Source organism: Streptomyces sp. CB02261 (assembly GCF_001905665.1).
In the GTDB taxonomy this organism is placed as follows: domain Bacteria; phylum Actinomycetota; class Actinomycetes; order Streptomycetales; family Streptomycetaceae; genus Streptomyces.
The window spans coordinates 246,574-981,384 of record NZ_LIVX01000002.1 but is presented as its reverse complement, the minus strand read 5'-3'; the positions used below and the strand labels follow the sequence as shown (position 1 = coordinate 981,384).

Here is a 734,811-nt window from a genome sequence, read left to right as displayed (position 1 = left end):
GAGAACCTGGAGGAGCTGAACGGCCGGGGCCTCGCCGACCGCTTCCCCGTCATCCTCGGCGGCGCCGCCCTCACCCGGGCGTACGTCGAACAGGACCTCCACGAGATCTACCAGGGCGAGGTCCGCTACGCCCGCGACGCCTTCGAGGGCCTGCGCCTCATGGACGCCCTCATGGGCGTGAAGCGCGGCGTCCCCGGAGCCGTACTCCCGCCGCTCAAACAGCGCCGGGTGCCGAAGCGCCCCGAGTCGCCGGCGGAGGTACGGGAACCCGAACCGGCCGGCCGCTCCGACGTCGCCGCCGACAACCCGGTACCCGAACCCCCCTTCCTCGGGACCCGGGTCGTCACCGGCGTCCCGCTCGCCGAGTACGCCCCCTGGCTCGACGAGAACGCCCTCTTCAAAGGCCAGTGGGGCCTCAAGGACGCCGGGACCGTCGAGACGGAGGGGAGGCCCCGGCTCCGGGCGCTCCTCGACCGGATCGAACGCGAGAACCTGGTCGAGGCGGCCGTCGTGTACGGCTGGTTCCCCTGTGTGTCCAAGGGCGACGACCTGATCGTCCTGGACGAGGACGGAGGCGAGCGGACCCGCTTCTCCTTCCCCCGCCAGCAGCGGGGCCGCCGCCTCTGCCTGGCCGACTTCCACCGCGCCGAGGACTCCGGCGAGATCGACGCCGTCGCCCTCCAGGTCGTCACCGTCGGCTCCCGCATCGGCGAGGAGACGGCCCGGCTCTTCGCCGCCGACGCCTACCGCGACTACCTCGAACTGCACGGCCTGTCGGTCCAGTTGGCCGAGGCGCTCGCCGAGTACTGGCACGCCCGCGTCCGCGCCGACTGGGGCATCTCCCGCAGCGACCCGTCCGGCCTCGAAGGCATGCTCCGCACCGAGTACCAGGGCTGCCGCTACTCGCTCGGCTACCCGGCCTGCCCCGACCTGGAGGACCGGGCGAAGATCGCCGCGCTCCTGCGCCCGGAACGCATCGGCGTCGTGCTGTCGGAGGAGTACCAGCTGCACCCCGAACAGTCGACGGACGCGATCGTCGTCCACCACCCGGAGGCGAACTACTTCAACGCGGGAGGCCGACGCCTGTGAACCCCGACGCACCGACCTTCTCGTTCGAGTTCTTCCCGCCGAAGACCGACCGGGGCGAACGGACCCTGTGGGACGCGATCCGACGGGTGGAGGCGCTCGCGCCGGACTTCGTCTCCGTGACGTACGGAGCGGGCGGCTCGTCCCGCGACCGCACCATCGACGTCACGAAGCGCATCGCGGCCGAGACCACCCTGCGCCCGGTCGCCCACCTCACCGCCGTCGGCCACTCGGTGGGGGAGCTGCGGAGCATCATCGGCGCGTACGCGGACGCCGGGGTGCGGGACGTGCTCGTGCTGCGCGGCGACCCGCCGGGCGATCCGCGCGGCGCGTGGACCCCCCACCCGGACGGTTTCACGTACGCGTACGAACTCGTCGAGCTGGTCCGCTCGCTCGGCGATTTCCGCATCGGGGTGGCCGCGTTCCCTGAGGGCCACCCGAGGTCGGAAGACCCGGCCGACGACCTCGCGCACTTCGTCGCGAAGTGCCGGGCGGGCGCCGACTACGCGATCACGCAGATGTTCTTCGACCCGGAGGACTACCTGCGGCTGCGGGACCGGGTCGTCGCCGCCGGCTGCGACACCCCGATCATCCCGGAGATCATGCCGGCGACGGACGTCCGCCAGATCCGCCGCTTCGCCGAACTGAGCGACGCCGCCTTCCCCGAGGACCTGGCGCACCGCCTGGAGGCGGCGAAGGACGACCCGGCCGGCGCGTACCGCGTCGGCGTCGGGCACGCGACCGCGATGGGCCTGCGGCTGCTCGACGAGGGGGCGCCGGGGCTGCACTACATCACGCTCAACAGGTCGACGGCGGCCCTCGAAATCCACCGAACCATCCTCAGCGCAAGGAGTGTCGTCCATGTCTGACTTCACCGACTTCAAGGTCGCGGACATCTCGCTGGCCGAGTTCGGCCGCAAGGAGATCACCCTCGCCGAGCACGAGATGCCCGGCCTGATGTCGATCCGCCGCGAGTACGCGGCCGCCCGGCCGCTCGCCGGCGCCCGCATCACCGGCTCCCTGCACATGACCGTGCAGACGGCCGTCCTCATCGAGACGCTCGTCGCCCTCGGGGCCCGGGTCCGCTGGGTGTCCTGCAACATCTACTCCACCCAGGACCACGCGGCCGCCGCCATCGCCGCCGCCGGCATCCCGGTCTTCGCCTGGAAGGGCGAGACCCTGGAGGAGTACTGGTGGTGCACGGAACAGGCCCTGACCTGGCCGGACGCCTCCACGGGCGGCCCCAACATGATTCTCGACGACGGCGGTGACGCGACCGTCCTCGTCCACAAGGGTGTGGAGTACCAGAAGTCCGGCGCGCTGCCCGAGGCCGACAACGAGGAGATGGCCGTCGTCCGCGCCCTCCTCGAAAGGTCCACCCTGGACTGGTCGACGATCGCCGCCGGCATCCGTGGCGTCACGGAGGAGACCACGACGGGCGTCCACCGTCTGTACGAGATGCACCGCGAAGGCGCGCTGCTCTTCCCGGCGATCAACGTGAACGACGCCGTGACGAAGTCGAAGTTCGACAACAAGTACGGCTGCCGCCACTCCCTCATCGACGGCATCAACCGCGCCACCGATGTCCTCATCGGTGGCAAGACGGCCGTGGTCTGTGGCTACGGCGATGTGGGCAAGGGCTGTGCGGAGTCCCTCCGCGGCCAGGGTGCCCGCGTCATCGTCACGGAGATCGACCCGATCTGCGCGCTCCAGGCGGCGATGGACGGCTACCAGGTCACGACCCTCGACGAGGTCGTCGAGACGGCCGACATCTTCATCACCACGACCGGCAACAAGGACATCATCATGGCCGGGGACATGGCCAGGATGAAGCACCAGGCGATCGTCGGGAACATCGGCCACTTCGACAACGAGATCGACATGGCCGGCCTCGCCAGGACCCCGGGCATCGTCAAGGACGAGGTCAAGCCGCAGGTCCACACCTGGACCTACCCCGACGGCAAGGTCCTCATCGTCCTGTCCGAGGGCCGCCTCCTGAACCTGGGCAACGCGACGGGCCACCCCTCGTTCGTCATGTCGAACTCCTTCGCGGACCAGACGCTGGCGCAGATCGAGCTCTTCACGAAGCCGGAGGAGTACCCGACCGACGTCTACGTCCTGCCCAAGCACCTGGACGAGAAGGTCGCCCGCCTCCACCTGGACGCCCTCGGCGTCAAGCTGACGACCCTGCGCCCCGAGCAGGCCACGTACATCGGGGTCCCGGTCGAGGGCCCCTTCAAGCCGGACCACTACCGCTACTGAGGACGCATGTGTACCGACTGCCTGCACGAGGAGCGTGACCCCTGGCTCCCGGACCGCCTCCTCCGGACGGAACGGGACGCCCTGATGCCGCTCCTGCGACGCACACCGGAGGAGGCGTACGAGCTGCGCACCGCCTGCCCCGGCTGGACGGTCCGGCAGGTCGTCGCCCACTGCGGGGCGGCGCTCGTACGGATCGTCGAGGGCCGCCTGGAGGAGGGCGTGTTCCTGCCCGAGGCGAACGCCTGCGACGTGGCCGAGCGCGAGGAGTGGCCGCTCGGCCGGATCCTCGACGAACTGGAACGCGGCCTCACCGAGGCCGGTCCGGTCATCGCCGCGCACGAGGACGGCAGGCTCGACGCCGTCGCGCTCGGCGAATGGGTCCACGCCGGAGACGTACGGGAGGCCTTCGGCGAACCGCACGCCTACTGCGGCCCCAGCCTGGACCTGGCCCTCCCGCTCCTCTCGGTGACGAGCCGCAGACGGGAGACCCCCCGTCTGGTGGGCGTCCTGAAGGACCGGGAACGCACCCCGGTGGCCCTGGGCAACCCGGTCGAAGGCCGTCCGCCGGCCACCTACGAGGGCGACGCCTCGACCCTGATCCGCATCTACGCGGGCCGCCCCCTGGTCCGCACCCGCTACGAGCTGCGGGGCGCGACGGAACAGGAGCTGCTCATCTACCGCTGAGGGGGCGAGGTGGTCACTTGGACATGATGAAGTCCAGGGCGAGACCGGACGCGGTCGTCCAGTAGGTGACGAGCTGGCCGTCGTCCGCGTACAGCGGGGTGGCCGGCATGGGGACGTCGACCGGCTTGCCCGCGTGGGTGCCGGGCGTGCGGCCCTGGAGGGTGAGGGTGATGCTCCGCGCCTCGTACTCGTCCCTGGCGCCCCCGCTGACGAGCAGAGCGGCGTACGCCTCCTTGCCCGGCTCGATGACGACGGGCTTGCCGGGGTCCGGGTCGCTGTCCTTGATCACGGGGACGGTGGTGCGGGCGTCGGCACCGAGCCGGACGTGGGGGTAGTGGTAGAGGGCGCACGTGGCGTCGCCGGAGTTCTGGACGGTGAGGAGCAGGTGCCTGTTCTCCTTGGCGTCCGCGGGCTCCTTGACCGCGGACACGGCGAGGTCGTCGACGGTGCAGGCGGCGACGGTGGCCCCGCCGGGCGCGGCGGAGGCGCTGCCGCTGGGCTCGGCGGTCTCCGTGGGCGTCTCCGTCGGCGCCGCTGTCGGCGTGGCCGTCGCCGTCCCGCCGGGCGTCGCCGCACTCGTCGCGCTCGGCGGGGCGGAGGTGCCGCCCTGGCCCGCACCGTCGTCGGCACTGGGCTGGCACGCCGTGGACGCCAGCAGCGCGGCGACGACCGCGGCGCCGACGGCGTAGGGCTTCACGCCCCGGACATGACTGATGCGCTTGTTCATGGTGGTTCTCCCCCGTGGTCGGCCGTACGAGACCGCTCTCGGCCTTCGCTGCCGAGCAGAGTCTGCTCCCGGGGCTTCATCAACAAGCCTTCGTCGGGGCTCTGTTACCCAGCAGGTACAGGGAGGGGCCGATTCCGCGGCGAGGCCGGTAAAACCGGGTGCGGACGGCCGGTGGACTCATGTGGGATCGGACGCATGGCGATCGTGAGCGGTAAGCCGGGAGTCGACGGGCTGAGCGCGGCGGTGGGCGCGCTGCGCGCATGGCAGGACGAGGGGGCGCCGACGCAACTGCACCCGGGGGACCTGGGATGGTTCTGGCGGTGGGGTGCCGAAGCGACCGCCGAGGCGGTCAGGACGTGGAGCCGGGACGGGCGGATACTCGCCGTCGGGCTGCTGGACGGCCCCGACCTGCTGCGGCTGACGACCGCGCCGGACGCGTGGCGGGACGAGGAGCTGGCGCGCCGGATGGCCGATGACGTGACGGACCCGGAGCGCGGGGTGCTGCCCGCGGGGAAGGTCAGTGTGGAGGCGCCGACGGACGTACGGCTCCAGGAGCTGCTGTCCGAGCGGGGCTGGGGCTTCGACGCGCCGTGGACGCCGCTGCACCGCGACCTCACGGAGCCGGTGAACCATCCGGGCGTACGGATCGAGGCGGTCGGACCGGAACGGGCGCAGGTGTGCGCCGCCGTGCACCGGTCGGCGTTCGGCGGGGGGCGGTTCACGGCGGAGCGCTGGCACGCGATGGCGGTCGGGCTGCCGTTCACCGAAGCCCGGTCCCTGGTCGCGTACGACGACCGGGGCAGCGCGGTGGCGACGGTGACGGTGTGGTCGGCGGGACCGGGCAGGCCCGGTCTGCTCGAACCGATGGGCGTCCACGCGGACCACCGCGGTCAGGGCCACGGCCGGGCGATCACCCTCGCCGCGGCGGCCGCCCTGCGCAACCTCGGGGCGTCGAGCGCGCTCGTCTGCACGCCGACCGCGAACGCGGGCGCCGTCGCCACGTACGTCTCGGCCGGCTTCCGCCCCCGCCCCGAGGTCAGGGACCGTATCCGGGACGTCTAGCGAGCAGGACGCCGGTCAGAACCTCCGCTGGTGGTCGAGGAGTTCGCGGAGCCACGGGGTGCGGACGGCGGGGAGGCGGACGAGGGTGGCGTGGAAGATCGCCCCGTCGACCCGGAACGGGGGGTGGTGGCGCGGCGGGGGGAGCGGGTAGTCCTCCTCGGGCCGCACACCGGCCGGCATCCGGCCCGACTCCTGGACGAGGTGCTGCTGGGCCTCCTCGCCGACGAGTGGAAGCGCGAGGCGCGGGCGTAGGCGTGACCCCGACGGCGAAGCTGATCACGGTCGCGCCGGTACGCACTGCCCGCACAGCGTCTCGTCCGCGATCGGGCGGAACAGCATGGGTTGGGTGTGGGTGCCGCTCGCGCATTCGCGGGTGCCTTGCAGGCGGACGGAGAGGCGGTTCGTGGGCGCGGGCGGCGCGGGCGGGGGCTGAGTCGGCGGGGTGAGGGGCGGTACGTCGCGGAGCAGGTAGCGGACGAGGCCGCCGGGCCGGTGGACGGGGGTTCCGGGGCCGGGGAGGCCGCGCAGGATGTGTTCGTGGACGTCGGTGGGGGTGTGTCCGGTGTCGAGCCAGCGGGCGGCGAGGCGGGTGAGTTCGTCGCGCATGGCGGGCGGGATGTGCCGGAGGGCGGGGGAGAGCAGGGGGAGGGCGCCGACGAGGGCGCGGGCGTCTTCGTGGCGGGGGCTGGGGGGCGTGCTGGCGGCGGGGCCGTCCTCTCCGGTCTGCTCGGCCGGAAGGTTGGAGGTGTCTTCCTTTGGGTCTTTCTTTGGATGACGGTCGGCCGGCGGGGTGGTCGGCTGACCGGCGGCCGGTTTCCGGGGACTCGGTGCGACCTGCGGGGATACGCGGTTGGTGCAGGTGGGGGCGGGTGTCCGAGAGAGAAGCTTGATGGCCTCGTCGGAGGTCAACGGGGTGCTGGAGACGAGCTGTTGGGTCATCCAGTGTCCCCCGGCGCCCTGGACCCGGCGCTCGTGCACGAACCCCTCCTCCATGAGCTGTCGTTTGGCGCGGGTGAAGGCGCATGACCCGATCCGGGCACGCTCGGCAGTTCGGGAGAGGGGTTCGCGGGCGCCTCGGGGGAGGGAGAGCTGCCAGGTCAGAAGCCGGACGGCGTTGGCGCTGAGCCGGGGGTGCCGAATGATCTCGTGCGAGAACTGGCTGTAGGCACGGGAGGGCGCGTTAAAGTGCCGGTAGATCACGGTGGAGTCCTGTTTCCACTAGTGGTTCAGGCCCCCGTCGTAGGTTGCGAGCCTCGGCGGGGGCCGTTTTGCGTGAACGTACGTCACTGTGCGCGTCCGGATGGGCGCGTGGGGTGAAGATCGCCCGTGTGGGTGACGAGCAGGCCCAACGGGCTTGGGAGCAGGCGGGTTTCCGAGGGTCGGGGGGTGACCCGGCTTCGCGGGCTTCTGGTGCGGCCGCCCTCTTTCCGAGTGTGTCGGCCTCCACCGCCGCCTCGAGGGCGCTCCTTCGTCGCGTCGGCACGACAACCCCCCGAGCCACACCAGTCACCCCCAGAACCTCACCGCCCCCCGGCCGCCCCGCCCCCCCCGAACGACTCGTTCGGGCTTCGTCGCCGTGCGGTCGCTTGCCGCCGCTGCTCTGCTGGTGGGACCTCGTCCTCCCCGTCCGTACAGGAGCAGCCCCCATGCCCGTCATCGTCACCATCGAGTTTCCCGGCGGTACCCACGAGCAGTACGAGGAGACCACACGGCAGCTCCTGGCCACCGACTGGTTTCCGCCGGCCGGGTTCCTCGCGCACGCCGCCGGGCCCGACGGGAGCGGGGGGTGGCGGGTCGTGGACTTCTGGGAGTCCGAGGACGACTTCCGGGCCTTCATGGAGAAGGGCCGGTCGATCTTCGAGCGCGAGGGTGAGCGAACGATGCTCCTCACCGTGCAGGAGGCCGCGAACGTCATGGTGCGGCCCGAGCCGAAGTGACCGCAGCGGCCGGAGCGCACCCCTTCGGCGAAGCCCGCCGCGTGAAAACCCTTTGCGAGGCGCCGCCCGTCACCCCCAGGCTTCTCCGCCATGACCAGTCATCATTCCGCGGCGCCCTCCCGCCCCGTCGCCGACCTCTTCTCCGCCGACGGGCGCCTCAAGGCCATCCCGCGCAAGCCCGCCCGGCGTGAGGCCCTTCTCGCGCACCTCGCCGCGACGCTCTTCGAGACCGGCCGCGACTACCGCGAGCCCGAGGTCAACCAGGCCCTGCTGACCGTGCACGAGGACCTCCCGGCCCTGCGGCGGTATCTCGTCGTCGGCGGCTTCCTCGCCCGGACGAAGGACGGCGCGGCCTACCGCCGCCGGCAGCAGCCCGGCTCCCCCGGAGGCGCGATCCCCGCCGTCGCGTGACCGGCGCGGTGGTGGCCGGCCTGCTGGCCGGCTACGGCATCGCGATCCCGGTCGGCGCCGTCGGCGCCTACCTCGTGGCCGTCACGGCCCGTACCGGCTGGCGTACGGGCGTCGGCGCGGCCCTCGGTGTCGCCACCGCCGACGGGGTGTACGCGCTCCTGGCCGTCGCGGGCGGCGCCGCGCTCGTCCCGGTGCTCGCTCCCGTGATGGACCCGTTCCGCTGGGCCTCCGCGGCGGTACTCGTGGTGCTCGCCGTCCGGGCCGCGTGGCTGGCGCTCGCCGCGTACCGGACGGACGGGCTCGCCTCCCGCGACGACGGGACCGCCCTGACCCCGGCCCGTGCCTTCCTCACCTTCCTGGGCATCACGATCCTCAACCCCATGACGGTGGTCTACTTCGCCGCCCTGGTCCTGGCCACGGGGCCCTCGGCCCCCGCCGGCCCGGTCGACCGCACCGCCTACGTCCTCGCGGCCCTCGCCGCCTCCGCGAGCTGGCAGCTCCTGCTCGCCCTGGGCGGCACCCTCCTCGGCCGGACCCTCACGGGTGCGCGGGGCAGGCTGGCCACGGCACTCGCGTCGAGCACGCTGATCGTGGTCCTCGCGGTGCGGCTGGTGGGGTGAGCTCTCAGGCCTCGGGCACCAGACGGACCATCTCGATGCCCGGCCGCACCTTGGCGATGGCGGTGAAGTCGTCGTCCACATGCAGCAGCGTCTGACGATGCTGCTCGGCGGTGAGCGCGATCAGGATGTCCATGGGAGAGGGGCCACGGAGGTGCCCGATCCGCAGGAGGTCGCGCTGCACCGCCACGACCTTCGGCCACGGGTCCTCCGGCGCGGGGACCCAGGCGAAGGTCTGGTTCAGCATGGTGGTGAATGGCTCGTGGTCGCGGTCGGCGCGCAGGCCGCGCATCAGCTCCGCTTCGACCGGCGGGCAGAGGGAGACCCGGCCGTGTGCCACATGGCCGGGCCACGGCTCGCCGATCTGCCGGCGCAGGAGCCGCCACACCGCTGACGTGTCGGCGAGGTAGTGCTTCACCGGCCGTGTCGCTCCTGCTCTTCGAGGAAGTCGAAGTCGAGGAAGTCCTCGGCGTTGTCCTGGAGCCAGCGAAGGGCTCGGGCTCGGTCGTCCGCGCTGATCGCCGCCGCTATCGTCAGCGCGCGGTTGATGGTGTCCCGCTTGGTCTTGGTGCCGAGCTGCTGTTGCGCGAAGGCCAGCATGTCGTCGTCGATGTCGACCAGGGTCTTGGACATGAGCGCCTCCGGTGCGTCGTATATCTCGACGTGCCGAGTATATATGTGCCCCCCTCCGCGTCCGTCGAGTCCGGCAGCCCGAGTCCCCCCGGCCCCCTCAGCCCCTGTCGGCTCCCGCCGGGCTGAGGGTGCAGACGCCGTCCTCGCACCGCCGCTCCAGGCGGCCCCGGGAGATCGTCTGCGCCAGGCCGACCATCCAGCAGGTGGGGCAGCCCCGGAACGCGATGAGGGCCAGCGGGGCGGCCAGCAGGGTCGCCGGGCCGGCGACGGGGACGAGGGCGATCGAGCCGACGATCAGCCCGAAGCCGAGGGCGCCGCGCGCCAGGTGGCGGGGGACGGACGCGCTGGCGTAGTCCGGTCCGGGGGTGGAGGGACGGGCGGTGTCGGCGGCTTCTCGACGGGTGCGCGCACGCTTCACGGTGCTCACGGTCGTGACTCTCCTACGGCTGGTCGGTCGGACGCGGTCAGGGAGTGGCGCAGTGCTGTACGCGCCCTGTGGAGCCGCGACTTCATCGCGGCGTCGCTCAGGCCGAGCGCACGGGCGACGGTCCTGCCGGGCAGGCCCTGGACGTCCCGCAGGAGCAGGACCTGCCGCTGGTCGCGGGGCAGGGCGCTGACCGCGGCCGCGATCCGCTGGGCCTCGAGGCCGCGCAGCACCGCGTCCTCGGCGGACGGTTCGGTCGGCGCCCCGGTCTCGGCCCGCGTCTCGTCGCCCCTCGGGACGAGCAGCCGTACGTGACGCAGGCATTCGTTCCGTACGATCCGGAACATCCACGACGCGAGAGCTCCGGCGGCCCGCAGGGTGCCGATCTTCCGGTACAGGATGATCAGCGCCTCCTGCGCCGCGTCCTCCGCGTCCTGCGGCGAGGCGCACAGCGACAGGGCGAACCTGCGGACGTGGGGCTGCGATTGCAGCACGACGGTGGTGAGCGACGGGACGTCGCCGTCCTGGGCCGCTTTGATCAGCCGCTCGTCCGGCCAGCGGAAGCCTCGGTTCATGCGTTCGTCCCACCCGTCACCCGTAGACCGGTCAGCTCTGTCGCCCGTGCGCCGGTCAGTTCCGTCCCTTGTAGCGCCGCGTCAGGTGCCAGCCGCACGCCGCCACGAGCAGCGCGCCGATCACTACGAGGCCGGTGATCATCATGGGTGTTCCCTCCGGGTTCCGCCCGGCCCGTTCGGCCGGTACACGCACAAGAGGGGGGAAGGCACGGAAAGGATTCACCTCCGGCGGAGGTTTTTTCCGTGCGCCGCCCGTCAGTCGATGTGCACGATCTGGAAGGCCTCCGCCATCCGGCCCGGGGGCAGGCCGCCGGCCGTGGCGTGTTCGCCGAGCCAGGTGCGCAGCAGGCCGGCGAGGTCGTCGAAGTGGGCGGTCTGGGAGGTGTGGATGCGCAGGGCCTCGACCTTCCGGTCGAAGACGGTGGTGACGTCGACGTACTGGTTCGGGGTGGGTCCGGTCATCAGCCACAGTTCGTGGACGGTCCAGGGCTCCAGGCCTTCGTTCTTGAGCAGTTCGGCGTGGGCGAAGGGGTTGCGGGCCTCGGGGTAGACCGCGCGCAGGCAGGCGTCGCCGACGGCTCGGTGGTCGGGGTGGAGGTCGGCGACCCGCGCCCAGTTGATCTCGGGGGACGGGATGATCGCGCGCTGCGGCCGTACCTCACGGATCACCCGGCACAGGTCGCGGCGGAGGTCGACGGAGGCCTCCACGAAGCTGTCGGGGTAGCCGAGGAAGCGGACGTCGGCGACGCCGCTGAGCTTGGCGGAGTGGACCTGTTCGGCGCGGCGCAGGTCCGCCATGGCCTGGCGCGGGAGCCGTTCGTCGTACCCGCCCGCGCCGCCGTCCGTGACGATGCAGTACGTGACGCGGGTGCCGCGCTCGACCCATTGCATGACGGTGCCGCTGACGCAGAACTCGATGTCGTCCGGGTGTGCGGCGACGACGAGCAGCGATTCCGGTGCGCCGCGGTCGGGTGCCGGGTCCGGTGCGGGCCCGGCCTTCTCGTGGTCCTCCATGTCCCTCATGGGGCAAGCCTGTTGGGGTGGCGGGGGCGTCGCAAGGCCATGCCGTGGCGTGAACCGGACATGGCACTTACGCGCCATTCAAAAACTTGGTAGATTCAAATCATTGGACGTGACGCGTATGCGATGACAGTGACTTCGAACCGGAGGCGACCGGCATGTGCAGGATTCTCGGCTCCTTCGCCGCCGGGGCCGACCGCCCCGAGCCGGCCCAGCTCGCGGCGGTCTCGGCCCGACAGCGCCACGGCGGACCCGACGAGCACCAGGTGCTCAGCGGACCCGGCTGGTCCCTCGGCTGCGACCGGCTCGCCGTGACCGACCCCTGCGGCGGACGGCAGCCCTACCGGCTGCCACACCTCCCCGGCATCCTCGCCGTCCTCAACGGCGAGATCTACAACCACACCGAGCTGCGCCGGACCCTCGCCGCCCGGGGCCACCGGTTCCCCGACCGCTGCGACGGCACCCTGCTCCCCGCGCTCTACGCCGAGTACGGCCCCGCCTTCGCCGAGCACCTCGACGGCATGTTCGCCGTCGCCGTCCTCGACCTGCGCCCCGGACGCACCCGGCTCGTGCTCGCCGTCGACGACATGGGCATGAAGCCCGTCCACCTGCACCACGACCCGTACGACGGCACCACCCGCTTCGCCTCCGAGATCCCCGCGCTCCTCGCCTTCGAAGGGGTACGGATCTCCCCGCGCGAGGACGCCCTCGACACCGTCCTCGCCACCCGCACGTCCTTCTCCACCCACACCGCGCTCGACGGCGTCGACGTCCTGCCGCCCGGCGCCACCGCCCTCGTACGGCCCGGCGCCGCGCCCGTCGTACGCCGCCGCGGCCCGTACCGGGCAACCCCCCTCGGCGACACCCAGGACGTCCTGCGCCACGAGGTGCGCCGGCTCGCCGAGGCCGAGGTGCCCGTCTGCGCCATCACCAGCGGCGGCCTCGACTCCGGGCTCGTCACGGCGCTCGCCGCCGAACACGCCCGGGAGGCCGACGCGCCGCCGCTCCACACCTTCCACCTCACCTACCGGGGCCGCTGGCCCGACTCCGAGGCCGCGTACGCCCGGTCCGTCGCCCGCCGGGCCAGGACCGTCCACCACGAGGTGGCCGTCGACCCCGACGAGCTGAGCTCCCTCCTCACCCGCACGGTCCGCCACCTCGGCCAGCCCAACGCCGACCCCATCGCCCTCTCCACCTACGCGCTCTTCCGCGCCGTCCGCGAGAGCGGCTTCACCGTGGCGCTCACCGGGGACGGCGCCGACGAACTCTTCGGCGGGTACGACCGGATGCGCGCCGCGCAGGCCGCGCCCGCCGGGGCGGACTGGGCCGGGGCCTACGCCGACGCGCTCGCGGCGGCGCCCCGGCTGCTCCGGGAGCACCTCTACACCGCCGACTACCGCGCCCACATCGCCGACCAGGGCTCCGCCGCCGACCGCATCGAGCAGGAGCTGCGCTCGGCGGAGGCCGTCGGCGCGGACCGGCTCACCGCGATGACCGCCTTCGAGACGCGCTGGCGGCTGCCCGCGTACCACCTGCGGCGGGTCGACCACCTCTCGATGGCGTGGGCGGTCGAGGCGCGGATGCCGTTCTGCCAGCCGTCCGTCGTGACGCACGCGCGTGCGCTGCCGGCCGGGGCGCGGACAGGTAAGCGGGCGCTGTACGAGGCGGGGGCGGAGCTTCTGCCGTCGGGGGTGCTGCGGCGGCCCAAGCAGCCGTTCACGCTGCCCGTCGCGGCGATGCTCGCGCCCGGGGGGCCGCTCCTGGAGACCGTCCGGGAACTGCTGTCCCCGGCGCGGCTGGTCCTCGGCGGCAAGGTCCGCGCGGACCGGGTCCGGAAGCTCCTGGCCCGCCACCTCGAACGCCCCTCCCACCACGACGCCCAGGCCCTCTGGGCCCTCGCCGTCCACGAACTGTGGACGGAGATCGTCCAGGGCCTGCGCATCCCGGCCGACTGTGCCGCCTGACATCCCGGGACCCGGGCGTCCCGGACCCGCACGGGGCGGGGCCCCCCGAGCCCGTCCCGGCGGGCCGGGCGGCACCGCGGGGAGCCGGGTCTCCGTCGTCGTCGTGCGGGTGGCGGACGCTCCCGGGCCCACGCTCGTCGTGCGGAGCGACCGGCTTCCGCCCGAGGCTCTCGGGCTCGGTGGGGAGCTCGCGTGGTTGCGGCACGCGCTCGACGGGACCCCGCACGCCCGCCTCGGCAAGATCGCCCTGTACCGGCCAGGGCCCACCCTGGACTACCGGTTCGTCCAGGGCCTCCCCGGCGGCGGGTTCGACTTCCGGGCCGGGTGCGGGCACTCGCTGCTCGCCTGCGTCGTCGCCGAGGGGCGCCCCGGGCCCGTCACCGTCCGCGCCGTGACCACCGGCGACACCGTCCTCTGCGAACCCGGGGCCGGACCCCGGGAGGACACGTACACGCTCAGCTTCCTCAAGGCCCCCGCCGCCCCGGGTGTCCTCCCCACCGGCCGGCCCGTCGACCTCCTCCGCGGGACCCCCGTCTCGATCGTGCGGTACGGCAACCCGTACGTCTTCGTCGACGCCCGCCACCTCCCCGCACCCGAACCCGCCCTCCACGACCGGCTCCTCGCCCTCCGTGCCGACGCCGCCCGTCTCCTCGGGCACCCGCCCCGCTCCGCCCTCCCCAAGATCGCCGCCGTCACTGCCGACGCCACCGGCGTCTCCGTCCGCGCCCTGACCGTCGGCGGCTGGCACCCCCGCCTCGCCCTCACCGGCGCCGCCGCCCTCGCCGCCGCCGGCGCGCTCGACGGGACCGTCGTCCCCCCGGTGGACGGCGAGGTCCGCACCCCCGGCGGCACCGTCACCGTCTCCACCGCGCCCGACCGCGTCCGCGTCCACCACAAGCGCGCCGAGGTGCTGGAGACGCTCGACGTCCCCTGGCGTATCCACGCAACGGCGTGAACGCGCACCCCGCTCACCAGGCCCGGAGCACCTCTCCTCTGCCACGCTGAACCGGACCGGCCATCGGTATCCGTGGGGAGAGCAGACACACATGAAATTCGAGAATCTGCGTGTCGTCGTGACCGGCGCGTCCCGCTACTTCGGTCGCGCGCTCGCCGTCGGGTTCGCCCATCTCGGCGCCGAGGTCTACGTGTCGGCGCGGACCGTCGAGGCTGCCGAACGCACCCGTACCGACGTCATGGGCTCCGCCCGCGACCGCATCCACGCCTTCGGCTGCGACCTCAGCAGGCCCGCCGACATACGGGAGTTCGCCGCCCGGGTCGGCGAACACACCGACCGTGTCGACCTGTTGGTCAACAACGGCGCCCGCTGGCTCGACGGCATGGACCTGGAGGCCGCGAGCGACGCCGAGATCGTGGAGACGATCGAGTCGACGGCCGGCGGCACCGTCCTCATGGTGAAGCACTTCCTGCCGCTGCTCCGCGGCTCCCTGCGCCCCGACATCGTCAACATGGTCGCCGTCCGCGACGCCGAGGGCGCCTCCGCGGCGGCCGCGGGCGCCGCCCACGAGGCCTTCTGGGCGGCGAAGAGCGCCCAGGCCGGCTTCGCCGACATCCTCTCGCGCCGGCTGCGCCCGTCCGGGGTCCGCGTCTTCTCCCTGTTCCCGCCCGACTTCTCCACCTCCGATCCGCGCTTCGCGGAATGGGACGGAACGAACCCGGACGGGGTGGCACCCGACGAGAAACTGACCACCCAGGCCCTCTTCGAATGCGTCGTCTACGCCGTCGAGCAGCCCCGCGACTGCTTCATCCGGTCCTTCCACTTCGAGCCCCGCTGACCCGCCCGAAGCGCCCCTCACCCGAGAACCGACCCCGCTGACCGCCCTGCGCCGCCGGCGCGCCCACCGCGACCCGCTGCAGCCCACCGCACCACAGCGTCAAGGAGGTCCCATGAGCACCCCTGTCTGGATCACCGCGACCCCTCCCGCCACCCACGGCGAACTCCACATCGGCCACCTCGCCGGGCCGTACGTCGCCGCCGACGTCCTCTCCCGCTACCTGCGCGCCGAGGGCGAGGCCGTCCGGTTCACCACCGGCACCGCCGACCACGCCAGCTCCGTCGAGGTCCGGGCGCTGCGCCACCACCGCAAGCCCGAGGAGGTCGCGGAGGGCTACCGCGCCGCGATCACCGCCGACTGGCTGCGCTCGGGCGTCGAGTTCGACCACATCGTGCGCCCGCGCCGCGACAAGGGGTACGGACGCTGGGTGCAGGACCTCTTCGGCCGTCTCTTCGCCCAGGGTGTGATCGCCCCGCGCACCCGGCTCCTGCCGTACTGCGAGCCCTGCGACCGCTGGCTGTACGGGGCGCACGCCACCGGCACCTGCCCGCACTGCGGAGCCGTCAGCGACGGCGGCATGTGCCACGAGTGCGCCCGCCCCAACGACGGCGGCGACCTGCTCGCCGCCCGCTGCGCCCTCTGCGACACCCCGGCGGTCGCCCGCCGCTGCCGTCGGCTCTACGTGCCCCTGGAGCCGTTCCGGGAGACCCTCGCCGACTACTGGGCGACGGCCGGCCTGCCGCCGCGGCTCGCCGCGCTGTGCGAGTCGCTCGTCGAGGACGGACTGCCGGACATCGCGGTCGGTCACCCCGCCGAGTGGGGTCTGCCGGTGCCCGTGGAGGGTTTCCCCGACCACCGCATCGACGGTTGTTTCGAGGCCGCCGCGATGCACCTCTTCGGCTACGACACGAAGGGCCCGCTGCCCCGCCGCGCCATCCACTTCTGCGGCTTCGGACACGCCTTCTGCCACGCGGTGCTGCTGCCGGTGCTGCTCCTCGCGCAGGACGTCAAGCTGCCGCAGGACTTCAACGTCAACGAGTCGTACGTCATCGAGGAAGGCGTCCAGGAGGGCAACGTCTGGGCGCTCGACCTCCTCACCGAGTACGGCTCCGACACCCTGCGCCGCCATGTCCTCCAGGCCCGCCCGCTCGGTCGCCGCACGGTCTTCCGGCGGGAGCGGCTCGCCGCCGCCCGCCACGAGCTGGACGAGAACTGGAACAGCTGGCTGTCCCGGCTCTTCGCCGCCGTGCGGGAGGAGTGCGCGGGCCTCGCCCCGCAGGCGCTGCCCGGCGGCACCGGCTGGGACATCCTGGAGCGCCGGCTGCACCGGGGCGTGGACGACCTGCGCGAGGCGTACGGCCCCGACGCCTTCGACCCGCGGCGCGCGGTCGCGGTCCTCGACGAGATGGTCCGTTCGGCGGCCGACTTCGGCCATGTGAACGCCCACGAGCGGTGCCGGCCCAGCACCTCCTGCCGTCACCTGCCCGCGCTCGCCGCGCAGTTGGCGGTGGCGTCGGCCCTGTCGGCGTGGTCGCGTCCGGTGATGCCGGAGGGCGCCGACCGGCTCGCGGCGGCGCTCCGGGTGGCCCCGGGCCGTCCGGTCGACTGGCACGCCCTGACGGGCCCGCTCCCGGGGACCCGCCTGGCGCCACCGTCGGGCCCGGTCTACGGGTTCTGACCCTTACTACTAAGCAACTAAGTACCTCAGTACCTCAGTACCTCAGCATTTCAGTACGTCCTCGTCCTGTCCCCCTGCCGCGTGACCGTGCGCGCGAGCGACGCGCAGGGACACGTGGTCCCGCCTCCCCTCACACAGGAGCCCCACGTGTCCCTGCGCGTCGCCATGCTCAGCGTCCACACCTCCCCGCTCCACCAGCCCGGGACGGGGGACGCCGGCGGGATGAACGTCTACATGGTCGAGCTGTCCCGCGCCCTGGCCGAACAGGGCGTCGAGGTCGATCTGTTCACCCGCTGCCGGGGCGAGGGACTGGCCCCGCTCGTCGAACTCGCCCCCGGCGTACGGGTCCGCCATCTGCACGCCGGGCCGCGCGAGGCACTCCCCAAGGAGGCCATGCCGGATCTCGTGGTGCCGTTCTCGCTGGCCCTGCTCAAGGAGGAGCGGCGCTACGACCTGCTCCACTCGCACTACTGGCTGTCCGGGCAGGCGGGCCGGATCGCCTCGGCGGGCTGGCGGATCCCGCTCGTGCACACCGCCCACACCCTGGCCCGGGTGAAGAACGCCTCTCTCGCGGCCGGTGACACCCCCGAGCCGGAGCTCAGGGTGCGGGGCGAGCGCCAGGTGGTGGGCGCCGCCGACCGGCTGATCGCCAACACGGCCGACGAGGCGGAGGCGCTGCGCTCGCTGTACGGGGCGGAGGGGCCGCGCACCGAGGTCGTACGCCCCGGGGTCGACCTGCGGACCTTCCACCCGGGGGACGGCCGCGCGGCCGCGCGTGCCCGGCTCGGCCTTCCGGCGGACGCGTTCGTGCCGCTCTACGCGGGCCGGATACAGCCCCTGAAGGGCCCGGACGTGCTCGTCCGGGCGGTCGCCGAGCTGCTGCGGGAGTCCCCGGACCTGCGCCGCCGGCTGCTCGTGCCGGTGGTCGGCGGGCACTCGGGCGCGACGCGCGAGGGCACGGCCTGGCAGCTCGCCGGGGAGCTGGGGGTGACCGACGTCCTGCGGTCCTGCCCTCCCGTGCCGCAGGAGCGGCTCGCGGACTGGTACCGGGCGGCGGACGTGCTGGTGGTGCCCTCGCGCAGCGAGTCCTTCGGTCTGGTGGCCCTGGAGGCGCAGGCCTGCGGGACGCCGGTGCTCGCGGCGGCGGTGGGCGGTCTGCCGACGGCGGTGTGGGACGGGGTGACGGGGTTGCTGGTGCGCGGTCACGACCCACGGGAGTACGCGGCGAGGCTGCGCGAGCTCGCGGCGCGTCCGGAGAGGGTGGAGGCGATGGGGGAGGCGGCGGCGCGTCACGCGCGCGGGATGAGCTGGCGGGCGTCGGCCGCCCGGACCGTCGAGGTGTACCGGGCGGCGCTCGCGGAGACGCGGGTGGGGCAGGGGCGGCGGCACGCCCCTGCCCCGGTGGCCTCTCTCTCCTGGAGGAACGAGAAGGCCGTGGCTCAAGTCTAGCATCTCTTTTGGTTCAACCAAAGATATGGAGAGCTCCGGATGCTCCAATTCCGTTGCGGGGACGTCTGATTGACGCATCCACGCCATGGCGGGTCCACGCAGAGACGAAGTCTGGATTCGAATCGGAGGCGGCGACAGAATGGAGATGTCTTCAGGGAACGCCCGGCGGCACGGGCACCGGAAGACGGAAATTCACATTCCAAGTCCTGGAGGAATCATGTCCGTTGCGCAGAACACCGGAATCCGCACGACCCTCCGCCGGCTCATGGTGGCCGCCGTGACCTGTACCGCCGTCGCCGGCGGCGCCGCCTTCGCCGTCGGCGACAGCGAGCCGGTCGCCCCGCAGACCGTCGCCGGCGTCGCGGAGGACAACGGATGGCCGGTCGCCCCGCCGTCGCCGACCCCCGCCCCCACCAACTGAGTTCATTCACCGGGAAATCCAGCCGGGAACGCGCATTCCCCGCCGTCAGGCCCCTCCATCGCTGCCACGATCGGGGGGCCTCGGTATTTCCCGCCGCATTCCCGCACCCCCGGAAATCCGGGAGCCGTCGCGGCCCGTCAGTCCAGCCAGCCCAGGCGCACCGCGCGCGCCCCCGCCTCGAACCGGCTCGTCGCGCCCAGCTCCTGCATCAGCTCCGAGATCATCCGGCTCACCGTCCGCAGCGACACCCCGAGCGTCCGCGCGATCCGCTCGTCCTTCATCCCCGAGGCCAGCATGTGCAGCGCCGCACGCTGCTGCTCCGACAGCCCGTCGCCGCCCGCCTCCGCCGCCGCCTCGTTCCCGTACGGGGTCGCCGTGTGCCAGCAGTGCTCGTACAGGCTCAGATACGGCCGCACCAGCGCGCTGCCCCGGGCCAGGATCGCGCCCTCGCCGGGCTCCTCGGGGCGGATCGGAACCAGCGCGAACTGCTGGTCGGCGATGATCATGTTCATCGGGACGACCGGGGCCAGCCGGATCTCCACGCCCAGCTCCGCCCGCTGCCCCAGGAACTTCTCCATCTGCGGGTCCGCGGCCTCCTGCCGGCCGTACACGGCCCGCACCCGCACCCCGTTGGCGATCTGCCGCCGGTCGCGGTCGAGCATCCGGTCCGGGTTCTGCCGCCCCGGCATCCCCGGGTGCAGCGCCGCCGAACTCTCCTGCATCACATCGGTGATGTCCTCGATGGCCTGCTGGATCCTGCGGTAGTCGGTCAGCGCCTCCACGTGCGCCTCCGCCCGCGTCAGCGCCTCGGCCCGCAGATAGGAACCCGCGAGGACCTCCAGCGTGCTGTACGCCTCGTCCGCCTCGGCCAGGTGCTCCCGCAGCCGCTCCCGCTCCCGCTCCAGGAGCCGCAGGAGCGCGATCTCCGGGTCGATCGCCGCCACCGTGTCCGTCTCCGAGCGCCAGCTGCCGTCCTGCACGGCCGTCACGGTGGCGTGGGCCTGCCCCGTCGGCACGATGAGCCCCAGGGAGAGCAGTTCGCCGCGACATCGCTCGTACTCCTCCGCCGCGAGCCCCAGTTCCCTGCGGACCTCCTCGAAATCCGAGACGCCCCGGCGGCGCAGCTCCTGGTACACGGCGAGCAGGACGTCGCCTCCGCCGTCCCCGATGCCGTCGCCCGCAGTGACCATGGCGAAGTGACCCCCCTCATTCTCCGAGCCGCCCCGCCCTCACCCTGTCATACGGCTCGGCGGGAGTCCGTCGTGCAGTGTCCGCACCTACCGTGGCGCACCGGAACTCCTCGTGCTAGGCCGCGTGTTCGGGCCCGTCGCCGTCGAGCAGGCCGAGCCGGGCCGCCTTCACCCCGGCCTCGAAGCGACTGGCCGCCCCCAGCTCCTGCATGACCTCCGACAGGAGCCGGCTGACCGTCCGCAGCGACACCCCGAGACTCCGCGCGATCTGCTCGTCCTTGATCCCGGAGGCCAGCATGCGCAGCGCCGCCCGCTGCTGGTCGGAGAGGCCGTCGCCGCCGTTCTCGCCGGGCTCCTCCCCGTACCGGGAGGCCGCCTGCCAGCAGTACTCGTACAGGGCGAGGTACGAGCGGACCAGGCCGGGGCCGCGGGCCAGGATCGTGGGCGAGTCCGGGTCGTGCGGGTCGGTCGGCAGGAGGGCGAAGTTCTCGTCGGCGAGGACCATGTTCATCGGGACGACGGGGGAGAGGCGCAGCTCCACGCCGAGCGCCGCCCGGTCGGCCAGGTGCTGGGTCATCTCCGGCACGGTCCCGACCCGGCGGCTGTACATGGCGCGTACCCGCACCCCCCGGGCCGCCCGCGAGCGGTCCCGCTCCAGCTCGGCGGTCATGTCCTCGCGCCGGACGGAACCGGTGTGCATGACGTGGACGGCGGTACGGACGGTGTCCGTGAGGTCCGTCAGTTCCCGCGTCACCCGCTGCGGGTCGGTGACGATCTCCACCTCGACCTCGGAGCAGGGGGCGGCTCCGGCCCGCAGGAACGGTCCGGCGAGGGCCTCGATGGCGGTGTGGGCGCGGCTGGTCGCGGCGAGCCGGTCCTGGAGCCGGTCCCGCTCCCGGCGCAGCAGCCGCAGCAGGGCGACATCGGGGTCGACGACGAGGCGGGCGCCGGTCCCGGCGGTGCCGTGGGCGGCGGTCAGCCCCAGGAAGGCGAGCTCCTCGCGGCACCGTTCCCGCTCGTCGGCGGAGAGCTCCAGCCGGTCCGCGACCTCGTCGAATCCGGCGTCGAAGCCGAGGTCGGGGCGGGCGCGGAGTTCCTGGTAGACGGCGAGGGCCTGCTCGCTGCCCACACGGGACACGGCGGCGTTTCTGGACACGGCGCAGCAGACTCCCCTCGGATCCGGTGGATCCTGTTGAATCGCCCCGCTAGACCCTGCCACATATTCGAACGGCACGCACGGAGTTGAGCGGGGCTCAAGCGGTGGCGGTGCTCGTCCGGCAGTCGGGGCACAGACCCTTGAAGACGACCTCCGCGTCGTCCACCCGCCACTCCGGCAGGGCACCCCGGGGCGGGGACGGTGCGGCCGACGCCACGTTCTCCACGCGGCCGCAGACCGTGCACAGGGCGTGCTGGTGCGCGGGGCCCGAGATCTCGAAGACGGCGGGCAGGCCGGGCCGGTCGAACTTGCTGACCAGGCCCGTCTCCTGGAAGTGCCGCAGCATCTCGTAGACGGCCTGGCTGGTCAGCGTGCCGAGGCGCTCGCGGGCGGTCGTGGTGATCGCCTCGACGTCGAGATGGCCGCCGGCGGCGAGCACCGTCAGCACCTCCAGGCGCGGGCCCGTGACCCGCAGCCCGACGTCGCGCAGGCGCTGGATCACCGCCTCGCGGCCCGTCAGCTCTTCCGCGACTGCCATCTTCTCCGCCCGCCACCTGGTCGGCTCAAACTTTTGTGGGCATCGTACCTCTTGCTCGTCAACCTCGTCAGATGCTCTTCAGCCGTTCGCCGTCACTCGTCCGTCCTGCACACGAGCAGCACGGATTCCGTCCGCTCGTCGATGCGGTGCCGCCGCCGGCCCTCGATGTGCAGGCCCGCCGACTGCAGTTCGGCCGCGAGCCGTTCGGGGTCCACGATCCACTTGTCGGTCGTCAGCACGACCCGCTCCGTGGAGAGCTTGCCGGTCCTGGCCGTGTAGTACGTGATCCGCTCGCTCATCGACGGCAGGTCGAAGACCTGCCGGGCCACCACCCACTCGTCGACTCCGTCGAAGCGGGGCACCTGGAAGGCCCAGGTCCGCCGGGGCTCCGCGATCAGCCCCGGCAGCTGGTGCGCGGTGTAGTCGAGGGCCAGCGCCCCGCCCGTCTCCAGGTGGGAGGCGACCTCCCGCAGCAGCGCGGGCCGCCGGACCGGGGGCACGGCGGCGACCATCGCGCCCGCGAGCAGCGCCAGCCGGTAGCTGCCGTCGAGGCGCAGGTCGACGAGGTCCGTCCGGTGGGTGACGACCAGCCCGGCCACCTGTGGACCGATCCGGCGGGCCCAGCTCCCGAGGCGCTCCAGGGCCGAGGCGTCCCGGTCCACGGCCTCCACGGCGAAGCCGTGCCGGGCGAAGGGGACGGCGAGCCGCCCCGCGCCGGAGCCGAGGTCCAGGACGGGTCCGCCGGTGGAGCGGGCGAGGCTGAGGTACCGGACGATGTCCGCGCTGTGCGGGCCGAGCAGGGCGTCGTGCAGCCAGACGGAGCCCTCGTCGGCGGGGGACATGGATTCGAGCCCGGGCAGGGTGTCCGAGGTGACCCGGACGCCGGCCCCGGGGGCGGGCTCCTGCTCCCGGCCGTATCGGGACGGCAGGACCGGCGCGAGCGCTGCGGGCACGACGGGCAGGGAGACGCCGCTCGGTGTGTGCATCGCTCCTCCAGGGGCTCGCTCGGTCCATGCCGTCCGGACGAGGTACCCGTGCCGCCGGGAACCGCGCCGCTGGACCCATCCTGACCTCGGAGGGGAACGCCGATCCACCGGATCGGGCTGCGTGAACACGCGATGGCGTGGATCTGCCACGCCCTGGAGGTGCTTTCTCTGCGGGCCACGGAGGTGCCCCGCGTGCGGGCCCGGAGGTGCACCCCGTACGGGCCCGGAGGTCCTTCGATCGGGCCCCGGAGGTGCCTTACCTAGGGGAGGGTTCTGCTCAGCCGCGTGGGGGAGAGAGCCGTGAACCCCAGGTGCGCGTAGAACGGCAGCGCCGGATCCGTCTCCGCCGGGAGCTCCACGCGCTGCGCCCGCGCCCCGTAGCTCCGCATCCGGTCCGTGGCGGCGGTCAGCAGGGCCGTACCCACACCACGGCGGCGGGAGCCGTCCGTCACGGCCAGGGCGTACACCTCGCCCTCGCCCGGGACCGGGACGCCGCCCGCGGCGACTCCGACCATCGTGCCCTCGGCGTCGGTCGCGACGAGCCAGCCGAGCCATCCGGGCGCTCCCCCCGGAATTTCAATTTCCGCTCGTATGCGGGGGAGTGCGCATTGTGCGGAGATGAGCCGTCGCAACGGGATTTCGTCGAGGATTCCGGCGTAGCTGCTCCGAATGACGTCGGCGAGCAGCCTGGATATCGTCGTCGCATCGCCGGCCGCGGCCGTCCGAACGCCAGCCAGCTGCATTGGTTTTGTACCCTTCGACGTGCCGAGCCAGATCCCCAACATACCCACAATAGCGGTGAATTCAGTTGTCCGTGACCGATGCGAAATCTACGAATTCGCTTAGTAATTCGCGGTGTTCGGTTCGGAAGGCCGCTCGGTGAACCGGATCGATTAGCCGGGGAAGGAACAGCAGGCGACGACCAAGGGCGCCATCGCGAGGCCCGCCGACGCGATGGTCGCCAGGCCCCTGAGTACGGGATGACCCGCGCTGTACGGGGTGAGGATGCGCCGCATCCGCAGCGCCGCCGAGGGCCCGCCCGCCGCGAACGCGGACCGGGGCGCCCGCCCCGACGCCAGCGCGTACAGCGCCGTGGCCAGCGCGTCGCGCGTGCACCGGCGCAGCGCCCGGTCGTCCGCCGCCATCTCGAGGAGCAGGGGTACGGCCGTCCCGCCGTGCCGGGCGAGCGGCAGGCGCGGGAAGACGGCCGCGAAGGCCTCCGCCGCCGCGACCAGGAGATGGTGCCGGCCCGCGATGTGCGCCCGCTCGTGCGCCAGCGCCGCCGCGAGCTGCGCCGGTGTCAGGGTGTGCACCGCGCCGGAGGAGACGACGACCCGGCGCGAGCGGCCGGGCAGGCAGTACACGGCGGGCCGCGCGTCGTCGAGGACGGTGGCCCGGAGGGCGGGGTCGTACCGCCCGACGAGCCGCAGCACCCCCGCGTGCCGCACCCGTACCCGCCGCGCCCTGACGAGCCGGCGCACGAACGCGGAGGCGGGCAGCGAGAGGACGGCGAGGGAGAGCGAGAAGGCGAGCCGTTCGCGCCCGTCGAGGTGGAGGATCTGGTCGACCGTGGGCGGCCGGAGCAGGAACATCATGTCCGCGAGGCGGTGGCTGCTCTCGCCCGACAGGACCATCTGGGCGGGCAGCAGGGCGGTCGCCACCGCGAAGACGGCGCCGCACGCGGCCCAGACGCCGAGCGCGAGCCGGGGCACCTGCTGGGCCCAGCGCGCCCGGGCCACGAGTAACGGCAGGAGGAATCCGGTGAGGGCGACGAGCCCGAGCGGGACGAGGGCGTGGTGGTTCACGCGCGACTCCCGCCACCGGACCGCGGGACGTGACCGCCACCGGACCGCGGGACGTGACCGCCACCGGCTCGCGGGTCGTGGCCCCCGCCGAGGCGCGGATCGTGACCCCCGCCGGGCTGCGGGTCGTGGTCGCCGCGGGCGGCGCGGAGGGCCGCGTCGAGGGCGTCCATGTCCTCGTCCGAGATGACCTCGACGAACCGCAGGAGGGCGGCGGGGCGGTCCTGGCTGTCACCGAGGGCGTCCCGCATCAGTCCGGCGGTGTACTCCTCGCGGCTGCGGACGGGCTCGTACAGCCAGGCCCGGCCGGCCTTCTCGCGGCGGAGCCAGCCCTTGCGGTGCAGGATGTCCGCCACCGTCATCACGGTCGTGTAGGCGACCCGGCGCCCCCGGTTGATGTCGTCGACGATCTCGCGGACCGTGGCGGGCCGCTGCCAGGCCCACAGCCGGTCCATGATCTCGGCCTCCAGCTCTCCCAGCCTGCGCACGTGCATCCCCTCCCCCTACGGGCGGCTCATCGTACGGGCCGGTTCCCCCGCCGAGGTATACCCCCTCGGGGTACGCTGGCGGGATGTCGACCCTCATGAGGAACCGCCCCTGTGCGAAGGTCTGCGACTCCGGTCCGACCGGATCGGTGGAGCTGGTGCTCCTCCGGCAGCTGCTCGGCCTCTGTCTCCGGCTGAGTCTCACACTGTCCGCCGACTGCCCTTCGCACAAGGGCGGTTGATGGCTCCCCTGTCCGGGCGTCTCACGTCCGGATGAGCCGGGCGATCGCCTTGGACGCCTCGTCCACCTTCTCCTTCGCCTGGTCCCCGCCCTGCGCGATGGCCTCCGTGACGCAGCAGCTGAGGTGCTCGTCGAGCAGGGCCACCGCGCAGGACTGGAGGGCCGCGTTGATCGCGGAGACCTGGGTGAGGACGTCGATGCAGTAGACGTCCTCGTCGACCATCCGCTGCACCCCCCTCACCTGGCCCTCGATGCGCCGCAGGCGTCTGATGATGTCTTCCTTGTGCTGTCCGTAACCGGCCACGGAGGGCTCCTCGGAGATTGGCGGGGAAGGGCGGGTCGTCAGCGGTCGGCGGCCTGGAAGCCCCGCAGGCGCAGGCTGTTGCCGACCACGAAGACCGAGGAGAAGGCCATGGCCGCGCCCGCGATCATCGGGTTGAGCAGTCCGGCCGCGGCGAGCGGCAGGGCCGCCACGTTGTAGGCGAAGGCCCAGAACAGGTTCGAGCGGATCGTGCCGAGCGTCCTGCGGGAGAGCCGGATGGCGTCGGCCGCGGCCCGCAGGTCCCCGCGTACCAGGGTCAGGTCACCGGCCTCGATCGCGGCGTCCGTGCCCGTGCCCATCGCGAGCCCCAGGTCGGCCTGGGCGAGCGCGGCGGCGTCGTTGACCCCGTCGCCGACCATCGCGACCGAACGGCCCTGCGCCTGGAGCCGCTTGACGACGTCGACCTTGTCCTGCGGCATGACCTCCGCGATGACCTCGTCGATGCCGACCTCGGCGGCGACGGCCTCCGCGACGGCCTTGTTGTCCCCCGTCAGCAGGATCGGCGTCAGGCCGAGCGCGCGCAGCCGCCTGATCGCCTCGGGGCTGGTCTCCTTGACGGCGTCCGCGACCTCCAGGACCGCGCGGGCCCTCCCGTCCCAGGCGACCGCGATGGCCGTCTTGCCGGCCTTCTCGGCCGTGTCCTTGGCGGACCTGAGACCCGCGGGCAGCGCCATGGCCCACTCGTCGAGGAGCTTCTCCCGGCCGACGAGGACGGCGTGCCCCTCGACGACGCCCTGCACGCCGAGACCGGGGATGTTCGCGAAGTCCTCGGGGGTGGGGAGCGTCCCCACCCGGGCGGCGGCGCCGGTGGCGACGGCCTGGGCGATCGGGTGCTCGGAGGAGTGCTCCAGGGCGCCCGCGAGCCGCAGCACGTCCTTCTCGTCCACGCCCTCGGCCGTGTGCACCGTGATGAGGGTCATCCGGCCGGTGGTGACCGTACCGGTCTTGTCCAGGACGATCGTGTCGACCTTGCGGGTGGTCTCCAGGACCTCGGGGCCCTTGATGAGGATGCCGAGCTGCGCGCCGCGGCCGGTGCCGACCATGAGGGCGGTCGGGGTGGCGAGGCCCAGGGCGCAGGGGCAGGCGATGATCAGGACGGCGACGGCGGCGGTGAACGCGGCGGTGAGCCCCTGCCCGGTGCCGAGCCAGAAGCCGAGGGTGCCGAGGGCCAGCGCGATGACCACGGGGACGAAGACGGCCGAGATCCTGTCGGCGAGGCGCTGGGCCGCGGCCTTGCCGTTCTGCGCGTCCTCCACGAGCTTCGCCATCCGGGCGAGCTGGGTGTCTGCGCCCACACGGGTGGCCTCGACGACGAGGCGGCCGCCGGCGTTCAGGGTGGCACCCGTGACGGAGTCGCCGACGCCGACCTCGACCGGGACGGACTCACCGGTCAGCATGGAGGCGTCCACGGCGGACGAGCCCTCGACGACCGTGCCGTCGGTGGCGATCTTCTCGCCGGGACGGACCAGGAACCGGTCCCCGACCTGGAGTTCGGCGGTCGGTACGGTGACCTCGCGGCCGTTCCTGAGGACGGTCACCTCCTTGGCGCCCAGCTGCATCAGCGCCTTGAGCGCGGCGCCGGCCTTGCGCTTCGAGCGAGCCTCGAAGTACCGGCCGGCCAGGATGAAGGCGGTGACGCCGGCGGCGGCCTCCAGGTAGATGTTCCCCGCGCCGTCGGTACGGGCGATCGTGAACTCGAAGGGGTGGGTCATCCCCGGCGTACCGGCCGTCCCGAAGAACAGCGCCCACAGCGACCAGAGGAACGCGGCGATCGTGCCGACCGAGATCAGGGTGTCCATCGTGGCGGCGCCGTGCTTCGCGTTGGTCCAGGCGGCCTTGTGGAACGGCCAGGCGGCGTACACGACGACCGGCGCGGCGAGCGTGAGGCTCAGCCACTGCCAGTACTCGATCTGCAGCGCCGGGACCATCGCCATCGCGATGACCGGCACGGCGAGCGAGACGGCGGTGACCAGCCGCTGCCTGAGGGGCCGCAGCTCCTCGTCGGCCTTCTCCTCGTCGGAGGGACCGCCGTCGCCGGGGGTCTCGCTCCTCGGCGGCGCGGGCTCGGCGGCGGTGTAGCCGGTGGCCTCGACGGTGGCGATGAGGTCGGCGACGTCGATGTCGGCGCCGAAGGTGACCTTCGCCTTCTCGGTGGCGTAGTTGACGGTGGCCTCGACCCCGTCCATGCGGTTGAGCTTCTTCTCGATACGGGCCGCGCACGAGGCGCAGGTCATGCCGCCGATGGCGAGCTCGACCTGGGCGGTGCCCGGAGTGGTCGTGGTCATTCCTGCTCCTCTTTTCTGGGGCTCACTCGCCGGTGGTGCGGCCGACCGCGAAGGATTCAGGCCCGGGGGCCGGGGCCCGGGCTGTGTGGGCGGGCCCCGGCGGCCGGGGTGGGGCGGATCAGGCGCGGCCGGTGAGCTCGTAGCCCGCGTCGTCGATGGCCGCCGTGATCGCGGCGTCGTCGGGCTCGCCGCCCGTGGTGACGGTCACCAGGCCGCCGGCGACGTCGACGTCCACGGAGATGACGCCGTCGAGCGCGCCGACGGACTTGGTGATCGCGGTCTTGCAGTGGCCGCAGGTCATGCCGGAGACGGCGTAGACCGTGGTGGTGCTGTCGGCGACCGCGACGGCGGTGGTCTCCGTGGTGGTCGAGCAGCTGTTGTCGGGGGTGCAGCAGGAGCCCATGGCTTCCTCCTCGGTCGGTTCCACTTCACCGTATACCCTTGGGGGGTATTCGGTCGTGAGTCCATGTATACCCCCCGGTGGTATCGGGCGCAAGCGGGTCCACGGCTTGACTTGATACCCCCTAGGGGTATGGTGAAGTGCAGAGGACGGTCACCACGCCCACCGCACGTACGGGAGAGCAGTCATGAACACCGCAGTGAGGATCACCGCCTTCGCCGCCGCGCTCGCCGCGACCTTCGGGACGGCGTACGGAGTCGGCAGGGGCGTCGGCCCCGTCGAGGAGCCGGCGAAGGCCGAGCACGGCGACCACGCGACCGCGCCCGCTCCGTCGAAGAGCGCCGCCGCCGACGGGCACGCCGGGCACGACGAGGGCGCGGCCGGCGACGCCCCGGCCGCCGCGAACCTCCCCGGCGGCCTCCAGGTCTCCCAGGACGGCTACACCCTGGCCATGGAGACCCCGACGCCCACCGCCGGCCGGAGCGTCCTGAAGTTCTCCATCAAGGACGCCGCCGGGAAGAAGGTCACCGCCTTCACCACCGAGCACGGCAAGGAGCTGCACTTCATCGTCGCCTCGCGCGACCTCGGCACCTTCCGGCACCTGCACCCCGTGAAGGGCGCGGACGGCACCTGGACCACCCCCGTCGACCTCCCCGCCGCCGGCGGCTACAAGGCCTTCGCGGACTTCAAGCCCGCCGTGCCCGGCGCCAAGGGCATCACGCTCGGCGCCGACCTCGCGGTCCCGGGCGCGTACACGCCGAGGCCGCTGCCCGCCGTGAACCCGACCGCGACCGTCGACGGCTACCAGGTCCGGCTCGGCGGCACCCTGGACCCCGGCAAGGCCGGCGAACTGCGGCTCACCGTCACCAAGGGCGGGAAGCCCGTCACCGACCTGGAGCCGTACCTCGGGGCGTACGGTCATCTCGTCGCCCTGCGCGACGGCGACCTCGCCTACCTCCACGTGCACCCGAACGAGGGCGGCCCCGGCCCGGACGTCTCCTTCACGGCGACGGCGCCCAGCGCCGGCACGTACCGTCTCTTCCTGGATTTCCAGCACGGCGGCACGGTGCGGACAGCGGCGTTCACGGTCACCACGGGAGGCGGGAAGGCTACGGTTCCCGCGGCTGGTGCGGCCACGCACGATGCGGGAGACCACGCGCACGGCTAGGCTGGTCATTGGACTAGACCTGTAGCCGTCACTTGTGGAGAAAAGGGCTTAGATGAGCAACCGTGCAGTCCTAGAGGTGATCGCCCTCGACGAGGAGGACGCGGTCGCCGCCCAGACCGGCGGCGCCGACCGGCTCGAACTCGTCACCGACATGGCGGCGGACGGGCTCACCCCGTCCGCGACCGGCTTCGCCACCATGCGCGCCGCCGTCGACATCCCGCTGCGCGTGATGCTCCGCCTCGACGACGGATTCGCGGCCGGCGACATCGACGCCCTGGTGGGCCGGACCCTGGAGCTGCGCGAGGCCGGCGCCGACGAGTTCGTCCTCGGCTTCCTCACCCCCGACGGCGAACCCGACCTGGTGGCCGTCGAGCGCCTCGTCGCGGCCCTCGACGGCTGCAACTGGACCTTCCACCGGGCGATCGACAGCGCCGCCGACCGCGACGGGCTCCGCAAGCGCCTCGCCGACCTCCCCGGCCTCGACACCTACCTCACGGCGGGCTCCGCCACCGGCGTCGACGACGGCCTGCCCACCCTCAAGGCCGAGGCCGCCCGCACCGGCGAGCCCGGCTACGAGGCACAGATCCTCGTCGGCGGCGGCCTGCGCCTCGACCACCTCCCGGAACTCCGCGCGGCCGGCCTCGACGCCTTCCACATCGGCGGCGCGGCCCGCCCCCAGGGCTGGGCGGCCCCCGTCTCCGCGGACGCGGTCCGGGTCTGGCGAGAGGCCCTCGACGCCTGACGCGCGCATGACCAGGCGGCTCAGGTCGCGTCGCGAGAGGCCCGGGACCGTCACGGTCCCGGGCCTCACGCGCGTCTCGCCCCCGGCGACGCCGCCTCGGAGGTCACGCCTCCTGGAGCTTGGCCACGATCCAGCCGCCGAGTTCCCGCGTCATGACGGTGTGACCCTCGTTGTCGGTGGCGCAGAGGAAGTCGTGGAGTTCGCTGCGCTCCAGGTCGACCTTGCTGTAGAGGGCCTCGTGGTCGTCGATGCCGGCGACCGCGACGGCGCTGACGGTGGGGACGAACGTCGAGGCGTTGTAGGTGAGTTCCGCCTGGTCGGGGCTGTTGATGAGGTTGGCCAGGAGGGCGGCCACGCCGAAGTTGGAGGCGCCGCCGAGGAGTTCGGGGAAGAGACCGCCGGGAGCGCCGTCGATCGCGGGGAAGCCGGTGGTGTCGATCGAGACCTCGTCCCCCTCCCCCTTCTGCAGCCGGGCGACGGTCCGGCTTCCCTCGCCCTGGGTACGCAGCTGCGCGGCCAGCTCGGGACCGGAGGCGCTCATCGCGGGGCTGTCGGCGGGGATGTCGTTCCCGGCGCCGGTGCCCGTTCCGTTGGCGACGCCGAGCAGGCGCGGGATCTGGGGCCAGCTGCCCATCCGCTCCAGCGCCGCCAGGAAGTCGGCCCGCTCCTTGTCCTGACCGGCGGCGACATCGAGGGTGGCGTCGCTTCCCGTGGCGAGGTGCCAGCGCAGCATCTGCCGTGCGGCGGGGCTGTTGATCAGGTCGGAGTAGAGGTTGAAGAGCGGCTTGCCCTCGCCACCCCAGTTGTCCTTCACGAAGTGGGCGAGCGCCTGGACCCCCAGGGGCAGCCACGCGCCGTGGTGCGGGGTGTCGTAGGAGAGGTACGTGGCGGTCTCGTGATTCATCCGCTGGCGCTCCATCTTGGCCAGGGCGTAGCGGGTGACCAGGCCTCCCATGCTGAAGCCGCCCACCGTCAGCGGGGCGTCGCCCTCGCGCTCGGCGATCGTCCGCAGGATGCACTGGATCGCGATCTCGGCATTGTCGGTGACGGACGCGGAGCGGTCGGCGAAGCCCAGCAGAATGACGTCGAAGCCGGCCTGACGCAGCGAGGAGACGAACGGGAACTCCCCGTTCTCCAGGCCGTCGTACAGGAAGTCGACGTCGGTTCCCGCCGGAGCGAAGCCGTCGGAGAGGATCACCGGGCGCCGGAGGACCTCCTCGCCGGGTGTCCTGTAGAAGACCCAGGCGGTTCCGCCGGCGGTCGCGGTGCGCAGATCCCACTTGGTGTCCCAGGGGGCGGACTGCACGGAGGCGCGCTCGGACCCCGGAGGGGTACCCCAGATGTTGACGACGGGCTTGGACATGCTTCGACGACTCCTTGGTTCGCGGCTGGTCATGCCGAACGCGCCCATCGTCCCGACGCGCGCGTCCGCGTCCCGTGCGAATCCCCCAAGATCACTCTTCCGAGGACCGAACGGCTCATTTCACGCCCCGCGCATGCGCCTCGCGTGCGCGTGGCGCGCCGCCGCACGACCCGTGCGCAGGCCCGCGCCGCGCCCACCGGGCGTACGGGCGAGGGCTCTTGAGCCCGGGCCCCGCACGGAAAACACGTGGCCGGGGGCGGAGGGCGGCGGTTAGCGTGCCGGAATGGCAGTGACCCCGATGCAACCCGGCGAACTCGACATCGACACCGCGCTCGTCGAGCGGCTCGTCGCCCGCCGGTTCCCCGCGTGGGCCGGGCTCCCGCTCCGCCCGGTGCCCTCCGCCGGTACGGACAACGCCATGTTCCGGCTCGGCGACGACCTGGTCGTCCGGCTGCCCCGCGTCCCGTACGCGAGGGGCCAGGTCGAGAAGGAACAGCGCTGGCTGCCCCTGCTCGCCCCGCACCTGCCGCTGGACGTCCCGGTCCCGGTGGGGCGGGCCGGGGAGAGCCCGGACTTCCCGATGCCCTGGTCCGTCTACCGCTGGCTCGACGGGGACGACACGTACGCCGTGCCGCTCACCGACCTCGCCCACGCGGCCGTCGAACTGGGCCGCTTCGGCGCCGCCCTGCGGACCGTCGACGCGAGCGACGGTCCGCCGTCCTTCCGGGGCGGCCCGGTCACGTCCTGGGAGAACGGCAACCTGCCGGGCGCCGTCGGGGACCTCGGCGCCGAGGGCCTGATCGACGCGGAACTGGCCACCGCCGCCTGGGAGTCGGTCCTGCGGCTCCCGCAGTGGGACGGGGCGCCCGTCTGGGTCCACGGCGACCTGCTGCCGGGGAACCTCCTCGGCCGCGACGGGCGGCTCAGCGCCGTCATCGACTTCGGCGGCCTCGGCACCGGCGACCCGGCCTGCGACATGATGCCCGCCTGGACCGTGCTCACCGCCGGCACCCGCCCGCTGTTCCGCGAGGCGGCCCGCGCCGACGACGTGACCTGGGCGCGGGGACGGGGCTGGGCCCTGGCCTGGGGCCTGGTGACCGAGCACTACTACCGCGACACGAACCCGGTCCTCGCGGCCGTCGCCCGCCGCACCCGCACGGAGGCGCTGGCGGAGTACGCGACGCTCTGACCCCGCGCCGGGGTCAGCGGACGACGTCGAAGACGTTCAGCTGCAGGCCGTTGACGTACGCCTCGTGCTCGACGAGCTTCAGCTTCTGCGTGTCCTTGTCCGTGTCGCTGAACAGCCGCTTCCCCGCGCCGAGCAGGAGCGGGAAGACGAGCAGGTGGTACCGGTCGATGAGACCGGCGTCCGAGAGGGCCCGGCTCAGGCTCGCGCTGCCGTGCACGATGATCGGCCCGCCCTCGGTCTCCTTCAGCGCGGCGACCTCGTCGAGGGAGCGCAGGATCGTCGTCTCGCCCCAGTTGTCGACAAGGCCGTCCTCGGTGAGCGTGGTCGACACCACGTACTTCGGCATCTCCTTGTACCGGGCGAAGTCCTCCATGTCCGGCCACACCGCGCTGAACGACTCGTAGCTGACCCGGCCGAGCAGCATCGCGGTGGCCTCCTCCTGCTCCCGCCCCTTGATGGCGTACGCCTCCGGGAGGAAGTCCATCTCCTTGAAGGTCCATCCGGAGTTCCGGTAGCCGGGCTCACCGCCGGGTGCCTCCACGACCCCGTCGAGCGAGACGAAGGCGGAACTGATCAGGGTGCGCATGGGGTTCTCCCGTTCGGTCCATGACTGGTACTCGGCAGCAACTATCACGGAAGACCGGGGCCGCCGGGGAAACTCATCGGTCACCGCCGACGTGTTTCCCCGGCGCGCGGGTCACCCCCGCGCCAGTTGCTCCGGGAGGGGTGCGGCGTGGACGACCGTCAGGCCCGACACCGCGCGGGTCAGGGCCACGTACAGGCGGCGCAGGCCCGTGCGTTCGTCGGGTTCGCCGTCGACGACCGCCGCCGGTTCGTCCAGGACCACGTAGTCGTACTCCAGGCCCTTCGCGAGCGAGGCCGGGACCAGCGTCAGCCGGGACTCGGCCGTCGTCTCCTCGCCGGGGGAGAGGTACGGGAGGCCGGCGGCCGTCAGCGCCTCCGCGAGCGGCGCGATCCGCGCGTCGGCGGCGATCAGGCCGACGGAACCCTCGTGGCCCAGGGCCTCGACGCACGCCGCGACCACGTCCGCGTCCAGCGCGTCCGTGCTGCGTACGACGAGCGACCCCGGGTTCTCCCGTACCGACTCGACCGGCGCGAGCCCCGGCGACATGTGCGGAAGGAGCCGCGAGGCGTACGCGATCACCTCACGCGGCACACGGAAACCGGCGGTCAGCTCCTCCACCACGGCCTCCGGCTTCCCCAGGTGCCCGAGCGCCTCGGCCCAGCTCGTCGTCGCCCACGGCGTCGTGCCCTGCGCGAGGTCCCCGAGGATCGTCGCCGAGCCGGTCGTGCAGCGCCGGCCCACCGCCCGGTACTGCATCGGGGACAGGTCCTGCGCCTCGTCGAGGACGACGTGCCCGAGCGAGTGCGTCCGCTCCACCAGGTCCCGCGCCTCGTCGACGAGGACCGCGTCCGCCGCCGACCACTTCACCGTCTTCACGCTCCGCGCCGGCTTCGCCCACAGCAGCAGCTTCTGCTCGTCCTCGGTGAACAGCCCCTCCGCGTGCTCGGCGAGGAACTCCCGGTCGCTCAGCAGCCGGAGCACCAGCTTCGCGGGCTCCACCGGCGGCCAGCACTCCTTCACGACGGCCTTGACCGCCGTGTTCCGCGCGACCGCGTTCTGCACCCGGTCGTCGGGCGCCTCGCCCGCCTGCTCCATCCGGACCAGGACCGCGTGCGCGATCCGCTGCGGCAGCGCGTCCCGGGCCGCCCCGTACCGGATGTCACGGCCCATCAGCTCGCGCACGATCTCCTCCAGTTCGTGCGCGGGTACCCGCCAGCGGCGCGAGCCGCGTACCACCATCAGGGACTCCTTCGGCAGCGACACGTGCGAGCGCACCGCGCGCCGCAGCAGCTCCGCCATCCGGGCGTCGCCCTTCACGACCGCCGTCGCCGCCTCGTCCGTCCCCCGCACCTCGACGTGCCCGACGAGGTCGTCGACGGTCGCCTGGCTGACCTCCAGCTCGCCCAGGGCGGGCAGGACCTGCTCGATGTAGTGGAGGAAGGACCGGTTCGGCCCGATGACCAGGGTGCCGGTGCGGGCGAGCCGCTCCCGGTGCGCGTAGAGGAGGTACGCGACTCGGTGCAGGCCGACGGCGGTCTTACCGGTGCCGGGGCCTCCCTGGACGCACACGGTCCCGGAGAGGTCGGACCGGACGATCCCGTCCTGCTCGGGCTGGATGGTGGCGACGATGTCCCGCATGGGGCCCACACGGGGCCGCTCGATCTCGGCCTGGAGCAGCCGGCTGGTCCGTTCGAGCTCCCCGGGGTCGGACAGGTGCTCGTCCTCGTACGCCGTGAGCTCGCCGCCCGTGTAGCCGAAGCGCCGCCGCAGCCCGACGTCCTGCGGGTCCTTCCTCGACGCCTGGTAGTACGGCTGCGACACCGGCGCACGCCAGTCGATCACCATCGGGTCGCCGCCGGCGTCGTGGACGTGCCGCCTGCCGATGTAGAAGCGCTGCCCCTCCTGCGTGGTGTGCAGGTAGTCGAGCCGCCCGAAGAACAACGGGGTGTGGGACAGGTCCGCGAGCGCCTTGATCCGGTCCTCGATCTGCCGCCCGAGGACGAGGGAGTTGACCCAGTTCGCCGTGACGTCCTTGATGTCGAGCGACTCGACGTCCTCGCGCATCGCCCGCAGGGCGGCACGGGACGAGGCCAGGTGGGCGCGCTCACGCGCCAGCGGATCGGAAACGGACACGGTGAAGCCTCCGGGCAGGTGGATACGCGGACACGACGAGGTGGCCGCCGGTTTCCGGCCGGGCGGCGGCTCTCCACGAAGGGAGGCGGGGAAGCTGGCGAGTGTAACTCCTGGGCGGCACGGCCGCGAACGCGTTACTCCCGTCCACCCCGTAGGGGACGGCGTCCGCCTCACGTCGGAGACGGGCTCGCCGCCGGTTCACCCCCCAGACCGATGTGTTCGGAATGTCCGGATTCCATCATGGAGACATGACCGCGACGACCTTCACCCACGTGACCACGATCCCCCGCCCCCGCGTCCGCCCCCTCGGCACCGCCCTCCGCGCGATACGCGCCTTCGGCGGCGCCGCCGCCGGCGTCGTCCTCCTCGGCGACTACGGCCCGCCCGAGGCCGGCGTCAGGAACCCCCGCCCTGAGTACGCCCCCGGCCCGGACTGAGTACGAGAACGCCTGGTGGACGCCCCTTCGGGACTGATGTGATCAGGACATGGAGACGACGACCACCACCCCGGACACCACCGGCCCGGCCCCCCTCGCCCTCCGCCTCACCGCCGCGGGAGGCCTGCTGCTCCTCCTGGCCTGCCTGGTGCTCACGTTCATGATCGTCCTCAAGGACGCCGTCGAGGGCGACGGCGTCGGCGGCCTCTTCATCACCGCCGGCTTCTGGGCCCTGGCCGCCGGAGCCCTCGCGGGCGTGGTGGCCCTGATCGCGCCCCGCCGCGGAACCGTCATCGCCCAGTACGGCCTGGCGGTCGCGGGCCCGGTCCTCGCGCTGATGGACTGAGCCCGCACACCGCCCGCCGCCCTACGGCGCCAGCAGCTCGTCCGCGTCGACGATCCGGTACGCGTACCCCTGCTCCGCCAGGAACCGCTGCCGGTGCGCCGCGAAGTCCTGGTCGATGGTGTCGCGGGCGACCACCGAGTAGAAGTGCGCCTGGTGCCCGTCGGCCTTCGGACGCAGCACCCGGCCGAGGCGCTGCGCCTCCTCCTGGCGGGAGCCGAACGTGCCCGACACCTGGATCGCGACGGTCGCCTCCGGCAGGTCGATGGAGAAGTTCGCGACCTTCGACACCACGAGCACACTGATCTCACCGGTACGGAACGCGTCGAACAGCTTCTCCCGCTGCGCGTTCGAGGTCTCCCCCTTGATGACCGGCGCGTCCAGGTGCTCACCGAGCTCGTCGAGCTGGTCGATGTACTGCCCGATGACGAGGATCTGCTGCCCCTCGAACCGCTTCACCAGCGCTTCCGTCACCTTCCGCTTCGTGGCCGTCGTCGCGCAGAAGCGGTACTTCTCCTCGGCCTCGGCGGTCGCGTACGCGAGCCGCTCCGAATCGGTCAGGTTCACCCGGACCTCGACGCAGTCGGCGGGCGCGATGTACCCCTGCGCCTCGATCTCCTTCCACGGCGCGTCGAACCGCTTCGGCCCGATCAGCGAGAACACGTCCGACTCCCGCCCGTCCTCCCGCACCAGGGTGGCCGTGAGCCCGAGGCGCCGCCGGGCCTGGAGATCGGCCGTGAACTTGAAGACGGGCGCGGGCAGCAGATGCACCTCGTCGTACACGATGAGCCCCCAGTCCCGTGAGTCGAACAGCTCCAGGTGCGGGTAGACGCCCTTCCGCCTGGTCGTGAGCACCTGGTACGTGGCGATGGTGACCGGCCGGATCTCCTTCTTCGTACCGCTGTACTCGCCGATCTCGTCCTCCGTGAGCGAGGTCCGCTTCACCAGCTCGCTCTTCCACTGACGGGCGGAGACGGTGTTCGTCACGAGAATCAGCGTCGTCGCCTTGGCCTGAGCCATGGCACCGGCCCCGACCAGCGTCTTCCCGGCCCCGCAGGGCAGCACGACCACCCCGGAACCGCCGTGCCAGAAGCCCTCGACGGCCTGCCTCTGGTACGGGCGCAGGGCCCAGCCGTCCTCGGCCAGGTCGATCCGGTGCGCCTCGCCGTCCACGTACCCGGCGAGGTCCTCCGCCGGCCAGCCCAGCTTCAGCAGCGTCTGCTTGATCTGCCCGCGCTCCGAAGGATGCACGGCGACGGTGTCCGCGTCGATCCGCTCCCCGACCAGCGGCTGCACCTTCCGCGACCGCAGGATCTCCTCCAGGACGGGCCGGTCGGTGCTGGTCAGCACGAGCCCGTGCGTCGGATGCTTGGACAGCGTGAGCCGCCCGTAGCGGGCCATGGTCTCCGCGATGTCGACGAGCAGCGCGTGCGGCACGGGATAACGCGAGTACTCGACGAGCGCGTCGACGACCTGCTCGGCGTCGTGCCCGGCGGCCCGCGCGTTCCACAGCCCGAGCGGCGTCAACCGGTACGTGTGGATGTGCTCCGGCGCCCGCTCCAGCTCCGCGAAGGGCGCGATGGCACGCCGGCACGCGTCGGCGAGCTCGTGGTCGACCTCCAGGAGCAGGGTCTTGTCACTCTGGACGATGAGCGGTCCACTCACGTGATCAGGTCCTTCCGGCACCCGGCCGTTCCCGTAACGGCCAATCCTCCAGTGTGCCTGATCCGGCGCCCTCACAGGCCGGAGCGCCCGCCGCAGCCCCCGGGGACCCGGCGTACACCCGAGTACCGGGCCCGCGCCGGATGAGTACGCGCGCGGTGGGCGCCGACCGGCGGCCACGGTGGGATGAGGCCATGACGAACGACGCCCCCGCACCCGCCACCAGCACCGCTCCCGGTGACGAGGCCGACCCGCGCTGGTGGGTGGCCCCACTCGTCGCGACCCTGCTGGCACCCCTGCTGTCGCTCGCGGTGGCGGTGCGGGCGGACCTGTTCACCGCACTGCCCGCCATCCTGATCGGCGGCTTCGTCCTGCCCCTCGCGCTCGTCGCGCCGAGCTGGTTCCTCGCCCGGACCCGACGGCGGCGCCGGACGCGCACCGACCTCGCGGTCGCGGCCTGCGGCCTCGCGGCGGGCTACCCGGGACTGCTCGCCGGCATCGGCTGGACGGTCTTCGTCGTCATGGTGCTCACCGGCCACGGCCCGACCTGAGCCGCCCCGTCACACCTGGTCGTCCGCCAGCTCCGCGACGCCCGTGATGCGGTGCAGCGGATACGTGCGGACCTCGTCCGCCGTGTGGTCGTAGCCCGTCACGAAGCCGCCCTCCACGCGGACCGGGGCGATGACCCGCTGGCTCGCCGCGCCGTCCGCGTTGACGTAGCCGATCCACACCGCGGAGCCCGTCATCGCCGCCGCCTGCACGGTCGCGAGGGTCTCCGCCGCGGACGTGCGCGGGAGCGCCCCCGCCGCCGACGGAACGGCCGCCGGCTCCTTCCGCACCACCGTCGCCGCCCGGTCACCCGCCCGGATCGCCCGGACCGCCGCGCCCAGCAGCGTCCTGTCGGGAGCGGGCGGCCCGTCGGGCACCGGCACCGGAGCCGTACGCGCGGGCGTGCGGTACGCGTCGGCGCGGGTCACCAGGACGTCGCCCTCCGCGGACTCCGCGGCCGGCGCGTACCCCATCGACCGCAGCCCGTCGAGCAGCGACGCCGGATCCGTCTGCGCGGCCAGGACCGTCGGCGCGAGCCTCCGCAGCCCCAGCGACGCCGACCGCCGGTCCGCGAGGATCTCGCCGAGGACCGTGTCGTCGTCGCAGCGCACGTACGCGGACGCCGCCCCCACCCGCAGATGCCCGTGCCGTCTCGCCACGTCGTCGACGAGGTACGCGAGCGGCTGCGGCACCGGCGTACGCGAATGCGCCTTCAGGAACTCGTGCAGGTCCGACGCCGTCAGGCCGGAGTCCAGCGCCCGCCGCACCGAACCGGGCGTGAACCGGTAGACCGTCGCGCCACCCTTCGACTCCACGTCCGCGAGCACCGCGAGCGCGTCCCCCAGCGGGCGCCGCAGCGGCCCCGGCGCCACCGCCGTCAGATCCGCCTGCAACAGGACGTGGTCGACGGCCTCCGGCAGCAGCGGCGCCAGCAGCGTCGCCGCCCGCTCCGCCGCCACCGACAGCTCGACCCCACCGCCCGGCGCGGTGGCCTCCGCCGCCTCGGCCAGCGGCAGGTTCAGCAGCGCCCGCGCGGGACCCGACAGGGCGCCCCGGCCCGTCAGCCCGAGCAGCTCCGCCTCCGCGAGCGTCCACCGCGCCAGCCGCGACCGCAGATCCGGCACCCCCGCGCCGTCGCCCTCGGAGGCGGCCTGCGCCGCACCCCGCAACGGCCGCTCCCAGCGCAGACGGGCGAACAACGTCTCCGGATCGGCCGCCGAGCCCGGCGCGAGCGTCGCCAGGAGCGCCAGCACCCGATGCCGGACCTCCGGCGCGGGAGCCCGGTCCAGATCCGGGCCCAGCGCGGCCAGCGTCCGGCCCTTCGTGTCCTGCCCGCCGACCAGACCCGGCGTACGGGTCGCCGACAGCCACGGCGTGACGAGCAGCGCCCACCGCTCGGCCGGCGGCAGATCCAGCCAGTGGTCGTAGGCGGGCGTCGGCGCGTACCGCTCGTCCGCCTCCCCGTCCGAGGCCAGCAGCCCCGCCCCGTAACAGAGCTCCAGCCAGAACGCGGCCGTCTCCTCCGTCACGTCCAGCGCCGCCGCCGTCCGCTTCAGGTCCCGCACCGCGAGACCCCCCGCCCGCAGCACCTGCGGACCGCCCCGGTCCCACGACTTCAGCAGCTCCTCGACCGTCGCGAGCGCCACGTGCGCCTGCCCGGCGGCCGCGCTGTCCACCACCTGTGGACGGTACTCGCGCGACACCCCCAGCTCCGGCGGCACCGGCTCCGGCGCCCGGTGCGCCCGCCCGCCCCGCAGATGCAGCGCCACCTCACGCGGCAGCACCATCGTCCGGGCCGACACCGGCAGCAGCATGCCCCGGTCACGCAGCCAGCGCACCGGCGGCGCCGGATTCGCCGTCACCTCGCCGTACGGCGGACCCCACACCAGCCGGTCCAGGACCGCCAGCGCCTCCGGGGACGCCGAATCCAGCAACGCCCCCATCCGCGCCCGGTCCGTGAACAGCTCCGTGAGCGCCGCCACCGCCGACACCGGATCGTGCGTCGCCGGCAGCCCCGCCGCCGCGATGATCTCCTGCACCCGCCCCGGCGACATCCCCGACGTCGCCTCCGCGACCGTCGGCCCGAGACCCGTCGGCGACGGATGCTGCGCCGACGGCGCCAGCAGCTCCCGCGCCGTCCGCACCAGCCGCAGGCGGTCGTCCTCGCCCCACACGAGCGCCTGCTCGCGCAGCAGCGCCACCGCACCCGGCAGCGCCGCCTCGATCCCCGGATCCCCCTCGTCGCCGGTCAACAGCGCCAGGAGCACGGGATACGGCGTCGGGTCCGGGCCCACCGCCAGCGCCTCCGCCGTCTGGAGCGCGAACCGGTCGAGCCGCTCCAGCGCCCGCACCACCGAACCCCGCGTACCGGCGCGGGTCGCCAGCTGCGTCAGGTCGTTCGGCACGGGACTCAGCAGGTCCGGCCGGGCCCGCAGCAGCGCGGCGAGCCCCTCGTCACCCCGTGCGCGCAGCGCCTCCGCGAGTGTGCGGGGCGCCGCGGCGGCGCCAGTTACCTCGGGCACATGCGCCTCCCGGTCGAGCTCACCGATCCCCATCCGCACCACGTTAGCCGCTGTCCAGGCGCTAACGTCGGGCCGTACCGGGCGAACCGGCCGTGGAGGGGCACCGTGGGGATCGAGAGCGACCACCTGGTCGACGACTATCTGAGCCGGGTCGGCGAGCTGGCCGAGCAGCGCCGGCTGCCACCGGACGACCGGAGCCGGCTGGTGTCGACGCTCCGGGACGAGATCGAACGGCAGCGCGCCACGTACGACGAGGAGAGCCCGACGGCGGTACGCGGGATCCTCGGCGCGCTCGGCTCACCGGACGAGGTCGTGGAACGGGCGGGCGGCCCGGGCGCGGCGCCACCCGTGCCGAAGCCGCGCGCGGAACCCGAGACGGAGGCCGTCGACTGGTGGCGGTCCGACGCCCTGACCGCCCCCGTCGCTCCTGACCCGACCGAGGGCCTGGGGGGCTTCGTCGGCGGCCTGGAACGCCCGGACCTCTTCGAACCACCGGCCCCTCCCGCCGAGCCGGAGGAGAAGCTGGAGACGGAGCCGACGCCGGGCACGCGCCGCCGCCGGCGGCTCGCGCGTGTCCTCCTCCGCCGCCGCGCCGGGGACGGCGACCAGGCCCCGGCCCCGGTCGCCGAGCCGGAGACCGAGGGGACAGCGGCGTCCCCCCGCTTCCGCCTCGCGAGCCCCTTCGTCCTCCTCGCCGCGCTCCTGCTGCTCGGCGGCGCCGCCTTCAGCTCGTTGCCCGCCCTCGCCGGGGGCTGGCTCATCGCGTACGCCTCCCGCCGGCTGACCCCCGGCGAGGTCAAGACCGCCGTCCTCGTCATCCCGGGCCTCGCGGCCGCGTCGGGCGTGGTCTGGCTCTGGGGCCGCGTCGAGGGCCGCTGGGGGGAGCCGGTCACGGCGGGCGGTGAGGCGATGGGCACGGCGATCTCGGAAACCTGGCCCTGGACGCTCAGAGGCGCGGCCATCGCCTCGGCCCTGTACCTCCTGTGGCGCGCCCGCCGCCACTGAATGGCCTCACCTCATCGCGAGGGGCGCGGGGTCCTGCCGCGACGTCACGGGCGCGCCTCCCACGGGGCACACCCGCCCCCCGCCCCCGCCGTTGTGGGCATTCGTTCCTCCCCCAGACTCCGTCCGGGGGCCCCAGGGCGGAACGGGTGGGCACAACGGAACGGCGCCCCGTGCCGGGCCTAGGCTTCCAGGCCTGTACCCGCACCCGGTGCGCGCCGGACTGTGTGGTGCGGGTCAGGGCACCAGGGGCGGAGGCGCCCGCAAAGAGCGCCGTCCCGTGTGCCCACCCGTCCCGCCCTGCGGGACGATTGCCCACACGGCGGGGGGCGGGCGGCCCGGCCCGCGCGAGGCGGTGGCGGCCCGGCTCACACCGGCCGACCGGGGACCCGGCCCGCACGAGCGGCGGGGGCCCGGGTCACGCGGCGCGACCGGGGCCCGGCTCCGCGCGGGGCGACGACCGGGGGCCGGACCACCACACGGGGCGTCCGGCGGCCCAGGCGCCCCCCTCAGCCCCCCGACGGGCTAGGCGTGTCCGCGTGCCAGGGGGCGCCCGGGACCACCAGGGGGGACCCCGTCACAGGGTCCGGGACCACCATCGAGCGCAGGCCGAAGACGTCGCGTACCAGCGACTCCGTGACGATCTCCCCCGGCGGGCCCTCCGCGACCACCCGCCCCGCCTTCATCGCGATCAGATGGTCGGCGTACCGCGCCGCCTGGTTCAGGTCGTGGAGGACGAGGACGACCGTACGGCCGCGCAGCCGGTTGAGGCGGCGCACCAGGTCGAGCACCTCCACCTGGTGCGCGATGTCGAGATAGGTCGTCGGCTCGTCGAGGAGCAGCAGGTCCGTCTCCTGCGCCAGCGCCATCGCGATCCAGACCCGCTGCCGCTGACCGCCCGAGAGCGCGTCGACGGACCGGTCGGCGAGCGCGGTCACGTCCGTCCGGGCCATCGCGTCGGCGACGGCCCGCTCGTCCTCCTCCGACCACTGCTTCCACCAGGCCTGGTGCGGCTGGCGGCCCCGCGACACGAGGTCGGCGACGGTGATCGCCTCCGGCGCGACGGGCGTCTGCGGCAGCAGCCCGATGGACCGGGCGATCCGCTTCGTCGGCAGCTTCGCCAGTTCCTCGCCGTCGAGGAGGACCGCGCCGCCCGCCGGCCTGAGGAGCCGCCCGAGGGCCCGCAGGGTGGTGGACTTGCCGCAGGCGTTGGGACCGACGATCACGGTCACCTGCCCGTCGGGGACGGCGAGGTCCAGCCCGTGGACGACGGTGCGGTCCTCGTAGGCGAGCGTCAGCTCGCGCGCGGTCAGCCTGCTCGTCATGCCTTGCCTTCCGTACGGCTCCGGACGATGAGCCAGATCAGATACGGGGCGCCGATCGCCGCCGTGAGGACCCCGACCGGCAGTTCGACGGGGGAGAGGAGCCGCCGCCCGAGCAGGTCGGCGAGGACGACGATCGCGGCACCGGTGAGCGCCGAGCAGAACAGCGGGATCTGCGCCGTCCGCGTCATCCGGCGGGCGATCTGCGGGGCGAGGAGCGCCACGAAGTCGACGGGCCCCGCGACGCCCGTCGCCACGGACGCGAGGACGACGCCGACGGCGACGAGCCCGAGCCGGACCCGCCCGAGCCGCACGCCGAGCCCGGTCGCCGTGTCGTCGTCGAGGGAGACGGCCCGCTGCGCGCGGGCGGCCCACAGCACGGCGGGCAGCAGCAGGAGCAGCGTCCAGCGGATGGGCGCGGACTCGTCCCAGCCGCGCCCGTTGAGGGAGCCCGTCATCCAGATCTGGGCCTGCTGGGCGACGAGGTAGTCGCCCTTGGTCATGAAGAGGGTGGTGAGGGACCGCAGGGCGATCGCGAAGCCGATGCCGATGAGGACGAAGCGGGTGGCGTGCAGCCCGCCGCGCCAGGCGAAGGCGTACACGAGCGCGGCGGCCAGCACCCCACCGGCGACGGAGAGGTACGGCAGGACGGTGTACGAGGTGAGGCCGAAGGTCATCGCGGCGACGGTGACGGCCCCGGCGCCCTGGCTGATGCCGATGATGTCGGGGCTGGCGAGCGGGTTGCGGGCGACGGTCTGGATGAGGGCTCCGGCGACACCGAACGCGGCGCCGACGGCGAGGGCGACGACGAGCCGGGGCTCGCGCAGCTCCTCCACGACGAACGCCGACGGCGACGCCTCCCCGAGCAGGATCCGGAGGACCTCGGAGGGTTCGACGAACCGTTCGCCGACGCAGAGGTACGCAACGCAGGACACGGCCAGGAGCAGCAGCAGGCCCACGGCGACGAGGGCGGACCGCCGGTGGACGAGGAAGGACGCTCCGCGGGCCCGGACGAGCCCGTACCCGGCGGGGCGCGTAGCGACGGCGCTCACGCGGGCACCGCCTTCCGCCGTACCAGCGTGACCAGGAACGGAACGCCGATGAGCGCGGTCATCACCCCGGCCGGCACCTCGCCCGGCGGGAACACGATCCGCCCGGCGACATCGGCCACGAGCAGCATCACGGGCCCGATGACGGCGGCCATCGGCAGCACCCAGCGGTGGTCGGAGCCGACGACGGCCCGCGCGATGTGCGGGACGGCGAGACCGACGAAGGCGACAGGCCCGGCGGCGGCCACGGCCGCCCCGGTGAGGACCGTCGCGCCGACCCCGCCGACGATCCGCACGGTCGCGACCCGCTGCCCGAGGCCCTTGGCGACGTCCTCGCCGAGCGCGAGCGCGTCGAGGCCGCGCGCCACGGACACCACGAGGACCGCGCCGAGCAGCAGGAAGGGCCAGATCTGGCCGACGAGCTGGGCGTCCCGCCCGTCGAGCGAGCCGATCTGCCAGAACCGGAACTCGTCGAGGGCCGAGGCCCTCGTGGTGAGGACGCCGGTGGTGACGGACAGCAGCAGCGCGTTGATCGCGGCCCCGCCGAGCGCCAGCTTCACGGGCGTGGCCCCGCCGCGTCCGCTGGAGGCGATGGCGTGGACGGCGACCGCGGCGACCGCGGCGCCCGCGAACGCGAACCACACGTACCCGGTGAGGGTGTGCACCCCGAAGAAGGCGATGGCGAGGACGACGCCGACGGAGGAGCCCTGGCTGATGCCGAGGATGCCGGGGTCGGCGATCGGATTGCGGGTGATGCCCTGGAGCGCGGTGCCGGCGAGGGCGAGCGCGGCGCCGACCATCAGCCCGATCAGGGTCCGGGGGACGCGGAGCTGCCGTACGACCTCGGCGTCGGGACTCGTCCCGCCGTGCAGCAGCGCGTCGAGGACCGTGGACGGGGCGACGGCACGGGCGCCGACGGCGAGACTGAGGAGGACGGCGAGGAGCAGGGCGACGAGAGCCGCCGAGGTCGCGAGGACCCGTCTGGTACGGAAAGCGGCTGGCATCAGGACCCATCGGGTGGTGCGTCGGCGGTGCGGGGTGCGGTCGGGCCGGTTCCGGGGAGGCTCGGCCCGGGGTCGGACCCGGCCGGGTACGGCTGGCTGGGTGAGGCTCGGCTCAGTGTAAGCAGCACCGACATTCGCCCACCCGGGGGCCGGAGGTCCCCCAGAATGGGGCCCATGACGACCACGCCCGCCGCCCCCGCGTCCCCGCTCACCGTCGGCTTCGACCTCGACCTGACGCTGATCGACACCCGCCCCGGCATCAAGGCGGCCTGGGAGGCCTTCGCCGCCGAGACCGGCGCCACGATCGACGCGGACCTCGTCGTGACCCGCCTCGGCCCGCCCCTCGAACACGAGATGGCGTACTGGTTCCCCGAGGAGCACGTCACCGAGATGACGGCCCGCTACCGGGCGCTCTACCCCACGTACGCCATCGAGCCCTCGCACCCGATGCCGGGCGCCCGGGACGCCATCGAGGCCGTCCGCGAGGCGGGCGGCCGGACGATCGTCGTCACCGCGAAGAACGGCCCGCACGCCGAGCTGCACCTCGCGCACCTCGACATCACGCCGGACGCGGTCGCCGGCGGCCTGTGGGCCGAGGGCAAGGCGGAGGCCCTGCGCGCCCACGGCGCCCAGGTGTACGTGGGCGACCACGTCGGCGACGTCCGCGGCGCGGCCAAGGCCGGCGCCCTCTCGGTGGCCGTCGCCACCGGCCCCTGCGCCCCCGAGGAGCTCAAGGAGGCGGGCGCGGACGTGGTCCTGGCGGACCTGACGGACTTCCGCCGCTGGTGGGAGGGCTACCTGGCCTGAACCGGCGTGGCCGGTCCGCCCCGCGCCTGGCGCCGCTGGGCGGCGATCGACCGCAGCACCCCGGCGGCGGCCAGCGCGAAACCGACGCCCATCAGCATCGACACGCAGTACGCGACGGTGGGGAACGGATCGGTGCCGAGGAACAGCGGAGCCACGGTGACCAGCGTCGCCAGGGCGCCGACGGCGAACACGACGACACCGGCCTTGACGAGGCCGTCACCCGGAGCGCTGTCGTTCACCGGTGCGGCGGGGGTTTCACTACGCATCCGGCCAGGGTAGTTCCCAGGCCACAGGAACACATCGGCGACGTCTTGTCACCGGCCTCCGGACCATTAGCCTTGGTGCCGGCGGGTCGGTCGACCCGCTGTTTGCTATCCCCATCGACGAGGACGAGGACGAGGACAGACGTGCCTACCGGCAAGGTCAAATGGTTCAACAGTGAGAAGGGCTTCGGCTTTCTCTCCCGTGACGACGGCGGCGACGTCTTCGTCCACTCGTCGGTGCTCCCTGCCGGAGTCGACGCACTGAAGCCCGGTCAGCGGGTGGAGTTCGGTGTCGTCGCCGGCCAGCGCGGCGACCAGGCGCTGTCCGTCGCCATCCTCGACCCGACGCCGTCCGTCGCCGCGGCGCAGCGCCGTAAGCCCGACGAACTGGCGTCCATCGTGCAGGACCTGACGACGCTCCTGGAGAACATCACGCCCATGCTGGAGCGTGGCCGCTACCCGGAGAAGACCCAGGGCAAGAAGATCGCCGGCCTGCTCCGCGCGGTCGCCGACCAGCTCGACGTGTAGGGACCGTCGGTCCCGGTCACGGGAACGACAGCGCGTCCGGGCCGAGGGGCGGTACGAGTCCCTCGGCCGCGGCGCGGGTGAGCAGCCCCCGGACCGCCGCGTAGCCGTGCTCGCCGAGGTCGGCCGTGAACTCGTTGACGTAGAGACCGATGTGCTGGTCGGCCACCCTCGGGTCCATCTCCTGCGCGTGCTCCAGGACGTACGGCCGTGACACGGACGGGTCGTCCCAGGCCATCCGTACCGAGGCACGGGCGGACGCGGCGAGCCGCTCCAGGGTCTCGGCTCCGAGCGAGCGGCGGGCGACGATCGCGCCGAGCGGGATCGGCAGCCCGGTCGTGGACTCCCAGTGCTCGCCCATGTCGGCGAGGCAGTGCAGACCGTAGTTCTGGTACGTGAACCGGGCCTCGTGGATGACGAGCCCCGCGTCGACCTTCCCGTCGCGCACGGCGGGCATGATCTCGTGGAACGGCATCACGACGACGTCCCCGACCCCGCCGGGCACGGTCTCCGCCGCCCACAGCCGGAACAGCAGGTACGCGGTCGAACGCTCGCTCGGCACCGCGACCGTCTTCCCGGCGAGATCGGCGCCGGTCCCGGCGTCGCGCGTCAGGACGAGCGGCCCGCAGCCCCGCCCCAGGGCGCCGCCGCAGGGCAGCAGCGCGTACTCGTCGAGGATCCACGGCAGCACCGCGTACGACACCTTCAGGACGTCGTGCGTGTCGGTCCCGCTCTCCGCCCAGCCGTTGGTGACGTCGATGTCGGCGAAGGTCACGTCGAGGCGCGGGGCGCCGGGGACGCGGCCGTGGGCCCAGGCGTCGAAGACGAACGTGTCGTTCGGACAGGGCGAGTAGGCGATCTTCAGCTTGGTCACGACGGCTCCAGCTCCACGAAGACGGTCTTGCCGAGCAGCCCGAAGGCCTGCCCCAGCGCTTCCAGGGCCTCGCCGATGCGCCAGGCGGCCCGGTCACGGGGCCCGACGGCGTTCGACACGGCCCGGATCTCGACGACGGGCACCCCGTACGCGGCGGCGGCCTCGGCGACGCCGAACCCCTCCATGGCCTCGGCCGCGGCCCCCGGACGGCGCTCCGCGAGGGCGGCGGCACGGCCGGCGGTCCCGGTGACGGTCGAGACGGTGAGCACGGGCCCGACGGTGTGCGGCAGGCCCCCGGCGCCCAGGACGGCGGCGATACGGGAGGTCAGGGCGTCCGGCACGGGATGCGCGGACCGCCCGAAACCGAGCTCCTCCACGGCGAGGTACCCGTCGGGGGTCTCGGCACCGAGGTCGGCGGCGACGATCGACGCGGAGACGACGACGGAACCGACCGGCGCGCGGGAGGGGAATCCGCCGGCGATCCCGGCGGAGACGATCAGGTCATAGGGACCGCCGGAACGGGGCCCGGCGGCTCCCGGCGCGGCATCGGCTGCGGTCCCTGAGCCGGTCCCGGTGGCGGAGTGACCTCCGGCGCCGGTCCCGGAGTGGCTCCCGGCGCCGGTCAGCGACGCGTACGCCAGAGCGGTCGCGGTCGACGCGGCCACGGCGGCGGGACCCACCCCGCCGACCAGGACGTCGACACACGCCGACGGGCGAGGGCCCGTGTGACGGCGCAGCACGAGGCCCCCCGGCAGCGGCACGGACTCCGGGCCGCCGAGGCCGAGGCCGGCGGTGACGGAGTCCGCCTCCGCCGCCACGGCCGTCACGATCAGGATCCGGTGGGGCACCGGAGGATCAGGAGTCCTTCTTCAGCTGGAAGTGCCAGACACCGGTCAGCTTCTTGCCGGTGTTCTCGACGATGGTCACCTGGGTCTTGTCGGTGGCCTCGCCGGTCTGGCTGGAGAAGAAGGCGCTGGCCGGAATGGTCCGGTACGTCTTCTTGTACGGCTCGGGTTCGGCCTGCTGGCCGCCGAGGAAGATCGTCCAGCCGTTGTCCGCGATCTCGGGGTCGACCCCGAAGCGGATCTTGTCGTCCATCGCCACGGTGATGGACTTCTCGGCCTTCTTGTTGAGGCACTGCTGGATCTGCGACTCCTTGATGGCGTCGCCGTCGTTGTAGCAGGCGGCCTCGGAGTGGACCGAGTCGGTCCCGACCGTCAGGGTCGCGAGCGGAGTCGGCTTGTCGCAGGCGGAGAGAACGAGGAGCCCGGCGGAGACGGCCCCGAGGGCGACGGCGGCCCGGCGGCGCGAGCCGGAGAAGAACGCAACGGTCATGAGCCGAAGGCTATCGGGCCGCCGCGCCCGCGCCACGCGGGGGTACGGCGTGCCGCCCTCCGGTCCGGGACGCGCCTACGCCACCCGGGCCTTCGACCGGTCCTTCGACCCCGGGCGGCGCCGGGCCTCGGCGAGCAGGCCACGGACCGAGAGGAGCGCCCCCAGGGCCAGGAAACCGGCCGCCACGGACATGCCCAGCGTCCCGTTCAGCGGCAGCGCGATGCCGATCCCGCCGCCCACCACCCACGCCATCTGCAGGGCCGTCTCGGAACGCGCGAACGCCGAGGTCCGCACCACCTCCGGCACGTCCCGCTGGATCAGCGCGTCAAGCGACAGCTTCGACAGGGCCTGCGTCAGCCCCGCGACCGCCCCCAGGACCGCCACCATCACCCCGCCGAAGAACACCGCCGCACAGACCGCCGTACCGCAGACCACGGTGACCATCGTGGCGATGATCACTTCCGGGCCGTGGCCGCGCTCCCGGAGCAGCGAGCCGACCGCCGTACCGCACGCGTTGCCCACGCCCGCCGCCACACCCACGATCCCCAGCGAGACGGCGGCGCTCTGCCCCGACAACGGATGCTCCCGCAGCAGGAACGCCAGGAAGAAGATCAGGAAGCCCGACAGCATGCGCTGCGACGCGTTCGCCTCCAGACCGTGGAGGACCGAGGGCCCCACCGTCCGCAGACTCGGCTTCCGCTCGCCGTGCGTCAGCAGGTGCGCCCGCCGCTCGCCCTTCGCCGAGTCCACCTTCGGCGGCATCCGCAGCGCCCAGAACGCCCCGAGCAGGAACAGCGCGCACGCCCCGTACAGGGGCCAGCCGGGCCCCACCATCTGCAGCCCCGCCCCGATCGGCGCGGCGATCCCCGTCGCGAGCAGCCCTGCGAGGGTCACCCGGGAGTTCGCCTTGACCAGCGAGAACGTCGGTGGGAGCAGCCTCGGCACGACCGCGCTGCGCACCACCCCGTACGCCTTCGAGGCCACCAGGACCCCCAGCGCCGCCGGATACAGCTCGATGCCCCCCGTGGCGACCACCGTCGACATCATGATCGCGAGGACCGCGCGGGTCAGCATCGCGCCCGCCATCGCCGCCCGCCGCCCGTGCGGGATGCGGTCCAGGAGCGGACCGATCACCGGGGCGAGAAGCGTGAAGGGAGCCATCGTGATGGCGAGGTAGAGGGCCACGCGCCCCCGCGCCTCGTCCGTCGGCACCGAGAAGAAGACCGTGGACGCCAGGGCGACGGTGATCATGACGTCACCGGCGCCGTTCACCGCGTGCAGCTCGATCAGCTTCCCGAGCCCCGACTCACCCGCGCCGTGCGCGTGCGTGGCCTTCCTGATGCCCCGCGCCGTGCCCGTGAACGGCAGGTGCAGGGCACGACCGACCGACCGGCCCGCTCGGCGGAGCGGTCCGGCATGATCTTCGGATCGTGCGGAAGACCGTGCGGCTGCCACTCCGTCATAGTGCCCCACCGGCAGCCCGGACGAACCGTGGCACGGCGGACGGGCCACCGACGGACCGTCCCACGGACCCCGCCGGACACCCCCGGACACCCCCGGGAACACCCTCCGGCCATCCATGATCCGGGCCACTTGGGGCGGCCATGTGGGCTGAGGCCCGCGAACGGGGTAGCGTGCGTAGCGCGTCACCGGCGGAAGCTCTCGGCCGCGCGCCTCTTCGGCATCCCGCAGAATGGATGACGATAGGTGTGCCCGAGACACGCGAGACACGTCGGGTGCGCGGACGTCGATGCGGCCCACAGGTCCGCTCCGCCCGCCGCCCGTGGCTTCGCTCCCGCCCCTCGGCCGGCGCACCCGTGAGACGGCGTAGGAGAGAAGCGAGACCTGTGAGTGCTGCGACGACGCGAAGCGGTACCCCCCGTACCCCGCGAGCCACGCGTATCCCCGACCGCCTGTGCGCCGAGGCCGTAGACCTCGCGCGGGAGGCCGCCGAGGAGGCGGCCGCCCCCGGCATCGTCGGCGCCCACGTCGAGGTCGTCGCGGAGGGCGACCGCGTCGTCACCCACTACTTCGAGTCCAAGGAACCCGGCTACCGGGGCTGGCGCTGGGCGGTCACCGTCACCCGCGCGTCCCGCGCCAAGAACGTCACCCTTGACGAAACCGTCCTGCTGCCCGGCTCCGACGCCCTCCTCGCCCCCGAGTGGGTGCCCTGGAGCGAGCGGCTCCGCCCCGGCGACATGGGCCCCGGCGACCTCCTCCCCACCGAGCAGGACGACCTGCGCCTGGAGCCCGGCTACACGGGCGAGGACGCGCCGCCGCCGAACTCCATCGTCTCGGAGGAGCTCGAGGAGCACCTCGACACCGAGGACGCCGAGATCGTGACCCGCACCCCCGCGCGGGGCACAGTCGCCGCGGTCGCCGAAGAACTCGGCATGCGCCGGGCCCGCGTCCTCTCCCGGTACGGCCTGCACGTGGCCGCCGACCGCTGGGACGAGGCCTTCGGCGCCCGCACGCCCATGGCCCAGGCCGCGCCGGCCTCCTGCGAGTCCTGCGCCTTCCTGGTGCCGCTCGCCGGGTCCCTCAAGCAGGCGTTCGGTGTCTGCGCCAACGAGTTCGCCCCCGCCGACGGCCGGGTCGTCTCCCTCGCCTACGGCTGCGGAGGCCACTCCGAGGCCGCCGTCATGCCGACACCGCCGCGGCCCGCGCCGCCCGTCTTCGACTCGACGGCCGTGGACGCCTTCCCCCTCCGCCCGGCGAAGGACTCCGGCTCCACCACCGAACCCGACGACACCTCAGAAGACCTGGGCCACTCCTAACCGACCGCCCGCGCGCGGCGCCCTTCGCCACGCCAGAACCCCCACCCCCTCCGTGTGGGCAATCGTCCCGCAGGGCGGGACGGGTGGGCACACGGGACGGCGCCCCTGGCCGGGCCAAGGCTCCCGCGCCTGAACCCGCACCCCGGGTGCGGCGCTGTCGTGGGTGGTGCCCACCCGTTCCGCCCCGCGGAACGCCTGCCCACAACGGTGCCGGGTGGGCGGCGGCCCCTCACCCCCTCCGTGTGGGCAATCGTCCCGCGGGGCGGGACGGGTGGGCACACGGGACGGCGCCCCTTGCCGGGCCGAGGCTCCCGCGCCTGAACCCGCACCCCGGGTGCGGCGCTGTCGTGGGTGGTGCCCACCCGTTCCGCCCCGCGGAACGCCTGCCCACAACGGTGCCGGGTGGGCGGCGGCCCCTCACCCCCTCCGTGCGGGCAATCGTCCCGCGGAACGCCTGCCCACAACGGGCCCACGCGGGAGGCACCCCGCACCCCGCCCCCGCAGGCACGGCGGCCCGCCGCACCGCCCGCGCGCCGAATGCCCCCACGCGCCCCGACCAAGACCGTGCCCCCGCGACCGCCGCCCCCCGGAGCGCGGTACCTTTCGGGCCCCGGATCATCGGGCCCGCAGGACCCCCACCCCCCACCCCCGCCCCAGAGTGGAGTCAGACGTGAGCGTCAGCGTCCGGACGACGACCGACGGAACCGACCCCTTCGGCACCGCACGGCTGCGGCGGGGCGTGCTCGACGCCTGGGGCGCCTCCCCCGCCCGGTTCCGGGAGGACGCCAACGCCGAGGAGGACCTCGCCCTCGGCGGCTACCGCGACCGCCTCGTCGTCGAACTCGCCCAGAACGCCGCCGACGCCGCCCACCGCGCCGCCGTCCCCGGCCGCCTGCGCCTCACCCTCCACCCGGCAGGACCCGACGGCCCCGCCGTCCTCGCCGCCGCCAACACCGGCGCCCCCCTGGACGCCGCCGGCGCCGAGTCGCTCTCCACCCTCCGCGCCTCCGCCAAGCGCGAGCAGACCCACGGCGCCGTCGGCCGCTTCGGCGTCGGCTTCGCCGCCGTCCTCGCCGTCACCGACGAGCCCGCCGTCCTCGGCCGACACGGCGGCGTCCGCTGGTCCCTCGCCGAAGCCCGCGAACTCGCCGCCGAGACCGCCCGGTACAGCCCCGGCCTCGGCGACGAACTCCGCCGCCGCGACGGCCACGTGCCCCTCCTCCGCCTCCCGCTGCCCGCCGAGGGCTCCGCCCCTGACGGCTACGACACGGTCGTCGTCCTCCCCCTCCGCGACACCGCCGCCCGCGACCTCGCCGAACGGCTCCTCGACTCCGTCGACGACGCCCTCCTCCTCACGCTCCCCGGCCTCGCCGAGATCGTCGTGGAGACGGCGGAGGGCGTACGCACCCTCAGCCGCACCGACGACGACGGCTACGTACGGATCGAGGACACCGCCACCGGCACCCACCGCTGGCGGACCGTCACCCACGGCGGCCCCCTCGAAGCGGAACTCCTCAAGGACCGCCCCGTCGAGGAGCGCCTCCGCCCCCACTGGTCCGTCACCTGGGCCGTACCCGTGGACACCGAGGGCGCCCCCCGCCACCCCCGTACGACCCCCGTCGTGCACGCCCCCACCCCCACCGACGAACCGCTCGGCATCCCCGCCCTCCTCATCGCCTCCCTGCCCCTGGACACCGCGCGCCGGCACCCGGCGCCCGGACCGCTCACCGACTTCCTGGTGCAGCGAGCCGCCGACGCGTACGCCGAACTCCTCGCCGACTGGCAGCCGGTGACCACCGCCACGCTCGACCTCGTCCCCGGCCCGCTCGGCAAGGGACCCCTCGACGGGGCGCTGCGCGAGGCGATCCTGGACCGGCTGCCGCGCGTGGCGTTCCTGGCGCCCGCCGCCCCCACCGAGGAACTCCCCGCGCTCCGCCCGATCGAGGCCGAGGTCGCGGAGGGCGCGGGAGCGGACACGGTCGATGTCCTCGCGGAGGTCTTCCCGACGCTCCTCCCGGCGGGCCTGGAGCGGCGGCCCGAGCTCCGTACGCTCGGCGTCGGCCGTGTCCCCCTGACCGAGGCGATCGACCGCCTCGCCGGTGTGGACAGGGCCCCCACCTGGTGGTGGCGCCTGTACGACTCCCTCGCCGGCGTCGACCCGGACCGGCTGTCGGGCCTCCCCGTCCCGCTGGCGGAGCCGGAGGAGGGCGCCGCCCGGATCCGGACGGCGATCGGCCCCCGCCAGGTCCTCCTGCCGCAGGACAGGACCCCCGCCGAACTGACCCGCCTCGGTCTGAAGGTCGCCCACCCCGAGGCCGCCCACCCGCTCCTGGAGAAGCTGGGCGCCCTGCCCGCCACGCCCCGATCGGTCCTGACGACCCCGCAGGTACGGGCGGCGGTCGCGGCCTCCCTCGACGCGGGCGAGATCTGGGACGAGGACGGGGACGCGCTCGACGCGGACGAACTCGCCGAGACCGTCCTCGCCCTCGTACGGGACGCGGAGCTCGACCCCGGCGAGGAGCCCTGGCTCGCCGCGCTCGCCCTCCCCGACGAGGACGGCGAACTCTCCCCGGCGGGCGAACTGGTCCTTCCGGGTTCGGCGTTCGCCGCCGTCATGCGCGAGGACGAACTGGCCTACGTGGACGCCGACCTGGCCGCCCGCTGGGGCGAACAGCCCCTCGCCGCCTGCGGGGTGCTCGCCACGTTCGCCCTGGTCCGCGCCACCGACCTGCTCCTCGACCCGGACGAGGTCGAACCGCGCGAGGGCGACTACCCGGAGCCGGACGACGCCGGGCTCCTCGACGCGGTCGACGTGTGGTGCGAGGACGTCCTCGACCGGCTGCCGGAGTCGCCGGTGCCGCCGGTGGCGACGGAGATCGTGGCGGTACGGGACCTGGACCTGGTGGACGACGACGCCTGGCCGCAGGCGCTGGCGCTCCTCGCGCAGCCGCCTCTCCGGGACGCCCTGACCCAGCCCGTACGGGTCCTCCTGCCGGACGGCACGACGGAGACGGTCCGCTCGTACACGGCGTGGTGGCTGCGGGACCACCCGGTCCTGGACGGCCGGCGCCCGGCGGGACTGCGCGCGGCCGGCACGGACCCGCTCCTGATCGGTCTGTACGACTCCGCCGACGCGACCGGCTTCGAGGACGAGCAGGTCCTGCGGGCCCTGGGCGTACGGACGTCGGTGAGCGCGCTCCTGGACGAACCGGGGGGCGCGGCGGAACTCCTGACGCGGCTGGCGGACCCGTCGCGGGAGGTGTCACCGGTGCAACTCCACGCCCTGTACACGGCCCTGGCCGACCTGGACCCGGAGCAGGTGACGCTCCCGGACGAGCTGCGGGCGGTGGTGGACGGCACGCTGGCGGTGGTGGACGCGTCGGAGGCCGTGGTGGCGGACGCCCCGGACCTGCTGCCCCTGGAGGGGGGCCTGCCGCTGCTGCCGGTGTCGCCGTCGCGGGCGGGGGACCTGGCGGAGCTGTTCCAGGTGCGCCGCCTGAGCGAGACGGTGGAGGCGGAGGTGACGACGGAGGGCGAGGAGCACGAGGTCCCGGACGCGGTCCGCACCCTCCTGGGACCGGCCGCTCCCACGACGTACGTCGAGCACGAGGAACTCCGGGCGGCGGGCACGGAACTCGACTGGCGCCGTACCCCGGACGGCGTGGTCCACGCCTCCACCCTGGAAGGCGTGGCGGCGGGCCTGGCCTGGGCCTCGGGCCAATGGCCCCGCCGCTTCGAGGTGGCAGCCCTCCTGGAGGATCCGTCACGAACCCCGGAACTGGCGAGGGACCGCTGGTTCGACTGAGTCCGGGCACCGGCCGGGCACTAGGCGAACCAGAGCCCACCGCGCCGGTGGCGGGCGGGAGGGATGCCGACGAGGTCGGCGGCGTCGACATCGACGGCGCCGCCGGGAGCGTTCACGAGCCGCAGCACTACCCCCGCCTGTCGGCGGAGCCGCTGCCGGGCACGTCGCTCTTCCACGGCGGCCCACCGCCCGACGGTGGCATCCGACTGGTGCCGGGGAAACGCGTACACCTCGACGGCACGCAGGACCGGACGAGGCCGGGGCCGACGGCCCTCCCGCCGGGCCTGGGAGACGTCCCGGGCGCTGTACCGGAGGTCACGCAGGACCACGGCATACCAGGGCTGGCCCGTGAGCATGGCGTGACGCGTGCGCCTGCGGGTGTGGGAAGGGTGATGGGCGGTGCGTGCCACGGCGACTCCGTAGGTAGCGACCGCCAGGGGTGTCCTGGCGGGCTACCTGAAGCCCCGAGGCCCGTTCGCACGTGCGTTCCGCATGCCGGGCAGAGTAACCGGCCGGCCGTCCCGCCGCACCCGACTTCGTCGGCCCGTACACTCCGCACGAAGCTGATAGATCCGGCCAAGAGGCCGGATTCTTTCCTTGGGGGGAATCTTGCGCCTTCGCGCACTCACTCGTTCCGGCCGGGCGGCAGCCCTCGGCGGTGCGCTCCTGACCGTCGCGGCGCTCGCGACGACGCTCGCACCCACGGCCCAGGCCGTCGTCGGCAACATGCGGATCACCAAGGTCGTCGTCAACGGCGGCAAGGACATCGTCCTGACCACCACCGCGAAGAAGGTGACCGTCACGGCCACCATCGCCGAGGACTCCGCTCTCACGGAGGTCTGGCTGGACCTCGAGAACCGGGTCGGTGACGACATCAACTACGCCGCTTCCCGGCGTGCCACCTGCACAGGCACCGGCGCGGTGAAGACGTGCACCACCACGCACACGCTGGATCCGCGCGATGACCTGATCCACAACGGGCTTGCGGGCCCGGGCAACTGGAAGGTCTACGTCCAGGTGGATGCCCGGGACGGGGACTACCGGAGCGGCTACTACCCGTCGGCGTCGGTGCGCCGGGCCACGGCGCTCATCGGCGACGCGACGCCCGAGCCGGTACGCAGGGGTGCGGCGCTCACCGTCAACGGCCGGCTGACGGTGGCGAACTGGAACTCGAACACCTGGACCGGGCTGTCCCGTCAGGCGGTGCAGCTCCAGTACTGCACGTACCCGTGCACGGCGTACGCCACGGTGAAGACCGTGACCTCGAACGCGACCGGACACCTCCGCACCACGGTCACGGCATCGGCCGACGGCTACTACCGCTGGAAGTACGCGGCCCCGTACTGGGTGGCACCCTCCCTCTCGGTAGCCGACTACGTCGACGTGCGCTGACGGGCGGGGGTTCGGTCCCACCAGAAGCCCACGAACCCGGCCCGCCCAGGGCCGCGCCTCGCGCCACCGGGGCGCGTATCTCCACGTCCCGCCATCCCCGCGCCCTTCCTCCCATCCGAGTCCGCCACGACCCGGACGCCGACCGTGCCGACTGCCGGGCCGCCGCCTGATCGCCGCCCCGGCGGGAACGGTCGATGTCGGAGGCGCATGGGAGGATCCCTCCCATGCCGCTGCCGTACCCCGACGACCTGACCTCGCTCGTCCTTCGCACCGACTTCGATGACGACGCGGCCTGGGACGACCTCCGCGCCGCGCTCGACGCCGTCGACCAGCGCACCCACGCCACATACGTCAGCGATCCCCGTTTCTCGGGGGTGAGCGTCCAGGAGCTGGTGGACGAGGAGGCCGGTGCGGGGGAGGACGAGCAGATCGTCCAGGTGTTCCTGGCCGACGCGCGGGCCATGGGGGACCCGTCGTACGCCCTCCTGGCCGTGGATCTGTCGGACGACGAGCCGGGGCGCACGTTCAGGCTGCCGGCCCGGTGGTTCCCCGACGTGTCGGCCAACCTCACCATCGGCAACATGGGTCTCGCCGACTTCGCGGACGCGACCGACGCATCCGGGACCTTTCTGGGCTTCGACGGGGAGTCGGATTCCTGAGGTCCCCTCAGATCACCTCATGGGCGTCCCGGGGGTGGCCGCAGATGCGGATGATCGCGCCCCCGCCGAGGTCCGGGCCCGTGAAGTCGTGGTACTGGCTGAAGCAGAAGTCGGCGTCGCCCCGGAACCCCGGGCACCCGCAGGCGCGGATCGGTGGGCCGGGCGACTGCATCGCGGTGCAGAAGTGCAAGGACCCGTGGGACACGAGACCCGGGTCGATTCCGGAGCGGGAGAGCACGTCGGCAGCCGTACTCCGTGCCTGACTGACCAGCTGAGCCGCCTCTCTGAGGGCTCGCACCTGCTCGTCATTGAGACGGTCGTGCGGATAGGACATCACGGCTCCTGTCGGTGGTCCGGCCGGTTCCTGCACGGTCACTGCTCGTCGACGCGCTCGCACACGACGAATCCGGGTTCGATCTCGGAGCACTCGAAGACCGGCTGATGGCTTCCCGCCGTCGTCGTCGTGGTGGTCACTTCCCCCTCGCGACCCGCAGGGTGGTACGCCAGCGAGAAGTGCCGGACCGCCTTCGGGTGCTTGTCGAGCAGAGCGCGGAACTCCTCGATCAGTCCGACGAACTCCTCCGGGATGGTGTCGATGCTCCTACCTTGCTCCGTCGTCATGACCGTCTCCTCGAGAAGTCAGATGCGTCCGGGAAGTCAGGGACGGCAGATGCGTTGCGTCGGATGCCTCGGTGACGTCCGATGCGCCCGACGCCTCGGCGGCGTCCGACATTCGCCGACAGCTTCAGTTTCTCGCGGCCGACCCGCACGCGCAGCGCGTGACCTCCTACGCCGGGAACCTGCGGTCCACCCAGTGCCACGCCGTCTCCAGGAGCAGGCCTCCGCCGGCCGCGACGGCCACCGCCGTCCACGGCATCGTCACGCCCACCAGCTTCAGGGCGAAGAAGTCCTGGAGCCAGGGGACGACCAGGACGAGGAGGAAGGCGCCTCCCATGGTCGCGACCAGGGTGAGGCGCCACCAGGTGTACGGGCGGGCGATGATCGCCAGGACCCACATCGAGACGAGGAACAGGGTCAGGGTGGCGGCGCTGGTCTCGGCCTCCAGGGCGCCGGTGCCGCTGTAGTGGTGGCGGGCCAGGAGGTACGTGGTGAAGGTGGCCGCCGCCGCGATGACGCCGCCGGGGATCGCGTACCGCATGACCCTCCGGACGAAGTTCGGCTTCGCGCGCTCCTTGTTGGGGGCGAGCGCGAGGAAGAACGCCGGGACGCCGATCGTCAGCGTGGACAGCAGCGTGAGGTGGCGGGGCAGGAAGGGGTACTCGACCTGTGAGCAGACCACCAGGACCGCCAGGAGCACCGAGTAGACCGTCTTCGTCAGGAACAGGGTCGCCACGCGGGTGATGTTCCCGATGACCCGCCGGCCCTCCGCCACCACGGACGGGAGGGTGGCGAAGCTGTTGTTCAGGAGGACGATCTGCGCGACCGCCCGCGTGGCCTCCGAGCCCGAGCCCATCGAGACGCCGATGTCGGCGTCCTTCAGGGCCAGGACGTCGTTGACGCCGTCGCCCGTCATGGCGACCGTGTGGCCGTGCGACTGGAGCGCCGCCACCATGTCCCGCTTCTGCTGCGGCGTGACCCGGCCGAAGACCGCGTTCTCGTCGAGGACCTTCGCCATCTCCTCCCGGTCGGTGGGGAGGGTGCGGGCGTCGACCGTGTTCTCCGCGCCCGCCATGTCGAGCTTTCCGGCGACCGCGCCGACGGACACCGCGTTGTCACCCGAGATGATCTTGGTGGCGACGTTCTGGTCGGCGAAGTAGGCGAGGGTGTCGGAGGCGTCGGGCCGGAGCCGCTGTTCGAGGACGACGAGGGCGGCCGGGTGGGCGTCGGCGGCGACCTCGGGGTCGTCGAGCTCGTGTGCCGTACGGGCCAGGAGGAGGACCCGGAGGCCCTGTTCGTTGAGGTGGTCGATCTCGGTGAGGGTGGGGTCACCGGCCGGCAGGAGCACGTCGGGCGCGCCGAGGAGCCAGGTCGAGGTCTCGCCGTCGCCCTCGCTGAACGCGGCGCCGCTGTACTTGCGGGCGGAGGAGAACGGCAGCGCCTCCGTGCACCGCCACTCCACGGTGTCCGGGTAGGCGTCGATGATGGCCTGGAGGGAGGCGTTGGGGCGAGGGTCGGACTCGCCCAGGGCGCCGAGGACCTTCCGTACGTACGTCTCGTCCGTGTCGCCCAGCGGGCGGAGTTCCGTGACGTCCATGCCGCCCTCGGTGAGCGTGCCCGTCTTGTCCAGGCACACGACGTCGACGCGGGCGAGGCCCTCGATGGCGGGCAGTTCCTGCACGAGGCACTGCTTGCGGCCCAGGCGTACGACTCCGATGGCGAAGGCGACCGAGGTGAGCAGGACGAGGCCCTCGGGGATCATCGGGACGATGCCGCCGACCGTGCGGGCGATCGAGTTCTTGAGGTCGTTGTCCTTGACGACGAGCTGGCTGATGACCAGGCCGATCGCGGTCGGGATCATCATCCACGTCACGTACTTGAGGATCGTGGAGATGCCGGAGCGCAGTTCGGAGTGGACGAGGGTGAAGCGGGAGGCCTCTTCCGCGAGCTGGGCCGCGTAGGCCTCGCGGCCGACCTTGGTGGCGGTGAACGCGCCGCCGCCGGCGACCACGAAGGAGCCGGACATCATCGGGTCGCCGGCCTTCTTGACGACGGGGTCGGCCTCGCCGGTGAGGAGTGACTCGTCGATCTCCAGGCTGTCGGCCTCGGCGACGACGCCGTCGACGACGACCTTGTCGCCGGGTCCGAGTTCGATCAGGTCGCCGAGGACGATCTCGGAGGTGGAGAGTTCCGCGGTGACGCCGTCGCGGCGAACGGTCGGTTTCGCCTCGCCGATGACGGCGAGGCCGTCGAGGGTCTTCTTGGCGCGGAGTTCCTGGATGATGCCGATGCCGGTGTTGGCGATGATGACGAAGCCGAAGAGGCTGTCCTGGATCGGCGCGACGACGAGCATGATCACCCAGAGGACGCCGATGATCGCGTTGAAGCGGGTGAAGACGTTCCCGCGGACGATGTCGGTGGTCGAGCGGGAGCTCCGTACGGGTACGTCGTTGACCTCGCCGCGTGCGACGCGTTCGGCGACCTCGGCCGAGGTGAGGCCCGCGGCGCGGTGGACGACGGGCGGGGGGCCGGCCGCCTGGGCCTCACTGCCGTCCGTGTCGATCTTCGCCCGCTGCGTCATGTTCTCGACGTTACGACCGGAACGGGGCGTTCACCTGCCGAGGAGGGCGAAGATCAGACCGGGGGAGGAGGGGAATGGTCCCCAGGTGCTACGCGCCGGGCGTCGACTCCGGGGTGGACCCGGACCCCGCCGCCTCGTGCCGCTTGATCGCCGCGTCGCGCTTGCGGACGTACCAGATGCCGATCAGGCCCAGTCCGGCGCCGGCCAGGCAGGTCCACACCCACCAGGTGAGGTCCCGGTCGTCGAACCAGCCGTAGAAGGGGACCTGGACGAGGAAGAGGACGAACCAGAGGATCGTGCCGCCGGTGATGGTGGCGACGACGGGCCCTTCGAGGGGCTCGGGTGCCTCGTGCTTCGGTGTCCACTTCGCCATGGGCTTCAGTCTAGGTGGCCGAGACGCGTATCTACGCGCGGAGATAGACGCCCCCTCGTTCATGTGTTCATACTGAAACGGTTTGCCTCTGGCGCGTTTCCTTCGTATGAACCGCCAAAAGGACTTCTCCGAAGAGGAACCCCACCCCATGAGCACCACGGCCGCCGCCAAGGCCATGCCCCCCGAGGGTCCCGAAGCTCCCGTCTCGGGCCTCGACCGCTACTTCAAGATCTCCGAGCGCGGTTCGACCGTCGCCCGCGAGGTCCGTGGCGGCTTCGCCACGTTCTTCGCGATGGCCTACATCATCGTGCTGAACCCGATCATCCTCGGCAGCGCCAAGGACATGTACGGGCATCAGCTCGACAGCGGCCAGCTCGTCACCGCCACCGTCCTCACGGCGGCGTTCTCGACGCTCCTCATGGGTGTCATCGGCAACGTCCCGATCGCCCTCGCCGCCGGCCTCGGCGTCAACACGGTCGTCGCGCTCCAGCTCGCGCCCAGGATGTCCTGGGCCGACGCCATGGGCATGGTCGTCCTCGCCGGTGTCGTCGTGATGCTGCTCGTCGCGACCGGTCTGCGCGAGCGCGTGATGAACGCCGTCCCGGTCGGCCTGCGCAAGGGCATCGCGATCGGCATCGGCCTCTTCATCATGCTGATCGGCCTCGTCGACTCGGGCTTCGTCTCCCGCATCCCCGACGCCGCGCACACCACCGTCCCGCTCCAGCTCGGTGCCGACGGCCACCTCACCGGCTGGCCCGTCCTGGTCTTCGTCCTGGGCACGCTCCTCACGCTCGCCCTGATCATCCGCAAGGTGCCGGGCGCGATCCTCATCTCGATCGTCGTCATGACGATCGTCGCGATGGTGATCAACGCGGTCGCGACCGTGCCCTCCTGGGGCCTCACCACCCCGGAGTGGCCCGGCAACCCGGTCGCCTCGCCGGACTTCGGCCTGGTCGGCGAGGTCAGCCTCTTCGGCGGCTTCGAGAAGGTCGGCTACCTGACCGGCGTCCTCTTCGTCTTCACCGTGCTGCTGTCCTGCTTCTTCGACGCCATGGGCACGATCCTCGGCGTCGGCGACGAGGCCAAGCTGATCGACCAGGACGGCAACTTCCCCGGCATCAACAAGGTCCTGCTCGTGGACGGCCTGGCCGTCGCCTCCGGCGGTGCGACCTCCTCCTCGGCCACCACCTGCTTCGTGGAGTCCACGGCGGGCGTCGGCGAGGGCGCGCGTACGGGCCTCGCCTCGGTCGTGACCGGCGGCCTGTTCTCGGTGGCGCTGTTCCTCACGCCGCTGGCGACGATGGTCCCGTCCCAGGCGGCGACGCCCGCGCTGCTCGCGGTCGGCTTCCTGATCCTGGCCGGGTCGATCAAGGACATCGACTGGAGCGACTTCACCATCGCGGTGCCGGCGTTCCTGGCCATGGTGATGATGCCGTTCACGTACTCGATCACCAACGGCATCGGCATCGGCTTCATCGCGTTCAGCGTGCTGCGTCTGGCCGCCGGACGGGGCCGGGAGGTCCCGGTCGCCATGTACGTCGTGTCGGCGGTCTTCGTCTTCTACTACGCGATGCCGGCGCTCGGCCTCACGTGAGCGTGGGGCGGGACGGCCGCCGCGCCGTCCGTCCCGCCCGCCGCCCCGTCGGCCTCCCCGTAGAACCTCTCCGTCTCGTCGACGGCGGTCTGGAACCGCTCGTCGAAATCCTCCCGAATGAGCGTCCGGACGACATAGTCCTGGACGCTCATTCCTCTTCTCGCGGCGTGACTCCTGAGCCGGTCGAGCAGCTCACCGTCGATGCGCAGGCTGAGCACTGTCGATCCCATGCCGTTCAGGGTCGGGGCAGCCGGGGCCTCTTTGCGTCACTTTCTGGATCCGACTCACTCGTTTGGGTGATACATGGATGCCGGAGTGTGATCCGCCCGGCGCTGTGCTGCCGCCTGCGCCGCTGTCCGGGGCGCCTGTGCCGCCGCCTGTGCCGCCTGTGCCGCCGTCTGCGGCCCCCTCCGTGCCGCCGGATACGGGTGTGATTCGTGCGACGTCGGGCCCTTCCCGGTGGTATTTAGGCAGAGTAATGAGTTAGGCTAACGAACATGCCTGACCTGTCCCACGGCACCGCGGACGACGACGCGGCCGTGAACGCACTCCGCTCCTCCGTCATGCGACTGGGCCGACGCCTCAAGCACCAGCGCGTCGACGAGTCGCTGAGCCCCACCGAGATGTCGGTGCTCGGCACCCTCGCCCTCTGCGGTTCCGCCACCCCCGGTGAGCTGGCCCGCAAGGAGCACGTCCAGCCGCCGTCGATGACCCGCATCGTCGCGCTGCTCGAAGCCAAGGGACTGGTCCGGCTGGAGCCGCACCCCGACGACCGCCGGCAGAAGGTCGTCAGCCCGACCGAGCGGGCCGAGGCCATGCTCGAAGAGTCCCGCCGCAAGCGGAACGCCTGGCTGGCCGCCCTCGCCGAGGGTCTGGACGAGGACGAGTGGGCCAAGCTGCGCGCGGCCGCCCCCGTCCTGGAGAAGCTCGCCCACCTGGCCCCTTCTTCCCGGGGATGACCCCCGGAGCCCCATCCGCAGACGCGCCGAGGAGGCGAACGCACTTTGAGTACGGGACCCGGAGCAGACTCCGCACCCGTCCATAAACCCACCCTCAAGACCCGCGAGCGGGGGGAAACCTTCTCCTCGCTCCGCATCCGCAACTACCGGCTGTTCTTCACCGGAGCGATCGTCTCCAACACCGGCACGTGGATGGCCCGCATCACCCAGGACTGGCTGGTCCTGAGCCTCACCGGCTCGGCCGCCGCCGTCGGCGTCACCACCGCCCTGCAGTTCCTGCCGATGCTGCTCTTCGGCCTGTACGGCGGCGTCATAGCCGACCGCTACCCGAAGCGGAACCTGCTGCTCTTCAGCCAGGCCGCCCTCGGTCTCTGCGGCCTCGCACTCGCCGCCCTCACCCTCTCCGGGCACATCCAGGTCTGGCACGTCTACCTGATCGCCTTCCTCCTCGGCATGGTGACGGTCGTCGACAACCCGGCCCGCCAGGCGTACGTCGCCGAGATGGTCGGCCCCGGTCAGCTGCGCAACGCCGTCTCCCTGAACTCGGCGAACTTCCAGTCCGCGCGGCTCGTCGGCCCCGCCGTCGCCGGTGTCCTCATCGCCGGAGTCGGCAGCGGCTGGGCCTTCCTCCTCAACGGCCTGTCCTTCCTCGCCCCCCTCGTGAGCCTGCTGCTCATGCGGACGAGCGAACTCCACAAGGTGGAGCGCGCCCCGCGCGGCAAGGGACAGCTGAGAGAAGGACTGCGGTACGTGGCCGGGCGGCCCGACCTGATCTGGCCGATCGTCCTCGTCGGCTTCATCGGCACGTTCGGGTTCAACTTCCCGATCTGGCTCACCGCCTTCTCCGGCGACGTCTTCCACGTCGGCGCCGGTACGTACGGCTTCCTCAACACCCTCATGGCGGCCGGCTCCCTCGTGGGCGCCCTCGCGGCGGCCCGGCGCGGCTCGACCCGGCTGCGGATGCTGGTCCTCGCGGCCGCCGTCTTCGGCGTCCTGGAGATCGCTGCGGCCCTGTCGCCGGCGTTCTGGCTGTTCGCGCTGCTGCTCGTACCGATCGGCATGATCGGCCTCACGGTCAACATCACCGCGAACTCGGCCGTCCAGATGGCGACCGACCCCGCCATGCGGGGCCGGGTGATGAGCCTCTACATGATGGTGTTCGCCGGCGGCACGCCGATCGGAGCGCCGCTCCTCGGCTGGGTCACCGACACGTACGGCGCCCGCGCCGGCTTCGCCACGGGCGGTGTGATCTCGCTCGCGGCGGCGGTCGTCGTGGGTCTCGTCCTCGCCCGGGTCGGCGGCCTCAAGGTCGCCTGGGGCTGGCGCCACGGCCACCCGCAGGTCCGCTTCGTGGCCCGGGAGCGGCTGGCGACGGCCGCGTGACGGGTACGGGAGCGCGGTGCCGCAGGGGCCGTGTCCCGCCGGCACAGCAGATCACGTACAACCCTCGCCGCCCCTCGAAAGTCTGAACGGTTGTCGCGTGCACAAACGTGCGCGCGACGACCGGTCCACCGGGGGGACGGCGCGGTGCACTCCGCGCGCCCCCGCCGACGTCGTCGGCGGGGGCGCCGTCGGTCGCACACGAGGCCTCCGCCGGGCATGCCCGGGGCCCTCGTCTCCCCTTCCGACTGCAGAAACGGACGGCAGTGCACTCTTCCCGCATGACCGGTCGCCGGCTGGCCGCCGCGACCCTCGTCCTCGCCACCGTCACCGGCGCCCTGGCCGCCGCCCCGGCGTTCGCGGCCCCGGCGACGGGCGTCATCACCGCGGGCGCCCTCGCCGCGCAGCAGCAGGACCCCTTCGACCTGCCCGACGACTCCTCCTTCGGCGGCAGCGGCCCGTCGGGGTTCCTCACGTCTCACTGGCCCTCCGGCGCGGAGTACGAGTACCGCTGGACGCGCTACGAGGACGGCTCCGTGACCAAGCTGCCCAGCGGCACCGGCACGACGCGCACGTACTACGAGGCCGGCGCCCGCTCGGACGTGGTCGTCGGGATCAGCCGCACCCCCACGGGGAGCGTCTACACCTTGTACGACATGAGCTCCGGGGGCGGCGACCCCGTCATGATCGACGCGAGCCACCTGGGCTCAAAGAGCGTTTTCCAGCTTCTGGCCGGGTCCACCGTCGTCGTGACCGCCTGGGGGCCCGACGGCAGCACCGCCGTCCACCTCCTCAGCCACAAGGACGGCAAGACCGTCGACAGGACGGTGCAAGGGCTGTCCGGCACGTTCCGCGCCGTCGACATGAGCACGCCCGACACCCTGGTGGTCCAGTACTCGCCGACCGCGGACGAGACCGTCAGACGCGCCGCCCTGGTGGACCTCGCCACGGCCACCGTCGTGGAGGACCGGCCCCTGACCGGTGCGGGCGTCGACACGCGGGACGTCGCCGTGTCCGCCACGCACCTCGCCTGGGCGGAGACCACCGCCACCGGTGACGCGGTCCTGCGGGTGGCAAGGCGCGGGCAGGACGCCTCGGAACCCATCCCGCTCGGGAAGGGCACGCGGCTCGGCGTCGAGTTCCTGGGCGACTGGGTCGCGTACGGCCTCACGGAGGGCCCCATCGCCCCCAACCCGTTGAACGCCCTGACGGCCCGTTCGCTGAAGGACGGCCGGACGGTCAAGCTCCTCGACCTGGTGCGCGGCATCGTCAGCGACGGCGACGACGGGATCCTCGCGCGGGGCGCGACCGTCGAGCACGGCGAGGGCCTCTTCCGTATCACTGCGGGCCCCGAGGGCGACCCGGTCGTCACACCCGTGGCGCTCACCGGTCAGCCGATCGTCCTGCAGTCGACCAGCGTGTCCGTACCCGCCTCCGTCGACTTCAGCAAGGGCACCTTCGATCTGGCCTGGCAGTTCGCCGCGTACGTCAGTACGGCCGAGGTGCGGATCGAGGTGAAGCACCCGGCCTCGGGGAGGCAGTGGACCCAGACCATCCACCAGGGCCTGGACGGGCGCGCCGATGCGACGTGGTACGGCCGTTTCGATGACGGCAGAGCCGTGCCGCACGGCTCCTACACGTGGAGGATGACGGCCCGGACGCGCAATGGGATCGGCCCCAGCTACGAGCGGAGCGGCACCCTCACCGTGGGTGGCAGGCTCGCCCCGCACGGCTTCACCAACAGCAGTTTTCCCGACCTGCTCCTCAAGGAGGGCAACTACCTGATCGCCCATGACCTCGGCGACATCTTCGCCTCCCATATCCCGGAGCCGCCCATGCGGTGGCCGTCCGCGGAGTGGAAAACCGCCGGTTGGGGCGTGTACGACCACCTCGTCACGCCGGGGAACGTCGGTGGCGCGGCGCACGCGGACGTGCTGGGCCGTGACCGGTACGGCGTGCTGTGGCAGCACCTGGGCACCGGCGACGTCAGGAAGCCGTTCGCCCCTCGTACCCGTGTCGGTACCGGCTGGCAGGCGTACCGGCTGCTCACCGGCGGCTCCGACCTGACGGGTGACGGCCGCCCGGATCTGGTGGGCGTCGACAGCGCCGGTGTGCAGTGGCTGCACAAGGGCACCGGCAGCTGGAGCAAGCCCTTCGCCGCCCGCGTGAGGGTGGGCGGGGGCTGGGGCGTCTACAACCTCGTCACCGCCACCGGCAACATCGCCGGCGGCCCCGCCGGTGACCTCGTCGCCCGCGACAAGGACGGCGTCCTCTGGCTCCACCTCGGCAAGGGCGACGGCACGTTCGCGCCCCGCACCCCCATCGGTGCGGGCTGGAACCAGTACGCCACGATCACCGCTGTGGGCGACGTGGGCAGCGACGGTCACATGGACCTCATCGCGAGGGGCGTCAAGGACGACGCGCTTACCGTCCACTGGAGCACGGGCCGATGGACGGCGCCGCTCGGGGATTCCAAGAAGATCTACAACGTGCACTACCTCTGGGGGCCAACGACGGGCTTGTACTGACCTCGGGTTCCGGAGCCCCCCGCGGGCTCGGACCGAGGCTCGGCAAGGCAGGGCGCGGCCGCGGCAGCTCACACCCGCCGCTCCAGCACCTGCCCCTCCCAGTCGCCCACCGTGAACGTCTCGGTGGGCGTGAAGCCCTGGCCCTCGTAGTACGCGACGAGCCGGCCCTCGCTGCCCGCGAAGCAGTCCACCCGCAGCAGCGACACCCCTTGCCGCCGGGTCTCCGCCGTCGCGTGGGCGAGGAGGGCCGCTCCCACCCCGTGCCCGTGGAAGCGGGCGTCGGTGGCGAGCAGCCGCACGTACACCTCGGGTTCGTCCGCCGGCGCGATGTGCTGCCCGGGGAACGGCGTCAGCGTCATCGTCCCCGCGGGTACGCCGTCGATCTCGGCGATCCACGGGTCGCCCGCGGCCATGGTGTCCTCGACCTGCCGCACCGCCTTGGGGCGCGCGGAGAACGGTTCTGTGCCCCACTGGGCCGTGATGCCCTTGCCGTTGAGCCACACCACGGCACTGTCCAGCACGCCGAGTATCGCGGGGAGGTCCTCCGCCCCGCCCTTCCTGAGGGTGATCTCCATCCGTCGAGGTTAGCCACCGCGAAATGCCGTTTTCCCGTCTCGTACAAACCTTCGACGTGATGGTGGGTCACAGGGGGCGGAACCAACCGCTTGAGGGGGAACACACCGTGCGTACCCCTCTGGGCCGAAAGCGCCTGGCGATCGCGGTCGGCGTCGCGCTCACCGCCGTGACGGCCGCTTCGCCCACCGTCCCGGCCGCGTCCGCTGCGCCCGCGGCCGTGTCCCGTACAGCCGCGCCTGCCCCGGTGCCGTTCCTGGCCTCGGGCGGCACGCTGCTCAGCGCCGGGACGACCGGCTTCCTCTCGGAGAGCGCCGACGGCACCACCCGCTGGACCCAGGTCGTCGCGAAGGGCCAGGACGAGACCGTCCACGGCGCCGGCCCCGGCTCGGACCTCGTCGTCGTCGCGCGCACGGTGTCCCACGCCGGAGGCGACGAGATCTACACCTCGACCCGCGACGACAGAGGCCGGAACGGCGCCGTGTGCCGGGACGCCGTACCAGTAGGTGTCCTGACCGGTCGCGCGTGGGACCGGCGGGTGTCCTGGCCGGTCACGGCCCCGGCTCTGTGTGCCGGGGCCGTCGTCCTGCCAGACTCGTCCCATGAGGCTTTTCGCCGCCGTGCTGCCGCCGCCCGCGCAGTTGGCCGAGGTCGGACACGTCGTGGACCGGCTGCGCCGCCTGCCCGGGGCCGACGGGATGCGCTGGACCTCGCGGCCCGGATGGCACCTCACGCTCGCCTTCATGGGAGAGGTCGACGAGGAGCTGCTGCCCGAGCTGCGCGTCCGGCTCGCCAGGGCCGCGCACCGCACCCCGCCGTTCCCGCTGCGGCTGCACGGCGGCGGGCACTTCGGGCGGCGCGCGCTGTGGACCGGGGTCGCCGGGAGCCTGGACGAGCTGCGGCTGCTCGCCGAGCGCGCGGACGCGGCCGCCCGCCGGGCGGGGGTCCCGATGGACGAGCACCGCCGCTACCAGGCACACCTGACGCTGGCCCGCGCCCGGGGGGACGGGGTGGACACGCGCCCGTTCCTCGACGAGCTCGGCGCCTTCGAGGGCGAGCGGTGGCAGGTGGGCGAGCTGGTCCTCGTCCGTTCGAACCTGCCGGTGAGCGGGGTGCCCGGTGAGCAGCCGCGATACGAGCGGGTCGACGGCTGGCCGCTGGAGGGAGCGGGGTGACGGCGGTCGGCCTCCGGCGGGCGGGTAACCTCGAAGGGTGGATCCGAAGACCCGTAACCGAATCATGGCCGGCGTGCTCGTACTGATGTTCGCGATCATCGCGGTGGCCTCCGTGGCCGGCCTCTAGTCCCGGCCCGCCTCGCGCGCGCCCGCCACCCCGCAGGAACCCTCTTGCTTCGAGCGCACTCGAAGCAGTTGGCTTGACGTCCATGGAGTACACGCAGCTCGGACGCACCGGACTCAAGGTCAGCCGACTCGTCCTCGGGACGATGAACTTCGGACCCCAGACGGACGAAGCCACCAGCCACGCCATCATGGACACGGCGCTGGACGTGGGGCTCAACTTCTTCGACACCGCCAACGTGTACGGCTGGGGTGAGAACAAGGGCCGTACCGAGGAGATCATCGGTTCCTGGTTCGCCAAGGGCGACGGCCGCCGCGACAGGACCGTCATCGCCACCAAGGTGTACGGGAACATGGACGCCGACGGCGACGCCTGGCCCAACCACGACAAGCTCTCGGCGCTGAACATCCGCCGCGCGGTGGAAGGCAGCCTCAAGCGCCTCGGCACCGACTACATCGACGTCTACCAGTTCCACCACATCGACCGCTCGACCCCCTTCGAGGAGATCTGGCAGGCGATCGACGTCCTGGTGCAGCAGGGCAAGATCCTCTACGCCGGTTCCTCCAACTTCCCCGGCTACAAGATCGCCCAGGCGAACGAGACCGCCGCCCGGCGCGGCTCCGTCGGCCTCGTCAGCGAACAGTGCCTCTACAACCTGTACGAGCGGCGCGCCGAGATGGAGGTGATCCCGGCAGCCCAGGAGTACGGCCTCGGGGTCATCCCCTGGTCGCCGCTCCACGGCGGCCTGCTCGGCGGTGTCCTGAAGAAGGAGACCGAGGGCAAGCGGCGTACGGAGGGACGGGCGGCGGCCACGCTCGCCGACCCGGCGGCGCGGAAGCAGTTCCAGGCGTACGAGGACCTGCTCGAGAAGCACGGCCTGGAGCCGGGCGAGACGGCCCTCGCGTGGCTCCTCACCCGGCCGGGCGTGACCGGTCCCATCGTCGGTCCCCGCACGCCCGAGCAGCTGACGAGCGCGCTGCGCGCTCTGGAGGTCGAGCTGAGCGAGGAGCTCCTGGCCGCGCTCGACGAGATCTTCCCGGGCCCCGGGCCGTCTCCCGAGGCCTTCGCCTGGTGATCCGCCCGGTGATCCCGTAGGGGTCTCAGGGCCCGCCGAGCCAGCTGGTGGCGTCCAGGCGGAACGCCGTCTCCGCGGGGACGACGTTCCGCAGGGACGTCTCGATGTCCCGGACCCGGTCCGCGCCGAGGGCCGCGACCCACTCCGCCCGCAGCTCGTCGAAGATCGCGGCGGAGCGGGCGAGGGCCTCGCGGCCGCGCGGGGTGAGATGGACGAGTTTGCGGCGGGCGTCGGCGGGATCGTCGGCGCGCTCGGCGTAGCCGAGGGCGAGCAGCCGGTCGACGGTCTTGCCGGCGGCCTGTTTGGAGACGCCGAGGTGCCGCCCGATCTCGCTGGCGGTGGCGCCCCGGCCGCCGACGGCCTGCATGGCGAAGCCGTGGGCGGGCCGCAGGTCGGGGTGGCCCTCGGCGGCGAGGCGGGTGTGCAGCCGGTCGATGAGGGTGCGGAAGCCGCCGAAGAGGAGCAGGGGGAGTTCGTACCCGGGCGCGTTCGGCTGCTTTATCTCCTTGCCCTGATCGACAACCTGGTTTACTTTCTCTCTGTCGGCATGGTCAACCATGTTGTCGATTCTAGACCCTTCCGCTTCCCGTCGCTCGTATCGGAGACGCCTTGTCCGTAGACCTGTCCGCCCGCACCGCCCACGCCGTCGCGCTCCTCAAGGAGTCCCCGGAGACCCTCGACGGCTTCCTGAAGCTCAGCCGGATCTTCGAGTCCACGACCCTCGACGCGCACTCCCGCGAGGCGGTGATCCTGATCGTCGCCGCCCGCAACCAGTGCCACCTCTGCGTCGACATGCACGAGGCCAAGATGGCCGCCCTCGGCCCGGCGCCCGAGCCCGAACGCCTCGACGCCGTACGGGCGTTCACCCTCCAGGTGCTCGCCACCTCCGGCGCGGTCGGGGACGAGGACCTGGCCGCCTTCGAGAAGGCCGGCTACACCCGCCGCAACGCCCTGGAGGTCGTCCTCGGTATCGGCGCCTACACCCTCTCCACCTTCGCGAACCGCCTGACCCGGGCGTCCTGAGCGTCCTGGACGTCCTCGGCGGGCCCGTACGGACCGCCCAGGCCCCAGGCCTGGTGCATCGCGTCCGCGAAGGCGGCGGCCAGTTTGTGTTCGCCGGACGGTCCCGGGTGGGTGCCGTCGTAGGTGTCCGTGCCGAGGTCGTACGAGGCCGGGATCGTCGCGAGCAGGAGCGGTGAGACCGCCGTGTCGAGGTCGGCGACCGCCTTCGCCAGGAGCTCGTTGAAGCGGGCGCACTCGGCGGCGAAGGGGGCGTCGTAACCGGCGCGGACGTTGGGGATGACCGGCAGGAGCACGGCCCGCACGCGCGGGTTCGCGGCCCGGGCCGCCGTGACGAACGCCCGGACGTTGTCGTGGGTCTGCGTGCTGTCGGTGTAGAAGCCCAGGTCGATCAGGCCCAGCGAGATCAGCAGCACGTCCGCCCCGGTCGCCGCGACCGTCTCGCCGATCACGGGCGCCATGTGCAGCCAGCCCTCGCCCCAGCCGGCCAGATGGCGGCGGGCGTGGGCGGGGAAGTCCGGGTCGGCGTAGGAGTCCGAGACGGGGGCGTCGGCGGCGGGCTCGTACAGGCGGGTGCGCGGGCCGACGACCTCGTACCCGCCGGGGAGCGTGGACTCCAGGTGCCGCCACATGCGGTACCGCCAGGTCCAGTCGCCGGCGCGTCCGATGGTCATGCTGTCGCCGACGAACAGAAAACGCATGGTCATATCATCGCGGACGCCGGTCAGGGCCTGCGACGTGATCCGGACCACGGGCGGGGGGCCGAACCGGCCGGGAACCCCCGCCCTTTCCGACGGCCCGGCCGACGTCCCTCCCTCACCGGAGGAAGGACGCCACCCGCTCCACGAACCCCTCGGTGTCGTCGTGCCACGGGAAGTGACCCGCCCCGTCCAGAACCGCGAGCGTCGCCTCCGGGAACAGCCCCGCGTAAGCGGCGGCCGTCGGCACCGGTGTGTTCACGTCCCCCTCCCCGGCCACGACGAGCACCGGCCGCGCGAACTCCGCGAACACCGCACGGGTCGCCGCCGGATCGAAGGCACCCTCCGCCGCGAAGACCCCCGCGCCCGCACGGTTCCGCTGCCGTTCCCCGGCGGCGTGCCGCTCCCGCGCCGCCTCGTCCCAGGTCCCGTGGAAGAACGGGGCCACCGCCCCGAAGGACTCGGCCGTGCCCCGCCCCGCCGTCACGTCCTCCAGGGCCGCGTACGCGGGCCCGAACCACGGCTCGTCCCGGCGCAGCCGCGCCGCCGCGAGCCGCTCCTCCGGTGCCGTGTCGAGGCCGACGGCCGCCGTACCGGGAGTGACGAGCACCAGCCGCCCGACGCGCTCCGGATACCTGGTCACGTACAGCGCGGCCAGGTTCGCGCCCGCCGAATGCCCCAGGACGTCCACGGTGTCGAGGCCGAGGTGCGCGCGCAGCGCCTCCACGTCGTCGACGAGCCGGTCGCAGCGGTACGAGTCCGGGTCGTCCGGCACCTCCGACGCGCCCGTGCCCCGCAGGTCGAGCCGGATCAGCCGCCGGTGCGCGGCCAGACCGCCGAGATCGCCGAGGTACGCGGAGTCCTGCAGCGGGCCGCCCGGCAGACAGAGGAGCGGGGCGCCGGAACCGGACTCGTGGGAGGCGAGCAGGGTGCCGTCGGGAGCGGGGAACGTAGACATGGGCGCGACCCTGACAGCGCGGTCCGGGCCGGTCAAACCGATTTCCCCGGACCCCGACCCCGGCCGGGCGCCCGCCCTGACCCCGGCCGGGCGCCGGCCCTGACCCCGGCCGGGCGCGCCGCCCTGACCCCGGCCCGGCGCCGGCCCCGACCCCGGCCGGGCGCCGACCCCGACCCCGGCCCGGCGCCGACCCCGACACCCGCCCCACCGACCCCGACACCGACCCCGACGCAGGTCACGCAAGGTTTCAGGGGCAGCCGACCGGCCGCCCGCGCCCGCGTCGTGGCAGGCTGGGGGACATGCGATCTGCTCTGTGCGCCCTCGGCGCGGCGGTGGCCCTGGTGCTGCTCCCGGCCGGTCATGCCCGTGCCGAAGGGCCGGAGCCCGACCGGGACTTCACGATCGAGGACTCCCGCGTCACCGAGTCCAGCGGCCTCGCCGCGAGCCGGGCGCACCCCGGCGTCTACTGGACGCACAACGACCAGGACGCGCCCCTGATCTACGGCATCGACTCCCGTACGGGAAAGACGGTCGCGACCCTGACCATGCAGGGCGTCGGCACCCCGCGCGACATGGAGGCCATCGCGGTCGGCCCCGACGGCGACATCTACGTCGGAGACATCGGCGACAACCTCGACGGCTCCTGGGACCACGTCTGGATCTACCGCTTCCCCGAGCCGGAGGTCCTCAAGGACCAGAAGGTGGCGGCGAAGCAGTACGTGGTGAAGTACGCCGACGGCGCGCGCAACGCCGAGGCCCTGATGGTCCACCCGAAGACCGGCCGGGTGTACATCGCCAGCAAGAACGAGGACGGCGGCGGGCTCTACGCCGGCCCCGAGCGGCTCTCCTCGTCCGGGACCAACGTGTTCCGCCGTATCGGAGAGGTCCCCTGGGTGACGGACGGCGCCTTCTCCCCGGACGGCGGCCGGCTCGTGCTGCGCGGCTACTTCAGCGCCCGTGAGTACGAGTGGAGGGACGGCCGCGCGGACGGCGACGGCACCTCCGTCGGCGCCCCCTTCCAGGGGCAGGCGGAATCGGTGACGTACACGACGGACGGATCGGCGTTCATGTTCGGCTCCGAGGGCCAGGGCAGCAAGGTCATCCGGGTGGACCGGCAGGAGGCCGCGCCGCGTCCCTCGGAGAAGCCGGCGGACACCCCGGGCGCCCCGACGTCCCCGCAGTCGCCGGCCGCCGACGGGGAGGGAGGGAGCGCCACGGTGGGCTTCCTGGTCCTCGCGGGTGCCTTCGTCCTCGTCTTCGGGATCAAGCGCCTGCTCCGCCGCGACTGAGGAACCCCGCGCGCCCCCGTCCGCGCCCGGGTTCGGCCCTCCTGTCGACCGGCGGTCGCCCCGGGGCGAGACTGGAAGGAGACGACCGGGCAGGTCCGGGTGACGACCAGACAGGTCCGGGTACGAGCCGTGGAGGAGTCATGACGGCATTCACTCGCGAGGACACCCCCGTCGCCATGGAAGGCGGCGGCGTGGACTTCCGCATGCAGGAGACCGGCGGCGACATGACCGTCGCCTTCATCCACCTCCCCAAGGGCACCGACATGGCCCCGGCGCTCAAGGGCCTGGAGGGCGACCTGTGCCAGTGCCCCCACTGGGGATACCTGCTGAACGGCCGGATCAGGATGCGGACCGCGTCCGGCGAGGAGATCTACGAGGCCGGACAGGCCTACTACTGGGGCCCCGGCCACGCCCCCGAAGCGCTCGAGGACGTCGACGTGGTGGAGTTCTCGCCGACCGCCGAGTTCGCCGCCGTGATCGACCACGTGAAGGCGCAGTCGGGCTGAGGCGCCCCGGACACGGCGGAGGGCCCGGCATCGGTCCTGTCCGACGCCGGGCCCTCCGTACGGCAGCGTGTTACAGCTTCTCGATCACGTAGTCGACGCACGCCGTCAGTGCGCGCACGTCCGCCGGGTCGATCGCCGGGAACATCGCGATCCGCAGCTGGTTGCGGCCCAGCTTGCGGTACGGCTCGGTGTCCACGATCCCGTTCGCGCGCAGCACCTTCGCGACCGCGGCCGCGTCGATGTCGTCCGCGAAGTCGATCGTGCCGATGACCTGGGAACGCTTCGCCGCGTCCGTGACGAACGGCGACGCGTACTTGGACTCCTCGGCCCAGCCGTACAGCGCGTCCGAGGACTCCTTCGTCCGGGCCACGGCCCAATCGAGACCGCCCTGCCCGTTGATCCACTTCAGCTGCTCGTTGAGCAGGAAGAGGGTCGAGAGCGCCGGGGTGTTGTACGTCTGGTTCTTCAGCGAGTTGTCGATCGCCGTCGGCAGCGAGAAGAACTCGGGGACGTGCCGGCCGGACTCGTGGATCTTCTTCGCCCGCTCAAGGGCGGCCGGGGAGAAGGCCGCGAGCCACAGGCCGCCCTCGGCGGCGAAGGACTTCTGCGGGGCGAAGTAGTAGACGTCCGTCTCGGTGATGTCGACCGGGAGGCCGCCCGCGCCGGAGGTCGCGTCGACCAGGACGAGCGCGCCCTCGTCGGCGCCCGCGACCCGCTTGATCGGGGCGGCGACACCGGTGGAGGTCTCGTTGTGGGTGTACGCGTAGACGTCGACGCCCGCCTCGGCCACCGGCTCCGGGTGGGTGCCCGGGTCGGAGGAGATCACGGTCGGCTCCGCCAGCCACGGGGCCAGCTTGGCGGCCTTCGCGAACTTGGAGGAGAACTCGCCGAAGGTGAGGTGCTGCGACTTGTTCTCGATGAGACCGTGGGTCGCGACGTCCCAGAAGGCGGTGGAGCCGCCGTTGCCCAGGATCACCTCGTAGCCCTCGGGGAGCGAGAAGAGGTCACGGATGCCGGTACGTACCTCGCCGACCAGGTTCTTCACGGGAGCCTGGCGGTGGGACGTGCCGAGGAGAGAGGTGCCGGTGGCGGCCAGGGCGTCCAGCGCCTCCGTACGCACCTTGGAGGGGCCCGCGCCGAAACGGCCGTCGGCGGGCTTGATGTCAGCGGGAATCTGGATATCAGCCACGAGGCGGAGAGTATCGGTTCGGGAAGCGGCCGGTCGCCGGATGTCCGCCCGATGAGACGAACACTGAGACATCCTGGGCCTGTGGGAACACACGAGGAACACCCGACCGCCCTCGCCGCCGACCTGCGGGCCGCCATCGCGGGAGACGTCGACTTCTCGGCCACGGCCAGGGCCCTGACCTCGATGGACGCCTCCAACTACCGCCGGGTTCCGGTCGGTACGGTCGCCCCGCGTGACGCCGACGACGTCGCCGCGGTCCTGGAGGTGTGCCGGGCGCACGGGACCCCCGTCGTCGCACGCGGCGGCGGGACGTCCATCGGGGGCCAGGCCACCGGCACCGGCGTCGTGCTCGACCTCACACGTCACATGGCGCGCCTCGTCTCCCTCGACCCGGAGCGTCGGACGGCCGTCGTCCAGCCCGGGCTCGTCCTCGACCGGCTGCGGGAGGCGGCCCGGCCGTACGGCCTGACGTTCGGCCCCGACCCGTCCACGCACAGCCGCTGCACCCTCGGCGGCATGATCGGCAACAACGCCTGCGGGGCGCACTCGGTCGCCTGGGGGACCACCGCCGACAACGTGCGCTCGCTCGAAACGGTGAGCTACCGGGGCGCGCGGTTGACGCTCGGGCAGGACGGGCGGGGTGCGCCGTCCGGACTCCTCGACCTCGTCGGGCGGAACCTCGCGCTGCTGCGGACCGGCTACCCGGCGGGATTGCCGCGCCGGATCTCCGGCTACGCGCTCGACGCGCTGCTCCCGGAGCGGGGCGTGGACGTGGCCCGCTCGTTCTGCGGCAGCGAGGGCACGCTCGGCGTGGTGACGGAGGCGACGGTACGGCTCGTGCCGCTGCCGGAGGAGCCGGTGCTCGTCGTCCTCGGGTACGCCGACGAGAGCGCGGCGGCCGAGGCGGCGGCGGGACTCCTGCCGTACCGGCCGCTGACGGTGGAGGGCATGGCGGCCGATCTCGTACGGGGCGCGGAGGGGCTTCCGAGGGGCGGGGCCTGGCTGTTCTGCGAGGTCGAAGGGGCGGGGGCGGCGCGGACCCTGGTGCGGGCGGCGGACGCGCTGGACGCGGCGGTGGTGGCGGACCCGGCGGGACAGCGGGCGCTGTGGCGGATCCGGGAGGACGCGGCGGGGACGGCGACCCGGCTGCCCGGCGGCGAGGCCTGGCCCGGCTGGGAGGACTGCGCGGTACCGCCGGCCCGGCTCGGCGCGTACCTCCGTGAGTTCCGGGCGCTGCTGGCCGACTTCGGCCTCAGGGGAGTCCCGTACGGGCACTTCGGCGACGGGTGCGTCCACGTCCGGATCGACTTCGACCTGTGGACGGAGCAGGGCGTACGGCACTTCCGCCGGTTCTCGGAGGCGGTGGCGGACCTGGTGGTCGCCCACGGCGGCTCGCTCTCGGGGGAGCACGGCGACGGGCAGGCCCGGGCCGAACTGCTCCCGAAGATGTACGGGGAGGAACTCGTCGGCCTGTTCGGCGCGGTGAAGGACGTGTGGGACCCCGACGGGGGCCTCAACCCGGGGATGCTCGTCCGGCCGCGCCCGCTCGACGAGGGGCTGCGGTTCGCGGGCCTGCCGCTGGTCGGGGTGGGCCGGGAGGCGGCGCGGTGCGTCGGGGTCGCCAAGTGCCGTGTCGACGGGCCCGGTTCCGGGCCGGGGGTGATGTGCCCGTCGTACCGGGTGACCGGGGAGGAGAAGCACTCCACCCGGGGGCGGGCGCGGCTGCTGCACGAGATGGCGCTGGGCGAGGTCATCACGGACGGCTGGCGCTCGGAGGAGGTCCGGGAGGCGCTGGACCTGTGCCTGTCCTGCAAGGGCTGCCGCAGCGACTGCCCGGTGGGCGTCGACATGGCCGCGTACAAGGCGGAGTTCCTGGACCGGCACTACGCGGGGCCGTTCGGCTTCCTGCGCAGGCCGCGCTCCCACTGGACGATGGGGAGGCTGCCGCGCTGGCTGGACCTCTTCGGGCGGGCGCTGAACCCGGTGATGGGGCTGCCGTTCGCGGCGAGGCTGGCGGGGGTGACACCGGAGCGGACGATGCCGCGCGTGGCGGAGCGGACGTTCACGTCGTGGTTCGCGGAGCGGGCCACGACCCGCCCGCCGGATCTGACGCTGTGGCCGGACACGTTCACGGAACACCTGGCGCCCGAGGTGGGCAGGGCGGCGGTCCGGGTCCTGGAGGCGGCGGGACTGGGGGTGACGCTGCCGCAGGGCTGGGTCTGCTGCGGGCTGACGTACGTGTCGACGGGCCAGTTGGGGGCGGCCCGAAGGGTGATGCGGCGGACGCTGGACGTGCTGGAGGGGGTGGAGGGCCCGGCCGGAGGGACGGAGGGGGCGGAAGGGGCTGTCGGGCCTGTGGGGTCGGTGGGGTCTGTGGGAACGGTGGCAGGGGTCTCTGGGACGACCGGGCCGATCGTGGTGCTGGAGCCGTCGTGCGCGGCGACCCTCCGCAGCGACCTGCCGGAACTGCTGCCGGACGACCCGAGGGCGGCGCGGGTGGCCGCGTCGGTGCGGACGTTCGCGGAGGCGCTGGAGACGCTGGCACCGGACTGGGAGCCGCCGCGCCTGGACCGCCCGGTCACCGGCCAGGCGCACTGCCACCAGCACGCGGTCCTGGGCGACGCGGCGGACCGCAGGCTACGGGAGCGGGCGGGGCTGACGGGGGAACTGGCGGGAGGCTGCTGCGGCCTGGCGGGCAACTTCGGCTTCGAACCGGGCCACTACGAGGTGTCGGTGGCGTGCGCGGAGGACCAGCTGCTCCCGGCACTGCGCCGGGCACCGGCGGGGTCGGAGGTCCTGGCGGACGGCTTCTCGTGCAGAACGCAGATCGGGGACCTGACGCCCACGAGGGGCCGGCATGTGGCGGAGGTACTGGCGGAGGGGGTGGATGCGGGGGGTTTGTGAGGGGTGGGGGAGCGGGCGGGGGTCTCTGAGGGTCGGGGGTGGTCCGGCTTCGCGGGCTTCTGGTGCGGCCGCCCTCTTTCCGAGTGTGGCGGCCTCAGTGCCCGCTGACGATCTCGCGGGCCATCGCGACGAGCGCGCCGGTCGACGGGTGGGGGAACGCGTCCCGCCAGGCCAGGACCACCGGCAGCGGGGGCGCGTCGGGCAGTGGGCGGTAGGTGACGCCCGGATGGGGGTGCAGGGCGGCGGTGGAGACGGAGGAGACGCCGACGCCCCGGCCGGCGGCGATGGCGGTGAGCCAGTCGTCGGTGTTGGCGACGGTGACGGTGGCCGCCGGGCGTGCGGCGGGCGGCCAGAGCGTGAGGGCGGTCGTGCCGGAGACGGTGTTGAGGACGACGGTTCCGTCGGCGAGGTCGTGGAGGGTGAGCCGGGGCCGGTCGGCGAGCGGGCTGTCGGCGGGTACGGCCGCGACCCGTGCCTCGGTGGTGAGCTCCTCGGTGACCAGGCCGGGTGCGTCGACGGCGCCCCGGAGCAGGGCCGCGTCGACTTCGCCCCGGGTGAGGCCGGCGGTGCGGTCGTCGATGCGGAGGAGTTCGAGCGGGGTGTCGGGGTGGTCGCGTTGCCAGCGCCGGAGCAGAGGGGTGGTGTACGGGCCGAAGGCCGACCAGGCGTGTCCGAGGCGCAGGGGCCGGTGGCGGAGCCTGGCGGGGTCGACGGCGGCCTCGAAGGCGGCGAGTGCGGCGGCGGCCCGGTCCCGGAAGGCGCGGCCCTCGGCGGTGAGGGCGAGGTGGTGGGTCGAACGGTCGACGAGCCGGGCGCCGAGGTGCTGTTCGAGGGCGGCGAGGGTGCGGGAGACGGCGGGCTGGGTGAGGTGGAGCCGGGCGGCCGCTCTGGTGAGGCTGGATTCCTCGGCGATGGCGAGGAAGCAGCGGAGATGGCGTAGCTCGATGCTCATGCGTCCGGAGCATAACCGCAGCGCAATCGGCATTTCCGGTGCCGCGCGGGGACTCGTAGCGTGGGAGGGGAATGAGGGCTTCCGAAATCCGTTAGTGCATTACTCTGCACTGCGGGTACAGTTTGTTAAACCTCACGAGGTGTCGTGAGGGTGTGTGTCGTGTGGTGTCGAGTGGTGTGTGAGGAGCGTCGGTGGACAGTCCGGTCAGGGATGCGGCCCCGGCGGCGGCCGGCGCCGTCGGCGCGGAACCGCGGGGCGGCGGCGCCCCGGGGTCGACGGGGCACCGGCTCGGGCCGGTGGCGCTCGTCGTCGCGGGCGGCCTCTCCGTACAGTTCGGCTCCGCCGTCGCCGTCCTGCTCATGCCGCGCGCGGGAGCGCTCGGGGTCGTCACCCTGCGGCTCCTGCTCGCCGCCGCCGTCCTGCTGATCGTCTGCCGGCCCAAGGTCCGCGGCTACGGGCGCGCCGACTGGGGGACGATCGTCGCCTTCGGCGCCGCCATGGCGGGCATGAACATCCTCTTCTACCAGTCCGTCGACCGGATCCCGCTGGGCGCCGCGGTGACCCTTGAGGTGCTCGGCCCGCTGATCCTCTCCGTGGTCGCCTCGCGCCGGCTCGTGAACCTGCTCTGGGCCGGCCTCGCGCTCGGCGGCGTCGTCCTCCTCGGCGGCGGCGGTTTCGACCGTCTCGATCCGGTCGGCGCGGGCTTCGCGCTCGCGGCGGGCGCCATGTGGGCCACGTACATCGTCTTCAGCGCGCGTACGGGCCGGCGCTTCCCGCAGGCGGACGGGCTCGCGCTCGCCATGGCGTTCGGCGCCGTCCTCAGCCTGCCGTTCGGCATCGTGGAGGCGGGCGACAAGCTGCTCGTACCGTCGACGATCGGTCTCGGTCTCGTGGTCGCGCTGATGTCCTCGGTCCTGCCGTACACGCTGGAACTCCTCGCCCTGCGCCGTCTGCCCGCCCCGACGTTCGCGATCCTGATGAGCCTGGAACCGGCCATCGCGGCGGCCGCCGGCTTCCTCGTCCTCAGCCAGGCCCTGTCCGCGCTCGACGCCCTCGCCATCGCCCTCGTCATAGCGGCCAGCATGGGAGCGGTCCGCACGCAGGTGCGGGGCGCCGCGTGAGGGTGTGCCGCGTCTAGGATCCGGCGCATGATCGCTGAACTGCAGTGCGTCGTGCTCGACTGCCCCGCGCCCCGCGAACTCGCCGGGTTCTACGCCTCGGTGCTCGGCGGGGAGGTCGACCGGCCGGACCGCCGCTGGTCCCTCGACGAGGCCTGGTCCACCCTGCACACGCCCGGCGGGCTCGTCCTCTGCTTCCAGGGCGTCACCGATCACCGCCCGCCGACCTGGCCGGGCCCGGAGCGCCCCCAGCAGTTCCACCTCGACTTCGGCGTCGCGGACCTGGACGCGGCCCAGGAGCAGGTCCTCGCGCGGGGCGCGACCGTCCTGGACGAGGGGGGCGGCACGAGGGGCTGGCGCGTGTACGCGGACCCGGCGGGCCACCCGTTCTGCCTGGTCAGGCACTGACCCGATTCCGTCGATCCTTGGCCGCCGGGGGCGTGGAGCGCGCTGGGGCGGGTGCGGACGATGGGGGTGTCTGTTCAACCGTCGTGACGAGGGAGAGGAGCCGACCATGGCTCTGGAGATGCGAGACCGCTGCGAGCGCTGCGAGACGGCGGCCCTGGCGGCCGACGGGCCCGCGCGGATCTGTTCGTACGAATGCACCTTCTGCGTCCCCTGCGCCGACGCCATGAGGGACGTGTGCCCCAACTGCGGCGGCGAACTGGTGCCCCGGCCGCGCCGTGTCGTCGCCTAGCACTCCTGGCGCCTCGTGCTCCGGGCGCGTGTCGCGAGCCGGATCGGCCCCCTGACGAAACGAGGCGGGCCGGCGGCCCCAGTCCGTGTGCGGACTCGAAGCCACGCGTGTCGGTGAAACTAAAGCAAGCACGCTTGATTGTTTCTTTCGTCGCTGCCATGCTCCTCGGCGAAGGCCCGTGACCGTGAACGCCCGTCCCCCGAGGGGAGCGCACCGTGTCCGACCCCGTCGTCGTGCTCGACGACCTGCGTGACGAGAGCGACGCGCTCGACGCGCTGGTGCGAGAACTGAGCCCGGAGCAGTGGGACGCGCCCACCCCCGCGCCCGGCTGGACCCTCGCCCATCAGATCGCGCACCTCGCCTGGACCGACCGCGCCGCGCTCCTCGCCGCCACCGACGCCGATGCCTTCGCCGTCGAGACCCGTAAGGCGCTCGCCGCGCCCGACCGTTTCGTCGACGAAGGCGCCGAGGAGGGCGCGAAACTGCCGCCGGCCGAGCTGCTCGCCCGCTGGCGCGAGGGCCGGGAGCGGCTCCAGGAGGCCCTGCGCGCGGTGCCCCCCGGTGTGCGTTTCCCCTGGTACGGGCCGCCGATGAGCCCCTCCGCCATGGCCACCGCCCGGCTGATGGAGACCTGGGCGCACGGCCAGGACGTCGCCGACGCCCTCGGGGTCGTCCGCGCGCCCACCGCCCGCCTCCGGCACGTCGCCTGGATCGGCCACCGCGCCCGCGACTACGCCTTCCTGGTCCGGGGCCTCCCCGCGCCCGCCGAACCCTTCCGGGTCGAACTCCGCGCCCCCGACGGGACGCTGTGGGCGTACGGCCCCGAGGACGCCGCCCAGCGGGTCACGGGACCGGCCCTCGACTTCTGCCTGCTCGTCACCCAGCGCGTCCACCGCGACGACACCGCCCTCGTGGCCGACGGCCCCGACGCCGAGCGGTGGCTCACCCTCGCCCAGGCCTTCGCCGGCCCGGCGGGCCCGGGCCGGGCCCCCACGGGCGCGGGCCCCACCCCGGCCGATCAGGCCCCGACCACCGGGCCCCGCGACTCCGAGGGGGCCTAGTGGTCCTCCGTATCGGCAACGCCTCCGGGTTCTACGGCGACCGGTTCGACGCCGTCCGCGAGATGCTCACCGGCGGCGAGCTCGACGTCCTCACCGGCGACTACCTCGCCGAGCTGACCATGCTCATCCTCGGCCGCGACCAGCTGAAGGACCCCGCCGCCGGGTACGCGAAGACCTTCCTGCGCCAGATGGAGGAGGGCCTCGGCCTCGCCCACGAGCGCGGGGTCCGGGTCGTGGCCAACGCCGGCGGACTCAACCCCGCCGGGCTCGCCGACGCCCTGCGCGGCCTCGCCGCGAAGCTCGGCCTGCCGACCCGGATCGCGCACGTCGAGGGCGACCGGCTGCCCGCCGTGGACGGCGTCCTCGCCGCCAACGCCTACCTCGGCGGCGCCGGTATCGCCGCCTGCCTCGCCGCCGGGGCCGACGTCGTCGTCACCGGCCGGGTCACCGACGCCGCCCTCGTCACCGGGCCCGCACAGTGGCACTTCGGCTGGGGCCCGGAGGAGTACGACAGGCTGGCGGGCGCGGTCGTCGCCGGGCACGTCCTGGAGTGCGGCACCCAGGCCACCGGCGGCAACTACGCCTTCTTCCGCGACCACGACCCGGCGGTCTTCCGCCGCCCCGGCTTCCCGGTCGCCGAGCTCCACGCCGACGGCAGCGCCGTCATCACCAAACACCCCGGCACCGGCGGCCTCGTCGACGTCGGTACGGTCACGGCGCAGCTCCTGTACGAGACGGCCGGCGCCCGCTACCCCGGTCCCGACGTGACCGCCCGGCTCGACACGGCCCGGCTCACCCAGGTGGGCCCCGACCGGGTCCGGATCGACGGCGTACGGGGCGAGGCGCCGCCCCCGACGCTCAAGGTGGGGCTCAGCAGGCTCGGCGGCTTCCGCAACGAGGTGGTGTTCGTCCTCACCGGTCTCGACATCGAGGCCAAGGCCCAGCTGGTCCGCGACCAGATCGAGGACGCGCTGGCCACGGCGCGTCCCCGCGAGGTTCGCTGGGAGCTGGCCCGCACCGACCGGCCCGACGCGTCGACCGAGGAGACCGCGAGCGCGCTGCTCCGGCTCGTCGTCCGGGACCCCGGCCCCGAGGCCGTCGGGCGCGCGCTCACCGGCGCGGCGATCGAACTGGCCCTGGCCAGCTACCCCGGCTTCCACGTCACCGCCCCACCCGGCAGGGGCGCCCCCTACGGCGTCTTCGAGACGGCGTACGTCCCGGCCTCCGAGGTCCCGCACACGGCGGTCCTCCCGGACGGCACCCGCGTCCCCGTCCCCGTACCGGCGCACACGCCGGAGCCCGCGCCCGGACTCCCCGTCCCCGTACCGGGACTCCCCGCGCCGGGACTCCCCGCGCCCGTATCCACGCCGGAACCCCCCACCCCGGAACTCCCCGACCCGCTCCCCGAAGGGCCCGTCCGGCGGGTGCCCCTCGGGCGGCTCGCCGGGGCCCGCAGCGGGGACAAGGGGGGCGACGCCAACATCGGCGTCTGGGTGCGTACGGACGAGGAGTGGCGCTGGCTGGCGCACGCCCTCACCGTCGACAAGGTCCGCGAACTCCTGCCCGAGACGGCCGGCCTGGCCGTCACCCGGCACGTCCTTCCGCGCCTGCGCGCGCTCAACTTCACCGTCGCGGGCATCCTCGGCGAGGGCGTCGCCTCCCAGGCCCGCTTCGATCCCCAGGCCAAGGCCCTGGGCGAGTGGCTCCGCTCCCGCGAACTCGACGTACCGGAGGAACTCCTGTGACCGTCGCCCCGAAAGCCGCCCGGGAGGAACTCCCGTGACCGTCCTCGCCTCCGCCCTCGACACCGGCGGAACCGCGTACCGGAGCAACCGCGAGGCCATGCTCGACAAGCTGGCCGCGCTCGACGCCGAGCACGCCAAGGCCCTCGCGGGCGGCGGCGAGAAGTACACGGAGCGGCACCGGGCGCGCGGCAAGCTGCTCGCCCGGGAGCGGATCGAGCTGCTCCTCGACCCCGACAGCCCGTTCCTGGAGCTGTCGCCGCTCGCCGCCTGGGGCAGCGACTACACGGTGGGCGCCTCCCTGGTGACGGGGATCGGGGTCGTCGAGGGCGTCGAGTGCCTGATCACGGCCAACGACCCGACCGTGCGCGGCGGGGCGTCGAACCCGTGGACGCTGAAGAAGGCCCTGCGGGCCAACGAGATCGCGTTCGCGAACCGGCTGCCGGTCATCTCGCTGGTGGAGTCCGGCGGGGCCGACCTCCCCTCGCAGAAGGAGATCTTCATCCCCGGCGGGGCGCTCTTCCGCGACCTCACGCGTCTCTCCGCCGCCGGTATCCCCACGGTCGCGGTCGTCTTCGGGAACTCCACGGCCGGAGGCGCGTACGTCCCCGGCATGTCCGACCACGCCGTGATGATCAAGGAGCGCTCGAAGGTGTTCCTGGGCGGTCCGCCGCTGGTGAAGATGGCGACGGGGGAGGAGAGCGACGACGAGTCCCTCGGGGGTGCCGAGATGCACGCCCGGACGTCGGGGCTGGCCGACCACTACGCCGTCGACGAGACCGACGCGATCCGGCAGGCCCGCCGGATCGTCGCCCGCCTCAACCACCGCAAGGCGCAACCCGATCCGACGGACCTCGCCCCGCCCCCGGCGTACGACGAGGACGAACTCCTCGGGATCGTCCCGGGCGACCTCAGGACGCCGTTCGACCCGCGCGAGGTGATCGCCCGGATCGTCGACGGCTCCGACTTCGACGAGTTCAAGCCGCTGTACGGGCCGAGTCTGGTGACGGGATGGGCGAGCCTGCACGGCTATCCCGTCGGCGTCCTCGCCAACGCGCAGGGCGTCCTCTTCGGGCCCGAGTCGCAGAAGGCGGCGCAGTTCATCCAGCTGGCCAACCAGCGGGACGTCCCGCTGGTCTTCCTGCACAACACCACCGGCTACATGGTGGGCAGGGAGTACGAGCAGGGCGGCATCATCAAGCACGGCGCCATGATGATCAACGCGGTGTCGAACTCGCGCGTCCCCCACCTGTCCGTCCTCATGGGCGCGAGCTACGGCGCCGGGCACTACGGCATGTGCGGCCGGGCCTACGACCCGCGTTTCCTGTTCGCCTGGCCGAGCGCCAAGTCCGCCGTCATGGGCCCGCAGCAGCTCGCCGGGGTCCTGTCGATCGTGGCGAGGGCGAGCGCCGCCGCCAAGGGGCAGCCGTACGACGACGAGGCCGACGCCGGGCTGCGGGCCCTCGTCGAGGCGCAGATCGAGTCGGAGTCCCTGCCGATGTTCCTCTCCGGACGGCTCTACGACGACGGGGTCATCGACCCCCGCGACACCCGCACGGTTCTCGGGCTGTGCCTTTCCGCGATCCACACGGCACCGGTCGAGGGCGCGCGCGGCGGCTTCGGCGTCTTCCGAATGTGAGGCCCCAGATGACCTCGGTGATGTCCACCGTCCTAGTCGCCAACCGGGGCGAGATCGCCTGCCGGGTCTTCCGCACCTGCCGTGACCTCGGCATCTCCACCGTCGCCGTGTATTCGGACGCGGACGCCGACGCCCTGCACGTCCGGGAGGCCGACGCGGCGGTGCGGCTGCCGGGGGCGGCGCCCTCGGAGACGTACCTCCGGGTGGACCTGGTGGTGCGGGCGGCGCTCGCGGCGGGCGCGGACGCCGTCCATCCCGGCTACGGCTTCCTCTCCGAGAACGCCGGCTTCGCGCGGGCCGTGATCGACGCGGGCCTGGTGTGGATCGGCCCGCCGCCGGAGGCGATCGAGGCGATGGCCTCGAAGACCCGGGCGAAGGAACTCCTGGGGATCGCCCCGCTCGCCGACGTCACCGAGGCGGACCTGCCCGTCCTGGTGAAGGCGGCGGCGGGCGGCGGCGGCCGGGGCATGCGGGTGGTCCGCGAACTCGGCGACCTGGACGGCGCGTTGAAGGCGGCTTCGGCCGAGGCGGAGAGCGCGTTCGGGGACGGCGAGGTGTTCGTCGAGCCGTACGTGGAGAACGGCCGGCACGTCGAGGTGCAGGTCCTCGCGGACACGCACGGCGGCGTCTGGGCGCTCGGCACCCGCGACTGCTCCCTCCAGCGCCGCCACCAGAAGGTGATCGAGGAGTGCCCGGCGCCCGGCCTGCCCGCCGCGCTCGAAGCCTCCGTCCTGGACGCGGCCGTCAGGGCGGCGAAGGCCGTCGGCTACGTCGGCGCGGGCACCGTCGAGTTCCTCGTCGCGGACGGCCGGGCGCACTTCCTGGAGATGAACACCCGCCTCCAGGTCGAGCACCCGGTGACCGAGGAGGTGTACGGGGTCGACCTCGTCGCCCTCCAGATCGCCGTCGCCGAGGGCCGTGCACTGCCCCCCGGACCGCCGGCCCCGCGCGGCCACGCGATCGAGGCCCGGCTCTACGCGGAGGACCCGGCGCGGGACTGGGCCCCGCAGACGGGCGACCTGCACCGCTTCGACGTCCCCCGCGAGGGACGGACACGGGTCGACACCGGGTACGCCTCCGGGGACACGATCGGTGTCCACTACGACCCGATGCTCGCCAAGGTCGTCGTCCACGCCCCGACCCGCGCCGAAGCGGCCCGCAAGCTCGCCCGCGTCCTCGAACGGACGGTCGTCCACGGGCCGGTCACCAACCGGGACCTGCTGGTCGCCTCGCTGCGGCACCCCGAGTTCCTGGACGCGGACCGGCTCGACACCGGTTTCTACGGGCGGAACCTGGACGCCCTGACGGGCCCCGCGGACGGCGAGGCGCACGCCGCCGTCGCCGCCGCGCTCGCGGACGCCGCCGGGAACACCGGCAGGTTCGGCGGCGGCTGGCGCAACCTCCGCTCGCAGGACCAGGTCAGGACGTACGGGGAGCACGAGGTCCGCTACCGGCCGACGCGGGGCGGCGGCTTCGAGGTCACGGCGCCGGCGGGGGTACGGGTGGTGAGCGCCGCGCCCGACCGCGTACGCCTCGACGTCGGCGGAGTCGTCCGGGACGTCGAGGTCGCCCGGTACGGCGACACCGTCCACGCGGGCGCCCACCGCCTCACCGTCCGCCCCCGCTTCCCCGACCCCACCGTCCCCCAGGAACCAGGCTCGCTGCTGGCCCCCATGCCCGGCACCGTCGTCCGGGTCGCGGACGGGCTCGCCGTCGGCGACCAGGTCGCCGCGGGGCAGCCGCTGCTCTGGCTGGAGGCGATGAAGATGGAGCACCGCGTCACCGCTCCCGCCTCCGGCACGCTCACCGCGCTCCACGCCGTCCCCGGCCGCCAGGTCGAGGTCGGTGCGCTGCTCGCCGTCGTCCAGTCATCCGTACGGACCGACGTCCCGACCGAAGCACAGGAGGACCAGACCGTATGAGCTCCATGATCGAAAGCGAAGAACTCACCGCGCTCCGCGCCGCGGTCTCCGCGCTCGGCCGCCGCCACGGTCCCGGCTTCGACCGGGCGGCCCTGTGGGCGGAGGCGGGCAAGCTCGGCTACCTGGGCGTGAACCTGCCCGAGGAGTACGGCGGCGGGGGCGGCGGCATGGCCGAGCTGTCGGTCGTCCTGGAGGAGGCGGGGGCCGCCGGGGCGCCGCTGCTCATGATGGTGGTGTCGCCCGCGATCTGCGGCACCGTCATCGCCCGCTTCGGGACGGAGGAGCAGAAGCGGGCCTGGCTGCCGGGCCTCGCGGACGGGACGCGGACCATGGCGTTCGGCATCACCGAGCCGGACGCGGGCTCCAACTCGCACCGCATCACGACCACGGCGACCCGCACCGAGGAGGGCTGGGTCCTCAACGGCCGGAAGGTGTTCGTGTCGGGCGTGGACATCGCCGACGCGACGCTGATCGTGGGCCGGACGTCGGACGCCCGCACGGGCACGCTCAAGCCGTGCCTGTTCATCGTGCCGCGCGACGCGCCCGGCTTCCGGCGGCGGCACATCGAGATGGAACTCGACGCGCACGAGAAGCAGTTCGAGCTGACCATCGACGACGTGCACCTGCCGGCCGACGCGCTCGTCGGCGACGAGGACGCGGGCCTGCTCCAGCTCTTCGCGGGGCTCAACCCGGAGCGGATCATGACGGCGGCGTTCGCCATCGGCATGGGCCGGTACGCGCTCGCGCGGGCCGTGACGTACGCGAAGGAACGCCAGGTCTGGAAGGCCCCGATCGGCACCCACCAGGCCATCGCGCACCCGCTGGCCCAGGCGCACATCGAGCTGGAACTGGCGCGCCTGATGATGGCGAAGGCGGCGCGGCTGTACGACGCGGGCGACGACGTCGGGGCGGGCGAGGCGGCGAACATGGCGAAGTACGCGGCGGGTGAGGCCTGCGTGAAGGCCGTCGACCAGGCCGTCCACACCCTCGGCGGCAACGGCCTGACCCGCGAGTTCGGCCTGGCCCGCCTGATCACGGCGTCCCGGGTGGCGAGGATCGCCCCGGTCAGCCGGGAGATGATCCTCAACTACGTGTCGACGCACACCCTGGGGCTGCCCAAGTCGTACTGACCCCGCAGTCGTACTGATCCGGCGGTCGTACGGTCCCGCAGTCGTACCGACCCCCGCAGTCGTACTGGCCCAGCCGCTCACCGGTCGCGTCTCGATATCCGCGAAGTCGGGCTTCAGTTGTGAACATCGTGTGTACGATCTCGTCACTTCGCACACGCGCAGTTCACGCTCCCCAGGAGAGACGCCCGTGCATCCGCTGCCGCCGCCACCGCCCCCGTACCCGTACGCCCCCGCGCCCGTCCGGCGCTGGTGGCAGCACCCCGCCCTGATCATCGTCCTGCTGGTGCTCTTCCCTCCGGCAGGCATAGCCCTCGTCTGGACGAGCCTCTGGAAGCAGCCGCAGAAGATCGTGGCGACCGTCCTGTCCGGGCTCTGGTTCCTGCTGTCGTTCCTCGTCCCCTCCTCGGAGGAGACGAAGGACGACGCGAAGCCCGCCCCGAAGCCGGCGGTGACGGCCGCCGCGACGCGGACGCCCACGCCCACCCCGACGCCGACGCCCACGCCGACGCCGTCCGCGACGGTCGCGGCGATGCCTCTGCTCGTCGGGGGGAGTTACGCGGACGCCGAGCCGCTCCTCACGGCCCACCTGGGCCGGGCCTACGGCGCCTACAAGGACGTCGACCTGCCGTCCGACCACGGGACCTGGACGGTCTGCTTCCAGCGGCCGGACGCCGGCGCGCCGATCGCGACCACGGTGCCGGTGGTGTACCTGACGGAGCCGGGCGTCCCCTGCCCGAAGTCGCCGAACGAGGTCCTGCGCAAGCCGACCCCGAAGCCCGAGCCCACCACCCGCACGCCGACCCCGGCCCCCGAGCCGACGCGCACCCGGGCGCCGGAGCCCACCCAGGAGGCCGAGGACGACACCTCCGGCGGCGGCAGTGTCTCCTACGCCAACTGCGCGGCCGTCCGGGCCGCCGGAGCCGCCCCCATCCACGCGGGCGACCCGGGGTACAGCCGCCGGCTCGACCGGGACGGCGACGGCGTCGCCTGCGAGGGCTGACGGTCGGGCGACCTCTTCGGGCCCCGTTCCCCGGTCGGGGGAGCGGGGCCCGGTGTCGTGGGGTCAGTCCTCGTCGTCGACGGCGGGGGTGCTGTCGCGCCCCCCGGGTCGGCGCCCGCCGAGGTGCCTCCCGGCAACGACAAATCATGCAGGCGTGCTTGATTGTTTCGATGGAGTGCTGACAAGGTCTCCCCAAGCCGTACCGGCACACGCGATCCTTGCGACCACCTTCCACCGCTCAGGGGGCAACGCATGGTGTTCCGCAGTGAGTACGAGAACGTGTCCACCGTCTCCCTCCCCATCCACGACGTGGTGCTCGGCCGCGCCGCCGAGCGCGGCGACACACCCGCCCTGATCGACGGCACCGGGGACCTCACCCTCACCTACGGGCAGGTCGACGCCCTCCATCGGCGGGTGGCCGCCGGGCTCGCGGAGGCCGGGGTGCGGAAGGGGGACGTCCTCGCCCTGCACAGCCCCAACACCGTGCTGTTCCCCCTCGCCTTCTACGCCGCCACGCGCGCGGGCGCCGCCGTCACGACCGTGCACCCGCTCGCCACGCCCGAGGAGTTCGCGAAGCAGCTCCGGGACTCCTCCGCGCGCTGGATCGTGACGGTGTCCCCGCTGCTCGCCGCCGCCCGCGCGGCGGCCGCACTGGCCGGCGGCATCGAGGAGATCTTCGTCTGCGACCAGGCCCCGGAGGGACCCGACGGGGAGGGCGTGCGCTCGCTGCAGGCCTTCCTCGGCTCCACCGGACCCGTGCCCGAGATCGACGTCGACCCCGACGAGGACGTCGCCGCGCTCCCGTACTCCTCCGGCACCACCGGCGTCCCCAAGGGCGTGATGCTCACGCACACCTCCATCGCCACCAACCTGGCCCAGCTGGAGCCGGTCATCCCGATGGGACCCGGTGACCGCATTCTTGCGATTCTGCCCTTCTTTCACATCTACGGGCTCACCGCTCTCATGAACGCGCCCCTCCGTCAGGGCGCCACCGTCGTCGTCCTGCCCCGCTTCGAGCTCGACACCTTCCTCGGCGCCATCCAGAAGCACCGCATCAACGGCCTGTACGTCGCCCCGCCGATCGTGCTCGCCCTCGCCAAGCACCCGGCCGTCGCCGAGTACGACCTGTCCTCGCTGCGGTACGTCGTCAGCGCCGCCGCCCCGCTCGACGCGGCCCTCGCCGAAGCCTGTTCGGCGCGGCTCGGACTGCCGCCCGTCCTCCAGGCGTACGGCATGACGGAGCTGTCCCCGGGCACCCACGTCGTCCCGCTCGACGCCGAGAACCCGCCGCCCGGCACCGTCGGCAAACTGCTGCCCTCCACCGAGATGCGCATCCTGTCCCTCGACGACCCGTCGAAGGACGCCGCCCCCGGCGAGGAGGGCGAGGTCGCCATCCGGGGGCCGCAGGTCATGAAGGGGTACCTGGGCCGCCCCGACGCCACCGCCGCCATGATCGACGCCGACGGCTGGGTGCACACCGGCGACATCGGCCGGGTCGACGCCGACGGCTGGCTGTTCGTCGTCGACCGCGTCAAGGAACTCATCAAGTACAAGGGGTTCCAGGTCGCCCCCGCCGAACTCGAAGCGCTGCTCCTCACCCACGAGGGCGTCGCCGACGCCGCCGTCATCGGCGTCACCGACGCGGACGGCACCGAGATACCCAAGGCCTTCGTCGTACGCCAGCCGGCCGCGCCCGGCCTCACCGCCGAGGACGTCATGGCCCACGTCGCCGCCCGGGTCGCCCCGTACAAGAAGATCCGCGCCGTCGAGTTCATCGACGGCGTCCCCCGGGCAGCGTCCGGGAAGATCCTCCGAAGGGAACTGAGGGACCGCACATGACCCTGGTCGCCATCACCGAGGAGCGGGGCGTCACCACGCTCGCCCTGGACTCCCCGGCCACCCGCAACGCGCTCTCCGCGCCGCTCGTCGCCGAACTCGCCGACGCCCTCACCGTCTGCGGCAAGGACCCGACGGTCCGGGCCGTCGTCCTCACCCACACCGGCGGCACCTTCAGCGCGGGCGCCGACCTGAAGGCGCCCCCGAGCCCGTACACCTTCGTCGACCTGCTCCGGCAGGTCGTCGAGCTGCCGAAACCCGTCGTCGGGCACGTCACGGGACACGTACGGGCCGGCGGTCTCGGCCTGCTCGGCGCCTGCGACATCGTGGTGGCGGGGGAGGCGGCGGACTTCGCCCTCACCGAGGTACGGATCGGGGTCGCCCCCGCCGTCATCTCCCTCACCCTCCTCCCGAAGCTCGAACCGCGCGCGGCGGCCCGCCACTACCTGACGGGCGAGCGGTTCGGCGTCCCCGAGGCCGTCGCCATGGGCCTGGTCACGGCCCCCGACGGAGAACTCGACGGCATCCTCGACGCCCTGCGCGCCGCCTCCCCGCAGGGCCTGCGAGAGGCGAAGCGCCTGGTCACCGCTAGAGTCCTGGAGACCTTCGAACGCGACGCGGAGGACCTGGTGCAGAGGTCGGCCACGCTCTTCGCCTCCGCCGAGGCGCGCGAGGGGATGACGGCCTTCCTCGAACGACGGGACCCCGCATGGCGGCTGTGACCGCACCCAAGCAGGACAGGAGCCGCGCCACCCGGCAGCGGCTCCTGGAGGCGGCCGTGGCCTGCCTGGCCGAGCACGGCTGGGCGGGTTCCACGGTCGCCGTCGTCGCGGAACGGGCCGGCGTCTCACGGGGCGCCGCCCAGCACCACTTCCCGACCCGCGAGGACCTGTTCACGGCAGCCGTCGAGTACGTCGCCGAGGAACGCTCCCAGGCGCTGCGGGCCCTCCCCTCCCGCGACCGGCACGAGGCCGTCGCCGCCCTCGTCGACCTGTACACCGGACCCCTCTTCCGGGCCGCGCTCCACCTGTGGGTGGCCGCCGCCAACGAGGACCAGCTCCGCGACCGGGTCGCCGACCTGGAGGCCCGCGTCGGCCGGGAGTCCCACCGCATCGCGGTCGAGGTCCTCGGCGCCGACGAAACCCGCCCCGGCGTCCGCGAGACCGTCCAGGGCCTCCTGGACATGGCCCGCGGCCTGGGCCTCGCCACCCTCCTCTCGGACGACCGGCCCCGCCGGGAACGGGTGGTGGCCCAGTGGGCCCGGCTCCTGGACGAGGCGCTGGCGTAAGAGGCCGTCCGGAGGGTCCCGCGCGGGCGGACGGCGCTCCTTTCCGGTCACGACCCGCACCGCGCCGGCGCGGTGCGCGGGCCGCGGCGCTCCGTCCGGCCAGGCCCGGAGCCCGTGGGACGCGGCGCGCGGGCCCTCCACCGCATGGACCCGGCCAGGGTGTGGCCCGGGTCACAGTCGTCCCGCGTCCGTCGCAGTACCCTGGTCGCATGCCTACGCTCGTACGCCGTCGCCACGTGGACTTCGTCCGCGTCACGAGCATGAGCTGTCGCCGCTCCGCCTGACCCTCCCGGGCCCACCCCGCCCGCCCCAGGGTCCCCCGTCAGAGCCCCAGCCGACCGGCACCCGTGGCCCCCGCCCCACCCCTGGCGGCCGCCCCGGGCACCCGTAGACCCCGCGGACGCATCCATGGCAAGCACCAGCTTCTCCACCCCGAGCCGCACCGGCACGACCACCGCCGGCTCGTACTCCTCCCAGCTGCCCATCGTCGACCTCTCGGCCGCCGACCGGGGCCCCCAGGCCCGCCGGCTGCTGCACGCGCAGCTCCACTCGGCCGCCCACGACGTCGGGTTCTTCCAGCTCGTCGGGCACGGTGTGACCGAGGCCGAGACCCGGGCCCTCACCTCCGCGATGCACGCCTTCTTCGCGCTGCCCGAGGCCGACCGGCTCGCCCTCGACAACATCAACTCGCCGCACTTCCGCGGCTACACCCGCACCGGCGACGAGCGCACGGGCGGTGCCCGCGACTGGCGCGACCAGCTCGACATCGGCGCCGAGCACCCCGCGCGCGTCCCCGCGCCCTGGGAAGCCCCGTACTGGTGGCTCGAAGGCCCCAACCAGTGGCCCGCCGCCCTCCCCGAGCTGCGGACGGCCGCCCTGCACTGGATCGAGCGGCTCAGCGGCGTCGCCGAGCGCCTGCTGCACGAACTGCTCGCCTCGATCGGCGCGCCCGCGGACTTCTACGACGACATCTTCGGCCCGCACGCCCACCCGCAGCTGAAGCTGGTGCGCTACCCGGGCAGCAGCGGCGAGGGCGACGACCAGGGCGTCGGCGCGCACAAGGACTACGGCTTCCTCACCCTGCTGCTCCAGGACCAGGTGGGCGGGCTCCAGGTGCAGCGGGAGGACGGGAGGTTCCACGACGTGCCGCCGCTGCCGGGCGCGTTCGTCGTGAACCTCGGAGAGCTCCTGGAGGTGGCCACGAACGGCTACCTGCTGGCGACGAACCACCGGGTCGTGTCCCCGCCCGGGGCGACGGAACGGTTCTCCGTGCCGTTCTTCTACAACCCGCGGCTGGACGCCAGGATCGCGCCGCTGGAGTTCCCGCACGCGCGGACGGCACCGGGCGTCACGGCCGACCCGGCGAACCCGCTGTTCGCCGAGTACGGGCGCAACGCCCTGAAGGGAAAGCTCCGCGCCCATCCGCTGGTCGCGGCACGCCATCACGCGGAGCTCCTGCTGCACCCCGAACTGCACCCCGAGGCGCACCCGCAGGCACGCCCCGAGGCACGGTCCGACGGTCAGCCGGTGATGTCGGCGTAGCCCTCGATCTCGCGCGGGTCCCGCTGGCCGGGGCCCGTGTAGCGGGCCGACGGGCGGACCAGGCGGCCGGTGCGCTTCTGCTCCAGGATGTGCGCCGACCAGCCGGCCGTACGGGCGCAGGTGAACATCGAGGTGAACATGTGCGCCGGGACCTCCGCGAAGTCCAGGACGATGGCCGCCCAGAACTCGACGTTCGTCGCGAGGACACGGTCGGGGCGCCGGTTGTGCAGCTCTTCGAGGGCGGCCTTCTCCAGGGCCTCCGCCACCTCGAACCGCGGCGCGGCGAGCTCGCGGGCGGTGCGGCGCAGCACGCGCGCGCGGGGGTCCTCGGCGCGGTAGACGCGGTGGCCGAAGCCCATGAGGCGCTCGCCCTTGTCGAGGGCCTGCCTGACGTACGCGGTGGCGTCGCCGGTCCGCTCGATCTCCTCGATCATGCCGAGGACGCGGGAGGGCGCGCCGCCGTGCAGGGGGCCCGACATGGCGCCGACGGCGCCCGAGAGCGCGGCGGCCACGTCGGCGCCGGTGGAGGCGATGACGCGCGCGGTGAACGTGGACGCGTTCATGCCGTGCTCGGCGGCGGACGTCCAGTAGGCGTCGACGGCCTTGACGTGCTTCGGGTCGGGCTCGCCGCGCCAGCGGATCATGAAGCGCTCGACGACGGACTGGGCCTTGTCGATCTCGCTCTGCGGGACCATCGGGAGGCCCTGGCCGCGGGCGGACTGGGCGACGTACGAGAGGGCCATCACGGCCGCGCGGGCGAGGTCCTCGCGGGCCTGCTCGGCGGAGATGTCGAGGAGCGGTTTGAGGCCCCACACGGGCGCGAGCATGGCGAGCGCGGACTGGACGTCGACGCGGATGTCGCCGGAGTGCACCGGGATGGGGAAGGGCTCGGCGGCGGGCAGGCCGGGGTTGAAGGCGCCGTCGACGAGCAGGCCCCAGACGTTGCCGAACGAGACCTGGCCGACGAGGTCCTCGATGTCGACGCCGCGGTAGCGGAGGGCGCCGCCCTCCTTGTCGGGTTCGGCGATCTCCGTCTCGAACGCGACGACTCCCTCGAGCCCGGGTACGAAGTCGGACATCTGGCGGCTCCTCTATCGATGATCGATCAACCGGGTTGCGGTCGACGGTGGGACGTGGTCGGTGGTGGATTCGATGCTGCTGCGCGGGTGGTGATGCGCCGGTGTTGCGGGGGTGTTGCGATGGTGGGACTCAACAGTCGTCCAGCCCAAGAGTCTGTACGGTTCCGATGATGCGGGGAAGCGTGACATCCGGCACACTGCGCCGATCCGGCGAGTAAGGATTGACGGCACGCGGTGCCGGGCAGACTGGGCCGCTGCGGCAGGATGGCCCCGTGACCGATCCTGTGAACGAGGGCCTGGATCCCGCCGACATGCGCGAGCAGTACCGCACCACCGAGCTCTCGGTGGCCGATCTGGCGCCCGAGCCGATCGCGCAGTTCTCCCGCTGGTTCAAGGAGACCGCCACGAGCCCGGCCATCCACGAGCCGAACGCGATGGTCGTCTCCACGGCCACGCCCGACGGCCGGCCGTCCTCCCGGACGGTGCTCCTGAAGCACTACGACCGGGCCGGCTTCGTCTTCTTCACCAACTACGACTCCCGCAAGGGCGCGGAGCTGACGGCCAACCCGTACGCCTCGCTGCTCTTCCCCTGGCACCCGCTGGCCCGCCAGGTCGTCGTCACGGGCCGCGCCGAGCGCGTCGGCCGCGACGAGACGGTCGCCTACTTCCGTACGCGCCCGCACGGCTCGCAGCTCGGCGCCTGGGCGAGCCGCCAGTCCTCGGTGATCGCCTCCCGCGCCGAACTCCTCGCCCGCTACGAGGAACTGGCCGCCCGCTACCCGGAGGGCGCCCAGGTCCCGGTCCCGCCGGAGTGGGGCGGCATCCGGGTCGTGCCGGACGCGGTCGAGTTCTGGCAGGGCCACGAGAACCGCCTCCACGACCGCCTCCGCTACGTCCGCGAGGGCGGAGAGGGCGGCGAGACCTGGCGGGTGGAGCGCCTGGCGCCCTGAGCCGGAGCCGGCTCGTCCTCGTTTCCGCGGTGCAACATTTTCCGTGAAGGTGATGTGCTCTGCGTCACGTTCCAGTTGAATGGCCGCAGCATGGGGGGTGCCGGGATGAGTGCTTTCACGGGGTCCGCGAGCGAGACCGCTTCCGTCTCCGGGGCGGGGGCCGATCTGCTGGCCGCGCTGCTCGACGGGATGGACGCGGCGCTCTGCGCCCTGGACGCCGACGGGACGATCACGCACTGGAACCGCGAGGCCGAACGGATCCTCGGCTGGTCCGCGGAGGAGGCGGTCGGGCGGCGCGGCTTCGAGGGGTGGGCCGCGCGCAGCGCCGACGCGGAGGAGACGCTGCGCCGCGTGATGGGCGCCATGCACGGCCCCGGCCGGCAGGTCCACGAGCTGGCGCTGCTCCGCAAGGACGGCGGCCGGGTGCTCGTACGGAGCCAGTCCGCCGGGGTGCGCGCGGCGGACGGCGGGCCGGCGGGGGTGTACTGCGCGTTCAGCGAGGTCCACGTCCAATTGGACCTGGAGCGGTCGGTCGCCCTCAGCGAGGCCCTCTTCGACGACGCCTCCTGGGGGGTCGTCCTGGTCGACGCCGACCTGCGCCCCGCCATGGTCAACGGCCACGCGGCCCGTGCCTTCGGGACCGCCCGTACGGCCCTGCTCGGGCGCCCGCTCGGTGACGTCGTCGTCCAGGGCGCGGAGGAACTGGAGGCCGCGCTCCAGCACGTGCTCGCGGAGGGCAGCCCGTCCGCGCCCGCGGAGGTGTGGGTGACGCTGAGGACGGCCTCGGGGGAGCGGCGCCGGTGCTGGCGCAGCGGCTTCGTGCGGCTGTCGTCACCGATGGCGGAGGAACCGGTTCCGCTGGGGGTGGCCTGGCTGTTCCAGGACGTGACGGAGGAGCGGCTCGCGGCGCGGGAGGCGGACCGGCTGCGGTTCCGCTGGAGTCAGCTGCACCGGGCGGGCGCGGCGGCGGCCGAGTGCGAGGACCCGGCGGAGGCGGCGGCGATCCTGCTGGACTTCGCCCTGGCGGGTTTCGCCGACCACGCCCTGGTCGACCGCATCGCGGGCGAGCGGCGCCTGACCCGGGCCCTGGCCACTCCGGCGGGCGCTCCCGGCCCCGCCTCGCCGGTCGTGGGCGGCGGCATCCCGCTGCGGTACGGGCCCCGGCACCCGGCGCTCCAGGCCTGGGACCGGGTGGGCACGGTACGGGCGAGCGCGGGCCGTACCGCCGAGGTGTGGGCGGAGGCCCATCAGTGGCCGGGCGACGCGGCGCACGCGGTGTGCGTGGTGCTGCGGTCCCGTGGCCGCACCCTCGGCGTCCTCACCTTCCTGCGGGCCGCGTGCCGGGCGCCCTTCGAGCGGGAGGACGTGGTGTTCGCGGAGGCGGTGGCGACGAGGGTGGCGGCGGCGCTGGACCTGGGGGGCCGGCCGGAGGCCCCGTAGGGCCTGCCGGACGGCTCCCGCCGCGACCGGCCCTGCGGGGCCCGGTCAGTGGCGGTCGGCCCTGCGGGGTGACGGTCTGGGGCGGCCGGCCCTGCGGGGTGACGGTCAGTGCCGGTAGAAGATCCGGTCGCCGTACTCCGTCATCACGCGGCCGTTCCACTCGTGCCCTCCGTCGACGTTCCCGGAGCGCAGCAGCGGCGGCTCGACGCCGCGCCGGACGAGCTCCTCGGCGGCGGCGGCCATCGTGGCCTGCATGAGGGCGCTGGTGACGACGGTCGAGGCGGGCGCGAACGGGGCCTCGATGCCCTCGTGGGTGAGCTCGGCGTCCCCGACGGCGATCCGGGAGTCGAGGACGATGTCGCAGTGGTCCTTGAGATAGGTGCCGGAGACGTGCCGGGACTTCGTCTCGGTCGCGTACGCCACGGACGTGACGCCGATGACGGTGAGGCCGAGGGCGCGGGCGTTCATGGCCATCTCGACGGGCAGCGCGTTGCGTCCGGAGAGGGAGACGATGATCAGGACGTCGCCGGCCTTGGCGGGGGAGGAGTCGAGGACCGCTCCGGCGAGGCCGTCGACGCGTTCGAGGGCGGAACCGAGCGTCGCCGGCATGACGTCGACGCCGACGACGCCGGGGACGGCGAGCAGGTTCATGAGGGCGAAGCCGCCGGCCCGGTAGACGACGTCCTGGGCGGCGAGGGAGGAGTGGCCCGCGCCGAACGCGAAGAGCCGGTTGCCGTTCGCGACGGCCTCGGCGACGGCGGCGCCGGCCGCGGCGATCTCGGCGGAGTCGCCGTCGCGGACCTGCTGGAGCAGGCCGATCGCGGCGTCGAGGAACTGTCCGGCCAGCTTGCTCTCGCCCGCGCTGTCGCCCATCACAGAAGCTCCTTCTGTCGCCGTCGTGTCGTGGTCGTGCACCTGGTCGTGCTCTGGTCGCCGATCACGGTGCGGTCTGGACCATTGCTCTGTCAATACCGCCCTTCGGTCGGTGCGGCCCGGTTGTCCGTCCGATGCGTCAGAATTGGTGGAGGGCCAGCGCACGACTCATCGAGGGGCACGTATGTCCGGACTGATCGACACAACGGAGATGTATCTCCGCACCATCCTCGAGCTTGAGGAGGAAGGTGTGGTCCCCATGCGTGCCCGGATCGCCGAGCGGCTCGACCAGAGCGGTCCGACCGTGAGCCAGACGGTGGCCCGGATGGAGCGCGACGGCCTGGTGGCCGTCGCCAGCGACCGGCACCTGGAGCTCACCGACGAGGGACGCCGGCTCGCCACCCGCGTCATGCGCAAGCACCGCCTGGCGGAGTGCCTGCTCGTCGACGTGATCGGCCTGGAGTGGGAGCAGGTGCACGCGGAGGCCTGCCGCTGGGAGCACGTGATGAGCGAGGCCGTGGAGCGGAGGGTCCTGGAGCTGCTGCGTCACCCGACGGAGTCGCCGTACGGGAACCCGATCCCGGGCCTCGAGGAGCTCGGCGAGAAGGCGGAGGCGGAGGCCTTCCTCGACGACTCGATGGTGTCGCTGGCGGAGCTCGACGCGAGCGGCGGCAAGACGGTGGTCGTGCGCCGGATCGGCGAGCCGATCCAGACGGACGCCCAGCTGATGTACACGCTGCGGCGCGCGGGCGTGCAGCCCGGCTCCGTGGTGTCGGTGACGGAGTCCCCGGGCGGTGTCCTGGTCGGCAGCAGCGGCGAGGCCGCGGAGCTGGACGCGGAGGTCGCGGCGCACGTGTTCGTCGCGAAGCGCTGACCCGCGCGTCGGCGCACCGAGGGCCGCCGTCCCCTTCCCGTCAGCGGAAGGGGGCGGCGACCCCCAGCACGCCGAGCCAGAGGAAGCCGAGGGCTGTCGCCAGGCCGAGGGCGTGCTTGACCGTCATCCAGGTGAACGTCTGCCGGACGCGGCTGGTGGCCGGCCTCTCGGGGTCGTAGACGACGTGGACGGTGGGTGAGGACCCGGTGGTCTGGTTCATGTACTCGTTGCCGCTGGAGTCCGTGTACGTGACGTAGCCGTGCGGCTTGCCGTTCGGGTAGCGGCCCCGGGTGGCGACGACGGTGATGCCGCGCCGGGCGAGCGTCCTTCCGTCGAGGAAGCTGCTCACGGCGCCGAGGGCTCCGAGCAGGCCGCAGACCGCGCCGAACAGCGCCACGGAGGTGAGGACGGCGTGGCCGACGCCGTGGTTGCCGCCCACCCAGGTGACGTAGCCGACGTAGGCGAGCAGGACCGCGATGCCTCCGGTCCACCACGGCCAGGCCGTGAAGGGCGCCTTCTCCACGACGGTGACGAGCGCGCTGCCTGCCGGGTCCCGTTCCTCGGGCAGGGCGGCGGTGAGGGCGTCCAGGAACGCCTCGGTGGCGGTCGCGTTGCCGCCCGCGATCCAGTGGATCTCCCCGTCCGTCAGGTGGACCCTGATGCCGGTCTCGCCGTCCCGGCCCGCCCTGCGGACCGCGACGAGCGGTATCTCCTTGCGTACCCGCCCGGCTTCCTGACTGATGCTCAGGCGGTCGGGGTGGAGGGTCGCGGCGTCGTTGCCCTTGACGAGCACCTGGGATGAGATCACGAACGGTGGACGGGTGAAGGCCCGCTCCGGTTGCGCGAGGCGCGGTCACGAATCCGTATCGCCACCGTCCGGAAGGCCCGAACGGCCCGCCGTGCGCCCCGTTTACGCCGGAATGGCCACGCGCGCGCCCTCGCCGTGCCACGCTGGGAAGAGCGGTGCGATTTCCGGGAGGGGTGGGGCCATGCGACGGACGGGTGCCGTACGCCGGATGCCGCTCGTCCCGGTACGCGCAGGGGGCCGGACGACAGAGGGCCCCGGCGCCCTGAGGCGCCGGGGCCTGTCCTCCCCGGTTCCGACCTGGAGCCCCGAGCTCTCAAGGTCGTCCCCGTCGGACCGATTTCCCCGAGCGGTCCGCCTCCCGTTGAAGATCTCCCCTCGGCTGCGGGTGTCAATCCTTGAGCCCTGTCACTCGAACGAGGGGTGTTACGTGGCAGGAGCGCATTTTCGAATGCGAGTTCGATAGTCTGGCGTGGTTCGACGGGAAGCAAGAGGGGGTGCCAGGGATGGCGCGACGACTCGACGTCACCGGGGCCGACGGAGTACGGCTGGCGGCCTGGGACTTCACGCCCGGAACCGGGCCGACCATCACCCCGAGGATCGCCCGCCAGGCGACCCCGGGCACGCCCCCCGGCCTCGTTCCGCGGCCGCCCGGGCAGATCGCGGGTCCCGGCCCCGCGTCGCGGACGGCCGGACAGGCCGCCGGCCCCGGCGTCTTACTCCTGCACGGCCTGATGGGCCATGCCGGACACTGGGCCCCCGCCGTCCGCCGGCTCACCGGCGGCCATCGCGTCGTCGCCCTCGACCAGCGCGGGCACGGCGCCAGCGACAAGCCCGCCGCGGGTCCCTTCACCCGCGAGGCGTACGTCGCCGACGCCGCGGCCGCCGTCGAGCAGCTGGGCCTCGGCCCCGTCACCCTCGTCGGCCACTCCATGGGCGCCCTCACGGCCTGGCAGCTCGCCGCCGACCGCCCCGACCTGGTCCGGGCCCTCGTCATCTGCGACATGCGGGCCTCCGCCCTCGGCGCCGCCTCCCAGCGCGCCTGGCAGGACTGGTTCCGCAGCTGGCCCGCCCCCTTCCCGTCGCTCGACGCCGTCCGTCGCTGGTTCGGCGAGGAGGACGCCTGGGTGGAGCGCCCCAACCCGGCCAGGGGCGCCTTCTTCGCCGAGGTGATGACCGCTCAGTCCGACGGATGGCGGCCCGTGTTCGACCCGGCGCAGATGCTGACGTCCCGTGCGACCTGGGTGCACGACGCCCACTGGGACTCCCTCGCCCAGGTCCGCTGCCCGACCCTCGTCGTCCGGGGCCTGGACGGCGAACTGGGCCGCGCCGAGGCGCAGGAGATGGTGCGGGTGCTGCCCCACGGCGCGTACGCGGAGATCCCCGACGCGGGCCATCTCCTCCACTACGAGCACCCGGAGGCCTGGGCGGAAGCCGTCGAGCCCTTCCTGAACGGCGTCCTCACGCCGTAGACGTCCACCGTGGAGCGCACCGCCCTCGCGGCTCTTGCCGGCTGCGCCGCGATCGCGGGGGCGTACGCGCTCACCCTCGACTCGGGCACCGACGACATGGCGGGACGCCCCCCCGGCAAACCGACTCGAAAGTGCCCGAACTGCCCGGAGGTGAGGAGGAGCGGGAGCCGAGTGCTTCATCCACGCCAGACCAGGCGCCTCGGCCCCTGCTTCGGGACCGCCGTGGGGCCGGAGCGCGACCGCAGGCGCCCGCATGACGCCTCCCCGACCCGTCAACGCCCTCTGGAAGCAGGGGGTATGGGCGCCCCCTGCGTGCACCGTGGCACGTCCTAGGCTGTGGCCATGGAACGTGTGACCGACGTGACGGAGAGCCCTGCCCAGCCCGCTGATCGCGCGGCCCGAGCGAACGACTACGACAGCTTCGCCGAGGCGTACGCGGCGGACACCGAGAACAACCTCATCAACGCGTACTACGCGCGGCCCGCCATGGTGGCCCTCGCCGGAGACGTGACCGGCCGCCGGATCCTGGACGCCGGCTGCGGCTCGGGCCCGCTGTCCGCCGCACTGCGCGAGCGCGGCGCGGTGGTCACCGGAATCGACGCCAGCGCCGGCATGCTCGCGCTGGCCAGGCGGCGGCTCGGGGACGGCGTCGACCTGCGCGTGGCCGACCTGAACGACCCCATGCCCTTCCCCGACGGCACGTTCGACGACGTGGTCGCGTCCCTCGTGCTGCACTACCTGGAGGACTGGGGCCCGGCCCTGGCCGAGCTGCGGCGCGTGCTCAGGCCCGGCGGGCGGCTGATCGCGTCGGTGGACCACCCCTTCGTGGCCTACGGGATCCAGAACCCCCGGCCCGACTACTTCGCCACCAACAGCTACAGCTTCGACTGGACCTTCGGCGGCCTGTCCGCCCCGATGACGTTCTGGCGCAAGCCGCTCCACGCGATGCTCGACGCCTTCTCCACCGCCGGCTTCCGGCTGTCCACCCTCAGCGAGCCGCAGCCCGACCCGGCCGCCGCGGAGCTGTTCCCCGACGGCTTCCGCGACCTCTCGACCAAGCCCTGCTTCCTGTTCTTCGTCGTCGAGGCGGACCCGGCCCCCCGGTAAATGCCTCGACACCCCACGCGGTGATCGGGGACGCTTCGCGCGATGACCAGAATCGACGACACACCGCCCGCGTGGGACGAGCGCACCCAGCTCACCACGTTCCTCGACTACACACGCGACACCGTCCGCGCCAAGTGCGCCGGGGTCTCCGCGGAGAACGCCCGCAGGGCGCTCCTGCCGGGATCCCCGCTGATGACCATGAGCGGCCTGGTCAACCACCTCCGCTGGGTCGAGTACTACTGGTTCCAGGTGGTCTTCCTCGGCGAGGACGACCAGGGCCCCTGGACCGAGGAGGACCCCGACCGCGAGATGCGTATCGCCGTCGACTTCCCGCTCACCCAGCTGCTCGACGAATACGCCGAACAGAGCGCCCGCTACCGCGAACTGGTCGCCAAGACCGACCTGGACACCACGGCCCAGCGGGCCGTCCGCGGGGGACTCCACGTCGACCTGAGGTGGATCCTCCTCCACCTCACCGAGGAGACCGCCCGGCACAACGGCCACCTGGACATCCTGCGCGAGATGCTCGACGGCACGACCGGCGACTAGGCCCGGCGGACCCTCAGGCCCCGTCCGGCGCCTTGCGCGCGAGCAGGTGGACCTCCTGGAACTGGCGTCGGTCGGTGGGTTCCGGCTCACGGACCAGTCGGGCGACCTCGGCCAGGCCGGACTCGCGCAGCAGGGCGGCCAGATGGTCGGGCGACCAGCGGTAGGCCGTGGCGACACTGTGATCGAAGCTCTGCGTCGGCCGGGACGGACCGTCCGTGGCCGAGAAGGCGATGAGCAGATGCCCGCCCGGCGCGAGGACGCGGTGGAACTCCGCCAGGATCGCCGGGAGTCCGCTCGGCGGGGTGTGGATGACGGACCAGCGGGAGAGGACGCCGTCCAGCTCGCCGTCGGCGAGGTCCGACGCGGCCATCGATCCCACGTCGAACCGCAGCTCCGGATGGGCCTCGCGAGCCAGCGCGATCATCGCGGGAGACGCGTCCACGCCGAACGCGTCGAGGCCCAGCCCGGCCAGATGCGCCGTGACGTGCCCGGGCCCGCACCCCAGGTCCGCGACCCGGCCGCCCCCACCCGCCCGTACGGCCTCGGCGAAGGCGCCCAGGATCGCGCGGTCCAGCGGCCTGTCCCGCAGCGTGTCGCGGAACAGGTCGGCGTACGTGGAGGCAGCGGCGTCGTAGCCCTCGCGGGTGGCGCGGAGGGCGTCGGCATCGTGATCGACCATGCCCGCGACAGTAGTTCGCCGTCCCTCCCCGCGCCTAGCCGTTCTCCGCCGCGGCTACGACCCCGGCGCCAGCAGGTACCAGACCTGCATCTCCCCCGTCTCCGCCGGGGCGACGGCCTCGGAGGGGTGGCGGTTGCCCCGGGTGAAGCCGAGGCGGGCGGGGACGGCGCCGCTGGTGACGTTCGCCGGATCGTGGTGGATCTCGACGCGGTCGACCCCGGGCAGCCGGAAGGCCTGCTCCACCATGGCACGGGCCGCCCGGGTGGCGACGCCACGGCCGGTGGCGGCGGGGTGCAGCCAGTAGCCGACCTCGCGGGTGCCCGCCGGAGCGTCCGCGTACCGGATCACCCCGCACGAGCCCACGAGGGCGCCGTCGAGGACGATCGCGTAGCTGTACTCCTCCCCGCTCGCCCACCGCTCGGCGCGGCCGGCCAGGAAGCGCGTGGTGCTGTCGAGACCGTGCTCGGCGACCCACGGCATCCACGGGCGCAGGTGATCGAGGGACTCCTCGATCACCTGGAAGAACTCCGGCAGGTCCGCCTCGGCGTCGAACGCGCGCAGCGTCAGGCCGTCGTCAAGGGTGAGCACGGGCTGCGGCAGGGCGGGAGGATGCGTCATGCGGCCGAGGATCGTACGCAGCGGCCGGGCGGAGCAAGGGAATTCGGCAGGCGGAGCCGGCCCCACGGACCGCGAGACGCACGTCACATCCGTCCGTGTCACATCGCGCCGACCCCGTTCCGTCCTGTGTGTGTCACCGACCACGACGGAGGAACACGCCATGAGCGCTCGCCTGAACATGTTCGACAGCCGGATCGCCGGCAAGGTCTGGAAGCACATCATCGCGGCCGGCAAGGCCCTCGAGACCTCGTCGCTGCCCGCCGCGACCCAGGAGCTCGTGAAGATCCGCGCGAGCCAGATCAACGGCTGCGGCTTCTGCCTCGACATGCACACCAAGGACGCCGCCGCCGCGGGTGAGAGCCAGCAGCGCCTGCACATGGTCGCGGCCTGGCGCGAGGCCACCGTCTTCACCGACGCCGAGCGGGCGGCCCTCGAACTGACCGAGCAGGGCACCCGCCTCGCCGACGGCGGCCGGGTCACGGACGAGGCCTGGGCGAACGCCGCCAAGCACTACGACGACGAGCAGCTCGCCGCCCTCGTGGCCGCGATCGCCGTCATCAACGCCTTCAACCGGGGCAACACCATGATCCAGATGCCCGGCGGCGACTACCAGCCCGGCCAGTTCGGCTGACGGCGGCCGCCTCCCCACCCCGTGCCACCGCCTCGACCACCCCTCCCCGAAAGGAACGTCCCATGAACGTCGCGCTGTGGATCGTCACCGGACTGCTCGCCCTCGCCTTCCTGGCCGGGGGCGGCTACAAGGTGGTCACGCCGAAGGCGAGGATCGCCGCCGCCGGGCCCAGCGGGCAGTGGGTCGAGGACTTCGGCGCCGGGTCCGTCAAGGCCATCGGCGCCCTGGAGGTCCTCGCCGCCATGGGCCTGGTCCTGCCCGCCGTGCTCGACATCGCACCGGGCCTGGTGCCGGTGGCCGCGCTCGGGCTGCTGCTCATCATGGTGGGGGCGGCGATCACCCGGATCCGGCGGAACGAGCTCAACCTCGTGGGGGTGGACGTCGTCTACATCGTCCTGATCGCCTTCGTGGTGTGGGGCCGCTTCGGCCCCGAGTCCTTCACCGGCTGAGGCGCGGCGGTACGCACGCGCGTGCGCACCGCCGCCCACCCCTACCCCTTGCTCACCGCCGCCAGGATCTCCGGCAGCCGCCGCGCCGTGCGCGGAGCCGCCAGCTTCAGACCGGCCCACACCAGGAACGCGCCGTACAGCGTCCCCGCCGGGAACAGCAGCCAGAGCTGCGCCTGCTGGTCGGAGAGATGCAGGTACACCGTCCCGCCGATGAGCGGGGCGCACAGCAGCGGGGCCGTGAGCATGCCACCGAGGATCGAGATCCAGGCGAGCCCCGCCTGCCCGGGCGCCACGTTCTTGTAGCCGCTGTCCTGCGGGATCGAGTACGGGAAGAGGGCCGAGGCCACGGCGCCCGTCGCCAGCATCGCGCCCAGCAGGGCGAACGCCAGGCCCAAGGCCTCCGGGAGCCGTGACCAGTCACCGAGGACGGCCGTCGTGAGCACCGTCACGAGCGTCGCGTATGGCAGGGTGACGGCGAGCAGCGCCAGGGCACGCGCGCGGAGTTCGGCGTACGCGTCGGCGGTCGTCGAGAGGGTCTGGGCGACCATCCAGAACGCCGAGGTGTCCTGGCCGAACTGGTTGTACATCAGCATGCCGAGCATGCCGGACGCGAAGCAGGCCCAGTAGATCGAGCCCGTGCCCTGGAAGGCGTTGAACAGGGGCACGATCAGACCGAGGGCGAGCGAGGTCACCCACGAGGCCTTCGTCTTGGGGTCGCGCCACATGTACCGCAGGCTGCGTTCCATGACGGCGCCGTCCCGCCCCGCCGGCAGCATGCGGCCGAGCCGCCCCGAACCGGCGGACTTCTCACGGACGCCCGCCTCGGACGCCGCGCCGATCGTCGAACCGTCCGGCTCCGTCATCAGCCGCACCAGGCTCCGCTGCCACCAGTACACGAGCGCCACCAGCGAGGCGGCGGTCAGCAGCAGCCGGGCCGCCGCCGACACGTAGTCGCCCTCGCTCGCCGCGTCGACCGCGCCGATCGCGGCGGCCGGCGGCAGCCAGTCGACGACGGCCGCCGCCGGTTCGAGCGCGGTCAGCCCGCCGGGTCGGGTGAGGCGCTGCGCGCCGAAGTTGACCACCTGCATGCCGACCGCGATGACGAGACCGCTGAGGAGCGCCAGGTCTCGGCCCTTGCGGGAGGTGAGGAGCCGGATGTTGGCGGCGGCGACGGCCCGGGACAGGGCCACGCACACGGCGACCGTCAGCGGGACGGCGAGGACGGCGGCGACCGTGCCGGCGGCGCCGTGCGCGACGGACAGCGCCGCACCGAACGCCAGGAACAGGGTCAGGACGGGCCCGACGCCCACCAGGGAGGCCACGAGCAGGGCCCGGATCAGCGGCCGGGGCCGCAGCGGGAGCATCACGAGCCGCGACGGGTCGAGGGTCTCGTCACCGCCGGGCACGAACAGCGGCATCACCGCCCACGACAGCGCGGTCACGCCCGTCATCAGGACCGCGATGGTGCCGGCGTCGGCGCTGCCCCGCAGCAGGACGAAGGACAGCACCATCCCCGCGGCGAGGAGCACCCCGAAGACGATCGAGACGATGTACGCGGCGGTCCGTCCGCCCGACTGCTTCAGGCCGTTCCTCAGCAGCGACAGCTTGAGCCGTACGAAGACGGACGTGAGCGACGGCACGGGGCCGGCGGTGGAGACAGGGGTCGTCACGGCGCTCATCGCTGTGCCCCGCCGCCCAGCCAGTCCAGCGAGTCCCCGGCGGCCTCGCGCCCGTTCGCCCCGACCAGTTCGAGGAACGCGGCCTGCAGCGAGGGGGCGTCGCCCCGTACCTCGGCGAGCGTCCCCTGGGCCCGGATCTGGCCCGCGGCCATCACGGCGACCCAGTCGCAGAGCGACTCGACGAGCTCCATGACGTGGCTGGAGAAGACGACGGTCGCACCGGAGGCGGTGTACCGCTCCAGGACCCCGCGGATGGTCTGCGCGGAGACGGGGTCGACGCCCTCGAAGGGCTCGTCGAGGAAGAGGACCTCGGGGTTGTGGAGCAGCGCGGCCGCCAGCCCGATCTTCTTCCGCATACCGGTCGAGTAGTCCACGACCAGCTTGTTCTGCGCACCGGTGAGGTCGAGGACGTCGAGGAGCTGGGCGGCCCGCTTGTCGACCTCGGCGCCCGGCAGCCCCCGCAGCCGGCCGCTGTACGCGAGGAGTTCACGGCCAGAGAGACGCTCGAAGAGCCGCAGGCCCTCCGGCAGGATGCCGATCCGTGCCTTGACCTGGGCGACCGACTCCGGTTCGGCCCACACGTCGTGCCCGGCGACCAGGATGCGGCCCTGGTCGGGGCGCAGCAGTCCGGTGATCATCGACAGGGTGGTGGTCTTGCCGGCGCCGTTGGGCCCGACGAGCCCGATGAACCGGCCCGCGGGCAGGACCAGGTCGATCCCGTTCACCGCGATCTGATGGCCGAATCGCTTCCACAGGCCCTCGACGCGCACGGCGGGCGCCGCACCGTCCGCCGGTGCGGCGCCCGCCGCGTCGAACGCTCTGTCAGATGCCTGGTCAGGCATGGTCCGTCAACCCCTAGGTCGTCCCCGTGTGTACGGGCCCCACCCTAAGGGCGGGCCCGCCGGGGTCCCAGGGTCGGAACGGGGCTCCTGGGCCACGGGTTCCGGCCAGGAGCCCGGGTCACTCCTTGCGGCTTCGCGCCTCCGCGGCCTCCCGGCCGCACGCGTACGCGAGGGCGCTGATCAGCTCCTCGGCGTCGGGCAGCCAGCGGTTCGCCGGGGTGGGGCGCCGGGCCCACTGCACCGCGCCGCTGCCGCCGACCCGGGTGGGCGGAGCCGCCACGTAGTGGCCCTCGCCGCGCGTGACGAGGTCGATGGCGGCGGGGACCCAGCCCAGCTTGCGGACGAGGTCCGGCACCTTGGCGGCGGCGCCGGGCAGCACGAAGAAGTACATCCGGCGGTCCGGGGTGCAGGTCACCGGGCCGAGCGTCAGCTCCATGCGCTCCATCCGGGCGAGCGCCAGGAAGCCGGCCGACTCGGGCACCTCGATCGCGTCGAACGTGCGGCCCGTGGGCAGCAGGATCGACGCCTTCGGCTGCTTCGTCCACATGCGGCGGGCGCCGACCCCGCTGCCGGTCGCCTGGGTCGACCAGTCGGGCCTGACCGCGTGGGCGCCGGGAACGGCGCACGCGTCCGCGCCGCAGGAGCAGCGCTCCCTGCCCTCGACGGCTTCCAGCCAGGTCCCGGGAAACACGTCCCAGTGCCGCTCTTCCGCGTACCGCACGGCGCTGTCCAGCAGCTGCTCGCCTCGCTGCTGGGGGATCTGTGCGGCTTCCGTGACTCCGATGGTCTCTTCCACGGTGAACACAACTTCCCCCGCCACCTGGGGTTACGGGCGGGACGCCGAGCGGTGTGAGGCATCGATCCTGCACGCGGGGCGCATCGGAGCACGCGCGGGGGCGCGCGGGGAGCCGGGGAGCGGGGGTGGGTACGCAGAGGTGGGGGCGCCGGTGGCGAGGTCGCGGCCGACGTGTCCGGTTTCGCGTGTTCACATCGGCATTGACCGGATATTCATCGGGCATTGATCACTTCTCTTGTGATCACCGCACGGCCTCAGGGGGTTCTCATGGCAGCCAGACCACTCGTCCCGCGTCAGCTCAACGAACGGCTCCAGGCGCTCATTCAGGAGGCGGCCTGTTCCAACGCCGGCCTCGCCCGCAGGGTCAACATGGTCGGCGCGGAGCGCGGCCTCGACCTGCGGTACGACAAGACGTCGGTGGCGCGCTGGCTGCGCGGGCAGCAGCCGCGCGGGCGCGCCCCGGGGATCATCGCCGAGGCGCTCGGCCGCAAGCTGGGCCGCACGGTCACGATCGACGAGGTCGGCATGGCCAACGGCCGCAACCTCGCCGCCGGTGTGGGGCTCCAGTTCGCGCCGACCGTGCCCGGGGCGATCGAGCAGGTCTGCGAGCTGTGGCGCAGCGACGTCGGCCGCCGTGACTTTCTCTCCGGCTCGACGGTCGCCTCGTCCGCGCTCGTCGAGCCCAGCAGGGACTGGCTGATCACCGGTCCGGACGCGCACGTGGCGCGGATGGCGGGGGCCCGCGTCGGCGTCGCGGACGTGGCGGCCGTACGGGAGATGACGGCCGCGCTGGTCGACCTCGACCGGCGGTTCGGCAGCGGGCACGTGCGCCCGGTGGTCGTCCACTACCTCAACAGCGTCGTCTCGGGCATGCTGTCCGGCTCCTACCGGGAGGCGGTCGGCAGGCAGCTCTTCGCGGCGGTCGCCCGACTCACCGAGCTCGCCGGGTACATGGCGGTGGACACCGGTGAACCGGGGCTCGCCCAGCGGTACTACATCCAGGCACTGAGGCTCGCGCAGGCCGCGGGCGACCGGGGCTACGGCGGGTACGTGCTGGCCGCCTCGATGAGCCATCTCGCGGCGCAGCTCGGAAACCCCCGGGAGATCGCCCAGTTGGCGCGGGCCGCGCAGGAGGGCGCGCGGGGGAAGGTGCCGCCGCGGGCGGAGGCGATGTTCTTCGCGGCGGAGGCACGCGGGCACGCGCTCCTCGGGGACGTCCGCGCCTTCGAGGAGGCGGCCGGGCGCGCGGTGGGGGCCCTGGAGCAGGCCGATCCGGAGGCGGGCGACGACCCGGCCTGGATCGCCCACTTCGACCAGGCCTACCTGGCGGACGAACTGGCGCACTGCCACCGGGACCTGGGGCAGGCGGAGGCGGCGGCACGGGCGGCCGAGGAGTCGATCGCCGGGCACCCGGCGACGCGGGCGAGGCGGCGGGCGATCGGACTGGCCCTGCTGGCCTCCGCGCAGGTCCAGCAGCGGGAGGTCGAGCAGGCCTGTCGCACGGGGACCCGGGCGCTCGAACTCCTCAGCACGCTGCGGTCGTCGCGGGGCTCCGAGTACCTGGAGGATCTGCGGGAGCGCCTGGAGCCGTACGCGGGGGAGCCGGTGGTACGGGAGTTCGGGGCGCGGATGGAGCTGTACGCGGCGTAGTCCCAGGTGGGGGCGGTGCCGTGGGAGAAGGCGGTGTTACCGGGCTCACACGTGTGTGCGGAGCCCCGGGCGTACCCGGTAGCGTGGGCCGACGATTCCGTAGGTCCATCAGTAGGAGTCCCGGTGACGCAGAACGGACAGGGTCCGGAGCCGCAGTACCCGGCGGTGCCCCCCGCGCAGGACGCCCAAGGGGGAGCACAGCCGTGGGGTGGCGCCTGGGGTCCCGCCGGCGCCGCGCCGGGCGGACAGCCGCTGCCGCCCGCGCAGCCGCTGCCTCCTGAGGCGACGCCGGGCGGCGCCGCCGACATGCAGTCCACCCAGTACCTGCCGCCGGTCCCGCCGCAGGGCGCCGGGCCGCAGCCCGGCTACGGCTACCCGGCGCCCGGCGCCGGCGACATGCAGGCGACCCAGCACATCGCCCCGGTCGCGGGCGGCGGGATGCCGGCCGCCGCGGCTCCGCCGCCGGGGTACGGGTACCCGCCGCCGGTGGCGGCGCCGCAGCCCGGGTACGGGTACCCGCCGCCGGCCGCCGGGGACATGCAGGCCACGCAGCACATCGCCCCGGTGCCGCCGCCGCAGCAGCAGCAGGGCGGGGGCGCCCACACCCAGTTCCTGGGCACGGGACCGCTCCAGGCGCAGGGGCAGCACGGGCAGCAGGGCCAGCAGAACCAGCACGGGCAGCAGGGGCCGCACGGTTCCGGCCCGGCGGGGGCCTCGGACGCGACCCAGTACATCGCCCCCGTGCCGGGGCAGGAGCCCGGTGAGCGGCAGCCGCCCGCCGAGTTCGACAACCTCTTCCGTACGGAGGCCCCCCGGGCCCCGCAGCAGCCGCAGCCGCGCACCCAGGCGTACCAGCAGCCCGCCCCGGCCCCGTACCAGCAGCCCCAGCAGCACCACCAGCCGCCGGCGCCCCCGCAGCAGTACGCCTACCAGGACGCCTACTACGACGGCGGCGAGCCCGAGCCCGCGCGCCGCAAGTCGCCCGTCGCGCTGATCGCCGCCGTCGTCGTCGGCTGCGCGGTCGTCGGCCTCGGCGCCGGCGCGCTCCTCAGCGGCGGGGACGAGAAGAAGGACCCCAAGACGGACGGGCAGAACGTGGCGTCGAGCTCCTCCGCGCCGCCCTCCTCCGCGCCGCCCGCCGAGAAGCCCGCCGACCCGGCGGAGCCGCAGGCGCAGGAGCTCAGCAAGCTCCTCGCGACCAGCAGCAGCAGCCGTGACACGGTCATCAGCTCGGTCGAGTCGATCAAGCAGTGCAAGAACCTGGACAAGGCGGCCGCCGACCTCCGCGGCGCCGCCGACCAGCGCCGGGGCCTGGTCACCCAGCTCCGCACGCTGTCGGTCGACAAGCTCCCGGACAACGCGGCCCTGACGGCGGCGCTCACCAAGGCCTGGCAGGCCTCGGCGTCCGCCGACGACCACTACGCGGCCTGGGCCGTCCAGATGAAGGCCAAGAAGGCCTGCAAGGGCGGCAAGGCCACCTCGACCAACCACTTCTCCGCGGCGAACACGAAGAGCAGTGAGGCGACCAAGGCCAAGCGCACGGCGTCCGGGCTGTGGAACCCGATCGCGGAGAAGTACGGCCTGGAGAAGCGGCAGCCCACCCAGCTGTAGCGACGGACGGCTCAGGGGGCGCTGAGGACGGTCTCGCCGACGTCGACGAAGCCGGGCCTCTGCGCCACGAGCTGCCCCTGGCGGACCACCTGGAACGTCACCTCGCGGTTGACGATCCGGGGGAAGCCGGGGGCGCCGAGCAGGTCCTCGTACTTCCAGCGCAGGGCGGGGGTCAGGCCCCCGGTGTCGATCCGCTCGCCCCGGTCGAGCGCGTGGGCGATCTGCGTGGCCGTGACCCGGTCGGCGTCGAGGGCCTCGACGACCTCCTTGAGGACCGTGTACGCGATCCACGTGGTCTGGACGCCCGCGTCGGCCGGGTCGACCCGGTTGTCGGCGAACGCGTGCTCCTGGATGACCTTGCGCATCGGCGCCCAGCTCTTGTCGGCCGCCTCCGGGTACCAGCCGGTGACGAACGCGCCCTCGAAGGGGCTGCGGGCGCCGCCGGTGCGGTCGATCACGGGCTGGCCGACGCTGCCGAGGACGGACGAGATCCGTACGGCGCCCGGCTTCGCGCCCGAGTCGCCCTCGCCGGTGCCGTCGCTGTCGCCCTCGCCCTTGCCGTCCCCGTCGCCGGCCTCGGCCTCGGTCGCGGGGAGGCGGCGGAAGGAGTCGAAGAACGTCTGGGTGCGCTCGCCGAGCACGGCGGTGACGCAGCCGTTCTCCTCACCGGCCTTCTCCCGGGCCCGGCCGGCCTGCGCGGTGTACTCGGCCGCGTCCTCGACGGCCGGGATGTCGACGGCGTTGCGGTGGCTGGCCTTGCGCAGACCGGAGTTGAGCAGCTCGGGAAGCTTGTCGCCGGCGAGCGTGTCCGGCCGGACGAGGGAGACGGTGCGGCAGGACTCGGCGAGCTGCATGCCGTGGCCGGCGATGAGGGAGGCGAGCCCGCCGTTGACGGGATAGGAGAGCGGGCTGGTGAACTCGTCCTCCGATATGCCGTAGCCGCCGATGTACGGGATGCCGGCGGCTTCCAGGGGGGCCATGAAGGCGCGCCCGTTCTGGCTGTACGAACCGACGACGGCGACCGCCTTCTCGCGGACGGCCCGGCGGGCGCAGGCGGCGGCGCCGGTGCTGGTGTTGTGTTCGTTACAGGTGAGGACGCGGAGCTCGTGGCCGTCGATGCCGCCCTGGGAGTTGATCCACCGGGCGTAGGCCTGCGCCATGGCGGGCATTCCGGGCATGTTGGTCGCACGGGTCTGGTCGGGGGCCCAGGTCATCACGGTGACGGGCTCCCTGGAGCCCCCCGTGGCCCCAGGGAGCACGCCACAACCGGTGAGCAACGAGGCTCCGGTCGCCGCGGTCGTGACATACGCGAGGAGTGAGGTCAGTCGCCTACCGGTCATGGGCATGCACATTTCCGCCTCATGGGTAACGCGGGAGTGAGCATGGTTCAACGGTGGGTGACCTGGAGGTGAATTGCGGGGGCCGCGAGGGGCGGGCTCCGGTTACCGGACAAGGGAACGTACGATCGAAACGTGTCCAGTCCAGTCTCCGGTTCGGTGAACTCTTCCCGTCGCGGCCGTCGCTCCTCCACCATGGGCGGCATGCCGCTCAACGACATGCCGTGGTGGCGCTGGCGCAGCAACGTGCGCTCGGCGCTGCACATGCTCTCCGACCCCGGGTTCCACGAGGCCACCTGGCTCGCAGGCGTGGACGGGTACGGCGACGTCACCGACGCCGTCTACCGCCTCGTCGAGGACACCTGGCTCGACAACTGGTCCGCCGAGAAGTACGTCGGCTCGATCTTCCGTGACACCGGCGAGGCCGCCCTCGTCGACGTCGCCGTCCTGCGGGTGCTCCGCATCCTGCACCAGGTCGGTCCCGACGCCGCCGTCACCGCGTACCTGGAGCACCCCGGCTGGCCCGAGGCCGTACGGGCCGCCCGCGAGGCGCACGTACGCCTCGCCCAGGCCGACGGCGAGGACCCGGACACGCCTCCTCGGTCGCTGGACGTGCTCCGGATCATGACCCGTTCCGCCTGACGGACAGTGGGCTTCGGGACCCGCCCGGGTGTGGCAGGCTGACAGGATGACCGACCAGTACGTCCTCACCCTCTCGTGCCCCGACAAGCAGGGCATCGTGCACGCCGTGTCGAGCTACCTCTTCATCACGGGGTGCAACATCGAGGACAGTCAGCAGTTCGGAGACCGTGACACCGGTCTCTTCTTCATGCGGGTCCACTTCTCGGCCGAGGCCCCGGTGAACGTCGAGAAGCTGCGGGCGAGCTTCGCCGCGGTCGGTGACGCCTTCACCATGGAGTGGCAGATCAACCGCGCCGACGAGCGCATGCGGGTCGTCCTCATGGTGTCGAAGTTCGGCCACTGTCTGAACGACCTGCTGTTCCGGTCGCGGATCGGCGCGCTGCCCGTGGAGATCGTCGCCGTCGTCTCCAACCACACCGACTTCGAGGAGCTCGTCGGCTCCTACGGCATCCCGTTCCGGCACATCCCGGTGACGAAGGACACGAAGCCGGCGGCGGAGGCGGAACTCCTGGAGCTGGTCCGGCAGGAGAACGTCGAGCTGGTCGTCCTCGCCCGCTACATGCAGGTCCTCTCCGACGACCTGTGCAAGCAGCTCTCCGGCCGGATCATCAACATCCACCACTCCTTCCTCCCCAGCTTCAAGGGCGCCAAGCCCTACCACCAGGCGCACACGCGCGGCGTGAAGCTGATCGGCGCGACGGCCCACTACGTGACGGCCGACCTCGACGAGGGCCCGATCATCGAGCAGGAGGTCGAACGCGTCGGCCACGAGGTGACCCCCGACCAGCTGGTCGCGATCGGCCGCGACGTGGAGTGCCAGGCCCTCGCCCGCGCGGTCAAGTGGCACGCGGAACGCCGCATCCTCCTGAACGGCCGCCGCACGGTCGTCTTCGCCTAGGACCGGGGACCCGGACACGGCCCGGCGGGGCCACCGCCGCTACAACCGGCTCAGTGACGCCGCCGCCGAGAGGACGTCTCGGATGGCTTCTCGGTCGCCGTCCTGGCCCGCTGCCGCCTCCTGGGGGGAGACGTGGCCCGCCACCAGCTGGCAGAACTCCACGCCGTCCATCGCCACCTGCGCCACCGTGTGGTCCGGGGAGCCCACGGCGGCCGGGGAGTCGAGGGCGATGTACCAGTGACCGCCGCCCGGGCCCTCCACCTCCAGGTGGAGCGTGCGGCCCGGCGTGCCCGCCTCCACCAGGTGCCGGGCCGGGGACGCCAGGCCCGTGCGGCGGCGGTTCGCGAGGGCGCCGGGGAGCAGCCGGGCCGCCAGGTCGATCATGTCGTGCAGATGCGCCCCGCTCGGCGGCGCGTACGGGTACGCCACCGCCTGCGCGATGTCGTCCGCGTGCACCCAGCACTCGAACGCCCGCTCAAGCAGCGAGTCCCGCAGCGGCAGCGCGAAGTCCTTGTAGGTGACCGTCAGGTCCGCCACCCCTCGCCCCGCGAACGAGACCGTCCGGATCAGCGTGTGGCTCTGCTCCCGCCAGGGCCCCCGCAGCGCCCGGCCCGGCGGCCGGTCCAGGCCCGACCAGAACGCCTCCGTCCGCGCGGCCGGCGACAGCTCCGGTGTCCCCTCGCCCAGCGGATCGTCGAGCCCGAGTGCCGCCGACACCATGCCGTCCACCGCGAAGAGGTGCCCGATGACGGCGGCGACCGTCGCCTTCCGCCGGACGACCTGGTCCTCCTCGTACCACTTGAGCCGTACCGGCGCGTGCCACTCCGACTCGCCGATGTCCCGCAGCAGCGCGTCGAGGCGCGCCGTCTCCGCGTCGTACGGCGTGACCCAGCCGGGGACCGGGATACGGGCCGGGCGGCGGCCCAGGCAGCTCTCCAGGACCCGGGACCGCAGCAGCGGGTCGAGGTCCAGGTCGCGGTCCTCGTGCAGCAGCGCCACGGCGTCACGCAGCCGCAGCGCCTCGTCCGCGCACGGCGCGCAGGCCGTGAGGTGGTCCTCGACGGCCTTCGTCTCCCCGGCGGAACACGCCGAGAGCGCCCAGGCCCCGAGCAGGGACTTGAGCACACCGTGGGTGAGGACCGGCACCTCCGGTTCGGGCTCCGCTCCCGGTACCTCCGCCGTCAGGTCCGCGTGGTCGTCCGCCGCCCGGCGCGGCCCGGGCACCCACGGGGCGCGTGCGACGCCGTCCGCGTCGCCGTTCGCCCCGGTCACAGCGCCCGTCCGTAGCCGGGCGGTCCGCCGCCCTCGGGGTGCCGGGTGTTCGCCGAGGACAGCAGCTGGAGCCCGAGGCGGAGGCGTCGCCGCGCCTCGTCCTCGGTGACGCCGAGGTCGGCGGCGGTCTGGCGGTAGTCCCGCCGCTGGAAGTACGCCAGTTCGAGCGCGGCTCTGAGCGGTGTCGGCATCGACGTCACGATGTAGTCGGCGCGCGCCGCGACCGAGGCCCGCCGCACCTTCTGCTCCAGCTCCTCGGCGGAGCCCCGGCCCGTCTCCGCAAACGCCGTCGCCTCGGCCTGCCGCAGCCGGTGCACGGCCTGCGACTGCGTCAGCCGGGCCACCCACGCGCGCATGTTGCCCTGCTTGGGGTCGTACGCGTCGGGGTTCTCCCAGATGTAGCCGAAGACCTCGCGGGTGATCTGGTCGGCCGCGTCGTCGTCGTCGAGGACCCGGTGGGCGAGGCTGTGCACGAGCGAGGCGAACCGGTCGTACAGCTCGCCGAGCGCGGCTGCCTCCCCGCGCGCCAGCCGCTGCTGCATCCTGCGGTCCCAGCGCCGTGGTGTCTCCATGTCCGCCCCTCCGCCCTCTCCCGGCTCCCTCCGGCGCCCCCCGGTCCTCCTCCAAAGTAGTGCGCCGTACCGACAGCGCACCTCCCTTTGCCGCAAGTGCGCCCTTGACGGGGATCCGGGTGGTAAGGAAAGCGTCAACCTTCGGCGGGGTGGTTTCGGCGGTGTGGGGTGGGGCAGGCGGCGTTCCGTGACGACGATCGAGGTCGACGAGGACGAACACGGCTCCTGGACGCTCTTCCGCGTGCGGGGAGAACTGGACCTGGTCACCTCCCCCCGCATACGTCGCCGCGTCCACGACGTGGTCGCGGGGGGCCGTCATGACCTGGTGCTCGACCTGTCCGCCGTCCGGTTCTGCGACTCCAGCGGCGTGGGCATGCTGATCGCGGCCCGCCGTCTGCTGCGCTCCTGCGGCGGCCGGCTCCGCCTCGTCCTGCCCGAGGACAGGGAGGGTCACGTCGGCCGGGTGCTCGCCGCGCTCGGCGTCCGGCGCCTCTTCGAGGTGTACGAGGACGGGTCGGCGGCGCTCACCGGCACGGACCCGCTGCCCGTGGACGCGCCGCTCACCGGGCCGGGCACCGACGAGGCGGACACCGGTGCGGTGAGCGTCACCAGGGCGGATCTCATCGCGACCGACCGAATCGCTCCCTCAGCCGGTACTTGAGCACCTTCCGCAGCGTCTCGTTGCGGGGGAGCGCGTCCACCACCTCCAGCTGTTCCGGCAGCTTGTGGACGGAGAGGCCCGCCTCGCGCAGGAAGGCCGTCACCGCCGGGAGGGTCAGCGGGGAGGCCCCCGGCGGCTGTTCCACGACCGCGCAGACGCGCTCGCCGCGCTCGGCGTCCGGGAGGCCTATGACGGCCGCGTCGCCGACGTCGGGGTGCGCGTGGAGGAGGTCCTCGATCTCCTTGGCCGAGATGTTCTCTCCCTTGCGGATGATGATGTCCTTGACCCGGCCGGTGAGGACGAGGTGCCCGCTCGGGGTCAGGTGTCCGAGGTCCCCGGTGACGAGGAAGCCGTCCTCGTCGAACGCGGCGGCCGTCTGGGCCGGGTCCAGATAGCCCCGGCAGACGGCCTCGCCGCGCAGGCGGACCTCACCGGAGCCGGTGATCCGGATCTCCATCCCGGCGGGCGGGCGCCCCTCGGTGGTCGCCAGGTTCTCGGGGGTGTCGTCGGGGTCGCCCATCGTGATCATGGGGACCTCCGTCATGCCGTACCCGTGGGTGAGCTGGCAGCCCAGCTCCTTCCGTACGGCGTGGTAGATCTCCGGCGGCTTCGGCGCCCCGCCGCCCGCGAGCAGCCGCAGGGTGGGGATGACCGGTTCGCCGGGCCGTTCGCGCTGCGCGGCGAGGAACATCGCGTAGAAGGCGGTGGAGCCGCCGGCGACGGTCACGCCGTGCCGGCGGTACTCGTCCAGGGCGTCCGGCAGCGCGAACTGTTCGAACATCACCGCCGGGAACCCGTAGAGCAGCAGCATCACCGTGTAGTCGGGCCCGGCGATGTGCGCGTACGGGAAGGCCATCGAGCCGACGTCGGCGGGGGTCAGGCGGAGCGCGTGGGCGAGGCAGGAGCCGCCGGCGAGGAGCGAGCGGTCGGTGTGCAGGACGCCCTTGGGGTCGGAGGTCGTGCCGGAGGTCCAGTAGATCCACCGGACGTCGGTGCCCGAGGCGGGCGGCGGGGGCAGCACCGCCGGGTCGCCGTCGGGCAGGGACGCGTACGCCTCGAAGACGCCGCGCGCGCCGAGCCGCCGGGCCATCTCCGTATGGTCGAATCCGCGCCATTCTCCGGGGACGGCGAAGAACTCGGCGCCGGACTCCCGCAGCGCGAAGCCGACTTCCTTGTCCCGGTAGAAGGGGATGAGGGGCGTCTGTACGGCTCCGATGCGGGCGAGCGCGAAGGAGAGCACCGCGGTCTCGATCCGGGTGGGCAGCTGCCAGGCGACGACCGTGCCGGGGCGCACGCCCCGCGCGTACAGGCCGGCGGCGCAGCGCTCGGCGCGGTCGCGGAGGCCGCCGAAGGTGAGGACGCGGTCGCCCTGGAGGAGGACGGGCCGGTCGGGGGTGAGGGCGGCGCGGCGCTCGACGAGCTCCCAGAGCGTGCGGGACCCGCCGAGCGTGTGTGCGGTCTCTTGCATCCCGTCCTCCTCTTGACTGACGTTCCGTCAGATCGTGCCGAGAGCGTAGAGGTGCGCCGCTTGTCGGTCCAGGGGTGCGGGGCTAGCCTGACCTCATCAGATCTGACGGGTCATCAGAAACGGGCGTCGGAGACGACGGCCCGGCGGAACCGGGAGAAGGCCCCATGACGGAACTGCCCCGCATCATCAGCGTCGACGACCACGTGATCGAGCCGGCCCACCTCTTCGAGACCTGGCTCCCGAAGCAGTACCGCGACCGCGGCCCCCGGCCCCTCACGGCCGGCATCGGCGAGCTCGCCTACGTCGCCGGCAAGTACCGGATCACCATGGACCCCGAAGGACCGCCCACCGACTGGTGGATCTACGAGGACCTCATGTTCCCGTACAAACGGAACATCGCCGCCGTCGGCTTCGACCGCGACGACATGACCCTGGAGGGCATCACCAGGGCGGAGATGCGGCGCGGCTGCTGGGACCCGAAGGCACGCCTCGCCGACATGGACCTCAACCACGTCGAGGCCTCCCTCTGCTTCCCCACCTTCCCCCGCTTCTGCGGCCAGACCTTCGCCGAGGCCCACGACAAGGAGGTCGCCCTCGCCTGCGTCCGCGCCTACAACGACTGGATGGTCGAGGAGTGGTGCGGGGACAGCGGCGGACGGCTGATCCCGCTCTGCATCATCCCCCTGTGGGACATCGACCTGGCCGTCGCCGAGATCCGGCGCAACGCCGCCCGCGGCGTCCGGGCCGTCACCTTCTCCGAGATCCCCACCCACCTCGGACTCCCCTCCATCCACTCCGGCCACTGGGACCCCTTCTTCGCCGTCTGCCAGGAGACCGGCACGGTGGTCAACATGCACATCGGGTCGTCCAGCCAGATGCCCGCCGCCTCCCCCGACGCCCCGCCCGCCGTCCAGGCCTCCCTGAGCTTCAACAACGCCATGGCCTCGATGATGGACTTCCTCTTCTCCGGGGTCCTCGTCAAGTTCCCGACGCTCAAGCTCGCCTACAGCGAGGGCCAGATGGGCTGGATCCCGTACGCCCTCGAACGCGCCGACGACGTGTGGGAGGAGCACCGCGCCTGGGGCGGCGTCCGCGACCTGATCCCCGAGCCCCCGTCCACGTACTACTACCGGCAGATCTTCTGCTGCTTCTTCCGCGACAAGCACGGCATCGCCTCCCTCGACGTCGTGGGGAGGGACAACGCCACCTTCGAGACCGACTACCCGCACGTCGACTCGACCTTCCCGCACACCAAGGAGGTCGCCCTCGACCACGTCCAGGGCCTCGACGACGAGACCGTCTACAAGCTCATGCGCGGCAACGCCATCCGCATGCTCGGCCTCGACCTCGACCGCGACCACGGAACCGTCTGATGGACCTCACCTGCACCGACGAGGAGGAGGACTTCCGCGCCCGGCTGCGGGAATGGCTCACCGCGACCCTGCCCGGCCTCCCGCCGAGACCCGACCCGACGGACTGGCCGGCCCGCCGGGCCTACGACTGCGGCTGGCAGCGCCGGCTGTACGACGCCGGATACGCCGACACCCACTGGGACGCCTCCCCGACGCAGCGGCTGATCTTCCTGGAGGAGACCGAACGCGCCGGCGCGCCCTACGTCGGCGCCAACTTCGTCGGACTCCTCCACGCGGGGCCGACGATCGCCGCCGAGGGCACCGCCGCACAGCGCGCACGCTGGCTGCCGCCGATCCTGCGCGGAGACGAGGTCTGGTGCCAGGGCTTCAGCGAACCGGACGCGGGCTCCGACCTCGCGTCCCTGCGGACCAGGGCGGTACGGGACGGGGACACGTACGTCGTCACCGGCTCCAAGATCTGGACCTCGCACGCCGAGGCCGCCGACTGGTGCGAACTGCTCGTACGGACCGACCCCGGAGCGGCGCCCCGGCACCGGGGCATCACCTGGCTCGCGATGCCCATGGACGCACCGGGCGTCACCGTACGGCCGCTGCGCACCCTCGCGGGCTCGACGGAGTTCGCCGAGGTCTTCCTCGACGAGGTACGCGTGCCCGTGGAGAACCGCGTCGGCGCGGAGAACGACGGCTGGCGGATCACCCTGGTGACCCTCTCCTTCGAACGCGGCACCGCCTTCGTCGGCGAGGTCGTCGCCTGCCGCCGCCTCCTCGGCGAACTCGCCCGTACGGCCCGCGAGAACGGCACCTGGGACGACGCCGTCCTGCGGCGGCGGCTCGGCAGGCTCTCCGCCGAGTTCCAGGCGCTGTGGCGCCTCGTCCAGGCCAACGTCAGCGAGGCCCAGGCCACCGGCGGGGTCCCCGGCACCGGCGGCTCCGTCTTCAAACTGCACTACTCCCACGCCCGCCAGGAGCTGTACGAGGCCGCCGCCGCCGTCCTCGGACCCGACGCGCTCGACCTCGACCGCGACTGGACCCTGGACCGGCTCTCCTCGCTCTCGTACACGATCGCGGCCGGCACCTCCCAGATCCAGCGCAACATCGTCGCCGAGCGCATCCTCGGCCTGCCGAAGGGCCGGTGACCGCCGCCGTGGACTTCCGACTCACCGAGGACCAGCGGGCGCTGCGCCGGGGCGTGCGCGACCTGCTCGCGCGCCTCTTCGACCGGGACGCCCTCCGGGCCGCCGTCGACGCGGGCGGCCTCGACCGGGGCCTGTGGCGGGAACTGGGCGCGGCCGGATTCTTCGCGCTGCGGCTGCCGGAGGAGGAGGGCGGGGTGGGGCTCGGGCTGCCGGAGGCGGTGCTCGTCTTCGAGGAGGCGGGCAGGGCGCTGCTGCCGGGACCGCTCGTCGCGACGCACCTGGCGGCGGGGTCCGTGCCGGGCGCCGCCGAGGGGGACGTGGTGGTGACCGAGGCCGCCGAGGGCCTCGTCCCCTGGCTGGACGAGGCGGACGTGGTCCTCGGGGACGCGCGGGGAGCCGCGCCGATGAGGTCGGTGGATCCGCTGACACCGCTGCACCGGGTGCCGGATCCCGGCGGCAGCGCCAACGGGGCCGGGCCCACGGTGCTCCGGCACGCCGCCGCGGTGCTCCTCACCGCCGCCGAGCAGGTCGGGAGTGCCGAGCGGACCACCGAGGCGGCCGTGCGGTACGCGCGGGAGCGGGAGCAGTTCGGGACGGCGATCGGCGGGTTCCAGGCGGTGAAGCACCTCTGCGCCGGGATGCTCGTGCGGACCGAGCTCGCCCGCGCCGCCGTGCGGGCCGCCTCCCTCACCGGCGACCCCGTCGAGGCCGCGGGCGCCAAACTCCTCGCCGACAGGGCCGCGACCGGCAACGCCCGCGACTGCCTCCAGGTCCACGGTGGCATGGGCTTCACCTGGGAGGCGGACGTCCATCTGCACCTCAAACGCGCGTGGGTGCGGGCCGAGCTGCGGCTGCCCGCCGCGCGCGCCGAGGAGGCGATGGCCGCCGCCCTGTAGCGGTCCGCGCCGGGCAGGTCACGGAACGTCGATATCGGGTTGTGTCCTTCGGCGGGGTCGTCACGGCCCGGAGTCGGCCTCCGGCTCCGGTACGCTCCGTGGGATGCGCGTGCATGTTGCCCCGGATCGTCCCGGTGTCGCCCCCGAGGTGACCCCGGCTCCGCGAATGCCCGCCGCTCGCGCCCGGCGTTCGACTCCCCGCAGAGTGCGTCGCACAGTATGGACCATGCGTACTCCTTCGCGCTGGAATATGCCCGAAGCGCTTGTTGCGGTGACTGTACGTCAACCATGCTGTCCCGTAAGGGAATCACGTTCCGTGAAGGTGTGTCCGCCGGTTCGGATGGTGTGAGCGGTGCAGGTGCTTCAGGTGCAGTTGGAGGTCGGGCCCGACCCGGCAGAGGTGGGGCGAGCCCGGAGGTGGGCCCGGTCACGGCTCGCCGGCTCGGGCATAGAGGCGGACGAGCCGCTGGCCGAGACGCTGGTGCTGCTCATCTCCGAACTCGTGACCAACGCCGTGGTGCACACCGGCTGTCCGGCCGTGCTGCGGATGCTGTTCGCGTCGGAGGGCGGGGTGCGGGTCGAGGTCGCCGACACGAGCGACCGCCCGCCGCGGCCCCGGCACGCGGAGGGCGAGGACACCAACGGGCGCGGCCTGGAGCTGGTCGACGGCCTCGCGGACCGGTGGGGCTGGGAGCCCGAGGGCGTCGGCAAGAGCATCTGGTGCGAGGTGGACCGGGCTCCGGCCGCGCCCCTGCCGGTTCCGGTGCCGGTGGGACCGGTGGTTCCGGGGGGCTCCGTGTCACCCGGACGGGTGCGCTGTTGACGTTTCATGGCGTTTTGACCACCCTGGGGTGAGCGATTCGTGGCGAGGGGAGCCGAGGGCCGTGTGCCCTCGGCGTGTGCGGGTCGTGGCCGGGTGGCGGCGGCCGTGCCGTGCTCGGGGCGCGCGCGAGCGCGCCGCCGCCCGCTGATGCCCCTGTGAACGTCCCCGTGAATCCCTGTCAGAGCACGGCGACCGGCGCGACCGGTGTGCCCGTGCCGCCGACGAAGGGCTCGGGCATCGCGGAGAGCAGGAACGCGTAGCGCCGCTCTTGTGCACAGGCTGTGGACAGAGATTCCAGATTCCAGTTCTGCCCCTGGAGCATCCCCATCTCGACGAGGTCGAGGGCGTGGACGGGCAGCCACAGGTCCTCGATCTCCGGCGGGAAGATCTCGAAGGTGAGCGTGTCGTTGGCGACGGCCGCGACGTCGCGGGCGTGGAACCACTCCGGCGTACGGACCGAGAGGCCCGGTGACGGGAACGCGTACCCGTGCCGGTCCCCGGCCAGGTACAGCCGCATCTGACCCGTCCGTACGAGCACGACGTCGCCGGACCGGACCGTGACCCCGCCGAAGTCGGCCGCCTCGTCCAGGTCCTCGGGCGTGACGGCGTGGTCGCCGGGCAGCCGGTCCAGCCCCTTCGCGGCGGCGACGTCGAGCAGGACGCCACGGCTCACGAGGTGCCGGGCGGTGTGGATGCCGCTGAACTCGGAGCGGCCGTGCGGGGTGATGGAGGCGGCGGGGCGGCCGTTGTAGAGGCGGCCCGAGTGCGAGACGTGGGTCAGGGCGTCCCAGTGGGTGCCGGCCTGCAGGCCCAGGGTCACGGCGTCGTCGCTGGTGGCGATCGTGCCGGGGCCGAAGAGCTCCTGGTTGATCTGGACCATGACGTGGAGCGGGTTGACCCGGCCGGGGATCACGCCGGTCTGCACGCCGTCCTGCTTGAGGTCGACGGCGAGCGGGACGCGGAGCCCCGAACGGACGGTGGCGACGGCGTCCCGTACGACCTCGTCCGTGACGAGGTTGAGCGTGCCGATCTCGTCGTCCCGGCCCCAGCGGCCCCAGTTGTTGACGCGCTTGGCGATCTCGTGGAATGCGGCGGGCAGAGACATCGGGGGCCTCCGGGGTCTTGTGGACCGGTATCTGACGGACCGTAGAATCCTGACGACGAACGAATCTAACGGACCGTCAGAAACTGCGGGAAGGGGCCGGGCGTGGGGAACTTCTTGGCTGACAAGGTCGTCGCCGTGACGGGCGCGGGACGGGGCATCGGCCGCGCCGTCGCCCTCGCGTGCGCGGCGGAGGGCGCGAAGGTCGTCGTCAACGACTACGGGGTGTCGATCGACGGCGGGGAACCCAGCTCCGAGATCGCCCTCGCCGTGGTCAAGGAGATCGAGGCGGCGGGCGGCACCGCCGTCGCCGTCGCCGACGACATCTCCACCATGGCGGGCGGGCAGCGGGTCGTCGACGTCGCCCTCGCGGAGTACGGCCGCGTCGACGGCGTCGTGTGCGTCGCCGGCATCCTGCGCGAACGGATGCTCTTCAACATGTCCGAGGAGGAGTGGGACCCGGTCGTCGCCACCCACCTCAAGGGCACCTTCACCGTCTTCCGGGCCGCGTCGGCGGTGATGCGCCGCCAGGGCGCCGGCACCCTCATCGGCTTCACGAGCGGCAACCACCAGGGCTCGGTGGCCCAGGCCAACTACGCGGCGGCGAAGGGCGGGATCATCTCGCTGGTGCGCAGCGCCGCCCTCGGACTCCACAAGTACGGGGTGACGGCCAACGCCGTGGCACCGGTGGCCCGGACCCGCATGTCCGCGAACGTCCCCATGGAACTGGCGGAGATCGGCGAACCGGAGGACGTGGCGGCGCTCGTCGTCTACCTGCTCTCCGAGCGGGCCCGGTCGGAGCGGATCACCGGCCAGGTGTACACGATCGCGGGCCCCAAGATCGCGGTCTGGGCCCAGCCGAGGGAACTGCGCGCGGGATACGCGGAGGGCGGCGCGTGGACCCCGGAACGCATCGCGGACTTCCTGCCGGGGACGGTGGGGGTGGACCCGATGCCGATGCTGGCACGGCTCGACGAGATGGCCCGGGCGGCGGCGGAGGGCTCCCGCCCGAACGCGGCCGAGGAGAACGGCTCATGAGAGGCGTCGTCTTCGACGGGAAGCAGGCCCGGGTCGTCGACGACCTGGAGGTGCGCCCGCCCGGCCCCGGCGAGGTGCTCGTCGCCGTCGCCGCCGCCGGACTCTGCCACAGCGACCTCTCCGTCATCGACGGCACCATCCCGTTCCCCGTGCCCGTCGTCCTCGGCCACGAGGGCGCGGGCGTCGTCGAGGCCGTGGGACCCGGCGTCACCCATGTCGTCCCCGGCGACCACGTCGCCCTCTCCACGCTCGCCAACTGCGGCGCCTGCGCCGACTGCGACCGGGGGCGGCCCACGATGTGCCGGAAGGCCATCGGGAGCCCGGGGCGCCCGTTCTCCCGGGACGGGAACCCGCTGTACCAGTTCGCCTCCAACTCCTCCTTCGCCGAGCGGACCGTCGTCAAGGCCGTCCAGGCCGTGCGGATCCCGAAGGACATCCCGCTCACCTCCGCCGCCCTCATGGGCTGCGGCGTCCTCACCGGCGTCGGCGCCGTACTCAACCGCGCCCGGGTCGGCCGGGGCGAGACCGTCGTCGTCATCGGCACCGGCGGCATCGGCCTCAACGTCCTCCAGGGCGCCCGCATCGCGGGCGCCCTCACGATCGTCGCCGTCGACACCAACCCCGCGAAGGAGGAGGTGGCCCGCCGGTTCGGCGCCACCCACTTCCTCACCTCCGCCGACGGCGTACGGGACGTCCTGCCCACCGGCGCCGACCACGTCTTCGAATGCGTCGGCCACACCGGACTCGTCCGCGCCGCGATCGACCTGCTCGACCGGCACGGCCAGGCGATCCTGCTCGGCATGACCGCCCCCAAGGCGGAGGCGAGCTTCCTCCCGGCCGCGATGTTCCTCGACAAGTCGATCCTCGGCTGCCGCTACGGCTCCTCCCGCCCCCAGCGGGACATCCCCCTCTACGCCGAGCTGTACCGCTCCGGCCGCCTCCTCCTCGACGAACTCGTCACCGCCACCTACCCGGTGGAGGAGTTCGCGCGGGCCGTCGAGGACGCCGAGCGGGGAAAGGTGGCCAGGGGCGTGCTCACCTTCTGAAGCCGTACGGAAAGGGCTGGGCATCAGGAGTCAGGAGCCGTACGGTCCTGGACATGTCCTACCGCGAGCTCGCCATCCGCCCCGTCCTCGTCTGGTCCGTCGTCACCGTCGCCGGGCGGCTGCCGGTCGCGATGGCGCCGCTCGCGCTCGTGTTCCTCGTCCGGGAGCGGCCCGGCGGCTACTCGCTCGGCGCCGCGCTCGCCGCCGCGTACGTGCTCGGGGAGATCGTCGCCGCCCCCGTCCTCGGCATGCGCATGAACGCCGAGCGGGCCCGCCCGCAGCTCGTCGCCGGACTCGCCGCCGGCGCCGCCGGGTTCGCCGGGCTCGGCCTCCTGCCCGGCGCCCACCCGGCCGTCCTCGCCGCCCTCGCGCTGCTCGCCGGCGCGGGACCCGCCGCCGTGCCCGGCGGGCTGCGCGCCCTGCTCACCAGCCTCGTCCCGGAACGCGCCGTCACCCAGGCCATGAGCATGGAATCGGTGCTGACCTTCGGGATCTGGGCGGCCGCCCCCGCGCTCGCCACCGGTCTGGCGCTCGGCGTCGACCCCGCCGTACCGCTGCTCCTCCAGGGAGTCCTGATGGGCCTCTCGGTGGCCGGACTGTGGCTGCTGCCGGCCGGCTGGGCGGCCGAACCGCCGGAGAAGGGGGCCTCGGCGCGACGGGCGCTGCTGCGGGCCTGGCCCGTCTACGTCCTCGGGGCCGGCGCCCTGACGCTGCTCGCGCTCGCCGAGCTGATCCTGCCCGCCCTGCTGGAACAGCGCGGGATCGGCATCGGCTGGGCGGGGCCCCTGCTCGCCGGGTTCTCCATCGGTTCGGCCGTCGGCGCGTTCGTGTACGGCCTGCGGGGCGGCCGCTGGCCGGGAGCGCTGCCGGTCCAGTCCGTCGTCCTCGTCCTCGGCGTGTCCGCCGGGGTCGCCCTCGTCGCCGTCCTGCCCTGGACGGTGGGCATCGCGATCACCCTCGCGCTGTCCGGCCTCCTCATGGCCCCCGCCATGCTCACCCGGAACCTGGCCCTGCGGGAGATCCTCCCGCCGTCCGCGCTCGCCGCCGGGTACTCGGTCATGTACGCGGCGGTCGGCGCGGGTTACGCGGCGAGCGGCACCCTCGCGGGCGGCCTGCTCACGGTGGTCGCCCCGTCGACGGCGATCCTGTGCGGGGTCGGCCTGACCGTGCTGCTCACGGTGGTCGGGGCGGTGGGGGAGCGGCGGACGGCCCGCGTCGCCGCAGTGCCCGCCGGTCAGGACGCCGTCGCGCCGGTGCGGAAGGTGCGCCGGTAGGACGTCGGGGTCACCCCGATCGCGCTCATCAGGTGCGACCGCAGCGACTGGGCCGTGCCGAAGCCCGCGTCCCGCGCGACCCGGTCGACGGGCAGGTCGGTGGACTCCAGCAGGTGCCGGGCGCGCTCCACGCGCTGCTGGGTGAGCCACTGGCCGGGGCTGATGCCGACCTCGTCACGGAAGCGGCGGGTGAACGTCCGTACGCTCATGGCCTCCTTCTCGGCCAGGTCCCGCAGCTGGATCGGCTCGTGGAGGCGGGCGAGCGCCCACGCGCGCGCGGACGTCGTCGTGTGGGTGCCGGCCTCCGGCAGGGGCCGCTCGATGTACTGGGCCTGGCCGCCGTCCCGGTGCGGCGGCACGACGGTCCTGCGGGCGACGTCGTTGGCGACGGCCGTACCGTGGTCGCGGCGCACGATGTGCAGGCACAGGTCGATCCCGGCGGCCACGCCCGCCGAGGTGAGGACGTCGCCGTCGTCGACGAACAGGACGTCCGCGTCGACCCGTACGCGCGGGAAGAGACGCTGGAAGTGCTCGGCGGAGGACCAGTGGGTGGTGGCTGGGCGCCCGTCGAGGAGACCGGCGGCGGCGAGCACGTACCCGCCGGTGCAGATGGAGACGAGCCGGGTCCCGGGCCGTATGTGGGCGAGGGCGGCCGCGAGCTCGTCGGTGAGCCTGCCCTCGTCGTAGACCGGGCCGAGTTCGTACGAGGCGGGGACGACGACGGTGTCGGCGGTGGCGAGCGCCTCCGGGCCGTGCTCGACGTGGACGGCGAAGTCGGCGTCGGTCTGGACGGGCCCGGCGACCGGGGCGCAGGTGACGATCTCGTACAGCAGCCGGCCCTCGGCGTCGCGGGCGCGGCCGAAGATGCGGTGCGGGATGCCCAGCTCGAAGGGGAGGAGACCGGGCAGCGCGAGGACGGCGACGCGGTGCGGCGGCGTCGGGGGCCGGGGTGTCGGCGGCACGGGCGGTGTCCCCTCCGGAAAATCCACTGGTGGTCCAGACCACTCGGGTGATAGGTCAGCTGTCCGTGACGGACAACACGTACAAGTCTGAGGCCGCCGAGCGGATTCCCGCCCCGCCCGCCCCGCCCGCGCTCTGGAACCGTAACTTCCGGCTCTTCTTCGTCGCCCGGGGCGTCGCCGTCTTCGGCGAGGGCATGGTCCCCGTCGCCTTCGCCGCAGGGCTCCTCGGCGCCGGCCACCCCGGCTCCACCGTGGGCTACGCGCTCGGCGGCTGGACGGCCGCCTTCGCGCTCTTCGTCCTCTTCGGCGGGGTCCTCGCGGACCGGTTCACCGCCCGCCGCATGATGATCCTCGCCGATCTGCTGCGCCTGCCCGGAGCCGCCGTCCTCGCCGTCTCCTTCACCCTCGGCAGCCCGCCGCTCTGGGCGGTGTACGTCCTCTCCGTCGCCGCCGGCATGGGCGCCGCCCTCTTCCAGCCCGGCGTCGCCTCCACGATCCCGCGCATCGCCTCCGACGTGCAGCGCGCCAACGCCGTCCTGCGGGTCGTCGAAGCCCTCATGACCATGGCGGGCCCGGCCGCCGCCGGCCTCCTCGTCGCGGTGTGGAGCGCGGGCGCCGCGTTCGCCGTCAACGGCGCCACGTTCGCGGTCAGCGCCCTCTGCCTCGCCCTCATGCGCATCCCGCGCCTCCCGTCCGACTCCCTGCGCCGCGACTCGCTCGGCGCCGAACTCGCCGGAGGCTGGCGCGAGTTCAAGGCCCGGAGCTGGCTCTGGGGGGTCATCTCCATCTGGACGGTGTACGGGCTGACCGTCGCGGGACCCATGGTGCCGCTCACCGCGAGCCTCGTCACCGAGGACCACGGCTCGGCCACCTACGGCGTGCTCATGGCCGTCAACGGCGCCGGAAGCGCCGTCGGCGGCCTGCTCGCCCTCCGGCTGCGCCCCCGCACGCCCCTCGCGGCGGGCGCGGTCGCCCTCCTCGGCCTCCCCGTGAACCTCCTCCTGCTCGGTCTCGGCGCGCCGGTGGCCCTGCTCGGGGCGGGCCAGTTCATCGGCGGGGCGGCCTTCGCGTTCTGGCTGGTGATGTGGTCGACGGCCGTCCAGACGCACGTACCGCAGGAGGCCCTGAACCGGATGCACGCGTACGACGTGGCCGGCTCGCTCCTGATGATGGGCGTCGGCCGCACCCTGTCGGGGCCGGTGGCGGCGGCGGTCGGCACGGAGGAGGTGCTGCTCGCGGGGGCGGGGATCGCGGTGCTCGTGGTGGGCGCGCTGCTGGCGGCCCGACCGATCAGGACGCTGGCGCGGGTGTAGGGGTGGGGGCGGAGGGGCCGGGGTGGGGTTGGCGGGTTCTCCGGGGTGGCCGGCGGGGTCCGGGGCCCGAGGTGGCCGACGGGACCCTGGGTGGGGCCGGCGGGGTCCGGGGTGGCCGGGGGGCCCGGAGTGGCCGGGGAGTGACCCGGCTTGGCCCGGGGTGTGACCCGGCTTGGCCCCGGGTGTGGCCCGATTCTTTGGAAACCTGTCATTCGGGCCAATGGCCGGGACGCGCCCGAGACGGGAGGCTCACTGGCATGGCCCAGACAACCGAGACGCCCGCCCGTACGCCCGACGGACCGGCCGCCGCCCGCAACCCCCGGATCCACCGCGCCTGGTTCGTCGCGGCGGTCACCTTCGTCACGATCATCGGGGCCGCGGCCTTCGCGTCGCTGCCGGGCCTGCTGATCGAGCCGCTGCACGAGGAGTTCGACTGGTCGCGCGGCACCATCGGCTTCGCCGTCTCGGTGAACCTCGCCCTCTACGGCCTGACGGCGCCCTTCGCCGCCGCCCTCATGGACCGCTTCGGCATCCGCCGGGTCGTCGCCGTCGCCCTGACGGTCATCTCCGTGGGCTCGCTCCTCACCGTGTGGATGACGGCCGCCTGGCAGCTCGTCCTCTACTGGGGCGTCCTCGTCGGCCTCGGCAGCGGCTCGATGGCCCTCGCGTTCGCCGCGACCGTCACCAACCGCTGGTTCGTCGGCCGCCGGGGCCTGGTGACCGGCATCCTCACCGCGGCCGGCGCCTCCGGGCAGCTGATCTTCCTGCCCCTGCTCTCCTGGCTGGTCGAGCACCACGGCTGGCGCCCCGCCGCCGTGACCGTGGCGCTCGCCGCCCTCGCGGTCGTCCCCTTCGTCTGGCTGCTGCTCCGCGACCACCCGGCGGACGTCGGACTCGCCCCGTACGGCGGGGAGTACGCCGACAAGCCCGCCCCCGTGACGGGCGCGGCCCGCCGCGCGGTCACCGTCCTCCTCAAGGCGGCCCGCACCGGCCCCTTCTGGCTGCTCGCCGGCTCGTTCGCGATCTGCGGAGCGTCCACGAACGGCCTCGTCAAGACGCACTTCGTGCCCGCCGCCCACGACCACGGGATGCCCGTCACGGCCGCCGCGGGACTCCTCGCGGTGATCGGTGTCTTCGACGTCGTCGGCACGATCGCCTCGGGCTGGTTCACGGACCGCTTCTCCGCCCGCCGGCTGCTCGCCGTGTACTACGCCCTCCGCGGTGTCTCGCTGCTCTTCCTGCCGATGCTGCTGGCGCCCTCCGTGCACCCGCCGATGCTGTTCTTCATCGTCTTCTACGGCCTCGACTGGGTGGCCACCGTCCCGCCCACGATCGCCCTCTGCCGGGAGCACTACGGCGAGGACTCGGCGATCGTCTTCGGCTGGGTCCTCGCCTCCCACCAGGTGGGCGCGGCGGTCGTCGCCTTCGCGGGCGGGCTGGCCCGGGACGTCTTCGGCTCGTACGACGTCGTCTGGTACGCGTCGGGTGCCCTGTGCGCGGCGGCGGCCCTGATGGCCCTGGTGATCCGCCGCCCGTCCCTGACGGGAGCGTGACGCGCCGACCCGCCTACGGCCGCCCGGCACCCATTGCCGCGTCCCCGCCCTGCTCCGTGCCGCGCCGACGGTGCGGGCGTCCCCCGTGCGGGGTGTCTGCGGCCCCTCGCCGCGCCCGCGGCCCCACCCCCGTGCGGGCGATCGCTCGTCCCTTGCGGCGCGCCCGGTGCGGGGGCAGGGCCCGGCGGAGCCGCCCCACCCGCCGTGTGGGCATTCGTCCCGCTGGGCGGGACGGGTGGGCACACGGGACGGCGCCCTTGGCGGGCGCCTCCGCCCCCTGTGCCCTGACCCGCACCCCCTGTGGGCCGTGCACGGGGTGCGGGTTCAGGCGCGGAAGCCCAGGCCCGGCACGGGGCGCCGTCCGTTGTGCCCACCCGTTCCGCCCCAGCAGAACGAATGCCCACAACGGGGGGCGGGTGGGCTCCGCCCCAGCGGGGCGAATGCCCACGACGGGGGTGGGTGCCGCCCGCCGGTGCGGAGGGCCACGACGGCGGGGCCGGTGCTGCCCGGCTGGGCGGAGGTCCGCACCGGGGCCTGTAGGTGGCGTCGCTACGGGGTGAAGTGGCCGAAGTGGCCCCGGTGGAAGAGCAGCGGCGCGTCCTCGTTCGTCGTGTCCAGGGACTCCACCCGGCCGACCACGATCAGGTGGTCGCCGCCCGTGTGGACGGTGGTGATCGTGCAGTCGATCCAGGCCGGGGCGTCCGGCAGCAGCGGGGAGCCGGTGACCGGGGCCGGGGTCCAGGCCACGCCCGCGAACTTGTCGGCGCCGCTCACCGCGAACGCCCGGCACAGTCCGGCCTGGCCGGCGCCGAGGACGTTGACGCAGAAGGTTCCCGCGGCGGCGATCCGGGGCCAGGTCGTCGACGTCCGGGCGACCATGAAGGCGACCAGGGGCGGGTCGAGGGAGAGCGAGGCGAAGGACTGGCAGGCGAAGCCCGCCGGGCCGTCGGCGTCGAGGGCCGTCACGATCGTGACCCCGCTCGCGAAGTGGCCGAGGACCCGGCGGAACTCGGCCGGGTCGACGGGCGGCCGCTCGTCCGCCCGTACCGCGCGCAGTACCGGCCGGGGCAGTGGTTCGACGGCCGTCGGCGACCCGGCCGCTCTCAGGTGTCGGACGGCGGTGGCCGCCATCCCCGCGTGTCCCATCACACCGCCCATTGAAACTGACGGCTCGTCAGATAGGAAGCCCCCGGGTGCGACGGACGACCGTCGCCCCCGGGGGCCGTGGAGCGGGTGGACGGGTCAGCCGGTGACCGCCGCCGTCGACCGGGTCCAGGCGGTGCCGGCGGTGTGGCCGGTCCGGTGGGCCGTCACCTTGACGGTGATCCGGGTCCCGCGCTGCGCCGCGGTGAGGGTGTGCGTGGCCCGCGTCGCGCCGGCGATGGCCCGCCCGTTGGCGTACCACTGGTAGGTGTACGAGGTCGGTGCCGGCGTCCAGGCGCCCCGGTTGAGGGTGAGGACCCGCCCGACCCGGACGGTGCCGGTGACGTAGGGAGCGGTCGTCGCCTTCGGCGCGAGGCCGAGGGCGACGGTGTACCCGGCGGTCGTGTACGCGCCGCTGAGGTGGCCGGTCCGGTGCGCGGCGACGGTCACGGTCAGCTTCTTGCCGAGGGCCGCCGGGGGCAGGACGTAGCTCGCGCCGGTCGCGCCGGGGATGGCGAGGCCGTTGACGCGCCACTGGTAGGTGTACGAGGTCGGCGCGGGCGACCAGGCGCCGACCACGGCCGTGACCTTCCCGCCCACGCGCGCGGAGCCGGTGATGTACGGGTTCCGTGTCGGCTTCGGTGCGAGGGCCTTGACGGTCACGCCGGCGCTGGTGGCGAGCACGGCCGGGTGTCCGGCCTTGCGGGCGCCGACGGCCACGGACAGCTGCTTGCCGAGGAGCGTGGAGGGCACCACGTACGAGGAGGCGGTGGCGCCGGAGATGGAGACGCCGTTGGCCTTCCACTGGTAGACGAACGAGTCGGCCGCCGGCGACCAGGCGCCGTTCCCGGCCGTCACCTTGGCACCGATGACGGGGGTGCCGACGACGGTGGGGGCGGTGGTGTTGCGGAGCGCGGCGACCACCGTGACCGACGGCTTCATGTACTGCGCGCCGAACGCGTGGACGCTCGTGCTCAGCGAACCGAGCGGCGCACCGGTCAGGTCGAGGGCCACCGTCATGCTGCGCCGGTCCGGCGCGACGGAGACGGTGGTGGACTCGGCCCGGTAGGACCCGTTCGTCAGCACGACCTTGGCGGAGGCGGGCAGCGCCGAGCCGGTGACGGTCATGGTGATCTTCCCGCGGCCGAGCGTGGCCGGACCGACGGTGCCGAGGGAGCGCTCGTCGGTCCCGCAGACGGGTCCGTCACAGGAGAACTGCGCGTGGACCGGCGTGGAGGTCTGCGCCGGCTTCTCCGGGAGGCCGATCACGAGCGTGGTCGGCTTGGCCGTCTTCGGGTACGCGTTGGACAGCGAGCACTGGTAGACCTGGCCCTCGCTCGTGTACGCGCCGCCGCAGGCGTTCACACGGCTGCTCCGGTCGTACAGCCGCGGCCGGGGCATCGTCTCGAAGGTGCCGGCCGGGGTGAGGGTCACGTCGAAACGGTCGCCCGAGGCGGTCGGCACCGCCCAGCACAGCGCGCTGTGCTGCTCGCTGAGGGTGCCGGTGAGGGGGCCGAAGCCGTAGCTCACGTTCGCCACCTGGGCGCACTCCGGGGCGGGCCCGGAAGGCGTGCCGATGCGCGCTGCGTCGAGCCGGTAGGCGGCGGGAGAGGTGCCGCCCGCCGGGACCTGGAGCAGCACCTGGTACGCGGCGGAACCGGTGGCGGCACAGCCCCTGGTGAAGTAGTCGCAGACCACGTCACCCTCGGCGTCGAACGCCATGAGCCGGACGGCGTCGCCGGTGTCCCGCACGTCCAGGTGCAGGGTGTCCCCGGCGGCGGACGTCGTGACCCGGCGGCACTGGAACGTGCCGGGCGCGGCCGGGACGCCTCCGGTGGACGGGCCGCCGACGGCGACGGCCGGGGTCGTCACGCAGCCGACCGCGGTCGCGGTGACGTCCTGGCGGGTCAGCGGGGTCTCGCCGGCCGCGTCACGGCCCTGGACGAGGACCATGTGGGCGAGGCCCGGGGTCAGGTCACAGACCGAGAAGGTGCCGTAGTAGTTGCGGATCTCGCAGCTGACCTTGCCCTGGGCGTCCACCACGACGGCCTCGGCGGACAGGCCGCCCGTGCCCTTCGCGATCTGGAACAGCTCGTTGGCGGAGTGGGCGCCGGCGGGGATCGTGAGGCAGTCGGCGAAGACGCCGTCACCGGTCCTGACGACCGAGCGGGCCGGGGCCGCGCTGAAGTCGCCCGCGGTGAAGGTCCGGCAGGCGGCGGGCGCGGGAGCGTCGGTGCGGTGGACGACGAGACCGTAGCCGTCGCCGCCCTCGTTCACGTCCTCGTCGACGACGACCGCCCGGTAGGGGGCGGTTCCGCCGAGCACGCAGGTGGCGTCCCACAGGTTCGTGGCGTTGAGGCACTGCTCGGCGCCGGTCGCGTCGTACACCGTGATGTCGGTGCCGAGGTCCGACAGGACGGCGAGGTGCGCGCCCTGCGGCACCGGCAGGTTCAGGCAGTGGACCTCACCGGGCGCGGAGAACGTGCCCCGGTAGGCGGCGGCGAGCGCGACCCCGTCCACGCAGCCCTCGGTGGAGCCGCGGCCGAAGACCTGGACGGCGTCGTCGGTGAGGACGGTGTACGTGGTGCCCGCGGTGAGCGTGCAGAACGCGTCGTAGCCCCGGCAGGCGTAGGTGCCGTCCTGGGCGTACACGGAGACGTTGCTGCGGTGGCCCTCCTCGCTCACGGCCCGCACGTCGTAGCGGCCGGACGCGGTGGGCGTGAAGGTCTTGCAGCCGGTCGCGGGTCCGGACCGGTCCGGCGCGGTGCCGTAGACGGCCGGGGCGACGGTGGCGCAGCCCTCGGGGTCGGACAGACGCCGGACCTTCAGGGTGTACGGGGAGCGGGTGCCGTCCTCCTGGTCGCCGACGATCGCGTGGACGCGGTAGCCGCCGGTGCCCCCGGGCAGGACGCAGCCCTCGGAGCCGTCCTGGTTGCGCTCCACGCACAGGCGCTTGCCGGTCGCGTCGGAGATCCACGCGAAGGAGTCGCCGTAGCCGGAGCGCCGCAGTTCGGTCGTGACCCGCTCGCCCGGGGCGGCGGTGAAGGTGTGGCAGACGACGCCGAGCGCGCCGGCGCCCGTACCGGTCGCCGGGGCCGTGGTGTACCCGGTGCCGGGGACGGCGGGGCACGCGCCCTGGGCGGTGGCCGCCAGCGGGACGAGGGCGACCCGGTTCCGGGCGGTCTCCCAGGCGTGGTTGGTGAGCTTCAGCGTGTACTGGCCGGCGGCCAGGTCGCACCAGGCGTCCTTGTAGGACCAGTCCTGGCACGTGACCTTGTCCTCACCCGAGTACAGCCCCGGGTAGGTGTCGTAGCCGCCGTCGATGAGGATGCGGTGCGTGCCGGCCTGCTCGACGGTGACCGTGAAGCAGGCGGTGGACTGGGACTCGATGGCGACCTGGCGGATCGCGTCGCCCGGCTCACCCAGCGGCGCGAGCGGGAGCGGTGCGCAGGGCTCCGCCGTCGGTTCCGTCGAAGGGGCCGGGGTGACCGTCTCCGTCGGGTCCGACGGCGTCGGGTCCGGCGTCGGCGTCGGTTCGTCGGCGCCCTGCGGCCGGGCCGCGGGCTCGCCCGGGGCCTGGGCGCCCGGGGCCTGGGCGGCCGGAGCCGAAGCGGAGGCGGCCGACGCGACCGGCTCGGGCGTGGCCGCCAGGGCCGTACCCGCCGGAAGCATGGGGACGAGCAGGGTCGTCAGCAGGGCGGGAACCAGAAGGAGCGACCTTCGGGATCTTCGGGATCGTGTGCGCGAGCGCGCGGAGTCGGACATGCCGTTCCCCCCGGAGCGGTGTTCTGTCATATGCGCGTCACACCATACGGCCCGCCCCGGACGCGCGTCGCGCGACTATCGCCCCTCGTACCGCGCCCCCCTCCGCTCCACGAAGCTCGCCACCCCCTCCCGGGCGTCCCTCGTCGTCATGTTCAGCTCCTGCGCCACCGCCTCCGCCGCGAACGCGGACGCGCGGTCCGTGTCCAGCGACGCGTTGACCAGCTGCTTCGTCAGGGCGAGGGCCCGCGTCGGACCCTGCGCCAGGCGCTCGGCCCACTCCCGGGCCGTCTTCTCCAGGTCCTCCGCCGGGACCACCCGGTTCACCAGGCCCAGCTCCTTCGCCTCCGCCGCCGTCACCGCGTCCCCGAAGAACATCAGCTCCTTCGCCCGCTGCGGCCCGATCAGCCTCGGCAGCAGATACGCCCCGCCCCCGTCCGGGACGAGACCCCGCCGGACGAACACCTCGATGAAACGCGCCGACTCGGAGGCGAGGACCAGGTCGCACGCGAACGCCAGATGCGCCCCGAGCCCCGCAGCCGTGCCGTTCACCGCCGCGATCACCGGCTTCTCGCAGTCCAGTACGGCTCCGACGAACCGCTGGGCCCCGAGCCGGATCATCCGGGCCACGTCCCCGGCGACCTGCTCCCTCGCGGCCGGCGCGCCCCGCAGGTCCGCGCCCGCGCAGAAGCCCCGGCCGGTGGCGGTGACGACCACCGCGCGGATCCCCGGGTCGGCGGAGGCCTCGGCGAGCAGGGCGACGATCCGCTCCCGCTGGTCCCGGGTGACCGCGTTCATCGCCTCGGGGCGGTTGAGCGTGATCCACGAGACGCCGTTCGCGACGCTGTGCAGGACCTCGTCCACAAACGGCTCCTAACGGCAGACCGCGAGCGCGTCCAGGGCCACCGCGCCCTGCCCGCGCGGCAGCACCATCAACGGGTTGATGTCCAGTTCGGCGAGGTCGCCGTCGAGTTCGAGGGCCATCCGCTGCACCCGCAGGACGACTTCGACGAGCGCGTCGACATCGGCGGGCGGCGCGCCCCGCACGCCGTCGAGGAGCGCCCGGCCCCGCAGCTCGGCGAGCATCGAGCGGGCCTCCCGCTCGCCGAACGGCGGCACGCGCACGGCCGTGTCGTTCAGGACCTCCACCAGGACCCCGCCGAGACCGACCGTCACCGTCGGACCGAACAGCTCGTCGTGGGTCACGCCCACCACCATCTCGACCCCGCGCCCCACCATCTGGCAGACCAGGATGCCGTCGAGGTCGACGGACTCGAAGCGGGCGATGTCGGTGAGCTCGCGGTAGGCGTCCCGCACCTGGCTGGCCGAGGTCAGCCCGACCTTCACCAGGCCCAGCTCCGTCTTGTGGGCGAGCTGGGTGCCGGAGGCCTTCATCACCACCGGATAGCCGACGAGCCCGGCGGCCCGCACCGCAGCCGCCGCACTGGTGACGAGCTGCTCGCGGGGGACGCGTATCCCGTACGCCCGCAGCAGCTGCTTCGCCGCGTGTTCGCTGAGCCGGCGGCCGGGCCGCATGAGGGCCTGCGCCTTGCGGAGGGACGGGGAGGGGGTGCGGGGCGCCTCGTCGAAGGGGGAGCGGTAGCCGGTGGTGAAGCGGTGGTGGTCGAGGTAGGCCTTCACGGCCCCGATGCAGTTGGAGAACGTACGGAAGGTGGCGACGCGCGACGAGCCGAGCAGGGTCGTGCGGTACGCGTCCTCCGTGCCGACCGGCGAGCCCCAGACCACGCACACCAGCTTGTCCGTCGCCTCGGCCGCGTCGACCAGGTCCTGCGCGAGCCGGTCGCTCATCGGGGGGAAGGGGCCGGTGATGGGACAGATGAGGACGCCGACGGAGGGGTCCGCGAGGATCGCGTCGATGATCTTCCGGCCGCGCCAGTCGCCCACCGGGTGACCGCCGTTGTCGACGGGGTTGGCGACGTCGAGGTACTCCGGGATCCACTGGTGCAGCTCGTCCTGCTTGGCCTGCGGGAGGGCGGGGAGGTCGAGCCCGGCGGCCGTGGCCAGGTCGGCGAAGTGGGCGCCCGTACCGCCGGAGATCGAGTAGACGACGACGCCCTCCGCGACCGGCCGCCGGGCGCGGGCGAGGAGCGTCGCGGTGTCCTGGAGCTGGTCGAGCCCGTCGACCCGGATCACCCCGAACTGGCGCATGGCCGCGTCGACGACCTGGTCGGCGCCGGTGAGCTTGCCGGTGTGGGAGGCGGCGGTACGGGCCCCGGTCTCGGTGCGCCCGACCTTCACGGCGACGACGGGGACGCCGTGGCGGGCCGCGCGGTCGGCGGCGAGGAGGAACGAGCGGCCGTCCTTGAGCCCCTCGACGTAGCAGGCGATGGCGCCGACCTCGGGCCGTCCGGCGAAGTACGAGAGGAAGTCGGCGGTCTCCAGGTCGGCCTCGTTGCCGGTGGGCGCCCAGTGGGAGAGCCGGACGCCCAGCTCCTGGAGGGTGAAGACGGGCCGCCCCTGGTGACCGGACTGGGTGATGAGCGCGACGGCGGGCCCTTCGAGGTCCTCGCGGAACCGCTCGAAGGCGTTGAGGTTGGTGTTGGGGCCGAGGAGCCGGAGCCCGGAGCGGCGGACGGCGGCGGCGAGACGTTCCTGCGCGGCGGCGCCGGCCGCCCCGGTCTCGGCGAACCCGGACGCGAACGCGACCGCGAACCTGACCTTGGTGGCGGCGAGTTCCTCGACGACGGGCAGCGGATCCGCGACGAGCAGGACGGCGAGGTCGACGGGCTCGGTGAGCGCGCCGACGGAGGGCACGCAGTCGATCCCGAACACGCTGGTACGGGTGGGGTGCACGGGCACGAGCCGGGCGCCGACCCGCTCGGCCCAGGCGAGCAGCTGCCGGGTGATCCCGGTGTTGGGCCGCCCCTCGGTGTCGGAGGCGCCGACGACGGCGACGGACTCGGGCCGGAAGAACCGGTCCAGGTCCGGCACGGGCGCGTACAGCGGCCGCCCGCTGACGTCCCGGTCGCCGGCGACGGCGGTGACACCGTGCACGGCGGTCGTCGGGGGCTCTCCGCAGGCCACCACGCGGGCGCGGAGATCGGTGGTGAAGGTGCCGTGAGTCGATCCGAGCATCGTTCCGCTCCACCCTTCCGCCCATGACAGAGAACCTGACGCTTAGTCAGGTTACAGAACTGACGGCCAGTCAGGAATGGGCGGGAGCGGACCGGCTTCGAAGCGGGGGCAGGTGGGACTTTCCGGACGTGGCCTGGCGCGCGGCCCGGCGCCAGAACCTGCCGGAGCCCCTCTCCTTCGGCGGGCGGACCTCCAGGGTCCAGTTCCCCTTGACGATCTTTGTCACGCCGTCATGCTGGCGGGCGACCGTCCCACCTGCGAGGGCTCACCGCCCCGCCATGGCCGCCGGTCCCGACCCGGCCGCCCTTCCCGGCGCGGGCCCTACCGCCCCGCCTTCGCGATCCGCCGCGCGATCTTCTCCGCGTCGATCGCCAGCTCGCGGAGCATCCCGCTGATCGGGTTCGTGAAGCCCGTGAAGTACAGGCCGGGGGTCTCGCGGGGGCAGCGGGCGCCGTGGGTCACCGGGCGGCCCGAGCCGTCGAGTACGTCCAGGTGTCCGAGGAGCGGTTCCAGGGCGCGGCGGTAGCCGGTCGCCGCGATCACCGCGTCCGGGGCGATCCGGTTCCCGTCCGCGAGGACCACCTCGCCGCCCTCGAAGGCCTCGACGGCCGCGACGATCTCGACCTTCCCGGCCCGTACGGCGTCGATCAGGCCCACGTCCTGCACCGGCACCGCGCCCTCCCGCTGCCGGGTGGCGAGGCCCGTGTCGGGGCGGGGCAGCCCGTACGCCGTGAGGTCGGGCGTCGCGACCCGGGCGATCACGGCGCCGAGGCGGTCGACGAGGGCCACCGGCAGGCGCCGTATCAGGATGCCGGAGCGCTGGGCGGGCCATCCGGCCGTCGTACGGCGCACGATGTGGGGCACGGTCCGGACCGCGAGCCGGACCCGGGCGGCGCCGCCCTCGGCGAGGTCGGCGGCGATCTCGGCACCGGTGTTGCCGATGCCGACGACGAGGACGTCCTTCCCGGCGTACGGCTCCGGGTTGCGGTAGGTACGGGCGTGGCTCAGCTCGCCCTCGTACGCGTCACGGCCGGGCCAGTCGGGGACGTGCGGGGTGTGGTTGTAGCCCGTGGCCACGACCACGGCGCGGCCCGTGAGCCGCCGGCCGCCGGTGGCGTGCAGCACCCACTCCTCGCCCGCCCGCTCGACCTGGAAGACCTCGACGCCCGTCACGATCTCCAGCTCGTGCTTCTCGGCGTACTTCTCCAGGTACCGCACCACGTCCGCGCGGGCGACCCAGCGTCCGAAGGAGCGGGGGATCCGCAGTCCGGGGAGGGCGGAGAGCCGTCGCGTGGTGTGCAGCCGCAGCCGGTCGTAGTGGGCGCGCCAGGAGGCGCCGACGGCGTCGGACTTCTCCAGGACGACGGCCCGGACGCCCCGCGCGCGCAGGGCGGCGGCGACGGCGAGCCCGCCGGGGCCGCCGCCGATCACGTACACGGGGTGGACGGGCGGTTCATGGGGGGTGGTGACCATGAATGCTGAGCGTAATGACGTGTACACGTAGTGGGTCTCGACCGGGACGGGGTTCGGTTGCGAATCGGTCACGCCCGCCCGCCCCTTGCGCTCGGCGCCGGGCCTGCGCTGAACTGACGTACCGTCAGATACGGCTCGACGAGGGGACGCGCATGCAGACCGTCTGGCTCACCGGCGCCGAATGGCTCGCCGTCCTCCGCATAGGCCTCGGCCTGTGGTGGCTGGAGAGCTGGCGCCACAAGGACAGGAAGGGCTGGTTCGAGCGCGGCACCGGCATCGCGTGGGCCGCCGAGATCGCCGGCCGGCACCGATGGCCGGCGGTCAGGAAGGGCTTCGACGCCGTCGTCGCCCCCCGCCCCAGGCTCATGGCGTACGTCGTCGTCTACGCCGAACTCGCTCTCGGCCTCGGCCTGGTCACCGGCTTCCTCACCCCCGTCGCCCTCGTCGGCGGCCTCCTCCTCAACCTCCTCTACCTCGTCCTGATGATCCACGACTGGGCCGAACAGGGGCAGAACGCGATGATGGCGCTCATCTCCCTCGTCGCCCTCTTCGCGATGTCGTGGCAGACCTGGTCCCTCGACTCCGCGATCGGACTCTTCCGATGACGGCCGCCGACCCCGACATCGACGCGTTCACCCGCCCCTACTGGGACGCCGCCGCCGAAGGCCGGCTGCTGCTCCGCCACTGCGCGGCCTGCGACCGGCCGCACCACTACCCGCGCGAGTTCTGCCCGTACTGCTGGAGCGAGGACGTCCGCTGGGAGCGGGCGAGCGGCCGGGCCACCCTCTACACGTGGTCGGTCGTCCACCGGAACGACCTCCCGCCGTTCGGCGAGCGCGTCCCGTACGTCGCCGCCGTCGTCGACCTCGCGGAGGGGCCCCGCATGATGACCGAGGTCGTCGGCGTCCCGGAGGGCGACCTCCGGATCGGGATGGACCTGGAGGTCGCCTTCCGGCGGGAGGGGGACGTCACCGTCCCCGTGTTCGGCCCGCCACGGTCAGAGGGCTGAGATGTTCCGCCAGAGGTAGGCGCGGTCGCCTGCGTTGCAGGTGTACGTCATCACGAACGGCGGTCCGGTCAGCAGGCAGTACCCGTTGCTCATGTTCTTGATGGTCCGCCCGGAGGACGTCGTGGTGCCGATCTTCCAGGACTGGGTGCTGGAACCGTTGCAGGGGGCGACGGTGACGGCGGAGCTCGACGGCTGCAGGCACTTCCCGGAGATCCTGCTGACCAGGCGGAAGGTGCCGTTCGCGCCGGGGGAGTAGGTCCAGGAGTAGGCGAGATGGCCGCCGTTGGTGGGCTTGGAACCGCACTCGTACGTGTTGACGAGGACGGCGTACCCGGCGTCGTTCTCCGCCAGGCACTGCCCGTTGGAGGCGTTCTCCAGGGAGTACGTCCCCGAGGGCGACGACCCGCCGGTGGACGGCGGGGGCGGAGGCGGCGCGGGCGCCTGCGTCGTCGGCCGGGGAGCGGGACGGGTCGTCGTCCCGCCGCCGGAGGGCAAGGTGGTGGTCGAGCCCCCACCGGACCCGGACCCGCCCCCGGGCAGGGCCCCGGTACCCCCCACGTCACCACCACCGCCACCGCCCGCCGCACCGCCACCACCCACCGCACCGCCACCACCGGCGGGCGGGGGCGGGAGCGGCGCTCCGGGGGAGGACCCGGGCGGCGTGGAGGCCGGCGGCTTCACGCCCGGCTTCGTGGCAACGGGGGGCTTCGCGGACGGCGATCCGGGGGTGGACGACGAGGGTATGGACGCGGGCTGCGAGGCCACGGCGGACGGGGTCCCCGACGAACCGGGGGCCGCGCCGAGGCGGCCGATCTCGTACGGGCCGAGGGCGACGGTCAGGGTGGTGCCGGTCGCGACGACCACGGGCACGGCGAGCATGACGAACCGGTTGCGGCGCTTCTGCGGCGGACCGGCCTGCCCGGTGACGGCCAGCGGATCGGGCGAGCCGGTCGCCGGCTCCCGGCCGGCCTGCGGGGTGAGGGAGGCCGTCGCCACGTCCTGGGCGGGCTCGGCGCGCTCCAGCTCCGCGAGCTGCTCGGCCGTGGGCGCCCCGGCGGCGAACGTCGCCCGCTCGTCGATCCGCTCGGCGACGGACGCCGGCCACCCGGCCCCGGTGGCACGCTCCTCGGCGAGGCCCACGAGCTCGTCGGCCGTGGGCCGGTCCGCCGGGTCCTTCGCGAAACACTTCCGTACGAGCTCCGCGAGCTCGGGCTCGGTCTCGGCGAGGCGCCCGAAGTCGGGCTCGCCGTGGACGACGCGGTAGAGCAGCCCGGGCCCGGAGCCGTCGCCGAAGGGAGGGCGGCCGTTGGCGGCGTAGAGGAGGAGGCTGGCGAGGGCGAAGACGTCGGCGGCGCCGGTCAGCCGCGGCTCGGCGATGGCCTGCTCGGGGGCCATGTAGGCGGGCGTGCCGATGACCATGCCGGTCTTGGTCAGGCGGCTCTGGTCGGCGGCGCGGGCGACACCGAAGTCGATGAGGGAGAGACCGGAGGAGGTGAGCATGACGTTGGACGGCTTCAGGTCGCGGTGCACCATGTCGGCGCCGTGCACGACGCGCAGCCCGGCGGCGGCCTCACGCAGGAGGCGCCAGAGGGCCTCGCCGGGAAGCGGGCCGCCGTTCAGCCGGACGGCCTCGTTGAGGGTGATGCCCGGGATGAACTCGGTGGCGAACCACGGCGGCTTCGCCGTGCGGTCGCTGGCGAGCAGCTTGGTGTTGGCGCCGGCGGGCAGCCGGGCGAGGTTGTCGAGCTCGTGCCCGAAGTGACGGAGGAAGTCCGCGTCCTCGGCGAGGACGGGAAGGACCCGCTTCACCGCCGCGAACTTCCCGGGCACGGCGCCGAGATAGACCCGCCCCATACCGCCGGACCCGAGCACGCCGAGCAGCCGGAACGCCCCGATCTGACGAGGATCCCCCACATCGAGCGGCGTGGCCCCGCTGCCGCTCAGACTGTCCGGACTTGAGTTGTTTTCCGGTTCCCCCTGCATGGGCCACACAGTAGCTGAGGGGTCTGATGATCTGAATGCCGATCAAGTGCCGTTTGCAAAGGTGTGGTTGAGGAACCTGGCCATAGGCCGGATACGTTAACCACCCAGCCACATGCGGAGAACGGCACCGAAGAGAGAACCGAAGGCGCGATATGGCGCAGCCGCGGCGCGGGTGCCGGGCCAGGAGGCCCTACCTCACCTCCGCCAGGATCTCCGGCGCCGCCTCCGCCAAGGTCCGGAAGTGGCGATGCGCCTCGGGGTGCGGGGCCTCGGTGTTGACCGTCCACACCGTCATCCCGGCCGCGAGACCGGACCGCACCCCGGACGGCGCGTCCTCGATCACCAGGCATTCCGCCGGGTCCGCGCCCAGCTTCTCGGCGGCAGTGAGGTACGGGACGGGAGACGGTTTCCCCTCCACCACCGAGGCCGCGTCGATGACGAGCCCCGGCAGCGGAAGCCCCGTCCGCTCGAACCTGCCCCGCACCCGGTGCTCGTAGTTCGACGTCACCAGCGCCCACCGGTCCACCGGCAGGGCGTGGAGCAGCGCGGCGGCCCCTTCGAACGCCGCGTACGTCCCCGCACGGACGTCCTCGTCCTCCAGCGCGTGCAGGAGAGCGAGGCACTCGTCCGGGTCGCGGGTCGGTGCGACGGCCGCGAACGTCTCCACGGGGCGCGTCCGCAGCGCGACGGCGTACACCTCGTCCCCATCGAGCCCGTGGTGCGCGGCCCACTCGTGCCAGACGCGCCGCTGGTTGGCGACGGCGTCCATGAGGGTGCCGTCCACATCGAAGAGAACGAATTTCTTGCTGGTCACACGCCCGACGCTACGGCCACGAACGCGGCCCAGGCGGCCGGGGCGACGGCGAGCTGGGGGCCGTGGGGGTCCTTGGAGTCGCGGACGTGCACGGTGGTGGGGTGGGCGGCGACCTCGACGCAGTTGCCGCCTTCCGGACCGCTGTAACTGGACCTGCGCCAGTCGTAGGCCACCTCGATGCAGTTGCCGCCCTCGCCGCTGCTGTAGCTGCTCTTGAACCAGGCCAGATCCCGCCCTTTTGGCGCACCCGTACAGTTACTCAGCGTCGTCGCGTCGCTCCTGGTCAGCGTACGGCCGACGCCCCACTCTCGTGGTCATGAAGTCCGAAACCACCACTCCAACCAGTGAGTTCACGCTCCGGCTCTCCGCGACGCGCCGGGGCGCACGCCTCGCCCGGCTACTCGCCGTGCAGCAGCTCCACGACTGGGGCGTACCGGGTCCCGCGGCCGAGGCCGCCGAACTGGTCGTCGCCGAACTCGCCAGCAACGCCGCCCTCCACGGCCGGGTCACGGGCCGGGACTTCGAGGTGCGGATGGAGCTGGCCGACGACTACGTACGGATCGAACTGTCCGACGCGAGGGGCGAGCGCCGGCCGTTACCGGCCCGGGAGCCGGACGAGGGCGGCTACGGGCTGCTGCTCGTGGCCGCCCTCGCGACGGCGTGGGGCGTGTGGGACCGCTGCGTCGGCAAGACCGTCTGGGCGACGGTGGCGCTGTCCGGCCCCAGGCCCGTCAGAACACGGTCTCGGGGGTAGTGCTGAAGTTATCGATCCACTCGCTGGGCCCGAACGGAGCACGCCAATTGCCGTGCCTTTGTAGACGCGCAGGATGCCGTGGGAGAGTCCCCAGAGGTCCGGTCGGCCGTCGCGGTCGAAGTCCCCGACGCTGACGATGCCTTGGTACTCGTTCCAACCGCCGCTGATCCGCGTACGCGGGGCGAAGGTGCCGTCGCCCTTGCCGAGGTAGAGCCACAGGACGCCGGCGGTGTCGCGGGCGACCAGGTCGCCGGCCGGGCCGCCGCCGATGTTTCCGGTGGCGGTGATCCGGTTGTAGATCCCCCAGCCGTATCCGACCTTCTTGCGCGGGGCGAAGGGCGAGGCGGCTGCGCCGGTGCTCTTGTGCAGCCAGAGATCACCGGCCTTGTCGGTGTCGGGTCGCGACCAACGAGGAACCGGCACTGCGAGCGTGCCCGTAACCCTCGCCGAGGGTGCTGATATCCATCACCACGGGCTCGGCATCCGTAGCCATGTCGTACAGGGTGTAGACCGGGTACTCGAGCTTGGTGACGGTATCCGTCTGCCAGCTCGACGCGTAGCGCCCCGGAGGCAGCTCGGACGTGGTGCCGTCCGCGTATCGGGTCCACCGGTAGGTGCTCGTCGATGTGCTGCTCGGGCTGCTCAGGAAGCCCGTCGGGCCCGCACCGCCGATCTGCGCGTCGACCGGGAACGGCAGGACACCTTGCCGCGTCGACTCTGCCACGGCCGTGGCCGCGAATGCCGGCGCGGCAGCCAGGGAGGACGGCGCGGCCGCGGAAGACGGCGAAGCCGCCGGCGTCCCCACCGTCACGGCGAGCGCGACGGTGACGGCTGACGCGAACCGGTGGCGGGGCAGGGGTGTACGGGCCAAGGCGGGCTACTCCCTCACGTGTACGGGCGTGGCGGAAGCCGCCACGGCCGTACACGACCCCTCCCGGGATCGAAAGGTTGTACGCCTGGTCGGAGAATCCCGTGCGGAGGACTCGTCGCGAAGGCCCGGTCAGGCGACCGGGTCGAACGTCGTCCTATCGCCCGCGTCCAGGGGGTACGGGCGTGAGCCCGTACCCCCTGGGGTGCCGCGGGTCAGGACCGGCCTGGCCGGGTCCGGACCGTCCGCCGATCAGATGAAGAGCTCCCGGAACGGGTTCGGGATGACGTTCAGCGCGAAGGGCTGGGCCGGAGCGAACGGGGCCCTCCACGCGCCGGTGCCCTTGTAGAAGGCGGCACCGGTGGCGCCGACGCCGATCAGGTCGTCGCGGCCGTCGCGGTTGGCGTCGCCCACGCTGACGATGTCGTCGTAGACCTTCCAGCCCGCGCCGACCTTCGTGCGGTTGGCGAAGGTGCCGTCGCCCCTGCCCTGGTGGAGCCAGAGGACCCCGTGGACGTCGAAGGCGACGATGTCGCCGGCCTTGCTTCCGGCGAAGTCGCCGAGAGCCAGGTGGTGGTAGACGCCCCAGCCGGGTCCGACCTTCTTGCGGGCCGGGAGGAACGGAGCGGTGTCCTTGCCGGTGCCGGTGTGGACCCACAGGTCGCCGCCGTGGTTGGAGACGCCGAGCAGGTCGGGCTTCCCGTCGCCGGTGACGTCGGCGCCGCCGACGAGGTGGTTGTACGTGTGCCATCCGGCGCTGACGCTGACGGGGGCGTCGAAGCCGCCGTCGCCGCGGCCCTTGTAGAGCCGCAGGCGGCCGTCGTGACCGACGCTGACGGCGTCGCCGACGGTGGAACCCCCGAGGTTGCCGGTCGCCTCGGCGCGGGAGCTCTGCGACCAGCCGGACGCCGCGGCGACGGGCGCCTTCGCGGAGACCTTGCCGGTCTTCGCGTCGTACGCCGTGTCGTAGCGGTGGACCTTGCCGTCCTGGGCGATCTGGAGCAGGTCCGGGGTGCCGTTCCCGTTGAAGTCGTGCCGGGTGACCGGGGCGGTCGCGGCACCGGCGGCGGGAGCGGCGAGGGCGGTCACGCCGAGGGTGGCGGCGAGAGTGACGGTGACGGCCGCGACGAGGCGCCGGCGGGGCATGACGGTGCTGGACAAGTGAAACGTTCCTCCCCCAAGGAGGGTGCGCGTGCGGTCAGCGACACCCGTGAACCGAGCGGCACGTGGAAGATCGCTACGTGCCACCCGGTCAGACATGCGCAGCGGCCGGACGGTTGCACTGGTGTTCACCGGAAATTCGAATAATCTACGGCAGACGCTCAGACGCTCAGACGCTCAGACGCTCAGACGCTCAGACGCTCAGACGCCGGGACGCTCAACGCTCAGGCGCCCAGACTCCAGGACGCTCCAGGCTCAGGCATGCAGGCACTCGGGTCCTCAGACCCTGAGGCCCTCAGACGCCGGCCGGGAGGCGGCCAGCCCGGCACCCGCCGCTCCTCTCCCCCCCCGGGCGTCACCGCCGCTCCAGCACACCCCGTACGTACGCCGCCTGCCCCGCGTGCTGGAGGTCGTCCGAGATCACCGACACCAGGCGGACGCCGAGAGTGACCGGCGGGTCCCAGGCGGTGTCGACGACCCGGTCCAGGTCCCCGTTCGTGACCGGGCCGATCAGCTCCACCGTCCGCGCGTGCACGGCGTCGTGGTAGCCGAGCAGCAGCTCCGCCGGGGCGCGGACCTTCCCGACCTGGGCGCGCGTCTGCCCGTAGCCGGTCGCCGTCGCCGGGAACGGGAGCCCGAAGCGCTCGTGCCAGCCGTCCGACGTCCACAGCTGCTCCGTGCCGTAGGCGCCCGCGAGGTGGTCGTCCTGGATGCGGGTGAGGTGCCAGACGAGCCAGGCGATCGAGTTGGCGTCGGGATCGACGCGCTCGGCGAGCCGGTCCTCCGTGAGGCCCTCCACGGCCTCGTGGACGACCTCACGGATACGGCCGAACGAGTCGGTCAGCAGGGCGGCGCTGTTCACGGGTGGCTCCTTTCGGCTTTCCACCGTGCCACCGTGGCCTCCACGTCGAAGGGCTTCAGGTTCAGCGGAGGCCCGGCCGGCGGGCGGAGGAGGGCTTCGGCGATCTTGGTGTTGATCTCTCCGAGGATGCGGCGGACCTGGCTCTCCGAGACGGCCGCGGTCACCGCCGCCTCCGCGTCCTCGGCCTCCTTGCGCAGGGCGAGGGAGGGCGGCAGCACGGAAGCGCCCTCGCTGTGCATCTTGCCCCTGATCCACCACAGCTCGTCGTACGGGGCGGAGTCGTCGGGAAGGGGCTTGCCGAAGCCGGGCAGGCTGCGGAACTCACCCCGCTCGGACGCCTCGCGGATCTGCTTGTCCACGAACGACTCGAAGCTGACTCCGGGCGGCTTGCGTTCGGTCATATGTCCAGACTACGTAGGCCGCGCCCTGGGGGTGTGGTGACGGCGGTCTACTCCGACACGCGATCTTCCGGCACGCTGTGGTCCGTTCAACGCGCGTCGACCCCGCCCAGAACCTTGTCCTGCCGCCCCACCGACATCCGCCCACGGACCTGCCCGACCACCGCACCCACCCCCACGTACCGGAGGACGCATGCGTGCTCGGATCACCCCCCTCGGCACCCTGCTCGCGCTCGTCGCGGGCCTGCTCACCGCGCTCGTCACCGCCGGCCCCGCCCAGGCCGCGCCGGTCTTCAAGGCGCCCTTCCCCTGCGGCCAGACCTGGACCTACAGCCACCATTCCGCCGAGGTCCGCCAGGCCCTCGACTTCGTCCGCTCCGACGGCGGTACGACCGCGGGCACCCCGGTCCTCGCCTCGGCGTCCGGCACCGCCTACCGCTACTCCCAGCCGTCCGGCGCGGGCAACTACATCGTGGTCGACCACGGCGGCGGCTGGAAGACGTACTACTTCCACCTCAACGCCTACTCCGTCGCCAACGGCGCCGCCGTCTCCCAGGGCCAGCAGATCGGCACCACCGGCAGCACGGGCAACAGCTCCGGCGCCCACATCCACTACGAGCAGCTCTACAACGGCGTCGGCCAGTCGATCGTGATCAACGGCGCCTCCCTCGCCCCCTATCCGGGCTCCTACGGGTCCAAGTCCCTGACCAGCGACAACGGCTGCTCGGGAGGGGGAGGCGGAAAGTACTGGGTCGACACCTTCGCCAATGCCACCGGTTACGCCCAGGCGAACACCACCGCCCCGCAGGGTGTCCTGAACGCCGGGCTCAACTACGTCTACTGCAAGGTCTGGGGCCAGGAGATCCGTGACGGCTCCGGGAACTACAACCACTGGTGGCTGAAGACCGACCTCGACACCGTCTACGCCGGGAAGAACGGCTACGGCGCGTACGTCTCGGCGTACTACCTGTCCCGCTGGGGCAACGACGAGGCCCGCGACAACAACGGGACCGTCATCCCGAACTGCTGAGCGGCCCGCGAGGCGCGCCCGGAAAGGGCAGGAGCCCCGCTCGTGCCCGAGGGCACGGAGCGGGGCTCCTTGGTACTGCTCTACTAGTCGTGCGTGTCGCCGACCCAGACCCTTAGGCCGGGGAGACGTTCTCCGCCTGCGGGCCCTTCGGGCCCTGCGTGACGTCGAAGGTCACGAGCTGGTTCTCCTCGAGCGAACGGAAGCCGTTCGCGTTGATCGCGGAGTAGTGGACGAAGACATCCGGGCCGCCGCCGTCCTGGGCGATGAAGCCGAAGCCCTTTTCAGCGTTGAACCACTTCACGGTTCCGGTAGCCATGAGCCCTCCTATGGGCCAAAGGGTCGCCCTGCTCCAGAACCTGCAAACAAGTCTGAAAACTACAAAAGCCTGCGGGTCACATGCTCCGCAGGCTCTGTACTGCAAGGGAAACCAAACTGCAACTTGCGTTGAGCGTAGCACGCAGGACGCTCGGGGCGGAAGAGCGAAAGATCACGTCACTCGCGTGTTTGATCTCGCTCCCCGCGCTGACGCGCGTGCCCCGCCGATGCCCACGGTACGAGACGGGTCTAGCCTCACTATGTGGACAATGCAACCGACGAGCAGCAGCGCAGCCGGCCCCGCGTCGGGCACATCCAGTTCCTGAACTGTCTCCCCCTGTACTGGGGCCTGGCCAGAACCGGAACACTCCTCGATCTGGAGCTGACGAAGGACACCCCCGAGAAGCTCAGTGAGCGGCTCGTCCGGGGCGATCTCGACATCGGCCCCATCACCCTCGTCGAGTACCTCCGCAATGCCGAGAACCTCGTGGCCCTGCCGGACATCGCCGTCGGCTGCGACGGGCCCGTCATGTCCTGCGTGATCGTCTCGCAGCGTCCCCTGGAGGACCTGGACGGGGCGCGCGTCGCGCTCGGCTCCACCTCCCGGACGTCCGTGCGCCTCGCCCAGCTGCTGCTCTCGGAGCGGTACGGGGTGGCGCCGGACTACTACACCTGCCCCCCTGACCTCGGCGTGATGATGCAGGAGGCCGACGCGGCCGTCCTCATCGGCGACGCCGCGCTCCGGGCCTCGCTGCACGACGCGCCGCGGCTCGGCCTCCAGGTCCACGACCTCGGGCTGATGTGGAAGGACTGGACGGGCCTCCCGTTCGTCTTCGCCGTGTGGGCGGCGCGCAAGGACTACCTGGCGCGCGAACCGGAGACGGTCCACGAGGTGCACCAGGCGTTCCTGGCCTCGCGCGACCTCTCCCTGGAGGAGGTCGCGAAGGTCGCCGAGCAGGCCGCCCGCTGGGAGACCTTCGACGCGGAACTCCTGGAGCGGTACTTCCGTACGCTCGACTTCCGTTTCGGGCCGGAGCAGCTCGCCGGCGTCCGTGAGTTCGCCCGCCGCACCGGCCCCACGACCGGCTTCCCCGGGGACGTCACGGTCGAACTCCTTCCGCCCGTACGGCGATAGCGCGGCGGCCGGCCCATTCCCCCGGCCGCCTCCGGCCGGGGGAATCCGCGCGGCCCCCCATTCCGTTTCCCCGAATTCGCCGGCGCGTCCCCGTCCGGTAATTCGCCCGTATATCCGTGCCGGGCCGCGCCGCCCGCACGCGGCACCCAGCGGAAGCCGCGAGGAGCCCTGGCGTACGCTGGTTCGGTCTGCAAGAACCCCTCCGAAAGGGACACAACCGGTGACCGAGAAGGCCGAACTCACGTCTTTTGATGTCGCAGCCGTTCTCGACCGCGCTGCCGCGGGTGGCCGGATCACCCCCGAGGAGGCGCTCGTCCTCTACCGCTCGGCGCCCCTGCACGCCCTCGGCGCCGCCGCCGACGCCGTGCGCCGCCGCCGGTACGCGGGGACCGAGCACATCGCGACGTACATCATCGAGCGGAACATCAACTACACGAACGTCTGCGTGACGGCGTGCAAGTTCTGTGCCTTCTACGCGGCCCCGAAGGACACGAAGAAGGGCTGGACCCGCGACCTCGACGACATCCTGCGCCGCTGCGCGGAGACCGTGGAGCTCGGCGGCACCCAGATCATGTTCCAGGGCGGCCACCACCCGGACTACGGCGTCGAGTACTACGAGAAGCACTTCGCCGCGATCAAGCAGGCCTTCCCGCAGCTGGTCATCCACTCCCTCGGCGCGTCCGAGGTCGAGCACATGGCCCGGATCTCCGGGGTCTCCGTCGAGGAGGCGATCACCCGCATCCACGCCGCCGGGCTCGACTCCTTCGCGGGCGCCGGCGCCGAGCTGCTGCCCGCCCGGCCGCGCAAGGCCATCGCCCCGCTCAAGGAGAGCGGCGAGCGCTGGCTGGAGATCATGGAGATCGCCCACAAGCTGGGCGTCGAGTCCACCTCCACCATGCTGATGGGCACCGGCGAGACCAACGCCGAGCGGATCGAGCACCTGCGCATGATCCGTGACGTGCAGGACCGGACGGGCGGCTTCCGGGCCTTCATCCCGTACACGTACCAGCCCGAGAACAACCACCTCAAGGGCCGCACGCACGCCACGCTCTTCGAGTACCTGCGCATGATCGCCGTCGCGCGGCTCTTCATGGACAACATCGCCCACATCCAGGGCTCCTGGCTGACCACCGGCAAGGAGGTCGGCCAGCTCTCCCTGCACTACGGCGCCGACGACCTGGGCTCGATCATGCTGGAGGAGAACGTCGTCTCCTCGGCCGGTGCCAAGCACCGCTCCAACCGCCAGGAGATCATCGACCTGATCCGCAAGGCGGGCCGCGTCCCGGCGCAGCGCGCGACCACGTACGAGCACCTCGTCGTCCACGACGACCCGGCGAACGACCCGGTCGACGAGCGGGTCGCCTCGCACATCTCGTCCATCGCGATCGAGGGGGGCACGGCCCACCCGGAGCTGAAGCTCCTCGACGCCAACTGACGCGCCGGTGCTGACCCTCCACGTCGCCGAGGCGACACCCGAGACCGCCGTCCTGGTCGACGGCGCCCTCATCGCCGCCGTCGGACCGTACGAGGACCTGGCCGCCCTCCGCCCCGAGGCACGGGTGCGGAGGTGGCCGGGCATCCTCACCCCCGGGCTCCTCAACCCGTTCGGGCCCGAACTCCTGGAGGGCATGTACCACCCGGACCCCCGGGAGGCCGCGGGCTTCGGCACCGAACCGATCACCGGGGAGCGGGCGCAGCGGATCTTCCGGGCCGACCCCTCCCGGCGCGGCGCCTCCGCGCGCCGCGCGGTACAGCGGCTGCTCGCGCACGGCACGGTCGCCGTCGCCGGGGAACTGCGCGGGCGGGCGGCCCTGGACGCCGTGCGCCGGGCCGGTCTCGTCGTCGGCCGGCGCCCGGAGACGCTCCCGGGCCCGCCGTCCTTCTCCCCGGTGCCGCTGGTGCTCCTGCCCGGCCTGGTGCCGGGAGGCCCCGCGCGCTTCGCCGTCTTCGACGTGCCCGACCGGGCGGCCCTGGTCCGCCTCGGCGCGTCGACCTGCGTCGCCACGGTCCTCACCGGCCGCCTGGTCCACCGCGCCCGCTGAGCCCGCCCACCGCCCGGTGCGCCCCGTCTTGCACGCCGGATGAGCGCGCCCTGCCGGTCGGGGCGGGAGGGGTGCTGAGACAATGGGCGTGCCCGCCCGTACCCGAGTCTGCGAGGCCGAACGCCAGTGACCCGCGCCACCCTGGACAAGCAGCCGCACGAAGTCGCTTCGATGTTCGACGACGTGGCGGCGAACTACGACCTCACCAATGACGTGCTCTCCCTGGGCCAGGACCGGCGCTGGCGCAAGGAGGTCGCGAAGGCGGTCGACGCCCGCCCCGCGCAGAGGATCCTGGACCTGGCCGCGGGCACGGCGACCTCCTCGCAGCCCTTCGCGCGCGCGGGGGCGTACGTCGTGCCCTGTGACTTCTCGCTGGGGATGCTCCAGGTCGGCAAGAAGCGGCACCCGTGGATGCCGTTCACGGCCGGCGACGGTACGAAGCTGCCCTTCCGCGACGACGTGTTCGACGCCGTCACCATCTCCTTCGGGCTGCGGAACATCCAGGACACCGAGCAGGCGCTGCGCGAGCTGTACCGGGTGACGAAGCCCGGCGGCCGGGTCGTCATCTCCGAGTTCTCGCACCCGACGTGGGCGCCGTTCCGCACGGTGTACGAGGAGTACCTGATGCGCGCGCTGCCGCCGGTGGCCCGTGCCGTGTCGTCCAACCCCGACGCGTACGTGTACCTCGCGGAGTCCATCCAGTCCTGGCCGGACCAGCCGACCCTGGCGGGCCTGCTGCAGAAGGCCGGCTGGTCGCGGGTGGCCTGGCGGAACCTGACCGGTGGGATCGTCGCGCTCCACCGGGGCTTCAAGGCCTGACGGCGACCGGGCCGACGGGTGCGGGCGGTGGGGTGACCCTCCGGTCCCGGCGCCGCCGCCACCCATAGACTGCGATACGTCCTCATCGCCTCACCTTCGGGAGACTCCGCCGTGACCGAGCAGCCCCTCTCCGAGCACACCGCAGATGTGATCGTCGTCGGGGCGGGCCCGGCGGGTTCCACCACGGCGTACTACCTGGCCAAGGCGGGGCTCGACGTCCTGCTCCTGGAGAAGACCGCGTTCCCCCGCGAGAAGGTCTGCGGCGACGGCCTCACGCCCCGTGCCACCAAGCAGCTCGTCTCCATGGGGATCGACATCTCCGAGGAGGCCGGCTGGCTGCGCAACAAGGGCCTGCGGATCATCGGCGGCGGCGTCCGCCTGGAGCTGGACTGGCCGGAGCTCGCCTCGTACCCGGACTACGGACTGGTCCGCAAGCGCGACGACTTCGACGAGCAGCTGGCCCGCCAGGCGCAGAAGGCCGGCGCCCGCCTGTACGAGCGCTGCAACGTCGGCGCCCCCGTCATCGACGACCGTACGGGCCGGATCACCGGCGTCCAGGCCAAGCTCGGCGAGGAGAAGCGCGAGGTCACCTTCCACGCCCCGCTCGTCGTCGCCGCCGACGGCAACTCCACCCGGCTCTCCCTCGCCATGGGCCTGCACCGGCGCGAGGACCGGCCGATGGGCGTGGCCGTCCGGACGTACTTCACCACCCCGCGGCACGAGGACGACTACCTGGAGTCCTGGCTGGAGCTGTGGGACCGGCGCGGCGCGCAGGACCGTCTCCTCCCCGGCTACGGCTGGATCTTCGGCATGGGCGACGGCACCTCCAACGTCGGTCTCGGCATCCTCGACTCGTCGTCGGCGTTCAAGGAGCTGGATTGGCGCGAGGTCCTCAAGGCCTGGTGCGCCTCGATGCCCGAGGACTGGGGCTTCACCCCGGACAACATGACGATGCCGATCCGCGGCGCAGCCCTCCCGATGGCCTTCAACCGCCAGCCGCACTACACCAGGGGCCTGCTGCTCGTCGGTGACGCGGGCGGCCTGGTCAACCCGTTCAACGGCGAGGGCATCGCGTACGCCATGGAGTCCGGCCAGATCGCGGCCGACGTCATCGTCCAGGCCCACGCCCGCGCGACCCCCGCGCAGCGCGAACTGGCCCTGCGGAACTACCCGCAGGTCCTCAAGGACACCTACGGCGGCTACTACACGCTCGGCCGTGCGTTCGTGAAGCTCATCGGCAACCCGAAGATCATGAAGATCGCCACGCAGCGCGGTCTGAGCCACCCGCTCCTGATGAAGTTCACGCTGAAGATGCTGGCGAACCTGACGGACCCGACGGGCGGCGACGCCATGGACCGCATCATCAACGGCCTCTCGAAGGTCGCGCCGAAGGCCTGACGCGCCGGTACCGGCACACGCCGAAGGGCCGTCCCTCCCCCGAGGAGTGACGGCCCTTCGGCGTGGTGGCGGGGTCGATCAGAGGATGCGGACCGCGCCCGACGGGGAGTCCCAGTCGAGGGAGCGCTCGACGACACCGGTCGACGTGTTCTGCGCGCCGACGAAGTTGCCGCCGCCCACGTAGATGGCGACGTGGTACGAGTTGCTGCGGCTGCCCCAGTACAGGATGTCGCCCGGCTGGAGGTCGCTCAGGGAGACGGAGGTGCCCATGCTCGACTGCGAGTACGAGATGCGGGGCAGGTCGATGCCGGCCGCGCGGTAGGCGGCCTGGACGAGACCGGAGCAGTCCCAGGAGTTGGGGCCGGTGCCGCCGGAGACGTAGGCGTCGCCGATCTGGGCGCGGGCGAAGGCCACGATCGCGGCGGCGGAGCCGGAGGGGGCCTGCGTCTCGCTGTCGCCGGACTCGGACGAGGAGCCGCCGTCGGAGGACGACGACGAGTCGTCGTCGGAGGAGGAGCTCGCGGAGGTGGTGGCGAGCTGGGTGCGCGCACGGTCGCGGGAGGCGCGCTCCTCGGCTTCCTGGCGCTCCTGCTCGGCCTTGAGGCGAGCGGCCTCGGCGCGCTCGGCCGCGGCCTTGCGGTCCGCCTCGGCCTTGGCCTTCTTGGCTTCCTTGGCGGCCTTCTGCAGCGCCGCGTTCTCCTGCGTCAGGAGGCTCTGGTCGAGCGCCTCCTGCTGCGAGGCCTCGGCGGACGCGGCCACGGCGCTGGCGAGACCGGCGCCGGTCTCGAGGGAGCCCAGGGTGGGCATTTCGATGGTCTCGGTCACCGGCTCGGCATTCGCCGGCCCGGCAGCACCGGCCACCGCGATGGTGCCGAGGACGCCACCGGCTACTCCGGCGCGCAGCGCGAGCTTCGAGGCGCTGCGGCGGGGCTTCCGGTGGCTGGGTATGTGAGCGGTGTGGGACATGGGACAACCGCTATCAGGGCGACGCGGTTCCCTTCAAGAAACGTGGGTTGCGCCACAGTTACGTTCGGAACCGCCTAATCCGCTTCTCTGACGTCCTTATTGACGCCGTATCGGGCAAAACGGGCATCGCCCATCTGGGCCTTGATCACGGGTTTTCATTGAAACGCCCGAATTGACCGACGCTTACCACCTCTTGACACCCATGGCCAAGCCCCGCTTTTTTCGGGGCCCCGAGGTGTGGTGCAGGTCACATTTCTGTCTCACGAACGCTCGTGAAAGCGCGCACGCGTCCACCGGCGTCCACCGGGCCCCCCGACCGGGCGACGGGCGGTTCCTTTATCACCCGGATGCGTCCACCACCAATTTGCCTGTATGGGCCATCACTTGATAGTGCGACACCCCCTCCGATCAGCGATTTCCGGTCCGGATGTCACATCTGGTGATCACCTGGGCGCTTCGCGCAACAAGATCACCGCTCATCCGACTTCATGATCCTTCGTCAGGTGGTGGAGATCACAAACTCCTTGGCGTACCCCGTGTCGCAGATCACAGAGGGGCAGGCATAAGATGCGGGGCAGCCGGGCTTGTGAACTGCCTCACATGGGGGCGATCTTTCACGGTCCGGCCGTGCGGTCCAACGGTCAAGGACGACTGGAAGGAGCGAGGAGCGTGAATGCGTACGCGCCCGTCCTCGTGCTCGGTGCCCTGGGTGCGGGGTTTGCGATCTTCTCCGTGGTCATGGCCACGCTTATCGGTCCAAAGCGGTACAACAGGGCAAAACTTGAGGCGTACGAGTGCGGCATCGAGCCGACGCCCACTCCCGCCGGCGGCGGCCGCTTCCCGATCAAGTACTACCTGACGGCGATGCTCTTCATCGTCTTCGACATCGAGATCGTCTTCCTCTACCCCTGGGCCGTCACCTTCGACGCCCTGGGGCTTTTCGGGCTCGTGGAGATGCTGCTCTTCGTGCTCACCGTCTTCGTCGCCTACGCCTACGTGTGGCGTCGCGGCGGCCTGGAATGGGACTGAGGGGCTGAGGGGCACCTATGGGACTCGAAGAGAAACTCCCGAGCGGCTTTCTGCTGACGACGGTCGAACAGGCCGCGGGCTGGGTGCGCAAGGCGTCCGTGTTCCCCGCGACCTTCGGCCTCGCCTGCTGCGCCATCGAGATGATGACCACCGGAGCCGGCCGGTACGACCTGGCCCGCTTCGGCATGGAGGTCTTCCGCGGCTCACCGCGCCAGGCCGACCTGATGATCGTCGCCGGCCGGGTCAGCCAGAAGATGGCGCCCGTCCTGAGGCAGGTCTACGACCAGATGCCCAACCCCAAGTGGGTCATCTCCATGGGCGTCTGCGCCTCCTCCGGCGGCATGTTCAACAACTACGCGATCGTCCAGGGCGTCGACCACATCGTGCCCGTCGACATCTACCTGCCCGGCTGCCCGCCGCGTCCGGAGATGCTGCTCGACGCGATCCTCAAACTCCACCAGAAGATCCAGACCTCCAAGCTCGGCGTGAACGCCGAGGAGGCGGCGCGGGAGGCGGAGGAGGCGGCGCTCAAGGCGCTGCCCACGATCGAGTTGAAGGGTCTGCTGCGGTGACCGACCAGACACCGAAGGGTGACGAGACACCCAACCCCGAGAAGGAGCTGAGCGAGCAGAACCTGCCCGGTCAGCGCGGGGACCACGGCGAGGAGGTCCGCGTCCAGCGCGGCATGTTCGGCGCCCAGAGCGGCGCCGACACCTCCGGCTACGGCGGCCTCGTCCGCTCGATCCGGCTCCCCGGCCCGGCCTCCCGCCCCTACGGCGGCTGGTTCGACGAGGTCGCCGACGAACTCGAGGGCGCCCTCGGGGAGCAGGGCCTGCTCCCCGACAACGCCATCGAGAGGACGGTCGTCGACCGCGACGAGCTCACGTTCCACATCGAGCGCGAGCACCTCGTCCGCGTGGCCCGCACCCTGCGCGACGACCCGGCGCTCCGCTTCGAGCTCTGTACCGGCGTCTCCGGGGTCCACTACCCGGGCGACAAGGGTCGCGAGCTGCACGCCGTCTACCACCTGCGGTCGCTCACCCACGGCCGGATGATCCGCCTGGAGGTGTCGGCCCCCGACGCCGACCCGCGGATCCCGTCGCTCGTCGCCGTCTACCCGACGAACGACTGGCACGAGCGCGAGACGTACGACTTCTTCGGCATCGTCTTCGACGGCCACCCCGCCCTCACCCGGATCATGATGCCGGACGACTGGCAGGGCCACCCGCAGCGCAAGGACTACCCCCTCGGCGGCATCGCCGTCGAGTACAAGGGCGCCCAGATCCCGGCTCCGGACCAGCGGAGGTCGTACTCGTGACCACTCCCCACGCGTCTCCCCGCGAGACGACAGAAGGCGCCGTCTACACGGTGACCGGCGGCGACTGGGAAGAGGTCGTCCAGTCCGCGGCCAAGGCCGACGACGAACGCATCATCGTCAACATGGGCCCCCAGCACCCCTCCACCCACGGGGTGCTCCGGCTCATCCTGGAGATCGACGGCGAGACCGTCACCGAGGCCCGCTGCGGCATCGGCTACCTCCACACCGGCATCGAGAAGAACCTCGAGTACCGGACCTGGACGCAGGGCACCACCTTCGTCACGCGCATGGACTACCTCACCTCGTTCTACAACGAGACGGCGTACTGCCTCGGCGTGGAGAAGCTGCTCGGCATCACCGACCAGATCCCGGACCGGGCCAGCGTCATCCGCGTCCTCCTGATGGAGCTCAACCGGCTCTCCTCCCACCTGGTGTGCATCGCCACCGGCGGCATGGAGCTCGGCGCCACCACGATCATGATCTACGGCTTCCGGGACCGCGAGATGATCCTGGACCTGTACGAGCTGATCACGGGCCTGCGCATGAACCACGCGTTCATCCGCCCCGGCGGCCTCGCCCAGGACCTCCCGCCCGGCGCCGTCGACGCCGTGCGCGAGTTCGTGAAGACCATGAAGAAGAACCTGCCGGAGTACGACAAGCTCGCCACCGGCAACCCCATCTTCAAGGCCCGCATGCAGGACGTCGGCTACCTCGACCTCACCGGCTGCATGGCCCTCGGCGCCACCGGCCCGATCCTGCGCTCCGCGGGCCTCCCGCACGACCTGCGCAAGACCGACCCGTACTGCGGCTACGAGAACTACGACTTCGACGTCCCGACCGCCGACACCTGCGACTCCTACGGACGCTTCCTCGTCCGCCTGGAGGAGATGCGGCAGTCCCTCCGGATCGTCGAACAGTGCCTCGACCGCCTGGAGCCGGGTCCGGTCATGGTCGGCGACAAGAAGATCGCCTGGCCCGCGCAGCTCGCGCTCGGCGCCGACGGCCTCGGCAACTCCACCGACCACATCGCGAAGATCATGGGCACCTCCATGGAGGCCCTGATCCACCACTTCAAGCTGGTCACCGAGGGCTTCCGGGTCCCGGCCGGGCAGGCCTACGCGGCCGTCGAGTCACCCAAGGGCGAACTCGGCGTGCACGTCGTCTCCGACGGCGGCACCCGCCCTTACCGGGTCCACTTCCGCGACCCGTCCTTCACCAACCTCCAGGCCATGGCCGCGATGTGCGAGGGCGGCCAGGTCGCCGACGTCATCGTCGCCGTCGCCTCCATCGACCCCGTGATGGGAGGCGTCGACCGATGACCGACCAGATCAGCCTGGGCATGCCCCAGCTCCCCGCCCCCGCGTACCCGGCCGAGGTCCACGCCCGGCTGGCCGCCGACTCGGCGGAGATCATCGCCCGCTACCCGGACTCCCGCTCCGCGCTCCTGCCGATGCTGCACCTCGTGCAGTCGGAGGAGGGCCATGTGACCCGTACCGGCATGCAGTTCTGCGCCGACACGCTCGGACTCACCACCGCCGAGGTCACCGCCGTCGCCACCTTCTACACGATGTACCGGCGCAAGCCCTCCGGCGACTACCAGGTCGGCGTCTGCACCAACACGCTCTGCGCGGTCATGGGCGGCGACGCCATCTTCGAGGAGCTCAAGCAGCACCTCGGCGTCGGCAACGACGAGACGACCGAGGACGGCACCATCACCCTCGAGCACATCGAGTGCAACGCGGCCTGCGACTTCGCGCCCGTGGTGATGGTCAACTGGGAGTTCTTCGACAACCAGACCCCCGAGTCCGCCAAGAAGATGGTGGACGACCTGCGCGCGGGACGGACCGTCGAACCCACCCGCGGCGCCCCCCTCTGCACCTTCAAGGAGACCGCCCGCATCCTCGCCGGCTTCCCCGACGAGCGCCCCGGCGCCGTCGAGGCCACCGGCGGCGCGGGCCCGGCCTCCCTCGTCGGCCTGCGTCTGGCCAAGGGCGAGAGCCCGTCCCACCGAATCGTCCACCCGCGCGGTGAGTCCTCCGGTCAGGAGGGGGAGTGATGACCTTGGCCGCCGAGATCAACAACAGCAGCCCCGAGAAGCTTCTCTCGCCCGTCCTGTCGGCGTTCTGGGACCAGCCCGACTCCTGGACCCTGGACACCTACGAGCGCCACGACGGATACCGGGGTCTCCGGCGGGCCCTCGGGATGAGCCCCGACGACCTCATCGCGTACGTCAAGGAGTCCGGACTCCGCGGCCGCGGCGGCGCGGGCTTCCCCACCGGCATGAAGTGGCAGTTCATCCCGCAGGGCGACGGCAAGCCGCACTACCTCGTCGTCAACGCCGACGAGTCAGAGCCCGGCACCTGCAAGGACATCCCGCTCCTCTTCGCCAACCCGCACTCCCTCATCGAGGGCATCGTGATCGCCTGTTACGCGATCCGGTCGAACCACGCCTTCATCTACCTGCGCGGCGAGGTCGTCCCCGTCCTGCGCCGCCTCCACGAGGCCGTCCGGGAGGCCTACGCGGCCGGCTACCTCGGCACGAACATCCTCGGCAGCGGACTCGACCTCGAACTCACCGTGCACGCCGGCGCCGGCGCGTACATCTGCGGCGAGGAGACCGCGCTGCTCGACTCGCTCGAAGGGCGCCGCGGCCAGCCCCGGCTGCGACCGCCCTTCCCCGCGGTCGCCGGGCTGTACGCCTGCCCCACCGTGGTGAACAACGTCGAGTCCATCGCCTCCGTTCCCGCGATCCTCCAGCGCGGCAAGGAATGGTTCACCTCGATGGGCAGCGAGAAGTCCCCGGGCTTCACGCTCTACTCGCTGAGCGGGCACGTCGCCTCGCCCGGCCAGTACGAGGCGCCCCTCGGGATCACCCTGCGCCAGCTCCTCGACATGAGCGGCGGGATGCGCCCCGGCCACCGCCTCAAGTTCTGGACCCCCGGCGGCTCCTCCACCCCCATGTTCACCGACGAGCACCTCGACGTGCCCCTCGACTACGAGGGCGTCGGCGCCGCCGGATCCATGCTCGGCACCAAGGCACTCCAGTGCTTCGACGAGACCACCTGCGTCGTCCGGGCCGTCACCCGCTGGACCGAGTTCTACGCCCACGAGTCCTGCGGCAAGTGCACCCCCTGCCGCGAGGGCACGTACTGGCTCGTCCAGCTGCTCCGCGACATCGAGGCGGGCCGGGGACAGATGTCCGACCTCGACAAGCTGAACGACATCGCCGACAACATCAACGGCAAGTCGTTCTGCGCCCTCGGCGACGGCGCCGCCTCGCCGATCTTCTCCTCGCTGAAGTACTTCCGCGCGGAGTACGAGCAGCACATCACCGGCCGGGGCTGCCCCTTCGACCCCGCCAAGTCGACCGCCTGGGCGGACAACCACAAGGAGGTGACGGCATGACGGTCACCACGGCCGGCCCCGTCGGCGGCGGTTCCCCGGCGGTACCGCCCGAGGACCTCGTCACGCTGACCATCGACGGCGCCGAGATCACCGTCCCCAAGGGGACCCTGGTCATCCGCGCCGCCGAACAGCTCGGCATCGAGATCCCGCGCTTCTGCGACCACCCGCTCCTCGACCCCGCGGGCGCCTGCCGCCAGTGCATCGTCGAGGTCGAGGGCCAGCGCAAGCCGATGGCCTCCTGCACCATCACCTGCACCGACGGCATGGTGGTGAAGTCGCAGCTCACCTCGCCCGTGGCCGAGAAGGCCCAGCACGGCGTGATGGAGCTGCTCCTCATCAACCACCCGCTGGACTGCCCCGTCTGCGACAAGGGCGGCGAGTGCCCCCTGCAGAACCAGGCCATGTCCCACGGGCAGTCCGAGTCCCGCTTCGAGGGCGTCAAGCGGACCTACGAGAAGCCGATCCCGCTCTCCACCCAGGTCCTGCTCGACCGCGAGCGCTGCGTGCTCTGCGCCCGCTGCACCCGCTTCTCCAACCAGGTCGCAGGCGACCCGATGATCGAACTCGTCGAGCGCGGCGCGCTCCAGCAGGTCGGCACCGGCGAGGGCGACCCCTTCGAGTCGTACTTCTCCGGCAACACCATCCAGATCTGCCCGGTCGGCGCCCTCACCTCGGCCGCCTACCGCTTCCGCTCCCGCCCCTTCGACCTGGTCTCCACCCCGTCGGTGTGCGAGCACTGCGCGGGCGGCTGCGCCACCCGCACCGACCACCGGCGCGGCAAGGTCATGCGGCGGCTCGCCGCCGAGGACCCCGAGGTCAACGAGGAGTGGATCTGCGACAAGGGCCGCTTCGGCTTCCGCTACGCCCAGCAGCGCGACCGGCTCACCACCCCGCTCGTCCGGAACCCCGGCACCGGTGAACTGGAGGCGGCGTCCTGGCCCGAGGCCCTGGCGGCCGCCGCCCTCGGGCTCGTCCGCGGCCGCACCGGTGTCCTCACCGGAGGCAGGCTGACCGTCGAGGACTCCTACGCGTACGCCAAGTTCGCCCGGGTCGCCCTCGACACCAACGACATCGACTTCCGGGCCCGGGTCCACTCCGGCGAGGAGGCCGACTTCCTGGCCTCCGCCGTCGCCGGACGCGGCCGCGACCTGGACGGCACGGGCGTCACGTACACCTCGCTCGAAGCCGCCCCGGCCGTCCTCCTCGTCGGCCTGGAGTCCGAGGAGGAGGCCCCCGGCGTCTTCCTGCGGCTGCGCAAGGCCTGGCGGAAGAAGGGCCAGCGGACGTACGCGGTCGCCGCCTTCGCGACCCGCGGCCTGGAGAAGGCCGGCGGCACCCTGCTGCCCGCCGCCCCCGGCACCGAGACCGAGTGGCTCGACGCGCTCACCTCCCGGGTCGGACTCGAAGGCGACGGCCTCGCCGCCGCCCAGGCCCTCCGCCAGGAAGGCGCCGTCATCGCCGTCGGCGAGCGGCTCGCCGCCGTCCCCGGCGCCTTCACCGCCGCCCTGCGCGCCTCGGCCGCCACCGGCGCCCGGCTCGTGTGGATCCCGCGCCGCGCCGGTGAACGGGGAGCCGTCGAGGCCGGAGCGCTCCCGGCGCTGCTGCCCGGCGGCCGGCCCGCGACCCACCCCCGCGCGCGTGAGGAGGTCGCCGCCGCCTGGGGCGTCCGCGAACTCCCGCACCGCTACGGGCGCGACACCGGTCAGATCGTCGAGGCCGCCGCCACCGGCGAACTCGGCGCCCTGCTCGTCGCCGGCGTCGAGGTCGCCGACCTGCCCGACCCGGCACGCGCGCGCGAGGCCCTCGACGCGGCCTTCGTGGTCTCCCTGGAGCTGCGGCCCAGCGAGGTCACCGCCCGCGCCGACGTCGTCCTCCCGGTCGCCGCCGTCGCCGAGAAGTCCGGCACCTTCCTCAACTGGGAGGGCAGGGCCCGGCTCTTCGAGGCCGCGCTCAAGCCCGAGCAGATGACCCGGCCGGTCGCGCCCGGTGACGCGCGCGTCCTCCACATGCTCGCCGACGCCCTCGACGCCCACCTGGGCCTGCCCGACCTCAGGGCCGTCCGGCGGGAGCTGGACCGGCTCGGCGGCTGGACAGAGGAGCGGGCCTCCGAGCCCGTCGAACCCGGCCAGGCCGCGCCCCGCGCCGGCGACGGCGAGGCCGTCCTCGCCGGACACCGGCTCCTGCTCGACCTGGGCCGGCTCCAGGAGGGCGACACCGCCCTCGCCGGGACCCGGCACGCCGCGGTCGCCCGGCTCTCCGCCGCCACCGCCGCCGACACCGGCGTCAAGGACGGCGACGTCCTGGAGGTCACCGGCCCGGCCGGCTCGGTGGCCTTCCCGCTCCAGGTCACCGAGATGCCCGACCGGGTCGTGTGGGTCCCGCTGAACTCGGCCGGCCGCGGCGTCCTCTCCGACACCGGCGCCCGCCCCGGCGACCTGGTCCGCATCGGCGCGGTCACCACGAAGGAGGTCCAGGCATGAACACCCTCCTCGCCGCCGAAGACCTGTCCATGTTCGGCACGGACCCCTGGTGGCTCGTCCTGATCAAGGCCGTCTTCTGCTTCGCCTTCCTGATGATCACCGTGCTCTTCTCCATCGTGTGGGAGCGCAAGGTCGTCGCCTGGATGCAGCTGCGCGTCGGCCCCAACCGGCACGGCCCCTGGGGTCTCCTCCAGTCCCTCGCGGACGGCATCAAGCTGATGCTCAAGGAGGACGTGATCGTCAAGAAGGCCGACAAGGTCGTCTACGTCCTCGCCCCGATCGTCGCCGCGATCCCCGCGTTCATGGCGATCGCCGTGATCCCCTTCGGACCGGCCGGCAACGAGGTCTCGATCTTCGGCCACCGCACCGCGATGCAGCTCACCGACCTGCCGATCGCGATGCTGTACGTCCTCGCGGTCGCCTCCGTCGGCATCTACGGCATCGTCCTCGCCGGCTGGTCGTCCGGCTCCACGTACCCGCTGCTCGGCGGCCTCCGCTCCTGCGCGCAGATGATCTCGTACGAGATCGCGATGGGCGCGGCCTTCGCGTCGGTCTTCCTCTACTCCGGGTCGATGTCGACCTCGGCCATCGTCGAGGCGCAGGCGGACCGCTGGTTCGTGATCCTGCTGCCGGTGTCGTTCATCATCTACATCGTCACGATGGTCGGCGAGACGAACCGCGCCCCCTTCGACATGCCGGAGTCCGAGGGAGACCTCGTCGGCGGCTTCAACACCGAGTACTCGTCCATCAAGTTCGCGATGTTCATGCTCGCCGAGTACGTGAACATGGTGACGGTCTCGGCCGTGTCGGTGACCCTCTTCCTGGGCGGCTGGCGGGCCCCGTACCCGGTCTCCACCTTCTGGGAGGGCGCCAACCACGGCTGGTGGCCCATGCTCTGGTTCGTCCTCAAGGTGCAGCTGCTGCTGTTCTTCTTCATCTGGCTCCGGGGCACCCTGCCCCGCGTCCGCTACGACCAGCTGATGAAGCTCGGCTGGAAGGTCCTCATCCCGGTCTCCGTGGTCTGGCTGATGCTGGTCGCCACCGTCCGGGCGCTGCGGAACGAGAACATCGCCTTCACCGACATCGTCCTGTACGTCGCGGGGGCCGTCCTCGGGCTGCTGCTGATCTCCTTCGTCGTCGACGTCTTCCGCGACCGGAAGGCGAAGGCCGCGGCCGGGCCCGCCGAGGAGCGCGAGTTCGACCCGATGGCCGGCGGCTTCCCCGTACCGCCCCTGCCCGGACAGTCCCTGCCGCCCGTGCCCCGGCGCAGGCCGCGGCGGGACCGGGACCTCGTTGTCAGTGGCGCCCCCGATACTGCTACTGCGAGTGATGGAAAGGAGACGGACGGTGTCTGACTTCCAGAATCCGGTGGCCGGCTTCGGCGTGACCTTCAAGGCCATGTTCAAGAAGCGGCTGACCGAGCAGTACCCGGAGCAGCAGAAGACGACGGCGCCCCGCTTCCACGGCCGGCACCAGCTCAACCGTCACCCCGACGGTCTGGAGAAGTGCGTCGGCTGCGAGCTGTGCGCCTGGGCCTGTCCCGCCGACGCCATCTACGTGGAGGGCGCGGAGAACACGGAGGAGGAGCGCTACTCGCCCGGTGAGCGCTACGGCCGCGTCTACCAGATCAACTATGCCCGCTGCATCCTGTGCGGGCTGTGCATCGAGGCCTGCCCCACGCGGGCGCTGACGATGACCAACGAGTTCGAGCTGGCCGACTCCTCCCGCGCGAACCTGATCTACACCAAGGAGCAGCTCCTCGCGGGACTAGAGGACACCATGGTCGACACCCCGCACGCGATCTTCCCGGGCATGACCGAGCAGGACTACTACCGGGGGCTGGTCACGGAGGCCGCGCCCGACACGGTCCGGCAGGTCGCGGTGTCCCAGGGGGAGACGGGCGAGTCGGAAGAGGTGGACGCATGAGCGCGCAGCTCGCCGCCTACACGACCTCGTCCGGTGAGGCCTTCCAGTTCTGGGTCCTCGGCACCGTCGCCGTCATCGGCGCGCTGTGCACGATCCTGATGCGGCGGGCCGTCCACTCGGCGCTCTGCCTCGCCGGCACCATGATCATCCTGGCGGTCTTCTACCTGGCCAACGGGGCGTACTTCCTCGGCATCGTCCAGATCGTCGTCTACACCGGCGCGATCATGATGCTCTTCCTCTTCGTCGTCATGCTGGTCGGTGTCACGGCCGCCGACTCGCTGAAGGAGACCCTCAAGGGCCAGCGCTGGTGGGCCGCCGCCTGTGGGCTCGGCTTCGGCATCCTGCTGGCGGCCGGCATCGGGAACGCCTCGCTGACGGAGTTCGCCGGGCTCGGCGCCGCCAACAGCGCCTACGGCGGGAACGTGGAGGGGCTCGCCGCCCTGATCTTCACCAAGTACGTCTTCGCCTTCGAGATCACCGGCGCGCTCCTCATCACCGCCGCCGTCGGCGCGATGGTGCTCACCCACCGCGAGCGCACCGAGCGGGCCCGCACCCAGCGCGAGCTCTCCGAGCAGCGCGTACGGGAAGGCACGCACGTGCCGCCGCTGCCCGCGCCCGGTGTCTACGCCCGGCACAACGCGGTGGACATCGCCGGTCTGCTGCCCGACGGCACCCCGGCGGAGCTCACCGTCATGCAGACCCTGCGCAAGCGGGGCCAGATCCGGGACGTGTCCACCGAGGCCCTCGCCGACCTCAAGGCGCTGGAGCAGCGCTCCGAGGAGCGGCTCGGCCGGGACCGGGACGAAGAGGAGGCCAGCCGGTGAATCCCGTCAACTACCTGTACCTCGCCGCCCTGCTGTTCACCATCGGTGCGGCCGGGGTGCTGATCCGGCGGAACGCGATCGTGGTCTTCATGTGCGTCGAGCTGATGCTCAACGCCTGCAACCTCGCGTTCGTCGCCTTCTCCCGTATGCACGGAAACCTCGACGGCCAGATCATCGCCTTCTTCACGATGGTCGTCGCCGCCGCGGAGGTCGTCGTCGGGCTCGCGATCATCGTGTCCGTCTTCCGTGCCCGCCACTCGGCCTCGGTCGACGACGCCAGCCTGATGAAGCTGTAAGGGGCGGAATTGTGGACAACCTGATTGCGCTGCTCATCGCGGCGCCTCTGCTCGGAGCAGTCGTCCTGCTCTGCGGCGGGCGGCGGCTCGACAAGGTCGGGCACTGGATCGGCACCGTGCTCGCGGCCGCCTCCTTCGCCATCGGCCTGGTGCTCTTCGCCGACATGCTCGGCAAGGGCGCCGAGGACCGCGCCCTGTACCAGCGGCTCTACACCTGGATCCCCGTCGAGGGCTTCCAGGCGGACATCGCCTTCCAGCTCGACCAGCTGTCGATGACGTTCGTCCTGCTGATCAGCGGGGTCGGCACGCTCATCCACGTGTACTCCATCGGGTACATGGAGCACGACGAGCGCCGCCGCCGGTTCTTCGGCTACCTCAACCTGTTCGTCGCGGCGATGCTGCTGCTGGTCCTCGCCGACAACTACCTGCTCCTGTACTTCGGCTGGGAGGGCGTCGGTCTCGCCTCGTACCTCCTGATCGGCTTCTGGCAGCACAAGCCCAGCGCGGCCACCGCCGCGAAGAAGGCCTTCCTGGTCAACCGGGTCGGCGACATGGGCCTCTCGATCGCCATCATGATCATGTTCACCACCTTCGGCACCTTCGCCTTCGGGCCGGTGCTCGGGGCGGCCGGTGAGACGTCCGAGGGGACGCTGACCGCGATCGGTCTGATGCTGCTCCTCGCCGCCTGCGGCAAGTCGGCCCAGGTGCCGCTGCAGTCCTGGCTCGGGGACGCGATGGAGGGCCCGACCCCGGTCTCGGCCCTCATCCACGCGGCCACGATGGTGACCGCCGGTGTCTATCTGATCGTCCGCTCCGCCGACATCTTCAACGCGGCGCCGGACGCCCAGACGGTGGTCGTCGTGGTCGGCGCGGTCACGCTCCTCTTCGGTGCGATCGTCGGTTGCGCCAAGGACGACATCAAGAAGGCCCTGGCCGGTTCGACGATGTCGCAGATCGGCTACATGATCCTGGCGGCCGGCCTCGGACCCATCGGCTACGTCTTCGCGATCATGCACCTGGTGACGCACGGCTTCTTCAAGGCCGGGCTCTTCCTCGGTGCCGGTTCGGTCATGCACGGCATGAACGACGAGGTCGACATGCGGAGGTACGGCGGCCTGCGGAAGTACATGCCGGTCACCTTCGTCACCTTCGGCCTCGGCTACCTCGCGATCATCGGCTTCCCCGGCCTGTCCGGCTTCTTCTCCAAGGACATGATCATCGAGGCGGCCTTCGCGAAGGGCGGCACCCAGGGCTGGATCCTCGGCTCCGTCACCCTGCTCGGCGCGGCCATCACCGCGTACTACATGACCCGCGTGATGATCATGACCTTCTTCGGCGAGAAGCGCTGGCAGGCCGACGAGAAGAACGAGCTGCCGCACCCGCACGAGTCGCCGAAGTCCATGACGGTCCCGATGATCCTGCTGGCCTTCGGATCGGTCTTCGCGGGCGGCTTCTTCAGCATCGGCGACCGGTTCGTGCACTGGCTGGAGCCGGTCACCGGCTACGCCCACGGCCACCCGCCGATCAGCGCCGCCGCCGTCACCACCGCCACCGTCGCCGTCATGGTGATCGGTGTCGGCGTCGCCTACCTCCAGTACGGGCGCAGGCCCGTCCCGGTGGTCGCACCGCGCGGCTCGCTGCTCACCCGGGCCGCCCGCCGCGACCTCCTCCAGGACGACTTCAATCACGCCGTCTTCGTCCGCGGCGGCACCCACCTGACCCGCTCCCTGGTCTACGTCGACCACAGCCTCGTCGACGGCGTGGTCAACGGCACCGCCGCCTCCGTCGGCGGGCTCTCCGGCCGGCTGCGCAAGCTCCAGAACGGCTACGCCCGCTCGTACGCGGTCTCCATGTTCGGAGGTACTGCGGTGCTGATCGCCGCGACCCTGCTGATGAGGGCGGTGTAACTGTCATGTCCGAAATCAACGCAGGCTTCCCGCTCCTTACCGTGACGGCTGCGGTTCCGGCGGTCGGTGCGATCCTCACCGCCGCCGTCCCCGCCGCCCGCCGCACCGCCGCCAAATGGCTGGCGCTGCTGGTCTCCCTCGCCACCCTGGTGCTCGCCGCCGTCGTCTTCGTACGGTTCGAGCCCGGCGGCGAGCGGTACCAGCTGACCGAGTCCCACGCCTGGATCAAGGACTTCGGCGTCCGCTACGAGCTCGGCGTCGACGGCATCGGGGTGGCGCTCATCGCGCTCACCGCCCTGCTGATCCCCTTCGTCATCCTGGCCGGCTGGCACGACGCCGACCCCCTGGAGACCACCTCGAAGCGGTGGCGGCCGACGCAGGGCTTCTTCGCCCTGATCCTCATGGTCGAGGCGATGGTGATCCTCTCCTTCGAGGCCACCGACGTCTTCCTCTTCTACATCCTGTTCGAAGCCATGCTCATCCCGATGTACTTCCTCATCGGCGGCTTCGGCGACCGCGCCCACGCGGGCTCCGACGAGAACGCGGCGGCCCAGCGCTCGTACGCGGCGGTCAAGTTCCTCCTGTACAACCTGGCCGGCGGCCTGATCATGCTGGCCGCCGTCATCGGGCTCTACGTGGTCGCGGGGAACTTCTCGCTCACGGAGATCGCGGCGGCGCGCGCCGACGGCTCGCTGGAGATGGCGACCGACACCGAGCGGCTGCTCTTCCTCGGCTTCTTCTTCGCCTTCGCGGTGAAGGCGCCGCTCTGGCCGCTGCACACCTGGCTGCCGAACGCGATGGGGGAGGCCACCGCCCCGGTCGCCGTCCTCATCACCGCCGTCGTCGACAAGGTCGGCACCTTCGCGATGCTCCGCTTCTGCCTCGGGCTCTTCCCCGAGGCCTCGAAGTGGGCCACCCCCGCGATCATCGTCCTCGCCCTCATCAGCATCGTGTACGGGGCGCTGCTCGCGGTCGGCCAGCGGGACATCAAGCGCCTGGTGGCGTACGCGTCGATCTCGCACTTCGGCTTCATCATCCTGGGCATCTTCGCGATGACCAGCCAGGGCCAGTCCGGTGCGACGCTCTACATGGTGAACCACGGCATCTCGACGGCCGCGCTGATGCTCGTCGCCGGCTTCCTGATCTCCCGGCGCGGCTCGCGGCTCATCGCCGACTACGGCGGGGTGCAGAAGGTGGCCCCGGTGCTCGCCGGCACCTTCCTGATCGGCGGCCTCGCGACCCTGTCGCTGCCCGGACTCGCGCCGTTCGTCAGCGAGTTCCTGGTGCTCGTCGGCACCTACGCCCGCTATCCGGTGGCCGGTGTCATCGCCACCACCGGCATCGTCCTCGCCGCGCTCTACACCCTCGTCCTGTACCAGCGGACGATGACCGGGCCGGTGAAGGAGGAGGTGCGGTCGCTGCCCGACCTGCGGGCGCGTGAACTGGCGGTGGTCGTCCCGCTGATCGCCGTCCTGATCTTCCTCGGGGTCTTCCCGAAGCCGCTCACGGACGTCGTCAACCCGGCGGTGCGGCACACCATGTCCGATGTGCAGCAGAAGGACCCGCAGCCCTCTGTGCCCCAGAACGTGGAGGCGGCCAAGTGAGCACGTCCGTCGTCGCACCCTCCGTCCACAGCCTGTGGACGACGGCCGCCGAGCCGCTGAACAAGATCCCGGCTCCCCACATCGAGTACACCCAGCTCTCACCCGTACTCATCGTGATCGGCGCCGCGATCCTCAGCGTCCTCGTCGAGGCCTTCGTGCCCCGCAAGGTCCGCTACCACAGCCAGTTGTTCCTCAGCGTGGTGGCGCTCGGCGCCGCCTTCGCCGCCATCGTCGGCCTCGCCGCCGGCGGCTACGGCTCCACCAAGGCCCAGATCGCGGCCATGGGCGCCATCGCCGTCGACGGCCCCGCCCTCTTCCTCCAGGGCACCATTCTCCTCGCCTCGATCGTCGCGATCTTCACCTTCGCCGAGCGCAGGCTCGACCCGGCCGACCACGGCCACAAGGTCGACTCCTTCGCCGCCGAGGCCGCCGCCGTCCCCGGCAGCGACCACGAGAAGGCCGCCGTCAAGGCCGGGTTCACCACCACCGAGGTCTTCCCGCTGGCCCTCTTCGCCGTCGCCGGCATGCTGGTCTTCCCGGCCGCCAACGACCTCCTGACGCTCTTCGTCGCCCTGGAGGTCTTCTCCCTCCCGCTGTACCTGCTCTGCGCCGTCGCCCGCCGCAAGCGGCTGATGTCGCAGGAGGCGGCCGTCAAGTACTTCCTGCTCGGCGCCTTCTCCTCGGCCTTCCTGCTCTTCGGGATCGCCCTGCTCTACGGCTACGCGGGCTCCGTCTCGTACGCCACCATCGCCGACGTCGTCGACGGCGCGGTCACCACCGTGAACCCGGCGCTCGCCGACACCATGGGCAACGACGCGCTGCTGCTCATCGGCTTCGCCATGGTCCTGACGGGGCTCCTCTTCAAGGTCGGCGCCGTGCCGTTCCACATGTGGACCCCGGACGTCTACCAGGGCGCCCCGACCCCGGTCACCGGCTTCATGGCAGCCGCGACCAAGGTCGCCGCGTTCGGCGCGCTGCTCCGCCTGCTGTACGTGGTGCTGCCCGGCCTCACCTGGGACTGGCGGCCCGTCATGTGGGGCGTCGCCATCGTCACCATGCTGGGCGGTGCGATCGTCGCCATCACGCAGACCGACATCAAGCGGCTCCTCGCCTACTCGTCGATCGCCCACGCGGGCTTCCTGCTCGCCGGTGTCATCGCGGCCACGCCGAGCGGGATCTCGTCGGTCCTGTTCTACCTCGGCGCGTACTCCTTCGTGACGATCGGTGCCTTCGCCGTCGTCACCCTGGTCAGGGACGCGGGCGGCGAGGCCACCCACCTCTCCAAGTGGGCCGGTCTCGGCCGCCGTTCGCCGCTCGTCGCGGCGGTCTTCGCGGTCTTCCTGCTCGCCTTCGCCGGCATCCCGCTGACGTCGGGCTTCTCCGGCAAGTTCGCGGTGTTCTCGGCGGCGGCGGAGGGCGGCGCGGGCGCGCTGGTCGTCGTCGGTGTCATCTCGTCGGCGATCGCCGCGTTCTTCTACATCCGGGTGATCGTGCTCATGTTCTTCAGCGAGCCGAAGGCGGACGGCCCGACGGTCGCCGTGCCCTCGGCCCTGACGGCCGTCACCATCACGGCGGGCGTCGCGGTCACCCTGGTGCTCGGATTCGCCCCGCAGTACTTCCTGGACCTGGCGAACCAGGCGAGCGTGTTCGTCCGGTAGCGGTCCCGTACGACACCGAGGGCCCGGCCCCGCCACGACGGCGGAGCCGGGCCCTCGGCGTGGGGGTCGACGGGGGTGACCGGACCGCGGGGCCCGTGCCATCGTGGGACCACCCGCATGGTCTGTACCAGCATGAGAGGGAGGCGGCGCGATGCGCGGCACCACCGTCTTACCAGGGACCCCCTGCGCCACCCCGAGACCCGGCGAACCGCCCATGCACCGCCTCGAACTGCGCCTCCCCGACGACGTGCCGTTCGCCGCCGGGAGCTTCGACGCCGTCGGCCCCCTCTCCCGGGCCGCCTTCCCGCACCGGCACACCTTCCACGAGATCGTCCACGTCACCTCGGGCACCGGCACCCACGTCGTCGACCTGGACCGCTGGGAACTGCGCCCGCCCCACCTGGGCGTGATCCTGCCCGGACAGGTGCACCACTGGGAGGACGCCCACGGCCTGGACGGCACGGTCGTCCTGTTCACCGAGGACTTCCTCCTCGACCACGGCGACCGCGATCTGCTCCGCCGCCTCGGCGAACGCCCCTGGCACACCCTCGACGGGCCCACCCACGCGCGGACCGGCCGCCTCATGGCCGAACTCGTCGAGGAGCACCGGCACGGCGCCGACGGCTTCGCGACCGTCCTGCGGTCCCTGCTGCACGTCCTCCTCGTCCGCACGGCACGCCTGCCGGGCCCCGGCGCCTCCGGCCCGCCCCCGCCGGGCCGGCCCGGCGCCGTCGCCGCGGAGTTCGCCCGCCTGCTCACCCGTACCGGAGCGGAGGCCCGGACCGTACGGGAGTGCGCCGGACTGATCGGGGTCACCCCCGGCCACCTCACCGACGCCGTCAGGACCGCCACCGGCCGCACCCCCGCCGCCCTGCTGCGCGAGGCCCGGACCCGCGAGGCCCAACGGCTGCTCATCAGCACGGAGTTGTCCATCCGGCAGGTCGCGCTCCGGGTCGGCTTCGGCGACCCCGCCTACTTCTGCCGCTTCTTCCGCCGCGAGACGGGACGGAGCCCCGGGGACTTCCGAAAACACCACGACCGCCGTGATCCGTCCCTCGAAGCGGAGGCCGTACGCGCCTAGGTTCGGTGCCGATCCCCAGCCCCCGCACGAGGAGCAGGCATGGACAACGAGACCACCACCGGGCACGTCACCCGCAAGGCCGTGCTGCGGGCCGCGCTCGCCGCCGGCATGGCGGCCCCCGCCGTACTCATGGGCGTCCCGGCGCTCGCCCGTACCCTCACCGCCGGCGAGGCGGCCCCCGCGCTCACCCCCGAGTGCGACGACGGCGACGACCCCACCCCGCCGCAGACCGAAGGCCCCTACTTCAAGCCCAACTCACCGCTGCGGACCAGCCTCGTCGACGCCGGTACGGCCGGCATACGGCTGACCGTCAGCGGCTACGTCTTCGGGCTCGCCTGCCGGCCGATCGCCGGCGCCCTGCTCGACTTCTGGCAGGCCGACACCAACGGCGCCTACGACAACACGGGCTTCCGCTTCCGCGGCCACCAGTACACCGACGCGCGGGGCGCCTTCGCGCTCACCACGATCGTGCCGGGTCTCTACCCGGGCCGCACCCGGCACATCCACGTCAAGGTGCAGGCGCCCGGCCGCCCGGTGCTCACCACCCAGCTGTACTTCCCGGGCGAACCCCGCAACAACACCGACAGCATCTTCGACCCGCGGCTCCTCATGACCGTCCGCGACGCGGGCGGCGCCCGGGAGGCGGCCTACGACTTCGTCCTGAACGTGCCGCAGGGCCCCGGCCCGAGCCCGAGCCCGACGCCCACGGGTTCCCCCGGGGGGACCTGGGCCGCCGGGACGGGCTACCGGGCCGGGGACAGGGTCACGTACGGCGGCCCGGCCTATGTGTGCCTCCAGGCACACACGGCCCAGCCCGGCTGGGAGCCGCCGAACGTCCCCGCCCTCTGGCGGCTCCTCTAGACGCTTCCGGGAACCTCAGGCCGAGGGGACGACCCGGCCCCGGACCTCGCCGAGAGCCACGCGCGTGCCGTCCGGGCCCGGGGCCCAGGCGGTGAGCGTGACCTCGTCGCCGTCCTCCAGGAACGTCCGCTTCCCGCCCGCCAGTTCGAGGGCGTCCCGGCCGTTCCAGGTGAGCTCCAGGAGCGAACCGCGCTGGTTCACCTCGGGGCCCGAGACCGTCCCGGAGCCGTACAGGTCGCCCGTGCGGAGCGAGGCGCCGTTCACCGTCATGTGCGCGAGCTGCTGCGCGGCCGTCCAGTACATGGAGGAGAACGGCGGCTCCGACACGACCTCGCCGTTGATCTCCACCGTGATCCGCAGGTCGAAGCCGCCCGGCTCCTCCGCGTCGGCGTCGTCCAGGTACGGCAGGAGGGGGAGGTCCCGGGCCGGCGGCGCGGTCCTGGCCGCGTCCAGGGCCTCCAGGGGCGTCACCCACGCCGACACCGAGGTCTGGAACGACTTGCCGAGGAACGGGCCGAGGGGCACGTACTCCCACGCCTGCACGTCCCGCGCCGACCAGTCGTTGAGCAGCGTCAGACCGAAGACGTGCTCCGAGAAGTCGGAGAGCGCGACCGGCCTGCCCAGCTCCGAGGGCGTGCCGACGAGGAAGCCGACCTCCGCCTCGATGTCCAGCTTGACCGAGGGGCCGAAGACCGGGGCCGCGTCGGAGGGCGCCTTCCGCTGCCCGGAGGGGCGTACGACATCGGTGCCCGAGACCACGACCGTGCCCGCCCGGCCGTGGTAACCGATCGGCAGGTGCTTCCAGTTGGGGGTGAGCGCGTCGCCGTCCGGCCGGAAGATGCGGCCCACGTTCGTCGCGTGGTGCTCGCTCGCGTAGAAGTCGACGTAGTCCGCGACCTCGTACGGCAGGTGCAGCGTCACCTCGTCCAGCGGGTGCAGCAGCGGCTCGACGTCCGCCCGGTGCGCGGGGACCGTGACCCAGGCCGTGAGCGCCCGGCGTACGTCACGCCAGGCGGTCCGCCCGGCCGCGAGCAGCGGGTTCAGGCTCGGCTGTGCGAGCAGCGTCGCGTACGGGGAGCCGAGCGCGTGCGCCGCGGCACCCGCGTCCAGCACGTGCCCGCCGATCCGGACGCCGAGCCGGCGCCGGTCGGGCTCGTCGGCGGTGGAGAAGACGCCGTACGGGAGGTTGTGCGGGCCGAAGGGATCGCCCTCGGCCAGGTCGAGCGGGCTGGGCTCGGACATCGGTGCGTGCCTCGCTTTCCAGGTGTGTGGGGGACACGTTACGGGGCGGGCCGCGGGGCGCTGATGACATGGATCACACAGAAAGTGCGGCCTCCGTGGGCAACTGTCCGGCTTCGCGCGGAATGCGCGGCCGGAGTGCGCCGTACCCCGCTCCGAGCCGCCGGAACGTGGCTGCGGCCGGGGCGTTCACGGCCCTACGATCACGGTGGTATCGCGCCGCGTGAAGTCGCCGCGGGCGCGCGCCCGCACTCTCTCTCACCTTCACCCTGACCAGGAAAAAGGTCCCGCACTGTGAAGATTCGTCGCATTCTCGCGACCGCCGTGGCCGCCGCCGTGACCACCCCGGTCGTGTTCCTGTCGGCCGCGCCCGCGTTCGCCGACACCAAGCCGTCGCCGGCGTCGACGCAGAAGCCCGCGTCGGACGAGGACGACGTCGAGATGCCCTCGCTGGAGGAGCTGAAGGCCGCCGTCGCCCTGGCGCAGAAGGAGTACGACGAGGCCGTCGTCGAGCTCGCCGGCGCCACCGGGGCGCGCGGGGCGCTGGACAAGCCCGACCACGCCCTCCAGAAGGCCGTCACCGAGGCGAAGACCGCCTCCGAGGCCGCCGCCGCCAAGAAGGCCGACGCCGACAAGGCGCTCGCCGAGGCCGTCCAGGCGGAGAAGGACCTGCTGCCCGAGGCCACCGAGGACGAGAAGGCGGCCGCCGCCGCCGCGGTCGTCGAGGCGAAGGCGGCCCTCGGGCTCGCCGAGACCGCCGCGACCGCCGCCGCCACCGTGCTCACCGAGGCCGAGGGTGACCTGCGCGAGGCCGTCGCCGCCGCCGACCGCGTCGTCACCCTCGCTCAGAAGGTGAAGAAGGCCGCCGCCGAGACGCTCGACGAGGCCAAGGAGGAGCTGGCGTTCTTCGAGGAGATCAACGGCGAGTGCGACGAGGACCCCTCCCTCGACATCGCGGTGAGCGGTCCGAAGACGCTCACCGCCGGTCAGCCCGCCGTCTTCTCGCTGCGCGTCACCAACACCTCCGACGGCACCCTGGACGCCGTCAACGCCTTCGCCCACGCCATCCGGGCCCCCGAGCCCGGTGAGGTCATCGACGAGCACACGGACCTCACCGATCGGATCATCCCCGTCGAGTGGTCCTCCGCCGACAACCTCGAATGGACCTCGTTCACCGAGGAGTTCGAATCCATCGAGGTCGGCAAGCTCGCCAAGGGCGCCAGCTACGACGTGAAGCTGCGCCTCACCGTCCCCGCCGACGCTTCCGCCGGCGAGGGCGCGGCCTACGTCTACAGCGAGTACGAGAACAACGACGGCACGTGCGGCATGGGCGACTACGCGGACGTCGACTTCGACATCCTCGCGGCCAAGGGCGACAAGCCGACGCCCACGCCGACCCCGTCGGAGACGACCGCGACGCCCACCCCGGCGCCGACCGTCTCCACCGGCGGCACCAACACCACCACCACCCAGCTGGGCGGCTCGTCCCGCACGGTGAACGGCACCCTCGCCGCCACCGGCGCGAACGAGAACCTCACGCGGCTCGGCCTCGCGGCCGCCACCGCCGTCGCCCTCGGCGCCGGCGCGATGGTCGTCACCCGCCGCCGCAAGGCCGGTTCCGACGCCTGATCCGACGCGAAGGCGCCCGTACCGGTCCCGGTACGGGCGCCTTCCGCGTGCTCACCCCGCCGTGCGCGGGATCCGCTGCTCCCATGTGCGGTGGAAGACGACCTCGCCGCCCTCCTTGCACACCACCTCGTTCGTGGTGAGGAAGGCGTCCGCGTCGCAGGCGATCTCCGAGCGGGTGTCCACCGTGACGTCCCAGGCGTCCTCGGGCCGGTGCAGTCTGATCGCCCACTCCGAGCGGGTACGGGCGGACAGGGGGCCGCTCTCGTCGATCGTGTACGTCTCCACGGCGTCCTCGGTGAACTCCAGCCCGTCCGGGTAGACCCGGGTGCCGCCGTACCTCGGGTCGACCGCCAGGGTCCACTCGCCCTTCGCCACGTCCCGCACCACCAGCCGCTCCGGGCGGGGCTCCTCCAGGGTGGCGGGGGAGACCACGCCCAGCGGCTCGGACTGTTCCGGCTCCTCCCAGGTGACGGCGTCCCGGGTGGGGCGGCGGACCGGCAGGGTGAGGGAGGAGCCGGCCGGGTCGAGGGTGAAGCCCGCCGCGTCCGGCTGGGGCCAGATCCACGGCCAGTAGGTGGAGGAGACGGAGAGGCGGACCCGGTGGCCCGGCGGGAAGCTGTGCCCGATGCCGTTCAGTTCGATGACGAGGCTCTCCGTCTCGCCGATCTGCGCCTCCACGGCCCGGTCGCGGCCGTAGCGGGCGGAGAAGTTCAGCACGCCCCGGGTGACGAGGGTGGAGGAGCCGTCCGGGGCGATGTCGCAGAGCCGGGCGACGACCTGCCCGGTGGGGGCGGCCGCGCGCACGGACAGGGTCACGGACGGCCGGCCGAGGATCTCGATCGCGGCACCGTCCTCGGGGACGGCGAAGTCGAAGCAGGCCGAGTGGGCGTCCTCGTCGCGCTGGTCGGGCGGCAGGTCGGCGTCGTTCCCGAACGGGAAGAAGCGGCCCGCGTCGAGGCCGGTCTGCTGGGGCGAGTCGACGACGACGGGGGCGCCCTGGAAGGCGTACGTGACGGGCGAGACGTGCGGGGAGGGCCAGGCGGGGTCGGCGACCCAGCGGCCCGGCAGCTCCTCGTACACGGTGGCCGGGAGGTGCGACTCGCTGATCCAGGAGCGCAGCAGCGGCTCGGCCATGACGTCGTTCTCGACGCCCTTGAGGTGGTGGTCCCACCAGCGCAGGGTCTCCTGGAGGAAGCCGATGGCGGGGCCGGGCGGCAGGCCGCGGTCCGGGTACTGGTGGGACCAGGGGCCGATGATCCCGCGCACCCGGTCCTGGGGGAGGTGCTCCACGAGCCGCAGGACGGTGTCCCGGTACGGGTCGTGCCAGCCGCCGACGGCGAGGACGGCGGCCCCGATGGCGGAGTAGTCCTCGCAGACGCTGCCGTGCTTCCAGTACGCGTCCCGCGTCTGGTGGGCGAGCCAGGTGTGGACGAGGGGTTCCACGGCCTCCAGGCGCCTCAGCCACATCGCGCGCCACTCCTCGCCCACGTACCGGGGGTCGGGCGGCCGGCAGACGAAGGCGAGCATGGTGGCGGCCCAGGCGTGCATGTCGACGGCGAGGACGGAGCCGCCCATGTAGTGGACGTCGTTGTCGTAGCGGTCGTCGGTGGAGCAGACGGTGACGATCGCCTTGAGCGGCTCCGGGGCGAGGGCGGCGATCTGGAGCGAGTTGAAGCCGCCCCAGGAGATGCCGAACATGCCGACCCTGCCGGTGCACCAGGGCTGCTCGGCGAGCCAGTTCACGACGGCCACGCCGTCCGCGAGCTCGACCGGGTCGTACTCGTCGCCGGGCAGGCCCTCGCTGTTGCCGTGGCCGCGGACGTCGACGCGTACGGAGGCGTAGCCGTGGCCCGCGTACCAGGGGTGGCGCTGCCAGTCGCGGGGCGCGGTCCAGTCGGTGAGGCGGTACGGCAGGTACTCCAGGAGGGCTGGGACGGGCTCGTCGGTCAGCGGGCGCCACACGCGCGCGTACAGCCTGGTCCCGTCCGGCAGCGGGATCCGGACGTCCTCGTGCCGGGTCTCGTACGGGAAGTCGGTACGGATCTTCATCTCGGCTCCCTAGTGGACGGGGTGCATGGTGCGGCGCAGCCAGGGCGCCAGGGCGATCACGGCGAGGCCGGCGGCGACGGCCACGGTGCCGTTGACGCCGAAGTACACGGGCTTGGACACGTCGTCGTAGAACTTCACGGTCTGGGCCTGGATGCCGTTGGCGAGCGCGAGGGAGAGGAACCAGAGCGACATCGTCTGGCTGGCGAACGCCTTCGGGGCGAGCTTGCTGGTGGCGGACATCCCGGAGGTCTCCAGGAGGACGTCGCCGAGGCCGAGTAGCAGGTACGAGCCGACGATCCACCAGGCGGCCATCCGGTAGGTGTCGTCGGCGTGCCCGGAGGTCGGCAGGACCATCAGGAGGAAGGAGAGGCCGCCGAGGATCACCCCGAACGCGATCTTGTTGGACGCGTGCGGCTGGCGGTGGCCCATCCGGGCCCAGACGGCGGCCACGACGGGCGCCAGGGCCACCTCGAAGGCGCCGAGGGCGGAGGCGTACCAGCTGGCCGGGAAGTCGAAGCCGAGGATGGTCGTCCGGGCGTTGCCGGAGGCGAGCAGGATCATCGTCGAGTACGCCTGGAAGAGGATGAAGTTGAAGACGACCGAGGCGAGGAAGAGCACGACGTACGGTTTCAGCCGCCCGCGCTCCTCCGCGGTGACCCGGGGGCTCGTGAACATCACCCAGAAGTAGACGACCGGGGCGATCACCGAGACGATCGTGAGCAGGTCGACGAAGCGGTCCATGGTCAGCCAGCCGACGGCGGCGAGGAGGACGCCCAGGGCCGCCACGACGACCGCGCCGACGATGATCAGCCGGACCGCCCGGCGCATGGCGTCGGGGGCGAGCGCGAACTCGGCGGCGTGCTTGCGCCCGGCCAGGTGACGCCGGCCGGCAACGTACTGGATCAGGCCGAGGGTCATGCCGAGCGCGGCGGCCGAGAAGCCCCAGTGGTAGCCCTGGTGGTCGGCGAGCCAGCCGGTGATGAGGGGGCCGGCGAAGGCGCCGATGTTGATCGCCATGTAGTAGAGCGCGAAACCGGCGTCGCGGCGGTCGTCGTCCGTGCGGTACAGCTTGCCGACCATGGTCGCCACGTTCGGCTTGAGCAGTCCGGTGCCCGCACTGATCAGGCCGAGGCCCGCCCAGGTCATCGCGGCGGTCGGGACCGCCATGGCGTAGTGGCCGCAGGCGATGAGGACGCCGCCCCAGAGGACCGCCCGGTACGAGCCGAGGATGCGGTCGGCGAGCCAGCCGCCGGCCACCGACACCAGGTACACGAGCGTGCCGTAGGCGGCGGAGACCGAGGCCGCGGTGCCCGCCGCCATGCCGAGGCCGCCGTCGGAGACGGAGGCCGCGAAGTAGAGGACGAGGATCGCCTGCATGCCGAGGAACGAGAAGCGCTCCCAGACCTCCAGGCCCGAGAGGGTGAGCAGGCCACGGGGGTGGCCGAGGAACGCGTGGTCGTCCTCCGGCGGTGGCTTCTCGCCGTTCGTGTCGCTGTCGATCACTGTTCGGGACAAAACGCCTACTCCTGGTCGTATGAGCTGATCACGAACATACCGGGGGTGACGGGAAGGCGCCCACGGTGATCGAAAGGTGACCGGATACGCTGGCTTGAGTGAATCCAGCGACACATCGACAATCCGTGTGATCCTCAGCAGTCCATGTGAACAATCCGTGTGATCGTCAGCAGGCGTCAGCAGACAGGAGACCCCCTCGTGACCGTCGTCGGGCCGTTCGGTCTTAGCGTGCGGGACCAGGCTCTTGAGGCCGATGTCCAGACCGGGTTGGCGGCTGTGGAGGCGGGCCTCCTGGACGCCACCAAGAGCGATGTCCCCTTCATCACGGAGGCCGCACAGCACCTCGTCCTGGCAGGTGGCAAGCGCTTCCGCCCCCTGCTCGTGATGCTCGCCGCGCAGTTCGGCGACCCCTACGCGCCGGGCGTCGTGCCCTCCGCCGTCGTCGTCGAGCTCACCCACCTGGCCACGCTGTACCACGACGACGTCATGGACGCGGCCGACGTCCGGCGCGGGGTCCCCAGCGCCAACACCCGCTGGGGCAACTCGATCGCCGTCCTCACGGGTGACTTCCTCTTCGCCCGCGCCTCGCACACGCTCGCGGACCTCGGCCCCGAGGCCGTACGGATCCAGTCGGAGGCGTTCGAACGGCTCGTGACCGGCCAGATCCTGGAGACCGCGGGACCGGGCGAAGGCATCGACCCCGTCGATCACTACCTCGACGTCCTCGGCGGCAAGACCGGCTCGCTCGTCGCCGTCTCCTGTCGCTTCGGCGCCATGATGGCCGGCGCCGACGAGAGCGTCGTCGACACCCTCACCCAGTACGGTGAGCGGCTCGGCGTCGCCTTCCAGCTCGCCGACGACGTCCTCGACATCGCCTCCGACTCCCACGAGTCCGGCAAGACCCCCGGCACCGACCTCCGCGAGGGCGTCCCGACCCTGCCCGTCCTGCGCCTGCGGGCCGCCGCGGCCGCCCACGGGCGCCCGGAGGACCTGGAGCTCGTCGCCCTCGTCGACGGCGACCTGAGCGACGACGAGCGGCACGCCGAGGCCCTGCGCCGGCTGCGCGCCCACCCCGCCCTGGAGCAGGCCCGCCGGGACACCGTGCGGTACGCGGAGGAGGCCCGCGCCCTGCTCGCGCCGCTGCCCGACGGGTACGCGAAGGCGGCCCTGGCGGAGATGTGCGACGCGGTGGTCCACCGCGCGGGCTGAGGCCCCCGTCCCCGCGCGGACGGCCGGTCCGGTCCACCGCGCGGGCGAGCCGCTCTCAGGGTCGGGTCATCCCGAAGCAGTACGTGAGGTTGATCCCGGGGGCTGACGCGTCCGCGCCGCCGCTTTGGTGAGATGGAGTCATCGACCACGGAGGTAGCGGAGACCATGGCAGAGACCCGTAAGGCGAGCCGGTTCATCGTCCCGGTCGCGGTGGCAGGAGTGGCCGCGGCGACCATCGGACTCGTCCCGGCGCTGGCGGCGTCCGGAGACCCCGACCTGCCGGAGATCACGGCCCAGCAGCTCATCGAGAAGATCGCCGCGTCGGACACCCAGACCCTGTCCGGCACGTTCAAGATCTCCACCGACCTGGGGCTGCCGGCCTTCGGCAACCTCATGCCCGGCCTCGGCGGCGGCGAGGGCGGCTCGTCGGCCGACCCGTCGGCGAAGCTCACCGAGCTCGTCTCGGGCACCCACACCCTGCGGGTGGCGGCGGACGGCCCCGAGCGCCAGCGGCTGACCCTGCTCGACGGCTCCGACGAGTACAGCCTGATCCACAACGGCGACGACGTCTGGGCGTACGACAGCAAGTCCGACGAGGTCTTCCACGAGAAGGCCCCCGAGGGCGCCGGAGCCACGGGCAAGGACGTCCCGAAGGAGAAGGACGTCCCGACCACGCCCAAGGAGCTCGCGGACGAGGTCCTGAAGGCGGCCGGCGACACCACCTCGATCACCGTCGACGGTACGGCCAAGGTGGCCGGCCGGGACGCGTACCAGCTGGTGATCAAGCCGAAGCAGGCCGGTTCGACGGTCGCGTCGGTGAAGATCGCGGTGGACGCGGCGAACGGCACCCCGCTGAAGTTCACCCTCGCCTCGGTGGAGGGCGGCAAGCCGGTCGTCGACGCGGGCTTCACGAAGGTCGACTTCGGCAGGCCGGCGGCCTCCGAGTTCACCTTCGAGGTCCCGGCGGGCGCCAAGGTGACGGAGGGCGGCGCGGAGAAGGCCGCGGGCGGGGAGAAGCTCCCCGAGGAGTTCGAGAAGGGCCTCGGCGACCTGGAGAAGGGCTTCGGCGGCCTCGGCGAGGGCATGAACGTCATCGGCGAGGGCTGGACGGCGATCGCGAAGCTCGACACCGGCGCTCCCGCGCCGAAGACCGACGAGGCGCCGAAGGAGTTCCAGGGGCTCCTGGACTCCCTCGGCGACAAGGTCACCGGGAAGTTCGGCTCGGGCACCGTCTTCAAGACGAAGCTGGTGAACGCGCTCCTCACCGACGACGGCAAGGTGTACGTCGGCGCGGTCACGAAGGACGCGCTGGTGGACGCGGCGAACGCCGGCAGGTAGCAGTCGGGTTGGGACCCCGGGCGGGTCGGGGGCGATGGTCACCGACCCACCCGGGAGCTTTGCGCGCGGTTACGGGAACGTCAGCTTGAAGCTGTTGATGTAACCGGTGTCGGCCGAGGCCTTGTCCTGGACGCGGAGCTTCCAGGCGCCGTTGGCGACCTCCGAGGAGGCGTTCACGGTGAAGGTCTGGACGATGTTGTCGGCGCTGCCGCCGGCCCGGTTGCTGAGGCTGTAGACCGAGCCGTCGGGGGCGACGAGGTCGACGACGAGGTCACCGCGGTAGGTGTGGACGATGTTCACGTCCACCTTGAGGGCGGAGGGCGCGTTCCCGGCGATGCCGGAGACGTTGACCGTCGAGGTCACCGCGGCGCCGTTGTCCGGGACGGACACGTCGGCGGTGTTCTCGAAGACCGTGCCGGTGGGCGGCGTGGAGGCACCGGACAGCGTCCAGATCGCGTGCGCGATCGCGTCGCTGTTGCGGTCGAGGGCGGTGTCGTTGATGTTCGACGTCGTGTCGCACGACGAGTGGTAGCAGCGGTCGAAGGCCGTGGCCGTACCGCCCCACTTCGACACCTGGGCGCTGGTCTTGACCCGGCTCGCGCCCGTGAAGAGACCGCCGACGGGTATGCCGACGTTCTTGAACGAGGCGTGGTCCGAGCGCCCGTCGCCCTCGGTCTCGATCTCGGTGGGGACGCCGAGACCCGCGAAGTAGTTCTTGAAGGTCGTCTCGATCGTCGGGTCGTCGTCGTAGACGAAGTAACCCGGGTTCGGCGAGCCGATCATGTCGAAGTTCAGGTAGCCGGAGAGCTTCGCGCGCTCGGTCGTGGGCAGCTGACTCACGTAGTACTTCGAGCCGACGAGACCGAGCTCCTCCGCGCCCCACCAGCCGAAGCGCAGGTGCTTGGACGGCTGGTAGCCGGAGCGGGCCACGGCGAGGGCGGTCTCCAGGACCGCCGCGGAGCCGGAGCCGTTGTCGTTGATGCCGGCGCCGGAGGAGACCGAGTCGAGGTGCGCCCCGGCCATCAGGACCTGGTTGGGGTCACCGCCGGGCCAGTCGGCTATCAGGTTGTAGCCGGTGGCACCGCTGGAGGTGAACGTCTGGAGGGTGGTGGTGTAGCCGGCGGCGTCCAGCTTGGCCTTCACGAAGTCGATGGACGCCTTGTAGCCGGTACGGCCGTGGGCGCGGTTGCCGCCGTTGGCGGTGGCGATCGACTGCAGGTCCGTCAAGTGCTGCTTGACGTTGGCCAGCGGGATGTCGGGGGCGGCGGCGGCAGCGGCCGGGCCGGCCGAGGCGCTGGTGCCGGTGAGTCCGGCGAGGGCGAGCGCCGCGAGGGCGGCGACCGCGGTGACGCGTCTGGGTACGGAGATGTTCATCTGTGGGGGCTCCGGATTCCGAACGGGGATGGGACGGAACGTGCGAGACGCCTCGGGCGTGGGTGCCACGAGGCGCTGGAGCTGTACGAGTGCGTGTGCGGTGTTCAGGTGTGCTGTTGTGCGTGCTGAATGTTCAGTGCAAGTTTGACTTCTCGTCAAGAGCGGAAACCGGTCAGGGGTGTTCGCTCACCGGACGAGGGTGGTCGGCGCCGCTTTCCGGACGCTTCTCCTCCGGATGGTGGGGGGTGGCACCCGCCGGTCGACGAAGATCATCGAGAGTGCAGAATGACCCGTATGCCCACCTCGAACACACCGATAACGGCAACGCTCGACGACGCCCCGATGATCGGCCGCACCCTGGCCCGAGCCTTCGGCGACGACCCGATGATGCGCTGGTTCTTCCCCGACGACACCACGCGCGAGGCCGGTCTCGGCCGCTACTTCACGACCCTCTTCACCCGCCAGTACGGCCCGCACGGCGTCTGCGAGCGCACCGGCGCGGCGGCCTCCTTCTGGGTGGCGCCGGAGGGGCAGGACAAGGCCGTTCCCGACGCCGGGACCGTCCAGGAGCTCGTGGACATCCTCGGCGACCGGGCCGGACTGTTCCGCGAGGCCGTCGAGGCGGCGGCCGCGCACACGCCGCCGGAGCCCCACTGGTACCTGGCGGTCATCGGCGCCGATCCGGACGCCCGCGGCCAGGGCCACGGGTCCGCGCTGCTGCGCTCGGGCCTCGCCCAGGCCGACGCTGCGGGCCTCCCGGTCTACCTGGAGTCCTCCAAGCCGTCGAACATCCCCGTCTACGAGCACTTCGGCTTCGTCGTGCTCGGCGAGGCGTCCCTGCCGGGTGGCGGTCCGACGCTGTGGGCCATGCGGCGCCCGCCTCAGGACCCGGCCGGCGCCGCGTCCTGAACGCGCAGGTGGTCCAGTAGCCCGGCGCTCTCCGGGTACGGCTCCTCGCGGGGCAGCAGCCGACGGGCCGCCTCCGGCCCGTCGGTCCGGACGAGGTCGCGCACGCGGTGCGCGAGCGGGGTCACGTCGGCGACGGACACGGTCCACTCGTCCGCGTACCGCCGGGCCGCCTCGCCCGAGAGCCCGAGCTGGAGCGAGCGGTACGGCAGTGCCCGGAGCCCCGGATCCCGCTCCGGGTCCCACTGCACGCGCGCCGGGGCCTGCCCCAACTGCCGCTTCCACGCCGCCTGGTCGGCGTGGAAGCCGCGGACGTAGTGGGAGAGGCAGGCGTTCCGCAGGGCCCACTCGAAGCCCTCGCGGGTGATCTCCACGGCGAGGACGGTCTCCTGGCCCTCCTTCGTCCCCCAGCCGGAGCGGTACATCATCCACAGGAACGACGGCTTGATCCAGGTCATCCGGTCCCGCTTCCAGGCGGCCGGAAAGCGGCCCTCGCGCGCCGCGGGCAGGCCGATCGCGGGCGGGTACGCCTGGTAGACGGTGACGGTGCGGGCGGTGTGGAGCGCGCGGATCCGGTACTTCGGTTCTTCCATGGCCCTCAGGGTGGCGAAGCGCCCAGGGGGAGGGCCACCGGTTATCGGGCCCGCGCGCGGCTCCGGCTCAGGCGGAGGCCACCGACTCCTTCGCGTCGTACGCCTCCCGTGCCGCCGCGATCTCGTTCTGGTGCTGCTCGGTCCAGGTGACGAGCGAGCGGATCGTGGTGTGCAACGTGCCGCCCAGGGGCGTCAGTTCGTACTCCACGCGCGGGGGGACCGTCGGATGGACCGTGCGCTTCACCAGGCCGTCGCGCTCCAGCTGGCGCAGTGTCACGGTCAGCATGCGCTGGCTGACCCCGTCGATCTCCCGCTTCAGCTCGGTGAAGCGCAGGACCCGGCGGTCGAGCAGGGCGATGACGAGGAGGGACCACTTGTCGGCGACCCGGTCGAGGATCTGGCGTACCTCGCAGTCCTCCCGGGTGTCCCACTGGAAGGGGTCGGGATCCCCGTCGTCCCCATAGGTTCCCGCGCAGTGACTCGGTGACTTCGAAGTGCCTTCTTCCATGGCACCCGATCCTCCCGCAGGATGCAGGTGGTTACAAGAGGGAACCGACCCCCGGATCGGTAACCGGACCGGTGACCCCGCCACCCAACCCACCGTGCCCTGGAGACAGTTGTGTCCTTACGCGCCTGGAGTCTGCTCCTCGTCCTCTCCGGGACGATCTTCCTCGAAGGCATCGACGTCGCCATGCTCGCCGTCGCCGTCCCCACCCTCCGCGCCGACCTCGGCCTCGGCACCGGCACCGCCGCCTGGGTCATGTCCGCCTACGTCCTCGGCTACGCCGGCTTCACCCTCCTCGGCGGCCGCGCCGCCGACCTCCTCGGACGGCGCCGGATGCTCCTCGGCTGGCTCACCGTCTTCCTGCTCTTCTCCGGCCTCGGCGGCCTCGCCGACGAGGGCTGGACCCTCATCCTGGCCCGCTTCGTGACCGGCGTCGCCGCCGCCTTCATGACCCCGGCCGCCCTGTCGATCATCACCACGTCCTACGAGGAGGGCCCCCAGCGCAACAAGGCGCTCCTGGTCTTCGCCGGCACCGCGGCCGGCGGTTTCTCGCTCGGCCTCGTCATCGGCGGACTGCTCACCCAGCTCGGCTGGCGCTGGGTCTTCTTCGCACCGGTCCTGCTCGCCGCCGCGATCCTGGTCGCCGCGATCGTCCTGATCCCGAAGGAGCCGCGCCCGGCCCGCGCCAAGGGCGGCTTCGACCTGGGCGGGTCGCTCACCGCCGCCGGGGCGATGCTGCTCCTGGCGTACGGCATCGTGCGCCTGGAGCACGGCTTCGCCGGCTGGCAGGTCACGGTCGCCGCGCTCGCCGCCGGACTCCTCCTCGCCGGGGCCTTCGTCGCCGTCGAGCGCCGGGCCGCCACCCCGCTCGTCCGCCTCGGCATCCTCCGCAAGGCCTCGCTCGTCCGCGCCGACCTGGGCGCCCTGCTCTTCGTCGGCTCCTTCTTCGGCTTCCAGTTCATGGCCACCCTCTACCTCCAGGAGCTGCGCGGCTGGTCGTCCCTCCAGACGGCGCTCGCCCTGCTGGTCATGGGCGTCGACGCGGTCCTCGCGCCGACCCTCACGCCACGGCTCGTGGCCCGCTTCGGCAACGCCAGAGTGATCCTCGGCGGCTTCGTCCTCGCCGTCGTGTCGTACGCGCTGTTCCTGCCCGTCGGCCCCGACCGGTCGTACGCCGCCATGTTCCCGACGCTGCTCCTGACCGGGCTCGCGTTCGCCCTGGCGTACGGGCCGCTCACCATCGCCGGCACGGACGGGATCGCGGAGGAGGAGCAGGGGCTCGCGAGCGGACTGCTCACCACGGCCACCCAGTTCGGCTCGGCGGTCGGCATCGCGGCGGTGACCGCGGTGTACGGGCTCGCCGGCGGCGGTCTCGACGGCTTCCGGGCGGCGCTCCTCGTCCCGCTGGCCATGGTGGCGCTCGGCGCCCTGATCACGGCCACCGGAGTACGCGAAGGGGCGGCCGGATCCGCGACGGGGCCCGGCCGGAAGGACCTCGCCCAGGACGCCCCGGTGGCCCCGGACGCTGCGACGAAGGTCACGGTCTGAGCGCCCGTACCCGCCCCTCATGTGGAGGGATGGACTTTTCGCCCGGCTGCCCGCTGATCGGCCTGGTCGCCACGTACATGCCCCGGCTCTCGGAGTTCTCCTTCGAGCCGGGGCTCGTGGCCGCCGTCGACCAGCACGCGGCCGCCGTGTGCGACGCGCTGATCCCCGCGCAGCGGGGACCGGAGGGCAGGACCGTCCGGCGGGAGGAACTCGCCGACTGCGTCCTCGGGTTCACCGACCTGCTCACCGAGGTCGACTGGACCGAGCCCGTCGGCCACGACTTCGCCACCCTGCGCCTGACGGCCGTCTGCTGGCTGATCCGGGAGCACGACCTCCTGGGCGTCTGAGCCCCGGACCACATCGGGGGTCCGTCCACGGGACGATGACGGGACCGCCCGCGCCCCCGGTCAGCGTCCCGGCCGCGCCGCGGGGGCGGTGGCCGGTGAGGTCCCGGTCCCGTCGCCGGTGTCTCCGGCCGCGGGCGGCACGGGCGCGCCCGCCTCGGCGGACAAGGGCGGGACGGAGGCACCCGCGCCCGCCTCGGCCGACACCTTCGCCGCCTCGACGGCCGCCCGGCTGCGGCGGGACGTGCGCAGGGCGTCCCAGGTGAGGATCGTCAGGGCCAGCCAGACCAGGGAGAAACCGGCCCAGCGCTCCGGCGGCATCGCCTCGTGGAAGTAGAGGATCCCGAGCAGGAACTGGAAGGTGGGCGCCAGATACTGGAGGAGCCCGAGCGTCGACAGCGGTACGCGGATCGCCGCCGCGCCGAAGCAGACGAGCGGGACCGCGGTGACGATGCCGGTGGCGGCGAGCAGGGCCGTGTGGCCGGCGCCGTGGCCGCCGAAGGCGAGGGTGTCCTGGGAGCCGAGCCAGACGAGGTAGCCGAGGGCGGGCAGGAACTGGACGGCGGTCTCGGCGGCGAGCGATTCGAGGCCGCCGATGTTGACCTTCTTCTTCACGAGGCCGTAGAGGGCGAAGGAGAAGGCGAGGGTGAGGGAGATCCAGGGCGGCTGTCCGTACCCGATCGCGAGGACGAGGACGGCGGCGAAGCCGATGCCGACCGCCGCCCACTGCGCGGGACGCAGCCGTTCCTGGAGGACGAGGACACCGAGGGCGATGGTGACGAGCGGGTTGATGAAGTAACCGAGCGAGGCCTCGACGACATGGCCGGTGTTGACGGACCAGATGTAGAGGCCCCAGTTCACGGTGATCACGCAGGCGGCGAGGGTGATCAGGCCGAGCTTGCGCGGGCTGCGGACGAGCTCGCGGATCCAGCCCCAGCGCCGCACGGCGAGCAGGGCGAGGCCGACGAAGGCCAGGGACCACACCATCCGGTGGGCGAGGATCTCGATCGCCCCGGCCGGCTTGAGCAGCGGCCAGAAGAGCGGAACCAGCCCCCACATGCCGTAGGCGCCGATCCCGTAGAGCAATCCCGCTCGTTCCGTGTTCTCCGTGCTCTCCGTCTTCACCGGACCTCCTGCCCCGCGCCGCGCTGTCCTGTCGAAGGTAGCGCCGCACGGGGCAGGTTGTCATGCCCGTACCGCAATACGGTCATGACGGCTCAGGAGGCGGCCAGGGCTTCCTCGATCGTCACGGCGATCGGGGTGGTCGGGCGGCCGATCAGACGGGTCAGGTCGCCGGTCCGCCGGGCCAGGGCGCCCCGCTCGACCGCCCGGTCTACGTCGACCAGGATGGCGGCGAAGGGCTCCGGGACGCCGGCGCCGGTGAGGATCTCCAGGTGGGTGCCGGCGGACACGCTCCGGTACGTGATCTCCCGGCCGGACCGCGCGGCGACCTCGGCCGCGTACTCGGCGAGCGACCAGGCCGTGTCGCCGCTCAGCTCGTACGCCCTGCCCAGGTGCTCCTCGGCCGGGCCGGTCAGGACTGCGGCCGCGGCGGCGGCGTAGTCGGCGCGTGCGGCGGAGGCGACCCTGCCCTCGCCCGCGTTGGAGACGACGGCGCCGTGGGCCAGGACGGGGGCCAGGTTGGCGGTGTAGTTCTCGGTGTACCAGCCGTTGCGGAGCAGGGTGTACGGCAGGCCGGAGGCGAGGATCAGCCGCTCGGTCTCCTTGTGCTCGGCGGCGAGGTCGAAGTCGGCCTCGTCGCCGCCGAGGACGCCGGTGTACGCGAGCTGCGCCACGCCCGCCGCCCTGGCCGCGTCGATCACGGCGGCGTGCTGGGCGACGCGCTGCCCGACCTCGCTGCCCGAGATCAGCAGCACCCGGTCCCCGGCCTCGAAGGCGCCCGCCAGGGTCTCGGGGCGGCTGTAGTCGGCGATCCGCAGCTCGACACCGCGCTCCGCGAGGTCGGCGGCCTTCGCCTTGTCCCGGACGACGGCGACGACCGACTCGGCGGGGACGGAGGGGCCGGCGGGGGTGCCGGTGAGGAGGGCGTCGATGACGAGACGGCCGAGGGCTCCGGTGGCTCCGGTGACGACGATGCTCATGGTGGTGCGTCCTTTTTCGTGGGTGCGGAGGGCGTGCACTCACCGTACGACGGGCGCTAACCTTTCGAAAGTACCCACTTTGACGTAAGGTACTGGCATGGAGGTAAGTGCCCAGTCCCCGACGCCACCCGACGTGAACGAACCGATGTGCCCCTCGCGGCTCGTCCTGGAGCACGTCACCAGCCGCTGGGGCGTCCTGATCCTCGCGGCGCTCCTGGGGCGCTCGTACCGCTTCAGCGAGCTCCGCCGCCACATCGGCGGCGTCAGCGAGAAGATGCTCGCCCAGACCCTCCAGACCCTGGAGCGCGACGGCTTCGTCCACCGCGACGCCAAGCCCGTCATCCCGCCCCGCGTCGACTACACCCTCACCGACCTGGGCGCGGAGGCCGCCCGCCAGGTCTGGGAGCTGGCCCGATGGACGGAGCGCCAGGTCGGGGCGGTGGAGCAGGCCCGTGCACGGTACGACGGGGAACGTCGCGAGCGTGCCACGGATCGGTCCCAATGATGTTGTAACCAGGGCGAGTTGTCACCGCCGGTCGTACGATCTGCTCACCGTTCGGGGGAAACCGTGAGGGACCGTGGGGGAACTGTGGCATACGGGGACCGAAGACTGCTGCGCGCCTGCTGCGCCGTGCTGGTGGGCGGGCTGGCCGTGACCGGGTGCGCCGGCGGCGACGACGACGGGAAGAGACCCGAGGGCAAGAACGGCAAGGGGAGCACGAGCGCGTCGGCCGCCCCGACCGCGACCACCCCCACCCCGTCCGCCCTGCCGACCGCCCTCGACTTCGTCCCCGACCCGAAGCGCGCGCCCAGAACCGAGGCGGACGCCAGGAGGATCGCGCTCGCCGTCGTCGCGGGACCCGACGCCTGGGGCCCGGACTACGTCGAGCGCACCCCGCACCTCAGCGCCCCGGACTACTGGCCCGTCCTCGGCGCCAACTGCTCCTGGGAGACGGGCACCCGGCCCTCCACCGTCCTCTACAGCGTCACCGCCTACAGCGAGATCCCCGCCGCCGGAGCTCTCGGGAACCTCCGGGTCGCCGCCACCGTCACCGTGCACCGCACCGAGGCCGACGCGGACTGGGAGATGGCCGGGACCCTGGAGGAGGCGCTCCGCTGCCCCGACCAGAGGCTCCGCGACGGCGAGCGCGTCTCCGGGCTCATCTCCCTCGGCAACCCCTTCGGCGTCGGCGGCAACTACACGGCCACGGACTCCCTCGGCGAGCGCGGGACCTACCACAACGACGCCATGAAGGGCGAGCAGTTCTACGGCTGGTACCAGTCGCGGATCGGCCAGGTGACCGTCGCCACCGTCGTCAAGGGCGCCCCCGGCTACACCGAGGAGCAGACCAGCACGACGGTCGGCACCGTCGGCGGCCAGGTGCAGGCCCTCGTCACGATGATCGAACGCGCCAAGGACCAGCTGGAGGCCCAGTCATGAGCGACCCGACGCCGCCCCGGCCCGACCACGAGCCCGGCTCCCAGCCCGACCCCAGGCTTCCGTCCGAGCCCGCGTCGGGGTCCCAGCCCGACCCCAGGCTCCCGTCCGAGCCCCCGCCGGGGTCGCAGCCCGACCCCCGGATCCCCTCCGAGCCCGCCTCCGGGGCGCAGCCCGATCCCCGGCCCCGGCCTCAGCCCGGTGACCTGCAGCCCTTGCTTCCCTCCGACCCGTCCTCCCTCGCCGGTTACCGGCTCCTCGGCCGGCTCGGCGCGGGCGGCATGGGGGTCGTCTACCTGGGCCGTACGGAGAACGGCGAGCTCGCCGCCGTCAAGGTCACCCACGCCGACCAGGCCGACCAGCCCGACTTCCGGGCACGGTTCCGCCGCGAGGTCGAGGCCGCCCGCCGGGTGTCCAGCCCCTGGGCCGTCCCCGTCACCGGCGACGACCCCGACGCCCCCGAACCGTGGATGGCCACCGCCTTCGTCCCCGGACCGTCCCTCGGCGAGGCCGTCACCGCCCACGGCCCGCTGCCCGAGCGGAGCGTCCGCCTCATCGGCTGGGCCGTCGCCCGCGCCCTGGCCGCCGTCCACGCGGCCGGACTCGTGCACCGGGACGTCAAGCCGGGCAACGTCCTCCTGGCCGTCGACGGCCCCCGCCTCATCGACTTCGGCATCGCCCGCGCCACCGGCGAGACCGCCCTCACCGCCACCGACATGGTCGTCGGCACCCCCGGCTTCCTCGCGCCCGAGCAGGCCGAGGCCCGAACCGACGCCATCGGCCCGCCCGCCGACGTCTTCTCGCTCGGCTGCCTCCTCGCGTACGCGGCGACCGGCCGCCCGCCGTTCGGCACCGGCGCCGTGGACGCCCTGATGTACCGGACCGTCCACGACGAACCCGACCTGGCAGGCGTACCGGCGGACCTCCTCGATCTCGTCCGTGCCTGCCTGGCCAAGGACCCGTCCGCCCGGCCCACCGCCGCGGAGATCGGCGTCCGGCTCACCGAGGACACCCCGGCGGGCGCCGCCGACTGGCTGCCGGACCCCGTCGTCCGCACCATCGCCGAGCGCTCCGCCCGGATGCTCGCCCTCCCCGAGATCGACGCCACCCGGACGGGCACGGCCCCGGCCGCGCCGCCGCGGCGGAGCAGACGCGGCTTCCTGCTGCTCGCCTCCGCCGCCGCCCTCGCCGTCGCCGGCGGCGGCGCCGCCTGGTCGGCCCTCGGGGACGACGACGGCGACGACGGCAAAGGGGACGGGAAGAAGACTCCGCCCCGCACCACCTGGAAGATCGGCGTCCTCGCCGACCTCTCCGGACCCGACAAGGAGATCGGCCTCGCCCAGGAGCGCGGCGCGCGCCTCGCCGTCGAGCGGTTCAACGCCCGCAAGGACAAGCCGTACGCGCTGGAGCTCAAGGTCTCCGACGACCGCGGCGACCGCACCTCGGCCCTCGCCGCCGCCCGCAGGCTCACGACCGACCCGGGGGTCCTCGCCGTCCTCGGCCCCACCTCCGACGCCGTCGCGCAGGCCGCCCTCCCCGCCTTCGAGGAGTCCGGCCTCCCGCTGATCACCGTCTCCGCCGGGTACAACCTCCTGACCGTCCGGGACAAGGGCAGCGCGCCGAACAGGACCGTGCTGCGGGCGATCCCGCACCACCCGTTCGCCGGGATGCACCTCGCCTACGCCGTGACGCTCCTGTCGGCCATCCGCAGACCGGGTGTCCTCCAGGACCGCACCGACGACCAGTACGGCTGGCTGCTCGTCCGGGGCGCCCAGTTCGCCTTCGGGCAGGCCGGTCTGACGCCCCACTACCGCGTCGTCCCGGCCTCCGCGCGGGACTACCGCACGGTCCTCGGCGAGATGATCGACGCCGGCATGGACGCCTACGTCCACTGCGGAGTCCGCGAGACCGCCGTGCTCGCCGCCCGCGCCCTCAACGAACTCCGTTTCACCGGGCCCCGGTTCGCCGGCCAGCACGCCTTCGGGTCCGCCTTCCTGAAGGAGGCGGGCCCCGACGCGGAGGGCTGGTTCTTCGGCGCCCCCGTCCTCGACGCCGTCACCCGCAAGGAGGCCGCCGGCTTCGTCGCCGCGTACCGCAAGCGGTTCGGCGCGGCCCCCGCGTACTACACGGGCGAGTCGTACGACGTCGTCACCATGACCCTGGAGCAGCTCGCGCGCAACGCGAAGGCGGGCCGGGCCCCCGCCCGCAAGGGGCTCTGGGCGGAGCTGCGGAAGCAGAAGTACACCGGCGTCATGGGCGGTTACACCTTCGACGAGAGCGGAGACCTCACCAACGGCGGCACCTTCGTGCACGCGGTGCAGAACGGCGCCTACAAGCTGATCGGCCCCGCACCCGTCATGCCCGCGAACAAGGCGAAGCAGAAGGCCTGACCGTGCAGCCACTGCGCAGGGGCGATCCCTCCTCGATCGCGGCCTACCGGCTCATCGGCCGCCTCGGCGCCGGAGGCATGGGCGTGGTCTACCTCGCCCGCTCCGGCGGCGGGTCGCTCGCCGCGCTCAAGCTGATCCGGGCCGAGCACGCGGCCGACCCCGGTTTCCGGGAGCGGTTCCGCCGAGAGGCCCGCGCCGCCGAGCGGATCACCGGCCGCTGGGTGGTCCGGGTCCTCGGCTCCGACCCGGAGGCCAGGGAACCGTGGCTGGCGACCGAGTACGTGCCCGGGCCCTCCCTCGCCGAGGCGGTCACCCTGCACGGCGCGCTGCCCGAGCCGACCGTACGGGCCCTGGGCGCCCGGCTCGCGTCCGCGCTCGCCGGCGTGCACGAGGCCGGGCTCGTCCACCGGGACGTCAAGCCCGGCAACGTCCTCCTCGCCCTCGACGGCCCCCGGCTCATCGACTTCGGCATCGCCCGCTCCGCCGGGGCGACCGCGCTCACCGCCACCGACGCGATGATCGGTACCCCGGGCTTCCTCGCCCCCGAGCAGGCCAGGGCGGCCGGGGCGGGAGAGGTCGGCCCGGCCAGCGACGTCTTCTCGCTCGGCTGCGTCCTCGCGTACGCGCTGACGGGGGAGCGGCCCTTCGGCACGGGCGGCGTGGCCGCCGTCGTCTACCGCACCGTCCACGAGGAGCCCGACCTCGCCGAGGTGCCGGACACGATCCTGCCCCTGGTCAGGGCATGTCTGGCGAAGGATCCGGCGGACCGGCCCACGGCGGCGGAGGTCCGGGCCGCGCTGGGGGAGGCCGACGCGCCGGCGGGCGACTGGCTGCCGCCCGGGCTGCCCGCGCTGATCGCCCAGCGTTCCTCACGGGTCCTGGACCTGCCGGTCCCCGAGCCGACGATGCTCGTGCCCCCCGAGCCGCCGAAGGGGCTCTCGCGGCGCGGGTTCCTGGTGGGTTCCTCGGCGGCGGCCCTGGCCGGTGCGGGCGGCCTGACGTTCTGGCTCACGAGCCGTACGACGGAGGGTACGGGGGTCGGCACGCTCGGGGGAGCGGGAGGCGGCACGGGCGCGCCGCTCCCCGCGTACACCCTCGGGCTGCTCTCCGACCTCAGCGGCCCCGGGAAGGTGTACGGGCGGGGCCAGGAGCGCGGGGCCAGGATGGCCGTGGACGCCCACAACGCCCGCGGTGACCGCTCCTTCGACCTCGTCCTGCGCGTCGCGGACGACCGCGGGGACGCCGCGCGGGCCACGGCAGCCACCCGCACCCTGCTCAAGGACGAGAAGCTGATCGGTGTCCTCGGCCCGACGACGGAGGCGACCGTGCTCGCGGCGGTCGCCGAACTCGTCGACCGCTCGGTGCCGCTGGTGAGCGTCCTCGCCTCCGTGCCGACCGGCATCACGGTGCCGGGGCAGACCATGCGGCGCACCTACTTCGAGCCGCGCGCCGCCCCCGACTCCCTGATCGTGCCTTTCATGCGCTACCTCTCCGAGCGCCGGGCCGTCCGGACCGCCCTCGTGGAGGACCGGGCCGGCGGGCGGTACACCTGGTTCGCGGTCAGGAGTATCAAGGGCACCCCGCCCGCGCAGGACATCGGCGGTGTGGCGACCTCCCATCCCGTCGCGGCCGACAGCGAGGACTTCGCATCCGCCGTCCGGGCCGCCCTCGCCACCGACCCGCAGGGCGTGATGTACGTGGGGACCTCACCGCGCCGGGCCGCGCTCTGCGCCCAGGCCCTGCGCGACCAGGGGTACGAGGGGCCGTGCGGCAGCGTCGAGGCCGTGTTCCGGCCGGAGTTCCTCGGGCTCGCGGGTCCGGCGGCCGAGGGCTGGTACTTCGGCACGGCCTTCGCCGACCCCGACGGCATCCCGGCGGCGAAGGACTTCGCCGCCGCGTACCGGAAGCGCTGGGGGATCGCCCGTACGACGCCGGTGGAGCCGTACGCCACGGAGGCGTACGACGCGGTCCACTGGACGGCCCAGGCGCTCGGCACCGCGGTCGGGAACCTCGCGGAGTCGGAGGCCGCGGGAGTGGCGAACAGCCTGCGCCAGCAGCCGTACCAGGGACTCGTCAGGCAGTACACGGCCGCGAGCCGGGACAGCAGTGTCGCGGCGATCGTCGGTCTCTTCCTCTGGCAGGTGAAGGGCGGAGTGCCCCGGTTCCTGGGGGAGTTCGACAAGGCGGCTGCCGCGGGGACATGACGAGGGGCCCGGTCCGTGCGGACCGGGCCCCTCCGTGCGGCTGTCAGCCGACGACCGTCCAGGTGTCGTTCCCCGCGAGGAGCTGACCGAGGTCGCCCTTGCCGAACCGCTCCACCGCCGTCTCCAGCTGATCCGCCATCAGCGTGTCGTACACCGGCCGTTCCACCGACCGGAACACCCCGATGGGCGTCTGGTGGAGGGTGTCCGGGTCCGCGAGCCGGGAGAGCGCGAAGGCCGTGGTGGGGGTGGCCGCGTGGGCGTCGTGGACGAGGATCCGGGACTCGTTCTCCGGGGTCACCGTGACGACCTGGAGGTCGCCGGTCGCCGGGTCGCGGACGACGCCCTTCTCGTCCTCGGCGCCGAAGCGGATCGGCTGCCCGTGCGTGAGGCGGATGACCGCCTCCTTCGCCTGGTCCTTGTCCTTGAGGACCTCGAAGGCGCCGTCGTTGAAGATGTTGCAGTTCTGGTAGATCTCGACGAGCGCCGTGCCGTCGTGGTCGGCGGCCTGCCGCAGCACCTCGGTGAGGTGCTTGCGGTCGGAGTCGACCGTGCGGGCCACGAACGAGGCCTCGGCGCCGAGCGCCAGCGACACCGGGTTGAAGGGCGCGTCGAGCGAGCCCATCGGCGTCGACTTGGTGATCTTGCCGACCTCGGAGGTGGGCGAGTACTGGCCCTTGGTGAGCCCGTAGATCCGGTTGTTGAAGAGCAGGATCTTCAGGTTCACGTTGCGGCGCAGGGCGTGGATGAGGTGGTTGCCGCCGATGGAGAGCGCGTCGCCGTCGCCGGTCACGACCCAGACGGACAGGTCGCGCCGGGAGGTGGCGAGTCCGGTGGCGATCGCCGGGGCGCGGCCGTGGATGGAGTGCATCCCGTAGGTGTTCATGTAGTACGGGAAGCGGGAGGAGCAGCCGATGCCGGAGACGAAGACGATGTTCTCCTTCGCCAGGCCCAGCTCGGGCATGAAGCCCTGGACGGCGGCGAGGACCGCGTAGTCACCGCAGCCCGGACACCAGCGGACCTCCTGGTCGGACTTGAAGTCCTTCATGGACTGCCTGCCCTCGGCCTTGGGCACCAGGCTCAGCAGCGTCTCCGTGGGCTCAGGCATCGATGGCCTCCTTGAGGGCGGCGGCGAGCTGCTCGGCCTTGAACGGCATGCCGTTGACCTGGGTGTGGCTGCGGGCGTCGACGAGGTACTTCGCCCGGACGAGGGTGGCGAGCTGGCCGAGGTTCATCTCGGGGACGACGACCTTCTCGTACCGCTCCAGGACCTCGCCGAGGTTCTTCGGGAAGGGGTTGAGGTGCCGCAGGTGCGCCTGGGCGATGTGGCCGCCGGCCCTGCGGATGCGGCGGACGGCCGCCGTGATCGGCCCGTAGGTGGAGCCCCAGCCGAGGACCAGGGTGCGCGCGCCGTCCGGGTCGTCGACCTCGACGTCGGGGACGTCGATGCCGTCGATCTTGGCCTGCCGGGTGCGGACCATGAACTCGTGGTTGGCGGGGTCGTACGAGATGTTGCCGGTGCCGTCCTGCTTCTCGATGCCGCCGATGCGGTGCTCCAGGCCGGGCGTGCCGGGTACGGCCCACGGGCGGGCCAGGGTCTCCGGGTCGCGCTTGTACGGCCAGAAGACCTCGGTGCCGTCGTCGAGGGTGTGGTTCGGGCCGGTGGCGAACAGCGTCCGCAGGTCGGGGAGCTCCTCGACGTCCGGGATGCGCCAGGGCTCGGAGCCGTTGGCGAGGTAGCCGTCGGAGAGCAGGAAGACCGGGGTGCGGTACGCCAGCGCGATCCGGGCCGCCTCGATCGCCGCGTCGAAGCAGTCGGCGGGCGTCCTCGGGGCGACGACCGGCACCGGCGCCTCGCCGTTGCGGCCGTACATGGCCTGGAGGAGGTCGGCCTGCTCGGTCTTCGTCGGCAGGCCCGTCGACGGGCCGCCGCGCTGGATGTCGACGATCAGCAGCGGCAGCTCCAGGGAGACCGCGAGACCGATCGTCTCGGACTTGAGCGCCACGCCGGGCCCGGAGGTGGTGGTCACCGCCAGCGAACCGCCGAAGGCGGCGCCGAGCGCGGCACCGATGCCGGCGATCTCGTCCTCGGCCTGGAAGGTGCGCACACCGAAGTTCTTGTGCCGGCTCAGCTCGTGCAGGATGTCCGAGGCGGGGGTGATCGGGTACGAGCCCAGGTAGAGCGGCAGGTCAGCCTGCCGACCCGCCGCGATCAGCCCGTACGACAGGGCCAGGTTCCCCGAGATGTTCCGGTAGGTGCCGGTGGGGAACGCCGTGGTCGCGGGGGCGATCTCGTAGGAGACGGCGAAGTCCTCGGTGGTCTCGCCGAAGTTCCAGCCGGCCCGGAAGGCGGCCACGTTGGCCTCGGCGATCTGCGGCTTCTTCGCGAACTTCTGGCGCAGGAAGGTCTCGGTGCCCTCGGTCGGCCGGTGGTACATCCAGGACAGCAGCCCGAGCGCGAACATGTTCTTGGAGCGCTCGGCCTCCTTCCGGGAGAGACCGAAGTCCTTGAGGGCCTCCACCGTCAGCGTGGTCAGCGGCACCGGATGGACCCGGTAGCCGTCGAGGGTGCCGTCCTCCAGGGGCGAGACGTCCCAGCCGATCTTCTTCATGGCGCGGGGCGCGAACTCGTCGGTGTTGACGATGATCTCGCCACCGCGCGGCACGTCCCCGAGGTTGGCCTTGAGGGCGGCGGGGTTCATCGCGACCAGCACGTTCGGGGCGTCGCCCGGGGTCAGGATGTCGTGGTCGGCGAAGTGGAGCTGGAAGGACGAGACGCCCGGCAGGGTGCCGGCGGGTGCGCGGATCTCGGCCGGGAAGTTCGGCAGCGTGGAGAGGTCGTTCCCGAAGGACGCCGTCTCCGAGGTGAAGCGGTCACCCGTCAGCTGCATACCGTCACCGGAGTCACCCGCGAAGCGGATGATCACACGGTCGAGACGGCGGACTTCCTTCTCGGCGCCGTGGTGCGGCTGTCCCGGGGCGCCTCGCTGCTCCCCGAGCAGGGCCTCACCGGCCTCGCTACTGACCTGACTGGTCACTGAACTGGACCTCCCTCGCGGCAAGGGGACTCTCCGCCGGAGGCGGGAGAAGGGTCGGGTCGCGGTCGGCCGATCACCGTCCGTCCCCGTGGCCCACCCTACGACGGCAGGGAGGGCTCTCCCGGGACTTCTCGCATCCTGGACCTCTTTTTGAGATGCCCTCTTGCCCTGATTCGTCACTTTCTGTCGCCACTCGAAGATTCCGGAATGTCGGATTCCGACTCATCCTCCGGGCCTGGGGCCTCCGAGGGGTGAGCGGACGGCCTTCCGGTCCCCGGGTGGTACGTCAACTGACAGAGTGTCAGACAATCAGGATCGCAGATATGTCAACACTGCGAGTACCCGTCGATGATCGCCGTCACTCGGTGACAGACCCAGCTTCAGGAAAATGTTGCTGATGTGCTTCTCCACCGCGCCGTCGCTCACCACCAGCGCCTTCGCGATCGCCGAGTTCGTCCGGCCCTCCGCCATCAGACCGAGGACCTCCCGCTCGCGCGGCGTCAGGTTCGCCAGCACGTCCTGCTGACGGCTCCGGCCCAGCAGCTGCTGCACGACCTCCGGATCCAGGGCCGTACCGCCCCCGGCGACCCGCACGACCGCGTCCACGAACTCGCGGACCTCCGCGACCCGGTCCTTCAGGAGGTACCCGACGCCCCGGCTGGAACCGGCCAGGAGTTCGGTGGCGTACTGCTCCTCCACGTACTGCGAGAGGACCAGGACGCCGAGCCCCGGGTACTCCTTGCGCAGCCGCACCGCCGCGCGCACGCCCTCGTCCGTGTGCGTCGGCGGCATCCGTACGTCCGCCACGACCACGTCCGGCAGCTCGTCCTTGTCCGCGAGACCGGCGACGGTCTCGACGAGCGCCTCGCCGTCCCCGACCCCGGCGACGACCTCGTGCCCCAGATCGGTGAGGAGCCGGGTCAGGCCCTCCCTGAGCAGCACCGAATCCTCGGCGATGACCACCCGCACCGCTCCATCTCGCCCACCCACGCCGTACGCCCCCATGTCCGCTGTCGCCGAATGCGACCCCCAGCATGGCACTCCCGGGCCGGCGAGGGGGCTCACGAGCGCCAGGGCAGCTCCGCCGTCACCGTCGTCGGTCCGCCCGCGGGCGAGTCCACCGCCAGGACGCCGTCCACGGCCCCCACCCGCTCCGCGAGCCCCGCCAGGCTCCGCCCCGCCACCGACTCCGCCCCGCCCACGCCGTCGTCCCGCACCTGGAGCATCAGCCGGTCGCCCGCCCGCCACACGTCCACCCACGCCCGCCGCGCGCCCGCGTGCGCCGTGACGTTCCGCAGCAGCTCCGACACCGTGAAGTACGCGATGCCCTCGATCGCCGGGACCGGCCGGGCCGGCAGGTCCACGTCCACCGACACCGGGACCGCGCACCGGGACGCGACCGCCGACAGCGCGGCGTCCAGCCCCCGGTCGGTGAGGACCGCCGGGTGGATGCCCCGGGCCAGGTCCCGCAGCTCCTGGAGCGCGAGCTTCACCTCGCCGTGCGCCTCGTCGACGAGCACCGCCGCCGCCCGCGGGTCCTCCGCGAGCTTCTCCTTCGCGAGGCCCAGGTCCATCGCGAGCGCGGCGAGCCGCGCCTGCGCGCCGTCGTGCAGGTCCCGCTCGATGCGCCGCAGGTCGGCGGCGGCGGTGTCCACGACCACGCCCCGGTCCGACTCCAGCTCCGTCACCCGGGTGGCGAGCCGCGAGGGGCCGAGGAGCCCCGACACCAGGAACCGGTCGACGGCGACGAACCCGCGCAGCAGCCACGGCCCCGCCATCACGAACAGCAGCCCGACCAGGCTGGTCACGGCCACCTCGAAGGGCGAGTCGAGGTACAGGTCGTGCGAGCCGTCCCCGTACAGCTGGAGCCCGTCCTGCCCCAGGTACGCCGGGAACACCCACCGCCACAGCGGATACGTCAGGAGGCCCCAGCCCCAGGACCAGAACGCCACCGTCACCGAGAACGAGAACACCGCCCACGGCATGTGCACGACCGCGTACAGCAGGTGCCGCCACGACGCCCCGCTCTTCAGCATGGCCCCCATCCACGAGAACGCCCCGCCGGTCTTGCCCCGCACCGGCTCCGGCGCCCGCACGTCGAGGTCGAGCAGGCCGCGCGCCCTGGCCCGCTCCACCACGCCGAAGCCCCGGCACATCGCGAGCGCCCCGGCCAGGATCGGCACACCGAGGAAGGTGATGAGCAGTCCGGCGCCGGCCGAGACGAAGGCGACGGAGAGCGCGAACCAGCAGACGCTCAGCGGCAGGCCGATCAGCACGTGGAGGAGGGCGCGCCAGGTGCGGGCCTCGAACGGCGCGCGGATCGCGGCGGGAAGTCGGTGGGAGGCCATCGGCGGGGGTCCTTCGCTGGGGAGGGTGTCGTACGTGTTCCAGGGTTCCGCCCCGGGGCCCGCCGGACCATGAGGCGGGTGGGCGTCTCCGGGCGGGGGTTTTCCCTACCTGGGGCCAGGAGGACGGGCGGTGGCGGTCAGGCGGGGTGGGCGGTGGGGGTGACGCGGGGTGGGCGGCGACGGTCACGCGGGGTGGCCGGTGGCGGCACCCCGGGGACGCCCGTCATCGGGGCCGGCCACGAGCCGCGGCCGGCCCGGCCCGGCCCCGGCCGCGAGCCGCGCTCACGACGGCCGCGACCGTCACCGTGCCGGCCGCGAGCCGCGCTCACGACGGCTGGGACCGTCACCGTGCCGGGTGCCGGTCGTGGGCGCCGCGGCAGTCGCGCCGTCACCGTGCCGGTCGTGGGCGCCGCGGCAGTCGCGCCGTCACCGTGCCGGTCGTGAGCGCCGCGGCAGTCGCGCCGTCAGCCTGCCGGTCGCGAGCGCCACGGCAGTTCCGCCGTGACCGTCGTCGGGCCGCCCTCCGGGGAGTCCAGGACGAGGAGCCCGTCCACCGCGCCGAGCCGCTCCGCGAGCCCCGCGAGCCCCGTGCCGCCGTCGAAGCGCGCCCCGCCCGCCCCGTCGTCCCGCACCTGGAGCAGCAGCCTGTCCTTCGACCGCCACACCTCCACGGACGCGGACCGGGCACGCGCGTGCTTGGAGACGTTCTGGAGCAGCTCCGACACCGTGAAGTACGCGATGCCCTCGATGGCCTCGGCCGGCCGCTCCGTCAGATCCACCGTCACCTTCACCGGCACCGTGCAGCGCGCCGAGACGGAGGACAGCGCGGCGCTCAGCCCCCGGTCGGTGAGGACCGCCGGGTGGATGCCCCGGGCCAGGTCCCGCAGCTCCTGCAGCGCGAGCTTCACCTCGCCGTGCGCCTCGTCGACCATGGCCGCGGCCGTCTCCGGGTCGTCGAGGAGCTTCTCCTTCGCCAGGCCCAGCCCCATCGCGAGGGCGACGAGCCGGGCCTGCGCGCCGTCGTGCAGATCGCGCTCGATGCGCCGCAGGTCGGCCGCGGCGGTGTCGACGACCACGCCCCGGTCCGACTCCAGCTCGGCGATCCGCCGCTCCAGCTCGTCGGAGGGCGAGAGGAGACCCCGGACCATGCCCCGGTCGGCGTTGGCCAGGCCCCGGGACAGGAAGGGCAGGACGGGCCAGAGGACGATGAGCGAGACCAGCGTGACCGTGAACGTCACGATCCCCCAGGGCAGCCGGATCAGCCCGTACAGCTGCGTCCGCCACGCTACCGGGTCCTTCAGCGTCGTCCACAGCCAGCCGAAGAAGCCGCCCCGCACCGGCAGCGGCGACGGCTCGGCGACCTCCACCCCTAGCAGCCCGCGCGCCCGCCCCCGCTCCGACCGCCCGATCAGTCGGGCGCCGCCGAGCCCGAGGGCGAGCAGCGGCAGCCCGATCACGGTGACCGAGAGCCCCACGCCGAGGACCACGCTCACCACCGCGTAGACGAAACCGGCCACGGCCGTGAACAGGTTGGAGAGGAGGAAGGCGATCTCCTTCCAGGTCTCCCTGCCGTAGGCGGTACGCCGGGGCGGACGTGGGGCGACGGCGGAGCCGGAGGACCCGGCGGAGTCAAGATCAGCGGTCATGCTCCCCAGACTGCCGGTCGGTGCCCGCGCGACGCCATGGGGGAGGTGGGTGAGCGGCAGGGGGGATATCCCCACCAGCGGCGTGTACGCGACTGCTTACGGTCCCTTTAGCAGGGCCTAGACTCGCGTGCGTACAGAAGTGACTCATGAGACACCGAGACCGAGGGGCGGACGTGCGGGAACCGACCGTTGTCGCGGCCGACGCGGCGGACTACTTCCAGACGTACTCCGTCGTCGGCCTGCTCGCCGTCGTCGGCGTGCTCTTCGTCGCCGTGGCGTTCGGCGCGGGCCGGCTGCTCCGGCCCGTGGTGCCGACGCCCGAGAAGCTCCTCACCTACGAGTGCGGTGTCGACCCCGTGGGGGAGGGCTGGGCCCACACCCAGGTCCGCTACTACGTGTACGCCTTCCTCTACGTCGTCTTCGCCGTCGACTCGATCTTCCTCTTCCCCTGGGCGACGGTCTTCGCGGCGCCCGGCTACGGCGCCACGACCCTGGTCGAGATGTTCGTCTTCCTCGGCTTCCTGGCCGTGGGGCTGCTCTACGCGTACAAGAAGGGCGTCCTGTCATGGACGTAACACCCCTGCCCGCTCCGAAGCTGGGGCCGCTGGCCCGCCTGGCCCCCGAGCCCATGAAGGTCGTCCTGAACTGGGGCCGCCGCTACAGCCTGTGGGTCTTCAACTTCGGGCTCGCCTGCTGCGCGATCGAGTTCATCGCCGCGTCGATGGCCCGGCACGACTTCATCCGCCTCGGCGTCATCCCGTTCGCGCCGGGCCCGCGCCAGGCCGACCTGATGATCGTGTCGGGCACGGTGACCGACAAGATGGCGCCGGCGGTCAAGCGCCTGTACGAGCAGATGCCGGAACCGAAGTACGTCATCTCCTTCGGCGCCTGCTCGAACTGCGGCGGCCCGTACTGGGACTCGTACGCGGTGACCAAGGGCGTGGACCAGATCATCCCCGTCGACGTCTACGTCCCCGGCTGCCCGCCCCGCCCCGAGGCGCTGCTCCAGGGCATCCTCAAGCTCCAGGAGAAGATCGCGCGGGAGAGCCTGGCGGAGCGGTACGCGACGGCCGCCTCGGTCTCCCAGCTGACGAGCCCCCTGGTCACGCGGCCGGAGGACACGGCATGACCGCCTACGACACGCTCCCCGACGCCGTCACGGAGGTCTTCGGCGAGGACGCGACGGCGGAGCGGGCGTACGACCTCCTGACGGTCGACGTCCCGCCGGCGTCCTGGATCGAGGCGCTCACCACGGCCCGTGACGTCCTGGGCTGCACGTACTTCGACTGGCTGAGCGCGGTCGACGAGCCGGGCACGGGTTTCCGCGTCTGCGCCCATGTGGTGGCGCTGGCCAAGGGCGGCCCGCGCCGCCTCCTCGTCCGTACGACCGTGCCGCACTCCGCCCCCGTCCTGCCCACGGCGATCGGGGTGTACGCGGGCGCCGGCTGGCACGAGCGCGAGACCCACGAGATGTTCGGCGTGGACTTCACGGGACACCCGCACCTGGTGCCGCTCCTCCTCCCGGAGAACTTCGAGGGCCACCCGCTGCGCAAGGACTTCGTCCTGGCGGCGCGGGTCGCCAAGGCGTGGCCGGGCGCGAAGGAACCGGGCGAGTCCCACGACGGCGGCCCGAAGCGCCGTCAGATGCTCCCCCCGGGTGTCCCGGACCCCAACGACTGGGGCCCTCTGAAGGGCCAGCTCCCCCCTGCCCCGGCCCGCCCGGCCCGAGCGGCAGCCGGCGACCGCCCGGCCCGCCGCACCCGCTCGGTGGGAGAGGGCTCGACGAGCCAGACCCCGGCGGATCCCGGCACGACGCCCGACACTTCGGCGACCCGCCCGCCGCGCCGCACCCGCACGGCATCGGAGGGCTCGGCGAGCCAGACGTCGGCGGAGCCCGGCACGACGCCCGAGGCCCCGGCGGCCCCGCCGCGCCGCTCGCGCTCGGCGTCGGAGGGCTCGGCGAGCCAGACGCCCGCTGCGGCTCCGGCGCCCGAGCCGGATGCGACGGCTCCGGAGTCTGCGTCCCCCGCGACGGGAGCAGCGGCTCCCGGCACGGGTGCGGTGACCGGCACCCCGCCCGCCGGGGCCCGCGCGCCGCGCCGCTCCCGTTCGGCGTCCGACGGCTCGGCGAGCCAGACGCCCGCTGCGGCTCCGGCGCCCGAGCCGGATGGGACGGCTCCGGCCCCGGAGCCGCCCGCCGCCCCGGCCGCTCCGCGTACCCGCAGCTCGGACGCCCCCTGGCACCACGCCCGCCCGGCCTTCGACGAGGAAGCGCCCCCCGAGCCCAGGCCGCAGGCCAAGGCCCAGGACCAGGACCGGGCCAAGGACCAGGCCCAAGAGCCCGGCCCGCAGCCCGAAGTCCCCGCGACCGACCCCGCCCCGCGCGGCGACGGCACCGACCCCACCACCCCCGCCGGAGGCGATCCCGCGTGAACGACGTACTCGACGTCGCCCTCCGGCTCCTCGTCGTCTTCGGTGTCTTCCTCGTGCTGCCCCTCGTCGTCGGGCAGACCGAGCACAAGGTCATGGCCCATATGCAGGGTCGCCTCGGCCCCATGTACGCCGGTGGTTTCCACGGCTGGGCCCAGCTCGTCGCCGACGGCGTGAAGTTCGCGCAGAAGGAGGACGTGGTCCCGAAGGACGCCGACCGGCGGGTCTTCCAGCTCGCGCCGGCCGTCGCCCTCCTCCCGTACCTGCTCGTTCTCGTCGCGATCCCGATCGGCCCGAGCGAGGGAGCCGTCGGTCAGGTCGTCGACGCGGGCGTCTTCTTCGTGCTGGCCGTGATGGGCGTCGGCGTCCTCGGCAGCCTGATGGCCGGCTGGGCGTCCGCGAACAAGTTCTCGCTGCTCGGCGGCCTCCGTACCGCCGCCCAGCTCCTCGCGTACGAACTCCCGATGCTGCTCGCCGCCGCCTCCGTCGCGATGGCCGCAGGCACCGTCTCCCTCCCCGGCATCCTGAACGCCTTCGAGTGGTGGTGGGTGCCCTGGCAGATCGCCGGGGCGCTCGTCTTCTTCGTGGCCGGCCTCGCGGAGCTCCAGCGGCCTCCGTTCGACATGCCGGTCGCCGACTCGGAGATCATCTTCGGCGCGTACACCGAGTACACCGGCCTCCGCTTCGCCCTGTTCCTGCTCGCCGAGTACGCGGGCATCGTCGTCCTGTGCGGCCTCACCACCGTCCTGTTCCTCGGCGGCTGGCACGGCCCCTTCGGCGCGGACGGTCTCGGCTGGGTCTGGACCCTCCTGAAGACCGCCGTCCTCGCTTTCGTCGTGATCTGGCTGCGGGTGAGCTACCCGCGCCTGCGTGAGGACCAGCTCCAGAAGCTGGCCTGGACGACGCTCGTCCCGCTCGCCCTCGCGCAGATCGCGCTCACCGGCATCGTGAAGGTGGCGATCAACTGATGGCTCCTATCCCCGGCTCAGGCCTCGCCAAGGGCCTCGCCGTCACCCTCCGCACGATGACGAGGAAGACCGTCACCGCGCAGTACCCGGACGTCCAGCCCGAGCTGCCGCCCCGCACCCGCGGGGTCATCGGGCTGTTCGAGGAGAACTGCACGGTCTGCATGCTCTGCGCCCGTGAGTGCCCCGACTGGTGCATCTACATCGACTCCCACAAGGAGACGGTGCCGGCGGCCGCCCCCGGTGGCCGCGAGCGCAGCCGGAACGTCCTCGACCGGTTCGCCATCGACTTCTCGCTCTGCATGTACTGCGGTATCTGCATCGAGGTGTGCCCGTTCGACGCGCTGTTCTGGTCGCCCGAGTTCGAGTACGCGGAGACCGACATCCACGAGCTCACCCACGAGCGCGACAAGCTCCGCGAGTGGATGTGGACGGTTCCGGAACCGCCCGCGCTCGACCCTGGCGCGGAGGAGCCGAAGGAGATCGCGGCGGCCCGCAAGGCCGCCGAGAAGGCCGCGGCGGCCGCCGCGGCCCAGGCCGAGGCCGAAGCCGCCGCCCGGGCCGCCCAGGCCGAGGAGGAGCAGCAGTGATCCTCGCCGCCGCGGCACAGCAGACCCACGGCTTCCTCTCGCCGACCGGCGTCGAGATCGCCTTCGTCCTCGTCGGCCTCGTCACCCTCGGCGCCGCCCTCGTCACCGTCACCACCCGCCAGCTCGTGCACGCCGCGCTCTGGCTGGTCGTGGCGCTCGGCGGCCTCGCGGTGGAGTACCTGCTCCTCACCGCCGAGTTCATCGCCTGGGTCCAGGTCCTGATCTACGTGGGCTCCGTCGTCGTCCTCCTCCTCTTCGGGCTCATGCTCACGAAGGCCCCCATCGGCCACTCCCCGGACGCCGACTCCGGCAACCGGCCGGTCGCCGTCGCGGTCGCCCTGGCAGCCGCTGCCGCGCTCGTCTGGGTGGTCGTCGACGCGTTCCGTACGACCTGGATCGACCTGGACGGAGCCGTCCAGGGCTCCACGAAGGTGACCGGCGAGATCCTCTTCCGGCACTGGGTGCTGCCCTTCGAGGCGCTGTCCGTCCTGCTCCTGGCCGCCCTGGTCGGCGCCATCGTGCTCTCCCGGAAGAAGAAGGAGGGGGAGCGCTGATGCATCTCGTCTACCCGGCCGTCCTCGCCGCCCTCCTCTTCGCCGTCGGCGTGTACGGCGTCCTCGCCCGCCGCAACGCGATCCTGGTCCTGATGTCCGTCGAGCTGATGCTCAACGCCGTCAACCTCAACCTGGTCGCCTTCGACGTCTGGCTCCGCGACACCCTCCACGCGGGCCAGGCCCTCACCCTCTTCACCATCGCCATCGCCGCCGCGGAGATCGGCATCGGTCTCGCGATCGTCCTGATGGTCCACCGCAACAAGGGCACCTCGGACGTCGACCGCCTCCGCGACACGGCGGAGGAGCCGCACGAGAGCGCCGACGACACGCCCACCGGCGAGAAGGCCGAGGCCACCGCGTGACCACCACGACCCTCGCGGTCCTCGTCCCCCTGCTCCCCTTCCTCGGCTCCGTCGCCGGCCTCCTGCTCGGCCGCACCGCGCCCGGCCTCGTCCGCCCGCTCGCCGTGCTGCCGACGCTCGCCGCCGCCGTCCTGGCCGTCCTCGTCGCCGTCCGCCAGGGCGGCGGGAAGACGATCGAGGCCGCCACCCAGCTCACCCCCACCGGCTCGGTCCCCATCGACCTGGCCCTGTACATCGACGGCTTCGCGGCCCTCGTCGCCGTCCTCGTCGGCGTCGTCGCCACCTGTGTGCAGATCTACTCGACCGGCTACCTCCGCGAGGACCCGCGCTACCCCTCGTACGCCGCGCTCGTCTCCCTCTTCACCTCCGCGATGCTGCTCGTCGTCTACTCCGGCGACCTGATGGTGCTCCTGGTCGGCTGGGAGATCATGGGCATCTGCTCGTACTTCCTCGTCGGCCACTACTGGGAGACCCCCGAGGCGCGGTCCGCCTCCCTGAAGGCCTTCCTCGTCACCAAGCTCGGTGACGTCCCGTTCCTCATCGGTCTCTTCGCGCTCGCCGTCGACGCCGGCACCTTCCGGATCACGGGCGTCCTCGGCGCCGTCGCGAGCGGCGGCCTCGACCACCCCACCCTCGTCGCGCTGCTGCTGCTCGCCGGCGTGGCGGGCAAGTCGGCCCAGTTCCCGCTGCACACCTGGCTGCCGGACGCCATGGCCGGCCCCACCCCCGTCTCCGCGCTCATCCACGCGGCGACGATGGTCGCCGCCGGCATCTACTTCACGGCCCGGCTGCTGCCCGTCTTCGCGGCCTCCGCCGCCGCCATGACCGTGCTCGCCGTGATGGCCGCGCTCACCATGGTCGGCTCGGCGCTCGCCGCGCTCGCCCAGGACGACATCAAGCGGGTCCTCGCCTACTCGACGATCGGCCAGCTCGGCTACATGGCCGGCGCCCTCGCCGTCGGCGACCGGGGCGCCGCCGTCTTCCACCTCCTGTCGCACGCCGCGTTCAAGGCGCTCCTCTTCCTCGCCGCCGGCGCCGTCATCCACGCCGCCGGTACGAACTCGCTGACCGCCATGTCCCGCATGAGCGGCCTCGCGAAGCGGGTCCCCGACGCGTACTGGACGATGACCGTCGCCCTCCTCGCGCTCGCCGCGATCCCGCCCTTCGCCGGCTTCTTCTCCAAGGAGGCCGTCCTGGTGGCCGCCGAGCACACCGCGCTCGGGGACCGGACCGTCGCCCCGGCCGGGGCCGGCTGGACCGTCCTCGTCGCGGGCCTGCTCACCGCCCTGCTGACGGCGGCCTACGCGCTCCGCCTCTGGCTGCGGACCTTCCGCGGCCGGGGCGCCGAGGCCCCGGACCACGGGCGCCAGCCGCTCGCGATGACCGGCGTCCTGTGGGTCCTCGCGATCCCCTCCCTCGGCTTCGGTCTGACCGTCACGTACCTCGACGACTGGTTCGACGGGCACGCCCTCACCCCGACCGTCACCACGGCCGTCCTCGGCACGGGCCTCGCCGTCGCCGGAGCGGCCGTCACCTACGCCGTCTGGCGCACCCTCGCCGCCCGGACCCCGGCCGGCGCCCCCGCACCGCATGTCGCGCACCCGGACGCCGAGGCGGGTCAGGTCGAGGCCGAGGCGCTGCGCCTGCCGCACCCCGCCGAGGACCCGGCCGACCCCGGCCGCGTCCTCCTCGGGCCGCTGCACGGCCCCGCCGGTGACGGCTTCCACCTGGACGCCGTCTACCGGGCGGCGTTCGTCCGGCCCGTCCTCGCCGCCGCCTCCCTGGTCCGCTTCCTGGACCGCGAGGTCGTCGACACCTACGTCAGCGGCGCGGGCAGCGCCACCAAGGGGCTCGGATGGCTCGTCCGCCGCGCCCAGACCGGCAACGTGCAGACCTACCTCAGCGCCCTGCTCGCCGGCTCCGTCGTCCTGGCGATCGTCGCCGTCGCCCTCGCCAACGCCGTCGCCGGAGCGTGAGCCGTGATCGATATCAGCGAATCCGTGATGCAGTTCCTTCTGGCGTCGATCGTCGCCGGGCCGCTCATCGGCGCGGCCGCCGCCCTCCTCCCGGCCCCGCCCGGACTGAAGGGGACGTCACCCGACCAGGCCGTGCTCCGCCACGGCGTCACCGTCACCGGCGTGATCCTGCTCGCCACGATCGTCCTCACCCTGGGCTTCGACCACGACCAGCCGTCGAAGATGCAGGCCACCACGGACATCAGCTGGATCAGGGCACTCGACGTGCGCATCCACCTCGGTGTCGACGGCATCTCCCTCCCCCTCCTGGTCCTGACCGCGCTGCTGACCTTCCTCTGCGCGCTGTACAGCTACTTCAAGATGCCGGCCGGCCCTTCCCCCAAGGGCTTCGTCGCGCTCCTGCTCGTCCTGGAGTCCGGCACCCTCGCCACCTTCGCCGTCCTCGACCTCGTCCTGTTCTTCCTGGCCTTCGAGATGGTCCTCATCCCGATGTACTTCCTCATCGCCCGCTGGGGCGGCGAGGGCAGGCAGGCCGCCGCCTGGAAGTTCATCCTCTACACGCTGCTCGGCTCCGTCGTCATGCTGCTCGGCCTGCTCCTCATCGGGGTGAAGGCGGGCACGTTCGACATGGTGGCGCTCGCCGCCGACAACGGCCGGGGACTGACCGCGTCCGTGCAGGTCATCGCCGTCCTCGCGATCGGAATCGGGCTCGCGGTGAAGACCCCGATGTGGCCGCTGCACAGCTGGCTCCCGGACGCCCACACCGCCGCCCCGACCGTCGGCTCGGTCCTCCTCGCCGGTGTCCTGCTCAAGATGGGCACCTACGGCTTCGTCCGGATCCTCCTGCCGATCACGCCCGACGGGATGCGGACCTTCGCCCCGTACCTCGCCGCCTTCGCCGTCGCCGGGATCATCTACGGATCGCTCGCCTGCCTCGCCCTCGTCCGGCCCGGCAACAAGGGCGACCTCAAGCGACTCATCGCGTACTCCTCCGTCGGCCACATGGGCTTCGTCCTCCTCGGCATCGCCACCATGACCCCCACCGGGGTCAACGGCGCCCTCTTCGCCAACGTCGCCCACGGCCTCGTCACCGGCCTCCTCTTCTTCCTGGTCGGCGCGGTCAAGGACCGGTACGGCACCGCCGACCTCGACACCCTCGCGGGCGCCACCGGCGCCGCCCTCTACGGCCGCGCCCCACGCCTCGGCGCCCTCCTCGCCTTCGCCGCCGTCGCCTCCCTCGGACTGCCCGGCCTGGCCGGGTTCTGGGGCGAGATGCTGGCCCTGTTCGGCGCGTTCGAGCCGGCCGAGGGCCTCAGTCGGCCCGCGTTCCTCACCTTCATGGCGATCGGCGCGTTCGGCACCCTCCTCACCGCCGCGTACCTCCTCCTCGTCGTCCGCCGCGTCTGCATGGGCGGCCCCAGGCCCGCCGGAGAGACGCCGATCGCCGACGTCCAGGGGTACGAGTTCGCCGCCTGGACCCCGCTCGTCGCCCTCACCGTCCTCGCCGGACTCTGGCCCGCCGTCCTCCTCGGCCTCACCGACCCGGCCGTCCAGAAGCTCCTCGCCGGAGGCACCCAGTGACGTCGTCGCTCGTCCAGTCCGTCGACTGGCTCACGATCGCGCCCCCCACCCTGACGGCCGTGATCGCCCTCGTCGTCCTCGTCGCCGACCTGTTCGTCCCCGAGGAGCGCAAGCAGCTCCTCGGCTGGACCGCGATCGGCGGCCTCACCGCCGCCCTCGCCCTCCTCGTGCCGCTGCGGGCCGGCGACCGCTCCACCTTCTGCCTCACCGCGGACACCCAGGTCAGGGCCTGCAGCTACACCGCCGACCACTTCACCCTCGTCATCCAGCTGCTCGTCCTCGGCGGCGCGCTCCTGACGGCCCTGCTCTCGCTCACCGAGACCCGGGAGAAGCTCCCGGCCGGCGAATTCTGGTTCCTGCTGCTCTCCTCGGCCGCGGGCGCCGCCCTGCTGCCCGCCTCCCGCGACCTCGCGACCCTCGTCGTCGCCCTGGAGGTGGCCTCGCTGCCCGCCTTCGCGCTCGTCGGCCTCAAGCGCGGCGACCGCAGGTCCGGCGAGGCGGCGCTCAAGTTCTTCCTCTCCTCCGTCACCGCGACCGCCGTCACCCTCCTCGGCGTCAGCTTCGTGTACGCGGCGACCGGCACCCTCCACCTGACGGAGCTCGCCCAGCGCCTCGACGACGTGCCCGGCCAGCTCCAGACGCTCGCCGAGGCGGGCGTGGCCCTCACCCTCGTCGGCTTCGCCTTCAAGACGGCCGCCGTCCCCTTCCACTTCTGGGTGCCCGACACGTACGTCGGCGCCCCGCTGCCCGTCGCCGCCTACCTCTCCGTGGTCGGCAAGGCCGTCGGCTTCACCGGGCTCATCCTGGTGACGGTCGTCGCGTTCCCGTCGTACGCGGACGTCTGGGGCCCGGCGCTCGCCGTCCTCGCCGCGCTCACCATGACCGCGGGCAACGTCGCAGCCCTGCGGCAGGTCTCCACGCGCGCGTGGAGCGCGGTCCGGCTGCTCGCCTGGTCCTCCGTCGCCCAGGCGGGCTACCTCCTGGTGCCGATCGCCGCCGCCGCGTACTCCAGCGACGACCAGATCGGCGCCACCGTCGCCTACGCCCTGATGTACGCCGTGGTGAACCTCGGCGCGTTCGCCGTCGTCGCGCTGGTAGCCCGCAGCCACCCGGGCAACCGGATCGCGGACTACCGGGGCCTGTACGCGAGCAGCCCCGCCGCCGCCCTCGCGCTCGCGTTCTTCCTGCTGAACCTGGCCGGGCTGCCCCCGGGCATCATCGGCCTCTTCGCCAAGGTGACCGTCTTCTCCGCGGCCGTCGACGCGGGCCTCGGCTGGCTGGCCGTGGTCATGGGCATCAACGTCGTGATCGCCCTTTTCTACTACCTCCGCTGGACGGCCCTGCTCTTCCGCACGCCGGAAGGGGCCGCCGTCGAGAAGGCCGCCCCCAGGTCCCCCGCGCCGATCACCCTGGCGATCGCGCTGACCGCCGGCGCCGGCGCCGTGCTGTCGGGTTACCCGCAGTTCGCGCTCCGGTTCGCCGCCAACAGCCTCTTCTGACGGCCCCTACGGCGGCCCTCTGACCCGAACGGCCCACAGCGCCCCCGGTACGGCCGGGGGAACCCGAACCTCCCGCCTGGCGTTGACCAGTACGGAAGGGTCCACTGGACGAGTGGATGAAACGCAAAGGGTTCCCCTGCCGCACCACTTGGAGGGCGTACCGTGCACCGCCGGCACAACGGGCTGAGGACCGCCGTACTTCTCGGAGGGCTCTCGGCCCTCATCATCGTCATCGGCAGCTTCTTCGGGCGTACGGGGCTGATCGTCGCGCTCGTCGTGGCGCTCGGCACCAACGCGTACGCGTACTGGAACAGCGACAAGCTGGCGCTGCGGGCCATGCGCGCCCGCCCGGTCAGCGAGTTCGAGGCGCCCGCGCTCTACCGACTGGTGCGGGAGCTGTCCACACAGGCGCGCCAGCCCATGCCCCGGCTCTACATCTCGCCGACCCAGGCGCCGAACGCCTTCGCGACCGGCCGGAACCCGCGCAACGCCGCCGTCTGCTGCACCGAGGGCATCCTCGCCCTCCTCGACGAGCGCGAGCTGCGCGGGGTCATCGGCCACGAGCTCAGCCACGTCTACAACCGGGACATCCTCATCTCCTCGGTCGCCGGAGCGCTCGCCTCCGTGATCCTGTTCCTGGTCAACTTCGCCTGGCTGATCCCGGTCGGCCGCTCCAGCGACGACGACGGCCCCGGACTGCTCGGGATGCTCCTGATCATGATCCTCGGCCCGGTCGCCGCCTCGGTCATCCAGCTGGCCATCTCCCGCTCCCGCGAATACGAGGCCGACGCCTCCGGCGCCCAGCTCACCGGCGACCCGCTCGCCCTGGCCAGCGCCCTGCGGAAGCTGGACGCCGGCACGAAGCAACTCCCGCTGCCCGCCGAGCCCCGGATCGAGACCGCGAGCCACATGATGATCGCGAACCCGTTCCGGCCCGGTCAGGGCATGTCCAAGATGTTCTCCACCCACCCGCCGATGGCCGAGCGGATCGCCCGGCTCGAACAGATGGCAGGTCACCGCCCGTGAAGACGATCCTCAACGTCATTTGGCTGATCCTGTGCGGCTTCTGGATGTTCCTGGGCTACATGCTCGCGGGCGTCCTGCTCTGCATCACGATCATCGGTATCCCCTTCGGACTCGCCGCCTTCCGCATCGGCGTCTACGCCCTGTGGCCCTTCGGGCAGACGGTCGTCGACCGCGGCGACGCGGGAGCCCCCTCCCTCGTCGGCAACGTCCTGTGGCTGATCCTCGCCGGCTGGTGGCTCGCCCTCGGCCACATCACCACCGGCATCGTCCTCTGCGTCACGATCATCGGCATCCCGCTCGGCATCGCGAACTTCAAGCTGATCCCGGTGTCGCTGCTGCCCCTCGGCAAGGAGATCGTCCCCACGGACCAGGGGCACATGTACGCGGCCCGCTGACGGACCGGGGGACACGTCGTGCGCGGCCCGCGGGCCCGGCCCTCAGGTCCGCGGGGGCACGGGCCGCCCCCGGCTGACGGCCCAGGCCACCACCCCGGCCGCGACGACCCCCGAACCCGCCAGGACCGACCCGAGCGGCAGCGCGAACGCGAGCGCCCCGCACCCGGCCAGACCGAGCGCGGCCAGCGGCCGGCTCCGCCCGCCCAGGGTCCAGGCGGAGGCGTTCGCGATCCCGTAGTAGACGAGCACCCCGAACGACGAGAAGCCGATCGCGGCCCGCACGTCCGCCGTCGCCGCCACCAGGGCCACCACGGCGCCCACCGCCAGCTCCGCCCGGTGCGGCACCTGGAAGCGGGGATGCACGGCGGCCAGCACGGCCGGCAGGTACCCGTCCCGCGCCATCGCGAGCGTCGTGCGGGACACCCCGAGGATCAGCGACAGCAGCGAGCCGAGCGCCGCGACCGCCGCGCCCACGGTCACCACCGGCACCAGCCAGGCGGCGCCCGCCGCGCGGGCCGCGTCCGCGAGCGGGACGGGGGAGTCCGCGAGGGCCGCGGGACCGAGGACGGCGAGCACGCTCACCGCCACGAGCACGTACACGGCGAGGGTGATCCCGAGGGCCGTCGGCACCGCGCGGGGGATCGTCCGCGCCGGGTCGCGGACCTCCTCCCCGAGCGTGGCGATCCGCGCGTACCCCGCGAATGCGAAGAAGAGCAAACCCGCGGCCTGGAGCACCCCACCCGCCGTGAGCTCCTCGCCGACCGTGGCCGGCGCCGTCCCGCCGGCCCCGAGGGACACCGCGCAGACGGCGGCGAGCACGGCGAGGACCAGGGCCACGATCACCCGCGTCAGCAGCGCCGACTTCTGAACTCCCCCGTAGTTGACGGCCGTCAGGGCCACCACGGCGGCCACCGCCACCACGTGCGCGTGCCCCGGCCACACGTACACCCCGACCGTCAGGGCCATCGCCGCGCACGAGGCCGTCTTGCCCACCACGAAGGCCCAGCCGGCCAGATAGCCCCAGAACGATCCGAGGCATTCGCGACCGTACACATAGGTGCCGCCCGAGCGGGGGTGGCGGGCCGCGAGCCGGGCCGAGGCCATGGCGTTGCAGTACGCGACGACGGCGGCGATCCCGAGCGCCCCGAGCAGCCCGCCCCCCGACCCGGCCGCCCCGGCGGCGGGCCCGAGGGCGACGAAGATCCCGGCCCCCACCATGGCGCCGAGCCCGATCACGACCGCGTCGAAGAGGCCGAGGGAGCGGCGCAGTTCCGGTGTCATGCGCCGCAGCCTAAAGCGTGTTCCGCGACACGCCCCCAGGGGGCGTCCCGCCGCCCTGCAGTCCGGTCTCCCGGAGCGTGATGTTGAGCCGGCCGGTGAGGCCGAGCGCCGGCTCGCCCGTCCCCGGGTACACCTTGGGCACCCCGTGATGGACCCACCGCGAGGCCCCACCGAAGACGAAGAGGTCACCGGAGGCCAGCTCGACGTCCTGATACGGCCGGCCCCGGCCCTCCTCGTTCCCGAAGCGGAACACGCACCGGTCGCCGAGGCTCAGCGACACCACCGGCGCGTCCGCGCGCTCCTCCCGGTCCTGGTGCATGCCCATCCGCGCCCCCGGCGCGTAGAAGTTCACCAGCGCGGTGTCGGGGGTGAAACCGCCCGCGTCGCCGTACGCCTCGACGAGCGCCTCCCGGCCCAGGGCGACGAGCCAGTCCGGCAGTTCGACGCCCACCGTGTCGAGATAGCGGTACGGCACCCACTGCCGGCCCAGGCACAGAGACCGCACCGACATGACACCCCCGCCGGGCAGCACGGTGTGCCGGTACGGCACCGCGCGCCCCCACTCCCGGCAGGCGTCCACCAGCTCCCGCTGCCGCGCGAACGGCAGCCACGCGGGCACGTGCACGGCGCCGGGCGCGACGACGGCCCGCTCACGGGGGAAGAGCCCCTCGGTCACACGGAGGCCCCTTCGAGGGCGAGGAGCCGTTCCTTCCGCTCCAGCCCGGCGGCGTAGCCGCGCAGGCTCCCGTCGGCGCCGATCACCCGGTGGCAGGGCCGCACCAGGAGCAGCGGATTGCGCCCGATCGCCGTTCCCACGGCCCTGACCCCGGCGCCGGGGGAGCCGACCCGCCGGGCGATCTCCCCGTACGAGACGGTGGTGCCGTACGGGATCTCGTCCAGGGCCGCCCAGACGCGCCGCTGGAACAGGGTCCCGGCGTCGCCCGCCAGCGGCAGGTCGAACCGGTCCCGGCGCCCGGCGAAGTACTCGCCCAGCTGCTCGGCGGCCGCGCCGAACGCCTCGGGCGCGAGCGTCCAGCCGTCCCGGACCGCGACGGCGCCCTTCTGCCCCGGCAGGGACAGCGAGCGCAGCACGGCACGGCCCCCTCCGGCGAGCTGCCCGACCAGCAGCATCTCGCCCAGGGGGCCGTCGACGTACGCGTACACGGTCATGGCTCGTTCCTCTCCCCGCACGGGTCTTCCACGTCCAGTGTGCGGGGCCCGCCGACCCTCGGGCTGGCGGGATTCGGACACGAGCCTCACCGAGGTCAGCGGTAGTTCACGAACTGGATCGCGAAGTCGAAGTCCTTGCCCTTGAGCAGCGCCTGCACGGCCTGCAGGTCGTCCCGGCTCTTCGAGCTGACGCGCAGCTCGTCGCCCTGCACCTGCGCCTTGACGCCCTTGGGACCCTCGTCCCGGATGGTCTTCGCGACCTTCTTGGCGTTCTCCTGCGAGATGCCCTCGGTGACCGACGCGAAGAGCTTGTACTCCTTGCCGGACAGCTGCGGCTCACCCTCGACGTCCAGCGACTTCAGCGAGATCCCGCGCTTGATCAGCTTCGTCTGGAAGATGTCGAGGATCGCCAGGACGCGCTCCTCGCCGTTCGCCTGCATCAGGATCTTCTCGCCGGACCAGGAGATCGAGGCGTTGGTTCCCTTGAAGTCGTAGCGCTGGGAGATCTCCTTCACGGCCTGGTTGAGGGCGTTGTCGACCTCCTGCCGCTCGACCTTGGAGACGATGTCGAAACTGGAGTCGGCCATGACTCGTGGCTCCTTGCTCGGATGCTGTGGGGTACAGCCCAAAGCCTAGGGGGTGTGCCACGGCCCGAACCGCTGATCAATCCGGTGGCGAACCACCCCCGGGGATCAGGTATTGTTTACGTCGTTGCCACGGAACACCGCCGAAAAGCGGCTCCACGGCAGCGATCTCATGGCGATGTGCCCGAGTGGCCAATGGGAGCGGACTGTAAATCCGTCGGCTTAGCCTACCCAGGTTCGAATCCTGGCGTCGCCACGCGATACGGGAGGTCCCCGGTGCTTGCACCGGGGACCTTCCTTCGTTTCCGGGAGTGGCGCCCGCCCGTCAGTTTCCGGCCACGTCCTTCACGGCGACCGCGAGCGGGGTCGAGCCCGAGACCAGTTCCAGGGTCAGACCGGCCGTCGCCGGGGTGTCCAGGAGTTCGACGATCGTCGCCGCCACGTCGTCGCGGGGGACCGGGCCGCGGCCCGTGCGGGCCTCCAAGCGGACCAGGCCGGTGCCCGCGTCGTCCGTGAGGCTGCCGGGGCGCAGGATCGTCCAGTCCAGGGCCGTACGGGACCGGACCTCGTCGTCGGCCGCGCCCTTGGCGCGCAGGTAGGCGTCGAAGACCCCGTCACCCGCGTGCGTGGCGTCCGCGCCCATCGACGAGACGACGATGTACCGGCGTACGCCCGCCCGTTCCGCCGCGTCCGCGAAGAGCACCGCCGCCGCGCGGTCCACCGTGTCCTTGCGGTCCGCGCCGCTGCCCGGCCCCGCGCCCGCCGCGAAGACGGCCGCGTCGGCGCCCTGCAGGACCGCGGCGACCATCTCCACCGACGCCGACTCCAGGTCCAGGACGACGGGCTCGGCCCCCGCGTCCCTCAGGTCCCCGGCCTGTTCCGGTCTGCGGATGATCCCCGCGACCTCGTGCCCGCCCGCCGAGAGCAGCCTCTCCAGGCGCAGGGCGATCTGTCCGTGTCCTCCAGCGATGACGATGCGCATACTCACGACCGTACGACGGGACCGGCCGGAGGGCTTCCCGGCTCGGGCGGACGCTCCGGACGCGCCTGCCGCGGCAGATCGAGCGCCGCCGCGGAGTCGCAGTACTCCCGCACCGCGCTGGTCCGCGCCACCACCCGCCCGCGGTGCACCACGATCCGGCTGTACGCGAGGGACAGCACGCCCGCCAGGCGCTCGCCCCGCACCGCGAGCAGCTCCGCCGGGAAGCCCGCCTCCACCCGCACCTCCGGCAGGCCCATGACGTCCCGCGCCCCCGCGCTCACCGCCGCGTACGCCTCCTCGGCCGGCAGCCCGCCGAGCGAGGCCAGCAGGTACGCCGCCTCCAGCGGATCCCCCCGCCCCACCGGGTTGGACACGTCCCGCAGCGCTCCGCCGCCCGCCGCGAGCCGCACCCCGGCCGCCCGCAGCAGCCGTACGGGCGCCGCCGCGCGCCGCTCCGTACCGCCGCAGCCGCCCTGCGGCAGGCACACCACCGTCACCCCGGCCGCCGCCAGCTGGTCCGCAGCCCGCCGCGCCGCGTCGGCGGGGAGCCCGTCGAGCCCCGCGCACGGGCCGATCGTCACCCCGGGCCGCAGCCCCCCGGCCATCGCCGCGAGCCGGGCCAGCCGGGCCGGGTCGTCCCCGTCGGTGTGCAGGTCCACCGGGACGCCGTGCTCGGCCGCGACCTCCAGGACCGCCTCCACGTAGCCGGCCGGGTCCGGGTCGAGGTCCGGGCAGCCGCCGACCACCCCGGCGCCCATCTTCACCGCGTCCCGCAGCATCGCCAGGCCGTCCGCGCCCGCCACCCCGGTGAGCAGCCGCGGCACGGCCACGGCGGTGAGGTCGGCGAGGCCGCGCAGCGAGCGCCGGGCCTGGAGGACGGCTTCGAGCGGCCCGAGCCCCTGCACGTCACCGATGCGCACGTGCGCGCGGAGCGCGGTCGCGCCGTGGCCGAGCTGGAGCAGGGCGGCCTCGGTGGCGCGGCGCTGGACGTCCTCGGGCGCGTACGAGACGGGGCCGGGGGAGTCGGCGGAGAGCGCCGTGTCGGCGTGGGCGTGGGGCTCGGCGGCGGCAGGCAGCAGCAGATAGCCGGTCAGGTCCACGCGCGCGCCCACGGCGGTGAGGCTCCCGGCCGTGCCGACGGCCTCGATGCGGCCGCCGACGAGCCGGACGTCCACGGTCCGGCCGTCGGTGAGCCGGGCGTGGGAGAGCAGGAGCGAGGTCGAGTCGGCGGTGGTGGCGGCCCCGTCCTCGGGCGGCTGGGGCTGCTTGCTTTCGGCTGACATCGGGGCTCCTCAAGGCTCCTCAAGATCAAGATCACGAAGCGTGGGGCCGAGCCTAGGGGCGCTCGCGGCGACCTTCGAGGAGGACCGCAATAGTCGTACCGATGAGGCCACGAGTGGCGTACGTGACACCTGGTGGGGGCCGTCGCGCGGGCACCGCGAAACGGATTTGGGTGATGGGCCGGAGACCGTGTAATGTCTTCCTCGCTCGCCCCAATAGCTCAGTCGGTAGAGCGTCTCCATGGTAAGGAGAAGGTCTACGGTTCGATTCCGTATTGGGGCTCTGGTGAGAAGGAACCCGTCTTCGGACGGGATCCGGATCATCAAAGCGGTGTAGCTCAGTCGGTAGAGCAAGCGGCTCATAATCGCTGTGTCACCGGTTCAAGTCCGGTCACCGCTACACACGGTAGCCGATTGTGGGGTCGGTCCTTCGATCGGCTACTCTTTTATGCGTTCATCCGTCCATCGTCCGTCCAAGGAGCACTCACGTGGCTGCCACCGACGTCCGCCCGAAGATCACGCTGGCCTGCGTGGAGTGCAAGGAGCGGAACTACATCACCAAGAAGAACCGGCGTAACAACCCGGACCGTCTTGAGATGAAGAAGCACTGCCCTCGCTGCAACTCGCACACCGCGCACCGCGAGACGCGTTAATCAGGCTCGTACACGAGGCCGTCCCCACTCGGGGGCGGCCTCGTGTCGTTTGTCGGCAACAGATCCAGGAGGTATCGAGTCCATGGCGCTCGACCAGTCCTTCGTGGGCCGGACCTATCCGCCCACCCCGCCCTACGAGGTCGGCCGCGAGAAGATCCGCGAATTCGCCGAGGCCATCGGCGACGCCAATCCCGCGTACACCGACACCGAGGCGGCCAAGGCGCTGGGTCACCCCGATGTGATCGCCCCGCCCACCTTCGTGTTCGCCATCACGTTCAAGGCGGCCGGCGCGGTCATCGAGGACCCCCAGCTGGGCCTCGACTACAGCCGGGTCGTCCACGGCGACCAGAAGTTCGCCTACACCCGGCCCGTACGCGCCGGGGACCGGCTTGCGGTCACCTCCACCATCGAGGCGATCAAGTCCCTCGCCGGCAACGACATCCTGGACATCCGCGGCGAGGTCCACGACGCCTCCGGCGAGCACGTCGTCACCGCCTGGACGAAGCTCGTCTCCCGCGCACCCGAGGGGGCCTGACCATGACCGCGAAGATCAGCTACGACGAGGTCGAGGTCGGCACCGAGCTGCCCGCGCAGAGCTTCCCCGTGACGCGCGCCACGCTCGTCCGGTACGCCGGCGCCTCGGGGGACTTCAACCCCATCCACTGGAACGAGAAGTTCGCGGTGGAGGTCGGCCTCCCCGACGTCATCGCCCACGGCATGTTCACCATGGCCGAGGCGATCCGGGTCGTGACCGACTGGGCCGGCGACCCCGCCGCCGTCGTCGAGTACGGCGTCCGCTTCACCAAGCCGGTCGTCGTCCCCAACGACGACACGGGCGCCCTCGTGGAGGTCAGCGCCAAGGTCGCCGCGAAGCTGGACGACCAGCGGGTGCGGGTGGACCTCACCGCGACCTCCGCCGGCCAGAAGGTGCTGGGCATGAGCCGCGCCGTGGTCCGCCTCGCCTGACTCCGACGTCGGTCCACGCGTGGAACACCCCGCTCCACGCGTGGACCGTACTCTTGAGCCCGTGCAGCTTCTTCACGACGCCCCCCTCGCCCCCCTGACCACCTTCCGGCTCGGCGGCCCCGCCGCCCGGCTCGTCACGGCCACCACCGACGACGAGGTCGTCGCCGCGGTCCGCGAGGCCGACGCCTCCGGGACACCGCTCCTCATCATCGGCGGCGGCTCCAACCTGGTCATCGGGGACAAGGGCTTCGACGGCACCGCGCTGCGCGTCGCCACCACCGGCTTCTCCCTCGACGGGACCCGGCTGGAGCTCGCCGCGGGCGAGGTCTGGACCGACGCCGTGGCCCGCACCGTCGAGGCCGGGCTCGCCGGGATCGAGTGCCTCGCAGGCATCCCCGGCTCCGCCGGCGCGACCCCGATCCAGAACGTCGGCGCCTACGGGCAGGACGTCTCCGCCACCGTCACCGAGGTCGTCGCCTACGACCGGCGCGCCGAGGAGACGGTCACCCTCACCAACGCCGAGTGCGCCTTCTCGTACCGCCACAGCCTCTTCAAGGAACACCCCGAGCGGTACGTGGTGCTGCGGGTCCGCTTCGCTCTCGAGGACGCCGACGGCCTGTCCGCGCCCGTCAAGTACCCGGAGACCGCCCGCGCCCTCGGCGTCGAGGCGGGGGACCGGGTGCCGCTCGTGCAGGCCCGCGAGACTGTCCTGCGGCTGCGCGCCGGCAAGGGCATGGTCCTGGACCCCGAGGACCACGACACCTGGTCCGCCGGGTCGTTCTTCACCAACCCGATCCTCACGGACGAGGAGTACGCCGTCTTCCGCGCACGCGTGGCCGAGCGGCTCGGCGCGGACGTCACCCCGCCGGCCTTCCCCGCGGGCGACGGGCGCACCAAGACCTCCGCCGCCTGGCTGATCGACAGGGCCGGGTTCACCAAGGGGTACGGCTCCGGGCCGGCGCGGATCTCCACCAAGCACACGCTCGCCCTCACCAACCGGGGCGAGGCGACCACCGAGGACCTGCTCGCGCTCGCCCGCGAGGTCGTGGCCGGGGTCCGGGACGCCTTCGGGATCACCCTGGTGAACGAGCCGGTGACCGTGGGCGTCGCGCTCTAGTACGCCCCCCCCGGCCCCCGCCGCCCCGAGGGTCAGTCGGCGATCCAGTCGTCGATCCCCGCGAGCAGCTTCGTCCGCACGCCCTCGGGGGCCGCCGAGCCCCGCACCGACTGCCGTGCCAGCTCCGCCAGCTCCGCGTCCGTGAACCCGTGGTGCCGGCGAGCGATCTCGTACTGCTCCGCCAGCCGCGCGCCGAAGAGCAGCGGGTCGTCCGCGCCCAGCGCCATCGGCACCCCCGCGTCGAAGAGGGTCCGCAGCGGTACGTCCTCGTGCTTCTCGTACACCCCGAGCGCCACGTTGGACGCCGGGCAGACCTCACAGGTCACGCCCCGCTCCGCGAGCTTGCGCAGCAGCCGGGGGTCCTCAGCCGACCGCACCCCGTGCCCGACCCGGGTCGCCCGCAGATCGTCCAGGCAGTCGCGTACGGACGCGGGGCCCGTCAGCTCGCCGCCGTGCGGGGCCGCGAGGAGACCGCCGTCCCGCGCGATGGCGAAGGCCCGGTCGAAGTCCCGGGCCATGCCCCGCCGCTCGTCGTTGGAGAGCCCGAAGCCCACCACGCCCCGGTCCGCGAACCGCACCGCGAGCCGGGCCAGCGTCCGCGCCTCCAGGGGGTGCTTCATCCGGTTCGCCGCGACGAGCACCCGCATCCCGAGCCCGGTCTCCCGCGAGGCCGCGTCGACCGCGTCGAGGATGACCTCCAGGGCCGGGATGAGCCCGCCGAGGTGCGGCGCGTACGAGGTGGGGTCGACCTGGATCTCCAGCCACCCCGAACCGTCCCTGACGTCCTCCTCGGCCGCCTCGCGCACCAGCCGCTGGATGTCCTCGGGCGCCCGCAGACAGGAACGGGCGATGTCGTAGAGCCGCTGGAAGCGGAACCAGCCGCGCTCGTCGGTCGCCCGCAGCTTGGGAGGCGTACCGCTGCTCAGCGCGTCGGGAAGGTGGACGCCGTACTTGTCGGCCAGCTCGATGAGCGTCGTGGGCCGCATCGATCCCGTGAAGTGCAGATGCAGATGGGCCTTGGGAAGCAGGCTGATGTCGCGGTGTTCGTGCTCCATCGATCGATCCTGCCGCACCCGAACGGAGCAGAACACCCCGTTTCCCCGATCGGGACCTTGCTAGAACGCAAAAACGGGCCCCGGTTCCGAAGAACCGGGGCCCGCGGTTACCGAATGCGGCGACTGGCTCAGTCGGTGGCCTCGGCGAGGAGCTTCTGCATGCGCGAGACGCCCTCCACCAGGTCCTCGTCGCCCAGCGCGTACGACAGACGCAGGTAGCCCGGCGTGCCGAAGGCCTCGCCCGGGACGACCGCGACCTCGGCCTCGTCCAGGATCAGGGCCGCGAGCTCGACCGAGGTCTGCGGGCGCTTGCCGCGGATCTCCTTGCCGAGCAGCGCCTTCACCGAGGGGTACACGTAGAACGCGCCCTCCGGAGTCGGGCACAGCACGCCCTCGATCTCGTTGAGCATCCGCACGATCGTCTGACGGCGCCGGTCGAAGGCGCGGCCCATCTCGGCGACCGCGTCCAGGTTGCCCGACACGGCGGCGAGCGCGGCCATCTGCGCCACGTTGCTCACGTTCGAGGTGGCGTGCGACTGCAGGTTGGTCGCGGCCTTCACCACGTCCTTCGGGCCGATGATCCACCCCACGCGCCAGCCGGTCATCGCGTACGTCTTGGCGACGCCGTTGACGACGATGCACTTGTCGCGCAGCTCCGGCATCACCGACGGCAGCGAGACCGCGGACGCGTCGCCGTACACCAGGTGCTCGTAGATCTCGTCCGTCAGCACCCACAGACCGTGCTCGACGGCCCAGCGGCCGATCGCCTCGGTCTCGGCCTCGCTGTAGACGGCGCCGGTCGGGTTCGACGGGGAGACGAAGAGGACGACCTTGGTCCGCTCCGTGCGGGCGGCCTCCAGCTGCTCCACCGAGACCCGGTAGCCGGTGGTCTCGTCGGCCACGACCTCCACCGGGACACCGCCGGCGAGGCGGATCGACTCGGGGTAGGTCGTCCAGTACGGCGCCGGGACGATGACCTCGTCGCCCGGGTCGAGGATCGCGGCGAAGGCCTCGTAGATCGCCTGCTTGCCGCCGTTGGTCACCAGGACCTGGGAGGCGTCGACCTCGTAGCCGGAGTCACGCAGGGTCTTGGCGGCGATGGCGGCCTTCAGCTCGGGCAGTCCGCCGGCGGGGGTGTAGCGGTGGAACTTCGGGTTCTTGCAGGCCTCGACGGCCGCGTCGACGATGTAGTCCGGGGTCGGGAAGTCGGGCTCACCCGCGCCGAAACCGATCACCGGGCGCCCGGCGGCCTTGAGAGCCTTGGCCTTGGCGTCGACGGCGAGGGTGGCGGACTCGGAGATCGCACCGATCCGGGCGGAGACCCGACGCTCGGTGGGAGGGGTAGCAGCGCTCATACGGCCCATCGTCCCAGACCGCTTCAGGGCCCGACACACAGGTTTCACGGACCGGACAGGAACGGTCATTCCCGGTCGTACGCGCGTCCGACGGCAGGTCGCTCGTGGTTTCTGTTCGACGCGGGGGCCTCTGACCACGTATGCTCACTGCTCGTTGGCCCGCACCGACCACATCTCACGATGCGGTAGGTTGGGGACACCAACAAAGGGTCGTAGCTCAATTGGTAGAGCACCGGTCTCCAAAACCGGCGGTTGGGGGTTCAAGTCCCTCCGGCCCTGCTACACACACCGCCAGGTGTTGTGCGCATGTACGTACTTCATTGCACCGCCGTGCGGCTCCACCCGGGCGCGGCACGGCCGACCCGGAATCAGGTGAGAGATCGTGACGGACGCCGTAGGCTCCATCGACATGCCTGATGCCGATGACGAGGCCGAGAAGAAGAAGTCCCGCAAGGGTGGCAAGCGCGGAAAGAAGGGCCCCCTGGGCCGTCTCGCGCTCTTCTACCGCCAGATCGTCGCCGAGCTCCGCAAGGTCGTCTGGCCCACGCGCAGCCAGCTTTCGACGTACACCACTGTGGTGATCATCTTCGTCGTCATCATGATCGGCCTTGTCACCGTGATTGACTATGGCTTCCAGGAAGCAGTCAAGTACGTCTTCGGCTGACTTTTTGTTCCACCCCATCTGTATCGCAGGAAGAAGCAGCCACCGTGTCTGACGCGAACCTGAACGACGCCTTCGAGTCCGAGTCCGTCGAGGACGAGCTGGACATCGTCGAGGCCGCCGACGAGGACCAGGCCGACGCTGCTGACGACGCTGCCGGCGAGGCCGCCGAGGAAGCCGCTCTCCACGTCGAGGACGAGGACGAGCAGGAGACCGACGAGGACGTCGACGCCGCCGAGGGTGACGAGGACGAGACCGTCGAGACCGCCGAGGTCGAGGCCGCCGAGGAAGAGACCGACGAGGAGGCCGAGCCGGCCGCCCCGGTCGACCCGGTCGCCGCGCTCCGCGAGGAGCTGCGCACCCTCCCCGGCGAGTGGTACGTCATCCACACCTACGCGGGCTACGAGAAGCGCGTGAAGGCGAACCTGGAGCAGCGCGCCGTCTCGCTCAACGTCGAGGACTTCATCTACCAGGCCGAGGTCCCCGAGGAAGAGATCGTCCAGATCAAGGGCGGCGAGCGGAAGAACGTCAAGCAGAACAAGCTTCCCGGCTACGTGCTCGTCCGCATGGACCTGACGAACGAGTCCTGGGGCGTCGTCCGCAACACCCCCGGCGTCACCGGCTTCGTGGGCAACGCCTACGACCCGTACCCGCTGACCCTGGACGAGATCGTCAAGATGCTCGCCCCGGAGGCCGAGGAGAAGGCCGCCCGCGAGGCCGCCGAGGCCGAGGGCAAGCCGGCTCCGGCCCGCAAGCTGGAGGTCCAGGTGCTGGACTTCGAGGTCGGCGACTCGGTCACGGTCACGGACGGTCCCTTCGCGACCCTCCAGGCCACGATCAACGAGATCAACCCCGACTCGAAGAAGGTCAAGGGCCTCGTCGAGATCTTCGGTCGCGAGACCCCGGTCGAGCTCAGCTTCGACCAGATCCAGAAGAACTGATCTCATAGGTTTCCGACCAGGTCAGAGTGGCTCTCACAGCCGCTCTGACCTGCTCGGTTTTTAGCCGCGCGTCTATACCCGTTATCGTTGTGCGGTATGCCTCCATCCGGATGACCGGATGGCGGGCTGAACACTCTCACTAGGACCCGGAGAGAGCAATGCCTCCCAAGAAGAAGAAGGTCACGGGGCTTATCAAGCTCCAGATCAACGCCGGTGCGGCGAACCCGGCCCCGCCGGTCGGCCCCGCGCTCGGTCAGCACGGCGTCAACATCATGGAGTTCTGCAAGGCCTACAACGCCGCGACCGAGTCGCAGCGTGGCATGGTCGTGCCGGTGGAGATCACGGTCTACGAGGACCGTTCCTTCACCTTCATCACGAAGACTCCGCCGGCCGCCAAGCTGATCCTCAAGGCCGCGGGTGTGGACAAGGGCTCCGGCGAGCCGCACAAGACCAAGGTCGCCAAGCTCACGGCCGCCCAGGTCCGCGAGATCGCCACGGTCAAGCTCCCCGACCTGAACGCCAACGACCTGGACGCCGCGTCCAAGATCATCGCTGGCACCGCCCGCTCCATGGGCATCACGGTCGAGGGCTGATCAGCCCCCGTCTGACCACAGTGGTAGGGCCGGCGCGGCCCGCACCACGACTCCATACCTGAACCAACAGGAGAAGCAGTGAAGCGCAGCAAGGCTCTCCGCAGCGCGGACGCCAAGATCGACCGCGAGCGGAACTACGCTCCTCTCGAGGCCGTCCGTCTCGCGAAGGACACCGCCACCACGAAGTTCGACGGCACCGTCGAGGTCGCCTTCCGCCTGGGTGTCGACCCGCGCAAGGCCGACCAGATGGTCCGCGGCACCGTGAACCTCCCGCACGGCACCGGTAAGACCGCCCGGGTCCTGGTCTTCGCGACCGGTGACCGTGCCGAGGCCGCGATCGCCGCCGGCGCCGACATCGTCGGCTCCGACGAGCTCATCGACGAGATCTCCAAGGGCAACCGCCTGAACGAGTTCGACGCCGTGGTGGCCACCCCGGACCTCATGGGCAAGGTCGGCCGCCTCGGCCGCGTCCTCGGCCCGCGTGGTCTCATGCCGAACCCCAAGGTCGGCACCGTCACCCCCGATGTCGCGAAGGCTGTCAACGACATCAAGGGCGGCAAGATCGAGTTCCGCGTCGACAAGCACTCGAACCTGCACTTCATCATCGGCAAGGTCTCCTTCGACGAGACGAAGCTGGTCGAGAACTACGCCGCGGCGCTGGAGGAGATCCTCCGTCTGAAGCCGTCCGCCGCCAAGGGCCGCTACATCAAGAAGGCGACCCTCACGACGACGATGGGCCCCGGCATCCCGCTGGACTCCAACCGCACCCGCAACCTCCTCGTCGAGGAGGACCCGGCCGCGGTCTGAGCTCTCTGAGGCTCACTGAGTGGTCAGCCGGCCCCCACACCCTTCCCGGGTGTGGGGGCCGGCTTCTTCGGCTCAGGAGGGCGTCCGAGCCTCATGAGGGGCCGATTTGCCCCTGCCGACCCGGTCGCGTACTCTTTCGGAGAAGCCAAAGACCGCTGGTCGTTACTGCGCCCCCAGGGTGCGGTGGCCGAAGGATTCGCTGAGACGCGAACGACCCGCGCAGGTGATTGTGGATGAGTTCCCGGATCTTCGTGATGCGGTTGAGCTGAGCCCCGAGCGCCTGCGCCGGGGCGTTTTGTTTTGTCAGCCCCTTCTGAGCGGTCCTCATCACCCGGAAGGAGGCCGACGCTCTATGGCAAGGCCCGACAAGGCTGCCGCGGTAGCCGAGCTTGAGGACCAGTTCCGCAGCTCGAACGCCGCTGTGCTGACCGAGTACCGGGGTCTCACCGTCGCGCAGCTCAAGACGCTGCGTCGTTCGCTCGGTGAGAACGCCCAGTACGCCGTGGTGAAGAACACGCTGACCAAGATTGCGGCCAACCAGGCCGGGATCACCGCGCTGGACGAGCACTTCGCTGGTCCGACCGCGGTCGCCTTCATCACCGGTGACCCGGTGGAGTCGGCGAAGAGCCTGCGTGACTTCGCCAAGGAGAACCCGAATCTCATCATCAAGGGCGGTGTCCTTGATGGCAAGGCGCTCTCCGCCGATGAGATCAAGAAGCTCGCGGACCTCGAGTCCCGCGAGGTTCTGCTCAGCAAGCTGGCCGGCGCGTTCAAGGGCAAGCAGTCTCAGGCTGCCTCGCTCTTCCAGGCGCTGCCGTCGAAGTTCGTCCGCACCGCGGAGGCGCTTCGCGTCAAGCTCGCCGAGCAGGGCGGTGCCGAGTAATTCGGCTCGCGCACTGATCCGCGCCGCCTAGTGCGCGGGTCACAGCGGGCCGTTACGCCCGCCTCTACATACATCCGGCACCTGCCGAATTAGTGGAAGGATCGCCCATCATGGCGAAGCTCTCTCAGGACGACCTCCTCGCCCAGTTCGAGGAGATGACCCTCATCGAGCTCTCCGAGTTCGTGAAGGCCTTCGAGGACAAGTTCGACGTCACCGCCGCCGCGGCCGTCGCCGTTGCCGGCCCGGCGCAGGGTGGCGCCCCGGCCGAGGCCGAGGCCGAGCAGGACGAGTTCGACGTCATCCTCGAGGGTGCCGGCGACAAGAAGATCCAGGTCATCAAGGTCGTGCGCGAGCTCACCTCCCTGGGCCTCAAGGAGGCCAAGGACCTCGTCGACGGCACCCCGAAGCCGGTCCTCGAGAAGGTCGCGAAGGAGGCCGCCGAGAAGGCTGCCGAGTCCCTCAAGGCCGCCGGCGCCTCCGTCACGGTCAAGTAAGACCGTTTCGGCTCGCTGAGCTGACTCCTGCCCCCGTGTAACGCGGGAGCACCGAAAGGCGATCACCCTTGTGGGTGGTCGCCTTTCGGCGTTCCCCGGGAAGGGCGTGGCGGGGTCCTTGAGGGCCGCCGGAAGCGGAGTATGGTGATCTTCGCCGTGCGCCCCGCAGACCGGGGGGCCTTGACGAACCGCACGCAGCGCGCAATTCTCAGGACGCGTCGTCACAACGATCCGTATCCGAGGCATGGATCGACGACCGAACGGGCAGTATCGAGGTGCGCCGCACGGCGCGAGGTAGCGCGGAGTTGAGAGCAACGAGGGTCGCGAATTATTCGCCCTGGACATCAGTGAGCCACTTGGCTACACTGACCCTTTGCGCTGCCTGTTAGCTGCCCCCTGCCCGTCACCAGGGGCATACCTTCGCATCCGCTTCGTGGACCGACCCCGTCTGAACTGGCCTTTTGGTCATATCAGGAAAAGTCTGCCGTGAAGCGCTGCAGGGGACCGGTACGCGCGTAGTGAGTCCGAGCCCTCGGAAGGACCCCCTCTTGGCCGCCTCGCGCAACGCCTCGACCAATACGAACAACGGCGCAAGCACCGCCCCGCTGCGCATCTCCTTTGCAAAGATCAAGGAGCCCCTCGAGGTTCCGAACCTCCTCGCGCTGCAGACCGAGAGCTTTGACTGGCTGCTCGGCAATGCCGCCTGGAAGGCTCGCGTCGAGGCTGCCCTTGAGTCGGGACAGGACGTCCCCACGAAGTCCGGCCTGGAAGAGATCTTCGAGGAGATCTCGCCGATCGAGGACTTCTCCGGGTCGATGTCGCTGACCTTCCGCGACCACCGCTTCGAGCCGCCGAAGAACTCGATCGACGAGTGCAAGGACCGTGACTTCACGTACGGCGCCCCGCTCTTCGTCACCGCCGAGTTCACGAACAACGAGACCGGCGAGATCAAGTCCCAGACGGTCTTCATGGGCGACTTCCCGCTCATGACCAACAAGGGCACCTTCGTCATCAACGGCACCGAGCGTGTCGTGGTGTCGCAGCTGGTCCGTTCGCCGGGTGTCTACTTCGACTCCTCGATCGACAAGACCTCCGACAAGGACATCTTCTCCGCCAAGATCATCCCGTCCCGGGGTGCCTGGCTGGAGATGGAGATCGACAAGCGCGACCTGGTCGGTGTCCGCATCGACCGCAAGCGCAAGCAGTCCGTCACCGTCCTCCTCAAGGCTCTCGGCTGGACCACCGAGCAGATCCTCCAGGAGTTCGGCGAGTACGAGTCCATGCGCGCCACCCTGGAGAAGGACCACACCCAGGGCCAGGACGACGCGCTGCTCGACATCTACCGCAAGCTGCGCCCGGGCGAGCCGCCGACCCGCGAGGCCGCTCAGACGCTGCTCGAGAACCTCTACTTCAACCCCAAGCGCTACGACCTCGCCAAGGTCGGCCGCTACAAGGTGAACAAGAAGCTCGGCGCCGACGAGCCGCTGGACGCCGGCGTGCTCACCACCGACGACGTCATCGCCACGATCAAGTACCTGGTCAAGCTCCACGCGGGCGAGACCGAGACGATCGGCGAGAACGGCAACGAGATCGTCGTCGAGACCGACGACATCGACCACTTCGGCAACCGTCGTCTGCGCAACGTCGGCGAGCTCATCCAGAACCAGGTCCGCACGGGTCTGGCTCGTATGGAGCGCGTCGTGCGTGAGCGCATGACCACCCAGGACGTCGAGGCGATCACGCCGCAGACCCTGATCAACATCCGGCCGGTCGTCGCCTCCATCAAGGAGTTCTTCGGCACCAGCCAGCTGTCCCAGTTCATGGACCAGAACAACCCGCTGTCGGGTCTGACGCACAAGCGTCGTCTCTCGGCGCTGGGCCCTGGTGGTCTGTCCCGTGAGCGGGCCGGCTTCGAGGTCCGAGACGTGCACCCGTCCCACTACGGACGCATGTGCCCGATCGAGACCCCCGAAGGCCCGAACATCGGTCTGATCGGTTCGCTCGCCTCGTACGGCCGCGTCAACGCGTTCGGCTTCATCGAGACGCCGTACCGCAAGGTCGTCGACGGCCAGGTCACCGACGAGGTCGACTACGTCACCGCCGACGAGGAGGACCGCTTCGTCATCGCGCAGGCCAACGCCGCGCTCGACGACGACCTCCGGTTCACCGAGAACCGTGTCCTGGTGCGCAAGCGTGGCGGCGAGGTCGACTACGTCGAGCCGTCGGACGTGGACTACATGGACGTCTCGCCGCGCCAGATGGTGTCGGTCGCGACCGCCATGATCCCGTTCCTCGAGCACGACGACGCCAACCGCGCCCTCATGGGCGCGAACATGATGCGTCAGGCGGTGCCGCTGATTAAGTCGGAGGCCCCGCTCGTCGGCACCGGCATGGAGTACCGCTGCGCCACCGACGCCGGCGACGTGCTCAAGGCCGAGAAGGACGGTGTCGTCCAGGAGCTGTCGGCCGACTACATCACGGTCGCCAACGACGACGGCACGTACATCACGTACCGCCTGCACAAGTTCTCGCGCTCGAACCAGGGCACCTCGGTCAACCAGAAGGTCGTCGTCGACGAGGGCGACCGCGTGATCGAGGGCCAGGTCCTCGCCGACGGTCCCGCCACCGAAGACGGCGAGATGGCGCTGGGCAAGAACCTGCTCGTGGCGTTCATGCCGTGGGAGGGTCACAACTACGAGGACGCGATCATCCTGTCGCAGCGCCTCGTGCAGGACGACGTCCTCTCCTCGATCCACATCGAGGAGCACGAGGTCGACGCCCGTGACACCAAGCTCGGCCCGGAGGAGATCACCCGGGACATCCCGAACGTCTCCGAGGAGGTCCTCGCCGACCTCGACGAGCGCGGCATCATCCGTATCGGTGCCGAGGTCGTCGCCGGCGACATCCTCGTCGGCAAGGTCACGCCCAAGGGTGAGACCGAGCTGACCCCGGAGGAGCGTCTGCTCCGTGCGATCTTCGGTGAGAAGGCCCGTGAGGTCCGTGACACCTCGCTGAAGGTGCCGCACGGCGAGATCGGCAAGATCATCGGTGTCCGCGTCTTCGACCGCGAGGAGGGCGACGAGCTTCCCCCGGGCGTGAACCAGCTGGTCCGCGTCTACGTCGCCCAGAAGCGCAAGATCACCGACGGTGACAAGCTCGCCGGCCGTCACGGCAACAAGGGCGTCATCTCGAAGATCCTGCCCATCGAGGACATGCCGTTCCTCGAGGACGGCACCCCGGTCGACATCATCCTCAACCCGCTGGGTGTCCCGTCCCGAATGAACCCGGGACAGGTCCTGGAGATCCACCTCGGCTGGCTCGCCAGCCGCGGCTGGGACGTCTCCGGCCTCGCGGACGAGTGGGCGCAGCGCCTCCAGGCGATCGGTGCCGACCAGGTCGCCCCGGGCACCAACGTCGCCACCCCCGTCTTCGACGGTGCGCGTGAGGACGAGCTCGCGGGTCTGCTGAACCACACCATCCCGAACCGCGACGGCGAGCGCATGGTGCTCCCGACCGGTAAGGCGAGGCTGTTCGACGGCCGCTCCGGCGAGCCGTTCCCGGACCCGATCTCGGTCGGGTACATGTACATCCTCAAGCTCCACCACCTGGTCGACGACAAGCTCCACGCCCGTTCGACCGGTCCGTACTCGATGATCACCCAGCAGCCGCTGGGTGGTAAGGCCCAGTTCGGTGGCCAGCGCTTCGGTGAGATGGAGGTGTGGGCGCTGGAGGCATACGGCGCCGCGTACGCCCTCCAGGAGCTGCTGACGATCAAGTCCGACGACGTGACCGGCCGCGTGAAGGTCTACGAGGCCATCGTCAAGGGCGAGAACATCCCTGAGCCCGGCATCCCCGAGTCCTTCAAGGTGCTCATCAAGGAGATGCAGTCCCTGTGCCTCAACGTGGAGGTGCTGTCCTCGGACGGCATGTCCATCGAGATGCGCGACACCGACGAGGACGTCTTCCGCGCAGCGGAGGAGCTCGGCATCGACCTGTCCCGGCGCGAGCCGAGCAGCGTCGAAGAGGTCTGACGGGAGTCCGGCCGGGGGGACCAGTCACGGTCCCCCCGCCGGCCCCAGGACCCCCGTATCAGACCCCAAGCCTTACAACCCTGAGAGGGATTGACGCATAGTGCTCGACGTCAACTTCTTCGACGAGCTCCGGATCGGTCTGGCCACCGCTGACGACATCCGTCAGTGGAGCCACGGCGAGGTCAAGAAGCCGGAGACCATCAACTACCGCACGCTCAAGCCCGAGAAGGACGGACTCTTCTGCGAGAAGATCTTCGGTCCGACCCGGGACTGGGAGTGCTACTGCGGCAAGTACAAGCGTGTCCGCTTCAAGGGCATCATCTGTGAGCGGTGTGGCGTCGAGGTCACCCGCGCGAAGGTGCGCCGCGAGCGGATGGGCCACATCGAGCTCGCCGCCCCCGTCACCCACATCTGGTACTTCAAGGGCGTTCCGTCGCGTCTTGGCTACCTGCTCGACCTCGCCCCGAAGGACCTCGAGAAGGTCATCTACTTCGCGGCGTACATGATCACGTTCGTCGACGACGAGCGTCGTACGCGTGACCTGCCCTCGCTCGAGGCGCACGTCTCCGTGGAGCGTCAGCAGATCGAGAACCGTCGCGACTCCGACCTGGAGGCCCGCGCCAAGAAGCTCGAGAACGACCTCGGCGAGCTGGAGGCCGAGGGCGCCAAGGCCGACGTGCGCCGCAAGGTGCGCGAGGGCGCCGAGCGTGAGATGAAGCAGCTGCGCGACCGTGCGCAGCGCGAGATCGACCGTCTGGACGAGGTCTGGTCGCGCTTCAAGAACCTCAAGGTCCAGGACCTGGAGGGCGACGAGCTCCTCTACCGCGAGCTGCGTGACCGCTTCGGCACGTACTTCGACGGCTCGATGGGTGCCGCTGCTCTGCAGAAGCGCCTGGAGTCCTTCGACCTCGAGGAGGAGGCCGAGCGCCTCCGCGAGATCATCCGCACCGGCAAGGGCCAGAAGAAGACCCGTGCGCTCAAGCGCCTCAAGGTCGTCTCCGCGTTCCTGCAGACCGCGAACAGCCCCAAGGGCATGGTTCTCGACTGCGTGCCGGTCATCCCGCCGGACCTGCGTCCGATGGTGCAGCTGGACGGTGGCCGCTTCGCGACCTCCGACCTGAACGACCTGTACCGCCGCGTGATCAACCGCAACAACCGTCTGAAGCGGCTTCTCGACCTCGGCGCGCCCGAGATCATCGTGAACAACGAGAAGCGCATGCTCCAGGAGGCCGTCGACGCCCTCTTCGACAACGGTCGTCGTGGTCGTCCGGTGACCGGTCCCGGTAACCGTCCCCTGAAGTCCCTCAGCGACATGCTGAAGGGCAAGCAGGGTCGATTCCGTCAGAACCTGCTCGGTAAGCGTGTGGACTACTCCGCGCGTTCCGTCATCGTCGTCGGTCCGCAGCTGAAGCTGCACCAGTGCGGTCTGCCGAAGGCCATGGCGCTGGAGCTCTTCAAGCCGTTCGTGATGAAGCGCCTGGTCGACCTGAACCACGCGCAGAACATCAAGAGCGCCAAGCGGATGGTCGAGCGCGGCCGCACGGTCGTGTACGACGTCCTCGAAGAGGTCATCGCCGAGCACCCGGTCCTGCTGAACCGTGCGCCCACGCTGCACCGCCTCGGCATCCAGGCCTTCGAGCCGCAGCTGGTCGAGGGCAAGGCCATCCAGATCCACCCGCTCGTCTGCACCGCGTTCAACGCGGACTTCGACGGTGACCAGATGGCCGTGCACCTGCCGCTCTCCGCGGAGGCGCAGGCCGAGGCCCGCATCCTGATGCTGTCCTCGAACAACATCCTGAAGCCCGCCGACGGCCGTCCGGTCACGATGCCGACCCAGGACATGGTCCTCGGTCTGTTCTTCCTGACCACCGACGGTGAGCTCCGTGACACCAAGGGCGAGGGCCGCGCGTTCGGCTCCACGGCCGAGGCGATCATGGCGTTCGACGCCGGCGAGCTCGCGCTGCAGTCGCAGATCGACATCCGCTTCCCCGTCGGCACCGTCGCTCCGCGTGGCTGGGTCCCCCCGGTCACCGAGGAGGGCGAGCCGGAGTGGCAGCAGGGTGACTCGTTCCGCCTCCGCACCTCGCTGGGCCGCGCGCTCTTCAACGAGCTGCTGCCCGAGGACTACCCGTTCGTCGACTACTCCGTCGGCAAGAAGCAGCTCTCCGAGATCGTCAACGACCTCGCCGAGCGCTACCCCAAGGTCATCGTGGCGGCGACGCTCGACAACCTGAAGGCGGCGGGCTTCTACTGGGCGACCCGTTCCGGTGTCACCGTGGCCATCTCCGACGTCGTCGTGCCCGAGGCCAAGAAGGCCATCGTCAAGGGCTACGAGGAGCAGGACGAGAAGGTCCAGAAGCAGTACGAGCGCGGTCTGATCACCAAGGAAGAGCGCACTCAGGAGCTCATCGCGATCTGGACCAAGGCGACCAACGAGGTCGCCGAGGCGATGAACGCGAACTTCCCGAAGACGAACCCCATCTTCATGATGGTCGACTCGGGTGCCCGAGGAAACATGATGCAGATGCGTCAGATCGCGGGTATGCGTGGTCTGGTGTCGAACGCCAAGAACGAGACGATCCCGCGTCCCATCAAGGCGTCCTTCCGTGAGGGCCTCACCGTTCTGGAGTACTTCATCTCCACGCACGGTGCCCGTAAGGGTCTGGCGGACACCGCCCTGCGTACCGCCGACTCGGGTTACCTGACCCGTCGTCTGGTGGACGTCTCGCAGGACGTGATCATCCGCGAGGAGGACTGCGGCACCGAGCGCGGTCTGAAGCTGCGGATCGCCGAGCGCGGCGCCGACAACGTGCTGCGCAAGACGGACGACGTCGAGACCTCCGTGTACGCGCGGATGCTCGCCGAGGACGTCGTCGTCGACGGCAAGGTCATCGCGCCGGCCAATGTCGACCTGGGTGACGTGCTCATCGACGCCCTGGTCAACGCGGGCGTCGAGGAGGTCAAGACCCGTTCGGTCCTGACCTGTGAGTCCGCCGTCGGTACCTGTGCGTTCTGCTACGGCCGTTCGCTCGCCACCGGCAAGCTGGTCGACATCGGTGAGGCGGTCGGCATCATCGCCGCCCAGTCCATCGGTGAGCCCGGTACCCAGCTGACGATGCGTACCTTCCACACCGGTGGTGTGGCCGGTGACGACATCACCCAGGGTCTGCCGCGTGTCGTCGAGCTCTTCGAGGCCCGTCAGCCCAAGGGTGTCGCCCCGATCTCGGAGGCGGCCGGCCGCGTCCGTATCGAGGAGACCGAGAAGACCAAGAAGATCGTCGTCACCCCGGACGACGGCACCGACGAGACGGCGTTCCCGATCTCGAAGCGTGCCCGTCTGCTCGTGGGCGAGGGCGACCACGTCGAGGTGGGCCAGAAGCTCACCGTGGGTGCCACCAACCCGCACGACGTGCTGCGGATCCTCGGTCAGCGCGCGGTCCAGGTCCACCTGGTCGCCGAGGTCCAGAAGGTCTACAACTCGCAGGGCGTGTCGATCCACGACAAGCACATCGAGATCATCATCCGGCAGATGCTGCGCCGTGTGACGATCATCGAGTCCGGCGACGCGGAGCTGCTGCCGGGCGAGCTCGTCGAGCGCTCGAAGTTCGAGACCGAGAACCGTCGTGTGGTCACCGAGGGCGGTCACCCCGCCTCCGGCCGTCCGCAGCTGATGGGTATCACCAAGGCCTCGCTCGCCACCGAGTCGTGGCTGTCGGCGGCGTCCTTCCAGGAGACGACCCGAGTGCTGACGGACGCGGCGATCAACGCCAAGTCCGACAGCCTCATCGGCCTCAAGGAGAACGTCATCATCGGTAAGCTCATCCCGGCCGGTACGGGTCTGTCCCGCTACCGCAACATCCGGGTCGAGCCGACCGAGGAGGCCAAGGCCGCGATGTACTCGGCCGTCGGCTACGACGACATCGACTACTCGCCGTTCGGCTCGGGCTCCGGCCAGGCCGTTCCGCTGGAGGACTACGACTACGGTCCGTACAACCAGTAAGTAGTGCGAAACCGAAGGGCGGTCACCCCCGTGGGGGTGGCCGCCCTTCGGCGTTCGCGGCGGCGGGGCTACCGTGCGGCCAGCTCCCACACCGCGACCAGCGCCCCGGCGCTCGCGGCGAGCGCGAGGATGCTGGTCAGCGGCCAGCGGGCGCGTTCGAGACCGTCGAGGCGGGCCTCGTGGTCGGCGAGCTGCCGGTCGGTCTGGTCGCTGCGCTGGACGAGGAGCGCGAGCGCGCCGTCGACGCGGGCGAAGCCGGCCTCCAGGGTGCCGCGGAGCCGTTCCAGTTCGAGGGCGACGGCCACCGGGTCGTTCGGGTCAGGCTCGGTCATCGGCACCGCCCGGGGCCGGGGTGCTGCGGAGCCAGGACGGCAGCAGGTGCTGCACCGCGTCCAGGGCCATCACCCGGGTGAGACCGCCGGCGACGGCCAGCGCCCCGGCGACCCAGGGGAGGGTCTCGGGGAGGCCGGAGGCGTCGACGAGGGCGGGGAGCACGACGGCGATGCCGACGGCGGACTGGAGGACGGTGCGGGCCGTGCGCTTGGCGGCATCGGACATCGGGGGAACTCCTTGTGGTGCGGGCGGGCGGGTGCCTACTTCGCGTACGGGACCTTCAGCGCGTTCCAGGAGACGGCGCCGGGGACGCCGTCGGCGTCGGAGCCGCGGAAGCCGAGCTTGCGCTGCCACTTCGCGTAGCTGAGCCGGTCGGCCTCGCCCCAGCGGGGGCCCGGGCCCACGGTGTACGCGGAGCAGCCCTCGGCGACGAGGCGGCGGCCCATGGCCGTGATGACCGGGGAGCTCGTCTCCTTGCGGAAGAACGAGGTGCCCGGGAACGGCTGGAGGCGAGGAGCGGTCGGCTTTCCGGCGCCGGGGGCGGGCTTGGCGGGGGTCTTGGCGAGCCGGGTCCGGACGCGGCCGCGGAGGGCTGGCATGCCGAAGCCCTTGGGGTCGCTCTTCCAGTCGGACCACTCCAGGTGGCCGATGACGGACCTGGCGCCCCAGCCGTGGGCCCGGCACAGCGCGGCGGAGACCCGTTCGACCGCGTCGAGCTGGGCGGCCGGCCAGGGGTCGCGGCCGTCGCCGAGGTTGACGCACTCGAAGCCGTAGAAGCGGGAGTTGCCGTCGACGGCTCCGGGGCTGCCCTGGTGGACGCGCGGGGCGGGGGGCCGGTCGCCGTACGTCTCGGTGATCACGGCCTGGAGGACGGACGGGTCTCCGCCGCCGGCGTGGTTGGCGCGGCCGTTGCCGACGAGGTGGACGGTGCCGTCCTTGGCGATGACGCCGTGGCAGAGCGGTCCGGGCAGGCCCTCGTAGCCGTGGAAGCAGAGCTCGACGGAGGAGGCGGTGCCGGTGCTGACGGTGTGGTGGATCATCACGCCGGTGACCGGTCCCCAGGCGCCGGTGTGGTTGCGGTTGCGGGAGCGCCAGCCGGGGTGTTCGACGACGGTGACGCCTTCGGCGCGGAGCGCGGCGACGAGCCGGTCCGCGGGGAGGGGAGTGGCCATCGGTTGTCCTCCAGACATGCGAGAGCCCCGGCCGTGGGGGCGCGGGGCGGGGCGTACGGGCGGGGGCGTGCTGCCCTCGGGTGCGGGTCCTATGGGGCCGGGGTGCGGGCGCCGGCTGCGGTTCTACGGGGTGGGTGTCGGCTCCGGAGTCGGTTCGGGCTCCGGGGTGGGCTCGGGTTCCGGCGGCGGGGCCCAGGTCGCGCACAGTTCGGCGTAGGCGGAGCGGCGGGTCTCGAAGTCGGCGAGCGCGGCGGCGACGGCCCGCTGAACGGCGGTCGGGTCGGGCACGGCGGGGACGCCGTCCTTCGCCTCGACGACGGCGAGACCGTGGCCGCGGAGGGTGGCTTCGCCGTTGCTGCCGGTCTTGGCGAACTCGGCGGTGATCTGCACCGACGGGTACTGGCCGGTGAACGGGTCGCGTTCCAGGGTGTACCCGAGGCTGTTGTCGTAGACGCGTACGGAGAGGGTGTGGCCGTTCTCGACGACGGTGGCCCGGCCGGCGTAGTCGATGGCCAGGCCCCAGGGCTGGGTGGGGTCGATGTTCACGTGGGGTGCTCCTCGCGGGCTCAGGTCTGGGTGCCGAACATGCTGACGGGCTGGGCGTAGACCGTGCCGGTGCCGCTGGCGATCCTGGCGTGGATCTCGACGGTCATGACCTTGCCGAACTTGGTCGCGAAGTCGACGAACGGCAGCGGACCGGTGTGGTCGAAGGTCTGTCCCGCGGCGACGGTCGGGCCGAACTGCACGCCGTCGACCATGACCTGCACCTGGCCGGTCGCGCCGCTGGACACCTTCGTGTACATCGCGAGACGCATCTTGGGCTGCCAGACCGGGTTGAAGGACTGGGCGATGGCGGTGAAGGTCGTGCTCGTGGTGGACGGCCACTTCGCTTCCTTCAGGTGGTCCACCGGCGGCATCAGCTGGAGCCACGGCCGGGCGAGGCCGCCGGTCGCCATGTCGTCGGCGAACAGCTCGTGGTTGTAGGCGTCGAAGATCCGGAGGACCGGTTTGGTGGGCTGCGGCCGGTCGGGGTCGGGGCGGATCTCGTTGATGAGGGGCCGGGTGTTGACCGCTGTGGACAGGGCCTGGATCCGGCGCTCCATCTGGATCAGCCGGTCGATGATGTCCTCGGGCAGCAGTGCCATCAGGTCCTCTCAAGTGCGAGTTCGGCCGTGTCGGGGCGGCCGCGTTCGGCCGGCCTGACCTTGACGCCGACGATGCGGTAGCGGGCGTCGAGGCCCGTCGGGTGCCATTCGTCGGTGATGCGGATGCGGGCGGTGCGGCCGAGGAGCGCCGGGGGGACGATCCCGCCGAGCCGGATGCTGATCTCCGGGATCTGCACATGGCCGGACGCCTCGTTGACGGCGGCCTGGGCGAGCGAGTTCAGGGTGGCCTTGTCGCTGACGTCGTTGTGGTCCGAGGACAGGTCGAGGAGGGGCCAGGTGTCCGGGAGCGGATCCGTCGGCTCGTAGAGGTCGGACAGGGTCGGCCTGGACTCGGCGCCGGCGTTGCTGTTGGTGGAGGCGCCGCGGGCCATGGCCACGGTGCCGCCGCGGGTGGCGTCGTCCGGAAGGGAGTACGACAGGATCGTGCCGGGCCGGTCGAAGATCATGTCGGTGGCGCCGTTGCTGATGGGCGAGCCGAGCCGGAGCTCGCGGATCCGCTTGCCGTCGTCCGGGTCGCGGTAGACGAGGATCTGGTACTCGAAGCCGTCCTTCTGCGAACCGAGCTGGTCGAGGGCCTCCTGGTAGACGGTCTCGTCGCCGTACCGCCAGGAGGCCGTCCGGGACACACCGGACACCACGTTCTCGTCACCCTCGTCGATCCTGCTCTCGCCCAGGCCGTCCGACAGGCTCTTCCAGAGCTCGCGGGCGATGACGTACTGGTCCGTCGGCTGGGTGAACCGCGTCGCGAAGTCGTTCGTGCGGATGCGCCGGCGGGCCGCGTAGGAGTCGAAGGTGGACGCCTGGATGCCCAGGGTCACCACGCCCCGGTCGCTGCTCTGCAGGTTGGTGGTCCAGACGATGCCGCCCCACCACAGGTCTCCGCCGCGCTCCAGGTAGACCGTGGTGCGGCCCGGCTTGATCTGGTGGGCCCGCTCGGCGATCGCGCGGTCGGGGATGGGGACGGTGCCGGACAGGGAGCCTGCCCGGCCGATGTAGTCCTCGAACGAGACGTCCCGCACGGGCAGGATGTCGAGGGCCGTGTCGCTCATGAGGTCGCAGAAGATGGCCCGGTAGGGCGTGTCGAGTGCCATGGGACGGCCCCCTTACAGGACGTAGGTAGCGGCGATGCGGATGTTCCGGCCGCCGACGAGGGCGCCGTTGGACGACCAGGTGCGCAGGTTGACCTGCCCGCTGGGCGAGATGTAGCCGCCGCCGTTGCCGAAGCCGTCGCAGGCGGAGGCCTCGTAGTCCATCGCCGGGCGCCAGCCGGCGGGCAGGGTGCAGAGCGCCTCGTCGTTGAAGTTGCCCGCGCCGTCGACGTTGATGGTGGCGCCGTTGCGGGTGACGGTGACGAGGACGGTCGCGAGGCCCCGGGAGCGCCGGGCGGAGAAGGCCACCACCGTCCAGCCGGGCAGCGCGGTCGCGCCGCTGGTGGTGGTCTCCACCTCGACCGGCGGCTGGTAGTTGGTCCAGGAGGTGCCGTTCCACCGCTGGAGGGTCCCGGCGTTGTCGCGGAACTGGCCGGTGTAGCTGCCGGTGGTGAGCGTGGCGTTGGGGACGACGCCGCCGATCTCCTTCGGGTACGCGACCCAGCCGTTGCCGTCCCAGCGCTGGAGGTAGTGCGCGTTGTCGTTGTCCTGGTACTGGCCGGGGTACGCGCCGGGCACACCGGCGTTGTTGTAGACGGGCAGGATGCCGCCCACGCCGACGAGCGTGGTCCGCAGGTCGGTGACGGCGCCGGCCCAGGCGATGCCGCCGGTGCCGGCCGAGGTCTGCTTCTCCACCCTGACCGAGAAGAGGGGGAGGGAGAGCGCGGGGGCGGCCGGGGCGGTCGGTACCGCCTTCGGTTCGCCCTTGATGACCTCCAGGGCGGCTTCGCTCCTGGTCGAGTTGTCGAACTCGTCGTCGTACACGCGCAGGACGACGAGGTCGACGCGCGGATTGAGCGGGTCGCCGTCGCCGAAGGTGAGGACGGTGTCCGCGTCGAGGGTGACGGGGTAGGCGCCCTGGGCGTTCGGGCCCTGGACGACGGCGCGCCCGGCGTAGACGGTCGCGCTCATGGGTCCGCTGCCGCTCAGCCAGAGGCCGCCGACCCGGTGCTTGCCGTCGACCGTGCCGGGCAGGATGCCGGAGCGTGAGGCGAGCGGGTTGACCGGCGTGGTGGCGCCGTGGGCGGTGAGGCGGGTGGTGACACGGGTCTGCCCGGTCGGCGGGAGCCAGCCGCTGCGCAGTGCCATGGTTCTCTCCTGTCGATTCAGTGGTTCCGGACTACGGCAGCGGGTCGACCTTGATGAAGGTGTTGTCGAAGCCGCCCTTGAGACCGAGGGTGTTGGCGATGATCCGGAAGAAGGCCGTGAGCGTGTACGTCGCGCCCGGGGTCAGATTCGACTGGCGGTACGTGCTGGACACCGAGACCATGTTCTGGCTGGAGGCGATCGTCGCGTAGTCGTCCTCGAGGTCGCTGACGACCGTGGCGCCCTGGGTGAGCTTGAGCGCCATGTACGCGTAGTGGTCCGGGCTGCCCGACCTCAGCTTGCAGCCGAAGCTGATGACGACCGCCTTCGACGGCGGGGCCACGAAGGAGAGCGTGAGCGGGTTGGTGGTGCGGCCCGCGAGCGTCGAGGTGTACGCGGTCGACGTGGTGTCGCCGTAGTCGCGGTTGTCGACGAAGTACGGTCCCGGCACGACCGGCACCCAGGCGGAGCCGTTCCAGCGCTGGAGGCGGCCTTCCGGCGAGTCGCGGTACTGGCCGGTGTAGCTGGCCGGCGTGGTGGAGGCGGACGACGGGATGATGCCGCCGAGCGCCGACGGGTACGACACCCAGGCGCCGCCGTCCCAGCGCTGGATTGCGCCGCCCGCGTCCTGGTACTGGCCGGGGTAGGCGCCCGGCAGGGACGCGCCCTCGACCGGGAGGATGCCGCCGAGGGCCACGACCGGGGTCCGCAGGTCCTTGAGCGAGCTGTTCCACGGGATGCCGCCGTTGCCCGCGCTGGCACCGGCGGGGACGGTCACCTCGTACAGCGGGAGGCAGCGCGGCGGGACGACCGGGACCTTCGGGGCCTGCTCGGCCGCGCCCTGGATGATCTCGAGGACCGCTTCGGTGCGCGTCCCGCCGTCGTAGAGCTTGTCGTAGATCCTCAGGACGAGCAGGTCGATGCGGTTGTACGTGGCGTTGCCCGGCGCGAAGGTCACGACCTGGGAGGCCGGCAGGGTCACCGGGAAGACGCCCTGGGAGATCTCGCCCTGGATGACGGCCCGGCCCTCGGACACGGTCGCCGACATGGCGGCGGAGCCGAAGGTCCAGAAGCCGGAGAGCCGGTACTGGCCGCCGTACGAGCCGGGCAGGACGCCGGAGCGGACCTGGACGGGGTTGGTCATGGTGGTGACACCGGTCTGGGTGAGCCGGGTGTCCTCGCGGGTCTGGCCGGTCTCGGCGACCCAGCTGCTGCGCAGGTTCATGGGATTTCTCCGTTCGAGGGGTCGAGGGGCGGTGCGGCGGGCGGGGGCGTCAGGACTTGACCCACTCGGCGGTGAGGCTGCAGGCGTAGCCCGAGCCGCCGAGGGTCTTGATCGCCGCGGTGTGGTTGTGGAAGCCGGCGAGCTGGAGGGTCTCGCCGGCCACGAGCCGGATCACGCCGCCGCCGCCCACGGAGATGGCGCCGTTGCCGGCGGGGGTGAGCCAGGTCAGCCGGGACTGTCCGACGCCGCCGACCACGACCCGGGCGCCGCGCATGCCGGTCTGGGAGTCGTTGGCCCAGGTGGCGTGAGCGGAGATGCGCCACCAGCCGGTGCGCGGCGCGACGTAGGTGGTGTTCGTGGTCCAGGCGGCGGCGTCGTCGACCTCGACGGTCGGCAGGCTGAGGACGGTCCAGGTGTTGGGGGCGACGCTCTGGGCCTGGGCGGTCAGCCACTGCGTGGCGCTGAACAGCACGGTCGAGGCGCCCTGGACGTACTGCCAGGCGGAACCGTTCCAGCGCTGCAGTCCGCCGCCGTTGTCCCGGTACTGGCCGGTGTAGCTGCCGGCGGACGTGCTGCTCGGGGCGATGCCGCCGACGGCCTTGGGGTACGAGACCCAGTTCGTGCCGTCCCAGCGCTGGAGGAGGCCCGCCGTGTCCCGGTACTGGCCGGCGTAGGCGCCCTTGAAGCCGCTGGCGGGCATGATGCCCCCGAGCGCGACGGCCGGCCAGTGCTGGGTGGTGACGGCGGTGGACCAGAGAACGCCGCCGGTGCCGGCCGAGGTGCCCTTCGGGACCCGGATCGTGTAGAGCGGGATCGTGCTGCCGGGCCCGCTGGGCGGGACGGCGGGCGTGGCCTCGGGGGTGCCCTCGACGAGCCGCACGACCGCCTGCGTGGCGCCCGAACGGTCGTAGGTGTCGTCGAGCACGGCCAGTTCGATCAGGTCGATCCGGTCGTACTGCGGGTTGCCGTCCGTGAGCGTGAAGCTCTCCGGGGCGGTGACGGCGACGAGGTAGGCGCCCTGGGCGGTGTCGTCGCCCTGGACGATCGCGCGGCCGGTGCCGATGGTGGCCTGCATGGGCGCGCTGCCGGTCAGCGCGAAACCGCCCGGGACGATGCCCGCGCGCGAGCGCAGCGGGGTCTCGTCGGGGCTCTGGCCGCTGGGGGTGAGCAGGGCGGCGAGGGTCAGGCGGGTGTCCTCGCGGGTCTGGCCGGTGGACTGGAGCCAAGCGGCGCGTACGGTCATGGGTCACCTCTCCGAAGGGGGTCGGGCCGGGGTGGTCGGCGCGGGCCGGGTGGTTCGTGGGCGGGTGCGGAGGAACCGCCGCCGGCCGCCGGCACCCGGGGGCGTCCGGCGGCCGGCGGGGGACGGCCGGTGGCTCCTCGTCACCACTCGGCGCTGCGCCAGCGCACGGTCATCAGCGCGGCCTCGGTGCCCGATTCCGGCCGGAAGGACAGGTCGGCGCGACCGGGGTCGAGCACGAACAGCTCTTCCGGGGTGGAGTCGGCCATCGCGGTGTGCAGGCGGGAGGCGGAGTTGTTGAGCATGACCGTGCCCGCGCGGGTGTCGACGGTCAGTTCGTCGCCGGCGGTCAGGTCGATCGCGTACCGCAGCCGGCGCCTGCTGACCCGCTCGGTGACGGTCGGCATGGAGCACGGGCCGCGGAAGACGATGACCGGGTGGACCGGGGCGGAACCGGTGTTCTCGACGACGGCGTCGCCGGTGCTCTTGGCCTGGCCCCAGGAGAGCGGCCAGGTCAGCGGCCAGGTGAGCCCCGACTCGGGCTGCGGGGGAGTGGTCGTGGCGGTCTGCTCGTTGACGACGTACCGGCGCGGGTCGGCGGCCAGCCACTGGACCGACATGCGGGAGCTGCCCTGGGTGGCGAAGCCCTGGTCGGCCGGGACCACGCGCTGGGCGATCCGGGCGCGGACGGTGAGCAGTTCGCCGTGCAGCCGGACGGTGAGCCACCGCTCCTCGTCGAGCAGGGCGAGCGACTGGCGCAGGGCGCGGACGGCGCCCGCGGTGCCGCCGTACTCCGGCATCAGCACGATCGTGCCGCCGACCTTGCGCGGCTTGGCGTACCGGGCGCCGGGCCAGGCGCCGTGGGAGGTGGGTCGGTCGGCGTCGGAGGAGTCGTACTCGGGCAGGTCCTCCCAGCCCGAAAGGCCGGACTTGTCGACGGCGAAGGGGGTGCCGGGGCCGATGAGGAGTCCGGCCCACTGCATCTGCCCGTCCTGGGTGATGAGCGAGCCGGGCGCGAGGTCGGCGGTGTAGGAGTTTCCGGCGTACGGGGTCGTGGTCTCGGCCATGGGGCCGTCACCTCACTTGGGATGGGGTCGGCGGTGGGCGGACGGGCGGGCGGGCGCGGCTCGGGGGGCGGGGGCGCGGGGGCGCGCGGGCCGAGGAGCGGGCCGGGGCCCGGGGCGTCAGCGGGCGGCGGTCGCGAGGAAGAGGAGGTCCTCGGCGGTCGACCGGGGGCCGGCGCCGGGCTCCTCGTGGAAGTCCCGGATGCGGTGCGGCTTCGGCAACGGCTCGTCGACGGCCGGGACGCGGCGGGTCTCCAGCTGGGAGAGCGAGTCGATGCGGTAGTCGTCCGCGTTTCCGGGGGAGACGATGCCGCCCTCGGCGAGCATGGGGAGCTTGTCGAGTTCGACGCCGAACTTCTTGCCGGTCAGGGGGATCTCGAAGCTGAGCTTGTTGAGCCCGTCGATGATCCAGTTGACGAAGGCGATGAGACCGTTGACCGGTCCCTTGACCACCCCGAGCACGGTGCTCAGCGCGCCCTTGATCAGGTCGCCGATGCCGCGCAACGACCTGCTCACCGCGTCCTTGGCGGTGCGGAAGAAGCCGGGGATCCTGTCGGTGATCCAGCTGACGACCGGCCGTACGGCGTTCTTGATGCCGCCGAGGGTGCGCGAGGCGATACCGCGCAGCGCGTTCGACGCGGAGCGGACGGCGGAGCCGATCCTGGAGATCCCGCCGATGGCCGATCCGACGATCTTGAGCGCGGTCTTGAAGACGGTCAGGTACGCCTTGGCGTACGTGCCCACGGCCTCGCCGAGGAGCTTCATGAACGGCTGGATGAACTTCCAGACCGCCTGGAAGCCCTTGAGGGCCTGCTGCAGGACCTGCCGGATGATCCGCTGACCGGTCTCGGAGTTGACGGCCAGTTCGATGAGGTACGCGGCGATGGGCACGATCAGGCCGACGAGGAAGCCGAGCGGGTTGGCCCGCATGGCGACGTTGATGCCTGTCATGGCGACCGAGGCGATGGTCATGACGGTGCCGAAGGTGCCCATCAGGGTCGAGATGACGTCCGTGACGGGCAGCAGCGGCAGGAGCAGGCCGAGGACGACCCCGGCGCCGGTGCCGATCCTGCGGGCGGCGGTGCGGGCCTTGCCGGCGGCGGTGCCGATCCGCTTGACCCCGGCGGGGGCGGTGGACCGGCGGATCCCGGTCAGGGCGGTGGCGGCGCCGGAGGCGTTCTGACCGAGGGCGCGCACGGTGGTGCCGGCGGTGCGGGCGGCGGTGGCGAGGGCGCCGACACCGCTCGTCGCCCGCTGGGCCCCGTCCCGCAGGTTCTTCAGCGAGCCGCTCGCGCCGACGAGCCCCTGCCGCAGGTTGCCCATCGGCGCGACGGCCACGCGGAACCTCGGAGCGGCTGCGAGCGCGGCACTCATGCGCGTGCTCCACGCGCCTTCACGAGGTACATGAGCGCCGCGGCTGTCGAGTGCGGGTCACTGTTCCGGGCCGCGTGGTAGTGCTCGATGTGGAGTCCGGCGCCGACGCCGGGCGCCTGCGGGCCCTGCGCCATGCGGGCGCGGCGGGCTGTGGTGGCGAGCAGCCGGTCCAGCTTGGAGAGCGGGAGGACGGCCTCGGCCTCGCCGGCCTCGGCGAGGATCGCCGGGACACCGCCGGAGCGGGGCATGACGACACCGCCGGTGGCGAGCATGGGGATGGTCGGCAGGTTGACGCCGAAGGTCTTGCCGCCGACGACGGGGACCCAGCCGGGGACGCTCACCTTGACGCGGTTGAGGCTGCCGATCATCGAGTTGATGAGGCCGATGACGGCGTTGATCGGGCCCTTCACGCCGCTCTTGATGCCGTCGAACGCCCGGGACGCGATGTCCTTGAGGCCGTTCCAGATGGACGACATCTTGTCCTTGACGGCGCTGAAGGCCTTCGGGATCGCGCTCTTGATCCAGTTGACCACGGGTGTGATGACGGCCTTGATGCCGTTCCAGACCGAGCTGATCACGGTCTTGATCGCCTTCATCACCGTGGTGATGACCGTCTTCCAGATCTTCACGTAGGTCTTGATGACGGTGGCGACGGCCTTGACGACGGTGGAGATGGCCTTCTTGATGCCGTTCCAGACCGTCTTGATCAGGTCGCCGGCCTTCTTCATGATCGGCCCGATGGCCTTCATGACCGAGCTGATCACCGTCTTGATGGCGCTGAACGCCTTCTTCAGGACCGTCTGCATCGTCTTCGAGCGCAGCGCCATGTCGACGATCGCCTCGATGAGCGGCATGAAGAGTTCGAGCAGGCGGACCAGGAAGTTGCCCTTCATGGACTTGTTGAGCTTGTCCTGACCCTTGGCGGCCCTGCCGGCGCCGGACTCGTACTTTCCGAGTCTGGTCCCGGCCGACTGGGCGGTGTCGCCGGCCTTCTTCATGGAGCGCTCGGCCTGGTCCGAGGCGGTCTTCAGGTTCTTGAGCTGGGTGGTGGAGCCCTGGGCGGCGGTCTTGAGGTTCTTCAGCTGGCCGTTGGCCGCGTTGCCGGAGTCGCCGACCTTCTTGACGGATGTCGCCGCGCCGGACGCCTGCGTCTTGAGGTTGCGCAGGGCGTCGGACGCCTTCTTGGTGGAGCTTGAGAGAGCCATGGTTGTCCCTCCTTCCGGGGTGGTTGCGGGGTCAGAGCGCCGAGTCGGCGCGCTGGACGGCGATCCTGAAGGCGTTGAAGGCCTGGGTCACGTTGCCGCCCGCCTTCGCGAGGTCGTTGGCGGCCCGGGCGGCCGACCTCAGGTTGCCGGCGTTGGGGAGCTTGTCCGGCTGGAAGTGCCGCTGGGCGCCGGCGAGTTTGCCGGTCGCCTTGGCGAGATCCGCGACCTTGGTGGGGTCGGACTTGCCGACGGCCTTGTTGGCCTTGTCGAGCGCCTTGGTGTCCAGGCTGTGCTCGTTGTACTTCTCCACGGCCGCGGCGAGCTTCTCGAGCTTCTCCGCGGTGGCGCCGATCCTGGTGGGGACGGCGGCGGTGATGGCCGTGTTGACCTTGCCGACGGCGGTCGCGGTCTTGTCGAGGGAGCGGGCGTTCGGGAGCTTGCGGACCTCGGTGTTGAAGTTCTTGATCTTTGTGGTGACGTTGCCGATGGCCTGCTTCAGGTCCCGCAGCTTCTGCTCGTCCGGGAGGTCGGCCAGGGGGACGCCCGCGGCGGCCGCGTCCTCGCGCCGCTTGACCTGGTTCTTGTTCTGGAACGCGTAGCCGTCGCCGTTGTCGTTCTTGGCCAGGATGAGATCGCGGGCGACGCGACCGCGGCTGAGCTTGGAGATGCCGTTGAGGATGGCGCCCTGGACGACCCGCTGGACGGCGGTGAACCGGGCCAGCAGGACGAGGCCGATCCCCGCGAGGATCGCGGGGATGAGGACGCTGGCGAAGGCCGCCACCCAGTACTTCCCCGCCTCCTCGCTCTTCTCGGCGGACTTCTCCACGGCGGCGCCGATCGTGTCGAAACCGGCGGCCTCCCAGAGCTCGGTCGACAGCTCCTTCTTGAGCTCCTTGTGCATCTCCTCGAAGCGGCTCACGAACTCGTACGGCAGCATGTTGTCCGTGACGAGCTTGGGATTGCCCTCGATCAGGGCCTGCTTGAGCGCGGAGACCGTGGAGTCCACCTGCTTCGGTTTCCGCTCCTCCTCCTTGTCCGACTCGTAGTTCCCCTGGGGCTGCACCTTGATGGGCACCTTGCCGTCGATGAGTGCCGCTCTGAGGTCGCTGATGTCCTTGGCGACGTCGTCGATCGTCTTACCCATGAATTCCTCCGCTTCCGGCCGGTGACGGCCAAGCGCCGAAAAGCCCCCGCCGGTTCCGGCAGGGGCTCGTTCGTCTGGGGCAGCGGGCGGCGGCTAGGCGTCCTCGTCCCGGCGGGGGCCACGGCGCACGGTCGCGAGGGCGTCGTTCCAGCCGGCCGCGTACGCGACGGTCTCGCGGCGGGTGACCTCGGCGTACAGCGTGCCGAGCAACGCTCTCTTGTCGAGGGCGACGGGTCCGTCGAGGAGCTGGCGGAGGCGGTCCTGGAGCGAGATGTGCGGTCGCGATGCCTCGGCCTGCTGAGTCATGGACGCCTGCCTTCCGGTTGCTTGCCCGTGCGTGCGTGGCGGCGCCGCGGAGTGAGGCGGGGGCACCACGTGTTCGAACTACTGTGCGAACAGAGTGTGGAACACCTGTTCGGTGTTTGTCGAGCGGGATCCGTCTGACGGCGTGTCTTCTGGCCTGAATCCCGTACGGGTTGGCGGCTGATAGGGGCTTCTGTTCGACCGGGTAACCTGGAGGACGCGTTCCTCGGGCCCGACCACTCCCGGGGAGCGACGGGGCGCGAGGGGCGCGCGGGGACCCCAGGGGGCTGGAAGGCAGCACTGACGCATGGACACGGAGCCGGGAGACAACCGGCGGGAACGAGTGCTCGACTGGCTCGCCTCCCACCCCGATCTGCCCCATCTGTTCGCCCATCTCTCCGAGCTCGTCCTCGTCCACGGGTACGCCCCCGAAGACCTCGTCGTGATGCCGAGGAGCGAGGTGGACCGACGCGAGACGACCGCCTTCACCTCCGGCTGGGCCGAGGCCATGTCGGACGAACTCCCGCGCATCCGCAGGGAGTACGAGCGGCGCGTGGGCGACGCCTACGCGCAGGGCCAGGGTGACGCGCGTGGAATGCGCCGGCCCCAGCGCCGCGCGGACGGCGGCCAGGACGGCGCCCGGGTCATCGCGCTGCCGTTCGCCCGTCTCCTCGAACCGCCCGCCGCCGTGGTCGAGGCCGAGGAGCGCGTACGCAGGGAACGCGAGCTGTTCGAACAGCGCCACGAACCCGGACCCGAACGGGACCGGGAGGCGGAGCCCGGGCACCAGAGGGAAGCCGCCCCCGGGGACCAGGAGGAACCCGAGCCCGAGCACCAGAAGGAGCCCGCGCCGGACGCGGAGCCGGACGTCCTCGTCACCGCCCAGGAGAGCCGCACCCGCAGGAACGCCCAGCCGGTGCGGAAGGTCGTCCGCGGCAAGGGCGGCCGCCCGATCGTGCCACCCCTGGGGGTGCCCGCCCAGCCCACCTCCGGCGGCGAACGCCGGGGCTCCGAGTCCGGCGACACGGAACCGCGCGCGGGCAAGGGGCGCCGGCTCTCCGAGCGGGCCAGGGCCCTGGAGGAGGAGCTGGTCTCCGAGCGAGCACAGGAAGCGCCCCCGGAGTCCGCACCCTGACGGGGACGGACTCCGGGGGCCGTGGGGGAGATGGCCTCAGCCGAAGAACCGGGCGAGCTGTCCGGGGGAGACCTCGGGGGTCTCCGCCTCGGGGGAGTGCTCGCCCCGCCCCTCGGTCTCCTCGTCCTCGTCCTTGACGCCCGGACGGGGCACGGGCTGCGGCGGATCGGGCTGGTCGCCGTCCTCGGACGCGTTGACGCACTGGAACATCCAGTTCGCGACGGCCAGATGGTCCACCGTCGCCGCGAGGAGGTGATCGGTGATCGACCACTCGGCGGCCTCGCCGTGGAGCTCGCGCTGGAGGGCGCTGTCCCGCGGCAGATGCTTGATCAGCGTCAGGACCCGTCTGCTGGAGAGCTCCTCGCGGTGCCAGTCGAGGATGTCCACCCCGTAGTAGCGGATGAAGTCCGCCTCAAGGGCCTCGGCGTGTTCTTCGACGAACTCGACGAGGCTCAGTCTTCCCCCAGGCCGAGCCCGGTCTCCTTGCCGTAGGCCTCCAGGATGGCGGCGATGTCCTGCATGGTGACGTCGTGCTGTTCGAAGCGGCTGAACTGCTCCTCACCCATCAGGAGCGCGAGCAGACCGTCCACGTCGTTGTCGTCGAGCTTGCGCAGCCCCTTGGCGGTGGCGCGGCTCAGCTCCGTCGGAAGGGTGTAGGACTCGCCGTCCAGCTCGAAGGACCACTGGCGGCCGTGGGCCTCCTGGCGCTGGGCGCGGGCGGCGTTGACGTCGAAACGGGCCATGGTGATGCGTACTCCTTGTTTCGGGTGAGGGGAAGGAAGAAGGAGGGAGGGGTGGGGCGGGACGGCGCTCGGCCGCCCCGCCCCGGGTGGAACGGGATCAGACGGTCGCGCCGTACTGGCTGTCCTTCATGAGGAAGGTCGCCAGCGGCTTGCCGTCGCCCTGCGACATGGCCGTGAAGGTCACGCCCAGCTGGGACGCGGCCTTGCGGGCCAGCTTGATGTCGTCGGACGCGGTGACCTGGCCGCGCGGGATGATGAAGCGGTACGTGACCGCGGTGGTGCCGCCGGCCTTGACGTCGGTGAACTCCAGGCCGAGGGCGCGCACGTCCGCGAACGGACGCTCGGCGATCTCGTACTTGTAGGTCTCCGTGGACGAGGCCGGCTCGGCCTCGACCTTGCCGCCGCCCATGAAGAAGGGCAGCGTCAGCTCGTTGAACTGGAGCATGGAGAACTTCAGCGAGAGGTCACGGCTGGAGTAGATGAAGTGCACCGGGGAGACCGACTGCCACGAGTCGATCGGCTCCAGCTTGTCCTTCTTGGCGAAGGTCACGCCGTCGCCGGTCGTGAAGCCGAGGTCCTTCCAGCCCGCGCCGGTCCAGTCGGCCGCGGTGTCGGCGCCGAAGGTGGTCGGGGCGTCGGCGCCGGCGTTGGCCACGTAGAGCTTGCCGGTGCCGGCGACGCGGATCTCGGCCGAGTTGTTTCCTGCCATGGTGGATGTCTCCTTGTGATGGGTGAGGGCGCCGTCCCGGGCATGGGACCCGGGTACGGCAAAGGCCCCGCCGGACGGCGGGGCCTGGTCTGTGGGCGAGCGGCCGGGAGGGCGCTCGCGAGGGCGTCTAGAAGACGCTCAGGGAGAGGCGGATGACGCACAGGTAGCGGTTGGCGCCCCGGTAGAGGTAGTCGGGCAGCCAGCGCGGGCCGTCCTGCTCCTCCACGTCGTGGACGACGTTGTTCGCGCCGATCTGCTTGCCGATCGTGGCGAGCAGGGCCCGCCGGGCGCCGTTGGCGAGGACGTGGGCGGCGTTCTTGCTCGGCCCGTACACCTCGAACTCGATCAGCGGCATGTCGACGTGCAGGTCGCCGATCCAGGCGCCGCCGCGGCGGTTCACCAGGACGGCGCTCTGGGTGCCGTCGAAGCCGGCCGGCGGGTTGACCGCGATGATCGCGCCGGCCAGGGCCGGGTCGGCCTTGAGGACGTCGACGACCAGCTTCTCGACGTCCGGGAACGCACTCGGGGGAGTGGTCATGACGGTTTCTCCTCGGAGAGGGGTACGGGACGGGGCCGTCCGGGGCGCTCCGGCGGGAGGGGGAGGGGCGCGGCAGCGCGCCCGGACGGCGGACGGCGAAGCCGCGGCCCGTCGTCCGGGCGCAGCTCCGCCGCTGCACCAACTGTGACAGGGAGCGTGCGCGCACGCAACTAATCCGGGAGCGGATCGCGCGAACAGCGCCCGGACCGGCGCCGGGTACGTTGACGGACACCCCTACCCAGGAGCCGCCCCGTGCCCGCCCGCCCCTCCCTCCTGTACGTCACCGACCTCGCCTACCCGGCCCGCGGACGGCGCTACTGCGACGAGGACATCGACCTCACCGCCCGGCTCCGCGAGAGCTTCGACCTGGCGCTCTGCCACCCGCGCGACACCACCGCGCTCATGGACGCCTTCGACGCCGTCGTCGTGCGGAACAGCGGCCCGGTCCTCGGCCACCAGGAGGAGTACGACGCCTTCCGCGCCCAGGCCCTGGCCCGCGGCATCCGCGTCTACAACCCGCTCCACGGCCGCGGCGACATGGCCGGCAAGCGGTACCTCCTCGACCTGACCGCCGCCGGACACCCCGTCATCCCCACCGCCGACCGGCCCGAGGACCTCCACCGCCTGCCCGAGGCCGCCGCCTACGCGGTCAAGCCCAAGGCCGGGGCGGACTCCATAGGACTGCGCTTCGTGCCGTACGAGGAACTCGCCGGCCTCACCTACGGCGAACTCCTCGTCCAGCCCCGCGTCGACTTCCGGTACGAGGTCTCCTTCTACTTCGTCGACGACCTCTTCCAGTACGCCCTGTACGCCCCCGACCCCGAGCGCCGCTGGGTCCTGGAGCCGTACGAGCCGACCGGGGACGACCTCGCCTTCGCCCGCCGCTTCATCGACTGGAACACCCTCGACCACGGCATCCAGCGCGTCGACGCCTGCCGCGCCCCCGGCGGCGAACTGCTCCTCGTCGAGCTGGAGGACCTCAACCCGTACCTCTCCCTCGACCGCGTGCCCGAGAAGACCCGCGACCGCTTCGTCGCCGACCTCACCGACTCGCTCCACCGCTTCCTGGCCGCATGACGAAGCGCCCCGCGTCCGGGAGGGACGCGGGGCGCATCTGGTGGGGAGGGGATCAGGCGGTACGGGGGCGGCGGCGGGCGGTGCGCTCGGCGGCGAACACGTCCTCCAGGCGGAAGAGCTGCGCCCGGCCCGCCCGGCCCGCGGCGGTCAGATGGCCCAGCTGGACCCACTTCCGGATCGTCGCGGGCGCCACCCCCGCCTCCTCGGCGGCCAGCGGCCCCGGGATCAGGGCGGGCAGGGCGATCGAGCTCAGCATGCGGGCTCCTCCTGGTGGTCCATCGCGGTCTCGATCTCCTCGGTCCGGGCCCCGGAGGCGGCCGCGAGCTCCGCCCACTCCCGCTCCGGCCACAGATGCCGGTACGCCGGGTCGTCCTGGCAGCCGCACGCCGCGTCCGTGCACACGCACGCCGGGTTCACGCACAGCACCGCGCGCCGGTCCGGGAAGGCCCGCAGCGACACCGAGTCGCACCACGGGCAGCGCCCCGAGACCCGGACGATCGTCTCCGCGTCGCCCAGCGTCCGGGCGCAGCGGCGGGCCATCCGCCGGATCTCGTCCCGGACGTGCCGGGCGAGGACCGGGTGGGTGGCGACGGCGTCGAGCAGGCCGACGATCCGCCGCAGCCGTTCGATCACCCCGGCGCGGGGCGGCCGGGGCAGGGCGAGCCGGGCGCAGACCGCCTCCTCCAGCTCCACCACGCCGTCGGTGATGTCCCGGATGGCGTCGGAGACGTGGAGCCGGATCGGTGCGGCGCCGTGCCCGGGGACGGAGAGGCCGTGCCGTTGTTCGAGCAGCAGCGCCTCGCGCCGCTCCGCACGGATCAGCTCGTCGCGGCCGGGGTGCGGGGCGGTGGGGCCGGCGCCGCCGGGGGAGCGGCGGCCGGGGGCCAACTCCTCGGAGAGCTCGGGGAACTGCCGTACGAGGGAGGCGGTCCAGAGGGCGATGTCCCGCAGCACGACCGCGACGGCCGGGTCGGCGGGGCCGGTGGGGCCGGTGGGACCGGCGGGGCCGCCAGGGCCCCTGCCGTCGGTGAGGTACGTGTGGTCGGTGAGGTGCGTGCCGTCGGTGAGGTCAGCCACGGTGGCGACTCCCCACCAGGGCGACCGCCTTCGCGACGCGCCGGGCGTCCGCCGGGCGGCCGTTGCGCCACAGGCGGCCCGCGCAGACGCCGTCGAAGTAGCTCTCGGCCGGGGCCACCGCCGCCTCGCACTCGCGACGGACGGGGCAGTCGGCGCAGGCGCGCAGCGCCGGGGCCGCGTCCTTGGGCCGACGGGCGAAGACGACGGACGGGGAGAGGCCGGCGCACGCGGCGGAGGCCTGCCAGGGGGACGGGTCGGACGGGAACAAGAGGTTTCTCCACGGGCCGGGGCCACCGGGGCGTCCATGGGGCCGAGGGGGCTTCTGGGGCTCAGGGGGCCGACGAGTGCGGCGTCGAGCAGCCTGACACGTTGCGTGCGAGCGCGCAACAAGCTTGTGGAGGGGGTCGTCCCCGGGTCTTCATCGATTCGACACGATTGCGTGCCCGAAAGCACGTAATTCCGTGCGCGCAAGCACGCTAAGGTGGGCATCCGGAGGGTGGGGAGTGAGGGAGCGGTACACATGAGCAGTCAAGGGCTCGACGAATTCGCGGGCTGGGTCGAAGGCCTGATGCGGGCACGCGGATACGACATCGACAGTCCCCGCGGCGGTGGCAAGTCCCGGATCGCGGACGAGGCGGGAGTCCACCGCGCCGCCGTGACGCGCCTGCTGCAGCGCCAGAGCATGCCCGACCTGGAGACCATGCGCAGGATCGCCCCGCTGCTCGGCGTCTCCGTCCGCGACATGCTGATCCGGTCCGGGCGCGTGACCCCGGAGGAGCTGCCGATGGCGGCCGATCTGCTGCCGCCGAGCGACTGGCAGCCCTCCATGGAGGACTTCGCCCGCTGGCTCGGCGTGCCCGACGAGCGCATGGGCGTCTTCGTCAAGGTCGTCAACCAGTTCCTGGAGCCCGACGCCGAGGCGGAGCGTCCCGCCGAGCCCGCCGAGCCGCGCCGTACCGCCCGGGACTGACCCGGGACGCCCCGGACCTGCCCCGATGTCCGCCGGTCCCGGCCCACCGCGGCCGGGACCGCGTGCGCGTGGGCATTTGTTTTGACCGGAGTCCATGCGATAGGTACGCTCAAGCCTTGTGCCTGGGGTGTGCCTGGGCTCGCGTGCGTGTCCTCAACCGCAAGGCGAGTCATATACCGGCCACCGTGATCCGCGCCCTTTCCGCCCCGTGCGGCTGGGTGTGCGCGATTCGACACACCCGACCGCGTGGGTCGGTGGATGTTCCAGGTTAGTTTTACGACGGCACACAGAAACCGGAGAAGTAGTGCCTACGATCCAGCAGCTGGTCCGGAAGGGCCGGCAGGACAAGGTCGAGAAGAACAAGACGCCCGCACTCGAGGGTTCCCCTCAGCGCCGCGGCGTCTGCACGCGTGTGTTCACGACCACCCCGAAGAAGCCGAACTCGGCCCTCCGTAAGGTCGCGCGTGTGCGTCTGACCTCGGGCATCGAGGTCACGGCCTACATCCCGGGTGAGGGTCACAACCTGCAGGAGCACTCGATCGTGCTCGTGCGCGGTGGCCGTGTGAAGGACCTGCCGGGTGTTCGTTACAAGATCATCCGCGGTTCCCTCGACACGCAGGGCGTCAAGAACCGTAAGCAGGCTCGCAGCCGCTACGGCGCCAAGAAGGAGAAGTAAGAATGCCTCGTAAGGGCCCCGCCCCGAAGCGCCCGGTCATCATCGACCCGGTCTACAGCTCTCCTCTTGTCACCTCGCTGATCAACAAGATCCTGCTGGACGGCAAGCGTTCCACCGCCGAGCGCATCGTGTACGGCGCCATGGAGGGTCTTCGCGAGAAGACCGGCCAGGACCCGGTCATCACGCTGAAGCGCGCTCTCGAGAACGTGAAGCCGGCCCTCGAGGTCAAGTCCCGCCGTGTCGGTGGCGCCACCTACCAGGTGCCGATCGAGGTCAAGCCGGGCCGCGCGTCCACGCTCGCCCTCCGCTGGCTCGTCGGTTACTCCCGCGCCCGTCGCGAGAAGACCATGACCGAGCGCCTCATGAACGAGCTCCTCGACGCCTCGAACGGCCTCGGTGCGGCCGTCAAGAAGCGTGAGGACACGCACAAGATGGCCGAGTCCAACAAGGCCTTCGCGCACTACCGCTGGTAGTCGCAACCCACATCGAGACCGAGAGAAGACTGAGCCGATATGGCTACCACTTCGCTTGACCTTGCCAAGGTGCGCAACATCGGCATCATGGCGCACATCGACGCGGGCAAGACGACCACCACCGAGCGGATCCTGTTCTACACCGGCGTCTCGTACAAGATCGGTGAAGTCCACGACGGCGCTGCCACGATGGACTGGATGGAGCAGGAGCAGGAGCGCGGCATCACGATCACGTCCGCCGCGACGACCTGTCACTGGCCGCTCGAGAATGTCGATCACACGATCAACATCATCGACACGCCGGGCCACGTCGACTTCACCGTCGAGGTGGAGCGTTCGCTGCGCGTGCTCGACGGTGCTGTCACCGTGTTCGACGGTGTGGCCGGTGTCGAGCCCCAGTCCGAGACTGTCTGGCGACAGGCGGACCGCTACGGCGTCCCGCGCATCTGCTTCGTCAACAAGCTCGACCGTACGGGTGCCGAGTTCCTCCGCTGCGTCGACATGATCGTGGAGCGCCTCGGCGCCGTCCCGATCGTCATGCAGCTCCCGATCGGCGCCGAGATGGACTTCCAGGGCGTCGTCGACCTCGTCCGCATGAAGGCTCTCGTCTGGTCCGCCGAGGCCAGCAAGGGCGAGATGTACGACGTCGTCGACATCCCGGCCTCGCACACCGAGCTCGCCGAAGAGTGGCGCGCGAAGCTGGTCGAGACCGTCGCGGAGAACGACGAGGAGCTCATGGAGCTGTTCCTGGAGGGCGTCGAGCCCACCGAGGAGCAGATCTACGCTGCCGTCCGTCGCATCACCATCGCCTCCGGCAAGGGTGGCGGCGAGAAGACGATCACCCCCGTCTTCTGTGGCACCGCGTTCAAGAACAAGGGCGTTCAGCCCCTGCTCGACGCTGTCGTCCGCTACCTTCCGTCGCCCCTGGACGTCGAGGCCATCGAGGGCCACAGCGTCAAGGACGCGGAGGAGATCGTGCGGCGCAAGCCGTCCGACGACGAGCCGCTGTCGGCCCTCGCGTTCAAGATCGCGAGCGACCCGCACCTCGGCAAGCTCACCTTCGTCCGGATCTACTCCGGTCGCCTGGAGGCCGGCACCGCGGTGCTGAACTCCGTCAAGGGCAAGAAGGAGCGCATCGGCAAGATCTACCGCATGCACGCGAACAAGCGTGAGGAGATCGACTCGGTGGGCGCCGGCGACATCGTCGCCGTCATGGGCCTCAAGCAGACCACCACCGGTGAGACGCTGTGCGACGAGAAGAACCCGGTCATCCTGGAGTCCATGGACTTCCCGGCCCCGGTCATCCAGGTCGCCATCGAGCCCAAGTCCAAGGGTGACCAGGAGAAGCTGGGTGTCGCCATCCAGCGTCTCGCGGAGGAGGACCCCTCCTTCCAGGTCCACTCGGACGAGGAGACCGGCCAGACCATCATCGGTGGTATGGGCGAGCTTCACCTCGACATCCTCGTCGACCGCATGCGTCGCGAGTTCAAGGTCGAGGCGAACGTCGGCAAGCCGCAGGTCGCGTACCGCGAGACGATCCGCAAGGCCGTCGAGCGACTTGACTACACCCACAAGAAGCAGACCGGTGGTACCGGTCAGTTCGCCAAGGTGCAGATCGCGATCGAGCCCATCGAGGGCGGCGACGCCTCGTACGAGTTCGTGAACAAGGTCACCGGTGGCCGCATCCCGAAGGAGTACATCCCTTCGGTCGACGCGGGTGCGCAGGAGGCCATGCAGTTCGGCATCCTGGCCGGCTACGAGATGACCGGCGTTCGCGTCATCCTTCTCGACGGTGGCTACCACGAGGTCGACTCCTCCGAGCTCGCGTTCAAGATCGCCGGTTCGCAGGCCTTCAAGGAGGCCGCGCGGAAGGCTTCGCCGGTCATCCTCGAGCCCATGATGTCCGTCGAGGTCACCACGCCCGAGGACTACATGGGTGAGGTCATCGGCGACATCAACTCCCGCCGTGGTCAGATTCAGGCCATGGAGGAGCGCAGCGGCGCTCGCGTCGTGAAGGGCCTCGTGCCCCTTTCGGAGATGTTCGGCTACGTCGGCGACCTCCGCAGCAAGACCTCGGGTCGCGCAAGCTACTCGATGCAGTTCGACTCCTACGCCGAGGTTCCGCGGAACGTCGCCGAGGAGATCATCGCGAAGGCCAAGGGCGAGTAACTCTCCCGAGTTCACGCTTTAGGCTTGACACCAGTCACCGGGGCTCGACCCCCGAAACCCGAGGAATCGGGCCCCGGTGAATGGCATCCCAGCAAAGATCACCTGGCGCCGATGAAGCAAGGCGTACAGAACCACTCTCCAGGAGGACCCCCGTGGCGAAGGCGAAGTTCGAGCGGACTAAGCCGCACGTCAACATCGGCACCATCGGTCACATCGACCACGGTAAGACGACCCTCACGGCCGCCATTACCAAGGTGCTGCACGACGCGTACCCGGACCTGAACGAGGCCTCGGCCTTCGACCAGATCGACAAGGCTCCCGAGGAGCGCCAGCGCGGTATCACCATCTCGATCGCGCACGTCGAGTACCAGACCGAGTCGCGTCACTACGCCCACGTCGACTGCCCCGGTCACGCGGACTACATCAAGAACATGATCACGGGTGCGGCGCAGATGGACGGCGCCATCCTCGTGGTCGCGGCCACCGACGGCCCGATGCCGCAGACCAAGGAGCACGTGCTCCTGGCCCGCCAGGTCGGCGTTCCGTACATCGTCGTCGCCCTGAACAAGGCCGACATGGTGGACGACGAGGAGATCCTGGAGCTCGTCGAGCTCGAGGTGCGTGAGCTCCTCTCCGAGTACGAGTTCCCGGGCGACGACCTGCCGGTCGTCCGCGTCTCGGCGCTCAAGGCGCTCGAGGGCGACAAGGAGTGGGGCGAGAAGCTCCTCGGCCTCATGCACGCCGTGGACGAGTCCATCCCGCAGCCCGAGCGTGACGTCGACAAGCCGTTCCTGATGCCGATCGAGGACGTCTTCACGATCACCGGTCGTGGCACCGTCGTCACCGGTCGTATCGAGCGCGGTATCCTCAAGGTCAACGAGACCGTCGACATCATCGGTATCAAGACCGAGAAGACCACCACCACGGTCACCGGTATCGAGATGTTCCGCAAGCTGCTCGACGAGGGCCAGGCCGGTGAGAACGTCGGTCTGCTCCTCCGTGGCATCAAGCGTGAGGACGTCGAGCGCGGCCAGGTCATCATCAAGCCGGGTTCGGTCACGCCGCACACCAACTTCGAGGCCCAGGCCTACATCCTGTCGAAGGACGAGGGTGGCCGTCACACCCCGTTCTTCAACAACTACCGCCCGCAGTTCTACTTCCGTACCACGGACGTGACCGGCGTCGTGACCCTCCCCGAGGGCACCGAGATGGTCATGCCGGGCGACAACACCGCCATGAGCGTTGAGCTGATCCAGCCCATCGCCATGGAGGAGGGCCTCAAGTTCGCCATCCGTGAGGGTGGCCGGACCGTCGGCGCCGGCCAGGTCGTCAAGATCACCGCCTGATCTTGAACTGACCCGGTGGCTCGCACGAGTTGCCAGCAGTGAGAGAAGGCCCCGCACCTTTCGGTGCGGGGCCTTCTCGCGTTCCCGGCCCGTTACGGCCGCCAGCTCCACGGGTGTCCGTCCGCGCCGAGGCCGACCACGGTCGTCCCCCGCGCGCCCAGGTGCAGCGCGGCCGAGACCGCCGCCGGGCCCTTCGTACGGGTACGCGACCGGCCGCCGGCCCGTACGGTCACCCGGCCCCGCGCGTCCGTGCCGAGCAGCACGGTCCCGAGCGCCGCCGAGCGCGCGGCGACCACCCCTCCGTATCCGTCGAGACCGGTGTCGCCGCCGGGACCGAGCAACCGCGCCGCCGCCGGGGGGCGGTGGTACAGCGCGCCGCCCGCGCTCGCCACCGTGGATCCGGAGCGCGGCAGCCGGTCCGCCCGCTCCTCCCCGTCCACCCAGTGCCGTACGGACTCCCGGCCCGCCGCGTACAGGTGCACCCGGCCCGCCGCGTCCACCGAGACCGCGAGGCCGTCCTGCACCTCCGCCGTGCCGCGGAGGGTCTGCCACGGGCCCCAGGAGCCGTCCGTCGCCCGTACCCGCGTCGAGACGCCCTTGTCCGCGTTCCGTACGAAGAGCCGCACCCGGCCGTCGCGGGCCGTGACCGCCACCGGGGCGCCGATCCGTCGCCCCCGGTCGTCGAGGCGCTCCGGGCAGCCGAGCCCCCGCCAGGCGAGGAACGGGCCGCCGGGGGAGCGCTGCTCCAGCAGCACCACCTCGCGCCGGTTGGCCCCGCCGTGCCCGTCGAGCGCGGCGAACCGCACCCCGAAGAGCAGCACCCTGCCGTCCGGGAGCACCGCGGAGCCGAGCGCGGGCGCGAGCGGACCGCCGCCGAGGTCCGCCGGCTCGCTCCAGGTCCCCGGTGCCGTCTCGCGCCAGCGGACCGCGCGCAGCCCGAGCACGCCGTACGCCGTGAGCCGCCCGTCCGGCTCCTCCGCGAGCGCGGGGCCCGTGGCCGGCCAGCGGTGGTGGGTGGAGCGGACCCAGCCCTTGCGGTTGGTGAGCGGCCGGTCGCCGCCGACGCCGTAGTCGCCGCAGCCCGAGGGGTTCCCGCACTGCCAGCCCGGGTCGCCGCCGTACGGGACGAGGCGGGCGGCCTTCTCCCTCAGGACCGCCGGCGGAAGGTTCTTCGGCCAGTGCCGGTTGTAGTAGCCACGGAAGGCGGTCGTCGTGAACGCCGGTATCGGCTCGCCGTCGCGGACGGCGTCCGACACCCAGCGGGCCAGCCCCGCCCAGGTGAAACAGGCGACCGCCGTGTGGTCCCCGTGGTCCGAGTACCCGGGCTGCTCGGAGTTCCGCCGCCGGGTGGCGTCGTCACCGTCCTGGAGGTCCGGGTCGGGGTCCAGGGTGTGCACCACCGTGGGCCGGTGGCGGGCGAGCAGCCAGGCGAGGGCGGCGACCAGCTGGTCGTAGTCGTAGGTGGCGGCGCGGGTGACGGGGGAGCCGGCCGGCAGCTGGGTCCGTACCTCCAGGGCGCGGTCGTCCCAGAGCGCGGGCATGGCCATGTACCGGCGGGAGGTGTGCATCGGCAGGTTGAGGAAGACCAGTTCGACCCGGCGCCCGCCGTGCGTGAGCGTGTCGACCTCGGCCGGCCGGCCGCCGGGCAGGGTCAGCGTCTCCCGCCGCCACGGTGTGAACATCGGCAGGCCGAGCGCCACCGCGTACGACTGGCGCAGGCCCTGGTGGCGGGCGGCGGAGTACGCGGCCCGGTCCGGAGGGGCCTCCGGCATCCCCGCGATCCGGTTCCGCCCGGTGTGCTCGCCTGCCGTCACGTACACCGAGACGAGCGGGACCCCCGAGTCGAGCAGCCGCTGCGTGTCCGGGTTCATGAAGTACAGGTCGTCGTCCGGATGCGCCGAGAACTGCATCAGGAGAGCCCGCCTGGCCCGGACCGAGGCGATCGGCTTCCCCGGTGCCGGGTCGGCGGTCGGCGCCGTCCGGCGCGGCTCCGGTACGGAACACCCGGCGGCGGCCGTGGTGGCCGCGAGGGCGGCGGCGAGCACCGCTCGCCGGCGGGGTGGGGTGGGCTGCACGTGCGGGTCCTTCGCTCAGGGGTCGCCTGAAAGACGAATCTGTGTGCGAAGAGGTTGTGCGGGCGGCGGGGCGGGAGAAAAAGTTCCGGGAATCCCGCGGACGGATGTCGAGGCGGCGATCATGGTTCCGACCGAAGGGTGACAGCGCGCCACGAGGGCGCGCGGGACGGGGAGGACACCCGAGATGAAGTACGTCGCGATGATCTACGGCAACCAGGCGAAGTGGGACTCCTTCCCGGCCGACGCCTGGCCCGAGGCGATCGCCCGGCAGGAGGCCTTCAACCGGAGGTACCGCGAGAGCGGCGAACTGCTCGGCGCGTACGGGCTCGCCGACGCGGCCGCGGCCCAGCTCGTCCGGCGCGGGGGCGGCGCCCCCGTCGTCACCGACGGCCCGTACCTGGAGACCAAGGAGTACCTGGCCAGCTTCTACCTGCTGGACTGCGACAGCCTGGAGCGGGCCCAGGAGATCGCCGCGGACATGCCCTTCGCGGACGTCGACCCCGTCGAGCTGTGGCCGGTCCTGCACGAGTCAGCGGCGGACGTGTGACCGGGCCCGACGAGATCGAGGACCTGCTGCGCACCTGCGCGCCGCAGGTCCTCGGCGCGCTCGTCCGGCGGTACGGCGACTTCGACCTCTGCGAGGACGCCGTCCAGGAGGCGCTGATCGCCGCCGCCGAGCAGTGGCCGGAACAGGGCGTCCCCGCGCACCCGCGCGGCTGGCTGGTCACCGTCGCCGGCCGCCGCTACATCGACCTGGTGCGCAGCGAGGCCGCGCGCCGCCGCCGTGAGGACACCGTGGCCCTCGCCACCCCGGACGCCGAACTCCTCGCGCCCGCCGCCGACGACGCGCAGGGCGCCGACCGGGACGACTCGCTCCCGCTGCTCTTCCTCTGCTGCCACCCGGACCTCTCGCCGCCCAGCCGGATCGCGCTCACCCTGCGTGCGGTCGGCGGCCTCACCACCGCGCAGATCGCCGCGGCCTTCCTCGTACCCGAGTCGACCATGGCGCAGCGGATCAGCCGGGCCAAGCAGACGATCAAGGCGGCGGGCGGCTCGCTCGCCCTGCCCGAGGGGGAGGACCGGGCGGCCCGTCTCGCCGAGGTGCGGCACGTGCTCTACCTCGTGTTCAACGAGGGCTACACGGCCAGCGCCGGGGAGGAGCTCACCGCGCCCGAGCTGTCCACGGAGGCGATCAGGCTCGCGCGGCTGCTCCACCGGCTGCTGCCGGAGGACCCCGAGACGGCGGGTCTGCTCGCCCTGATGCTGCTCACCGACGCCCGCAGGCCGGCCCGTACGGGCCCGCACGGAGAACTGGTGCCGCTCGCGGAGCAGGACCGGGGGCTCTGGGACGCCGGGCTGGTCGCGGAGGGCGTCGAGCTGCTCGGCCGCACCCTGCCGCGCGGCAGGGTCGGCCCGTACCAGCTCCAGGCGGCCATCGCGGCGGTCCACGACGAGGCCGCGTCCGCCGAGGCCACCGACTGGCCGCAGATCCTCGCGCTCTACGAACTCCTGGAGCTGACCGGGCCGAACCCGATGGTCACCCTCAACCGCGCGGTGGCCGTCGCCATGGTCCACGGTCCCGCGGCCGGACTCGCCCTCCTGGACGAACTCGCGGGGGACAGGCGCACGGCCCGGCACCACCGGCTGCACGCCGCCCGGGCGCATCTGCTCGAACTCCTCGGCGACAAGGAGGCGGCGTCCGAGGCCTACCGGGAGGCGGCCCGCCGGACGACGAGCGCCCCCGAACGACGCCATCTCACGGAGCGCGCACGGCGCTTGGGGTGAACCCGGAAGGGGGGCCCCGGAGCACGGCGCTCGCGCCCCGGCGCATGGCCGTACGTGACGTGGGGTACAGTCTCCGGTTCCGATTGGCGGCCGGATGCCCCCGTATGGCAGACTGTCGGGGTTGCTCGGTTGAGTGCCGATGCTGCGCGCCTCCCGTCGGGAGGACCGGAAGCGAGTCCCACAGTACTCGTCGCCCCTTCTCAGGGGCGGACGTACGGGAATCTTCTGGGAAGCGTCAGCGGGGTACCGGCCAGGCACCCGGTGGCCCCTCGCAGATATTGCGGCCTGCCCCCGGCCGGCGGTCATGGCGACCGCGCCCCCTTGGTTGGGAAGTCCTCAGGGACTTCTGCGTAGAGGGAGCGCGACACGCCCGACCGCGTGGGTCGGAGGTCGGACATGGGGCAACGGGTTCCAGAGCGTTAAACGAGACAAAGGACTACTAGTAGCCATGGCGGGACAGAAGATCCGCATCCGGCTCAAGGCCTACGACCACGAGGTCATCGACTCCTCGGCGAAGAAGATCGTCGAGACGGTGACGCGCACTGGTGCGTCGGTCGCGGGCCCGGTGCCGCTGCCCACTGAGAAGAACGTGTACTGCGTCATCAAGTCGCCGCACAAGTACAAGGACTCGCGCGAGCACTTCGAGATGCGCACGCACAAGCGCCTCATCGACATCCTCGACCCCACGCCGAAGACGGTTGACTCGCTCATGCGCCTCGACCTGCCGGCGGGCGTCGACATCGAGATCAAGCTCTGAGGTGACGCGCGAGATGGCTAAGAACATCAAGGGCATCCTGGGCGAGAAGCTCGGCATGACGCAGGTCTGGGACGAGAACAACCGGGTCGTCCCGGTGACCGTCGTCAAGGCCGGCCCGAATGTCGTGACCCAGGTCCGTACGAACGACGTCGACGGCTACGAGTCGGTCCAGATCGCCTTCGGCGAGATCGACCCTCGCAAGGTGAACAAGCCCCTCAAGGGTCACTTCGCCAAGGCCGACGTCACCCCGCGCCGCCACCTGGTGGAGCTCCGCACCGCTGACGCCTCCGAGTACACGCTCGGCCAGGAGATCACCGCCGAGCTCTTCGAGGCCGGCGTGAAGGTCGACGTCACCGGTAAGAGCAAGGGCAAGGGCTTCGCCGGTGTCATGAAGCGCCACAACTTCCGTGGTGGCAAGGCGTCGCACGGTGCCCACCGCGTGCACCGCAAGCCCGGTTCCATCGGTGGCTGCGCCACGCCGGGCCGTGTCTTCAAGGGCATGCGCATGGCCGGTCGCATGGGCAACGAGCGTGTGACCACCCAGAACCTGACCGTCCACGCCGTTGACGCCGAGAAGGGTCTGCTGCTCATCAAGGGCGCCGTCCCCGGCCCTAACGGTGGCCTCGTCCTGGTCCGCACCGCGGCCAAGGGGGTTTGAGGAACCGATGAGCACCATTGACATCCTTTCGCCGGCAGGCGACAAGGCCGGGACCGTCGACCTCCCCGCGGAGATCTTCGGCGCCAAGGTCAGCGTTCCGCTGATCCACCAGGTCGTCGTCGCGCAGCTGGCCGCGGCCCGTCAGGGCACGCACAAGACCAAGACCCGTGGCGAAGTCCGCGGTGGTGGCAAGAAGCCTTACCGCCAGAAGGGCACCGGCCGCGCCCGTCAGGGTTCGACCCGCGCCCCGCAGTTCGCCGGTGGTGGCGTCGTCCACGGCCCGCAGCCGCGTGACTACTCGCAGCGGACCCCGAAGAAGATGAAGGTCGCCGCCCTCCGCGGTGCCCTGTCGGACCGGGCGAACCACTCCCGCATCCACGTCGTCACCGGCGTGGTCGAGGGTGAGATCTCCACCAAGGCCGCCAAGACGCTGTTCGGCAAGATCTCGGAGCGCAAGAGCCTGCTCCTGGTCGCCGAGCGCTCCGACGAGGCCGCGTGGCTGTCCGCCCGCAACCTGCCCCAGGTGCACATCCTGGAGCCGGGCCAGCTCAACACGTACGACGTGATCGTCTCCGACGACGTGGTCTTCACCCAGGCCGCCCTCGAGTCCTTCGTGTCTGGCCCCCAGACCGCTGAGACCGAAGGGAGCGACGCCTGATGACTGAGGCCGTCGTCACCAGCAAGACCTTCTCGGACCCGCGTGACATCCTCGTCAAGCCGGTCGTCTCGGAGAAGAGCTACGCCCTGCTGGACGAGAACAAGTACACGTTCATCGTCGCGCCTGGCTCCAACAAGACCCAGATCAAGCAGGCCGTCGAGGCGGTCTTCTCGGTCAAGGTCACCGGGGTCAACACGATCAACCGCCAGGGCAAGCGCAAGCGCACCAAGGCCGGTTTCGGTAAGCGCAAGGACACCAAGCGCGCCATCGTGACCCTTGCCGAGGGCAACCGTATCGACATCTTCGGCGGTCCGACCGCCTAACGGCGGTCTGGATCGTCCGGAATCGGACGAGGACTGAGAAATGGGAATCCGCAAGTACAAGCCGACTACGCCGGGCCGCCGTGGCTCCTCCGTAGCCGACTTCGTCGAGATCACGCGGTCCACGCCGGAGAAGTCGCTGGTCCGCCCCCTGCACAGCAAGGGCGGCCGTAACAACACCGGTCGGATCACGGTTCGACACCAGGGTGGCGGCCACAAGCGCGCCTACCGCGTGATCGACTTCCGTCGTCACGACAAGGACGGCGTGCCGGCCAAGGTCGCTCACATCGAGTACGACCCGAACCGCACCGCGCGCATCGCGCTGCTCCACTACGTGGACGGCGAGAAGCGCTACATCATCGCCCCCAAGGGTCTGACGCAGGGTGACCGCGTCGAGAACGGCCCCGGCGCGGACATCAAGCCCGGCAACAACCTGGCGCTCCGCAACATCCCGGTCGGTACCACGATCCACGCGATCGAGCTCCGTCCCGGTGGCGGCGCCAAGTTCGCGCGCTCCGCTGGTGCCTCCGTGCAGCTGCTCGCGAAGGAGGGCACGATGGCCCACCTTCGTATGCCGTCCGGTGAGATCCGTCTCGTCGACGCCCGCTGCCGCGCCACCATCGGCGAGGTCGGCAACGCCGAGCAGTCGAACATCAACTGGGGCAAGGCCGGCCGTAAGCGCTGGCTGGGCGTTCGCCCGACCGTCCGCGGTGTGGCGATGAACCCGGTGGACCACCCGCACGGTGGTGGTGAGGGCAAGACCTCCGGTGGTCGCCACCCGGTCTCCCCGTGGGGTCAGAAGGAGGGTCGTACTCGCTCGCCGAAGAAGGCTTCGAGCAAGTACATCGTCCGCCGCCGCAAGACGAACAAGAAGCGCTAGGAGCGGGTTTAGATGCCGCGCAGTCTCAAGAAGGGACCCTTCGTTGACGGCCACCTCGTAAAGAAGGTGGACGCTCAGAACGAAGCCGGTACCAAGAACGTCATCAAGACCTGGTCCCGTCGCTCGATGATCATCCCGGCCATGCTCGGCCACACGATCGCGGTGCACAACGGCAAGACCCACATTCCGGTGTTTGTCACCGAGTCGATGGTCGGCCACAAGCTCGGCGAGTTCTCGCCGACGCGCACCTTCCGGGGTCACGTGAAGGACGACCGGAAGTCGAAGCGCCGCTAGTAGCGGGGTGGAATGACCATGACAGACACTGGAAGGACAACCATGGAAGCCAGGGCCCAGGCGCGGTACATCCGCGTCACGCCCATGAAGGCCCGCCGCGTGGTGGACCTTATCCGTGGCATGGACGCCACGGAGGCTCAGGCGGTCCTGCGTTTCGCCCCGCAGGCCGCGAGCGTGCCGGTTGGCAAGGTGCTGGACAGCGCCATCGCCAACGCTGCACACAACTACGACCACACTGACGCCTCTTCGCTGGTCATCAGCGAGGCGTACGTGGATGAGGGCCCGACCCTGAAGCGGTTCCGTCCGCGTGCTCAGGGCCGTGCCTACCGGATCCGTAAGCGGACCAGCCACATCACCGTGGTCGTCAGCAGCAAGGAAGGAACCCGGTAATGGGCCAGAAGGTTAACCCGCATGGGTTCCGGCTCGGCATCACCACGGACTTCAAGTCCCGCTGGTACGCCGACAAGCTGTACAAGGACTACGTCAAGGAAGACGTCGCCATCCGTCGGATGATGACGTCCGGCATGGAGCGCGCCGGCATCTCGAAGGTTGAGATCGAGCGCACCCGTGACCGCGTGCGGGTGGACATCCACACCGCGCGTCCCGGCATCGTCATCGGCCGCCGTGGCGCCGAGGCCGACCGCATCCGCGGCGACCTCGAGAAGCTCACGGGCAAGCAGGTCCAGCTGAACATCCTCGAGGTCAAGAACCCCGAGATGGATGCTCAGCTGGTCGCCCAGGCCGTTGCCGAGCAGCTCTCCTCCCGCGTCTCCTTCCGTCGCGCCATGCGTAAGAGCATGCAGGGCACGATGAAGGCCGGCGCCAAGGGCATCAAGATCCAGTGCGGCGGTCGTCTCGGCGGCGCCGAGATGTCCCGCTCGGAGTTCTACCGCGAGGGCCGTGTGCCCCTGCACACGCTCCGCGCGAACGTCGACTACGGCTTCTTCGAGGCCAAGACCACCTTCGGCCGCATCGGCGTGAAGGTCTGGATCTACAAGGGCGACGTCAAGAACATCGCCGAGGTCCGCGCCGAGAACGCTGCGGCCCGTGCGGGTAACCGCCCGGCCCGTGGTGCAGGCGCTGGCGACCGTCCCGCCGGCCGTGGTGGCCGCGGTGGCGAGCGTGGCGGCCGCGGCCGCAAGCCGCAGCAGCAGTCCGCGCCGGCTGCCGAGGCCCCCAAGGCCGACGCTCCCGCCGCCGCTGCCGCTCCGGCTGAGAGCACCGGAACGGAGGCCTGACCGAAATGCTGATCCCCCGTAGGGTCAAGCACCGCAAGCAGCACCACCCCAAGCGCTCGGGTATGAGCAAGGGTGGTACGCAGGTTGCGTTCGGCGAGTACGGCATTCAGGCCCTCACGCCGGCGTACGTGACGAACCGCCAGATCGAGGCTGCTCGTATCGCGATGACCCGCCACATCAAGCGTGGCGGCAAGGTCTGGATCAACATCTACCCGGACCGCCCCCTGACGAAGAAGCCCGCCGAGACCCGCATGGGTTCCGGTAAGGGTTCTCCGGAGTGGTGGATCGCGAACGTCAAGCCGGGTCGGGTGATGTTCGAACTGTCCTACCCGAACGAGAAGATCGCGCGCGAGGCCCTGACCCGTGCGGCCCACAAGCTGCCGATGAAGTGCAAGATCGTTAAGCGCGAAGCAGGTGAGCTGTGATGTCGGCCGGTACCAAGGCGTCCGAGCTGCGCGAGCTGGGCAACGAGGAGCTTCTCAACAAGCTCCGCGAGGCCAAGGAAGAGCTGTTCAACCTCCGCTTCCAGGCGGCGACCGGCCAGCTCGAGAACCACGGGCGGCTCAAGTCCGTCCGCAAGGACATCGCGCGGATCTACACCCTGATGCGTGAGCGCGAGCTGGGCATCGAGACGGTGGAGAGCGCCTGATGAGCGAGAGCAACGTGACTGAGAAGACCGAGCGCAACGCCCGCAAGGTCCGCGAGGGCCTGGTCGTCAGCGACAAGATGGACAAGACCGTCGTCGTCGCCGTCGAGGACCGCGTCAAGCACGCGCTGTACGGCAAGGTCATCCGCCGTACGAACAAGCTCAAGGCTCACGACGAGCAGAACGCTGCCGGCATCGGCGACCGCGTCCTCCTGATGGAGACCCGGAAGCTGTCGTCGACGAAGCACTGGCGCGTCGTCGAGATCCTCGAGAAGGCCAAGTAAGGAATTTCCCGCAAGGGAAATCCAAAAAGTTCAGCCTAGGGGGTTTCCCTTAGGTCAGTTCCGCCAGGCTCGGTCGGGGCTTCCTCGTGAAGCCCCGACCGGGAACCGGCAGACAATCAGGAGATAGACGTGATCCAGCAGGAGTCGCGACTGCGTGTCGCCGACAACACTGGTGCCAAGGAGATCCTTTGCATCCGTGTTCTCGGTGGCTCGGGCCGCCGCTACGCGGGCATCGGTGACGTCATCGTCGCCACCGTCAAGGACGCGATCCCCGGTGGCAACGTGAAGAAGGGTGACGTCGTCAAGGCGGTCATCGTTCGCACCGTCAAGGAGCGCCGCCGCCAGGACGGCTCGTACATCCGCTTCGACGAGAACGCCGCTGTCATTCTCAAGAACGACGGCGACCCTCGTGGCACCCGTATCTTCGGCCCGGTCGGCCGTGAGCTGCGCGAGAAGAAGTTCATGAAGATCATCTCGCTCGCGCCGGAGGTGCTGTAAGCATGAAGATCAAGAAGGGCGACCTGGTCCAGGTCATCACCGGTAAGGACAAGGGCAAGCAGGGCAAGGTCATCACGGCCTTCCCCCGCGAGAACCGCGTCCTCGTCGAGGGTGTCAACCGGGTCAAGAAGCACACCAAGGCCGGCCCGTCGCAGGCCGGTGGCATCGTCACGACCGAGGCGCCCGTCCACGTCTCCAACGTCCAGCTGGTCGTTGAGAAGGACGGCAAGAAGGTCGTCACGCGTGTCGGTTACCGCTTCGACGACGAGGGCAACAAGATCCGCGTTGCCAAGCGGACGGGTGAGGACATCTGATGGCTACCACCACTCCGCGTCTCAAGACGAAGTACCGCGAGGAGATCGCGGGCAAGCTGCGTGAGGAGTTCTCCTACGAGAACGTCATGCAGGTTCCCGGCCTCGTGAAGATCGTGGTCAACATGGGTGTCGGCGACGCCGCCCGCGACTCGAAGCTGATCGATGGCGCGATCCGCGACCTCACCACGATCACCGGTCAGAAGCCGGCCGTCACCAAGGCCCGCAAGTCCATCGCGCAGTTCAAGCTGCGCGAGGGTCAGCCGATCGGTGCGCACGTCACCCTCCGTGGTGACCGCATGTGGGAGTTCCTGGACCGCACCCTGTCGCTGGCGCTCCCGCGCATCCGCGACTTCCGCGGCCTGTCCCCCAAGCAGTTCGACGGCCGTGGCAACTACACCTTCGGTCTCACGGAGCAGGTCATGTTCCACGAGATCGACCAGGACAAGATCGACCGTGTCCGGGGTATGGACATCACCGTGGTGACCACGGCGACCAACGACGACGAGGGCCGTGCCCTTCTGCGTCACCTCGGCTTCCCGTTCAAGGAGGCGTAAGCGAGATGGCGAAGAAGGCTCTCATCGCGAAGGCTGCCCGCAAGCCCAAGTTCGGCGTGCGTGGCTACACGCGCTGCCAGCGTTGTGGTCGTCCCCACTCCGTGTACCGCAAGTTCGGCCTGTGCCGCGTGTGCCTTCGTGAGATGGCTCACCGTGGCGAGCTGCCGGGCGTGACCAAGAGCTCCTGGTAATCCCTTACTTGGGATGACCGGAGTCTCTCGGTAAGCACTGGGTTGGCGGATGCCCAGGCCTCCATGGCTTAGGCTAGGAGGGTTGGGCGTCCGCCGCCCGTACGACTTACTACGCCGTAGGTCCCCGCGCCGCACCCGTCCCGCCCCTGTGTGGGGAGAGGGATGGCGCATACAGGAAACCCCGGCGAGAGAGGCCGAAGGCCAATTCATGACCATGACTGATCCGATCGCGGACATGCTGACTCGTCTGCGTAACGCGAACTCGGCATACCACGACTCCGTGACGATGCCGCACAGCAAGATCAAGTCTCACATCGCGGAAATCCTCCAGCAGGAGGGCTTCATCACGGGCTGGAAGGTCGAGGACGCCGAGGTCGGCAAGAACCTCGTCCTCGAGCTCAAGTTCGGTCCGAACCGTGAGCGCTCCATCGCGGGCATCAAGCGGATCTCGAAGCCCGGTCTCCGGGTTTACGCGAAGTCCACCAACCTGCCGAAGGTCCTCGGTGGCCTGGGCGTGGCGATCATCTCCACGTCCCACGGTCTCCTGACCGGCCAGCAGGCAGGCAAGAAGGGCGTAGGTGGGGAAGTCCTCGCCTACGTCTGGTAGTCGGGAACGGAGGAATAGCTAATGTCGCGTATTGGCAAGCTGCCTATCCAGGTTCCCGCCGGCGTGGACGTCACCATCGATGGCCGCACGGTCACGGTGAAGGGTTCCAAGGGCACCCTGAGCCACACCGTCGCCGCTCCGATCGAGATCGTTAAGGGCGAGGACGGCGTGCTCAACGTCAACCGCCCGAACGACGAGCGTCAGAACAAGGCCCTTCACGGCCTGTCCCGCACGCTGGTGGCCAACATGATCACCGGTGTGACCCAGGGTTACGTGAAGGCGCTCGAGATCAGCGGTGTCGGTTACCGCGTCGCCGCGAAGGGCTCCGCTCTGGAGTTCCAGCTCGGCTACAGCCACCCGATCCTGATCGAGGCGCCCGAGGGCATCTCGTTCAAGGTCGAGTCGCCGACGAAGTTCTCGGTCGAGGGCATCGACAAGCAGAAGGTCGGCGAGGTCGCGGCGAACATCCGCAAGCTGCGGAAGCCCGACCCGTACAAGGCCAAGGGCGTCAAGTACGCCGGCGAGGTCATCCGCCGCAAGGTCGGAAAGGCTGGTAAGTAAGCCATGGCATACGGTGTGAAGATCGCCAAGGGCGACGCTTACAAGCGTGCGGCCAAGGCTCGCCGCCACATCCGCATCCGCAAGAACGTGTCGGGTACGGCGGAGCGTCCGCGCCTCGTCGTGACGCGTTCGAACCGCGGCATCACCGCTCAGGTCATCGACGACCTCAAGGGTCACACCCTTGCGTCCGCGTCGAACCTGGACGCGTCGATCCGTGGTGGCGAGGGTGACAAGTCCGCGCAGGCCAAGCAGGTCGGTGCTCTCGTCGCTGAGCGCGCCAAGGCCGCTGGTGTCGAGGCTGTCGTGTTCGACCGTGGTGGCAACAGGTACGCCGGGCGCATTGCCGCTCTGGCTGACGCCGCCCGCGAAGCCGGGCTGAAGTTCTAAGCCCCGGTTCCGGGACTAACGGACGTAACAGAGAGAGGTAAATCCAATGGCTGGACCCCAGCGCCGCGGAAGCGGTGCCGGTGGCGGCGAGCGGCGGGACCGGAAGGGCCGCGACGGTGGCGCTGCCGCCGAGAAGACCGCGTACGTTGAGCGCGTTGTCGCGATCAACCGCGTCGCCAAGGTTGTCAAGGGTGGTCGCCGCTTCAGCTTCACCGCGCTGGTCGTGGTGGGCGACGGTGACGGCACCGTAGGTGTCGGTTACGGCAAGGCCAAGGAAGTTCCCGCGGCCATCGCCAAGGGTGTCGAGGAAGCCAAGAAGAACTTCTTCAAGGTTCCGCGCATCCAGGGCACCATCCCTCACCCGATCCAGGGCGAGAAGGCCGCGGGCGTCGTCCTGCTCAAGCCGGCTTCCCCCGGTACCGGTGTTATCGCCGGTGGCCCGGTGCGTGCCGTGCTCGAGTGCGCCGGCGTTCACGACATCCTGTCGAAGTCGCTCGGCTCCGACAACGCGATCAACATCGTGCACGCGACCGTGGAGGCCCTCAAGGGCCTGCAGCGTCCCGAGGAGATCGCGGCTCGCCGTGGTCTGCCCCTCGAGGACGTCGCCCCCGCGGCTCTGCTCCGTGCGCGTGCTGGGGCGGGTGCGTAATGGCTCGCCTCAAGGTCACGCAGACGAAGTCGTACATCGGCAGCAAGCAGAACCACCGCGACACCCTGCGTTCGCTCGGCCTCAAGAAGGTCAACGACGTGGTTGTCAAGGAGGATCGTCCCGAGTTCCGCGGCATGGTGCACACCGTCCGCCACCTCGTGACGGTCGAGGAGGTTGACTGACATGGCGGAGAACAACCCGCTGAAGGCCCACAACCTCCGTCCCGCCCCCGGCGCCAAGACCGCCAAGACCCGTGTGGGTCGTGGTGAGGCGTCGAAGGGTAAGACGGCCGGTCGTGGTACGAAGGGTACGAAGGCCCGCTACCAGGTTCCGCAGCGCTTCGAGGGTGGGCAGATGCCCCTCCACATGCGCCTGCCGAAGCTGAAGGGCTTCAAGAACCCCTTCCGCACCGAGTTCCAGGTCGTGAACCTGGACAAGCTCGGCGCTCTCTACCCCGAGGGTGGAGAGGTCACGGTGGCCGACCTGGTCGCCAAGGGCGCGGTGCGCAAGAACCAGCTCGTCAAGGTGCTCGGCACCGGCGAGATCACCGTGGCGCTGCAGGTTTCGGTTGACGCCGTCTCCGGCTCCGCCAAGGAGAAGATCACCGCCGCTGGCGGCACCGTCACCGAGCTCGTCTGAGACGACTCGATGGCTTGAACATCCGATCGGGGATGCCTCTCAAAAGGGGCATCCCCGATTGGTCGTTCCTAGGCGGGCATGGTCGCCGGTAAGGTGGCGTGCACTGTCTAGGCTCCGTGCGGTATGCCCGCTCGGAATTGATGACCGATACCTAATCGTCGAACCTCAAGACCGTCACCCTTGACGCATAGCGCGGGGGTCGCAGGAGGCACCGTGCTCACCGCGTTCGCCCGGGCGTTCAAGACGCCCGACCTGCGCAAGAAGCTGCTCTTCACGCTCGCCATCATCGTGCTGTACCGCCTCGGGGCCCACATCCCGGTCCCCGGCGTCAGCTACGAGGCCGTCCAGCAGTGTGTCAAGCAGGCCAGCGAGGGCAACAACAGCCTGTTCGGCCTGGTCAACATGTTCAGTGGCGGGGCGCTGCTGCAGATCACCATCTTCGCGCTCGGCATCATGCCGTACATCACGGCGAGCATCATCCTGCAGCTGCTGACCGTCGTGATCCCGCGCCTGGAAGCCCTCAAGAAGGAGGGACAGTCCGGTACCGCCAAGATCACGCAGTACACCCGGTACCTGACCGTCGCCCTCGCCGTGCTGCAGGGCACCGGTCTCGTCGCCACCGCCAAGAGCGGTGCGCTGTTCAGCGGCTGCAGCGTCGCCGATCAGGTCGTGCCCGACCCGTCGATCTTCACCATCGCCACGATGGTCATCACGATGACCGCCGGCACCTGTGTCGTCATGTGGCTCGGTGAGCTCATCACCGACCGCGGCATCGGCAACGGCATGTCGATCCTGATGTTCATCTCGATCGCCGCCGGCTTCCCGGGCGCCCTGTGGGCCATCAAGGAGAGCGGCAAGCTCGCCAAGGGCTGGATCGAGTTCGGCACCGTCATCCTCATCGGCTTCGTGATGGTGGCCCTCGTGGTCTTCGTCGAGCAGGCCCAGCGGCGCATCCCGGTGCAGTACGCGAAGCGCATGATCGGCCGGCGCTCCTACGGCGGTACGTCCACGTACATCCCGCTGAAGGTGAACCAGGCAGGTGTGATTCCTGTCATCTTCGCGTCGTCGCTGCTCTACATCCCGGCCTTGATCGCCCAGTTCTCCAGCTCCACCGCAGGGTGGAAGACCTGGATCGAAGCCCACTTCGTCAAGGGTGACCACCCCTACTACATCGCTACGTACTTCCTTCTGATCGTGTTCTTCGCCTTCTTCTACGTGGCGATCTCGTTCAACCCCGAGGAAGTCGCGGACAACATGAAGAAGTATGGTGGCTTCATCCCGGGTATCCGGGCTGGTCGACCTACTGCCGAGTACCTGAGCTACGTGCTCAACCGGATCACTTGGCCGGGCTCGCTGTACTTGGGTCTGATCGCTCTTGTGCCGACGATGGCGTTGGCAGGCTTCGGTGGCGCCAATGCCAACTTCCCCTTCGGTGGGACGAGCATCCTCATCATCGTGGGTGTGGGGCTGGAGACCGTGAAGCAGATCGAGAGCCAGCTCCAGCAGCGCAATTACGAAGGGTTCCTCCGCTGATGCGAATCGTCCTCGTCGGACCGCCCGGTGCGGGCAAGGGTACGCAGGCCGCGTTCCTTGCCAAGAACCTGGACATCCCTCACATCTCCACGGGTGATCTGTTCCGCGCCAACATCTCTCAGGGCACGGAGCTGGGTCTCAAGGCGAAGGCGTTCATGGACGCCGGCGACCTGGTGCCCGACGAGGTGACCATCGGGATGGCCAAGGACCGGATGGCACAGCCGGACGCCGCCAACGGCTTCCTGCTCGACGGGTTCCCCCGCAACGTGGCGCAGGCCGAGGCCCTGGACGTGGTCCTGAAGGCCGAGGACATGCAGCTCGACGCGGTCCTGGACCTGGAGGTCCCCGAGGACGAGGTCGTGAAGCGGATCGCGGGTCGCCGCACCTGCCGCAACGACAGCGCGCACGTCTTCCACGTGCTCTACAACACCCCGAAGACCGAGGGCGTCTGCGACGTCTGCGGCGGGGAGCTCTACCAGCGTCCGGACGACTCCGAGGAGACCGTCCGCAAGCGGCTGGAGGTCTACCACACGCAGACCGAGCCGATCATCGACTACTACCGGGCGCAGAACCTGGTCGTGACGATCACGGCGCTCGGCAAGGTGGACGAGGTCACCGCGAAGGCGATGGCCGCGCTCAAGAAGTAACCCCGGTTCGACCGATACGGCCGCGGTGCCCCTCAGGGGCGCCGCGGCCGTATCGTTGTTCTGTTCCCCCTCAGTCGATGGAAAGGCCGCGGCCACGATGGTGCAGATCAAGACCCCCGAGCAGATCGCGAAGATGCGCGAGGCGGGGCTGGTCGTCGCGGCCATCCACGCGGCGACCCGCGAGGCCGCGGTGCCGGGCGCGACGACCCGGGACCTGGACGAGGTCGCGCGGAAGGTCATCGCCGACCACGGGGCGAAGTCGAACTTCCTCGGGTACGGCGGGTTCCCCGCGACGATCTGCACCTCGGTCAACGAGGTGGTCGTCCACGGCATCCCCGACGACAAGACCGTCCTCAAGGACGGCGACATCATCTCCATCGACTGCGGCGCGATGGTGGACGGCTGGCACGGGGACGCCGCGTACACGGCCTTCGTGGGCACCGGGCACGCGCCCGAGCTGATCGAGCTCTCCCGGGTGACCGAGGAGTCGATGTGGGCCGGCATCGCCGCCATGAAGCTCGGCAACCGCCTGGTGGACGTGTCGCGGGCGATCGAGACGTACATCAAGCGGCAGCCGCGGCCGGCCGTCGGCGACCACAGCCTCGGCCGGTACGGGATCATCGAGGACTACGGCGGCCACGGCATCGGCACCGAGATGCACATGGACCCGCACCTGCTGAACTACGTCTCCCGCAAGCGCGGCAAGGGCCCGAAGCTGGTCCCCGGCTTCTGCCTGGCGATCGAGCCCATGGTCTCCCTCGGCACCCCGGCCACGGAGGTCCTGAAGGACGACTGGACGGTCATCACCACCGACGGCACCTGGTCCTCCCACTGGGAGCACTCGGTCGCCCTCACCGAGGAGGGCCCCCTGGTCCTCACCGCGGTCGACGGGGGCAAGGCGAAGCTGGCGGAGCTGGGCGTGGTGGCGGCGCCGGATCCGCTGGCGTAGCGGGGAACTTCTGCGGCCCGGTGGCCTGCGTAAGGATCAGTCCGGGTGGGCAGACTTCCCGATTCGTCTTTTCCTGGGGCCTGACGTAGACTGATGCGTCGGCTCTCGTGTACCCGTGTGTCCGCATGCGGCGGCGAGAGTCGATCAAGGTAGCCGATTCGAAAGGCGAAGCGTGGCCAAGAAGCAAGGTGCCATCGAAATCGAGGGCACCGTGATCGAGTCCCTCCCGAACGCCATGTTCAAGGTGGAGCTCCAGAACGGTCACAAGGTCCTCGCGCACATCTCCGGCAAGATGCGGATGCACTACATCCGAATCCTTCCGGACGACCGGGTCGTCGTGGAGCTCTCTCCGTACGACCTGACGCGTGGCCGGATCGTCTACCGCTACAAGTAGATCTTGCCCGCACCCCGCCTCCGTGCGCGGGTGGTGGCACTGACCCGGAGAACCTCACACCCATGAAGGTCAAGCCGAGCGTCAAGAAGATCTGCGACAAGTGCAAGGTGATCCGCCGTCACGGCCGGGTCATGGTCATCTGCGACAACCTGCGCCACAAGCAGCGCCAGGGCTGACGCACGCCGACCGACCTGCAACTTCGCAGTTCTTCGCGCGACGCATAGCAATACGTACATACGCAGAGCCCGTCGGGCCGTGTTCGCACGGTTGACGGCACCTCCGGCGGGGGCCGGGGACCCGACCTGTACCTCATACGGCAGCCGGGAACGGTTCTGCAGCAGACCCCCGAGAACACAGGAGCCATTGAATGGCACGCGTTTCCGGTGTTGACATCCCGCGCGAAAAGCGTGTGGTGGTCGCACTCACCTACGTCTTCGGTATCGGACGTACCCGGTCCGAGGAGATCCTCGCCGCGACCGGCGTGAACCCGTCCACCCGTGTCCGCGACCTTGCCGAGGAAGACCTCGTCAAGATCCGCGAGTACGTGGACGCCAACCTCCAGACCGAGGGTGACCTCCGCCGCGAGATCGCCGCCGACATCCGCCGCAAGGTCGAGATCGGCTGCTACCAGGGCCTGCGCCACCGTCGTGGCCTGCCCGTCCGCGGCCAGCGCACCAGCACGAACGCTCGTACCCGCAAGGGCCCGCGTCGCGCCATCGCCGGCAAGAAGAAGCCGGGCAAGAAGTAGTCCTCAGCGGACGCTTGACCAAGCGGTCTTCGCTGTAGGACCGACCACCTCCCGTAGGAGATATAGATGCCCCCCAAGGGTCGTCAGGGCGCTGCCAAGAAGGTGCGCCGCAAGGAAAAGAAGAACGTCGCTCACGGCCACGCGCACATCAAGAGCACGTTCAACAACACGATCGTCTCGATCACGGACCCCTCGGGCAACGTGATCTCCTGGGCCTCCGCCGGCCACGTCGGCTTCAAGGGCTCGCGCAAGTCGACCCCGTTCGCCGCGCAGATGGCCGCCGAGTCGGCCGCTCGCCGCGCGCAGGAGCACGGCATGCGCAAGGTCGACGTCTTCGTCAAGGGTCCGGGCTCCGGCCGCGAGACCGCGATCCGCTCCCTCCAGGCCACGGGCCTCGAGGTCGGTTCGATCCAGGACGTCACCCCCACGCCGCACAACGGCTGCCGTCCCCCCAAGCGCCGCCGCGTCTGACGCACGGGCCGCTTGACACGGGCTTTCGGGCGGTACGGCTCCTCGGAGGCGTGCCGCCCGTACCCTTGCAGTACGCACCACGCTGTACTCCGTCGGACGTCAAATAGTGGGCGTCCACGAATGAAGGATTGAAGACATGCTTATCGCTCAGCGTCCTTCGCTGACCGAAGAGGTCGTCGACGAGTTCCGCTCCCGGTTCGTGATCGAGCCGCTGGAGCCGGGCTTCGGCTACACCCTCGGCAACTCCCTCCGCCGTACCCTCCTCTCCTCGATCCCGGGTGCCGCTGTCACCAGCATCCGCATCGACGGTGTCCTGCACGAGTTCACCACCGTGCCGGGCGTCAAGGAGGACGTCACCGACCTCATCCTCAACATCAAGCAGCTGGTCGTCTCCTCGGAGCACGACGAGCCGGTCGTGATGTACCTGCGCAAGCAGGGCCCGGGTCTGGTCACCGCCGCCGACATCGCGCCCCCGGCCGGTGTCGAGGTGCACAACCCCGACCTCGTCCTCGCCACGCTCAACGGCAAGGGCAAGCTGGAGATGGAGCTGACCGTCGAGCGCGGTCGCGGCTACGTCTCCGCCGTGCAGAACAAGCAGGTGGGCCAGGAGATCGGCCGTATCCCGGTCGACTCCATCTACTCCCCGGTGCTCAAGGTCACGTACAAGGTCGAGGCGACCCGTGTCGAGCAGCGCACCGACTTCGACAAGCTGATCGTCGACGTCGAGACCAAGCAGGCCATGCGCCCGCGTGACGCCATGGCGTCCGCCGGCAAGACCCTGGTCGAGCTGTTCGGTCTGGCGCGCGAGCTCAACATCGACGCCGAGGGCATCGACATGGGCCCGTCCCCGACGGACGCCGCCCTCGCCGCCGACCTGGCGCTGCCGATCGAGGAGCTCGAGCTCACCGTTCGTTCGTACAACTGCCTCAAGCGCGAGGGCATCCACTCCGTGGGTGAGCTCGTGGCGCGTTCCGAGGCCGACCTGCTCGACATCCGCAACTTCGGTGCGAAGTCGATCGACGAGGTCAAGGCGAAGCTGGCCGGCATGGGCCTGGCCCTGAAGGACAGCCCGCCCGGATTCGACCCGACCGCCGCCGCCGACGCCTTCGGCGCCGACGACGACGCGGACGCGGGCTTCGTCGAGACCGAGCAGTACTAGTAGATCGTCTGCGGGCCGGTTCCGGCTGGTCGCGCAGTTCCCCGCGCCCCTTACGGGGCGCGGGGTCTTCGACGGGCATTCGCCCGCTCGGACACTGACACCGGTACCTCATACGGCCGGTGCAGATCACAAGGAGAAACACCATGCCGCGTCCCGCGAAGGGTGCCCGCCTCGGCGGTTCCGCCGCGCACGAGAAGCTGCTCCTCGCCAACCTGGCGAAGTCGCTCTTCGAGCACGGCCGCATCACCACGACCGAGGCCAAGGCCCGTCGCCTGCGTCCGGTCGCCGAGCGCCTGATCACCAAGGCGAAGAAGGGCGACATCCACAACCGTCGCCTGGTGCTGCAGTCGATCACGGACAAGGGCGTCGTCCACACGCTCTTCACCGAGATCGCCCCGCGCTACTCCGAGCGCCCGGGTGGCTACACCCGCATCACCAAGATCGGCAACCGTCGTGGCGACAACGCCCCGATGGCCGTGATCGAGCTGGTCGAGGGCGAGATCGCCAAGAAGGCGACCGTCGCCGAGGCCGAGGCCGCCACCAAGCGCGCCGTCAAGGAGGCCGACGAGGCCACCACGACCGAGGCCGGCGAGGAGTCGAAGGACGCGTAAGCGTTCTCACCGACTGTTCGTGTGCGGGCCCGTACCCCTTGGGGTGCGGGCCCGCTCCCGTGTGTGTTTGAGAGGATTTCTCGCGTGAGCGACGACGTGCAGGACGGGTTCGTACGGGTACGCCTTGACCTTTCGTACGACGGCAAGGACTTCTCCGGCTGGGCCAAGCAGGCCCAGGGGCGGCGGACCGTGCAGGGCGACATCGAGGACGCCCTGCGGACCGTGACCCGGTCCAAGGAGACGTACGAGCTGACCGTGGCCGGCCGGACCGACTCGGGGGTGCACGCGCGCGGGCAGGTCGCCCACGTCGACCTGCCCCTGGAGCTGTGGGCCGAGCACCGCGACAAGCTGCTCAGGCGGCTCGCGGGGCGTCTCTCGCACGACGTGCGGGTGTGGAGGGTGGAGGAGGCCCCCGCGGGCTTCAACGCGCGCTTCTCCGCCATCTGGCGCCGCTACGCCTACCGCGTCACCGACGACCCCGGCGGGGTCGACCCGCTGCTGCGCGGGCACGTCCTGTGGCACGACTGGAGCCTCGACATGGACGCCATGAACGAGGCGGCCGCCGCGCTCGTCGGCGAGCACGACTTCGCCGCGTACTGCAAGCGGCGCGAGGGCGCGACCACCATCCGCACCCTCCAGGAGCTGCGCTGGGAGCGGCGCCCCGACGGGGTCATGGAAGCCACCGTGAAGGCCGACGCCTTCTGCCACAACATGGTCCGCTCGCTCGTCGGCGCCCTGCTGTTCGTCGGCGACGGCCACCGGCCCGTGGACTGGCCGGGCAAGGTGCTCGCGGCCGGCGTGCGGGACTCGGCCGTACACGTCGTACGGCCGCACGGCCTCACCCTCGAAGAGGTCGGCTACCCGGCCGACGAGCTCCTGGCCGCCCGCAACCTGGAGGCCAGGAACAAGCGGTCACTCCCCGGGAGCGTTGGCTGCTGCTGAGGCCTGGGCCTTGCCGCGGGCGTAGATCTGGTTGAAGGCGAAGGTGCCGAGGTCGTCGCTGGCCTGGAAGACGGGCCGGTGGGCCTTGGTGACCTTCTTGCCGTCGGTGAAGCCGGCCTGGGTGAAGTAGGCGTAGCGGCCGATCGAGTTCGCGCGGCGCAGGCAGACCGTGGCGCGGCAGAACTCCTTGACGCCGGCGCCGGCCAGCGGGGCGATGCCGCCGGTGGCCTGGTTCTTCGCCTTGACGGCGGCGGCCTCGGACGGGAAGACGGCGATGCCGACGGTGATCGCCACACCGTCCTGCACATAGGTGGCGCGGAGCACCCGCTGGCAGCCGTTCCTCTTGAGGACGGCGCCGAGTCCGTTCTGGGTGACGGCCGCGCAGTTCGTCGTCGCGGAGGTCGCGCCCTTCTTGTACGGGCGCTTGTTCATCGTCAGCTTCGTGCCCGGGAAGAGGCCCTCGGCGGTCAGCGGGGCCCGGTCCTTCCTCGGGTCCGTGATGTAGTCCTTCGGATTCGGCGGGGGCGGGGGCGCCACCGAGGAGAAGGTCGGTTCGGGGGTCGGCGAGTCGGTGGGGGAGACCGTGCCGACGGGCACCCCGCCGCCCTTGGCCTCGTCGTTCTTCTTGCCGGTGGCCACCACGGCCGTCGCCACGATCGCGCCGACCACCAGGGCGGCCAGCGCCCCGCCGCCGATCATCAGCCAGCGCTTGCGCCGGTTACGGGAGGCCGAGGCGTCGGCCAGGGCGCTCCAGTCCGGGGTGGCCCCGCCGCCCTGGGCGCCAGGGAAGGGGTCGGGCTGCCCGCCGCCGTACCCCGGCTGCTGTCCGTACCCCTGCTGCGGCTGCTGTCCGTACCCCTGCTGTCCCTGCTGCTGCGGCTCGTGCGGCCACTGCGGTCCCCCAAAGCTCATGCCGCGCATCCTAAACCGGTTGGGCCTGGCCGACGCGGGCGGCGACAATGCACCTCATGGGACATGTCGAGGCCGCGCATCTGGAGTACTACCTTCCCGACGGGAGGGTCCTGCTCGGGGACGCCTCCTTCCGGGTGGGGGAGGGGGCCGTCGTCGCCCTCGTCGGGGCCAACGGCGCCGGCAAGACCACCCTGCTCCGGCTGATCTCAGGAGAGCTCCAGCCGCACGGCGGCAGCGTCACCGTCAGCGGCGGCCTCGGCGTGATGCCGCAGTTCGTCGGCTCCGTGCGGGACGAGTCCACCGTCCGTGACCTGCTGGTCTCGGTGGCCCAGCCCCGGATCAGGGAGGCCGCGAAGGCCGTCGACGAGGCCGAGCACCTGATCATGACGGTCGACGACGAGGCCGCGCAGATGAAGTACGCGCAGGCCCTCAGCGACTGGGCCGAGGTGCAGGGGTACGAGGCCGAGACGGTGTGGGACATCTGCACCATGGCGGCGCTCGGCGTCCCGTACGAGAAGGCGCAGTTCCGGCAGGTCAGGACGCTCTCCGGCGGTGAGCAGAAGCGACTGGTCCTGGAGTCGCTGCTGCGCGGCCCCGACGAGGTGCTGCTGCTCGACGAGCCCGACAACTACCTCGACGTCCCCGGGAAGCGGTGGCTGGAGGAGCGGCTGCGGGAGACCCGTAAGACCGTGCTGTTCATCTCGCACGACCGGGAGCTGCTGTCCCGGGGCGCGCAGAAGATCGTCGCGGTCGAGCCCGGCCCGGCCGGTTCGGACGTGTGGGTGCACGGCGGCGGCTTCGACACCTTCCACGAGGCGCGGCGCGAGCGGTTCGCCCGCTTCGAGGAGCTGAAGCGGCGCTGGGAGGAGAAGCACGCCCAGCTGAAGAAGCTCGTGCTCAACCTGCGGCAGGCGGCCGCGGTCAGCCACGACATGGCCTCGCGGTACGCGGCGGCGCAGACCCGGCTGCGGAAGTTCGAGGAGGCGGGGCCGCCGCCGGAGCCGCCGCGCGAGCAGGACATCCGGATGCGGCTGCGCGGCGGCCGGACCGGTGTGCGGGCCGTGACCTGCGAGAACCTTGAGCTGACCGGTCTGATGAAGCCGTTCTCGCTGGAGATCTTCTACGGGGAGCGGGTCGCCGTCCTCGGTTCGAACGGGTCGGGCAAGTCGCACTTCCTGCGGCTGCTCGCGGGGGACCCCTCGGTCGCCCACACCGGTGACTGGAAGCTGGGCGCCCGGGTGGTGCCGGGGCACTTCGCGCAGACCCACGCCCATCCGGAGCTGGCCGGGCGGCCGCTCGTCGACATCCTGTGGACGGAGCACGCCAAGGACCGGGGCGGGGCGATGTCGGTGCTGCGCCGGTACGAGCTGGAGCGGCAGGGCGACCAGCCCTTCGACAAGCTCTCCGGCGGGCAGCAGGCCCGCTTCCAGATCCTGCTCCTGGAGCTGGCCGGCACGACGGCGCTGCTGCTCGACGAGCCGACGGACAACCTGGACCTGGAGTCGGCGGAGGCCCTGCAGGACGGCCTGGAGGCGTACGACGGGACGGTGCTCGCGGTGACGCACGACCGCTGGTTCGCGAAGAGCTTCGACCGGTACCTGGTCTTCGGGTCGGACGGGGTCGTACGGGAGACGAGCGAGCCCGTGTGGGACGAGCGGCGGGTCGAGCGGGAGCGGTGACCTGGGGGCTCGCGGTCTTTTGACCCGTCGGGGGTGGCGCGGGTACTGTTGCGGTTTGTTATGCGTATCGGCTTCGTCGTTTACACGCGAAGGGCCCATACGCAGGTTCCCTGGAGCAGTTACCAGTGGCTCGCATACGGGCGGTGTTCCCGGCAGTGCAGGCCCCAGCTGCATGATCGCTTCAGGTGTGTCTGGACTCCATCCACTGAAGAAGCGAAGGCTACGAAGTGCGTACGTACAGCCCCAAGCCCGGCGATGTCTCTCGCCAGTGGCACATCATCGACGCGCAGGACGTTGTCCTGGGCCGTCTGGCGACCACGGCTGCGAACCTCCTGCGAGGCAAGCACAAGCCGGTGTACGCCCCCCACATGGACATGGGCGACTTCGTCATCATCATCAATGCTGACAAGGTCCACCTGTCCGGCAACAAGAAGACCCAGAAGCTGGCTTACCGCCACTCCGGCTTCCCGGGTGGTCTGCGCTCCGTCCGTTACGACGAGCTGCTCGCCAAGAACCCCGAGAAGGCCGTCGAGAAGGCCATCAAGGGCATGATCCCCAAGAACACCCTGGGCCGTCAGATGCTCTCGAAGCTGAAGGTCTACGCGGGCGAGAACCACCCGCACGCTGCTCAGCAGCCGGTCCCGTTCGAGATCACCCAGGTCGCGCAGTAGTTCCGGCCACACCCCCTAAGAACGAAAGAAATCTGAGGAGAATCGTGGCCGAGACCACCCCCGAGACCCCCGTCGACGAGTTCGAGGGCGTCGAGGAGTACACCACCGAGACCGAGCTCGTCGAGGGTGAGTACACCTCCGAGTCGCTCGCGTCCCGCTTCGGCGACCCGCAGCCGGCCGCCGGCCTGGGCCGTCGCAAGAACGCCATCGCCCGCGTCCGGATCGTTCCGGGCACCGGCAAGTGGAAGATCAACGGTCGCACCCTTGAGGACTACTTCCCCAACAAGGTGCACCAGCAGGAAGTCAACGAGCCCTTCAAGGTGCTCGAGCTCGACAACCGCTACGACGTCATCGCCCGCATCGCGGGTGGCGGTGTCTCCGGTCAGGCCGGTGCCCTGCGCCTCGGCGTGGCCCGTGCGCTGAACGAGGCGGACGTCGAGAACAACCGCCCGGCGCTGAAGAAGGCCGGCTTCCTCTCCCGCGACGACCGTGCGGTCGAGCGCAAGAAGGCCGGTCTCAAGAAGGCCCGTAAGGCCCCGCAGTACAGCAAGCGTTAATCGCCTGCTCGGTCTGCTTTCGTACGCCCCGGCGGCACTGCCCGTGCCGTCGGGGCGTACGTTTTTTCATAACCTTTTGCACCTTTCATCAGCTTGGGCACGTATTTTCGGAGGACAGCTGTGGGACGACTCTTCGGCACGGACGGCGTACGCGGTGTGGCCAACGCGGACCTGACGGCGGAGCTGGCGCTGGGCCTGTCGGTCGCGGCGGCGCACGTGCTCGCCGAGGCGGGCACCTTCGAGGGGCATCGGCCGGTCGCCGTGGTCGGACGTGACCCGCGCGCCTCCGGAGAGTTCCTCGAGGCCGCCGTCGTGGCGGGGCTCGCCAGCGCCGGTGTCGACGTGCTGCGCGTCGGCGTCCTGCCGACCCCGGCCGTGGCCCACCTCACCGGTGTACTCGGCGCCGACCTCGGCGTGATGCTCTCCGCGAGCCACAACGCCATGCCCGACAACGGCATCAAGTTCTTCGCGCGCGGCGGCCACAAGCTCGCCGACGAGCTCGAGGACAAGATCGAGGCCGTGTACGAGGAGCACCGCACCGGCGCCCCCTGGGAGCGTCCGACCGGTGCCGGCGTCGGCCGGGTCCGTGACTACGAGGAGGGCTTCGACACGTACGTCGCCCACCTCATCGCCGTCCTCCCCAACCGTCTCGACGGTCTGAAGGTCGTCCTCGACGAGGCCCACGGCGCCGCCGCCCGCGTCTCGCCCGAGGCGTTCTCCCGGGCCGGTGCCGAGGTCGTCACCATCGGTGCCGAGCCGGACGGCCTCAACATCAACGACGGCTGCGGCTCCACCCACCTGGAGCTGCTCAAGGCCGCCGTCGTCCAGCACGGCGCCGACCTGGGCATCGCCCACGACGGTGACGCCGACCGCTGCCTCGCCGTGGACGCCGCGGGCAACGAGGTCGACGGCGACCAGATCCTGGCCGTGCTCGCCCTCGCCATGCGCGAGGCCGGGACGCTTCGCGGCGACACCGTCGTCGCCACCGTCATGTCCAACCTGGGCTTCAAGCTCGCCATGGAGCGCGAGGGCCTGAACCTCGTCCAGACCGCGGTCGGCGACCGCTACGTCCTGGAGTCCATGAAGGAGCACGGTTACGCCCTCGGCGGCGAGCAGTCGGGGCACGTCATCGTCCTCGACCACGCCACCACCGGCGACGGCACCCTCACCGGTCTCATGCTGGCCGCCCGGGTCGCCGCCACCGGCAAGTCCCTCGCGGACCTCGCCGGGGTGATGGAGCGGCTGCCGCAGATCCTCATCAACGTGAAGGACGTCGACAAGTCGCGCGTCTCCACCTCCGGTGACCTGGCCGCCGCCGTCGTCGAGGCCGAGCGGGAGCTCGGCTCCACCGGCCGTGTGCTGCTCCGCTCCTCCGGCACCGAGCCGCTGGTCCGCGTCATGGTCGAGGCCGCCGACATCGAGCAGGCCCGTGCGGTCGCGCAGCGGCTCGCGGACGTCGTGAAGTCCTCGCTGGGCTAGTCTTCCTGAGGCATCGTCATGCAAGGAGGCCCCCACCGGTCCGGTGGGGGCCTCCGTCGGTTCCGGTGGGCCTCCCGGGTACGTCTCCGGGCCCTCAGCCCTTCGGCTCCGGGGTACGTGCGGGGGGCCGACGCCAGTGGCCGCGCTGGGTCCGCCACAGCAGCTTCTGCCCGTACAGCGTCAGGATGCCGGCCAGCATGATCCCGGACAGGTTGAGCAGCAGCTGCTCGATCGAGCCCCACGTCTGGCCGAAGTCGCCGTAGCTCAGGGCCACGGCCGCGTTCGCGCCCGCCGGGACCGTCGTCACCGAGATCGCCACGCCCACCAGGGCCCCGGACTTGGCGGAGGTCAGCGAGAGCATGCCGGCCACGCCCGCGAGCAGCGCCACGACGAAGGAGAAGGGGTCCGGCTGCCAGATGAAGCTGGTGTTGGGGCGCTCCCCGTCCAGCCGCTCCCGGCTGAACAGATCGAGCGCGTCCATGCCCAAGCTGAACAGCGTCGTCGCCGCGATCGCCGCCGCGAAGCCGATGAGCAGGGCGGACAGCGACCGCCCCGCCAGTCGGGGAGCGCGCCGCACCACCGCCGTGCACACGCCGGCGAGCGGACCGAACTCCGGACCGACGGCCATGGCGCCCACGATCAGGACCGCGTTGTCCAGGACGACACCACAGGCAGCGATCATCGTCGCCAGGATCATGAACGCGCAGTAGGTGATCGAGAGCGACGACTCCTCGTGGGTCGCCTCCGACAACTGTTCCCAGATCACCGCGTCCGCGGCCTCGCCGGGTGCCTCCTTCTCGGCCGCGTCCGCGCGCGTGGAGAGGGACAGGCCGATGTCTCCCACGGCGATCGAGCCGTCCTGGTCGATCCTCAGCTCGCGCAGCCCGCTGAGCAGTTCGTCCCCCGCCTCGCGGGCCACGTCGCACATCACGACGTCACCCGCGGGGTCCCGGGCCGCGCCCGGGAGCACCACCAGATGCGCGGTGCCCACTGTCGACTCGATGAGCCCGACCGCGGCCGAGGTGCGTTCGGGCGGAACGATCATCCGGAGATGCAGCATCCTCAGAGCTTACGGAGGCTCAGCCGCTTCACCTTGTGGTCGGGTCCCTTGCGGACCACCAGGGTGGCCCGGCCGCGGGTCGGGGCCACGTTCTCCAGCAGGTTCACCTTGTTGATGGTCCGCCACATGGTGCGGGCGTAGTCCAGGGCCTCCTCCTCGGACACCTGGGTGTACCGCTGGAAGTACGAGGAGGGGTTCTGGAACGCGGTGTCGCGCAGCTTGCGGAAGCGGTTGAGGTACCAGCGCTCGATGTCCTCGGGCCGGGCGTCCACGTACACCGAGAAGTCGAAGTAGTCGGCGAGACCGACGCGGGTCCGCCCGTCCAGGCCGGGAAGCGCCGGCTGGAGGACGTTCAGCCCCTCCACGATCAGGATGTCCGGGCGGCGGACGACGAGCCGCTCCCCGGGCACGCGGTCGTAGATCAGGTGGGAGTAGACCGGCGCCGTGACCTCCTCCTTGCCCGCCTTGATGTCCGCGACGAACCGGGTCAGGGCCCGGCGGTCGTACGACTCGGGGAAACCCTTGCGGGACATGAGGCCGCGCGCCTTCAGCTCCTCCATCGGGTAGAGGAAGGCGTCCGTGGTGACCAGCTCCACGCGCGGGTGCTCCGGCCAGCGGGCGAGCAGCGCCTGGAGGAGCCGGGAGACCGTCGACTTGCCGACGGCCACCGAACCGGCGACCCCTATGACGAAGGGCGTGCCCCGCTGCTCCGCGCTCTCGCCGAGGAAGGTGTTGAGGGCGCCGCGCAGACCGCTGGTGGCCTGGACGTACAGGTTGAGCAGCCGGGACAGCGGCAGATAGATGTCCCGTACCTCGTCGAGGTCGATGACGTCCCCGAGCCCGCGGAGCCGCTCGACCTCGTCGGCGGTGAGCGGCAGCGGCGTCTTGTCGCGCAGGTCGCTCCACTCGGCCCGGGTGAGGTCGACGTAGGGGGTCGCCTCGGAGGGCCGGCGGGGAGCGGAGCCGTTGCCGTGGGGGCTTCGTGGCGGCGAAGTGATCACCCCGCCATTGTCAGGGGTCCGGGGCCTCCGTGGGTCTTCGCGGATCGTGGGGTGGGTCACGCGGAAAACCCCGTTGTCGGCCCCCTCCTCTACGGTGATCATGCTGTTGCCGCGTGGGCTCGTGTACTTCACGCGGGGGGAGCCGTCCCCGGACGGCACGAGAGACACGAAGAGAACAGAGAGCCACCACCTGTGCGTACACCCATCCGAACCGCCGCCCTGGCCACCACGGCCGTCTCCCTCGCCCTGCTCGTCACCGCCTGCGGGGGTGGGAAGGAGAGCGGCGACAAGGGCAAGGGCACGGAGAGCGCGCCCGGCGCCTCCGCCTCCTCCACCGCGCCCGCCGCCGAGGCGCTGTCCGCCGCCGAGCTGGACAAGCTGATCGTCGAGACGGCCGACATCAAGGGCCACCAGGTCCAGAAGGCCAAGGCCGACGAGATCGTGTCGGCGGACAAGGTCACCACCGACAAGGCCGCCTGCGCGCCGATCGCCCACGCCATGTCGTTCATCTCGCCCGGCTCGGCCGCCGCCTCCGCGCAGCGCCAGGTGCTCGAAGAGCCGAAGAAGAGCGCGACCGCCTCGCCGGAGGACGCGCTCCTCAACGGGCTCGGCGTCCACATCACGGCGGTCACGCTCGGCTCGTACGACGGGCAGGGCGCCCAGGAGGCCTTCGCCTCGGTGAAGAAGGCCGGCACCGAGTGCGCCGGCGGCTTCACCGTGGTCCACGCCCAGGAGAAGACGAAGGTCAGCAAGGTCGAGCCGGTGAGCGTGACCGCCGGAGACGAGTCGGTGGCGTTCACCGTCACCAGCGACATGGAGGGCAGGCCCTTCGTCAGCAAGCTGGTCGTCCTCCGCAAGGGCAACGCGCTCGCGTCGTTCTCGACCATCACCGTCGCCTCCGGCGGCGTCAAGGTGCTGCCGACGGCCGTCATCGACGCCCAGGTCAAGAAGCTGGGCTGACGCGCGGGCCCGGGACCGGGGGGCCCGGGCCGTCCGGCCCGCCCCCGCCCGAGCCGTGCGACGTGATCCGGCCGCACCGCCGACGCGCACCCGCCGAACTCCGCCGACTCCGGGCCTCCCGGCGCCATCCGTCCTAGGCTTCCGTCATGTGTGGAATCGTGGGATACGTCGGCGGGCAGTCGGCGCTTGATGTGGTGGTCAAGGGCCTCAAGAGGCTCGAATACCGGGGCTACGACTCGGCCGGGGTCGCGGTGCTCTCCGACGGAGGGCTCGCCGCGGCGAAGAAGGCGGGCAAGCTCCTCAACCTGGAGAAGGAGCTCGGCGAGCGGCCGCTGGCCGGCGGGTCCGTGGGCATCGGACACACCCGCTGGGCCACCCACGGCGGGCCGACCGACGCCAACGCGCACCCGCACCTGGACAACGCGGGGCGCGTCGCCGTCGTCCACAACGGCATCATCGAGAACTTCGCCGCCCTGCGCGAGGAGCTCGCGGAACGCGGCCACGACCTGCTCTCCGAGACGGACACCGAGGTCGTCGCCCACCTCCTCGCCGAGGAGTTCTCCTCCGTCGAGGACCTCGCGGAGGCCATGCGGCTCGTGTGCCGGCGGCTCGACGGGGCGTTCACCCTGGTCGCCGTGCACGCGGACCAGCCGGACGTGGTCGTCGGCGCCCGCCGGAACTCGCCGCTCGTCGTCGGCGTCGGCGAAGGAGAGAACTTCCTCGCCTCCGACGTGTCCGCCTTCATCGCCCACACCCGCTCGGCCGTCGAACTCGGGCAGGACCAGGTCGTCGAGCTGACCAGGGACGGCGTCACCGTCACCGACTTCGACGGCGCGCCCGCCGACGTACGGGCCTACCACGTCGACTGGGACGCCTCCGCCGCCGAGAAGGGCGGCTACGACCACTTCATGCTCAAGGAGATCGCCGAGCAGCCCAAGGCCGTCGCCGACACCCTCCTCGGCCGCATCGACGGCGCGGGACGGCTCAGCCTCGACGAGGTGCGCATCCCCGACCGTGTGCTCCGCGAGGCCGACAAGGTCGTCATCATCGCCTGCGGCACCGCCTTCCACGCCGGGCTCATCGCCAAGTACGCCATCGAGCACTGGACCCGGATCCCCTGCGAGGTCGAACTCGCCAGCGAGTTCCGCTACCGGGACCCGATCCTCGACCAGCGCACCCTCGTCGTCGCGATCTCCCAGTCCGGCGAGACCATGGACACCCTGATGGCGCTGCGGCACGCCCGCGAGCAGGGCGCGAAGGTCCTCGCCGTCTGCAACACCAACGGATCGACCATCCCCCGCGAGTCGGACGCCGTGCTGTACACGCACGCCGGGCCCGAGGTCGCCGTCGCGTCCACGAAGGCCTTCCTCACCCAGCTCGTCGCCTGCTACCTCCTCGCGCTGTACCTGGGACAGGTGCGCGGCACCAAGTGGGGCGACGAGATCCACGCCGTCGTCCGGGAGCTCGCCCGGATCGGTGACGAGGTCGAGCGGGTCCTCGCGACGATGGAGCCGGTCCGCGCCCTCGCCCGCTCCCTCGCCCACAAGGACACCGTCCTCTTCCTCGGCCGGCACGTGGGCTACCCCGTCGCCCTCGAAGGCGCCCTGAAGCTCAAGGAACTCGCGTACATGCACGCCGAGGGCTTCGCGGCGGGAGAGCTCAAGCACGGGCCGATCGCCCTCATCGAGGAGGACATGCCGGTGGTCGTCGTGGTGCCCTCGGCCAGGGGCCGTTCGGTCCTCCACGACAAGATCGTCTCCAACATCCAGGAGATCAGGGCCCGCGGGGCGCGGACCATCGTCATCGCGGAGGAGGGCGACGACGCCGTCGTCCCGTACGCCGACCACCTCATCCGGATCCCGGCCACGCCTACGCTGCTCCAGCCGCTGGTCTCCACGGTGCCGCTCCAGGTCTTCGCCTGCGAGCTCGCCACCGCGCGGGGCAACGAGGTGGACCAGCCGCGCAACCTGGCCAAGTCCGTGACCGTGGAGTGAGTGGGAAATGATCATTGGGGTGGGGATCGACGTGGCGGAGATCGACCGTTTCGCCGCGTCGATCGAGAGGACACCGGGGCTGCTCCAGCGCCTCTTCCTCGAAGAGGAGCTGATGCTCCCCAGCGGCGAGCGGCGCGGTCCGGCCTCCCTCGCGGTGCGGTTCGCGGCGAAGGAGGCGCTGGCGAAGGCGCTCGGCGCGCCCGGCGGGCTGCACTGGACGGACGCCGAGGTGTTCGTCGAGGGCACCGGTCAGCCGCGGCTGCGGGTGCGCGGCACGGTGGCGGCGCGGGCGGAGGAACTGGGCGTGCGGAACTGGCACGTCTCGCTCAGCCACGACGCGGGGGTGGCCTCGGCGGTGGTGATCGCGGAGGGGTGACGGGATGCTCGTCGTCATTTCGATCGCCGCGGACCCTCGGTGAGGGAACGTCAACCCGTCCTCCGGGCACGGCCTTGAGGACTGCGGCAGACTGTTGACCATGCGTACCGCACACCGCGTGGAGACCGTCCGGGCCGCCGAGGCCGCCCTCATGGCCGGGCTGCCGGAAGACGCCCTCATGGTGCGGGCGGCCGCCGGGCTCGCCGCCGCCTGCTGTTCGCTCCTGGGCAAGGGGCGGGTGTACGGGGCGAGGGTCGTCCTCCTCGTCGGCGGCGGCGACAACGGCGGCGACGCCCTGTACGCCGGGGCCCGACTCGCCCGGCGCGGCGCCGGGGTGACCGCCGTCCTGCTCGCCGCCCGCGCCCACGAGGGCGGGCTCGCGGCCCTCCGGGCGGCCGGGGGCCGGATCGCCGACGACCCGTTCGAGCCGCTCGCCACCGCCGACCTCGTCATCGACGGCATCACCGGCATCGGCGGCCGGGGTGGGCTCCGGCCCGACGTCGTGCCCGTCACCCGGGCCGCGCGCGGCTCCGACGCCGTCGTCGTCGCCGTCGACCTGCCGAGCGGTGTCGACGCGGACACGGGCGAGGTGGCGGGCGAGGCGCTGCGCGCGGACGTCACCGTCACCTTCGGCACCTACAAGCCGGGGCTGCTCGTCGACCCCGCGCGGGAGTACGCGGGCGCGCTGCGGCTCGTCGACATCGGGCTCGGTGCCGAACTGCCGGGCGTACCCGACCTGGAGGCGCTCCAGCACCAGGACGTGGCGCGGCTGCTGCCCGTGCCCGGCGCCGAGAGCGACAAGTACCGGCGCGGAGTCCTCGGCGTCGTCGCCGGCTCCGCCCGCTACCCGGGAGCGGCCGTCCTCGCCGTCGAGGGGGCGCTGCGGGGCGGGGCGGGGGCCGTGCGGTACGTCGGACCCGCGGCCGACGCGGTGATCGCCCGGCACCCCGAGACCCTCGTCCACGCGGGGCCCCCGGACAAGGCGGGGCGCGTCCAGGCCTGGGTCGTCGGGCCCGGACTCGGCGAAGGGCCCGGCGTCGCGGAGGTCCTCGCCTCCGAGGTGCCGGTCCTCGTCGACGCCGACGGGCTGCGGGGCCTGGACCCCGCCCTGGTCCGGGCCCGCTCCGCGCCGACGCTCCTCACCCCGCACGCGGGAGAGGCGGCGGCGCTGCTCGGCGTGGCCCGCGAGGAGGTGGAGGCGGGCCGGCTCGCCGCGGTGCGGGAACTGGCGGCGCGGTTCGGGGCGACGGTGCTCCTCAAGGGATCGACGACGCTGGTGTACGGCCCGGACGGCGGCCCCGTTCGGGTGAATCCCACCGGGACCGGCTGGCTGGCCACGGCCGGCAGCGGCGACGTCCTCTCGGGCCTCGCGGGCTCCCTCCTGGCGGCGGGCCTCCTCCCGGTGGACGCGGCCTCGTGCGCCGCGTACCTGCACGGTCTGGCGGCCCGTCGGGCGTCGGAGGGACGGGGCCCGGTGACGGCGTCGGAGGTCGCGGGAGCACTGGGCGGGGCGTGGCGGGACGTGCGCGCGGGCGCGTAGGGGACGGGCGTCTGGGCCACCGCCGCACGGGCCTCCCGGCCGCCGCCGCGCGGGCCTCCAGGCCACCGCCGCACCGGCCTCCCGGCCTCCGCCGCTCCCGGGGACTCCGGGACGTCCCGCGCGACCGTGACCGGGTCTACATGTGGGGGAAGCGGCCCGGGAGCTGACACCTGAGAGACTGGGCGCGATGACTGAGACACCGCCGCCCCGCAGAGCCCGCGCCGAGATCGACCTCGGTGCGCTGCGTGCGAACGTCCGCACGCTGCGCGCCCGTGTCGCCCCCCACGTCCGCGTCATGGCCGTGGTCAAGGCCGACGCGTACGGACACGGCGCGGTGCGCTGTGCCCGCGCCGCCCTGGACGCGGGCGCGGACTGGCTCGGTACGGCCACCCCGCACGAGGCGCTCGCCCTGCGCGCCGCCGGGATCACCGACGTTCCGGTCATGTGCTGGCTGTGGACCCCGGGCGATCCCTGGGACCAGGGCATCGAAGCCGGTCTGGACATGTCCGTGAGCGGCATGTGGGCGTTGGCGGAGGTGCGGGAGGCGGCGCGCCGTACCGGCGGCACCGCGCGGGTGCAGCTGAAGGCGGACACCGGGCTCGGCCGCAACGGCTGCCAGCCCGCCGACTGGCCCGAGCTGGTGGAGGCGGCGCTGAAGGCGGAGGCCGACGGCCTGGTCAAGGTCACCGGTCTGTGGTCGCACCTCGCGTGCGCCGACGAGCCCCACCACCCCTCGATCGCCGCCCAGCTCGACGTCTTCCGCTCCATGCTCGACCACGCCGAGCGGGCCGGTGTGAGGCCGGAGGTCCGGCACATCGCCAACTCGCCCGCCACCCTCACCCTGCCCGAGGCCCACTTCGACCTGGTCCGGCCCGGCATCGCGATGTACGGCATCTCGCCCAGCCCCGAACTCGGCACCTCCGCCGAACTCGGACTGAAGCCCGTCATGTCCCTCAAGGGCAGCGTCGCGCTCGTCAAGCGGGTCCCCGCGGGCCACGGCGTCAGCTACGGCCACCACTACGTCACCGAGGCGGAGACGACCCTCGGCCTGGTGCCGCTCGGCTACGCCGACGGCGTCCCCCGGCACGCCTCCGGCCGCGGCCCCGTCCTCGTCGGCGGCACGGTCCGCACGATCGCCGGACGGGTCGCCATGGACCAGTTCGTCGTCGACCTCGGCGGGGACGAGCCCGAGGCGGGCACCGAGGCCGTCCTCTTCGGCTCCGGTGACGGAGGCGAGCCGACCGCCGAGGACTGGGCGGTGGCCGCCGACACCATCGCGTACGAGATCGTCACCCGGATCGGCGCGCGCGTCCCGCGCGTGTACCTGGGCGAGTAGGGGGCCGACGTGGGCGAGGCGACCGGTACCAGCAGCTGGCGGCGGGCGGGGTTCGCCGGTGCCGCGATAGGCGTCCTGGCCGCCGGCGCGGCCGCCGGGGTCGCCGTCGAGCGGCTCACCGTCGGCCGCTCCGTACGCCAGAAGGCGCGCCTCGCCCTGGACGCCGCCGGCCCGTACGGCGGGCTGCGCGGGACCCCGGGCCGGGCCCTCGCCGACGACGCGACCGTCCTGTACTACGAGGTGGACGAGGTCGAGGCGGACACCCCGCCGGCCCGCCGCCGCAGGCTCTTCGGACGCAAGGAGCCCGCTCCCGTCACCGTCGTCTTCAGCCACGGCTACTGCCTCAATCAGGACTCCTGGCACTTCCAGCGGGCGGCGCTGCGCGGCCTCGTCCGTGCCGTCTACTGGGACCAGCGCAGTCACGGCCGCTCCGGCCTCGGCGTCTCCCAGGGCGGCGCGGGCGCGGTGCCCGTCTCCATCGACCAGCTGGGCCGCGACCTCAAGGCCGTCCTCGACGCCGCCGCGCCCGAGGGGCCGCTCGTCCTCGTCGGGCACTCGATGGGCGGCATGACGGTCATGGCGCTCGCCGACCGGTACCCGGAGTTCGTCCGGGACCGGGTCGTCGGCGCCGCCTTCGTCGGCACCTCGGCCGGGAAGCTGGCGGAGGTGTCGTACGGGCTGCCGATCGCCGGCGTCAACGCCGTCCGGCGGGTCCTGCCGGGGGTGCTGCGGGCGCTCGGCGCCCAGGCGGAGCTTGTCGAGCGGGGCCGCAGGGCGACCGCGGACCTGTTCGCCGGGCTGATCAAGAAGTACTCGTTCGCGTCGAGGGACGTGGACCCGGCGGTCGCCCGCTTCGCGGAGCGGATGATCGAGTCGACCCCGATCGACGTGGTCGCCGCCTTCTACCCGGCCTTCGCCGAGCACGACAAGGCCGCCGCCCTGCCCGTGTTCGGCCAGGTGCCGGTGCTCGCGCTCGCCGGGGACAACGACCTGGTGACGCCCAGCTCCCACACCGAGGCCATCGCGGATCTGCTCCCGGACGCGGAACTCGTCATCGTGCCCGACGGCGGCCATCTGGTGATGCTGGAGCACCCGGAGGCGGTCACCGACCGCCTCGCCGACCTCCTCGTACGGGCGGGCGCCGTCCCGGACACCGCGGCGACGACCGGCACGGCGAAGCCGGACCCCGGCAACGGATAAATTGGCGGGCATGGAAGCAGCGCACCCGCCCGTCTCCGGCGCCACCCTGTCCGTCGACTCCCCCCAGCAGATGCAGGAGCTCGGCCGCCGCCTCGCGAAGATCCTCCGCCCCGGCGACCTCGTCATGCTCACCGGCGAACTCGGTGCCGGGAAGACCACCCTGACCCGGGGCCTCGGGGAGGGGCTCGGGGTGCGCGGCGCGGTCACCTCCCCGACGTTCGTCATCGCCCGCGTCCATCCGTCCCTGGTCGGCGGCCCGGCCCTGGTGCACGTGGACGCGTACCGCCTCGGCGGCGGTCTGGACGAGATGGAGGACCTCGATCTGGACGTCTCCCTGCCCGAGTCGGTGATCGTCGTCGAATGGGGTGACGGCAAGGTCGAGGAGCTGACCGACGACCGGCTGCACCTCCTCATCCACCGGGTGACCGGCGACACCGACGACGACCGGCGGACGGTCGTGCTGCGCGGGATCGGCTCGCGCTGGGCCGACGAGGACCTGGGCGTGCTCTGAGCGATCCGTGTGACGGGTACGTAGATTCCGACAACGTGTCGGGAAGGTGTTGCGTCGTTCCCACATGCCGTGGTGACATGGAGGCATGAGCTGGTTAGGTGTACCTAACCTACGGGAGGCATGCATGGCGACGCCCGAGCGCGCGGAACACACCGGGGACCACGTCTCGATGAGTGACCTGCTGGCGTCCTGCGCGGCCGCCCGCACCCTCTCGACACCACCCCGGAACCGGCCGGAGCAGGCCGCGGGGGACGGGCGGGAGACGCCCGCGGAGACACGGGACGTCCGGGACGAGGCCGCGTAGGACACCGGAGCGGCCCGGAAACGCGGCCGCACGGCTCGGCTCAGGCGACGACGACGACCTTCGCGCCGATCACCGCGAACATCCACAGCGCGTCCCCGTCGGCCCGCTTCATGCGGATGCCGCCCGTCTTCCTCGTCGGGTCCGGAGCCGGCGTCGAGCCGTCGACGGCCGCGCTGAAGCCGATCGCCACGTCCTGGGCCGTCGCGAACCGCACCACGTGCTCGATCTGCACCCCGTCGGAGCCGCGGACAGAGCCCGAGCGGGACGTCACCTGGTAGGCCCCGGGCGCCGGATGCACCGTGCTCGGCATCACCGTGAACGTGCGGGTCGCCTTGTTCTTCGCGTCGACCAGCCACACCCGACGGTCGGCGAGCGCGTACACGACCCGCTCACCGCTGCCCGAGTTCGCCGGGACGGCGAGGGGGTCGGCGGCCGGCTGCTTCGGGCCGCCGCTCGGCGAGATCGACGGGACGGAGGTGGTCGGCGTCCGCGGCTTCTGCGCCAGATCGGCGGGCACGTTCGCCGACGCCTGGTACGCGAGGAAGCAGACCGCGGCGACGGCCGCCGCCGTGAGCCCGGCCACGAATCCCGAGCTGCTCCGTGCCACCGTGCCCACCTCTCGTACGAACGTATCGAAGGGTGACGGTAGCAGCCGGGCGAGCGGGGGGCCGGGCACCGGGCCCGGGAGCCGTAGGCTGTTCGCGTGCTGTTGCTCGCCATGGATACCGCCACCCCCGCCGTCACCGTCGCCCTCCACGACGGCGAGGCCGTCGTCGCCTCGTCGAGCCAGGTCGACGCCCGCCGCCACGGGGAGCTGCTGCTGCCCGCCGTCGACCGGGTCCTCAAGGAGGCCGGGCTGACGCTCGACGCGGTCACCGGCCTCGTCGTCGGTGTCGGCCCCGGCCCCTACACGGGCCTGCGCGTCGGACTCGTCACGGCCGCCGCCTTCTCCTCCGCCCTCGCGGTGCCGGTCCACGGACTGTGCACCCTCGACGGCCTCGCGTACGCCTCCGGGATCGACGAGCCCTTCGCCGTCGCCACGGACGCACGCCGCAAGGAGGTCTACTGGGCGCGCTACGACGACTCCCGCACGCGGGTGGGCGACGCGGCCGTCGACCGGCCCGCCGACATCGCCGAGCGCCTCGCCGGCCTCCCCGTCGTCGGCGCCGGAGCCCGCCTCTACCCCGACGCCTTCCCCGACGCCCGCGACCCCGGGCACCAGTCGGCGGCGGCGCTGGCCGGGCTCGCGGCGGAGCGGCTGGCGGCCGGCGGGGAGGGATTCCTCGACCCGCTGCCGATGTACCTGCGCCGCCCCGACGCGCAGGTGCCGAAGAACTACAAGGTGGTCACTCCGAAGTGACCGGCGCCGTGGAACTGCGCGAGATGCGCTGGTGGGACATCCCGCCGGTGCTCGCCCTGGAGGACGAGCTGTTCCCCGAGGACGCCTGGTCGGCCGGGATGTTCTGGTCGGAACTCGCGCACGCGCGCGGACCGCGGGCCACCCGCCACTACGTCGTCGCGGAGGACGGTGAGGGACGGATCGTCGGCTACGCCGGGCTCGCCGCGGCCGGCGGACTCGGTGACGTGCAGACCATCGCCGTCGCCCGCGACCAGTGGGGCACCGGCCTCGGCGCGCGGCTCCTCACCGACCTCCTCAGGGAAGCCACCGCCTTCGAGTGCGACGAGGTCCTCCTCGAAGTGCGCGTGGACAACACCCGGGCCCAGAAGCTCTACGAGCGCTTCGGCTTCGAGCCCATCGGTTTCCGGCGCGGCTACTACCAGCCCGGGAACATCGACGCGCTCGTGATGCGACTGACCGTCCAAGGAACCGAGACCGAGATCTGATGTCCGTACCGACCCATGGCTGGAATGACTGATGGCTGCTGACGAACCCCTCGTACTCGGCATCGAGACCTCCTGTGACGAGACCGGCGTCGGCATCGTCCACGGGACCACGCTCCTCGCCGACGCCGTCGCGTCCAGCGTCGACACCCACGCCCGCTTCGGCGGCGTCGTGCCCGAGATCGCCTCCCGCGCCCATCTGGAGGCCATGGTCCCGACGATCGAGCGCGCCCTGAAGACGGCCGGGATCTCCGCGAAGGACCTCGACGGCATCGCCGTCACCGCGGGCCCCGGCCTCGCGGGCGCGCTGCTCGTCGGCGTCTCGGCCGCCAAGGCCTACGCGTACGCCCTCGGCAAGCCGCTCTACGGCGTCAACCACCTCGCCTCGCACATCTGCGTCGACCAGCTGGAACACGGCAAGCTGCCCGAACCGACGATGGCCCTCCTCGTCTCCGGCGGCCACTCCTCGCTGCTGCTCTCCGCCGACATCACCTCCGACGTGCGCCCCCTGGGCGCCACCATCGACGACGCGGCCGGCGAGGCCTTCGACAAGATCGCCCGCGTCCTCGACCTGGGCTTCCCCGGCGGACCGGTCATCGACCGGCTCGCCAGGGAGGGCGACCCGGCCGCCATCGCGTTCCCGCGCGGCCTGAGCGGCTCGCGGGACCCCGCGTACGACTTCTCCTTCTCCGGCCTCAAGACCGCCGTGGCCCGCTGGATCGAGGCCAAGCGCGCGGCCGGCGAGGACGTGCCGGTACGGGACGTGGCCGCGTCCTTCCAGGAGGCCGTCGTCGACGTGCTCACCCGCAAGGCCGTCCGGGCCTGCAAGGACGAGGGCGTCGACCACCTGATGATCGGTGGCGGCGTCGCCGCCAACTCCCGCCTCCGGGCCCTCGCCGAGGAGCGCTGCGAGCGGGCCGGCATCCGGCTGCGGGTGCCGCGGCCGGGCCTGTGCACGGACAACGGCGCCATGGTCGCCGCCCTCGGCTCGGAGATGGTCGCCCGCAACCGGCCCGCCTCCGACCTGGAGCTCTCCGCGGACTCCTCGCTCCCGGTGACGGACCCGCACGTGCCCGGCGCGTCCCACGGCCACGCCCATGACCACGATCACGTGCACGAGGTCAGCAAGGAGAACCTGTACCCGTGACCACCGTGACGCTCATGTGGGAGGCGCGGGCCGCCCAGGGCCGGGGCGCCGAGCTCCTGGAGTGGGCCAGGGCCCAGGTCCTCGCGTACGAGCCGCGGCGCCGGGAGATCCTCCGCGCCCCCCAGGACCGGGTCCTCGTCCTCACCTGGTGGGAGGCGGCGGCCTTCGACGCCGAGCTGCCCGAGCTGCCGGAGCCGGACGCGGAGCTGATCGCCCGTCCGGTCCACCGCTGGCGTTTCGAATCGGTGGAATAGTCGAACATCGGGCAACCATTCGACCGGGGTGGGCATCCCACAACGCGTGAAGAAGAAGATCGCGCTGTGGGCGGCACTCACCGCCGTCGCCCTGTCGGTGACCGGCTGCGCGGCGGAGGACCCCGCCGCGCACCCCCCGAGGACGCCGACCGCACGCGAGGGCGCTCCCTCCGCGGGGGGTGGCGCCGGGGACAAGGCCCCCGGGGCCCCGGGCCGGGCCGCCGCGTACCGGAAGTGGGGGCTCAAGCCCTTCGCGCCGCCGCCGGCCCCGCCCGCGACCAAGCCGGTCGTCCGGCCGCCCGGCGGTCCGGTCCCGGTCATCAGTGACATTCCCACCACCGAGAAGATCGTCTTCATCACGATCGACGACGGGGCGGAGAAGGACCCCGGGTTCGTCACGATGATGAAGGACCTCAAGGTCCCGGTGACGATGTTCCTCACCGACTCGGCCATCCGCGGCGACTACGCGTACTTCGCGCCGCTCGTCGCCCAGGGCCACGGGCTCGCCAACCACACCCTGACCCACCCGAACCTGCCCACCCTCTCCCAGGACGCCCAGCGCCGCGAGATCTGCGGTCAGCGGACGGCCCTGACGAAACGGTTCGGCACGGCCCCGCGCCTCTTCCGCCCGCCCTACGGCAACTGGAACGAGACCACGCGCGCGGCGGCGGGGGAGTGCGGGGTGGACGCGATCGTGCTGTGGCGGGAGTCCATGCAGATCACGAACCTGCAGTACCAGCGCGGCGACCGGAAGCTCCACCCCGGCGACATCATCCTGGCCCACTTCCGGGGCCCCTCCGAGCTCAAGGGCCGGACGATGACGGAGATGACCGCCACCATGCTGCGCCGCGTCCAGGAGCAGGGCTTCACCGTGGCGCGCCTGGAGGACTACGTCTAGGGGCGACCACGCCCGGGAGGGGCGCTCCGAAGGACGGGAGGGGCGCTCCGAAGATTTTCCGGGCGCGGTGTCGATGCGGGCCCGGCCCGTTCGACGACTGTGTGGAAGGCGGGGAACGACCCCGCCACCGCACCCCGAGGAGTCGTCATGCCCCGCTTCCTGTCCCTCGTCCGCATCGAGGAGAACACCATCGACATGGAGAGCGCCGACCCCGGCTTCGAGGAGCGCATGGGCGCGCTCTTCGAGGAGATCACCAAGGCCGGCGCCATGGTGGACACGGCCGGGCTGAGGCCGACCGCCGAGGCCACCCGGATCACCTGGTCGGACGGGAAGCTGTCGTACACCGACGGCCCGTTCACCGAGACCAAGGAGGTCGTCGGCGGCTACGCGATGCTCCAGTGCAAGGACATGGCCGAGGCCGTCGAGTGGGGGAAGCGCTTCCTCGCCGTCCACCCGCCGCAGTGGAAGGTCGGCCTGGAGGTCCGCGAGGTCGAGGAGATGCCGGAGGGCTGACCGGCCCCCGCTGTCGGTGCCGTGTGCTGTCATGTGAGATGTGACGGCACACGGCCCGGACCCGGTGGAGCGCACCCTCGACACGGTCTTCCGCATGGAGTCGGCGCGGATCGTCGCCACCGCGGCGCGGATCGTCCGCGACGTCGGCATCGCCGAGGAGCTCGCCCAGGACGCGCTCGTCGCCGCCCTGGAGCAGTGGCCCCGGACGGGCGTCCCGGAGCGGCCGGGAGCCTGGCTGACGGCCGCCGCCAAGCACCGCGCGGTCGACCTGGTGCGGCGGCGCGAGACGTACGCGCGGAAGCTCGCGGAGGTGGGCAGGACGCTCACCGAGGAGTCGTACGACCCCGAGCCCTCGGGCCCCGGCGACATCGACGACGACGTGCTGCGGCTGATCTTCACCGCCTGCCATCCCGTGCTCTCCGCCGAGGCGCGCGCCGCGCTGACCCTGCGGCTCGTCGGTGGGCTCCGCACGGACGAGATCGCCCGCGCGTTCCTGGCGCCGGAGGCGACCGTCGCCGCGCGGATCACCCGCGCGAAGCGGACGCTCGCGAAGGCCGGCGTCGACTTCGAGGTGCCGTACGGGGAGGACCGGGCGGCCCGGCTCGGCTCCGTCCTCGAAGTGATCTACCTGATCTTCAACGAGGGGTACGCGGCGACCGCCGGCGACGACCTGCTGCGGCCGGGCCTGTGCGAGGACGCGCTGCGGCTCGCCCGGACCCTCGCCGCCCTCGTGCCGGGGGAGGGCGAGGCGCAGGGACTGGCCGCCCTGCTGGAGCTCCAGGCCTCCCGGACGGCGGCCAGGACCGGGCCCGACGGGCGGCCGGTGCTGCTCGCCGCGCAGGACCGGCGGCGCTGGAACCGGCTGCTCGTCCGGCGCGGGTTCGCCGCCCTGGAGCGGGCCGGCGACGGGCGTTCGTACGGGCCGTACGCCCTCCAGGCCGCCATCGCCGCCTGCCACGCGCGGGCCCGGTCGTACGAGGAGACCGACTGGGCGACCATCGCCGCGCTGTACGGGCGGCTCGGCGTCCTCGCCCCGTCCCCGGTCGTCGAGCTGAACCGCGCGGTCGCCGTGTCGATGGCCGAGGGCCCGGCGGCGGCCCTCCCGCTCGTCGACGCCCTCGCCGCCGAGCCCGCCCTGGCCGGATACCACCTGCTGCCGAGCGTGCGGGGCGACCTGCTCGCACGGCTCGGCCGCGCGGCGGAGGCGCGGGCGGAGTTCGAGCGAGCGGCCGTCCTCACCCGCAACGAGAGCGAGCGGGCACTGCTGCGGGGGAGGGCGCGGGAGCTCGGGGAGCGGTGACGGCGACGACGGCCGCGTCGGGTTGGGGGTGCCAGGCGTCGCGAGCCAGGCGGGACCTTCCGGTCAGGGGCGGGCCGCCGGGTGGCCGATCAACATGGTCGGGGCGCCGGCCACGCGTGTGAGCAGGACCGTCGCCGCGTTCGGGCCCTTCGGCTTCACCTTGCGGCGGATCTCCTCGGGTTCCACGGCCGAGCCGCGCTTCTTCACCGTCAGGGTGCCCACCTCCCGCTCCCGGAGCAGGGCCTTCAGCTTCTTCAGGTTGAACGGGAGTTCGTCGGTGATCTCGTAGGCGGCGGCGTACGGCGTGGGGACGAGCGCGTCCGCCGTCACGTACGCGATCGTGCCGTCGATCAGACCCCCGCCCACCTCCTCCGCCACCTCGGCGACCAGGTGCGCGCGGATGACGGCGCCGTCCGGCTCGTAGAGGTAGCGGCCGACCGGGCGGACCGCCGGGTCGGGCAGGCCCCGGCCGACGAGGGCCGCGCCCGAGGGCAGCAGGGTGGCCCGGCGGGCGCCCGGCTCCGTACCGAACCACAGGACCGCCTCCTTGACGTCCCCGCCGTCCGAGATCCACTCGGCCTCGGCCTCGTCCGGCACCGCCTCGTGCGGGATGCCCGGGGCCACCTTCAGGGCCGCGTGCGGGGCGCTGCGGGCCGCCGCGACCGCCCAGGACAGCGGCGGGGAGTACGCCTCCGGGTCGAAGATCCGGCCCCGGCCGCCCCGCCGCGCCGGATCGACGAAGACCGCGTCGTACGGTGCGGTGTCGATGTCGCTGACGTCCGCGCACCGCACCTCGATCAGCTCCGCGAGGCCGAGCGCCTCGGCGTTGGCGCGGGCCGCATCCGCGGTCAGCGGATCGCGGTCGACGGCGAGGACGGAGATCCCGGCGCGGGCCAGGGCGATGGCGTCGCCGCCGATCCCCGAGCAGAGGTCGGCCACGCTGCGGACGCCGAGCGCCTTCAGACGGGCCGCCCGGTGGGCGCCGACCGAGGCGCGGGTCGACTGCTCGACGCCGTTCGGCGTGAAGTACATCCGGTACGCGTCCTCCGCGCCGAACTTCGCGACCGCCCGCTGCCGCAGCCGCGCCTGGCCGACGGCCGCCGTGACCAGCTCCGCGGGGTGGTCGCGGCGCAGCCGGGAGACGACCGCCAGCTCCTGGGCGGGGTCGTGGTCGCGCAGGGCGGCGAGGAGGGTCTGGCCCTCGGGGCCGAGCAGGGGGGCGAAGGAGGCGAGGTCGGTCACCCGTCCCATTGTGGGCCCTGTGATGCTGTGGGCCGGCCGGGGGACGTGCGTGCGGTACGGCGGTGTCGTGGCCGGGAACGGGCGTCCGCGCTGACAGGATGCGGCGCCATACGACTCGTACGACAAAAGGAAAAAATGATGGCACAAGGTGTGCGCCCTTCGTCCCGGGTGCTCGCAGCCGCCCTCGTCGTCGCCGCCCTCGCCTCCGCCGCCACGGCCTGCGCGGACGGCACCGAGCGGGACGCGGGCCCGCCCGCCCCCGCCGCCGGACAGCAGGCCCCGGTGGGAGCGGCCGGTGCGCTCGACGCCTACGTCAAGAAGGTCCGCGAACAGCGTGCGGCCCGGGTGCTCGCCGCGAAGAAGTGGGGCCTGGCCCAGACGCCGCTGGACGCGCCCGCGCCGCCCGCCGTGAAGCCGAGGATCACCACCCGCAAGGGCTTCGAGACGGACGGGGAAGGGCTGCCGCCCGTCTTCACCACCGTGCCGACCAAGCAGAAGATCGTCTTCCTGACGATCGACGACGGCTCGGAGAAGGACCCCGCCCTGCTGCGGATGATGACCGAACTCCGGATCCCCTACAGCGCCTTCATCAGCGACTACGTCGTCAAGGACGACTACGGCTACTTCGCCCGGATGCAGAAGTCGCAGGAGGGCGGGGTCGCCCTGCACAACCACACCCTCAACCACCGGTACCTGCCGGGGCTCTCGTACAGCCGGCAGAAGCACGAGATCTGCGGCATGCAGGACGTCATCGAGAAACGATTCGGCAAGCGGCCCCCGCTCTTCCGCCCGCCGTACGGCAACTACAACGAGGACACCCTCCGCGCCGCCAAGTCCTGCGGGGTCAAGGCGGTCCCGCTGTGGGCCTCCGAGGCCTTCCCCGACCACATGGAGTGGCGCGAGTGGGACCGGGACCTGCACCCCGGCGACATCGTGCTCACCCACTTCCGGGGCAAGGACGACTGGAAGGGGACCATGCCCGACATGATCCGCCGGGTGATGAACGTGATCACGGCCAAGGGGTACGCGGTCGCCAAGCTGGAGGACTACGTGTAAGCAGGGAGCCCGCTCGGGGGCCGGTCCGGGAACCCGCCAGGGAGCCGGTCCGGGAATCCGCCCGGGAACGCCCGCCAGGGGGTGTTGCGCCGATCGGCCCGGGCATGGCACCGCCTAGCCGCCCGGGCACTCGCAGGGTCCGCCCCCGCTGCGGCAGACGCACCGGGCCTCCGACGGGGTGACCGCGGGGGCCGGGGGCGCGGGACGGGCCCGCGACCACTCCTCGTGCGCGGTGAGCAGCGTCGCGAGGAGGAGCAGCCCCGCCCCGAAGAACTGGCCCCACGCCGACCAGTTCCAGCCCCAGCGCAGCATCAGGCCGCCGAGCACCAGGACGCCCACCGTGATCGCGCCGAAGACGATCACGGGGAGCCAGTCCATCGGCTGCGGCCCGGGGGGCCGGGGGTCGTACCCCTCGGCCCATCTCCGCATGCCCAGGGTGAAGGCGGCGACCAGGACGAGCGCGCCCTCCAGGAACAGGACGACCACGCAGGTCAGGATGTCGGCACCGGTGCGCACCGGCGGGCGATGAGGGGCCATGGATCGAACCCTCGTACGGAACCGGGAGGTCCGGGACGCCGTTCCCCGTACCGAGACCGAATCGCCACACGGCACGGAATTGGCACTCCGCTTGACCGAGTGCTAACCGCGGTCATAGTCTCGGCTCTGGCACTCCCCACCGGAGAGTGCCAACACAGCGACGGGCAGGTCCGGCACCCGCGACGACGGATCCACCTGGTTCGCCACCTCAGACAGTCAACCCCGTGATCTCCGAAGGGGGAGGTCGGATCGTGACGACCACCAGCTCCAAGGTTGCCATCAAGCCGCTCGAGGACCGCATCGTGGTCCAGCCGCTCGACGCCGAGCAGACCACCGCCTCTGGCCTGGTCATCCCGGACACCGCCAAGGAGAAGCCCCAGGAGGGCGTCGTCCTGGCCGTGGGCCCGGGCCGCTTCGAGAACGGCGAGCGCCTGCCGCTCGACGTCCAGACCGGCGACATCGTGCTGTACAGCAAGTACGGCGGCACCGAGGTGAAGTACAACGGCGAGGAGTACCTCGTCCTCTCGGCTCGCGACGTGCTCGCGATCGTCGAGAAGTAATTCACCGAAGTACCGAAGTACCGAAGTACGAGCACTGAACCAGATGCTCAGAGCTGCGCCCCGAGGCCCCTTCCAGGCGCCCCGGGGCGCGGTTCGTTCCACCCTATTCCGAGAGGGCTGAACCGCTCCCATGGCGAAGATCCTGAAGTTCGACGAGGACGCCCGTCGCGCCCTTGAGCGCGGCGTCAACAAGCTTGCCGACACGGTGAAGGTGACGATCGGCCCCAAGGGCCGCAACGTCGTCATCGACAAGAAGTTCGGCGCCCCCACCATCACCAACGACGGTGTCACGATCGCCCGCGAGGTCGAGATCGAGGACCCGTACGAGAACCTCGGCGCCCAGCTGGTGAAGGAGGTGGCGACCAAGACCAACGACATCGCGGGTGACGGCACCACCACCGCCACCGTGCTCGCCCAGGCCCTGGTCCGCGAGGGTCTGCGCAACGTCGCCGCCGGCGCCTCCCCGGCCGCCCTGAAGAAGGGCATCGACGCCGCCGTCAAGGCCGTCTCCGAGGAGCTCCTCGCCACCGCGCGTCCGATCGAGGACAAGTCCGACATCGCCGCCGTCGCCGCGCTCTCCGCGCAGGACCAGCAGGTCGGCGAGCTCATCGCCGAGGCGATGGACAAGGTCGGCAAGGACGGTGTCATCACCGTCGAGGAGTCCAACACCTTCGGCCTGGAGCTCGACTTCACCGAGGGCATGGCCTTCGACAAGGGCTACCTGTCCCCGTACATGGTCACCGACCAGGAGCGTATGGAGGCCGTCCTCGACGACCCGTACATCCTGATCAACCAGGGCAAGATCTCCTCGATCCAGGACCTGCTGCCCATCCTGGAGAAGGTCATCCAGGCCGGCGCCAGCAAGCCGCTCCTGATCATCGCCGAGGACGTCGAGGGCGAGGCCCTGTCGACCCTGGTCGTGAACAAGATCCGTGGCACCTTCAACGCCGTGGCCGTCAAGGCCCCCGGCTTCGGCGACCGCCGCAAGGCGATGCTCGGCGACATGGCCACCCTCACCGGTGCCACCGTCATCGCCGAGGAGGTCGGCCTCAAGCTCGACCAGGCCGGTCTCGACGTGCTCGGCACCGCGCGCCGCGTGACCATCACCAAGGACGCCACCACCATCGTCGACGGTGGCGGCAACGCCGAGGACATCTCCGGTCGCGTCGGCCAGATCAAGGCCGAGATCGAGTCCACGGACTCCGACTGGGACCGCGAGAAGCTCCAGGAGCGCCTCGCGAAGCTGGCCGGCGGCGTGTGCGTGATCAAGGTCGGCGCCGCCACCGAGGTGGAGCTGAAGGAGAAGAAGCACCGTCTGGAGGACGCCATCTCCGCGACCCGCGCCGCGGTCGAGGAGGGCATCGTCTCCGGTGGTGGCTCCGCGCTCGTCCACGCCGTCAAGGTCCTCGAGGGCAACCTCGGCAAGACCGGCGACGAGGCCACCGGTGTCGCGGTCGTCCGCCGCGCCGCCGTCGAGCCGCTGCGCTGGATCGCCGAGAACGCCGGCCTCGAGGGCTACGTCATCACCTCGAAGGTGGCGGAGCTCGACAAGGGCCAGGGCTTCAACGCCGCGACCGGCGAGTACGGCGACCTGGTCAAGGCCGGCGTCATCGACCCGGTGAAGGTGACGCGCTCCGCCCTGGAGAACGCCGCCTCGATCGCCTCCCTCCTCCTCACCACCGAGACCCTCGTGGTGGAGAAGAAGGAAGAGGAGCCGGCGGACCACGGCCACGGCCACGGTCACGGCCACTCGCACTGAGCGTAGTCACGCACCGCTGAGGCCCGGTGCCCCCGTCGCGGGGGCACCGGGCCTCCGGCGTCGCCGGACGTGTCCGGCTCCAGGGGTTCTTCCTAGCCCTCGACCGCGCCGAGCTGGCCCATCAGCCCGAGCAGGTCGTACTGCCACCACCCCTCCGCGATCTTCCCGTCGTCCCGGAAGCGGTGGATGACCGTCCCGGTCATGGTCACCTCCATGCCGGTGGGCTGGAGTCCCATGAAGTCGCCCGTGTGGGAGCCCTTCCAGGTCCAGCGGGTGCAGACCCGGTCGCCGTCGGCGATCTGGTCGTCCACGGTGAAGCCGAAGTCGAAGCCGCCCCGCCACATCTCCACCTCGCGCCGGACGGCGTCCATGCCGATGACGTCCTGCTCGTTGGTCGGATCGTGGTCGTGGTACCCCTCGGCGAGAACCTCGTCGAGCAGCGCCAGCTCCGGCTCCCGGGCCATCATCTCCATGAGCCGCCGCGCCGTGGTCTTGTACAGCGCCTCGTCCCGCACCACGTCCAAGTCGGTGAAGGTCGGCATCTCGTCACAGAGCGCGACCATCTCCCGGAAGATCCGGTCGGTCTCGGGGAGCTGCGAGTTCCGCATCGCCACGTCGTAGGACGGGAACTCGACGATCTCCACGACGTGGGAGGCGTCCGAGCGGTCCTTGCCGACGATGCTGTGGGTCGCGGTCCGTTTGCCCTTGGTCTGTTCGACCCACTGGTCCATCAGGCGGTTCAGGTCGTCCACCCGACTGGTCTTGCAGTCGATGATCTGTACAAAGCTCATGGCGCCTCCCGACCCCGGTAGGACCCTTCCAGTCTAGGTGGGGCGGATGGAGCGGGCAGGGGGAGAGGACGGCGGCACGACGTACGTCGGAGTGACCCCGACACCGCCCTCGTGGTCCTCGCCGAGGCCGATGCCGAGCGTCTGGGCCTGGGTGGCGCTACGCCGAGCGCTGGAGGTCTGACGCCCTGACCTCCTCCGCGAAGGGCTCGCCGCGCGCGTACCGCGCGACCTCCTCGATCGCCTGGTCCGCCATCCGGTGCAGCTCGTTGCCCAGGGAGCCCGCCACGTGCGGGGTGAGCAGGACGTTCGGGAGGGTGTAGAGGGGGGAGTCGGGGGGCGGGAGTTCCGGGTCCGTCACGTCCAGGACGGCGTGGAGGCGGCCGGTCAGGAGGTGGGGGAGGAGGGCCTGTTCGTCGATCAGGGAGCCCCGGGACGTGTTGACGAGCGTCGCTCCGTCCGGCATCGCGGCGAGCTGGGCCGCGCCGATCATGCGGTACGTGGACGGGAGCTGGGGCGCGTGGACGGAGACGACGCTGCTGCGGGCGCACAGTTCGTCGAGGCCGACGAGTTCCACGCCGGGCGGCGGGGCGTCGACGTACGGGTCGTACAGGAGGACGTCGAGGTCGAAGGGGCGCAGGAGCTCGATGACCCTGCGGCCGATGCGGGAGGCGCCGACGACGCCGATCGTGCGGCGGTAGTTGCCCCCGTCGGCGGACTCCGTCAGCCAGGCGTGGTCGGCGCGGAGTTCCGCGTACCGCCGGGCCGAACCGAGGACCCGTTTCCCGGCGAAGAGGATCGCGGCGAGCGTGTACTCGGCGACCGGGAGCGCGTTGGCGGCGGCGGCGGAGGTGACGCGGAGGCCGCGTTCCCAGCAGGCGTCGGTGATGTGGTGCTTGACCGAGCCCGCGGCGTGGACGACGGCCCGCAGGCGCGGCGCGCGGTCGAGGACCTCGGCGCTGAGCGGGGGTGCTCCCCAGCAGGTCAGCAGGATCTCGGCGTCCGCGAGGGCGGCGGTGACGCGGGGATCGGCTGAGGTCAGGTCCTGGGCCACCAGGTGCGGGTCCGTGCGGGCGAGGGACGCGAGGCGGGTGCGGTGGGCGTCCGTCAGGAGGCGTCCGGCGATGCCTTCCCCCATCGCCAGCAGCAGCGCGGGGCGGTTGTCAGTGGTCGGGTGCATCGTTGTACCTGTGCTCCTCACTTGACGCTGCCGGCCGTCAGACCGGCCTTCCAGTGGCGCTGGAGGGAGACGAAGGCGACGACGAGGGGGACGACGGCGAGCAGGGATCCGGTGACGACGAGGGGGTAGAAGTCGGGTTCGGCGTGGGCGTTGCTGTTCCACGCGTACAGGCCGAGGCTCAGCGGGTAGAGCTTCTGGTCCGACAGCATCACCAGGGGGAGGAAGAAGTTGTTCCAGACGGCGGTGAACTGGAAGAGGAAGACGGTCACGAAGCCGGGCATCACCATGCGCAGTCCGATGGACCAGAAGACGCGCAGTTCGCCGGCCCCGTCGATACGGGCGGCCTCCAGGGCCTCGTCGGGGATGTAGCCGGCGCAGAAGACCCGGGAGAGGTAGACGCCGAAGGGGTTGACGAGGACGGGGATCAGGACGGCCCAGTAGGTGTTGACGGCGCCGACCTCGCTGGCCAGGAGGTACATCGGCAGGGCGAGCGCGGTGGTCGGGACGAGCACGCCGACGAGGACGAGGCCGAAGAGCTTCTCCTTGCCCCGGAAGTCGTAGACGTGGAAGGCGTATCCGGCGGCGACGCTGACGAACGAGCAGGCGAGGGCGCCGATTCCGGCGTAGAGCAGGCTGTTCAGGTACCAGTGGAAGTAGATGCCGTCGTTGTACTCGGCGAGCCGGGTGAGGTTGCCGCCGAGGTCGAAGCCCTCGAAGGAGAAGGCGTTTCCGGCGAGGAGTCCGCCCGCGTCCTTGGTGGCGGCGGTGAGCAGCCAGACGAGGGGGAAGAGCATGTAGACGACGGCGAGGACGAGGGCGCCGTTGACGGCGGCCTGGGAGAGCCAGACGGAGGGGGTACGGGGCCTGCTCATGCGCGCTTCCCCTTCCGGCCGGCCAGCCGCGTCACGGCGAAGGAGAGCAGCGCCGCCGTCAGGGCGAGGAGGACGGAGGCGGCCGCGGCGAGCCCGTAGTCGTTGCGGTCGAAGGCCGCGGTGTAGGCGTACATGTTCGGCGTCCAGGTGGAGGTGACGGCGGAGCCCGTGCCCTTGTTGAGGATCAGCGGTTCCGTGAAGAGCTGGAGGGAGCCGATGATCGTGAACAGGCCGACCATCGCCAGCGAGGCCTTGACCAGCGGGATCTTGACGGAGAAGGCGATGCGCCAGGCGCCGGCACCGTCGACGGTGGCCGCTTCGAGGACGGAGCGGTCGATGGCCTGGAGCGCCGCGTAGAAGATGACCATGTTGTAGCCGAGCCATTCCCACAGGGCGATGTTGACGACGGAGGGCAGGGCGCCTCCGGGGGAGAAGAAGTCGAAGCCGATGCCTCCGGCCTCCATGGCCTGGACGACGGGGCTGAGCTGGGGCGTGTAGAGGTAGACCCAGATCAGGGCGGCGATGATGCCGGGGACGGCGTGCGGCAGGAAGAGCGCCAGCTGGAAGAAGCGGCGGGCGCGGGCGAGCGCCGAGTCGAGCAGGAGGGCGAGGCCGAGGGCTCCGGCGAGCAGCAGCGGGATGTAGAGCAGGCAGTATCCGAGCAGGACGCCGAAGCCCTCGCGGAAGGCCCGGTCACCCAGCGCCGCGGTGTAGTTGTCGAGGCCGGAGAAGACGGTCTCGGTGCCGCCGAAGCCCAGTCCGGACTGTTTCTCGGTGAAGAGGCTGAGCCAGACCGCGTATCCGATCGGCACCACCATCACCGCGGTGAACAGCAGGAAGAAGGGGGTCAGCAGGATCGTGGCGGCGCGGGTGCGGGCCTTCATGCGGTCAGCCCTCGACCTTCAGGCCGCGCTTGGTGAGCTCGGCGACGGTGGCGTCGTGACCGGCCTTGACGGCGTCGGCGATGCCGGGGCCGCCCTGGGTGATCTTGCCGAAGTGGTCCTTGATCGTGGTGTTGGTGGTGCCGGTGGTCGGGCCCCAGGCCCAGTCAGGGCTGATGGAGGCGCCCGCGGCCTCGAAGAGGGCGTAGATGTCCTGGCCGCCGTAGTAGCCGGCGTCGAAGGCCTTCTTGGCGACGGGGCGCAGCGCGGTGGCGGCCGGGAAGGCGGAGGAGGTGCCGGAGGCGATCCGGGCCTTGACGCCTTCCTCGGTGGTGGACATCCATTCGGCGAAGGTGACCGCCGCGGCCTTCTTCCCGCTGTCCTTGGTCACGGCGAAGGAGGTGCCGCCGAGCATGCCGCTGGCGGGCTTGCCGTCCCAGCTGGGCATGGGGGCGACGGCCCACTTGCCGTCCTGCTCGGGCAGGGTGCCCTTGAGGACGCCCGCGCCCCAGGAGGCGCCGAGGTAGCCGATGGTGGTGCCGTTCTTGAGGGAGCCGGTCCACTCGGGGCTGAAGGATGCGTTCTTGTGGACGAGTCCGTCGTCGAGCAGCCCCTGCCAGTAGGCGGTGACCTTGGTGGTGGCCGCGTCGGTGGTGTCGATCTTCCAGGTGTCGTTCTCGGCCTTGAACCACTGGGCGCCGGCCTGCCAGGCCATCGCCTCGAAGGTGGTCGGGTCGTCCGGGAAGAAGGTGGCGATCCGGGCCTTGGCGTCGGCCTTCCTGACCTGCTCGGCGGCCTTCCTGAACGCGTCCCAGGTGGCGGGGACGGGGACCTTGTACCTCGCGAAGAGGTCCTTGCGGTAGAAGAAGGCCTGCGGGGCGGCGTCGAAGGGGACGGCCCAGGTCTTGCCGCCGAGGGTGGTGAGTTCGACGGTCTGCGGGAGCAGCTTGGCGCGGTCGGCCTCGGTGAACTCGCCGCCGATGTCCTGGAGGGCGCCGGAGCTCACGAACTCGGGGAGCGAGGAGTACTCGATGGAGACGAGGTCGGGGGCGTTGCCGGCCTTCACGGCGTTGGAGATCTTGGCGTAGCCGCCGGCGGTGCCGGAGGGGATCTCCTCGAACTTCACCTGGATGTCGGTGTGGGAGGCGTTGAAGGCGTCGACGACGTCCTTGGAGCCCTTGGCCCAGCCCCAGAAGGTGATGGTCACGGGTCCGGCGGACTTGTTCGCGGTGTCGTCACCGCCGCCGCCGCACGCCGTGAGTACGGCGAGGGCGGTGGCGGTGCCGGCTATGACGCGGGACGTTCTGCTCCAACTACGGGTCACGGCACGGCTCCTGAGGGCAGGCGGCGGGGAGGTTGTGGCCGTGATCCTGTGACCGTTCATGACCGAAGTCAAGAGCGAAAGATTGATTGATCGAAAAATGATCAGACCGGAAGGTCGGTCGCGCCGCCCGCTCCGCACGACTCCCGCACGCGCAGCCTCGGCAGCAGGCCCAGATGGCGGCGCGCCGCGTCCTCGTCCGGGCCCTCGGTGAGCCGCTCGACGAGCAGCTCCGTGGCATGCCGGCCCACCTGCCGCTTGGGCGGGGCGACCGCCGTCAGCGGGGTGTCCGCGAGCGCGGCGACCTCGTCGTCGTACGCGATCAGGGCCAGGTCGTGGGGCACCCGTACGCCCAGCTCGGAGAGGCGCTGCACGATCTCGATCGCGTCCACGTCGTTGTGGACCAGGGCCGCGCTCGCGAGGCCCGAGCCGACCGCCTCGTGCAGGGCCCGCACCGCCCGCTCGAAGCCCTCCGGGTCCGCCTCGGCCGGGACGCTCTCGATGACGGGCCGCGGTTGCTCCAGGCCCAGCGTCCCCAGCGCCTCGGCGTAACCGGCGCGCACCGCGAGGGCGGTCGGGGAGTCCCCGCGCGCCACGAGCAGCGGCGTCGCGTGTCCCAGGGCCAGCAGGTGGCGCAGGGCGAGCAGGACGCCGTGCCCGTGGTCGGACGCCACCCGGTCCAGACCGTCGAGCGGGCTGCCGGGCACGGCCCGGCGCTCCAGGAGGACAGCCGGTACGGGGAGTTCGGCCAGCCAGTCCCCGTACGCGAGGCGGTCCTCTGGGCCGCGCCAGCCCGGCGCGACGAGCACCCCCTCGGCGCCGGCCGCGAGCAGCCCCTCGGTGCGGGCCCGGTCCTCCTCCGGCCGGTAGTCCGAGACGCGGAGGACGAGCCGGGCGCCGGCGCGGGCGGCCGCTTCGTGCGCCCCGCGGATGATCTCGGCGAAGTAGTACGTGGCGGAGGGGGCCAGCAGGCCGATGACCAGGCCCTCACCGGGGCGCCCGCCGACCGGGCCGCCCTGTCGCCGCGGCCAGGACACCTGGCCGTGCACCCGGTCGAGCAGACCCCGGCCGGCGAGGAGTTCGACGTCACGGCGGGCGGTGACGGGGGAGACCCCGAGCCGTTCGGCCAGGTCGGCGACGCGGGCCGTGCCGCGCTCGCGCACCAGGGCCAGCAGTCGGTCGTGTCGTTCGGCAGCACTCTCGCGCACGGCGCAGTTCCCCCTCGCGGTGGTCGTGGTCCCCCGACCTTAGTTCACGCGCGGCACAGAATGATCGAACGGTGAGAATTTCGATCATTCGATCCCGAACTCTTGACGTTCGATCGGAGCGCTGTCCAGGATGCCGGGCGACGCGGTCGTCGCCGCAGGGAACCCCAGGAGCATCAATGGACACGCCGCCCGAGAACCGGGAACTCAGCCCGTACACCGGGTGGACCCGGGCCCACTGGGAGACCACGGCCGACCGACTCCTCCTGGCCGTACGCCCCTTCGCCTCGCCGCGGTACGGGCTCATCGACCTTCCCGGGCCCCGCCCCAGCTGGTCCGGCGCCCGCTCCGACGGCCTGGAGGGCTGGGCCCGCACCTTCCTCCTCGCCGCACTGCGTGTGGCCGGAGCCGGGGGCGGGGATCCGTACGGCCACCTCGACCGGTACGCCGAAGGGCTCACGGCCGGCACCGAGAAGCCGGGCACCGGCGGCCCGCACACCAGCCGTCCAGGCACCAGCCGCCTCGACACCGGCCGCCCCGGCACCGGCCGCCCCGGCACCGGCCGCCCCGGCACCGGCCGCCCCGACTCCTGGCCCCTCACCACCGACACCCCTCAGGCGATCGTCGAAGCCGCCTCGATCGCCCTCGGCCTCCGCCTCACCCGCCCCTGGCTCTGGGACCGGCTCGACGACCGCACCCGCGAACAGGTCGCCGACTGGCTCCGACCGGCCCTCGCCCCGTCCCCCGTCGACAACAACTGGTGGCTCTTCGGCCTCACCGTCGCCGGCTTCCTCCAGGACGCCGGCATCGACACCGACCGGGCCGCCGCCACGATCGACCGCTCCCTCGCCCGCATCGAGGACTGGTACCTCGGCGACGGCTGGTACAGCGACGGCGACAACCGCGCGTTCGACCACTACAACGCCTGGGCCCTGCACTTCTACCCCGTGCTCCACGCCCACCTCGCCGGCGACCGCGCCCTCCTCGACCGCTACGGGCTCCGCCTCCGCGCCCACCTCGACGACTACGTCCACCTCTTCGACGCGAACGGCGCCCCCGCCCCGTACGGGCGCTCCCTGATCTACCGCTTCGCCGCGGCCGCCGCCCCCTGGCTCGGGACCCTCACCGGGCACACCCCCCTCACCCCCGGCGCCACCCGCCGCCTCGCCTCCGGCTCCCTGCGGTACTTCCTCGACCGCGGCGCCACGAGCCCGGACGGGCTCCTCACCCTCGGCTGGCACGGCCCGTACCCGCCGCTCGTCCAGGAGTACTCCGGTCCCGGCTCCCCCTACTGGGCGTCCAAGGGCTTCCTCGGTCTCCTGCTGCCCGCCGCCCACCCCGCCTGGACCGACCCCGAGGAACCCCTGCCCGCCGAACGCGCGGACACCGTGCGCCCCTTCGCACCCGCCGGGCTGCTCGTCCAGACCACCGCCACCGACGGACTCGTACGCCTCCACAACCACGGCAGCAACCACGTGCACAGCGCCGACGCGGAGGAGGACGACCCGGGGTACGCCCGCCACGCCTACTCCACCCGCACCGGCCCGACCACCGGACCGGCCCCCGCCGACAACCACTTCGCCCTGCTCGCCGAGGGCCGCGCCACCACCCGGGGCCCCGCCGTCCCCGTCGGCACCGGCCCCGGCTGGGCCGCCTCCCGGCACACCCCGCTCCCCGGGGTCCGGGTCCTCTCCGCCACCCTCGCCCACGGTCGTGCCGAGGTCCGCGCGCACCTCGTCCTCGACGCCCCGGAAGGGACCCCCGTACGGCAGACGGGCTGGGCCACGACCCCCGACGGGCCGCGGGCCCAGCTCCACCCGGTCCACGGCTACCCGGAGGGCGTCGACGCCGTCGCGCTCCCCACCGGGGAGACCCTGCAGGGTCCCGGCAGCCACGTCCTCGCCCTGCACGGCACCACGGACGGCCCGACGACCCTCTTCGTCGCGCTCGCCTCACTGACGGCCGAACCCGCCCCGACCCCCGTGGCCGACCTCGCGCAGGTCAGGGTCGAAGGCCGCACCCTCCGGGTGACCTGGCACGACGGCACCACGGCCCGTCTGGACCTCGACGACCCGGGGGCGGCCTAGCCCCGGCCCGACCGGGCGGCCGCCCGGCGCCGAGGGGCCGTCACCTCGGGCGGGGGGACCGCCGCCTCGGGCCGAGGGGCCGTCACTTCGGGCCGTACTTGCGGCCCGCCTTCGAGGAGACACCGCCCAGCAGACCGCGCGGCGCCAGCTTCACCACACCCATCAGGGCCTTGTAACGGGGGTCCGGGATCGACAGTGTCCTGCCCCGCGCCAGGTCCGACAGCGCCGCCGCCACCAGCTTGTCCGCGTCGAGCCACATCCAGCCCGGGATGTTCTCCGTCCCCATCCCGGCCCGCTCGTGGAACTCGGTCCGCACGAACCCGGGGCAGAGCGCCATCAGGCGTACCCCGGTGCCCGCCAGGTCCCGCGCCGCGCCCTGGGTGAACTGCACGACCCACGCCTTCGACGCCCCGTACGTGCCACGGGGCACGAAGGCGGCCACCGAGGCGACGTTCACCACCCCGCCCCGGCCCCGCGCCTTCATCGAGGCGGCGGCGGCCGAGGTCAGCCGCAGCACCGCCTCGCAGTGCACCGTGAGCATCGTCAACTCGTCGGCCATGGAGACCTCGAGGAAGCGGCCCTTGTTGCCGAAACCGGCGTTGTTCACGAGCAGGTCCACCGGCTGCCGCGGGTCCGAGAGCCGGGCCTCGACGGCGGCGATGCCCTTCTCCTCGGAGAGGTCCGCCGCGAGCACCTCCGCCTCGACGCCGTGCCGGTCGTGCAGCTCGGTCGCCTGCTCGCGGAGCCGCTTCACGTCCCGGGCCACGAGCACGACGTTGTGGCCGTCCGCCGCCAGTCTCCGTGCGAAGGCGGCGCCGATGCCCGCGGTGGCGCCCGTAATCAGTGCAGTCGTCATACGGGCACGGTAGTGCCCCCTTACGGCGCCTCCGCCCGGGCGTACTTGTCCGCGTACTGGCGCGCGAGCGCGAGGAGTCCCGACTCCATCCATTCGGCGGCGGCCAACGTGCGGGGCAGCAGCGCGCGTTCGGCGGTCGCGGCGCGGTGGAGCAGCGCGACGGTGATGTCGTGCTCGGGCCGGTGGACGACCGTGACCGGATCGCCCGCGCGGATGTCGCCCGGCACGATCACCCGCAGCAGTGCGCCGGGACCGGCCTCCGACTGCGTGAACCGCTTCACCCAGCCCTTCTCCCGTACGAAGCCCGCGAACGTACGGCAGGGGATACGGCCGCCGGTGACCTCCAGGACGACCTCGTCGCCGATCCGCCACCGCTCACCGATCAGCGCCCCGTTCACGTCGAGGCCCCGGGTGGTGAGGTTCTCGCCGAACGAGCCGTTGGCGAGCTCCCGGCCGAGCTCCCGCTCCCAGAGGTCCAGGTCCTCGCGGGCGAAGGCGTACGCGGCCCGGTCGTCGCCGCCGTGGAAGCGCAGGTCGCAGACCGTGTCACCGGCCAGCCCGCTCCTCCCGACGCCGGGCGCCCCGGGGGCCTCGATCCGCACGGGCCCGTCGACGGGGCGTTTGTCGATGGCGGTCAGGCCGGACGCGGCGTCGGTGTAGTCCACGGCCCTGGCGCGGCCCACATTCACACTCAGCAAGGTCATGCGGGCACTGTAAGGGCACCGATCTCAAAGGCGCGGGCGAATATGCGCGGGTTCACCCAAGACTCGCTTATGCTGGAACGCATGATCGAGGCACGCCATCTCCGCGTCCTGCGCGCCGTCGCCGCCACCGGCTCCTTCTCGGCCGCCGCGCGCGAACTCGGCTGCACCCAGCCGGCCGTCAGCCAGCAGATGAAGGCGCTGGAGTCCTCCGCCGGCACGCCGCTGCTGATCCGCACCGGCCGCGAGATGCGCCTCACCCAGGCGGGCGAGGTCCTCGTCCGCCACGCCTCCGGCATCCTCGCCGGGCTCACCGCCGCCGAGGAGGAGGTCGCCGCCATCGCCGGGCTGCGGGCGGGCCGGGTCCGTCTGGTGTCCTTCCCCAGCGGCAGTTCCACCCTCGTCCCCACCGCGCTCGCCGCCCTGCGGGCCGCGCACCCCGGCACCCGCGTCTCGCTCGTCGAGGCCGAACCGCCGCGCTCGATCGAGATGCTCCGCGAGGGCGACTGCGATGTGGCCCTGGCCTTCCGGTACGGGGCGGGGCGGGCCGAATGGGACGACCTGGTCGTGCGTCCGATCCTCGCCGACCGCCTGGTGGGCCTGGTCCCCGAGGGGCACCGGCTCGCCGACGCGGGGTCGGTGGGCATCGCGGAACTCGCCGACGAGTCCTGGATCGCGGGCTGCCCGCGCTGCCGCCGGCAGCTGGTGGACGTCTGCGAGGAGGCGGGCTTCACCCCCCGTATCGACTTCGCGACCGACGACTACCCGGCCGTGGTGGGCCTGGTCGGCGCGGGCCTGGGCGTGGCCGTCCTGCCGGAGCTGGCCATCGAGTCCGTACGGCCCAAGGGGGCGCGGACCGTGACCGTGGAGCCCGCCGTGGAGCGGGAGATCGTGGCCCTGACGCTGCCCGACCTCGCCATGGTCCCGGCCGTCGCCGCCACGCTCGACGAACTGACCCGCGCCGCCACGCGCGCGTAGGAGACGGACCGACCCGCGCCGCCACGCGCGCGTAGGAGCCGAGCAACGCGCGCGTGAGCGCGGTTCGACAGGGAGTGCTTACTGTCCGAGCGAGTGCTTCCCCGTGTGTTCGCGCGCGTACCGCCCGTGTGCCGGTACGTCGCCGCTTAGCTGAAAAAACGTTCCTTCACATACGCTCCACAATCGGCCGGCCGGGGGCCGACGCCGATGTCGATGTCGTCATGGATGTCACGGAGGACGCGACCGGCGCCGTGGGCGCCGTGCTGATCAGGCGATTGCGCGCGCGTCCCATGAGCTCTTCGCGTTCGTCCTCGGTGAGGCCGCCCCATACGCCGTAGGGCTCCCGTACCGCGAGTGCGTGTGCCGCGCACTCCGCGCGCACCGGGCACCGCATGCAGACCTCTTTCGCCGAGTTCTCACGCGCACTCCGTGCCGCGCCGCGCTCTCCCTCGGGGTGGAAGAACAGGGAGCTGTCGACCCCGCGGCAGGCCGCGAGCAGTTGCCAGTCCCACAGATCGGCGTTGGGTCCGGGAAGGCGGGAGAAATCTGCCATTGCGCTAGTCCCCTTGAAACCGTGTCGAACGGATAGGTGGGCGGGTGGATGGCTGATGCCGGGGGTTCCTCGTGTTCCCGCGGGTCCGGGTCGGTACACCTACTGTCTAAGTAGATGTAAATATGACTCATTGCGAATCTAGCCACAGACACTGCGAAAAGGGAAGAAAAGCCGCTAAATGGGGCAGTACCTCTCGATGAAGGACAGAAGGCTCGCGTCGCTCTCCTCCGTACGCGGCCCCTCACGTAGAGTGCCGAAGGCTGCCGTCCGACCCGTAACTCTTTCGAGTGACCGTCGTTGAGTGTGCGGAGGCGGTTGAAGGAACAAGCGATCGGGCAGGTGTCCGAGAGCGTCAATCGCACAGGTGACGATTACGTACAGCCCTGGAGGCTCAAGGTGACGCGCAACAGCTGCGAGAGCCGCGGAGGTCACGCATGACATCCGTCCTCGTCTGCGACGACTCCCCGCTTGCCCGAGAGGCGCTCCGCCGCGCGGTCGCGACCGTGCCCGGCGTCGAGCGCGTGACCACCGCGGCCAACGGCGAGGAAGTCCTCCGCCGCTGGGGCGCGGACCGCTCGGACCTGATTCTGATGGACGTACGCATGCCCGGTCTCGGCGGCGTGGAGACCGTCCGCCGGCTGCTCTCCGCGGACCCCGGCGCCCGCATCATCATGCTCACGGTCGCCGAGGACCTCGACGGCGTCGCCCTCGCGGTCGCCGCCGGCGCCCGCGGCTATCTGCACAAGGACGCCTCGCGCGCCGAACTGCGGGCCACCGTCACCCAGGCGCTGGCCGACCCGACCTGGCGGCTCGCCCCGCGACGGCTCCGTTCGGCCGAGATGGGCGCTGCGCCCACCCTCACCGCGCGCGAGATCCAGGTCCTCGAAGGCATGAGCCACGGACGGTCCAACGCGGAGATCGGGCGCGAGCTCTTCCTCTCCGAGGACACGGTCAAGACGCACGCCCGCCGCCTCTTCAAGAAGCTGGGCGCCTCGGACCGGGCGCACGCCGTCGCCCTCGGGTTCCGCTGGGGCCTGGTCCGCTGAACCGCAGGTCACCTGCCACACCCCCGTCCTCGTCCGCGTCCGTCGTGGGGTGGACGGGGTGGGCTTGTGTCACTTCCCCGCCGTATGCCGCATCCTTGAGATGTGGAGTTCCTCGGGGACGAGTCGATCGAGCGGGAGGGGAGGGCGCGGGAGATGAGTTCCGGCGCACCTGCTCATAACGCTTCGGTGCACAACTACGGACGCGGTGCCGCGAACGCAGAAGCGTCGGGGCACCATGGAGCGATGCGCGACGACGAGACCGCGGTGTCCCCCATGCCCTCCGGGCACGGGGAGATCGGCGCGCTCGTCCACCGCGCGGTCGACGGCGACGCGCAGGCCACGCACGACCTGCTCGCGCGGGTTCACCCGCTCGCCCTGCGGTACTGCCGCACCCGCCTCAACCGGCTGCCGGGCGACGCCCGGCACTTCGTCGAGGACCTGGCCCAGGAGGTCTGCGTCGCCGTCCTGATGGCGCTGCCGCGCTACAAGGACACGGGCAGGCCCTTCGAGGCCTTCGTCTTCGCCATCGCGGGACACAAGGTCGCCGACCTCCAGCGGGCCGCCATGCGGCACCCCGGGTCCACGGCCGTGCCCTCCGACGAGATGCCCGAGCGGCCCGACGACTCCCTCGGCCCCGAGGAGCGGGCGCTCCTCAGCGACGACGCCGAGTGGGCCAAGAAGCTGCTCGCCAACCTTCCGGAGAACCAGCGCGAACTGCTCGTCCTCCGCGTCGCGGTCGGACTGACCGCCGAGGAGACCGGGCAGATGCTCGGCATGTCCCCGGGGGCCGTCCGGGTCGCGCAGCACCGCGCGCTCAGCCGCCTCAGGGCGCTGGCCGAGCAGTAAGCCTCGGCAGGCCCCGTCGTCCCTTTCGTACACGTGTGAACGTCCAAAGCTTCCCGCTGATCTTGATCGTGGAATGAGACACCGCTTTGGCCCGTTAGCATGGACATCCCGCACCGATCAAGGCCATTTGGGAAGGTGTCATGACTGCCAACGTCGACGGAGTGCCCGAGAAATTCGCGACACTCGGGCTGACCTACGACGACGTGCTGCTGCTGCCGGGCGCGTCCGAGGTCCTCCCGAACGCGGTCGACACCTCGTCCCGCATCTCCCGCAACGTCCGGGTGAACATCCCGCTGCTCTCGGCGGCGATGGACAAGGTCACCGAGTCCCGCATGGCCATCGCCATGGCGCGGCAGGGCGGCGTGGGTGTGCTGCACCGCAACCTGTCGATCGAGGACCAGGTCAACCAGGTCGACCTCGTGAAGCGCTCCGAGTCCGGCATGGTGACCGACCCGATCACCGTGCACCCGGACGCGACGCTGGCGGAGGCCGACGCGCTGTGCGCCAAGTTCCGCATCAGCGGCGTCCCGGTCACCGACCAGGGCGGCAGGCTCCTCGGCATCGTCACCAACCGCGACATGGCCTTCGAGTCGGACCGCAGCCGCCAGGTGCGCGAGGTTATGACCCCGATGCCGCTGGTCACCGGCAAGGTCGGCATCTCCGGCGTGGACGCCATGGAGCTGCTCCGCCGCCACAAGATCGAGAAGCTGCCGCTGGTCGACGACGGCGGCATCCTCAAGGGCCTCATCACGGTCAAGGACTTCGTCAAGGCCGAGAAGTACCCGCACGCCGCCAAGGACAAGGAAGGCCGCCTGCTCGTCGGCGCGGCCGTCGGCGCCAGCCCCGAGGCGCTGGAGCGCGCCCAGGGCCTGGCCGAGGCGGGCGTGGACTTCCTGATCGTCGACACGTCCCACGGTCACAACAGCAACGCCCTGAACTGGATGGCGAAGATCAAGTCCAGCGTCGGCGTCGACGTCATCGGCGGCAACGTCGCGACGCGTGACGGCGCGCAGGCCCTGATCGACGCCGGTGTCGACGGCGTCAAGGTCGGTGTCGGCCCCGGCTCCATCTGCACCACCCGCGTGGTCGCCGGCATCGGCGTCCCGCAGGTCACCGCCATCTACGAGGCGGCGCTCGCCGCCCGCGCCGCCGGCGTCCCGGTCATCGGCGACGGCGGTCTGCAGTACTCCGGCGACATCGGCAAGGCGCTCGCCGCCGGCGCCGACACGGTGATGCTGGGCAGCCTGCTCGCCGGGTGCGAGGAGTCCCCGGGCGAGCTGCAGTTCATCAACGGCAAGCAGTTCAAGTCGTACCGCGGCATGGGCTCGCTCGGCGCGATGCAGTCCCGTGGCCAGGGCCGGTCGTACTCCAAGGACCGCTACTTCCAGGCCGAGGTGGCCTCGGACGACAAGCTCGTGCCCGAGGGCATCGAGGGCCAGGTGCCCTACCGCGGCCCGCTCGCCAACGTCCTGCACCAGCTCGTCGGCGGTCTGCGCCAGACCATGGGGTACGTGGGCGCCGCCACCATCGAGGAGATGGAGTCCAAGGGCCGCTTCGTCCGGATCACGTCCGCGGGGCTCAAGGAGAGCCACCCGCACGACATCCAGATGACGGTCGAGGCACCGAACTACAGCAGGAAGTAACACAGCGCGACGCGTGGGGGCGGTTCCGGCATGTGGCCGGAGCCGCCCCCCGCGCGTGTGTCGGGGATACTGGTAGGCGCAGACGTAGAGGGAAAGGCCACACATCGTGACTGAGATCGAGATCGGGCGCGGCAAGCGCGGCCGCAGGGCGTACGCGTTCGACGACATCGCCGTCGTCCCGAGCCGGCGCACCCGGGACCCGAAGGAGGTCTCGATCGCCTGGCAGATCGACGCCTACCGGTTCGAGCTGCCGTTCCTGGCCGCGCCGATGGACTCGGTCGTATCGCCGCAGACCGCCATCCGCATCGGCGAGCTGGGCGGCCTCGGCGTCCTCAACCTGGAGGGCCTCTGGACCCGGTACGAGGACCCGCAGCCGCTGCTCGACGAGATCGCCGAGATGGACGAGGCGACCGCGACCCGCCGTCTGCAGGAGATCTACGCGGCCCCGATCAAGGAAGAGCTGATCGGGCAGCGCATCAAGGAGGTGCGTGACTCCGGTGTCGTCACCGCCGCCGCGCTCTCGCCGCAGCGCACCGCGCAGTTCTCGAAGGCCGTCGTCGACGCCGGCGTGGACATCTTCGTCATCCGCGGCACGACGGTCTCCGCCGAGCACGTCTCGGGCGCGTCCGAGCCGCTGAACCTGAAGCAGTTCATCTACGAGCTCGACGTCCCGGTCATCGTCGGCGGCTGCGCCACGTACACCGCGGCCCTGCACCTGATGCGCACCGGCGCCGCGGGTGTCCTCGTCGGCTTCGGCGGCGGCGCGGCGCACACCACGCGCAACGTGCTGGGCATCCAGGTCCCGATGGCGACCGCGGTCGCCGACGTGGCTGCGGCCCGCCGCGACTACATGGACGAGTCCGGCGGCCGGTACGTGCACGTCATCGCCGACGGCGGGGTCGGCTGGTCCGGCGACCTGCCGAAGGCGATCGCCTGCGGCGCCGACTCGGTCATGATCGGCTCCCCGCTGGCCCGTGCCACGGACGCGCCCGGCAAGGGCCACCACTGGGGCATGGAGGCCGTCCACGAGGACGTGCCGCGCGGCAAGCTGGTCGACCTGGGCATCGTCGGCACCACCGAGGAGATCCTCGCCGGTCCTTCGCACACCCCGGACGGCTCGATGAACTTCTTCGGCGCCCTGCGCCGCGCGATGGCCACGACGGGCTACAGCGAGCTCAAGGAGTTTCAGCGCGTCGAGGTCACGGTCGCGGACGCCCAGCACAAGCGCTGACACCCGCTCCGTTCGCCGAGGGGCCCCGCACCGATCGTGGTGCGGGGCCCCTTCGCGTGCTCGGCGGGCCTGGTCAGAGGCGATGGGCCGCGCCCGCCGGGGTGGCCCCGCGGGTGTCGAGGAGGAGCTGGGCCTTGACCGAGAGGCCCTGGAGGTCGTAGGTGCGGTGGTGCTGGAGCAGGACCGTCAGGTCGGCGTGGGCGGCGGCCTCGTAGAGGGAGTCGGCGCGGGGGACGGGGAGGTCGCGGACGCGCCAGTCGGGGACGTGCGGGTCGTGGTAGCTGACGGCGGCGCCCAGGTCCATGAGGCGGCGGGCGATCTCGTCGGCGGGTGAGCCCTGGCGGTCGGGCAGGTCCGGCTTGTAGGTGATGCCCAGGAGGAGGATCCGGGCGCCGCGGGCCGACTTGCCGTGCTCGTTGAGGAGCGTCGCGGCGCGCTGGACGACGTACCGCGGCATGCGCTCGTTGACCTGGCCCGCGAGTTCGACGAGGCGGAGCGGCCGGTGGGCGCCGACGGTGTCGACGGGGGCGCCGTGGCCGCCGACGCCCGGGCCGGGGCGGAAGGCCTGGAAGCCGAAGGGCTTGGTCTCGGCGCAGCGGATGACGTCCCACAGGTCGACGCCGAGCTCGTGGCAGAGGACCGCCATCTCGTTGACCAGGGCGATGTTGACGTGCCGGAAGTTGGTCTCCAGGAGCTTGACCGTCTCCGCCTCGCGGGGGCCACGCGCGCGTACCACCTTGTCCGTGAGTCGGCCGTAGAACGCGGCGGCGGATTCCGTGCAGGCCGGGGTGAGGCCGCCGATGACCTTGGGCGTGCCGGCGAAGCCGTGGGTACGGCTGCCGGGGTCGAGGCGGCCGGGGGAGTACGCGAGGTGGAAGTCGCGGCCGGCGCGGAGGCCCGAGCCCGTTTCGAGGAGGTCGCGGAGCAGGCCCTCGGTGGTGCCCGGCGGGACCGGCGATTCGAGGAGGACGGTGGTGTGGGGGCGCAGCCGCGCGGCGAGCACGCGCGCGGAGTCGGTGACGGCGGTGAGGTCGAGCGAGCGGTCGGGGCCGAGGGGGGTAGGCGGGCAGAGGACGGCGGTGCGGACCCGGCCGAGTTCGGCGGGGTCGGCGGTCGGCCGGAAGCCGCCCGAGAGCAGCCGGCGGATCTCGGGGACGGTGAGCGAGCCGTCGACGGGGGAGCGGCCGGCGGCGAGTTCGGCGGCGGAGCGGGGGTCGGTGTCGTAGCCGATGGTGTCGATGCCAGCGACGGCGGCGGCCTGGGCGAGGGGGAGTCCGTGGTGGCCGAGGCCGATGACGGCGAGATCAGCGGGCATGGGGGGTGGGCCGTCCTTCCCAGTAGCCGGAGGGGACGCGAGGCGCAAGCCCGGTGGACAGAACGGGTCGAGCGCAATGTCAGACTAGGCGTAAATATGACCGATATGTGGCATTGCGGGGTCGCAGGTCGCCGAGTGTTATCCACAGGTCGGTGGGGAGGCGGTGGCTGAAGTCGCGGGGGCGGGACAGAATCGAGCTGTGAGCCGGACCACACGGGCCCGGTTCGCGGCACGTGTGCGCACGGCTCTCGTGCGTACGGCGTGTGCGGGACAGACGGGGGACGACGGGAGGCAGCAGCCGTGAGGACAGCGACACTGGGACCCGCCGAGCGCACCGAAGCGCTCGCGGCCATGGCGGAGCGCGAGCTGGACGTGCTGGTCGTCGGCGCCGGAGTGGTCGGCGCCGGGACGGCACTCGACGCCGTCACGAGAGGCCTCTCCACCGGCATCGTGGAGGCGCGCGACTGGGCCTCCGGCACCTCCAGCCGGTCGAGCAAGCTCATCCACGGCGGCCTGCGCTACCTGGAGATGCTGGACTTCGCCCTGGTCAGAGAGGCACTCAAGGAGCGCGGCCTGCTCCTGGAGCGGCTCGCACCCCACCTGGTGAAGCCGGTCCCGTTCCTCTACCCGCTCCAGCACAAGGGCTGGGAGCGGTTCTACGCGGGCTCCGGCGTCGCCCTGTACGACGCCATGTCCTTCTCCTCGGGCCACGGCCGCGGCCTCCCCGTCCACCGGCACCTCTCCCGGCGCCGCGCCCTGCGGGTCGCCCCCTGCCTCAGGAAGGACGCGCTGGTCGGCGCCCTCCAGTACTACGACGCCCAGATGGACGACGCCCGCTTCGTCACCACCCTGGTCCGCACCGCCGCCTCCTACGGCGCCATGGCCGCGAGCAGGGCCCGCGTCGTCGGCTTCCTGCGCGAGGGGGAGCGGGTCGTCGGCGCCCGCGTCCAGGACGTCGAGGCCGGCGTCGCGTACGAGATCCGCGCCCGGCAGATCGTCAACGCCACGGGTGTGTGGACCGACGACACCCAGGCCCTCATCGGGGAGCGCGGCCAGTTCCACGTCCGCGCCTCCAAGGGCATCCACCTCGTCGTCCCCAAGGACCGCATCCACTCCACCACCGGACTGATCCTGCGCACCGAGAAGTCCGTGCTCTTCGTGATCCCGTGGGGGCGGCACTGGATCGTCGGCACCACCGACACCGAGTGGGACCTCGACAAGGCCCACCCGGCCGCGTCCAGCGCCGACATCGACTACCTCCTGGAGCATGTGAACACGGTGCTCGGCACCCCGCTGACCCGCGACGACGTCGAGGGCGTCTACGCCGGCCTGCGGCCCCTGCTCGCCGGCGAGTCGGACGCCACGAGCAAGCTCTCGCGCGAGCACACCGTCGCCCACCCGGTCCCCGGCCTCGTCGTGGTGGCCGGCGGCAAGTACACGACGTACCGCGTCATGGCCAAGGACGCCGTCGACGAGGCGGTGCACGCCCTCGACCAGCGCGTCGCCCCCTGCGTCACCGAGGACACCCCCCTCATCGGCGCCGAGGGGTACCGGGCCCTGTGGAACGCGCGGGCCAGGATCGCCGCGCGGACCGGGCTCCACGTCGTCAGGGTCGAGCATCTCCTCAACCGCTACGGCTCCCTGACGGAGGAGATCCTCGACCTCATCGCCCGGGACCCGGCACTCGGCCGGCCGCTCGCCGCCGCCGACGACTACCTGCGCGCCGAGATCGTCTACGCCGCCTCGCACGAGGGCGCGCGCCACCTCGACGACGTCCTGACCCGGCGGACCAGGATCTCCATCGAGACCTTCGACCGGGGCACGCTCAGCGCGCGCGAGTGCGCGGAGCTCATGGCGCCGGTCCTCGGCTGGGAGGAGCACCAGATCGAGAAGGAGGTCGAGCACTACGAGAAGCGGGTCGAGGCGGAGCGGGAGTCGCAGCGGCAGCCCGACGACCAGACGGCGGACGCCGCCCGGCTCGGCGCGCCGGACATCGTGCCGATCTGACAGGACGTCGAGGCACCCCTGTCCGGTGGGAACCTGGGGGGTGTGCGGGGACGTCGTCATCCCGGAGTACGGACCCGGGGACGCCACCCGTCCCGAGGTGAGGGACAATGGCCTCTCTTCCAGGGCGGGTTACCGCATCGCGCGGGAAGCGGCAGACGCGGCGAAGATCAGGGATCGCAGAGGGGACGCATGTCGGAGGCGGAGCAGTCGCGGGACACGGCGAAGGACCCCGGGCGGGACGCCGCCGCGGGGGCCGCGACCGACGGCGAACGAGGAGCGATCCCGGCCGCGCGTGAACCGGCGCGGGACACGGAGGACGCGCAGGTCAAGGGGGGTGCGGGCACGCCCGTCACCCCGGCGGGCACGGGCGACGCGCAGGACGTGCGGGACCCGGCGGACGCCGCCGAGGCCGCGGGTTCGGGCGTTCGGGATGTGAAGGACGTTCAGGATGCCCCGGCCTCCGGGGATCCCCGGGACGTTCAGGGCGTCAAGGGCTCCGAGGGCGTGCCGTCCGACGGGGCGGCGGGTCCGGGCGGGAGCCGGGGCCAGGAGGCCGGTGCGGCCGGTCGGCTGCGCGGGACCGAGCCGTCGACCGGACGGGCCGGGTTCGGCGCGGGCGACGGTGACGGCGAGAGCGGCCGCCGGCCGGCGGGCACCGCGCGCGGCGCCGGCGGCGACCGGCTGCGCAAGGCCCCGTCCGGAGAGGGCCGCCTGCTCGCGGGCCGTTACCGGCTCGGCGTGGTCCTCGGCCGTGGCGGCATGGGCACCGTGTGGCGCGCGGTCGACGAGACCCTCGGCCGTACCGTCGCCGTCAAGGAGCTCCGCTTCCCCACCAGCATCGACGAGGACGAGAAGCGACGCCTCATCACCCGGACCCTGCGCGAGGCGAAGGCCATCGCCCGGATCCGCAACAACGGCGCCGTGACCGTGTACGACGTCGTCGACGAGGACGACCGCCCGTGGATCGTCATGGAGCTCATCGAGGGCAAGTCCCTCGCCGACGCCGTGCGCGAGGACGGCACGCTCACCCCCCGGCGCGCCGCCGAGGTCGGCCTCGCCATCCTCGACGTCCTGCGGTCGGCACACCGCGAGGGCATCCTGCACCGCGACGTGAAGCCGTCCAACGTGCTGATCGCCGAGGACGGCCGGGTCGTCCTCACCGACTTCGGCATCGCCCAGGTGGAGGGCGACCCCTCGATCACCTCCACCGGCATGCTCGTCGGCGCCCCCTCGTACATCTCGCCGGAGCGCGCCCGCGGCCACAAGCCCGGCCCCGCCGCCGACATGTGGTCGCTCGGCGGGCTGCTGTACGCGGCGGTCGAGGGCAGCCCCCCGTACGACAAGGGCTCCGCCATCGCCACCCTCACGGCGGTGATGACCGAGTCGGTCGACCCGCCGAAGAACGCCGGGCCCGAGCTGGAGAAGGTCATCTACGGCCTCCTCGCCAAGGACCCGGCCCAGCGGCTCGACGACGCCGGCGCGCGCGTCCTGCTGCGGGCCGTGCTCGACGCGCCCGAGACGGCGCCGGCCGTCTCCCCCGAGGCCACCATGGTCGTCCCGCTGCCGCCGCGCCCCGAGCGGACGCCGGCGGTCCCGGCCGCGGCCCAGGGCGACGCGCCCGACGCGGCCGCCGATCGGATGCGGGGCGCCCTGAAGTCGGTGCGCAACGCGGCGGCCACCGTGAAGGCCGATCCGAAGACGGGTGCGCAGTCGCACGCGAGCACCGTCGGCGGGCCCACGAGTACGGGCGCCGCCGCGCGACGGGACGGCGGCCGGCCGGCCACCGCCCGCGCGCCGCTCACCGACGTGGTCCCCCGCCGCACGCTGGTGATCATCGCCGCCGTCGTGGTGCTCGCCCTGCTCGGGACGATCTTCGCGGTCTCCCTCAGCGGTGGCGGGGACGAGAACAACCAGGGCAAGGAGACCGGCGGCACCACGGCCTCGGCCGGTGCCACGGCCGGCGGAGACGGTTCCGGCGGCGCGGACGGTTCCGGCGGTTCCGACGGCGGCAAGGGCCAGACGCCCGGCGGCCCCGGCCAGCAGGGCGGCGCGCAGCCCGGTGACACCGGCACCACGGGATCCACGGGTGCCGACGGCGGTTCCACGTCCACCGGCGGGTCGAACGGCAACGGCGTCACGCCGTCCGGCAAGCCCGGCGGCGACGCGGGTGCGCAGCTGCCCGCGGGCTACAGCCTCGTCACCAACACGCGGTTTCACTTCTCCATGGCGATGCCGTCGACCTTCGAGGTCCGCCCGATACCGGGTTACAGCGGTGGCGGGATCTTCAGCGAGAGCGGAGGCTTCCCGCGGGTCCAGGTCGACTTCAACGCCAGCCCGAAGGACGACGCCGCGACCGCCTGGGAGCTGGCCAAAATAGGAGTCGCCGCCACCAGCAAGGGCTACAAGCACGTCGGCATCAGGACGGTCTCCTACAAGGGCTACCCCACCGTCGCCGACTGGGAGTTCGAGCGCGTCCAGCAGGGCATGCGCGTCCATGTGCTCAACCGCGGCTTCAAGGTGGACGCCAAGCACGGCTACTCCATCATGATCAGCTGCAAGGCGGAGGAGTGGAACGCCGCGGAGTGCCGGACGCTGCGGGAGACGGCGTTCGCGACGTTCAGCCCCAAGGACTGACCGACGCACGTATCGTGAGAGTTCGAGGGCCGTTCGCAGCCGAAAAGAGCCGTTAACTGCACGGTGCCGGACCGGAATTGTCGGACTCGCGTGATCCCGCCCGATTCTGAGGGATCAGCGGGCCCACGGGGGACAGCGTGCGCGCGTGGGGAGGCGTCGTGGACGACTACGCGGGAAGGGTGCTCGCGGACCGCTACCGCCTGCCGCTGCCGCCGGCGGACGCGGACGCGTACGACCCGGCCGAGACGCGCGCCTTCGACACGTACAGCGGGCAGGAGGTCCTGGTCCGCCAGGTGCCGCTGCCGGAGTTCGTCGACGCCGAGGTGGTCGACGAGGACGGCGGCCGGGACGGTTCCTACGGCGGTGCGGGGCGGGCGACGCGCCGCCCGGCCGAGCCCGTCGTCCGCCGGGCGATCGAGGCGGCGCAGGCCGCGGCGCAGATCCCCGACCATCCCCTCCTCGACCAGGTCTTCGACGTCTTCGCGGAAGCCGGGTCGTTGTGGATAGTGAGCGAGCGCGTGGCGGCCAGGCCGCTGTCCGCGTTCCTCGCCGAGCGGCCCCTGAACCCGTACCGGGCGGCCGAGATCGGCGCCGACGTCCTCACCGCCCTGCGCGCGCTCCACGCCCACGGTTGGGTGCACCGGAACATCACCTCCCGGACCGTGCTCGTCTGCGACGACGGCCGCGTCGTCCTCACGGGCCTCGCGGTGGGCGCGGCGGAGGAGGCCCTCTGCGGGTACGCGCCGGTACCGGAACAGGGCACGGAGCCGGAGTCGGAGCGGGGGCCGGAAGACGGGGAGTACGGGCCGGCCGAGTACGACCACGAGACATACGGCTCCGAGACGTACGGCGCCGAGACGTACGCGTCGGACGAGCACGGCCCCGAGACGTACGGCCCCGAGACGTACGGCTCCGAGACGTACGCGTCGGACGAGCACGGCTCCGAGACGTACGGGTCCGGCCCATACGAGGCGGAGGTCTACGAGGAGACGTCCGAGCACGTCCTCTACGGGGCGGACGAGGCCGGGGGGACGGGGGAGGAGCCGGGAGAGCTGCCCGACCACGGCCAGGACGTCGAGCTGTACGGCTCCGAGCCCTACGGCCCCGAGACGTACGCCGTCGAGCCGTACGCCTCCGACCCATACGCCCCCGAGCCCTACGCCTCCGACCCCGACACGTACGCCGTCGAACCCGATGATCCCCACGGCCACGACGGCCACGACGGCCACGACGGCCACGACGGCCACGACGGCCACGAAGACTCCGGCCCGTCCGCGTCCGACCGCCCCGAGCCGGACGGCACCGGCTCTCCCTACGGGGGCGGCCCCGGGGCGTACGGCGCCGACCCCTACGGGCGCTCCGCGCCGCCCGTAGGCGACGACACGCGGCCCGCCGAGACGCGGCCCGTCCCCACGCCGCCCACCGCCGACGTGCGGGCCGCGCGGGCCGGGGCCATCGCCGCCTACCGTGCCGGTGCCCGCGCCGCGGCCCGGCTCGGCGAGACCGGGGCCCTGCCCGCGCAGCGCACCCCGCCGGCCGACCCGCCCGAGCCGCCGCCCACGCCGACGGCGCAGGCGGCGGGAGCGCCCGAGCCGCAGTGGTGGGCCCGGGTGGCGGACGACGAGGACGACGAGGACGACGGCGACGAGCCGTACGGCGGCGGCCCGCCGTCAGGCCCGCCGCCGCGCGTCATGCTGGCCGGCAGCTGGAGCGACGGCCCGCACGCGTCACGGGACAGCTCACGGCCGATCCCCGCCGGTGGTGGTTCGGGTCCGGGCCGTGGCCCCGTGCTGCCGGGTTCCGGCCGTCCGGCCCTGCCCGCCGGGTACACGGCCGCGACCCCGGACCCCGCGCGCCTTCCGGTCCCCGCCGGCGCCCGGGAGGAGACACCGGTCACCGTCCCCGCCCAGGCGGACCGCGGCCCCACCACCCGGCTCGCCGCCGAGCGCGCCCGGCAGACCCGTATCGCGGTCGTCGGCGCCGTCACCGAGCGCTGGGCGCCCGAGCAGGCCGGCCCCGTCCACGAGAACTGGCGGCTGGCCCCGCCCATCGGCCCCGCCACCGACCTGTGGGCGCTCGGTGCGCTCCTCTACCGGGCCGTCCAGGGCCACGCGCCCTACCCGGAGGACAGCGCCGCCGAGCTCGTCCAGCTGGTCTGCGCCGAACCGCCCGCCTTCGCCGAGGAGTGCGGCCCCCTCCGCCCGGTCGTGGAGTCGCTGCTGCGCCAGGACCCCACCGAGCGGCCCGACTTCGAGGAGCTGCGCGGCTGGCTGCGTTCCCTGGTGCGCTCGGCGCCGGAGCCGGACGCGGGTGTCGGAGCCGTACCGCTGCCGTCCTTCGACGAGACGCGGCTCCCGATCGTGCGCAGGCGCGGTGAGCTGGTGCGCCGCCGGCGCGGGGGAGCGGGGGCCGGCCGTCATCGCCACAAGCGCGGCAAGGACCCGCGCCCGTCCCGTCGCGAGCACGGGCCCGACCCCGTAGGGGCCGGCGCCGGTGGCGAGTTCCCCGGACCCACCCGCGAACCGGTCCGCGAACCGGTCCGCAAGTCGTACCAGGAGTCGTACCAGGAGCCGTACCAGGAGTCGTTCCACGAGGAGATCCCGCAGCGCGCCCCCCGCGCGCCCCGCGCCTCGCGCCCGTCGTCCCGGCCGCCGGGCTCCCCGAGTGCCCTCGGCCGCACGCTCCTTCTCCTCGTCCTCCTCCTGCTCGGCGGCGCCGTCGCGTACGCCGTCCTCTTCATGCCGGGCGAGGGGGAGACGCCTGCCGGGCCGGCCACGCCCACCGCCGGCGGGACCCCGGCCACCACGGCGCCGACGCCCACGAGCCGTCCCTCCGCGACCACGGCGTCGCCGTCCGCCGCGCCGCGCACCACCCCGCCTGCCGCGGATCCCTCGGCTCCCGCGCTCGCCGCGGGGTACACGTCGCGCCAGGACCCGGAGGGGTTCCGGATCGGGGTGCCGAACGGGTGGCGGCGCAGCCCCATCAACGACGCCGGGCAAGTGCGGTACGTCGGCGGCGACTTCACGATGATCGTGGTGCCCGGCCGTGACAGCGTCCGTGACAACGGCTCCGATCCGCTGGAGTACCAGAGCACCAGGGAACGCGAGCTGGAGCCGTGGCGGGCGTCGAGCTGGTCGCGGGTGGAGAAGGCCCGCCGGGTGGACATCGGCCGGACGCCGACGGCCGAGGGCCACTACGTCTGGCTGGACGGCACGGGCCGCGAGGTGTTCGTGCGCAATCTCGCCCGGATCGACGGCGGCCGGTACTACGTCGTCCTCGTCATCGGCCCGGAGAGCGAGCGCGACAAGGTCTCGGAGATCTACGGGGAGGCCACCAAGGCGTTCCGGCCGGGGCGCTGAACCGCGTGGAGCGGCCGCGGAGCGCCCGGTCGCGCGCCGGAACGCCACCAGCCCCCGGTCACAGTGCTGTTCCTATGACCGCCCCGAGGTTCCGCAGCCCGTGCCCCCCTCCGTAACCTGGCACCCGAAGGAACGGGCGGGGGCAAGTGGAACATTCTCAGAGCACAGGATCGGGGCTGTTGCTCGCCGGTCGCTACCGGTTGGGCGAGTCCATCGGGCGCGGCGGCATGGGCAAGGTCTGGCGCGCCCACGACGAGGTGCTGCACCGCGTGGTGGCGGTCAAGGAGTTGACGGCGGGCCGCTTCGTGGCGGAGGCCGACCGGCTCGTGCTGCACGCCCGCACGCAGAAGGAGGCGCGGGCCGCCGCGCGGATCACGCACCCGGGTGTGGTGACCGTCCACGACGTCCTGGAGCACGACGACCGGCCCTGGATCGTGATGCAGTACGTCGACGGGCCCTCGCTCGCCGACGCCGCCAAGGAGGCGGGCACGATCGAGCCCCGCGAGGCGGCCAGGATCGGGCTGCACGTCCTCGGCGCGCTGCGCGCCGCGCACGCGGCCGGTGTGCTGCACCGGGACGTCAAGCCGGGCAACGTGCTCCTCGCGCGCGACGGGCGCGTCCTGATCACGGACTTCGGGATCGCCGCGATCGAAGGGGACTCGACGATCACCCGCACCGGTGAACTCGTCGGCTCCATCGACTATCTGGCGCCCGAGCGGGTACGGGGCGGCGACCCCGGTCCCGCCTCCGACCTCTGGTCCCTCGGCGCGACGCTGTACACGGCGGTGGAGGGCACCTCGCCGTTCCGCCGCACCTCCCCGATCAGCACCATGCAGGCCGTGGTGGCCGAGGAGCCGCCGTACCCGGAGAAGGCGGGCCCGCTGGCCGCCGTCATCGTGGCGCTGCTGCGCAAGGACCCCGCGCACCGGCCGCAGGCCGACGAGGCCGGGCGGATGCTGCTCGACGCGATGGAGGGGCGTACGTCGGAGGCGGCGCAGGCGTACGTGCCGACCCAGCGTGTGACCAGGGAGGAGAGGGACCCGGCGGGCGACGGTCGCGGCTTCGGTCACGGCCTGGTGGAGCTGAGCGAGGAGGACGCCCCGGAGGCCGCGCGGGACGCCACGGGGCCGACGGGCGCCTCCCGCGCGTCCGTGCCGGCCCGTACCGCCCAGTGGCCCCACCCGCCGCAGGGGCCCGCGTCCCCCGTGCGTCACCCCGCCTCCCCGCCCACCGTGGTGCCGCCGCCCGGCCCCGCCGCGGCGGGGCCCGGCCGGGGCCGCTGGCGCACCGCCGTCCTCGCGGCCGTGCTCGCCGGGCTCGTCGCGGGCGGCGCGGTCTTCGCCGCCATGAACTACGCGGGTGGCGACCGGAACGGCGTCGGCGACGGCGGCCGGACGGCGACCACCGGCCCCGCCCCCTCCGGCAAGGGCGCCGCGGAGGAGGTGCCGGCGGGCTGGCACCGCGTGGACGACCCGGCCGGCTTCAGCCTCCTCGTACCGGACGGCTGGAAGCGGCAGAAGGAGGGCGACCAGATCGACTACACCCCGGACAACGGCAACCACCGCATCCGGATCAGCATCGACGAGAGCCCCGACTTCGAGAACCCGTACATGCACGCGCTCGACCTGGAACGCGTCCTGGAGCGGCGGATGGACTACGTCCGGATCAAGCTGGGTCAGGTCACCTACCGCGACCAGGTCAAGTCCGCCCAGTGGGAGTTCACCTGGACCGAGAGGAAGGACTTCCCCGGGCCGCGGCACGCGATCGACCTCATGTACTACGAGGACGACGGCACGGAGTACGCCGTGTACATGTCCTCTCCGGAGTCGAGCTGGGAGACCACCCGCGAGCAGTTCGACATCGTCCTCCAGCACTGGAGGGCACCGGGCGACTGAACCCCTTCCGCAGAGGGGGAGGGCGCCGGGTGCCGCGCGGGAGGGGAGCGGGCGACGGAGCGGTCCTGCCGCGCTCGAAAAATCTCCACAAGGAGCCCCCGTCGACCGTAAGCCCCTGATCAGGCCTTATATGCCAGTGATCGCTGGCGCGATGTGCGCACCCGGTGAAAACGCGTTACCGACGGGTACCCAAAGGGCGGCACGCGGCTTACGCTCGCCCTCATGACGGACTCGCAGGCCCCCGCCGCCCTCTCGGTTCCCGACGCCCCCGCAGCGAAGGCCGCCCCGGCCGTGCCCGCCGGTGCCACCAACCCGGTCGCGCTCGCGCCCGCCGGCGTCCGCACCGCCGCCGACGTCGTGACGCCCGAGGTGGTCGCGCGGCTCGTCCGCGGCGTCGTCGGCTCCGGCCGCACCGCCAACCACACCCCGTTCACCGGGGAGAAGCTGACGGACCTGCCCGAGTCCACCCCCGAGGACGTCGCCGAGGCCTTCTCACGCGCCCGCGCCGCCCAGGAGGCCTGGGCCGCCACGCCGGTCAAGGCCCGCGCAGCCGTCCTCCTCCGCTTCCACGACCTCGTCCTCCAGCGCCAGGGCGAGGTCCTCGACCTCATCCAGCTGGAGACGGGCAAGGCGCGCCTGCACGCCCACGAGGAGGTGCAGGCGGTGGCCGTCGCCGCCCGCCACTACGGCCGCAAGGCCTCCTCGTACCTGCGCCCCCGTCACCACACCGGCGTCGTCCCGACCCTCACCAAGGTCACCGAGCTGCGCCAGCCGCGCGGGGTCGTCGGGCAGATCGCCCCCTGGAACTACCCGCTCGAACTGTCCGTCGGCGACGCGCTCCCCGCCTTCGTCTCGGGCAACGCCGTCGTCATGAAGCCCGACACGGAGACCGCGCTCACCGCACTGTGGGCCCGTGACCTGCTGATCGAGGCCGGGCTGCCCGCCGAGGTCTTCCAGGTCGTCCTCGGCGAAGGGCCGGTCGTCGGCCCCGAGGTCGTCAAGCACGCCGACTACGTCTCCTTCACCGGCTCCACGCGCACCGGCCGCGAGGTCGCCCGGGGCGCCGCCGCCCGGCTCGTCGGCGTCTCCCTCGAACTCGGCGGCAAGAACGCGATGCTCGTCCTCGCGGACGCCGACATCGAGAAGGCCGCCGCCGGAGCCGTCCGCGCCTGCTTCTCCTCCGCCGGTCAGCTCTGCATCTCCATCGAGCGCCTGTACGTGCACGAGTCGGTCGCCGACGACTTCCTCGCCCGTTTCGCCGCCCGCACGAAGGCGATGCGGCTCGGCAACTCCCTCGCGTACGGCGCCGACATGGGCTCCCTGGTCGGCGAGCGCCAGCTGGAGACGGTCACGAAGCACGTCGAGGAGGCCGTCGCCAAGGGCGCCACGCTCGTCGCCGGCGGCGTCGCCCGCCCCGACATCGGCCCCCTCTTCTACGAGCCGACCATCCTCGACGGCGTCGAGGCGCCGATGGCGGTCTGCGCCGAGGAGACCTTCGGCCCGGTCGTCTCCATCTACCGCTTCCGCGACGAGGACGAGGTCATCGCCCTCGCCAACGCCACCCCGTACGGCCTGAACTCCTCCGTCTGGACCAGGGACTCCCGCCGCGGCCACGCCGTCGCGGCCCGCCTGCGCACCGGCACCGTCAACATCAACGAGGGGTACGCCCCCGCCTACGGCAGCGTGCAGTCCCCGATGGGCGGCATGAAGGACTCCGGGCTCGGCCGCCGCCACGGCTCCGAGGGCATCCTCAAGTACACCGAGGCCCAGACCGTCGCCCAGCAGCGGCTCATCCCGCTCGCGCCCTCCTTCGGGATGGACGACGAGAAGTACGCCGCGTTCATGAGCGTCTCCCTGAAGGCGATGAAGGCGCTGCGCCTGCGCTGACGCGCGCGCCTTCCCGCGCGCCTTCCCGCACTCCGCCCGTTTCCGCCCTTTCCGTCCGAGGAGAGCCATGACCGCGGTACCCCCTACCCAAAATCAGGAGCAGCCGGCGGACGCCGCGTACGACTACGACGTCCTCGTCGTCGGCTCCGGCTTCGGCGGTTCGGTCACCGCCCTCCGCCTCACCGAGAAGGGCTACCGGGTCGGCGTCCTGGAGGCCGGGCGCCGCTTCACCCCCGCGACCCTCCCGAAGAACTCCTGGGACGTGAAGAACTTCCTGTGGGCCCCCGCGCTCGGGCTCTACGGCATCCAGCGCATCCACCTGCTCGGCAACGTCATGGTGCTCGCGGGCGCCGGCGTCGGCGGCGGCTCCCTCAACTACGCCAACACCCTCTACGAACCGCTGAAGCCCTTCTTCGACGACCCGCAGTGGAAGGACATCACGGACTGGCAGGACGAGCTGCGGCCGTACTACGACCAGGCGAAGCGGATGCTCGGCGTCCGCCTGAATCCGACGATGACCCCCTCGGACGTCCACCTGAAGTCCGCCGCGCAGTCCATGGGCATCGGCGACACCTTCCACATGGCCCCGGTCGGCGTCTTCTTCGGGGACGGCGAGGACGCGGACGGTACGGCGAAGGCGAAGCCCGGCGGGCAGGTCCCCGACCCCTACTTCGGCGGCGCGGGCCCGGCCCGGCGCGCCTGCACCGAGTGCGGCGAGTGCATGACCGGCTGCCGTCACGGCGCCAAGAACACCCTCAACGAGAACTACCTCCACCTCGCCGAGAAGGCGGGCGCCACCGTCCACCCCATGACCACGGTCGTCACCGTCACCGAGGACTCACGGGGCGGCTTCGCCGTGATGACCCAGCCCACCGACCGGCGGCGGAAGGGGAAGGGCCGGACGTTCACCGCCCGCCGGGTGGTGATCGCGGCCGGCACGTACGGCACCCAGACCCTGCTGCACAGGATGAAGGACAGCGGGCTGCTGCCCCGGATCTCGCACCGGCTCGGCGAACTCACCCGCACCAACTCCGAGGGCCTGGTCGGCGCCCAGACCACCGACCGCCGCTACCGCAGGAAGTTCGGCCAGGCGAAGGCCGACTTCACCCGCGGCGTCGCCATCACCTCCTCGATCCACCCCGACGCCCACACCCACATCGAACCGGTGCGGTACGGCAGGGGTTCCAACTCGATGGGCAGCCTCACCGTCCTCCAGGTGCCCTACGGGGCCCACCGGGTACGCAACTGGTTCCTCAACCTGCTCAAGCACCCCGCGCTCGCCGCCCGCTCCCTCTCCAACTGGCACTGGTCGGAGCGGACCATCATCGGCCTCGTCATGCAGTCCCTCGACAACTCCCTGACGACCTACCGCAAGCCCGGCGGCCTCGGAAAGGGCCTGCTCACGGCCCGCCAGGGGCACGGGGCGCCCAACCCGGTCCAGATCCCGGAGGCCACCCGGGCCGCCACCCTCCTCGCCGAGGAGATCAACGGCTTCGCCGGCTCCAACGTCGGCGAACTGATGGGCACGCCCCTCACCGCCCACTTCCTGGGCGGCTGCCCGATCGGCGCCGACGCCGAGACCGGCGTCATCGACCCGTACCACCGGCTCTACGGCCACCCGGGGATCTCCGTCGTCGACGGGGCGGCCGTCTCCGCCAACCTCGGCGTCAACCCGTCCCTGACGATCACCGCGCAGGCCGAGCGGGCCATGTCCTTCTGGCCGAACAAGGGCGAGGAGGACACCCGCCCGCAGCAGGGCGAGGCGTACGTGCGGCTCTCGGCGGTCGAACCGAAGTCGCCCGCGGTCCCGTCCGAGGCGTTCGGCGCCCTGCGCCTGCCGTTCCTCGGCCTGCCGACGGTCCCGCCGAAGAGCGCGTGAGGCGGCGGGGTCGTCGTGGGACCGCTGGGGGACCGGCGTGGGACCGCTGCGGGACCGGAAAGACAGGAAAGGGCGCTGCACCCCCCTCCGAGTGCAGCGCCCCAACCAGCTTTTTGGTGATGCTGCATAGATGACCCGCGACCGAGCGGATTGGTTGTAGCGGTTGCACAGGATCTTTGTGTGACGCGCGTCACGTTCCGCTCGGGGGTGGTTCGCACGGGCAAGGGCCCCGTGCCCGCGATTCCGGTCGCGACGGCACGGGGCCCTTGGGGTCGGCACCGGTGTCAGGGCAGCGGCGGTGCCGAGCGGGGCGGCGCCGGGGGGTCGCGCCGCGTGGGGGAGGGGTACGGGAGGACGGGAGGACGGGTGATCGTGAGTCGGCCGTTGCGGCCGGCCCCGAGCGTCCCCGGGGCCGACCGCCCTTTCTGGGTGACCGGGCTGCTGTCCCCTGCTGTCCGGTCACAAGCGCTGGTGCGAGGTCCCACGACGTACCGGAGTACGCCACACGCCCCAGCGAAGCCACGCGTGGTTTCTTACGGGCCCGCCCCTGGCTGGCACGGACATCCGGACCAACGAAGCCGCGCCGGAGCCGGTCACGCGCCGTACGGGTGAGAGCGGGCCCGAACTCAGATGCGGGCACCCACTCCGCCGCAGCCCGGGTCCCTCAGATGCGGCCGCGGCACAGCTCCAGCATCGTCATCGCCAGCGTCGTGCCCGGCTTGCCCAGCGCGTCCCGGTAGTGGCCGAGCACCTCCATCTCGCGCGCCAGGTTCACCCGGCGGCCGCCGGAGGAGATGCGGGCCTCCTGGATCACGGCCGAGACGGCCATCCGTTCCTGGATCAGTCCGATGATCCGGTCGTCCAGCGTGTCGATGCGCTCACGGGCGTCGCCGATCAGCGCCGCCGCCTCGTCGGTGCGGGCACCGGTCTTCTCGGTCGTGGTCGGGGCGGTGGCGGGGGCGGTGGCCGTGGAGGTCAGGGCGGTCATGGTGGGGCTCCTCGAAGGTGGAGGACGCCTGGACCGGTCCGGCCCGGAAAAAGCAGAACGCCCCGGGCCTTGTCGGCCCGGGGCGCCTGGGAAGTCGCTTGTCAGTTGCTCAAGCAGCACGACCATGGCAGCCGGTGGGCCGGTTGCCATAGGTAAAGACGAAGGTCGTGAGCGTAAGCATGGCGACAGTATGGCCCCTCGCGCCGAGCCGGAGCCAAACCGGGTTCGGATGGTGAGACGAAAAGCGTCACCGGCGCGCCGGTAGAATCGACAAATAACCCCCCTCACGGGGGACCCTCCCTACCGCCGGAAGGCCGCCGTAGTGTCCTCAGCGTCTCCCGCTGCCGCGCCCGACGTCTCCAACCCGGACGTAGTCCTCGTTGTCGACTTCGGCGCCCAGTACGCCCAGCTCATCGCCCGCCGAGTCCGTGAGGCCCGGGTCTACAGCGAGATCGTCCCGTCCACCATGCCGGTGGCCGAGATGCTGGCCAAGAACCCCAAGGCGATCATCCTCTCCGGCGGCCCGTCCTCCGTGTACGCGGAGGGCGCCCCCCGCCTCGACCGCGCGATCTTCGAGGCGGGTGTCCCCGTCTTCGGCATGTGCTACGGCTTCCAGCTGATGGCGACGACCCTCGGCGGCACCGTCGACAACACGGGTGCCCGCGAGTACGGCCGGACCCCGCTGCACGTCTCCAAGGCCGGCTCCACCCTCTTCGAGGGCACCCCGGTCGAGCAGTCCGTGTGGATGTCGCACGGCGACGCCTGCTCCGCCGCCCCCGAGGGCTTCTCCGTCACCGCGTCCACGGACGTCGTGCCGGTCGCCGCCTTCGAGAACGACGAGAAGAAGCTCTACGGCGTCCAGTACCACCCCGAGGTGCTGCACTCCACGCACGGCCAGCAGATCCTGGAGCACTTCCTCTACCGCGGCGCCGGCATCGAGCCCAGCTGGACCACGGGCAACGTGATCGAGGAGCAGGTCGCGGCCATCCGCGCCCAGGTCGGCAACAAGCGCGCCGTGTGCGGCCTGTCCGGCGGCGTCGACTCCGCCGTGGCCGCCGCGCTCGTGCAGAAGGCCATCGGCTCGCAGCTCACCTGCGTGTACGTCGACCACGGCCTCATGCGCAAGGGCGAGACCGAGCAGGTCGAGAAGGACTTCGTCGCCTCCACCGGCGTCAACCTCAAGGTCGTCGACGCGCAGGAGCGGTTCCTCGCCGCCCTCGCCGGCGTCTCCGACCCCGAGACCAAGCGCAAGATCATCGGTCGCGAGTTCATCCGCGTCTTCGAGCAGGCCCAGGCCGAGATCGTCGCCGAGTCGGCGGGCACCGGCGAGGACGTCGCGTTCCTCGTCCAGGGCACCCTCTATCCGGACATCGTCGAGTCCGGCGGCGGCACCGGCACCGCCAACATCAAGTCCCACCACAACGTGGGCGGCCTCCCCGAGGACCTGGAGTTCGAGCTCGTCGAGCCGCTCCGTCAGCTCTTCAAGGACGAGGTCCGCATGGTCGGCCAGGAGCTCGGCCTGCCCGAGGAGATCGTCCAGCGCCAGCCGTTCCCCGGCCCCGGCCTCGGTATCCGCATCGTCGGCGAGGTCACCAAGGAGCGCCTGGACCTGCTGCGCGAGGCCGACGCCATCGCCCGCGAGGAGCTCACCGCGGCCGGCCTCGACCGCGAGATCTGGCAGTGCCCCGTCGTCCTCCTCGCCGACGTCCGCTCCGTCGGCGTCCAGGGCGACGGCCGCACCTACGGCCACCCGATCGTGCTGCGTCCCGTCTCCTCCGAGGACGCCATGACGGCCGACTGGTCGCGCCTGCCGTACGACGTGCTCGCCAAGATCTCCACCCGCATCACCAACGAGGTCGCGGACGTCAACCGGGTCGTCCTCGACGTCACCAGCAAGCCGCCGGGCACCATCGAGTGGGAGTGACCGCTCCCGCAGGCGCATGAGGCCGCCGTCCCGGTGCTCCGGGGCGGCGGCTTCGTCGTGTCCGGGCTCTGGTGACTTGCCCGGCCGGGCGTTACCTTCCGGCGCATGAGCGTGATACCCGACCCCGTCCCCGTCGAACGGCTCCACTTCGCCATGCCGCCCGTCCACGCGACGGCCGAGGAGGAACGCGTCCACCGCCGGCAGCGGCTCGCGGGCGCTCTGCGTCTCTTCGGACGGTTCGGGTACGAGGAGGGCGTCTCGGGCCACATCACCGCCCGTGACCCCGAACACCCCGACTGCTTCTGGGTGAACCCCTTCGGAGCGCCGTTCGAGGAGGTGACCGCGAGCGACCTCATCCTGGTCAACGGCGACGGACAGGTCCTCCACGGCAGCCGGCACGTCAACCAGGCCGCGTTCACCGTCCATGCCCAGGTCCACCGGGCCCGGCCCGACGCCGTCGCCGTGGCCCACACCCACTCCCTCCACGGACGGGCCCTCGCCGCGCTCGGCGAACTCCTCGACCCCATCTCCCAGGAGGCCTGCGCCTTCTACCAGGACCACGCCCTCTACGACGCCTACACGGGTGTCACCGTCGACGCCGAGGAGGCACGCCGGATCGCCGTCGCCCTCGGCGCGTTCAAGGCGATCGTCCTCCGCAACCACGGCGTGCTCACCGTCGGCACCACCGTCGACGCGGCGGCCTGGTGGTTCATCGCCCTCGAACGCTGCGCCCAGATCCAGCTCGCCGCACGGGCCGCCGGCAAACCGGTCCTGATCGACCACCGCGACGCCGTCGCCACCCGCGAACAGCTCGGCGGCGACCTCGTCGCCTGGATCAACTACCAGCCGCTGTGGCGCAGGATCAGCCGCACGGAGCCCGAACTCCTGTCGTAACACCATCGCTTCACCCTTCTGTACGTCAATGAGATGTCGCGGCAATCACTCTCCGGCGGGGCGCACGCGGCAGCGCGGAAGCCGCCGGTGCGACACAATTCCGTTGACTCGACGGCTGGTTGACCCTCCGGGCCGCACCGGTACGTGTCGGGAAGTGAGCTCGGGAAGTGAGCACCGTGGCGGTTCAAGAGGCGAGACAGTACGGCGAGCACGCGACGGCCTGCGCGGGCTGCGCCCACTGCGGACGGGCCGGCCACCGGCGCGCCGTCGCGGCCTTCCTCGCCCGGCGCGACGAACTCGCCGCCGGACACGGCGTCCCCGCGGCCGTCGCCCACTCCCCGGTCGCCGCCCGCCAGTGGGTCTCCGACGAGCTCGCCCAGTCCGCCCGCGCGGTGACCGTACGCGGCCGGGGAGCCGACACCGCCTGGCTCGACCGGGTACGGCGCGGGGCACTCGGCGCCGTCTGGGGCACCGTCCTCGCCCTCCTCCTCGCCCAGGCCCTCACCGCGATCGGGACCGGCTGGACCGCCGCCCGCACGGCCGGCCTCTGCACCGCCCTGCTGCTCGCCCTCCTCCTCAGTGCCGCCGCCCACACCCACCGCTCCCGCGGCGGTCTCCTCGCCCCCCTGATCGGCGAGGACAACCGGCTCTCCACCACCCGTGCCGTCGCCGCCGCCTGGCTCCTGTTCCTCGGCCACACCCTCCTCTTCCTGGCCTGCCTGTCCCTCCTCACGCCCGGCACGGCTTCCTTGGGTCTGGCCCGCGGCGCCGGCCTGCTCACCGTCCTCGCCCTGGCGGCGGCCGTCACCGTCACCGCCCGCCTCGTCGTCTCGGCGGGCATCGCGGCCCGCCGCCTCCAGAAGGTGCGCGCCGACCGCCCGCGCGCCGCCGACCTGCTCTGCGACGACGACGGCCGGGCGAGCCTCGCCGACGTCCAGTACCTCCTCGTCTCCGGTGCCGTCCTGGTCCTGACGGCCGTCGGACTCGGCCGCCACCCCGCAGGGCTCCCCGAGGTGCCCTGGTCCCTCGTCCTCCTCGTCGGCGTCTCGGCCGCCTGGCACCTCGCCGCGAAGTGCACCGAGGGCGTCCGCCCCACGATCCACTCCGTGGTCCGGTCCCGTGAGGCCGGCGACCTCGACGCCCCGATCCGCACGGGCGACGACATCGAGATCCGCGGCCACGGCTTCGTCCCGCCGGGAGCCGGCGCCCCCGACCCGCTGACCCGGCTCGTGGTCCGCATCGGCCCGGTCCACGCCCATGTGCCGCTGGTCCCCGTGCCGGGCGGCTTCGCCAACCCCACCGACACCGCCCTGACCGTCCCCCTCCCGGCGGACGTGGAACCCGGCCTGGTGGAGGTCTCGGTCGTGACCGCGGCGGGCGTCGAGACCAACCGGGTCACGATCGACGTCGTGGACTGAACGTCCGGCCCCCTTCGCGTATCCCTGGAGCCGAGGTGCGAGGAGAATCGTTGCGCTAGCAGTCGTACGGGGCGTGGAGAGGTGACCGGCGATGACGGGACAGGCGGACCGAGCGCACGACACGGGTGACGGTACGGAGGGCACGGGTGCCACCGGCCGCCCCGCCGAGACCCCCCGCGACGGGCGCGCGGCCCCTGGCGACGTGCGCGCGGCCCCCGGCGACGGGCGCGCGGCCCCCCGCGCCCGGTGGACGGCCGCCCTCGACCGGTGGAAGCCGATCGCCTCCCGCTACGCCCTCGTTCCGCTCCGGCTCTTCCTCGGCGTCACCTTCGTCTACGCCGGTCTCGACAAGCTCACCGACTCCGCCTTCCTCGCCGACACCGGCAGCGGCTCCGTCGGAGAGACGATGCGCGGTGTCCGCGACACCTCGGCCATCCCCGCCCTGGTCGACCTCGCCCTCAAGAACCCCACCGGCTTCGGATACGCCATCTCCCTCGGAGAACTCGCCGTCGGGATCGGCACGCTCATCGGCCTCTTCGCGCGCCTGGCGGCGCTCGGGGGCGCGCTGATCTCGCTGAGCCTCTGGCTGACCGTGAGCTGGCAGGTGCAGCCGTACTACCTCGGCAACGACCTCGCCTATCTGATGGCCTGGCTCCCGCTGGTGCTGGCCGGGGCGTCGGTGCTGTCGCTGGACCGGCTCCTCGCCGAGCGGCGCCGTATTCGATAGGCGACCCAGCTCGCGAGGCCGGCCACGCCCAGACCGCCGCACAGCACCGGGATCACCAGGTACCACGGGGTCGTCCAGGCGCCGGTGGCGTCGCCCGCGTACACGGCGGCCAGGGCGAGGGCGGTGAGGCCGACGAGCAGCCTGCCGGGGCGGAACTCATGAACCAGCACGGGTGACCTCCACCTGTCCGATGCCGACCTCGAGCGAGAGGTCCAGGGTGCCCGCCGGGGTGGTCCCGGCCGGCGGGGTGAGCGTGCGGGTCTCGTCGCGGTCGGGCGCGATGTCGATGTCGTTGGCGGGCTGGCCCGGCAGCTGCAGATCACCGAGCCCCACCTCGGCGCGCAGCTTCACGACCGCGTCCTTCGGGACGATCACCTTGAGCTTCCCGGCGCCCACCTCGGCCGCCGTCGCGACGGTCGTGCCCGCGGGGACGGGGAGCCCTGACAGATCGAGCGTGCCGATCCCGGTGCCCACCTCGTAGCGGGGCTGCACGGCGGTGACCGTCGTCGGCTCCCATGTCGCGCGGACCCACTCCGTGGAGATCCGGTCGGGCAGGGCCGTGGCCAGCGCGAGCAGGCCCGCCGTGATCACGGTGAGGAAGATCGTGCCGAACCCGGTCCGGCCGAGGAAGCTGCTGACGACCAGGCCGAGACCGAACACCGCGAGGGCGGCGACGAGCCCGATCTGCAGGCTCGTGCCCAGCGGATGGGTCTCCCAGGACGCCGAGGTGCCCACGACGGCGGCGACCATGGCGAGCAGGTAGACGAGACCGCCGATGGAGAGCGGGCTCGTCCGCACCGAGGGCTTGGGGCGCCCCGCGGCCGAGGGATCGGGACCCCACTGGCTGCCGGGCCTCGGCACCTCGCCGCCCACCCGGCCGTCCTCGTCCAGGATGCCGTGCGGCCCCCACAGGTAGCCGACGGCCACCTTGCCCGTCGAACCGTCCTTGACTATCGGGTCCTTCCACCACGAGGGGAACTCGACCAGCGGCGGCGCCTTGGTCTCGGGCGGGGCCTCGGCGACCGCGAGGGCGGCCGCCGCCGACTCCACCCGGCCCTCGGGCTCCACCGCACCCACCTGCCGGCGCCGCGACCAGACCGCCGCCGCGCACACCGCGAACGACAGCATGAGAGCCGAGCCCAGCATCGACCCGCTGTGCAGCATCGACAGGAAGATCCCGCAGCCCACCAGGGCCATCAGCACCGCGGCGAGGGAAGCGCCGGACACCCGGCCGGTCAGCAGCCTGCGCCCCTCGCTCTCCTCGCCCGCGAGCGGGATCAGCAGCCAGGCGAAGCCGTAGAAGATCAACCCGAGGCCGCCCGGCACCGCCAGCAGGCCGACCGCGACCCGGAAGATCACCGGGTCGAGATCGAAGTGCCGCCCGAGGCCGCCGCAGACACCGCCCACGACCTTGCTGCCGCGCGAGCGCCGCAGTGGCGGGGCGGTGACGGCCTCCGCCGGCGGCGGGGCCTCGTGCTGCGAAGGCATCGAACTCGTCATGCCTCCATGGTGACGGCCCGTGACGTCGAGCGGCACCGGGACCGACCCTGGCCCGACCCTGATATTCGGTGCCCTCTCTTCCCCGAGGCCGTACCAGGGACGATCTCAGGGCAGACCCTGATGTCCCGGGCGGGCCGCACGTGTGACGATCAGTGCATGTCCGCAGCCGCTCGTGTCACCGAGACCGACGAACCGCCCGTGCGCAGGCTCTACCGGAGCGCCGACGGGCGATGGCTCGGCGGTGTCGCCCGTGGCCTCGCCGGTCACCTCGGCCTTCCGGTCGTCTGGGTGCGGGTGATCTTCGTGGTCCTCTTCTTCACGGACGGCCTTGGACTCCTGCTCTACGCGGCCTTCTGGATCGTCGTCCCGCTCGGTGTCGGCGGCCGGACCACCCCGCGTCCCGTCTTCGAGACCACGCCGGACGGGCGCCGAAGACTGCGCAAGCCCGACCGTGGGCAGATCTTCGCGCTGATAGCCCTCGCGATCGGCGGCGCGGTCCTCGTCGGCAACATCAACGTCGACAACGAGACCGGACGGTACGTCTGGCCGGGGATACTCATCTGCGTCGGCGTCGTCCTGGTCTGGCGCCAGGCGGACAACGCCCGCCGGGCCAGCTGGACCGACGCGGGACGACGCGGCCGCGCCTTCCACCTCGCCCGCGGCCTCGTCGGGGTCGCCCTGGTCGGCACGGGCCTCGCCGTCTTCATGGTGGTCCGCGGCTCCGTCGCCCAGCTCGGCACGGCCCTCACCGCGGCCGTCGCGGTGCTCACCGGGATAGCCCTGCTCGCCGGCCCGTGGCTGGTCCGGATGTCGCAGGACCTCACGGAGGAGCGGACCATGCGCATCCGCGCCCAGGAGCGTGCCGAGGTCGCCGCCCATGTCCACGACTCCGTGCTGCACACCCTCACCCTGATCCAGCGCAACGCCGAAGACGCGGGCGAGGTCCGCCGCCTCGCCCGCGCCCAGGAGCGGGAACTGCGGAACTGGCTGTACAAGCCCGAGGGCACCGGCAGGGACGAGGAGCCGGAGACCCTCGCCGAGGCGGTGAAGAAGGCCGCCGCCGAGGTCGAGGACAAGCACGGAGTGCCCCTCGAAGTGGTCGTCGTCGGGGACTGCCCGCTCGACGACGGGCTCGTCGCGCAGATGCAGGCCGCGCGTGAGGCGATGGTCAACGCCGCCAAGTACGGTGGCGAGGGCGGGGCCGTGCAGGTGTACGCGGAGGTGGAGGGCCGTACGGTCTTCGTCTCCGTGCGGGACCGGGGACCGGGCTTCGACCTCGACGCGGTGCCCGAGGACAGGATGGGCGTACGAGAATCGATCATCGGCCGGATGCAGCGCAACGGCGGCACCGCCCGGCTGCGGGCCGTGCCCGGCGGGGGCACCGAAGTGGAGCTTGAGATGGAGAGGGCGGACGGATGAGCGACGAGACCGGGGCAGCGACCGGAACCGATGCGGGGGCGGCGGGGACGGAGCGCCGGGTGCGGGTGGTGCTCGTCGACGACCACCGGATGTTCCGTACGGGGGTGCAGGCCGAGATCGGCCGGACCGAGGTCACCGGCGTCGAGGTGGTCGGCGAGGCGGCCGACGTCGACCAGGCGGTCACCGTCATCACGGCCACCCGCCCCGAGGTCGTCCTCCTCGACGTGCACCTTCCGGGCGGCGGCGGGGTGGAGGTGCTGCGGCGTTGCGCGAGCCTGATGAGCGCGCCGGAGGACCCGGTTCGCTTCCTGGCCCTGTCGGTCTCCGACGCGGCCGAGGACGTGATCGGGGTGATCCGGGGCGGCGCCCGGGGCTACGTCACCAAGACGATCACCGGCACCGATCTGGTGGACTCGATCTTCCGGGTGCAGGAGGGCGACGCCGTCTTCTCGCCCCGGCTGGCCGGGTTCGTCCTGGACGCCTTCGCCTCGACGGACGCGCCCCCGGTGGACGAGGACCTGGACCGGCTGACCCAGCGGGAGCGGGAGGTGCTGCGGCTGATCGCCCGGGGGTACGCGTACAAGGAGATCGCCAAGCAGCTCTACATCTCGGTGAAGACGGTCGAGTCGCACGTCTCCGCGGTGCTGCGCAAGCTCCAGCTCTCCAACCGTCACGAGCTGACCCGCTGGGCGACCGCCCGCCGCCTGGTCTGAGCCCGCCGCGGTCCCTCATCCCACTCGGGTCGCTCCGGCGAAGGGCATCTCGTCGATCGGGGCGACCCGGATCGGGGCGCCCGGCCGGGGGGCGTGGATCATCTGGCCGCCGCCGATGTAGAGCCCGACGTGACTGATCCCGGAGTAGAAGAAGACCAGGTCACCCGGGGCCAGCTGGGAGCGGGAGACGCGCGTGCCCGCGTTGATCTGGGTGTACGTGGTGCGGGGCAGGGAGACACCGGCCGCGCGCCAGGCCGCCTGGGTGAGGCCCGAGCAGTCGTATCCGGAGGGCCCCGTCGCGCCCCACACGTACGGCTTGCCGAGCTGGGCGCGGGCGAAGGAGATGGCCTCGGCGGCCCGCGTGTTCGGGGCGGTCACCGGCCCGCGCCCGCCGCCCGAGGAGCGGTCGGCACGCGCGGTGGCGGAGCCGGTCGAGCCAGCGCTCCCCGTCGAGGTGCCGGAGGCGTCCCGACCGGCCGCGGCGGCCTCGTACCGGGCCCGCTCCTCCGCGGTCAGGCGGGCGAGGAGGGTCCGTGCCGACGCGAGCCTGCCCGTCACGGCAGCCTTCTGCCGCCGCAGCTCCGCCTCGTGCTCCCGGAGCGCGGTCAGGCGCCCCTCCGACTCCGCGCGCAGCTGCCGGATCGCGGCGAGCTCGCGGCGTACCGCCGTGACCGTGGCGGCCTGGCGGTCCCCGGCCTTCTCGGCCAGCGCGGCCCGCTCCAGATATTCGTCGGGGTCGGAGGTGAGGGCGAGCTGCACCGCGGGGTCGAGGCCTCCGGACCGGTACTGGGCGGCGGCCACGGCCCCGAGCCCGGCCCGCGCGGTGTTGAGCCGCTGGGTCCTGCGGGCGGCCTCGTCGCGGAGCCGGTCGAAGGCGGCGCGGGCCTCGTCCGCCCTCTCCGCGGCCCCGTTGTACCGCTCCGTCGCGACCTCGGCCTCCCGGTAGAGCCGGTCGACCTTCGCCGTGACCTGGGCGGTGGTGGGCCGGGGCTCCGCGTGTCCGGATCCCTCGAAGAGCGTCGCCGTCGCGGCGGAGGCGAGTGCGAGGGTGGCGGCGGTGCGGACCGCCTGACCGGCGAGGGGAGGCTGCTTGGGTTTCCGGTGTGCTGCCACGAGGGCGGGTCACATCCTCTGCCTGGGGGACCGGGCCCGCCGGGCCGACGGCGGGCCGCACAGGGGAGACGGACCGCCGCCGGGTTTTCTCGGCGGGGGCGACCGACAACCGCCGGAGCGCCGGCGGTGGTGGGGAGTCGGCCACCTGGTGGAGGACGCTAGGCCTGGGGTCACGCCCGGACGGTGGGTTGACCGTTATTGGCGAGAGTTGTCGGACGGCGACCGGTCTCTTCCGTCCGCGACGAGGGGCCGGAGGCATTCCTGCGGTGGACCGACCGAACCACGGGAGTGGGTGGACCCGCCCCCAGGGCAGTGCTAAGGCCCCGGTTAGGCTCCGCCCCATGGACGTACTCATCAATGTCTTCGTCGCCCTGCACATCATCGGTATCGCCTCCCTGCTGGGCGGTTTCCTCACCCAGATGAAGGCGATGGGAGCCGGTACGGCCCGCTTCACCCCCGCGATGCTGCACGGCGCGCTGGTCATGCTGATCACCGGTGTCGCGCTCGTCGGCCTGAACCAGGCGGACGACCAGACCGTGAACAACATCAAGATCGGCGTCAAGCTGGCGGTGCTCGTCGTCATCCTCGGCCTCGTCTACGTCAAGCGCGACGAGGAGAAGGTCGACAAGGGCCTCTTCGCCGCCGTGGGCGGCCTGACCACGGCGAACATCTTCATCGCGACCCTCTGGACGTGACGAGCGGCACCCCCGGCGGGGCCCTGGCCCCCTCGGGTGTGACCGGTTCCGCAGCCCCGTGAGGAAGGCGGGTCCCGAAGGCGGGCCCGGATGTCGGTGGGGCGTCCTAGACTCGTGAGGCGATGAGCAGCCTCTTTGACGACAGCTTCCTGGCCGGTCTCCAGAACCACTCCTCGGAGGAGCCCCCGCCCCACCCCGAGGACGACGACCACGGCTCCCCGGCCGTGGAGGAGGTCCCGCACGGCCTCTTCGGGGAGCACTTCGACGTGCCCCCGCAGGCCCGGGACGCGTACTACCGCGACGGTGCCCCGCGCCCCGTCGTGGACGCCGCCGCGCTCCTGGAGGGGCTGAACGAGCAGCAGCGTGCCGCCGTCGTCCACACCGACACCCCGCTGCTCATCGTCGCGGGCGCCGGCTCCGGCAAGACCCGGGTCCTCACCCACCGCATCGCCCACCTCCTGGGCACGCGGCACGTGCACCCCGGCCAGATACTGGCGATCACCTTCACGAACAAGGCCGCCGGCGAGATGAAGGAGCGCGTCGAGCAGCTCGTCGGACCGCGGGCGAACGCGATGTGGGTCATGACCTTCCACAGCGCCTGCGTCCGTATCCTGCGCCGCGAGTCGAAGAGGCTCGGTTTCACCTCCTCCTTCTCGATCTACGACGCCGCCGACTCCAAGCGCCTGATGTCCCTGGTCTGCCGTGACCTCGACCTCGACCCGAAGAAGTTCCCGCCGAAGTCGTTCAGCGCCAAGGTCTCGAACCTCAAGAACGAGCTGATCGACGAGGAGACCTTCGCCGACCAGGCCGTCGACGGCTTCGAGAAGACGCTCGCCGAGGCGTACCGGATGTACCAGGGACGGCTGCGCGAGGCCAACGCCCTGGACTTCGACGACATCATCATGACGACGGTCCACCTGCTCCAGGCGTTCCCCGACGTCGCCGAGCACTACCGCCGCCGCTTCCGCCACGTCCTCGTCGACGAGTACCAGGACACCAACCACGCCCAGTACACCCTCGTACGGGAGCTCGTCGGCACCGGCTACGAGGACCTCGGCCCGGCCGAGCTGTGCGTCGTAGGCGACGCCGACCAGTCGATCTACGCCTTCCGCGGCGCGACCATCCGCAACATCCTCCAGTTCGAGGAGGACTACCCGGACGCGACGACGATCCTCCTGGAGCAGAACTACCGCTCCACGCAGACGATCCTCTCCGCCGCCAACGCCGTCATCGAGCGCAACGAGTCCCGCCGCCCCAAGAACCTGTGGACGAACGCGGGCGCGGGCGCGCAGATCACCGGCTACGTCGCGGACACCGAGCACGACGAGGCCCAGTTCGTCGCCGACGAGATCGACCGGCTGACGGACGCCGGCGAGGCGAAGGCCGGGGACGTCGCCGTCTTCTACCGGACCAACGCCCAGTCCCGTGTCTTCGAAGAGATCTTCATCCGCGTCGGACTGCCCTACAAGGTCGTCGGCGGCGTGCGCTTCTACGAGCGCAAGGAGGTCCGGGACGTCCTCGCGTACCTGCGGGTCCTCGCCAACCCCGAGGACAACGTCCCGCTGCGCCGCATCCTCAACGTCCCGAAGCGGGGCATCGGCGAGCGCGCCGAGGCGATGATCGACGCCCTCTCGCTCCGCGAGAAGATCACCTTCCCGCAGGCCCTCAAGCGGGTCGACGAGGCATACGGCATGGCCGCCCGCTCGGCGAACGCCGTCAAGCGTTTCAACGCCCTCATGGACGAGCTGCGGACCGTCGTCGAGTCCGGCGCCGGCCCCGCCGTCGTCCTGGAGGCGGTCCTGGAGCGCACGGGTTACCTGGCCGAGCTTCAGGCCTCGACCGACCCGCAGGACGAGACCCGTATCGAGAACCTCCAGGAACTCGCCGCCGTCGCCCTTGAGTTCGAGCAGGAGCGCGGCGAGGAGCCCGCGACCCTCGCGGAGTTCCTGGAGAAGGTCGCGCTCGTCGCGGACTCCGACCAGATCCCGGACGAGGACGAGGAGGGCAGGGGCGTCATCACCCTGATGACCCTGCACACCGCCAAGGGCCTCGAATTCCCCGTGGTGTTCCTGACCGGCATGGAGGACGGCGTCTTCCCGCACATGCGCGCCCTCGGCCAGGCGAAGGAGCTGGAGGAGGAGCGGCGCCTGGCGTACGTCGGCATCACGCGCGCCCGTGAGCGGCTCTACCTGACGCGTTCGTCGATGCGCAGCGCCTGGGGGCAGCCCTCGTACAACCCGGCCTCGCGTTTCCTGGAGGAGATCCCGCCCACGTATCTGGAGTGGAAGCGGACGGGTCCGATGGCGAAGCCCGCCGGGCCGACGTCGGGGATCACCTCGTCGCTCTCCTCCTCGCGTTCGCGCTCCGGTCCCTCGGGCTTCGCCACCCGGCGCGCCGGGGAGAAGCCGGTGATCTCCCTCCAGGTCGGCGACCGGGTCACGCACGACCAGTTCGGCCTCGGCACGGTCATGACGGTGACGGGCGCGGGCGCCGACGCCCAGGCGACGATCGACTTCGGCGATGAGAAGCCGAAGCGGCTGCTGCTGCGGTACGCGCCGGTCGAGAAGCTGTAGCGCGAAGAGCCCGGCGGGGAGAGCGCTGACACGTACGGGTGAGGGCCCCGGCCGAAGCCGGGGCCCTCACCCGTACGTACGGAGAGACGCGGGTCAGTTGGTCGGGTCGAGGCCGTGGCTGCGCAGCCAGGCCAGCGGGTCGATCGCGTAACCGCCGCCCGGCCGGACCTCGAAGTGGAGGTGCGGGCCGGTGGAGTTGCCGGAGTCGCCGGAGTACGCGATGACGTCGCCGGCCTTGACGGAACCGGAGCGGTACCGGGCGCTGCTGAGGTGGCAGTACCAGGTCTCGGTGCCGTCCGGGGCGGTCACGATGACCATGTTGCCGTAGGCGCTGTTGATCTGGGTGCGGACGGTGCCGTCCGTCGCGGCCCGCACGGGCGTGCCGGTCTGGACGGGGAAGTCGATGCCGGTGTGCACGGACATCCAGTTGACGCCCGACTGGCCGAAGCGCGCGCTGAGCCGGTGGAGCTCCACCGGCAGGCTGAACTTGGGCCGCAGCGCCTCCTTGCGGGCCGCCTCCTCCTCGCGCTTCTTCTTCTCGGCCGCCTGACGGGCCTTGAGGTCGATGCGCTCCTGGGTACGGCTGGCGCGCTCACCGAAGTCGCGGGCGTCGGCGCTGAGCGCGGCGAGCTGGGTGTCGAGCGCGCTGTTCGCGGCGACCTGCTTGACGGAGGCCGGGTCGGCGGCGGCGAGCGACTTCGTGTCGTCCTTCTGGCCGCCGTCGGTGCCGGTTCCGGTGAGGCCGCCGACGGAGGCGGCGGCGATGCCGGCCACGCCCATGACGCAGGCGGAGGGGACGGCGACGGTCAGCAGCGCGGAGCGCTTGGCGGGGGTACGGCGGCGGCCGCGGCCGCCGGCGGAGGAGCGGCGCACGGAGCGGCCGGCGGCGGGGGAGTCCGTGCGGACCTCGACGGCCGGCTGGTCGTCGAGGTCGCTCCGCGGCTCTTCGGCGGGGTCGTACGCGTCCTCGGTGCCGTCCTCGTCCGTGAAGCCGTCGGCGTCGTGGGTCTCCCCGGAGTGCTCGGTGTGCTCGGCGGCGTGTTCGTCGTAGGCGTGCTCCGCCTCGGCGCCGTCCGTCCCGGTGCCGGGGACGTACTCGAACGCGAACTCGGCGGTGTGCTCGGCCCGCGGCACGTACTGGTGCGGGACGACCGGCTCGGCCTCCGGGGCCGTCTGGTTCCACGCGGTCGCGTCGAAGGCTCCGGTGTCGGTCGCGAAGGCGGGGGCGGCCCACTGGCCGGTGGCGTCGTAGGCCTCGTAGCCGTAGGTTCCCTGGGCGGCGTAGGCGCCGGAGTGGACGGTCTCGTACGGGGCGGTGTGCTGGGCCTCGGTCCACGCGGAGGCGTCCCACTGGCCGGTGGTGTCGTACGAGGGGGTGGCGTGGCCGGCGTCGTACTGCCCGGTCGTCGTGGCGTAGGTGCCGGTGGCCGCGTAGGCGCCGGTGGTGTCCCACTGCCCGGTGGCGTCCCACTGGCCGGTCGTGTCGTAGTGCCCGGTCGTGGTGTGCTGCGCGGGGGAGCCGTACTGCGCGCCGGTGTCGTACCCGGCCGTCGTGTCGTACTGCGTGCTGTCGTACTGCCCCGTCGCCCCGTACGCGCCGGAGGCGTCGTACCCGCCGAGGTCCCACTGGCCGCTGGGGTCGGCCGCGTTGTCGGCGTAGGCGCCGAAGAGGGGGTCGGTGGCGAAACTGCCGGTGGGGTGCGCGCCGTCTCCGACGTACCCGGCGTGGGGGTGCTGGTCGTTCACCAACGTCTCTCTCGCCTCGGCAGCAGGACCAGTCCGGGGCGTCCCGACGAGGGGTGTCCCGGGGGTAAGCAGTGGCGCGACTGTACCCGGCGGTATGCGCAGCCGACAATCTTCGGAGGGGTTTGCGGGCGCAGGAAACGGGCAATCGGCCGTGTTTCGCCAGCTCACGGGCAGAGCTTTGGCCTTGTGTTCGAGGAACGTTCGAAGAACGGCGCCGGAGTGTCAGGCGACGGAGCTCGCCCCGGGCTCGTCCGCGCCGATCGCCCGGCCCTCGGGTCCGCATCCGTCGAGGGCTTCGAGGACACCGGTGGCCACCGTCGGGTGGACGGGCAGCGCGAGATGCCCGATCCCACTGACGCGGACGTTGTGCACCAGCAGATCGGCGTGGTCGAGCCGGGCGGTCTCCACCGGCACCATCACCCGGTCGAGGTCGCTCCAGAAACTGACGAACCGGGTCCGGCAGCCGGGCGCGGGCCCGGCGAGCTCCCGCAGCACCTCCGAACCGGGGCGCATCTGCCGCACCAGCGGGTGCGCGTCGGCGAGCGGGGCCACGGTGGTGCCCGCGTGCGGGGTGCCGAGCATGACCAGGGTGCGCACCCGGCTGTGACCGCCGAGACGCTGTACGTAATAACGGGCGATGAGCCCTCCCAGGCTGTGCCCGACGATGTCGACCTCGGCGTGCCCCGTACGGACGCGGATCTCCTCCACCCGGCGGCCGAGCACCTCGGCGGCGGTCCGCAGGTCACAGGTGAGCGGGGAGTAGTTGAGCGACTCGACGCAGTCACGGCCGTGCCGGGCGAGCGCGCGACGCAGCAGGACGAAGACCGAGCGGTTGTCCATGTAGCCGTGCAGGAGGATCACCGGACGCCTGCCCGGGACGAGCGTCTTCTGCGGAGCGGAGGGCGCGAGGCGCTCCGCCACGATCCCGGACGGGTACAGGACGAGATGCCCGGTGAGGATCGCGAGCTCCAGGGCGGTGGCCCTCATCAGGGCGGTGACCTTGGTGAGCTCCATGGCCGGCCTCCCGAACGGTGCGCGGGGCCGGACGGTACGCCCGGTGCGCCGTGCCTCCGCACCGCACGGACGGCGGCACGGAGGCACGGCGGACCTCGTCGCGGCTCCCTGTGCGTCGGGCCCCGCTTGCGGCTGGTGGGCCCGGAAGGTGGGCCCGAAAGCGGGGTACGGCGCAGAGCGAACAATGTCCCACGTGTGATTTCCCCCTCGCTCGCCTCCGCGAAACAGCCGGGTGCGGGATGCTGGAGATAACGTTCGTTCACTTCCCCGGCCATCGGGCGCGGGGGTCCGCATGTGGAGGCAGTGATGGGTGTGAGCGGTCCGATCCGCGTGGTGGTCGCCAAGCCGGGTCTCGACGGTCACGATCGCGGGGCCAAGGTGATCGCGCGGGCACTGCGCGACGCCGGTATGGAGGTCATCTACACCGGGCTCCACCAGACGCCGGAGCAGATCGTCGACACCGCGATCCAGGAGGACGCCGACGCGATCGGTCTGTCGATCCTCTCCGGAGCGCACAACACGCTGTTCGTGAAGGTCCTGGAGCTGCTCAAGGACCGCGACGCGGAGGACATCAAGGTCTTCGGCGGCGGCATCATCCCCGACGGGGACATCGCGCCGCTGAAGGAGAAGGGCGTGGCCGAGATCTTCACGCCGGGCGCGACGACGGCGTCCATCGTCGACTGGGTGAACGCGAACGTCCGGGTGGCCGCGTAACGCCGAGTACGTCACTCATGGCGCCGAGTGTGCCGGTCGGTGGCACTGCGCCACCCGTGGCACCCGGCGTGGCACTCGTGGCCCATGGTGCAGCACTCGTGGCGCATGGTGTGGCACTCGTCCTGCACCGTGCGGCGTCACGCGTGATGCCCCGCGCGCCCGTACGTCACGCCCGTCCTGCCCTTCAGGGTCCTCCCCCGACCGGGGAGGGCCCTTACCCGTGTCAGGGGTGCGCCGGTACGGAGGGCTCGCCCGGTTCCGGAGTCGCCGGCGGTTCCGTGAGCTCGGCTTGCATCGCCGCGCGGAGGCGGAGCGTGGAGACCAGGCGCTGGAAGGCCTCGGACCAGTAGCCGCCCGCGCCCGGCGCGGTGTCCTCCGCCTCGTCGGGCGGGGCCGTCAGGGCCTCCAGCTGCCGCGCCGCCTCCGGGGCGAGACAGCGCTCCGCGAGGCCCATCACCCCGCTGAAGCTCCAGGGATAACTGCCGGCGTCCCGTGCGATGTCGAGGGCGTCGATCACCGCCCCGCCGAGCGGCTCCGCCCAGGGCACGGCGCAGACACCGAGCAGCTGGAACGCCTCCGACAGGCCGTGGGCCGCGATGAACGAGGCCACCCAGAGCGCCCGCTCCTGCGGCGGCAGCGTCGACAGGAGCTGGGCCCGCTCGGCCAGTGACGAGGTACCGGGACCCGTCGCGGGCGGGGTCGCGGGGGAGCCGAGCAGCGCGCGCGACCAGTCCGCGTCCCGCTGCCGGACGGCCGCCCGGCACCAGGCCGCGTGCAGCTCGCCCTGCCAGTCGTCGGCGACCGGCAGCGCCACGATCTCCTCCGGGTCGCGCCCCCCGAACCTGGGCGGCCAGCAGGACAGCGGAGCGGCCTCGACGAGCTGGCCGAGCCACCAGGACCGCTCGCCCCGCCCCGCCGGGGGCGATGCCGTGAGGCCGTCCCGCTGCATGGCCGTGTCGCACTCGTGCGGTGCCTCCACGGTGATCGTCGGGGACTCCGCCGTCCGGTCGAGGCCGACGCAGGAGACCGCCCGGTCCGCCATCCGGCCCGCGAGGGCCGAGGCCGGCAGGGCCGAGAGCAGCTCGGCGGCGGTGGCCCGGACGTTACGGCTGCGGTCGCCGAGGGCCGCCTCCAGGAACGGCTCGTCCGCGTCGGAGAGCCCGGCCCGCAGCGAGTCGAGGAACATCAGCCGGTCCTCCGCCCGCTCGGCGGACCAGGTGGACGCGAGGAGCGCGAGTCCGGCCGCCGGGTCCACGGTCCGTACGGCGGTGAGCAGGGCGACCCGCTCGGCGAACAGTCCCTCGTCCCACAGCGCCCGCACACCCTCCCGGTCGTCGGGGGCCGGAAGGGAACCGCCCGCGCCCGCACCCCGGAGGGCGAACCTCCACTCGGGGTTGAGCCGGGCGAGCCAGAGGCCGCGCGGCCCGGCGAGCCGCAGGGCCTGCGGTCGCAGGTCGGAGCGGGCCCGGGCCGCGTCGAGAAGGGCGGGCAGGGCGGCGGCGGGAGCCCGGTACCCCCGCTCGTCGGCGAGGGCCAGCCACTGCGGCAGCAGCTCGGCGAGGTCGGGGGCGGCCCCGCGCCGCCCGGCGGGCGAGGGCGCGGTCCGGCCGGCGAGCAGCTGGTCGAGCCGCCGCCGGGCAGCCCCGGGCAGCGGGCCGCGCGGGTCCTCGGGGGCGGGCTCCGGTGGCGGGGCGGCGGGACCGGGGCGCAGCCCGGCCCTGCGCCGTACGGTGTGCAGCGCGACGGCGTCCAGCAGGGCGCCCGGCAGGTCCGCGCCCGCCACCCCGGAGAGCGCGGCGGGTGTCCTCCGGTCCGTACCGAGCAGCGCCGAGGTGACGAGCTCCTCCCAGACGTCGGCCTCCCGGGTGCCGTCCATCCGGATATCTATGTCCCGGATGTCTTCGTCCCGGATGTCCACGCCCCGGGTGCCGTCCTCCCGGGTGTTGGCCCCCTGACTGCCGCCTGTAGGGGCGCTTTTCGCACCGCCGTCGCCGTCGCCGTCACCGCCGACGGCGGGAACCGAGGCCGTCGTGTCCTTCTCCACCGGTCCTCCGTGCGGGTTCATATGAGCGGGACCGTCTCCCCCGGGGACTCCGGGGACCAGGCGGCGAGAGGGGTGAACCCCCGGTGCCCGCACTCGCCGAAGACGGTGACCGGACCACCGCCGGACAGGGCGACGAGGCGCCAGAGGCCGGGCCGGGACTGGGCGGTGGGTGTCAGCGGCACGGCCTCGCGGCCGTCCGCGTCGGCGAGCTGCCAGCCGTACTCGGCGCGCGCGGGTACGACCTCGGTCAGCGTCACCGGCCAGGAGTCCAGCCAGGGGTCCTCGGTCAGCGCGCGGCCGTACGCGTCCAGGGCCTCGCCCACCGGCCCGCCCGGCGGCGGGGCCGCGGGGCCCGTGACCGGGACGAACTCCTCGCCCGGCTCCGCCCGCAGCTGACCGGAGCCCGCGTGCGGGGTCACCTCCCCGTCGAGCACCGCACCCACCGGGAGCGCCAGCCGGGGAGGCCGGCCGGCCGCGCCGAAGGAGAGCAGCAGTGCCGTGCGCCCGCTCGTCGTGCCGTGCAGCCAGATGCGCCGGGTCGTCAGCCGGGCGTCCGAGGCGTCGTACTGCGCGAGGACGTGCCAGTGGTCGCGCACCGGGGCGCCGTCGGCGGGGGCGGTGAGACCCACCCGGGTCCGTACGGTCATCGCGAAGGGGGCGGGCAGCCGGTCGGCGGCCAGCCAGGCGCGGTCGAGGAGATGGGTCAGCGCGCACTCCTCCAGGAGCCGCACCGGCCAGCCGGGACCCGAGCCCGGTATCGACGCCAACTCCCTGGCCCGGCCGGCGAGTCCCGGCGCCTGGGCGTCGACCATGCGGGCCGCAGTCTCCTCCCACAGCCCGTGGCCGGACTGCTCGGCCCCGGCGAGCCCGCCGCGCAGCAGGTCGGCGAGCCGCTGCTCCAACTCCTGGGCGCCCGAGGTGATCCGGGCGGCTCGCCGCTCCGCCCTGCGGCGCGCCGCCTCGGGGTCCGCCGGGCCTTCGGTGCCGGACCGAGGGGTGGCGCCCTGGGCGCGGCTCCGGCGCGTGGTGAGCCAGGACCCCGCCCAGTCGGGCACGGCGGAGTCCTCGAACGCCGCACCGTCCGCCGCCTGGAGGAGCAGCAGGCCGAGGGCGTGCTTGCACGGGAACTTGCGACTGGGGCAACTGCACGAGTACGCCGGGCCGGTGGTGTCGACGACCGTCCGGTACGGAGAGCTGCCGCTGCCCTTGCACACGCCCCAGACGGCGCCCCCGTCGCAGCCCGTGCCGGACCACGGTCCGGCCGTGCCGAGCCTGCTTCCCGCTCTGCGCGAGGCGTCGTCAGGAGCCAGTGCCAGCACCTGCTCGACCGTCATGCGCACCCCCATGGCATTCATGTCCCCGACGGTAGAGGTCGCCACTGACAACGCCGCTGGCCTGGGGAGTTGGGCTGCGCGGGCCACCGGGGGCGAATTTGACTTTACCCTCCCTTTACGATTGCCTGCCCGGACCAATCGATCCGCACGCGTCCAGGGGGAACCCCATGAAGCGCACCGTCCGCACCGCCGTCTCGGCTCTCGCCGTCGTCGGCCTCGCACTCGGCCTCGGCGCCTGTTCGGAGGCCGCCGAGAAGGCCGCCGACCAGGTCGACAAGTCCGTCACCGAGTCCTACGAGGTCACCTACGAGGTCACGGGCACGGGCATCGAGTCCATCGACTACCACGCCGGCGACGGCACCGCGATGGCGCCGAAGGTCCAGTCGGAGAAGAAGCCGACCACGCCGTGGAAGAAGACGGTGAAGCTGAAGGGCATCATGCCGCCGGCCGTCATGCCGGTCTCCCTCACCCCCGCCGACCTCACCTGCAAGGTCATCTACCAGGGCAAGGTCCTCAAGGAGGCCAAGGCCGAGCAGGCGATGGCCGGCGGCTGCGTCGCCGTCTCCCCGGTCGTGGGCTGACCCCCGGTCATCTCCGCCCACCTCGCGAGGAGCCGGCCCCCGGGCACCCGCTCCGATCCCGCGACGGGCCGGCCCCCGGGCATACGCGCCGACCCCGCGCCGAGCCGGGCACCGGTCATCTGCGGCGGCACCAGGGCGAGCTGACCGGCCCTCACCTTCGAACCATGCCCTGACCAGCGCGGACACCTGATTGTCAGTGGCATGGTGCACGGTGGATCACACAGCAGGTCGAACGATCTGGAGGGGGATCCATGCCCGTGCCCGAAACCATCGCGCAGCCCGGTTCCGGTGTCGAGACGGACACCGGGCCGGGGCAGCCGCAGGCCGTGACCGAGGTCCTGCGGCCGCACGCGGAGCACGCCTTCGCCGACGAACTCGCCGCGCTCGCAGCCGCCGACGACCGGCCCCGCCCCGCCCGCTGGCGCCTCTCGCCGTGGGCCGTCGCCACCTACCTTCTCGGCGGCACCCTCCCCGACGGCACGGTGATCACACCCAAGTACGTGGGACCGCGCCGCATCGTGGAAGTCGCCGTCACCACCCTCGCCACCGACCGGGCGCTGCTCCTCCTCGGCGTGCCCGGCACCGCCAAGACCTGGGTCTCCGAGCACCTCGCCGCCGCCGTCAGCGGCGACTCCACCCTCCTCGTCCAGGGCACCGCCGGCACCCCCGAGGAGGCCGTCCGCTACGGCTGGAACTACGCCCGGCTCCTCGCCCACGGCCCCAGCCGGGACGCCCTCGTGCCTAGCCCCGTGATGCGGGCGATGTCCCAGGGCATGACCGCCCGCGTCGAAGAGCTCACCCGCATCCCCGCCGACGTCCAGGACACGCTCATCACGATCCTGTCCGAGAAGACCCTCCCCGTGCCCGAGCTGGGCCAGGAGGTGCAGGCCGTCCCCGGCTTCAACCTGATCGCCACGGCCAACGACCGCGACCGCGGCGTCAACGAGCTCTCCAGCGCGCTCCGCCGCCGCTTCAACACGGTGGTCCTGCCCCTGCCCGCGACCCCCGAGGCGGAGGTCGACATCGTCGCCCGCCGCGTCGAGCAGCTCGGCCGCTCCCTGGAACTGCCGGCCGTCCCCGACGGCGTCGACGAGATCCGCCGGGTCGTCACCGTCTTCCGCGAACTGCGCGACGGGGTCACCACCGACGGCCGGACCAGGGTCAAGTCCCCCTCGGGAACGCTCTCCACCGCCGAGGCCATCTCCGTCGTCACCGGCGGCCTCGCCCTCGCCGCCCATTTCGGCGACGGCGTGCTGCGCCCCTCGGACATCGCGGCCGGCGTCCTCGGCGCGGTCGTCCGCGACCCGGCGGCGGACCGGGTCGTCTGGCAGGAGTACCTGGAGACGGTGGTCAGGGAGAGAGACGGCTGGAAGGACTTCTACCGCGCCTGCCGCGAGGTGGGCGTATGACGCCCGCCGCCACGGCCCGGGGCGGCGGGCCGCTCCTGCTCGGGGTCCGGCACCACGGGCCCGGGTCGGCGCGTGGCGTGCGAGCCGCCCTGGAGGCCGGCCGGCCGGACGTGGTCCTCGTCGAGGGCCCCGCCGAGGCCGACGCCCTCGTCGCCCTCGCCGCGGACCCCGACATGCGGCCACCCGTCGCACTGCTCGCGCACGCCGTGGACGACCCCGGCCGGGCCGTGTTCTGGCCGATGGCCGAGTTCTCGCCCGAGTGGGTCGCGATCCGCTGGGCCCTCGACCGGGGCGCCGCCGTCCGCTTCGTCGACCTGCCCGCCGCCCACACCCTCGCCGCCTCCGACCCCACCTGGGACGACAGCGAGGACGAGGTCTCCGAGCCCGACCCGCGGATCGATCCGGTGGCCGAACTCGCCGCCGCGGCCGGGTACGAGGACGCCGAGCGCTGGTGGGAGGACGCCGTCGAACTGCGCGCCGACGGCGACCCCACCGCCCCCTTCGAAGCCCTCGCCGAGGCCATGGGAGCCCTGCGCGAGGCGTACGGACACGGCGGCCACCCCCGCGACCTCGTCCGCGAGGCGTACATGCGGATCCAGCTCCGCGCCGCCCGCAAGGAGTTCGGCGACGCGGTCGCCGTCGTCTGCGGCGCCTGGCACGTCCCCGCCCTCACCCGGAGGACGACCGTCACCGCGGACCGGGCCCTGCTCAAGGGCCTGCCCAAGGTGAAGACCGAGATGACCTGGGTCCCCTGGACCCACCGCAGGCTCGCCCGCCGCTCGGGATACGGAGCCGGGATCGAGTCGCCCGGCTGGTACGGACACCTCTTCACCGCCCCCGACCGGCCCGTCGAGCGCTGGATGACCAAGGTCGCCGGGCTCCTCCGGGCCGAGGACCACCTCGTCTCCCCGGCCCACGTCATCGAGGCCGTCCGCCTCGCCGACACCCTGGCCGCCCTGCGCGGCCGGCCACGGCCCGGCCTCGACGAGACGACCGACGCCGTCCGCGCCGTCCTCTGCGAGGGCTCGGACGTCCCGCTCGACCTGGTCAGGGACCGCCTCGTCGTCGGCGACCTCCTCGGCGAGGTCCCGGCCGCCGCCCCCGCCGTCCCCCTGCAACGCGACCTGACCCGCCGCCAGCGCACCCTGCGCCTCAAGCCCGAGGCCACCGAGCGCGAGCTCGACCTCGACCTCCGCAAGGAGACGGACGGCGACCGCAGCCGGCTGCTGCACCGGCTGCGCCTCCTCCACGTCCACTGGGGCGAACCGGCCGCCGCACGCGCGGGCACCGGCACCTTCCGGGAGACGTGGCGGCTGCGCTGGGAGCCCGAGCTGCACGTCCGGGTCGCCGAAGCAGGCGTCTGGGGCACCACCGTCGAGGCCGCCGCCACCGCCAGAGCCCGCTCCCGGGCCCTCGCGGCGACCGCCCTCTCCGACATCACCGGCCTCGCCGAGCAGTGCCTGCTCGCCGGACTCACCGACGCGCTCCCCGTCGTGATGCGGGCGCTCGCCGACCGGGCCGCGCTCGACACCGACGTCACCCACCTCGCCCAGGCCCTCCCGGCCCTGGCCCGCTCCCTGCGCTACGGCGACGTCCGGGGCACCGACACGGCGGCCCTCGTGGAGGTCGCCGCCGGCCTCGCGGAACGGATCTGCGTCGGCCTCCCGCCCGCCTGCGCCGGCCTCGACACCGACGCGGCCACCGCCATGCGCGAGCGGATCGACGAGATCCACCAGGCCGTCGCCCTGCTGCCGGACGCGGACGGGACGACCGAGCGCTGGGCCGGCGTCCTGCGCCGCCTCGCCGACCGCGACCGGATCCCGGGCATCCTCAGGGGCCGCGCCGCCCGGCTCCTCCTCGACGAGGGAAGGATCCCCGACACCGAGGCCGCCCGGCTCATGAGCCGCGCCCTCTCACCCGGCACCCCGCCGCCCGACGCCGCCGCCTGGATCGACGGCTTCGTCGGCGGAGCCTCCGGCGGCGGACTGCTCCTCGTCCACGACGAGCGGCTCCTCGGCCTGGTCGACACCTGGCTCACCGGCGTACCGGCCGACGCGTTCACCGACGTCCTGCCGCTGCTCCGCCGCACCTTCTCCGACTACGAGCCGGCCGTGCGCCGCACCCTCGGCGAACTGGTCGCCCGGGGCCCCGGCACCGGCGGCCCCGGACACACCGCACCCGGCGTCCCCGGCTTCGCCCCCACCCCCGACCCGGACCGGGCGGACGCCGTCCTCCCCCTCCTCCACCTCGTCCTCGGCACGGAGGTCATGGCATGAGCACCCACGTGAACCGGCCGACCCCGGCGGACGACGAGCGGACCCGCCGCTGGCGGCTCGTCCTGGGCGGCGGGGACGCCGACGGCACCGGCCGCGCGCTCACCGGCACGGACGCCGCCATGGACGGAGCCCTCACCGCGCTCTACGGGCGTACGCGGCAGCCCGACCGCGCCGGACGGGACCGCGCCGGACGGGACCGCTCGGCCGGACTCGGCGCCTCGGCACCCTCCGTCGTCCGCTGGCTCGGCGACATCCGCACGTACTTCCCCAGCTCCGTCGTCCAGGTCATGCAGCGCGACGCGATCGACCGCCTCGGCCTCGCGACCCTCCTCCTGGAGCCGGAGATGCTGGACGCCGTCGAGGCGGACGTGCATCTGGTCGGCACCCTGCTCTCCCTCCACAAGGCCATGCCCGAGACGACCAGGGAGACCGCGCGGGCCGTCGTGCGCAAGGTCGTCGACGACCTGGAGAAGCGCCTCGCCGGCCGCACCCGCGCGACCCTCACCGGCGCGCTCGACCGGTCCGCACGGATCAGCCGGCCCCGGCACCGGGACATCGACTGGGACCGCACGATCCGCGCCAACCTCAAGCACTACCTGCCCGAGCACGGCACGGTCGTCCCCGAGCGGCTCATCGGCCACGGGCGCGCCTCCCGGGGGATACGGAAGGAGGTCGTGCTCTGCGTCGACCAGTCCGGTTCCATGGCCGCCTCCGTCGTCCACGCCTCCGTCTTCGGCGCGGTGCTCGCCTCCATGCGGTCGATCGCCACCCGGCTCGTCGTCTTCGACACCGCCGTCGTGGACCTGACCGACCGGATCGACGACCCCGTCGACGTCCTCTTCGGCACCCGGCTCGGCGGCGGCACCGACATCAACCGAGCCCTCGCCCACTGTCAGTCGAAGATCACCCGCCCTGCCGACACCGTCCTCGTCCTCATCAGCGACCTGTACGAGGGAGGCATCCGCGACGAGATGCTGAAGCGGGTGGCGGCGATGAAGGCCTCGGGCGTCCAGTTCGTCGCGCTGCTCGCCCTCTCCGACGAGGGCGCCCCGGCCTACGACCGCGACCACGCGGCGGCACTCGCCGCCCTCGGCGTCCCGGCCTTCGCCTGCACCCCCGACCTCTTCCCCGAGGTCATGGCGGCGGCCCTGGAGAAGCGCCCCCTGCCGATACCCGCCGACTGACGGCCCCGCCCGGCCCTGCCGGCCCGACCGGCCACAACCGCCCCAACCGGCCACAACCGCGCCCGCCGGCCCGACCGGCCACAACCGCCCCCGCCGGCCCGACCACCCCGACCGGACGCGACGGGTCGTTCCGGTGCGGAATCCGTCGTCGCGGAGCCGTCCGAGCGGGTGCCGCGGGCCGACTGAGGCTCATATCACACCGTCGCCGGACCGCCCCTCACCCGTACTCCCGGCGCGTCGTGAGGTGCCGAAACGCCAAGCCCCGCCTGCCGCGAGCGCCGCACGTCCCCACCGCGCTTCCCCTACGGACGGCCCCTCTGCCCCTACGATCTGTGACCCGTATCACCGCTCAGTAGTGACCTGCGATTTAGGGACCCACGTCCCACGGCGATAACCTGCGAGACGGACATGCCGCGTCCACGGACACCGTGTACGCCTCCCTTGTGACAGATGCAGTCACGTTGCCCTCCGCGGCACGCCCACGCAGACAACGAACCGCGATCATCAGAAAAGGGACGGACGCGCGTGGACCTGTTCGAGTACCAGGCGAGGGACCTCTTCGCCAAGCACGGTGTACCGGTGCTGGCCGGTGAAGTCATCGACACGCCTGAGGCGGCGCGCGAGGCCACCGAGCGTCTTGGCGGCAAGTCGGTCGTCAAGGCGCAGGTGAAGGTCGGTGGCCGCGGCAAGGCCGGCGGCGTGAAGCTGGCCGCGACCCCGGACGAGGCCGTCGCCCGCGCGACGGACATCCTCGGGATGGACATCAAGGGCCACACGGTCCACAAGGTGATGATCGCGGAGACCGCTCCGGAGATCCTCGAGGAGTACTACGTCTCGTACCTCCTCGACCGCACCAACCGCACCTTCCTCGCCATGGCGTCCGTCGCCGGTGGCATGGACATCGAGGAGGTCGCCGCGACGACCCCCGAGAAGCTCGCGAAGGTGCCCGTCGACTCCAACACCGGTGTCGACATCGAGAAGGCCCGCGAGATCGTGGCCCTGGCGCAGTTCCCGGCCGAGGTGGCCGAGAAGGTCGCCGAGGTCCTCGTGACCCTGTGGAAGACCTTCGTCGCCGAGGACGCGCTCCTCGTCGAGGTCAACCCGCTGGCCAAGGTCGCCTCCGGCGACATCCTGGCCCTGGACGGCAAGGTGTCTCTCGACGAGAACGCCGACTTCCGTCAGCCCGAGCACGAGGCGCTCGAGGACAAGGCCGCAGCCAACCCGCTCGAGGCTGCCGCCAAGGCCAAGGGCCTCAACTACGTCAAGCTCGAGGGCGAGGTCGGCATCATCGGTAACGGTGCCGGTCTGGTCATGTCGACCCTGGACGTCGTCGCGTACGCCGGTGAGAACCACGGCGGCGTGAAGCCGGCCAACTTCCTCGACATCGGCGGCGGCGCCTCCGCCGAGGTCATGGCGAACGGCCTGGAGATCATCCTGGGCGACCCGGACGTCAAGTCCGTGTTCGTCAACGTCTTCGGTGGCATCACCGCCTGTGACGAGGTCGCCAACGGCATCGTCCAGGCCCTGGAGCTCCTCGCCTCCAAGGGCGAAGAGGTCACCAAGCCGCTGGTCGTGCGCCTCGACGGCAACAACGCGGAGCTGGGTCGCAAGATCCTGTCGGACGCCAACCACCCGCTGGTGCAGCGCGTGGACACCATGGACGGAGCGGCCGACAAGGCCGCCGAGCTCGCGGCTGCGAAGTAAGGGACGAGGGAACCAGAGCCATGGCTATCTTCCTCAACAAGGACAGCAAGGTCATCGTCCAGGGCATGACCGGTGCCACGGGCATGAAGCACACCAAGCTCATGCTGGGTGACGGCACCAACATCGTCGGCGGCGTGAACCCGCGCAAGGCCGGCACGACCGTCGACTTCGACGGCACCGAGATCCCGGTCTTCGGCTCCGTCGCCGAGGCGATGAAGGAGACCGGCGCCAACGTCTCGGTCCTCTTCGTGCCGCCGGCCTTCGCGAAGGCCGCCGTCGTCGAGGCGATCGACGCCGAGATCCCCCTCGCCGTCGTCATCACCGAGGGCATCGCCGTGCACGACTCCGCCGCGTTCTACGCGTACGCGGTGGAGAAGGGCAACAAGACCCGTCTCATCGGCCCGAACTGCCCCGGTCTCATCACCCCTGGCCAGTCCAACGCCGGCATCATCCCGGGCGACATCACGAAGCCGGGCCGCATCGGCCTGGTCTCGAAGTCCGGCACGCTGACGTACCAGATGATGTACGAGCTCCGTGACATCGGCTTCTCGTCCGCCGTCGGCATCGGTGGCGACCCGGTCATCGGCACCACGCACATCGACGCCCTGGCGGCCTTCGAGGCCGACCCGGACACCGACCTGATCGTCATGATCGGTGAGATCGGCGGCGACGCCGAGGAGCGTGCGGCCGACTTCATCAAGGCCAACGTCACCAAGCCGGTCGTCGGTTACGTCGCGGGCTTCACCGCGCCCGAGGGCAAGACCATGGGCCACGCCGGCGCCATCGTCTCCGGCTCCTCCGGCACCGCCCAGGCGAAGAAGGAGGCCCTGGAGGCCGCGGGCGTCAAGGTCGGCAAGACGCCGACCGAGACGGCCAAGCTGGCGCGCGCCATCCTGGCGGGCTGACTCCAGCGGTAGCCACACGAGAGGGCCCCGCCCCCGACCGGTCACCCGGACGGAGGGCGGGGCCCTCTCGCATGCGTGGACGGCGGCGCCTACTCGGCCGTCGGGACCAGCCGCTCGGGGCCCGGGTTCGGCTCGGCGCGGAGCCGCTCGCGGAGTTCCAGGTCCTCCGGGCGGAGCTGCTGGGGGCCACCGCGCACCGGGACGCCGTTGACGGTCTCGCCGGGGGCGTTCACCGGGATGTACCGGGTCGGGGCCGTGACCGCCGCGAAGCCGGTGACCGCGATGAGGACCGCCGTCGCACCGATCACCGCGCGGGTCCAGGTGCGGCTCCGGCGTTCGCTGCCGGCCCGGACCGATCGGGCCGCCGGGAGGGTGGCCGTCGGCTCCTCCGCGACCAGCGCGCCGAGCTGCCGGTGCAGCGTCTCGGGCTCGGCGAGCTCGGGGATGCGCCGCGCGAGGACGGTACGGGCGTGCAGCAGCCGGTTGGCGGCGGCGGGGGTGCTCGCCTCGGTCTCGGCCGCCGTATCGGGCAGGTCGAGGCCGAGCCCTTCGTAGAGCAGGACGGTACGGCGGTACGACGGCGGCAGTTCGAGGAGCGCGGCCAGCAGCGCCCTGCGGTGCGCCTCAGCCGGCGGGGCGTCCGGGTGTTTGTGCGCGCGGCGCAGCCGGTGCCAGGGGGAGAGGGCGTACTCGTACGACGCCGCCCGCACCCAGCCCACCGGGTCGGCGTCGACGGCGACCTCGGGCCAGCGCTCCCAGGCGCGGTGGAAGGCGTACTCGACGGCCTCGCGGGAGAGCCCCCGGCGGCCGGTCAGCAGGTACGCCTGGTGGACGAGCGCGGGTGCGGCGTGCGCGTAGAGCTCGTCGAACGCCTCCTCCGGGGTGAGACCCGGCACGGCGGGCTCCGGAGCGGCCTCCGGGGCCTCCGCCGCCATCGGTTTCAGCCGCTCCTGCGGCTTCGTCATCCCCTTGCGCGGGCCCTTCGGCGGCTTGGCGGCGCGCCTGGCGGCGGCCTGGGGGCGCATGTCGGCGGGCCTGGAGGGCGACGACCTGCCCGGGGCGGGGGTCGGGGCCGGGGCGGGGGCAGGAGCCCGCGCCTCCGCCCGCGCCTCCGCTTGCTCCTGTGCCTCCGCCTGCTCCTGATCCTGCGACGGAGGCTCGGTCTCGGCCTGGATCTCGGCCTGGTCCCCGGTCCCGGGCCGGGACTGGGCCGTTCGGGTCTGTGGCCGGTGTTCCGGGGAGTCGCTCCCGGCCGGGGACTCCGGCGAGGTGGGCGCGCCGATCGGCTCGCACGAGCCGAGCAGCTTCGCGTACGCCTCGCGCTTGCGGCCCCGTGGCGCCGAGCGCCCGGTCTCCCACGACTTGACCGTGGCCTTCGTGACGCCCATGGCCTCGGCGACCTGCTCCTCGCTCAGGGCGAGGGCCTCACGCAACCTGCGCCGCTCCTTCGGGGTCGGCAGGGTGACGGAGGATGCGGAATGCGCGGTGCTCCGGCTCATCGGCGTCTACCTCCCGCAGAGCTGCTGTGGGCGGAAAAGTACATAAACGTATCTTGAGCGACACAACGGAGGTTTGCCTGTTACGTGGCGAAAGCGCGTGTCGTTGGCAGCATGGCTCCGTGACCCACGTGATCGAGCAGCCCCTGGTCCAGGGCGGGCGTTCCGCCGCGCTCGCCGCCGCCTGTGTCCGGGGCGGGGTCGCCGCCGGGCTCGGCCTCGGCGCCCTCGCGGTCCTGGTGGTCGCCGCGTGGATCAGCTCCCCGTACCCCGACAGCGGTCCCGGCGGCGCCCTCCACCTGGCCGCCGGGCTCTGGCTGCTCGCCCACGGCGTGGACCTGGTCCGTACGGACACCCTGTCCGGCCTGCCCGCACCCCTCGGCATCGTCCCGCTGCTCCTGACCGCCCTGCCCGTCTGGCTCCTCCACCGGGCGGCCCGCGACACCCTCGATCCGGGCGATGACGACGACCGGCCGCGCCCCTCCGCGGGCGCTGCCGTCGCCGCCGTGGCGGGCGGCTATCTGCTGGTCGCGGCCGTGGTCGTGGTCTACAGCGCGAGCGGCCCGCTGCCCGCCGACCTGCTCACCGCCGGGTTCTGGCTGCCCGCCGTCGTCGTCGGCGCGGCCGGGGCGGGCGTATGGACGGCGCTGGGCCGCCCGCTGCCCGGGCAGCGCCAGGCGGCCGCCGCCCTGCGTGCGGCGGGGCTGGGGCTCGTGACGCTGCTCGGCGGCGGCGCGGCGGCCGCGGCGGTGTCGCTCGCCTGGCACGCCGGCGAGGCGCAGGCCGCGTACACGGGCCTCGCGGGGGAGTGGTCGGGGCGGGCGGCGGTCCTGCTGCTCGTCCTGGCGCTGCTGCCGAACATGGCCGTGTGGGGGGCCGCGTACGGCCTCGGGCCGGGCTTCACCCTCGGTACGGGCGCGCTCGCGACCCCGCTGGGCCTCGCCGGGGATCCCGCCGTGCCGCCCTTCCCGCTCCTGGCCGCGCTGCCCGGCGAGGGGCGGGGGACCTGGATCCACTGGGCGGCCGCGGCGGCCCCGCTGGCCGCCGCCCTGGTCCAGGGCCACCGGGTGGGCCGTCCGGCACGGATGTGGGCGGCCCGGGACACGGCGCTGACGGCGCTGGGCGCGGCCTGGGGCTGCGGGGCGGCGGTCGCGGTCCTCACGGCCGCGGCGGGCGGTCCGCTCGGCAGCGGCCGGCTCTCCGCGTTCGGCCCGGTGTGGTGGCAGACGGGCGCGGCGACGGTCCTGTGGGGTGCCTGCCTGGGCGTACCGGTGGCCCTGGGCGTACGGGCGTGGGGCCGCCGCTCCCTCCGCCCGAAGCCGCTTCCGGTGCCGACGCCGCCGACCGGTCCGGAAGCACAGGCCGCGGCGGGCACCCGCTTCACCTCCAGGCTCGGGCGCCTCACCGGCCTGCTCCGCCTGGGCCGCGCCGCGGCGTCACCCTCCGGCCGGGGCCAGACGCCCGACGGAGGCCCCACCCCGGTCGGCGGTCCGCCCCCCGGCCACGGCCTCGGCTCCGTACCGCCGGCCGCTCCCGACCCGTCGACCCCCGCAGGGGCGCAGCCCGGGGCCTTCTGGCCCGCGTCGCCGCCGGCCGCCCGGCCCGCCTCCGCCCCCGACGCCCGGTCCGCCTCCGACCTGGGGCTCGACGACGACCCGTACGGCGACTCCGCCTTCGAGCCGTACGACTACCTCCCGGCCGCCTGGGAGTCCACCCCGCCCCCGGACAGCAGATAGGCCCCCGCCTGGGGCGGGGGCCTGACTCCACCGAACAGGGGCTACTCCCTGACGCCGAACCCCGCGCGGAGCGGCTTCGGGAGGAGGTCGTTGCAGGCCAGTTGGCCCGCGTGGGTGAGGGCGTCGTCGCGGCACTCGTAGAAGTCGCTGTAGACGAGCTGCATGGTGAAGCCGACCGCGACGATCATCAGGGCGACGCTCGCCGCGACCAGGCCGCTGATCGCGGCCGTGCGCATCGAGCGGAGCGGGGCCGCCGTGGCGCCCTGACCCGACGGTCGTCCCGAGGGCTGAGACGCCGGCGCGGGCGTCTGCTGTGATGTCGGCGACAGCTCCGCCGCCGGCTTGGGCTTGGTCAGCAGCGAGCTGATCGCCCAGTAGAGACCCAGGGCGCCGAGGAGCAGCGCCAGTTCCGGGATCTCGAAGATGGCGAAGAAGAAGGCCCACATGCCCGCGAGGATCGCGTACCGCGCGCGCCGCTGCGCCGGGTCCGTCGGGTCCCAGCGGGGCCCCTGGCGGCCGCTCTGACCGGGGCCGCCCTCCGGGCCGCCCTGGCCTCCCTGGCGCTCCGGACCCCGGCCGAAGCCGTCGTCTGAGCGGCCCGGCTGGCGCGGGCTCCAGCGCCCGTCGGACGGCCCCGGCGAGTCCGGGGCCCCGGACGCTTCGTCGTCCGAGCCCTCCGGCCGCCGCGGCTGCCACGGCTGATCCGGCCGGCCCTCGGGCGGCGGTGCGAACGGGTTGTTGTCGTCCGTGGACTGGCGTTCCGGCATCTGCTGAACGTCTTCCCTCTGTCGTCAGGACCACGGCCGCACCCGTGGTCTCCGCTGCTGTCTCGTCTGCCGCTGTCTGCTGGTCGTCGGCTGATCGTCCGGCCGTCGGACCCTGACGCTACCGCCCTGCTCCGCCCCCGTCCCGTGGGGGCCGCCCGGTGTGCCGGTATCGTTGCTGACGGTCGAGCCATTCGTAGGGTTCCCCGTATCGAGCGGCACGATTCGTTCGTACGACCGCACAAACACCACGGAAAGAGTGACCCAGTGGCTGCCGCCCGCCTCGTCGTCCTGGTCTCCGGTTCCGGTACCAATCTGCAGGCCCTCCTCGACGGCATCGCCGCGGACCCCGAGGGGTACGGCGCGGAGATCGTCGCCGTCGGCGCGGACCGCGACGGCATCGCCGGGCTGGAGCGCGCCCAGCGCGCCGGTCTGCCCACCTTCGTCTGCCGCGTCAAGGACCACGCCACCCGCGAGGAATGGGACCGGGCGCTGGCCGAGGCCACCGCCGCGTACGAGCCGGATCTCGTCGTCTCGGCCGGCTTCATGAAGATCGTCGGCAAGGAGTTCCTCGCCCGCTTCGGCGGCCGGGTCGTCAACACCCACCCGGCCCTGCTGCCCAGTTTTCCCGGTGCCCACGGGGTGCGTGACGCCCTCGCCTACGGCGCGAAGGTCACCGGGTGCACCGTCCACTTCGTCGACGACGGTGTCGACACCGGCCCGATCATCGCCCAGGGCGTGGTCGAGGTGCGGGAGACGGACGATGAAGCCGCTCTGCACGAGCGCATCAAGGAAGTCGAGCGCTCGCTGCTCGTCGACGTCGTGGGGCGTCTCGCCCGGCACGGCTACCGCATTGAGGGACGAAAGGTTCATGTCGGTGAACACGGACACCGTTAAGCCCATCCGCCGCGCGCTGGTCAGCGTCTACGACAAGACGGGGCTCGAAGAGCTGGCCCGCGGCCTGCACGAGGCCGGTGTCGAGCTCGTCTCCACCGGCTCCACCGCCGGGAAGATCGCCGCCGCCGGGGTGCCGGTCACCAAGGTCGAGGAGCTGACCGGCTTCCCCGAGTGCCTGGACGGCCGCGTCAAGACGCTGCACCCGCGCGTGCACGCCGGCATCCTCGCCGACCTGCGCCTGGAGTCGCACCGCGAGCAGCTCGCCGAGCTCGGCGTGGAGCCCTTCGACCTGGTCGTCGTGAACCTCTACCCGTTCAAGGAGACCGTCGCCTCCGGCGCCACTCCCGACGAGTGCGTCGAGCAGATCGACATCGGCGGCCCGTCGATGGTCCGCGCCGCGGCCAAGAACCACCCGTCCGTGGCCATCGTGACCAGCCCCGGCCGGTACGCCGACGTGCTCGCCGCCGTCCAGGCGGGCGGCTTCGACCTGACCGCCCGCAAGCGGCTCGCCGCCGAGGCCTTCCAGCACACCGCCGCGTACGACGTGGCCGTCGCCTCCTGGTTCGCCGCCGACTACGCCGCCGCCGACGAGTCGGGCTTCCCCGACTTCCTGGGCGCCACGTACGAGCGGAACAACGTCCTGCGCTACGGGGAGAACCCGCACCAGGGCGCCGCGCTGTACGTCGACGGCACGGGCGGCCTCGCCGAGGCCGAGCAGCTGCACGGCAAGGAGATGTCGTACAACAACTACACGGACACCGACGCCGCGCGCCGGGCCGCGTACGACCACACCGAGCCCTGCGTCGCGATCATCAAGCACGCCAACCCGTGCGGCATCGCGATCGGCGCCGACGTCGCCGAGGCCCACCGCAAGGCGCACGCCTGCGACCCGCTGTCCGCGTTCGGCGGCGTCATCGCCGTCAACCGCCCGGTGTCGGTCGAGCTGGCCGAGCAGGTCGCGGAGATCTTCACCGAGGTCATCGTCGCCCCCGGCTACGAGGACGGCGCGGTCGAGATCCTCGCCAAGAAGAAGAACATCCGCGTCCTGCGCGCCGAGGGCGCCCCGGCCAACCCGGTCGAGGTCAAGCCGATCGACGGCGGCGCGCTCCTCCAGGTCACCGACCGTCTCCAGGCCGAGGGCGACGACCCGGCGAACTGGACCCTGGCGACCGGCGAGGCCCTGTCCGCCGAGGAGCTCGCCGAGCTCGCCTTCGCCTGGAAGGCCTGCCGCGCGGTCAAGTCCAACGCGATCCTCCTCTCCAAGGACGGCGCCTCGGTCGGCGTCGGCATGGGTCAGGTCAACCGCGTCGACTCCGCGAAGCTCGCGGTCGAGCGCGCGGGCGAGGAGCGGGCGGCCGGCGCCTACGCCGCGTCGGACGCCTTCTTCCCCTTCCCCGACGGCCTGGAGATCCTCACCGCGGCCGGCGTGAAGGCGGTCGTGCAGCCCGGTGGCTCGATGCGGGACGAGCTGGTCGTGGAGGCCGCGAAGAAGGCCGGCGTGACGATGTACTTCACGGGGACGCGCCACTTCTTCCACTGAGCCGTACGGACAGCGGGGCGGCCCCGCCGGCACCTTCCGGGTACCGGCGGGGCCGCCCCGTTCCCGCCCGGGATGCTCGCGGCGACAGATCCGCCGTTGGGGTGGACTCTGGTCTAATGGGTTGCTCTTTTGTCGACCACTGGTAGTGGGGGCGTGGTGTTGGACGTACAGAACAGGTCCGCCGAGGAGGCCGTCACCGGCTCTCCGGGCGCCGCCGGCACCGAGGCGCCCGACGGCCTCCCGCCCGCCCCGCTCCGGCCGTACCTGATCCTCGCGGCCGTCCTGTGCGGTCTGTACTTCCTCTACTCCTGGGTCCAGTACACCCACTTCCGCACCCCGTCCTGGGACCTCGGGATCTTCGGGCAGTCCGTCCGGGCGTACGCCGAGCTCCGCGCCCCCGTCGTCGACATCAAGGGCCCCGGCTTCCACATACTCGGGGACCACTTCAGCCCCGTCACCGCGCTGCTCGCGCCGCTCTACTGGATCTGGCCCTCGCCGGTCGCCCTGCTCTTCGCCCAGGCCGCGCTGTTCGCCTCCGGCGCCGTCGTCGTCGGCCGTACCGCCCAGCAGGTCCTCGGCAGCCGGGCCGCCGGCATCGGACTCGCCGTCGCGTACGGGCTCTCCTGGGGAATCCAGGAGGCGGTCAAGTCCGACTTCCACGAGATCGCCTTCGCCGTCCCGCTGCTCGCCCTGACCTGCCGCGCCCTGATCCTCGGGCGCTGGACCGCGGCCGTCGCCTGGTCCGCCCCGCTCGTCCTCGTCAAGGAGGACATGGGGCTGACCGTCTCCATGGTCGGCGCCGTCCTCTTCGTCAAGGGGCAGAAGCGGCTCGGCGTGGCCCTGGCCGGCTTCGGCGCGGCCGCCTTCGCCCTGACGGTCCTGGTCCTGATCCCGGCGGCGAGCCGGGTCGGCCAGTACGACTACTGGTCCAAGATCGAGAAGACCGGTGAGGGCGCCGAGACCTCCTTCGGGCAGGTCGTCGGCGACGCCCTCACCTCCGGCGAGCGCTGGGAGATGGTCGTCTTCCTGCTGGCGATCACCGGCTTCCTCGCCCTGCGCTCCCCGCTGGTCCTGCTCGTCCTGCCCACGCTCGGCTGGCGCTTCCTGTCCCAGGACGCCAACCACTGGGGCATGCACTGGCACTACAGCGCGATCCTGATGCCGGTGGTCTTCCTGGCCCTGGTGGACGGCGTCCGCTCGGTGCGCACCTCCCCGCGCGCGTGGCTCGTCTCGTACGGGAAGGTCGTCGTCCCGGTCGCGACGGCCGTCGCGCTCGTCCTCGCCGCGAACCTGCCGCTGCGGGAGCTCATGAAGTCGGAGACGTACCGGACGGACACCCGGACCGAGCAGGCGCGGGCTGCGGTGGCGGCGGTGCCGGAGGGCGCGAGCGTGGAGGCGGACGTCTCGCTCCTCGCGCACCTCACGGCGGACCACCGGGTCTACTGGGTGGGCACGGCGAAGGGGACGGACCCGGACTATCTCGCCTACGACCTGCGGGGCTGGTCGCAGCAGGTGTCGGACCCGGTGCAGCTGGCTTCGCAACTGCATCCGGACGCGCGGTACGAGATCACGTACCGCTCGGACGGGTTCGCGGTCCTCAAGAAGGTGTGAGACGCGGCAACGACGAGGGGCCTGGTTCCGTACGGAACCAGGCCCCTCGCCGTTCGGGCTCAGTACTGCTGCTTGTTGCGGTTGAACCAGGCCGCGCCGTCCGACTTCGCCAGGAAGACGATGACCAGGATGCCGAGGACGAGGCTCACGATGCCGAGGGGCAGCGAGAAGATGCTGAACAGCACGGTCAGCGACGCGTAGACGATGGTGCCGATCCGGACGCCGCTGCCGCCGGAGCGGAACTTGGCGGCCAGCACCATGCCGACGGCGCCGATGATCAGCGAGAAGATGCCGACGCCGATCAGGATGCCCTGGCCGAGGTCGGCGAAGGCCGCGGCGTCGGCGGACGAGGCGCCCGACTTCTCCAGCTCGCCGTCGATCGCGAAGGACATGCCGATCACGACGAGGCCGCCGAGGACGTTGAAGGCGCCGAGGATCCACATCATCACGCGCGCGGCCTTCACCCCGCCCGGCATCTCCATGACGGCGCCCGGGTAGCCGCCGCCCCCGTACGGGGAGACCGGCGGGGCCGCCGGGTAGCCGTACCCGCCCTGCTGCGGCGGCACGCCCTGGGGGGCCTGCTGCGGGTAGCCGTAACCGGGCTGCTGGCCCTGGCCCTGACCCTGCGGCTGGCCGTAGGGGTTGTTCGGGTCACCGAAGCTCATCGCGGGTTTCCTCCGTGAAATTTCTCTGTGCGGGGACGACGCGGCCCGCGCGGAGGACTCTTCACGGGATGTGAGCGGATTCCCCCCGGCACTTTCCGCGGTACTTCGCCGATCATCGTGGTCGCAACGTCGACTTCTTGTCCAGTCGATACGCCTCGGAGTTGTGCAAGTGCAACCTGTCGTTCCGCACCGCCGGCCCCTCTCCACGAGCGAATTGGAACAAGGCGGGGGTCATCCGGGAGGATGTCTCCATGAGCGCCCAGATTCTCGATGGCAAGGCCACCGCAGCCGCGATCAAGTCCGATCTGACCGTCCGTGTGGCGGCCCTCAAGGAGAAGGGCGTCACACCCGGACTCGGCACCGTCCTGGTCGGCGACGACCCGGCGAGCCAGAAGTACGTGGCGGGGAAGCACCGGGACTGCGCGCAGGTCGGCCTCGCCTCGATCCAGCGCACGCTGCCCGCCACCGCGACCCAGGAGGAGATCGAGGCGGTCGTACGCGAGCTCAACGAGGACCCGGACTGCACGGGGTACATCGTCCAGCTCCCGCTGCCCAAGGGCATCGACGAGAACCGCATCCTGGAGCTGATGGACCCGGCCAAGGACGCGGACGGACTGCACCCCACCAACCTCGGCCGGCTCGTCCTCAACGAGCCCGCCCCGCTGCCCTGCACGCCGAACGGCGTCATCACGCTGCTGCGCGCGCACGGTGTGGAGATCAACGGCGCCGAGGTCGTGGTGGTCGGACGCGGGGTCACCATCGGGCGCTCGATGCCGCTGCTGCTGACCCGCCGCTCCGAGAACGCGACCGTGACCCAGTGCCACACCGGCACCCGCGACCTCTCCGCGCACCTGCGGAACGCCGACATCATCGTCGCCGCCGCCGGTGTGCCGCACCTGATCAAGCCCGAGGACGTGAAGCCGGGCGCGGCCGTCCTCGACGTCGGCGTCTCCCGCAACGCCGAGGGCCAGATCCTCGGCGACGTGCACCCCGGCGTGGCCGAGGTGGCCGGCTGGATCTCCCCGAACCCCGGCGGGGTGGGACCGATGACCCGCGCGCAGCTCCTCGTCAACGTCGTCGAGGCCGCCGAGCGCGCGGCCGCGGCGCTCTGAGGTGACCTCCGGGACCCCGGGGACACCCGGGAACCCGGACGGGGCGGCCGCGTCGGACCCGGCGGAGACCGCCGGCGGCGCGTCCGCCGCCGGTGCCGCCGCTGCCGTGTCCGCCAACGGCTCCGCCGTGTCCTCCGCCGGCTCCGCCGGTGGTCCGCGGCGGCGGCCGCCCACCGTCACGACCGGGACCGCGCGGCCCGAGGGCGGCGGCCGGGCGGCCCCCGGTGACGCTCCGGCGCCCGCCCGCCAGTGGCCGCTGCTCACCGTGCTCGGCCTCGCCGGACTCGGGCTGCTCGTGGTGGGGACGGACCCGTTCCCGCAGGCCTTCAGGATCGGGGCGATCCTGATTGGGGCCGCGCTCCTCGTGGGGGCCGCGATGCGCCGGGTGCTGCCGTCCGTGGGCATGCTGGCCGTGCGGTCCCGCTTCACGGACATGATCACGTACGGAGTGATGGGTGGCCTGATCGTGCTGCTCGCGCTCATGGTGCAGCCCAGCCCCTGGCTCAGGATCCCGTTCCTGGAGGACATCCTCCATCTCACGGTCACCTAGACCGGATCGTGCGAGACGCGGCGCCCGCCCTCTCCCCCGTGGGAGGGCGGGCGCCGCTGCGATCAAGGGTCATGTACGTGCCAAGGTCGTTCAAGGCCCGTCGGCTCGCTGTGGCACGGAAGTGACCATTCCGCTACTTCGGCTCCGCATCCGGGGCGCGCGCCGCCCCCGGACCTGCCATCCTTCGGAAGTCGAGGGAGCACGGGACAAGGGGGACCGCACATGCCTGGCTGGAAGGCGCTGCCGGACGAACTCGACCCGGAGGTGCGCGCGTTCACGGAACGGCTCCGCCGTGTGATCGACCGCAGCGGCCTCGGCGTCACGGCCGTCGCCGAGCGCACCGGCCACGAACGCGCCGCCTGGGACTCCTATCTGAACGCGCGTCTGCCCGCGCCCCGCGGCGCTGTCGCGGCGCTCGCCGACGTGACCGGAACCGACCCGGCGGACCTCGCGGCCCACTGGGAGCGCGCGGACCGGGTCTGGGGCGACCACACCATGCAGATCCGGCGCCTCGACCTGGACTCCGCCGATGCCGGCCCCCGCACCCCCGCCCCGGACTCCGACGCGCCCCCCACGCCTGAGGCCGCGCCCGCGGCCCCCGTCGCCGCGCCCGGCGCCCGCTCCCGGCGGGGGGTCGTCCTGCTCTACGCCGCCGGGATCGTCGGGGCCCTGCTCGTCGTCACCGCCGCGCTGCTCCTCGTCGATCTGGGCGGCTCCGACGGCGACGACGAGCGCGCCGCCCCCGCGCCCACGACGACCGCCCCTCCCGTCACCCGGCCCGCCACCCTCCCCGCGGGGGTGCGGTGCGTGGGAGCCGACTGCACCGGCAAGGACCCGGAGGCCATGGGCTGCGGCGGGGAACTCGCCGTCACCGTCGCACGCGCGCGCGTGGGCGCCGCCCTGGTCGAGGTCCGCCACAGCGACACGTGCGCGGCGGCCTGGGCCCGGATCACCGGCGCCGCCCCCGGCGACACCGTGACCGTCGAGGCCGGGGGCGCCGAGCGGAGCGCCACCGTCGCCGAGGGCGCCGACACGGCGGTGGTGGACACCGACGCGTACACCCCGATGGTCGCCGTCGGTTCGGGCGCCGACGCGCGGGCCTGCGGGACGCTCGCGGACGGGCGCGCGGGCTGCACCGCGAACTGACCGCCCCCACGGGCTCGGACAGCGGGCGCGCGGGCTGCACCCCGAACTGACCTGCCCCACGGCCTCGGACGGGTGGCAGTGAGCCGGACCACAAGGGTGTGGGGGTTCGCGGGGCCCCGGGTCGGATAGCCTGACCGCTGGAAATCTCTTCACGTCGAGACACCGATCGAGCAAGTGATCGATCGTCGATCGTCGATCACGAAGGGACGTCCAGAACCCGGGGCAGGGACCCCCACCGCCAGCTGTCTTACGGAGATCGCCATGACCCGCACTCCCGTGAATGTCACCGTGACCGGCGCGGCCGGCCAGATCGGCTACGCGCTGCTCTTCCGCATCGCCTCCGGCCACCTGCTCGGCGCGGACGTGCCGGTCAAGCTGCGCCTCCTCGAGATCCCGCAGGGCGTGAAGGCCGCCGAGGGCACCGCCATGGAGCTCGACGACTGCGCGTTCCCGCTGCTCAAGGGCATCGACATCTTCGACGACCCGAACCAGGGCTTCGAGGGTGCCAACGTCGCGCTGCTCGTCGGCGCCCGCCCCCGCACCAAGGGCATGGAGCGCGGTGACCTGCTCGCCGCCAACGGTGGCATCTTCAAGCCGCAGGGCAAGGCGATCAACGACCACGCCGCGGACGACATCAAGGTCCTCGTCGTCGGCAACCCGGCCAACACCAACGCCCTGATCGCCCAGGCCGCCGCCCCGGACGTGCCGGCCGAGCGCTTCACCGCGATGACCCGCCTCGACCACAACCGCGCGCTGTCGCAGCTGGCCGCCAAGACCGGTGCCTCCGTCGAGGAGATCAAGCGCCTCACCATCTGGGGCAACCACTCGGCGACCCAGTACCCCGACATCTTCCACGCGGAGATCGCCGGCAAGAACGCCGCCGAGGTCGTCAACGACGAGACGTGGCTGGCCGAGACCTTCATCCCGACCGTCGCCAAGCGCGGCGCCGCGATCATCGAGGCCCGTGGCGCGTCCTCCGCCGCCTCCGCCGCGAACGCCGCCATCGACCACGTCCACACCTGGGTCAACGGCACCGCCGCCGGCGACTGGACCTCCATGGGCATCCCGTCGGACGGCTCCTACGGCGTCCCCGAGGGCCTCATCTCCTCCTTCCCCGTCACCTGCACCGACGGAAAGTACGAGATCGTCCAGGGCCTGGAGATCAACGACTTCTCCCGCGGCCGCATCGACGCCTCCGTGGCGGAGCTCGCCGAGGAGCGCGACGCGGTGCGCGAGCTCGGCCTCATCTGAGTCCGGCTCACCCGAGTCGGTCCCACCCGGGTCGGCTCGCCTGAGCCGGCTCTCCGAGACCGGCTCCCCATGCTCGGCGCCCCCGGCCCGTACGACCGACCGTACGGGCCGGGGGCGCCGTTTTTCCGGCCGACAGGGAACCCCCGCCTCCCCTATGCTGACCCACCGATTCACGGCCGACCGGGCCGTGGAGCGGACGGTCACACACCATCGGGGGAGCCTTGACGCAGTCGTCCATCCCGCAGCAACCCGGCGAGCCGCCGCACGCGCCGCCGGCCGTCGACCCGCGCCGGTTACCCGCCTCCAGCGAGGCGACCCGGCTGCTCTGCGCCGGCACGTACCTCGACGACGGCTTCCGCGACGCGGTCATCGACCAGCTGTACGTCCACGAGGAGCGCTTCGCCGCCCCCTCCCTCGGCTACGACGCGAGCCGCGTCCTCGCCCACGCCCTGCGCGCCCGCCGTGTCGAACTCGGCTGGGCCGTCGGCATCCTGGCGCTCTGGTTCATCGCGATCCCGCTCACCAAGGGCCTGGTCGCCCTCCTGATCGGCCCCTTCCTGGTCCTCGGCCTCGCCCGCTGGATCCGCGGCCGGTCCGCCACCGCCCCCGCATACCGGGTCGTCCTCGCCTTCCTGGTGCGCTGGTACGGGCGGATCACCCTCCTCCAGTCCGCCCTGCTCCTGCTCTTCCTCCTCCTCGCCGACGACGACTCCGGCGGGGAGTTCCTCGGCACGATCACCGAGCTCACCGAGGCCGGGGAGTTCCACGAGTTCGCGGTGAGTCTCACCGCCCAGGAGATGTGGGGCATCGGCCCGCTGGAGGTGTGGATCACCGTCGCCGTGCCGCTCCTCGTTGCCTGGGCGGTGGCCACCCAGCGCGGTCAGTTCGCCCGTGCGCTCACCCAGGAGCTGTCCCGGGAGCGCTTCGCCGACCAGCGCTCTGACCCGGCCGAGCAGACCGAGGGCGCGCGGTCCCGCCGCCTGCGCGACCGGATCCGCGTCGAGCAGCACGCGCGGCTCGTCATGTACGGGGCCGACGACCCGTTCTGCGGAGCCGGTGAGCCGTACGAGCCCTGGTCGCTCTCCGTCGAACTGCGCCCGCGCAAGAACCTGGAGGGCTCGGCGCCCGAACCGCTCGACAACAGCGCCATCATGCGGCACGTCGTCCCGCTGGTGGAGGCGCTGCGCGTCCCCTCGCCGCACGGTTCGCCGCAGATCCGGGCGGCCGTACGGGACCGGCTGCGCGAGCTGGAGATCGACGAGGTCGTCTTCCTGCCGGTCGACGGACTGCCCGCCCGGGGCGCCGCCCCGTACACCCCGGAAGGCTTCGAGACGCACCGCTCCGGAGCCATCGAGGAGGGCGGCGAGAGCCGTCGGCACTTCCTGCGCATCCGGGTCGGCGGGTGGGGCGAGGAGATCGTCACCACCGTCTTCGTCCGCGTCCACACGCAGGGCGGGATGCTGATGCTGGAGGTGGCACCGCATGTGCTCCGGCCGGTGAAGCCGCTCTTCCGGTACGCCGACCGGATCGCCCACCGCTATCGGCACAACCACCACTTCGGCAAGGCCGTCTGGGCCCTGGGCCAGACCCCGCGCTCCGCCGGGCAGGCCCTGGTCACGGTCGGGCGCGCGCTCGGCCACGGCTGGCGGCTGCTCACCGCGGGACACGCCCACGCGCTGCCCGAGGGCCCCGAGGTGTCGGTCCGCGAACTCGGCTCCGACGACGAGGCGTCGCTCTTCCAGGAGATGGACGTCAGCCGCTACCTGAAGAGCGTGCAGGACCGGGTCGCGAACGGGGTGACCGTCGCGCTCCGCGAAGCCGGGTACGAGACCGCCGAGTTCGAGCAGAAGATCGTGCACGTCGCCGAGGGCGGCACGTTCATCGAGAACACCAGGGGCAACGTCACCCTCGGCAACCACAACACCGTCACCAGCAAGACCTTCACCACCGCGACGACCGGAGGCAACCGTGGCTGAGACCGGGAACGGCACCCCTGACGACCGTGCCCGTGGCGGCATCCACGTCACCAACACCGGGGGCAGCGTCACCATCGGCGACCACAACACCGTCACCCACACCGTGCACGGCACCCAGCCGCCCCGCGACGCCGATCAGGAGGCGCTGCTCCAGGCCATCCGCCGGCTCCGCGCCGACCTCGGGGGCATCGTGCCCTCCGAGCAGACGGCCGCCCTCGACGCCGAACTCGCCGACGCCGAGGACGAGATCGAGGGCACGGGACGGGCCGACGCGGGACGCCTGACCCGGCTCCGCCAAGCCCTCACGGACGCCGGCGCGGTGACCGGCATCCTCGCCTCGGGAGTGACCGTCGGCCAGGCCGTCGGCACCCTGCTCGGAGGGTGAGATGAGCGGCCACGGGGGCGGGAGCGGTGCCCGCTGGAACGACGAGACGCAGAGCTGGGAGACCGGCGGGGCGACACCCGGCCCCACGGCCGGAGCCGGGGGCGGCCCCGTCGTACCCCCGCCGCCTCCGCCGCAGTACGCCCCGGTCCACGACTCCGGGGCCGTCCCGGCGTACGACCCCGGAGTTGTCCCGGCGTACGCCCCTGGGACCGTCCCCGCGTACGACCCCGGGACCGTCCCGGCGTACGACCCCGGGACCGTCCCCGCGCACGTCTCCGTCTACAACCCGGAGTCGGGCGGCTGGCAGTACGCCGTACCCGGTTCGGGCGGCTCGTCGGCCCGGCCACGCGCGCGTGCCGCGGTCGCGGCCGGGGTCGCCGTCGCCGTCCTGGCGGCGGGCTCCGTCGGCGGCTGGTTGCTCTGGGGCCGCGGCGACGCGGAGTCCCCGGCGGCGGGCGGCCCGCCGGCGTCCGTCACGGCGGTCCCGGAGAGCACCGACCCCACCGACCCCGCCTCCGACACGGGGTCGCCCTCCGACACGCCCTCGCCCACCGCCACGGCCGCCTCCCCCGGGGACGAGGTGCCGCCGCCCGGCTACCGCGCCGTCGAGGACCTCAAGGGCTTCACGATCGCCGTCCCCGAGGGCTGGGACCGCACCGAGTCCGGCCAGAGCGTCTTCTACAACGCGCCGGACCGCCGGAGCCTGCTCCAGGTCTTCGTGGTCACCGAGGCCGGTCTGACCCCGTACGAGGCCCTGCGGGGGGCCTCCGAGGACGGCCGGGCCAACAAGCCCGGCTACCGGGAGATCAGCCTCGAACGGGTCACGGGGGAAGCGGGCGCCCCGGCCGACTCCGCCGAGCTGGTCTACGCGTACGACCGGGACGACGGCAGCCGCCGCAAGGTCGTCGACCGTGCGTTCACGGCCGAGGACGGCACCCACTACGCGATCCTGGCCGCGGGCCCGGAGACCGCGTGGCCGAAGCAGCGCGAAGTCCTCCGCGTGGCCCTGGACTCCTTCCGCCCGGGCGCGCACTGACGGGGCCGTAGGGGAGCCGCAGGGCGCCGGGAGAGCCCCTGCGGGGTGAGGGCCTCCCCGGGCCCTTCACCACCCCCCGGCGTCCCTCAGGCTCGTCGCCAGGGCCGTCAGATCGGTCCTTGCCCGGAGGAGCAGGCCGTCGCCGAAGGTGATCCGGGTCGCGCCCAGGCGGCCGAGTTCCGCGAAGGGCGGGGCGCCCGCTCCGGCCAGGGCGTTGAGCGGGACGTCGCCGAGGGCGGCGCGCAGCACCGGGAGGTCGGCGGGCGGGGCCGCGATCGGGTACACGCAGTCCGCGCCCGCCTCCGCGTACAGGAGGGCGCGGTCGATCGCCGCCGTCACCGGGTCGGCCGCCCCGCGGATGTACACGTCCACGCGCGCGTTGAGGAAGAGTTCCGGGCCCGCGGCGGCCCGCACCTCCGCCAGCCGGTCGGCGTGCGCCCGCGCGTCCGTGAGCGCGCGGTCCCGGCCGGTGTCCTCCAGGTTGACACCGACGGCGCCCGACTCCCGTACGCGCTCCACCAGCTCCGCCGCGGGCAGCCCGTAGCCGCCCTCCAGGTCCGCCGTGACGGGAACGGACACCGCGCGGACGATCCGGGCGACGGCGGCGAACATCTCCGCCGCCGGCGTCTCCCCGTCCGCGTACCCGAGGGAGGCGGCCACCCCCGCGCTCGGCGTGGCGAGCGCGGGGAACCCGGCGGCCTCGAAGGCGCGGGCGCTCACCGCGTCCCACGGACCGGGCAGCACCAGCGGATCGCCGGCGGCCCGGTCCCGGTGGAGGGCGCGCAGGGTCCCGGCCGACGCGCCCCGGCTCACGCGGAGCGCGGGGTGTAGTGGCCGGGCGTCATCCGGGTGGTGACGGCGATGCGGTTCCAGGCGTTGATGACGACGATCGCGCCGATGACCCGGGCGAGCTCGGTCTCGTCGAAGTGCGCGGCGGCGCGGTCGTACACCTCGTCGGGGACGCCGTCGGTCAGGGCGGTGACGGACTCGGTCAGTTCGAGCGCCGCGAGTTCCCGCTCGGTGTAGAAGTGCCGGGACTCCCGCCAGGCGGAGAGCTGCACGATGCGCCCGACGGTCTCGCCCTCAGCGAGCGCGTCCTTGGAGTGCATGTCGATGCAGAACGCACACTGGTTGATCTGGGAGGCCCGGATCTTGATCAGGTGGTAGAGGGTCGGGTCGATGTCCTGGGCGGCGGCTGTCTCGAGGCCGCGCATCGCCCGGTAGAAGGCCGGGTGGCGTTCGGCGAGGGGGAGGCGGGGCGGGTGCTCGTGGGCGTACTCGGCCAGGGCGGGGGCGGCGGTCTCGGTGAGGGTGGTCTGCGTGCTCATGTGACTCACCGTACGAGCCGGGTGGCACAGGCGTATGGTCCATTCCCATGGCGAACGAGTGGGCCACTTTCGGGGCCGACCTCCATCTGGAACTCCGCGGTCCGCGGCTGCGGGCCGGTCTCATGGACGCCCTGCGGGAGGCGGTGCGCAGCGGACGGCTCGCGGCGGGGACCCGGCTGCCGTCGTCCCGTTCGCTCGCCGCCGACCTCGGCATGGCCCGCAACACCGTGGCCGACGCCTACGCCGAGCTGGTCGCCGAGGGCTGGCTGACCGCCCGGCAGGGCTCCGGCACCCGGGTCGCCGCCCGCGCCGAGCCCCGTCCGCCCGCGCGGCCGTCCCCCGCCTCCTCGCCCGCGCTCTCCCTGCCCCGGCCCGCCCCGCCCACGCACAACCTGAAGGCCGGCACCCCCGACCTCGCGTCCTTCCCGCGCGCCGAATGGCTCACGGCGTACCGGCGGGCGCTCACCGCCGCCCCGAACGAGGCCTTCGGGTACGGGGACCCGCGCGGCCGGATCGAACTCCGCGGCGCCCTCGCCGACTACCTCGCCCGCGCGCGGGGCGTGCACGCACGGCCCGAACGGATCGTCGTCTGCGCCGGCTTCGTGCACGGGCTGATGCTGATCGGCCAGGTGCTGCGGAACCGGGGCGTCCGGGAGGTGGCGGTCGAGTCGTACGGGCTCGGCCTCCACACCGGTCTCCTCACCGGGGCCGGGCTCGGGACGCCGGTCCTGCCGTACGACGAACGCGGGACCAGGGTGGAGGAGTTGTCGTGGCCGGGACCGGTGGGCGCCGTGCTCATGACGGCCGCCCACCAGTTCCCGCTGGGCGGCGCCCTGCCCCCCGACCGGCGTTCGGCCGTCGTCGACTGGGCGCGGGCCTCCGGCGGCTTCGTCCTGGAGGACGACTACGACGGGGAGTTCCGCTACGACCGGCAGCCGGTGGGCGCGCTCCAGGGCCTCGACCCCGAACGGGTCGTGTACTTCGGCACCGCGAGCAAGTCCCTCGCCCCCGGCCTCCGGCTCGCCTGGATGGTGCTGCCGGAGAGCCTGGCCGGTGAGGTGGCGGCGACGAAGGGCGCCGTGGACTGGTCGTCCGGCGCGCCGGACCAGCTGGCGTTCGCGGAGTTCCTGCGCTCGGGGGCGTACGACCGGCACGTACGGGCGATGCGGCTGCGCTACCGGCGCCGCCGCGACCAGCTGGTGACGGCGGTGGCCGCGCACTCGCCCGACACCCGGGTCAGCGGGATCGCGGCCGGGCTCCACGCGGTCCTCGCCCTGCCGCCCGGCACCGAACAGGCCGTCCTGCGATCCGCCGCCTGGCACGGCCTCGCCGTCCAGGGCGTCAACCAGTTCCGCCGCCCCACGGTCCCCGCGACCCTGGACGGCCTCGTCGTCGGCTACGCCACCCCGACCGACAGCGCCTGGCAGGGGGCTCTGCGGAGCCTCTGCCGGGTGCTGCCCTGACACGCACCCTGCGGAGCCTCTGCCGGGTACTGCCCTGAGACCCGTCAGGGGGCCTTCGGGCGCGCGTGGTCCGCGAGGTCGCCGCTGAGCTCCGCCTCCGGGGCCTCGCCGAAGCGGGCCAGGGCCAGGGAGCCCGCCACCGCCACGGCGAATCCGACGACCGCGAGCCAGCCGAGCCCCTCCCGGGTGCGGTCCCCGAGCCAGACCACCCCCACCACCGCGGGGCCGATCGTCTCGCCGAGCACCATGCCCGCCGTCGCCGTGGTCACGGAGCCCCGCTGGAGCGCCGAGGTCAGGAGGAGGAACGCCGCCCCGCCGCCCACGAGCACCGCGTACAGGACCGGGTCGGCGACGTCGACGCCGTCGACGAGCCGCACCCCCACCTCCACCACCCCGAAGCCGAAGCCCGAGCCCAGGCCGAGGACCAGCGCACGCGGCCGGTCCGGGAGCCGGCCGCCCACCACGCCCACGAGCAGCACACCGAAGGCGGTCGCGAGCAGCGCCCACCGGAGCGCCTCCGAGCCGGTCCGGTGGCCCTCCTCCCCGGCGGCGAGGGCGAGCAGGGCGAGCCCGGCGCAGACCACGGCCACGGCCGTCCACTCCACCCGGCTCAGCCGCACCGGCAGCAGCCGGGAGGCGACGACCGCGGTGACCGCGAGACTCGCGGCGAGGGCCGCGCCCACCACGTAGATCGGCAGCGTCCGCAGGGCGACGACCTCCAGGACGAAGCCCAGGCCGTCCAGGCCGAGACCGACGACGTACCGCCACTGGCGCAGCGCCCGCCACAGCAGCGTGACGTCGACGCCCCCACCCGACCCGGGCGTCGCGGCGCGGGCCGCCACCGCCTGGAGGACGGACGCCGTGCCGAAGCAGACGGACGAAAGGAGCGCACAAATCATCCCGAGAAGCACGAAACGACTCTAGGGGCTGAGGCCGGAAACGACCGGCCTACACTGTGCGGTCGCGACAGACGTGAACGCGACAAGCGTGGCCGTGGAGGTCGCGACCGTGAAGGGGAGGGCGACGGACATGCGCAGGCTGAGGTCGAGCACGGTGGTGCTCGGCGGGATGGGCGTGCTCGCGGCGACGATCACCGCGTGCGGCTCCGAGCCGGACAAGCGGTGCGTGGACCCGCTGACCCGGGAGGAGCTGCCCCGGTACGAGTGCGAGAGCGGCGGCGGCCGCGACGACGACGACAACGGCACGACCCACCGGGGCTCGTACTACTACGGCGGTTCCCTCCGCGACAACCGAGTGAGCGGCGGCAGCTTCGACAAGAAGGCCGTCGACACCGGAGGCTTCGGCTGCTCCGGTTCCGGCGGCGGCTGAGAGGGCCCGGCACATGCGACGGCACACCATCGAGCCCCGGCCGGGCTGGCAGGAGACGGTGGAGGAGCAGGGGCTCGTCTACCCGCTCACCCGCTACCCGGACGGTTCGCTCCGCCCGTACTGGGACGAGAGCGCGTACTACTCCTTCACCCTCCCCGAGGTCGAGGCCCTGGAGGAGGTCGTCGAGGAGCTGCACGCCATGTGCCTGGCGGCCGCGGCGCACATCGTCGAGCGGGAACGATTCGCCGACCTCGGCATCACCGATCCGAAGCTCGTCGCGCGGGTCGCCGAGTCCTGGCGCCGCCGGGCCGAACTCCCCTCCCTGTACGGGCGGTTCGACCTGCACTACGACGGTACGGGCCCGGCGAAGATGCTGGAGTACAACGCCGACACCCCCACCTCTCTCGTGGAGGCCGCCAGCCCGCAGTGGTTCTGGATGGAGGAGCGGTTCCCCGGCGCCGACCAGTGGAACTCCCTCCACGAACGGCTCGTCGACGCCTGGAAGCGACAGGCGCCCCTGCTGCCGCCGGGCCCCGTCCACTTCGTCCACTCCGACGGCGACGAACTCGGCGAGGACCTGATGACGGTCGCGTACCTGCGCGAGACCGCCCAGCAGGCCGGACTCGACACCGAGGCGCTCTCCGTCGAACGGATCGGCTGGGACCGCCTCTCGCGCCGCTTCGTGGACGACCGGCTCCGCTTCATCCGCAGCTGCTTCAAGCTCTACCCGTGGGAGTGGCTCACCACCGACCGCTTCGGCCGGCACGTCCTGGACACCCTCGACAACGGCGGCGGCACCGGCACGACCTGCTGGATCGAGCCCGCCTGGAAGATGCTGCTCTCCAACAAGGCGCTCCTCGCCATCCTGTGGGAGCTGTACCCCGGCCACCCGAACCTGCTGCCCGCCTACCTCGACGGGCCGCGCGAACTCGCCTCGACCACCGGCTGGGTCGCCAAGCCGCTGCTCGGCCGCGAGGGCGCGGGCGTCACCCTCCACGAGGCCGGCACCGAGCCGTTCGTACGGGACGGGGAACCCTGCTGCTACCAGGAACTGGCGCCGCTGCCCGACTTCGACGGCAACCGGGTGGTGCTCGGCGCCTGGGTCGTCGAGAACGAGGCGGCCGGGCTCGGGATCCGGGAGTCGGCCGGACTCGTCACCGACGAGTACGCCCGCTTCCTCCCCCACGTCATCCTCTGACGGCCCCCGGGGGGAGACGCCGCCCCGCCGACGCGTCGGCGGGGCGGGGCGGGTCACTCCGCCAGCACGCCCCTCAGCTGCTCCAGGCCCCAGTCCAGGTCCTCCTTGGAGATCACGAGGGGCGGCGCGATCCGGATCGTCGAACCGTGGGTGTCCTTCACCAGGACACCCCGCTCCATCAGCTTCTCCGAGATCTCCCGGCCCGTGCCCCGCGACGGCGTGATGTCGACCCCGGCCCACAGCCCGCGCCCGCGCACCGCCTCCACCGCCCCGGCGCCCACGAGCAGCCCCAGCTCCGCGTGAAGGTGCTCGCCCAGCTCCGCCGCCCGCTCCTGGAACTCGCCCGTCCGCAGCATCGCGATCACCTCCAGGGCCACCGCGCACGCCAACGGGTTCCCGCCGAACGTCGACCCGTGCTCACCCGGCCGGAACACCCCGAGCACGTCACGGTCGGCGACCACCGCGGACACCGGCACCACCCCGCCGCCCAGCGCCTTCCCCAGGACGTACATGTCCGGCACCACGCCCTCGTGCTCGCACGCGAACGTCCTGCCCGTCCGGCCGAGGCCCGACTGGATCTCGTCCGCCACGAACAGCACGTTCCGCCGGCGCGTCAGCTCCCGCACCCCCGCCAGATAGCCGGCCGGCGGGACCAGGACCCCCGCCTCGCCCTGGATCGGCTCGATCAGCACCGCCACCGTGTTCTCGGTGACCGCCGCCTCCATCGCCGTCAGGTCCCCGTACGGCACGATCTCGAACCCCGGCGTGTACGGACCGAAGTGATCCCGCGCCTCGTGGTCCGTGGAGAAGCTGACGATCGTCGTCGTCCTGCCGTGGAAGTTGTTCGCCGCGACCACGATCTTCGCGTGCCCGTCCGGCACGCCCTTGACCTCGTACCCCCACTTCCGGGCGGTCTTCACGGCCGTCTCGACCGCCTCCGCACCGGTGTTCATCGGCAGCACCGCCTCCTTGCCGCACAACTCGGCGAGCTGCGTGCAGAAATCGGCGAACCGGTCGTGATGGAAGGCGCGCGAGGTCAGCGTCACCCGCTCCAGCTGCGCCTTCGCCGCGTCGATCAGACGCCGGTTGCCGTGCCCGAAGTTGAGCGCCGAGTACCCGGCGAGCAGGTCGAGATAGCGGCGCCCCTCGACATCGGTCATCCAGGCGCCGTCCGCCGAAGCGACGACGACCGGCAGGGGGTGGTAGTTGTGAGCGCTGTGCGCCTCCGCCGAAGCGATCGCGTCTTGTGTGCCCGACACGGGATCTCCGTTCGTCCTGCGGCTCGCGGGATGGACCCGCCGAAGGGGTGTGGCCCCTGTTTCTATCGTCGCTCGCGCACCGGGCGGGGAAACATCGCGCGCGGCGCGCCCGCTACTCTGAAAACACGCACGGCGACTGGCGTACGGGGAAGCGACCCCGGGGAAGCCGTGCCCGGCACACCACACGGGACGCCGTCCGCCTGGGCGTCACGGGACCGAAGTCCCGCGTGGCGCCGCGCCCGATCGCTGTGCCCCGGGACCCACCGACGCCCGGAGGATCCCCGCATGAACGCCCCGCAGCATCCCGCACTCGCCGCCACCGACCCCGAGCTCGCCGCCCTCGTCGAAGCCGAGGAACGCCTCCAGGGCGAGACCCTGCGGCTCATCCCCAGCGAGAACTACGTCTCCGCCGCCGTCCTCGAAGCCTCCGGCACCGTCCTCCAGAACAAGTACAGCGAGGGCTACCCCGGCCGCCGCTACTACGAGGGCCAGCAGAACATCGACCAGGTGGAGACCCTCGCCGTCGAGCGCGCCAAGGCCGTCTTCGGCGTCGAGCACGCCAACGTCCAGCCGTACTCCGGCTCCCCGGCCAACCTCGCCGTGTACCTCGCCTTCGCCGAACCCGGCGACACCGTCATGGGCATGGCCCTGCCGATGGGCGGCCACCTCACCCACGGCTGGGGCGTCTCCGCCACCGGCACCTGGTTCCGCGGCGTCCAGTACGGCGTCCGCCCCGGCGCGGCCTCCGAGGGGGGCGGCCTCATCGACTTCGACGAGGTCAGGGACCTGGCCCTCAAGGAGCGCCCGAAGGTCATCTTCTGCGGCGGCACCGCGCTGCCCCGCACGATCGACTTCGCCGCCTTCGGCGAGATCGCCCGCGAGGCCGGTGCCGTGCTCGTCGCCGACATCGCCCACATCGCCGGCCTCATCGCGGGCGGCGCCCACCCGTCGCCCGTCCCGCACGTGGACGTGATCTCCACGACCACCCACAAGACCCTGCGCGGCCCGCGCGGCGCCATGCTCATGGCCCGCGAGGAGCACGCCAGGCCGCTCGACAGGGCCGTCTTCCCCGGCCTCCAGGGCGGCCCGCACAACCAGACCACCGCCGCCATCGCCGTCGCCCTCCACGAGGCCTCCCAGCCCTCCTTCCGCGACTACGCCCACGCCGTCGTCGCCAACGCCAAGGCCCTCGCCGAAGCGCTCCTCGCCCGCGGCTTCGACCTGGTCTCCGGCGGCACCGACAACCACCTGATCCTGATGGACCTGACGCCCAAGCAGGTCCCGGGCAAGATCGCCGCGAAGGCCCTCGACCGGGCCGGCATCGTCGTCAACCACAACACCGTCCCCTACGACCCCCGGAAGCCCTTCGACCCCTCCGGCATCCGCATCGGCACCCCCTCCCTCACCTCCCGCGGCCTCACCCCGGAGCACATGGACCAGGTCGCCGCCTGGATCGACCGCGGTGTCACGGCGGCCGGCTCGGGCGACGAGGACGCCCTCCGTACCGTCCGCGCCGAGGTCGCCGACCTGATGAGCGCGTACCCGGCCCCCGGTCTCCCCGTCTGACCGCCCCACGGACCGGCCGGAGGCTATCCGCCAAGGCCCAGGGACTCCGCCGTCCGGCGGGCGTCCTCACGGTCCGCCACACCCTCCAGCCGGAAGGTGAGCGCGCCCCCGCTCCTCGTCCAGAGGAGCGTGGGGCCCGCCGTACGGACCTCGTGGGTCCAGGCCGTGCCCGCCGCGTCCGTCATCGGGACCGTCAGCAGGTGCGGGACCGCGAACCAGTAGCCCTGCGCGCCGTCCGGCAGGTCGACCCACTCCGGCCGCGCCCTGACCTGCTTGGCGAAGCCGATGTCCAGACGGGCCGGGAACTCGTCCAGCCGGACTGTCTGCCCCCCGTCGCGCCAGCACAGGCTGATCACCGCCCGGCCCCGCTCGGCCGACCCCGTCACCGTCACCGCGTCCGGCGCGCCCAGCGCCCCCGGTATGAGGGGCTCGAAGCCCGCCCGGCGCCCGGCCTCGGCCAACGGCACCCGCTCCGCGTCGCATCCCGGCACCGGAACCGCGCCCCCCGGCGGGACGTGGCGTCCCTCCGGCTCGTACCGCACGGTCACCCCGCCGAAGCCGAACCAGTCCGCCACCGCCGCCCGCACCGGCGGGGTGAGCACCAGGACGATCAGCACCCCGGTCAGGCCCGCGACCAGCGCCCGCCACCGCTCGCGGCCCCACGCCCACGCCGACGCCCACGCCGAGGTCCACCACCGGCGCCGGACCGGCTCGGGCACCGGCACCGGCACCGGTGTCGGCTCCCGCTCGGCGAGGAGCTGCGCGAGCACCCGCTCGGCCATCGTCGCGCCGTCCACGTCCGGCACCCGCAGCCGCCGTCCCAGCTCCCTCAGTTCGTCCGGCAGACCCTCGTCAGCCACGCCCCTCACCTCCTTCCCGGCCCGCGTCCAGCACGCGTCCCAGCTTCCTCAGCGCCCGGCTCAGCCGGGACTTCACCGTCCCCTTCGGCCAGCCCAGCGCCAGCGCCGTCTCCGTCTCGTCCAGCTCCAGGAGATAGCGGTGGATCACCACCTGACGGTGCTCCTCGGTAAGACCGTCCAGGGCGTCGAGGAGCCGCCGGCTCCGCTCCCGCTCCTCGGCCGCCACCGCCGGATCCGCCGACTCCGGTATCAGCGGCTCACCCCCGAGCAGGTCCGCCTCCCGGTCGGCGACGGCCCGCCGGCGGCCCGCCGCCCGCACTGTGTTCCTGGTCTCATTGACGACGATCCGCAACAGCCACGGCCGGAACGCCGCGCCCTCCTGGAACCGCCCCAGCGAGCGGTACGCCTTGAAGAAGGCCTGCTGCACCACGTCCTCGGCCTCCGCGCCCGCACCGCACGCCACGGCCGCTCTCAGGGCGACCGCCGTGTGCGCGCGGACCAGCGACGCGAACGCCTCCGGCTCTCCGGCGCGAACCCGTGCGATCACCGCGGCCTCGTCGTCGACCAGGCCCCCCTCCCGCGTCCTCACACTCTTGATACACCGGCAGTCCGGGATCGGTTCCCACACCTGAGAGAATGATGTGCATGGCCTCTGACAGTCCCCGTGTGCTCTCCGGAATCCAGCCCACCGCAGGCTCGTTCCACCTCGGCAACTACCTCGGCGCCGTCCGCCAGTGGGTCGCCCTGCAGGAGACCCACGACGCGTTCTACATGGTCGTCGACCTGCACGCGATCACGGTCCCGCAGGACCCCGCCGAGCTGCGCGCCAACACCCGGCTCGCCGCCGCCCAGCTGCTGGCCGCCGGCCTCGACCCGGAGCGCTGCACCCTCTTCGTCCAGAGCCACGTCCCCGAGCACGCGCAGCTCGGCTGGGTCATGAACTGCCTCACCGGCTTCGGCGAGGCCTCCCGCATGACCCAGTTCAAGGACAAGTCCGCGAAGCAGGGCGCCGACCGCGCCACCGTCGGACTCTTCACGTACCCGATCCTCCAGGTCGCGGACATCCTGCTCTACCAGGCCAACGAGGTCCCGGTCGGCGAGGACCAGCGCCAGCACATCGAGCTGACCCGCGACCTCGCGGAGCGCTTCAACGGCCGCTTCGGCGAGACCTTCACGATCCCCAAGCCGTACATCCTCAAGGAGACGGCGAAGATCTACGACCTCCAGGACCCGGCGGTCAAGATGAGCAAGTCGGCGTCGACGCCGAAGGGCCTCATCAACCTCCTGGACGACCCGAAGGCCACCGCGAAGAAGGTCAAGAGCGCGGTCACCGACACCGACACGGTCATCCGGTTCGACCCGGAGAACAAGGCGGGCGTCTCCAACCTGCTGACGATCATGTCCACGCTCACCTCCACGTCCGTCGAGGACCTGGAGAAGAGCTACGAGGGCAAGATGTACGGCGCGCTGAAGACGGATCTCGCCGAGGTCATGGTGGACTTCGTCACTCCGTTCCGGGCCCGCACCCAGGAATACCTGGACGACCCCGAGACGCTGGACTCTGTCCTGGCCAAGGGAGCGGAGAAGGCGCGCGCGGTCGCGGCGGAGACGCTGGCGCAGACGTACGAGCGGATGGGTTTCCTGCCCGCGAAGCACTGAGCCGGAGGACCCTGGCCACAAGGGTGGTACAGGACGCACACTGGCGGCTGAACCACCACACACCAGTCGACCGACGACGGAGGAGAACGACGTGGGGACCGTAACGCTCGGCGTTTCGATCGCGGTCCCGGAGCCCTACGGCAGCCTGCTCCAGGAGCGGCGCGCCGGCTTCGGGGACCTGGCCGCGTACGGCATCCCCACGCACGTCACGCTCGTCCCGCCGACCGAGGTCCCGGAGGAGCGGCTGCCGGAGATCGAGGCGCACCTCGCCGGCGTCGCCGCCGACCACCAGCCCTTCCCGGTGCGCCTCAAGGGCACCGGGACCTTCCGGCCGCTCTCCCCGGTCGTCTACGTCAAGGTGCAGGAGGGCGTCTCCGTCTGCCACCGGCTCCAGCACCGGATCCGGGACGAGGCGGGGCCGCTGGTGCGCGAGCTCCAGTTCCCGTACCACCCGCACGTCACCGTGGCGCACGGCATCTCCGAGGAGGGGATGGACCGGGCGTACGAGGAGCTCGCCGGCTACGAGGCGGCGTGGGTCTGCCGCTCCTTCGCCCTGTACGAGCAGGGCCCCGACGGCGTCTGGCGGAAGCTGTACGACTACATGTTCGGCAGCGGCCGGCCGGTCTCGGCCGTCCCCACGCAGGGCGGCAGCCCGGTCGACACCCCGACGGCCGCCCCCACCGCCTGACCGACCGGCGCGCCCGCGAGAGCCGACCGGCCGGGCGCCGACCCGGCGCGCCCCCGGCACGGCACCCCCGGCCGGGCGCCGCCCCGGCACGGCACCCCCGGCCGGGCGCCGCCCAGGCCCGGCGCCTTACACCGGCGGCGCCCCCGGCCTGCCTGCGCCTCACACCGGCAGACGCCGGAACAGCGGCCTCGGCACGTGCCGTACCGCCGCCATCACCATCCGCAGCGCCCCCGGCACCCACACCGTCTCCGAGCGGCGCCGCAGGCCCAGCTCGACGGCGGCCGCGACCGCCTCCGGGGTGGTCGCGAGGGGCGCCTCGGCCAGCCCGGCCGTCATCTTCGAGCGGACGAAGCCGGGCCGTACGACCATCACGTGCACACCGGTGCCGTGCAGCGCGTCCCCGAGGCCCTGGGCGAAGGCGTCGAGCCCGGCCTTCGAGGAGCCGTAGATGAAGTCGGCGCGGCGGGCCCGCTCGCCCGCCACCGAGGAGAGCACCACCAGCGAGCCGTGCCCCTGCGCCTGGAGCGCGCCCGCGCAGACCAGTCCGGCGGACACGGCGCCGGTGTAGTTGGTCTGGGCGACGCGGACGGCGGCGACCGGGTCGGACTCGTCCCGCGCCTGGTCGCCGAGGACCCCGAAGGCGAGCAGCACCATGTCGATGTCGCCCTCGGTGAAGATCTTGCCGAGCCGTTCCTCGTGGGACTCGGTGTCGAGCGCGTCGAAGGGGACGGTCCGCACGTCGGCGCCGAGCGCGCGCAGCGAGTCGGCGGCGGCGGTGAGGGCGGGGGAGGGGCGTCCGGCGAGCCAGACGGTACGGGTACGCCGTGCGATCAGCCGCCGGGCGGTGGCGAGCCCGATCTCGGAGGTGCCGCCGAGGACGAGCAGGGACTGCGGTGCGCCGAAGGCGTCCTTCATGGGAGCTCCTAGGGGGTGTCGTGTCGGTCGGGCCGGATCAGGGAGCGGCGTCTGGTGTCGTGCCTCGCAAGGCGGAGGAGGGAGTCGACGCGGAGCGTCGGCGACCGACGACAACGCGGCGAGGTGCGGTGCCATGCCCCGCGAGCCCGGCCTGATCGAGACGACACCCCCTAGAGGGCGAGGCGGCGGGAGAGGTCCGAGGTGAAGACGGACCGGGGGTCGAGGGCGGCGCGCAGGGCGCGGAACTCGTCGAGCCGGGGGTACATGGCGGCCGACGTCTCCGGTCGTACGCGGGAGTCCTCGGCGAGCTGGACCCGGCCGCCCGCGCCCGCGACCTCCTCGTCCAGCGCGTCGAGGAAGGTCCCGAGCCCGGGCAGGCCGGCCGGCAGGTCGAGGGAGAGCTCCCAGCCGGGGAGCGGGTACGAGAGCGGGCCGGGGCCGCCCGCGCCGAGACGGCCGAGGACGGCGTGGAACGAGGGGCAGCCGCGGTCCCCGATGCGCCGCACGATCCCCCGCAGGGCCTCTTCCTGCCCGTACGGGACCACACAGCGGTACGGGACGAGGCCCTCGCGCCCGTACAGCCGGTTCCAGTGCGGGACGGCGTCGAGGGGGTGGAGGAAGGCGGAGAACGGCTGGAGCCGGCCGGCGCTCGCGCGGGGCGCCCAGCGGTGCCGGAGCTCGTCGAGGACTCCGGCGGCGGCGCGGCCGAACAGCCCGCCGGGGACGTACGGGGGCGCGGCCGGCAGCCGTACGGGCCGGAAGGCGAGCGGCGCCCGGCGGGCCCGGTGGCGGCGCGGCAGCGCGTCGTACGGCGCGTGGTCGCCGCGCGTGAGGACGGCGCGGCCCGTGGCTGCGCCCCGGGCACGCAGGTCGATCCGGGCGACGGAGTAGCGGTACCGGTGGTCGGTGGAGGCGAGCCGGTCCAGCAGGTCGTCGAGGTTCCGTGCGCGCTCGGTGTCCACGGTCATGAGCGAGGTCTCGACGGGCAGCAGCCGCAGGGTGACGGAGAGGATGACGCCGGTCAGACCCAGGCCGCCGGTGGTGGCGTCGAAGAGCGGGGTCCCGGGCACCACGGTCCGGACCGTGCCGTCGGCGGTGAGGAGCCGGAGCGCGGTCACGTGCCGGCCGAAGCCGCCGGCGGTCGGGTGGTCCGCGCCGTGGACGTCGGCGGCGACGGCCCCGCCGACGGTGATGTGCCGGGTGGCGGGGGTGACCGGGACGGTCCAGCCGAGCGGCAGCAGCGCCGCCGTGAGCCGGTGCAGGCTGACGCCCGCCTCGCAGACGACGAGACCGGCGGTGGCGTCGAGGGCCTCGATCCGGTCGAGGCGGGTCGTGTCGAGGACGGCGCCGCCGGCGTTCCGCGCGGCGTCCCCGTACGCGCGGCCGAGGCCCCGGGCGATGGCGCCGCGGGCGCCGCAGCCGCGGACGGCCTCCGCCGCCTCGGCCTCACCGCGGGGCCGGTGCACGCGCGCGAGGGTCGGGGCGGTGCGCCCCCAGCCGCTGAGCTCTTCGCAGTCGTCGTCAAGGACGTAGGTCTCGACAGCCATGGAGGTGACCGTATAGCCGCCTCTGTCGCTTATGCCGGTATTGCATGGCGGTTCGTCGAAATGGGTGATTAAAGGAGAGTCGGGAAAACACCCCCGAGCAGCGCACCGATCGCGGGTAGAGGTACGGAATGGACTGGCTGACCAAGCTCCCCGTCATCGGCCCGTGGATCACGCGCCTCATGCGGACCCACGCCTGGCGCGCGTACGAGACCCTCGACGAGGTCCACTGGAGCCGGCTCGCCGCCGCGATCACCTTCCTCTCCTTCCTGGCCCTCTTCCCGCTGATCACCGTGGCCGCCGCGATCGGCGCCGCGCTCCTCTCCGACGAGCAGCTCAAGCGGATCGAGGAGAAGATCGGCGACCAGGTCCCCGGCATCTCCGAGCAGCTCGACATCGGCGGCCTCGTCGCCAACGCCGGCACCATCGGCATCGTCGCCGGCGCCCTCCTGCTCGTCACCGGCATCAGCTGGATCGGCTCCATGCGCGACTGCCTGCGCGCGGTGTGGAAGCTCGACGACGTGGACGAGGGCAACCCGGTGCTGCTCAAGGGCAAGGACGCGCTGGTCCTGCTCGGCCTCGGGGCCGTCGCGGTCGGCTCGCTCGCCGCGTCCTGGCTCGGCTCCACCGCCGTCGGCTGGAGCGCCGACCGGGTCGGGGTCTCCAGCGAGGGGGCCGGCGGCGTCCTCCTCCAGGGCGCGGCCGTCCTGGTCGGCGTCGCCGCCGACTTCCTCATCCTGCTGTACGTGCTGACGCTGCTGCCCGGCGTGCAGCCGCCCCGCCGCGCGCTCGTGGTGGCGGCGCTCATGGGGGCGGTCGGCTTCGAACTGCTCAAGCTGCTGCTCGGCGGCTACATGCGGGGCGTCGCGGCGAAGTCGATGTACGGGGCGTTCGGCGTCCCCATCGCCCTGATGCTCTGGATCAACTTCACCGCGAAGCTGCTGCTGTACTGCGCCGCCTGGACCGCTACGGATTCACGTCGGGATCCTGCTCCCGCTGCCGACGCAGCCCCGCCGAGGCAACCAGCGGCCAGCGGCGGTTGACCAGGAAGACGGCACCGGCGAGGAGCACCAGCACCACGCCCGCCACGGCGAGCGCGATCCCGACGCCGCCGGACTTCTGCGCGGCCCCCGCCTGGACGGTGTCCCCCGGGGCGGAGGTGTCCTTGCCGGGGGCCGTCTTCGTACCGTCGCCCGGGGCCGACGTCCCCGTACGGGCGGACCGCGGCGGCACCAGTTCGCCGACCGGCGTCACCTTCCCGGCCGCGGCGAAGCCCCAGTCGAGCAGCCGGGCGGTCTCACGGTAGACGGCGTGCTGCTCCTTCGACGACGGGTTCATCACGGTGACGAGCAGCACTCTGCCGCCCCGCTCCGCGACCCCCGTGAAGGTGGCACCCGCGTGCGTGGTGCTGCCGTTCTTGACGCCGGCGATGCCCTGGTACGGGGCGACGCCGAAGTCACCCGTGAGCAGCCGGTTGGTGTTCTGGATCTCGAAGGTCTCGCGCTTCTTGCCCGGCTTCTGCTCGCCGGGGAAGACCGCCCGGGGCGTGGCGGCGTACTCGCGGAAGGCGGGCTTCGTCATGCCGTTGCGGGCGATGAGCGTCAGGTCGTACGCGGAGGAGACCTGGCCCGGGGCGTCGTAACCGTCCGGGGACACCACGTGGGTGTCCAGGGCCTGGAGCTCGGCCGCGTGGTCGTTCATGTCCTTCACGGTCTGGTGGAGGCCGTTGTTCATGCTCGTCAGGACGTGCACGGCGTCGTTGCCGGAGCGGAGGAAGACGCCGAGCCACAGGTCGTGGACGCTGTAGGTCTGCTTCTCCTTGATGCCGACGAGGCTGGAACCGACTCCTATCCCGGCGAGGTCGGCGGTGGTGACCAGGTGGTTCTGCGTCTTGGGGAACTTCTCCAGGAGCGCGTCCGCGAAGAGCATCTTGAGCGTGGACGCCGGCGCCAGCGGCCAGTGCGCGTTGTGCGCGGCGAGGACGGCGCCGCTCTCCGCGTCCGCGACGATCCAGGACCGGCCGGAGAGCTCCTTCGGCAGGACGGGGGCGCCGGGACCGAGCTTCACCTGGGTACCGGGCCGGCCGAGCAGGGGGCCGCCGACCGAGGACATCGCGGCCGGGGGCTTGGGCTGCTCGCTCTTCTTGGGCTCCGGGGCCGCGTGCGAGGGCACGGCGGTGACGAGCGGCAGGAGCACGGCAGCGGCGACCGCCCAGGCGGCCTTCTTCGAAGCAGACACGGTCGTGAACGTACAGGTACGGAACGACGATCCGAACCCCGGCTGGCGCTTCGCCCCCGCTCGTCCACCCGGACGCGGGGCCCCTGAGGCACGCGGTGATACTGGGGTCATGAAGCTCAGCCGCCGCGTCTCCTGGTTCCTGCTCGCGTTCGGGGTCTGGAGCTGGTTCATCTGGATCACCTTCGTCAAGAACCTCTGGAACGACGGGAGCGGCCTCGCGTTCGACGACGCGGGCGACCCGACGGCCTACTTCTGGGTTCATCTGCTGCTTGCCGTCACGTCCTTTGTCCTGGGGACGGTGATCGGGGTGCTCGGGTTGCGTGGCGTGCGTGCCGCGCGCCGCGCGAACGGTTAGAAGAGGGGTTCCGGGGCGTGGTCGTCTTCCTGCTGGTCCTGATCGTGGTTCTCGCGCTGCTCGGCGCGGTCCACTGGTACGTGTGGCGGCGCCTGGTGCGCGATGTCACGAGGCGCGGGAGTCTGCCGCGCCGCCTGGGCACCGTCGCCGTCGTGGTGCTGCCCGTGCTCTCGTTCGCGGCTCTCGGCTCCGCCCGCGCCGGGGCCCCCTTCCGGCTCCAGCAGCTGGTCGCCTGGCCGGGCTACCTGTGGCTCGCGCTGCTCCTGTACGTGACCCTGGCGCTCGTCGTCGGGGAGGCCGTCCGGCCCGTGCTGCGCGCCTGGCTCGCCCGCCGGGACGCGGCCGACGCCGCCGCGGCGACGCCTTCCGTACCGGCTCCGGCTCCGGCCCGCGAGCCCGTACCCGCCGCGGCGCAGCCCGCCGAGCCGACCGGGTCGACCGGACCGACGGGGCCGAGCGACCCGACCGGGCCGGCGGAGGCCGATGTGCCGTCCGGCCCGGCGGCCGGGCCCGGGTCCGTCCCCACCGAGGTCTCCCGGCGTCTGTTCGTCTCCCGGGTGGTCGGCGGCGCCGCCGCCGCGGCCGCCGTCGGAACCGTGGGCTACGGCACGTACGGCGTGCTGCGCGGCCCCCGGATCAAGCGGGTCACCGTCCCGCTCGCCAAGGTGCCGCGCGCCGCGCACGGCTACCGGATCGCCGTCGTCTCCGACATCCACCTGGGGCCGATCCTGGGCCGGGCCCACACCCAGCGCATCGTGGACGCGATCAACTCCACCCAGCCCGACCTGATCGCGGTCGTCGGTGACCTCGTCGACGGCACCGTGGAGAACCTCGGTCCCGCCGCCGAGCCCCTCGCCCGGCTCCGGGCCCGCCACGGCTCGTTCTTCGTGACCGGTAACCACGAGTACTTCTCGGGCGCCGACGCCTGGGTCGACCACGTCCGGGAGCTCGGCCTGCGCCCGCTGCGCAACGAGCGGGTGGAGATCGCGGCCGGCTTCGACCTGGCCGGCGTCGACGACATCGCGGGGGAGAGCGAGGGGCAGGGCCCCGACTTCGCGCGCGCCCTCGGCGACCGCGACCGGGCCCGCGCCGCGGTCCTCCTCGCCCACCAGCCGGTCGTCGTCCACGACGCCGTGCGCCACGGCGTGGACCTCCAGCTCTCCGGTCACACCCACGGCGGTCAGCTCTGGCCCGGCAACTACCTCGCCGAACTGGCCAATCCGACCGTCGCCGGGCTGGAGCGGTACGGGGACACCCAGCTGTACGTCTCCCGGGGCGCGGGCGCCTGGGGTCCGCCGGTGCGGGTCGGCGCGCCGTCCGACATCACCCTGGTCCAGCTCGCCTCGAAGCAGGCGTGACCGGGGCGGTGCTCACGGGGTCTTCGGCGGCTTCGGCGGCTTCGGGTCGGCCTTCTTCCCGGGCCTGCCCGACGCCGCCATCCCGGCCGCCGTCGGCATGAAGTCCGCGAGCAGTTCGTGCGTCTCCTTGACCAGCGGGCGCAGGACGCGGAAGCGGGAGAGCGAGATCGCCCGGGCGGTGACCGGCGCGAGCCGTTCCACCAGGCGGCGGCTGTTGGCGGCGCCCTCCGAGCGGTCGTACACCCAGAACAGCACCAGGCCCATCTGCTGGAGCCAGAGCAACTGCGGGAGGGCCTCGGCCAGTTCCGGGTCGACCTTCACCGCGGCGCCGGAGATGACCCGCCGGTGCACCTCGATGGCCGCCTCGCGGGGGCCCTCCGACTCGGGCGAGAAGGGGCTGAGCGGGCTGTCGGGGTCGGCCGCGTTCTTGAAGAACTGGGCCGCGAACTCGTGGTACGGCCCTGCGATGTCCAGCCAGCCGAGGTAGACCCCGCGGATGCGGGCCGTGAGGTCCTTCTCGCCGCCGGTCAGGATGGGTTCGACGGCCGCCTGGTGCTCCTCGGCGATCCGGTCGTAGAAGCCCTGGACGAGGTGCTCCTTGGACGAGAAGTAGTAGTACGCGTTGCCGACGGAGACCCCGGCCTCCTGGGCGATGGCCCGCATCGTCGTCTTGTCGTAACCGCGCTCCCGGAACAGCCGCAGCGCGGTTTCGAGGATGAGCGTGCGGGTCTGCTCGCTCTTCGGGGCCTTCTTGTCGTCGGCCTTCTTCTCCCCGGTCGACCGGTCGGCGGCCTCGTCGGCCTTCTGCTCTTCCTTCACGTCCTTCACGTCCTTCACGGGCCCGAGCCTAGCCGGGCGGACCGGGCACCTCGCAGCGCCCGTCCCCGCAGGACCCGCCCTCGCCGCCCGGCCCCTTGAGGGCCTCGCGCCACTTCGCCGCCGCGAGGACCGTCATCCGGGCGAAGGGCTGCCCGGCGGGGGTGGCGAGCCAGTGGGCCCTGGCCCGGTGGTCGGCGAGCGCCCAGAGGCAGACGATCCAGGCGGAGGTCTCCCGGTAGACCTGGCCCCGGTCCCCGACCACGGTGATCTCCCGCAGGGTGGCGGTGTGGTCGAGGTCCGGGAAGCGGCGCCTGGCCTCCCGTGATCCGGCCGGTACGAGGTCGAGCGGGACGAGCTGCCGCTGGCGCAGCAGCCAGTGCCTGAGGTGCACGCAGAGCGGGCAGTCGGCGTCGTAGAGGACGGTCAGTCGCCCGACGGGGATCGTCGGCGCGGTCGGGGCCGGCACGGCGGGTCAGCCCTGGGGTGCGGGCGGGGCCCAGGGGCCGGCCTTCGGCGTGGTGGTCCAGCCCTGCGGGCCGACGGGCGGCACCTGTTCGCGCTCCATGACACCGCGGCGACGGATCTTGTTGAGGACGTAGACGTTCCCGAGGTGCATCACGCCGAGGACGAGCAGGACGACGCCGAGTTTGACGGAGAGCGCCTCGAAGAGGGCGCGGGCGTCGAGGACGGCCTCGTCCTGGCTCAGGTAGAGGGCGACGAAGCCGAAGTTGACGAGGTAGAAGCCGACCACCAGGAGGTGGTTGACCGCCTCGGCGAGCTTCTCGTTCCCGTGGAGGACGTCCGCGAGGAAGATCCTTCCGTTGCGGCTGAGCGTGCGGGCGACCCAGACGGTCAGAGCCACGCTGATCAGCAGGTAGACGATGTACGCGATGACAGTGAGGTCCATGCCCCACCCTCCCTTGAACGCGTTCAAAAGCTGGTAGTCATGACTGTAGACCTCCTCTTGAACGTGTTCAAGTCCTGGGTGGAATGAGGTGGCCGTCCCGGTCCGCGCCCCCTAGGGTCACGCGGGTGACGCTCTCTCATGACCTGGCCGGCACCGGCCCCTCGACCGTCGTCCTGCTGCACTCCGGGGTCTGTGACCGCCGGATGTGGGACGTGCCGTTCGCCGCACTCGCCGCGGCGGGACACCGCGTCGTCCGCTGTGACCTCCGCGGCTTCGGCGAGACCCCCGTCGACGCCCCGCACACCCACGCCGACGACGTACGGGACCTGCTCGACCACCTCGGCACCGCGCGGGCCGCCGTCGTCGGCTCCTCCTTCGGCGGCGAGGTCGCCCTGGAGCTCGCCGCGCGGCACCCCGGGCGCGTCTCCGCCCTGGCCCTGCTCGGCTCCGGCATGCCCGGCAGGGAGCCGAGCGAGGAGCTGCGGGCCTGGGGCGGGCGCGAGGACGCCCTGCTCGAAGCGGGCGACCTCGACGCCGCCGTGGAACTCAACGTCGACACCTGGCTCGGCCCCGAGGCCGGAGAGGAGGCCCGCGCCCTCGTCCGGGAGATGCAGCGCCGCGCCTTCGAGGTGCAGCTCCCCGTCCCCGACGAGCACGGCCCGGTCGACCCCGTGGTCACCCCGGAGGACCTCGCCGGCATCCGGGTGCCCGCCCTGGTGGCCGTCGGCCGCCACGACCTGCCCGACTTCCGGGCGGTCGCCGACGACCTCACCCGTCTCCTGCCCGCCGCCCGCCGCGTCGACCTCGACTGGGCCGGACACCTGCCCGCCCTGGAGCGCCCGGACGAGACCGCCCGCCTGCTCGTCGCCTTCCTGGCGGAGGCCGCTGGACGGTAGGAGGCCTTTCGGGTGTTTCGTTCCTCACCGACGTACGATCGCCCCATGGCGCACCCCGAGGAACCCCCCACCCCGAGCGCACCGCACCCCCCGAGCGCGCCGCCCGGCGCGAGCGACTGGACCGACGAGCACATCGCCCACTGGCAGCCCGTCCTGCCCGGCCTCGACCCCGTGGTCGAAGGCGCGGTCACCCGGATGAAGAAGCTCTCCGTCCACCTCCGCCGGGTCAGGGAGCAGTCCCTCCTGGACTACGACCTGGAGCGCCACGAGTTCGACACGCTCCACAAGCTCGCCGGGCGCGGCGGCACCGCCGCCCCCTCCGAGCTCGCCCAGGACCTCGACCTCGCCTCGGCCTCCGTGGCGAGCCGTCTCGACGCCCTGGAGAAGCGGGGCTTCGTCCGCCGCGTCCGGTCCACGGCCGGGCGCAGGCGGGTCGTCGTCGAGCTCACCGCCGCCGGCCGGGAGACCTGGCTCGGCGCGATGGACGTCCTCGGCCACGAGGAGTCCCGGCTCCTGGGCGTCCTCACCCCCGAGGAACGCGCCCTCCTCAACGACCTGCTGCGCCGGGTCATGGTCGAGGCGGAGTCCACGGAGCCCGCCCGCCACTGGCCCGGCTGACCGCAGGTCACATGCTGAGCGACCGCGCGTAGTTGAGCTGCCCCATCACCCAGTGGATGGTGTCCGGGCCCCGCGCCGGGATCATCGTCGCGTGGTGCTTGCCGCCGCTGGTCACCGTGACCTGGATGAAGCCGGTGGTCTGCTTCTCCTTCATCAGCAGGAACAGCAGGCCCAGCAGACAGAAGATGAAGAAGACGACCGCCAGGACGACCGCGACCGTGGGCATCTTCTCCTCGGTCCGCGACATGTCCATCGCGTTCCACACGGCGCCCTTCAGGGGCATCGGCCCGGCCGGGGTGATGATCTGGTCGCCCACGACGGTGATGTCACCCAGGCTCAGCAGCGGCGCGCCCGCGGCCGGCACCGGCGCGTACGACGGCTGCTGCGGCGGCACCGGCACCCCCTCGGGGATCGTCGGCTGGTAGCCGCCCTGCGGATACCCGTAGCCCGGCGTCCCGGCCTGCTGGCCGGGGCCCCACTCGTAGCCCTCCGACGCGTAAGGGTTCGGCTCGCTCATCAGTCCCCGTCCTCCGAAGAAAAAAGCCCGCTCCTGCACGCCGCAGCGTACAGAAGCGGGCCGTGACGACCGAACGGTACGTCAGAAGCGGCGCGTGATCAGCGCGCGCTTGACTTCCTGGATGGCCTTCGTGACCTCGATGCCACGGGGGCACGCGTCGGTGCAGTTGAACGTCGTGCGGCAGCGCCACACGCCGTCCTTGTCGTTCAGGATCTCCAGGCGCTGCTCGCCCGCCTCGTCACGCGAGTCGAAGATGAAGCGGTGCGCGTTGACGATCGCGGCCGGACCGAAGTACTGGCCGTCGTTCCAGAAGACCGGGCAGGACGACGTGCACGCGGCGCACAGGATGCACTTGGTGGTGTCGTCGAAGCGCTCACGGTCCTCGGCGGACTGCAGACGCTCACGCGTCGGCTCGTTGCCCTTGGTGACCAGGAACGGCATGACGTCCCGGTACGCCTGGAAGAACGGCTCCATGTCCACGACGAGGTCCTTGAGGACCGTCAGGCCCTTGATGGCCTCGACCGTGATGGGCTTCTCGGGGTTGATGTCCTTGATCAGCGTCTTGCAGGCGAGCCTGTTCTTGCCGTTGATCCGCATCGCGTCCGAGCCGCAGATGCCGTGCGCGCACGAGCGGCGGAAGGTCAGCGTGCCGTCGACGTCCCACTTGATCTTGTGGAGGGCGTCGAGCACCCGCTCCTTGGGGTCGATCTCGATCTGGAAGTCCTCCCAGACCGACGCGTCCGACACCTCGGGGTTGAAGCGGCGGATCCGCATCGTGACCGTGATGTACGGGGAGGCGGCGGAGTCCTTCTCCACCTTGTCCAGTACGGGGGTAGCCATCAGTACTTACGCTCCATCGGCTGGTAGCGGGTCTGGACGACCGGCTTGTAGTCGAGACGGACGGTCTCGGAGCCGTCCTCGCCGACCTCGCGGTACGCCATGGTGTGGCGCATGAAGTTGACGTCGTCGCGGTTGGGGTAGTCCTCGCGGTAGTGACCGCCGCGGGACTCCTTGCGCGCCAGGGCCGAGACGGCCATGACCTCGGCCAGGTCGAGCAGGTTGCCCAGCTCGACGGCCTCCAGGAGGTCCGTGTTGAACCGCTTGCCCTTGTCCTGGATGGACACGTTCAGGTAGCGCTCGCGCAGCTCGCCGATCTTCTCGACGGCCGTCTTGATGGTCTGCTCCGTGCGGAACACCATCACGTTGGCGTCCATCGTCTCCTGGAGCTCGCGGCGGATGTCGGCCACCCGCTCGCTGCCCGTGGAGTCGCGCAGCCGCTCGATCTGCTCCGCGACGAACGCCGCCGGGTTCTCCGGCAGTTCCACGTAGTCGGACTTCGCGGAGTACTCGGCGGCGGCGATGCCGGCGCGCTTGCCGAAGACGTTGATGTCGAGCAGCGAGTTGGTGCCGAGGCGGTTGGCGCCGTGCACCGACACGCAGGCGACCTCGCCGGCCGCGTACAGGCCCGGGACGACGGTGGTGTTGTCCAGGAGGACCTCACCCTCGACGTTGGTCGGGATGCCGCCCATGGCGTAGTGCGCGGTGGGCTGGATCGGGATCGGGTCCGTGTACGGCTCGATGCCGAGGTACGTACGGGCGAACTCGGTGATGTCCGGGAGCTTGGCGTCCAGCTGCTCCGGCGGGAGGTGCGTCAGGTCCAGGTAGACGTGGTCGCCCTCGGGACCGCAGCCGCGGCCCTCGCGGATCTCCGTGTAGATGGAGCGGGAGACGACGTCACGGGACGCGAGGTCCTTCATGACCGGCGCGTACTTCTCCATGAAGCGCTCGCCGTCCTTGTTGCGGAGGATGCCGCCCTCACCGCGGGCGCCCTCCGTCAGCAGGATGCCCATGCGCCAGATGCCCGTCGGGTGGAACTGGAAGAACTCCATGTCCTCCAGGGGCAGACCGCGGCGGTAGCAGGCGGCCTGGCCGTCACCGGTCAGGGTGTGCGCGTTGGAGGTCACCTTGAAGAACTTGCCGGTGCCGCCGGAGGCGTAGATCACGGCCTTGGCCTGGAAGATGTGGATCTCCCCGGTGGCCAGCTCGTACGCGACGACGCCGGCGGACTTCTTGACGCCGTCGACCTCGGTGATCAGCTGGTCCAGGACGTAGAACTCGTTGAAGAACTCCACGCCCTCCTTGACGCAGTTCTGGTACAGCGTCTGGAGGATCATGTGGCCGGTGCGGTCCGCGGCGTAGCAGGACCGGCGGACCGGGGCCTCGCCGTGGTTGCGGGAGTGACCGCCGAAGCGGCGCTGGTCGATGGTGCCGTCCGGGGTGCGGTTGAACGGCAGGCCCATCTTCTCCAGGTCGAGGACGGCGTCGATGGCCTCCTTCGCCAGGATCTCGGCGGCGTCCTGGTCGACCAGGTAGTCACCGCCCTTGACCGTGTCGAAGGTGTGCCACTCCCAGTTGTCCTCCTCCACGTTCGCCAGCGCGGCGGCCATGCCGCCCTGCGCGGCGCCCGTGTGGGAGCGGGTGGGGTAGAGCTTCGTCAGCACGGCGGTGCGGCTGCGCTTCGTCGCCTCGATGGCGGCGCGCATGCCGGCGCCGCCGGCGCCGACGATGACGGTGTCGTACTTGTGGATCTTCATGACGTGGATTACCTCAGCCCCGTGCCTAGCGGATGTTCGGGTCGAAGGTGAAGATCACCAGCGTGCCCAGAAGGATGGTGAACACCGTGGCGGTGTACAGCAGGCCCTTGAGCCACAGGCGCGTGTTGGCCCGCTCCGCGTAGTCGTTGATGACGGTACGGAGGCCGTTGGCGCCGTGCAGCATGGCGAGCCAGAGCATCAGCAGGTCCCAGACCTGCCAGAACGGGGACGCCCAGCGGCCGGCCACGAAGGCGAAGCCGATCTTGGAGACGCCGCCGTCCAGGAAGAGCTGGATCAGCAGGTGGCCGAGGACCAGCACGACGAGGACGACGCCGGAGAGGCGCATGAAGAGCCATGCGGCCATCTCGAAGTTGCCACGGGTCGCGCGCGGGGTCTTTCCGGTGCGCTTGCGGGGGGCCTCGATGTACGGCGCGGGGTTGTCCACGTCGTAGACGGCGCCGCCCTCGACGGGGCCGATCGCGGCGGAGGTGGTGTCAGAGGACATGTCTGGCGTCAGCTCCCGAACAGTTCACGTGCGGCGTGGCCGAGGATCGGGTACAGCGAGCCCGCCATCAGCACGACCCAGATGCCCACGACGGTCCAGAGCATCTGCTTCTGGTAGCGCGGGCCCTTGGACCAGAAGTCCACGGCGATGACCCGGAGGCCGTTCAGCGCGTGGAAGAGGATGGCTGCGACGAGGCCGTACTCCAGAAGAGCGACGATCGGCGTCTTGTAGGTCGCGACGACCTCGTCGTACGCCTCGGGGGAGACGCGGACGAGAGCGGTGTCCAGCACGTGTACGAACAGGAAGAAGAAGATGAGGACGCCGGTGACTCGATGAGCCACCCAGCTCCACATTCCTTCCCGGCCGCGGTACAGCGTTCCAGCCGGCACGGAAAAACCCTCCGGGAGCGGGGATCAGGGTCGGCCGGCTTCAGTGTCGGTCTGACCCGGCCGGGTACGGTCCACCGGCCCCGGTCATCGTAGCGACGAGTTGTCGGTTCGTTCGCGCGGGGTCCATCGGTGTGATCAAACAGGCACGGACGGGCTATCGTGCGGGCCGGAATCGCCGCATTCCGGACGGAATCACGGCCCGGTGTGTCGGGGTGTGAGCGCCTCGGAGAGCCGGAAGGCCAGTCGGGCCCGGGCGAGCCGGCGCAGTTCGTCGGCCGCGATCACCCGCTCCTCCTCCGGTTCGTTGCCGAGACGTGACCGGATACCGGCCAGTACCTGGTCGAGGCGCTCCCCGGGGCGCACTCCGTCGAGGCTGATCACGAACGCGTGTCCGAAGCTGCTCTCGTACGCGGCGTGGGCGGCCCGCAGCGCGGTCCGGGCGGCCGGCGGGGCGTCCGGGTGCGGCAGCGCGGAGGACTCGGCGGCCAGGGCCTCGTCGAGATCGGCGCGGGACAGGTCGTAACCGGCCTCGTCGGCGGCGGCGAGCAGGGCGTCCACGGTCGGGTACGGGCGATGCGCCGCCACCCGTTCGGCCCAACGGCGACTGTGGCAGCAGGAGAGGAGCAGCGCCTCGGCCTCGGCGGGCCCGGCGGCGTTGAAGCCGGTGAGCCCCCGGAGGGTGCCGTGGGCCGCGGGGCCCTGGTGCTGCGCGGGCACGGCAGTGGCGGCGGGGGAGGCGGGTGTGTCCGTGGAACCCGGTTTCCGGCAGGGGACGTGGGTGTCGCTGGTCAGCGTGGGCTCCGGTACTCCGGGACGGGTGGGGTGGACGTGACTCAACGTTATCGACGGGACGAGGGAAGTGTCCGACGGATGCACGAATTTCACCCGGAAGGGAGAGTTTCGGAACATGTGATGGATGATCGGGTTCCGTTCCCCCGATTGGCCGGACCGTCCGCCGTACGGGAGGATTCCGAATGATGCGGTACTCCATACGAGGGCCCCACAAGGGCCCCGCACTGCTGGCGACCGCGGTGGCACTGGCCACCGTGGCGGCCTGTTCGAACGGCACTCCCACCGGAGCGCCCCCGCCCCCCACCCCGTCCGGCGGCACCTCCGCGAGCGCCGCGCCCACCAGCGCGCCGCCCAGCCCCACGCCTACGCCGACCCGGACCTACCCGCTCTCCACGGCGCCCCGCACCATCCCCGCCGTCCGTGACCACGAGGCCGCCCGCGGCCCCGGCTGGAAACCCACGCCGACGGCCGGGATCGTCATCGCGGCCGGCAGCGAGGGGCTCGCCGACGAGGCGCGGATGCTCGCGGGAGAGCTGAAGATCGCGTACCGCGGAGCCGTCGCCGCCCGCGCGGGCGACGTCGAGCTGGCCCTCGGCGGCAAGGGCTCCCCCGAGTCGTACACCCTCATCACCCGCGACGACCGGGTCAGGATCACCGGGCCCGACCAGGCCGGCGTCTTCTACGGGACCCGCACCCTGAAGCAGTCGGTGAACGGCTCGGGCGCGATGCCCGAGGGCACGGTCGTCGACACCCCCGCGAAGCCGCAGCGAGGCCTGAACCTCGACATCGCCCGCAAGTTCTTCACCGCGGAGTGGATCGAGGCCCGGCTCCGGGAGATGGCCGACCTCAAGCTCAACCAGTTCGGTCTGCACTTCTCCGACGACCAGGGGTTCCGGATCGCCTCGGACACCCACCCCGAGATCGTCTCGGACCAGCACCTCACCAAGGCCGAGGTGCGCCGGATCCTCGCCCTCGCGCAGAGCCTGCACATCACCGTCGTGCCCGAGATCGACTCGCCCGGACACCTCGGAGCGGTCCTGCGGGCGTATCCCGAGCTGCGGCTGCTCAACGTCCAGGGGACGCCGCGCCAGGGTGCGATCGACATCTCCAAGCCCGCCTCCGCGCGGCTCGTGGACGAGCTGCTGCGGGAGTACGCCGCGCTCTTCCCCGGCGGCTGGTTCCACGTCGGTGCCGACGAGTACCAGGCCCTGACCGTCCGTTCCCCGGAGGCCTCCTATCCGCAGCTGGCCTCGGCGGCCCGGCAGAAGTACGGCCCCGACGCGCGCGTCCAGGACCTGGCGGAGGGCTGGCTGAACGACCGGGCGGCGGTGGTGCGCGGCACCGACAAGGTCGCGAAGGCCTGGAACGACGGCTTCTTCCGGGGCGGGGTCGTCAACGCCGACAAGGGCATCGAGGTCGAGTACTGGACCGGCAAGGAGATCGGTGTCCGGCCGCCGGTCGAGTACCTGGCCGAGGGCCGCAAGGTCGTGAACCTCAACGACGAGTACCTCTACTACGTCCTCGGCGAGCCGAACCAGTTCACGTACCCGACGGGCCGCCGTATCTACGAGCAGTGGACCCCGCGGGTGCTGCGGGGCACCACCCCGGTCCCCGCGCGGTACGACCCGCAGATCCTCGGCGCCCGCTTCGCGGTCTGGTGCGACCTGTCCCGCGCGCAGACGCAGGCGCAGGTGGCGGACGGCATCCGGCTCCCCCTGACGGCCCTCGCCCAGAAGGTCTGGGACCCGGCGAGACCGACCCTGACCTGGGACCAGTTCCGGGCGCTGGCGGCGGAGGTGCGCTGACGGCCGTCGTGGACGCGGCCGCTCCGGATCGCGTACGTTCCCCCGGCGGCGGCCGCTCGGCCGCCGCCGGCGCCTCGGGGAGGGGCGCCGCACTTCCCTGGGGGGGAACACACCCGTGCTTCGCAATCCGAACGGCCTTTCGCATGCCGTGGTGGCCCTGCTGGCGGGCAACATCGCCTTCGATCTCTTCCTCGGCCTCATGGACGTCCGCGTGGTGACGGCCGCCGAGCCCGACCCCTACGGCCCGGAGACGTTCGGGCCGATCGACCTGAACCTGGCCTACAGCCTGTCGCTCACCCTGTACCTCGCGACCGCGGTCGTCTTCATCGTCTGGTTCCACCGACTGCGGAAGAACGCCGAGATCTGGGCCGGTGACCTGCAGGGCCGGAAGCCGGGCTGGGCCATCGGCGGCTGGTTCGTCCCGCTCGCCAACCTCTGGATCCCGCGGGCGGTCGCCGTCGACATCTGGCGGGCCAGCCGCTGGCAGCCGTACGCCGCCGACGGCGGTCGGGAGCTGACGCTGCTCAACAGCTGGTGGACGTGCTGGGTCGCCGGCACCTTGGTGAACTGGACCTCCGGCCAGATGTTCAAGAGGGCGGAGACCATCGAGGCCTGGCTCGACGCGACCCGGTGGTCCCTCGCGGGCTACGTCCTCGACATCGCCGCCGCCGTCCTCGCCATCCTCTTCGTCCGGCGTCTGACCTCTATGCAGCACGCCAAGGCCACTGGCATGATTCCGGCCGCGCAGTGACGAAAAAGCGCCCCCCGGCGCAGTAGGGGAAGTACTGCGTCCGCATCGGGTGGCGAGGAGGCGTCCATGACGTCGGGGAACGGCCGGAGCCTGCTGGAACTGATCGACGGGGCCGACGAGCGGGGCCTGGCCGCGGCCGGCCTCGCCTGCCTCGACCGCTGTCTCCCCCTGCTCGCCGCCGACGGGGGCGACGCCCTTCGGCCCGTCTGGGCGGCCGTCGCGCGCGGTGACGGGAACGCCTGGAGCGAGGCCGTCGCCAAGGCCCGCGTCGCACTGGACGCCGACGGCACGGAGGACGCCGGGACCGTACGCGGGATGCTGTCCGCCGCCCCGGCGGGCTGGACCGCCGAAGAGCTCCGTGCCTGGGCCCACGCCTGCTCCGGCACCGCACTCGCCCTGCACGGCCGGTTCGACGCCGCCGAGGTGCCCGACGGCCTCGTCGAGCGCTGCCGGGCCGGGGACGCGGACGGTGCGGGCCCGCTGCTCGCCGGGGAGCTCCGCCGCCAGCAGGCCGTCCTCGCGTCGGTCGCCCAGGGCCCGACCGGTCTGCGGCGGGCGCGTGAACTCTCCGTCGAGGGTGGCCGGGTGCTGCGCGCGGTCGTCTCGCGCCGGGCCCGCACCGCCTGAGGGTCGGATCCGGTCAGGACTCCGGCGCCTCGACCGTCGCCGAGGCGATGGTCTCGGCGATCTGCCGCTCCGCCGTGGCCTTGTCGAGTCCGAGGCCGGTGAGCACGCCCGTGCCGTCCTCGTGCTCCAGGAGGGCGAGCAGGATGTGCTCGGTGCCGACGTAGTTGTGGCCGAGGCGCAGGGCCTCGCGGAACGTCAGCTCCAGGACCTTCTTCGCCGCCGCGTCGTACGGGACGAGGGCGGGCGGCTCCTCGACGCCCGGCGGCAGGGTCGCGGCGGCGGCCTCGCGGACCTGGTCGAGGGTCACGCCCTGGGAGGTGATCCAGTACGCGGCGATCCCCTCGGGCTCGGCGAGCAGGCCGAGCGCCAGGTGGGCGGGGGTGATCTCGGCGTTGCCGACGGCCGTGGCCTCGTTCTGGGAGGCCATGACCACGTTCCTGGCGCGGGGGGTGAAGCGGTTGAACCCGGCGTTCGGGTCCATCTTCTCCGTGTCCGGGTCCTTGGGAACGAACCGCTTCTGTGCCGCCTGGCGGGTCACGCCCATGCTGCGGCCGATGTCGGTCCAGGAGGCGCCGGAGCGCCGGGCCTGGTCCACGAAGTGGCCGATGAGGTGGTCGGCGACATCGCCGAGGTGGTCCGCCGCGATGACGGCGCCGGAGAGCTGCTCCAGGGCGTCGGGGTGGACCTTCTTGATCGCGTCGATGAGTTCGTCGAGACGGACGGGGACATTCATGCCGACTGGATGCGTCATGAGGCAACCCTAGGTTGACACCCCGCCAGTGTCAACCGTCAGTTGACAGTCGAGAGGGAAGGGCGGCAGAAGGGCGGAAAAGGGTGGGGAAAAGGGAGACGACCGGGGTCGCCACCCCCCACAGGAGAGACCCCGGTCGTCGTCCACGGAGCCGCAGCACGGCTCCGTACTCCTTTCAGCGCCGGGGGTGCGTTTTCTGTCACACCGCCGCGCACCCGCATCCGGGCGCGCCCCACACGCTCCCCGCGCGCCGTCGCTCGAAGGTTGCAAGTTGCACAAAGACCCCGGATCGCGTGGACGTGACGCCGCGCCACGACGTAGCGTGCAGATGCGCGAGGCGGCGTGGCGGTGGTGACCAGCCGCGATGGAGCGACGACGCGACGACGCGACCGACGAACAGGGTTTGGGGAGTGCTGGGGGACGACGCGGAGCTGACGGCCGCGGTGCTCGCTGCGCAGGACGGGGACGAGAACGCCTTCCGTACTGTGTATCGCGCCGTGCATCCACGGTTGCTCGGCTACATACGCACACTGGTCGGCGACGCCGACGCCGAGGACGTCACCTCGGAGTCCTGGCTCCAGATCGCCCGCGACCTCGACCGCTTCGACGGCGACGCGGACCGCTTCCGCGGCTGGGCCGCCCGGATCGCCCGCAACCGCGCCCTCGACCACATACGGATGCGGGGCAGGCGCCCCGCCGCCGGCGCCGACGAGGCCGAACTCACCGACAAGCCCGCGGCGTCGGACACGGCGGGCGAAGCCCTGGAGGCCCTCGCCACCGGACACGCCATGCGGCTGATCGCCCAGCTTCCGCAGGACCAGGCCGAGGCCGTCGTCCTGCGCGTCGTCGTCGGACTCGACGCCAAGAGCGCCGCCGACACGCTGGGGAAACGCCCCGGCGCCGTACGCACCGCGGCCCACCGCGGCCTGAAGAAGCTCGCCGAACTCCTCGGCGTCGACGGTGACGCGGACGGGGCCGACGGCGGCGCCGGAGCCGTCGCCGCGCTGGACGGTGTGCCTCCGCAACGCGGGCGCCTGCCGGGGTCCGTGCCGCCCCGCGGTGTGACGCAATCACGTCCCCGTACGCAGAAGGACATGTGATGGCCGACGAGCGGTACCAGTGGCTCGACCAGGAGGCCGCCGAGCGGCTGCTCCGCGGCGAGCCGGTCGACGCCGTCGACGACCACGCGCGCGCCGGGGCCGAGCGCCTCGCCGGCGCCCTCGACGCGGCCCGTACCCCCGCCTTCCCCGCGGCCGGGAGCGGCGAACTGCCCGGCGAGGCCGCCGCACTCGCCGCCTTCCGGAAGGCCACCGCCGAGCGCGCGGCCGCCCGCGCCTCCGTGCCGGCCGGAGCGCCGCACGGCCGTACCCTCCGCGCCGACCTCGGCCGGGTGCGGCTCGTGCCGGTCGCCGCGCCGAGGCGCCGCTGGGGACGCTCCGTGCGGTACGGACTGGCCGCCGCGGTCGCCGCCGTCACCGTCGGAGGGGTCGCCGTCGCCGCTGGAACAGGTGTGCTGCCCCTGGTGGGCCCGGCGCCCGCCAGCTCCGTCACGGCGGGGGAGAGCGCCGACACGCTCGTCTCCAAGGAGCCCGGCATACGCGAGGACCCCGAGGCGCCCCCGACGGCTCCGGGCGCCGACGGTGAACCCACGCCCGGCGTGTCCCCCTCCGCGGGCACCGGCACCACCACCGCACCGCCCACCGGCGGCCCGGACGGCCACACCACGGGCACCGCGGGCCCCGGCACCCCGAAGCCGGGCAGGAGCACGGCGGGTACGGGCAAGGACTCCGGCGGTACGGGAACGGACCCCGGCACCGGCGGCACGACCTCCCTGGCGAAGGCCGTCCAGGCCTGCCGGGAGTACCGGACGGGCCGGCTCGACGTCACCGGCCGGAAGCAGCTCACGAACAGCCTGCGCGGCGGTGAGACGCTGCGCCGCTACTGCGACCGGATCCTCGGCGGCGACGCCGGCACGCCCGAGGGCGGGGCCAAGGACGACGGCAAGGACTCCGACGCCGACACCGGGGACGACAAGGACGACGCCAAGGGCGGCTCGCAGGACACCCGGCAGGGCGGCGGCAGGGCCGACGGCAGGTCCGAGGAACGCCCGGACGGCGGCCGGGACGACACGCGCGACAGCTCGGGGAACACCCGTACCGGCACCGCCCGGCTCTCCGCCGTCCTGCCCCTCGGGATCGCCGTCACCACACGCGTTCCGCTCGCGGTGTAACACTTCTCGACCCGTCGGCGCAGTATGAAGTGCCGACTGGTCATCGGCCGCGCAGAGAGCCGGGGTTCCCCCCGTACCTACGGCTCCGCGCACCCGGCGCGGGTGGGACACGTTCCCCCGGTCCCACCCGCGCCCTCTCTCCACCCCTCCCGGGTCACCAGTGGACGACGACCTTGTCGCCGACCTTCACCTGGTCGAAGAGGGTGGTCAGCTTGGCCCGGTCCCGGACGTTGACACAGCCGTGCGACCCGCCGTTGTAGCCGCGGGCCGCGAAGTCCGACGAGTAGTGCACGGCCTGGCCGCGGCTGAAGTACATCGAGAGCGGCATCGGCGTGTGGTACAGCTTCGACCAGTCCTGGCGGACCTTCCGCTCCACGGCGAACGTGCCCTCCCGGGTCGGGGTGTTCTCCGAGCCGAACCGGACGTCCATCGCCGAGACGACCTTGCCGTCGATCATCCAGGCGAGGGTCCGGCTCTCCTTGCTGATGCACAGCACCCGGCCCGTCATGCACCGCGGGTCGGGGGTGTCCAGCGCGTTCGTGGTCGCCGGCTTCAGTTCGTCGGCGGTCGGCTTCCGGCTCGTCCCGAGCAGCTTCCGCCAGGTCGCCCCGTCGACCGAACCCGTCCGGGGCAGGTCCCACTTCCGCTGGAAGGCCTTGACCGAACCGGCCGTCATCGTCCCGTAGAAACCCGTGGGCGCCCGGTCGAAGTGACCGAGCTGCCGCAGCCGCGCCTGGAGCTCACGCACCTGCTCGCTCTCGTCCCCGTCGCCCATCATGACCTCGGACCCGGGCTCCCCGGTGGCCGTCGTGGCCGAAGGGGACGGCGCCTTCCCGTCGTCCGTCGGAGTCCCGTCCCCGGTCGGCGTGGTGGTCGCGGTCGGTGCGGCGGTCGTCGACGCCTTCGTCGGGGTGGCCGTGCCGGAGCCGCCCCCGGCGCCGGCCGCCTGAGCGGTGCAGCCGGTGGCGAGGGCCACCGAGGCCGCTGCCAGTACCGCTCTGCGTATGACGGAAGAAGACCGCATCATCATTGCCCCCCGGAACGTGTCGTGTGTACGTAGGGATGCGGTTCGCGCGTGTGTGGTTGCGCGCGCCGACCAGGGACCGCGCATGCTGTGAGGAAGGTCCCAGCGTGCTGCCCTCCACCCCCCGGACGCCCGCCGCTACAGTCCGTCGCGGGGGTCGGTACCGCTGAGTAACCAGCCGGCACATCTATCGGGAGGCACCACGCATGGCGCGCGAGTCGGAGTCGGGACTGCCCATCGAACCGGTCTACGGACCGGACGCCCTGGACGGGTGGGACCCCGCCGAGAAGCTGGGCGAGCCCGGCGCGTACCCCTTCACCCGCGGCGTGTACCCGTCGATGTACACCGGCCGGCCCTGGACCATGCGCCAGTACGCGGGCTTCGGCACCGCCGTCGAGTCCAACGCCCGCTACAAGCAGCTCATCGCCAACGGCACGATGGGCCTCTCCGTCGCCTTCGACCTGCCGACGCAGATGGGCCACGACTCGGACGCGCCGATCTCCTCGGGCGAGGTCGGCAAGGTCGGCGTCGCCATCGACTCGATCGACGACATGCGGATCCTGTTCGACGGGATCCCGCTCGACAAGGTCTCCACGTCGATGACCATCAACGCCCCCGGCGCCCTCCTGCTCCTCCTCTACCAGCTCGTCGGCGAGGAGCAGGGCGTGCCGGCCGACCGGCTGACCGGCACCATCCAGAACGACGTGCTCAAGGAGTACATCGCCCGCGGCACGTACATCTTCCCGCCGAAGCCCTCGCTGCGGCTGATCGCCGACATCTTCAAGTACTGCCGGACCGAGATCCCCAGGTGGAACACCATCTCGATCTCCGGCTACCACATGGCCGAGGCGGGAGCCTCGCCCGCGCAGGAGATCGCGTTCACCCTCGCCGACGGCATCGAGTACGTCCGGACCGCCGTCGCCGCCGGCATGGACGTGGACGACTTCGCGCCCCGGCTCTCCTTCTTCTTCGTGGCCCGCACGACGATCCTGGAGGAGGTCGCCAAGTTCCGGGCGGCCCGCAGGATCTGGGCCCGGGTCATGAAGGAGGAGTTCGGCGCGAAGAACCCCAAGTCGCTGATGCTCCGCTTCCACACCCAGACCGCCGGCGTGCAGCTCACCGCCCAGCAGCCCGAGGTCAACCTGGTGCGCGTCGCCGTCCAGGGCCTCGCGGCCGTCCTCGGCGGCACGCAGTCGCTGCACACCAACTCCTTCGACGAGGCCATCGCCCTGCCGACGGACAAGTCCGCCCGCCTCGCGCTGCGCACCCAGCAGGTCCTGGCGTACGAGACGGACGTGACCGCCACCGTCGACCCCTTCGCCGGCAGCTACGTCGTCGAGAAGATGACCGACGACGTGGAGGCGGCGGCCCTGGAGCTGATGGGCCGGGTCGAGGACATGGGCGGCGCCGTCGCCGCGATCGAGCGCGGCTTCCAGAAGAACGAGATCGAGCGCTCCGCCTACCGGATCGCCCAGGAGACCGACAGCGGCGAGCGGGTCGTCGTCGGCGTCAACCGCTACACGATCGACGTCGAGGAGCCCTACGAGCCCCTCCGCGTCGACCCGGCGATCGAGGCCCAGCAGGCCGAGCGCCTCGCCAGGCTGCGCGCCGAGCGCGACACCGCGGCCGTGGACGCGGCGCTCGCCGCCCTGAAGAAGGCGGCCGAGGGCACGGCCAACGTCCTGTACCCGATGAAGGACGCCCTCAGGGCCCGGGCCACGGTCGGCGAGGTCTGCGACGCCCTGCGCGAGGTCTGGGGCACGTACGTCCCGAGCGACGCCTTCTAGGGCCGCCGGCGGCTCCGTCCAGGACCGCTCACGACGCAGGTCACAGCGGAGTGTCGCACCTGTGTGCGACACTCCGCAGCATGCTGGGTGTCACCGATCTGCCGACCTATCTCGCCGGGCTCGTCCTCATCATTCTGTTGCCGGGGCCGAACTCGCTGTACGTGCTGTCCGTCGCCGCCCGCAAGGGCACCCGGACCGGGTACAAGGCCGCCGCCGGCGTCTTCACCGGCGACACGGTCCTCATGACCCTCGCCGCGCTCGGCGCCGCCTCGCTGCTGCAGACCACCCCGCTCCTCTTCATGATCGTGAAGTACGCGGGCGCCGGCTATCTGGCCTGGATGGCGTACGGGATGCTGCGGGCGGCCTGGGCGATGTGGCGCGGCCGGGGCGAAACGGCGGAGCCCGAGACGGCCACGGCCGGCGGGCCGGTGGAGCGCCCGTACCGCCGCGCGCTCGTCATCAGCCTGCTCAACCCGAAGGCGATCCTCTTCCTGATCTCGTTCTTCGTGCAGTTCGTGGACCCCTCCTACGCCTACCCGGCGCTCTCCTTCCTGGTCCTCGGCGGCCTGCTCCAGCTCGGCAGCTTCCTCTACCTGACGACGCTCATCTTCGGCGGGACGCGCCTCGCCGCCACGTTCCGCCGCCGCAGGAAGCTCTCGGCCGGCGCGACCTCCGCCGCGGGAGCACTCTTCCTCGGCTTCGCCGCGAAGCTCTCCCTCAGCAGCGCCGCTTGACCCTCACACCGTGTGAGCCCGTTCCGTAGGGGCGTCATGTTCACCATCGGAGACTTCGCCCGGCACGGGCGGGTGTCGGTCCGGATGCTGCGCCACTACGACGCCATCGGACTGCTGCGCCCGGCCCACGTCGACCCGCACAGCGGCTACCGCTTCTACGAGGCGGACCAGCTCGCCCGGCTCAACCGTGTCATCGCGCTCAAGGACCTCGGCTTCACCCTCGGAGAGGTGGGCGCCATCCTCGACGAGCAGATCGACGCGGACGGGCTGCGGGAGATGCTGCGCCTGCGCCACGCCGAGCTGGAAGCGGCCCTGGTGGAGGCGCGGGCCCGGCTCGTCCAGGTCGGCGCGCGGCTCCGAGCCATCGAGAGCGAGGGACGCATGTCCACCCAGGACGTCGTCGTCAAGAAGATCCCCGCCGTCCGCGTCGCCGAGCTGAGCGCGGTCGCCGCGAGCTTCGGCCCGCACGACATCGGGCCGGTCATCGGCCCGCTGTACGACGAGCTGTGCGGCCGGCTCGAGGCCGCGGGGGTCACCGGGTCCGGCCCGGGGATCGCGTACTACGAGGACGCGGGCAGGGGCGACGGCTCGGTCGTCGTGCACGCCTGCGTGACGGTCCCCGAGGGGACGGCCGTGGAGGGCGTCGAGGTGCACGTCCTGCCCGGCATCGACGAGGCGGCGACCGTCGTCCACCGGGGCTCGATGGACACCGTCCTGCCGACCGCGCAGACCCTGGCCCGCTGGATCGAGGCCAACGGCTACCGGTCGCGGCGCTACGCCCGTGAGCTGTACCTGGAGTGCCCGGAGGACCGCGCGCAGTGGGTCACGGAGCTCCAGGAGGCGATCGTCCGCGCCTGAGCGCGCGTCCGCCGCGGGGCCCGGGACCCGTCCCGGGCCCCGCGGGCGTCCCCCGCTACCGCTTCAGCGCCTTGCGCAGCCGCAGCGCGCGCCGCGCCAGGTGGCGGACCCTCGGGTGCCGGGGGAGCGGGAGCCCGCCGGGCAGGTCGAGGACGGTGAGGCGGCGGCGGGTGAAGTGGTGCCGGGTGCGCTCGGCGAGCGGGCCCGAGAGGTGCCGTACCGCCGGCTCCCGCAGCTCCGGCCGGATCTTCGGCTGCATCGCGAAGCCGACGGCCGCGACCAGGTCGTTCAGCTGCTCCGTGGTCACCGCGTCACCGACCGGCGCACCGCCGTCGCCGGTGCCGTCCTCCAGGGGCGGTACGACGGCGTCCACGACGGTCAGCGGGATGCGGTTGCTGTTCTGGAACGGGGCGAGCCGTTCGAGGAGGGTGTCCGTGCCGACCCGGGCGACCGGCAGCCCGTAGAACGTCCGCGCGGTCAGCAGCGCCGTGGAGAAGCAGCCGACGACGAGCGCGGGCCGCAGCTCGCCGTAGAGGACCTCGGCCAGTACCGGCCGGTGCTCGACGGTCAGTTCGGCGCCGAGTTCCTCCGCCTCGCGCACCAGCGTCCGCGACCAGGCGTCGGGCGCCGTCGGATGCGGCTTGAAGACGAGCCGCCGGTGGCCTCGGGCGACCGCGCCCCTGACCATCCGCAGGTGCAGCTCCTCCTCCTCCGCGGCGGTCAGCAGGTTGAGCGCCGCCAGGTACTGGCCGAGGAGCAGGGCGGGCCCGTCCCCGTGCGACCCGGCCGCCCCGGAGCCCGCGAGTTCCTCGACGACCTGGGTGAACGCCTCCGTCGGTACGGCCTCCGGCACGGCCCCGAACTCGGCGAGCAGCAGCGGCGAGAGGCCGGTGACGAGGTCCAGGTGGAGCAGCCGGCCGACCCGGCCGCCGATCAGCGGATCGATCTTGTTCCGGGTCGGCCCGTAGCTCATCAGCCCGTCCGCGTACACCGTGATCGGCGCGTCGGGCAGCAGCTGGGCGATGGCGAGCGCGGGCGTCACCTGGATCGACTCCAGGGCGAGTTCGACGCGGTCGTCGCCCAGGTCCCAGAGCTTGCGCAGATGGCGCTGGAGCAGCGGCAGATCGCTCGGGCGCGGGATCCAGCCGCCCGGGTGGAGCGGGGAGATCGTCTCGTTCCAGGACAGCACGGAGTCGAAGCGGGCGCGCAGCCGGTCGAAGCCCTCGGCCTCGTCGAGGGCCGGGGTGGTCTCGGGCACGGCCGCGTTGTTGGTGACGAGGAGGATCCGGCGGTCGGCGGTGCCGAAGCAGCCGCTGTCCACGGCGGCGGCGAGCGTCACCGCCCCGTAGAGGGTGGAGGCGCAGAAGATCTGGGTGGTCCGGCGGGCGCTCACGCGGCCACCTCCGCGGAGGCCGCGCCGGCACCGGCACCCGGGCCCGCGCCCGGGGCCGGCGGTGGCGCCGGGCGGCGGCGGCGCAGTCTGCGCAGCATCGTCGCGCGGTCCCCGCCCATCGCCGCGAGGGCCTCGTCGAGGACCGTCTGCGGCATCCGCCGCAACGCGCCCGCGCTCATCGCCTTCAATTGGCGGGCCACCTCCGGTTCGAATTTGTCGATCGAACCGATGTGATGGGAGATCACCGCGCAATAGGTGCGGACGGCCTTGGGAAGAAGAAGGTCCGCGTCCGCGTCCTTCGCCGTTTCCTCGATCACCTGGTCGAATGCGCGGATGAAATCCAATTGCCGTACATCGCCGATCTGGGTGAGCGAAGTGGCGACCCCGCGCCGGTAGAAGACGCCGAGTTCACCGATCGCGGCGAACGATTCCGCCTCGCGGTGCAGTCTCCAGATCCACGGCCGGTCCTCGGCCGTCCGCAGGCCGTGCGTGAAGTGCAGGAGGCCGCGGTCCAGGAGTCGCCGGTGGTAGATCCCCGCCCAGGCGTACGGGTAGTCGACCGAGGTCGTCCGGTGCGCCGGCAGGATCGCGTCCCGCGGGTTCAGCACCTCGCCGCGCCGGGGGACGGGCGCCCGGCGGATGCCGCGGTTCCGCCCGGTGACGGAGACGTGGTCGGTGCGGAGGAAGTCGCAGCCGAGGTCCTCGGCGGCCGCGACCAGGCGGGAGTAGTAGCCGGGGGCGAGCCAGTCGTCCCCGTCGAGGAAGGTGACGTAGGTGCCGCGGGCGGCGTCGAGACCGGTGTTCCGGGCGGTGGCGAGGCCCCCGTTGTGCTCGTGCCTGATCAGGACGGCACCCGGGATCTCGCGCGCGGCCCGTTCGAGGAGTCCGGGAGTCCCGTCCGACGAGCAGTCGTCGACGAGCAGGAACTCGAAGTCCTCGCGGGCGTTGGCCCGCAGGCTCGTGAGGGTGTCGGGGGCGTATGTCTGCACGTTGAAGAACGGCACGACGACGGAGAGCTTGACCACGCGGCCGACGCTAGGCGCCGCCCCGGCATTCCCATGGACCGGTGGGAAGCTGTTCGGTGAACACCAAGCGGCGGGACGATTAACCGCCCTTCCCCGCGGGCCGATCCGGCCTTTTCCCGTCCGGATCCCGACCCACTTCAACAGGCGGAGAGGGTCTGTTCACCGGTTGTTGTGGTCCAGTTGGGCCGGAAAGCGGAATGCCCTTCTAGCGTCCTCGGCGTGCAAGGAAGCAACAGAGAAGCGGTACGGGTCGCCGTACTCGCCGATTCCGACACCCGGTGGAAATGGGGCGCCCTCACCGCGCGCCGCATCACCACGGCGACCGCCGAACCCACCGGATTCGTCCTGCGCGGACGGGCGACGCCCACCGCGCGCCAGCTCGCCGAGACAGGGGTGTCCACGACCGCCCCGCGCGAGGTGACGGGCGCGGAGTTCCTGCGTGCGGTACGGGACGCGGAGGCGCGCGGCGAGGGGTACGACGTCGTCGTCCTCGCCCTCGTCGGCGGCACCGTCCGGGCCGTCCTCCAGGGCCTGGCCGACCTCGGCCCCGAGCGGCGCCCGGTGATCGTCACCGGCTACGTCGGTGTCGTCTACGAGAAGCTCACCGACGGCCTGCTGCTGCGCCACGGCGCCGATGTCGTCCTCGCCAACTCCCGCCACGACGCCGAACGCTTCCGCGCCGTGTACGAGGGGGTGGGCGCCGGGGCCGAGTCGGTCGTGGAGGCCGCGCTGCCGTTCCTGGGCGGTGCGCCGTACGCCCCCGAGGCCGGCCGCGACACCCTGGTCTTCGCCGCCCAGCCGTCCGTGCCCGCCACCCGGGCGGAACGCGCCCACGTGCTGCGGCGGCTCATATCCCACGCCCGCCTCCACCCGGGCCGCGAGGTGCTCCTCAAGCTCCGCTCGAAGCCGGGCGAGCACACCACGCACCTGGAGGAGTTCCCCTTCCAGAAGCTGGTCCGCGAGCTGGACCCGCCCGCCAACTTCCGTCTGGTGTACGGACACATGGGCGAGGTCCTCGACCGCACCGACCTCCTGGTCACCGTCTCCTCCACGGCCGCGCTCGAAGCGCTGCACCGCCGGATCCCCACCGCGATCCTCACCGACCTCGGGGTCCGGGAGGCGCTCGGCAACCACCACTTCGTCGGTTCGGGCCTGCTGGCCTCCTTCGACCGGCTCGACAAGGGGCTCGTCCCGACCCCCGACGAGACCTGGCTCTCACGGCAGGGCGTCGCCTCCGACGGCTCGTACGAGCGCGCCTTCGACGCGGCCCGTGACCGGGTCGCCGAACTCCTGGCGCTTCCGGCGCTGCCCCCGATCGCCCCCTACTACACCGCGGAGACGGCCCCCGGCTACCTGCCCGGGATCCTCGCCCGCCACCGCCTGGACGTCACCGCGTCGGAGCCCCGCGAGAGCGGCCTGCGCCGGATCGTCCGGGAGGCCGCGCGGGGCGCGTACCGCCACGGCGTGCAACGCGTCGCCCCCGTCATCCGCCGCCTGGGAGAACTCTGATGACCGCCACCGCCCGGCCGACCGCGCAGCCGGCCACGGAGCCCGCCGCCACGCGCCCGAGGGCCGCTCAGCCGCCCACGGAACCCGTCACCGTGCTCGCCGTGATCCCCGCGCGGGGCGGCTCCAAGGGGGTCCCCGCCAAGAACCTCGCCCCGGTGGCCGGCGTCCCCCTGGTGTCCCGCGCCGTGCACGCCTGCCTCGGCGCCCGGCCCGTCACCCACGTCGTGGTCTCCACCGACGACGCCGCCATCGCGGCCGCCGCCCGCACCGCGGGCGCCGAGGCCGTGCGCCGGCCCGCCGAGATCGCGGGCGACACCGCCAGCAGCGAGGCGGCCGTCCTGCACGCCATGGACGCCTTCGAGGCCACCCACGGCCGCCCGGCCGACGTGGTCCTCCTGGTCCAGTGCACGAGCCCCTTCCTCACCTCCGCGGAGGTCGCCGAGACCGCCGAGCGCGTCACCTCCGGCGCCGCCGACACGGCCTTCACCGCGGCCCCCACCCACGGCTTCCTCTGGCGCGACACGGTCGAGGACGGCGCCACCGGCGTCAACCACGACAAGGCGCACCGCCCCCGCCGCCAGGACCGGGAGCCGGAGTACCTGGAGACCGGCGCCGTCTACGCCATGGACGCGGCCGGGTTCCGCACCCACGGGCACCGCTTCTTCGGCCGCACCGCGCTCGTCGTCACCGACCCCGCCCGGGTCCTGGAGATCGACGACCCGCACGACCTGGCCCGCGCCCGCGCCCTCGCCCCGCTCCTCGACACCCCGGCCACGCCCGGCTTCGCCGACATCGACGCCGTGGTCCTCGACTTCGACGGCACCCAGACCGACGACCGGGTCCACCTCGACGCCGACGGCCGCGAGTTCGTCTCCGCGCACCGCGGCGACGGCCTCGGCATCGCCGCCCTGCGCCGCGCCGGCCTCCCCGTCCTCATCCTCTCCACCGAGCAGAACGCCGTCGTCGCCGCCCGCGCCCGCAAGCTCAAGATCCCCGTCCTGCACGGCATCGACCGCAAGGACCGGGCGCTCAAGGAGTGGTGCGACGCCGAGGGCATCGACCCGCAGCGCGTGCTCTACGCCGGAAACGACGTCAACGACCTGCCCTGCTTCCACCTCGTCGGCTGGCCCGTCGCGGTGAGCAGCGCCCACGACTCCGTACGGGCCGCGGCCCGCGCGGTCACCGTCACCCCGGGCGGCTCCGGAGCGATCCGCGAGATCGCCGCCTGGCTCCTCGGACCCGAGCTCAACACCCCCGAATCCTAAGGATCAGCACCATGAACAGCCGCCTCCGCACCCTCGGCGACAAGACCGCAGGCCCGGGCCACTCCGTCTACATCACGGGCGAGATCGGCATCAACCACAACGGTGACCTCGACAACGCCTTCGCCCTCATCGACGTGGCCGCCGAAGCCGGCTGCGACGCCGTCAAGTTCCAGAAGCGCACCCCCGAGATCTGCACCCCCCGCGACCAGTGGGACATCGAGCGCGACACCCCCTGGGGCCGGATGACGTACATCGACTACCGCCACCGCGTCGAGTTCGACGAGACCCAGTACCGCGCCATCGACGAGCACTGCAGGAAGCGCGGCATCGACTGGTTCGCCTCCCCGTGGGACACCGAGGCCGTCGCCTTCCTGGAGAAGTTCGACGTCCCCGCCCACAAGGTCGCCTCCGCCTCCCTCACCGACGACGAGCTGCTGCGCGCCCTGCGCGCCACCGGCCGTACGGTCATCCTCTCCACCGGCATGTCGACGCCGAAGCAGATCCGGCACGCCGTCGAGGTCCTCGGCAGCGACAACATCCTGCTCTGCCACGCCACCTCGACCTACCCGGCCAAGGCCGAGGAGCTCAACCTCCGCGTGATCCAGACGCTCCAGGAGGAGTACCCGAACGTCCCGATCGGCTACTCCGGCCACGAGACCGGCCTCCAGACCACCCTCGCGGCCGTCGCCCTCGGCGCCACCTTCGTCGAGCGCCACATCACCCTCGACCGCGCCATGTGGGGCTCCGACCAGGCCGCCTCCGTCGAGCCGCAGGGCCTCCAGCGCCTGGTCCGCGACATCCGCACCATCGAGGCCGCCCTCGGCGACGGCGTCAAGAAGGTCTACGAGTCGGAGCTCGGCCCGATGAAGAAGCTCCGCCGGGTCCAGGGGCTCGTCGCCGCATGACCGGGCAGCTGGCGTTCGTCGAGAGCCCGGTCCAGCTCCTCAACGTCCTGGAATGGGCGCACACCCGGGCAGCCGCCCCGGACGCGCCCCGCACCGCGCCGCCGGGCGCGCCCGGCGCGGCGGATGTCACCCCGCCCGCCGGCGCGCCCGGTGCGGCGGACGCCACCCCGCCCCTCACGGTCGTCGTCCTCTCGCCGACCGACCCCATGTCGCGTGGCCAGCTGCGCCGGATGGCCCAGCTGGCCCGCGACGAGGGCGTCACCGTCCACTGGCAGGAGGCCCGCGGCGGCCGGGGCTCGCTCGTCCGCACCCTGAGGCAGCTCGCCCGGCCGCTGCGCTCGGCGGAGCGGGTGATCATCGGGGACCCGTTCTCCCGGTACGTCCAACTGCTCCTGACCCTGTTCGGCCCCCGGCACCTGACGGTGGTCGACGACGGCACCGCGACCATGGAGTTCGCCGCCCAGATCGGCCGCGGCGAGCGCCTGGTGCGCTGGCACCGCAAGGGCCGCCTCGGGCCGCGCGAGCTGGTCCTCGCCCCGGTGACCTCCCTCGCCCGGCGGCGCCTCGCCCCGGCCCGCGGCCGTACGGTCGAGATCTTCACCTCGCTGCCCGTCGAGGCCCCCGAGGGCATCGAGGTCACCGAGAACTCCTTCGCCTGGACCCGCACCCGGTTCGGCCCGCCGCTGCTCACGGGCGGCGCGGACCTGGTGGGCACCTCGCTCGTCGAGACGGGCGTGGTCGACGCGGGCCACTACGACCGGGTGGTGGGGGAGCTCGCCCGCACCCACGGCGCCACCCGCTACTTCGCGCACCGCAGGGAGAGCGCCGAGAAGCTGCACCGGATCGCGGTCGAGACCGGGCTCCAGGTGGTCCGGCCCGAGCTGCCGCTGGAGCTGATCGCCCGCCGGGGCCCCGTGGGCCGGACGATCGTCAGCTTCCCGTCCACGGTGGTGCACACCCTGCCGCTCGCCCTCGCCGGGACCGGGGTGCGGGTCGCGGTCTGCGAGATCGCGCCGGAGTGGCTGCGGGGGAGCGCCTCACCGCGCGCGCAGGGCTTTCTGTCCGGCGTGGCGGGCACCGCCGCCCTCGAGGTCGACCGGCTCACCGCACGGGCGGCGAGCCCCGCCGACCGGCTCGGATTCGGGTGACCCTACCCACATGGAGCGGCCTTCATGCCTGGTGAACGGAGTTTCTTTCCCCTAACGGGTTGAACTTTTCGTGATCAACGGGCAGTTGACCTGTCTGAAGGCCTACCCTTCAAAAGGTGAACCAGTTGAAGTCCCGCGAGCCAGACTCCGTCACCCTGCCCGGAACGCTGTCCGACCCCCTGCGCGTCGAGCTCATCGCCTTCCGCAGGGACGTGCACATGCACCCGGAGCTCGGTAACCAGGAGTTCCGTACGACCGCCGCGCTGAAGGCCCGCCTCGAGGCGGCCGGCCTCGCGCCGCAGGTCCTGCCGGCAGGCACCGGACTCATCTGTGACATCGGCACCCCTGACCCGCGCCGTCCCATGCTGGCGATCCGTGCCGACCTCGACGCGCTGCCGATCCCCGACGTCAAGACCGTCGCCTACCGCTCGACGGTGGCCAACCGCGCGCACGCCTGCGGACACGACGTCCACACCACCACCGTCCTGGGCGCCGGACTCGTCCTGGCCGAGCTCGACCGGCAGGGCCTGCTGCCCAACGCCGTACGGCTGATCTTCCAGCCCGCCGAGGAGGTCCTCCCCGGTGGCGCCGCCGACGCCGTCGCGGCCGGGGTCCTGGACGGGGTCGGCCGGATCATCGCCCTCCACTGCGACCCGCGGGTCGACGCCGGGAAGATCGGCCTGCGCGCCGGCGCCATCACCTCGGCCTGCGACCGTCTCGAGGTCACCCTCGACGGGCCCGGCGGCCACACCGCCCGCCCGCACCTCACCACCGACCTCGTCACGGCCGCCGCCCGGGTCGCCACCGACGTCCCCGCCGTCCTGGCCCGCCGCGTCGACGCCCGCTCCGGCCTCTCGGTCACCTGGGGCCGCATCGAGTCCGGCCACGCGCCCAACGTCATCCCCCAGCACGCGGAGCTCTCCGGCACCGTCCGCTGCCTCGACCTGCCGACCTGGCGCGAGGCCCCCGACCTGGTGCACGCGGCGATCGACGAGATCGCGACCCTGCACCGGGCGAAGTCGACCGTGAACTACGTCCGTGGCGTCCCGCCGGTCGTCAACGACCCGGGCATCACCGAACTGCTCCACGACGCCATGGTCGCGCGCCGCGGGACGCACGCGATCGAGGACACCGAGCAGAGCCTCGGCGGCGAGGACTTCTCCTGGTACCTGGAGCACGTCCCCGGCGCCATGGCCCGTCTCGGCGTCCGCACCCCCGGCGACACCCGTGTCCGCGATCTGCACGCGGGCGACTTCGACGTGGACGAGCGCTGCATCGAGACCGCGGTGGAGCTCTTCACGGCCGCGGCCCTGCTCGACGCCACACCGGACCGCTGATCCCGGCCCGGACGGGCCTCTCGTCCGTCCGGCCGCCGGACCGCTGATTCCCGGCCGGACGGGCCCTCGTCCGTCCGGCCGACCCCGTTCCTCCCTTCGGCCCATCCCCCGGCGTGGCGCGTCCCCGGGACCCGCCCCGCCGTCCGTTCGCGGCGGTATAACCGGCCGTACCGGGCCGAACGCCCCCGGTCGCCTCGGCTGGCCGGTTCGCGACGATCCGATAACGACTCATGAACGGGTCTTTAACTGACATCTACGCGCGTTACGATCGCCGCGAAACCAGCGCCGGAAGAGGCGCTTTCGGTCAGTCTTGAAGGGACCCTCCTCTTGCGCCGGATCACCAGGATCACGACCGTGGGCATCGCCTCCGCGGCGCTCGCCCTCTCCGCCACCGCGTGTGGCAAGTCTTCGACGGACTCCGGTTCCGACACGGACTCGAAGGCGGCCAAGGCCGCCATCGCGTACGACATCGGCGGCCGTGGCGACCAGTCCTTCAACGACGCCGCCTACGCGGGCCTGAAGAAGGCCGAGGACGAGCTCGGCGTCAAGGGCTCCGAGGCCGAGCCCTCCGAGGGTGAGGGCGACGCCGACAAGGTGCAGCGCCTCACCGCTCTCGCCCGCGCCGGCAACAACCCGGTCATCGGCGTCGGCTTCGCCTACGCGCCGGCGATCGAGAAGGTCGCCAAGGCCTACCCGAAGACCACCTTCGGCCTCATCGACGACACGTCGAAGACCGGCCCGAACATCGCCAACCTCGTCTTCAACGAGGAGCAGGGCTCCTACCTGGCCGGCGTCGCCGCCGCCAAGGCGTCCAAGACCGGCACGGTCGGCTTCATCGGCGGTGTCGAGGTCCCGCTGATCAAGAAGTTCGAGGCGGGCTTCTCGCAGGGCGTCAAGGACACCAACCCCAAGGCGAAGGTGCTCGTCCAGTACCTGACCCAGCCGCCGAACTTCGACGGCTTCTCGAAGCCCGACCTCGGCAAGGCCGCCGCGCAGGGCCAGCTCGACAAGGGCGCCGACGTGATCTACGCCGCCGCCGGTCTGGCCGGTTCCGGCTCGATCGAGGCCGCCGCGACCGCGGGCAAGTGGGCCATCGGCGTCGACTCCGACCAGTACAACCAGGCGGGTCTGGCCTCCTACAAGGAGCACATCCTGACCTCGGTCACCAAGGACGTCTCCGACTCCGTCTTCAACCTGATCAAGTCGGTCAAGGACGGCAAGCCGCAGACCGGTGAGATCCGCTACGGCCTCGCCACGGACGGCGTCGGCCTGGCCGACTCCAACCCGGCGTACAAGAAGATGACCGATGTCACCGCCGCCGTGGAGAAGGCGAAGAAGGACATCGTCGACGGCAAGATCACGGTCAAGACCGCTCCGTAAGGACACGCAGGTCACGACCTGAGCCCGCGGGCCCGGAACGGTGGCACCCCGCCACCGCACCGGGCCCCGGGCCCATTCCCGTACAGGTTTTCATTTTTCGGCAGTGCTACGCGTGTAGATGTCTCCCTGGCACGATAGCTTCGCCCCGCCCTGCCCTCCCCGCTCCCACTCCTTCCGGCCAAGGAGAGTGCGTCATCAACGCGTCCAGCCCCCCTGCCGTAGAACTGCACGGCATCACCAAGCGATTCCCCGGCGTCGTCGCCAACAAGGACATCGCCATCACGGTCCGCAAGGGCACCGTGCACGCCCTCATCGGCGAGAACGGTGCCGGCAAGTCGACCCTCATGAAGATCCTCTACGGCATGCAGAAGCCGGACGAGGGCACCATCGCCGTCGACGGCGAGCAGGTCACCTTCTCCAGCCCCGGTGACGCCATCGCGCGCGGCATCGGCATGGTGCACCAGCACTTCATGCTCGCCGACAACCTCACCGTCCTGGAGAACGTCGTCCTCGGCGGCGAGAAGCTCTACGGCATCGGCGCCAAGGCGCGGAAGAAGATCCGGGAGATCTCCGACGCGTACGGCCTCGGGGTCCGCCCCGACGCCCTCGTCGAGGACCTCGGCGTCGCCGACCGCCAGCGCGTGGAGATCCTCAAGGTCCTCTACCGCGGCGCCAAGATCCTCATCCTCGACGAGCCGACCGCCGTGCTCGTCCCGCAGGAGGTCGACGCGCTCTTCGACAACCTGCGCGAGCTCAAGTCCGAGGGCCTGACCGTCATCTTCATCTCGCACAAGCTGGGCGAGGTCCTGAAGGTCGCCGACGACATCACCGTCATCCGCCGGGGCACCACGGTCGGCACCGCCGACCCGCGGACCGCCACCACCAAGCAGCTCGCCGAGCTGATGGTCGGCAGCGAGCTGCCCTCGCCGGAGACCCGCGAGTCGACGGTCACCGACGTCCCCATGCTCAAGGTCGAGGGCCTGACCCTCGTCGAGTCCGGCATCGCGGCCCCCCTGACGACCGCCGCGCCGCCGGACCCGTCGCGCACCGCCACCCTGCGCGAGGAGCCGGCGGAGGGCCGCAAGCTCCTCGACGACATCTCCCTCACGATCCACAAGGGCGAGATCCTCGGCATCGCGGGCGTCGAGGGCAACGGCCAGACCGAGCTCATCGAGGCCCTCATGGGCATGGCCACCCCCGACGCGGGCGTCATCTCCCTCGACGGCCAGGACATCTCCAAGGTCTCGGTGCGCAAGCGCCGCGAGGGCGGCATCGGCTACATCCCCGAGGACCGCCACCGCCACGGCCTGCTCCTCGAAGCCCCGCTCTGGGAGAACCGCATCCTCGGCCACGTCACCGAGGCGCCCAACTCCAAGCGCGGAGTCCTCGACCCCAAGGCGGCCCGCAAGGACACCGAGCGGATCGTGCGCGAGTACGACGTGCGCACCCCCGGCATCGACGTCACCGCGGCCTCCCTCTCCGGCGGCAACCAGCAGAAGCTGATCGTCGGCCGCGAGATGAGCCACGCCCCCAAGTTCCTGATCGCCGCCCACCCCACCCGTGGTGTGGACGTCGGCGCGCAGGCGCAGATCTGGGACGCGATCCGGGACGCCCGCCGCGACGGCCTCGCCGTGCTCCTGATCTCCGCCGACCTCGACGAGCTCATCGGTCTCTCCGACACCCTCCGGGTCATGTACCGCGGCAAGCTCGTCGCCGACGCCGACCCCGCCACGATCACGCCCGAGGAGCTGGGATCCGCCATGACCGGCGCGGCCGGCGGTCGCCTCGAAGGCAACGAAGAGCAGCCCGGAGACGGTGACGCCCGATGATGAAATTCGACAAGGACAAGCTGATCCTGGGCGCGGCGGGACCGGTGCTCGCGCTGGTCTCCTCGTTCGTGCTCACCGTCCTGGTGCTGCTCGCCACGGGTCTCGACCCGATCGAGCCGATCACGCTGATGATCGACAACGCCGGGTTCGCCGACATCCAGGTCCTGATCGTCAACCAGACGGGGATCTACTACCTGGCAGCCCTGGCCGTGGCCATCGGCTTCCGGATGAACCTGTTCAACATCGGCGTCGACGGCCAGTACCGCCTCGCCGCGATGGTCTCGGCGCTCGTCGGCGCCTCGATCGAACTGCCCGGCCCGCTGCACATCCTGCTGATCGTGCTCGTCGCGATGCTCACCGGCGCCTTCTGGGCCGGCATCGCCGGCATCCTGAAGACCACCCGCGGTGTCTCCGAGGTCGTCTCGACGATCATGCTGAACGCCATCGCGACCTCGCTGGTGGCCTGGCTGATCCTGCCGAAGAACTTCGGCGTCCAGCCCGAGGGCTCGAACAACCTCACCACCGGTGAGATCTCCGAGTCCGGCTGGTTCCCGGGCATCGACATGGGCGAGGGCAACGGAGTCATCTACGGCTTCACCTTCGTCGCGCTCGCCCTCGGCGTCGTCTACTGGTTCGTCCTCAACCGCACCCGCTTCGGCTTCGACCTGCGCGCCACCGGCGCCAGCGAGTCCGCCGCCCAGGCCAGCGGTGTCGACGCCAAGAAGATGATCCTCACCTCGATGCTGCTCTCGGGCGCGCTGGCCGGCCTCGCCGGCATGCCGACGCTGCTCGGCGAGTCCCACACGTACAGCCTCGACTTCCCCGTCGGTGTCGGCTTCACCGCCATCACCATCGCCCTGCTCGGCCGCAACCACCCGGTCGGCATCTTCTTCGCGGCGCTCCTCTTCGCGTTCCTCGACAAGGCCTCCTCGTCGCTGGACACCGAGGGCTATCCGAAGGAGATCACCAAGATCATGCAGGGCATCATCGTGATCGCGGTCGTCGTCTCCTACGAGCTCGTTCGCCGTTACGGCCTCCGCCGCCAGCAGCAGAAGGTCGGCGAGGAACTCGCCGCCGGCGGCGCCATCAAGACCGACAAGGAGGTCTCGGCATGAGCACCGGCACTGTCACCAAGCCGAGCGCCGCGCCCAAGGGCGGCGGACGCCGCAAGCTCACCTGGCCGTGGATCATGCTGATCGTCGCGGCCGGTCTTCTCCTCTTCTCGCTCGTCCGGGCCGTCTCCGGGGCCGACGACCTCACCTCCGTGGGCCAGGTCTCCGGCGCGCTCCAGCTCGCCGTCCCGATCGGCCTCGCCGGACTCGGCGGCCTCTGGGCCGAGCGCGCGGGCGTCGTCAACATCGGCCTCGAAGGCATGATGGTGCTCGGCACCTGGTTCGGCGCCTGGGCCGGATACCAGTGGGGCCCCTGGGTGGGCGTCCTCCTCGGTCTCCTCGGCGGAGCGCTCGGCGGTCTGCTGCACGCGATCATCACCGTCACGTTCAACGTGAACCACATCGTCTCCGGTGTGGCGATCAACATCCTCGCGGTCGGCTTCACCCAGTACCTGTCGAACTTCACGTTCGCCGAGGCCGAGGGCGGCTCCTCCAAGCAGTCCCCGCGCATCGAGCAGATCACCAAGATCACGATCCCAGGGTTGTCCGACTGGTTGCAGGACCTCCAGCAGAAGCACTGGTTCCTGATCTCCGACCTGGCCGGCATCCTCGGCGGACTCGTCACCAACCTGTCGCTGCTCACGGTCGTGGCGCTGCTGCTGATCCCGGCGACCTGGTGGCTGCTGTGGCGCACGGCCTTCGGTCTGCGGCTGCGCTCCTGCGGTGAGAACCCGGTCGCGGCCGAGTCCCTCGGCGTGAACGTCTACAAGTACAAGTACATCGCCGTCACCGTCTCCGGCGGCCTGGCCGGCCTCGGCGGCGCGTTCCTCGCGATCGTCGCCACCGGCATCTACCAGGAGGGCCAGACCGGCGGCCGCGGCTACATCGGTCTCGCCGCGATGATCTTCGGTAACTGGATGCCCGGCGGCATGGCGCTCGGCGCCGGCCTCTTCGGCTTCACCGACAGCCTCAAGCTGCGCGGCGGCGCCGAGAACGTCCACGCGCTGCTGCTGCTCGTCGCCGTGCTCCTGGTACTCGCCGCGGTCTGGCAGCTGTACAAGAAGAAGTACGTGGCCGGTGTGGTCGCGGCCGCCTTCTCCGCGGGCTTCTTCCTCTGGTACGCGCTGACCGACGAGGTCCCGAGCCAGTTCGTCGACGCGGCCCCGTACATCACCACCCTGCTCGTGCTGGCCCTGTCGGCCCAGCGCCTGCGGATGCCGAAGGCGGACGGTCTGCCCTACCGGAAGGGCCAGGGCAAATGACGACCGCCCTCCCCGAGGCCGACTGGGAGGCCCTGCGGGTCACGGCCCGCGAGGCCATGGCCCGCGCGTACGCCCCGTACTCGGGCTACCCGGTCGGCGCGGCGGCCCTCGTCGACGACGGGCGGGTGGTCTCCGGCTGCAACGTGGAGAACGCCTCGTTCGGGCTCGGCCTGTGCGCCGAGTGCGGGCTCGTCTCGCAGCTCCAGGCGACCGGCGGAGGCCGGCTGACCCACTTCGTCTGCGTGGACGGCCAGGGTGAGTCCCTGGTGCCGTGCGGACGGTGCCGCCAGCTGCTGTACGAGTTCGGGGGCCCCGAACTCGTCCTGGAGACGCCCGCCGGGTTCCTGACGCTGGCGGAGATGCTGCCGCAGGCGTTCGGCCCCGGCCACCTGTCGAAGTAACACCTCGGAGCGGCCCTTCCGGCACGATGGAAGGGTCGCTCCCCCCTTCCCCCTCTATGCGCGTAGAAAGAGGCACCACCTCATGGACGTCATCTCCGTCATCCGCACGAAGCGGGACAAGGGCGAGCTGAGCCCCGAGCAGATCGACTGGGTCATCGACGCCTACACCCGCGGTGCGGTCGCCGACGAGCAGATGTCCGCCCTGGCCATGGCCATCCTGCTGAACGGCATGAACCGTGCGGAGATCGCCCGCTGGACCGCGGCGATGATCGCCAGCGGCGAGCGCATGAACTTCGACTCCCTCTCCCGCCCCACCGCCGACAAGCACTCCACCGGCGGCGTCGGCGACAAGATCACCCTCCCGCTCGCCCCGCTCGTCGCCGCCTGCGGCGCGGCCGTCCCGCAGCTCTCCGGCCGCGGTCTCGGCCACACCGGCGGCACGCTCGACAAGCTGGAGTCCATCCCGGGCTGGCGGGCGCTGCTCTCCAACGAGGAGATGCTCCACGTCCTCGACACCACGGGCGCGGTCATCTGCGCGGCGGGCGACGGCCTCGCCCCGGCGGACAAGAAGCTCTACGCGCTCCGTGACGTCACGGGCACGGTCGAGGCCATCCCGCTCATCGCGAGCTCCATCATGTCGAAGAAGATCGCCGAGGGCACCGGCTCGCTGGTCCTCGACGTCAAGGTCGGCACCGGCGCGTTCATGAAGAACATCGAGGACGCCCGTGAGCTGGCCTCCACGATGGTCGGCCTCGGCACCGACAGCGGTGTGAAGACGGTGGCGCTGCTCACCGACATGTCCACCCCGCTCGGCCTCACCGCGGGCAACGCCCTGGAGGTCCGCGAGTCCGTCGAGGTCCTCGCCGGCGGCGGCCCCGCCGACGTCGTCGAGCTGACCATCGCACTGGCCCGCGAGATGCTCTCGGCGGCCGGCATCAAGGACGCGGACCCGGCGAAGGCGCTCGCCGACGGCTCGGCCATGGACCACTGGCGCCGGATGATCGCGGCGCAGGGCGGCGACCCGGACGCGACCCTCCCGGTCGCCCGCGAGCAGCACGTGGTCACCGCCCCCGCCGACGGCGTCCTCACCCGCCTCGACGCGTACGACATCGGCATCGCCGCCTGGCGCCTGGGCGCGGGCCGCGCCCGCAAGGAGGACCCGGTGCAGGCGGGCGCGGGCGTCGAGCTCCACGCCAAGCCGGGCGACACGATCACGGCGGGCCAGCCGCTCCTGACCCTCCACACGGACACGCCGGAGAAGTTCGAGTACGCCCTGAAGTCCCTGGACTCGGCCTGGGACATCGCGGCCCCGGGCACGGCCTTCACCCCGAACCCGATCGTCCTGGACCGCATCGCGTAGCGGCGTCGTCCGTCGAAAACGGGACCGGTGGGCCACCACCGGTCCCGTTCGGCGTTCTCGGCTAGAGCCCCGTCCCCAGCAGGCCCGGCAGCTCCCGCATGTGCTCGAAGACCACCGTCCGGGGCCCCGCGAGGCGCTCCGCCAGGGACAGGCCGCCGCAGTAGCCGAAGGCGCGCATGCCGGCGGCGCGGGCCGCCTGGATGCCGTACGGGCTGTCCTCCACGACCGCGCAGCGTTCCGGGGGGACGCCCATCGTGGCCGCCGCGTGCAGGAAGAGGTCCGGCGCGGGCTTCCCACGGGAGACGTCCCGTGCGCTGAACATCCGGCCCTCGAAGCGGTCCAGCAGGCCCGTGCGCGTGAGGTTCTTGCGGATGCTGGCGTGACTGCCGTTGGAGGCGAGGCAGTACGGGAGCGGCAGGGCGTCCAGGACGTCCGTGACGCCCTCGACCGCCGTCAGCTCCGCGTCCAGGGCGTCCTCGTACCGCTGCCGGAAGGGCGCGCCCCAGCCGGGCTCCAGCGGGCGGCCGATCCTCTCCTCCAGGATCGAGGTGAGGAGTTCATGGGAGGAGCCGACGAAGTGCTCCACCATCTCCGCCTCGGTGAACTCCGCTCCGAGCGTGGCGAACACCTCCCGGTCCACCCGGCAGTAGATCCGCTCGCTGTCCACCAGGACACCGTCACAGTCGAAGATCACCAGCTCGACAGGCTCATGAGTCATGATCCAGAGCCTAGGGGGTGCCCCGTCGATCAGGCCGGGCCCCCGATGAGTTCTCGTCCCGCGTCCGGTCTCCACCGGTGTGGACACCAGTCAACCGCTTGTCGTGACCCTGCCCGCCTGCCCCACCCGGGACGAGGTGGCGCGGCTCTGTGCCGCACTCGGCGCCGCCCCGCCCGGTGACGTGGTCTGCGAGGTCGGCGCCCTCGCGCGGGCCGACCTCGCCGCCGTCGACGCGCTCGCCCGGCTGAGACTCGCGGCCGGCCGCCGAGGCCACCGCATCCGCTTCCGAGGAGCAGGACCCGACCTGCGGGCCCTGCTCCTCCTGACCGGCCTCGACGCGGCCCTGGAGGCCTAGTGCGGCCTAGGCCTCCAGCCGCGCCGGCAGGTCGAAGAGCGGGAACCAGCGCTCGGTGTCCAGGAAGAAGTCCATCCCGGCGACCTTGCCGTCCCGCAGCTCCAGGACGATGAGCGCCCACGGGGCGAAGCCGCCCTCCGGGTCCGGGTGGTACTGCGCGAACGCCGGGGAGCCGTTCGCCACGGTCGGCACCAGCTTCGAGCCGGCGCAGACCTCGCCGACGCCCAGCATCCAGCCCACGATGTCGTCGTGCCCCTGGAGCCAGAGGTCGTACGGCGGCATGGACATGGTCGCGTCCTCGTGGAGGAGCGCGGTCAGCGCCTTCATGTCGTAGCCCTCGAAGGCGGCGACATAGCGCTCCAGGAGCGCCTTCTGCTCCTCGTCGAGCGGGTTCGCCGGGTCGGAGGTGGCCGGCGCCTGCTCGGCCAGGGTCGCGCGGGCCCGCTGGAGCGCGCTGTTGACCGAGGCGACGGTGGTGTCGAGGAGCTCCGCGACCTCGCTCGCCTTCCACGCGAGCACCTCGCGCAGGATGAGCACCGCCCGCTGCTTGGGCGGCAGGTGCTGGAGCGCGGCCACGAACGCGAGCCGCACGGTCTCCCGGGAGACGGCCGTCTCCGCCGGGTCCGCGACCGAGGGCAGCACCCGCCCGTCGGGGACCGGCTCCAGCCAGGTGATCTCGGGCTGCTTGACGAGCTGCGCCTGGGCGACGGGCGTCGGCGAGGTGAGGTCCATCGGCCGAGCCCTCCGGTTGCCCGCGTTCAGCGCGTCCAGGCAGACGTTGGTGGCGATCCGGTACAGCCAGGACCGCAGCGAGGAGCGGCCCTCGAAGGAGTCGATGGCCTTCCAGGCCCGCACCATGGTGTCCTGCACCGCGTCCTCCGCCTCGAAGGACGATCCGAGCATCCGGTAGCAGTAACCGGTCAGCTCTCTGCGGTACTTGTCGAGTTCGTCGGTCGTCGCGGTCGCGGCGTCGCTCATCGGGTCCACACCCCACTCACCCCTCACCGGCGCCCGTTCGGTGCCGGTGAGGGGAAGCTACCGCAGCCGACTGACAGTCGGGGTCACGTTCCCGGCTTGCGTCCGTAGACGAAGACGTCGTCGCCGTTCCTGAGCAGGTTCCAGTACGCCTTGGCGTCGGCCGAGCGCATGTTGACGCAGCCGCCGGAACCCGGCGGGTTCCACATGGACTTCGTGGTCGAGTGGAAGGCCTGCCCGCCGTCGAAGAACTGCGCGTACGGCATGGAGACGTTGTACAGCGTCGACCAGTGGTTGATGTTCCGCCAGTAGATCTTCTTCGAGCCGGTACGCGTCTCGGTGCCGTCCTTGCCCGTACGGACCGGAACGGGCCCGTACTTGAGGCGGGCGCCGTCCTGGATCCAGCTCAGCTGGCGGGTCAGGTCGACGCAGGCGATCCGGCCCCGGTTGGTCGGGCAGGTGCCCGCCCGGTTCGGGTTGGTGCCCGCCGCCTTCTGCTGGAGCATCGTGTTCATCGTGCGCCAGGTGAGCGGCCCCGCGTACCCCATGGTCGGGGTGATGCCGTGCTTGCGCTGGAAGGCCTGGATGGCCTGACAGTCGCCGAGCGACTGGCGGCCGTCGACGGTCCGCCCGAGGAACTTCTCCACCTGCTTCTGGTACGGGCCCGTCGTCACGTTGCAGGACGCCGCCTGCGCCGGAGCCGTACCGAGCGCGATCGTCATCGGCACCACCAGTGAGGTGAGGCCGGCCGCGATTCCCGCTCTCTTCCCTATGCGACCCGCGATGTTCTTCATGATCGTCAACTCCCCCTTGAGTCCTATGCTTCAGGACGTCCGGGGGAGCGACTCAGTTGCACCGGAATCCGGCCGGAATCAGCAGGACGCGACGGGCCGGATCCGCCGCGCCTCCAGACGGGCGCTGTGGCTGCCGTACAGCGTCACCGACACGACGCCGAGGACCGCGACGAGACCGATCAGGACCGTGCCGGCCCACCCGCCCGCGTGGAAGGCGATCGCGCCGAGCGTGCCGCCCGCGCTGCTGCCGAGGTAGTACGCGGACTGGTAGAGCGCCGAGGCCTGCGCGCGGCCCGTCGTCGCCGTGCGGCTCACCGAGGAGGAGGCGACCGCGTGGCCCGCGAAGAAGCCGGCCGTGATCAGGACGAGGCCCGCGAGGACCACCGCCAGCGCGTCGGCGAGCGAGAGCAGCAGGCCGAGGGCGGTGGTGGAGACCGCCAGGTAGAGCGCGCCGCGCCGGCCGAGCCGCCCGACGAGCCTGCCGGCCGCGGCCGAGGAGACCGTACCGACCAGGTAGACCAGGAAGATCGAGCCGATCACGCCCTGCGGCAGCGAGAACGGGGCCTCGACGAGCCGGTAGCCGATCACGGTGTACACCGCGCCGAAGACCGTCATGAACAGGGCGCCGATCACGTACAGCCGCATCAGCAGCGGATCGGCGAGATGCGTCCGCACGGTCCGCGCGAGGGCCCTCGGGTCGAGCGTGCCGGGCGTGAAGTGCCGTGCCTTCGGCAGCAGCGCCCGGAAGGCCAGCGCGCACAGCAGGGAGGTCAGGCCGACGGCGGCCAGACCCGCGCGCCAGCCCCACAGCTGGGCCACCCAGCCGGTCACCAGACGGCCGCTCATGCCGCCGATCGAGTTGCCCGCCACGAACAGGCCGATCGCCGCGATCAGCGCCCGGGGGCGGACCTCCTCCGCGAGGAAGGCCATCGCGGAGGCCGGCAGCCCGGCGAGCGCCACGCCCTGGACCGCGCGCAGGGCGATCAGGGACTCCAGGTTCGGGGCGAGCGGCACCAGGAGCGCCACGGCGACCGCGACCGACAGGGAGGCGGTCATCATCGCGCGCCGGCCGAAGCGCTCCGAGAGGGCGCTGAGCGGGAGGACACACAGGGCCAGGGCGCCGGTCGCGGCCGAGACCGTCCAGGAGGCGGCGGACGCGGAGGCGCCGAACTCGGCCGAGATGGCCGGGAGGAGGGCCTGCGTGGAGTAGAGGAGGGCGAAGGTGGCGAGGCCCGCGGCGAAGAGCGCGAGGCTCATCCGGCGGTAGCCGGGCGTACCGGGGGCGAGGCGGGTGTCGGCGGACGCGGTGGTGGCGGCCGCCTGGGTACTGGCGGAAGGCATGTCACGAACGTAGGACGATCCGTTTCATGCGTCCAATGCACGGAACTGCTGTAATCGTTCCCATGGTGCATGAGTACAGGTCACAGCCTCGCCTGTCACCGAACAGTAACGAAGAAGACATGGGACTGCTCCTCGCCCCGCGGCTCGCGTACTTCGCGGCCGTCGCCCGGCACGAGCACGTGACCCGCGCCGCTGCCGAGATGGGCGTCCCGCAGTCCACACTCTCCCGGGCCATGGTCCGGCTCGAACAGGACCTCGGCGTCACCCTCTTCGCCCGCCGCGGCCGCACGGTCTCCCTCACCCCTGCCGGGCGCCGCTTCCTCACCGCCGCCGAACGGGCCCTCGCCGAGGTGGAGCGGGCCGCCGACACCGTACGGGCCGACGCCGACCCCACCGCCGGCCGTGTCGCCTTCGGCTTCCTCCACACCATGGGCTCCGAGACCGTCCCCGGCCTCATCCGCGCCTTCCGCGTCGACCATCCGAGGATCCGCTTCACCCTCGTCCAGAACTACGGCGAGGCCATGATCGAACGGCTCCGGGCCGGGGACCTCGACCTCTGCCTGACCTCCCCGGTGCCGGACGCCCCCGACCTGGTCGCGCGTCGGCTCGACGAGCAGCGGCTCCGGCTCGTCGTCCCCGACGACCACCGGCTCGCGGGCCGCAAGCGCGTCCGCCTCGCCGAGGCCGCGGACGAGACCTTCGTGACCCTGGAACCGGGGTACGGGCTGCGCCGCATCACCGACGACCTGTGCGCGGAGGCGGGCTTCCGGCCCCGGGTCGCCTTCGAGGGCGAGGAGGCCGAGACGCTGCGCGGCCTGGTCGCCGCCGGCCTCGGTGTCGCCCTGCTGCCCCCGCCGGCCGTCCCGCGTCCCGGCGTCGTCGAGCTCACCGTCACCGCGCCGCGCGCGGTCCGGGAGATCGGCGTCGCCTGGCTCGACGGGCACCCGGACACGGCCCCGGTCGCCGCCTTCAAGAAGTTCCTCCTCAGCCGCAGGGGCCACCTGCTGCCGAAGGAGCCCTCACCGCCGCAGTGAGCCCCCGAAGCCCGCCGCCAGCGGCATCCGCAGGCCCAGCGGCGGGGGAGCGGCCATCGCGTCGGTCACCGGCCGGGCCACCGGCCGGGCGAAGAGGGCGCCGAGGACGAAGTCGGCGGCGAGGGCCCGCACCTCGTCCGCGTACTGGCGCAGCGCGTGGCCGTCCGAGTGCACCTCGAACCGGCAGGTGTCCCGGTTGGCCTTCTTCGCCCGCTCCGAGTACCGGAACGACAGCTCGGGGTCCGTACGGGCGTCGTTCGTGCCGTGCACCAGCAGCACCCGGCGCCCCACCAGCTGCCGTACGGCCTCGGGCTCCGCGGCCACGTCGTCCTCCGGCAGCCAGGGGGCCAGGCCCAGGACCGCGCCGACCGCGCCGTGCCCGGCCGCCCGCAGCGCCGCCCGTGCGCCGAGCCCGTGCCCGACGAGACAGACCGGGACGTCGCCGTAGCGCCGTACCGCCTCCGAGACCGCCCAGGAGGCGTCCTCCGCGAGGTTCGCGTCGGCCCCGTTCCAGCCGCGCCCCCGGTAGCGCACCACATGGGCGACGAGCCCCTCGGACCGGCCCGCGCGGACGAGCGCGCGCCCGAGCGGCAGCATCGCCGCGTGCGCCCACGCCGAGGCGCCCCGCCCCGACACCGGCTCGCCGTCGGGCAGCAGCAGCACCACGCCGCCCGCGGTCGCCGACGTCCGTGAACCTCCAACAGGCCGTCCGAGCCGGGGTCTCCGGGCCTCGGGCGGCCCCACGAGTGCGAAGTGCGCCATGACAGAACAGTCTCAGAAGCGGAGGTGTACGCCAGTCGTACGCGCGGTCTCTGTTACGTATCGCCCGCGGACCGAACGCCCGCACCTCCTAGGACCGTTCGAATCGGGACACGCTGCCGATCGTCTCGAAGCCCTTCCGCGCGTACCAGCGGTGCGGCCAGTCGTCCGGGCGCGCGGTCAGGAAACGGGTGGTGCAGCCGGCGTCGGCGGCCAGGCGTACGGCCGTGTCGAGAACGGAGCCGGCATGCCCCTGCCCGAGGTGCGCCTCGTCCGTGACCAGGTCCTCGATCTGCGCGACCCCGCTCGCCGGGTCCATGTACAGATCGGCCCAGGCGGCCGTCTCGCCCGCCGGGCCGAAGGAGGCCAGGAAGAGGACCACCTCGGCGCCCCGGCGCCGGGCGGCCCGCCGTTCCACCAGATCGTGGACGTGATCGGGGCCTGCCTGGGGTGCGATGCGGTGCCAGGACGCGGTCACAGGCGCGCGCAGCGCGTCGAGGCCCACTTCCCGGGCGCCGCCTCGCGCGGGCACCGGGCCGGTGTGGCGCATGAGGAGCGAGGTGGAGTGGCGATACCCGGCCGTGGACATCGGCCCGAGACAGACCTCGGCGACCGTCTCGTCGAGGACGTAGGCATGACGGTACGGGAGACGCGCCATCAGCTCGTCGACCCGCGCGGGCAGCGCCTCCGCGTCGGTCTCCCCGTCCACCAGGACGTGGTTGTTCCCCCGGGACAGCGCGTACGCGTCGTCGAAGGCGGCGAAGCCGCCGGGGAAGTCGACCGTACGGGCCGCCTGCCTGCGGTCGAAGCCGGACAGGAAGTCCTGGACGCGGCGTAGCTCGGAGCGGGGAGTCGCGGAAGTCATCGGCCCACGCCAGGTGTTCGACGTCCCGGTCCGCACCGGAAAGAGCCTGGAGCGGACACGGCGCAGCGAGGCGCGCTCTACGCGCGTAGGGGCTAGAGTGCGAAAATGACGAGCCAGACTCCCAGCATCCCCACCGCGGACCAGATCCGCCGCGCCCCGAAGGTGTTGCTCCACGACCACCTCGACGGCGGGCTGCGCCCCGGCACGATCATCGAACTCGCCCGCGAGCAGGGCTACTCGCAGCTCCCCGAGACGGAACCCGACAAGCTCGGCGTCTGGTTCCGCGAAGCCGCCGACTCCGGTTCGCTGGAGCGCTACCTGGAGACCTTCGCGCACACCTGCGCCGTCATGCAGACCCGTGACGCCCTCTTCCGTGTCGCCGCCGAGTGCGCCGTCGACCTCGCCGAGGACGGCGTCGTGTACGCGGAGGTCCGCTACGCCCCCGAGCAGCACCTGGAGGGCGGTCTCACCCTCGAAGAGGTCGTGGAGGCCGTCAACGAGGGCTTCCGGGAGGGCGAGCGGCAGGCCAGGGCGAACGGGTACCGCGTCCGGATCGGCGCCCTGCTGACCGCGATGCGGCACGCCGCCCGCGCCCTGGAGATCGCGGAGCTCGCCAACCGCTACCGCGACGCCGGCGTCGTCGGCTTCGACATCGCGGGCGCCGAGGCCGGCTACCCGCCCACCCGCCACCTCGACGCCTTCGAGTACCTCAAGCGGGAGAACAACCACTTCACGATCCACGCCGGCGAGGCCTTCGGGCTGCCCTCCATCTGGCAGGCGCTCCAGTGGTGCGGTGCCGACCGGCTCGGCCACGGCGTCCGGATCATCGACGACATCGAGGTCGCCGACGACGGCTCGGTGACCCTCGGCCGGCTCGCCGCCTACGTCCGTGACAAGCGGGTCCCGCTGGAGATGTGCCCCTCCTCCAACCTGCAGACCGGGGCCGCCGACTCGTTCGCCGAGCACCCCATCGGACTGCTCCGCAGGCTGCACTTCCGGGCCACCGTCAACACCGACAACCGGCTGATGAGCGGGACGAGCATGAGCCGCGAATTCGAGCTGTTGAACGAGGCATTCGCTTACACGCTCGACGACATGCAGTGGTTCACTGTCAATGCGATGAAATCAGCGTTCATTCCTTTCGATGAACGACTCGCCATGATCAACGAGGTCATCAAGCCCGGATATGCCGAGCTGAAGTCCGAATGGCTGTTCCAGCAGACCGCCACGACCAGCGACTCTTCCCGTACGGAGGGCTGAGTCGCCACCGCGTCACGGGGACGGGAGCGGCCGGGCGAGTACGACACCCGGCCGCTTTCCGGTGTTTGCGGAGGCGTCGATCCCTGGTTAGGTTGCAGAGCCGCTCTGCATTCCCAGGATTTCCCCTCCCGGCTTTTTCCTCGAAGCCCCCGGATTCCCCCAAGGAAGATTTTCAGATGAAGCAGTCTGCCGCCAAGAAGCTCGGTGTCGCCGCTCTCGGTGCCGCTTTCGCCGCTGCCGCCGCCGGCACGGCCTCCGCCGCACCGGCCGCGCCCGCCACCCCCGACGCGCTCGGCCTGGTGACCCAGACCGTGCCGCTGGGGGACGGCCTCACCGAGCTCCCCGACGGCGCCGCCGAGTCCCTCGGTGTCGGTCAGGGCGTCCTCGGCCAGGGCCTCGACCAGGGTGTGAAGACCCTTCCGGGCGCCGCCGGCCAGGCCACCCAGAACCTCCCGCTCGACGCCGTCACCGGCGGCCTCGGCGCTACCCCGCTCGGCGGCCTCCTCGGCGGCCTGCCGCTGGGCGCCGGCGGTCTGCCGATCGGCTGACCACCGCCGTACACGCAGGAGGGGCGCGTACCCGGTCGTCCCGGGTACGCGCCCCTTCGGCGTGCGTCCGTGCGTACGGCGGCCTCTACCAGGCCGTGCTCGCGCTCTTCTCCGCCGGCAGGAAGATCCACAGTCCCAGGTAGATCAGGAACTGCGGGCCGGGCAGCAGGCACGAGGCCACGAAGATCACGCGCATCGTCGTCGCGGAGATGCCGAAGCGCCGGGCCAGCCCCGCGCACACTCCGCCGATCATGCGTCCGTCCCGGGGGCGGGCAAGTGCGGCCATGGTGGGCTCCTTCGGAGTCGGTCCGGGAGCCGCTCCTTCGGGCTCCCGATGACTCCATACTGCCGCCGGACGGGTGTCCGGGGCGTCGGTCTACCGGGCGATCGGAACCCTGGTAATCGTCGGGGTCGCACCCTGAGACCCCTCGCCCCGCAGAAGGGCGGAACCCTCGCCCCGGCCCGTCCCCGCGGAGGAGCCCGCCCGGCCCCCGTCCGACCTGCGGCGCAGCCAGGTCCGCCCGGCCGGCACGAGGAGGAGGTGCGCGAGCGCCACCCCCGCCGTGTTCAGGAGGATCGAGTCCACGTCCACGACCTGACCCGGCACGGCGGTCTGCAGCAGCTCCACGCCCAGCGACACCAGCGCCCCGGCGGCGGTCGTCCGGACGAGCGAGGCCCAGTGGGAGACGTTCAACCGCCCGTCGGCCATCGGCAGCAGCACCCCCAGCGGCGCCAGGAGCAGCAGCCCCTCACCGATCAGCCGGGCCGCCTCGGTGGCGCCGAGGGCGAGGTCCGCGCGGAGGCCGTTCAGCGGGACGGTGTTCGGCGCGGTCACCCAGGCCACGTCCCGTGGGCGCAGGCTGACCCAGGCGACGAGCAGCAGATGCGCGACGACGAGGACGAACCCCGTCACGCGGACGACCACGGCGGCACTGCCGCCCGAACCTTGACGCTGCACGCCCCCCAAGACGCCCCGCACAGCGGAATCGGTTCCGCCGGGTACGGCCGGACCCGGGGAGGACCCGCCCCCGAGGGTGCGGAGGCGGCCCGCTCAGCCCGTGGCCGTCGCCGCCGGGGCGGTCGTCGGGGCGGTCGCCGGAGCGCTCGCGGGCGCCGTCGGCGGCGCCGACTCCGGGCGCTCGCGCAGCTCGGTCGTGCACCGGTAGCGCTTCGGCTCGTACGCGCCGGGGCCGCCGAGCAGGACGGTGTGGCCGCCCGCGCCCGCCGAGCTCTCCGCGAACGTGCAGACCAGCTGCGACAGGGCGGTCGGCGCCAGGTCCTCGGGCTGGCGGCTCAGCCGCAGCGTCCCCGCCGGATCGCCCGAGTGGCCGCCGCTCACCACCAGCGGCCCGCGCACCGCGCTGGTGAACCCGGCCTGCCGCTCGCTCTCCGAGGGCTCGGCGAGCAGCTGCGCGAGCAGCCCCCCGGCCGTACGCACCGGATCGCCGCCCGCCTTCTCCTCCGGCAGCGGCGACCGCCGGTCCACCGCCTCCAGCTGCGCCCCGCAGACCAGGAACACCCGGACCGGCACGCCCTGCACCGGAGACCCCGTCGCCCCGCCCGTGGCCGTGCTGCACGGGACCCGTGACGGGGCGGCGCCCGCGTCGACCGGGACCGACGTCGTCCTGATCCCGCAGCCGGTGACGGACACGGCGAGCGCGGCCGCCGCGAGCGCCCCCGCCCCGGCCGTACGCCTGAAGGTGCGGCGCCTCACGCTTCCTCCACCTCGCCCTGGCTGCTGCGGGTCTGCACCTCGCGGGTGATCCCCGACGCGTCCAGGGGCAGCCGCAGCACGAACACCGCGCCGTCCACCGTCCCGTCCTCACCGACCGAGTTGGAGGCGGTGATCGAACCGCCGTGGATCAGCGCGTTCTCCATGGCGATCGACAGTCCGAGGCCGCTGCCCTCGGACCGCGGCCGGGACGCGCTCGCCTTGTAGAAGCGGTCGAAGACGTGCGGGAGCACCTCTTCGGGGATGCCGGGGCCGTGGTCGCGCACCGCGATGACCAGTTCCTCGGCCTCGGTGCGCACCGAGACCCGGACCGGCGATCCGCCGTGCTTCAGCGCGTTCCCGATCAGGTTGGCCAGGATCACGTCGAGCCGGCGCGGATCCAGCGGCGCCACGATCCCGCGCTCGGCGTCCAGGTCGACCGCGTCGAGCCAGGCCCGCGCGTCGATGCACGCCGTGATCTGGTCGGCGATGTCCACCTCGTCGAGGACGAGCCGGGCGGTGCCCGCGTCGAAGCGGGTCACCTCCATCAGGTTCTCCACCAGGTCGTTGAGTCGCCGGGTCTCGCTGACGACGAGGGCGACGGCCGGGGCGATCATCGGGTCGAGGGAGTCCTGCTCGTCCTCCAGGACCTCCGTGACGGCCGTGAGCGCGGTCAGCGGGGTCCGCAGCTCGTGCGACATGTCGGCCACGAACCGGCGGGAGGACTCCTCCCGGGCGCTCATGTCCGCGACCTTCTTCTGCAGCGACTCCGCCGCCCCGTTGAACGTACGGGTGAGATCCGCCAGTTCGTCCGCGCCGGTGACCCGCAGCCGGGTGTCCAGCTTGCCCTCGCCGAGCTGCCGGGCCGCCTCGCCCAGCCGGTGCACCGGGCGCAGCACGGTCGTCGCCGCGACCTGCGCGAGCAGCACCGAGCCGGCCACCGCGAGCGCGGTGGCGATCCCCAGCGACCAGGCCAGCGAGTTCAGATCGGCCTTCTCCGCGGCCAGCGACTTGTACATGTAACCGGCGGGCCCGCCGCCGCTGATCCGCGTCCCGCCGACCAGGTACGGCGTCCCGTTGCGTTCCGTACGCTGCCAGAACAGGTGGTACGCGTACGGGTCGGCCTCCGTGACCTTCCGCTCGGTGTCCACGGCCTCCGTCAGCGACCGCGGCACGTCGGCCAGGGTGAAGTCGTCCGGGTCGGAGGCGCCCACGATCGGCTTGCCCGCGTCCCGCTCACCGAGCAGCAGCACCTGGTAGTCGCGGCTGCCGGTCGCCATCTGCTCGGCGGTCCGCCGCAGCTCGTCCTGGGTGGGCCGCAGCGGCAGCGTCGCCGCCCGGTTCTGCATCTCCTGCCGGAAGTCGTTGAGCGCCCCGTCCTGGGTACGGGTCAGCACCGCCTCGCGGTTCAGCCAGTACGCGATGCCGGAGGCGGCGACGGCCGCGGTGAGGGCGACGAGGGCGAAGACGACGACGAGTCGCAGCCGCAGGCTGGAGAGGCGCAGCCGCGTGAGGATCCCCTTGCTCACGCAGGGACGTCCAGCCGGTAACCGACCCCGCGCACGGTACGGATCAGCGTCGGCGAGGACGGCACGTCCTCCACCTTGGCGCGCAGCCGCTGCACACAGGCGTCGACGAGCCGCGAGTCGCCCAGGTAGTCGTGCTCCCACACGAGCCGCAGCAACTGCTGTCGGGAGAGCGCCTGACCGGGCCGCCGGCTCAGTTCGAGGAGCAGCCGCAGCTCGGTCGGGGTCAGCTGGAGGTCCTCGCCGTTCTTGGTGACCGTCATCGCGGAACGGTCGATCACCAGCGAGCCGTACGTCGCCGAGTCCGTCGACTCCCGCTCGCCGCGCCGCAGTACGGCCCGGATGCGGGCGTCGAGGACGCGGCCCTGCACCGGTTTCACGACGTAGTCGTCGGCGCCGGACTCCAGGCCCACGACCACGTCGATGTCGTCGCTGCGCGCGGTCAGCAGGATGATCGGCAGCTGGTCCGTGCGGCGGATGCGCCGACAGACCTCGAAGCCGTCGATGCCGGGCAGCATGACGTCGAGCACGACCAGGTCGGGCCGCTGCTCGCGCAGCAGCTGGAGACCGTCCTCTCCGGTCGCGGCGGTGGCCACCCGGTGGCCCTGCCGGGACAGGGAGAGTTCGAGGGCCGTGCGGATGGCGTCGTCGTCCTCGATCAGCAGCAGAAAAGGCACGGGCGTCATTCTGTCCCATGCGGCCGTCCGAGTTCGACCGCTGGGAGGCGCGCTTCTGCCGCGGGGCCTGTGACACGCCTGTGACAGTCGGCGGACAACGCCATGAAGTCCCGTGGGCAAGCTTCTTGGCACACGGACCGAAACACACTCCAACCGACGGGGGGCGCGAGATGAACGCACTGCACAGCACCACCTCGAGCGCAGTAGTCACGCGTCTCCACGATGTCGTACGGAGCACGGAGAAGTCCGGTGCTGCAATGAACGGACGGGGGTGCGTTCGCAGCGTCGGGCGTCAGCGCAAGGCGCCGTACATGGTGGCCGTTGCTGACGGGGGAGCGGCGTACGGGGAGGTCACGGGGGAACGCGTCAGCTGTTCGGAAGCCGAGTTCACGGCTTACGTCCAGGAGCGTCGTGCCTCCCTGTACGCCACCGCCTACCACCTCACCGGTGACCGGTTCGAGGCCGAGGACCTGCTGCAGAGCGCGCTGTTCTCCACGTACCGCGCCTGGGAGCGGATCAGCGACAAGGCCGCCGTCGGCGGGTACCTCCGCCGCACCATGACCAATCTGCACATCAGCGCCTGGCGCCGGCGCAAGCTCAACGAGTACCCGACCGAGGAGCTGCCGGAGACGGTCGGCGAGACGGACGCGATGCGCGGCACGGAGCTGCGCACGGTGCTGTGGCAGGCCCTCGCCCGGCTGCCCGAGCTCCAGCGGACGATGCTGGTGCTGCGCTACTACGAGGGCCGGACCGATCCGGAGATCGCGGAGATCCTGGACATCAGTGTCGGCACGGTGAAGTCGAGCATCTGGCGCTCGCTGCGGCGACTGCGCGAGGACGAGGTGCTGAGCTTCGGCCGTGACGAGGAGGAGTCCTTCGGCGAGCTGGTGGCCTGAAGGTCTGGGGGGAAGGACCCGCGGGGGCTACGGGGGAATCGGAGCCGTCGGGGGAGCACGGGGGAACCGTACGGGGGTACGGGGGAAAGGCGACGCGGGTCGTACGAGCTGGGGGGCTCGTACGACCCGCGTCGTGTTTTCCGGCTCTAGTTGGTCGCGGGCGTGCGGTGACGGCCCGCCGCCGCCGCTGCCAGGCGGCCCAGGGCTTCCGGCTTGGCGCAGGGGTGGGCGCCCAGTTCCGACTGGCGGGCGACGATCGCCCGCTCGGCGCGCATCAGCCGCCAGCCGCGACGCAGCAGGAACGGGACCGACTTGCGGCCCTCGCGCAGGTCGCGGGCGAGCCGGCGGCGGAAGGTCGTCGAGGGGCGGCCGCGCAGGCAGAGCGCGTCGGCGAGGACGTCGAGCTCACGGCAGCGGGCCACGATCTCGGCCGCGAAGATCCCCTCCGCCACGAACAGCGGCGTCCGCCCGATGTCGAGCAGCTCGCGGTCCACCCGGGAGCTGGTGGCGAGGTCGTACACGGGGATGTCGGTCCGCCCCGTGCGGCACAGTTCGACGATGGCGGCGACGGCCGCGTCCGCGTCCCAGGACACCGGGGAGTCCCAGTCGATGTCCGAGCTGCCCTGGACGAGGGGGAGGGTCGGGTCGTCGGCCTCCTTGTAGAAGTCGTCGAGGCGCAGGACCGGGAGACCGGTGACGGCGGCGAGGGACGACTTGCCGGAGCCTGAGGGGCCCGCGAGCAGGACGACACGGGTCGGGATCGGTTGGGAACTCACGGGACACCAGTGTGAACCATTCCCCCGTGCAGGGGACCCCCGCGGAAGCCCGTTGGTATCGAGCATCACACCTCAACTACTGTCGGTGTCCGCCCTGTCACCCCTCGGAAGGATCACCATGGCGCGTCACGCAGAGACCCCCAGCCGCCGCAACGCCCTGCTCAGGGCAGGCCTCACCGTCACGGCGGCGGGCGCCGCCGTGCTCGGCGCGGGTGCCGGGGCCCAGGCGGCGGCCCCGGTGCCGCTGCCCGTCGACTCGCTGACCAGGACGGACGCCGGCGCGGCCGGAGCCGGTGCGCTGTCGGGCGTCACCCACGGACTGGGCCCGCTGACCCGGCTGCAGCTCGACCCGCTGGCCAACACCGGCGTCGACCCGCTCGACAACGGCCTCGGCACCCAGGTCGCCGACTTCAAGCCGGTGGGCACCGACCTGGTGACCGACCACGTCACGAAGGGCGGGGCAGTGGCCGATCTGCCGGTGGTGGGTCCGCTGACGCAGGGGCTGCTTCCGTAGCGGAGCCGGTTCCGGGCCGCAGCGGGACGTCCCGTACGAGCCAGGCCACGGCGAAGGCCAGGGCGGCGAGCAGCGCCGTGCCGAGCATCACCCCGTGCACCCCGCTCGTCACCGCGGCCCCCAGGCCCTCCCGTACAGGCTCCGGCAGCCGCAGGGCCTGCGCCGGGGTCAGGTGGGTGTCGGCCCCGTCGAGACGCGCGGTGAACACCGCGCCGAGGACGGCCACGCCGAGCGAGCCGCCGAGCGTCCGCACGAGGGTGACGGTGCCGCTCGCCGCGCCCATGTCGCGCGGCTCGGCGCCGTACATCGTGACGAGCAGCGTGGCCTGCATGAGGAGGCCCATGCCCGCGCCGACGACCACGGTGAGCCCGGAGGCGACCGCGACGGGGGTGTCCGTGTCGAGCAGCAGCAGGAGAAGCGCGCCCGCCGTCATCAGCGCACCGCCGAGGATCGGGTGCGTCCGGTAGCGGCCGGTACGGGCGATGATCCGGCCCGAGGTCAGCTGCGCGGCGACCATGGCGAGCATCAGCGGGAGCAGCAGCAGTCCGCTCGCGGTGGACGACTGCCCACGGGCGAACTGCAGGTACTGCGGCAGGTAGTTCAGGGCGGCGATCATGCCCGCGCCGACCAGGAGGCTCAGGATCTGCGCCGGCGTGAAGTTGCGGGCGTGGAAGAGCCGGGGCGGGATCACGGGTTCCTCGGCCCGCCGCTCGACCCTGGCGAACCAGGCGAGCGCCACGACCGCGATCGCGCCCAGGGTCACGATCCGGGGTGAGGTCCAGGCGTGGGCGGTGCCGGCCCAGCCGGCGAGCAGGGTCAGCGCGAGGACCCCGGTGGTCAGCAGCAGGGCTCCCGCCCAGTCGACGCGGGCCCGGACGCGCGGGGTCCGTACGCGCAGGCCGAGCGAGACGATCAGCAGGGCGGCGAGGCCGACGGGCAGGTTGACGTAGAAGGCCCAGCGCCAGTTCAGGTGGTCGGTGAGGAGGCCGCCGAGGAGCGGGCCGGCGGCGAAGGCCACCGGCAGCATCGCTCCGGTGATCCCCTGGACCCGGCCGCTGTCCTTCGGGGCCACCAGGGTGCCGATGAGCGCGAAGGCGCCGACCATCAGGCCGCCGGCGCCGATGCCCTGGAGGGCGCGGAAGGCGATGAGCTGCCCCATGTTCTGCGCGAGGCCGGAGAGGACCGACCCGGCGAGGAAGACGCCGACGGCGGAGAGGTAGGCGCCCTTGCGGCCGTGGAGGTCGCCGAGCTTGCCCCAGAGCGGGGTGGCGACGGCGGCGGTGAGGAGATAGGCGGTGACGACCCACGACAGCCGGTCGAGGCCGCCGAGTTCGCCGGCGATGGTGGGGAGGGCGGTGCCGACGATCGTGCCGTCGAGGGTGGCGAGGACGATGCCGAGCATCAGCCCGGTGACGCCCAGGTACGGGACGCGGTCTTCCTGCGGCGTCGTCCGAGGGGTCGTCACGGTCAGACCTCGTACGGCGTGTGGGCGCGGGCGGCGCGCAGTGCCTCGCCCCACCAGGTGAGCCGGTCGAGCAACGTCTTGGCGGCGGCGTCGATCGAGGGGTCGACGGCCGCGCCGTTCTCGTCGAACTGGCCCCAGACGCCCTGGAGTCCGACCGAGTCGCGGACGGTGACGGCGTGCAGCTCGGCGAAGACGCCCCGCAGGTGCTCGACGGCGCGCACGCCGGCGGAGAAGCCGCCGTAGGCGACGAAGCCGACGGGCTTGGCGTGCCACTCCTGGTGGTGCCAGTCGATCGCGTTCTTCAGGGAGGCCGGGTAGCTGTGGTTGTACTCGGGGGTCACCACGACGAAGGCGTCGGCGGCGGCCAGGCGCGGGGACACGGCGGCGAGCAGGGCGCGGTCCTCGGCGCGTTCGGGGGCGTGGCCGAGCTGCGGGAACACGGTCGGCAGCGGGGTCTCGGCGAGGTCGACGATGTCGGTGGTCAGTTCCGGGCGGGCGGCGGCGTGGCCGGCCAGCCAGTTCGCGACGGTGGGGCCGAGGCGGCCGTCGCGGGTCGAGCCCTGGATCACGGCGAGGTGGAGCGGAGCGGTCATGGGTTCCCCCTGGAACGTCGATGTGTACGGCGTATACCGACTGGTGTACAACGTACACGTCGATGTGTACGTCGTCCACAACGCATACGCTGTACGCGAGAGAAGGAGGTCCGAGTGGCGAAGAGGGCAGAGACGGACGACGTCACGCTGTGGGAGCGCCTGGAGCGGCCCGCGGCGGCACCGCGGGCGTCCCTCAGCGCGGGCAGGATCGCCGAGGTCGCGATCGGCATCGCGGACCGCGAGGGTTTCGCCGCCGTGACGATGCGGAAGGTCGCCACCGAACTGGGCGTCGCGCCCATGGCCGCCTATCGGCACGTCAACGGCAAGGACGAGCTCTGGGCGCTCATGATCGACCGGGTGTCCGGCGAGCTGGCTCCGGGGGAGGAGATCTCCGGCTGGCGGGAGACGCTCCGCGCCTACGCCCTGCGGACCCGGGAGATGATGCTGCGCCACCCCTGGCTGGCCCACATGCCGGCGCCGCTCTTCGCGCTCACCCCGGCCCGGATGGCGGCGGCCGAGCGCCAGCTGGCCTCGCTCGACGGGCTCGGGCTCGACGTCGACACGATGATGGCCGCGTTCCGGGCGGTCAGCGCCTACGTCCACGGGGCCACGCAGTCCGAGGCCGCGCTGCGTCAGTACATGGAGGAACAGGGCTGGCAGAGCGCCGACGAGACGCGGCGGGGGCTCGCCCCGCAGATGTCGTACCTGATGGAGACCGGGCGTTACCCGACCTACCGGCGGTACACCCGGGGGGCGGCGCGCAAGGACGACGCGGCGTGGCAGTTCGAGACGGGACTCGACTGCGTGCTCGACGGCGTGGCGGGACTCGTGGAACGCGGCCGGGCGTGACGCGACAGGCCCCCGGGATCACCCGGGGGCCTGTCGGACGAACTGGCGAGCCTGTGGACCCGACTAGTACGAGGAGCCGCTCGCGCCGAGCGAGCCCGTCGGGTGCCAGACCGTCTTCGTCTCCATGAAGGCGGTCATGCGGTCCGTGGTCGGGGGCTCCCCGAAGTCCTCGGCGCGCGGGCGCAGGACGCGCTTCAGGTTGTCCGCGGCCGCGATCTCCAGGTCACGGGCCAGCTCGGCGTCCGTGCCCGTGAGGTCGATGCCGTTGACGTCCTGGTGGGCCGCCAGGTGCGGGCCCATCTCCGCGGCCTTGCCGGAGAGGATGTTCACCACGCCGCCCGGCAGGTCGGAGGTGGCGAGCACCTCGCCCAGGGAGAGCGCGGGCAGCGGCGACCTCTCGCTCGCGATCACGACGGCCGTGTTGCCCGTCGCGATCACCGGGGCGATCACCGACACCAGGCCCAGGAAGGACGAGTCCTGCGGGGCCACGACCGTGACGACACCGGTCGGTTCGGGCGTGGAGAGGTTGAAGTACGGGCCCGCGACCGGGTTGGCGCCGCCCACGATCTGGGCGATCTTGTCCGTCCAGCCCGCGTACCAGACCCAGCGGTCGATGGCCGCCTCGACGACCACGGCGGCCTTCGACTTGGACAGGCCCTCCGCGTCGGCCACCTCGTGCACGAACTGGCCCTTGCGGCCCTCCAGCATCTCGGCGACGCGGTAGAGGATCTGGCCGCGGTTGTACGCGGTGGCGCCCGCCCAGCCGCCGAAGGCCTTGCGCGCGGCGACGACCGCGTCACGGGCGTCCTTGCGGGAGGAGAGGGGCGCGTTCGCCAGCCACTTGCCCTTGGAGTCCGTCACCTCGTACACCCGGCCGCTCTCGGAGCGGGGGAACTTGCCCCCGACGTACAGCTTGTAGGTCTTGAAGACGCTCAGACGCTGCTCGGACTTCTCAGACATCGAGGTAGGCCTCCAGACCGTGACGGCCGCCCTCGCGGCCGAAGCCCGACTCCTTGTAGCCGCCGAAGGGCGAGGTCGGGTCGAACTTGTTGAACGTGTTGGCCCAGACGACACCCGCGCGGAGCTTGTTGGCGACCGCGAGGATGCGGGAGCCCTTCTCCGTCCAGATGCCGGCCGACAGGCCGTACTGGCTGTTGTTGGCCTTGGCGACGGCCTCGTCGGGCGTACGGAAGGTCAGCACCGACAGGACCGGGCCGAAGATCTCGTCGCGGGCGACCGTGTGCGCCTGGGTGACGTTCGTGAAGAGCGTCGGGGCGAACCAGTAACCGGCCGCCGGGATCTCGCACTCGGCGCTCCAGCGCTCCGCGCCCTCCGCCTCGCCCTGCTCCACCAGCGTGGTGATACGGGCCAGCTGCTCGGACGAGTTGATGGCACCGATGTCGGTGTTCTTGTCGAGCGGGTCGCCGAGACGGAGGGTCGACAGACGGCGCTTCAGGCTGTCCAGGAGCTCCTCCTGGATCGACTCCTGGACCAGCAGGCGGGAGCCCGCGCAGCAGACCTGGCCCTGGTTGAAGAAGATGCCGGTGACGATGCCCTCGACGGCCTGGTCGATGGGCGCGTCGTCGAAGACGATGTTCGCGCCCTTGCCGCCCAGCTCCAGGGTCACCTTCTTGTGCGTGCCGGCGACGGAGCGGGCGATCGACTTGCCGACCGCGGTCGAGCCGGTGAAGGCGACCTTGTTCACGTCCGGGTGCTCGACGAGCGCGGCGCCCGTGTCCCCGTAACCGGGAAGGATGTTGACGACACCCTTCGGCAGCCCGGCCTGGCGGCAGATGTCCGCGAAGAACAGGGCGGAGAGCGGGGTCGTCTCGGCCGGCTTCAGCACGACCGTGTTGCCGGTCGCGAGCGCCGGGGCGATCTTCCACGCCAGCATGAGCAGCGGGAAGTTCCACGGGATGACCTGGCCGGCCACGCCCAGCGGGCGCGGGTTCGCGCCGTAGCCGGCGTGGTCGAGCTTGTCGGCCCAGCCCGCGTAGTAGAAGAAGTGCGCGGCGACCAGGGGGAGGTCCGCGTCGCGGGTCTCCTTGATCGGCTTGCCGTTGTCCAGGGTCTCCAGGACGGCCAGCTCGCGGCTGCGCTCCTGGATGATCCGGGCGATGCGGAACAGGTACTTGGCGCGCTCGGAGCCGGGCAGCGCCGACCACTTCTCGAACGCCCTGCGGGCCGCCTTCACCGCGCGGTCGACGTCCTCGGCGCCCGCCTGGGCGACCTCGGCGAGGACCTCCTCGGTGGAGGGGGAGACGGTCTTGAAGACCTTGCCGTCGGCCGCCTCGACGAACTCGCCGTCGATGAACAGGCCGTAGGAGGGGGCGATGTCGACGACGGAGCGGGACTCGGGCGCCGGTGCGTACTCGAATGCAGATGCCATGTTGATCAGTCCACCGTCACGTAATCGGGGCCGGAGTAACGGCCGGTCGCCAGCTTCTGGCGCTGCATCAGCAGGTCGTTGAGCAGGCTGGAGGCGCCGAAACGGAACCAGTGGTTGTCCAGCCAGTCCTCGCCCACGGTCTCGTTGACGAGGACCAGGAACTTGATCGCTTCCTTGGTGTTGCGGATGCCGCCCGCGGGCTTCACACCGATCTGGACGCCGGTCTGGGCGCGGAAGTCGCGCACGGCCTCCAGCATCAGAAGGGTGTTGGCCGGGGTGGCGTTGACCGCGACCTTGCCGGTCGAGGTCTTGATGAAGTCCGCGCCGGCCATCATGCCGAGCCAGGAGGCGCGGCGGATGTTGTCGTACGTGGACAGCTCGCCGGTCTCGAAGATCACCTTGAGGCGCGCGCGGTCGCCGCACTCCGCCTTGATCGCGGCGATCTGCTCGAAGACCTCCAGGTAGCGGCCGGAGAGGAAGGCGCCGCGGTCGATGACCATGTCGATCTCGTCGGCGCCCGCGGCGATGGCATCGGCCGTGTCGGCGAGCTTCACGGGGAGCGCGGCGCGGCCGGCCGGGAAGGCGGTGGCGACCGAGGCGACCTTGACGCCGGAGCCCGCGAGGGCCGCCTTGGCGGTGGCGACCATGTCGGGATAGACGCAGACGGCGGCGGTCGTCGGGGTCGTACGGTCGGTCGGATCGGGACGGACGGCCTTGGCGGCGAGCGCCCGGACCTTGCCCGGGGTGTCCGCGCCTTCGAGCGTCGTCAGGTCGATCATGGAGATGGCCAGGTCGATGGCGTACGCCTTGGCCGTGGTCTTGATCGAGCGGGTGCCGAGGGACGCGGCGCGCGCCTCCAGGCCGACGGCGTCGACGCCGGGCAGCCCGTGGAGGAAGCGGCGCAGCGCACTGTCGGACGTGGTCACGTCGGCGAATGCGAGAGCTGCGGGTGCAGTGGTGGGCATGGTCACCAGTCGAGCATATCTACGCGCGTAGCGACCTGTACAGGGGGCGGGCTTCGCAGAGCCCGAGGTCACAGGCGGGCGGACGGCGTGGTGAGCCCCGTCACATGCCCGTGACATGGAGCGGACCCGTCCCGGACGAGTGATCCATAAGTTTCTTCTTGCAGCCAGCCAGACCTCACCGGACACAGTCGGACCGAGAAAAAGCGGCATGCGACTCACCATCCACCTGCCTGAATCACAGGAGTCGTTATGCGCACCGCCCTTCGCACCGCCATCGCCGTCGCCCTCGTCACCGGCGTCGCGATGACCCCGGCCCTCGCCGCCGGAGCCGCGTTCGCCGCCGACGGTCCGGTGGCCGTCCAGCCGGCCGCGGCCGATGCGAAGCCGTCTGTGAAGCCGTCTGCGACGGCGTCCGCCAAGCCGTCCGACAATCTGTCCGACAAGCCGTCTGCGGAAACGGTTGCTCAGCCGGCCGCCGCGACGCCGGCCGCCGCGAAGCCGTCCGCCGCGACGCCGTCCACGGCGCCGGCCGCGAAGCCCACCACCGAGGCGGCCGCGAAGCCCGCCGGGGAGCCGGTCACCGAGCCCGCTTCCCAGGGTCCCAAGGCCGGCCTGCCGGTGATGCTCGGGGACTGCACCACCGAGTGGGTCATCCCCTCCGTGTTCGGCCAGGGCTGGACGGTGACGCTCACCAACGACCTGGAGAAGGGCCCGAAGGCCGTCCTCCGGGACGCCGAGGGCAAGGTCCACGGCACCGCCGACCGCGCCCACCCCTTCGAGGGCCGCGTCGGCCTCAAGATCAAGGGCGCCGACACCCGGAACCCGGCGTTCGGGCAGCGCACCCAGGGCGGGGTGGACACGCCCTTCCGCTGGACCGCTTTCACGCGGCTGCCCGCCGACTGCCACGACACCTACCCCGATGCCCCGGCCCAGCCGCCCGTCACGACGGGTGACTGCAGGGTCGAGCAGGTCATCGACTTGCTGTTCGAGGGCACCGACCTGTCCGTGACGCTGATCAACGACACGAGGAAGGGCCCGAAGGCCGTCCTCAAGGACGACAGGGGCACCGTCCTCGCCACCGTGGACCGGGCGCACCCCGCCGACCTGAAGCACGGCCTCGTCCTCGAGCGCCTCGGCACCCCCACCCCGGTCCTCGGCGAGCGCACCCAGCACGGGGTGGACGTGCCCTTCCGCTGGACCTCCTTCCCGAAGGCACCCGCCTGCGACGCGGGTGACTCGTCCTCCGCCCCCGACCCGTCCGCGAGCGCCGGCACGGGCACCGGCACCCAGCACGCCGGGCAGACCTCCGTCATCCCCAAGGGAGGCGTCGCCGCCGGTGCCGAGCTCGGCACCCGGAGCGACTCCACCGCCCTGGTCGCCGCGGGCGCCGGCGCCGCCTCGCTCGCCGCCGCGGGCCTCGGCTTCGTCGTCCTCCGCCGCCGGGCCGCCGCCCGCGCCTGACTCCTACCGGGCCCCGGGCCGCACCGGGGCTCCCGTACCCGCCGCCTGCCCGCGCGATTCCGGCCCGGACCTCCGACGTCCGGCCGGGCCGCTCGGGGCCACGCACCCGCCGCCTTCCCGCGCGATCCCGGCCCGGACCCCCGGCGTCGGGCCGGGATCGCGCCGGGGCCACGTACCACCCGCTCCCTGACCCTGACCCGAGCAGGAGCGTCCACCCCAGGCCGGCCGCCGCGCCCCACGCGGCGGCCGGCCGCACCCCGTGCCGTCCGGAGCCCGACCGTGAACCGTCGCCGTACCCGCCCGCGTATCCCCGGCCTCACCGCCCCCGTTCTTCTCGCCGGCGTGCTCGTCCTCGCCGCGCTCACCGGCTGCTCGGCCGGGCCCGCGCCCGCCCCCGTCACCCCGACCGCCCGCGTCACCGAGGCCGCCGCTCCGCCGCCCGCCGCCGCCGTCCGGCCGCTGGCCCGGTCCCTGCCCCTCCGGGTCCAGGTGCCCGCCGCGGGCGTGGACGTCGGCGGCGTCCTGGGGCTCGGGCTCACCGCCGACGGCGCCGTCGAGGTGCCCTCGGTCGCCGACGCCGACCGGATCGGCTGGTACGAGAAGGGCGTCACGCCAGGCGAGACCGGCCCCGCCGTGCTCATCGGGCACTTCGACACCGCGCGCGGCCCCGCCGTCCTCAAGGACGTCTCCAAGGTCCGGATCGGTGACGGGATCACCGTGACCCGCGCCGACGGCACGACCGCCGAGTTCCGTGTCCGGGAGCTGGAGCAGGTCGCCAAGGACGCCTTCCCGACGGCCAAGGTGTACGGCGACACCACCCGCCCCGAGCTGCGCCTCGTCACCTGCGGCGGCGATCTGGTGGCCGGCCACCGGCCCGACAACATCATTCTGTACGCGGATCTCGTGGCCACGCGGGCCGCCTGAGCCCGCATCGGGCCATGAGGCAGAATCGGCGGCATGACGACCCCCGAGCCGACCCCCGAGCCCAGCCACGAGCCGAGCCGCGAGTCGACCCCCGAGCAGCCGTCCGCGAAGCAGCCGTCCCCCGACCGTGTCTTCCGGTCGCCGCTGGGGATCGCCAGCGGGGTGTTCCTGCTGCTCCTCGCGTGCGTGTTCGCCGGTGACGTGCTGCTGCGCGGCGAGGGCCGCTCGCCGTGGCTCGCGCTCGCGGGTCTCGTCCTGGCCGTGCCGCTGATCGTCGCCTTCACCATCCGCCCCGCCGTGTGGGCCGACGACGACCGGCTCAAGATCCGCAACCCGTTCCGGTCGATCACGCTGCCCTGGGGGACCGTCGCCGACGTCCGCGCCGGCTACTCCAGCGAGGTCCTCACCCGGGACGGCGTCAAGTACCAGCTGTGGGCCATCCCCGTCTCGCTGCGCCAGCGCAAGAGGGCGGCCCGCCGCGCCGCCCGCGCCTCGCAGGACGACCCGCACGGCCGTACCTCGGTCAACGCCGACGTACGCGACAGCGCCTCGCGCACGGCGCCCGCCGACCAGACCGTCGCGGACCTGCGCGAACTCGCCGAGCACCGCTCCGGGACGCCCGGGGCGCAGGGCGAGGCGCGGGTGCGCTGGGCGTACGAGATCATCGGGCCCGCCGCGGCCGGGCTGCTGCTCCTGGTGATCCTGATGGCGACGGGCTGATCCCGCCGAGGCAGCACCGAGGGCCGGCCCGGAGATCATGTCCGGGCCGGCCCTCGGTGCGGTGCGGTGGTCAGAGACCGGCCGCCGCCGACAGGTCCTGCTTGATCGCGACGAGCAGCTCCGCGGCCTTGGCGCGGGCCGGGGCGAGGTCGTCCGACGAGGCCACCGGCACCACGACCTCCAGGTAGCACTTGAGCTTGGGCTCCGTGCCGCTCGGGCGGACGATCACCCGGGCCTTGTACGCGCCCTCCAGGTGGTAGCGCAGCCCGTCCGTCGGGGGCAGCGACTCCGTGCCCTTCGTCAGGTCCTCCGCCGAGACGACCGTCAGGCCGGCCAGCGAGACCGGCGGCCGCTCGCGCAGCGCCGCCATGGCGTTCGCGATGACGCTCAGGTCCTCGACCCGCACCGACAGCTGGTCGGTGGCGTGCAGACCGTGCTCCACCGCCAGGTCGTCGAGCAGGTCGGTCAGGCCCCGGCCCTGCTCCTTGAGCACCGACGCCAGCTCGGTGACGAGCAGCGCCGCCGTGATGCCGTCCTTGTCGCGGACGCCCTCCGGGTCGACGCAGTAGCCGAGCGCCTCCTCGTAGCCGTAGCGCAGGCCGTCGACGCGGGCGATCCACTTGAAGCCCGTCAGGGTCTCCTCGTAGCCGACGCCCGCGGCCTCGGCGATCCGGCCGAGCAGCGAGGACGACACGATGGACTCGGCGAAGACGCCCGTGGCGCCCTTGTGGACGAGGTGCGCCGCGAGCAGCGCGCCGACCTCGTCGCCGCGGAGCATCCGCCAGCCGCCGGCGACCGCCGGGTCCGGCACGGCCACCGCGCAGCGGTCGGCGTCCGGGTCGTTGGCGATCACCAGGTCGGGTTCCACCGCCCGGGCCGCCTCGAAGGCCAGGTCCATGGCCCCGGGCTCCTCCGGGTTCGGGAAGGCGACCGTCGGGAAGGCCGGGTCCGGCTCGGCCTGCGCGGCGACGAGCGCGGGCGGCGGGAAGCCGGCGCGGCCGAACGCGGCCGTCAGGACGTCCTTGCCGACGCCGTGCATGGCCGTGTAGACGGTCCGGGCGGTGCGGGGGGACCCGGGGGTCAGGACGGCGTCCGTACGCTCCAGGTAGGCGTCCAGGACCTCGTCGCCGAGGGTCTCCCAGCCGCTCTCCGGTCGCGGCACGTCGTGCAGTGAGCGGACCGCGGCGATCTCGGCGGCGATCTCCGCGTCGGCGGGCGGCACGATCTGCGAGCCGTCGCCCAGGTAGACCTTGTAGCCGTTGTCGCGGGGCGGGTTGTGGCTGGCGGTCACCTCGACGCCGGCGACGGCGCCCAGGTGCCTTATGGCGTACGCGAGGACGGGCGTCGGCAGCGGCCGGGGGAGCAGCGCGGCGCGCAGCCCGGCGCCGGTCATCACGGCGGCGGTGTCGCGGGCGAAGTCGGCGGACTTGTAGCGGGCGTCGTAGCCGATGACGACGAGCCCGCCCTCCTCGCCCTTCGCCTTGAGGTACGCGGCGAGGCCGGCGGCCGCGCGGATGACGACCGAGCGGTTCATCCGCATGGGCCCGGCGCCCAGCTCTCCGCGGAGCCCGGCGGTGCCGAACTGGAGGGTGCCGGCGAAGCGGGCGGCGAGTTCGGCGCTCGCGCCGCCGTCGATGAGCCGCGCGAGCTCGTCGCGGGTCTCGCTGTCGGGGTCCTCGGCGAGCCATGCCTGGGCCCGGGTGAGGAGGTCGTCCTGGGTCACGGTGTGCCTTTCGGGATGGGGCGTGCGGGAGGTGCGGGTGCGGGGCCGTGAGCCGCTGCGCGGAACCTTTCCCCACCCCGCCCCTTCCCGAACGGGGGGCGAGCCCCGGGCCCCCGTACGGCCTGCGGCCGTGCCCTCGTCGCCCCGCGCCGTCAGGCGTCAGGGGAGTCCGAGGCGCGGGGGTCCGGGGGCGGGGCCCCCGGTTCCGGGAAGGGGCGGGGTGGTGGAGAAGGCCCGCGCGGCGGCCCCGACGGTGCCGGCCGAGGCCGGGGCCCGGGCGGTCGGAGGCCGCCGCGGTTGCCCCGGGAAGGGCCGGGTCGGGGGAGAAGCCCCGTGCGGAGGCCCGACGGGGGGCCACCGACCGCGGGGGCCCGGCCGTCCGGGGGCCGCTGCGGTTGCCCCGGGAAGGGGCGGGCGGGGGGAGAAGCCCCGCGCGGCGGCCCGAAGCCCGTCCGGCCCCCGGGGCCGGACGGCGCGAGGGGCGCCGGGAGGGCTCAGATCCGGTCGAGGACCCGCGTCAGCAGCTCGCCCATCCGCGCGGCGGAGTCCCGTCCCGCCTGGAGGACCTCCTCGTGGTTCAGCGGCTCGCCCGAGAGCCCCGCCGCCAGGTTGGTGACCAGGGAGATGCCGAGCACCTCCGCGCCGGCCTCGCGGGCGGCGATGGCCTCCAGGACGGTGGACATGCCGACCAGGTCGCCACCGAGGACGCGGACCATGTTGATCTCGGCCGGGGTCTCGTAGTGCGGGCCGGGGAACTGCACGTAGACGCCCTCTTCGAGGGTCTCGTCGACCTCCTTGCACAGCGCGCGCAGCCGCGGCGAGTACAGGTCGGTGAGGTCCACGAAGTTGGCGCCGACGATCGGGGAGGCCGCCGTCAGGTTGAGGTGGTCGCTGATGAGGACCGGCTGGCCGGGGCGCATGCCCTCGCGCAGGCCGCCGCAGCCGTTCGTGAGGATGACGGTCTTGCAGCCGGCGGCGACGGCGGTGCGGACGCCGTGGGCGACGGACGCGACACCGCGGCCCTCGTAGAAGTGGGTGCGGCCGAGGAAGACGAGGGCGCGCTTCGCACCGATCTTGTACGAGCGGACCTTGCCGCCGTGGCCCTCGACGGCGGGCGGCGGGAAGCCGGGCAGGTCGGTCACCGGGAACTCGGCCTCGGGGGCGCCGAGCGCGTCGACGGCGGGCGCCCAGCCCGAGCCCATGACCAGGGCGACGTCGTGGTTCTCGACTCCGGTCAGCTCGCGAAGACGTGCGGCAGCGGCCTCGGCGGCCTCGTACGGGGTGGCAGTTGCGTTCACTGACTCTCTCGCCTCGGGGAGGGGGGTCCGGAGGCGGGCCCCGGACGGATTTCCTACGCGCAGAAGCGTAGCCGCAGATTGCCTACGCGCGTAGATGACGATGCCGACGGACATGCGATCGTTGTCTTGTCGTTTCCGACGAAAGACGCACCCGTCCCCCTGTGCCCGCCCCTGGGGCGTTCGTCCACCCGCGTCCGCGCGGCCCGCCGTCCGTACCCCCGCGCCGGGATCAGCAGGGGCGCTTGCGCAGCTCCATCACGTAGTCGTGCGGCGCGCCCGCGGACTCGGCCGCGTCGGCGACCTCGCCCAGGTACCGCGCCGACGGCAGCCCGCCCTCGTACGCGTTGAGCACGTACACCCACGCGGGCTCCTCGCCGTCCAGGGTGTGCACCCGCACCCGCATCCTGCGGTAGATGTCGAGGCCGACGCCCTCCCAGCGGTCCATGGAGTCCTCGTCCATCGGCGCGATGTCGTACAGCGCCACGAAGACCTGGGAGCGGGGGGCCTCCACGATGGTGGCCAGCGCCCCCTCCCAGCCCATCTGCTCGCCGCCGAAGGTCAGCCGCCAGCCGTTCAGCCAGCCGGTGCCGCGCAGCGGGGAGTGCGGTGCGCGGCGGCTCATCAGCCGCGCGTCGAGGTTGCCGGCGAAAGCGGCGTAGAGCGACATGGGACCGAGGGTACGGGAGGGGGCGGGGTGTCCGCCGAACTCCGAGGTGGCGACCGCGGGCCCGCGCCCGCCGGTGGACGGCGCCCGCCGGGCGCGCCCCTTCGGAGGCCCCGGCGTGAGACCGCGCCCGGCGTGCGGGAGAATGGGGTACGCACTTGAGGCGTGCGGGACAATGGCGTACGCACTGCATCCCAGCGGGGGACCCCCCGGCAGCAGAACGAGAGCGCGAGGCGTAGATCCCAGTGACCCGGATCGTGATCATCGGCGGCGGACCCGGCGGATACGAGGCGGCCCTGGTGGGCGCCCAACTCGGCGCGGAGGTGACCGTCGTCGACTGCGACGGCCTCGGCGGCGCGTCCGTCCTGACCGACTGCGTCCCCTCCAAGACGCTGATCGCCACGGCGGAGGTGATGACCACCTTCGACTCCTCCTACGAGGAACTCGGCATCATCGTCGCGGACGACACCCCGCACGTGGAGCAGGCCGCCCGGGTCGTGGGCGTGGACCTCGGCAAGGTCAACCGACGGGTGAAGCGCCTCGCGCTCGCCCAGTCGCACGACATCACCGCCTCCGTCACCCGGGCGGGCGCCCGGGTGCTGCGCGGCCGCGGCAGGCTCTCCGGCCGGCAGGCGATGGACGGCTCCCGCCAGGTGATCGTCACCGCCGCCGACGGCACCGAGGAGACGCTGACCGCGGACGCCGTGCTCATCGCGACGGGCGGCCACCCGCGCGAGGTCCCGGACGCCAAGCCGGACGGCGAGCGCATCCTGAACTGGACCCAGGTCTACGACCTCAAGGAGCTCCCCGAGGAGCTCATCGTGGTCGGCTCCGGCGTCACCGGCGCCGAGTTCGCCGGCGCCTACCAGGCGCTCGGCTCCCGGGTCACCCTGGTCTCCTCCCGCGACCGGGTGCTGCCCGGCGAGGACCCGGACGCGGCGGCCGTCCTGGAGGATGTCTTCCGGCGTCGCGGCATGAACGTCATGGCCCGCTCCCGCGCCGAGTCCGCCAAGCGCGTCGGCGACCGGGTCGAGGTCACCCTCGCCGACGGCCGGGTCATCTCCGGCTCGCACTGCCTCATGGCGGTCGGCGCGATCCCGAACTCGGCCGGAATGGGTCTGGAGGAGGCGGGGGTCAGGCTGAAGGACTCCGGTCACATCTGGACGGACAAGGTCTCCCGTACGAGCGCCCCCGGCGTGTACGCGGCCGGTGACGTCACCGGTGTCTTCGCGCTGGCCTCGGTGGCCGCCATGCAGGGCCGTATCGCGATGTACCACTTCCTCGGCGACGCGGTGGCCCCGCTCAACCTGAAGACGGTCTCGTCGAACGTCTTCACCGACCCGGAGATCGCCACCGTCGGCTACACCCAGGCCGACGTGGACGCGGGCAAGATCGACGCCAAGGTCGTCAAGCTGCCGCTGCTGCGCAACCCGCGCGCGAAGATGCAGGGCATCCGGGACGGCTTCGTGAAGATCTTCTGCCGTCCGGGCACCGGCATCGTGGTCGGCGGCTGCGTGGTCGCCCCGAAGGCGAGCGAACTGATCCATCCGATCTCGATCGCGGTCGACAACAATCTGACCGTCGAACAGATCGCAAATGCATTCACCGTGTACCCCTCCCTGTCGGGTTCGATCGCGGAAGTGGCACGGCAGTTGCACACCCGGAAGTCCGCGGGCGAGGCGTAACGCTCCGTACCGGCACCGCTCCCGCCTGCGGGAACGGTTCGCCGACCCGGACAACCCCCGGCAAGGCAGGGCATAGACCCGGCCGGAAGCCGATCAACGGCGGGGCCTCCTATATCACTTGGAGGTCCCGTCTGTGGGCATCTTCTGCAATTCGCCGCATAGTGCTGAAAACTATCGCCCGGTCACGTTACTGTCAGTTTCGTGTTCGCTGCAGAACGTCGCCAGTTGATCCTCGAAATGGTGCGAGCCAATGGGGCCGTGTCGCTCCGCGAGCTCGCCCGCGTCGTCCAGACCTCTGAGGTGACCGTACGGAGAGACGTACGGGCCCTCGAGGCAGAAGGACTCCTCGACCGCCGGCACGGCGGTGCGGTGTTGCCGGGCGGATTCACGCGAGAATCCGGCTTCCCGCAGAAATCCCATCTCGCGGCCGCGGAGAAGACGGCCATCGCCGACGTCGCCGCGAGCCTCGTCGAAGAAGGCGAGGCCATCGTCGTCGGCGCCGGGACGACCACGCAGGAGCTGGCCCGCCGGCTCGCCCGCGTGCCCGGTCTGACCGTGGTCACCAACTCCCTGCTCGTCGCCCAGGCCCTCGCCCACGCCAACCGGGTCGAGGTCGTCATGACCGGCGGCACCCTGCGCGGCTCCAACTACGCCCTGGTGGGCAGCGGGGCCGAGCAGTCGCTCCAGGGACTCAGGGTCTCCCGCGCCTTCCTCTCCGGGAGCGGGCTGACCGCCGAGCGCGGCCTGTCCACGTCCAACATGCTCTCCGCGAGCGTGGACCGGGCTCTCGTCCAGGCGGCCGCGGAGGTCGTGGTCCTCGCCGACCACACCAAGCTGGGCGCCGACACCATGTTCCAGACGGTGCCCACGGACGTCATCACCCGCCTGGTGACCGACGAGCCGCCCGCCCACGACGACCGGGCCGCCACCGAGCTCCAGGCCCTCGCCGACCAGGGCGTCCAGATCGCCGTCGCCGGTACGGGCGCAGCCACCGGCGGCGACCAGCTCCCCCCGGGCGCCCGGCCGCGCCGTGACATGCCGCTCCCGGTCCAGCGCGGACGGATGGCGGCCGGTCAGTTCAGGGGACCGGGCGGAGGGATGGCCGCCGAGACCCTGGAGCGCACGGCACGCGTCGCGGACATGCGCCGCCGCTGAGCCGGTCCGAGGGACCTTCCCCCAGGGGTCCCACGCCGCCCGACCCGGACCGGACGCCGTCAGCCCTTCTTGATGCCGCGCAGCGTCAGCGCGAGCAGACGGTCCGCCAACTCGCGGTCTTCCGGGCACTGTTCCGCCGCCAGCGCGATCGCGTTGGTCAGCTGCATCAGATCGCCGATCGACACGTCGGCGCGCACCTGCCCCGCCTCCCGGGCGCGCTCCAGCAGTCGCTCACCCGCCGCGCGCAGCGGTTCGCTGCACCCGGCGAGGGCCGAACTCCGGTCGTACGAGGCGGACATCAGCGCGTGCGCGAGCCCCCGGTACTCGCCCGCGTGCGCGACCAGGGCCCGCAGCCACTCCACGAGGGCCCGGCACGGCTCCTCGGTCTCGGCCAGTTCCCCGGAGCGGCGCAGGAGTTCCGCCAGGGCTTCCTGGAACACGGCGTTCAGCAGCTCGGCCCGGGTGGGGAAGTGGCGGTAGAGGGTGCCGATCCCCACGCCCGCGCGGCGCGCGATCTCCTCCAGGGAGGCGTCGGCGCCCAGTTCGGCGAAGGTGCCACGGGCCTCGATGAGCAGTCGCTCGTGGTTGCGGCGTGCGTCGGCTCGCATGGTGTGGCAGTGCCTCCCCTCGACGAAGGGCCCGCAGGCGGCTGCCTGCGGGCCCTTCGTACCGTACTCGGTGCGACCGTCAGTCCTTGATGTCGCAGATGGCGGCGCCGGAGGTGACCGACGCGCCGACCTCGGCGGTCAGGCCCTTGACGGTGCCGGAGCGGTGCGCGTTCAGCGGCTGCTCCATCTTCATGGCCTCCAGGACGACGATGAGGTCGCCCTCCTTGACCTCCTGGCCCTCCTCGACCGCGATCTTCACGATCGTGCCCTGCATCGGGGAGGCGAGGGTGTCACCGGAGGCGGCGGGGCCGGACTTCTTGGCCGCGCGGCGCTTCGGCTTCGCACCGGCCGCCAGGCCCGTGCGGGCCAGGGTCATGCCGAGCGAGGACGGCAGGGAGACCTCGAGACGCTTGCCGCCGACCTCGACGACGATGGTCTCGCGGCCCGCCTCGTCCTCGTCGGCGTCGGCGCCGGCCGGGGCGAACGGCTTGATCTCGTTGACGAACTCCGTCTCGATCCACCGGGTGTGGACCCGGAACGGGTCGGCGGTGAAGTCGGGGTCGACCACGACGGCCTGGTGGAAGGGGATGGCGGTGGCCATGCCCTCGACCTTGAACTCCTCCAGCGCACGCGCGGCGCGCTGCAGGGCCTGCTCACGGGTGGCGCCGGTGACGATCAGCTTGGCCAGGAGCGAGTCCCAGGCCGGGCCGATGACGCTGCCGGACTCCACGCCCGCGTCCAGGCGGACACCGGGGCCCGACGGCGGGGCGAAGAGGGTGACGGTGCCGGGGGCGGGCAGGAAGCCGCGGCCCGGGTCCTCGCCGTTGATACGGAACTCGAACGAGTGACCCCGGATCTCCGGGTCGCCGTACCCGAGCTCCTCGCCGTCCGCGATGCGGAACATCTCGCGGACCAGGTCCAGGCCCGTGACCTCCTCGGTCACCGGGTGCTCGACCTGGAGGCGGGTGTTGACCTCCAGGAAGGAGATCGTGCCGTCCACGCCGACGAGGAACTCGACCGTGCCGGCGCCGACGTAGCCGGCCTCCTTCAGGATCGCCTTCGACGCCGCGTACAGCTGGGCGTTCTGCTCGGCGGTCAGGAACGGCGCGGGGGCCTCCTCGACCAGCTTCTGGTGCCGGCGCTGCAGCGAGCAGTCACGGGTGGAGACCACGACCACGTTGCCGTGGGAGTCGGCCAGGCACTGCGTCTCGACGTGACGCGGCTTGTCCAGGTACCGCTCGACGAAGCACTCGCCCCGGCCGAAGGCCGCGACGGCCTCACGGACGGCGGAGTCGTACAGCTCCGGGACCTCCTCCAGCGTCCGGGCGACCTTCAGGCCACGGCCGCCGCCACCGAAGGCGGCCTTGATCGCGATCGGCAGACCGTGCTCCTTGGCGAAGGCCACGACCTCGTCCGCACCCGAGACCGGGTCCGGCGTGCCCGCGACCAGCGGGGCGCCGGCGCGCTGCGCGATGTGACGCGCCGCCACCTTGTCACCCAGGTCGCGGATGGCCTGCGGCGGCGGGCCGATCCACGTCAGGCCGGCGTCCAGGACGGCCTGCGCGAACTCGGCGTTCTCCGACAGGAAGCCGTAGCCGGGGTGGACCGCGTCCGCACCCGAGTCCTTGGCCGCCTGGAGGACCTTCGCCATGTCCAGGTAGCTGGTCGCCGGGGTGTCACCGCCCAGAGCGAACGCCTCGTCAGCCGCCCGGACGTGCAGGGCGTCCCGGTCCGGCTCGGCGTACACGGCCACGCTGCCGATACCCGCGTCCCGGCACGCCCGGGCCACACGGACAGCGATTTCGCCACGGTTGGCGATGAGCACCTTGCGCACGATGGCTCCCTCCTTGAAACAAGCTGAGTTTAGGGACTGCCGACACGGCCTTTCGACCCGTCCCCAGTGGTGAACTTGCCCACACGGAGCGTGACCCCGGGCCTGCTCGGGTCGTGAATTCCCTTGTCGCACCACGGTACGCAGGGTTCCTTTACGGCACAGTAGCTCCGAGGTGTGGCGCAGGTCTCTGTTCATGCGGCCAGTCGCCATTCGGGTTTCTTTGTCGGGTCCCTACGAATGGCCCGGTGATTCTTTGCCGAGCCGTCCGCCGCCGCCCGCCGTGTCCGCACTCTTGTCCAGAGGTTTACCGGCCAGTAGCCTTCGCGCAGTCGATCGTACTGTCGGTAACAGGCGAATGCAGGGGGTGGCCGAGGTGGCCCGCAGACCGATAGCTCTCGTGACGGCGGCGGTGCTGCTCCTCGAAGCGCCCGGGATCGTCGTCATCAACGCCGTGATGGCCCGGTTCGTCAAGGCCCAGTCGATGTCGCTCGACGGCATGGACCCCGGCGCCATGTACACCGGCACCTGGGTGCTCGGCATCGTCTCCGGGATCGCCCTCGCCCTCTGCGCCCTGGTCGCCCTCCTCGCGGGCGTCCGCGACCGCCGGCCCGGACGGGCGGGCCGGGGCCTGCTCATCGGCTGCGCGGTCGTGCACGGGGTCCTCGCCGCGGTGGCGGTGGGGCTCCTCGGCTGGCCGTCGTTCGCCTTCCTGGTGGTCGTCCTCGGCCTGATCGTGCTCACCCTGGTGGCGTACGGCGAGGGCCACGACAAGGCCGCCGAGCCCCGCGAAGGGGCCCCGGCGGCCGCGTAGGTCACGGGGCCTCAGGTCCGGAGCGGGGCCTCAGGTCCAGAGGTCGGTGATCCGTACGTCCAGCTTCGCGAGGAGCCTGCGCAGCAGCGGCAGGGACAGGCCGATCACATTGCCCGGGTCGCCGTCGATGCCGTCGATGAACGGCGCCGAGCGCCCATCCAGGGTGAACGCGCCCGCCACGTGCAGCGGTTCACCGCTCGCCACGTACGCGGCGATCTCCTCGTCCGTCGGCTCGCCGAAGCGGACCACGGTGGAGGCCGTCGCCGACTCGAAGCGCTTGGCGGTCGTGTCGTACACGCAGTGACCGGTCTGGAGGATGCCGACCCGGCCCCGCATCGCCTTCCAGCGGGCCGTGGCCTCCTCGGCGTCGGCGGGCTTGCCGAGGGCCTGCTTGTCGAGTTCCAGGACGGAGTCGCAGCCGATGACCAGGGCGCCGAACGCCTCGGGCCGCGCGGCCACATGGGCGGCCTTCGCCTCCGCGAGGGTGAGCGCGAGCTCCGCCGGGGTCGGGGCGTGCACCTTGTCCTCGTCGACCCCGCTCACGATCACCTCGGGGGAGAGGCCGGCCTGACGGAGCAGTCCCAGGCGGGCGGGGGAGGCGGAGGCGAGCACGACACGGCGCGGATCAGCAGTCATGGGGGCAGCGTAGCCAGTGGGCGGCTCCGCGCGGTGTCATCCCGATCGGGCCGGGCATGATCGGCGGCGCGCCCGCTAGCGGGCGCTGACCGCGAACATGCCCACCACCATCGCCAGGGCGAGCAGCACGCCCGCGCGGCGGAGCATCGCCTGCATGTCGCGCATGAACTTCGGCGGCTCGTTCTCCGGGTCGGACCACAACATGCCTCCGATCCTGCGGCCGGGGCCGGTGGGGCGCCTGAGTACGGATACTCAGGCGCCCCCGTGCGGAAGGACTATTCGCGGAGGAACACCCCGTCCCGCGCCGCCGCGAGCGCCGCGGAGACCGCCCGTTCCACCACGGCCGCGGTCAGCTCCTCCCGGGTGACGGTGAAGCGGTAGTAGAGCGGGGCGGAGACGGCGCGGAGCAGCTCGACCGGGTCGGTGCCGGCGGGGATCTCGCCGCGCGCCTCGCCCCGGGCGACGACGGGGGCCCATTCGGCGAGCCGGGTCCGGTAGAAGTCGGCGAGGGCGCGGGCGCACCCCTCGTCGCAGGCGCCCGCGGCGATGACCGCGCGGAAGACGGCGCCCATCCGGGGGTCGGTGAGGGTGTCCCGGACGAGTTCGGCGTTGGCCCGCAGGTCGCCGGTGAGGCAGCCGGTGTCGGAGGCGGGCAGGGACTGCTCGGCCATGTCGTGCAGGAGGTCGGTGACGAGGCCGACGGGGGAGCCCCAGCGGCGGTACACGGTGGTCTTGCCGACGCCGGCGGCCGCCGCGATCCGGTCCATGTTCAGGGCGTGGAAGCCGCTCTCGGCGAGGGCGTCCTGGGTGGCGTCGAGGACGGCTCTGCGGACCTTCGCGGTGCGGCCGCCGGGGCGCAGGGTGCCGGGGGAGGCCGGGGTGCCGGGCGAGGCCGGCTGGCTCTCGGTCAAACGGGTCTCCTGTTCCATTAGCTCCATCGACTCTGCTACGGTACGGGACATCTTAACGGAACCAGTCTCCCATTAAGGGGTCGTACGCATGGTTGCCCTGGATCTCCCCAAGCCCGTGGACCACCTCGACACCCGGATGACCGGCCGGATGCGGCTCGTCCTCGTCGTCCTCCTCCTGGCCCAGTTCATGCTGGCCGTGGACTTCTCGATCCTGAACGTCGCCCTGCCCGTCATCGGCGAGGGCCTGGGCTTCACGCTCGGCGGCCTCCAGTGGATCGCCACCGCCTTCGCCCTCGCCGCCGCCGGCTTCACCCTGCTCTTCGGGCGCGTCGCCGACCTCGTCGGGCGCCGCCGCCTCTTCCTCGGCGGCATGGCCCTCCTCGGCGTCTCCTCCCTCGTCGGCGGCCTCGCCACGGGCCCCGAGACGCTGATGGCCGCCCGTGTCGCGCAGGGCCTCGCCACCGCCGCCGTCACCCCCGCCGGGCTCTCCCTGCTCACCTCCTCCTTCCCCGAAGGCCCCCTGCGCGCCCGCGCGCTCGGCCTCAACGGCGCCCTGATGTCCGCCGGATTCACCACCGGCGCGATCCTCGGCGGCGTCCTCACCGACCTGCTCTCCTGGCGCTGGGCCTTCCTCGTCAACGTGCCGGTGGTCCTCGCCGTCCTCCTCGTCGCCCCCGTCGTCCTGAAGGAGAGCCGCCCGGCCGTCCGCCCCCGCCTCGACGTCCCCGGCGCGATCACCGTCACCGCCGGACTCCTCGCCCTCGTCTACGGACTGACCACCGAGCCCCTGGCCCTGGTCGCCGGGGTAGCCCTGCTCGTCGCCTTCTGGTTCGTGGAGCGGCGGTCCGCCTCGCCCCTCGTGCCGGTGCGGATCCTCACCCGCCGCACCGTCGTCTGGGGCAACGTCGCCGGGCTCGTCGCCTTCGTGACCGAGACCTCGCTGGTCTTCCTGATGACGCTCTACCTCCAGGACGTCCTGGGCTTCTCCCCGCTCGCCGCCGGACTGTCCTTCGGCGTCCTCGGCGCCGGCACGGTCCTCGGCGGGGTGCTCGCGTCCCGCTTCATCGGCCGCCACGGCGCCCGCACCGCGCTCGTCGCCGGCGGGCTCCTCCAGGCCGTCGCGACCCTCGCCCTGTACGGGCTCGGCGACGACCGGGGCAGCCTCTGGCTGCTGCTCGCCGCCACCTTCGCGGGCGGCGTCGGCAACATGCTCGCCATCGTCGGCTTCATGGTCACCGCCACCTCCGGCATCCCGGACCACGAGCAGGGCACGGCGACCGGGCTCGCGACCATGACCCAGCAGATCGGCATCACCATGGGCACCCCGATCATGAGCGCCGTCGTCGTCACCAGCCCCGTGCTGCTCGACGGCATCGGCCTCGCCGTCCTCGTCAACGCCGCGATCGTCGCCGCCGGAGCCGTCCTGTCCGGCCTCTTCCTCCGCCGTACGTGACCGGTGCCGGGGCATGCGAGAGGCCGGACCCCCGTCCAGGGGGCCCGGTCTCTCACCGTGCGAGGACTACACGGGCCAGTACGACCTCGCCCAGGCCCGCGGGCCCGGCCGGTGCCGCACCGCGCGCGCGATGCGGGACGGGTCCGACCAGCCCTCCGGGACCACCGGGCCGCCGCTCCCGGCGGACGCCGCCGCCGTCGCCGCGGCCCGTGCCTGAACCACCGCCAGTGCGGCGGCCAACTCCTCCGGGGTCGGGTTTCCTCGTACGACCTTGATCATGTCGACTCCTTGCAGGTCCGGTCCGGGGAGGCCTAGAGCGGGATGTTGCCGTGCTTCTTCGGAGGCAGGGATTCTCGCTTCGTCCGCAGCTGACGCAGGCCCTTCACGATCTGCGGGCGGGTGTCCGAGGGCAGGATCACGCCGTCGATGTAGCCGCGCTCGGCCGCCGTGTACGGGTTGAGCAGGGTGTCCTCGTACTCGCGGATCAGCCGCGCCCGCTCCGACTCCTGGTCCTCCGCCTCGGCGATGGTGCGGCGGTGCAGGATGTTGACCGCGCCCTGCGCGCCCATGACCGCGATCTGCGCCGTCGGCCACGCCAGGTTCAGGTCCGCGCCCAGGTGCTTGGAGCCCATGACGTCGTACGCGCCGCCGAAGGCCTTCCGCGTGATGACCGTGATCAGCGGGACGGTGGCCTCCGCGTAGGCGTAGATCAGCTTCGCGCCGCGCCGGATGATGCCGCCGTACTCCTGGTCCACGCCCGGCAGGAAGCCCGGCACGTCCACGAAGGTCAGGACCGGGATGTTGAACGCGTCGCAGGTGCGGACGAACCGCGCCGCCTTCTCGGAGGCGTCGATGTCCAGGCAGCCCGCGAACTGCATCGGCTGGTTCGCCACCACGCCGACGGGGAAGCCCTCCACCCGGCCGAAACCGGTCACGATGTTCGGCGCGAACAGCGCCTGCGTCTCCAGGAACTCGCCGTCGTCCAGGACGTGCTCGATGACCCGGTGCATGTCGTACGGCTGGTTCGCCGAGTCCGGGATCAGCGTGTCCAGCTCCCGGTCCTCGTCCGACACCTCGGTGTCCGCGACCTCAGGGAACGCCGGCGCCTCCGAGAGGTTGTTCGACGGAAGGTAGGACAGCAGGGACTTCACGTACTCGATGGCGTCCTTCTCGTCCCCCGCCATGTGGTGCGCCACGCCCGAGGTCGCGTTGTGCGTCCGGGCGCCGCCCAGCTCCTCGAAGCCCACGTCCTCACCGGTCACCGTCTTGATGACGTCGGGACCCGTGATGAACATGTGCGAGGTCTGGTCCACCATCACCGTGAAGTCGGTGATCGCGGGCGAGTACACCGCACCGCCCGCGCACGGGCCCACGACCAGCGAGATCTGCGGGATCACACCGGAGGCGTGGGTGTTGCGGCGGAAGATCTCGCCGTACATGCCGAGCGCGCTCACGCCCTCCTGGATGCGGGCGCCGCCGGAGTCGTTGATGCCGACGACCGGGCAGCCCGTCTTCAGCGCGAAGTCCATCACCTTGATGATCTTCTGGCCGTACGTCTCGCCGAGCGCACCGCCGAAGACCGTGAAGTCCTGCGAGAACACGGCCACCGGACGCCCGTCGACCGTGCCGTAGCCGGTGACGACACCGTCGCCGTACGGGCGGTTCTTCTCCAGGCCGAAGTTCGTCGACCGGTGCCGGGCCAGCTCGTCCAGCTCGACGAAGGAGCCCTCGTCGAGGAGGAGGGCGATCCGTTCGCGCGCGGTCAGCTTGCCCTTCGCGTGCTGCTTCTCCACCGCACGCTCCGAGCCGGCATGGGTGGCCTCGTCGATACGGCGCTTGAGGTCCGCGATCTTGCCTGCGGTCGTGTGAATGTCGATCTCGTACTGCTCTGCCGGCTCGGACATCGGGATGCGGCTCCCTGCCTGGTCACGGGGGGTTCGTTGACTACGAATGGGCTACTGCTCAGCTACTGAGGCGTAGCGTATCGACGCCGATACGGTTCGGCACTGCGGTCTTTGCCACACCTAGTCTGGCTTGCATGACGTCCTCCCAAGGCTCCGGCGGACCCTGGTCCGACCTCGACCGGCCCCCGCTGAACACCGCCGCGCTGCGCCGCGCACTCGTCCTCCCCGACGGCCTGTGGACCTCGCTCGACGTGGTCCCGACCACCGGATCCACCAACAGCGACCTCGCCGCCCGCGCCGACGAGCTGCCCGGGGGCGCCGTGCTCGTCGCCGAGGAGCAGACCTCGGGCCGCGGCCGCCTCGACCGCAGCTGGACCGCGCCCGCCCGCTCCGGCCTCTTCGTCTCCGTCCTCCTCAAGCCGGACGTGCCCGTCCACCGCTGGGGCTGGCTGCCGCTGCTCACCGGCGTGGCCGCCGCGACCGGCCTCGCGAAGTCCGCCGGCGTCGACATGTCGCTCAAGTGGCCCAACGACCTGCTGGTTTCCGTCGGCGGCGAGGAACGCAAGACCGGCGGCATCCTCGCCGAACGCGCCGGCACGGACGCCGTCGTCATCGGCCTCGGCCTCAACGTCACCCTCCGTGAGGACGAGCTGCCCGTCCCCGGCGCCGGCTCCCTCCTCCTCGCCGACGCGGTCTCCACCGACCGCGACACCCTGCTGCGGGCCGTCCTGCGGTCCTTCGAGCAGTGGTACGGCGACTGGGTACGGGCCGACGGCGACCCCGAGGCCTCCGGCCTCCAGGCGGCCTACGCGGCCGGCTGCGCCACCCTCGGCCGCCGGGTCAGGGCCGACCTCCCCGGCGAACGCATGCTGGAGGGCGAGGCGGTGGCCCTGGACGGCGACGGCCGCCTGGTCGTGGCCACGGAGGGCGGCGGCACGGAGGCCGTGGGCGCGGGCGACATCGTCCACCTGCGGAGCTGACCCGGGTGCGGGCCCCCGGGCCGACCACCGGGAGCGCCCGCACCACCACGTCCGAGAACGGACGCCGCAGGCCGTCGGCGCGTGAGCCAGCCCACACCTGCCGTATCGTGGACCGCGATCCAGGCGACAGATCGGCAGGGCAAGTGGGCAGGGAACGGGCAGGAGGCGGCCGGTGACCGTCGACGACGAGAACTCGGGCGGCACGCCCGAGCCTCCCACGTACCCCACCCCCCATCACGAGGTCGACCACACGGTCGAGCCGACCGACGACCCGCTCGCCATCCGCCTCGAACAGCTCATCCTCGGCGCCGACCGCCGCTACACCCCGTTCCAGGCCGCCCGCACCGCCGGCGTCTCCATGGAACTCGCCTCCCGCTTCTGGCGCGCCATGGGCTTCGCCGACATCGGCCAGGCCAAGGCCCTCACCGAGGCCGACGTCCTCGCGCTGCGGCGGCTCGCCGGTCTCGTCGAGGCCGGGCTGCTCAGCGAGCCGATGGCCGTGCAGGTCGCCCGTTCCACCGGGCAGACCACCGCCCGGCTCGCCGAGTGGCAGATCGACTCCTTCCTGGAGGGCCTCACCGAGCCGCCCGAGCCCGGCATGACCCGCACGGAGGTCACGTACCCCCTGGTCGAACTGCTCCTCCCCGAGCTGGAGGAGTTCCTGATCTACGTCTGGCGGCGGCAGCTCGCCGCCGCCACCGGCCGGGTCGTGCAGGCCGCCGACGACGAGGAGATGGTCGACCGGCGGCTCGCCGTCGGCTTCGCGGACCTCGTCGGCTTCACCCGGCTCACCCGGCGCCTGGAGGAGGAGGAGCTCGGCGAACTGGTCGAGGCCTTCGAGACGACCTGCGCCGACCTCGTCGCCGCGCACGGCGGCCGGCTCATCAAGACCCTCGGCGACGAGGTGCTGTACGCCGCCGACGACGCCGGCACGGCCGCCGAGATCGCGCTGCGCCTGATCGAGACCCTCGGCCACGACGAGACGATGCCCGCGCTGCGCGTCGGCATCGCCTTCGGCACCGTGACGACCCGGATGGGCGACGTCTTCGGCACCACCGTGAACCTGGCCAGCCGGCTGACCTCGATAGCCCCGAAGGACGCCGTCCTCGTCGACGGCGCGCTCGCGGAGGAGCTGTCCAGGACCGGCGAGGCGCCCGTCTCGGAGGCGGAGGCCGCGGAGCAGGCGGCCCACGCCGAGAAGGAGGGGCGCAAGCCCGCCACGTACCGTTTCGCGCTCCAGCCGATGTGGCAGCGCCCGGTCCGGGGCCTCGGCGTCATCGAACCCTGGCTCCTGACCCGCCGCCCGACCTAGGATCAGGGCCGACGCCTGTTAACAGCCGTTAACGGGCAGGTCTTGGTCGGGAGGGTGTGCGGTCATGTCCGAGCAGCGCTTCGGTGAGTTCGTGGTGGTCCGGAAGGACGGGGGCGAGGGTCACGTCGCCGAGCTGGTGCTCGACCGGCCCAAGGCGATGAACGCCGTCTCCTCCGAGATGGCCCGCTCCCTCGGGGCCGCCTGTGACGCGCTCGCCGCCGACCCCTCGGTCCGCGTCACCGTCCTCACCTCCTCCAACGACCGCGCCTTCTGCGTCGGCGCCGACCTCAAGGAGCGCAACTCCTTCACCGACGCCGAGCTGGTCCGCCAGCGGCCGACCGCCCGCGCCGCCTACACCGGCGTCCTCGAACTCCCCATGCCGACGATCGCCGCCGTGCACGGCTTCGCCCTCGGCGGCGGCTTCGAGCTGGCGCTCGCCTGCGACGTGATCGTGGCCGACGCCACCGCCGTGGTCGGCCTCCCCGAGGTGTCCGTGGGCGTCATCCCCGGCGGCGGCGGTACGCAGCTGCTCCCGCGCCGGGTGGGCGCGGCGCGCGCCGCCGAGCTGGTCTTCACGGCCCGGCGGGTGGAGGCGGCGGAGGCCCGCGCGCTGGGCCTCGTCGACCTCCTGGAGGACGACGCGCGGACGGCCGCCCTGGAGCTCGCGGGGCGGATCGCGGCGAACTCGCCGGTCGGGCTGCGCGCGGCGAAGAAGGCGATGCGGCTCGGCCAGGGCCTCGACCTGCGGGCTGGCCTGGAGGTCGAGGACGCGGCCTGGCGCTCGGTGGCGTTCTCGGGGGACCGGGCGGAGGGCGTGGCGGCCTTCAACGAGAAGCGGAAGCCGAACTGGCCGGGTGAGTGATCCCACCGGTTCCGTACCCTTCCGCTCCGGACCTTGCCGTTCCGTACCCTTCGGTTCTGTACCAAATGTCACGGACGGTGACGTCTCGAAAGGGAAAACGGTAGAAACGTCCCTAAGCTGGAGAAATGGGTGAGGACGGGCGGTTGCGGGCCGTGGTGGCGCTGGCGCAGGGGATGGCGGCGGCGCACACTCCACGCGAGTTCTGGCGGGCGGCGGCGCTCGGGTCCTGCGACGGGCTCGACGGGAGCTTCGCCGCCCTGTCGGTCTGGCAGCGGGACCACGGCCGCCTCAAGGTCCTGGTGAACGCGGGGGAGCGGGCCGTGGGGGAGGAGGAGTTCCCGGACTCGGAGACGTATCCGGTCCACCAGTTCCCCGAGATCACCGAGTTCCTGCACGCCAGGTGGGCGCGCGGCGGGGAGCCGGACGCCTGGGTGGAGACCGCCCGCGACCCGCTGCCGACGGGCCGGGTGACGGGCCTGCGCAAGCGGGGCCGGGGCTGCTGCGTGGTCGCGCCGATCGTGCTGCACGGCCGGGCGTGGGGCGAGCTGTACGTGGCCCGTCCACCGGAGGTGAAACCTTTCACCCGGGCCGACGCCGACTTCGCGACCGTGCTCTCGGCGGTCGTCGCGGCGGGCATCGCCCAGGCCGAGCGCCTGGAGGAGGTGCGCAAGCTGGCCTTCACCGACCCCCTCACCGGTCTCGCCAACCGCCGGGCCGTCGACACCCGTCTGGACGAGGCCATCGAGCGCTACCGGGCGGACGGTTCCGTCGTCAGCCTGATGGTCTGCGACCTCAACGGCCTCAAGCGCGTCAACGACACCCATGGCCACGCGGTCGGGGACCGGCTCCTGGAACGCTTCGGCTCCGTCCTCTCCCGCTGCGGCGCCAAGCTCCACGGCGCCCTCGCGGCCCGCCTCGGCGGCGACGAGTTCTGCCTGCTCACGGTCGGCCCGACGGCGGACGAGGTGGTCGCGGTCGCCGAGGAGCTCTGCGTAAGGGCGGCGGAACTGGAGCTGGGGGAGGGCGTGGCCTGCGGGGTCGCGTCCACGGGAGACCCCATCGGCCCGCTCAGGTCGGCCCGCCGGCTCTTCCGGCTCGCCGACGCGGCCCAGTACCAGGCCAAGGCCGCCCGCTCGGCGAAGCCGGTGGTGGCGGGCCGCGACGGCACGGTGGTCCGGCTCGCCGACGCCCCTCCCGGCGCCCGGGACCGCCGCCGCTTCCGGGACGCGCCGCCGCTCCCGGAGCCGCCGCCGGAAGCGCTGCCGCCGGCTCCCTGAGACGGCGAGCGGCGCCCGGGGCCCCGCCGGCGACGGGCCGGGACGGCGGGTGCCCGGGTGCCGGGCGTCCGTGGGTGATCATCGGAGGGGTAAGGGTCCGTCGCCCGGCGGGACGGTGACGAAGTCAGCTAGTGACAGGTCGGTCTTCAATCCGTAGGGTGCTGAATATGGATATGCAGACAGTCGTCCTCGGCACGTCCGGCACGACCCCGCAGGACGTCATCGACGTCGCCCGTCACGGCGCCCGCGTCGAGCTGTCGACCGAGGCCGTGCAGGCGCTGGCCGCCGCCCGGGGCGTCATCGACGCGCTCGCCGCCAAGCCCGAGCCCGTCTACGGGGTCTCCACCGGCTTCGGCGCGCTCGCCACCCGGCACATCGGCCACGAGCTCCGCGCCCAGCTCCAGCGGAACATCGTCCGCTCGCACGCCGCCGGCATGGGCCCGCGCGTCGAGCGCGAGGTCGTACGCGCCCTGATGTTCCTGCGCCTGAAGACCCTCGCGTCCGGTCACACCGGCGTCCGCCCCGAGGTCGCGCAGACCATGGCCGACGTCCTCAACGCCGGCATCACCCCGGTCGTGCACGAGTACGGCTCCCTCGGCTGCTCCGGCGACCTCGCCCCGCTCTCCCACTGCGCCCTGGCCCTCATGGGCGAGGGAGACGCCGAAGGCCCCGACGGCGTCGTGAAGCCCGCCGGCGAGCTGCTCGCCGCCCACGGCATCGCGCCCGTCGAGCTCAAGGAGAAGGAGGGCCTCGCCCTCCTCAACGGCACCGACGGCATGCTCGGCATGCTGATCATGGCCCTCGCCGACCTCGACACCCTCTACAAGTCGGCCGACATCACCGCCGCGCTCTCCCTCGAAGCCCTCCTCGGCACCGAGAAGGTCCTCGAACCCGAACTGCACGCCATCCGCCCCCACCCCGGCCAGGCCGCCTCCGCCGCCAACATGCTGGCCGTGCTCAAGGGCTCCGAGCTCACCGGTCACTTCCAGAGCGGCGAGGCCCCCCGCGTCCAGGACGCCTACTCGGTGCGCTGCGCCCCGCAGGTCGCCGGCGCCGGCCGCGACACCATGGCCCACGCCCGGCTCGTCGCCGAGCGGGAACTGGCCGCCGCCGTCGACAACCCCGTCGTCCTGCCCGACGGCCGCGTCGCCTCCAACGGCAACTTCCACGGCGCCCCCGTCGCGTACGTCCTCGACTTCCTCGCCATCGCCGCCGCCGACCTCGGCTCCATCGCCGAGCGCCGCACCGACCGGCTCCTCGACAAGAACCGCTCGCACGGCCTGCCGCCGTTCCTCGCCGAGGACGCCGGCGTCGACTCCGGCCTGATGATCGCCCAGTACACGCAGGCCGCCCTCGTCAGCGAGATGAAGCGGCTCGCCGTCCCGGCCTCCGCCGACTCCATCCCCTCCTCCGCGATGCAGGAGGACCACGTCTCCATGGGTTGGTCCGCCGCCCGCAAGCTGCGCACCGCTGTCGGCAACCTCAACCGGATCATCGCCGTCGAGCTGTACGCCGCGACCCGGGGCATCGAGCTCCGCACGGGCCTCACCCCCGCCCCCGCCTCCCGGGCGGCCATCGACGCCCTGCGCGCGGCCGGCGTCGAGGGTCCCGGCCCCGACCGGTTCCTCGCCCCCGACCTGGCCGCCGCCGACACCTTCGTGCGCGAAGGGCGGCTGCTCGCCGCGGTGGAGCCGGTCACCGGCCCGCTGGCCTGACGCGTGCGCGGGCCCCCACCAGGGGCCCGCGCCCTCTCAGGACGCGCGGCCCTGGCGTCTCATCGCCAGCGCCACGAAACCCGCGCCGACCCCCAGGATGCCCGTGCCGCCCAGCAGGTACGGCACGGTGTCCCGGCCGCCGGTGTCCGCCAGGTGTCCGTCGCCCGATCCGGCCCCGTCCAGGGTCACGCCGACGCGTACCCCGCCCGGCTCGTCGGTGGCGTTCGCGGACGGTACGAACCACAGGGCACACAGCAGCGTCCCCGCGGCGGTCGCGGTCAGCAGTGGGCGTCGGGCGGCGGACACGGAAATTTCGATCCCCCTTGCGGAAACCGCGAATTGGTCGGTGCGCCGATGCTAATGAACACAGCGGGTCGTGGGAAAGCCGAGGGCCCGCGGCCCCTACGCTCCGGATCATGAGCACTTCTGAGACAGCACGCTATGTACGCCTTCGCGTCGATGTGGTTCTGGAGATCGACGGCCCCGCGGAACTGGCCGAGGCCGCCGAGGGCCGGATCGACGCCGACGAGTTCATGCCGGAGGAGGAGCGGGTGCCCGCCCGCGCCGCCGTGCGCGAGGACAGCGCCGAGGCCCTCGCCTACCTCGTCGAGCCCTTCGACCTGATCCGCGACGTCCCCGGCATCGAGATGGTCCAGGCCTCCTGGAGCAGCGAGGAGGTCGAGTACGACCCCGACGCACTGGAGTGGGACCTCGGCGAGGAGGATGGGGCGGAGGAAGAGGACGACGACGACCGGTCGTAGCGCGAGGACCGGTGGGCGGCGTCCGGGCCGAACACCGGGAAGCGCCCTGATCGAAGGCCCCGGGACACCGTCCCGGGGCCTTTCGTCCGGTCCCGGGAACCGGACGCGCCGACGGTGCGTGTCGATCAGTGGCGTTCCCCACATACCGTCCGGTTCCGGAACCGGACGGGGTGTCATGGGTATTCAGGTAAGTGTTGGCAGGGAATCGGCGACGATGGAGATGCGTGTGATGACGGACGGCAAGCGCCGCACGAGCCTGGCGGTCGCGGCCGCGGTGCTCAGCGGTGTAATGGTGCTCTCGGCGTGCGACGACGGCGACAAGGGCGGCAGCGCTTCCGGATCCGCGACACCAACGTCTCAGGCCCAGGTCGACGAGGCGGCGGAGGCGGCCAAGTCCTCGAAGGCGCAGATCACCATCGCGCCCAAGAGCGGTACGCAGAACGCGTCCATCAACAACGACGCCAAGGTCACCGTCACCGACGGCAAGCTCACCGAGGTCACCATGACCTCCGCCGACGGCACCGAGGTCAAGGGCGAGATAGCGGCCGACGGCCTCAGCTGGAAGCCGAGCGAGCAGCTGGAGCGGGCCACGGTCTACAAGATCACGGCCACCGCCGCGGACGCGGAGGGCCTGGAGGCGCACGAGAACTCCTCGTTCACCACCGTCTCCAAGGCGAACAGCTTCATCGGCAACTTCACGCCCGAGGACGGCTCGACCGTCGGCGTCGGCATGCCGGTCTCGATCAACTTCAACAAGGCGATCACCGACAAGAAGGCCGTCCAGGGCGGCATCACCGTCACCTCCAGCTCCGGTCAGGAGGTCGTCGGGCACTGGTTCAACTCCCAGCGCATCGACTTCCGCCCCGAGAAGTACTGGGCCGAGGGCTCGACCGTCACCCTCAAGCTCGACCTCGACGGCGTCGAGGGCGCCGACGGTGTCTTCGGCGTCCAGCAGAAGACCGTCACCTTCAAGATCGGCCGCAACCAGGTCTCGACCGTCGACGTCGCCACCAAGACCATGACGGTCACCCAGGACGGCAAGACGATCAAGACCATCCCGATCTCCGCCGGCTCCCCGGAGAACCCGACCTACAACGGTCAGATGGTGATCTCCGAGAAGTTCAAGGAGACCCGGATGAACGGCGCCACCGTCGGCTTCACGGACGACGACGGCAAGGGCGAGTACGACATCAAGGACGTGCCGCACGCCATGCGCCTGTCCACCTCGGGCACCTTCATCCACGGCAACTACTGGGGCCCGGACTCGATCTTCGGCTCCGCCAACACCAGCCACGGCTGCGTGGGCCTCAACGACGTCAAGGGCGCCGGCGACCCGAACCAGCAGGCCGCCTGGCTCTACGACCACTCGATCGTCGGTGACGTCGTGATCGTCAAGAACTCCAAGGACAAGACGATCGCCCCCGACAACGGCCTCAACGGCTGGAACATGAGCTGGTCGGCCTGGAAGGCCGGCTCGGAGGCCTGATCCGGTCCCGCACACCGCGCACGTGGCGCAGAGGCCCCCTCCCGCACCGGGAGGGGGCCTCTGCCGTTTCGTTTCCTACTCGCGTACGTCCACCGTCTCGTCCACGCCCCACCCCGCGAGGAGCCGCAGCGCGTCCGCCGACGCCGTCCCCGGCTCCGCGTGGTACGTCACGAGCACCAGGTCCGGATCGTCCCCCGCCACCTTCAGCGACTCGTACGACAGCGTCAGCTCGCCCACCAGCGGGTGCCGCAGCCGCTTCGTGCCGTGCCCCTTGTCGGTCACCGTGTGCGCCGCCCACAACGAGCGGAACTCCTCGCTCCGCACGGACAGCTCACCCACCAGCGCGAGCAGCTGCGGATCGTCCGGATAGCAGCCCGCGTACAGCCGCAGCACGCTGACGACCTCGACCGCCTTGTGCTCCCAGTCGACGTACAGATCGCGCGCGTTCGGATCCAGGAAGACCATCCGGGGCATGTTCCGCTCGGCCGGCTCCCAGGCGGCGAAGTCACCCAGCAGGGCCCGGGCCATCCGGTTCCACGCCAGGATGTCCAGCCGGCGCCCCAGGACGAAGGCGGGCACCCCGTCCATCGAGTCGAGGAGCTGCGTCAGCGACGCCCGCACCCGCTGGGGGCGCGCGATCGCCGCCCGCTGCCGCTTCTTCACCGTCGGCTTCGCCAGATGCGTCAGATGGGCCCGCTCGGTGTCGCTCAGCCGCAGGGCGCGCGCGATGGCGTCCAGCACCTCCATGGACACGTTCCGCCCATGACCCTGCTCGAGCCGGGTGTAGTACGCCACCGACACCCCGGCCAGCTGCGCCAGCTCCTCCCGGCGCAGCCCCGGCACCCGGCGGTGCCGCCCGTACTCGGGCAACCCGACGTCCTGCGGCTTCAGCCGGGCCCGCCGGGAGCGCAGGAATTCGCTGAGTTCGGCACTGGGCTCCATACGGCACCATTATCGCCGCCCCGGCCCACCGCCGGACGTACGTGCCTGACCCTGCCAGTGGTAGGCACGCCGGTCGTAGGCAGAACAGGTGGCTGGGTGAAACCCCGCACCTCGGGGAGCGTGGACGGCATGACCACGAACGTGACCACCGTCCCCGCCTACGCCGCCCCCGCCGCCAACGCCCCCCTCGAACGCACCACCGTGCCGCGCCGGCCCGTCGGCGAACACGACGTCCTCATCGACATCAGGTACGCCGGCATCTGCCACTCCGACATCCACCAGGCGCGCGACGGCTGGGGCGAGGGCATCTTCCCCATGGTCCCGGGTCACGAGATCGCCGGAATCGTCGCGGAGGTCGGCCCCGGCGTCACCCGCCACAAGGTCGGCGACCGGGTCGGCGTCGGCTGCTTCGTCGACTCCTGCCGCACCTGCGCGTACTGCCTCCAGGGCCTGGAGCAGTACTGCACGCAGGGCATGACCGGCACGTACAACGCCCTCGACAAGAACGGCGAGCCCACCTACGGCGGCTACTCCCACCAGATCGTCGTCGACGAGAACTACACCCTCCGCATCCCCGAGGGCATCGGGCTCGACGAGGCCGCGCCGCTGCTCTGCGCCGGCATCACCCTCTACTCGCCGCTCGCCCACTGGCAGGCGGGCCCCGGCAAGAAGGTCGCGATCGTCGGCCTCGGCGGCCTCGGCCACATGGGCGTCAAGATCGCCCACGCGCTCGGCGCCGAGGTGACCGTCCTCAGCCAGTCGCTGCGCAAGCAGGAGGACGGCCTGAAGCTCGGCGCCGACCACTTCTACGCCACCAGCGACCCGAAGACCTTCACCGAGCTCGCCGGCACCTTCGACCTGGTGATCTCCACGGTCTCGGCCCCGCTGGACTTCGACGCCTACCTGAGCCTGGTCAGGACGGACGGCGCCCTGGTCAACGTCGGCGCCCCCGAGGAGCCCGTCTCGGTCGGCCTCTTCTCCCTCATCGGCGGCCGCAAGACCCTCGCGGGCTCGATGATCGGCGGCATCGCCGAGACGCAGGAGATGCTCGACTTCTGCGCGGCGCACGGCCTGGGCGCCGAGATCGAGGTCATCTCCGCGGACCGGATCACCGAGGCGTACGAGCGCGTCATCGCGAGCGACGTCCGCTACCGGTTCGTCATCGACACGTCGACGATCTGACGGCCAAGGAGCAGCGGGTCGGCTGACGGCCACGGAGCAGCGGCCGGGGCATGACCTCCGGGGTAATCGACCCCGGACGGCCTGCCCCGGCACGCTGTCCCCATGACCGCATACGCCATCGGAAACCTGCACCCGAAGCCCGCGCTCGACGACGAGATCCTCACCTACATGGAGCGCATCCAGGGCACCCTCGACCCCTTCGGCGGCCGCTTCCTCGTCCACGGCGCCCCCGCCCGCGAGGTCCGCGAGGGCAGCTGGCCCGGCGCCCTCGTGATCATCGGCTTCCCCACGTACGAGGACGCCAGGGCCTGGTACGACTCCGAGCCCTACCGGGCCCTCATCCCCCTCCGCACCCGCCACATGGCCGGAGACATCCTCCTGATCGACGGGGTCCCGGAGGGCTACGACCCGGCGACCACCGCCGCCGCGCTCCGCGCCGCCGCCTCAGACCGTACGGCCTGAGCGCAGTTCGAGCCGGGTGCCGCCGAAGCCCGCGCGGAAGCGCTCGTCGTGGGAGACCGCGACCACCGCGCCCCCGAACGCGGCCAGGGCCGCCTCCACCTCCTCCACCAGGGACAGCGCCACATGGTTGGTCGGCTCGTCCAGGACGAGCAGATCGGCCGGCCGGGTCACCAGCCGGGCCAGCTCCAGACGGCGCCGCTGACCCACCGAGAGCCGGGCCACCGGCACGGCCAGGTCCTCCTCGCGGAACAGCCCGAGGCCGAGCAGCTCCTCCGCGTGCTCCTCGGGCAGGCCGGGGCGGCCCGCCGCGTACGCCGTGAGCAGCGGCTTCGGGGACGGTACGGCGGGCAGCTCCTGGGCCAGATAGCCCACCCGCGCCGACCGGACGACCGTGCCGCTGTCGGGCCGCAGCTCACCGGCCAGCACCCGCAGCAGGGTCGTCTTCCCGGCGCCGTTGGGCCCGGACACGAGCAGCCGGTCACCGGCGGAGACCCGGAGCCCGTCGACCCGCAGCCGCTCACCCACGACGACGTCGACGAGCTCGGCGAGAACGGGGGACGGGGGAGATCCGGCACCGTCGGGAAGGGCGGCGGGGCCGGCCGGGGCGGCACCACCCGGCGAGCCCGCCGGTGCGGGAAGCGCGGCGGCCGTCGTCATCCGGCCCGCGAAGCGCAAGGGCTCCGGCGGGGCCGGAACCGGCGACCTCCGCAGCTGGTCGAGGCGGACGCGCGCCGCCCTGACCTGCCCGGACAGCTTGTTCTCGTGCGAGCGCCGGTGCTTGCCGAAACCCTGCCCCGGGTCCTTTCCGGACCCCGTGAGCCGCTGCCCGGCCCGCGCCACCAACTCCTCCGTACGGGCCAGCTCCTCCCGCCACTCCTCGTGCGCCCGCACCAGACCGCGGCGCGCCGCCGCCTTCGCCGCGCGGTAGCCGGACCAGCCGTCGCCGTACCGGGTCACCGAGCGGGCGTCCCGATCGACCTCCAGGATCGTCGTCGCCATCCCCTCCAGGAACGCCCGGTCGTGGGTGACCGCGACGACCGTGCCCCGATGGGCCCGCAGCCGCTCCGTCAGCCACGCGACGGCCTCCCGGTCGAGGTGGTTCGTCGGTTCGTCGAGGAGCAGCAGCTCGGCGCCGGAGGCGAGGACGAGGGCGAGGGCGAGCCGTGACTGCTCCCCGCCCGACAGGGTGCCGACCCGGCGCTCGTACGGCACCCGACCGAGGCCGAGCCCGTGCAGGGCCGCGTCCACCCGGGCGTCGGCCTGATAGCCGCCGCGCTCCTCGAAACGGGCGGCCAGCTCCCCGTACGCGAGGAGTTCCGCGGGCGTCGCGGAGCCGAGCGACTGCTCGGACGCCCGCAACGCGCTCTCCAAGGCGCGGAGTTCGGCGAGAGCCGCGTCGACGGTGTCCCGCACGGTGTGTTCGGGGCCGACACCGAACGTCTCCGCGAGCGTCTGGGCGAGATGCGCGACACCGCCGGGGAACCGGACGGTCACCTCCCCGCCGTCGGCCGCTTCCACCCCGGCCAGGAGCCGCAGCAGCGTGGACTTGCCGGAGCCGTTCTCACCGATGACGGCGGCCTTCTCGCCGGGGCGGACGGTGAGGGTGAGCTGTTCGAGGACGGAGCGGTCCCCGAAGGACTTCGAGACGTCGTTCAACGTCAACTGGGCGCGGTCGCGCATGGGATCTTTCCCTGAGGTCGGGTGCGTTCGGGCCGGGAGAAGGAACACCGGGACCACCGCCGCCGCACCCCGAGGGCGCCGGATCAGCGGGTCGGACCGTGTTCGCGGCCGGAATCAGAGAAAGAAGTGGAACGCACCCAACATGCCGTCGAGTGTAAGGACGGGGCCCGTCCCGGGCGATCGGTTTTCCGCCCGGGGACGGGCCCCTCACCCTCGGCCCGGCCGTGCGCCGCCGGGCCGTGCTGCCGTTGCGCCAGGGGCCTACTCGGCCTTGGCCACGCCGATCGGGCACGAGACGCCCGTGCCGCCGATGCCGCAGTAGCCCGCCGGGTTCTTGTCCAGGTACTGCTGGTGGTACGGCTCCGCCGGATAGAACGGACGGCTCTCGTCGGCGGGGAGCAGCTCGGTGGTGATCGTGCCGTAGCCCGAGCCGGTCAGGACCTTCTGGTACGCCGCGCGGGACGCCTCGGCCGCGGCCGCCTGGGCGGGGGAGTGGGTGTGGATCGCCGAGCGGTACTGAGTGCCCACGTCATTGCCCTGGCGGAAGCCCTGGGTCGGGTCGTGCGACTCCCAGAACAGCTTCAGGAGGCTCTCGTACGACACCTTCGACGGGTCGAAGACGACCCGGACGGCCTCGGTGTGGCCGGTCAGACCCGAGCAGACCTCCTCGTACGCCGGGTTCCGCGTGTGGCCGCCCTGGTAGCCGGCGAGGGTCGTCCAGACGCCGTCGACCTGCCAGAACTTGCGCTCCGCGCCCCAGAAACAGCCCAGGGCGAAGTCGGCGACCTCCAGGCCCTCCGGGTACGGGCCGAGGAGCGGGTTGCCGAGCACGGTGTGGCGCTCGGGCACGACGAACTCGGGCTCGGCACGGCCGGGCAGAGCCTGCTCGGGGGTGGGGAGGACGGGGGTGCGGGACAGGAACATGCTGCATCTCTCCTCGACGGTCGGCAGTGGGCACAACAAGGAGACGGAGGGAAACCTTCCCCCCGCCTCCTTCCCGTCGGCGACCCGGTCCGCTGCGCCGCGTGCCCCGGTGAGCCGTCGGCTGTTGGAGCCGCCCGCCCCGCTCGGTCCAGGCCGGCACCGGCGCCCGTGAAGGCCCTCGGCCCAGGGCCGCGCCCCGCCGTCAGCGCGGCAGCGTCGCCGGACTGCCGCCGTTCGCCTCGTACCCCGCCACCGCCAGGTTCCGGAAGACCGTGAACTCCGCCGCCGGGTCCCCGCTGAACGTCCACGGCACCGCGCCCACGTGCCCGTCGACCTTCACCAGCTGGTGCATGGCCTCCGCCCAGCGCTCCGCCCGCACCAGGAACCAGACGAGCAGATGCCGGACGTGCGCCAGCATCGGATCGTCGGGGCGCGCCGAGTGGACCGCGTACAGCGCGCCGTCCATCGCCTTCGCCACCACGGCCGTGCGGAAGAAGTCCTGCACCAGCACCACGTCTGGCACGTGCTCGTACACCGCGAACAGCGGCAGCGCCGCGAGCAGCGAGCCCCGCGGCGCGCGCGCAGCGGCCGTGGTCGCGAAGTGGTCGGCCTCCTCCCGCGAACCGTGCCACTTCTCGCACCAGTAGTGCAGGGCCGCCAGATGCGCCCCCATGTGCTGCGGCGCCCGGTCGATGACCTGCGCCCACACCTGGTCGAACTGCTCGTGGCCGTACCCGAGACCGCGCGCCACGGCCAGCTGCGTGATGTACGGGACGGGGTCGCCCGGAGCGAGCAGCGCCGCCTCCTCGGTGACCTTCCGCGCCTCCTCCAGGATGATCCGGAAGTCGTCGGTCCCGGCCGCCGACGAGCGCCACGCCTGCTGCACCAGGAACTCCGCGTGCACGGCCGCGCCGCCCGCGTCCTTCGGGGCCTCCGCCCGCCAGGCCCGCAGCCACGCCCCGCCCACGCCCGGCCGCTCCTGCAGCTCCAGGGACGCGGCCCCCGCGAAGGCCTGGACGCGCTGCCAGCGCACCTCGCCGTCCTTGGCGGTGGCGGCGAGCAGCCGCGAGGCCGCCCCCCAGTCCTGGGTGGCCTGCACGACGTCGAGCACGTGCAGCAGCTCGTCGTCCGCACCCGGCAGCCGCACGTCCTGGTCCTCCTGCCGCACGAACCCGTACGCCTCCGGATCCGCGGCGTCCGGCGAGCCCGGCACGGCCAGCCGGATCCCGCCTCCACCACGGCGGCGCAGCAGGTAGGGACCGAGGACGCCGAACAGCAGCCCCAGCGCGATCAGGAACCAGAGAATCTCCATGTGTCCATTGTCCAGGACGCCGCGTGAGACGATCGCGGCGCCGGGGGGCCCGCGGGACTACGCTCCTTGACCATGAGCGACCAGCACTCTCATCAGAGCTTCGAGACCCGCGCGATCCACGCGGGCAACACGGCCGACCCGCTGACCGGCGCGGTCGTCCCGCCCATCTACCAGGTGTCCACCTACAAGCAGGACGGCGTGGGCGGGCTGCGCGGCGGTTACGAGTACAGCCGCAGCGCCAACCCCACCCGTACCGCCCTGGAGGAGAACCTGGCGGCCCTGGAGGGCGGCCGGCGCGGGCTCGCCTTCGCCTCCGGTCTGGCCGCCGAGGACTGCCTGCTGCGCGCGCTCCTCGCGCCCGGCGACCACGTGGTCATCCCGAACGACGCCTACGGCGGCACCTTCCGGCTCTTCGCCAAGGTCGTGGAGCGCTGGGGCGTGGACTTCTCGGTGGCGAACACCTCCGACGTCGACGCGGTGCGGGACGCCGTCAACGACCGTACGAAGCTGATCTGGGTCGAGACCCCGTCGAACCCGCTCCTCGGCATCACCGACATCGAGGCCGTCGCGGGCGTGGCCCGTCAGGCCGGCGTGAAGCTCGTCGTCGACAACACCTTCGCCTCCCCGTACCTCCAGCAGCCGCTCGCGCTCGGCGCGGACGTCGTCGTGCACTCGCTCACCAAGTACATGGGCGGGCACTCGGACGTCGTCGGCGGCGCGCTGGTGACGGCCGACGAGGCGCTCGGCGAGGAGCTCGCGTACCACCAGAACGCGATGGGCGCGGTCGCCGGCCCCTTCGACTCGTGGATCGTGCTGCGCGGCATCAAGACCCTCGCGGTCCGCATGGACCGGCACAGCGAGAACGCCGAGAAGATCGTCGAGATGCTGACCCAGCACCCGAAGGTCACCCAGGTCCTCTACCCGGGTCTCCCGGAGCACCCGGGGCACGAGGTCGCCGCCAAGCAGATGCGGTCCTTCGGCGGCATGATCTCCTTCCGCGTGCAGGGCGGCGAGGAGGCGGCCGTCGAGGTCTGCAACCGCGCGCAGCTCTTCACCCTCGGTGAGTCGCTCGGCGGAGTCGAGTCCCTCATCGAGCACCCGGGCCGGATGACCCATGCGAGCGTCGCGGGCTCCGCCCTGGAGGTCCCCGCCGACCTCGTCCGTCTCTCGGTGGGCATCGAGAACGTCGACGACCTGCTCGCCGACCTGCGCCTGGCGCTGGGCTGACCGGTACGTCCGATACCGGCGGAGGGCCCGGCACCCGCACCCGCGGGGCCGGGCCCTTGGCCGTGCAGTTCCCGAGCGCGTTCAGGTCCCGGGCAGCGGGTCCTTCAGGGACCCCCGGACCTCCTCGCGGAACTCGGGCGTATCCGTGTGCTCGTGTACGGACACCGCGTGCTCGACGGCCGCGCGGAGGACCTCCTCCTCCTCGCCCGAGATGTACAGCGAGCAGCCGGAGACACTCGGGGTGTCCCGGCAGTCGGATGCTTTCCTGGCCATGGCGACCTCCAGACGGACCCCCTCCCTTCAGGCTAGGCCCGTCCTCACCACCCTTCGAGCGGTGGTGTCGTCTCCGCGGGCGGGACCTCCCACGGCCGGGCCACCGACGCCCACGCCGTGAACGCGAGCACGGCGACCGCGCCCAGGAACCAGAGCGCCCGGCGTATCCTCCGGGCCCGGTGCGCCCGCCGGGCCCCGCGCTCCGCCGCCCGCCGCGCGAGATCGCCGGGGACCGGCGGATGCGGGGTGTCGAGCAGCCGGCGGACCGCCGCCTCCTTGTCCTCGCGGCGGCTCACGCGGCCGGCCCCCGAGGCGCGCCGCCCGCGCGCACGCCCGCGGATCCCTGCCCGCCGTCGCCCCGGCCCGCCGCCCTCAGCGCGGCCACGCAGCGGGCGCAGACCGCGCGGACCCGTGCCTCGGGCAGGCCGAGCAGTGCCGCCACCTGCTCCTCGGCGATCCCCTCGTACAGCCGGAGGACGACGACGAGCCGTTCCTGCGGGTGGAGGGCGCCGAGCACCCCGCCCCGGCCGCCGCGGTGGCGCCAGGCGGTGCGGGCGAAGCGGGCGGCGAGGTCGCGGCGGGTGAACTCGTACGGGTCCTCGTCACGCAGCCGGTCCCACACCGCGTAGGTGTGCGCGAGGGCGGCGGTCAGCAGGGCCTGGGCGTGCGGGTTGCGGGTGCGGGTCTCGGCGGTCAGCAGGGTCGCGGCGTGCAGCAGCCGGCCGGCGGCCCCGGCCACGAACGCGTCGAACTCCCGGGCGCGGGGCGCGCGTTCGGCGCCGGAGCCGCTTCGATGCTCTCGCACGTCCTCATCTGAGGACAGCGCGGGTGCGGGGTCAAGAGGTCGGTGCGGACTCGCTCGGCCCCTCGGCCGCGGAGGCGGTCGCGGACTCGGCGCCCGGATGGCCCGCGTGGGCCGACTGCCGTGCGGACAGTGCGGTGTTGAAGCGGGTGAGCAGGGTGCAGAAGGACTCCCGCTCGGCGGGGGTCCAGCCCTCCGTGACCTCCACCATCAGCTGGCGGCGCGAGGAGCGGACCTCCTCCAGGCGGGCCAGGCCGCGCGGCGAGAGCTGGAGGACGACGGCCCGTCCATCCTCCGGGTGGGAGGTGCGCTTCACGAGGCCGGTGTCGACGAGCGGGGCGACCTGGCGGGTGACGGTCGACGAGTCGATGCCCATGCCCGCGGCGAGCGCCTTGACGCCCATCGGGCCTTCCTGGTCGAGCCGGTTGAGGAGAAGGTACGCGGCCCGGTCCATCGAGTTGCGCAGCTGGCCCGTCCCGCCGAGGCGGGTCTGCTCGGCCCGGCGGGCGAAGACGGCCACCTGGTGCTGGAGGGCATCGAGGAGACCGGGGTCGAGCTCAGTCGTCATGTCCTGAGATGTGGGCATGGCTGTGGGTCTCTCTCGTGCGGGGGTGGTCGGTCGGTGGGGGACAGAGTACGCGGCCCCGGGGAGGTCCGTACCGGGGCTGCGCAAACCTGTCGCGCCCCTGCCCGCCGGGCGGCCACCAGGGCCGTGAGCTGGGAGACTTGCTGTCATGAGCTTCCGTACGCCAGACCCCTTGCACCGGCTGATGCTCGACGACGTGCGGGGGGCGCAGAAGATGCTGTCCGGGGTGGCCCGGATGACGGCGATGGAGGGCAGTCGTCATCTGTCGTCGCTGGTGGGGGCGCCGGTCCAGTTCAAGTGCGAGAACCTCCAGCGGACCGGTTCCTTCAAACTGCGTGGCGCGTACGTGCGGATCGCCGGGCTGCGGCCCGAGGAGCGGGCGGCCGGGGTCGTCGCGGCCTCGGCGGGGAACCACGCGCAGGGTGTCGCGCTCGCCTCGCGGCTGCTCGGGGTCCACGCCACCGTGTTCATGCCGGTCGGCGCCCCGCTGCCGAAGGTCGCGGCGACCCGGGAGTACGGCGCCGACGTCCGGATGCACGGCCATGTCGTGGACGAGACGCTCGCGGCGGCGGAGCGGTACGCGCGGGAGACCGGTGCCGTCTTCATCCACCCCTTCGACCACCCCGACATCATCGTGGGGCAGGGCACGGTGGGCCTGGAGATCCTGGAGCAGTGCCCGGAGGTACGGACGATCCTTGTGGGGGTCGGCGGGGGCGGCCTCGCGGCCGGCATCGGCCTCGCGGTGAAGTCGGTGCGCCGGGACGTGAAGGTGATCGGAGTGCAGGCGGAGGGTGCGGCCGCCTTTCCGCCGTCGCTGGCGGCGGGGCATCCCGTGGTGGTCGACTCGCCGGTGACGATGGCGGACGGGATCAAGGTGGGGCGGCCGGGCGACGTGACGTTCGCGCTGGTCCAGGAGTACGTCGACGATGTCGTCACGGTCTCCGAGGACGCGCTGTCCTCGGCGCTGCTGCTCTGCCTGGAGCGGGCGAAGATGGTCGTCGAACCTGCGGGCGCCAGCCCGGTGGCGGCCCTGCTCAGTGACCCGAAGGCGTTCGAGGGGCCGGTCGTGGCGGTGCTGTCCGGCGGGAACGTCGACCCGCTGCTGCTCCAGCGCATCCTGCGGCACGGCATGGCGGCGGGGGGCCGCTATCTGAGCCTGCGGCTGCGGGTGACGGACCGGCCGGGTGTCCTGGCGACCCTGCTCGCGGTCCTCACGGTGGCCGACGCCAACGTCCTGGACATCGGCCACGTCCGGACCGACCCGCGGCTCGGCCTGACCGAGGCGGAGGTCGAACTGCACCTGGAGACGAAGGGCCCGGAGCACTGCCGTGAGGTCGAGGACGCGCTGAGGGACGCCGGGTACACGGTGCTGGGCTGACACGGCGGGGCTGACACGGCGCCGGCCCGAGGGGGCGCTGCCGGCGTCCCGGCCCCGAGCAAGATCATGTGGCGCAGGTCACAAAATCGGTGGGCAGGCCGCGCCCGCTGCTCCTACGATCGGTGGGAAACGCCTCCTCTCCCCGGGAGAACCCACATGCCAGGCGCGATCCATGCCGAGGGTCTGGTGAAGACCTTCGGCGACGTACGAGCTCTGGACGGCGTGGACCTCGACGTGCCCGAGGGCACCGTCCTGGGTCTGCTCGGCCCCAACGGCGCGGGGAAGACGACCGCCGTCCGCGTGCTGACCACTCTTCTCCAGCCGGACAGCGGGAGGGCCGTCGTCGCCGGCATCGACGTCCTCGGGCACCCCACCGAGGTGCGCCGCCGCATCGGTCTCTCCGGCCAGTTCGCGGCCGTCGACGAGTACCTCACCGGCCGCGAGAACCTCCAGATGGTCGGGCAGCTCTACCAGCTGAAGGCGAAGGCCGCGAAGGAGCGGGCCGGCGAGCTCCTGGAGCGTTTCGGCCTCGCCGACGCCGCCGACCGCACCGCGAAGACGTACTCCGGCGGCATGCGCCGCCGCCTCGACCTCGCGGCCGCCCTGGTCGTCTCCCCGCCGGTCATGTTCATGGACGAGCCGACCACCGGCCTCGACCCCCGCAACCGGCAGGCCCTGTGGGAGGTCATCAAGGAACTGGTCGCGGGCGGTACGACCCTGCTCCTCACCACCCAGTACCTGGAGGAGGCCGACCACCTCGCCCACGACATCTGCGTCGTCGACCAGGGACGGGTCATCGCGCGCGGCACCTCCGACCAGCTCAAGGCCCAGACGGGCGGGGAGCGGGTCGAGGTCGTCGTCCACGAACCGGGCATGATCACCGGCGCCCGTGACGTCCTCGCCCGCTACGGTCTCGCGGGCACCGGCCGCGGCGAGGTCTCCGTCGAGGACCACACCCGTAAGCTCACCGTCCCCGTCACCGGCGGCGCCAAGCTGCTCGCCGAGGTCATCCGCGACCTGGACGCCGTCGGCGTCGAGATCGACGACATCGGGCTGCGCCGCCCCACCCTCGACGACGTCTTCATCTCCCTGACGGGCCACGCGGCCGAGCGGGAGGCCGAGGAGAACGGCGAGTCGGCGCGACCGGGCGGCGGCGACCGCACTCACACGAAGGACGTGGCCAAGTGAGCAGCATGAACGACTCCCTGGTCATCGCCCGCAGGAACCTGATCCGCATGACCAGGATCCCCGAGATGATCTTGTTCGGGCTCGTCCAGCCGGTGATGTTCGTGGTCCTCTTCACGTACGTCTTCGGCGGCTCGATGCAGATCGGCGACAGCACCGACCCGGACGTCTACAAGAACTTCCTGATGGCCGGCATCTTCGCCCAGACCGTCACCTTCGCCACGGCCGGTGCGGGCGCGGGCATCGCCGACGACATGCACAAGGGCCTCATCGACCGGTTCCGCTCGCTGCCGATGGCGCGCGGTGCGGTGCTGACCGGCCGCACCATCGCGGACCTCGTCCAGACCGCGCTGACCCTCTTCGTCCTCGCGATCGTCGCGCTGATCATCGGCTGGCGCCCGGGCTACGCCGAGCCGACCAACATCGGGAGGATCCTGGCGGGCTTCGGGCTGCTGCTGCTCCTGGGCTACGCCTTCACATGGATCGGCGCCCTGATCGGCCTCTCCGTCCGCACGCCGGAGGCGGCGACCTCCGGCGGTCTGATCTGGCTGTTCCCGGTCACGTTCATCTCGAACGCGTTCGTGGACTCCAGCAACCTGCCCGGCTGGCTCCAGCCCATCGCCGAGTGGAACCCGTTCAGCGCCACCGTGCAGGCCTGCCGCAAGCTCTTCGGCGACCCGGGCGTCTCTCCGTCCGACGCCTGGCCGATGCAGTACCCGGTGTGGGCGTCGCTGATCTACTCGGTCCTGATCGTCGTCATCTTCCGTACGCTCTCCGTCCGCAAGTACCGCCGGGCCGACGGCTAGGACGGCTCCTGCGGGGTGCCCGGCAGCCGGACCGTGACGACGAGGCCGCCGGCCGGGCGGGCGGCGAGGCCGAGGGTCCCCTCGTGGGCGCGGACGACGCTGTGCACGATGGCCAGGCCGAGGCCGACGCCCGCGTGCTCGTCGGTGCGCACCCGGTCCGTGCCGCGCCGGAAGGGTTCGATGAGGGTCGGCACCAGGTCCGGCGGGAGCGGATGACCGGTGTTCTCGACCCGTACGACGCTCGCGCCGCCCCGCGCCTCGGTGTGGACCGTCACGGCGCCGCCGGCGGGGAGGTTGTGGACGACGGCGTTCTGGACGAGGTTCGTCACCATCCGCAGCAGGAGTTCCGCGGAGCCGCTGGTCCGGGCCGCCCCGCCGGTGACGTCGAGCGTGATCCCGCGCTCCTCGGCGAGCGGCAGCAGGGTCTCGGCGGCCTCCTCGGCGACGAGGGACAGGTCGACGCTCTCGTGGGTGAAGGTCCCGCGGTCGCTGCGGCTGAGCAGCAGGAGGGCCTCGGTGAGGTCCACCGCGCGCGTGTTGACGGTCTGCAGGCGCGCGAAGAGCTCCTCCGGGTCCCGCGGGGGGTCCCTGCGGGCGACGTCGAGCAGCGCCCGCGAGATGGCCAGCGGGGTGCGCAGCTCGTGGGAGGCGTTCGCTGCGAACCTCCGCTGCTCGGCGACGTGCGACTCCAGCCGGTCGAGCATGGAGTCGAAGGCGTCGGAGAGTTCACGGAACTCGTCCTGGCGGCCTTCCATGCGGATCCGGTGGGACAGCGACCCGTTCCCGGCCGTCCGCGCCGCGGCCGTGATCCGGGTGAGCGGCGCGAGCATCCGGCCGGCGAGGACCCAGCCCCCGAGGAGGCCGAACACGAGCAGGAAGCCCATCGCCACGGCCGCGGCGGGGAAGAAGGTGCGCACGAGGAGGTAGCGGTTGGGCGAGACCCCGAGCAGGCCCTGGGAGTTGTCGGGGACGTAGCGCAGCAGGAACCCCCACACCACGGCGAGCAGGAGGGCGCCGGCGACGGCGAGGAACCCGGCGTAGCTGAGCGTGAGCTTCATCCGGGCGCTGAGCCCTGGCCGTCTACGCATCCGCACGGCCGGGGCCGGTGTCGATGCGGTAGCCGACCCCCGGCACCGTGGCGATGACCCAGGGCTCCCCGAGCCGCTTGCGCAGGGCGGAGACGGTGATGCGTACGGCGTTGGTGAGCGGGTCGGCGTTGCCGTCCCAGGCCCGTTCGAGCAGCTCCTCGGCGCTGACGACCCCGCCCTCGGCGGCGACGAGGACGTCGAGGACGGCGAACTGCTTCCGGGTGAGCGCGACGTAGCGCCCGTCGCGGAAGACCTCCCGGCGGAACGGGTCGAGGCGGAGGCCCGCGATCTCGCGGACCGGGGGCCGGGCGTACGCGCGTCTGCGGTCGAGCGCCCGCAGTCGCAGGACGAGCTCCCGCAGGTCGAACGGCTTGGTGAGGTAGTCGTCGGCGCCGAGCGCGAACCCGGACGCCTTGTCGTCGATCCGGTCGGCGGCGGTGAGCATGAGGATCGGGATGCCGCTGCCGGAGGCGACGATGCGCCGGGCGATCTCGTCGCCGGAGGGGCCGGGGATGTCACGGTCGAGGACCGCGAGGTCGTAGGAGTGGACGCTGAGCAGCTCCAGAGCGGAGTCGCCGTCGCCGGCGATGTCGGCGGCGATCGCCTCCAGCCGCAGACCGTCCCGGACGGCCTCGGCCAGGTAGGGCTCGTCCTCCACGATCAGTACGCGCATGCCCGCAGCCTAGGCCGTGCCTTGTCGATCAGGCCGGGCTCGATCGACGAGATCCTCCCAGACAGCGCGACGACGCCGGACACGCGGCTCAGCCCGTCGGCGCGGGCACGGGGCGCGAGAGGTCCGACGGCGCCTCCGCCGTGGTGCGCCACCAGTGGCGGGACGCCAGCGCGGCCAGCACGGCGCCGGTGGCGTTGACCAGGACGTCGTCCACGGAGGACACCCGGTCGAGCCGCAGGACGTACTGCGCGGTCTCGACCAGGACCGAGCAGCCCGCCCCGAGCGCCAGGATCCGGGGCAGGGAGGCGAGTGCGGCGAACCGCATCGGGGCGAAGAACCCCAGCGCCGCGAGGACCAGCAGGTTGCCGCCGATCCCGAGCGGCCCCATCGTGACCAGGTCCCGCAGCGGGACCGGGCTCACCCGGGCGGGGACGACGCCGGCCCCGCCGCCCGGCATCATGGTCATCCAGACGAACGGCACCGTCCCGTGGACCATGCCCACCTCGGCCAGCGACATCCGCCACGCCCACGCGACGCCCCTGGCCCGCCGCCGCCGCGCCAGCGCCCACGCCACCAGCACCGCGAGCGGCAGCGTGACCAGCGTGACGAGCACCACGCCGTTGAAGGTGTCCAGGCAGCCGTGCCACTGCCCGGCCGCGCACCGCGGAGCGGACATCAGCAGCGGCTTCCGCATGACGAACAGGGCGGCCGCCACGCCGAGGACCACCAGTCCGATCAGGACGGTCCTGCGGGTGCGCCGGGGCGGTGCCGGCGGGGATGCGAACGGGTTCATCCCCCCATGAGAGACCACGGGCGGTTGCCGTGGCGTATGCGCTTTCCGATACGCCCGCGATACACCGGGCCCCAGGCCCCGGGCCTCCGGCGCCGGGCGGGGAGCACGGCGAAGGGCCGGACCCCCGGGGGGGGTCCGGCCCTTCGCGGATGTCTGGTGCCTCAGCCGGTGTACGGCTTCGCGCTGAGGATCTTCACCGCGGCCTTCTTGCCGTTCGGCAGCTCGTACTCGGCGTCGTCACCGGCCTTCTTGCCGTTGACGCCGACGCCGAGCGGCGACTGCGGCGAGTAGGTCTCGATGTCACCGCTCGCGTACTCGCGGGAGGCGAGCAGGAAGGTCATCGTGTCGTTCTCGTCGCCGTCGAAGGCGATCGTGACGACCATGCCCGGCTCGACGACACCGTCGTCCGCCGGCGCCTCGCCGACCTTGGCGTGCTGGAGCAGCTGGGTGAGCTGGCGGACCCGGAGCTCCTGCTTGCCCTGCTCCTCCTTGGCCGCGTGGTACCCGCCGTTCTCGCGCAGGTCGCCCTCTTCGCGCGCGGCGGCGATCTTGGCGGCGATCTCGGTACGCGCGGGACCAGACAGGTACTCAAGCTCGTCCTTGAGCTTGTTGTACGCCTCCTGGGTGAGCCAGGTGACGTTGTCGCTGGTCTGGGTCACAGGTGCTCCTCGTAGGTACTGGGAATACAAAGCATCGCCCTACACGGGAAAGCTGTGCTGTCCCGGGTGGGCGAAACCACGAGCCTAACAATGAGTGGCGAAAAGCGGGAGGACATAACCATCAGGGATGGCGTCACCCCAGGTCACCGCGGTGACTCGCCGGGACTCGACACCCGCTCCCTACCCACCGCTACCGGGCCGTACACCCCATGAGCTCGGCACTCGTCGCGTGGGCGGTCGTACGCAGCGTGAAGACGCTGTCGACCCGGGCGGCGGGGTCGTCGATCGTGACGTCCTTGCGGGCCACCTCGGCGCCGTCCTCGGAGCGCGAGCGCAGGGTGCAGACGCCCACGACGCCCTCGTCCTTGCGGACCTCCAGGTGCACCTGGACCTCGGTGGCGCTCACCACGTCGAACTTGATCATCTCGGCGCTGATCCTGCTGTCGACCACGTGGTACCAGCCGAACCAGCCCAGCATGGCGAGGAAGAGCACACCGAGCACCGCGCCGGTGATCCTGAGCTTGCGGTCCGCGGCCTGGTCCGCGGAGCGTCCGTAGCGCTCCTGGGGCAGCCGCTCTCGCGCCGCGCTCATGATCGATCCTCTCGAAGCCGGGGGTGGCGGAATTTTCCCTCCCCCGATTCCGTCACTATAGAGACCACGCTCCGCGCCCAATCACTGAGGATCGAGTCTTGACTGAGCAGCTGCGACTGATGGCCGTTCACGCCCACCCCGACGACGAGTCGAGCAAGGGTGCGGCGACGATGGCCAAGTACGTGTCCGAGGGGGTGGACGTCATGGTGGTGACGTGCACGGGCGGCGAGCGCGGCTCGGTCCTCAACCCCCAGCTTCAGGGTGACCCCTACATCGAGGCGAACATCCACGAGGTGCGCCGCAAGGAGATGGACGAGGCCCGCGAGATCCTCGGCGTCTCCCAGGAGTGGCTGGGCTTCGTCGACTCCGGCCTCCCCGAGGGCGACCCGCTGCCCCCGCTCCCCGAGGGCTGCTTCGCCCTGGAGGACGTCGACACGGCGGCCGGGGCGCTGGTCCGCAAGATCCGCTCGTTCCGTCCGCAGGTGATCACGACCTACGACGAGAACGGCGGGTACCCGCACCCCGACCACATCATGACCCACAAGATCACGATGGTGGCCTTCGACGGCGCGACCGACACCGAGAAGTACCCGGAGGACGAGTTCGGCCCGGTCTGGCAGCCGCTGAAGCTCTACTACAACCAGGGCTTCAACCGCCCCCGCACCACCGCCCTGCACGAGGCGCTGCTCGCCCGCGGCCTGGAGTCCCCGTACGGCGAGTGGCTGGAGCGCTGGAAGGAGTTCGAGCGCACCGAGCGGACGCTGACCACCTTCGTGCCCTGCGCCGAGTTCTTCGAGACCCGCGACAAGGCCCTGATCGCGCACCGCACCCAGATCGACCCCGACGGCGGCTGGTTCCGGGTCCCGATGGAGATCCAGAAGGAGGTCTGGCCGACGGAGGAGTACGAGCTCAGCAAGGCGCTGGTCCCGACCTCCCTCCCCGAGGAAGATCTCTTCGCGGGCATCCGCGACAATGCCTGACATGAGCGCACACCTGGCACTGACCCAGCTTGTCCCCTTCGCCGCCGAAGAGCTGGACAAGAACAAGGTGACCCCCGGCGTCCTCGGCTTCGTCGTCTTCGCGGTGATGGCCCTCGCGGTCTGGATGCTGATGAAGTCGATGAACCGCCACATGGGCAAGGTCGACTTCGAGGAGGCCCCGGACCCGGCCGCCCAGGCCGCGCCCGCGGCCGCGAAGCCCGCCAAGGCGGCGGCGGGCGAGTAGCCGTAGTCCACCGACTCAGGGCCCCGGGACCCCCGGGGCCCTGAGTCGTACCCGGACTGCGAACAGGTGTCCCGCGCGAGGCCCGTCGCGCGAGGGAGCGCAGCGGTCGCCCGGTGTCCCGCCCGGCCTCCGGGGCGGCTCGCGCGCTCCCGAACGTCTGCCCTTCGAGATCACGTCCGATGGCGTTCATCTGCCGAATAGCGCATCAGGGTGATCAGCCGGAACCAATCCACTTTCCGGCAGTTGATCAGCGTGCTTCGGTCAACGGAGCATCCCAGGGCCCTCCAGCTCAAGAAGGAAATCTCGTGATCAAGAAGGTTCTCGCCACCGCGGCAGTTGCGGCCTCCGTCGTCGGCATGTCGGCCGCCACGGCGACTGCGGCGGCTGATGACGGCAACAGCACCAACGTCATCGGCAACACGTCGAAGCAGGCCATCGGCAGCAACTCCACCGGTGGCTACATGAGCCCGAACTTCGGCCTCGTCAACGGTGGCGTCCTGCACTGCTTCGATGTCCAGGACATCACCGCGCAGGTGCCGGTCATCAACCTCGTGGCCGTCAACGTGGACGACGTTCTGAGCCCGAAGCAGAACATGACCTGCACCCAGAACTCGGTCGAGCAGCAGCAGAACAACCCGCTGTCGGACCTCGTCGACCTCCTGGCCGACAACGGCAACACCGACGTCAGCTGACGTCAGCTTCGTCGCTGAGCGGCCCCGCCCCTTACGCAGCTCCCCTGCGTGGGCGGGGCCGCTCCGCCGTACCGGTGCCCCGGCCGTACGACGTCCCCGTGGCGCCCGGACGGGGCTCGGCCACGTGCGCGAGGATGGGGAGCATGCCGAACAGACTGGCCCATGAGACGTCCCCGTACCTGCTCCAGCACGCCGACAACCCGGTCGACTGGTGGCCGTGGTCGCCCGAGGCGTTCGCCGAGGCGCGCCGTCGCGACGTTCCCGTGCTCCTCAGCGTCGGCTACAGCAGCTGCCACTGGTGCCATGTGATGGCGCACGAGTCCTTCGAGGACGACACCACCGCCACCCAGGTCAACGAGCGCTTCGTCGCCGTCAAGGTCGACCGCGAGGAGCGCCCCGACGTCGACGCCGTCTACATGGAGGCAGTCCAGGCGGCCACCGGCCAGGGCGGCTGGCCGATGACGGTCTTCCTCACCCCGGACGCCGCACCGTTCTACTTCGGCACCTACTTCCCGCCCGAGTCCCGGCACGGCCTGCCCTCCTTCCGTGACGTCCTCGACGGCGTCTCGCGTGCCTGGACCGAGCGCCGCGACGAGGTCGGCGAGGTCGCCGGCAACATCGTCAAGGACCTCTCGTCCCGCTCCCTGGCCTACGGCGGCGACGGCGTCCCCGGCGAGGAGGAGCTGGCGCAGGCCCTCCTCGGCCTCACCCGCGAGTACGACGCCACCCGCGGCGGCTTCGGCGGTGCCCCCAAGTTCCCGCCGTCCATGGCGCTGGAGTTCCTGCTCCGCCACCACGCCCGTACGGGCTCCGAGGGCGCCCTCCAGATGGCCGCCGACACCTGCGAGGCGATGGCCCGCGGCGGCATCTACGACCAGCTCGGCGGCGGCTTCGCCCGCTACTCCGTGGACCGCGACTGGGTCGTGCCCCACTTCGAGAAGATGCTCTACGACAACGCCCTGCTCTGCCGGGTGTACGCGCACCTGTGGCGGACCACCGGCGACGACCTGGCCCGGCGGGTCGCGCTGGAGACCGCCGACTTCATGGTCCGCGAACTGCGCACGGCGGAGGGCGGCTTCGCCTCGGCGCTGGACGCCGACAGCCCCGTCGAGGACGGAGGGGAGACCTCCGGGGACGAACGGCACGCCGAGGGCGCGTACTACGTCTGGACACCGGCGCAGCTGACCGAGGCGCTGGGCGAGGAGGACGCCCGTGACGCCGCCCGGTACTTCGGCGTGACGGACGAAGGGACCTTCGAGGAGGGCGCCTCGGTCCTCCGGCTTCCGCCGGACACGGGCCCGGTCGACGCCGACCGGATCGCCTCGATCAAGGAGAGGCTCCTCGCCGTTCGCGCGCGGCGGCCCCGCCCCGGCCGCGACGACAAGGTGGTCGCCGCCTGGAACGGTCTCGCCATCGCGGCCCTCGCCGAGACCGGGGCCCTCTTCGACCGCCCCGACCTGGTCGAACGCGCCACCGAGGCCGCCGACCTGCTCGTTCGCGTCCACATGGGGGAGGGCGCGAGGCTCTCCCGGACCTCCAAGGACGGCCGGGTCGGGGCCAACGCGGGAGTGCTGGAGGACTACGCGGACACCGCCGAGGGCTTCCTCGCGCTCGCCGGTGTCACCGGCGAAGGCGTGTGGCTGGAGTTCGCCGGCTTCCTCCTGGACATCGTGCTCGACCAGTTCGTCGCGGAGGGCGGGGCGCTGTACGACACGGCCCACGACGCCGAGACCCTGATCCGCCGGCCGCAGGACCCCACCGACAGCGCCGCCCCCTCCGGCTGGACGGCCGCCGCCGGAGCGCTCCTCTCGTACGCCGCCCACACCGGCTCGGAGGCCCACCGGGCGGCCGCCGAGGGCGCCCTCGGCGTGGTCAAGGCCCTGGGGCCGCGCGCTCCCCGCTTCATCGGCTGGGGCCTGGCCACGGCGGAGGCCCTGCTCGACGGGCCGCGCGAGATCGCGGTGGCCGGACCCGCCGACGACGACCTGGCCCGCGCCCTGCACCGCACCGCCCTGCTGGCGCCCGCCCCCGGTGCGGTCGTCGCCTTCGGCACCCCGGACAGCGACGAGTTCCCGCTGCTCAGGGACCGTCCGCTGGTGGACGGGGAAGCGGCCGCCTACGTCTGCCGGCACTTCACCTGCGACGCGCCGACGACGGACCCGGCCGAGTTGGCACGCAAGCTCGGTCGCTGACGGATCCCGGCGCCGGACCCGACGGGCACCGGCCCGGCCGGCTACGCGCAGACGAGCGACGCGCCGCCGGCCGGCCGGTACTCGGCCTGGGGGATCTCGCTGGACGGGGTGGGGCGGGCCGGGGGCAGCGGCTCGTCCGCGCGCAGCCGCGCGAACACCTCCTCGGCGTGCGCCGCGTTCCAGGCGACCGAGGACCCGGCGCCCTGGACGGTCGCGAAGCGGAGTACGGGCACGGTCGCGAACTCCATACGGTCCGGGGTGATGTTCCGCAGACGCATGGCGAGGAACATCAGGTCCAGGGTGGAGAGCCCCCGTCGCTCCGCCGCCGTCGGCCCGCTCAGGACCGAGGCGAACGTCATCAGCTGCACCGGGTCCCCCAGCAGGTCCGAGCGCACCTTCCGCAGGGTGTTGACGACGAACTGCTGCTGCTTACGGATCCGCCCGAAGTCCATCTGCCCGTCGGCGCGCCGCGAGCGCACGTACTGGAGGGCCTCTCCGCCACCGACGTCCCTGGTGCCCGGAGCGAGGTCGATACCGGTGACCACGTCCTTCAGCGGCTTCGCGACGCAGATCGGAACCCCGCCGTCGAACTGGTCCACGGCGTCCATGAACCGGCGGAAGTCGATCTCCAGATAGCGGTGCACGGGAAGCCGTGTCGTCCTTTCGACCATCTCCATCGCGTACGACGGCCCGCCCTCGGCCCAGGCGCCGTTGAGCTTCGCCGCGTGGGTGTCGTGCGTCGCGCCCGACCGGCGGTCCCGGTGGCCGGCGGGGAACTCGGTGAGGGAGTCGCGCGGCAGCCCCAGCACGCTGACCCGCCTGTTGTCGGCGGAGACGTGCACCAGCATCATCACGTCGGTGCAGCCGCACTCCTTGCCGCCGAGCCGGTACGTCTCCTTCTCCCACGCGGTCACGCCCTTCCGGGTGTCGAGACCGACGACGAGGATGTTGAGCCCCCGGCTCGGAGACGGCAGGACGGGGGACGGAAGGGCGGCGGGGGCGGCGGCGAGCGCCCCGGACCCGAGGGCGACGAGTGCCGCGACGGCAAGCACGAGTCGCCGCGGGCGTGTGAATTTCCTGACGGACACGGGCGTCACCACCGAAGGCTCGGGAATGTGGACCCGCACTGTAAATCGATTTCCGTCGCACACAGGTTCGCGACGCGACATCGGCTGATCGGATCACTCTCCTGCGGGGTCTGTGGAATGATGCGGGAACCACACCAAATGGGAGGGGAAGATGGCGCCCGATCCCGGCAAATGGGAGCGGATGGCTTTCATTCCGAAGAGCCGTGATGTGGTGGACCCGCCACGCGTCGACCGAGAGCCGTTCCCCCTGTACTCCTCGCTGGTGCAGCGGTGGGTCCTGGCGGGCCGCACGGTGCCGGGGGTCCCGGATCACGAGTGGGAGCGGCTGATCAGGATGCCGATCTGGCCCCGCTGAGCCGGTCTCGCGGCGTCCGGCGTAATTGCGTGAATGCGATGGGGTGAATGCCGTCGGTCCTACGATCCGCTCGGTCGACTTCCGGGGCAGAGTGCTCAGCGATGTGTGCAGCGGAAGCCGGGTCATGGAGATGTGCCCCGCGTGACCACGAAATCCGTGGATAGTCTTCCGCCGCAGAAAGGATCCAGACGAAATGAAGTGCAAGAGGGCTGCGGCCGTCGTCGCCGGAATCATCATGGCCATGGGTGCGGCGTCGCCCGCCTTCGCGGACGCGGACGCCTACGGCGTGGCCGTCGGCTCGCCGGGCGTCCTTTCCGGGAACGTCGTCCAGGTGCCGATCCACGTGCCGATCAACGTCTGCGGCAACTCCCTCAACATCATCGGTCTGCTGAACCCGACCGCCGGCAACGTCTGCATCAACGACTGACGCCCGCGCCCCGCACCGGGGCGTGACCCGAGGGGCCGGACCCGCAAGGCGCTCATCGCGCCGGCCGGGCCCGGCCTTTCGTCATGCCCCCGCACGGGTCCGGGCCGGGCCCGAGCGCTCCCGGGTCAGCGGGGCGTCGGCTTCGTCGGGCGGCACGCCTCCTGGGAGGGGATACGGGCCGCCGGCGGGGACTGGGGCGGGGGCGGCGGTAGGGCCGGACCGGTCGCGGACCGAAGGTCTTCGGACCGGCGGGGGCGACGGAGTGCCGGGAGCCCCTTGCCCAGGGCGTGGCGGAGCCAGGCCCAGGTCATGGCGAGGCCGGGCGCGGGGTCGTCGGCGGCGAACCAGGCCGTCTCCACACGCCGCGTCGGGGCGCCGGACTCCGCGGCCGGTGGCGCCTGCGTCTCCGTATCGCCTTCGGCGCCGTACCGCGCACCGCCCTCGATGCCGCGTTCGGCGTCGGGGCGGCGGCGCGGGGAGGCGAGCAGGGCCAGCGCCGCGTAGTTCTCCACCACGAACCGGCGGCCGTACGCGGGGGAGTGCGCCGGGACCCGCCGCCCGGTCAGGTCCAGATGCATCGCGCGGACGACGTCGAGTCCGTCGCGGTCCGCGAAGAGCCGGAACTGGGCGCCGGGGCGCGGGTTGAAGTCGATCAGGTGGTAGCTGTCCGTCGACCGGTCGAGCCGGAAGTCGAGATCGACCACGCCCCGGTGGCCGAGTGCGGTGAGCAGGTCGCGGGCGATGCGCTCGACGGCGGGGTTCGGCGTCCATCGGCCGACGGCCGTGAGCCCGGCCCCGTGCGGCCAGGCGTGTTCCTTGCGCCCGGTGGCGGCGGCTGAGCAGCGGCCGGTGGAGTCCGCGTACCCGTGGAAGAACCAGTCCAGGTTCCGCCCCGCCGGCAGCAGCCGCTGGAGCAGCAGTCGACTGCCGGCCTGTGGGGTACGGGCGTACAGCGCGCGCACCTCGGTGAGCGAACGCACGATCGACGTGCTGCGCAACCCGCTCCCCGCCGGGAGCAGCCAGGGGCGGCTCCACTTGGCGACGACCGGCAGCCCCAGCGACCACGCCATGGCGGCCGCCTCGTCGGCGCCGGCGGGGATCTCGGTGCGGGGGTGGGGGAGGCCCAGGGCCCGGCAGGTCTCGGCGAGGGCCGCCTTGTCGGCCACCCGTAAGAGTCGCTGGGGCGTCTGGTCGGGGAGCAGGTACCGGCCCGTGAGCTCGGTGCGGTGCTCGGCCAGCGCGAGGGCGGTGATGTCGTCCATCGGGACCAGGAGCGCGGGCCCGGAATCCGGGAGGCCGTCGGACAGCGTCAGCAGCAGGCGGGCGAGCTCGGCGGGGGAGGGGGCGTCCGGGCTCAGGTGGACCTCGCGGACGTAACGCGAGCGGGCGACGGGGCTGCTGAGCGATTCGATCACCGCGTGGACCGGAATGCCGGCCCGTCCGAGGGACCGGGCGGCGCCGAGCGTGCCGTGATGAAAGGGATTCCGGTCGAGTCGTACGAGGAGCGCGGGGACGCTGGTGTCAAAACTCGGCACGGCATGTCCTCATCTCGAGTGCCCCAAGTGGGCGATGAAAGCCACCAATGGACTACGAATCAGATCGTTGTCGCATTCACGGTCGGCCCATTGAGAATACTTTCTGAACATCGGAATGACGGCTCATCAGGCAGTGCGGGGCGAGAAGGAGTGGCCATGGCCAACGGAAGACGGAAAGTGTCGAGAACTTGGTTGGGGGTGTTCACCGCGGGCCTTCTCGCCTCGGGTTCGGTCGTGTTGTCCTCTCCGGCGCACGCCGCCGAACCCCTAACGACCGGAGCCCCCGAACCGACTCTGTCCACCGCGATGGGCGCGTTCCTGGAATCGGGCCCTACCGGGGTCAGCCGCATCGGGCAGTTGGAGCGATGGCTCGGCGGCCGGGAGCTGCGAGTCGGGCACACGTACCTCCCCGGCGACCTCTGGTCGAACATCGAAGGGCCCCCGGGGTTCCTGGACGCCTGGGCGGACTGGCGCAACGAGCGGGAGGACCGGCTGTTCGTCCTGAACGTGCCGATGCTGGAGCGCAACGAGGCCGGGGTCTCCGACCAGGAGGTCCGCAGGCAGCTCGGGCTCGGCGCCGCGGGCTACTACGACCACCACTTCAAGGCGCTGGCAGAACGTCTGGTCGACCTGGGGGCGACGGACACCGTCATCGTCCTCGGGTGGGAGATGAACGGCACCACGTACACCCACCGGTGCGCACCGGACCCGACGGCGTGGAAGAAGTACTGGAACCGGATCGTCACCGCGATGCGTTCCGTCCCCGGTCAGGAGTTCCGCTTCGACTTCAACCCGAGCCGGGGCAGGGACGCCGTTCCGTGGACGGAATGCTATCCGGGTGACGACGTCGTCGACATCATCGGAATGGACTCGTACGACCAGCCGCGGGGGGCGAGTTTCGACACCCACGTCGATGAGCCGTACGGGTTGCGCAAGCAGGTGGAATTCGCGGCCGAGCACGGAAAGCAGATCTCGTACCCGGAATGGGGGTTGTTCCGGAACGGGGACAATGCCGAGTACATGCGGCGCATGATCGAGTGGTTGAAGCAGCACAAGCCGCTGTACCACACGATCACCGACTACTGCCCGCACGGCGTCTGGCAGTGCGACGACAATCCGAAGTCGTCGCAGGTGTTCCGGCAGATGATGTACGGCGCCGAACCCGAGGTGCCGGAGGTGCCGGAGGTTCCCGAGGTACCGGAGGTCCCGCCGAAGCCCGAGGTTCCGCCGCAGCCGGAGCCGAAGCCGGAGGTTCCGCCGAAGCCGGAGGTTCCGCCGCAGCCGGAGCCCAAGCCCGAGGTCCCGCCGAAGCCTGAGCCGAAGCCGGAGGTTCCGCCGAAGCCGGAGGTCCCGCCGCAGCCTGAGCCGAAGCCGGAGGTTCCGCCGCAGCCTGAGCCGAAGCCCGAAGTCCCGCCGCAGCCTGAGCCGAAGCCCGAGCCCAAGCCGGAACCGAAGCCGGAGCCCAAGCCGGAGCCCAAGCCGGAACCGAAGCCCGAGCCCAAGCCCGAGCCCAAGCCCGAGCCCAAGCCCGAGGTTCCCAAGCCCGAGCCCAAGCCCGAGCCCAAGCCCGAGAAGGACTGCCTGACGATCAACCTCGGTTCCTGGGTGGAGAGCTGGCTCGGCGGGCCGCTCTGCATCGACAAGGGCGACTCGAAGGACGCGATCGACGACATCGTCGACGCCGTCGACATCAACGACATCGACGTCACCGAGCCCTGGGAGGAGCTCATGGACAGCGAGACCTGGCCCTTCTGATCACCCGAGGGCCCCCGCGGCGGCGGAGGAGTTCATCCTCCGCCGCCGCTCGGCCGCCCGCGCAGACGTCCGACCGCCCGCCCCACCCACACCCGCTCGCGCGCCAGCCGCGCCAGCCGGCGCCGCCCGTCCGCCGCGCCCGCCCGCAGCCACAACAACGGAGCCGTGACTCGGCCGGAGAGCATCAGCCGCTGGTTCGGCACGGTCTCCGGCCGCCAGTGCCGCTTGTACGGTTCCGTGCCCCGCAGCATGCTCAGCGTCGCGCGACCGCTCGCGCTGGTCTCCCGCGCCCCGTGGCGCAGCAGCATCGTCGCCACATCGACCTTCCGGGCCCGCAGTACCGGGTCCGCGCCGTACAGGTAACCGCCCGCGAGCCGCGGTGACATCAGGGTGAGGTCGGCCGCGACCACGTCCCCGGCGAGCCGGAACTCGGTCACCCGCGCGTCTCCGCGCTCGACCATCGGCCGGACCGCCCGCGCGAGGTGCTGCGCGAACCGGTCGCTGGTGTGCTCGGCGGTCACCCCCCTGCCCTCCCACTGGAGCTGGTGGAGCCGCAGCAGCCGTTCCAGCGCCGCCGGCACCTCCTCCCCCGTCACGACCCGTTCGTCGATACCGAGGGTGTCGAGCTTGCGCAGCTTGGCTCGGACCCGCTGGGCCTTGGCCGACGGGATCCGCTGGAGCAGGTCGTCCATCGGCACCGCCGGCAGTTCCAGACACAGGGAGTCGGCGAGCCGCCTGCGCGGACCGCGCCAGCGGCCGAAGACCTGCTCGGCCGCCGCCCCCGGCCGCACCTCGCGCAGATCGATCACCGCGCCGCGCGCCGCCCGGGCCAGCGCCCCGGCCAGCGCGGGGGCCGCGTCAGGGCAGGAGTCGTCGAGGAGGACGTCGGTGAAGTCGGTGATCGCGCCGCCGAGCTGGGTGAGGACCGGGAGCGGGCCGCGGGCGCGCATCAGGGGGGCCGCCGCGACCAGTTCGCCGTCCTCCCGTCGTACGAGCACCACGCGCAGCGCGCCGGGCCTGCCGTACGACACCCACCAGGAGTGCAGCCACGCATGGGACTGGAACGGGGTCGCCGTCGAGCAGCGCGCGTACAGCGATCTCCACCGCTCCGCGAGTGCGCCGAACTCCGTGCCGTCCCGGCAGATCTCGGTCCGCAGCCCGCCCGTGCCCGCCGTGCTCACACCGTCTCCGGTTCCGGCTGGTGCTGAGCGCCCGCCGGCCCGGGGACCGCGGCGGGGTGCCCGGAGTGCCGCGCCTCGGCGCGCGTGGCGCGTCCGGGGCGGACCAGGAGCGCCAGACCGCCGAGCAGACCGCCCGCGCAGCCGCCGACGAGCGCCGAGAGCGGCGCGGACGGCGAGACCGGCGCGGAGGGCTTGGTCGCCCGCGAGAACTGCACCACCTTCACGCCCGTGCTCCCCGAGACGTGCGAGCTGTTGAGGATCAGCGCGCGGGCCACGCCGTCGGCCATGGACACCGCCCGGGCCGGCTCGGCCGCCCGCGCCGTGATGGAGATCATCGGCGCGTCCGGGCTGGTGGCCGCCTGCACGCTGGAGCGCAGGGTCGGCGCGGAGACCCCGGCCCACACCTGGGCGTCGCCGGTCACCGCGATGTCGGTGGCGACCCGCCCGTACGCCTGGGCGAAGCCGAGGGCCGCCGCCGGGTCCGACTTCCCGGCCGGGACCACGATGACGTAGCTCGTCGCCGCGTACTCCGGAGCCTTCAGCGCCCCGTAACCGCCGCCGACGGCGACGCCCGCAACGACGCAGGCGGGCAGCGCCCACCAGCGCCGCGGGGTCCGCAGAGCCTTCGTCAGGGGGGAGCGGTGCGACAGCGGCGGGCGGGAGTGCGCGGAGCCCACCGAGCTCGCGGAGCCGGGAGAGCTCGCCGGGCGTGGGGAGCGTGAAGGGTTCATCGGGTGTCTCGCTTCGGGGGGAGAGGGGTGCCGTCAACGGCCTGTTCGTAGAGGGACATCAACTGCCGTGCACTGCGGGCGATGTCGTACCGGGACGCCGCGGTGGGCACCGGGAGCCGGCTGAGCCGGGCGTCCTGGACGCCCTGCAGCGCCGAGGCGACCTCGGCGGCCGACCCGCCGATCCGGCGGGCGCCCGGGGCCGCGTCGGGCGGCAGGTCGTCGATCGCCGGACACGCCGCGTACAGCACCGGCAGTCCGGCGGCCAGCGCCTCGATCACCGCCAGGCCGAACGCCTCGTCGGGGGAGGTGGAGACGAAGACGTCCATCGCGGCGAGCAGCGACGGCAGATCGGGTCCCTCGGCACCCTCCGGCGCCGGGTCCTCACAGGCTCCCGCGAGCAGCACCCGGTCGGCGGCCCCGCACTCACGGGCCAGCGCCGTCAGCCGCTCGCGCTCCTCGCCCTCGCCGACGAGGAGGAGCCGCGCGCGCGGCACCGACGCCACCGCCCGTACGAGACGGTCGAATCGTTTCGCGGGCGCGAGCCGCCCCACCCCGCCGACGACGAACGCGTCCTCGGGAAGACCGAGCAGTTTCCGCGCGAACCGCCGGCGGTCCTCGGTGTAGCCGAAGCGGGCCGTCTCGATGCCGTTGGGCACGACGTGGATGCGGGACGGGGCGACCCCCCACTGCTCCAGGCGGCGCGCGACGCTGGGGGAGACGGCGACGGTGGCGGTGCCCAGGCGCTCGCCGGCGAGGTAGAGGGCACGCGTACCGGCGGACAGCCGCCGGCCCTCGATCTGCGTGTCGCCGAGGGAGTGCTCGGTCGCCAGGACCGTACGGACTCCGGCGAGGCGGGCGGCGAGCCTGCCGTACAGGTTCGCCCGGTACAGATGGGTGTGGACGAGGTCGTACCCTCCCCGGCGGATCAGCCCGGTGAGGCGGGGCAGTGCGCCGAGGTCGCGGTTGCCGGCCATGCCGAGGTGGGTGACGGGGGTGCCGTCGGCCTCGATCCCGCGGGCGACCGCGCCCGCGTTGGTGAGCGTCACGACCTCGGCGCGTACCGGCAGATGCCGCAGCAGCAGCCTCAGCTGCTGCTCCGCGCCGCCGATGCCGAGGCCGGTGATGACGTGCAGGACCTTCATCGGGCGTCCGCTCCGACCAGCCGGTGCGGGGCGGCCACCAGATCGGCGGGGCGACGGCGGCGCAGCGGGTGCAGGACCCGCTTGGCGGTGAGGCGCCAGGCGGCGTCGCGTTCGTCGATGTGGATGCGGGGCAGCGCGTGCGCGCTGGTCAGCGGGCCGGGGTCGATGGCGCAGGCGTGGCGGTATCCGGCGGTCCGTACGGCGCGGATCGCGCGGGCGTCGACATGGCCGTACGGGTAGCAGAACCCGTCCACGGTCGTCCCGGTGAGGTCCTCCAACAGGGCACGGCTGCGGCGGGTCTCGTCGGCGAGGGCCGCGTCGTCGGCGGCGGGCAGCGAGACGTGCCGCAGGCCGTGGGAGCCGATCTCCATGCCGGCCTCGGCGGCGCGCAGGATGCCGTCCTCCGTCAGCAGCGCCTTGCGCGGCCCGTCCCCGTCCCAGGTGTTCGCGCCGCCGAAGCGGCCCGGCAGGACGTAGACCGTCGCCGTGAACCCGTGGTGGCGCAGCAGCGGCACCGCCGATTCGACGAAGTCCGCGTACCCGTCGTCGAAGGTGAGCCCGACCAGCCCCTTCGCGCGCCCCGCGGCCGTGGCGGCGAGCAGTTCCCGCACCGAGACGCCGCGCAGCCCGCGGTCGCTGAGCCAGTGCAGCTGCCTGGCGAAACGCACGGGGGAGACGGTCACCCGGTACGGATCAATCGGTGTGTCGGCGATCGAGTGGTACATCACCACCCAGGGGGGCGGCTTCGGCAGCAGACGACGAATCGCGGGGGTGCGGGGCGCCAAGGCAACGGGCATGGGCGAGCCTTCGTGATGCGACGGGGGTGAGGGGAGGGATGTCGGGCGCGCGGGGCGCGCAGGCGGTGAAGAGCAGGAACACGGACGTGGTGACCGCGGTCGCGACGGCGAGCGAGAGGAGCGCCGGGCTCACGAGGGAGGCGCAGAACCAGCCGGCGCCGGTGGCCCAGGCGGCGGCCGTGGCCAGCCGCAGGAGACCCTCGCCGAGGTAGCGGATGCGGACCGGGATGGACTGGCGACGGGCGCCGAGCAGCAGCATCACGGCGGTGAGCGTGATGCCCAGCGCGTTGGCCGCGGCGATGCCGACCGCGCCCCAGAGCCGGGCGCCGGGGATTCCGGCGAGGGCGGTCACGGCGAGCCCCGTGGCCATGGCGGCGGCCGGATACCAGAGCGGTCGCGCGGCCGAGAAGTAGCAGCGGACGAGGGTGCCGACCAGCGTCTGGCCGAGCAGCCCGAGAGCGTAGACGCGCATGACGGCGGCGGTGGCGTCGGTGTCGGCCCGGTCGAACGCCCCGCGCTGGAAGAGGACCTCGACGATCTGGGGAGCGGCGGCGATCACGATCGAGGCGCCGACGAGCACGACGACCGCGGCCAGCAGCAGGTCGCGCTCGACCCGTCGGCGGGCGCCTTCGGTGTCGCCCGACGCCATGGCACGGGCGACGACGGGGAAGCTGACCGTGCACAGCATGAGGGAGAGGATCATCGGCATCTGCGCGATCTTCTGCGCGTAGTTCAGATGCGAGATGGCGCCCGCCGGAAGGGGTGAGGCGAGGAAGCGTTCGACGAGGATCTGGGACTGGCGGGAGAGCGCGAAGGCGATGACGGGCGCGATGAGCCCGAGGACGAGCAGCCGCCCGTCGCCGGAGAGCGCGGTCGGCGCGGTCGGCGCCGCCCCTGGTGCGCGGCGCAACTCCTTCACCAGGTAGGGGGCTTGGACCAGCACCATCAGCAGACCGCCGACGGCGACCCCGGTCGCCGCCGACCGGACGCCGAAGGGCTCGCGGAGCACCACGACCGTGCCGATGATGCCGATGTTGTACGCCACGTAGATGGCGGCCGGTGGCAGGAAGCTGCCGTGGGCGCGCAGCGCGGCGGAGCAGTAGCCGGCGAGCGCGAAGGTCAGGACACAGGTCGCGGTCAGCCGGGTGCAGTCGACGGCCAGCCGGGGGTCGGCGAGACCGGGGGCGAGGGCGGCGACCAGGAGCGGTGCGGTGAGGACCAGCAACCCGGCGACGGCGCTGACGGCGAGTGCGAGCCGGGGCAGGGTGGAGCGTACGAGGGAGAGGACGGGGTCACGGGAGAGGGCGCCGCTGCGCCGGGCGAGGGCCCGGCTGAACGCGGGCACCAGGATCAGCGCCATCGCGTCCTCGATGAGCAGCGTCGAGGCGAACTCGGGGACCGTCCAGGCCACCAGGAAGGCGTCCGTCTCGGCGCCCGCGCCGAAGAAGTGGGCCAGGATCTGGTCCCGTACGAGCCCGAGCGCCGCACCGGCCGCGGTGAGCCCCGCTGTCACGGCGGCGGCCCGCGCGAGGAACCGGCCTGAGGACGGCTGCGGGCGGAGCCGGTGGCGACCTCGGCGACCGGTGCCGGGGGTCTCGCCGGTGCCGATCCCGCTGGTCTCGGTGGTCCCGGTCTCGGTGGTCCCGCCGGTCCTGGTCCCGCCGGTCCCGGTGGTCCCCTCCGTCCCGGCCTCCGGCGGCCCCGGAGCCGCAGAGGCCGCCGGGGCCGTGGAAGGCGCCGGGACGCGGGACGCCACCGGAGCCGGAGCCGTCACCGCGTCCGTCGCCTCCGGCTCCCCGCCCCGGGGGTCACGCACGCTCCACCTCCGCCAGGGACCACCAGGCCGCGAGACCGAGGACCACCGACATCAGGACCGTGGAGGGACCGCCGATGTCCGCGTAGAAGAAGTCGATGAGCTGCCAGGACAGCAGGCCGACCGCCACCAGCGCGCAGTCCGTCCTCCGGGAGCGCCGCCACAGCGCCCCCGCCAGCAGCGCCGCCCAGCTGCCCGCGAGGGCGAGGAGCCCCACCAGGCCCTGCTCGCTCAGTACCAGCAGGTACATGTTGTGGGGGGAGAGCAGCGGCTGACGCCGGAACTCGGCGCCCGCGCCCGCCGTGTCGCTGCCCGAGGACAGGGCCAGCGAGGCGTGGGAGTCGCGGTACTGCGGGAAGCCCTTCAGCCCGACCCCCGTCACCGGCTCCGAGCGCCACATCGCTCCCGCCGCCGCCCACATGGTGTAACGGTCCGTCACCGACTGGTCCGGCGCGGCCGTCACCTGCGTGATGCTGGCGACCCGCTCCTTCACCATCGACGAGCCGACGCCGAGACCGCCGACGAGGACCACGGCCAGCGCGCCGACCACGAGCGCCACCCGGCCGGCCCGCCGGAGTCCCGACAGCACCAGCTGAAACGCGCACGCCAGCACCGTCGCGATCCACGCACCCCGGCTGAACGACACCACGAGCGGCACGCACAGCAGCCCCGCGCAGACGAGCGCCGCCGTCCGTGTCCGGCCTCCGCCGCCCAGCGCGATCCCGGTGACGACGACGAGTCCGTACGACACGATCGTCGCCATGCCCATCACGTCGGTCGGTCCGAACGTCCCGACCGCCCGGACGTCCTCCCCCATGTACGAGGCGCCCGTACCGGTCAGGTACTGCACCACGCCGAACCCGCCCTGGACCAGCGCCAGAGCGACCAGCGCCCACGCGACGAGCGAGAAGTCCCGCCGGTCACGGATCATCAGCAGCACGGCCGCCGGGACGAGCACGAAGACCTGGAGGTAACGGGCGACGCCCGGGAGGCTCGCGGCCGGGTCGTTCGACGTGATGGCCGCCAGACAGATCCCGAGGACCGGCAGCCCGAGCACGACGGCCGCGCCCCGGGTCAGCGGCCGTGCCCCGCCGCGTACGACCCGGACGAGGCAGATCAGCACGAGCAGCCCCGAAGCCGCGTCGGCGAGCGTGCCCGAACCGCCTGTCCCGCCCTCCGCGCCGCCTGCGGACGGGACGAGCAGCAGGGCGATCACCGCGAGGACCGGGGACAGCGCGCCCGCCCGGCGGAGCACGTCGCGCGTCTGTCGCCGCGCCGCCACCGGCCCGGGCGCGGGTACCGGCACGCGTACCGGTACGGCTGTCGCCATCATCAGCTCCCCGCGGGCCGGACGAGCCCGGCCGCGGTCCGCATCAGGATGCGGACGTCCTGCCAGAACGACCAGTGGTCGATGTAGTGGTTGTCGAACCGGCAGCGGTCCTCGATCGAGGTGTCACCGCGCAGCCCGTGCACCTGCGCCAGGCCGGTCAGCCCCACCGGCATCCGGTGGCGATCGGCGTACCCGGCGTGGATCTTGCTGAACTGAGAGACGAAATAGGGGCGTTCGGGCCTCGGACCGACCAGGCTCATGTCCCCGCGCAGTACGTTCCACAGCTGCGGCAGCTCGTCCAGCGACGTCCGTCGCAGGAAGCCGCCGACCGCGCTCATCCGCCGGTCGTTGGCCACGTTCCACCGCGTCGCCGACTCGGTCTCGTCGGCCGGGCGCAGCGTACGGAACTTGAGCAGCGTGAACAGCCGCCCGTTCTGCCCCACCCGCTCCTGGTGGAACAGCACGCCGGGCCCGTCGGTGAGCCGCACCGCCACCGCGCACAGCAGCAGCACGGGCAGCGCGAACAGCAGTGCCGGACCCGCCAGGACCACGTCCAGGACGCGCTTCGCGGTCAGACCGCGCCGCTCGGCCGGTGGCGCCAGCCGACGGCAGGCGTACCCCCACAGGTGCTCGCTCATCGGCCCGCCGTGCCGCCGCTCGCCCACCCGCCAGGTCGTGCACCCGTAGTGCTGGAAGAGCATCACCAGATCCGGGTCGTCGGTCATGAACACCGCGTCGAGGACGGTGTTCTGGATGACGGCGCGGTGGATCTCCTCGGTGGTGGTCAGGACCGGCAGCCCCATGTCGCCGTTCGGCTGCGCTGAGTCGTCGTTCTGCCGGGCACCGACGATCCCGACCGGCCGCATCCCGTACTCCGGATGCTGCCCGAGCGCCGCCGCGAACCGCCGCGCGGCGGCCGGCCCTCCGACGATCAGCGCGGACCTGGGATGCGCCCGCGCCGTACGCCGCTCGCGGGCGTGCGCTGCGCCGCGGAACAGGCACACGGCGAGGAGCTGCGTGGCGTACGCCGAGCAGAGCGCCGCGGGACCGATCGCGAGAGCCGGGGTGTACGCGGCCACCGCGGCGGCCGCGGCACACCAGACGACGCCGATCCGCGCGGCCAGCGCGGGCAGCTCGTCCAGGACGGAGGTGAAGGGACCGGACCGGTACAGCCCGGCGCGGCCGTTGAGGACGAGGACGCCCCCGACGACCAGCAGGAGCAGCCGGAGTTCGCGGTGCGGCTCGGCGAGCGGTCCGGCCGCGAGCAGCACGGCCAGAGCGTCGGCCGCCACCAGCGGGACGGCGGCGAACCGCGTCCGCGCGGTCCGGCGCGGCGGCAGCGCGAGCCGGTCGGGCGCTCCGCGCCGCGGTGCGAGGGAGGCGAGTCCGTGAGCGTGGCCCCGGCTCGCCGGGGGCCAGGCCCCCGGTGCGGGAGGGACGCTGGTGCTTTCCGTGGTCACGGCGAGATCGGCTCCCTGTGCTCGGTGCACCGCACGCCGGGCAGCTCGCGGTACACGTCCGCGACGGCAGCGCCGGTGCGGCGCACATCGAATCTGCTGAGTACGTGTTCATGGGCCTGGCGGCCCAGCGACCGCCGTTGCTCCGGCCGACCGAGAAGGCGGCCGACGGCGACGGCGAGGGCGGCCGGGTCCCCGGGCGGGACCAGGCACAGGGGTTCGTGGCCCGGTGGCAGGCTCTCGCGCGCACCGTCCACGTCGCTGACCACGACCGGACGGCCGCACGCCATCGCCTCCAGGGGCGCCAGCGCCATGCCCTCCCAACGGGACGGCAGCACGACGAGGTCGGCCGCCCGGTACCACGGGGCGGTGTCGTCGACGGCGCCGGTGAAGCGCACCGACCGCGGGGCCGCGGCCCGCAGCCGCTCGCCGTCCGGGCCGTCACCGACCAGGACGAGGCGGGCCGTGGGGACCTGGGCGAGGACGGCGGGCCAGGCGGCCAGCAGAATGTCCTGCCCCTTCTGCCGGCAGAGCCGGCCCACGCAGACGACGACGGGTCCGTCACCGGACCCGCCGGGCGCGGCGGCGTCGGCGGACGAGTCCGCGAACCTGGCCACGTCCACACCGTTGTGGATGACGGACCAGGAGGCGCGCACGCCGGCCTCCTCACCCGTGCGGCGCTCGGCCTCGCTCACGCAGACGACGCGATGGGTCCAGCGCGCCGCTCGGCGTTCCCAGCGCCGGGCCAGCGCGGCGACCGTGCCCTCGACCGCTTCGAAGGACCAGGCGTGCGGCTGGTACACCGTCGGCAGAGCGCCGCGCAGCGCCAGCCGGGCGCAGAGGCCCGCCTTGGCGCTGTGGGCGTGGACCAGGTCCGGGCGGACGGTACGGATCAGCCGGGCGATGTCGAGCGTCTCGCGGACCAGCCGCGGGCCGGGGTCGCGCCCGGCCCGCCACGCGTACACGTCGGCACCCTCGGACCGGACGGCCGCTGCGAGCGGTGTGCCGGGCGGACAGGCGACGGCGACCCGCATCCCGGCGCGGAGCTGGTCCCGGACCAGGTCCACGACGACACGGGCGACACCACCGTCCCCGGGCTGGACCGCGTGCAGGACCGAGAGAGGGGAGGAGCCCGGTTCTCGTGGAGGCGGCATGTCAGCGTCCGACGTCACCGCTGAATTCCGCATACAGGTTCTCCGCTTTGATGAGAGAAACAAGGAAACACCCGTGAAGATCGGGGAAGAGGAAGCTGTCGGCCGTGCGAAAAAGCATGCCCGCGCGGCTGGACCGTGAGCGACGTCGGGGAACGTTATAACGCTGAAGCCGGGCGATAGTAAGCATTAGATGCTCACAAAGACTAACTTTCGTATCCGGGCGGCCGGTTACTCGTTGGGCGTGTTGCGCCATTCTCGGCTCACTCGCCCGAATACCCCTCCGATGGCCCAAAGATAGGTTGAACGTCACCCATTCGGGAGAGCAACCGAAGTAATGGAGGGGCGTTGTTGAAGGAGCCGGGCTGATCCGGTCACACCGCCGGCCTTCCGGTCCGAGTGGTTCGCAATCGATCGAGGAGCGCTTCCCCATGTCCCGTATCGCAAAGGCTGTCGTCCTCTCCCTGGGCATCGCCGCGTCCGTCGCGGGTGCCTCCGGTGTCGCCGTCGCCGACGCCGGTGCCGAGGGCGCGGCCGTGGCTTCCCCGGGCGTCGCGTCGGGCAACGTCGTGCAGGTGCCGGTCCACGTGCCGATCAACGTCTGCGGCAACACCGTCAACGTCATCGGCGCCCTCAACCCCGCCTTCGGCAACACCTGCGTCAACGCCTGACACCGCACACGGATCGCGGTCCTTCCGAGGCCGGTGCGCCACCCCTCCGGGGTGTGCGCGCCGGCCTTTCGCTCGTTCGGGCGCACTGTCGTGCGCCGCCCGGTGCAACGGCGTACGCCCCTGGGAGTGGCAGGTCGGAGGGGTGGATTCACCCGAACGGATGCGTGGCGTTCAGTAGTTCTGCGATTGCGGAGCGCTATAAGCGCAGGCACGGTGAAGGGGAAGTTGTCCGACGCATACGGAAAAGGAACAAATATGCGTCCCCAGGCACCACTCCGCCTCACCGTCTTGGCTGCATCCGCCGCCCTCACCCTCGGCTGGGCGGGACCCGCCGCCGCCGACGCACACAAGCCGCCCCATGCGTCCACCGTCGCCGCCCAGGCCCCCCTCGGCCGTACTGCCGCCCTTCCGGCCGGGCTCGGCGACCTCGGGAAGGCGGTGAGCGCAGCGGTGGCCGAGCTCATCGCGTCGATCAAGGCCGACGGCCGGCTCACCACCGCCGCCTCCGAGGCGTTCGACGCCAAGATCGCCCAGGCGGTCGAGGCCGCCAAGGCCGATGCCATGGCGCCACTGCCCACCACCGCGGTTCCCGACCTCCCCGTACCGGACACGCCGGCCGTCGCCCCGCCGAAGGCGGAGGCTCCCGCCGCTGCGACGGTCGTGGCGAGACCCGTCGCGGCCGAGGCCGCGCCCGCCGACCTCCTCGGCGACGCGGGCGCCACCGTGCAGAAGGCCGTCGCCGACCTGGTCGACCTCATCGTGTCCACCCTGCTCGGTGGCCTCACCGCGATCGACCTGCCGGCCCTGCCGGCCCTGCCCGACGTGCCTGCCCTGCCGACGCCCCCGGCGCTCCCGACGCTTCCGACGCTTCCGTCCCCGAGTCGTTGACGTCCGTCCGCTAGGCGCGTCAGACGCATCACGCCGTACCGGCCCCGTACCCCTGGGCCGGTACGGCGTTCGCCTTTCCGATCGGTAAATCGGACCGGACCCTTCATTCGGGTGCAGTGTCGCCCTCCCGGAGTTTCCGGGGAGCACGCCTCTCGTTACAGAAGCGGAAGGCCGCGTGGAATAGCTCAACTCAGCCGCGCGGTAAGCGACTTGCTCCCAACGAAGCCGCACTGACGCTCAAGATGCCTAGAGGAAGGACTCACTCCATGAAGCCCACCAAGGTCGCCGCGATGGTCGCCGGTTCCGTCATGGCCCTGGGTGCCGCCGCGCCCGCCATGGCCATGGGGCCGGCGGAGGTCCCCACCAGCCTGGACGGGGGGCTCGACGTGATCTCCAGCGAGGGCCTGCAGACCGACGCGCTGAGCAGCACCACGGACGGCTCCCCGGTCCAGGCCGTGGGCGAGGTCACCGGGAAGCTGAACGAGACCACCAAGAAGGTGCCGCTGCTCGGCGGCCTCCCGCTGGCCGGCTGACGCCCTTTCCCTATCGGGTCGCAGTGATCGGCTGATCGAATGATTTTCTGATCTGTCGCCGTGGAGGTCCGGTTCTTCGCCGTGCACCGCTCCTTACGCTCTGGCCAGTCATCCACGGAAGGTCGGCTCGGGGGTCGCGGCGGTGCATCCGTCCGATGTCCCAGAGTCCCGCGTTCCGTGACCAGTTCGTCAGCGACTGACGCACTGGGTGCGCGGAAAGGCCGGTCGGAGCGAGGGGGCTCCCCGCCGGTCTCTCCCTTTCTCCAGAGGAAGAGCGGTATGCGATCCATCATCACCAGGAAGCTGCTCACTGCCGCAGCCGCGACGGGCGTCCTGTCGCTGACCGGAGGCTTCGCCGTGGCGGCGAACTCCACGGAGGACGCGCCGGGGCCCGGCGCGGGGCACCATCGACAGGTCCCCCTCTCGGTGAGCCTGTGCGGGGACTCCGTGCAGCTCGTCGACATCGCCGCCAGGGCGGTCCGTGACCACTGCGCCCAGGCCGTCGACGACCCCGACGGCTACGGGGACGGCCCGGACGGCGAAACCCCCGACCACCCGAGCGAGAACCCGGCACCTCCCGGGCACCCGACGGGGCCGGGGCATCCCACGCATCCGGGTGAGCCGACGAAGCCGGGTGAGCCGACGGGGCCGGGGCATCCCACGAACCCGGGTGAGCCGACCAAGCCTGGCGAGCCGACGGGGCCGGGGCATCCGACGCATCCGGGTGAGCCGACCAAGCCTGGCGAGCCGACGGGGCCGGGGCATCCGACGCATCCGGGTGAGCCGACGAAGCCGGGTGAGCCCACCGGGCCGGGGTATCCCACGCACCCGGGTGAGCCGACCAAGCCTGGTGAGCCGACCAAGCCGGGTGAGCCGACGAAGCCGGGTGAGCCCACCGGGCCGGGGCATCCCACGCACCCGGGTGAGCCGACGAAGCCGGGTGAGCCCACCGGGCCGGGGCATCCCACGCACCCGGGTGAGCCGACCAAGCCGGGTGAGCCGACGAAGCCGGGTGAGCCCACCGGGCCGGGGCATCCCACGCACCCGGGTGAGCCGACCAAGCCGCCGACCGCTTCGCCGACACCTCCGGGTCAGCACGGCGAGCCGGGTGAGCCCGGTGAGTCGACGAAGCCGCCGACCCACCCGGGGGAGTCGACGAAGCCGCCCACCCACCCCGGTGAGTCGACCAAGCCGCCCGGCGGTCCGAGCCAGTCGGGTTCGGGCGGGCCGGGGGTGCCCCAGCTTCCCGACACCGGACGGGACACCGCCGTGCTGACGGGCGCCGCGGCCGTCAGTGCCGCCCTCATCCTCGGGGGAGCGGTCGTCCGCTTCCGCGTCGGGCGCTCCGGGCGTCGCCACTGACGCGTCGGGCTGACCCCCTGTCAACCAAGGTCCTCACCGTCACCGGTGGGGACCTTGGGTGTTGCTGCACGTAGGCGATTTTCGCGACTTTCCTGCCGGAGGGCTCGTTCACAGGACACAGCTCCATCGCACCGTCGTCACCACCCTCCGAAGGGCACACGCAGTCATGAACCTGCGATCACAAGCCGGCATGGGAATTCTCATGACCGCTCTCGCCTCGGCCGCCATGGCCGCCCCCGCCTCCGCCGCCGAGGCGCCGGTGGTCGTCCCGCTCCAGGGTCTGGAGCCGGTGATCCCCATGGACGCGCCGACCGTGGCCACCGGTGTCCCGCTGCCCGTCCCGGGCACCCCCACCGTCTTCCACGAGGGGCACTCCCAGGCTCTGCCGGACATCGGCCTGCCGCGGGTGCCGGTCTCCAGCACGCTCCCGAACACCGTCCTCGCCGCCCCGCTCCCCGAGGCCGTCGAGGGCAGCCGGCCCGGCACGGCCCTGTTGACCACCCCGAGCTCGCCCGTGGAGGCGGCCGCCCCCGGGGCCACGGTCGGCAACCCGGTCGGCCTGCCGCGCGGCGACAGGTTCGGGCTCCCGGACCTCACGATGCCGGGCGCCGGCGTCCTCACCCCCGCGGTGAACGGGGTGCTGGCCCCCCAGCTGGGCCTGGCGCAGCCGACGGCCTGACAAGGGCCCTTTGTACGACCAATGGCCCGGCGGATGAAGACACGATTCTTCCCCGCAACCCGAAGGGTCGTTGCTCGTTGCAACAGAAGGCTTGTCGCATGGCCGCGGCCCGCAGGTCCGGAGGTCCGGTCCGTCGTATCCGGCGGCGGAAGGGCCCCCGGTCTGCGGGCCTTCCCCTCTCCCGTACGCCCCATCCGGCCCAAAGGCCGTTACCGGTCCGCCTTTTCGGCGTTGAAGGGAACTGTGCGGCCGTGATACTCGCGGTCGACTTTCCACGTCCAAGGAGTTCTTGATGTCTCGCATCGCGAAGGCTGCCGCTGTTCTCGCCGGCACGGGTGCCGTGGCCCTCAGCGGAGCCGGCCTGGCCGTCGCCGACTCGGGCGCCGAGGCCGTCGCCGCCCACTCGCCCGGTGTCGCCTCCGGCAACGTCGTCCAGGTCCCGGTCCACGTGCCGCTGAACCTGTGCGGCAACACCGTCACCGTCATCGGTCTGATCAACCCGGCGTTCGGCAACTCCTGCGCGAACGTCGACGGTCACGACCACGGTGACCGCGACGGCGGCTACGGCGGCTGATCCCCCTCCCCATGGAGCGGCCCCCGGCACATCCGCCGGAGGGCCGCTTTCCTGTGCGGGGGCGCGCGCACCCCGTGCCTCAGGCGTACCGGTAGACCGCGCTGTGGTCGAGCATCTGCGCCGGGGTGACGCCCCACGGGCCCATCCGCTCGTCGCGGGCCGCGATCCGGCCGTGCTGCGCGTCACCCGGTGGCGGGGGCTGCGCCGGCACGTAGCCGGCGCGCGGGTTGCGCTGCTGCCAGCGTGACCAGATCAGGTCGACGAAGGAGTGGTGGAGCCAGAAGACCGGGTCGTTGACCGAGGCGCCGCCCAGCATCAGGCCGCCGACCCAGCGGTGCACGCGGTTGTGGACGCGGAAGCGCTCGTTGCCCCGGCCCGGGGCCCATCCCTCGAGGCGGTTGCGGAAGCCGGAGGTGCTCGTGGAGTTCCAGGGAGCCACGTCGTACACCGTCTCGCGCATCACCACGTCGAGGTCCGCCCCGGTGGGGAGGGTGATCGGGGCGCGGGGGTGGCCGAGGTCCCGGGTGAGGAAGGCGCCTTCGGTCATCCCGTGGGTGATGGTCCAGCGGCCGCCCGAGTGGGCGAAGGGCCCGGTCATCACCTGGAGGTCACCGCGCCGGCCGTTGCCGCCCATGAAGTCGTCGTTCCAGAGGGAGGCGGCGGGGGTGTTGTCGCGGGTCCAGTCCCAGTACGGGACGGTGACCGTGGGGTCGACCCGGCGCAGCGCCCGCTCGAACTCCAGCAGGAACTTGCGGTGCCAGGGAAGGAAGCTGGGCGCCATGTGGGCCAGGCGCAGCCGGCCGTCGCCGTCGGCCGTGTAGTAGTCGATGTGGGTGCGGACGAAGTCGTCGTACGTCCCCGTGCGCTTCAGCTCCAGGACCGCGGCGACGAACTTCCTTCGCTCGGCGCTGGTCAGATCACGCTGGTTCTTCCGTGTGTAGGCCACGCGGACTCCCTCCCGGTGTGGACGCCGTGGGCGGCGGCGAAGCGGGTCAGCGGCGCGGACCCGAGCTCGTCCACGGCCGCGCGCGTGGCCGCCAGCGGCGTCGGATAGGTCTGGTAGTGATCGATGGGGGTGAGGTAGCCGCCGTCCGCGCAGCGCATCAGATGCAGCGGCCGGTCGTCGACGAGGACCTCGATCCCGTCGGCGGGCGCCGGCCGGCCCTGGATGCGGCGGCCCCGGTACATCTCGTCGAAGGTCCCGTCGGGCGGCGCGTCGGCGGCGGACGCTCCGCTCCGGGGCGTCCTGGCGATACGAGCGAGCGCGCCACCGGTGAAGGCGGCGGCGGTCAGGGTGAAGAGGGACCGCAGTGCGAGGCGGCGCGTGACGGTCATGAGTGATCTCCTGGTGGTCCGGCGGCCCGCCGCAGGCGGACGGAAATGCCCTGAGAGAACAACGAGAAAAACACCGATTCGTTGTGGTGAAAACTGCTGCCGGGAGAATGTCGGCCGTTCGGGTGAATGGGATGGGGAATGGCGGGCGTGTGGCCACTAGCATCCGGACCCATGACTTCTTCCAATGTCGTTTCCGAGTCGCGCAGCATCTCCCCGCTGGGTACGCTCTCGGCCGTCTTCTGGACCACCGGACCCACCGACGAAAAGCCGGCCGCTCCGTACCTGATGGTGTATTCGCTCGGCAACGGACGCGACGGCCGCGAGGCCGGTGTGGAAGCGATGCGGGCCGCCATCGAGGGCATGGGCCTCACCGTCGGCGGGCCCGTGGTCGACGCGTCCCAGGAGTCCGGCATCGACGCCCACCTCCTCGTCGAGGCCCAGCAGGCGGTCCTCACCCTGCCGTTCATCAAGGTGCAGTGTTCGGTGCCGGCCGAGTGGGAGGCGGCCGCCAACGAGCTCGGGCACGCCTACCTGGTCTGCTCGGTCCGCCCCTGGCCGCAGGTCGCGCCCGGTGAGCCGGTCTCGGAGGAGCAGCTGCGTTCCTTCTTCGCCGGCGAGGACCCCCTGGCGGGCGGGGCACACGTCGTGCTGCCCGTCCGGCGACTGCAGGGCTGAGCGGATGGCGGGCGGCGGCGACATGGCGACGGTGGATGTCCAGGGCGTGCCGGGGCAGCGGCGGCTCGCGCGGGGCGACGGGACGGACGGGACGATCGGCGCGGGCCGGGCCCTCGCCTGGCTGCTGATGATCACCGGGGCGGCGGGCGTGCTGTCCGGCTGGGTGATCACGATCGACAAGTTCAAGCTCCTCGAGGACCCCGGCTTCCAGCCCGGGTGCAGCCTGAACCCGGTCGTCTCCTGCGGCAACATCATGAAGAGCGAGCAGGCGGGGGTCTTCGGCTTCCCCAACCCGATGCTCGGACTCGTCACGTACGCCGTCGTCGTCGCCCTGGGGGCCGGGCTCCTCGCCGGGGCCCGCTACCGGGGCTGGCTCTGGCTCGGTCTCAACGCCGGCATGCTCTTCGGCGTCGGCTTCTGCACCTGGCTGATGTACCAGTCGCTGTACGAGATCAACTCGCTCTGCCTGTGGTGCTGCCTGGCCTGGGTCGCCACCATCGTCATGTTCTGGTACGTCACCGCGCACAACGTCCACCACGGGGTGATCCCCGCCCCGGCGGGGCTGCGGACGTTCCTCGGCGAGTTCACCTTCGCCCTGCCCGTCCTGCACATCGGGATCATCGGGATGCTGATCCTGACCCGGTGGTGGGAATTCTGGACGAGTTGACGTGAGCCGTTTCCTCCCCCGGCCGCGGGCGGCACTGATCGTGCTGCTCGCGGCCGTTCTCGTGCTTCTGCTCGTGCCCGACCGGATCGCGCCGGGCGAGCGGCACACCACGGCCCGGCCCGTGCCCGAGGCGGCGCACCTGCCCGGGGTGCCGTCGGGGTTCTTCACCGGCTCCGACGAGGCGGGGGTCCGCAGGATCGCCCAGGCGCAGGCCTGGCTGGGCGGCGGGGCGCTGACCGTCGGGCACACGTATCTGCCGGGCGACCGCTGGTCCAACATCGAGGGGCACCCGGCGCTCTTCGGTCCCTGGGCCCGGTGGAAGGAGGCGCGGCCGGGGCGCCTCTTCGTGCTGAACGTGCCGCTGCTCGACCGGAGCGAGGCGGGCCTGCCGGACGCGGAGGTGCGGGCGGGGCTGCGGAGCGGCGCGGCCGGCGCGTACGACCGTCACTTCCGGGTGCTCGGGGAGCGGCTCGTGGAGCACGGCCTCGGGGACGCGGTCCTGGTCCTCGGCTGGGAGATGAACGGCACCACGTACAGCCACCGCTGCGGCCCGGACCCGGCGGCCTGGAAGACGTACTGGCGCAGGGTCGTCGGGGTGTTGCGGGGGGTGCCGGGGCAGCGGTTCCGCTTCGACTTCACCCCGAGCCGGGGTCGGGACGCCGTGGAGTGGCCGCGCTGCTACCCCGGGGACGACGTCGTCGACATCATCGGCATGGACGCCTACGACCAGCCCGAGGGGCTCGCGTTCGAGGACCAGGTCGCCGAGGAGTACGGGCTCGAACACCACGTCCGGTTCGCGGCGGCGCACGGCAAGCCGGTCTCGTACCCGGAGTGGGGGCTCTTCAGGAACGGGGACAACCCGGCGTACGTGCGCGGGATGCTGGACTGGTTCGCGCGGCACCGTCCCGTCTACCAGACGGTCACCGACTACTGCCCGCACGGCGTCTGGGGGTGCGCCGACAACCCCGAGTCGGCGCGGGTCGTCAGGAACGCGCTCGGGGCGCCGGCCGGGCCATGACGGCGGGGCCCGTCAGGAGTGCCGGTAGGCCACCAGCGAGATGCCGATGTAGTGGGCGATGAAGGCGGCCAGGGTCAGCGAGTGGAAGACCTCGTGGAAGCCGAACCAGCGCGGTGACGGGTTGGGGCGCTTGATGCCGTAGATGACGCCGCCCGCGCTGTAGAGCAGTCCGCCGACGACGACGAGGACGAGGACGGCGACGCCGCCGGCCCGCAGGAAGTCGGGCAGGAAGAAGACGGCGGCCCAGCCCATGGCGATGTAGCAGGGCGTGTACAGCCAGCGGGGGGCGCCGACCCAGAAGACCCGGAAGGCGATGCCCGCGAGGGCCGCCGTCCAGATCGCCCACATGAGCGGCTCGGCCGTGGAGTCCGGGAGCAGGAGCAGGCTGAGCGGGGTGTAGGTGCCCGCGATGATCAGGAAGATGTTGGCGTGGTCGAGGCGCCGTAGGACGGCCTCGCCGCGCGGACCCCAGTCGCCGCGGTGGTAGAGCGCGCTGACGCCGAAGAGCATGCAGGCGGTGAGGGCGAAGATCCCGCAGGCGACGCGGGCCCGGGGGGACTCGGCGAGCACGACCAGGACGACCCCCGCCACGATCACCGCGGGGAACATCCCGGCATGCAGCCAGCCCCTGAGCCTGGGCTTCACGAACTGCTCGATCTCGTTCACCGACGGCATGGCGGAAGTCATGTCCGCATGCTACCTACGCCTCCGTAGGCCCCGGATACGAGTGGCGATGCTCACGTGTGCGGCCCCCTGGACATATGGGCAGTTCCATCGGATGATCAAATGAGTGCGGTCGGCACCGGATGAGCAGCTACGAAGCATCCGGGTCGCGGCCCCCACGGGGCACACACCAAAAAACCCCTCTACAAGGAGCAATCGTGGCGCGCGACAACGCGGCTCCCCAGACCCTTCCGACCCAGCACCAGGAGCTCGTCTCCTGGGTGAACGAGATCGCCGAGATCACCCAGCCGGACAGCATCGTCTGGTGCGACGGCTCCGAGGCCGAGTACGAGCGCCTGTGCGAGGAGCTCGTCGCCAAGGGCACCTTCACGAAGCTCGACCCGACCCTGCGCCCGAACTCGTACTACGCCGCCTCCGACCCGACCGACGTCGCGCGCGTCGAGGACCGGACCTTCATCTGCTCCGAGAAGGAGGAGGACGCGGGCCCGACCAACCACTGGAAGGCCCCGGCCGAGATGAAGGAGCTCTTCGCGGGGGAGAAGGGCATCTTCCGCGGCTCCATGCGCGGCCGCACCATGTACGTCGTGCCCTTCTGCATGGGCCCGGTCGGCTCCCCGCTCTCCGCCATCGGCGTCGAGATCACCGACTCCGCGTACGTCGCGGTCTCCATGCGCACCATGACCCGCATGGGCCAGGCCGTCCTCGACGAGCTCGGCACCGACGGCTTCTTCGTCAAGGCCGTCCACACCCTCGGCGCCCCCCTGGAGGAGGGCCAGGAGGACGTTCCGTGGCCGTGCAACTCCACCAAGTACATCTCGCACTTCCCCGAGAGCCGTGAGATCTGGTCGTACGGCTCGGGCTACGGCGGCAACGCCCTGCTCGGCAAGAAGTGCTACGCGCTCCGTATCGCCTCCGTCATGGCGCGTGACGAGGGCTGGCTCGCCGAGCACATGCTCATCCTGAAGCTGACCCCGCCGCAGGGCGAGGCGAAGTACGTCGCCGCCGCGTTCCCGTCCGCCTGCGGCAAGACGAACCTGGCCATGCTGGAGCCCACGATCTCCGGCTGGACCGTCGAGACCATCGGCGACGACATCGCCTGGATGCGCTTCGGCGAGGACGGCCGCCTCTACGCGATCAACCCCGAGGCCGGCTTCTTCGGCGTCGCGCCCGGCACCGGCGAGCACACCAACGCCAACGCCATGAAGACCCTCTGGGGCAACTCCGTCTTCACCAACGTCGCGCTCACCGACGACGGCGACGTCTGGTGGGAGGGCATGACCGAGAAGGCCCCGGCCCACCTCACGGACTGGAAGGGCAACGACTGGACGCCGGAGTCCGAGACCCCGGCCGCCCACCCGAACGCCCGCTTCACCGTCCCGGCCGGCCAGTGCCCGACGATCGCCCCGGAGTGGGAGGACACCAAGGGCGTCCCGATCTCCGCGATCCTCTTCGGCGGCCGCCGCGCCTCCGCCGTGCCGCTGGTCACCGAGTCCTTCGACTGGAACCACGGCGTGTTCCTCGGCGCGAACGTCGCCTCCGAGAAGACCGCCGCCGCCGAGGGCAAGGTCGGCGAGCTGCGCCGCGACCCCTTCGCCATGCTGCCGTTCTGCGGCTACAACATGGGCGACTACATGGCCCACTGGGTCAAGGTCGGGGCGAACGCCGACGCCGCCAAGCTGCCGAAGATCTACTACGTGAACTGGTTCCGCAAGAACGACGCCGGGAAGTTCGTCTGGCCCGGCTTCGGCGAGAACAGCCGCGTCCTGAAGTGGATCGTGGAGCGCCTGGAGGGCAAGGCCGAGGGCGTCGAGACCCCGATCGGCATCCTGCCGACCCCGGAGTCCTTCGACACCGACGGCCTGGACCTGCCGGCCGAGGACCTGGAGTTCCTCCTCAAGGTCGACCGTGACGTGTGGCGCGAGGAGGCCGCCCTCGTCCCCGACCACCTGAACACCTTCGGCGACCACACGCCGAAGGAGCTGTGGGACCAGTACCGCGCGCTCGTCGAGCGCCTGGGCTGATCCCGCACCGCAGACTCGTGGTGGGTTGCCCCGAGATACCGCCCTGACCAGTGGGGTCACGACGGCCCACCACGACGCAACCGGCCCCCGGAGCCCCCTCAGGCCCCGGGGGCCGGCGCATGTCCTCAGCCGCCGCGCCCCTCCACGTACCGCGTGAGGATCTCCTGCCGGATCGCCTCCGCCTCCCGGAGGGCGGTGGCGATCGCCGTCGCCTCCTCGTGGAGCGCGGCGAGCTGCCGTTCGAGGTGGGCCTCCGGCGGCTCGGTGCCCGGTGCGAACCGCGACCACCACCGCGTCCGCACGAAGGTGTCGACGGCCTCCGGGATGTCCTGGCGGACCGCGCGGGCCAGGACGTGCAGGTGCTCCGGGTCGCTCACCGCGCCCGGTTCGAGCAGGGCCTCGACCAGGGCGTCGAGCGCCGTGAGCCGCTCTCGCGCGGCATCCGGCAGCTCCGCCTCGGCCAGGTACCCGCGCAGGGTGGTGAAGTCGGCCCGCAGCGCGTCGAGTCGCTCGCCCGCGTCCGGGAAGTCCGGGGTGCCGGGCCGCTCGGGCGGGGCGATCAGCGCCCCCGCGCCGTAGAGCCCGCCGATCACCAGGGGCCAGAGGGCGCCCGCGGCGCCGGTGAGGGCGAGACCGACCCCGGCGAGCCCGCAGACGCACCCGGCGAGGTTCTTGCGGGACTCCGCGTATCGCAGCAGTCGGTCACTGGTAGCCACGGATCTCCTCGAAGGCGCCGTCCAGCGAGCCCTTGGTGGCGTCGAAGAGCTTGCCGCCGGTCAGGCTCGCGATGTGGTCGAGCTCGTCCCGGTCGGAGTCCCCGAAGAGGATCGGGAAGACGGGGGTGCCCTTCTGCCCGGCCGGCAGGCCGCGGTAGAAGGTGTCGAAGGCGGCGGCCGGGTCGCCGTCGGTGTTCTCCCCGTCCGTCATGAGCACGATCGAGGTGAACGTGTCGCCGGGAGTCCTGCCGAGGAAGCGGTACGCCTCCTGGACGCTGGAGTAGATCGCGGTGCCACCGGAGGCCGAGAGCTTCCGCGCGTCGGACCTGATCGCGTCGAGCGCCGCCCGGGGCGAGGCCGGGTCGACCGTGTGCGTACGGACCTCGTTCTGCTTCACCGCCGAGCCGAAGGGCATCAGGGTGACCTCCTCCCGGTCCCGGAAGTCACCGGTCAGCTCGGTGAGGGCCGCCGTGAGCCGTTCGAGCCGCTCGCCCGCCATGGAGCCCGAGGTGTCGAGGACGTAGACCGTGCGGGAGGGCCTGCGCAGGGTGTTGTCGTACGCGTCGAGCAGCCCGTCCGCGACGGCCCGGCTGCCCGGGAACGGCAGCTCGCGCCGCTGGTCGCGGTCGAGCGCGGAGGCCGGGCTGACACCGGGGACCACCGGGCGGCGCAGGGTGGTCTCCGTGATGCGGCGCTGGACCTCCGGGGTGCGCAGATGGCGGGTGAGCCGCCCCGCCGCCGCCTTCGCCTCCGGCCGGGCGGAGGTCAGCAGGGTGAACGGGTAGTCGGCGGTGACGACGCCGTCGGCCGGCCGGATGACGGTGAGGCCCCCGGACCGGGACGAGGACAGCAGCACCGACTCGTAGTTGACGAGCGCGTCGACGTCGCCGCGACGGCCGTAGGCGTCGGCCAGCCAGCCGGAGGAGCCCGACGTCAGCTTCTGCCCGGTGAAGAACTCCTTCAGCTTCGGCGTGGCCCGGCGTACGTCCGCCTCGGTGAGCGCGGCCTGGGCACCGGAGAGACCCGAGGCGACCGAGACGAGGGCGGAGAAGCCGGAGTTGGAGCGCATCGGGTCCGTCATGCCGTAGCCGAGCTTTCCGTCGGCGACGGCCCGGTGGAGCTGCGACCAGGTGACCTTCGCCGGGTCCCAGCCGAGCCGGGTGACGGCGGCGGGCCGCACCCCGAGGGCCACCGGGGACACCATGATCGGTGTCTCGCCGGTGATCTTCTTCGCCGTGTCGGGGCGGAGCCGCAGGTAGTCGTTGGAGGAGAGCCAGACCGCGTCGTAGGCCTGGTCGGCCCGGCCGGAGGCGATCTGCTCGACGGCGTCGAGGGTGCCGACGTACGTGGGACGGACGGTGACGCCGGTCGCCGTCCGGGCCGCGTCGAGGATCGGCTCCATGTCGGTGAGCTCGGAGGAGGCGAGGACGCGGAGCGTGCCGGGGGCGGACCCCGTGCCGTTCCGGTCGGTCGGGTCGGCGGCGCGGTCGGCGCTGTCGCAGGAGCCGCCGGTCGCCGTCACGAGCAGGGCGAGGGCGAGTCCGGCGCACGTACGCCTCAGGGAGCGGGCACGGGAGGAGGTCGTCATGCGGGACCGCCACCCTCCAGGGCCCCCGCGCGGCGGCTGCGCTCCAGATGGGTCCTCGCCCCCTGGAGTTCGGACGTCAGCGACTCGACCGTCGCCGCCATCGACTCGGTCGCCCGCGCCTTGTACGTGTCGATGGCGTCGAGCGTCCGGTAGATCTGCTGGAACGCGGTACGGAGCGTCTCCGCGCCGACCGCCGGGTCGGCCGCCAGCGCCTGGATCTCACCGGCCTGCTCGGCCAGCATCTCGGCGTTGCCGCGGATCAGGTCCTCGGTCGTCGACCGCAGCACGGTCACCTGCTCGGTGACCTTCTGCTGGTGTTCGAGCGCGGAGGCGAGCATCACCGCGATCCGCAGCGCCGACACGGTCGTCGTCGCCGCCCGCTCCACGCCCTTGATCAGTTCGTCGTTGTTCCGGCGGACCACGTCCATCGCCAGATACCCCTGCGCGCAGACGGCGAGCTGGGTCAGCAGGTCCTGGTGCTTCTGCCGGACCGGGAAGAGGAGGTCGGCGCGGAGCGCGTCCGCCTGCCCCGGGTCGGGCGCGAGGGCGATGCGCTCCTCCACGGCCGCGTCGAGGGCGTCGGTGAGGACCGCGTACTCCTGGAGCCTGCCCATGGTCTCCCACAGCCGGGCCCGCTCGGTCAGCAACGCGGCGTTGTCGCGCCGCAGTTCGTCCTGCACGCTGCGCAGGGCCGCGACGATCCGGGTGAGCGTCGTCTGCGACGAGGCGTACCTGGCGACGTGGTCGCGCAGCCTGTTGCCGCCGGGGAGCCTGGCGAGGAGGCCCTTGAGTCCCTTGCCCGGGGTGTCCCGGGGGTCCAGGTCCTCGACGGTGCGCCGGAGTTCGACGAGGGAGGTGCCGACCCGGGCCCCCGCGTCGCCGCCGGCGTTCCCGGAGCCGAGGGAGCGGACCGTACGGTCGAGCATGCGGTTCGACTGCTGGGCCGCGGAGCGCATCTCGCCCGCGCCGAGCGCCGCGATCTCCCCGACGCGGCCGGCGAACTCGGGGGAGCGCGGGTCGAGCCCTTCGATCGAGCCGATGTACTCGGCGGCCCGGCGGGACATCTCCGTACGGACCGCCTCGTCCATCGGCACCAGGCCGGAGGCCTGCGCGGCGCGGACCGGGGGCACGGGCTCGGGCGGGGTGAGGACGAGCGGCGTGTCGTGCTCGGGCGGTGTCAGGGCCATCGTTCTTCTCGGGTCGGGCGTGGTCATGCGGCGTCCCCCTGGTCGCGGGCCCGCAGGGCCATGTCGTGCAGCACCTTGCTGGTGGGCACGGGCGCCTGGCGGACTCCGGTCAGCGTCTGGTTGAGGTACTCGGTGTGGCTGTCGGTCGCTGCGGTGAACTCGCTCGCCGCGCCCTGCGGCCGGAAGCCGTGGCGCACCGCGAGCCTGCGCAGTTCGGGGTCGGTGGAGAGGAGCGTGCCGAGGGCGCGGCCGTTCGCGGTGATGGGTACGAGGGTGTGGTCGCTGTTGACCGTGGTGTCCGGGTAGAGGACGACCAGGTCTCCCATCGGGCGGCCGGCGAGGAGCTGCGCGGCGACCTGGGACTCGTACACGAGGACCAGCGGGTTGCCGACGCCGCTGATGAAGTCGCGGAAGGGGGCGTCCGAGCCGGACTGCTGGGCGCCCTGGACCTGGACGAGCTTGCGGAGCAGCGGGGCCGTGCGGGTGACGGCGGCCTTGTCGCCCGCGACCCGTCCTCCGTCGGCGACGTAGCTCGCGGCGGCGAGGTACAGGGCGCCGGAGTTGGAGGCGACCGGGTCGGTGGAGGTGATGAAGACGGTGCCGCTGAGCTCGGCGTGGCCCGCGGAGCCCCTGAGCTGCTGCCAGGTCCGGTCGGCGCGGGCGGCCGCGAGGTAGGCGTCCATCTTCAGGGTGCCGCTCGTGCCGCGCGGGCCGAGGGTGGCCAGGCCGTTCCCGGCGAGGACACGGGCGGCGGAGCTGTGCGCGACGACGACGAGCGGCGAGTAGAACGGGCGCAGCGGGGCGGTCGTCGCCGTGTCCGGGGCCCTTTTGCGGGCCTTCGCGCGGAGCTCGTCGGCCGGGCCCTTGGAGGAGGGGAAGGCGAAGTCGTAGCCGTCGAGGGGCAGTTCCTCCATGTCCCAGGACCCGGAGGTCTCGGACTCCACGGTGAAGCCCTTCGCGGCCAGGGCCTTCACCACCTGCGGGTCGGCGAAGAACTCCGCCTTCTCCGACCCGATGACTCCTCGCACGGTCTTCGTCGCCGTGCCCTTGTCCTTGTCGCCGCCCGTCACGAGGACGGCGGCCACGCCGCCGAGGAGCAGGACGGCGAGGACGATTCCCAGGATGCGTCTCACGCGGGCAGCGTGCTCGCGGAAACCCACATTCCAGGGCGAGTTGTGTGGACGGCGGGTGAAGTGCCGATCCCGGTACCGAACCGGAGCGGGGCCTACCGTGACCGCCGTGGGTGGCGCCCGGTCCGCGCGGTTCGTGCCGCGCGGACCGGGGCCGTCAGGGGGCGGCCGTGGCCAGGGTGGGCTCCCCGGCCAGCGCCTCGGTGTGCGCGTCCATGCGCTCGGCGGCCAGGATCGCCGCGGTGGTGTCGGCCCGGGAGGCGGCGACGACCAGGGCCCGACCCGCGAGGGCGTGGGCCTTGCGGTGCAGGTCCGGTGCGGACGAGCCGCTCAGGCCCGCGTGCCGCGCGGGCGGCGCGCCGCGCAGCCGCGCCACCTGCCGGGCGATCCGCTCTCCTGCCTCCGCGTCGCCGAGCTCGTCGGTGACGGCGAGCAGGGCGGCGAGGTGTCCGGCGAGCTGGATGTCCAGCTCCTCCTCGCGGGAGCGGTGCGGATACGCGTCGGGGGCGTCGTCGGCCATCCGGTGGACCGACTTCGTGCGGATCGGTTCGTACATGGGACGGCCTCCTCGTGCTCTGGAGCCATCCTAGCTTAGATCCTGTCTAAAGTTGATTCCGGTCCGAGGGGTGGGCGCGCCGGGTCCCACGGGTGGCCCCGCCGAGTCCCGGACCTGGCCCCGCCGAGTCCCGGACGTGCCCCGCCGGGTCGCGGCCCTTACCCCGCCGGGCCTCAGGGCTGGCTGTAGCCGTCCAGGAAGCGGCCGATCCGGGTCACCGCGTCCGCCAGGTCCGCCGCCGCCGGCAGCGTGACGATCCGGAAGTGGTCCGGCTCGTGCCAGTTGAAGCCCGTCCCGTGCACGACCATGATCTTCTCGGCCCGCAGCAGGTCCAGGACCATCTGCCGGTCGTCCTTGATCTTGTAGACGTTCGGGTCCAGACGAGGGAAGAGGTACAGCGCGCCCTTCGGCTTCACGCACGTCACCCCCGGGATCTGCGTCAGCAGCTCGTACGCCGTGTCCCGCTGCTCCAGGAGCCGCCCGCCCGGCAGCACCAGGTCCTCGATCGACTGCCGGCCCTGGAGCGCGGCGGCCACCGCGTGCTGCGCCGGCATGTTCGCGCAGAGGCGCATGTTGGCGAGGATCGTGAGGCCCTCGATGTACGAGGACGCGTGGTGCTTCGGGCCGCAGACCGCGAGCCAGCCGGAGCGGAAACCGGCCACCCGGTAGTTCTTGCTCATCCCGTTGAAGGTGAGGACGAGGAGGTCCGGGGCGATCGCGGCGGTCGGGGTGTGCGTGGTGCCGTCGTACAGGATCTTGTCGTAGATCTCGTCCGAGCAGACGACCAGGTTGTGCCGACGCGCGATCTCCGTCAGGGAGCGGAGCATCTCGTCGTCGTAGACCGCACCCGTCGGATTGTTCGGGTTGATGATCACGATCGCCTTGGTGCGGTCGGTGATCTTCCGCTCGATGTCCGCCAGATCCGGCATCCAGTCCGCCTGCTCGTCACAGCGGTAGTGCACGGCCGTACCGCCCGCGAGCGAGACCGACGCGGTCCACAGCGGGTAGTCCGGAGCCGGGACGAGGACCTCGTCGCCGTCGTCGAGCAGCGCCTGCATCGACATCTGGATCAGCTCCGAGACGCCGTTGCCGAGGTAGATGTCCTCGACGGAGAGCGGGATGCCCTTCGTCTCGTAGTGGCTCATCACCGCGCGCCGGGCCGAGAGCAGCCCCTTCGCGTCGCCGTAGCCGTGCGCGTCGGAGAGGTTGCGCAGCACGTCCTCGAGGATGGCGGGCGGGCACTCGAAGCCGAAGGCGGCCGGGTTCCCCGTGTTGAGCTTGAGGATGCGATGACCCGCAGCCTCAAGCCGCATCGCCTCTTCGAGCACCGGACCCCGGATTTCGTAACAGACGTTGGCGAGCTTCGTGGACTGGATCACCTGCATGACGAGAGCTTACGGCCGGGTCGGCCGGGGCGCCTCGTGTTTTGGGACACGTCGGACACCGGAACACCCATCGGACGGCCGCGATGTGACCCGTGTCGCACGGACGGTGTCGTGCTCCCTACAATCCGGCCACATGAGCCACCACGCCCCCGGAGTCGCCGCACCCCGACCCGGCCGACGCCGTCACGCCCCCGCACGCCGGGGCCGGGGGACGGTCTGGCTGCTCGCCGCCGGCGTCGCGGTCCTCGGGGTCGGAGCCGTGCTGTTCGCCGGAGGCGGGGGCGGCGGGACGGGCTCGCAGGACGGCGGAGCACCCGAGGGACCGCCCGCGCTGATCCAGGCGGACCCGACGGACGGCTCCGACGGCGCGGACGGGGAGCCGGACTCCCCGGGGGCCTCCGGCTCCCCGGACCCCACGGCCGCCGACGGGCGGAAGACGGACGGGGGCGAGGACGGCGGCACCGGCCCCTCCTCCTCTCCGACGGCCCGGGAACCGGACCGGACGACTGCTCCGTCCGGGGCAGGAGCGGCCACCGCCGGCCCCGCGGCCGGACCGAAGGCCGACCCCTCCACCGACGGCGACGGACACACGGACAAGCCGGGACGGGGCCGGGGGCAGACCAAACGACCCAGGTAGCCGGACGAGGGCCACCCGGCGGCGGGATAGGTTGGCACGTCATGTGGGCTATCAGCGCCTCCGGATGCCGGTGGCTGGGTGCGGTCGGGTCCGTCGGCGTCGCCGTGGGCGGGTGGGCCGCCGGGACGCTGCCCGTGCGCGGCGGCTGGGGGCTCTGGGAGCCGCGCGGCTCCTCGCTCGCCCTGGCCGGCGGCCTCCTCGCCTACCTCGGCCTGACCCTGCTCGTCGCCGCCTGGTGGCGCTACGGCGTCCTGCTCGCCCGGGGCCGGCGGGACGGCGTGCCCGCCACCCTCGCCTGCTGGACCGCCCCGCTGCTCCTCGCCCCGCCCCTGCACAGCGCCGACGTCTACAGCTACATCGCCCAGGGCGCGATGGTCCTCGAAGGGCACGACGTGTACGGAGGCGGGCCCTCCGTCCTCGGCCCCGGCGAGCTCGGCGCGGACGCGGCGGCGAGCGTCGGCGGGAACTGGACGGACACCCCCGCCCCGTACGGACCCGTGTTCCTGCTCCTCGCGGCGGCGGTGGTGAAACTGACCGGCGGGGCGGTCGTGCCCGCCGTCCTCGGGCTGCGGCTCGTCGCCCTGGCCGCGCTCGCCCTGATCGTCTGGGCCGTACGAGGGCTCGGCGGCGGGCCCGGCGGCCGCGCGGGCGCGCTTTGGCTGGCCGCGCTCAACCCGCTGCTCCTGATCCATGTCGTCGGCGGCATGCACAACGACGGCCTGATGATCGGGCTCCTGCTCGGCGGCGTGCTGCTCGCCACGCGCGGGCGGTGGGTGCTCGGCTCCGTCCTCGTCGGTCTCGCGGTGATGATCAAGTCGCCGGCGGCCGTCGCGCTGCTGTTCATCGGTGTGATGGTCGCCCGCAGGGACGGTGGCGTACGCGGCCTGGTCAAGGGCCTCGTCCTGCCGGGGGCCGTCGCGGGCGCGGTCGCCGCCGGGGCGACGGTGCTGGCCGGGACCGGGTTCGGGTGGCTGCGCACCCAGAGCGTCGCCGGGTCGATCCACACCGCGCTGTCGGTGACCAGCGACCTCGGGCTCGGCCTCGGGCTGCTCGTCGGGGACGACCCCGCGCCCGTGAAGGGCGCCGTGCAGACTGCGGGGCTGGCCGTGGCCGCCGTCGTGATCCTGGTGCTCGCGTGGCGGGCGTGGCGGGGGGCCCTGGACCCGGTCCTCGGGCTCGGCCTCTCGCTGGTGGCGCTCGTCGCCCTGTCGCCGATGGTGCAGCCCTGGTACGTGCTGTGGGGGACGGCCGTCGTCGCGGCGGTCGCCTGGCACAGCCGGGCGGGGCAGGTGCTCGCCGTCGTCTCGGCGGCCCTCGTGTACGAGACGGCGCCGTCCGGGCACACGCCCTGGTTCGGCTTCGTGGTGGCGGGGGCCGTGCTGGTGGCGGGCCTGGTATGGGTGCGGCGGAATCCGTGGCCGCCGGCGGCGGACGGGGTGGCGGCGGACGCCGCGCCGGTGGCCGTCGGGCGGTAGGGGTACGGGACAACGCTGGCCCCGCGCGGGCGCGCCCGCCGTCACGCCGGCGCGTGCGTTCGTCATGGTGTCCGGCGGGCGCTCGCCCCGCGCGCACCCGCCCGCTGCCGTCACGCGGACGCCGCCCGCCGTCACGCGTGCGCGTGCGTCCGTTCAGCGTGTCCGGCGGATCGAGCGGCCCGCCAGGACGTCCGTACGGCGGCCGTCCTCGACCACGAACCTGCCGTCGATCAGGACGTGCGGGATGCCCACGGGCAGGGTGCGGGGCGCGGAGTACGTCGCGCCCGCTGCCACCGACTCCGGGTCGAAGAGGACCAGGTCCGCCACGTACCCCTCCCGGACCAGACCCCGGTCCGGGAGCCGGAGGCGGGCCGCGGGGCGGGCGGTGAGGTGGGCGACGCACTCCTCCAGGGAGAGCACGCCGAACTCGCGCACGTACCTGCCGAGGTACCGGGGAAACGTCCCGTACGCGCGCGGGTGCGGCTTCAGGCCCTGGAGGATGCCGTCCGAGCCGCCCGTGTGGACCCGGTGCCGCATGATCGCCCGGACGTTCTCCTCGTGGCCCACGTGCTGGAGGATCGTCGTGCCCAGACGGTCCCCGATCAGCAGCCGGCGTGCCGTCGGCCAGCCGTCCAGACGACGGCCCGTGAACTCCGAGAGCGCCGGATCCGACACCCCCGACACCTCGATCGTGTCCCACTCGACCGGCACCCCGTGGCAGCCGTCCGAGCCGACGACCTCCAGGTGGTGCCGGATGCGCTCGGCCGTCTCGTCGTCCCGCAGCCGCGCCAGCACCGCCTCCGGGCCGCCCTCGCCCGCCCAGCTCGGCAGCACGGCGACGAGGCTCGTACAGCCGGGCGTGTACGGGTACGTGTCGAGGGTGATGTCGGCGCCCGCGTCGAGGGCCTCGTCGAGCAGGGCGAGCAGCTCGGGCGCCCTGCCCCTGTTCACGCCGAAGTTCATGGTGGCGTGCGCCAGGTGCAGCGCGCAGCCCGCGTCCCGGGCGAGCGTGATCATCTCCTGGTACGCGCGCAGGGCCCCCGCCCCGTACGAACGGTGGTGCGGGCAGTAGTAGCCGTCGTACTCCGCCACCACCCGGCACAGTTCGGTGAGCTCGGCGTCCGGCGCGTACATCCCGGGCGTGTACGTCAGGCCGGAGGACATGCCGACCGCGCCCTGCTCCAGGCCCTCGGCGACGAGCCGCCGCATCCGGTTCAGCTCGGCCTCGGTGGCGGGGCGGTCCTCCCAGCCGACCGCGTGCATCCTGACCGTGCCCTGGGGGACCAGGTAGGCGGCGTTCACGGCGATGCCCCGGCCGCCGTGGGCGCCATCGAGGCGGTCCAGGTACCCGCCGACCGTCCGCCAGTCGAAGTCGATGTCGTCGCCGTACCCGTTCCAGCCGGTGATCGCCCCGCGCACCTCCGCGAGCGTGCGGTCGTCGACCGGCGCGTACGAGAGACCGTCCTGGCCCAGGACTTCGAGGGTCACGCCCTGCGCGGCCTTCGCGCCGTGGTCCGGGTCGCGGAGCAGCGCGAGGTCGCTGTGGGCGTGCATGTCGATGAAACCGGGCGAGAGGGCGAGGCCCTCGGCGTCCACGACGCGCCGGGCGGTGGGGCGCTGGCAGCCGGCCGCCGCGCCCTCCTTGACGATCGCGGCGATCCGGCCGCCGTCGATCGCCACGTCGGCGCGGTAGGAGGGGCCGCCGGTGCCGTCGACGACCTCCGCGTCACGGAAGACCAGGTCCATGCCTGCTCCTAGAAGAAGGTGCGGATGTGGTCGACCACCGTGCCGTCCGCCTCGACCAGCGGGATCAGCTGCCACTTGTCGAAGGACGTGCAGGGGTGCGAGAGCCCCATGCCGACCCAGTCGCCTACCTCCAGGTCGGCCCCGGGACCGGTGGCGAGCCAGGCGTGCTGGTCGGAGAGGCCCGTGACGGTGATGCCCTCGGCGGCGCGGATCTCACCCGTACGGGCGTCGCGGACCACCTGCGCCTCCGGCAGGTGCAGGTCGTGGGCGGCGTCCCGCTTGCCCGCGTTGGTGAAGGCCTGCTCGTCGGTGGGGCGGGAGACGACCTGCGACCAGAGCCGGAACGCGGGCTGGAGCGCGCCCTCCTCGGGGACCCGGTTGAAGGGGGTCAGGTTGCGGTACTGGCCGTCGTCGTGGGAGACGTACGCCCCCGAGCGCAGCAGCTTCAGCACCGGCAGCGAGAGCTCGGGCAGCTCCGCGAAGACCTCCGCGACCGTGTCGAACCAGGCGCTGCCGCCCGCGCTGACGACGATCTCCCCGATGCCGGCGTCGAAGCGGCCCTCCTTGTCGAAGGCGGCGGCGAGCGCGGTCAGCCGGAGCAGCCAGGCACGGACCCGCTCCGGGTCCGGCTTCGGCACCTCGCCCTCGTACCCGGCGACGCCGACGAGCCGCAGGGTGGTGACGGCGGCGACCGCGTCCGCGACGGCGGCGCACTCGGCCTCCGTACGGACGCCGGTACGGGCCCCGTCGCCGGCGCCGAGCTCGACGACGACGTGCACCGCGCGGCGGGCGCCCGCCGCGCGCAGGGCCTCGTCCATCAGCTCGACGCCCCGCACCGAGTCGACGTAACAGATGACGTGGAAGTCCGGGTCGGCGTCGAGTTCGGCGGCGAGCCAGCGCAGGGCGGCGGCGTCCACGACCTCGTTGGCGAGGAAGATCCGGGCGATCCCGTGCGCGCGGTAGACCCGGGCCTGGTGGGGCACGGCGGCGGTGATGCCCCAGGCGCCGTGCTCCAGCTGCCGGTCGAAGAGCTGGGGGGCCATGGAGGTCTTGCCGTGCGGGGCGAACGCGAGGCCGTGGCGCTCGGCGTAGGTCTCCAGGAGGCGCAGGTTGTGCTCGACGGACTCGGCGGAGAGGGCGAGCACCGGGGTGGTGAAGCCGCCGGTGAAGAGGTTGCGCCGCTGGGCCGAGAGCTCGCCGACGGTCAGGCCCTCGGCGTCCGGGGGCAGGGCCTTGAAGCGGTGGTCGACGCGCTCGTTCGCCAGGTCGGGCATGTGGCCTCCTCGTCGGATGTGTTGCATTCCGTGCAACACTCATTGCGCATATTGCTCAAGGCTGTCTAACATCCGGGCCGAGGCCGGGTCAATGGACCCGTAGGAGTCACAGGGAGCCCGAGAGTGAGCGGACACGCGCCCCCGGACGCGACCACGGACCCGTCCGCGCCCTCGCCCCCGGAACTCGTCTGCCTCGGTGAGTCCATGGTCACCTTCCTTCCCGCCCGCCCGGGACGCCTCGCCGACGTCCCCGCCTTCACCCGCGCGATCGGCGGCGCCGAGTCCAACGTCGCCTGCGCCCTCGCCGCCGCCGGGCACCGCGCGCGCTGGGTCGGCCGGGTCGGACGGGACGGGTTCGGCGACCACCTCGTCGAGACCATCGCCGGCTACGGCGTCGACGTCGGCGCCGTCCGCCGCGACCCGCACCGGCCGACCGGTGTCTACTTCCGCACCGCCACCGACCGGGCCGCCGACGCGCACGAGGTCGTCTACTACCGGGCGGGCTCGGCCGCGTCCGCGATGTCGCCGGCCACCGTCCCGTACTCCTCCGTCGCCGACGCGCGGATCCTCCATCTGACCGGCATCACGGCCGCGCTGTCCGCCGACTGCCTGGCGCTGATGCGGGAACTCACCGCGCCCCGGCCCGGCCGCCCGCTCGTCTCCTTCGACGTCAACCACCGGCCCGGCCTGTGGCGCCGGGGCGACGCCGCCGACGTGCTGCTCGGCCTCGCACGCCGGGCCGACCTCGTGTTCGTCGGGGCGGACGAGGCCGAGACGCTGTGGGGCGTCGCCGATCCGGCCGCGGTCCGGGCGGTACTGCCGGAGCCGGCGGGGCTCGTGGTGAAGGCGGGCGGCGAGGGCGCGGTCCTCTTCGAGCGCCCCGCCCCTCGCGCAGACACCGTCACCCGCGTCCCCGCCCCCGGCGCAGACACCCCGACCCGCGCCCACGTCCCCGCCCCCGGCGCCGACACCGTCACCCACGTCCCCGCCCCCCGCGTCGACGTCGTCGCCCCCGTCGGCGCCGGGGACGCCTTCGCCGCCGGATTCCTCTCCGGCACTCTGCGCGGGCTCGACGCGCGGGCCCGGCTCCGCCACGGGCACCTCATGGCCGCCGCCGCCCTCACCGTCCCTGGCGACCTGGCCTTCCCGCCCGCCCGTCACCCGGCCCCCACCCCTTACGGAGCCGCTGCGCGGCGCCCCTCCTGGTTCGACCACGCCGACCGGCTGGCCGCGCTCGACGAGGCCGACTGGGGCACACTTCACCTCGGCCCCGGCTGGACGGTGTACCCGGGCCCCGACCAGGAGGTACGTACGCCATGAGCCAGACCGTCGACCGGGCGCTCAGCATCCTTCCGCTGCTCGCCCAGGGCCCCGCCGACCTCGGGCAGGTCGCCGAGCGCCTCGGCGTCCACAAGTCCACGGCCCTGCGCCTGCTGCGCACCCTCCACGAGCACGGCCTCGTCCACCGGCAGCAGGACCAGCGCTACCGCCTCGGGGCGCGGCTCTTCGCCCTCGCGCAGGAGGCCGTCGAGAACCTCGACGTCCGGGAGATCGCCCACCCCTACCTCCTGGCCCTCAACGAACGGATCGGGCACACCGTCCACCTCGCCGTGTACGAGGAGGGGGAGGTCCTCTACATCGACAAGGTCGAGAGCCGCTATCCGGTCCGTATGTACTCGCGCATCGGCAAGCCCGTCGCGATCACCGTCGCCGCCGTCGCCAAACTGCTCCTCGCCGACCTGCCCGAGCCCGAGCGCCGTGCCGTCGCCGCGAAGCTCGACTACCCCCCGTACACCCCCCGTTCGACCCCGAACGCCGCCGCCTTCCTCAAGGAGCTGGCGACCGTACGCGAACAGGGCTGGGCCACCGACCTCGGCGGCCACGAGGAGTCCATCAACTGCGTCGGCGCGCCCATCCGCGGCGCCGACGGGCGCGTCGTCGCCGCCATGTCGGTCTCGGCGCCCAACGTGGTCGTCACGGCCGAGGAACTCCTCACCCTCCTCCCGCAGGTGCGTGGCACCGCGGACGCCATCAGCCGCGAGTACTCCGGCACCGCCCCGACGAAGGACAGCGCATGAGCACCGAGAAGACCGCCCTCACCCCCGCCACCCACACCGCCCCGCCCGCGAAGTTCTCGCACGGCGTGAAGAAGGGCAACATCCTCCAGGTCGCCGGCCAGGTCGGCTTCCTGCCCGCCGTCGAGGGCCAGGCCCCGACGGTCGCGGGCCCGACCCTGCGCGAGCAGACCCTGCAGACCTTCGCCAACGTCAAGGCGATCCTGGAGGAGGGCGGCGCGACCTGGGACGACGTGATGATGATGCGCGTCTACCTCACGGACGTGGACCACTTCGCGGAGATGAACGCGATCTACAACGAGTACTTCCAGGAGCAGGGCCTCACGGCCCCCGCCTCCGCCCGCACCACCGTCTACGTCGGTCTTCCCCCCGGCCTCCTCATCGAGATCGACGCACTCGCGGTCCTCGGCTGAGCCGCCCCGGCCCGGCCACGGCGGGGCGCCCCGGCGGATCACCGCCGGGGCGCCCTCGTTGCGTACGGGCCGTCAGGCCGTGCAGTACTGCGCCTGCTTGCCGATCGAGCGGTACATGCAGTCCGCGTTCTCCAGGAGCTGGAGCACCGCGTCTCGGTTGCGGCTCGTCTCGCGTTCGATGACCTCGTCGGGCGGGTAGAAGCCGCCGCTCCAGGACGAGGCCGGGTACATCTCGAACGTGTAGCCGAAGATCCTGTGCGCGCCCCACAGGTAGTCGTCGATCGAGCCGTCCGTGATGTACAGGTCGCTGGACTGCTCGGCCGTGTAGCCGTTGCTCGCGGCCATCTTGCCGCCGACGGTCGCGAAGGCGTCCCGGTCGTCCTGGGTCATGCCGGGCGCGGTGTCGGCGTTGGTCCAGCCGAAGGGCCAGAGCACCAGTTCGCTGTAGGTGTGGAAGTCGATGGCCGCGGTGATCTGCTGCTTGCCGCCGACCACCCGGGAGCGGACGAAGTCGGCGACGACCTTGACCTCGGGGGCGGACTCGGGGGCCGTGCCGCGGTACGTCTCGGAGCTCTTGGAGCTGGAGGAGCCGCCGCAGCAGCCCCACTTGTAGTTCCAGTTCCGGTTCATGTCCGTGCCGATGTACGAGGAGCCGGAGTTGGGCTGCCGGTTCTTGCGCCAGCTGCGGTAGGAGCCGCTGGCGATGTCGTACTCGCCGCCGTCCGGGTTGAGGTCCGGGACGATCCAGATCTCGCGGCCGTTCACGGCGTTGGTGACCCGCGAGTCGCTGCCGTAGCCCGCGCCGAGTTCGCGCAGCAGGTAGAGCGCCATCTCGACGGTGAGGTGCTCGCGGGCGTGCTGGTGGTGGGTGAAGAGGACCTCGGGCTCGTTCTCGTCGGTGGCGACGTTGTCGCTGATCTTGATGGCGACGATGTCGCGGCCCTGGTACGACTTCCCGATGACCTGCTTGCGCATGATGGACGGGTAGGCGGCGAGCCGCTGGTCGATCTCCGCGTTCATCTCGGCGAAGTTGTGGTACTTCGCGTCGGCGGACGGGAAGTCGAGCGCGCCGACGGAGTGGTCGTGCTCGGTCGAGCGGTTCGGCGGGCCGGGCAGCGCGACCGGCCTGTAGCCGAGCGCCTTGAGGTTCCTGAGCTGTTCGGTGTTGGCGCTGACGACCACCGAGCGGGCGTCGACCTCGTCGATCGAGACGCCGGTGGCCAGCAGCGCGGTGCGGGCGGCCGGGGTGGAGGGCCCGGCGATCGCGTACTGCCGGATCACCTCTTCGGCCCCGACGGCGATGCGGGCGGAGGTCGGTGCCGGGTCGGCGCCGGCGGGTGAGGAGAGCCCGGAGAGGGGTGCCGCGAGGGCGAGCGCCACGAGGGCCGCCAGGGTGGCGGACCTCCTGCCGCTGATGAGACGTCGCATGGTGTCTCCTGGGTGGGGGGTGTGGGGTGTGGGGTGTGCGACAAGCTGGTGCGGACCTGCGGCACATGGTGAAGCGATGTCATGGACCGGTCAAGATGGCGAGTTCGGCCATACTGTCCCGCGTGGGGACCCTCATCGGCAGATATGTCATCGAGCACAAACTAGGTGAAGGCGGCATGGGCACCGTCTATCTCGCGCGTTCGCGCGGCGGGCGTGCCGTCGCCGTCAAAGTCGCCCGGCCGGAACTCGCCGCCGACCCCTCCTTCCGCGCGCGCTTCCGCGCCGAGGTCGCCGCCGCCCGGCGGGTCGGCGGCTTCCACACCGCGCAGGTCGTCGACGCCGACCCCGACGCCGAGGCGCCCTGGCTCGCCACCGCCTACATCCCCGGCCCCACCCTCTCGGCCCTCGTCACCGCCGAGGGCCCCATGGACGAGGCCCGCCTCCGCTCGCTCGGCGCCGCGCTCGCCGAGGCCCTGGAGGCCATCCACGCCTGCGGGCTCGTCCACCGCGACCTCAAGCCCGGCAACATCGTGATGGCCCCCGACGGGCCGCGCGTCCTCGACTTCGGCATCGCCCGCGCGGTGGAGTCGACCCGTCTCACCGCCACCGGCTCGGCCTTCGGCACCCCCGGCTACCTCGCCCCCGAACAGGCCCTCGGCGAGGAGGTGACGGGCGCCGCCGACGTGTTCGCCCTGGGCGCCGTGCTCGTCGCGGCGGCGGGCGGGCGGCCCTTCGGGGACGGCACGCCGATGGGTCTCATGTACCGGGCGGTCCACGAGGCCCCGGACCTCGCCTCCGTACCGGAGTCCCTGCGCGGACTCGTCGGCCGCTGTCTCGCGAAGCAGCCGGCCGACCGACCGACACCGGAGCAGATCCTGGACGCGCTGGGTGCGGAAGCGGAGACGGGAGCCGCCGCCGACGCGACCCCGGCGGCGCCCGCCGACGCGGTTCCGGCGTCGCCAGCCGACGCGGCTCCGGCGTCACCTGCCGAGGCGGCCCCGACGCCCGCCGACGCGGCCCCGACGCCCGCCGACGCCGTTCCCGTCTCCTTCGACGCGATGCCGACGCGGACGGCCGGTGTCCAGGACGCCGTCCCCGACTCCGTACCGCATCCCGCCACCCTCGTCGTACCGCCGCAGCCCTCCCTGCCGCCGCTGCCCGCGCCGGACTTCGCCGCCGCCGACCGGAACTCCGGGATCGCCGTCGACGCGGGCGGGCTGTCCCTGCACCTCTTCGGCGAGGAGGCCGAGTTCGTCTGGGCCGAGATCGGGGCCGTGCGGTACGAGCGCATACGGCGCGGCCGGGCGCTGCGCGTCAGCGTCCACCTCTACGACGGCTCGGTCTACGACTGCGAGGTCGACGGCCGCCGTGCCGCCCGGGTCGACGAGTGGATCCTGCGGCTCGATCCGGTGCTCGCCCGGTACCTGCCCGCCTGAGGGAACGGCGCAGCGCCGCCGGGTGAGCGGCGGCGCTGCGGGTCTCCGTACGGCGGAAGCGCTACGGCAGGTTGTGGACGTGCGGGCCCACCGCGTTCGACCAGGCGTTGCCGGCCGTCGCGTCCCAGTTGGTCGACCAGGTCATCGCGCCGCGCAGCGACGGCCAGGTCTGGGCCGGCTTGAAGGTGCCGCAGCCGGTGCCCCGGGTGAGGCAGTCCAGCGCGTTCTTCACGATCTGCGGGTCGACGTAGCCGCTGCCCGCGCCCCGCGTGGAGGCGGGGACGCCCAGGCCGACCTGGGACGGGGCGAGGCCGCCCTGGAGCTGGATGCAGGCGAGCGCGGTGAGGAAGTCCACCGAGCCCTGGCTGTACACCTTGCCGTCGCAGCCCAGCATCGAACCGCTGTTGTAGTACTGCATGTTGACGACGGTGAGGATGTCCTTCACCGCGAGCGCGGTCTTGAAGTACTCCGTACCCGTGTTCTGCATGTCGATGGTCTGCGGGGCCATCGTCAGGACCATGGACGAGCCCGCCTTGGCGGACAGCTGGCGGAGCGCCTTGGTCAGGTAGGTGGAGTTGATGCCGTGCTCGAGGTCGATGTCGACGCCGTTGAAGCCGTACTCCTGCATCAGGGCGTACGCGCTGTTCGCGAAGGCGGTCGCGGAGGCGTCACTGTTGATCGTGACGTTCCCCTTCTCGCCGCCGACCGAGATGATCACGGACTTGCCGGCCGCCTTCTTGGCGGCGATGTCGGCCTTGAAGTCGGCGACCGAGGCGTAGCCGACGGCCGGGTCCAGGTTGAAGACGATCTGGCCGGGCGTGGCCGTCGAGTCGGCGAAGGAGACCGCGATGATGTCGTACTGCGCCTGCACGTCCCGCAGCTTCTGGACCGTGGCGCCGTTGTTGAAGTTCTGCCAGTAGCCGGTCAGGGCGTGCTTGGGCACGGCCGGGCCGGGGCCCGGGTCGGTGGCCTTCGCGGTCCGCGCCGTCACGGCGGCGGACTTCGCGGACTCGCCCGCGGAGTTCGTCGCGGCGACCTGGAACTGGTACGCGGTGTCGGCGCTGAGCCCGGTGACGGTGGTCGACGTGCCGCTCACGGTCTGCGGCGCGGCGCCGTCCCGGTACACCTTGTAGCCGGTGGCGCCGGAGACCGCGCCCCAGCTGAGGGCCACGGAGTTCGTGGTGACCGCGCCCGCCGCGAGGCCGGCCGGGGTGGCGGGGACGACCGGGTCGGGGTCCTGGCCGCCGCCCCCGTCGGGCCCGAACACGCTGACGTCGTCCACGAGGTAGGGGGAGGTCCCGTACCAGCCGTGGGTGTAGATCTCGACCGAGGTGGTGCTCGCGCCGGTGGTGAAGCTGGTGGTGAGCTGCTTCCAGGAGGGGCTGTCGGGCGTCCAGGTGGAGACGCTGCCGGTGCCGGTCCCGGTGCCGCTCGCGCCGAGGTAGGCGTAACCGCCCTGGACCCAGGCGCTCAGCGTGTACGTCGAGTTGGGCTTCACGGCCACGGTCTGCACGCACTTGGCGTTGTCGAGCCCGGCCGGCGTGGCCCTGAGGGCGCCGGCGCCGGTGCGGACCGGGGAGGAGACGGCGGCGCCGCTCCCGGCGGAACAGGCCCAGTTGGTGAGGCCGCTCTCGAATCCGGCGTTCTTGGCCACGTTGACGTCCGCCGCCTGCGCGGTGCCGGCTCCGCCGACGAGGACGAGCCCGGAGCCGACGGCGAGCGCGAGGGCTCCGCCGAGCCAGCGGCGTCCGTGCGGGCGGGTGGTGGTGCGGTCCACGTGCATCCTCCGGTGGGGGAGTTGGGGATGTGGAGGTGAGGTGCCGTACGTCGTCGTACGGAGGGCTCGTAGGGGGTACGAGGCTGTGCGGGGGTGCGGGGTGCGGACGGTGGCCACCGTTGTCGGAACAAGCTGGTCCAGACCAATCGCGTTGTCAAGACCTTTGGCGGCAGGCGCTGTTCGGGCGGGGTGCGACCGGCCGGGACGGGCCGGGCTCCGGGGCCAAAGAAATGGGCGCAGCTTGGCGGATTGTGTGTTCACCACCCCGGGGGACGTGGATAAGGTGCAGAGCGGCAACACCCTGCGGTGATGCCGTGAACGCGGTAAGTGATCCACGGCCCCCGTGAGCCCGGAGGCCGGAGGGACGGGGGGTCCGACGTGGCGACAGCGATCGCCGTCACCAGCGCCGACCTGGTGCTGCCGCCGACCGACCCCGGCACCCCGCACGCGGCCGTCCTGCCGGCCCCCGGGACGCAGTCGCTCGACGCGTCCGTCGCCGACATGCAGCAGCTCCTCGCCCGGTACGGCCACGTGGTCGTCGTCTGTCCCACCTCTGCCCCCGCGGCCGTCGAGCGCCGGGTGCACGCCGTCCGCTCCCTGCTCGAAAGCGACCGGATCGCCCTGGTCCGCACGGACCTGCCGCCCCTCGGCGCGGCCGTACTCGTCCGCCAGCTGCGGCAGTTGGCGGGCTGTGAGTTCAGCGCCGGCGTCCTCGCCTCCGCCGCCCGGCTGCTCGCCCACTACATCTACGCGGGAGCCGTCCTCGGCTCCGTCTCCCGGCTCGACCGCGTCCCCGTCAGCCTCGGCTCCCACCTCAAGAGCTGGCTGCCCGGCGCCCACTTCGCCGTACTCGCCGGACCGACCCCGCAGATCACGCGCGTCGGCAACGGCGAGACGCCCCTCGCGGGACCCGAGTTCACCACCGAACTCCTCCTCGCCCGCGGCCAGCTCCAGACCGACTGGCCCACCACCACCCTCGTGCCGCGCTGGCGGATCCAGGGCGCGGCCCTGGAGACCCCGCTGCCCGAGTCCTCGCCCGGCTGGTGGGGCACCGGCAAGCTCGTCGAGTTCGCCGCGTACCTGCCCGACCTGTCCGTCCTCTACCAGCTCGTCTCCTCCGTCCGGCGCGAGACCTGCCACTGGTGCGCGATGGACCTGATCGGCGACCGCTGCGGCTTCTGCGGGTCACCCCTCACCCTGGGGGCGCAGCCGGCGGATTCGGCGGGCCGCGCGCAGGGGGCGGAACGGGCCGCGGCGGCGGGGGAGCACGCGGTGACGGCGGGCGGGCACCAGACCCGAGCCCTGGGAGCGGGCACGCAGCCGCCCGGCGTCCTGGGGGCCGGCGCGGAGGCGGGCGTTCTGGGACCTGGTGGGCAGGCACCCGGCGCCCTCGGTCCCGGCGCGCAAGCCCCCGGCGCGCAGCCCCCCGGAGCCCTGGAGCCCGGCGCGCAGCCCACCGACGCACTCGGTCCCGGCGCCCTGCGGCCCGCCTCGCACGCCCCCCGCGGCCCGCGCACCCTGCCATGAACCGTCCCCGGCGCCGCGTCCCCGTACGACCGCCCGCCCACCAGCCCCGTCCGCCCGGACCCACGTCTCCGACCGTCGAGGAAGTACGGCCATGAACTCCCGTCAGCGCCGCGGCGTCATCCTGCTGCTGCTGTCCGTCCTGTGCGCCCTCGGGGCCTTCGCCGGCGTCCTCGCCGTCATCAGCGACGTGAACTCCAAGGTCGGCCCGGAGACCACCGCCTACCGGGTCAGGAGCGGCGTGGCCCCCTACACCCCGCTGAAGGCGGACCAGTTCGAGAAGATCTCCATGCCGAAGCGCTGGCTCTCCGACACCGCCGTCACCGACCTCCGCCAGATCGAGGGCAGGATCGCCGTCACCAAGCTCAAGGCCGGCTCGCTCCTCCAGACCGACATGATCGTCGAGCAGCCCGAACTCCAGCCGGGCCAGCAGGAGATCGCGATCATGGTCGACGCGGCGACCGGCGTCGCCGGAAAGATCACCGCGGGCGCCACCGTCAACATCTACGCCACCTTCGCCGGCGAGAAGAAGGACGCCCCCTCCCAGTCCCGGATGATCGTCGCCGGCGCCCGCGTCCTCTCCGTCGGCAAGCTCACCCCGATCAGTGACAGCAACGACCGCTCCGGCCGCACCGCCCAGGCCGTCCCGATCAGCTTCGCGCTCTCCACCCTCGACACCCAGCGCGTCGCGTACGCCGAGTCCTTCGCCGAGCACGTACGCCTCGCGCTCGTCGCCCCCAGCACCGGCGGCGCACCGGCCGACCAGCGCGACCGCACCTACACGCTCGACAAGGACAAGTGAGGCCGGTATGACCACCAGGATCCTGCCGGCCGTCGGAGACCCCGACGCGGCCCGGTCCGTCACCACCCTGATCGGCCAGCTCCCCGACGCCGAACCCGCGCCGCCGGTCACCGACTCCACCCAGCTCGTCGACACCCTCGCCCGCCTCGCCGCCGCCTCCCTCGACGAACTCCCCGAGGTCGTCCTCGTCCACGAGCGGATCGGCCCCGTCCCCGCGCTCGAACTCGTCCGCGAGGTCGCCCTCCGCTTCCCCGCCGTCGGCGTCGTCCTCATCACCGCCGACGCCAGCCCCGTCCTCTTCTCCGCCGCCATGGACTCCGGCGCCCGGGGACTCGTCACCCTCCCCCTCGGATACGAGGAGCTCGCCAGCCGCGTCCAGGCCGCCGCCCAGTGGTCCGCCGGCGTCCGCCGCCACCTCGGCGCCGGCGCCGAACAGGTCACCGGCCCCGGCGGCACCGTCGTCACCGTCAGCGGCGCCAAGGGCGGCGTCGGCACCACCGTCACCGCCGTCCACCTCGCCCTCGCGGCCCGCGCCTCCGGCCGCACCGTCGCCCTCGTCGACATGGACCTCCAGGGCGGCGACATCGCCTCCTACCTCGACGTCCAGTTCCGGCGCTCCGTCGCCGACCTCGCCTCCATCACCGACATCTCGCCGCGGGTCCTCCAGGACGCCGTCTACGTCCACGAGACCGGCCTCTCGCTGCTCCTCGCCCCGGCGGAGGGCGAACGCGGCGAAGAGGTCACCGACCGCGCCGCCCGCCAGGTCGTCAGCGCCCTGCGCGGCCGGCACGAGGTCGTCGTCGTCGACTGCGGCTCCCAGCTCACCGGCGCGAGCGCCGCCGTCATCGAGATGGCCGACACCGCCCTGCTGGTCGCCACCCCCGACGTCGTCGCCGTACGGGCGGCCAAACGGACCGTACGCATGTGGGAACGGCTCCAGGTCCGCAAGGCCGAGGAGACGGTGACCGTGGTCAACCGCCACCACCGTTCCACCGAGATCCAGCCGCCCCTCGTCCAGAAGATCACCGGCACCCGGGTCGCGGGCGTCGCCGTCCCCGCCCAGTTCAAGGAACTCCAGGCCGTCGTCGACGCCGGCCGGCTCCACGAGCTCGACGCCAAGTCCACCGTCAAGCAGGCCCTGTGGACCCTCGCCGGCGAACTGGGCCTCGTCGGAGCCCCGGCCGCCGCGACCCACGGCAAGCCCGGCAAGCAGCTCGCCCGCGCCGGCGACCGCGGCTCCCTCGGCCTGCGCCGCCGCACCGGAGGACGCTGAGGCATGCGGACGCACCGGGACGACGACAGGGGACAGGTGGCCATCGAGTTCCTCGGCATGGTGCCGGTCATCCTGCTCACCCTCGTCCTGCTCTGGCAGGTCGTCCTGGTCGGCTACACGTACACCCTGGCGGGCAACGCGGCGGACGAGGCGGCCCGTGCCCACGCCGTCGGCGACGACTGCGGCGAGGCCGCCCTGCGGCACCTGGACGGCCCGTGGAGGAGCGGCGCCGACCCGCGATGCTCCGAAGGGGGCGGCGTCGTGACCGCGGTGGTGACGATCCGGGTCCCCGTCCTCGTCCCGGGCGTCGGCGGCCTCTTCGACGTCAAGGGCAGGGCGGCCGCGATCTCGGAGGAGCCCACACCATGAGCCGACCACCGCGCACCAGGACCCGGGACCGGGGCCAGGCCGCCATCGAGTACCTCGGGTTCCTCCCGATCCTGCTCCTCGTGGGACTCGCCGGCCTCCAGCTCGGCGTCGCCGCGTACGCCGCCCAGCAGGCGGGCTCCGCGGCCCGCGCGGCGGCGAGGGCCGCCAGCATGGCCGACGAGGAGGACGCACCCGACGCCGAGGCGGCCGGCCGCGCGGCCGCCGACTGGGCCACCGGCGTCAGCGTCGTTCGCGGCGGGGACGCGGCCGTCGCCACCGTCACGGTCGAGATTCCCTCCGTCGTCCCCTTCTGGGACGGCTTCGGCTCCATCACGAAGACCGCCACCATGCCGATGCCCGACGAGGAGGCCTCGCCGTGAGCCTGCGCTCCCGCATCAACGCCCCCGAGGAGCACGGCGGCGGCGCGGCCGCCCGCGAGGACGGACACCTCGTCGCCTCCTTCCGCGCCAAGCTCCTGGAGGAGATCGACCTCACCGAGATGTCCGCGCTCGCCGCCGCCGAGCGCCGGGCCCGCCTCGAACGCGTCCTCGGGCACATCATCAGCCGCGAAGGACCCGTCCTCTCCACCGCCGAACGCGCCCAGCTGATCCGCCGCGTCGTCGACGAGGCCCTCGGCCTCGGCGTACTCGAACCGCTCCTCGAAGACGCCTCCATCACCGAGATCATGGTCAACGGGCCCGACCAGATCTTCATCGAGCGCAACGGCCGCGTCGAACTGCTCCCGCTCCGCTTCGCCTCCCACGACCAGCTGATGCAGACCATCGAGCGGATCGTCTCCACGGTCAACCGGCGCGTCGACGAGTCGAACCCGATGGTCGACGCCCGGCTCCCGTCCGGCGAGCGCGTCAACGTCATCATCCCGCCGCTGTCCCTCACCGGGGCGACGCTCACCATCCGCCGCTTCCCCCGCGCGTACACGCTCCACGAGATGATCGGCCTCGGCTCCCTCGACGAGCAGATGCTGCTCCTGCTGTCCGGGCTCGTGCAGGCCAAGTTCAACCTGATCGTCTCCGGCGCCACCGGCACCGGGAAGACCACCCTGCTCAACGCCCTCTCCGGACTCGTCCCGGAAGGCGAGCGGATCATCACCATCGAGGACTCCGCGGAGCTCCAGCTCCAGCAGTCCCACGTGATCCGCCTGGAGGCCCGCCCGCCGAACATCGAGGGCCGGGGCGCCATCTCCATCCGCGACCTCGTCCGCAACTCGCTGCGCATGCGCCCCGACCGGATCATCGTCGGAGAGGTCCGCGGCGGCGAGACCCTCGACATGCTCCAGGCCATGTCCACCGGCCACGACGGCTCCCTCGCCACCGTCCACGCCAACTCCGCCGAGGACGCCCTCATGCGCCTCCAGACCCTCGCCTCGATGTCCGAGGTGAAGGTGCCGTTCGAGGCGCTGCGCGACCAGATCAACAGCGCCGTCGACGTCCTCGTCCAGCTCACCCGGCACCCCGACGGAACCCGCCGGATCACCGAGATCTCCGTCCTCGCCTCCCACGGGCGCGAACGCTTCCTGCTCGCCACGGTCTGCCGCTTCCACGCCCAGCCGCTCGCCGCCGACGGAAGGGTGTACGGGCAGTTCACGTACCACCCGCTGCCCCGACGGGTCGCCGAACGCCTCTACCTCGCCGGCCAGCCCATCCCGCAGGCCTTCGGCGTGGCGGCGACCGACGCCCACCTGGCCACCCGAGAGGCGGAATGATGACCGACCCCTTCTGGCTGACGACGGGCGTGACGCTGCTCGCCTGCGTCCTGGGCATCATCGGCGTCCAGGTGTACGCGAGCGGTGCCCGCCGGCACGCGGCCCTCGTCGCCCGCCTCGACGAGTCCGGAGCGCCCGAGGCCGCGGGCCGCCGCAGGCGCCGCTTCCGGGGCATCGACCGGCGGGTCCGGCGGACGGCGCTCGGCCGGAGACTGGAACTGCGGATCGCGGCCACCGGTCTCGACGTCACCCCCGGCGAGTTCACCGTCGGCCTCGCGGCGACCGTGGCCGTCCTGTGGGTCGTGGGACAGTCCGCCCTGTCACCGTTCTTCGGCCCGATCTGCGGACTCCTCGGGGTGTGGGTCGCGATGGGCTTCCTGAGCTGGCAGCGCCAGAAGCGGATCGAGAAGTTCATCAACCAGCTCCCCGAGCTCTCCCGCATCCTGGCCAACGCCACGCAGGCCGGGCTCGCCCTCCGGATGGCCCTCAGCCTGGCCGCCGACGAGCTGGAGGCCCCCGCGGGCGTCGAGCTGGAGAAGGTCGCCCAGCAGCTGGCCGTCGGCACCTCCCTCGACGACGCGCTCGGCGAACTCGCCGAACGCCTGCCCTCCCGCGAACTCGTCGTCCTCGTCACCACCCTCGTCCTCGCCAACCGGGCCGGCGGCACCGTCGTCTCCTCCCTCCGGAACCTCACCGAGACCCTGGAGGAGCGCAAGGAGACCCGGCGCGAGGTCCGCACCCAGCTCTCCCAGGTGAGCATGACCGCGTACTCCGTGCCCGTCATCGGCGTCGGCTCGCTGCTGCTCATCGACAACATGCAGCCCGGCGCCCTCGACCGCATGACGGCATCGGCCGTCGGACAGTTCGCCGTCGTCGCCGCCTTCGCCCTGTACGTGGTCGGCTTCGTCGCCATCCGCCGCTTCTCCAAGATCGACGTGTAGGGACCGCCGCCGTGGACCTCCTCCTCGCCCTCCTCGCCGGCCTCGCCGTCGCCGGTGTCAGCTACGGCCTGCGCCTCTACCGCGCCGACGCCCGGCTCCCCGACGACCTCAAACTCGCCCTGGAGGTCGGGGCGACCCGTACCGGAGCGGTCGACTCCGCCGTGGACCGCCTCGGGATGCGCTGGTCACCCGCCGTGCTCCGGCTGATGGGCCCCAAGCGGGTCAACACCGTCCGCCGCCGTATCGACCTCGCCGGAAACCCCGGCGGCCTCACCATCGACCGGTACGGGGCGCGGCGCGCGGTCTACGGCTTCCTGGGCGTCCTCGGCGGCCTCCTGATGCTGTCGCGAGGGTCGTTCCTGGTGGCGCTGCTGCTGTTCGCCTTCGGCGCGTTCTGGACGGAGGTCGGCATCTGGTCGGCGGTCCGCATCCGCAAGGACCAGATCGAACGCACCCTGCCGGACTTCCTGGACGTGCTCGCGGTCGTCGTCTCGGCCGGCCTCGGCTTCCGCCAGGCCCTCGAACGCGTCGCAGAGAAGTACGAGGGCCCCTGGGCCGACGAACTCCGCATCACCCTGCGCCAGATGGACATGGGCGTCAGCCGCCGCCAGGCCTTCGACGAGCTGCGGCGCCGCAACGACTCCGAGCAGGTCGCCCAGTTCGTCACCGCCCTCCAGCAGGGCGAGGAGCTCGGGGCGCCGATCGTCGACACGCTGATCCAGATCGCCAACGACATGCGGCGCACCGACGCCCAGAACGCCCGCCGCAAGGCCGCGAAGGCCGTCCCGAAGGCCACGATGGTGATCACGACGCTGATGGTCCCGGCGACGATGATCCTGCTCGGCGCGGGCCTCTTCCTGGGCACGGGCACGGACTTCGGGTCGGTGACGGGCGAGTGAGCGGGGCGACGGTGACATATTCGGGGGAAAGGCCTTCGCGCGCGCAACAGGATGTGCCACAGTGCGGACTGAGTGTGAGGGAGGTGGACTGATGGCCGCGAGCGACAACCGTCGAACCGCCACCCCCACACGCGCCGAGGCCATAGCCTCCTGGCAGGGCACCAGGCCCACCCGATGACCCAGGCGCAGGCGTCCGAACGCGGAGGGGACCACGATGAACGACGCGATGCTGAAGGCCGTGACCAAGGCCAAGATCGAACTGGCCACGTGGACACGGTCGAGGGACCGTGGACAGACGGCGGTGGAGTATCTGGGGATCATTGTGGTGGTGGTGGCGATCGTGGTGGCGATCACTGGCACGGACATCGGCAACTCGATCAAGAACGCCATCACCCAGAAGATCGCCGACTTGACGAAGTAGTCCGATACGCGTGGCGAGGCGATGAGGGGCAGGCCTTTCCCGTCTATGTCGCCGTTGTGGCTGGGTTGTTGTTTCTCGCCTTCGCCTACTTCGCTGTCGGACAAGCCGCCTTTACACGGAACAGCGCCCAGACTGCCGCTGATGCGGCGGCTTTGGCGGCTGCCCAGGACGCCAGAGAGCAGCTGCGGGAGGGTTGGCTCGAGGTGATCCTCGAACCCGACCAGTGGGACGAGTTTATCGAGGGCGAGGCGTACGACCCCATTTCTGCATGCGCGAGCGCGGCGGACTTCGCTTCGCGCAACGAGGCTACGCTGACGAATCCTGGGTGTGAGCCGTTCACCGCGGAGGTCAGCGGTTTCAGGGTGGCTGTGCTCACGACGGGCGGCGAGAATCCCGCTAGGGCGTTCGCTGAGGCGGTGATCGAACCGCGTTGCAGGTTCATGGCGCAGGAACCCACCACGGAGCCACCACCTGCTCCCTCGTCTCCTCAACCGTCGGGCGAGCCCGAAGAAGAGCCACCTGGTCCCATCCGTGGGTTGTCCTGTGACGGTAGGTCCTGGGACATCGACCCTGAGGATCCCAGGCTCCCCGACATTGACGACCTGTTCACCGTCCGGCTGTCCGAATGAACTGCGACGAGCAAAGGAAGAGCGGTACATGAGCGTGCGGTACGCATGGAATCGCCGGGGGGCGGTGGCCGTCGTCGCGGTCGCGTCGGTGGCACTCTTCGTCGCCGGTTGCGGTGCTGACGAGAAGCCTTCTACGAACAAGCCGGCCGCGACGACGACTGCTCCCCCGAAGAGCAGTTCGACCGCGCAGGGGTCGCAGACGGCTGTTGAGCCCACAGAGATCCTGGCCGTCCTCAAGGGAAAGGACGGGGTCGATCTCACCATCACGTCGGCCGAGCGGGATGCGGGTGGTTTTCTCACCGTCAAAGGGGCGTTGAAGAACACCTCGGAGCGGTCCCGTGCACTCCCCGGCCAGATCCGTGGTGACGAGACAGAGGTCATGAAGCACGGCAACTCGCTGGGAGGAGCGACCCTCATCGACTCGGTAGGGAAGAAGCGCTACTACGTGTTGCGTGACACAGACGGCCGCCCACTGACCACCACTGGTCTCGACATCCTCCCCGCAGGCGAGACTGCCGCCGTCTTCATGCAATTCCCCGCACCCCCCGCCACCACCACCGAGGTCTCCTTCCAGCTCCCCACCTTCGAACCCGCCACCCTCAAGCTCTCCTGAGGCGACGCCATGACGACGACATACCGCCGCCTCGCAGCCCTCGCCATCGCGTCCATCGCCCTGGGGCCCCTCGCCGTGCCCACCGCTCACGCCGACGATCCGCCCGGATCCGCCGCCAGCGCCTCGCCGCCGCCCGTCATCGACCCCACCGCCCCGGGGCTCATGCTTCCCGACGGTGCCACCCTCGCGCCCGCCAAGGTGCTCGACATCAAGCAGATCGTCGAGGAGGAGGGCGGGCAGCAGCGGCGGCAGGACACCAACGTGGACGTGACGTTCGCGCTGCAGGCCGAGGTGCTCTTCCCGAAGAACAGCGCCAAGCTCGGCCCCGCCGCCCACGCGCGGCTCGCCGCCATCGCCGCGGAGATCAACAAGCTGGGGTCCGGACGCGTCCGGGTCTTCGGGTTCACCGACAACCTCGGGACGTACGAGCACGGGCTCAAGCTGTCGAAGCAGCGGGCCGTCGCCGTGCAGCAGGTCCTCGCGCGGAGCCTCGAACCGGGGACCAGCTTCGACATCCGCGGGTACAGCGAGGACTACCCGATCGCCGACAACGGCACCGAGGAGGGCCGGAAGAAGAACCGGCGCGTCGAGATCTCCTTCCCCCGTACTTCCTCCGTCGCTCCTTAAAGCGACAGCGCCGCCAGCGTCGTCCGGACCGTGGCCGTCATGCGGTCCGGGCGGTGGAAGACCTCCCCCGCCGTGAACCGCAGCACCCGCCGCACCTCCGGGCAGGACTGCAGCGCGTTGAAGCGGGCGACGTCCCGTGGCCCTCGACCTCGACCGCCAGGCCCTGCGCCCGGAAGAGGAAGTCGGGGCGGAGGAGCAGCCGCCCGTCCGCCGTGCGCAGCCCCGTATGAGGTCCCCGACCGTCCTCACGGGGGTCGTCGTCCGCAGGCCGTGCCGTGTCGTGCGGTCACGGTCCGTCAGATGGACCGTGGCGCGCACCCGTATCCGGTCGCCGCGGGTCGAGCGGGTCGGCCGCAGCGCGGTGAACTCGAGCAGGTCGACCCACTCCGCCGCGCCGAGCCGTTCGATGCGGTGCAGTCCGGCCGCCGTGCCATGGCTGCACACCAACTCCGGGCGCAGCAGCTGGAGCGCCGTCGCCCGCACCCTCCAGTCCACCTCCTTCCCCGGCACCGCCCACGCGCCCCGGCAGATCCGATGCCAGCCCTCGCGGCGCAGCCGGCCGGCGAGCCGCCCCGGGGGCCAGCCCGCCGCGACCGCCCAGACCGTCAGGAGGACCCCGCCCCTGGCGAGGGTCGCCAACTCGTACATACGCCCAACGATCCACGGAAGAGGGACACTTCGCACCCCCTGTGGAAAACCTGCCGAAAGCCGTCGCCAGGAATGCGCAAAGGGGGAGGACAGGTGCGGCGGGCGCGAGCATTCTGGACAGATGACGACGACTCCGAGCGACGCGCCGAGCCAGATGCCGGGCCAGACGCCGGGCCACGCGGCGAGCCAGCCGACCCGGTCACCGAGACAGGCCCCCGCGGGCGCCCCTCCGGGCCCGGCGCCGGGGGTGCAGTTGGTCAGTGACCTCGTCAGCCGGATTCCCGAGTTCCGGGAGGTGTACGAGAGGCACGTCCTCCATCAGGGCGATGTGCTGCCGCACGTGTTCTTCTGGGACGTCGTCCAGAACACCGTCCGTTCCTTCCTCGGCGACGCCCCGGACGCCGCCGACTGGCGTCGCACCCTCGCCTTCCTGGAGGAGCAGAGCTGTCGCGGCGTCATCGGCATCGACGAGGTCATCGTGACGTCCTTCCTCGGCGACCTGCCCTCCCCGCAGGAACCCGGCCACGCCATCGTCCACCAGCTCGGTCCCGTCATGGCCGCGAAGTTCGTCCGTATAAGGCCCCTCGGCTGACCCCTGCCACCCCCTCGGGATAATCGGACGCATGTCCGCCCCCCGTCCCAGCCGACTCAGACGTCCCGGCCGACTCAGACGTTCCAGCCGACTCAGACGCCCCAGCCGCCCCACCGTCCTCGCCGTCGGCGGGTACGCCGCCACTCGTCTGACCGGCCTCCTCGTCCTCGCGATCGCCGCCGCCGCGACCGGCGAGGACGGGCTGCACCGGCTCAAGGGGCGCTGGGACTCCGTCTGGTACGTACGGATCGCCGAGTACGGCTACGGGTACGAGACCACGCTGCCGAACGGCGCCGTCCACTCGGACCTGGCCTTCTTCCCGCTCCTCCCGGCCCTGGAGCGCGGCCTGTCCGCCGTCCTCCCCTTGGACGCCGCCTCCGCCGGACTGCTGGTGTCCTGGACCGCCGGGCTCGCCGCCGCCTGGGGCATCCACCGGTGCGGCGCGCTCGCGTTCGGGGCCCGCGCCGGTGTCGTGCTCGCCGTCCTCTGGGGCGTGTACCCGACCGCGTTCGTCCAGTCGATGGCGTACACGGAGACCCTGTTCACCGCGCTCGCCGCCTGGTCGCTGTACGCGGTCCTGCGCGGGCGCTGGATCCTGGCCGGCGTCCTGTGCGCGGCCGCCGGGCTCACCCGGCCGACGGCCGTCGCGTTGATCGCCGCCCTCGGGGTCACCGCCCTCGTCACGCTCGTCCGGGACCGGCGGCTTCCCGCGCGCACGGTGACCGGGGTCCTGATCGCCCCGCTCGGCTGGCTCGGGTACATCGTGTACGTCGGTGTCCGTGAGGGCGCCCCGACCGCCTACTTCGACGTCCAGGCCGCCTGGGGCAACTCCATCGACGGCGGTGTCGCCCTCGCCCGGTTCATCGTCGGACTGCCGTGGCCCGCCGCCCTCGGTCTGTGCGCGGCGCTCGCGCTGCTCGGCCGGCTCGTCGCGCTGTGCGTACGCCAGCGGCAGCCGCTGCCCCTGCTCCTCTACACGGTCGGGGTGGTGGGCGTCTCGCTCGTCGGCGCCGCGTACTTCGGCTCCCGGCCGCGCCTGATGATGCCGGCGTTCGGGCTGCTGCTCCCGCCCGCCGTGGCCCTGGCCCGCGCACGGACGCGTACCGCCGTGCCGGTCCTCGCCGGACTCGCGCTGGCCTCCGCCGCCTACGGGGCCTTCACCCTCCTCGGCCCGGGCCCGCCCTGAGGTCCACGCGCCCGCGTACCCCCGCCTACGCCTGATCCAGATCCACGCCCACGCGTACCCCCCGGCGCAGCCCCCACGCCGCCATCGCTCCCGCCTCCGCCTCCAGGACGTGCCGGCCGCGCGGGCGGACCATGCCGAGGCGACCCGGCCGCATCGTGACCACGGAGAGAACCCTGAGGGAGCGGTCCAGGTAGGCCACGTCGATCGCGAACCGCATGCCGAAGGTGTGCACGCTGTTCGTCCGGACGATCAGCAGCGCCCCCGCGATCCCGTCCCGCCCGAGCAGCCCCCGTCGCCGCGCCCGATACGAGGCCGCGACCTCCAGCGGCACCATAGTGGACGCGGCCGGCACCGCCAGGGCCCCCGTCCCGTCCTTCCATTTCCCCATGCGCCAGACCGTAGCGGCCGCCCGACCCTAAGGTCTGCTCCGTGTACGTCACGCTGATCGCCCTCGCCGCCCTCTGGGGCGCCGCCGTCGGCCTGCTCGTGCCGCGCGCCGCGTACCGGCTCGCCGTGGCGTCCGAGGAGCCGTGGCGGGACCGCTGTCCCGCCGGGCACGCCCTCGTGGGGCCCGCCCGCGGCTGGCTCGGCGGGCCCGGCCGACGGGACTGCGCGACGACGGCCGCCCCGCTCACCGCGCCGCTGCTCACCGCCCTGGCCTGCGCCGCGCTCGCCGCGGCGACCGGCGGGCCCCGGCCGGAGCTGGTGGTGTGGCTGCTCGGCGCGCCCTTCGCCGTGCTCCTCGCCAGTGTCGACGCGCGCGTGCACAGGCTCCCGGACGGGGTGACCCTGCCGCTCGCCGCCGCCGTACCGGTCCTCCTCGGTGCCGCCGAGCTCCTGCCGTACGACGCCGGTTCCTGGCTCCACGCGCTGCTCGGGGCGCTCGCGCTCGGCGGTGCCTACCTGGTGCTGTTCCTCATCAACCCGAGCGGTCTCGGCTTCGGTGACGTCAAGCTGGCGCTGCCGCTGGGCGCAGCCCTCGGCTGGTACGGCTGGGGCGTCCTCTTCGCCGGTGCCTTCGCGGGCTTCCTGCTCGGCGCGGTCTACGGCCTCGGTCTCGTCCTGCTGCGCCGGGCCGGCCGCTCCTCGGCGATCCCCTTCGGCCCCTTCATGCTCGCGGGCGGGCTCCTGGGTCTGCTCCTCGGCGCCTTCACCGCGCTCCCCTAGAGGGGGTCTCGGGCGTCTCCCCAGGGCCTCCCGCGTCAACGTCGCGCCCGGCCCGCCCGGTCCCCCTTGGGAGGGACGGAAGTACGCCGCCACGCCGGGGCGCAAACCCGCCACGGGGGTCCGCAGCCCTTGTGCCGACTGGGATCCGGCGAATTCGGCGTGGTTCGTACGGCGTACGTGGCGCGCAACACGACTATCGAAGGGTTATGGTGGAAACCCCCCCTCGGGCCGGTCCGTATCCCCCCCACGGACCGGCCCGTTTTTCTTCACCGCCCCGCCGGGTGAGTCAGCCCCGGCCGGCCCAGATGTTCGTGCCCCGGGTGTCCACGGCGAACGAGTCGATCTCCACGAGCTCCTCGGAGGTCAGCGGCGCACCCGCCAGAGCCGCCACGTTCTCCTCCAGCTGGGCGACGCTGGACGCGCCGATCAGCGCCGAGGTCATCCGCTCGTCCCGCAGGACCCACGTCAGCGCGAGCTGCGCCAGGGTCTGCCCGCGCCGCGCGGCGATGTCCGCGAGGCCGTGGAGGCGTCGCAGCACCTCGTCGGAGAGCAGGTTCGGGTCGAGGGACTTGCCCTGGGTGGCCCGCGAGCCCTCCGGGATGCCCTTCAGGTACTTGCCGGTGAGGAGCCCCTGCGCCAGCGGCACGAAGGAGATGCAGCCCATGCCGGCTTCCTCGAGCGTGTCGAGGAGGCCGTCCTCCTCGGTCCAGCGGTTGATCATCGAGTACGAGGGCTGGTGGATGAGCGCGGGGACGCCCATCTCGCGCAGGATCCGGGCGGCCTCGGCGGTCTGCTCGCTGTTGTACGAGGAGACACCGACGTACAGCGCCTTGCCCTGCCGCACGGCGGAGGCCAGGGCCCCCATCGTCTCCTCCAGCGGGGTGTGCGGGTCGAAGCGGTGCGAGTAGAAGATGTCGACGTAGTCGAGGCCCATCCGGTTCAGGGAGGCGTCGAGCGAGGACAGCAGGTACTTGCGGGAGCCCCACTCGCCGTACGGGCCGGGGTGCATCTCGTAGCCGGCCTTCGTGGAGATGATCAGCTCGTCCCGGTACGGGGCGAAGTCCTGGGCGAAGAGCTTGCCGAAGTTCAGCTCGGCGGAGCCGGGCGGCGGTCCGTAGTTGTTCGCCAGGTCGAGGTGGGTCACGCCGAGGTCGAAGGCGCGGCGCAGGATCGCCCGCTGGGTGTCGAGCGCGCGGTCGTCGCCGAAGTTGTGCCAGAGGCCGAGGGAGATCGCGGGGAGCTTGAGGCCGCTGCGGCCCGAGCGGCGGTACTCCATGGCGTCATAGCGGTCGGCGGAGGCGCGGTACAGGGGGGAATCAGTCACGTATCTCTGCTTATCACGGACTTGTGACAGTCCCGGGCTGGGAGCCTGTCGCCGGTGCGCAGTAGTGTGGCGGCTTGCGGACCGCCGTTGCAGGGCGGACCGCCGCTGCACGGAGGGGTAAAGAACGGTGAACCTGCGCGACCTGGTGTACGGGCTCTACGCACGCCGGGTGGAAGGCCGCCTCGACCATGACCAGGTGCCCAAGCACATCGGGGTCATCCTCGACGGGAACCGCCGCTGGGCCAAGGCGTCCGGCGGGACCCCCGAGCAGGGGCACAAGGCCGGCGCGGACAAGATCCAGGAGCTGCTCGGCTGGTGCGCCGAGACCGACGTCGAGGTCGTCACGCTCTGGATGCTCTCCACGGACAACCTGAACCGGCCCGAGGAGCAGCTCGTCCCGCTGCTCGGCATCATCGAGAACGCCGTGCGGGCGCTGGCCGCCGACGGCCGCTGGCGGGTCAACCACGTCGGCACGATGGACCTGCTGCCCTCCCGTACGCAGTCCGTCCTGAAGGAGGCCGAGCAGGCCACCCGGGGCAACACGGGGATACTCGTCAACGTGGCCGTGGGCTACGGCGGCCGGCAGGAGATCGCGGACGCGGTCCGTTCGCTGCTCCTGGAGCACGCGCAGCGGGGGACGAGCTTCGAGGAGCTCGCCGAGATCGTCGACGTCGAGCACATCTCGGAGCACCTGTACACGCGCGGCCAGCCCGACCCGGACCTGGTGATCCGCACCAGCGGTGAGCAGCGTCTGTCCGGATTCATGCTGTGGCAGAGCGCCCACTCGGAGTACTACTTCTGCGAGGTGCACTGGCCGGCCTTCCGCAAGGTCGACTTCCTGCGGGCGCTGCGTGACTACGCCGCCCGGCACCGGCGTTACGGGACCTGAGGCGGCCCGCCCGATCCCCGTCGGAACCGATCACCTCGTGTTCATGAACACGTCGTCATATGCCGTGGCATGGCGCGGCCTGATCGAGGGCATATCCCTGGTGAAGTGAGCGGCACGGAGACCGCCACCCGGGAGGCCCCTTGCACCAGGACGACCGTGCGGGACACGTACGGGAGAAGCGGAGGGCCGTGGTTCGGCCCGCGCATGGCGGCCTGAGCCCGGTCCCATTCCGCAGCGACACCGGTTCCGTCGCACCCCGACCTCACAGGGGTCTTCCGAGGGGGTCTGTCCTTCCGTGGTGACCAGCACGAAGCGCCGCCTTTCCGACCGGCGCACCTATGTTCTCGACACCAGCGTCCTGCTGGCCGACCCCAACGCCGTGTCCCGCTTCGAGGAGCACGAGGTGGTGCTCCCGATCGTCGTGGTGACGGAGCTGGAGGCCAAGAGGCACCACCCCGAACTCGGGTACTTCGCCCGGCAGGCCCTGCGCCTCCTGGACGACTTCCGGGTCCGGTACGGGCGTCTGGACGCCCCGCTCCCCATCGGGGACCTGGGCGGCAGCCTGCGTGTCGAACTCAACCATTCCGACCCCGGCGTCCTGCCCGCCGGCTACAGGTTGGGGGACAACGACTCACGGATCCTCGCGGTCGCGCGGAACCTCCAGGCGGAGGGGTACGACGTCACGGTCGTCTCCAAGGACCTGCCGCTGCGCATCAAGGCCTCCTCGGTCGGGCTCCTCGCCGAGGAGTACCGCGCCGAGCTCGCCATCACGGACGCCAACGGCTGGACCGGGATGTCCGAGCTCGCGCTCTCCGGGGAGCAGGTGGACCTGCTCTACGACCAGGAGTCGCTGTACGTGCCGGAGGCCGCCGAGCTTCCCGTCCACACGGGCCTGGTGCTCCAGTCCGAGCGCGGCAAGGCGCTCGGCCGGATCACCGCCGAGGGGAACGTACGGCTCGTCCGCGGCGACCGGGAGGCCTTCGGGCTCCGCGGCCGCAGCGCCGAGCAGCGGATCGCGCTCGATCTGCTCCTCGACCCGGACGTCGGCATCATCTCGATGGGCGGCCGGGCCGGCACCGGAAAGTCCGCGCTCGCGCTCTGCGCGGGCCTGGAGGCGGTCCTGGAGCGCCGTCAGCACCAGAAGGTGATGGTCTTCCGTCCGCTGTACGCGGTCGGCGGCCAGGAGCTCGGGTACCTGCCGGGCAGCGAGTCCGAGAAGATGAGCCCGTGGGCCCAGGCGGTCTTCGACACGCTGTCCTCGGTCGCGAGCCGTGAGGTGATCGAGGAGGTGCTCGGCCGCGGGATGCTGGAGGTCCTGCCGCTGACCCACATCCGGGGGCGTTCGCTCCACGACGCGTTCGTCATCGTGGACGAGGCCCAGTCCCTGGAGCGGAACGTCCTGTTGACCGTTCTGTCCCGTATCGGGGCGAATTCGCGGGTCGTACTGACCCATGACGTCGCCCAGCGGGACAACCTGCGGGTCGGCCGGTACGACGGAGTCGTCGCCGTGGTCGAGAAACTGAAGGGGCATCCGCTCTTCGCGCACGTCACGCTCACCCGTTCGGAGCGCTCCCCGATCGCCGCGCTCGTCACGGAGATGCTGGAGGACGTTCAGATCTGATCCGATTCGTACCCTTCCGTACACGTACGGAAGTTGGCGCCGCCCGGCCGAGCGAAGGAGCTTAGCCGGGCGGCGCCGTGCTGTCCGCCGTATCTCCCAAAACAACTGCCCCTGCAGGGGTGTGAGCTTTCACACGCAACACAGAATTGCCTTGCGGTGTCGCCGTCCGGCAAAGTCTTGCTTCCGTCAGGCCCCGCATACGGCACCCGTGCACCCTCTGGGCGCACACCCCCCGCACAACTCCACAGTCGTCCGCCGTATGCCGCCCACAGCACCACGGGCCCGTGTCTCCTGTGACCCCGTACGTCGGAGACCAGCGCCAGGGGCACGATTTCGCCCGTGTGGTCACGGATGCGGGCGATGCTGGAAGGAAACCGTGTGAGCCGGATCTCGGTCCGGGGATTCGCGGTGGCTTCGGCCACTGCGGTCACCACCGTCGGCGCCGTCATGGGCGTTGCGTCGGGTAACGCCGCTCAGTCCTCGGACGACAACTTCGAGGCCGCCGCGGCCGACACCACGCTGCTCGCGGACATCCCCGTGGGCGAACAGGCCCAGGTACAGGTCTCGTCCCTCTCGGAGCAGGCCGACGTCCAGGCCGCCGCTGCCGACACGGCCGCGAAGAAGTCCGCGGAGGAAGCGGCTCGTCTCCGCGCCGCCAAGGACGCCGAGGCGAAGAAGGAGGCGGCCGACAAGGCCGCGGCCGAGGAGAAGGCCGAGAAGGAGCGCAAGGAGGCGGAGGCCGAACGCGCCAGCCGCTCCGCTGTGCGCGACGCCTCGTCGTTCTCCACCCAGGGCTCGTACTCCATCTCCGAGGTCAAGGCGATGGCCCGCCAGATGATTCCGGCCTCGCAGTTCCAGTGCTTCAGCAACATCGTGGACCACGAGTCCGGCTGGAACTACCGGGCGACCAACCCGTCTTCGGGCGCCTACGGCCTCATGCAGGCCCTGCCCGGCTACAAGATGCAGTCGGCCGGCGCCGACTGGCAGAGCAACCCCGCCACCCAGATCAAGTGGGGCCTCAGCTACATGGACGGCCGATACGGCAGCCCCTGCGGCGCCTGGTCGTTCTGGCAGGCCAACCGCTGGTACTAGTACGGCGTGCTCAACCTTCGGGAGCCCCTCACCGTCCTACGGTGAGGGGCTCCTTGCGTGTAGGTTCGAAGGCCCGTGGGCCGTCGGGGGAGCGCATGGGAAGACCAGCGGGGGGAAGAGGGAAGAGATGCCGAGAGTGCCAGCGTGGCTGGGGAGGCTGGGCGAGAGCCTGAGCCGCATGGGAGAACGCCTGGACGAGCGCAGGGCCGAGGCCGAGCGGGAGGACCAGCTCCACCCGTCGTACGACGACCCGCGTCCGCGTCCCGCCGACCGTGTCCACGGGACCGCGACCGCCCCCGCGCGCCCGGAGGGGGACCCGGACCCCGCGGCCCCCGGCCAGGAGACGACCGCCGAGGCGAACCTCTCCGTGCCCCCGCCGCCCTCGTACGCGCCGGCCGTCGCGGCACGGCCCGACCCCGCCGCCGCGATCCCCTGGGGCATGCGCGTCGCGGCGGAGGCGAGTTGGCGCCTCCTCGTCTTCGCCGGCACGGTCTGGGTGCTGATGAAGGTGATCAGCTCCGTCCAGCTCGTCGTCCTCGCCTTCGTCGCCGCCCTGCTCGTCACCGCGCTCCTCCAGCCCACCGTGGCCATGCTCCGCAGGAGGGGCCTGCCCCGCGGCCTCGCCACCGCCGTCACCGCCGTCTCCGGCTTCGTCGTGATGGGCCTGGTCGGCTGGTTCGTGGTCTGGCAGGTCATGGACAACGTCGACAACCTGTCCGACCAGGTCAAGAACGGCATCGAGGAGCTCAAGCTCGCGCTCCTCAACAGCCCGTTCCACGTGACCGAGCAGCAGATCAACGGCATCGCGAAGAATCTCAGCGACTCCGTCGGCACCAACGCCGAACAGATCACCCAGGTCGGACTCCAGGGCGTCACCGTCGTCGTCGAGACGATGACCGGCATCCTGCTCGCGATGTTCTCGACCCTCTTCCTGCTCTACGACGGGAAGAAGGTGTGGGAGTGGACGCTGAAGCTCGTCCCCGCCCAGGCCCGGCCGGGCGTCGCCGGCGCCGGCCCGCGCGCCTGGCGCACCCTCACCGCCTATGTGCGGGGCACCGTCATCGTCGCCCTGATCGACGCGGTCTTCATCGGCCTCGGCCTCTACTTCCTCGATGTGCCGATGGCCGTGCCGCTCGCCGTCTTCATCTTCCTGTTCGCCTTCATCCCGCTGGTCGGCGCGGTGATCTCCGGCGCGCTCGCGGTCGTCGTCGCCCTCGTCACCAACGGTCTCTTCACCTCCCTGATGGTGCTCGTCGTCGTCCTCGCCGTGCAGCAGATCGAGGGCCATGTGCTCCAGCCGTTCATCCTCGGACGCGCGGTACGGGTCCACCCGCTGGCCGTCGTCCTCGCGGTCGCGGCCGGCGGCCTGACCGCCGGCATCGGCGGCGCCGTCGTCGCGGTCCCGCTGGTCGCCGTCTCCAACACCGTGGTCGGCTACCTACGCGCGTACAGCACGGAACAGGCGCTCCGCAGCGCCCCGGAGCCGCGCGGGGCGACCGCGTTCGAGGTGGCCCCGACCCCGGCACCGGGCTCGGTGGCGGTCAAGGGGGAGAGCGCGTGATATCGGAGCCGGAACTGGTCGGCGGGGTCGCGTTCGAGAGCCCCGAGGTCCTCACCGAGACCCCGCCGCCCCGCCCGCCCCGGGCCCGCCGCCCGTGGCTGTGGGCGCTCGGCGGCGCGGTGGTGGCTTCGGCGGTGTGGGGTGGGGGGCTCTACGCGTACGGACAGAAGAAGGAGCCGGGGCCGGACCTCGGCGGGTACAAGCCGGTGGTGGACCTGTGCGAGCTGGCCGAGCTGAAGGCGCTGGAAGCGATCCTCGGCAAGCGGGGCACGGACGGTGTCGGTCCTGTCATGGACGAACCGGCGGTCAGTGAGTCCATGTGCTCGGCCAGCTTCGGCGCGGAGGACATCGGGCAGGATCTGAGCATCACGTACACCCTGCACAAGGTGATCGACCCCGAGCCTGAGTTCGCGGCGATGGCCCAGCGGCACGGCAAGCTCCAGCGGATCGACGGAGTGGGCGAGCAGGCCTACTTCGACGACCAGGGCGAGCACGGCGGGATCCTCCGGGTCCTCGACGGCCAGGCCGAGATCGAGATCGAGCTCTACCGGCAGGGCGACTTCGAGGTGAACGGGAAGCTGGTCTCCGCCCCGCCGATCGACCTCACCGGGGTCGACGTCCCGATGACCCAGGACATGCTCGCCCTCATGGCCGCGCTGAAGAAGTAGCCGGACCGGCATGACGAAAGGGCCCCGGGGCGCGATGCCCCGGGGCCCTTCTCGTTCTCCTGCAACGCCCTACTCGGCGAGGACCGCTTCCGCGTCGAGGGTGACGCCGACCGCCTGGATCACCGCGGCGATCTTGACGGCCTCCTGGATCGTGGCGCGGTCGACACCGGCCTGGCGCAGGACCTGCTCGTGCGAGTCCAGGCACTGGCCGCAGCCGTTGATCGCGGAGACGGCCAGCGACCACAGCTCGAAGTCGACCTTCTCGACGCCCGGGTTGCCGATGACGTTCATCCGCAGACCGGCGCGCAGCGTCCCGTACTCGGGGTCCGACAGCAGGTGCCGGGTCCGGTAGAAGACGTTGTTCATCGCCATGATCGCGGCGGCGGACTTGGCCGCCTGGTACGCCTCGGGCTTCAGGTTGGCCTGGGCCTCGGGCTCCAGCTCCTTGAGGACCTTCGGCGAGCGCGAGGCGATCGCGCAGGCGAGGACGGTGCCCCAGAGCTGCTGCTGCGGCAGCTCGCTGTTGCCGATGACCGAACCGAGGTTCAGCTTCAGGTCCTTGGCGAAGTCCGGTATGGCGGACTTCAGTTCGTCGAGAGCCATGTCAGATCACTCGCCCGACAGGAGCGCGGCGGCGTCGAGGGTGCCCTCGCCCTTGTTCCAGTTGCAGGGGCACAGCTCGTCGGTCTGCAGGGCGTCGAGGACCCGCAGGACCTCCTTGGGGTTACGGCCGACGGAGCCGGCGGTCACCATGGTGAACTGGATCTCGTTGTTCGGGTCCACGATGAAGACGGCACGCTGGGCGAAGCCGTCCTCGCCGCGCACGCCGCAGTCGCTCATGAGCTCGTGCTTCGAGTCGGCCAGCATCGGGAAGGGCAGGTCACGCAGGTCGGCGTGGTCCTTGCGCCAGGCGTGGTGCACGAACTCGGAGTCGCCGGAGACGCCGAGGATCTGGGCGTCGCGGTCCGCGAACTCGTCGTTCAGCTTGCCGAACGCGGCGATCTCGGTGGGGCAGACGAAGGTGAAGTCCTTCGGCCAGAAGAACACCACACGCCACTTGCCCTCGTAGGCCTTGTGGTCGATCTGCTCGAACTCCTTGCCGCTCTCCAGCGACACGCAGGCGGTCAGGTCGTAGGCGGGGAACTTGTCACCGACAGTGAGCACGCGCTCTCCTTGCGAACAGGAAGGGTCCCTTTTGAGGTCTTCCGTGGGGGTTGGACGAGATCACAGCATGGCACGGAGTGCATTGATCAGTGAAATAGCTAGAGTGGGTCGTGTTGATCGAAGGTGGTTATCAGTGGCATCCCCGTACAGCCCCCCACACGGCCCGACCCGAGGCAAACAGCCGAGCCTCTCGCAGCTCAGGGCCTTCTCGGCGGTCGCCGAGCATCTGCACTTCCGCGATGCGGCGGCCGCCATCGGCATGAGCCAGCCCGCGCTCTCGGGCGCGGTTTCGGCTCTCGAAGAGGCACTCGGTGTCCAGCTCCTCGAGCGTACGACGAGAAAGGTGCTCCTCTCGCCCGCGGGGGAGCGGCTCGCGGCCCGCGCCCGAGCGGTCCTCGACGCGGTCGCGGAGCTGATGGAGGAGGCGGAGGCGGCCCAGGCCCCCTTCACCGGGGTGCTGCGACTCGGGGTGATCCCCACGGTCGCCCCCTACCTGCTGCCGACGGTCCTGCGTCTGGTCCACCGGCGCTATCCGGACCTCGACCTCCAGGTCCACGAGGAGCAGACCTCCTCGCTCCTGGAGGGGCTCGCCGCCGGCCGGCTCGACCTGCTGCTGCTCGCCGTGCCGCTCGGGGTGCCCGGCGTGACCGAACTCCCTCTCTTCGACGAGGACTTCGTCCTGGTCACCCCGGAGGGGCATCCACTGGCAGGACGGGACGACATCCCGCGCGAGGCCCTCAAGGAGCTGCGGCTGCTGCTCCTCGACGAGGGCCACTGCCTGCGCGACCAGGCCCTCGACATCTGCCGGGAGGCCGGGCGCACGGGGGGCGCCGAGGTCACCACCACGGCGGCGGGGCTCGCCACGCTCGTCCAGCTGGTGGCCGGCGGCCTCGGGGTGACCCTGCTGCCCCGCACCGCCGTCACGGTCGAGACCGCCCGTAACCACGCCCTGTGGACCGGGCTCTTCGCCGAACCGGCCCCCGCCCGGCGGATCGCCCTCGCGATGCGGACGGGCGCGGCCCGGCACGCCGAGTTCGAGGAACTGGCCGAGGCCCTGCGCGGCGCGATGAACGGCCTTCCGGTACGGGTCCTCGGCGCCGGTTCCTGAGGCCTTCCGGTACGAGCCGTCGGCGCCGGTTCCTGAGGCCCCCCGGCCCCAGGAACCGGCGCCCGGCTCTCGTACCTGCGTCCGGAGGGTCACTCCGTGCGCAGGCCGTCCGCCCGCATCAGCCGCCACAGGACGGGCAGGCTCAGCAGCGTCACGGTCGCGATCAGCGCCAGCCCGATCCCGGTGACCGGCAGGAAGACCCACCAGTCCCGGACCTGCTGCCCGCCCAGCGCCAGGAGGACGACCCCGAGGCCGAGCCCGCCCGCCACGGCGAGGACGAGCCCGAGGGCGATCGGCACCGCCGTCTGCCACAGCACCGACCAGCTGAGGGTGGAGCGCCGGGTGCCGAAGGCGACGAGTGAGGACAGCAGGCGCTTGCGGTCCCTGAGCTGTTCCAGGGTCGCGACCAGGAGCGAGGCCGCCACCAGGAGCATCGTCAGGGTGGAGCCGACCAGGATGCCGGTGCGGACGCTGGAGAACGCCGCGTCCCGCTGGGTGTCCTTCAGGGTGCGGACCCAGGACGTCGGATCGATGGCCGCCGCCGTGTTCCGTACGTGCTCGGCGGCGTCCGGCACGGCCGGGTCCAGCCGGACCATGGCCTGCGCGTCGGGCTCGTGGAGCAGCGCCGCGTCGATCGCGGACGGGGTGGCGAGGACCCCGAACTCGTACATGCCCGTCGGGGCGGGGCGGGAGTCCACGACCCTGGCGTCGGCGGGGATGCGCCACTGCGGCAGCACCGTCCCCGCGGGGCGCTTCGGCTCGCTCGGGTGCGGATGCGGGTCGCGGAGGACGACCGTGACGCCGGGGCGCGCGGTCCTGGTGACCCAGCTGTCGTCCGGGTTGCCCTGGGCGCCGTGGGCGAGGAAGACGAAGACGTCACCGTCCGCGCACGAGGGCAGCGCCGCGTACTCCCGGAGGGAGGCGCAGTCGCCCACCCTGATCGAGGCCATGGGCGCGAACTCCTCGCCCCCCTTGAGGGGGCCGGGCCGCCACACGTGCGACTCGACGGTGCCGATCACGGCGCTCACGCCCTCGGTCCGCTGGAACCGGGCGATCACCCCGCGGGCCTCGTCGGCGGTCCTGGCGTCGGTGCCGATCGCCAGCTGCGCCCGTGAGGAGTCCTCGCCCGTGGGTCCCGTGAAGTCGTGCTCCATCGCCTGGAACAGCATCTGGAGGGCGATCGCCCCGGTCGCGGCGACGACGATGCCGCTGACGGCCCGGGCGGCCGTGCCGCTGCTCAGCTGGAGCCTGCGGACGGCGAGCTGCCAGGCCACCGGGCCCCCGCGGAGCCGCTTCACACAGGCTTCGACGAGCCACGGCAACAGCGTGGTGAGGCCGATCAGGGCGAGGGTGGTGCCGGTCGCGACGCCCACGGTGTCGATGCTGGTCCCGGTCACCTGGACGTCGCCCACGAGGGGGACGAGCAGGGCCGCGCCCGCCGCCAGGAGCAGCAGCCGCCACCACAGCCGGCGGCGGCGCGGGGTGGAGGTCCGGACGACGCCGAGCGGTTCGATCGCCACTCCGCGCAGCGCGACGAGGGTGACCACGACGGCGGAGACCGGGACGGTGACGAGGACGAGCACGGCGAGCGTGGGCATCGGCACGACGTCGGACGGGAAGGCGTTGACGTCCCAGATGGTGAAGGCGCCCGCGAACTGCCGGGCCACCGCGAAGAGTCCGATGCCCATGACGAGGCCGAACAGCGCGCCCGCGAGGGACTCCCCGGCCGCGATCCGCCGGGTCGTGGCGGTGTCCGCGCCGACGAGCCGCAGCGCCGCGAGCCGCCGGTCGCGCTGCTCGCCGCCGAAGCGGACGGCGGTCGCGATGAAGACGAGCACCGGCAGAAGCAGGACGACGCTGGCGACGACGACGAGGAGGATGAGGAACGCGTTCAGGGGTTCCTCGGGCACGGACCAGCCGTAACGGGTGCCGCGCCCGTCGAAGTTCTCGGTGTCGAGGAAGTCGACGTGGGCGACGTACCGCAGTTCGGCCGGTCCGATCAGTCCGGCCTCGCCGATCGTGCCGACGGTCTCGTAGGGGATGCGCTTCTTGAGCAGCGCGCCCTCGGGGGAGTCGAGCAGCTCGCGGAGCGCGGGGGAGACCAGCATCTGGCCGGCCCGGGGGAACGCCGTGGCGCCCGGCGGGAGCGGGGGCGCGTCGCCCTCGGGGCGCAGCAGCAGTCCGCTGACGACGTCGTCCCGGTAGACGGTGGTCTGCCCGAGGTGGAGAAAGCTGTCCGGCCGGGGCGAGGTGACCTGCTCGCTGCCGTCGACGGCGCGGACGGATTCCCGTACCTCCCGCTGGAAGAGCATGTTCGGCAGGGCGGCGGCGAGGAGCAGCAGGGCCACGCCGGAGCCGACGCCGGCCGCGGTGAGCAGGGTGCGCAGGAGGCCGGAGCGGCCGCCGGTGACGGCGAACCGGGCGCCGAGCGCCAGGTCGCGGGCCCAGGTGCGGAGGATCATGCCGCCCACTCCGCGTCCCGCACGGCCCCGTCGCGTACGACGATCTCGCGGTCGGAGTAGGCGGCGACGCGGGCCTCGTGGGTGACGAGGACGACGGCGGCGCCGGTGTCCCGTGAGGCGTCGGTGAGCAGGCGCATGACCCGCTCGCCGTTGAGGGAGTCGAGGGCGCCGGTCGGCTCGTCGGCGAAGATCACACGCGGGGCGGTGACGAGGGCGCGGGCGACGGCGACGCGCTGGCCCTGGCCGCCGGATATCTCGCCGGGGCGCTTGCCCGCCGTGTCGTCGACCTCCAGGCGGGCAAGCCAGTCGGCGGCCCTGGCCTCGGCCGTCCTCCGCCTCTCGCCGTTGAGGCGCAGCGGGAGGGCCACGTTCTCGACGCAGGTCAGCTCCGGGACGAGCTGGCCGAACTGGAAGACGAAGCCGAAGTCGGTGCGGCGCAGGGAGCTGCGGGCGGAGTCGGAGAGCGCGGTGAGTTCGCGTCCGTCGTAGGTGATGGTGCCGGCGTCGGGGCGCACGATTCCGGCCAGGCAGTGCAGCAGGGTCGACTTGCCGGAGCCGGAGGGGCCCATGACGGCGACGACCTCGCCGGCCCGGAGCGAGAAGGAGGCGCCCGCGAGGGCCGGGGTCGGGCCGTACGTCTTGTCGAGACCGGTGGCCCGGAGGAGCGGTACGGAGGTCATCGGCGGATCTCCTCGGCGAGCCGGTCGAGCCGGGCCGCGGTCAGTTCCAGCCAGCGGAGGTCGGCCTCCAGGTGGAAGAGGGCGTGGTCGCAGATGAGCTGGTCGGCGAGGTCGCCGTCCTTCTTGCGCCGGGTGAGCTCGCGCATGAGGCGCAGGTGCTCGGCGCGCTGGCTGTCCAGGAGCTCGGCGGCGCCGCGGCCGGTGAGCAGGGCCAGGACGACCTTGGTGTAGAGGGTGGACTGGAGGTACGGCTCAGGTTTCTCGGGCGTGGTGAGCCACTGGGCGACATCGGTGACGCCGGCCTCGGTGATGGCGTACCGCTTCCGCTCCGGGCCGCCGCCCGCCTCGATGCCGTCGACGACGACGAGGCCGTTCTTCAGGAGCCTGGACATGGTCGAGTAGACCTGGCCGTAGTGCAGCGGCCGGTCGTGGCCGAACTTCTCGTCGAAGGCGCGCTTGAGGTCGTAGCCGTGGCGCGGGCCGGACTCCAGGAGTCCCAGAAGGGTGTGACCGATGGACATGCGCGTCACTGTACACCGTGTGTATACGCATGGTGTATAGCGGCGCCCGACAAGTGGAAGATCCCCTTCACGCAACCATCCGGCCCGCCGGAGCGTCGGTTCCTCTGGGCATGGGTGCTGATTCTCACGTCCGTAAAAGGCGTGATCGGTTCTCCTATGTCCGCATCGTCGGTGTTAGCTGGCTAGCTGAGCCGACCTGGCGCGGGCGCGACACGGACCGGGCGCGCCGGACCACACGACGAGCGGAGCGACACGACACATGGGCCGACCGGACAAGAGCAAGGCGAGGAAACGCGGTCTGCGCCGCTTCTTCTCCTGGAAGAAGCTCCTGGGCACCTTCTTCGTGTTCTGCCTGCTCGCCATGGGCGCCCTGTACGTCGTCTACCTGATGGTCCCGGTGCCGAGCGCCAACGCCGAGGCGACGATGCAGAGCAACATCTACAAGTACGCCAACGGCAAGATCCTCGGCCGAACCGGCAAGATCAACCGTGAGATCGTCGGCCTGGAGAAGATCCCGCAGCAGGTCCAGAAGGCGTTCGTCGCCGCGGAGAACAAGACCTTCTACGAGGACAACGGCGTCGACATCAAGGGCACCACCCGCGCCGCCTGGTCCACCATCACCGGCAAGGGCAAGCAGGGTGGCTCGACCATCACCCAGCAGTACGTCAAGAACTTCTACCTGAGCCAGGACCAGACCGCGACGCGCAAGCTCAAGGAAATGGTCATCGCCATCAAGGTCGACCAGCAGACCGAGAAGAGCGACATCCTCGCCGGGTACATGAACACCAGCTACTACGGCCGCAGCGCCTACGGCATCCAGGCCGCCGCCCGCTCGTACTACGGCGTCGACGCCACCCGGCTCACCACCGCCCAGGGCGCCTACCTCGCCTCGCTGCTCCAGGCGCCCAACCAGTACGACTGGACCTCCGCGAGCACCACCGGCCGCAAGCTCGTCGAGGAGCGCTGGAACTACGTCCTCGACAACATGGTCGGCGAGGGCTGGCTCGCCGCGGACGAGCGCGCCGCGATGAAGTTCCCCGTCCCGCAGAAGCCGAAGCCCGCCCCCGGCATGGAGGGCCAGACCGGCTACATCATCGAGGCCGCCAACCAGGAGCTGATGCGCCAGGGCATCAGCGAGGAGGACATCAAGGCCGGCGGCTGGACGATCACCCTCAACATCGACGAGAAGCGCCAGAAGGCCCTCGTCAAGGCCGTCGACCGGCAGCTGGAGGCCAAGCTCGACCGCAAGGGCGACGCGAAGGACGCCACCGTCCAGGCCGGCGCCACCTCCGTCGACCCGAAGACGGGCGCGGTCGTCGCGATGTACGGCGGCGTCGGCGCCACCGAGCACTGGATGTCCAACGCGACCCGCCGCGACTACCAGCCCGCCTCCACCTTCAAGCCGATCGTCCTCGCCGCCGCCCTCGACAGCGGCGCGGAGACCCAGGACGGGCGCGAGATAGGCCTCGGCACGGTCTACGACGGCACCAGCAAGCGCAAGGTCGTCGGCAGCGACATCCCCTTCGCGCCGGAGAACGAGGACGACCGCGACCACGGCCCCGTCACCGTCCAGAAGGCCACCGACAAGTCCATCAACTCCGTCTACGCCCAGATGATCGTCGACGTCGGCCCGGGCACCACCAAGAAGACCGCCCTCGCCCTCGGCATGAAGGACGGCGCGGACTTCGGCGAGACCCCCGCCATGTCCCTCGGCACCATGGGCGCCTCGACCCTCGACATGGCCGGCGTGTACGCCACGCTCGACAACCACGGCAGGAAGGTCACCCCGACCCTCGTGAAGGCCGCCGCGCACAAGGACCGCACGGTCGACCCCGTGAAGTCGATCGGCGAGCAGGTCATCAGCCGCGAGGCCGCCGACACCGTCACCAAGGCCATGCAGGGCGTCGTGCAGAACGGCTCCGGCTTCCGTGCCGCCGGCGACTACGAGGCCGCCGGCAAGACCGGCACCTCGGAGAACAACCGTTCCGCCTGGTTCGTGGGCTACACCCCCGAACTCGTCACCGCCGTCGGACTCTTCGGCGAGGACACCAAGGGCAACCAGGTCACCCTCACCGACACCATCAACCCGGGCCGCGCCAACGGTGGCCGTACGCCCGCCCAGATCTGGGGCGACTACACGACCGGCGCCCTCGGCGGCGGCTCCGACGCCTCCTTCGACCTGGAGACGGACAGCTGGGCCCCCACCGAGCCGGACCCGGATCCCACCCGGACGACCGAGGCGCCCGAGGAGCCCACCGAGGAGCCGACCACCGCGTCCCCGGACCCGACGCAGCCGCCGACCTCGTCGGCCACCACCCCGCCGGAGCCGACACGGGACCCGGTCACCACGCCGCCCGAGCCCACCCGGGAGCCGACCGAGACCGAGGAGCCCTCCCCGCCGACGTCGATCGAGCCGCCGGACCCCGGCGGCACCGAGCCCGACGACGGGCCCACCACCCGCCCGGCGCGGTAGGACCGCGGCAGCGACACGGCGAAGGCCGGACCCCTCAGGGGTCCGGCCTTCCTCATGTGTCCGGCTGTCCGGGGCGTGGCTGCCCTGGTGCGCGCCGGCCGGGATCAGCCGCGGGTGGCCAGCTCGAACCAGACCACCTTGCCGCCCGACAGCCGGGTCGCGCCCCACCGCCGCGCGAGCCGGTTCACCAGGAACAGGCCACGGCCGCCCTCGTCGGTGTCGCGCGCCCGCCGCTGCCGCGGCAGCTGGGGCGAGTCGTCGCCGACCTCGCAGCGCAGCACGTCCGTCCGGAGCAGCCGCAGGGTCACCGGCCGCTCCGCGTACCGCACGGCGTTCGTCACGACCTCGCTGATCAGCAGCTCCACCGAGTCCGTCAGCTCCTCCAGGTCCCAGCGGGCGAGCGCCCGCCGGGCGAGCCGCCGGGCCCGCCCCGGTGCCGCGTCCTCCGGCTCCAGGAACCAGTACGCCACGTCGCTCGGCGCGATCCCGTCGAAACGGGCCGCGAGCAGCGCGATGTCGTCGTCCCGGTCGCCCGGACCCAGCATGTCGAGGACGTCGTCGCAGAGCGCCTCCAGGGGCGGCGAGTGGTCCGGTCCCGTCAGCTGGGCCGTCGCCGCGAGTCGCTCCCGCAACTGCTCGATGCCGGTCCACACGTCCCGCAGCCGGGACTCCACCAGGCCGTCCGTGTAGAGCAGCAGCGTGGCGCCGGCGGGCGCGTCCAGCTCGACCGCCTCGAAGTCCACCCCGCCCACGCCGATCGGGGCGCCGGGCGGCACCCTGAGCACCTCGGCGCGGCCGCCGAGGTGGAGCAGTATCGGCGGCGGATGGCCCGCGTTGGCGACGGTGATCCGGTGCGAGACCGGGTCGTACACCACGTACATACAGGTCGCCATGCGGTTCTCGCCGAGCCGCTGCGCCTGTTCGTCCAGGTGGTGCAGGACCTCCTGCGGGGGCAGGTCGAGCCCCGCCAGGGTCTGCGCGGTCGTCCGCAGCTGGCCCATGATCGCCGCCGAGGTCATGGAGTGCCCCATGACGTCGCCGACGACCAGGGCGACCCGGCTGCCGGGCAGCGGGATCGCGTCGTACCAGTCGCCGCCCACCCGGGCCGTCTCGGCGGCCGGCAGATACCGCGAGGCCAGCTTGACCCCCGTCGGCTGCGGCAGCGAGTCCGGCAGCATCGTCCGCTGCAGCTCGTCCGCGATGTACGCCTCCCGCCCGTAGAGCACGGCCTTGTCGATGCCGAGCGCGGTGTGCGTCGCCAGCTGCGCCGCGACCAGCAGGTCGTTCGGCTCGAAACCGGCGCGCTCGGGGCGGCGCAGGAACACGGCCGCGCCGATCACCCGGCGCCGCCCGCGCAGCGGGGCGAGGACCGCCCGCAGCCCGTTGGGCAGCGGATGCTCGGGACCCAGCAGCTCGCTCAGCGCGGTCCTGGCGGCGGCGGAGTCGCCGAACACCGGCCGCACCCCGCGCAGTACCTCGGCGAGCGCACCGCCCGACCGCACCTCGCAGAGTTCGGCCGCGGGGGTCGGATCGGGATCGGGTACGAGGACGAGCTCCTCGCCCTCCAGATCGCTTAACCGGAGCCGGTCCGTGCGGCGCAGCCGCAACATGAACGGCGCCACCGGACGCTCGTCGCCCACCGGCAGCGGGTCGCGGAGGTAGACCAGGATCTCGTCGGAGAAGGTCGGCACGGTGGCCCGGCACAGACCGAGCACGATCTCGTCCAGGTCGATGCCGCGCGCGATGCGCCGGGTCGCCGCCCCGACGAACCGCAGCCGATCGCCCTCGCGCCGCGCGGCGGTGTCGCCGCCTCGGAGCCCGCCCTGGGGCTGCGGGGAGACCGCGACGGCGACGGCACCGGGGCCGCCGGGGGTGCCGACGGCCGGGGGCGCCGCGGGGGCCGACGGACCGCCGGCACCCGGTGCCTCCGGCCCGGGCGTCGTCGGCCCGCCCGCCTGCGCGGGCACGTCGGAGGGCAGGGCCGCCGCCTCCTGGCGAGGGCGCGCGCGTTCCTGCGGCCGGGCAGCCAGGGGCTGCCGGCCTTCGTGGGAGGTGGGATGCTCCGTCACGCGTGGGATTCCGTCCGTCCGGGCCGGTGGTGCGATGCACTCGCTCTTCTCGCCGATGCCGCGCCTTCGGCGGGGATAAACCCCTTGTATGCGGCGGATGTGGAGGCTCCGCGAGCCGCGGCTACGGCAGGGGGCGCGACACCCGGGCAGACGTCCGGCACTGCTCTCCCCCTCGTGGATGATTTCGGATCAGTTCCTGTGCTGTGCTCGGCCCCTGACGGGCCCTCCGGTAGGTCTGACAGGACGTCGGGTCGGCCTGACGTGCCGTTCGTTCCGCTTCTGCCGTGCGGAGGACGATCCTACGTTTGAACCCCAGGGGTGCATCAAGGGTCTCACGGTGCCGTGTGCGCGGGAGTCCGGTCCCAGTCGGCCGGCAGCTCCGGCACCCGCCAGCCCGGATCGGGCCGCCAGTCCTCCCAGCCGTCGGCGAACGGCGCCCCCCACGCCGTGATCCGCTCCACCGCCCGCTGCCCCGCCTCGCGGACCCGCGCGGCCTGTTCGGGGCTCATCAGGCCGGACCGCTGGGCCTGCGCGAACTCGTCCTCGTCCCGCCACAGCCAGCTGCGGTCGGGGTAGACGGAGATGTCGAGGAAGTGGTCCTCGGAGTCGAAACCGCCGGACCACCGGACCCGCGGCTCCTCCAGGTTCACGTACCAGCTGCGGAAGCGCCAGCCGCGGTCCCAGAACAGCCACACCGACCAGGGATCGCCGGGCCGCGCCAGCTTCAGGACCCCGCTGCCGAACCACCGCGCGCGCTCCGTGGTGCGCGCGGCGGTGTAGCGGGTGGCGAGCGGCTCCTCGTGCACGGGCGTGCCGTCGAGCAGCACGGGACGGACGCACTCGGTGCCGGGCGCCATCCAGACGGCGAGCAGCTCGGACGTGTCCTGCACGACCGTCACGGGCCGGCAGATGTGCACCTCTCCGGTGCCGTTGCCGCGGTAGCGCCAGAGGATGTGATCCCCCGGCGCCCAGTGCTGGGAGCCATCCGATCCTGTCATGCGCAGATCTTAGGGGGTGCCCCCCGGAGCACCGCTGCGGCACCGGTCACGGTCGAGTCAGCCACGTGACCGGTTTCCGGCCAGGTACGCACCGCGTGGCGAGCACACGCCAGGGGCCGGTCCGCACCCACTGGCGAGCACCCGCCAGGGGCCGGTCCGCACCGCGTGGCGAGCACACGCCAGGGGCCGGTCCGCACCCACTGGCGAGCACCCGCCAGGACCGGTCCGCACCGCGTGGCGAGCACACGCCAGGGGCCGGTCCGCACCCACTGGCGAGCACTCGCCACCGACCGGTCACGGGCGGTGCCACCGACCGGTCACGGGCGGGTCATCCGCAGTACGTCCAGGGCCTCGTCCAGCTGCTCGACCGTGAGGTCGCCGCGCTCCACGTACCCGGACTCGATCACCACCTCGCGGATGGTCTTCCGCTCGGCGAGGGACCTCTTGGCGACCTTGGCGGCCTCCTCGTACCCGATGTACTTGTTCAGCGGGGTGACGACGGACGGCGAGGACTCGGCGTACTCGCGCGCCCGCTCGACGTTGGCGGTGATCCCGTCCACCGTGCGGTCGGCGAGCAGCCGGGACGCGTTGGCGAGCAGCCGCACCGACTCCAGGAGGTTCTTGGCCATCACCGGCAGCATGACGTTGAGCTCGAAGTTCCCGGCCGCGCCCGCCACGGCCACGGTGGTGTCGTTTCCGGTCACCTGCGCGGCGACCATGAGGACCGCCTCGGGGATCACCGGGTTGACCTTGCCCGGCATGATCGACGAGCCCGGCTGGAGGTCGGGGAGGTTGATCTCGGCGAGGCCCGTGCGGGGCCCGCTGGCCATCCAGCGCAGGTCGTTGGCGATCTTCGTGAGGGAGACGGCGACCGTACGGAGCTGCCCGGACGTCTCGACCAGGGCGTCACGGGCGCCCTGCGCCTCGAAGTGGTCACGGGCCTCGGTCAGCGGCAGGCCGGTCGCGCGGGCGACCTCCGCGATGACGGCCGCGGAGAACCCGGCCGGCGTGTTGATGCCGGTGCCCACCGCCGTACCGCCGAGGGGGAGTTCGGCGAGCCGGGGGAGGGCGGCGCGCAGCCGCTCGACGCCGTGACGGACCTGGGCCGCGTAGCCGCCGAACTCCTGGCCGAGGGTGACCGGGGTGGCGTCCATCAGATGCGTACGGCCCGACTTCACCACCGTCGCGAATTCGGCCGATTTTCGCTCCAGGGCGGTGGCCAGATGATCGAGGGCGGGGATCAGGTCGCGGGTGACGGCGCCGGTGGCCGCGATGTGGATGGAGGACGGGAACACGTCGTTGGAGGACTGCGAGGCGTTCACATGGTCGTTGGGGTGGACCTCGCGGCCCTCGGGGAGCCGCTCGGTGGCGAGGGTCGCGATCACCTCGTTGGTGTTCATGTTGGACGAGGTGCCCGAGCCGGTCTGGAAGACGTCCACCGGGAAGTGCTCGTCCCAGCGCCCCTCGGCGACCTCCGCCGCCGCCGAGGCGATGGCCTCCGCGCGGTCCCCGTCGATCACGCCCAGCTCCGCGTTGACCTGGGCGGCGGCTGCCTTGATCCGGGCCAGGGCCTCGATGTGGGCGCGCTCGATGCGCTGGCCCGAGACCGGGAAGTTCTCCACCGCCCGCTGGGTCTGGGCGCGCCACTTGGCGTGCGCGGGGACCCGCACCTCGCCCATGGAGTCGTGCTCGATCCGGTAGTCCTCGGCGTCGTTCATGTCCTCAACCTCCCGTGCTGTGCCCGTCGGGGCGAGCCCCGAACCCCCCGAAAAAGATGAGCACTTGTCTTGTTCGATGTATTCCCAACTCACGTACCGGCCAGTAAAAACCGTGGGTAACCCCACTTCCAGGAGGCGCAATGAGGCGCACCAGGTACAGACTCCGCTGGCCCATCGCCGTCGTCGCCGCGGCCGCCGCCACGCTCGGCACGACGACCGCCGCCACCCCGGCCGGCGCGACCGGCACCGACGCGGCCGCGGCGGTCGCGTCCGTACCGCTCCCGCCCGAGCTGGAGGCGATCCGCGCCGCCGAGGCCACCCGGATCTACGGCAGCCCCGAGGAGCGCCCGCTCGCCCAGCGCAAGACCGGCCTGATCTCCCTCGGCGACAGCGAGATCTCCGGCGAGGGCGTCGGCACCTACGACCCCCCCACCAACGGTCCCACCAACTGGTGCCACCGCTCGCCCGACGCCGCCATCCACCGCACCGGGATCCCCGCGGACCTCACCTTCAACGTGTCCTGCTCCGGCGCGTACAGCGGGAACATCAGGATCGGCGGCTCCAAGCAGTACGCCGACGAGCTCGTCCAGAGCGACAACCTCGCCGTCAAGGCGCGCAACACCCGCATCAAGATGGTCCTCCTCGTCGCCGGAGCCAACGACGACCTGCAGTTCGGCCCCGTGATGACGGACTGCGTCACGCGCTACCTCACCCTGCAGGGCCCCTGCGAGCCGAAGTACGCCCCGGGCTGGCAGGCCCGTGTCGACGGACTCGTGCCCAAGGTCGAGCAGACCGTACGCGACCTCAAGAACGTCATGCGCGACGCCGGTTACGCCGACGGCGACTACAAGCTCGTCCTCATGGGCTACCCCAGCCCCATCGGCCCCGACTTCCACGACAACCCCAACTTCCCCGGCAAGCTCGTCTGCGGCGGACTCGGCTACGACTCCGACACCGTCTGGGGCCGCAACACCGCCGTCCCCGCCTTCGAACGCGGCATGCGCGCGGCCGCCGCCTCCACCGGGGCCGTCTACCTCGACAACTCGCGCCTCTTCCACGGCCACGAGGTCTGCATGGAGGACCCGTGGGCCCGGGGCCTCTACATCGACCTCTCCAAGCCCGGGACCCCGGACGAGAACTCGGTGCGGCAGTCCTTCCACCCCAACGCGCGCGGCCACGCCGCCTTCGCGTCCTGTCTCACCCAGATCTACGACGCCGGTGTCCGTGAGGCCAGTTGCGCCGACGTGAACTCCACCGGGAAGCCGACCCTGTTCCCCGTCGCCTGGGACGACGCGTACCGACCGCTGAGGAACGCGGCCACCGGCGACTGCCTCGACGTCGACGGCGCCCGGAGCGCCAACGGCACCCGGGTCCTCGGCTGGGACTGCCACGGCGGTCGCAACCAGCTCTGGTGGTACGACTCCGCGCGCGGGACCGTCCACACCGGACTCACACAGGACCGCTGCCTGGACGTGCCCAGCACCTCGTACCCGGCGGGCACGGCGCTCATCGTCTGGAACTGCCACGGCGCCGCCAACCAGAAGTTCGTCCGTGACGGCGCGACGATCCGGCCCGCCGCCGCGACCGGCCTCTGCCTCACGCTGAGCGCGGCGCGGCAGCAGGTCCGGCTGCAGAACTGCGACGGCTCGGCCGGCCAGAAGTTCGCCTAGCCCCCACCCGGCAGGGGAAGGCCGTGGCCCCCGTCCGACCCGGACGGGGGCCACGGCCCTGCGCGAGACGCTCCACGCGCGCGTGGAGCGTCTCCGTACGCTCAGAGGACCTTGAGCGTCGTACGGGCCAGCTCGAACGCCGGGAGCATCGCCCGGTGCTCCTCGGTGTCGAAACCGCCGAGGTGCACGATCACCGTCCCCTTCGGCGTCCCCACGGCGAAGGCCCGCTCCTCCTTCGACTCCTCCGTCAGCTTGCTGTACACCGTGTACGTCACCTCGGCGGCGGGCACCGCGCCGGCCGCGGTCTCCTTGTAGACGACCTTCGAGGCGTTCTCCTCGCCCTTCACGAAGCCCTCGAGGGCGGTCCGCGCGGAACCCTTCCCCGCCGTCCACACCCGCAGGAACCCGAGGTGCCCGGCCGCCTTGGCGCTCACCTCGCAGCGCATGACGGCAGGCCCCTGCCGCGTGAGCGCCGCGAACTCCGGGTTCTCCGGGTCGTCGATCGCGGTCGGCTCCCACTTCTCCGCCAGCGCGAAGGAGACGGGCAGCGCGCACGCCGTCCCCGGACCGCCGACGTCCCCCCGCGCAGCCGCCGGCGCCTGCGTGGCCGGTGCCGCCTTCGTCGCCGACGTCGACGGCCGTGCGCCCGGCGTCACCTCGGGCAGCGGCTCGGGAGCGCCGCAGCCGGTCAGCAGCGGCCCCGCCGCCAGCACGGCGGCGAGCGGGGCCAGGGTCCGTATCGGGTGTCTCATGCGCGTCAGCGTAGCCGCGGGCCTCCACGCTGATCTCCGGGCGGCCCGGGGGTCGAGTCGCCCGCCGCGGTCAGGACAGCTTGCCGCCGTAGTCCGGCAGCTTGAAGGTGCGCTCGGCGTGGCCGCCGACCAGGTCGGTGGTGTTGTTGCCGATGTTCGCGATGATCGTGTAGCCCTTGGCCTCGATCTCCGCGCGCTTCGCCGTCTTGTACGCGCCGACCTCGCCGAACAGGTCCGGCAGCGAGCGCACGTACAGCCCGTCGACCGGGTAGCCGGCCTGCTTCAGGTTCCAGTCGGTGAGCGAGTGGAGGATGCCGGGGCGCGCGGTGACGAAGAAGACGTCCACCCCGCGCGCGTGGGCGCCGTCGACGAGGTCGCGTACGTCGGCGATGGCCGGGGTCGGCAGCTCCCAGAACGGGTGGAAGTCCGTCTCCAGGGAGCTGTTGTCGATGTCGAGGACGATCGCCTGCTTCTCCCGGCCGGCGTCCTCGGAGCGCTTCTCGATGTACGGGCGGGCCTCGGCGACGACGGCCGCCACGTCCCGCCGCCAGGTCGCGTAGTCGACGTCCTTGACGGCGGCGACCGACGTGATGTGGGTGTCGGGGTCGGCGGCGGACGCGGTGGGCGCGGGCCCGACGACGAGGACCGCGGTCAGGGCGAGCGCGCCGGTGGTCCCGGCGGCGGCGCGGCGGCGGAGGGGGGTGGAGGGCATGGGGGGCTCCCGAGTGGTCGACCGGCTCAGTGGTTGACATGCTCGCGACCCATACTGACCAGTAGACGACGAGAGGGCTACCGGTCGGTAGCGACTTTCTGAGCGAACGACGACGGCGGGGAACGACGAAGCCCCGCTCCATGGGAACGGGGCTTCGCGCAGGCGTCACGGCATCAGCCGAGGCCGGGGCCTCGCACCGGGATGTGGGTGAACGTCGGCTCGGGGGCCGGGTTCTGGAAGAAGTCGTTGCCCTTGTCGTCCACGACGATGAACGCCGGGAAGTCCTCGACCTCGATCTTCCAGACCGCCTCCATGCCGAGCTCCTCGTACTCGACGACCTCGACCTTCTTGATGCAGTCCTGCGCGAGCCGCGCCGCCGGGCCGCCGATCGAGCCGAGGTAGAACCCGCCGTGGCTGCCGCACGCGTTCGTCACCTGCTGCGAGCGGTTGCCCTTGGCCAGCATGACCTTCGAGCCGCCCGCCGCCTGGAACTGCTCCACGTACGAGTCCATCCGGCCGGCCGTGGTCGGACCGAAGGAACCGGAGGCGTACCCCTCGGGGGTCTTCGCCGGGCCGGCGTAGTAGACCGGGTGGTCCTTCAGGTACCGCGGCATCTCCTCGCCCGCGTCCAGGCGCTCCTTGATCTTGGCGTGCGCGATGTCGCGCGCCACGACCAGCGGGCCGTTGAGGGAGAGGCGGGTCTTGACCGGGTACTTGGTCAGCTCGGCGAGGATGTCGTCCATCGGCTGGTTCAGGTCGATGGTGACGACGTCGCTCTCCTCGGCGAGGTGCTCGTCGGTCGTGTCCGGCAGGAAGCGCGCCGGGTCCGTCTCCAGCTGCTCCAGGAAGACGCCCTCGGCGGTGATCTTCGCGACGGCCTGGCGGTCGGCCGAGCAGGACACGGCGATGGCGACGGGCAGCGAGGCGCCGTGGCGGGGGAGGCGGACGACGCGGACGTCGTGGCAGAAGTACTTGCCGCCGAACTGCGCGCCGATGCCGATCTTCTGCGTCAGCTCGAAGACCTTCTCCTCCAGCTCCTTGTCGCGGAAGCCGTGGCCGGTCTCGGCCGAGCCCTCGGTCGGCAGCTCGTCCAGGTAGTGCGCGGAGGCGTACTTCGCGGTCTTCAGCGCGAACTCGGCGCTCGTGCCGCCGACGACGATCGCCAGGTGGTACGGAGGGCAGGCCGCCGTGCCGAGCGAGCGGATCTTCTCCTCCAGGAACTTCATCATGCTCGCCTCGTTGAGGACGGCCTTCGTCTCCTGGTAGAGGAAGGACTTGTTGGCGGAGCCGCCGCCCTTGGCCATGAAGAGGAACTTGTACGCGCCGCCGTCGGTCGCGTACAGCTCGATCTGCGCGGGCAGGTTCGAGCCGGTGTTCTTCTCCTCCCACATGGTGACCGGGGCCATCTGCGAGTAGCGCAGGTTGAGCTTGGTGTACGCGTCGTAGACGCCCTTGGACAGGGCCTCCTCGTCGCGGCCGGAGGTCAGCACGTTCTGGCCGCGCTTGCCCATGACGATCGCGGTGCCCGTGTCCTGGCACATGGGCAGGACGCCGGCGGCGGCGATGTTGGCGTTCTTGAGGAGGTCGAGCGCCACGAACTTGTCGTTGCCCGACGCCTCCGGGTCGTCGATGATCCGGCGCAGCTGGGCCAGGTGGGCCGGACGCAGGAAGTGCTGGATGTCGTGGATCGCCTCGGCGGCCAGCAGCCGCAGGGCCTCCGGCTCGACCTTGAGGAACGTACGGCCGTCGGCCTCGAAGGTGGAGACACCTTCGGAGGTCACCAGGCGGTAGGGCGTGGTGTCCTCTCCCAGGGGGAGCAGATCGGAGTACGCAAACTCTGGCATGGGGGCCATTCCTCACTCGGCAAGACGGCGCACCGCCTCCGTTGGCAGTGCGCCCTCCAGCGTAGAACGCGGGCCGGGCGCCGGTTCTGTGAGGTAAGGCTCACTTGGGACCGGGACCGCGCCGGAATGGTGTGGTGGCGGCGGGAGGGGCGGTGCGGGTGTCGTGATCCCCGGGCCGTGGGGCCGGCCGGGGGTGAACCGCCCTCGCCGCCGGGTCCGTTCGGGGTGTTGTCCACAGGTCGCGGCCCCGCCCCCTGGTCGCGATCTATCGCGTTTCGCTAGGCTGGTCGCGTGGACCTCGAAAAGCAGCCGGAACCCGCGTCCGAAGCCGTGCCCGAAAAGCAGCCGCAGCGGCCGGCCGCTCCCGCCGAGACCGGCTTCGCCGATCCGCGGGGCTCGTTGCGAGCCTCGGACGCGGACCGGGACCGGATCGCGGACATCCTGAGGGACGCCCTCGCCGAGGGGCGGCTCGACCCGGAGGAGCACTCGGACCGGATCGACGCGGTCTACCGGGCGAAGACGGTGGGCGAGCTGGAGCCGATCGTCCGCGACCTGCCCTCGACCGGGACCCGCCAGGAGCCCGAGCCGGCCTACGCGTACGGGCCGGACGAGCAGGACGGCCAGGCCGACAGCCTCGTCGCGATCTTCTCCAGCACCACCCGCAAGGGCCGCTGGCGCGTGGGCCGCAGGACGAACGCCTTCGCGCTCTTCGGGAACATCGAGATCGACCTCACCGAGGCGATCTTCGCCCAGCGGCTCACCACCATCAACGCCACCTCGATCTTCGGCAACGTCGAGGTGCGGGTCCCGGAGAACATCAGCCTCCGTGGCAACGGCAGCGGGGTCTTCGGCAACTTCGAGGTCGTGACCCTGGAGGGCGCCGACCCGCAGGCCCCGGTCGTCGTCATCAACGGCTACTCGGTCTTCGGGAACGTGGAGGCCAGACCCAAGCGCGGCAAGTGGATCACTGACCTCCAGGGCAAGCTCCGCAAGCACCTCGGCCACTGACCCCGCGACGGCTCCGGCGGGAGTGACCGGAATTCGCCCTCGGGTATCCGCAGAGCGGAACGCCACGGTACGCAGTGCATAGGCGCGCGCACAGCGGGTAGGGCTGGTGCATCGCCGCTCGCTCGCGAAGTCGTCGTCAGGAGTAGACCGTGCTGCAACCGCCGCATCAGCCCCTCCAGGTCGCCGCCGTCCCCCCTCAGCGCGCCCCTGCCCGGGAGGACGAGGCCGGTCCATGGCACGCGGAGGCGGTGTGCCGCCGGGACGAGGCCGGACTCTTCTTCGCCCCCTCCAAGGAGCCGACCGCCGCGCGGCTCGCGCGTGAGGCGGCGGCGAAGCGGGTCTGCGGTCGCTGTCCGGTGATGGTCGAGTGCCGGGAGCACGCGCTGCTGCAGCCCGAGCCGTACGGGGTGTGGGGCGGGCTCACGGCGGCGGAGCGCCGCGTCGCCCTGGCCCGGCGCCGGCGGCGCGAGGTGGAGCTGAGGAAGGCGGCCGCGACCGAGCGGATCGCCAAGGCGGGCTGACAGGGATCGGCCGGGCCGGGACGGCCCGGGAACGGACGGACCGAAGCGGATCCGCTCCCTCGTCCCGTACGGGAAGGGGCGCCCCCACCGCACATGGGGGCGCCCCTTTTCGTGCCCGTCGGCCCGGTTCGACGGCGGGCCGTGTCGGCCCGCCCCGGTGGCGGCCCGCCTCGGGTCCGCCCCGGCTGCGGCCCGTGTCGGCCCGCCCCGGCCCGCCGGATGGTTCAGTTGGCGCGATCGAAGTCGATCTTGCTGTACGCGCGCAGCTTCGAGAGCCGGTGCGTGGAGTCGATCTGGCGGATCGTGCCCGACTTCGAGCGCATGACGAGCGACTGCGTCGTCGCCGTCTCGGCGCGGTAGCGGACCCCGCGCAGCAGTTCGCCGTCGGTGATGCCGGTCGCGACGAAGAACACGTTGTCGCCGCCGACCAGGTCGTTCGTGGAGAGGACCCGGTCCAGGTCGTGGCCCGCGTCGAGCGCCTTCTGCCGCTCGGCGTCGTCCTTCGGCCACAGCTTGCCCTGGATCACGCCGCCGAGGCACTTGATGGCGCAGGCGGAGATGATGCCCTCGGGGGTGCCGCCGATGCCCATCAGCATGTCGACGCCGGTGCCCTCGCGGACGGCCATGATCGAACCGGCGACGTCGCCGTCCGAGATGAACTTGATCCGGGCGCCGGTCTCGCGGATCTCCTTGACGATGCCCTCGTGGCGGGGGCGGTCCAGGATGACGACCGTGATGTCCTCGGGCGAGGAGTTCTTCGCCTTGGCGACCCGGCGGATGTTGACCGAGACGGGGGCGTTGATGTCGACGAAGTCGGCGGCCTCGGGGCCGGTGACCAGCTTGTCCATGTAGAACACCGCGGACGGGTCGAACATGGAGCCGCGGTCGGCGGCGGCCAGGACGGCGATCGCGTTCGGCATGCCCTTGGCGTTGAGCGTGGTGCCGTCGATCGGGTCGACGGCGATGTCGACCTCGGCGCCGGTGCCGTCGCCGACCCGCTCGCCGTTGAAGAGCATGGGGGCTTCGTCCTTCTCGCCCTCGCCGATGACGACGACGCCGTTCATCGAGACGGTGGAGATCAGGGTGCGCATGGCGTTGACCGCCGCGCCGTCCGCGCCGATCTTGTCGCCGCGGCCGACCCAGCGGCCCGCGGCCATGGCGGCTGCCTCGGTGACGCGGACCAGCTCAAGGGCGAGGTTGCGGTCGGGAGCCTCGGGGGAGACCACGAGCTCGGGCGGCAGATTCTGCTGCTCGGTCATCGGAACGCACCTTTCTGTACGGCGACGGCCGGTTAAGGGAGGGTGCTGCGACTCTATCGGTACGTCGACAAAATGAGCAGAGGGGCCCACGTATGAGCACGGACCCTTGATGCGACCATGGTGCGGTGGCAGGTATGCGAGGCAGGCAGACGGTACGCGGGATGATCCAGTCCCTCGGGGTGATCTTGATCGCCGCGGGAGTGATGTATCTCTTCATCCCACACGACGAGAGCGCCGATCCGGTCAAGGCGAAGGACTACCGGGTCGAGCTCCTGACGGCTCAGCGGGCGGCGCCGTATCCGGTGCTGGCCCCCGAGGGCCTCGGTGAGGGATGGAAGGCGACGGTCGTCTCGTACAAGCGGGACAACGCCGACGCCTGGCAGCTGGGCTTCCTCTCCCCGGACACGCAGTACGTGGCGATCCACCAGTCGACGGCGGCGGCGGGCACCTTCGTGCCGGACGTGACCCACCGGGCGAAGAACACCGGCAGGACCCAGACGGTGGCGGGCCAGGTCTGGCAGCGCTGGGAGGGCCCGAAGTACGACGCGCTCGTCCGGGTCGACGGCGGGGCCACGACGGTGGTGACCGGCACGGCGTCCTTCGAGCAGCTGGCCGAGATGGCGGGCTCGCTCCGGTCGAAGAAGGTCTGAGCCGGCGGTCCGGCACGTGGACGAGGAAGGCCCCGCACTCCACGAGTGCGGGGCCTTCCTCGTGCGCCGTCGGGCGCGGACGCCGGGGGCGTCGGGCTCAGACGGTGGTGACGACGTCCTCGTAGGACAGGCGCGGGGAGCGCGGGAACCAGGCGTCCTCGCCCGGCTTGCCGATGTTGACGACCATCAGCGGGGTGTGGTCGGCGTCCAGGAACTCCTTCTGGAGGCCGGAGAGGTCGACGCCGGTCATCGGGCCCGCGGCCAGGCCGGCGGCGCGGACGCCCACGATGAAGTACGCGGCCTGGAGGGCGGCGTTCAGGACGGCGGACTGCTCGCGGACCGGACGCTCGGCGAAGAACATGTCCTTGGCCTGCGGGAAGTGGGGGAGCAGCGCCGGGAGCTCCTCGTGGAACTCGTTGTCGGCGGAGAGGATCGCGACCAGCGGGGCCGAGGCGGTCTTCGGGCGGTTGCCCTCGGCCATGTGCTTGACCAGGCGCTCGCGGGCCTCGGGGGAGCGGACCAGGGTGATGCGCAGCGGGGTCTGGTTGAACGCGGTCGGGCCGTACTTCACCAGGTCGTAGATCGCCTGGACCTGCTCGTCGGTCACCGGCTCGTCGGCGAACGTGTTGGCGGTGCGGGCCTCGCGGAAGAGGAGGTCCTGGGCGGCGGGGTCAAGAGCGAGAGACATGCTGCGTACCTTCCGGACTGCAAAGGGGGTCGCTCGTACGGGTTCAAGCGATGTCCTCGACAGTACGCCGAGAATTGGTGAAAGTTCAACTAACCCATCCGGATAGTGATCCGGTTCACCCTGAGTCTACGCCGGATTCCCGTCGCCGCCAGGCCCCTCCGCCCGCCCCTGCGCCTCCGCCTCGGCCGCGCGCTCCGCCGCGAGGGAGGCGTCCAGCCGGGCCCGCGCCCCTTCGAGCCGGCGCCGGCAGACCTTCGCCAGCTCCTCGCCGCGCTCCCACAGCGCGAGCGAGTCCTCGAGGGACGTCCCGCCCGCCTCCAGGCGCCGCACGACCTCGATCAGCTCGTCCCGCGCCTCCTCGTACCCGAGCGCCGCCTCGTCCGCGCCCGCACCCGCACTCGTTCCCGCTGCCATGTGCCGCTCCACCCTCCGTGTCCGGTTCTCTCTCGATGCTCTCTGGATGCTCTGGATCTTCGCTCAGGCCGGGCCGGGGACGCGGCGCACCGCGAACTCGCCCTCCGCGACCCGCGCCCGCAGCTCCTCGCCCTCCGCGACCTCCTCCGGCGAGCGGACCACCGCGCCGTCCGCCCGCTGGAGCACCGCGTACCCCCGCTCCAGCGTCGCGGCGGGCGACAGCGCCCGGACCCGCGCCCGGGTGTGCGACAGCTCGGAGTCCGCCCGGTCCAGCAGGTGCCCGAGGACACGCCGGCTCCGGGCGAGCAGCGCCGCCACCTCGTCCTCGCGGACCTCGACCATCCGCTGCGGATGCTCCATGACGGGCCGCGCGAGCGCGTGCGCGAGGCCGCGCTCCTCCCGGTCGAGGAGCCCCCGCACCGTCCGCAGCGCCCTGTCCCGCAGCCCGCGCACCCGCTCCAGCTCCTCCCCGACGTCCGGCACGACCTTCTTGGCCGCGTCCGTCGGCGTCGAGGCGCGCAGGTCGGCCACCAGGTCGAGGAGCGGCGAGTCCGGCTCGTGCCCGATCGCCGACACCACCGGCGTACGGCACTCGGCCACCGCCCGGACCAGCTGCTCGTCCGAGAACGGCAGCAGGTCCTCGACGCTGCCGCCGCCGCGGGCGACGATGATCACGTCCACGTCCTCGTGCGCGTCGAGCTCCTTGACCGCCTGGACGACCTGAGGAACCGCCTTCACGCCCTGCACCGCCACGTTCCGCACCTCGAAGGCGACGGCGGGCCAGCGACGGCGCGCGTTCTCCAGGACGTCCCGCTCCGCCGCCGATGCGCGGCCGCAGACGAGCCCGATCCGGTGCGGCAGGAACGGCAGCGGCTTCTTCCGGTCGAGCGCGAACAGCCCCTCGCCCGCCAGGCTCCGCTTCAGCTGCTCCAGGCGGGCGAGCAGCTCGCCGATCCCGACCGGCTTGATCTCCACCGCCCGCAGCGACAGCTGCCCCCGTGGCGCGTACCACTCGGGCTTGGCGTGCACCACGACCCGGGCGCCCTCCGACACGATGTCCGCGACGGCGTCGAAGACCTGGCGGTAGCAGGTGACGCCGATCGAGATGTCGTACGAGGGATCCCGCAGCGTCAGGAAGACGACCCCGGCGCCGGGCCGCCGCGACAGCTGCGTGATCTGCCCCTCGACCCAGATCGCTCCGAGCCGGTCGATCCACCCCCCGATCAGCCGGGAGACCTCACCGACGGGAAGCGGTGCTTCGGCGGACGTAGTCAGAGCCATGGACCGAGCGTAACGGCGCGGTACGACAACGTCAGGACCGCGCGGGCGGCCGTGCCGACGGCACGGGGGCCTCGCCGGCCTCCCGGGCCTCCCGGGCCTCCCGGGCCTCCCGGGCCTCCCGGGCCTCCCGGGCCTCCCCGGCCTCCCCGGCCTCCCCGGCCTCCCTGGCCTTCCCGGCCTCCCGGGCCCGAGGGTGGGCGTCCCGAAGGCCTCAGCGCCCCGCCGGGGTCCGCGACGCGCCCTGCACGGCGAGGACGACCAGGCCCACCCCCAGCCACACCACGCCCACCACCTGCGCGGCCGCCGAGGCCTCGACGATGACCGCGATCAGGATCGCCGCCCCGAGCACCGGAGCGACCACGTGCTTCAGCACGTGCGGCGGTCCCTCCGCCCGGCGGACCGCGAACCAACCCACCACGCTCGCGTGCAGCAGGACGAAGGCTGTCAGGGCGCCGACGTCGACGACCGACACCAGGTGGTCGAGGCCGTCGTCCCGGCGGGCCGCCCACACCGCCGCGATCATCGTCACCGTCGCGGCCACGAGCAGCGCCACCCGCGGCACGCCCCCGTCCGTCCGGGCGAGCACGTGCGGCAGCCGCCGGTCACGGCCCATCGCGAACAGCAGCCGCCCGCCGGCCGCCTGCCCCGCGAGCGCCGCGAACGCCGCCCCGATCGCCTTGGACAGGGCCACGAGGTCGTGCAGCCAGCCGCCGACCGAGGTCTCCACGGCGTCGTAGAAGGCCGAACCCTGCTTCCCCGGATCCGCCGCGAGGTCGGCGGACGAGACCGGTTCGAGGAGCGCGACCAGCCAGGACTGCGCCACGAAGAGGACGCCCGCGAGGGCCAGGCAGAACAGCACCGCCCGCGCCACCTTCGCCGAACCGCCCGTGACCTCCTCCGCGAAGGAGGCGATCGCGTCGAAGCCCAGATAGGAGAGGACGGCCACCGACACCGCGCCCACCACCGCGGCCAACGAGAACGCTCCGTCACCGGTGAGCGGCGACCACCAGTCGCGCCGAGCCCCGTCCCGTACGAGCACCACCACGGCCGAGACGACGAAGACCAGCAGGACGACGATCTCCATCGCGAGCACCGCGAAGCCGACCCGGGCCGCCGCCCGTACGCCCCACAGGTTGAGCAGGGTGGTGACGACCACGGCGATCCCGGTCCACACCCACCGGTCCACCTCCGGGACCAGCGCCTCCATCGCGATGCCCGCGAAGAGGTAGGCGACGGCCGGGATGAGCAGGTAGTCGAGCATCGCCATCCAGCCGGCGACGAATCCCGGTCCCTCCCCGAGACCCTTGCGGGCGTACGTGAAGACGGAGCCGGCCTGCGGGGCGACCCGTACCATCTGCGCGTAGCTGAACGCCGTGAACGCCATGGCGATCGTGGCCACGACGTACACCAGTGCGACCGCGCCGCCGGACTTGGCGTCGAGCGTGCCGAAGACGCCGACGGGCGCCATGGGGGCGATGAAGAGCAGCCCGTAGACGACCAGGTCGCGGAACCCGAGGTTCCTACGAAGCTCCGTATGTTCCCCGCGCGCCGCCACCTGCGATTCCTCGGCCATGGCGACAGTTTCGGCCACGCCGCCGATCAAACCGCTCACCGACGCGGCCTTACGATGGGACGCATGACTGCAACGCCCGCGCCGACGCCCGAGTCCGCCCCCGCGACGAACCGTCCGAAGCGTGTCCTGCTCGCCGCCCCCCGCGGCTACTGCGCGGGCGTGGACCGTGCCGTGATCGCCGTGGAGAAGGCCCTGGAGCAGTACGGGGCGCCGATCTACGTCCGGCACGAGATCGTCCACAACAAGTACGTCGTCCAGACCCTGGAGCGGAAGGGCGCGATCTTCGTCGACCAGGCGACCGAGGTGCCGCCGGGCAACATCGTGATGTTCTCCGCGCACGGCGTCGCCCCCACCGTCCACGAGGAGGCCCGCCAGGGCCGCCTCAAGACCATCGACGCGACCTGCCCCCTGGTCACCAAGGTCCACAAGGAAGCCGTCCGCTTCGCCAACGAGGACTTCGACATCCTCCTCATCGGCCACGAGGGCCACGAGGAGGTCATCGGCACCTCCGGCGAGGCCCCCGACCACATCCAGCTGGTCGACGGCCCCGACGACGTGGCGAAGATCGAGGTCCGCGACCCGTCCCGGGTCGTCTGGCTCTCGCAGACCACGCTCTCCGTCGACGAGACGATGGAGACGGTCGACGCGCTGAAGGAGAAGTTCCCGCAGCTCATCTCCCCGCCGTCCGACGACATCTGCTACGCCACGCAGAACCGTCAGATCGCCATCAAGGAGCTCGCCGGGCAGGCCGAACTGGTCATCGTCGTCGGCTCCAAGAACTCCTCGAACTCGATCCGCATGGTCGAGGTCGCCAAGCAGGCCGGCGTCCCCGCCGCGTACCTCGTCGACTTCGCGAGCGAGATCGACGAGGCCTGGCTGGAGGGCGTGACCAGCGTCGGCCTCTCCTCCGGCGCCTCCGTCCCGGACGTCCTGGTGCAGGAGGTCCTGGAGTGGCTCGCCGAGCGCGGCTACGCGGACGTCGAGATCGTCAAGACGGCCGACGAGTCCCTCACCTTCTCGCTGCCCAAGGAGCTCCGCAACAAGGACCTGCGGGCCGAGGCGGCGAAGCTCCTGGCGGCCGCGCCCGCCACGGAGTAAAGGCGTAACTCGGCGCCACAGCCCTTACCGTGGGGTCCATGAACGTCTTCGGAGTGGACATCGGCGGCTCGGGCATCAAGGGTGCCCCCGTGGACCTGGAGCGCGGAGCGCTCACCGAGGAGCGCCACAAGGTACTGACCCCGCAGCCCGCCACACCCGACGGTGTGGCGGGCTGCGTCGCGGAGGTCGTGGAGCACTTCGGGTGGACCGGACCGGTGGGGGTGACCTTCCCCGGCGTGGTCACGGGCTCCACGATCCGTACGGCGGCGAACGTCGACCCGTCATGGATCGACGTCGACGCGGGCGCCCTCCTCGGCGAGCGCCTCGGCGGCCGCCCGGTCACGGTCCTCAACGACGCCGACGCGGCCGGGCTCGCGGAGATGACCTACGGCGCGGGCCGGGGCCGCAAGGGCACCGTGATCATGCTGACCCTCGGCACGGGCATCGGCTCGGCCCTGTTCGTCGACGGCCGCCTCGTCCCCAACACGGAACTGGGCCACCTGGAGCTCAAGGGCCACGACGCGGAGACCAGGGCGTCGACGAGGGCCAAGGAGGACGAGGACCTCACCTGGGAGCACTGGGCGACCCGCCGCGTACGGAAGTACCTCGCGCACGTGGAGATGCTGTTCTCGCCGGAACTGTTCATCATCGGCGGCGGCGTGAGCCGCAAGGCGGACAAGTTCCTGCCCCTGATCGAGGGCATCCGCGCGGAGATCGTCCCGGCGGAACTCCAGAACAACGCGGGGATCGTGGGGGCGGGAATGGCGGCGAGGTCGGCGGCCTCGTAGGGCCGGGGCCAAGGTCGGGGGGCGGCGGACTGCGGGAGTGGTGCGGACGGCGCGAGCGCTGCGGGAGCGGTGCGGACGCTCTTGAGGCCCCGTACCGCAGTGGGCCGGGGGCGCGGCGGAGGCGGACGGATCAGGCGACCGGACGGCGCCGGGGGGTCCTGCCCCGCCCGCCGTTCCCGGCACCGGCACCGGCCCCCGGTGCCTCACCGGCCACCGGGGCCATCGCCCGGGCGTGCTGCCGCCGCCCCATCTCCCGCACCTTCCGTACGCTCGCGATGAGCCCGGCGACGAGCGTGCCGCCGTACAGCCAGCCGGCGTGCACGGCGAGGGCGGTCACGACGGCCATGGCCTGGCCGCCGAGGCCGCCCGAGCCGCCCGCGATGGGGACGACACCGACGGCGAAGGCGATGGGGACGCCGATCGGCGCGGTGACGAGGTCGGCGGCACGGACCCACAGCGCGGTCAGCGCGCTGACCGGCAGGAACAGCAGGCCGTACACGACGGGGGAGCCGTCGAACAGGAGCCGGTCGAGGAAGCCGAGCGTCAGCATGACGGCGGAGGCGAAGAGCCCGGCGCCGAGCCCGGTGAGGCGCGGCTGGGGGAGCCGCCGGAGGGCGAGGACCACCGGCGGCACGGGCCGGCCGCCGGGCGCCCGCCCGGACGGGTTCCCCGCCGGCCCCGCGGCCCCCGCGCGCTCGACGCGGGCGCCGCCGGGAACCCGCCGGGCCCGGCCGGTCACGCGGTACACGGCCGCACCCTCCACGAGCACGCCGGGCGGCGTCACGGGCGGCGCGACGGGGGTTTGCGGCCGTCGGCGGCCTTGCGGCTGACTTGTCCTGTGCTGCTCCACTCCACCAACGTAGGTCGGGTAAGGGCGGGAAGCGGGTCCGGGACACGCCCTTTGGGTGACCTTGCCCCCGAGAACGACCGAAGGTCGGCGTCACTGGCCGGTTCGGCCCGCCCGTAAACTGGGGGATCGGCCCCCCGTCCACACTTCAGGAAGTCGCCACCGTGTCGCTCACGATCGGAATCGTCGGTCTGCCGAATGTCGGCAAGTCGACCCTGTTCAACGCCCTGACCAAGAACGACGTGCTGGCGGCCAACTACCCGTTCGCCACGATCGAGCCCAACGTCGGCGTCGTCGGTGTCCCCGACGCCCGCCTGACCAAGCTCGCGGAGATCTTCAACTCCCAGCGCGTCCTCCCGGCGACGGTCGACTTCGTCGACATCGCGGGCATCGTGCGCGGCGCGAGCGAGGGCGAGGGCCTCGGCAACAAGTTCCTGGCGAACATCCGCGAGTCGGACGCCATCTGCCAGGTCATCCGCGCCTTCAAGGACGAGAACGTCGTACACGTCGACGGCAAGGTCTCGCCGAAGGACGACATCGAGACGATCAACACGGAGCTGATCCTCGCGGACCTCCAGACGATCGAGAAGGTCCTCCCGCGCCTCCAGAAGGAGATGCGGATCAAGAAGGACACGGCGCCCAAGGTCGCGGCGGTCGAGGCCGCGCAGGCGATCCTGGAGAAGGGCGACACCCTCTTCTCGCAGGGCATCGTGCAGGGCTCGGAGAAGGCGGAGCTCCTCCACGACCTGCACCTCCTCACCACCAAGCCGTTCCTCTACGTCTTCAACGTGGACGAGGACGAGCTGACGGACGACGCGTTCAAGGCCGAGCAGAGCGCCCTGGTCGCCCCGGCGGAGGCGATCTTCCTCAACGCCAAGCTGGAGCAGGACCTCGCCGAGCTGGACGAGGAGGACGCCATGGAGCTCCTCCAGTCCGTCGGCGCCGACGAGCCCGGCCTGGCCACCCTCGCCCGCGTGGGCTTCGCCACCCTCGGCCTCCAGACCTACCTGACGGCCGGCCCGAAGGAATCCCGCGCCTGGACGATCAAGCAGGGCGCGACGGCCCCCGAGGCGGCCGGTGTCATCCACACCGACTTCCAGAAGGGCTTCATCAAGGCCGAGGTCATCTCCTTCGCCGACCTCGTCGAAACGGGCTCGGTGGCCGACGCCCGCGCCGCCGGCAAGGCCCGCATGGAGGGCAAGGAATACGTCATGCAGGACGGCGACGTGGTGGAGTTCCGCTTCAACGTGTAGTCGCTCCACAGCTGCATGTTGGTTTCAGTAGATGTGCAGGTCAGAAGGGGTCGGGCTCTGACGAGTCCGACCCCTTCTGTATTCCTGCGCCGACGTGGTGCTGACTTCTCAGCCGCTCCGGGGCGGCGTGAGCCTGTCGAGGTCCAGGCTGATCTCGAAGGGCACCGGGCGCTTGAGGGTGCCCCGTCCTCGTCCTCTATGCCCCAGTAGTGCGGGATGCCGGCGTCCGCGTACTTGCGGAGTTTCACAGGCGGCCGTGCCGGGACCTCTGCGGCGACAGCATGAAGACGAGGGCTCCGTCGATCAGCTCGGTGTGGCGGGGTGCCTCGGGGAGGCGGTCGAGGTCCTCCGCGAACCAGCCTTCCGCGCGCGGCGGGCGCATCCAGTCGGGCAGTGCGGTCGTGAGCCGACCCTAGCGAGTGCGGGTCGTGCGAGGGAGTCGGTGCGCCGTTGTTCCGGCCTTCGGGGGAAACCGTCCCGCTCACCGTTGACCGGACGCGAGGCGAGTGGAAATCGTAAAGTGAATTCTTTTCGGGTGGCCTCCCTGTGTCGGTCGTTCCCAGAGAATTTCCGGGTGCGGTGATGGTCCATGCACGCGTGCCGGACGAATGACGTCCTCGGGGGAAGGGGGGCGGCGTGTCGGGATTCAGTGCGGGTGATCATTCGGCTTGCGGGCTTGGGTGTTCGCTCAGTCGTGTCGGGTCGCGGACCCGTCGATTTCCGGTCTCCCTTTCGGTCGGGTGAACGGAGTCCGCGTAAGTCCGAATAGCGCGGAAACACGTCCTCGCAAAAGCCGGTAGTCCGGGCGCGGGTTGTTTTCGTCAGCGGGTCTTTCTGGCCATGTGGGCGGGGCGGCGCCTCCGCTCCGCGTATCCTCTACTGCTGGGTAATGGGGGAAGAGGGACCGGAGGTACACAGGTGGAGTTCCGGCTGCTCGGCTCCGTCGCGCTGGTGACGGAGGACGGGGACGTAGCCCTGGGGCCCGCCAAGCGGTCCAGTCTGCTCGCCATGCTCCTGCTGCGGCCCAACAGCGCCGTGAACGTCAGCCGGCTGATCGACGCCCTCTGGGAGGAGGAGCCCCCCACCCACGCCAAGACCGTGCTCCAGGGGCACGTCTCGCGGCTGCGGGTGCTGCTCGCCGAGCACGGCGCGGAGGCGTACGGGGTCGAGCTGGCCACCCAGGGCTCGGCGTACGTGCTGAGGATGCCCGAGTCCCTGGTCGACGCGCACCGGTTCGAGGAACTCGTGGGCCTTGCCGGGGTCCAGCGGCAGCCCGCCGACGCGGTACGGATGCTCCGCGAGGCGCTGTCGTACTGGCAGGGCCCCGCGCTCACCGGAACCGTGCACAGCCGCCCCCTGGAAGCGGCGGCCGGCGGGCTCGAAGAGATGAGGCTCGCGTCGGTGGAGGCGCTGGCGGAGGCGTACGGGAAACTCGGCGAGCACGGCCGGGCCGCCGCCGTCCTCCGTACCGAGGCCGTCGCGCATCCCCTGCGGGAGTCCCTGGCGGCCGCGCTGATGCTGGCCCTCGGCCGTTCGGGGCGCCAGTCGGACGCGATCGACTGGTACCACCGCACCCGGCGGCTCCTCGCCGAGGAACTGGGCGTCGACCCCGGCGAGACCCTCAGCGAGGCGTACGCGACGCTGCTCCGCTCCGCCGGGCCCGTCTCCGCTCCGCGCCCCGTCGTCCCGGCCGCGGCCCCGGTGCCGGAGGGACTGCCGCGGGCACCGCGCGGGTTCACCGGGCGCGGCGACGAACTGGCCGCGCTCGACCGGGTGGCACTGCGCGGCGAAGGACCCGTCTGTCTCGTCACCGGCCCGGCCGGCGTCGGCAAGACGGCCTTCGCCGTGCACTGGGCGTACGAGCGGCGCGCCGACTTCCCCGACGGGCGGCTCTTCGCCGACCTGCGCGGCTTCAGCGAGACCCCGGCGCCCGAGACCGCCGCCGTCCTGCGCGAGTTCCTGCTGGCGCTCGGCGTCCCCCCGCAGCGGATCCCGGAGGCCGTCGAGGCGCGCGGCGCGCTGTTCCGCGCCCTGACCGCGGGCCGCAGGCTGCTCGTCGTCCTCGACAACGCCCGCTCCTCCGAACAGGTCCGGCCCCTGCTGCCCGGCGGCGACCACTGCACGACGCTCGTCACCAGCCGCGACCGGCTCGGCGGGCTCATCGCCTCCGACGCGGCCCTGCCCGTGCCGCTCGGGCACCTCCCCCCGGCCGACGCGGCGGCCCTGCTGACCACCGTCCTCGGCGAGACGCGGGTCGCCGCCGAACCGGCCGCCGCCGCACGGCTCGCGGGACTCTGCGACGGCCTGCCGCTCGCGCTGCGCGTCACAGCGGCCCGGCTGGCCGAGCGTCCGCAGTGGACGCTCGACGCGATGGTCGGCGAACTCGCCGACGAGCAGGGCCGGCTGATGCTGCTCGACGTGGAGGACCGGGGCGTCTCCGCCGCGCTGCGCCTCACCGTGCAGCAGCTGCCCGAGTCCGCCACCCGGCTGTTCCGCGCGATCGGGCTGCACACCGGCTCCGACGTCGACCGGTTCGCGGCGGCCGCGCTCGCCGGGACGACTCCCGCCCATGCCTCCGCCGACCTGGACCGCCTCGCCGCCGCCCATCTGCTCAACGAGTCCGTCCCCGGCCGCTGGACCCCGCACGACCTGGTGCGCCTCTACGCCCGTCATCTCGCGCCGCAGGCCGACCCCGAGGGCCTGCCCCGCCTCCTCGACCACTACCTGTTCACGGGCCTCGCCGCCGACGCGGCCGCCGAGCCGGGCTCCCAGCCCTGCTACTCCCTGCCCGCCGACGCACGGCGCCCCGCCGCGACCCGTGAGTTCGAGGACCGTACGGCGGCCCTCGACTGGTACGTGGCGGAACGCCCCGCCCTGGAGGGCGCGGTCGCCGCCGCGGCCGCCCTCGGCCTGCACGACCGGGCGTGGCGGCTCGCCCTGGTGCAGTGGCCGCTGATGCTCATGCGGATCGGGGACGGCTGGACGCCACTCCTGGAGGCCGGGCTCGCCTCGGCGGAGTACGTGGACGATCTCGACGCCCAGTCGCGGACGCGGGCGCTCCTCGGCTGGATCCTCCACGAGGAGGGCCGGGACGCGGAGGCGCTCGTCCACCTGGAGAAGGCTCCCGGTCTCGCCGCCCGCGCCGGCGACCTGATCAGCGAGGCCATCGCCTACGTCAACTACGCCTCCGTCCTGGACTCCACCGGCGAGCACGACCGCGCCGGACTGCTCATGGTCCACGCGGTCTCGCTCGCCGATCTCACCGGCCATCCCTCCACCCAGGCGCTGACGCTCCAGCACCTGGCGGGGCACTGTCTGAACGCGGAGGACTACGAGGCGGCGCTCGCCCACACCCTTCGCGCCGGGGAACTCGTCGCACCCGACGCGGTCGTCGTCCAGGCGCAGTTGCAGATCGTCCGGGGCGAGGCACTGGCCGGCATCGGGCGCCTCGAGGAGGCCGCCGACCAGCTGGAACGCGCCATCGCCGCCGCCGACGCGGCCGGCTTCCCCGAGGGCTCGGCCCGCGCGGCCGCGGGGCTCTCGCGTCTGTCAGCGGGTCGTTAGCGGTACGCAAGCGGGACGACAGCGCGGGGCGGGAGTCTGGTTGCAGCACGGAGAACGTGCTGCGACCGACCGCACTTCAACGGGGAGAACCACCATGCGCATCAACACGTCCGCCGTCCTGGCCGCCACCGCCGTCGCCGCCCTCTCGCTGGGTCTGACCGCCTGCGGGGGTGACAGCGACACCGGAGCCAAGGAGACGGGCGGCCAGACCTCCTCGCAGTCCGCCGGCACCGCCGGTAACGCCGGTAACGGCACCGCGGACCAGACCGCGGCGAAGGGCGGCTCGGGCTCCACCGGCGCGACCACCGCGGGCTCCACGGGCTCCACCACCGGCGGCACCGGCACGTCCGCGTCCACCTCCGGGAAGGCGACCGGCGGCGACTCGGGCAAGACCTCCGCCGAGGCGCTCGCCTGCTCCCGCGGCGACATCAAGGTCACCGCGGCGAAGGCGGACGAGGTCCCGACCGAGCACATCGTCCTCACCGCCACCAACGTCTCCGGCCGCTCCTGCACCCTCCTGGAGTACCCGCTCCTCGCCTTCGGCCCGGTCCAGACCGCCAAGGACATCCCGGCCGTCGCGAAGAGCAAGCCCGCCGCCCCGGTCGTCCTGAAGCCCGGCGCGCCCGCGTACGCGAACGTGCGTGTCGCGCTCGGCGGCGTCGACGAGGACAACAAGGTCGTCAAGGAGTTCAACGTGAACCTCTTCGCCGCCGACGGCCCCGCCGAGGGCAGCATCGTCGTGAAGGCCCCGGCCGGCGGCCTGGCGGTCAACGAGGCCGCGGCGAAGACGGGCTACTGGACGCACGAGCTCCGTAACGGGGCCGACGAGTTCTGAGATCTGTCGGCTCTGACGCCGACGAGTTCTGGCACCGGCCAGTTCTGACGCCGGCCAGTTCTGACGCCGACGGCCTCGGACGCCGACGAGTTCTGGCACCGGCCAGTTCTGACGCCGACGAGTCGCGACACCGGCGAGTTTCGACACCGACGGGCCTTCAGGCCGCCATCCCGGTCTTCGCCCCCGCCCCGCACAGCGGCACCACCGTGTGGCCGGGGAGGGGCGGGGCCGCCTGGACCGCCGCCCAGCAGGCCACGCCGGTGGACTCGACGAAGAGGCCGCGGCGGGCCAGGTCGCGCTGGGCGGTCCGGATCTGGTCCTCGGTCACCGTCAGGAACGTGCCGCCGGTCGCCCGTACCGCCCGGAGGATCTGGCGGGCGCGCGGCGGCGCCGGGATCGCGATGCCCTCGGCGAGGGTGGGGCGGACGGGGGTCGGCGCGCCGAGTTCCTCCGCACCCGCGTGGAAGGCCGCGGCCAGCGGGGACACGGCCTCCGCCTGGACCGCGACCAGCGCGGGACGGGTGTCGACGAGTCCATGGCGGTGCAGCTCGTCCAGGGCGAGGGCGGCGCCGAGGAGCAGGGTGCCGTTGCCGACGGGGACGACGACGGTGTCGGGAAGCCGGCCGCCGAGATCCTCCCAGAGCTCGTACACGTAGGTCTTGGTGCCGTGCAGGAAGTAGGGGTTGTACACGTGCGAGGCGTAGAAGGTGCCGGGTCGGTCGGTGGCCTCCCGCGCCGCGCGGGCCGTCGCCTCGCGGTCGCCGGGCACCTCGACGACCCGGGCCCCGTGCGCCCGGATCTGCTCCAGCTTCGTAGGGGACGTGCCCTCGGGTACGAAGACGAGACAGTCGAGGCCGGCCCGCGCGCCGTACGCGGCGACGGCCGTCCCCGCGTTCCCGCTGCTGTCGGCGACGACCCGGTCGACGCCGCCGGCGCGCGCGAGGCGGAGGGCGTGCGCGGCGAGCATCACCGCGCCCCGGTCCTTGAAGGACAGCGTCGGCATGAGGAAGTCGAGCTTGGCCGAGACCGACGAGGGCGCTCCCGTGTCGGAGGCCGTCAGCGGGACGAGCGGGGTGCGCCCCTCCCCGAGGCTCACCTCCGCCGCGTACGGCATCGGCGGCAACACCTCCTCGTAACGCCACAATGAATTTCGCCGTGACGCGAGTGACGGAAGGGAAACCGGCTCACTCGCGAATTCCAGGTCCCAGGGGCCACGGCACTTCGGACAACGCCAGGTGAGAGCGTCCGTGGGCGAGTTGACCAGGCATCGTGGGCACACGTAGGCGGTCATGACGATCAATATGTCAGCCGTGTGGCCTGGTTGTTGCGACGGCTGCGTGACTCTTGTGGGATTCCTATGGATCCGCCAATCTTTCGCTCGGCAGCCGGATGTTCGAGGCGACGCAGAGCCGCGTTGTCTTGTCATGCACCTGCCGTTCCCCACGCAGTGCTCCGCCAACGAGGAGGACCCCCCACATGTCAGCCATGCGTGACTCACGTCGCCGCGTCGCCACCGCAGCGGCCATAGCCGTCGCCGCCCTCGCCCTCGGCTCCCTCTCCACCCTCCCGGCCGTCGCCACTCCGGCCGCCGCCGAGGGCGTCATCGAGAACGCCGGGGCCGAAGGCACCATCGCGGGCAGCTACATCGTCACCCTCCACGAGTCGGCGCAGGCCGAGACCGCCAAGGGCCGCGCCGTGGCGGCCAAGTTCGGCGCGAAGATCGAGCGGACGTACACCTCGGCGCTCAACGGCTACCACGTCGAGCTCTCCGAGGCGCAGGCGAAGAAGCTCGCCGCCGACCCCGCGGTGAAGTCCGTCGTGCAGAACCGTGTCTTCAAGGTCAACGGCACCCAGCCCTCGCCGCCGTCCTGGGGCCTGGACCGGATCGACCAGCGGGCCCTCCCGCTGAACCAGAGCTACACGTACCCGGACACCGCCGGTCAGGGCGTCACCGCGTACATCATCGACACCGGCGTACGGATCTCCCACAGCGACTTCGGCGGCCGCGCCTTCAACGGCTTCGACGCCGTCGACAACGACAACGTCGCGCAGGACGGCAACGGCCACGGCACCCACGTCGCCGGCACGGTCGCGGGCACCGCCCACGGCGTCGCCAAGAAGGCCAAGATCGTCGGCGTCCGCGTGCTCGACAACAACGGCTCCGGCACCACCGCCGGTGTCGTCGCCGGCATCGACTGGGTGACCCGGAACGCCGTCAAGCCGGCCGTCGCCAACATGAGCCTCGGCGGAGGCGTCGACTCCACCCTCGACACGGCCGTCCGCAACTCGATCGCGTCCGGCGTCACGTACGCCGTCGCCGCCGGCAACAGCAACGCCAACGCGTCGAACTACTCCCCGGCCCGCGTGACCGAGGCGATCACGGTCGGCTCCACGACCAACACCGACGCCCGCTCCAGCTTCTCCAACTACGGCAGCGTCCTCGACATCTTCGCCCCGGGTTCGTCCATCACCTCGGCGTGGAACACCGGCGACACCGCCACCAACACGATCTCCGGCACGTCGATGGCGGCCCCGCACGTCGCCGGCGCCGCCGCGCTGTACCTGGGGAACAACCCGACGGCCACCCCGGCCCAGGTGGGCACCGCGCTGGTGAACGCCGCCACGCCGAACGTGGTGACCAACCCCGGCACCGGCTCCCCGAACCGCCTGCTCTACGTCGGTGACGGCGGCACCACCCCGCCGCCCGGCAAGAAGTTCGAGAACACCGCCGACTACGCCATCGCCGACAACGCGACCGTCGAGTCCCCGGTCACCGTCACCGGCGTCACCGGCAACGCCCCCGCCGCCCTCCAGGTGCCGGTGAACATCGTCCACACCTACATCGGTGACCTCCAGGTCCAGCTGATCGCCCCCGACGGCTCGGCGTACACCCTGAAGGCCTTCGGCACCGGCGGCAGCGCGGACAACATCAACACCACGTACACGGTGAACGCCTCCTCCGAGGTCGCCAACGGCACGTGGAAGCTCCGCGTCACGGACAACGCGTCCGCCGACATCGGCAAGATCGACAGCTGGGCCCTGCAGTTCTGACGGTTCTGACCCACACGGAACTCCGAAACCGGCTGAACCCCGCTGAACGCGGGTGAGGGGCGGTCGCCTGCGGGCGGCCGCCCCTTCCGTCCGTCGACCCCCGTGTGTCCTCCCCGTCTCCTTCTCCACGTACGATGCGCGCCCGATCGTTTGTTCGTGTCGCCCGCCTCAACAGGAGCCCGTACCCGTGGAGCCGACCCCGCCGACCCCACCGCCCCCGTCCCCTCAGGAGGGCCCGCAGCAGGGCGGATGGCCCGCCCCGGGGCCCTACACCTCGCCGGGAATGCCGTACACGGCCGGTCCTTACGCCGGTACGCGCCTCGGGGGTGCGGGCCCGGCCGGTGCGCCCTACGCGGGTGCGCCCGGATCCGCTCCGTACGGTCTGCCCCGGCGTACGACCAACGGACTCGCCGTCGCCTCCCTCGTCGCCGGCATCGTCTGCTGCCTGCCGCCCCTCGGTCTGGTCCTCGGCCTCGTCGCCCTCCCGCAGATCAGGAAGCGGGACCAGGCGGGCAAGGGTCTCGCGGTCACCGGCATCGTGCTCTCCGCCGTCAGCTGCCTGCTGCTGGTGATCGGCCTGGCCACCGGGGGCTTCAGCTCGGCCTGGAGCGACTTCAAGGAGGGCGTGGAGGAGGCCTCCCGCTCGAAGTCGCCGTTCTCGCTGCGGACCGGACAGTGCTTCATCGACGACGGCAAGCTGGAGGAGTACACGACGGACGTCACGATCGTCGACTGCGACCGCCCGCACGACGGCGAGGTCACCGGCGGGTTCAAGGTCACCGGTCACGAAAAGTGGCCCGGCGAGGACGCCATCGAGACGATCGCGGACGAGCGCTGCGAGACGGTCAACGCCGCGTACGCCCTGGACACCTGGGCCGTGCCGCGGGACGTCTGGCTCTACTACTACCTGCCGAGCAGCCAGAGCTGGCGCCTCGGCGACCGGACGGTGACCTGCGCGTTCGCCACCGAGAAGAAGCCCTTCAGCGGCTCGGTGCGCTCCGACGCGACCACCCTCACCGCCGACCAGGAGCACTTCCTCAAGGCCGTCAACCCCATCGAGACGGTCACCTACCGGGAGCCGGAGGGCGACCCCGACGAGGACTTCACCGGCAACAAGGCGTGGTCGGGGGAGATGCTCGCGGCGATCGACAAGGCACGCGCCGACCTCGGGCAGCACTACTGGCCCGGCGCCTCCACCACCCCGGTCGCGGAACTCCGCCAGGAACTCGGCGCGGCCTCGAAGAAGTGGCGCGAGCTGGCGACCGCGAGCGACGCGGACGCCTACTGGGACGCCTACGACGCGGCCTGGGACGCCCTGCCCGACAGCGCGGACGCCCGCACCGCCCTCGGCCTGACCGGCACACCGCCGGAGGGCGAGGGCACCTCGGCCTGAACTCCGGGCACTGCGTGGCGGGTGCGGGAGCGGGAGTACGCGCGCGTGCGTGGCTCGCGTCGGCCACGCGCGCGGGTGGGTGTCTGTCGCGTTCCCCACGCGCGCGGGCGGGTGTCTGTCGGGTCGGCCACGCGGGCGCGGGTACGGGAACGGGGCCGGAGCTCCCTCGGGGGCTCCGGCCCCGTCGTGTGCGGACCGGGAGCGGTGGGCCGGGGGAGCGGCGGCCCGTGACCGACCGCCGCTCCCGGCGACGCACCGCGAGCGGCGTGACCGGTCCGCGGTTCGGGGGCCCCGGCCGCCGAGCGGGCGGCCGGGGTGATGCGTCAGCGCCGGGTCAGGCCCCGGTCGATCGCGGTGATCAGCTCACCGTTCGGGGTGTCCCCGTCGAGCGACCAGACCATCGCGCCGCCGAGTCCGCGCTGCCGGACGTAGGACGCCTTGGTGCGCAGGACGGTCGGGTCGTCGTAGGTCCAGAGGGTGGTGCCGTCGAAGAGCCAGGCGTGGCCGTTCCGGTGGCCCCGGTACAGCTTGTACGTCCCCGATTCCGCCAGCTTCTTCAGATGCTTGTAGTCCTCGGAGCCGGCCGCCCAGGTCGCGGGTGCGGGGCCGGTCGCCGGCTGCCCGAGGCCGTCGCCGCCGCCGGTGACGCCGGTCCAGCCCTGGCCGTAGAACGGCATGCCCACCACGAGCTTGTGCGCGGACGCCCCCCGTCGCAGCCAGGCCTTGACGGTCTGGTCGACGCTGAAGTCGTCCTTGGCGAAGAGCGCGGACTGCTGCGCGGTCGTCGACTCGCCGGACACGTGGAAGTCGTAGCCCTGGAGGTTCACGAAGTCGAAGTCCCGCATGATCTTGGCGACTTCGAAGCCCGCGTCGATCTTGGCGGGCGCGGTGGGTACGTACGCGCTGAGCTCGTAGTGCTTGCGCTGCGGCAGGGAGCGGCCGTAGGCGTCGAGCTGGGTGCGGAACTCCCGGACCAGCTTGGTGAAGTTGGGCTTGTCCTCGGGGCGGATGACGTTCCCGGGGGCGCCCTCCGAACCCGGCCACTCCCAGTCCAGGTCGACGCCGTCGAAGACTCCGGCGGCGGCTCCGGCACCGCCGCGGGCGCCGTCCACGGGCAGGTCGCCCTTGATGTACGTGTCGACGCAGGAGGCGACGAGCGCCTTGCGCCCCGCGTCGGTGCGCACCGCGTCGGAGAAGTGCGCGGAGCCGCTCCAGCCGCCCAGCGAGATCATGACCTTGAGACCGGGGTGCTTCGCCTTGAGCTCGCGCAGTTCGTTGAAGTTGCCGGCCAGTCGCTGGTCGGCGGTGTCGCCGACCCCGTCGACGGAGGTCGCGGCGTCGACGGGGCGCACGTAGTCGGCCCAGGGGTCGGAGCCGGGGGCGTTGCCCATCAGGCACTTGCCGTCCGGACCGATCACGCCGAACGCGTAGTTGATGTGGCTCAGCTTGGCGGCGGTACCGCTCGTCTCCAGGTCCTTGACCTGGAAGTTCCTTCCGTAGATGCCCCATTGGGTGAAGTAGCCGACGCGCTTCAGGTCGGACGTGTGGCCGGACGGCCGGTGGCCGGAGGGCTGGTGGGCGTCGGCGGTGGGGGCCAGGGTGGCGAGGAGGCCGAGGGTGGCCGCGGCGGCCGCACCGAAGGTCAGCTTGGTCATGGCTCTGGGACGCATGGGCTCGTTCCTGTGCGAGGCGGGATGGCGCGTGCGAGGGGGAGCGTGCGGGGCGTTCAGGCAGGAACGTATTGGTCTGGACCAATGCGGGTCAAGAGGTTCGACGTGTGTACTTGGGGTGACCGTGGGTAGCAAGAGCGCCGACGTTCTGTCATCACTTCGAGTGAAACTTTGGCCCACGCTTGCGGATGGCCACGGTCGGTCGTCAGGCTGTAGCTGACAGTCAACCTGAGGGGAGTGTCCAGTGACGTTCGGTGAGCAGCCCGCCTACCTGCGCGTGGCGAGCGATCTGCGGGAGAAGATCGCCAACGGCTCGCTTCCGCCGCATACCCGCCTCCCCTCGCAGGCACGCATCCGCGAGGAGTACGGGGTGTCGGACACCGTCGCGCTGGAAGCCCGCAAGGTGCTCATGGCCGAGGGGCTCGTCGAGGGACGCTCGGGCTCGGGCACCTATGTGCGGGAGCGCCCGGTGCCGCGCCGGATCGCCCGCTCCGGCTACCGTCCGGCGGCCGGGGCCAGCCCCTTCCGCCAGGAGCAGGCGGCCGAGGGCGCCCGGGGCACCTGGGAGTCGGGGAGCGAGCAGGAACCGGCGAGCGCCGAGGTGGCCGAGCGGCTCGGGATCGAGCCGGGGGAGCGCGTGATGCGCACGCGGTACGTGTACCGCGACGGGGGCGAGCCCATGATGGTCGCCACCTCCTGGGAGCCGCTCGCCGTCACCGGCCGGACCCCGGTCATGCTGCCCGAGGAGGGCCCGTTGGGCGGCTGCGGTGTCGTCGAGCGGATGGCGGCCATCGACGTGGTCGTGGACAACGTGGTGGAGGAGGTCGGTGCCCGGCCGGGCCTCGCCGAAGAACTCCTGGCGCTCGGCGGGGTGCCGGGCCATGTGGTCATGGTCGTCGAGCGGACCTACTACGCCTCGGGCCGAGCCGTCGAGACGGCGGACGTCGTCGTCCCCGCCGACCGCTACCGCCTCTCGTACCACCTCCCCGTCCGCTGACCCGCCCGCCGGGCCTTGACGGGCGGGCCGTGCCGGCTGCGCCGTCACTGGCGGGACCCATGTCCGTCGGGTCGTGCGCAGGCCGGCCCTGTCCGCCGAGCCGTGACCGGCTCGGCCCTGGCCGCGGGGTCGGCATCCCTCCTTCCCTTCCTCTCCCGGCCCGGGGCGGCCCGGCCCGCGTCCGCCGACGCGGCGCCCGGCCGCTCACGGGCTCCGCCGCCGTCAGGGAGCCCCGTGCCGCGAGTTGACGCGGTGTCACCGCGCCCTCGAACACTCCTGGGTCCCCGGCGCCCCACGCGCAGGCCAGAGACCTCCTCCTCCTCCCTCCCCTCCCGTCATGGCCCGTCCCGGCGCGGCTCCGGCGTAGGTGCCGGTGGCGCCCGGGGGCTGTCGGGGCGTCACCTTCGGCCTCTGGCCGTCGGTTCCCGGCCGATCCGTATCTCTTTGTGCAATTCCGTATCCGCTGTGTGAAGGTCAGGCGTAAGCTCGGGCATATGCGGATTGCGGTTTCCCGGAGATCGATCGCGACGTCCGGACCGGTGGAGGGAGAAGCCTGATGACCGACAGCGGCCCCGTCCTCGCCTGGCTCGTCATTCGGCAGGACGACAACGGCAACCGCTACCGCGTGGGGCGGTACGCGACCAAGGACGAAGCGCAGAAGATCGCGGACAGCCTCGAAGACCGAGGCCACAAGCAGCTCTACTGGATCGAGCACATCGGCAGCCCCGCCCTCTGACCCCGACGGGCTCCGACCTCGCCCGGCTACGCTCACGCCCATGACGGAACGCACCACCGACCCCGCCGCGCGGCCCCCCGTGGTCGTCGTCGCCGGCGCCCTGTACGACCAAGGGCGGCTGCTCGCGGCGCGCCGCAGCGCCCCCGCCGAACTCGCCGGCCGCTGGGAACTCCCCGGCGGCAAGCTCGAACCGGGCGAGAGCCCCGAAGAGGCCCTGATCCGCGAACTCCGTGAGGAACTCGGCGTCGAGGTCGAACCGGGCGAGCGCCTCCCCGGCGAGTGGCCGCTCAAACCCGGCTACGTCCTCCAGGTGTGGACCGCCCGACTGCTCGCCGGCGAACCGCGCCCGCTGGAGGACCACGACGCACTGCGCTGGCTCTCCCGGCCGGAGCTGGACTCCGTCGACTGGCTCGACCAGGACCGCCCCGCCGTCGCCGAGGCCGCACTCCGCCTCCCGGACGCACCCGGCGTGGGAGCGCGCGACTGAGTCCCTACGCCGTTCGTGCCACCGTGCGCCCGCTGCTGCGCCCAGCGCGATAGCCCGCCCCATATTTCGGGTATGTCCTGATTGACTCCTTGAAAGAGGACGTGGGCCTTCCTGCTGACGCACGGCTGGGGAAGTGATCGGGTGTGATCGACACCGACGGCGACCGCGCCGAGTGGAACTTCCCGGCGGAGGCCGACGCCGTACGCACGGCCCGCCATGCCGTGCGCGAGACCCTGCGGGCCTGGGAGCTCGACACGGCCCTCGGGGATGTGACCGTCCTGCTGGTCAGCGAGCTGGTGACCAACTCCCTGCGCTACGCCTCCGGCCCCATCGGGGTCCGTCTGGTCCGCACCCGCCCGGAGGGCGCCGACCCCGCCCACCCGCCCGCGCTGCTGGTGGAAGTTTCCGATCCGCTTCCGGATCCGCCGACCGAGCGGGCCCCCGGACCCGAGGACGAAGGGGGCCGCGGCCTCAATCTGGTGGCCTGCTCCGCCCGCCGCTGGGGCACCCGTAAAGGAAGGGCCGGCAAAACCGTATGGTTCGAGCTGGCTCTCCCTGGTGAGTAAACAGGGTGGGACAACGATCACCGGTACTCGGCGCGAGGCGAACGAGACCACCCTGTGATCGTGAACGTCGTGCCGTCGGGGCCTGCCGTATTGAATACTGCGGGCATGGCCGGTCCGGTGCGGTGAGCTGGAGGGGACGGTCGCGTGAGCGAGATACCTGAGCAGGCGAGCGGCGGCGTCGTGTGGCAGAGCAGCCCGCCCGGCTCCATCTATGACTACATCCGGGTGGCCTCCTTCTCCATCGGGCCCGACGGCCTCGTCGAGCAGTGGAGCCGACGGGCCGTGGACCTCTTCGGGGTCACCGCGGAAGAGGCCATGGGCAAGGACCCCGTCGAGGCCTTCATGCCCGCCGACCTGCGCGAGCGCGGCCACCGGAGGGTCAGGGAGATCCTCGACGGCAAGGAGTGGACAGGACTCGTCCCCTTCCGGATCCCGGGCGACGACCGGCCCCACGGCATCGCCGAGATGTACGTCATGCCGAGCGAGACCCAGTCCGGTGAGCGGGCCGCGCTGTGCATCGTCGTCGACGTCCGCGCCCTGCGCCGCATAGAGACCGACCTCGCCGCGTCCCAGGCGATATTCGGCCAGTCCCCCTTCGGCTTTCTCCTCTTCGGCACGGACCTCACCGTGAAGCGGGCCAACCGGCGTTTCGCCACCGTCTTCGGCGGCTCCGCCGACGACCACCGCGGCCGGACCGTCCACGACTACCTCAACCGGCCCGAGGCCGACCGGATGACCACCGCCCTCCGCGGCGTCCTGGAGACCGGCGAGTCCGTCACCGACTTCGAGATCGTCGGCGCCGCACCCGGTGCGAGGGACCGCCGTCACTGGTCCATCAACCTCTACCGGGTGCACAGCGGATCCGGCCGCCCCATCGGCGTCGCGGGCCTCGGCATCGACGTCACACGCCGTCACAACGCGGCCAGGGAAGCGGCCAGCGCCCGCCGCAACCTGGCACTCCTCAACGAGGCCGGCGCCCGCATAGGCAACTCCCTCGATCTGGAGGCCACCGCACGCGAACTGCTCGACGTCGCCGTCCCCGGCTTCTGCGACCTGGCCTCCGTCGACCTCTACCAGGGACTCCTGAGCGGCGACGAGGCGCCGCCCGGCCGCTGGGGCAGCTCCCACGACGTCGGCTACGGCGGCAGCGCCGAACTCCGCAGGGTCGCCGTCGCCAGCGCCGTCTCCGACACCCCCCTCAGAACCGGAGAGGGAGACGGGTCCGGCGGCGGCTGTCACGGCTCCGAACCGATCGAGCTCGGCGCCGTCCACCGCTACCCCTTCAACTCGCCCTGCGCGGGAGCCCTGCGCACCGGCCGGCTCCGGACCGTGCCGGGCGTCGACGGCGACCTCGTCCAGTCCACTCTGGTCGTCCCGATGGTCGCCCACGACACCGTCGTCGGCCTCGTCCAGTTCTCCCGCGCCAAGGGCAGCGAGTCCTTCGGGGAACGCGACCGGGCCCTCGCCGTCGAACTCGCCGCCCGCGCCGCCGTCTGCATCGACAACGCGCGCCTCTACCGCCGCGAGCACGAACGGGCCCTGATCCTCCAGCGCAGCCTGCTCCCGCCCGGCGACCCGGAGGCGGCGGGGCTCGACATCGCCTGCCGCTACCTCCCCGGCACCGCCGCCACCGAGGTAGGCGGCGACTGGTTCGACGTCATCGAACTGCCCGGCCACCGCACCGCACTCGTCATCGGGGACGTCATGGGCCGGGGCCTGCGTGCCGCCGTCGCCATGGGCGAACTGCGCACCGCCGTGCGCACCCTCGCCCAGCTCGACCTCGAACCGGCCGAGGTCCTCTCCCACCTCGACGAGATCGCCCGCGGCCTCGGCGCCCCCATCGGCGCGCAGCAGTCCCGCGGCCACAAGTCCCGCGGGCCCGAGCTGTCCGAGGTCTACCTCGCCACCTGCGTCTACGCCGTCTACGACCCGGTCACCCGCCGCTGCACCTTCGCCAACGCCGGGCACCTCCCGCCGGTGCTCGTCGAACCGGGCGAAGAGGCACTCCTGCTCGACGTACCCCCCGGGATGCCGCTCGGAGTCGGCGGCGAACCCTTCGAGGAGGTCGAGGTCGAACTCCCGGAGGGCGCCCTCCTCGCCCTCTACACCGACGGGCTCGTCGAGTCCCGCGACCATCCCCTCGACGAGGGACTGAGCGCCTTCCGGCGCGCCCTCACCGACCCGGCCCGCCCCCTTGAGGACGTCTGCGACCGGGTCCTGACCAGCCTGGAGACCGGACACGGCGAGGACGACATCGCCCTGCTCATGGCCAGGATCCAAGGGCTGCCCGCCGAGGCGGTCGGCGACTGGCGGCTGCCCAGGGAACCCCGCTCGGTCGGCCGGGCCCGGGAACTCGCCCGCACCCAGCTGGCGGCCTGGGGCCTCGAACCGCTCGTCGACACCGTCGAACTCCTCGTCAGCGAACTCGTCACCAACGCCCTGCGCTACGGCGAGGGGGAGATCCGGCTGCGGCTGCTCCGCGACCGCACCCTCGTCTGCGAGGTCTGGGACGCCGGTCTGGTGCAGCCGCGGCGCCGCCGGGCCAAGGACACCGACGAAGGCGGCCGCGGCCTCCAGCTGGTCGGACTGCTCAGCTCCTCCTGGGGCTCGCGACGCACTCCGCGCGGCAAGACCGTCTGGTTCGAACTGGCCCTGCCGGACGGCGAGGGGTCGGCGGAACCGACGGTGGAACAGCTCCTCAGCATGTTCTGAGCCGATCAGCCCTTGAGCGCGGCCAGCCGGGCCTCGACCTCGGCGCTGTCGCCCAGCGCGTCCAACTGCTCGAACTGGGCGTCCAGGGAGGAGGCGGCGAGCTCCTGCTTGCCCATCGCCCGCGCCTCCTCCCGGCGCACCTTGTCCTCGAAGCGGCTCAGCTCGCTGGTCGGGTCGAGCACGTCGATGCTCTTCACCGCATCCATCATCCGGTTCTGCGCGCGGGCCGACGTGGCACGCGCCACCAGCTCGTCCCGCTTCGCCTGCAACTCGCCGAGCTTGCCCTTCATCTGGTCCAGGCCCGTCCTGAGCCGGGACACGACCTCGGTCTGCGCGGCGATCGTCGGCTCCGCCGTCGTCGCCTCCTTCTCCGACTGCAGCTGGCGGCCGAGCGCCACCTTCGCCAGGTTGTCGAAGCGGTCCGCCTCCGCCGTCTGCCCGCCGCTCCGCAGCTCGTCGGCCTTCCGGCTGGCGGCCAGCGCCTTCCCGCCCCACTCCTTCGCCGCCGCCACGTCCTCCTGATGGTCCTGCTCCATCAGCCGGAGGTTGCCGATGGTCGCGGCCACCGCCTCCTCCGCCTCCGTGATGTTGGCCGAGTAGTCGCGGATCAGCTGGTCGAGCATCTTCTGCGGATCCTCCGCCTGGTCCAGCAGGGCGTTGATGTTGGCCTTCGCCAGCTGGGTGACCCGGCCGAGAACGGTCTGCTTGCTCATCGCGGTGCTCCTTGAGAGTGACGTGAAGGAAGAGGAGACGGCTCGCGCCGCCCTCAGAAACGGCCACCGCCGCCCAGCCGGCCACGTGTGCCGCTGCCGCCGAAGCTGCCCGGCCCGCCGCCGAAGCCTCCGCCCCCGAACCCCCCGCCCGAACCTTCACCGAACCCCCCATGTCCGCCTCCCCTTCCCCCGCCGAACAGTCCGCCGAGGATGATGCCGCCGAGCACCGCGCCGCCGAGCCCGCCGCCGGCGTTTCCTCCCACTCCTGTTACACCGCCCAAGCCGTTCGGGTTCCCATAGGTCCGCACGTCCTGCTCGGCGAGGTCCTGGGCCCGCCGGGCCAGGGCGTCCGCCTGTTGCGCCTCCGCGAGGGCCGTCTGCGGGTCGTCGGCCTCGGCGAGGGCCTGCGCCTTCTCCCAGCGGCGCTGGGCCTCGGCCAGCCGCGTGCGGGCCTCGCTGCCCACCGCGCCCCGATGGGTGGCGACGTAGTCCGAGGCCGCTCCGATCGCCGAACGGGCCGTCAGCATCGCCTGATCGAGGAGCGCGCGGGCGCGTCGGCTGCCCGATTCGCGCTCCCGTGCGCCCTCCAGTGCCTCGTCGAGCGCCGCGTCGGCCTCCTCGATCCGGCGCAGGGCGCCGATCGGGTCGTACCGCCCGGCCTCCATGACGCGCCGCACCTCCGCGACCACCGATGCGGCGCGGGCGATCCGGCCCTGGAGATCGGCCGTGGACACCCCTTCGGCGGTCCCTTGCAGCAGGCCACGGGCGTCCGCCAGGTCCGCGTCCGTCTCCGACAGCACGCCCGGCAGCCTGCCGACGGCCTCGGCCAGCTCCTGCGCCCGCCGGTCCACGGCCTCGATCAGCCGGGCCGCCTGGTCCACCGCGCCCTCGGCGGCCCGGATGTGCACGGCGGCCCCGCCGTTGTCCCCGGCGTCGATCTGCCGGCGGGCCTCGTCGACATGGGTCGTCGCGAAAGCCAGCCGGTCCCTGGCCTGCTCGACGTCGCCCGCGACGGGCGCGGCGGCCGCCTCCGCGTACCGCTCGCGCATCGCCGTCAGGGCGGCCTCGGCCGTGCCCATCCGTCCGGTCTGCTCCCGGACGGCGGCCTCGACCGAGTCCAGCGCCTGGGGCGCGGTCCGTTCCAGGGCCCGGAGCCGGTCGAAGTCCTCGCTCTCGGCGTCGAGGCGTGTGTTCGCCTCGGCGCAGCGCCGCAGGATCTCGTCCAGCATGGTCCGGCGGGTCGAGTCGTCCTCCGGGAACGCGTCGTCGAGCTTCTGCCGCAGCCGGAACGAGGCCGTCAGCTGCTCCTTGGCGAAGGCGAGGGCCTCGGTGAAGGGCCGGGCGGCCTCGTCGCCGAACTGGGCGGTCGCGAAACCGAGTTCCTCCTGGCTGGTGCGGACGGCGTCGTCCGTGTCGACGAGCGTCCGGCGGGCCTGCCTGTCGAGCGCGGCGAGCGACGGCTGCGCGGGCTCCTTCGGGGGTCCCCAGCCCTGGCCGCCCTGCGGCGTGGTGCGGGTCTCGGTCCGCCGGCGCCGCTTGAGGTAGGCGTACGCCCCCACCGCTCCGGCACCGCCGACGAGGACCACCGGCAGCAGCAGATCGCTGCCCGAGACGCCGTCGTCGACGGCACCGCCCGGGTCGGCGGGCCCGGGGGTGAGCGTCGGCACCGGGACGGGCTGCCCGGCGAGGACGGCCGTGTATCCGTCGGCGGCGCCGATGGCGGCGCCCGCCCAGTCGTTCTGCCGCAGCGCCGGTTCGATCGCCGTCCGGGCCACCTCGTCGAGCTGGGCCTGGGTGAAACGGGAACCGGGGTAGGCCGAGTAGCCGTACCGGCGGTCGTGGGTGGCGACGGCGAGCAGGACGTCGTCGACCCCGAGGCCGTTGCGTTCCGCCGTGGCGTCGGCCCAGGCCTGGCCCGTGCGGCCGGAGAAGTCCCTGACGTAGACGACGAAGAGCTGGATCCGCCGCTGGTCGTAGAGGCGGTCGAGCGCCTGGTTCACGGCGGTGCGCCGGTCGCCGAGGGCGTCCACCCGATCGGTGATCTGCCCGTCCCGGGAGAGGACGACGGGGTCGTCGGCGTGGGCGCCGTGTACGGCGGGCACGAGGAGCCACCACGCCGCCACCAGCACCGCGAGAAGGGCTCGGGTGGCTATTCGCGTCACAAAAGGGAGGCTATGTCCGCGTATGTCGCTCCGCGAGCGGGCCGGGGCCGTACGGAAACCATTCTGCACAGGCCTGCGTCACTGTCGGTAGTCACCGCTACGGTGTGAAGCGGTGTACGGACTGCACGACGGTTCTAGGGGGGGCTCAAGTGAGTGGACGGCTGAGGAGTCTGTGGCGACGGGGGCGCTGGTTCGTGTTCGGCCTGGTCCTCGTGCTCGTGGTGCCCCCGCTGTTCGGTGCGCTCGCCCTGCGCGTCAGCTACGCGGGGGATCTGAGGGAAGACGCGCGGACCCGGGGCAAGGACGCCATCTGGCTGGGCCACGCCTGGGTGGACGGGCGGAGGAAGGACGCGGACCTCGCCGCCTTCGCCGAGCGGATCAAGGGCACGGGCATACGCGACCTGTACGTCCACGCCGGGCCCCTGGAGCACGACGGCACCCTGCCCGCCGCCCGGTACCCCCGCGCGAAGTGGCTCATCGACGCCGTGCACCGCACCATGCCCGGGATACGGGTGCAGGCCTGGCTCGGCGACGTCCTGGCCACCCACGGGCCGAACGGACTGCACCTGGAGAAGGCCGAGTCCCGGGCGGCCGTGGTCACCTCGGCCCGGCAGATCCTGGACACCGGCTTCGACGGCGTCCACTTCGACCTGGAGCCGCTGCTCTCCGACGACGCCCACTACCTCTCCCTTCTCGACGACCTGGGGGAGCTGACCCGGGCGCGGAAGGCCCCGCTGTCCATCGCCGCCCACCAGATCGACCCGCTGCCCGGCCTGCACTCGGTGAACGGCGCGGTCACCGGCCGGGAGAAGTGGTGGTCCCAGGAGTTCTTCGGAGAGGTCGCCAAGCGGGTCGACCAGATCGCCGTGATGTCGTACGACACGTGGATGCCGCTGGAGAGCCTCTACGGCGGGTACGTCGCCCAGCAGACCAGCCTCGCCCTCGAAGTGACCCCCGAGTCGACCGACCTGCTCATGGGACTCCCCTTCTTCCACGAGGACGACCTCGGCCACCACGAGAACGCGGAGACCGTGGAGGCGGCCGTTCGCGGCACCAGACTCGGCCTCGGGCGCACCGACCCCGACCGCGAACGGTTCGGCGTCGCGCTGTACGTCGACTTCGCGGCCGAGGAGGGCGACTGGGCGGCCTACCGCGACGGCTGGCACTGACGGGCGAGCGGCCGGACCCCGCGCGGACCGCGGAGGCCGTGCGGGGGAGGATGACGCCGCCGGCGTGATCCCCTCGCCGCGCGGAGGGGGAGTGCGCCCGTGACCAGCCGTCTCTTGATGCCGTACCGGACCGCCCGGCGGGGGCACGCCCCCTCGGCCGAACCCGCCGGGTCGACCGGGCCCACGCCGATCCTGGACCTGGCGCACCCCCGGGTCACCGCGCTCGTGACACGGGTGCGGCGCGCGGCGGAGGAACGCGGCGCGGTGACGGACCGGGCCCTGCTCCGGACCGCCCACGGCATCGTGGCCACCACCGTGCGGCCCGTGTACTCCGTGGAGGACCTGCGCCGGGTGTCGAAGACGCTCGGGCTCGGCCGCGGCTCGTGCAGCCAGCGCATGGCGGTCCTGGAGGCGGTGGCCCGCTCGCTGGGCGTGTCGACCCGGGTGCGGGGCCTGCTGGTCGACGGCGCCTTCTGGTACCCGCGCTTCCCGAAGCTGCGCCCCTTCGTCCCCGTGGAGGTGCTGCTCGCCTGGCCGGAGTTCCTGCTCGACGACGTCTGGGTACCGGTCGCGGACCTCTTCGCGGGTGACACCGCCCTGACTGACGCCGCCGCTGCGGACGCCTCCGCCGTCACCGGCACCGCCCCGACGGACACCGTCACCACCGACACCGCCTCTGCGGACGCCTCCGCCGTCACCGGCACCGCCCCGACAGCGGGCGGCTTCACCAACGCCGGTCCGGAGACCCTCTTCGAGGCCGTGGCGCGGACCACCGTCGACTGGGACGCCCCGGCGGCCTGCGCCGGGTCCGCCCCCTGCGACCTGTCCGCCCACCTCCGGACGGACCTCGGCCGTTTCGGCTCGCGCGACGAGCTGTTCGCCCGGCACGGCCGGACCCTCTGCCTCCCCGCGCGCACCCTGGCCGAGCCGGTCCCCGGCCGCTGGGGCGCGGGCGCGGCACGGGTCAGGAGCAGGCCCGCCTCCTGACAGGCACGGCGGGTTGCGCCGCACGAGTGGCGTTTTCCGGACGTGCCGCCGTGTCGCCATGGCCGGATCCATTCCATCCCGTTCAGTAGATGAGCAATAGGTGTGATCATCTCCAAATGGAATGAATCTGGACGAAGGGGTACAAGTCATGTCCCAGATCGGCGCCCCTCGCGGGAGGACATGCTCCAGGAGCCCCCGCTCCCGCACGCTCCGCTCCGTCGCCACCCTGACCAGCGCCGTCCTCGCCGTCACGGTCCTCGCCGGATGCAGCTCCGACGACGAGACCGACTCGGCCCCCGCCGCGGCCCAGGACAACGCGCCCGCGGCGCGCGACAAGGTCGCCGACGGAGGGACCCTGCGCTGGGCCGTCGACGCGCTGCCCACCACCTTCAACAGCTTCCAGGCCGACGCCGACGGCACCACCTCCCGGATCGCCGGGGCCGTGCTCCCCTCCCTCTACACGCTCGACGAGCGGGGCAGACCGCAGCGGAACGCCGACTTCCTGGAGTCCGCGCAGGTCGTCGAGACCGAGCCCAAGCAGGTCGTCCTCTACAAACTCAACCAGCAGGCGGTGTGGAGCGACGGCCGCGAGATCGGGGCGCCCGACTTCGTGGCGCAGTGGCGGGCGCTGAGCGGCCGCGACACCGCGTACTGGACCGCGCGCAACGCGGGATACGAGCGGATCGAGAAGATCGAGCGGGGCAAGAACGACCTGGAGGTGCGGGTCACCTACGCCAAGCCCTACGCCGACTGGCAGTCCCTCTTCACCCCGCTCTACCCGAAGCAGGTGATGGGCTCCCCGAACGCCTTCAACGACGGAGCCCGCACCACTCTCAAGGCCACCGCAGGACCGTTCCTGCTGAAGGCGATCGACCGCAAGAGCGGTGACGTGACCCTCGCCCGCAACCCCCGCTGGTGGGGCCAGCCCGCCAAGCTCGACACCATCGTCCTCAAGGCCGTCCCCCGCGCGGACCGGGCGAAGGCCCTCGCCGCCGGCACCCTCGACCTGGCCGAGATCGATCGGTCCACCGCCGAGCGGATCGCCCTCGCCCTCCGGGACGCCCGCGCCGGCCGCAACGGCGCCCAGGCGGCCCTCGTCCACGGCCCCGGCTCCTCGATCACGCCCGCCAAGGCCCTGAAGTCCTGGGCGCTCGCGAACGGCTCCGACGACGACAAGGCGAAGGAGGTCCGGACCGCCCGCGAGCAGAACCAGCAGGCCATCGACCGGTACGCGAGCGCGCAGGACGCCCTGGCGCGGTACGTGGTCCGCAAGTCCCTGGAGCCCGCCTACACCCAGCTCTCCCTGAACGGCGAGTCCGGACCGCTCGCCGACGAGCGGGTACGGCGTGCGGTGGCCCGGGCCATCAACCGCCAGGAACTGGCCGACTCCGTACTCAAGCCGCTCGGCCTCCCGGCGCACCCTCCCGGCAGCCACCTCGCCCTCGCCGGGCAGGCGGCCTACGCGGACAGCAGCGACGCGCTCGGCGACCAGGACACCGCGGAGGCCCGGGCACTCCTCGCCGACGCGGGCTGGGTGCCGGGCGGGGCGGCACGGAAGCCGGCGGAGGCGGGCACCAAGGCCGGCAGCGAGGCGGAGCAGAAGGCAGCGGAGCAGAAGGCCGGAGGGAAGAAGGACGGGGAGAAGAAGGAAGGCGAGAAGAAGGAAGGGGAGAAGGCCGACGAGAAGGCCACCCCGAAGGAGGCAGCGGACCAGAAGGCAGGCGGCACCGCCTCCCGCACCGCCGCCGACACCGCCTCGAACGAAGGCCTCTACATCGTCGGTGACGACAAGCCGGGCGAGGCCCCCGCCGCCCCCGCCCCCGCCGCCCCCGCCCCCGCCGGGCCCGAGAACGGCACCCAGGTGCTCGCCCCGGCCCCCGCCGCCGCGCGCGCCGCCCACCCGGGCGACAAGGGCGTCGCCGGGGCCTACGCCCCTCGCGGCACCGCGGCCCCCGCGGCCGTGCCCGAGGGCAGCAAGGCCCTCGGCAAGGACGGCAAGGCGCTCAGCCTCCGCTTCGTCCTGCCGTCCGGCCCCGGCTCGGAGTCGCTGCGCGCGGTCGGTGACCGGATCGTCCGGATGCTCGACGCGGTCGGCATCCGTACGGAGGTCACCAAGGTCTCCGACGACAGCTTCTTCAAGGACCACGTGGCCTCGGGCGACTACGACCTGGCCCTGTACTCCTGGCCGGCCTCCGCCTTCCCCGCCACCGACGCCCGGCCGATCTTCGCCAAGCCGGAGCCGGCCTCGGACGGTTCCCTGCTGGTCGAGCAGAACTACTCACGGGTCGGCACCGACCGGATCGACCAGCTGTTCGATCAGGCGGCGGCGACGCTCGACGAGGAGGAGGCCCGCGAGCTCGTCCGCCAGGCGGACGCCCGGATCTGGGCCGCGGCCGGCTCCATCCCCCTCTACCAGCGGCCGCAGCTCGTCGCCGCGAAGGCCGATCTGGTGAACGCCGGAGCCTGGGGGTTCGCCGTTCCCCGCTACCAGGACATCGGCTACAAGAAGGCCGAGACCTCCAACGGTGCGGAACGAAACCGCTGAAAGCTCTGAAACCGCAGGTCACAACCTCAGAAGCAGCTCAAGTTCCTTGCCCGCCGGTGATCCCGGCGGGCAGGATCGCGTCGGCCGCTTGACCCGGCCCGTCCACTGTCACTCCGCAGTCGCCCCGCACGTGCACCGCCGTCGTACCTCTGTCGTACCTCCGTCGCGCCGCACCCCGGGCGCGACGGGAAACCCCCCAGTAGACCCTCTCAAATCCGGGCGGGGAAGCCCCTTGCGTGGCAGCCCCGTACCATGGGACATAGCCGTGGCGCGTCCGCCCGGCGGGCGTACGAGGAACTGACGCCGCATCCCACGATCCGAGAGAAGCGCAAGCACCCATGCCCACGCGCCACGACATCCGTAACGTCGCCATCGTCGCCCACGTCGACCACGGCAAGACGACCATCGTCGACGCCATGCTCAAGCAGGCCGGTGCCTTCGCCGCCCACCAGCAGCTCGACGACCGCATGATGGACTCGAACGACCTGGAGCGTGAGAAGGGCATCACGATCCTCGCCAAGAACACGGCGGTGAAGTATCACCCCAAGGACGGCGGGGCCCCGATCACGATCAACATCATCGACACCCCGGGCCACGCCGACTTCGGTGGCGAGGTCGAGCGCGGTCTCTCGATGGTGGACGCGGTCGTCCTGCTCGTGGACGCCTCCGAGGGTCCGCTCCCGCAGACCCGCTTCGTGCTGCGCAAGGCTCTCCAGCAGCGCCTGCCCGTCATCCTCTGCATCAACAAGACGGACCGCCCGGACTCCCGGATCGACGAGGTCGTCAACGAGACCTACGACCTCTTCCTCGACCTGGACGCCGACGAGGACCAGATCGAGTTCCCGATCGTCTACGCCTGCGGCCGTGACGGCATCGCCTCGCTGACCAAGCCGGAGAACGGCACGGTCCCCGCCGACAGCGACAGCCTGGAGCCGTTCTTCTCCACCATCCTGGAGCACGTCCCGGCCCCCTCGTACGACGAGGACGCGCCCCTCCAGGCCCACGTCACCAACCTGGACGCCGACAACTTCCTCGGCCGCATCGCGCTGCTCCGCGTCGAGCAGGGCGAGCTGCGCAAGGGCCAGACGGTCGCGTGGATCAAGCGGGACGGCACGATCTCCAACGTCCGCATCACCGAGCTGATGATGACCGAGGCGCTCACCCGCAAGCCCGCCGAGGTCGCCGGCCCCGGTGACATCTGCGCCGTCGCCGGTATCCCCGACATCATGATCGGCGAGACCCTGGCCGACCCGGAGAACCCGATCGCGCTGCCGCTGATCACGGTCGACCAGCCGGCCATCTCCATGACCATCGGTACGAACACCTCGCCGCTCGTCGGCCGCGGTGGCACCGGCAAGGGCGCGGACGCCAAGTCCGCGGTCAAGAACCGCAAGGTCACCGCCCGCCAGGTGAAGGACCGCCTGGACCGCGAGCTCATCGGTAACGTCTCGCTCCGCGTCCTCGACACCGAGCGCCCGGACGCCTGGGAGGTCCAGGGCCGTGGTGAGCTCGCGCTCGCCATCCTGGTCGAGCAGATGCGCCGCGAGGGCTTCGAGCTCACCATCGGCAAGCCGCAGGTCGTCACGAAGATGGTCGACGGCAAGGTGCACGAGCCGGTCGAGCGCCTCACGGTCGACGTGCCCGAGGAGCACATGGGCGCCGTCACGCAGCTCATGGGTGTCCGCAAGGGTCGCATGGACAACATGTCGAACCACGGCTCCGGCTGGGTCCGCATGGAGTTCGTCGTTCCGTCCCGTGGCCTCATCGGCTTCCGTACGGAGTTCCTCACCAACACCCGCGGTACGGGCATCGCCCACTCGATCCACGAGGGCCACGAGCCGTGGTTCGGCACGCTGACGACCCGTAACAACGGTTCGCTGGTCGCCGACCGCGCCGGTGCCGTCACCGCCTTCGCGATGACCAACCTCCAGGAGCGCGGCGTCCTGTTCACCGACCCCGGCACCGAGGTGTACGAGGGCATGATCGTCGGCGAGAACTCGCGCTCCGACGACATGGACGTGAACATCACCAAGGAGAAGAAGCTCACCAACATGCGCTCCGCCTCCGCCGACTCCTTCGAGGCGATCGTCCCGCCGCGGAAGCTGTCGCTCGAGCAGTCGCTGGAGTTCTGCCGCGACGACGAGTGCGTCGAGGTCACCCCGGAGGCCGTGCGTATCCGCAAGGTCATCCTGGACCAGAACGCGCGTGGCCGTGCGACCTCCCGCGCCAAGAACGCCTGAGCGTCGAGCACGCCGAGCGTCAGGAACGCCTGAGCTTCGGGCACGCCCAGTGTCAGGAAGCGCGGCTCAGCGCCGGGAACGCCTGGTGCTGAGCACGTCTGAGTACCCACAACGCCTGAGCCACGAGAACGGCTGAACAGGCACGCATACGGTCGAGAGCGGCGGGGTAGGTCACGGGCCTGTGATCTTCGCCGCTCTCTGCTGACATGACGTCAGCATCGAGCCCGGACCCCCACGGACAGCTGTGGGGATCCGGGCTTTTCGTCAAGTTCAGTCAACTTCATTTCGAGGGCCAGGTGTCCGCATATCGGCCATCGCTCTCCGGTACGTGTGTTAACGGTCCGTTTCGGGGGTGTCTGTCTGTGCTCACTTTGTCCGGATTTCGGTATCTGAGGGCAAGGTGATGTTGTCAAAACGAGACCACTTAAGTGTGGTTTACGGCCCGGACGTACTTAATAGTTGGCTCCATTGAGCTCGGGTCAATGGGTCACGCACTGTGGGGAGTGCCGACTCACGAGCACACTCGGGGCACTTGAGTCCAAAGCCGTCAGGGGTGTCGGCGAAACTCGGAGTGCCCCTCTTGTAGTGACAAAGTGGACTCATGAGGAGGAACCCATGCGCGGTGCCAAGAGCGCCAAGTGGGTAACGGGCGCGATCATCGTTGCCCTTGCTGCGACCGCCTGTGGCGGGGGTAAGAGCGGGACCGGCGACGACGCCAAGGGCGCTGTTGACCCGAACGGAATCTTCTCCGTCGAGCTGGGAGAGCCTGAGAAGCCCCTGCTCACCGGTGACACGATGGAGTCCAACGGCTCCGCCGTGATGGCCGGCCTGTTCTCGACCCTGGTCGACTACAAGGCTGACGGCTCGCTGGAGATGATCAACGCCGAGTCGGTCACCACGACGGACTCGAAGACCTGGACCGTCAAGCTCAAGCCGGGCTGGACCTTCCACGACGGCACCCCGGTGACGTCCAAGTCCTACGTGGACGCGTGGAACTGGAACGCCAACATCAAGAACGCCCAGGGCCTCTCGTCCTGGTTCGCGGACATCAAGGGCTTCGAGAAGGTCCACCCCGAGGCTGAGGGCGCCAAGCCCACCGCCGACAAGCTCGAGGGTCTGACCGTCGTCGACGAGACCACCTTCAAGATCGAGCTCGCGAAGGCCGTCCCGTACTTCGGCCACAAGCTCGCCTACATCGTCTTCGCCCCGCTCCCCGAGTCCTTCTACAAGGACCCGGCCGCGGGCGGCCAGAAGCCGGTCGGCAACGGTCCCTACAAGTTCAAGAGCTGGGACCACAAGAAGAAGATCGAGATCACTCGATTCGACGGCTACAAGGGCCCGAACAAGGCGAAGAACGGCGGTGTGGTCTTCAAGAACTACACCACCCTCGAGGCCGCGTACGAGGACCTGAAGTCCGGCAACGTCGACGTCCTGCGTCAGATCGCGCCGAAGGACCTCCCGGTCTACCGCCAGGACCTCGGCGACCGCGCCGTGGACCAGCCGTACTCCGCGATCCAGACCATGGCCGTCGCCTTCTACGCCGACCAGTGGAAGAAGCCGAAGCAGATCGACCCGCGCGTCATCCAGGGTCTTTCGATGGCGATCGACCGCGCCACCATCACCAAGACGGTGCTGCAGGGTACGCGTGAGCCCGCGACCGGCTGGGTCGCCAAGGGTGTCCTGGGCTACCAGGAGGACGGTGGCGCCGGCGTCACCAAGTTCGACCCGGCCAAGGCCAAGGAGCTCATCAAGGCCGGCGGCGGTGTCCCGAACAACGCCATCTCCATCCAGTTCAACGCCGACGGTGGCCACAAGGAGTGGGTGGACGCTGTCTGCAACTCCATCACCCAGGCCACCGGCGTCAAGTGTGTCGGCGACGGCAAGCCGGACTTCCAGGCCGACCTGACCGCTCGTAAGACGAAGCAGGTCAAGTCGCTCTACCGCTCCGGCTGGGTGCTCGACTACCCGGTGAACGCCAACTTCATCTCGGACCTGTTCCGCACGGGTGCGGCGGGCAACCAGGGCGACTTCTCCAACAAGGCGCTGGACGCCAAGATCGCCAAGGCTGACTCCGCGGCGACGCTGGACGACTCGGTCAAGCAGTTCCAGGCCATCGAGAAGGACCTGGTCAACTACATGCCGTCCATCCCGCTCTGGTACTACAAGGTCAACGCGGGCTACTCCGAGAAGGTTTCGGGCGTGGCTTACGGTCAGGACGGCGACCCGATCCTGACCGGCGTCGAGGTCAAGAAGTAATCACCCAAGCGTAGTCCGCACGCCGTCACGGGACTGACGGAACGTCAGTCCCGTCTCGGTGCCTTACGCAGTGGCTGGGGGGCCCTTCCACGACATCGCCGTGCCCGGAAACGGGCCGGGCTGTCGTGGGAGGGCCCTCGGCTGCGGCCGTCACATCTCAACGGAGGCATGATGGGGCGCTATGTCGCACGACGACTGCTCCAGATGATCCCGGTCTTTTTCGGGACAACCCTGCTGATCTTCCTCATGGTCTACAGCCTGCCCGGCGACCCCGTGGCCGGACTGTTCGGTGACAAGGGCGCGTCGCCCGCCACCATCGCGGAGATCAGACACAAGCTCGGTCTCGACCAGCACATCCTGAAGCAGTACTGGGACTACATCACCGGGATCCTCTTCCACTTCGACTTCGGGACGCAGATCCGCAACGACCGTCCCGTCACCGAGGTGCTGGGGGACGCGTTCCCCGTCACGCTGCAGCTCGCAGCGCTCGCCTTCGCCGTCGAGCTGATCTTCGGCATCGGCCTCGGCGTCATCGCCGGTCTCCGCGCCGGCCGTCTGGCCGACAACGCGATCCTGATCTTCACGCTGCTGATCATCTCGATCCCGGTCTTCGTGCTCGGCTTCATCATCAAGATGGTGTTCGCCTTCCAGCTCGACTGGATCGCGCCGAACGTCAGCAACGACCAGTTGCTGTCCGAGATGATCGCTCCGGCCATCGTCCTCGGCGGTCTCTCCCTTGCCTATGTGGCGCGGCTCACCCGCACCTCCATGGCGGAGAACCTCCGCGCGGACTACATGCGCACGGCGGTCGCCAAGGGCCTGCCGAAGCGCCGTGTCATCGGCGTCCACCTGATGCGCAACTCGCTGATCCCGGTCGTCACCTTCCTCGGCACCGACATCGGCGCCCTGATGGGCGGCGCGGTCGTCACCGAAGGCATCTTCAACGTCAAGGGCGTCGGCGGTCTGATCTACGAGTCGATCACCCGGCGCGAGGGCACGACCCTGGTCGGCCTCGTCACCATCCTGGTGGTCGTCTACCTCATCACCAGCCTGCTCATCGACCTGCTGTACGCGGTCCTGGACCCGAGGATCCGGTATGCCTGACGTGACCAAGACCGCGACCGCGGCCGCCACCGAGGACGCCGTCGCCACCCCCTCGGTGGACGTGTCCGACGTCAAGGCCGAGAAGGCGCGCAGCCTCTGGGGCGACGCCTGGAGCGACCTGCGCCGCAACCCGTACTTCCTCGTGTCGTCGGTGCTGATCTTCTTCCTGCTGCTGATCGCCGCCTTCCCGAGCCTGTTCACCAGCGCCTCTCCCACGACCGGTGACCTCGTCCGTCACTACGTGGGCAAGCCGGAGCTCGGCAACATCGGCTCCGAGGGCTGGCTCGGCTACGACATCCAGGGCCGTTCCGTCTACGCCCGACTGATCTACGGCACCCGTGCCTCGATCATCGTCGGCATCTGCGTCACCGCGATCGTCACCGTCGTCGGCGGCATCACGGGCATGATCGCCGGCTACTTCGGCGGCTGGATCGACGCGCTCATGTCCCGGATCACCGACATCTTCTTCGGTATCCCGTTCCTCCTCGGCGCCATGGTCGTCCTGCAGGCGTTCGTCGACCGCACCGTCTGGGTCGTCGTCTTCGCCCTGGCCTTCCTCGGCTGGACGCAGATGGCCCGCGTCATGCGCGGTGCCGTGATCACGGTCAAGCACGCCGACTACGTCCACGCGGCGAAGGCCCTCGGCGCCGGCACCTCCCGGATCCTCTTCCGGCACATCCTGCCGAACGCCATGGCCCCCGTGATCGTCGTCGCGACCATCGCGCTCGGCGGCTACATCTCGGCCGAGGCCACCCTGTCCTACCTGGGACTGGGCCTTGCCTCCCCGACCGTCTCGTGGGGTGTCGACATCTCCGCGGGTGTTCAGGCGATCCGTACGTCGCAGCACATCCTGCTGTACCCGTCGATCATGCTGAGCCTCACCGTTCTGGCGTTCATCATGCTCGGCGAAGCCGTCCGCAACGCCCTCGACCCCAAGCTGCGCTGAGGAGGGCGTAAAAGATGAGCATCATCGACAAGACCGCGGCCGTCCCCGCGCCGCGCGACGGCTCCGACCACAACGGTCCGCTGCTCGAAGTCCGCGACCTGCACGTCGAGTTCCACACCCGTGACGGTGTGGCCAAGGCGGTCAACGGCGTCAACTACTCGGTGAACGCCGGCGAGACCCTCGCCGTCCTCGGCGAGTCCGGCTCCGGCAAGTCCGTGACCGCGCAGGCCATCATGGGCATCCTCGACATGCCGCCCGGGAAGATCCCGCAGGGCGAGATCCTGTTCCGCGGCCAGGACATGCTGAAGATGTCCGAGGAGGAGCGCCGGCAGATCCGCGGCCGGAAGATCGCGATGATCTTCCAGGACGCGCTGTCCTCCCTCAACCCGGTCCTCAGCGTCGGCTACCAGCTCGGCGAGATGTTCCGGGTGCACCAGGGCCTGTCCAAGAAGGACGCCAAGGTCAAGGCCATCGAGCTGATGGACAAGGTCAAGATCCCCGCCGCCGCGGCGCGGGTCTCCGACTACCCCCACCAGTTCTCCGGCGGTATGCGCCAGCGCATCATGATCGCCATGGCCCTCGCCCTGGAGCCGGACCTGATCATCGCCGACGAGCCCACCACGGCTCTCGACGTGACCGTCCAGGCCCAGGTCATGGACCTCCTCGCGGAGCTCCAGCGGGAATACAACATGGGCCTGATCCTGATCACCCACGACCTCGGCGTCGTCGCCGACGTCGCGGACAAGATCGCCGTGATGTACGCCGGCCGGATCGTCGAGCAGGCGCCGGTCCACGAGCTGTACGGCCGCCCGGCCCACCCGTACACCCGCGGCCTCCTCGACTCGATCCCGCGCCTGGACCAGAAGGGCCAGGAGCTCTACGCGATCAAGGGCCTCCCGCCCAACCTGCTCAAGGTGCCCTCCGGCTGCGCCTTCAACCCGCGCTGCCCGAAGGCCCAGGACATCTGCCGTACGGAGATCCCGGCCCTGGCGCCGGTCACCGAGCAGGACGGCGCGGATCTCCCGGGCCGTAAGAGCGCCTGCCACTTCTGGAAGGAGACGATCCATGGCTGACCTCAGCAAGAACGACGAGGCCGTGGCCGCATCCGAGGCGGCGGCCGTAGCCGCCATCGAGGCCCCCGTGGGCCGCGGCGAGCCGATCCTCCAGGTGCGTGGCCTGAAGAAGCACTTCCCGCTGACGCAGGGCATCCTGTTCAAGAAGCAGGTCGGCGCGGTCAAGGCCGTGGACGGGGTCTCCTTCGACCTCTTCCAGGGCGAGACCCTCGGCATCGTGGGCGAGTCCGGCTGTGGCAAGTCCACGGTCGCCAAGCTCCTGATGAACCTGGAGCGGGCCACCGCCGGCGAGGTCTTCTACAAGGGCCAGGACATCACCAAGCTGTCCGGGCGCGCCCTGAAGGCCGTCCGCCGCAACATCCAGATGGTGTTCCAGGACCCGTACACCTCGCTGAACCCGCGCATGACGGTCGGCGACATCATCGGCGAGCCCTTCGACATCCACCCCGAGGTGGCCCCGAAGGGCGACCGGCGCCGCAAGGTGCAGGAGCTGCTCGACGTCGTCGGTCTGAACCCGGAATACATCAACCGGTACCCGCACCAGTTCTCCGGCGGTCAGCGCCAGCGCATCGGCATCGCCCGCGGCCTCGCGCTGAACCCGGAGATCATCATCTGCGACGAGCCGGTCTCGGCCCTGGACGTCTCCGTCCAGGCGCAGGTCATCAACCTGATGGAGAAGCTCCAGGACGAGTTCAACCTCTCCTACCTCTTCATCGCGCACGACCTGTCGATCGTCCGGCACATCTCGGACCGCGTCGGCGTCATGTACCTCGGCAAGATGGCCGAGATCGGTACGGACGAGCAGATCTACGAGCACCCGACGCACCCGTACACCCAGGCGCTGCTCTCCGCGGTGCCCGTGCCGGACCCGGAGGCCCGCGCGCACCGCGAGCGGATCATCCTCACCGGTGACGTCCCCTCGCCGGCGAACCCGCCGTCGGGCTGCAGCTTCCGCACCCGGTGCTGGAAGGCGCAGGAGAAGTGCGCGCAGGAGACGCCGCTGCTCGCGGTCCCGCAGCGCTTCCAGGGCGAGGACACCCCGGCCGCCCACTTCTCGGCGTGCCACTTCGCCGAGGAGAAGCAGGTCGTACCGGTGCACTGACGCGCCGAGCGCAGGACCCGTGAGGGGCGCCCGTTCCGTACCTACGGAACGGGCGCCCCTTCCGTCTTCCCCGAGCGCGTCTCCCCGGGGGCCGGCGGGCCCGTCCGTCCGGCCGCAGTAAAAGTGCAGCCCCGTCAATATCAGGTGATATTGGGGCCTAAGTCATACTTAGGACATTCGGGAGGCACTCCATGCGCGGAGCCACGCACGCCAAGTGGGCCGCACTGGCCACCGCCGTCGCCCTCGCGGCGACCGCCTGCGGTGGCGGCGACGACAGCGGCGGCGGAGGGGCCGACGGCATCGTGAGTTCCTCGTGGGGCGACCCGCAGAACCCGCTGGAGCCCGCCAACACCAACGAGGTCCAGGGAGGCAAGGTCCTCTCCATGATCTTCCGCGGGCTCAAGCAGTACGACCCGAAGACCGGCGAGGCCAAGGACATGCTCGCCGAGAAGATCGACACCACCGACTCGACCAACTTCACCATCACGGTCAAGGACGGCTGGACCTTCTCCAACGGCGAGAAGGTCACCGCCAAGTCCTTCGTCGACGCCTGGAACTACGGCGCCCATCTGAAGAACAACCAGAAGAACGCCTACTTCTTCGGCCAGATCCAGGGCTACGACCAGGTCCACCCCGAGAAGGGCGAGCCGACCGCCGAGACCATGTCCGGCCTCAAGGTCACCGGCCCCCAGACCTTCACGGTGAAGCTCACCCAGAAGTTCTCCACCTGGCCCGTCACCCTCGGCTACCCCGCCTTCGCGCCGCTTCCCCAGTCCTTCTTCAGCGACCACGCCGCCTGGCTCTCGAAGCCCGTCGGCAACGGCCCGTACACCGTCGACTCGTACTCCAAGGGCTCCCAGATGGCCCTCAAGCGCTGGGACGGCTACCCGGGCACCGACAAGGCGCAGAACGGCGGCGTGACCCTCAAGGTCTACACCGACAACAACACCGCCTACACCGACCTGACGGCCGGCAACCTCGACCTCGTCGACGACGTCCCCGCCTCCCAGCTCAAGAACGTCGAGGCCGACCTCGGCGACCGGTACATCAACGTCCCCGCCGGCATCATCCAGACCCTGTCCTTCCCCTTCTACGACCCGGCATGGAACAAGCCGGGACAGGAGAAGCTCCGCCAGGGCCTCTCCATGGCCATCGACCGCGACCAGATCACCGAGACGATCTTCCAGAAGACCCGGACCCCCGCCGTCGACTGGACCTCCCCGGTCCTCGGCGAGGACGGCGGCTTCAAGGACGTCTGCGGCGACTTCTGCAAGTACGACGCGGCCGAGGCGAAGAAGCTCGTCGCCGAGGGCGGCGGCATCCCCGGCGGCACCATGCGGATCTCGTACAACGCCGACACCGGCTCCCACAAGGAATGGGTCGACGCGGTCTGCAACTCCATCAACCGTGCCCTCGGCAACGACCGCGCCTGCGTCGGCAACCCGATCGGCACCTTCGCCGACTACCGCAACCAGGTCACCACGCAGAAGCTCACCGGCCCCTTCCGTGCCGGCTGGCAGATGGACTACCCGCTCATCCAGAACTTCCTCCAGCCGCTGTACTACACCAACGCCTCGTCCAACGACGGCAAGTACACCGACCCCGAGTTCGACAAGCTGGTCGACCAGGCCAACGCCGAACCGGACACCGCGAAGGCGGTCGGGCTCTTCCAGCAGGCCGAGGGCGTCCTGCGTGACGACATGGGCGCCATCCCGCTCTGGTACCAGAACGGCAGCGCCGGCTACTCGGAGCGCGTCAGCAACGTGTCCCTGAACCCCTTCAGCGTCCCGGTCTACGACCAGATCAAGGTCAACTGACGTCGTAGCAGGTCGGAGGCGTACGGCCCGGCCCGCGGAGCCCCGCGCCGGGCCGTACGCCTTCCCGCACCTCCGACGGGGCGGGCCCGCCCCCCTGAGCCGGCCCGCCCCCGGAGCCAACCCTTCCCCCCGGAGCCCCCCATGGGTCGATATGTGATCCGGCGACTGCTGCAGATGATCCCGGTCTTCTTCGGCGCCACGCTGCTGATCTTCCTGATGGTGAACGTGATGGGCGATCCCATCGCCGGACTGTGCGGCGACCGCCAGTGCGACCCGGCGACCGCCGCCCAGCTCGAGAAGGAGTTCGGCCTCGACAAGCCCGTCTGGCAGCAATACCTGACCTACATGGGCAACGTCTTCACCGGCGACTTCGGCACGGCCTTCAACGGCCAGGAGGTCACCGAGCTGATGGCGAACGCGTTCCCGGTCACCATCCGCCTCACCATCGTCGCGATCCTCTTCGAGATCGTCATCGGCATCACCCTCGGCGTCATCACCGGCCTCAAGCGCGGCCGCCCCGTCGACACCACCGTGCTGCTGCTGACCCTGGTCGTCATCTCCGTCCCGACCTTCGTCACCGGTCTGCTGCTCCAGCTCCTCCTCGGCGTCGAGTGGGGCTGGATCAAACCAGCCGTCTCCACCGACGCCACCTTCGGCGAGCTCATCGTGCCCGGACTCGTCCTCGCCTCGGTCTCCCTCGCCTACGTCACCCGGCTCACCCGGACCTCCATCGCCGAGAACAAGCGCGCCGACTACGTCCGCACCGCCGTCGCCAAGGGCCTGCCCCGCCGCCGTGTCATCTCCCGCCACCTGCTGCGCAACAGCCTCATCCCCGTGGTGACCTTCATCGGCACCGACATCGGCGCGCTCATGGGCGGCGCCATCGTCACCGAACGGATCTTCAACATCCACGGCGTCGGCTACCAGCTCTACCAGGGCATCCTGCGCCAGAACACGCAGACCGTGGTCGGTTTCGTGACCGTCCTCGTCCTCGTCTTCCTGGTGGCGAACCTGCTCGTCGACCTCCTGTACGCCGTCCTTGACCCGAGGATCCGCTATGCCTGAGCAGCCTCAGCCGTTCGACGACGGCCGCGCGATCAACCACACCGGTGCCGGCGGCGGAACCGACCTCGCGATGGACGAGGGCGAGACGCTGGAGAAGACACCGGGCGGCCCCCAGGGCACCGGCGCCGACAAAAAGCCCCGCTCCCTCTGGTCCGACGCCTGGCACGACCTGCGCCGCAACCCGGTCTTCATCATCTCCGGCCTGATCATCCTCTTCCTGGTGGTCATCGCCATCTGGCCGCAGCTCATCGCCAGCGGCAACCCCCTCGACTGCGACCTCTCCAAGGCCCAGGAAGGCTCCCAGCCCGGCCACCCCTTCGGCTTCAACGGCCAGGGCTGCGACGTCTACACCCGCACCGTCTACGGAGCCAGGGCCTCCGTCCAGGTCGGCCTCTTCGCCACCCTCGGCGTCACCCTCCTCGGCTCCGTCCTCGGCGGCCTCGCCGGCTTCTACGGCGGAGCCTGGGACGGCTTCCTCTCCCGCATCACCGACGTCTTCTTCGCGATCCCCGTCATCCTCGGCGGCCTCGTCCTGCTGTCCGTCGTCAGCAGCAACAGCGTCTGGCCCGTCATCGGCTTCATGGTGCTCCTCGGCTGGCCGCAGATCTCCCGCATCGCCCGCGGCTCCGTCATCACCGTCAAACAGAACGACTACGTCCAGGCCGCCCGCGCGCTCGGCGCCTCCAACTCGCGGATGCTGCTCCGCCACATCTCGCCCAACGCCCTCGCGCCCGTCATCGTCGTCGCGACCATCGCCCTCGGCACGTACATCTCGCTCGAAGCCACGCTGTCCTTCCTCGGCGTCGGCCTCAAGCCCCCCACCGTCTCCTGGGGCATCGACATCTCCTCGGCCGCCGCCTACGTGCGCAACGCGCCGCACATGCTGCTCTGGCCCTCCGGCGCGCTCGCCATCACCGTGCTCGCCTTCATCATGCTCGGCGACGCCGTCCGCGACGCCCTCGACCCGAAGCTGAGGTAGGGACCCATGCTGCTCGAAGTGCGCGACCTGCACGTGGAGTTCCACACCCGCGACGGCGTCGCCAAGGCGGTCAACGGCGTCGACTACTCCGTCGACGCCGGCGAGACCCTCGCCGTCCTCGGCGAGTCCGGCTCCGGCAAGTCCGTCACCGCCCAGGCCGTCATGGGCATCCTCGACATCCCGCCGGGGAAGATCACCCACGGCGAGATCCTCTTCCAGGGCCAGGACCTCCTGAAGCTCAAGGAGGAGGAGCGGCGCAAGATCCGCGGCGCCAAGATGGCGATGGTCTTCCAGGACGCCCTCTCCTCCCTCAACCCCGTCCTCAGCGTCGGCGACCAGCTCGGCGAGATGTTCCAGGTCCACCAGGGCATGTCGCGCAAGGACTCCAAGGCCAAGGCCGTCGAGCTCATGGACCGGGTCCGCATCCCCGCCGCCAAGGAACGCGTCGGCCAGTACCCGCACCAGTTCTCCGGCGGCATGCGCCAGCGCATCATGATCGCCATGGCGCTCGCCCTCGAACCCGAACTGATCATCGCCGACGAGCCCACCACCGCCCTCGACGTCACCGTCCAGGCCCAGGTCATGGACCTCCTCGCCGAGCTCCGGCGCGAACTCAACATGGGCCTCATCCTCATCACCCACGACCTCGGCGTCGTCGCCGACGTCGCGGACAAGATCGCCGTCATGTACGCAGGACGGATCGTCGAACACGCCCCCGTCCACGAGATCTACAAGGCCCCCGCCCACCCCTACACCAAGGGCCTCCTCGAATCGATCCCGCGCCTGGACCAGAAGGGCCAGGAGCTGTACGCCATCAAGGGCCTGCCGCCCAACCTGCTGAACATCCCGCCCGGCTGCGCCTTCAACCCCCGCTGCCCCCTCGCCAGGGACCGCTGCCGGACCGACGTACCCCCGCTGTACGAGGTGACCGAGTCCCCGGTGCCGCGCGCCAGCGCCTGCCACTTCTGGAAGGAGTGCCTCCATGGCTGAGGCGATTCTCGAAGTCCGGGGCCTCCACAAGCACTACCCGCTCACCCGGGGCATCCTCTTCAAGAAGCACATCGGCGCCGTCCGGGCGGTCGACGGGGTCGACTTCGACCTCGCCGCGGGGGAGACCCTCGGCATCGTCGGCGAATCCGGCTGCGGCAAGTCCACCGTCGCGAAGATGCTGGTCAACCTCGAACGCCCGACGGCAGGGACGATCCGCTACAAGGGCGACGACATCACCACCCTCTCCCCGCGCGCCCTGAAGGCCGTCCGGCGCAACATCCAGATGGTGTTCCAGGACCCCTACACCTCGCTCAACCCCCGCATGACGGTCGGCGACATCATCGGCGAGCCGTACGAGATCCACCCCGAGGTCGCCCCCAAGGGCAACCGGCGGCAGAAGGTCCAGGACCTCCTCGACGTCGTCGGCCTCAACCCCGAGTACATCAACCGGTACCCGCACCAGTTCTCCGGCGGCCAGCGCCAGCGCATCGGCATCGCCCGCGGCCTCGCCCTCCAGCCCGAGATCATCGTCGCCGACGAACCGGTCTCCGCCCTCGACGTCTCCGTCCAGGCCCAGGTCGTCAACCTGCTGGAGAACCTCCAGACCGAGTTCTCCCTGGCGTACGTCTTCATCGCCCACGACCTGTCGATCGTCCGGCACATCTCCGACCGCGTCGGCGTCATGTACCTCGGCCGGATCGTCGAGATCGGCACCGACGCCCAGATCTACGACCACCCCACCCACCCCTACACCCAGGCGCTGCTCTCCGCGGTCCCCGTCCCCGACCCCGAGGCGCGCGCCCACCGCGAGCGCATCATCCTCACCGGCGACGTCCCCTCCCCGGCGAACATCCCCTCCGGCTGCCGCTTCCGCACCCGCTGCTGGAAGGCCCAGGAACGCTGCGCCCTCGAGGTCCCGGAACTGGCGGTCCCCGCGGTCTTCCGCCTCACGGACAGCCCGGCGAAGCACGACTCGGCCTGCCACTTCGCCGAGGAGAAGCAGGTGGTCCCTCCGGAGCACGGCACGCACGGGCCCGACGCCCCTCCGCAGGACCCCCTGCGGAAACCCGAAGCGCCTTAACGCCCAGGCAACTCGACGGTAGCGGCACCGATATACGGACACGGCAGACTCGACAGCGTACGGCCGTGCGGGTGCCGTGACGGCCAGGGGCGCGGAAGCGTCCCTGGCCCCACCCGCGGGTTCCCCCGAACCACTTGTCCCGGCGGATGGCGACCGAGAGTATCGGGACCGTGACTGTGACACGACCGGCACGTCTCACGGGCGCCGCGCTCTGCGCCGCGCTCGCCCTCATCGCCGCCGTGTGGATCCTCAAGGACCTGGCCGCGCTCGGCTCGCCCGCCGACCTCGCCTGGTACTGGGCGGGGGACCACCACTTCCTCATCCGGGGGCGGTCCGCCACCTCCCTCGTCGACCCGGTGCTCCTCGCCGCGTCCGCCGCCACCGCCGTCGCCGCCCTCCGCTCCCGCCACGCGGCCTCCGCGCTCGCCGCGACCGGCGCCGCCACCCTCGCGCTGCGGCTGCCCGGCCTCTGGGCACCCGGAAGCGGCGCCCTCGTCACCGCACTCCTCGAACTGGCCCTCGCCGCCGGACTCGTCGTGACCGCCGCAGCGGGCCGCCGCCGCGTGACCGCCCCGCACGAGCAGCCGCCCACCCGCCCCCGCACCGGCCCCGCCGTCGCCGCCGGGGTCCTCCTCGCCGTCTCCGCGCTCGTCGCGGTCCTGTGGGAGGCGTACTGGGCCACCGAACTGCCCCTGGAGATCACCATCGACCGGTTCACCGGCGGCCGGTCCGTCATCAAGGCGGCCCTCGCGCCCCCGCCCGGCTGGCTCTCCCTCGTCCTCGTCACCCTGTACGGGACGGCCGCCGTCTCCGCCTTCGCACGGGCCCGCCACAGTCGGGCCTTCGGGCTGCTCGCCGGAGTGTTCCTCGCGGCCGGCGGCCTCGCCGAGGTCGCCCGGACCGCCCGCTACGAACTCGTCGGCGACTTCGGGGACATCCCGGCCGCCGCCCGGCTGGACATCCTCAGCGCCTACACCGGGCTGCTCGCCGGAGTCGCCGTCCTCGCCCTCCTGGCCGGGCGCGGCGCCCCCGCCACCGCACCCGGCCCCTACCCGCCGGCGAGGATGCCGCCCCCGGCCCCGCCCTACCCGCCGCCGCCCGGCTGGTGACTCAGCTCCCCTCCGACAGCCCCAGGGAGCGCCGCAGGAAGTCCACCTGAAGCAGGAGCAGGTTCTCCGCCACCTGCTCCTGCGGCGTCATGTGGGTGACCCCGGACAGCGGCAGCACCTCGTGCGGCCGGCCCGCCGCGAGCAGCGCCGAGGAGAGCCGCAGCGCGTGCGCGACCACCACGTTGTCGTCCGCCAGACCATGGACGATCATCATCGGCCGCACCGGGACCTCCGGGGCCGACAGACCGTCGTCGGTCAGCAGCGACTGCGCCGCGTACACCTCAGGATCGTCCTGCGGGGTGCCCAGGTACCGCTCCGTGTAGTGGGTGTCGTACAGCCGCCAGTCCGTCACCGGCGCGCCGACGACCGCCGCGTGGAACACGTCCGGCCGCCGGAGCACCGCCCGCGCCGCCAGATACCCGCCGAACGACCAGCCCCGGACCGCCACCCGCCCCAGATCGAGCGGGAAGCGCCCGGCGAGCCCCTGGAGCGCGTCCACCTGGTCGTCAAGGGTCGGCGAGAAGTCCCGCGCGATCGCCTTCTCCCAGGCGGGGGAGCGGCCCGGGGTGCCCCGCCCGTCCGCCACGACCACCGCGAAACCCTGGTCGGCGAACCACTGGGAGGTCAGATGCGGGTTGTGGGCGGCGACCACCCGGGGGCCGTGCGGACCGCCGTACGGATCCATCAGGACCGGCAGCGGCCCGTCGCCCTCCTCGTACCCGGCGGGCAGCAGCACCGCGCAGGGGATCCGCCGGGCCCCCGCCTCCGTCAGCCGCACCCGGACGCCGATCCCCGGCTCCTGCGCGTACGAGGCCACCACCGCGACCCGCTCGCCGTCCCGCAGCACCCGCGCCACGCTCCCCGGCGCGTCGGGCCGCGCCGACACGAGCACGGTCACCGCCCCGCAGCGCACCGCCCCGTGCGTCCCGACCCCCTCGGACAGCCGCTCGGCGCCCGCGCCGGACACCCGGTACACATGCACCTCACCGGTCTCCGGGGCGGCCGCCCCCGCACCCGCCGACGCCGACACCAGGACGTCGTCGGCCCCGATGTCGAGCACCGCGCGGACGTGCAGCCCCCCGTCGGTGAGCGTCTCGTCCCCGACGGCCAGGGCGCGGGCCCCGCTCTCGTCCGTGACGCGCACCAGACGCCCGTCCGGGGTCCACGCCGGCACCCCCGGCAGCAGCTCCAGCCACACCGGGTCCCGCTCCTCACGCACCGTCGTCGTCTCCCCGGACTCCGGGTCCACCGCGAGGAACAGCTGCGCGCGCTGGTCCCGGGCCTGGACGAGGAGCAGCGGAGCCCCGGCGGCCGACCAGTGCACCCGCGCCAGGTACGGGTACCGCTCGCGGTCCCACCGGACCTCCGTACGCGCCCCGTCGAGGCCCATGACGAACAGCCGGACCTCCGCGTTGGCCGTGCCCGCCGCCGGGTACGCCACCGGCTGCGGCTCCCGGTCCGGGTGCGCGGGGTCGGCGATCCACCAGCGCCGTACCGCCCGGTCGTCCACCCGCGCGACGAGCAGCCGGTCCGAGCCGGGCGCCCACCAGAAACCCCGCTCCCGGGACATCTCCTCCGAGGCGATGAATTCGGCCATTCCGTAGGTGACGTGCGCGTCCTCGGGAACGGCCAGTTCCCGGTCGCCCGCGCCGTCCGCGCCCACCACCCGCAGCGCGCCTTCCGCCACGTACGCCACGAGCCGCCCGTCCGGGGAGGGTCGCGGGTCGATCACCGGTCCCGGCACGGGCAGCTCCCGCGCCGTCCCCGCCCGCAACTCCGCCGTGAACAGCCGCCCCGACAGGGCGAACGCCGCCAACTCCACCGCCCCGTCCACCGCGTAGGCCACCACCCCCGCCGAGCCCTCACGGCTCCGCTCCCGGCGCGCCCGCTCCTGCGGCGACAGCTCCTCCTCCGCCCCCGCGAGCAGCACCTCCGGGTCGGCCGCCACCCGCTCCGCGGGCGCCCCGCCGTCCCGGGGGACGTCCAGGACCCAGAGCCGGTGCGAACGATCCGTGCCCGAGGCGGATCTGACGAACACGACGCGTTCCCCGTCCGGGGAGACCGAGAAGCCGCGCGGGACCCCCAGGGTGAACCGCTGGGTCCGGGCGTACCGGCGGGGGAAGGAGAGCCCGGCCGAGGGTGTGGCCGACTGCTGTCGAGACAAGGTCATGCGGCTGAAACTAGCGCCGTGCGCCCCCCTCGTGCCTCCGTCCGCCGATCGATGCGATGGCACGGATAGTTATGATCCGTAGCGCTAGGTGGGTATGTACCTCGCGTACGTACCCGTCCGGCACATGCTCGCTGCCCGAACCGCTCGAATATCCGACCGAAGTGTGGAGGTGAACCGCCGTGGCACTCTCGATCTCCGTGGTGGTGCTGCTGGCGATCGTCGTCTTCCTTTTGATCCGGAAATCCGGGCTGAAGGCGGGACATGCGGCGATCTGCGCGCTCCTGGGCTTCTACCTGGCGAGCTCGTCCATCGCTCCGTCCATCAGCACCCTCACCACGAACGTGGCGAACATGGTCGGCGGCATCAAGTTCTGAGCGCCGGCTTCCGCGCGCCGGTCTCCGGGCGGTCCCGGGTCACGGCATCCCTCCGGGCCGGACCTCGTAGGGTGGGGGCATGTCCGATCTCCCCGCCCGCCGTCTGCTGCTCGTGCACGCGCACCCGGACGACGAGTCGATCAACAACGGCGCCACCATGGCCAGGTACGCGGCCGAGGGCGCCCTCGTCACCCTCGTCACCTGCACGCTCGGCGAGGAGGGCGAGGTCATCCCGCCCGAGCTCGCCCACCTGGCCCCCGACCGGGAGGACCGGCTCGGCCCCCACCGCGTCGGCGAACTCGCCGCCGCCATGGCCGAGCTGGGCGTCACCGACCACCGCTTCCTCGGCGGGCCCGGGCGGTTCCGCGACTCCGGGATGATGGGCGTCGAGCAGAACAAGCGTGAGAACGCGTTCTGGAACACCGACGTCGACACCGCCGCCCCGTACCTCGTCGAGGTGATCCGGGAGACCCGCCCGCAGGTCCTGATCACCTACGACCCCGACGGCGGCTACGGCCACCCCGACCACATCCAGGCCCACCGGGTCGCCATGCGCGCCGCCGGACTGGCCGCCGACCCGGCGTACCGCCCCGACCTCGGACCCGCCCACACGATCGCCAAGATCTACTGGAACCGCGTCCCCCGCCCCGTCGTCGAGGCCGGCTTCGCCCGGCTGCGCGCCGAGGGCTCCGCCTTCCCCGCCGTCGCCGCGGTCGACGACGTCCCCGGCGTCGTCGACGAGGACCGGATCACCGCCGAGATCGACGCGGGGCCGGAGCACGCCGCCCGCAAGAGCGCCGCGATGGCCGCGCACGCCACCCAAGTCGCCGTCGACGGCCCCTTCTTCGCCCTCTCCAACGACCTGGGGCAGCCGATCCTCACCACCGAGTACTACGAGCTGGTACAGGGCTTCCCCGGCGCCCCCGCGGGCGTGCGCGAGACGGACCTCTTCGCGGGGGTGACCGCGTGAGCGGCTCCCCGGCCGGCACGGTCGCACTGTCCCGTAACGCCCGGTTCGCCTGGTACGCCTGGTACGCCGGACTGTTCATCCTCGGCGCCCTGATCGGCGTCGCCGGCTCCCTGGTCCAAGCCGCCTGGCTGCCCGGCGGCTTGTTCCTCGCGCTCCTCGCGACCGCCGCCCTCTTCTACGGAGGACTGCGCGCGACCGGCACCCAGACCGGCGTCGTCGTCGGCGGAGGCGGCTGGCTCCTCGCCGTCATCCTGCTCAGCCTCGGACGCCCCGAGGGCGACGGGGTGTTCGCCGGAGGCGTCGGTGAGCTGCTCTTCCTCTTCGGAGGGATGGCGCTCGCTGTGATGTGCACCACCCTGTCCCGGCTGCCGCGACCGGCCCCGTGAACAGGACCACTTGAGACCGCGGACGCCCTGACTTCGGCCGGATTGCCCGTCGTACGCCACCCGAGGGTCGGGTATATGACGGCGGCGGCCAGTATGGTGGTGCGCGCCGCCGAACCGCCCGGGTAATACGAGCATCTGCAAGAGCGGGCGGTGGAGCCAACCGGGAGATCCTGCTTTGAGTCGTGAAACTGGTCGAGAGACTGACAGTTCGTCCTCCGGCGCCCAGGGGCGCGGTGGAGCCGCGTACCCCTCGGGTACACCGCCGTACGGATCCCGTCAGTATCCGTCGCTCCACCCCTCGCAGGACGCGCCGGAGGAGACCGCCGCCGCGTCCGTTCCGCCGGAGGAGCCCAAGACGGAGACGACGCTGACGACCCGGATCCGGATCAACATCCCGGGTTCGCGGCCGATCCCGCCGGTCGTCGTCCGTCAGACGGTCAACGAGACGCCCACGCCCGACCCGGCGCCCGAGCCCACCCCCGTGGTGGAGCGGCCGGCGCCCGAGCCGGTGGCGCCCGCCGAGCCGCAGGCCGCCGAGCAGGCGCCGAAGGCGAAGGAGACGAGCGACTGGTTCGCCCCCCGCAAGGCGGCGCCCCAGAGCCCGGCCCCCGCGCCCGCGCTGCCGCCGGCGCCCGCCCCGGCCGCGAAGCCCGGCCCGGCCGCCGCCGGGCCGGACACCCAGGGCACGGGCTTCGCGGGCTCCGCGACCTCCGGTGTCCCGACGGTCGGCAACACCCCGTCGAGCCGCCCGGTCACGGCGTCCCAGCCGACCCCGGGCAACCCGCTGTACGACAGCGGCACCCCGGCGGGCGGCACCCCGAGGTACGACGGGACCCCCGCCGGGGGCACCCCGAGGTACGACGGCACCCCTGCCGGCGGGACACCGACGTACCCGGGTACGCCCGCGGGCGGGACCCCTCTGTACGACGGGACGCCCGCCGGGGGGACGCCCGGCTACGACGGGACCCCGGGTGCCGGGACCCCGGGCTACGGCGGCGGCGCACCGGGCGCCGGGGCGCCTGGTTACGGCGGCACCCCGGGCGCCGGGAACCAGCCCTTCGACGGGACCCAGGGCTACGACGGCACTCCCGCCGGCGGCACCCCGCTGCACACCGGGACGCCGGCCGCCGGTACGCCCGCGTACCGGGGCCCCGGCGCGGCCGCGCCGACCGGCCCCACCACCGGCCCGGTCACCGGCACCGCCTCGCTCGGCGGTGCGGCGCAGGGCCGGCGGCCCGGCCAGGGCCCCGGTCAGCAGCCGGGCTCGCCGTTCCCCGGCGGCCCGCGCATGTCCGACGACACCGCGGTCCTCACTCCGCAGCCCCCGGCGCCGGCCCCCGGTCCGGACGGCGGCGGGCACATCTCCGGGGACACGCTCACCAGCGGCATCCCGGTCGTCCCGCCGAAGGCGGTGCGCCCGGACCTCACCCCCCGCGTCGAGGAGCGGACGGCCCCGGCCCCGGCTCCCGCGCCCGCACCGCGCCCGGCGCCGGCGGGCCGCGCCCCGGCGAAGAAGGGCCGCTCCAAGCTGGCCCTCGTCGCCGCCGGGGTCATCGGCCTCGCCGGTGTCGCCTACGGCGCCGGACTGCTCCTCAACCACTCCGACGTCCCCAAGGGCACCACGGTGCTCGGTGTGGACATCGGCGGCGGTACGAAGGAGGAGGCCGTCAACAAGCTGGACGCGGCCCTCGGCAAGCGCACCACGACCCCGCTCCAGCTCGCCCTGGGCGGCAAGAAGGTCCAGCTGCCGCCGGAGAAGGCGGGCCTGACGCTCGACAGCCAGGAGACCGTCCGCGCCGCCGCCGGCAGCGACTACAACCCCGTCTCGGTCATCGGCTCCCTCTTCGGCGGCGAGCGGGTGGCCAAGCCGGTCTTCCCGGTCGACGAGGAGAAGCTCGCCGTCGCCCTGCGCGACCTGGCCGGCACCTCCGCCTCGGCGACCGAGGGCACGATCCTGTTCGCCCCGAACAAGGTGACGCCCGTCGAGGGCAAGCCGGGCAAGGGCCTCGACCTCCAGCGGTCCATGATCTCCGTCCGGGACGCCTTCCGTGCCCAGGTGGAGACGGGCCAGACGCGGCTCGTGGAACTGCCCGTCACCACCCGGCAGCCCAGCATCACGAAGGCCGAGCTGGACCGGGCGATGAAGGACTTCGCCACCCCGGCCATGTCCGGCCTGATCAGGATCTACGCGGGTGGCAAGTACATCGACTTCGGCCCGGCGCGGTCCCTGCCGCAGATCCTGTCCATGAAGGCCGTCGACGGCCGTCTGGTCGAGGTCTACGACAAGAAGGCGATCGACCGTCTCCTCGACGGCGCCTTCGACGGGGTCATGATCACCAAGGGGGACGGCACCAAGCACGAGGTCTCCGCCGACGATGTCGCCTTCGTGATGCGCGACGCGCTGCGCGGCAAGACCCAGGCGGAGCGCACGAAGACCATCGACCTCAGCGGCGAGGGCTGACGGCACCCGCCCCGGCCTCCGAGCCCCTGTCCCCCCTGCGGGACGGGGGCTCGCGCGCGCCCGCCGCCCGGTGGGCCGTCGGGTCTCAGTGCGAGACGAGGACGGCCGAGAGGGCGAGCGCGCCGGGCAGGGCCTGGGCGAAGAGGATGCGGCGGTTGGCGGTGGCGGCGCCGTAGATCCCGGCGATGACGACGCAGGACAGGAAGAAGACGCGGACGCGGAAGCCGGTGGGGTCGTCGGCGACGAGGCCCCAGACCAGGCCGGCGGCGAGGAAGCCGTTGTAGAGGCCCTGGTTGGCGGCCATGACGGCGGTGTCTCGGGCCAGCCGGGCGTCGAAGCCGGAGAAACGACGACCGATCGGCTTCTGCCACAGGAACATCTCCATCACCATCGTGTAGAGGTGCAGCAGGGCGACGAGGGCGACGAGGATGTCGGCGGTCAGCGGCATGAGCGCATTCTGCCGCCGGACGGTACCGGAAGTGGCGCGACGCGTGGGCGCGGAGGGCGACTCCACCGCCGACGGCGGTCTGCGGGGCCCGGGGAGGGCGGAAAAGGGGTCGCCGCCCTCGGAGACGGTCACGTAGAGTCCCCCGCAAGGGCGGGGTCGTAGCACAGAGGTAATGCGCCGCGATGGCATCTCGGAGGACGCCGGTTCGAATCCGGTCGCCCCGCCCCCTCCCTCGTTCCGAGGCGCTCGGGCGCCGTCAGTTCAGCCGCGCCCGGGCCGCGAGCGCGCGGCGGCGGATCGTCGTCGCCGACTCCGGGTCCACCGCCTCCATCACCCGCGCGTACGACTCCATCTCGGCCGCTCCGGTGAGGAACTCACCGCGCTGGACCAGCAGCTCGGCGCGCTCGTAGCGGAGCCTGGCCGGGTGGGACGGGAGCAGCAGGGACAGCTCCACGGCCCACAGGGCGACGTCGGAGCGCTCGGGGCGGGGGGCCGCCCAGGCGCGGATGTTGTTGAGGACGCGCAGCACGATCGCGCCGGGCTCGGCGGGGCGGAGCATCGAGCGGTCGAGGGCCTCGCCCGTCGCGCTCGTCACCAGGAGTTCGGCGTCCGCGCCGGTCATGGCCCGCCCGCCCGCGAAGGGGTCGGCGAGGTTCAGGTCGGCGGGGTCCCCGAAGCCGACGACGAAGTGGCCGGGCAGCCCGAGGCCGTACACGGGGGCGCCGGCGCGGCGCGCGACCTCCATCCAGACGACGGAGAGCAGGATGGGCAGGCCCCGGCGGCGCCGGAGCACCTCGTGCAGGAGCGAGGACTCCAGGCGCTGGTAGTCGGCGGGGACGCCCTCGAAGCCCTCGCGGTGGCCGAGGAGCGCGGCGAGTTCGCCGGCCCAGTCGCCGGTGATCCGGGTCGCGTACGGGACGAGTCCGGCGAGGCGGTCGAGTTCGATCTCGGCCTCGTCGAGGTCGTGCCGGGTGACGGCGGGGTCGGCCACGGCCCCGATGAGCAGGCACAGGCGGGCGAGGTCGGGCCGTTCCGACCTCGCCTCCTCCGCGAACTCCCGCCGCCAGTCGACCGGTGGTTCCTCGTCCGTCACGCCTCCGCCCATCGGTAGTGGTGGTAGTGGTGGTGGGGCGCGAAGCCCATGCCGTCGTACAGCGCCCGCGCGCCGTCGTTGTCGGCCTCCACCTGGAGCCAGGCGGCCGACGCGCCCTCGTCGAGGGCCTGTCGGGCGAGCGCCGTCATGACGGACGTCGCCAGGCCGAGGCGCCGTCGCGCCGGGTCGACCTCGACGGCCATGAAGCCGGCCCAGCGTCCGTCGACGACGCACCGTCCGATCGCCGCGGGTACCTCTTCCGTGCCCGCGACGGTCGCGAACCACACACTCGGTCCCGAGGCGAGGACCTGCCGGACGTCCGGGCCCGGCGCGCCGACGCGCTGGTAGCGGCGCAGCCACGCCTCGTCGGCGGTGCGGGAGAGGCGTACGGCGGAGACGTCGGCGTCCAGGTCGCCGAGGGGGGCGAGCGCCGCGATCCGGACCTCGGCGGAGACCTCGCGCCGCCAGCCGTGCCGGTCGAGTTCGGCGCAGAGCAGCTCCTGGGTGCCTTCGGCGCCGGTGGCGGTCTGCACGTACGCGGGGAGCCCCCGCGCCGCGTACCACGCGCGCACGTGGGCCAGGGCGTCGGCGACCGGCACGCCCGGATCGCCGAGCGGGAGGGCGGAGTTGGCGCGCCGGGTGAAGCCCACCCGACGCCCGGCCCGCGCGCCTTCGGACGGCGTCTCGTGGAACGCGGCGCGCAGGGTCCACTCGCCGAGGGCCTCGCTCTCGACCGGCTGCCACGCGCGCGCGGTGGCCCGGGCCAGCTCGGGGAAGGTGGCCGAGGGGCCGCGACGGCGGGCGGGAGCGGCCGGGACGGTCTTGCCGGCGACCAGGGCGGATTCCGCGATCCGGACGCTCTCGCCGCTCTTTCGTGTGATCAGCAGCACAGCGTCATCCCATGATGTGAGAACTCCGACCGTGTCGGTGAATCTCGCACCCGGTGCCTCCCCGTCCGTCACGTACCGAACGGAGACACGTTTTCCCACGTCAGCGCTGGTGATGCGGACCTCAAGCCGTCCTCCGCCGATGAATTCCACAGGTTCTCCGCCCCTCCTGTTCGGATCGCCCCCAAGAACGGAGATACTAGGTGCGGGCATCGACGACGCCGCGCTCCCGCGCAGACCAGCCCTATCGAGGAGGAACGACAGCGTGACCTACGTCATCGCGCAGCCTTGTGTCGACGTCAAGGACAAGGCGTGCATCGAGGAGTGCCCCGTCGACTGCATCTACGAGGGCAAGCGGTCCTTGTACATCCACCCGGACGAATGCGTCGACTGCGGGGCCTGTGAGCCGGTCTGCCCGGTCGAGGCGATCTTCTACGAGGACGACACCCCGGAGGAGTGGAAGGACTACTACAAGGCGAACGTCGAGTTCTTCGACGAGCTCGGTTCGCCCGGTGGTGCCTCCAAGCTCGGCGAGATCGAGCGTGACCACCCCTTCATCGCCGCCCTGCCGCCGCAGAACGGCTGATCGACCGCATCCGGTCCCGTACGGCGTCGGCCGCCGTACGGGGCCGAGGCGTTTCCCGACGCCTCGCCCCGCGTACGTACGAGGAAGTGAGAGCCACCCGTGAGCGCAGTCTCTTCGCGCCTGCCCGTCTTCCCCTGGGACAAGCTGGAGCCGTACAAGAAGACGGCCCTGGCGCACCCGGACGGAATCGTGGACCTCTCGGTCGGCACGCCCGTCGACCCGGTTCCCGCGCTGATCCAGGAGGCCCTGGTGGCGGCGGCGGACTCGCCGGGCTATCCCACGGTGTGGGGGACGAAGGAGCTGCGGGACGCGCTCACCGGCTGGTGCGAGCGGCGTCTGGGCGCGGTGGGCTTCGCGCACGAGAACGTGCTGCCGGTGGTGGGTTCCAAGGAGCTGGTGGCCTGGCTGCCGACGCAGCTGGGGCTCGGCGCGGGTGACGTGGTGGCCTACCCGCGGCTCGCGTACCCGACGTACGAGGTCGGGGCGCGGCTCTGCGGCGCGACCCCCGTCGTCTACGACGACCCGACGAGCCTCGACCCGACCGGTCTGAAGCTGCTGTGGCTCAACTCCCCGTCGAACCCGACCGGCAAGGTCCTCGGCAAGGACGAGCTGACCCGGATCGTGGCCTGGGCGCGCGAGCACGGCGTCCTCGTCTTCTCCGACGAGTGCTACCTGGAACTGGGCTGGGAGGCCGACCCCGTCTCCGTGCTGCACCCGGACGTCTGCGGCGGTTCGTACGAGGGGATCGTCGCCGTCCACTCGCTGTCGAAGCGCTCCAACCTGGCCGGCTACCGGGCCGCCTTCGTCGCCGGTGACGCGGCGGTGCTCGGTGAGCTGCTCCAGATCCGCAAGCACGGCGGCATGATGACGGCGGCGCCGGTCCAGGCGGCGACGGTGGCGGCGCTCGGCGACGACGCGCACGTGGCCGAGCAGCGGGAGCGGTACGCGGCCCGGCGGGCGGCGCTGCGGGCGGCCCTGGAGGCGCACGGCTTCCGGATCGAGCACAGCGAGGCGAGCCTGTACCTGTGGGCGACCCGTGACGAGCCGTGCTGGGAGACCGTGGCCTATCTGGCGGAGAAGGGCGTCCTGGTGGCGCCCGGAGACTTCTACGGCGAGGCGGGGGAGCGGTTCGTGCGGGTGGCGTTCACGGCCACCGACGAGCGCGTCGAGGCGGCGGTCAAGCGGCTCGGCTGACCGCGCCGCCTCAGGCACGGGCGAGGGCCCGGGGAGCAGCTGCTCCCCGGGCCCTCCGTCGTGCGCGGTGCGGTGCGGGCGGGTCAGCCGACCGGCAGGCCGCCCAGGGCCTTGCCGGTGGGCAGGCTGCCGAGGGCGCCGCCGGTCGGGGCCTCGGTGCTCTCGGTCGCCTCGCCGACGACCTTGCCGGCGCTGTCGGCGGTGTCGCCGGCGACCTCCTGGGCGACCGGGGTGGCGGCCTTGCTCGCGGTGCCGACGGTCTTGCCGGCGGTGGGGACGGCCGAGCCGACGGCCTTGCTGCCGGTCTCGCCGACGACGCCGGTGGCGGTCTGCGAGGCGCCGTCGACGGCGGTGCTCGCACCGGCGGCGTCCAGGGCGGTGACGCTGCCGAGGGTGCCGGTCGGCGCGAGGCCGTGGTCGAGGGCGCTCGCGGAACCGGCCGCACCGACCACGGGTGCCGCTCCGGCCGCGATGAGGAGGGCGGCGCGGGCGATCCGACGGGTCAGGGGGAGGGACATGGTGCTCCTTCGACGAGGTGCGTGGGGTTCGTTCGGACGCAGTGACAACCGGCCCTGGGGCGGGAGAGGTTGCGGAGACCGAAGGTAAAGAATTGGTAATGCGTCGTATTGTCAGGTGGGGAGGAAAGCGGACGAAGACGTCATTGCGCGAGCGTCTGCCGAACCGTCACTTCCCTTGTCCCGCAAGGGGTCTGCCGTGCCCCGGGAGGGGGTGGGCACGTACGTCCGGAGCGCGGCGGAAACCCTCGGGACCCGGGCCGGGTCCGTGCCCCCACCGAGTGAACGACCGAACCTCTGCCCCACTCGGTTCGAGCGACTGAGGGGCTCTGCGCGTCGCGGTGGAACGCGCTCGTCCCCCAGCTGAGGGCGGCGGGCCGGCCCAGGTGACACGTCGGGTCGGCGTACCAGCGCCTACTGCGCGAGCCGGATGCGGACGGTCTTCGTGCCGGAGGCGCCGCCGGACGTCGCCCAGCCACCCGACGAGTCGCTCGCGCGCCAGACCCTGCCCCCGTACGAGACCTCGGTGACGCGCATCTCGTCCGCGCGCGCCACCGCCCACTGCGCCAGCTCCCAGCCGCGCCGCTCGTCCTCGCCGGCCACGCGCGCCGTTCCCGCCGCCGGCCGCACCGGCACCACGAGCACCGGCGGCTCCGCCGCCGACCGGCCCGCGCTCGGGCCGCCCGCGACCGCCTCCGGCGCCGCCCGCTCGCCGAAGGCCCGCACCAGCTCCGTACGCACGAACTCCGGATCGCCCGGCCGGCCCTCCGTCTCGTTCGCCGTACAGGTCAGCGCCGCGGGCGCCCGGCCCGTCAGCGCCGCCGCCAGCAGCGTGGCGTCCGGCTCGTGCTTCGCGTACGCCTGCGGGAAGCCGCTCTTCTGCACCTTCTGCGCCGCCACCGTCAGCGGCAGCCGCGAGTATCCCGGGACCTTCTCCAGGCCCGCGTAGAACTTCCCGGCCGAGTACACCGGGTCCATGATCTGCGCCGGCGTCCCCCATCCCATCGACGGCCGCTGCTGGAACAGACCCAGCGAGTCCCGGTCGCCGTGCCCGATGTTCCGCAGCGCCGACTCCTGGAGGGCCGTCGCGAGCGCGATGGTCACCGCCCGCTCCGGCAGCCCCCGGGTGGTGCCGACCGCCGAGATCGTCGCCGCGTTCGACGCCTGCTCCGGGGTGAACTCGTACCGGTTCTCGCCACTGCCCACACTGCACCGGGGCGTGCCTTTGCTTCCTGTCATCTGGTGCACGGCCACGTAGGAGGCGAGACCGATGAGCACGGCGAAGGCGGCCGCGGAGCGGGCGAGGCGGCCGCGACGGGCGGGGCGGGTGGACTCGGACACGCGCCCACCGTACTGGAGGCCGCGTTAGGGTCGGCACATGGCTGACATCACCCCGCTCGACACGCCCCTCGACCTGTCCCAGGACGGGGCCGCGCTCACCGCCGCCCTCGTCGACTTCCCGTCCGTCAGCGGGACCGAGAAGCCGCTCGCGGACGCCATCGAGCAGGCACTGCGCCGCCTGCCGCACCTCACCGTCGACCGGTACGGGAACAACGTCGTCGCCCGCACCCGCCTCGGCCGCGGCGAGCGCGTCGTCCTCGCCGGTCACATCGACACCGTGCCGATCGCCGACAACGTGCCCTCCCGGCTCGACGAGAACGGCGTCCTGTGGGGCTGCGGCACCTCCGACATGAAGTCCGGGGTCGCCGTCCAGCTGCGGATCGCCGCCACCGTCCCCGAGCCCAACCGCGACCTCACCTTCGTCTTCTACGACAACGAGGAGGTCGCCGCCGACCTCAACGGCCTCGGGAAGATCGCCGCCGCGCACCCCGACTGGCTGGAGGGCGACTTCGCCGTCCTCCTGGAGCCCTCCGACGCCCAGGTCGAGGGCGGCTGCCAGGGCACCCTGCGCGTCATCCTGCACACCGCCGGCGAGCGCGCCCACTCCGCGCGCTCCTGGATGGGCTCCAACGCCATCCACACCGCCGCTCCGATCCTCGCCCGCCTCGCCTCGTACGAGCCGCGCAAGCCGGTCATCGACGGCCTGGAGTACCACGAGGGCCTCAACGCCGTGGCGATCCAGGGCGGCGTCGCCACCAACGTCATCCCCGACGCCTGCACGGTCACCGTGAACTACCGGTACGCGCCCGACCGCTCGCCCGCCGAGGCCCTGGCCCACGTCCGCGAGGTCTTCGCGGACTGCGACATCGCCGACCTCGTCGTCGACGACGAGAGCCCCGGCGCCCTGCCCGGCCTCTCCCACCCGGCCGCCGAGGCGTTCATGAAGGCCGTCGGCGGCAGCGCCCAGCCCAAGTTCGGCTGGACCGACGTCTCCCGCTTCAGCGCCCTCGGCGTGCCCGCCGTCAACTACGGGCCGGGCGACCCGATCTACGCCCACAAGCGGGACGAGCACGTTCCCGTCGACCGGATCCACCACTGCGAGGCACGGCTCCGCGACTGGCTGACTGCCTGACTTCCGTAATTTCGCGTTTCGTCACCTCTGTGGTCCTACGCTGACCGGACCAGAAGATCAGTCGGCGGTCGAAAGGGGCCGCCGATCGGCGGAGGGAGCAGGCCATGGGCATTCCCGAGGGAATGGCGAAGCCCGAGGAACAGCGACTCGGTCCGGTGCTCAGGCGGCGGGACCAGATCCAGCCGGGCACCACGGACCAGCGGCTGCTCGACACCGAGGGCGACTCGGAGTGGGTGCACACCGACCCCTGGCGGGTCATGCGCATCCAGTCCGAGTTCGTCGAGGGCTTCGGCGCGCTCGCCGAACTGCCGAGCGCCATCAGCGTCTTCGGCTCGGCCCGCACGAAGCCGGACTCGCCCGAGTACGAGGCGGGCGTACGGATCGGCAGGGCGCTCGTCGAGGCCGGTTTCGCGGTCATCACCGGCGGCGGCCCCGGCGCCATGGAGGCGGCCAACAAGGGGGCCAGGGAGGCCAAGGGCGTCTCGGTCGGCCTCGGCATCGAGCTGCCCTTCGAGCAGGGGCTCAACCCGCACGTCGACATCGGCGTGAACTTCCGCTACTTCTTCGTCCGCAAGACGATGTTCGTGAAGTACGCGCAGGGGTTCGTCGTCCTGCCCGGTGGCCTGGGCACCCTCGACGAGCTCTTCGAGGCGCTGACCCTGGTCCAGACCCGCAAGGTCACCCGCTTCCCGATCGTCCTCTTCGGCACGGAGTACTGGAAGGGCCTCGTCGACTGGCTCCGTGACTCGGTCGTCGCGGGCGGCAAGGCCTCGGAGCGCGACCTGCTGCTCTTCCACGTCACGGACGACGTGGAGGAGGCGGTCACGCTGGTGACGAAGGAGACCGGCAAGTAGGTCCCCGGGGGCGCCGTCCAGCGGCGCCCCCTCACGTCGCCCTACGCCAGCCCGCGCCGGGCCACCGCCGGCGGCCGGTGCCCGGCGATGGACGCCACCATGTCCAGGACCTGCTTCGTCTCGGCCACCTCGTGCACCCGGTACACCCGGGCGCCCAGCCACGCGGAGACGGCGGTCGTCGCCAGGGTCCCCAGGACCCGCTCCTTCACCGGCCGGTCCAGGGTCTCCCCGACGAAGTCCTTGTTCGACAGGGACACCAGCACCGGCCACCCCGTCTCCGCCATCTCCCCGAGCCGCCGGGTCGCCTCCAGGCTGTGCCGGGTGTTCTTCCCGAAGTCGTGCCCCGGGTCGATCATGATCGCGTCCCGCCGCACTCCGAGCGCCGCCGCCCGCTCCGCGAGGCCCACCGTCACCCGCAGGATGTCGGCCATCACGTCCTCGTACGCGACCCGGTGCGGCCGGGTCCGCGGCTCGGCGCCCCCCGCGTGCGTGCACACGAGCCCCGCACCGTACTTGGCCGCCACCACCGCGAGCCCGGGGTCGACCCCGCCCCAGGCGTCGTTCAGGACGTCCGCCCCGGCCTCGCAGACCGCCGCGCCGACGTCCGCCCGCCAGGTGTCCACGCTGATGACCACGTCGGGATGGCGCCTGCGGACCTCCGCGACGAAACCGACCGTGCGCCGCGCCTCCTCCTCGGCCGTCACCTCCTCGCCGGGGCCCGCCTTCACCCCGCCGATGTCGATGATCGCCGCCCCCTCGGCCACGGCCTGCTCGACCCGGGCGAGCGCCGGCTCGTCCCGGAAGGTCGCGCCCTGGTCGTAGAAGGAGTCCGGGGTCCGGTTCACGATCGCCATGATCACCGGCTCGTGCGGCCCGAATTCACGCCGTCCCAAGCGCAGCATCCCTTTTGTCCTCCCTCGTGTCCGTTCGCCTGCGACCCTAGCTGTCGGTGGCGCATGGCACGATCGGCACGGGACGGTTTCCACTCCGGGGAGAGGCACGCAGGTGTTCTGGTTTCTGCTCATCACGATGGTCGTGGTCGTGGCCGCGGTGACCCTCGCCGTGGTCGGCGGCGGCGACAGCGAGGTGCTGCCCGAGGTGGCGCCCGAGCAGCTCGTCGACCCCCTCCCGGCCTCCCGCCCGGTCGACCGCGCCGACGTCGAGGCGGTCCGCCTCCCCGTCGCGGTCCGCGGCTACCGGATGGCGGACGTCGACGACGTCCTCGTCCGCCTCGGCGCCGAACTGGCCGAGCGGGACGCCCGGATCGCCGAGCTGGAGGACGCGCTCGCGGGAGCGGCCGCCGCCGGTCACGACGAGGACGAGCGGGCGTGACGGCCGGCGGGGCGATCCCGGGGCCGGACGGGCGGCTGCGCTGCCCCTGGGGTCTGTCGACCGAGGACTACGTGGCGTACCACGACGAGGAGTGGGGCCGCCCGGTCCACGGCGACGACGCGCTCTTCGAGCGGCTCTGCCTGGAGGCCTTCCAGTCGGGCCTGTCCTGGATCACGATCCTGCGTCGCCGCGAGGGCTTCCGGCGGGCGTTCGCCGGCTTCGACATCGCCTCGGTCGCCGCCTTCGGCGAGCAGGACCGGGAGCGGCTCCTCGTCGACGAGGGCATCATCCGCAACCGCGCCAAGATCGACGCGACCCTGGCCAACGCCCGGCTGCTCGCCGGCTGGTCCCCGGGCGAACTCGACACGCTGATCTGGTCGTACGCCCCTGATCCGGCGGGCCGCCCGGCCCCGCGTACGGTCTCCGAGGTCCCGGCCGTCACGGACGAGTCCACGGCACTCTCGAAGGCGCTCAAGAAGCGCGGCCTCCGCTTCATCGGCCCCACCACGGCCTACGCCCTGATGCAGGCGTGCGGCCTCGTCGACGACCACGTGACGGGGTGCGTGGCCCGGGGCGGCCGGTAGGACGTGTCCCGGCCGCCCGCCCCGCGACCGCTCAGCGGCCGAGGTACCTCGGCTTCTCCTTGGCGATGAAGGCGCGGACCGCGATCGTGTGGTCCTCCGACGAGCCCGCCAGGGCCTGGAGTTCCTCCTCCTTCTCCAGGGCCTCGGCCAGCGAGTGGTCGGCGCCGTAGGCGAGGGACTCCTTCAGGGCCGCGTACGCCACCGTCGGGCCCTCCGCCAGCGCGCGGGCGACCTTATCGGCCTCGGCGGCCAGGTCGGCGGCCGGGACCAGCCGGTTCACGATGCCGAGCTCGTACGCCTCCTGGGCGCCGATCGAGCGCGGGAAGAGCAGCAGGTCGGCCGCCCGGCTCGCGCCGATCAGCCGGGGCAGGGTCCAGGACACGCCCGAGTCGGCGGTGAGCGCCACGCCCGCGAAGGAGGTGTTGAAGGAGGCCGTGTCGGCGACCACCCGGTAGTCCGCCGCGAGCGCGAAACCGAAGCCGGCCCCCGCCGCGACGCCGTTGACGCCCGCCACCACCGGCTTGCGCATCCCCGCGAGCGCCTTGGTGATCGGGTTGTAGTGGTCGCGGACCGTGTTCATGGTCGCGCGCGTGCCGTTCTCCTGGTCCGCCATGAGCAGACCCACGTGCTCCTTCAGGTCCTGGCCCACACAGAACGCCCGGTCCCCGGCCGCGGTGAGCAGCACGGCCCGTACGGCGGGGTCGGCCGCGGCCGTCTCCGCCGCGTCCCGGAGGGCGACCTTCGCCGCCACGTTCATGGCGTTCATGGCCTCGGGCCGGTTGAGCGTGATGGTGGCGAGTCCGTCGCTCACCTCGTACAGGACCGTGTCGGCCATCGGGTTCCCTTCGCCTCTTCGCGTGGTTGACCAGCCCAGCATGGCGGAGATCACCCCCACCGCACATGTGAGCTGCATCAAAGAAAAGAAGGCGCCGCCGGGACGCCGAGCGGCGAAGTATCGCAGGCCGATCGCCGAAATGTGGGGTTTTGAGAGAGCGCGTTGCGCAAGCGATGCCATTCGATGTTGGTCATCGGGTCCTGCCATGCGGGATAATGACCTGGAAGCAATGTGTTCGAAGCCGGTGACGCGTGCTCCACACCATGGAGCTGCCCGGCTGACAAAGAGCTGGTTTCAGGAAGGGGAACAAGCATGGCGGCCATGAAGCCGCGGACGGGTGACGGCCCGCTCGAGGTGACCAAGGAGGGGCGGGGCATCGTCATGCGCGTTCCGCTCGAAGGCGGCGGTCGGCTTGTCGTCGAGCTGACCCCGGACGAGGCCCAGGCACTGGGCGACGCTCTGAAGCAGGTCGTCGGCTGACCCTCTCTCCACGATTCCCCACCGCTGCCCCGGTACGGCCCGCCCGTACCGGGGCAGCGGTGTGTCGGGGGCAGCACGGCGGGGGCGGGCCGGTCAGCCCCGGCGTACCGCGCAGAGCAGGCCGTCGCCCACCGGCAGCAGGGACGGGACGAGCTCCTGGCTCTCCCGCACGGCGCGCAGCAGCTCACGGATCCGCTGGACCTCCGCCGGCTGGGCCCCCGAGTCGACCGTGCGGCCGTCCGCGAAGACTCCCTCGAAGCAGACGAGACCGCCCGGTCGCAGCAGGCGCAACGATTCAGCGAGGTAGTCGAGGTACTCGAGCCGGTCGCCGTCGCAGAACACGAGGTCGTATCCGCCGTCCGCGAGGCGCGGCAGGACGTCCAGGGCGCGGCCGGGGATGAACCGGGCCCGGTTGCCCGCGAAGCCGGCCGCACGGAACGCCGTCTTGGCGTGCTGCTGGCGCTCCGGCTGGAGGTCCACGGTCGTGAGGACCCCGTCGGGCCGCATCCCGAGCAGCAGATAGATGCCCGACACGCCCGTGCCGGTGCCGATCTCCGCCACCGCCTTGGCGTCCGCCGTCGCGGCGAGCAGGCGCAGCGCACCGCCGGTGCCCGGCGACACCGAGGGCAGCCCTGCCTCCCGGGCCCGCTCCCGGGCCCAGCGCAGAGCATCGTCCTCGGCGACAAAGGCGTCGGCGAACGACCAGCTCGTCTGCCGGTTGGCGGTAATGGCCCTCTCCTGTCCCCGTAGTTGACGCAACGGTGACTGTATCCGCTGTCAGCGGGAACCCGCAGATGGGACCGTGCGTTCACCAGGGGTAGGACGCGGAGGGGACAGCCGGGCGACCGGGTCCCAAATTCGCGTAAAGATTCTTATCCGGAGCTAACGGGCGAGGTGGCTATGGTAGGGGCTCCACTGGACACCACCAGAGCCGACAGGGGAGGTGCGGCTGCGCCTGGGGATCGGGGAGGAGTGCTTCGGCGTCTTCTCAGGTCGGCGGGTGAGCCGAAATCCGTGACCGACACCGCTGACCGCTTCCGCACCACCGACTCCGCTCCCACCACCGCGACCTTCGCATCGGATGCGGAATCGCAGGCGTGGACTCCGCCCACCTGGGAGGAGATCGTCAGCACGCACAGTGGCCGGGTCTACCGCCTCGCCTACCGCCTCACGGGCAACCAGCACGATGCCGAGGACCTCACCCAGGAGGTCTTCGTCCGCGTCTTCCGCTCGCTGTCGACGTACACGCCGGGCACCTTCGAGGGCTGGCTCCACCGCATCACCACCAACCTCTTCCTCGACATGGTCCGCCGCAAGCAGCGCATCCGCTTCGACGCGCTCGCCGACGACGCCGCCGAGCGACTGCCCAGCCGCGAGCCCTCGCCGCAGCAGGTCTTCAACGACACGCACTTCGACGCCGACGTGCAGCAGGCCCTGGACACCCTCGCGCCCGAGTTCCGCGCCGCCGTCGTCCTCTGCGACATCGAAGGACTGTCGTACGAGGAGATCGCCGCGACCCTCGGGGTGAAGCTCGGCACCGTCCGCAGCCGGATCCACCGCGGGCGCTCCCACCTGCGCAAGGCCCTCAAGCACCGCTCGCCCGAGGCACGGGCGGAGCGTGCCCTGGCCTCCGTCGGATGGGAGGCCGGGACAGCGTGAGCGGCACACGACCCACGTCGCCGACCCCGGCGGAACACCACCTCGGGGACCGGCTGGCCGCGCTCGTCGACGGCGAGCTCGGCCACGACTCCCGCGAGCGGGTCCTCGCGCACCTCGCGACCTGCGCCCGCTGCAAGGCCGAGGCCGACGCGCAGCGCACCCTCAAGAGCGTCTTCGCCTCCGCCGCGCCCCCGCCGCCCTCGGAGGGTTTCCTCGCCCGCCTCCAGGGCCTCCCCGGAGGTCCCGGCGACCCGGGAGCCCCCGGCGGCCCGAGAGGCCCCCTCGAACAGCTCCTCGGCACGGGCGGACTGAAGTCCGACGGCTTCGCCACCGCGGCGGTCGTCACCCCACACCCCCCGCGGACCGGCTTCCGCATCCACGAGGTCGGCGACCGGGCCTCGGGGACGTCCGGGCGCGGACGGCGCTTCGCCTGGGCCGCGGCCAGCGCGGTCTCCTTCGCGGCGATCGCCCTCGGCGGCACCCTGCCCCTCGAATCCTCGGTGAACGCGAGCGGGCGCGGCGGCCCGGCCTCGGGCAGCGCGGTCACCCCGCTGCGCGCGTCCACCTCGGGCCCCGGCGGCGGGACGACCGCCGCCCGCGGCACCCGCTCCGGCGAGCGGTCCGGTGCCCAGTCCGTCGACGCGGGACAGGCGGCTCCGCTGTCTCCCGGCGTTCCGGCGGCGTTGCCGCACGGGCCGGTGGCCCCGCGCGGGCCGATCGCGGCGGTGAACCAGGGCACGGTCCCGGCGGGCGCGGTGCCCCCGGACGCCGTGCGCTCCGCCGCGGCGCCGCTGTCGGCGGTGCGGCTCCAGAGGCCGGCCCCGCAGTCCCTGCTGCCGCTCTCGCCGTTCATACGCCCCACCGGCCCGGCCCTCCAGCTGGCCTTCGCCCCCGGACCCGGCACGGTGTCGAGCCCGACGACCGCACCGCTCGGCTCCCACCGCTGACCCGCGACCTGGTTGAATCCAGGGACGGGCGCCCGACCCAGGGGCGCGGACGGGTCAGCGGGTTGCGGGGAGAGCATGGACAACGGGAAGCCGAACTGGTGGAGCCGGCCTTCGAGCACACCGGAGGCGGCGCGGATACCCTCGCCGCCTCCGACCGGCGACGTCACCGACCGCCCCGGCGCCGGTGGCGCCGACGACGGTGACTTTCCGCTGCCCGCGCCGCAGCCGCCGACCACCACGGCCGGGGCGGAGGCCGAGGGAGCCGGTGTGACCGACCTGACGGAAGCGACCGGCGTGTCGGGTGCGGCCGAGGTGGCCGACGCCGGGCCCGCCGCGGAGTCCGAGGCCGCGCCCGCCGTCCTCCTCACCAAGAGCGAGCCTCCCGCCCCCGCAATCGCCACGCCCGCCACCGCGCCCGCCGCCTCCGCCGAGCCGGCCCCGGCCGCGCAGCCCGTCTCGGAGCCCCTGCACGCGCCCGACGAGTACCGGACGCCGCCGTACGGGGAGCCGGGACCCTGGGCGCCCGCACCGCCCGTACAGCACCCGTCCGCCCCCGTACCGCCGCAGCAGGCCCACGTGCCCCCCGTACCGCCCCAGGCTCACTCCCACCCGCAGCCCCCGCTGCACCAGCAGCCCCACAGTGGGGCCCCCGGCGCGCCGTGGGTGCAGTACGACCCCTGGGGGACCGGCGGGGCCGGGCTGCCGCCCGCGCCCGCGAAGAAGTCCCGCAAGGGGCTCGCGATCGTGGGAGCCCTCGTCTTCGCCCTCGTCACCGGTGTCATCGGCGGCGGGATCGGCGCGTACGTCGAGCGGAACGGCGGGCTCACCACCGTCGAACTGCCGCAGGCGGACGCCGAGGACACCGACCGCGCCCCCGAGAGCGTGGCCGGGATCGCGGCCAGCGCCCTGCCCGGCGTGGTCACCCTCCACGTCAAGGGCGGCGGGTCGTCCGGCACCGGCACCGGCTTCGTCCTCGACACCAAGGGCCACATCCTCACCAACAACCACGTCGTCGACTCGGCCAGGTCCTCCGAGGACATCTCGGTGACCTTCTCCAGCGGCGAGACCGCCCGCGCCAAGCTCGTCGGCAAGGACACCGGCTACGACCTGGCCGTCGTCCAGGTCACGGGCGTCTCCGGCCTCAAGCCGCTGCCGCTGGGCAACTCCGACAACGTCCGCGTCGGCGACCCCGTCGTCGCCATCGGCGCCCCCTTCGACCTCTCCAACACGGTCACCTCCGGGATCATCAGCGCCAAGGAGCGCCCGATCACCGCGGGCGGGGAGAAGGGCGACGGCAGCGACATCAGCTACGTCGACGCGCTCCAGACCGACGCCCCCATCAACCCGGGCAACTCCGGCGGCCCGCTCCTCGACTCCAAGGCCCGGGTCATCGGCATCAACAGCGCGATCCGCGCCGCCGGCGGCGGCTCCGGCGAGGGCGACAGCGCCTCCCAGCCCGGCTCCATCGGACTCGGCTTCGCCATACCGATCAACCAGGGCAAGCGCGTCGCCGAGGAGCTCATCAACACCGGCAAGGCCACCCACCCCGTCATCGGTGTGAGCCTCGACATGCAGTTCAACGGCGACGGCGCCCGCGTCGGCGAGAAGGGCAAGGACAGCTCCGCCTCCGTCACCCCCGGTGGTCCGGCGAGCAAGGCCGGGCTCCTGCCCGGCGACGTCATCACCAAGGTCGACGGCCAGCGCGTGCACAACGGCGAGGAGCTGATCGTGAAGATCCGCGCCCACCGCCCCGGCGACCGGCTGGAGCTCACCCTGACGCGCGACGGCAAAGAGCTGACAAAGACGCTGACGCTCGGTTCCTCGCAGGGCGCCTGAGTGCCATGCGGTGGACACCGGGAGGTACCCGGCGGGCGGTTTCGCCGGGTACCGTGGACCGGGCCCCGGGCCCTTGACCGGCATGAAGGAGCTACTACGTGTTCAGCGACATAGGCGCACTCGAGCTGGTGGCGCTCGTGGTCCTCGCCGTGCTCGTCTTCGGGCCGGACAAGCTCCCGAAGGTCATCCAGGACGTCTCGCGCTTCGTACGGAAGGTCCGTGACTTCTCCGACAGCGCGAAGGAGGACATCCGCAGCGAGCTGGGACCGGACTTCAAGGACTTCGAGTTCGAGGACCTCAACCCGAAGACGTTCCTGCGCAAGCAGATGGAGCAGAACGACGACCTTCGCGAGCTGAAGGAGCTGCGCGGCAGCTTCGACCTCAAGAAGGAGATGAACGACGTCGCGGACGCCGTCCACGGCCGGAGCGCCGCCGCCACAGCCGCGCCCGCCGCGGTCAACGGCTCCGCGCCCGACCTGCTGAAGAAGCAGGACAAGCCGGACACCGGCGAGCGTCCGCCGTACGACTCCGACGCGACCTGACGACGGGCTGTCACCGTCCCGACGCGTCTTGGTGGCTATCCTCCCTCTGTTGACGGAACGAGGAGGCGGCCGAGATGGAGACCACCAGTCGGGTGGAGGGCGTGCCCACGGCCCGGCGCACCGCCGAGGGCTATCTGCGCGCGGCGTTCGCCTGGTACGGCCTCGACGAGGCGTTCACCGGGCCCCGCTGGCTGATGCAGGTCGGTACGGCGGCGGACGGGAGCGTGCAGCACGGGTCGACCGGGCACGGCGACACGCCGACCATAAAGTCGGACGCGAGCGCCGCGGAGAAGGAGCGGTTCGCGGTCGTCGTGACGGTCGCGGCGAGCCCGGTGCGGCGGACCGGTGACGGGACGGGCGTCCTCGACGCCACCACCGTCTCCTCGGCCGCCTGGCTGGCCGGCTCGGGGCTGCTCGTCCACACCTGGCCCGCCTCGCTCGACCACGCCACGCGGGACAACTGGCTGGACCAGCAGACCGAGACGGCGTTCGAGCTGGCGGACGACCTCGACGGGCCGGCCTGGTCGACGCTGTCGCTGCCGGTGGACGGGGTGCCGATGCCGTTCCACTACCGCGAGTCGGAGTTCGGCTGGATCCTCGCCGGTTCCGCCGCGGGGGTCCACATCGGGGCGTACGGGCGAGGGATGAGCGCGTACGGACTCGGGTTCTCGCAGATCAAGGACCTCGACGCGTACGCGTAGGCACGAAGACGCGCAGGCGCAGGCACGAAGGGCGCCCCGTCGGGGGCGCCCTTCCTCATGTCCTCAGAACTTGTTGCGCGGTGTGATGCCGAGGCTCATGCCGGAGAGGCCGCGCTGGCGGCCGCCGAGCTTGCCGGCGATCGCGCGGAGCGCCGCGCCCGCCGGGGAGTCGGGGTCGGAGAGGACGACCGGCTTGCCGTCGTCGCCGCCCTCGCGGAGCCGTACGTCGATCGGGATCGAGCCGAGCACCGGGACCGCCGCGCCCGTGGTCTGCGTCAGGCCGTCCGCGACCTTCTGGCCGCCGCCCGTGCCGAACACGTCGACCATCTCGTCGCAGTGCGGGCACGGCAGGCCCGCCATGTTCTCGACGACGCCGACGATCTTCTGGTGCGTCTGGACGGCGATCGAGCCGGCCCGCTCCGCGACCTCGGCCGCCGCCTGCTGCGGGGTGGTGACGACCAGGATCTCCGCGTTCGGCACGAGCTGCGCGACCGAGATCGCGATGTCGCCGGTGCCCGGGGGCAGGTCGAGCAGGAGGACGTCCAGGTCGCCCCAGTACACGTCCGCGAGGAACTGCTGGAGCGCGCGGTGCAGCATCGGGCCGCGCCACACGACCGGGGCGTTGCCCGGGGTGAACATGCCGATGGAGATGACCTTCACGCCGTGCGCCGACGGCGGCATGATCATGTTCTCGACCTGGGTCGGACGCCCGTCCGCTCCCAGCATCCGCGGCACGCTGTGACCGTAGATGTCGGCGTCGACGACGCCGACCTTCAGCCCGTCGGCGGCCATCGCCGCGGCCAGGTTCACGGTGACGGACGACTTGCCGACACCGCCCTTGCCCGAGGCCACCGCGTAGACCCGGGTCAGCGAACCGGGCTTCGCGAACGGCACCTCGCGCTCGGCACTCGTGCCGCGCAGCGCCGCCGCGAGCTCCTTGCGCTGCTCGTCGCTCATCACGTCCAGCGAGACGTCGACGCCGGTGACGCCCTCGACCCGGGAGACGGCCTCGGTCACGCGCTGCGTGATGGTGTCGCGCATCGGGCAGCCGGAGACGGTCAGGTAGACCGTGACGGCGACCCTGCCGTCCGGTTCGATCTCCACCGACTTGACCATGCCGAGCTCAGTGATCGGTTTGTTGATCTCGGGGTCGTTCACCGTCGCCAGTGCTTCGAGCACCGCGTCTTCCATAGCCATACCGACGATGGTACGGCGCCGACCACCGGCCCATGAAAGGTCTGTCAACGGTCGGGTACGTCACTTCCCCGGGAGTCGCCCGACGGGAATAGATCCCGGCGCTCCTCCAGCTCCTTGATCAGGTCCTGGAGCTCCGACCGGATCCAGTCGCGCGTGGCCACCTCGCCCAGGCCCATCCGCAGCGCCGCGATCTCCCGGGTCAGGTACTCGGTGTCGGCGATCGACCGCTCGTTCTGCTTCCGGTCCTGTTCGAGGTTGACCCGGTCCCGGTCGTCCTGCCGGTTCTGCGCGAGCAGGATCAGCGGCGCCGCGTACGAGGCCTGGAGGGACAGCGCGAGCGTCAGGAAGATGAACGGGTACTCGTCGAACTTCAGCGACGCCGGCGCGAAGATGTTCCACGCGACCCAGAGGATGATCGTCAGGGTCATCCAGACGAGGAAGCGTCCCGTGCCCAGGAACCGGGCGATCCGCTCCGAGAGCCGCCCGAAGGCCTCGGGGTCGTACTCCGGCAGCAGCCTGGCCCGGCGCTCGCGCGGCAGGTCGAGCCGGATGCGGGGACCCGGCCGGTCCCGGTCCCGCTCGCGCTCCCGGTCCTGCGTGCGTTCAGCCGCCATGCCCGGCCCCCTCCTCGTGGAACTCGGTCTCCCGCCAGTCCTCCGGCAGCAGGTGGTCGAGGACGTCGTCGACGGTGACCGCCCCGAGCAGCGAACCGCCCTCGTCCACCACGGGCGCCGCGACCATGTTGTACGCGGCGAGATAGCTGGTGACGGCGGGCAGCGGGGTGTCCGGGCCGAGCGGCGGCAGATCGCTGTCCACGAGCGAACTGACCAGCGTGAACGGCGGATCGCGCAGCAGCCGCTGGAAGTGCACCGTGCCCAGGTACTTGCCCGTCGGCGTCTCGTCCGGCGGCCGGCACACGTACACCTGCGCGGCGAGCGCCGGGGACAGGTCCTGCTGCCGGACCCGGGCGAGCGCGTCCGCGACCGTGGCGTCCGGCCGCAGCACGATCGGCTCGGTCGTCATCAGACCGCCGGCCGTGCGCTCCTCGTAGGCCAGGAGGCGGCGCACGTCGGCCGCGTCGTCGGGCCGCATCAGCGTCAGCAGCCGCTCCTGGTCCTCCTCGGGCAGCTCGGACAGCAGGTCGGCCGCGTCGTCGGGGTCCATCGCCTCCAGGACGTCGGCCGCGCGCTCCTCCTTCAGCTTGCCGAGGATCTCGATCTGGTCGTCCTCCGGCAGCTCTTCGAGGACGTCGGCGAGCCGGTCGTCGTCGAGCGCCGCCGCCACCTCGGCGCGCCGCTTGGGGGAGAGGTGGTGCAGCGCGTTGGCGAGGTCGGCGGGGCGGAGCTTCTCGAAGGTGGCGACCAGGTTCTCGGCGCCCTGCCCGTGCTCCTCCAGGGAGAAGCCGGTGACGCCGGACCACTCGACGGTCAGCGTCTCGCCCTTGCGGCGCAGCGCCCCGCCCTTGCCGCGCCGGACGAAGACCTTGTCGATCTCCCAGTCGCGGCGCGCGGGCAGCTGCTGGATGGCGACGTCGAGGACGGTGACCTCCTCGCCCTCCTCCCCGCCGGGGCCCACGAGCCGGACCCGCCGGTCGAGCAGCTCGCCGAGGACGAGCCGCTCGGTGGGGCGCTGTTCGAAGCGGCGCATGTTGACGACGCCGGTGGTGATGACCTGGCCGGACTGGACGCCCGTGATCCGGGTCATGGGGACGAACACCCGGCGGCGGCTGAGGACCTCCACCACCATCCCGAGCAGCCGTGGCGGCCTGCGCCCGACCCGCAGCATGGCGACGAGGTCGCTGACCCGGCCGACCTGGTCGCCGACGGGGTCGAAGACGGGTACCCCCGCGAGGTGGGAGACGAAGATCCGGGGGGCGCCTGCCGCCATACCACGCGCCTCCTCGGTGCCGCACGATTCGAGTTCGAGCCAGAGTCCTGCAGGGTTCAGGCTAGCCCGAGCGGTTCCGCCCCGCCCCGGCAGTGCCTCCGTACGGCTGCCGCCGGGCGCTTCCCCCGGTCCGGGTACGCTGCGATCTGCCGTTCCCCCCGTCGGCACCGGCACCGGACCCGGTCGTTCCGCCGGTCCTGGAACACGGTAGTCTCCCCGGCCCGGCAGTCCCCACGGGCCACGGCCCGCCGCCCCCCCCCCACGATTCGAGAGGCAGCGCAGATGACCGTCCGCACCCCGTCATCGCGTATCCGCAGGGCTGTCACGCCCCTGGCGCTCTGCGCCGGACTGACGGTGGGACTCACGGCCTGCGCCGCCGACCCGGACGAGGGGACCAACGGGGTCGGGAAGCTCTCCGCGCCCGAGATCGAGGGCAAGGCGCGCACGGCGGCGGACACGGCGAAGGCGGTGCGACTCGCCGGGACCCTGGTCAGCAAGGGCGACACGTTCAAGCTGAACATGCGCCTCAAGCAGGACGGCGCCAGCGGTTCGGTGACGACGAAGAACAGCACCTTCGAGCTGCTCCGGGTCGGCGACGCGCTCTACCTGAAGGCCGACGCGGGATTCTGGGCGCACGACGACGCCCAGGGCGGCGAGCCGACGGAGGCTGACGCCGAGGCCGCCGACAAGCTCGACGACATGTACGTGAAGGTGCCGCAGGGCGACCCCTCGTACAAGCAGCTGCGCGGCTTCACGGACATGGGTCTGCTCCTGGACGGGCTCATCGGCCTGCACGGCGAGAAGGTCAAGGGCGACCGGGACCAGATCGGCGGGGTCCGCACGGTCAAGGTCAAGGGCGGCGAGGGCGGTGAGGGCGGCACCCTCGACGTGGCCCTGGAGGGCTCCCCGTATCCGCTGCAGTTCGCCCGGGGCGGCGGAGGGGGCGTCGTGGTGCTCTCCGAGTGGAACAAGGACTTCCCGCTCGCCGCGCCGTCGAAGGAGGAGACCCTCGACTACGGCAAGCAGCTGCCCCGGACCTGAGACCGGCGGTCAGCGCCGCTTGCGGCGCTTGAGCAGCAGCTTCGGGAGGTGGGCCGGCACCGTGTCGCGGGTCGTGGCCCCCGAGGGCAGCGGTACGGCGGCCAGGGAGCCGTCCGGCAGCTCCGTGGTCGCCTCGCGCGGGTCGAGCCGCAGGACCCGGCACTCGCGCCCCCAGCGGCCCGTCATGGCCTCGCCGTCGGGCGCGTTGAGCCGCTTGCCCTTGAGCTCGGCGACCGCCGCGTCCCACTCCTCGGTGCCGTGCGCCAGCTCGCGCACGGCGGCCGTCCAGGCGACCAGCCGGCCGCCCTTGTCCTTGCTGCGGACCGTCACCTCGGCCGTACCGCCGTCGAGCAGGCCGGGCAGCGGCTGCTCGCCGGGGCCGTCGCCGACGACGAACGCGGCGCCGTCGTGCCAGACGTGCCAGAGCGCGCGGGCGGGGCCGGTGCCCCGCACCCAGACGAGGCCGGACTTCTTGGTGGCCTCCTCGACGAGGGCGCCGGTGAGCAGCGTGTCGGTCATGGCCGAAGCCTATCGGCAGCCGTTCACAGCCAGCCGTTGCGCTTGAGGGTGCGGTGGATGGTGAAGCAGACCGCGATGATGCCGGTGAGCACCATCGGGTAGCCGTACTTCCAGTGCAGCTCGGGCATGTGGTCGAAGTTCATGCCGTAGACGCCGCAGACCGCCGTGGGGACGGCGACGATCGCCGCCCACGAGGTGATCTTGCGCATGTCCTCGTTCTGGGCGACGGTCGCCTGGGCCAGGTTGGCCTGGAGGATCGAGTTGAGGAGTTCGTCGAAGCCGACGACCTGCTCCTGGACGCGGGCGAGGTGGTCGGCGACGTCCCGGAAGTACTTCTGGATGTCGGGGTCGACGAGCCGCATGGGCCGCTCGCTGAGCAGCTGCATCGGGCGGAGCAGCGGGGTGACGGCCCGCTTGAACTCCAGTACCTCGCGCTTGAGCTGGTAGATCCGGCCGGTGTCCGTACCGCGCGTGGCGCCCTTCGCGGCCGGCGAGAAGACGTCGATCTCCAGCTGGTCGATGTCGAGTTCGACGGCGTCGGCGACCGCGATGTAGCCGTCGACGACATGGTCGGCGATGGCGTGCAGCACGGCCGAGGGGCCCTTGGCGAGCAGTTCGGGTTCGCCCTGGAGGCGGTGCCGGAGGTTGCGCAGGGAGCCCTGGCCGCCGTGCCGGACGGTGATGACGAAGTCGGGGCCGGTGAAGCACATGACCTCGCCGGTCTCCACGACCTCGCTGGTCGCGGTGAGTTCGGTGTGCTCCACGTAGTGGATGGTCTTGAAGACGGTGAAGAGGGTGTCGTCGTACCGCTCCAGCTTGGGCCGCTGGTGGGCGTGGACGGCGTCCTCGACGGCGAGCGGGTGCAACCCGAACTCGGCGGCGATACCGGCGAATTCGGCCTCGGTCGGCTCGTGCAGGCCGATCCAGGTGAAGCCGCCGCTCTCCCGCACCTGGCGCATCGCGCCCCGCGGGGTGAGGCACTCGCTGTCCTCGATGCGCCGCCCGTCGCGGTAGACGGCGCAGTCGACCACGGCGGTGGAGGCCGTGTGGTCGCGGGTGGGGTCGTACGAGGTGTACGTGGTGGGGGTCTTGCGCAGGGGGTGCCGCAGGCTCGGGCGGACGGCCGCGCGCAGGTCACGGATCATCGACATGGGCATGCTCCTTCACGGAGAGCCGTCGGCGAGCGTGGCACAGCCCGGAATGGGGACGTGGAGTGACGTCGTCCACAAAGCGGGCGGCACCGAGGGATCGCGGTGACGGCGTTCGCTACAGACAGGCAAAGGCGAGATGCTCTTCCGTCGTGCGAGATGCCGGGGAGCGGAGTCCGTACGGTTCGGTACGGGCCGGAATCACCGGAGAGTCGTACGCACCGGGCTCGGGTGCGGGGCGGAAGAGCGGCTGGTACTGCCCGACCGACTTCGGTCCATCGCAGCCCCACCTCCTCCGGCCGGTCCCTCGTGAGGGATGACGTGTGACGAGTAGTCGGGAGTTCGGGACTCCCGACCAGCGGCCAAGACTATCAGCCGACTGAGGGTCAATCCCTTATTTTGCCCGTTCCATACGCGCTTTATGCTCAACCCATGGGAGAAGTTCTTGCTCTGGTCGAGGCGCGGTTGCGGACGGCGCTCGGAGAACCGGACGCGCGGGCCGCGGTGACGTTCCTCGGCACGGACCGGATCGAGGTGCTCCGCTTCGTCGACGGCGATCTCGTGCGGTACGCGACCCTCGGGATGTCCGCCCAGCCGATGGCCGACCCGACGGCCGCGCTCGCCGACCCGGTGAAGGGACCGCGGGCGGAACTCGTCCTGACCGTACGGGGCGGCCTCGCCGACACCGACAAGGTGCTGCGCCCGCTCGCCGTCCTCGCCGCCACCCCGCAGGTCGAAGGCGTGATCGTGGCCCCGGGCGCCTCGCTCGACGTCGGCGAGCCGCTCTGGCCGGCCGCCCCCTTCAGCTCGGTCCTGGTCGCCGAGTCGGGCGGGCTCGTCGAGGACCTGGAGCTCGACGCCCCGATGGACCCGGTGCGTTTCCTGCCGCTGCTCCCGATGACCTCGAACGAGGCCGCGTGGAAGCGCGTGCACGGAGCGCAGGCCCTGGAGGAGCGCTGGCTGGCGCGGGGCACTGACCTGCGCGATCCCCTGCGCCGGTCCGTGCAACTGGACTGAGGGTCCCCGGGGTCGACCCGGGGTGAACGGCACGGGCCGGACGGGTGATCGTCTGTGGCCGTCCTTGACGCCGGGCCCGAGGGGTAGGACCGTTGAGCCCTATGAGGGGCGAACCCAGTTGTCCGAAGTGTGGTGGCCGGGTCAGGGCGCCCGGGCTGTTCGCCGACTCCTGGCAGTGCGACGTGCACGGCTCGGTGCACCCGCTCCAGCCCGTGATCCCGCCGAGTGTCGAGGCCCTCGGGGTCGTGGTGCACCGGTCCCAGGTGCCGGTGTGGATGCCGTGGCCCCTGCCCGTCGGCTGGCTCTTCACCGGAGTCGCGTACGCCGGTGACGACCGCAGCGGAGGACGTGCGACCGCCGTCGCCTGCTCGGGTCCGGGACCGCTCGGCGGCCTCGGCGAGCTGCTGCTCGTCGCGGAGGAGCTCGGCGTGGGACTCGGCGCCCGGTACGCCGGCATCGACGGTCCCGACCCCGGCCCCGGCATGGCCATCGACAGACCCCCGCAGACGAAGGTGCTCGCCGCCGGACGGCCCACCCCGCTCTGGCATGTCAAGGGCACCCCCCACGACCGCGCGGTCTTCGCGGGAGAGGCGCGCGGCCTCTGGCTCTGGGCGATCGTCTGGCCCGAGCAGTCCGGTCTCCTGATGTACGACGAACTGGTCCTGACGGACCTGCGCGACGCGGGCGCCGAGGTCGAGCTGCTGCCGTGCGGGGCGCTGACACCGAGACTGCTGGCGTGACGGCGTGACGGCGTGACGGTGGGCGGCCGGGCCGGCGGACGTCGGCGGTGGCCGCGCGGCGGGAGTGACCGGTGGCGGCGGTCGCGCGCGCCCGGCGGCGGTGCGGGCGCGACGGGCGCCGGGGCTGGTGCGACCGGTCACGGTAACGGGCGACCGGGTCACTGGCTCCGTACATCGCCGTGTGCATCGCCCGTTATGCTGGAGCGTCCCTCGTCCGTGCCGAGCCTCCGGAGTACCGCGTCGTGCGCATCGATCTGCACACCCACTCCACGGCGTCCGACGGTACGGACTCCCCGGCCGACCTCGTACGGAAGGCGGCCGCGGCCGGACTCGACGTCGTCGCGCTGACGGACCACGACACGACCCGCGGGCACGCCGAGGCGATCGAGGCGCTGCCCGAGGGGCTGACCCTCGTCACCGGCGCCGAGCTCTCCTGCCGGGTCGACGGCGTCGGCCTGCACATGCTCGCCTACCTCTTCGACCCCGAGGAGCCCGAGCTCCTCGCCGAGCGCGAGCTGGTCCGGGACGACCGGGTGCCGCGCGCGCGGGCCATGGTCGGCAAGCTCCGGGAACTGGGCGTGCCCGTCACCTGGGAGCAGGTCGCCCGGATCGCCGGCGACGGCTCCGTGGGCCGCCCTCACGTCGCCGAGGCCCTCGTCGAGCTCGGCGTCGTACCGGACGTGTCGGGGGCGTTCACGCCCGAGTGGCTCGCCGACGGCGGCCGGGCCTACGTCGGCAAGCACGAGCTGGACCCGGTCGAGGCCATCCGGCTGGTCAAGGCCGCCGGAGGCGTCACCGTCTTCGCGCACCCGCTCGCCGTCAAGCGCGGCCAGGTGCTCCCCGAGGCCTCGATAGCGCGGCTCGCCGAAGCCGGGCTCGACGGCATCGAGGTCGACCACATGGACCACGACGAGGCGACGCGCGCACGGCTGCGCGGGCTGGCGAAGGAGCTCGGTCTGCTGACCACGGGCTCCAGCGACTACCACGGCAGCCGCAAGACCTGCCGTCTCGGCGAGTACACGACCGACCCCGAGATCTACGGCGAGATCACCCGCCGTGCCGCGGGGGCCTTCCCGGTCCCCGGCGCGGGGGGAACCTCCGCCTAGTACCGGGCCCGGGCTCTCCGCCCCCTCCCGCCGTCCCACCGCTCCGGCGGCAGGCCACCGTGCCCGCCGCCGTCCGTGCGACGCGCGCCCGCCCACTCCGCGCACCCTCACGCGGCCGCGCACGGCTTCCTGCCGTGCCGCGGCGGCGCTCACCTGCCCGGTCGCCGGAATCCCACATTCCGGGGGCAGGGACACACCCCACCGTTCCACCTCTCCCGCAAGGCACCCCACCGTGTTCGACGTCGCCGTCTTCGGCTCGCTGTTCCTGACCCTCTTCGTGATCATGGATCCCCCCGGGATCACGCCGATCTTCCTCGCCCTCACCTCCGGCCGCGCCGCCAAGGTGCAGCGCCGGATGGCCTGGCAGGCCGTCGCCGTGGCCTTCGGCGTCATCACCGTCTTCGGCCTCCTGGGCCAGCAGATCCTCGACTACCTGCACGTCTCCGTCCCCGCGCTGATGATCGCGGGCGGCCTCCTGCTGCTGCTCATCGCGCTCGACCTGCTCACCGGCAAGACCGACGAGCCCCAGCAGACCAAGGACGTCAACGTCGCCCTCGTCCCGCTGGGCATGCCCCTGCTCGCCGGCCCCGGCGCGATCGTCTCGGTCATCCTCGCCGTGCAGAACGCCGACGGCGCCGCCGCGCAGGTCTCCGTCTGGGCCGCGATCGTCGCCATGCACGTCGTGCTCTGGCTGACCATGCGGTACTCGCTGCTGATCATCCGGGTCATCAAGGACGGCGGCGTGGTCCTGGTGACCCGGCTCGCCGGCATGATGCTCTCCGCCATCGCGGTGCAGCAGATCATCAACGGCGTCACGCAGGTGATCCAGAACGCCTGAGCCGCCGCCCGGGGCGCCCCCGGACACCACTGCGCCCCCGTACGGATTCCGCTCTGGCGAAGTCCGTGCGGGGGCGCGGTGCGTGGGGTGGACCTGGCCTGTTACGAGGCCGAGGTCTCGGCGGGGCGGATCCAGATGCGCTGGCCGATCGAGGCGGCCTGCTGCACGATCCGATTGACGGAGGCGGCGTCCACGACGGTCCGGTCGACGGGCGTGCCGTCGATGTCGTCGAGTCGCAGGATTTCGAAGCGCATGGGCTTCTCCCTTCGTCTGAGTTGATCCTCCTGGTGGAGAACTGCGTTACGTATGGGTCCAACGACATGCATCCTGCAAACATTCCTTACGCTAAGGAAAATTTTCGGATGTCTAACTACTAACGAGTAGGAGGATGTGGCGGCCAGGCCTCCGGCGGCGGACAATGAGCCCCGTATGAACGACGCAGACACCCCACAGGTGACCGAGACCGACGCCCGTCTCCGCGCCCTCGACACGCGGATCGAGCACACCAATGAACTCCTCCAGCGGATGCTGGCCGAGGTCGCCAAGACTCCCTCTACCCACGCCATCTTCGTCGACGCAGGTTACGTCCATGCTGCGGCGGGGTTGCTGGTCGTGGGAACCGAGGACCGGCGCTCCTTCGACCTCGACGCGGAGGGGCTCATCGAGGCTTTCATCGACAAGGCCCGCACGATCTTCGCCGACAGCAGACTCCTCCGCGTCTACTGGTACGACGGGGCCAGGCGCCGCATCCACACCCCCGAGCAGCAGGCCATCGCCGAACTGCCCGACGTCAAGGTCCGCCTCGGCAACCTCAACGCCAACAACCAGCAGAAGGGCGTCGACTCCCTGATCCGCTCGGACCTGGAGTCCCTCGCCCGGCACCGCGCCATCAGCGACGCCGCGCTCGTCGGCGGCGACGAGGACCTCGTCTCGGCCGTCGAGGCGGCCCAGGGCTACGGGGCCCGCGTCCACCTCTGGGGCATCGAGGCCGCCGAGGGCCGCAACCAGGCCGAGGCGCTCCTCTGGGAGGTCGACAGCCAGCGCACCTTCGAGCTGGACTTCTGCCGCCCCTACGTCACCCGCCGCCCCGTCACCACGTACGAGAACGAGGGCGAGCCGCCACCCTCCCGCGAGGAGGTGCGTTTCGTCGGCGCCCAGATCGCGGCGACCTGGCTCGGCGAGCGCGGCCGGGACCGGCTCGCCGAACTCCTGCCCGGCGCGCCCTACCTCCCCGGACCCGTCGACCAGGACCTGCTCGTCGAGGCGGAACGGCTGCTCAGCCGCTCCCTGCGCGGCCACGCCGGACTCCGGCGCGCCCTGCGGGACGGCTTCTGGCAGCACCTCAAGTCGCAGTTCTGACCCCCGCGCCGGCGGCCTCACGCTCCCAGAAGCCGGTCAGCCGGTCCGTCAGCTCGCGCGGGTGCGACACGTTGGGGGAGTGGCCGGCGCCCGCCACCACGGTGTGGTGCGCGCCGGTGCGGGCGGCCGCCGTCGCGAGGTCCTCGACGGGCCAGACCATCTCGTCCGCCCCGTAGACGATGTGCAGCGGCATCCGCAGCGCGGTCAGTTCCGCCGTACCGTCGTGACGGTCGAGCAACAGCCGCCCCCCGTGGGCGAGTTGGGCGATCCTGGTCCGCATCCAGCGCCGCCGCAGAAAACCCGCGAGCTGCGGCGCGTCGTCCGTGTCCGGTTCCTCGCCCCGGCTGTCCAGCCAGCACATCGCCCGCCACACCCGCTCCTTCGGCAGCAGCGCGAGCGCGACGCGCAGCGCCCGGATCCTGATCCGCTGCGGCCTGGAGACCCGGCCGGGGCCCGAGGAGAGCAGGGTGAGGGAACGGAAGGCGGCCGGGGCGAGCGAAGCGGCTCCCCGGGCGACCAGTCCGCCGAACGAGTGACCGACCAGATGCACGGGACCGTCCCCGAGGGCCGCGGCCTGCGCGACCGCGTCGAGCGCGAGGGCCCGACGACGGTAGGCGGTCCCGCCCCGGGGGCCCGCCGACTCGTACTGGCCGCGCCCGTCCACCGCCACGGCCCGGTAGCCGGCCTCGCTCAGCGGCTCCAGGACGGCCAGGAAGTCCTCCTTGCTGCCGGTGTACCCGGGCAGCAGCAGCACCGTCCCGCGCCGGTCGCCCAGCGGCTCCGTGTCGAGCACGGCGAAGTCGCCGCGCGCCGTCACCAGCGAGCGGGCGCGGGTGCGGGGCGGCAGCACGAGGGACCGGGGCTTGCTCATGTCTGGACTGTAACCGGAGGGGCCCGCACCGGGGCGGCCGGCGGACGCCGCCGCGGCCCGGCCCCTGGGGAGGGGCCGGGCCGCGGCGGTCGGGACGGGCGGGATCAGCTCTCGGGCTGAGCCGCCGCCTTCTTCGTGGTGCGACGGCGCGGGGCCTTGGGGGCCTCGGCCTCGGCGGTCTCGGCGACCGGCTCGGCGGCGGCCTTCTTCGTCGTACGGCGGCGCGTCGGCGTCTTCGGCTCGGAGGCGTCGGGAGCCTCGGCGGCGACCGCCTTCTTGGTCGCGCGGCGACGGGGAGCCTTCGGGGCCTCCTCGGCGGCCGGCGCCTCGGCGGTCTCGGCGACCGGCTCCGCGACGGCCTTCTTGGCCGTACGCCGGCGGGGGGCCTTCTTCGGCTCCTCGACCGGGGCCTCGGCAGCGGGGGCCTCGGCGGCGGGGGCCGGAGCGGCCTCCACGACCGGAGCGGCCTCCACGACCGGGGCGGCCTCCACGACGGGGGTGACGGCGGCGGGGGCCTCGATGATCACCGTGCCGACTGCGGTGGAGACGGCCGGCGAACCGGCGGCCTTGCGGACCACCCGGCGACGGGTCGTCTTCTTCGGCTCCTCCTCGACGACGGGCGCGGGCGCGGCCTCGACGACCACCGGCTCGACGGGGGTGCCGACCGTCGGCGAACCGGCGGCCTTCCGCACCACCCGGCGACGACGCGGCGCGGGGACCTCGGCCGTGACCTCGGCGACGGGCGTGACGACGGGCGCGACGGGCTCGGCCACCACCGGGGCGGCGGTGACGGCCTCGACTGCCGGCTCCGTGACGGCCTTCTTGGCCGTACGGCGGCGGGGGGCCTTCTTCGGCTGCTCCACCGGGGCCTCGGCGACGGGGGCCGGAGCGGCCTCCGCCACCGGAGCGGCCGACGCGGACGCCGACGCGGCGCGCAGGGCGGCCGCGGCCGTCTCGACCGTCTGGAACGACACGGTGTCCTCGGTGCGGACCACGCGCGGCCGGCGGCGGCGCGGAGCCGGGGCCGGCTCCTGGGCCACGGGGGCCGGGGAGACGGGCGCGGCCTTCACGGCCTCCGGACGGGCGGCGGTACGGCCGCGACGGCGCGGGGCCTTCGGCTCGGTCACCTCGGCGGCGGGCGCCGGGGCGGCCTCCACGGCCGGAGCGGTGGGAGCGACGAAGGCGACCGGAGCCACCTGCGCCGCGGGATCCGCCTGGGCCACCGGAGCGGTCCGGGCCGCGGGGGCCGCCTGGGCCACCGAAGCCGTCTGCGCCACCGGGACGCCCTGCGCCACCGGAGCGGAGCCCGGGGCGCCGACGCGGGTGCGACGGCGGCGGCGCGGGGTACGGGGGCCGGACTCGGCCTTCGCCTCGTCCGTCACCGTCTCGACGGCCGGGGCCGCCGACGCCGGGGCGTCGTCGAGCTCGCCGCCGCCGCGGGTGCGCCGACGCTGCCGCGGGGTCCGCGTCCGCTCGGGGCGCTCCTCGGTCCGCTCGGCCTTGTCGGCCTTCGGGCCGCGCGCACGGCGTCCGCCGGGCTCGCCCAGGTCCTCGAGCTCCTCCGCGCCCAGACCCGCGCGGGTCCGCTCGGCGCGGGGCAGGATGCCCTTGGTGCCGGCCGGGATGTCCAGCTCCTCGAACAGGTGCGGGGAGCTGGAGTACGTCTCGACCGGGTCGTGGAAGTCGAGGCCGAGGGCCTTGTTGATGAGCTGCCAGCGCGGGATGTCGTCCCAGTCGACCAGCGTCACCGCCGTGCCCTTCGCGCCCGCGCGGCCGGTGCGGCCCACGCGGTGGAGGAAGGTCTTCTCGTCCTCGGGCGACTGGTAGTTGATGACGTGCGTGACGCCCTCGACGTCGATGCCTCGCGCGGCGACGTCGGTGCAGACGAGCACGTCGACCTTGCCGTTGCGGAAGGCGCGCAGCGCCTGCTCGCGGGCGCCCTGGCCGAGGTCGCCGTGGACGGCGCCGGAGGCGAAGCCGCGACGCTCCAGCTGCTCGGCGATGTCGGCCGCCGTGCGCTTCGTACGGCAGAAGATCATCGCGAGCCCGCGGCCGTTGGCCTGCAGGATGCGGGAGACCATCTCCGGCTTGTCCATGTTGTGCGCGCGGTAGACGTGCTGCTTGATGTTGGCGACGGTCACGCCCTCGCCGTCGGGCGAGGTGGCGCGGATGTGCGTCGGCTGCGACATGTAGCGGCGGGCCAGACCGATGACCGCGCCCGGCATGGTGGCCGAGAACAGCATCGTCTGACGCTTCGCCGGAAGCATGTTCATGATCTTCTCGACGTCGGGCAGGAAGCCCAGGTCGAGCATCTCGTCGGCCTCGTCCAGGACGAGGACCTTGACGTGGGAGAGGTCGAGCTTGCGCTGGCCGGCCAGGTCGAGCAGGCGGCCGGGGGTGCCGACGACGACGTCGACGCCCTTCTTCAGCGCCTCGACCTGGGGCTCGTACGCCCGGCCGCCGTAGATGGCGAGCACGCGGACGTTACGCACCTTGCCGGCGGTCAGCAGGTCGTTGGTGACCTGCTGGCACAGCTCACGGGTGGGGACGACGACGAGCGCCTGCGGGGCGTCGGTCAGCTGCTCGGGCTTCGCCCGGCCGGCCTCGACGTCGCTGGGGACCGTCACGCGCTCCAGGATGGGCAGACCGAAACCGAGGGTCTTGCCCGTGCCGGTCTTGGCCTGGCCGATGACGTCGGTGCCGGTGAGGGCGACCGGAAGGGTCATCTCCTGGATGGGGAAGGGGTTGACGATCCCGACGGCCTCAAGGGCCTCGGCCGTCTCGGGAAGGATTCCGAGGTCTCGGAAAGTCGTAGTCAGGGTGCTGCCTCTTCTGTGAGACGCGGCGCGAGGCGAACGAAGGGGGTCGTACCGTGCCGGGACACTTCCGGTGGGATCGGGAAGATCACTGCCGGGTGGCACGGGACCACTGCCGTCGCTCGAGCGTCGAACCGCTGAGGGTGACCCTTCCGCGGGTCCGCCGGAAGGGCTGTCGGGCCGGAGCCGATCGGGCCACCGACCGGGCATCCTCATTCATGAGTCGGCCCACCGGATACGTCCGAACGTGCGAAAGCATGTCCGCATACTCAGCAGGCGCTTTATCACTGTACCCCGGAATCGCGCATGTGTGTCGGGAGAAATGGCGATGAGGGCACGGTCACACTGACTGACCAGCGCCTTCCCCGCGCGCGCGAGCGGGCTATTGTGCGCTCCATGGAGACGCCTGACAACGCCACACCCACCGGGATCGCCGCCAAGGACTGGGCGACGGCATCCACCGAGCCGCAGTACCGCGCCGCCGTGATCGACCTCCTCGGCGCCCTCGCCTACGGGGAGCTCGCGGCCTTCGAGCGGCTCGCCGAGGACGCCAAGCTGGCGCCGACCCTCGCGGACAAGGCGGAGCTGGCGAAGATGGCCTCGGCCGAGTTCCACCACTTCGAGCAGCTGCGGGACCGGCTCGCCGCCGTGGACGCCGAGCCGACCAGCGCCATGGAGCCCTTCGCCAAGGCGCTCGACGACTTCCACCGCCAGACCGCGCCGTCGGACTGGCTCGAGGGCCTGGTCAAGGCCTACGTCGGCGACTCGATCGCCAGTGACTTCTACCGGGAGGTCGCGGCCCGCCTCGACTCGGACACGCGGGGACTCGTCCTCTCCGTGCTCGACGACACGGGCCACGGCAACTTCGCCGTCGAGAAGGTCCGCGCCGCGATCGACGCGGACCCGAGGGTCGGTGGACGGCTCGCGCTCTGGGCGCGCCGGCTGATGGGCGAGGCGCTGTCGCAGGCCCAGCGCGTGGTCGCCGAGCGCGACGCGCTGTCGACGATGCTGGTCGGCGGCGTGGCGGACGGCTTCGACCTCGCGGAGGTCGGCCGGATGTTCTCCCGGATCACCGAGGCGCACACCAAGCGCATGGCCGCGCTGGGTCTGGCCGCCTGAGGTCTGGCCGCACGCGGGCCCTTCCCGTACGGATCTCCTACGGATTCGTCGGATCTCGTACGGACGAGGGCGGGCGGTGCCGGTCAGACCGTGGCTGATCGGCGCAGCCGCCGACGGGACGCCGGCCGGATCAGCAGCGAGAGCAGCACCGCCGCCACCGCCACCGCGCCGATGAGGGTGGCGAGGAAGTGACCGGGGCCGAGCGCTCCGTGGGTGACGAGCGCGCCGAAGGCGCCGCCCAGCGTTCCGGTGGCGAGGACGATCACCCGGACGGGGAGGCGGTCGGGCAGCCGGTGCACGGCGGCCCAGGCCAGGGCGAAACCGAGCAGGGCGGAGCCGAGGGCTTCCAGGAACAAGACGATTCACCTCGCGAAAGGGTGCGGGGCGGTTGATGCGGTCGCCCCCTACCTACCCGTGGCGACCGGAACGCAATCCTCCCGTACGCCCCCGCGTGGCCCCGTGGGCAGCGGAGATGCCGATCGGCACGGTGGCACACGAAAGGCCCGGTGGACCGAGACGGTCCACCGGGCCTCTCCCGTAGATCCTGGGCTCAGAGAGCGCCGAAACCCACCCGGCGCACGGTGGGCTCACCGAGCTCCACGTACGCGATCTTCTCGGCCGGGACGAGGACCTTGCGGCCCTTCTCGTCCGAGAGGCTGAGCAGCTGCGCCTTGCCGGCCAGAGCGTCGGCCACGGCGCGCTCCACCTCCTCGGCGGACTGCCCGCTCTCCAGAACGATCTCCCGGGGTGCGTGCTGCACGCCGATCTTGACCTCCACGGCTATGTCCCTCCGAACGGTCAGCGTTGCGCGATAACCCGCGCCGTACGCTGCACACATTAGCCCGGTGAGGGGACCCGTACGGTTCAGCGGGCGCACGCCAGGAGCGAACAGCCGACGGGAATGCTCAGTGGCCCTCGGCGCTCAGCTGGCCGTCGACGGGGTGGAGCGGGAAGCCGGCGATGCCGCGCCAGGCGAGCGAGGTCAGCAGTCCGACCGCCTTGTCGCGGGGGATGGCGGACTCGCTCGACAGCCAGTAGCGGGCGACGACCTGGGAGACGCCGCCGAGGCCCACGGCGAGCAGCATCGATTCGTCCTTGGACAGACCGGTGTCCTCGGCGATCACGTCGGAGATCGCCTCGGCGCACTGCAGGCTCACCCGGTCCACGCGCTCGCGTACGGCCGGCTCGTTCGTCAGATCGGACTCGAAGACCAGCCGGAAGGCGCCGCCCTCGTCCTCGACGTACGCGAAGTAGGCGTCCATCGTGGCCGCGACCCGCAGCTTGTTGTCGGTGGTGGAGGCGAGGGCCGTGCGCACCGCCAGGAGGAGGGACTCGCAGTGCTGGTCCAGGAGGGCCAGGTAGAGCTCGAGCTTCCCGGGGAAGTGCTGGTAGAGCACCGGCTTGCTGACGCCCGCCCGCTCGGCGATGTCGTCCATAGCGGCCGAGTGGTACCCCTGGGCGACGAAGACCTCCTGGGCCGCGCCGAGGAGCTGGTTCCGTCGGGCACGTCGCGGCAGGCGCGTGCCCCGAGGGCGTGCTGCCTCTGTCTGCTCGATGGCGCTCACGCGGCCTCCCGAATATCGATCCATGCGCGCTGTCGCACGCGCGGCCATCGTACTTTTGGGTAACCCGGCTGTGCGCGGTGCGAACGCAGAATTTCACGGACCGGACGCTCAGGTCGACAGTCGATTCAAGGTTAAACCGAACAAATCAGCGGTAGTCGTCCTCGTCCAGGGCGACCACGCGGGCCTGTTCGGACGAATCGGCCTCGTTCGCCGAGTCCCGCTCGACATGGGTGACCGGTTCGTCCTCGCGCGGCCGCAGTTCGGTGTGCTGCTCCGCGGCGTCGGCCTCCGGGATCTCCTCGTCCAGCACCTCGACCTCTTCCTCGGTGAACGTGTCCGGCTCGGTCGGATCGACAGTCATGCGGGTTCCTTCCGGCATGCGGGTCGCGGTCCTCTCGAAAGCCCTCTCCCCCGAGCCTAGGAGTACATGCGTCCCGCCGCACACGGACTTGTGACCGCACCCACACACCTCGGCGCGTGATCGTCTCGTAATATTGCGGCCATGTCGTCGACCGAGCTGCCGGAAACCCGGACCGCCGCCGAACCGTCCGAGCCGCGCATCACGCGCGCCGTGCGGGTCGCCGACGGCGAGGAGCTCCGTTCCGTGTCGCTGCCCGGACTCACACTGAACGTGCGCGCCCGGCCGGGCACCGCGGAGGGCCTGCCGCCCGCGCTGTACGTCCACGGCCTCGGCGGCTCCTCGCTGAACTGGTCGGACCTGATGCCGCTGCTCGCGGACCTCGTCGACGGCGAGGCGGTCGACCTGCCCGGCTTCGGCGCCTCCCCACCGCCCGACGACGGCAACTACTCGGTCACCGGGCACGCCCGCGCCGTCATCCGGCTCCTCGACTCCGCGGGGCGCGGCCCGGTCCACCTCTTCGGCAACTCGCTCGGCGGCGCCGTCGCCACCCGCGTCGCCGCCGTCCGCCCCGACCTGGTCCGCACCCTCACGCTGATCTCCCCGGCCCTGCCGGATCTGCGGGCCCAGCGCACGGCCTGGCCCACGGCGCTGCTCGCGGTGCCCGGCGTCGCCTCGTTCTTCGCGAGGCTCACCAAGGACTGGACGGCGGAACAGCGGGTCCGCGGTGTCCTCGCGCTCTGTTACGGAGACCCCGGCCGGGTCACCGACGAAGGCCTGCGGCACGCCGTCGAGGAGATGGAGCGGCGCCTGGAGCTCCCGTACTTCTGGGACGCCATGGCCCGCTCCTCGCGCGGCATCGTCGACGCGTACACGCTCGGAGGCCAGCACGGGCTGTGGCGGCAGGCCGAGCGGGTGCTCGCGCCCACGCTGCTGGTCTACGGCGCCCGCGACCAGCTCGTCTCGTTCCGTACGGCCCGGAGGGCGGCCGCCGCCTTCCGCGGCTCACGCCTCCTGACCCTTCCCGAGGCGGGGCACGTGGCGATGATGGAGTACCCCGAGACGGTCGCCCAGGCCGCCCGGGACCTGATCGTCGATCACGGCGGGAGCTGATCCGGGGCGTGGGACGACATAGTCGCAAGGGCTCCGCGCCCCCGGTGGCGGACACCGGTCAGCAGACACGGACCGGACGGACGGCGGGAACGCCGGCACCGGCGGCACCGGCGGCCGGGCACGCGCCCGGCACCGGGCGCCGCCGCAGGACGGCCGACGGCGGCCCGGACACGACCGGGACCCCGTCGTACGGGACGCCCGCGCACGGCATCCCGGCGTACGGCACTCCCGCGCACGGGACGCCGGTGTACGGGAGCCAGGCGCAGGGCTCTGCCGCGCACCGGGCACCCTCGTACGGCGGCGGGGTCCGTGACACCTCCGCCCACGGGACCCCGGGCACCCCGGCGCACGGTGTGCCCGTCTTCGGGTCCCCCGTACGGGGCGGGCATCCGCAGCACGACGAAGGCTCCGTGCCGGCGCCCGAGCGGTACGGCCCCCGGCGCGGCGCGCGCGGACGCGCCGCCGAGCCCGAACAGGACGCTCCCGAGGCCCCGTTCATCCCCGGACCCCGTGGCGAGGACGTCTCCGAGGCGGACCAGCCGAGCGGCCTCGGAGGTCTGGGCCGCACCTTCACAGGGATCGCGGCCGCCGCCGTCGCCACCGTCCTCGCCGTCATCGTCGCCGGGCAGGTCACCGGCCGGGGGCAGGCTCCGGCCACCGCCCAGGCCGCCGAACAGCCCGCCGACCGGACGGTGGACGACAGCTCCGCGTCCCGTTCCGAGGAGCGGTCCGCCCCGACGCGCCCGGCGCCCGTGAAGATCCCGGCGCCGACGTACGAGCAGCTGATCACCCGCCAGTTCCCGATCGACCCGAAGCTGAAGGGCTCCGGCGTGTTCAAGGCCGTGCCGGGCCTCCAGAAGGCGCCGGGCAAGGGCCGTCTGGTCCGCTACCGGATCGACGTCGAGGAAGGGCTCGGCCTCGACCAGGAGTTGTTCACCGCGACCGTGTTCAAGACCCTCAACGACCCGCGCAGCTGGGCCGGCCGGGGCGAGATGACCTTCGAGCGCGTCTCCACCGGGGAGCCCGACTTCGTCCTCACCCTCGCCAGCCCCGGCACCACCGGTGTCTGGTGCGCGAAGTCCGGTCTCGACACCACGATCGACAACGTCTCCTGCGACTCGGCCTCCACGGACCGCGTGATGATCAACGCCTTCCGCTGGGCGCGGGGAGCCGAGACCTTCGGCCCCAAGGCGATGCTCGCCTATCGCCAGATGCTCATCAACCACGAGGTCGGACACCGGCTCGGCCATGGTCACGTGAACTGCAGCACCCCCGGCGCGCTCGCCCCCGTGATGCAGCAGCAGACGAAGTCCCTGGACATCGACGACATCACGTGCCGGCCCAACCCGTGGGTCTACCCGGGTCGTTAGCCCCACCGGTCGGCGTGGCCGACGGGACGCCGGTCCACCGGGCCGGCGTCGGCCGATGCCTGACCCTCCGTGACCGTTCCGCGGCTTAGCGCGACAGAACGCGACCGGGGTGGGAAAGTTACGTGCATTCACCCCTTCCGGTGGTGCGACGGACAACCGTCCGTCGCACCACCGGTGTCTCCGCTTACGTTCGTCCCGCTGCGAGTCGCCGGACCAACGGTGGCCGCCGTCAAGGGAGATCGGGGGTGCACTCGTGCGGATCGGACTGCTCACGGAGGGTGGCTACCCGTTCGCCGTCGGTGAGTCCGGAGCCTGGTGCGACCGCCTCGTGCGCGGGATCGACCAGCACCGGTTCGACCTGTACGCCGTCGGCGGCTCCGGCGCACCCCGCCCGCTCCCGCCGAACGCCCGCGTCGTGCGCGCCGCCGACCCCGGGAGCGGCGCCCCGGCCCCCACGGGCAGGAACCTCCTCGAACGGACCGCCCTCGGCGACCGCGCCGCCCGCCGCGCCTACGGCCGACGCGAGCGCCGCCGCTTCACCGAGGCCTTCCACCAGCTCGCGGTCGGCCTCTGCGCGGAGGACGGCGCCCCGAGCGGCTCAGGGGAGACGGAGGAGGTCGGCGGTTCCCTCGGCCGGAGCGCCTTCGCCACCGGGCTCTACGCCCTCGCCGAACTCGCCCGCGAGCGCGGCGGACTGCCCGGCGCGCTGCGCTCCGACGACGCCGTCCGCGCCCTCGAATCCGCCTGCCGCGCGCCCGGCGCACGCCGGGGCGCGGCAGCCGCCGGGCTCCCCGACCACCTCGCCTTCGCCGAGCACCTGGCCCGCGCCCTGCACCCCCTGTCCCTCGACTGGTACACGGACGACGCCCTCGGTGCGGCCGACCTCTGCCATGCCGCCGCGGGAGGCACCACCGCCCTCCCCGGACTCCTGGCCAAACGCTTCTTCGGGACCCCGCTGCTCGTCACCGAGTACGGCGTCCAGCTCCGCTCCCACTACCTCTCGGCCGCCGCCACCGGGCGCTCCGCCGCGCTGCGCACCCTGCTCGCCGCCCTCCACGGCCGGCTCGCCGCCGAGGTCTACGGACAGGCCGCGCTCCTCACCCCCGGCAACGCCCACGCCCGCCGCTGGCAGGAGAGGTGCGGAGCCGACCGCGACCGGATCCGCACCGTCCACCCCGGCATGGCGGCCGACTGCTTCGCCGAGGTGGGCGAGGACGAGGAGAGCGGCGACCCCACCACCCTGGTCTGGGTCGGCCGGGTGGAACCCGCCAAGGACCTCATCGCCCTGCTGCACGCCTTCGCGGAGGTCCGCGCCCAGCAGCCCGACGCCCGGCTGAGGATCGTCGCCGTGCCCGTACGGGATCCGGGAGCCGGCGCGTACCTCGCGCAGTGCAAGGGGCTCGCGGCGCAGCTCTTCCCCGACGAGGCCGCCGGGGCGCACGCCGTCGGCGAGAACCCGGTCACCTTCGAGGAGCTCGGCGGCCCCGAGGCCCCCACCCTGGAGGACGTCCACGCCTCCGGCGCGGTCGTGGTCCTCTCCAGCGTGGTCGAGGGCTTTCCCACGAGCCTCGTCGAAGCGATGTTCTGCGCGCGGGCCACCGTCTCGACCGACGTCGGCGCGGTCGTCGAGATCATCGGCGGCACCGGCCTCGTCGTCCCCCCGCGCAACCCCCGGGCGCTCGCCGACGCCTGCCTCGCGCTGCTCCGCGACCCCGAGCGCCGGCACCGCCTGGGCGCCGCCGCCCGCGCCCGCGCGCTCGAACTCTTCACCGTCGAACAGAACCTCGCCGCGTTCCGCGGCATCTACCTGGAACTCCTCTCCCACGCGCCGGTGCGGCACCGCCCCGGGGACGGCGTGCCCTTCGCCCACCCCGCCGAGGCGCACGTACCGGGCAGCTGGGCGCACAAGGCCGTGCCCGCCGGGACAGGAGCCCCCGATGCCTGAAGGAGGCACCCCCATGCGCGGCTCCGCCGCCCCGACGAGCCCCGGAGCCTGGGACGCCCGTTCCGAAGCCCTCCTGGGCGCCCCCGCCCTGACCCCCCTCACCCCCGAGACCCCCGACCCGCGCACCCCGGAGGACCCCCCTCCCCCCGGGATAGCCCCGACGCAGCCGTCGCCTGCCGCCGCGGCCCCGGCACCTGCCCCGGTCGCCCCCGCGGCCCCGGCTCCCGCCCCCGCCCCGCCGGCTTCCGCCCCCGCGGCCCGGGTCCGGCGGGGGAACGCCGATCCCGTGAAGGTGCTCATGCACCGGCACCAGGAACTCTGCGCGCGGGCCGTCGACCCGCTGGAGATCGCCGCCGGGCTCGAAGCCGAGGGGTTCACCGACCGGACCGCCGCGCGGTTCCGGCACCGGGACGTCTTCGCTCTCGCCGAGGAGCTGTACGCGCGCGTGCCCCGCGGCGCCGAGCCCGGCCCGCCCCCGGCGCCGACGGCACCCCGCACGGACGCGTGGGTCCTCGCCGCCCTCACCCCCGGGGCCGCCGCCGCGCTCACCGGCATCGGACTCGCCGTCACCCACGGGCCCGCACGCCTCGCGGTCGGCGCCACCGGCGCGCTGCTCCTCGTGGGCGCCGTCCTGTTCGCCGTCCGGCGCGGCCCGTTCCGCGCCCCCGACGGCGGCACCGTGCCCGCCGCCGCCCTCTGGACCCTCTGGCTCCTGGCGTACGCGGTCGGCGGCGACGGACTCCTGACGCAGGTGCTCAGCGGCGGACCCGACGGCCCCTGGGACCTGACCCCCGGCCCGCTCCTCGGCCTCGCCCTCGCCGTCGCCCCCACCGCCTGGTGCGCCCGGCTCTTCGCGGACCGGGCCCGCCGCAGGATCGCCGACAGCCGGGGACTCGCCGACTTCGCGGCCGCCACCCGGCCGCTGCTCCTCGGCACGGTGGCCCTCCAGCTGATCGCCCTCACCGGACTGCTCGGACTCACCGGGTTCAGCTCCGGGGCCCTGGCCCTCGGCGCGCTCCTGCTGTTCGCCCGGCTCCTCACCGTCCACGGCTTCCCCGAGACGGCCACGGCCGCCCTCGCCGCCGCCGGCGCGGCGGAGGCCCTCGCCCTCGCGAGCGTCCTCGCCGCCCGCGTCCCCGCCCCCGGCTTCGACGTGCTCGCCACCCCCGTGCGCGCCCTCGTCGACGCCTACGGCCCCGGGGCCGTACCCACCCTCGTCTGCGGCGCCGCCGCGCTCGGCCTGCTGGCCCACGCGACCGGCGCCCTCGTCCGGGCCTCGGCCCACACCACCCCGTGAACCCCCCGCGCACCCGCGGAGCCGACGCCGCGGGCGCGCCCCGCCACCTCTCTCACCACCCCGCAAGGAGACCGAAGATCATGACCCCGCAACCCCAAGCACCGGCCGGTCGGCACGAAGGGGCCGCACGATGAGGGTGCTACTGCTCGGAGCCAACGGCTTCATCGGACGTTTCGTCGCGGACCGGCTGCTCGCCGACCCGGCCGTCCACCTCACCGCGCTCGGCCGGGGCGACGACGCCGACGTGCGTTTCGACCTCGCCTCCGGCAGCCCCGGCGCGCTGACCCGCTTCCTCGACGCCGTCCACCCCGGGGTCGTCGTCAACTGCGCGGGTGCCACCCGCGGCGGCGCCCGCGACCTGACCCGGCACAACACCGTCGCCGTCGCCACGGTCTGCGAGGCCCTGCGCCGCAGCGGCTGCGGCGCCCGGCTCGTCCAGGTCGGATGCGCCTCGGAGTACGGGCCGAGCCAGCCCGGCGCCTCCACCGCCGAGGACGCCGTGCCGCGCCCGGGCGGCCCGTACGGCGTGTCGAAGCTGGCGGCGACCGAACTCGTCCTGGGGTCGGGGCTCGACGCAGTGGTGCTCCGGGTGTTCTCGCCCGTCGGCCCCGGCACCCCCGCCGGCTCGCCCCTCGGCCGCCTCGCCGAGGCGATGCGCCGGGCCATGCAGGCCGGGGACGGCGAGCTGAAGCTCAGCGGCCTCGGGGTGCAGCGGGACTTCGTCGACGTACGGGACGTGGCGCGGGCCGTCCACGCCGCCTCGCTCTCCGCCGCCCAGGGCGTCGTCAACATCGGTACCGGCCGCGCGGTCCGGCTCCGCGACGCCGCCGCCGTCCTCGCCAGGGTCGCGGGCTACGCCGGCAACCTGCACGAGCTGGACGCCCCGCACGGCCTGCCGCAGCGCCCGATGATCGGCGCGCCCCGCACCGAGGGGACCATCGCCGACCAGCTGGCCTCCGCCCCCTACCCGTACCCCGACGGCTGCGGCCCCTGGCAGCAGGCCGACGTCCGGACCGCCCGCGACCGGCTCGGCTGGCGGCCCCGGATCAACCTGGAGGAGTCCCTCGCCGACATCTGGATGGAGGCGGCGTGTCGCATCTGACGGCCACCGGGGCGATCCAGGCCCTCGGCGTGGGCGTCCCCGGCTACGCCCACCCGCTGCTCGCCCCGGTCGAGTGGGGCGAGCTGGCCCGTCCGGGCACCCCGCTGCACTGGGCGGTGCTCAACGTGGCGGAGGGGCCGGGCAGCCGCCCCGACCCGCACTGCCTGGAGGCCGCGGGGAGGCTCCGCAACGCCGGGGTCAGGGTCCTCGGGCACTTGGACGCGGCCTACGGCTCCCGGCCCTTCGGGGAGCTCGTCTCCGACGCCCACCGCTTCCTCGACTGGTACAAGGTGGACGGCTACTACCTGGACCGCTGCCCCGCTGACCGGGCCGACCTGGCCGGGGTGCGCCGGGTCACCGCGACCCTGGAGGCGGTCCTCGGCGGCGAGGCCCATCTCGTCCTCGGCCACGGCACCCACCCCCACCCGGGGTACGCCGAGACCGCCGACCAGCTGGTGACCTTCTCCGGCGCCTGGGTCGACTACCGCTGGTCGCAGGTGGCCGAGTGGACCGCCGAGTACACGGAGACGAAGTTCGTCCACCTCGTGCACGGGGTCCCGCGCACCCACCTCGACGAGGCGCTGCGGATCGCCCGCTGGCAGGGGGCCGGGACGATCTTCTTCACCGACCGCACGGGGCCCCCGGGACAAACCGCGCCATTCCACTCGCTGCCCGGCTACTGGGACGAAATCGTCTCGCGGATCGGACCGGGTGTCTCGGAATGAGAAGGGGCGTGGCAGTGTTACGGGGAGAACAACCGTACTGACATACCGACCACCGGAGCCCCCGTGTCGCTGCCACCCCTGGTCGAGCCGGCTGCCGAGCTCACCGTAGACGAGGTCCGCAGGTACTCCCGCCACCTGATCATCCCGGACGTCGGGATGGACGGGCAGAAGCGGCTGAAGAACGCCAAGGTGCTGTGTGTCGGCGCCGGTGGCCTCGGCTCGCCGGCGCTGATGTACCTGGCCGCCGCCGGCGTGGGCACGCTCGGCATCGTGGAGTTCGACGAGGTCGACGAGTCGAACCTCCAGCGCCAGATCATCCACAGCCAGGCCGACATCGGCCGCTCCAAGGCCGCCTCGGCGCGCGACAGCGTGCTCGGCATCAACCCGTACGTGAACGTGATCCTTCACGAGGAGCGGCTCGAGGCCGACAACGTGATGGAGATCTTCGGCCAGTACGACCTGATCGTCGATGGCACGGACAACTTCGCCACGCGCTACCTGGTGAACGACGCCTGCGTGCTGCTGAACAAGCCGTACGTCTGGGGTTCGATCTACCGCTTCGACGGCCAGGCCTCCGTCTTCTGGTCCGAGTACGGCCCCTGCTACCGCTGCCTCTACCCGGAGCCCCCGCCGCCGGGCATGGTCCCCTCCTGCGCCGAGGGCGGCGTCCTGGGCGTGCTGTGCGCGTCCATCGGCTCCATCCAGGTCACCGAGGCCATCAAGGTGCTCGCCGGCGTCGGCGATCCGCTGGTCGGCCGTCTGATGATCTACGACGCCCTGGAGATGCAGTACCGCCAGGTCAAGGTCCGCAAGGACCCGAACTGCGCGGTCTGCGGCGAGAACCCGACCGTCACCGAGCTCATCGACTACGAGGCCTTCTGCGGCGTCGTGTCCGAGGAGGCGCAGGAGGCGGCCCTCGGCTCCACGATCACTCCCAAGCAGCTCAAGGAGTGGATCGACGAGGGCGAGAGCATCGACATCATCGACGTCCGCGAGCCGAACGAGTACGAGATCGTCTCGATCCCGGGCGCGCGGCTGGTCCCGAAGAACGAGTTCCTGATGGGCACGGCCCTCCAGGACCTCCCGCAGGACAAGCGGATCGTCCTGCACTGCAAGACGGGTGTCCGCAGTGCGGAGGTCCTCGCGGTGCTCAAGTCCGCGGGCTTCGCGGACGCGGTGCACGTCGGCGGCGGCGTGATCGGCTGGGTCCACCAGGTCGAGCCCGAGAAGCCGGTCTACTAGACGACACACGGAAGGGCCCGGACCTCGCCACGAGGTCCGGGCCCTTCCGCGTCCACGATCAGCAGGTCGTGCCGTACGCCGGGACCGTGCCCTTCAGGAGGTACGCGTCGACCGTCCGCGTCACGCACGGCGAGGTGCCGTAGGCGCCGTGCCCCTCGCCCCTGTTGGTGACCAGGACACCGACCCCGGCCCCGAGCTCCTTCGCCATCCGCTCCGCGCCCTCGTACGGGGTGGCCGGGTCGCCGGTCGTCCCGACGACCAGGACGGGCGCCGCCCCCGGGGCGCTCACCTCGGGGTGGGCCCGCTCGCCCTTCACCGGCCAGTCCGCGCACCAGGCGGCCGTGTCCCAGGCGAGGAACGGGCCGAACACGGGGGAGAGCCCGCGCAACTCGGACTCCAACGCCTTCGCCTGCGGGGCCGACGGCCGTTCGCTGGAGTCGGCGCAGGAGATGGCCCGCTGGGAGTGCGACCGCGTCGAGTAACGGCCCCTCTCGTCGCGGTCGTTGTACCAGTCGGCGAGCTGGAGCAGAGCGGCGCCACGTCCCCGCTCTGCCTCGTCGAGGGCCTCGGTGAGCAGGGGCCAGTTGGCCTGCCCGTACAGCGTGACCGCGATGCCCGTGAGCGCCAGGCTCTCGGTGAGCCGCCGCTCGCCGACCGTCAGCGGTGCGCGGTCCAGCTTCCGCAGCAGCCGCGTGATCCGCTCCGTCCCGGCCTTCGGGTCCTGACCGGTGCTCTTCAGGTAGTTGTCCAGGGCCCGTTGGAAGCCGATCGTCTGGTGGCGGGCGTGCCCGACGGCGTCGGCGGTCGGGTCGACGACCGCGTCGAGGACGAGCCGGCCCACGTTCTCCGGGAAGAGGTGGGCGTACGTGCCGCCGAGCTGGGTCCCGTACGAGATGCCGAAGTAGTGGAGCCGGTCGTCCCCGAGGACCCGGCGGACCAGGTCCAGGTCGCGGGCGGTGGCGGTGGTCGTGGTGTGGGGCAGGAGCGCCCCGGAGCGGCGGGCGCAGCCGGCGCCGAAGCGGGCGCTGTCCTCCAGGTACGCGGCTTCCTCGGCGACCGAGTCCGGGGTGAGGTCGACCCCGGCCTCGGCGGCGGCCGTCTCGGCGTCGCTCCGGCAGACCACGCCGGCGCTGCGGCCCACGCCCCGCGGATCGAAGCCCACCAGGTCGTAGCGCTCGCCCAGCTTCCGGTACTCCGGCTCCAGCCGCGGCAGCATCGCGACCCCGGAGGCGCCGGGGCCGCCGAAGTTGAAGAGGAGCGAGCCGATGCGGTTCCGCTCGTCGGCGGCCTCCTTGCGGATCAGCGCCACCCGGAGGGTGGCGCCGTCCGGCTTCGCGTAGTCCACCGGCACCGTCACCGTGGCGCACCGCCACGCCGCACCGGGCCGCTGCCCGCCCTCCGGGGCCGGGCAGCGCCTCCAGTCGGGGCGCTGGCCGGTGAGCGAGGCGGGGAGCGCGGGGAGCGGCTTCGCGGGGGCGCCGGCGGACGGGTCGGCGGTGACGCCCGAGGACGGCCCGGCGCCGCCGGTCGAGGGCGGCGCCGAGGTGGCGTCCGAGGCCCCGCCCTCCGCGCCGGCGCAACCCGCCATCAGCACCCCGGCCGCGGCCAGCGCCGTCATGCGTACCCGTATGGACATGTGTTCCCCCAGGATCCCGGCGAGGCGGCAGGGCGGCCATCCTAGGCGGGACGCGTGTCCTACTTGCAGACCGTCCCCGAGGCCGGGACCTTGCCGTCGAGGAGGTACGCGTCGACGGCCTTCTTCACGCAGGCGCTGCCGCTGTTGTAGGCGCCGTGGCCCTCGCCCTCGTACGTCAGCTCCACGCCGACGCCCTGGCCCAGCGCCTTCACCATCGACCGGGCGCCCGCGTACGGGGTCGCCGGGTCGCCGGTGTTGCCGACGACCAGGATCGGAGCCGCGCCGGGCGCGGAGACGTCGGGGTGCTCCCAGGTCCCGGCCACCGGCCACTGCGAGCAGCCGGCGAGGGCCCAGCCCATGAAGTCCCCGAAGACGGGGGACGCCTCGCGGAACTCGCCGAGCCGCTCCTTCGCCTGGCCGAGGGTGTAGCGCTCCTTGAAGTCCACGCAGTTGATGGCGGCGTTCGCGGCCTGGATGTTGCTGTACGTGCCGTTCTGGCTGCGCCCGTTCATCGAGTCGGAGAGCGACAGGAGCAGCGCCCCGTCGCCGCCGTCGGCCGCTTCGAGCCCCTGCTCCAGATAGGTCCAGAACTCCTTCGAGTACAGGGCCTGCGCGATGCCGTTGGTGGCCTGCGTCTGGGTGAGCTCGCGGTCGCCGATGCCCGGGATCGGGTCCTTGTCGAGCGCCGCGAGGAGGTCCGTGACGAAGGACTCGATCTGGGCGACGCTCGTGCCGGGCAGGGTGCACTCGTCGCCCCGTTCCACACAGTCCCGGGCGAAGTTGTCCAGGGCGAGCTGGAAGCCCTTCGCCTGGCCGAGCGCGCCCTCCTCGACACCGGCGTCCGGGTCGACGACGGCGTCGAAGACGGCCCGGCCGACGTTGTCCGGGAACAGATGGGCGTACACCCCGCCGAGCTCCGTGCCGTACGAGATGCCGAAGTAGTGGAGCTTGTCGTCCCCGAGGACCTGGCGCATCAGGTCCATGTCCCGGGCGGCGTTCTCGGTGCCGACGTGCGGCAGGGCCGGCCCGGCGTCCTTCTCGCAGCCGGCCGCGTACTTCTTCTGCGCGTCGGAGAGCGTCCGCTCCTCGGCCTGGTCGTCGGGCGTGAAGTCCAGGGCGTAGTAGGCGTCGAGCTCCTTGTCGGTCGCGCATTCGACGGGGTCGCTGCGGCCCACCCCGCGCGGGTCGAAGGAGACCAGGTCGTAGCGGCTGCGCAGGCTCTCGTAGTCCTGGGCGAAGCCGGGAAGGCCGGTGACGCCGGAGCCGCCGGGCCCGCCGAAGTTGAAGACGAGCGAACCGATCCGCCGGTCCTTGTCGCGGGCGCGGGCCCGGATGAGCGCCAGCTCGATGGTCTCGCCCTCCGGCACCGACCAGTCCAGCGGCGTCTGGAGGAAGGAGCACTCCCAGGCGGTGCCGCCGGGGAGCGGAGAGGGCGCCTCCCCGCCGCCCTCGGCGACGGAAGGCGCCGGGCAGGGCGCCCAGGCCAGGTTCTGCGTCGTCAGCGCCGTGAGCCCGGCCGAGCCGCTCGGCCTCGTCCGATCCCCCTCCGAGCCGCCCCCGTCCGTGCACCCGGCGGCGAGCAGCACGGTGGTGGCGGTCAGCAGAGCGGCACGCTGTGCGGCGGAGATCGGCATGGAACCATCGTGGGCCGCCGCCCGGGCCGCCGCGCGGGACGGGGGGCCATGCGGGTGGCACGGCCCGGCGCCCTCGGGCCCGGGGCTCAGCCGGTCACAGCGCTTCCTGTTTCGTCAGCCAGTTGAAGCAGAGCCAGCCCGGCAGCACGGGGAGCCACAGCGTCAGCAGGCGGTACAGCAGGACCGCGGGGGTCGCGACCTCGATCGGCAGGCCCACCGCCACCAGACCGAGGGTCAGCGCGCCCTCGACCGCGCCGACACCGCCCGGTGTCGGCGCCGCCGAGCCGAGGGCGTTGCCCGCCAGGAAGACGACCGCCACGCTCGCGTAGCTGATCGACTGGTGACCGTGGCCGAAGGCCCGGATCGAGGCGTCGAGGCAGAGCACGAACGCACCGGTGAGCAGCAGCATGCCGCCGATGCCGGTGACCAGCTTCATCGGCCGCTGGAGCACGTCGAGCATGCGCGGCACGACCCCGGCGAAGAGCGACCGCAGCCGGGTCGACACGAACTTCCGCATGAAGGGGATCGCCGTCACCACGAGCACGAGGACCGCGACGGTCAGCAGACCGGCGATGACCGTCCTCGACGGGGTGAAGGACTGCGACTTCTCCGTGCCCGTCAGATAGCCGAAGGAGAGCAGCAGCAGGATGTGCGCCCCGAGCCCGAAGAGCTGCGAGGCGCCGACGCTCGCCACCGCGAGTCCGGGCCGCACGCCCGAGCGCTGGAGGAAGCGGGTGTTCAGGGCGACACCGCCGACCGCGGCGGGGGCGACGATCTTCACGAACGAGCCGGCGACCTGCGCCACCACCGTCCGCCAGAACCCGACCCGCTCCGGGACGAAGCCCAGCAGGCTCATCGCCGCCGCCACGTAGCTGACCGCGGAGCACAGCACCGCGACCGCCACCCAGCGCCAGTCCGCCTGGCTGACCGTCGACAGCGGGGTGCTGGCGATCTGCGAGAGCAGGAAGTACGCGGCGACCGCTCCGGCGATCAGGCTGATCAGGGTCCGCGGCTTGATCCGCTCCAGGCGGACCGGCTCCACCGGCGCCTGCGGGCGGATGAGCAGCACCTGCCGGCGGATCTGGGCCAGCAGGTCCTCCTCGCGGGCCTCGTCGAGCGCCGTGTCGAGGGCCCGCTTGTCGGCCTTCTTGTCGGCCTTCTTCTCGGCCTTGGTCTCGGCGCGTACGACCGTGGGGCTCGCGGTGGCATCCGCGGCGTGGGCCTTCGCCAGTTCCCGCTCGCGCTTGGCGGCCTCGGAGGCGGCGAGCACGGCCTCGCGCTCCCGGGCCGACCGCTCCCTGGCGAGTCTCCGCAGCGTCGCGCGCGTGGAGCGGCTCAGGGCGATGGGCTGGAGCAGCGGCAGACAGTCGGCGACGGCGTCGGGGCCGAGCACCTCCACCGCGGCGGCGACGGCCCGCTCGGCTCCGACCCTCAGCCCGAGGGTGGTGAGCAGCTGGGCGATGTCCATCCGCAGGATCAGATCACCGGCCGCGATCTCGCCGCCGCGCAGATCGGTCAGGATCACCCTGCCGGAACGATCCACCAGGATCGCGTCGCCGGTGAGCCGGCGGTGCGCGATCCGGCGCGACTGGAGCGCCCGCACCTGCCGGAAGGCACTGAGGACCAGCTCGTCGGTGATCTCGTGGTCGTCGAGGGAGTCCAGGCTGCGGCCGCCGAGGTGCTCGTACACGAGCATCACGGCGTCCGGGCCGAGTTCCGAGGTGGCGATGAGCTTCGGCGCGTTCGCCCCGGCGGCGATCGCCGCGTACGCGAGGAGCGCCTCCTGCTCCAGGGCCTGGCGCAGCGACACGATCGAGCGGCGGGTGGTGATCGTCCGCAGGGTGATCCGCCGCCACGCGCGGTAGAAGAAGCCGTGTGCCTGCTGCTCCCGGTCGACGACGGTGACGTCGAGCGGCGGCCCGGCCTCCAGGGTCACGATGTACCGGCGGCCCCGGTCCGCGCTGTCCGCCGAGTCGGGCACGCCCTCGGCGCGCAGGGCAGTGACCGGCCGGAAGCCGACCCGGCGCAGGCCGGCGAGGAGGGTCTGCCCGGTGGGCCGGACGTTGGGGGAGCCGACGGCGTACAGCGTGCCGTAGGCCACCGTCCAGCCGATCAGGACGGTCAGAACGATCGAGAGGGCGGTGGTGTAGCCGGCCACCAGCATCGTGAACGCGTCGAGCAGCAGCACCACCCAGAGCGACACCCGCCAGCGGGGTCTGCGGGCCATGCCGACGGCGGTCATGTACGCGATCACCGGGGCGAGGTAGTTGTGCACGGGGTCGGTGAGCCCGCCGCCGGACGCCGGCTGGGTCAGCGCGTCCTGGATGGTGCCGGGCGCGGCCTGGGCGACCCAGAGGTCGGTGGCGAGGGTCACGCCGTGCGCGAGGACGGCCGCGAGGACACCGTCCGCGATGCGCAGCCCGTCGCGTTTGATCAGCCGCTCGATGGCGAAGGCGACGGGGACGAGCAGGACGGCGATGGAGGAGACGAGACCGGCGATCTTGACGAAGACGTCGGGGGCGCCCCCGGCCCCCTCGTTGATGTCCTTCTCGAGACCCGAGGTCGTCGCGTGGGCGAACGCGGCGACGGCGATGACGAGCGCGATGGCGAGGAGGCCGCCGAGCAGCCGCATCAGGTCCGAGGGACGGTGGACGCGGGCGGCGAGCAGCGGCTCGTCGCCGGAGACCCGCTCGGGCAGCTCGGGCTGAGCCTCCTCCGGAGGCTGCGTGTCCTGCCCCATCACCATGTCCGTCTCTGCATGCGTCTCGTGTCGTTCTCGTTCTGGTTCGTACGAATTCTCGTACTTACTGCCTTTTTCTTGTACTTGTCGCTCTTGATCTCGTATCACCAGTCACCGCCCGCACGATGGTGGCATGAAGAGTCGCCGCGCGGAGGCATCAGGGCCATGTCGGTGGGGTGAGGCACGATGGGGCGGATGAGCATGGAGGTGCCTGTGGGGGAGACCGGAGAACTGCCCGAGTACGCGGAGCGGGTGCTCGACGTCGCCGACGGGATCCCGCCCGGCCGGGTCATGACCTACGGGGACGTCGCCGAATGGCTGGGCGAGGGCGGGCCGCGCCAGGTCGGCCGGGTGATGGCCCTGTACGGCGGGAGCGCGCCCTGGTGGCGGGTCGTCCGCGCCGACGGGACGCTGCTGCCCGGGCACGAACTGAGGGCCCTCGGCCACTACCGCGAGGAGGGCACCCCGCTGCGCGGGGCGGGCCCGGCGGCCGAGGGGCACGTACCGAGGATCGACATGCGGCGGGCCCGCTGGGACGGAACTCACACCGGAGCCGGGGACGGAGCCCGCCCCTGAGCCGGCCGGGCGGGGGAGCGCGGGTCGGGCGGGGTACGCGCGGCGCCCGGTGGGGAACGCGCGGCGCCCGGTCGGGGTCTCGCGGTACGGATCGGGGCACGGAGTACGGCTCGGCGACGGTCCGTTTCGCGTAACGTCGACGTTCGCGTCTCCCGAGGCGCCGGGCTGACGCACGCGGAGGCCGGCCGCGGCGGACGGCCGTCTCACCCGCACCACCACTCCCACCAGGACCGGCGACCCACGTGAGTACCTCCTCGACCACCCGGCGTACGCCGTCGCACCAGGGACAGCCGTACCCGGGCCCGGGACGGCAGCGGACCCCGGGCGCGTACCGGCTGGTGCGTACCACGCCGGCCCCGATGGATCCCCCTCAGCTGGACGCAGCCCAACAGGAAGTGGTTGACCACACCGCCGGACCGCTTCTCGTCCTCGCCGGACCCGGCACCGGCAAGACCACGACCCTCGTCGAGGCCGTCGCCGCCCGGATGGAGAAGGGCGCCGACCCCGAACGCCTCCTCGTCCTCACCTTCAGCCGCAAGGCCGCCGTCGAACTCCGCGACCGCATGGCCGCCCGGCTCGGCGGCCGACGCCCGCCGCAGGCCACCACCTTCCACTCGTACTGCTACGCCCTGATCCGCGCCCACCAGGACGCCGAACTCTTCGCCGAACCGCTGCGGCTGCTCTCCGGACCCGAGCAGGACCTCGCCGTACGAGAACTGCTCGCCGGCCACGTCGACCTGGAGAAGAGCGGCCTCGGAAGCATCCGCTGGCCCGACGAGCTGCGCGCCTGCCTCACCACCCGGGGCTTCGCCGACGAGGTACGGGCCGTCCTCGCGCGCTCCCGCGAGCTGGGCCTCGGACCGGACGCGCTCGCCCGCTTCGCCGACCGCGTCGGCCGCCCGGACTGGAAGGCGGCGGCCGGCTTCCTCGCCGAGTACCTCGACGTCCTCGACCTCCAGGGCGTCCTCGACTACACCGAGCTCGTCCACCGGGCCGTACTGCTCGCCGGGACCGTCAGCCTGCCCGCCTACGACGCGGTCTTCGTCGACGAGTACCAGGACACCGACCCGGCACAGGTCCGGCTCCTGCACGCGCTCGCGGGCGGCGGCCGCCGCACGGTGGTCGCCTTCGGCGACCCGGACCAGTCCATCTACGCCTTCCGGGGCGCCGACGTGAACGGCATCCTCGACTTCCCCGCCGCCTTCGGCGGCGCGGACGTCCGCGTCCTGCGCACCGCCCGCCGCTCCGGAGCAGGCCTCCTCGGCGCGACCAGGCTGCTCGCCCAGCGCATGCCGATGCACCGGCTCCCGGCCGACAAGGTCCGCGCCCACCGCGACCTCACGCCCGTACGGGAAGGGGGCGTGGCGGAGGCGTACACCTACCCGACGGCGTCGGCGGAAGCCGAGAACATCGCCGACCTGCTGCGCCGCGCCCACCTGGAGGACGGCGTCCCCTGGCAGGACATGGCCGTCCTCACCCGCGCCGCGGCCGCCCTCCCGTCCCTCCGCCGCGCCCTCACCTCGGCGGGGGTCCCGGTGGAGACGGACGCGGCGGACACCCCGCTGAGGCACGAACCCGCGGTGGCGCCGCTGCTGCTCGCGCTGCGGGCCGTCGCCCACGCGGCCCCGGCCGCGGGCCCCCGATCCGCCGGGGCGGAACCGGTGGGCACGACCCACGCCGACGCCGCACCGCAGGCACCCTCCCCGGACCCCGCACCGTCCCCGGACCTCGGGCCGTCCTCGGCCCCCGCACCGTCCCCGGACGCCGCACCCTCCCCGGACGCCGCACCCTCCCCGGACGCCGCGCCGTCCTCGGACCTCGGGCCGTCCTCGGACGCCGCACCGTCCTCGGACGCCGCACCCTCCCCGGACCCTGCGCCCCCGTCGGACCTCGCGCCGTCCCCGGACGCCGCACCCTCCCCGGCCTCCGCACCCGTCGAGCCCGCCGCCTGGCTCGGCACCGAGACCGCCCTCGAACTGCTCGCCTCGCCGCTCGCGGGCGTGGACCCGGCAGACCTCCGCCGCCTCGGCCGCGCCCTGCGCGACGAGGAACGTGCCGCGGGCAACAAGGTCCCGCCGCCCTCCGACGTCCTGCTCGCCCGCGCCCTCGCGGAGCCCGAGCGTCTGGTCGCGCACGACCCGGCGTACGCGCGGGGCGCGAAGCGGCTCGGCGACCTGCTCGGGGAGACCCGCGCCCTGCTCGAAGCGGGCGGCACCGCCGAGGAGGCCCTCTGGGTGCTCTGGAGCGGCACCCCCTGGCCCGGCCGGCTGGAGCGCGCCGCGCTCCGCGGCGGCCCCGCCGGCCGCAACGCCGACCGCGACCTCGACGCCGTCTGCGCCCTCTTCGAGACCGCCGCCCGCGCCGAGGAACGCGTCGGCGGCCGCGGTGTCCTCAACTTCCTCGAAGAACTCGACGCCCAGGACATCGCCGCCGACACCCTCACCCGACGTCACACCCGCCCCGACGCCGTCCGTCTGATGACCGCCCACCGGTCCAAGGGCCTCGAATGGAGCCTCGTCGTCGTCGCCGGCGTCCAGGAGCGCCTCTGGCCCGACCTGCGCCGTCGCGGCTCCCTCCTCGAGGCCGACCGCATCGGCCGCGACGGTCTCGCCGAGCCCCTCACCCCCGGCGCCCTCCTCGCCGAGGAGCGCCGGCTCTTCTACGTGGCCGCCACGCGCGCGCGTGACCGGCTCGTCGTCACCGCCGTGAAGGCCGCCGCCGAGGACGGCGACCAGCCCTCCCGTTTCCTCACCGAGCTCGGCGCCGAGCCGAAGGACGTGCCCGGCCGCCCCCGCCGGCCCCTCGCCGTCTCCGCCCTGGTCGCCGAACTGCGCGCCACCACCGTCGACCCGGACGCCTCGCCCGCGCTCCGCGACGCGGCCGCCCACCGCCTGGCCCGGCTCGCCGCGCTGACCGACGAGGACGGGCAGCCGCTGGTACCGGCCGCGCACCCGGACCGCTGGTGGGGCCTGTTCGAGCCGACGCGGAGCACGGTCCCGCTGCGCGACCGCGACCTGCCGGTGGCCCTGTCGCCGAGCTCCCTGGAGAACCTGGTCACCACCTGCTCCCTCCAGTGGTTCCTGGGCCGCGAGGTCAAGGCCGCCGCCCCCGCCACGGCGGCCCAGGGCTTCGGCAACGTCGTCCACGTCCTCGCCGACGAGGTCGCCTCCGGCCGCACCCCCGCCGACCTCGACGTCCTCATGGCCCGCCTCGACACCGTCTGGGACGCCCTCGCCTTCGACGCGCCCTGGAAGTCGGCCCAGGAGAAGCAGCACGCGCGCGTGGCCCTGGAACGCTTCCTCAGCTGGCACGTCATGGACCGGGGCGGCCGCACCCCCGCCGCGTCCGAGCACGCCTTCGACGTGACCCTGGAGGCGGGGGAGTACCAGGTCCGCATCCGCGGGTCCATGGACCGCGTCGAGACCGACGAACACGGCCGCGCGTACGTCGTCGACTTCAAGACCGGCAAGTCGGCCCCCACCCGCGACGAGGTCGCCCACCACCCGCAGCTCGCCGTCTACCAGCTCGCCGTCCGGGAGGGCGCGCTCGACGAGGTCTTCGACGGCCGCCGGCCCGAGCCGGGCGGCGCCGAACTCGTACAGCTGCGGCAGAGCGCCCCGCAGAAGGAGGGCGGGGACGCCCTCCCGAAGGTCCAGGCACAGGAGCCGCTCGCCGGGGAGTGGGTCGGTGAGCTGCTCGCCAACGCGGCGGGCCGGGTCCTCGACGAACGCTTCACCCCCACCACCGGCCAGCACTGCACGACCTGCTCCTTCCGCGCCTCGTGCAGCGCCCGGCCGGAGGGCCGCCAGGTCGTCGACTGAGAGACCGGCCGCCCCTGTGGGGAGCGTCACGTCCTCTTTCGTACTTCCTTCGCGTGCCCTCTCCGGTCGGGGGAGAAGGGCGAGACCACCACCTTCTACGTGGCCAAGGACTCCGCCAAGCCGTACGTCCTGCGCGTCGTGGAGACCGGCGGCAAGGAGCCCGGCACCCTCACCCTCAGCGACTTCGACAAGCCGGTCACCGCCGCGGCCCCGCCCGCCGACCAGGTCGTCGACATGGAGCAGCTGACGAAGGGCGCCTCGTGACGCCCGACCCCCGGGAGAAGTAGCGGTCACGCGCGCGCGGAGCGACCCTGGTGTGAGCGTCGGGAATCCGCGAGGAGGCTCGCATGAGATCCCACCCCCGCCGAAAGGCACGCGCCGCGGCCGTCGTCTGCGCGGCCGTCGTGCTCGTGGGTCCCGCGACGGCGGCGGCCACGGCGGCGGCCGCCGGCCCTCCGGCCGGCATCGCGGCCCCGGTGGCCCCGTCGCCCGACCCGTTCGCCGACCTCACCGCCGACGAGATCGCGGACCGGGCCGTCACCGCGACCCGTTCCGCGACCTCCCTCCGGATGGAGGGCCGGATCGTCACCGACGGGCAGCCGCTCGACATCGACTTCACCGTCGACGACCAGGACGAGTGCACCGGCCGGATGAAGATCGACGGCGGCACCGCCGAACTCCGCAAGGCCGACCGCGTCACGTACCTGAAGGGCGACGAGGCGTTCTGGCGCGTCTCCATGACCTCCCAGGGCATGGCCGAGGCGCAGATCGACACCACGATCGAACTGGTCGAGGGCCGCTGGCTGAAGATCGCCCCGGGGCAGCCCGGCAGCAGCGACCTCGGCGGTGTCTGCGACCTGGACGAGCTCCTCTCCGACCTCGGCAAGGACGAGGAGAAGCGCACCGGACTGACCAGGGGCCCCGACACCGAGGTCGACGGCACCCCCGTCGCGACCCTGGTGAAGAAGGACGGCGAGGAGACCTCGACCGTCTCCGTCTCCCAGGAGGGCAAGCCGTACATCCTGAAGATGGTCAGGACGGGCGGCGACGAACCCGGCTCGATCACGTTCTCCGACCACGACAAGCCCGTCGAGGTGGTCGTCCCGCCCGCCGACGAGACCGTGGACCTCTCGAAGCTGGCCCCGGGCGGCCCCGCGTGAGGCGAGCCCCGTCCGGGAGCCGGCACCCCGCGTGAGGTGAGCCACCGCGTGAGCCGTGCCGGGCCGCACTGTCCGTGGTCCGCGTTAGCCTCTTTGAGGTGACCGCACGCATCACCGACCCCGAGCAGCTCAAGGAGCTCCTCGGCATCCCGTTCACCCCGGAGCAGACGGCCTGCATCACCGCGCCGCTCGCCCCGCAGGTCGTCGTGGCCGGAGCCGGCTCCGGCAAGACCACGGTGATGGCCGCCCGCGTGGTCTGGCTGGTCGGCACCGGTCAGGTGGCCCCCGAGCAGGTCCTCGGCCTCACCTTCACCAACAAGGCAGCCGGCGAACTCGCCGAGCGCGTCCGCACCGCCCTGGTCCGCGCCGGCGTCACCGACCCCGACGTCATCGACCCCGACGACCCGCCGGGCGAGCCCCGCATCTCCACCTACCACGCGTTCGCCGGACAGCTCCTCACCGACCACGGCCTGCGCATCGGGCTCGAACCCACCTCGCGACTCCTCGCCGACGCCACCCGCTACCAGCTCGCCGCGCGCGTCCTGCGCGAGGCCCCGGGCCCGTACCCCGCGCTCACCCGGTCCTTCCCGACCCTCATCACCGACCTGCTCGCCCTCGACGCCGAACTCGCCGAACACCTCGTACGGCCCGAGCGGCTCCTCGCGTACGACTCCGAGCTGCTCACCGCCCTCGCCGGCGCCAGGCTCAGCAACGCCGAGCTCCGCAAGATCCCCGAGGCCGCCGCCGCCCGGCGTGAACTCCTCGACCTCGTCGTCCGCTACCGCGCCGCCAAACGCTCCCGCGACCTGCTCGACTTCGGCGACCAGATCGCCCGCTCCGCCGAGCTGGCCACCACCAGGCCCGAGGTCGGCGAGATCCTCCGCCAGGAGTTCCGCGTCGTCCTCCTCGACGAGTACCAGGACACGTCCGTCGCCCAGCGGCTCCTGCTCTCCGGCCTCTTCGGACAGGGCCCCGAAGGCCCGCCCACCGGACACGCGGTGACCGCCGTCGGCGACCCCTGCCAGGCCATCTACGGCTGGCGCGGCGCGTCCGTCGCCAACCTGGACGACTTCCCCGAGCACTTCCCGCACCGCGACGGCAGCCCCGCGAGCCGCTACGCGCTCTCCGAGAACCGGCGCAGCGGCGGCCGGCTCCTCGACCTCGCCAACGGGCTCGCCGCACCCCTCCGCGCCATGCACGCGGGCGTGGAGGCGCTGCGCCCCGCGCCGGGCGCCGAGCAGGACGGCAGCGTCCGCATCGCCCTCCTCCCCACCCACGCCGAGGAGATCGACTGGCTCGCCGACTCCCTCGCCCACCTCGTCCGCACCGGCCGCGAGCCCGGCGAGATCGCCGTCCTGTGCCGCACCGCCACCGACTTCCCCGCCCTCCACGCCGCCCTCGTCGCCCGGGACGTGCCCGTCGAGGTCGTCGGTCTCTCCGGGCTCCTCCACCTGCCCGAGATCGCCGACCTCGTCGCCGTCTGCGAGGTCCTCCAGGACCCCGGGGCCAACGCCTCCCTCGTCCGGCTCCTCACCGGCCCGCGCTGGCGCATCGGCCCCCGCGACCTCGCCCTCCTCGGCCGCCGCGCCCGCCTCCTCGTCCACCGGGGCGGCGAGGACCCCGACCCCGAGCAGCGGCTCGCCGCCGCCGTCGAGGGCGTCGACCCGGCCGAGGTCGTCTCCCTCGCCGACGCCCTCGACACCTTCCTCGACTCCGGCGGCGCCGCCGACGACGGCCTGGCGTTCTCCGCCGAGGCCCGGGTCCGCTTCGCCCGCCTCGCCGCCGAACTGCGCGCCCTGCGCACCTCGCTCGCCGACCCCCTCATGGACGTCCTGCACCGGGTGCTCGCAGCCACCGGCCTCGAGGTCGAACTGTCGGCCTCTCCGCACGCGCTCGCCGCCCGCCGCCGCGAGACCCTCGGCCACTTCCTCGACATCGCCGCCGGCTTCGCCTCCCTCGACGGCGAGGCGAGCCTCCTCGCCTTCCTCGGCTTCCTGCGCACGGCCGTCCAGTACGAGAAGGGCCTCGACAACGCCCTGCCCGGCGGCGAGAACACCGTCAAGGTCCTCACCGCCCACAAGTCCAAGGGCCTGGAGTGGGACGTCGTCGCCGTCCCCGGCCTGGTCGCCGGCCAGTTCCCCAGCGCCCGCGCCCGCGAGTCATGGACCTCCCAGCCCCAGGTGCTCCCGCACGACCTGCGCGGCGACGCGGCGACACTGCCGGCCATCGACACCTGGGACGCCAAGTCCCTCACCGCGTTCAAGAACGAGATGCGGGACCACCAGCACACCGAGGAACTCCGCCTCGGCTACGTCACCTTCACCCGCCCCCGCTCCCTCCTGCTCGGCTCCGCCCACTGGTGGGGCCCCTCCCAGAAGAAGCCCCGGGGCCCCTCGGACTTCCTCCGGTCCCTGTACGACCACTGCGCCGCCGGCCACGGCGACATCGAGGCCTGGGCGGAGGAACCGGAGAAGGACGCGGAGAACCCGTCCCTGACGGCCCACGAGACGGACCAGGCCTGGCCGCTCCCCCTGGACCCCGACTCGTACCGGCGCCGCAAGGAAGCGGCGGAACTCGTCCGCGACCGGTTGTGGGCCATCGCCCCGCAGGGACCGGGGGAGGCCGGGCACGACCCCGCCGAGACGGCGCCCGCCACCCGGGACCCTCACCCCCAGGACCTCTGGCCCGACGAGGACGAACCCGTCTGGGACGAGGACGAGGAAGCCCTCCCCGAGGACACCCACGCGGACGCGATCCCCGCGCCCAGGGAGCCGGAGGCCCCGCCCTCGGAGCCGTACGACGCACTCGGCGAACTCACCACCGAGGACGCCAGGACCCTCGCCTCCTGGGACCGCGACCTCACCGCCCTCACCGGCGAGCTCCGCCGCGCCCGCGCCACCACCCGCGACGTCCTGCTCCCCGCGTACCTCTCCGCCTCCCAGGTCCTCCGCCTCGCCGCCGACCCCGACGGCTTCGCCCAGGAGCTGGCCCGGCCCATGCCCAAGGCGCCGCAGCCGGCCGCCCGCAGGGGCACCCGGTTCCACGCGTGGGTGGAGTCCCGGTTCGAGGAACTGCCGCTGCCCTTCCTCGGCCCGGAGGAGCTGCCCGGCGGTGAGGACTTCGCCGGCGAGCCCGAGATCGTCGACGAGCGGGACCTCGACGAGCTCAAGGAGGCCTTCGCCCGCACCCCGTACGCCCACCGCACCCCCTACCGCGTCGAGGTCCCCGTGCACCTCTCGCTCGCGGGCCGCGTCGTCCGGGGCCGGATCGACGCCGTCTACCGCGACCCCGGGACCGGCGCGTACGAGATCGTCGACTGGAAGACCAGCCGCGTGCGCACCGCCGACCCCCTCCAGCTCGCGATCTACCGGCTCGCCTGGGCCGAGCAGCACGGCCTCGCGCCCGAGGACGTCGCCGCGGCCTTCGTCTACGTCCGTACGGGTGAGGTCGCCCGCCCCGCCCGCCTGCCCGGCCGTGCCGAGCTGGAGACCCTCCTGCTGGGAGAGGCACCTCCGGGCGCCGGATAGGCTCGGGGACATGAGCGAGACCCCGGACAGCGCCGTCCACGCCGTACGCGCGTACATCGAGCAGCACCGTGCCGCCTTCCTCGGTGACCTCGCCGAGTGGCTGCGCATCCCCTCCGTGTCGGCGCAGCCCGAGCGGGCCGGGGACGTACGGCGCAGCGCCGAGTGGCTCGCCGCGCAGCTCACCGCGACCGGCTTCACCACCGTCGAGGTCTGGGAGACCGACGGCGCCCCCGCCGTCTTCGCCGAGTGGCCCTCCGACGACCCGGACGCCCCGACCGTCCTGGTCTACGGCCACCACGACGTGCAGCCCGCGGCCCGCGAGGACGGCTGGCACACGGACCCCTTCGAGCCGACCGTCGTCGACGGCCGGATGTACGCGCGCGGGGCCGCCGACGACAAGGGCCAGGTGTTCTTCCACACCCTCGGCGTCCGGGCCCACCTCGCCGCCACCGGCCGCACCGCGCCCGCCGTCCACCTCAAGCTGCTCGTCGAGGGGGAGGAGGAGTCCGGCTCCCCGCACTTCCGCGCCCTCGTCGAGACCCACGCCGAGCGGCTCGCCGCCGACGCCGTGATCGTCTCCGACACCGGCATGTGGTCCGAGACCACCCCCACCGTGTGCACGGGCATGCGCGGGGTCGCCGACTGCGAGATCGAGCTGTACGGCCCCGACCAGGACATCCACTCCGGTTCCTTCGGCGGCGCCGTCCCGAACCCGGCGACCGTCGCCGGCCGGATCGTCGCCGCCCTCCACGACGAGCGGGAGCGCGTCGCGATCCCCGGCTTCTACGACGGCGTGACCGAGCTCACCGAGGCGGAACGCGCCCTCGTCGCCGAGCTGCCCTTCGACGAGGCCGCCTGGCTGCGGACCGCGAAGTCGCACGGCACGGCCGGCGAGGCGGGCTTCACCACCCTGGAGCGGGTCTGGGCCCGCCCCACCGCCGAGGTCAACGGCATCGGCGGCGGCTACCAGGGCCCCGGCGGCAAGACGATCGTCCCCGCCTCCGCCCGCCTCAAGCTGTCGTTCCGGCTGGTCGCCGGCCAGGACCCGGACAAGATCGAGCTCGCGGTCCGGGACTGGCTCACCGGGCTCGTCCCCGCCGGCATCCGCCACGACATCGTCTTCGGTGCCCCGACCCGCCCCTGTCTCACCCCGCTCGACCACCCCGCCCTCACGGCGGTCGCCGGGGCCATGAGCCGGGCCTTCGACGGCGCCAAGATCCGCTACACCCGCGAAGGCGGCTCGGGACCGGCCGCCGACCTTCAGGACGTCCTGGGCGCACCCGTCCTGTTCCTCGGCATCTCCGTCCCCTCCGACGGCTGGCACGCCCCGAACGAGAAGATCGAACTCGATCTCCTCATGAAGGGCGTCGAGACGACCGCTCATCTGTGGGGCGACCTGCCCGCCGCCCTCCACGCCGCCGCCGAGCGCTGAACCCACACACCGATCCGGGGGAGTTGGAAGCACCTGTGAGCACCTTGAACAACGCGTCAGCGGACCGCCCGATCTCGCTCACCGCTCCGAGCGGCATCGACCGCGCCGCGCACCACCGCCTCGACGAGGCGTGGCTGGCGGCGGCCTGGAGCCACCCCACCACGCGCGTCTTCGTGGTCTCGGGGGGCCAGGTGCTGATCGACGACCTGCCCGACGGCACCACCGAGCTCGTGATGACCCCGGCGTTCGAGGCCCCGGTCACCGAGACCCACCGCTACTTCCTCGGCACCGACGCCGAGGGCGTCTCGTACTTCGCGCTCCAGAAGGACTCCCTGCCGGGCCGCATGGACCAGTCCGCCCGCCCCGCGGGCCTCCGCGAGGCCGGGCTGCTGCTCTCCGACCGGGACGCGGGCCTCATGGTGCACGCCGTCGCCCTGGAGAACTGGCAGCGGCTCCACCGCTTCTGCTCCCGCTGCGGCGACCGCACGGTCATCGCGGCGGCCGGCCACATCCGCCGCTGCCAGGCCTGTGGCGCCGAGCACTACCCGCGCACCGACCCGGCGGTGATCATGCTGGTCACGGACGAGGAGGACCGGGCGCTCCTGGGCCGCCAGGTCCACTGGCCCGAGGGCCGCTTCTCGACCCTCGCGGGCTTCGTCGAGCCCGGCGAGTCCATCGAGCAGTCGGTCGTCCGTGAGGTCTTCGAGGAGGCCGGCGTCACGGTCGGCGAGGTCGAGTACATCGCCAGCCAGCCCTGGCCGTTCCCCTCCAGCCTCATGCTGGGCTTCTTCGCCCGCGCGACCTCCTCGGAGATCACCGTGGACGGCGAGGAGATCCACGAGGCCCGCTGGTTCTCCCGCGACGACCTGGCCGCCGCCTTCGAGTCCGGCGAGGTGCTGCCCCCGTACGGCATCTCGATCGCCTCCCGTCTGATCGAGCGCTGGTACGGCAAGCCGCTGCCGAAGCCGGGCGACGTGGTCTGACCCCGCACACGCCGGAGCCCCCGACCGTCCGGTCGGGGGCTCCGTCATGAGCGGGGGGCGCCCTCAGACGCCGACCTTCTGCTTGACCTGCGCCAGGCTCGGGTTCGTCAGGGTCGAACCGTCCGGGAAGAGGACGGTCGGCACCGTCTGGTTCCCGCCATTGGCCTTCTCGACGAACGCCGCCGAATCGGGGTCCTGCTCGATGTTGATCTCGGTGTACGCGATGCCCTCGCGGTCCATCTGGCTCTTCAGCCGACGGCAGTAGCCGCACCACGTGGTGCTGTACATCGTCACAGTGCCCTGCATGGCGAGGCGCTCCTCTTGTTCGCTGACGGGTGCCGAGAAGGAGAACGTACGCCCTTGACCGGCCATTCCCGGAATTCGTATGACCGGCCCCCCGCCCCTGTGGACAAGCCTCGGCACCTTCCGCGCGCGACCTGGCAGCATTGGGGGGTGACAGCAGCAACGCACTCCACTCTTTTCCCACAGGTCCCGGAGACGGCCGACGCGGTGCTCGACGGGCTCGACCCGGAGCAGCGCGAGGTCGCCCTGGCCCTGAGCGGCCCGGTGTGTGTGCTGGCGGGAGCCGGCACGGGCAAGACGCGGGCCCTCACCCACCGGATCGCGTACGGGGTGCGGGCGGGCATACTCCAGCCCGCCAGTGTGCTGGCCGTCACGTTCACCAACCGCGCCGCGGGCGAGATGCGCGGCCGCCTCCGCCAGCTCGGCGCGGGCGGCGTCCAGGCTCGTACGTTCCACTCCGCAGCCCTCCGCCAGCTCCAGTTCTTCTGGCCGAAAGCAGTCGGTGGCGATCTGCCCCGGCTCCTGGAGCGGAAGGTCCAGCTGGTCGCCGAGGCGGCGGCCCGCTGCCGGGTCCGGCTCGACCGCAACGAGCTCAGGGACGTGACCGGCGAGATCGAATGGGCCAAGGTCACCCAGACCGTCCCCGCCGACTACCCGGCCGCCGTCGCCAAGTCGGCCAGGGACGCCCCCCGGGACCCGGCCGAGATCGGCCAGATCTATGCCATGTACGAGCAGCTGAAGCGCGACCGCTCGGTGATCGACTTCGAGGACGTGCTGCTCCTCACCGTCGGCATCCTCCAGGACCGCCACGACATCGCCGACCAGATCCGCCGCCAGTACCAGCACTTCGTGGTGGACGAGTACCAGGACGTCTCCCCGCTCCAGCAGCGGCTGCTCGACCTGTGGCTCGGCGACCGCGACAACCTCTGCGTCGTCGGGGACGCCAGCCAGACCATCTACTCCTTCACCGGCGCCACCCCCGACCACCTGCTGAACTTCCGCACCCGGCACCCGGACGCCACCGTCGTCAAGCTCGTCCGCGACTACCGCTCCACCCCGCAGGTCGTCCACCTCGCCAACGGACTGCTCAGCCAGGCACGCGGCCGGGCCGCCGAGCACCGCCTTGAGCTGATCTCCCAGCGCGGCCCCGGCCCCGAGCCCGTCTACACGGAGTACACCGACGAGCCGACCGAGGCCGAGGGCACCGCCCGCCGCATCCGCGACCTCATCGCCGCCGGCGTCCCGGCCGGAGAGATCGCCGTCCTCTACCGGATCAACGCCCAGTCCGAGGTGTACGAGCAGGCCCTCGCCGACGCCGGAGTGCCCTACCAGCTCCGCGGCGCCGAGCGCTTCTTCGAGCGCCAGGAGGTACGGGAGGCGCTGGCGGCCCTGCGCGGCGCCGCCCGCTTCGGCGCCAACGACTCGCTGCTCGACGGCGCCGAGGACCTGCCCGCGCAGACCCGGGCGGTCCTGTCCGGACGCGGATGGACGGGTGAGCCGCCCGCCGGCTCCGGTGCCGTCCGCGACCGCTGGGAATCCCTCGCCGCCCTCGTCCGGCTCGCCGAGGACTTCGCCCGCGCCAAGCCCGGAGCCACGCTCTCCGACCTGGTCGGCGAACTCGACGAGAGGGCCGCCGCCCAGCACGCCCCCACCGTCCAGGGCGTCACCCTCGCCTCGCTGCACGCCGCCAAGGGCCTCGAATGGGACGCCGTCTTCCTGGTCGGCCTCACCGAGGGCATGATGCCCATCACCTACGCCAAGACCGACGAGCAGGTCGAGGAGGAGCGGCGTCTGCTGTACGTCGGCGTCACCCGGGCCCGGCTCCACCTCACGCTCTCCTGGGCGCTCTCGCGCTCCCCGGGCGGCCGGGCCTCCCGGCGTCCCAGCCGCTTCCTCACGGGGCTGCGGCCCGGCTCCGGGGCCCTCGGCTCCGCCGCCGCCGGCGGTTCCGGCTCGATCGAGCGGGGCGGCGGCGCGGCCGGCCGGCGCAGGCAGCGGGGCCCCGTCCGGTGCCGGGTCTGCGGGACCACCCTCACCGAGGCCGGCGCGATGAAGCTCATGCGCTGCGAGGACTGCCCGTCCGACATGGACGAGGGCCTCTACGAGCGCCTCCGCGACTGGCGCTCGGAACAGGCCAGGGAGCTCGGCCAGCCCGCGTATTGCGTCTTCACCGACAAGACGCTCATGGCCATCGCCGAGCGCGTCCCCGCCACCGGCGGCGAGCTCTCCTCGATCGCCGGCGTCGGCGCCCGCAAGCTGGACCGTTTCGGGGCCGACGTCCTGGCCATCTGCGCAGGTGGGGAGGGTGGGGCGGGAGACGACGAGAGCTGAGGAAAACTCGTCGGAAAAATAGTTTGCGCCTGCCCCGTCAAGCCCCATAGGTTCTTAACCACGGAAACAGCGGCTTCTTCGAAGCCCTGTCTTCGTGTTGTACTTGTCCAAATAAACATGAGGGACCGGGCTCGCGCCCCAACCCTCCGAGACGCCGAGAGGAGGCGATTCCAGTGATCAGCACCACGATTCAGGCCAGCACCAGCGCCGGCTTCGTCAGCAACCCCAGCTTCGTCAGCACCGCCAAAATGACCGATCGCTCGGTCGTCTCCGCCTGCACGCTCGGCCTCTCCGCCTCGGCGTTCATTGGCACCGGTCTGCCCGTCTCCGGTCTTGCCGGTCTCGGCATGCCCGCCGTGGAGCGGCGCAATGAGCGACCGACCAAGGCACTGGAAGCAGGAGCAGCAGGCAAGGCCAAGGCCTATGACTTTGCGGCGACCGGTGCCGGCACCCAGCAGCAGACGACGCACCACCACACGATGTGGGCCTTCCGTGGGCTCGAACCCTGGAGTGATCCAGTCTGATCCATGATCAGACCGGCGCCTTCAGGGCCGCGGAACCCCACCCGGGATCCGCGGCCCTTCTGTTTGTCCCCGAACGGGGACGACGGCCCTGAAGGCGCCTCGGGACAGACACACCCGGTACCAGCCGAAACCCCGGTCAACAGGCCGGAACGACCAGACGAGGAAAGACCACCGTGCAACTCGAAGCGCACGCCCCGTCCGTACCGCCTTCCGATTCGATCCCCCTGCCCGGCCTCACGGAGGACCCCGCTTTGACCCCCCTCACCGCGCTCACCGCGCTCGACGACGCCATCGAGAACCTCGGCGTCCCCGTCCCGTGTCGCGCCTACGACCCCGAGGTCTTCTTCGCGGAGTCCCCGGCCGACGTCGAGTACGCGAAGTCCCTCTGCCGGACCTGCCCGCTCATGGCGGCCTGCCTGGCCGGTGCCAAGGAGCGCCGCGAGCCCTGGGGTGTCTGGGGTGGCGAGCTCTTCGTCCAGGGCGTGGTCGTCGCCCGCAAGCGGCCCCGCGGCCGCCCGCGCAAGAACCCGGTCGCGGCATGAGCGCCACCGGAACCATCGACCGCCCCCTCACGCACGATCCCCAGAAGCAGGCCCCGATGACCTCTTCCACCAGCGAGCCCGCCGGCTCCGCGACCCCAGCCTTCTCCCCCGCCGCCGCGCCCACCGCGCGTCAGAACAGGACCCGTGAAATGCAACTCATCCCAGAAGCCCTGGCCCGTGCCCATATGCACGAGCGACAGCGTGAGGCCGACGCGGAACGCCACGCCCTGCGCCTGGTCGCCGCCCGCCGCATGCAGCGCCGCGCCGAGCGCGTCTCCCTGCGCGCCCGCCGCGCGCTGGCCATGGCCGTCATGCACTAGGTGACATCGCGCCCCCTCAGGGGCGCCGTCGCGGGGGCCGGTCCTGACGGACCGGCCCCCGCGGTGCGTTGCCGGGGCCGCGGCCCCGCGGCGGGTTATCGTCACGAAGATGAACGACGCCCGCACCCCCGAGGGACCCGTCGCCTGCGCGCGCTGCGGCAAGACCGCCGACACCCTGCCGCTGACCTGGACCTGTTCGGTGGAGAACGGCCGGCGCACCTACTTCTGCGAGGACTGCGCCCGCGCCAACATCCGCGCCATCGAGGGGCGTCTCGACTCCTCCTGGTGGTGACGCCCCCTCGGGGTCACCGTCCTAGGGGGCGGGGGCCACGAAGCCCGGCAGCCACTCCTCCAGTTCGGCCCGCAGCCGCACCGTCGCGTTGAGCTGGCACAGCACCCCGATGGTGCTCAGCGTCACCCGGTGTATCAGCAGGTACGAGGGAGGCAGATTGAGCTGCTTGCCCAACTGGTGGGCGGGGGAGCGGATATCGGCGAGCCGGGCCGCCTGGGTGCGCATCCAGGCGCGGGTGAAGACGAAGGAGTCCGCCTCGGCCGGTTCGATGATCGGCAGCAGGTACTCCAGGACCGCGTCCGGGTCGAGTGCCACGGACTCCTTGACGAACCCCTCGGCGCGCAGCAGCTCGTAGACCGTCTCGGCCTCGCCCTCCAGCGTCATCCGCAGACAGGTGCCGATCGTCTCCGGCAGCCCGCCCGGCAGCCGGTCCACGGTGCCGAAGTCGAGCACCCCGAGACGCCAGCCCTCCGGCCCCTCGTCCTCGTCGGCGCCCGGCAGCAGGCGGAAGTTCCCCGGGTGCGGATCGGCGTGCAGCAGACCGGTGCGCGCGGGGCCCGAGAAGAGGAAGCGGGCCAGCAACTGGCCCGCGCGGTCACGCTGCTCCTCCGTGCCGTCCGCGATCACCTCGGCGAGCGGGACCCCGTCCATCCACTCGGTCACCAGGATCTGCTCCGACTGGTGCACCACCGCCGGCACCACCACATCGGGATCGTCCGCGAACTCCTCCGCGTGCTTCCGCTGGGCCGCCGCCTCCAGGGCGTAGTCCAGCTCCTCGGAGACCCGGTCCCGCATCTCGGTGATCAGCGGCTTGATGTCCATGCCCGGGATGAGCGGTCCGAGCAGCCGGGCGAAGCGGCTCAACTGCGCCAGATCGGACAGCAGTGCCTCCCCGGCGCCCGGGTACTGCACCTTCACGGCGACCTCGCGCCCGTCGTGCCACACGGCCCGGTGCACCTGCCCGATCGAGGCCGCCGCCGAGGGCTTGTCCTCGAACTCCAGGAACAACTCCCGCCACTCCTGGCCGAGCCGCTCGGCCAGGACGGCGTGCACCGTCCGCGTCGGCATCGGCGGCGCCGCGTCCTGAAGCTTCGTCAGCGCCGCCCGGTACGGCCCCGCCACCTCCTCCGGGAGCGCGGACTCGAAGACGGACAGTGCCTGCCCGAACTTCATGGCCCCGCCCTTGAGCTCACCGAGCACCTTGAACAACTGCTCGGCCGTGCGCTGCTGGAGCTCGCTCGCGACGATCTCCGCGGATCTCCCGCCGATCCGTTTGCCCAGGCCCCAGGTGGCCCGGCCCGCGAAGCCCAGTGGCAACGCGGCCAACTTGACGGTCCGGGTGACCGCCTTCCGGGGAAGATCAGACATACGCCCCTCCAAATCCCAGACTGCCGAGCCGCGCAGGGCCGTTACCCCGCCATTGTGTCCTGCGCCCCTCCGGCTGCCGAGACGCGCTCCCCCTCTCGTCCGCGTGCGGCCCCGCACGGGCAGTCCGGATGTGGTCCCAGTCGCTCCGCCCGCCACTCGAGCATCGGCAGCGACACCTCCCAGCGTGTGCCCGTGCTCGCCGGGAGATCCCCGTCGAGAAAGGCCAGCGCGTGGGCGGCGGCGAGGCCGGCCACCGCCGTGGCGAGACCCAGGTCGCAGGCGGGCAGCGGATGCGGGGCGCCCGAGCGCCACTGGGCGAGCAGCCGGGGCCAGACCGGCTCCCGGTCGGTGCGCGCCTCCTGGAGGCACCGCGCGCAGGCGGTGGCGCCCGGTAGCACGAGCGGCCCGACCGTGCCCGTCGCCTCCAGGACACCGGCGTACAGATGGGGGGTGCCGGTGGCGATCCAGTGCTCGGCGGGGACCGGATCGGGGACGTACGCGCCGAGACCGTCCCGAGGCGTCACCACGACGAGTGACAGCCCGCCGCCGCCTGACGAGGCGACCGGCGACGCGGGTCCGCCGCGGTGGGAACGCCAGCGGCCGACCAGGCGGCGGGCCGCCGTCGCCCTGCGCTCGCCGACGGACTCGACCGGCAGTCCGCCCGGGGCCGTCTCCCAGGGCTCGACCCGGCCCGAGTCGACCACCTCGACCTCGCCGACCCCCGCCGCCGAGAGGAGCGCCGCCACCGTCGCGCCCACCCGCCCGGCGCCCCGGACCTGGACGCGCAGGGCCCGCCGGGCCGCCAGGGTCCGTACCGCCCGCCGCGGCCCGGGATGGACCACGGAGAGGGAGGCCAGGTCGGCGCGGAGCGGATCGAGGGCGGGGTCGACCTGGCCGGCCGCCGGACCGGCCCTCCCTGGCCGTCCGGCCAGGGCGTCGGTGAGCAGCCCGGCCGACTCCAGCCGGTGGACGAGCGCCTCCAGGCGTCCGTCGGGCAGGCCGCGGGCCCGCGCCTCGGCCCGCAGGAGATCGGTCCCGCGGGTGCCGTCGAGCAGTCCGAGCAGGGCCTCCGTGTCCTGGTCGACGGGGTCGAGCACCACCGCGTGCGCGGGGGTGACCCCGAACTGGACCCGGCACAGGCTCCGCCAGGCCCGCCGCAGCGCCGGTTTCACCATCGGATGCATTTCCCCACCCCCAAGATCGACAACGGCCCATTCGCCGTCCCGAGGTGAGAATGCCCCGCCGTCGTGACGGCCGCCGAAAGTTGTCCACAGGCGACGGGATTAGTCATTCGAATGGTGCGGAGCGCGGTCGGATCGTTTCCGAAACCACCCCGCGGAGGGGACTTCCCCCGCCGTCGGCGGGTAACGTCGGGGCCGTGCCCGCCGATCCACAGCGCAGCGTGACCGACTCCCCGCACCGAGGTGCGGGGACGAGTGCGGTCGAGGTCCGCAGAAGCCCGCGCCGGAGGAGAACCGTCTCGGCCTACCGCGAGGGCGACCGGACCGTGGTGCTCATCCCGGCCCGGATGTCCGAGGCGGAGGAGCGCCGCTGGGTCGGCGTCATGCTGGACAAGCTCGCCGCCCAGGAGAGCCGCAGCGTCCTCGGCGACCAGGAGCTGACCGAGCGGGCGACGCGCCTGTCCGAGCAGTACTTCGGCGGCCGGGCCCGCCCCCGCTCCGTGCGCTGGGTCACCAACCAGAACACCCGCTGGGGCTCCTGCACCCCCTCCGAGGGCAGCATCCGCCTCTCCCACCGCCTCCAGGGCATGCCCGAGTACGTCGTCGACTACGTCCTCCTGCACGAGCTGGCCCATCTCCTCGTCCCCGGCCACGGACCCCGGTTCTGGCGGCTCCTGGAGGCGTACCCGCGCACCGAGCGGGCGCGCGGCTACCTCGAGGGCGTGGTCGCCGCCGCGCGACTGCCGCACCTCCCCGTCGCTCGCGAGGAGTGACGGCGGCGGCACGCGCGTGTGAGCGGGTTTCCCGATTCCGTACCGAAAACGACCTGCCCTGTCTCAATGTCGTACTCAGCGGCTAGCCTGTCGCGAGCAATCGCCATTCGGGATGGGGGACGGTCGTTACGCATGGCCAGGGAATTCCAACGCGGCCACAAGGCCAAGATCAGTGATCTCACCGCGGGAACCGATCTGTACGTAGGCGTGCAGATCGCGGCGCCCGGGTTGACCTTCGACATCAGCTGTTTCGGGCTCGACGCGGATGAGCGGCTCTCCGACGACCGCTACTTCGTCTTCTTCAACCAGCCGAAGACACCCGAGGAGTCCGTCCAGCTCCTCGGCGCGCAGTCCGGCGACACCGAGTCGTTCCGCGTCACGCTCGACCGCATCCCCGCCTCCATCCACAAGCTGTCGTTCACCGCGACGATCGACGGCGCCGGCCAGATGTCCCAGATCGGCCCCGGCCACCTGAGGATCGTGGCGGGCGGCGAGGAGGTCGCCCGGTACTCCTTCACGGGCGCGGAGTTCAGCACCGAGCGCGCCGTGATGCTCGGTGACTTCTACCTCAAGGACGTGTGGCGGTTCGCCGCCGTCGGCCAGGGCTTCGACGGCGGCCTGGACGCGCTCCTGCGGAACTTCGGCGGCGAGGTCGCCGAGGAGGAGCCGGCCGCCCAGCAGCAGGCCGCGGCCCCGGCCTTCGCCCCGCCGCCGCAGGGGGCGACGCCCCCGGCCTTCGGCGCACCGGCGGCCCCGGCCCCCGCGCCCGCCTTCGGCGCACCCGCCGCTCCCGCCCCCGCGTTCGGCGCGCCGCAGGCGCCCACGCCGCCGCCGGCTCCCGCGCAGCCGGTGCACACGGCGCCCACGATGGTGGCCCCGATGGCGCCCTCGCCGGTTCCGCCGCCCGCCCCGGCCCCCGGCCCGTACGGCCAGCCGCCGCAGCCGCCGCAGTACGGCCAGGTCCCGGGCCAGCCGCCCGGCCCGTACCCGGGGCAGGTCCCGGGCCAGGCCCCCGGCGGCTACCCCGGCCAGCCGCCGCAGGCGCCGTACGGGCAGGCCGCCCCCGCCCCGTACGGTCAGCAGGCGCCGTACGGGCAGCAGCCCGGCGGCCCGCAGGGCGTGCCGGCGACCGGCGCGGGACTCGCGGCCGCGCTCGCGCCGTACAAGGAGACCGCCACCGGCGCCCGCTGGACCCCGCAGAACCAGCAGCTCATGCGGGTCGACCTCGCCATGGGCGGGACCCCCGTCCTCGCCCGGCAGGGCTCCATGGTCATGTACCAGGGCAAGGTCGACTTCTCCCACAAGGGCGCGGGCTTCGCGGGCCGGATCGTCGGCAACGCCACCGGTCAGGAGATGCAGCTCATGCGCTGCACCGGGCGCGGTCAGCTCTTCCTCGCCGAGGAAGGCGCGCACCTGCACCCGATCGAGCTCCAGGGCGACGGCATCTGCGTCTCCGCCGAGAACGTCCTCGCGTTCGACGAGTCCCTCCAGTACGAGGTGCGGCGCATCGAGGGCCACGGCATCCCCGGCGGCGCCCTGTTCACCATGCAGTTCCAGGGCACCGGCACCGTCGTCGTGAAGACCCAGGGCATCCCCGTGGTGCTCCCCGTCACGCCGACGACCTTCGCCGACTGCAACGCCGTCGTCGCCTGGTCCTCCGCGTCCCAGGTCATCCTCTCCAGCCAGGTCCGGCTCCGGCGCAACGCCTACCCCGGCCACAGCGGGGAGACCGTCAACCTCCAGTTCCGGGGCGCCCCCGGGAACTTCATCGTCGTCCAGCCCTACGAGGTCTGAGGGAGCCCGAAGTCATGAACCAGCAACTCGCGGGCTACGCCCCGACCCCCGTCGCGGCCCGGATGGAGAACCACGGCCGCGCCATGCTCAAGGTGGCCATGGCCTCCGGCCAGGACCTCTACGCCCGGACCGGCTCGATGGTCTCCTACGAGGGATACATCACCTACGAGCCCAACCCGCCCGCCGTCCGCCAGGTCGCCCAGCAGTGGGCCACCGGCGAGGGCGCGCCGATCATGAAGTGCTCCGGCGACGGACTGCTCTACCTCGCCGACTACGGTGCCGACGTCGTCGTGATCAACCTCCAGAACGACTCGATCTCGGTCAACGGCACCAACCTGCTCGCCTTCGACGCCCACCTCCAGTGGGGCGTCGAGCGGGTCAAGGGCCTCGCCAAGTTCGCCGGCCAGGGGCTGTTCAACGTGGAGATCGCGGGCACCGGCTGGGTCGCGCTGACCTCGCGCGGCACGCCGATCGTCGTCGACTGCGGCCGCGGCGACGACGAGACCTACGTCGACCCCGACGCCCTCGTCGCCTGGTCGCCCGCGCTCAAGGTCAAGGGCAAGCGCAGCTTCAAGGCGTCCTCCCTCATCGGGCGGGGCAGCGGCGAGGCCTACCAGATGGCCTTCTCCGGACAGGGCATCGTCGTCGTACAGCCGAGCGAGGACAGCACCGACCGCCTGCGGGTCCGGGGCTGAGGGGAAGCGAGAACACACCATGCAGAGCCCGCTTTTCAACCACGCCGAGCAGCAGAGCCAGGAGCGGTACGTCCTCCAGAACCCGCAGCTGCTGCGGGTCAGCCTCACCGGGCAGGACGACATCCTCGCCCGTAAGGGCGCCATGGTCGCGTACCAGGGGCTCGTCGACTTCGACGGCGAGTACAAGACCCCGAGCCAGCGGCGGGCCCAGGCCCGCACCGGCGAGGGCCTCGACCTGATGCGCTGCTCCGGCCAGGGCACGGTCTACTTCGCCAACCTCGCCCAGTACGTCCACGTCGTGGAGGTCGAGCACGAGGGCCTGACCGTGGACAGCGCCTACGTCCTGGCGCTCGACTCGACCCTCCACACCGAGGTCATCGCCGTCGACAGCCAGTACGGCATCTCCGGCTCCGGCAAGTACCAGCTCAACATCTCCGGCCGTGGCAAGGTCGCCCTGATGACCTCGGGGCAGCCGCTGATGATGCAGGTCACGCCCGACAAGTACGTCAGTGTCGACGCGGACGCGATCGTCGCCTGGTCCACCGGGCTGCGCGTCCAGATGCAGGCGCAGACGCACAACTCCAGCGTCCGCAGCCGTCGCGGCAGCACGGGCGAGGGCTGGGAGCTCAGCTTCCTCGGCCAGGGCTTCGCGCTGGTCCAGCCCAGCGAGGTCATGCCCCCGCAGCACGCGGCCATCGGCCAGGGCATCGCCGCCCAGTTCGGCGCGGGACAGCACGGCTCCCACGCCCAGAACCAGAACAACGCCTGGAACTGAGCACCCGGACACGGATGAGGGGCGGTCGCCACGGCGGCCGCCCCTTCCTCATGTCCGGCCTAGCGCTCCAGGCGGGCGAGCGTGGCCTCCAGGAGACGGACCACCGACGTGTCCGCCACGCCCGCCACCTCCTCGTACGCGAACCAGCGCAGGTCCAGCGACTCCTCGCTGATCGCCGCCACCGCGTCGGCGGGCGCGAGCGCCGCGTACTGCACGTCCAGGTGCCAGTGGCAGGGCGCCGGGATCGGATGCCGGTCGAGCCGCACCGGACCGCCCGGCAGCAGGCGCAGGCCCCCGATGCCCGACTCCTCCGTCGCCTCGCGCAGCGCAGCCGCCTCCACCGTCGTGTCGCCCGGCTCGCAGTGGCCGCCCATCTGCAGCCACATGCCCAGCTTCCGGTGCAGGGTCAGCAGCACCCGGCCCCGCTCCGGGTCGATCACCAGCGCGCTGCTCGTGAGATGACCGGCCCCGCACGGCTTGTACATGCCGTCGGGATGGGCGTCCAGATGGTCCAGGTAGAGCTGCCGCAGCTCCTCCTGGTCCCCGTACTCCTTCAGCACGAGGACCGCGTCGTCGTGCAGGCTCACTCCTTGCCGTCCCCGTCCTCCGGGCCGTCGCCCTTGGCCGCCTCGCCGAGCATCTTGTCCAGCTCGGAGAAGTCGAGGTGCTCGCGGTGCACGAAACCGTCGGGGTCGTCCAGGTCGGTCGCCGTCGGCAGCATGTCCGGGTGCTCCCACAGACCGTCCCGGCCGTCGACCCCACGGGCGTCCGTGAGCGAGGCCCACAGGCGCGCCGCGTCCCGCAGCCGCCGCGGACGCAGCTCAAGGCCGATCAGGGTCGCGAAGGTCTGCTCGGCGGGACCGCCCGACGCCCGGCGCCGGCGCAGCGTCTCACGCAGCGCGTCCGCCGAGGTCAGCCGCGACTTGGCGGCCTCGTGGACCACCGCGTCCACCCAGCCCTCGACCAGCGCGAGCGCCGTCTCCAGCCGGGCCAGCGCCGCCTTCTGCTGCGGGGTGTCCTCCGGCTGGAACATGCCCTGCTGGAGTGCCTCCTGAAGCTGCTCCGGGTGAGTCGGGTCGAGCTGGCCCACCGCCTCCTCCAGCTTCGAGGTGTCGACCGTGATCCCGCGCGCGTACCCCTCGACCGCGCCGAAGAGGTGCGCCCGCAGCCACGGCACGTGCGCGAAGAGCCGCTGGTGGGCGGCCTCACGCAGGGCGAGGTAGAGCCGCACCTCGTCCGAGGGCACGCCCAGGTCCTTGCCGAAGGCCGCGATGTTCAGCGGCAGCAGCGCGGCGCGGTTGGCCGGGCCGAGCGGCAGACCGACATCGGTCGAGCCGACGACCTCACCCGCGAGGGCGCCCACGGCCTGCCCGATCTGCTGGCCGAACATGGCGCCGCCCATGGAGCGCATCATGCCGATCAGCGGGCCGGCCATGGCCTGCATCTCCTCCGGCAGGACATCGCCCATCGCCGCGCCGACCCGCTCCGCGACCGGGTCCACCAGCTGCTGCCACGCGGGCAGCGTCGCCTCGACCCACTCGGCGCGGCTCCACGCCACCGCCGTGTTCGCCCCGGAGGGCAGCGAGGTGACCTGGTCGAGCCACAGGTCGGCGAGACGCACGGCCTCCTCGACCGCGGACTTCTCCGCCGGTCCCACACTGGCGTCCTTGGTGCCGTCGGCGGTGCCCTGGGCCACCACCTGGCGCGCGATCTGCTTCGCCATGTCCCAGTTCACGGGGCCGCCCTCGTAGCTCAGCATCTGGCCGAGCTGCTGGAAGGCCGCACCCAGGTCGTTGGGGTTCAGCGAGCCGAACATCGCCGCGAACGGATTGTCCGCGCCGCCCGGCCCGCCCATACCCATGCCGGGCAGCCCGCCGAAACCGAACGGGTTCGCCCCGAACGGGTTGCCGCTCTGGCCACCGGACCCCTGGCCACCTCCGGCGGGGTCCTTCTTCTTGCCCTCGTCGCCGTTCTCCGGCTCCTCCGGCGGAAGGCCGAATCCGAATGGGGTGTCGCTCACAGGTTTCCTCGGCTCGTAGGGCCGTCGGCCTCTGCCGACGGCGACTGCCCGTTACACACCACCAGCGTAGGTGGTGTCCCCCCGATCGGACCGGGCTCCGTCGGTGGGACACCGCCCGACATCCGGGCCGGAAACGGGCTCGGTGCTCCGTCGGGCCGTGCCCTGCGGCAGGATGGACGCCACCTGGTCCGTACGCGTCATGCGTGTACGTACTGAAGACAACCGCTGGAGACGCCCGGTGAGTTCCCCAGATCCTCAGGTTCGCGGAGCGCGAAACCACTCAACCCGGTCCGCCGCGCGCGGACCCGTCGTCGCGGTCACCGGCGCCGCGTCCGGCGTCGGTGACCTGCTGACCAGACGCCTCGCCGACTCCGGCGAGATCAAGAAGGTCGTCGCCATCGACGAGCGCCGGGGCGAGGTCGCCGAGGCGCACTGGCACATCCTCGACGTACGCGATCCGGCCATCGCCGAGAAGCTGCGCGGCGCGGACGTGGTCGTGCACCTCGCCGTCGATCTCGACCTGGAGAGCGACCCCGCCGCCCGGACGGCCTACAACGTGCGCGGAACGCAGACCGTGCTGACCGCCGCGGCGGCGGCCGGAGTGCACCGGGTCGTGCTGTGCACCTCCTCGATGGTCTACGGCGCCCTGCCCGACAACGACATCCCGCTCTCCGAGGACGCCGAGCTCAGGGCCACGGCGGAGGCCACCGGCGTGGGCGACATGCTGGAGATCGAGCGCCTCGGCCGCCGGGCGCCCCGCGCGCACCCCGGCCTCCACGTGACCGTCGTCCGCCCGGCCGTCCTCGTCGGCGGTACGGACACGGCGCTCACCCGCTACTTCGAGTCGCCCCGGCTGCTCGTCGTCGCCGGGTCCCGGCCGACCTGGCAGTTCTGCCACGTCGAGGACCTGGTCAGCGCCCTGGAGTACGCGGCCCTGGAGAAGGTCGACGGGGAGTTCGCGGTCGGCTGCGAGGGCTGGCTGGAGCAGGAGGAGGTCGAGGAGCTCTCCGGGATCCGGCGCATGGAGCTGCCCTCCGCCGTCGCCCTCGGCGCGGCGGCCCGGCTCCACCGCATCGGGCTCACCCCGTCCCCGGCGGGCGACCTCGCGTACACGATGCACCCCTGGGTGGTGAGCGTGGGACGGCTGCACGACGCCGGCTGGCGGCCGAAGTGGACGAACGAGGAGGTCCTCGCGGCGCTCCTGGAGGAGGTCCAGGGCCGTCACACGGTCGCCGGCCGCCGCCTGGGCCGCAAGGACGCCACGGCGGCCGGCGCGGCGGGCGCGACGGTGGCGCTGCTCGGCACGGCCGCGCTCGTCCGCCAGATGCGGAAGCGGCGCGGGATCTGAGGGGGGCCTACAGGCGGCCGTCCCCGCGGCCGTCTGTAGGACCCTCCTACGGCGGGCGCCGACCGCCGGTCGAAACCGCTATTCCGGGATCTCGCGCGCGTACGGCACGATGGGCCCATGGCACCGACGTCTGACCACCCCGGCGAGCAGGCCGCCGCCGACCCGATCAAGCTCCTCGCGATCCGGGAGACCCCGCTCTCCGTCGACGAGGTCTTCCGCGCGGTCGGGGACGACGCCTCCGGCGGCACGACGCTCTTCGTCGGCACCGTCCGCAACCACGACGGCGGCGCCGACGTCGACGCGCTGGGCTACTCCTGCCACCCCACGGCCGAGGCGGAGATGCGCCGGGTCGCGGAGAGGGTCGTCGCCGACTACCCGGTGCGCGCGCTGGCCGCCGTCCACCGGGTGGGTGACCTCCATGTGGGTGACCTCGCGGTCGTCGTCGCCGTCTCCTGCCCGCACCGCGGCGAGGCCTTCGAGGCCTGCCGCAAGCTCATCGACGACCTCAAGCACGAGGTCCCCATCTGGAAGCACCAGACCTTCTCCGACGGCACCGAGGAATGGGTGGGCGCCTGCTGACGCGGGCAAGGCGACCCGCCGACACCGTGTAGCCGAACGCCCGATTTGCGTAACCGCCCCCCACGCGCGAGCGTTGATCCCACAGATGAGACAGTCTGCTGATCAACTCACTGGGGACGGGAGGTCGAGATGGCAGCACTGGCCTGGTTGCTGATTCCGCTTTTCGCAGTCGTCGGCGCGGCGATATGGGGAAGCTGGGCTTCGAGGAACAAGACGATAGGTGACGTGGCCGAACTCGCCGGCTACGCACGTTTCCGGGACGCCATGGAGCGCGCCCACAGCACGACCTCCGATTCCGCTCGGCACGAGCGTGAGCCGGCCGCCGCCGCCGGAGGGGTCACCACCTCGCCGTCGAGCTGACTCCGGCGCGCCCCGTACGGACCCGCCCCACGGGTGCACTCACAGGCGAGTCCCGTACTGTCGTTCCATGCCACGCCGCACCGCGACGATGCTCGCCTCCACCCTGGTCCTGATCTGCCTGCTCATCGCGGGCGTTCTGATCCCGGTGCCGTACGCGGAGATGAGCCCGGGGCCCACGGTCAACACCCTCGGCGAGGCCAGGGGCGAACCCGTCCTGCACATCTCGGGACGCAAGACCTACCCGACCGACGGCCACCTCAACATGACGACGGTCCGGGTCACCAGCGCGGACTACAAGATGAACGCCGTCGAGGCCGTCTACGGCTGGCTGGCCCACGACAACGTGGTGGTGCCGCACGACACGCTCTACCCGGACGGCAAGACCGAGGAGCAGTCGAGCCAGGAGAACGCCGAGGAGTTCAGCCAGTCCCAGGAGAGCGCCAAGGTGGCCGCCCTCAAGGAGCTGGGGATCCCGGTGGTCTCCCGGGTCGTCGTCGGCACGGTGATCAAGGGGTCGCCCTCGGAGGGCAAGCTGCACGCCGGCGACGTGATCAAGGCCGTCGACGGTGTGCCGATCGCCGCGCAGGCCGATGTCGCCAAGCAGGTCGTCAAGCGGAAGCCCGGCCAGGACGTCGTGTTCACGATCGTCCCCGCCAAGGAGGCGGCCGCCGCCGAGAAGGCCCGCAAGGAGCCGACCGTCACCCGGAAGGTGGTCCTCACGACCACCACGTCCGAGGAGGGCGACCGGGCCGTCGTCGGCATCCAGGCCGGCACCGACCACGTCTTCCCGTTCACGATCGACATCAACCTGGCCGACGTCGGTGGCCCCAGCGCCGGACTGATGTTCGCCCTCGGCATCGTCGACAAGCTGACCCCGGACAGCCTCACCGGCGGCCGGTTCGTCGCCGGCACCGGCACCATCGACGACGCGGGCGCGGTCGGCCCGATCGGCGGCATCGAGATGAAGCTGGTCGGCGCGCGGAACGCCGGCGCGGAGTACTTCCTCACCCCGGCCGACAACTGCGAGACCGCCGCCTCCGACATCCCCGAGGGCCTGACCCTGATCAAGGTGGACACCATCGACGACGCCACGAAGTCGCTGGAGAAGCTCCGCAAGGGCGACACGAAGTCCCTCCCGAGCTGCTCGAAGAGCTGAGAGCCCGGCAAGGACGGACACGCCGAAGGGGCGCCCGGTCGACCGACCGCGCGCCCCTTTCCCGTACGACGGCGGGGGTCAGGACTCGAACGTCGCCGCCAGCGCCTCGGCGAGGCCCGGCACCAGGTCCGGGCCCGTCAGGACCTCGGTCGCCGTGTCCTTCTCGCGCAGCCGGATCGCGGCCTCGCGGCCGCCGCCCCGCAGCACCGCCACGGTCATCCGCACCTCCTGCCGGTCCGGGTGGGCGGCCACCCACTTGGCGAGCTGCTTCTCGCTGAGGCCCTGCGGGACCTGGGCCTCGGCGGACGGGGGCAGCATGAGCCGTTCCACCGTCATGGCGCAGCCCGCCACGGCGTCGGGCCAGGCGATCGTGCCGAGGAAATCGTCGAGGGGCTTTCCGCGCGGCAGCTTGTCCTGCTCGATCGGGGTGTAGGCGGTGGCGTCGTCACCCAGGCCCAGCTGGGAGGCGAGCGCGGGTTCCTTGGCGCGCAGGCGGGCGGTGTCGACCAGGGCGAAGAGGCGGGCCGGCTGGTCCCAGCCGAGGCCCGCCGCGTACTCGTCGATCTCGAGCACCGCGCGGGTGAGGGGGCTCGCGGCCATCGCCGGGCCGGAGGGGGAAACGTTGGACATGACCAACATCCTGCCTCCTCCACCCCGGAACACGGGAACTAGGTAAAGCCTCAGTAAGTTGCATCAGTGGGCTCTACGATCGCGGGGCCTGCTTACAGACGCATCAACATCGAGGGGCGCACGTTGGCTTTCCAGATGCCGGACCGCGGCGGAGGCCCGTCCGGGCCAAGGATGAGAGTCGGCCGGCCGTCCCGGCGGGCCCGTACTTTGCTCATGACACTCGGCGTGCTGGCCGTCCTCGCCATGGCGTTCGTGATGTTCGCCGGGTTCTGGACGGACTGGCTCTGGTACCGCTCGGTCAAGTACTCGTCCGTGTTCACGACCACGCTGTGGACCAAGATCGGTCTGTTCGCCGTCTTCGGTCTGCTGATGGGGCTCGCCGTCGGCCTGAACATCTGGCTGGCGTACCGGCTGCGGCCGCCGCTCAGCGCGATGTCGCTGGAGCAGCAGAGCCTCGACCGGTACAGGATGGGCCTCGCCCCGTTCAAGAAGTGGGTGCTGCTCGCGGTCACGGCCCTGGTGGCGCTGATCGCCGGCGCCTCCGCGTCCGGCCAGTGGCGCACCTGGCTGATGTGGGTCAACGGCGTGAAGTTCGGCCAGAAGGACCCGCAGTTCGGGCTCGACGTGTCGTTCTACGCCTTCGACCTGCCCTGGTACCGCTTCCTGCTCGCCTTCGGCTTCGCCGCCGCCGTCCTGTCGCTGATCGCCGCCGCGCTCACGCACTACCTGTACGGCGGGCTGCGGGTCACCAGTCCGGGCGCGCGGGCCACCGCCGCCGCCACGGGGCACCTCTCGGTGCTGCTCGGCGTCTTCGTGTCGCTGAAGGCCGTGGCGTACTGGCTCGACCGGTACGGCCTGGCCGTGAAGTCCAGCGACTTCAAGGCCACCGGCAACTGGACGGGGCTGCGGTACGTCGACGCCAACGCGTACCTGCCGGCGAAGACGATCCTGTTCTGCATCGCCGCGATCTGCGCCGTGCTGTTCTTCGCGACGCTCTGGCGCCGCACCTGGCAGCTGCCGGTGATCGGCTTCGGCCTGATGGTGCTCTCGGCGGTCCTGATCGGCGGCCTCTACCCGGCCATCGTGCAGAAGTTCCAGGTCCAGCCGAACGAGCAGGCCAAGGAAGCGCCGTACATCCAGAAGAACATCGACGCGACCCGCAAGGCGTACGCGATCGACGGGACGAAGCTCGAGAACTACTCGGGCAAGTCGACGGTGAAGGCCAAGGACCAGCTGCGCAGCAACGCCGACTCGGCGGCCAGCTACCGCGTCCTCGACCCGAACATCGTGTCGCCGACGTTCCAGCAGCTGGAGCAGAAGCGGAAGTACTACCAGTTCCCGACGACCCTGGACGTGGACCGGTACGCGGGCAAGGACACCGTCGTCGGTCTGCGTGAGCTCAACATCCGGGGCATCCCGAAGCGCAACTGGATCAACGACCACTTCACGTACACCCACGGCTACGGCGCGATCATGGCCTCGGGCACGCAGACGGACGCCAACGGCTCCCCGGTCTTCACCGAGGCCGGACTGCCGACCACGGGGATGCTCGGCACGTACCAGCAGAAGATCTACTACGGCGAGAAGACCGATCAGTACTCGATCGTCGGCGGACCGCAGAAGGAGCTGGACTACGAGGAGAACGGCGAGAAGACCACCAGCTACGAGGGCAAGAGCGGGGTCAACCTCTCCAGCACCTTCAACCGCGCCGCCTACGCGGTCGCGTTCAGCGAGCCGCAGATCCTCTACTCGGGGGCCATCGGCGAGGGCTCGCGGATCCTCTACAACCGCACGCCCAAGGAGCGCGTCGAGGCCGTCGCGCCCTGGCTGACCATCGACGGCGACGCCTACCCGGCGGTCGTGAACGGCAAGATCCAGTGGATCATCGACGCCTACACGACGACGAACGGCTACCCGTACGCCTCGCGCACCACGCTCGGCGACACCACGGCCGACTCGCTGACCGTCGGCAACCAGCAGCGCGCGGTCGTCGCCCAGCAGAACCAGGTCAACTACATCCGCAACTCGGTGAAGGCCACCGTCGACGCGTACGACGGCTCGGTCACCCTCTACCAGTGGGACACCGAGGACCCGGTCCTCAAGACCTGGATGAAGGCGTTCCCGGACACGGTCAAGCCGAAGTCCGAGATCAAGGGCGAGCTGCTGGACCACCTGCGCTACCCGCAGGACATGTTCAAGGTCCAGCGCGAGCTGCTGACCCGCTACCACGTCACCGACCCCGCGCAGTTCTACTCCGGCTCGGACGCCTGGCAGGTGCCGGACGACCCGACCAACAAGGAGGGCAACGCGGTCCCGCCGTACTACCTGAGCATGAAGATGCCCGGGGACACGGCGCAGCGCTTCTCGCTGACGACGACGTTCACCCCCAACGGGCGGCCCAACCTGGGCGGCTTCATGGCGGTCGACGCCGACGCCACCAGCAAGGAGTACGGCCGGCTGAGACTGCTGCGGGTCACCGAGGACGTGCCGGGCCCGGCCCAGGTGCAGAGCAAGCTCAACGGCCTGCCCTCGGTCGCCACGTTCGTCCGGGACATGAAGGGCGCCGACTCGGACATCCAGTACGGCAACCTGCTGACCGTCCCGCTCGACGGCGGCTTCCTGTACGTGGAGCCGGTGTACGCCCAGGGACGCAACGCGCTCTACCCGCTCCTGAAGAAGGTCGCGGTGTCGTACGTGGACGCGGACCAGCCGGACGGTGACACGACCAAGGACACCACGGTGTTCGAGGACAGCCTCACCGAGGCGCTCAACGCGGTCTTCGGGGTGGACGCGCCCACCACGCCGCCGACCTCGCCCACCGACCCGCCGGGCACCACTCCTCCGCCGGCCACGAACGACGCCGCGCTCAAGCAGGCGATCGCGGACGCGCAGAAGGCGTACGACGCGGGTCAGGCGGCGCTGCAGAAGGGCGACTGGACCGCGTACGGCAAGGCCCAGGACGACCTCCAGGCGGCCCTGCAGAAGGCCGCGGAGGCGGGAGCGAAGCTGAAGCCGACGGGATCAAGCGGCTGACCTGAGGTTTTCCACCCCGCGCCCGTGGTACTGTTGGTTCACCGACGCGGGGTGGAGCAGCTCGGTAGCTCGCTGGGCTCATAACCCAGAGGTCGCAGGTTCAAATCCTGTCCCCGCTACTCAGAGGACGAGGGCCCGGATCCATAAGGATCCGGGCCCTCGTTGTGTGTCGGCGTGCATGGGGGGCTCGAAGAGCGGTAGGGAAGGGGCGAGTTGGCGTGAGTCGTGTTTGACTTGTCTCTCTGTGGGCATGTCGACAAAACGCTGAGTGACCTCACTGGCTGCGGTATACCAGGTGTGCTCGGGTTGCGGGTGGTGCGACGATGGTATTTATGGGGGACAGGGCAACTCTGTTGGAGACAGGGCGGTTTGTGCAGCGGCACGCCAGGAACGCCGCGGACGAGATCATCGAGGCAGCAGGGGCCGTCGATGCGGCCGTCGACACCACCGCCGAGACCGATGCCGACTCCGAGAACGAGACCGAGGTCGAGGCCCGCCACCGGCGCGCCGCCGAGCGCGGAGACCTCGCCTCGATGAGCGCCCTCGGCGCGCTGCTGCTGCGCCGCGGCGACCTCGACGGCGCCGAGCCCTATCTGCGGGGCGCCACCGCCGAGGGCGACCGGGCCGCCGCGAACAACCTCGGGGTCCTGCTGCACCAGCGCGGCTACGCCGAGGAGGCGGCCGGCTGGTGGCGGGTCGCCGCCGTCGCCGGCTCCGCGCCCGCCGCCCACGCCCTCGGCCGCCACCACCGCGAGCGCGGCGACGAACCGGCCGCCGAGTACTGGCTGCGCCAGGCCGCCGAGCAGGGCCACGCCCTCGGCGCGTACGCCCTCGCCGACCTCCTGGAGCACCGCAGCGACGTCGGCGCCGAGCGCTGGCTGCGCGCCGCCGCCGAACAGGGCCACCGTGAGGCCGCGTACCGGCTCGCCCTCGCCCTGGAGCGCCGCGCCACCGAGACCACCCGCGGCCCGCACGACACCGGCACCCGGCTCCGGGTCCCCGGCACGGGCGCCCTCGTGCCCACCGGCGCCGGTGCCACGGCCCAGGGGGCCGCCACCGCGCGCCCCGTCGGCGAGCCCGGCGGCGAGCCGACCGAGGCCGAGCAGTGGTTCCGGCAGGCCGCCGCGCGCGGCCACCGACGGGCCGCGCTGCACCTCGGCGCGATCCTGGAGCAGCGGGGCGAGCTCAAGGAGGCCGGCCGCTGGTACCTCAGCTCCGCCAAGGAGGGCGAGGCCAAGGCCGCCTGCGCGCTCGGCTTCCTCCTCCGCGACGCGGGCGACGAGGAGAGCGCCGCCGTGTGGTGGCTGCGCGCCGCCCAGGACGGCGACGGCAACGCCGCCAACGCGCTGGGCGCGCTGCACGCGGCCCGGGGCGAGCAGCAGACCGCCGAGCGCTGGTACCGGGCCGCCATGGACGCGGGCGACGTGAACGGCGCCTACAACCTCGGGCTGCTCTGCGCCGCCCAGGACCGCATCCCGCAGGCCGAGCAGTGGTACCGGCGCGCCGCCTACGCGGGGCACCGCGAGGCCGCCAACGCGCTCGCCGTGCTGCTCCTCCAGGCCGGCGACGCCAACGGGGCGGAGCCGTGGTTCTCCAAGGCCGCCGAGGCGGGCAGCGTGGACGCCGCCTTCAACCTGGGCATCCTCCACGCGGGCCGTGACGACGACCGTACGGCCCTCGTCTGGTACGAGCGGGCCGCGGCCGCCGGGCACACCGAGGCGGCCCTCCAGGTGGGCATCGCGGCCCTCAGGGACGGCGACGAGCGGACCGCCGAGCGGCACCTGCGCTGCGCGGCGGGCGGCGGCAGCGCCGAGGCCGCCTTCCGGCTCGCCTCGGTGCTCGACGCGCGTCGCCCCGACCCGGGCCCCGCCGTCCTCGGCGCGCCCCGGGAGGAGAAGAGCGAGTGCGAGGAGTGGTACGAGCGGGCCGCCCAGCAGGGCCACCGGCGCGCCCAGGTGCGGGTCGGCATGCTCGCCGCCGGACGCGGTGACCTGGCGGAGGCCGACCGCTGGTACCGCGAGGCGGCGGAGGCGGGCAGCCGCAACGGCGCCTTCAACCTCGGGCTGCTCCTCGCCCGCGAGGGCAGCGAGCGCGAGGCCGCCCTCTGGTGGACCCGGGCCGCCCGGGCCGGCCACGGCCGCGCCGCGCTCCGGCTCGCGCTGCTCGCGGCGCGGCGCGGAGAGCTCACCGAGGGGCGCCGCTGGTGCGCCCGGGCGGTGGAGCTGGGGCCGGCCGAGGTCGCCGAGCGGGCCGCCCGGCTGAGCGAGGCGCTGCACCAGGAGCTCACCGCTTAACTGCACCAGACGCCTGCCGCTCAATGGATTTGCGCTGGTCGCGGGCCGTCCCGTAGAGTCGGGTCTACCGACGCGGGGTGGAGCAGCTCGGTAGCTCGCTGGGCTCATAACCCAGAGGTCGCAGGTTCAAATCCTGTCCCCGCTACTCAGTGGCAGCGAAGGCCCGGATCCGATTCCGATCGGATCCGGGCCTTCGTCGTGTGTCCGGCATGCGTATCGCCGCGCGGGCGCAGAGAGAAGCCCCCTCCTCGGAGGGGGCTTCTCCCGTACAGACGTGTCAGGCGGTGGTGGCGCAGCTCGGGCAGATGCCCCGGTATGTGACCTCGACGTTCGAGATAGTGAAGCCGAAGCGCTCGGTGTCCGGCAGGTCCGCCAGCGGGTCGCCGCCCGGGTGGACGTCGCGGATCGCGCCGCAGCGCCCGCACACCAGGTGCTGGTGCGGCCGGTGGGCGTTGGGGTCGTAGCGCTTGGCGCGGCCGTCGGTCGCCACCTCGATGACCTCACCGAGGGTGACCATCTCGCCCAGCGTGTTGTAGACGGTGGCGCGCGAGATCTCGGGCAGTCGCGTCACCGCGCGCGCGTGGACCTCGTCGGCGGTCAGGTGCACATGATCCCCGTCGAGGACCTCGGCCACGACGCGTCGCTGCGCGGTCATCCGCCAGCCGCGTCCGCGCAGTCGTTCCAACAGGTCACTCATGGGAGCCAGCCTAACAGTCGCGGGACGTGATCCCGAATGGGTGTGACTTTGGAAGTTCACTTGACTTAGACATTGTCTATCGTAGGATCTGAACCGGCATCGGCCAAGGGCTCTCACCGGGCGCGGCCGAAGGACAGGACTCGCAGTAATGACGCAGGAGGCGCACGTGACGCAGGGACCGCTCACCACGGAGGCCGGCGCGCCGGTCGCCGACAACCAGAACAGCGAGACGGCGGGCGTCGGCGGTCCGGTCCTCGTACAGGACCAGCTCCTCCTGGAGAAGCTCGCCCACTTCAACCGTGAGCGCATCCCGGAGCGCGTCGTCCACGCGCGCGGTGCGGGCGCCTACGGCACCTTCACGGTCACCCGTGACGTCTCGCAGTGGACGCGCGCCGCGTTCCTCTCCGAGGTCGGCAAGGAGACCGAGACCTTCCTGCGCTTCTCCACCGTCGCGGGCAACCTCGGCGCGGCCGACGCGGTCCGCGACCCCCGCGGCTGGGCGCTGAAGTTCTACACCGAGGAGGGCAACTACGACCTCGTCGGCAACAACACCCCGGTGTTCTTCATCAAGGACGCCATCAAGTTCCCCGACTTCATCCACACCCAGAAGCGCGACCCGTACACGGGCTCGCAGGAGGCGGACAACGTCTGGGACTTCTGGGGTCTCTCCCCGGAGTCGACCCACCAGGTGACCTGGCTCTTCGGCGACCGCGGCATCCCCGCCTCGTACCGCCACATGAACGGCTACGGCTCGCACACGTTCCAGTGGAACAACGAGGCCGGCGAGGTCTTCTGGGTCAAGTACCACTTCAAGACCGACCAGGGGATCAAGAACCTCACCACCGAGGAGGCCGTCCGCCTCTCGGGTGTGGACCCCGACTCGCACCAGCGCGACCTGCGCGAGGCCATCGAGCGCGGTGACTTCCCGACCTGGACCGTGCAGGTCCAGATCATGCCCGCGGCCGAGGCGGAGAACTACCGCTTCAACCCGTTCGACCTCACCAAGGTGTGGCCGCACGAGGACTACCCGCCGATCGAGATCGGCAAGCTGGAGCTCAACCGCAACCCGGAGAACATCTTCGCCGAGGTCGAGCAGTCCATCTTCAGCCCGGCGCACTTCGTGCCCGGCATCGGCCCGTCCCCGGACAAGATGCTCCAGGGCCGGCTCTTCGCCTACGGCGACGCCCACCGCTACCGCGTCGGCATCAACGCCGACCACCTGCCGGTGAACCGCCCGCACGCCACCGAGGCGCGCACCAACTCCCGAGACGGCTTCCTCTACGACGGCCGCCACAAGGGCACGAAGAACTACGAGCCGAACTCCTTCGGCGGCCCGCACCAGATCGACCGCCCGCTGTGGCAGCCGGTCCCGGTGACGGGTGTGACCGGCGACCACGCGGCCCCGGTCCACTCCGAGGACAACGACTTCGTGCAGGCGGGCAACCTCTACCGCCTCATGTCGGAGGACGAGAAGAGCCGCCTGATCGAGAACCTGTCGGGCTTCATCGCCAAGGTCTCGCGCGACGACATCGCCGAGCGGGCCATCAGCAACTTCCGCCAGGCGGATGGTGACTTCGGCAAGCGGCTGGAGGCCGCGGTCCAGGCCCTGCGCGGCTGAGGACGCTTGTCGTAGGGAGAGCGGGCCGGATTTCCGTACGGGATCCGGCCCGCTTTCGCGTGCCCGGGAAGGGGTTCAGCCCGCGACGCTGTGCACGGGGATCCAGCAGCGGATGATGTCGCGGACGGAGACGACGCCGACGGGACCCAGGTCGTCGAGGACGATGAGATGGCGGAAGCCGCCGCGGGTCATGGCCTCGGCCGCCTTCGCCAGGGTCCATGTGGGGGCGGCGAAGACGACGTCGCGGGTGGTGTGGGAACCCGCGGTCTCGAGATCGGGATCCTGGTCGAGGGCGAGGGAGTTGAGGATGTCGCGCTCGGTGAGGATCCCGAGCCCGCCGGCGTCGGTGTCGAGGACGACGGCCGCGCCGACGCGGCGCGCCGACATCAGCCGGGCCGCCTGGCGGAGGGTGTGGGCCGGACCGATGGTGAGGACCACCGAACTCATGGCGTCGCGAACGAGCATGGACGGAGCCACCTCCTGGGGGAATCGTTCCCGCTCTGCACGAGAAGCCCCGGCGCCGGAGGCGCTGGAGAAATGCTTCACAAGTTCACAAGCGGGGGGATTCTCAGAGTGGCACCGGGACGGAGGTCCGACAAGGGGGCGCGCGAGGCGCCCCCGGGGAGCGCGGCGGGCGCTCAGCCCTTCGCGTCCTCCTGGTTGAGGTAGCTCAGCAGCTCGCCGTGAAGCAGGCCGTTCGACGCCGCCGCGTTGCCGCTGTGCGGACCGTGCCGCCCGTCCAGGCCCGTGTACGTGCCGCCCGCCTCCTGCACCACGACCGCCACCGCCGCCATGTCCCACAGCGACAGCTCCGGCTCCGCGCAGATGTCCACGGACCCCTCGGCGACCATCATGTACGGCCAGAAGTCGCCGTACGCCCGGGTCCGCCAGCACGCGCGCGTGAGGTCCATGAAACCGTCGAGACGGCCCTGCTCCTCCCAGCCGCTCAGCGAGGAGTACGCGAACGAGGCGTCCTCCAGGGAGGCCACCTTCGAGACCCCGATCCGGGTCGCCGAGGCCAGGCTGCGCCCGGTGTACGCGCCCAGGCCCTTCGCCGCCCACCAGCGCCGGCCGAGCGCGGGCGCCGACACCACGCCCACCACCGGCTGGAACCCGGTCTCCCCGGCCTCCATCAGCGCGATCAGGGTCGCCCACACCGGCACCCCGCGCACGTAGTTCTTCGTTCCGTCGATCGGGTCGATCACCCAGCGGCGGGGGCCCGAGCCCTCCACGCCGAACTCCTCGCCCAGGATCGCGTCGCGCGGCCTGGCCCGCTGGAGCTG

At 72.3% G+C, this 734,811-nt stretch carries 700 protein-coding genes, 7 tRNA genes, 4 pseudogenes and 1 riboswitch (1 of these 712 only partly in view); of the genes and pseudogenes, 425 read left to right on the top strand and 286 right to left on the bottom strand.

Annotation, left to right across the window (positions count from 1 at the left end; all coding sequences use genetic code 11):
- The 4 genes from AMK29_RS10135 to AMK29_RS10120 all read left to right on the top strand — a co-directional run.
- The coding region (locus AMK29_RS10135) for a vitamin B12 dependent-methionine synthase activation domain-containing protein (RefSeq protein WP_274535631.1) at window positions 1–1,089 on the top strand (1,089 nt) is incomplete at its 5' end.
- Window positions 1,086–1,955, top strand: coding sequence for a methylenetetrahydrofolate reductase [NAD(P)H] (gene metF / locus AMK29_RS10130; protein WP_073810608.1), 870 nt, complete (start codon window positions 1,086–1,088; stop codon window positions 1,953–1,955). The genes AMK29_RS10135 and metF, both read left to right, overlap by 4 nt.
- Entirely contained in the window at window positions 1,948–3,348 is a 1,401-nt protein-coding gene (gene ahcY, locus AMK29_RS10125; RefSeq protein WP_198942207.1) for an adenosylhomocysteinase, read from the top strand. The genes metF and ahcY overlap by 8 nt, the downstream gene beginning before the upstream one ends.
- Window positions 3,349–3,354: 6 nt before the next feature.
- Complete coding sequence (locus AMK29_RS10120; RefSeq protein ID WP_079196815.1) at window positions 3,355–4,032, top strand: maleylpyruvate isomerase family mycothiol-dependent enzyme; 678 nt, start codon at window positions 3,355–3,357, stop codon at window positions 4,030–4,032.
- Between the two features lie 13 nt (window positions 4,033–4,045).
- Here AMK29_RS10120 and AMK29_RS35005 read toward each other — a convergent pair whose 3' ends face one another.
- Window positions 4,046–4,759, bottom strand: a complete 714-nt coding sequence (locus AMK29_RS35005) for a DUF4232 domain-containing protein (protein WP_079196814.1) — start codon at window positions 4,757–4,759, stop codon at window positions 4,046–4,048.
- 195 nt (window positions 4,760–4,954) lie between these two features.
- Between AMK29_RS35005 and AMK29_RS10110 the strand changes: the two genes are divergently transcribed.
- Window positions 4,955–5,821: a GNAT family N-acetyltransferase gene (locus tag AMK29_RS10110; RefSeq protein ID WP_073810604.1), complete on the top strand. Its 867-nt coding sequence runs from the start codon at window positions 4,955–4,957 to the stop codon at window positions 5,819–5,821.
- Between the two features lie 15 nt (window positions 5,822–5,836).
- Here the strand turns inward: AMK29_RS10110 and AMK29_RS36335 are convergent, their stop codons facing one another.
- Window positions 5,837–6,001, bottom strand: coding sequence for a hypothetical protein (locus AMK29_RS36335; protein WP_158071305.1), 165 nt, complete (start codon window positions 5,999–6,001; stop codon window positions 5,837–5,839).
- A gap of 96 nt (window positions 6,002–6,097) precedes the next feature.
- Window positions 6,098–7,021, bottom strand: a complete 924-nt coding sequence (locus AMK29_RS10105) for a hypothetical protein (RefSeq protein ID WP_073810602.1) — start codon at window positions 7,019–7,021, stop codon at window positions 6,098–6,100.
- A 446-nt stretch (window positions 7,022–7,467) separates the two neighbouring features.
- On the opposite strand from AMK29_RS10105, the gene AMK29_RS10100 reads away from it, so the two are divergent.
- The 3 genes from AMK29_RS10100 (at window position 7,468) to AMK29_RS10090 (ending at window position 8,789) form a co-directional block, all read left to right on the top strand.
- Complete coding sequence (locus AMK29_RS10100) at window positions 7,468–7,758, top strand: hypothetical protein (protein WP_073810600.1); 291 nt, start codon at window positions 7,468–7,470, stop codon at window positions 7,756–7,758.
- 90 nt (window positions 7,759–7,848) lie between these two features.
- Entirely contained in the window at window positions 7,849–8,169 is a 321-nt protein-coding gene (locus AMK29_RS10095) for a DUF2087 domain-containing protein (protein WP_073810598.1), read from the top strand.
- Window positions 8,166–8,789, top strand: a complete 624-nt coding sequence (locus AMK29_RS10090) for a LysE family transporter (protein ID WP_073810596.1) — start codon at window positions 8,166–8,168, stop codon at window positions 8,787–8,789. The genes AMK29_RS10095 and AMK29_RS10090 overlap by 4 nt, the downstream gene beginning before the upstream one ends.
- A 4-nt stretch (window positions 8,790–8,793) precedes the next feature.
- On the opposite strand, the gene AMK29_RS10085 is transcribed toward AMK29_RS10090, so the two are convergent.
- From AMK29_RS10085 to AMK29_RS10065, 5 genes are all read right to left on the bottom strand, one after another.
- Window positions 8,794–9,204, bottom strand: a complete 411-nt coding sequence (locus AMK29_RS10085; protein ID WP_073810594.1) for a PIN domain-containing protein — start codon at window positions 9,202–9,204, stop codon at window positions 8,794–8,796.
- Window positions 9,201–9,419: a type II toxin-antitoxin system VapB family antitoxin gene (locus tag AMK29_RS10080; RefSeq protein ID WP_073810591.1), complete on the bottom strand. Its 219-nt coding sequence runs from the start codon at window positions 9,417–9,419 to the stop codon at window positions 9,201–9,203. The genes AMK29_RS10085 and AMK29_RS10080 overlap by 4 nt, the downstream gene beginning before the upstream one ends.
- Window positions 9,420–9,516: 97 nt before the next feature.
- Complete coding sequence (locus AMK29_RS10075) at window positions 9,517–9,837, bottom strand: hypothetical protein (RefSeq protein WP_073810802.1); 321 nt, start codon at window positions 9,835–9,837, stop codon at window positions 9,517–9,519.
- Between the two features lie 5 nt (window positions 9,838–9,842).
- The gene (locus AMK29_RS10070; protein WP_079196813.1) at window positions 9,843–10,418 is read right to left on the bottom strand and encodes an RNA polymerase sigma factor; all 576 of its coding nucleotides are present in this window, start codon (window positions 10,416–10,418) and stop codon (window positions 9,843–9,845) included.
- 255 nt (window positions 10,419–10,673) lie between these two features.
- Complete coding sequence (locus AMK29_RS10065; RefSeq protein ID WP_241845221.1) at window positions 10,674–11,441, bottom strand: PIG-L deacetylase family protein; 768 nt, start codon at window positions 11,439–11,441, stop codon at window positions 10,674–10,676.
- Between the two features lie 155 nt (window positions 11,442–11,596).
- Between AMK29_RS10065 and asnB the strand changes: the two genes are divergently transcribed.
- The 6 genes from asnB to AMK29_RS36330 all read left to right on the top strand — a co-directional run bounded on the left by asnB (window position 11,597) and on the right by AMK29_RS36330 (window position 18,743).
- Complete coding sequence (asnB, locus tag AMK29_RS10060) at window positions 11,597–13,402, top strand: asparagine synthase (glutamine-hydrolyzing) (protein ID WP_073810587.1); 1,806 nt, start codon at window positions 11,597–11,599, stop codon at window positions 13,400–13,402.
- A gap of 109 nt (window positions 13,403–13,511) precedes the next feature.
- Window positions 13,512–14,357 (top strand): PrpF domain-containing protein, encoded by an 846-nt coding sequence (locus AMK29_RS37615; protein ID WP_158071304.1) that lies wholly within the window; start codon window positions 13,512–13,514, stop codon window positions 14,355–14,357.
- Between the two features lie 91 nt (window positions 14,358–14,448).
- A complete protein-coding gene (locus tag AMK29_RS10050) occupies window positions 14,449–15,195 on the top strand; it encodes an SDR family oxidoreductase (protein ID WP_073810583.1) in 747 nt (248 codons plus the stop codon).
- A gap of 112 nt (window positions 15,196–15,307) precedes the next feature.
- Window positions 15,308–16,873: a class I tRNA ligase family protein gene (locus AMK29_RS10045; protein ID WP_073810581.1), complete on the top strand. Its 1,566-nt coding sequence runs from the start codon at window positions 15,308–15,310 to the stop codon at window positions 16,871–16,873.
- A 114-nt stretch (window positions 16,874–16,987) separates the two neighbouring features.
- Window positions 16,988–18,322 carry a D-inositol-3-phosphate glycosyltransferase gene (gene mshA, locus AMK29_RS10040; RefSeq protein WP_382615489.1) on the top strand — a complete coding sequence of 445 codons (1,335 nt, stop codon included), beginning with the start codon at window positions 16,988–16,990 and terminating at the stop codon, window positions 18,320–18,322.
- Window positions 18,323–18,539: 217 nt separating this feature from the next.
- A complete protein-coding gene (locus AMK29_RS36330; RefSeq protein WP_073810577.1) occupies window positions 18,540–18,743 on the top strand; it encodes a hypothetical protein in 204 nt (67 codons plus the stop codon).
- A 137-nt stretch (window positions 18,744–18,880) separates the two neighbouring features.
- Here AMK29_RS36330 and AMK29_RS37610 read toward each other — a convergent pair whose 3' ends face one another.
- The 7 genes and pseudogenes from AMK29_RS37610 to AMK29_RS10000 form a co-directional block, all read right to left on the bottom strand.
- On the bottom strand, window positions 18,881–19,933 hold the full coding sequence (locus AMK29_RS37610; RefSeq protein ID WP_073810575.1) for a helix-turn-helix transcriptional regulator: 1,053 nt from the start codon (window positions 19,931–19,933) through the stop codon (window positions 18,881–18,883).
- 115 nt (window positions 19,934–20,048) lie between these two features.
- Window positions 20,049–21,089, bottom strand: a complete 1,041-nt coding sequence (locus tag AMK29_RS10025) for a helix-turn-helix domain-containing protein (protein WP_073810573.1) — start codon at window positions 21,087–21,089, stop codon at window positions 20,049–20,051.
- Between the two features lie 97 nt (window positions 21,090–21,186).
- A complete protein-coding gene (locus tag AMK29_RS10020) occupies window positions 21,187–21,627 on the bottom strand; it encodes a Fur family transcriptional regulator (RefSeq protein ID WP_073810571.1) in 441 nt (146 codons plus the stop codon).
- 92 nt (window positions 21,628–21,719) lie between these two features.
- On the bottom strand, window positions 21,720–22,613 hold the full coding sequence (locus AMK29_RS10015) for an SAM-dependent methyltransferase (RefSeq protein ID WP_073810569.1): 894 nt from the start codon (window positions 22,611–22,613) through the stop codon (window positions 21,720–21,722).
- Window positions 22,614–22,873: 260 nt separating this feature from the next.
- On the bottom strand, window positions 22,874–23,356 hold the full coding sequence (locus AMK29_RS37605; protein ID WP_073810567.1) for a GNAT family N-acetyltransferase: 483 nt from the start codon (window positions 23,354–23,356) through the stop codon (window positions 22,874–22,876).
- Window positions 23,357–23,506: 150 nt separating this feature from the next.
- Window positions 23,507–24,418: a M56 family metallopeptidase gene (locus tag AMK29_RS10005; RefSeq protein ID WP_073810565.1), complete on the bottom strand. Its 912-nt coding sequence runs from the start codon at window positions 24,416–24,418 to the stop codon at window positions 23,507–23,509.
- Window positions 24,419–24,558: 140 nt separating this feature from the next.
- A pseudogene (locus AMK29_RS10000) lies at window positions 24,559–24,903 on the bottom strand (BlaI/MecI/CopY family transcriptional regulator); the annotation flags it as partial.
- 83 nt (window positions 24,904–24,986) lie between these two features.
- On the opposite strand from AMK29_RS10000, the gene AMK29_RS36325 reads away from it, so the two are divergent.
- Complete coding sequence (locus AMK29_RS36325; RefSeq protein WP_158071303.1) at window positions 24,987–25,142, top strand: hypothetical protein; 156 nt, start codon at window positions 24,987–24,989, stop codon at window positions 25,140–25,142.
- A 21-nt stretch (window positions 25,143–25,163) separates the two neighbouring features.
- Here AMK29_RS36325 and AMK29_RS09995 read toward each other — a convergent pair whose 3' ends face one another.
- The 3 genes from AMK29_RS09995 to AMK29_RS09985 all read right to left on the bottom strand — a co-directional run bounded on the left by AMK29_RS09995 (window position 25,164) and on the right by AMK29_RS09985 (window position 28,151).
- On the bottom strand, window positions 25,164–25,445 hold the full coding sequence (locus AMK29_RS09995; RefSeq protein WP_073810563.1) for a metal-sensitive transcriptional regulator: 282 nt from the start codon (window positions 25,443–25,445) through the stop codon (window positions 25,164–25,166).
- A 38-nt stretch (window positions 25,446–25,483) separates the two neighbouring features.
- Window positions 25,484–27,748 (bottom strand): heavy metal translocating P-type ATPase, encoded by a 2,265-nt coding sequence (locus AMK29_RS09990; protein ID WP_073810561.1) that lies wholly within the window; start codon window positions 27,746–27,748, stop codon window positions 25,484–25,486.
- Window positions 27,749–27,866: 118 nt separating this feature from the next.
- Window positions 27,867–28,151 carry a heavy-metal-associated domain-containing protein gene (locus tag AMK29_RS09985; protein WP_073810559.1) on the bottom strand — a complete coding sequence of 95 codons (285 nt, stop codon included), beginning with the start codon at window positions 28,149–28,151 and terminating at the stop codon, window positions 27,867–27,869.
- A 184-nt stretch (window positions 28,152–28,335) separates the two neighbouring features.
- On the opposite strand from AMK29_RS09985, the gene AMK29_RS09980 reads away from it, so the two are divergent.
- A complete protein-coding gene (locus tag AMK29_RS09980) occupies window positions 28,336–29,316 on the top strand; it encodes a hypothetical protein (RefSeq protein WP_073810557.1) in 981 nt (326 codons plus the stop codon).
- Window positions 29,317–29,368: 52 nt separating this feature from the next.
- A complete protein-coding gene (locus tag AMK29_RS09975; protein WP_073810555.1) occupies window positions 29,369–30,058 on the top strand; it encodes a copper homeostasis protein CutC in 690 nt (229 codons plus the stop codon).
- A gap of 103 nt (window positions 30,059–30,161) precedes the next feature.
- Here the strand turns inward: AMK29_RS09975 and AMK29_RS09970 are convergent, their stop codons facing one another.
- Window positions 30,162–31,421: an esterase/lipase family protein gene (locus tag AMK29_RS09970; RefSeq protein ID WP_073810553.1), complete on the bottom strand. Its 1,260-nt coding sequence runs from the start codon at window positions 31,419–31,421 to the stop codon at window positions 30,162–30,164.
- 283 nt (window positions 31,422–31,704) lie between these two features.
- Between AMK29_RS09970 and AMK29_RS09965 the strand changes: the two genes are divergently transcribed.
- Entirely contained in the window at window positions 31,705–32,610 is a 906-nt protein-coding gene (locus tag AMK29_RS09965; protein WP_073810551.1) for an aminoglycoside phosphotransferase family protein, read from the top strand.
- Between the two features lie 13 nt (window positions 32,611–32,623).
- Here the strand turns inward: AMK29_RS09965 and AMK29_RS09960 are convergent, their stop codons facing one another.
- Window positions 32,624–33,196: a dihydrofolate reductase family protein gene (locus AMK29_RS09960; RefSeq protein ID WP_073810549.1), complete on the bottom strand. Its 573-nt coding sequence runs from the start codon at window positions 33,194–33,196 to the stop codon at window positions 32,624–32,626.
- Between the two features lie 111 nt (window positions 33,197–33,307).
- Window positions 33,308–35,329 (bottom strand): HelD family protein, encoded by a 2,022-nt coding sequence (locus AMK29_RS09955; protein WP_198942206.1) that lies wholly within the window; start codon window positions 35,327–35,329, stop codon window positions 33,308–33,310.
- Between the two features lie 248 nt (window positions 35,330–35,577).
- On the opposite strand from AMK29_RS09955, the gene AMK29_RS09950 reads away from it, so the two are divergent.
- Window positions 35,578–35,766 (top strand): hypothetical protein, encoded by a 189-nt coding sequence (locus tag AMK29_RS09950; RefSeq protein ID WP_107422552.1) that lies wholly within the window; start codon window positions 35,578–35,580, stop codon window positions 35,764–35,766.
- Between the two features lie 49 nt (window positions 35,767–35,815).
- A complete protein-coding gene (locus AMK29_RS09945; protein WP_073810545.1) occupies window positions 35,816–36,112 on the top strand; it encodes a hypothetical protein in 297 nt (98 codons plus the stop codon).
- Between the two features lie 21 nt (window positions 36,113–36,133).
- On the opposite strand, the gene AMK29_RS09940 is transcribed toward AMK29_RS09945, so the two are convergent.
- On the bottom strand, window positions 36,134–37,774 hold the full coding sequence (locus AMK29_RS09940; RefSeq protein ID WP_073810543.1) for a DNA repair helicase XPB: 1,641 nt from the start codon (window positions 37,772–37,774) through the stop codon (window positions 36,134–36,136).
- 191 nt (window positions 37,775–37,965) lie between these two features.
- Here AMK29_RS09940 and AMK29_RS09935 point away from each other — a divergent pair, with 191 nt between their 5' ends.
- The gene (locus AMK29_RS09935) at window positions 37,966–38,322 is read left to right on the top strand and encodes a hypothetical protein (protein WP_073810541.1); all 357 of its coding nucleotides are present in this window, start codon (window positions 37,966–37,968) and stop codon (window positions 38,320–38,322) included.
- 9 nt (window positions 38,323–38,331) lie between these two features.
- Here the strand turns inward: AMK29_RS09935 and AMK29_RS09930 are convergent, their stop codons facing one another.
- Window positions 38,332–40,875, bottom strand: coding sequence for a helicase C-terminal domain-containing protein (locus AMK29_RS09930; protein WP_079196812.1), 2,544 nt, complete (start codon window positions 40,873–40,875; stop codon window positions 38,332–38,334).
- Between the two features lie 72 nt (window positions 40,876–40,947).
- Between AMK29_RS09930 and AMK29_RS09925 the strand changes: the two genes are divergently transcribed.
- Window positions 40,948–41,847, top strand: coding sequence for a hypothetical protein (locus AMK29_RS09925; protein WP_073810539.1), 900 nt, complete (start codon window positions 40,948–40,950; stop codon window positions 41,845–41,847).
- Between the two features lie 506 nt (window positions 41,848–42,353).
- Here the strand turns inward: AMK29_RS09925 and AMK29_RS09920 are convergent.
- Genes AMK29_RS09920 through AMK29_RS09910 form a run of 3 tightly spaced genes read right to left on the bottom strand, consistent with a single transcriptional unit; the run spans window position 42,354 to window position 45,219 of the window.
- Window positions 42,354–43,169 (bottom strand): ABC transporter ATP-binding protein, encoded by an 816-nt coding sequence (locus AMK29_RS09920; protein WP_073810537.1) that lies wholly within the window; start codon window positions 43,167–43,169, stop codon window positions 42,354–42,356.
- On the bottom strand, window positions 43,166–44,218 hold the full coding sequence (locus AMK29_RS09915; RefSeq protein ID WP_073810535.1) for a FecCD family ABC transporter permease: 1,053 nt from the start codon (window positions 44,216–44,218) through the stop codon (window positions 43,166–43,168). Before AMK29_RS09915 ends, AMK29_RS09920 begins: the two co-directional genes overlap by 4 nt.
- Complete coding sequence (locus AMK29_RS09910) at window positions 44,215–45,219, bottom strand: FecCD family ABC transporter permease (RefSeq protein WP_073810533.1); 1,005 nt, start codon at window positions 45,217–45,219, stop codon at window positions 44,215–44,217. Before AMK29_RS09910 ends, AMK29_RS09915 begins: the two co-directional genes overlap by 4 nt.
- A gap of 174 nt (window positions 45,220–45,393) precedes the next feature.
- On the opposite strand from AMK29_RS09910, the gene AMK29_RS09905 reads away from it, so the two are divergent.
- Entirely contained in the window at window positions 45,394–46,026 is a 633-nt protein-coding gene (locus AMK29_RS09905; protein ID WP_398851689.1) for an HAD family hydrolase, read from the top strand.
- Here AMK29_RS09905 and AMK29_RS09900 read toward each other — a convergent pair.
- The gene (locus AMK29_RS09900) at window positions 46,014–46,292 is read right to left on the bottom strand and encodes a hypothetical protein (protein WP_198942205.1); all 279 of its coding nucleotides are present in this window, start codon (window positions 46,290–46,292) and stop codon (window positions 46,014–46,016) included. The genes AMK29_RS09905 and AMK29_RS09900 overlap by 13 nt on opposite strands.
- 141 nt (window positions 46,293–46,433) lie before the next feature.
- Here AMK29_RS09900 and AMK29_RS37600 point away from each other — a divergent pair, with 141 nt between their 5' ends.
- Window positions 46,434–46,817 carry a cold-shock protein gene (locus AMK29_RS37600; RefSeq protein WP_073810527.1) on the top strand — a complete coding sequence of 128 codons (384 nt, stop codon included), beginning with the start codon at window positions 46,434–46,436 and terminating at the stop codon, window positions 46,815–46,817.
- A 16-nt stretch (window positions 46,818–46,833) separates the two neighbouring features.
- Here AMK29_RS37600 and AMK29_RS09890 read toward each other — a convergent pair whose 3' ends face one another.
- The 4 genes from AMK29_RS09890 to AMK29_RS09875 all read right to left on the bottom strand — a co-directional run bounded on the left by AMK29_RS09890 (window position 46,834) and on the right by AMK29_RS09875 (window position 50,478).
- Window positions 46,834–47,688 (bottom strand): 1,4-dihydroxy-6-naphthoate synthase, encoded by an 855-nt coding sequence (locus AMK29_RS09890; RefSeq protein ID WP_198942204.1) that lies wholly within the window; start codon window positions 47,686–47,688, stop codon window positions 46,834–46,836.
- A complete protein-coding gene (locus tag AMK29_RS09885) occupies window positions 47,685–48,536 on the bottom strand; it encodes a futalosine hydrolase (RefSeq protein WP_073810525.1) in 852 nt (283 codons plus the stop codon). Before AMK29_RS09885 ends, AMK29_RS09890 begins: the two co-directional genes overlap by 4 nt.
- 7 nt (window positions 48,537–48,543) lie before the next feature.
- Entirely contained in the window at window positions 48,544–49,023 is a 480-nt protein-coding gene (locus AMK29_RS09880; RefSeq protein ID WP_073810523.1) for a DUF2771 domain-containing protein, read from the bottom strand.
- A 75-nt stretch (window positions 49,024–49,098) separates the two neighbouring features.
- Window positions 49,099–50,478, bottom strand: coding sequence for an MFS transporter (locus tag AMK29_RS09875; protein WP_073810521.1), 1,380 nt, complete (start codon window positions 50,476–50,478; stop codon window positions 49,099–49,101).
- Window positions 50,479–50,870: 392 nt separating this feature from the next.
- Here AMK29_RS09875 and AMK29_RS09870 point away from each other — a divergent pair, with 392 nt between their 5' ends.
- On the top strand, window positions 50,871–51,800 hold the full coding sequence (locus tag AMK29_RS09870; protein ID WP_073810519.1) for a DUF3027 domain-containing protein: 930 nt from the start codon (window positions 50,871–50,873) through the stop codon (window positions 51,798–51,800).
- 658 nt (window positions 51,801–52,458) lie between these two features.
- Entirely contained in the window at window positions 52,459–55,605 is a 3,147-nt protein-coding gene (locus tag AMK29_RS09865) for a sacsin N-terminal ATP-binding-like domain-containing protein (protein WP_073810517.1), read from the top strand.
- A 20-nt stretch (window positions 55,606–55,625) separates the two neighbouring features.
- Here AMK29_RS09865 and AMK29_RS09860 read toward each other — a convergent pair whose 3' ends face one another.
- The gene (locus tag AMK29_RS09860) at window positions 55,626–56,015 is read right to left on the bottom strand and encodes a hypothetical protein (protein ID WP_241845215.1); all 390 of its coding nucleotides are present in this window, start codon (window positions 56,013–56,015) and stop codon (window positions 55,626–55,628) included.
- A gap of 199 nt (window positions 56,016–56,214) precedes the next feature.
- Here AMK29_RS09860 and AMK29_RS09855 point away from each other — a divergent pair, with 199 nt between their 5' ends.
- Both AMK29_RS09855 and AMK29_RS09850 read left to right on the top strand, forming a co-directional pair.
- On the top strand, window positions 56,215–56,997 hold the full coding sequence (locus AMK29_RS09855) for a hypothetical protein (protein WP_079196811.1): 783 nt from the start codon (window positions 56,215–56,217) through the stop codon (window positions 56,995–56,997).
- Between the two features lie 224 nt (window positions 56,998–57,221).
- Complete coding sequence (locus tag AMK29_RS09850; RefSeq protein WP_073810514.1) at window positions 57,222–57,656, top strand: DUF6924 domain-containing protein; 435 nt, start codon at window positions 57,222–57,224, stop codon at window positions 57,654–57,656.
- Between the two features lie 7 nt (window positions 57,657–57,663).
- On the opposite strand, the gene AMK29_RS09845 is transcribed toward AMK29_RS09850, so the two are convergent.
- The 4 genes from AMK29_RS09845 to AMK29_RS09830 form a co-directional block, all read right to left on the bottom strand.
- Window positions 57,664–57,990 carry a DUF6422 family protein gene (locus tag AMK29_RS09845; RefSeq protein ID WP_073810512.1) on the bottom strand — a complete coding sequence of 109 codons (327 nt, stop codon included), beginning with the start codon at window positions 57,988–57,990 and terminating at the stop codon, window positions 57,664–57,666.
- A 38-nt stretch (window positions 57,991–58,028) separates the two neighbouring features.
- Window positions 58,029–58,277: a hypothetical protein gene (locus AMK29_RS09840; protein WP_073810510.1), complete on the bottom strand. Its 249-nt coding sequence runs from the start codon at window positions 58,275–58,277 to the stop codon at window positions 58,029–58,031.
- A gap of 166 nt (window positions 58,278–58,443) precedes the next feature.
- Complete coding sequence (locus AMK29_RS09835; RefSeq protein WP_073810508.1) at window positions 58,444–60,855, bottom strand: HAD-IC family P-type ATPase; 2,412 nt, start codon at window positions 60,853–60,855, stop codon at window positions 58,444–58,446.
- An 88-nt stretch (window positions 60,856–60,943) separates the two neighbouring features.
- Window positions 60,944–61,228 (bottom strand): DUF2530 domain-containing protein, encoded by a 285-nt coding sequence (locus AMK29_RS09830; RefSeq protein ID WP_073810506.1) that lies wholly within the window; start codon window positions 61,226–61,228, stop codon window positions 60,944–60,946.
- A 175-nt stretch (window positions 61,229–61,403) separates the two neighbouring features.
- Between AMK29_RS09830 and AMK29_RS09825 the strand changes: the two genes are divergently transcribed.
- Entirely contained in the window at window positions 61,404–62,822 is a 1,419-nt protein-coding gene (locus AMK29_RS09825) for an NCS2 family permease (RefSeq protein ID WP_241845249.1), read from the top strand.
- Here AMK29_RS09825 and AMK29_RS09820 read toward each other — a convergent pair.
- Window positions 62,792–63,052 (bottom strand): hypothetical protein, encoded by a 261-nt coding sequence (locus AMK29_RS09820; RefSeq protein WP_073810503.1) that lies wholly within the window; start codon window positions 63,050–63,052, stop codon window positions 62,792–62,794. The genes AMK29_RS09825 and AMK29_RS09820 overlap by 31 nt on opposite strands.
- 267 nt (window positions 63,053–63,319) lie before the next feature.
- On the opposite strand from AMK29_RS09820, the gene AMK29_RS09815 reads away from it, so the two are divergent.
- The 3 genes from AMK29_RS09815 to AMK29_RS09805 all read left to right on the top strand — a co-directional run bounded on the left by AMK29_RS09815 (window position 63,320) and on the right by AMK29_RS09805 (window position 67,689).
- On the top strand, window positions 63,320–63,781 hold the full coding sequence (locus AMK29_RS09815) for a MarR family winged helix-turn-helix transcriptional regulator (protein ID WP_073810501.1): 462 nt from the start codon (window positions 63,320–63,322) through the stop codon (window positions 63,779–63,781).
- 45 nt (window positions 63,782–63,826) lie between these two features.
- Window positions 63,827–65,164 carry an MFS transporter gene (locus AMK29_RS09810; RefSeq protein ID WP_073810500.1) on the top strand — a complete coding sequence of 446 codons (1,338 nt, stop codon included), beginning with the start codon at window positions 63,827–63,829 and terminating at the stop codon, window positions 65,162–65,164.
- Between the two features lie 278 nt (window positions 65,165–65,442).
- Entirely contained in the window at window positions 65,443–67,689 is a 2,247-nt protein-coding gene (locus tag AMK29_RS09805; RefSeq protein ID WP_073810498.1) for an FG-GAP repeat domain-containing protein, read from the top strand.
- A 68-nt stretch (window positions 67,690–67,757) separates the two neighbouring features.
- Here the strand turns inward: AMK29_RS09805 and AMK29_RS09800 are convergent, their stop codons facing one another.
- Window positions 67,758–68,264 carry a GNAT family N-acetyltransferase gene (locus tag AMK29_RS09800; RefSeq protein ID WP_073810496.1) on the bottom strand — a complete coding sequence of 169 codons (507 nt, stop codon included), beginning with the start codon at window positions 68,262–68,264 and terminating at the stop codon, window positions 67,758–67,760.
- Window positions 68,265–68,864: 600 nt separating this feature from the next.
- Here AMK29_RS09800 and thpR point away from each other — a divergent pair.
- Together thpR and AMK29_RS09785 are read left to right on the top strand one after the other, a co-directional pair.
- Window positions 68,865–69,437, top strand: coding sequence for an RNA 2',3'-cyclic phosphodiesterase (gene thpR, locus AMK29_RS09790; RefSeq protein ID WP_073810492.1), 573 nt, complete (start codon window positions 68,865–68,867; stop codon window positions 69,435–69,437).
- Between the two features lie 209 nt (window positions 69,438–69,646).
- Window positions 69,647–70,636, top strand: coding sequence for an aldo/keto reductase (locus tag AMK29_RS09785; RefSeq protein WP_073810490.1), 990 nt, complete (start codon window positions 69,647–69,649; stop codon window positions 70,634–70,636).
- Between the two features lie 25 nt (window positions 70,637–70,661).
- Here AMK29_RS09785 and AMK29_RS09780 read toward each other — a convergent pair whose 3' ends face one another.
- On the bottom strand, window positions 70,662–71,195 hold the full coding sequence (locus AMK29_RS09780; RefSeq protein ID WP_073810488.1) for a MarR family winged helix-turn-helix transcriptional regulator: 534 nt from the start codon (window positions 71,193–71,195) through the stop codon (window positions 70,662–70,664).
- Between the two features lie 50 nt (window positions 71,196–71,245).
- On the opposite strand from AMK29_RS09780, the gene AMK29_RS09775 reads away from it, so the two are divergent.
- The gene (locus AMK29_RS09775; protein WP_073810486.1) at window positions 71,246–71,659 is read left to right on the top strand and encodes a carboxymuconolactone decarboxylase family protein; all 414 of its coding nucleotides are present in this window, start codon (window positions 71,246–71,248) and stop codon (window positions 71,657–71,659) included.
- On the opposite strand, the gene AMK29_RS09770 is transcribed toward AMK29_RS09775, so the two are convergent.
- Window positions 71,614–72,357, bottom strand: coding sequence for a GDSL-type esterase/lipase family protein (locus AMK29_RS09770; protein WP_073810787.1), 744 nt, complete (start codon window positions 72,355–72,357; stop codon window positions 71,614–71,616). The genes AMK29_RS09775 and AMK29_RS09770 overlap by 46 nt on opposite strands.
- 115 nt (window positions 72,358–72,472) lie before the next feature.
- Window positions 72,473–73,312, bottom strand: coding sequence for an alpha/beta fold hydrolase (locus AMK29_RS09765; RefSeq protein ID WP_073810484.1), 840 nt, complete (start codon window positions 73,310–73,312; stop codon window positions 72,473–72,475).
- Between the two features lie 299 nt (window positions 73,313–73,611).
- Here AMK29_RS09765 and AMK29_RS09760 point away from each other — a divergent pair, with 299 nt between their 5' ends.
- Together AMK29_RS09760 and AMK29_RS09755 are read left to right on the top strand one after the other, a co-directional pair.
- Window positions 73,612–74,601 (top strand): hypothetical protein, encoded by a 990-nt coding sequence (locus AMK29_RS09760; RefSeq protein WP_073810482.1) that lies wholly within the window; start codon window positions 73,612–73,614, stop codon window positions 74,599–74,601.
- Between the two features lie 140 nt (window positions 74,602–74,741).
- Window positions 74,742–75,107 carry a hypothetical protein gene (locus tag AMK29_RS09755; RefSeq protein ID WP_073810480.1) on the top strand — a complete coding sequence of 122 codons (366 nt, stop codon included), beginning with the start codon at window positions 74,742–74,744 and terminating at the stop codon, window positions 75,105–75,107.
- Between the two features lie 70 nt (window positions 75,108–75,177).
- Here the strand turns inward: AMK29_RS09755 and serC are convergent, their stop codons facing one another.
- Window positions 75,178–76,296: a phosphoserine transaminase gene (gene serC, locus AMK29_RS09750; RefSeq protein ID WP_073810478.1), complete on the bottom strand. Its 1,119-nt coding sequence runs from the start codon at window positions 76,294–76,296 to the stop codon at window positions 75,178–75,180.
- A 51-nt stretch (window positions 76,297–76,347) separates the two neighbouring features.
- On the opposite strand from serC, the gene AMK29_RS09745 reads away from it, so the two are divergent.
- Window positions 76,348–79,200 (top strand): FAD-binding and (Fe-S)-binding domain-containing protein, encoded by a 2,853-nt coding sequence (locus AMK29_RS09745; RefSeq protein ID WP_073810476.1) that lies wholly within the window; start codon window positions 76,348–76,350, stop codon window positions 79,198–79,200.
- A gap of 94 nt (window positions 79,201–79,294) precedes the next feature.
- Here the strand turns inward: AMK29_RS09745 and AMK29_RS09740 are convergent, their stop codons facing one another.
- The gene (locus tag AMK29_RS09740; protein WP_073810474.1) at window positions 79,295–80,152 is read right to left on the bottom strand and encodes a LysR family transcriptional regulator; all 858 of its coding nucleotides are present in this window, start codon (window positions 80,150–80,152) and stop codon (window positions 79,295–79,297) included.
- A 191-nt stretch (window positions 80,153–80,343) separates the two neighbouring features.
- On the opposite strand from AMK29_RS09740, the gene AMK29_RS09735 reads away from it, so the two are divergent.
- From AMK29_RS09735 to AMK29_RS09675, 13 genes are all read left to right on the top strand, one after another.
- Window positions 80,344–81,273, top strand: a complete 930-nt coding sequence (locus AMK29_RS09735) for an EamA family transporter (protein ID WP_073810472.1) — start codon at window positions 80,344–80,346, stop codon at window positions 81,271–81,273.
- A 27-nt stretch (window positions 81,274–81,300) separates the two neighbouring features.
- Window positions 81,301–81,678 carry a VOC family protein gene (locus AMK29_RS09730; protein ID WP_073810470.1) on the top strand — a complete coding sequence of 126 codons (378 nt, stop codon included), beginning with the start codon at window positions 81,301–81,303 and terminating at the stop codon, window positions 81,676–81,678.
- A gap of 106 nt (window positions 81,679–81,784) precedes the next feature.
- Complete coding sequence (locus AMK29_RS09725; protein WP_073810468.1) at window positions 81,785–81,967, top strand: DUF1272 domain-containing protein; 183 nt, start codon at window positions 81,785–81,787, stop codon at window positions 81,965–81,967.
- Between the two features lie 215 nt (window positions 81,968–82,182).
- Complete coding sequence (locus tag AMK29_RS09720; RefSeq protein ID WP_073810466.1) at window positions 82,183–83,028, top strand: TIGR03084 family metal-binding protein; 846 nt, start codon at window positions 82,183–82,185, stop codon at window positions 83,026–83,028.
- Window positions 83,028–84,773: an acyclic terpene utilization AtuA family protein gene (locus AMK29_RS09715; protein ID WP_073810464.1), complete on the top strand. Its 1,746-nt coding sequence runs from the start codon at window positions 83,028–83,030 to the stop codon at window positions 84,771–84,773. The genes AMK29_RS09720 and AMK29_RS09715 overlap by 1 nt, the downstream gene beginning before the upstream one ends.
- Window positions 84,774–84,807: 34 nt before the next feature.
- Entirely contained in the window at window positions 84,808–86,409 is a 1,602-nt protein-coding gene (locus AMK29_RS09710; protein ID WP_073810462.1) for an acyl-CoA carboxylase subunit beta, read from the top strand.
- 20 nt (window positions 86,410–86,429) lie between these two features.
- A complete protein-coding gene (locus tag AMK29_RS09705) occupies window positions 86,430–88,331 on the top strand; it encodes an ATP-binding protein (protein ID WP_443334057.1) in 1,902 nt (633 codons plus the stop codon).
- Entirely contained in the window at window positions 88,328–89,461 is a 1,134-nt protein-coding gene (locus tag AMK29_RS09700; RefSeq protein ID WP_073810460.1) for an acyl-CoA dehydrogenase family protein, read from the top strand. Before AMK29_RS09705 ends, AMK29_RS09700 begins: the two co-directional genes overlap by 4 nt.
- Before the next feature lie 187 nt (window positions 89,462–89,648).
- Window positions 89,649–90,461: an excalibur calcium-binding domain-containing protein gene (locus tag AMK29_RS37890; protein ID WP_443334056.1), complete on the top strand. Its 813-nt coding sequence runs from the start codon at window positions 89,649–89,651 to the stop codon at window positions 90,459–90,461.
- 252 nt (window positions 90,462–90,713) lie between these two features.
- Window positions 90,714–92,300, top strand: a complete 1,587-nt coding sequence (locus tag AMK29_RS09690) for an AMP-binding protein (RefSeq protein WP_073810458.1) — start codon at window positions 90,714–90,716, stop codon at window positions 92,298–92,300.
- Complete coding sequence (locus tag AMK29_RS09685) at window positions 92,297–93,019, top strand: enoyl-CoA hydratase family protein (RefSeq protein ID WP_073810456.1); 723 nt, start codon at window positions 92,297–92,299, stop codon at window positions 93,017–93,019. Before AMK29_RS09690 ends, AMK29_RS09685 begins: the two co-directional genes overlap by 4 nt.
- A complete protein-coding gene (locus AMK29_RS09680) occupies window positions 93,007–93,585 on the top strand; it encodes a TetR/AcrR family transcriptional regulator (protein ID WP_073810454.1) in 579 nt (192 codons plus the stop codon). Before AMK29_RS09685 ends, AMK29_RS09680 begins: the two co-directional genes overlap by 13 nt.
- A 408-nt stretch (window positions 93,586–93,993) precedes the next feature.
- Window positions 93,994–95,127, top strand: coding sequence for an isopenicillin N synthase family dioxygenase (locus AMK29_RS09675; RefSeq protein ID WP_241845213.1), 1,134 nt, complete (start codon window positions 93,994–93,996; stop codon window positions 95,125–95,127).
- On the opposite strand, the gene AMK29_RS09670 is transcribed toward AMK29_RS09675, so the two are convergent.
- On the bottom strand, window positions 95,106–96,206 hold the full coding sequence (locus tag AMK29_RS09670; protein ID WP_073810452.1) for a citrate synthase 2: 1,101 nt from the start codon (window positions 96,204–96,206) through the stop codon (window positions 95,106–95,108). The two genes, AMK29_RS09675 and AMK29_RS09670, sit on opposite strands and share 22 nt — an antisense overlap.
- A 311-nt stretch (window positions 96,207–96,517) precedes the next feature.
- Here AMK29_RS09670 and pdxH point away from each other — a divergent pair, with 311 nt between their 5' ends.
- A complete protein-coding gene (gene pdxH / locus AMK29_RS09665) occupies window positions 96,518–97,156 on the top strand; it encodes a pyridoxamine 5'-phosphate oxidase (protein ID WP_241845247.1) in 639 nt (212 codons plus the stop codon).
- Window positions 97,157–97,261: 105 nt separating this feature from the next.
- The gene (locus AMK29_RS09660) at window positions 97,262–98,596 is read left to right on the top strand and encodes a PAS domain-containing protein (protein ID WP_073810451.1); all 1,335 of its coding nucleotides are present in this window, start codon (window positions 97,262–97,264) and stop codon (window positions 98,594–98,596) included.
- Between the two features lie 105 nt (window positions 98,597–98,701).
- Here AMK29_RS09660 and AMK29_RS09655 read toward each other — a convergent pair whose 3' ends face one another.
- Window positions 98,702–99,469 (bottom strand): SIS domain-containing protein, encoded by a 768-nt coding sequence (locus tag AMK29_RS09655; RefSeq protein ID WP_073810449.1) that lies wholly within the window; start codon window positions 99,467–99,469, stop codon window positions 98,702–98,704.
- 184 nt (window positions 99,470–99,653) lie between these two features.
- On the opposite strand from AMK29_RS09655, the gene AMK29_RS09650 reads away from it, so the two are divergent.
- Entirely contained in the window at window positions 99,654–100,343 is a 690-nt protein-coding gene (locus tag AMK29_RS09650) for a metal-dependent transcriptional regulator (protein ID WP_073810447.1), read from the top strand.
- A 40-nt stretch (window positions 100,344–100,383) separates the two neighbouring features.
- Here AMK29_RS09650 and AMK29_RS09645 read toward each other — a convergent pair whose 3' ends face one another.
- Complete coding sequence (locus AMK29_RS09645) at window positions 100,384–101,151, bottom strand: hypothetical protein (RefSeq protein ID WP_073810445.1); 768 nt, start codon at window positions 101,149–101,151, stop codon at window positions 100,384–100,386.
- Between the two features lie 503 nt (window positions 101,152–101,654).
- Here AMK29_RS09645 and AMK29_RS09640 point away from each other — a divergent pair.
- From AMK29_RS09640 to AMK29_RS09630, 3 genes are all read left to right on the top strand, one after another.
- Window positions 101,655–102,620: an alpha/beta fold hydrolase gene (locus AMK29_RS09640; protein WP_073810443.1), complete on the top strand. Its 966-nt coding sequence runs from the start codon at window positions 101,655–101,657 to the stop codon at window positions 102,618–102,620.
- 342 nt (window positions 102,621–102,962) lie between these two features.
- On the top strand, window positions 102,963–103,727 hold the full coding sequence (locus AMK29_RS09635) for a class I SAM-dependent methyltransferase (RefSeq protein ID WP_073810441.1): 765 nt from the start codon (window positions 102,963–102,965) through the stop codon (window positions 103,725–103,727).
- A gap of 42 nt (window positions 103,728–103,769) precedes the next feature.
- Window positions 103,770–104,276: a DinB family protein gene (locus AMK29_RS09630; protein WP_073810439.1), complete on the top strand. Its 507-nt coding sequence runs from the start codon at window positions 103,770–103,772 to the stop codon at window positions 104,274–104,276.
- A gap of 13 nt (window positions 104,277–104,289) precedes the next feature.
- On the opposite strand, the gene AMK29_RS09625 is transcribed toward AMK29_RS09630, so the two are convergent.
- Together AMK29_RS09625 and AMK29_RS09620 are read right to left on the bottom strand one after the other, a co-directional pair.
- Window positions 104,290–104,955, bottom strand: coding sequence for a class I SAM-dependent methyltransferase (locus AMK29_RS09625; RefSeq protein WP_073810437.1), 666 nt, complete (start codon window positions 104,953–104,955; stop codon window positions 104,290–104,292).
- A gap of 54 nt (window positions 104,956–105,009) precedes the next feature.
- The gene (locus AMK29_RS09620) at window positions 105,010–105,573 is read right to left on the bottom strand and encodes a GNAT family N-acetyltransferase (protein WP_073810435.1); all 564 of its coding nucleotides are present in this window, start codon (window positions 105,571–105,573) and stop codon (window positions 105,010–105,012) included.
- A gap of 160 nt (window positions 105,574–105,733) precedes the next feature.
- On the opposite strand from AMK29_RS09620, the gene AMK29_RS09615 reads away from it, so the two are divergent.
- Both AMK29_RS09615 and AMK29_RS09610 read left to right on the top strand, forming a co-directional pair.
- Complete coding sequence (locus AMK29_RS09615) at window positions 105,734–106,204, top strand: carboxymuconolactone decarboxylase family protein (protein WP_073810433.1); 471 nt, start codon at window positions 105,734–105,736, stop codon at window positions 106,202–106,204.
- Between the two features lie 62 nt (window positions 106,205–106,266).
- Window positions 106,267–106,653 (top strand): DoxX family protein, encoded by a 387-nt coding sequence (locus tag AMK29_RS09610; protein ID WP_073810431.1) that lies wholly within the window; start codon window positions 106,267–106,269, stop codon window positions 106,651–106,653.
- Window positions 106,654–106,694: 41 nt separating this feature from the next.
- On the opposite strand, the gene AMK29_RS09605 is transcribed toward AMK29_RS09610, so the two are convergent.
- The 3 genes from AMK29_RS09605 to AMK29_RS09595 all read right to left on the bottom strand — a co-directional run bounded on the left by AMK29_RS09605 (window position 106,695) and on the right by AMK29_RS09595 (window position 109,979).
- On the bottom strand, window positions 106,695–108,332 hold the full coding sequence (locus AMK29_RS09605) for a transporter (RefSeq protein WP_073810429.1): 1,638 nt from the start codon (window positions 108,330–108,332) through the stop codon (window positions 106,695–106,697).
- Window positions 108,329–109,174 carry an ABC transporter ATP-binding protein gene (locus tag AMK29_RS09600; protein ID WP_073810427.1) on the bottom strand — a complete coding sequence of 282 codons (846 nt, stop codon included), beginning with the start codon at window positions 109,172–109,174 and terminating at the stop codon, window positions 108,329–108,331. Before AMK29_RS09600 ends, AMK29_RS09605 begins: the two co-directional genes overlap by 4 nt.
- Window positions 109,175–109,292: 118 nt before the next feature.
- Window positions 109,293–109,979, bottom strand: coding sequence for a bifunctional DNA primase/polymerase (locus tag AMK29_RS09595; protein WP_107422551.1), 687 nt, complete (start codon window positions 109,977–109,979; stop codon window positions 109,293–109,295).
- A gap of 258 nt (window positions 109,980–110,237) precedes the next feature.
- On the opposite strand from AMK29_RS09595, the gene AMK29_RS09590 reads away from it, so the two are divergent.
- Together AMK29_RS09590 and AMK29_RS09585 are read left to right on the top strand one after the other, a co-directional pair.
- Entirely contained in the window at window positions 110,238–111,620 is a 1,383-nt protein-coding gene (locus AMK29_RS09590) for a transcriptional regulator (RefSeq protein WP_073810425.1), read from the top strand.
- Between the two features lie 123 nt (window positions 111,621–111,743).
- Window positions 111,744–113,231 carry a hypothetical protein gene (locus AMK29_RS09585; protein ID WP_073810423.1) on the top strand — a complete coding sequence of 496 codons (1,488 nt, stop codon included), beginning with the start codon at window positions 111,744–111,746 and terminating at the stop codon, window positions 113,229–113,231.
- Between the two features lie 11 nt (window positions 113,232–113,242).
- On the opposite strand, the gene AMK29_RS09580 is transcribed toward AMK29_RS09585, so the two are convergent.
- Window positions 113,243–114,583 (bottom strand): ABC transporter substrate-binding protein, encoded by a 1,341-nt coding sequence (locus AMK29_RS09580; RefSeq protein ID WP_107422550.1) that lies wholly within the window; start codon window positions 114,581–114,583, stop codon window positions 113,243–113,245.
- 180 nt (window positions 114,584–114,763) lie between these two features.
- Here AMK29_RS09580 and AMK29_RS09575 point away from each other — a divergent pair, with 180 nt between their 5' ends.
- Entirely contained in the window at window positions 114,764–115,210 is a 447-nt protein-coding gene (locus tag AMK29_RS09575; RefSeq protein ID WP_073810421.1) for an SCO4402 family protein, read from the top strand.
- A 46-nt stretch (window positions 115,211–115,256) separates the two neighbouring features.
- Window positions 115,257–116,108: a formyltetrahydrofolate deformylase gene (gene purU, locus AMK29_RS09570; RefSeq protein WP_073810417.1), complete on the top strand. Its 852-nt coding sequence runs from the start codon at window positions 115,257–115,259 to the stop codon at window positions 116,106–116,108.
- 39 nt (window positions 116,109–116,147) lie between these two features.
- Here the strand turns inward: purU and AMK29_RS09565 are convergent, their stop codons facing one another.
- Window positions 116,148–117,380: a maleylpyruvate isomerase N-terminal domain-containing protein gene (locus AMK29_RS09565; protein WP_073810416.1), complete on the bottom strand. Its 1,233-nt coding sequence runs from the start codon at window positions 117,378–117,380 to the stop codon at window positions 116,148–116,150.
- Complete coding sequence (locus AMK29_RS09560) at window positions 117,377–117,952, bottom strand: sigma-70 family RNA polymerase sigma factor (RefSeq protein ID WP_073810415.1); 576 nt, start codon at window positions 117,950–117,952, stop codon at window positions 117,377–117,379. Before AMK29_RS09560 ends, AMK29_RS09565 begins: the two co-directional genes overlap by 4 nt.
- A gap of 187 nt (window positions 117,953–118,139) precedes the next feature.
- Between AMK29_RS09560 and AMK29_RS09555 the strand changes: the two are divergent.
- Window positions 118,140–118,475 (top strand): annotated as a pseudogene (locus AMK29_RS09555) (STAS domain-containing protein); the annotation flags it as partial.
- Between the two features lie 97 nt (window positions 118,476–118,572).
- Here the strand turns inward: AMK29_RS09555 and AMK29_RS09550 are convergent.
- Entirely contained in the window at window positions 118,573–120,081 is a 1,509-nt protein-coding gene (locus AMK29_RS09550) for a class I adenylate-forming enzyme family protein (protein WP_073810414.1), read from the bottom strand.
- 164 nt (window positions 120,082–120,245) lie between these two features.
- Here AMK29_RS09550 and AMK29_RS09545 point away from each other — a divergent pair, with 164 nt between their 5' ends.
- The 4 genes from AMK29_RS09545 (at window position 120,246) to AMK29_RS09530 (ending at window position 124,309) form a co-directional block, all read left to right on the top strand.
- The gene (locus AMK29_RS09545) at window positions 120,246–121,454 is read left to right on the top strand and encodes an amidohydrolase family protein (RefSeq protein WP_073810413.1); all 1,209 of its coding nucleotides are present in this window, start codon (window positions 120,246–120,248) and stop codon (window positions 121,452–121,454) included.
- Window positions 121,454–122,590: an acyl-CoA dehydrogenase family protein gene (locus tag AMK29_RS09540; RefSeq protein ID WP_073810412.1), complete on the top strand. Its 1,137-nt coding sequence runs from the start codon at window positions 121,454–121,456 to the stop codon at window positions 122,588–122,590. Before AMK29_RS09545 ends, AMK29_RS09540 begins: the two co-directional genes overlap by 1 nt.
- 8 nt (window positions 122,591–122,598) lie before the next feature.
- Window positions 122,599–123,486, top strand: coding sequence for an acyl-CoA dehydrogenase family protein (locus AMK29_RS09535; RefSeq protein ID WP_073810776.1), 888 nt, complete (start codon window positions 122,599–122,601; stop codon window positions 123,484–123,486).
- Window positions 123,487–123,838: 352 nt separating this feature from the next.
- Window positions 123,839–124,309 (top strand): ATP-binding protein, encoded by a 471-nt coding sequence (locus tag AMK29_RS09530; RefSeq protein ID WP_073810410.1) that lies wholly within the window; start codon window positions 123,839–123,841, stop codon window positions 124,307–124,309.
- A gap of 178 nt (window positions 124,310–124,487) precedes the next feature.
- Here the strand turns inward: AMK29_RS09530 and AMK29_RS09525 are convergent, their stop codons facing one another.
- Complete coding sequence (locus tag AMK29_RS09525; RefSeq protein WP_073810408.1) at window positions 124,488–125,414, bottom strand: cyclase family protein; 927 nt, start codon at window positions 125,412–125,414, stop codon at window positions 124,488–124,490.
- 102 nt (window positions 125,415–125,516) lie between these two features.
- Here AMK29_RS09525 and AMK29_RS09520 point away from each other — a divergent pair, with 102 nt between their 5' ends.
- The 3 genes from AMK29_RS09520 to AMK29_RS09510 are packed head-to-tail and all read left to right on the top strand — an operon-like array spanning window position 125,517 to window position 128,769.
- Entirely contained in the window at window positions 125,517–126,449 is a 933-nt protein-coding gene (locus AMK29_RS09520; protein WP_073810407.1) for an SDR family NAD(P)-dependent oxidoreductase, read from the top strand.
- Entirely contained in the window at window positions 126,446–127,495 is a 1,050-nt protein-coding gene (locus AMK29_RS09515; RefSeq protein ID WP_073810406.1) for a Zn-dependent alcohol dehydrogenase, read from the top strand. Before AMK29_RS09520 ends, AMK29_RS09515 begins: the two co-directional genes overlap by 4 nt.
- Before the next feature lie 53 nt (window positions 127,496–127,548).
- A complete protein-coding gene (locus AMK29_RS09510; RefSeq protein WP_073810405.1) occupies window positions 127,549–128,769 on the top strand; it encodes an MFS transporter in 1,221 nt (406 codons plus the stop codon).
- Here the strand turns inward: AMK29_RS09510 and AMK29_RS09505 are convergent.
- Entirely contained in the window at window positions 128,730–129,731 is a 1,002-nt protein-coding gene (locus AMK29_RS09505) for a GlxA family transcriptional regulator (RefSeq protein ID WP_073810404.1), read from the bottom strand. The genes AMK29_RS09510 and AMK29_RS09505 overlap by 40 nt on opposite strands.
- 59 nt (window positions 129,732–129,790) lie before the next feature.
- Between AMK29_RS09505 and AMK29_RS09500 the strand changes: the two genes are divergently transcribed.
- Both AMK29_RS09500 and AMK29_RS09495 read left to right on the top strand, forming a co-directional pair.
- Window positions 129,791–131,044: an MFS transporter gene (locus AMK29_RS09500; protein ID WP_073810772.1), complete on the top strand. Its 1,254-nt coding sequence runs from the start codon at window positions 129,791–129,793 to the stop codon at window positions 131,042–131,044.
- Between the two features lie 257 nt (window positions 131,045–131,301).
- Window positions 131,302–132,597, top strand: coding sequence for an MFS transporter (locus tag AMK29_RS09495; RefSeq protein ID WP_073810403.1), 1,296 nt, complete (start codon window positions 131,302–131,304; stop codon window positions 132,595–132,597).
- A 549-nt stretch (window positions 132,598–133,146) separates the two neighbouring features.
- On the opposite strand, the gene AMK29_RS09490 is transcribed toward AMK29_RS09495, so the two are convergent.
- From AMK29_RS09490 to AMK29_RS09470, 5 genes are all read right to left on the bottom strand, one after another.
- A complete protein-coding gene (locus AMK29_RS09490; RefSeq protein ID WP_241845211.1) occupies window positions 133,147–133,755 on the bottom strand; it encodes a flavin reductase family protein in 609 nt (202 codons plus the stop codon).
- Between the two features lie 84 nt (window positions 133,756–133,839).
- Window positions 133,840–137,412 carry a hypothetical protein gene (locus AMK29_RS09485; protein WP_073810399.1) on the bottom strand — a complete coding sequence of 1,191 codons (3,573 nt, stop codon included), beginning with the start codon at window positions 137,410–137,412 and terminating at the stop codon, window positions 133,840–133,842.
- A gap of 168 nt (window positions 137,413–137,580) precedes the next feature.
- Window positions 137,581–138,300 (bottom strand): enoyl-CoA hydratase/isomerase family protein, encoded by a 720-nt coding sequence (locus tag AMK29_RS09480; RefSeq protein ID WP_241845243.1) that lies wholly within the window; start codon window positions 138,298–138,300, stop codon window positions 137,581–137,583.
- Between the two features lie 75 nt (window positions 138,301–138,375).
- The gene (locus AMK29_RS09475; RefSeq protein WP_073810394.1) at window positions 138,376–140,598 is read right to left on the bottom strand and encodes an acetate--CoA ligase family protein; all 2,223 of its coding nucleotides are present in this window, start codon (window positions 140,596–140,598) and stop codon (window positions 138,376–138,378) included.
- A 321-nt stretch (window positions 140,599–140,919) separates the two neighbouring features.
- Window positions 140,920–142,071: a flavin-containing monooxygenase gene (locus AMK29_RS09470; protein WP_073810393.1), complete on the bottom strand. Its 1,152-nt coding sequence runs from the start codon at window positions 142,069–142,071 to the stop codon at window positions 140,920–140,922.
- Window positions 142,072–142,223: 152 nt separating this feature from the next.
- On the opposite strand from AMK29_RS09470, the gene AMK29_RS09465 reads away from it, so the two are divergent.
- Both AMK29_RS09465 and AMK29_RS09460 read left to right on the top strand, forming a co-directional pair.
- Window positions 142,224–142,676 (top strand): DoxX family protein, encoded by a 453-nt coding sequence (locus AMK29_RS09465; protein ID WP_073810392.1) that lies wholly within the window; start codon window positions 142,224–142,226, stop codon window positions 142,674–142,676.
- Entirely contained in the window at window positions 142,673–143,080 is a 408-nt protein-coding gene (locus tag AMK29_RS09460; protein WP_073810390.1) for a Zn-ribbon domain-containing OB-fold protein, read from the top strand. Before AMK29_RS09465 ends, AMK29_RS09460 begins: the two co-directional genes overlap by 4 nt.
- Here AMK29_RS09460 and AMK29_RS09455 read toward each other — a convergent pair.
- The 3 genes from AMK29_RS09455 to AMK29_RS09445 form a co-directional block, all read right to left on the bottom strand.
- Window positions 143,069–145,063, bottom strand: coding sequence for a serine/threonine-protein kinase (locus AMK29_RS09455; RefSeq protein ID WP_073810388.1), 1,995 nt, complete (start codon window positions 145,061–145,063; stop codon window positions 143,069–143,071). The genes AMK29_RS09460 and AMK29_RS09455 overlap by 12 nt on opposite strands.
- Window positions 145,064–145,253: 190 nt before the next feature.
- The gene (locus tag AMK29_RS09450) at window positions 145,254–145,877 is read right to left on the bottom strand and encodes an HAD family hydrolase (RefSeq protein WP_073810386.1); all 624 of its coding nucleotides are present in this window, start codon (window positions 145,875–145,877) and stop codon (window positions 145,254–145,256) included.
- Window positions 145,874–146,104: a DUF397 domain-containing protein gene (locus tag AMK29_RS09445; RefSeq protein WP_073810385.1), complete on the bottom strand. Its 231-nt coding sequence runs from the start codon at window positions 146,102–146,104 to the stop codon at window positions 145,874–145,876. Before AMK29_RS09445 ends, AMK29_RS09450 begins: the two co-directional genes overlap by 4 nt.
- Before the next feature lie 89 nt (window positions 146,105–146,193).
- Here AMK29_RS09445 and AMK29_RS09440 point away from each other — a divergent pair, with 89 nt between their 5' ends.
- Entirely contained in the window at window positions 146,194–146,631 is a 438-nt protein-coding gene (locus tag AMK29_RS09440) for an ATP-binding protein (RefSeq protein WP_073810766.1), read from the top strand.
- 153 nt (window positions 146,632–146,784) lie between these two features.
- On the opposite strand, the pseudogene AMK29_RS37770 reads toward AMK29_RS09440, so the two are convergent.
- The 5 genes and pseudogenes from AMK29_RS37770 to AMK29_RS09415 all read right to left on the bottom strand — a co-directional run.
- Window positions 146,785–147,054, bottom strand: a pseudogene (locus AMK29_RS37770) (hypothetical protein); the annotation flags it as partial.
- The gene (locus AMK29_RS09430; protein ID WP_073810381.1) at window positions 147,008–147,502 is read right to left on the bottom strand and encodes a hypothetical protein; all 495 of its coding nucleotides are present in this window, start codon (window positions 147,500–147,502) and stop codon (window positions 147,008–147,010) included. The gene AMK29_RS09430 and the pseudogene AMK29_RS37770, both read right to left, overlap by 47 nt.
- Window positions 147,503–147,751: 249 nt before the next feature.
- Entirely contained in the window at window positions 147,752–148,660 is a 909-nt protein-coding gene (locus tag AMK29_RS09425) for an FG-GAP repeat domain-containing protein (protein ID WP_073810379.1), read from the bottom strand.
- Window positions 148,661–149,015: 355 nt separating this feature from the next.
- Window positions 149,016–149,522 carry a mycothiol transferase gene (locus tag AMK29_RS09420; protein ID WP_198942202.1) on the bottom strand — a complete coding sequence of 169 codons (507 nt, stop codon included), beginning with the start codon at window positions 149,520–149,522 and terminating at the stop codon, window positions 149,016–149,018.
- Window positions 149,519–149,923, bottom strand: a complete 405-nt coding sequence (locus tag AMK29_RS09415; protein WP_073810377.1) for a J-domain-containing protein — start codon at window positions 149,921–149,923, stop codon at window positions 149,519–149,521. The genes AMK29_RS09420 and AMK29_RS09415 overlap by 4 nt, the downstream gene beginning before the upstream one ends.
- 190 nt (window positions 149,924–150,113) lie before the next feature.
- Between AMK29_RS09415 and AMK29_RS09410 the strand changes: the two genes are divergently transcribed.
- A complete protein-coding gene (locus AMK29_RS09410) occupies window positions 150,114–150,950 on the top strand; it encodes a M23 family metallopeptidase (RefSeq protein WP_073810376.1) in 837 nt (278 codons plus the stop codon).
- A gap of 112 nt (window positions 150,951–151,062) precedes the next feature.
- Here the strand turns inward: AMK29_RS09410 and AMK29_RS09405 are convergent, their stop codons facing one another.
- Window positions 151,063–151,266, bottom strand: coding sequence for a cold-shock protein (locus AMK29_RS09405; RefSeq protein ID WP_015035453.1), 204 nt, complete (start codon window positions 151,264–151,266; stop codon window positions 151,063–151,065).
- Between the two features lie 261 nt (window positions 151,267–151,527).
- Here AMK29_RS09405 and AMK29_RS09395 point away from each other — a divergent pair, with 261 nt between their 5' ends.
- The 5 genes from AMK29_RS09395 (at window position 151,528) to AMK29_RS09375 (ending at window position 156,659) form a co-directional block, all read left to right on the top strand.
- Window positions 151,528–152,400 carry a menaquinone biosynthetic enzyme MqnA/MqnD family protein gene (locus AMK29_RS09395; RefSeq protein WP_073810375.1) on the top strand — a complete coding sequence of 291 codons (873 nt, stop codon included), beginning with the start codon at window positions 151,528–151,530 and terminating at the stop codon, window positions 152,398–152,400.
- 220 nt (window positions 152,401–152,620) lie between these two features.
- The gene (mqnC, locus tag AMK29_RS09390) at window positions 152,621–153,835 is read left to right on the top strand and encodes a cyclic dehypoxanthinyl futalosine synthase (RefSeq protein ID WP_073810374.1); all 1,215 of its coding nucleotides are present in this window, start codon (window positions 152,621–152,623) and stop codon (window positions 153,833–153,835) included.
- A 7-nt stretch (window positions 153,836–153,842) separates the two neighbouring features.
- Window positions 153,843–154,442 (top strand): imidazolonepropionase-like domain-containing protein, encoded by a 600-nt coding sequence (locus tag AMK29_RS09385; protein WP_073810373.1) that lies wholly within the window; start codon window positions 153,843–153,845, stop codon window positions 154,440–154,442.
- Window positions 154,443–154,568: 126 nt separating this feature from the next.
- Window positions 154,569–155,261, top strand: a complete 693-nt coding sequence (locus tag AMK29_RS09380) for a demethylmenaquinone methyltransferase (protein WP_073810372.1) — start codon at window positions 154,569–154,571, stop codon at window positions 155,259–155,261.
- Window positions 155,262–155,372: 111 nt separating this feature from the next.
- Complete coding sequence (locus AMK29_RS09375; RefSeq protein ID WP_073810371.1) at window positions 155,373–156,659, top strand: geranylgeranyl reductase family protein; 1,287 nt, start codon at window positions 155,373–155,375, stop codon at window positions 156,657–156,659.
- A 78-nt stretch (window positions 156,660–156,737) separates the two neighbouring features.
- On the opposite strand, the gene AMK29_RS09370 is transcribed toward AMK29_RS09375, so the two are convergent.
- Complete coding sequence (locus tag AMK29_RS09370) at window positions 156,738–157,625, bottom strand: C40 family peptidase (protein ID WP_073810370.1); 888 nt, start codon at window positions 157,623–157,625, stop codon at window positions 156,738–156,740.
- Between the two features lie 669 nt (window positions 157,626–158,294).
- Between AMK29_RS09370 and AMK29_RS09365 the strand changes: the two genes are divergently transcribed.
- The 16 genes from AMK29_RS09365 to AMK29_RS09290 all read left to right on the top strand — a co-directional run bounded on the left by AMK29_RS09365 (window position 158,295) and on the right by AMK29_RS09290 (window position 176,014).
- Window positions 158,295–158,654, top strand: coding sequence for an NADH-quinone oxidoreductase subunit A (locus AMK29_RS09365; RefSeq protein WP_019888619.1), 360 nt, complete (start codon window positions 158,295–158,297; stop codon window positions 158,652–158,654).
- Window positions 158,655–158,671: 17 nt separating this feature from the next.
- On the top strand, window positions 158,672–159,226 hold the full coding sequence (locus AMK29_RS09360) for a NuoB/complex I 20 kDa subunit family protein (protein WP_024756031.1): 555 nt from the start codon (window positions 158,672–158,674) through the stop codon (window positions 159,224–159,226).
- A complete protein-coding gene (locus AMK29_RS09355; RefSeq protein ID WP_073810369.1) occupies window positions 159,223–159,972 on the top strand; it encodes an NADH-quinone oxidoreductase subunit C in 750 nt (249 codons plus the stop codon). Before AMK29_RS09360 ends, AMK29_RS09355 begins: the two co-directional genes overlap by 4 nt.
- Window positions 159,969–161,291: an NADH-quinone oxidoreductase subunit D gene (locus AMK29_RS09350; protein WP_073810368.1), complete on the top strand. Its 1,323-nt coding sequence runs from the start codon at window positions 159,969–159,971 to the stop codon at window positions 161,289–161,291. The genes AMK29_RS09355 and AMK29_RS09350 overlap by 4 nt, the downstream gene beginning before the upstream one ends.
- Window positions 161,288–162,028, top strand: a complete 741-nt coding sequence (nuoE, locus tag AMK29_RS09345) for an NADH-quinone oxidoreductase subunit NuoE (protein ID WP_073810367.1) — start codon at window positions 161,288–161,290, stop codon at window positions 162,026–162,028. Before AMK29_RS09350 ends, nuoE begins: the two co-directional genes overlap by 4 nt.
- On the top strand, window positions 162,025–163,377 hold the full coding sequence (nuoF, locus tag AMK29_RS09340) for an NADH-quinone oxidoreductase subunit NuoF (RefSeq protein WP_198942201.1): 1,353 nt from the start codon (window positions 162,025–162,027) through the stop codon (window positions 163,375–163,377). The genes nuoE and nuoF overlap by 4 nt, the downstream gene beginning before the upstream one ends.
- On the top strand, window positions 163,374–165,857 hold the full coding sequence (locus AMK29_RS09335; protein ID WP_073810363.1) for an NADH-quinone oxidoreductase subunit G: 2,484 nt from the start codon (window positions 163,374–163,376) through the stop codon (window positions 165,855–165,857). Before nuoF ends, AMK29_RS09335 begins: the two co-directional genes overlap by 4 nt.
- Complete coding sequence (gene nuoH / locus AMK29_RS09330) at window positions 165,854–167,212, top strand: NADH-quinone oxidoreductase subunit NuoH (protein ID WP_073810361.1); 1,359 nt, start codon at window positions 165,854–165,856, stop codon at window positions 167,210–167,212. The genes AMK29_RS09335 and nuoH overlap by 4 nt, the downstream gene beginning before the upstream one ends.
- Window positions 167,187–167,783, top strand: coding sequence for an NADH-quinone oxidoreductase subunit NuoI (nuoI, locus tag AMK29_RS09325; protein ID WP_073810359.1), 597 nt, complete (start codon window positions 167,187–167,189; stop codon window positions 167,781–167,783). The genes nuoH and nuoI overlap by 26 nt, the downstream gene beginning before the upstream one ends.
- Complete coding sequence (locus AMK29_RS09320) at window positions 167,780–168,607, top strand: NADH-quinone oxidoreductase subunit J (RefSeq protein ID WP_073810357.1); 828 nt, start codon at window positions 167,780–167,782, stop codon at window positions 168,605–168,607. The genes nuoI and AMK29_RS09320 overlap by 4 nt, the downstream gene beginning before the upstream one ends.
- Window positions 168,604–168,903: an NADH-quinone oxidoreductase subunit NuoK gene (gene nuoK / locus AMK29_RS09315; RefSeq protein ID WP_030214504.1), complete on the top strand. Its 300-nt coding sequence runs from the start codon at window positions 168,604–168,606 to the stop codon at window positions 168,901–168,903. Before AMK29_RS09320 ends, nuoK (AMK29_RS09315) begins: the two co-directional genes overlap by 4 nt.
- A gap of 11 nt (window positions 168,904–168,914) precedes the next feature.
- A complete protein-coding gene (nuoL, locus tag AMK29_RS09310) occupies window positions 168,915–170,810 on the top strand; it encodes an NADH-quinone oxidoreductase subunit L (protein ID WP_073810355.1) in 1,896 nt (631 codons plus the stop codon).
- A gap of 5 nt (window positions 170,811–170,815) precedes the next feature.
- The gene (locus AMK29_RS09305) at window positions 170,816–172,414 is read left to right on the top strand and encodes an NADH-quinone oxidoreductase subunit M (protein WP_073810353.1); all 1,599 of its coding nucleotides are present in this window, start codon (window positions 170,816–170,818) and stop codon (window positions 172,412–172,414) included.
- The gene (gene nuoN, locus AMK29_RS09300; protein WP_073810351.1) at window positions 172,411–174,072 is read left to right on the top strand and encodes an NADH-quinone oxidoreductase subunit NuoN; all 1,662 of its coding nucleotides are present in this window, start codon (window positions 172,411–172,413) and stop codon (window positions 174,070–174,072) included. The genes AMK29_RS09305 and nuoN overlap by 4 nt, the downstream gene beginning before the upstream one ends.
- A 151-nt stretch (window positions 174,073–174,223) precedes the next feature.
- A complete protein-coding gene (locus AMK29_RS09295; RefSeq protein ID WP_073810349.1) occupies window positions 174,224–175,153 on the top strand; it encodes a helix-turn-helix transcriptional regulator in 930 nt (309 codons plus the stop codon).
- A gap of 39 nt (window positions 175,154–175,192) precedes the next feature.
- On the top strand, window positions 175,193–176,014 hold the full coding sequence (locus AMK29_RS09290) for a dioxygenase family protein (RefSeq protein WP_073810347.1): 822 nt from the start codon (window positions 175,193–175,195) through the stop codon (window positions 176,012–176,014).
- A 15-nt stretch (window positions 176,015–176,029) separates the two neighbouring features.
- On the opposite strand, the gene fahA is transcribed toward AMK29_RS09290, so the two are convergent.
- Window positions 176,030–177,256 (bottom strand): fumarylacetoacetase, encoded by a 1,227-nt coding sequence (fahA, locus tag AMK29_RS09285; protein ID WP_073810345.1) that lies wholly within the window; start codon window positions 177,254–177,256, stop codon window positions 176,030–176,032.
- A gap of 291 nt (window positions 177,257–177,547) precedes the next feature.
- Here fahA and AMK29_RS36320 point away from each other — a divergent pair, with 291 nt between their 5' ends.
- Window positions 177,548–178,882, top strand: a complete 1,335-nt coding sequence (locus tag AMK29_RS36320) for a hypothetical protein (RefSeq protein ID WP_073810343.1) — start codon at window positions 177,548–177,550, stop codon at window positions 178,880–178,882.
- 51 nt (window positions 178,883–178,933) lie between these two features.
- Here AMK29_RS36320 and AMK29_RS09275 read toward each other — a convergent pair whose 3' ends face one another.
- Both AMK29_RS09275 and AMK29_RS09270 read right to left on the bottom strand, forming a co-directional pair.
- Entirely contained in the window at window positions 178,934–180,931 is a 1,998-nt protein-coding gene (locus AMK29_RS09275; RefSeq protein ID WP_073810341.1) for a CocE/NonD family hydrolase, read from the bottom strand.
- 9 nt (window positions 180,932–180,940) lie between these two features.
- Window positions 180,941–182,446 carry a peptide MFS transporter gene (locus tag AMK29_RS09270; RefSeq protein WP_198942200.1) on the bottom strand — a complete coding sequence of 502 codons (1,506 nt, stop codon included), beginning with the start codon at window positions 182,444–182,446 and terminating at the stop codon, window positions 180,941–180,943.
- A 198-nt stretch (window positions 182,447–182,644) separates the two neighbouring features.
- Here AMK29_RS09270 and AMK29_RS09265 point away from each other — a divergent pair, with 198 nt between their 5' ends.
- Together AMK29_RS09265 and AMK29_RS09260 are read left to right on the top strand one after the other, a co-directional pair.
- Entirely contained in the window at window positions 182,645–183,655 is a 1,011-nt protein-coding gene (locus AMK29_RS09265; protein ID WP_073810337.1) for a polyprenyl synthetase family protein, read from the top strand.
- 165 nt (window positions 183,656–183,820) lie between these two features.
- Window positions 183,821–184,993: a LolA family protein gene (locus tag AMK29_RS09260; protein WP_107422548.1), complete on the top strand. Its 1,173-nt coding sequence runs from the start codon at window positions 183,821–183,823 to the stop codon at window positions 184,991–184,993.
- 69 nt (window positions 184,994–185,062) lie between these two features.
- Here AMK29_RS09260 and AMK29_RS09255 read toward each other — a convergent pair whose 3' ends face one another.
- A complete protein-coding gene (locus tag AMK29_RS09255) occupies window positions 185,063–186,367 on the bottom strand; it encodes a M28 family metallopeptidase (RefSeq protein WP_107422547.1) in 1,305 nt (434 codons plus the stop codon).
- A gap of 285 nt (window positions 186,368–186,652) precedes the next feature.
- Between AMK29_RS09255 and AMK29_RS09250 the strand changes: the two genes are divergently transcribed.
- Window positions 186,653–187,276, top strand: a complete 624-nt coding sequence (locus tag AMK29_RS09250; protein ID WP_073810333.1) for a GNAT family N-acetyltransferase — start codon at window positions 186,653–186,655, stop codon at window positions 187,274–187,276.
- On the opposite strand, the gene AMK29_RS09245 is transcribed toward AMK29_RS09250, so the two are convergent.
- On the bottom strand, window positions 187,249–187,866 hold the full coding sequence (locus AMK29_RS09245; protein WP_073810331.1) for a DUF4291 domain-containing protein: 618 nt from the start codon (window positions 187,864–187,866) through the stop codon (window positions 187,249–187,251). The two genes, AMK29_RS09250 and AMK29_RS09245, sit on opposite strands and share 28 nt — an antisense overlap.
- Window positions 187,867–187,933: 67 nt before the next feature.
- Window positions 187,934–188,374, bottom strand: a complete 441-nt coding sequence (locus tag AMK29_RS09240) for a winged helix-turn-helix transcriptional regulator (RefSeq protein ID WP_073810329.1) — start codon at window positions 188,372–188,374, stop codon at window positions 187,934–187,936.
- Between the two features lie 111 nt (window positions 188,375–188,485).
- Here AMK29_RS09240 and AMK29_RS09235 point away from each other — a divergent pair, with 111 nt between their 5' ends.
- Window positions 188,486–189,919 (top strand): MFS transporter, encoded by a 1,434-nt coding sequence (locus tag AMK29_RS09235; protein WP_073810327.1) that lies wholly within the window; start codon window positions 188,486–188,488, stop codon window positions 189,917–189,919.
- A gap of 29 nt (window positions 189,920–189,948) precedes the next feature.
- On the top strand, window positions 189,949–190,266 hold the full coding sequence (locus AMK29_RS09230; protein ID WP_073810325.1) for a DUF6401 family natural product biosynthesis protein: 318 nt from the start codon (window positions 189,949–189,951) through the stop codon (window positions 190,264–190,266).
- A 60-nt stretch (window positions 190,267–190,326) separates the two neighbouring features.
- Here AMK29_RS09230 and rarD read toward each other — a convergent pair whose 3' ends face one another.
- Window positions 190,327–191,322, bottom strand: a complete 996-nt coding sequence (rarD, locus tag AMK29_RS09225) for an EamA family transporter RarD (protein WP_241845238.1) — start codon at window positions 191,320–191,322, stop codon at window positions 190,327–190,329.
- A gap of 158 nt (window positions 191,323–191,480) precedes the next feature.
- A complete protein-coding gene (locus tag AMK29_RS09220; protein ID WP_073810323.1) occupies window positions 191,481–192,365 on the bottom strand; it encodes an NAD(P)H-binding protein in 885 nt (294 codons plus the stop codon).
- 97 nt (window positions 192,366–192,462) lie between these two features.
- On the opposite strand from AMK29_RS09220, the gene AMK29_RS09215 reads away from it, so the two are divergent.
- The 4 genes from AMK29_RS09215 (at window position 192,463) to AMK29_RS09200 (ending at window position 198,397) form a co-directional block, all read left to right on the top strand.
- Complete coding sequence (locus AMK29_RS09215; RefSeq protein ID WP_073810321.1) at window positions 192,463–192,870, top strand: winged helix-turn-helix transcriptional regulator; 408 nt, start codon at window positions 192,463–192,465, stop codon at window positions 192,868–192,870.
- An 84-nt stretch (window positions 192,871–192,954) separates the two neighbouring features.
- The gene (locus AMK29_RS09210) at window positions 192,955–193,806 is read left to right on the top strand and encodes a hypothetical protein (RefSeq protein WP_107422544.1); all 852 of its coding nucleotides are present in this window, start codon (window positions 192,955–192,957) and stop codon (window positions 193,804–193,806) included.
- A 203-nt stretch (window positions 193,807–194,009) separates the two neighbouring features.
- Entirely contained in the window at window positions 194,010–196,193 is a 2,184-nt protein-coding gene (locus AMK29_RS09205; RefSeq protein WP_073810749.1) for a bifunctional serine/threonine-protein kinase/ABC transporter substrate-binding protein, read from the top strand.
- 2 nt (window positions 196,194–196,195) lie between these two features.
- Window positions 196,196–198,397, top strand: a complete 2,202-nt coding sequence (locus AMK29_RS09200) for a bifunctional serine/threonine-protein kinase/ABC transporter substrate-binding protein (protein WP_073810319.1) — start codon at window positions 196,196–196,198, stop codon at window positions 198,395–198,397.
- A gap of 43 nt (window positions 198,398–198,440) precedes the next feature.
- On the opposite strand, the gene AMK29_RS09195 is transcribed toward AMK29_RS09200, so the two are convergent.
- The 5 genes from AMK29_RS09195 to AMK29_RS09175 all read right to left on the bottom strand — a co-directional run bounded on the left by AMK29_RS09195 (window position 198,441) and on the right by AMK29_RS09175 (window position 205,426).
- On the bottom strand, window positions 198,441–199,502 hold the full coding sequence (locus AMK29_RS09195; RefSeq protein ID WP_073810317.1) for a 2-oxoacid:ferredoxin oxidoreductase subunit beta: 1,062 nt from the start codon (window positions 199,500–199,502) through the stop codon (window positions 198,441–198,443).
- Window positions 199,495–201,432 (bottom strand): 2-oxoacid:acceptor oxidoreductase subunit alpha, encoded by a 1,938-nt coding sequence (locus tag AMK29_RS09190; RefSeq protein ID WP_073810315.1) that lies wholly within the window; start codon window positions 201,430–201,432, stop codon window positions 199,495–199,497. The genes AMK29_RS09195 and AMK29_RS09190 overlap by 8 nt, the downstream gene beginning before the upstream one ends.
- Before the next feature lie 309 nt (window positions 201,433–201,741).
- Window positions 201,742–202,401 (bottom strand): response regulator transcription factor, encoded by a 660-nt coding sequence (locus AMK29_RS09185; protein ID WP_073810313.1) that lies wholly within the window; start codon window positions 202,399–202,401, stop codon window positions 201,742–201,744.
- A gap of 92 nt (window positions 202,402–202,493) precedes the next feature.
- Entirely contained in the window at window positions 202,494–203,780 is a 1,287-nt protein-coding gene (locus AMK29_RS09180; protein WP_073810311.1) for a sensor histidine kinase, read from the bottom strand.
- Window positions 203,781–204,244: 464 nt separating this feature from the next.
- A complete protein-coding gene (locus tag AMK29_RS09175) occupies window positions 204,245–205,426 on the bottom strand; it encodes a sensor histidine kinase (protein ID WP_073810309.1) in 1,182 nt (393 codons plus the stop codon).
- Between the two features lie 146 nt (window positions 205,427–205,572).
- Here AMK29_RS09175 and AMK29_RS09170 point away from each other — a divergent pair, with 146 nt between their 5' ends.
- The 12 genes from AMK29_RS09170 to AMK29_RS09115 all read left to right on the top strand — a co-directional run bounded on the left by AMK29_RS09170 (window position 205,573) and on the right by AMK29_RS09115 (window position 216,804).
- Window positions 205,573–206,001: an NADH-quinone oxidoreductase subunit A gene (locus tag AMK29_RS09170; protein WP_073810307.1), complete on the top strand. Its 429-nt coding sequence runs from the start codon at window positions 205,573–205,575 to the stop codon at window positions 205,999–206,001.
- Window positions 205,992–206,555, top strand: coding sequence for an NADH-quinone oxidoreductase subunit B (locus AMK29_RS09165; RefSeq protein ID WP_073810306.1), 564 nt, complete (start codon window positions 205,992–205,994; stop codon window positions 206,553–206,555). Before AMK29_RS09170 ends, AMK29_RS09165 begins: the two co-directional genes overlap by 10 nt.
- Window positions 206,552–207,859 (top strand): NADH-quinone oxidoreductase subunit C, encoded by a 1,308-nt coding sequence (locus AMK29_RS09160; protein ID WP_073810304.1) that lies wholly within the window; start codon window positions 206,552–206,554, stop codon window positions 207,857–207,859. Before AMK29_RS09165 ends, AMK29_RS09160 begins: the two co-directional genes overlap by 4 nt.
- Entirely contained in the window at window positions 207,856–208,824 is a 969-nt protein-coding gene (locus tag AMK29_RS09155; RefSeq protein ID WP_073810302.1) for a complex I subunit 1/NuoH family protein, read from the top strand. The genes AMK29_RS09160 and AMK29_RS09155 overlap by 4 nt, the downstream gene beginning before the upstream one ends.
- Window positions 208,824–209,411: a NuoI/complex I 23 kDa subunit family protein gene (locus AMK29_RS09150; RefSeq protein ID WP_073810300.1), complete on the top strand. Its 588-nt coding sequence runs from the start codon at window positions 208,824–208,826 to the stop codon at window positions 209,409–209,411. Before AMK29_RS09155 ends, AMK29_RS09150 begins: the two co-directional genes overlap by 1 nt.
- The gene (locus tag AMK29_RS09145) at window positions 209,408–209,965 is read left to right on the top strand and encodes an NADH-quinone oxidoreductase subunit J family protein (RefSeq protein ID WP_073810298.1); all 558 of its coding nucleotides are present in this window, start codon (window positions 209,408–209,410) and stop codon (window positions 209,963–209,965) included. Before AMK29_RS09150 ends, AMK29_RS09145 begins: the two co-directional genes overlap by 4 nt.
- Entirely contained in the window at window positions 209,965–210,327 is a 363-nt protein-coding gene (nuoK, locus tag AMK29_RS09140; protein ID WP_073810295.1) for an NADH-quinone oxidoreductase subunit NuoK, read from the top strand. The genes AMK29_RS09145 and nuoK (AMK29_RS09140) overlap by 1 nt, the downstream gene beginning before the upstream one ends.
- Window positions 210,324–212,303 carry an NADH-quinone oxidoreductase subunit 5 family protein gene (locus tag AMK29_RS09135; RefSeq protein ID WP_073810293.1) on the top strand — a complete coding sequence of 660 codons (1,980 nt, stop codon included), beginning with the start codon at window positions 210,324–210,326 and terminating at the stop codon, window positions 212,301–212,303. Before nuoK (AMK29_RS09140) ends, AMK29_RS09135 begins: the two co-directional genes overlap by 4 nt.
- Window positions 212,304–212,330: 27 nt before the next feature.
- Window positions 212,331–213,884 (top strand): complex I subunit 4 family protein, encoded by a 1,554-nt coding sequence (locus AMK29_RS09130; protein ID WP_073810746.1) that lies wholly within the window; start codon window positions 212,331–212,333, stop codon window positions 213,882–213,884.
- Window positions 213,881–215,383, top strand: a complete 1,503-nt coding sequence (locus tag AMK29_RS09125; protein WP_073810290.1) for an NADH-quinone oxidoreductase subunit N — start codon at window positions 213,881–213,883, stop codon at window positions 215,381–215,383. Before AMK29_RS09130 ends, AMK29_RS09125 begins: the two co-directional genes overlap by 4 nt.
- A 162-nt stretch (window positions 215,384–215,545) precedes the next feature.
- Entirely contained in the window at window positions 215,546–216,409 is an 864-nt protein-coding gene (gene htpX, locus AMK29_RS09120) for a zinc metalloprotease HtpX (protein WP_073810287.1), read from the top strand.
- A complete protein-coding gene (locus tag AMK29_RS09115) occupies window positions 216,406–216,804 on the top strand; it encodes a YccF domain-containing protein (protein ID WP_073810284.1) in 399 nt (132 codons plus the stop codon). Before htpX ends, AMK29_RS09115 begins: the two co-directional genes overlap by 4 nt.
- Before the next feature lie 42 nt (window positions 216,805–216,846).
- Here the strand turns inward: AMK29_RS09115 and AMK29_RS09110 are convergent, their stop codons facing one another.
- The 4 genes from AMK29_RS09110 to AMK29_RS09095 form a co-directional block, all read right to left on the bottom strand.
- On the bottom strand, window positions 216,847–218,085 hold the full coding sequence (locus AMK29_RS09110; protein WP_073810281.1) for an APC family permease: 1,239 nt from the start codon (window positions 218,083–218,085) through the stop codon (window positions 216,847–216,849).
- Window positions 218,086–218,095: 10 nt separating this feature from the next.
- Window positions 218,096–218,761: an alpha-ketoglutarate-dependent dioxygenase AlkB family protein gene (locus tag AMK29_RS09105; RefSeq protein ID WP_073810278.1), complete on the bottom strand. Its 666-nt coding sequence runs from the start codon at window positions 218,759–218,761 to the stop codon at window positions 218,096–218,098.
- A complete protein-coding gene (locus AMK29_RS09100; protein ID WP_073810276.1) occupies window positions 218,758–219,255 on the bottom strand; it encodes a methylated-DNA--[protein]-cysteine S-methyltransferase in 498 nt (165 codons plus the stop codon). The genes AMK29_RS09105 and AMK29_RS09100 overlap by 4 nt, the downstream gene beginning before the upstream one ends.
- A gap of 95 nt (window positions 219,256–219,350) precedes the next feature.
- Window positions 219,351–219,842, bottom strand: coding sequence for a YajQ family cyclic di-GMP-binding protein (locus AMK29_RS09095; protein WP_073810273.1), 492 nt, complete (start codon window positions 219,840–219,842; stop codon window positions 219,351–219,353).
- A 171-nt stretch (window positions 219,843–220,013) separates the two neighbouring features.
- On the opposite strand from AMK29_RS09095, the gene AMK29_RS09090 reads away from it, so the two are divergent.
- Window positions 220,014–220,095 (top strand) — tRNA-Tyr (locus AMK29_RS09090).
- A 69-nt stretch (window positions 220,096–220,164) separates the two neighbouring features.
- On the opposite strand, the gene AMK29_RS09085 is transcribed toward AMK29_RS09090, so the two are convergent.
- Entirely contained in the window at window positions 220,165–220,821 is a 657-nt protein-coding gene (locus AMK29_RS09085; RefSeq protein ID WP_073810271.1) for an NAD(P)H-binding protein, read from the bottom strand.
- Window positions 220,822–220,823: 2 nt separating this feature from the next.
- A complete protein-coding gene (locus tag AMK29_RS09080) occupies window positions 220,824–222,104 on the bottom strand; it encodes an amidohydrolase family protein (RefSeq protein ID WP_073810268.1) in 1,281 nt (426 codons plus the stop codon).
- Window positions 222,105–222,311: 207 nt separating this feature from the next.
- On the opposite strand from AMK29_RS09080, the gene AMK29_RS09075 reads away from it, so the two are divergent.
- The 6 genes from AMK29_RS09075 to AMK29_RS09050 all read left to right on the top strand — a co-directional run bounded on the left by AMK29_RS09075 (window position 222,312) and on the right by AMK29_RS09050 (window position 224,837).
- A tRNA-Thr gene (locus AMK29_RS09075) sits at window positions 222,312–222,384 on the top strand.
- Window positions 222,385–222,428: 44 nt separating this feature from the next.
- Window positions 222,429–222,501 (top strand) — tRNA-Met (locus tag AMK29_RS09070).
- A gap of 88 nt (window positions 222,502–222,589) precedes the next feature.
- Window positions 222,590–222,754 (top strand): 50S ribosomal protein L33, encoded by a 165-nt coding sequence (gene rpmG, locus AMK29_RS09065; RefSeq protein ID WP_003956487.1) that lies wholly within the window; start codon window positions 222,590–222,592, stop codon window positions 222,752–222,754.
- A gap of 82 nt (window positions 222,755–222,836) precedes the next feature.
- Window positions 222,837–223,289 (top strand): MaoC family dehydratase N-terminal domain-containing protein, encoded by a 453-nt coding sequence (locus AMK29_RS09060; RefSeq protein ID WP_073810265.1) that lies wholly within the window; start codon window positions 222,837–222,839, stop codon window positions 223,287–223,289.
- 2 nt (window positions 223,290–223,291) lie between these two features.
- A complete protein-coding gene (locus AMK29_RS09055; RefSeq protein WP_073810264.1) occupies window positions 223,292–223,720 on the top strand; it encodes a MaoC family dehydratase in 429 nt (142 codons plus the stop codon).
- A 19-nt stretch (window positions 223,721–223,739) separates the two neighbouring features.
- The gene (locus AMK29_RS09050) at window positions 223,740–224,837 is read left to right on the top strand and encodes a UDP-N-acetylmuramate dehydrogenase (protein WP_443334055.1); all 1,098 of its coding nucleotides are present in this window, start codon (window positions 223,740–223,742) and stop codon (window positions 224,835–224,837) included.
- Between the two features lie 32 nt (window positions 224,838–224,869).
- On the opposite strand, the gene AMK29_RS09045 is transcribed toward AMK29_RS09050, so the two are convergent.
- Entirely contained in the window at window positions 224,870–225,892 is a 1,023-nt protein-coding gene (locus AMK29_RS09045) for an adenosine deaminase (protein WP_198942199.1), read from the bottom strand.
- Window positions 225,893–226,020: 128 nt separating this feature from the next.
- A complete protein-coding gene (locus tag AMK29_RS09040) occupies window positions 226,021–227,247 on the bottom strand; it encodes a pyridoxal phosphate-dependent aminotransferase (RefSeq protein WP_073810259.1) in 1,227 nt (408 codons plus the stop codon).
- Between the two features lie 206 nt (window positions 227,248–227,453).
- Here AMK29_RS09040 and AMK29_RS09035 point away from each other — a divergent pair.
- The 9 genes from AMK29_RS09035 to AMK29_RS08990 all read left to right on the top strand — a co-directional run bounded on the left by AMK29_RS09035 (window position 227,454) and on the right by AMK29_RS08990 (window position 239,657).
- Window positions 227,454–227,526 (top strand) — tRNA-Trp (locus AMK29_RS09035).
- 103 nt (window positions 227,527–227,629) lie between these two features.
- A complete protein-coding gene (gene secE, locus AMK29_RS09030; RefSeq protein WP_055599927.1) occupies window positions 227,630–227,911 on the top strand; it encodes a preprotein translocase subunit SecE in 282 nt (93 codons plus the stop codon).
- A gap of 44 nt (window positions 227,912–227,955) precedes the next feature.
- A complete protein-coding gene (nusG, locus tag AMK29_RS09025) occupies window positions 227,956–228,849 on the top strand; it encodes a transcription termination/antitermination protein NusG (protein WP_073810256.1) in 894 nt (297 codons plus the stop codon).
- 158 nt (window positions 228,850–229,007) lie between these two features.
- Window positions 229,008–229,442, top strand: coding sequence for a 50S ribosomal protein L11 (gene rplK, locus AMK29_RS09020; protein WP_030318720.1), 435 nt, complete (start codon window positions 229,008–229,010; stop codon window positions 229,440–229,442).
- 78 nt (window positions 229,443–229,520) lie between these two features.
- Complete coding sequence (rplA, locus tag AMK29_RS09015) at window positions 229,521–230,249, top strand: 50S ribosomal protein L1 (protein ID WP_073810254.1); 729 nt, start codon at window positions 229,521–229,523, stop codon at window positions 230,247–230,249.
- A 352-nt stretch (window positions 230,250–230,601) separates the two neighbouring features.
- Window positions 230,602–231,132, top strand: a complete 531-nt coding sequence (gene rplJ, locus AMK29_RS09010) for a 50S ribosomal protein L10 (protein WP_053646191.1) — start codon at window positions 230,602–230,604, stop codon at window positions 231,130–231,132.
- Window positions 231,133–231,242: 110 nt separating this feature from the next.
- On the top strand, window positions 231,243–231,626 hold the full coding sequence (gene rplL / locus AMK29_RS09005) for a 50S ribosomal protein L7/L12 (protein WP_073810251.1): 384 nt from the start codon (window positions 231,243–231,245) through the stop codon (window positions 231,624–231,626).
- Window positions 231,627–232,174: 548 nt separating this feature from the next.
- Window positions 232,175–235,657: a DNA-directed RNA polymerase subunit beta gene (rpoB, locus tag AMK29_RS08995; protein ID WP_073810247.1), complete on the top strand. Its 3,483-nt coding sequence runs from the start codon at window positions 232,175–232,177 to the stop codon at window positions 235,655–235,657.
- 100 nt (window positions 235,658–235,757) lie between these two features.
- The gene (locus AMK29_RS08990; protein WP_073810244.1) at window positions 235,758–239,657 is read left to right on the top strand and encodes a DNA-directed RNA polymerase subunit beta'; all 3,900 of its coding nucleotides are present in this window, start codon (window positions 235,758–235,760) and stop codon (window positions 239,655–239,657) included.
- A gap of 68 nt (window positions 239,658–239,725) precedes the next feature.
- Here the strand turns inward: AMK29_RS08990 and AMK29_RS08985 are convergent, their stop codons facing one another.
- From AMK29_RS08985 to AMK29_RS08920, 14 genes are all read right to left on the bottom strand, one after another.
- Window positions 239,726–239,989 (bottom strand): hypothetical protein, encoded by a 264-nt coding sequence (locus AMK29_RS08985; RefSeq protein WP_073810241.1) that lies wholly within the window; start codon window positions 239,987–239,989, stop codon window positions 239,726–239,728.
- Entirely contained in the window at window positions 239,976–240,215 is a 240-nt protein-coding gene (locus AMK29_RS08980; protein ID WP_073810239.1) for a hypothetical protein, read from the bottom strand. The genes AMK29_RS08985 and AMK29_RS08980 overlap by 14 nt, the downstream gene beginning before the upstream one ends.
- A 35-nt stretch (window positions 240,216–240,250) precedes the next feature.
- Window positions 240,251–241,162 carry a peptidoglycan-binding protein gene (locus AMK29_RS08975; protein WP_073810236.1) on the bottom strand — a complete coding sequence of 304 codons (912 nt, stop codon included), beginning with the start codon at window positions 241,160–241,162 and terminating at the stop codon, window positions 240,251–240,253.
- A gap of 123 nt (window positions 241,163–241,285) precedes the next feature.
- Window positions 241,286–241,708 (bottom strand): hypothetical protein, encoded by a 423-nt coding sequence (locus tag AMK29_RS08970; RefSeq protein WP_073810234.1) that lies wholly within the window; start codon window positions 241,706–241,708, stop codon window positions 241,286–241,288.
- Window positions 241,709–241,728: 20 nt separating this feature from the next.
- Window positions 241,729–242,307: a hypothetical protein gene (locus AMK29_RS08965; RefSeq protein WP_073810231.1), complete on the bottom strand. Its 579-nt coding sequence runs from the start codon at window positions 242,305–242,307 to the stop codon at window positions 241,729–241,731.
- Entirely contained in the window at window positions 242,307–243,419 is a 1,113-nt protein-coding gene (locus AMK29_RS08960; RefSeq protein ID WP_073810229.1) for a hypothetical protein, read from the bottom strand. The genes AMK29_RS08965 and AMK29_RS08960 overlap by 1 nt, the downstream gene beginning before the upstream one ends.
- A 12-nt stretch (window positions 243,420–243,431) precedes the next feature.
- A complete protein-coding gene (locus AMK29_RS08955) occupies window positions 243,432–244,565 on the bottom strand; it encodes a hypothetical protein (RefSeq protein ID WP_073810226.1) in 1,134 nt (377 codons plus the stop codon).
- Between the two features lie 31 nt (window positions 244,566–244,596).
- Window positions 244,597–245,787: a hypothetical protein gene (locus AMK29_RS08950; protein ID WP_073810223.1), complete on the bottom strand. Its 1,191-nt coding sequence runs from the start codon at window positions 245,785–245,787 to the stop codon at window positions 244,597–244,599.
- Between the two features lie 49 nt (window positions 245,788–245,836).
- Entirely contained in the window at window positions 245,837–247,030 is a 1,194-nt protein-coding gene (locus tag AMK29_RS08945) for a hypothetical protein (protein ID WP_073810220.1), read from the bottom strand.
- Between the two features lie 140 nt (window positions 247,031–247,170).
- Window positions 247,171–248,094, bottom strand: coding sequence for a phage distal tail protein (locus tag AMK29_RS08940; RefSeq protein ID WP_073810218.1), 924 nt, complete (start codon window positions 248,092–248,094; stop codon window positions 247,171–247,173).
- A gap of 117 nt (window positions 248,095–248,211) precedes the next feature.
- Window positions 248,212–249,465, bottom strand: coding sequence for a tape-measure protein (locus tag AMK29_RS08935; protein WP_073810215.1), 1,254 nt, complete (start codon window positions 249,463–249,465; stop codon window positions 248,212–248,214).
- Entirely contained in the window at window positions 249,462–250,670 is a 1,209-nt protein-coding gene (locus tag AMK29_RS08930) for a phage tail protein (protein WP_073810212.1), read from the bottom strand. The genes AMK29_RS08935 and AMK29_RS08930 overlap by 4 nt, the downstream gene beginning before the upstream one ends.
- 31 nt (window positions 250,671–250,701) lie before the next feature.
- Window positions 250,702–251,814, bottom strand: coding sequence for a hypothetical protein (locus AMK29_RS08925; protein WP_073810209.1), 1,113 nt, complete (start codon window positions 251,812–251,814; stop codon window positions 250,702–250,704).
- Window positions 251,815–251,907: 93 nt separating this feature from the next.
- Window positions 251,908–252,120: a hypothetical protein gene (locus AMK29_RS08920; protein WP_073810206.1), complete on the bottom strand. Its 213-nt coding sequence runs from the start codon at window positions 252,118–252,120 to the stop codon at window positions 251,908–251,910.
- Between the two features lie 304 nt (window positions 252,121–252,424).
- Here AMK29_RS08920 and AMK29_RS08915 point away from each other — a divergent pair, with 304 nt between their 5' ends.
- Window positions 252,425–253,252: a hypothetical protein gene (locus AMK29_RS08915; RefSeq protein ID WP_073810204.1), complete on the top strand. Its 828-nt coding sequence runs from the start codon at window positions 252,425–252,427 to the stop codon at window positions 253,250–253,252.
- Window positions 253,253–253,288: 36 nt separating this feature from the next.
- On the opposite strand, the gene AMK29_RS08910 is transcribed toward AMK29_RS08915, so the two are convergent.
- The 4 genes from AMK29_RS08910 to AMK29_RS08895 all read right to left on the bottom strand — a co-directional run bounded on the left by AMK29_RS08910 (window position 253,289) and on the right by AMK29_RS08895 (window position 255,242).
- Complete coding sequence (locus tag AMK29_RS08910; protein WP_073810201.1) at window positions 253,289–253,639, bottom strand: hypothetical protein; 351 nt, start codon at window positions 253,637–253,639, stop codon at window positions 253,289–253,291.
- A 65-nt stretch (window positions 253,640–253,704) separates the two neighbouring features.
- On the bottom strand, window positions 253,705–253,995 hold the full coding sequence (locus AMK29_RS08905; protein ID WP_073810198.1) for a hypothetical protein: 291 nt from the start codon (window positions 253,993–253,995) through the stop codon (window positions 253,705–253,707).
- Between the two features lie 97 nt (window positions 253,996–254,092).
- Window positions 254,093–254,704: a phage tail tube protein gene (locus tag AMK29_RS08900; protein ID WP_073810196.1), complete on the bottom strand. Its 612-nt coding sequence runs from the start codon at window positions 254,702–254,704 to the stop codon at window positions 254,093–254,095.
- Window positions 254,705–254,831: 127 nt separating this feature from the next.
- Window positions 254,832–255,242, bottom strand: a complete 411-nt coding sequence (locus AMK29_RS08895) for a hypothetical protein (RefSeq protein ID WP_073810193.1) — start codon at window positions 255,240–255,242, stop codon at window positions 254,832–254,834.
- A 252-nt stretch (window positions 255,243–255,494) separates the two neighbouring features.
- Between AMK29_RS08895 and AMK29_RS08890 the strand changes: the two genes are divergently transcribed.
- Window positions 255,495–256,319, top strand: a complete 825-nt coding sequence (locus AMK29_RS08890; RefSeq protein ID WP_073810191.1) for a hypothetical protein — start codon at window positions 255,495–255,497, stop codon at window positions 256,317–256,319.
- 52 nt (window positions 256,320–256,371) lie between these two features.
- Here AMK29_RS08890 and AMK29_RS08885 read toward each other — a convergent pair whose 3' ends face one another.
- From AMK29_RS08885 to AMK29_RS08875, 3 genes are all read right to left on the bottom strand, one after another.
- On the bottom strand, window positions 256,372–256,575 hold the full coding sequence (locus AMK29_RS08885; protein WP_073810188.1) for a hypothetical protein: 204 nt from the start codon (window positions 256,573–256,575) through the stop codon (window positions 256,372–256,374).
- Window positions 256,569–257,273 carry a hypothetical protein gene (locus AMK29_RS08880; protein ID WP_073810741.1) on the bottom strand — a complete coding sequence of 235 codons (705 nt, stop codon included), beginning with the start codon at window positions 257,271–257,273 and terminating at the stop codon, window positions 256,569–256,571. The genes AMK29_RS08885 and AMK29_RS08880 overlap by 7 nt, the downstream gene beginning before the upstream one ends.
- A gap of 115 nt (window positions 257,274–257,388) precedes the next feature.
- Window positions 257,389–257,664, bottom strand: a complete 276-nt coding sequence (locus tag AMK29_RS08875) for a WhiB family transcriptional regulator (protein WP_073810185.1) — start codon at window positions 257,662–257,664, stop codon at window positions 257,389–257,391.
- Between the two features lie 252 nt (window positions 257,665–257,916).
- Here AMK29_RS08875 and AMK29_RS08870 point away from each other — a divergent pair, with 252 nt between their 5' ends.
- From AMK29_RS08870 to tuf, 5 genes are all read left to right on the top strand, one after another.
- On the top strand, window positions 257,917–258,366 hold the full coding sequence (locus AMK29_RS08870; RefSeq protein ID WP_073810182.1) for a helix-turn-helix domain-containing protein: 450 nt from the start codon (window positions 257,917–257,919) through the stop codon (window positions 258,364–258,366).
- Between the two features lie 304 nt (window positions 258,367–258,670).
- Window positions 258,671–259,042, top strand: a complete 372-nt coding sequence (gene rpsL, locus AMK29_RS08865; RefSeq protein WP_003948652.1) for a 30S ribosomal protein S12 — start codon at window positions 258,671–258,673, stop codon at window positions 259,040–259,042.
- Window positions 259,043–259,044: 2 nt separating this feature from the next.
- Window positions 259,045–259,515, top strand: coding sequence for a 30S ribosomal protein S7 (gene rpsG, locus AMK29_RS08860; protein WP_015035567.1), 471 nt, complete (start codon window positions 259,045–259,047; stop codon window positions 259,513–259,515).
- A 39-nt stretch (window positions 259,516–259,554) separates the two neighbouring features.
- Window positions 259,555–261,684 carry an elongation factor G gene (gene fusA, locus AMK29_RS08855; RefSeq protein WP_073810180.1) on the top strand — a complete coding sequence of 710 codons (2,130 nt, stop codon included), beginning with the start codon at window positions 259,555–259,557 and terminating at the stop codon, window positions 261,682–261,684.
- A gap of 152 nt (window positions 261,685–261,836) precedes the next feature.
- Complete coding sequence (tuf, locus tag AMK29_RS08850; protein WP_026058274.1) at window positions 261,837–263,030, top strand: elongation factor Tu; 1,194 nt, start codon at window positions 261,837–261,839, stop codon at window positions 263,028–263,030.
- Window positions 263,031–263,122: 92 nt separating this feature from the next.
- On the opposite strand, the gene AMK29_RS08845 is transcribed toward tuf, so the two are convergent.
- Window positions 263,123–265,105 (bottom strand): PIG-L family deacetylase, encoded by a 1,983-nt coding sequence (locus tag AMK29_RS08845; protein ID WP_073810177.1) that lies wholly within the window; start codon window positions 265,103–265,105, stop codon window positions 263,123–263,125.
- A 184-nt stretch (window positions 265,106–265,289) separates the two neighbouring features.
- Between AMK29_RS08845 and AMK29_RS08840 the strand changes: the two genes are divergently transcribed.
- The 33 genes from AMK29_RS08840 (at window position 265,290) to truA (ending at window position 284,479) form a co-directional block, all read left to right on the top strand.
- Window positions 265,290–265,652 carry a YciI family protein gene (locus tag AMK29_RS08840; RefSeq protein ID WP_073810174.1) on the top strand — a complete coding sequence of 121 codons (363 nt, stop codon included), beginning with the start codon at window positions 265,290–265,292 and terminating at the stop codon, window positions 265,650–265,652.
- Window positions 265,649–266,890 carry an RNA polymerase sigma factor gene (locus AMK29_RS08835; protein WP_073810172.1) on the top strand — a complete coding sequence of 414 codons (1,242 nt, stop codon included), beginning with the start codon at window positions 265,649–265,651 and terminating at the stop codon, window positions 266,888–266,890. The genes AMK29_RS08840 and AMK29_RS08835 overlap by 4 nt, the downstream gene beginning before the upstream one ends.
- A gap of 448 nt (window positions 266,891–267,338) precedes the next feature.
- Window positions 267,339–267,647 (top strand): 30S ribosomal protein S10, encoded by a 309-nt coding sequence (gene rpsJ / locus AMK29_RS08830; protein ID WP_003948644.1) that lies wholly within the window; start codon window positions 267,339–267,341, stop codon window positions 267,645–267,647.
- A gap of 13 nt (window positions 267,648–267,660) precedes the next feature.
- Window positions 267,661–268,305 (top strand): 50S ribosomal protein L3, encoded by a 645-nt coding sequence (gene rplC / locus AMK29_RS08825; protein ID WP_017239574.1) that lies wholly within the window; start codon window positions 267,661–267,663, stop codon window positions 268,303–268,305.
- Between the two features lie 7 nt (window positions 268,306–268,312).
- A complete protein-coding gene (gene rplD / locus AMK29_RS08820) occupies window positions 268,313–268,963 on the top strand; it encodes a 50S ribosomal protein L4 (protein ID WP_073810170.1) in 651 nt (216 codons plus the stop codon).
- On the top strand, window positions 268,963–269,286 hold the full coding sequence (gene rplW, locus AMK29_RS08815) for a 50S ribosomal protein L23 (protein ID WP_024755407.1): 324 nt from the start codon (window positions 268,963–268,965) through the stop codon (window positions 269,284–269,286). Before rplD ends, rplW begins: the two co-directional genes overlap by 1 nt.
- A gap of 40 nt (window positions 269,287–269,326) precedes the next feature.
- Window positions 269,327–270,163 carry a 50S ribosomal protein L2 gene (gene rplB, locus AMK29_RS08810; protein ID WP_030318653.1) on the top strand — a complete coding sequence of 279 codons (837 nt, stop codon included), beginning with the start codon at window positions 269,327–269,329 and terminating at the stop codon, window positions 270,161–270,163.
- A 12-nt stretch (window positions 270,164–270,175) separates the two neighbouring features.
- The gene (rpsS, locus tag AMK29_RS08805; RefSeq protein ID WP_015035577.1) at window positions 270,176–270,457 is read left to right on the top strand and encodes a 30S ribosomal protein S19; all 282 of its coding nucleotides are present in this window, start codon (window positions 270,176–270,178) and stop codon (window positions 270,455–270,457) included.
- Between the two features lie 42 nt (window positions 270,458–270,499).
- A complete protein-coding gene (gene rplV, locus AMK29_RS08800; RefSeq protein ID WP_004571827.1) occupies window positions 270,500–270,847 on the top strand; it encodes a 50S ribosomal protein L22 in 348 nt (115 codons plus the stop codon).
- Window positions 270,847–271,695 (top strand): 30S ribosomal protein S3, encoded by an 849-nt coding sequence (rpsC, locus tag AMK29_RS08795; protein WP_017239578.1) that lies wholly within the window; start codon window positions 270,847–270,849, stop codon window positions 271,693–271,695. The genes rplV and rpsC overlap by 1 nt, the downstream gene beginning before the upstream one ends.
- 5 nt (window positions 271,696–271,700) lie before the next feature.
- The gene (rplP, locus tag AMK29_RS08790) at window positions 271,701–272,120 is read left to right on the top strand and encodes a 50S ribosomal protein L16 (protein ID WP_015035580.1); all 420 of its coding nucleotides are present in this window, start codon (window positions 271,701–271,703) and stop codon (window positions 272,118–272,120) included.
- Complete coding sequence (rpmC, locus tag AMK29_RS08785; protein WP_015035581.1) at window positions 272,120–272,344, top strand: 50S ribosomal protein L29; 225 nt, start codon at window positions 272,120–272,122, stop codon at window positions 272,342–272,344. Before rplP ends, rpmC begins: the two co-directional genes overlap by 1 nt.
- Window positions 272,344–272,625, top strand: coding sequence for a 30S ribosomal protein S17 (rpsQ, locus tag AMK29_RS08780; protein WP_024755411.1), 282 nt, complete (start codon window positions 272,344–272,346; stop codon window positions 272,623–272,625). The genes rpmC and rpsQ overlap by 1 nt, the downstream gene beginning before the upstream one ends.
- A 129-nt stretch (window positions 272,626–272,754) precedes the next feature.
- Window positions 272,755–273,123: a 50S ribosomal protein L14 gene (gene rplN / locus AMK29_RS08775; RefSeq protein WP_003956455.1), complete on the top strand. Its 369-nt coding sequence runs from the start codon at window positions 272,755–272,757 to the stop codon at window positions 273,121–273,123.
- Between the two features lie 2 nt (window positions 273,124–273,125).
- A complete protein-coding gene (rplX, locus tag AMK29_RS08770; protein WP_015035583.1) occupies window positions 273,126–273,437 on the top strand; it encodes a 50S ribosomal protein L24 in 312 nt (103 codons plus the stop codon).
- Window positions 273,434–273,991 carry a 50S ribosomal protein L5 gene (gene rplE, locus AMK29_RS08765; protein WP_086024646.1) on the top strand — a complete coding sequence of 186 codons (558 nt, stop codon included), beginning with the start codon at window positions 273,434–273,436 and terminating at the stop codon, window positions 273,989–273,991. The genes rplX and rplE overlap by 4 nt, the downstream gene beginning before the upstream one ends.
- Before the next feature lie 5 nt (window positions 273,992–273,996).
- Window positions 273,997–274,182 (top strand): type Z 30S ribosomal protein S14, encoded by a 186-nt coding sequence (locus AMK29_RS08760; protein WP_003948630.1) that lies wholly within the window; start codon window positions 273,997–273,999, stop codon window positions 274,180–274,182.
- 208 nt (window positions 274,183–274,390) lie between these two features.
- Window positions 274,391–274,789 (top strand): 30S ribosomal protein S8, encoded by a 399-nt coding sequence (gene rpsH / locus AMK29_RS08750; RefSeq protein ID WP_015035585.1) that lies wholly within the window; start codon window positions 274,391–274,393, stop codon window positions 274,787–274,789.
- Between the two features lie 21 nt (window positions 274,790–274,810).
- Window positions 274,811–275,350, top strand: a complete 540-nt coding sequence (rplF, locus tag AMK29_RS08745) for a 50S ribosomal protein L6 (RefSeq protein WP_073810162.1) — start codon at window positions 274,811–274,813, stop codon at window positions 275,348–275,350.
- A 3-nt stretch (window positions 275,351–275,353) separates the two neighbouring features.
- Entirely contained in the window at window positions 275,354–275,737 is a 384-nt protein-coding gene (gene rplR, locus AMK29_RS08740) for a 50S ribosomal protein L18 (protein WP_015035587.1), read from the top strand.
- 46 nt (window positions 275,738–275,783) lie between these two features.
- Window positions 275,784–276,386 (top strand): 30S ribosomal protein S5, encoded by a 603-nt coding sequence (rpsE, locus tag AMK29_RS08735; protein ID WP_015035588.1) that lies wholly within the window; start codon window positions 275,784–275,786, stop codon window positions 276,384–276,386.
- Complete coding sequence (rpmD, locus tag AMK29_RS08730; protein ID WP_015035589.1) at window positions 276,386–276,568, top strand: 50S ribosomal protein L30; 183 nt, start codon at window positions 276,386–276,388, stop codon at window positions 276,566–276,568. The genes rpsE and rpmD overlap by 1 nt, the downstream gene beginning before the upstream one ends.
- Before the next feature lies 1 nt (window position 276,569).
- Entirely contained in the window at window positions 276,570–277,025 is a 456-nt protein-coding gene (gene rplO / locus AMK29_RS08725; protein ID WP_073810159.1) for a 50S ribosomal protein L15, read from the top strand.
- A 213-nt stretch (window positions 277,026–277,238) separates the two neighbouring features.
- Entirely contained in the window at window positions 277,239–278,558 is a 1,320-nt protein-coding gene (gene secY, locus AMK29_RS08720) for a preprotein translocase subunit SecY (protein WP_030549258.1), read from the top strand.
- Window positions 278,558–279,205, top strand: coding sequence for an adenylate kinase (locus tag AMK29_RS08715; protein WP_073810156.1), 648 nt, complete (start codon window positions 278,558–278,560; stop codon window positions 279,203–279,205). Before secY ends, AMK29_RS08715 begins: the two co-directional genes overlap by 1 nt.
- 97 nt (window positions 279,206–279,302) lie before the next feature.
- On the top strand, window positions 279,303–280,154 hold the full coding sequence (gene map / locus AMK29_RS08710; protein ID WP_073810153.1) for a type I methionyl aminopeptidase: 852 nt from the start codon (window positions 279,303–279,305) through the stop codon (window positions 280,152–280,154).
- A gap of 172 nt (window positions 280,155–280,326) precedes the next feature.
- The gene (gene infA / locus AMK29_RS08705; RefSeq protein ID WP_003956442.1) at window positions 280,327–280,548 is read left to right on the top strand and encodes a translation initiation factor IF-1; all 222 of its coding nucleotides are present in this window, start codon (window positions 280,327–280,329) and stop codon (window positions 280,546–280,548) included.
- Window positions 280,549–280,610: 62 nt separating this feature from the next.
- A complete protein-coding gene (gene rpmJ, locus AMK29_RS08700; protein WP_003956441.1) occupies window positions 280,611–280,724 on the top strand; it encodes a 50S ribosomal protein L36 in 114 nt (37 codons plus the stop codon).
- 191 nt (window positions 280,725–280,915) lie between these two features.
- Entirely contained in the window at window positions 280,916–281,296 is a 381-nt protein-coding gene (gene rpsM / locus AMK29_RS08695; RefSeq protein WP_015035595.1) for a 30S ribosomal protein S13, read from the top strand.
- Window positions 281,297–281,362: 66 nt separating this feature from the next.
- Entirely contained in the window at window positions 281,363–281,767 is a 405-nt protein-coding gene (gene rpsK, locus AMK29_RS08690) for a 30S ribosomal protein S11 (protein ID WP_003956432.1), read from the top strand.
- A gap of 136 nt (window positions 281,768–281,903) precedes the next feature.
- Entirely contained in the window at window positions 281,904–282,926 is a 1,023-nt protein-coding gene (locus AMK29_RS08685; protein ID WP_003966937.1) for a DNA-directed RNA polymerase subunit alpha, read from the top strand.
- Window positions 282,927–283,069: 143 nt separating this feature from the next.
- Window positions 283,070–283,537: a 50S ribosomal protein L17 gene (rplQ, locus tag AMK29_RS08680; RefSeq protein WP_073810150.1), complete on the top strand. Its 468-nt coding sequence runs from the start codon at window positions 283,070–283,072 to the stop codon at window positions 283,535–283,537.
- 84 nt (window positions 283,538–283,621) lie between these two features.
- Window positions 283,622–284,479 (top strand): tRNA pseudouridine(38-40) synthase TruA, encoded by an 858-nt coding sequence (truA, locus tag AMK29_RS08675; protein WP_073810148.1) that lies wholly within the window; start codon window positions 283,622–283,624, stop codon window positions 284,477–284,479.
- On the opposite strand, the gene AMK29_RS08670 is transcribed toward truA, so the two are convergent.
- Window positions 284,450–285,391 (bottom strand): hypothetical protein, encoded by a 942-nt coding sequence (locus tag AMK29_RS08670; RefSeq protein ID WP_073810145.1) that lies wholly within the window; start codon window positions 285,389–285,391, stop codon window positions 284,450–284,452. The genes truA and AMK29_RS08670 overlap by 30 nt on opposite strands.
- Before the next feature lie 47 nt (window positions 285,392–285,438).
- On the opposite strand from AMK29_RS08670, the gene AMK29_RS08665 reads away from it, so the two are divergent.
- The 4 genes from AMK29_RS08665 to glmM all read left to right on the top strand — a co-directional run bounded on the left by AMK29_RS08665 (window position 285,439) and on the right by glmM (window position 289,777).
- Window positions 285,439–287,070: an ABC-F family ATP-binding cassette domain-containing protein gene (locus AMK29_RS08665; protein WP_073810142.1), complete on the top strand. Its 1,632-nt coding sequence runs from the start codon at window positions 285,439–285,441 to the stop codon at window positions 287,068–287,070.
- Window positions 287,071–287,297: 227 nt separating this feature from the next.
- Window positions 287,298–287,741, top strand: a complete 444-nt coding sequence (gene rplM, locus AMK29_RS08660) for a 50S ribosomal protein L13 (protein ID WP_073810140.1) — start codon at window positions 287,298–287,300, stop codon at window positions 287,739–287,741.
- Window positions 287,742–287,785: 44 nt separating this feature from the next.
- Complete coding sequence (gene rpsI / locus AMK29_RS08655) at window positions 287,786–288,298, top strand: 30S ribosomal protein S9 (RefSeq protein WP_015035601.1); 513 nt, start codon at window positions 287,786–287,788, stop codon at window positions 288,296–288,298.
- 120 nt (window positions 288,299–288,418) lie between these two features.
- Window positions 288,419–289,777, top strand: a complete 1,359-nt coding sequence (glmM, locus tag AMK29_RS08650) for a phosphoglucosamine mutase (protein WP_073810137.1) — start codon at window positions 288,419–288,421, stop codon at window positions 289,775–289,777.
- Window positions 289,778–289,871: 94 nt separating this feature from the next.
- Here glmM and AMK29_RS08645 read toward each other — a convergent pair whose 3' ends face one another.
- Window positions 289,872–290,837: a DUF389 domain-containing protein gene (locus AMK29_RS08645; RefSeq protein WP_073810135.1), complete on the bottom strand. Its 966-nt coding sequence runs from the start codon at window positions 290,835–290,837 to the stop codon at window positions 289,872–289,874.
- Window positions 290,838–290,839: 2 nt separating this feature from the next.
- Window positions 290,840–291,838 carry a type I pantothenate kinase gene (gene coaA, locus AMK29_RS08640; RefSeq protein ID WP_073810132.1) on the bottom strand — a complete coding sequence of 333 codons (999 nt, stop codon included), beginning with the start codon at window positions 291,836–291,838 and terminating at the stop codon, window positions 290,840–290,842.
- Between the two features lie 192 nt (window positions 291,839–292,030).
- Between coaA and AMK29_RS08635 the strand changes: the two genes are divergently transcribed.
- The 8 genes from AMK29_RS08635 to AMK29_RS08600 all read left to right on the top strand — a co-directional run bounded on the left by AMK29_RS08635 (window position 292,031) and on the right by AMK29_RS08600 (window position 300,059).
- A complete protein-coding gene (locus AMK29_RS08635; RefSeq protein WP_073810129.1) occupies window positions 292,031–292,798 on the top strand; it encodes a hypothetical protein in 768 nt (255 codons plus the stop codon).
- Window positions 292,799–292,944: 146 nt separating this feature from the next.
- On the top strand, window positions 292,945–294,792 hold the full coding sequence (gene glmS / locus AMK29_RS08630; protein ID WP_073810127.1) for a glutamine--fructose-6-phosphate transaminase (isomerizing): 1,848 nt from the start codon (window positions 292,945–292,947) through the stop codon (window positions 294,790–294,792).
- Between the two features lie 7 nt (window positions 294,793–294,799).
- Window positions 294,800–295,168: a holo-ACP synthase gene (locus tag AMK29_RS08625; protein ID WP_073810124.1), complete on the top strand. Its 369-nt coding sequence runs from the start codon at window positions 294,800–294,802 to the stop codon at window positions 295,166–295,168.
- 100 nt (window positions 295,169–295,268) lie between these two features.
- Window positions 295,269–296,708, top strand: coding sequence for a bifunctional ADP-dependent NAD(P)H-hydrate dehydratase/NAD(P)H-hydrate epimerase (locus tag AMK29_RS08620; RefSeq protein ID WP_073810121.1), 1,440 nt, complete (start codon window positions 295,269–295,271; stop codon window positions 296,706–296,708).
- A 187-nt stretch (window positions 296,709–296,895) separates the two neighbouring features.
- Window positions 296,896–298,044 carry an alanine racemase gene (alr, locus tag AMK29_RS08615; protein WP_073810118.1) on the top strand — a complete coding sequence of 383 codons (1,149 nt, stop codon included), beginning with the start codon at window positions 296,896–296,898 and terminating at the stop codon, window positions 298,042–298,044.
- A gap of 9 nt (window positions 298,045–298,053) precedes the next feature.
- Window positions 298,054–299,244, top strand: a complete 1,191-nt coding sequence (locus tag AMK29_RS08610) for an alpha/beta fold hydrolase (RefSeq protein ID WP_073810115.1) — start codon at window positions 298,054–298,056, stop codon at window positions 299,242–299,244.
- A gap of 10 nt (window positions 299,245–299,254) precedes the next feature.
- Window positions 299,255–299,755: a tRNA (adenosine(37)-N6)-threonylcarbamoyltransferase complex ATPase subunit type 1 TsaE gene (gene tsaE, locus AMK29_RS08605; protein WP_073810112.1), complete on the top strand. Its 501-nt coding sequence runs from the start codon at window positions 299,255–299,257 to the stop codon at window positions 299,753–299,755.
- Window positions 299,756–299,879: 124 nt separating this feature from the next.
- The gene (locus tag AMK29_RS08600) at window positions 299,880–300,059 is read left to right on the top strand and encodes a hypothetical protein (RefSeq protein WP_073810109.1); all 180 of its coding nucleotides are present in this window, start codon (window positions 299,880–299,882) and stop codon (window positions 300,057–300,059) included.
- A gap of 40 nt (window positions 300,060–300,099) precedes the next feature.
- Here AMK29_RS08600 and AMK29_RS08595 read toward each other — a convergent pair whose 3' ends face one another.
- The gene (locus tag AMK29_RS08595; RefSeq protein WP_073810106.1) at window positions 300,100–300,642 is read right to left on the bottom strand and encodes a hypothetical protein; all 543 of its coding nucleotides are present in this window, start codon (window positions 300,640–300,642) and stop codon (window positions 300,100–300,102) included.
- A 120-nt stretch (window positions 300,643–300,762) separates the two neighbouring features.
- Here AMK29_RS08595 and tsaB point away from each other — a divergent pair, with 120 nt between their 5' ends.
- The 7 genes from tsaB (at window position 300,763) to AMK29_RS08560 (ending at window position 306,013) form a co-directional block, all read left to right on the top strand.
- Window positions 300,763–301,419: a tRNA (adenosine(37)-N6)-threonylcarbamoyltransferase complex dimerization subunit type 1 TsaB gene (gene tsaB / locus AMK29_RS08590; RefSeq protein WP_073810103.1), complete on the top strand. Its 657-nt coding sequence runs from the start codon at window positions 300,763–300,765 to the stop codon at window positions 301,417–301,419.
- 23 nt (window positions 301,420–301,442) lie between these two features.
- Entirely contained in the window at window positions 301,443–301,904 is a 462-nt protein-coding gene (rimI, locus tag AMK29_RS08585; RefSeq protein ID WP_073810739.1) for a ribosomal protein S18-alanine N-acetyltransferase, read from the top strand.
- A gap of 31 nt (window positions 301,905–301,935) precedes the next feature.
- Window positions 301,936–303,048, top strand: coding sequence for a tRNA (adenosine(37)-N6)-threonylcarbamoyltransferase complex transferase subunit TsaD (gene tsaD / locus AMK29_RS08580; protein WP_073810100.1), 1,113 nt, complete (start codon window positions 301,936–301,938; stop codon window positions 303,046–303,048).
- A gap of 14 nt (window positions 303,049–303,062) precedes the next feature.
- Window positions 303,063–303,302, top strand: coding sequence for a hypothetical protein (locus tag AMK29_RS08575; RefSeq protein ID WP_073810736.1), 240 nt, complete (start codon window positions 303,063–303,065; stop codon window positions 303,300–303,302).
- Window positions 303,303–303,348: 46 nt separating this feature from the next.
- The gene (locus AMK29_RS08570; protein WP_073810097.1) at window positions 303,349–304,200 is read left to right on the top strand and encodes a polysaccharide deacetylase family protein; all 852 of its coding nucleotides are present in this window, start codon (window positions 303,349–303,351) and stop codon (window positions 304,198–304,200) included.
- Between the two features lie 147 nt (window positions 304,201–304,347).
- A complete protein-coding gene (locus tag AMK29_RS08565) occupies window positions 304,348–304,713 on the top strand; it encodes a YciI family protein (RefSeq protein ID WP_073810095.1) in 366 nt (121 codons plus the stop codon).
- A gap of 94 nt (window positions 304,714–304,807) precedes the next feature.
- On the top strand, window positions 304,808–306,013 hold the full coding sequence (locus AMK29_RS08560) for an RNA polymerase sigma factor (protein WP_073810733.1): 1,206 nt from the start codon (window positions 304,808–304,810) through the stop codon (window positions 306,011–306,013).
- A 63-nt stretch (window positions 306,014–306,076) separates the two neighbouring features.
- Here the strand turns inward: AMK29_RS08560 and AMK29_RS08555 are convergent, their stop codons facing one another.
- Complete coding sequence (locus AMK29_RS08555) at window positions 306,077–307,264, bottom strand: class I SAM-dependent methyltransferase (RefSeq protein ID WP_073810093.1); 1,188 nt, start codon at window positions 307,262–307,264, stop codon at window positions 306,077–306,079.
- A 129-nt stretch (window positions 307,265–307,393) separates the two neighbouring features.
- Here AMK29_RS08555 and AMK29_RS08550 point away from each other — a divergent pair, with 129 nt between their 5' ends.
- A complete protein-coding gene (locus AMK29_RS08550) occupies window positions 307,394–308,311 on the top strand; it encodes a polysaccharide deacetylase family protein (protein ID WP_079196806.1) in 918 nt (305 codons plus the stop codon).
- Between the two features lie 114 nt (window positions 308,312–308,425).
- Here the strand turns inward: AMK29_RS08550 and AMK29_RS08545 are convergent, their stop codons facing one another.
- Window positions 308,426–308,848, bottom strand: a complete 423-nt coding sequence (locus tag AMK29_RS08545; protein WP_143202887.1) for a DUF6234 family protein — start codon at window positions 308,846–308,848, stop codon at window positions 308,426–308,428.
- Between the two features lie 251 nt (window positions 308,849–309,099).
- On the opposite strand from AMK29_RS08545, the gene groES reads away from it, so the two are divergent.
- Together groES and groL are read left to right on the top strand one after the other, a co-directional pair.
- Window positions 309,100–309,408 carry a co-chaperone GroES gene (groES, locus tag AMK29_RS08540; RefSeq protein ID WP_073810087.1) on the top strand — a complete coding sequence of 103 codons (309 nt, stop codon included), beginning with the start codon at window positions 309,100–309,102 and terminating at the stop codon, window positions 309,406–309,408.
- Between the two features lie 130 nt (window positions 309,409–309,538).
- Window positions 309,539–311,167 (top strand): chaperonin GroEL, encoded by a 1,629-nt coding sequence (gene groL, locus AMK29_RS08535; protein WP_073810085.1) that lies wholly within the window; start codon window positions 309,539–309,541, stop codon window positions 311,165–311,167.
- A gap of 92 nt (window positions 311,168–311,259) precedes the next feature.
- Here the strand turns inward: groL and AMK29_RS08530 are convergent, their stop codons facing one another.
- From AMK29_RS08530 to AMK29_RS08505, 6 genes are all read right to left on the bottom strand, one after another.
- A complete protein-coding gene (locus tag AMK29_RS08530) occupies window positions 311,260–311,958 on the bottom strand; it encodes an ester cyclase (RefSeq protein WP_073810082.1) in 699 nt (232 codons plus the stop codon).
- Between the two features lie 157 nt (window positions 311,959–312,115).
- Entirely contained in the window at window positions 312,116–313,135 is a 1,020-nt protein-coding gene (locus AMK29_RS08525) for a hydroxyacid dehydrogenase (protein ID WP_073810080.1), read from the bottom strand.
- Between the two features lie 17 nt (window positions 313,136–313,152).
- Window positions 313,153–314,007 (bottom strand): carbohydrate ABC transporter permease, encoded by an 855-nt coding sequence (locus AMK29_RS08520; RefSeq protein WP_073810076.1) that lies wholly within the window; start codon window positions 314,005–314,007, stop codon window positions 313,153–313,155.
- Window positions 314,004–314,891, bottom strand: a complete 888-nt coding sequence (locus tag AMK29_RS08515) for a carbohydrate ABC transporter permease (RefSeq protein WP_073810073.1) — start codon at window positions 314,889–314,891, stop codon at window positions 314,004–314,006. The genes AMK29_RS08520 and AMK29_RS08515 overlap by 4 nt, the downstream gene beginning before the upstream one ends.
- 4 nt (window positions 314,892–314,895) lie before the next feature.
- Window positions 314,896–316,212 (bottom strand): ABC transporter substrate-binding protein, encoded by a 1,317-nt coding sequence (locus AMK29_RS08510; RefSeq protein ID WP_073810070.1) that lies wholly within the window; start codon window positions 316,210–316,212, stop codon window positions 314,896–314,898.
- 101 nt (window positions 316,213–316,313) lie between these two features.
- Window positions 316,314–317,417, bottom strand: coding sequence for a substrate-binding domain-containing protein (locus AMK29_RS08505; RefSeq protein ID WP_073810067.1), 1,104 nt, complete (start codon window positions 317,415–317,417; stop codon window positions 316,314–316,316).
- 176 nt (window positions 317,418–317,593) lie between these two features.
- On the opposite strand from AMK29_RS08505, the gene AMK29_RS08500 reads away from it, so the two are divergent.
- Window positions 317,594–319,501 carry a DUF2264 domain-containing protein gene (locus tag AMK29_RS08500; protein ID WP_073810065.1) on the top strand — a complete coding sequence of 636 codons (1,908 nt, stop codon included), beginning with the start codon at window positions 317,594–317,596 and terminating at the stop codon, window positions 319,499–319,501.
- Window positions 319,502–319,583: 82 nt separating this feature from the next.
- On the opposite strand, the gene AMK29_RS08495 is transcribed toward AMK29_RS08500, so the two are convergent.
- Both AMK29_RS08495 and AMK29_RS08490 read right to left on the bottom strand, forming a co-directional pair.
- The gene (locus AMK29_RS08495) at window positions 319,584–320,357 is read right to left on the bottom strand and encodes an SDR family NAD(P)-dependent oxidoreductase (protein WP_073810062.1); all 774 of its coding nucleotides are present in this window, start codon (window positions 320,355–320,357) and stop codon (window positions 319,584–319,586) included.
- A gap of 20 nt (window positions 320,358–320,377) precedes the next feature.
- Window positions 320,378–321,061: an MOSC domain-containing protein gene (locus tag AMK29_RS08490; protein WP_073810059.1), complete on the bottom strand. Its 684-nt coding sequence runs from the start codon at window positions 321,059–321,061 to the stop codon at window positions 320,378–320,380.
- Window positions 321,062–321,142: 81 nt separating this feature from the next.
- On the opposite strand from AMK29_RS08490, the gene AMK29_RS08485 reads away from it, so the two are divergent.
- Window positions 321,143–322,036, top strand: coding sequence for a LysR family transcriptional regulator (locus AMK29_RS08485; RefSeq protein ID WP_073810727.1), 894 nt, complete (start codon window positions 321,143–321,145; stop codon window positions 322,034–322,036).
- A 166-nt stretch (window positions 322,037–322,202) separates the two neighbouring features.
- On the opposite strand, the gene AMK29_RS08480 is transcribed toward AMK29_RS08485, so the two are convergent.
- Window positions 322,203–322,589 (bottom strand): WhiB family transcriptional regulator, encoded by a 387-nt coding sequence (locus AMK29_RS08480; protein ID WP_073810056.1) that lies wholly within the window; start codon window positions 322,587–322,589, stop codon window positions 322,203–322,205.
- 434 nt (window positions 322,590–323,023) lie between these two features.
- Here AMK29_RS08480 and AMK29_RS08475 point away from each other — a divergent pair, with 434 nt between their 5' ends.
- The 4 genes from AMK29_RS08475 to AMK29_RS08460 all read left to right on the top strand — a co-directional run bounded on the left by AMK29_RS08475 (window position 323,024) and on the right by AMK29_RS08460 (window position 327,355).
- Window positions 323,024–323,635: a response regulator transcription factor gene (locus AMK29_RS08475; protein ID WP_003948568.1), complete on the top strand. Its 612-nt coding sequence runs from the start codon at window positions 323,024–323,026 to the stop codon at window positions 323,633–323,635.
- Window positions 323,636–323,878: 243 nt separating this feature from the next.
- Window positions 323,879–324,481, top strand: a complete 603-nt coding sequence (locus AMK29_RS08470) for a sigma-70 family RNA polymerase sigma factor (RefSeq protein WP_073810054.1) — start codon at window positions 323,879–323,881, stop codon at window positions 324,479–324,481.
- A gap of 140 nt (window positions 324,482–324,621) precedes the next feature.
- Window positions 324,622–326,124 carry an IMP dehydrogenase gene (guaB, locus tag AMK29_RS08465; protein WP_073810051.1) on the top strand — a complete coding sequence of 501 codons (1,503 nt, stop codon included), beginning with the start codon at window positions 324,622–324,624 and terminating at the stop codon, window positions 326,122–326,124.
- Window positions 326,125–326,230: 106 nt separating this feature from the next.
- Entirely contained in the window at window positions 326,231–327,355 is a 1,125-nt protein-coding gene (locus AMK29_RS08460) for a GuaB3 family IMP dehydrogenase-related protein (RefSeq protein ID WP_073810049.1), read from the top strand.
- 73 nt (window positions 327,356–327,428) lie between these two features.
- On the opposite strand, the gene AMK29_RS08455 is transcribed toward AMK29_RS08460, so the two are convergent.
- Entirely contained in the window at window positions 327,429–328,670 is a 1,242-nt protein-coding gene (locus AMK29_RS08455; protein WP_073810047.1) for a nucleotide sugar dehydrogenase, read from the bottom strand.
- A gap of 300 nt (window positions 328,671–328,970) precedes the next feature.
- Here AMK29_RS08455 and AMK29_RS08450 point away from each other — a divergent pair, with 300 nt between their 5' ends.
- The 6 genes from AMK29_RS08450 to AMK29_RS08425 all read left to right on the top strand — a co-directional run bounded on the left by AMK29_RS08450 (window position 328,971) and on the right by AMK29_RS08425 (window position 342,331).
- Window positions 328,971–330,677 (top strand): glycerol-3-phosphate dehydrogenase/oxidase, encoded by a 1,707-nt coding sequence (locus AMK29_RS08450; RefSeq protein ID WP_073810042.1) that lies wholly within the window; start codon window positions 328,971–328,973, stop codon window positions 330,675–330,677.
- A 189-nt stretch (window positions 330,678–330,866) separates the two neighbouring features.
- A complete protein-coding gene (locus AMK29_RS08445) occupies window positions 330,867–333,311 on the top strand; it encodes a serine/threonine-protein kinase (RefSeq protein ID WP_079196805.1) in 2,445 nt (814 codons plus the stop codon).
- 158 nt (window positions 333,312–333,469) lie between these two features.
- Window positions 333,470–336,670 carry a protein kinase gene (locus AMK29_RS08440; protein ID WP_079196804.1) on the top strand — a complete coding sequence of 1,067 codons (3,201 nt, stop codon included), beginning with the start codon at window positions 333,470–333,472 and terminating at the stop codon, window positions 336,668–336,670.
- A 146-nt stretch (window positions 336,671–336,816) separates the two neighbouring features.
- Window positions 336,817–338,565 (top strand): serine/threonine-protein kinase, encoded by a 1,749-nt coding sequence (locus AMK29_RS08435; protein ID WP_073810039.1) that lies wholly within the window; start codon window positions 336,817–336,819, stop codon window positions 338,563–338,565.
- Window positions 338,566–338,787: 222 nt separating this feature from the next.
- Window positions 338,788–340,452, top strand: coding sequence for a succinic semialdehyde dehydrogenase (locus tag AMK29_RS08430; protein WP_073810036.1), 1,665 nt, complete (start codon window positions 338,788–338,790; stop codon window positions 340,450–340,452).
- A gap of 67 nt (window positions 340,453–340,519) precedes the next feature.
- Window positions 340,520–342,331: a GMC oxidoreductase gene (locus tag AMK29_RS08425; RefSeq protein ID WP_073810032.1), complete on the top strand. Its 1,812-nt coding sequence runs from the start codon at window positions 340,520–340,522 to the stop codon at window positions 342,329–342,331.
- 664 nt (window positions 342,332–342,995) lie between these two features.
- Here the strand turns inward: AMK29_RS08425 and AMK29_RS08420 are convergent.
- Window positions 342,996–343,319, bottom strand: coding sequence for a chorismate mutase (locus AMK29_RS08420; RefSeq protein ID WP_073810025.1), 324 nt, complete (start codon window positions 343,317–343,319; stop codon window positions 342,996–342,998).
- A gap of 322 nt (window positions 343,320–343,641) precedes the next feature.
- On the opposite strand from AMK29_RS08420, the gene guaA reads away from it, so the two are divergent.
- The 4 genes from guaA to AMK29_RS08400 all read left to right on the top strand — a co-directional run bounded on the left by guaA (window position 343,642) and on the right by AMK29_RS08400 (window position 348,282).
- Window positions 343,642–345,243, top strand: coding sequence for a glutamine-hydrolyzing GMP synthase (gene guaA / locus AMK29_RS08415; RefSeq protein ID WP_073810020.1), 1,602 nt, complete (start codon window positions 343,642–343,644; stop codon window positions 345,241–345,243).
- Window positions 345,244–345,348: 105 nt separating this feature from the next.
- On the top strand, window positions 345,349–346,137 hold the full coding sequence (locus tag AMK29_RS08410) for a class II aldolase/adducin family protein (protein ID WP_073810016.1): 789 nt from the start codon (window positions 345,349–345,351) through the stop codon (window positions 346,135–346,137).
- 176 nt (window positions 346,138–346,313) lie between these two features.
- Complete coding sequence (locus tag AMK29_RS08405; RefSeq protein ID WP_073810721.1) at window positions 346,314–347,555, top strand: hypothetical protein; 1,242 nt, start codon at window positions 346,314–346,316, stop codon at window positions 347,553–347,555.
- Between the two features lie 91 nt (window positions 347,556–347,646).
- Window positions 347,647–348,282 carry a DoxX family protein gene (locus AMK29_RS08400; RefSeq protein ID WP_079196802.1) on the top strand — a complete coding sequence of 212 codons (636 nt, stop codon included), beginning with the start codon at window positions 347,647–347,649 and terminating at the stop codon, window positions 348,280–348,282.
- Here the strand turns inward: AMK29_RS08400 and AMK29_RS08395 are convergent.
- Window positions 348,192–348,452, bottom strand: coding sequence for a hypothetical protein (locus AMK29_RS08395; protein WP_073810011.1), 261 nt, complete (start codon window positions 348,450–348,452; stop codon window positions 348,192–348,194). The two genes, AMK29_RS08400 and AMK29_RS08395, sit on opposite strands and share 91 nt — an antisense overlap.
- The gene (locus AMK29_RS08390) at window positions 348,439–349,782 is read right to left on the bottom strand and encodes a PspC domain-containing protein (RefSeq protein ID WP_079196801.1); all 1,344 of its coding nucleotides are present in this window, start codon (window positions 349,780–349,782) and stop codon (window positions 348,439–348,441) included. The genes AMK29_RS08395 and AMK29_RS08390 overlap by 14 nt, the downstream gene beginning before the upstream one ends.
- Window positions 349,783–349,938: 156 nt before the next feature.
- Here AMK29_RS08390 and AMK29_RS08385 point away from each other — a divergent pair, with 156 nt between their 5' ends.
- On the top strand, window positions 349,939–351,201 hold the full coding sequence (locus AMK29_RS08385) for an ATP-binding protein (RefSeq protein WP_073810004.1): 1,263 nt from the start codon (window positions 349,939–349,941) through the stop codon (window positions 351,199–351,201).
- Window positions 351,198–351,914 carry a LuxR C-terminal-related transcriptional regulator gene (locus AMK29_RS08380; RefSeq protein WP_073810000.1) on the top strand — a complete coding sequence of 239 codons (717 nt, stop codon included), beginning with the start codon at window positions 351,198–351,200 and terminating at the stop codon, window positions 351,912–351,914. Before AMK29_RS08385 ends, AMK29_RS08380 begins: the two co-directional genes overlap by 4 nt.
- Before the next feature lie 15 nt (window positions 351,915–351,929).
- Here AMK29_RS08380 and AMK29_RS08375 read toward each other — a convergent pair whose 3' ends face one another.
- The gene (locus AMK29_RS08375; RefSeq protein WP_073809995.1) at window positions 351,930–353,027 is read right to left on the bottom strand and encodes a C40 family peptidase; all 1,098 of its coding nucleotides are present in this window, start codon (window positions 353,025–353,027) and stop codon (window positions 351,930–351,932) included.
- A gap of 341 nt (window positions 353,028–353,368) precedes the next feature.
- On the opposite strand from AMK29_RS08375, the gene AMK29_RS08370 reads away from it, so the two are divergent.
- Both AMK29_RS08370 and pcrA read left to right on the top strand, forming a co-directional pair.
- Complete coding sequence (locus tag AMK29_RS08370) at window positions 353,369–353,722, top strand: hypothetical protein (RefSeq protein ID WP_073809991.1); 354 nt, start codon at window positions 353,369–353,371, stop codon at window positions 353,720–353,722.
- Between the two features lie 122 nt (window positions 353,723–353,844).
- The gene (gene pcrA / locus AMK29_RS08365) at window positions 353,845–356,295 is read left to right on the top strand and encodes a DNA helicase PcrA (RefSeq protein WP_073809988.1); all 2,451 of its coding nucleotides are present in this window, start codon (window positions 353,845–353,847) and stop codon (window positions 356,293–356,295) included.
- 93 nt (window positions 356,296–356,388) lie between these two features.
- Here the strand turns inward: pcrA and AMK29_RS08360 are convergent, their stop codons facing one another.
- Together AMK29_RS08360 and AMK29_RS08355 are read right to left on the bottom strand one after the other, a co-directional pair.
- On the bottom strand, window positions 356,389–358,041 hold the full coding sequence (locus AMK29_RS08360; RefSeq protein ID WP_073809984.1) for a M23 family metallopeptidase: 1,653 nt from the start codon (window positions 358,039–358,041) through the stop codon (window positions 356,389–356,391).
- A gap of 222 nt (window positions 358,042–358,263) precedes the next feature.
- A complete protein-coding gene (locus AMK29_RS08355; protein ID WP_073809980.1) occupies window positions 358,264–359,055 on the bottom strand; it encodes an esterase/lipase family protein in 792 nt (263 codons plus the stop codon).
- A gap of 306 nt (window positions 359,056–359,361) precedes the next feature.
- On the opposite strand from AMK29_RS08355, the gene AMK29_RS08350 reads away from it, so the two are divergent.
- On the top strand, window positions 359,362–359,769 hold the full coding sequence (locus AMK29_RS08350) for a cobalamin B12-binding domain-containing protein (RefSeq protein WP_073809976.1): 408 nt from the start codon (window positions 359,362–359,364) through the stop codon (window positions 359,767–359,769).
- A gap of 223 nt (window positions 359,770–359,992) precedes the next feature.
- Here the strand turns inward: AMK29_RS08350 and AMK29_RS08345 are convergent, their stop codons facing one another.
- Window positions 359,993–361,645 carry a DUF5691 domain-containing protein gene (locus tag AMK29_RS08345; RefSeq protein WP_073810717.1) on the bottom strand — a complete coding sequence of 551 codons (1,653 nt, stop codon included), beginning with the start codon at window positions 361,643–361,645 and terminating at the stop codon, window positions 359,993–359,995.
- Between the two features lie 185 nt (window positions 361,646–361,830).
- Window positions 361,831–363,168, bottom strand: coding sequence for an SWIM zinc finger family protein (locus AMK29_RS08340; RefSeq protein WP_198942198.1), 1,338 nt, complete (start codon window positions 363,166–363,168; stop codon window positions 361,831–361,833).
- 146 nt (window positions 363,169–363,314) lie between these two features.
- Between AMK29_RS08340 and AMK29_RS08335 the strand changes: the two genes are divergently transcribed.
- The 6 genes from AMK29_RS08335 (at window position 363,315) to sucD (ending at window position 371,206) form a co-directional block, all read left to right on the top strand.
- Window positions 363,315–363,728: a hypothetical protein gene (locus AMK29_RS08335; protein WP_073809972.1), complete on the top strand. Its 414-nt coding sequence runs from the start codon at window positions 363,315–363,317 to the stop codon at window positions 363,726–363,728.
- A gap of 251 nt (window positions 363,729–363,979) precedes the next feature.
- On the top strand, window positions 363,980–365,137 hold the full coding sequence (locus tag AMK29_RS08330; RefSeq protein ID WP_073809968.1) for an ATP-binding protein: 1,158 nt from the start codon (window positions 363,980–363,982) through the stop codon (window positions 365,135–365,137).
- Window positions 365,134–367,413 carry a DUF5682 family protein gene (locus tag AMK29_RS08325; RefSeq protein ID WP_073809963.1) on the top strand — a complete coding sequence of 760 codons (2,280 nt, stop codon included), beginning with the start codon at window positions 365,134–365,136 and terminating at the stop codon, window positions 367,411–367,413. Before AMK29_RS08330 ends, AMK29_RS08325 begins: the two co-directional genes overlap by 4 nt.
- The gene (locus AMK29_RS08320) at window positions 367,410–368,597 is read left to right on the top strand and encodes a VWA domain-containing protein (RefSeq protein WP_073809959.1); all 1,188 of its coding nucleotides are present in this window, start codon (window positions 367,410–367,412) and stop codon (window positions 368,595–368,597) included. Before AMK29_RS08325 ends, AMK29_RS08320 begins: the two co-directional genes overlap by 4 nt.
- 525 nt (window positions 368,598–369,122) lie before the next feature.
- The gene (gene sucC, locus AMK29_RS08315) at window positions 369,123–370,301 is read left to right on the top strand and encodes an ADP-forming succinate--CoA ligase subunit beta (protein WP_073809956.1); all 1,179 of its coding nucleotides are present in this window, start codon (window positions 369,123–369,125) and stop codon (window positions 370,299–370,301) included.
- Window positions 370,302–370,321: 20 nt separating this feature from the next.
- Window positions 370,322–371,206 (top strand): succinate--CoA ligase subunit alpha, encoded by an 885-nt coding sequence (sucD, locus tag AMK29_RS08310; RefSeq protein ID WP_073809952.1) that lies wholly within the window; start codon window positions 370,322–370,324, stop codon window positions 371,204–371,206.
- Window positions 371,207–371,295: 89 nt separating this feature from the next.
- Here sucD and AMK29_RS08305 read toward each other — a convergent pair whose 3' ends face one another.
- Window positions 371,296–372,705 (bottom strand): helix-turn-helix domain-containing protein, encoded by a 1,410-nt coding sequence (locus tag AMK29_RS08305; protein WP_073809949.1) that lies wholly within the window; start codon window positions 372,703–372,705, stop codon window positions 371,296–371,298.
- A 119-nt stretch (window positions 372,706–372,824) separates the two neighbouring features.
- Between AMK29_RS08305 and AMK29_RS08300 the strand changes: the two genes are divergently transcribed.
- The gene (locus AMK29_RS08300) at window positions 372,825–374,438 is read left to right on the top strand and encodes a cell division protein PerM (RefSeq protein ID WP_107422543.1); all 1,614 of its coding nucleotides are present in this window, start codon (window positions 372,825–372,827) and stop codon (window positions 374,436–374,438) included.
- A 41-nt stretch (window positions 374,439–374,479) separates the two neighbouring features.
- On the opposite strand, the gene AMK29_RS08295 is transcribed toward AMK29_RS08300, so the two are convergent.
- Entirely contained in the window at window positions 374,480–375,205 is a 726-nt protein-coding gene (locus AMK29_RS08295; protein ID WP_073809945.1) for a hypothetical protein, read from the bottom strand.
- 264 nt (window positions 375,206–375,469) lie between these two features.
- Here AMK29_RS08295 and purN point away from each other — a divergent pair, with 264 nt between their 5' ends.
- From purN to AMK29_RS08280, 3 genes are all read left to right on the top strand, one after another.
- A complete protein-coding gene (gene purN / locus AMK29_RS08290) occupies window positions 375,470–376,099 on the top strand; it encodes a phosphoribosylglycinamide formyltransferase (protein WP_073809941.1) in 630 nt (209 codons plus the stop codon).
- A complete protein-coding gene (gene purH, locus AMK29_RS08285; protein ID WP_073809937.1) occupies window positions 376,074–377,639 on the top strand; it encodes a bifunctional phosphoribosylaminoimidazolecarboxamide formyltransferase/IMP cyclohydrolase in 1,566 nt (521 codons plus the stop codon). Before purN ends, purH begins: the two co-directional genes overlap by 26 nt.
- 156 nt (window positions 377,640–377,795) lie before the next feature.
- On the top strand, window positions 377,796–379,250 hold the full coding sequence (locus AMK29_RS08280; protein WP_079196823.1) for a DUF2079 domain-containing protein: 1,455 nt from the start codon (window positions 377,796–377,798) through the stop codon (window positions 379,248–379,250).
- Between the two features lie 59 nt (window positions 379,251–379,309).
- Here the strand turns inward: AMK29_RS08280 and AMK29_RS08275 are convergent, their stop codons facing one another.
- Entirely contained in the window at window positions 379,310–379,915 is a 606-nt protein-coding gene (locus tag AMK29_RS08275; protein WP_073809930.1) for a hypothetical protein, read from the bottom strand.
- A gap of 251 nt (window positions 379,916–380,166) precedes the next feature.
- Here AMK29_RS08275 and AMK29_RS08270 point away from each other — a divergent pair, with 251 nt between their 5' ends.
- From AMK29_RS08270 to AMK29_RS08255, 4 genes are all read left to right on the top strand, one after another.
- Window positions 380,167–381,027 carry a bifunctional methylenetetrahydrofolate dehydrogenase/methenyltetrahydrofolate cyclohydrolase gene (locus AMK29_RS08270; RefSeq protein WP_073809926.1) on the top strand — a complete coding sequence of 287 codons (861 nt, stop codon included), beginning with the start codon at window positions 380,167–380,169 and terminating at the stop codon, window positions 381,025–381,027.
- A 1-nt stretch (window position 381,028) separates the two neighbouring features.
- Window positions 381,029–381,577, top strand: coding sequence for a DUF3017 domain-containing protein (locus AMK29_RS08265; protein WP_073809923.1), 549 nt, complete (start codon window positions 381,029–381,031; stop codon window positions 381,575–381,577).
- Window positions 381,578–381,799: 222 nt separating this feature from the next.
- Window positions 381,800–382,723: a helix-turn-helix domain-containing protein gene (locus AMK29_RS08260; RefSeq protein ID WP_073809918.1), complete on the top strand. Its 924-nt coding sequence runs from the start codon at window positions 381,800–381,802 to the stop codon at window positions 382,721–382,723.
- A gap of 261 nt (window positions 382,724–382,984) precedes the next feature.
- Complete coding sequence (locus tag AMK29_RS08255; protein ID WP_073809913.1) at window positions 382,985–383,974, top strand: malate dehydrogenase; 990 nt, start codon at window positions 382,985–382,987, stop codon at window positions 383,972–383,974.
- A 293-nt stretch (window positions 383,975–384,267) separates the two neighbouring features.
- Here the strand turns inward: AMK29_RS08255 and AMK29_RS37885 are convergent, their stop codons facing one another.
- Window positions 384,268–385,458, bottom strand: coding sequence for an LEPR-XLL domain-containing protein (locus AMK29_RS37885; protein ID WP_443334061.1), 1,191 nt, complete (start codon window positions 385,456–385,458; stop codon window positions 384,268–384,270).
- Window positions 385,459–385,942: 484 nt separating this feature from the next.
- Here AMK29_RS37885 and AMK29_RS08245 point away from each other — a divergent pair, with 484 nt between their 5' ends.
- Together AMK29_RS08245 and AMK29_RS36315 are read left to right on the top strand one after the other, a co-directional pair.
- Complete coding sequence (locus AMK29_RS08245) at window positions 385,943–386,335, top strand: hypothetical protein (protein ID WP_073809905.1); 393 nt, start codon at window positions 385,943–385,945, stop codon at window positions 386,333–386,335.
- Between the two features lies 1 nt (window position 386,336).
- Window positions 386,337–387,371: a hypothetical protein gene (locus tag AMK29_RS36315; RefSeq protein WP_073809902.1), complete on the top strand. Its 1,035-nt coding sequence runs from the start codon at window positions 386,337–386,339 to the stop codon at window positions 387,369–387,371.
- A gap of 66 nt (window positions 387,372–387,437) precedes the next feature.
- Here the strand turns inward: AMK29_RS36315 and AMK29_RS08235 are convergent, their stop codons facing one another.
- Window positions 387,438–388,184 carry an isocitrate lyase/PEP mutase family protein gene (locus AMK29_RS08235; protein WP_073809899.1) on the bottom strand — a complete coding sequence of 249 codons (747 nt, stop codon included), beginning with the start codon at window positions 388,182–388,184 and terminating at the stop codon, window positions 387,438–387,440.
- Entirely contained in the window at window positions 388,181–388,699 is a 519-nt protein-coding gene (locus AMK29_RS08230; RefSeq protein ID WP_073809895.1) for a carboxymuconolactone decarboxylase family protein, read from the bottom strand. The genes AMK29_RS08235 and AMK29_RS08230 overlap by 4 nt, the downstream gene beginning before the upstream one ends.
- A gap of 47 nt (window positions 388,700–388,746) precedes the next feature.
- Between AMK29_RS08230 and pdxR the strand changes: the two genes are divergently transcribed.
- Window positions 388,747–390,162: a MocR-like pyridoxine biosynthesis transcription factor PdxR gene (gene pdxR / locus AMK29_RS08225; RefSeq protein WP_073809891.1), complete on the top strand. Its 1,416-nt coding sequence runs from the start codon at window positions 388,747–388,749 to the stop codon at window positions 390,160–390,162.
- Between the two features lie 44 nt (window positions 390,163–390,206).
- Here the strand turns inward: pdxR and AMK29_RS08220 are convergent, their stop codons facing one another.
- The gene (locus tag AMK29_RS08220; protein WP_073809887.1) at window positions 390,207–391,061 is read right to left on the bottom strand and encodes a hypothetical protein; all 855 of its coding nucleotides are present in this window, start codon (window positions 391,059–391,061) and stop codon (window positions 390,207–390,209) included.
- A 130-nt stretch (window positions 391,062–391,191) separates the two neighbouring features.
- Between AMK29_RS08220 and AMK29_RS08215 the strand changes: the two genes are divergently transcribed.
- On the top strand, window positions 391,192–391,491 hold the full coding sequence (locus tag AMK29_RS08215; protein ID WP_073810712.1) for a hypothetical protein: 300 nt from the start codon (window positions 391,192–391,194) through the stop codon (window positions 391,489–391,491).
- 13 nt (window positions 391,492–391,504) lie between these two features.
- Window positions 391,505–392,689 (top strand): glutathionylspermidine synthase family protein, encoded by a 1,185-nt coding sequence (locus tag AMK29_RS08210; protein WP_073809882.1) that lies wholly within the window; start codon window positions 391,505–391,507, stop codon window positions 392,687–392,689.
- A gap of 53 nt (window positions 392,690–392,742) precedes the next feature.
- On the opposite strand, the gene rocD is transcribed toward AMK29_RS08210, so the two are convergent.
- A complete protein-coding gene (gene rocD, locus AMK29_RS08205) occupies window positions 392,743–393,948 on the bottom strand; it encodes an ornithine--oxo-acid transaminase (RefSeq protein WP_073809880.1) in 1,206 nt (401 codons plus the stop codon).
- A 122-nt stretch (window positions 393,949–394,070) separates the two neighbouring features.
- A riboswitch (ZMP/ZTP riboswitch) is annotated at window positions 394,071–394,161 on the top strand.
- Window positions 394,162–394,233: 72 nt separating this feature from the next.
- Between rocD and glyA the strand changes: the two genes are divergently transcribed.
- Window positions 394,234–395,514, top strand: coding sequence for a serine hydroxymethyltransferase (glyA, locus tag AMK29_RS08200; protein WP_073809875.1), 1,281 nt, complete (start codon window positions 394,234–394,236; stop codon window positions 395,512–395,514).
- 23 nt (window positions 395,515–395,537) lie between these two features.
- Here the strand turns inward: glyA and AMK29_RS08195 are convergent, their stop codons facing one another.
- Both AMK29_RS08195 and AMK29_RS08190 read right to left on the bottom strand, forming a co-directional pair.
- Entirely contained in the window at window positions 395,538–396,374 is an 837-nt protein-coding gene (locus AMK29_RS08195; protein ID WP_073809872.1) for a hypothetical protein, read from the bottom strand.
- A complete protein-coding gene (locus AMK29_RS08190) occupies window positions 396,367–396,963 on the bottom strand; it encodes an RNA polymerase sigma factor (protein ID WP_073809868.1) in 597 nt (198 codons plus the stop codon). The genes AMK29_RS08195 and AMK29_RS08190 overlap by 8 nt, the downstream gene beginning before the upstream one ends.
- Window positions 396,964–397,019: 56 nt before the next feature.
- Here AMK29_RS08190 and trpS point away from each other — a divergent pair, with 56 nt between their 5' ends.
- Complete coding sequence (trpS, locus tag AMK29_RS08185; RefSeq protein ID WP_073809865.1) at window positions 397,020–398,033, top strand: tryptophan--tRNA ligase; 1,014 nt, start codon at window positions 397,020–397,022, stop codon at window positions 398,031–398,033.
- Window positions 398,034–398,124: 91 nt separating this feature from the next.
- Window positions 398,125–398,721, top strand: a complete 597-nt coding sequence (locus tag AMK29_RS08180) for a 2'-5' RNA ligase family protein (protein ID WP_073809861.1) — start codon at window positions 398,125–398,127, stop codon at window positions 398,719–398,721.
- Window positions 398,722–398,880: 159 nt separating this feature from the next.
- On the opposite strand, the gene AMK29_RS08175 is transcribed toward AMK29_RS08180, so the two are convergent.
- Both AMK29_RS08175 and AMK29_RS08170 read right to left on the bottom strand, forming a co-directional pair.
- Window positions 398,881–399,636 (bottom strand): decaprenylphospho-beta-D-erythro-pentofuranosid-2-ulose 2-reductase, encoded by a 756-nt coding sequence (locus AMK29_RS08175; protein WP_073809857.1) that lies wholly within the window; start codon window positions 399,634–399,636, stop codon window positions 398,881–398,883.
- A 170-nt stretch (window positions 399,637–399,806) separates the two neighbouring features.
- A complete protein-coding gene (locus AMK29_RS08170; protein ID WP_073809852.1) occupies window positions 399,807–401,183 on the bottom strand; it encodes an FAD-binding oxidoreductase in 1,377 nt (458 codons plus the stop codon).
- A gap of 128 nt (window positions 401,184–401,311) precedes the next feature.
- Here AMK29_RS08170 and AMK29_RS08165 point away from each other — a divergent pair, with 128 nt between their 5' ends.
- Window positions 401,312–402,223 carry a YihY/virulence factor BrkB family protein gene (locus AMK29_RS08165; RefSeq protein WP_073809848.1) on the top strand — a complete coding sequence of 304 codons (912 nt, stop codon included), beginning with the start codon at window positions 401,312–401,314 and terminating at the stop codon, window positions 402,221–402,223.
- On the opposite strand, the gene AMK29_RS08160 is transcribed toward AMK29_RS08165, so the two are convergent.
- The gene (locus AMK29_RS08160) at window positions 402,147–403,418 is read right to left on the bottom strand and encodes a D-alanyl-D-alanine carboxypeptidase family protein (protein ID WP_241845205.1); all 1,272 of its coding nucleotides are present in this window, start codon (window positions 403,416–403,418) and stop codon (window positions 402,147–402,149) included. The genes AMK29_RS08165 and AMK29_RS08160 overlap by 77 nt on opposite strands.
- Window positions 403,419–403,527: 109 nt before the next feature.
- Between AMK29_RS08160 and AMK29_RS08155 the strand changes: the two genes are divergently transcribed.
- Entirely contained in the window at window positions 403,528–403,773 is a 246-nt protein-coding gene (locus tag AMK29_RS08155) for an SCO4848 family membrane protein (RefSeq protein ID WP_073809839.1), read from the top strand.
- Window positions 403,774–403,790: 17 nt separating this feature from the next.
- Window positions 403,791–405,131, top strand: coding sequence for a metallophosphoesterase (locus tag AMK29_RS08150; protein WP_073809835.1), 1,341 nt, complete (start codon window positions 403,791–403,793; stop codon window positions 405,129–405,131).
- Window positions 405,132–405,143: 12 nt separating this feature from the next.
- Here the strand turns inward: AMK29_RS08150 and AMK29_RS08145 are convergent, their stop codons facing one another.
- From AMK29_RS08145 to AMK29_RS08135, 3 genes are read right to left on the bottom strand one after another with little or no spacing between them, the layout of a single operon-like run.
- Entirely contained in the window at window positions 405,144–405,959 is an 816-nt protein-coding gene (locus tag AMK29_RS08145; RefSeq protein ID WP_073810710.1) for a TetR/AcrR family transcriptional regulator, read from the bottom strand.
- A 19-nt stretch (window positions 405,960–405,978) separates the two neighbouring features.
- Window positions 405,979–406,416: a thiol-disulfide oxidoreductase DCC family protein gene (locus AMK29_RS08140; RefSeq protein ID WP_198942197.1), complete on the bottom strand. Its 438-nt coding sequence runs from the start codon at window positions 406,414–406,416 to the stop codon at window positions 405,979–405,981.
- Between the two features lie 6 nt (window positions 406,417–406,422).
- Window positions 406,423–406,857, bottom strand: coding sequence for a hypothetical protein (locus AMK29_RS08135; RefSeq protein ID WP_073809832.1), 435 nt, complete (start codon window positions 406,855–406,857; stop codon window positions 406,423–406,425).
- Between the two features lie 125 nt (window positions 406,858–406,982).
- Between AMK29_RS08135 and AMK29_RS08130 the strand changes: the two genes are divergently transcribed.
- Both AMK29_RS08130 and AMK29_RS08125 read left to right on the top strand, forming a co-directional pair.
- Window positions 406,983–407,753, top strand: a complete 771-nt coding sequence (locus tag AMK29_RS08130) for an alpha/beta fold hydrolase (protein WP_073809829.1) — start codon at window positions 406,983–406,985, stop codon at window positions 407,751–407,753.
- Between the two features lie 45 nt (window positions 407,754–407,798).
- A complete protein-coding gene (locus AMK29_RS08125; RefSeq protein ID WP_079196796.1) occupies window positions 407,799–408,371 on the top strand; it encodes a MarR family winged helix-turn-helix transcriptional regulator in 573 nt (190 codons plus the stop codon).
- 7 nt (window positions 408,372–408,378) lie between these two features.
- On the opposite strand, the gene AMK29_RS08120 is transcribed toward AMK29_RS08125, so the two are convergent.
- From AMK29_RS08120 to AMK29_RS08095, 6 genes are all read right to left on the bottom strand, one after another.
- Window positions 408,379–408,888: a hypothetical protein gene (locus AMK29_RS08120; RefSeq protein ID WP_073809824.1), complete on the bottom strand. Its 510-nt coding sequence runs from the start codon at window positions 408,886–408,888 to the stop codon at window positions 408,379–408,381.
- An 81-nt stretch (window positions 408,889–408,969) separates the two neighbouring features.
- A complete protein-coding gene (locus AMK29_RS08115; protein WP_015035718.1) occupies window positions 408,970–409,728 on the bottom strand; it encodes a succinate dehydrogenase iron-sulfur subunit in 759 nt (252 codons plus the stop codon).
- Window positions 409,728–411,482 carry a succinate dehydrogenase flavoprotein subunit gene (gene sdhA, locus AMK29_RS08110; RefSeq protein ID WP_073809820.1) on the bottom strand — a complete coding sequence of 585 codons (1,755 nt, stop codon included), beginning with the start codon at window positions 411,480–411,482 and terminating at the stop codon, window positions 409,728–409,730. The genes AMK29_RS08115 and sdhA overlap by 1 nt, the downstream gene beginning before the upstream one ends.
- A 25-nt stretch (window positions 411,483–411,507) precedes the next feature.
- A complete protein-coding gene (locus AMK29_RS08105; RefSeq protein ID WP_073809816.1) occupies window positions 411,508–411,987 on the bottom strand; it encodes a succinate dehydrogenase hydrophobic membrane anchor subunit in 480 nt (159 codons plus the stop codon).
- 8 nt (window positions 411,988–411,995) lie between these two features.
- On the bottom strand, window positions 411,996–412,376 hold the full coding sequence (gene sdhC / locus AMK29_RS08100; protein ID WP_073809812.1) for a succinate dehydrogenase, cytochrome b556 subunit: 381 nt from the start codon (window positions 412,374–412,376) through the stop codon (window positions 411,996–411,998).
- Between the two features lie 192 nt (window positions 412,377–412,568).
- The gene (locus AMK29_RS08095; RefSeq protein WP_443334060.1) at window positions 412,569–413,168 is read right to left on the bottom strand and encodes a 2-oxo-4-hydroxy-4-carboxy-5-ureidoimidazoline decarboxylase; all 600 of its coding nucleotides are present in this window, start codon (window positions 413,166–413,168) and stop codon (window positions 412,569–412,571) included.
- A gap of 182 nt (window positions 413,169–413,350) precedes the next feature.
- Between AMK29_RS08095 and AMK29_RS08090 the strand changes: the two genes are divergently transcribed.
- The 3 genes from AMK29_RS08090 (at window position 413,351) to AMK29_RS08080 (ending at window position 416,351) form a co-directional block, all read left to right on the top strand.
- Window positions 413,351–414,973, top strand: coding sequence for a beta-N-acetylhexosaminidase (locus AMK29_RS08090; protein ID WP_073809805.1), 1,623 nt, complete (start codon window positions 413,351–413,353; stop codon window positions 414,971–414,973).
- Between the two features lie 115 nt (window positions 414,974–415,088).
- Window positions 415,089–415,724, top strand: a complete 636-nt coding sequence (locus AMK29_RS08085; RefSeq protein WP_079196795.1) for a DUF4328 domain-containing protein — start codon at window positions 415,089–415,091, stop codon at window positions 415,722–415,724.
- 66 nt (window positions 415,725–415,790) lie between these two features.
- Window positions 415,791–416,351 (top strand): hypothetical protein, encoded by a 561-nt coding sequence (locus tag AMK29_RS08080; protein WP_073809797.1) that lies wholly within the window; start codon window positions 415,791–415,793, stop codon window positions 416,349–416,351.
- A gap of 13 nt (window positions 416,352–416,364) precedes the next feature.
- Here the strand turns inward: AMK29_RS08080 and AMK29_RS08075 are convergent, their stop codons facing one another.
- The gene (locus AMK29_RS08075) at window positions 416,365–417,102 is read right to left on the bottom strand and encodes a Clp protease N-terminal domain-containing protein (RefSeq protein WP_073809793.1); all 738 of its coding nucleotides are present in this window, start codon (window positions 417,100–417,102) and stop codon (window positions 416,365–416,367) included.
- A 410-nt stretch (window positions 417,103–417,512) separates the two neighbouring features.
- Between AMK29_RS08075 and AMK29_RS08070 the strand changes: the two genes are divergently transcribed.
- Both AMK29_RS08070 and AMK29_RS08065 read left to right on the top strand, forming a co-directional pair.
- Entirely contained in the window at window positions 417,513–418,202 is a 690-nt protein-coding gene (locus AMK29_RS08070) for an RNA polymerase sigma factor (RefSeq protein ID WP_073809788.1), read from the top strand.
- On the top strand, window positions 418,202–419,332 hold the full coding sequence (locus tag AMK29_RS08065) for a hypothetical protein (RefSeq protein WP_073809784.1): 1,131 nt from the start codon (window positions 418,202–418,204) through the stop codon (window positions 419,330–419,332). The genes AMK29_RS08070 and AMK29_RS08065 overlap by 1 nt, the downstream gene beginning before the upstream one ends.
- Window positions 419,333–419,486: 154 nt before the next feature.
- Here AMK29_RS08065 and AMK29_RS08060 read toward each other — a convergent pair whose 3' ends face one another.
- Window positions 419,487–420,110 carry a L,D-transpeptidase family protein gene (locus AMK29_RS08060; protein ID WP_311775879.1) on the bottom strand — a complete coding sequence of 208 codons (624 nt, stop codon included), beginning with the start codon at window positions 420,108–420,110 and terminating at the stop codon, window positions 419,487–419,489.
- Between AMK29_RS08060 and AMK29_RS37765 the strand changes: the two genes are divergently transcribed.
- From AMK29_RS37765 to AMK29_RS08045, 4 genes are all read left to right on the top strand, one after another.
- Complete coding sequence (locus AMK29_RS37765; RefSeq protein WP_338012730.1) at window positions 420,109–420,282, top strand: hypothetical protein; 174 nt, start codon at window positions 420,109–420,111, stop codon at window positions 420,280–420,282. The two genes, AMK29_RS08060 and AMK29_RS37765, sit on opposite strands and share 2 nt — an antisense overlap.
- A 280-nt stretch (window positions 420,283–420,562) precedes the next feature.
- Window positions 420,563–422,143 (top strand): acyl-CoA mutase large subunit family protein, encoded by a 1,581-nt coding sequence (locus AMK29_RS08055; protein WP_073809780.1) that lies wholly within the window; start codon window positions 420,563–420,565, stop codon window positions 422,141–422,143.
- 80 nt (window positions 422,144–422,223) lie between these two features.
- Window positions 422,224–422,877 carry a leucine efflux protein LeuE gene (gene leuE / locus AMK29_RS08050; protein ID WP_073809777.1) on the top strand — a complete coding sequence of 218 codons (654 nt, stop codon included), beginning with the start codon at window positions 422,224–422,226 and terminating at the stop codon, window positions 422,875–422,877.
- Window positions 422,878–422,913: 36 nt separating this feature from the next.
- Entirely contained in the window at window positions 422,914–423,735 is an 822-nt protein-coding gene (locus AMK29_RS08045) for a MerR family transcriptional regulator (protein WP_073809773.1), read from the top strand.
- A gap of 55 nt (window positions 423,736–423,790) precedes the next feature.
- On the opposite strand, the gene AMK29_RS08040 is transcribed toward AMK29_RS08045, so the two are convergent.
- Together AMK29_RS08040 and AMK29_RS08035 are read right to left on the bottom strand one after the other, a co-directional pair.
- Complete coding sequence (locus tag AMK29_RS08040) at window positions 423,791–425,128, bottom strand: polysialyltransferase family glycosyltransferase (RefSeq protein WP_073809769.1); 1,338 nt, start codon at window positions 425,126–425,128, stop codon at window positions 423,791–423,793.
- Window positions 425,125–426,153, bottom strand: a complete 1,029-nt coding sequence (locus tag AMK29_RS08035; protein ID WP_073809761.1) for a glycosyltransferase family 2 protein — start codon at window positions 426,151–426,153, stop codon at window positions 425,125–425,127. The genes AMK29_RS08040 and AMK29_RS08035 overlap by 4 nt, the downstream gene beginning before the upstream one ends.
- Window positions 426,154–426,372: 219 nt before the next feature.
- On the opposite strand from AMK29_RS08035, the gene AMK29_RS08030 reads away from it, so the two are divergent.
- The 11 genes from AMK29_RS08030 to AMK29_RS07980 all read left to right on the top strand — a co-directional run bounded on the left by AMK29_RS08030 (window position 426,373) and on the right by AMK29_RS07980 (window position 439,661).
- Complete coding sequence (locus tag AMK29_RS08030) at window positions 426,373–427,662, top strand: DUF6716 putative glycosyltransferase (RefSeq protein WP_073809756.1); 1,290 nt, start codon at window positions 426,373–426,375, stop codon at window positions 427,660–427,662.
- Complete coding sequence (locus tag AMK29_RS08025; protein ID WP_241845204.1) at window positions 427,662–428,927, top strand: acylneuraminate cytidylyltransferase; 1,266 nt, start codon at window positions 427,662–427,664, stop codon at window positions 428,925–428,927. The genes AMK29_RS08030 and AMK29_RS08025 overlap by 1 nt, the downstream gene beginning before the upstream one ends.
- A gap of 11 nt (window positions 428,928–428,938) precedes the next feature.
- Window positions 428,939–429,832 carry an N-acetylneuraminate synthase family protein gene (locus AMK29_RS08020; RefSeq protein WP_073809752.1) on the top strand — a complete coding sequence of 298 codons (894 nt, stop codon included), beginning with the start codon at window positions 428,939–428,941 and terminating at the stop codon, window positions 429,830–429,832.
- Window positions 429,829–430,980 carry a hypothetical protein gene (locus tag AMK29_RS08015; protein ID WP_073809746.1) on the top strand — a complete coding sequence of 384 codons (1,152 nt, stop codon included), beginning with the start codon at window positions 429,829–429,831 and terminating at the stop codon, window positions 430,978–430,980. Before AMK29_RS08020 ends, AMK29_RS08015 begins: the two co-directional genes overlap by 4 nt.
- A 116-nt stretch (window positions 430,981–431,096) precedes the next feature.
- Entirely contained in the window at window positions 431,097–432,317 is a 1,221-nt protein-coding gene (locus AMK29_RS08010) for an amidohydrolase (RefSeq protein WP_073809742.1), read from the top strand.
- Window positions 432,318–432,644: 327 nt separating this feature from the next.
- The gene (locus AMK29_RS08005; protein ID WP_073809737.1) at window positions 432,645–433,697 is read left to right on the top strand and encodes a BMP family lipoprotein; all 1,053 of its coding nucleotides are present in this window, start codon (window positions 432,645–432,647) and stop codon (window positions 433,695–433,697) included.
- 134 nt (window positions 433,698–433,831) lie between these two features.
- Window positions 433,832–435,526, top strand: coding sequence for an ABC transporter ATP-binding protein (locus tag AMK29_RS08000; protein WP_382615509.1), 1,695 nt, complete (start codon window positions 433,832–433,834; stop codon window positions 435,524–435,526).
- Window positions 435,523–436,641: an ABC transporter permease gene (locus AMK29_RS07995; protein WP_073809728.1), complete on the top strand. Its 1,119-nt coding sequence runs from the start codon at window positions 435,523–435,525 to the stop codon at window positions 436,639–436,641. Before AMK29_RS08000 ends, AMK29_RS07995 begins: the two co-directional genes overlap by 4 nt.
- A complete protein-coding gene (locus AMK29_RS07990; RefSeq protein ID WP_073809724.1) occupies window positions 436,638–437,900 on the top strand; it encodes an ABC transporter permease in 1,263 nt (420 codons plus the stop codon). Before AMK29_RS07995 ends, AMK29_RS07990 begins: the two co-directional genes overlap by 4 nt.
- The gene (locus AMK29_RS07985; RefSeq protein WP_073809719.1) at window positions 437,897–438,301 is read left to right on the top strand and encodes a cytidine deaminase; all 405 of its coding nucleotides are present in this window, start codon (window positions 437,897–437,899) and stop codon (window positions 438,299–438,301) included. The genes AMK29_RS07990 and AMK29_RS07985 overlap by 4 nt, the downstream gene beginning before the upstream one ends.
- Window positions 438,302–438,383: 82 nt before the next feature.
- The gene (locus AMK29_RS07980; RefSeq protein ID WP_073809715.1) at window positions 438,384–439,661 is read left to right on the top strand and encodes a thymidine phosphorylase; all 1,278 of its coding nucleotides are present in this window, start codon (window positions 438,384–438,386) and stop codon (window positions 439,659–439,661) included.
- Between the two features lie 61 nt (window positions 439,662–439,722).
- Here the strand turns inward: AMK29_RS07980 and AMK29_RS07975 are convergent, their stop codons facing one another.
- The gene (locus AMK29_RS07975) at window positions 439,723–440,379 is read right to left on the bottom strand and encodes an HAD family hydrolase (protein ID WP_079196794.1); all 657 of its coding nucleotides are present in this window, start codon (window positions 440,377–440,379) and stop codon (window positions 439,723–439,725) included.
- A 103-nt stretch (window positions 440,380–440,482) separates the two neighbouring features.
- Here AMK29_RS07975 and AMK29_RS07970 point away from each other — a divergent pair, with 103 nt between their 5' ends.
- Entirely contained in the window at window positions 440,483–440,734 is a 252-nt protein-coding gene (locus tag AMK29_RS07970) for an STAS domain-containing protein (protein WP_241845203.1), read from the top strand.
- Window positions 440,735–440,740: 6 nt separating this feature from the next.
- Here the strand turns inward: AMK29_RS07970 and AMK29_RS07965 are convergent, their stop codons facing one another.
- The 3 genes from AMK29_RS07965 to AMK29_RS07955 all read right to left on the bottom strand — a co-directional run bounded on the left by AMK29_RS07965 (window position 440,741) and on the right by AMK29_RS07955 (window position 443,844).
- Window positions 440,741–441,712: a sigma-70 family RNA polymerase sigma factor gene (locus AMK29_RS07965; RefSeq protein ID WP_073810701.1), complete on the bottom strand. Its 972-nt coding sequence runs from the start codon at window positions 441,710–441,712 to the stop codon at window positions 440,741–440,743.
- Between the two features lie 83 nt (window positions 441,713–441,795).
- On the bottom strand, window positions 441,796–442,503 hold the full coding sequence (locus tag AMK29_RS07960) for a L,D-transpeptidase family protein (protein WP_073809707.1): 708 nt from the start codon (window positions 442,501–442,503) through the stop codon (window positions 441,796–441,798).
- Window positions 442,504–442,581: 78 nt separating this feature from the next.
- Window positions 442,582–443,844 (bottom strand): MFS transporter, encoded by a 1,263-nt coding sequence (locus AMK29_RS07955; protein WP_073809703.1) that lies wholly within the window; start codon window positions 443,842–443,844, stop codon window positions 442,582–442,584.
- A 62-nt stretch (window positions 443,845–443,906) separates the two neighbouring features.
- Between AMK29_RS07955 and AMK29_RS07950 the strand changes: the two genes are divergently transcribed.
- Window positions 443,907–444,878 (top strand): LysR family transcriptional regulator, encoded by a 972-nt coding sequence (locus AMK29_RS07950; RefSeq protein WP_073809699.1) that lies wholly within the window; start codon window positions 443,907–443,909, stop codon window positions 444,876–444,878.
- Here the strand turns inward: AMK29_RS07950 and AMK29_RS07945 are convergent.
- Together AMK29_RS07945 and AMK29_RS07940 are read right to left on the bottom strand one after the other, a co-directional pair.
- A complete protein-coding gene (locus AMK29_RS07945) occupies window positions 444,864–445,640 on the bottom strand; it encodes an alpha/beta hydrolase (protein ID WP_073809695.1) in 777 nt (258 codons plus the stop codon). The two genes, AMK29_RS07950 and AMK29_RS07945, sit on opposite strands and share 15 nt — an antisense overlap.
- 88 nt (window positions 445,641–445,728) lie before the next feature.
- Window positions 445,729–446,502, bottom strand: coding sequence for a GNAT family N-acetyltransferase (locus AMK29_RS07940; protein WP_073809692.1), 774 nt, complete (start codon window positions 446,500–446,502; stop codon window positions 445,729–445,731).
- Between the two features lie 105 nt (window positions 446,503–446,607).
- Here AMK29_RS07940 and AMK29_RS07935 point away from each other — a divergent pair, with 105 nt between their 5' ends.
- Both AMK29_RS07935 and AMK29_RS07930 read left to right on the top strand, forming a co-directional pair.
- Complete coding sequence (locus AMK29_RS07935; protein WP_073809688.1) at window positions 446,608–447,762, top strand: adenosine deaminase; 1,155 nt, start codon at window positions 446,608–446,610, stop codon at window positions 447,760–447,762.
- A 176-nt stretch (window positions 447,763–447,938) separates the two neighbouring features.
- Entirely contained in the window at window positions 447,939–448,310 is a 372-nt protein-coding gene (locus AMK29_RS07930; protein ID WP_073809685.1) for a hypothetical protein, read from the top strand.
- A gap of 85 nt (window positions 448,311–448,395) precedes the next feature.
- Here AMK29_RS07930 and AMK29_RS07925 read toward each other — a convergent pair whose 3' ends face one another.
- From AMK29_RS07925 to afsQ1, 5 genes are all read right to left on the bottom strand, one after another.
- Window positions 448,396–448,596 carry a PspC domain-containing protein gene (locus tag AMK29_RS07925; protein ID WP_073809681.1) on the bottom strand — a complete coding sequence of 67 codons (201 nt, stop codon included), beginning with the start codon at window positions 448,594–448,596 and terminating at the stop codon, window positions 448,396–448,398.
- A gap of 90 nt (window positions 448,597–448,686) precedes the next feature.
- Complete coding sequence (locus AMK29_RS07920) at window positions 448,687–449,268, bottom strand: VanZ family protein (protein ID WP_073809677.1); 582 nt, start codon at window positions 449,266–449,268, stop codon at window positions 448,687–448,689.
- A 93-nt stretch (window positions 449,269–449,361) separates the two neighbouring features.
- Window positions 449,362–450,024 (bottom strand): hypothetical protein, encoded by a 663-nt coding sequence (locus tag AMK29_RS07915; protein ID WP_073809673.1) that lies wholly within the window; start codon window positions 450,022–450,024, stop codon window positions 449,362–449,364.
- Entirely contained in the window at window positions 450,021–451,550 is a 1,530-nt protein-coding gene (locus tag AMK29_RS07910) for a sensor histidine kinase (RefSeq protein WP_073809669.1), read from the bottom strand. Before AMK29_RS07910 ends, AMK29_RS07915 begins: the two co-directional genes overlap by 4 nt.
- Window positions 451,547–452,224 (bottom strand): two-component system response regulator AfsQ1, encoded by a 678-nt coding sequence (gene afsQ1, locus AMK29_RS07905; protein WP_017239746.1) that lies wholly within the window; start codon window positions 452,222–452,224, stop codon window positions 451,547–451,549. The genes AMK29_RS07910 and afsQ1 overlap by 4 nt, the downstream gene beginning before the upstream one ends.
- A gap of 170 nt (window positions 452,225–452,394) precedes the next feature.
- Here afsQ1 and AMK29_RS07900 point away from each other — a divergent pair, with 170 nt between their 5' ends.
- Complete coding sequence (locus AMK29_RS07900) at window positions 452,395–453,120, top strand: SigE family RNA polymerase sigma factor (RefSeq protein ID WP_073809660.1); 726 nt, start codon at window positions 452,395–452,397, stop codon at window positions 453,118–453,120.
- Between the two features lie 146 nt (window positions 453,121–453,266).
- Here the strand turns inward: AMK29_RS07900 and AMK29_RS07895 are convergent, their stop codons facing one another.
- A complete protein-coding gene (locus AMK29_RS07895) occupies window positions 453,267–453,962 on the bottom strand; it encodes a uridine kinase family protein (protein WP_073809655.1) in 696 nt (231 codons plus the stop codon).
- Window positions 453,963–454,014: 52 nt separating this feature from the next.
- Here AMK29_RS07895 and AMK29_RS07890 point away from each other — a divergent pair, with 52 nt between their 5' ends.
- Entirely contained in the window at window positions 454,015–454,410 is a 396-nt protein-coding gene (locus AMK29_RS07890; RefSeq protein ID WP_073809651.1) for a hypothetical protein, read from the top strand.
- On the opposite strand, the gene AMK29_RS07885 is transcribed toward AMK29_RS07890, so the two are convergent.
- Both AMK29_RS07885 and AMK29_RS07880 read right to left on the bottom strand, forming a co-directional pair.
- Window positions 454,343–455,875 (bottom strand): MDR family MFS transporter, encoded by a 1,533-nt coding sequence (locus AMK29_RS07885; RefSeq protein ID WP_338012729.1) that lies wholly within the window; start codon window positions 455,873–455,875, stop codon window positions 454,343–454,345. The genes AMK29_RS07890 and AMK29_RS07885 overlap by 68 nt on opposite strands.
- A gap of 2 nt (window positions 455,876–455,877) precedes the next feature.
- Complete coding sequence (locus AMK29_RS07880; protein ID WP_073809647.1) at window positions 455,878–456,468, bottom strand: NADPH-dependent FMN reductase; 591 nt, start codon at window positions 456,466–456,468, stop codon at window positions 455,878–455,880.
- Between the two features lie 114 nt (window positions 456,469–456,582).
- On the opposite strand from AMK29_RS07880, the gene AMK29_RS07875 reads away from it, so the two are divergent.
- On the top strand, window positions 456,583–457,317 hold the full coding sequence (locus AMK29_RS07875; protein ID WP_073809643.1) for a TetR/AcrR family transcriptional regulator: 735 nt from the start codon (window positions 456,583–456,585) through the stop codon (window positions 457,315–457,317).
- 63 nt (window positions 457,318–457,380) lie between these two features.
- Here the strand turns inward: AMK29_RS07875 and AMK29_RS07870 are convergent, their stop codons facing one another.
- The 3 genes from AMK29_RS07870 to deoC are packed head-to-tail and all read right to left on the bottom strand — an operon-like array spanning window position 457,381 to window position 460,671.
- Complete coding sequence (locus AMK29_RS07870) at window positions 457,381–458,277, bottom strand: aldehyde dehydrogenase family protein (RefSeq protein WP_073809639.1); 897 nt, start codon at window positions 458,275–458,277, stop codon at window positions 457,381–457,383.
- The gene (locus tag AMK29_RS07865; protein ID WP_073809635.1) at window positions 458,270–459,706 is read right to left on the bottom strand and encodes an aldehyde dehydrogenase family protein; all 1,437 of its coding nucleotides are present in this window, start codon (window positions 459,704–459,706) and stop codon (window positions 458,270–458,272) included. The genes AMK29_RS07870 and AMK29_RS07865 overlap by 8 nt, the downstream gene beginning before the upstream one ends.
- Window positions 459,707–459,711: 5 nt before the next feature.
- Entirely contained in the window at window positions 459,712–460,671 is a 960-nt protein-coding gene (deoC, locus tag AMK29_RS07860) for a deoxyribose-phosphate aldolase (RefSeq protein WP_073810697.1), read from the bottom strand.
- Window positions 460,672–460,920: 249 nt separating this feature from the next.
- Between deoC and AMK29_RS36310 the strand changes: the two genes are divergently transcribed.
- The 3 genes from AMK29_RS36310 (at window position 460,921) to AMK29_RS07845 (ending at window position 463,776) form a co-directional block, all read left to right on the top strand.
- Window positions 460,921–462,132 (top strand): hypothetical protein, encoded by a 1,212-nt coding sequence (locus AMK29_RS36310; protein ID WP_073809631.1) that lies wholly within the window; start codon window positions 460,921–460,923, stop codon window positions 462,130–462,132.
- Window positions 462,133–462,411: 279 nt separating this feature from the next.
- Window positions 462,412–463,056: a class F sortase gene (locus AMK29_RS07850; protein ID WP_073809627.1), complete on the top strand. Its 645-nt coding sequence runs from the start codon at window positions 462,412–462,414 to the stop codon at window positions 463,054–463,056.
- A 33-nt stretch (window positions 463,057–463,089) separates the two neighbouring features.
- Window positions 463,090–463,776 (top strand): PH domain-containing protein, encoded by a 687-nt coding sequence (locus AMK29_RS07845; RefSeq protein WP_073809623.1) that lies wholly within the window; start codon window positions 463,090–463,092, stop codon window positions 463,774–463,776.
- Between the two features lie 70 nt (window positions 463,777–463,846).
- Here the strand turns inward: AMK29_RS07845 and AMK29_RS07840 are convergent, their stop codons facing one another.
- The 3 genes from AMK29_RS07840 to AMK29_RS07830 form a co-directional block, all read right to left on the bottom strand.
- Window positions 463,847–465,499 carry a phospho-sugar mutase gene (locus tag AMK29_RS07840; protein WP_073809619.1) on the bottom strand — a complete coding sequence of 551 codons (1,653 nt, stop codon included), beginning with the start codon at window positions 465,497–465,499 and terminating at the stop codon, window positions 463,847–463,849.
- Between the two features lie 494 nt (window positions 465,500–465,993).
- A complete protein-coding gene (locus tag AMK29_RS07835) occupies window positions 465,994–466,797 on the bottom strand; it encodes a purine-nucleoside phosphorylase (protein ID WP_073809616.1) in 804 nt (267 codons plus the stop codon).
- A gap of 229 nt (window positions 466,798–467,026) precedes the next feature.
- Window positions 467,027–467,464 (bottom strand): gamma-glutamylcyclotransferase, encoded by a 438-nt coding sequence (locus AMK29_RS07830; RefSeq protein ID WP_017239758.1) that lies wholly within the window; start codon window positions 467,462–467,464, stop codon window positions 467,027–467,029.
- Between the two features lie 242 nt (window positions 467,465–467,706).
- Here AMK29_RS07830 and AMK29_RS07825 point away from each other — a divergent pair, with 242 nt between their 5' ends.
- On the top strand, window positions 467,707–469,146 hold the full coding sequence (locus tag AMK29_RS07825; RefSeq protein WP_073809612.1) for an NAD(P)H-quinone dehydrogenase: 1,440 nt from the start codon (window positions 467,707–467,709) through the stop codon (window positions 469,144–469,146).
- Window positions 469,147–469,383: 237 nt separating this feature from the next.
- Window positions 469,384–470,301: a DeoR/GlpR family DNA-binding transcription regulator gene (locus tag AMK29_RS07820; RefSeq protein WP_107422540.1), complete on the top strand. Its 918-nt coding sequence runs from the start codon at window positions 469,384–469,386 to the stop codon at window positions 470,299–470,301.
- Window positions 470,302–470,360: 59 nt separating this feature from the next.
- Here AMK29_RS07820 and AMK29_RS07815 read toward each other — a convergent pair whose 3' ends face one another.
- The gene (locus AMK29_RS07815) at window positions 470,361–470,909 is read right to left on the bottom strand and encodes a TetR/AcrR family transcriptional regulator (RefSeq protein WP_073809603.1); all 549 of its coding nucleotides are present in this window, start codon (window positions 470,907–470,909) and stop codon (window positions 470,361–470,363) included.
- 79 nt (window positions 470,910–470,988) lie between these two features.
- Window positions 470,989–472,743 carry an acetyl/propionyl/methylcrotonyl-CoA carboxylase subunit alpha gene (locus AMK29_RS07810; RefSeq protein WP_073809599.1) on the bottom strand — a complete coding sequence of 585 codons (1,755 nt, stop codon included), beginning with the start codon at window positions 472,741–472,743 and terminating at the stop codon, window positions 470,989–470,991.
- A gap of 373 nt (window positions 472,744–473,116) precedes the next feature.
- Here AMK29_RS07810 and AMK29_RS07805 point away from each other — a divergent pair, with 373 nt between their 5' ends.
- Window positions 473,117–473,554 (top strand): hypothetical protein, encoded by a 438-nt coding sequence (locus AMK29_RS07805; RefSeq protein ID WP_443334054.1) that lies wholly within the window; start codon window positions 473,117–473,119, stop codon window positions 473,552–473,554.
- 30 nt (window positions 473,555–473,584) lie between these two features.
- Here the strand turns inward: AMK29_RS07805 and AMK29_RS07800 are convergent, their stop codons facing one another.
- The 3 genes from AMK29_RS07800 to AMK29_RS07795 all read right to left on the bottom strand — a co-directional run bounded on the left by AMK29_RS07800 (window position 473,585) and on the right by AMK29_RS07795 (window position 475,119).
- Window positions 473,585–474,190: a nucleoside triphosphate pyrophosphatase gene (locus AMK29_RS07800; protein ID WP_073809591.1), complete on the bottom strand. Its 606-nt coding sequence runs from the start codon at window positions 474,188–474,190 to the stop codon at window positions 473,585–473,587.
- A 75-nt stretch (window positions 474,191–474,265) separates the two neighbouring features.
- Entirely contained in the window at window positions 474,266–474,394 is a 129-nt protein-coding gene (gene mmpB / locus AMK29_RS37595; RefSeq protein ID WP_260461877.1) for a morphogenic membrane protein MmpB, read from the bottom strand.
- 71 nt (window positions 474,395–474,465) lie between these two features.
- Complete coding sequence (locus AMK29_RS07795; RefSeq protein ID WP_073809588.1) at window positions 474,466–475,119, bottom strand: TetR/AcrR family transcriptional regulator; 654 nt, start codon at window positions 475,117–475,119, stop codon at window positions 474,466–474,468.
- Between the two features lie 70 nt (window positions 475,120–475,189).
- Between AMK29_RS07795 and AMK29_RS07790 the strand changes: the two genes are divergently transcribed.
- Entirely contained in the window at window positions 475,190–476,554 is a 1,365-nt protein-coding gene (locus tag AMK29_RS07790) for an MFS transporter (protein WP_073809586.1), read from the top strand.
- A gap of 66 nt (window positions 476,555–476,620) precedes the next feature.
- On the opposite strand, the gene AMK29_RS07785 is transcribed toward AMK29_RS07790, so the two are convergent.
- Window positions 476,621–476,833: an acyl-CoA carboxylase subunit epsilon gene (locus tag AMK29_RS07785; RefSeq protein ID WP_073809582.1), complete on the bottom strand. Its 213-nt coding sequence runs from the start codon at window positions 476,831–476,833 to the stop codon at window positions 476,621–476,623.
- 32 nt (window positions 476,834–476,865) lie between these two features.
- Window positions 476,866–478,458, bottom strand: a complete 1,593-nt coding sequence (locus AMK29_RS07780; protein ID WP_073809578.1) for an acyl-CoA carboxylase subunit beta — start codon at window positions 478,456–478,458, stop codon at window positions 476,866–476,868.
- 134 nt (window positions 478,459–478,592) lie between these two features.
- Between AMK29_RS07780 and AMK29_RS07775 the strand changes: the two genes are divergently transcribed.
- From AMK29_RS07775 to hutH, 5 genes are all read left to right on the top strand, one after another.
- Window positions 478,593–479,438, top strand: a complete 846-nt coding sequence (locus AMK29_RS07775) for a biotin--[acetyl-CoA-carboxylase] ligase (RefSeq protein WP_073809573.1) — start codon at window positions 478,593–478,595, stop codon at window positions 479,436–479,438.
- A 172-nt stretch (window positions 479,439–479,610) separates the two neighbouring features.
- On the top strand, window positions 479,611–480,750 hold the full coding sequence (locus AMK29_RS07770; RefSeq protein ID WP_073809569.1) for an adenylate/guanylate cyclase domain-containing protein: 1,140 nt from the start codon (window positions 479,611–479,613) through the stop codon (window positions 480,748–480,750).
- Window positions 480,751–480,814: 64 nt separating this feature from the next.
- A complete protein-coding gene (locus AMK29_RS07765) occupies window positions 480,815–481,612 on the top strand; it encodes an enoyl-CoA hydratase/isomerase family protein (RefSeq protein ID WP_073809566.1) in 798 nt (265 codons plus the stop codon).
- A 125-nt stretch (window positions 481,613–481,737) separates the two neighbouring features.
- Window positions 481,738–482,889 (top strand): GGDEF domain-containing protein, encoded by a 1,152-nt coding sequence (locus AMK29_RS07760; RefSeq protein ID WP_073809561.1) that lies wholly within the window; start codon window positions 481,738–481,740, stop codon window positions 482,887–482,889.
- A 173-nt stretch (window positions 482,890–483,062) separates the two neighbouring features.
- On the top strand, window positions 483,063–484,604 hold the full coding sequence (hutH, locus tag AMK29_RS07755) for a histidine ammonia-lyase (RefSeq protein WP_073809558.1): 1,542 nt from the start codon (window positions 483,063–483,065) through the stop codon (window positions 484,602–484,604).
- Window positions 484,605–484,640: 36 nt separating this feature from the next.
- On the opposite strand, the gene AMK29_RS07750 is transcribed toward hutH, so the two are convergent.
- Window positions 484,641–484,910 carry a hypothetical protein gene (locus AMK29_RS07750; protein ID WP_073809553.1) on the bottom strand — a complete coding sequence of 90 codons (270 nt, stop codon included), beginning with the start codon at window positions 484,908–484,910 and terminating at the stop codon, window positions 484,641–484,643.
- Window positions 484,911–485,020: 110 nt separating this feature from the next.
- Here AMK29_RS07750 and AMK29_RS07745 point away from each other — a divergent pair, with 110 nt between their 5' ends.
- Window positions 485,021–485,365, top strand: coding sequence for a hypothetical protein (locus AMK29_RS07745; RefSeq protein WP_073809549.1), 345 nt, complete (start codon window positions 485,021–485,023; stop codon window positions 485,363–485,365).
- A 214-nt stretch (window positions 485,366–485,579) separates the two neighbouring features.
- Window positions 485,580–486,851 (top strand): L,D-transpeptidase, encoded by a 1,272-nt coding sequence (locus AMK29_RS07740; protein WP_073809544.1) that lies wholly within the window; start codon window positions 485,580–485,582, stop codon window positions 486,849–486,851.
- 75 nt (window positions 486,852–486,926) lie between these two features.
- On the opposite strand, the gene AMK29_RS07735 is transcribed toward AMK29_RS07740, so the two are convergent.
- A complete protein-coding gene (locus tag AMK29_RS07735; protein ID WP_073809540.1) occupies window positions 486,927–487,793 on the bottom strand; it encodes a helix-turn-helix domain-containing protein in 867 nt (288 codons plus the stop codon).
- 129 nt (window positions 487,794–487,922) lie between these two features.
- Between AMK29_RS07735 and AMK29_RS07730 the strand changes: the two genes are divergently transcribed.
- Together AMK29_RS07730 and AMK29_RS07725 are read left to right on the top strand one after the other, a co-directional pair.
- On the top strand, window positions 487,923–488,975 hold the full coding sequence (locus tag AMK29_RS07730; RefSeq protein WP_073809536.1) for an NAD(P)-dependent alcohol dehydrogenase: 1,053 nt from the start codon (window positions 487,923–487,925) through the stop codon (window positions 488,973–488,975).
- Window positions 488,976–489,077: 102 nt separating this feature from the next.
- Complete coding sequence (locus tag AMK29_RS07725) at window positions 489,078–489,437, top strand: DUF1330 domain-containing protein (RefSeq protein ID WP_073809534.1); 360 nt, start codon at window positions 489,078–489,080, stop codon at window positions 489,435–489,437.
- Here the strand turns inward: AMK29_RS07725 and AMK29_RS07720 are convergent.
- From AMK29_RS07720 to AMK29_RS07710, 3 genes are all read right to left on the bottom strand, one after another.
- On the bottom strand, window positions 489,420–491,117 hold the full coding sequence (locus tag AMK29_RS07720) for an ABC-F family ATP-binding cassette domain-containing protein (protein WP_073809531.1): 1,698 nt from the start codon (window positions 491,115–491,117) through the stop codon (window positions 489,420–489,422). The genes AMK29_RS07725 and AMK29_RS07720 overlap by 18 nt on opposite strands.
- Window positions 491,118–491,378: 261 nt before the next feature.
- Window positions 491,379–492,041 carry a peptide-methionine (S)-S-oxide reductase MsrA gene (gene msrA, locus AMK29_RS07715; protein ID WP_073809528.1) on the bottom strand — a complete coding sequence of 221 codons (663 nt, stop codon included), beginning with the start codon at window positions 492,039–492,041 and terminating at the stop codon, window positions 491,379–491,381.
- 202 nt (window positions 492,042–492,243) lie between these two features.
- Complete coding sequence (locus tag AMK29_RS07710) at window positions 492,244–493,353, bottom strand: hypothetical protein (RefSeq protein WP_073809523.1); 1,110 nt, start codon at window positions 493,351–493,353, stop codon at window positions 492,244–492,246.
- Window positions 493,354–493,425: 72 nt separating this feature from the next.
- Between AMK29_RS07710 and AMK29_RS07705 the strand changes: the two genes are divergently transcribed.
- Window positions 493,426–494,580: a cystathionine gamma-synthase gene (locus AMK29_RS07705; RefSeq protein WP_073809519.1), complete on the top strand. Its 1,155-nt coding sequence runs from the start codon at window positions 493,426–493,428 to the stop codon at window positions 494,578–494,580.
- An 81-nt stretch (window positions 494,581–494,661) separates the two neighbouring features.
- On the opposite strand, the gene AMK29_RS07700 is transcribed toward AMK29_RS07705, so the two are convergent.
- The 4 genes from AMK29_RS07700 to AMK29_RS07685 are packed head-to-tail and all read right to left on the bottom strand — an operon-like array spanning window position 494,662 to window position 496,241.
- Complete coding sequence (locus AMK29_RS07700; RefSeq protein WP_073809515.1) at window positions 494,662–494,853, bottom strand: DUF1059 domain-containing protein; 192 nt, start codon at window positions 494,851–494,853, stop codon at window positions 494,662–494,664.
- 44 nt (window positions 494,854–494,897) lie between these two features.
- A complete protein-coding gene (locus tag AMK29_RS07695) occupies window positions 494,898–495,149 on the bottom strand; it encodes a hypothetical protein (RefSeq protein WP_073809510.1) in 252 nt (83 codons plus the stop codon).
- Entirely contained in the window at window positions 495,146–495,658 is a 513-nt protein-coding gene (locus tag AMK29_RS07690; protein ID WP_073809507.1) for a sigma factor-like helix-turn-helix DNA-binding protein, read from the bottom strand. Before AMK29_RS07690 ends, AMK29_RS07695 begins: the two co-directional genes overlap by 4 nt.
- Before the next feature lie 31 nt (window positions 495,659–495,689).
- Window positions 495,690–496,241, bottom strand: coding sequence for a MarR family winged helix-turn-helix transcriptional regulator (locus AMK29_RS07685; RefSeq protein WP_073809502.1), 552 nt, complete (start codon window positions 496,239–496,241; stop codon window positions 495,690–495,692).
- Between the two features lie 148 nt (window positions 496,242–496,389).
- On the opposite strand from AMK29_RS07685, the gene ilvA reads away from it, so the two are divergent.
- From ilvA to AMK29_RS07670, 3 genes are all read left to right on the top strand, one after another.
- Window positions 496,390–497,619, top strand: coding sequence for a threonine ammonia-lyase (gene ilvA / locus AMK29_RS07680; RefSeq protein ID WP_073809498.1), 1,230 nt, complete (start codon window positions 496,390–496,392; stop codon window positions 497,617–497,619).
- A 156-nt stretch (window positions 497,620–497,775) separates the two neighbouring features.
- A complete protein-coding gene (locus AMK29_RS07675; protein WP_073809493.1) occupies window positions 497,776–498,807 on the top strand; it encodes an ATP-binding cassette domain-containing protein in 1,032 nt (343 codons plus the stop codon).
- A 5-nt stretch (window positions 498,808–498,812) separates the two neighbouring features.
- A complete protein-coding gene (locus tag AMK29_RS07670) occupies window positions 498,813–499,610 on the top strand; it encodes an ABC transporter permease (RefSeq protein ID WP_073810695.1) in 798 nt (265 codons plus the stop codon).
- Here AMK29_RS07670 and AMK29_RS07665 read toward each other — a convergent pair.
- The 5 genes from AMK29_RS07665 to AMK29_RS07645 all read right to left on the bottom strand — a co-directional run bounded on the left by AMK29_RS07665 (window position 499,607) and on the right by AMK29_RS07645 (window position 503,415).
- The gene (locus tag AMK29_RS07665; protein ID WP_073810693.1) at window positions 499,607–500,698 is read right to left on the bottom strand and encodes a sensor histidine kinase; all 1,092 of its coding nucleotides are present in this window, start codon (window positions 500,696–500,698) and stop codon (window positions 499,607–499,609) included. The two genes, AMK29_RS07670 and AMK29_RS07665, sit on opposite strands and share 4 nt — an antisense overlap.
- Window positions 500,691–501,371, bottom strand: coding sequence for a response regulator transcription factor (locus tag AMK29_RS07660; RefSeq protein WP_073809490.1), 681 nt, complete (start codon window positions 501,369–501,371; stop codon window positions 500,691–500,693). The genes AMK29_RS07665 and AMK29_RS07660 overlap by 8 nt, the downstream gene beginning before the upstream one ends.
- A gap of 88 nt (window positions 501,372–501,459) precedes the next feature.
- Window positions 501,460–502,164 (bottom strand): VanZ family protein, encoded by a 705-nt coding sequence (locus AMK29_RS07655; protein WP_073809486.1) that lies wholly within the window; start codon window positions 502,162–502,164, stop codon window positions 501,460–501,462.
- Between the two features lie 161 nt (window positions 502,165–502,325).
- Entirely contained in the window at window positions 502,326–502,823 is a 498-nt protein-coding gene (gene greA, locus AMK29_RS07650; RefSeq protein WP_030548867.1) for a transcription elongation factor GreA, read from the bottom strand.
- A gap of 190 nt (window positions 502,824–503,013) precedes the next feature.
- Window positions 503,014–503,415: a DUF4307 domain-containing protein gene (locus AMK29_RS07645; protein WP_073809481.1), complete on the bottom strand. Its 402-nt coding sequence runs from the start codon at window positions 503,413–503,415 to the stop codon at window positions 503,014–503,016.
- A gap of 98 nt (window positions 503,416–503,513) precedes the next feature.
- Between AMK29_RS07645 and mca the strand changes: the two genes are divergently transcribed.
- The 4 genes from mca to AMK29_RS07625 all read left to right on the top strand — a co-directional run bounded on the left by mca (window position 503,514) and on the right by AMK29_RS07625 (window position 507,523).
- The gene (mca, locus tag AMK29_RS07640; protein ID WP_073809478.1) at window positions 503,514–504,395 is read left to right on the top strand and encodes a mycothiol conjugate amidase Mca; all 882 of its coding nucleotides are present in this window, start codon (window positions 503,514–503,516) and stop codon (window positions 504,393–504,395) included.
- Window positions 504,388–504,639 (top strand): hypothetical protein, encoded by a 252-nt coding sequence (locus AMK29_RS07635; protein ID WP_073809474.1) that lies wholly within the window; start codon window positions 504,388–504,390, stop codon window positions 504,637–504,639. The genes mca and AMK29_RS07635 overlap by 8 nt, the downstream gene beginning before the upstream one ends.
- Before the next feature lie 305 nt (window positions 504,640–504,944).
- Window positions 504,945–505,331, top strand: coding sequence for a rodlin (locus AMK29_RS07630; RefSeq protein ID WP_073809471.1), 387 nt, complete (start codon window positions 504,945–504,947; stop codon window positions 505,329–505,331).
- A 143-nt stretch (window positions 505,332–505,474) separates the two neighbouring features.
- Window positions 505,475–507,523 carry a thioredoxin domain-containing protein gene (locus AMK29_RS07625; protein ID WP_073809468.1) on the top strand — a complete coding sequence of 683 codons (2,049 nt, stop codon included), beginning with the start codon at window positions 505,475–505,477 and terminating at the stop codon, window positions 507,521–507,523.
- A gap of 41 nt (window positions 507,524–507,564) precedes the next feature.
- Here the strand turns inward: AMK29_RS07625 and AMK29_RS07620 are convergent, their stop codons facing one another.
- Entirely contained in the window at window positions 507,565–508,611 is a 1,047-nt protein-coding gene (locus AMK29_RS07620) for an LCP family protein (RefSeq protein ID WP_073809464.1), read from the bottom strand.
- A gap of 181 nt (window positions 508,612–508,792) precedes the next feature.
- On the opposite strand from AMK29_RS07620, the gene AMK29_RS07615 reads away from it, so the two are divergent.
- Entirely contained in the window at window positions 508,793–508,966 is a 174-nt protein-coding gene (locus AMK29_RS07615) for a hypothetical protein (RefSeq protein WP_241845201.1), read from the top strand.
- A 193-nt stretch (window positions 508,967–509,159) separates the two neighbouring features.
- On the top strand, window positions 509,160–509,393 hold the full coding sequence (locus AMK29_RS07610; protein WP_073809449.1) for a chaplin: 234 nt from the start codon (window positions 509,160–509,162) through the stop codon (window positions 509,391–509,393).
- 125 nt (window positions 509,394–509,518) lie between these two features.
- Here the strand turns inward: AMK29_RS07610 and AMK29_RS07605 are convergent, their stop codons facing one another.
- Window positions 509,519–510,928, bottom strand: a complete 1,410-nt coding sequence (locus tag AMK29_RS07605; RefSeq protein ID WP_073809445.1) for a carboxylate--amine ligase — start codon at window positions 510,926–510,928, stop codon at window positions 509,519–509,521.
- 306 nt (window positions 510,929–511,234) lie between these two features.
- Here AMK29_RS07605 and AMK29_RS37880 point away from each other — a divergent pair, with 306 nt between their 5' ends.
- Window positions 511,235–512,683 (top strand): glycoside hydrolase family 26 protein, encoded by a 1,449-nt coding sequence (locus AMK29_RS37880; protein ID WP_443334053.1) that lies wholly within the window; start codon window positions 511,235–511,237, stop codon window positions 512,681–512,683.
- Window positions 512,684–512,715: 32 nt separating this feature from the next.
- Here the strand turns inward: AMK29_RS37880 and AMK29_RS07595 are convergent, their stop codons facing one another.
- The 8 genes from AMK29_RS07595 to AMK29_RS07560 are packed head-to-tail and all read right to left on the bottom strand — an operon-like array spanning window position 512,716 to window position 522,288.
- Window positions 512,716–513,864: a GNAT family N-acetyltransferase gene (locus AMK29_RS07595; protein ID WP_079196790.1), complete on the bottom strand. Its 1,149-nt coding sequence runs from the start codon at window positions 513,862–513,864 to the stop codon at window positions 512,716–512,718.
- Window positions 513,861–514,595, bottom strand: a complete 735-nt coding sequence (locus AMK29_RS07590; RefSeq protein WP_241845199.1) for a lipopolysaccharide biosynthesis protein — start codon at window positions 514,593–514,595, stop codon at window positions 513,861–513,863. The genes AMK29_RS07595 and AMK29_RS07590 overlap by 4 nt, the downstream gene beginning before the upstream one ends.
- Entirely contained in the window at window positions 514,592–515,737 is a 1,146-nt protein-coding gene (locus AMK29_RS07585) for a glycosyltransferase (RefSeq protein WP_073809441.1), read from the bottom strand. The genes AMK29_RS07590 and AMK29_RS07585 overlap by 4 nt, the downstream gene beginning before the upstream one ends.
- Window positions 515,734–516,534, bottom strand: a complete 801-nt coding sequence (locus tag AMK29_RS07580) for a polysaccharide deacetylase family protein (protein ID WP_073810687.1) — start codon at window positions 516,532–516,534, stop codon at window positions 515,734–515,736. Before AMK29_RS07580 ends, AMK29_RS07585 begins: the two co-directional genes overlap by 4 nt.
- A complete protein-coding gene (locus tag AMK29_RS07575) occupies window positions 516,431–518,350 on the bottom strand; it encodes a lipid II flippase MurJ (protein WP_241845197.1) in 1,920 nt (639 codons plus the stop codon). Before AMK29_RS07575 ends, AMK29_RS07580 begins: the two co-directional genes overlap by 104 nt.
- Window positions 518,343–519,677 (bottom strand): O-antigen ligase family protein, encoded by a 1,335-nt coding sequence (locus AMK29_RS07570; protein WP_073809437.1) that lies wholly within the window; start codon window positions 519,675–519,677, stop codon window positions 518,343–518,345. The genes AMK29_RS07575 and AMK29_RS07570 overlap by 8 nt, the downstream gene beginning before the upstream one ends.
- 2 nt (window positions 519,678–519,679) lie before the next feature.
- Window positions 519,680–521,137, bottom strand: coding sequence for an exopolysaccharide biosynthesis polyprenyl glycosylphosphotransferase (locus tag AMK29_RS07565; RefSeq protein WP_073809434.1), 1,458 nt, complete (start codon window positions 521,135–521,137; stop codon window positions 519,680–519,682).
- The gene (locus AMK29_RS07560) at window positions 521,134–522,288 is read right to left on the bottom strand and encodes a glycosyltransferase (protein ID WP_073810685.1); all 1,155 of its coding nucleotides are present in this window, start codon (window positions 522,286–522,288) and stop codon (window positions 521,134–521,136) included. The genes AMK29_RS07565 and AMK29_RS07560 overlap by 4 nt, the downstream gene beginning before the upstream one ends.
- Before the next feature lie 428 nt (window positions 522,289–522,716).
- Here AMK29_RS07560 and AMK29_RS07555 point away from each other — a divergent pair, with 428 nt between their 5' ends.
- From AMK29_RS07555 to AMK29_RS07530, 6 genes are all read left to right on the top strand, one after another.
- Window positions 522,717–522,956 carry a chaplin gene (locus AMK29_RS07555; protein ID WP_073809429.1) on the top strand — a complete coding sequence of 80 codons (240 nt, stop codon included), beginning with the start codon at window positions 522,717–522,719 and terminating at the stop codon, window positions 522,954–522,956.
- 288 nt (window positions 522,957–523,244) lie between these two features.
- Window positions 523,245–523,844, top strand: coding sequence for a hypothetical protein (locus AMK29_RS07550; RefSeq protein ID WP_143202886.1), 600 nt, complete (start codon window positions 523,245–523,247; stop codon window positions 523,842–523,844).
- 266 nt (window positions 523,845–524,110) lie between these two features.
- The gene (locus AMK29_RS07545) at window positions 524,111–524,377 is read left to right on the top strand and encodes a hypothetical protein (protein ID WP_073809419.1); all 267 of its coding nucleotides are present in this window, start codon (window positions 524,111–524,113) and stop codon (window positions 524,375–524,377) included.
- A 279-nt stretch (window positions 524,378–524,656) separates the two neighbouring features.
- On the top strand, window positions 524,657–525,739 hold the full coding sequence (locus AMK29_RS36965; protein ID WP_241845195.1) for a hypothetical protein: 1,083 nt from the start codon (window positions 524,657–524,659) through the stop codon (window positions 525,737–525,739).
- Between the two features lie 202 nt (window positions 525,740–525,941).
- A complete protein-coding gene (locus AMK29_RS07535) occupies window positions 525,942–526,418 on the top strand; it encodes a hypothetical protein (RefSeq protein ID WP_079196785.1) in 477 nt (158 codons plus the stop codon).
- A gap of 292 nt (window positions 526,419–526,710) precedes the next feature.
- Entirely contained in the window at window positions 526,711–526,992 is a 282-nt protein-coding gene (locus tag AMK29_RS07530) for a chaplin (RefSeq protein WP_073809408.1), read from the top strand.
- A 79-nt stretch (window positions 526,993–527,071) separates the two neighbouring features.
- Here the strand turns inward: AMK29_RS07530 and AMK29_RS07525 are convergent, their stop codons facing one another.
- Together AMK29_RS07525 and AMK29_RS07520 are read right to left on the bottom strand one after the other, a co-directional pair.
- Window positions 527,072–527,938 (bottom strand): tyrosinase family protein, encoded by an 867-nt coding sequence (locus AMK29_RS07525; protein ID WP_073809404.1) that lies wholly within the window; start codon window positions 527,936–527,938, stop codon window positions 527,072–527,074.
- Complete coding sequence (locus AMK29_RS07520; protein WP_073809400.1) at window positions 527,905–528,327, bottom strand: tyrosinase family oxidase copper chaperone; 423 nt, start codon at window positions 528,325–528,327, stop codon at window positions 527,905–527,907. The genes AMK29_RS07525 and AMK29_RS07520 overlap by 34 nt, the downstream gene beginning before the upstream one ends.
- Window positions 528,328–528,498: 171 nt before the next feature.
- Between AMK29_RS07520 and AMK29_RS07515 the strand changes: the two genes are divergently transcribed.
- From AMK29_RS07515 to AMK29_RS07505, 3 genes are read left to right on the top strand one after another with little or no spacing between them, the layout of a single operon-like run.
- Window positions 528,499–529,002 carry a DUF5949 family protein gene (locus AMK29_RS07515; protein WP_073809396.1) on the top strand — a complete coding sequence of 168 codons (504 nt, stop codon included), beginning with the start codon at window positions 528,499–528,501 and terminating at the stop codon, window positions 529,000–529,002.
- Window positions 529,003–529,024: 22 nt separating this feature from the next.
- A complete protein-coding gene (locus AMK29_RS07510; protein WP_073810683.1) occupies window positions 529,025–529,669 on the top strand; it encodes a vitamin K epoxide reductase family protein in 645 nt (214 codons plus the stop codon).
- A 1-nt stretch (window position 529,670) separates the two neighbouring features.
- Window positions 529,671–530,687 (top strand): glycoside hydrolase family 26 protein, encoded by a 1,017-nt coding sequence (locus AMK29_RS07505; RefSeq protein WP_073809391.1) that lies wholly within the window; start codon window positions 529,671–529,673, stop codon window positions 530,685–530,687.
- A gap of 12 nt (window positions 530,688–530,699) precedes the next feature.
- Here the strand turns inward: AMK29_RS07505 and trhA are convergent, their stop codons facing one another.
- Window positions 530,700–531,374: a PAQR family membrane homeostasis protein TrhA gene (trhA, locus tag AMK29_RS07500; protein ID WP_073809387.1), complete on the bottom strand. Its 675-nt coding sequence runs from the start codon at window positions 531,372–531,374 to the stop codon at window positions 530,700–530,702.
- Window positions 531,375–531,568: 194 nt separating this feature from the next.
- On the opposite strand from trhA, the gene AMK29_RS07495 reads away from it, so the two are divergent.
- Window positions 531,569–533,392: a phosphoenolpyruvate carboxykinase (GTP) gene (locus tag AMK29_RS07495; RefSeq protein WP_073809383.1), complete on the top strand. Its 1,824-nt coding sequence runs from the start codon at window positions 531,569–531,571 to the stop codon at window positions 533,390–533,392.
- 125 nt (window positions 533,393–533,517) lie between these two features.
- Here the strand turns inward: AMK29_RS07495 and AMK29_RS07490 are convergent, their stop codons facing one another.
- From AMK29_RS07490 to AMK29_RS07465, 6 genes are all read right to left on the bottom strand, one after another.
- Entirely contained in the window at window positions 533,518–534,108 is a 591-nt protein-coding gene (locus AMK29_RS07490; protein WP_198942195.1) for a hypothetical protein, read from the bottom strand.
- Window positions 534,095–535,696, bottom strand: a complete 1,602-nt coding sequence (locus AMK29_RS07485) for a substrate-binding and vWA domain-containing protein (protein WP_073809378.1) — start codon at window positions 535,694–535,696, stop codon at window positions 534,095–534,097. The genes AMK29_RS07490 and AMK29_RS07485 overlap by 14 nt, the downstream gene beginning before the upstream one ends.
- Entirely contained in the window at window positions 535,693–536,910 is a 1,218-nt protein-coding gene (locus AMK29_RS07480; RefSeq protein ID WP_079196784.1) for a toxic anion resistance protein, read from the bottom strand. The genes AMK29_RS07485 and AMK29_RS07480 overlap by 4 nt, the downstream gene beginning before the upstream one ends.
- Window positions 536,907–538,043 carry a hypothetical protein gene (locus tag AMK29_RS07475; protein WP_198942194.1) on the bottom strand — a complete coding sequence of 379 codons (1,137 nt, stop codon included), beginning with the start codon at window positions 538,041–538,043 and terminating at the stop codon, window positions 536,907–536,909. The genes AMK29_RS07480 and AMK29_RS07475 overlap by 4 nt, the downstream gene beginning before the upstream one ends.
- A 127-nt stretch (window positions 538,044–538,170) precedes the next feature.
- A complete protein-coding gene (locus tag AMK29_RS07470) occupies window positions 538,171–538,569 on the bottom strand; it encodes an SCO4983 family protein (protein WP_073809369.1) in 399 nt (132 codons plus the stop codon).
- Window positions 538,570–538,742: 173 nt separating this feature from the next.
- The gene (locus tag AMK29_RS07465; protein ID WP_073809366.1) at window positions 538,743–539,954 is read right to left on the bottom strand and encodes a pyridoxal phosphate-dependent aminotransferase; all 1,212 of its coding nucleotides are present in this window, start codon (window positions 539,952–539,954) and stop codon (window positions 538,743–538,745) included.
- A 133-nt stretch (window positions 539,955–540,087) separates the two neighbouring features.
- Between AMK29_RS07465 and AMK29_RS07460 the strand changes: the two genes are divergently transcribed.
- Together AMK29_RS07460 and mptB are read left to right on the top strand one after the other, a co-directional pair.
- Window positions 540,088–540,591, top strand: coding sequence for a hypothetical protein (locus AMK29_RS07460; protein WP_073809361.1), 504 nt, complete (start codon window positions 540,088–540,090; stop codon window positions 540,589–540,591).
- Window positions 540,592–540,632: 41 nt separating this feature from the next.
- Window positions 540,633–542,066: a polyprenol phosphomannose-dependent alpha 1,6 mannosyltransferase MptB gene (gene mptB, locus AMK29_RS07455; RefSeq protein ID WP_073809357.1), complete on the top strand. Its 1,434-nt coding sequence runs from the start codon at window positions 540,633–540,635 to the stop codon at window positions 542,064–542,066.
- A 153-nt stretch (window positions 542,067–542,219) separates the two neighbouring features.
- On the opposite strand, the gene AMK29_RS07450 is transcribed toward mptB, so the two are convergent.
- Window positions 542,220–543,812 carry an N-acyl-D-amino-acid deacylase family protein gene (locus AMK29_RS07450; RefSeq protein WP_073809354.1) on the bottom strand — a complete coding sequence of 531 codons (1,593 nt, stop codon included), beginning with the start codon at window positions 543,810–543,812 and terminating at the stop codon, window positions 542,220–542,222.
- Between the two features lie 8 nt (window positions 543,813–543,820).
- Entirely contained in the window at window positions 543,821–545,086 is a 1,266-nt protein-coding gene (locus tag AMK29_RS07445) for an alanine racemase (RefSeq protein ID WP_073809351.1), read from the bottom strand.
- A 123-nt stretch (window positions 545,087–545,209) separates the two neighbouring features.
- Here AMK29_RS07445 and AMK29_RS07440 point away from each other — a divergent pair, with 123 nt between their 5' ends.
- From AMK29_RS07440 to AMK29_RS07430, 3 genes are read left to right on the top strand one after another with little or no spacing between them, the layout of a single operon-like run.
- Entirely contained in the window at window positions 545,210–546,406 is a 1,197-nt protein-coding gene (locus AMK29_RS07440; protein ID WP_073809349.1) for a sugar kinase, read from the top strand.
- On the top strand, window positions 546,403–547,164 hold the full coding sequence (locus AMK29_RS07435) for an IclR family transcriptional regulator (RefSeq protein ID WP_073809345.1): 762 nt from the start codon (window positions 546,403–546,405) through the stop codon (window positions 547,162–547,164). The genes AMK29_RS07440 and AMK29_RS07435 overlap by 4 nt, the downstream gene beginning before the upstream one ends.
- Window positions 547,161–547,574, top strand: a complete 414-nt coding sequence (locus tag AMK29_RS07430) for a RidA family protein (protein ID WP_073809341.1) — start codon at window positions 547,161–547,163, stop codon at window positions 547,572–547,574. The genes AMK29_RS07435 and AMK29_RS07430 overlap by 4 nt, the downstream gene beginning before the upstream one ends.
- A gap of 72 nt (window positions 547,575–547,646) precedes the next feature.
- Here AMK29_RS07430 and AMK29_RS07425 read toward each other — a convergent pair whose 3' ends face one another.
- Window positions 547,647–549,002: a M14 family metallopeptidase gene (locus AMK29_RS07425; protein WP_073809338.1), complete on the bottom strand. Its 1,356-nt coding sequence runs from the start codon at window positions 549,000–549,002 to the stop codon at window positions 547,647–547,649.
- Between the two features lie 95 nt (window positions 549,003–549,097).
- Between AMK29_RS07425 and AMK29_RS07420 the strand changes: the two genes are divergently transcribed.
- Window positions 549,098–550,438 (top strand): serine/threonine-protein kinase, encoded by a 1,341-nt coding sequence (locus tag AMK29_RS07420; RefSeq protein WP_073809334.1) that lies wholly within the window; start codon window positions 549,098–549,100, stop codon window positions 550,436–550,438.
- A gap of 61 nt (window positions 550,439–550,499) precedes the next feature.
- Here AMK29_RS07420 and AMK29_RS07415 read toward each other — a convergent pair whose 3' ends face one another.
- The gene (locus tag AMK29_RS07415) at window positions 550,500–552,221 is read right to left on the bottom strand and encodes a chitinase (RefSeq protein WP_198942193.1); all 1,722 of its coding nucleotides are present in this window, start codon (window positions 552,219–552,221) and stop codon (window positions 550,500–550,502) included.
- Window positions 552,222–552,593: 372 nt separating this feature from the next.
- Between AMK29_RS07415 and AMK29_RS07410 the strand changes: the two genes are divergently transcribed.
- The 14 genes from AMK29_RS07410 to AMK29_RS07340 all read left to right on the top strand — a co-directional run bounded on the left by AMK29_RS07410 (window position 552,594) and on the right by AMK29_RS07340 (window position 564,462).
- Window positions 552,594–553,742, top strand: coding sequence for a hypothetical protein (locus AMK29_RS07410; protein WP_073809327.1), 1,149 nt, complete (start codon window positions 552,594–552,596; stop codon window positions 553,740–553,742).
- A gap of 91 nt (window positions 553,743–553,833) precedes the next feature.
- Window positions 553,834–554,541 (top strand): Flp pilus assembly protein CpaB, encoded by a 708-nt coding sequence (gene cpaB, locus AMK29_RS07405; protein WP_073809320.1) that lies wholly within the window; start codon window positions 553,834–553,836, stop codon window positions 554,539–554,541.
- A gap of 7 nt (window positions 554,542–554,548) precedes the next feature.
- The gene (locus tag AMK29_RS07400; RefSeq protein WP_073809316.1) at window positions 554,549–555,814 is read left to right on the top strand and encodes an AAA family ATPase; all 1,266 of its coding nucleotides are present in this window, start codon (window positions 554,549–554,551) and stop codon (window positions 555,812–555,814) included.
- Window positions 555,815–555,817: 3 nt separating this feature from the next.
- Complete coding sequence (locus AMK29_RS07395; RefSeq protein WP_073809312.1) at window positions 555,818–556,183, top strand: TadE/TadG family type IV pilus assembly protein; 366 nt, start codon at window positions 555,818–555,820, stop codon at window positions 556,181–556,183.
- Complete coding sequence (locus AMK29_RS07390) at window positions 556,180–556,563, top strand: TadE/TadG family type IV pilus assembly protein (protein WP_073809308.1); 384 nt, start codon at window positions 556,180–556,182, stop codon at window positions 556,561–556,563. Before AMK29_RS07395 ends, AMK29_RS07390 begins: the two co-directional genes overlap by 4 nt.
- Complete coding sequence (locus tag AMK29_RS07385; protein ID WP_073809303.1) at window positions 556,560–557,906, top strand: CpaF family protein; 1,347 nt, start codon at window positions 556,560–556,562, stop codon at window positions 557,904–557,906. The genes AMK29_RS07390 and AMK29_RS07385 overlap by 4 nt, the downstream gene beginning before the upstream one ends.
- A complete protein-coding gene (locus tag AMK29_RS07380) occupies window positions 557,903–558,847 on the top strand; it encodes a type II secretion system F family protein (protein ID WP_073809299.1) in 945 nt (314 codons plus the stop codon). Before AMK29_RS07385 ends, AMK29_RS07380 begins: the two co-directional genes overlap by 4 nt.
- Window positions 558,848–558,858: 11 nt before the next feature.
- Complete coding sequence (locus AMK29_RS07375) at window positions 558,859–559,746, top strand: DUF5936 domain-containing protein (protein WP_073809295.1); 888 nt, start codon at window positions 558,859–558,861, stop codon at window positions 559,744–559,746.
- Between the two features lie 214 nt (window positions 559,747–559,960).
- Window positions 559,961–560,167: a hypothetical protein gene (locus AMK29_RS07370; protein ID WP_073809292.1), complete on the top strand. Its 207-nt coding sequence runs from the start codon at window positions 559,961–559,963 to the stop codon at window positions 560,165–560,167.
- Window positions 560,168–560,223: 56 nt separating this feature from the next.
- The gene (locus AMK29_RS07365) at window positions 560,224–560,796 is read left to right on the top strand and encodes a pilus assembly protein TadG-related protein (RefSeq protein WP_073809288.1); all 573 of its coding nucleotides are present in this window, start codon (window positions 560,224–560,226) and stop codon (window positions 560,794–560,796) included.
- A 28-nt stretch (window positions 560,797–560,824) separates the two neighbouring features.
- Complete coding sequence (locus AMK29_RS07360; RefSeq protein WP_073809284.1) at window positions 560,825–561,409, top strand: hypothetical protein; 585 nt, start codon at window positions 560,825–560,827, stop codon at window positions 561,407–561,409.
- Window positions 561,410–561,418: 9 nt separating this feature from the next.
- The gene (locus AMK29_RS07355; RefSeq protein ID WP_073809280.1) at window positions 561,419–562,036 is read left to right on the top strand and encodes an OmpA family protein; all 618 of its coding nucleotides are present in this window, start codon (window positions 561,419–561,421) and stop codon (window positions 562,034–562,036) included.
- A gap of 769 nt (window positions 562,037–562,805) precedes the next feature.
- Complete coding sequence (locus tag AMK29_RS07345) at window positions 562,806–563,276, top strand: hypothetical protein (RefSeq protein ID WP_073809276.1); 471 nt, start codon at window positions 562,806–562,808, stop codon at window positions 563,274–563,276.
- 31 nt (window positions 563,277–563,307) lie between these two features.
- Window positions 563,308–564,462: a mannosyltransferase family protein gene (locus AMK29_RS07340; protein WP_073809273.1), complete on the top strand. Its 1,155-nt coding sequence runs from the start codon at window positions 563,308–563,310 to the stop codon at window positions 564,460–564,462.
- A 25-nt stretch (window positions 564,463–564,487) separates the two neighbouring features.
- On the opposite strand, the gene AMK29_RS07335 is transcribed toward AMK29_RS07340, so the two are convergent.
- On the bottom strand, window positions 564,488–564,850 hold the full coding sequence (locus tag AMK29_RS07335; RefSeq protein ID WP_073809270.1) for a DUF192 domain-containing protein: 363 nt from the start codon (window positions 564,848–564,850) through the stop codon (window positions 564,488–564,490).
- 41 nt (window positions 564,851–564,891) lie between these two features.
- Between AMK29_RS07335 and AMK29_RS07330 the strand changes: the two genes are divergently transcribed.
- Window positions 564,892–565,629: a prepilin peptidase gene (locus AMK29_RS07330; RefSeq protein WP_073809266.1), complete on the top strand. Its 738-nt coding sequence runs from the start codon at window positions 564,892–564,894 to the stop codon at window positions 565,627–565,629.
- Between the two features lie 286 nt (window positions 565,630–565,915).
- Here the strand turns inward: AMK29_RS07330 and mgrA are convergent, their stop codons facing one another.
- Window positions 565,916–566,953, bottom strand: a complete 1,038-nt coding sequence (gene mgrA / locus AMK29_RS07325) for an L-glyceraldehyde 3-phosphate reductase (RefSeq protein ID WP_073809262.1) — start codon at window positions 566,951–566,953, stop codon at window positions 565,916–565,918.
- A gap of 127 nt (window positions 566,954–567,080) precedes the next feature.
- Here mgrA and AMK29_RS07320 point away from each other — a divergent pair, with 127 nt between their 5' ends.
- The 5 genes from AMK29_RS07320 (at window position 567,081) to AMK29_RS07300 (ending at window position 572,784) form a co-directional block, all read left to right on the top strand.
- Window positions 567,081–567,842 carry an isoprenyl transferase gene (locus AMK29_RS07320; protein ID WP_073809259.1) on the top strand — a complete coding sequence of 254 codons (762 nt, stop codon included), beginning with the start codon at window positions 567,081–567,083 and terminating at the stop codon, window positions 567,840–567,842.
- Between the two features lie 295 nt (window positions 567,843–568,137).
- A complete protein-coding gene (locus AMK29_RS07315) occupies window positions 568,138–569,463 on the top strand; it encodes a PhoH family protein (protein WP_073809256.1) in 1,326 nt (441 codons plus the stop codon).
- Window positions 569,464–569,841: 378 nt separating this feature from the next.
- Window positions 569,842–570,555, top strand: a complete 714-nt coding sequence (locus AMK29_RS07310) for a transglycosylase SLT domain-containing protein (RefSeq protein ID WP_073809253.1) — start codon at window positions 569,842–569,844, stop codon at window positions 570,553–570,555.
- A 127-nt stretch (window positions 570,556–570,682) separates the two neighbouring features.
- Complete coding sequence (locus AMK29_RS07305) at window positions 570,683–572,116, top strand: AI-2E family transporter (RefSeq protein WP_073809251.1); 1,434 nt, start codon at window positions 570,683–570,685, stop codon at window positions 572,114–572,116.
- Window positions 572,113–572,784, top strand: a complete 672-nt coding sequence (locus tag AMK29_RS07300) for a hypothetical protein (RefSeq protein ID WP_073809249.1) — start codon at window positions 572,113–572,115, stop codon at window positions 572,782–572,784. The genes AMK29_RS07305 and AMK29_RS07300 overlap by 4 nt, the downstream gene beginning before the upstream one ends.
- Before the next feature lie 69 nt (window positions 572,785–572,853).
- Here AMK29_RS07300 and AMK29_RS07295 read toward each other — a convergent pair whose 3' ends face one another.
- Both AMK29_RS07295 and AMK29_RS07290 read right to left on the bottom strand, forming a co-directional pair.
- A complete protein-coding gene (locus AMK29_RS07295) occupies window positions 572,854–573,387 on the bottom strand; it encodes an alkyl hydroperoxide reductase (protein ID WP_073809246.1) in 534 nt (177 codons plus the stop codon).
- Between the two features lie 6 nt (window positions 573,388–573,393).
- Window positions 573,394–573,948 carry a peroxiredoxin gene (locus AMK29_RS07290; RefSeq protein WP_073809243.1) on the bottom strand — a complete coding sequence of 185 codons (555 nt, stop codon included), beginning with the start codon at window positions 573,946–573,948 and terminating at the stop codon, window positions 573,394–573,396.
- Window positions 573,949–574,081: 133 nt separating this feature from the next.
- On the opposite strand from AMK29_RS07290, the gene AMK29_RS07285 reads away from it, so the two are divergent.
- Window positions 574,082–575,056, top strand: a complete 975-nt coding sequence (locus AMK29_RS07285; RefSeq protein ID WP_073809240.1) for a hydrogen peroxide-inducible genes activator — start codon at window positions 574,082–574,084, stop codon at window positions 575,054–575,056.
- Between the two features lie 89 nt (window positions 575,057–575,145).
- On the opposite strand, the gene AMK29_RS07280 is transcribed toward AMK29_RS07285, so the two are convergent.
- Genes AMK29_RS07280 through AMK29_RS07270 form a run of 3 tightly spaced genes read right to left on the bottom strand, consistent with a single transcriptional unit; the run spans window position 575,146 to window position 578,719 of the window.
- Complete coding sequence (locus AMK29_RS07280) at window positions 575,146–577,518, bottom strand: FtsX-like permease family protein (protein WP_073810673.1); 2,373 nt, start codon at window positions 577,516–577,518, stop codon at window positions 575,146–575,148.
- Complete coding sequence (locus AMK29_RS07275) at window positions 577,515–578,198, bottom strand: ABC transporter ATP-binding protein (protein WP_073809237.1); 684 nt, start codon at window positions 578,196–578,198, stop codon at window positions 577,515–577,517. The genes AMK29_RS07280 and AMK29_RS07275 overlap by 4 nt, the downstream gene beginning before the upstream one ends.
- On the bottom strand, window positions 578,195–578,719 hold the full coding sequence (locus AMK29_RS07270) for a PadR family transcriptional regulator (protein WP_073809235.1): 525 nt from the start codon (window positions 578,717–578,719) through the stop codon (window positions 578,195–578,197). Before AMK29_RS07270 ends, AMK29_RS07275 begins: the two co-directional genes overlap by 4 nt.
- Before the next feature lie 259 nt (window positions 578,720–578,978).
- Between AMK29_RS07270 and AMK29_RS07265 the strand changes: the two genes are divergently transcribed.
- Complete coding sequence (locus tag AMK29_RS07265) at window positions 578,979–581,192, top strand: transglycosylase domain-containing protein (RefSeq protein WP_073809232.1); 2,214 nt, start codon at window positions 578,979–578,981, stop codon at window positions 581,190–581,192.
- A 104-nt stretch (window positions 581,193–581,296) separates the two neighbouring features.
- On the opposite strand, the gene AMK29_RS07260 is transcribed toward AMK29_RS07265, so the two are convergent.
- From AMK29_RS07260 to AMK29_RS07250, 3 genes are all read right to left on the bottom strand, one after another.
- Window positions 581,297–583,261 (bottom strand): ATP-binding SpoIIE family protein phosphatase, encoded by a 1,965-nt coding sequence (locus AMK29_RS07260; protein ID WP_073809229.1) that lies wholly within the window; start codon window positions 583,259–583,261, stop codon window positions 581,297–581,299.
- 332 nt (window positions 583,262–583,593) lie between these two features.
- Window positions 583,594–584,259 carry a cytidylyl-2-hydroxypropylphosphonate hydrolase gene (gene fomD, locus AMK29_RS07255; RefSeq protein WP_073809227.1) on the bottom strand — a complete coding sequence of 222 codons (666 nt, stop codon included), beginning with the start codon at window positions 584,257–584,259 and terminating at the stop codon, window positions 583,594–583,596.
- Between the two features lie 317 nt (window positions 584,260–584,576).
- Window positions 584,577–585,977 carry a class II fumarate hydratase gene (locus AMK29_RS07250; protein WP_073809223.1) on the bottom strand — a complete coding sequence of 467 codons (1,401 nt, stop codon included), beginning with the start codon at window positions 585,975–585,977 and terminating at the stop codon, window positions 584,577–584,579.
- A 140-nt stretch (window positions 585,978–586,117) separates the two neighbouring features.
- On the opposite strand from AMK29_RS07250, the gene AMK29_RS07245 reads away from it, so the two are divergent.
- The gene (locus tag AMK29_RS07245; protein ID WP_073809220.1) at window positions 586,118–587,647 is read left to right on the top strand and encodes a ricin-type beta-trefoil lectin domain protein; all 1,530 of its coding nucleotides are present in this window, start codon (window positions 586,118–586,120) and stop codon (window positions 587,645–587,647) included.
- A 101-nt stretch (window positions 587,648–587,748) separates the two neighbouring features.
- On the opposite strand, the gene AMK29_RS07240 is transcribed toward AMK29_RS07245, so the two are convergent.
- From AMK29_RS07240 to AMK29_RS07230, 3 genes are all read right to left on the bottom strand, one after another.
- On the bottom strand, window positions 587,749–588,399 hold the full coding sequence (locus tag AMK29_RS07240; RefSeq protein WP_073809217.1) for a lipoprotein: 651 nt from the start codon (window positions 588,397–588,399) through the stop codon (window positions 587,749–587,751).
- Window positions 588,400–588,469: 70 nt separating this feature from the next.
- A complete protein-coding gene (locus AMK29_RS07235) occupies window positions 588,470–589,111 on the bottom strand; it encodes an HAD family acid phosphatase (RefSeq protein WP_073809214.1) in 642 nt (213 codons plus the stop codon).
- A 173-nt stretch (window positions 589,112–589,284) separates the two neighbouring features.
- Window positions 589,285–590,964, bottom strand: coding sequence for a fumarate hydratase (locus AMK29_RS07230; protein WP_073809211.1), 1,680 nt, complete (start codon window positions 590,962–590,964; stop codon window positions 589,285–589,287).
- Between the two features lie 282 nt (window positions 590,965–591,246).
- Here AMK29_RS07230 and AMK29_RS07225 point away from each other — a divergent pair, with 282 nt between their 5' ends.
- Complete coding sequence (locus AMK29_RS07225) at window positions 591,247–591,963, top strand: DUF1707 SHOCT-like domain-containing protein (protein ID WP_073809208.1); 717 nt, start codon at window positions 591,247–591,249, stop codon at window positions 591,961–591,963.
- Between the two features lie 149 nt (window positions 591,964–592,112).
- A complete protein-coding gene (locus AMK29_RS07220; protein ID WP_073809205.1) occupies window positions 592,113–592,484 on the top strand; it encodes a WhiB family transcriptional regulator in 372 nt (123 codons plus the stop codon).
- A gap of 224 nt (window positions 592,485–592,708) precedes the next feature.
- Here AMK29_RS07220 and glpX read toward each other — a convergent pair whose 3' ends face one another.
- Complete coding sequence (gene glpX, locus AMK29_RS07215) at window positions 592,709–593,743, bottom strand: class II fructose-bisphosphatase (RefSeq protein WP_073809202.1); 1,035 nt, start codon at window positions 593,741–593,743, stop codon at window positions 592,709–592,711.
- A gap of 134 nt (window positions 593,744–593,877) precedes the next feature.
- Between glpX and AMK29_RS07210 the strand changes: the two genes are divergently transcribed.
- Window positions 593,878–594,393, top strand: coding sequence for a DUF4245 domain-containing protein (locus AMK29_RS07210; protein ID WP_260462125.1), 516 nt, complete (start codon window positions 593,878–593,880; stop codon window positions 594,391–594,393).
- A gap of 97 nt (window positions 594,394–594,490) precedes the next feature.
- On the opposite strand, the gene AMK29_RS07205 is transcribed toward AMK29_RS07210, so the two are convergent.
- The 4 genes from AMK29_RS07205 to AMK29_RS07190 all read right to left on the bottom strand — a co-directional run bounded on the left by AMK29_RS07205 (window position 594,491) and on the right by AMK29_RS07190 (window position 598,349).
- The gene (locus AMK29_RS07205; protein ID WP_073809196.1) at window positions 594,491–595,081 is read right to left on the bottom strand and encodes a malonic semialdehyde reductase; all 591 of its coding nucleotides are present in this window, start codon (window positions 595,079–595,081) and stop codon (window positions 594,491–594,493) included.
- A 126-nt stretch (window positions 595,082–595,207) separates the two neighbouring features.
- Window positions 595,208–595,495 (bottom strand): exodeoxyribonuclease VII small subunit, encoded by a 288-nt coding sequence (locus tag AMK29_RS07200; protein ID WP_073809194.1) that lies wholly within the window; start codon window positions 595,493–595,495, stop codon window positions 595,208–595,210.
- Window positions 595,496–595,558: 63 nt separating this feature from the next.
- Window positions 595,559–596,776 carry an exodeoxyribonuclease VII large subunit gene (gene xseA, locus AMK29_RS07195; protein WP_073809191.1) on the bottom strand — a complete coding sequence of 406 codons (1,218 nt, stop codon included), beginning with the start codon at window positions 596,774–596,776 and terminating at the stop codon, window positions 595,559–595,561.
- A 211-nt stretch (window positions 596,777–596,987) separates the two neighbouring features.
- The gene (locus tag AMK29_RS07190; RefSeq protein WP_073809189.1) at window positions 596,988–598,349 is read right to left on the bottom strand and encodes an APC family permease; all 1,362 of its coding nucleotides are present in this window, start codon (window positions 598,347–598,349) and stop codon (window positions 596,988–596,990) included.
- 54 nt (window positions 598,350–598,403) lie between these two features.
- Between AMK29_RS07190 and AMK29_RS07185 the strand changes: the two genes are divergently transcribed.
- A complete protein-coding gene (locus AMK29_RS07185; RefSeq protein ID WP_073809186.1) occupies window positions 598,404–599,447 on the top strand; it encodes a 4-hydroxy-3-methylbut-2-enyl diphosphate reductase in 1,044 nt (347 codons plus the stop codon).
- 38 nt (window positions 599,448–599,485) lie between these two features.
- Window positions 599,486–600,235, top strand: coding sequence for a polyphosphate--glucose phosphotransferase (gene ppgK, locus AMK29_RS07180; RefSeq protein WP_073810671.1), 750 nt, complete (start codon window positions 599,486–599,488; stop codon window positions 600,233–600,235).
- Between the two features lie 130 nt (window positions 600,236–600,365).
- On the opposite strand, the gene AMK29_RS07175 is transcribed toward ppgK, so the two are convergent.
- The gene (locus AMK29_RS07175) at window positions 600,366–601,085 is read right to left on the bottom strand and encodes a DUF6542 domain-containing protein (RefSeq protein WP_073809183.1); all 720 of its coding nucleotides are present in this window, start codon (window positions 601,083–601,085) and stop codon (window positions 600,366–600,368) included.
- A 161-nt stretch (window positions 601,086–601,246) separates the two neighbouring features.
- Here AMK29_RS07175 and ychF point away from each other — a divergent pair, with 161 nt between their 5' ends.
- Window positions 601,247–602,335 (top strand): redox-regulated ATPase YchF, encoded by a 1,089-nt coding sequence (ychF, locus tag AMK29_RS07170; protein ID WP_073809180.1) that lies wholly within the window; start codon window positions 601,247–601,249, stop codon window positions 602,333–602,335.
- A gap of 108 nt (window positions 602,336–602,443) precedes the next feature.
- Here ychF and AMK29_RS07165 read toward each other — a convergent pair.
- Window positions 602,444–602,717 (bottom strand): annotated as a pseudogene (locus AMK29_RS07165) (hypothetical protein).
- Between the two features lie 536 nt (window positions 602,718–603,253).
- Between AMK29_RS07165 and AMK29_RS07160 the strand changes: the two are divergent.
- Both AMK29_RS07160 and AMK29_RS07155 read left to right on the top strand, forming a co-directional pair.
- Window positions 603,254–605,899, top strand: a complete 2,646-nt coding sequence (locus AMK29_RS07160) for an AfsR/SARP family transcriptional regulator (protein ID WP_073809177.1) — start codon at window positions 603,254–603,256, stop codon at window positions 605,897–605,899.
- 94 nt (window positions 605,900–605,993) lie between these two features.
- Window positions 605,994–606,734 carry a DUF4232 domain-containing protein gene (locus AMK29_RS07155; RefSeq protein WP_073809174.1) on the top strand — a complete coding sequence of 247 codons (741 nt, stop codon included), beginning with the start codon at window positions 605,994–605,996 and terminating at the stop codon, window positions 606,732–606,734.
- A 157-nt stretch (window positions 606,735–606,891) separates the two neighbouring features.
- Here the strand turns inward: AMK29_RS07155 and AMK29_RS07150 are convergent, their stop codons facing one another.
- Window positions 606,892–608,025: a threonine synthase gene (locus AMK29_RS07150; protein ID WP_073809171.1), complete on the bottom strand. Its 1,134-nt coding sequence runs from the start codon at window positions 608,023–608,025 to the stop codon at window positions 606,892–606,894.
- Window positions 608,026–608,210: 185 nt separating this feature from the next.
- On the opposite strand from AMK29_RS07150, the gene AMK29_RS07145 reads away from it, so the two are divergent.
- Window positions 608,211–609,785 carry a S8 family peptidase gene (locus AMK29_RS07145; protein ID WP_073809167.1) on the top strand — a complete coding sequence of 525 codons (1,575 nt, stop codon included), beginning with the start codon at window positions 608,211–608,213 and terminating at the stop codon, window positions 609,783–609,785.
- Window positions 609,786–610,068: 283 nt separating this feature from the next.
- On the top strand, window positions 610,069–611,178 hold the full coding sequence (locus AMK29_RS07140; protein WP_079196783.1) for a DUF4190 domain-containing protein: 1,110 nt from the start codon (window positions 610,069–610,071) through the stop codon (window positions 611,176–611,178).
- A gap of 323 nt (window positions 611,179–611,501) precedes the next feature.
- On the opposite strand, the gene AMK29_RS07135 is transcribed toward AMK29_RS07140, so the two are convergent.
- Window positions 611,502–612,848 carry a glycoside hydrolase family 18 protein gene (locus AMK29_RS07135; protein WP_073809162.1) on the bottom strand — a complete coding sequence of 449 codons (1,347 nt, stop codon included), beginning with the start codon at window positions 612,846–612,848 and terminating at the stop codon, window positions 611,502–611,504.
- Between the two features lie 244 nt (window positions 612,849–613,092).
- Between AMK29_RS07135 and AMK29_RS07130 the strand changes: the two genes are divergently transcribed.
- From AMK29_RS07130 to AMK29_RS07110, 5 genes are all read left to right on the top strand, one after another.
- Window positions 613,093–613,845 (top strand): GntR family transcriptional regulator, encoded by a 753-nt coding sequence (locus tag AMK29_RS07130; protein WP_073809159.1) that lies wholly within the window; start codon window positions 613,093–613,095, stop codon window positions 613,843–613,845.
- Window positions 613,846–614,401: 556 nt separating this feature from the next.
- Window positions 614,402–614,581, top strand: coding sequence for an SPOR domain-containing protein (locus tag AMK29_RS07125; RefSeq protein ID WP_073809157.1), 180 nt, complete (start codon window positions 614,402–614,404; stop codon window positions 614,579–614,581).
- 40 nt (window positions 614,582–614,621) lie between these two features.
- Entirely contained in the window at window positions 614,622–615,068 is a 447-nt protein-coding gene (locus AMK29_RS07120) for a (deoxy)nucleoside triphosphate pyrophosphohydrolase (protein WP_073809154.1), read from the top strand.
- Window positions 615,069–615,211: 143 nt separating this feature from the next.
- Window positions 615,212–615,634 (top strand): ATP-binding protein, encoded by a 423-nt coding sequence (locus AMK29_RS07115; RefSeq protein WP_073809151.1) that lies wholly within the window; start codon window positions 615,212–615,214, stop codon window positions 615,632–615,634.
- A 144-nt stretch (window positions 615,635–615,778) separates the two neighbouring features.
- Complete coding sequence (locus AMK29_RS07110; RefSeq protein WP_073809149.1) at window positions 615,779–618,346, top strand: SpoIIE family protein phosphatase; 2,568 nt, start codon at window positions 615,779–615,781, stop codon at window positions 618,344–618,346.
- A gap of 5 nt (window positions 618,347–618,351) precedes the next feature.
- Here AMK29_RS07110 and AMK29_RS07105 read toward each other — a convergent pair whose 3' ends face one another.
- A complete protein-coding gene (locus AMK29_RS07105) occupies window positions 618,352–619,059 on the bottom strand; it encodes a PspA/IM30 family protein (RefSeq protein WP_073809146.1) in 708 nt (235 codons plus the stop codon).
- Window positions 619,060–619,112: 53 nt separating this feature from the next.
- Window positions 619,113–621,221, bottom strand: coding sequence for a TPM domain-containing protein (locus tag AMK29_RS07100; RefSeq protein WP_073809143.1), 2,109 nt, complete (start codon window positions 621,219–621,221; stop codon window positions 619,113–619,115).
- A 149-nt stretch (window positions 621,222–621,370) separates the two neighbouring features.
- On the opposite strand from AMK29_RS07100, the gene AMK29_RS07095 reads away from it, so the two are divergent.
- The 15 genes from AMK29_RS07095 (at window position 621,371) to AMK29_RS07025 (ending at window position 641,684) form a co-directional block, all read left to right on the top strand.
- The gene (locus tag AMK29_RS07095; protein ID WP_241845191.1) at window positions 621,371–622,390 is read left to right on the top strand and encodes a hypothetical protein; all 1,020 of its coding nucleotides are present in this window, start codon (window positions 621,371–621,373) and stop codon (window positions 622,388–622,390) included.
- A gap of 99 nt (window positions 622,391–622,489) precedes the next feature.
- Entirely contained in the window at window positions 622,490–623,377 is an 888-nt protein-coding gene (locus tag AMK29_RS07090; RefSeq protein ID WP_079196782.1) for a transglutaminase domain-containing protein, read from the top strand.
- A gap of 148 nt (window positions 623,378–623,525) precedes the next feature.
- Entirely contained in the window at window positions 623,526–625,922 is a 2,397-nt protein-coding gene (locus AMK29_RS07085; protein WP_073809138.1) for an ABC transporter family substrate-binding protein, read from the top strand.
- A gap of 338 nt (window positions 625,923–626,260) precedes the next feature.
- The gene (gene typA, locus AMK29_RS07080) at window positions 626,261–628,162 is read left to right on the top strand and encodes a translational GTPase TypA (protein WP_073809136.1); all 1,902 of its coding nucleotides are present in this window, start codon (window positions 626,261–626,263) and stop codon (window positions 628,160–628,162) included.
- A gap of 615 nt (window positions 628,163–628,777) precedes the next feature.
- Entirely contained in the window at window positions 628,778–630,418 is a 1,641-nt protein-coding gene (locus AMK29_RS07075; protein WP_073809135.1) for a peptide ABC transporter substrate-binding protein, read from the top strand.
- A 171-nt stretch (window positions 630,419–630,589) separates the two neighbouring features.
- Window positions 630,590–631,522 (top strand): ABC transporter permease, encoded by a 933-nt coding sequence (locus AMK29_RS07070; protein ID WP_073809133.1) that lies wholly within the window; start codon window positions 630,590–630,592, stop codon window positions 631,520–631,522.
- Window positions 631,515–632,468: an ABC transporter permease gene (locus AMK29_RS07065; protein ID WP_073809131.1), complete on the top strand. Its 954-nt coding sequence runs from the start codon at window positions 631,515–631,517 to the stop codon at window positions 632,466–632,468. Before AMK29_RS07070 ends, AMK29_RS07065 begins: the two co-directional genes overlap by 8 nt.
- A gap of 14 nt (window positions 632,469–632,482) precedes the next feature.
- Complete coding sequence (locus AMK29_RS07060; protein WP_073809130.1) at window positions 632,483–633,541, top strand: ABC transporter ATP-binding protein; 1,059 nt, start codon at window positions 632,483–632,485, stop codon at window positions 633,539–633,541.
- On the top strand, window positions 633,534–634,643 hold the full coding sequence (locus tag AMK29_RS07055; protein WP_073809129.1) for an ABC transporter ATP-binding protein: 1,110 nt from the start codon (window positions 633,534–633,536) through the stop codon (window positions 634,641–634,643). Before AMK29_RS07060 ends, AMK29_RS07055 begins: the two co-directional genes overlap by 8 nt.
- A gap of 191 nt (window positions 634,644–634,834) precedes the next feature.
- Window positions 634,835–636,460 carry a peptide ABC transporter substrate-binding protein gene (locus AMK29_RS07050; protein ID WP_073809128.1) on the top strand — a complete coding sequence of 542 codons (1,626 nt, stop codon included), beginning with the start codon at window positions 634,835–634,837 and terminating at the stop codon, window positions 636,458–636,460.
- A 141-nt stretch (window positions 636,461–636,601) separates the two neighbouring features.
- Window positions 636,602–637,525 carry an ABC transporter permease gene (locus tag AMK29_RS07045; protein WP_073809127.1) on the top strand — a complete coding sequence of 308 codons (924 nt, stop codon included), beginning with the start codon at window positions 636,602–636,604 and terminating at the stop codon, window positions 637,523–637,525.
- Complete coding sequence (locus tag AMK29_RS07040) at window positions 637,518–638,504, top strand: ABC transporter permease (RefSeq protein WP_073809124.1); 987 nt, start codon at window positions 637,518–637,520, stop codon at window positions 638,502–638,504. The genes AMK29_RS07045 and AMK29_RS07040 overlap by 8 nt, the downstream gene beginning before the upstream one ends.
- Before the next feature lie 6 nt (window positions 638,505–638,510).
- Window positions 638,511–639,494, top strand: a complete 984-nt coding sequence (locus AMK29_RS07035) for an ABC transporter ATP-binding protein (protein WP_073809121.1) — start codon at window positions 638,511–638,513, stop codon at window positions 639,492–639,494.
- A complete protein-coding gene (locus AMK29_RS07030; protein ID WP_073809118.1) occupies window positions 639,487–640,575 on the top strand; it encodes an ABC transporter ATP-binding protein in 1,089 nt (362 codons plus the stop codon). The genes AMK29_RS07035 and AMK29_RS07030 overlap by 8 nt, the downstream gene beginning before the upstream one ends.
- Window positions 640,576–640,745: 170 nt before the next feature.
- Complete coding sequence (locus tag AMK29_RS07025; protein ID WP_073810665.1) at window positions 640,746–641,684, top strand: hypothetical protein; 939 nt, start codon at window positions 640,746–640,748, stop codon at window positions 641,682–641,684.
- 1 nt (window position 641,685) lies between these two features.
- Here AMK29_RS07025 and AMK29_RS07020 read toward each other — a convergent pair whose 3' ends face one another.
- Window positions 641,686–643,854, bottom strand: a complete 2,169-nt coding sequence (locus tag AMK29_RS07020) for a S9 family peptidase (RefSeq protein ID WP_073809116.1) — start codon at window positions 643,852–643,854, stop codon at window positions 641,686–641,688.
- 179 nt (window positions 643,855–644,033) lie between these two features.
- Here AMK29_RS07020 and AMK29_RS07015 point away from each other — a divergent pair, with 179 nt between their 5' ends.
- From AMK29_RS07015 to AMK29_RS36650, 4 genes are all read left to right on the top strand, one after another.
- On the top strand, window positions 644,034–644,228 hold the full coding sequence (locus AMK29_RS07015) for a hypothetical protein (protein WP_073809114.1): 195 nt from the start codon (window positions 644,034–644,036) through the stop codon (window positions 644,226–644,228).
- Window positions 644,229–644,307: 79 nt separating this feature from the next.
- Window positions 644,308–645,198 carry an N-acetyl-1-D-myo-inositol-2-amino-2-deoxy-alpha-D-glucopyranoside deacetylase gene (mshB, locus tag AMK29_RS07010; protein ID WP_073809112.1) on the top strand — a complete coding sequence of 297 codons (891 nt, stop codon included), beginning with the start codon at window positions 644,308–644,310 and terminating at the stop codon, window positions 645,196–645,198.
- Window positions 645,195–645,584 carry a DUF6113 family protein gene (locus AMK29_RS07005; RefSeq protein WP_073809109.1) on the top strand — a complete coding sequence of 130 codons (390 nt, stop codon included), beginning with the start codon at window positions 645,195–645,197 and terminating at the stop codon, window positions 645,582–645,584. Before mshB ends, AMK29_RS07005 begins: the two co-directional genes overlap by 4 nt.
- A gap of 175 nt (window positions 645,585–645,759) precedes the next feature.
- Complete coding sequence (locus AMK29_RS36650; RefSeq protein ID WP_198942192.1) at window positions 645,760–648,045, top strand: hypothetical protein; 2,286 nt, start codon at window positions 645,760–645,762, stop codon at window positions 648,043–648,045.
- 85 nt (window positions 648,046–648,130) lie between these two features.
- On the opposite strand, the gene AMK29_RS06995 is transcribed toward AMK29_RS36650, so the two are convergent.
- Window positions 648,131–648,493 carry a DUF1304 domain-containing protein gene (locus AMK29_RS06995; RefSeq protein WP_073809107.1) on the bottom strand — a complete coding sequence of 121 codons (363 nt, stop codon included), beginning with the start codon at window positions 648,491–648,493 and terminating at the stop codon, window positions 648,131–648,133.
- 150 nt (window positions 648,494–648,643) lie between these two features.
- On the opposite strand from AMK29_RS06995, the gene AMK29_RS06990 reads away from it, so the two are divergent.
- Window positions 648,644–648,718: transfer RNA gene (locus tag AMK29_RS06990), tRNA-Ala, on the top strand.
- A gap of 31 nt (window positions 648,719–648,749) precedes the next feature.
- Here AMK29_RS06990 and AMK29_RS06985 read toward each other — a convergent pair.
- Window positions 648,750–649,598 (bottom strand): transglutaminase-like domain-containing protein, encoded by an 849-nt coding sequence (locus tag AMK29_RS06985; protein WP_073809104.1) that lies wholly within the window; start codon window positions 649,596–649,598, stop codon window positions 648,750–648,752.
- The gene (locus AMK29_RS06980) at window positions 649,583–650,626 is read right to left on the bottom strand and encodes a GNAT family N-acetyltransferase (RefSeq protein ID WP_073809102.1); all 1,044 of its coding nucleotides are present in this window, start codon (window positions 650,624–650,626) and stop codon (window positions 649,583–649,585) included. Before AMK29_RS06980 ends, AMK29_RS06985 begins: the two co-directional genes overlap by 16 nt.
- 112 nt (window positions 650,627–650,738) lie before the next feature.
- Here AMK29_RS06980 and fdxA point away from each other — a divergent pair, with 112 nt between their 5' ends.
- Together fdxA and AMK29_RS06970 are read left to right on the top strand one after the other, a co-directional pair.
- Complete coding sequence (gene fdxA / locus AMK29_RS06975; protein ID WP_015035968.1) at window positions 650,739–651,059, top strand: ferredoxin; 321 nt, start codon at window positions 650,739–650,741, stop codon at window positions 651,057–651,059.
- A 99-nt stretch (window positions 651,060–651,158) separates the two neighbouring features.
- On the top strand, window positions 651,159–652,253 hold the full coding sequence (locus AMK29_RS06970) for a bifunctional succinyldiaminopimelate transaminase/glutamate-prephenate aminotransferase (protein ID WP_073809099.1): 1,095 nt from the start codon (window positions 651,159–651,161) through the stop codon (window positions 652,251–652,253).
- Between the two features lie 83 nt (window positions 652,254–652,336).
- On the opposite strand, the gene AMK29_RS06965 is transcribed toward AMK29_RS06970, so the two are convergent.
- Together AMK29_RS06965 and AMK29_RS06960 are read right to left on the bottom strand one after the other, a co-directional pair.
- Window positions 652,337–652,771, bottom strand: coding sequence for an ATP-binding protein (locus AMK29_RS06965; protein WP_073809097.1), 435 nt, complete (start codon window positions 652,769–652,771; stop codon window positions 652,337–652,339).
- 411 nt (window positions 652,772–653,182) lie between these two features.
- Entirely contained in the window at window positions 653,183–654,109 is a 927-nt protein-coding gene (locus tag AMK29_RS06960; RefSeq protein ID WP_073809094.1) for a hypothetical protein, read from the bottom strand.
- A gap of 37 nt (window positions 654,110–654,146) precedes the next feature.
- Here AMK29_RS06960 and dapE point away from each other — a divergent pair, with 37 nt between their 5' ends.
- Window positions 654,147–655,241 (top strand): succinyl-diaminopimelate desuccinylase, encoded by a 1,095-nt coding sequence (gene dapE / locus AMK29_RS06955; RefSeq protein WP_073809091.1) that lies wholly within the window; start codon window positions 654,147–654,149, stop codon window positions 655,239–655,241.
- A gap of 104 nt (window positions 655,242–655,345) precedes the next feature.
- Window positions 655,346–656,095, top strand: coding sequence for a TIGR00730 family Rossman fold protein (locus AMK29_RS06950; protein WP_073809088.1), 750 nt, complete (start codon window positions 655,346–655,348; stop codon window positions 656,093–656,095).
- A 41-nt stretch (window positions 656,096–656,136) separates the two neighbouring features.
- On the opposite strand, the gene folP is transcribed toward AMK29_RS06950, so the two are convergent.
- The gene (folP, locus tag AMK29_RS06945; RefSeq protein ID WP_073809085.1) at window positions 656,137–656,997 is read right to left on the bottom strand and encodes a dihydropteroate synthase; all 861 of its coding nucleotides are present in this window, start codon (window positions 656,995–656,997) and stop codon (window positions 656,137–656,139) included.
- A 103-nt stretch (window positions 656,998–657,100) separates the two neighbouring features.
- Between folP and AMK29_RS06940 the strand changes: the two genes are divergently transcribed.
- Both AMK29_RS06940 and AMK29_RS06935 read left to right on the top strand, forming a co-directional pair.
- The gene (locus AMK29_RS06940; RefSeq protein WP_073809083.1) at window positions 657,101–657,427 is read left to right on the top strand and encodes a DivIVA domain-containing protein; all 327 of its coding nucleotides are present in this window, start codon (window positions 657,101–657,103) and stop codon (window positions 657,425–657,427) included.
- A complete protein-coding gene (locus AMK29_RS06935; protein WP_073809081.1) occupies window positions 657,424–658,011 on the top strand; it encodes a DNA-3-methyladenine glycosylase I in 588 nt (195 codons plus the stop codon). The genes AMK29_RS06940 and AMK29_RS06935 overlap by 4 nt, the downstream gene beginning before the upstream one ends.
- Window positions 658,012–658,042: 31 nt before the next feature.
- Here AMK29_RS06935 and AMK29_RS06930 read toward each other — a convergent pair whose 3' ends face one another.
- Window positions 658,043–658,846, bottom strand: coding sequence for an enoyl-CoA hydratase/isomerase family protein (locus tag AMK29_RS06930; RefSeq protein ID WP_073809078.1), 804 nt, complete (start codon window positions 658,844–658,846; stop codon window positions 658,043–658,045).
- Between the two features lie 312 nt (window positions 658,847–659,158).
- Here AMK29_RS06930 and AMK29_RS06925 point away from each other — a divergent pair, with 312 nt between their 5' ends.
- Window positions 659,159–659,326 (top strand): DUF3117 domain-containing protein, encoded by a 168-nt coding sequence (locus AMK29_RS06925; RefSeq protein ID WP_073809075.1) that lies wholly within the window; start codon window positions 659,159–659,161, stop codon window positions 659,324–659,326.
- A 93-nt stretch (window positions 659,327–659,419) separates the two neighbouring features.
- On the opposite strand, the gene AMK29_RS06920 is transcribed toward AMK29_RS06925, so the two are convergent.
- Window positions 659,420–660,085 carry an O-methyltransferase gene (locus AMK29_RS06920; RefSeq protein WP_073809071.1) on the bottom strand — a complete coding sequence of 222 codons (666 nt, stop codon included), beginning with the start codon at window positions 660,083–660,085 and terminating at the stop codon, window positions 659,420–659,422.
- A gap of 141 nt (window positions 660,086–660,226) precedes the next feature.
- Here AMK29_RS06920 and sigE point away from each other — a divergent pair, with 141 nt between their 5' ends.
- The 5 genes from sigE to AMK29_RS06895 all read left to right on the top strand — a co-directional run bounded on the left by sigE (window position 660,227) and on the right by AMK29_RS06895 (window position 665,011).
- On the top strand, window positions 660,227–660,985 hold the full coding sequence (gene sigE, locus AMK29_RS06915; protein WP_073809068.1) for an RNA polymerase sigma factor SigE: 759 nt from the start codon (window positions 660,227–660,229) through the stop codon (window positions 660,983–660,985).
- Window positions 660,982–661,932 carry an anti-sigma factor family protein gene (locus AMK29_RS06910; protein ID WP_073810663.1) on the top strand — a complete coding sequence of 317 codons (951 nt, stop codon included), beginning with the start codon at window positions 660,982–660,984 and terminating at the stop codon, window positions 661,930–661,932. Before sigE ends, AMK29_RS06910 begins: the two co-directional genes overlap by 4 nt.
- A gap of 75 nt (window positions 661,933–662,007) precedes the next feature.
- Entirely contained in the window at window positions 662,008–663,768 is a 1,761-nt protein-coding gene (locus AMK29_RS06905; RefSeq protein ID WP_198942191.1) for a S1C family serine protease, read from the top strand.
- A 98-nt stretch (window positions 663,769–663,866) separates the two neighbouring features.
- Window positions 663,867–664,310 (top strand): sec-independent translocase, encoded by a 444-nt coding sequence (locus AMK29_RS06900; RefSeq protein ID WP_073809064.1) that lies wholly within the window; start codon window positions 663,867–663,869, stop codon window positions 664,308–664,310.
- A 74-nt stretch (window positions 664,311–664,384) separates the two neighbouring features.
- The gene (locus tag AMK29_RS06895; RefSeq protein ID WP_073809063.1) at window positions 664,385–665,011 is read left to right on the top strand and encodes a hypothetical protein; all 627 of its coding nucleotides are present in this window, start codon (window positions 664,385–664,387) and stop codon (window positions 665,009–665,011) included.
- A 63-nt stretch (window positions 665,012–665,074) separates the two neighbouring features.
- Here AMK29_RS06895 and AMK29_RS06890 read toward each other — a convergent pair whose 3' ends face one another.
- The 3 genes from AMK29_RS06890 to AMK29_RS06880 are packed head-to-tail and all read right to left on the bottom strand — an operon-like array spanning window position 665,075 to window position 668,095.
- Entirely contained in the window at window positions 665,075–666,208 is a 1,134-nt protein-coding gene (locus tag AMK29_RS06890; RefSeq protein WP_073809062.1) for an Mrp/NBP35 family ATP-binding protein, read from the bottom strand.
- 44 nt (window positions 666,209–666,252) lie between these two features.
- Window positions 666,253–666,822: a DUF1003 domain-containing protein gene (locus AMK29_RS06885; protein ID WP_073809061.1), complete on the bottom strand. Its 570-nt coding sequence runs from the start codon at window positions 666,820–666,822 to the stop codon at window positions 666,253–666,255.
- A complete protein-coding gene (locus AMK29_RS06880; protein ID WP_073809060.1) occupies window positions 666,812–668,095 on the bottom strand; it encodes a magnesium transporter MgtE N-terminal domain-containing protein in 1,284 nt (427 codons plus the stop codon). The genes AMK29_RS06885 and AMK29_RS06880 overlap by 11 nt, the downstream gene beginning before the upstream one ends.
- 282 nt (window positions 668,096–668,377) lie before the next feature.
- Between AMK29_RS06880 and AMK29_RS06875 the strand changes: the two genes are divergently transcribed.
- Window positions 668,378–669,136, top strand: a complete 759-nt coding sequence (locus AMK29_RS06875) for a hypothetical protein (protein WP_073809059.1) — start codon at window positions 668,378–668,380, stop codon at window positions 669,134–669,136.
- 9 nt (window positions 669,137–669,145) lie between these two features.
- On the opposite strand, the gene AMK29_RS06870 is transcribed toward AMK29_RS06875, so the two are convergent.
- Window positions 669,146–669,655: a hypothetical protein gene (locus AMK29_RS06870; RefSeq protein ID WP_073809058.1), complete on the bottom strand. Its 510-nt coding sequence runs from the start codon at window positions 669,653–669,655 to the stop codon at window positions 669,146–669,148.
- A gap of 23 nt (window positions 669,656–669,678) precedes the next feature.
- Complete coding sequence (locus tag AMK29_RS06865) at window positions 669,679–670,806, bottom strand: magnesium and cobalt transport protein CorA (protein WP_073809055.1); 1,128 nt, start codon at window positions 670,804–670,806, stop codon at window positions 669,679–669,681.
- Window positions 670,807–671,235: 429 nt separating this feature from the next.
- On the opposite strand from AMK29_RS06865, the gene AMK29_RS06860 reads away from it, so the two are divergent.
- The 4 genes from AMK29_RS06860 (at window position 671,236) to AMK29_RS06845 (ending at window position 674,504) form a co-directional block, all read left to right on the top strand.
- Window positions 671,236–671,820 (top strand): suppressor of fused domain protein, encoded by a 585-nt coding sequence (locus AMK29_RS06860; RefSeq protein WP_073809052.1) that lies wholly within the window; start codon window positions 671,236–671,238, stop codon window positions 671,818–671,820.
- Window positions 671,821–671,921: 101 nt separating this feature from the next.
- Window positions 671,922–672,560 (top strand): DUF6758 family protein, encoded by a 639-nt coding sequence (locus AMK29_RS06855; protein ID WP_073809049.1) that lies wholly within the window; start codon window positions 671,922–671,924, stop codon window positions 672,558–672,560.
- A gap of 242 nt (window positions 672,561–672,802) precedes the next feature.
- Entirely contained in the window at window positions 672,803–673,666 is an 864-nt protein-coding gene (locus tag AMK29_RS06850) for a PHP domain-containing protein (protein ID WP_073809046.1), read from the top strand.
- A 232-nt stretch (window positions 673,667–673,898) separates the two neighbouring features.
- Entirely contained in the window at window positions 673,899–674,504 is a 606-nt protein-coding gene (locus AMK29_RS06845) for a MarC family protein (protein ID WP_073809041.1), read from the top strand.
- 101 nt (window positions 674,505–674,605) lie between these two features.
- On the opposite strand, the gene AMK29_RS35520 is transcribed toward AMK29_RS06845, so the two are convergent.
- The gene (locus AMK29_RS35520) at window positions 674,606–674,758 is read right to left on the bottom strand and encodes a hypothetical protein (protein WP_086024648.1); all 153 of its coding nucleotides are present in this window, start codon (window positions 674,756–674,758) and stop codon (window positions 674,606–674,608) included.
- A 175-nt stretch (window positions 674,759–674,933) separates the two neighbouring features.
- Between AMK29_RS35520 and AMK29_RS06840 the strand changes: the two genes are divergently transcribed.
- Window positions 674,934–675,863, top strand: coding sequence for an NYN domain-containing protein (locus AMK29_RS06840; RefSeq protein ID WP_107422534.1), 930 nt, complete (start codon window positions 674,934–674,936; stop codon window positions 675,861–675,863).
- Here AMK29_RS06840 and AMK29_RS06835 read toward each other — a convergent pair.
- Window positions 675,847–676,734 (bottom strand): alpha/beta fold hydrolase, encoded by an 888-nt coding sequence (locus AMK29_RS06835; protein ID WP_073809038.1) that lies wholly within the window; start codon window positions 676,732–676,734, stop codon window positions 675,847–675,849. The two genes, AMK29_RS06840 and AMK29_RS06835, sit on opposite strands and share 17 nt — an antisense overlap.
- Before the next feature lie 104 nt (window positions 676,735–676,838).
- A complete protein-coding gene (locus AMK29_RS06830) occupies window positions 676,839–679,460 on the bottom strand; it encodes a DEAD/DEAH box helicase (RefSeq protein ID WP_073809035.1) in 2,622 nt (873 codons plus the stop codon).
- Window positions 679,461–679,946: 486 nt separating this feature from the next.
- Between AMK29_RS06830 and AMK29_RS06825 the strand changes: the two genes are divergently transcribed.
- Window positions 679,947–680,669, top strand: coding sequence for a ferritin-like fold-containing protein (locus AMK29_RS06825; RefSeq protein ID WP_073809032.1), 723 nt, complete (start codon window positions 679,947–679,949; stop codon window positions 680,667–680,669).
- Window positions 680,670–680,752: 83 nt separating this feature from the next.
- Here the strand turns inward: AMK29_RS06825 and AMK29_RS06820 are convergent, their stop codons facing one another.
- From AMK29_RS06820 to AMK29_RS06805, 4 genes are all read right to left on the bottom strand, one after another.
- The gene (locus tag AMK29_RS06820; RefSeq protein WP_073809029.1) at window positions 680,753–681,025 is read right to left on the bottom strand and encodes a hypothetical protein; all 273 of its coding nucleotides are present in this window, start codon (window positions 681,023–681,025) and stop codon (window positions 680,753–680,755) included.
- A gap of 194 nt (window positions 681,026–681,219) precedes the next feature.
- Window positions 681,220–681,447 carry a DUF3107 domain-containing protein gene (locus tag AMK29_RS06815; RefSeq protein WP_073809026.1) on the bottom strand — a complete coding sequence of 76 codons (228 nt, stop codon included), beginning with the start codon at window positions 681,445–681,447 and terminating at the stop codon, window positions 681,220–681,222.
- A 127-nt stretch (window positions 681,448–681,574) separates the two neighbouring features.
- On the bottom strand, window positions 681,575–682,234 hold the full coding sequence (locus AMK29_RS06810; RefSeq protein ID WP_073809023.1) for a TetR/AcrR family transcriptional regulator: 660 nt from the start codon (window positions 682,232–682,234) through the stop codon (window positions 681,575–681,577).
- Between the two features lie 145 nt (window positions 682,235–682,379).
- A complete protein-coding gene (locus AMK29_RS06805; RefSeq protein ID WP_073809020.1) occupies window positions 682,380–682,595 on the bottom strand; it encodes a hypothetical protein in 216 nt (71 codons plus the stop codon).
- 141 nt (window positions 682,596–682,736) lie between these two features.
- Here AMK29_RS06805 and AMK29_RS06800 point away from each other — a divergent pair, with 141 nt between their 5' ends.
- The 7 genes from AMK29_RS06800 to moeZ all read left to right on the top strand — a co-directional run bounded on the left by AMK29_RS06800 (window position 682,737) and on the right by moeZ (window position 691,386).
- Entirely contained in the window at window positions 682,737–683,705 is a 969-nt protein-coding gene (locus tag AMK29_RS06800; RefSeq protein WP_073809017.1) for an alpha/beta fold hydrolase, read from the top strand.
- Window positions 683,706–683,713: 8 nt separating this feature from the next.
- Window positions 683,714–685,075 carry a DUF3152 domain-containing protein gene (locus tag AMK29_RS06795; protein ID WP_073809014.1) on the top strand — a complete coding sequence of 454 codons (1,362 nt, stop codon included), beginning with the start codon at window positions 683,714–683,716 and terminating at the stop codon, window positions 685,073–685,075.
- Window positions 685,076–685,328: 253 nt separating this feature from the next.
- Entirely contained in the window at window positions 685,329–687,020 is a 1,692-nt protein-coding gene (locus AMK29_RS06790; RefSeq protein WP_073809011.1) for a glycosyltransferase, read from the top strand.
- Window positions 687,013–688,317: a hypothetical protein gene (locus AMK29_RS06785; RefSeq protein ID WP_241845188.1), complete on the top strand. Its 1,305-nt coding sequence runs from the start codon at window positions 687,013–687,015 to the stop codon at window positions 688,315–688,317. The genes AMK29_RS06790 and AMK29_RS06785 overlap by 8 nt, the downstream gene beginning before the upstream one ends.
- Window positions 688,318–688,447: 130 nt before the next feature.
- Window positions 688,448–689,419, top strand: coding sequence for an NAD-dependent epimerase/dehydratase family protein (locus tag AMK29_RS06780; protein ID WP_073809005.1), 972 nt, complete (start codon window positions 688,448–688,450; stop codon window positions 689,417–689,419).
- On the top strand, window positions 689,407–690,144 hold the full coding sequence (locus AMK29_RS06775) for a spherulation-specific family 4 protein (protein WP_073809002.1): 738 nt from the start codon (window positions 689,407–689,409) through the stop codon (window positions 690,142–690,144). The genes AMK29_RS06780 and AMK29_RS06775 overlap by 13 nt, the downstream gene beginning before the upstream one ends.
- A gap of 63 nt (window positions 690,145–690,207) precedes the next feature.
- Window positions 690,208–691,386, top strand: coding sequence for an adenylyltransferase/sulfurtransferase MoeZ (gene moeZ / locus AMK29_RS06770; RefSeq protein WP_073808999.1), 1,179 nt, complete (start codon window positions 690,208–690,210; stop codon window positions 691,384–691,386).
- 58 nt (window positions 691,387–691,444) lie between these two features.
- On the opposite strand, the gene AMK29_RS06765 is transcribed toward moeZ, so the two are convergent.
- The 3 genes from AMK29_RS06765 to AMK29_RS06755 all read right to left on the bottom strand — a co-directional run bounded on the left by AMK29_RS06765 (window position 691,445) and on the right by AMK29_RS06755 (window position 697,402).
- Complete coding sequence (locus AMK29_RS06765) at window positions 691,445–693,022, bottom strand: alpha/beta hydrolase (RefSeq protein WP_073808997.1); 1,578 nt, start codon at window positions 693,020–693,022, stop codon at window positions 691,445–691,447.
- Window positions 693,023–693,081: 59 nt separating this feature from the next.
- Window positions 693,082–694,656, bottom strand: coding sequence for an alpha/beta hydrolase (locus AMK29_RS06760; RefSeq protein WP_073808994.1), 1,575 nt, complete (start codon window positions 694,654–694,656; stop codon window positions 693,082–693,084).
- Between the two features lie 94 nt (window positions 694,657–694,750).
- Complete coding sequence (locus AMK29_RS06755; protein ID WP_073808992.1) at window positions 694,751–697,402, bottom strand: lysylphosphatidylglycerol synthase transmembrane domain-containing protein; 2,652 nt, start codon at window positions 697,400–697,402, stop codon at window positions 694,751–694,753.
- Between the two features lie 189 nt (window positions 697,403–697,591).
- Between AMK29_RS06755 and AMK29_RS06750 the strand changes: the two genes are divergently transcribed.
- The 7 genes from AMK29_RS06750 (at window position 697,592) to nudC (ending at window position 708,895) form a co-directional block, all read left to right on the top strand.
- Complete coding sequence (locus tag AMK29_RS06750) at window positions 697,592–697,972, top strand: MGMT family protein (protein ID WP_241845184.1); 381 nt, start codon at window positions 697,592–697,594, stop codon at window positions 697,970–697,972.
- Between the two features lie 242 nt (window positions 697,973–698,214).
- Window positions 698,215–701,793: an ATP-dependent helicase gene (locus tag AMK29_RS06745; RefSeq protein ID WP_073808985.1), complete on the top strand. Its 3,579-nt coding sequence runs from the start codon at window positions 698,215–698,217 to the stop codon at window positions 701,791–701,793.
- A 99-nt stretch (window positions 701,794–701,892) separates the two neighbouring features.
- Window positions 701,893–702,057: a hypothetical protein gene (locus AMK29_RS36305; RefSeq protein ID WP_158071301.1), complete on the top strand. Its 165-nt coding sequence runs from the start codon at window positions 701,893–701,895 to the stop codon at window positions 702,055–702,057.
- Window positions 702,058–702,140: 83 nt separating this feature from the next.
- Entirely contained in the window at window positions 702,141–702,953 is an 813-nt protein-coding gene (locus tag AMK29_RS06740) for a hypothetical protein (protein WP_073808983.1), read from the top strand.
- Window positions 702,954–703,051: 98 nt separating this feature from the next.
- Complete coding sequence (locus AMK29_RS06735; protein ID WP_073808982.1) at window positions 703,052–706,480, top strand: UvrD-helicase domain-containing protein; 3,429 nt, start codon at window positions 703,052–703,054, stop codon at window positions 706,478–706,480.
- 10 nt (window positions 706,481–706,490) lie between these two features.
- Window positions 706,491–707,912 carry a dipeptidase gene (locus AMK29_RS06730; RefSeq protein WP_073808979.1) on the top strand — a complete coding sequence of 474 codons (1,422 nt, stop codon included), beginning with the start codon at window positions 706,491–706,493 and terminating at the stop codon, window positions 707,910–707,912.
- 35 nt (window positions 707,913–707,947) lie between these two features.
- On the top strand, window positions 707,948–708,895 hold the full coding sequence (gene nudC, locus AMK29_RS06725; RefSeq protein ID WP_073808977.1) for an NAD(+) diphosphatase: 948 nt from the start codon (window positions 707,948–707,950) through the stop codon (window positions 708,893–708,895).
- Window positions 708,896–708,958: 63 nt separating this feature from the next.
- On the opposite strand, the gene AMK29_RS06720 is transcribed toward nudC, so the two are convergent.
- Window positions 708,959–709,201, bottom strand: coding sequence for a mycoredoxin (locus AMK29_RS06720; RefSeq protein ID WP_004925982.1), 243 nt, complete (start codon window positions 709,199–709,201; stop codon window positions 708,959–708,961).
- Between the two features lie 147 nt (window positions 709,202–709,348).
- Between AMK29_RS06720 and AMK29_RS06715 the strand changes: the two genes are divergently transcribed.
- The 5 genes from AMK29_RS06715 to AMK29_RS06695 all read left to right on the top strand — a co-directional run bounded on the left by AMK29_RS06715 (window position 709,349) and on the right by AMK29_RS06695 (window position 713,207).
- Window positions 709,349–711,529 carry an ATP-dependent DNA helicase UvrD2 gene (locus AMK29_RS06715; protein WP_079196777.1) on the top strand — a complete coding sequence of 727 codons (2,181 nt, stop codon included), beginning with the start codon at window positions 709,349–709,351 and terminating at the stop codon, window positions 711,527–711,529.
- A gap of 173 nt (window positions 711,530–711,702) precedes the next feature.
- On the top strand, window positions 711,703–712,053 hold the full coding sequence (locus AMK29_RS06710) for a hypothetical protein (protein WP_107422532.1): 351 nt from the start codon (window positions 711,703–711,705) through the stop codon (window positions 712,051–712,053).
- Window positions 712,054–712,226: 173 nt separating this feature from the next.
- Window positions 712,227–712,595 carry a WhiB family transcriptional regulator gene (locus AMK29_RS06705; protein ID WP_073808972.1) on the top strand — a complete coding sequence of 123 codons (369 nt, stop codon included), beginning with the start codon at window positions 712,227–712,229 and terminating at the stop codon, window positions 712,593–712,595.
- Window positions 712,592–712,915: a hypothetical protein gene (locus AMK29_RS06700; RefSeq protein ID WP_073808969.1), complete on the top strand. Its 324-nt coding sequence runs from the start codon at window positions 712,592–712,594 to the stop codon at window positions 712,913–712,915. Before AMK29_RS06705 ends, AMK29_RS06700 begins: the two co-directional genes overlap by 4 nt.
- A 109-nt stretch (window positions 712,916–713,024) precedes the next feature.
- Window positions 713,025–713,207, top strand: coding sequence for a hypothetical protein (locus AMK29_RS06695; RefSeq protein WP_073808967.1), 183 nt, complete (start codon window positions 713,025–713,027; stop codon window positions 713,205–713,207).
- 21 nt (window positions 713,208–713,228) lie between these two features.
- On the opposite strand, the gene AMK29_RS06690 is transcribed toward AMK29_RS06695, so the two are convergent.
- Together AMK29_RS06690 and AMK29_RS06685 are read right to left on the bottom strand one after the other, a co-directional pair.
- The gene (locus AMK29_RS06690) at window positions 713,229–714,575 is read right to left on the bottom strand and encodes an ABC1 kinase family protein (RefSeq protein ID WP_073808963.1); all 1,347 of its coding nucleotides are present in this window, start codon (window positions 714,573–714,575) and stop codon (window positions 713,229–713,231) included.
- Window positions 714,576–714,616: 41 nt separating this feature from the next.
- A complete protein-coding gene (locus AMK29_RS06685) occupies window positions 714,617–715,759 on the bottom strand; it encodes a TOMM precursor leader peptide-binding protein (protein WP_073808960.1) in 1,143 nt (380 codons plus the stop codon).
- Between the two features lie 194 nt (window positions 715,760–715,953).
- Here AMK29_RS06685 and AMK29_RS06680 point away from each other — a divergent pair, with 194 nt between their 5' ends.
- From AMK29_RS06680 to AMK29_RS06665, 4 genes are all read left to right on the top strand, one after another.
- Complete coding sequence (locus AMK29_RS06680) at window positions 715,954–716,529, top strand: M48 metallopeptidase family protein (RefSeq protein ID WP_073808958.1); 576 nt, start codon at window positions 715,954–715,956, stop codon at window positions 716,527–716,529.
- A gap of 132 nt (window positions 716,530–716,661) precedes the next feature.
- Window positions 716,662–718,323: a TerD family protein gene (locus AMK29_RS06675; protein ID WP_073808955.1), complete on the top strand. Its 1,662-nt coding sequence runs from the start codon at window positions 716,662–716,664 to the stop codon at window positions 718,321–718,323.
- A 14-nt stretch (window positions 718,324–718,337) separates the two neighbouring features.
- Entirely contained in the window at window positions 718,338–719,018 is a 681-nt protein-coding gene (locus tag AMK29_RS06670; RefSeq protein WP_073808952.1) for an AIM24 family protein, read from the top strand.
- A 19-nt stretch (window positions 719,019–719,037) separates the two neighbouring features.
- On the top strand, window positions 719,038–719,793 hold the full coding sequence (locus AMK29_RS06665) for an AIM24 family protein (RefSeq protein WP_073808949.1): 756 nt from the start codon (window positions 719,038–719,040) through the stop codon (window positions 719,791–719,793).
- Between the two features lie 59 nt (window positions 719,794–719,852).
- On the opposite strand, the gene AMK29_RS06660 is transcribed toward AMK29_RS06665, so the two are convergent.
- Together AMK29_RS06660 and AMK29_RS06655 are read right to left on the bottom strand one after the other, a co-directional pair.
- Window positions 719,853–720,380 carry an NUDIX hydrolase gene (locus AMK29_RS06660; RefSeq protein ID WP_073808946.1) on the bottom strand — a complete coding sequence of 176 codons (528 nt, stop codon included), beginning with the start codon at window positions 720,378–720,380 and terminating at the stop codon, window positions 719,853–719,855.
- Window positions 720,377–721,813, bottom strand: coding sequence for a zinc-dependent metalloprotease (locus AMK29_RS06655; protein WP_073808943.1), 1,437 nt, complete (start codon window positions 721,811–721,813; stop codon window positions 720,377–720,379). The genes AMK29_RS06660 and AMK29_RS06655 overlap by 4 nt, the downstream gene beginning before the upstream one ends.
- Window positions 721,814–722,051: 238 nt before the next feature.
- Here AMK29_RS06655 and AMK29_RS06650 point away from each other — a divergent pair, with 238 nt between their 5' ends.
- The 4 genes from AMK29_RS06650 (at window position 722,052) to AMK29_RS06635 (ending at window position 725,256) form a co-directional block, all read left to right on the top strand.
- Complete coding sequence (locus AMK29_RS06650) at window positions 722,052–723,161, top strand: SDR family oxidoreductase (RefSeq protein ID WP_073808940.1); 1,110 nt, start codon at window positions 722,052–722,054, stop codon at window positions 723,159–723,161.
- Window positions 723,162–723,278: 117 nt separating this feature from the next.
- Window positions 723,279–723,740 (top strand): molybdenum cofactor biosynthesis protein MoaE, encoded by a 462-nt coding sequence (locus AMK29_RS06645; RefSeq protein WP_073808937.1) that lies wholly within the window; start codon window positions 723,279–723,281, stop codon window positions 723,738–723,740.
- A 129-nt stretch (window positions 723,741–723,869) separates the two neighbouring features.
- Window positions 723,870–724,100: a hypothetical protein gene (locus AMK29_RS06640; RefSeq protein ID WP_073808934.1), complete on the top strand. Its 231-nt coding sequence runs from the start codon at window positions 723,870–723,872 to the stop codon at window positions 724,098–724,100.
- 67 nt (window positions 724,101–724,167) lie between these two features.
- Window positions 724,168–725,256 (top strand): YlbL family protein, encoded by a 1,089-nt coding sequence (locus AMK29_RS06635; RefSeq protein ID WP_073808931.1) that lies wholly within the window; start codon window positions 724,168–724,170, stop codon window positions 725,254–725,256.
- A gap of 78 nt (window positions 725,257–725,334) precedes the next feature.
- Here AMK29_RS06635 and AMK29_RS06630 read toward each other — a convergent pair whose 3' ends face one another.
- Window positions 725,335–725,886 carry a PPA1309 family protein gene (locus tag AMK29_RS06630; protein WP_073808928.1) on the bottom strand — a complete coding sequence of 184 codons (552 nt, stop codon included), beginning with the start codon at window positions 725,884–725,886 and terminating at the stop codon, window positions 725,335–725,337.
- Window positions 725,887–726,021: 135 nt separating this feature from the next.
- Here AMK29_RS06630 and AMK29_RS06625 point away from each other — a divergent pair, with 135 nt between their 5' ends.
- From AMK29_RS06625 to AMK29_RS06610, 4 genes are all read left to right on the top strand, one after another.
- Window positions 726,022–728,919 carry a UPF0182 family membrane protein gene (locus tag AMK29_RS06625; RefSeq protein ID WP_073808925.1) on the top strand — a complete coding sequence of 966 codons (2,898 nt, stop codon included), beginning with the start codon at window positions 726,022–726,024 and terminating at the stop codon, window positions 728,917–728,919.
- A gap of 45 nt (window positions 728,920–728,964) precedes the next feature.
- Window positions 728,965–729,038: transfer RNA gene (locus AMK29_RS06620), tRNA-Met, on the top strand.
- 204 nt (window positions 729,039–729,242) lie between these two features.
- Window positions 729,243–731,213, top strand: a complete 1,971-nt coding sequence (locus AMK29_RS06615) for a tetratricopeptide repeat protein (RefSeq protein WP_073808923.1) — start codon at window positions 729,243–729,245, stop codon at window positions 731,211–731,213.
- Between the two features lie 71 nt (window positions 731,214–731,284).
- Window positions 731,285–731,358 (top strand) — tRNA-Met (locus AMK29_RS06610).
- 132 nt (window positions 731,359–731,490) lie between these two features.
- Here AMK29_RS06610 and AMK29_RS06605 read toward each other — a convergent pair.
- Complete coding sequence (locus AMK29_RS06605) at window positions 731,491–731,910, bottom strand: Fur family transcriptional regulator (protein WP_073808920.1); 420 nt, start codon at window positions 731,908–731,910, stop codon at window positions 731,491–731,493.
- A 148-nt stretch (window positions 731,911–732,058) separates the two neighbouring features.
- On the opposite strand from AMK29_RS06605, the gene AMK29_RS06600 reads away from it, so the two are divergent.
- Complete coding sequence (locus AMK29_RS06600; protein WP_073808917.1) at window positions 732,059–733,528, top strand: catalase; 1,470 nt, start codon at window positions 732,059–732,061, stop codon at window positions 733,526–733,528.
- Between the two features lie 75 nt (window positions 733,529–733,603).
- On the opposite strand, the gene AMK29_RS06595 is transcribed toward AMK29_RS06600, so the two are convergent.
- Both AMK29_RS06595 and hisN read right to left on the bottom strand, forming a co-directional pair.
- The gene (locus AMK29_RS06595; RefSeq protein ID WP_073808914.1) at window positions 733,604–733,993 is read right to left on the bottom strand and encodes a CBS domain-containing protein; all 390 of its coding nucleotides are present in this window, start codon (window positions 733,991–733,993) and stop codon (window positions 733,604–733,606) included.
- Between the two features lie 173 nt (window positions 733,994–734,166).
- Window positions 734,167–734,811, bottom strand: partial view of a histidinol-phosphatase gene (hisN, locus tag AMK29_RS06590; protein WP_073808911.1) — the 3' portion only. 165 nt of this gene lie beyond the right edge of the window; only the last 645 of its 810 coding nucleotides appear in the window; the start codon falls outside the window, past its right edge — the gene reads right to left on this strand; its stop codon occupies window positions 734,167–734,169.

What these genes read in the sequence shown, in the direction of transcription:
- AMK29_RS08400 (WP_079196802.1), top strand. Translation starts at nt 347,647, where the DNA reads ATGACGGGACAGGCGGACCGAGCGCACGACACGGGTGACGGTACGGAG.
- rpsC (WP_017239578.1), top strand. Translation starts at nt 270,847, where the DNA reads ATGGGCCAGAAGGTTAACCCGCATGGGTTCCGGCTCGGCATCACCACG.
- AMK29_RS07880 (WP_073809647.1), bottom strand. Translation starts at nt 456,468, where the DNA reads ATGACCGCTCCGCTCCACCTCGCCGTGATCCAGGGCTCGACCCGCGAC.
- rplK (WP_030318720.1), top strand. Translation starts at nt 229,008, where the DNA reads ATGCCTCCCAAGAAGAAGAAGGTCACGGGGCTTATCAAGCTCCAGATC.
- AMK29_RS07965 (WP_073810701.1), bottom strand. Translation starts at nt 441,712, where the DNA reads ATGAGCGACGCCGCGACCGCGACGACCGACGAACTCGACAAGTACCGC.
- AMK29_RS09085 (WP_073810271.1), bottom strand. Translation starts at nt 220,821, where the DNA reads ATGCGCATCGTCATCGCTGGAGGACACGGACAGATCGCCCTGCGCCTG.
- AMK29_RS06630 (WP_073808928.1), bottom strand. Translation starts at nt 725,886, where the DNA reads ATGTCCAACGTTTCCCCCTCCGGCCCGGCGATGGCCGCGAGCCCCCTC.
- rplL (WP_073810251.1), top strand. Translation starts at nt 231,243, where the DNA reads ATGGCGAAGCTCTCTCAGGACGACCTCCTCGCCCAGTTCGAGGAGATG.
- AMK29_RS07045 (WP_073809127.1), top strand. Translation starts at nt 636,602, where the DNA reads ATGGGTCGATATGTGATCCGGCGACTGCTGCAGATGATCCCGGTCTTC.
- AMK29_RS07340 (WP_073809273.1), top strand. Translation starts at nt 563,308, where the DNA reads ATGTCCGCCCCCCGTCCCAGCCGACTCAGACGTCCCGGCCGACTCAGA.
- alr (WP_073810118.1), top strand. Translation starts at nt 296,896, where the DNA reads ATGACTGAGACACCGCCGCCCCGCAGAGCCCGCGCCGAGATCGACCTC.
- nuoE (WP_073810367.1), top strand. Translation starts at nt 161,288, where the DNA reads ATGACCGACCAGATCAGCCTGGGCATGCCCCAGCTCCCCGCCCCCGCG.
- AMK29_RS08430 (WP_073810036.1), top strand. Translation starts at nt 338,788, where the DNA reads ATGACGGACTCGCAGGCCCCCGCCGCCCTCTCGGTTCCCGACGCCCCC.
- AMK29_RS08495 (WP_073810062.1), bottom strand. Translation starts at nt 320,357, where the DNA reads ATGACGACTGCACTGATTACGGGCGCCACCGCGGGCATCGGCGCCGCC.
- AMK29_RS07870 (WP_073809639.1), bottom strand. Translation starts at nt 458,277, where the DNA reads ATGTCTGAGAAGTCCGAGCAGCGTCTGAGCGTCTTCAAGACCTACAAG.
- AMK29_RS06755 (WP_073808992.1), bottom strand. Translation starts at nt 697,402, where the DNA reads ATGGTGATGGGGCAGGACACGCAGCCTCCGGAGGAGGCTCAGCCCGAG.
- AMK29_RS09785 (WP_073810490.1), top strand. Translation starts at nt 69,647, where the DNA reads ATGGAGTACACGCAGCTCGGACGCACCGGACTCAAGGTCAGCCGACTC.
- AMK29_RS06615 (WP_073808923.1), top strand. Translation starts at nt 729,243, where the DNA reads ATGGTATTTATGGGGGACAGGGCAACTCTGTTGGAGACAGGGCGGTTT.
- AMK29_RS08500 (WP_073810065.1), top strand. Translation starts at nt 317,594, where the DNA reads ATGGACACGCCGCCCGAGAACCGGGAACTCAGCCCGTACACCGGGTGG.
- AMK29_RS10120 (WP_079196815.1), top strand. Translation starts at nt 3,355, where the DNA reads ATGTGTACCGACTGCCTGCACGAGGAGCGTGACCCCTGGCTCCCGGAC.
- AMK29_RS09215 (WP_073810321.1), top strand. Translation starts at nt 192,463, where the DNA reads ATGGAGGTAAGTGCCCAGTCCCCGACGCCACCCGACGTGAACGAACCG.
- pdxH (WP_241845247.1), top strand. Translation starts at nt 96,518, where the DNA reads ATGCGCGAGCAGTACCGCACCACCGAGCTCTCGGTGGCCGATCTGGCG.
- AMK29_RS08335 (WP_073809972.1), top strand. Translation starts at nt 363,315, where the DNA reads ATGAAGCGCACCGTCCGCACCGCCGTCTCGGCTCTCGCCGTCGTCGGC.
- AMK29_RS36325 (WP_158071303.1), top strand. Translation starts at nt 24,987, where the DNA reads ATGTCGACCCTCATGAGGAACCGCCCCTGTGCGAAGGTCTGCGACTCC.
- AMK29_RS06905 (WP_198942191.1), top strand. Translation starts at nt 662,008, where the DNA reads ATGGACAACGGGAAGCCGAACTGGTGGAGCCGGCCTTCGAGCACACCG.
- AMK29_RS08330 (WP_073809968.1), top strand. Translation starts at nt 363,980, where the DNA reads ATGCCCGTGCCCGAAACCATCGCGCAGCCCGGTTCCGGTGTCGAGACG.
- rpsE (WP_015035588.1), top strand. Translation starts at nt 275,784, where the DNA reads ATGGCTGGACCCCAGCGCCGCGGAAGCGGTGCCGGTGGCGGCGAGCGG.
- rplR (WP_015035587.1), top strand. Translation starts at nt 275,354, where the DNA reads ATGGCATACGGTGTGAAGATCGCCAAGGGCGACGCTTACAAGCGTGCG.
- AMK29_RS08930 (WP_073810212.1), bottom strand. Translation starts at nt 250,670, where the DNA reads ATGGCTCTCTCAAGCTCCACCAAGAAGGCGTCCGACGCCCTGCGCAAC.
- AMK29_RS08105 (WP_073809816.1), bottom strand. Translation starts at nt 411,987, where the DNA reads ATGTCCTCTGACACCACCTCCGCCGCGATCGGCCCCGTCGAGGGCGGC.
- AMK29_RS09580 (WP_107422550.1), bottom strand. Translation starts at nt 114,583, where the DNA reads ATGTGCATGCCCATGACCGGTAGGCGACTGACCTCACTCCTCGCGTAT.
- pdxR (WP_073809891.1), top strand. Translation starts at nt 388,747, where the DNA reads ATGGCGAACGAGTGGGCCACTTTCGGGGCCGACCTCCATCTGGAACTC.
- AMK29_RS07270 (WP_073809235.1), bottom strand. Translation starts at nt 578,719, where the DNA reads ATGTCCATCGGTCACACCCTTCTGGGACTCCTGGAGTCCGGCCCGCGC.
- AMK29_RS07380 (WP_073809299.1), top strand. Translation starts at nt 557,903, where the DNA reads ATGATGACCGACCCCTTCTGGCTGACGACGGGCGTGACGCTGCTCGCC.
- AMK29_RS09175 (WP_073810309.1), bottom strand. Translation starts at nt 205,426, where the DNA reads ATGACCGCTGATCTTGACTCCGCCGGGTCCTCCGGCTCCGCCGTCGCC.
- AMK29_RS07675 (WP_073809493.1), top strand. Translation starts at nt 497,776, where the DNA reads ATGCCAGGCGCGATCCATGCCGAGGGTCTGGTGAAGACCTTCGGCGAC.
- AMK29_RS08600 (WP_073810109.1), top strand. Translation starts at nt 299,880, where the DNA reads ATGGCGACGCCCGAGCGCGCGGAACACACCGGGGACCACGTCTCGATG.
- AMK29_RS06635 (WP_073808931.1), top strand. Translation starts at nt 724,168, where the DNA reads ATGCCACGCCGCACCGCGACGATGCTCGCCTCCACCCTGGTCCTGATC.
- AMK29_RS09545 (WP_073810413.1), top strand. Translation starts at nt 120,246, where the DNA reads ATGACGGAACTGCCCCGCATCATCAGCGTCGACGACCACGTGATCGAG.
- AMK29_RS36335 (WP_158071305.1), bottom strand. Translation starts at nt 6,001, where the DNA reads ATGCCGGCCGGTGTGCGGCCCGAGGAGGACTACCCGCTCCCCCCGCCG.
- AMK29_RS08905 (WP_073810198.1), bottom strand. Translation starts at nt 253,995, where the DNA reads ATGGCCCGTTTCGACGTCAACGCCGCCCGCGCCCAGCGCCAGGAGGCC.
- AMK29_RS06985 (WP_073809104.1), bottom strand. Translation starts at nt 649,598, where the DNA reads ATGGGCGGAGGCGTGACGGACGAGGAACCACCGGTCGACTGGCGGCGG.
- AMK29_RS09725 (WP_073810468.1), top strand. Translation starts at nt 81,785, where the DNA reads ATGGCTCTGGAGATGCGAGACCGCTGCGAGCGCTGCGAGACGGCGGCC.
- AMK29_RS07335 (WP_073809270.1), bottom strand. Translation starts at nt 564,850, where the DNA reads ATGGGGAAATGGAAGGACGGGACGGGGGCCCTGGCGGTGCCGGCCGCG.
- AMK29_RS37880 (WP_443334053.1), top strand. Translation starts at nt 511,235, where the DNA reads ATGGGCGCGTTCCTGGAATCGGGCCCTACCGGGGTCAGCCGCATCGGG.
- AMK29_RS08170 (WP_073809852.1), bottom strand. Translation starts at nt 401,183, where the DNA reads ATGGCTGTCGAGACCTACGTCCTTGACGACGACTGCGAAGAGCTCAGC.
- AMK29_RS06800 (WP_073809017.1), top strand. Translation starts at nt 682,737, where the DNA reads ATGTCGTCGACCGAGCTGCCGGAAACCCGGACCGCCGCCGAACCGTCC.
- AMK29_RS06595 (WP_073808914.1), bottom strand. Translation starts at nt 733,993, where the DNA reads ATGCTCGTTCGCGACGCCATGAGTTCGGTGGTCCTCACCATCGGTCCG.
- AMK29_RS06720 (WP_004925982.1), bottom strand. Translation starts at nt 709,201, where the DNA reads ATGCAGGGCACTGTGACGATGTACAGCACCACGTGGTGCGGCTACTGC.
- AMK29_RS09485 (WP_073810399.1), bottom strand. Translation starts at nt 137,412, where the DNA reads ATGCTTCCGGCGGGTACGGCCCTGGCGGCCACGCCCGAGCCGGTCGCG.
- rpsK (WP_003956432.1), top strand. Translation starts at nt 281,363, where the DNA reads ATGCCCCCCAAGGGTCGTCAGGGCGCTGCCAAGAAGGTGCGCCGCAAG.
- nuoH (WP_073810361.1), top strand. Translation starts at nt 165,854, where the DNA reads ATGAACACCCTCCTCGCCGCCGAAGACCTGTCCATGTTCGGCACGGAC.
- AMK29_RS09990 (WP_073810561.1), bottom strand. Translation starts at nt 27,748, where the DNA reads ATGACCACGACCACTCCGGGCACCGCCCAGGTCGAGCTCGCCATCGGC.
- AMK29_RS08055 (WP_073809780.1), top strand. Translation starts at nt 420,563, where the DNA reads ATGGCGCGCGAGTCGGAGTCGGGACTGCCCATCGAACCGGTCTACGGA.
- AMK29_RS08545 (WP_143202887.1), bottom strand. Translation starts at nt 308,848, where the DNA reads ATGGCCCCTCATCGCCCGCCGGTGCGCACCGGTGCCGACATCCTGACC.
- AMK29_RS08565 (WP_073810095.1), top strand. Translation starts at nt 304,348, where the DNA reads ATGCCCCGCTTCCTGTCCCTCGTCCGCATCGAGGAGAACACCATCGAC.
- AMK29_RS07205 (WP_073809196.1), bottom strand. Translation starts at nt 595,081, where the DNA reads ATGTCTCTCGCTCTTGACCCCGCCGCCCAGGACCTCCTCTTCCGCGAG.
- AMK29_RS07055 (WP_073809129.1), top strand. Translation starts at nt 633,534, where the DNA reads ATGGCTGACCTCAGCAAGAACGACGAGGCCGTGGCCGCATCCGAGGCG.
- AMK29_RS09590 (WP_073810425.1), top strand. Translation starts at nt 110,238, where the DNA reads ATGGCAGCCAGACCACTCGTCCCGCGTCAGCTCAACGAACGGCTCCAG.
- AMK29_RS10095 (WP_073810598.1), top strand. Translation starts at nt 7,849, where the DNA reads ATGACCAGTCATCATTCCGCGGCGCCCTCCCGCCCCGTCGCCGACCTC.
- AMK29_RS08665 (WP_073810142.1), top strand. Translation starts at nt 285,439, where the DNA reads ATGCACCTCATGGGACATGTCGAGGCCGCGCATCTGGAGTACTACCTT.
- AMK29_RS07975 (WP_079196794.1), bottom strand. Translation starts at nt 440,379, where the DNA reads ATGACTCATGAGCCTGTCGAGCTGGTGATCTTCGACTGTGACGGTGTC.
- AMK29_RS07845 (WP_073809623.1), top strand. Translation starts at nt 463,090, where the DNA reads ATGACGACCCCCGAGCCGACCCCCGAGCCCAGCCACGAGCCGAGCCGC.
- AMK29_RS09055 (WP_073810264.1), top strand. Translation starts at nt 223,292, where the DNA reads ATGACCGCGAAGATCAGCTACGACGAGGTCGAGGTCGGCACCGAGCTG.
- AMK29_RS08985 (WP_073810241.1), bottom strand. Translation starts at nt 239,989, where the DNA reads ATGACCGAGCCTGACCCGAACGACCCGGTGGCCGTCGCCCTCGAACTG.
- AMK29_RS07740 (WP_073809544.1), top strand. Translation starts at nt 485,580, where the DNA reads ATGGAGATGCGTGTGATGACGGACGGCAAGCGCCGCACGAGCCTGGCG.
- AMK29_RS08340 (WP_198942198.1), bottom strand. Translation starts at nt 363,168, where the DNA reads ATGAATGCCATGGGGGTGCGCATGACGGTCGAGCAGGTGCTGGCACTG.
- AMK29_RS08275 (WP_073809930.1), bottom strand. Translation starts at nt 379,915, where the DNA reads ATGAGCTTCGGTGACCCGAACAACCCCTACGGCCAGCCGCAGGGTCAG.
- AMK29_RS07125 (WP_073809157.1), top strand. Translation starts at nt 614,402, where the DNA reads ATGACCGACAGCGGCCCCGTCCTCGCCTGGCTCGTCATTCGGCAGGAC.
- AMK29_RS09730 (WP_073810470.1), top strand. Translation starts at nt 81,301, where the DNA reads ATGATCGCTGAACTGCAGTGCGTCGTGCTCGACTGCCCCGCGCCCCGC.
- AMK29_RS07185 (WP_073809186.1), top strand. Translation starts at nt 598,404, where the DNA reads ATGGGACGCATGACTGCAACGCCCGCGCCGACGCCCGAGTCCGCCCCC.
- AMK29_RS07520 (WP_073809400.1), bottom strand. Translation starts at nt 528,327, where the DNA reads ATGACCGTCACGCGCCGCCTCGCACTGCGGTCCCTCTTCACCCTGACC.
- AMK29_RS10045 (WP_073810581.1), top strand. Translation starts at nt 15,308, where the DNA reads ATGAGCACCCCTGTCTGGATCACCGCGACCCCTCCCGCCACCCACGGC.
- AMK29_RS07150 (WP_073809171.1), bottom strand. Translation starts at nt 608,025, where the DNA reads ATGACCGCCTACGTGTGCCCACGATGCCTGGTCAACTCGCCCACGGAC.
- AMK29_RS08715 (WP_073810156.1), top strand. Translation starts at nt 278,558, where the DNA reads ATGCGAATCGTCCTCGTCGGACCGCCCGGTGCGGGCAAGGGTACGCAG.
- AMK29_RS08175 (WP_073809857.1), bottom strand. Translation starts at nt 399,636, where the DNA reads ATGAAGGACGCCTTCGGCGCACCGCAGTCCCTGCTCGTCCTCGGCGGC.
- AMK29_RS09180 (WP_073810311.1), bottom strand. Translation starts at nt 203,780, where the DNA reads ATGGCCTCCCACCGACTTCCCGCCGCGATCCGCGCGCCGTTCGAGGCC.
- AMK29_RS07470 (WP_073809369.1), bottom strand. Translation starts at nt 538,569, where the DNA reads ATGTACGAACCGATCCGCACGAAGTCGGTCCACCGGATGGCCGACGAC.
- tsaE (WP_073810112.1), top strand. Translation starts at nt 299,255, where the DNA reads ATGGAAGCAGCGCACCCGCCCGTCTCCGGCGCCACCCTGTCCGTCGAC.
- AMK29_RS07075 (WP_073809135.1), top strand. Translation starts at nt 628,778, where the DNA reads ATGCGCGGTGCCAAGAGCGCCAAGTGGGTAACGGGCGCGATCATCGTT.
- AMK29_RS09755 (WP_073810480.1), top strand. Translation starts at nt 74,742, where the DNA reads ATGACGGCATTCACTCGCGAGGACACCCCCGTCGCCATGGAAGGCGGC.
- AMK29_RS07895 (WP_073809655.1), bottom strand. Translation starts at nt 453,962, where the DNA reads ATGCTCGATACCAACGGGCTTCCGCGGGGGTCCCCTGCACGGGGGAAT.
- AMK29_RS09835 (WP_073810508.1), bottom strand. Translation starts at nt 60,855, where the DNA reads ATGACGCAGCGGGCGAAGATCGACACGGACGGCAGTGAGGCCCAGGCG.
- AMK29_RS06750 (WP_241845184.1), top strand. Translation starts at nt 697,592, where the DNA reads ATGAGCATGGAGGTGCCTGTGGGGGAGACCGGAGAACTGCCCGAGTAC.
- AMK29_RS08455 (WP_073810047.1), bottom strand. Translation starts at nt 328,670, where the DNA reads ATGCCCGCTGATCTCGCCGTCATCGGCCTCGGCCACCACGGACTCCCC.
- AMK29_RS07515 (WP_073809396.1), top strand. Translation starts at nt 528,499, where the DNA reads ATGACTTCTTCCAATGTCGTTTCCGAGTCGCGCAGCATCTCCCCGCTG.
- AMK29_RS08135 (WP_073809832.1), bottom strand. Translation starts at nt 406,857, where the DNA reads ATGGACCTCACTGTCATCGCGTACATCGTCTACCTGCTGATCAGCGTG.
- AMK29_RS07120 (WP_073809154.1), top strand. Translation starts at nt 614,622, where the DNA reads ATGACGGAACGCACCACCGACCCCGCCGCGCGGCCCCCCGTGGTCGTC.
- mshB (WP_073809112.1), top strand. Translation starts at nt 644,308, where the DNA reads ATGTCCGATCTCCCCGCCCGCCGTCTGCTGCTCGTGCACGCGCACCCG.
- sigE (WP_073809068.1), top strand. Translation starts at nt 660,227, where the DNA reads ATGGTAGGGGCTCCACTGGACACCACCAGAGCCGACAGGGGAGGTGCG.
- AMK29_RS09475 (WP_073810394.1), bottom strand. Translation starts at nt 140,598, where the DNA reads ATGCTCGGATCGACTCACGGCACCTTCACCACCGATCTCCGCGCCCGC.
- AMK29_RS09670 (WP_073810452.1), bottom strand. Translation starts at nt 96,206, where the DNA reads ATGTCCGACTTCGTACCCGGGCTCGAGGGAGTCGTCGCGTTCGAGACG.
- AMK29_RS07040 (WP_073809124.1), top strand. Translation starts at nt 637,518, where the DNA reads ATGCCTGAGCAGCCTCAGCCGTTCGACGACGGCCGCGCGATCAACCAC.
- AMK29_RS08870 (WP_073810182.1), top strand. Translation starts at nt 257,917, where the DNA reads ATGAGCAGTCAAGGGCTCGACGAATTCGCGGGCTGGGTCGAAGGCCTG.
- AMK29_RS09240 (WP_073810329.1), bottom strand. Translation starts at nt 188,374, where the DNA reads ATGGAAGAAGGCACTTCGAAGTCACCGAGTCACTGCGCGGGAACCTAT.
- rpsH (WP_015035585.1), top strand. Translation starts at nt 274,391, where the DNA reads ATGACCATGACTGATCCGATCGCGGACATGCTGACTCGTCTGCGTAAC.
- AMK29_RS09965 (WP_073810551.1), top strand. Translation starts at nt 31,705, where the DNA reads ATGGCAGTGACCCCGATGCAACCCGGCGAACTCGACATCGACACCGCG.
- AMK29_RS06840 (WP_107422534.1), top strand. Translation starts at nt 674,934, where the DNA reads ATGAACGACGCAGACACCCCACAGGTGACCGAGACCGACGCCCGTCTC.
- AMK29_RS09360 (WP_024756031.1), top strand. Translation starts at nt 158,672, where the DNA reads ATGGGACTCGAAGAGAAACTCCCGAGCGGCTTTCTGCTGACGACGGTC.
- AMK29_RS09230 (WP_073810325.1), top strand. Translation starts at nt 189,949, where the DNA reads ATGGACTTTTCGCCCGGCTGCCCGCTGATCGGCCTGGTCGCCACGTAC.
- AMK29_RS09640 (WP_073810443.1), top strand. Translation starts at nt 101,655, where the DNA reads ATGGCGCGACGACTCGACGTCACCGGGGCCGACGGAGTACGGCTGGCG.
- AMK29_RS09705 (WP_443334057.1), top strand. Translation starts at nt 86,430, where the DNA reads ATGTCCACCGTCCTAGTCGCCAACCGGGGCGAGATCGCCTGCCGGGTC.
- AMK29_RS07360 (WP_073809284.1), top strand. Translation starts at nt 560,825, where the DNA reads ATGAGCGTGCGGTACGCATGGAATCGCCGGGGGGCGGTGGCCGTCGTC.
- AMK29_RS09220 (WP_073810323.1), bottom strand. Translation starts at nt 192,365, where the DNA reads ATGAGCATCGTCGTCACCGGAGCCACCGGAGCCCTCGGCCGTCTCGTC.
- AMK29_RS09060 (WP_073810265.1), top strand. Translation starts at nt 222,837, where the DNA reads ATGGCGCTCGACCAGTCCTTCGTGGGCCGGACCTATCCGCCCACCCCG.
- AMK29_RS08925 (WP_073810209.1), bottom strand. Translation starts at nt 251,814, where the DNA reads ATGGGTAAGACGATCGACGACGTCGCCAAGGACATCAGCGACCTCAGA.
- AMK29_RS08685 (WP_003966937.1), top strand. Translation starts at nt 281,904, where the DNA reads ATGCTTATCGCTCAGCGTCCTTCGCTGACCGAAGAGGTCGTCGACGAG.
- glpX (WP_073809202.1), bottom strand. Translation starts at nt 593,743, where the DNA reads ATGACCGAGCAGCAGAATCTGCCGCCCGAGCTCGTGGTCTCCCCCGAG.
- AMK29_RS07635 (WP_073809474.1), top strand. Translation starts at nt 504,388, where the DNA reads ATGCCTGACATGAGCGCACACCTGGCACTGACCCAGCTTGTCCCCTTC.
- AMK29_RS07590 (WP_241845199.1), bottom strand. Translation starts at nt 514,595, where the DNA reads ATGAACCCTTCACGCTCCCCACGCCCGGCGAGCTCTCCCGGCTCCGCG.
- AMK29_RS08555 (WP_073810093.1), bottom strand. Translation starts at nt 307,264, where the DNA reads ATGGGACGGGTGACCGACCTCGCCTCCTTCGCCCCCCTGCTCGGCCCC.
- rimI (WP_073810739.1), top strand. Translation starts at nt 301,443, where the DNA reads ATGCGCTGGTGGGACATCCCGCCGGTGCTCGCCCTGGAGGACGAGCTG.
- AMK29_RS06895 (WP_073809063.1), top strand. Translation starts at nt 664,385, where the DNA reads ATGGAGACCACCAGTCGGGTGGAGGGCGTGCCCACGGCCCGGCGCACC.
- AMK29_RS08115 (WP_015035718.1), bottom strand. Translation starts at nt 409,728, where the DNA reads ATGGCTACCCCCGTACTGGACAAGGTGGAGAAGGACTCCGCCGCCTCC.
- trhA (WP_073809387.1), bottom strand. Translation starts at nt 531,374, where the DNA reads ATGACTTCCGCCATGCCGTCGGTGAACGAGATCGAGCAGTTCGTGAAG.
- AMK29_RS08270 (WP_073809926.1), top strand. Translation starts at nt 380,167, where the DNA reads ATGAGCGCCCAGATTCTCGATGGCAAGGCCACCGCAGCCGCGATCAAG.
- purH (WP_073809937.1), top strand. Translation starts at nt 376,074, where the DNA reads ATGTCGGTGAACACGGACACCGTTAAGCCCATCCGCCGCGCGCTGGTC.
- AMK29_RS07730 (WP_073809536.1), top strand. Translation starts at nt 487,923, where the DNA reads ATGACCACGAACGTGACCACCGTCCCCGCCTACGCCGCCCCCGCCGCC.
- AMK29_RS09830 (WP_073810506.1), bottom strand. Translation starts at nt 61,228, where the DNA reads ATGGCGAAGTGGACACCGAAGCACGAGGCACCCGAGCCCCTCGAAGGG.
- AMK29_RS08520 (WP_073810076.1), bottom strand. Translation starts at nt 314,007, where the DNA reads ATGAGCAGGCCCCGTACCCCCTCCGTCTGGCTCTCCCAGGCCGCCGTC.
- AMK29_RS08320 (WP_073809959.1), top strand. Translation starts at nt 367,410, where the DNA reads ATGAGCACCCACGTGAACCGGCCGACCCCGGCGGACGACGAGCGGACC.
- AMK29_RS08120 (WP_073809824.1), bottom strand. Translation starts at nt 408,888, where the DNA reads ATGAGCGAGCCGAACCCTTACGCGTCGGAGGGCTACGAGTGGGGCCCC.
- AMK29_RS07245 (WP_073809220.1), top strand. Translation starts at nt 586,118, where the DNA reads ATGAGGCGCACCAGGTACAGACTCCGCTGGCCCATCGCCGTCGTCGCC.
- AMK29_RS09970 (WP_073810553.1), bottom strand. Translation starts at nt 31,421, where the DNA reads ATGTCCAAGCCCGTCGTCAACATCTGGGGTACCCCTCCGGGGTCCGAG.
- AMK29_RS07710 (WP_073809523.1), bottom strand. Translation starts at nt 493,353, where the DNA reads ATGGAGATTCTCTGGTTCCTGATCGCGCTGGGGCTGCTGTTCGGCGTC.
- AMK29_RS06690 (WP_073808963.1), bottom strand. Translation starts at nt 714,575, where the DNA reads ATGTCTGATCTTCCCCGGAAGGCGGTCACCCGGACCGTCAAGTTGGCC.
- AMK29_RS07105 (WP_073809146.1), bottom strand. Translation starts at nt 619,059, where the DNA reads ATGAGCAAGCAGACCGTTCTCGGCCGGGTCACCCAGCTGGCGAAGGCC.
- AMK29_RS06865 (WP_073809055.1), bottom strand. Translation starts at nt 670,806, where the DNA reads ATGTCGATGATCCGTGACCTGCGCGCGGCCGTCCGCCCGAGCCTGCGG.
- AMK29_RS07510 (WP_073810683.1), top strand. Translation starts at nt 529,025, where the DNA reads ATGGCGACGGTGGATGTCCAGGGCGTGCCGGGGCAGCGGCGGCTCGCG.
- AMK29_RS06670 (WP_073808952.1), top strand. Translation starts at nt 718,338, where the DNA reads ATGAACCAGCAACTCGCGGGCTACGCCCCGACCCCCGTCGCGGCCCGG.
- AMK29_RS09195 (WP_073810317.1), bottom strand. Translation starts at nt 199,502, where the DNA reads ATGCCTGAGCCCACGGAGACGCTGCTGAGCCTGGTGCCCAAGGCCGAG.
- rplF (WP_073810162.1), top strand. Translation starts at nt 274,811, where the DNA reads ATGTCGCGTATTGGCAAGCTGCCTATCCAGGTTCCCGCCGGCGTGGAC.
- AMK29_RS09605 (WP_073810429.1), bottom strand. Translation starts at nt 108,332, where the DNA reads ATGAGCGCCGTGACGACCCCTGTCTCCACCGCCGGCCCCGTGCCGTCG.
- AMK29_RS07395 (WP_073809312.1), top strand. Translation starts at nt 555,818, where the DNA reads ATGCGGACGCACCGGGACGACGACAGGGGACAGGTGGCCATCGAGTTC.
- AMK29_RS10050 (WP_073810583.1), top strand. Translation starts at nt 14,449, where the DNA reads ATGAAATTCGAGAATCTGCGTGTCGTCGTGACCGGCGCGTCCCGCTAC.
- AMK29_RS07085 (WP_073809138.1), top strand. Translation starts at nt 623,526, where the DNA reads ATGTCCCAGATCGGCGCCCCTCGCGGGAGGACATGCTCCAGGAGCCCC.
- AMK29_RS08620 (WP_073810121.1), top strand. Translation starts at nt 295,269, where the DNA reads ATGCGTACCGCACACCGCGTGGAGACCGTCCGGGCCGCCGAGGCCGCC.
- AMK29_RS09460 (WP_073810390.1), top strand. Translation starts at nt 142,673, where the DNA reads ATGACGGCCGCCGACCCCGACATCGACGCGTTCACCCGCCCCTACTGG.
- AMK29_RS08885 (WP_073810188.1), bottom strand. Translation starts at nt 256,575, where the DNA reads ATGCTGAGCTCGATCGCCCTGCCCGCCCTGATCCCGGGGCCGCTGGCC.
- AMK29_RS07190 (WP_073809189.1), bottom strand. Translation starts at nt 598,349, where the DNA reads ATGGCCGAGGAATCGCAGGTGGCGGCGCGCGGGGAACATACGGAGCTT.
- AMK29_RS07585 (WP_073809441.1), bottom strand. Translation starts at nt 515,737, where the DNA reads ATGAAGGTCCTGCACGTCATCACCGGCCTCGGCATCGGCGGCGCGGAG.
- xseA (WP_073809191.1), bottom strand. Translation starts at nt 596,776, where the DNA reads ATGGCTCTGACTACGTCCGCCGAAGCACCGCTTCCCGTCGGTGAGGTC.
- AMK29_RS36330 (WP_073810577.1), top strand. Translation starts at nt 18,540, where the DNA reads ATGTCCGTTGCGCAGAACACCGGAATCCGCACGACCCTCCGCCGGCTC.
- AMK29_RS09930 (WP_079196812.1), bottom strand. Translation starts at nt 40,875, where the DNA reads ATGGGGATCGGTGAGCTCGACCGGGAGGCGCATGTGCCCGAGGTAACT.
- AMK29_RS09150 (WP_073810300.1), top strand. Translation starts at nt 208,824, where the DNA reads ATGGCTCCTATCCCCGGCTCAGGCCTCGCCAAGGGCCTCGCCGTCACC.
- typA (WP_073809136.1), top strand. Translation starts at nt 626,261, where the DNA reads ATGCCCACGCGCCACGACATCCGTAACGTCGCCATCGTCGCCCACGTC.
- AMK29_RS07305 (WP_073809251.1), top strand. Translation starts at nt 570,683, where the DNA reads ATGCCGAGAGTGCCAGCGTGGCTGGGGAGGCTGGGCGAGAGCCTGAGC.
- AMK29_RS09780 (WP_073810488.1), bottom strand. Translation starts at nt 71,195, where the DNA reads ATGGTTGACCATGCCGACAGAGAGAAAGTAAACCAGGTTGTCGATCAG.
- AMK29_RS07280 (WP_073810673.1), bottom strand. Translation starts at nt 577,518, where the DNA reads ATGATCCTCCGCACCTGGGCCCGCGACCTGGCGCTCGGCGCCCGGTTC.
- AMK29_RS07800 (WP_073809591.1), bottom strand. Translation starts at nt 474,190, where the DNA reads ATGACTGCTGATCCGCGCCGTGTCGTGCTCGCCTCCGCCTCCCCCGCC.
- AMK29_RS07775 (WP_073809573.1), top strand. Translation starts at nt 478,593, where the DNA reads ATGACGTCCTCCCAAGGCTCCGGCGGACCCTGGTCCGACCTCGACCGG.
- AMK29_RS09465 (WP_073810392.1), top strand. Translation starts at nt 142,224, where the DNA reads ATGCAGACCGTCTGGCTCACCGGCGCCGAATGGCTCGCCGTCCTCCGC.
- AMK29_RS37765 (WP_338012730.1), top strand. Translation starts at nt 420,109, where the DNA reads ATGACCTCGGACCCGGGCTCCCCGGTGGCCGTCGTGGCCGAAGGGGAC.
- AMK29_RS07420 (WP_073809334.1), top strand. Translation starts at nt 549,098, where the DNA reads ATGGCGAGTTCGGCCATACTGTCCCGCGTGGGGACCCTCATCGGCAGA.
- AMK29_RS09690 (WP_073810458.1), top strand. Translation starts at nt 90,714, where the DNA reads ATGGTGTTCCGCAGTGAGTACGAGAACGTGTCCACCGTCTCCCTCCCC.
- AMK29_RS07545 (WP_073809419.1), top strand. Translation starts at nt 524,111, where the DNA reads ATGAAGCCCACCAAGGTCGCCGCGATGGTCGCCGGTTCCGTCATGGCC.
- AMK29_RS07035 (WP_073809121.1), top strand. Translation starts at nt 638,511, where the DNA reads ATGCTGCTCGAAGTGCGCGACCTGCACGTGGAGTTCCACACCCGCGAC.
- AMK29_RS07555 (WP_073809429.1), top strand. Translation starts at nt 522,717, where the DNA reads ATGTCCCGTATCGCAAAGGCTGTCGTCCTCTCCCTGGGCATCGCCGCG.
- AMK29_RS07940 (WP_073809692.1), bottom strand. Translation starts at nt 446,502, where the DNA reads ATGACTTCCGCGACTCCCCGCTCCGAGCTACGCCGCGTCCAGGACTTC.
- cpaB (WP_073809320.1), top strand. Translation starts at nt 553,834, where the DNA reads ATGAACTCCCGTCAGCGCCGCGGCGTCATCCTGCTGCTGCTGTCCGTC.
- AMK29_RS09685 (WP_073810456.1), top strand. Translation starts at nt 92,297, where the DNA reads ATGACCCTGGTCGCCATCACCGAGGAGCGGGGCGTCACCACGCTCGCC.
- AMK29_RS07645 (WP_073809481.1), bottom strand. Translation starts at nt 503,415, where the DNA reads ATGAGCGCGGCGCGAGAGCGGCTGCCCCAGGAGCGCTACGGACGCTCC.
- asnB (WP_073810587.1), top strand. Translation starts at nt 11,597, where the DNA reads ATGTGCAGGATTCTCGGCTCCTTCGCCGCCGGGGCCGACCGCCCCGAG.
- rplO (WP_073810159.1), top strand. Translation starts at nt 276,570, where the DNA reads ATGGCGGAGAACAACCCGCTGAAGGCCCACAACCTCCGTCCCGCCCCC.
- rplW (WP_024755407.1), top strand. Translation starts at nt 268,963, where the DNA reads ATGACTGAGGCCGTCGTCACCAGCAAGACCTTCTCGGACCCGCGTGAC.
- AMK29_RS08935 (WP_073810215.1), bottom strand. Translation starts at nt 249,465, where the DNA reads ATGAGTGCCGCGCTCGCAGCCGCTCCGAGGTTCCGCGTGGCCGTCGCG.
- AMK29_RS09635 (WP_073810441.1), top strand. Translation starts at nt 102,963, where the DNA reads ATGGAACGTGTGACCGACGTGACGGAGAGCCCTGCCCAGCCCGCTGAT.
- AMK29_RS07655 (WP_073809486.1), bottom strand. Translation starts at nt 502,164, where the DNA reads ATGAACCCGTTCGCATCCCCGCCGGCACCGCCCCGGCGCACCCGCAGG.
- dapE (WP_073809091.1), top strand. Translation starts at nt 654,147, where the DNA reads ATGGCTGACATCACCCCGCTCGACACGCCCCTCGACCTGTCCCAGGAC.
- AMK29_RS06605 (WP_073808920.1), bottom strand. Translation starts at nt 731,910, where the DNA reads ATGAGTGACCTGTTGGAACGACTGCGCGGACGCGGCTGGCGGATGACC.
- AMK29_RS06760 (WP_073808994.1), bottom strand. Translation starts at nt 694,656, where the DNA reads ATGCCGATCTCCGCCGCACAGCGTGCCGCTCTGCTGACCGCCACCACC.
- AMK29_RS37885 (WP_443334061.1), bottom strand. Translation starts at nt 385,458, where the DNA reads ATGCGGTGCCACCTCCAGCATCAGCATCCCGCCCTGCGTGTGGACGCG.
- AMK29_RS07070 (WP_073809133.1), top strand. Translation starts at nt 630,590, where the DNA reads ATGGGGCGCTATGTCGCACGACGACTGCTCCAGATGATCCCGGTCTTT.
- pcrA (WP_073809988.1), top strand. Translation starts at nt 353,845, where the DNA reads ATGAGCAGCCTCTTTGACGACAGCTTCCTGGCCGGTCTCCAGAACCAC.
- folP (WP_073809085.1), bottom strand. Translation starts at nt 656,997, where the DNA reads ATGCTGCGCTTGGGACGGCGTGAATTCGGGCCGCACGAGCCGGTGATC.
- AMK29_RS07530 (WP_073809408.1), top strand. Translation starts at nt 526,711, where the DNA reads ATGTCTCGCATCGCGAAGGCTGCCGCTGTTCTCGCCGGCACGGGTGCC.
- AMK29_RS09260 (WP_107422548.1), top strand. Translation starts at nt 183,821, where the DNA reads ATGGCAGAGACCCGTAAGGCGAGCCGGTTCATCGTCCCGGTCGCGGTG.
- AMK29_RS35005 (WP_079196814.1), bottom strand. Translation starts at nt 4,759, where the DNA reads ATGAACAAGCGCATCAGTCATGTCCGGGGCGTGAAGCCCTACGCCGTC.
- AMK29_RS07240 (WP_073809217.1), bottom strand. Translation starts at nt 588,399, where the DNA reads ATGAGACACCCGATACGGACCCTGGCCCCGCTCGCCGCCGTGCTGGCG.
- AMK29_RS07295 (WP_073809246.1), bottom strand. Translation starts at nt 573,387, where the DNA reads ATGGCTCTCGACGAACTGAAGTCCGCCATACCGGACTTCGCCAAGGAC.
- AMK29_RS36315 (WP_073809902.1), top strand. Translation starts at nt 386,337, where the DNA reads ATGAGCGGCCACGGGGGCGGGAGCGGTGCCCGCTGGAACGACGAGACG.
- AMK29_RS07465 (WP_073809366.1), bottom strand. Translation starts at nt 539,954, where the DNA reads ATGCAGGTGATCCAGTCCACGAAGCTCGCCAACGTCTGTTACGAAATC.
- AMK29_RS07580 (WP_073810687.1), bottom strand. Translation starts at nt 516,534, where the DNA reads ATGCCCGTTGCCTTGGCGCCCCGCACCCCCGCGATTCGTCGTCTGCTG.
- AMK29_RS08080 (WP_073809797.1), top strand. Translation starts at nt 415,791, where the DNA reads ATGACGTCGGGGAACGGCCGGAGCCTGCTGGAACTGATCGACGGGGCC.
- AMK29_RS07795 (WP_073809588.1), bottom strand. Translation starts at nt 475,119, where the DNA reads ATGGAACAGGAGACCCGTTTGACCGAGAGCCAGCCGGCCTCGCCCGGC.
- fomD (WP_073809227.1), bottom strand. Translation starts at nt 584,259, where the DNA reads ATGACAGGATCGGATGGCTCCCAGCACTGGGCGCCGGGGGATCACATC.
- AMK29_RS09620 (WP_073810435.1), bottom strand. Translation starts at nt 105,573, where the DNA reads ATGACGCATCCTCCCGCCCTGCCGCAGCCCGTGCTCACCCTTGACGAC.
- AMK29_RS08220 (WP_073809887.1), bottom strand. Translation starts at nt 391,061, where the DNA reads ATGATTTGTGCGCTCCTTTCGTCCGTCTGCTTCGGCACGGCGTCCGTC.
- AMK29_RS06870 (WP_073809058.1), bottom strand. Translation starts at nt 669,655, where the DNA reads ATGACCGACACGCTGCTCACCGGCGCCCTCGTCGAGGAGGCCACCAAG.
- AMK29_RS06930 (WP_073809078.1), bottom strand. Translation starts at nt 658,846, where the DNA reads ATGGCCGACACGGTCCTGTACGAGGTGAGCGACGGACTCGCCACCATC.
- AMK29_RS06890 (WP_073809062.1), bottom strand. Translation starts at nt 666,208, where the DNA reads ATGGCTATGGAAGACGCGGTGCTCGAAGCACTGGCGACGGTGAACGAC.
- AMK29_RS09540 (WP_073810412.1), top strand. Translation starts at nt 121,454, where the DNA reads ATGGACCTCACCTGCACCGACGAGGAGGAGGACTTCCGCGCCCGGCTG.
- glmS (WP_073810127.1), top strand. Translation starts at nt 292,945, where the DNA reads ATGTGTGGAATCGTGGGATACGTCGGCGGGCAGTCGGCGCTTGATGTG.
- AMK29_RS07030 (WP_073809118.1), top strand. Translation starts at nt 639,487, where the DNA reads ATGGCTGAGGCGATTCTCGAAGTCCGGGGCCTCCACAAGCACTACCCG.
- AMK29_RS07400 (WP_073809316.1), top strand. Translation starts at nt 554,549, where the DNA reads ATGACCACCAGGATCCTGCCGGCCGTCGGAGACCCCGACGCGGCCCGG.
- AMK29_RS09950 (WP_107422552.1), top strand. Translation starts at nt 35,578, where the DNA reads ATGACCGCGACGACCTTCACCCACGTGACCACGATCCCCCGCCCCCGC.
- AMK29_RS08470 (WP_073810054.1), top strand. Translation starts at nt 323,879, where the DNA reads ATGCGCGACGACGAGACCGCGGTGTCCCCCATGCCCTCCGGGCACGGG.
- AMK29_RS09045 (WP_198942199.1), bottom strand. Translation starts at nt 225,892, where the DNA reads ATGGAGCACGAACACCGCGACATCAGCCTGCTTCCCAAGGCCCATCTG.
- AMK29_RS10110 (WP_073810604.1), top strand. Translation starts at nt 4,955, where the DNA reads ATGGCGATCGTGAGCGGTAAGCCGGGAGTCGACGGGCTGAGCGCGGCG.
- AMK29_RS08380 (WP_073810000.1), top strand. Translation starts at nt 351,198, where the DNA reads ATGAGCGACGAGACCGGGGCAGCGACCGGAACCGATGCGGGGGCGGCG.
- AMK29_RS06695 (WP_073808967.1), top strand. Translation starts at nt 713,025, where the DNA reads ATGAACGACGCCCGCACCCCCGAGGGACCCGTCGCCTGCGCGCGCTGC.
- AMK29_RS07430 (WP_073809341.1), top strand. Translation starts at nt 547,161, where the DNA reads ATGAGCACCGAGAAGACCGCCCTCACCCCCGCCACCCACACCGCCCCG.
- rpsM (WP_015035595.1), top strand. Translation starts at nt 280,916, where the DNA reads ATGGCACGCGTTTCCGGTGTTGACATCCCGCGCGAAAAGCGTGTGGTG.
- AMK29_RS08515 (WP_073810073.1), bottom strand. Translation starts at nt 314,891, where the DNA reads ATGAAGGCCCGCACCCGCGCCGCCACGATCCTGCTGACCCCCTTCTTC.
- AMK29_RS09255 (WP_107422547.1), bottom strand. Translation starts at nt 186,367, where the DNA reads ATGAACATCTCCGTACCCAGACGCGTCACCGCGGTCGCCGCCCTCGCG.
- rplP (WP_015035580.1), top strand. Translation starts at nt 271,701, where the DNA reads ATGCTGATCCCCCGTAGGGTCAAGCACCGCAAGCAGCACCACCCCAAG.
- mmpB (WP_260461877.1), bottom strand. Translation starts at nt 474,394, where the DNA reads ATGTTGTGGTCCGACCCGGAGAACGAGCCGCCGAAGTTCATGCGCGAC.
- nuoK (WP_073810295.1), top strand. Translation starts at nt 209,965, where the DNA reads ATGCATCTCGTCTACCCGGCCGTCCTCGCCGCCCTCCTCTTCGCCGTC.
- AMK29_RS08025 (WP_241845204.1), top strand. Translation starts at nt 427,662, where the DNA reads ATGACCGCCACCGCCCGGCCGACCGCGCAGCCGGCCACGGAGCCCGCC.
- AMK29_RS07390 (WP_073809308.1), top strand. Translation starts at nt 556,180, where the DNA reads ATGAGCCGACCACCGCGCACCAGGACCCGGGACCGGGGCCAGGCCGCC.
- AMK29_RS07995 (WP_073809728.1), top strand. Translation starts at nt 435,523, where the DNA reads ATGATGAAATTCGACAAGGACAAGCTGATCCTGGGCGCGGCGGGACCG.
- AMK29_RS06785 (WP_241845188.1), top strand. Translation starts at nt 687,013, where the DNA reads ATGCCTGAAGGAGGCACCCCCATGCGCGGCTCCGCCGCCCCGACGAGC.
- AMK29_RS09650 (WP_073810447.1), top strand. Translation starts at nt 99,654, where the DNA reads ATGTCCGGACTGATCGACACAACGGAGATGTATCTCCGCACCATCCTC.
- AMK29_RS36310 (WP_073809631.1), top strand. Translation starts at nt 460,921, where the DNA reads ATGCGCACCGCCCTTCGCACCGCCATCGCCGTCGCCCTCGTCACCGGC.
- AMK29_RS09170 (WP_073810307.1), top strand. Translation starts at nt 205,573, where the DNA reads ATGAGACACCGAGACCGAGGGGCGGACGTGCGGGAACCGACCGTTGTC.
- AMK29_RS07950 (WP_073809699.1), top strand. Translation starts at nt 443,907, where the DNA reads ATGGTGCATGAGTACAGGTCACAGCCTCGCCTGTCACCGAACAGTAAC.
- AMK29_RS09980 (WP_073810557.1), top strand. Translation starts at nt 28,336, where the DNA reads ATGAACACCGCAGTGAGGATCACCGCCTTCGCCGCCGCGCTCGCCGCG.
- AMK29_RS09920 (WP_073810537.1), bottom strand. Translation starts at nt 43,169, where the DNA reads ATGACGAGCAGGCTGACCGCGCGCGAGCTGACGCTCGCCTACGAGGAC.
- deoC (WP_073810697.1), bottom strand. Translation starts at nt 460,671, where the DNA reads ATGCCCACCACTGCACCCGCAGCTCTCGCATTCGCCGACGTGACCACG.
- AMK29_RS09470 (WP_073810393.1), bottom strand. Translation starts at nt 142,071, where the DNA reads ATGGTCACCACCCCCCATGAACCGCCCGTCCACCCCGTGTACGTGATC.
- AMK29_RS09840 (WP_073810510.1), bottom strand. Translation starts at nt 58,277, where the DNA reads ATGACGACGGAGCAAGGTAGGAGCATCGACACCATCCCGGAGGAGTTC.
- AMK29_RS08210 (WP_073809882.1), top strand. Translation starts at nt 391,505, where the DNA reads ATGCGACGGCACACCATCGAGCCCCGGCCGGGCTGGCAGGAGACGGTG.
- AMK29_RS08530 (WP_073810082.1), bottom strand. Translation starts at nt 311,958, where the DNA reads ATGAGCTTTGTACAGATCATCGACTGCAAGACCAGTCGGGTGGACGAC.
- AMK29_RS08480 (WP_073810056.1), bottom strand. Translation starts at nt 322,589, where the DNA reads ATGGCAGATTTCTCCCGCCTTCCCGGACCCAACGCCGATCTGTGGGAC.
- AMK29_RS07790 (WP_073809586.1), top strand. Translation starts at nt 475,190, where the DNA reads ATGGTTGCCCTGGATCTCCCCAAGCCCGTGGACCACCTCGACACCCGG.
- AMK29_RS09165 (WP_073810306.1), top strand. Translation starts at nt 205,992, where the DNA reads ATGGACGTAACACCCCTGCCCGCTCCGAAGCTGGGGCCGCTGGCCCGC.
- AMK29_RS06835 (WP_073809038.1), bottom strand. Translation starts at nt 676,734, where the DNA reads ATGAGCAAGCCCCGGTCCCTCGTGCTGCCGCCCCGCACCCGCGCCCGC.
- AMK29_RS07065 (WP_073809131.1), top strand. Translation starts at nt 631,515, where the DNA reads ATGCCTGACGTGACCAAGACCGCGACCGCGGCCGCCACCGAGGACGCC.
- AMK29_RS10070 (WP_079196813.1), bottom strand. Translation starts at nt 10,418, where the DNA reads ATGAACCGAGGCTTCCGCTGGCCGGACGAGCGGCTGATCAAAGCGGCC.
- AMK29_RS08045 (WP_073809773.1), top strand. Translation starts at nt 422,914, where the DNA reads ATGTTCACCATCGGAGACTTCGCCCGGCACGGGCGGGTGTCGGTCCGG.
- AMK29_RS07815 (WP_073809603.1), bottom strand. Translation starts at nt 470,909, where the DNA reads ATGCGAGCCGACGCACGCCGCAACCACGAGCGACTGCTCATCGAGGCC.
- AMK29_RS09850 (WP_073810514.1), top strand. Translation starts at nt 57,222, where the DNA reads ATGCCGCTGCCGTACCCCGACGACCTGACCTCGCTCGTCCTTCGCACC.
- AMK29_RS35520 (WP_086024648.1), bottom strand. Translation starts at nt 674,758, where the DNA reads ATGCGCTTCGAAATCCTGCGACTCGACGACATCGACGGCACGCCCGTC.
- AMK29_RS07610 (WP_073809449.1), top strand. Translation starts at nt 509,160, where the DNA reads ATGAAGTGCAAGAGGGCTGCGGCCGTCGTCGCCGGAATCATCATGGCC.
- AMK29_RS09275 (WP_073810341.1), bottom strand. Translation starts at nt 180,931, where the DNA reads ATGAAGATCCGTACCGACTTCCCGTACGAGACCCGGCACGAGGACGTC.
- AMK29_RS09975 (WP_073810555.1), top strand. Translation starts at nt 29,369, where the DNA reads ATGAGCAACCGTGCAGTCCTAGAGGTGATCGCCCTCGACGAGGAGGAC.
- rplC (WP_017239574.1), top strand. Translation starts at nt 267,661, where the DNA reads ATGGCTAAGAACATCAAGGGCATCCTGGGCGAGAAGCTCGGCATGACG.
- AMK29_RS09600 (WP_073810427.1), bottom strand. Translation starts at nt 109,174, where the DNA reads ATGCCTGACCAGGCATCTGACAGAGCGTTCGACGCGGCGGGCGCCGCA.
- AMK29_RS08125 (WP_079196796.1), top strand. Translation starts at nt 407,799, where the DNA reads ATGGCGCACCCCGAGGAACCCCCCACCCCGAGCGCACCGCACCCCCCG.
- AMK29_RS07625 (WP_073809468.1), top strand. Translation starts at nt 505,475, where the DNA reads ATGCCGAACAGACTGGCCCATGAGACGTCCCCGTACCTGCTCCAGCAC.
- AMK29_RS09495 (WP_073810403.1), top strand. Translation starts at nt 131,302, where the DNA reads ATGGCCCAGACAACCGAGACGCCCGCCCGTACGCCCGACGGACCGGCC.
- AMK29_RS09615 (WP_073810433.1), top strand. Translation starts at nt 105,734, where the DNA reads ATGAGCGCTCGCCTGAACATGTTCGACAGCCGGATCGCCGGCAAGGTC.
- AMK29_RS07685 (WP_073809502.1), bottom strand. Translation starts at nt 496,241, where the DNA reads ATGCCCACATCTCAGGACATGACGACTGAGCTCGACCCCGGTCTCCTC.
- AMK29_RS07705 (WP_073809519.1), top strand. Translation starts at nt 493,426, where the DNA reads ATGAGCGACCAGCACTCTCATCAGAGCTTCGAGACCCGCGCGATCCAC.
- AMK29_RS08475 (WP_003948568.1), top strand. Translation starts at nt 323,024, where the DNA reads ATGACATCCGTCCTCGTCTGCGACGACTCCCCGCTTGCCCGAGAGGCG.
- AMK29_RS07945 (WP_073809695.1), bottom strand. Translation starts at nt 445,640, where the DNA reads ATGGCGCACTTCGCACTCGTGGGGCCGCCCGAGGCCCGGAGACCCCGG.
- AMK29_RS08350 (WP_073809976.1), top strand. Translation starts at nt 359,362, where the DNA reads ATGGGTGTGAGCGGTCCGATCCGCGTGGTGGTCGCCAAGCCGGGTCTC.
- AMK29_RS09480 (WP_241845243.1), bottom strand. Translation starts at nt 138,300, where the DNA reads ATGAACGCGGTCACCCGGGACCAGCGGGAGCGGATCGTCGCCCTGCTC.
- AMK29_RS06665 (WP_073808949.1), top strand. Translation starts at nt 719,038, where the DNA reads ATGCAGAGCCCGCTTTTCAACCACGCCGAGCAGCAGAGCCAGGAGCGG.
- AMK29_RS07060 (WP_073809130.1), top strand. Translation starts at nt 632,483, where the DNA reads ATGAGCATCATCGACAAGACCGCGGCCGTCCCCGCGCCGCGCGACGGC.
- AMK29_RS08390 (WP_079196801.1), bottom strand. Translation starts at nt 349,782, where the DNA reads ATGACGAGTTCGATGCCTTCGCAGCACGAGGCCCCGCCGCCGGCGGAG.
- AMK29_RS07785 (WP_073809582.1), bottom strand. Translation starts at nt 476,833, where the DNA reads ATGATCAAGGTCGTACGAGGAAACCCGACCCCGGAGGAGTTGGCCGCC.
- AMK29_RS06740 (WP_073808983.1), top strand. Translation starts at nt 702,141, where the DNA reads ATGAGATCCCACCCCCGCCGAAAGGCACGCGCCGCGGCCGTCGTCTGC.
- AMK29_RS06855 (WP_073809049.1), top strand. Translation starts at nt 671,922, where the DNA reads ATGAGGGGCGAACCCAGTTGTCCGAAGTGTGGTGGCCGGGTCAGGGCG.
- AMK29_RS07265 (WP_073809232.1), top strand. Translation starts at nt 578,979, where the DNA reads ATGGGCCGACCGGACAAGAGCAAGGCGAGGAAACGCGGTCTGCGCCGC.
- AMK29_RS07660 (WP_073809490.1), bottom strand. Translation starts at nt 501,371, where the DNA reads ATGCGCGTACTGATCGTGGAGGACGAGCCCTACCTGGCCGAGGCCGTC.
- AMK29_RS07665 (WP_073810693.1), bottom strand. Translation starts at nt 500,698, where the DNA reads ATGCGTAGACGGCCAGGGCTCAGCGCCCGGATGAAGCTCACGCTCAGC.
- trpS (WP_073809865.1), top strand. Translation starts at nt 397,020, where the DNA reads ATGGCCTCTGACAGTCCCCGTGTGCTCTCCGGAATCCAGCCCACCGCA.
- AMK29_RS08215 (WP_073810712.1), top strand. Translation starts at nt 391,192, where the DNA reads ATGCGCAGGCTGAGGTCGAGCACGGTGGTGCTCGGCGGGATGGGCGTG.
- AMK29_RS06995 (WP_073809107.1), bottom strand. Translation starts at nt 648,493, where the DNA reads ATGCCGCTGACCGCCGACATCCTCGTCGCCCTCGTCGCCCTGCTGCAC.
- AMK29_RS06640 (WP_073808934.1), top strand. Translation starts at nt 723,870, where the DNA reads ATGGCAGCACTGGCCTGGTTGCTGATTCCGCTTTTCGCAGTCGTCGGC.
- AMK29_RS07020 (WP_073809116.1), bottom strand. Translation starts at nt 643,854, where the DNA reads ATGACCTTGTCTCGACAGCAGTCGGCCACACCCTCGGCCGGGCTCTCC.
- AMK29_RS06950 (WP_073809088.1), top strand. Translation starts at nt 655,346, where the DNA reads ATGGGCATTCCCGAGGGAATGGCGAAGCCCGAGGAACAGCGACTCGGT.
- AMK29_RS09985 (WP_073810559.1), bottom strand. Translation starts at nt 28,151, where the DNA reads ATGGGCTCCTGCTGCACCCCCGACAACAGCTGCTCGACCACCACGGAG.
- AMK29_RS10100 (WP_073810600.1), top strand. Translation starts at nt 7,468, where the DNA reads ATGCCCGTCATCGTCACCATCGAGTTTCCCGGCGGTACCCACGAGCAG.
- AMK29_RS07140 (WP_079196783.1), top strand. Translation starts at nt 610,069, where the DNA reads ATGCCGTACACGGCCGGTCCTTACGCCGGTACGCGCCTCGGGGGTGCG.
- ppgK (WP_073810671.1), top strand. Translation starts at nt 599,486, where the DNA reads ATGAACGTCTTCGGAGTGGACATCGGCGGCTCGGGCATCAAGGGTGCC.
- AMK29_RS06825 (WP_073809032.1), top strand. Translation starts at nt 679,947, where the DNA reads ATGGAGACGCCTGACAACGCCACACCCACCGGGATCGCCGCCAAGGAC.
- AMK29_RS09910 (WP_073810533.1), bottom strand. Translation starts at nt 45,219, where the DNA reads ATGCCAGCCGCTTTCCGTACCAGACGGGTCCTCGCGACCTCGGCGGCT.
- AMK29_RS09760 (WP_073810482.1), top strand. Translation starts at nt 73,612, where the DNA reads ATGCGATCTGCTCTGTGCGCCCTCGGCGCGGCGGTGGCCCTGGTGCTG.
- AMK29_RS09295 (WP_073810349.1), top strand. Translation starts at nt 174,224, where the DNA reads ATGCGCGGCACCACCGTCTTACCAGGGACCCCCTGCGCCACCCCGAGA.
- AMK29_RS08425 (WP_073810032.1), top strand. Translation starts at nt 340,520, where the DNA reads ATGACCGCGGTACCCCCTACCCAAAATCAGGAGCAGCCGGCGGACGCC.
- AMK29_RS09960 (WP_073810549.1), bottom strand. Translation starts at nt 33,196, where the DNA reads ATGCGCACCCTGATCAGTTCCGCCTTCGTCTCGCTCGACGGGGTCGTG.
- AMK29_RS09630 (WP_073810439.1), top strand. Translation starts at nt 103,770, where the DNA reads ATGACCAGAATCGACGACACACCGCCCGCGTGGGACGAGCGCACCCAG.
- AMK29_RS07930 (WP_073809685.1), top strand. Translation starts at nt 447,939, where the DNA reads ATGAAGCAGTCTGCCGCCAAGAAGCTCGGTGTCGCCGCTCTCGGTGCC.
- AMK29_RS07450 (WP_073809354.1), bottom strand. Translation starts at nt 543,812, where the DNA reads ATGGACCTGGTCTTCCGTGACGCGGAGGTCGTCGACGGCACCGGCGGC.
- AMK29_RS06730 (WP_073808979.1), top strand. Translation starts at nt 706,491, where the DNA reads ATGAGCGAGACCCCGGACAGCGCCGTCCACGCCGTACGCGCGTACATC.
- AMK29_RS08385 (WP_073810004.1), top strand. Translation starts at nt 349,939, where the DNA reads ATGTCCGCAGCCGCTCGTGTCACCGAGACCGACGAACCGCCCGTGCGC.
- AMK29_RS09800 (WP_073810496.1), bottom strand. Translation starts at nt 68,264, where the DNA reads ATGGAGATCACCCTCAGGAAGGGCGGGGCGGAGGACCTCCCCGCGATA.
- AMK29_RS07050 (WP_073809128.1), top strand. Translation starts at nt 634,835, where the DNA reads ATGCGCGGAGCCACGCACGCCAAGTGGGCCGCACTGGCCACCGCCGTC.
- AMK29_RS09575 (WP_073810421.1), top strand. Translation starts at nt 114,764, where the DNA reads ATGGGCGGCATGCCGCTCAACGACATGCCGTGGTGGCGCTGGCGCAGC.
- AMK29_RS07780 (WP_073809578.1), bottom strand. Translation starts at nt 478,458, where the DNA reads ATGTCCGAGCCGGCAGAGCAGTACGAGATCGACATTCACACGACCGCA.
- AMK29_RS08355 (WP_073809980.1), bottom strand. Translation starts at nt 359,055, where the DNA reads ATGGAGCTCACCAAGGTCACCGCCCTGATGAGGGCCACCGCCCTGGAG.
- AMK29_RS09655 (WP_073810449.1), bottom strand. Translation starts at nt 99,469, where the DNA reads ATGGGCGACAGCGCGGGCGAGAGCAAGCTGGCCGGACAGTTCCTCGAC.
- AMK29_RS07980 (WP_073809715.1), top strand. Translation starts at nt 438,384, where the DNA reads ATGGACGTCATCTCCGTCATCCGCACGAAGCGGGACAAGGGCGAGCTG.
- AMK29_RS07210 (WP_260462125.1), top strand. Translation starts at nt 593,878, where the DNA reads ATGCGAGGCAGGCAGACGGTACGCGGGATGATCCAGTCCCTCGGGGTG.
- AMK29_RS08020 (WP_073809752.1), top strand. Translation starts at nt 428,939, where the DNA reads ATGAACAGCCGCCTCCGCACCCTCGGCGACAAGACCGCAGGCCCGGGC.
- AMK29_RS09825 (WP_241845249.1), top strand. Translation starts at nt 61,404, where the DNA reads ATGCCCCCCGAGGGTCCCGAAGCTCCCGTCTCGGGCCTCGACCGCTAC.
- AMK29_RS08940 (WP_073810218.1), bottom strand. Translation starts at nt 248,094, where the DNA reads ATGGCCGAGACCACGACCCCGTACGCCGGAAACTCCTACACCGCCGAC.
- AMK29_RS06965 (WP_073809097.1), bottom strand. Translation starts at nt 652,771, where the DNA reads ATGTCCCTCCCCCTGACCCGTCGGATCGCCCGCGCCGCCCTCCTCATC.
- rplJ (WP_053646191.1), top strand. Translation starts at nt 230,602, where the DNA reads ATGGCAAGGCCCGACAAGGCTGCCGCGGTAGCCGAGCTTGAGGACCAG.
- rpsJ (WP_003948644.1), top strand. Translation starts at nt 267,339, where the DNA reads ATGGCGGGACAGAAGATCCGCATCCGGCTCAAGGCCTACGACCACGAG.
- AMK29_RS09880 (WP_073810523.1), bottom strand. Translation starts at nt 49,023, where the DNA reads ATGACCGTTGCGTTCTTCTCCGGCTCGCGCCGCCGGGCCGCCGTCGCC.
- AMK29_RS08915 (WP_073810204.1), top strand. Translation starts at nt 252,425, where the DNA reads ATGGACACGGAGCCGGGAGACAACCGGCGGGAACGAGTGCTCGACTGG.
- AMK29_RS09490 (WP_241845211.1), bottom strand. Translation starts at nt 133,755, where the DNA reads ATGGGCGGTGTGATGGGACACGCGGGGATGGCGGCCACCGCCGTCCGA.
- AMK29_RS08075 (WP_073809793.1), bottom strand. Translation starts at nt 417,102, where the DNA reads ATGACGCATCCAGTCGGCATGAATGTCCCCGTCCGTCTCGACGAACTC.
- AMK29_RS09745 (WP_073810476.1), top strand. Translation starts at nt 76,348, where the DNA reads ATGAGACGAACACTGAGACATCCTGGGCCTGTGGGAACACACGAGGAA.
- AMK29_RS08345 (WP_073810717.1), bottom strand. Translation starts at nt 361,645, where the DNA reads ATGGACGGCACCCGGGAGGCCGACGTCTGGGAGGAGCTCGTCACCTCG.
- AMK29_RS09080 (WP_073810268.1), bottom strand. Translation starts at nt 222,104, where the DNA reads ATGTCAGCCGAAAGCAAGCAGCCCCAGCCGCCCGAGGACGGGGCCGCC.
- AMK29_RS09820 (WP_073810503.1), bottom strand. Translation starts at nt 63,052, where the DNA reads ATGGGATCGACAGTGCTCAGCCTGCGCATCGACGGTGAGCTGCTCGAC.
- AMK29_RS08760 (WP_003948630.1), top strand. Translation starts at nt 273,997, where the DNA reads ATGGCGAAGAAGGCTCTCATCGCGAAGGCTGCCCGCAAGCCCAAGTTC.
- AMK29_RS08945 (WP_073810220.1), bottom strand. Translation starts at nt 247,030, where the DNA reads ATGACCGTACGCGCCGCTTGGCTCCAGTCCACCGGCCAGACCCGCGAG.
- AMK29_RS09160 (WP_073810304.1), top strand. Translation starts at nt 206,552, where the DNA reads ATGACCGCCTACGACACGCTCCCCGACGCCGTCACGGAGGTCTTCGGC.
- fusA (WP_073810180.1), top strand. Translation starts at nt 259,555, where the DNA reads ATGGCTACCACTTCGCTTGACCTTGCCAAGGTGCGCAACATCGGCATC.
- AMK29_RS09100 (WP_073810276.1), bottom strand. Translation starts at nt 219,255, where the DNA reads ATGACCGTGTACGCGTACGTCGACGGCCCCCTGGGCGAGATGCTGCTG.
- AMK29_RS37610 (WP_073810575.1), bottom strand. Translation starts at nt 19,933, where the DNA reads ATGGTCACTGCGGGCGACGGCATCGGGGACGGCGGAGGCGACGTCCTG.
- AMK29_RS09935 (WP_073810541.1), top strand. Translation starts at nt 37,966, where the DNA reads ATGACGAACGACGCCCCCGCACCCGCCACCAGCACCGCTCCCGGTGAC.
- AMK29_RS09250 (WP_073810333.1), top strand. Translation starts at nt 186,653, where the DNA reads ATGACCCGTATGCCCACCTCGAACACACCGATAACGGCAACGCTCGAC.
- AMK29_RS07155 (WP_073809174.1), top strand. Translation starts at nt 605,994, where the DNA reads ATGCGCATCAACACGTCCGCCGTCCTGGCCGCCACCGCCGTCGCCGCC.
- AMK29_RS07230 (WP_073809211.1), bottom strand. Translation starts at nt 590,964, where the DNA reads ATGGCCCCCATGCCAGAGTTTGCGTACTCCGATCTGCTCCCCCTGGGA.
- AMK29_RS06765 (WP_073808997.1), bottom strand. Translation starts at nt 693,022, where the DNA reads ATGTCCATACGGGTACGCATGACGGCGCTGGCCGCGGCCGGGGTGCTG.
- AMK29_RS08015 (WP_073809746.1), top strand. Translation starts at nt 429,829, where the DNA reads ATGACCGGGCAGCTGGCGTTCGTCGAGAGCCCGGTCCAGCTCCTCAAC.
- AMK29_RS09335 (WP_073810363.1), top strand. Translation starts at nt 163,374, where the DNA reads ATGACGGTCACCACGGCCGGCCCCGTCGGCGGCGGTTCCCCGGCGGTA.
- sucD (WP_073809952.1), top strand. Translation starts at nt 370,322, where the DNA reads ATGGCTATCTTCCTCAACAAGGACAGCAAGGTCATCGTCCAGGGCATG.
- AMK29_RS09510 (WP_073810405.1), top strand. Translation starts at nt 127,549, where the DNA reads ATGTCCTACCGCGAGCTCGCCATCCGCCCCGTCCTCGTCTGGTCCGTC.
- AMK29_RS09405 (WP_015035453.1), bottom strand. Translation starts at nt 151,266, where the DNA reads ATGGCTACCGGAACCGTGAAGTGGTTCAACGCTGAAAAGGGCTTCGGC.
- AMK29_RS08410 (WP_073810016.1), top strand. Translation starts at nt 345,349, where the DNA reads ATGAGCGTGATACCCGACCCCGTCCCCGTCGAACGGCTCCACTTCGCC.
- AMK29_RS06880 (WP_073809060.1), bottom strand. Translation starts at nt 668,095, where the DNA reads ATGGCGGCAGGCGCCCCCCGGATCTTCGTCTCCCACCTCGCGGGGGTA.
- AMK29_RS07865 (WP_073809635.1), bottom strand. Translation starts at nt 459,706, where the DNA reads ATGGCATCTGCATTCGAGTACGCACCGGCGCCCGAGTCCCGCTCCGTC.
- AMK29_RS09700 (WP_073810460.1), top strand. Translation starts at nt 88,328, where the DNA reads ATGAGCTCCATGATCGAAAGCGAAGAACTCACCGCGCTCCGCGCCGCG.
- AMK29_RS06805 (WP_073809020.1), bottom strand. Translation starts at nt 682,595, where the DNA reads ATGACTGTCGATCCGACCGAGCCGGACACGTTCACCGAGGAAGAGGTC.
- AMK29_RS07570 (WP_073809437.1), bottom strand. Translation starts at nt 519,677, where the DNA reads ATGGCGACAGCCGTACCGGTACGCGTGCCGGTACCCGCGCCCGGGCCG.
- AMK29_RS09455 (WP_073810388.1), bottom strand. Translation starts at nt 145,063, where the DNA reads ATGCAGGGGGAACCGGAAAACAACTCAAGTCCGGACAGTCTGAGCGGC.
- rplV (WP_004571827.1), top strand. Translation starts at nt 270,500, where the DNA reads ATGGAAGCCAGGGCCCAGGCGCGGTACATCCGCGTCACGCCCATGAAG.
- AMK29_RS07725 (WP_073809534.1), top strand. Translation starts at nt 489,078, where the DNA reads ATGACCGCATACGCCATCGGAAACCTGCACCCGAAGCCCGCGCTCGAC.
- AMK29_RS10015 (WP_073810569.1), bottom strand. Translation starts at nt 22,613, where the DNA reads ATGCACACACCGAGCGGCGTCTCCCTGCCCGTCGTGCCCGCAGCGCTC.
- AMK29_RS07345 (WP_073809276.1), top strand. Translation starts at nt 562,806, where the DNA reads ATGACGACGACTCCGAGCGACGCGCCGAGCCAGATGCCGGGCCAGACG.
- AMK29_RS07990 (WP_073809724.1), top strand. Translation starts at nt 436,638, where the DNA reads ATGAGCACCGGCACTGTCACCAAGCCGAGCGCCGCGCCCAAGGGCGGC.
- AMK29_RS08485 (WP_073810727.1), top strand. Translation starts at nt 321,143, where the DNA reads ATGATCGAGGCACGCCATCTCCGCGTCCTGCGCGCCGTCGCCGCCACC.
- AMK29_RS09805 (WP_073810498.1), top strand. Translation starts at nt 65,443, where the DNA reads ATGACCGGTCGCCGGCTGGCCGCCGCGACCCTCGTCCTCGCCACCGTC.
- AMK29_RS07135 (WP_073809162.1), bottom strand. Translation starts at nt 612,848, where the DNA reads ATGCGTCCCAGAGCCATGACCAAGCTGACCTTCGGTGCGGCCGCCGCG.
- AMK29_RS07700 (WP_073809515.1), bottom strand. Translation starts at nt 494,853, where the DNA reads ATGGCCAGGAAAGCATCCGACTGCCGGGACACCCCGAGTGTCTCCGGC.
- rpsG (WP_015035567.1), top strand. Translation starts at nt 259,045, where the DNA reads ATGCCTCGTAAGGGCCCCGCCCCGAAGCGCCCGGTCATCATCGACCCG.
- AMK29_RS09550 (WP_073810414.1), bottom strand. Translation starts at nt 120,081, where the DNA reads ATGCAAGAGACCGCACACACGCTCGGCGGGTCCCGCACGCTCTGGGAG.
- AMK29_RS07415 (WP_198942193.1), bottom strand. Translation starts at nt 552,221, where the DNA reads ATGCACGTGGACCGCACCACCACCCGCCCGCACGGACGCCGCTGGCTC.
- AMK29_RS09680 (WP_073810454.1), top strand. Translation starts at nt 93,007, where the DNA reads ATGGCGGCTGTGACCGCACCCAAGCAGGACAGGAGCCGCGCCACCCGG.
- AMK29_RS06885 (WP_073809061.1), bottom strand. Translation starts at nt 666,822, where the DNA reads ATGGCGGCTGAACGCACGCAGGACCGGGAGCGCGAGCGGGACCGGGAC.
- AMK29_RS09515 (WP_073810406.1), top strand. Translation starts at nt 126,446, where the DNA reads ATGAGAGGCGTCGTCTTCGACGGGAAGCAGGCCCGGGTCGTCGACGAC.
- tsaD (WP_073810100.1), top strand. Translation starts at nt 301,936, where the DNA reads ATGGCTGCTGACGAACCCCTCGTACTCGGCATCGAGACCTCCTGTGAC.
- AMK29_RS09660 (WP_073810451.1), top strand. Translation starts at nt 97,262, where the DNA reads ATGAGTGCTTTCACGGGGTCCGCGAGCGAGACCGCTTCCGTCTCCGGG.
- AMK29_RS37605 (WP_073810567.1), bottom strand. Translation starts at nt 23,356, where the DNA reads ATGCAGCTGGCTGGCGTTCGGACGGCCGCGGCCGGCGATGCGACGACG.
- AMK29_RS07760 (WP_073809561.1), top strand. Translation starts at nt 481,738, where the DNA reads ATGGGTGAGGACGGGCGGTTGCGGGCCGTGGTGGCGCTGGCGCAGGGG.
- AMK29_RS08895 (WP_073810193.1), bottom strand. Translation starts at nt 255,242, where the DNA reads ATGACCACTCCCCCGAGTGCGTTCCCGGACGTCGAGAAGCTGGTCGTC.
- AMK29_RS07235 (WP_073809214.1), bottom strand. Translation starts at nt 589,111, where the DNA reads ATGCCCTCCACCCCCCTCCGCCGCCGCGCCGCCGCCGGGACCACCGGC.
- AMK29_RS09675 (WP_241845213.1), top strand. Translation starts at nt 93,994, where the DNA reads ATGGCAAGCACCAGCTTCTCCACCCCGAGCCGCACCGGCACGACCACC.
- AMK29_RS07720 (WP_073809531.1), bottom strand. Translation starts at nt 491,117, where the DNA reads ATGCGCGACCGCGCCCAGTTGACGTTGAACGACGTCTCGAAGTCCTTC.
- AMK29_RS09765 (WP_073810484.1), bottom strand. Translation starts at nt 73,312, where the DNA reads ATGTCTACGTTCCCCGCTCCCGACGGCACCCTGCTCGCCTCCCACGAG.
- leuE (WP_073809777.1), top strand. Translation starts at nt 422,224, where the DNA reads ATGCTGGGTGTCACCGATCTGCCGACCTATCTCGCCGGGCTCGTCCTC.
- AMK29_RS08295 (WP_073809945.1), bottom strand. Translation starts at nt 375,205, where the DNA reads ATGCCGGAACGCCAGTCCACGGACGACAACAACCCGTTCGCACCGCCG.
- AMK29_RS09610 (WP_073810431.1), top strand. Translation starts at nt 106,267, where the DNA reads ATGAACGTCGCGCTGTGGATCGTCACCGGACTGCTCGCCCTCGCCTTC.
- AMK29_RS08420 (WP_073810025.1), bottom strand. Translation starts at nt 343,319, where the DNA reads ATGACCGCCCTGACCTCCACGGCCACCGCCCCCGCCACCGCCCCGACC.
- rplB (WP_030318653.1), top strand. Translation starts at nt 269,327, where the DNA reads ATGGGAATCCGCAAGTACAAGCCGACTACGCCGGGCCGCCGTGGCTCC.
- AMK29_RS06780 (WP_073809005.1), top strand. Translation starts at nt 688,448, where the DNA reads ATGAGGGTGCTACTGCTCGGAGCCAACGGCTTCATCGGACGTTTCGTC.
- AMK29_RS07145 (WP_073809167.1), top strand. Translation starts at nt 608,211, where the DNA reads ATGTCAGCCATGCGTGACTCACGTCGCCGCGTCGCCACCGCAGCGGCC.
- AMK29_RS06860 (WP_073809052.1), top strand. Translation starts at nt 671,236, where the DNA reads ATGGGAGAAGTTCTTGCTCTGGTCGAGGCGCGGTTGCGGACGGCGCTC.
- AMK29_RS09290 (WP_073810347.1), top strand. Translation starts at nt 175,193, where the DNA reads ATGGACAACGAGACCACCACCGGGCACGTCACCCGCAAGGCCGTGCTG.
- AMK29_RS09905 (WP_398851689.1), top strand. Translation starts at nt 45,394, where the DNA reads ATGACGACCACGCCCGCCGCCCCCGCGTCCCCGCTCACCGTCGGCTTC.
- AMK29_RS06645 (WP_073808937.1), top strand. Translation starts at nt 723,279, where the DNA reads ATGGCACCGACGTCTGACCACCCCGGCGAGCAGGCCGCCGCCGACCCG.
- AMK29_RS07735 (WP_073809540.1), bottom strand. Translation starts at nt 487,793, where the DNA reads ATGGAGCCCAGTGCCGAACTCAGCGAATTCCTGCGCTCCCGGCGGGCC.
- AMK29_RS08550 (WP_079196806.1), top strand. Translation starts at nt 307,394, where the DNA reads ATGGCACAAGGTGTGCGCCCTTCGTCCCGGGTGCTCGCAGCCGCCCTC.
- AMK29_RS07745 (WP_073809549.1), top strand. Translation starts at nt 485,021, where the DNA reads ATGAGCACTTCTGAGACAGCACGCTATGTACGCCTTCGCGTCGATGTG.
- rplD (WP_073810170.1), top strand. Translation starts at nt 268,313, where the DNA reads ATGAGCACCATTGACATCCTTTCGCCGGCAGGCGACAAGGCCGGGACC.
- AMK29_RS09415 (WP_073810377.1), bottom strand. Translation starts at nt 149,923, where the DNA reads ATGACCGAACGCAAGCCGCCCGGAGTCAGCTTCGAGTCGTTCGTGGAC.
- map (WP_073810153.1), top strand. Translation starts at nt 279,303, where the DNA reads ATGGTGCAGATCAAGACCCCCGAGCAGATCGCGAAGATGCGCGAGGCG.
- rarD (WP_241845238.1), bottom strand. Translation starts at nt 191,322, where the DNA reads ATGTGGGGGCTGGTTCCGCTCTTCTGGCCGCTGCTCAAGCCGGCCGGG.
- rplQ (WP_073810150.1), top strand. Translation starts at nt 283,070, where the DNA reads ATGCCGCGTCCCGCGAAGGGTGCCCGCCTCGGCGGTTCCGCCGCGCAC.
- AMK29_RS07670 (WP_073810695.1), top strand. Translation starts at nt 498,813, where the DNA reads ATGAACGACTCCCTGGTCATCGCCCGCAGGAACCTGATCCGCATGACC.
- AMK29_RS06700 (WP_073808969.1), top strand. Translation starts at nt 712,592, where the DNA reads ATGAGCGCCACCGGAACCATCGACCGCCCCCTCACGCACGATCCCCAG.
- AMK29_RS08980 (WP_073810239.1), bottom strand. Translation starts at nt 240,215, where the DNA reads ATGTCCGATGCCGCCAAGCGCACGGCCCGCACCGTCCTCCAGTCCGCC.
- AMK29_RS08575 (WP_073810736.1), top strand. Translation starts at nt 303,063, where the DNA reads ATGTGGGAGGCGCGGGCCGCCCAGGGCCGGGGCGCCGAGCTCCTGGAG.
- AMK29_RS08645 (WP_073810135.1), bottom strand. Translation starts at nt 290,837, where the DNA reads ATGCTGCATCTCCGGATGATCGTTCCGCCCGAACGCACCTCGGCCGCG.
- AMK29_RS06675 (WP_073808955.1), top strand. Translation starts at nt 716,662, where the DNA reads ATGGCCAGGGAATTCCAACGCGGCCACAAGGCCAAGATCAGTGATCTC.
- AMK29_RS08560 (WP_073810733.1), top strand. Translation starts at nt 304,808, where the DNA reads ATGGAGTCGGCGCGGATCGTCGCCACCGCGGCGCGGATCGTCCGCGAC.
- AMK29_RS07890 (WP_073809651.1), top strand. Translation starts at nt 454,015, where the DNA reads ATGGCGCGTCACGCAGAGACCCCCAGCCGCCGCAACGCCCTGCTCAGG.
- AMK29_RS08900 (WP_073810196.1), bottom strand. Translation starts at nt 254,704, where the DNA reads ATGGCAGGAAACAACTCGGCCGAGATCCGCGTCGCCGGCACCGGCAAG.
- AMK29_RS08325 (WP_073809963.1), top strand. Translation starts at nt 365,134, where the DNA reads ATGACGCCCGCCGCCACGGCCCGGGGCGGCGGGCCGCTCCTGCTCGGG.
- AMK29_RS09770 (WP_073810787.1), bottom strand. Translation starts at nt 72,357, where the DNA reads ATGCGTTTTCTGTTCGTCGGCGACAGCATGACCATCGGACGCGCCGGC.
- AMK29_RS09245 (WP_073810331.1), bottom strand. Translation starts at nt 187,866, where the DNA reads ATGGAAGAACCGAAGTACCGGATCCGCGCGCTCCACACCGCCCGCACC.
- AMK29_RS07820 (WP_107422540.1), top strand. Translation starts at nt 469,384, where the DNA reads ATGGTGCGAGCCAATGGGGCCGTGTCGCTCCGCGAGCTCGCCCGCGTC.
- AMK29_RS08090 (WP_073809805.1), top strand. Translation starts at nt 413,351, where the DNA reads ATGATGCGGTACTCCATACGAGGGCCCCACAAGGGCCCCGCACTGCTG.
- rpmJ (WP_003956441.1), top strand. Translation starts at nt 280,611, where the DNA reads ATGAAGGTCAAGCCGAGCGTCAAGAAGATCTGCGACAAGTGCAAGGTG.
- nuoI (WP_073810359.1), top strand. Translation starts at nt 167,187, where the DNA reads ATGGAAAGGAGACGGACGGTGTCTGACTTCCAGAATCCGGTGGCCGGC.
- AMK29_RS09040 (WP_073810259.1), bottom strand. Translation starts at nt 227,247, where the DNA reads ATGAGCGCTGCTACCCCTCCCACCGAGCGTCGGGTCTCCGCCCGGATC.
- guaB (WP_073810051.1), top strand. Translation starts at nt 324,622, where the DNA reads ATGACTGCCAACGTCGACGGAGTGCCCGAGAAATTCGCGACACTCGGG.
- AMK29_RS09740 (WP_073810474.1), bottom strand. Translation starts at nt 80,152, where the DNA reads ATGAGCATCGAGCTACGCCATCTCCGCTGCTTCCTCGCCATCGCCGAG.
- AMK29_RS08445 (WP_079196805.1), top strand. Translation starts at nt 330,867, where the DNA reads ATGTCGGAGGCGGAGCAGTCGCGGGACACGGCGAAGGACCCCGGGCGG.
- hutH (WP_073809558.1), top strand. Translation starts at nt 483,063, where the DNA reads ATGCAGACAGTCGTCCTCGGCACGTCCGGCACGACCCCGCAGGACGTC.
- AMK29_RS07355 (WP_073809280.1), top strand. Translation starts at nt 561,419, where the DNA reads ATGACGACGACATACCGCCGCCTCGCAGCCCTCGCCATCGCGTCCATC.
- AMK29_RS09900 (WP_198942205.1), bottom strand. Translation starts at nt 46,292, where the DNA reads ATGCGTAGTGAAACCCCCGCCGCACCGGTGAACGACAGCGCTCCGGGT.
- AMK29_RS07985 (WP_073809719.1), top strand. Translation starts at nt 437,897, where the DNA reads ATGACGACCGCCCTCCCCGAGGCCGACTGGGAGGCCCTGCGGGTCACG.
- ahcY (WP_198942207.1), top strand. Translation starts at nt 1,948, where the DNA reads ATGTCTGACTTCACCGACTTCAAGGTCGCGGACATCTCGCTGGCCGAG.
- AMK29_RS07535 (WP_079196785.1), top strand. Translation starts at nt 525,942, where the DNA reads ATGACCGCTCTCGCCTCGGCCGCCATGGCCGCCCCCGCCTCCGCCGCC.
- AMK29_RS06625 (WP_073808925.1), top strand. Translation starts at nt 726,022, where the DNA reads ATGCCGGACCGCGGCGGAGGCCCGTCCGGGCCAAGGATGAGAGTCGGC.
- AMK29_RS09945 (WP_073810545.1), top strand. Translation starts at nt 35,816, where the DNA reads ATGGAGACGACGACCACCACCCCGGACACCACCGGCCCGGCCCCCCTC.
- glyA (WP_073809875.1), top strand. Translation starts at nt 394,234, where the DNA reads ATGAACGCCCCGCAGCATCCCGCACTCGCCGCCACCGACCCCGAGCTC.
- AMK29_RS10080 (WP_073810591.1), bottom strand. Translation starts at nt 9,419, where the DNA reads ATGTCCAAGACCCTGGTCGACATCGACGACGACATGCTGGCCTTCGCG.
- AMK29_RS07200 (WP_073809194.1), bottom strand. Translation starts at nt 595,495, where the DNA reads ATGGCAGCGGGAACGAGTGCGGGTGCGGGCGCGGACGAGGCGGCGCTC.
- rpsS (WP_015035577.1), top strand. Translation starts at nt 270,176, where the DNA reads ATGCCGCGCAGTCTCAAGAAGGGACCCTTCGTTGACGGCCACCTCGTA.
- AMK29_RS06875 (WP_073809059.1), top strand. Translation starts at nt 668,378, where the DNA reads ATGACCGTCCGCACCCCGTCATCGCGTATCCGCAGGGCTGTCACGCCC.
- AMK29_RS07460 (WP_073809361.1), top strand. Translation starts at nt 540,088, where the DNA reads ATGAGCCACCACGCCCCCGGAGTCGCCGCACCCCGACCCGGCCGACGC.
- purU (WP_073810417.1), top strand. Translation starts at nt 115,257, where the DNA reads ATGACCGACCAGTACGTCCTCACCCTCTCGTGCCCCGACAAGCAGGGC.
- AMK29_RS36965 (WP_241845195.1), top strand. Translation starts at nt 524,657, where the DNA reads ATGCGATCCATCATCACCAGGAAGCTGCTCACTGCCGCAGCCGCGACG.
- AMK29_RS09370 (WP_073810370.1), bottom strand. Translation starts at nt 157,625, where the DNA reads ATGTCCCACACCGCTCACATACCCAGCCACCGGAAGCCCCGCCGCAGC.
- AMK29_RS07435 (WP_073809345.1), top strand. Translation starts at nt 546,403, where the DNA reads ATGAGCCAGACCGTCGACCGGGCGCTCAGCATCCTTCCGCTGCTCGCC.
- AMK29_RS08165 (WP_073809848.1), top strand. Translation starts at nt 401,312, where the DNA reads ATGGACTGGCTGACCAAGCTCCCCGTCATCGGCCCGTGGATCACGCGC.
- AMK29_RS08230 (WP_073809895.1), bottom strand. Translation starts at nt 388,699, where the DNA reads ATGAGCACGCAGACCACCCTCACCGAGACCGCCGCCCCCGCCCTGGCC.
- AMK29_RS08955 (WP_073810226.1), bottom strand. Translation starts at nt 244,565, where the DNA reads ATGGCACTGCGCAGCGGCTGGCTCCCGCCGACCGGGCAGACCCGTGTC.
- AMK29_RS08960 (WP_073810229.1), bottom strand. Translation starts at nt 243,419, where the DNA reads ATGGCACTCGACACGCCCTACCGGGCCATCTTCTGCGACCTCATGAGC.
- AMK29_RS10065 (WP_241845221.1), bottom strand. Translation starts at nt 11,441, where the DNA reads ATGAGGGACATGGAGGACCACGAGAAGGCCGGGCCCGCACCGGACCCG.
- AMK29_RS08255 (WP_073809913.1), top strand. Translation starts at nt 382,985, where the DNA reads ATGACCCGCACTCCCGTGAATGTCACCGTGACCGGCGCGGCCGGCCAG.
- AMK29_RS06830 (WP_073809035.1), bottom strand. Translation starts at nt 679,460, where the DNA reads ATGACCCTTCCGGTCGCCCTCACCGGCACCGACGTCATCGGCCAGGCC.
- AMK29_RS06600 (WP_073808917.1), top strand. Translation starts at nt 732,059, where the DNA reads ATGACGCAGGAGGCGCACGTGACGCAGGGACCGCTCACCACGGAGGCC.
- AMK29_RS08060 (WP_311775879.1), bottom strand. Translation starts at nt 420,110, where the DNA reads ATGATGGGCGACGGGGACGAGAGCGAGCAGGTGCGTGAGCTCCAGGCG.
- sdhA (WP_073809820.1), bottom strand. Translation starts at nt 411,482, where the DNA reads ATGAAGATCCACAAGTACGACACCGTCATCGTCGGCGCCGGCGGCGCC.
- AMK29_RS08490 (WP_073810059.1), bottom strand. Translation starts at nt 321,061, where the DNA reads ATGACCTTGCTGAGTGTGAATGTGGGCCGCGCCAGGGCCGTGGACTAC.
- AMK29_RS07480 (WP_079196784.1), bottom strand. Translation starts at nt 536,910, where the DNA reads ATGACCACGCCCGACCCGAGAAGAACGATGGCCCTGACACCGCCCGAG.
- AMK29_RS08625 (WP_073810124.1), top strand. Translation starts at nt 294,800, where the DNA reads ATGATCATTGGGGTGGGGATCGACGTGGCGGAGATCGACCGTTTCGCC.
- AMK29_RS07370 (WP_073809292.1), top strand. Translation starts at nt 559,961, where the DNA reads ATGAACGACGCGATGCTGAAGGCCGTGACCAAGGCCAAGATCGAACTG.
- fahA (WP_073810345.1), bottom strand. Translation starts at nt 177,256, where the DNA reads ATGTCCGAGCCCAGCCCGCTCGACCTGGCCGAGGGCGATCCCTTCGGC.
- AMK29_RS07560 (WP_073810685.1), bottom strand. Translation starts at nt 522,288, where the DNA reads ATGCCGCCTCCACGAGAACCGGGCTCCTCCCCTCTCTCGGTCCTGCAC.
- AMK29_RS08840 (WP_073810174.1), top strand. Translation starts at nt 265,290, where the DNA reads ATGAAGTACGTCGCGATGATCTACGGCAACCAGGCGAAGTGGGACTCC.
- thpR (WP_073810492.1), top strand. Translation starts at nt 68,865, where the DNA reads ATGAGGCTTTTCGCCGCCGTGCTGCCGCCGCCCGCGCAGTTGGCCGAG.
- AMK29_RS07615 (WP_241845201.1), top strand. Translation starts at nt 508,793, where the DNA reads ATGGCTTTCATTCCGAAGAGCCGTGATGTGGTGGACCCGCCACGCGTC.
- AMK29_RS09815 (WP_073810501.1), top strand. Translation starts at nt 63,320, where the DNA reads ATGCCTGACCTGTCCCACGGCACCGCGGACGACGACGCGGCCGTGAAC.
- AMK29_RS07485 (WP_073809378.1), bottom strand. Translation starts at nt 535,696, where the DNA reads ATGACGACCTCCTCCCGTGCCCGCTCCCTGAGGCGTACGTGCGCCGGA.
- AMK29_RS09845 (WP_073810512.1), bottom strand. Translation starts at nt 57,990, where the DNA reads ATGTCCTATCCGCACGACCGTCTCAATGACGAGCAGGTGCGAGCCCTC.
- AMK29_RS07925 (WP_073809681.1), bottom strand. Translation starts at nt 448,596, where the DNA reads ATGGCCGCACTTGCCCGCCCCCGGGACGGACGCATGATCGGCGGAGTG.
- AMK29_RS09525 (WP_073810408.1), bottom strand. Translation starts at nt 125,414, where the DNA reads ATGTCTCTGCCCGCCGCATTCCACGAGATCGCCAAGCGCGTCAACAAC.
- AMK29_RS09410 (WP_073810376.1), top strand. Translation starts at nt 150,114, where the DNA reads ATGCGTGCTCGGATCACCCCCCTCGGCACCCTGCTCGCGCTCGTCGCG.
- AMK29_RS08260 (WP_073809918.1), top strand. Translation starts at nt 381,800, where the DNA reads ATGCCTGGCTGGAAGGCGCTGCCGGACGAACTCGACCCGGAGGTGCGC.
- AMK29_RS08950 (WP_073810223.1), bottom strand. Translation starts at nt 245,787, where the DNA reads ATGAACCTGCGCAGCAGCTGGGTCGCCGAGACCGGCCAGACCCGCGAG.
- AMK29_RS08975 (WP_073810236.1), bottom strand. Translation starts at nt 241,162, where the DNA reads ATGGCCACTCCCCTCCCCGCGGACCGGCTCGTCGCCGCGCTCCGCGCC.
- rpsQ (WP_024755411.1), top strand. Translation starts at nt 272,344, where the DNA reads ATGAGCGAGAGCAACGTGACTGAGAAGACCGAGCGCAACGCCCGCAAG.
- AMK29_RS07955 (WP_073809703.1), bottom strand. Translation starts at nt 443,844, where the DNA reads ATGCCTTCCGCCAGTACCCAGGCGGCCGCCACCACCGCGTCCGCCGAC.
- AMK29_RS09130 (WP_073810746.1), top strand. Translation starts at nt 212,331, where the DNA reads ATGCAGTTCCTTCTGGCGTCGATCGTCGCCGGGCCGCTCATCGGCGCG.
- AMK29_RS09320 (WP_073810357.1), top strand. Translation starts at nt 167,780, where the DNA reads ATGAGCGCGCAGCTCGCCGCCTACACGACCTCGTCCGGTGAGGCCTTC.
- AMK29_RS08155 (WP_073809839.1), top strand. Translation starts at nt 403,528, where the DNA reads ATGAAGCTCAGCCGCCGCGTCTCCTGGTTCCTGCTCGCGTTCGGGGTC.
- AMK29_RS09110 (WP_073810281.1), bottom strand. Translation starts at nt 218,085, where the DNA reads ATGACACCGGAACTGCGCCGCTCCCTCGGCCTCTTCGACGCGGTCGTG.
- msrA (WP_073809528.1), bottom strand. Translation starts at nt 492,041, where the DNA reads ATGTTCCTGTCCCGCACCCCCGTCCTCCCCACCCCCGAGCAGGCTCTG.
- rplX (WP_015035583.1), top strand. Translation starts at nt 273,126, where the DNA reads ATGAAGATCAAGAAGGGCGACCTGGTCCAGGTCATCACCGGTAAGGAC.
- mptB (WP_073809357.1), top strand. Translation starts at nt 540,633, where the DNA reads ATGTGGGCTATCAGCGCCTCCGGATGCCGGTGGCTGGGTGCGGTCGGG.
- AMK29_RS07935 (WP_073809688.1), top strand. Translation starts at nt 446,608, where the DNA reads ATGACGAGCCAGACTCCCAGCATCCCCACCGCGGACCAGATCCGCCGC.
- AMK29_RS07275 (WP_073809237.1), bottom strand. Translation starts at nt 578,198, where the DNA reads ATGACCTCCGTACCGCTCCTCCGGGCCACCGGTCTCGACAAGACGTAC.
- AMK29_RS08965 (WP_073810231.1), bottom strand. Translation starts at nt 242,307, where the DNA reads ATGGCACTGCTGCCCGAGGACATCATCGACCGGCTGATCCAGATGGAG.
- AMK29_RS09440 (WP_073810766.1), top strand. Translation starts at nt 146,194, where the DNA reads ATGAAGTCCGAAACCACCACTCCAACCAGTGAGTTCACGCTCCGGCTC.
- AMK29_RS08670 (WP_073810145.1), bottom strand. Translation starts at nt 285,391, where the DNA reads ATGAGCTTTGGGGGACCGCAGTGGCCGCACGAGCCGCAGCAGCAGGGA.
- AMK29_RS07960 (WP_073809707.1), bottom strand. Translation starts at nt 442,503, where the DNA reads ATGAAGAACATCGCGGGTCGCATAGGGAAGAGAGCGGGAATCGCGGCC.
- AMK29_RS07425 (WP_073809338.1), bottom strand. Translation starts at nt 549,002, where the DNA reads ATGCGACGTCTCATCAGCGGCAGGAGGTCCGCCACCCTGGCGGCCCTC.
- rpmC (WP_015035581.1), top strand. Translation starts at nt 272,120, where the DNA reads ATGTCGGCCGGTACCAAGGCGTCCGAGCTGCGCGAGCTGGGCAACGAG.
- AMK29_RS08920 (WP_073810206.1), bottom strand. Translation starts at nt 252,120, where the DNA reads ATGACTCAGCAGGCCGAGGCATCGCGACCGCACATCTCGCTCCAGGAC.
- AMK29_RS08305 (WP_073809949.1), bottom strand. Translation starts at nt 372,705, where the DNA reads ATGAGCCGGAGCACCGCGCATTCCGCATCCTCCGTCACCCTGCCGACC.
- AMK29_RS07445 (WP_073809351.1), bottom strand. Translation starts at nt 545,086, where the DNA reads ATGCCCGACCTGGCGAACGAGCGCGTCGACCACCGCTTCAAGGCCCTG.
- AMK29_RS07830 (WP_017239758.1), bottom strand. Translation starts at nt 467,464, where the DNA reads ATGTCGCTCTACGCCGCTTTCGCCGGCAACCTCGACGCGCGGCTGATG.
- AMK29_RS09305 (WP_073810353.1), top strand. Translation starts at nt 170,816, where the DNA reads ATGTCCGAAATCAACGCAGGCTTCCCGCTCCTTACCGTGACGGCTGCG.
- AMK29_RS06685 (WP_073808960.1), bottom strand. Translation starts at nt 715,759, where the DNA reads ATGCATCCGATGGTGAAACCGGCGCTGCGGCGGGCCTGGCGGAGCCTG.
- ilvA (WP_073809498.1), top strand. Translation starts at nt 496,390, where the DNA reads ATGAGCTTCCGTACGCCAGACCCCTTGCACCGGCTGATGCTCGACGAC.
- rpmD (WP_015035589.1), top strand. Translation starts at nt 276,386, where the DNA reads ATGGCTCGCCTCAAGGTCACGCAGACGAAGTCGTACATCGGCAGCAAG.
- AMK29_RS09560 (WP_073810415.1), bottom strand. Translation starts at nt 117,952, where the DNA reads ATGGAGACACCACGGCGCTGGGACCGCAGGATGCAGCAGCGGCTGGCG.
- AMK29_RS07250 (WP_073809223.1), bottom strand. Translation starts at nt 585,977, where the DNA reads ATGAACGACGCCGAGGACTACCGGATCGAGCACGACTCCATGGGCGAG.
- groL (WP_073810085.1), top strand. Translation starts at nt 309,539, where the DNA reads ATGGCGAAGATCCTGAAGTTCGACGAGGACGCCCGTCGCGCCCTTGAG.
- AMK29_RS07900 (WP_073809660.1), top strand. Translation starts at nt 452,395, where the DNA reads ATGAACGCACTGCACAGCACCACCTCGAGCGCAGTAGTCACGCGTCTC.
- AMK29_RS09625 (WP_073810437.1), bottom strand. Translation starts at nt 104,955, where the DNA reads ATGGTCGATCACGATGCCGACGCCCTCCGCGCCACCCGCGAGGGCTAC.
- AMK29_RS09095 (WP_073810273.1), bottom strand. Translation starts at nt 219,842, where the DNA reads ATGGCCGACTCCAGTTTCGACATCGTCTCCAAGGTCGAGCGGCAGGAG.
- AMK29_RS08065 (WP_073809784.1), top strand. Translation starts at nt 418,202, where the DNA reads ATGGCCGACGAGCGGTACCAGTGGCTCGACCAGGAGGCCGCCGAGCGG.
- AMK29_RS08370 (WP_073809991.1), top strand. Translation starts at nt 353,369, where the DNA reads ATGGACGTACTCATCAATGTCTTCGTCGCCCTGCACATCATCGGTATC.
- AMK29_RS08525 (WP_073810080.1), bottom strand. Translation starts at nt 313,135, where the DNA reads ATGCACCCGACCACTGACAACCGCCCCGCGCTGCTGCTGGCGATGGGG.
- AMK29_RS07765 (WP_073809566.1), top strand. Translation starts at nt 480,815, where the DNA reads ATGTCCGAGCAGCGCTTCGGTGAGTTCGTGGTGGTCCGGAAGGACGGG.
- AMK29_RS10020 (WP_073810571.1), bottom strand. Translation starts at nt 21,627, where the DNA reads ATGGCAGTCGCGGAAGAGCTGACGGGCCGCGAGGCGGTGATCCAGCGC.
- AMK29_RS06925 (WP_073809075.1), top strand. Translation starts at nt 659,159, where the DNA reads ATGGCGGCCATGAAGCCGCGGACGGGTGACGGCCCGCTCGAGGTGACC.